The 768,791-nt window shown below is 33.3% G+C and carries 748 protein-coding genes, 5 tRNA genes, 2 other RNA genes, 5 pseudogenes, 1 CRISPR repeat array, 1 riboswitch and 4 other annotated features; of the genes and pseudogenes, 253 read left to right on the forward strand and 507 right to left on the reverse strand.

Annotated elements, in window-relative coordinates:
- Positions 1–723: 723 nt before the first annotated feature.
- The 6 genes from HMPREF0391_RS02585 to mgtE form a co-directional block, all read right to left on the reverse strand.
- A complete protein-coding gene (locus HMPREF0391_RS02585; RefSeq protein ID WP_002835298.1) occupies positions 724–2,109 on the reverse strand; it encodes an aminopeptidase in 1,386 nt (461 codons plus the stop codon).
- A 4-nt stretch (positions 2,110–2,113) separates the two neighbouring features.
- Entirely contained in the window at positions 2,114–2,899 is a 786-nt protein-coding gene (gene murI, locus HMPREF0391_RS02590) for a glutamate racemase (protein WP_002835300.1), read from the reverse strand.
- Positions 2,874–3,707 (reverse strand): 4-(cytidine 5'-diphospho)-2-C-methyl-D-erythritol kinase, encoded by an 834-nt coding sequence (gene ispE / locus HMPREF0391_RS02595; RefSeq protein ID WP_002835301.1) that lies wholly within the window; start codon positions 3,705–3,707, stop codon positions 2,874–2,876. Before ispE ends, murI begins: the two co-directional genes overlap by 26 nt.
- Positions 3,697–3,963 carry a glutaredoxin domain-containing protein gene (locus HMPREF0391_RS02600; RefSeq protein WP_002835302.1) on the reverse strand — a complete coding sequence of 89 codons (267 nt, stop codon included), beginning with the start codon at positions 3,961–3,963 and terminating at the stop codon, positions 3,697–3,699. Before HMPREF0391_RS02600 ends, ispE begins: the two co-directional genes overlap by 11 nt.
- A 76-nt stretch (positions 3,964–4,039) precedes the next feature.
- Positions 4,040–4,279 (reverse strand): Veg family protein, encoded by a 240-nt coding sequence (locus HMPREF0391_RS02605; protein ID WP_002835303.1) that lies wholly within the window; start codon positions 4,277–4,279, stop codon positions 4,040–4,042.
- Positions 4,280–4,404: 125 nt separating this feature from the next.
- Positions 4,405–5,772, reverse strand: coding sequence for a magnesium transporter (gene mgtE, locus HMPREF0391_RS02610; protein ID WP_002835304.1), 1,368 nt, complete (start codon positions 5,770–5,772; stop codon positions 4,405–4,407).
- 121 nt (positions 5,773–5,893) lie between these two features.
- On the opposite strand from mgtE, the gene HMPREF0391_RS02615 reads away from it, so the two are divergent.
- Positions 5,894–6,082 carry a DUF1858 domain-containing protein gene (locus HMPREF0391_RS02615; protein WP_002835305.1) on the forward strand — a complete coding sequence of 63 codons (189 nt, stop codon included), beginning with the start codon at positions 5,894–5,896 and terminating at the stop codon, positions 6,080–6,082.
- A 72-nt stretch (positions 6,083–6,154) separates the two neighbouring features.
- Here HMPREF0391_RS02615 and HMPREF0391_RS02620 read toward each other — a convergent pair whose 3' ends face one another.
- From HMPREF0391_RS02620 to HMPREF0391_RS02765, 30 genes are all read right to left on the reverse strand, one after another.
- On the reverse strand, positions 6,155–6,385 hold the full coding sequence (locus HMPREF0391_RS02620) for a glutaredoxin family protein (protein ID WP_002835306.1): 231 nt from the start codon (positions 6,383–6,385) through the stop codon (positions 6,155–6,157).
- Positions 6,386–6,437: 52 nt separating this feature from the next.
- Positions 6,438–7,289, reverse strand: coding sequence for a 16S rRNA (adenine(1518)-N(6)/adenine(1519)-N(6))-dimethyltransferase RsmA (rsmA, locus tag HMPREF0391_RS02625; protein ID WP_002835307.1), 852 nt, complete (start codon positions 7,287–7,289; stop codon positions 6,438–6,440).
- A complete protein-coding gene (gene rnmV / locus HMPREF0391_RS02630) occupies positions 7,286–7,810 on the reverse strand; it encodes a ribonuclease M5 (protein ID WP_002835309.1) in 525 nt (174 codons plus the stop codon). Before rnmV ends, rsmA begins: the two co-directional genes overlap by 4 nt.
- A gap of 3 nt (positions 7,811–7,813) precedes the next feature.
- The gene (locus tag HMPREF0391_RS02635; RefSeq protein WP_002835310.1) at positions 7,814–8,581 is read right to left on the reverse strand and encodes a TatD family hydrolase; all 768 of its coding nucleotides are present in this window, start codon (positions 8,579–8,581) and stop codon (positions 7,814–7,816) included.
- Complete coding sequence (gene metG / locus HMPREF0391_RS02640; protein WP_002835311.1) at positions 8,581–10,578, reverse strand: methionine--tRNA ligase; 1,998 nt, start codon at positions 10,576–10,578, stop codon at positions 8,581–8,583. The genes HMPREF0391_RS02635 and metG overlap by 1 nt, the downstream gene beginning before the upstream one ends.
- A 62-nt stretch (positions 10,579–10,640) precedes the next feature.
- Positions 10,641–10,878, reverse strand: a binding site (T-box leader).
- Between the two features lie 93 nt (positions 10,879–10,971).
- Positions 10,972–11,343 carry a 50S ribosomal protein L7/L12 gene (gene rplL / locus HMPREF0391_RS02645; RefSeq protein WP_002835312.1) on the reverse strand — a complete coding sequence of 124 codons (372 nt, stop codon included), beginning with the start codon at positions 11,341–11,343 and terminating at the stop codon, positions 10,972–10,974.
- Positions 11,344–11,372: 29 nt separating this feature from the next.
- On the reverse strand, positions 11,373–11,915 hold the full coding sequence (rplJ, locus tag HMPREF0391_RS02650) for a 50S ribosomal protein L10 (RefSeq protein ID WP_002835313.1): 543 nt from the start codon (positions 11,913–11,915) through the stop codon (positions 11,373–11,375).
- A 20-nt stretch (positions 11,916–11,935) separates the two neighbouring features.
- Positions 11,936–12,060 (reverse strand) — a sequence feature (ribosomal protein L10 leader region).
- A gap of 43 nt (positions 12,061–12,103) precedes the next feature.
- Positions 12,104–13,249, reverse strand: coding sequence for an AI-2E family transporter (locus HMPREF0391_RS02655; protein ID WP_002835314.1), 1,146 nt, complete (start codon positions 13,247–13,249; stop codon positions 12,104–12,106).
- A 59-nt stretch (positions 13,250–13,308) separates the two neighbouring features.
- Positions 13,309–14,010, reverse strand: coding sequence for a 50S ribosomal protein L1 (rplA, locus tag HMPREF0391_RS02660; protein WP_002835315.1), 702 nt, complete (start codon positions 14,008–14,010; stop codon positions 13,309–13,311).
- Between the two features lie 38 nt (positions 14,011–14,048).
- Positions 14,049–14,474, reverse strand: a complete 426-nt coding sequence (rplK, locus tag HMPREF0391_RS02665) for a 50S ribosomal protein L11 (RefSeq protein WP_002835316.1) — start codon at positions 14,472–14,474, stop codon at positions 14,049–14,051.
- A gap of 88 nt (positions 14,475–14,562) precedes the next feature.
- Entirely contained in the window at positions 14,563–15,144 is a 582-nt protein-coding gene (gene nusG, locus HMPREF0391_RS02670; RefSeq protein WP_002835317.1) for a transcription termination/antitermination protein NusG, read from the reverse strand.
- Between the two features lie 18 nt (positions 15,145–15,162).
- Positions 15,163–15,381: a preprotein translocase subunit SecE gene (gene secE / locus HMPREF0391_RS02675; RefSeq protein WP_002835318.1), complete on the reverse strand. Its 219-nt coding sequence runs from the start codon at positions 15,379–15,381 to the stop codon at positions 15,163–15,165.
- Between the two features lie 9 nt (positions 15,382–15,390).
- Entirely contained in the window at positions 15,391–15,540 is a 150-nt protein-coding gene (gene rpmG, locus HMPREF0391_RS02680; RefSeq protein ID WP_002835319.1) for a 50S ribosomal protein L33, read from the reverse strand.
- Between the two features lie 76 nt (positions 15,541–15,616).
- Complete coding sequence (efp, locus tag HMPREF0391_RS02685; RefSeq protein WP_002835320.1) at positions 15,617–16,174, reverse strand: elongation factor P; 558 nt, start codon at positions 16,172–16,174, stop codon at positions 15,617–15,619.
- 57 nt (positions 16,175–16,231) lie between these two features.
- Positions 16,232–16,720 (reverse strand): MogA/MoaB family molybdenum cofactor biosynthesis protein, encoded by a 489-nt coding sequence (locus HMPREF0391_RS02690; RefSeq protein WP_002835321.1) that lies wholly within the window; start codon positions 16,718–16,720, stop codon positions 16,232–16,234.
- A gap of 72 nt (positions 16,721–16,792) precedes the next feature.
- The gene (locus HMPREF0391_RS02695) at positions 16,793–17,134 is read right to left on the reverse strand and encodes a YraN family protein (RefSeq protein ID WP_050760760.1); all 342 of its coding nucleotides are present in this window, start codon (positions 17,132–17,134) and stop codon (positions 16,793–16,795) included.
- A complete protein-coding gene (locus HMPREF0391_RS02700) occupies positions 17,115–17,738 on the reverse strand; it encodes a ribonuclease HII (RefSeq protein ID WP_002835323.1) in 624 nt (207 codons plus the stop codon). Before HMPREF0391_RS02700 ends, HMPREF0391_RS02695 begins: the two co-directional genes overlap by 20 nt.
- Complete coding sequence (gene ylqF, locus HMPREF0391_RS02705) at positions 17,725–18,582, reverse strand: ribosome biogenesis GTPase YlqF (protein ID WP_002835324.1); 858 nt, start codon at positions 18,580–18,582, stop codon at positions 17,725–17,727. Before ylqF ends, HMPREF0391_RS02700 begins: the two co-directional genes overlap by 14 nt.
- A 51-nt stretch (positions 18,583–18,633) precedes the next feature.
- Positions 18,634–18,981, reverse strand: a complete 348-nt coding sequence (rplS, locus tag HMPREF0391_RS02710) for a 50S ribosomal protein L19 (RefSeq protein WP_002835325.1) — start codon at positions 18,979–18,981, stop codon at positions 18,634–18,636.
- Positions 18,981–19,682, reverse strand: coding sequence for a tRNA (guanosine(37)-N1)-methyltransferase TrmD (gene trmD / locus HMPREF0391_RS02715; RefSeq protein WP_002835326.1), 702 nt, complete (start codon positions 19,680–19,682; stop codon positions 18,981–18,983). Before trmD ends, rplS begins: the two co-directional genes overlap by 1 nt.
- Positions 19,682–20,170 carry a ribosome maturation factor RimM gene (gene rimM / locus HMPREF0391_RS02720; protein WP_002835327.1) on the reverse strand — a complete coding sequence of 163 codons (489 nt, stop codon included), beginning with the start codon at positions 20,168–20,170 and terminating at the stop codon, positions 19,682–19,684. Before rimM ends, trmD begins: the two co-directional genes overlap by 1 nt.
- Positions 20,170–20,400: a KH domain-containing protein gene (locus HMPREF0391_RS02725; protein ID WP_002835328.1), complete on the reverse strand. Its 231-nt coding sequence runs from the start codon at positions 20,398–20,400 to the stop codon at positions 20,170–20,172. The genes rimM and HMPREF0391_RS02725 overlap by 1 nt, the downstream gene beginning before the upstream one ends.
- A gap of 21 nt (positions 20,401–20,421) precedes the next feature.
- A complete protein-coding gene (gene rpsP / locus HMPREF0391_RS02730) occupies positions 20,422–20,673 on the reverse strand; it encodes a 30S ribosomal protein S16 (protein WP_002835329.1) in 252 nt (83 codons plus the stop codon).
- A 19-nt stretch (positions 20,674–20,692) separates the two neighbouring features.
- On the reverse strand, positions 20,693–22,033 hold the full coding sequence (gene ffh, locus HMPREF0391_RS02735; RefSeq protein WP_035109224.1) for a signal recognition particle protein: 1,341 nt from the start codon (positions 22,031–22,033) through the stop codon (positions 20,693–20,695).
- Complete coding sequence (gene ylxM / locus HMPREF0391_RS02740; RefSeq protein WP_002835331.1) at positions 22,023–22,388, reverse strand: YlxM family DNA-binding protein; 366 nt, start codon at positions 22,386–22,388, stop codon at positions 22,023–22,025. The genes ffh and ylxM overlap by 11 nt, the downstream gene beginning before the upstream one ends.
- A gap of 114 nt (positions 22,389–22,502) precedes the next feature.
- Entirely contained in the window at positions 22,503–23,462 is a 960-nt protein-coding gene (locus HMPREF0391_RS02745) for an NAD(P)H-dependent glycerol-3-phosphate dehydrogenase (RefSeq protein ID WP_002835332.1), read from the reverse strand.
- Between the two features lie 11 nt (positions 23,463–23,473).
- Positions 23,474–23,848: a hypothetical protein gene (locus tag HMPREF0391_RS02750; RefSeq protein WP_035109227.1), complete on the reverse strand. Its 375-nt coding sequence runs from the start codon at positions 23,846–23,848 to the stop codon at positions 23,474–23,476.
- Between the two features lie 117 nt (positions 23,849–23,965).
- Positions 23,966–25,438 (reverse strand): aspartate ammonia-lyase, encoded by a 1,473-nt coding sequence (locus tag HMPREF0391_RS02755; protein WP_002835334.1) that lies wholly within the window; start codon positions 25,436–25,438, stop codon positions 23,966–23,968.
- A gap of 165 nt (positions 25,439–25,603) precedes the next feature.
- Positions 25,604–26,896, reverse strand: coding sequence for an NAD(P)H-dependent oxidoreductase (locus HMPREF0391_RS02760; RefSeq protein ID WP_002835336.1), 1,293 nt, complete (start codon positions 26,894–26,896; stop codon positions 25,604–25,606).
- Positions 26,897–28,120: an NAD(P)/FAD-dependent oxidoreductase gene (locus HMPREF0391_RS02765; RefSeq protein ID WP_002835338.1), complete on the reverse strand. Its 1,224-nt coding sequence runs from the start codon at positions 28,118–28,120 to the stop codon at positions 26,897–26,899. It lies immediately after the preceding gene.
- 346 nt (positions 28,121–28,466) lie between these two features.
- On the opposite strand from HMPREF0391_RS02765, the gene HMPREF0391_RS02770 reads away from it, so the two are divergent.
- Entirely contained in the window at positions 28,467–29,108 is a 642-nt protein-coding gene (locus HMPREF0391_RS02770; RefSeq protein WP_002835340.1) for a hypothetical protein, read from the forward strand.
- Positions 29,109–29,392: 284 nt separating this feature from the next.
- Here the strand turns inward: HMPREF0391_RS02770 and HMPREF0391_RS02775 are convergent, their stop codons facing one another.
- Positions 29,393–29,629 (reverse strand): glutaredoxin family protein, encoded by a 237-nt coding sequence (locus HMPREF0391_RS02775; protein ID WP_035109230.1) that lies wholly within the window; start codon positions 29,627–29,629, stop codon positions 29,393–29,395.
- A gap of 83 nt (positions 29,630–29,712) precedes the next feature.
- Between HMPREF0391_RS02775 and HMPREF0391_RS02780 the strand changes: the two genes are divergently transcribed.
- Entirely contained in the window at positions 29,713–30,033 is a 321-nt protein-coding gene (locus HMPREF0391_RS02780; protein ID WP_002835343.1) for a hypothetical protein, read from the forward strand.
- A 17-nt stretch (positions 30,034–30,050) separates the two neighbouring features.
- Positions 30,051–32,138 (forward strand): molybdopterin-containing oxidoreductase family protein, encoded by a 2,088-nt coding sequence (locus HMPREF0391_RS02785; RefSeq protein WP_002835344.1) that lies wholly within the window; start codon positions 30,051–30,053, stop codon positions 32,136–32,138.
- Positions 32,139–32,186: 48 nt separating this feature from the next.
- Here the strand turns inward: HMPREF0391_RS02785 and HMPREF0391_RS02790 are convergent, their stop codons facing one another.
- From HMPREF0391_RS02790 to dnaX, 5 genes are all read right to left on the reverse strand, one after another.
- Complete coding sequence (locus HMPREF0391_RS02790; protein ID WP_002835345.1) at positions 32,187–32,489, reverse strand: AzlD domain-containing protein; 303 nt, start codon at positions 32,487–32,489, stop codon at positions 32,187–32,189.
- Positions 32,482–33,174: an AzlC family ABC transporter permease gene (locus HMPREF0391_RS02795; RefSeq protein WP_035109231.1), complete on the reverse strand. Its 693-nt coding sequence runs from the start codon at positions 33,172–33,174 to the stop codon at positions 32,482–32,484. Before HMPREF0391_RS02795 ends, HMPREF0391_RS02790 begins: the two co-directional genes overlap by 8 nt.
- Positions 33,175–33,252: 78 nt before the next feature.
- Positions 33,253–33,861 (reverse strand): recombination mediator RecR, encoded by a 609-nt coding sequence (recR, locus tag HMPREF0391_RS02800; RefSeq protein WP_002835347.1) that lies wholly within the window; start codon positions 33,859–33,861, stop codon positions 33,253–33,255.
- 16 nt (positions 33,862–33,877) lie between these two features.
- The gene (locus HMPREF0391_RS02805) at positions 33,878–34,219 is read right to left on the reverse strand and encodes a YbaB/EbfC family nucleoid-associated protein (RefSeq protein WP_002835348.1); all 342 of its coding nucleotides are present in this window, start codon (positions 34,217–34,219) and stop codon (positions 33,878–33,880) included.
- 8 nt (positions 34,220–34,227) lie between these two features.
- Entirely contained in the window at positions 34,228–35,844 is a 1,617-nt protein-coding gene (gene dnaX / locus HMPREF0391_RS02810) for a DNA polymerase III subunit gamma/tau (protein WP_002835349.1), read from the reverse strand.
- Between the two features lie 165 nt (positions 35,845–36,009).
- Between dnaX and HMPREF0391_RS02815 the strand changes: the two genes are divergently transcribed.
- From HMPREF0391_RS02815 to HMPREF0391_RS02825, 3 genes are all read left to right on the forward strand, one after another.
- Complete coding sequence (locus tag HMPREF0391_RS02815) at positions 36,010–36,786, forward strand: ZIP family metal transporter (protein WP_002835350.1); 777 nt, start codon at positions 36,010–36,012, stop codon at positions 36,784–36,786.
- A 69-nt stretch (positions 36,787–36,855) separates the two neighbouring features.
- A complete protein-coding gene (locus HMPREF0391_RS02820; RefSeq protein ID WP_035109160.1) occupies positions 36,856–37,422 on the forward strand; it encodes a helix-turn-helix domain-containing protein in 567 nt (188 codons plus the stop codon).
- Positions 37,386–38,240, forward strand: coding sequence for an IS3 family transposase (locus HMPREF0391_RS02825; protein WP_035109162.1), 855 nt, complete (start codon positions 37,386–37,388; stop codon positions 38,238–38,240). Before HMPREF0391_RS02820 ends, HMPREF0391_RS02825 begins: the two co-directional genes overlap by 37 nt.
- Before the next feature lie 62 nt (positions 38,241–38,302).
- On the opposite strand, the gene nox is transcribed toward HMPREF0391_RS02825, so the two are convergent.
- A complete protein-coding gene (gene nox / locus HMPREF0391_RS02830) occupies positions 38,303–39,640 on the reverse strand; it encodes a H2O-forming NADH oxidase (protein ID WP_002835351.1) in 1,338 nt (445 codons plus the stop codon).
- Between the two features lie 181 nt (positions 39,641–39,821).
- On the opposite strand from nox, the gene HMPREF0391_RS02835 reads away from it, so the two are divergent.
- Entirely contained in the window at positions 39,822–41,774 is a 1,953-nt protein-coding gene (locus tag HMPREF0391_RS02835) for a fructose-bisphosphatase class III (RefSeq protein WP_002835352.1), read from the forward strand.
- A 152-nt stretch (positions 41,775–41,926) separates the two neighbouring features.
- Here the strand turns inward: HMPREF0391_RS02835 and tnpA (HMPREF0391_RS02840) are convergent, their stop codons facing one another.
- The 30 genes from tnpA (HMPREF0391_RS02840) to HMPREF0391_RS02985 all read right to left on the reverse strand — a co-directional run bounded on the left by tnpA (HMPREF0391_RS02840) (position 41,927) and on the right by HMPREF0391_RS02985 (position 81,825).
- Positions 41,927–42,382 carry an IS200/IS605 family transposase gene (tnpA, locus tag HMPREF0391_RS02840; RefSeq protein ID WP_002834753.1) on the reverse strand — a complete coding sequence of 152 codons (456 nt, stop codon included), beginning with the start codon at positions 42,380–42,382 and terminating at the stop codon, positions 41,927–41,929.
- A gap of 187 nt (positions 42,383–42,569) precedes the next feature.
- Positions 42,570–43,097 carry a signal peptidase I gene (gene lepB / locus HMPREF0391_RS02845; RefSeq protein WP_002835354.1) on the reverse strand — a complete coding sequence of 176 codons (528 nt, stop codon included), beginning with the start codon at positions 43,095–43,097 and terminating at the stop codon, positions 42,570–42,572.
- A gap of 105 nt (positions 43,098–43,202) precedes the next feature.
- Positions 43,203–44,489 carry a dicarboxylate/amino acid:cation symporter gene (locus HMPREF0391_RS02850; protein ID WP_002835355.1) on the reverse strand — a complete coding sequence of 429 codons (1,287 nt, stop codon included), beginning with the start codon at positions 44,487–44,489 and terminating at the stop codon, positions 43,203–43,205.
- A 313-nt stretch (positions 44,490–44,802) separates the two neighbouring features.
- Complete coding sequence (locus HMPREF0391_RS02855) at positions 44,803–47,076, reverse strand: xanthine dehydrogenase family protein molybdopterin-binding subunit (RefSeq protein WP_230454533.1); 2,274 nt, start codon at positions 47,074–47,076, stop codon at positions 44,803–44,805.
- Positions 47,063–47,524: a (2Fe-2S)-binding protein gene (locus HMPREF0391_RS02860; RefSeq protein ID WP_002835357.1), complete on the reverse strand. Its 462-nt coding sequence runs from the start codon at positions 47,522–47,524 to the stop codon at positions 47,063–47,065. Before HMPREF0391_RS02860 ends, HMPREF0391_RS02855 begins: the two co-directional genes overlap by 14 nt.
- Complete coding sequence (locus HMPREF0391_RS02865) at positions 47,521–48,294, reverse strand: FAD binding domain-containing protein (protein ID WP_002835358.1); 774 nt, start codon at positions 48,292–48,294, stop codon at positions 47,521–47,523. The genes HMPREF0391_RS02860 and HMPREF0391_RS02865 overlap by 4 nt, the downstream gene beginning before the upstream one ends.
- A 110-nt stretch (positions 48,295–48,404) precedes the next feature.
- Positions 48,405–49,865, reverse strand: a complete 1,461-nt coding sequence (locus tag HMPREF0391_RS02870) for an APC family permease (RefSeq protein ID WP_002835359.1) — start codon at positions 49,863–49,865, stop codon at positions 48,405–48,407.
- Between the two features lie 97 nt (positions 49,866–49,962).
- Positions 49,963–51,174, reverse strand: a complete 1,212-nt coding sequence (pepT, locus tag HMPREF0391_RS02875) for a peptidase T (RefSeq protein WP_002835360.1) — start codon at positions 51,172–51,174, stop codon at positions 49,963–49,965.
- A gap of 9 nt (positions 51,175–51,183) precedes the next feature.
- Positions 51,184–52,356: an NAD(P)-dependent malic enzyme gene (locus tag HMPREF0391_RS02880; protein WP_002835361.1), complete on the reverse strand. Its 1,173-nt coding sequence runs from the start codon at positions 52,354–52,356 to the stop codon at positions 51,184–51,186.
- 129 nt (positions 52,357–52,485) lie between these two features.
- Positions 52,486–53,772, reverse strand: a complete 1,287-nt coding sequence (locus HMPREF0391_RS02885; RefSeq protein ID WP_002835362.1) for a 2-hydroxycarboxylate transporter family protein — start codon at positions 53,770–53,772, stop codon at positions 52,486–52,488.
- Between the two features lie 63 nt (positions 53,773–53,835).
- Positions 53,836–54,753, reverse strand: coding sequence for an AEC family transporter (locus HMPREF0391_RS02890; protein WP_035109233.1), 918 nt, complete (start codon positions 54,751–54,753; stop codon positions 53,836–53,838).
- 83 nt (positions 54,754–54,836) lie between these two features.
- Positions 54,837–55,655, reverse strand: coding sequence for an ABC transporter ATP-binding protein (locus HMPREF0391_RS02895; protein WP_002835364.1), 819 nt, complete (start codon positions 55,653–55,655; stop codon positions 54,837–54,839).
- The gene (locus HMPREF0391_RS02900; protein ID WP_035109235.1) at positions 55,648–57,987 is read right to left on the reverse strand and encodes an ABC transporter permease; all 2,340 of its coding nucleotides are present in this window, start codon (positions 57,985–57,987) and stop codon (positions 55,648–55,650) included. Before HMPREF0391_RS02900 ends, HMPREF0391_RS02895 begins: the two co-directional genes overlap by 8 nt.
- 30 nt (positions 57,988–58,017) lie before the next feature.
- The gene (locus HMPREF0391_RS02905) at positions 58,018–58,311 is read right to left on the reverse strand and encodes a hypothetical protein (protein WP_035109237.1); all 294 of its coding nucleotides are present in this window, start codon (positions 58,309–58,311) and stop codon (positions 58,018–58,020) included.
- A gap of 183 nt (positions 58,312–58,494) precedes the next feature.
- Entirely contained in the window at positions 58,495–66,357 is a 7,863-nt protein-coding gene (locus HMPREF0391_RS02910; protein ID WP_002835367.1) for a lectin like domain-containing protein, read from the reverse strand.
- A gap of 124 nt (positions 66,358–66,481) precedes the next feature.
- On the reverse strand, positions 66,482–67,861 hold the full coding sequence (locus tag HMPREF0391_RS02915) for a CAMP factor family pore-forming toxin (RefSeq protein WP_002835368.1): 1,380 nt from the start codon (positions 67,859–67,861) through the stop codon (positions 66,482–66,484).
- 27 nt (positions 67,862–67,888) lie between these two features.
- Positions 67,889–69,271, reverse strand: a complete 1,383-nt coding sequence (locus HMPREF0391_RS02920) for a CAMP factor family pore-forming toxin (protein ID WP_002835369.1) — start codon at positions 69,269–69,271, stop codon at positions 67,889–67,891.
- Positions 69,272–69,683: 412 nt separating this feature from the next.
- The gene (gene tuf, locus HMPREF0391_RS02925; RefSeq protein WP_002835370.1) at positions 69,684–70,877 is read right to left on the reverse strand and encodes an elongation factor Tu; all 1,194 of its coding nucleotides are present in this window, start codon (positions 70,875–70,877) and stop codon (positions 69,684–69,686) included.
- 13 nt (positions 70,878–70,890) lie between these two features.
- On the reverse strand, positions 70,891–72,978 hold the full coding sequence (gene fusA / locus HMPREF0391_RS02930; RefSeq protein ID WP_002835372.1) for an elongation factor G: 2,088 nt from the start codon (positions 72,976–72,978) through the stop codon (positions 70,891–70,893).
- A 28-nt stretch (positions 72,979–73,006) separates the two neighbouring features.
- A complete protein-coding gene (rpsG, locus tag HMPREF0391_RS02935) occupies positions 73,007–73,477 on the reverse strand; it encodes a 30S ribosomal protein S7 (protein WP_002835373.1) in 471 nt (156 codons plus the stop codon).
- Between the two features lie 109 nt (positions 73,478–73,586).
- On the reverse strand, positions 73,587–74,000 hold the full coding sequence (gene rpsL / locus HMPREF0391_RS02940) for a 30S ribosomal protein S12 (RefSeq protein ID WP_002835374.1): 414 nt from the start codon (positions 73,998–74,000) through the stop codon (positions 73,587–73,589).
- Between the two features lie 131 nt (positions 74,001–74,131).
- Complete coding sequence (locus HMPREF0391_RS02945) at positions 74,132–74,980, reverse strand: ABC transporter ATP-binding protein (RefSeq protein WP_002835375.1); 849 nt, start codon at positions 74,978–74,980, stop codon at positions 74,132–74,134.
- On the reverse strand, positions 74,980–77,424 hold the full coding sequence (locus tag HMPREF0391_RS02950) for an ABC transporter permease (protein WP_002835376.1): 2,445 nt from the start codon (positions 77,422–77,424) through the stop codon (positions 74,980–74,982). Before HMPREF0391_RS02950 ends, HMPREF0391_RS02945 begins: the two co-directional genes overlap by 1 nt.
- 10 nt (positions 77,425–77,434) lie before the next feature.
- A complete protein-coding gene (locus tag HMPREF0391_RS02955) occupies positions 77,435–77,719 on the reverse strand; it encodes a hypothetical protein (RefSeq protein WP_035109240.1) in 285 nt (94 codons plus the stop codon).
- A 102-nt stretch (positions 77,720–77,821) separates the two neighbouring features.
- Positions 77,822–78,625 (reverse strand): metallophosphoesterase, encoded by an 804-nt coding sequence (locus HMPREF0391_RS02960; RefSeq protein WP_002835379.1) that lies wholly within the window; start codon positions 78,623–78,625, stop codon positions 77,822–77,824.
- A gap of 43 nt (positions 78,626–78,668) precedes the next feature.
- Positions 78,669–78,744: transfer RNA gene (locus HMPREF0391_RS02965), tRNA-Lys, on the reverse strand.
- A gap of 100 nt (positions 78,745–78,844) precedes the next feature.
- The gene (locus HMPREF0391_RS02970) at positions 78,845–80,092 is read right to left on the reverse strand and encodes a diphosphate--fructose-6-phosphate 1-phosphotransferase (protein WP_329503266.1); all 1,248 of its coding nucleotides are present in this window, start codon (positions 80,090–80,092) and stop codon (positions 78,845–78,847) included.
- Entirely contained in the window at positions 80,071–80,952 is an 882-nt protein-coding gene (locus HMPREF0391_RS02975; protein WP_002835381.1) for a YitT family protein, read from the reverse strand. Before HMPREF0391_RS02975 ends, HMPREF0391_RS02970 begins: the two co-directional genes overlap by 22 nt.
- Positions 80,952–81,446, reverse strand: coding sequence for a hypothetical protein (locus HMPREF0391_RS02980; RefSeq protein WP_002835382.1), 495 nt, complete (start codon positions 81,444–81,446; stop codon positions 80,952–80,954). Before HMPREF0391_RS02980 ends, HMPREF0391_RS02975 begins: the two co-directional genes overlap by 1 nt.
- Positions 81,447–81,513: 67 nt before the next feature.
- Entirely contained in the window at positions 81,514–81,825 is a 312-nt protein-coding gene (locus HMPREF0391_RS02985) for an HU family DNA-binding protein (RefSeq protein WP_268890123.1), read from the reverse strand.
- Between the two features lie 252 nt (positions 81,826–82,077).
- Between HMPREF0391_RS02985 and HMPREF0391_RS02990 the strand changes: the two genes are divergently transcribed.
- On the forward strand, positions 82,078–83,253 hold the full coding sequence (locus HMPREF0391_RS02990) for an IS110 family transposase (RefSeq protein WP_002835052.1): 1,176 nt from the start codon (positions 82,078–82,080) through the stop codon (positions 83,251–83,253).
- Between the two features lie 219 nt (positions 83,254–83,472).
- Here HMPREF0391_RS02990 and HMPREF0391_RS02995 read toward each other — a convergent pair whose 3' ends face one another.
- Genes HMPREF0391_RS02995 through glmU form a run of 4 tightly spaced genes read right to left on the reverse strand, consistent with a single transcriptional unit; the run spans position 83,473 to position 89,905 of the window.
- Positions 83,473–84,438 carry a peptidylprolyl isomerase gene (locus HMPREF0391_RS02995; protein ID WP_002835384.1) on the reverse strand — a complete coding sequence of 322 codons (966 nt, stop codon included), beginning with the start codon at positions 84,436–84,438 and terminating at the stop codon, positions 83,473–83,475.
- 11 nt (positions 84,439–84,449) lie between these two features.
- A complete protein-coding gene (gene mfd / locus HMPREF0391_RS03000) occupies positions 84,450–87,956 on the reverse strand; it encodes a transcription-repair coupling factor (RefSeq protein WP_002835385.1) in 3,507 nt (1,168 codons plus the stop codon).
- Positions 87,953–88,525, reverse strand: coding sequence for an aminoacyl-tRNA hydrolase (gene pth / locus HMPREF0391_RS03005; protein ID WP_002835386.1), 573 nt, complete (start codon positions 88,523–88,525; stop codon positions 87,953–87,955). The genes mfd and pth overlap by 4 nt, the downstream gene beginning before the upstream one ends.
- A 15-nt stretch (positions 88,526–88,540) precedes the next feature.
- Positions 88,541–89,905 (reverse strand): bifunctional UDP-N-acetylglucosamine diphosphorylase/glucosamine-1-phosphate N-acetyltransferase GlmU, encoded by a 1,365-nt coding sequence (gene glmU, locus HMPREF0391_RS03010; protein ID WP_002835388.1) that lies wholly within the window; start codon positions 89,903–89,905, stop codon positions 88,541–88,543.
- A gap of 130 nt (positions 89,906–90,035) precedes the next feature.
- Here glmU and HMPREF0391_RS03015 point away from each other — a divergent pair, with 130 nt between their 5' ends.
- Together HMPREF0391_RS03015 and HMPREF0391_RS03020 are read left to right on the forward strand one after the other, a co-directional pair.
- Complete coding sequence (locus HMPREF0391_RS03015) at positions 90,036–91,157, forward strand: FAD:protein FMN transferase (RefSeq protein ID WP_002835389.1); 1,122 nt, start codon at positions 90,036–90,038, stop codon at positions 91,155–91,157.
- Positions 91,158–91,246: 89 nt separating this feature from the next.
- Entirely contained in the window at positions 91,247–91,747 is a 501-nt protein-coding gene (locus HMPREF0391_RS03020; RefSeq protein ID WP_230454534.1) for a hypothetical protein, read from the forward strand.
- A 49-nt stretch (positions 91,748–91,796) separates the two neighbouring features.
- Here HMPREF0391_RS03020 and HMPREF0391_RS03025 read toward each other — a convergent pair whose 3' ends face one another.
- Positions 91,797–92,696: a LysR family transcriptional regulator gene (locus HMPREF0391_RS03025; protein WP_002835391.1), complete on the reverse strand. Its 900-nt coding sequence runs from the start codon at positions 92,694–92,696 to the stop codon at positions 91,797–91,799.
- A gap of 130 nt (positions 92,697–92,826) precedes the next feature.
- On the opposite strand from HMPREF0391_RS03025, the gene HMPREF0391_RS03030 reads away from it, so the two are divergent.
- Complete coding sequence (locus HMPREF0391_RS03030) at positions 92,827–94,275, forward strand: SLC13 family permease (RefSeq protein WP_002835392.1); 1,449 nt, start codon at positions 92,827–92,829, stop codon at positions 94,273–94,275.
- An 18-nt stretch (positions 94,276–94,293) separates the two neighbouring features.
- Positions 94,294–95,529: a 2,3-bisphosphoglycerate-independent phosphoglycerate mutase gene (locus tag HMPREF0391_RS03035; RefSeq protein ID WP_002835394.1), complete on the forward strand. Its 1,236-nt coding sequence runs from the start codon at positions 94,294–94,296 to the stop codon at positions 95,527–95,529.
- 118 nt (positions 95,530–95,647) lie between these two features.
- Here the strand turns inward: HMPREF0391_RS03035 and sufU are convergent, their stop codons facing one another.
- From sufU to HMPREF0391_RS03130, 19 genes are all read right to left on the reverse strand, one after another.
- Entirely contained in the window at positions 95,648–96,103 is a 456-nt protein-coding gene (sufU, locus tag HMPREF0391_RS03040; protein WP_002835395.1) for a Fe-S cluster assembly sulfur transfer protein SufU, read from the reverse strand.
- On the reverse strand, positions 96,090–97,340 hold the full coding sequence (locus tag HMPREF0391_RS03045) for a SufS family cysteine desulfurase (RefSeq protein ID WP_002835396.1): 1,251 nt from the start codon (positions 97,338–97,340) through the stop codon (positions 96,090–96,092). Before HMPREF0391_RS03045 ends, sufU begins: the two co-directional genes overlap by 14 nt.
- Positions 97,330–98,379: a SufB/SufD family protein gene (locus HMPREF0391_RS03050; RefSeq protein WP_002835397.1), complete on the reverse strand. Its 1,050-nt coding sequence runs from the start codon at positions 98,377–98,379 to the stop codon at positions 97,330–97,332. Before HMPREF0391_RS03050 ends, HMPREF0391_RS03045 begins: the two co-directional genes overlap by 11 nt.
- A 9-nt stretch (positions 98,380–98,388) precedes the next feature.
- Entirely contained in the window at positions 98,389–99,801 is a 1,413-nt protein-coding gene (sufB, locus tag HMPREF0391_RS03055) for a Fe-S cluster assembly protein SufB (RefSeq protein WP_002835398.1), read from the reverse strand.
- A complete protein-coding gene (gene sufC, locus HMPREF0391_RS03060; RefSeq protein ID WP_002835399.1) occupies positions 99,801–100,550 on the reverse strand; it encodes a Fe-S cluster assembly ATPase SufC in 750 nt (249 codons plus the stop codon). The genes sufB and sufC overlap by 1 nt, the downstream gene beginning before the upstream one ends.
- 116 nt (positions 100,551–100,666) lie before the next feature.
- Positions 100,667–100,942, reverse strand: a complete 276-nt coding sequence (locus tag HMPREF0391_RS03065; protein WP_002835400.1) for a hypothetical protein — start codon at positions 100,940–100,942, stop codon at positions 100,667–100,669.
- Positions 100,943–101,144: 202 nt separating this feature from the next.
- Positions 101,145–102,347 (reverse strand): S1C family serine protease, encoded by a 1,203-nt coding sequence (locus tag HMPREF0391_RS03070; RefSeq protein WP_002835401.1) that lies wholly within the window; start codon positions 102,345–102,347, stop codon positions 101,145–101,147.
- A gap of 168 nt (positions 102,348–102,515) precedes the next feature.
- Complete coding sequence (lpdA, locus tag HMPREF0391_RS03075) at positions 102,516–103,925, reverse strand: dihydrolipoyl dehydrogenase (protein WP_002835402.1); 1,410 nt, start codon at positions 103,923–103,925, stop codon at positions 102,516–102,518.
- Positions 103,925–105,379, reverse strand: coding sequence for an aminomethyl-transferring glycine dehydrogenase subunit GcvPB (gene gcvPB, locus HMPREF0391_RS03080; RefSeq protein ID WP_002835403.1), 1,455 nt, complete (start codon positions 105,377–105,379; stop codon positions 103,925–103,927). The genes lpdA and gcvPB overlap by 1 nt, the downstream gene beginning before the upstream one ends.
- 1 nt (position 105,380) lies before the next feature.
- Positions 105,381–106,727 (reverse strand): aminomethyl-transferring glycine dehydrogenase subunit GcvPA, encoded by a 1,347-nt coding sequence (gene gcvPA, locus HMPREF0391_RS03085; RefSeq protein ID WP_002835404.1) that lies wholly within the window; start codon positions 106,725–106,727, stop codon positions 105,381–105,383.
- Positions 106,727–107,107, reverse strand: a complete 381-nt coding sequence (gene gcvH / locus HMPREF0391_RS03090; protein WP_002835405.1) for a glycine cleavage system protein GcvH — start codon at positions 107,105–107,107, stop codon at positions 106,727–106,729. Before gcvH ends, gcvPA begins: the two co-directional genes overlap by 1 nt.
- 12 nt (positions 107,108–107,119) lie before the next feature.
- A complete protein-coding gene (gene gcvT / locus HMPREF0391_RS03095; protein WP_002835407.1) occupies positions 107,120–108,220 on the reverse strand; it encodes a glycine cleavage system aminomethyltransferase GcvT in 1,101 nt (366 codons plus the stop codon).
- Between the two features lie 157 nt (positions 108,221–108,377).
- Positions 108,378–110,036 carry a formate--tetrahydrofolate ligase gene (locus tag HMPREF0391_RS03100; protein ID WP_035109249.1) on the reverse strand — a complete coding sequence of 553 codons (1,659 nt, stop codon included), beginning with the start codon at positions 110,034–110,036 and terminating at the stop codon, positions 108,378–108,380.
- Positions 110,037–110,226: 190 nt separating this feature from the next.
- Positions 110,227–111,420: an FprA family A-type flavoprotein gene (locus HMPREF0391_RS03105; protein WP_002835410.1), complete on the reverse strand. Its 1,194-nt coding sequence runs from the start codon at positions 111,418–111,420 to the stop codon at positions 110,227–110,229.
- A 22-nt stretch (positions 111,421–111,442) separates the two neighbouring features.
- Complete coding sequence (locus HMPREF0391_RS03110; RefSeq protein WP_002835412.1) at positions 111,443–112,270, reverse strand: tRNA 2-thiocytidine(32) synthetase TtcA; 828 nt, start codon at positions 112,268–112,270, stop codon at positions 111,443–111,445.
- Complete coding sequence (locus HMPREF0391_RS03115) at positions 112,245–113,078, reverse strand: MBL fold metallo-hydrolase (RefSeq protein WP_002835413.1); 834 nt, start codon at positions 113,076–113,078, stop codon at positions 112,245–112,247. Before HMPREF0391_RS03115 ends, HMPREF0391_RS03110 begins: the two co-directional genes overlap by 26 nt.
- A gap of 99 nt (positions 113,079–113,177) precedes the next feature.
- Positions 113,178–114,404 (reverse strand): O-antigen ligase family protein, encoded by a 1,227-nt coding sequence (locus tag HMPREF0391_RS03120; protein ID WP_002835414.1) that lies wholly within the window; start codon positions 114,402–114,404, stop codon positions 113,178–113,180.
- 183 nt (positions 114,405–114,587) lie between these two features.
- Positions 114,588–115,577 (reverse strand): ornithine carbamoyltransferase, encoded by a 990-nt coding sequence (argF, locus tag HMPREF0391_RS03125; RefSeq protein ID WP_002835415.1) that lies wholly within the window; start codon positions 115,575–115,577, stop codon positions 114,588–114,590.
- Positions 115,578–115,579: 2 nt separating this feature from the next.
- A complete protein-coding gene (locus HMPREF0391_RS03130) occupies positions 115,580–116,761 on the reverse strand; it encodes an arginine deiminase (protein WP_002835416.1) in 1,182 nt (393 codons plus the stop codon).
- Between the two features lie 138 nt (positions 116,762–116,899).
- Between HMPREF0391_RS03130 and HMPREF0391_RS03135 the strand changes: the two genes are divergently transcribed.
- Positions 116,900–117,403, forward strand: a complete 504-nt coding sequence (locus HMPREF0391_RS03135) for a GNAT family N-acetyltransferase (RefSeq protein WP_002835417.1) — start codon at positions 116,900–116,902, stop codon at positions 117,401–117,403.
- A 72-nt stretch (positions 117,404–117,475) separates the two neighbouring features.
- Here HMPREF0391_RS03135 and HMPREF0391_RS03140 read toward each other — a convergent pair whose 3' ends face one another.
- From HMPREF0391_RS03140 to HMPREF0391_RS03180, 9 genes are all read right to left on the reverse strand, one after another.
- Positions 117,476–117,949 carry a hypothetical protein gene (locus tag HMPREF0391_RS03140; protein ID WP_002835418.1) on the reverse strand — a complete coding sequence of 158 codons (474 nt, stop codon included), beginning with the start codon at positions 117,947–117,949 and terminating at the stop codon, positions 117,476–117,478.
- A 122-nt stretch (positions 117,950–118,071) separates the two neighbouring features.
- A complete protein-coding gene (locus HMPREF0391_RS03145; RefSeq protein ID WP_002835419.1) occupies positions 118,072–119,061 on the reverse strand; it encodes a bifunctional glycosyltransferase family 2/GtrA family protein in 990 nt (329 codons plus the stop codon).
- 17 nt (positions 119,062–119,078) lie between these two features.
- On the reverse strand, positions 119,079–119,306 hold the full coding sequence (locus tag HMPREF0391_RS03150; RefSeq protein WP_373276985.1) for a DUF951 domain-containing protein: 228 nt from the start codon (positions 119,304–119,306) through the stop codon (positions 119,079–119,081).
- Positions 119,296–120,135, reverse strand: coding sequence for a mechanosensitive ion channel family protein (locus HMPREF0391_RS03155; protein WP_002835421.1), 840 nt, complete (start codon positions 120,133–120,135; stop codon positions 119,296–119,298). The genes HMPREF0391_RS03150 and HMPREF0391_RS03155 overlap by 11 nt, the downstream gene beginning before the upstream one ends.
- 3 nt (positions 120,136–120,138) lie before the next feature.
- Positions 120,139–120,393 (reverse strand): DUF3343 domain-containing protein, encoded by a 255-nt coding sequence (locus tag HMPREF0391_RS03160; protein WP_002835422.1) that lies wholly within the window; start codon positions 120,391–120,393, stop codon positions 120,139–120,141.
- Positions 120,393–120,974, reverse strand: coding sequence for a sulfurtransferase-like selenium metabolism protein YedF (gene yedF / locus HMPREF0391_RS03165; protein ID WP_002835423.1), 582 nt, complete (start codon positions 120,972–120,974; stop codon positions 120,393–120,395). The genes HMPREF0391_RS03160 and yedF overlap by 1 nt, the downstream gene beginning before the upstream one ends.
- Before the next feature lie 2 nt (positions 120,975–120,976).
- The gene (locus HMPREF0391_RS03170) at positions 120,977–121,939 is read right to left on the reverse strand and encodes a hypothetical protein (RefSeq protein ID WP_002835424.1); all 963 of its coding nucleotides are present in this window, start codon (positions 121,937–121,939) and stop codon (positions 120,977–120,979) included.
- Positions 121,932–123,470, reverse strand: coding sequence for a chloride channel protein (locus HMPREF0391_RS03175; RefSeq protein ID WP_002835425.1), 1,539 nt, complete (start codon positions 123,468–123,470; stop codon positions 121,932–121,934). Before HMPREF0391_RS03175 ends, HMPREF0391_RS03170 begins: the two co-directional genes overlap by 8 nt.
- Positions 123,470–124,144, reverse strand: a complete 675-nt coding sequence (locus HMPREF0391_RS03180) for a hypothetical protein (RefSeq protein ID WP_002835426.1) — start codon at positions 124,142–124,144, stop codon at positions 123,470–123,472. The genes HMPREF0391_RS03175 and HMPREF0391_RS03180 overlap by 1 nt, the downstream gene beginning before the upstream one ends.
- Positions 124,145–124,268: 124 nt before the next feature.
- Here HMPREF0391_RS03180 and HMPREF0391_RS03185 point away from each other — a divergent pair, with 124 nt between their 5' ends.
- Together HMPREF0391_RS03185 and ftsH are read left to right on the forward strand one after the other, a co-directional pair.
- Entirely contained in the window at positions 124,269–124,706 is a 438-nt protein-coding gene (locus tag HMPREF0391_RS03185; RefSeq protein ID WP_035109253.1) for a MarR family winged helix-turn-helix transcriptional regulator, read from the forward strand.
- 9 nt (positions 124,707–124,715) lie between these two features.
- The gene (ftsH, locus tag HMPREF0391_RS03190; protein ID WP_002835428.1) at positions 124,716–126,602 is read left to right on the forward strand and encodes an ATP-dependent zinc metalloprotease FtsH; all 1,887 of its coding nucleotides are present in this window, start codon (positions 124,716–124,718) and stop codon (positions 126,600–126,602) included.
- A 59-nt stretch (positions 126,603–126,661) separates the two neighbouring features.
- Here ftsH and HMPREF0391_RS03195 read toward each other — a convergent pair whose 3' ends face one another.
- The 4 genes from HMPREF0391_RS03195 to HMPREF0391_RS03210 form a co-directional block, all read right to left on the reverse strand.
- Complete coding sequence (locus HMPREF0391_RS03195) at positions 126,662–127,645, reverse strand: helix-turn-helix domain-containing protein (RefSeq protein WP_002835429.1); 984 nt, start codon at positions 127,643–127,645, stop codon at positions 126,662–126,664.
- A gap of 157 nt (positions 127,646–127,802) precedes the next feature.
- Complete coding sequence (locus tag HMPREF0391_RS03200) at positions 127,803–128,585, reverse strand: Mrp/NBP35 family ATP-binding protein (RefSeq protein WP_002835430.1); 783 nt, start codon at positions 128,583–128,585, stop codon at positions 127,803–127,805.
- Between the two features lie 47 nt (positions 128,586–128,632).
- On the reverse strand, positions 128,633–130,822 hold the full coding sequence (locus HMPREF0391_RS03205; protein WP_002835432.1) for an RNA degradosome polyphosphate kinase: 2,190 nt from the start codon (positions 130,820–130,822) through the stop codon (positions 128,633–128,635).
- Between the two features lies 1 nt (position 130,823).
- Positions 130,824–131,723 (reverse strand): ethanolamine ammonia-lyase reactivating factor EutA, encoded by a 900-nt coding sequence (locus HMPREF0391_RS03210; RefSeq protein WP_002835433.1) that lies wholly within the window; start codon positions 131,721–131,723, stop codon positions 130,824–130,826.
- A gap of 189 nt (positions 131,724–131,912) precedes the next feature.
- On the opposite strand from HMPREF0391_RS03210, the gene HMPREF0391_RS03215 reads away from it, so the two are divergent.
- From HMPREF0391_RS03215 to ffs, 3 genes are all read left to right on the forward strand, one after another.
- Positions 131,913–132,167: a GlsB/YeaQ/YmgE family stress response membrane protein gene (locus HMPREF0391_RS03215; RefSeq protein ID WP_002835434.1), complete on the forward strand. Its 255-nt coding sequence runs from the start codon at positions 131,913–131,915 to the stop codon at positions 132,165–132,167.
- A 169-nt stretch (positions 132,168–132,336) separates the two neighbouring features.
- Positions 132,337–132,427: transfer RNA gene (locus HMPREF0391_RS03220), tRNA-Ser, on the forward strand.
- An RNA gene (gene ffs / locus HMPREF0391_RS09310) (signal recognition particle sRNA large type) lies at positions 132,427–132,690 on the forward strand. Before HMPREF0391_RS03220 ends, ffs begins: the two co-directional genes overlap by 1 nt.
- Before the next feature lie 340 nt (positions 132,691–133,030).
- Here the strand turns inward: ffs and tnpA (HMPREF0391_RS03225) are convergent.
- Both tnpA (HMPREF0391_RS03225) and HMPREF0391_RS03230 read right to left on the reverse strand, forming a co-directional pair.
- Complete coding sequence (gene tnpA / locus HMPREF0391_RS03225) at positions 133,031–133,486, reverse strand: IS200/IS605 family transposase (protein ID WP_002835435.1); 456 nt, start codon at positions 133,484–133,486, stop codon at positions 133,031–133,033.
- Positions 133,487–133,688: 202 nt separating this feature from the next.
- Entirely contained in the window at positions 133,689–135,089 is a 1,401-nt protein-coding gene (locus HMPREF0391_RS03230; RefSeq protein WP_002835436.1) for an alanine/glycine:cation symporter family protein, read from the reverse strand.
- A 437-nt stretch (positions 135,090–135,526) separates the two neighbouring features.
- Between HMPREF0391_RS03230 and trxB the strand changes: the two genes are divergently transcribed.
- Positions 135,527–136,459 carry a thioredoxin-disulfide reductase gene (gene trxB, locus HMPREF0391_RS03235; RefSeq protein WP_002835437.1) on the forward strand — a complete coding sequence of 311 codons (933 nt, stop codon included), beginning with the start codon at positions 135,527–135,529 and terminating at the stop codon, positions 136,457–136,459.
- A 175-nt stretch (positions 136,460–136,634) separates the two neighbouring features.
- Positions 136,635–137,111, forward strand: a complete 477-nt coding sequence (gene grdA, locus HMPREF0391_RS03245; RefSeq protein WP_080545250.1) for a glycine/sarcosine/betaine reductase complex selenoprotein A — start codon at positions 136,635–136,637, stop codon at positions 137,109–137,111.
- A gap of 194 nt (positions 137,112–137,305) precedes the next feature.
- On the opposite strand, the gene HMPREF0391_RS03250 is transcribed toward grdA (HMPREF0391_RS03245), so the two are convergent.
- Positions 137,306–138,439 (reverse strand): hypothetical protein, encoded by a 1,134-nt coding sequence (locus HMPREF0391_RS03250; RefSeq protein ID WP_002835440.1) that lies wholly within the window; start codon positions 138,437–138,439, stop codon positions 137,306–137,308.
- A 260-nt stretch (positions 138,440–138,699) separates the two neighbouring features.
- Positions 138,700–140,088, reverse strand: a complete 1,389-nt coding sequence (gene selA, locus HMPREF0391_RS03255) for an L-seryl-tRNA(Sec) selenium transferase (RefSeq protein ID WP_035109254.1) — start codon at positions 140,086–140,088, stop codon at positions 138,700–138,702.
- A 330-nt stretch (positions 140,089–140,418) separates the two neighbouring features.
- Here selA and HMPREF0391_RS03260 point away from each other — a divergent pair, with 330 nt between their 5' ends.
- From HMPREF0391_RS03260 to grdD, 7 genes are all read left to right on the forward strand, one after another.
- Positions 140,419–140,793 (forward strand): GrdX family protein, encoded by a 375-nt coding sequence (locus HMPREF0391_RS03260; RefSeq protein ID WP_002835443.1) that lies wholly within the window; start codon positions 140,419–140,421, stop codon positions 140,791–140,793.
- Between the two features lie 21 nt (positions 140,794–140,814).
- Positions 140,815–141,135: a thioredoxin TrxA gene (gene trxA, locus HMPREF0391_RS03265; protein ID WP_002835444.1), complete on the forward strand. Its 321-nt coding sequence runs from the start codon at positions 140,815–140,817 to the stop codon at positions 141,133–141,135.
- Between the two features lie 99 nt (positions 141,136–141,234).
- Positions 141,235–142,527, forward strand: coding sequence for a glycine/sarcosine/betaine reductase component B subunit (locus HMPREF0391_RS03270; protein WP_002835445.1), 1,293 nt, complete (start codon positions 141,235–141,237; stop codon positions 142,525–142,527).
- A gap of 56 nt (positions 142,528–142,583) precedes the next feature.
- Entirely contained in the window at positions 142,584–143,060 is a 477-nt protein-coding gene (grdA, locus tag HMPREF0391_RS03280; protein ID WP_080545251.1) for a glycine/sarcosine/betaine reductase complex selenoprotein A, read from the forward strand.
- Between the two features lie 18 nt (positions 143,061–143,078).
- Complete coding sequence (grdB, locus tag HMPREF0391_RS03285) at positions 143,079–144,389, forward strand: glycine reductase complex selenoprotein B (protein ID WP_080545252.1); 1,311 nt, start codon at positions 143,079–143,081, stop codon at positions 144,387–144,389.
- Between the two features lie 39 nt (positions 144,390–144,428).
- Complete coding sequence (grdC, locus tag HMPREF0391_RS03295; protein WP_002835449.1) at positions 144,429–145,976, forward strand: glycine/sarcosine/betaine reductase complex component C subunit beta; 1,548 nt, start codon at positions 144,429–144,431, stop codon at positions 145,974–145,976.
- Between the two features lie 10 nt (positions 145,977–145,986).
- Positions 145,987–147,132, forward strand: a complete 1,146-nt coding sequence (gene grdD / locus HMPREF0391_RS03300) for a glycine/sarcosine/betaine reductase complex component C subunit alpha (protein ID WP_002835450.1) — start codon at positions 145,987–145,989, stop codon at positions 147,130–147,132.
- Between the two features lie 157 nt (positions 147,133–147,289).
- Here the strand turns inward: grdD and HMPREF0391_RS03305 are convergent, their stop codons facing one another.
- Entirely contained in the window at positions 147,290–148,162 is an 873-nt protein-coding gene (locus HMPREF0391_RS03305) for a YitT family protein (protein ID WP_002835451.1), read from the reverse strand.
- Positions 148,163–148,264: 102 nt separating this feature from the next.
- The gene (locus tag HMPREF0391_RS03310; protein ID WP_002835452.1) at positions 148,265–149,050 is read right to left on the reverse strand and encodes a PfkB family carbohydrate kinase; all 786 of its coding nucleotides are present in this window, start codon (positions 149,048–149,050) and stop codon (positions 148,265–148,267) included.
- Between the two features lie 146 nt (positions 149,051–149,196).
- On the opposite strand from HMPREF0391_RS03310, the gene murC reads away from it, so the two are divergent.
- Positions 149,197–150,582, forward strand: a complete 1,386-nt coding sequence (gene murC / locus HMPREF0391_RS03315; RefSeq protein ID WP_002835453.1) for a UDP-N-acetylmuramate--L-alanine ligase — start codon at positions 149,197–149,199, stop codon at positions 150,580–150,582.
- A 1-nt stretch (position 150,583) separates the two neighbouring features.
- On the forward strand, positions 150,584–151,519 hold the full coding sequence (locus tag HMPREF0391_RS03320) for a linear amide C-N hydrolase (protein ID WP_002835454.1): 936 nt from the start codon (positions 150,584–150,586) through the stop codon (positions 151,517–151,519).
- 102 nt (positions 151,520–151,621) lie between these two features.
- On the opposite strand, the gene HMPREF0391_RS03325 is transcribed toward HMPREF0391_RS03320, so the two are convergent.
- The 24 genes and pseudogenes from HMPREF0391_RS03325 to HMPREF0391_RS03435 form a co-directional block, all read right to left on the reverse strand.
- Entirely contained in the window at positions 151,622–152,902 is a 1,281-nt protein-coding gene (locus HMPREF0391_RS03325) for a dicarboxylate/amino acid:cation symporter (RefSeq protein WP_035109257.1), read from the reverse strand.
- A gap of 347 nt (positions 152,903–153,249) precedes the next feature.
- On the reverse strand, positions 153,250–154,617 hold the full coding sequence (locus tag HMPREF0391_RS03330; protein ID WP_002835457.1) for an MATE family efflux transporter: 1,368 nt from the start codon (positions 154,615–154,617) through the stop codon (positions 153,250–153,252).
- A 19-nt stretch (positions 154,618–154,636) separates the two neighbouring features.
- Entirely contained in the window at positions 154,637–155,482 is an 846-nt protein-coding gene (locus HMPREF0391_RS03335; protein ID WP_002835458.1) for a DegV family protein, read from the reverse strand.
- 12 nt (positions 155,483–155,494) lie between these two features.
- Positions 155,495–156,256 carry an FAD-dependent thymidylate synthase gene (gene thyX / locus HMPREF0391_RS03340; protein ID WP_002835459.1) on the reverse strand — a complete coding sequence of 254 codons (762 nt, stop codon included), beginning with the start codon at positions 156,254–156,256 and terminating at the stop codon, positions 155,495–155,497.
- Positions 156,256–157,644 (reverse strand): cysteine--tRNA ligase, encoded by a 1,389-nt coding sequence (gene cysS / locus HMPREF0391_RS03345; RefSeq protein WP_002835460.1) that lies wholly within the window; start codon positions 157,642–157,644, stop codon positions 156,256–156,258. Before cysS ends, thyX begins: the two co-directional genes overlap by 1 nt.
- Before the next feature lie 8 nt (positions 157,645–157,652).
- Entirely contained in the window at positions 157,653–159,122 is a 1,470-nt protein-coding gene (gene gltX / locus HMPREF0391_RS03350) for a glutamate--tRNA ligase (protein WP_035109260.1), read from the reverse strand.
- 85 nt (positions 159,123–159,207) lie between these two features.
- A complete protein-coding gene (locus HMPREF0391_RS03355; RefSeq protein ID WP_002835462.1) occupies positions 159,208–160,605 on the reverse strand; it encodes an MATE family efflux transporter in 1,398 nt (465 codons plus the stop codon).
- A gap of 1 nt (position 160,606) precedes the next feature.
- A complete protein-coding gene (locus tag HMPREF0391_RS03360) occupies positions 160,607–161,152 on the reverse strand; it encodes a GNAT family N-acetyltransferase (protein WP_002835464.1) in 546 nt (181 codons plus the stop codon).
- 217 nt (positions 161,153–161,369) lie between these two features.
- Positions 161,370–161,552 carry a hypothetical protein gene (locus tag HMPREF0391_RS09565; RefSeq protein WP_002835465.1) on the reverse strand — a complete coding sequence of 61 codons (183 nt, stop codon included), beginning with the start codon at positions 161,550–161,552 and terminating at the stop codon, positions 161,370–161,372.
- A 24-nt stretch (positions 161,553–161,576) separates the two neighbouring features.
- Positions 161,577–161,741, reverse strand: a pseudogene (locus tag HMPREF0391_RS09570) (transposase); the annotation flags it as partial.
- Between the two features lie 18 nt (positions 161,742–161,759).
- A complete protein-coding gene (locus HMPREF0391_RS09575; RefSeq protein WP_329503267.1) occupies positions 161,760–162,470 on the reverse strand; it encodes an IS110 family transposase in 711 nt (236 codons plus the stop codon).
- Positions 162,471–162,872: 402 nt separating this feature from the next.
- Positions 162,873–164,534, reverse strand: a complete 1,662-nt coding sequence (hcp, locus tag HMPREF0391_RS03375) for a hydroxylamine reductase (RefSeq protein WP_002835467.1) — start codon at positions 164,532–164,534, stop codon at positions 162,873–162,875.
- An 88-nt stretch (positions 164,535–164,622) separates the two neighbouring features.
- A complete protein-coding gene (locus HMPREF0391_RS03380; protein ID WP_002835468.1) occupies positions 164,623–165,276 on the reverse strand; it encodes a Crp/Fnr family transcriptional regulator in 654 nt (217 codons plus the stop codon).
- An 83-nt stretch (positions 165,277–165,359) separates the two neighbouring features.
- Positions 165,360–166,379: a YveK family protein gene (locus tag HMPREF0391_RS03385; protein ID WP_002835469.1), complete on the reverse strand. Its 1,020-nt coding sequence runs from the start codon at positions 166,377–166,379 to the stop codon at positions 165,360–165,362.
- Between the two features lie 2 nt (positions 166,380–166,381).
- Positions 166,382–167,674 (reverse strand): hypothetical protein, encoded by a 1,293-nt coding sequence (locus HMPREF0391_RS03390; protein ID WP_002835470.1) that lies wholly within the window; start codon positions 167,672–167,674, stop codon positions 166,382–166,384.
- 59 nt (positions 167,675–167,733) lie between these two features.
- Positions 167,734–168,675 carry a 2-hydroxyacid dehydrogenase family protein gene (locus HMPREF0391_RS03395; RefSeq protein WP_002835472.1) on the reverse strand — a complete coding sequence of 314 codons (942 nt, stop codon included), beginning with the start codon at positions 168,673–168,675 and terminating at the stop codon, positions 167,734–167,736.
- Positions 168,675–169,466: a histidinol-phosphatase HisJ family protein gene (locus HMPREF0391_RS03400; protein ID WP_002835473.1), complete on the reverse strand. Its 792-nt coding sequence runs from the start codon at positions 169,464–169,466 to the stop codon at positions 168,675–168,677. The genes HMPREF0391_RS03395 and HMPREF0391_RS03400 overlap by 1 nt, the downstream gene beginning before the upstream one ends.
- Positions 169,467–169,517: 51 nt before the next feature.
- Positions 169,518–170,159 (reverse strand): deoxyribose-phosphate aldolase, encoded by a 642-nt coding sequence (deoC, locus tag HMPREF0391_RS03405; protein ID WP_035109262.1) that lies wholly within the window; start codon positions 170,157–170,159, stop codon positions 169,518–169,520.
- Position 170,160: 1 nt separating this feature from the next.
- The gene (deoD, locus tag HMPREF0391_RS03410; protein WP_002835475.1) at positions 170,161–170,865 is read right to left on the reverse strand and encodes a purine-nucleoside phosphorylase; all 705 of its coding nucleotides are present in this window, start codon (positions 170,863–170,865) and stop codon (positions 170,161–170,163) included.
- A gap of 9 nt (positions 170,866–170,874) precedes the next feature.
- Positions 170,875–171,138: a hypothetical protein gene (locus HMPREF0391_RS03415; RefSeq protein WP_002835476.1), complete on the reverse strand. Its 264-nt coding sequence runs from the start codon at positions 171,136–171,138 to the stop codon at positions 170,875–170,877.
- A gap of 69 nt (positions 171,139–171,207) precedes the next feature.
- Complete coding sequence (hpf, locus tag HMPREF0391_RS03420) at positions 171,208–171,747, reverse strand: ribosome hibernation-promoting factor, HPF/YfiA family (RefSeq protein ID WP_002835478.1); 540 nt, start codon at positions 171,745–171,747, stop codon at positions 171,208–171,210.
- Between the two features lie 157 nt (positions 171,748–171,904).
- Positions 171,905–172,168 carry a metal-sensing transcriptional repressor gene (locus tag HMPREF0391_RS03425; protein ID WP_002835479.1) on the reverse strand — a complete coding sequence of 88 codons (264 nt, stop codon included), beginning with the start codon at positions 172,166–172,168 and terminating at the stop codon, positions 171,905–171,907.
- The gene (locus HMPREF0391_RS03430; protein WP_002835480.1) at positions 172,168–172,368 is read right to left on the reverse strand and encodes a heavy-metal-associated domain-containing protein; all 201 of its coding nucleotides are present in this window, start codon (positions 172,366–172,368) and stop codon (positions 172,168–172,170) included. Before HMPREF0391_RS03430 ends, HMPREF0391_RS03425 begins: the two co-directional genes overlap by 1 nt.
- A complete protein-coding gene (locus HMPREF0391_RS03435; RefSeq protein ID WP_002835481.1) occupies positions 172,368–174,710 on the reverse strand; it encodes a heavy metal translocating P-type ATPase in 2,343 nt (780 codons plus the stop codon). Before HMPREF0391_RS03435 ends, HMPREF0391_RS03430 begins: the two co-directional genes overlap by 1 nt.
- Positions 174,711–174,838: 128 nt before the next feature.
- Here HMPREF0391_RS03435 and HMPREF0391_RS03440 point away from each other — a divergent pair, with 128 nt between their 5' ends.
- The gene (locus HMPREF0391_RS03440) at positions 174,839–176,287 is read left to right on the forward strand and encodes a nicotinate phosphoribosyltransferase (RefSeq protein ID WP_002835482.1); all 1,449 of its coding nucleotides are present in this window, start codon (positions 174,839–174,841) and stop codon (positions 176,285–176,287) included.
- 191 nt (positions 176,288–176,478) lie between these two features.
- Here HMPREF0391_RS03440 and tnpA (HMPREF0391_RS03445) read toward each other — a convergent pair whose 3' ends face one another.
- Both tnpA (HMPREF0391_RS03445) and HMPREF0391_RS03450 read right to left on the reverse strand, forming a co-directional pair.
- Entirely contained in the window at positions 176,479–176,934 is a 456-nt protein-coding gene (gene tnpA, locus HMPREF0391_RS03445) for an IS200/IS605 family transposase (protein ID WP_002835435.1), read from the reverse strand.
- A 179-nt stretch (positions 176,935–177,113) separates the two neighbouring features.
- On the reverse strand, positions 177,114–177,632 hold the full coding sequence (locus HMPREF0391_RS03450) for an adenine phosphoribosyltransferase (protein ID WP_035109263.1): 519 nt from the start codon (positions 177,630–177,632) through the stop codon (positions 177,114–177,116).
- A 184-nt stretch (positions 177,633–177,816) separates the two neighbouring features.
- Here HMPREF0391_RS03450 and HMPREF0391_RS03455 point away from each other — a divergent pair, with 184 nt between their 5' ends.
- Complete coding sequence (locus HMPREF0391_RS03455) at positions 177,817–179,061, forward strand: hemolysin family protein (RefSeq protein WP_002835484.1); 1,245 nt, start codon at positions 177,817–177,819, stop codon at positions 179,059–179,061.
- 152 nt (positions 179,062–179,213) lie between these two features.
- On the opposite strand, the gene HMPREF0391_RS03460 is transcribed toward HMPREF0391_RS03455, so the two are convergent.
- The gene (locus HMPREF0391_RS03460; RefSeq protein ID WP_002835485.1) at positions 179,214–179,822 is read right to left on the reverse strand and encodes a viroplasmin family protein; all 609 of its coding nucleotides are present in this window, start codon (positions 179,820–179,822) and stop codon (positions 179,214–179,216) included.
- Positions 179,815–181,260, reverse strand: coding sequence for an alpha-amylase (locus HMPREF0391_RS03465; RefSeq protein WP_002835486.1), 1,446 nt, complete (start codon positions 181,258–181,260; stop codon positions 179,815–179,817). Before HMPREF0391_RS03465 ends, HMPREF0391_RS03460 begins: the two co-directional genes overlap by 8 nt.
- Positions 181,261–181,349: 89 nt before the next feature.
- On the opposite strand from HMPREF0391_RS03465, the gene rlmB reads away from it, so the two are divergent.
- Together rlmB and HMPREF0391_RS03475 are read left to right on the forward strand one after the other, a co-directional pair.
- Positions 181,350–182,084 carry a 23S rRNA (guanosine(2251)-2'-O)-methyltransferase RlmB gene (gene rlmB, locus HMPREF0391_RS03470; RefSeq protein WP_002835487.1) on the forward strand — a complete coding sequence of 245 codons (735 nt, stop codon included), beginning with the start codon at positions 181,350–181,352 and terminating at the stop codon, positions 182,082–182,084.
- Positions 182,074–182,607, forward strand: a complete 534-nt coding sequence (locus tag HMPREF0391_RS03475) for an NYN domain-containing protein (RefSeq protein ID WP_002835489.1) — start codon at positions 182,074–182,076, stop codon at positions 182,605–182,607. The genes rlmB and HMPREF0391_RS03475 overlap by 11 nt, the downstream gene beginning before the upstream one ends.
- 135 nt (positions 182,608–182,742) lie before the next feature.
- On the opposite strand, the gene udp is transcribed toward HMPREF0391_RS03475, so the two are convergent.
- The 10 genes from udp to hprK all read right to left on the reverse strand — a co-directional run bounded on the left by udp (position 182,743) and on the right by hprK (position 195,403).
- Positions 182,743–183,516, reverse strand: a complete 774-nt coding sequence (gene udp / locus HMPREF0391_RS03480) for a uridine phosphorylase (RefSeq protein ID WP_002835490.1) — start codon at positions 183,514–183,516, stop codon at positions 182,743–182,745.
- A gap of 57 nt (positions 183,517–183,573) precedes the next feature.
- Positions 183,574–184,089 carry a tryptophan transporter gene (locus HMPREF0391_RS03485; RefSeq protein WP_002835491.1) on the reverse strand — a complete coding sequence of 172 codons (516 nt, stop codon included), beginning with the start codon at positions 184,087–184,089 and terminating at the stop codon, positions 183,574–183,576.
- 390 nt (positions 184,090–184,479) lie between these two features.
- On the reverse strand, positions 184,480–184,932 hold the full coding sequence (locus HMPREF0391_RS03490; protein ID WP_002835493.1) for an OsmC family protein: 453 nt from the start codon (positions 184,930–184,932) through the stop codon (positions 184,480–184,482).
- Positions 184,925–186,100, reverse strand: a complete 1,176-nt coding sequence (locus HMPREF0391_RS03495) for a cobalamin-independent methionine synthase II family protein (protein ID WP_035109265.1) — start codon at positions 186,098–186,100, stop codon at positions 184,925–184,927. Before HMPREF0391_RS03495 ends, HMPREF0391_RS03490 begins: the two co-directional genes overlap by 8 nt.
- Positions 186,090–186,917 (reverse strand): phosphate/phosphite/phosphonate ABC transporter substrate-binding protein, encoded by an 828-nt coding sequence (locus HMPREF0391_RS03500; protein WP_002835495.1) that lies wholly within the window; start codon positions 186,915–186,917, stop codon positions 186,090–186,092. Before HMPREF0391_RS03500 ends, HMPREF0391_RS03495 begins: the two co-directional genes overlap by 11 nt.
- 15 nt (positions 186,918–186,932) lie before the next feature.
- Complete coding sequence (locus HMPREF0391_RS03505) at positions 186,933–188,048, reverse strand: acyl-CoA dehydrogenase family protein (protein ID WP_002835496.1); 1,116 nt, start codon at positions 188,046–188,048, stop codon at positions 186,933–186,935.
- A gap of 34 nt (positions 188,049–188,082) precedes the next feature.
- Positions 188,083–189,204, reverse strand: a complete 1,122-nt coding sequence (locus HMPREF0391_RS03510; protein WP_002835498.1) for an acyl-CoA dehydrogenase family protein — start codon at positions 189,202–189,204, stop codon at positions 188,083–188,085.
- 8 nt (positions 189,205–189,212) lie between these two features.
- Positions 189,213–190,340 (reverse strand): acyl-CoA dehydrogenase family protein, encoded by a 1,128-nt coding sequence (locus tag HMPREF0391_RS03515; RefSeq protein ID WP_002835500.1) that lies wholly within the window; start codon positions 190,338–190,340, stop codon positions 189,213–189,215.
- 293 nt (positions 190,341–190,633) lie between these two features.
- On the reverse strand, positions 190,634–194,308 hold the full coding sequence (nifJ, locus tag HMPREF0391_RS03520; RefSeq protein ID WP_002835502.1) for a pyruvate:ferredoxin (flavodoxin) oxidoreductase: 3,675 nt from the start codon (positions 194,306–194,308) through the stop codon (positions 190,634–190,636).
- A gap of 135 nt (positions 194,309–194,443) precedes the next feature.
- The gene (hprK, locus tag HMPREF0391_RS03525) at positions 194,444–195,403 is read right to left on the reverse strand and encodes an HPr(Ser) kinase/phosphatase (protein ID WP_002835503.1); all 960 of its coding nucleotides are present in this window, start codon (positions 195,401–195,403) and stop codon (positions 194,444–194,446) included.
- 222 nt (positions 195,404–195,625) lie between these two features.
- On the opposite strand from hprK, the gene HMPREF0391_RS03530 reads away from it, so the two are divergent.
- Both HMPREF0391_RS03530 and HMPREF0391_RS03535 read left to right on the forward strand, forming a co-directional pair.
- The gene (locus tag HMPREF0391_RS03530) at positions 195,626–197,344 is read left to right on the forward strand and encodes a cell wall-binding repeat-containing protein (protein WP_002835504.1); all 1,719 of its coding nucleotides are present in this window, start codon (positions 195,626–195,628) and stop codon (positions 197,342–197,344) included.
- A 468-nt stretch (positions 197,345–197,812) separates the two neighbouring features.
- Entirely contained in the window at positions 197,813–199,459 is a 1,647-nt protein-coding gene (locus HMPREF0391_RS03535; protein ID WP_002835505.1) for a cell wall-binding repeat-containing protein, read from the forward strand.
- A gap of 44 nt (positions 199,460–199,503) precedes the next feature.
- Here HMPREF0391_RS03535 and HMPREF0391_RS03540 read toward each other — a convergent pair whose 3' ends face one another.
- The 46 genes and pseudogenes from HMPREF0391_RS03540 to rpiB form a co-directional block, all read right to left on the reverse strand.
- Positions 199,504–200,460, reverse strand: a complete 957-nt coding sequence (locus tag HMPREF0391_RS03540; RefSeq protein ID WP_002835506.1) for a hypothetical protein — start codon at positions 200,458–200,460, stop codon at positions 199,504–199,506.
- 79 nt (positions 200,461–200,539) lie between these two features.
- Complete coding sequence (locus HMPREF0391_RS03545; protein WP_002835507.1) at positions 200,540–201,874, reverse strand: PH domain-containing protein; 1,335 nt, start codon at positions 201,872–201,874, stop codon at positions 200,540–200,542.
- Positions 201,871–202,221, reverse strand: a complete 351-nt coding sequence (locus tag HMPREF0391_RS03550; protein WP_002835508.1) for a GntR family transcriptional regulator — start codon at positions 202,219–202,221, stop codon at positions 201,871–201,873. The genes HMPREF0391_RS03545 and HMPREF0391_RS03550 overlap by 4 nt, the downstream gene beginning before the upstream one ends.
- Positions 202,222–202,360: 139 nt before the next feature.
- Positions 202,361–202,771, reverse strand: coding sequence for a DUF5301 domain-containing protein (locus tag HMPREF0391_RS03555; RefSeq protein WP_002835509.1), 411 nt, complete (start codon positions 202,769–202,771; stop codon positions 202,361–202,363).
- A gap of 2 nt (positions 202,772–202,773) precedes the next feature.
- A complete protein-coding gene (gene thiE / locus HMPREF0391_RS03560) occupies positions 202,774–203,418 on the reverse strand; it encodes a thiamine phosphate synthase (protein ID WP_002835510.1) in 645 nt (214 codons plus the stop codon).
- Positions 203,396–204,202, reverse strand: a complete 807-nt coding sequence (gene thiM, locus HMPREF0391_RS03565) for a hydroxyethylthiazole kinase (RefSeq protein ID WP_002835511.1) — start codon at positions 204,200–204,202, stop codon at positions 203,396–203,398. Before thiM ends, thiE begins: the two co-directional genes overlap by 23 nt.
- Positions 204,195–204,704, reverse strand: coding sequence for an energy coupling factor transporter S component ThiW (gene thiW, locus HMPREF0391_RS03570; RefSeq protein ID WP_035109269.1), 510 nt, complete (start codon positions 204,702–204,704; stop codon positions 204,195–204,197). The genes thiM and thiW overlap by 8 nt, the downstream gene beginning before the upstream one ends.
- Positions 204,705–204,777: 73 nt before the next feature.
- On the reverse strand, positions 204,778–206,604 hold the full coding sequence (uvrC, locus tag HMPREF0391_RS03575) for an excinuclease ABC subunit UvrC (RefSeq protein WP_002835513.1): 1,827 nt from the start codon (positions 206,602–206,604) through the stop codon (positions 204,778–204,780).
- A gap of 2 nt (positions 206,605–206,606) precedes the next feature.
- A complete protein-coding gene (locus HMPREF0391_RS03580) occupies positions 206,607–208,376 on the reverse strand; it encodes an aminopeptidase P family protein (RefSeq protein WP_002835514.1) in 1,770 nt (589 codons plus the stop codon).
- A gap of 163 nt (positions 208,377–208,539) precedes the next feature.
- Positions 208,540–209,637 carry a redox-regulated ATPase YchF gene (ychF, locus tag HMPREF0391_RS03585; RefSeq protein ID WP_002835515.1) on the reverse strand — a complete coding sequence of 366 codons (1,098 nt, stop codon included), beginning with the start codon at positions 209,635–209,637 and terminating at the stop codon, positions 208,540–208,542.
- 201 nt (positions 209,638–209,838) lie between these two features.
- A complete protein-coding gene (locus HMPREF0391_RS09580; RefSeq protein WP_002835465.1) occupies positions 209,839–210,021 on the reverse strand; it encodes a hypothetical protein in 183 nt (60 codons plus the stop codon).
- A gap of 24 nt (positions 210,022–210,045) precedes the next feature.
- Positions 210,046–210,210, reverse strand: a pseudogene (locus HMPREF0391_RS09585) (transposase); the annotation flags it as partial.
- An 18-nt stretch (positions 210,211–210,228) separates the two neighbouring features.
- Positions 210,229–210,939 (reverse strand): IS110 family transposase, encoded by a 711-nt coding sequence (locus tag HMPREF0391_RS09590; RefSeq protein ID WP_329503268.1) that lies wholly within the window; start codon positions 210,937–210,939, stop codon positions 210,229–210,231.
- 385 nt (positions 210,940–211,324) lie between these two features.
- Positions 211,325–213,685, reverse strand: coding sequence for a cell wall-binding repeat-containing protein (locus HMPREF0391_RS03600; protein ID WP_002835518.1), 2,361 nt, complete (start codon positions 213,683–213,685; stop codon positions 211,325–211,327).
- A 186-nt stretch (positions 213,686–213,871) separates the two neighbouring features.
- On the reverse strand, positions 213,872–214,240 hold the full coding sequence (locus HMPREF0391_RS03605) for a RidA family protein (RefSeq protein ID WP_002835519.1): 369 nt from the start codon (positions 214,238–214,240) through the stop codon (positions 213,872–213,874).
- A 9-nt stretch (positions 214,241–214,249) separates the two neighbouring features.
- Positions 214,250–214,552, reverse strand: a complete 303-nt coding sequence (rsfS, locus tag HMPREF0391_RS03610; RefSeq protein ID WP_002835520.1) for a ribosome silencing factor — start codon at positions 214,550–214,552, stop codon at positions 214,250–214,252.
- Entirely contained in the window at positions 214,553–215,128 is a 576-nt protein-coding gene (yqeK, locus tag HMPREF0391_RS03615) for a bis(5'-nucleosyl)-tetraphosphatase (symmetrical) YqeK (RefSeq protein ID WP_002835521.1), read from the reverse strand.
- The gene (nadD, locus tag HMPREF0391_RS03620; RefSeq protein WP_002835522.1) at positions 215,118–215,717 is read right to left on the reverse strand and encodes a nicotinate-nucleotide adenylyltransferase; all 600 of its coding nucleotides are present in this window, start codon (positions 215,715–215,717) and stop codon (positions 215,118–215,120) included. Before nadD ends, yqeK begins: the two co-directional genes overlap by 11 nt.
- Positions 215,710–216,000, reverse strand: coding sequence for a YhbY family RNA-binding protein (locus HMPREF0391_RS03625; RefSeq protein ID WP_002835523.1), 291 nt, complete (start codon positions 215,998–216,000; stop codon positions 215,710–215,712). Before HMPREF0391_RS03625 ends, nadD begins: the two co-directional genes overlap by 8 nt.
- A gap of 8 nt (positions 216,001–216,008) precedes the next feature.
- Positions 216,009–217,274, reverse strand: coding sequence for a GTPase ObgE (gene obgE / locus HMPREF0391_RS03630; RefSeq protein ID WP_002835524.1), 1,266 nt, complete (start codon positions 217,272–217,274; stop codon positions 216,009–216,011).
- 126 nt (positions 217,275–217,400) lie between these two features.
- Positions 217,401–217,685 carry a 50S ribosomal protein L27 gene (rpmA, locus tag HMPREF0391_RS03635; protein WP_035109683.1) on the reverse strand — a complete coding sequence of 95 codons (285 nt, stop codon included), beginning with the start codon at positions 217,683–217,685 and terminating at the stop codon, positions 217,401–217,403.
- A 2-nt stretch (positions 217,686–217,687) separates the two neighbouring features.
- The gene (locus HMPREF0391_RS03640; protein WP_002835527.1) at positions 217,688–218,029 is read right to left on the reverse strand and encodes a ribosomal-processing cysteine protease Prp; all 342 of its coding nucleotides are present in this window, start codon (positions 218,027–218,029) and stop codon (positions 217,688–217,690) included.
- Positions 218,029–218,337: a 50S ribosomal protein L21 gene (rplU, locus tag HMPREF0391_RS03645; protein ID WP_002835528.1), complete on the reverse strand. Its 309-nt coding sequence runs from the start codon at positions 218,335–218,337 to the stop codon at positions 218,029–218,031. Before rplU ends, HMPREF0391_RS03640 begins: the two co-directional genes overlap by 1 nt.
- Positions 218,338–218,349: 12 nt before the next feature.
- Positions 218,350–218,422: a sequence feature (ribosomal protein L21 leader region), on the reverse strand.
- Between the two features lie 20 nt (positions 218,423–218,442).
- Positions 218,443–219,447, reverse strand: coding sequence for a ribonuclease E/G (locus HMPREF0391_RS03650; RefSeq protein WP_002835529.1), 1,005 nt, complete (start codon positions 219,445–219,447; stop codon positions 218,443–218,445).
- Positions 219,444–220,040, reverse strand: coding sequence for a hypothetical protein (locus tag HMPREF0391_RS03655; RefSeq protein ID WP_002835530.1), 597 nt, complete (start codon positions 220,038–220,040; stop codon positions 219,444–219,446). The genes HMPREF0391_RS03650 and HMPREF0391_RS03655 overlap by 4 nt, the downstream gene beginning before the upstream one ends.
- Positions 220,021–223,347 carry a penicillin-binding transpeptidase domain-containing protein gene (locus tag HMPREF0391_RS03660; RefSeq protein WP_002835531.1) on the reverse strand — a complete coding sequence of 1,109 codons (3,327 nt, stop codon included), beginning with the start codon at positions 223,345–223,347 and terminating at the stop codon, positions 220,021–220,023. Before HMPREF0391_RS03660 ends, HMPREF0391_RS03655 begins: the two co-directional genes overlap by 20 nt.
- A gap of 8 nt (positions 223,348–223,355) precedes the next feature.
- Positions 223,356–223,847: a rod shape-determining protein MreD gene (gene mreD / locus HMPREF0391_RS03665; protein WP_002835533.1), complete on the reverse strand. Its 492-nt coding sequence runs from the start codon at positions 223,845–223,847 to the stop codon at positions 223,356–223,358.
- The gene (gene mreC / locus HMPREF0391_RS03670) at positions 223,848–224,702 is read right to left on the reverse strand and encodes a rod shape-determining protein MreC (protein WP_002835535.1); all 855 of its coding nucleotides are present in this window, start codon (positions 224,700–224,702) and stop codon (positions 223,848–223,850) included.
- Positions 224,703–225,698 (reverse strand): rod shape-determining protein, encoded by a 996-nt coding sequence (locus HMPREF0391_RS03675; RefSeq protein WP_002835536.1) that lies wholly within the window; start codon positions 225,696–225,698, stop codon positions 224,703–224,705.
- Positions 225,699–226,370: a RadC family protein gene (gene radC, locus HMPREF0391_RS03680; protein WP_002835537.1), complete on the reverse strand. Its 672-nt coding sequence runs from the start codon at positions 226,368–226,370 to the stop codon at positions 225,699–225,701.
- Positions 226,371–226,372: 2 nt separating this feature from the next.
- Entirely contained in the window at positions 226,373–226,885 is a 513-nt protein-coding gene (locus HMPREF0391_RS03685; protein ID WP_002835538.1) for a Gx transporter family protein, read from the reverse strand.
- Complete coding sequence (locus HMPREF0391_RS03690) at positions 226,885–227,262, reverse strand: NusG domain II-containing protein (protein WP_002835539.1); 378 nt, start codon at positions 227,260–227,262, stop codon at positions 226,885–226,887. The genes HMPREF0391_RS03685 and HMPREF0391_RS03690 overlap by 1 nt, the downstream gene beginning before the upstream one ends.
- A 163-nt stretch (positions 227,263–227,425) precedes the next feature.
- Positions 227,426–228,067 (reverse strand): pyroglutamyl-peptidase I, encoded by a 642-nt coding sequence (gene pcp, locus HMPREF0391_RS03695; RefSeq protein ID WP_002835540.1) that lies wholly within the window; start codon positions 228,065–228,067, stop codon positions 227,426–227,428.
- 11 nt (positions 228,068–228,078) lie between these two features.
- The gene (locus tag HMPREF0391_RS03700; RefSeq protein WP_002835541.1) at positions 228,079–229,065 is read right to left on the reverse strand and encodes a 5-oxoproline transporter, DUF979 family subunit; all 987 of its coding nucleotides are present in this window, start codon (positions 229,063–229,065) and stop codon (positions 228,079–228,081) included.
- On the reverse strand, positions 229,058–229,732 hold the full coding sequence (locus HMPREF0391_RS03705; protein WP_002835543.1) for a DUF969 domain-containing protein: 675 nt from the start codon (positions 229,730–229,732) through the stop codon (positions 229,058–229,060). Before HMPREF0391_RS03705 ends, HMPREF0391_RS03700 begins: the two co-directional genes overlap by 8 nt.
- 185 nt (positions 229,733–229,917) lie before the next feature.
- Positions 229,918–230,769: an RnfABCDGE type electron transport complex subunit B gene (locus tag HMPREF0391_RS03710; RefSeq protein WP_002835544.1), complete on the reverse strand. Its 852-nt coding sequence runs from the start codon at positions 230,767–230,769 to the stop codon at positions 229,918–229,920.
- A gap of 10 nt (positions 230,770–230,779) precedes the next feature.
- Complete coding sequence (locus HMPREF0391_RS03715) at positions 230,780–231,361, reverse strand: electron transport complex protein RnfA (protein WP_002835545.1); 582 nt, start codon at positions 231,359–231,361, stop codon at positions 230,780–230,782.
- Positions 231,361–231,990 carry an electron transport complex subunit RsxE gene (gene rsxE / locus HMPREF0391_RS03720; RefSeq protein WP_002835546.1) on the reverse strand — a complete coding sequence of 210 codons (630 nt, stop codon included), beginning with the start codon at positions 231,988–231,990 and terminating at the stop codon, positions 231,361–231,363. The genes HMPREF0391_RS03715 and rsxE overlap by 1 nt, the downstream gene beginning before the upstream one ends.
- Before the next feature lie 10 nt (positions 231,991–232,000).
- Positions 232,001–232,573, reverse strand: a complete 573-nt coding sequence (locus tag HMPREF0391_RS03725; protein WP_002835547.1) for an FMN-binding protein — start codon at positions 232,571–232,573, stop codon at positions 232,001–232,003.
- A complete protein-coding gene (locus HMPREF0391_RS03730; RefSeq protein WP_002835548.1) occupies positions 232,570–233,541 on the reverse strand; it encodes an RnfABCDGE type electron transport complex subunit D in 972 nt (323 codons plus the stop codon). Before HMPREF0391_RS03730 ends, HMPREF0391_RS03725 begins: the two co-directional genes overlap by 4 nt.
- A gap of 3 nt (positions 233,542–233,544) precedes the next feature.
- Positions 233,545–234,873 carry an electron transport complex subunit RsxC gene (rsxC, locus tag HMPREF0391_RS03735; RefSeq protein WP_002835550.1) on the reverse strand — a complete coding sequence of 443 codons (1,329 nt, stop codon included), beginning with the start codon at positions 234,871–234,873 and terminating at the stop codon, positions 233,545–233,547.
- A 28-nt stretch (positions 234,874–234,901) separates the two neighbouring features.
- Positions 234,902–234,987 (reverse strand) — tRNA-Leu (locus HMPREF0391_RS03740).
- Positions 234,988–235,016: 29 nt separating this feature from the next.
- Positions 235,017–235,658, reverse strand: coding sequence for a lytic transglycosylase domain-containing protein (locus tag HMPREF0391_RS03745; protein WP_002835551.1), 642 nt, complete (start codon positions 235,656–235,658; stop codon positions 235,017–235,019).
- Complete coding sequence (gene coaE / locus HMPREF0391_RS03750) at positions 235,655–236,263, reverse strand: dephospho-CoA kinase (protein WP_002835553.1); 609 nt, start codon at positions 236,261–236,263, stop codon at positions 235,655–235,657. Before coaE ends, HMPREF0391_RS03745 begins: the two co-directional genes overlap by 4 nt.
- Positions 236,250–238,877 (reverse strand): DNA polymerase I, encoded by a 2,628-nt coding sequence (gene polA / locus HMPREF0391_RS03755; protein WP_002835554.1) that lies wholly within the window; start codon positions 238,875–238,877, stop codon positions 236,250–236,252. Before polA ends, coaE begins: the two co-directional genes overlap by 14 nt.
- Position 238,878: 1 nt before the next feature.
- Entirely contained in the window at positions 238,879–239,331 is a 453-nt protein-coding gene (rpiB, locus tag HMPREF0391_RS03760) for a ribose 5-phosphate isomerase B (protein ID WP_002835555.1), read from the reverse strand.
- A gap of 107 nt (positions 239,332–239,438) precedes the next feature.
- On the opposite strand from rpiB, the gene ssrA reads away from it, so the two are divergent.
- Positions 239,439–239,800, forward strand: a transfer-messenger RNA (tmRNA) gene (ssrA, locus tag HMPREF0391_RS09325).
- Positions 239,801–240,040: 240 nt separating this feature from the next.
- On the opposite strand, the gene HMPREF0391_RS03765 is transcribed toward ssrA, so the two are convergent.
- A complete protein-coding gene (locus HMPREF0391_RS03765; RefSeq protein WP_002835556.1) occupies positions 240,041–240,373 on the reverse strand; it encodes a hypothetical protein in 333 nt (110 codons plus the stop codon).
- Between the two features lie 229 nt (positions 240,374–240,602).
- Between HMPREF0391_RS03765 and HMPREF0391_RS03770 the strand changes: the two genes are divergently transcribed.
- The 3 genes from HMPREF0391_RS03770 (at position 240,603) to HMPREF0391_RS03780 (ending at position 242,692) form a co-directional block, all read left to right on the forward strand.
- Positions 240,603–241,763, forward strand: a complete 1,161-nt coding sequence (locus tag HMPREF0391_RS03770) for an iron-containing alcohol dehydrogenase (RefSeq protein ID WP_002835557.1) — start codon at positions 240,603–240,605, stop codon at positions 241,761–241,763.
- A gap of 87 nt (positions 241,764–241,850) precedes the next feature.
- On the forward strand, positions 241,851–242,270 hold the full coding sequence (locus tag HMPREF0391_RS03775; RefSeq protein ID WP_002835558.1) for a helix-turn-helix domain-containing protein: 420 nt from the start codon (positions 241,851–241,853) through the stop codon (positions 242,268–242,270).
- A gap of 98 nt (positions 242,271–242,368) precedes the next feature.
- The gene (locus HMPREF0391_RS03780) at positions 242,369–242,692 is read left to right on the forward strand and encodes an IS3 family transposase (protein WP_196218488.1); all 324 of its coding nucleotides are present in this window, start codon (positions 242,369–242,371) and stop codon (positions 242,690–242,692) included.
- 159 nt (positions 242,693–242,851) lie between these two features.
- Here HMPREF0391_RS03780 and HMPREF0391_RS03785 read toward each other — a convergent pair.
- From HMPREF0391_RS03785 to HMPREF0391_RS03795, 3 genes and pseudogenes are all read right to left on the reverse strand, one after another.
- Positions 242,852–244,086 (reverse strand): annotated as a pseudogene (locus HMPREF0391_RS03785) (IS256 family transposase).
- 183 nt (positions 244,087–244,269) lie between these two features.
- A complete protein-coding gene (locus tag HMPREF0391_RS03790) occupies positions 244,270–251,115 on the reverse strand; it encodes a S8 family serine peptidase (RefSeq protein ID WP_002835563.1) in 6,846 nt (2,281 codons plus the stop codon).
- A gap of 412 nt (positions 251,116–251,527) precedes the next feature.
- A complete protein-coding gene (locus tag HMPREF0391_RS03795; protein ID WP_002835564.1) occupies positions 251,528–252,364 on the reverse strand; it encodes an ADP-ribosylglycohydrolase family protein in 837 nt (278 codons plus the stop codon).
- A gap of 114 nt (positions 252,365–252,478) precedes the next feature.
- Between HMPREF0391_RS03795 and HMPREF0391_RS03800 the strand changes: the two genes are divergently transcribed.
- Both HMPREF0391_RS03800 and HMPREF0391_RS03805 read left to right on the forward strand, forming a co-directional pair.
- Positions 252,479–254,164 carry a M3 family oligoendopeptidase gene (locus HMPREF0391_RS03800; RefSeq protein WP_002835565.1) on the forward strand — a complete coding sequence of 562 codons (1,686 nt, stop codon included), beginning with the start codon at positions 252,479–252,481 and terminating at the stop codon, positions 254,162–254,164.
- A 100-nt stretch (positions 254,165–254,264) separates the two neighbouring features.
- Positions 254,265–254,570, forward strand: a complete 306-nt coding sequence (locus HMPREF0391_RS03805; protein WP_002835566.1) for a hypothetical protein — start codon at positions 254,265–254,267, stop codon at positions 254,568–254,570.
- A gap of 28 nt (positions 254,571–254,598) precedes the next feature.
- Here the strand turns inward: HMPREF0391_RS03805 and radA are convergent, their stop codons facing one another.
- The 13 genes from radA to HMPREF0391_RS03865 form a co-directional block, all read right to left on the reverse strand.
- Positions 254,599–255,957 carry a DNA repair protein RadA gene (gene radA, locus HMPREF0391_RS03810; RefSeq protein ID WP_002835567.1) on the reverse strand — a complete coding sequence of 453 codons (1,359 nt, stop codon included), beginning with the start codon at positions 255,955–255,957 and terminating at the stop codon, positions 254,599–254,601.
- A gap of 1 nt (position 255,958) precedes the next feature.
- On the reverse strand, positions 255,959–258,379 hold the full coding sequence (locus HMPREF0391_RS03815) for an ATP-dependent Clp protease ATP-binding subunit (protein ID WP_002835568.1): 2,421 nt from the start codon (positions 258,377–258,379) through the stop codon (positions 255,959–255,961).
- Positions 258,376–259,371, reverse strand: a complete 996-nt coding sequence (locus HMPREF0391_RS03820) for a guanido phosphotransferase (RefSeq protein ID WP_002835569.1) — start codon at positions 259,369–259,371, stop codon at positions 258,376–258,378. Before HMPREF0391_RS03820 ends, HMPREF0391_RS03815 begins: the two co-directional genes overlap by 4 nt.
- Complete coding sequence (locus HMPREF0391_RS03825; RefSeq protein ID WP_002835571.1) at positions 259,364–259,963, reverse strand: hypothetical protein; 600 nt, start codon at positions 259,961–259,963, stop codon at positions 259,364–259,366. Before HMPREF0391_RS03825 ends, HMPREF0391_RS03820 begins: the two co-directional genes overlap by 8 nt.
- A 10-nt stretch (positions 259,964–259,973) precedes the next feature.
- On the reverse strand, positions 259,974–260,435 hold the full coding sequence (locus HMPREF0391_RS03830; protein ID WP_002835572.1) for a CtsR family transcriptional regulator: 462 nt from the start codon (positions 260,433–260,435) through the stop codon (positions 259,974–259,976).
- Between the two features lie 185 nt (positions 260,436–260,620).
- Positions 260,621–260,764: a hypothetical protein gene (locus HMPREF0391_RS09475; protein WP_002835573.1), complete on the reverse strand. Its 144-nt coding sequence runs from the start codon at positions 260,762–260,764 to the stop codon at positions 260,621–260,623.
- 14 nt (positions 260,765–260,778) lie between these two features.
- Positions 260,779–261,144, reverse strand: coding sequence for a hypothetical protein (locus HMPREF0391_RS03835; RefSeq protein ID WP_230454535.1), 366 nt, complete (start codon positions 261,142–261,144; stop codon positions 260,779–260,781).
- Positions 261,145–261,179: 35 nt separating this feature from the next.
- Positions 261,180–262,076, reverse strand: a complete 897-nt coding sequence (locus tag HMPREF0391_RS03840) for a type I restriction endonuclease subunit R, EcoR124 family (RefSeq protein WP_002835575.1) — start codon at positions 262,074–262,076, stop codon at positions 261,180–261,182.
- Positions 262,077–262,165: 89 nt separating this feature from the next.
- A complete protein-coding gene (locus HMPREF0391_RS03845; RefSeq protein WP_035109274.1) occupies positions 262,166–262,624 on the reverse strand; it encodes a Csac_0668 family 2Fe-2S cluster-binding (seleno)protein in 459 nt (152 codons plus the stop codon).
- A gap of 43 nt (positions 262,625–262,667) precedes the next feature.
- The gene (locus tag HMPREF0391_RS03850) at positions 262,668–263,195 is read right to left on the reverse strand and encodes a thioredoxin family protein (protein WP_002835577.1); all 528 of its coding nucleotides are present in this window, start codon (positions 263,193–263,195) and stop codon (positions 262,668–262,670) included.
- Positions 263,196–263,423: 228 nt separating this feature from the next.
- The gene (locus HMPREF0391_RS03855) at positions 263,424–263,888 is read right to left on the reverse strand and encodes an N-6 DNA methylase (RefSeq protein ID WP_002835578.1); all 465 of its coding nucleotides are present in this window, start codon (positions 263,886–263,888) and stop codon (positions 263,424–263,426) included.
- 268 nt (positions 263,889–264,156) lie between these two features.
- A complete protein-coding gene (locus tag HMPREF0391_RS03860) occupies positions 264,157–265,098 on the reverse strand; it encodes a 2-keto-3-deoxygluconate permease (RefSeq protein WP_002835579.1) in 942 nt (313 codons plus the stop codon).
- Positions 265,099–265,113: 15 nt separating this feature from the next.
- Complete coding sequence (locus HMPREF0391_RS03865) at positions 265,114–266,298, reverse strand: amidohydrolase (protein WP_002835580.1); 1,185 nt, start codon at positions 266,296–266,298, stop codon at positions 265,114–265,116.
- 136 nt (positions 266,299–266,434) lie between these two features.
- On the opposite strand from HMPREF0391_RS03865, the gene HMPREF0391_RS03870 reads away from it, so the two are divergent.
- Entirely contained in the window at positions 266,435–266,974 is a 540-nt protein-coding gene (locus tag HMPREF0391_RS03870; RefSeq protein ID WP_002835581.1) for a helix-turn-helix domain-containing protein, read from the forward strand.
- Positions 266,908–267,831, forward strand: a complete 924-nt coding sequence (locus HMPREF0391_RS03875; protein WP_149972081.1) for an IS3 family transposase — start codon at positions 266,908–266,910, stop codon at positions 267,829–267,831. Before HMPREF0391_RS03870 ends, HMPREF0391_RS03875 begins: the two co-directional genes overlap by 67 nt.
- An 84-nt stretch (positions 267,832–267,915) precedes the next feature.
- On the opposite strand, the gene HMPREF0391_RS03880 is transcribed toward HMPREF0391_RS03875, so the two are convergent.
- Together HMPREF0391_RS03880 and HMPREF0391_RS03885 are read right to left on the reverse strand one after the other, a co-directional pair.
- Positions 267,916–268,434: a helix-turn-helix domain-containing protein gene (locus HMPREF0391_RS03880; protein WP_002835583.1), complete on the reverse strand. Its 519-nt coding sequence runs from the start codon at positions 268,432–268,434 to the stop codon at positions 267,916–267,918.
- A gap of 96 nt (positions 268,435–268,530) precedes the next feature.
- Complete coding sequence (locus tag HMPREF0391_RS03885) at positions 268,531–268,962, reverse strand: hypothetical protein (RefSeq protein WP_002835585.1); 432 nt, start codon at positions 268,960–268,962, stop codon at positions 268,531–268,533.
- Positions 268,963–269,409: 447 nt separating this feature from the next.
- Between HMPREF0391_RS03885 and HMPREF0391_RS03890 the strand changes: the two genes are divergently transcribed.
- From HMPREF0391_RS03890 to HMPREF0391_RS03910, 5 genes are read left to right on the forward strand one after another with little or no spacing between them, the layout of a single operon-like run.
- Complete coding sequence (locus HMPREF0391_RS03890; RefSeq protein ID WP_002835586.1) at positions 269,410–270,111, forward strand: lantibiotic protection ABC transporter ATP-binding protein; 702 nt, start codon at positions 269,410–269,412, stop codon at positions 270,109–270,111.
- Positions 270,112–270,114: 3 nt separating this feature from the next.
- Positions 270,115–270,855: a lantibiotic immunity ABC transporter MutE/EpiE family permease subunit gene (locus tag HMPREF0391_RS03895; protein ID WP_002835587.1), complete on the forward strand. Its 741-nt coding sequence runs from the start codon at positions 270,115–270,117 to the stop codon at positions 270,853–270,855.
- A complete protein-coding gene (locus HMPREF0391_RS03900) occupies positions 270,855–271,595 on the forward strand; it encodes a lantibiotic immunity ABC transporter MutG family permease subunit (RefSeq protein ID WP_035109277.1) in 741 nt (246 codons plus the stop codon). The genes HMPREF0391_RS03895 and HMPREF0391_RS03900 overlap by 1 nt, the downstream gene beginning before the upstream one ends.
- A 32-nt stretch (positions 271,596–271,627) precedes the next feature.
- Positions 271,628–272,287 (forward strand): response regulator transcription factor, encoded by a 660-nt coding sequence (locus HMPREF0391_RS03905; RefSeq protein WP_002835589.1) that lies wholly within the window; start codon positions 271,628–271,630, stop codon positions 272,285–272,287.
- Positions 272,278–273,660 (forward strand): sensor histidine kinase, encoded by a 1,383-nt coding sequence (locus HMPREF0391_RS03910; protein ID WP_002835590.1) that lies wholly within the window; start codon positions 272,278–272,280, stop codon positions 273,658–273,660. The genes HMPREF0391_RS03905 and HMPREF0391_RS03910 overlap by 10 nt, the downstream gene beginning before the upstream one ends.
- A 164-nt stretch (positions 273,661–273,824) precedes the next feature.
- Here the strand turns inward: HMPREF0391_RS03910 and mobC are convergent.
- The 32 genes and pseudogenes from mobC to HMPREF0391_RS04070 all read right to left on the reverse strand — a co-directional run.
- Positions 273,825–274,010 (reverse strand): annotated as a pseudogene (mobC, locus tag HMPREF0391_RS03915) (plasmid mobilization relaxosome protein MobC); the annotation flags it as partial.
- Positions 274,011–274,305: 295 nt separating this feature from the next.
- Positions 274,306–275,838 carry a glutamine-hydrolyzing GMP synthase gene (gene guaA, locus HMPREF0391_RS03920; RefSeq protein ID WP_002835592.1) on the reverse strand — a complete coding sequence of 511 codons (1,533 nt, stop codon included), beginning with the start codon at positions 275,836–275,838 and terminating at the stop codon, positions 274,306–274,308.
- An 8-nt stretch (positions 275,839–275,846) separates the two neighbouring features.
- Complete coding sequence (locus HMPREF0391_RS03925; protein WP_002835593.1) at positions 275,847–277,442, reverse strand: ABC-F family ATP-binding cassette domain-containing protein; 1,596 nt, start codon at positions 277,440–277,442, stop codon at positions 275,847–275,849.
- Between the two features lie 111 nt (positions 277,443–277,553).
- Positions 277,554–278,540, reverse strand: coding sequence for an IS30 family transposase (locus HMPREF0391_RS03930; protein ID WP_002834841.1), 987 nt, complete (start codon positions 278,538–278,540; stop codon positions 277,554–277,556).
- Between the two features lie 268 nt (positions 278,541–278,808).
- A complete protein-coding gene (gene purM, locus HMPREF0391_RS03935; protein WP_002835594.1) occupies positions 278,809–279,834 on the reverse strand; it encodes a phosphoribosylformylglycinamidine cyclo-ligase in 1,026 nt (341 codons plus the stop codon).
- Positions 279,834–280,307 carry a 5-(carboxyamino)imidazole ribonucleotide mutase gene (gene purE, locus HMPREF0391_RS03940; protein WP_002835595.1) on the reverse strand — a complete coding sequence of 158 codons (474 nt, stop codon included), beginning with the start codon at positions 280,305–280,307 and terminating at the stop codon, positions 279,834–279,836. Before purE ends, purM begins: the two co-directional genes overlap by 1 nt.
- A 9-nt stretch (positions 280,308–280,316) precedes the next feature.
- On the reverse strand, positions 280,317–281,768 hold the full coding sequence (guaB, locus tag HMPREF0391_RS03945) for an IMP dehydrogenase (protein WP_002835596.1): 1,452 nt from the start codon (positions 281,766–281,768) through the stop codon (positions 280,317–280,319).
- Between the two features lie 188 nt (positions 281,769–281,956).
- Positions 281,957–282,910, reverse strand: a complete 954-nt coding sequence (locus HMPREF0391_RS03950; RefSeq protein ID WP_002835597.1) for a 1-phosphofructokinase family hexose kinase — start codon at positions 282,908–282,910, stop codon at positions 281,957–281,959.
- A gap of 70 nt (positions 282,911–282,980) precedes the next feature.
- Positions 282,981–284,525, reverse strand: coding sequence for an NAD(P)/FAD-dependent oxidoreductase (locus HMPREF0391_RS03955; RefSeq protein ID WP_002835598.1), 1,545 nt, complete (start codon positions 284,523–284,525; stop codon positions 282,981–282,983).
- Between the two features lie 317 nt (positions 284,526–284,842).
- The gene (locus HMPREF0391_RS03960; RefSeq protein WP_155105102.1) at positions 284,843–285,766 is read right to left on the reverse strand and encodes an IS3 family transposase; all 924 of its coding nucleotides are present in this window, start codon (positions 285,764–285,766) and stop codon (positions 284,843–284,845) included.
- Positions 285,700–286,239, reverse strand: coding sequence for a helix-turn-helix domain-containing protein (locus HMPREF0391_RS03965; protein WP_002835581.1), 540 nt, complete (start codon positions 286,237–286,239; stop codon positions 285,700–285,702). The genes HMPREF0391_RS03960 and HMPREF0391_RS03965 overlap by 67 nt, the downstream gene beginning before the upstream one ends.
- 65 nt (positions 286,240–286,304) lie before the next feature.
- Positions 286,305–286,745 (reverse strand): C-GCAxxG-C-C family protein, encoded by a 441-nt coding sequence (locus tag HMPREF0391_RS03970; RefSeq protein WP_002835600.1) that lies wholly within the window; start codon positions 286,743–286,745, stop codon positions 286,305–286,307.
- The gene (gene arsS / locus HMPREF0391_RS03975) at positions 286,738–287,658 is read right to left on the reverse strand and encodes an arsenosugar biosynthesis radical SAM (seleno)protein ArsS (protein ID WP_002835602.1); all 921 of its coding nucleotides are present in this window, start codon (positions 287,656–287,658) and stop codon (positions 286,738–286,740) included. Before arsS ends, HMPREF0391_RS03970 begins: the two co-directional genes overlap by 8 nt.
- The gene (locus HMPREF0391_RS03980) at positions 287,655–288,602 is read right to left on the reverse strand and encodes a (Fe-S)-binding protein (protein WP_002835603.1); all 948 of its coding nucleotides are present in this window, start codon (positions 288,600–288,602) and stop codon (positions 287,655–287,657) included. Before HMPREF0391_RS03980 ends, arsS begins: the two co-directional genes overlap by 4 nt.
- Positions 288,577–289,239 (reverse strand): TIGR04283 family arsenosugar biosynthesis glycosyltransferase, encoded by a 663-nt coding sequence (locus HMPREF0391_RS03985; protein ID WP_002835604.1) that lies wholly within the window; start codon positions 289,237–289,239, stop codon positions 288,577–288,579. Before HMPREF0391_RS03985 ends, HMPREF0391_RS03980 begins: the two co-directional genes overlap by 26 nt.
- Positions 289,211–290,692 carry a TIGR04282 family arsenosugar biosynthesis glycosyltransferase gene (locus HMPREF0391_RS03990; RefSeq protein ID WP_002835605.1) on the reverse strand — a complete coding sequence of 494 codons (1,482 nt, stop codon included), beginning with the start codon at positions 290,690–290,692 and terminating at the stop codon, positions 289,211–289,213. Before HMPREF0391_RS03990 ends, HMPREF0391_RS03985 begins: the two co-directional genes overlap by 29 nt.
- 54 nt (positions 290,693–290,746) lie before the next feature.
- Positions 290,747–291,505, reverse strand: coding sequence for a rhodanese-like domain-containing protein (locus HMPREF0391_RS03995; RefSeq protein WP_002835606.1), 759 nt, complete (start codon positions 291,503–291,505; stop codon positions 290,747–290,749).
- 82 nt (positions 291,506–291,587) lie between these two features.
- Positions 291,588–292,436: a 4Fe-4S binding protein gene (locus HMPREF0391_RS04000; protein WP_373276984.1), complete on the reverse strand. Its 849-nt coding sequence runs from the start codon at positions 292,434–292,436 to the stop codon at positions 291,588–291,590.
- Between the two features lie 49 nt (positions 292,437–292,485).
- Complete coding sequence (locus tag HMPREF0391_RS09480; RefSeq protein ID WP_002835608.1) at positions 292,486–292,638, reverse strand: CD1871A family CXXC motif-containing protein; 153 nt, start codon at positions 292,636–292,638, stop codon at positions 292,486–292,488.
- Positions 292,639–292,653: 15 nt separating this feature from the next.
- Positions 292,654–293,808, reverse strand: a complete 1,155-nt coding sequence (locus tag HMPREF0391_RS04010) for a TlpA family protein disulfide reductase (RefSeq protein ID WP_035109287.1) — start codon at positions 293,806–293,808, stop codon at positions 292,654–292,656.
- A gap of 220 nt (positions 293,809–294,028) precedes the next feature.
- The gene (locus tag HMPREF0391_RS04015) at positions 294,029–294,427 is read right to left on the reverse strand and encodes a hypothetical protein (RefSeq protein ID WP_002835611.1); all 399 of its coding nucleotides are present in this window, start codon (positions 294,425–294,427) and stop codon (positions 294,029–294,031) included.
- Positions 294,417–295,157, reverse strand: a complete 741-nt coding sequence (locus HMPREF0391_RS04020; RefSeq protein WP_002835612.1) for an NAD-dependent protein deacylase — start codon at positions 295,155–295,157, stop codon at positions 294,417–294,419. The genes HMPREF0391_RS04015 and HMPREF0391_RS04020 overlap by 11 nt, the downstream gene beginning before the upstream one ends.
- Positions 295,150–296,058, reverse strand: a complete 909-nt coding sequence (locus tag HMPREF0391_RS04025; RefSeq protein ID WP_002835613.1) for a DMT family transporter — start codon at positions 296,056–296,058, stop codon at positions 295,150–295,152. The genes HMPREF0391_RS04020 and HMPREF0391_RS04025 overlap by 8 nt, the downstream gene beginning before the upstream one ends.
- Entirely contained in the window at positions 296,058–296,513 is a 456-nt protein-coding gene (locus HMPREF0391_RS04030) for an 8-oxo-dGTP diphosphatase (RefSeq protein WP_002835614.1), read from the reverse strand. Before HMPREF0391_RS04030 ends, HMPREF0391_RS04025 begins: the two co-directional genes overlap by 1 nt.
- 9 nt (positions 296,514–296,522) lie before the next feature.
- Positions 296,523–297,530, reverse strand: a complete 1,008-nt coding sequence (mobB, locus tag HMPREF0391_RS04035; protein ID WP_002835615.1) for a molybdopterin-guanine dinucleotide biosynthesis protein B — start codon at positions 297,528–297,530, stop codon at positions 296,523–296,525.
- Complete coding sequence (locus HMPREF0391_RS04040) at positions 297,527–298,708, reverse strand: molybdopterin molybdotransferase MoeA (protein WP_002835616.1); 1,182 nt, start codon at positions 298,706–298,708, stop codon at positions 297,527–297,529. The genes mobB and HMPREF0391_RS04040 overlap by 4 nt, the downstream gene beginning before the upstream one ends.
- Before the next feature lie 10 nt (positions 298,709–298,718).
- Positions 298,719–299,354 (reverse strand): formate/nitrite transporter family protein, encoded by a 636-nt coding sequence (locus HMPREF0391_RS04045; protein ID WP_002835617.1) that lies wholly within the window; start codon positions 299,352–299,354, stop codon positions 298,719–298,721.
- Positions 299,355–299,356: 2 nt separating this feature from the next.
- Positions 299,357–300,109: a formate dehydrogenase accessory sulfurtransferase FdhD gene (fdhD, locus tag HMPREF0391_RS04050; RefSeq protein ID WP_002835618.1), complete on the reverse strand. Its 753-nt coding sequence runs from the start codon at positions 300,107–300,109 to the stop codon at positions 299,357–299,359.
- Between the two features lie 119 nt (positions 300,110–300,228).
- A complete protein-coding gene (locus tag HMPREF0391_RS04055) occupies positions 300,229–300,849 on the reverse strand; it encodes an epoxyqueuosine reductase QueH (RefSeq protein ID WP_002835620.1) in 621 nt (206 codons plus the stop codon).
- On the reverse strand, positions 300,821–301,516 hold the full coding sequence (locus tag HMPREF0391_RS04060) for an HAD family hydrolase (protein WP_002835621.1): 696 nt from the start codon (positions 301,514–301,516) through the stop codon (positions 300,821–300,823). The genes HMPREF0391_RS04055 and HMPREF0391_RS04060 overlap by 29 nt, the downstream gene beginning before the upstream one ends.
- The gene (locus tag HMPREF0391_RS04065; protein WP_002835622.1) at positions 301,516–302,220 is read right to left on the reverse strand and encodes a TrmH family RNA methyltransferase; all 705 of its coding nucleotides are present in this window, start codon (positions 302,218–302,220) and stop codon (positions 301,516–301,518) included. The genes HMPREF0391_RS04060 and HMPREF0391_RS04065 overlap by 1 nt, the downstream gene beginning before the upstream one ends.
- Positions 302,221–303,201 carry a C39 family peptidase gene (locus HMPREF0391_RS04070; RefSeq protein WP_002835623.1) on the reverse strand — a complete coding sequence of 327 codons (981 nt, stop codon included), beginning with the start codon at positions 303,199–303,201 and terminating at the stop codon, positions 302,221–302,223.
- Between the two features lie 113 nt (positions 303,202–303,314).
- Between HMPREF0391_RS04070 and HMPREF0391_RS04075 the strand changes: the two genes are divergently transcribed.
- From HMPREF0391_RS04075 to HMPREF0391_RS09485, 5 genes are all read left to right on the forward strand, one after another.
- Positions 303,315–304,019 carry a class I SAM-dependent methyltransferase gene (locus HMPREF0391_RS04075; protein WP_002835624.1) on the forward strand — a complete coding sequence of 235 codons (705 nt, stop codon included), beginning with the start codon at positions 303,315–303,317 and terminating at the stop codon, positions 304,017–304,019.
- Positions 304,020–304,098: 79 nt separating this feature from the next.
- Complete coding sequence (locus tag HMPREF0391_RS04080; protein WP_002835581.1) at positions 304,099–304,638, forward strand: helix-turn-helix domain-containing protein; 540 nt, start codon at positions 304,099–304,101, stop codon at positions 304,636–304,638.
- Complete coding sequence (locus HMPREF0391_RS04085) at positions 304,572–305,399, forward strand: IS3 family transposase (protein ID WP_155105103.1); 828 nt, start codon at positions 304,572–304,574, stop codon at positions 305,397–305,399. Before HMPREF0391_RS04080 ends, HMPREF0391_RS04085 begins: the two co-directional genes overlap by 67 nt.
- A 99-nt stretch (positions 305,400–305,498) precedes the next feature.
- Positions 305,499–306,668: an IS256 family transposase gene (locus HMPREF0391_RS04090; RefSeq protein WP_196218489.1), complete on the forward strand. Its 1,170-nt coding sequence runs from the start codon at positions 305,499–305,501 to the stop codon at positions 306,666–306,668.
- 265 nt (positions 306,669–306,933) lie between these two features.
- Positions 306,934–307,074, forward strand: a complete 141-nt coding sequence (locus HMPREF0391_RS09485; RefSeq protein ID WP_080545262.1) for an IS3 family transposase — start codon at positions 306,934–306,936, stop codon at positions 307,072–307,074.
- Between the two features lie 52 nt (positions 307,075–307,126).
- Here the strand turns inward: HMPREF0391_RS09485 and HMPREF0391_RS04095 are convergent, their stop codons facing one another.
- From HMPREF0391_RS04095 to HMPREF0391_RS04195, 22 genes are all read right to left on the reverse strand, one after another.
- On the reverse strand, positions 307,127–308,578 hold the full coding sequence (locus tag HMPREF0391_RS04095) for a helicase HerA-like domain-containing protein (protein WP_002835626.1): 1,452 nt from the start codon (positions 308,576–308,578) through the stop codon (positions 307,127–307,129).
- Positions 308,579–308,594: 16 nt separating this feature from the next.
- On the reverse strand, positions 308,595–309,104 hold the full coding sequence (locus HMPREF0391_RS04100) for a hypothetical protein (RefSeq protein ID WP_002835627.1): 510 nt from the start codon (positions 309,102–309,104) through the stop codon (positions 308,595–308,597).
- 1 nt (position 309,105) lies between these two features.
- Positions 309,106–310,383, reverse strand: a complete 1,278-nt coding sequence (locus HMPREF0391_RS04105) for a glucose-6-phosphate isomerase (RefSeq protein ID WP_002835628.1) — start codon at positions 310,381–310,383, stop codon at positions 309,106–309,108.
- A gap of 8 nt (positions 310,384–310,391) precedes the next feature.
- Entirely contained in the window at positions 310,392–311,498 is a 1,107-nt protein-coding gene (locus HMPREF0391_RS04110) for a PP2C family protein-serine/threonine phosphatase (protein ID WP_002835629.1), read from the reverse strand.
- 12 nt (positions 311,499–311,510) lie between these two features.
- The gene (locus HMPREF0391_RS04115) at positions 311,511–312,632 is read right to left on the reverse strand and encodes a THUMP domain-containing class I SAM-dependent RNA methyltransferase (RefSeq protein WP_002835630.1); all 1,122 of its coding nucleotides are present in this window, start codon (positions 312,630–312,632) and stop codon (positions 311,511–311,513) included.
- Between the two features lie 130 nt (positions 312,633–312,762).
- Entirely contained in the window at positions 312,763–313,797 is a 1,035-nt protein-coding gene (locus tag HMPREF0391_RS04120) for a DUF4097 family beta strand repeat-containing protein (protein WP_002835631.1), read from the reverse strand.
- The gene (locus HMPREF0391_RS04125; protein ID WP_002835632.1) at positions 313,798–314,112 is read right to left on the reverse strand and encodes a PadR family transcriptional regulator; all 315 of its coding nucleotides are present in this window, start codon (positions 314,110–314,112) and stop codon (positions 313,798–313,800) included.
- A gap of 68 nt (positions 314,113–314,180) precedes the next feature.
- Positions 314,181–315,224: a DNA polymerase IV gene (locus HMPREF0391_RS04130; RefSeq protein ID WP_035109290.1), complete on the reverse strand. Its 1,044-nt coding sequence runs from the start codon at positions 315,222–315,224 to the stop codon at positions 314,181–314,183.
- 259 nt (positions 315,225–315,483) lie between these two features.
- A complete protein-coding gene (locus HMPREF0391_RS04135; RefSeq protein ID WP_002835634.1) occupies positions 315,484–316,440 on the reverse strand; it encodes an SH3 domain-containing protein in 957 nt (318 codons plus the stop codon).
- A 138-nt stretch (positions 316,441–316,578) separates the two neighbouring features.
- The gene (locus HMPREF0391_RS04140) at positions 316,579–318,432 is read right to left on the reverse strand and encodes an oligopeptide ABC transporter substrate-binding protein (protein ID WP_002835635.1); all 1,854 of its coding nucleotides are present in this window, start codon (positions 318,430–318,432) and stop codon (positions 316,579–316,581) included.
- 12 nt (positions 318,433–318,444) lie between these two features.
- Entirely contained in the window at positions 318,445–319,365 is a 921-nt protein-coding gene (locus tag HMPREF0391_RS04145) for an ABC transporter permease (RefSeq protein WP_002835636.1), read from the reverse strand.
- Between the two features lie 9 nt (positions 319,366–319,374).
- A complete protein-coding gene (locus tag HMPREF0391_RS09695; RefSeq protein ID WP_002835638.1) occupies positions 319,375–319,779 on the reverse strand; it encodes an ABC transporter permease in 405 nt (134 codons plus the stop codon).
- Positions 319,719–320,333, reverse strand: coding sequence for an ABC transporter permease (locus HMPREF0391_RS09700; protein WP_002835639.1), 615 nt, complete (start codon positions 320,331–320,333; stop codon positions 319,719–319,721). Before HMPREF0391_RS09700 ends, HMPREF0391_RS09695 begins: the two co-directional genes overlap by 61 nt.
- Position 320,334: 1 nt before the next feature.
- Positions 320,335–321,273 (reverse strand): ATP-binding cassette domain-containing protein, encoded by a 939-nt coding sequence (locus HMPREF0391_RS04155; RefSeq protein WP_002835640.1) that lies wholly within the window; start codon positions 321,271–321,273, stop codon positions 320,335–320,337.
- Between the two features lie 9 nt (positions 321,274–321,282).
- Positions 321,283–322,278, reverse strand: a complete 996-nt coding sequence (locus HMPREF0391_RS04160) for an ABC transporter ATP-binding protein (protein WP_002835641.1) — start codon at positions 322,276–322,278, stop codon at positions 321,283–321,285.
- Between the two features lie 547 nt (positions 322,279–322,825).
- Entirely contained in the window at positions 322,826–323,740 is a 915-nt protein-coding gene (locus HMPREF0391_RS04165) for a 1-phosphofructokinase family hexose kinase (RefSeq protein ID WP_002835642.1), read from the reverse strand.
- A gap of 8 nt (positions 323,741–323,748) precedes the next feature.
- Positions 323,749–324,927: a zinc ribbon domain-containing protein gene (locus tag HMPREF0391_RS04170; protein WP_002835643.1), complete on the reverse strand. Its 1,179-nt coding sequence runs from the start codon at positions 324,925–324,927 to the stop codon at positions 323,749–323,751.
- Between the two features lie 117 nt (positions 324,928–325,044).
- Entirely contained in the window at positions 325,045–325,533 is a 489-nt protein-coding gene (locus tag HMPREF0391_RS04175) for a dihydrofolate reductase (protein WP_002835644.1), read from the reverse strand.
- A complete protein-coding gene (locus tag HMPREF0391_RS04180; protein WP_002835645.1) occupies positions 325,533–326,087 on the reverse strand; it encodes a hypothetical protein in 555 nt (184 codons plus the stop codon). The genes HMPREF0391_RS04175 and HMPREF0391_RS04180 overlap by 1 nt, the downstream gene beginning before the upstream one ends.
- A gap of 15 nt (positions 326,088–326,102) precedes the next feature.
- A complete protein-coding gene (gene corA, locus HMPREF0391_RS04185; RefSeq protein WP_002835646.1) occupies positions 326,103–327,152 on the reverse strand; it encodes a magnesium/cobalt transporter CorA in 1,050 nt (349 codons plus the stop codon).
- A gap of 12 nt (positions 327,153–327,164) precedes the next feature.
- Complete coding sequence (locus tag HMPREF0391_RS04190) at positions 327,165–327,497, reverse strand: thioredoxin family protein (protein ID WP_002835648.1); 333 nt, start codon at positions 327,495–327,497, stop codon at positions 327,165–327,167.
- Positions 327,484–329,862 carry a glycogen/starch/alpha-glucan phosphorylase gene (locus HMPREF0391_RS04195; RefSeq protein WP_002835649.1) on the reverse strand — a complete coding sequence of 793 codons (2,379 nt, stop codon included), beginning with the start codon at positions 329,860–329,862 and terminating at the stop codon, positions 327,484–327,486. The genes HMPREF0391_RS04190 and HMPREF0391_RS04195 overlap by 14 nt, the downstream gene beginning before the upstream one ends.
- A gap of 172 nt (positions 329,863–330,034) precedes the next feature.
- On the opposite strand from HMPREF0391_RS04195, the gene HMPREF0391_RS04200 reads away from it, so the two are divergent.
- Positions 330,035–331,087: a D-alanine--D-alanine ligase family protein gene (locus tag HMPREF0391_RS04200; RefSeq protein WP_002835650.1), complete on the forward strand. Its 1,053-nt coding sequence runs from the start codon at positions 330,035–330,037 to the stop codon at positions 331,085–331,087.
- 2 nt (positions 331,088–331,089) lie between these two features.
- Positions 331,090–332,454, forward strand: coding sequence for a UDP-N-acetylmuramoyl-tripeptide--D-alanyl-D-alanine ligase (locus HMPREF0391_RS04205; protein ID WP_002835651.1), 1,365 nt, complete (start codon positions 331,090–331,092; stop codon positions 332,452–332,454).
- A gap of 40 nt (positions 332,455–332,494) precedes the next feature.
- Here the strand turns inward: HMPREF0391_RS04205 and HMPREF0391_RS04210 are convergent, their stop codons facing one another.
- The 8 genes from HMPREF0391_RS04210 to HMPREF0391_RS04245 all read right to left on the reverse strand — a co-directional run bounded on the left by HMPREF0391_RS04210 (position 332,495) and on the right by HMPREF0391_RS04245 (position 339,514).
- Positions 332,495–333,328, reverse strand: coding sequence for a MetQ/NlpA family ABC transporter substrate-binding protein (locus HMPREF0391_RS04210; protein ID WP_002835652.1), 834 nt, complete (start codon positions 333,326–333,328; stop codon positions 332,495–332,497).
- An 8-nt stretch (positions 333,329–333,336) separates the two neighbouring features.
- Positions 333,337–334,020, reverse strand: a complete 684-nt coding sequence (locus HMPREF0391_RS04215) for a methionine ABC transporter permease (protein ID WP_002835653.1) — start codon at positions 334,018–334,020, stop codon at positions 333,337–333,339.
- Between the two features lies 1 nt (position 334,021).
- Positions 334,022–334,987: a methionine ABC transporter ATP-binding protein gene (locus HMPREF0391_RS04220; protein ID WP_002835654.1), complete on the reverse strand. Its 966-nt coding sequence runs from the start codon at positions 334,985–334,987 to the stop codon at positions 334,022–334,024.
- A 1-nt stretch (position 334,988) separates the two neighbouring features.
- The gene (locus tag HMPREF0391_RS04225; RefSeq protein WP_002835656.1) at positions 334,989–335,792 is read right to left on the reverse strand and encodes a DUF169 domain-containing protein; all 804 of its coding nucleotides are present in this window, start codon (positions 335,790–335,792) and stop codon (positions 334,989–334,991) included.
- 32 nt (positions 335,793–335,824) lie between these two features.
- Entirely contained in the window at positions 335,825–336,508 is a 684-nt protein-coding gene (locus HMPREF0391_RS04230) for a TVP38/TMEM64 family protein (RefSeq protein ID WP_002835658.1), read from the reverse strand.
- 87 nt (positions 336,509–336,595) lie between these two features.
- On the reverse strand, positions 336,596–337,861 hold the full coding sequence (locus HMPREF0391_RS04235) for a dicarboxylate/amino acid:cation symporter (protein ID WP_035109294.1): 1,266 nt from the start codon (positions 337,859–337,861) through the stop codon (positions 336,596–336,598).
- Positions 337,862–337,897: 36 nt separating this feature from the next.
- Positions 337,898–338,743 carry an SDR family oxidoreductase gene (locus HMPREF0391_RS04240; RefSeq protein ID WP_002835660.1) on the reverse strand — a complete coding sequence of 282 codons (846 nt, stop codon included), beginning with the start codon at positions 338,741–338,743 and terminating at the stop codon, positions 337,898–337,900.
- A 9-nt stretch (positions 338,744–338,752) separates the two neighbouring features.
- Complete coding sequence (locus HMPREF0391_RS04245) at positions 338,753–339,514, reverse strand: exodeoxyribonuclease III (protein WP_002835661.1); 762 nt, start codon at positions 339,512–339,514, stop codon at positions 338,753–338,755.
- Positions 339,515–339,687: 173 nt separating this feature from the next.
- Here HMPREF0391_RS04245 and HMPREF0391_RS04250 point away from each other — a divergent pair, with 173 nt between their 5' ends.
- Positions 339,688–342,588, forward strand: coding sequence for an insulinase family protein (locus HMPREF0391_RS04250; protein ID WP_002835662.1), 2,901 nt, complete (start codon positions 339,688–339,690; stop codon positions 342,586–342,588).
- 171 nt (positions 342,589–342,759) lie between these two features.
- Here HMPREF0391_RS04250 and HMPREF0391_RS04255 read toward each other — a convergent pair whose 3' ends face one another.
- The 4 genes from HMPREF0391_RS04255 to HMPREF0391_RS04270 form a co-directional block, all read right to left on the reverse strand.
- Positions 342,760–343,851 carry a type II secretion system F family protein gene (locus tag HMPREF0391_RS04255; RefSeq protein WP_002835663.1) on the reverse strand — a complete coding sequence of 364 codons (1,092 nt, stop codon included), beginning with the start codon at positions 343,849–343,851 and terminating at the stop codon, positions 342,760–342,762.
- The gene (locus HMPREF0391_RS04260; protein ID WP_002835664.1) at positions 343,841–345,103 is read right to left on the reverse strand and encodes a GspE/PulE family protein; all 1,263 of its coding nucleotides are present in this window, start codon (positions 345,101–345,103) and stop codon (positions 343,841–343,843) included. Before HMPREF0391_RS04260 ends, HMPREF0391_RS04255 begins: the two co-directional genes overlap by 11 nt.
- A gap of 2 nt (positions 345,104–345,105) precedes the next feature.
- The gene (locus tag HMPREF0391_RS04265; RefSeq protein ID WP_002835666.1) at positions 345,106–346,854 is read right to left on the reverse strand and encodes an ABC transporter ATP-binding protein; all 1,749 of its coding nucleotides are present in this window, start codon (positions 346,852–346,854) and stop codon (positions 345,106–345,108) included.
- A gap of 118 nt (positions 346,855–346,972) precedes the next feature.
- Positions 346,973–347,572: a hypothetical protein gene (locus HMPREF0391_RS04270; RefSeq protein WP_002835667.1), complete on the reverse strand. Its 600-nt coding sequence runs from the start codon at positions 347,570–347,572 to the stop codon at positions 346,973–346,975.
- Between the two features lie 384 nt (positions 347,573–347,956).
- On the opposite strand from HMPREF0391_RS04270, the gene HMPREF0391_RS04275 reads away from it, so the two are divergent.
- Both HMPREF0391_RS04275 and HMPREF0391_RS04280 read left to right on the forward strand, forming a co-directional pair.
- The gene (locus HMPREF0391_RS04275; protein ID WP_035109297.1) at positions 347,957–349,852 is read left to right on the forward strand and encodes an alpha/beta hydrolase family protein; all 1,896 of its coding nucleotides are present in this window, start codon (positions 347,957–347,959) and stop codon (positions 349,850–349,852) included.
- A gap of 3 nt (positions 349,853–349,855) precedes the next feature.
- A complete protein-coding gene (locus HMPREF0391_RS04280; protein WP_035109298.1) occupies positions 349,856–350,710 on the forward strand; it encodes a YihY/virulence factor BrkB family protein in 855 nt (284 codons plus the stop codon).
- A 599-nt stretch (positions 350,711–351,309) separates the two neighbouring features.
- Here HMPREF0391_RS04280 and HMPREF0391_RS04285 read toward each other — a convergent pair.
- Complete coding sequence (locus HMPREF0391_RS04285) at positions 351,310–352,392, reverse strand: CdaR family transcriptional regulator (RefSeq protein ID WP_002835670.1); 1,083 nt, start codon at positions 352,390–352,392, stop codon at positions 351,310–351,312.
- A 103-nt stretch (positions 352,393–352,495) separates the two neighbouring features.
- Here HMPREF0391_RS04285 and HMPREF0391_RS04290 point away from each other — a divergent pair, with 103 nt between their 5' ends.
- Together HMPREF0391_RS04290 and HMPREF0391_RS04295 are read left to right on the forward strand one after the other, a co-directional pair.
- The gene (locus HMPREF0391_RS04290) at positions 352,496–353,626 is read left to right on the forward strand and encodes a glycerate kinase (protein WP_002835671.1); all 1,131 of its coding nucleotides are present in this window, start codon (positions 352,496–352,498) and stop codon (positions 353,624–353,626) included.
- A 1-nt stretch (position 353,627) separates the two neighbouring features.
- Entirely contained in the window at positions 353,628–354,893 is a 1,266-nt protein-coding gene (locus HMPREF0391_RS04295) for a GntP family permease (RefSeq protein ID WP_002835672.1), read from the forward strand.
- 48 nt (positions 354,894–354,941) lie between these two features.
- Here the strand turns inward: HMPREF0391_RS04295 and HMPREF0391_RS04300 are convergent, their stop codons facing one another.
- From HMPREF0391_RS04300 to HMPREF0391_RS04360, 13 genes are all read right to left on the reverse strand, one after another.
- Positions 354,942–356,054, reverse strand: coding sequence for an ABC transporter permease (locus tag HMPREF0391_RS04300; RefSeq protein WP_002835673.1), 1,113 nt, complete (start codon positions 356,052–356,054; stop codon positions 354,942–354,944).
- Positions 356,041–357,138, reverse strand: a complete 1,098-nt coding sequence (locus tag HMPREF0391_RS04305; RefSeq protein WP_002835674.1) for an ABC transporter permease — start codon at positions 357,136–357,138, stop codon at positions 356,041–356,043. The genes HMPREF0391_RS04300 and HMPREF0391_RS04305 overlap by 14 nt, the downstream gene beginning before the upstream one ends.
- Position 357,139: 1 nt before the next feature.
- Positions 357,140–358,078: an ABC transporter ATP-binding protein gene (locus HMPREF0391_RS04310; RefSeq protein ID WP_035109301.1), complete on the reverse strand. Its 939-nt coding sequence runs from the start codon at positions 358,076–358,078 to the stop codon at positions 357,140–357,142.
- A gap of 166 nt (positions 358,079–358,244) precedes the next feature.
- Positions 358,245–359,540, reverse strand: a complete 1,296-nt coding sequence (gene brnQ / locus HMPREF0391_RS04315; protein ID WP_002835677.1) for a branched-chain amino acid transport system II carrier protein — start codon at positions 359,538–359,540, stop codon at positions 358,245–358,247.
- Between the two features lie 184 nt (positions 359,541–359,724).
- Entirely contained in the window at positions 359,725–360,909 is a 1,185-nt protein-coding gene (locus tag HMPREF0391_RS09730) for a TVP38/TMEM64 family protein (protein ID WP_230454537.1), read from the reverse strand.
- Between the two features lie 12 nt (positions 360,910–360,921).
- Positions 360,922–361,665 (reverse strand): YdjY domain-containing protein, encoded by a 744-nt coding sequence (locus HMPREF0391_RS04325; RefSeq protein WP_002835679.1) that lies wholly within the window; start codon positions 361,663–361,665, stop codon positions 360,922–360,924.
- Between the two features lie 91 nt (positions 361,666–361,756).
- Complete coding sequence (locus tag HMPREF0391_RS04330; RefSeq protein ID WP_002835680.1) at positions 361,757–362,266, reverse strand: hypothetical protein; 510 nt, start codon at positions 362,264–362,266, stop codon at positions 361,757–361,759.
- Positions 362,266–362,712 (reverse strand): DUF4430 domain-containing protein, encoded by a 447-nt coding sequence (locus HMPREF0391_RS04335; RefSeq protein ID WP_225559912.1) that lies wholly within the window; start codon positions 362,710–362,712, stop codon positions 362,266–362,268. Before HMPREF0391_RS04335 ends, HMPREF0391_RS04330 begins: the two co-directional genes overlap by 1 nt.
- 2 nt (positions 362,713–362,714) lie before the next feature.
- Complete coding sequence (locus HMPREF0391_RS04340) at positions 362,715–364,292, reverse strand: ASKHA domain-containing protein (protein ID WP_002835682.1); 1,578 nt, start codon at positions 364,290–364,292, stop codon at positions 362,715–362,717.
- Positions 364,273–365,301: an MtaA/CmuA family methyltransferase gene (locus tag HMPREF0391_RS04345; RefSeq protein WP_002835683.1), complete on the reverse strand. Its 1,029-nt coding sequence runs from the start codon at positions 365,299–365,301 to the stop codon at positions 364,273–364,275. The genes HMPREF0391_RS04340 and HMPREF0391_RS04345 overlap by 20 nt, the downstream gene beginning before the upstream one ends.
- A gap of 7 nt (positions 365,302–365,308) precedes the next feature.
- The gene (locus HMPREF0391_RS04350; protein WP_002835684.1) at positions 365,309–365,962 is read right to left on the reverse strand and encodes a corrinoid protein; all 654 of its coding nucleotides are present in this window, start codon (positions 365,960–365,962) and stop codon (positions 365,309–365,311) included.
- Position 365,963: 1 nt separating this feature from the next.
- Entirely contained in the window at positions 365,964–366,746 is a 783-nt protein-coding gene (locus tag HMPREF0391_RS04355; protein WP_002835685.1) for a methylcobamide--CoM methyltransferase, read from the reverse strand.
- Complete coding sequence (locus tag HMPREF0391_RS04360; protein ID WP_230454538.1) at positions 366,739–367,617, reverse strand: GTP-binding protein; 879 nt, start codon at positions 367,615–367,617, stop codon at positions 366,739–366,741. The genes HMPREF0391_RS04355 and HMPREF0391_RS04360 overlap by 8 nt, the downstream gene beginning before the upstream one ends.
- Before the next feature lie 376 nt (positions 367,618–367,993).
- Between HMPREF0391_RS04360 and HMPREF0391_RS04365 the strand changes: the two genes are divergently transcribed.
- Together HMPREF0391_RS04365 and HMPREF0391_RS04370 are read left to right on the forward strand one after the other, a co-directional pair.
- Positions 367,994–369,067 carry a methylcobamide--CoM methyltransferase gene (locus tag HMPREF0391_RS04365; protein ID WP_002835689.1) on the forward strand — a complete coding sequence of 358 codons (1,074 nt, stop codon included), beginning with the start codon at positions 367,994–367,996 and terminating at the stop codon, positions 369,065–369,067.
- Complete coding sequence (locus HMPREF0391_RS04370) at positions 369,054–370,376, forward strand: Na+/H+ antiporter NhaC family protein (protein ID WP_002835690.1); 1,323 nt, start codon at positions 369,054–369,056, stop codon at positions 370,374–370,376. Before HMPREF0391_RS04365 ends, HMPREF0391_RS04370 begins: the two co-directional genes overlap by 14 nt.
- A gap of 180 nt (positions 370,377–370,556) precedes the next feature.
- On the opposite strand, the gene HMPREF0391_RS04375 is transcribed toward HMPREF0391_RS04370, so the two are convergent.
- From HMPREF0391_RS04375 to HMPREF0391_RS04415, 9 genes are all read right to left on the reverse strand, one after another.
- Positions 370,557–371,459 (reverse strand): nucleoside hydrolase, encoded by a 903-nt coding sequence (locus HMPREF0391_RS04375; RefSeq protein WP_002835691.1) that lies wholly within the window; start codon positions 371,457–371,459, stop codon positions 370,557–370,559.
- Positions 371,452–372,270 carry an energy-coupling factor ABC transporter ATP-binding protein gene (locus HMPREF0391_RS04380; RefSeq protein ID WP_035109306.1) on the reverse strand — a complete coding sequence of 273 codons (819 nt, stop codon included), beginning with the start codon at positions 372,268–372,270 and terminating at the stop codon, positions 371,452–371,454. The genes HMPREF0391_RS04375 and HMPREF0391_RS04380 overlap by 8 nt, the downstream gene beginning before the upstream one ends.
- Positions 372,270–373,106 (reverse strand): energy-coupling factor ABC transporter ATP-binding protein, encoded by an 837-nt coding sequence (locus tag HMPREF0391_RS04385; RefSeq protein ID WP_002835693.1) that lies wholly within the window; start codon positions 373,104–373,106, stop codon positions 372,270–372,272. Before HMPREF0391_RS04385 ends, HMPREF0391_RS04380 begins: the two co-directional genes overlap by 1 nt.
- On the reverse strand, positions 373,106–373,837 hold the full coding sequence (locus tag HMPREF0391_RS04390; RefSeq protein WP_002835694.1) for an energy-coupling factor transporter transmembrane component T family protein: 732 nt from the start codon (positions 373,835–373,837) through the stop codon (positions 373,106–373,108). The genes HMPREF0391_RS04385 and HMPREF0391_RS04390 overlap by 1 nt, the downstream gene beginning before the upstream one ends.
- On the reverse strand, positions 373,834–374,457 hold the full coding sequence (locus tag HMPREF0391_RS04395) for an ECF transporter S component (RefSeq protein WP_002835695.1): 624 nt from the start codon (positions 374,455–374,457) through the stop codon (positions 373,834–373,836). Before HMPREF0391_RS04395 ends, HMPREF0391_RS04390 begins: the two co-directional genes overlap by 4 nt.
- Before the next feature lie 135 nt (positions 374,458–374,592).
- Complete coding sequence (locus tag HMPREF0391_RS04400; RefSeq protein ID WP_002835696.1) at positions 374,593–375,003, reverse strand: GNAT family N-acetyltransferase; 411 nt, start codon at positions 375,001–375,003, stop codon at positions 374,593–374,595.
- A gap of 84 nt (positions 375,004–375,087) precedes the next feature.
- Positions 375,088–379,191 carry a cell wall-binding repeat-containing protein gene (locus HMPREF0391_RS04405; protein ID WP_002835697.1) on the reverse strand — a complete coding sequence of 1,368 codons (4,104 nt, stop codon included), beginning with the start codon at positions 379,189–379,191 and terminating at the stop codon, positions 375,088–375,090.
- Between the two features lie 211 nt (positions 379,192–379,402).
- Positions 379,403–381,496: a Tex family protein gene (locus HMPREF0391_RS04410; RefSeq protein ID WP_002835699.1), complete on the reverse strand. Its 2,094-nt coding sequence runs from the start codon at positions 381,494–381,496 to the stop codon at positions 379,403–379,405.
- 126 nt (positions 381,497–381,622) lie between these two features.
- Positions 381,623–382,030 (reverse strand): hypothetical protein, encoded by a 408-nt coding sequence (locus tag HMPREF0391_RS04415; RefSeq protein WP_002835700.1) that lies wholly within the window; start codon positions 382,028–382,030, stop codon positions 381,623–381,625.
- Positions 382,031–382,244: 214 nt separating this feature from the next.
- Between HMPREF0391_RS04415 and udk the strand changes: the two genes are divergently transcribed.
- The 5 genes from udk (at position 382,245) to HMPREF0391_RS04440 (ending at position 387,531) form a co-directional block, all read left to right on the forward strand.
- Positions 382,245–382,853, forward strand: a complete 609-nt coding sequence (gene udk / locus HMPREF0391_RS04420; protein WP_002835701.1) for a uridine kinase — start codon at positions 382,245–382,247, stop codon at positions 382,851–382,853.
- 226 nt (positions 382,854–383,079) lie between these two features.
- The gene (tyrS, locus tag HMPREF0391_RS04425; protein ID WP_002835702.1) at positions 383,080–384,327 is read left to right on the forward strand and encodes a tyrosine--tRNA ligase; all 1,248 of its coding nucleotides are present in this window, start codon (positions 383,080–383,082) and stop codon (positions 384,325–384,327) included.
- A 101-nt stretch (positions 384,328–384,428) separates the two neighbouring features.
- The gene (gene cls / locus HMPREF0391_RS04430; RefSeq protein WP_035109310.1) at positions 384,429–385,952 is read left to right on the forward strand and encodes a cardiolipin synthase; all 1,524 of its coding nucleotides are present in this window, start codon (positions 384,429–384,431) and stop codon (positions 385,950–385,952) included.
- The gene (locus tag HMPREF0391_RS04435) at positions 385,952–386,632 is read left to right on the forward strand and encodes a heparan-alpha-glucosaminide N-acetyltransferase (RefSeq protein WP_230454539.1); all 681 of its coding nucleotides are present in this window, start codon (positions 385,952–385,954) and stop codon (positions 386,630–386,632) included. Before cls ends, HMPREF0391_RS04435 begins: the two co-directional genes overlap by 1 nt.
- Positions 386,632–387,531, forward strand: coding sequence for a diacylglycerol/lipid kinase family protein (locus HMPREF0391_RS04440; RefSeq protein WP_002835705.1), 900 nt, complete (start codon positions 386,632–386,634; stop codon positions 387,529–387,531). Before HMPREF0391_RS04435 ends, HMPREF0391_RS04440 begins: the two co-directional genes overlap by 1 nt.
- Positions 387,532–388,037: 506 nt before the next feature.
- Here the strand turns inward: HMPREF0391_RS04440 and HMPREF0391_RS04445 are convergent.
- From HMPREF0391_RS04445 to HMPREF0391_RS04455, 3 genes are all read right to left on the reverse strand, one after another.
- Positions 388,038–389,207, reverse strand: coding sequence for an IS256 family transposase (locus HMPREF0391_RS04445; protein WP_196218489.1), 1,170 nt, complete (start codon positions 389,205–389,207; stop codon positions 388,038–388,040).
- 164 nt (positions 389,208–389,371) lie between these two features.
- On the reverse strand, positions 389,372–392,818 hold the full coding sequence (locus HMPREF0391_RS04450) for a leucine-rich repeat protein (protein ID WP_002835706.1): 3,447 nt from the start codon (positions 392,816–392,818) through the stop codon (positions 389,372–389,374).
- A 250-nt stretch (positions 392,819–393,068) separates the two neighbouring features.
- Complete coding sequence (locus HMPREF0391_RS04455; protein WP_002835707.1) at positions 393,069–394,295, reverse strand: glycosyltransferase family 4 protein; 1,227 nt, start codon at positions 394,293–394,295, stop codon at positions 393,069–393,071.
- A gap of 214 nt (positions 394,296–394,509) precedes the next feature.
- Here HMPREF0391_RS04455 and HMPREF0391_RS04460 point away from each other — a divergent pair, with 214 nt between their 5' ends.
- Complete coding sequence (locus HMPREF0391_RS04460; protein WP_268890125.1) at positions 394,510–395,844, forward strand: MATE family efflux transporter; 1,335 nt, start codon at positions 394,510–394,512, stop codon at positions 395,842–395,844.
- A gap of 44 nt (positions 395,845–395,888) precedes the next feature.
- On the opposite strand, the gene HMPREF0391_RS04465 is transcribed toward HMPREF0391_RS04460, so the two are convergent.
- The 3 genes from HMPREF0391_RS04465 to HMPREF0391_RS04475 are packed head-to-tail and all read right to left on the reverse strand — an operon-like array spanning position 395,889 to position 398,882.
- On the reverse strand, positions 395,889–396,158 hold the full coding sequence (locus HMPREF0391_RS04465; RefSeq protein ID WP_035109313.1) for a hypothetical protein: 270 nt from the start codon (positions 396,156–396,158) through the stop codon (positions 395,889–395,891).
- A gap of 10 nt (positions 396,159–396,168) precedes the next feature.
- Positions 396,169–397,458: a metallopeptidase TldD-related protein gene (locus tag HMPREF0391_RS04470; protein ID WP_002835710.1), complete on the reverse strand. Its 1,290-nt coding sequence runs from the start codon at positions 397,456–397,458 to the stop codon at positions 396,169–396,171.
- Entirely contained in the window at positions 397,458–398,882 is a 1,425-nt protein-coding gene (locus tag HMPREF0391_RS04475; RefSeq protein WP_002835711.1) for a TldD/PmbA family protein, read from the reverse strand. The genes HMPREF0391_RS04470 and HMPREF0391_RS04475 overlap by 1 nt, the downstream gene beginning before the upstream one ends.
- A 118-nt stretch (positions 398,883–399,000) precedes the next feature.
- Here HMPREF0391_RS04475 and relB point away from each other — a divergent pair, with 118 nt between their 5' ends.
- Positions 399,001–399,222, forward strand: a complete 222-nt coding sequence (gene relB, locus HMPREF0391_RS04480) for a type II toxin-antitoxin system RelB family antitoxin (protein WP_002835712.1) — start codon at positions 399,001–399,003, stop codon at positions 399,220–399,222.
- Between the two features lie 53 nt (positions 399,223–399,275).
- On the opposite strand, the gene pdxS is transcribed toward relB, so the two are convergent.
- Complete coding sequence (gene pdxS / locus HMPREF0391_RS04485) at positions 399,276–400,118, reverse strand: pyridoxal 5'-phosphate synthase lyase subunit PdxS (RefSeq protein ID WP_002835714.1); 843 nt, start codon at positions 400,116–400,118, stop codon at positions 399,276–399,278.
- 109 nt (positions 400,119–400,227) lie between these two features.
- On the opposite strand from pdxS, the gene HMPREF0391_RS04490 reads away from it, so the two are divergent.
- Together HMPREF0391_RS04490 and HMPREF0391_RS04495 are read left to right on the forward strand one after the other, a co-directional pair.
- Complete coding sequence (locus tag HMPREF0391_RS04490; RefSeq protein WP_002835715.1) at positions 400,228–401,607, forward strand: PLP-dependent aminotransferase family protein; 1,380 nt, start codon at positions 400,228–400,230, stop codon at positions 401,605–401,607.
- A gap of 58 nt (positions 401,608–401,665) precedes the next feature.
- Positions 401,666–403,105 carry an aminoacyl-histidine dipeptidase gene (locus HMPREF0391_RS04495; RefSeq protein ID WP_002835716.1) on the forward strand — a complete coding sequence of 480 codons (1,440 nt, stop codon included), beginning with the start codon at positions 401,666–401,668 and terminating at the stop codon, positions 403,103–403,105.
- A 44-nt stretch (positions 403,106–403,149) separates the two neighbouring features.
- On the opposite strand, the gene HMPREF0391_RS04500 is transcribed toward HMPREF0391_RS04495, so the two are convergent.
- Positions 403,150–403,839 (reverse strand): hypothetical protein, encoded by a 690-nt coding sequence (locus HMPREF0391_RS04500; protein ID WP_002835717.1) that lies wholly within the window; start codon positions 403,837–403,839, stop codon positions 403,150–403,152.
- 200 nt (positions 403,840–404,039) lie between these two features.
- Between HMPREF0391_RS04500 and HMPREF0391_RS04505 the strand changes: the two genes are divergently transcribed.
- On the forward strand, positions 404,040–405,011 hold the full coding sequence (locus HMPREF0391_RS04505; RefSeq protein ID WP_002835718.1) for a hypothetical protein: 972 nt from the start codon (positions 404,040–404,042) through the stop codon (positions 405,009–405,011).
- A gap of 55 nt (positions 405,012–405,066) precedes the next feature.
- Here HMPREF0391_RS04505 and HMPREF0391_RS04510 read toward each other — a convergent pair whose 3' ends face one another.
- The 6 genes from HMPREF0391_RS04510 to rlmH form a co-directional block, all read right to left on the reverse strand.
- Positions 405,067–406,254, reverse strand: a complete 1,188-nt coding sequence (locus tag HMPREF0391_RS04510; RefSeq protein ID WP_035109315.1) for a MalY/PatB family protein — start codon at positions 406,252–406,254, stop codon at positions 405,067–405,069.
- 87 nt (positions 406,255–406,341) lie between these two features.
- Positions 406,342–406,743, reverse strand: a complete 402-nt coding sequence (mscL, locus tag HMPREF0391_RS04515; protein ID WP_002835720.1) for a large conductance mechanosensitive channel protein MscL — start codon at positions 406,741–406,743, stop codon at positions 406,342–406,344.
- A 17-nt stretch (positions 406,744–406,760) separates the two neighbouring features.
- Complete coding sequence (locus tag HMPREF0391_RS04520; RefSeq protein ID WP_002835721.1) at positions 406,761–407,207, reverse strand: hypothetical protein; 447 nt, start codon at positions 407,205–407,207, stop codon at positions 406,761–406,763.
- Between the two features lie 333 nt (positions 407,208–407,540).
- The gene (gene trpS / locus HMPREF0391_RS04525; protein ID WP_002835722.1) at positions 407,541–408,623 is read right to left on the reverse strand and encodes a tryptophan--tRNA ligase; all 1,083 of its coding nucleotides are present in this window, start codon (positions 408,621–408,623) and stop codon (positions 407,541–407,543) included.
- A gap of 2 nt (positions 408,624–408,625) precedes the next feature.
- Entirely contained in the window at positions 408,626–409,858 is a 1,233-nt protein-coding gene (locus tag HMPREF0391_RS04530; RefSeq protein WP_002835723.1) for a CapA family protein, read from the reverse strand.
- A 7-nt stretch (positions 409,859–409,865) separates the two neighbouring features.
- Positions 409,866–410,345 carry a 23S rRNA (pseudouridine(1915)-N(3))-methyltransferase RlmH gene (gene rlmH / locus HMPREF0391_RS04535; protein WP_002835724.1) on the reverse strand — a complete coding sequence of 160 codons (480 nt, stop codon included), beginning with the start codon at positions 410,343–410,345 and terminating at the stop codon, positions 409,866–409,868.
- Positions 410,346–410,589: 244 nt separating this feature from the next.
- Between rlmH and HMPREF0391_RS04540 the strand changes: the two genes are divergently transcribed.
- Positions 410,590–411,525 (forward strand): hypothetical protein, encoded by a 936-nt coding sequence (locus tag HMPREF0391_RS04540; RefSeq protein WP_002835725.1) that lies wholly within the window; start codon positions 410,590–410,592, stop codon positions 411,523–411,525.
- A gap of 138 nt (positions 411,526–411,663) precedes the next feature.
- Here HMPREF0391_RS04540 and rpsI read toward each other — a convergent pair whose 3' ends face one another.
- From rpsI to yqeC, 4 genes are all read right to left on the reverse strand, one after another.
- Entirely contained in the window at positions 411,664–412,056 is a 393-nt protein-coding gene (rpsI, locus tag HMPREF0391_RS04545) for a 30S ribosomal protein S9 (RefSeq protein ID WP_002835726.1), read from the reverse strand.
- An 11-nt stretch (positions 412,057–412,067) separates the two neighbouring features.
- Positions 412,068–412,499: a 50S ribosomal protein L13 gene (gene rplM / locus HMPREF0391_RS04550; protein WP_002835728.1), complete on the reverse strand. Its 432-nt coding sequence runs from the start codon at positions 412,497–412,499 to the stop codon at positions 412,068–412,070.
- 188 nt (positions 412,500–412,687) lie between these two features.
- Entirely contained in the window at positions 412,688–412,981 is a 294-nt protein-coding gene (locus tag HMPREF0391_RS04555; protein WP_002835729.1) for a cupin domain-containing protein, read from the reverse strand.
- Positions 412,982–412,990: 9 nt separating this feature from the next.
- Positions 412,991–413,689 (reverse strand): selenium cofactor biosynthesis protein YqeC, encoded by a 699-nt coding sequence (gene yqeC, locus HMPREF0391_RS04560; protein WP_002835730.1) that lies wholly within the window; start codon positions 413,687–413,689, stop codon positions 412,991–412,993.
- A 108-nt stretch (positions 413,690–413,797) separates the two neighbouring features.
- On the opposite strand from yqeC, the gene HMPREF0391_RS04565 reads away from it, so the two are divergent.
- The 3 genes from HMPREF0391_RS04565 to HMPREF0391_RS04575 all read left to right on the forward strand — a co-directional run bounded on the left by HMPREF0391_RS04565 (position 413,798) and on the right by HMPREF0391_RS04575 (position 415,972).
- Positions 413,798–413,998, forward strand: coding sequence for a hypothetical protein (locus tag HMPREF0391_RS04565; RefSeq protein WP_002835731.1), 201 nt, complete (start codon positions 413,798–413,800; stop codon positions 413,996–413,998).
- A gap of 17 nt (positions 413,999–414,015) precedes the next feature.
- On the forward strand, positions 414,016–414,693 hold the full coding sequence (locus HMPREF0391_RS04570) for a hypothetical protein (protein WP_002835732.1): 678 nt from the start codon (positions 414,016–414,018) through the stop codon (positions 414,691–414,693).
- A 109-nt stretch (positions 414,694–414,802) separates the two neighbouring features.
- The gene (locus HMPREF0391_RS04575) at positions 414,803–415,972 is read left to right on the forward strand and encodes an IS256 family transposase (protein ID WP_196218489.1); all 1,170 of its coding nucleotides are present in this window, start codon (positions 414,803–414,805) and stop codon (positions 415,970–415,972) included.
- A 2,706-nt stretch (positions 415,973–418,678) separates the two neighbouring features.
- Positions 418,679–422,132: a CRISPR direct-repeat array (repeat unit 30 nt; unit sequence ATTTACATTCCACTCTGGGTAGATTTTAAT).
- Between the two features lie 181 nt (positions 422,133–422,313).
- On the opposite strand, the gene cas2 is transcribed toward HMPREF0391_RS04575, so the two are convergent.
- The 10 genes from cas2 to HMPREF0391_RS04625 all read right to left on the reverse strand — a co-directional run bounded on the left by cas2 (position 422,314) and on the right by HMPREF0391_RS04625 (position 433,117).
- The gene (gene cas2, locus HMPREF0391_RS04580; protein ID WP_035109318.1) at positions 422,314–422,589 is read right to left on the reverse strand and encodes a CRISPR-associated endonuclease Cas2; all 276 of its coding nucleotides are present in this window, start codon (positions 422,587–422,589) and stop codon (positions 422,314–422,316) included.
- A 2-nt stretch (positions 422,590–422,591) separates the two neighbouring features.
- Complete coding sequence (gene cas1b, locus HMPREF0391_RS04585) at positions 422,592–423,584, reverse strand: type I-B CRISPR-associated endonuclease Cas1b (RefSeq protein ID WP_035109320.1); 993 nt, start codon at positions 423,582–423,584, stop codon at positions 422,592–422,594.
- 8 nt (positions 423,585–423,592) lie between these two features.
- Entirely contained in the window at positions 423,593–424,090 is a 498-nt protein-coding gene (locus tag HMPREF0391_RS04590) for a CRISPR-associated protein Cas4 (protein WP_002835739.1), read from the reverse strand.
- The gene (locus HMPREF0391_RS04595) at positions 424,087–426,414 is read right to left on the reverse strand and encodes a CRISPR-associated helicase/endonuclease Cas3 (RefSeq protein WP_002835740.1); all 2,328 of its coding nucleotides are present in this window, start codon (positions 426,412–426,414) and stop codon (positions 424,087–424,089) included. Before HMPREF0391_RS04595 ends, HMPREF0391_RS04590 begins: the two co-directional genes overlap by 4 nt.
- An 8-nt stretch (positions 426,415–426,422) precedes the next feature.
- The gene (gene cas5 / locus HMPREF0391_RS04600; RefSeq protein ID WP_002835742.1) at positions 426,423–427,508 is read right to left on the reverse strand and encodes a CRISPR-associated protein Cas5; all 1,086 of its coding nucleotides are present in this window, start codon (positions 427,506–427,508) and stop codon (positions 426,423–426,425) included.
- The gene (cas7i, locus tag HMPREF0391_RS04605; RefSeq protein ID WP_002835743.1) at positions 427,489–428,382 is read right to left on the reverse strand and encodes a type I-B CRISPR-associated protein Cas7/Cst2/DevR; all 894 of its coding nucleotides are present in this window, start codon (positions 428,380–428,382) and stop codon (positions 427,489–427,491) included. The genes cas5 and cas7i overlap by 20 nt, the downstream gene beginning before the upstream one ends.
- Position 428,383: 1 nt before the next feature.
- On the reverse strand, positions 428,384–429,862 hold the full coding sequence (gene cas8a1, locus HMPREF0391_RS04610; protein WP_002835744.1) for a type I CRISPR-associated protein Cas8a1/Csx8: 1,479 nt from the start codon (positions 429,860–429,862) through the stop codon (positions 428,384–428,386).
- 15 nt (positions 429,863–429,877) lie between these two features.
- Entirely contained in the window at positions 429,878–430,600 is a 723-nt protein-coding gene (gene cas6 / locus HMPREF0391_RS04615) for a CRISPR-associated endoribonuclease Cas6 (protein ID WP_002835745.1), read from the reverse strand.
- A 212-nt stretch (positions 430,601–430,812) separates the two neighbouring features.
- Positions 430,813–432,423, reverse strand: a complete 1,611-nt coding sequence (locus tag HMPREF0391_RS04620; RefSeq protein WP_002835746.1) for a hypothetical protein — start codon at positions 432,421–432,423, stop codon at positions 430,813–430,815.
- The gene (locus tag HMPREF0391_RS04625) at positions 432,416–433,117 is read right to left on the reverse strand and encodes an ATP-binding cassette domain-containing protein (RefSeq protein ID WP_002835747.1); all 702 of its coding nucleotides are present in this window, start codon (positions 433,115–433,117) and stop codon (positions 432,416–432,418) included. Before HMPREF0391_RS04625 ends, HMPREF0391_RS04620 begins: the two co-directional genes overlap by 8 nt.
- Positions 433,118–433,204: 87 nt before the next feature.
- On the opposite strand from HMPREF0391_RS04625, the gene HMPREF0391_RS04630 reads away from it, so the two are divergent.
- A complete protein-coding gene (locus HMPREF0391_RS04630) occupies positions 433,205–433,768 on the forward strand; it encodes a CD3072 family TudS-related putative desulfidase (RefSeq protein WP_002835748.1) in 564 nt (187 codons plus the stop codon).
- 21 nt (positions 433,769–433,789) lie between these two features.
- Here the strand turns inward: HMPREF0391_RS04630 and HMPREF0391_RS04635 are convergent, their stop codons facing one another.
- Positions 433,790–434,329 carry a CD3073 family putative ECF transporter S component gene (locus tag HMPREF0391_RS04635; RefSeq protein WP_002835749.1) on the reverse strand — a complete coding sequence of 180 codons (540 nt, stop codon included), beginning with the start codon at positions 434,327–434,329 and terminating at the stop codon, positions 433,790–433,792.
- 159 nt (positions 434,330–434,488) lie between these two features.
- On the opposite strand from HMPREF0391_RS04635, the gene HMPREF0391_RS04640 reads away from it, so the two are divergent.
- Positions 434,489–435,586: a cell wall-binding repeat-containing protein gene (locus HMPREF0391_RS04640; protein ID WP_002835750.1), complete on the forward strand. Its 1,098-nt coding sequence runs from the start codon at positions 434,489–434,491 to the stop codon at positions 435,584–435,586.
- 189 nt (positions 435,587–435,775) lie between these two features.
- Positions 435,776–435,940 (forward strand): hypothetical protein, encoded by a 165-nt coding sequence (locus tag HMPREF0391_RS09425; protein ID WP_002835751.1) that lies wholly within the window; start codon positions 435,776–435,778, stop codon positions 435,938–435,940.
- 74 nt (positions 435,941–436,014) lie between these two features.
- On the opposite strand, the gene HMPREF0391_RS04645 is transcribed toward HMPREF0391_RS09425, so the two are convergent.
- The 3 genes from HMPREF0391_RS04645 to HMPREF0391_RS04655 are packed head-to-tail and all read right to left on the reverse strand — an operon-like array spanning position 436,015 to position 437,737.
- Positions 436,015–436,545, reverse strand: a complete 531-nt coding sequence (locus HMPREF0391_RS04645) for a hypothetical protein (protein WP_002835752.1) — start codon at positions 436,543–436,545, stop codon at positions 436,015–436,017.
- On the reverse strand, positions 436,545–436,847 hold the full coding sequence (locus HMPREF0391_RS04650) for an MTH1187 family thiamine-binding protein (protein WP_002835754.1): 303 nt from the start codon (positions 436,845–436,847) through the stop codon (positions 436,545–436,547). The genes HMPREF0391_RS04645 and HMPREF0391_RS04650 overlap by 1 nt, the downstream gene beginning before the upstream one ends.
- 20 nt (positions 436,848–436,867) lie before the next feature.
- The gene (locus HMPREF0391_RS04655; RefSeq protein WP_002835755.1) at positions 436,868–437,737 is read right to left on the reverse strand and encodes a D-alanyl-D-alanine carboxypeptidase family protein; all 870 of its coding nucleotides are present in this window, start codon (positions 437,735–437,737) and stop codon (positions 436,868–436,870) included.
- A gap of 159 nt (positions 437,738–437,896) precedes the next feature.
- On the opposite strand from HMPREF0391_RS04655, the gene HMPREF0391_RS04660 reads away from it, so the two are divergent.
- A complete protein-coding gene (locus tag HMPREF0391_RS04660) occupies positions 437,897–438,286 on the forward strand; it encodes a hypothetical protein (RefSeq protein WP_002835756.1) in 390 nt (129 codons plus the stop codon).
- Positions 438,287–438,329: 43 nt separating this feature from the next.
- Here the strand turns inward: HMPREF0391_RS04660 and HMPREF0391_RS04665 are convergent, their stop codons facing one another.
- From HMPREF0391_RS04665 to pflB, 4 genes are all read right to left on the reverse strand, one after another.
- Entirely contained in the window at positions 438,330–439,499 is a 1,170-nt protein-coding gene (locus HMPREF0391_RS04665; RefSeq protein ID WP_002835757.1) for a cation:proton antiporter, read from the reverse strand.
- Between the two features lie 41 nt (positions 439,500–439,540).
- Positions 439,541–439,615, reverse strand: a riboswitch (Fluoride riboswitch).
- Positions 439,612–440,028, reverse strand: a complete 417-nt coding sequence (locus HMPREF0391_RS04670) for a hypothetical protein (RefSeq protein ID WP_002835758.1) — start codon at positions 440,026–440,028, stop codon at positions 439,612–439,614. It overlaps the preceding riboswitch by 4 nt.
- Positions 440,029–440,101: 73 nt before the next feature.
- The gene (pflA, locus tag HMPREF0391_RS04675; RefSeq protein ID WP_002835759.1) at positions 440,102–441,607 is read right to left on the reverse strand and encodes a pyruvate formate-lyase-activating protein; all 1,506 of its coding nucleotides are present in this window, start codon (positions 441,605–441,607) and stop codon (positions 440,102–440,104) included.
- Between the two features lie 54 nt (positions 441,608–441,661).
- Positions 441,662–443,938, reverse strand: a complete 2,277-nt coding sequence (gene pflB, locus HMPREF0391_RS04680; RefSeq protein WP_002835760.1) for a formate C-acetyltransferase — start codon at positions 443,936–443,938, stop codon at positions 441,662–441,664.
- A 171-nt stretch (positions 443,939–444,109) separates the two neighbouring features.
- On the opposite strand from pflB, the gene HMPREF0391_RS04685 reads away from it, so the two are divergent.
- On the forward strand, positions 444,110–444,622 hold the full coding sequence (locus HMPREF0391_RS04685) for a hypothetical protein (protein ID WP_002835761.1): 513 nt from the start codon (positions 444,110–444,112) through the stop codon (positions 444,620–444,622).
- 14 nt (positions 444,623–444,636) lie between these two features.
- On the opposite strand, the gene HMPREF0391_RS04690 is transcribed toward HMPREF0391_RS04685, so the two are convergent.
- The 5 genes from HMPREF0391_RS04690 to HMPREF0391_RS04710 form a co-directional block, all read right to left on the reverse strand.
- Positions 444,637–445,497 (reverse strand): neutral zinc metallopeptidase, encoded by an 861-nt coding sequence (locus HMPREF0391_RS04690; RefSeq protein WP_002835762.1) that lies wholly within the window; start codon positions 445,495–445,497, stop codon positions 444,637–444,639.
- Between the two features lie 49 nt (positions 445,498–445,546).
- The gene (locus HMPREF0391_RS04695) at positions 445,547–446,173 is read right to left on the reverse strand and encodes a ComF family protein (RefSeq protein WP_002835763.1); all 627 of its coding nucleotides are present in this window, start codon (positions 446,171–446,173) and stop codon (positions 445,547–445,549) included.
- Positions 446,160–448,391 (reverse strand): ATP-dependent RecD-like DNA helicase, encoded by a 2,232-nt coding sequence (locus tag HMPREF0391_RS04700; protein ID WP_002835764.1) that lies wholly within the window; start codon positions 448,389–448,391, stop codon positions 446,160–446,162. The genes HMPREF0391_RS04695 and HMPREF0391_RS04700 overlap by 14 nt, the downstream gene beginning before the upstream one ends.
- Positions 448,392–448,454: 63 nt before the next feature.
- Positions 448,455–449,738 carry a UDP-N-acetylglucosamine 1-carboxyvinyltransferase gene (gene murA / locus HMPREF0391_RS04705; protein WP_002835765.1) on the reverse strand — a complete coding sequence of 428 codons (1,284 nt, stop codon included), beginning with the start codon at positions 449,736–449,738 and terminating at the stop codon, positions 448,455–448,457.
- Positions 449,739–449,868: 130 nt separating this feature from the next.
- Positions 449,869–455,313: a cell wall-binding repeat-containing protein gene (locus tag HMPREF0391_RS04710; protein WP_002835766.1), complete on the reverse strand. Its 5,445-nt coding sequence runs from the start codon at positions 455,311–455,313 to the stop codon at positions 449,869–449,871.
- Positions 455,314–455,464: 151 nt separating this feature from the next.
- On the opposite strand from HMPREF0391_RS04710, the gene HMPREF0391_RS04715 reads away from it, so the two are divergent.
- Entirely contained in the window at positions 455,465–456,016 is a 552-nt protein-coding gene (locus tag HMPREF0391_RS04715; RefSeq protein ID WP_002835767.1) for an ECF transporter S component, read from the forward strand.
- Positions 456,017–456,167: 151 nt separating this feature from the next.
- Here the strand turns inward: HMPREF0391_RS04715 and tnpA (HMPREF0391_RS04720) are convergent, their stop codons facing one another.
- The 21 genes from tnpA (HMPREF0391_RS04720) to HMPREF0391_RS04825 form a co-directional block, all read right to left on the reverse strand.
- Positions 456,168–456,623 (reverse strand): IS200/IS605 family transposase, encoded by a 456-nt coding sequence (gene tnpA, locus HMPREF0391_RS04720; protein ID WP_002834753.1) that lies wholly within the window; start codon positions 456,621–456,623, stop codon positions 456,168–456,170.
- 194 nt (positions 456,624–456,817) lie between these two features.
- On the reverse strand, positions 456,818–457,717 hold the full coding sequence (gene sdaAA / locus HMPREF0391_RS04725; RefSeq protein WP_002835768.1) for an L-serine ammonia-lyase, iron-sulfur-dependent, subunit alpha: 900 nt from the start codon (positions 457,715–457,717) through the stop codon (positions 456,818–456,820).
- A 9-nt stretch (positions 457,718–457,726) separates the two neighbouring features.
- Positions 457,727–458,389, reverse strand: a complete 663-nt coding sequence (gene sdaAB, locus HMPREF0391_RS04730; RefSeq protein ID WP_002835769.1) for an L-serine ammonia-lyase, iron-sulfur-dependent subunit beta — start codon at positions 458,387–458,389, stop codon at positions 457,727–457,729.
- Positions 458,390–458,505: 116 nt separating this feature from the next.
- Entirely contained in the window at positions 458,506–460,065 is a 1,560-nt protein-coding gene (locus HMPREF0391_RS04735) for a cell wall-binding repeat-containing protein (protein WP_035109324.1), read from the reverse strand.
- Between the two features lie 534 nt (positions 460,066–460,599).
- On the reverse strand, positions 460,600–462,633 hold the full coding sequence (locus HMPREF0391_RS04740; RefSeq protein WP_002835772.1) for a cell wall-binding repeat-containing protein: 2,034 nt from the start codon (positions 462,631–462,633) through the stop codon (positions 460,600–460,602).
- 52 nt (positions 462,634–462,685) lie between these two features.
- Positions 462,686–464,521 carry an ABC transporter ATP-binding protein gene (locus HMPREF0391_RS04745; RefSeq protein WP_002835773.1) on the reverse strand — a complete coding sequence of 612 codons (1,836 nt, stop codon included), beginning with the start codon at positions 464,519–464,521 and terminating at the stop codon, positions 462,686–462,688.
- Positions 464,505–466,307, reverse strand: a complete 1,803-nt coding sequence (locus HMPREF0391_RS04750; RefSeq protein ID WP_002835774.1) for an ABC transporter ATP-binding protein — start codon at positions 466,305–466,307, stop codon at positions 464,505–464,507. Before HMPREF0391_RS04750 ends, HMPREF0391_RS04745 begins: the two co-directional genes overlap by 17 nt.
- 79 nt (positions 466,308–466,386) lie before the next feature.
- Positions 466,387–467,052, reverse strand: a complete 666-nt coding sequence (locus tag HMPREF0391_RS04755; RefSeq protein ID WP_002835775.1) for a sensor histidine kinase — start codon at positions 467,050–467,052, stop codon at positions 466,387–466,389.
- 7 nt (positions 467,053–467,059) lie between these two features.
- A complete protein-coding gene (locus HMPREF0391_RS04760; RefSeq protein WP_002835776.1) occupies positions 467,060–467,755 on the reverse strand; it encodes a LytR/AlgR family response regulator transcription factor in 696 nt (231 codons plus the stop codon).
- 82 nt (positions 467,756–467,837) lie between these two features.
- A complete protein-coding gene (gene galU, locus HMPREF0391_RS04765; protein WP_002835777.1) occupies positions 467,838–468,701 on the reverse strand; it encodes a UTP--glucose-1-phosphate uridylyltransferase GalU in 864 nt (287 codons plus the stop codon).
- A gap of 740 nt (positions 468,702–469,441) precedes the next feature.
- Positions 469,442–472,027 carry an ATP-dependent chaperone ClpB gene (gene clpB, locus HMPREF0391_RS04770; protein ID WP_002835779.1) on the reverse strand — a complete coding sequence of 862 codons (2,586 nt, stop codon included), beginning with the start codon at positions 472,025–472,027 and terminating at the stop codon, positions 469,442–469,444.
- A gap of 18 nt (positions 472,028–472,045) precedes the next feature.
- Positions 472,046–472,990, reverse strand: coding sequence for a DnaJ domain-containing protein (locus tag HMPREF0391_RS04775; RefSeq protein WP_002835781.1), 945 nt, complete (start codon positions 472,988–472,990; stop codon positions 472,046–472,048).
- Between the two features lie 160 nt (positions 472,991–473,150).
- A complete protein-coding gene (locus tag HMPREF0391_RS04780) occupies positions 473,151–473,816 on the reverse strand; it encodes a nitroreductase family protein (protein WP_002835782.1) in 666 nt (221 codons plus the stop codon).
- A 136-nt stretch (positions 473,817–473,952) separates the two neighbouring features.
- Positions 473,953–474,402 (reverse strand): hypothetical protein, encoded by a 450-nt coding sequence (locus tag HMPREF0391_RS04785; RefSeq protein ID WP_002835783.1) that lies wholly within the window; start codon positions 474,400–474,402, stop codon positions 473,953–473,955.
- On the reverse strand, positions 474,403–474,603 hold the full coding sequence (locus tag HMPREF0391_RS04790) for a helix-turn-helix transcriptional regulator (RefSeq protein ID WP_002835784.1): 201 nt from the start codon (positions 474,601–474,603) through the stop codon (positions 474,403–474,405).
- A 140-nt stretch (positions 474,604–474,743) separates the two neighbouring features.
- On the reverse strand, positions 474,744–476,474 hold the full coding sequence (locus tag HMPREF0391_RS04795; RefSeq protein WP_002835785.1) for a proline--tRNA ligase: 1,731 nt from the start codon (positions 476,472–476,474) through the stop codon (positions 474,744–474,746).
- A gap of 267 nt (positions 476,475–476,741) precedes the next feature.
- A complete protein-coding gene (locus HMPREF0391_RS04800) occupies positions 476,742–479,075 on the reverse strand; it encodes a hypothetical protein (RefSeq protein ID WP_002835786.1) in 2,334 nt (777 codons plus the stop codon).
- Between the two features lie 13 nt (positions 479,076–479,088).
- Positions 479,089–481,143 (reverse strand): efflux RND transporter permease subunit, encoded by a 2,055-nt coding sequence (locus HMPREF0391_RS04805; protein ID WP_002835787.1) that lies wholly within the window; start codon positions 481,141–481,143, stop codon positions 479,089–479,091.
- Positions 481,144–481,156: 13 nt separating this feature from the next.
- Entirely contained in the window at positions 481,157–481,747 is a 591-nt protein-coding gene (locus HMPREF0391_RS04810; RefSeq protein WP_035109328.1) for a TetR/AcrR family transcriptional regulator, read from the reverse strand.
- Positions 481,748–482,051: 304 nt separating this feature from the next.
- Positions 482,052–483,308 (reverse strand): adenylosuccinate synthase, encoded by a 1,257-nt coding sequence (locus tag HMPREF0391_RS04815; protein WP_002835789.1) that lies wholly within the window; start codon positions 483,306–483,308, stop codon positions 482,052–482,054.
- Between the two features lie 606 nt (positions 483,309–483,914).
- Positions 483,915–484,412, reverse strand: coding sequence for a nucleoside 2-deoxyribosyltransferase (locus tag HMPREF0391_RS04825; RefSeq protein ID WP_002835790.1), 498 nt, complete (start codon positions 484,410–484,412; stop codon positions 483,915–483,917).
- 105 nt (positions 484,413–484,517) lie between these two features.
- Between HMPREF0391_RS04825 and HMPREF0391_RS04830 the strand changes: the two genes are divergently transcribed.
- The 8 genes from HMPREF0391_RS04830 to HMPREF0391_RS09490 all read left to right on the forward strand — a co-directional run bounded on the left by HMPREF0391_RS04830 (position 484,518) and on the right by HMPREF0391_RS09490 (position 490,563).
- Positions 484,518–485,381 carry an ATP-binding cassette domain-containing protein gene (locus HMPREF0391_RS04830; protein WP_035109345.1) on the forward strand — a complete coding sequence of 288 codons (864 nt, stop codon included), beginning with the start codon at positions 484,518–484,520 and terminating at the stop codon, positions 485,379–485,381.
- Positions 485,381–486,133, forward strand: a complete 753-nt coding sequence (locus HMPREF0391_RS04835; protein ID WP_002835792.1) for an ABC transporter permease — start codon at positions 485,381–485,383, stop codon at positions 486,131–486,133. Before HMPREF0391_RS04830 ends, HMPREF0391_RS04835 begins: the two co-directional genes overlap by 1 nt.
- 51 nt (positions 486,134–486,184) lie before the next feature.
- Positions 486,185–486,853, forward strand: coding sequence for a response regulator transcription factor (locus HMPREF0391_RS04840; protein ID WP_002835793.1), 669 nt, complete (start codon positions 486,185–486,187; stop codon positions 486,851–486,853).
- 88 nt (positions 486,854–486,941) lie between these two features.
- Positions 486,942–488,354, forward strand: coding sequence for a sensor histidine kinase (locus tag HMPREF0391_RS04845; RefSeq protein WP_230454516.1), 1,413 nt, complete (start codon positions 486,942–486,944; stop codon positions 488,352–488,354).
- A gap of 100 nt (positions 488,355–488,454) precedes the next feature.
- Complete coding sequence (locus HMPREF0391_RS04850) at positions 488,455–489,486, forward strand: M42 family metallopeptidase (protein ID WP_002835795.1); 1,032 nt, start codon at positions 488,455–488,457, stop codon at positions 489,484–489,486.
- A gap of 507 nt (positions 489,487–489,993) precedes the next feature.
- Entirely contained in the window at positions 489,994–490,158 is a 165-nt protein-coding gene (locus HMPREF0391_RS04855) for a hypothetical protein (RefSeq protein ID WP_002835797.1), read from the forward strand.
- Between the two features lie 12 nt (positions 490,159–490,170).
- On the forward strand, positions 490,171–490,320 hold the full coding sequence (locus HMPREF0391_RS04860; protein WP_002835798.1) for a hypothetical protein: 150 nt from the start codon (positions 490,171–490,173) through the stop codon (positions 490,318–490,320).
- Positions 490,321–490,389: 69 nt separating this feature from the next.
- Positions 490,390–490,563, forward strand: a complete 174-nt coding sequence (locus tag HMPREF0391_RS09490) for a hypothetical protein (protein ID WP_002835799.1) — start codon at positions 490,390–490,392, stop codon at positions 490,561–490,563.
- Positions 490,564–490,679: 116 nt separating this feature from the next.
- On the opposite strand, the gene wecB is transcribed toward HMPREF0391_RS09490, so the two are convergent.
- From wecB to HMPREF0391_RS04880, 4 genes are all read right to left on the reverse strand, one after another.
- Positions 490,680–491,771, reverse strand: coding sequence for a non-hydrolyzing UDP-N-acetylglucosamine 2-epimerase (wecB, locus tag HMPREF0391_RS04865; protein WP_002835800.1), 1,092 nt, complete (start codon positions 491,769–491,771; stop codon positions 490,680–490,682).
- Between the two features lie 55 nt (positions 491,772–491,826).
- Positions 491,827–493,053 (reverse strand): nucleotide sugar dehydrogenase, encoded by a 1,227-nt coding sequence (locus tag HMPREF0391_RS04870; protein WP_002835801.1) that lies wholly within the window; start codon positions 493,051–493,053, stop codon positions 491,827–491,829.
- Positions 493,054–493,066: 13 nt separating this feature from the next.
- Positions 493,067–494,209, reverse strand: a complete 1,143-nt coding sequence (locus HMPREF0391_RS04875; RefSeq protein ID WP_002835802.1) for a glycosyltransferase — start codon at positions 494,207–494,209, stop codon at positions 493,067–493,069.
- Between the two features lie 147 nt (positions 494,210–494,356).
- Positions 494,357–496,270, reverse strand: a complete 1,914-nt coding sequence (locus HMPREF0391_RS04880) for a cell wall-binding repeat-containing protein (protein ID WP_002835803.1) — start codon at positions 496,268–496,270, stop codon at positions 494,357–494,359.
- 209 nt (positions 496,271–496,479) lie between these two features.
- Here HMPREF0391_RS04880 and HMPREF0391_RS04885 point away from each other — a divergent pair, with 209 nt between their 5' ends.
- Complete coding sequence (locus tag HMPREF0391_RS04885) at positions 496,480–497,433, forward strand: hypothetical protein (protein WP_002835804.1); 954 nt, start codon at positions 496,480–496,482, stop codon at positions 497,431–497,433.
- Positions 497,434–497,827: 394 nt separating this feature from the next.
- On the opposite strand, the gene HMPREF0391_RS04890 is transcribed toward HMPREF0391_RS04885, so the two are convergent.
- The 7 genes from HMPREF0391_RS04890 to HMPREF0391_RS04920 all read right to left on the reverse strand — a co-directional run bounded on the left by HMPREF0391_RS04890 (position 497,828) and on the right by HMPREF0391_RS04920 (position 503,888).
- Positions 497,828–498,997: an IS256 family transposase gene (locus tag HMPREF0391_RS04890; RefSeq protein WP_196218489.1), complete on the reverse strand. Its 1,170-nt coding sequence runs from the start codon at positions 498,995–498,997 to the stop codon at positions 497,828–497,830.
- Positions 498,998–499,091: 94 nt separating this feature from the next.
- Positions 499,092–499,988: an IS3 family transposase gene (locus HMPREF0391_RS04895; protein ID WP_155105105.1), complete on the reverse strand. Its 897-nt coding sequence runs from the start codon at positions 499,986–499,988 to the stop codon at positions 499,092–499,094.
- Positions 499,922–500,461 carry a helix-turn-helix domain-containing protein gene (locus HMPREF0391_RS04900; protein ID WP_002835807.1) on the reverse strand — a complete coding sequence of 180 codons (540 nt, stop codon included), beginning with the start codon at positions 500,459–500,461 and terminating at the stop codon, positions 499,922–499,924. Before HMPREF0391_RS04900 ends, HMPREF0391_RS04895 begins: the two co-directional genes overlap by 67 nt.
- A 60-nt stretch (positions 500,462–500,521) precedes the next feature.
- On the reverse strand, positions 500,522–501,190 hold the full coding sequence (locus HMPREF0391_RS04905; protein WP_002835808.1) for a phosphate ABC transporter ATP-binding protein: 669 nt from the start codon (positions 501,188–501,190) through the stop codon (positions 500,522–500,524).
- On the reverse strand, positions 501,168–502,019 hold the full coding sequence (locus HMPREF0391_RS04910; RefSeq protein ID WP_002835809.1) for a PstA family ABC transporter permease: 852 nt from the start codon (positions 502,017–502,019) through the stop codon (positions 501,168–501,170). The genes HMPREF0391_RS04905 and HMPREF0391_RS04910 overlap by 23 nt, the downstream gene beginning before the upstream one ends.
- Entirely contained in the window at positions 502,006–502,872 is an 867-nt protein-coding gene (gene pstC, locus HMPREF0391_RS04915) for a phosphate ABC transporter permease subunit PstC (RefSeq protein ID WP_002835810.1), read from the reverse strand. Before pstC ends, HMPREF0391_RS04910 begins: the two co-directional genes overlap by 14 nt.
- A gap of 62 nt (positions 502,873–502,934) precedes the next feature.
- Positions 502,935–503,888, reverse strand: a complete 954-nt coding sequence (locus HMPREF0391_RS04920; protein ID WP_002835811.1) for a phosphate ABC transporter substrate-binding protein — start codon at positions 503,886–503,888, stop codon at positions 502,935–502,937.
- Positions 503,889–504,069: 181 nt separating this feature from the next.
- Between HMPREF0391_RS04920 and HMPREF0391_RS04925 the strand changes: the two genes are divergently transcribed.
- The 5 genes from HMPREF0391_RS04925 (at position 504,070) to HMPREF0391_RS04945 (ending at position 508,680) form a co-directional block, all read left to right on the forward strand.
- The gene (locus tag HMPREF0391_RS04925; protein ID WP_002835813.1) at positions 504,070–504,396 is read left to right on the forward strand and encodes a carboxymuconolactone decarboxylase family protein; all 327 of its coding nucleotides are present in this window, start codon (positions 504,070–504,072) and stop codon (positions 504,394–504,396) included.
- 93 nt (positions 504,397–504,489) lie between these two features.
- On the forward strand, positions 504,490–505,047 hold the full coding sequence (locus tag HMPREF0391_RS04930) for a TetR/AcrR family transcriptional regulator (protein WP_002835814.1): 558 nt from the start codon (positions 504,490–504,492) through the stop codon (positions 505,045–505,047).
- Positions 505,048–505,197: 150 nt separating this feature from the next.
- Positions 505,198–506,595 carry a radical SAM protein gene (locus HMPREF0391_RS04935; RefSeq protein ID WP_002835815.1) on the forward strand — a complete coding sequence of 466 codons (1,398 nt, stop codon included), beginning with the start codon at positions 505,198–505,200 and terminating at the stop codon, positions 506,593–506,595.
- A 96-nt stretch (positions 506,596–506,691) separates the two neighbouring features.
- Positions 506,692–507,636, forward strand: coding sequence for a peptide-methionine (R)-S-oxide reductase MsrB (gene msrB / locus HMPREF0391_RS04940; protein ID WP_002835816.1), 945 nt, complete (start codon positions 506,692–506,694; stop codon positions 507,634–507,636).
- A gap of 132 nt (positions 507,637–507,768) precedes the next feature.
- Positions 507,769–508,680, forward strand: coding sequence for a DMT family transporter (locus tag HMPREF0391_RS04945; protein WP_002835817.1), 912 nt, complete (start codon positions 507,769–507,771; stop codon positions 508,678–508,680).
- A gap of 62 nt (positions 508,681–508,742) precedes the next feature.
- On the opposite strand, the gene HMPREF0391_RS04950 is transcribed toward HMPREF0391_RS04945, so the two are convergent.
- Positions 508,743–508,832 (reverse strand) — tRNA-Ser (locus HMPREF0391_RS04950).
- Positions 508,833–508,930: 98 nt separating this feature from the next.
- Here HMPREF0391_RS04950 and HMPREF0391_RS04955 point away from each other — a divergent pair.
- Positions 508,931–509,620, forward strand: a complete 690-nt coding sequence (locus HMPREF0391_RS04955; RefSeq protein WP_002835818.1) for a gamma-glutamyl-gamma-aminobutyrate hydrolase family protein — start codon at positions 508,931–508,933, stop codon at positions 509,618–509,620.
- Positions 509,621–509,694: 74 nt separating this feature from the next.
- Here the strand turns inward: HMPREF0391_RS04955 and HMPREF0391_RS04960 are convergent, their stop codons facing one another.
- Positions 509,695–510,033: an arsenic metallochaperone ArsD family protein gene (locus HMPREF0391_RS04960; protein WP_002835819.1), complete on the reverse strand. Its 339-nt coding sequence runs from the start codon at positions 510,031–510,033 to the stop codon at positions 509,695–509,697.
- 82 nt (positions 510,034–510,115) lie between these two features.
- Here HMPREF0391_RS04960 and HMPREF0391_RS04965 point away from each other — a divergent pair, with 82 nt between their 5' ends.
- Positions 510,116–510,892 (forward strand): TraX family protein, encoded by a 777-nt coding sequence (locus tag HMPREF0391_RS04965; RefSeq protein ID WP_002835821.1) that lies wholly within the window; start codon positions 510,116–510,118, stop codon positions 510,890–510,892.
- 60 nt (positions 510,893–510,952) lie between these two features.
- Positions 510,953–512,101 (forward strand): membrane protein, encoded by a 1,149-nt coding sequence (locus HMPREF0391_RS04970; protein WP_035109351.1) that lies wholly within the window; start codon positions 510,953–510,955, stop codon positions 512,099–512,101.
- 43 nt (positions 512,102–512,144) lie between these two features.
- Here the strand turns inward: HMPREF0391_RS04970 and HMPREF0391_RS04975 are convergent, their stop codons facing one another.
- The 3 genes from HMPREF0391_RS04975 to brnQ (HMPREF0391_RS04985) form a co-directional block, all read right to left on the reverse strand.
- Entirely contained in the window at positions 512,145–512,684 is a 540-nt protein-coding gene (locus HMPREF0391_RS04975; RefSeq protein WP_002835823.1) for an isochorismatase family protein, read from the reverse strand.
- Between the two features lie 75 nt (positions 512,685–512,759).
- Positions 512,760–513,113: a YkvA family protein gene (locus tag HMPREF0391_RS04980; RefSeq protein WP_002835824.1), complete on the reverse strand. Its 354-nt coding sequence runs from the start codon at positions 513,111–513,113 to the stop codon at positions 512,760–512,762.
- A 70-nt stretch (positions 513,114–513,183) separates the two neighbouring features.
- Positions 513,184–514,461 carry a branched-chain amino acid transport system II carrier protein gene (gene brnQ, locus HMPREF0391_RS04985; RefSeq protein ID WP_002835825.1) on the reverse strand — a complete coding sequence of 426 codons (1,278 nt, stop codon included), beginning with the start codon at positions 514,459–514,461 and terminating at the stop codon, positions 513,184–513,186.
- Between the two features lie 138 nt (positions 514,462–514,599).
- Between brnQ (HMPREF0391_RS04985) and HMPREF0391_RS04990 the strand changes: the two genes are divergently transcribed.
- Both HMPREF0391_RS04990 and HMPREF0391_RS04995 read left to right on the forward strand, forming a co-directional pair.
- On the forward strand, positions 514,600–515,835 hold the full coding sequence (locus tag HMPREF0391_RS04990) for a putative DNA modification/repair radical SAM protein (RefSeq protein ID WP_002835826.1): 1,236 nt from the start codon (positions 514,600–514,602) through the stop codon (positions 515,833–515,835).
- Between the two features lie 2 nt (positions 515,836–515,837).
- A complete protein-coding gene (locus HMPREF0391_RS04995; RefSeq protein WP_002835827.1) occupies positions 515,838–516,581 on the forward strand; it encodes a TIGR03915 family putative DNA repair protein in 744 nt (247 codons plus the stop codon).
- Between the two features lie 224 nt (positions 516,582–516,805).
- On the opposite strand, the gene HMPREF0391_RS05000 is transcribed toward HMPREF0391_RS04995, so the two are convergent.
- From HMPREF0391_RS05000 to tuf (HMPREF0391_RS05120), 25 genes are all read right to left on the reverse strand, one after another.
- A tRNA-Arg gene (locus tag HMPREF0391_RS05000) sits at positions 516,806–516,881 on the reverse strand.
- 23 nt (positions 516,882–516,904) lie between these two features.
- Complete coding sequence (locus tag HMPREF0391_RS05005; protein WP_002835829.1) at positions 516,905–518,089, reverse strand: D-alanyl-D-alanine carboxypeptidase family protein; 1,185 nt, start codon at positions 518,087–518,089, stop codon at positions 516,905–516,907.
- Between the two features lie 8 nt (positions 518,090–518,097).
- Positions 518,098–519,234 carry a glycosyltransferase gene (locus tag HMPREF0391_RS05010; RefSeq protein WP_002835830.1) on the reverse strand — a complete coding sequence of 379 codons (1,137 nt, stop codon included), beginning with the start codon at positions 519,232–519,234 and terminating at the stop codon, positions 518,098–518,100.
- A 27-nt stretch (positions 519,235–519,261) separates the two neighbouring features.
- Positions 519,262–520,527: a serine--tRNA ligase gene (gene serS / locus HMPREF0391_RS05015; RefSeq protein ID WP_002835831.1), complete on the reverse strand. Its 1,266-nt coding sequence runs from the start codon at positions 520,525–520,527 to the stop codon at positions 519,262–519,264.
- Between the two features lie 398 nt (positions 520,528–520,925).
- Positions 520,926–521,864, reverse strand: a complete 939-nt coding sequence (locus tag HMPREF0391_RS05020; RefSeq protein WP_002835832.1) for a serine hydrolase — start codon at positions 521,862–521,864, stop codon at positions 520,926–520,928.
- Positions 521,865–522,258: 394 nt separating this feature from the next.
- Positions 522,259–522,441 (reverse strand): hypothetical protein, encoded by a 183-nt coding sequence (locus HMPREF0391_RS05025; protein WP_002835833.1) that lies wholly within the window; start codon positions 522,439–522,441, stop codon positions 522,259–522,261.
- A gap of 12 nt (positions 522,442–522,453) precedes the next feature.
- Positions 522,454–522,681, reverse strand: a complete 228-nt coding sequence (locus HMPREF0391_RS05030; protein WP_002835834.1) for a hypothetical protein — start codon at positions 522,679–522,681, stop codon at positions 522,454–522,456.
- 57 nt (positions 522,682–522,738) lie between these two features.
- The gene (locus HMPREF0391_RS05035; RefSeq protein ID WP_035109354.1) at positions 522,739–523,443 is read right to left on the reverse strand and encodes a hypothetical protein; all 705 of its coding nucleotides are present in this window, start codon (positions 523,441–523,443) and stop codon (positions 522,739–522,741) included.
- 65 nt (positions 523,444–523,508) lie between these two features.
- On the reverse strand, positions 523,509–524,195 hold the full coding sequence (locus tag HMPREF0391_RS05040) for a hypothetical protein (RefSeq protein ID WP_002835836.1): 687 nt from the start codon (positions 524,193–524,195) through the stop codon (positions 523,509–523,511).
- Complete coding sequence (locus HMPREF0391_RS05045; protein WP_002835837.1) at positions 524,179–524,721, reverse strand: ECF transporter S component; 543 nt, start codon at positions 524,719–524,721, stop codon at positions 524,179–524,181. Before HMPREF0391_RS05045 ends, HMPREF0391_RS05040 begins: the two co-directional genes overlap by 17 nt.
- A 716-nt stretch (positions 524,722–525,437) precedes the next feature.
- Complete coding sequence (locus HMPREF0391_RS05050) at positions 525,438–526,082, reverse strand: NAD(P)H-hydrate epimerase (protein ID WP_002835839.1); 645 nt, start codon at positions 526,080–526,082, stop codon at positions 525,438–525,440.
- The gene (locus HMPREF0391_RS05055) at positions 526,079–527,056 is read right to left on the reverse strand and encodes an ATP-binding protein (RefSeq protein ID WP_002835840.1); all 978 of its coding nucleotides are present in this window, start codon (positions 527,054–527,056) and stop codon (positions 526,079–526,081) included. Before HMPREF0391_RS05055 ends, HMPREF0391_RS05050 begins: the two co-directional genes overlap by 4 nt.
- Positions 527,057–527,058: 2 nt before the next feature.
- Complete coding sequence (locus tag HMPREF0391_RS05060; RefSeq protein ID WP_035109355.1) at positions 527,059–527,817, reverse strand: DnaD domain protein; 759 nt, start codon at positions 527,815–527,817, stop codon at positions 527,059–527,061.
- 4 nt (positions 527,818–527,821) lie between these two features.
- Entirely contained in the window at positions 527,822–528,385 is a 564-nt protein-coding gene (locus HMPREF0391_RS05065; RefSeq protein WP_002835842.1) for a GNAT family N-acetyltransferase, read from the reverse strand.
- On the reverse strand, positions 528,382–529,719 hold the full coding sequence (gene dnaB, locus HMPREF0391_RS05070; protein WP_002835843.1) for a replicative DNA helicase: 1,338 nt from the start codon (positions 529,717–529,719) through the stop codon (positions 528,382–528,384). Before dnaB ends, HMPREF0391_RS05065 begins: the two co-directional genes overlap by 4 nt.
- Before the next feature lie 33 nt (positions 529,720–529,752).
- Entirely contained in the window at positions 529,753–530,199 is a 447-nt protein-coding gene (rplI, locus tag HMPREF0391_RS05075; protein ID WP_002835844.1) for a 50S ribosomal protein L9, read from the reverse strand.
- The gene (locus tag HMPREF0391_RS05080; protein WP_002835845.1) at positions 530,180–532,168 is read right to left on the reverse strand and encodes a DHH family phosphoesterase; all 1,989 of its coding nucleotides are present in this window, start codon (positions 532,166–532,168) and stop codon (positions 530,180–530,182) included. Before HMPREF0391_RS05080 ends, rplI begins: the two co-directional genes overlap by 20 nt.
- Positions 532,155–533,024, reverse strand: coding sequence for a DUF2232 domain-containing protein (locus tag HMPREF0391_RS05085; protein ID WP_002835846.1), 870 nt, complete (start codon positions 533,022–533,024; stop codon positions 532,155–532,157). Before HMPREF0391_RS05085 ends, HMPREF0391_RS05080 begins: the two co-directional genes overlap by 14 nt.
- Positions 533,025–533,123: 99 nt before the next feature.
- Complete coding sequence (locus HMPREF0391_RS05090; protein ID WP_002835847.1) at positions 533,124–533,666, reverse strand: hypothetical protein; 543 nt, start codon at positions 533,664–533,666, stop codon at positions 533,124–533,126.
- A gap of 83 nt (positions 533,667–533,749) precedes the next feature.
- Positions 533,750–534,988 (reverse strand): cell wall-binding repeat-containing protein, encoded by a 1,239-nt coding sequence (locus tag HMPREF0391_RS05095; RefSeq protein WP_002835849.1) that lies wholly within the window; start codon positions 534,986–534,988, stop codon positions 533,750–533,752.
- Between the two features lie 79 nt (positions 534,989–535,067).
- Complete coding sequence (locus HMPREF0391_RS05100; protein WP_002835850.1) at positions 535,068–535,337, reverse strand: hypothetical protein; 270 nt, start codon at positions 535,335–535,337, stop codon at positions 535,068–535,070.
- 178 nt (positions 535,338–535,515) lie between these two features.
- Complete coding sequence (gene tnpA / locus HMPREF0391_RS05105) at positions 535,516–535,965, reverse strand: IS200/IS605 family transposase (protein WP_110058007.1); 450 nt, start codon at positions 535,963–535,965, stop codon at positions 535,516–535,518.
- 186 nt (positions 535,966–536,151) lie between these two features.
- Entirely contained in the window at positions 536,152–537,492 is a 1,341-nt protein-coding gene (locus tag HMPREF0391_RS05110) for a cell wall-binding repeat-containing protein (RefSeq protein ID WP_002835852.1), read from the reverse strand.
- A 12-nt stretch (positions 537,493–537,504) separates the two neighbouring features.
- Positions 537,505–537,888: an ATP cone domain-containing protein gene (locus HMPREF0391_RS05115; protein WP_002835853.1), complete on the reverse strand. Its 384-nt coding sequence runs from the start codon at positions 537,886–537,888 to the stop codon at positions 537,505–537,507.
- An 83-nt stretch (positions 537,889–537,971) separates the two neighbouring features.
- Positions 537,972–539,165, reverse strand: coding sequence for an elongation factor Tu (gene tuf, locus HMPREF0391_RS05120; RefSeq protein ID WP_002835854.1), 1,194 nt, complete (start codon positions 539,163–539,165; stop codon positions 537,972–537,974).
- Between the two features lie 217 nt (positions 539,166–539,382).
- Between tuf (HMPREF0391_RS05120) and HMPREF0391_RS05125 the strand changes: the two genes are divergently transcribed.
- The 3 genes from HMPREF0391_RS05125 (at position 539,383) to HMPREF0391_RS05135 (ending at position 542,079) form a co-directional block, all read left to right on the forward strand.
- Positions 539,383–539,961, forward strand: coding sequence for a TetR/AcrR family transcriptional regulator (locus tag HMPREF0391_RS05125; protein ID WP_002835855.1), 579 nt, complete (start codon positions 539,383–539,385; stop codon positions 539,959–539,961).
- Positions 539,948–541,003: a DUF2871 domain-containing protein gene (locus HMPREF0391_RS05130; RefSeq protein WP_002835857.1), complete on the forward strand. Its 1,056-nt coding sequence runs from the start codon at positions 539,948–539,950 to the stop codon at positions 541,001–541,003. The genes HMPREF0391_RS05125 and HMPREF0391_RS05130 overlap by 14 nt, the downstream gene beginning before the upstream one ends.
- A 110-nt stretch (positions 541,004–541,113) precedes the next feature.
- The gene (locus HMPREF0391_RS05135; protein ID WP_002835858.1) at positions 541,114–542,079 is read left to right on the forward strand and encodes a 3-hydroxyacyl-CoA dehydrogenase family protein; all 966 of its coding nucleotides are present in this window, start codon (positions 541,114–541,116) and stop codon (positions 542,077–542,079) included.
- Between the two features lie 49 nt (positions 542,080–542,128).
- Here the strand turns inward: HMPREF0391_RS05135 and HMPREF0391_RS09600 are convergent, their stop codons facing one another.
- The 8 genes from HMPREF0391_RS09600 to HMPREF0391_RS05170 all read right to left on the reverse strand — a co-directional run bounded on the left by HMPREF0391_RS09600 (position 542,129) and on the right by HMPREF0391_RS05170 (position 551,774).
- Positions 542,129–542,965 carry a DEAD/DEAH box helicase gene (locus HMPREF0391_RS09600; RefSeq protein ID WP_230454517.1) on the reverse strand — a complete coding sequence of 279 codons (837 nt, stop codon included), beginning with the start codon at positions 542,963–542,965 and terminating at the stop codon, positions 542,129–542,131.
- Positions 542,966–542,968: 3 nt separating this feature from the next.
- Positions 542,969–545,242 carry a DNA helicase gene (locus HMPREF0391_RS09335; RefSeq protein WP_002835860.1) on the reverse strand — a complete coding sequence of 758 codons (2,274 nt, stop codon included), beginning with the start codon at positions 545,240–545,242 and terminating at the stop codon, positions 542,969–542,971.
- A 121-nt stretch (positions 545,243–545,363) separates the two neighbouring features.
- Positions 545,364–545,945, reverse strand: a complete 582-nt coding sequence (locus tag HMPREF0391_RS05145) for a hypothetical protein (RefSeq protein ID WP_002835861.1) — start codon at positions 545,943–545,945, stop codon at positions 545,364–545,366.
- 11 nt (positions 545,946–545,956) lie between these two features.
- The gene (locus HMPREF0391_RS05150) at positions 545,957–548,056 is read right to left on the reverse strand and encodes a hypothetical protein (RefSeq protein ID WP_002835862.1); all 2,100 of its coding nucleotides are present in this window, start codon (positions 548,054–548,056) and stop codon (positions 545,957–545,959) included.
- 207 nt (positions 548,057–548,263) lie between these two features.
- Positions 548,264–548,806, reverse strand: coding sequence for a GNAT family N-acetyltransferase (locus HMPREF0391_RS05155; protein WP_002835863.1), 543 nt, complete (start codon positions 548,804–548,806; stop codon positions 548,264–548,266).
- Between the two features lie 21 nt (positions 548,807–548,827).
- Positions 548,828–550,348 (reverse strand): YifB family Mg chelatase-like AAA ATPase, encoded by a 1,521-nt coding sequence (locus HMPREF0391_RS05160; protein ID WP_002835864.1) that lies wholly within the window; start codon positions 550,346–550,348, stop codon positions 548,828–548,830.
- A 16-nt stretch (positions 550,349–550,364) separates the two neighbouring features.
- Positions 550,365–551,066 (reverse strand): DUF5714 domain-containing protein, encoded by a 702-nt coding sequence (locus HMPREF0391_RS05165; RefSeq protein WP_002835866.1) that lies wholly within the window; start codon positions 551,064–551,066, stop codon positions 550,365–550,367.
- 96 nt (positions 551,067–551,162) lie between these two features.
- Positions 551,163–551,774 (reverse strand): glutathione S-transferase family protein, encoded by a 612-nt coding sequence (locus tag HMPREF0391_RS05170; protein ID WP_002835867.1) that lies wholly within the window; start codon positions 551,772–551,774, stop codon positions 551,163–551,165.
- 220 nt (positions 551,775–551,994) lie between these two features.
- On the opposite strand from HMPREF0391_RS05170, the gene thiS reads away from it, so the two are divergent.
- Genes thiS through thiH form a run of 4 tightly spaced genes read left to right on the forward strand, consistent with a single transcriptional unit; the run spans position 551,995 to position 554,706 of the window.
- Entirely contained in the window at positions 551,995–552,192 is a 198-nt protein-coding gene (thiS, locus tag HMPREF0391_RS05175; protein ID WP_002835868.1) for a sulfur carrier protein ThiS, read from the forward strand.
- Position 552,193: 1 nt separating this feature from the next.
- Positions 552,194–552,790: a sulfur carrier protein ThiS adenylyltransferase ThiF gene (gene thiF / locus HMPREF0391_RS05180; RefSeq protein WP_002835869.1), complete on the forward strand. Its 597-nt coding sequence runs from the start codon at positions 552,194–552,196 to the stop codon at positions 552,788–552,790.
- Complete coding sequence (locus HMPREF0391_RS05185) at positions 552,780–553,544, forward strand: thiazole synthase (protein WP_002835870.1); 765 nt, start codon at positions 552,780–552,782, stop codon at positions 553,542–553,544. Before thiF ends, HMPREF0391_RS05185 begins: the two co-directional genes overlap by 11 nt.
- Positions 553,545–553,551: 7 nt before the next feature.
- Positions 553,552–554,706, forward strand: a complete 1,155-nt coding sequence (gene thiH, locus HMPREF0391_RS05190) for a 2-iminoacetate synthase ThiH (protein WP_002835871.1) — start codon at positions 553,552–553,554, stop codon at positions 554,704–554,706.
- A 96-nt stretch (positions 554,707–554,802) separates the two neighbouring features.
- On the opposite strand, the gene HMPREF0391_RS05195 is transcribed toward thiH, so the two are convergent.
- Positions 554,803–555,834 carry a PDDEXK nuclease domain-containing protein gene (locus HMPREF0391_RS05195; RefSeq protein ID WP_002835872.1) on the reverse strand — a complete coding sequence of 344 codons (1,032 nt, stop codon included), beginning with the start codon at positions 555,832–555,834 and terminating at the stop codon, positions 554,803–554,805.
- A gap of 110 nt (positions 555,835–555,944) precedes the next feature.
- Here HMPREF0391_RS05195 and HMPREF0391_RS05200 point away from each other — a divergent pair, with 110 nt between their 5' ends.
- Positions 555,945–556,520: an ECF transporter S component gene (locus HMPREF0391_RS05200; protein ID WP_002835873.1), complete on the forward strand. Its 576-nt coding sequence runs from the start codon at positions 555,945–555,947 to the stop codon at positions 556,518–556,520.
- Between the two features lie 105 nt (positions 556,521–556,625).
- On the forward strand, positions 556,626–556,883 hold the full coding sequence (locus tag HMPREF0391_RS05205; RefSeq protein WP_002835875.1) for an AbrB/MazE/SpoVT family DNA-binding domain-containing protein: 258 nt from the start codon (positions 556,626–556,628) through the stop codon (positions 556,881–556,883).
- 64 nt (positions 556,884–556,947) lie between these two features.
- Here HMPREF0391_RS05205 and HMPREF0391_RS05210 read toward each other — a convergent pair whose 3' ends face one another.
- The 10 genes from HMPREF0391_RS05210 to HMPREF0391_RS05255 all read right to left on the reverse strand — a co-directional run bounded on the left by HMPREF0391_RS05210 (position 556,948) and on the right by HMPREF0391_RS05255 (position 562,891).
- Positions 556,948–557,226 carry a type II toxin-antitoxin system YafQ family toxin gene (locus HMPREF0391_RS05210; protein WP_002835876.1) on the reverse strand — a complete coding sequence of 93 codons (279 nt, stop codon included), beginning with the start codon at positions 557,224–557,226 and terminating at the stop codon, positions 556,948–556,950.
- Positions 557,223–557,495, reverse strand: a complete 273-nt coding sequence (locus tag HMPREF0391_RS05215; protein ID WP_002835877.1) for a type II toxin-antitoxin system RelB/DinJ family antitoxin — start codon at positions 557,493–557,495, stop codon at positions 557,223–557,225. The genes HMPREF0391_RS05210 and HMPREF0391_RS05215 overlap by 4 nt, the downstream gene beginning before the upstream one ends.
- 81 nt (positions 557,496–557,576) lie before the next feature.
- On the reverse strand, positions 557,577–557,888 hold the full coding sequence (locus tag HMPREF0391_RS05220; RefSeq protein WP_002835878.1) for a hypothetical protein: 312 nt from the start codon (positions 557,886–557,888) through the stop codon (positions 557,577–557,579).
- Positions 557,889–557,934: 46 nt separating this feature from the next.
- A complete protein-coding gene (locus HMPREF0391_RS05225; RefSeq protein WP_002835879.1) occupies positions 557,935–559,746 on the reverse strand; it encodes a heavy metal translocating P-type ATPase in 1,812 nt (603 codons plus the stop codon).
- Positions 559,746–559,961 (reverse strand): cation transporter, encoded by a 216-nt coding sequence (locus tag HMPREF0391_RS05230; RefSeq protein WP_002835880.1) that lies wholly within the window; start codon positions 559,959–559,961, stop codon positions 559,746–559,748. Before HMPREF0391_RS05230 ends, HMPREF0391_RS05225 begins: the two co-directional genes overlap by 1 nt.
- A 43-nt stretch (positions 559,962–560,004) precedes the next feature.
- Entirely contained in the window at positions 560,005–560,406 is a 402-nt protein-coding gene (locus HMPREF0391_RS05235; RefSeq protein WP_002835881.1) for an ArsR/SmtB family transcription factor, read from the reverse strand.
- 55 nt (positions 560,407–560,461) lie between these two features.
- Positions 560,462–561,190, reverse strand: coding sequence for a biotin--[acetyl-CoA-carboxylase] ligase (locus HMPREF0391_RS05240; protein ID WP_002835882.1), 729 nt, complete (start codon positions 561,188–561,190; stop codon positions 560,462–560,464).
- The gene (locus tag HMPREF0391_RS05245) at positions 561,190–562,098 is read right to left on the reverse strand and encodes a radical SAM protein (protein WP_002835883.1); all 909 of its coding nucleotides are present in this window, start codon (positions 562,096–562,098) and stop codon (positions 561,190–561,192) included. The genes HMPREF0391_RS05240 and HMPREF0391_RS05245 overlap by 1 nt, the downstream gene beginning before the upstream one ends.
- 122 nt (positions 562,099–562,220) lie before the next feature.
- The gene (locus HMPREF0391_RS05250; protein ID WP_002835885.1) at positions 562,221–562,580 is read right to left on the reverse strand and encodes a desulfoferrodoxin family protein; all 360 of its coding nucleotides are present in this window, start codon (positions 562,578–562,580) and stop codon (positions 562,221–562,223) included.
- A 56-nt stretch (positions 562,581–562,636) separates the two neighbouring features.
- On the reverse strand, positions 562,637–562,891 hold the full coding sequence (locus tag HMPREF0391_RS05255) for a hypothetical protein (protein ID WP_196218484.1): 255 nt from the start codon (positions 562,889–562,891) through the stop codon (positions 562,637–562,639).
- 174 nt (positions 562,892–563,065) lie between these two features.
- Between HMPREF0391_RS05255 and HMPREF0391_RS05260 the strand changes: the two genes are divergently transcribed.
- Together HMPREF0391_RS05260 and HMPREF0391_RS05265 are read left to right on the forward strand one after the other, a co-directional pair.
- Positions 563,066–563,632 carry a helix-turn-helix domain-containing protein gene (locus tag HMPREF0391_RS05260; protein ID WP_035109160.1) on the forward strand — a complete coding sequence of 189 codons (567 nt, stop codon included), beginning with the start codon at positions 563,066–563,068 and terminating at the stop codon, positions 563,630–563,632.
- Complete coding sequence (locus tag HMPREF0391_RS05265) at positions 563,596–564,450, forward strand: IS3 family transposase (protein ID WP_035109162.1); 855 nt, start codon at positions 563,596–563,598, stop codon at positions 564,448–564,450. The genes HMPREF0391_RS05260 and HMPREF0391_RS05265 overlap by 37 nt, the downstream gene beginning before the upstream one ends.
- Here HMPREF0391_RS05265 and HMPREF0391_RS05270 read toward each other — a convergent pair whose 3' ends face one another.
- From HMPREF0391_RS05270 to HMPREF0391_RS05295, 6 genes are read right to left on the reverse strand one after another with little or no spacing between them, the layout of a single operon-like run.
- Positions 564,451–565,407 (reverse strand): MFS transporter, encoded by a 957-nt coding sequence (locus tag HMPREF0391_RS05270; RefSeq protein ID WP_002835887.1) that lies wholly within the window; start codon positions 565,405–565,407, stop codon positions 564,451–564,453. It abuts the gene before it with no gap.
- Positions 565,407–566,078 carry a hypothetical protein gene (locus tag HMPREF0391_RS05275; protein WP_002835888.1) on the reverse strand — a complete coding sequence of 224 codons (672 nt, stop codon included), beginning with the start codon at positions 566,076–566,078 and terminating at the stop codon, positions 565,407–565,409. Before HMPREF0391_RS05275 ends, HMPREF0391_RS05270 begins: the two co-directional genes overlap by 1 nt.
- A complete protein-coding gene (locus HMPREF0391_RS05280) occupies positions 566,068–566,820 on the reverse strand; it encodes a hypothetical protein (RefSeq protein WP_002835889.1) in 753 nt (250 codons plus the stop codon). The genes HMPREF0391_RS05275 and HMPREF0391_RS05280 overlap by 11 nt, the downstream gene beginning before the upstream one ends.
- On the reverse strand, positions 566,813–567,697 hold the full coding sequence (locus HMPREF0391_RS05285) for an ABC transporter ATP-binding protein (protein ID WP_035109362.1): 885 nt from the start codon (positions 567,695–567,697) through the stop codon (positions 566,813–566,815). The genes HMPREF0391_RS05280 and HMPREF0391_RS05285 overlap by 8 nt, the downstream gene beginning before the upstream one ends.
- Positions 567,698–567,748: 51 nt before the next feature.
- Positions 567,749–569,545, reverse strand: coding sequence for an oligoendopeptidase F (gene pepF / locus HMPREF0391_RS05290; protein ID WP_002835892.1), 1,797 nt, complete (start codon positions 569,543–569,545; stop codon positions 567,749–567,751).
- Positions 569,545–570,777 (reverse strand): aminopeptidase, encoded by a 1,233-nt coding sequence (locus tag HMPREF0391_RS05295; protein WP_035109364.1) that lies wholly within the window; start codon positions 570,775–570,777, stop codon positions 569,545–569,547. The genes pepF and HMPREF0391_RS05295 overlap by 1 nt, the downstream gene beginning before the upstream one ends.
- A gap of 161 nt (positions 570,778–570,938) precedes the next feature.
- Here HMPREF0391_RS05295 and HMPREF0391_RS05300 point away from each other — a divergent pair, with 161 nt between their 5' ends.
- Positions 570,939–571,589, forward strand: coding sequence for an HAD family hydrolase (locus HMPREF0391_RS05300; protein ID WP_002835894.1), 651 nt, complete (start codon positions 570,939–570,941; stop codon positions 571,587–571,589).
- Positions 571,590–571,597: 8 nt separating this feature from the next.
- Positions 571,598–572,050 carry a COG2426 family protein gene (locus HMPREF0391_RS05305; protein ID WP_002835895.1) on the forward strand — a complete coding sequence of 151 codons (453 nt, stop codon included), beginning with the start codon at positions 571,598–571,600 and terminating at the stop codon, positions 572,048–572,050.
- Between the two features lie 38 nt (positions 572,051–572,088).
- Here the strand turns inward: HMPREF0391_RS05305 and HMPREF0391_RS05310 are convergent, their stop codons facing one another.
- The 4 genes from HMPREF0391_RS05310 to HMPREF0391_RS05325 form a co-directional block, all read right to left on the reverse strand.
- On the reverse strand, positions 572,089–572,343 hold the full coding sequence (locus HMPREF0391_RS05310; RefSeq protein WP_002835896.1) for a DUF2442 domain-containing protein: 255 nt from the start codon (positions 572,341–572,343) through the stop codon (positions 572,089–572,091).
- Positions 572,344–572,371: 28 nt separating this feature from the next.
- A complete protein-coding gene (locus tag HMPREF0391_RS05315) occupies positions 572,372–572,632 on the reverse strand; it encodes a DUF4160 domain-containing protein (protein WP_002835897.1) in 261 nt (86 codons plus the stop codon).
- Positions 572,633–572,657: 25 nt separating this feature from the next.
- Positions 572,658–573,836 carry an MSCRAMM family protein gene (locus HMPREF0391_RS05320; RefSeq protein WP_002835898.1) on the reverse strand — a complete coding sequence of 393 codons (1,179 nt, stop codon included), beginning with the start codon at positions 573,834–573,836 and terminating at the stop codon, positions 572,658–572,660.
- A gap of 97 nt (positions 573,837–573,933) precedes the next feature.
- Positions 573,934–579,720: a cell wall-binding repeat-containing protein gene (locus HMPREF0391_RS05325; RefSeq protein ID WP_002835899.1), complete on the reverse strand. Its 5,787-nt coding sequence runs from the start codon at positions 579,718–579,720 to the stop codon at positions 573,934–573,936.
- Positions 579,721–580,117: 397 nt separating this feature from the next.
- Between HMPREF0391_RS05325 and HMPREF0391_RS05330 the strand changes: the two genes are divergently transcribed.
- The gene (locus HMPREF0391_RS05330) at positions 580,118–580,618 is read left to right on the forward strand and encodes an ECF transporter S component (RefSeq protein ID WP_002835900.1); all 501 of its coding nucleotides are present in this window, start codon (positions 580,118–580,120) and stop codon (positions 580,616–580,618) included.
- A gap of 10 nt (positions 580,619–580,628) precedes the next feature.
- Complete coding sequence (locus HMPREF0391_RS05335; protein ID WP_002835901.1) at positions 580,629–580,886, forward strand: hypothetical protein; 258 nt, start codon at positions 580,629–580,631, stop codon at positions 580,884–580,886.
- 155 nt (positions 580,887–581,041) lie between these two features.
- Here the strand turns inward: HMPREF0391_RS05335 and HMPREF0391_RS05340 are convergent, their stop codons facing one another.
- From HMPREF0391_RS05340 to HMPREF0391_RS05375, 8 genes are all read right to left on the reverse strand, one after another.
- Positions 581,042–582,001, reverse strand: coding sequence for an ABC transporter ATP-binding protein (locus tag HMPREF0391_RS05340; protein ID WP_002835902.1), 960 nt, complete (start codon positions 581,999–582,001; stop codon positions 581,042–581,044).
- A complete protein-coding gene (locus HMPREF0391_RS05345) occupies positions 581,991–582,977 on the reverse strand; it encodes an ABC transporter ATP-binding protein (protein WP_002835903.1) in 987 nt (328 codons plus the stop codon). Before HMPREF0391_RS05345 ends, HMPREF0391_RS05340 begins: the two co-directional genes overlap by 11 nt.
- Before the next feature lie 9 nt (positions 582,978–582,986).
- On the reverse strand, positions 582,987–583,904 hold the full coding sequence (locus HMPREF0391_RS05350; protein WP_002835904.1) for an ABC transporter permease: 918 nt from the start codon (positions 583,902–583,904) through the stop codon (positions 582,987–582,989).
- Between the two features lie 11 nt (positions 583,905–583,915).
- Complete coding sequence (locus tag HMPREF0391_RS05355) at positions 583,916–584,845, reverse strand: ABC transporter permease (protein ID WP_002835905.1); 930 nt, start codon at positions 584,843–584,845, stop codon at positions 583,916–583,918.
- Positions 584,846–584,906: 61 nt separating this feature from the next.
- Positions 584,907–586,436: an ABC transporter substrate-binding protein gene (locus HMPREF0391_RS05360; RefSeq protein WP_002835906.1), complete on the reverse strand. Its 1,530-nt coding sequence runs from the start codon at positions 586,434–586,436 to the stop codon at positions 584,907–584,909.
- 588 nt (positions 586,437–587,024) lie between these two features.
- Positions 587,025–587,666 carry a phosphatase PAP2 family protein gene (locus tag HMPREF0391_RS05365; protein ID WP_002835907.1) on the reverse strand — a complete coding sequence of 214 codons (642 nt, stop codon included), beginning with the start codon at positions 587,664–587,666 and terminating at the stop codon, positions 587,025–587,027.
- Between the two features lies 1 nt (position 587,667).
- Positions 587,668–588,849: a cation diffusion facilitator family transporter gene (locus HMPREF0391_RS05370; RefSeq protein ID WP_002835908.1), complete on the reverse strand. Its 1,182-nt coding sequence runs from the start codon at positions 588,847–588,849 to the stop codon at positions 587,668–587,670.
- 76 nt (positions 588,850–588,925) lie between these two features.
- Positions 588,926–590,515 carry a potassium/proton antiporter gene (locus HMPREF0391_RS05375; protein ID WP_002835909.1) on the reverse strand — a complete coding sequence of 530 codons (1,590 nt, stop codon included), beginning with the start codon at positions 590,513–590,515 and terminating at the stop codon, positions 588,926–588,928.
- 220 nt (positions 590,516–590,735) lie between these two features.
- Between HMPREF0391_RS05375 and HMPREF0391_RS05380 the strand changes: the two genes are divergently transcribed.
- Together HMPREF0391_RS05380 and HMPREF0391_RS05385 are read left to right on the forward strand one after the other, a co-directional pair.
- Entirely contained in the window at positions 590,736–591,272 is a 537-nt protein-coding gene (locus tag HMPREF0391_RS05380; protein ID WP_002835911.1) for a rhodanese-like domain-containing protein, read from the forward strand.
- Positions 591,273–591,342: 70 nt separating this feature from the next.
- Positions 591,343–592,467 carry a transglutaminase-like domain-containing protein gene (locus HMPREF0391_RS05385; RefSeq protein WP_002835912.1) on the forward strand — a complete coding sequence of 375 codons (1,125 nt, stop codon included), beginning with the start codon at positions 591,343–591,345 and terminating at the stop codon, positions 592,465–592,467.
- Positions 592,468–592,513: 46 nt separating this feature from the next.
- Here HMPREF0391_RS05385 and HMPREF0391_RS05390 read toward each other — a convergent pair whose 3' ends face one another.
- The 4 genes from HMPREF0391_RS05390 to HMPREF0391_RS05405 are packed head-to-tail and all read right to left on the reverse strand — an operon-like array spanning position 592,514 to position 597,203.
- Positions 592,514–594,796 carry a hypothetical protein gene (locus HMPREF0391_RS05390; RefSeq protein WP_002835913.1) on the reverse strand — a complete coding sequence of 761 codons (2,283 nt, stop codon included), beginning with the start codon at positions 594,794–594,796 and terminating at the stop codon, positions 592,514–592,516.
- 8 nt (positions 594,797–594,804) lie between these two features.
- The gene (locus HMPREF0391_RS05395) at positions 594,805–595,596 is read right to left on the reverse strand and encodes a metal ABC transporter permease (protein WP_002835914.1); all 792 of its coding nucleotides are present in this window, start codon (positions 595,594–595,596) and stop codon (positions 594,805–594,807) included.
- 7 nt (positions 595,597–595,603) lie between these two features.
- Positions 595,604–596,266, reverse strand: a complete 663-nt coding sequence (locus HMPREF0391_RS05400) for a metal ABC transporter ATP-binding protein (protein WP_002835915.1) — start codon at positions 596,264–596,266, stop codon at positions 595,604–595,606.
- Complete coding sequence (locus HMPREF0391_RS05405) at positions 596,259–597,203, reverse strand: metal ABC transporter substrate-binding protein (RefSeq protein WP_035109366.1); 945 nt, start codon at positions 597,201–597,203, stop codon at positions 596,259–596,261. Before HMPREF0391_RS05405 ends, HMPREF0391_RS05400 begins: the two co-directional genes overlap by 8 nt.
- Before the next feature lie 218 nt (positions 597,204–597,421).
- Between HMPREF0391_RS05405 and HMPREF0391_RS05410 the strand changes: the two genes are divergently transcribed.
- Positions 597,422–597,988 (forward strand): helix-turn-helix domain-containing protein, encoded by a 567-nt coding sequence (locus tag HMPREF0391_RS05410; protein ID WP_035109160.1) that lies wholly within the window; start codon positions 597,422–597,424, stop codon positions 597,986–597,988.
- Complete coding sequence (locus HMPREF0391_RS05415) at positions 597,952–598,806, forward strand: IS3 family transposase (RefSeq protein WP_035109162.1); 855 nt, start codon at positions 597,952–597,954, stop codon at positions 598,804–598,806. The genes HMPREF0391_RS05410 and HMPREF0391_RS05415 overlap by 37 nt, the downstream gene beginning before the upstream one ends.
- 92 nt (positions 598,807–598,898) lie before the next feature.
- Here the strand turns inward: HMPREF0391_RS05415 and HMPREF0391_RS09340 are convergent, their stop codons facing one another.
- On the reverse strand, positions 598,899–599,045 hold the full coding sequence (locus HMPREF0391_RS09340; protein ID WP_002835918.1) for a YvrJ family protein: 147 nt from the start codon (positions 599,043–599,045) through the stop codon (positions 598,899–598,901).
- Between the two features lie 151 nt (positions 599,046–599,196).
- On the opposite strand from HMPREF0391_RS09340, the gene HMPREF0391_RS05420 reads away from it, so the two are divergent.
- Positions 599,197–600,366 (forward strand): IS256 family transposase, encoded by a 1,170-nt coding sequence (locus tag HMPREF0391_RS05420; RefSeq protein WP_196218489.1) that lies wholly within the window; start codon positions 599,197–599,199, stop codon positions 600,364–600,366.
- 282 nt (positions 600,367–600,648) lie between these two features.
- Here HMPREF0391_RS05420 and HMPREF0391_RS05425 read toward each other — a convergent pair whose 3' ends face one another.
- Positions 600,649–600,852 carry a DUF2922 domain-containing protein gene (locus HMPREF0391_RS05425; RefSeq protein WP_002835919.1) on the reverse strand — a complete coding sequence of 68 codons (204 nt, stop codon included), beginning with the start codon at positions 600,850–600,852 and terminating at the stop codon, positions 600,649–600,651.
- Positions 600,853–600,863: 11 nt separating this feature from the next.
- The gene (locus HMPREF0391_RS05430) at positions 600,864–601,049 is read right to left on the reverse strand and encodes a hypothetical protein (RefSeq protein WP_035109368.1); all 186 of its coding nucleotides are present in this window, start codon (positions 601,047–601,049) and stop codon (positions 600,864–600,866) included.
- A 107-nt stretch (positions 601,050–601,156) separates the two neighbouring features.
- Here HMPREF0391_RS05430 and HMPREF0391_RS05435 point away from each other — a divergent pair, with 107 nt between their 5' ends.
- Positions 601,157–601,555 carry a DUF3139 domain-containing protein gene (locus HMPREF0391_RS05435; RefSeq protein ID WP_002835921.1) on the forward strand — a complete coding sequence of 133 codons (399 nt, stop codon included), beginning with the start codon at positions 601,157–601,159 and terminating at the stop codon, positions 601,553–601,555.
- A gap of 9 nt (positions 601,556–601,564) precedes the next feature.
- A complete protein-coding gene (locus HMPREF0391_RS05440; RefSeq protein ID WP_002835922.1) occupies positions 601,565–601,999 on the forward strand; it encodes a DUF3139 domain-containing protein in 435 nt (144 codons plus the stop codon).
- Between the two features lie 74 nt (positions 602,000–602,073).
- Here HMPREF0391_RS05440 and HMPREF0391_RS05445 read toward each other — a convergent pair whose 3' ends face one another.
- Together HMPREF0391_RS05445 and HMPREF0391_RS05450 are read right to left on the reverse strand one after the other, a co-directional pair.
- The gene (locus tag HMPREF0391_RS05445) at positions 602,074–602,472 is read right to left on the reverse strand and encodes a type II toxin-antitoxin system HicB family antitoxin (RefSeq protein WP_002835923.1); all 399 of its coding nucleotides are present in this window, start codon (positions 602,470–602,472) and stop codon (positions 602,074–602,076) included.
- A 38-nt stretch (positions 602,473–602,510) separates the two neighbouring features.
- Positions 602,511–602,699: a type II toxin-antitoxin system HicA family toxin gene (locus HMPREF0391_RS05450; protein ID WP_002835924.1), complete on the reverse strand. Its 189-nt coding sequence runs from the start codon at positions 602,697–602,699 to the stop codon at positions 602,511–602,513.
- A 234-nt stretch (positions 602,700–602,933) separates the two neighbouring features.
- Here HMPREF0391_RS05450 and HMPREF0391_RS05455 point away from each other — a divergent pair, with 234 nt between their 5' ends.
- A complete protein-coding gene (locus tag HMPREF0391_RS05455) occupies positions 602,934–603,590 on the forward strand; it encodes a YoaK family protein (protein WP_002835925.1) in 657 nt (218 codons plus the stop codon).
- Positions 603,590–604,234, forward strand: a complete 645-nt coding sequence (locus HMPREF0391_RS05460; protein WP_002835927.1) for a DUF3841 domain-containing protein — start codon at positions 603,590–603,592, stop codon at positions 604,232–604,234. Before HMPREF0391_RS05455 ends, HMPREF0391_RS05460 begins: the two co-directional genes overlap by 1 nt.
- 662 nt (positions 604,235–604,896) lie before the next feature.
- On the opposite strand, the gene HMPREF0391_RS05465 is transcribed toward HMPREF0391_RS05460, so the two are convergent.
- From HMPREF0391_RS05465 to HMPREF0391_RS05540, 16 genes are all read right to left on the reverse strand, one after another.
- The gene (locus tag HMPREF0391_RS05465; protein WP_002835929.1) at positions 604,897–605,127 is read right to left on the reverse strand and encodes an LPXTG cell wall anchor domain-containing protein; all 231 of its coding nucleotides are present in this window, start codon (positions 605,125–605,127) and stop codon (positions 604,897–604,899) included.
- Between the two features lie 73 nt (positions 605,128–605,200).
- A complete protein-coding gene (gene fumC, locus HMPREF0391_RS05470; RefSeq protein ID WP_035109372.1) occupies positions 605,201–606,559 on the reverse strand; it encodes a class II fumarate hydratase in 1,359 nt (452 codons plus the stop codon).
- A 13-nt stretch (positions 606,560–606,572) separates the two neighbouring features.
- A complete protein-coding gene (locus HMPREF0391_RS05475) occupies positions 606,573–607,346 on the reverse strand; it encodes an ABC transporter permease (RefSeq protein ID WP_002835931.1) in 774 nt (257 codons plus the stop codon).
- A 1-nt stretch (position 607,347) separates the two neighbouring features.
- Positions 607,348–607,959, reverse strand: coding sequence for an ABC transporter ATP-binding protein (locus tag HMPREF0391_RS05480; protein ID WP_002835932.1), 612 nt, complete (start codon positions 607,957–607,959; stop codon positions 607,348–607,350).
- Positions 607,960–608,736: a SigB/SigF/SigG family RNA polymerase sigma factor gene (locus HMPREF0391_RS05485; RefSeq protein ID WP_002835933.1), complete on the reverse strand. Its 777-nt coding sequence runs from the start codon at positions 608,734–608,736 to the stop codon at positions 607,960–607,962. It abuts the gene before it with no gap.
- A gap of 4 nt (positions 608,737–608,740) precedes the next feature.
- Positions 608,741–609,085 (reverse strand): ATP-binding protein, encoded by a 345-nt coding sequence (locus HMPREF0391_RS05490; protein ID WP_002835934.1) that lies wholly within the window; start codon positions 609,083–609,085, stop codon positions 608,741–608,743.
- Complete coding sequence (locus HMPREF0391_RS05495; protein WP_035109375.1) at positions 609,085–609,396, reverse strand: STAS domain-containing protein; 312 nt, start codon at positions 609,394–609,396, stop codon at positions 609,085–609,087. The genes HMPREF0391_RS05490 and HMPREF0391_RS05495 overlap by 1 nt, the downstream gene beginning before the upstream one ends.
- A 10-nt stretch (positions 609,397–609,406) precedes the next feature.
- Positions 609,407–611,827, reverse strand: coding sequence for a DNA gyrase subunit A (gene gyrA, locus HMPREF0391_RS05500; RefSeq protein WP_002835936.1), 2,421 nt, complete (start codon positions 611,825–611,827; stop codon positions 609,407–609,409).
- Positions 611,828–611,836: 9 nt separating this feature from the next.
- Positions 611,837–613,753, reverse strand: coding sequence for a DNA topoisomerase (ATP-hydrolyzing) subunit B (gyrB, locus tag HMPREF0391_RS05505; RefSeq protein WP_002835938.1), 1,917 nt, complete (start codon positions 613,751–613,753; stop codon positions 611,837–611,839).
- Positions 613,753–613,995: a DUF370 domain-containing protein gene (locus HMPREF0391_RS05510; RefSeq protein ID WP_035109377.1), complete on the reverse strand. Its 243-nt coding sequence runs from the start codon at positions 613,993–613,995 to the stop codon at positions 613,753–613,755. The genes gyrB and HMPREF0391_RS05510 overlap by 1 nt, the downstream gene beginning before the upstream one ends.
- A 1-nt stretch (position 613,996) precedes the next feature.
- A complete protein-coding gene (gene recF, locus HMPREF0391_RS05515; protein WP_002835940.1) occupies positions 613,997–615,064 on the reverse strand; it encodes a DNA replication/repair protein RecF in 1,068 nt (355 codons plus the stop codon).
- Positions 615,064–615,270, reverse strand: a complete 207-nt coding sequence (gene yaaA / locus HMPREF0391_RS05520; RefSeq protein WP_002835941.1) for a S4 domain-containing protein YaaA — start codon at positions 615,268–615,270, stop codon at positions 615,064–615,066. The genes recF and yaaA overlap by 1 nt, the downstream gene beginning before the upstream one ends.
- Complete coding sequence (gene dnaN / locus HMPREF0391_RS05525; RefSeq protein ID WP_002835942.1) at positions 615,263–616,366, reverse strand: DNA polymerase III subunit beta; 1,104 nt, start codon at positions 616,364–616,366, stop codon at positions 615,263–615,265. Before dnaN ends, yaaA begins: the two co-directional genes overlap by 8 nt.
- Positions 616,367–616,653: 287 nt before the next feature.
- Complete coding sequence (gene dnaA / locus HMPREF0391_RS05530) at positions 616,654–618,099, reverse strand: chromosomal replication initiator protein DnaA (protein WP_002835943.1); 1,446 nt, start codon at positions 618,097–618,099, stop codon at positions 616,654–616,656.
- Between the two features lie 656 nt (positions 618,100–618,755).
- Positions 618,756–619,346, reverse strand: coding sequence for a methyltransferase domain-containing protein (locus HMPREF0391_RS05535; RefSeq protein ID WP_002835944.1), 591 nt, complete (start codon positions 619,344–619,346; stop codon positions 618,756–618,758).
- 23 nt (positions 619,347–619,369) lie between these two features.
- A complete protein-coding gene (locus HMPREF0391_RS05540; RefSeq protein WP_002835946.1) occupies positions 619,370–619,642 on the reverse strand; it encodes an ArsR/SmtB family transcription factor in 273 nt (90 codons plus the stop codon).
- Between the two features lie 215 nt (positions 619,643–619,857).
- Between HMPREF0391_RS05540 and rpmH the strand changes: the two genes are divergently transcribed.
- The 18 genes from rpmH to HMPREF0391_RS05625 all read left to right on the forward strand — a co-directional run bounded on the left by rpmH (position 619,858) and on the right by HMPREF0391_RS05625 (position 636,257).
- On the forward strand, positions 619,858–619,992 hold the full coding sequence (rpmH, locus tag HMPREF0391_RS05545) for a 50S ribosomal protein L34 (protein ID WP_002835948.1): 135 nt from the start codon (positions 619,858–619,860) through the stop codon (positions 619,990–619,992).
- Positions 619,993–620,021: 29 nt separating this feature from the next.
- Positions 620,022–620,363: a ribonuclease P protein component gene (gene rnpA / locus HMPREF0391_RS05550; RefSeq protein ID WP_002835949.1), complete on the forward strand. Its 342-nt coding sequence runs from the start codon at positions 620,022–620,024 to the stop codon at positions 620,361–620,363.
- A complete protein-coding gene (yidD, locus tag HMPREF0391_RS09345) occupies positions 620,351–620,563 on the forward strand; it encodes a membrane protein insertion efficiency factor YidD (RefSeq protein ID WP_080545256.1) in 213 nt (70 codons plus the stop codon). The genes rnpA and yidD overlap by 13 nt, the downstream gene beginning before the upstream one ends.
- A gap of 15 nt (positions 620,564–620,578) precedes the next feature.
- The gene (locus tag HMPREF0391_RS05555) at positions 620,579–621,310 is read left to right on the forward strand and encodes a YidC/Oxa1 family membrane protein insertase (RefSeq protein WP_035109382.1); all 732 of its coding nucleotides are present in this window, start codon (positions 620,579–620,581) and stop codon (positions 621,308–621,310) included.
- Positions 621,307–622,227, forward strand: coding sequence for an RNA-binding cell elongation regulator Jag/EloR (gene jag, locus HMPREF0391_RS05560; RefSeq protein ID WP_002835952.1), 921 nt, complete (start codon positions 621,307–621,309; stop codon positions 622,225–622,227). The genes HMPREF0391_RS05555 and jag overlap by 4 nt, the downstream gene beginning before the upstream one ends.
- A 259-nt stretch (positions 622,228–622,486) precedes the next feature.
- Positions 622,487–624,025, forward strand: coding sequence for an ABC transporter ATP-binding protein (locus HMPREF0391_RS05565; RefSeq protein ID WP_002835953.1), 1,539 nt, complete (start codon positions 622,487–622,489; stop codon positions 624,023–624,025).
- A gap of 111 nt (positions 624,026–624,136) precedes the next feature.
- The gene (mnmE, locus tag HMPREF0391_RS05570) at positions 624,137–625,495 is read left to right on the forward strand and encodes a tRNA uridine-5-carboxymethylaminomethyl(34) synthesis GTPase MnmE (protein ID WP_002835954.1); all 1,359 of its coding nucleotides are present in this window, start codon (positions 624,137–624,139) and stop codon (positions 625,493–625,495) included.
- 1 nt (position 625,496) lies between these two features.
- A complete protein-coding gene (mnmG, locus tag HMPREF0391_RS05575) occupies positions 625,497–627,380 on the forward strand; it encodes a tRNA uridine-5-carboxymethylaminomethyl(34) synthesis enzyme MnmG (protein ID WP_002835955.1) in 1,884 nt (627 codons plus the stop codon).
- Positions 627,380–628,072, forward strand: a complete 693-nt coding sequence (gene rsmG, locus HMPREF0391_RS05580; protein WP_002835956.1) for a 16S rRNA (guanine(527)-N(7))-methyltransferase RsmG — start codon at positions 627,380–627,382, stop codon at positions 628,070–628,072. Before mnmG ends, rsmG begins: the two co-directional genes overlap by 1 nt.
- A gap of 784 nt (positions 628,073–628,856) precedes the next feature.
- Positions 628,857–630,089 carry a competence/damage-inducible protein A gene (locus tag HMPREF0391_RS05585; RefSeq protein ID WP_002835957.1) on the forward strand — a complete coding sequence of 411 codons (1,233 nt, stop codon included), beginning with the start codon at positions 628,857–628,859 and terminating at the stop codon, positions 630,087–630,089.
- A 52-nt stretch (positions 630,090–630,141) separates the two neighbouring features.
- Positions 630,142–630,888 carry a ParA family protein gene (locus tag HMPREF0391_RS05590; RefSeq protein WP_035109386.1) on the forward strand — a complete coding sequence of 249 codons (747 nt, stop codon included), beginning with the start codon at positions 630,142–630,144 and terminating at the stop codon, positions 630,886–630,888.
- The gene (locus tag HMPREF0391_RS05595; protein ID WP_002835960.1) at positions 630,888–631,697 is read left to right on the forward strand and encodes a ParB/RepB/Spo0J family partition protein; all 810 of its coding nucleotides are present in this window, start codon (positions 630,888–630,890) and stop codon (positions 631,695–631,697) included. Before HMPREF0391_RS05590 ends, HMPREF0391_RS05595 begins: the two co-directional genes overlap by 1 nt.
- Complete coding sequence (locus HMPREF0391_RS05600; protein WP_002835961.1) at positions 631,694–632,329, forward strand: cyclodeaminase/cyclohydrolase family protein; 636 nt, start codon at positions 631,694–631,696, stop codon at positions 632,327–632,329. The genes HMPREF0391_RS05595 and HMPREF0391_RS05600 overlap by 4 nt, the downstream gene beginning before the upstream one ends.
- Positions 632,329–633,486 (forward strand): aminotransferase class V-fold PLP-dependent enzyme, encoded by a 1,158-nt coding sequence (locus tag HMPREF0391_RS05605; RefSeq protein ID WP_002835962.1) that lies wholly within the window; start codon positions 632,329–632,331, stop codon positions 633,484–633,486. The genes HMPREF0391_RS05600 and HMPREF0391_RS05605 overlap by 1 nt, the downstream gene beginning before the upstream one ends.
- A complete protein-coding gene (locus tag HMPREF0391_RS05610) occupies positions 633,473–633,961 on the forward strand; it encodes a DUF4446 family protein (RefSeq protein ID WP_002835964.1) in 489 nt (162 codons plus the stop codon). The genes HMPREF0391_RS05605 and HMPREF0391_RS05610 overlap by 14 nt, the downstream gene beginning before the upstream one ends.
- A 24-nt stretch (positions 633,962–633,985) precedes the next feature.
- The gene (pta, locus tag HMPREF0391_RS05615; protein ID WP_002835965.1) at positions 633,986–634,957 is read left to right on the forward strand and encodes a phosphate acetyltransferase; all 972 of its coding nucleotides are present in this window, start codon (positions 633,986–633,988) and stop codon (positions 634,955–634,957) included.
- 1 nt (position 634,958) lies between these two features.
- On the forward strand, positions 634,959–635,315 hold the full coding sequence (locus HMPREF0391_RS05620) for a hypothetical protein (RefSeq protein ID WP_230454519.1): 357 nt from the start codon (positions 634,959–634,961) through the stop codon (positions 635,313–635,315).
- Positions 635,316–635,348: 33 nt separating this feature from the next.
- On the forward strand, positions 635,349–636,257 hold the full coding sequence (locus tag HMPREF0391_RS05625; RefSeq protein ID WP_002835967.1) for a putative ABC transporter permease: 909 nt from the start codon (positions 635,349–635,351) through the stop codon (positions 636,255–636,257).
- Positions 636,258–636,321: 64 nt separating this feature from the next.
- Here HMPREF0391_RS05625 and mnmH read toward each other — a convergent pair whose 3' ends face one another.
- The gene (gene mnmH / locus HMPREF0391_RS05630; protein WP_002835968.1) at positions 636,322–637,341 is read right to left on the reverse strand and encodes a tRNA 2-selenouridine(34) synthase MnmH; all 1,020 of its coding nucleotides are present in this window, start codon (positions 637,339–637,341) and stop codon (positions 636,322–636,324) included.
- A 91-nt stretch (positions 637,342–637,432) separates the two neighbouring features.
- Entirely contained in the window at positions 637,433–638,164 is a 732-nt protein-coding gene (locus tag HMPREF0391_RS05635) for a TraX family protein (RefSeq protein ID WP_002835969.1), read from the reverse strand.
- Between the two features lie 103 nt (positions 638,165–638,267).
- Here HMPREF0391_RS05635 and HMPREF0391_RS09670 point away from each other — a divergent pair, with 103 nt between their 5' ends.
- The 7 genes from HMPREF0391_RS09670 (at position 638,268) to HMPREF0391_RS05665 (ending at position 642,019) form a co-directional block, all read left to right on the forward strand.
- Positions 638,268–638,399, forward strand: a complete 132-nt coding sequence (locus HMPREF0391_RS09670; protein ID WP_268890126.1) for a YoaP domain-containing protein — start codon at positions 638,268–638,270, stop codon at positions 638,397–638,399.
- Positions 638,400–638,532: 133 nt separating this feature from the next.
- On the forward strand, positions 638,533–639,084 hold the full coding sequence (locus HMPREF0391_RS05640; protein ID WP_035109392.1) for a hypothetical protein: 552 nt from the start codon (positions 638,533–638,535) through the stop codon (positions 639,082–639,084).
- Positions 639,074–639,550 carry a prepilin-type N-terminal cleavage/methylation domain-containing protein gene (locus tag HMPREF0391_RS05645; protein ID WP_002835971.1) on the forward strand — a complete coding sequence of 159 codons (477 nt, stop codon included), beginning with the start codon at positions 639,074–639,076 and terminating at the stop codon, positions 639,548–639,550. Before HMPREF0391_RS05640 ends, HMPREF0391_RS05645 begins: the two co-directional genes overlap by 11 nt.
- Positions 639,534–639,857 (forward strand): prepilin-type N-terminal cleavage/methylation domain-containing protein, encoded by a 324-nt coding sequence (locus HMPREF0391_RS05650; protein ID WP_002835972.1) that lies wholly within the window; start codon positions 639,534–639,536, stop codon positions 639,855–639,857. Before HMPREF0391_RS05645 ends, HMPREF0391_RS05650 begins: the two co-directional genes overlap by 17 nt.
- The gene (locus tag HMPREF0391_RS05655; RefSeq protein WP_002835973.1) at positions 639,832–640,347 is read left to right on the forward strand and encodes a PulJ/GspJ family protein; all 516 of its coding nucleotides are present in this window, start codon (positions 639,832–639,834) and stop codon (positions 640,345–640,347) included. The genes HMPREF0391_RS05650 and HMPREF0391_RS05655 overlap by 26 nt, the downstream gene beginning before the upstream one ends.
- Positions 640,344–641,324, forward strand: a complete 981-nt coding sequence (locus HMPREF0391_RS05660) for a hypothetical protein (RefSeq protein ID WP_002835974.1) — start codon at positions 640,344–640,346, stop codon at positions 641,322–641,324. The genes HMPREF0391_RS05655 and HMPREF0391_RS05660 overlap by 4 nt, the downstream gene beginning before the upstream one ends.
- A 77-nt stretch (positions 641,325–641,401) precedes the next feature.
- Entirely contained in the window at positions 641,402–642,019 is a 618-nt protein-coding gene (locus HMPREF0391_RS05665; protein ID WP_002835975.1) for a hypothetical protein, read from the forward strand.
- A 120-nt stretch (positions 642,020–642,139) separates the two neighbouring features.
- On the opposite strand, the gene HMPREF0391_RS05670 is transcribed toward HMPREF0391_RS05665, so the two are convergent.
- The gene (locus HMPREF0391_RS05670; RefSeq protein ID WP_230454520.1) at positions 642,140–642,868 is read right to left on the reverse strand and encodes a YdjY domain-containing protein; all 729 of its coding nucleotides are present in this window, start codon (positions 642,866–642,868) and stop codon (positions 642,140–642,142) included.
- Between the two features lie 178 nt (positions 642,869–643,046).
- On the opposite strand from HMPREF0391_RS05670, the gene HMPREF0391_RS05675 reads away from it, so the two are divergent.
- Positions 643,047–643,307 carry a G5 domain-containing protein gene (locus tag HMPREF0391_RS05675; protein WP_002835978.1) on the forward strand — a complete coding sequence of 87 codons (261 nt, stop codon included), beginning with the start codon at positions 643,047–643,049 and terminating at the stop codon, positions 643,305–643,307.
- A gap of 78 nt (positions 643,308–643,385) precedes the next feature.
- Positions 643,386–643,970 (forward strand): rubrerythrin, encoded by a 585-nt coding sequence (gene rbr / locus HMPREF0391_RS05680; protein WP_002835979.1) that lies wholly within the window; start codon positions 643,386–643,388, stop codon positions 643,968–643,970.
- A gap of 144 nt (positions 643,971–644,114) precedes the next feature.
- Here the strand turns inward: rbr and HMPREF0391_RS05685 are convergent, their stop codons facing one another.
- Positions 644,115–644,702, reverse strand: a complete 588-nt coding sequence (locus HMPREF0391_RS05685) for a type IV toxin-antitoxin system AbiEi family antitoxin domain-containing protein (protein WP_002835980.1) — start codon at positions 644,700–644,702, stop codon at positions 644,115–644,117.
- Between the two features lie 412 nt (positions 644,703–645,114).
- Here HMPREF0391_RS05685 and HMPREF0391_RS05690 point away from each other — a divergent pair, with 412 nt between their 5' ends.
- On the forward strand, positions 645,115–645,768 hold the full coding sequence (locus HMPREF0391_RS05690; protein WP_002835981.1) for a YitT family protein: 654 nt from the start codon (positions 645,115–645,117) through the stop codon (positions 645,766–645,768).
- Between the two features lie 27 nt (positions 645,769–645,795).
- Here HMPREF0391_RS05690 and HMPREF0391_RS05695 read toward each other — a convergent pair whose 3' ends face one another.
- Entirely contained in the window at positions 645,796–645,987 is a 192-nt protein-coding gene (locus HMPREF0391_RS05695; protein WP_002835982.1) for a DUF4177 domain-containing protein, read from the reverse strand.
- Positions 645,988–646,126: 139 nt separating this feature from the next.
- Here HMPREF0391_RS05695 and HMPREF0391_RS05700 point away from each other — a divergent pair, with 139 nt between their 5' ends.
- The 13 genes from HMPREF0391_RS05700 (at position 646,127) to HMPREF0391_RS05760 (ending at position 655,688) form a co-directional block, all read left to right on the forward strand.
- Positions 646,127–647,155 carry an FtsX-like permease family protein gene (locus tag HMPREF0391_RS05700; protein ID WP_002835983.1) on the forward strand — a complete coding sequence of 343 codons (1,029 nt, stop codon included), beginning with the start codon at positions 646,127–646,129 and terminating at the stop codon, positions 647,153–647,155.
- On the forward strand, positions 647,142–648,185 hold the full coding sequence (locus HMPREF0391_RS05705) for a hypothetical protein (protein ID WP_002835984.1): 1,044 nt from the start codon (positions 647,142–647,144) through the stop codon (positions 648,183–648,185). Before HMPREF0391_RS05700 ends, HMPREF0391_RS05705 begins: the two co-directional genes overlap by 14 nt.
- A gap of 2 nt (positions 648,186–648,187) precedes the next feature.
- Positions 648,188–648,874, forward strand: a complete 687-nt coding sequence (locus tag HMPREF0391_RS05710) for an ABC transporter ATP-binding protein (RefSeq protein WP_002835985.1) — start codon at positions 648,188–648,190, stop codon at positions 648,872–648,874.
- Positions 648,875–648,947: 73 nt separating this feature from the next.
- Positions 648,948–649,826 carry a CPBP family intramembrane glutamic endopeptidase gene (locus tag HMPREF0391_RS05715; RefSeq protein ID WP_002835986.1) on the forward strand — a complete coding sequence of 293 codons (879 nt, stop codon included), beginning with the start codon at positions 648,948–648,950 and terminating at the stop codon, positions 649,824–649,826.
- Positions 649,827–649,948: 122 nt separating this feature from the next.
- Complete coding sequence (locus HMPREF0391_RS05720) at positions 649,949–651,037, forward strand: cysteine desulfurase family protein (protein ID WP_002835987.1); 1,089 nt, start codon at positions 649,949–649,951, stop codon at positions 651,035–651,037.
- Positions 651,030–652,130 carry a tRNA 2-thiouridine(34) synthase MnmA gene (gene mnmA / locus HMPREF0391_RS05725; RefSeq protein ID WP_035109397.1) on the forward strand — a complete coding sequence of 367 codons (1,101 nt, stop codon included), beginning with the start codon at positions 651,030–651,032 and terminating at the stop codon, positions 652,128–652,130. Before HMPREF0391_RS05720 ends, mnmA begins: the two co-directional genes overlap by 8 nt.
- A 108-nt stretch (positions 652,131–652,238) precedes the next feature.
- Positions 652,239–652,502, forward strand: a complete 264-nt coding sequence (locus tag HMPREF0391_RS05730) for a type II toxin-antitoxin system RelB/DinJ family antitoxin (protein ID WP_002835989.1) — start codon at positions 652,239–652,241, stop codon at positions 652,500–652,502.
- Positions 652,495–652,758 carry a Txe/YoeB family addiction module toxin gene (locus HMPREF0391_RS05735; protein WP_002835990.1) on the forward strand — a complete coding sequence of 88 codons (264 nt, stop codon included), beginning with the start codon at positions 652,495–652,497 and terminating at the stop codon, positions 652,756–652,758. The genes HMPREF0391_RS05730 and HMPREF0391_RS05735 overlap by 8 nt, the downstream gene beginning before the upstream one ends.
- Before the next feature lie 82 nt (positions 652,759–652,840).
- Positions 652,841–653,263 (forward strand): hypothetical protein, encoded by a 423-nt coding sequence (locus HMPREF0391_RS05740; protein WP_035109399.1) that lies wholly within the window; start codon positions 652,841–652,843, stop codon positions 653,261–653,263.
- Positions 653,264–653,433: 170 nt separating this feature from the next.
- On the forward strand, positions 653,434–653,790 hold the full coding sequence (locus HMPREF0391_RS05745) for a hypothetical protein (RefSeq protein ID WP_002835992.1): 357 nt from the start codon (positions 653,434–653,436) through the stop codon (positions 653,788–653,790).
- Positions 653,791–653,826: 36 nt separating this feature from the next.
- Positions 653,827–654,279: a hypothetical protein gene (locus HMPREF0391_RS05750; RefSeq protein WP_002835993.1), complete on the forward strand. Its 453-nt coding sequence runs from the start codon at positions 653,827–653,829 to the stop codon at positions 654,277–654,279.
- Positions 654,280–654,462: 183 nt separating this feature from the next.
- Positions 654,463–654,912, forward strand: coding sequence for an IS200/IS605 family transposase (gene tnpA, locus HMPREF0391_RS05755; protein WP_110058007.1), 450 nt, complete (start codon positions 654,463–654,465; stop codon positions 654,910–654,912).
- Between the two features lie 206 nt (positions 654,913–655,118).
- Positions 655,119–655,688 (forward strand): SHOCT domain-containing protein, encoded by a 570-nt coding sequence (locus HMPREF0391_RS05760; protein ID WP_002835994.1) that lies wholly within the window; start codon positions 655,119–655,121, stop codon positions 655,686–655,688.
- 71 nt (positions 655,689–655,759) lie between these two features.
- Here the strand turns inward: HMPREF0391_RS05760 and HMPREF0391_RS05765 are convergent, their stop codons facing one another.
- Together HMPREF0391_RS05765 and HMPREF0391_RS05770 are read right to left on the reverse strand one after the other, a co-directional pair.
- Positions 655,760–656,386 (reverse strand): nuclease-related domain-containing protein, encoded by a 627-nt coding sequence (locus HMPREF0391_RS05765; RefSeq protein ID WP_002835995.1) that lies wholly within the window; start codon positions 656,384–656,386, stop codon positions 655,760–655,762.
- 46 nt (positions 656,387–656,432) lie between these two features.
- Positions 656,433–656,954: a cysteine hydrolase family protein gene (locus HMPREF0391_RS05770; RefSeq protein ID WP_002835996.1), complete on the reverse strand. Its 522-nt coding sequence runs from the start codon at positions 656,952–656,954 to the stop codon at positions 656,433–656,435.
- Positions 656,955–657,118: 164 nt separating this feature from the next.
- On the opposite strand from HMPREF0391_RS05770, the gene HMPREF0391_RS05775 reads away from it, so the two are divergent.
- From HMPREF0391_RS05775 to HMPREF0391_RS05800, 6 genes are all read left to right on the forward strand, one after another.
- Positions 657,119–658,768: a putative manganese-dependent inorganic diphosphatase gene (locus tag HMPREF0391_RS05775; RefSeq protein WP_035109401.1), complete on the forward strand. Its 1,650-nt coding sequence runs from the start codon at positions 657,119–657,121 to the stop codon at positions 658,766–658,768.
- 19 nt (positions 658,769–658,787) lie between these two features.
- The gene (locus HMPREF0391_RS05780) at positions 658,788–659,741 is read left to right on the forward strand and encodes a ketopantoate reductase family protein (protein ID WP_035109713.1); all 954 of its coding nucleotides are present in this window, start codon (positions 658,788–658,790) and stop codon (positions 659,739–659,741) included.
- Between the two features lie 244 nt (positions 659,742–659,985).
- Entirely contained in the window at positions 659,986–664,674 is a 4,689-nt protein-coding gene (locus tag HMPREF0391_RS05785) for an FMN-binding protein (RefSeq protein WP_002835999.1), read from the forward strand.
- The gene (locus tag HMPREF0391_RS05790; RefSeq protein WP_002836000.1) at positions 664,671–665,354 is read left to right on the forward strand and encodes a ferric reductase-like transmembrane domain-containing protein; all 684 of its coding nucleotides are present in this window, start codon (positions 664,671–664,673) and stop codon (positions 665,352–665,354) included. The genes HMPREF0391_RS05785 and HMPREF0391_RS05790 overlap by 4 nt, the downstream gene beginning before the upstream one ends.
- Before the next feature lie 68 nt (positions 665,355–665,422).
- Positions 665,423–665,758 (forward strand): hypothetical protein, encoded by a 336-nt coding sequence (locus HMPREF0391_RS05795; protein ID WP_002836001.1) that lies wholly within the window; start codon positions 665,423–665,425, stop codon positions 665,756–665,758.
- 114 nt (positions 665,759–665,872) lie between these two features.
- Positions 665,873–666,379: a glutaredoxin domain-containing protein gene (locus HMPREF0391_RS05800; protein ID WP_002836002.1), complete on the forward strand. Its 507-nt coding sequence runs from the start codon at positions 665,873–665,875 to the stop codon at positions 666,377–666,379.
- A gap of 15 nt (positions 666,380–666,394) precedes the next feature.
- Here HMPREF0391_RS05800 and HMPREF0391_RS05805 read toward each other — a convergent pair whose 3' ends face one another.
- Positions 666,395–666,958, reverse strand: coding sequence for a DUF3139 domain-containing protein (locus tag HMPREF0391_RS05805; RefSeq protein WP_002836003.1), 564 nt, complete (start codon positions 666,956–666,958; stop codon positions 666,395–666,397).
- Positions 666,906–667,148, reverse strand: coding sequence for a hypothetical protein (locus HMPREF0391_RS05810; RefSeq protein ID WP_002836004.1), 243 nt, complete (start codon positions 667,146–667,148; stop codon positions 666,906–666,908). Before HMPREF0391_RS05810 ends, HMPREF0391_RS05805 begins: the two co-directional genes overlap by 53 nt.
- Before the next feature lie 130 nt (positions 667,149–667,278).
- Between HMPREF0391_RS05810 and HMPREF0391_RS05815 the strand changes: the two genes are divergently transcribed.
- Positions 667,279–667,692 carry a DUF3139 domain-containing protein gene (locus tag HMPREF0391_RS05815; RefSeq protein ID WP_002836005.1) on the forward strand — a complete coding sequence of 138 codons (414 nt, stop codon included), beginning with the start codon at positions 667,279–667,281 and terminating at the stop codon, positions 667,690–667,692.
- A gap of 37 nt (positions 667,693–667,729) precedes the next feature.
- Here HMPREF0391_RS05815 and HMPREF0391_RS05820 read toward each other — a convergent pair whose 3' ends face one another.
- Together HMPREF0391_RS05820 and HMPREF0391_RS05825 are read right to left on the reverse strand one after the other, a co-directional pair.
- Entirely contained in the window at positions 667,730–671,149 is a 3,420-nt protein-coding gene (locus HMPREF0391_RS05820) for a pyruvate carboxylase (protein ID WP_002836007.1), read from the reverse strand.
- Between the two features lie 11 nt (positions 671,150–671,160).
- Positions 671,161–671,580, reverse strand: coding sequence for a deoxycytidylate deaminase (locus tag HMPREF0391_RS05825; RefSeq protein ID WP_002836008.1), 420 nt, complete (start codon positions 671,578–671,580; stop codon positions 671,161–671,163).
- 183 nt (positions 671,581–671,763) lie between these two features.
- On the opposite strand from HMPREF0391_RS05825, the gene HMPREF0391_RS05830 reads away from it, so the two are divergent.
- Both HMPREF0391_RS05830 and HMPREF0391_RS05835 read left to right on the forward strand, forming a co-directional pair.
- Complete coding sequence (locus tag HMPREF0391_RS05830) at positions 671,764–672,012, forward strand: type II toxin-antitoxin system Phd/YefM family antitoxin (RefSeq protein ID WP_002836009.1); 249 nt, start codon at positions 671,764–671,766, stop codon at positions 672,010–672,012.
- On the forward strand, positions 672,006–672,275 hold the full coding sequence (locus HMPREF0391_RS05835) for a Txe/YoeB family addiction module toxin (protein WP_002836010.1): 270 nt from the start codon (positions 672,006–672,008) through the stop codon (positions 672,273–672,275). Before HMPREF0391_RS05830 ends, HMPREF0391_RS05835 begins: the two co-directional genes overlap by 7 nt.
- A gap of 53 nt (positions 672,276–672,328) precedes the next feature.
- Here HMPREF0391_RS05835 and HMPREF0391_RS05840 read toward each other — a convergent pair whose 3' ends face one another.
- The 5 genes from HMPREF0391_RS05840 to ybaK all read right to left on the reverse strand — a co-directional run bounded on the left by HMPREF0391_RS05840 (position 672,329) and on the right by ybaK (position 676,923).
- Positions 672,329–673,183, reverse strand: a complete 855-nt coding sequence (locus HMPREF0391_RS05840) for an IS3 family transposase (protein ID WP_035109162.1) — start codon at positions 673,181–673,183, stop codon at positions 672,329–672,331.
- Positions 673,147–673,713, reverse strand: a complete 567-nt coding sequence (locus HMPREF0391_RS05845) for a helix-turn-helix domain-containing protein (RefSeq protein ID WP_035109160.1) — start codon at positions 673,711–673,713, stop codon at positions 673,147–673,149. Before HMPREF0391_RS05845 ends, HMPREF0391_RS05840 begins: the two co-directional genes overlap by 37 nt.
- A gap of 129 nt (positions 673,714–673,842) precedes the next feature.
- On the reverse strand, positions 673,843–675,153 hold the full coding sequence (locus tag HMPREF0391_RS05850; RefSeq protein ID WP_002836011.1) for a glutathionylspermidine synthase family protein: 1,311 nt from the start codon (positions 675,151–675,153) through the stop codon (positions 673,843–673,845).
- On the reverse strand, positions 675,146–676,450 hold the full coding sequence (locus HMPREF0391_RS05855) for a glutamate--cysteine ligase (protein ID WP_002836013.1): 1,305 nt from the start codon (positions 676,448–676,450) through the stop codon (positions 675,146–675,148). Before HMPREF0391_RS05855 ends, HMPREF0391_RS05850 begins: the two co-directional genes overlap by 8 nt.
- 2 nt (positions 676,451–676,452) lie before the next feature.
- Positions 676,453–676,923, reverse strand: a complete 471-nt coding sequence (gene ybaK, locus HMPREF0391_RS05860; protein ID WP_002836014.1) for a Cys-tRNA(Pro) deacylase — start codon at positions 676,921–676,923, stop codon at positions 676,453–676,455.
- Positions 676,924–677,048: 125 nt separating this feature from the next.
- Between ybaK and HMPREF0391_RS05865 the strand changes: the two genes are divergently transcribed.
- Positions 677,049–677,807: an MBL fold metallo-hydrolase gene (locus HMPREF0391_RS05865; RefSeq protein WP_035109408.1), complete on the forward strand. Its 759-nt coding sequence runs from the start codon at positions 677,049–677,051 to the stop codon at positions 677,805–677,807.
- A 169-nt stretch (positions 677,808–677,976) separates the two neighbouring features.
- The gene (locus HMPREF0391_RS05870; RefSeq protein ID WP_080545263.1) at positions 677,977–680,664 is read left to right on the forward strand and encodes a calcium-translocating P-type ATPase, SERCA-type; all 2,688 of its coding nucleotides are present in this window, start codon (positions 677,977–677,979) and stop codon (positions 680,662–680,664) included.
- 951 nt (positions 680,665–681,615) lie between these two features.
- Here the strand turns inward: HMPREF0391_RS05870 and HMPREF0391_RS05875 are convergent.
- The 5 genes from HMPREF0391_RS05875 to HMPREF0391_RS05895 form a co-directional block, all read right to left on the reverse strand.
- Positions 681,616–682,785, reverse strand: coding sequence for an IS256 family transposase (locus HMPREF0391_RS05875; protein WP_196218489.1), 1,170 nt, complete (start codon positions 682,783–682,785; stop codon positions 681,616–681,618).
- A gap of 142 nt (positions 682,786–682,927) precedes the next feature.
- Positions 682,928–683,455: a hypothetical protein gene (locus HMPREF0391_RS05880; protein ID WP_002836019.1), complete on the reverse strand. Its 528-nt coding sequence runs from the start codon at positions 683,453–683,455 to the stop codon at positions 682,928–682,930.
- An 89-nt stretch (positions 683,456–683,544) separates the two neighbouring features.
- The gene (locus HMPREF0391_RS05885; protein WP_002836020.1) at positions 683,545–684,063 is read right to left on the reverse strand and encodes a hypothetical protein; all 519 of its coding nucleotides are present in this window, start codon (positions 684,061–684,063) and stop codon (positions 683,545–683,547) included.
- Entirely contained in the window at positions 684,064–684,708 is a 645-nt protein-coding gene (locus tag HMPREF0391_RS05890) for a hypothetical protein (protein ID WP_035109411.1), read from the reverse strand.
- Positions 684,692–685,339, reverse strand: a complete 648-nt coding sequence (locus tag HMPREF0391_RS05895; RefSeq protein WP_002836023.1) for an ATP-binding cassette domain-containing protein — start codon at positions 685,337–685,339, stop codon at positions 684,692–684,694. The genes HMPREF0391_RS05890 and HMPREF0391_RS05895 overlap by 17 nt, the downstream gene beginning before the upstream one ends.
- A gap of 156 nt (positions 685,340–685,495) precedes the next feature.
- On the opposite strand from HMPREF0391_RS05895, the gene HMPREF0391_RS05900 reads away from it, so the two are divergent.
- From HMPREF0391_RS05900 to HMPREF0391_RS05910, 3 genes are all read left to right on the forward strand, one after another.
- Positions 685,496–686,323, forward strand: a complete 828-nt coding sequence (locus HMPREF0391_RS05900; RefSeq protein WP_035109413.1) for a hypothetical protein — start codon at positions 685,496–685,498, stop codon at positions 686,321–686,323.
- 67 nt (positions 686,324–686,390) lie between these two features.
- Positions 686,391–686,885, forward strand: a complete 495-nt coding sequence (locus HMPREF0391_RS05905; protein WP_002836025.1) for a Panacea domain-containing protein — start codon at positions 686,391–686,393, stop codon at positions 686,883–686,885.
- Between the two features lie 2 nt (positions 686,886–686,887).
- Positions 686,888–687,277 (forward strand): type II toxin-antitoxin system PemK/MazF family toxin, encoded by a 390-nt coding sequence (locus HMPREF0391_RS05910; RefSeq protein ID WP_002836027.1) that lies wholly within the window; start codon positions 686,888–686,890, stop codon positions 687,275–687,277.
- 100 nt (positions 687,278–687,377) lie between these two features.
- Here the strand turns inward: HMPREF0391_RS05910 and HMPREF0391_RS05915 are convergent, their stop codons facing one another.
- Complete coding sequence (locus HMPREF0391_RS05915; RefSeq protein WP_002836028.1) at positions 687,378–688,682, reverse strand: cell wall-binding repeat-containing protein; 1,305 nt, start codon at positions 688,680–688,682, stop codon at positions 687,378–687,380.
- Between the two features lie 36 nt (positions 688,683–688,718).
- Positions 688,719–689,267 carry a hypothetical protein gene (locus HMPREF0391_RS05920; RefSeq protein ID WP_035109416.1) on the reverse strand — a complete coding sequence of 183 codons (549 nt, stop codon included), beginning with the start codon at positions 689,265–689,267 and terminating at the stop codon, positions 688,719–688,721.
- Positions 689,268–689,581: 314 nt separating this feature from the next.
- On the opposite strand from HMPREF0391_RS05920, the gene HMPREF0391_RS05925 reads away from it, so the two are divergent.
- Entirely contained in the window at positions 689,582–696,493 is a 6,912-nt protein-coding gene (locus tag HMPREF0391_RS05925) for a G5 domain-containing protein (RefSeq protein WP_002836031.1), read from the forward strand.
- 112 nt (positions 696,494–696,605) lie between these two features.
- Here HMPREF0391_RS05925 and HMPREF0391_RS05930 read toward each other — a convergent pair whose 3' ends face one another.
- Complete coding sequence (locus tag HMPREF0391_RS05930; protein ID WP_002836032.1) at positions 696,606–697,451, reverse strand: hypothetical protein; 846 nt, start codon at positions 697,449–697,451, stop codon at positions 696,606–696,608.
- A gap of 174 nt (positions 697,452–697,625) precedes the next feature.
- On the opposite strand from HMPREF0391_RS05930, the gene rbsK reads away from it, so the two are divergent.
- Positions 697,626–698,504: a ribokinase gene (gene rbsK / locus HMPREF0391_RS05935; protein ID WP_035109419.1), complete on the forward strand. Its 879-nt coding sequence runs from the start codon at positions 697,626–697,628 to the stop codon at positions 698,502–698,504.
- Between the two features lie 317 nt (positions 698,505–698,821).
- On the opposite strand, the gene HMPREF0391_RS05940 is transcribed toward rbsK, so the two are convergent.
- Complete coding sequence (locus tag HMPREF0391_RS05940; RefSeq protein ID WP_002836035.1) at positions 698,822–699,808, reverse strand: LLM class flavin-dependent oxidoreductase; 987 nt, start codon at positions 699,806–699,808, stop codon at positions 698,822–698,824.
- A 199-nt stretch (positions 699,809–700,007) separates the two neighbouring features.
- On the opposite strand from HMPREF0391_RS05940, the gene HMPREF0391_RS05945 reads away from it, so the two are divergent.
- The 19 genes from HMPREF0391_RS05945 (at position 700,008) to HMPREF0391_RS06035 (ending at position 720,055) form a co-directional block, all read left to right on the forward strand.
- The gene (locus HMPREF0391_RS05945; protein ID WP_002836036.1) at positions 700,008–700,868 is read left to right on the forward strand and encodes a polyphosphate kinase 2 family protein; all 861 of its coding nucleotides are present in this window, start codon (positions 700,008–700,010) and stop codon (positions 700,866–700,868) included.
- Between the two features lie 16 nt (positions 700,869–700,884).
- Positions 700,885–701,739 (forward strand): hypothetical protein, encoded by an 855-nt coding sequence (locus HMPREF0391_RS05950; protein WP_002836037.1) that lies wholly within the window; start codon positions 700,885–700,887, stop codon positions 701,737–701,739.
- 254 nt (positions 701,740–701,993) lie between these two features.
- Positions 701,994–703,427, forward strand: a complete 1,434-nt coding sequence (locus HMPREF0391_RS05955) for a UDP-N-acetylmuramoyl-L-alanyl-D-glutamate--2,6-diaminopimelate ligase (RefSeq protein WP_002836038.1) — start codon at positions 701,994–701,996, stop codon at positions 703,425–703,427.
- A 680-nt stretch (positions 703,428–704,107) separates the two neighbouring features.
- A complete protein-coding gene (locus HMPREF0391_RS05960; RefSeq protein ID WP_002836039.1) occupies positions 704,108–705,253 on the forward strand; it encodes a double-cubane-cluster-containing anaerobic reductase in 1,146 nt (381 codons plus the stop codon).
- Between the two features lie 188 nt (positions 705,254–705,441).
- A complete protein-coding gene (locus tag HMPREF0391_RS05965; RefSeq protein WP_002836040.1) occupies positions 705,442–706,902 on the forward strand; it encodes a flippase in 1,461 nt (486 codons plus the stop codon).
- 240 nt (positions 706,903–707,142) lie between these two features.
- A complete protein-coding gene (locus HMPREF0391_RS05970; protein WP_035109425.1) occupies positions 707,143–707,871 on the forward strand; it encodes a LytR/AlgR family response regulator transcription factor in 729 nt (242 codons plus the stop codon).
- 155 nt (positions 707,872–708,026) lie between these two features.
- Entirely contained in the window at positions 708,027–709,148 is a 1,122-nt protein-coding gene (locus HMPREF0391_RS05975) for a GHKL domain-containing protein (RefSeq protein ID WP_196218485.1), read from the forward strand.
- A 152-nt stretch (positions 709,149–709,300) separates the two neighbouring features.
- Positions 709,301–709,924, forward strand: coding sequence for a CPBP family intramembrane glutamic endopeptidase (locus HMPREF0391_RS05980; RefSeq protein WP_002836044.1), 624 nt, complete (start codon positions 709,301–709,303; stop codon positions 709,922–709,924).
- 8 nt (positions 709,925–709,932) lie between these two features.
- Positions 709,933–710,376, forward strand: coding sequence for a hypothetical protein (locus tag HMPREF0391_RS05985; RefSeq protein WP_002836045.1), 444 nt, complete (start codon positions 709,933–709,935; stop codon positions 710,374–710,376).
- Entirely contained in the window at positions 710,369–711,568 is a 1,200-nt protein-coding gene (locus HMPREF0391_RS05990; RefSeq protein WP_002836047.1) for a radical SAM/SPASM domain-containing protein, read from the forward strand. Before HMPREF0391_RS05985 ends, HMPREF0391_RS05990 begins: the two co-directional genes overlap by 8 nt.
- Before the next feature lie 4 nt (positions 711,569–711,572).
- Positions 711,573–711,947 (forward strand): hypothetical protein, encoded by a 375-nt coding sequence (locus HMPREF0391_RS05995; RefSeq protein ID WP_002836050.1) that lies wholly within the window; start codon positions 711,573–711,575, stop codon positions 711,945–711,947.
- A gap of 408 nt (positions 711,948–712,355) precedes the next feature.
- Positions 712,356–714,038: an ABC transporter ATP-binding protein gene (locus HMPREF0391_RS06000; RefSeq protein WP_035109427.1), complete on the forward strand. Its 1,683-nt coding sequence runs from the start codon at positions 712,356–712,358 to the stop codon at positions 714,036–714,038.
- On the forward strand, positions 714,016–714,900 hold the full coding sequence (locus tag HMPREF0391_RS06005) for an ABC transporter ATP-binding protein (protein WP_002836053.1): 885 nt from the start codon (positions 714,016–714,018) through the stop codon (positions 714,898–714,900). Before HMPREF0391_RS06000 ends, HMPREF0391_RS06005 begins: the two co-directional genes overlap by 23 nt.
- Positions 714,884–715,633 (forward strand): ABC transporter permease, encoded by a 750-nt coding sequence (locus HMPREF0391_RS06010; RefSeq protein ID WP_002836055.1) that lies wholly within the window; start codon positions 714,884–714,886, stop codon positions 715,631–715,633. The genes HMPREF0391_RS06005 and HMPREF0391_RS06010 overlap by 17 nt, the downstream gene beginning before the upstream one ends.
- 539 nt (positions 715,634–716,172) lie before the next feature.
- Complete coding sequence (locus tag HMPREF0391_RS06015; protein ID WP_268890120.1) at positions 716,173–717,078, forward strand: AEC family transporter; 906 nt, start codon at positions 716,173–716,175, stop codon at positions 717,076–717,078.
- A gap of 107 nt (positions 717,079–717,185) precedes the next feature.
- The gene (locus HMPREF0391_RS06020) at positions 717,186–717,656 is read left to right on the forward strand and encodes a PTS sugar transporter subunit IIA (protein WP_002836059.1); all 471 of its coding nucleotides are present in this window, start codon (positions 717,186–717,188) and stop codon (positions 717,654–717,656) included.
- Positions 717,649–717,924 carry a PTS sugar transporter subunit IIB gene (locus HMPREF0391_RS06025; protein ID WP_035109432.1) on the forward strand — a complete coding sequence of 92 codons (276 nt, stop codon included), beginning with the start codon at positions 717,649–717,651 and terminating at the stop codon, positions 717,922–717,924. The genes HMPREF0391_RS06020 and HMPREF0391_RS06025 overlap by 8 nt, the downstream gene beginning before the upstream one ends.
- Positions 717,925–717,952: 28 nt before the next feature.
- On the forward strand, positions 717,953–719,311 hold the full coding sequence (locus tag HMPREF0391_RS06030; RefSeq protein ID WP_002836063.1) for a PTS ascorbate transporter subunit IIC: 1,359 nt from the start codon (positions 717,953–717,955) through the stop codon (positions 719,309–719,311).
- A gap of 33 nt (positions 719,312–719,344) precedes the next feature.
- Positions 719,345–720,055 (forward strand): transaldolase, encoded by a 711-nt coding sequence (locus tag HMPREF0391_RS06035; protein ID WP_002836065.1) that lies wholly within the window; start codon positions 719,345–719,347, stop codon positions 720,053–720,055.
- A gap of 664 nt (positions 720,056–720,719) precedes the next feature.
- Here HMPREF0391_RS06035 and HMPREF0391_RS06040 read toward each other — a convergent pair.
- Together HMPREF0391_RS06040 and HMPREF0391_RS06045 are read right to left on the reverse strand one after the other, a co-directional pair.
- Positions 720,720–721,055, reverse strand: coding sequence for a type II toxin-antitoxin system RelE/ParE family toxin (locus HMPREF0391_RS06040; RefSeq protein ID WP_002836067.1), 336 nt, complete (start codon positions 721,053–721,055; stop codon positions 720,720–720,722).
- The gene (locus HMPREF0391_RS06045; RefSeq protein ID WP_002836068.1) at positions 721,052–721,360 is read right to left on the reverse strand and encodes a type II toxin-antitoxin system RelB/DinJ family antitoxin; all 309 of its coding nucleotides are present in this window, start codon (positions 721,358–721,360) and stop codon (positions 721,052–721,054) included. The genes HMPREF0391_RS06040 and HMPREF0391_RS06045 overlap by 4 nt, the downstream gene beginning before the upstream one ends.
- Positions 721,361–722,162: 802 nt before the next feature.
- Here HMPREF0391_RS06045 and secA point away from each other — a divergent pair.
- The 13 genes from secA to HMPREF0391_RS06110 all read left to right on the forward strand — a co-directional run bounded on the left by secA (position 722,163) and on the right by HMPREF0391_RS06110 (position 736,285).
- Entirely contained in the window at positions 722,163–724,892 is a 2,730-nt protein-coding gene (gene secA / locus HMPREF0391_RS06050; RefSeq protein ID WP_002836070.1) for a preprotein translocase subunit SecA, read from the forward strand.
- Positions 724,893–725,325: 433 nt separating this feature from the next.
- A protein-coding gene (gene prfB / locus HMPREF0391_RS06055) for a peptide chain release factor 2 (protein ID WP_196218486.1) occupies positions 725,326–726,421 on the forward strand; the annotation gives its coding sequence in 2 pieces (ribosomal slippage) (positions 725,326–725,397 and positions 725,399–726,421; 1,095 coding nt in all).
- Between the two features lie 53 nt (positions 726,422–726,474).
- Complete coding sequence (locus HMPREF0391_RS06060; protein WP_002836073.1) at positions 726,475–727,593, forward strand: HipA domain-containing protein; 1,119 nt, start codon at positions 726,475–726,477, stop codon at positions 727,591–727,593.
- A gap of 64 nt (positions 727,594–727,657) precedes the next feature.
- Positions 727,658–729,049: a beta-Ala-His dipeptidase gene (gene pepD / locus HMPREF0391_RS06065; protein WP_002836075.1), complete on the forward strand. Its 1,392-nt coding sequence runs from the start codon at positions 727,658–727,660 to the stop codon at positions 729,047–729,049.
- A gap of 14 nt (positions 729,050–729,063) precedes the next feature.
- Positions 729,064–729,387 (forward strand): DUF1292 domain-containing protein, encoded by a 324-nt coding sequence (locus HMPREF0391_RS06070; protein WP_002836077.1) that lies wholly within the window; start codon positions 729,064–729,066, stop codon positions 729,385–729,387.
- Positions 729,377–730,213 (forward strand): Cof-type HAD-IIB family hydrolase, encoded by an 837-nt coding sequence (locus HMPREF0391_RS06075; RefSeq protein ID WP_002836078.1) that lies wholly within the window; start codon positions 729,377–729,379, stop codon positions 730,211–730,213. The genes HMPREF0391_RS06070 and HMPREF0391_RS06075 overlap by 11 nt, the downstream gene beginning before the upstream one ends.
- On the forward strand, positions 730,206–730,646 hold the full coding sequence (locus tag HMPREF0391_RS06080) for a peroxiredoxin (protein WP_002836080.1): 441 nt from the start codon (positions 730,206–730,208) through the stop codon (positions 730,644–730,646). The genes HMPREF0391_RS06075 and HMPREF0391_RS06080 overlap by 8 nt, the downstream gene beginning before the upstream one ends.
- Positions 730,639–731,574: a TIGR01212 family radical SAM protein gene (locus tag HMPREF0391_RS06085; RefSeq protein WP_002836081.1), complete on the forward strand. Its 936-nt coding sequence runs from the start codon at positions 730,639–730,641 to the stop codon at positions 731,572–731,574. Before HMPREF0391_RS06080 ends, HMPREF0391_RS06085 begins: the two co-directional genes overlap by 8 nt.
- Positions 731,575–731,618: 44 nt before the next feature.
- On the forward strand, positions 731,619–732,041 hold the full coding sequence (locus tag HMPREF0391_RS06090) for an ATP-binding protein (RefSeq protein WP_035109434.1): 423 nt from the start codon (positions 731,619–731,621) through the stop codon (positions 732,039–732,041).
- Between the two features lie 72 nt (positions 732,042–732,113).
- Complete coding sequence (locus tag HMPREF0391_RS06095; RefSeq protein ID WP_035109436.1) at positions 732,114–732,596, forward strand: site-2 protease family protein; 483 nt, start codon at positions 732,114–732,116, stop codon at positions 732,594–732,596.
- 1,033 nt (positions 732,597–733,629) lie between these two features.
- Positions 733,630–734,700, forward strand: a complete 1,071-nt coding sequence (locus HMPREF0391_RS06100; protein ID WP_002836087.1) for a DUF5633 domain-containing protein — start codon at positions 733,630–733,632, stop codon at positions 734,698–734,700.
- A gap of 569 nt (positions 734,701–735,269) precedes the next feature.
- Positions 735,270–735,743, forward strand: a complete 474-nt coding sequence (locus HMPREF0391_RS06105) for a site-2 protease family protein (RefSeq protein WP_002836088.1) — start codon at positions 735,270–735,272, stop codon at positions 735,741–735,743.
- A 35-nt stretch (positions 735,744–735,778) separates the two neighbouring features.
- The gene (locus HMPREF0391_RS06110; RefSeq protein WP_002836090.1) at positions 735,779–736,285 is read left to right on the forward strand and encodes a M50 family metallopeptidase; all 507 of its coding nucleotides are present in this window, start codon (positions 735,779–735,781) and stop codon (positions 736,283–736,285) included.
- A 66-nt stretch (positions 736,286–736,351) separates the two neighbouring features.
- On the opposite strand, the gene HMPREF0391_RS06115 is transcribed toward HMPREF0391_RS06110, so the two are convergent.
- The 3 genes from HMPREF0391_RS06115 to HMPREF0391_RS06125 all read right to left on the reverse strand — a co-directional run bounded on the left by HMPREF0391_RS06115 (position 736,352) and on the right by HMPREF0391_RS06125 (position 738,405).
- On the reverse strand, positions 736,352–737,500 hold the full coding sequence (locus HMPREF0391_RS06115) for an MFS transporter (RefSeq protein WP_002836092.1): 1,149 nt from the start codon (positions 737,498–737,500) through the stop codon (positions 736,352–736,354).
- 80 nt (positions 737,501–737,580) lie between these two features.
- Entirely contained in the window at positions 737,581–737,793 is a 213-nt protein-coding gene (locus HMPREF0391_RS06120) for a hypothetical protein (protein WP_002836093.1), read from the reverse strand.
- Between the two features lie 60 nt (positions 737,794–737,853).
- Positions 737,854–738,405, reverse strand: coding sequence for a hypothetical protein (locus tag HMPREF0391_RS06125; RefSeq protein ID WP_002836095.1), 552 nt, complete (start codon positions 738,403–738,405; stop codon positions 737,854–737,856).
- A gap of 844 nt (positions 738,406–739,249) precedes the next feature.
- On the opposite strand from HMPREF0391_RS06125, the gene HMPREF0391_RS06130 reads away from it, so the two are divergent.
- Positions 739,250–741,433 (forward strand): DUF5633 domain-containing protein, encoded by a 2,184-nt coding sequence (locus HMPREF0391_RS06130; protein ID WP_002836096.1) that lies wholly within the window; start codon positions 739,250–739,252, stop codon positions 741,431–741,433.
- A 110-nt stretch (positions 741,434–741,543) separates the two neighbouring features.
- Here the strand turns inward: HMPREF0391_RS06130 and HMPREF0391_RS06135 are convergent, their stop codons facing one another.
- Positions 741,544–741,999: a hypothetical protein gene (locus HMPREF0391_RS06135; RefSeq protein ID WP_002836098.1), complete on the reverse strand. Its 456-nt coding sequence runs from the start codon at positions 741,997–741,999 to the stop codon at positions 741,544–741,546.
- A 238-nt stretch (positions 742,000–742,237) separates the two neighbouring features.
- Between HMPREF0391_RS06135 and HMPREF0391_RS06140 the strand changes: the two genes are divergently transcribed.
- Both HMPREF0391_RS06140 and HMPREF0391_RS06145 read left to right on the forward strand, forming a co-directional pair.
- The gene (locus HMPREF0391_RS06140) at positions 742,238–742,777 is read left to right on the forward strand and encodes a sigma-70 family RNA polymerase sigma factor (protein WP_035109438.1); all 540 of its coding nucleotides are present in this window, start codon (positions 742,238–742,240) and stop codon (positions 742,775–742,777) included.
- A gap of 165 nt (positions 742,778–742,942) precedes the next feature.
- Positions 742,943–743,986 carry a Fic family protein gene (locus HMPREF0391_RS06145; protein ID WP_002836100.1) on the forward strand — a complete coding sequence of 348 codons (1,044 nt, stop codon included), beginning with the start codon at positions 742,943–742,945 and terminating at the stop codon, positions 743,984–743,986.
- Between the two features lie 50 nt (positions 743,987–744,036).
- On the opposite strand, the gene HMPREF0391_RS06150 is transcribed toward HMPREF0391_RS06145, so the two are convergent.
- Both HMPREF0391_RS06150 and HMPREF0391_RS06155 read right to left on the reverse strand, forming a co-directional pair.
- Positions 744,037–745,101, reverse strand: coding sequence for a methyltransferase domain-containing protein (locus tag HMPREF0391_RS06150; protein ID WP_002836101.1), 1,065 nt, complete (start codon positions 745,099–745,101; stop codon positions 744,037–744,039).
- 37 nt (positions 745,102–745,138) lie between these two features.
- Positions 745,139–745,975 (reverse strand): MIP/aquaporin family protein, encoded by an 837-nt coding sequence (locus HMPREF0391_RS06155; RefSeq protein WP_002836102.1) that lies wholly within the window; start codon positions 745,973–745,975, stop codon positions 745,139–745,141.
- A gap of 159 nt (positions 745,976–746,134) precedes the next feature.
- Between HMPREF0391_RS06155 and HMPREF0391_RS06160 the strand changes: the two genes are divergently transcribed.
- Both HMPREF0391_RS06160 and HMPREF0391_RS06165 read left to right on the forward strand, forming a co-directional pair.
- A complete protein-coding gene (locus tag HMPREF0391_RS06160) occupies positions 746,135–747,097 on the forward strand; it encodes a GNAT family N-acetyltransferase (protein WP_002836103.1) in 963 nt (320 codons plus the stop codon).
- Positions 747,098–747,193: 96 nt separating this feature from the next.
- Positions 747,194–748,534 (forward strand): annotated as a pseudogene (locus tag HMPREF0391_RS06165) (MATE family efflux transporter).
- Positions 748,535–748,614: 80 nt separating this feature from the next.
- Here HMPREF0391_RS06165 and HMPREF0391_RS06170 read toward each other — a convergent pair.
- Positions 748,615–749,148 (reverse strand): HdeD family acid-resistance protein, encoded by a 534-nt coding sequence (locus HMPREF0391_RS06170; RefSeq protein WP_002836106.1) that lies wholly within the window; start codon positions 749,146–749,148, stop codon positions 748,615–748,617.
- Positions 749,149–749,921: 773 nt separating this feature from the next.
- Between HMPREF0391_RS06170 and rpsJ the strand changes: the two genes are divergently transcribed.
- From rpsJ to HMPREF0391_RS06335, 33 genes are all read left to right on the forward strand, one after another.
- Positions 749,922–750,230, forward strand: coding sequence for a 30S ribosomal protein S10 (rpsJ, locus tag HMPREF0391_RS06175; RefSeq protein WP_002836107.1), 309 nt, complete (start codon positions 749,922–749,924; stop codon positions 750,228–750,230).
- Between the two features lie 75 nt (positions 750,231–750,305).
- Entirely contained in the window at positions 750,306–750,935 is a 630-nt protein-coding gene (rplC, locus tag HMPREF0391_RS06180; RefSeq protein WP_002836108.1) for a 50S ribosomal protein L3, read from the forward strand.
- A 15-nt stretch (positions 750,936–750,950) separates the two neighbouring features.
- Complete coding sequence (gene rplD, locus HMPREF0391_RS06185) at positions 750,951–751,574, forward strand: 50S ribosomal protein L4 (protein ID WP_002836109.1); 624 nt, start codon at positions 750,951–750,953, stop codon at positions 751,572–751,574.
- The gene (gene rplW, locus HMPREF0391_RS06190) at positions 751,574–751,864 is read left to right on the forward strand and encodes a 50S ribosomal protein L23 (RefSeq protein WP_002836110.1); all 291 of its coding nucleotides are present in this window, start codon (positions 751,574–751,576) and stop codon (positions 751,862–751,864) included. The genes rplD and rplW overlap by 1 nt, the downstream gene beginning before the upstream one ends.
- A 16-nt stretch (positions 751,865–751,880) precedes the next feature.
- Complete coding sequence (gene rplB, locus HMPREF0391_RS06195) at positions 751,881–752,711, forward strand: 50S ribosomal protein L2 (RefSeq protein ID WP_002836111.1); 831 nt, start codon at positions 751,881–751,883, stop codon at positions 752,709–752,711.
- A gap of 12 nt (positions 752,712–752,723) precedes the next feature.
- A complete protein-coding gene (rpsS, locus tag HMPREF0391_RS06200) occupies positions 752,724–753,008 on the forward strand; it encodes a 30S ribosomal protein S19 (RefSeq protein ID WP_002836113.1) in 285 nt (94 codons plus the stop codon).
- Between the two features lie 17 nt (positions 753,009–753,025).
- A complete protein-coding gene (gene rplV, locus HMPREF0391_RS06205; RefSeq protein WP_002836114.1) occupies positions 753,026–753,364 on the forward strand; it encodes a 50S ribosomal protein L22 in 339 nt (112 codons plus the stop codon).
- Positions 753,365–753,375: 11 nt separating this feature from the next.
- Positions 753,376–754,110 carry a 30S ribosomal protein S3 gene (rpsC, locus tag HMPREF0391_RS06210; protein ID WP_002836115.1) on the forward strand — a complete coding sequence of 245 codons (735 nt, stop codon included), beginning with the start codon at positions 753,376–753,378 and terminating at the stop codon, positions 754,108–754,110.
- Positions 754,111–754,131: 21 nt separating this feature from the next.
- Positions 754,132–754,575, forward strand: coding sequence for a 50S ribosomal protein L16 (rplP, locus tag HMPREF0391_RS06215; protein ID WP_002836117.1), 444 nt, complete (start codon positions 754,132–754,134; stop codon positions 754,573–754,575).
- Entirely contained in the window at positions 754,565–754,771 is a 207-nt protein-coding gene (rpmC, locus tag HMPREF0391_RS06220; protein WP_002836118.1) for a 50S ribosomal protein L29, read from the forward strand. The genes rplP and rpmC overlap by 11 nt, the downstream gene beginning before the upstream one ends.
- A 5-nt stretch (positions 754,772–754,776) precedes the next feature.
- The gene (gene rpsQ / locus HMPREF0391_RS06225) at positions 754,777–755,031 is read left to right on the forward strand and encodes a 30S ribosomal protein S17 (RefSeq protein WP_002836119.1); all 255 of its coding nucleotides are present in this window, start codon (positions 754,777–754,779) and stop codon (positions 755,029–755,031) included.
- Positions 755,032–755,055: 24 nt separating this feature from the next.
- Positions 755,056–755,424 carry a 50S ribosomal protein L14 gene (gene rplN / locus HMPREF0391_RS06230; protein WP_002836120.1) on the forward strand — a complete coding sequence of 123 codons (369 nt, stop codon included), beginning with the start codon at positions 755,056–755,058 and terminating at the stop codon, positions 755,422–755,424.
- Positions 755,425–755,442: 18 nt separating this feature from the next.
- Entirely contained in the window at positions 755,443–755,751 is a 309-nt protein-coding gene (rplX, locus tag HMPREF0391_RS06235) for a 50S ribosomal protein L24 (RefSeq protein ID WP_002836121.1), read from the forward strand.
- A gap of 18 nt (positions 755,752–755,769) precedes the next feature.
- Positions 755,770–756,312 (forward strand): 50S ribosomal protein L5, encoded by a 543-nt coding sequence (gene rplE, locus HMPREF0391_RS06240; protein ID WP_002836122.1) that lies wholly within the window; start codon positions 755,770–755,772, stop codon positions 756,310–756,312.
- Between the two features lie 12 nt (positions 756,313–756,324).
- Positions 756,325–756,510: a type Z 30S ribosomal protein S14 gene (locus HMPREF0391_RS06245; RefSeq protein ID WP_002836123.1), complete on the forward strand. Its 186-nt coding sequence runs from the start codon at positions 756,325–756,327 to the stop codon at positions 756,508–756,510.
- A 21-nt stretch (positions 756,511–756,531) separates the two neighbouring features.
- Positions 756,532–756,927 (forward strand): 30S ribosomal protein S8, encoded by a 396-nt coding sequence (gene rpsH, locus HMPREF0391_RS06250; RefSeq protein WP_002836125.1) that lies wholly within the window; start codon positions 756,532–756,534, stop codon positions 756,925–756,927.
- A gap of 26 nt (positions 756,928–756,953) precedes the next feature.
- Positions 756,954–757,493 (forward strand): 50S ribosomal protein L6, encoded by a 540-nt coding sequence (rplF, locus tag HMPREF0391_RS06255; RefSeq protein WP_002836127.1) that lies wholly within the window; start codon positions 756,954–756,956, stop codon positions 757,491–757,493.
- Between the two features lie 14 nt (positions 757,494–757,507).
- Positions 757,508–757,870: a 50S ribosomal protein L18 gene (gene rplR, locus HMPREF0391_RS06260; protein ID WP_002836128.1), complete on the forward strand. Its 363-nt coding sequence runs from the start codon at positions 757,508–757,510 to the stop codon at positions 757,868–757,870.
- Between the two features lie 20 nt (positions 757,871–757,890).
- Positions 757,891–758,397: a 30S ribosomal protein S5 gene (gene rpsE / locus HMPREF0391_RS06265; RefSeq protein ID WP_002837356.1), complete on the forward strand. Its 507-nt coding sequence runs from the start codon at positions 757,891–757,893 to the stop codon at positions 758,395–758,397.
- A 13-nt stretch (positions 758,398–758,410) separates the two neighbouring features.
- Positions 758,411–758,593, forward strand: a complete 183-nt coding sequence (gene rpmD / locus HMPREF0391_RS06270; RefSeq protein WP_002836132.1) for a 50S ribosomal protein L30 — start codon at positions 758,411–758,413, stop codon at positions 758,591–758,593.
- Positions 758,594–758,604: 11 nt separating this feature from the next.
- Positions 758,605–759,054: a 50S ribosomal protein L15 gene (rplO, locus tag HMPREF0391_RS06275; protein ID WP_002836133.1), complete on the forward strand. Its 450-nt coding sequence runs from the start codon at positions 758,605–758,607 to the stop codon at positions 759,052–759,054.
- 1 nt (position 759,055) lies between these two features.
- Complete coding sequence (gene secY, locus HMPREF0391_RS06280; RefSeq protein WP_002836134.1) at positions 759,056–760,330, forward strand: preprotein translocase subunit SecY; 1,275 nt, start codon at positions 759,056–759,058, stop codon at positions 760,328–760,330.
- A 10-nt stretch (positions 760,331–760,340) separates the two neighbouring features.
- The gene (locus HMPREF0391_RS06285) at positions 760,341–760,988 is read left to right on the forward strand and encodes an adenylate kinase (RefSeq protein WP_002836135.1); all 648 of its coding nucleotides are present in this window, start codon (positions 760,341–760,343) and stop codon (positions 760,986–760,988) included.
- A gap of 5 nt (positions 760,989–760,993) precedes the next feature.
- A complete protein-coding gene (locus HMPREF0391_RS06290; protein ID WP_002836136.1) occupies positions 760,994–761,278 on the forward strand; it encodes a KOW domain-containing RNA-binding protein in 285 nt (94 codons plus the stop codon).
- A complete protein-coding gene (gene infA, locus HMPREF0391_RS06295; RefSeq protein ID WP_002836137.1) occupies positions 761,259–761,474 on the forward strand; it encodes a translation initiation factor IF-1 in 216 nt (71 codons plus the stop codon). Before HMPREF0391_RS06290 ends, infA begins: the two co-directional genes overlap by 20 nt.
- 14 nt (positions 761,475–761,488) lie before the next feature.
- On the forward strand, positions 761,489–761,602 hold the full coding sequence (rpmJ, locus tag HMPREF0391_RS06300; RefSeq protein ID WP_002836138.1) for a 50S ribosomal protein L36: 114 nt from the start codon (positions 761,489–761,491) through the stop codon (positions 761,600–761,602).
- Between the two features lie 12 nt (positions 761,603–761,614).
- Positions 761,615–761,965 carry a 30S ribosomal protein S13 gene (gene rpsM / locus HMPREF0391_RS06305; RefSeq protein ID WP_002836139.1) on the forward strand — a complete coding sequence of 117 codons (351 nt, stop codon included), beginning with the start codon at positions 761,615–761,617 and terminating at the stop codon, positions 761,963–761,965.
- 15 nt (positions 761,966–761,980) lie between these two features.
- Complete coding sequence (gene rpsK, locus HMPREF0391_RS06310; protein ID WP_002836140.1) at positions 761,981–762,388, forward strand: 30S ribosomal protein S11; 408 nt, start codon at positions 761,981–761,983, stop codon at positions 762,386–762,388.
- Between the two features lie 55 nt (positions 762,389–762,443).
- Complete coding sequence (locus HMPREF0391_RS06315; RefSeq protein ID WP_002836141.1) at positions 762,444–763,397, forward strand: DNA-directed RNA polymerase subunit alpha; 954 nt, start codon at positions 762,444–762,446, stop codon at positions 763,395–763,397.
- Between the two features lie 13 nt (positions 763,398–763,410).
- The gene (gene rplQ / locus HMPREF0391_RS06320) at positions 763,411–763,806 is read left to right on the forward strand and encodes a 50S ribosomal protein L17 (protein ID WP_002836142.1); all 396 of its coding nucleotides are present in this window, start codon (positions 763,411–763,413) and stop codon (positions 763,804–763,806) included.
- A 133-nt stretch (positions 763,807–763,939) separates the two neighbouring features.
- Entirely contained in the window at positions 763,940–765,913 is a 1,974-nt protein-coding gene (locus HMPREF0391_RS06325) for a cell wall-binding repeat-containing protein (protein WP_002836143.1), read from the forward strand.
- A 96-nt stretch (positions 765,914–766,009) separates the two neighbouring features.
- Positions 766,010–766,606 carry a 30S ribosomal protein S4 gene (rpsD, locus tag HMPREF0391_RS06330; RefSeq protein ID WP_002836144.1) on the forward strand — a complete coding sequence of 199 codons (597 nt, stop codon included), beginning with the start codon at positions 766,010–766,012 and terminating at the stop codon, positions 766,604–766,606.
- Positions 766,607–766,707: 101 nt separating this feature from the next.
- Positions 766,708–767,943: a peptidoglycan binding domain-containing protein gene (locus tag HMPREF0391_RS06335; RefSeq protein WP_002836145.1), complete on the forward strand. Its 1,236-nt coding sequence runs from the start codon at positions 766,708–766,710 to the stop codon at positions 767,941–767,943.
- A 347-nt stretch (positions 767,944–768,290) separates the two neighbouring features.
- Positions 768,291–768,791 (forward strand) — a sequence feature (16S ribosomal RNA rRNA prediction is too short).

Consider the following 768,791-nt stretch of genomic DNA (forward strand, 5'->3'; position numbering starts at 1 on the left):
CCTTGGTGGGCTGTTATCTCACCAACTAGCTAATCAGACGCGAGCCCATCTATGACCGATAAATCTTTGACCGTTAAAACATGTGTTTCTACGATTTTATGCGGTATTAATCCCGGTTTCCCGAGGCTATCCCACTGTCATAGGCAGGTTGCTCACGCGTTACTCACCCGTTCGCCACTCTCATTAGTAATCTTCCACCGAAGCTTCTGTTTACTAAATCCCGTTCGACTTGCATGTGTTAAGCACGCCGCCAGCGTTCGTCCTGAGCCAGGATCAAACTCTCAATTTAATGTTTGTTTGAAGCTAGCTTTTCAGCTGACTTTTGCTTTTTTATTCTCACCGAATTATTGTTTGGTTTGTACTTCTCTCAAAGTATTTACTTTATTTAATTTATTAAGGTTCTATAGTTTGTTGTCTTAATGACAACTTTCTTCGCACTTTCGTAACGACTTTGTTAGTATATCATACTAACTTTTCTTTGTCAACACTTTTTTTTGAAATGTTTTTCAATCAAAATGTGTTTTCTTGAAATGTTACTTTAGTGAACTATTATAGTTTACTATCATCATTTCATTTTGTCAAGTGTTTTGTAAAACTTTTTTTATTTCTGTTTTACATGCATTACTTTCTTTTGAGTAATTTAAAAAGCACTTAACTCAAAGTGCTTTTATATAATATCAGTATAAAAGCTAATTGTCAAGTGCTTTATAAATTTAATTTATATTATTTTAAGAATGCGTGGTATGCTTTGCTTGTCATGTAGCAGTCAGCTTTTGATAACAATTCTACTGGCGCATGCATTGATAACATTGCTGTTCCGATATCTACAACTTCTGCTCCTTGATTTGCAAGTATGAAGGCTATTGTTCCTCCACCACCTTGGTCTATTTTACCAAGTTCAGTTGTTTGCCACATTACTTTTTCTTCTTTGAATAGTTGTCTTAATTCGTTTAAGAATTCTGGGTTTGCATCATTTGAACTGAATTTTCCACCATGTCCTGTGAATTTTGCTAATGAAATTCCACATCCGCTTAATGCTGTGTTAGAATCTTCTGTTGCATCAGCATATAACGGATCAATAGCTGCAGTAACGTCTGCTGATAATACTTTTGAATTAGCCATGATTCTTCTCATTGTTAAATCACTGTAATTTTCATGTTGGTTATTAGCTATTTCTGCAATCATATTTCCCATGTATGGTGCGTTCATTGATGTATTACCAACTGAACCTATTTCTTCTTTATCTACGAATAAAGCTACTGCTGTTCTCTTAGGATTTTCAACTTTAAGAATTGCTTCTAATGTTGCATAAGCACAAACTCTGTCGTCGTGACCGTGAGATGCAATCATTGCCCCGTCAAATCCAACGTCTCTTGCTTTAGTAGCTGGTACAATTTCTAATTCTGCTACTTGGAAATCAGATTCTGTTATTCCATATTTTTCATTCAAATATTTTAATATACATTTTTTGATTGGATTTTCTTTTTCATCTTTGAAGTTATAGCTATCGTGACCAGCTATTATCGCTAATTTTTCACCTTCGATTGCTTGACCCAATGTTTTTGAGTTCAAATCTTTAGACAAGTGAGCCAATAATTCAGTGATGTAGAATACTGGTTCGTCTTCGTTTTCACCGATTTTGATTTCAACTTTTTTGCCTTCATTTGTAAAGATTACTCCGTGCATTGCCAATGGGATTGTAGTCCATTGGTGTTTTTTGATTCCACCATAGTAATGTGTCTTCATCATTAAGATGTTTTTGTCTTCTGAAAATGGTACAGCTCTAACATCTAATCTTGGACAGTCTAAGTGTGACCCAACTATGTTAAGTCCTTCGTTTATATCATCACCAATAACAACTAACACGCATGATTTGTCCTTATTGTTAATATAAATTTTGTCGCCTTTTTTGACTTGTCCTTTTAAAGCTTCATTCAATTCAACAAATCCATGTTCTTTTGCTTGATTAACTATAAATTCTGTAGCTTCTCTTTCAGTTTTGCAACTATCTAAGAAGTTTTTGTATCTTTCACCATAAGCGTAGATTTCTTCGTGTTCTTTTTCATCTACAACTTCCCAGATACTTTTCTTTTCGTAATTCAATTCCATAAAATCACTCCATTTCTGTAACTTTTTCTATAGGTTCTCCTATAATTTTAGATCCATTGATTTTAAAATCAGACGGATTCTTTGTGACGAAATATTTTGTGTCACATTTATTTTGATAGTTCCCACAAATCTCAAAAACGTCTTCGCTTAGAGAATCTGCAGGATCTACAAATGTAATATTTTCTCCTGTATATTGTTTAAGGTATTCAATTAAAATCGGATAATGTGTACAACCCAAAATGATAGTGTCTGCTCCAAAATCTACGATAGGTTTCAGATATTCTTCTACCTTTTCTAAAATCTTGTCTTTATCTTTGCAGTCTTCTTCTACAAAACTTACAAAATCAAAACATGCAGATTGGCACACTTCAACTCCTTGTTGTTCTAATAATTTTTTATATAAACCATTGTCCACCGTGGCTTTTGTCGCTATTACTCCTACTTTTTTATTAGAGGTAGTTTTTATCGCAGACTTTACCCCGTATTCAACAACTCCAATTATATCAAAGTTTGCAATTGATTTCATATAATCCAACGCAATTGATGTCAACGTATTACAAGCTACTACAAGTAAATCTATCTGTTGTTCATTGAAAAACCTCACAATATTTTCAGAAATCATTAGCATTTGGTCTCTGGTTTTTGAGCCATAAGGAACATTCGCACTGTCAGCAAAATAAATATACTCCTTGTCGGGCATTAGCTTCTTAACTTTTTTGAATACTGTAAGTCCGCCCAAACCAGAATCCACGAATCCTATTTTGTTATAAGGTTTTTGTTTTAAATACATACTTATATTTGTCCTTTAATTTATTGTAGCAATTTTCATAGTCTTGTGTGTTTTCGAAAATACCAAAAACAGTCGGTCCCGAACCACTCATCAAAGACAAGTCCGCTCCCAAATCATTCAACTGGTCTTTTATAACAGAGATTTCTTCAACTAGCTTTTCTGATACACTTTCCATCGTGTTGAATGCTACCTTAAAAAAAGTTTCATAATCACGACTATCAATAGCAACGGAAACTTTACCCAATCCACCATTTGACTCTTTCAAATTATCATACACATCTTTTGAAGATATGCTCATTCCATTATTTACAATTATTATGTTTTTATTAGAAAAATCAGACAATCTGACAAACTCGTTTCCTATCCCTGTTGCTCTGACACATTTTTTGTTCGTAAAATAAAAAGTGTCCGCTCCTGTCAATCTACAGATTTCTTTGATTTCTTGATCAGAAAGATTAAGTGACAAATCATCATTCACATACATCAAAAACTCACATGCATTTGAACTTCCTCCAGCAAGTCCTGCTGATATGGGGATTTGTTTGTCTACAAATACATCATAACCACAGTTAATGTCCCTGAACTTTTTTAAATTCTCAAATATTTTAAATATCAAATTAGTTTTATCAGTTGGAAAATCCGGATTATTAGAGCTTAAATTCAATTCGTAAGTACTGTTACGATTTATATCCATAATATCGTAAAGACCAATCAGATTCATAATCGTATCGATATTATGATATCCATCTTCCCTTAAACCAAGAACATCTAATGAAAGATTTATCTTGGCATAACTATTAATCTTCATCAAACACTCTTAAATCTTCTAATTTTTCAAAAAATACTATCTTTTCGCCATCAGTTATCATAGGAACACCAACCTTGTTGTCTTTGACAATTGATTCAAATTCTTTTCTATTATCTCTATAAGTAAAAAATTCTTTGAGATTTTTCATAGAATCTGTAATATTGATTTCTTCATAATCAATATCGGCACTTTTTAAAATTTCGATTGCATCTACGCAATCTGGGCATTTTTCTGACATATATAATTTTAACTTCATAATACACCTCTATTAATAAATTATACTATTGTTTAAATGTTAAATCAAACTAAAAAAACGACCTTTCGGTCGCTTTTTAACATAATTCTAACTTTACTGTTGATGTAAGTATATCTGAGTAAGTATATGATATAGTTCTTTCTGAATCATATTCGTTAGTTATTTTTATTGTAAATAAACTTGGGAACACTTGGCTGATAGTTCCTTTATTAGTTACAATTTTATTTCGTCCTTTATCTGCCTCGACAATAACATCTTTTCCAATATTACTTCGCACCTGACTTCTAATCATGTTCAAATCGTTAATTTCCTTCACGTTATTCCTCCTAACAGATCGTCGTTAGTAGTATTATATCACTCTATCACTCTAAAGTCAAATTAAATAAAATATTTTACAGTAATATTAAAAATATGTCAATAGTTTTTGTTAATTTTTTCTAGTTAGATTCCCAAAGCAATATGTGCCATTTCAAAATAAATCAACAAACTCAACGCGTCGACAATTGTAGTAATCAATGGTCCGGCCATAATCGCTGGATCTAATTTTAATTTCTTAGCAACAATTGGCAACATTCCGCCGATTAATTTCGCAGTCACGATCGTAAATATCAAAGTCAAAGATACAACCAATCCGATAGGTACTGAAACTTTATCTACAACCATAGTTTTTATGAAACAAACGACACTCATAACAACTGAAACTATAAGCGCTACTCTAAATTCTTTAAAAAATACTTTTAGCCAATCTTTTGTGCTGATTTCTCCAGTAGCAAGTCCACGTATAATAAGTGTTGATGATTGCGATCCAGAGTTTCCGCCCGTATCCATTATCATCGGGATAAATGCTGTAAGTATTATCGCTTGTCCCAATAATGATTCATAGTGAGTCATTATTGAACCTGTAAATGTAGCTGAAATCATCAGTATCAAAAGCCAAGCAATACGCTTTTTCGCCAAATTGAACACGCTTTGATCCAAATAGTCGTCTTCGTCTGGACTCATACCTGCCATGATTTGGAAGTCTTCTGTGGCCTCTTGTTCCATGACTTCCATGATATCGTCAACTGTTATAATACCAGTAAGTCTTTTTTCGTTATCTACTACAGGAAGTACAACGAATCCGTATTTTTTGAATACATCAGCTACTGTTTCTTGGTCATCATCAGTGTGAACATAAATAACATCTTCGTCCATCAAATCTTCTATCAACGTTTCTGGTTCATTAGTTACGATTGTTCTCAAAGAAACAAAACCAAGAAGTGTTTTCTTTTCGTTTGTTACAAAACATGTATAGACGGTCTGCTTGTCCACCCCTGTTTTCTTAATGACTTCAAGAGCTTTCCTTACAGTATAATAAGATCTCAATTCAATATATTCTATTGTCATCAAAGATCCCGCTGAATCTTCTGGATAATTTAAGAATTGATTAATCAAATTTCTTTCGCTTTTGTCGGTATGTCTTAGAACTTTTTTCACAATTCCCGCTGGCATTTCTTCGATTAAATCAATCATATCGTCAAAATATAGTTCGTCTACTATGAATTTAACTTCTTTATCACTGAACGCTTCCAAAAGCCTTGTTCGATGATCCTTTTCCATATGAGAAAACACATCGATACAATCATCTTTGTTCAATAACCTGAACACAAGCATTGCACTTTTTAAATCCAATGATTCAATATAATCTGTAATATCTACCGGGTTGTATTTTTGAATTTGATTTTTTAATTTTAAATAGTCTTTGTCTTCTAGATATTTGTTTAGTAAATCCATATCTATTTCATGACGTTCAAATTTTTCATCCATCATATTCCTCACCACCTATATTTCTATTTCATATTAAATTATAACATAGATACGAAATATTTTTACTTGAATCAACTTAAAGCTTATATTATAATAAGAATATAAATGATGAAAGGGTGATTTTATGGAAATTACTAAAGATATGTTAATTGGGGATATTATTAGAAACAATCCAGATTCTGTAGAAGTTTTATTCAGAAACGGATTATCTTGTATAGGTTGTCCAGCCAGCCAAATGGAAAGCTTAGAAGAAGCTTGTATGGTTCACGGACTAGATGTAAACTATCTATTAGAACAATTAAACCAAAACTAATATTATACCCGCTAATTAAAGCGGGTTTTTACATAAAAAAACTACCTGTCGATTGACAAGTAGTTTTTGTTTTTATAATCCTAAAGCTTCTTTTAATTTAGCTTGATCAAATCCAACTATTTCTTCGTCACCTATGATCGTAACAGGTACACCCATGTGACCTTTTTTCATAAGTTCTTTTCTAGCTTCTTGATCTTGTGATATGTTTTTTTCTGTATATTTTATGTTGTTTTCGTCCATATAATCTTTTGCAGCGTGGCAATATTGACATCCATCACTTGTATAAATTACTACGTCTTTCATAAAAATACCTCCTTAAAAGTCTGTATTTTATATATACCCTTATTTGAAAATCCTAATCAATATTGTTCAACTTCTTTACGATATTTTTGTAATCTTCCAATGACAAATTCTCAGCTCTCAAATTCTCCTTCAACCCTAGCTCTTGAAGAATTGCCTTTAATTTGTCCTTGTCAACATTCACAAACCCACTTGTAAAACTGTTTACTATGGTTTTTCTCCTTTTGCTAAAACCCGATCTGATTAATTGACGAAGAAGTTCTTGGTCGATGTCTTCATCTAATTTTTTAAGCTTCATATTTACAACGGCACTGTCTACTTTTGGTTGTGGCATGAAAACTGTTTTAGGAGCATTTAGTATTATTTTCGCATCGCTATTTTGTTTTACAAACAAACTCAATGATGCGTAATCCTTGCTTCCCACATCAGCGACCATTCTGTTAGCCACTTCTTTTTGAATCATAACAGTGATTGATTCAATAATATCTCTGTAATTAAACAAATGCTCAATAATCGGAGTTGTAATGTAGTAAGGAAGATTCGCAACCACTTTAAACTTTTTAGCTCCATGATTAAGTTCATTCAAATCTACCTTCAACACATCTTCGTTTATTATTTGAAAATTATCTCTATCTCCAACAGTGTATTTCAAAACATCCATAAGCCTTGAATCTATTTCAATCGAATACAAAAACTTGCATTTGTCGACAAGTCTTTCAGTTAATGTTCCAAAACCAGGTCCAATCTCAATAACGTAATCATCTTCTGTTATATCAGAAAAGTCGATAATATTTTCAATCAAATTACCATCGATTAGAAAATTTTGCCCCAAAGCCTTTGAGAACTTAAATCCAAATTTGTCCAATATTTCTTTGATGTAGGAAGGTTGGTGTAGTCTATAACTCATCTATTAATAGCCTCCTCTAATTTTTCTCTTGAAATATTGTAATTATTTAGCATTCTAAGAAAAGATTTCGCATTGCCGTAACCAATATTTAAAATTTTACCAACTTTTATTCTAAGAGCTTTGGATCCTTCACCTACTAATCCATAGTAAATCATATCATCCATCGTGTATTCATTCTTGGAATCAATCATTGACGGATGAGCGTTTTCTATGGCGATTTTAATATCTTCTTCCTTTGCATTTTCAATTCCAATGTCCTCATCTTTGATACACAAATCTTGTGCTATAAATGCATTTTTTGCGTTTGGAATAAAATCATTAATTCTTTTTCTGATTTTATTTCCAGCATAGTCTGGATCCGTTAGAATTATTATCCCTCTATCTTGGTCAATTTTTTTGAGTCTTTTGAGTAATTTATCGCTAAAATAAATCCCACCTGTGCATATTACTTCACAATCTAATGCTCTTTTGACTCTTTGCTCATCGTCTCTTCCTTCGACAACTATTATTTCTTTTATCATAATTTACCATCCAAAAATATCATCGGCATTATTGCAAATGATTTGTGCAGCTTCTTTTTCCGACATTTTTTTCAACAAACTAACTTCTTGTAACACCAAATTCACATATTTTGGTTCGTTTCTTTTCCCGCGATATGGATGAGGCGTCAAATAAGGAGAATCTGTTTCTACTAAAATTTTATCGATTGGTAGTTTTTCACAAGTTTCCTTGACATTTCTTGCATTCTTAAATGTCACAACTCCACTAAATGAAATATAATATCCCAAATCAATAAATTTCATTGCCATTTCATAGCTTCCAGAATAAGAGTGCATTATTCCTCTTACATTAGGAATTTTTTTCAAGATATCGTATGTGTCTTGGATCGCATCTCTTGTGTGAATTATAACAGGCAAATTTTTTCTCTCAGCGATTTGCATTTGTTTTTCAAATAGATATTTTTGCTTGTCCTTGTCGTGTTCATAATGATAGTCCAGTCCGATTTCTCCGATTGCTTTGCATTTTGGATTATCAGCTAACTCTTCTATCCTAGAAATATCCTCATCTGTGAATCTACTATCTTCTTCTGGATGAATTCCCACAGCATTGTATAAGAAATCATACTTTTCAGATAATTCAATTGCTTTAATGGAGTTTTCAACATTGTCACTTGGAAGCATAGCTTTTACAACAGAATTGGATTTAAGATTTTCGATAATTTTATCCCTATCAAAATCAAATTTCTCATCTGTCAAGTGACAATGTGTATCGTATATTACATATTCTCCCATTAAGATACAGTCGCTCCATCTTCAAATTCTGAGTCAAGTAGACTTGCCATAGTCAAGTTATCGCCCTTACTTGCTGCAAGAAGCATACCTTGAGATTCTACTCCTCTCAATTTAACAGGCTTCAAATTATACACAACAATAACCTTCTTACCTATCAAATCATCTGGTTCGTACCAGTTTTTGATACCAGAAACTATTTGTCTTGTTTCTTCTCCGATTTTAACCTTGAAAACCAACAGTTTATCGGCATCCGGATGTTGAGTTGCTTCTACAATTTGTCCGACTCTCAAATCAAGCTTGTAAAAATCATCTATAGTTATTTCTTCTTTTTTCTTAGCTTTTTTTGATTTTTTCTTAGATTCTTTAGGAGCTTCTTCTTTGTTATCTCTTAATTCAGAAACTTTTTTACCAGTTCTTTCTTCGATTAATTTGTCATTAACTTCGTTCAATCGTTCAGTTTCTTTCTTTATGTCTAATCTATTGAACAAGTTTTCCCCTCTTTGAACCTTAGTTCCAGCGATAGTTTTACCGAACACTTTTCCATCTTCCCATTTGATTTCAGAAAGACCAATTTGTTCTTTGATTTTGTTGCTAGTTTCTGTTATAAATGGAGAAGTTAATATACAAATAACTCTTATTGCATCCATCAAATTATACAAAACAGTTTTCAATCTTTCTGGATCTTCTTTAATCAAAATCCAAGGAGTAGTTTCATCAATATATTTATTAGCCCTTCTAACAACTTTCCAAATTTCTTCTAGTGCATTTGAAAAATCAAGTTCTTCTAATAACTCTTCAACTTTTCCTTGGCATCCTTCGACTACAGATATTAAACTCTTGTCAATATCGTTGTTGTCATTTGGTTGTGGAATAACACCATCAAAATATTTTTCAACCATTGATACTGATCTACTTACAAGATTTCCCAAATCATTTACCAAATCTGAATTAAATCTGTTCATAAATCTTTCTGTCGTAAAGTTACCATCATTACCAAATGTAAAATCTCTTAAAATGTAGTATTTCAAAGCATCTACACCGTACAAATCAATGATTGGTTCTGGATAATATACATTTCCCTTTGATTTACTCATCTTATCTTCATTGAACAAAATCCATCCATGAGCGAAAACTCTCTTTGGTAATGGCAAATCCAACGCCATCAATAATGCAGGCCAAATAATCGTGTGGAATCTTACAATTTCTTTTCCAACCAAGTGAATATCACATGGCCAGAATTTTTTGAATAATTCTTCATCTTGTCCATATCCAATTCCTGTCAAGTAACAGCTAAGCGCATCAATCCACACATAAATTATATGCTTATCATCAAAAGGAACCTTAACTCCCCAGTCAAAACTTGTACGAGATACTGATAAATCTTCCAATTCACCACTTAAAAAGTTGTTAACCATTTCGTTCTTACGAGATTCTGGCTTTAAGAAATCCGGATTATCCTTGTACAATTGTAAAATTCTGTCTTTATATTTTGATAATCTGAAAAAGTACGATTCTTCTTCGTGATAGTGAACATCACGTCCACAATCTGGACATTTTCCATCCTTTAGTTGTGATTCTGTCCAGAAAGCTTCACAATCGACACAATAATGTCCCTTATAAGTAGATTTGTATATATCTCCCTTATCGTATAATTTTTGGAAAATTTCTTGAACATTTTTTTCGTGAGCCTTGTCTGTACTTCTTACAAAACTATCTATATCTATGTCAAGTTTCTTCCACAAATCCTTAGCACTTTGTACAATTGGGTCGATATAATTTAATGGATTATCACCCATGTTCTTTTCTTTTGCTTTTTCATATAACTTTTGACCGTGTTCATCTGTACCTGTAGTCAAAAATACATCATAGCCTTGGATTTTTTTGAACTTTTTCAAAGTATCCGCAATAATTGTCGTATAAGTATGACCTAAATGTAAGTTACTACTTGGATAATAAATCGGAGTAGTGATGTAATATGATTTCTTTTCTTCTGACATAATTTCCCTCCTAAATAAATAAACTACAATAAAATAAAAAATCCCTTATATGACATACATCATATAAGGGCGAAAATCCGCGTTACCACCTTAATTTTAGAATATAAAATATTCTCTCATTGTTTGGCACATTAATGCCTAGCATTTGATAACGGATGCTCCCGAAAAAATTTAAAAGCATAAGCTATTCAACTTTTCAAACTCAAAGACCATATTCTGCAATAATTTAATATCTTATTCCACCAAACTAAGACTCTCTTTAAAAAAATTATTACATACTCATCTCATCATAGTCATTTTATCAATATATTTAAATAATATCATAATCAAATGATTTGTCAAGCAATTAAAAAAGAGAGGCTATTGTGCATAACCTCTCCATAAATTTATCGACTATTTTAATTCGATAGTAGCTCCAACTTCTTCAAGTTTAGCTTTTAATTCTTCAGCTTCTTCTTTAGAAGCGCCTTCTTTGATTGCTTTAGGAGCTTCGTCTACGATAGCTTTAGCATCTTTTAATCCTAAACCAGTTAAGTCTTTAACTGCTTTGATAACTTTCATTTTAGCGTCACCAGCTGATGCTAAGATTACATCAAATTCTGATTTTTCTTCTGCTGCTGCTCCACCTGCTGCTGGTGCTGCACCTGCTACAGCTACAGGAGCTGCTGCTGATACTCCAAATTTTTCTTCTGCTTTTTCTACTAATTCATTTAATTCAAGAACAGTTAAGCCTTCAACTGCTTCTAAGATTTCATCTATTGACATTTTTTACCTCCAAATTTTATTTTAATTAATTATTCTTCTACTGTTTCAGTAGTTTCGTTTGATTCAGCTTCTTCTGAACCTTCAGCTTTTGATTTAGCAATAGCATCTGCTAAATATACAAATTTTGATACTGGAGCTTTGAAGCTTCCAAGCATTTTTGTAAGAAGAACTTCTCTTGAAGGGATAGATGCGATTTTCTTTACACCTTCAACATCTAAGAATTTGTCTCCTAAATAACCTGCTTTAATTTCTAAGTTTTCGTGATCTGCTGCGAATTCTTTAGCTATTCTAGCTGCAGCGATTGGATCATCCATACTGAATGCAACCGCGTTAGGACCAGATAAGTAATCTAAGAATCCATCAAATCCCAATTCTTTAAAAGCAAAATTCATCATTGTGTTTTTGTATACTTTGAATAATACATTTTCATTTCTGAATTTTTCTCTTAATTCTGTTGCTTCGCTAACATCTAATCCTCTATAATCAACGATAACCATTGATTTAGCATCATTAATGTGTCCTTTAATTTCATCAACAACAGCTTTCTTTTGATTTAAAACGTGTTCTTTCATTATTTCACCTCCATGAAAAAGGCTACACTAAAAAAGTCTTTCCATCCAAAGACAGAAAGACTGATAAACTCATATCTTATGCTCCTCTGTAGGATGATTAAACTTTAATAGTCCCTACTGTCTTCGGTAGCCCAAATTAATTACTTGATTATTATATCATATTCAATGAATATGTCAACACTTTTTTATTATTTTTCTTCAATAATACAGATGTTTTTATCTTTCAATTTCTTTTCCTTATATCTGTACAATAATTCATAGATTGTTGCAAAAATTGGAACGAAAATAAGCATACCAACAATACCGCTTAATGCCGCCCCTATGGTAACTGCTACAAGTACCCAAATAGATGGAAGCCCTACTGAAGACCCTACAATTCTAGGATAAGTTACATTGCCATCAAATTGTTGAAGCACAATTATGAAAATCACAAACATAATTGCTTTTGAAAAAGATTCGATTAAAATGATCAATGCTCCTAGAGCAGCTCCTAGTATAGCTCCAACCAATGGAATCAATGCTCCAAAACCAATTAACACACTAACAGTTGCAGCATTTGGCATCTTCAACAAATACATTCCTATAAAGCACATAAACCCAAGCATAAATGCTTCGATAAATTGCCCTTTAAAGAACGAATAAAATTTTTCATAAGCAACTTTAAAGAACACAATAATTCTTTTTGCAGTTTTTCCACTGAAGAAAACATAAGTCAATTCTGTAAATTGTCTTCTCAAAGTTTCTTTTGAAAATAATAAATAAATAGCAAATGTGAACGACACTACAAAGCTAAGTACAACAGAAAACACTGTGCTAATTCCAAAAAACACATTGTTCAATATATCCAATCCATTTTTTGTTAAATAAGGTTTCAATTTTACAACCAAATCATGAGTGCTTGTGATAGCGTATGTGTCATAAATTTTATCCAATTGTTTTGCTATTTCAGGATATTTTCTTAGCTTTTCAACTAATACTGGAATCCCACGAATAAGCGACTTAATAGCTTCAAAAAAATTAGGAATTATAAGTATCACTACAAATGCTATTATCGCACTAACAATTACTAAACTTATTAACAGAGATATCGCCCTTTTTAGACCTGGTTTAGAAGTCCATTTTTTAAAAAGTTTATTCTCAATAAAATTCATAGGCATATTTAGGACAAACGCTAATGCAGCGCCAATAATAAATGGAGAAATAATCGCCATAAAAGTGCTCAATGCATTACCTATTGATTTCCCATTGAACAAAAGATATGCCAAAATGACAGGAACGATTAATATTATTATTCCTATTTGAATTTTCTTTTTATCTTCTTTTAATAATTTCATTTTTCCCTCTGTATTTAAGAAAAGCCACCTTAACGGTGGCTAATAAATTCTTATTTATATTATTCTTTCGCAAATTGTAATGGATTAACCTTGATTCCAGGGCCCATTGTTGAAGCAATTGTTAAAGATCTAATATATTTACCTTTTGATGAAGCTGGTTTTGCTTTCAATATTGCTTGCATTAATGCATTGATGTTTTCAGCAATTTTTTCTTCTCCAAAAGAAACTTTACCAACTGGAACGTGAATGATATTACTCTTATCAGTTCTATATTCAACTTTACCAGCTTTGATTTCTTTGATTGCACTTGTAACATCCATAGTTACTGTACCAGCTTTAGGGTTTGGCATTAAACCTTGAGGTCCTAAGATTCTACCAATTCTACCTACAACACCCATCATATCTGGAGTAGCTACTGCAACATCAAATCCTAACCAACCTTCTTTTTGGATTTTTTCTGCTAAATCTTCTGCTCCTACGAAATCTGCTCCTGCAGCTTTTGCTTCTTCAGCTTTTTCACCTTTTGCAAATACAGCAACCTTTTGGTCTTTACCTGTACCATGAGGAAGTACGATAGTACCACGAACTTGTTGGTCAGCGTGTCTACTATCTACACCTAATTTTGCGTGTAATTCTACTGATTCGTCAAATTTAGCTTTAGCTGTTTCTACAACTAATTTGCTTGCTTCGTCTAATTTATATTCAACTGTTCTATCAATTAATTTTGCACTTTCTTGATATCTTTTACCTTTTTTTGCCATATAATCCTCCTTGTGGTTCTAACGAACTAAATCTCCCACTATTCTTCTACTGTAACTCCCATACTTCTTGCTGTACCTTTAATCATACTCATAGCAGATTCTAAGTTTGCTGCGTTTAAGTCAGGCATTTTAATTTCAGCAATTTTCTTAACTTGTTCTTTAGTTAATTGTCCAACTTTAGTTTTATTAGGTTCTCCTGAAGCAGAATTTAATCCTAATTCTTTTTTAATAAGAACTGGTGCTGGTGGAGTCTTTGTTATAAATGTGAATGATCTGTCTTGGTATACAGTCATAACAACTGGAATAATCATTCCCATTTGGTCTTGAGTTTTTGCGTTAAACTCTTTTGTAAATTGCATTATATTAACACCGTGAGGTCCAAGTGCTGTACCTACTGGTGGTGCAGGTGTTGCTTTACCTGCAGGAATTTGTAACTTTACTATTGCTTGTACTTTTTTAGCCATATTAGTTCCTCCTTAAACTATTGTGGTTATCGGGGCTAACCTCCCACATCGATCTATATGAAATTAATTAAATAACTTATATTCAAATTTATATTTTTTCGATATCATCAAAGCTAATTTCAACAGATGTGTCTCTGCCGAACAAGGAAATTAAAACTTTACAGATAGCTTTTTCAGTATTTATTTCTTCAATAATACCTACTTGATCGCTAAACGCTCCAGAAACAATATTCACATTGTCTCCAATATTAACATCAATTTCTTTTTTAGAATAAGATTGATTTTTAAGAGCGAATTTTTGAATTTCCTTTTCACTAACTGCTACAGGTTTTGATTCTGGTCCTACAAATCCTGTAACACCTCTGGTATTTCTAACCAAATACCATGAGACATCGGTAATTGTCATCTTAACGAAAACATAACCGGGGAAGATCTTTCTTTCTTTTAACTTTTTAGCTCCACCGACCTCTGAAACATATTCTTCAGTAGGTACTACTACTTCAAATATATCGTCGATATAACCACGATTTTCTACCATTTTTTCAATATTAACTTTTACTTTACCTTCGTGTCCAGAGTAAGTATGCACTACATACCATTTGCCCTCTTTGGCACGTTCTTTAAAATCTTCAGTTGCATTTTCAATAAATGTGTTATTTTTTTCGGTCATTGTGGATACTGTTCCTTTCTAAATAAATAGTCCAATTAAACGTTGGAACACAGTATCTAATCCGTATACGATTAATGCAACTATAAAGGAAATTATAACTACTACTATTGAGTATTCTAAAGTTTCCTTTGGTGTCGGCCAGACAATTTTATTCCATTCAGTCTTCACGCCTTTTAAAAATCCTTGATTTTTTGGGGCTGATTTTTGATTAGAATTTTGCGCATTTTTCGCTGCCATAAGCTCCTCCTATCTTGTTTCCTTGTGTAGAGTGTGCTTTTTACAGAATTTACAATACTTGTTTGTTTCCACTCTATCAGGGTGAAGTTTTTTATTCTTTTTAGTAGTGTAATTTCTGCTCTTGCATTCAGTACATTCTAAAATTACTTTATCTCTCATATTAGACCTCCTCTATTAGTATGGACAAAATCCACCGTACTACTTTATCATAAACGCGTTGAAAAGTCAATAAACACTAAACTCTTGACAAATATTCTCCAGTTCTTGTATCTATTTTGATTTTATCTCCTTCATTTACAAATAAAGGTACGTTAACTGTAGCGCCTGTTTCTACAGTAGCTGGTTTTGTAGCTCCTGTTGCAGTGTTACCTTTAATACCAGGTTCTGTTTGAGTGATTTCTAACTCAACAAAGTTTGGTGGAGAAACTTGGAATGCTTTACCTTTGAAAAATTTGATTGTTGCCATATCATTTTCCTTTATGTAAAGAATAGCTTCTTCAACACTATCTTTATCAATTGGTAATTGTTCATAAGATTCTGGGTCCATGAAATAATATAAAGTACCGTCGTTGTATAAGTATTGCATTTCTCTTGTTTCAATTCTAGCTTCTTCATATTTTTCGTTAGGATTGAAAGTCATGTCTCTGTTTGAACCAGTCATAACTGATCTGATTTTTGTTCTTACAAAAGCTGCACCTTTTCCTGGTTTAACGTGTTGGAAATCTATAATTTGCCATACATCTCCATCCATTTCAAAAGTTGTGCCTTTTCTAAAATCTCCTGCTTGTATCATATATACCTCCTACAATTATCTATCATATATTATACATTACTAATTAATTATGAACAACTATTTTCTCGCACATTCTGATGCATCGCCTTGTAAAATTTTCAAAGCGTGATCTAACGTATCAATTATGTATTCCAAACTTTCTTCAACAGCCTTAGGACTACCCGGCATATTTATTATGAGGGAGTTTTTTCTAATAACTGAAACAGCTCTTGAAAGCATTGCTCTTTTTGTAATCGTCATCGAATAATTTCTAATCGCTTCACTAATTCCCAAACAAAGTTTTTCTGAAACTTCTAATGTAGCCTCAGGAGTTACATCTCTTTTTGAAAATCCAGTTCCACCCGTAGTCAAAATCAACTCAATATTTTCATTGGAATACTCGATTAATTTTTCTTTTATAAGTTCTTTTTCATCTGCTACAATATCATATTTTTCTAATTTATAGCCGTTTTTTTCGATAATTTCTATAATTTTTTTACCACTTAAATCTTCTCTTTTGCCTTGAGAACCCTTGTCTGATACTGTAAGCACTGCTACTTTATACATATTAAAACCTCTTTGTGTCAATATATTTGCTTGACCTTGATATTATATAAAAATACTAGCCCATTGTCAATATTAAAATGCGTCAATATAGTGATTTAATTTGAAATTATCCAAATAAATTTCTATCACATCAAATCTAGGCTGATAATCGTACAAATCATTTTTGTCGATATAAATTTCTGTTGTTTTTCTTATTCTGTCTTGTTTTCCCAAAGTTACAAAATCAGAAGGAGCGCCGAACTTGTCATCAGTCCTTGCTTTTACTTCAACTATTACCAAATAATTTTCGTAAGTGCAAACTATGTCTAGTTCCCCAATTCTCTCGGAATAATTCCTGTCAATAATTTCGTAACCTTTTTCTATTAAATATTCACAAGCGTAATCCTCGGCAAATTTACCTCGGTTTTTTTCCATTTTCATATAATTTCCTCAAAAAAGTTTTTCTGTGAAGCGGACATTCACCATGTTCTAGTATCATTTCTCGATGTAGTTTGGTACCGTAGCCTTTGTGTTTTTCAAAACCATATTGTGGATAAATGACTGCCATATCTTTCATGTACTCATCTCTTATAACCTTAGCTACAATTGATGCGCAAGAAATCGGATATAATTTTTCATCGCCTTTAACAAATGACATTTGTTTTATGTCGGTATCAATTTTTTCTGCATCAATCACAATTAAATCAGGTTTTATGAATTTATTATCCTTTGTTTTAAGACTTTCTACAGCTCTTTTCATGGATAATCTATTAGCTTGTTTGATGTTGATTTCATCAATCACACTTTGATCCACAAAATTCACACTATATGCCAAGGCTTGATCCAAAATCATATCCTTGAACTTAATTCTCTTTTTTTCAGAAAGCTTTTTTGAATCAGTGACACCATCTATTATTTCACAATTTTTGGGCATAATAATGGCACAAGTTACAACAGGTCCTGCCAATGGTCCTCTTCCAACTTCATCTACACCACAAATTAATTCTTCTTCAAATTCGTTATAATCAATCGCAAACATCTTCTAATGAAATTCTTCCTAACTTTGTTTTTCTAAATTCATCGATAACTATTGATGAAACTTTAGAATAGTCAATATTTTTTCCTTTTAATAAACAGCCTCTTCTTATCGCAATATCATCCATTATTTCGATTGTTTCCTTGTTTTGTGTATCAACCGAATATCTTTTCTCTAAAATTTGTGGATCAATACTCATTAGTTTCTCGATGAGCTTGTATGCTAAGTTTTCTTCATCCAAAATTTCGTCTTTTATAGCTCCAGTAAATGCCAAGTTTAATCCAATTTCATTGTCTTCGAATTTTGGCCACAAAACACCTGGCGTATCCAATAATTCCATCTTGCCTTTTATTCTAATCCATTGATTAGACCTTGTAACTCCTGGAGTATTTCCAGTTTTTGCAGATTGTCTGTTGGATAATTTGTTAATTATAGTAGATTTTCCAACATTTGGTATACCAACAATCATCATTCTTATAATTTCTGATTTGATGTTCTTGTCTTTTCTATTAGCAAGTACATCTTCTAAAATCTTTTTAGCTGTTGGCTCAATTTTATCCAAATTTCTACCGTTTTTGCTATCAATTGGAAGTGCTGTTATATTTTTCTTTGCAAAATAATTAATCCAGTTTTGTGTAATTTTAGGATCTGCCATGTCCATCTTGTTCAATAAAATCAATTGCGGCTTATCCTTTAAGATATCTTCTATAACTGGATTCATGGATGATTTTACAATTCTGCTATCCACAAGAACCAAAACTATGTCGACAAGTTTCATGTTTTCTTTTATCTTGTCGATAGCTTTTTTCATGTGCCCTGGATACCAGTTTATATTATTAATGTCCATGTTATTTCCTTTCCATCTAAAAAAAGTACTGAGAAATTCTCAGCACTCAAATTAGAATTTTTGTTTTTCTTTAACTTTAGCAGCTTTACCTTCTCTGTGTCTTAAGTAGAATAATTTTGATCTTCTTACTTTACCTTCTCTAACTAATCTTACGTTAGTTACTCTTGGTGAGTTGATTAAGAAAGTTCTTTCTACTCCTACACCGTAAGCTAATCTTCTTACTGTGAAAGTTCTTCTAAGTCCAGTTCCTTGCATTTTAATTACAGTTCCTTCATAAACTTGAACTCTTTCTTTATTACCTTCTTTGATAAGGTAGTCTACTTTTACAGTATCTCCAACATGAAAGTCGAACTTATTTTCTCTTAATTGTTCATCTTCTAATGTTTTTATAATATCCATTATGATCCTCCTTGGTTTTTTTCTTTCAGATATTTCTGATATATATCTTCTCTTTTAAGTTTAGTGTTGTTTAGTCTTGATTTTTCTCGCCACTGTTCGATTTTTTCGTGATTTCCTGATAATAAAACTTCAGGAACTTCATATCCGTTAAATACTCTGGGTCTTGTGTAGGAATCTTCCTGTAGCAATAAATTGTAGTGCGAATCTGTTTTATAACTTTCATCATTTCCCAAAACATCGTTAATCATTCGGCTTACACAATCTATAAGAACCATAGCTCCTAATTCTCCACCAGTCATCACATAATCTCCAATAGAAATCTCCTCATCACAATAATGATTGATGATTCTGCTGTCGACACCTTCGTAATGGCCACAAAGAATGACTATTTCTTTTTCTTTTGAAAGTTCTATACACTTTTGTTGATTAAGAACTTTCCCTTGAGGAGACATAAACACAACTTTTGATTTGTTTTTGTTCACATCTTCCAAGCAGTCATAAATTGGTTGGCAAGTCATAAGCATCCCAGCCCCGCCACCATATATCTCATCGTCTACCTTTTTGTGTTTATTTTTAGTGTAATCTCTAATATTAACCACTTCAAGTTCAATTAGATTGTTTTGGACTGCTTTTCCTATGACGCCGTATGATTTTAAGTAATCAAAACTTTCTGGAAACAATGTGAGAATTATAAATTTCATCACATACCCTCAATTATAACTACATCGATTAATCCATTTTCTAAATCTATTTTTTTAATGAACTCTTTTACAGCAGGTATCATAAATTCTTTTTCATCATTTTTTATTACATATACATCATTACTATAAACGCTCAAAACTTCAACCAAATCTCCGATGTATTCACCATTACTATAGGCTTTCAATCCTATCAAATCGTCAATGTAAAAGCTTCCATCTTTCAATTCGTATCTGTCTTTTTCATCTATATATAAAAACTGTTTTTTGAATTCAAGAACTTCATTAATATCGTTAAATTCTTCAAAATCAATGTACAAAAAACCCTTGTACATTCTATAATTTTGAATATTGACCTTAACTTTTTTATCCCCGAGATAATAACAAATATCTTCGTCAAATCTTTCGATATTATCAGTCAATGGTCTCATTTTAAGACATCCTTTAATACCGTGAGTATTGAGCACTTCTGCTACAGCTATATATTCCATTATTGCAAAATATCTACGACAACTTTTTCGCCACTCTTAATAGCCGCTGCCTTAGTAATAGTTCTAATTGCCTTGGCAATCTTCCCTTCTTTTCCTATAATTTTCCCCAAATCTTTGGAATCTGCTTTAATTTCTATAATAACCGTATGTTTGTCTTGTCTTGATGTTACTTCAACTGCTTCTTTATTATCAACTAACGCAGTAGCAATTGTTTTAACTAATTTTTCCATGACAACTCCCAACTTGTATTATTATTTTGCTTCGTAAACTCCATTATTTTTAAATAATCTGTCTACTGTATCTGTAGGTTTTGCACCATTTTTAATCCATTGTTGAACTTTTTCGCTATCAACTTTAACAGTTTTTTCTTCAACTAATGGGTTGTAATATCCGATTTCTTCGATGAATTTACCATCACGAGGACATCTTGAATCTGCGACAACTATTCTATAAAATGGTTTCTTCTTTGCTCCCATTCTTTTCAATCTAATTTTTACTGACATAATTTACCTCCATAACTTATTATCTAAAAAAAGGCATTTTCATTTTACCTTTTTTACCAAATTTCTTTTGTAGCGCTCCCATATTTTTCATCATAACTTTCATTTCTTTGAATTGTTTCAAAAGTTTGTTAACCGCTACTTGATCTTGACCGCATCCTTTAGCAATTCTTTTTCTTCTAGATATACTAATGATATCTGGATTTTCTCTTTCTTGTTTGGTCATAGATTTAATAATTGCTTCAATCTTGTCAAATTCTTTGTTATCGAAATTCACTTGTTTAAGCATCTTACTATCCACGCCAGGAATCATTGCAAGAATATCTTGCATAGGTCCCATTTTTTTGATTTGCTGCATTTGGTCAAGAAAATCATTAAAGTCAAAACTTTGAGCTTTAATCTTTTCTTCTAATTCTTTTGCCTTCTTCTCGTCAAATTGATTTTGTGCTTTTTCGATAAGGCTAAGAACATCTCCCATACCCAAGATACGAGATGCCATTCTGTCCGGATGGAACGGCTCTAAATCTCCAAGTTTTTCACCTACACCTATAAATTTAATAGGCTTATCAGCTACTTGTCTGATTGATAAAGCAGCACCACCTCTTGCATCACCGTCTAACTTAGTAAGGATAATTCCTGTAATATCCAAATCCTCGTTAAACTTAGCTGCAACATTCACTGCATCTTGTCCAGTCATCGCATCTACAACTAACAAAATATCTGAAGGATTCACTTCTTGTTTAATATTTTTTAGCTCATCCATCAAAGTATCGTCAATATGAAGACGACCGGCAGTATCTATAATTACATAATCAATGTTTTTTTTCTTAGCTTCTTCGATTGCTTTTTTTGAAATTTCAACGGGATTTGTTTGTCCCATTTCAAATACTTCTACCCCAACTTTTCCGCCAACAACTTGAAGTTGTTTAATGGCAGCAGGTCTGTAAATATCACACGCTACAAGTAACACGCTTTTGTTTTTGTTTTTCAAATTCAATGCAAGTTTTCCGGCATGAGTTGTTTTACCTGCCCCTTGCAAACCACAAAGCATAATTACTGTAGGTTTCATTGGTGAAACGTTAAGTTTTTCTTCCTTTTCACCCATCATTTTAGTTAATTCTTCATTAACTATTTTGATGACTTGTTGACCTGGAGTAAGACTTTCCAAAACAGAAGAATCGATAGCACGTTCTTTTACTTGAGATATAAAATCTTTAACAACTTTATAGTTAACGTCTGCTTCCAATAAAGCAAGTTTAACTTCTCTCATTGCAACATCTATATCTTTTTCTGTTAGCTTTCCTCTGTTGGTCAATTTTGACAAGGCATTTTGTAATTTATCGGACAAATTTTCAAATATCATTTTCCACATCCTCTAAATCATTTAAGAAATCTTCTATATCTATAATGATATTTTCAATTTCTTTGCTTTTGATTTCTGGTGACAAAGAGAAAAGATCATTTCTGATTTTTCTAAGAAATTGATGACTCTTTTTTGATTTTTCAATTAAGCCAAGTTTTTGTTCGTATTCATAAAGCTTATTTTCAGCTCTTTTCAAACTATCACTTACAGCTTGTTTTGAAATATCACAAATTTGAGCAATTTCATTTAATGACAAATCCTCATTGTAGTATTTGTCAATTACATCGTATTCTCTTTTCGTAAGCAATTTACCATAATAATCAAACATCATGGTAATATTTAATAATTTTTCCATTCAATCACCGTCAACCTTTTTACTTGACTTGTATATTATATAAACTTAAAATCCATTTGTCAAGCATTTTAATCAAAAAAGAAGTGCTTTTTTGCACTTCTAATTTGTTTTTCATTAATAAAATTCTTTTTTCAAACTTCTACTGAATAATTTGTCGATTTCTTCTTCGCATTTCGAATTTTCGTACAAAACTTTGTACACTGCATTGTTTATTGGTAAATCCAAATTCATTTTGTCTGCTTGTAATTTAATAGCTTTTACAGTGTAGTATCCCTCAGCTAATTTGTCGTATTTTTCTGATTTTGCATACATTTCACCGAACATTCTGTTGTGCGAATATTGTGAAAACACTGTAGCCTCATAATCTCCCAAGTGACAAAGTCCGTACGCGCTGAGCTCTTTACCTCCCGAAGCTTTAATAAACCTTGCGACTTCTCTACAACCTCTACTCATTAAAGCTCCCTTCAAAGAACTTATTTTCATTCCATCCAACATTCCTGCAGCAATTCCAATTACGTTTTTGTAAGCTGCGCCGATTTCATTTCCAATCAAATCTTGACCATAATAAAATCTAATCAAATCTGAACTGTAATTTTCAATCAACAATTCTTTCACATCTTCATCTTCCGAATCAATTACCATACAATTTGGAACATTGCGGTAAAATTCTTGTGGATGACCTGGGCCAATCCAAGCTGCAACTTTGTTAGATCCATCCATAATTTCTTTGCAGACTTCTGATAATCTTTTTCCAGTCGAAATCTCAATTCCCTTCATATTAGTAACGATAATTTTATCCTTAATTCCAATTGAATTAAGTTCTTCACACACATTTCTAAAACCTTGTGCATTTATACTAACATGAATAACATCACATTCTTTTGCTCTTGTGATATCATCGGTTAATTCCAAATCATCTTGCAAAGTAATAATTCCATTGCTACGACTTTTCTTAAAGTTTTCGAAATCTTCAGTTCCATTCAAACCATACAACAAAACTTCATGACCAATTTTTTTCAAATACCAAGCGATGAAACTTCCCCATCTGCCAGGCCCTATAACCATAATTTTCATTATATACCTCTTTATTTCTTTTTGTTAGATTTCTTATTATTTTCTTTATTAATAGCTCTCATTCTAATCATATTCATCCACAAAAGTGTGTTGTAAATTACAAATATAAGATATGTTAAGAACACATATACCTTATTAGGATGGTAATAAATCAACATAAAACCTATTAACAAAACGATAAAACTTCCGTATTCGAATTTTGTTCTTTTTCTTTCAAGACTTTTTGGTAAAATCATTTTATTTTGCGACGCATAAACTGCCCACGCAAGTAAAATTAACAACGCTATAATATTGTGGCCTCTAAGTAGAGTAGATACGAAAACCACCATCAAAACATTTGATATTGCCAATATAACATTGTCTGCATTTTTAGTATTATTTTTCATCATATCACCTAAATAAATTATAACATATTAGCAAATTTAAAATAATGTAAAACTTTTAGTTCGTAATAAAAAATCCTGTTATCAAATGCTTGATAACAAGATTTTGTCAACATAAAATTATTTTTTTGCTTTTTGTTCCTTGTCTTCTTGTTTCTTCTTTTCGATGTAAGCTTGTTGTTTTTGTTTAATCAAATATTCTGCTGCAATTCCTGGCATTGTCATTGCTATTGGATCAAGGATTTCCTTTAATTCATCTTCTGTTAAGATTTTTTCGTCCAATACGATATTTCTAACAGTAATTCCTGTACTCAATGCACGTTTTGCGATTTCAGCAGATTTTTTGTATCCGATATGAGGAACAAGTGCTGTAACTATTCCTACAGATTTTTCGACGTCGTTTGAAAGTTTTTGTCTGTTTGGTTTGATACCAATTATGCAGTTTTCTCTGAAAGTTTTCACTGCATTAGTCAATATAGATATAGATTCAAATAAACTATCGAACAAAACCGGTTCGAATGCGTTAAGTTCCAATTGTCCGTGTTCTGCACACATTGTAATTGTATTATCGTTACCAATAATCCTGAATACAACTTGGTTAACAACTTCTGGAATTACAGGATTTACTTTTCCTGGCATTATTGATGAGCCGTTTTGTCTTGGTGGAAGCTCAATATCTCCTACCATTGTCTTTGGTCCTGAACTCATTAATCTCAAATCACTTGCCATTTTTGACAAACTTACAGCTGTTGATTTTACGGCTGAAGATATTTCTACAAGTCCATCAAGGTTATTAGTTCCATCTATTAAATCTTCTGCTTGATGCAAATCAAATCCAGTTAATTCTGCAAGAATAGGAACTATATTTGTAAAGTAAACTTTGTCTACATTTACTCCTGTACCAATGGCAGTCGCTCCCATATTTATAGATTCGATTTGATCTGATGATCTTCTAATTCTTTTGATATCTCTTTTTATTACTGAATAATATGCGTGGAATTCTTGTCCCAATCTAATTGGAACTGCATCTTGAAGTTGAGTACGTCCCATTTTAAGTACATCATCAAATTCCACTGATTTATTTAGCAAAGAAATCTCTAATTGCTTTAATTCATTTAAAGCTTTTATTAGTAGTCTTAAAGTTGCAATCTTACCTGCAGTTGGAAAAACATCGTTTGTAGATTGACTCATATTAACGTGATCGTTTGGATGAACATATTCATAAGTTCCCAATCCGCCGCCAAGTTTTTCGTTGGCAATGTTTGCAATAACTTCATTTGCATTCATGTTAGCAGTAGTACCTGCTCCACCTTGAATTGGATCAGTCAAAAATTGATCGTGATATTCTCCTTCAAGAATTTTGTCACATGCGTAAACGATTGCGTTTTTGACATCTTCTCTCATAATTCCTGCTCTGTGGTTTGCAATTGCACAAGCTTTTTTAACTATTGTCAATCCATAAATTAATTCTTCGTGTAAAGTTCTTCCTGTTATTGGGAAATTTTCCATACCTCTCAAAGATTGCACACCGTAATATGCATCTTTTGGAACTTGTTTTTCACCAACACTGTCAGACTCTAATCTGTAATCCATATTAACCCCCAAAAAACGTTTATTTATTACATTACAAATTGATATTAACACTTTTAAAATCCATTGTCAAAATTTTATAAAAATTGATTTTAAAAATAAAAATCAGCCGATATTTCAAAGTTTGAAAAACTTTTTATCGACTGATAATAAATTTATTTTGTAATTTTATAATCCCAATTCATCTTGTCTCTTACGAAGTCTGGTAATTATATGGTCTTCATCCAGATTAACCATATCGTAAGTAATCAATGTGTCTTTTGGTATATCAACTTTTGCAGTTGTTTTTTCTGTGATGATTGGCATTGGCAACAAATTATTTTCCATTTGATGTTTGTGAGATGTAATTTTACCGAAACAATCGTGTCCACCGATACCTTCAATTATTTGGCCTTTTTTGATGTCTCTTTTTGCAACTGTAATTGTATCAGAAACTTGACCGTATTTTGGATAAATTGTCGGTTCTTTCTCTACAATTGCATCGTAAATAGTAAGTGGAGTTTCCAAACTTGTCAAATGATATGGTCTATACAAAGTATAGTTTGGTCCTTTACCCATTGACAAATATTCCATCAAATCGTGAACTTCGTTAGTATCGTGAGTTACAATAGCAAAAACTCCCGGCGCAACTCCAAATGCAAAATCAACTATATTGTAATTATTTAAAATTCCGCCTTGTTCTTTTAATTTAAATTCGTCAGCAATATCGTGAATGTTTGTTGTAATTCCATGACAACCCAAAACATCAGGAGTAAATCCCAATGCATTTGCAACAGCAGTTAGTTCAATCATCGTATTAGTTCCATCTACAAATGATGTCAACATTTTTGGAACCAAACCTTTTGACAAGGCTTCTTCTCGTAAAATATCTTCATTAGTGTAATTATCCAATGGATTGTTCTTGCCCTTACCTACAGCTAATAATTTGAATCCCAATCCAAGCGCAAAATCTGACAATTGAATTATAGCTCCTGGTTCATCTCCTGCAGATCCTGTGTACACAACACCTTTTTTCTTCGCCATTTCGTTCAAAATAGGTCCAACAACAGCGTCACATTCTACATTTAATAAAATAGTTTGTTTTTCGTGTTCAATACTTTCAACTGCAAGTTGTGTCCCAAATGGAGGATTTCCTGTAGCATCAATTACGCCATCAATCATGTCCAATTTGTAACTCAAAGTATAATCATCACTTACTACGAACGAATTATTTTTAATAGCATTTTCTGCAACTTTCAAATCAGTTGTTTTGACAATATCTACATCTTTTACACCTGCTTTTCTCAAGGCAGTCACGCACTTGTCGACGTGTCGATCTACAATAACAGATGGTCTCATTCCTTTGATTCTACTCAACTGACTCACAAGACCTGATCCCATTTTGCCACAACCAACCAAACCTACTCTAACTTTTTGACCGTGGTTATCTAAGTCAATAAGTTTTCTTTGCATTTTATTCATTTAGTTCTCCTTTTTAATTATAGACATCGCACAAGAATACGCCGATGAAAAAGCCCATTGAAGATTATATCCACCACAATCTCCGTCGACATCCATAATTTCACCAATAATATACAGATTTTTTATTTTTTTTGATTCCATAGTAGAAGGATTGATCTCATCTGTGTCGACTCCTCCGCAAGTTATCTGACCAGAATCCTCATCCTTGTATCCACTAACACTAAATTCCAAATTTTTAAGAGTGTGTGCTAATTTGTAAATTTCTTCCTTGCTAAGCTCGCACACATTAATATCATAACTTATACCTGCTTGATTCAAAACTTCTTCAATCAAATTGTCGTTAATCAAACCGACCAACAACTCATTTATTTTCTTATAATAATTTAAAGATATTATGTAGATTAAATGCTCATACAATTTATTTTCATCCAAATCTACAGTGTCAATTCTTATTTTGACATCTAATCCCTTGTTTTTAGCTCTGATTGCTTCTCCTGATAATTGCAAAATAGTTGGCCCACTAATTCCATAATCAGTGAACAAAACATCATGATAAAATTCGAAAACTTCCTTGTTATCTACAACTAATTTTGCATTAGCTTTGAATTTTGTACCGCTCATTTTTTTGAAACTATCTCCATTAAGTCTCAATTGCACAATTCCTGGATGAGTTTTCACTATATTGTGTCCCAGTTTTTTCATAAGAATGTATCCATTTCCATCAGAGCCACTTTTTTTGTAAGCCTTCGACCCACAAGCTATTATCAAATAATCAAACTTATACAATGAACCGTTGGATTTTACTTCAAAAACATCTCCGTTTTTTCTAACGTCATCAACAAAACTATCGTAGATGAATTCTACTTCCAAATGATTTGCTAAGCACATCATTTGTTTTACGATTGATGAAGCTTGTAAACTTTTCGGAAAAATCTTGCCATTTTCAAGCTCAACTTCGGGAATTCCCATATCATTAAAAAACTCAATAACATCGTAATTATCAAATTTTTTGATAGCACTTATTGTGAATTTTGGATTTTCACCATGATAATTCTTGTACGATACATTTCTGTTAGTAAAATTGCATCTACCGTTACCTGTTGCATAAATTTTCTTCAAAGCGTTGGCGTTTCTTTCAATAACAGTCGTGTCTATGTAATTTTGTTTTAAAAATAATGCCGCAAAAACTCCACTAGCTCCTGCTCCAATAATTCCTACCTTCATATTCCCCTCAATTCCCTAAATCGTAATAAATTTGTAACTTATTAAGTTCAATTCTATGATATTATAATGATAAGAATAAATGGTTGTTCATCCTCCTAATATGAACTTGCCAATGTTATTTAAGTAGCAAATCTATCCCAAAGGTTTGCTACTTTTTTTATTACGATATTTATTCTATCACAAATTGCTCAAATTATTATAATTAAAATTTAATTAAAACATTCAAAAGCCAAATTTTCTCAAATTTTAAATGATAATTAATATTGACAACTCAAAATTATTTTTTTAAAATATAAATGAGAATTGCATTCACTATTAATCATTTCTACATGTAGGAGGAAATAAAATGTATAATAAATTAAATTTTAAACGATTAATAGCGGGACTTTTATTGATGTCAATAATTTCAACAAACATACCCCAAATTTCATTTGCTTCAGGAAATTATGAAAACTCAAAGGATATTACTATTTCAGAAATAAACGATAATAGTATTAAGGTTAATTCTTATGAAAAAGAAGAGATTCTGAATATAATTGATTCAAAAAACGAAACTAAAATTGAAATCAAAGACATTAATACTGGAAAAATCGAATATATAATTTATAACAAGGAAGATGATTCGATTTATTCTTCAATTACTGGAAATACAATATACAATAATGAAATAAGCTTTTATAAATCCGATGTATCATATATTACGAAGAAATTATCTTTTGCAGAAATTAGAAGTGCACTAGGAAATGTTTCATCTGCTGGTGGAGTGTTAGCACTTATACTTGCAAAATTTCCCGGTGGAAAAAAGCCTTCCAAAATCATAGGATATATATCATCTCTTATGGGTGGTGCTGCTACTTTTGGAATACCGAACGATCGTAATCATGGATTAACATTTAAAATAAAGGTTACAAAAATGTATAGGTCGAGATTAGGTAAAAGACATGTATACAAAAGAATGCACGATATCGTGTCGATAAGAAGGTACTAATGAAAAGCAAAAAAATAAAAAAACTTGTAGAATTTATTTATTTAATCACATTAATAATTATGTTTTTAAATTTCAACGAAATAATAAAATTGAATAGATTAATCGAAGGCTCTCTTATTTTTTTTAACATAATATTATGTTTTATCTACTACAACGTACTTAATAAAAACTAGAAATAATCATAAAAAACAGTGATGCAATTCTCTATAAATTAGAGTAAACTTTTACAAAAATAACAATACAAAAAATGCTACATACATTAGTATGTAGCATTTTTAAAAATTTTATTGGAATTTTTCATCCAAGAATTTTATAATATCCATTGATTCATACATTGGTTTTCCATCAATGAAAAGACAAGGTACTTGATCTTGTCCACCCTTTTCGATTAGGTATTTTTCATTAGCTTCGTCAGCTTTGATGTCTACTAATTCAACATCCTTAATTCCTTTTTTTTCTATAAATCTCAATACTTTCTTGCAGAATGGGCAAGTTTCTTTGTAATACAATTTTAAATCCATAATAATCTCCTTTTCGTTAAATTCTTTGATACAATATAGATACCCAAACAAAAAAAATATAAACATGAACAAAAGGAGTTTTTATGATAACATATAAATTAGATGTATACATACTAGAAGATTATATTGATTTGTTAATAAAAAAACTAGGCGAAGAAAAAATCATAACCATAGGAAATTACGATTATTGTTATACTACATCAAAAGTAAAAGGTCATTTTATGCCCAATGATTTAGCAAATAATTTTTCTGGTGAAAAAAATATTATCAACGAAGTCGACGAAATCAAATTAGAATTTCGCACGACAGAAAATAATATCAAAAAATGTATACAAATTATCGAAGATGTTCATCCGTATGAAGAATGTGTGTATGATATTTTTGAAATAAAAAATTTTAAATAATAATAATAGGAGATGCAATGGGAAAAATTAAAACTATTTGTGGAATTTGTCCTGGTCAATGCCATGTGGAATGCGACATGGACGGTAGAAAGATAAAATCCATCAAAAAATCAGACGAAAAACCTTCCGCTCTTTGTTTGAGAGGATTGTATTCAGACGAAATTCTAAACTCAGAAGACAGATTAACTGATCCTTTGATTAGAACTGGTGAAAAAGGAACACTAGAATTCAAAAAAGCTTCATGGGATGAAGCCATGAAACTTATCAAAGAAAAATGTTCTAAAATAATTGAACAATACGGTGCAAAATCAATTGCAAGTCATTTTGGTAGAGGCGCATTCGACACAACTTCGAACGATTTTATTTCAATTCAAATGCCTAACGCTGATAACGGAGGATTCTTGTCTCCAATAGGAAGTCCGAACAACGGATCAGTTGGCTCATTATGTTTCGTATCGTTTGGCATATTTGCTCCTCAAACAGTTTTTGGATTAAGTGCACCGAATCTAGTTTGCGATTTGCAAAACACTGAAATGCTTTGCGTGTGGGGTGCCAATCCCAAAACAGATTCTCCTCCATTTTTCTATAATAATATGGTAAAAAGAAAAAATGAAGGAATGAAAATCATAGCCGTAGACCATTACAATTCAGATATTATCGAATATGCTGATTACAAATACATCGTCAATAGTGGTACTGATATAGTACTAATTCTTGGAATGCTAAATTACTTAAAAGATAAACTTGACCAAGATTTTATCGAAAAATACACTTACGGTTACGATGAATTCAAGGAATATTTTACGCAATTTGATTTGGAAAAAACATCAGAAATCACTGGACTTGAAGTTGACGAGGTAAAAGAGTTGGCAAATTTACTCTTTGACAACACAGTTGCTCTTAAATCATACACAGGACTTGAATATTCACACTGTGGAGTTCAAACAATACGTTCATTGTATATTTTATGGAGCTTATTGGGAAACTTAGATATCAAAGGCGGACTTTTGATTAATAAAAACAAGCCAATGAAGAGAGTACAAAACCCACCGAATAACGCAAAAAATATCGAAAAAATCGGTTCAAAGGAATTCCCTCTTTTCGACAAATTAATCGGTCAACCACAATTTACGAAACTTCCACAAGCAATATTAGAATCCGATCCTTATCCAATAAAAGGTCTAATTAATTTGGGCTCATGTATGTCTGTAAATTATCCTAACAGTCAACTTTACAGAAAAGCGTTAAAAAGTTTGGATTTCTTCGTAACTTGTGACAGATTTATGACTGAAGATGCATACTTTGCAGATGTCATCCTCCCTGCTACAACTTATTACGAAGAAGATCGCTACGCAATATATCCAGACCGCATCGAAATCAAAGAAAAATTAGTAGAACCATTGGGCAATTCTCTTCCAAATATTTTTATTTTGAAAAAAATTGCAGATGCATTAGGATTTGGTGAATACTACCCTGAAAATTTCGATGATTTATTGGATAAAGCTTTTTATCACACACCAGAAATTTTAAAAGAATTGAAGGAAAAAGGCGTATATCATTTCGACAAAAAGCCAGAAGTGTCTTACAAAAAATACGATTCATTTAATACAGAAACTGGTAAAATTGAAATTCATTCAAAACTTTTAGAAAAGTATGGATTCTCACCTATCCCAGTTTATGACGACGGATTTGAAAATAAGCACGAAAAATCAGAAAAATTATCCAAATATCCATTTACTATGAACACAGGCGCAAGAATTCATACAACATTCAGAACGCAACATTTGAACATCGATGGATTATTAAATCATCAAGAATACCCACAAGTTATAATGAATGAAGATGATGCTAAAGAATTAGGAATTGAAAATATGGATTTGGTTGAAGTATACAACGATAGAGCAAGTGTAATCCTTCAAGCAGTTACTAATAATATGTCAAACCGTCACGATTTGGAAATAAATGTCGGCGGTGGTTCATTCAGCCAAGATGACAATTGGAAAGATGCGAACATTAATATGTTAATTGACAACGAAATCTTCGATCCAATTTCAGGATTTCCAGTTTTCAAAAGACAACATTGCAATATAAGAAAAGTAAAATAAAAACAAAAACCTTCTGCGGCTTTAATTTGAGCTACAGAAGGTATTTTTTTAGAAAAATTTCAAACAAATAAATGCTGTTAGAACTGCTAATATAATTGTTAGTCCAACATTTTCTTTCAAATAAGCGATAATAATAGCTACGATTGAAGCTACAATTGTAGGAACTAGCATTTCACTTGAAGCTGTTAGAATTCCTCTTATTACCATGATACTTAATGATGTATATGGTATTATATTTAAAAATTCAGCGGTTTGTCTGGAAAGTTGTTTTCCTTTTAAATATTTTAGAGGTAATATCTTAGGAACCGCTGTAACTAAGCTACATAATAAAATTAAAATTATATTATACATTTTGACCTCTTTTCATAATTACTTTCAATCCGATGAATGATGATAATAAAATTGCTAAGATTATATCCCATCCAGATGGTATAAATTTCAAATAAAAAATAATTGCATAAGTTACAACGCCAATCAAACTAACTACCAAACCATTCGAACTTTTCTTAATAGATGGTACTACCAGTGCGATAAACATCGCAGTAAGTCCTACTTCTAATGATGTTTGGACTGATTTTGGCATTAATTGTCCTATTAAATATCCAACTGGTGTAAATATTCCCCAAGCCAAATAAGGTCCTAATTCCACTGCCAACGCAAATTCTGTGTTAAGCTTTTCTTTGTTAAAACTCATCACCGAAAATGCTTCATCCGTTAACATAAATCCTATTACAGGAAGTGCTTTCGGATTTATTTTTTGTGTATGAATTCCCAAAGATGTCGACATTATGAACAATCTCAAATTTAATAAAAATACCGACAACACGATGGAAAACATACCTACTCCAGCACCTAATAATTCAACTGCCATGAATTGTGCTGCTCCAGAATAGAAAACAAAAGAAAACAAAGTCGAATCCAACATGCTAATGTTTTGACCTTTGCACAACAAACCAAAAGCCATCGCTATAGGAATATATCCCAACATAATTGGAGACGAAAATTTGATTGCTTCTTTAATTCTATTTGAATCCATTAAATTTTCCTCCATTCCATTTTTATTACAAACATTTAAACGTAAGAAATCATAATCTACAAGGATTGCAGATTATGATTATTTTATTTCTCTTCTATCCAAAATAGCCTTGTACAAGCTCATTTCGTCATAATATTCCAAATTAGCTCCCAATGGTACTCCCATTGCAATTCTGGAAACTTTTACGTTATATTCTTCATTTTTAAGAACTTCTATTATGAAGTTAGTTGTTAAATCTCCGTTAGTTGTTGGTGATAATGCTAGGATAACTTCCTTAACATAATCTTTTTTACATCTCAAAAACAAATTTTCCAAATTCAAATCTTGCGGAGCGATATTATCCCTTGGAGATAATAATCCACCTAAAACGTGATATTTCCCATTGTATTCGCCAGTTTTTTCAATTGATATTACATTCATTGAATCTTCAACGACAGTTATGACACTGTTATCTCTTTTTTGATCGGAACAAATATCACACAATTTTTTATCAGTAAGATTTCCACAATTAGCGCACGGTCTAATATTAGTCTTCACATTTACAATGCTTTCTACAAGCTCATCGACTTTTTTAGGATCCATGTCTATAATTCTATAAGCTAATCTTCTCGCACTTTTTCTGCCAATAGTCGGCAAATTGGACAAATTTTTAATCAATTCATCCATTGCTTTAGGGTATAGTGACAAAATTATCCCCCCTTATTTAGAATCCTGGAATATTAATTCCTCCAGTGATTTTCCCAAGTTCAGACTCACTCATGTCCAATACTTTTTTGATAGCATCATTAACAGCAACCATCACCATGTCTTGAAGCATTTCAACATCGCCATCTTTTACCAAATCTTCATCTATTTTAATAGAAACTATTTCTTTTTTGCCGTTTGCTACAACTTCGATAGCTCCGCCACCACTAGTTGCAGTAACTTCAGTTTCTTCTAATTTTTTTTGAGTTTCTTCCATTTGTCTTTGCATTTTTTGCATTTGTTTCATCATGTTACCCATGTTTCCCATACCAGGCATTCCGCCTCTAAATTTATTTCCCATAATTCCTCCTATTTTTCAATTATTTGAACATTTTCTCCAAATAAATTTTGTAATTTTTTAACATTCTCGTTTACTTTTTTCTCTGCTTCATCGTCAATTTGTAAATCTAAAACCTTAAAATCGTAATGCGGTTTAAGTAATTGTTCAATAACTTTCTTATGAGGAAGCAAAGTGTACAAATACAACTGATTAGTCTTCAAAACCAACTTGTCATTCTCCAAACTAGCTTTGATATCATCAGCTAATTCTTTTGGAACTTTGTCGAAATCTCTTAAAACTTCTCTTAGTTTTCCAAATGAATCATCATTTTCGACAAACTCTTCGTCACTTTTGTCGTCGATTTTTTCATCATTTTTTATTATATCATTTTTATCGGATAATTCATCTGATTTTTCTGCTTTTTCTGAAGATTTTTGTGAAATTTCTATGTTTTTATCGATTTTTTCATCAAATTCGACTAATTTTTGTGTAGAATTGATCTTAATCCCGTTTTGTTCAATATTGTTGAGCTTATCTTCCAAAGTATTCACTCTGGCAATCAAATCGTCGTAATCGATATAATCTATTAGTCTCATTACCAAAATTTCAAGCAGAGCTTTTTGATTATCAGCTTGTTTAAGTTTTTTCTGATGCTCTATTATAATCGACATACTTTCGACTATTTGCCTATTCGTAATCAATTCAGATTGTGAATTGTAATCATCATTGTACTGAGTGTTGTTCTGTCTGATGTTTTCAAGACCATTTTTTGACAACAGCAAATTTCTAAAATGATTTAACAGCTCATCCATAACATTTTCGACAGGCTTATTGTGTGATATTGTGTACAAATTATTCAAAACTTCTGCGGCATCTTTTTTTATGATGCTATTGACAAGCTTGAAAATTCCTTTATTGTCGACAATACCAAGTATATCATTTATATCTTGTTTTGTTATATTTTCTTTTTCAATGCTAAGAACTTGATCCAAAATAGATAATGCATCTCTCATTGCACCATCAGCTTTGTTCGCAATGAGTTTAATCGCATCGTCGTCCATTTTTCTGTTCAAATCGTTCAAGATATATTTGATATTATCTGAAATATCCTTGGCATTAATCATCTTGAACTCATATCGTTGACATCTGGATAGAATTGTTTGAGGAATTTTGTCAATTTCTGTCGTGGCTAGTATGAACACTAAATGTTTTGGTGGCTCTTCCATGATTTTAAGTAATGCGTTAAATCCTTCATTGGTAATCATGTGAGCTTCGTCGATAATGTAAACTTTGTATTTTAATTTTGTAGGCGGATAAATTACTTTATCGCGCAGTTCTCTGATATCGTCAATTCTTCTGTTACTAGCAGCGTCCATTTCCACGATATCTAATGTAGATTCTTCCAAAGAACTTAGGCAATTTTCACATTTGTTACAAGGATTTCCATCTTGTAAATCCAAACAGTTGATAGCTCTTGCAAAAATTTTCGCACAACTAGTCTTCCCTGTTCCTCTTGAACCGGAAAAAATATATGCGTGAGAAATATTTTTCGTTTCGATTTGATTTTTTAAAATATCAGTTATATGTTTTTGACCATAAACTTTATCGAAAGTATCCGGTCTATATTTTCTGTAAATAGCTTGCATAAATACCTCGTTTCAATTGTTAAACTACGAGTAATTTTTCGAATTTGTTTTCTAATTCAAAAATAATATAAATCTTTTAATATTATATCACATTTGATAATTCTTGAATTCATAGTAAAATAGTAATAGAAATTTTATTTTTAAAATTTTTGAAGGGGGATTTTTATGATGAAAAATATTGACCCATTTTTATTGACGATTTTGGGATTGATAGTGCCTGGACTTCTTACTGGAGTCGGTGCAATTCCCGTTTTTTTCACTAGAAATGTTAGTCAAGGTAAATTAGATGTATTTTTAGGGACAGCTGCAGGTGTCATGCTTTCTGCGACTTGTTTTTCATTAATTTTACCTAGTATCGAAGAAAACGGTGGAGGTTTTAGAGGAGTTTTAATAACTTCACTTGGAATTTTTGCTGGAGCTGTGTTTTTGGATTTAATCGACAAATACTCTCCTCATGAGCATTTATTGGACAAAAGAGTTGAAGGGAATCCTTCAGATTCTTTGAAAAAAATATGGTTGTTTGTAATTGCGATTACAATTCACAATTTCCCAGAAGGTATGGCAACTGGAGTTGGTTTTGGAGGAGATTCAGTAGCAAACGGTCTTCCAATCGCAATAGGAATTGGTCTACAAAATATGCCTGAAGGTTTGGCTGTAGCTTTGTCTTTGGTTAGAGAAAATTACACGGTCAAAAAAGCATTCTTAATCGCATTATTTACAGGATTAGTAGAACCAATTGGAGCGTTTTTAGGTTACGGACTTGTAACTTGGTTCTCACCTATTTTGGGATTTATTTTGGCTTTTGCAGGAGGGGCGATGCTTTTTGTAATTAGCGACGAAATTATTCCTGAAACTCACAGCAACGGATATGAACGCCAAGCGACTTATGGAATTATAATTGGATTTATTATAATGATGATTTTAGATGTTGCTCTTGGCTAAATAAAAAAGCGGCTACTTGTATTTGATATGTACCCTCTTTACTGGACATCCAGTAAGGAGGGTATTTTTATGAAATATAGTTATGAATTTAAAAGAGAATGTGTGCAGTTGTATAGAGAAGGTAAATGGCCTAATACACCTGAAGGAGTTAAAGAAAAGAGATTTCATGACACAATTAAAGAATGGTTTAAGTTAGAAGAAAAGCATGGTCCAGAAATTTTAAAACATGGAAATAATATCGAGTGGACAACTGATGAAAAGCTAGAAGTGGTCAGCAAAGTATTAGCTGGAAACACAATAGGTTCTGTAGCAATTGAAATCGGAATTAATCGTGGACAACTTTATTCATGGGTTAACAAGTATAAAAATTATGGATATAATGGTCTTGTAAATAGAAAGAGAGGTTGTAAATCTAAAAATACAAGCATGAAAAAGAAAAATATCCATAAGCCAAGGAAACTTAATGAATCTGAAAGAGAAGAGCTCATAAGACTTAGAGCGGAAAATGAATATATAAAAGCAGAAAACGAAATAATAAAAAAAGAGATCGCCTTGAGAGAAGAACGTTACGCTGCGCAACTCAAGGCGAAAAAGCAGCGATTGTCAAAGAACTTAAAGAAAAAGGATACAGACTAAACTATCTTTTAATAGCGATTGATTTGCCAAAATCAACATACTACTTTGAACTGAATAAAGTGGATAAGATAAAAGTTAAGAATCGCCCTATCGCAGATAAAATAACCGAAATATTTAACTTGCACAAAGGAAGATATGGTGTAAGAAGAGTGTATATGGAGTTAATAAATCAAGGGTATGTAATAAATCATAAAAAAGTTCAAAAGATCATGCATGAGCTAAAACTATTTGGGAAAAGGTCTAAAGAGAAATATCACTCATATAAGGGAAAGATAGGTAAAGTTGCAGATAATATCATCAATAGAGAGTTCAAAGCAGACAGACCTTTACAAAAATGGACCACGGATGTATCTGAATTTAAATTTTCTTGGGGTAAATGCTACATATCTCCAATACTTGATATGTATAGCAATGAGATTATCTCATATGACTTATCTCTAAGTCCTAATTTAAAACAAATATCGAATATGTTAAGAAAAGCATTTAGCAAATTTCCAAAATTAAATAACTTGATACTACACTCAGATCAAGGTTGGCAATACCAACATAAATATTATGTTAATGAACTAAAAAAACATGGTATAAGACAATCAATGTCAAGAAAAGGGAATTGTTACGATAATTCTATTATGGAAACATTCTTTGGAAGATTAAAAAATGAAGTTTATTATGGCTGTGAAAAGAGCTATAGCTCCTATGAAGAATTTTCTAAAGCAATAGAAGAATACATCTATTATTACAATAACGAAAGAATTCAATCAAAAACAAAATGGATGCCACCTACAAAATATAGGTTAGCATCCACTACAACTAATTAATTAAATATTGTGTCCAGTTTTATGGGTACACATCAATTAAAAGTAGTCGCTAATTTTTTTGATTATAAAGCTTGAATAGCTGCCATAGTTACATAGTTGTATGGTTGATTGTAATGTGGCAAGAAGAATATATCAGTAAGAGCTAGTTTGTCGATTGTAACGTGTTCTTGGATTGCCAAGCTAAACATGTGAATCATCATTGAAATATCATATTCACTCATTATTTGACAACCTTTGATTTCGCGTGATTTTTTATCGTAAACAATTCTGATAGTAACTTCTTTGTTGTTTTCTTCCATAAATGGTGGTTTTTGTAAATCTGTGAAATCAGTGTATTCAACTTCCATTCCTAATTTTTCAGCATTTCTAACTGTCAAACCTGTTGATACCATGCACAAATCGTAAATTTTAATTCCGTTTGATCCTTGGACGCCGTTTGATTCTAATTTTGTTCCACAAACATTGTGACCAGCAACTATACCACTTCTTACAGCGTTTGTAGCTAATGCAACGTATTCAAATTTTCCTGTTGCGTTGTTGAAAATAACTGTTGAATCTCCAACTGCAAATACATTTTCATCTGAAGTTTGTTGATGTTTGTCAGTGATAATTGCTTTATGATCGTTCAATTTCAAATGATCTTTTGCAAGTGAACTGTTTGGTTTAAAACCAATAGACATAACAACCATATCGCAATCGTATTCTGCTTTGTCAGTTATTACCTTATTTACTTTTCCATCAGTTCCTTCTAATTTTACAACTTCTTCATTGAATACTAAATTTACACCGTGATTTTTAAGATTTTCTTCCATTTTCTTGCAGAATTTGTCGTCATAATAACCTCTTAAAACAGTATTACCGTGTTCTATCAATGTTGATTCTTTGCCTAATCTTTTAAAAGCTTCAGCAAGTTCTGTTCCTATGTAGCCTGCACCTACCACTACAACTTTTTTAATATCTTCGTGATTAATCTTGTCTATGACTGATTGTGCATCTTGGAAAATTTTAACTTTTTGAACATTTTCCAAATCCATTCCTTCGATATCTGGTAAAATTGGTTGAGATCCTGTAGCTAATACCAATTTGTCGTAAGATTCTTGAATTTCTTTTCCGTCTTTGTCTTTTGCATAAACAATTTTTTTGTCGTAGTCGATGTTTTCTACTTTAGTTTCCATGTGAACTGTAGCGCCTTTTTGTTCAAAAACCTCTTTGCTACAATAAAATAATTTTTCTGGACCTTTAATTTGCTTTCCAATCCACAATGCCATTCCACAACCTAAGAAAGAAATATTGGAATTTTGATCAAAAATTACTAATTCTTCATCTTTGTAGTTATCCAATATTGTGTTCGCGCAAGCTGTACCTGCATGGTTAGCTCCAATTAAAACTATTTTACTCATTATATTGCCTCCTTTTTTTATTTCCTACTAGATTTGTAGGATTAATAAGTAAAAAAATATTTGTTTGATAAATAACAAATCTTTACGCCTATAATTATATCAAATTTGTAATCATTTTTCAATATGCAAACTATTTCTTTTTTTCTGAGTTCATATATAATAGTATTATGGAGGTAGAAAATTGAACAATTTAAAATACTTGAAATTACTTGCAAAAGAATTTCCTACGATTGAACAAGCAGCCAACAAAATAATCAGTTTGACGTCTCTGTCAGTTTTACCAAAAGGCACAGAGTACTTCTTATCTGATTTGCACGGACAATACGATAGTTTCAACAGAATTATTAAAAGTGCTTCTGGTAATACCAGAATTAAAATTGACCTTGAATTCAAAGACAAATTATCGGAATCAAGGAAAAATCAGTTGGCCAATTTAATTTACGATCCTAAGACAATTATCAATATTACAAAGGAAAACGATGAATTTACAGAAAAATGGATAAGAGATACGATTTTTTATCTTATAAGAATCGCTAAAAGAGTTGCCAGCAAATATTCTAGACAAAAAGTCAGAAATCAAACTCCTTTCTACTACAGAGATTTGATAGATGAAATGCTCAACATTCAATACGAATCTTTGAATAAGAAAGAATATTTTAATCAACTTTTAGATAGCATCATTAAAATAGAAGTCAGCGAAGATTTTATAATAACTTTGTGTGAATTAATTCAAGATTTGAACATTGACTGGCTTCACATCGTCGGAGATATTTTCGACAGAGGAAAAAGACCGGACATTATTATGGATACTCTTATTGCTAAAAAAGATGTGGATATTCAATACGGCAACCACGATGTTACATGGATTGCAGCGTATCTTGGTAGTTATGTGAATGCGTGTAACGTCGTTAGAAATGCAATAAGTTACAATAATTTTCAATCTTTGGAAGATGGTTACGGAATTAATTTGAGATTATTGTCTACATTGGCAGACGAATCATATTATGATGATCCATGCGAAAGATTCAAAGTCAGAATCTTGGACGATAACAAACACTCAGAAACTGATTTGCTTCACGCAGCAAGAATGCACAAAGCAATTTCTATAATTCAATTCAAATTAGAGAACCAACTTTTCAAGAGAAATCCAGAATTTGAACAATTGGACAGATTATATCTTGAAAGGATTGATTTTAAAAATGGAATTTACAAGGATGCAAATGGTAAGCCTCATGCGCTTTTGGATATAAAATTCCCTACAATTGATCCTGAAAATCCTCTTGAGTTAACACCAAGTGAACAAGAAGTTGTCGAATGCATTTCAAAATCCTTCAGAACAAGTCACAGATTAAAAGAGCACATGGACTTTTTATTCTCGTATGGTTCAGTGTACAAAATTGCAAATAGCAATTTGCTTTTCCACGGATGTATTCCAATGAATAAGGACGGTAGTTTTGAAGAATTCACTTATCAATCCAATACCTACAGTGGTAAATCACTTTTGGATTTCTTCGAAGGAATTATAAATTCAGCAAAAAACATGGATGACAATGACCCCGACAGACAAACAGCGTTGGACTTTTTCTGGTATATGTGGTGTGGTCCAAAATCTCCTATGTTCGGGAAAAGCAAGATATCAACATTCGAAAATTTCTTCATAACTGACAAAGATGTCAGAAAAGAAGTAAGTAATCCTTATTTTAGTTTAAGCAAGATTGAAAAATATGCAGACAAAATATTTGAAGAATTCAATATGAATCCTGAGACATCTCACATAATTAACGGACACGTTCCCGTTAAAAGCATCAATGGAGAAAAACCAGTATCAGCCAATGGCAAAACTTATGTAATAGATGGCGGAATTTCAGAAGCTTACCAAAAGAAAACAGGAATTGCTGGATATACGTTGACATTTAACTCACATCACTTAGCCATAGCAAAACACAAGAATTTCAAAGTAATGGAATCAGTTCACGGTGCGTACACTCCAGAAGTTACAATCACGGAAGAATTTCCAAAAAGAATGCTCATAAAAGATACCGATGAAGGAGAAGAAATCCTAGAACTGATCGAAGATTTGGAAAGTTTAATTGAAGCGTACAGAAGTGGTACAATTCAACAAAATTCAAACTAATACCAATCATGACCACCCGTAAAACGGGTGGTTTGTTCAAGGGCTATAAGCCCGAGTGATACCAACCAGCGTCTCAAGGCGCTGGTTTTCACTCCGTTCAAACCTAACTGTTTTTGCCACTTTAGCCTATCCCTGAAAGGGATTTTTAATTTCTATTTCATAAACGGATCTGTATATTCTTTTACACTCAATTTATCAAGTGCTATATCATGTTGCTCTTGTTCTCTTATATATTTTGCTATTGTCTTTTCATTCAATCCCACTGTGCTCACATAATATCCTTCTGCCCAAAAATGACGATTGCCAAATTTGTATTTTAAATTCGCATGTCTGTCAAACATCATTAGAGCACTTTTCCCTTTTAAATATCCCATAAAACTTGATACTGATATTTTGGGTGGAATGCTTACTAACATGTGTACATGATCTGGCATCATATGCCCTTCTATTATTTCTACTCCTTTGTATTTACAAAGTAATTTGAATATTTCTATGAGACTTTCTCTATATTGATAAAATATCACTTTTCGTCTATACTTTGGAGTGAAGACTATGTGATACTTGCACATCCATTTTGTGTGAGACAATGAATTAGTTTTATTTGCCATAAAATCACATCTTATTATTTTAGGTCTGAACAACTCTATTATAATACTTGGTGATTTTTTTGGTATAACCTAAGAACGCCTACCCGCATAGCGGGTAGTTTATTGTTTCGTTCGCAAGCGAACTCAACTGACTAAAGTCATCAAAAATCAAAAAAACTAATCTTGGAAAATCCAAGATTAGTTTTTCTTATAATACACCGAATTTATTAAATGGAAAATATCTCAAAAAAGCTCTACCAACTATCGCCTTTTTCTTTATCGGTCCGAATATTCTGCTATCATTAGATTCTCGTGGGAGTCTGTTATCCCCCAAAACAAAATACTCATCTTCTCCTAATTCCCATTTTGTTTCATTTCCTGAAACAAGAGTCGTTTGACTACTTGTATAATTTTCATTCAATTGTTCGTTATTGACGTATACTTTATTGTTTTTTAATTCAACAGTATCGCCAGGTAATGCTACAATTCTTTTGATGTAGTCACGACCAGATTTATCCGGTGCGTGAAGTTCTATAATGTTACCTCGCTTTAATTTGTTCTTAAAAATCCCCATCCTGTTGACGAAAATTCTGTCCCCGTTTTCAATTGTAGGATTCATGCTATTTCCTTCAACATGAGTTGTGCTAATAACAAAATTTCTAAGCAGTAATGCTAACACAATGGCAATTCCTATTACAAATAACCACTCAAAAAAAGATTTTGCTTTTTCTGTCATATTTACAATTCCCTTTCTAATATTTACTAATTTGATTATAATACTAATCAGTAAATGTGTAAAGGTTGCTAATTTATTATCGTAATATAAAATTATTTGTAAAAATTATGAATTAAAAACTTCTCTGTCCAATTCGCCTTCACTTGCCGCAACTATAACTGCTGAAGAACCTGCTGCTGTAACATTTGTAGCAGTTCTGCCCATATCTGCAAGCATTGAAATAGGGCTCATCAATACAACCATTTCAACAGGAAGTCCCATTGCTGCGAACACTGCAGTAGTTGTGATTGTTGCAGTTCCAGGAACTCCGACTGTACCCAAAGACACTGCCAACGCTACTAATATTAGCATTACATATTGTCCAAATGAATAGTGAATTCCTATAACATTAATTGTCAAAATTGCGGATAATATAGGCCAAAATCCTGCACAACCAGGCATACCAACAGTTGCACCAGTCGAAGCGACAAAAGTTGCTATTTTTTCAGAAACGCCTAATTTATTTGTTAAATTTTCAGTATTTGCTGGGATACATCCCACAGAAGATTGTGTTGAGAATGCAATCAATTGAACTGGCCAGAATTTTTTGAAGAATTTGATTGGATTTACCTTTGCAAATAGCGCCAAAAGTGCGCCTGTTGTGATATATGAATGGAAAATTGATGCAACATAAGTCAATATCAACACAACAATCAATGGCATCATGCTAGCCATATCTGTTCTACTAACAGCGTTCGCCATCAAGGCCAATACAGCGTAAGGAGTGAAGTCTATAATCATTCCTGTAAATCTAAAAATAACTGCTGCAGCTGAATCGATAAAATTCAAAAATGGTTTTGCTTTTTCTCCTTCTCCTCTTTCTTCTAATTGCAATATAGCTAATCCCAAAAGAACAGAAAATACAATTATAGGAACTACTTTTGCTTCTGCTGCATTTCCCAAGACATTATCTGGGAAGAAATTTACAAAAGTTTCCGCAAAAGTTGGAACTTCCTTAGCTTTTGCATCTGCTGCCAAAGTTAATGAACTTCCTTGTCCAATTTTAAATGCAACACCTAAAATCAAACCTACAAGTGAACCTAAAACATTGTGTAAACTTAAAATACCAATTGTTTTTGTTCCGATTTTCTTCATTTTTTCTATACTTTCCAAAGAAACTACAGTACTAACAATTGATGTGAATAATAATGGAATTACTATCGCAAACAATAAATTAGCATAAATAGATCCAAATACTTTTACATATTCTGTGTTTCCTTTAAAAATAAATCCTACTATAATACCTAGAATTGCAGCTACAATTGTTATTGTTCCGAAGTTCATTTTCTTCTTAGCCATGAACATCAATAAAGCAAACAATACTAAAGTAACTGCTAATGCTACAAATTTCATGTAAACACCCCTTTTTGTTTTATAGTTATATATTATAGTATATTGAGTACAATTTTCAAATTTAATTTTAAATTTTGCAAATTTTATTTACTTAATTCTGCACATTATTCAATAATTTTGATTTTTCTTACGATTTTTTTGCAAAAAAATTTTTATATCAGAAAATACATATCCCTAATACTACTAATGAAAATCGTTTGATATTTTGTAAAAATAGTGCTTATTTTATCTACCACTGTTATATATATGAATTATTTAATTTTTGAAATATTTTCAATAAAAAATCAGAGGCTATTAACCTCTGACTTAAAATCTATTCATACATTTTTAATAAAACATCTTCAGCTTTTATCGGAAGAGTATCGAAAGTGCAACCAAGTGCGTTTAATATCGCTCCATTAATAGCCGGTGCAGGTGTGTTTGAAACTATTTCTCCAATTGATTTTGCTCCGAATGGACCTGTAGGCTCATAACTTTCACAAAAATCAACGTGAATATTTCCGATGTCTTTTCTTGAAGGCAAATTATACGAAATAAATGAATGTTCTTTTAATCTTCCTTCATCATCCCACAATGAATCTTCATACAAAGCATATCCTATCGATTGACCAATCCCGCCTTCGACTTGAACCGTAGCCAATTTTGTATTCATAACAGTTCCGCAATCGACAACCGCTGCGTAATCTTCTACTTTGATTTCTCCTGTTAATTTGTCGATACTTATTTTGGCAAATCCCGCCATATATGGTGGAGGTGATGTTTTTGAATCGAAGTTTCCCACGCCAATTAATTGCATACCGTTTGGTCCAGTGGATAAATCTCTAGCCAAATCTTTGATTGCAATTAATTTTTTATCTTGCAAATAAACTTCTTGATTTCTAATTTCTAACCATTCTACGGAAGTTTCAAATCTCATAGCAACACGTTTTTTGATTTTATTTAACAAATTTTCACACGCACGGACAACTGCACTTCCTGTTATATACACACCACTTGATGCATAACTTCCCGGATCAAATGGAGTTATATCAGTGTCTGCGATTATTGGAATAATATTGTCCATTCCACATTGCAACACTTCATTTGCCAAATTCACCATGATAGAATCCGTTCCTTGTCCAACATCTGTAGGACTCATCAACAATGTATAATCACCTTGTTCGTTTAATCTAACTTCAACTGTTGAAGTGTCGACGTTTTGAATTCCGCTTCCTTGTTGAGCAATTGCCATTCCAACAGAAATTATTTTATCTTTTTCTTCTTTGAAAGGATAATATTTATCCCATTCAATCATTTCTCTTCCTTTTTCGATGCATTCATTTAATTTGCAACTTTTGACATCTATTCCGTACGCCAGAGTTTTTTCTCCTTCACGAACAGTGTTTTTAAGTCTTAGCTCAACTGGATCCATGTTTAATTCTTTGGCTAATTTATTTACCATAGATTCTAATGCAAATGTTCCTTGAACTGCACCGTAACCACGAAAAGCTCCTCCAGGAAGTTTGTTAGTGTATACAACTTGTCCGAAAAATCTAGCGGCTCTCATTCTGCTGTACAATGGAAGTGTTTTGTTACCAACCAAATTCAAAGTCGTAAATGCGTGATAACCGTAAGCGCCTTGATCAGATAACGCATAAATGTCACAAGCTTCAATTGTCCCATCATTTTTGGCACCAATTTTAACTTTAACTTTCATTTGGTGGCGTGAGTTTGAAGCTTCAAAAGTTTCTTCTCTGTCAAATACAAGGATTGAAGGCTTTCCTGTTTTTAAAGTTACAAATCCAGGATAAATTTCTGTTACACTTGTTTGTTTACCACCGAATCCTCCACCTACTCTTGGTTTTATAATTCTGATTCTTGAATCGCTAATTCCCAACGCAACAGATAATTGTCTCTTGATGTGGAATGGAACTTGTGTAGATGAAATGCAACACAATCTATTAAATTGATCCATGTAACAATACGATCTGTAAGTTTCCATCATGCAATGTGCTTGTGCTTTCGTTGTAAAAGTGTCTTCCAATACGACATCACATTCACTCATTACCTTGTCGACATCTTCGCCCCAAGATTCCTTCTTTTCGCCAACTATATTCCTTTTCGTATCGTACCCAAAAACTTTCGTTGGCCCATTGAAGAACACGTCTTCTTCGTGAACGACAATTTTATTGTCGATAGCTTTTGTGTAATCAAGTAATGGAGTTTTCACATCGTATTTGATTTTAATTCTCTTCATAGCTTGATTACAAACTTTTTCGTTAACTCCAACTACAATTGCTACAGGCTCTCTCATGTATCTAATATTTTTTGACAAAATCGACATATCGTATGGACTTGGTTCTGGATAAGATTGTCCTGCCAAAGTAAATTTATTGTCGAAAACATCTTCATAAGTGTACACTGCAACAATTCCATCCATCGCTTCTGCTTTTGATTTGTCTATTTCTAAAATTTCACACCTTGCATACGGACTTCTCATCAACTTTATAATAAGTGCGTTAGGATCTTTCAAATCCTCTGTATAGACAGGTTTACCAGTAACTAATGAATTTGAATCTATTTTCTTGAAATCTTTATTTATCTTCATCATCAATCTCCAAATATTTCTTAATAGCTCTCATTTGAGAAGCATAACCTGTACATCTGCATAAATTTCCCATCAAATAATCTTCGATTTCTTCATCTGTAGGATTTTTGATAGTTTTCTTCAAACTCAAAACATTCATTATAAACCCCGGTGAACAAAAACCGCATTGTTCCCCACCTTCTTCAGTCAAAAGTTCTCCGAATTTTCTTTGGCTTTCAGAAATTCCTTCCAAAGTTGTAATCTTTTTGCCTTCACATCTTAATGCCAAAATAGAACAAGAAAGTACTGGAACATCATCCAACCACACAGTGCAAAGACCACAATTTGATGTAGTACAACCACACTTCACCGATTTATAACCTAAATCGCGAAGCACATTGTACAAAGTAGTATCGCAATCAACACTAGCTATATGATTTTTATTGTTAACATTTAATTCTATAATCATTGCAATTCACCTAACGCTTTTTCCAATAATCCAACAAATAAAAGTTTTCTGTATTTTTTCTTCGCTTTGTTATTTGACCCTATATACTCATCAATTAATTCCAATGTCTTTTCTCTATCGAATCCATTAGCATTAATCTCATCAGAAACATCTCTCATAACCATTGCTTTTTGAGGTCTCGCGCCAAATACTACCTTGTATTTCCCATCTATTTTAGAAACACTTACAATGGCAATTGGAAAATCCTTACAGCAAAGTCTTTGAACGAATTGTACGCAATTAATGTTTTTGTTTGGAATTATTACTTCTACCAAAATATCCTTTTTGATATCTGAATTCAGAAATTCTTCAACACTCATCACACCATTATTGTACAATCTTACTTTTGCATCTAATAATAACAATACCGGCAAAAAATCAGAAAATGCATATCGTGAAAACACACTTGCTCCGACTTGCGCAGTGTTTCTTAGTTGAGTTGACACGATTCTTTTCAAAGATTTAGGAATAATTCCATCACAAAATTCTTTAAAGAAATCATTGTATTCCAAATCTCTGTATGTAGTAGTTGCTCCGATTTTTATTTCATCGTCTTCAACTTTTATGTAATTTAAATCTAATTTTGACAAATCAATCCCAACATTGTAAGAACGACTGCCAGCTTTAAGAAAATGACATCCACCCAAAATTTTATTCATTTTTGATTTCATCAATAACTCATAAGCTTCATCCAACGTTTCAGGACTTTTGAAATCTCTTAATGTAAACATAACCACTCCTTGATTTTAATCAGTCTATATTATATCACAAAAATAGTCGGCTATCTTTTGACAACCGACTAGCGCATGTTATTTATTTTTTTTATGAAATAATTTAAGTCTTAAATATTTTTTGCTTGTTCTTTTTTAGCAATTGATGGCAATATTAGACCCAATCCCAACAATACGACTGGAGTCAAAATGTTAAGCATCAATTTGAAATTCCATTGACTTGTAAATGGTTCCCCTTCTTTTGGAATCATACCTAATATACATGCAAATGCTGTAAATACAAAACACCAACCAGCGATAAATTTACCAAATGATTTTGATTTTGTGAATTTATATTCTACGCCTTGTTTTTCATGTAAGTAGTGTTTTAATGCAAAATATGCCGCAAATACCCACATATAACGCATTGGCATTACTATTGAGTTCAAATCCAACAACCAGTTGTACAATTCATTTGAGTTTCCAATTCCCAATGCTGGAATAATAATCAAAATACTAACCAAAATTGTAGTTAATTTATATCCACCAACTGGAACTTTTTTGTCGTTGATTTTTCTCAAGAAGTTTGGAACGTATTTTGCATCTGCTTCACTCAATAAAAGTTTAAGCGGTGCGTCGATACTCATAACCAAAGCTGCTGCTTGTCCAGCGAAGTTTGTCAAAGCATATATGATAACAAGTGATGAACCTATTCCATAATATTGTCCCAATTTTTCAAATGCGTAGTAAGCGCCATTCATTTTTAAGTCGTTTGCAACATTTGTTGTATCGAACATCATCCCCATTGCAACTGAACCTAAAATCGCAGATACAGTTACCATCAAAGCCATAATTAACATAGCTTTTGGGAAATTTTTCCCTGCATCTTGTGTATCATTTACATATGGTGAGATTTTTTCACAACCACCTACGGCAAACACTAACATGGATATCGTCGTTAAATAATGCAAATTAAAATTAGGCAGATAAGTTTTGATGCTCATCATGTTTGGAGATGCAACTTCTACTCCTCTTAATGCAGGAGCTGCCAACATTAACAAAATAAATAAAATACCCATCACAAAACTTGCAGTACCGGCAATTGAACCTAAAACTTTTATAGATTTAATACCATTTGCAGCTAAAAGCACGAATAATAAAAATATTATTAACACTAATGCTTGTAGTACAATTGGATTTAAAGATTTTACCATTTTAGGATTTCTAAAAATCGCCCATGAACCTGCAACCATTAAGTTTTGTGGTTTTTGTGCTAAATATGGGATATGTACTACCCAATAAGTCCAGCCAGACAAATAAGCTAGTAATGGTCCCATTGTTTGTTTTATCCAATAGCTAAGTCCTGATTGTCCTTCTTTGAAAGTTGAACCAAGTTCTCCAACCATCAATGAATAAGGAATAAAATACAAAGCCATTATGAATATCCAACTTGTAATAACTGTCAAACCTTGGTTAGCGTAGTTATTAACAACATTTCCAAAACCCCATACAACTGTGAATCCCATCCAAATCAGATTGGTCACTGTAAGCGATTTTTTCTTTTGATCGTCAATTAAAACATCGTTTTTCATATTTCCCTCCTAATTAGATTATAGCAAAATTTATTTTTGTTGGGAACATTTTTCAATAAAAAATAGCTTCCAGATTTACTAGAAGCTACTTGATATTTTATTTTGAATAATTTTCTATTATTTTCAAAACCAAATCCGATGCTTTTTTCATTTGGTCGATAGATAATAATTCGTGCTTTCCATGGAAGGCATATCCACCAGTGAAAATGTTCGGGCATGGAAGTCCTTTGTATGATAATTGTGCTCCATCAGTACCACCTCTGATTGGTTGAACTAATGGTTTTATTCCCAAATCTTCCATTGATTTATAAGCCAAATCCACAATTTCCATTACAGGTTCTATTTTTTCTTTCATGTTGTAATAGCTATCTTTCATGTCTAATTCGATAGCGTTGTTGTATTTCACATTCAAGAATTGGACTAATTTTTCCAAATAAGATTTCTTTTCGTCGAATTTTTTCTTGTCGTGATCTCTGATTATGAATTTCATAACGGTATTTTCAACAGATCCTTCGAATGATGTCAACAAATAAAATCCTTCGTAATGTTCAGTGTGTTCTGGTCTTTGAGCTACTGGAAGTTCATTGAATAATTCCATACCGATTAATTGTGAATTAATCATAGTATTTTTTGCACTACCAGGGTGAACATTTTTACCGTGAATAGTTATTGTCGCACCTGCTGCATTGAAGTTTTCGTATTCCAATTCTCCAATTGGGCCACCATCCAAAGTATATGCAAAATCAGCTCCGAATTTTTCTACATCGAACAAATCAGCTCCTCTGCCTATTTCTTCATCAGGAGTAAATCCAATTTTAATTGTTGGATGCTTAATATCTTTGTTTTCACATAATTTATTTACAGCGTCCATTATAATCGCGATACCAGATTTATCATCAGCACCCAAAAGTGTAGTTCCATCTGTATGAATTAAAGTTTGTCCTTCCAAATCTTTTAAAAATGGAAAATCTTCCACAGTTGTAGTGACAGTATCAGATAATTTGATGTCTCCACCTTTGTATTCCAAAATTTGTGGTTTTACATTTTCCCCTGACATATCAGGAGCAGTATCCATGTGAGAAATAAATCCGATAGATTTGGATTCTCTATCTAAGTTTGATTCTAATGATGCATACACATATCCATTTTCGTCCATGTGCGCATTGTCGATTCCCATTTCTTTTAGTTGTTTAACCAAAAGATTACCCAAATCTTTTTGTCTAGCTGTTGATGGACAAGTTTCGCTTGATTCATCACTTGTAGTGTAAATCTTCGCGTATTCAATAAATCTATCAACTATATCTATCATAATTTTCTCCTATTTAATAACTTCCTTTTCTTCCCAAGATTTTTTAACTGCGTTTGCAACATTTCTTGCAACATCTTTGTTAAATGCTTCTGGCAAAATTCTTTCTTCTGTTGGTTGTTCAACCATGTGAGCAATAGCATAAGCTGCTGATAATTTCATATCGTCAGTAATTCTGTCAGCTTTTGCATCCAATGCGCCTCTGAATATTCCAGGGAATACCAATACATTGTTAACTTGGTTAGGATAATCACTTCTACCTGTACCAACTACTCTTGCACCAGCTTCTTTCGCTTCGTCAGGATAGATTTCTGGAACTGGATTAGCCATTGCTAAAACAATAGAATCGTGGTTCATTGAAGATACCATTTCTTTTGTTAAGATTCCAGGAGCAGAAACTCCGATGAAAATATCTGCATTTTCCATCGCAGTTTTCAAATCGCCTTTAACTTTATTAGGGTTAGTTGTTCTAGCGATTTCTCTTCTAGCTTCGTCAAGTTTTTCATCATCAGGATCAATAATTCCACGGCTATTTAAGATTAAATTATTCTTAGCACCAGCTAATGTTAATAAGTTAGAAATTGCAATACCTGCAGCACCTGCACCGCTGATTACGATTTTGACATCAGAAATATCTTTCTTAACAATTCTCAACGCATTTATAACTGCTGATAATACGATAACAGCAGTACCGTGTTGGTCGTCGTGGAATACTGGAATATCTAATTCTTCGATTAATCTTTTTTCGATTTCAAAACATCTTGGAGCTGCAATATCTTCAAGATTAATTCCGCCAAATGAAGGAGAAATTGCTTTCACAGTTCTAATAATTTCTTCAGTGTCTTGAGTGTTCAAGCAAATAGGAAATGCATCAACATTACCGAATTCTTTAAATAAAACTGATTTACCTTCCATAACAGGCATACCAGCAATTCCACCGATATTTCCCAAACCTAAAACTGCAGAACCATCAGTTACAACAGCAACCATATTTCCTTTATTTGTATATTTATATGCTAAATCATTGTCTTCATGAATTTTCTTACAAGGTTCAGCAACACCAGGAGTGTAAGCCAACGCCAAATCCATAGCGTCATTAACTTTTACTTTAGATACTACTTCTAATTTCCCTTGATTTTTTTCGTGAAGTTCAAGAGCTTTTTGTTTGATTTCTTCGATATTCATTTTTCACCTCATAAATTTTCAAATAATTTTCAACAAAACTGTTGAATAACATTATTACAATATAATTTTAACACTAAAGCCCAACTATTCCAAACAAAAAGAGGTATTATTTAAAATACCTCAATTAATTTAGAAAAATATTGGAACTAAAACAGATGCCAATAAAATTATTAACGCTCCTCCCAAACGAGAAGATATTTGTGCAAATGGCATCAATTCCATTCTATCTGCAGCCGTAAGAACAGCAACATCGCCAGTACCGCCCATGTTAGCCATGCACAATCCTGCTGTTAAAGCTGTTTCGATTGGATAGAATCCTACGAAATATCCCACGATTCCAGCACCAATGATAGCGCCTAATACTACTGCAATTACAAGAACAACATAACTTGGTGTAAATGCTTCAAAGATTTGTCCCAAATTAGTGTAAGCCATACCAATGCCAAGCATAAGTGCTGCAGTAAAGTTTTTGGCTACGAAATTGTACCAACCTTCAGCAACGTGTTCGATTTTTTCTGGAACAATTCCTGCTGCCTTAACTATAACTACAGAAATAATCATCCAAGCATAAGAGTGGATTTTGATCCCGATCTTTTCGAACAAGAATGCTAATATTGCGCCAAATGTGAAAAATGCTGTTGCAATTACAATTCCTGCACCATAATCTTTAACATCTTCAAGAACAATATTTTCTTTCTTATCAGCCTTCAAACTATCATCGTCACTTCTAACTAATTGACCATTACCAGTTAAACTTGGTTTTACTTTTCCTAATCTGTTCAACAAACCACCTGCAACGATTGCCATAGCATTACCCAATGCAACCGCTGGAACAAGTTTACTCAAAATAGTTTCTGACGGAATGTTCAATGCTGATTCGAAAACTTTTGAAATAGGTACAGCACCTGCTCCCATTCCACCACCCATAATTGGGATACCGATGTATGCGATAGATTCACCTACACTCTTTCCGAACAACAAACCTACACCACCTACTAAAAGTAGTGCAACAATAACAGAACCCAAAATGCATGGTAAATATCTAATAGCCGCTTTGATAAGCAACTTTCTATTCATACCAAGAATTGAACCCGTGATTAAAGCTGCGATGTAGAAATCAAGGAATCCTCCCTTAGTCATAAAAGTATTTATACTTTTGATGGATTCAGCTGGTAACCATTTATAATAAGTTATAGCCGCACCAACAAATATAGATACAATAGCTCCACCGCCCAAATATGTCTTAATAATTGGTGTGTGATTTCCGATTAAGTTTAACAATTCCCCGAATACAATCAAAAACAAAAATGCCCCTACCATACCATTTGGTAGAACATCAAATATGAATGATACAACGATTATTACACATGCGATTATAAAATACGGAATTTTTAAACCTGCAATCTTTTTATCCATAACTTTCCTCCTTATTTAGTTTTTACATCTTATATTATCTCATTTAAAACATAATAAAGCAATCTAAATCAGCTTAATTAAAAGTATTAAAGTGAACAAATACAAAATTGTCGTACTCACAACATAATACCCTGCCAATGAGTCATCTTGGCGATATCTTTTTGCGAAAACATAAGTATTAACAGCCGTAGGAGCTCCGAATAAAATCAACGCAACAACCTTTTGAATTTCAGACAATCCGAAAATTTTCCCGATAAATAATCCTGTCAAAGGAAGAACCAAAAGTTTTACAATGGAAACCTTCATAATCGATTTAATTTCTTTAAAATCTATTCTAAAATTCAAACCATATCCCATAGTCACCAAAGCCAATGTTCCTGCAATATCCCCCAAACTTCTCAAAGGAGTTTCCAAGAAAAACAAATTAACCTTAGTTACATACAAAAATATTCCTACGAAAAGTCCAATCATCAACGGAGTCTTCACTACATTTATGAACAGTTTTTTCTTTGAATTATTTTCTCCAACCAATCCTTCGTACATGCTTACAGTGTAGAAATTATAGAAAAACTGACTTATTCCTGTAATTGCACCTGCCATGACAATCCCTTCATCTCCAAACAAAACACTCAATATTGGAAACGACATTATTATGAAATTGCCCCTACTCATAGCATTTGCTTCCAGTACAACATAAGATTTGTCCTTGTTGGTAATTTTCGCCAAAAAATAAGTAAGAAAAATGTGAAATAAAAACACTACATTTAAATAAACAAGATATTTTACACTGAGATTTTGCCCAAAATCCACCTTGTAAAAACTCATCATAATTTTAAGAGGGAAAAACACATTAAAAATCAGCTTGTTAAGTCCCGTCATAGTATTTTCATCTGCTATTTTAAATTTTCTAAGCAAAAACCCAATCAAAATCAAACAGAACAAATTAATTATAGTCAAATACAACTGCGTATAATCTACCAAAAAACCACCTTTTTCACAAAAAATATAGGTAAATGAAACCACTTACCTATACAACAATACTATTTATTTGTCAAAAAATCAAATTATTTTGTGTACAATTCAATATATCTGTCCTCTGTAGTGTAATCTGATTTCTCAATCGAGTCTATAATCAAACCATCAGAGATAAATTTCTTCAAAGAATCATCCAGCTCATTCTTAGCCACAATATTGACGATTCTTTTGTTTTCACTATCGGAGGTTACAACCTTGTATTGTTCCTTAGAAATCTCTGACAAATTTTCAAACGCTATTTTTTTATCCACCAGAAACATTACATCATCTGTTAATTTGTCCACCTCTGACAATGTATGAGAGGACAACACAACTATCTTGCCATCATCTTTTAATTTCAGAAGATAATTTCTCAACAAAATAACGCTCGTAGGATCCAATCCAGTTACAGGCTCGTCCATAATGTAGATATCATAATCCCCCATGAAAAAATACGTCAACAAAGTTTTTTGCTTTTGACCCAGAGAATAAGTGCTAACTTTCCTCTTCATAAAATTATGAACCTTAAAAATATTCAACACCTCTTCAAACTTTTCATCAGAAACATGGCGTGAGTTCTTTGCGAAAATAAAATGATCCAACCCTGTCAAGTTATCATACAGCATATCCAAGCTTCTTGCATAGGATAAATGCTTGAAAATCTCCGGATTTTTATTATCTACATCATTAATCTTAATCTCACCTGAATCGTACTTCGTCAAATCAGAAATTATATCCATCAGAGTAGTCTTACCAATACCATTTGGTCCAACTAACGCGTAAATCCCAGGTTTATCTAATTTCAAATTCAAATCCTTTAACACTTCGTTTTCACCGTAAGATTTGTTCAGATCTTTAATCTCAAGCATTAATATCCCCCTTCATCCTTTTCATTGATATCAAATTAAACACTATAATATAAAATACAATCATTACCACATTATATATCGGATTAGAAAAACTAAACTCATTCAAATAATTGTATCCGCCTTTCAAAATCATCAAACTATCCAAAGAACTAAATGGATTTAATAGGAAAAACTTACCCAAAGTTCCAAAATAGCTAATAATTATTCCTAAAACAATAAATAAAGTTGTAGCAATTATATTCACAGTTTCATTCTTGATGAATGTGGTCATCATATTTGAAAAACTAACCACAAGTAAAATTATCAAAATATTTATCAAAATCATTGGCAAAATGAAACCACTAGATGCCCTGAACACACCCTCTACTACACCGTTATAACTGTAATCGTAGCAGAACACTGGATACAATTTCTCACCAAGTCCTCCATTAAATAATCCTATTATCATACTAATTGCCAAAATCACAGCATACATTCCCGCAGATAATACAAACGAATTAATCTGCTTTGATTTCCAGACATCTTTTTTCCATTCATTCACAAAAGCCAACTTCAAAGTTCCATTAGACCTTTCCTTTTTAAATTCAAGAGTAAACATCAAGCAAATAACCAACGTAAAGGCTGGAATAATCCCATTTTCATACATAGATATAACATTGCCTATAAGTCCTTTTTGTTCAGTAGTATAGTGTTGTTTTGTTATATACAAGCTTAGTTTTTTATTAGATAATAAACTTTGTTCTATCTCATTACTAACAAGTTCATAACTTGAATCGGGCTTTAAATTGTTATCCATAAAATAATTCACCCTATTCTCATTAGATCGAGAAGTACTTGGATCTATCCATTCTACATCAAATCCCCATTTAGAATTCAAATAATGGAACATATTAATGTAATATTCTGTGGGATTATTAGCTCTGTTAACATAAGATTTTTTGAAATTTTCCAAATTAATTAGTGTTTGCTTGAATCCTTTGTCTTTTGGATTGTTGTGAACATTAATCTTTGCACTTTCAATCTCACTGTCAATAGTTTGTAAATCATCCCTTGATTTTATGTTTTTGTATTTTATAGTATTAAAACAGAAAAACACAGCTACCACTACAGTTAGTACACAAAAATACTTATATAATTTGCTTCTCATAATTTTGGCAAAATCTAATTGCAAAATATTTTTGATATCGATTTTCGAGTATGTTTTTGAAAAATTGTGATAAATAAACTTGTATCTGTTATTGTTTACAATGATTAAACAAAAAGTCATTAATAGAAATAAAATTGGCACTAATATTGAAACATTACCAAAATTATGAAAACTATTTAGACTAAACGATAGATCATATTTTCTTGAAATAAAAGAAATTATCCAGTAAATCGATAAAACAGCTATAATTGATAGACTTTGTTTCATGTATCTTCTGAAAATCTCATACAAAATCATCGCAATGCTGTAAATTAAAAATCCCGTACCGATGTATTTTAAAGCAAGTACCATTGAGTTTACATTCATTGTTATAGGCGAATTAATCTTAAGGTCTGTTACAGATTTTAATATCATATCGTTCGCACTTCCCATTGGAAATCCATTGACTACAGAATAAATAATATTGCCCACAATCATTGATAAGATTACAACCGCAAAGAATACGACATACTTTACAAGCCTTGCAAATACTAATTTTTTGGAACTAACTGAAATAGTGTCTAATTTTAGACTTTTAAAATTCATCTCATTAGCAAATACAGCTATCAGAAAAACCACACACAAGAAAATATCATTCATGACATTTTCCATTAGGAAACCAAAAGATTTGAAAAAACTAAAATTGTTGGATGTAGTGTAGAATCCATATCTGTTAATTTCATCACGAATCAAATTAAAATAAGGATCTAATTCTCTAAACATTATATCCATCTCCAACTTGTTTAAGTTGTTTTGTTTTTTGAATGATTTTATCTCATCATATTGGCTCAATAATTCATTGTAGAAATTATGCTCTGTCTTTGAGGAATACTTTGCAGATTTTGTTTCTTCCATCAACATACTCACATCGTATTCCAAAGGTTTTATGTATTGTAAAGAATTAAAATTCATCTTGCTAAAATCCAAATATTTCTGCTGTTCTTCTTTGTTATCAGTTGATTTTGAGAATGCAAAAGACTCCATCATTGTGTTTTCAAAATTATTCCTAGTTTGTATAAAATATGCATAATCTTGATCAGTATATTCATATTTTATGCTGTTTAATGTTACAAAAGAATACACACAAAAAATAATAACTACAACAGGAAAAATTAACGACTTGTAAAATTTTTTCAGTTCAAACATATTGTCTCCCTTCATTGAATTTCAAAAATATTATTTACTAATTTCTCCCGAATAATACCAAGTCTCAGTATTATTGGTTACATCAATAGTAATTAATCTCTGTCTATAAAGTTTCCCACTGTAACCGTCATTATATACATCTTCATACTTCAAATGTACAGGTGATTTTCCCCTCACAAAAGTAAAATTCTCACCGTATTCATTCTCTTCAACATTTTCTAATCCATAATAACTTGCCGAACTAACAGCCGATGAAACGTTTGCATCTATTGTACAAACCACTGTCAAACATGCAATCATAACGATAAATAAAATTTTTTTCATTTTTAAGTCTCCTTTCATAAATTCCTTATTTATTACATACCCTATTTTTTATTTTTTAATCTATTTTTCTAAAATTTTAATTCGTTTATTTTTTTTGTGTTTTATATAAATTTAAAAGAAATTATTTTCTCATTTAATGCAAAAAAATCTTCCACACTGTTTAGTGCAGAAGACTTTTCGCAATTATTTGTCGCTTAAATCAATATTTAAGATTTTAGGAACTGTTGTACTGACAAGGTCTTTAGAAAATTGTGTTTTCAAAGTTCTATCCAACACATACTTAATGTCATTCATATCATTGTAATCTTTTATGAAAATCACTTTGGAATTTTTATCAATTGCTACGATTGTATTATTTTTTCTATTGTTTAAATAAAATATTGAATTAGCATTGGTGTAAATTTCAGCTATACCCAATTTATTCTCACTAATCGTATCATTCAAAACGTTGATGTTACCAATAGTGTTCATATTCTTGATAGAAAAATCATCTCGTTGTATGCTACTTGCATTTTCCCACATTTTTAATGTGCTATTTTCTTTGTAATTTCCTAACAAAAGTATTGTAAGATTTTCATCTTGTAACTCTGAAATTTTTTCATAAGTTTTATCATTTTTCAAAAACCTATAATTTTTTATATCGCGTCCATAATACAATTTATTAAATTTCTTTTCAGTATCGTTAAGTTCTTTGTAATCACCTCTGTTTTCTCTTTGACTATAAGTTAAGGCTACATTTTCGTCTGGCTGTGTACTTTCTACATTTTCTACCAATTTTGGTTCGTGATTTTTATTATCTAATGATATTTTTTCGTTTTGTATAGGTAATAAATCATCGCTTACTAAATTTTCTGTGTATTTTGTTTGTAATGATCTGTTCACTAAATCTTCAATATCTTGATTAGAAATGTATTTTTTCACGAACAACATTCTTCCGTTTTCATCTGCTATCAAAATATAAGGGCTGGATATCGACTTATCAAAATCAAATTTTTCTCCACCACAGTAGAAGTTATTTTTTACATCATTCATATCAAAAGATTGGAACATATTCTTCAAAATAGTTTCATCTTTATAGTTAGAAATCTTGATTAAGTTGATTTTATCCAAATCCAAATACGATGAATTCTTCCACATTATTCTAGAATTTTTATCTTCAGGTGAACCAACCAACATTACATTTACTTTTTTATTCAAGAAATCTTTTATATATTTTTGATTTGAGTTGATATCTTTCATTAAATACATATTCATATCTCGACCGTAATATTTTTGGTTAACTTCTTTTTCACTTGGCTCGAAAATTCTGTAGTCTCCTCTTTCATTTCTTTGAGAAAAAGTCATAGGAACTATTCTATTCGGATCTTTTTCTTTTGGAATTTCTTCTAAAATTTTGAGATCTACAATAGGTTTAACTGAATCTGTTATTGTATCATTGACTGCAAAAGTATTAACAGTTCTGTCCAAAACATACTTGATATCTTCGTTTGAATTGTATTCTTTTGTAAACATATAGTTTTGATTTTTATCAATAGCAACTATTGTTGGTTTTGGAACTTGTATCAATGAATTATATGCTCCAGTAACATAGATTTCTTTCTTAACATTTTCCAAGCTTTCAAATCTTTCTTTCTTTTTATTGATGTCAGCTTGTGCCCCCAAATAAGATACATTTATTAAATCATAGTTTCCTTCTTTTATATACTTAGAATTTTCCCACATTTTAATAGTATCTTCTTTTCTGTAATCTCCAATCAGAAGTATTTTAATATCTTTTTTAGAAATTTCATCTAATGATTTAGGTTTGTTGTCTTTGTCTATCAGTTTAATCCTAGAAAGATCCTTAGCGTATTGTGAACTGAACTTAGCTTCATTTTCCGACAATTTTTCATAATCTTTTCTGTTTTTTCTTTGTTCAAGAGAAATAGGATAGCTTGATTTGAACATATCTATGCTAAGTTTTTTGAAGTTCTTATTGTCTGCGTAATATCCATTGGACATGTTAAATCTTCTCAAAAGCTCATAATTGGATTTATAAGGGAATACATTTAACAACGATCCATTCTTATCCAATACAACTACTTGGTTTTTATTAGATCTAAATTGTCCATTTAATGAATTACCTCTCATAAATGAATCTGAATGCAATTTGTCTTTACTAATTTGTTCCAAATCCTTTTGATTTCCATTTGTAATGACATTGACAAAATTAAATGCTTCATCATTTATATTGGAAGAGTTGTCAAACATTTTTTTAGATTGTGAATCAACCCTATCTCCCATTAAGAATATAGTAGGTCTTTTATTATCTATAATATCCTTTATTTTAACAGGCTCATTATCTTTATTGTAAAGTACAAAATTACTATAATTAAAACCATATCTTGATTTAACATTTATCATTGTTAAATTATCAGTTGAATCGAAGAATCCAAGAGCATAAGCTTGCTCAAATGATATTGGGAAGTTTTGTTCTTTTATTTCAACATCAATAGGATTTTGTGGTTTATCATCTGGTTTTTCATCCGGCTTATCATCTGGTTTTTCATCTGGATTAGATGGTTTGTCGCCCACTTGAATTGAGATTTCTTTTGTATAATCTTTGAATCCTTCTCTTGAGATTTTTATTTTCAAAGTATATTGTCCCAATACGTTCTCATCGCTTGTCTTAAATGCAAAGTCGATTTTACCTGAATTATCTGATACTGCACTTTTCTTGAATAATTGTTTTTGATTTGAATCTTCTAATATAACTTCAGCCTGTGATTTATCAAGTTTTGAGTCATTCAAATCTGACACACATATTTCCAAATTAATAGAATCTCCAAGTTCGTATTTTTCTTTATCAGTTTTAATCGAAGCCTTCATTTGAAGTAAGTCTGGAGTATTTTGACTTACAACTTGATACTCTAAAAACTTAAATGCATTTTGGTACTGTGCATCTAGTAATTCCACTTTTACGCTATATTTTCCTAAAGTAGTTCTATCATTCGTACCAATTTTTAATATATGTCTCCCATTTTTATCTGTTTGTCTGTTGTAAGATACAGTTCTTCCAAACGGATCTTGTAAAGTGTATTTTATATTTCTATTAGCTAAATGCTCTCCAGTATCTTGATCTTTTAATTCTACGTTTATTTGAACGACATCTTTTCTTTTTACTGTTGTGTTAGGAGAAGTTATCTTAATGTTTGCCTTTTGATTAGTCTTCAATTCTACATTAGGATCCACATTTTTGTCTTCAATTTTAAAATTTTGTTTTGATAATATAGCTTGAAGATTGTTAAAATCTTTTTGAGTTATTAGATTTACAACTCTTCCTTCTTCGTTTAACACCAATATTTTTTCATCTTGACCTAATGACAATTTTTGATTCCTTATATTATTGTCTTTGTCTATAAAACTTTTTGATATCAATCTTCTAAGATTTTGTTGTTCCAGGTATGATTTATCATTTTCAGATGTTATTCTAACAAAATTGTATGTGTCATTTGATTTGTTAGCAAAATTTTTCAAATCAGTTTCTTTGTTTGAGAATAGTACAACACTTGGTTTCTTCAAATCAACTACATCATTTAGAATTTTTGTTTTATCGTTCAAATCGTTCATCGAATAACCTAGGATATTTTTACCATAAATATTTTTCAATATTTCTTTGTTATCTATATCATTTTTCAAATGAGCAAAATAAGAGGATTTATCAGCATCATCATAATTTATAAAATTATCATTTACATCTTTATTTAAGATATCAAATTTTGTGAATGAGTAATCCTTGAAATATCCATCTTTATTAACTTCAGCTAAAATTTTGTAAGTTCCCGGATATATGTTTTCTGGAAGCTTAACTTTTAGTTTTTCTTGGCCAATGTTATTTGTTTTGATTTCACCATATTGGATTTCTGTTCCTGCTAAATCAAATATTTTGTAGCTTACATTTGCTTGTGAAATGTAATTATGATTTGAATCAGTAGTTTTAATGTTAAATGTTATCTCATTTTTGAAATTGTATACTGATTTATCTCGAATTACATCTAATCTAAGACTTTTATTATAATCTTTATTTTCTATTCCTGAGATTTCAATATATTTTTGCATACCTTCTTTAATATAGGCTACAGATTTGAATCCCTTGTCCTTTAATTGTTTTATTTTTGGTTCTGATTCCACATTACTTACTACAAATAAGTTTGTAGTTTTGTCCAAATTATTCATAAAATCATCAAAGTCTTTATCGTTCAAATCCATATTAAATGAATTATCAATATGTGATTTATCAAAATTTGCTTTAGATCTAACATCTAATACAAAAGGTTTTTTAGTTTTCAAATAATCTGTAACATCAGTAGCATTTTTTGCTTCAAAGAAAGCATTATTTGTCTTAGGAATTTGATTTGAGAGTGCATAAATTACATATCTCTTTGATGTTTTTTCGTAATTATCCTTTGATAACTCAAAGTATAATTCGTATTTTCCTGGAGTTTTTGCATCTACATCATAGTTTATATTTCCTTTGTCATCTGTTTTAATAATTGATTCTTTCTTTGAATTTGGAGATATTTCTCTAACTTTGACATCCAAATTAGATAAATCATTTCCATTTTCATCCTTTAAGTTTAACTTTACTACCGCTTTTTTACTTGCTTCGTAAATTTTTTTGTCTGACACTATAGTTGTACTGAACTTTTTAAGTTTTGGTCTTTCAACTGCAATGAAACTTATTGATTCAGATAATGATTTATAATTTGATTTTTGTGCTTTCAAAGTTATATCGTACTTACCTGGGGTAAGTTTTAGTTTGTATATCCACTTTCCGATTGATTTGTCATCTGATGTAGTTCTATCTATTATGACTTTACCATCTGGAGTTTTTAAGGAAATATTAACTTCCGCATTATTGACATTATTTCCGAACTCATCTATCGTTTTGAAACTAATTTCAGGAATTTCATCTACAAAATACTGGTCTTTTTTATTCTTAGCATTAACTGAAATTCCTTTATACTCATCGTCATCTTCTCCGAATTTAATTTTATAATTTGCTGAGGATGATGGATAATTATAGTAATCCGCATCCGCAGTAGCTTTTATCAAATATTCTCCTTTTGAAGTGTAAGCTTTTGGTGTCATATATATGAATACATAACCTTGATAATCGCTCATTTTCCTAATTTTTGTTTCTTGTTGATTAGGATCCAATATACTTATATCAACAGATGAATTTCTCATTGGATTATTATTTTGGTCTTTGATTTGAATTTTAATATATGCAGATTCATTTAGTTTGTAGACTTTTTTTGCTGAATCAAAAGAAATATTCATGTATTTTCCATCTTTTTTAGCAAAGAAAGAATCTTTTTGTTCTACATCGTAGTACCCTTCTTTGTATGCAACGGCTTCTATTTTATAAGTCCCCATTACATTTCTTTCTGATAAATTCATCGAGAAGTTAGCTTTCCCATCTTTATCTGTTTTTAAATTAACATCATATGATTTTTGATTAGGATCAGTTATTGTCAGTCTAATATTTGCATCAGAAATTGGTTTATTTTCGTTATTGACTACAAAATCTACATTTACAGGTTCCGTTTTAACCATGAAAGTTTTTTGTGATAACTTCATTTGTAAATCCAGATTTTTCATTTCTGCTGTATTTCTATCTACATTTACATCAAGTGTTTCAGTGAAATTATCGAACCCGCTTAAACTAGCGTCTACTTTTATTTTATATACTCCCTCTTCGTTGAATATTTCTTTTTCCAAATCAAATACAGCTTGACCTTGTTTATCTGTGTAAAGTGATTTAGTGTATTCTTTTTGAGATGGAGATGTTATAGTAGCTATTACTTTTGCATATCTTTTAATTTCGTTGTATTTATTAGTAACTGTAGATACTAATTTTACTTGAGTATTTGGTTTGATTTTGTCCTTATCTAGTTCATTGTCAACAAAAAGTGGATTTTCAACTGTTGGAACAAAATCTTTACTTTCTACGTTAAAAGTATTAATTCCGATTAATTTGTTTTTGTAGTAAATATTTACTTTGTATTTACCGATAGCGGCATTATTTGCTAGTCTAACATTAAAATTAGATTCCCCAGTAAGATTTGTTTTTAAATTATACTTGAAGTTTTGATTATGAGATGTAATTATTTCACATTCAATATCTTTATTTACAATTTGATTTTCAGATTGATCCTTAAGTGCTATGTTAATAGCTACTTGTTCCCCTTGAAGATATGTTTGTTTGTCTGAAGATATATTAGCCTTGAATTGTGCATTAGATTCATCAACTCTGATTCTCATTGTATCAAAAACTTTATAGGAATGTTTTGATTTCGCAGTGATAATACATTCTCCATATCCAACAGCTTTAACTTTTCCAGTACTATCAATGTCGCAAACTGTCTTATCAGAACTTTCCCATTTCAAGTCTTCAGTCTTTGCAGTATTAGGTAATAAATCTATTCCTAATGTTACTGTTTCACCTATTTTTAGAAGTTTTTCTTTTTCTTTGAATTTGATGCTTTCTATCTTAGTTTCATTTTCATCATTTTCATTGATATGTTCTCCATCAATCGTAAATGCTTTTAATGAAACATTGGCATTTTTTATTTGGTCTGTCAAATCTGTCCACTTTTCACCATCTTTACTTACAAAAGATTGCCCAGCTTCTGCTGTAGTTTTTGAAGAAAATCCTTTTATTGGTCTTTCAATTGGAATTGGATACTTATACCCTGGAGTTTTCATTCTTACAATTACAGCGAATTTTGAACCTTTTGAAATAAGCGTGTCTTCAACTTTAACTTTTTCATAACCTGCAAATTGCATCTTACCTTGTTTAACGCTGTTTTTTTGTGAAAGTCCACCGTTTTTATCTACATTTGTATTAACAAACACTTCGTATTCAGCATCATTTGCAGAAGTCCACAATCCTACACTTGAAAGATATGTGTCTTCTTCCACTGGACCAAACACATTCGCATAATACGATTCTTCTCCAAGTCCAACTTGACTTGTCATTCCCAATTTATCGTATTGCCAGATTTTTTCATTTTCATTCAAATCTTTTAAAATATATTGAGAGTTTTGTGTTCCTATGTTTTTGTCGTAGTATGATACATAATAATATCCGCCTTGAGTTCCCCAACCAGTTCCCCAAGAATTTTTACAAATCCATGCTCCATCTCCTTGAGGTGTAGTCTTAAAATTCTTTTTGCTATAATTATCATCCCATCCTACAATTGTTACAGCGTGATTTGGAACTTGACCACCAGAATAGTAATGGGCCATGGTTTTTTTGTTAAGATATTCATCTCCACCCATAACCGCTGAGTACACTCCACCGTATTTTGTTATCATAGATTTAATTAAATTATTATCGTTAGAATCTCTTCTATCTGGCAAAAATATTGCTTGTGTCAATTCCTTTGCTATTGGCAAGTTTTCAGGGGAATCTGATCCGTAGATATCATAAGGATCATCTTTTTCTAGAACAGGGCCAGACCTCCTAGCCAAATATGCAGAAGAAACTGTTCTAGTTCCACCATCGCTTGGACCCCAGTCAAAACCGTGAGTATTTCTCATGTGTTTTTCAGAAAAATCCATTCTTTCATCTGGCATTAGAATCGATTCAGCAGATCCAAAAGTTGCAAAAGCCCAACAAGATCCATTAGGACCTTGATCCTTAACGCTTGTCACTTTTCCTATATCTCTCAAATCAAATTTTGATTGATTAACATCACTTAAACTTCTAAAAAAGAAAGTGCTTGGAAATTTTCTTTTACTAGTCTTGTTATCGATAGAAGAATAATTCGTATGGATTTTATAAGGATCTTGTTTTAATTTTTTTGAATTATCATTAAAATTAGCATTTTCTATGCTTTTTTCGTATAAATTAATTCCTCTATTACTTGAATCTTTTTGTTTGAACTCTACAATATCTTTGTTTGATTTCTCTATTTGTTTTTCAGCTGATATAGGATTAATCGGAAGAATTAATGCTATTGATAGCACAACTGAAAATATTTTTAATTTTTTGCTCATAATTTGCTCCTTTATCTGTGAATAAATCTTCTTACACCCTAAAAAAATATTTTTAGATTTGTAAGAAGATTTACTACATTAAGTTTAGCTTATAAGGGCAAACCAAAAGATTTGCCCCATATAACTAATTAAAATCAAAAATCAAATATCCATCATTAGATGTTTTATTTGAATCTGAATTGTCATCTCCAAAATCTGGATTAATAACTTCTTCAGAAGCTCTTAATTTTTCTCTGTTGTTTTTGTATGTTTCATAAGAACCATATTCTAATTTATTGTCATCATGACCATAACCAACAATGATTTCTTCTGAATCTTTTGGTTTGAAGCCATCTGGTAAGAAGTCAAATGATGGATTATTCAACCAAATAATTTTAGCAATTCTAGCAGGATCAGGTAGTTCAGATTGTACATTGAATTCTGACCAAGGAATTGTTTCTCCTTCACGAAGTGCTAAAATAGATTCAAATTCTTTAGGATATTTTGCTCTTAATTCATTAACATAATCTCTTAAGATGTAAACACCTTCAGCTGCTCTCGAATAAGAAACGTCTCTTGCTCTTCTAACATCTTGTGCTTTTCTTAATTCTTTATCGAATTTAGTTCTATCTTCAGCTGTAAGATATCTGTTAGCTTTATTTTTAATATTTCTAATTTCGTTTAATTGTTTATCAATTGTTCCACTTAACCATTTTGGACTAGCATATACATCACGTTCTAGTAATGCTTGGCTACAAGCTGATTTAAGTCTAGCATCTAACTCTATTAGGTTTTTTACTTGAATTTGAGTTCTTGATGCTTTAGTAATATCAGCAATTTCTTTTGAAAGTGAATTTCTTACAAATTCTCTTTTACCTTTAACTCCAACTTCTGTCAAATCATCTCTGTAGTAGTTGTTAAGAAGTTTTCTAGCGTCAGCTAAGCTTTTATTGAAAACTCTCTTTAAATAGATTGTAGCAAAATCATCAGCAGTTAAATCAGGGAATTGTTTTAATTCATCCATAACACTTGAAATTTTTTCGCAAGCTTTTTCAATATCTTCTACTGAATTAAAAGGGTTGAAAGCTGTTACTAATGCTACAAATACTTCTCCAGCTGCTCTACTGTGAGCTTCTTGAACTTTATATAGAAGTTCTGTAGAACATCTGTGAATAAATATTCCTGTTAAACCTAAAAGTTTAATTCTAGGAGCTATTGAGTCTAAATCATATATTGTTTGTTCGTTAAATTTTTGAGCTACAGGTGGAATATTAAAACTTCTGTCTTCAGCTAGTGTCATAATATCTTCTTGATAAGCTTTCATTAGAGGAACATTTTTAACTTTATTTTCTTCTAAAATTGTTGCTCCTTTTAACATTTCATTTTGTGAAAGCTGCGGAATCATTTCTTGATATTCTTCCATTAAACTACGATCATTTTGTTCATTGGCACTTGCAATTACTGGTGCTGCTACATTAAATACCATTAACATAGCCAACATAATTGATAAAAATTTCTTTTTCATATTATCCTCCAAAATATTTAATGGTTATTATATTTCCGGGTCTGTAAAATCAGGATAAATAAGATCCGAATTAATGCCATCCATACTTGTTGTAACTACTTCATCTTGTAATGAAGACCTAGCAGCTACATAGTTGTTATAATTTCCATATTGAGCTTTTTGTCCACCAAACCCAATAATAATGTTTGAACTTTGGGATTTCATGCCCGCTGGAACTTTGTCAAAAGTAGGTGAAACTATCCATTGTATGCTAGCTATTTGATATGGTTCAACATAAGATGATGGAATAAGCAAGCCATGAACTTCAAAATCTTCCTTCTTTAAAGATCGTGAATATTTATCTAACAGCTTACTATTAAAATCCCATAAATCGTATATAGCATTTGCTATCGAATCATATCTAGGATTTTTTTCTACTTTTTTATCTACAACTTTTTTTATTAGATTTTGCCACATATCAAAATCTTCCTTATCTATAACAGATCTGTATTTTGATTTCAAAACATTTTGTCTTCTAATCTCACCTAAAACAGTCTCATTTAACCATCCAGGATTTGCTAATACTTCCTTGGAAAGATATGCCGATGACGCTGCAGATTTTAATCTTGCATCTAGTTCGACCAACTGTCCAAATGTTATTTTTTTACCTACTTCTTTGTTAATTTCATTAACTTCAGTCCTAAAAATACTTTGTATAAATTCTTCCTTGCCCTTTGAACCGTAATTACCTTTATCAAAGTAATTATTTGATGATTTTCTTGCTTCTGAAATATTTTTGTACATCAACCTTTTTACATAAACTGTTGCTTGATCGCTTGACGTCAAATCTCTCATACTTATAATCTTTTCAAAGTTTTTATCCAATTTATCTATTGCTGCTAATACATCTTTTTTGCCATTAAATGGATTAATCGCTACCATAACAGACTCAAAAGCAACTTGAGCTGCCAAGTTATGAGCTTCTTGGATTTTATAAATGTATTCTGTTGTCATTAAGTTAATAAATCTATTTACTTTTCTTAACAACTGAATTCTAGCTCCAATAGAACCAATATAGAAAAACTGTTGAGGATTGTAATTGTTTACACCTGCAGGTAAATTTATACATCTGTCTTGTGATAGTAATGCCAAATCATCCTGAGCTTTTTTCATTAACGGAATATCATATGCTTTATTCCCTTCAATTCTCGCTCCTTTTAGAACAGAACTTTCTTTTGCTATTTCGTCTTCACTCATCATTAGATTATAATTATCATTAATATCCCTAAGTTGTGATAAATCAGATAATTCATACTCTTCAATTTTGATTTCACTATCCGCATATGATTTATTAAAAAATTCTTGCGGAATCGAAGTCAATAAAAACGATAACACTAAAATTGCAGAAAACAACCTGTACTTACTTTTCATTTTTGATTTTATAATAAACCTCCTTCTTATAAAATTGATAGGATATTTAATATTAATATAGATTCCATAATATGTGGATTATTGAAATTTATATCATTTTTTCAAAACGCTTACACTTTATTCTAGTAAACCCTATTGATATAATAGTGTTTTTTAGTATTATTTTGTTCAGTTTTATGTTTTTATATTATATATCTCTATCTATTTTTTAAGTTATCATACTATTTGAAATTTGTCAATTAAAATATTATTTTTTAATATATGTATATTCTTTTTAGAAGTAGAACATTGTTCAATATTTAAGTTTTGAAATATTTTTTCAATTAATTATTTTATTTTCTAAATATATTCTTAAAATTTGCAATAAAAAAGCCCTCACCTAAGTGAGAGCTAAATAGTCTTAGTATATTAATTATTCTATAATTTTAGAAACAACGCCAGCTCCTACTGTTCTTCCACCTTCTCTGATGGCAAATCTTAATCCTTCTTCGATTGCGATTGGAGTGATTAATTCGATTATGAATTTTGCGTTATCTCCTGGCATTACCATTTCTACGCCTTCTTCTAATGCGATGTTTCCTGTTACATCTGTCGTTCTGAAGTAGAATTGTGGTCTGTATCCTGAGAAGAATGGTGTGTGTCTTCCACCTTCTTCTTTTGTTAATACGTATACTTCTGCTTCAAATTTTGTGTGTGGGTGAATTGTTCCAGGTGCTGCTAATACTTGTCCTCTTTCGATGTCTTCTCTTTGTACACCTCTTAGTAATGCTCCGATGTTATCTCCTGCTTCTGCTTCGTCAAGTTGTTTTCTGAACATTTCTACACCTGTTACTACTACTGTTCTTTTTTCTGTTGTAAGTCCTACGATTTCTACGTTGTCTCCTACTTTTACTTTTCCTCTTTCTACTCTACCTGTAGCTACTGTTCCACGTCCTGTGATTGTGAAGATGTCTTCTACTGGCATTAGGAATGGGTGGTCAACGTCTCTTACTGGAGCTGGGATCCATTCGTCTACTTCTTCCATCAATTTCATGATTTTGTCTCCCCATTCTCCGTCTGGATCTTCTAATGCTTTTAATGCTGATCCTACTACGATTGGTGTGTTGTCTCCATCGTATTCGTATTCGTTTAATAATTCACGTACTTCCATTTCAACTAATTCGATTAGTTCTGGGTCGTCTACTTGGTCTTCTTTGTTTAAGAATACTGCGATTTTTGGTACGCCTACTTGTCTTGCTAACAAGATGTGTTCTCTTGTTTGTGGCATTGGACCGTCTGCTGCACTTACTACTAGGATTGCTCCGTCCATTTGTGCTGCTCCTGTGATCATGTTTTTAACGTAGTCAGCGTGACCTGGACAGTCTACGTGTGCGTAGTGTCTTTTTTCTGTTTCGTATTCTACGTGAGAAGTGTTGATTGTGATTCCTCTTTCTCTTTCTTCTGGTGCTTTATCGATGTTAGCGTAGTCTACGAATTCTCCTGAGCCCATTCTCTTGTTTAATACAAGTGTTACGGCTGCTGTTAGAGTTGTTTTACCGTGGTCAACGTGACCTATTGTACCAATGTTAACATGTGGTTTTGTTCTTTCAAATTTAGCTTTACTCATTTATATAAGCCTCCTATTTATTATTCTTTTTTCCTATAACTTCTTCTGATATTGAGTTAGGAACTTGTTCATAATGATCGAATTGCATTGAATATGTTGCACGACCTTGTGTTTTTGATCTTAAGTCTGTTGCATATCCAAACATTTCTGCCAATGGAATAAACGCATCTAATACGTGTACACCATTTTTAGGATTCATACCGTCAATCTTACCTCTTCTTGATGAAACGTCTCCCATTACATCTCCCAAGTATTCATCTGGAGTTGTGATTTCAACTTTCATCGCTGGTTCCAATAAGATTGGTTTTGCTTTAGCAACTGCTGCTCTGAAGCCCATAGAACCGGCAATTTTGTATGCCATTTCTGATGAGTCGACATCATGGTAAGAACCATCTAAAAGAGTAATCTTCATATCAAGCATTGGATATCCACCTAAGATACCTGTTTGAGCTGCTTCTTCAGCACCTGCTTGAACTGATGGAATGTATTCTTTTGGAATAGCACCACCGACAATTGCGTTAACAAATTCGATACCATTTGCTTCTTCTGGGTTTTCGATTGGTTCAACTCTAAGAGTACAATCACCGTATTGTCCACGTCCACCTGATTGTTTAACATATTTTCCTTGAGCTTCAGCTGCTTGAGTGATTGATTCTCTGTAAGCAACTTGTGGATTACCGATGTTAGCTTCTACTTTGAATTCACGTAAAAGTCTATCAACGATAATTTCAAGGTGAAGCTCACCCATACCAGAGATTATAGTATCGCCAGTTTCTTCGTCTGTATATGTTCTAAATGTTGGGTCTTCTTCTGCAAGTTTTGCAAGAGCAATACCCATTTTTTCTTGACTCGCTTTTGTTTTAGGTTCGATTGCTACAGAAATTACTGGATCTGGGAATTCCATATTTTCAAGGATAACTTCGCTATCCATATCACATAAAGTGTCCCCAGTTGTTGTATCTTTTAAACCGATAATAGCTACGATGTCTCCAGCGTATGCCTTATCAATTTCTTCACGCTTGTTAGCGTGCATCATTAAGATACGACCAATTCTTTCTCTCTTACCTTTTGTTGAGTTGTATACATAGCTTCCTGATTCAACTGTTCCTGAATAAATTCTTGTGAACGCAAGCTTACCAACATATGGGTCAGTTGCGATTTTGAATGCTAATGCAGCAAATGGTTCTTCATCTGATGATTTTCTCGTAGTTGGCTCATCAGTTTGAGGATCCACACCTTTGATATCTGGTACATCAGTTGGCGCTGGCATATAATCAACTATTGCGTCCAATAAAGGTTGAACACCTTTGTTCTTATATGCAGAACCACAAAGTACTGGGTTCATTGCGTTAGCAATTGTTGCAGTTCTTATAGCTCTTTTGATTTCTTCTTCAGTTAATTCTTCACCTTCAAGGTATTTTTCCATTAACTCTTCATCGTGTTCTGCTATGTTTTCTAATAATTCTGCTCTATATTTTTCAGCTACTTCTACTAAGTCACTTGGAATATCTTCAACAGTGAATTCTGTTCCTAGTTCGTTTTTGTAGATATTAGCTTTCATTGTAATAAGATCAACTACACCTACGAATTTATCTTCAGCTCCGATAGGAATTTCGATAGGTACAGCATTTGCTCTCAATCTTTCTCTAATAGTGTCAACAGACATAAAGAAATCAGCGCCTGTTGCATCCATTTTATTGATGAAGCAAATTCTTGGTACGCCATATTTATCAGCTTGTCTCCAAACAGTTTCTGATTGTGGTTCTACACCGCTTTTCGCATCGAATAAAGCAACTGAACCGTCAAGAACTCTAAGAGATCTTTCTACTTCAACTGTGAAGTCAACGTGACCCGGTGTATCGATAATATTGATTCTGTTACCTTTCCAGAAACAAGTTGTTGCTGCGGAAGTAATTGTAATACCTCTTTCTTGTTCTTGAACCATCCAGTCCATTTGAGCGGCACCGTCGTGAGTGTCCCCAATTTTATGGATTTTACCTGAATAGTATAAAATACGTTCAGTAACTGTAGTTTTACCGGCATCAATATGGGCCATTATACCAATGTTCCTTGTATCTTTTAATGAAACTTGTCTAGCCATTTTTTCTCCTTACTTACTTTCCGATAGATTAGTATCTATAATGTGCAAAAGCCTTGTTAGCTTCAGCCATCTTGTGTACGTCTTCTCTCTTCTTAACTGATGCACCAGTGTTATTAGCTGCATCCATGATTTCTTTAGCTAACTTTTCAACCATAGTTTTTTCACCACGAGCTCTTGTATAAGTTGTTAACCATCTCAAACCTAAAGTTTGTCTTCTTTCTGGTCTAACTTCGATAGGAACTTGGTAGTTAGCTCCACCTATTCTTCTAGTTTTAACTTCTAAGATAGGCATAATATTGTTCATTGCTTTGTAGAATACTTCAAGAGCGTCTTCTCCTGTAGTTTCTTTGATAATATCAAAAGCACCATAAACAATTTTTTGGGCAGTACCTTTTTTTCCGTCTAACATAATGTTGTTGATAAGCTTAGTAACTGTCTTATCATCGTAAACTGGATCTGGCATTACCTCTCTTTTTTGAACATGTCCTTTTCTTGGCACTTCGCTTCCCTCCTTACTATTTAGTATTTCTCAGGTACTCGAATTACATCGCTGTGCTATAAATGTATATTAAAATCTTTTATTCACACTAATACCTTTTGTTTTTGTTTTATTTCTTTGGTTTCTTAGCACCGTACTTTGAACGACCTTGCATTCTGTTTTGAACAGCTGCAGTATCCAAAGCACCTCTGACAATGTGGTATCTTACCCCTGGTAAGTCCTTTACTCTACCACCTCTGATTAATACAACACTGTGTTCTTGTAGGTTGTGTCCGATACCTGGAATGTAAGATAAAACTTCCATACCATTAGTTAAACGAACTCTGGCAACCTTACGAAGTGCTGAGTTAGGCTTTTTAGGAGTCATAGTTCTTACTGAAGTACATACGCCTCTTTTTTGAGGAGAGTTAGCTTCTGTATAGCTTTTTTTGATGCTGTTGAAGTTACGACTCAAAGCTGGTGAATCAGATTTGTAAGTTTTAGATTTTCTTCCTTGTCTTACTAATTGATTAATTGTTGGCAAATTTTCCACCTCCTGAAATTATTTTATGCATAAAAAAAGAATATACAAGATATTCTTATTTATCCTTGTATATTCTATCATTAACATTATGATATGTCAAACAAATTCTTGATTTTTTGCATATTTTTATTTTAAATTCCAAAAATTTCTTTGTATCGTTCTTGAGAAGTTTTCGAACGTCTTTTAATATCCAAAATCTCAATATTATTTTCTATAATAACAGACAAAATATCATTAATACTACTGTTGTTTAAGCTTATCATATTTTTATCCATATTAAAACCCTTTGATTTCAAAACTGATGATAATTTTTCGTTATCGCTTGAAATAATCTCAATAAATTTTTCATTTTCCAAAACTTCTTCCAAAATTTTACCGTCTTTTAAGAATAAAATATTATTGGTGATTTCATCGATATCGTTTAAAGAGTGACTGGATATTAAAATTCCCTGTCCATCTTTTGCTTTCTTCTTTATAAGAGCCATCATCTTTATAACGCTAGTTGGATCAAGACCAGAAAGCGGTTCATCAAGCAATATAATATCTCTTTGTGGCAAGAAATCCATCGCAAGCATCAGCTTCTTTTTCATACCCAAAGAATACGAACCAGTCTTGCTTTTTACAAAGCTTTCAATTCCTATTTCTTTGATAACCCTATCCACATCATCCTTGGTTCTTTTATAGACATTTTTGATATAGTTCAAATAATCCATTCCGTACAAGTTTTCATCCAAGATTTTCTCATCTTTGAAAAAAGAAATATGATTAAAAATCTTCTCATCCTTAAACTCTTTGCCGTCTACCAAAACTTGTCCGCCATCTCTTTTGAGAAGATTGGTCATAGTATTCATCAAAGTAGTCTTACCAGATCCATTCGGGCCTACCAAAGCTTTGATTTGTCCTTTTTCAATACTAAAAGATATATCGTGAAGGATCTTTTTCTTTCCGTAACTTTTTTCAATATTTACAACTTCTAACATTATTTCCTCCTGCCAAATGAAACTCTGCCCAATACATAAAACAATATTGAACAAATCATAAGAACTACAACAGCCATCACCATCGTGTAAGAATTCTGTCTTATCAACGCCGACAAAAATCCCGTAGATACAAATCCCGAATCCACATAGTTAAATGGAACAAAAGATCCGATTGCTCCCATATACTTTAATGCAGTGAATGGTACAATAAACGCAATTATAGATATTAATATCGTAAATAGTTTGTTAGTAGCAGTGTACATAGAATTTACAAACATACTGATAAATATCGTAAACAACACAGTTATTGTAAAAGATTCTAGTATATACACCAGAAATGGACCAACATTTGAGTAAATAATTCCACCGTCCACAATATAGTTGATAATTGGAAAATCACTGTCTGCAAATCCACCCATAAAACCTCCAGCTAAGAATAATATCAATGCTGCAACGATGTTTATACCAATCGCGTATATTACGCTTTCTATAATTTTTGACTTGTACGATTTTGTTCGACTTACAGGAAGAACCGATTTTAGTTCAAGCTGCTTATTCGATTTTATAATAGTAGATGTGAACAGCAATAGCGCAAACACAATCAACACTACATTTAATTTAAGATAGAAGTAATCGTGTAACATCGCAAAAGCATTATTGCTCTCTGATATTCCATGAGTAATGTAGTAATTGATTTTAGGCAAAGTTCCCTTGAAACTATCCACATCAAAAGGATTATAATCAATTCCTAATTCCGGAATATAATATTTGTCAGTTGGCTTAATGTTATTGGTTATCATGTATTTTTGTTTGAAGAATGCTCCTTCAAGTGCAAAATCGTTGAATACGTCCACCATTCCAGTTGTTTCAGTGCCCATTCCTTGATAATATATATCATTAAATTTAGTTACTCTTTCCTTGTTCATATTGTTGAACTTTTGGGGAGATTTGTATCTATTTTCGTAAGCTTCGAAGTATCGGTTCTGATTTTCGCAAAATTCCAAAGTACCTGAATAAGAATTTATCATTTCCTTTGCTCTTTTGCTATTGCCGTATTGTGCCTTAATCTCATCAATATCCCTATATACCGAATTCTCCCTAGTAGAATTATGATCGGTATAGTTTTTAGTTTGAGTCGAATTAAAATTAGACCAATTGTTTTGTAGGCAGATATTTCCAACTAAAATGGCACACATGACAAACAATATCAAAAACCCATTAAATGATAGCACGCGGTTTTTCATGGAACCTTTTAAGTTGAATACATTTCGGTCTTTGTATGTATCATGTGATGTGAATTCTTTTCTTCTTTTCAAAAAAATCGTACCTATTGCTGTTATGAAAAGCATAAACACTGTAGCAATCACCGATTTTAACGAATACGATTTGAACAAACTAAGAGGATTGTATGCATGATTGAAAAAGTTAAAATCAATCAATAGCAAACTCATTATTAAAACCAAAGTAAAATACTTTACTTTGGTATTTTGTATAAGTTTATCAACAAAAGAAAACGCAAATCCAAACGCCATAGTGATTAATGCAAAAGGAAATACACTCTTAAAAAATGTAGACAAAGGCGTTCTCATAACGTATGAGTATTCGCGTATCGAACCAACTCTGTCCTTAACAGTCCAAATAACAAATGTAGAATCGTAGTGATATGATAAATCGCCCACGCCATTTCCAGTTAGTAAGGATGCCAATAATAATGTAAGTAAGGAAATAAAAATATACATCACAATCATACACATAATAATACCAAAATCGTTCGCTACATCCTTGATTTTGGAATTCGATGTTACGGAAGTTATATCATCTTCTCTCATTGTGAAAATCATCACAAAAGCTAGTAGAATTATCGGCACAGCTCCAAAAATCACACCAGCTTCATCAAATATCACTTTGCTGAAACTGTGATTGTCATTCTCGTCAATCAATCTATCTTCTACTGAGTTTCTCTCTTTCAAGAAATTTATGTAGCCTTCTCCATTCAGTACAGCTCTCCTGAGCTCCTTAGGATTATCCATGTTCTCATCTGTATTGTACTTATTATTCAGAGCATCCAATTCATTAGTGTACTTTATGATATCATTTTCATTATAATTAGATTTATTATACTTGTAGTTTTCGTCAAGCCCATAAGCTTTCATCAAGTTTTGTAGTATATTTTTCCCTTCGATTAGATACGCTTTGTGGTTTTCGTAGCTCTCCTTATCTGGTTCTTCTGGTGTTATTTTCTTCCAATCAGTTTTTTTGATGACGACATCATCCCAACTAATGTCATTAGAAATGAAGATATCACTTGAACTGAGAAAATCAAATGCATGGTTGGTTGTATTATAATGTAGGAAAAAAGCAACAATTCCCATAGTTATAGAAAACAGAATCAAAAATGGAATCATCTTGTATCTGTATAATTTTTTTAGTTTGTAAATAAACATTTTTGTCTCCTTATTGTTTCTTTAAATTTCCAGAGTATCTGTAATACAACGTACCCTCTTCTTCATAGTCTGGACGGATTGATTTTTTCAGTACTCCCTTGTAGCCAGATTTTTCATATTCCATTTCTACTCCAACATTTTCATGTGATAGTGAAACGTACTTATAATCGTCATCGACTTCTATCCCTGAACTCGAAATCGTTTCTGATTTATTTACAAGACTAGCATTAAGTCCAGCTATTACAACAAATACTACAGCCATTGTTGCAAATAGCTTTTTCATTGAGTATTTCATATTGTCTCCTTTCGTTATCAAGTAATAATTTATTTACCTTTAATTATATTTTAGTACAATAAAATAAAAAAACAATAGCTTTCCAAGCATTGTATACTTTTCTTAACTATTGTTATTTTTCCTTAGTTTTATTAAATTGATTTCTGGTCGATTAAATATCCTTGGAACGACCGTCTTTTCCTTGGCTAGTCCGCGTGACACTATAAGTGTATAATCGTCGCTATATCTTCCCCCTGCATATTTTGGAAACAAACCTTGACCCGGAGATATAATTCCGTTTAATATAAAAGGAAGTCTCCATTGTCCACCGTGAGTGTGACCCGATATCATCAAATCAAAATTTTTCAGATTTTTCTTGAAATAATAATCCGGTTTGTGAATCAAACATATATTAAAATTTTCTGAATTTAATTTTTCATCTAAAACGTCTAATTTGTTTTCATAGTTTTCCAATATTTCTCCAGATGAATCGTCCACTCCGATAAGTTTAATATTGTTTGATAAGAATACTTCTTCATTATTGAGAATTTGCACACCGTAATTTTTGATTGTCTCATCTATTTCTACCAGGTTTTCTATTCTTTTTTCGTGATTTCCGTGCACGTAGTATATCTTTTTGCCCAGTTGTTGCAGTTGTTCTAATAATTCAAATGCTTTTTTGGCTTTGAGCTTGTCGTCTACAATGTCTCCACCCAACAAAATCACATCACAATCGACCGATTTTATTTTATCCATTAATTTCTTTTGATTTATTCCATAATCGCATGAATGAAGATCCGATAAGAATAATATGTCCATATCACGGTCAATCTTTTCAGATTTTATTTCGTATTGTATTATGTTGATTTTGTACGATATCGATATTAATAAAAATAATAATATCAATGCGGATACAATTAAATACATTTTTCACCTCAAATAAAAAACCGAGCTACAAAAGCTCGGCTATTGGTGGCTCATCCGGGACTCGAACCCGGGACACCCTGATTAAAAGTCAGGTGCTCTACCATCTGAGCTAATGAACCACGACTACCTTTCTATGATAGCACAATAATATTGTTTTGTAAAGTGTTTTTTACAATTTTTTAAAAAAGAGCAGAATTATCACAAACTCTGCTCTTGATTTTACAATTTCACAATTTCTTCTTTGTCGAATGCAAAGTATTGTGCTATTCCATTTTTGTATTCTACGTCGATTTCTCCTTCGATTAAAGGAAGAATGTAGTCCATAAATTCGTCGTCGATTTGAAAATGGCTGTCTGTGTATTTTGGAATTATCATTTTGGTTTTGTTGGCAACTTTTTCTATATCAACAAGTTCGAATTCTGTCTTGTAAGGTTTGTTGGAAATTCTTTTGATTCCAACCATTTTACCTGAATGATTTTCTACACATTCTACAGAAAATTCTCCAACTTCAAATGATTCTTCAACGTCTGTCTTTGATGCAAATGACATATCACATCGTTGAAGTATGTTCAGTTCAATACTTCTAATTGGCATATCGTAAATTTCTTTTAATTTATCTCTGATTATGTGAGATGGTCCTTGCAATTGTGCATGGCCAAACTTGTCTTTCTTGCCAGATGTTTTGGATATGAAGTTATTTGAAGAATCTTTAATACCTTCACTTACCAAAATCAAAATGTTGTCCGTTCTTTTGAAGTTTTCATTGATTTCCTTGACTAGGTTATCAAATTCAAATGTATCTTCACTTATATACACAAGATCTGCTCCAAGGTTACAAAGTTTTTTGGAGATTGCTCCTGCTGCTGTTAACCATCCAGCGTATCGTCCCATGATTTCAACAATAGTTATAGTTCTGTAGTCGTAGATTTCGACATCTTTAGCTATTTCATAGACAGAATTTGCTACAAACTTCGCTGCAGAACCAAATCCTGGTGTATGGTCAGTTCCAAATAAATCATTGTCGATTGTTTTCGGAGAGCCCATTACATGAATATCTTCTCCAATTTTTTCGATGTATTTGGATAATTGATACACTGTGTCCATTGAGTCATTACCACCAATGTAGATAAAATAATTAATGTTAAATGATTTCAAAATTTCCACGATTTTTGCAAGTTTTTCTTCGCTATCTACTTTGTATCTGCAAGATCCCAATGCACTTGCTGGAGTGATTTTTAATCTGTTCAAATCTTCATCTGTTTTGATTTGTGCTTTCATATCTATGATTTTGGAATCTAATAATCCTTGCACGCCGTATAAAGCTCCGTACACATTGTCAAATCCTAATTCAATTGCTTTTTTATAACAACCAGCCAATGTTGCATTGATGGCACATGTCGGCCCACCTGATTGTGCTATTAATAAGTTTTTAATAATACCACTCCTTAATATTCTTCTTTTTCGAATCCTTTACCCAATACTTCGTATGCGTCATTTACCGTAATAAATGCACGAGGGTCAATCTTTTTCAATTTTTTCTTCAAATAAGCAACTTGTGCTCTCTTTAAAACGCAGAATATTATATCTTGTTCGTTATTCAAATAAGCACCTTCTCCGTGTAATAAAGTGACACCACGATTCATATCTTGCATAATAATATTTGCAACTTCTTCGTTTTTCGAAGTTATTACGAAAACTTGTTTAGTTTCACCTATTCCCAATTCGATTTTATCCAAAACTCTGTAAGCTACAAACATCGAAATAATAGTATAAAATCCTTTATCAATACCATACAATGCACTACCTATAGCTATGATTACTGCATTACAAGCCATGAGTACATTTCCTATTGAAATATCTTTTTCGTTTTTCATAATAGCAGCTATGATATCCAAACCACCACTGCATGTACCAAATCTAAAAAGCGTACCCATCGACGTGCCATTTATCGCTCCACCAACCACAGCTACAAGCATATCATCCTTTAAGATAAATGGATTTGGAAGATAGTGAAACAATGTCAAATACACTGACAACACAATCGTAGAAATCGCTGCGTAATTTACAAATTGTCTAGTTAAATACTTGTATCCAATAATCATAATTGGAATATTAAGCAAGAACACTGTAACTCCTGTAGGAATTCCAGTCATATATTGAACCAACAATCCAATACCAGTAGAACCACCACTTAGAAAGTTCTTTTGACTGAAGAAAAAGTCAATTGCAACGGCAGCCAATAAGTTAGCTAACAAAATAGAAATGATTTTCTTCTTAGCATCACTTCTGCTACCAAAATTTTTTACAAAAAAATCCGTTTTACTCATTATTTTATAAATCCTAATCTTTCTTTAATATATACATCCCATATAAACAAAGCCACAGCAATGACAACGAATGTGTATTTTTCATCCTTTACATCCAATGTAAACTTTTCGTAGATGCTGAAACCTTTCTTGTTTAATTCTATATTGCCAAAATCTAGTACATTGATATGTTTAAAATCAGAAATATCAATTACTTTGTCGTTGTCGTATTTAATAGTGTTAGACATATCAGACTCTAATGTAAAATTGACATTCTTGGAATTTATTACGTATTTTTTGTTATTATCATAAAAAATACGTTCAACCTTCATCACGACATCTTCGTTTTCATCGTAAAATACAAAGTTTGATCCCTTGTCAAAGCTTGACCCAATGAATGCATCAAAAAACGAGGTACTATTTCCTTCCTTGTATCCAGAATAAATAAGCTTATCATCCGATAAAATTCTAAATCTATCCTTTATGTCTTTGTTAATATAAAAATCGTAAATCATAATCAATCTTTCTTTGATAATTAAAAGTTTAATAATAAAAAATCAGGCCATAGGCCTGATTTATAAACTATTTACTCTTTTTCTTGTTAACTGCTTCTTTTAAAGATTTACCAGCTTTAAATACAGGCGCATTTGATGCAGGAATTTGAATTTTTTCTTCAGGATTTCTTGGGTTTCTTCCTTCACGAGCTTTTCTTTCTCTTGATTCAAATGTACCAAATCCTACTAATTGTACTTTTTCACCTTTTGCTAATGTTTCTTCAACAGTTTTAATGAATGCGTTTAAAGCTCTTTCGCTTTCAACTTTTGATAGCTCACTTTTTTTAGCTATACTAGTTAATAATTCAGATTTATTCATCTTTTCCTCCTCGTATAATATAGTTGTAGTAATAAATACTACATTTTATTCTCAATCCCACTTTCTTATGGGATAATAATTGTATAGATAGAGGTCGTAGTCTCCCTCCTTGAAGCTAGTCTTCCTATTTAAGGGTTACGCCTCTACTTTACGTCCTTATCAGTATGAGCTGGATAGCACATTTCGTTGCTGTATGTCTAACGAGGTTTGATTGTCGTAAAGTTCTTGAGGGTTCTTTCTCTATCTAAATTTATATTAAAGCTAGGTGATTTTATGTTTTACATTGGTGTTGATATTGCAAAGAATAACCACGAAGCCTCAATAATTGATTCTAATGGTAAACTTGTTTCTGAGTCTTTTTCTTTTTCTAATTCTATTAGAGGATTAGAGAAGTTTCAGAAATTTATTTCCTCTTTTTCGATTGATTTTAACAATTGTATTATTGGTATGGAAGCTACAGGTCATTATTGGCTGTCTCTTTATTCTTTCTTGATTGATTTAGGATTTTCTTGTATTGTTATTAATCCTATTCAGTCTGATGCTTTTAGAAAGATGTATATTAGACAGACTAAAAATGATTCTGTGGATTCTTTTGTTATCGCTCAAATTCTTAGGTTTGGCGAGTTTTCTGTTTCTCATTTTTCTGATGAGGATACTTTTGCTTTAAGAAATCTTTCTAGGTTCAGGTTTGCTCTTGTTGATGAAGCTTCTGATTGGAAGAGAAAGCTTGTTTGTATTTTAGATCAGGTTTTCCCTGAGTATTCTTCGCTTTTTTCTAATATTTATGGTGTGGCTTCTAAGGAGCTTTTGAGTAAGTATCCTTTGCCTGAGGATATGATTTCTATTCCTGCTGATGAGCTTGCTAAGATGTTGTCTAAGTGTAGTAAGGGTCGCTTTGGTATTGATAAGGCTAAAGAAATCCAAGAGAAAGCTTCTAATTCCTTTGGTGTTAAGTTTGCTTTGAAGTCTTTTTCTTTTCAAATCAAACAAATTATTGCTCAAATTTCTTTTCTTGAAGATCAGATTTTTGAGATTGAAGATGAAATTTCTTCTATGATTAATTCTTTATGCCCTGTTATTACTTCTATTACCGGTATTGGTGATGTCTTAGGTGCTGCTATTTTCTCAGAAATCGGTGATATTTCACGATTTGAGAGAGCTAATCAGTTGGTTGCTTATGCTGGTTTAGATGTTGCTGTTAAGCAATCTGGTAATTTTAATGCTACTGATACTAAGATTTCTAAACGTGGTTCTCCTTATCTTAGACGTGCTATTTGGCTTGCTGCTTGTGTTGCTGCTTTTAAAGATCCTGCTTTGTCTGTGTATTATCAAAAACTTAGACAAAGAGGTAAAGCTCATGGTACAGCTATTGGTGCTGTTGCTAGAAAACTTACTAACATTATTTTTGCTGTTTTGAGGGATAACAAAGCTTACATACCTAATATTTAGTTGTTGTGTAATTCTTATTAAATTTTTCTAAGCCTAATTTTTTAGGCTTGTTTGACATGCCTTAAATTTCAAGATAAATTATTTTTTATTTTCTCTTGACATTTGATAGCTGGTCTTAAATTTTCAAAATAGTTAAAACCTATTTTAAATACAGTATACAGTAATATTTTTTTTATTTCAAGTGTTTTGACTGGAAAAACAGCGTTTTTTTATTAAAAATTAGTAAATTTTTACGCCCATATCCTTTTTTTGTTTTTCAAATTCTTTTTGAACTTTTTCTTGGATAATTTTGTTGGAAATTGCTGTCTTAACGTTTTGTTTATTTGCATCAGTCATCTTATCTAATTCAGTAACTTTACTGTTAAGTTTGATGATGTGATATCCAAATTCTGTCTTAACAGGTTTTGAAACTTCACCTGGTTTCATTTTCTTCAATGCATCAGAAAATTCTTTTACCATTGTAGATGATAAGAAATCACCTAATTTACCAGAATTTTGCTTAGCTGATGGGTCTTCTGATTTTGCTTTGGCAACTTCATTGAAGTTCTTACCATCTTTTACTTCTTCGTAAGTTTTGTTTGCTAATTCTGATTTTGCTTTTAGCTTAGCGTCGTCCAAGTTTTTACCCTTGTCATCCTTACCAGAGAAAAGAATGTGATCTGCATTATATTGAGTATAAGTGTCTAAGTTTTTGTCGAATTCGTCTTTGATTTCTTTGTCAGATGGTTTGAAGTCTTTTTCAAATTGTTGAGAAAGTTTTTTGTTTTTCAATTGTTTTTCGATTTGTTCTTTCAAAGCTTGTTCTGTCATATTTTCTTTTTTAAGTTGTTCTTTGAATTTGTCTGCTCCACCTAATTGTTTTTGAAGCTTGTCAACTTCTGCTTGAACTTCCTTATCAGACACTTCAATTTTTTTATCCTTCATTAATTTGTTTGCGATTTTTTCGTTAATTAGCATATCAATGATTTTAGGTTGGATTTGCTTCAAAGCTTCCTTACCTTGTTCAGTGTTAGGGTTGAAAATATCTTGTCCATAATATTGTTTGTAATCTTCCATTACCTTGTCCACATCTTTTTGGTAGATGTATTCTTTGCCAATCTTTGCCACTGCTCCGTCTGGTTTTTTAGAACATCCTGTTACCATTACCATCATCACAGCTAATACAATTGCTAAAAATTTCTTCATTTTTCCTCCAATTATTTCTCATTATCCTTCAAAAGTATCGATAATACTTCGATAGGATCTCTTAAATTTTTGTCTTCAAATCCCAAAATGATTTTAGGTTTTTCTGACAAATCAAATCTCATTTCTTTCTTGTAATTTTCTGTCAAGTATTTTAATTTTTCTAATGAAATTTTGTCAGGAGAAGAAAATTGCAAGAAAAGTTCTCCCTTTATTTCTTTTATACTTTCAATGGATAATTTAGCACAGAAAGCTTTTATTATGGATACATCCATTATATTAACGATAGGCTTAGGAACATCTCCAAACCTGTCGATTAATTCATCAATTATTTCAGAATAATCATCTTCATCTTGTATAGATGCGATTTTTTTGTAGATATCAATCTTTGTTTCATTCTCAGAAATGTAATCTTCCGGAATGTATCCGTTGACTTTGATTTCGATTGTGACTGTATTCTTATTTTCAGAAATAGTCTCTCCCTTGGCTTCTCTGACAGCTTGTTCCAAAAGCTTCACATACAAATCATAACCGATTTTTGCGATGTGACCATGTTGGCTTTCTCCCAAAAGATTTCCAGCTCCTCTGAGTTCCAAATCCCTCATTGCGATTTTAAAACCAGATCCAAATTCTGTAAAGTCTTTTATTGCCATAAGTCGTTTTTCGGAAATTTCGGTTAATGATTTTTGCCCTTCATATGTGAAATAAGCAAACGAAGTTCTATCAGATCGTCCAATACGTCCCTTTAATTGATACAATTGCGACAAGCCCATCTTATCTGCATTATAAATTATCATTGTGTTGACATTTTGTATGTCAAGACCTGTTTCTATAATAGTTGTGCACAATAGTAAATCATAAATTCCATCTTGGAAGTCTAGCATTACATTTTCTAGCTCTTTTTCATTCATTCTACCATGAGCTATCGCTATGTTTAATTCAGGAACCAATTCTTTCAATTTAAATTCCATCTGATCAATATCTTCTATTCTATTATACACAAAATATATCTGTCCACCGCGGTCAAGTTCTCTGATTATTGCATCTCTTATCAAACTAGGATTGTACTCTGTAACATAAGTTGATATCGGAGTTCTGTCTTCTGGTGGTTCTTCCAACAAACTCATATCCCTAATACCCGTCAAACCCATCTGTAAAGTTCTAGGAATTGGAGTTGCTGACAGTGTAAGCACATCTACGTTTTCTCTCATAGATTTTAATTTTTCTTTGTGTCTCACACCAAATCTTTGTTCTTCATCAATTACTAATAATCCCAAATCTTTGAATTTCAAATTCTTCGACAGAATTCTATGAGTCCCCACCAATAAATCTACAAGACCTCTTTGCACATCTTTCATAATTTGTTTTTGACGTGCTGGAGAGACGAATCTACTCATCATTTCAACTCTGATAGGATAATCTCTGAATCGTTCTTTAATTGTGTTGAAATGTTGTTGTGCGAGAATTGTCGTTGGAACTAAGAAAGCAACTTGTTTACCGTCCATTATAGCTTTAAAACAAGCTCTGATTGCAACTTCTGTTTTTCCGTAACCAACATCACCACACAATAACCTATCCATTGGTCTGTCAGATTCCATATCTGTTTTGATTTCTTCAATAGATCTTACTTGAGAATCTGTTTCTTCATAAGGGAATGAATCTTCAAACTCTCTTTGCCATTCAGTATCTTGAGAAAACTGATATCCTTTTAACTTGGCTCTTTTTGAATATAATTCAACCAAATCATCTGCCATTTCATCGACTGATTTCTTAGCTTTTTGTTTTGCCTTTGCCCAATCATTTCCACTTAATTTATTTAATGAAGGCTTTTTGATGTTTCCACCGCCGATGTATTTTTGAACCAAATTCATTTGGTCTGTTGGAATCATCAGCCTATCGTTCGCCTTATATTGAATTACAATGTAATCTTTTTGAATTCCATTTACATCGATTTTTTCAATTCCCTTGTACTGTCCAATCCCGTGATTTTCGTGAACCACAAAATCGTCGATATTCAAATCAGAATAATTGACAATATCCTGACCAGTGCTTTTTTTCTTCTTACGTTTTCGAATTTGCTTTTCGCGTCCGAAAATTTCCTTATAAGTAATTATCAAATACTTAGGATCTTTTATTTCAAAACCATTTGGCAAATTCTTCTGAGTAATCAAAACCTGCGACGATTTGATATTTGCATTATAATCTTCAGCTTCAAGAGTTGGTATTCCGTTAGTCAAAAACAAATCCTTGAGCATGTTTTTGCGTTCGACATTTGCCGCAAACACAATTTGCTTGAATCCTCTTAAACTATTGGATTTTATATTTTCAACCAAACTGTCGATATTTTTGTTGAAGTTCGGAGCTTCCAACGTTTTAAGCTGATACATAGAATTCGATTCTATAAGTCTTGTTCTTTTAACCAAACTTGTAATATTAACACAAGTCTTTTCTTTAATTAATTTTAATATATCGGAAATCGGAATGAGAGATTGTTCGTGCTTGGATAGAACTTCTCCTTTTTCAACCAAGTACACGAAATCTTCCAAAAACCTCTTTTCTTTTTCCTTGTAAATATCATAACATCTGGACAAATCTTCAATCATCATTATGCTTTCATCAAGGAAATAATCGAAAATTGTATCGTAGTCTTTTTTCGTTAGAAAACACGACACTAAATCAATTTCATACTCCAAATCATTTCTGATGTATTCCATTAATTTTTCGAATTTGTCCTTGACATTGTCTATGTTTTCGCCAAAAATCGGATGATTAACCCTTTTATCCAGATTTTTCTGAATAGAATTAATAATGGATTCTTTCTTTGATTCTTCAATAATTAATTCGCTGCAACTAATGATGTCGATGAACTTGCAGTCTTCAATTGATCTTTGAGTTGATACTTCAAAAAACCTCATAGAATCTATCTCGTCATCGAACAATTCAATTCTGACAGGAAATCTGCTGTGAACTGGGAAAATATCCACAATTCCACCTCTTATAGCAAATTGTCCCTTTGATTCAATAGTGTCTACCCTTTCGTATTTCAACACCTTTAACTTTTCTTGAAGCTCTTCCAAATTTATTAAATCGGTGTCTTTAATAGTGAATGTGTATTTTTTGGCGACAGATTTTTTCGTGATTTTCTTGGTTAATGCGTCAAAAGTTGTTACGATAATAGGCTGTTCGTTGTTTAATAATTTGAACAACACATTTACTCTTTGGTTTTCGGCATTATCGTCCAGTGATTTTGCATTGTATAAGTTGAGTTCTCTGCTAGGAAAAAATTCACAGATATTGTCTTCAATATCGTTCAGATACTCTGTCAAATTCCTAGCTCTCATATTGTCTTCTACAATTACCACAAGAGGTTTGTCTATGTTTTTAGATGTTGCATACACGAAACTTGCAAAAGCTTCCTTAATGACACCGTGAATGTAAATAGACGAATTATCGGATGATAAAGAATTTAAATATCCCTGAAATTCTGTGTTATCCTCGTAAATTTTAGTTAAAAAGATCATATCAAACTTTTTCCATTGAAGTTATTCATAGCATAATCGACATTTTCTTCAACTATTTTGATACAAGCATCACTTGACATGTCGATTTCTTTCTTTAAAACTTCAAATTCCTTCTTGCTAAATTGTGACAACACAAAATCCTTCAAATCGTAATTGTTGTCATTTTGACCGACAGATACCTTGATTCTTGCAAAATCTTGAGATTGAATAAGATATATAATGGATTTTAACCCATTGTGAGTTCCTGCGGAGCCTTTCTTTTTTATCCTAATAGTTCCGAAAGGAATATCAATGTCATCGCAAATAACAATGAGATTTTCTGCTGATAAATTATAATAATTAAAACAATCCAATATAGCTTTTCCAGAATCATTCATATACGTTGAAGGTTTCATCAAAATCACTTTTTCGTTTCCGATAAATCCCTCACCAATCAATGATTTGAATTTTAGTTTATTCACTTTAATATTCAATTTTTTTGCCAAATCATCTATAACCATAAATCCGGCGTTGTGTCTTGTGTATTCGTACTTACTTCCTGGATTACCCAGTCCTGCGATTAAATACATATAATCATTCCATTTCTATCTTTTTTTATTATAAACCCAATCTTTTTTATTTTCTTGACGGCTTCTTCCAATTGAAAGTGCACCTTCTTCAACATCCTCAGTAATTGTTGTACCACAAGCAATGAAGCTGTCTTTTTTCAAAGTCACAGGAGCAATGACATTTGAATTAGAACCGACAAACACATTGTCTTCAACCACAGATCTGTGCTTGTTCTTGCCATCGTAATTTACGAAAATCACTCCGCAACCGATGTTGATATTTTCCTTCAAATCACTATCTCCAACATAAGCCAAGTGACCTGCTTTCGTTTTGTTGCCAACAGTTGAGTTTTTGATTTCAACAAAGTTTCCAATATGAACATTTTCTTTCAAAACGCTGTTTGGTCTCAAATGAGCAAAAGGTCCGATGTCTGTGTTTTTTCCTACAACAGAATTTTCGATGTATGATGATTTAATAACCACGTTGTCATCGATTTTAGAATTCACGATTTCGCAATCGCCCTTAATCAAACAATCACTACCTATTTCTGTGTTTCCATAAATCCTGCAAGGTCCAATAATCACAGTGTCCCTTCCGATTTTTACAGACGGTTCTATGATTACAGAATCTGCATTTGAAATTACAACGCCTTCTTCCATGTATTTTTCATTAACTCTTTGTTTTAAAATTTCTTCACAGAAATACAATTGAGCTTTTGTATTTATTCCATAAGTTTCGTTTACATCAGAATGTTTAAAAGTTTTGATAATTTTGCCGTCATTTCTGATGATTTCAAAAATATCTGTCAAATACATCTCGCCTTTTGAATTATCTGTACCGATTTTTTTAATCGACATCTTCAACACATCGCCATTTACAATCATCATGCCGCTGTTGAATTCTTTTATTAATAATTGCTCATCATTGCAGTCTTTTTGCTCAACGATTTTGAGCAAATTACCCTTTTCGTCCTTTACAATTCTTCCATATCCAAATGGATCGTCGATTTCACTTGTAAGAACTGTTGCAACGGAATTTTGTTGTTCATGGAAATCAAAAAACTTCTTCAACGTTTCTTGCTTTATTAATGGAGTATCTCCCGTTAAAATAATAACTTTATCGCCGTCATTTATTTCATCTAAACATAATTTAACGGCATACCCTGTTCCATATGGATATTGTTCTCCTATATTTTGTTTTACTAGATGAATACTTTCATCTAAGTTTTCTCTTAAAATATCGTAATTATTTCCGCCGACTACTATTTTCTGATCCACAAAATCACAAGCATCCATGACATAATCAATCATAGTCTTGTTCAAAAGTTTGTGTAAAACTTTTGAGTTGTGAGATTTCATTCTAGTGCCTTCTCCGGCAGAAAGTATAATAGCTTTCTTCATTATTCATCTCCTAAAAAATTATCACTACCATTATACTATAAAACAAGAATTTTTAAAGCATATAATGTTAAAATAAGTCAAAGATGTCAAATTATTTCCCAAAATTTGATATAATGTATGTGGTGATTATATGAAAAAATTTATATTAGTATTTTTAACATTAACAATGTTAGTTGGCTGTTCTCAAGAAAAAGGTGAAAATAAACCAGTTCCAAAAGATCCAGCACCACAAGTAAATGAAAATGCTGAATCTTCGTCTAAAGATTTTGAAAAACACGAAGCCACACTTTATGACAAATTTGACACAGTAATAAGATATAGTTTGTATACAAAATCTGAAAAAGAATTCAATGAGTATTCCAAGTTTATCAACGATGAATTTGATAGACTTCACAAACTATACAGCACTTACGAAAATTTTGATGGCGTGGATAATGCGAAGACAATCAACGATAACGCAGGAATTAAACCTGTAAAAGTCGACAAGGATTTGTTTGATTTAATCAAATGGTCAGTAGAAGATTATTCCAAATACAATAAGAAAACAAACATCGCATTTGGTTCTGTAACTGATTTGTGGAAACAGTACCGAGACAACGCTTTGGAAAAGAAAAAAATCGAAATTCCTTCAGCAGATGTTTTAAAAGAAAAAAATCTTCACACAAGTATCGACAACATCGTTTTGGATGAGCAAAACAGCACAGTTTTCTTGAAAGATAAAGATTCAAGACTAGACTTGGGAGCCACTGCAAAAGGATACGCCACAGAAAAAATAGCCCAAGAAGTAGAAAAACGCGGACTAAAATCGGGTATTATTTCAGCAGGTGGAAATGTCAGAACAATTGGAAAACCAATTATAAAAGGAAAAGACAGCTGGGTAGTTGCAATCCAAAATCCTAATTTGAATGAAGAGCCAGACAAACAATACGTCGCAATCTTGAAAATACCAGAAACAACATCTATGGTTACAAGTGGTGATTATCAAAGATTTTACGTTTACAACAACAAAAAATACCATCACATAATTGATCCAGATACACTAAATCCAGCAGATCATTTTAAATCAGTAACAATCGTCACAAAAGATTCTGGACTTGCAGATTTTCTATCTACAACAGTTTTCGTTATGAATTACGAAGAAGGTAGAAAATTGGTAGACTCTATCGATGGAGTTGAAGCATTTTGGGTATTAGAAAATAACGACATCAAATACACTGACGGCTTAAAAGACATTATGGAACTAGAACAGTAGAATTATTAAAATAGTATGATATTTTATTGAATATGTGATAGAATATTATTGTTATTAAATCAAACATAAGGAGGATTTTTATGCACCCAATGATAAAAAGATTTGTGGATTCAGAGTTTTTAGATGAACAACAAGCAGAATTCATCGAAAAAGCAATTGAAAACCACGAAAATATTATTATTTCAGGACATAGATCAACAGGAATTAGACAATTATTAGCTATTATGATGGGAATTGCTAAGAAACAATTCAAATCAGTTCAAGTTAAAGGATTAGAAAGCATGGACGAAGATGCTGAATACTATTTAATTCCTGGTATCGACACAGAAGAATTCGAAGATATCGTTCAAAAAGCATTCGATAAACCAAATTCTTCACTAATCACAATCAAAGAACCAGAACACCCATACTCAATTATGAAAATAATGAAAAAAGGTGGAAAAACTTCTGGAGACTACTCAAAAGTAGTAAACTTCTTAGAAGCTCGTAAAATAGATGGCGTTCCATTTATGATTAGTACAACAAAAATGACTTACAACGAAAAACATGGAATCGACAAAGATAAAGTTGAAAGATTCAAAGCTTTCTAATAATTGATTATTTAAATTAAGAGATAACTCATTGTGAGCTATCTCTTTTTTATTTTCCTAATTCAAGATTATTAAAGGGATCCAAGACATCAAAAAAGGCTTGGCCTGCTGGGGTTATGTGTAAATTTTTATCATAAACTAGATTTATTTGTCTTTTGAAATCACAATCTTCAATTTTTATGCACTTTATTAGTCCAGCTTCCTCTTCTAGTTGAGCCGATTTTTTCGACATAATAGAAACTCCTGCATTTTCTACAACTGCTTTTTTTATTGCCTCTTGATTATCTATTATAAGTTCTTTTTTAAATTTTACATCAACAACGCAAGATTCTAAAAATTTATATAGAGAAGATGTTTGTGATTTTGTAATAAATACTTGATCTTTTATGTCTGAGAGACTACATGTAGATTTTTCTGCCAGTTTGTTTTTGGTACTTACCACCAACACCATTTCATCTGTAAAAAATGGCTTAGAAATATATTTGTTTGTGTCAATTTTTACATAATGAGATAAAAATACAAATTCAATTTCATTTTTTTCTAGCTTTTTAAACAAATCTTTTGACGAACCTACTGTCATATTAATATTAACATTTGGATATTTGTCTTGAAAAATTTTAATAAACTTAGGCATCAAATAAATTCCAATAAAATTTGTTGAACCAAAATAGAGAGTTCCCTGGTTTAGGTCTTCAATTTGCTTAATAAGTTCTTGAGATTTTTGATATGTTCTTACTATAGCTTCTGCATATTTTATAAAATATTCTCCTTGAATTGTCAGGCTTACAGTTTTTCCATTTCTATCAAACAAATATACACCTAACTCTTGTTCTAGACTATCTATATGTTTGCTTATTGCTGGTTGAGACAAATATCTAAGATCAGCCGTTTTAGTAAAGCTTTTACATTCTGCCAAAACTAAAAAAGATTCTAATTTGCTAATATCCATTTTTTCACCTCTGATTTTTTCTAAGTCTATTATAACAAATAGTTATTGTTATCAAAATAAAATAGAATTGTGTTATAGATATTTGTGTAATATAATTAACGTAACAAATTTAGAAAGGTTGGTAATTCTTATGAAAACGAAATCACCAAGTAAGAAAAAAGCTTCAACTGGTGCAAAAATCGGCGGTATAGTTGCTGTAATATTATTTTTTGTACTACTGTTGATGCCTACTCCTAATGGCATGAGTCCTGAGGCACAAAAATCTCTAGCAGTTTTTGTGTTTGCTCTAATAATGTGGGTAGCTCAGCCTATTCCAATTTATCAAACTTCAATAATTGGAATTTTGATTTTGCCTATGATAGGAGCAGTCGAAAAACAAAAAGTTACATTTGGAGCTTTGGGATATGATATTATCTGGTTGATGGTAGCTGCATTCGTATTAACTTCTGCCATTAACGAAACAAATCTTGGCAAGCGTCTTGCGTTATCTATGCTTACAAAATTTGGCAAGACTCCTAAAGGAACACTTATTGTACTTATGTTGGTTAATTTTATCCTAGCATTTTTCATTCCATCAACAAGTGCCAGAGCTGCATTGCTTACTCCAATAATTATGATTTTATTAGAAATCTATAAACAAGTACCTGGAGAAAGCAATTTGGGTAGATTAATAACTTTGCAAGGAGTTATGAGCAACCACTTAGCAACTTCCATGGTTATTACAGCGACTTCTAGTCAGCTTTTAGCTGTTGGTTTTATCAACAAGATGACTGGATCAAACTTAGGATATATGGATTGGCTTTTAGGATCTATGCCGCAAGCTTTAATTACAGCTTTTATAGCTTTTCTAATTGGCTACAAAATGTATCACATTAAAGACTTAAATATAGGTGGAGAATCAACTAAAGAAATTTTGAAGCAGCAATTAAAAGAACTAGGCCCAATGACTATTGCTGAAAAGAAAACAGCTATCATATTTGCTCTTACCCTACTTTCTTGGGCAACAGGTGACTATCAAGAAAAATTATTTGGTTTTAGTATCTCAACTGAACAAACTGCAGTGTTAAGTATGCTTTTATGCCTTCTTCCTAAAGTTGGCGTGATTGATTGGAAACAAGCAAACATAAAATGGAATTTAATGATTTTCTCAGCTGGAGCTTATGCAATTGGAAATGCATTTAATGATTCTGGCGGAGCAAGTTTTGTTATTCAAAACTTTGTTGAAAAAATCGGTCTTAACACTTTAAATCCTAATCTTGTTGCTGTGATACTTATATTTATAACTATTTTCAGCCACTTAATCTTTACAACGAAAACAGTTAGGGCAACAATCTTGATTCCAACAATTATAACTTTAGCAAAATCTTTGAACATTGATCCAGTTCCTTTGGCAATGGCTTGTTCGTTCGGTATAGCTTATACGTTAACTCTACCACCTCACTCAAAGGTGAATGCATTATACTTGAGTCTTGGTTACTTTGATGTGAAAGATGAACTTAAACTTGGTCTAATAACTTGCTTTATTGGCTCAGTTGTTATTTCACTGTTGTACTTTACTTATTATCAAATAATATTTTAATTGTGTTAAGGAGAAAATATGAATAAAAAAGTTATATTAGCTGTTGCCGATGGAGTTGGTGACAGACCTTGTGAAATTTTAGGAGGCAAGACTCCCTTAGAATATGCATCTACACCAAACTTAGACAAATTAGCATCTATGGGAACAACAGGAATAATGGATGTTCTTGGTGCAGGAATTCCCGTTGGCACAGACCTCGGTCATATGATTTTGTTCGGATATGGACTAGAAGACTATCCAGGTCGTGGACCAATTGAAGCTTTTGGTAGAGAAATTGAATTACAAGCTGGTGATGTTGCTTTTAGATCTAATTTCGCTACTGTAAATGATGATCTTTGCGTTGTTGATAGAAGAGCTGGAAGAATTAGAGAAAATACAAATCAATTAGCTCAAGCGTTAAACGGTATAGAAATTGACGGAATAAAAGTTATCTTTAAAGAAGCAACTGAACACAGAGCAGTTTTGATTTTAAGAGGACCAGGATTATCTGCAAATATTACTGACACTGACCCCAAAATTGCAGGAGACGATGTTAGCTACAAAAAATGTCAATCAAAGGACGGAAAACCTGATTCAATATTTACAGCCGAAATTTTGAACAAATTTTTACTAAAAGCAAATGAAATTCTATCAGACCATCCTATTAATAAACAAAGAGTATCTCAAGGACTTTTACCAGCTAATTTTATTCTTACAAGAGGGGCTGGAATAATGCCTGACTTGGAAAAAATTTCTGACAAATTAAATGTTAAAGGAGCTTGTGTAGCTGCCGAAGGAACCGTTTTAGGAGTTGCTCGTTTGGCAGGTTTCACAGCATTAACTTCTCCTACAATGACAGGAAACATTGACACAGATGTTAATGCAAAGGCAAAGATGGCAGTTGATGCCTTAAAAGAGCACGACTTTGTCTTAGTAAACTTAAAAGCGACAGACCTTTTTGGTCACGATGGAAATCCTGAGAAAAAAGCACAAGCAGTGGAAGTATTCGATAAATTTATAGGTCTTTTATTAGAAGCTAATTTGGAAAACACAATAATATCCGTTGCAGCAGACCACTCAACTCCGTGCGAAAGAATGGAACACAGTGGAGACCCTGTTCCCGTTTTAATAGCAGGTTCTGGTATTAGACAAGACAGAGTTACAAAATTCGATGAAATTTCATGTAGTTACGGTGGACTAGGTAGAATAAAAGGAAAAGATTTGTCGAACACTTTATACGACTTTTTAGAAAAAACAAAAAAACAAGGTAATTAATTTTAATATTAGCCCCAAAATCCAATTTAAGGATGGAAGGGCTTTTTTACTGCTTAATAAAAAACTGATGAAACAGACGTTTCACCAGTTAAAAATTTATTATCTATTTTATTATCTATTAATCAGGAATAAATGAACCTTCTGATTTGTCGTTTTCAAGCATATCTTTTAATGTATACCATGAAAGAACTGCACATTTTACTCTTGCTGGTAATGTGGATATGCTTTGGAAGCACACTGCATCTTTCAGAACTTTTAGTTCTTTTCTGTCAGTGATTTCTCCTTTTATCATGGATATGAATTTGTTGCACAAATCTATTGCTTCACTTACTGATTTTCCTTTGATTACATCGCACATTATAGATGTGGATGCTTGTGATATAGCACATCCCATTCCAGTGTATGCAATGTCTTCAATTGTATCATCTTGAACTTTTAGTTGCAATGTGATTTCATCTCCACAGCTTGGATTGTGTCCCAACTCACAATGAGTCGGATGTTCCAATTCACGTCTGTTTGATTTATCCCTGCTTTTTTCCAATATTAATTCTGTATATAAACTACCTAGTTCCAATTCTCATCAATCTCCTTACGTCTTCAAGATGTTCAATGAAAAAGTCAACTTCTTCAAATGTATTATAGAATGCAAAGCTTGCTCTGCATGAGAAATTTGTCTTCAAATATCTGTGAAGTGGTTGTGCACAATGGTGCCCACTTCTAATTGCAATTCCGTAACTATCCATAATACTTGCAACATCATGTGGGTGAGCTTCTTTGAAGTTAAAATCTAAAACTGGTGATCTATGAGTGTCACTTGTTGTGTATACATCGATGATGTCGGATTTTTGTTTGATTTTGTCATAAGCATAATCCATTAATGCTTTTTCATAATCTCTAATATTTTCTATTCCGATTTTTTCGATGTAATCAATCGCTGCTATTAATGATTTTACCGCTCCTACATCTTGTGTTCCTGCTTCAAATCTTCCTGGAGCATGCAAGTACGATGATTTATCTTCGAACACATATTCAATCATATCTCCACCGTACAAGAAAGGCTTTAAGTTGTTCAATAATTCTTTCTTTCCATAAAGTATTCCAACTCCCATTATGCTAAGCATTTTGTGACCTGAAAATACTAAGAAATCACAACCTAATTGTTGTACATCAACTTTGTTATGTGGAATATATTGTGCAGAATCCACGATACATATACAATCTTTGTTAACTGATTTGACGTATTTTATCATTTTTTCAACTTCAGGCATAGTTCCCACTACGTTTGATGCTTGTGTTATTGAGAAAATTTTCGTTTTTTCAGTGATTGTTTTCTTGAATTCTTCAAAATCCAATTGCATATTTTCTTTGTCAACATACAAGTATTTTAGCTTAGCCTTAGTTTTCTTGCACACTTCTTGCCAAGTTACTAAATTACTGTGGTGTTCCATTATTGATATGACTATTTCATCGTCTTCTTTTAAATTATTATAGCCGTACGAATAAGCTAATAAATTCAAAGATTCTGTCGTATTTCTAGTAAACACTACTTCTGATGAGTCCTGTGCGTTTATGAATTTTGCGATTTTTTCTCTTCCAGATTCGTATACATCTGTAGATAAAACGCTCAATGTGTGTGCTCCTCTGTGAGGATTTGCATTTTCATATTTGTAAAATTCACTTACGCTATCTATGACTTGAATCGGTTTTTGGCTGGTAGCTGCATTGTCCAAATAAACTATTGGGTTTTTGTATTCTTTATCCAAATACAAAAAGTCCTTTCTTATATATTCTACTTGTTTTTTATCTAACATCCAATTCCCTCTTTGCCATTTTTTCTCTTATGAATGAAAGTAGTTTGTTTTCCAATTTTTCGTCATCTAATCTGCTTAATGATTCGCTAAATTTGGATTCAACTATCATACTTTCAGCTACATCTCTGGATATAGCACGGTTCATTATATAAAATAGCATATCGGCATCTATCTTACCTGCACTTGCTGCGTGATTTCCTATTACATCGTCTTCTCCTGCTAAAAGTATTGGAACGGACAAGTTTTTCACATCATCTGATAACAATACTGCGTATTCTTCTTCAGTTCCTGTGGATCCCATGGATCCTTTTTTGAAATCAAGAGTTGACTTGAAGTTTTTATAAGATGATTCTTTTAATGCACCATTTACGATACATGAAGATTTGGATTCTTTGCCGAAATGATTGATTTCATAAAGCATATTCAATGAACTATCTCCATGTGTGAAGTAAATACTGTTGATATCCAAGTTAGAATGTTTGCCATTCAAATTAGCTTTTGTGTTGACATAATTGTCCCTGCTTCCTAATTCGTATTGGCTTAGGATGACGTTACTTTCTTCATCTAAGTTTAGTATAACTGACTCCAATGCTGTCGTATTCTTTTCTGTTTGAATAACAAAAACTTCCACATTGCTGTTTTCTTTAGCATTGATTTCTATTACTGAACTTCTGAATTTCTTATTGTCGTCATTGTCTCTATAATCAAGTAGAACTCGTAAGCTTGAGTTTTTTTCGGCTACAATTTTGTGAGTATCCAACAAAATATCATATTCTCTGTCAGTTACCAAATCGATAATTCCGAAATCTTTTACTTGATTTTCTTCTGTATTATATTTTTTGAATAGATTGCCTGATTTTTCGTTCATATTCAAAGCTTCTTGACACACGCCAAAATCTTTGTTGTCTAATGATTCTACTGGATCAGAGTCTATTCTGTATTCTTTTATATCTATATCTGGAAGATTGATTTCTGTATCGTTAACCTTCAAATATTTGAAAGTTTTAAATCCCAGTTTATTGCCTTTAATTTGTTCCATATACAACTCCTATCCTATGCTTCCTTCTAATTCAAGATTAATTAAATTATTCATCTCAACCGCATATTCCATAGGTAATTCTTTAGCTATTGGTTCCGCAAATCCACGAACTACCATTGATTTTGCTTCTTCTTCTGGAATACCTCTTGTCATCAAATAGAAAATAACTTGATCATCTATTCTACCGATAGATGCTTCATGTCCCAAATCGACATGTTTGTTTCCTATTTTAACAACTGGAATTGTATCTGATCTACTTTCATTATCTAACATTAACGATTCACAACTTACTGATGATTTTGAATCATAAGCATTTTCTTTTATGTCTACTAAACCTCTGTAAACACTAATTCCACCTGATTTAGAGATAGACTTGCTGTTTACATAGCTTGTTGTGTGGGGGGCTGCGTGAATCATAACAGCACCTGTGTCTAAGTTTTGGTCACGTCCTGCAAATGAAATACCAGTGTATTCACTGCTTGCACCTTCTCCCTTTAAGACACTTGATGGATAAAGCATGGATACCGCTGATCCAAATGAACCAGAAACCCATTCAACCTTACCATTTTTTTCAATGATTGCTCTTTTCGAGTTTAAGTTGTACATATTTCGTGACCAGTTTTCGATTGTTGAAAATCTAAGAGTAGCATTTTCTCCAACGAAGATTTCAACTGCACCAGCGTGTACATTTAACGCGTTATATTTTGGAGCTGAGCAACCTTCAATGAAGTGACAATAACTGTCATCTTCTACGATAATCATTGTATGTTCGAATTGACCTGCTCCTGGAGCATTCAATCTGAAATAACTTTGAAGTGGGATTTTAACATCTACTCCTTTTGGAACATATACAAATGATCCACCTGACCACACTGCATAGTGAAGTGCTGCGTATTTGTGCAATCTTGGTGTGATTGATTTTGCAAAATATTGTTTAACAATATCTTCATGTTCTCTAAGAGCCGTATCAAAATCTGTATAAATAACCCCTTGGTCTACCAAAGATTGTTGAATGTTGTGATACACAACCTCACTATCGTATTGTGCCCCAACACCGCTAAGCATCATTTCTTTTTCAGCCTCTTGGATACCTAACTTATCGAAAGTATCTCTGATTTCATCAGGGACTTCGTTCCAGTCGCTTGATCTATCTGCATCAGGTCTAATGTATGTTGTGACCTTATTCATATCAACGACACTCAAATCCGGTCCCCATTCAGGATCTTCTGAATTGTAAAATATTTCAAGAGCTTCCAATCTTTTTTCGAGCATCCATTGAGGTTCATTTTTTTCTTCTGAAATCTGTCTTACAATTTCAGGAGTCAAGCCCTCTTCAGTTTTTCTTCTAAAAGTAAATTTATTCTTGATGTCATAGATACCTCTATCCATTTCATCGACTTGAGTCTTCTTTTTAGGTGCCATTATTTCACCTCTTCTCTAATCCAATTGAATCCTTTTTCTTCAATTTGATCTAAAAGTTCGCTAGAACCTTCTTTTACAATAGTGCCATCCATGATTACATGAACGAAATCTGGCTTAATTTCTTTTAAGATTTCCTTGTGATGTGTGATTACAATAACTGAATTGTTGTCATGTAAGAATTCCTTTACACCTTTTGATACAGTTCTAACAGCATCAACATCAAGACCAGAATCTGTTTCATCAAGGATTGCTAGTTTTGGTTGTAGCATTAACATTTGTAGAATTTCGTTCTTCTTTTTTTCACCACCGGAAAAACCGACATTCAAATATCTGGAAGAATATCCATGATCAAACTCAAGTATATCCATATTATCTTCCAGTTCTTCTCTGAATTCTAAGAATCCTATATTTTCATCAGTTTTTGCTATTTTGGCAGATCTGATGAAGTTTTCTACACTAATGCCTGAAACTTCCATTGGATTTTGGAAAGACATAAAAATACCTTTTTTGGCTCTTTTATCTGTTGATAAATCCATAATACTTTCACCATCAAGTAAAATATCACCTGAAGTAGTTTCATATTGTGGATTGTTCAAAATAACATTGGCTAAAGTTGATTTACCAGAACCATTTGGTCCCATAATAACGTGAACTTCACCATAGTTTATATTTAAATTTATGTTTTTTAATATTTCTTTATCTCCTACCCTTGCGGATAAGTCTTTAATAGTTAATAAATTTTTTGACATAATAACCTCCTTACAGTTATGTAATAAATATATATATAAGAGATCCTTATGTCCTACTATATTATACACGAAAAAAGCAAAATAGTTAAGCCTTCAAACAAAAACCTACTATTTTACTACGCAATTTCGTCTTCGTCTATAAATTCCGAATAAACTTCCTTGAAATTCATAGAACTATCGAACTTTTCGCTTGCTAAATTCCAATTCACAATCTCATGTAATTCTACGAATTCATGATCGTTCAAATCCTCTTGAATTAAATCTACATATTCCAAACATTTGTCTTTTAATTCATCAATGCTTTCCATTTCTATAAGAACAATATCTTCTTCATATATAGACACATCTGTCTTGTATTTCAAAATCATTTTTACAGAATAAATTTGCTTCAAATCTTTCTCCTCCTCAACACTCCCATATTTTATACTAATTAATTCATTGTGTAAATAGCAAAACCGAAAAATTTAGATTTTTTAGACATTTTTTAAGAATTTATTTGTTTTCCCCAATTTAAAAGCGATAGTTCACACTACCGCTTTCAAATTTATATATTTCAAATCTCACGCAAATTAAGGAAGGAAAAAACGTGATACCTTATTTTTGTTGTAAAGTACTAAATTCAATATCCAAATCTTTAGTACTGCCATCTCTATAAACAGTTATTTTGCCTTTTTGTTGTGGCCTAACTTCAAGCAATGCTTTCTTCAAGGAACTCATTGTGTTGATTTGTTTGCCATTAACTTTTGTAATTATATCTCCTCTAGTTACTCCAGCTTTTTGTGCAGAAGATCCTTTGACAACTTCCACTACATAAATTCCCTTATCTATAGAAAGTTTTTGACCTGTAGCTTGTTGGAAAGTTTTCACATCAACTCCACTTATTCCAAGCTTAACTCCTTCGAAAGAGCCACCAGAAACTATATTGTCGACAATAGTTTTGGCTACGTTAATAGGAATAGTAAATCCGATTCCTTCTGCAGAAGCTTTGGCAGTATTTATACCGATTAGTTTGCCTTCTTGGTCGAAAAGTCCACCACCACTATTCCCTGAGTTTATAGCAGCATCTGTTTGCATCAAACCATCCATTTGTAAACCATTTTGTAAAGTGATCGTTCTATCTTTTCCTGAAATATAACCACTAGTCAATGTTGATTGCAAATCCAATCCCAATGGATTACCAATAGCAATCGCCTTATCTCCTATTTGAACCTTGTCGCTATCTCCCATTTCAACTGGTTTTAATCCAGTCATATCAGTTTTAATTACTGCAAGATCCAGCGTTGTGTCATACCACAATAATTTTGCAGATGATTTCTTGCCATTTGTAAGTAGCACTTCGATTTTTTCTGCCTTACCATCTTGTACAACGTGTGCGTTAGTAAGGATATATCCATCTTGACTAACAACAACACCACTTCCAACACCTTCTACAACTCTGCCTTGGAAAAACATATTTTCTTGAACGCCTACAGTTGTTATACCAACTACAGAGTCCAAAGATTTCTTGGCTACGGCATTTTCTGTGGAGACACTATTGTTTTTTATAGAAATAGTACTACTTTCAACTTGACCATTTTTGTTAATCGTCTCAGTAATACCAGTCATATTTTTTGCTACGAAATAGCTCATAACCAAAGAATAAATTAATAAAAATATTGTGAGTGCTTTTAACCAACCAATCTTTGGTTTATTCTTAGCTATTTCTTCTTTTATCATATTTTCGACTTTTCTTTCACTCAAGCCGTCTCTTCTTTTTCTTATATAATCGTTGTAATCAGAGTATGGGTCTCTGTCCATATCTACACCTCCATATTTTATACTTATACTTTATCAAGCAAATGTGTTTGAACTGTGAGTAAAACGTCGATAAAGTTTACGAAAAATCAAACTTTATATTTGACTTTTTGTAAACATTAAAAAATCCCCGTACTAATTTCTCTTAGAAATTAAATACGAGGATTTGATTTATTTGTTAGGGTTTGGCGTATTGATAGATAAGCCTTCTAATTGTTCGACAGAATCCATGAACACTTCACTAATAGTCGGGTGAGCATAAATCATTGCTGATAAACCTTCAACTCCAACATTATTGTTCATAGCAATTGCTGCAAAGTGAATCAATGTGGATGCATCATGACCAATTATGTGGCAACCTAAAATCTTAGATAAATCTTTTGTAGCAACTATCTTTACAAAACCTTCTGTAGCATTCAAACTCAATGCCTTACCGTTAGCTTGATACATAAATTTGCTTGTTACATAATCGATGTTTTGTTCTTTTGCTTTTTCTTCAGTTAATCCTACAGATGCAATTTCAGGAACAGTAAACACAACCGCTGGAACTATATCCATGTTGATATTTTTTTCTTTTCCAGAAAAAACTCTTACAAGATTTTTACCTTGATTACTTGCAACGTGTGCTAGTTGAGTGTTCTTGTACACACAATCCCCGATGGAGTAAATTCCTTCAACATTTGTTTGAAGATTTTCATCCACAACAATAGCGTTCTTTTCAGTTTTAATATCTGTATTTTCAATTCCAAGATTATCTATATTGCTGCTTCTTCCACTTGCTACAAGAACGTAATCTGCATAAGTTTCTTCGAATTTATCTTTGCCAACTTTTTGACTAATGATTTTAAGCCTTCCGTCTTCTTCAACAATTTTCTTAGCATATACTCCTGTTACAAACTTCAAAGTATCGCTTTTCAAGATTGATTTTAGACGTTTTTGGATTTCGCCATCTTCAGTTTTCAACAGTTTGTTACCAACTACAGTAACTTCTGTTCCAAATTGTGAATATATTGATGCAAATTCCATTCCTATTACGCCAGTTCCGATAACAACCATTGATTTTGGAATTTCTTCTAATTCCAAAAGTCCTGTTGATGTCAAAACTTTAGGGTGGTCAATGCCTTCAATATTTGTTGGCTTATAATCTTTGGATCCAGTAGCTATGATAATTTTATCAGCTGTAAGTTCTTTGGTTTCTCCTTCCAAAGTCTTCACAACAACAGTTTTATTATCCTTAAAACTAGCTTCTCCTCTAATAAAAGTTAAATTATCGTAAGTTTTGAAAAGGTATTCAACACCACTTCTAAGTCTTTCGATAATTTCTGTTTTCCTTTGTTTAATTTTATCGGCTAATAATTTATGGTCATTAACTTCAATTCCAAAAGTTTCTGATTCTTTAATTTCTTTGTACAAATCAGCAATTTTCCATAAAGTTTTAGTAGGTATACATCCTCTATTCAAGCATGTACCACCTACTTCAGCTTTTTCGATTAAAGTTACATTTAAACCGAGCTGGCATGCCCTGATGGCTGTTTCATAGCCACCAGGTCCAGCGCCGATAATAATGATATCTTTAGTCATTATTCTCCTTTTTTGTAAGTCAATATTAACTTCTTAGCAGCTTCTGTTTCATCTGGTCTTCTAACAACAGTTGTAATAGGAGCTTCTAATAATATATCTTTATTTTCTCTTGCTTCTTGTGCAATTTGTTTCATTGCAGCTACGAATTCATCAAGAGTTTGTTTTGGTTCAGTTTCAGTAGGTTCTACCATTAATGCTTCGTGAACGATTAATGGGAAGTATACTGTTGGTGGATGGAATCCCATATCTAACAGTCTCTTAGCTACATCCAATGTCTTAACTTGTCCATCGCAATCATCCTTTAATCCGCCTAATACGAATTCGTGTTTACAGATGAAGTCGTGTGGTAAGTTGTAATCGTCTTTTAATTGAGCTTGTAGATAGTTTGCATTTAATACTGCTGTAGTAGATGCACACTTCAATCCGTCACTACCCATAGTCAAAATATAAGTCAATGCTCTCATTAAAATTCCGAAGTGACCTTGGAAGTCTTTCATTCTACCGATAGAATGTTCCATGCTGTAATCTAAGAAATATTTATCTCCGTCTTTTTCAACGATTGGCTTTGGTAAATAATCTCTTAAGAATTTCTTAACACCTACAGGACCTGCACCTGGACCTCCACCACCGTGTGGTGTAGAGAATGTTTTGTGAACATTGAAGTGGATTGCGTCGAATCCCATGTCCCCTGGTCTAGCATGTCCTAAAATAGCGTTAGCATTTGCTCCATCATAGTATAGTAATCCGCCAGCTTCGTGAACTATTTCAGCGATTTCTTTGATTTTAGTTTCAAATAAACCTAAAGTGTTAGGGTTAGTTAACATCAAACCAGCAGTTTTTTCGTTTACAACTTTTCTTAAGTCTTCAACGTCAACTACACCATTTGCGTTTGATTTAACTTCTACTACTTTGTATCCAGCCATTGCAGCTGTTGCTGGGTTAGTACCGTGAGCTGAGTCTGGAACTATGATTTCATTCTTTTCAGAATTACCATTAACTTCGTGGTATTTCTTGAAGATTGTAATAGCAGTTATTTCACCATGAGCACCTGCTGCTGGTTGTAATGTCATATAATCCATTGCAGAGATTTCGCATAATGATTTTTGTAAAGTGTACATTGCTTCCAACGCACCTTGAACTTGGTAGTCATCTTGTTTTGGGTGAAGACGCGCAAGTTTTGGATTTGCTATAATTTCTTCATTTATTTTAGGGTTGTACTTCATTGTACAAGATCCTAATGGATACATACCTGTATCTACGCCGAAGTTTAGAGTTGAAAGATTAGTATAGTGACGAACTACGTCAACTTCACTAACTTCTGGTAAATCTAATTCTTCATTTGATAAAAATTCTTCTGGAATTAAGTTATCTTTTTCTTCTACGTCTAATTCAGGAAGTTTATATCCAGTTCTACCTGGTTGTGATAATTCAAATATTAACTTGTTATAAGCCATATTATAATACCTCCTTAACTGCTGCTACAAAATTGTCCATTTCTTCTTTTGTTCTCTTTTCTGTTACAGCAATAATTAAACCATTGCCACATCCATCTGTAGCTTCTTTAATGCTAATTCCAGCTAAGAATCCTTTATCAAATAATGCTTTCTTAACTTCTTCAGTGTCTTTGTCAAAACCGATAGTGAATTCATCAAAGAATGGTTTTTCACTAAGAACTTTAACTTTGTCTATTTTCTTTAATTCTTCAAATAGATAGTGAGCTTTTTGTAATGATTGAGTTGCTACTTCTTTAATACCAGCTTTACCTAAAAGTGATAAATAAATACTTGCTGCAAGTAAGTTAACACCTTGGTTTGAACAGATATTTGAAGTTGCTCTATCACGTTTAATGTGTTGTTCTCTTGCTGAAAGTGTTAAAACAAATGATCTCTTACCGTCTTCGTCAGTAGTTTCACCTACAACACGGCCAGGGAATTTTCTAACAAATTCATCAGTAAAGCACATATATCCTAAATAAGGTCCACCATATTGTAAGTTTACTCCGAATTGTTGAGCTTCACCTACAACAACGTCAACATTATATTCAGATGGTTTCTTTAACAAACCTAAACTCATTGGATCTGCTGACATTATCAAGTAGTTTTTCTTGATAGAGTGAGTTAACTCTTCATATTTTTTTACATCTTCGATATATCCGTAATAGTTTGGAGATTGAACGATAACTGTACCAACTTCGTCAGTCATCATTTTTTCCAATTCGTCCATATCTGTTAGTAAATCTTTCATTGGGATAAATTCTACTTCAACCTTTCTATCGTGACAATAAGTCAACAAGATTTCTTTTGCTGAAGGACTAACTGTATTAGCGCATAGAATTTTTGATTTTTTGGACTTTTGGATAGTCATCAAGGCTGCTTCTGTGATAGCTGTTCCACCATCGTATAAAGAAGCGTTTGATATTGGCATACCAGTAAGGTTTGCCATCATTGTTTGATATTCAAAAATATAGGAAAGAGTACCTTGGCTTATTTCTGGTTGGTATGGTGTATATGAAGTGTAGAATTCACTTCTGCTTGCCATTGCCGGAATTACAGAAGGAACGTATCTATCATAAGCTCCACCACCTAGGAAACAAACCTTATCATCAGTAGATGTGTTCTTAGCAAAAATTTCGTCGAAATATCTTCTAACTTCAACTTCGCTTTTTGCTTTTGGTATGTTAAGTTCTCCTTTGAATTGAACGTTTTCAGGAATATCTGAATAAAGTTCATCAGTAGAGGAAATGCCAATTGTTTTTAGCATTTCCTCAATTTCTTGATCAGTAATTGAGATGTATGGATACATTATAATTCTCCTAAGAATTTTTCGTATTCATCAGCAGTCATTAATTTAGATTCATCGAAGTCTTCGAATTTAACCTTAGCAATCCAGCTTTCGTATGGAGCTTTGTTGATGTTGCCTGGTTCGTCATCTAATTCTTCATTAGCTTCTACAATTGTACAAGCAAATGGAGTGTAAACTTCTGATGCTGCTTTTACAGATTCAACACTTGCTACAGATTCTTCTGCATCAATTTCATCATCAACATCTGGTAATTCAACATATACGATGTCTCCTAAACTGTCTTGTGCATAATCTGCAAGACCAATTTCATAAACGTCTCCGTCTACTTTAATCCATTCATGATCTTTTGTGTACAATAAATCTTTTGCTACTTCTGCCATTTTCTTTTCCCCCTATTTTCTATCCAAAAATTTTCTTTTAACAACTGTTGCTTTAGCTGGTTTGTTTCTGATAATAACATCAACTTCATCACCTAATGCTACAGCTGATTTATCTACAAATGCATTTGCTAAACATACGCCAAATGTTGGTGAAAGGTATCCTGTAGTTACTTTACCGATAGTTTTACCATCTTTTTGAACTTCAGCACCTTGTCTTGCAATACGTTTGCTTTGCATTTCGATACCAATAAGTTTCTTGTCGATTCCTGCATCAACTTTTTCTTGAGTTTTAGCTTTACCAACGAAGTCGTCTTTGTCCATTTTAACCGCAAATTTCAAGCCAACTTCTAATGGAGATACTTCATCTGCAAGTTCGTTTCCATATAAAGGCATTGCTGCTTCAAATCTCAATGTATCTCTACATCCAAGACCACATGGTTTAACACCTAAGTCTTTTCCTTTTTCTAATAATTCATTCCATAAGTCTACTATTGCTTCTGCAGTTGCATAAACTTCGAATCCATCTTCACCAGTATAACCAGTTCTAGAAATTAATACATCGTATTCCTTGTATTTAATGTCTTTTACAAAGTGATAGTATTCAATTTTTGAAAGATCGAATTCAACTAATCTTTGTAATAATTCTTCAGCCTTAGGACCTTGAATAGCGATTTCTGCAACAGAGTCGCTGATGTTTTTAAGTTCAACATCGAATTTATCTACATATTTAGAGATATGTTTGAAGTCCTTTTCAGTGTTGGCTGCGTTTGGAACCATTAAAAAGTCTTCATCGTTGTTTTTGTAAACTAATAAGTCATCAACCATTCCGCCATCTTCATGTAATAATAAAGAATATTGGATTTGTCCATCTGCACATTTAGAGTAATCATTAGTGCAAACATAGTTGATGAATTTTAAAGCGTCTTTGCCTTTTACAGTAAATTCACCCATGTGGCTTACATCAAATAAACCAACGTTGTTTCTTACTGCTTCGTGTTCTTGTTGTAATCCTTCATAATCAACTGGCAAATAAAAACCAGCGAAGTCAACAACTTTTCCACCTAATTTTTTGTGTTCCTCATATAGAGGAGTTTTTTTTGTACTCATAAGCATCTCCTTTTACTTATAATCCTTTTCATAACTATTGTACCATAAAAGTTATTAGTATTTGTAACAAATTTTATTAATTATCATAATAAATAAGCCTGAATTTATAGAAAATTTTTATAAATCATAATAAATTCACACAAATTCAGGCATTAAATTTTTTCTAGAATAATCCTACAACTGTACCATCATCTAAAACATCGCAGTTTTCTGCTGAAGGAACTTTTGGTAAACCTGGCATTGTCATTACAGAACCTAATAGTGCAACGACAAATCCAGCACCTCTTGAGATTTTGAAATCACTTACTGTGATTGTAAATCCAGTTGGAGCTCCGATTAATTTTTTATTATCAGAGAATGAGTATTGAGTCTTAGCCATACATACTGGATAATTGTCTAATCCTAATTCTTTGATTTGTTTTAATTTCTTCTTAGCTTTTGCACTAAATTCTACGCCGTCAGCTCTGTAGATTTCTTTTGCAATTTTTTCAATTTTTTCTTTTATTGGTAATTCAAGGTCATATAAGAATTCAAATTCGTTTTCTTCTTTTGTATTTTCAACAACGTATTCTGCTAATTCTCTTGCACCTTCGCCACCTTCTGCCCATACGTCACAGAAAATAGCTTTTGTTCCGTCTGCTTCAACCAATTCAGTTAATTTCTTGATTTCAGCATCTGTATCATTTGCAAATCTGTTGATTGCTACTACTACTGGAACTTTGTATTTCTTCATGTTTTCGATGTGACGTTTAAGGTTAGCATATCCTTTTTCCAAAGCTTCTACATTTTCAACTTTGTAGTCTTCTGCTTCCCCGTGATGTTTTAATGCTTTGATTGTAGCAACGATACATACCATGTTTGGATGTAAGTCGTTTCTACATTTGATATCGAAGAATTTTTCTGCTCCTAAGTCAGCACCGAAACCTGCTTCAGTTACTACGTAATCTCCAAGTTTCAATCCTAATTTTGTAGCTATTACAGAGTTACATCCGTGTGCAATGTTGGCGAATGGTCCACCATGAATAATTGCTGGAGTGTGTTCTAATGTTTGAACTAAGTTTGGTTTGATAGCTTCTTTCATGATTAATGCTACAGCACCATCAGCTTTAACGTCTTTTGCATAAACTGGTTTACCTTCTGTATCAAAAGCGATAAGAATGTTTCCAACTCTTTCTTTTAAGTCTTTCAAATCTTTTGCAAGACATAAAATAGCCATGATTTCACTTGCAACAGTGATTTCGAAACCGTCTTGACGCATAACTCCGTTACCTTTCGAACCAACGCCGATAACTATATCTCTTAATTCACGTTCGTTCATGTCCATACATCTTTTAATTAAGATTTGTTTTGGATCGATGTTTAACGCATTACCTTGGTGAATGTGGTTATCCATCATTGCGCAAATTAAGTTATTTGCAGTAGTGATTGCGTGGAAGTCACCTGTGAAGTGCATGTTGATTTCATCCATTGGAACTACTTGTGCATATCCACCACCAGCAGCTCCACCTTTCATACCAAAGTTAGGTCCTAAAGATGGTTCTCTTAAAACTGAAATAGCGTTTTTGCCAATTTTGTTAAGTCCCATTGCCAAACCAACATTCATAGTTGTTTTACCTTCTCCTGTTGGAGTTGGGTTAATACTTGTCATCAAAATTAATTTACCATCTTTTTTGTCTTTATTTTTTTCAAAAAGATTTAAATCTAATTTTGCCTTATATCTACCATATTGTTCGTAATCTTCTTCTGTTAATCCCATTTTTTCAGCTATCACGCTGATTTTTTCTAATTTCGCTTTTTGAGCAATTTCTACATCTGTAGCCATAATCATTACCTCCAAATTTTATTTATTAGCTATTAACCTAATAACCACTAAGCTATTTATACCCATATTAGTTCAATAATAACACCAAAAATCATTTTTTAGGATTTTTTTGATAATAATTATTAATTTAACGCATTTTGTCAGATAAAAAAATAGAACCAATCAAATTAATGATTGATTCTAAAATTTATTATTTAATTTTTGCTGCGATTTCTTTTGCCATTTGTCTTAAGCCTTGATCGTCTTCTTCTTTCATGCGACCTTTTGCTTCAACAACTGTTTCTGTTGTTTCGAATTTTCCTTCTTCAACAAATTCTTTTAAATTTTTGACAGCGCCACCGCTCCATCCGAATGATCCAAAAACAGAAACCACATGATTTTTTAATTTTTGCATTTTTAAAATGTTCAATAAATTATTCATTACTGGATATACAGTGTTGTTGTATGTGCAAGATCCTAATACTAATGATTTCTTTTCCCAACAATTTGAAAGTATATAAGATTCATGAGTTTTACTTACATCCATCACTTCAATATTTCTAACACCTTCATCTGCCAAATATCTAGCTAGTTGATCTGCCATCAATTCTGTATTACCATACATTGATGCATAAGCTATTACAACTCCTTCATTTACTTCATAAGTTGCCCATTTAGTGTAATCTTCAACTATTCTTGAAGGTTGTTTTCTCCAAATGCAACCATGAACTGGACAAATTGTTTTGATTTCCAAAGAAGATAATTTGTTAATAGCACGTACTGCCATTTGAGAATATTTTCCAACGATATTTGTATAGTATCTTCTGAATTCTGTTCTTCTTAAATCGTAATCTAATTCGTCATCATAGATTGCTCCGTCATTAGTTCCGAAACCACCGAAAATATCTTGTGAGAATAAAATTTTATTTTCAGCATCGTAACTAACCATTGATTCTGGCCAGTGAACCATTGCTGTCAAATAGAATGTAAGTTTTCTATCTCCCAAATCAAGTACATCGCCTTCTCCAACTTCAACGAAATGATCTGAATCAATTTCATAATAATCATTCAACATTGATCTTGTTTTCTTGTTTCCTACGATTTTTAGATCTGGATAAAGATCTAAAATTTGTGGAATTGATCCTGAATGATCTGGTTCAATGTGATGAATTACCAAATAGTCCAATTTTCTATCCTTTAATATTGCTTTGACATTATCTACAAATTCATCACTCTTGCTAACTTTTACAGTATCCATCAAACAAGTTTTTTCGCCTGTAATCAAATAAGAGTTATAAGCTACTCCATAAGGCAACGGCCACATATTTTCAAAAAATTCTGTTTGTCTGTCGTTCACACCCAAGTAATACAAATTTTCTTGGATTTTAATTGGTTCTACTCCCATATTTCCTCCTATAAATTAACGATTATAAATCATTTTCACCGTAAGTATCCAAAAAGTTATACTTTTCACCATTATATTCATACCCAAGAATTCTGGATACATCAACATTTTCACTGGATTTAAATATAGAATTTTCTACATTTGTAAATCCTCTATCCGACAATTCTGCAATCAAAAGTTTGATTTGTTTCCTCATGGACCCTTCTGTTTTCTTAGTTACAGAACAAGCGCAGTCTAGGGCTTTTAATCCCGAATAATTTAACCAACTTTTTACAGATTCTTCTCTAATCAAATACATCGGTCTTATAAGTTCAATTCCTTCAAAGTTATTTGAGTGAAGCTTTGGCATCATTGTTTTATAATTTCCAGAACACAAAACATTCAATAAAATAGTTTCAATCACATCATCAAAATGATGACCCAACGCCATTTTATTGCAACCAAGTTCTTTTGCCTTGGAGTAAAGTGCCCCTCTTCTCATCCTTGCACACATATAACACGGATTGTTCGATGAAATTTTCTCACTAACACTGAATACATCAGTATCATACATGTGATAAGGAATGTTAAGTTTTTCAAAATTTTCCTTCTCAAGTCTAATATTTTCTTCACTATATCCCGGATTCATCGCTATGAATTCAAGATCAAAATTATTCATTCCGTGTTTTTGAAGTTCTTGGAATAATTTCGCAAGAAGTAAACTATCCTTGCCACCACTCATACACACGGCTATTTTGTCGCCGTCTTGAATCAAATCATATTCTTTTATAGCCTTGATAAACTTTGACCAAATGTGTTTTCTATATTTTTTTATAATTGCTCTTTCAACTTCTTGTACAGTTCTTTGCATATATCTCCATTTTTTCTAAATCTACTATGTTACTAGGACTGTATCTTTCAGCTACTTCTACTGTCGCAGCCTCTCCAACATCAAGTCCCAAACTTTTCAAATAATCTTCAACAGTACTTAGCGCTTTTCTTGGAGTATTGTTTTCCTTACTCAAATGCGCTAATTGAATCACTTCATGATTGCCTCTTAAAATATCTCCCAATAAATACGCGCAGGAATCATTGGACAAATGCCCATGATCCGACAAAATTCTCTGTTTCAATGCTGGAGGATAGCTTCCGTACTTCAGCATATCTACATCGTGATTTGCCTCAATAAAAAAAAGATTTGAATCCTTAATTTCTTCGTACACACTATCTTCAATAATTCCAGTATCAGTGACAATCGATAATTTTTTGTCGTCCTTACTAATCACATAACCACAACTATTTGCACTATCGTGGCTAGTTTTAATCGGCAAAATATCCAAATCTTTGAAATTAATATGTCTATTATTTTCGAAGACATAAATATTCTTATCATTTATTTTCCCAATTTTGTTATCCATTGCATACCAAGTTTCGGCATTTGCGATAATTGGCAAATCGTATCTTCTGCTCAACACGCCAATTCCTTTGATGTGATCTGCATGTTCATGCGTCACAAAAATCGCATCTAATTTGCTTGGGTCAACATTTATATATTTAAGTAGGTTCTCAATAGTTTTACCACTAAAACCTGCGTCGATTAAAATTTTGGAGTGTTCAGTCTCTATATATTCGCTATTTCCACTTGAACCGCTAGATAGCGAACAAAATTTAAAACTCATTCAAAATCCTCCTTGTTTACTATTATAATTGATATTGTGTTTTTTTTAAAGTAAAAAAGATAGTTGGTATATTTTACCAACTATCTTGAAATTTTTGTTTTATTTTTCGTAAATATTTTTTGTATTAAAAGTTTTCTTATTCTTGAACAAACTTAATTCTGCAACAGGCACAGTGGATAATTCACCAACTCCTACAACAAATGTTAAAAATATGAATGAAGTTTGTGTCCAAAATATTGTAACATCCACCATACTGTGAATCATAACCATAATTATCATTGCAACAATCATTTTAGTGTATTTTTTTGAATATAGGCTTTTGATTTCTTTGAACAATTGACAGATAATTGGAACCAACAATCCTGCTCCTATCAATCCAAAATTAACCAAAATATCCAAATACAAATTGTGTGAGTGGACAATCGCACGATCTCTTATTGTAGTGTAAATATTGTGAATTCCAAGTGGACCAACACCAATTATGAAGTTTTTCTTGAAAGCTGCAATAGCACTAATCCAAATCGATCTTCTAAGACCCATATCGAATCCAATTTTGTCAATTCTTGGAACCAAATCCATCCTACCCGCTGCCACAATTCCAACAAATGCCAATGCAAATAATGAAATAATCGCTACAGTGTATTTTCTTTTTTTCATCATAATCGTAAGAGCAAACACAGCTATGAAACTAGCAAACATCGCTCCCCTTGAATCTGTGATCAATAAAGTTAGAACGCTTAAAACTCCAACTATAAAAGAAAATAATCTTTCAAATGATTCTGTCGAAAAATACTTGTATGCACTGATTATTCCAACCAAAGAACACACCATAGCATAATAATTTGCATTGAAAAAGAATGTTCCAACAGTCGTTCTATTTTCACTGATGTATTTCATGAATTGCGTGTAGTTGAATGAATTGTTCTTCAAAATTATCGAATACTGAGTCAATGTTATCAAGAAACAGAACGATGCAAACAACATGATAATTATCATGCAGTCTTCCATAAATTGTTCTGTCATATTTTTCCTAATAAAGAGCACAAATACAAAAAGCACAAACATTCCTACAGTCGCAAGTATTCCATAAGTATTGTTGAACACAATGCTTACTAATAAGGAATAAGCAGCGAAAATCAATCCAAAAACAGACAGATTAGACTTATCAAAAATTTCCTTGAATTTATTTTGATACACAAAATAAAACATATCCACTATCAAAACGCCGATTCCTATATAAAACGGCATAAACATTGCAATAGCAGTCAACAGAATAAATTTTTGGTCTGTACTGTAATTCAATATTCTATTGTAAAAACTTTTCATATTTCACCTCTCATTCGTATCTTATACTAATATAATATCAAAAATCCGTGATAATATACGTTTTTTGACAAATCGTAACTATTGACGATGACAAGATATTTTATCAAAAATTCCGGAATTTTGCAATATTTAGCAATAAAAAATGAGAGATAGTACAAAAGCTATCTCTCAAAAATTTAAAATTTATTTATTGCCGATTGTTTCTACCATAACTGCTTTTATAGTGTGCATTCTGTTTTCAGCTTCATCAAATACTTTTGAATATTTGCTGTAGAATACTTCATCAGTTACTTCCATTTCTGACAAACCAAATTTTTCGTGGATTTCACGACCAACTTTAGTTTCTAAGTTGTGGAAAGATGGTAAGCAGTGTAAGAAGATTACGTTAGGATTTTCAGTCATTTCGATTTTCTTCATATCTACTTGGTAATCTTTAAGTAAGTTAATTCTTTCTTCGAATTGATCTTCTTCACCCATTGATACCCAAACGTCAGTGTAGATTACATCTGCACCTTTTAAGCTATTGAAATCGTCAGTAACTGTGATTTTAGCACCAGATTCTTTGGCAATTTCTTGGATAGAGTTCATCATTTCGTTTGATGGATGTAATTCTTTTGGTGCAAGATTTACAAATTCCATACCTAATTTAGCAGCTCCAATCATTAAAGAGTTTGCCATGTTGTTTCTACCATCACCAACATAAACGAATTTAACTTGGTCTAAGTTTTTGTGGATGTTTTCTTTTACAGTTAAAAAGTCTGCTAAGATTTGTGTTGGGTGATAAATATCAGTTAAACCATTCCATACTGGAACTGAAGAATATTTTGCTAATTCTTCTACAGTTGCATGGTCAAATCCTCTAAATTCGATACCATCGTAGAATCTTGATAAGACTAAAGCAGAGTCTCTTACAGATTCTTTCTTACCGAATTGGCTATCATTCATACCTAAGAATGTTACATTACCACCTTCATCGTGGCAAGCTGTTTCAAATGAACATCTTGTTCTAGTAGAAGTTTTTTCAAATAACAAAACAATATTTTTGCCCTTTAAAGTTTCTCCTACAATACCCATTCTTTTCTTTTCTTTTAATGCAGCACTTACATTTAGTAAATGTTCGATTTCTTCTTTAGTGAAATCTTTTAAAGTTAAAAAATCTCTTCCTTTTAACATAATTACATCTCCCTTTCAAATGGCATACTCATACATCTTGGACCCCCACGTCCTCTAGATAATTCGCCTGATTTAATAGTTCTTATATTTACATCAGCTTCTTGTAACAAGCTGTTTGTAACATTGTTTCTGTCGTAAACAATAACAGTATTTGGTGCAATCGCCAAAGTATTTGAACCGTCATTCCATTGTTCACGCATTTGATCTATCGGATTAGTTCCTCCACATCTTATAATTTTTACATTATCAACGTGTAAATTTGTAGATAAAATTTCTTCTAATGAACCCTTTTGAACTTCTCTTTGTAAAGTGTTATCTTCAAGATACAACTTTTCAACATACAAAGGTCCTTCTATAAGTGGGTGAACTGTGAAAATTCCTTTATCAATCATTGTGAACACAGTGTCCAAGTGCATAAATTCTCTTTTGTTAGGAATTTTGAAAGACAAAACAAATTTGAAATCTGATTTTTCCAATAAATTCTTAGCGAATTTGTCAACACTTTCTTTTTGTGTTCTTTGAGAAATACCAACAGCTACACATTCGCTGTTCAATATTAAAATATCTCCGCCTTCGATAGAAGTATCTTCTGTTCTATCGTAAATTTTTTCAATATCGTTGAATCTAGAATTATAAGTGAAAATATATTTTGCATAAAGCGTTTCCCTATTTCTAGTTTCCGACCACATTCTATTGATACTCACACAATTTCCTACAAAAGAAAATGGATCTCTTGTGAAATACAAGTTAGGCATTGGATTAACAGCCAAAAGTCTTCCACTTTCGTCATTAATACCGATTTCATCCAACCTAACTCCTGACATAGTTTTAAGTATCAATTCTTTCTCATCTGAGATATTTGTAAGTAAATCTCTTAGTAAATTGATTTCATCTGCGGACTTATTTCCCGATTCTTCTAGGAAATCTTCGATAAATTGTTCTCTAACGTCATCTTGTTTGATAGATTCTGCAGCCAAATCTTCTAGGTATAATACTTCAATACCTTCATTACGCATAGTTTCGCAGAAAAAGTCATGTTCTCTGATAGCATTTTCCAAGTAAGGAAGTTCATCGAACAATAACTCTTCCATAAAATCAGGAGTCAAATTATTTAATTCTTCTCCCGGTCTGTGAACTATTACAGATTTTAACTTATCAATCTCAGAGTAAATATTTGGTTTCAATATGTTGCCTCCTTAACTGATTTCCACATAAAATTATAACACATTTACAATAAAAATTAACACAAAAATATCGAAATTTTTTTAATATTAAAATACTTTTTGAAATATGTTAAAATTTTATATAAAATGAGGTGAAAAATGATAAAAAGAATTGCAAACGAAAATGATATAGCACAAATAATGGAAATTGTTGAAAACGCCAAATCATATATGAAAGAAAATAAAATAAATCAATGGAGTGAAAATTATCCTAATGAAGATGTTTTTTTAACTGATTTGAAAGAAAACAGATTATACGTAGCAGAAATAGATGGAAAAGTTGTAGGAATGGCTGTGTTAGTCTTGGATGGGGATGAGGATTATAAAAACATAGATGGAAAATGGCTAATCGATGGAAAATACGGAGTAATTCACAGAATAGCAGTAAACCCAGATTACAAATCACAAAATGTAGCCAAAAATCTGTTGGATTTCTTTGAAAATAAATTAAAAGAATTAAACTACGACTCCATAAGAGTGGACACACACAAAGACAACAAATCCATGCTAAGATTTATTGAGAAAAACGGATTTCAAAAATGTGGGATAGTTTATATAAGAAAAACAGACGAGAGAATAGCATTCGAAAAACCATTGAAATAAAATAAAAATAGCAAACCATTTACGTGAGGAATGTCCACCGTTGGTTTGCTATTTTTTATTAGATTTTCAATTTTAAGTATCAATTTCTGCAAAAAACAAAGTATTAGTTTTTGTATCATAAACTGCAAGTGTAAAATTCAAAGATGAACGTTTTAAAATATTTTGATTCTTATCTTCTTGTCTGTCGATTAACTTATAATAACCTTCAGAAATTTCTGGAAAAAGCGATCTGGAATTATGATCCGTCACATAAGATGATGTTTTTTCATCTCCATACATTAAAGTTTTCGTTGTTTTATCCAATGGAAATTTCTTCCAGTTACTATCCGATTTTATCTGATTCAATGTATCGTTGCTGTCAAATTCAAATGTTATAAATCTTGTCCCATCTCCCATTGCTCCATGATCATCGTATTCCATGATTTGATTTGCTTTAACTAATTTTAAGTTAAGTTCATCAGACACTCTTGATTTGTCACTTTGCGCACAACTTACCATTAATAATGAAATGATAATCGCAAATAACAAATATCCAATTTTTTTCATAATAATCTCCTTTCAAAATTATTATACAACAAACCTAATGCACAAAAATCTACAAAATTTTAAAGATTTGCACTAAAAAAGCACTTCTATTAAAAACTCTATAATTTTTTCTATTAAAAGTGCTATTTGAATATTATTCTTTTTTGAATGTTGTAGCTTACTATGAACATCAAAGCTTCAGTTATGATTTTTGCCACAAAAACTTTAATTCCTAAACTTGACAAAATTTTCAACACAATAGTATTCAAAGCTAGTATGAACACTACTAATGTCACGTATTTGATGTATTTTTTTAGGATTTTATCTTTATTTTTGAATACGTATTTGTTATTCACATAAAAGTTAAACGTGCTTGACACTGCCCTTGCTATTATATTGGACAGCACCAAACTTTGTACGTTTAATTTGTAAACTAACAATAAAAAAGTAAAATAATCCACCAAAAAACTCAAATAACTTGACGCAGAAAATTTCAGTATGCTTTTGTAGATTTTGACTGAATCTTTTAGTGCATTAAAATGACTTGTTTCATTATTTTCTATATAAATAGTTTCGATAGGAACTTGCATTATGCTTTCAGAATCGAATTCGTAAAGCATATTCATTTCGTATTCGTATCTTTCTCCTTCGATTCTTATCATTTTATCAAGATTAGACGTATTAAAAGCTCTGAGTCCCGTTTGCGTGTCCTTGATGTATTTCGATGAACTAGAATAAAATACCATTCTAGTTATAGTATTACCAAGCAGAGATTTAAGAGGGATTCCTCTTTTCAAATCTCTCACTCCAAGTATTAATTTATCCTGATTTTGTTCAGAATATTCTATCAATTTCAAAATATCCTTGACCAAGTGTTGTCCATCTGCATCGCTTGTAACCACAGTCCCTGACGCTTGTTGTGCTTTCAAATATTTGAATGCAGTTTTAAGTGCAGCTCCTTTTCCCATATTAGTTTGATGCTCAAGAAGAACTATATTATTAAGTTTTGAAAAATCATATTCGCACGGACCGTCTTTAACCACAATTATATTGATGTGGTTGTTGTTTAAATTTTCCACCAATTTTGTGAGTTTTTCATCTGGTTTGTACGCTGGTATTACAACGTAATTCATAATTCTCCTATCGTTTTTTATTCGTCATCTTCTGGTTCGTAATGAACTATGGATACAAATTTGCCGTTTTTATCTTGAATTTTCCTGATTCTTTTGTTAAATTCTAACCTTGTAAGCCACACTATTTTATCGCAACCCAAGCATTTTAATTTAATATCTGCTCCAGTTCTTAAAATCTCCCATTTGTTTTCACCACATGGGTGACCTTTTTTTAGTGTTACAATATCATTTACTTTATATTTCATCTTCATCACCTGCTACAAAATAACAATTCAAATCCATTGATTTTGATTTGGCTTTTTCTATGAATTTTTTGATAATTTCTCTTTGATACAAGTATTGAGATTCTGGTTTACAACTACCCCAAATCGTAATAGTCATGGAGTTTTTATCCATTTTTGTAACGCCTATTAGCTCTGGTTTTTTTACAATATCTGAATACTCATCTACCAATTCATTAGAAATTTCATCTATGATTTCAGTATATTGACCCAAACTGTATTTGATTGGAACTTCCATTTTAACTTCAATTCTTTGGTTTTCTTTGGATAAATTAGTCACCGTGTTGATTTGACCATTACTTATCATATGAATAGCTCCGTCAAATCCTCTTATTTTTGTAACTCTAAGTCCCAATTCTTGAACGTTACCTTCAATTCCATTTATAATCACATGGTCTGTGACTTTGAATTGATTTTCAAGAATCAACGCAAGTCCACTGATTACATCTCTTATTATAAATTGTGCCCCAAAACCAATAGCAACCCCACCAATACCTGCAGTAGCCAATATCTTATCTGTTTTTACTCCAAACAAATCTAGTACATGGACTACACAGAAAAAATAAATTATATATTTGATGGTATTGTTCAACAATTTAGTAACTGTGATTTGTCTGCCTTCAACAGATTTTCCCTTTTTCATTAATAATTTATCGAAGCTTTTAGTTAAAATGCTTACGACGATTTGCGTAAGCACGATAATTAGCAGGGATAATAAAATCTTGGCCAACAAATTTAGTTGACCAGCAGAATTATAAAATATTTGGTTGAACTTTTCAATATTAAATAACATGAATTATTCTTTTACCTCATTTACAAAAATTACTCCATCTACTTTAAGATACGACCATATCTTAGCGATTGGAAGCTCTTTTTTCAATGCAATCATCTCATCTTTTTTATCTGGATCCAACATAATAGCTAATCCACAACTTTCAGAAATTTCCCTTGGAGTAGGGATAGTTTTAATATCATATCCCATACTCACAAGTTTACTTTCTGTCATCATTGTAAAATTAACTGATGTAAAAGTTAGTAATATCTTTTCCATTATCTAATAATTACATTTCTGTCAGATTTTGATAAAGTATCGTAAATTACATACATGTTAGTAACTTCGCCTATCAAAAGTTTTTCTTTTCTATCGTAGAAGTCCAAGCAAGCGCCACAAGTCATAATCTTTGCACCCTTTTCTTCGATTTTCTTTAAATCGTCGATAACTTCTGATCCTTCAGTTGTCAAATGTATTCCGTAGTTGAAGAATAAAAGTGTACTTGGTACTTCGTCAGCTTCTGCTACAGAATAAATGTATGATTTAATAAGTGATTTGCCTAATTTTTCATCTCCATCACCCATTTTATCGCTTGAGAATGCTAAAACTAAATTACCGTTAGTTTCTTCAACCTTCTTTTCTGCTCCTTTTTCTTTTACAATAGTAGTTTCGAAGCCATAATCAGTTTCTACATAACTGAATTCGAAACCTTGACCATTTGCGTATTTTTGTAAATTTTCAACGCAGTACATGTCGTCAACTTGTGTCTTAACAGTACCTTCTTCTAATTCATCAAATACATTTTTTGTCATAATAATTGGTCTTGGACAAACTTGTCCTCTTGCATCTACAATTTCCATAATTACCTAATCCTTTCTATTCTGTTATTAAATACTAAATAAAAATCATCTTCTCCTGTAATTGATTTAAGATCCGATGCTTTATATTCCACTAGTTTGGAATCCTCAAACATAAAATACCCATTTTGGTTATATAATATGCAGTTTTTGTCATTTGAATATATTTTAAGTGAATCATCTATTTTAGATTGGCTAACCAATTTCAAATCCTTATCGTAAATTAAAAGTTCCCCATTTTTTGTAATTACATATACATTTTTATCTGAAACCCCAACATCTTTTGTACCGTCGAATGATTTCGATTTTGTAATTTTTGCTTTGTCAAAAACTTTGATGTACCCATCAAATACTACGATTAATTTGCCCTCAACGTATTTCATTCTAAAAATCGGCTTATCGATGAAAATATTTTTGTAGAAAAGTCCCTTTTCATCGTACATGTAAATCTTTGAAAAAATTCTTCCGTCACGCTTTCCTATCGTGCTAAAAGCATAATTTGATTTGTCCGATGCTATCAAACTAGATACTTCGTCTTTCATATCAAAGCTTTCCAAAATTTTCATATTATTAACAATTGAAAATTCATTTTGTGTATCGACAATAATATGGTCTTTGTTTGCAAAAATATAGGAAATATCAGATTTAAAAGATAGCTTTGAATTCATCTTTCCTTTTGTATTATATTGCAACAAATCCTTTTTATCAATCAAATAAAGAAATTTGCCATCAAAATAATAAGGCTTTTTGTCGTCGTAATCTTGTTTTAGAATTAAGTTTTCATTTTGGTACATGAAAATCTTGTTATCATAGTGAGTTACTACGTAATTCTTCTTCAATACGGTGCTATTTCCAGTGTTAATATTGTATACATTTTTCTTAGAAAACATCATCACTGCCAAGATACATACAAGAATAGCGACTACTGCAAGTAATATATAGTTCAAGTTTTCTTTTATTTTATCCATTATTTTCTCCAAAAACTTCAAGAACTTTCATTCTAGTATCATAAAGTTGTTCATCTTTTACTAAAACAGTGACAATATCTCCTGTTTTTAATACGCTATCTCCATTTGGAACGTATTTTTCTCCATTTGAATCCACTTCTGCAATCAATGCGTCTTTTGGAAAATCAATATCTTTGATTTTCTTATTGGAAACACAATTTTCATATCCAAGTTTTATATCAAACATTGTGAATTTATCATTAACACCTTTTCCAACAACTCTTTTGTTCAACATTCTCTTTAATAAAATATCGTAAATTGGTTCGAAATTTAAAGCCTTGCATATAAAATATGCCATGATTGAACAAAATGCCAACCCCAATAGATGTGTCATATTTCCATTTAATTCCAGTACCAACACAACACTCAAAAGAGGACTTCTAACAACAGCTGTTAGAACGCAAACCATAGAAAGCACAACAAAATTTGACAAATAAACATCTTGCACAACGCCGAAAGCACTCATTAAATTAAAATAAAATAATCCTGTAATTCCACCTAGAACCAAAACCGGCAAGAAAATACCACCTTGAGTTCCTGTTGCATAAGATGTTGATGTCATAAACATTTTGAATAACAAAAGTATTATTAAAAGCAAAAATGAATGGTAATTATCTGCTGCCATATTTTCTATAAATGAATGGCCTCCACCTAAAATATCTTTGTAGAATAATCCAACTACAGATACAAACGCAAAAAATATCGCTATTTTCAAATCTTGTTCAAGCTTAATCTTCGCAAATACATCTTGGAAAAACGTGATTGAATAATTAAATAATTTCCCAACGGCACAGCAAAGTATAATCATTGGAAAAATCAACAAATAATATTTTGTTGGCAGTACATGAGTCATTCCAAAAGAAAACACTGGTTTGATTTTGAATATTCCAACAGCTATGACATCAGCAACCACCGCTGCTGCAAAACTTATTGCAACTACTTTTTTTGAAAAAGATTTATGAAGTTCTTCCAATATGAAAACAAGACCTGAAATTGGGGCTGAAAAAGCAGCTGAAAGACCTGCCGCAGCTCCTGCAGTTAAATACAATTTCTCATCCGTTTTGCTTTTTCCAAATTTTTCTGATAACCACTTAGCACTACTAGCTCCCAATTGAATTGAAGGGCCTTCTCTTCCCAAAGAAAGTCCCACTAATGAGGCAATTGCTCCTCCTACAATTTTGGAAACAGTAACTCTAAAACTATTTTGATTAAAAGCTCCGATAAGTTCTCCTTGAACTTGAGGAATACCACTACCACCAGAAAGTGGAGCCCATTTAAGTAATTTGCTAACCACAATTCCTAGGACAAATGATACTGCGATAATTAAAATAGCTCTTGGAAAGCTGTTGTTAGAATAAATGGAATTTCTAACCACTTCTAATTTACTTAACAAATATCTGTAAAATACAGCCAGTCCACCTGAAAATACTCCGATGGATAAACTTGCTAAGAAAAGTGACATAGAAGAGCCTATTTTAAACTTTGTTTTCATTAAATAATCACGCTTTCTAAAAATTCTCTAAATCTATCGATATTATATGTAACTGAAATGTACGTTTCAATTCCCTCTCCTTCAATCAAATTATTTTCTTCATCAATTTTTAAATTTGTTTGTGCATAAATAAAATGATCTTTTTTGGAGTATGCGTACAACAAGAACAAATCTTCAATTAGTTTTTCTGATGATTCATCAAACATTTCATTCAAAATATCAGTATAATCATTTTTGTTAAACGTGTCATTCGTAATCATAAACACACTTTTACCATTTAATACACTCAAATCGCTGTCATTTGATTTGACGTATTTGTCGTACATAAAAATATCATCTAATGATTCAAGAGTCTCAGTGTTTTCCGTAAAAAATTCTGACAAATATTTCATGTTAGAGAAATTAAGCAAATCAATATTTTTAAAATCACCTAAAAATCTTGATAATACGACATCATTTTCACTCATAAAATCTTTCAAAAATACAACTTCTACATCCCAATCCAAATTATCCATCAAATCTAGAACGTTATTATTTACATCAGATTCTATTGTAATTAAAGATATTTCAAAAATTTCTATATTATATAAAATTACGAGTAAATCCATAGCTTGTGTACTAGACTCAAAATTCACCCACAATTTTTTATAGTCTTTTTTATTAAAATTTTCCATATTTTACATTTATCTCCATAATTTCTATATAATTAACATATATACTGTAATTAGTGGATAACCACTTATGTGTATTTTATTATATCAAAACACATAATATTTTAAAAATTAAATGGAGGAAAATATGGATTACAATTTAATTAACACAGAATTGTCTCAATTGTTGAGAGAAACTTATCGTAAAACAGACGCTTTATTGGCACCAATTTCAGATAAATACGGATTAACTATTATGAAAGTTAAAACTTTATTTGAATTAGGCAAAAATGATGATTTGACTATCGGTGATATCGGAGTTTTAGTTGGTATGGCTGGTGGAAACATCTCTAACTTGTGTAAAGCATTAGAAAAAGAAGGATATGTTTCAAGAAAAAGATCTGAAAAAGATGAAAGAATTGTTACTGTTCGCTTGACAGAAAAAGGTAAGAAAATCATCAACAATATCGTTGAAGAAATTTCTGAAAAATACAAAAAACAAATTAAATTAACTAACGAAGAATACAATAGTATTATCAAAAGTTTGAATTTATTAAACGAAAAATTAAATGTTGAATTAATGTAGTGGCACAATATGAAAGAAAACAAGCAAAATAAGAAGAAGATAATAATTTATTATCTTATAGCTATAGTTCTTTATGCTGTGGTTGCCGGCTTGCTTTTCCCTACTTTTTCAAAAACAAAAGAAGAAGAAGTACCTTACAATAAATTTATCGAAATGCTCGATAAAGGAGAAGTTAAAGAGGTAAAAATATTAGAAACTCATATCAATTTCAAATCAAAAGATAAAAACAACGTCATTTACAAAGCAGGATTGATTAGAGACGAAAAATTAGTTGATCGTTTATTGGAAAGCAAAGTCCAATTTTCAAGCGACATTCCTAGTAAATATGCACCACTTTTATCGATTTTCTTGCAATTTGTCTTGCCATTTATAATAATATTTGGTTTCTTGCAATTAGCAATGAGCCAAGCTACTAAAAAAATGGGAGGCAATGCATTACAATTTGGTAAGAGCAACGCAAAAATTTACGTCGAAAGTCAAACTGGCAAGAAATTTACAGATGTTGCTGGTCAAGAGGAAGCCAAGGATGCTTTGTTGGAAGTTGTTGACTTCTTGCACGATCCAAAAAGATACAACGAAATTGGTGCAGTGTTGCCAAAGGGTGTTTTATTAGTGGGACCTCCTGGAACTGGTAAGACTTTACTTGCACAAGCAGTTGCTGGTGAAGCAAAAGTTCCATTCTTTTCAATGAGTGGTTCCGAATTCGTTGAAATGTTTGTCGGATTAGGAGCTAGTAAAGTTCGTGATTTGTTCAAACAAGCAGCAGAAAAAGCTCCTTGTATCGTATTCATCGACGAAATCGATGCTATCGGTAAGAGACGTGATACTGCTGGAATTTCTGGTAACGACGAAAGAGAGCAAACTCTTAACCAATTATTAAATGAAATGGACGGTTTCAGTGGAAATTCAGGAGTTGTTATACTAGCTGCTACTAATAGACCTGAAATTTTAGACCCAGCACTTACTAGACCTGGTAGATTTGACAGACAAATTCCTGTTGAACTTCCAGATTTACAAGGACGTATCGATATTCTTAAAGTTCACGCGCGTAAAATCAAAATCGAAAAAGATTTGGATTACAAAGCTGTTGCTTTGATGACAGCAGGTACAAGTGGTGCTCAATTGGCAAATATAGTCAATGAAGCTGCACTAAGAGCTGTTAGAATGGGAAGAAATATCGTAACACAAGAAGATTTGATAGAATCTGTTGAAGTTGTAATAGCTGGTCAACAAAGAAAAGGCACAGTTATAACTCCAAAAGAAAAAGAACTTATAGCTTATCACGAAGTTGGACACGCATTAGTTGCTGCAATGCAATCACATTCCGCTCCAGTTACTAAGATTACAATTATTCCTAGAACAAGCGGTGCGTTGGGCTACACAATGCAAGTAGATCAAGAAGAAAAATTCCTCATGAACAAAGAAGAACTATTTAACATGATAGTTACATTAACAGGAGGAAGAAGTGCAGAAGAAGTTGTGTTTAACACAAGAACTACTGGAGCTTCAAATGATATAGAAAAAGCTACAAAAATCGCTCGTGCGATGGTTACTCAGTACGGTATGACTGACGAATTCGACATGATGAGTTTGGAAACTACAAACTCAAAATATCTTGGCGGTGGCAATACTTTAGCTGCAAGCGATCAGAAAGCAGGGCAAATAGATAATAAAGTAGAATCTATAATAAAAGCTGCTCACGAAAAAGCTAGAAATATTTTAACTGAAAACATCGATAAACTTCACGAAATTTCAAAATTCTTACTAGAAAAAGAAACTATCACCGGAGAAGAATTCATGGAAATTCTTAACCTTGAAGATGAAAAGAAATCTGAAATAGATGAAAACACAGTGAAAAAAGAAGAAGTAGACGATACTACAGTTAGCGATTTATAAAAACAAAAACATTCTCTATTTTGAGTTTTACTCAATATTAGAGAATGTTTTTTTATTTATTATTTCATTTTATTGTTGAAATGAGATTTTAAGATGAAATAAAATGCCGCAAACAAAACCGCTCCTGCTGCAAAAATCACCCAAGTGATTTCCCATCTGTTTGTATACAAACTAACTGCAAGATATATTGCTGTTATTATTAACCAGAAGGCTGTAATATATCCGCTCATCTTCTCTCTCAATTTTTTATTTTTCATAGTGTAATCTTCTACTTGAAGTAACATGTTATAACTTGATATCACAGAAAGCTTTTTGATTAAAATATTAGTAGCTGCTGATACAATAATTAACAACAATATTATAGCTGATAATTGTAATACTTCACTCTCTGATATAGATACAAGTATTATAGGAATCACACATAATATATACATTATTATCGCACTAGCAATTGCTTTATTATCTTTTTGTTCTCTTTCTTCCTTTTTCTTTTCAACTATTCCTTTTACGCCGTATGATAAGATAAATGATTCTTTTGAAATAAAATCATATTTTTCAATTAAATTCGCCTTCACGATCAATTTATATACACCAAAAGCAATTATAAGAAATAATACAACAGTCCCTACTATTACGAAGGAATCTTCACTCTTAACATTAGTTGTCAAGGCTATGATTTGAGATATCAAAACTGCTATAGGAGACATTATGAATAAGCTTATGCTATCAGCAACGTCATTTGAATATTCTTCGTATGCACTCATAAAATCATTAGCATCTTCTACACTAATTGTCTTCTTAGTCTCCAACTCTTCGACAGTATCATCCGAATATTCAATATCATCAATCTCATCCTTTAATAAGTAGTCTGTTTTTACTCCAAAAACATCACTCAATTGAATAATCTTATTGATATCCGGAATTGAGTTTCCCATTTCCCATTTCGATACAGATTGTCTGCTCACTCCTAATTTTTCTGCCAATTCTTCTTGAGTTAGATTATTCTTTTTTCTAAGAAGAATTATCTTGTCACTTAATATCATTTCAAACCTCCTTGAATTTTTGTTAATTTAATTTTATAAAATCTTGCAGTTGATTACTACAAACTTTGATTTGAAATTACGCAACTATCGGTTGCATTTATGATATTTCCGCCATTTATGAAAAAAACTAGCCCCAAACGAGCTAGTTTTATAAGTTTTATAAAGTTTCTATTTTTTCTGTAATATTTTCCAAATAATTTGTTTCAACTTCACTTATCTTTCCAGTTTCAGTTAATTTCGAAATTTCTGGATTAATTGGAAGTTTGCAAACTGTATCGATATTTTCTTCTTCGGCAATTTTATCCACAGTGCTTGTTCCGAAAACTTCGATGTGTTTTCCACAATCAGGGCATTCCAAGTAGCTCATATTTTCAACTAATCCTATGACTTTTTTGCCCATCATTTTCGCCATGTGCAATGCTTTTTTGACAATTATTTCAACAAGTCCTGATGGAGACATCGCTACAACAATTCCCTTAATTGGAATAGATTGAAATACTGTCAATGGAACATCACCAGTTCCTGGTGGCATATCCACAAACAAATAATCTAAATCTCCCCAATTTACATCTTGATAAAATTGTTTAACAACACCAGCAATTACAGGTCCTCTCCAAATTACTGCATCATCATCTTTTGGAAGCATCAAATTCATTGATATAACTTTAATTCCATTAGATGTCGTAACTGGGTTGATGTGCCCTTCAGCATCTGCTGTCGCTTTTTCAGTTAAACCAAAATATTTTGGAATAGATGGTCCTGTAATATCACCATCCATGATACCAACTTTATATCCTTTTTTTGCCATTTCGTTTGCCAATAAACAAGTGACAAGGCTTTTTCCTACTCCACCTTTACCACTGACTATTCCAACGATGTTTTTTATATTACTTCCTGTATTTGATTCGATCAAAAAATTAGGAACTTTTCTTTCTGTCATAATTTCACCCCATTAAAAATTATACCTAAATATTCTCACATAATTTATTAATGTGTCAAGTTTTTGAAGAAATTCTTAATTTTATCGAACAAATTCATTCTTTTACTATCATTATTATCTTGATTTATAGTTTCGTTGGATTTTGAGTTAATAACTCTGTTATCATCGTTAACTTCCGGTTGTTGTTTTACATCATTTTCTTTTGCAATTTTTATCAATGCTTCTTGTGCATTCTTATTCTCAGTATTTTCAACTCTTGAGTATGATTTGTCCGGATTTAATTTTCTGATTTTAGTATCATCATCAAACATTATATCCATAAAATTCAATATTCTGTGCTTAATAAAATCATCGTAAATTGGAACTGCAACTTCCACTCTTTTTCTGATATTTCTAGTCATGAAGTCTGCTGAAGAAATATATACTTTGCAATTTTCAGCCTTACCAAATTGATAAATTCTATGATGTTCCAAAAATCTTCCTACCACTTGGTAAACATTGATATTTTCAGTTTTATCTTTTATTCCTGGCACCAAACAACAAATTCCTCTCACCATCAAATCAATCTTTACTCCTTTGCAAGAAGCCTTGGAAAGTTTATCTATTAATTTTCTGTCCGAAATTGAATTCATTTTTAGTCTTATATAGCCATCATCTGAAAACTTAGCTTTTTCAATTTGTTCATCGATTAATTTATCAAGTCCAACCTGCATAGAATGAGGGCTTACCATCAAATGTTTGTACTCACCATTCAAATTTCCTAACAAAAAATTATCGAAAAGCGCCTTTGCATCTTCACCAATTTCATGTCTAGTTGTCATATAAGAAAAATCCGTGTAGAGTTTTGCTGTTTTTTCATTATAATTTCCTGTACCAATTTGTGTGATGTAAGAAATCTTTTCATCTTTAATTTTAGTAATCAAACAAACCTTAGAATGACACTTATAATGGTCAAATCCGTAAATAATTCTACAACCAGCATTTTCTAATCTAGATGACCATAAAATATTATTTTCTTCGTCAAATCTCGCTCTCAATTCCATAAGAACCACAACTTCTTTGCCGTTTTCAGCTGCTTTTATAAGAGCTTTAGTGATTTCAGAATTCTTTGCCAATCTGTAAATTGTAATCTTAATCGAAACTACAGACTCATCTTCAGCAGCCTCGTTCAAAAGTCTTATAAATGGATCAATGGATTCATAAGGAAACGAAAGGAACAAATCTTTATCGTATACTTGCTCTATAACCGATTTTTCTTTTGATATCATTGAAGAATCTTGTGGAGAAAATTCTTCATAAGTATATTTTTGAATTACATCCTTTGGCATATCGTATACCAAATCAAACAAAAACCCACATCTCATTGGACTTTTTGTCACAAACATACGATGTTCTGTCAAATTTAAATTCTTCAATAAGAACTCTTTAGTTTCGTCATTTGGAAATTCGTTAATTTCAAGTCTTACAGGTCTCAATCTTTTTCTAAGCTTTATCATCTTTTTCATATATGATCTGTAATCATCATCAATTTCCAAATCTTCGTCATCGTATTCGATGTCTGCATTTCTAGTCACAGAAATAATATATTTTGCCTCACATTCGTAATTATCAAATATTTCTTGACCAAATTCTCTGATTACATCTTCAATAAGTACAACTCTAGTGTCTGATAATTTTACATATCTTTTAATTTTATCTGGAACTTGAATCAATCCCATAAATTGTTTTTTGTTCTTAGATTGAGAAGTGAGTTGAAACAAAACTACAATTGCCAAATTAGGAATTTGAGGGAATGGATGAACCCTGTCTACTATTTGAAAGCTAAGAATAGGAGCAATCGTAGAGTTGAAGTAATAATACACAAGCCTTTTTTCTTTATCTTCTAAATCAGCTACTTTACAAATATTTACATTTTCTTTTTGTAAATCTTGTTTTAAATCCTCATAAACAGAATCTTTTTTCTCATACAACCTTTTAGATTCATCCATGATACAATCTAATTGCTCTTGTGCATTCATCAATGATTTATTGTCTATAACTTTCTTCTTCATATCATTGATATCAGTAAGACTACCTACTCTCACCATGAAAAACTCTTCAAAGTTAGTATCAAAAATAGAAAAAAACTTCAATCTTTCAAATAATTCCACGTTCTTTTCTGATGCTTCTTCAAGAACTCTTTCGTTAAACTTCAACCACGATAGTTCTCTATTTTGCGTAAACGAAATATCGTACATTTTATCCCCTTCCTAAAATTTTATGATAAACAAAACCTTCTCTAACTCCAGTCATGCTGATTCTGATAAGATCGGCATAAAAATATTTTGAAATTCTATACAAAATAATCATTCCTGGAATTAATGTGTGAACCCTATCCGCCTTTACTTTTAAAATAAGTTTCATTTTTTCTCTATCAGGCATATTCATGAGTGTATTAATCATATTTTTAAGTCCATCCATTGTAATGATCACATTACCAGACTCTTTGTCATAAATTTCATTGTATAATTTGAGACAAGCACGGGCAGTTCCTCCCACCGCACAAACTATATCGTGTTCAACTCTATTGAGATTATTAGAAGCAAGCATTAATTTGATATCATCTTCTAATAGTTTCTTCTCATCATTTGTCATGAACAAATTTTTAGAAAAATTATCAAATGCTACAAGTGAACCTATGTTTAAACTTGAAGTTCTAACGACTTTTCCTTGTTCGAAAACTACGATTTCACTACTTCCTCCCCCTATATCAGTAAGAATTCCACTTTTTGAATCAATACCAGCTCCTAAAAAAGACAACTTCGCTTCCTCTTCTCCACTTATTAACTCAATATCCATTCCAACTTCTGTTCTTACCCTCTCAATAATTTCGCGTCTGTTAGAAGAATTTCTAATCGACGCCGTAGCAATTGCAAAAGTTTTTGAAATATCTTCGAAATTTGATATTAAATTTTTGAATTCTTTCAAAGTATTGATTAGTTTTTGAATACCGTGTTCATTCATAACTCCTTTTTCAATGAATGAAGCCAACGATGCCGTAGACTTTTCATTAAAAAGATTTTTGACAGAATCTTTAATCACCTTATATACTGACAATCTTATAGTATTTGAACCTATATCTATTACTGCATAAATCATTAATAACACCTCTTTATTTAATTTTACTATATCTCATCAGTTTTTCTAAGTGTTTTACAATAAATTATCAATTTATTTACGTTTATTTTACAAATTATTAAATAATTTTTACAATCTATGTTTAGAATTGCAAAAACGAGGGTATAAATAACACTGTAAGAGATTATGACCAACAAGGAGGTTTAATATATGGGAATTTTATCATGGATTATAGTAGGAGCATTAGCAGGATGGATAGGATCTAAAATAACTGGTAATGATGCAAATATGGGAGCAGGTGCTAACATTCTTTGCGGTATTGTCGGAGCTACAATTGGTGGCTGGGTAATGAGCATTATCGGAAAAAGCGGAGTAAACGGATTCAACCTTTACAGCATTCTAGTTGCAATTTTAGGTTCAGTAATCCTATTATCTATTATTAATGCAATTAAAAAGAAAAAATAAATCGAATTTTATGTAGTATGTCAGTTTTGGCATACTACTTTTTTGTTTGAATTAACAAGAATTTTTTACAAGAAATTCTACTGCCATTTGGAAAATTTTTAATATTGTTAACTTTGTAAAAATTTGACAAATGTTAATTATCATATTATAATTTAACAATACGATATCTGGAGAGTTGTCCGAGTTGGCCGAAGGAGCATGATTGGAAATCATGTAAACATTAACGTGTTTCAAGGGTTCAAATCCCTTACTCTCCGCCATGCACTAGATGGGGAATTAGCGATGCCCTGTTACCTGCAATCGCTACAGCAGGATCGAATTCCCGAGCGAGGGATTAAAAGTGTTGGTATGAGCTTAAAAAGTGGTGTTGAGAAGTGGGTCTCACGCAACAGGAACCTGTGAACCTGGTCAGGATCGGAAGGTAGCAGCCATAAGCAGTCATTTCTGTGTGATGTGAGGGTGCCTATTTTGAGCTAACTATTAGGAATCGCCTCCGCTTTTTCTAACAGACTCGGGTGTGCTTACATATTTACCAGATTTATCTGGTATATTTTTTTTCAATTTTTAATTGCAATTCAATTTTAATTTTCTTGTTTAGTTTTCAAATTTTGAATACTTACTTTTTAAATTCTCATTTATTTTCTCTTATCCCCCTATCAACTTGTTATCGTTCTACACAAACAAGCTACATGTATCATCCAATCTAATTTTAGTAAATCATGACCACCCGTAAAACGGGTGGTTTGTTCAAGGGCTATAAGCCCGAGTGATACCAACCAGCGTCTCAAGGCGCTGGTTTTCACTCCGTTCAAACCTAACTGTTTTTGCCACTTTAGCCTATCTCTGAAAGGGATTTTTAATTTCTATTTCATAAACGGATCTGTATATTCTTTTACACTCAATTTATCAAGTGCTATATCATGTTGCTCTTGTTCTCTTATATATTTTGCTATTGTCTTTTCATTCAATCCCACTGTGCTCACATAATATCCTTCTGCCCAAAAATGACGATTGCCAAATTTGTATTTTAAATTCGCATGTCTGTCAAACATCATTAGAGCACTTTTCCCTTTTAAATATCCCATAAAACTTGATACTGATATTTTGGATGGAATGCTTACTAACATGTGTACATGATCTGGCATCATATGCCCTTCTATTATTTCTACTCCTTTGTATTTACAAAGTAATTTGAATATTTCTATGAGACTTTCTCTATATTGATAAAATATCACTTTTCGTCTATACTTTGGAGTGAAGACTATGTGATACTTGCACATCCATTTTGTGTGAGACAATGAATTAGTTTTATTTGCCATAAAATCACCTCTTATTATTTTAGGTCTGAACAACTCTATTATAATACTTGGTGATTTTTTTGGTATAACCTAAGAACGCCTACCCGCATAGCGGGTAGTTTATTGTTTCGTTCGCAAGCGAACTCAACTGACTAAAGTCATCAAATAAAAAACACCACTTTCGTGATGTTTTTTATCTCTTATAAATAAATCTTGACTTATTTTATAATGAACCTTCTTTACCATTTGTTTCATAATGTAAGCTCATATTCTTAACGTGTTTATGAAGCATGATGATAGCGATAATGTTTGGTATAACCATTAATGAGTTTGTTAAGTCTGCTGTGTTCCATACTAAATCTACTTCTTGTAAAGAACCTGCAATGATACATAACAATACTAAAATTCTGTAAGGCCACAAACCTTTATGACCGAATAAGAATCTGATGTTTGTTTCACCAAAGTAGTACCAACCAACTATTGTTGTAAATGCGAAGAATCCTAATGCTACTGCAAGTAGAACTGTTCCTTTTGTACCGAATGCTCTTGTGAAAGCTTCTTGAGTAACTAGAGCTCCGTTCAAGCCTTTATCTGTCCAAGCACCTGTTACTAAAATCATTAATGCAGTTACTGTACAAATAACAATTGTATCGATGAATACACCAACCATAGCTGTATAACCTTGTAATACAGGGTGAGCTACGTGAGCTGTAGCATGAGCATGTGGTGTAGAACCCATACCAGCTTCATTAGAGAATAATCCTCTACCAACACCTTTAGCCGCTGCTGCTTTAATTGTGATACCCATTGCACCACCAAGAGCTGCTTCAGGATTGAATGCTGCTTGGAATATAAGTTTAAATGCTGGTCCAATTTGATCATGGAATTTAACCATCATTACTATTGCTGCAACTATATAAATCAATGCCATGATTGGAACAACTAATTGTGCAAAGTTTGCAATTCTCTTAATACCACCAATGAATACTCCACCAGCTAATACTGCAACTACTATACCAACAATTATCGGATTAAGGTGTCCACCTGCTCCTTCAACTGCTGCTACAACACTTGTTGCGATTGAGTTTGATTGAACTATGTTTCCTACGAATCCTAATGCAATTACTATTAAAATTGCAAATGCTACTGACATTACTTTTGCTAATCCAGGATGAGTTGGTCCAATACCATTTTTAATGTAGTAAGCAGGACCTCCGACGTAGTTACCTTCGTCGTCTTTTTCTCTAAATTTTTGTGCTAAAGTTGCTTCGGCATAGATTGTTGCCATACCTAATATTGCTGCAAGCCACATCCAGAAAATTGCTCCTGGACCACCTGCCATGATTGCTGTTGCAACCCCTGCAACGTTTCCAGTACCTACTTGCGCTGCAATTGCTACTGCTAATGCTTGGAAAGAAGATACTCCTTCATCTTCAGATTTCTTTTCTTTTGAGAAAACTCCCCCAAAAGTTTGTTTAAATGCTGCGCCTAATTTTCTAAATTGCACGCCTTTTGAATAGATTGTGTAGAATATACCGCAACCTAAAAGTGCAATCAATAAAATGTTGTTACTTAGAAAACTGTTGATGGCCACTATGGTATCGTTTAATGCTTTTTGATCCATAAAATTTCCTCCTTAAATTTTTTGAGATACTTGAAAACCTTTATTGTGATTATACTATGATACAACAAATCTTCTCTCAAATTTGCCTTTGTCAAGCATTTAACCTCTTATATCCTGGATTAATAAATAAATTAATGCGTATGCTTGACTAAGTAACTCTAACCAAATCACTTATGAAAATCTTTTCATATCTCTTACTATTATTATACTATGTTTTTAGTAAAATGCAATAACTTTACTAAAATTTTTATTATTTTACAGATATTTATTGTTTTATTGTAAACTAACTGCTATATTACGCTAATATCCTAATTGTTACATTTTTGTTATAATTATTTTTTCTTCTAACTAAACGCTTAATAGTGATTTTTTTGACCTTTTGTGATATTATTATTTATAGAGTTCTTACTCTAAAAGAATTTAAGGAGTGAATTTACATGTATGATTTAATTATTATTGGTGCCGGCCCTGCTGGTTTATCAGCTGGTTTATACGCTGCACGTGCTAAAATGAACACATTGATAGTTGAAAAAGAAAAAACTGGTGGTCAAATCACTACTACTGATTCTATTGAAAACTATCCAGGTGGAATTGTTGGAGAATCTGGTCCAAGCTTAATCAAAAAAATGGCTGACCAAATCGACAACTTCGGTCTTGAAATTAGAAGAGCAGATGTTGTTGACGTTGATTTTTCTGACAAAGTTAAAAAACTTACATTAAAAAATGGAGATGTATTAGAAGCTAAAGCAGTTATTATAGCTACTGGTGCTGCTCCAAGAAAATTAGGATGCCCTGGTGAAAAAGAATTCACTGGTAAAGGTGTATCTTACTGTGCAACTTGTGATGCAGATTTCTTTACTGACTTAGAAGTATTCGTTGTTGGTAGTGGTAACTCTGCAGTTGAAGAAGCTACTTACTTAACAAAATTTGCTAGAAAAGTTACTCTTTTAGTTAGAGGCGATCACTTAAAATGTGATAAGACTGCTGAAGACGAAGCAAAGGAATGCGATAACTTATCTATGAGATTCAACACTTCTATTAAAGAAATCAAAGGTGAAGGAATCTTGGAATCAATCGTTATGGTTGACAAAGAGTCAGGTAACGAAGAAGAATACCACTGTGACGAAGATGACGGAACAATGGGTGTATTCGTATTCGTAGGTACAATCCCTTACTCAGATGTATTCAAAGGTAAAATCGAATTAGATGAATACGGATATGTTTTAGCTGACGAAGAAATGCACACTAACGTTGAAGGCGTTTATGTAGCTGGTGATGTTAGACAAAAAACTCTACGTCAAGTAGTTACAGCTGCTGCAGACGGCGCTATCGCTGCTACTCAAGCTGAAAAATACGTAGATAAATTCTAATTTTCATTTATTGAGATTTTCTATAAAAGAATTGCAGATTTCTGCTGTGAAATTTGCAATTTTTTTTTATTATGATATTATAATGATGTCAACGAACGATAGGCGTTCGATTGTGGTAATTTCATTCTTCTTATTAGAATGAAAAATATATTTTAAAATAAAGAAAGGATGTATTATGGGTTTTTTAGAAAATAAAAAAGTTATAATCATTGGAGACCGTGACGGAATTCCTGGTCTTGCAATTGAAACATGTGTAAACACAGTAGAAAATACAGAAGTAATTTTCTCAAGTACTGAATGCTTTGTCTGAACTAGCGCAGGAGCTATGGACTTAGAAAACCAAAAGAGAGTTAAAGACTTCGCTGAACAATACGGAGCTGAAAACGTAGTGGTTCTTCTAGGTGCCGCAGAAGCTGAAGCTGCAGGTCTTGCAGCTGAAACAGTAACAGCAGGTGACCCAACATTCGCAGGCCCATTAGCAGGCGTTGAACTTGGATTGTTAGTTTACCATGTTGTTGAAGAAGAATGTAAAGAACAATTTGATGCTGACGTTTATGATGAACAAGTTGGTATGATGGAAATGGTTCTTGACGTTGATGAAATCGCTGAAGAAATGAACGATATCAGAAGCGATTATTGTAAATTTTTATAAAATCTAACATTTCACTTAAAGTGAATATTCTTCTTATTATTATTTAAAAAGAAAACAGCCTATAATTAGGCTGTTTTTTTGTTGGATATTCGATTTTTATAATAAATTATTTTGTTATTAATTTATCTGATTAATAGTAAATTCTTATAAATAAGCTCATAAAAAAAGTCAGCGATGTAAAATCGCCAACTAATTTAATCTTCAAATTCAATATTATTTCTTTGTGCAGCTTCCATTCTTTGTTTTTTAGCTTTTCCAGATGCACTTCTATAAATCATCCATGCTAAAAGAACCATTCCTATATATCCATTTACAACGTAAACGATGTTTACTAATGAGTCAAACTTCAAAGTCAATCCAATGATTGCCCCAACTATACCAGCTATTAAAGTAAATAATTTGTATTTCTTTGTGCCTTCATCAAAGAATCTTCCAGTTACTGTCCATAATAATGGAACAGATGTTGTAAATATACCTAGCATTATAAATATTGAAAATACTGTTGCAAGGACTGGATGAATTTTACCAGCTAATACCAACACTGGAATTTGTGAGTCGTATAATTCAGGAATTGATAAAATGATTGCTATACTCATGATGAATATCGCAACTGAAAATCCTGTAGATCCAACGAAAACTCCAGCTTCTGCATCTTTTAAGCTTTTTGCAGTGTTTCCAACTTCTGCCAAGAAAGCAACCAACCATATCATATTAAACCCTACATATGAACCAGCTGCTAGGAAGAAGTTCTTACTAGCTACTTTAATTTCTCCACTGTTAACTAATTTTTCAATAAGATCAAGACTTGATTGTAAATTACCCATATTCATGAAAATAGAAATCAACCCAATTACGATTGCCATTATCGCAATAACTGGTCCAATTTTCCCAATAACATCTACAATTTTACCTAATCCAAGCATTACGACTAAAATAACAACCGCAGCCATAATAGCTCCACCAACATATTTCGGTGCATTAAAGTGTTGAACAGCTGTAGCTTGTGCACCAGCAATCATTACTGTATAAGATAAGAAAATAAAAAATACTGCGTAGTAATCTACGATAGTTCCTATCTTATTTCCACACATCAATTTGTAAATTTCATTTGGTTTTTCGAATTTTGAATAATAACCGTCATTTAAGAATGATAATCCTGCAAACGTAAACAAACCAAAACAAATCATAATTCCTATAAGTCCATATAGTCTATATGAAGAAAAGAATTGTAAAATTTCTTGGCCCGTTGCAAATCCAGAGCCTATAAGTAATGCAATAAACGCTCCAGCATAGGTGATTACCTGACCTATGTTATACTTTTGTTTCATAATTTACCTCCTATTGATTTTTCTTCTGATTGACATTATTTAGTGTATCGTTTTCCAAAAAATGCAAAGAGTTAAATATTATTAACTTAAAAATTTTACATTAAAACAATAAACAGTAAAAAAACAAGGATTAAATCCTTTTTAGTCATTATAACATATTAATTCTAACTTTGTAAATATTTTCCTACATTTTTTCTAAATTTGTTGTTCAAAAAGTCAAAAACCCCGAATAAATAATCCGGGATTTTCCTCATAATTCTCTACAATATATTAGATTTAATTACATTTACAATTCTTTCAAAATCTTTTTCGAAAACACACCTTAAATCCATGAAGAATGTGTCGTCATGAACAGTTCCAATGATATGTTCATCAGATAATCTAAGTCTACGTTCAAATTCCGATACTTTCATTTCTGGTTTAACGGCAATAGAATACGAATTTAATTTGTCTAATGGATATGCTCCACCGCCAACTTCGCTTTGAGATTCTACAATTTCCATATTAAGTTCCACTTCTTTTTCTATCATAGATTTAAGTTTTTCAGCTTTTCTAAGAATTTCTTCTTTTGGCATGGATATCATCTTCAAAGTTGGGATGTTTGCAATTGCCTTTTCATCATCTAAGTAGAATTTGAGAGTTTCTTCCAAAGCACCTAATGTAAACTTATCAACTCTGAATGCTCTCAACAATTGATTCTTCTTGATTTTAGATATCAATTCTTTCTTTCCAACTATAATTCCTGCTTGAGGTCCACCTAAAATCTTGTCACCAGAGAATGATACCAAATCAATTCCTTCATTAATACAATCCTTGACAGTTCTCTCGTAACTAAGTCCAAACTTAGACAAATCAATCAAAGAACCTGAACCCAAATCTTCTATTAAATGTATGCCTTTTTCATCACACAAATCTCTCAATTCATCTCCACTTACGCTCTCACTAAATCCTACTACAGAATAATTTGAAGTGTGAACTTTCATGATAAGCGCAGTTTCTTCATTAATATTATCTTCGTAATCGTATAAGTGTGTTTTGTTAGTTGAACCAACCTCCACTAATTTAGCACCGGATTTTTCCATAATTGAAGATATTCTAAAAGATCCACCAACCTCAACTAGTTCTCCTCTACTTATGATAGCTTGTTTGTTTTGAGCTAAAGTATTTAAAGCAAGAAAAACAGCAGCTGCATTATTGTTTACAACTACAGCATCCTCGGCTTTTGTAATTCTTTTTAAAAGTTCTACAGCGTGAACATATCTGGAGCCTCTTTTGCCTTCATCTAAGTCGTACTCTAAGTTAGAATAATTTCCAGCGATTTTACACAAGTTATCTACAACTTTTTCATTTAACAATGATCTACCAAGGTTTGTATGTAAAATAACCCCCGTTGCATTTATTACTGGTTTCAATGATGGAGAAAAATTTTTGTCCATAAGTTCAAATGCTTTATCAATAACATCTTTGTTATAAAAATCAAACTCTTCTTTATTTAATATTCTATTTCTAAAAAATTCTATAGATTCTCTTACAGAATCTTTAATTAAACCTTCAGGATATTCTTCATAAGCTTTTAAAATTTCTTCGGATTCTAAAATTTCTGAAACTTGAGGAAGTTTCTTGAACATTTCTTGTAAATTAGCTCCCATTTTTTTGGCCTCCATTTTCTTCTATATAATATATACGTATTTGACATTAACTTATGAGTAAATTATAATATAAGAGCAGAGAATTGTCTATCATATAGCGATTGGAAGATTGTAATCGCTTTTTTAATCATAATAGAATTCGAATTTTTTATTTACGTATTAATGTTTTGGTTTTAACAAATTAAATTTCATTTAATAAAGTAATTTGTGATTTTTTATGAGCGGTTATTATGATTTCCTATATATGATTACATTTGAGTGATTTTGTTATATAATAATATTGAGCTAGAAAATAGCTTATAACGAATCAAAAGACAGGTAGGGTAAAAGATGTTATTAATCACAAACAATGAATTTTTTAAAGATGCTATCAAATGGAATGATGTGACAGTTGAATACATTGATATCGACTACATCGGAATTTTGAAAAAAGCACGCGATTTAATTCATCAAAATTATCGCCTAGTCACTCACCCACTTTATGGATCAGTAAAACCTAACGAAACTGTTTTTAGATCCGTTATTTTGGAAAAGGGTGACAAATTTGATACTGATTCTTTGATGATGATTGAAGAATCTATCAACACTGCAACTAAGTTTATGAATATTTCTAAACCAAAGCGTTGGCCACCTGAAATCTTAGATGATTTTAGAGTTGTCGACTTCGACATAATCAGTCAAACTTTGGATAGAATATTAATATAAAAATTTTAGGAGGCATTTGAAATGTTAGAATTAGACAAGAAAACTTTTGAACCAGAAGTATTAGAAGCTGAAGGATTAGTATTCGTAGACTTCTGGAGTGACGGATGTGAACCATGTAAGGCACTTATGCCAGGCGTTCATGAATTAGCTGAAAAATACGGTGACAAAATTAAATTCTGTTCACTAAACATTACTTCAGCTAGAAGAGTTGCTATCAAACAACAAGTATTAGGATTACCAACTATGTTAATGTACAAAGACGGTCAAAAAATTGATGAAATCAATAAAGATGACGCTAATTTGGAAAACATAGAAGCAATGATCCAAAAACACTACAACTAATCTCAAGCTAGATTAAAGTAGAAGTAAATTAGTTAAAAACTCATTAGGGGTCACTCCCCTATTGAGTTTAAATAAAAAAATATTATAGGAGGTTAAGATATGCGTCTTGAATTAGGTAAGATTTTTATTAAAGACATCATCTTTGATGAAGGTGAGTCAAGAATCGAAGACCACATTTTGTATCTTAATAAGAAAGAATTAGCAGATGTATCAGGTGTAGCTGATGATGAACACTTAGAATCAATTGATTTTGATATCGCTCATCCAGGCGAAAGCACTCGTATAACACCAGTTAAGGATGTTAACGAACCAAGAGTTAAAGTTGAAGGTGGAGAAATATTCCCAGGATTATTAAACAAAGTTGACCCTGTAGGTTCAGGTAAAACTATCGCTCTTAAAGACATTGCTGTTGTTACAACAGGTAAAATCGTAGGATTCCAAGAAGGTATCATCGATATGTCAGGTTTAGGTGCTGAATACACTCCATTCTCTAAGACAGTTAACTTAGTAGTAACTATCGAACCAGTTGAAGGTGTTAAACAACACAATCACGAAGCTGGAGTTAGAATGGCTGGTTTAAGAATCACTGATTTCATCGGTAGATTAGCAAAAGATTTAGAAGCAGATGAATGGGAAACATTCGAAACTCTTCCAATCTTAGAACAAGTTAAACAATATCCAGAATTACCAAAAGTTGTATATGTTTACATGTTACAAACTCAAGGTTTATTACACGACACTTATGTTTATGGAGTTGACGCTAAGAAAATTATTCCAACTTTCTTATACCCAACTGAAATCATGGACGGAGCAATTTGTTCAGGTAACTGTGTAAGTGCTTGTGACAAAAACCCAACTTACGTTCACTTAAACAATGGTGTAATCAGAGAATTATACAAAGAACACGGTAAATCAATCAACTTCTTAGGAGTTGTAATTACTAACGAAAATGTATACTTGATGGATAAAGTTAGACACTCTGACATGACTGCAAAACTTTGTGAATTCTTAGGAGCTGACGCTGCTATCGTATCACAAGAAGGTTTCGGTAACCCAGATACTGACTTAATAATGAACTGTAAGAAGATTGAAGGTAAAGGAATCAAAACTGTTATCATCACTGATGAATATGCAGGACGTGACGGTGCTTCTCAATCATTAGCAGACGCTGACCCAGCTGCAACTGCAGTAGTAACTGGTGGTAATGCTAACCAATTCATCACTTTACCAAAGATGGACAAAGTAATTGGTCACATCCAATTCGTTGACACTATCGCTGGTGGATCTGATGGAGCATTGAAAGAAGACGGTACTATCGAAGTAGAAATCCAAGCAATTACTGGTGCTACTAACGAAACTGGATTCAACAGATTAACAGCAAAAACTTATTAATTAATAAAAAAGATTTATTCAAAACAAAATATATTTAAATTTAAGAAAGGATAATTATGGGATTTTTAGAAAATAAAAAAGTTATCATAATTGGAGACCGTGATGGAATTCCTGGTCTTGCAATTGAAACATGTGTAAACACAGTTCCTAACACAGAAGTAATTTTCTCATCTACAGAATGTTTCGTCTGAACTAGTGCAGGAGCTATGGACTTAGAAAACCAAAAGAGAGTTAAAGACTTCGCTGAACAATACGGAGCTGAAAACGTAGTGGTTCTTCTAGGTGCCGCAGAAGCTGAAGCTGCAGGTCTTGCAGCTGAAACAGTAACAGCAGGTGACCCAACATTCGCAGGCCCATTAGCAGGCGTTGAACTTGGATTGTTAGTTTACCATGTTGTTGAAGAAGAATGTAAAGAACAATTCGATGCTGACGTTTATGATGAACAAGTTGGTATGATGGAAATGGTTCTTGACGTTGATGAAATCGCTGAAGAAATGAACGATATCAGAAGCGATTATTGTAAATTTTTATAAAGAAAGGAAGTAAGCTTAATGGATAAAATTAGAGTTGTTCATTATATAAACCAATTCTTCGCTGGTATTGGTGGAGAAGAAAAAGCTGATACAAAACCATTTATAGCAGAACAATTACCTCCTATCTCAGCTCAATTAGACAGTAAATTGGGAGACGAGTTCGAAGTAGTTAGAACTGTAGTATGTGGTGACTCATATTTCGGTGAAAATATGGAAGCTGCTCAAAAAGAAGTATTGGATATGATCAAAGAAGCTAATCCAGACTTCGTAGTAACTGGTCCTGCATTTAACGCTGGTAGATACGGTGTTGCTGCTGGTACTGTTGCAAAAGCAGTTAAAGATGAATTAAATATTCCTGTACTAACAGGTATGTATCCTGAAAACCCAGGTGCAGATATGTACAAAAAGGACGTATATATCGTAGAAACTAAGAATAGTGCCGCTGGTATGAGAGACGCTATGAAGAAAATTAGTAAATTAGGACCTAAGGTTGCTAAAGGAGAAGAAATCGGCTCTCCTAAAGAAGAAGGATATATCGAAAGAGGAGTTCGTGTTAACTTCTTTGCAGACAAAATCGGTTCTCAAAGAGCTGTTGAAATGCTTATTAAGAAAATTAATGGCGAAGAATTTGAAACAGAATATCCAATGCCTGCATTCGACAGAGTTGAACCTGGTAAAGCTATCAAAGATTTATCAAAAGCAAGAATCGCTCTTGTAACTTCTGGTGGTACAGTTCCAAAAGGAAACCCAGACCACATCGAATCATCTTCAGCAACTAAATACGGTGCTTATGACTTCCACGGAATCGATGACTTGACTTCTGAAAACTCAGAAACAGCTCACGGTGGATACGACCCAGTATACGCTAACGAAGATGGAGACAGAGTTACTCCTATCGATGTTATGAGAGAATTCGAAAGAGAAGGAGTTATCGGTTCATTACACGAAACTTACTATACTACAGTAGGTAACGGTACTGCCGTAGCTAACGCTGATGCTTTCGGTACTGAAATTGGTGAAAGATTATTAGCTGACAACGTAGACGCAGTTGTTCTTACTAGTACCTGAGGTACTTGTACACGTTGCGGTGCAACGATGGTAAAAGCAATTGAACGTACAGGACTTCCTGTTGTTCATATTTGTACAGTTACTCCTATCTCATTAACAGTAGGTGCTAACAGAATTGTCCCAGCTATTGCTATTCCTCACCCATTAGGAAACCCAGCATTAACTAAAGAAGAAGAATATAGTCTTCGTAAAAAGATTGTTATGAAAGCATTAAACGCTTTAACTACAGAGGTAGAAGACCAAACAGTTTTTGAAGACTAATTCAAATATAAATAAATAATAAAGGAGAATAGTTAACAGATGAATTTTCCAGTATTAAAGGGAGCTGGCTATGTATTAGTCAACACTCCTGATATGATTATCCAAAACGGATCAACATGTCAAACTGAAAGAGTAGTAAACCCAGATTCTGAATTCTTAAAAGAAGTTGGAAAACACATTAGAAGTTTTGATGAGGTAGTAAAATATCTTCCTAACCAAGTTTATATAGGAAATGTTACTCCTCAAGAACTTGAAAATTACGAAATGCCATTTACTAATCACTCTTACGAAGAAGGTAAGGCTGATGGTAAAATGGGTAAAATCGTAAAACAAGACGTATTCATCGCATTATTACAAATGTCTGATGCATTCGACTTAGTAAAACTTTCTGAAGAATTCGTAAACGAAATCAAACCAGTTATCGAAAAAGAATATCCAATTTTAGAACCATATTTCGGTCACCTAAAAGGATCTGATATTTCAAATGCTCAAGAATTATTCGACACTCACATGGCAGAAGCTTTATACCATGACGGCAAAGTTTGTGGTTATATCAAAGCAGCTCATGATATCGACGTAAACTTAAGCGCTCACACAATGTTCGAAAACTTAGTAGTAAAAGCTTCAGGTGTATTAGCAGCTGTAGAATTAGTTACTAAGAACGACATTAACAGAGATGATATAGATTATGTAATCGAATGTTCAGAAGAAGCCTGCGGAGACGTTAACCAAAGAGGTGGCGGTAACTTCGCTAAATCTATCGCTGAAATCGTAGGATTACAAAATGCAACAGGCTCTGATACAAGAGGATTCTGTGCAGCTCCTATTCACTCATTAATCGAAGCAAGTGCTTTAGTTAAATCTGGTGTTTATAAGAATGTTATGGTAGTAGCAGGTGGTTCAACTGCTAAATTAGGTATGAACGCTAAAGACCACGTTAAAAAGGGCTTCCCAGTTCTTGAAGACGTAGTTGGTGGATTTGCAATTTTAATCTCAGAAAATGATGGTGTTCACCCAGTATTAAGAACTGACATCGTAGGACGTCACACAGTTAAGACTGGTTCTTCACCACAAGCAGTTATCTCAAGCTTAGTATCTCATTCATTAGAAGAAAATGGATTAAAGATTACTGATGTAGATAAATACTCTGTAGAAATGCAAAACCCAGATATCACTAAACCTGCCGGAGCTGGAAATGTTCCTGAAGCTAACTATAAGATGATCGCTGCCCTTGCTGTTAAACAAGGAGAACTAGACAGAAAAGAATTAGCTAATTTCATTACTGATAAAGGCTTAGTAGGTTGGGCTCCAACACAAGGACACATCCCATCAGGTATTCCTTATGCAGGACATGCTATTAAAGACTTAACTGAAGGAGATTACAACAGAGTAATGTTCGTTGGTAAAGGTAGTTTGTTCTTAGGTAGAATGACTAACTTATTTGATGGTGTATCTATCGTTATGGAAAGAAATGATGGTAAAATGGAAGATGAATCATCAGTTTCATCTGAATCAGAAAAGGATCAAATTAAGAAAGTAATCGCAGAATCCATGAGAAAACTAGCTGAAAATCTTTTAGCAGAATAGAGGTGTAGACATGGATAATAAAAAAATTTCCGAAGTATTTCTTGAAATATCTGAAGCTATCGAAAGCGGAAAATTTGGTAAGAAAGTAAAAATCGGTCTTACTACTTTAGGTAGTGAACACGGCGTTGAAAATATGAAGAAAGCTATTGAATTAGCTGATTCTGATCTTTTTGAAGTAGTTGTTATCGGTGAAAAAGTTGATGATGAACATGAAACTTATGAAGTTGATAACGATGAAGATATGTACAAAAAGATGGAAGAATTACTTGACAGTGGCGAAATTCAAGCCTGTGTAACTCTTCACTACAACTTCCCTATCGGTGTTTCAACAGTTGGTAGAGTAATCACTCCTGGTACTGGCAAAGAAATGTTCTTAGCTACTACTACAGGAACTAGTGATACAGAAAGAACAAAAGCTATGGTAAGAAATGCAGTTGCAGGTGTTATCGCAGCTAAATCTTGTGGTATCGCAAAACCAACAGTTGGTATTTTAAACATCGACGGAGCAAGACAAGTAGAAAAAGCTTTGAAACACTTCAAAGACAACGGATTTGATATCGAATTTGCTGAAAGCCAAAGAGCTGACGGTGGTATCGTAATGAGAGGTAATGACCTTCTTATGGGAAGCTGTGATGTAATGGTAACTGATTCATTAACAGGTAACTTATTAATGAAGATGTTCGGTTCATTCACATCAGGTGGTAACTACGAAACTACTGGTTTTGGATATGGTCCTGGTATCGGTGAAGGCTACGAAAGAAACATATTTATAGTATCTCGTGCTTCAGGTGCTCCTGTAGTTGCAAATGCTTTAAAATATGCTTACCAAACAGTAGCTGGTGGAATTGATAACAATAAAAAATCTATCTATAAACAAGCTGAAAAGGCTGACTTCAAAGGCATCTTAGATTCTTTAACTAAGAAAGAAGCTCCAAAGGAATCTTCTGAAGAAGTTAAAATGCCAGATAAAGAAGTTGTATCTGCAACAATCTCAGGAATTGATATTCTTGAAATTGAAGATGCTGTTCAAGCTTTATGGAAAGAAAATATATACGCTGAAAGCGGTATGGGCTGTACTGGTCCAATCGTTCAAGTGTCTGATGCAAACTTAGATAAAGCATCACAAATACTAAAACAAAATGGTTATATAGAATAATTCTATAGGCTTTTAAAAAGATGTGTGATTTTTCACACATCTTTTTTTTGAGCTATTTTAATATTTTTCTGAATTTTTCTCTACTCTTTTCCCCACTAAAAAAACCTCAGATTAAAAGTTTAATCAAACTAATAATCTAAGGTTGTATTTAATTAAATTATTCTATTATATTTCTCCATCTCCAGCCGTATGTTTCACTTGCATTACATACAATAACGAAAGCCAATGGATCTATTTCTTGGATGTATTTTTTTAACATAATAAAATCTCTGTTGCTTACAACTGTTTGAACGATTTCTTTTTCCATTCCTGAATAAGCACCCTTTGCTGTGTAAATATTGGCAGATCTTGTAAGATTGTCTACTAAGAATTTGCTTACTTCATCAGGTTTCGATGTGGTAATAGTGCAAAGTTTTGATGTATTCATACCATTAATAGTAAAATCTATTATTAAACCGTTAAGTACAGTACCTACAAGCGAATATATAGCTATTTCTGTTCCGTAGGCATACCATGCTGATAATGTGATAAGGAAATCCACCATCAAACATCCTTTACCCAACTCAATTCCCAAGTATTTATTCAATATCTTAGCGAATATGTCAGAGCCGCCAGTTGATGCGTAGTTATTAAGTACAATCCCTACTCCTGATCCATAAATCATTACAGCTGCAATTAATTGAATCATTTTTCCTTCAAACAATGGTTTTTCCATAGGAAATAAAATATCCAAAATCCACACCAATAAACTAAGTCCCAAGGAACAAATTATAGTTTTAAGTCCAAATGCCTTTCCAAGCGTAATAAATCCTACAATAAATAAAACCGTGTTGATGATAATCAAAATTGGACCCGTTGATATTGGAACGAAATTTCCAATTACTATTGCCATTCCGGCTGCTCCACCTAGTGACAATTTATTTGGTGCTAAGAAAAAATGAATTCCCAATGCAATAAGAATGACACCAACTGCCATCATAATCACGCTTTTTCTTTTGTTTCTCTTTTCTAAAGCGTCTAAATCAATCATATTATCCCCCTAGTATTTTTTTGCAATAATATTATAACAATTGAATATACAATTTACAACGATATATTCATTAATTTCTAATAATTATTTGATAATTCAAAATTACAAAATATCTATAAATCTTTCAATTGGCAGTCCTCGTGCCTTGTCCTTAATATCCAATGAAAGCTTCAGTAGTTCTGTTGTCTTCAAACTAGCATACTTTGCAGACTCAAAAATCGACTTATTTTCTGAATACTGACTTATGAATAACGCTGAAAATAAATCCCCCGTTCCTGCATAAGATGTGTCGATGTATTCATAATAGATTTTATCTGATACAAAATTTTCATCCATACAGAAAACAAAATGCTCATCATTTTCTTCTACGCTAGTAATAACGGCGTATTTTGCGCCCATTTGGATAAGTTTTTCTGCCACATCGTTAATCGGTTCATCCATCTTACTAGTTATCATTCTAGCTTCTGTTTCGTTTGGAATAATTACTGTAGCTATGTCGATAAGTTTTCTGAAATTTTCTATATTGTCCTCGTCCAATCCGTTGTATAGTTTGCCATTATCTGCCATAATAGGATCTACAATAACGTCCGGTGAGTTTTTTTGTTTTGCGATAAAATCTTTGATTATGTCCACTTGTTCTAAACTATATAAAAATCCAGTAGCTATCAAATCAAAACTGAAATCCAATTCTTCCCAAACTTTTGTAGCTTGTTTCATGTATTCTGTCGTATCTAATATAGCAAATTTGCCGTAATCCAATGTGTTACTCACAACAGCCGTTGGCAAATTAAAAACACTTTTACCTTTGTTGCTCAAGACAGGAATCATACAACTAAGAGCGACTCTCCCATATCCTGGCATATCGTTGATTAGTAATATATCTTTCATCTTCTCTCCTCCATCTAATTATAACACTAAAAGCGTATTTGTATATCAAATAAATCTTAATCATTTTGTAGATTTTCAAGCTCTGAAAAGCTCAAATTTTCTCAATTTTTTATGATATAATATCAGGTGGAAATAAGGAGGGGCTTATGTTCAATTTTAATATAGAAGAGCACAAATTTAAATATATACATTTTATAGGAATCGGCGGAATATCAATGAGTGGTATAGCTGAATTGTTGAACCATTATGGATACAAAGTTTCTGGGAGCGACAGAGAAGAATCCGACGAAACTAATAGACTAAAAAATCTAGGAGTTGAAATATTTATCGGACAAAAAAGAGAAAATATCAAAAATCCTGACTTAATAGTATACACTGATGCAATTTTAGACGACAATGAAGAATTAATTGCTGCAAGAGAGCTTGGAGTAGACGTTGTAAGCAGAGGAGTTTTCCTTGGTGCACTTATGAGAAATTACAAGTATTCCATTGGAGTTAGTGGATCTCACGGCAAATCAACTACAACATCAATGATCGCGAAGATTTTAATCGATGCAAAAGTTGATCCATCTATACTTTTAGGTGGAAAATTAGACGAAATTCAAGGCAATGTTCACTGTGGAAATAGCGAATACATGCTTACAGAAGCTTGTGAATACAAAGCAAATATTCTCAACTATTATCCATCAATGGCTATTATTTTGAATATTGATGAAGACCACTTGGATTACTATAAGGATTTGAACCACATTGTTGCAACATTCATTGGCTACATGAAAAACTTGGAAGAAAATTCCAAAGCGATTATAAACATAGACGACAAAAACTGTGAACCATTACTTTCTCACATCAAAGGAGAAATCATAACATTTGGTATAGAAAATGAAAAGGCTGATTACAACATTCACGATATAACTTTTAATGAAAATGGCAATCCTACTTTTGTAATTTCATCTGAAAAATTTGACAAAGACGAAGAATTTTCACTTTCTATAATTGGACGTCACAACATATACGACGCTGTGGCTGCGATTATCGCATGTTACGAATTCCACATCGATATCGACACTATAAGAAAAAATATGAAAGAATACCAAAATCTCCACAGAAGAATGGAAACTGTAGGATTTTACAAAGGTTGTGAAGTGAAGACTGATTATGGTCATCACCCTACTGAAATCAAAAATACATTGAAAGCATTAGATGAACACAAGAAAGGCAAATTCTACTGCGTATTCCAACCCCATACTTATTCAAGAACTAAGATGCTATTGGATGATTTTGCCAATGCATTCTACGATTGTGATGAGGTTATAGTTACTGAAATATACGCAGCAAGGGAAAAATTCGACAGCAGCATTCACTCTACAGATTTGGTTGAAAAACTAGTTAAAAATGGCGTAAATGCAAAATACTACAAGACTTTTGAAGAAGCACGTGATTATCTTCGTTCGAAAGTTTCTGACAATGATATAGTGTTGACTACAGGTTGTGGCAACCCTGATGTTCTTGCGAAGATGATTGTGGAATAATATGTGTACGACAATTATTGTAGATTATCCACAAGGCTCTGTGATGGCGCGTACACTTGATTTTGAAGTGCCTTTGGAATACAACATGATTTATATTCCAAGAGGCTTTCACTATGCAGATGATTTGTATCACAAACCAATGCGTTCGAAATATAAAATGATGGGAATGTGTTTTAGAAATCTGTACCCTATCAAAGATGGTGTAAATGAACATGGACTGTGCGGCTGTACGAATATGTTTATCGCAAATAATTTGTTCAGCAATCACCCAATTGAAGGAAAAATAAACACAAATTCACTAGATTTCATGAATTTTGCACTAGGAAATTACAAAACAGTTGAAGAATTGTTAAACGATTTGGACAATATTCACCTAGCTAACAAAGATATTGATGGAAATTCTGTGATATGCCCTGATTTCCACTTTATGTTTGTCGATAGAACTGGCGATTCGACGGTTTTAGAATACAAGGATCACAAATTGGTCCCATGTGGAGATAATCCAAAAGTAATGACTAATTCTCCAAAATATTCTTCACACTTAAAAAGATACGAAAAATCCGTCGGAGATCTCTCCAAATTCAACCAGATAAAAGATTTGACAGGAGCTTATGATCCTGTAAGTAGATTCATCAGAGCAAAATACATCCTATCAACTCACAGGAAATCAAATAATGTTAATGAAGCATACTCATCAGCATTCAGTATCTTAGAGCCTCTAAAAATCACTGAGGGCTTCTTTAAGAACGATTCACATGATTACTATACATTTACTAGGTATATCAGCGCATTCGACACACAGACAGCTTCTATGGCTGTTAGAACGCATTCCAATACACAAACTTATTTGATAGACTTTGATGATATACCAGATGAAAATGAAATATACTCGTATTATTTTGAAAACAAATTACAATTTAAGAGAATTATTAAATGATAGGCAAATGCCTATCATTTATTTTTTGCGTAATGAGATGCAAAATTCCTAAAAAAATAGAAGCTATTTTGTAATTAACAAAATGCTTCTACTTTTAATCAATTATGCATTATATTTTTCCATATCTAAATCGTGTTGCATAGCAGCTACCATAACACCAGTAGATCCACCTGCGTGAACGTTAGTTGAAGTACGTGCCATATCTGCAACACCTTGGATTGGGCTTAGTACTAAAATCATTTCAACTGGTAATCCCATTGTAGCAAAGATTGCTGTAGCTTGAATTGTTCCTGTTCCTGGTACCCCTACTGTTCCCATTGAAGCGAACAAGCATGAACCAACCATGATTAAATATTGAGTAGCAGAGAATGGAATATTAAGCGCATTGATTGTAAACATCGCTAATAAAATTGGCCATACTGCTGCACATCCTGGCATACCAAATGTAGTACCAATTGATGCTGCAAATGATGCAATTTCTGTTGGAGTTCCCATGTCTTCTTGTTCTTTAATATTTGCTGGCAAAGATCCAATTGAACTTTGTGTAGTGAATGCTATCAACCATGCTGGGAAGAATTTGCGTTGGAACTTGAATGGATTGATGTGTGCAATTAAACTCATCATAGCTGATGTAGTGATGAATGTGTGGAACAAACATGCTACATAAACCATTAATAATAAGAATAATAATGATTTAACAAATGATAAATCCAATGTAGCTACTTGGTTAGCTAATAAAGAAAGAACTGCGTATGGAGTGAATTCGATGATTTCTCCAATTACTTTGTTCATTACTTTATTACCAGCTTCTACGAAATCTAAGAATGGTTTAATTTCTTCCTTGTTATTGTATCTAAGTACAACAATACCAATGATAATTGCAAAAATTACAATAGGTACGATTTTGTTGTGACTCATACTGTCAATAATGTTTTTAGGGAAGAAACTTACAAATACGTCTGCAAAAGGTGGAACTTCCTTAACCTTATCTGCAACATCCATTTTGATATTTGCATTCATTCCTATATTTACTAATTTACCTAAAATTATAGACAATATAGCAGCTAAAACATTGTGTAAAGCTAAAATTATAATTGTTTTGCCACCCATTGATCTTAATTTTTCTGAGCTTTCCAAGGATGCAACTGTAGTTATAATTGAGAATAATAATAGTGGAATTACAAATGCTTGTAATAAACTTGAAAATACACGACCAAATATTGCTACATAGTCAGTGCTTCCTTTGAAAATAAGTCCTACTATGGCACCCATTGCTGTAGCTAATAAAATTCTGATCATGAATGAAGTACCTTTTTTCTTCAAACGATCGATAACTACGCACAATGCGAAAGCTACAACTAAAGCGATTAAGCTTTTAATCATTTCAACATCTCCTTTATATATTTTTGTCACACTAATCTTATCACATCGTCTTATAATAGACAATGATATTTAATCAGTGCTATCGTTTTCATCGTTTTTTATTTATTGTATTGTTCAATATATCGATTTTTCATGTAAATTCACACATTATTTAAATTTTTTTCAAAATTTTACAAAAACAATAATTTGACAAAAATTTAAAAATTACCTTATAATCCTCACTTGTTATCGTTAATATATCAACGTTTTTTGTTTGTTTTACTTAGGATTAAAATTTTCAAATATTATTTCATTTTTGTAATATATAGATTTTCTCAATAAAAAAAGACCGATGTTAAACATCAGCCTTATCTTTCCCATCTACCTCGTTTGTAAATTATAAATCCCACAATAACTGTCAATCCATTAGACACTAACATTGAAATCCAAATTCCTGTAGATCCAAGATCTGTCAAACTCTTTAGTATCATAATAAGTGGAAGTCTTAGTACCCATAATCTCGCAAGAGACAAATACATTGTAAGTTTTGTTTTTCCAACACCTTGGAAGAAACCATTAATCGCTGAGAAATATCCCATGAAAAATGTAATTATCGCTGAGAAGTACATGTACTCACTCGCTTGTCTCCAAAGTTCGATATCTCCACGATCTTTGATAAATATGGATAGCAATTGATCTTTGAAAAGCAAAATAATAATCGCAGATGCAAGTGAGAAGAATGTTATGATTATATTTGCGCGTTTGAAAATATCCTTGCTTCTTTCCTTTTTTCCAGCTCCAATATTTTGTCCAGTTATTGATGTAAGAGCCATTCCAATTCCTATAGCTCCTTGGTTGAATATATCGGACAATCTGTTGCCCATTGAAAATGCAGCAAGTGTCGTTGTGCCGTATGATTGAATAAATCCATTAAGAACAGTGAATCCAATGGCTTCCCCACTTGATCCAAGCGATGCTGGAATTGCGATGGAGAATATATGTTTGATTATTCCCATATCAAGTTTGAAGTTTTTAAAATTAACTTCTATTTCAGATTCTTTTTTGACAACTCTTACAGCAAATACAACTAATAAAACTTTGGACAAAACAGTCGCCCATGCGGCACCTGCAATTCCCATGTTAAGTCCTGGAATTCCCAAAACATTATCAAAAATAAAGAACGGATCTATAACGACATTTGTAATGGATGATATTGTCGAAATAATCGTCATTGATTTGGTTCTTCCTTGCGAATTCAGTATAGATTGATATCCGAAAAATATCATATCAAACAAAAGCCCAACAGAGTTTATCGCAAGGAATATGTATGATTTGTACTCAAAGCTTCCTGTCGCTCCCATCCACCTTACAATAAATGGTGCGGTGATTACGCCTAGAATACTGAAAATAACTCCAAGTACTGTCGTGAGAATTAAAGTATGCACAGCATAAACTGAGCAGTCTTTTAATTTTCTAGCTCCAAGTCTTTGACTCATTAAAGAAGTAGCTGCCACACTTACTCCAAGGCCCACTGCTATAAACAAATAAAGCACCGGCCAAGTAAAAGATGTCGCAGCGTAATCTTCAGAACTGATTTGTGCTACATATATTCCGTCAGTTATACCATAAAGGGTTTTGATTAGGTTACTAATCATCAATGGGATACTTAACTTAAAAATCACATCTGTAATATTTCCGTTTGTAATAAATTCAATGTTACTTTTTTTGTTTCCCATTCACTCGCCCCCTATTAATTTATAATTTAAAATATCCTATTCCAAATAATCCCGGTCCAGTATGAATACTTAATGTTGGAACAATTTGTCCTTCATAATAGAACTTTGCTCCTTCGATTAAATCCTTCATACTATCCTTCGCTATTTCCATAGCATTTTTATTGTCGCCATTTAATAAAACCAAGTAATAATCCTTGATACCAGTTAATTCTTTTTTAACGATATCAATAGCGTGGTTGATGTTTTTCATTGTTCCACGATTTTTTTCTACTGTATAATATTCTCCATCTTCATTACAAGATATTATAAGCTTCAAATTTAATAAATTACCAACCATTCCAGTGATTTTACCAATTCTACCACCCAATGTTAAGTATTTCAATGTATCTAAAGTAATGACTGGAACTGAATCTTTGATTTTGGATTTCATGGTTTCTATTATAGATTCTAGCGAAAATCCTTCATCGATTAATTTTCTGGCAAAAATAGCAAAAAATCCTGTACCAATCGAAATATTTTTTGAATCAAATACTTCCACTTCGACATCTTCCACTTGGTCTTTTGCTAACATAAATGCATTGTACATCCCACTTAATTTTGAAGAAATTGAAATGCAGATTATCTTGTCAAATCCCTTATTTTTAATTTCATTTAATTTATTAACGACATCTCCAATTGATGGAATGGAAGTTTTTGGAACTTCTCTATCGATGTTTTCGTATATATATTTAGGTTCAACAGTGTAATCATCGTAGGAAACATCCGAATAGTTTATTTGAAGTGGCATCAATTCTATGCCGTATTCTTCAGCTATTTTTGGTGTGATTTCACTACCTGAATCTGTTAAAATTGCGATTTTTCCCATAATATCTCCTAATTAGTCAAGGCTATTAAAATATTCTCTAACTTCTTTTATTTTTCCACAAGTCATCTTGCCTTCTGGACAACTTCCTTTAACACAACCTGGCCCAGCTTTTTTGAAAATTTGTGGACACACTTTTTTCGCTTCGATAAGCATTAGTGTCGCCATTTCCCTGATTTCCCATTGCGCTCTTTGACAACATCTAGCTTCAAAGAAATGCAACAGTTCACGTGCATTCATTGTCATGACAATTTTTGTCTCAGTAGCATTTGAAAACACGTATCTTGCATCTTCAATGGAACTTTTTTCTGACATTGATTTTGCTTTTTTCTCATCAACTCCAGATTCGATTAATTTGTCGTATTCTTCTTGTATCAGAATTTCTGTCAAATCGTTGTAAGCATCAATCGTGTGTTTCATGTGGTTTTCGTAAATTTCTAAAGCCTTTGGATTGTTTTTTATTTTGGGAGGAATAATATACTCGTAATTATTCGCTCTCACATATCGTTGTGATTTTTGAGAGAAACTCGCTAATCTGTGTCTGACCAATTGGTGGGTCAAAGTTCTAGATACACCCTCAATTGCAAAAGTAAAACTAATGTGTTCGACTGGTGACATGTGCCCCAAATCCATTAATTTGTCTATAAAATTTTCTACATTTTCCTCAGTTAGTCCTTCTTCAATCTCCATAACAGAACTATCTGAATAGCAAAGTTTTGCACTTGATGCGACAAGTTTTTGTGCATCAGGAGTGTATCTAATTAGATTAACCTTCATTAATTACTTCTCTCCCATATAACTCCATCTCTTGTGTCTTTCAACACAATTCCCATAGATAAGAGTTTGTCTCTTATTTCGTCTGCCTTTTTGAAGTCTTTTTCTTTTCTAGCAGCATTTCTTTGTTCAATCAAATCTTCAATTTCAGAATCCAAATCATCGTCTTCTTCTTTGAATAAAATTCCCAAAACATAAGAAATATCATCCATCAATTTCTTAGCTTCAGTTAAGATGTTTTTCGATGTATTTTCATCGTAATTTTTGTTGATATATTTAATAAAATCAAACAATACACTAATTGCATCTGATGTGTTGATGTCATCGTCCATAGCTTGTTCGAATTTTTCTCTGAATGATTGTATGTTATCATCACTTCCTTCTTTTTCAGAAGAATTTTCTAAAATTCTGTTCAAGAACTTCTTCGCCGTGTACAATCTTTCAAGAGAATTTTTCGTAGCTACTAATGTGTCGTGACTAAAATCAATTGGATTTCTGTAGTGAACTGATAACAACCACAATCTGATAACTTCCAAATCAAATTCCTTTTCTATGTCCTTTAACAAAAAGAAATTATTCTTTGATTTGCTCATTTTTTCCTTGTCTACAGTTATCATTGAGTTGTGTAGCCAATAATTTGCAAAGTGAGCCCCAGTGCATGTTTCTGATTGTGCGATTTCATTTTCGTGGTGTGGAAATTGCAAATCTTCTCCACCGGCGTGAATGTCAATAGTGTCACCCAAAATTGATTTACTCATTACAGAGCATTCCAAGTGCCAACCAGGTCTTCCCATTCCCCAGGGACTTTCCCAAGCCGGTTCACTTTCTTCTTTTCTCTTTTTCCACAAAGCAAAATCCATTGGATTTTTCTTTTCGCTGTTGACATCTATCCTCGCACCAGCACGTAAATCATCTATATTTTTCTTAGATAATTTGCCGTAGTCTTTTGCCTTTGTGATATCAAAGTACACATTGCCATCCACATTATAAGCTGCACCTTTGTCTTCCAAAGTTTTAACGAATTTAATCATCTCATCGATATATTCAGTAGCTTTTGGGTGGATTGTGTCTTCTTCATCGAAATTAAGTCCTGAAACATTATCCAAGTAAGCTTGAATGTATTTCTTAGTGATTTCTCTGAAATCTATATCTTCATCTTTTGCTTTATTGATAATTTTGTCGTCGATATCAGTGAAGTTGCTTACAAATTTAACATTATATCCTTTGTAAATAAAATATCTTCGCAAAGTATCAAATACCACAATCGGTCTTGCATTTCCAACGTGAATATAATTATAAACAGTAGGGCCACATACGTATATACCGACATTTTTTTCTTTTATTGGTTTAAATTCTTCCTTTTTTCGTGTCAGTGTATTGTATAACTTCATATCTTCTCCTATCTATTTAAAGCTTTGTTTATCCTATCTAAAACTTCTTGTTTTCCTAAAACTACCATAATAGAATCCAAGTCTGGTCCGTGAACATTTCCAGTAACCACAGCTCTTGTAGTCATCCACAAATCCTTACCCTTGATTCCAGTTTTCTTTTGAACTCTCTTCATAATCCCTGATGCAAATTCTTTTTCGATTTCATCAACTGATTCGATTTCTTCTTTTAATGCATTCATTAATTCGTCTAATTTTTCGTAGTTTAAGAATTCCTTAGCATCATCATCCATTTCGTAATCCTTGAACAAGAATTCAACTTTTTCAGTAATCTCTGCCAAATAATCCAATTCTTCTTTGAATAATGAAGCGATTTCTAATAATTTGTAATCTGGATAATCTTCCGAAATCACACCATCTTCAACCAAGTATGGTTTTAACATTGATGCTAATTCTTCGTTTTCTATTTCTTTAATATAGTGTCTGTTGATCCAGTTTAATTTTTCTGTATCGAAAACTCCGCCGGATTTTGAAACTCTACTGAAATCAAATTTTTGTTTCAATTCATCCATCGACATAATTTCTTGGTTATCTTCACTTGACCAACCTACTAGTGCTAGATAATTGTCGATAGCTTCTGGTAAATATCCCTTTGTACGGAAATCTTTAACTGCAACGTCGTCATTTCTCTTGGATAATTTCTTGCCTGATTTGTTCAAAACAACTGGTAAGTGAACAAATTCTGGAACATCCCATCCGAAACATTGATACATATACACATGCTTTGCTGTTGAAGAAATCCATTCATCACCACGAACAATATGAGTAATTCCCATCAAATGGTCGTCAACTACAACTGCAAAGTGATAAGTTGGAAATCCGTCTGATTTTATCAAAACTTGATCGTCCATATCATTAGTGTTGAATGTAATCTTACCTTTGATCGCATCGTTAAATGTGATTTCTTTGTTTTCAGGAAGTTTCAATCTAATAACATATTCTTCGCCATTTGCAATTCTTTTTTTAGCATCTTCAATGCTAATTCCTCTGCAAAGTCCGTCGTATTTTGGCATCAAGCCGTCTGCTTTTTGTTGCGCTTTAACTTGATCCAATCTTTCTTTTGAACAGAAACAATAATATGCGTAACCTTTTTCGATTAATTCGTCAATATATTTTTGATACAATCCTTGTTTTACTCTGTCAGATTGAACGTAAGGGCCACATTCACCAACTTCAGTTACTTTGCCTTCATCATCAAGGACAACACCTTCGTCTGGATCAAGTCCTGCCCATTTTAATTGTTCCAATAAATTTTCGATAGCACCGTCAACATATCTAGTTCTATCAGTATCTTCAATTCTCAAAAGAAATTTTCCGTTATTTCTTTTAGCATACAAATAATTATATAAAGCTGTTCTAAGTCCACCAATATGCAAAAATCCTGTTGGACTTGGAGCAAATCTTACTCTTACTTCACTCATAATATCCCCCATAAAAAATAAATTTAACTTATTTTATTATATCACAAATAGCCAAAATCAGCATTTATAAATAAACTCAACGCAATTATTTCGCCAAATTTTTTACCCAAATTTTCTTTCCAACCAAATACAACCCCAAAACAACCTTGTACAAATCAATCACAGAAATAATCAAATACATCAACACGACATTTAAATCTGTAAACTTTGCTAATAAAAACGAAATCGGATACGAAATCAAAACAATTCCCACTGAATCAAAAAGCAAAGTCAATACAGTTTTGCCTCCGCTTCTGAGTGTAAAATATGACGCATTGTACAAAGCAGAAATCCATAAAAACGCTCCACCAACTCTAAGCATATTTGTCGCCATCAATTTTACATCATCAGTTGTATTGTAAAATTCTGGAAAAAGCGGCGCCAAAATAATCAACACAATTCCAACTACAAGTGATAACATCAATGAAAACACAATTAATTTCCTGTCGGTGTCTACAGCCTCATCTACATTTCCACTTCCCAAAAGTCTACCTACCATAATCGAAATACAATCTCCCATCGCCAAGTTAAAAACGATGAAAAGTCCTATAATTGTCTGAGCAATATTGTACGCCGCCAACGCTTCAATACCTCTTGTTGAATAAGATTGAGTAATCGCAGCAATCCCCAAAGAATACAAAACTTCATTGATAATCAAAGGAATTCCCGCAACAGTTATGTTTTTGAAAAGACCTGTATCTATGTGGAAATTCTTGAAGAAATTAGAATAAAATGTGAATCTTAATTTATTCTTGTTCGCAAAATAAATAAACAATGAAAGTTCTACAAATCTCGAAATAACAGTCGCAATCGCAGCACCCTTTGGCCCCAATGCGGGAAATCCTAAAAGTCCGAAAATCAAAATCAAATTGAACACGAAATTCACTAAAACCGTAATCACGCTTGTTATCATCGGAAGCCTAGTTTCACCATTTACTCTCATTGAAGAAGAAATCGACTGCGAAAAAGCAAATGGAATAAATCCAATAGTCATAATTTTGGTATAATCAAGTGCAAATTTCATAGTCGTAGCAATATTTTTTGCAGAATCCGTGTCTGGATTCATAAATAAATACAATAATTTCTCGCCAAAAACCCAGAAAATAAACACACTAATCACAGAAACGATAAAAGATAACACCACATCAAAATACAAACAGTTTTGTACGTTCTTGTAATCTTTTTTACCTGCAAATTGTGCCGCAAAAATACTAGCCGCTGACACAAGCCCGAAAATTGCCAAGTTGAACACAGTAATCAATTGGTTCGCTACAGAGACTCCACTCATCGCAAAAGTTCCAGTCTGTCCAACCATAATATTATCCAACATATTTACAAACGATGTAATAAGCTGCTGAATAATGATTGGAATTGCTAACACCAATACTCCTTTGTAGAAATTTTTATCCCCAAAAAACTTACTTTTCTTTAATGCTAAATTCAATCTATCCCTCCTTCAAATTTTCTATATAAAAATAATTGCAAAGCTTATTTGTTCCATCAAAGTTTTCATATAAATGTTCACCGTAAAACTTGAACCCACATTTTTCAATAACCCTTGTACTTCTATTATTTTCAACAAAACAGCTGCAATAAATATAATCGTAATCCAAATCCTCAAGCAAATGATTCACAAAACACTTCACAACCTTCGTCATAATCCCGCGATTCCAATAATTTTTGTTCAAACTATATCCAATTTCAACCCCGGTCTTATCTTCGAATTCTGGCTGTTCATACAAATAATCGTCTTCGTACACTCCAATCATTCCTATTAGTTTGTCATCCAGAAAAATTCCGTATTCTAACTTTGAATTGATGAAATCTTTGAGAATTTTCTTGGATTGTTTGATGGATTTGTGTGGTTTCCATCCTGCAGATGGTCCCACCTCTTCTTGAATAGCGTATTCATGGAAATCATCTAAACATTTCATTTCCAACGCTTTTATTTCTATATCTTCACATTTTAAAATAAAATTTTCGTACTTCATTTGTATCTCCAAAATTTTTCAATCTATATAATAATATATCTTTAAAAATTTTAAGTCAATCGATTTTAGTTGAGATTTCTACAATTAAAACCTGCTAACAAAAGTCAAGCATAACCTGAAATTAATTTCAGTTTATTTGATTACTTGAGTAATTAAATTTGCGCATGGCAAACAAGCCGAGAGTAATCCATCGGTTTTTTTAGTGTAATTTTAGATTTTATGCTACTTTTAATTCTTGTTTTTGGGCTTTTGATTCCATAACTCTTGCATAGTAGATTCTTAAGAATTTGTTTAATCCTGCAAATTTACATACTTTTTTGGCTTTTCCTTCTTTTTCTTTTTTTATCATGTACTTATATATTTCATTTTCTGGTTTTTTAGCACTCATCATACATTTCATTGCCTGGTAGCCCACTTTTCTTAGTATTGCGTTTCCTCTTTTACTTATTTTTCTTTGATCTGCTTTAAAGTTTCCTGATTCATATGGTGGTGCGTCTATCCCTATAAAGGATATTAGGCTTTTTTTGTTTTTAAATTTTGATAGGTCGCCAAATTCTGCTACTATTTGTACTGCTAATTTTTCTGATATTCCTGAGAATTTTTTTGCTTATTGATATTCTTCTAAGGGCTCGGATATTTCTATCATTTGTGATAAAATTCTATTTAGAATCTGATTTATTTGTTTTATCAGGTTTATTCCTTCTCTGATATTTGTTTCTATTTTTGTGTTATGGGAAGGTTGTGTTGAGATACTATCCTCTGCTAATTGGTAAATGGCTTTTGCTTTGTTTGCATTTGGATGGTATCTCTTTTCTTTTGCCCACCTTTTATATTCTTCTATAAATTCTTCTTCTGTTTTTTCTAATACTAGGTCTTTATGCCACCATTTTTCTGAAAAGTCTAAGAGTTTGTCTTTTGAAAAGTCTCCTGAATTATGTAGTATTAGTTTTTTTATGCCTGGAAATGTTTGATGTATTGTTTGATCTATGTAGTTCATTTGATCGATTCTTAGCTCCATGTAATGTTGGTAGTTTCTGTTTAATTCTTTTAAGACTCTGTAGTTTTCTTCATCTACTTTGTATTCTTCTAATTCTTTCCAATACATTAGTCCATATTCTGCTATTTGTTTTGCATCCATCTTGTCATTTTTTGCTTTTCTAAAGTTTAATGCTCGACAATATTGTTTCATTTTTAATGGATTTATTACTGTTACAAAGTATCCTCTATCTTTTAATTCATAAAGTATTGGTAGATGATATTTTCCTGTTGCTTCCATTGTTATTTTTACTTCTTCTTTTAATTTTTCTAGTTTCTCTATTAATTCTTCTACTTTTGTTTTTTTAGAGAAACATCATAGGGTTTCCAAATTATTTTGTTCCCTTGTTCTAATGCACAAACTGTTATTTTTTCTTTTGATATGTCTATTCCTACAGATATCATAATTTCCCTTCTTTCTTATTATTTTGTAGTTTCTACCTGCACCATTACACTCTTTTTAGCTTGTGACACGGACGTTTTGCCCAACCTGCTTAACCGAATATGAATAATGAAAAGGTAGTTGACAGTTTTAATGGCGGATGTTTCAACCCTAAAAGAGCCTCGTCATACTACTTCTTCATTATACAAAAATAGTGCAAGATAGGAATTACTTCCTTTCTTACACTATTTATGGTACTAAAAAGAGCCCTTTCGGACTCTTAATTAAATGAATTTTCACGAATTATTTTGTTTTAATTCCAAATTTTTCCATATCTTCATCAACTTCTCCTATTGGAGCAATTCCAAAATTTTCTACCAAAACATTGGCTACATTTGGAGATAGGAATGCAGGAAGAGTTGGTCCAAGATGAATATTTTTAACGCCTAAGCTCAAAAGTGCAAGTAGTACGATTACTGCTTTTTGTTCGTACCATGCGATGTTGTAGCTAATTGGTAAATCGTTGATATCATCAAGACCAAAAGCTTCTTGTAAAGCTTGGGCTATGACAACTAATGAATATGAGTCGTTGCATTGACCTGCATCTAATACTCTTGGAATTCCATTGATATCTCCTAGGTTTAATTTGTTGTATCTGTATTTTGCACAACCAGCAGTCAAAATAATTGTGTCATCAGGCAATGCTTTTGCGAAATCTTCGTAATAATTTCTACCTTTTTGTCTTCCATCACAACCAGCCATTACTACAAATTGTTGAATGTCTCCATTTTTAACTGCTTCAACAACTTTGTCTGCCAAAGCTAATACTTGATTGTGTGCAAATCCACCGACGATTTTTCCGTGTTCAATTTCTTTTGGAGATTCACATTTTTTTGCAAGTTCTATAATTTCTGAGAAATCTTTGTGACCATTTTCATCTGCTACAATGTGTTTCATTCCAGGATATGCTGCAACACCAGTTGTGAATACTCTGTCTTTGTAAGAATCTTTTGGTGGAATTATACAGTTAGTAGTCATCAAGATTGGACCATTAAATGATTCGAATTCCTTGTCTTGTAGCCACCAAGAGTTTCCGTAATTTCCCACGAAATTATCGTATTTTTTGAAAGCTGGATAATAATTTGCAGGTAACATTTCACTGTGAGTGTATACATCTACTCCTGTGTTTTGAGTTTGTTCCAAAAGCATTTCCATATCTTTCAAATCATGACCTGAAATCAAAATAGCAGGATTGTTTCTAACACCGATGTTTACTTCTGAAATTTCTGGATTTCCGTAAGCAGATGTATTTGCACTATCCAAAAGAGCCATTGCTGCTGCACCATTTGATCCAGTTTCTAATGTAAGAGCTATCAAATCTTCTACGGACAAACTATCGTCCATTAATTTTGCTAAAGTATTTTCCATAAATTCGTCTACATTTTCATCGAATTTTCCCAAAACATTAGCGTGTCTATTGTAGGCTGCCATTCCCTTCAATCCGTAAGTAATAAGTTCTCTAAGACTTCTCTTATCGTCATCCAAAGTATTCAACACGCCGATAATTTGTGATTTCAATTTTAATTCATCATCGTCTTTTTCGTTATACAAAGCTGCCTTTGACAAGTTTTCTTTGTCATCTAAGCCTTCGATTAATTTTTGGTTCAAATCGATAGTTTCTTTTACTTTTTCTAACAAATCTTCATAGTGGAAGTTTGCGTTTGTAATTGTAGTAAACAAATTATTGTTGACATAAGAATGTAAATTAGAGATATCTTTGTTTTCTTTTCTCATTCTAGTTAGGATTTCGCCTAACCCTTTTGTAACCCAAACAAGCAAGTCTTCGATGTTTGCTACATCTGATGTTTTACCGCAAACCCCTTTTTTTGTACATGCGATGTTTTTTGCTGTTTCTTGACATTGATAACAAAACATTTCTTCATTTTTTTCAATAGTTTTTTCCATTTTCTTTCCTCCTGATTTATTCTGTCTTATGCCTTAATTATACTTATTCAAAAGTATAGTTTTCTGTAACATAAGTTACATTTGTTCATTACAATAAGTTTTCCAATTCTTCTCTGTTTTTAATTTTAATTTCAGATCCGTTTAATTCAATAAGACCACTATCCTCCATGCTCAATAATTCCCTTGATAATGAAGGTCTGGTCGTAGCCATAAAATCTGCCATCTGTTGCCTTGTCATTTCCGTGTTTGATACGTCTTTTTTTTCTGTTTGAATTAAAAAAGTTGCGATTTTTTGCCTCAACGAAAAACTAGACAACAATCTTACCTTGCTATTTAAGAAAAATGCTTTTTCTGCAAGAATCTTTATAAGATTAGTCATAATTTTATTTTTAATCGAAGTGGAGCTTTCAGATATATCGAAAAAACTTACAGGAATTTCAAGAATTTCGCAATCAGTGTTGCACACTAATGTAAAATCGCTGATTTTATTCAAATACGAATACACCTCAGCCATTACTTCCCCATGATTTTTGAAAATATTCACGACAGTGTTTTTCCCATTAATATCCGTCTTTTCAAGACTAAGCTTTCCGCTTTTCAGAACGTAGATTTTATTGCAAATATCTCCAGGGGAAAATACGTACGAATTTTTGTTGTATTTGTTTATTATTGAATTTGATTCAATAAGAAATTGTTTAAATTCTTCTTCTGTAAAATTTTTAAAAAGTTTTGAATTTATCATTTAATCACCATTATTTTTATACCCAATAATTTTTTATGTACAACAAAAAACGCATCAGAATTTTCATTCTAATGCGTTTGGTTTTAAGCGTATGGTAAATATTTTTTGTCGTCTGAATTGTATTTGGAGATTTCAACTGCTGCTATTGGATTAATTCCCAACGATTTTATTGCTTCCAATGTGTTTTTGATTTCTCCTAATCTTGAATCGTCTTTCTTGTAAAGTACGATTGCGTTTTGAATGTCTTTTGTCAAATCTGTAAGGTCTACTTTTTCCGAAATTGGACTTACAGCTGTAATTTTCTTATCGAAATTTGAATTGTATGCCTTAGCTAAATTTGCTGTGTTTTGATCAAAACTAAACACACCAACATTATCAAAACTATCTATTCTTCTGTTCAACAAACTCAATGCGCTATTTGAATTTTCATTGTAATCATTTGAAAGTACGCTAACTGTTTCAAGTCCCAATTTGTTTTGCAATTGTTCTTTGCTGAAAATATTAGGATCTTTGTAATAAGAAGCGAATGCATATGCTAGACCTATTAACATTCCCAAGAACAATCCTATTGCTGTGTCCATTTTATTGACAAGTTGTTTGATTTTCTTCTTGGCATTAGGTGCATCAACGACTTGAATGTTATCTTTTTTCATCGTTTTTTTAGTCAAATCTGTAATAGCTTTTAATGATTCTTCCAATACTTTGTTAGTTTGTTCGGCGCTTTCACTTGAATATTCCATTTCAATAATTGATGTAGATGGAACGCTTTTTACTTTCAAATCTTTCCTTAAATCAGAAGAGCTAACGCCATTTCCTACTTTTTCTGCTACTGTATCCAAAACAGAATTTGATTTAATCAATTGTTCAACATTTGAAACCAATTGTGTATTAATCATTGCGTCTACTTTGGAAACAACTGCTCCTTCTTTTTCAAAATCTTCTGGACTCCCCACCATTATTGAAACCTTTGATGAGTAAGAGTCCTTTCCCAAAACATTATTAAAAACATTTGTCAATAACGCACACACAAGCATTATTATTATAATGTGTGGCAATTTTCTAAGTATTGCTTGCCACGCTTCTTTTAAATTTAATTCTTCCAAGTTTATATCTCCTTAACTTTTTTATCTCTTTTACTCAATAACCACATTAAAACTATGCTCATAATCAATCCGTGATATAGAAGTCCTGTAAGTAAATCTACACTAATAAGATTGAACATAGGCACAATAGTTATTGCTATTGCTACCCACAAAGGCATTTTTTTGTATGAGATTTCATCCATAATTCCAATTAACCAACCAGTTATTGCAGAATAAGATAACATTCCGTAAAAACCAAAGTTAGCGTATCCATTTGCAATGAATCCAGTGTTTACCCAAGTATTTGGATGACCGTAATAAATCATCGAAATCAATGCTTGGATTGGATAATTATATGGATACAATTTTCCTCCAAATACCCAAGATTTGTCTGTCAAATACACGAAATCAATATTTTTGAATGCATCGTAATATCTGAAATGATTATCTGCAGTTACCATGAAAACACGTCTTACAATTACACTTATCGGTTGCCAATTGTCAGTTATCAAATAAAAAGCTAAGCACAAAAATGTAAGCCCTGCTAGTCCCATAGTCATTAAATTCCCAGTGTATTTGTTTCCCTTTACGATAGCTATAAAAATTACCAGTACAGGATAAAACAGCATTGACTTATGTGAAGTAAATCCAAAGAAAAATACTTGGCAAATCAATGTGATTACAGTTCCTAATTTTTTTCTATCCCAAAGGCAGAACACCAACAAAGTTGGGTTGATAATTTTACCATACCAGTTCATAAAATATGCAAATGGTCCCGGAAAGATTACTTCCGCGATTTCCCTTCTAGTGTCGTAAACTTTTCTAAAATCGAAATTCAAATATTTTAGTCCGCCTCGCATTATTATCCAAGCAAACATCAATATTCCCACCAGTGCAAAAGCATAAACTATGAAATTTTCGTTGATTTTTTTATCCGAAAAAGATAACCTCAATTTCGGTGAATTAGCGAAAATTTGCATAGTATAAAACGATGCTATCAACATGTACATATATAATCTGGAGAAATCCTTATAAGGATATATATTTAAACATGGTATGATTATCAAAACATAAAATAGCATCAGATAAAAATCACTGACCCTCTCTACTTTATGCCTTATCGTATAACACATTATCACAACCAAAGCGTAGGATTCTATCAATTTGTAAATATTTAAATTGTTCACAAGCCCCATGTACGAAAACAACGGACTTATTGCATAAGAATAACTCAAATCTAAAAACAATTTAAACATCAATGATAAGAACACAAAAAACCCTTTTGATTGGAACAATGCTTTTATATCATCAGTCATAAATTCCCCTTTTCATTTTTTTACTAAATTAGTATACCATAATTAAACGCGATAATAAACTAATTTACTTTATTTTTAGGGATTTCTCCGTTTTTAAATTGCATAATATTGTCAAAAGTAAATTCACCCATTTGAACTCTCGCAAGCTTAGTGGCATTTCCCAAATGAGGAGCCAATAAAATATTCTTGGCATTTCTCAAATCTTCTGAAATTTTGGGTTCAAATTCGTACACATCCAATGCACAACCAGCAATTTCTCCATCATTTAATGCATTTATCAAATCTTGTTCGCTTATAACTTTTCCACGCGATGCGTTGATAAGATATGCTGATTTTTTCATTTTTGAGAATGCTTTTGCATCTATTAAGTGATGTAATTTTTCGCTATAAGCTGTGTGTAAAGTTATTACGTCACTGTTTTCAAGTAAATAATTTAAATCTACTTGCTTTGCCCCATCAACTTCTTTTTTGCTACGATTGTAGAATATCACATTCATATCGAAAGCTTTGGCTTTTCTCATAACTTCAGTTCCAATTCTTCCAAGTCCAATTATTCCCAAAGTTTTCCCTTCCAATGTTTCTCCCAAACCATACACAGGCTTCCATCCTTCAAATGAATTATCATAGCAATCAGAATTCATCTTGGTAATATTTCTGAGTAGATCTATCATCAAACCAAAAGTCAATTCTGCAGTTGATTTTGTAGATGCAGATGCAGGTGCGTTTGTGACAATTATTCCTTTTTCTTTTGCGTAATCAATGTCAACATTATCAAAACCAGCGCCATAATTTGCAATTATTTTCAAATTTTTAGCTGCATCGATAATTTCTGAATCGATTTTTTCACTCAAAGGACACACTAATCCTTCGACATCTTTTATTCTAGTTTTCAATTCTTCTTTTGACAAAAAGTCCAAACTATCGTGATAATCTACTTCAAAATTCTCTTCGTATTTTTTTATAATTTCTTCAGGGATTCTATTAGTAATCAAAACTTTCATTACATATCCTCCATTCTTATCGTAGTCATTTTTCTATTTTCAAACATCGCCAAATACTTTGCATCTACGCTTTTTAATAATTTGAAAGCATCATCAAAGTGATATCTGTAATAATTTTCAAAGTGCGCATCGCTACCAACTGAGAATAATTTGCCCTTCATTTTTACGTATTTTTTGAGCGCAAATGTGTAATATTCTATGTTGTCGTATTGATACACACTTCTTGTGTTAAGCTCCAATGCTTTTTCATCATTAATGAGTTCTGCAAAAACTTTTGTCAAAAATTCATCCACAATATCCATATTTTTAGATTCCAATTTATTAAGTCTTAATGCATAATCAATGTGTGTTAACACGTCAAAATCTTTGAAATTATTCACAGCTTCCAGCATTTTTTCAAAATAATTTGTAAGAAACTCTCTTTGAGAGTAATCTTCTGGCTTTGGATTCATAAAATCTTTACCATTGAATTGATGAACTGACAAAAGTTGAATGTCATAATCTCTGCTGTTCACAGTGTTTTTGATTTTTTCCAAATTCTCAGTTGTGTAACCTATTTCTATTCCTTTTAAGATTTTTTGTGAACTTTTTTGGTTGTGTTCTTCAATCACTTTTACGTATTTGTCGTAATCAATGTCCACATCCTCAACTCTACCATCATTATAGGTAAATCCATAATCCAAGTGTTCGGTGGTGATAATGTCACCTTTGACAAGCTTCAAATAATTCTCAAATTTTTCTTTACTATCGAATGAAAATTCCGTATGACAATGTTGATCTCTATAATACATATTACTCCTTAAATGAACGAAAAGATGCTAAATAACTAGCATCTTTTACAATTATCCTTCTACTATTTTAATACCGCTTGATGCTCCGATTCTATCTGCTCCATTTTCTATCATAGATAAAGCTTCTTCTCTAGAATGAATTCCACCACTTGCTTTTACCATAGCTTTGTCTCCAACAGTATCTTTCATCAATTTGACATCTTCTACTTTTGCTCCGCCTGTTGAAAAACCTGTAGAAGTCTTCACGAAATCAGCGCCGCATTTTACAGAAATTTCGCAAACTTTTTTCTTTTCTTCATCAGTTAATAAACAAGTTTCGATGATTACTTTCAAAACTTTTCCTTTTGTAGCATCTCTTACAGCTTGGATGTCTTTTTCGACATAATCATAATCTTGTTCTTTTAATTTGCCGATATTGATAACCATGTCGATTTCATCTGCTCCATCTTCGATAGCAGTCTTTGCTTCAAAAGCTTTTGATTTGATACTCATAGCACCAAGTGGAAATCCCACAACAGTGCACACCAAAACGCTTGAATTTTCCAAAGACTTTTTAACGAAAGATGTATAGCAAGAATTTACGCACACGCTTTTAAAATCGTATTTGATTGCTTCATCACAGATTTTTTTGATGTCAGCTGATGTTGCATCTGCTTTTAATAAAGTGTGGTCGATATATTTATTTAATTCCATATTATTCACCCAATTCCAATGCGATTTCCATCATTTTTGTAAATGATGTTTGTCTTTCTTCAGGAGTAGTTTGCTTGTCTGAATGGAATGAGTCAGAAATTGTCAAAATAGTCAAAGCTCTTGCGTTGTTTGCTTTTGCTGTCAAATACAATCCGTAACTTTCCATTTCAACTGCTAACACGCCCATTTTTTCCCATTTTTTCCATTCTTCTGATTTTTGATTGTAGAAAATATCTGCAGAGAATACATTTCCAACGTGAACGTCGATGTTTTTTTCTTCTGCAACATTTACTGCTTTTCTCAACAAATCATAATCGCAAATCGCAGAAAAAGTTCCTTCCAAATCAAATTGGTGAGCAAAGTTGGAATCTGAACAACTTCCCATTGCTATTACGACATCGTATAAATCAAGGTCTTTGCTGTAAGCTCCCGCTGAACCGATTCTGATAAGATTTTCAACTCCGTATTCGTTGATAAGTTCGTAAGAATAAATTCCTATAGATGGAATTCCCATTCCAGTTCCCATAACAGAAATTTCTTTGCCTTTGTATTTCCCAGTGTATCCGAACATATTTCTAACTGCATTGAATTGTTTTACATCTTCCAAGAAATTATCTGCGATAAATTTCGCTCTCAATGGATCTCCTGGCAATAAAACTGTTTTTGCGATATCTCCTTTTTTCGCTTCGATATGTGGTGTTGACATAATAACCTCCTAATAATTTACTATAATCATATTCAAAAATTTTACCAAATCTAGTTGACAATCATCCAAGTAATTTTCAATGTACGTTTCATAATACACGCTAATCCCATCAACATTCACCTCTTTCAAATGTGGTGATTTTGAAATAAATTTGGCGTAGTATTTGGCTTCTGCAATTGTGCAGCAAGGACTTTGTCCCATGTACAACAAAATTTTTTGCTTAGATTTTTGATTGCAATATGCTTTTAATTTTTCGCTTAATTCTATTTTCATATTCTCTCAAATCAAATAAGAGAGAAATCTTGTTTCTCTCTTATTATATCATCAATTTGAACATTTTTGCTATTTTTCAAATCCTGGAACTAACAATCCGTAGTTGCCATCTTTTCTCTTATAAACAACATTTACATTATTTGTTTTTGAATCCAAGAATACGAAGAAATCATGATCGATTAATTCCATTTGCATGATAGCTTCTTCCTTATCCATTGGTTTGATTCCGAATTCTTTTGTCTTAACGATTGCACCTATTGGGATTTCTTTGTCGTTGTTTTCTTCAACAGCTTCAAATCTTATCGAATTACTTTCTGTAAATCTCTTTTGTAATTTTGTTTTGTGTTTTCTTATTTGTCTTGCTAACGCATCTTCAACTTTGTCGATAGCTGTTTTAATATCTTCGTTTGATTCTTCAGCTCTTAAAACAACTCCTTTATCTAAAATCATAGTGACTTCAACTCTCGCTTTGTCCTTTTCTTTTTTGAATACTACACGAGCTTGTTGTTCGTCATGGAAATATTTATCTAACTTGTGTAATTTAGATTCTGCCATTTGTTTCAAATCATCAGTCAATTTGATATCTTTTGTTACATAATTAAGTTTCATAAAATTCCTCCTGTTTATGAATTAAGAAATAATTTCTTATTTTCTTATTCTATATATACCCAATTTACATTTTTGCAAACGATACTAATCACTAAATTTAAAAAATCAAAAAAACTTCCCAAGTGCAAATTTTTCATTTGCTCTGGGGAAGTTTTCGTTATTTGATATATTTGTCGATAATGTTGATTACTTCTTCGATTTTTTCATCTGCATTATCATTTTCGATTGCATGTTTAACGCATGTTCTCATGTGTCCGTTTAAAATGTCGATGTTCGCTTTTTTCAATTGACCAATACAACTTAAAATCTGAGTAGAAATATCCACGCAGTATCTGTCCTCTTCAATCATATTTACAATCGCATCGAGTTGTCCACGAACTGTTTTGATTTTTTTGAGAGCTTTTTGTTTGTGTTCACTCATTATTTAACGGTAGCCTCAAATCCTATTTCATCAATAGCTTTGATGATATCAGCTTCATTAAAATCGCCTTGAACTACAGCTGTTTTGTCTTCCAATGAAACATTCACATCTGTAACTCCGTCAACTGATTTACAAGCTTTTGTCACTGATTCTACACAATGATTGCACACCATATCCAACACTTCAAATTCTTTTTTCATTATTTTTCCTCCTTAAAATTTTTAATTCTCAACGAATTTGTAACTACAGTTACAGAACTAAACGCCATTGCAGCTCCTGCTATCATTGGATTCAAAAATCCAAATGCAGCAATTGGTATTCCAATAACATTGTAGAAAAACGCCCAGAACAAATTCTGTTTTATTGTTTTAATTACTCTGTGACTTAATCTAATCGCAGTGTTAACTTTATTCAAATCTCCATTTATGATTGTGATGTCACTTGCTTCAATCGCAACATCTGTACCAGTTCCTATAGAAAAACCAACATCACTTGTCGCTAACGCTGGAGCATCGTTTATTCCATCTCCAACCATTCCGACTTTTTTGCCTTGGTTTTTTAATTCTAATACTTTGTCTGATTTGTCTTTTGGCAAACATTCAGCAATAACATGGTCGATGTTCGCTTTTTCTGCAATATGTTTTGCAGTATTTTCGCTATCACCAGTTATCATATACACATCGATATTATCTTCTTTTAATTTTGCAACGGCTTTTGGTGATGATTCTTTTATTTTATCTGCAATCAAAATATATCCGAAAAATTCGTCGTTTTTCCCAACAAGAACAACTGTATTTCCTTGAGATTGATATTTTTGAATATCTACATCGACATCAATATTATTGTCTCTCATCAATTTTTCATTGCCAATGTAGTAATTATCTCCATTTATTGTTGCTGAGAGTCCTTTACCAGTTATTGAATCGAAATCTTCAACTTTATAAAAATCGGAACCATTTTTTTCGTATTCTTTAACTACCGCATCTGCAAGTGGGTGTTCCGAGTTTTTTTCAATTGAGGACACAATTTTCAAGAAATCCGCATCTTCTGATTTGTAATCTACAACTTCTGGCTTTCCATTTGTTATTGTTCCTGTTTTATCCAAAATAACTGCATCGATTTTGTTCGCAGTTTCCAAAACTTCAGCACTTTTTATTAAAATTCCAAGCTCTGCGCCTTTACCACTTCCTACCATAATGGCTGTCGGAGTTGCAAGTCCCAATGAACAAGGGCACGCTATTACAAGAACTGAAACTGAATTTAACAACGCTTTGTCGAATTGTTTTGTCACAAAATAAGTGATGGCGAATGTAATCACAGCGATTACAATAACAATGGGTACAAAAACAGATGAAATCTTATCTGCTAGTCTTTGGATTGGCGCTTTGTTGGATTGTGCATCTTCCACTAATTTCACGATTTGACTTAGAACTGTATCTTCGCCAATTTTTTTCGCTTCAAATACAAATGATCCATTTTTATTAATCGTAGAGCCAATGCATTCATCTCCAACTTGTTTTTGTACAGGCATCGATTCTCCAGTAATCATAGATTCATCAATCGATGAGCTTCCTTCAATTATAATCCCATCAACAGCGATTTTCTCTCCTGGTTTTACGAGGATTTTATCTCCAACCATAACATCCTCAATATCCGTTTCAATCGTCTCACCATTTTTAATTACGTTCGCTTTTTTCGCTTGGAGTCCCATTAATTTACTTATAGCATCAGTAGTTCTAGTCTTCGCTCTTTTTTCGAAAACTTTTCCGAGTAAAATCAAAGTGATAACAACAGCAGACGATTCAAAATACAATTGGTCAGATCCTATTAATACGTGATAAATCGAGTAGAAGTAGGCAGCACTTGTTCCCAATGCTATTAGAACATCCATGTTTGCTCCTCCGCCTCTCAATGATTTGTATGCATTCACATAATATCTTCTTCCAATGTAGAATTGAACCACAGTTGCCAACGCCCATTGAAAATATCCATTACTTAAAATCGTGTGAACTCCAGCCATGTGAAAAAACATCGCTGAAAATAAAGGAATTGAAAAAATCGCAGAAATTATAAAATCACGTTTCAATTTTTCGTATTCAGTAATATTTTTTTCGTTAGCTATTTTATTGTCTGTTTTTATTTCTGCAGAATATCCTGCTTTGTCAACTAATCTTTTTACTTCAGAATTAGTCTTGTATCCTTCATAAAAACTAACCGTAAGTGAGTTTTGCAACAAATTCACGTTAACATCTTTGAAATTATTTTTGTTCAAAACTTTTTCAATTCTAGATGCACATGACTGACAGCTCATTCCTTCGATATCAAACTTCGATGTCTTTACCGGAACATCATACCCTGCTTTTTTTATTTTGCCTACGATAGTTTCTATATCGTATCCTTCTTTTAATTTCAAATATGCGTATTCTTGAAGTAAGTTCACGTTAACTGTGTCGATGTATTCGTATTTACTTAAAACTTTTTCTATTCTAGCCGCACATGATTCACAGCTCATGCCTTGTATTTTTAATTTTATTTCTTCCATTTTTTCTCCTTTTTTTCTCCTTTCTACCCCCCCCTACTGGTGGTATGGTTATTGTATAATATTTAAAATACTTTGTCAAGGATTTGGATTTGGATTATAATATTCATAATAAAATATGGAGGCAGATTATGGATTGGAAAAATTATGAAAATTTAAGCATGTTATCTGATTTCTACGAATTTACAATGATGAATGGATATTTGGAAAATAATATGGAAGATGAGTATGCTTATTTTGATTTGTATTTTAGAAGAATTCCTGATAACGGAGGATTTGTTATCGTTGCGGGATTAGAAGAAGTTGTAAAATATATTCAAAATTTGAAGTTTGACGAAAAAGACATCGAATATTTCAAGAGCAAGAATATGTTCAGCGAAAAATTCTTAGATTATCTTAGAAATTTCAAATTTGAATGCGATGTGTGGGCAATGCCTGAAGGTTCGGTTGCATTTCCTAATGAACCTTTGATGATAGTTCGTGGACCTGCTCCACAAGCACAATTGATAGAAACTTTTGCACTTTTGTCAATCAATCATCAATCATTGATTGCGACTAAGACGAATAGAATAGTTCACGCAGCTGAAGGAAGAGTTGTGATGGAATTTGGCGCAAGACGTGCACAAGGTGTTGATGCTACAGTTCTTGGTGCAAGAGCTGCTTTCATAGGCGGTGCTACTGCTACAAGCAATACTTTGACAGATATCACTTACGATGTTCCTGCTTTTGGTACAATGGCCCATTCATGGATTATGATGTTTGATTCAGAATACGAAGCATTCAAAAAATATGCCGAAATTTTCCCAAATTCTTGTTCACTTTTAGTGGACACTTACAACGTTTTAAAATCCGGTGTCCCAAATGCGATAAAAGTTTTCGACGAAGTTTTGAAACCTCGTGGAATTAAAAATATGTCTATCAGAATTGACAGTGGTGACCTTGCTTATTTGTCAAAACAAGCGCGTAAAATGTTGGATGATGCAGGATATGAAAACTGTCAAATCATGGCAAGTAATTCTCTTGATGAATACACAATCTCTGATTTGATTGAACAAGGAGCAAAACTAGATGGATTTGGAGTTGGAGAAAGATTAATCACTGCAAAATCAGATCCAGTTTTAGGTGGCGTGTACAAATTATGTGCGGTTGAAAAACCTAACGGAGAAATCATTCCTAAGATTAAAATCAGTGAAAATATCGAAAAAATTACAACTCCTGCATTCAAAACAGTTTACAGAATTTACGACAAAGATTCAGGCAAAGCAGAAGCCGATTTGATAACTCTTCACGATGAAAAAATCGACGAATCAAAAGATTTGGAAATATTCCACCCTATTCACACTTGGAAGAGAAAAACATTAACTAACTTCACAACAAAAGAATTGTTGGTTAGAGTGTTCGACAAGGGAGAATTGGTGTACGACCTTCCAACATTAGATAAAATAATTGAAAGAAAGAATGAACAAATTGCTGAACAATGGGAAGAAGTAAAAAGATTTGAACATCCTCATTTGTTCCACGTGGATTTGTCTCAAAAATTGTGGGATATAAAATACAATTTATTAATGCAAAGCAAATAATTAATTCAGCACAACCATAAAAATTTGGTTGTGCTTTTTTTGCAATCATGACCACCCGTAAAACGGGTGGTTTGTTCAAGGGCTATAAGCCCGAGTGATACCAACCAGCGTCTCAAGGCGCTGGTTTTCACTCCGTTCAAACCTAACTGTTTTTGCCACTTTAGCCTATCTCTGAAAGGGATTTTTAATTTCTATTTCATAAACGGATCTGTATATTCTTTTACACTCAATTTATCAAGTGCTATATCATGTTGCTCTTGTTCTCTTATATATTTTGCTATTGTCTTTTCATTCAATCCCACTGTGCTCACATAATATCCTTCTGCCCAAAAATGACGATTGCCAAATTTGTATTTTAAATTCGCATGTCTGTCAAACATCATTAGAGCACTTTTCCCTTTTAAATATCCCATAAAACTTGATACTGATATTTTGGATGGAATGCTTACTAACATGTGTACATGATCTGGCATCATATGCCCTTCTATTATTTCTACTCCTTTGTATTTACAAAGTAATTTGAATATTTCTATGAGACTTTCTCTATATTGATAAAATATCACTTTTCGTCTATACTTTGGAGTGAAGACTATGTGATACTTGCACATCCATTTTGTGTGAGACAATGAATTAGTTTTATTTGCCATAAAATCACCTCTTATTATTTTAGGTCTGAACAACTCTATTATAATACTTGGTGATTTTTTTGGTATAACCTAAGAACGCCTACCCGCATAGCGGGTAGTTTATTGTTTCGTTCGCAAGCGAACTCAACTGACTAAAGTCATCAAATCAAAAATCCACATGCATGACATGTGGATAAAATTTAGATATCGTATTGTACTAAAGTGTTGATGTAATATTTTTTGTTGACATCTCTTCCGCCAAGTTCAGTAAGTTCAATCAAAAATTCCATCGCAGTGATTTCGCCACCGTTTTTTTCAACTAACTTAGCTACTGCATTTACAGTTCCACCTGTTGCCAACAAGTCGTCAACGATTGCAACTTTGTCGCCTTTTTGGATTGCATCTTTGTGTACTTCTAATTTGTCAGTACCATATTCCAAATCATAAGAATACTCTGACACTTCTCCAGGAAGTTTGCCTGGTTTTCTTACAGGAACAAATCTTACTCCAAGAGCATACGCTACAGCTGAGCCGAACAAAAATCCTCTAGCTTCTGGAGCTGCAATCACAGTTATTCCTTTGTCTTTTAAATCTTCTACCATAAGGTCTACTGCGTGTTTGTAGGCATCTTTGTCGTTTAACAATGTAGTAATATCTTTGAACGAGATTCCTTCTTTTGGAAATCCGTCTATAACTCTAATTTTTTCTTTTAAATCCATTTTCATCACCGTTTCTTTTTTACTGTATTATCTACATCTATAGTATACCATATTGTGGGATTTGTTTGTTGTTAAATTATTTTTAGTTTTCTCAATCGTTATGTTTTTTATTTAAAAATTTTGTCAAAACAATTTATTTACAACTATATTTTTATATGTTACGATATGTTTGGAGAGTGATGTAATGGACAGTTCGAGTGTCTCGCAAATAATTGCGTTGGTGTTCTTGGTTACAATGTCCGCTGTGTTTTCATCAAGTGAAACGGCGATAACATCTGTAAGCAAAATAAAAGTTCGACAATTAGACCAAAAGGATAACAAAAATGCACATTTGCTAAAGAAATTGCACGATAATATGCAAACTACCATATCTACTATTTTGATTGGTAACAATATTGTAAACATCGCAGCGAGTTCTATAGCTACAATTTTATTCACAAATATTTTTCATCAAAACGGAGCTTTGATATCGACAGTTGTAATGACTGTATTTGTGTTGATTTTTGGTGAAGTTATACCGAAAACAATTGCACAATATAAAAACAAATCCGTAGCGTTAAAATTTTCTAGGTTTATTTATTTTCTTACTTTAGTTTTCAAACCAATTGTAAAAGTATTAAACCTCTTAACTCGTTTGGTAATCAAACTTTTTGTTGGAGAAGACGAAGATAGTTCGACATTGACTGAAGAAGAATTAAAAACTTTGGTGGAAGTTAGTGAAGAAGAAGGCGTACTGAAAAATCAAGAAACTGAAATCATGATAAATGCGTTGGAGTTAAAGGAAACTTTAGCAGTTGATATTATGACCCCAAGAACTAGCATGGCTTCAGTGGATATTGAAGATGCAGAGAGCGATTTGAAGGAAATCATCAAAAATATTACTTATTCTAGAATTCCAGTTTATGAGGACAGCATCGACGATATCATAGGCGTTCTTCACATAAAAGAATTAGCACACAAAATCATCGAAGATGACCGCGATTTTAAAATCAGAGATATACTGAAACCAGCATTCTATGCTTATGAATACATTCCAGTCGTAGATTTGTTCAAACAAATGCGAGCAAAAAATATTTCCATCAGTATCATTATCGATGAGTACGGTGGAACTAGTGGCATTGTAACGATGGAAGATATTTTAGAAGAGCTTGTCGGAGAAATCGACGATGAATACGATAATGAAAAAGAAGTAACTAAAATTAGCGAAAACGAATACTTAGTCGACCCTGAAATGAGAATCGATGAAGTAAATGAAAGGTTTGACCTTGACATTCAAAGTGACAAATTCGATTCAATAGGTGGATTTGTCATAGAATTATTGGACAGAATGCCAAAATCAAAAGATGAGGTTGAATTTGAAAATTTGAAATTCGTCGTAGTTAATGTTGATAAAAGAAAAATTACACAACTTATGATAATATTCAAATAATTTGCTCTCACGATATTCGTGAGAGTTTTCTTATGGGAAAATTGATAATTACAATAACATAAACAAAAAGTAGAAAATCATTTTTGCACGAACATCTGAATACATAAATTTGCGCAAAAATGTAATCTACTTTAATTTTTTTAAATACTTTATTATTTCCCTATTCCCAACGCTTGTTTCGCCAATTCATCAGCCATATCGTTATAAGTATCGTTGGAGTGACCTTTGACTTTTACGAAATTAATGTCGATTTGAGGTTTTATTTCATCGATAAATTTCTTGTAGCTTTTAGTTAGATTGTTGTTTGTTTTCCAGTCTCCATTAGCCCAGCTTTCGATTCCTTGATAATCATAAAAAATCGTGATTTTGTCCATTTTAAGTTCTACGGCTTTTTTAATTGCAAATACCGACCCACTTACTTCTCCAGATACATTTCTGTGAGTTGAAAATTCTGATTGAGGAAATTTTTGATTGAATTTGTCGATTTTACCATTGTGAAACAGCACACAACCAAAACTATATTCTCCCGTATCTTTCTTAAATGATCCATCTACATACGCCACGCATTCATTTTCATTTAAATTATCAATTGACGCTACTTTTTTATTATCTTCGCCATTTATGAAATTATCTGCCTCTTCTTTTGTCTTAAAAGATTTGAAAATCGCTCCCTTAAAACCATTTACTTGTTGTTGACAATCTGCCCAACTATTGTATATTCCAGGATTTCTCCCAATTTTTACCGCATAAAATTTACTCATTACATACCCAACAGCTCAAAGTTCCAGCTCCCACTTCAAAATCCCCGAATCCTTCATCATCGATTACAATTTCATTAGAATTTGTTCCAGTGATTTCCGTATACTTTTTACCTGCATTTTCCTTTCCTACATTCATTCTCAAAGTATTGATGTCGCCAGTGCTGATTACAACAGCCATTGGATTGTGAAAATCATCTCCGTGTCTAATCCAACCTATCAAATTTTCACTTTCCATATAATCTGTTTGCTCTCCAAATGCGTAATGTTTTCTGATGTACATCAAATTATCTATAATATCCTTTTGCCCTTCGATATTAAATTCTCCACCTATTTTACAATAATCACCGTAAAACACGCAAGGATATCCGTCTTTTCTAAGTAGAATCAAACCGTACGCAATTTTTTTGAACCAAGGCTCTACAAATGATTCCAACGACTGACCAGGTTCGCTGTCGTGATTATCCACGAATGTAACCGCAATTGTGGGATGTTCTTTTACCAAAGTATTGTCGAAAATTTTTCTCATATCAAATTTATCGCCCATTTTCGATGCAGAATACATATTAAAATGAAGTGCCACATCGAACAAATCCACATCGTATTTCGTATCGTATAAATAATGGTTAGTGTTGTCCTTATCTTGTAACCAATATTCACCGAAAAAATAAAAATCACGATTTGCAACTTTTTGTATATGCTTTGTGAAATCAATTATAAATTCATCGTCAATGTGTTTAAGCGCGTCGTATCTGAAGCCGTCCACATTAACATAATTCACAAACCATTCTCCCCACCTAAAAAGCTCAGCTTTAACATCAGGATTTTTGTGGTCAATATCTGCAAACATCAAATAATCGAAATTCCCTTTTTCGTTGGAAACATTCTCGCTAAATCCTTTGTTTTCTCCAGCGATTTCAAAAATTCCTTTCTTTTGTTGTTTATTGTCAAAGTCAACTCCATTGAAATGTTGAAAATGCCACACGAACTCAGAATATTTTCCATTTCTACCCTTGAAATCAAAGCCAGTCCATCCCTCAATATCATAAGCATCAGTAATTCTTTTCGTCCTGTCGTTAGAATCCACTTCATAAGCCTGAAAAGTTTCTGAGAAATCTGCTCCAGCTTTATGATTTAAAACAACATCTGCGTAAACTTTTATATCATTTTCGTGCAAAACTTCGATTAATTTTTTCAATTCTTCTACAGTTCCGTATTTTGTACGAACAGATCCTTTCTGATCAAATTCTCCCAAATCGTACAAATCATACACACCATAGCCAACATCATTTGTCCCTGTCGCTTTAAACATTGGAGCAAGCCACAACGAATCAATCCCTTTTTCTTTTAAATTCTTCGCTTCTTTCGTCAAATTTTTATAATAATTTCCATCGTCTGGCAAGTACCATTCAAAAGCTTGCATCATTATTTCGTTTCCCATTTGTTCCCCCTATTAATTGTAAGAAATTGCTTTATATTGTATAATCTAATAAGATTATAACATTAAAATGATAAGAATAAGGAGAATAAATGCAATATTTAGTCGGTAGAAATCCTGTTATGGAAGCTTTGGAAATGGATATGGGAGTAACCAATATATACATACAAAAAGGCGAATTAAAAGGATTTATTAAAAAAATAGAAAAAAAAGCTTACGATATGGGAATTAGAGTCGAATACGTCGATAAAAAATACATCGAAAAATTCGCAGAAAACACTGCTCATCAAGGCGTTATGGCAAAAATGCCAAGTTTTGGTTATTCAAGCGTTGATGAAATGATAATTTACGCCAAAAAAATAAATGAAGATCCATTTTTGATAATTTTGGACGAAATCACAGATCCTCACAATTTGGGATCCATCATCAGGACTGCAGAAGTTGCTGGATGCCACGGAGTTATAATTCCAAAACACCGCGCATGTGAGGTAAATGCAACTGCAATTAAAACAAGTGCAGGAGCTGTTTTTAATATCAAAATCGCACGTGTAACCAATATAACCACGACAATTAATTATTTAAAAGAACATAACATTTGGATTTACGGAGCCTGTGGAGAAGCTTCACAAACTCACACACAGGCTAACTTGAAGGGACCTATTGGTCTTGTAATAGGAAATGAGGGCAAGGGTATTTCGAGATTAGTCAGAGAAAACTGTGATCAGTTAATTAAAATCCCAATGTATGGAAAAACAGAATCACTCAATGCATCAAATGCTGCGAGTATTCTAATTTACGAAATCATACGCCAAAGGTATGAAAAATAAGCAAATTTATCTTTATGTCGATGGTTATAATATAATTAACGCTTGGCCGAATTTGTACAAATTATCAAATGACGTGGACTTGGATAGTGCCCGTGAAGAGCTCATTGATATAATGAAAGAATATCAAAATCTAAGCGGCGAACAAGTTTATGTGGTTTTTGATGCATACCTTGTAAAAGGTGGAATGAGCATCGAAGAAAAACGCGATAATTTGACGGTTGTTTATACAAAGGAACACGAATCTGCTGACCGATACATTGAAAGAAAAGTCAACGATATGAAAAAGCACGACAAAATGTATGTGGCTAGTAACGATGGAATGATCCAAAGAATTATTTTATCGCGTGGAGGTATCAGAATTAGTGCCAATGAACTTTGGAAAAATTATCTTACTTTAAAAGAAAACCTCAAAAGATCTAAGCTAAGAAAAAGAAAACAATCTACCGAAAATATTGTTACTATAGATAATGAAATTTATGAACAATTAGAAAAACTTCAAGATGAATTAAAAAAACAAAACTAGGTCACATGGCCTAGTTTTGTTTTTCAACATAAGGAGATACCCATTGTTAATGGATAAAATGAAAACGTTATTAACTGTTTTTATTATATCACCCTATATACAATTTGTCAAAATTTTAAAATTAAATTTTCAAATTTATTTTTGTTTATCTTCCTCTATCAAATTTTTGATTGCTTCGATTGCAACTTTAATGGCTACATCAGTGTCGTGACACACAGGATTATCCAAGTGTTTCTTCTCACGTTCTTGGTTTGCCACAACCAAAAAGCAAGATCCACATCTAACGCGAAGATAACTTGCAACCACAAATAAGGCTGCTGATTCCATCTCACTTGCCAATGTGCCAAGCCTTTTCCAAGCTTCCCATTTATTCAATAAATCGTATGACACGGGCATTTTTTCTGGTTCGTGTTGTCCGTAGAAGCTGTCCTTGCATTGAACAACTCCAACATGGTAATTATGTCCCAAATCTTTTGAAGCTTTTACCAAAGAATTTGTCACATCTAAGTTTGCAACTGCTGGAAATTCTATCGGAGCGTATTCCTTCGTAGTACCTTCAGCTCTTATCGCAGAATTTGCTATAACTACATCAGAACTTTTCACATCTTCTTGAATTCCTCCACAAGTTCCAACTCTTATAAAAGTATCTGCTCCTGCTTTGACAAGCTCTTCCATTGCAATTGCTGCAGAAGGACCACCGATTCCAGTACTTGTTACGGAAACTTTTTCTCCATTTATAGTTCCAGTGTATGTTACATATTCTCTATGATCTGCTACTAGCTTTGCATCGTCAAAATATTTTGCGATTTTTTCGCATCTTTTTGGATCTCCTGGTAAGATTACATACTTTCCAACATCTCCACTTTTAATATTCAAATGATATTGCACGCCTTCTTCTGCGTATTTCATAAAATCACCTCATTTTTATCTATATTACTAGTATATACTAATTTTAGACAAATATCATTATTGAGCGTTGATTTTAACGTAATTTGTGCGATAAATTATTTTTTTGAAGAAAATTCCCACAATTGTGTTCAAAACTGAAGTTGGCAAACACACTGCGACAAACATTGATGGTAGTAACTCTTTAAAATTTTCTGTACCCATTCCCATTGGAATTGCAAGAGATAAAAATACAAATCCACTTATCACGGTTCCTAAAGCGAATATCAAATTAGATTTTTTGCTGTTTTTGCCCATGAATTTGAACAAATAAAACACGATAATTCCAGAAACTAATTTGTCGATTATATTTGGAAGTTGTCCCATTGGAAAACTTGTTGTAAAAGCTGCAAGTCCTCCCGCAAACAAACTCAACACAAAAGCTTCTTTTACATTATCCATGAATAATATTCCCAAAAACATCATTACCAATAAAAAATCTGGCTTAACTCCCATAAACAACGCAGGTGTAACGTAATGTAGCAATAATCCTACACTTAAAAATATCGAACTTACTGTTAATTTTTTTGAATCCATAATATCTTCCTCTCTTTTTCATAATATTTTTTTCTCTCAAATTCATTTTATAAGTTCATTTCATTACACTCACCTGCCTTTATAATAAAAAAACACCTGTTCCCAAAAGGAACAAGTGTCAAAACTCGCGTTACCATCCTAATTTATGTGCAAAAATGCACACATCTCTTTCAGATACTTCCATATCCTATCCCTGTAAAGTGAGAATCACTTTTTGAACTACTAAGCTTCGTTCAAAATTCAGATAACCCCATTCATATAAACTTCGCTTAGAAATTCGCACCACCCATTTCCTCTCTTGAAGTTTCATTTATACTACTATCTTATCTATTGAATTTAATATTTTTAAATATTTTCTAATATTATACCACAAATAAAATAATTTACAAGTTATAAAACAGTTTTAAAATTAACATTTACCAAATCTTTTATAGAATTGTAAATTAAAGTTCTATCCAGAACTTCATCCAAAAACTCTTGTAGTTCTTCTCCTTCATAAAAAGAGAAGAAATAAATGTCGATGTTGATTTTGTTGATAATACTCTTATCTTCAAAGCCAATAACATTTAACAGATACATTGGATTGTCGATATCTAAGTTCACCTTAGCTTCGATATCTTGCAATATAGTATTTCTTTTCTTCGCAACTCTCATCATAGTCAAAATCAGCTCTGAAACGATGGAGCTTACGAAGAAATCAATTGATGTGAATTCTTCTTTTTCTGAGTCAAAAGAAATAGATGAGTCCACAGGAATACATGATTTTTCGTTGTAAACTTTGACCAAATCATTGGATACAATAGCCCTGAAATTTTTTTGGAATGAATTTATGTCATCATTCATATTCTTTCCTCAATTTATTTCTAGCATCAATCATAGATTGTATTTTTTCTCTTATGTGGTCGTACTCATTTACTGGTCTATTGGAGAATGTAGCAAATCCACAGTCTGGGTTTAGCCACAATTTATCCTTGTCGATAAATGTTAGAGCTTCCTTGGCTCTTTTGTAAATTCCTTCTGTGTCTTCCTTGTCATCCAATCTAGGATTTAACACTCCAAGTCCCAAAATCATTTTGTTGTTGATTCTTTCATCTGCTAGTAATGCTTTCAATTCTCCAGCTCTTGGTGTTGAAAATTCTAACGCCAACAAATCTGCATGAATATCTGCGAACAAATCCAAAAGCGGAGTATAAGGTCCTGTCAATAAAATACTTTCGTTTTTACTCCAATTACCACGACACACGTGAAGTGAACAGATAGATTTGTCTCTATCGACACTATCCATAACGCTTTTTATCAAATGTGTGGCAAACTTTAACTCTTCAGTTGGATCTTTTCTTGTAGACAATGATGCACACATGAAAGTTCTAGGTCTTCCTTCAGTGAACACAATTTCTGTAAGAACTGGTTCATCGAATTGAATTACGTCTACTCCGATTTCTTGAAGATTTTTGATTTCTTTTTTGTAAATGTCGATTACATCTTCTCCCAAATCTTCCTTACTGTCGTAGTATTTGGAACTAACATTTGCTAGCCACATACTTCTTGTAACCAAATAAGGACCAGGCATTGTAATCTTTACAGGTTTATCAGTCAATGATTTCAAAAGCTTTAATTCTTCTGATACAATGTCACCTTTGTATTCCAATTTGCCAGTACAAATAGCGTTTTTAATAGATGTTGCAGGAACATCTAATGTCGTCAAAATATTTTCGAATTCTCTTTTATCATCGACATAATCCAGCATTTCAGCCATGCTCATTTGAGTTACGCCACCAAGTTTTTCAGAAATAAAAGATACGTAATTGTCTCTTTCTATTTCTCCACTTGTGATTACATCTATGTCCAAATCTTCTTGTAATTGTACAACTTCTTTGGTCTTATCGTACACCATTTGTTCGTAGTCAGAAAGGCTAATCATATTAGCCTTTAACATCCTACGAGCTTTCATTATTTCGTCCCCTCTTGGCATAGACCCTATCAAAGAGGTATTGAATAATTTATTGTTCACTATTGAATCCCTTTAAGAAATTTCCTAAATATTCATTAGCTTCTGTAATTTGTTTGAAACCCTCTCTTCTACCAGGAATCCATTGTTTTAATCCTTCAAGATCCATGATTTCTTTTTCTTTTTCGTTGTTGTAATCCATCTTGAACATAATATCATCAAATGCTTTGATGTCTTCATCAGAAACTTCAGGATTGAATGTAAATATACAATGGTCAAAGTTATCAGTTTTATCTAAAACTTCAACTTCGTTTTTGTCTAGTGTACCATCACTAATCCAAGCATCATAATTTGTACTTAAGCAGAATGATGCATCAACTTCTCCATTAACCATAGCGATCATGCTGTCTTTTTCTCCACCAACGTGATCTCCGTGTAAGCCAACACCGATATCAAATCTTTTTTCAGTGTAATCTTTACCATATTCTAAACCATTTTGGTGTAAATAGTTTATAGGAATAAGTCTTGCTTGTGGAGAGTCAATAGCTCCAAATCCTATTGTTTTTCCTTTTAAATCAGAAACTTTTTCAAAACTACCTTTTTTAACTACTAGATAAGTCTTCTTATCTCTATCAGTATCTCTCATGCATCCGATCTTATCTTTTCCTTCAGATCTCAAGTGAGCGTCTAAATGTGCTAATGGGGAATTCCATGCTCCATCAATTTCTCCACTCATTAAAGCATCTACTTGTAGTTTGTAGTCTTTGAAGAATACTCCTTCGATTTCAGCTCCATTTTCCTTGAAAAATTCTTCAATCATTTCCCATATTACTGTAACTCTTGGAGCGTAAATAACTGCACCTATTTTTAATTTTTTCATTTAATTCCTCCTATTTTATTTACTTGATAAAGATTGTCCTAACATAACATGCAACACATCTAAAGATGGTGCCATGATTTGTCCAGCGTAAGCATCTCTCATCAACTTTTCAATTTCAGTTTTTCTATTGTAACTAATTCCTCCACCGACTCTCATTGCAAGAGTTGAGGATTCCATCGCATGTTCAATTGCAATAACTCTGGAAGCTATGATTTTTTGTAAAGCATCTTCATCATTTCCATCTAATGCTTCGGCTGCATCTTCTGCTAATGTTCTTGAACTTTGTGCTTTCGAATATATCTTGGATAGATACATTTGAACAATTTCTATATCTGCTAAACATCTTCCATCTGGATACTTTCTGTTTTTTGCATGATTTGTTGTGATTTTTGATAATCTAATATTTAAGCCAGAATATACACTAGCTAGACCTAATAAGAAAAACTTAGTAACTATTTTAGAAACTTCAGGACCTTCTCCTTCCACTCCTAATCTATTCATGTCTGTTAACTTAACACCTTCGAGTTTCATTGGACATGAAACATTTCCTCTCATTCCAACTCCATCCCAATATTTCATATTGAAACTCAATCCTTCAGATTCCAAAGGAACTGTCCAATAAGTAGTCTTACCCTCAAAATCACATGATTTACTCAAGAACAAATAATAACTAGCAAACGTAGCAGTAGTTACCATTGACTTTGTTCCGTTAAATACAAAATAATTTCCATCTTTTGTGCAAGTTGTTTCTGGATTACCAAAGTGAGTTCCTGTTCCAAATTCAGAATTAGCCAATGCCAAATACTTATTGTGATTGACTACATCATCCACAACTTTTTCATACAAATCTTTTTGTCCACATTTAATTACAGCATTCAATGCTACATTATGCATCATATAACATAATGCAGCTGACGGATTATACTCAGCAAAAGCCATAATTACTTTTTGGTGTTCTTTAGCTCCTTTACCAAGTCCACCCATTTCTTCAGGAACCAAAAGTTTTAAAAAACCTTCTTCTCCCATTTTTTCAAATGCTTCTTTTGGAAATGAACAATCCACATCTGAATTTTTTCCAGCCGTTTCTAAATATTTATTAGCAAACTCTTTTGCTTGTTCGTAAATATCCATAATTTCTTCCTTTTTATTGACATTTGTGTCCTATTTACTTGTTTTCTGTAGCTAAAATACCACCTAACATTACATGGAGAACATCCAATGATGGTGCCATAATTTGTCCAGCATAAGCGTCTCTCATCAACTTTTCTATTTCAGTCTTCTTATTATAAGTGATTCCGCCGCCAATTCTCATTGCAAGTGTAGCTGAATTCATTGAATTTTCAATTGAAGTCACTCTTGCTGCAATAATTTTTTTAAGCATATCTTCGCTATTATTAACTATAGATTCTGCTGCATCTTCTGATAGTGTTCTTGCACTTTGTGCCATTGAATATATCTTAGACAAATACATTTGAACAATTTCAATATCTGCTAAGCATTTTCCATTTGGATATTTTCTACTTGTAGCGTATTTATTAGTAATGTTTGATATTCTAATATTTAAACCAGCATATACACTAGCAAGTCCAAGTAAAAACATCTTTGTTACAACACTTGCGACTTCATCTGCTCCGCCTTCTTCGCCTAATCTGTAATCGGATGTCAACTTAACATTGTCAAATTTCATTGGACAAGAAACATTTCCTCTCATTCCAACTCCATCCCAATATTCCATATTGAAACTCAAACCTTCAGATTCCAATGGAACAACCCAATATGTCGTTTTACCTTCAAATTCAGCTGATTTACTGTTATATTGATAATAACTTGCATAAGTTGCACTTGTTACCATTGATTTAGTTCCCTTGAACACATAGTCATCTCCATTTTTAGTACAAGTCATTTCTGGATTACCAAAATGTGTTCCACTACCAAATTCTGAATCAGCCAACGCCATAAATTTATTATTTTCAACGACATCTTTTACTATTTTATCAATTAAAGTTTTTTGACCATAATCCAACACTCCACTGATTCCAACATTATGCATCATATAGCATAATGCTGCAGATGGATTGTATTCAGCAAATGCCATTGTAACTTCTTGGTGTTCTTTTGCTCCTTTGCCAAGTCCACCCATTTCTTCAGGAATCAAAAGTTTTAAAAATCCTTCTTCTCCCATTTTTTCAAATGCTTCTTTTGGGAAAGTGCAATCCTTGTCAGATTTTTTTCCTTCTTCTTCTAAATATTTTTTTGCAAATTCTTTTGCTTGTTCGTAAATTCCCATTATACCTCCTATAATAGTGGTTGACCTGTTATAGCTTTTCCTAACCAAACGTTAAGAACGTCTAGTGATGGAGCCATGATTTGTCCAGCGTAAGCATCTCTCATCAATCTTTGGATTTCAGATGCACAGTTGTAAGTCTTTCCACCGCCAACTCTCATAGCATAAGTTGAAGATTCGATAGCATTTTCGATAGCGCAAACTCTTGCTGCGATAATCTTGCATACTGCATCAGCTTCGCCGTCAACTAAAGATCTTGCTGCTAATTCTGTAAGAGCTTTTGCGCTCATTCCGTTAGCGTAAATCTTAGCTAAATGTAATTGAACTGTTTCAATATTAGCTAAACATTGTCCTGATGGATATTTTCTCTTCAATGCGTAATCATTTGTAACTTTTGATAATCTCAAGTTTAATCCAGTGTATACACTTGCTAAACCTAAAATGAAGTATGGAGCTACAACGTTAAATACTTGGTCAACACCTGAACCTTCTTCACCGATTCTGTTAACTTCGTCTAATTTAACATCTGTCATAGTCATTGGACATGAAACGTTACCTTTCATACCAATACCTTTCCAGTGGCTCATCTTGAATTCTAATCCTTCAGATTCCAATGGAACTAACCAGTTGTTGATGTCTCCTTCTTTTTCAGTTGATGGAGTTAAAATTAAGTAATAACTTGCATGAGTTGCGCTTGTTACCATTGATTTTGTTCCGTTGAAAACAAATTTTCCACCGTCTTTAGTTACTTTGATTTCTGGAATATAGAAGTGAGTACCAGTTCCGAATTCAGAATATGCTAAAGCCATGAATTTGTTGTTTTCAACTATATCTTTAACAACTTTTTTCTTCAATTCTTCGTTACCATTAGTAAGAACAGTCATTAAAGCTACGTTGTGCATCATGTAGCAAAGACCAGCAGTTGGGTTGCTTTCAGCAAATGCTAAAACAGCTTGTTGGTGTTCAATAGCAGTTTTTCCTAAACCACCCATTTCTTCTGGGATAAGTAATTTGAAGTAGCCAGCTTTTCCCATTTCTTCAAATGATTCTACAGGAAATCTACCTTCTTCATCTGAGCTTTTTGCATATGGTTCGATGTGTTCCAATGCAAATTTTCTTGACTCTTCGTAAAAATTCATAAAACCCTCCTAAAGTTTATATTTCAATTATATGATATCACCAATTCTCTAATAAGACCAGAAATATTGTTAAAAATTCTTCATTTATTGAAACTTTCTATAAATCCTACCAATTTCATTTGATTTTAAATGAATTAGAAAATTTCTTGATTTTTTTATTAGTTTTAACATTGAAATATCAACGTTATAACGTTTTAATTCATTTATAGAAAAAATCTATAAATGATTTTTCAAATTGTTAAAAATTTGCAATAAAAAACACTGCAAGATTTCTCTCACAGTGTTTTGTTATATTATCTATTTGTAGAATTTGGATTTACGACGTCTTCTTTCTTTGCGCCTTCTTCTTCCTTAGCTTTTTCTACAGATTCAACTTTTTTGCCTTCTTTTTCAAGATTTTCTTGAGGTTCTTGTGAATCTTCTACTGAGTTAGAATAATCCATTTCTGCCATTCTCTTGTAAGTGTTGTATCTTTCCTTAGCATCTCTTTCAGCTTCTTGGAATAATTCTTCAGCTTGTTCAGGGAATGATTTTTGTAATGACAAGTATCTTACTTCTCCTCTGATGAAGTCTTGGAATGATCCAGTTGGTTCTTTAGAGTCTAATTGGAATGGATTCTTTCCTTCTTCTGCAAGAGTTGGATCGAATCTGTATAAGTGCCAATAACCAGCTTCTACAGCTAATTTTTCTTGACGTTGGCTCTTACCCATACCAGCTTTAATACCGTGGTTGATACATGGTGAGTAAGCGATGATTAATGATGGTCCATCATATTCTTCAGCTTCTCTAATAGCTTTTAATGTTTGATTTTGGTTAGCACCCATAGCGATTTGTGCTACGTATACGTATCCGTAAGTTGATGCCATCAAACCTAAATCTTTCTTTCTAACTTTCTTACCACTTGCGGCAAATTGTGCTACAGCAGCTGTTGGAGTTGATTTAGAAGCTTGTCCACCAGTGTTTGAGTAAACTTCTGTATCGAATACCATAACGTTGATGTTTTCACCTGATGCTAATACGTGATCCAATCCGCCGTATCCGATATCGTAAGCCCAACCGTCTCCACCGAAGATCCATACAGATTTCTTAATCAAGAAGTCTCTGTCTGTTCTTATATATTTCAATAATTCTTCAGCTTCTGCGTTATTAGTGTCATCATCTAAGTGTTGTAAGATTTCTGCTGCACATGCTTTAGATGTAGCAACATCGTCCATGTTTTCAACAAATTTCTTGAATGGTGCATTCAATGGACTTTCAATGTTCAAGTCTAAGAATGCTTGCATTTTTTCTTTTAATTGTAATCTGATTTTCTTGATAGCTAAGTGCATACCATATCCGTATTCAGCGTTATCTTCGAATAATGAGTTAGCCCAAGCTGGTCCTTTACCTTCAGCGTTTGTGCAGTAAGGAGTTGAAGGAGCACTTGCACCCCAAATTGATGAACAACCTGTAGCGTTAGCTATAAGCATTCTATCACCGTATAATTGAGTGATTAATTTAGCGTATGGAGTTTCTCCACAACCAGCACAAGCTCCAGAGAATTCAAATAATGGTTGTTGGAATTGTGAACCTTTAACTGTTTTTTCTGCTGGCATTAAGTCTTCTTTGTATCCAACTTTTTCTACAGCGTAAGTCCAGTTATCTTTTTGTGCAAGATGTTGTTCTTCGAAAGGTTTCATGATTAATGCTTTTTCTTTTGCTGGACATACATCAGCACAGTTACCGCAACCTGTACAGTCTGCTGGTGAAACTTGGATTCTGAATGTTAAATCTTCAAATCCTTTACCAACTGCTTTTTTGCTTTCGAATGTTTCAGGAGCGTTCTTTCTGTCTTCTTCGTTTAATAAGAATGGTCTGATAACTGCGTGTGGACATACATAAGCACATTGGTTACATTGGATACATTTATCCATTTGCCATTCTGGAACGTTAAGAGCGATACATCTCTTTTCGTAAGCTGAAGTTCCCATTGGGAATTCACCGTTTGCTCTGTCTTTGAATGCAGATACTGGTAAATCATTACCTTGTTGTGCGTTCATTACACTTGCAACTTCTTTTACGAATTCTGGAAGGTTAGCGTCATTTTCAACGTCTTCTTCAGCGTTTTTCCATTCAGCTGGAACTTTGATTTCTACAAGTTGATCGATACCTTGATCTACTGCAGCGTAGTTCATGTTTACAATGTCTTCGCCTTTTCTTCCGTAGTTAGCAACTATAGATTCTTTTAATTTCTTGATAGCTTCATCTATAGGTAATACTTTAGATAATTTGAAGAATGCAGCTTGCATAATCATGTTAGTTCTTCCACCTAATCCTACTTCTGCTGCAATCTTAGAAGCGTTGATTGTGTAGAATTTAATGTCATTTTCAGCGATATATTTCTTTAATTTACCTGGAAGGTGAGTATCTAATTCTTCTTCATTCCAGATACAGTTTAGTAAGAATGTACCACCTTTTCTTAAACCTCTTAATAAATCGTATTGATATACATAAGCTTGTTTTGAACAAGAAATGAAATCTGATTCATCTAATAGGTAAGTTGAGTGAATTGGGTTGTTACCAAATCTTAAGTGAGACATTGTAACCCCACCAGATTTTTTAGAGTCATAGTCGAAGTAACCTTGAGCGTACATGTCAGTACCATCACCTATGATTTTGATAGCTGATTTGTTAGCGCCTACTGTACCGTCAGAACCGAATCCCCAGAATTTACATCTGATAGTTCCTTCAGGTGAAGTGTTGATAACATCTTTTACTTCTAATGATCTATGAGTAACATCATCTACTATACCGATAGTAAATTGTGTTCTTGGTTTATCTTGTTTTAAGTTTTCGTAAACTGTGTTAATGTGAGTTGGAGTTGTATCTTTTGAACCTAAACCGTAGATACCACCAACGATAACTGGTTTATTTTCATGATCATAGAAACAATCTCTAACATCAAGATATAGAGGTTCTCCCAATGAACCTTTTTCTTTAGTTCTGTCTAAAACTGCGATTTTCTTAACTGTTTTTGGAATAGCATTTAAGAAATGTTCTTTAGAGAATGGTCTGTATAAGTGAACTTTTAATACTCCGACTTTTTCTCCCTTAGAAACTAAATAATCAACAGTTTCTTCAATAGTTTCAGTTACTGAACCCATAGCTACTATAATATTTTCAGCATCTTCAGCACCATAGTAGTTGAATAATCCGTAGTTTCTGCCTGTAATCTTGTTAATTTCATTGATATAGCCTTCAGTAATACCAACGATATCTTCATAGTATGTATTAGATGCTTCCATACCTTGGAAATAAACGTCTGGATTTTCAGCTGTACCCATAGTCTTAGGGTTTTCTGGATTTAATGCGTTTCTTCTGAATTCATCAATAGCTTCCCAATCAACGATTTTTGCCAAATCTTCGTAGTCCATAACTTCGATTTTTTGAATTTCGTGACTAGTTCTGAAACCGTCGAAGAAATGTAAGAATGGAACTTTACCTTTGATAGAAGAAAGGTGAGCTACTGCTGCTAAATCCATAACTTCTTGTACTGAACCTGAGCATAACAATGCAAAACCAGTTTGTCTTGCTGCCATAACGTCTTGGTGGTCACCAAAAATGCTAAGTGCATGTGATGCCAAAGCTCTTGCTGATACGTGGAATACGCCAGGTAAGTTTTCTCCGGCAATCTTGTACATATTTGGAACCATCAACAATAAACCTTGTGATGCTGTGAATGTAGATGCCAAAGCCCCTGCAACTAAAGCCCCGTGTACTGAACCAGCTGCTCCACCTTCTGATTGTAATTCAGTTACTTGTACAGTTTCACCGAATAAGTTCTTACGTCCATCTGCTGCCCAAACATCAATTGCTTCAGGCATTGGTGATGATGGAGTAATTGGATAAATAGTTGCCACATCTGAAAATGCATAAGCTACGTGAGCAGCGGCTGTATTTCCATCCATGGTTTTCATGTGTTTTGCCATTTATTTAACCCCCTATATATAAATAAATAAATTGTTTAAATCAAAACGGACAAACTCCGCTCTATGAGTTATTATAACTCAATAATTTTTTCATTGCAAGAATAACAAACTTCATCAAAAAATTTTATTGTGAAATTATTTTTTGTTATTTTTTAACTGCTTTCTATGCTCCTCAGTATCTTTTTTCATGTTTGCAATTAACTTATTATTTAACTCTTGTGCAGCATTATAACCCAAAAGTTTTTGTCTTTGATTTCTAACTGCAACTTCTACAATCATTGCGATATTTCTACCTGGTTTTACAGGAACTTCAAGATATGGAAGTTCAACTCCCAAAATTTCTGTAGTGTGATCGTCAAGTCCAATTCTGTCGTATTCTTTATCGTCTTGCCATTTTTCTAGCTTTATAACCAAATCGATAAACGTTGTTAATCTTACTGAACCAGTACCGTATAATCTTTGAATGTCTAAAATTCCTAGACCCCTAACTTCCAAATAGTGTCTGATATTAAGAGGAGCTTGTGCCAACAATCCTTTTTCGATTTTTCTAATTTCAACCACATCATCTGCAACAAGTCTGTGACCTCTAGTAACCAAATCCAAAGCAGTTTCGCTTTTTCCTACAGAACTGTCTCCCATCAACAAAACTCCCATACCAAAAACATCCAACAACGAAGCGTGTATTGTATCTTCCTCACTAAGGAAATATTCCAATACTTCATCCAAGGCTGAGATAAGTCTAGTAGTTGTTCTGTCCGAAATTAACAAAGTTTTGTCGTATTCATCCGCTAATTTTCTAACTTCATCAGGAATTTGAGCATAATGTGAAAACACAATACAAGGAATATCATATTCCATCATTGCCCTTACTCTTTCTTTTCTAAGTTCAATATCCATCGCCATATAATATGCAAGTTCAGCCTTACCAAACAATTGAATTCTTCTGTATGGAAATTCTTCCAAGAAACCAGATAATTGTAACCCTGGTCTGTTAATTTCAGAATTTGTAATCTCAATTGTTTCGTAATCAGAACTTGTTCTGACAACGTGCAAGTCTAATTTTTTAACAACCGCACTTAATTTTACTGTTTTCATAAGTTCCCTCCTTATTATATTTTATTATCTAATCTGTATATAAGCAAACAATCTTCGATAATAAACGACGAAATCACAAATCAATTGTTACGTTTTTGTAATATTTAACGTTTTTCTAACATGATTTGTTACAAAAAGGTTACAACAAGTTACAAATGTGTTACAATATATTATATTAAATTTGCAGATTAAAAACTTTTAATCGTAAAATTAGGAGGAAAAATGAACAATATAAAAAAACCATTGTTAGTGATGGGATTAATGTTTACCTTTTCTGCTTTAAATGCAACTTCTTCATTTGCTGATGTTGACAATACAAAGCTTGTAGAAGAAGTAAAACATGACGCTTTAAATTACACTACAAATTTGCAAAATACAATTAAAGATCAAGAAAATGTGAATACAGAGGATTCCATCAAATCCAATGGTGCACAACAAACTGAAAAAGTTAATACTGAAAATACTGAAAAAGAAGATAAAAAAGAAACTAGTAAGGAAGATTTGACAGAAGGCTTTGAAGATTCAAAAGAACTTTTGAAAAAACCTGCTGAAGTAAAAGCAGTTAAAAGAGCCGATGTGAAGAAAATCACTTCATCAAGTAAATACGAAACAGCTACTAATATAAGAGATGAATATTTTTCAGAATCAAACACAGTTATTTTGACAAATAGCTCAACATTTGTAGATTCACTATCTGCTGTTTCATTATCAAGAGGTAACACTCCAATATTATTTACTAACCAATCTTCATTAGATAGTAAAACTTTGGCAAACTTAAAAGCTAACAACCCTAAAAAAGTTTACATCTTAGGTGGAGAAAAATCCGTTAGCAATTCAGTTGTTGAACAACTTAAAAGTTTGGGAATAATTGTAGAAAGAATTGCTGGACACGATAGATACGAAGTTAATTCTAAGGTTGCAGCAAAAACACATAATCCAAATACAAAACAAAAAACAAATATACTTATAACTTCAGGCGAAAATCATAGTGATGCTATATCATCTGCTATTTTAGCTCAAAACAAAAAAGCTCCTATACTTTTCGTTAGAAAAAATGAAGTTCCTACATCTATCAAAGGTTATTTGTTATCTTTGAAGAGAAACAATGCTATAGGAAGTATAACAATCGTTGGTGGTAACTTATCAGTATCTCAACAAGTAGAATCATACTTAAAAACTTTCAGTAATAATGTAAGTAGGATTGCTGGTCGTGACAGATACACTACTAACGTAAAAGTTGCAAAACAAGTTAACCCTAATGCAAAAAGAGTAATCGTAACTGAAGGTAATGGTTACAACGATGCATTATTAATGACACCTGTTGCTACTAAGTTAAATGCTTCTTTAATATTGACAAAACCTAACGATGTAACAAGAACAAAAGATTATTCTTCAAACGACAAAAACTCTACTATGGAAGCATTCTTTAAGAACAACAAATCCATAGACCAAGTTATAGTTTGTGAAGGAAATCATTCAATTTCTGATTTCGTATCATCATCAATATCTGATTTGTTAGCAGGTAAAAATCTTAAAACTGCACCAAAAGCAGATGCATTATACAAAAAAGAAAAAGCTGAATTGAGAAAAAGTACAACTGAAAAATCTAAAAAGGTTGAAAAACCTGTAGATTCATTACAAGCTCAACTTGCAAAAGCAAAAAGAGTATTCACAGTAAGATCGACAGCTTACACTTCTGATCCTAGAGAAAACGGTGGATGGAATGTTACAGCAATCGGAACTAAGATTAGACGCGGTGTTATCGCAGTAGACCCAAGAGTTATTCCTTTGAGAACAAGAGTATACGTAGAAGGATACGGATTTGCTACAGCAGAAGACACTGGCGGAGCTATTAAAGGAAATAAAATTGATGTAGTTATGGATACTAAAGCACAATCACGTAACTGGGGAGTTAGAAACGTCAAAATCTACATTTTATAATATAACTACTATAATATAACTTCCAAGCACTGATTAAAATCAGTGCTTTTTTAATGTAATTTTTTACAATGATTTTGATATACAATGTCAGTTTTCACTCATTATCATATAAATTTTAAGCGATTTTTCATTAAAAACCGTATTTGTTACATTTTTTTAATAATTAGCCTTTTGAATGGTGTTTTTTATGTTTTTGTACAAAAGTTACAAATTGGTTACAAACCATTCCCTATTTTATGCGAAGTGTAATTTTCAAGTAATTCACAAAATTTTGGATTTGTAAATAGTTTTGAGCAAATTTTACATAAAATCTAGCACATTGTACAAATTAAACCAATAAATGTCAAATTTGTTTGAAACTTATGAAAAATTCTTGTAAACTATTAGAGTAATTTGAATAAGTTACAAATTGGTTACAAAAATAATGAGCAATTAAAATTAGCTCATTGAAGTATATTAGGAGGATACATGAATAATTTTAAGAAGCCACTTCTTGTAATGACTTTGGCTGTATCATTATCTTTGGGAGCAAATGTTTCATTTGCAGATAATGAAAATAACAAGTCAGAAACAAATGTTAAAGCTATATTAGATAATTCAAGTAAAACTGAAACAACAACTAAGATACAAGTAAAGCTAGATGAAAATAACAAAGTAATATCTAATAAAAATCAAGTTAATAAAGAAGAAAAAGAAGTTGAAGTCAAATCACAAAAGAGTGCCAAAACAGAAAGAATTGACGCAAAAAACAGATTTGAAACAGCTAAGAAAATCAAAGAAAAAGAATTCAAAAATGCAGATACTGCCGTAGTTGTGAATTCTAACGAATTTTCAGACTCAATCAGTGCAACAAACATTTCAAATGGTAAATCACCTATTCTTTACACTGATTCTGACAAATTAGACAACTTGACAAAAGAAGCTTTGAAAGGCGTCAAAAAAGTCTACATAACTGGTGGCGAAAAAACTATTAGTTCAAAAGTAGTTGACGAATTAAACGGTATGGGAATTGAAGTCATCAGAGTAAAAGGCAAAGACAGATACGAAGTTAATGCAAAATCAGCTACTACGTCTCACCCAGTTTCTAACAAGAAACAAAACGTAGTTATCGCATCTGGTGAAAACTTTGCAGATTCGATTTCTTCTACTTCTTTAGCTAAGAAAAAGAACGCTCCAGTTCTATTAGTTAAAAAGAATGAAGTTCCAAAATCAATCAAAGAATACTTAAACTCTTTCAGCAAAAAAGGTCTTTTAGAAGACATCACTATAGTAGGTGGAGAAAATTCAGTTTCAAAAGCTGTTGAAAACGAACTTTCAAAACTTGCAAAAGTTACTAGAATTGCAGGACATGACAGATACCAAACATCTGTAAAAGTTGCAAAACAAGTCGGTGTAAATTCTGAAAGAACAATCGTAGCTAGTGGAGAAAAATTTGTAGATGTACTTGCTGCATCTCCTGTAGCTCAAAAATACAACGCACCAATTGTTTTGGTTAAGAAAATGGACGTTCCAAGAAACGAAGATTACAAAACACAAGAACAAAAATCAAACTCTGTGGAATCTTTCTTCAGACAAAACAAATCAAACATCATGTACACAATGGTATTTGGTGGCAAAAATACTATCGATAATTTCGTAGTTAACGGAATTAAAGATTTGTTAGCTGGTAAATCACTACAAGCAAAACCAAAAGTAGATGCATTAGTAAACGTACCTAAAAAACAAGCTCAAGAAGAAACTAGTAAATTAGACAAAATCGTAACTCTTGCTTACAAACAATTAGGTAAGCCTTACGTTTGGGGAACTCACGGTCCTAGATCATTCGACTGTTCAGGACTTACATCTTATCTTTACAAACAAGCTTATGGAATTTCAATAAGTCCAAGCTCAAGATCACAAGTTTCTTATGGACACAAAGTTTCCAAATCAAACTTGAAAAAAGGCGATTTGATGTTCTTCGCAACAGGTGGTGGCGGAATAAGTCACGTTGGAATTTACGTTGGTAACAACAAATTAATCCACGCTTCTACACCATCAACAGGGGTTATCTTATCAGATATCAACTCAAGTTATTACCAAAGAACATTCGTTACAGCAAGAAGATTATTAGGTTAAATTCAAAAGCAATGATTCATCGGAATCATTGCTTTTTTGATTGTCTATTTGAATTTTATTGTTTCATCATCGAAAACTCCAATTGAGTTTTTAATTTTCAAACTGTACACGCTATCTCCTACTGGTACGATCATCATGTCATCTTTTGCATCTTCAAAAAATACTAGCTTATCTTTTTCTAAATTATACGCAATTTTATTGTCCAACCAAGTCATATATTTCTTGGATACTTTAAATCTTTTCAATACATTTTCATAACCTTTTATCGTAGATTCCATAATCAACTTATCATTCTTGTACAACCTTGAATTTCCAGTCTTAAAATCGTACAAAGAATAGAAAACGTCTTTATCATTCATCACAACATCAATAGGATACTCATCCTCTTTCAAATCTCTACTGAAGACTTCCTTATCATCCATATCTTTGACAGTTAATTTGTCCTTCTCATAATGCATATACATTACAGACTTATCGTTTTTGATTAATTTCCCAATCTTGCCAGTAGATTCAAATGTATCATTATTATTCTTGAATATTTCACATTCGAAAAATTTAATTGGAGAATCGGAACGCAAAATCATAGCGTACACATTTTTATCCAACAACTTAGCATCACTAATATGTTCTGTGGATGTCAGATTTTTCATTCCATCATCTGTTTTAATCATAAGTTTAGAAGCTAAATCTTCATCTGATTTGTAAAGGAGATAATCTTTTTTATCGACATCGTGTATTCCGTATGCATCATCTAACTGTACCAATTCATCCTTGGAACCGTCGTAAATAAAGTTCTTGCCGTCTTTTAACACGACAATTTTATCTCCATACAGTTTCTGAATAAATTCAGAGTCCTTTAATTTATCTGTGTATTTGTTGTGAGAATCCATTTTTTTGATTCTGTCTACTTTTACGCTGGATTCTACGCCCTTGTACACTTCCTTTTTCCCACAAGACACAAGCATCATCATACACAATGCAACCATCAAAAATTTTTTCATAAATTCCCTCCCGTACCAATAAAATACTTCTGCTAATATTTATTAATTAATATATACCCAGAATTTACAAAAAATACAATTAGCGTAAATTTTTATAAAACTTTTCGGTTTCTTTTTCAGTTGGGAAATTGAACACAAGGTTTTTGTTATCCTTAGTCTTTATCCAAATAGCCCTTGGATTGTCGTTGTGAATGTACACATCACAGTTTCCAATTCCTTTTATTGAAAACTTTCCATATGAATAATGTTTCAATGACGTTCCGTTCAATCTAACGCCATCTGTTTTACCGATGTCTTCGATTAGCTCAACTTTTTCAATTGATTTTTTGTCAATCACAGTAGTATAAATAGATTCAGAGACTGTAAGAGTGCTCGGTGTGTTATCTACGGTGTAAGTTTTAGGTAAACTCATATTTATCATCAAAAATTCAACTGAAATCAATAAAACAGCAGTCAATGCATAGAGTATTTTGCCTGATAATTTTGCCCTGTTAAAAGTCATATTGCCATTTCTTACGCTAACATCTTCAACCATAAGTCTGTCATCTTTCGGATTGTAATAACCCCACGGATCAAAGAAGTCCCCATTGTACAAGTCGCTATTAATCGCAGTTAAATTTTTTGCTAGGGTTTGGTATTTAAAAAGAGCCAATAGTATAGCTATAGTGTACAAAACAATATAGGAAAGTATTGGAAATATCTTGTAAATGTCTTTTGATGAATAGTAAGCTACGACAAATCCCAAAACGATAAACATAATATATATCGCGTACATTGTTTGTTGTATTTTTATGATGCTTTCTTCATTCAACTTTAAGTTTTCATCAGAATTTGTAGAATAAACTTTAATGTTTTTCTTGCCCAAAAACCATCCCGTTAATATCGTACTTGCACTCATTGCTACTAGCAACAAAATGTAGACGAAAAACATCTCACTATTTTTGAAAAAAGCTACCAACAGTACGATTTGAACTACCAGTGGAATAATCCATGCCTTTAGTTTGATTTTCTTTTTCTCAATATCTCTTGAAGTCTTCAAATCATACGTCAAAATACTACTCTCAGTCGATATGTTATTGTCTTTTTTGTATTGTCGTATTCTTTTCATTGCGTTGTATTCGATAATATTTGCACTCACAAGATAAACAACTATTAAATTGTAGTACACAAGCATTATCCAGTCGTAGTCAAGCAACACAATAAAAGATAAAATCATGCTAACTGCAAATAAAATATTCAATTTTTTCTTCGTTTTTCCCAATAAATCTACGATAAACTCATCATCTTCATGACCTCTTGGAAAATTGGTGAACAACATAAACGTATCATTTATTTTCAATGTATAAATGTTCATTCTTCGCATGATGAACAAAATAAACACCAAACTAAAAAATAAAATAAATTGCAACATCATTTTATAATTTCCTCCACTATATTTTTAATATACTCTTGTGATTTGCCGCGAATTTTCGCTTCCATCAATAGTAGTTTCAATTCATCTTCGAATGAATTTCGTGAATAACCTTCGTCCACGCAAATCTTAGCCCCAACTCTTCTGTCTATTACAATAATTTTTTCGTCCTTCAAAATGTTGTAGGCCTTACTAATTGTCATAGGATTAATTCCCAAATCATTTGCAAATTGCCTAACAGAAGGAAGTTCGTCGCCATTTTGTAAGTTGCCATTGGCAATTTCTCTAATAATTTCGTTTCGAATTTGAGTGTAAATTGGAACATCACTCGTCGTATTTATGTTAATCATCCTGTCCTCCTTGTATTACTTATTATAATACAGATTAGACACAGATGCAATATTTTTTCAAAGAAAAAAAGAGCGCATCGAAATGCACTCTAAATTTTTAATATGATGGTTTACCTACCAATAAATTTCTACGATAAAACTACATCGCACCTATTAATTTGTTAAACGTATCCTTGTCGATTTCCCATACTCCTTCGTATGGTTTTTCGATGTAGTATTTTTTGTTTTGATACAAATACAACGTCATTTTTTCATCTTTTCCGTAGAATATTTCCATTTTTCTGAAATCTTTTGTATTCGCTGGAGTATCGTTGTTTGATTTTTTCCTAGTTGGTTTTGCTTTTTCTTGTATCAATTTTATTGTGTCCACGATATCTTTTTTCGAAGTGATGGACGCCGTTGGTCCTTCCTTGTTTTCCTCGATTTTTGTAACTGTGATTACTTGTGAATCATTAGCGTTTGGAAGTGTTATTGGATTTGCTTTTTTGCAGGATACCATAACCAACATCAACACCATAACTAACAGTACTAATCTAATTTTGTTTTTCATAATTACCTCAATTCTAAAATTTGTTTTGATTTTTCTAATAATCTGTGTGCTTTATCTTGTGGATTGTCATCATTCATCAATGCTCTTACGACTGCTATCCCACTTGCACCACTACTTTTCAATACATCCATGTTATCCTCATTTAAACCGCCAATAGCGACTGTTTTTATGCTTATGCTATTGTTGATATCTATTAGAGTCTCAACCGATGTTATTTTCGTTTTAACGTGGGTTTTCGTTGGATAAATCGCCCCAACTCCAAGATAATCTGCGCCTTCTTTTTCACATTGGATAGCTCTGTCTACGCTTTTTGCAGTTGCACCGATAATGTAATTATCGCCCAAAATTCTTCTTGCATCTTCGATTTCCATATCTTCGTCTCCAAGGTGAACTCCAGCGCAGTCACTTGCCAAGCAAACGTCGATTCTATCGTCAATTAAAAGTGGTACATCGAATTTATCGCAGATTGTTTTCACTTTTTTTGCCAAATCTATGTATTCCTTTGTAGAAATATTTTTTTCTCTTAGTTGCACCAATGTCACTCCACCTTTGAGTGCTTCTTCGATTTTTGTTAGAAATTTTTCTTCGTCAACTACATTAGTTCTATCAGTAACCAAGTACAAGCTAAGATTCAACTTTTCTCGCATTTATATTCTCCTTTATTTGCTCCCATTTTATTTTGGATAAATTATCATACAAGCCGATTTTAAACGAACTAAGTCCAACATTTTTATCCACCATTTCACAGCTAATATTCATCATACTAATTGCCAGAATACATGCCTCTATCGATTGCGATACACTAAGTGTACATGCTATCAAACTTCCCACAACACAACCTGTCGCAGTGATTTTCGAAAGCCTTTCATCTCCATTGTTAAGTAGATAAATTTCATTTGCACACACAATATCTGTCTGTCCAGTTGCTACAACGATTGAATGGTATTTGTCGTGTAAATCCTTGCAGTAATTTATCACATCGTTTACTTCAAGTTTTTTTGAATCCACACCTTTTGTGCTAAGATCTTCAATGCACAGTGATTTTATCTCACTATAATTTCCCTTTATGCAAGTTACCTTGTGTTTTTGCAAGATTTCTAGCGTTAAATCAAGCCTTAATCGTGACGCACTCACTCCCACCAAATCCAACGTGATTGGGACTTTATTTTCATTTGCGATTCGCACCGATTTTTTGATTGATTCTATTCTGTAATCAGTTATATTCCCAAGATTTATAAGTAGAGAATCACAATTTTTCGTAACATCTTCCACTTCTCTAGGATTATCTGCCATAAACGGGCTTTGGTTAACACTTAGTACAGCGTTTGCCATATCATTGATGGATATCGCATTTGTAAGGCAATGAATCAGATTGTTTTTGTTATAAAGCTCAGAATAAATTTCTGAAAGTTTGTTTTTCAAATCATCCATTGATACTTTCCTTTAATTTGTCCAGCATTTTATTTTTTTGCATAGCTTTTAAAAATGCATATGCAACAGTCGCTCCCATTAATGTCGCTAGAATAAAAGACGGTGTGTAGAAAAACAACGTCAAATTGCTTTTCCCAAAGAAAAACTTCATAACAGGAACGCTTACGATCGATCCTATTATTCCTGTGCCAATAACTTCGCCTATACAAGCCATAATCAATTTATTCGTTCTCTTATATAGCACACCCGATAAAAACGCACCAAATACCGCTCCTGTAAGTGCTAACGGTGGTATTGCCATAAGTGACATTCTGATTATTCCAATCAAAGTTGCACACAACAATGCATACCACGGTCCCAAAAACACCGCACACACGATATTTACAAAATGTTGCGTCGGACAAAATCCTACAACTCTTAAAATCGGAGATATTACAACGCCAATTGCGACAAATATTGAAAGCATTATCATTTTAATTAAAGTTGAATTATTTCTTGTCATAAACCATCCATCCTTCACTACCTTATATCTTACCATCAATCAATAATTCTTTACAATAAAAAAATATAGCAAATTATTGCTTAAAATAATTCACTATATTTTCTGCTGCTTTTTCATTCATTCCATCTACTTCGCAAAGCTCTTCTACACTGGCTTTTTTTATTCTATCAAGCGTTTTGAAATGTTTCATCAAAGCTTTTTTCCTTTTTTTCCCGATTAATTTTATGTTGTCTAATTCAGATTTCTTGAAGTTTTTTTCGTGAAGTTTTCTGTGATAATTGATGGCAAATCTGTGTGTTTCTTCTTGAATTGCAAACAACAACCTGTACAAAGGAGTGTTCACTTTCAATCTGATTTCGTCGTTTTCGTAAATTATCCCACGCGTCCTATGCTTATCGTCTTTTACAAGACCCAAAATTGGAATATCCAAGTTGAATTCGTCCAACACTTCTTTTGCAATGTTGACTTGACCTTTGCCACCATCCATCAAAATTATAGAAGGCATTTCGTCAAAGCTGTTGTCTTTTTTATCAGAATCCAAAAGCCTTCTGAATCTTCTGGTCAACACTTCTTTGTGCGATGCGTAATCATCTGCACCCTCTACGGTTTTGATTTTGAATTTACGATAATCTTTGGGAGATTTCGTGCCGTTTTTGAACACAATCATACTTCCCACAGAATCCACACCACTTGTGTTGGAAATATCGTAACATTCAATTCTATCAATTGGTTTAACTCCTGTGATGTCTTGCAAATCCAGGATTGCATTCTCGCGATTGCGTTCCCTTTTTAAATGTCTGGAGATGTATTTGTCCAATCCTTCTTTTGCATTTACTCTGACCATTTCCAAGAGGTCTGTCTTGTTGCCTCTTTTAGGAATTTTGATTTCGACCTTGGAACCTTTTTTCTCCGTTAGCATTTCTTCGATAAGTTCTCGGTCTTCGATATCAATATCAGTTAGGATTTGTTTCGGAACATACGTCAAATCAATGTAGAATTGTTTGAAAAATTCTCCCACAATGTGTTCATTTGATTCTTCGTATTTATTGTCAATAATAAAATGCTGTCTTTCGATGATTTTCCCATTTCTCATGAAAAACACTTGAACACATACAGTCTCAGCTTCTCTCGCCATGGATATCATATCCAAGTCCAATCCCTTGGTGTTGGTTATGTTTTGTTTTTCCAAAATCACTTGTATATTCGCGATAGAATCTCTGAATTTCGCTGCCAATTCGAAGTTCAAATTCTTGGATGCAGCCATCATTTTATCGGTCAATTTCTTAGTCAGTTCATCTTCACGACCATTCAAGAAATTTTCCACTTCTAATAATTCTTTGTTGTAATCTTCTTCGTCCACGTCATAAACGCACATTCCATCACAACGATTGATGTAGTAGTTCAAGCAAGGTCTCTTCAATGTTTGACCCTTATCAAAATTCAAATTACACGTTCTGATTTTGTACGTTTCGTGAATTAAATCTATAATATCATTAACTGCATAAGCATTAGGAAAAGGCCCAAAATACTTTGCCTTATCCTTAAGCACACGTCTAGTTTTCAAAACTCTTGGAAACTTTTCGTTCGTGATTTTGATGTAGGGATATTGCTTATCGTCTCTTAAAACGATGTTGTATTTCGGGCTGTTTTTCTTGATTAAGTTTGATTCAAGAACCAAAGCTTCACATTCATTATTTACGATAATATACTCAAAATATTCTACGTGACTTACCATTGCGGCGACCTTCGCAAGTTTTTGTGATGAATCAAAATATTGACCCACACGTCTTCTCAAATCAATCGCCTTACCAACGTAGATTATCTCGTCATTTTTATCGTGCATAATATACACGCCTGGTTTGTGAGGTACTTTTTGCAGTTCTTTTTTAATATCAAACATTTCTATATTGCTTTTGTTTGTTGCTCAAGATATTCTAAGTCAGATCCTTCCAAATAAGGCGATAATTTGTCGTAGCATTCTTTGTTGTAATTATTCAACCATTCTAATTCGAAAGGAAGTAATTTTTCTTTGATAACAGGTCTTGTGTCGATTGGGCAGATAGATAATGATTCAAATCCCAAGAACTCACCGAATTCAGATTCTCCAACTTTGATGCAGTGCATAATATTTTCGATTCTAATTCCGTGTGAACCTTCGATATAAATTCCTGGTTCGTCACTTGTAACCATTCCTTCGTCCATGTCGATGTCGTTGTTCATTGAAGAAATTCTTTGTGGGCCTTCGTGAACTCCAAGGTAGAATCCAACACCATGGCCTGTTCCGTGTCTGAAATCCAACAATTCTTGCCAAATAGGTCTTCTAGCAATTGGATCCAAGCTTGATGATTTTGTTCCCTTAGGGAAAATTGTAGTCATCAAATTGATGTGTGATTTCAAAGTTAAAGTGTAGTGAAGTTTTTCGTCATCAGTCAACTCACCAAGAGCAACTGTACGAGTAATATCAGTAGTTCCGTCCAAATATTGCGCACCACTGTCAACCAAGTACAATCCTTTTGGTTGTAATGTCACTGGGTGATCAACAGATGGTTCGTAATGAGGAAGTGCCGCATTTTCTCCATAAGCAGATATAGTTCCGAAACTCAAATCCATGAACAAATCGCCTTGTTCTCTGAAATATCTCAACTTATCAGCTGCACTCATTTCAGTAACATTTCCAGTTGGCGTACCTGTTTCTACCCAATTGAAAAACTTAATCAACGCAACACCATCTTTGATGTAAGCATTCTTTTGATTTTTGATTTCTGTTTCGTTCTTGTGAGCCTTCATCAAAGTTGTAGGTTGAATTCCTTTTGAAATTCTGATATTTGAATTAATTGAATTGTAAATTCTAACATTTGTCTTAGAAGGATCCAAGAACAAAACGCTCTTACCAGGAAGTCCACTCAAATCTTCGAACACTTTTTCGTAAGATTTTACAGTAACACCTTGTTCTTTCAACAATTCAACCAAATCGTCATCAATTTTTTCATCTTCAATGTACAAATTAGCAAAATCTTTTCCAACTAATGCATAACTTATGATAACTGGATTGTACAAAACATCGTTACCTCTAATATTGTAAAGGTAGCAAATATCGTCCAAAGAACCGATAAAGTTATAATCACATTCATTGGAATCCATGAAATATCTCAACTCTTTTAATTTGGTCTTAGTATCTTTTCCACAGTACTTCACATCAAATGCATAAGCTTTTGAGTTTGGCTTTTCAGGACGATCTTCCCAAATATCACCAACAAAATCCACATCAGTGATTATCATTCTGTCGCCTAATTTTTCTAACCATTGATAGTAATCGTTATAGTCCAAAGTAAGTCCGTCAACGCCTATTTTTCCGCATTCAGGAACATTTTCTTTCAAATATTCAATCAAAGTAGGAACACCAGGTTCTCCCATCTTCATCAAATCTACAGTAGAATCTTCAAGTTCTTTTGCAGCTTGAATAAAATATCTTCCGTCAGTAAACAAAGCTGCTTTTTTCTTCAAAATTACAGCAGTTCCTGCACTACCACTAAATCCAGTAATATATTTTCTAGTTTTATAATAATCTGCTAAATATTCAGATGTATGAGGATCGCTCGATAATACAACATACGCATCGATATTTCTTTCGCTCATTTTTTTTCTTAGCTTTTCTAATCTTTCTGTAATCATAAATTACCTCCTCGTAGTTATAATAATTATATCACAAAAAATAACGATGTTTATTTTCACGCTAACAAAAAAACTAGGTAAATTAATACCTAGTTTGAAAATTATGCTAATATATTACCAATACCTTTAACTGGTTTTTGATATTTTAAGATATAATTCTATTCTATACATTAAATCTAAAATGAACTACATCTCCATCTTGCATTAAATACTCTTTACCTTCCAATCTCATTAGGCCTTTTTCTCTAACTGCAGCCATTGATTTTAATTCGATTAAATCATCGTAGTTCACGATTTCTGCTCTGATAAATCCTCTTTGAATATCTGTGTGGATTTTACCAGCTGCTTGTACTGCAGGAGTGTTTTTCTTGATAGTCCAAGCACGAGTTTCATCTTCTCCTGTTGTCAAGAAACTCATAAGTCCCAATAAATCATAGCTTTGTGTAATCAAATCGTCGATTCCTGATTTTTCAAGACCGATTGCTTCCAAGAATTCTTTCTTATCTTCTTCGCTGTCCAACGCAGAAATTTCCGATTCAATTTGCGCAGAAATTACAACTACTTTTGCATCTTCTGATTTTGCAAAATCTTTTACTTTTTGAACCATTTCGTTGTTTTCATAAGCATCCGCTACTTCATCTTCACTTACATTGCACACGTAAATTATTGGCTTTACGCTCAAAAGATTGAAGCTTCTCATAAGTTTCATTTCATCTTCATCCAAATCCAAGATTCTGATTGATTTTCCTTCTGACAAAACGTCGTAGATTTTTTCAAGAAGATCTACTTCTTCCTTCAAATCCTTATTACCTTTCAAAGCTTTTCTGGATTTTTCTAATCTTCTTTCAACCATTTCCAAATCAGACAAAATAAGTTCGTAGTTGATAGTGTCGATATCTCTAAGTGGATCCACTGAACCATCAACGTGAACTATATTTTCATCTTCAAAGCATCTTAGAACTTCAACAATGGCATCAGATTCTCTAATATTTTCCAAAAATTTATTTCCCAAACCTTCGCCCTTGCTTGCGCCTTTTACAAGTCCTGCAATATCGTAAAATTCGATTGTCGCTGGAATAATTTTTTTGGAATTAAAAAGTTCTGCTAATTTATACACTCTTTCATCAGGAACATTTACAAGTCCGATGTTAGGATCTATCGTACAGAATGGATAGTTTGCCATTTCTGCACCTGCTTTTGTTATCGCATTAAAAAGTGTGGACTTTCCTACATTTGGAAGCCCCACAATACCTAATTTCATATCATTCACTCCTTTTAACTAACTCAAATTTTACCATATACCATATTTTTTGTAAATTATACGCATTTAAACCTGCTAACAAAAGTCAAGCATAACCTGAAATTAATTTCAGGTTATTTGATTATTTGAGTAATTAAATTAGTGCATGGCAAACAAGCCGAGTGTAATCAATCGGCTTGCTTCTTAATGTTGTTCTAAATATTATGCTACTTTTAATTCTTGTTTTTGGGCTTTTGATTCCATAACTCTTGCATAGTAGATTCTTAAGAATTTGTTTAATCCTGCAAATTTACATACTTTTTTGGCTTTTCCTTCTTTTTCTTTTTTTATCATGTACTTATATATTTCATTTTCTGGTTTTTTAGCACTCATCATACATTTCATTGCCTGGTAGCCCACTTTTCTTAGTATTGCGTTTCCTCTTTTACTTATTTTTCTTTGATCTGCTTTAAAGTTTCCTGATTCATATGGTGGTGCGTCTATCCCTATAAAGGATATTAGGCTTTTTTTGTTTTTAAATTTTGATAGGTCGCCAAATTCTGCTACTATTTGTACTGCTAATTTTTCTGATATTCCTGAGAATTTTTTTGCTTATTGATATTCTTCTAAGGGCTCGGATATTTCTATCATTTGTGATAAAATTCTATTTAGAATCTGATTTATTTGTTTTATCAGGTTTATTCCTTCTCTGATATTTGTTTCTATTTTTGTGTTATGGGAAGGTTGTGTTGAGATACTATCCTCTGCTAATTGGTAAATGGCTTTTGCTTTGTTTGCATTTGGATGGTATCTCTTTTCTTTTGCCCACGTTTTATATTCTTCTACAAATTCTTCTTCTGTTTTTTCTAATATTAAGTCTTTATGCCACCATTTTTCCAAAAAGTCTAATAGTTTATCTTTTGAAAAGTCTCCTGAACCATGGGTAATTAGTTTTTTTATTCCTGTAAATGTTTGATGTATTGTTTGATCTATGAAGTTCATTTGATTGATTCTTAAATCCATGTAATGTTGGTAGTTTCTATTTAATTCTTTTAAGACTCTGTAGTTTTCTTCATCTACTTTGTATTCTTCTAATTCTTTCCAATACATTAGTCCATATTCTGCTATTTGTTTTGCATCTATCTTGTCATTTTTTGCTTTCCTAAAGTTTAATGCTCGGCAATATTGTTTCATCTTTAGTGGATTTATTACTGCTACAAAGTATCCTCTATCTTTTAATTCATAAAGTATTGGTAGATGATATTTTCCTGTTGCTTCCATTGTTATTTTTACTTCTTCTTTTAATTTTTCTAGTTTCTCTATTAATTCTTCTACTTTTGTTTTTTTAGAGAAACATCATAGGGTTTCCAAATTATTTTGTTCCCTTGTTCTAATGCACAAACTGTTATTTTTTCTTTTGATATGTCTATTCCTACAGATATCATAATTTCCCTTCTTTCTTATTATTTTGTAGTTTCTACCTGCACCATTACACTCTTTTTAGCTTGTGACACGGACGTTTTGCCCAACCTGCTTAACCGAATATGAATAATGAAAAGGTAGTTGACAGTTTTAATGGCGGATGTTTCAACCCTAAAAGAGCCTCGTCATACTACTTCTTCATTATACAAAAATAGTGCAAGATAGGAATTACTTCCTTTCTTACACTATTTATGGTACTAAAAAGAGCTCTTCTCAGAGCTCTAATTTAAAAATTATTTAGTTTGGCATCTTTGATAATCTTTGGATAGTTTTTGTAGGAATAGTTCATGTCTACTCCGCCTTCTCCAGTATCTGAAACGCCTTTTATTTTTGATTTATTTGTAAATTGCCACATTCCATAATCAGGTGTGAAGCAGTTAGGATTTGTAACGTGCCAATGTGCAATCCAAACGTCGTAATCTTTCAATCTTTCTCTTTCAAATTGATTGTTAATCCAAGATGCCGAACTATACAATCCAGTGTAGAATCCATTCTTTTCGAGAATACTCATGAAGGCAATCGCCATATCTGTTTTTGTTTTCTTAGGAATTTTACGTTGTGAAGGATCTTCAAAATCCAAATATACTGGGTATTCAAATTGTTTCTTGCCCAATATCTTCATGAATCTGACAGCTTCTTCCTTAGCTTCTTCAACATTTACAGCGTATGAATACCAATATGCTCCAACATTTAATCCTGCTGCTTTTGCATTGTTGTAATTTTGTTGGAATTTTGGATCTTCTCCGCTGTAACCAGATCCTGCTTTTAATATTACAAAATCCATTCCGTTTTGCTTAGCTAATTTCATATTTACATTGCGGTTGAATTTTGAAAGGTCCGCTCCTTGTTGGAATACTAATCTGTATTTGTTAGGGTTGAACATTCCAAAATCAGATACTTTTGCATATCCTTTAAATCCATTTATATCCAATTGCATCCATCCATTATCTAAAATATTTATAACTTGCATAACAGTTGAAGTGTTGATATTTCTTACAGATTTTGCAGAACTATTTGCAGCATTGTAAAGAGTTGTAGAATACTTTGCAACTACGAAATCGTGTAATCCTATCGCCTTGTCTTCTTCGATTATGTCTGATTGATCTTTGACAACTGGTGGCTTTGGTTGTGGTTTTGGTTGTGGTTTTGGTTTGGCAATTTGTTTTTTCAAAACATTTTGAACAGTACCATACACGTTGTTATCAATTGTTCTATATCCACCAACAATAAATACATCCTTGATCGAGTTCTTAAAATTATTCAAAAATGCAATTACACTTGTGTCTAATTTTCCTTTTGAACTCAATAAAATCGGTGCATTTAGCTTTTGTGCTAATGGACTTATAGCCAACGCATCTGCAAAATCTTCACCACTTGCGATGAACACTTTGTCCTTGTTCATAGAGTTTGCGACTTTTACAGACCCATCGTATCTGTTTCTTCCACTAATTCTACTAACATTTTTGCCAGTTACTGATTGAATATATCTAACTGTAGCTGATGAGATTGATTGTCCTCCACCAACAACTGTCACTTTTCCAATACTAGATTTATTTCTAAGTAAATAATCTCTTGTTTCTCTGGACAAAGTTTTTCCAGAACTTAACAAAATCTTAGCGTTGTTGGAATAAGCATAGGAAGATGCGTAAAGTGGGTCACTGAAGTTTTCTCCACTTGCAATAACTACGTTCTTTTTCTTGCTCATAGCTGCAACTTTTGCGCTAGTTTCGTATCTGTCTCTTCCGGCAATTCTAGTAACTTTATTTGAGTATTTCTTTAATATGTTTTCAATTCCAGCACTAATGGATTGTTGACCACCAAGAAGATACACTTCTACAGGGTTAAGTCTTTGAATTTCATTTCTTGTAGCTGTTGGAAGCGAGTCTTTTTCTGTGTACAAAATAGAATATTTTCCATCAGACAAAGTTGTCGCACTCAATGCATCGGCGTATTTTTGTGCATTCACAACAATAACCTTTTTTGCATTAGTGAATTGTTCCCTTGAAATTTGTGCAGCAGATTCGTATCTGTTTTGACCAGCAATTCTAGTAGGAACGATTTGTCCAGCAGAATTTAAAGCCTTGACTTCTTCATCTTGCGCTTCTTTTCCATCAGCTTCTTGTTCTTTTTCTTCAGAAACTTGTTCTTCTGAATTTTCCTTTGATACAGATTCCTCAGCTTTGATTGGCGAAACTTCTAAGCCTTCTTCTGTATCTTTTTTATCCGATTTTTTAGGCACAACTTCTTTTTCAGATTCTTCTTCATCTTTTGTAGAATCTGAAACTTCTGTTTTTTCTTCCTTTTCCTTAATATGTTTATTTAAATCTGTAGATTTTAAATCTTCACGATTCAAATCATCATTTTCCTTTTTTCCATTTTGTAAGTTGTCTACGTTAGCGTATCCCAATTTAGCTTTTTTAGTCAACTTACTTTGATTGTGTGTGCTAATTGATGTATATTTGGCACTAAGCTCGTTTTCTACATCTTTCTTGTCGTTTTCTGTTTGAGCCATAGATCCTGTAGAAATCATTAGTGACACAGACAGTGCAACAAACGAGACCTTAGCAATCTCTTTTAAGTTCTTCATAGATACAACCTCCTAATATACATACATAATATCATAAAAAGTTACAAAATGGTATCAATTTTGATAATTGTTGACATTCAAAATAAATTTTGAAAATTTTTCAAATTAACCAAGAAAAATTATTAATAAATTAAAATTTGAAAATAAAAAAATCCCCTGAGTAAAAATTACTCAGAGGAAAAATTCTTAGTCTAATTCAGCAATTGCTTCTATTTCGATTATTGCTCCTTTTGGAAGAGCTGCAACTTGAACTGCACTTCTTGCTGGTTTGTGATCTCCAAAAAATTCTGCATAAACTTCGTTCATATCAGAAAATTGTGATAAATCTTGCATGAACACGCCAACTCTTGCGATGTTTTCTACTTTGCCGCCTTCAGTTTCGATAATATGTAAAATATTATCTAATGATGCTTTTGTAGCTTTTCTTATATCAGTTTGTAATTCTCCATCAACGATTGGAAGTTGTCCTGATACATAAATTGTTTTGTTAGCAGATGTTGCTTGTGAATATGGTCCAATTGCAGCAGGTGCTTTGTCTGAATGTAAAAATTTCATACTGTCCTCCTAATTCCACAATCTTTCTATATCGTAGAAAGAACGTGCTTCTTCTGTAAATACATGTACTATAATATCATTAAGATCTAGCAAAATCCAGTTACCTTCGCTGTAACCTTCTTTTCCTAAAATCTCAAAACCATTTTCGTCGCACACTTTTTCCACTTCATCAATAATAGATTGAGCGTGGTTAGGTGCGTTGGCAGTTGCAATCACAAAATAATCTGCAACAGCTGAATCTAATTTCAAAGTTACAATGTCTTTTCCAATCTTATCGTCTATCGCTTTTTGAACTAACTCTAATTCAGTCATCTATACTCCCTTCAATAAATAATTTCTGACGTTAACACTAGTGATAGATATTTCTCTCTCACCTTCTATAAGATATTTTATCGTATCATCTAGTGATTTGACAATTGCTTTATTCAAATTTATTTTGGATAATCTTCTGATTTCATCCACGTCATCATAATCTCTCTTATCTTCGGTCTTATCAGCCAAGTAAATTATTTTTTCAAAATCAGTCATATTAATTCTACCAGTTGTGTGAAATTCTATCGCATCCAAAATCGCTTCGTCCTTCACGCCGTATTCTTTGTTAGCGACAATTCTACCCAAATAGCAATGCAACAACTTTGGATTTTCCATATCAGGATCGTTTTGTCGCAAATTTCTAAGCTCTTCGAATTCCTTCTTGTACTTATCCAAATACATTTCCTCATTGTTTTTTGCACAGTCGTGAAGAAGCGCTGCTAATTCTATTTTTGTAACGTCTTGATTGTGAAGTTTTGCTAATTCAATAGCCTTGTCTCTTACTCTCAAAACGTGTTCGTATCTCGTTTTTTTGAGCATTTTGCTCAAATTATTTTCTATTTCTTTAACTTTCATATAATTTGTTTCTCACAATATATTCAAAAACTTGATTTGGTACGAAATACCTAAAATCTTGATTTAATTGCACTTTTTCTCTGATTTTCGTAGAAGAAATATCTATAAAGCTCGCAGGAATTTTCTCCACAAAATATCCCTTTGATTTTAATTCATCGATTTTTCCATCTAGTTTGGACATTTCTTCTTGTCTTCTAATACAAGCCAAAATCTTAGTATTTTTCAAAAAATCTTCTGCATTTTCCCAAGTTTCCACACTCATCAGCGAATCTTCGCCCATTATGAAATAAAAATCATGATTGTAATTTTCTCTCAAATATTTCATAGTTTCCCATGAATATGTCACGCCATTTTTTTTAATTTCATAATCACATACTTTAAACTTGTCGTTATCTTGTGTGGCAATCTTCACCATTTCAAATCTTTTTTGTTTGTCTGTGACATTTTTATCTTGTTTAAAATTAGGATTACCAGTAGGAATGAACCACACTTCATCCAAATTTTTGTAATTAATAGCTTCCATAGCTAATATCAAATGTCCTATATGAATGGGATCAAAAGTCCCACCCATTATTCCGACTTTAATCATCTAAATCTATTACCTTGTTTTCAGATTCTCTGTAAATTGTTAGAATATTTCCCATATATCTGACAAATTCACAGTCAAGTTTTGTCAATATTTCATCTATCAACATATCTCTATCGTCCAAATTATTGTTGAGAATTTTAATCTTCATGACTTCTCTCTTGTTCAAAGTATCATCTATTTGCTTCAAAGTATTTTCTGAAATTCCACCTTTGCCGATATTTACAAGTGGTTTGTAACCGTGAGAAATCTTTTTTAATTTTGCTCTTTGTTTTGGTGTTATCATATTATCTCCTATTCGTAAAAATCAAATTCTACATCGCCGATAATTACATTGTCTCCATCTTGAATTCCCAAATCTTTTAATTGTTGAATAACTCCCTTGTCTTCCAAAACTTTTTGTAAGTGATTTACTGATTCGTACACCTCAAAGTTTGTTCTGTAAATTAAGTTTTCAATCAACGGACCTTCGACAATGTAGTTTTCGTTTTCTTTTCTAACTTTGAAATCAGGTTCTTTTTCTTCTTCAAAGTAAACGTATTGCTCATCCAATGTAGAATAATCATCTTCAATACTATCCAAAGTATCCGCAATCAAATACATAAGTTTGTCCACATTTTCAGTTGTAGCAGCACTTATCTCTACGATTTCATCAACTTTGTCAGAATATTTTTCCCTAAATTCTTTTATATTATCTTCTGCCCCTAGGTCAGTTTTATTCAAAACCACGAGCATTTTTTTATCATTCAATTTTATATTGTATGAAGCCAATTCGCTATTGATAAGTTCAAAATCTTCGATTGGATTTCTACCTTCACTTCCAGAAATATCCAACACGTGAACTAAAATTTTAGTTCTTTCAATGTGTTTCAAGAAATCATGACCAAGTCCCAGCCCTTCACTTGCGCCTTCTATTAATCCAGGAATATCTGCAAGTACGAAACTTTTTTCTCCGACTTTGCACACTCCAAGATTTGGTTCAAGTGTCGTAAAATGATAATTTGCAATTTTAGGTCTTGCGTTTGACATTATCGACAAAAGTGTAGATTTTCCAACGTTAGGAAGTCCTATTAATCCAACATCGGCTAGAAGCTTCAATTCTAACTTAATTGTTTTTTCTTCACCTTTTGTTCCAGGCTCTGCAAATCTTGGCGCTTGTCTTATAGATGATTTGAAATGAACATTTCCTTTTCCGCCTTTGCCGCCTTTGCAAATTACAAATTCTTCCTTATCGTGTTTTACATCGTAGATAACCGTATCTGTATCGTAATCTTTAACCAAAGTCCCAACTGGAACTTTAAGAATTAAATCTTCGCCTTTTTTACCAAATTGTTTTTTATTTCTGCCGTCGCCGCCACTTTCAGCTTTGTAAATGGATCTGTAACTGTAATCCATCAAAGTTTTAATGTCTTTGTCGCCGACAATTATAATACTACCGCCATCTCCGCCGTCGCCACCTGCAGGGCCACCTGATGGTTCGTATTTTTCTCTTCTGAATGCAACAGAACCGTCTCCACCTTTTCCAGCTTTAAGTTCTATCTTCGCTACATCTATAAACATTTTTCACCTCTTTATTAATGCTCACTATACTTGTAAGTTTACATTATTTTCCACTAAAAAAGCAACACCTTACGATTATAAAAAGGAAATCCGATTTATAATCATAACAAAGGTGTTGCTAAAAAATTAAGCTTCTTTTGGATATACAGAAACTTGCTTTCTGTTTTTACCAATTCTTTCGAACTTAACTACTCCGTCAATTTTAGTGAAAAGTGTATCGTCTCCACCCTTTCCAACGTTGTTGCCTGGATGTATTTTTGTTCCTCTTTGTCTAACTAATATGTTACCAGCTAGAACGTATTGGCCGTCACCTTTTTTAGTTCCTAATCTTTTGGATTCGGAATCACGACCGTTCTTAGTAGAACTTACTCCCTTTTTACTAGAGAATAATTGTAAATCTAATTTTATCATCATTACACCTCCCGATAGTTAATTTTCAAGTGTTTTATATTTTCGTTTCGTATTGATTCCAGTGCGAATACCAATGATTTCATCAAAATATCCACCTGAATCATTTCAGTCTCATTTAGTAAGTCATAGTTTATTTCAAATGAAGCATCTCCGCTTTCAAAATGAAATTTCAACTTATCAGAGTCAAGCTTAAGTATTTCTGTAAATGTGTTGACAGTATTAATCAGATAAACACTGATAGCGCTGCACACCACATCATTTCCATAGGATCCATGATCAGCATGACCTGTTGATTTGACTTTTACAATTTTTCCGTCTTTTCTAAAAATATCGACAGTTACCATTAAGCATCAATTTTTTCAATTTTAACTAATGTATATGGTTGTCTATGACCTTTTTTCTTTCTGTAGTTTTTCTTAGCTTTGAATTTGAAAATAACAATTTTCTTGTCTTTCTTTTGGTCTAAAACTTCTGCTTGAACCTTAGCTCCTTCTACTACAGGGCTTCCAACTTTAACATCGTCTCCAGCCACCATTAATACTTGATCAAATTCGATTTTGTCGCCTGCTTCAGCTTCGATTTTTTCAACTTTAATGACATCTCCTTCAGAAACTTTGTATTGTTTTCCACCAGTTTTAATAATTGCGAACATTTAGTGCACCTCCTCATTTTTAAGACTCGCCAAATCAAGGTACTTTTGAAGTTTGAAAACCCGATTCGAGCGGTTACACACCAAATAATTGTACAGTAATTTGATTTATTTGTCAAGTTTTACTGTGAATTCTAATAGATTTAAATTGCTAAATCCATGAAAATTTATATTCGGTTCACAAAATTCATCTTTAATAAAATCTGATAACTTTTTGTTGTCTCTTTCTCTGACACAATCCACAATAACCATTCCCACCATTTTCTTCAAATAAATCATTTGATGGATTTTCTTCAAAGCTTTTGTGTTTAGTTCGTGAAAATAATCCTCTTTCAATATCATTTTGGAAGAATTCACATCCACAACCCACATTGCCTCAGTTTTTTGGATGACAATTTCTGCGTTATTGTCCAGTTTTATTATTTCTGAATTTTTATCTATTATATCACGACTTATCAAATTATCATAGTTATAATCGTAATTTTCATCAAATTTTACATTTAAAATTCCCTTGTATTGTCTGTAAACTATTCTGTCATTAGTTATCAAATAATCCACATCTTCTTCCTGAATTATTTTGTCTACAGGGTTTTTCTTGTACAAAAGTTTTGGAATCGGAAGGAATTTCTTCTCTGTCTCAATGTAGTGTAATTTATTTACAATGAAATTCATTTCTTTTTCTTGTTGTGATTTTTCTTGTTTGAAGAAATCTTCTCCTACAATTCCTGTGAATGTGTATTTTTGTTTGAAGTCATCGATGTCTTTGTATTTTTGTTTTCCTTCAAATGTTAATTTGTCGCTGTTTGTGTATTTCAAATTTTCAGTTTCAATAGTAATTTTCGTTGTGAATTTGGGGTATTTGTCACCAATTGATTCTTTTATCATCTGAACTAGTATTTCGTCTGATGGTTTCAAATCTTTTGTGAACTTCGTGTTATTTAGAAATCCTGTTTTCTTTTTGTCGTATTCTATAAAAAACGCGTCTAGTTTCTTGTCGTATTTTGTGATTTTGGCGACGTAAATGTTACCCAGCTCACTGTCGTAATCTCCCAATAATTTCAGTTCATCATCGTAATATCCCCAAGTGTTTTTGTCTATGAATAGGTATTTCATCTTTTGAAAATCCTATCGAAAAATCCGATTTTGGCTTCTTTGTCTTGTTTGTAATTGTCGATTATCTCAGTTAGTTTTGCATCGACTTCTTCAGAATACAAATTGATTTTCTTTTCATATTCTTTGGTGAACTCTAATTTTCCAATGTATTTGTAATCAGATTTCCTTTTGGATGAGGAATCTGTAATTTGATACAATTTTTTTGCGTGAGATTTTTCTTCATCTCCGCACATTATTTCTTCATCAAATTCAATCCCAATATCTTCAGTGAATATTACAATTTCAAACTCACTTAATTTATCTAACAAATCTTCATAATTTTCAACTGTTGCAGAATATTTTTCAGGTTTTATGGTTGAAGGTATGATGTATTTATCTTCTGTAATTTTGACCATGGATTTTTTGTAATCAACCACATTACTTAACACATCCAATGTGTCATAAATGCAGTAATCTTCCACTCCTAACGCGTATTCTATTTGTCTTGATTTTTCAGAATTTACTATTAAAATTTTTCCGTCTAATAAATTACAAAGGCTTTGTATCAACAAAGCCTTTTTTTGTAATTGTGAATTAACGAGTACTGTTTTCATACATATCATTCTCACTCTCAGTATTTTCTTGTTTTTCGTCTTTTTCTTTTTTCAATTTCAACGCTTCTGCCATGATATCTCTTGTCATTGGCCCGTTGTTCGTGCTCGTTCCACCTTGCATGATGACTGTTACTACCGCAACTTTTGGATTTTCGACTGGAGCAAATCCAATCATCCATGCGTGGTTGTCATAAGTTTCTCCAGTGACTGGATTAACACCTACTTGTGCTGTTCCCGTCTTCACTCCCGCAGAAACTGGGAAATTTTTGAATGTGTTTTTTTCGTAGCCTTCAGTCGTAGCCAAATGAAGTCCTTTTCTGATATATTCCAAGTTTTCATAATTTTTTAATTTAATTCTTTCGCTTTTCTTTTCGTTTTTAAATAGCGATGTGGAATTATCATTGGATTTTACTTCATTTACAAGCGATAATTTGTTCAAGTATCCGTTATTTGCAAATGCAGACATATATCTTGCCATTTGAAGTGGCGTGTATGCGTTTTGTCCTTGACCGATAACTACATTTAACATATCACCGATATTCCATTTTGATTGGTTCAAATAATCGAATTTGATTTTATCGGCGAACGAATTTCTCTCTCCGTCCAATTTCTTTTCTGCGTCAAATCCCAAACTATTCAATGTGCTTATAATATTATTTCTAGTTTGAAGATTTTTGTCATCTGCAAGTAACATTATTTTGTCGATTTTTGATTTCATTTCTTTTGCAGTAAATACTTCTCCTTCTTTGACGTATTTTTCTGCATTCTTTTCCAAAAATCTTCTGAATATTGCTTTGAAGTTATTTTCTTTTATTTGTGGATCTGGAACTGTTCCTGAATTTTCTGCTGGAATATTTATATCTATTCCAGTTTTACTACCTAGTCCAAGTTTTCTTGCAGTAGATACTAATTCATCAATGCTCAATTGGTATCCCAAATCTATGGAACGTCTTTGATCTTTTCCAAGTGCTAGAGAATAGAAATAATAGTTACAACTGTCTCTTAGTGCTTTCATGACATTTTCATTGCCGTGAGTTCCTTTGTGTTCATTCCATATCCAACAACCGAATATTGAACCACCGACATCGACGTACCCTCCGCATTTTATTTCGTGATAAGGATCAAATCCACCTTCTAATGCTGCAAGTGAAGTGTTAAGTTTAAAAATAGAACCCGGTTGCATCGCTGCTTGCATTGGAATGTTGTACAAAGGTCTCGGAGATATCGGATCTTTTGGATCTTCTGCTTGTAAACTTTCCCAATCAGTTTGCGAAATCCCCGTTGAAAACAAATTTGGATTGTACGATGGGAATGAAGCCATCGCAAGTATTTCTCCAGTTTCAACATCTACTGCAACTGCTGCACCACTTTTTGCATTCTTATATCCAGCTAAAGTTTTGTCGCCCCATTCGGATACATAAGTACCGCCAGAACTTACGGCTTTTATAGATTTTTTCAAAGATTCTTCGGCAACTCTTTGAACATTAGTGTCAATACTCAAATACACATTGTCGCCAGGAATTGCTTTTTTCTCAGACAAAGTTTCAGTTCTATTTCCTTTGCTGTCGACCATAACCCTCAAAGATCCGTCTTGTCCTTTTAATGCATCTTCCTTGCTTTCTTCAATTCCAGTTTTACCAATCAAAGCATCCTTGCTGTAGCCTTTTTGTCTTACGTACTCTTCAATTTCTTTTTCAGTAGAAATCTTTCCGATATATCCCAATACGTGGCTTAATTCTTCGCCATTAGGATAATATCGTACAGATCTTGTTGCTACTTCTATCCCTTGGTTTTTGCCGAATCTTTCTTCGATGCTACTCACAGATTCTTCAGTTAAATTATAGCTTAGAGCGATTGGCTCATAACCTTTTTGTCCTTTGTTTTTCAATTGATTGTAAATACTTACGATGTTGTATGCGTCGTATTTTGAATATTTTTCGCATTTATTTTTCTTCAAAATTTCTTCATACAAAAGCTTCACATCTGAATTTATTTCCTTGTCGTAACTCTTGTAGAAATCTTCCATATTTTTTTCGTAAATGTACTTCCAATCATTAACACTAATCGAAGGATTAATGTTGTTTTCAGTGTTTACCGATTGAGCAATAAGTTTTATATCATCGTCTGTGATAAACTTATATGATAAATTATTCGAATTCAATAAATCTGCAACGTGTTTGTATGGATCTGTAGACTTTTTACTTTCTGTGACAAACTTAGCCTTAACTTTTGGATTTTGCTTGTCTTTTTCATCCAAACTAAACTCAACATTTGTTTGTATCCCATTTTTCTTGAGTAAGTTCAAAGCTTTTTCCAACACAACAGTTTTCTTGTCATCTTCTACATCAACTTTTTTCAAAAGCTCAACCATAGTGTTTTCTTTTACAATATTTACAAAATCGTCAGAAGCTTCTGTTTTGAAATCAATTTTATTAGACAACTTCATCATTTCAACTTTTTTCTCCAAAAGTTTTTGGTTGTCTTTCAGTTCCATATCTTTAAGAACGACATTGTCTTGAAGGTTGTCTTTTTCCAATTCCTTATAAACCATCGACCTAATGACGCTGTCGTTCAAAAGTTTTCTGATAATTGATTTGTCTTTTTGGATTATCGTAGCTATCGCAGAATTCACATCTGAAGTTTCCTTTAATCCGTGCTTTTTAAGTAACTTTACAGTTTCTTTGTCGTTGGTATCAAACTTTGTATTGTCTTTACGATCCAATTTCAAAGTCAAACCTTTTGAACGAAGTGCATTCAAGCAATAATCTAGGACAGTTTTCTTGTAAATTCCTTGATTTGTTTCTTGTGTGTAAGTCTTGTCGATTAAGTTTGCCATTATGTTTTTATCCATGACAATTGATGCGACTTTGTCCAACGGAGATTTGTCTTCTTTCAAATAATCGTCTGTATTTCTATAAGTAAAAGCGTTCAGTGCGATTGGAAAATCTTCGGTGTTCATCGAACCATCTTTTTCCAAAATTCTCGATAAATTCAACAATGCATCATTACTATCGTCAAGCTTCATTTGTTTGATTTGATCTTTGTACAAATTAGCAACATAAACATTTTTTGTTGTCGCTAACAGTTCCCCATTTCTGTCGTAAATATTTCCCCTAGGAGCAGTGATTTTGACTTCACGAAGTCTATTATTCTTCGCAATATCCCTGTAGTAGTTTCCTTTAATTAATGTCAAATGCATCAATTTCAAAGTAAGTACGGCCATCATTATCGCCAATATCACAATAATTATCGTAAATCTATCGTATTTTTCAAGTTTTTTTAAAAATTTATTGTCAAATTTCTTCATTTTGTACCTCAAATAAACTTAAATTTTGGAAATTTAAATATCTTTTTGAACAATTTGAACAAAACATAATACAATAGAACATTTAAAATCATTTCGATTAAAATCGGTCCTTTTAAATAAGATTTATTGAATCCATTTCCTGTAATATAGAGTACAAAATAATGAACGAGAGTGTAATACAAAGTCACAAAAAACGTAAGTATCATACCACTTCTTGGATCTTCTTTGTTAATTCCTGCTTCGCTATTTCCAATCAAAAATCCTGATGTAAAATAAATCAACGCTCTTACTCCAATAACTGGACTGAATATTGCATCCTCAATTAACCCAATTATCATACCGTTTAACGAGCCTGTATACGCACCAAATCCAATAGACAATAACACTACTATCGGTATGGAAATATTCGTGTACACGTTGAACACTGAAATTCTGGAAAGAAGTGTCGCTTGGATTATGATGTCCAACAAAACTATCAAAAATATTTTTAATTTGTTCATCTAATTCACTCCTTGTCCATCAACTATAAGAACGCGGTACATATTGTTGAAGTTGATTTGGGATTTACATTTGACAATTTTAGTGAAATTATCCTTTGTTTTAATAACTTCTGTCACTTCTCCGATTTTGATGTCTCTTGGATACACTCCTCCAAGTCCAGATGTTGTCAAAACATCTCCAACTTTTACATCGGCATTAGAATCGTACATGTATCCTTTGAGAATATCTTTTTCTTTTTCGTTCAAAATCCCAACGTCTTCGCTTTTTGCAAGCCTAAATCCAACATTGTTTCCGCTGTTCATAATAGTGTCCACTTTGCTGTGGTTAAGTCCAACTTCTGTCACAACTCCAACCAAACCTTTTTCGATTCCATCATTTGAAGACACAGCCTCAATCACGATGTCACCTTTTTTTATTTTGTCTATGGAACCTTTATCTATACTAAATCTCGTAAAAATATTTCCCGGATCTTTTCCAGTTATGAAAGCTTTTGTTTTTATTGTTCTATCTTTACTCAAAAGTTCGTATTCTTCTTGCAAATATCTCTTGTCACTTATAACTTTGTTCAAATTATCTACGTTTTTTCGTAGTTTTGCATTTTCAACAATTAATTTTTGATTATCTTCACGCATTTTTTTTGTTCCAAAAACATAATGAACCGACTCTTTGAATTTGGAGCCAATCACATAAAACACTTTGTTTACAGGAGTAATCACTGTTCCTATCGCGTTTTCTCCAATAGACATGTAGGTTTTATTATTGTTCGATATTGTAATCGTCAATATGAGAAACAAAGTCACCGCAAAGAAGAACACTCTTTTTCTAAGCTTATTATTATATCCAAACTTAGCCAATTATTTGTCTCCCTTCTTTAAGAATTTGCCAATTCCTATTCCCGTGCAATCCATAGCAGATTCCACCTTCAATACTTTGATTCCCAAAACATTTGTAATATATTCGTGAATGTAGTCGATAAGGCTAACTCCACCTACAATGTAAATTCCTTCAGCGATAATGTCGTTTGCAATATCTGGCGGAGTTTTCTCCAAAACTTTTCTCAAAGCTTCGATACACATATCTGCTATCGGAACAATCGCAGGTGTAATATCCTTAGCCCTAATCTCAACAGATTTTGGCATAGTCGATATCACATCAGTTCCTCCGACAATCATCGTGTTGTTTTCCCTGTCAGAATTCAATGTAGCAATCTTAAACTTAATGGCTTCTGCTGTCGAAATACCTATATTAACTCCAAATTTTTTCTTCAAAATTTGTATTATTTCTTGGTCAATATCTTCTCCACCGCTTTTGATACAGTAACTTGTCACAATTCCACCTAGGCTAATTACAGAAGCCTCGATTGTACCTGCACCTATATTTAAAATTATGTGTCCCGTTGGCTCATCCACATCGACACCCAATCCTTTAAGAGATGCGATGTTTTCTTCAACCAATTTTACACTTCGAGCTCCAGCATTTAACGCCAAATCTTCCACACTTCTTCTCTCAACATCTGTCAAAGATGCAGACACCGATACACAAACTTCTGGTTGGAAAACCGAAAAATTAGGTCTTGCTTTTTTAATAAAATATGAAAGCATACTAACAGTCGATTCAAAATCAGCTATAACGCCATTTTCAATCGGACTTATCGCTACGATATTGTCTGGAGTTTTTCCAATCATACTTTTCGCCTCAGTTCCCACTGCGACAATATCGTAATTATTTATATCTATAGCTACAACGCTAGGTTCGTTGATTATTATTTTCCCATATTCATCAGAAATAATGGAATTGGAAGTTCCCAAATCAATTCCCAAACCATCTTGTTGAAATTTAAATAATTTCATTTAAAAATACATTCCTTTCCTCATACTCAGACTATCGCTTGAGCTAACGATAATATGATCTAACACTTGTATTCCTACCAAATCTCCCACTTTATCCAACCTTTTTGTGACTTCAATATCCGCATTTGATGGAATAAGAGAACCAGAAGGATGATTATGTACTAAAATAATCGAATTCGCTCCCTTTTTAATAGCAGATTTGAAAACTTCTCTAGGATGAACGATAGATTGATTGATAGTGCCTTTGCTAATAAGTTCTTTGGAAATAATTCTATTTTTAGTATCTAGAAGTAGTGCATAGAAGTTTTCCACATCACAACTTCCAATCTCGTTACAAAAAATCTCTGCAACGCTATCTGGATCGTTCAGACTGAAACTATCCATCGCTTTTCTCAAGGCAAGTCTTCTTCCTATTTCAATTCCAGCTAAGATTGATGTAGCCTTTGCCATCCCAATTCCCTTTATCTTCATTAAATCCTCAACGCAAATATCCTTATAATCATTTTCATTAATATAATCAATGACTCTTTTCGAGAGAATTTCTACTCCCTCTTCTTTGATTCCAGTCTTCAATATGATTTGCATCAATTCTTCATCACTCATTGAAGAAATACCATTGATTTTCATTTTTTCTCTAGGTCTTAGGGACTCATTCATTTCCTTAACTCTCATTGTTATCTCCTGTTATTAAACAAATAATTTTTTTGCTTAGAAAGTGCATTTGTTAGGTAATTTGAAGTAAGTCCCACAAAAACACCCGTAAATATACTCAAAAACACCAAAATTGGCAAATAAACCAAAATTCTAAGATTGTTCAGCATAATTGCACACACCAAAACTTGCGATAAGTTGTGGGTAAAAGCTCCAAACAAGCTAACACCAATCAACGAAAAATATTTTCTCAAATATTTGTTGACCAAATACATCACAACAAGTGAGCTTACAGCCCCTGCCAATGAATAGAAAAAGCTTATAACAGCCCCTGTGATTAGCATTAGTAAAAATGATTTTAAGATTCCTATTACAAGAGAATCCCTAAAACCAAAAACAATTAAGCATGTCAATATTACAATGTTGCTGAGCCCAAGTTTTGCTCCAGGCATTACGATTGGAAGTGGAATCATTGACTCAATCAAGCTTACTACCAATGCAACTGCCGTTAAAATAGGAATATGTAATCTTTTCATCAATAATTCACCACATCAATATCATCTTTGTTTTGCTTGTTAGCCTTAATTTCTACAACTAATTTGTTCGGCAAACAAACAATAACATCCCCTGGTTTATCTATCTTTCCTTTTAGCATACACAACTTGTCCGGACAATCGGATTCAGTAATAGCAACACTGTATCCATTAATATGGACAACGTTGTGACCGTATTTATTATCAATTTTATAATCATAATGATCGATTGGAAGTGTAATTTGTTTGATTTCTTTTCCATTGACCTGAATTGAAACGTATCTGTCTTGTGAATTTACATTATTAATATTCAAAATCACAAACAAAAAAGCCGAAAAACACAACAAAAATCCAATCAAAATTTTATCGTATTTAGTCATTAATTTCTCCTTTAAACTACATTATAGTTTATCATTTTATCGTGTATCTTTTCAAGATTAAACAAAAATGAAAATTCATTTGCAAATAAAAAAAGAACTTCGAAACTCAAATGCTTCGAAGTTCTTCAATCAAAATTTTTATGATTTTAAATCAAATTTAATTTTAATGAGTTTTTCCACCTGTAACTTTGATGTCTTCATCATTGTCTATTACAGCTTCAATTGCTTTTTCCAATGCTTTGGCAATTGTATCCAAATTCATTGAAGCAGTGTGTGCTTTATCTAAAACTTGTTCTGGTAAGAATGGAATGTGAATAAATCCAGTTCTCATGTTTGGATATTCAGTAGCTCTTAAATGTGCCATTCCATATGCAACGTGGTTACAGATGAATGTTCCTGCAGTGTTTGATACAGATGCTGGAATGTTTGCTGATTTAATATTTTCAACCATTGCTTTGATCGGTAGAGTCAACAAATATGCATCAGGACCATCTTCGGCGATCTTTTCGTCGATTGGTTGGTTTCCTTCGTTATCCTTGATTCTACAATCATCAACGTTGATTGCAACTCTTTCAACAGTGATGTCTTCACGTCCACCAGCTTGTCCAACTGATATTACAACATCTGGTTTAACTTCTGCAATTTTTTCTTTTAATTTATCTACACTTTTTCCAATAACTGTAGGAATTTCTATTTTGATTATTTCATGTCCTTTAATTGAATCAGGTAAAAGCTTAACAGATTCAATTGCAGGGTTGATTTTTTCTCCTCCAAATGGATCAAATCCAGAAACTAAAATTTTCATAAATTTACCTCCTAAAATGCTAATATCATTAATAAAACAACATGAACAACTACTAGAGCTAAAGCAACAGGAAGTTGTGCTTTAATAACTCCATTTTTATCTTTCATCTCTAAGATTGCGGCTGGAACTATGTTAAAGTTTGCTGCCATTGGTGTAATCAAAGTTCCGCAGTATCCAGCAGTCATACCAAGTGATGCTACAACAGCAGGATTTGCTCCTTTTGCCATCAAAAGTGGAACACCAATTCCTAGAGTAATAACGGTAAATGCAGCGAATGCATTACCCATTATCATCGTAAATACAACCATTCCAACAATATATGCAACAGCAGCTGCAAAAACCCCTGCATCTCCTACAATTCCAACAGCTAAGCTACCTATTAGCTTACCAACACCTGCAGATGCAAATATAACTCCCAAACCACCTAATAATTGTGGTAGTAATGATGAAGATCCAACTTGCATCAACATTTTTGTAGTGTCCTCAGCAGTTTCTTTTGCTTTTGGTTTTGCGATTATTATCGCAATAATTAAAGCCAATAATGATGAAATAGTAAGAACTTGTGCAGCTGACAATGAGAATATTCCATCAGTGTTTTTCAATGGAATCTTAAAAGATTTCAATTGCGATAATAACATCGCACTAATTCCCATTACTAAAGCTGGAATAAATATTTTCCCTCCAACTTTTTCAGCATTTTTAATTCTTTCTTCTTCAGTTAGTTCCTTAAATTCTGCTGGTTTGATTTGATTTGCAATTGATAATACTCCCAAAATTAAAAGTATAACACCTACAATTATTCCACCGGATTCTACATTTCTAACCAAGAATCCTCCACCAGCAAATAATACTCCCAATAATATCCAGAAAAGCATTGTACCTATCTTTGCTTCTTTGTTGAATCTTGCACGGATACCAGTCATTATGCAGATAATTCCACATAAGATGTAGGCTATCTCATCAAGAACAACCTGATTATCTACAAAAAAATCAAACATTTTTTATATCCTTTCTAAGTTTCATTTCAAAAACAGCACATTGTATAAGTGCAATAATCAACATACTAACCCCTGCAAATATAGACCATTTAGCTATTTCTGCAGTTTCCAATGGAAATCCTGCATCTTTTAATGTAGTTTGCATCAAAAGTACACCAGATGCCAATGGAAATATATTTTGTCCGTAGAAGTTACCGTAGTTTTCAACAGCAGCAGCTAAACCCTTTAATTCATCAAGTCTTACTTCTGTCAAATCAACTTTCTTTCTTGCAGCACCTTCTGCCATTGGTAAAATCAATGGACGAATAAATTGAACGTGTCCGCCTAGTCTTAAAGAAAACGCAGCAGCTATCCATCTAATGAACAAGTAAATCCACAAAACAGAACCTGCACTAGCCATTTTGAATTTGGAAATAAAATCTCTAGCCTTTTCCTTTAGTCCGTATCGTTCCATAATCGCGATAACAGGGAATGAAATCAAGAACAAACTCATCAGTCTATTATTTACAAATCCCTCTCCCATAATTTTCAAAGTGCCTGTTAATCCAAGACCTCCCGCAAGACCTGTAACAAGACCTGCCAAGAGAACTATTCCCAAAACATCTAGTTTTAGTGCGAATCCAACGACAATAATTAATATTCCTATGAAAACTAAATATTCTCCCATACTTTACTCCTTAATTTTTATTAGCCAAATAGATTTTAGCTTCTTAAAATTATACCCGATACTTTTTTGTTTTAAACTTTTAATTAAATTTTAATCTCAATTTTGATGTTGTGAGGTCTTTGTTTGTTAAGTTTTTCATAATAAATCGCAAAAAAAACAGACCGTAAAAAACGGCCTGTAAATTATTAAGCTTCTTTAGCAGGAGCTTCTTGAGCTTTTGCTTTAGCTTGTTCTTCTTTTATTTTAAGTCCTGGATAAATAGCTTTTGTAGGACATTTGTCTACTGCTTTTTGAACTTGTTCTGGATCTAATCCTTCTGCATTGTTGAAGTGAGCTAAGTTATCTTCAACGCTGAATCCGTCTGGACACATCTTAGCACAAATTCCACAAGCAATACATCCAACTTTACAGTATTGTCTTACATCTTTACCTTTATCGTGACTGTTACATCTTACATAAACGTCTTGATCGTAGTCAACAAGTTTAATAATATTTCTTGGACAGATTTCAATACATTTTTTACAAGATGTACATTTTTCTTTATCTACTAATGCAATGCCATTTACAATGTGAATTGCATCGAAGTCACACACATCTACACAAGTTCCGCAACCCAAACATCCGTCTGGACAAGTTTTGCTTCCACCTTGAAGATTGTGGTTAACTCTACAATCCATAATACCTTTGTATTTGAATTTTTCAGTAGCGTATTCTGGAGTTCCTTGGCACATTACACATGCGACTTGCTTTGCAGAATCCACTGCATCAGCTCCCATGAATGCTGCTAGTTTGTCGGCAGTTTCTTTTCCACCAACTGGACAAGAATTACAAGGTGCTCCTTTGTTTACGATGGCATCTGCAAGTCCGTCGCAACCTGGAAATCCACAGGCACCACAGTTTGCGCCTGGTAACATTTCCCTTACTTTAAGTACTCTTCTATCAACTTGAACTTCGAACTTTTTAGATGCAAAACCCAAAAGCAATGCAAATAAAATTCCTAGTGCTCCCAAGATTATAAATGGAGTTAAAATTGTCATTTATTACCTCCTATACCAATCCGCCGAATCCGAAGAATGTCATCGCCATTAATCCAATAGTAATAAATGCGATTGGTACACCTTTAAAACTTTCAGGAATATTTTTGTTCAATGAGATTCTTTCTCTGATTGCAGCTAATAAAGTTATCGCTAAAATGAAACCTAGTGAAGCACCGATAGCACTTGCTAATGTTTCAATTAAGTTGTATTTTTCTTTTACGTTTGCTAATGCAACACCCAATACTATACAGTTTGTAGTTATAAGAGGCAAGAACACACCTAGTGCCGAGTACAAGTTTGGACTCATTTTCTTCAATGCCATTTCTACGAATTGTACCAATGTCGCAATAACCAATATGAACACTATCGTTTGTAAGTATTCAATGTGAAATCTTTCTAGTATTTGAATTTGTAGAACGTAAGTTACGACAGATGCTATTGTGATAACGAAGAATACTGCCATACCCATACCAATAGCTGTTTCTGTTTTTGAAGATACACCTATCAATGGGCAAAGTCCTAAGAATTGACCAAATACGTAGTTGTTTACTAATAAGTAAAGAACTATTATTTTAAATACATTTGCTAACATTAGTCTTCACCTCTCATATTGTTCTTCTTTCTTTCTTGTTTTGTTAAGAAATAATTGTAAGTAGCTAACAATATTCCTAGTACCATGAATGCTCCAGGAGCTGCTGACATGATACCAATTGGAGGAATATTTCCTATTACAAGTTTTCCTAAGATTTTTCCTGAGCCTAATAATTCTCTGATGAATGCAACCAAGATGATTACAACACCATATCCCAAACCATTTGAGATACCATCTAATAATGATAAGAATACACCATTTTTAGATGCGAAAGATTCAGCTCTCGCTAAGATTATACAGTTTACAACGATTAGAGGAACGAACGCTCCTAACGAACTGTATAATGCTGGAACAAATGCTTGAAGCATCATTGAAACTAATGTTACGAATGTTGCGATTACAACGATATATGCCGGAATTCTAACTTTATCCGGAATAAAATTTCTAAGTAATGATATTACTATGTTTGAACAAATCAAAACGAATGTGAACGCCGCAGTCATACCAATTGCGTTTTCTACTGATGTTGATACACCAAGTACAGAACACAAACCTACCAATTGGATTAAAACTGGGTTGTTCTTAAGAATGCTGCTTTTAAAAACTTTAGCCGCTTTACCTTTTTCCATAATTTCCCTCCTATTTTAATCCCGCATTAGCTTTTTGAGATACGTTCAATGCGTTTTTGGCTGCTGTAGTGGAGTATGTTGCACCACTTAGAGCTTGAATTTCGTTGTCAGCTTCAGGTTTTTTAACAGCTGATAATTCTTTTTCCATAGATTTTCCAATAACTGAATTTACGAATTCAGGATCTCCAATTCTACTTCCGATTCCTGGAGTTTCTTGTGATTCAAGAATTGAATATCCAACGATTTTGTTTTCATTGTCTACACCAACTACGAAAACAACATTTCCTGAATATCCACCAGCTCCAATTGCTTTGTATACATGACCTACAGGTTTTCCACCTTTGATAGCTTCTTGTACGTCATCTAAGTTTTCGTCTTTTGCTTTTAAATCTTTAATTTTTGCTTCATCAAGTGGTTTAAAAGATTCCGCTTCAGGAAAAGCTACTTTTAAAGATTTTTGATAATTTTCTAATCTCTTAGCTTCTATTATTGGTTCAGTAACTTGGTTTGCAAATGCAAGTACTACCGCACTAATTGCTGTGATTATAAACAATCTAATAGCTAAATTTATTGAACTTCTCATATTCCTTGTTTACCTCCTCTACCAATTGGTGTTGGAACTGTATATTGATCGATAAATGGTACTGCACAGTTCATGAAGATTATCGCATAAGATACACCTTCTGGAAGGTTACCAAATTGTCTTATGATAGCTGTAAAGAAACCACAACCAATTGCAAATATAATTTGTCCTTTTGGAGTAACTGGACTAGTTGAATAATCTGTAGCCATGTAGAATGCACCCAAGATTAAACCACCAATAAATATGTTCATGCATGCATCTTTAATTCCTACGCCACAAATAAGTAATGTAACAAATGTTGTTGCGATGTAAACTAATGGAATTCTAAGATTGATTACTCTTCTGTATAATAGATAAGCTACACCGATAAGTAATGCTATTGCACTTACTTCCCCGATTGTACCACCCATGTGTCCTATGATGGCATTCATAAAACCAACTGGTTGACCACCTGATAAAACTGTCGCATAACTTTCAGCGTCCACTGCTTTTTGTGTTAGTGGAGCAGTGTAGTTACTCATTGCTTGTGCCCAACTTGCCATCAAGAAAGCACGTCCTGCTAATGCAGGGTTCATGAAGTTTGAACCAATTCCTCCAAATAATTGTTTTACAATTATGATTGAAAATACCGATCCTATAACAATCATTGGAATTGGCAAAGTAACTGGAACGTTGTAAGCCAAAAGCATACCTGTTACAACAGCTGATAAATCGCTAATTGTAGAAGGTTGTTTCATTATTTTTTGATAACAATATTCTGATAATACACAAGCTATAACTGCTGATAATACCAAAACTAAACTTCTCATTCCGAATTCGTAAACACTCACTATCAAAGCAGGAATTAAAGCGATGATAACATCAAGCATAATTCTTTGAATAGATACTGCACTTCTTTGATGAGGAGCAGCTTCTACGATTAAATGAGATAAGTCGTATTCTTTTTGTATAATTTCTTTATTTTCCATAGACTATCCCCTTTTCCTTTGTTGTGCTTTTAATTGAGTCTTTGCGTGTACAATTGCTTCAACTAATGGTCTGTTAGATGGACAAACATAGCTGCAAGTACCACATTCTATACAATCATTCAAATGCATTTTTTCTGCTCCTTCAAAATCACCATTCAATGATTTTAATTGCAAGAACAATGGCAATAAGCCGATAGGACATACATCCACGCACTTAGCACATTTAATACAAGGTTCTGGAGAAGCAAGTGTTGCATCTTTTTCATTCATGAAAATAATTCCGCCTGTTGTTTTAACAGTTGGAGCTTCTAAATTGTATTGACAAGCACCCATCATAGGTCCACCAACTACAATCTTGTATGGAGTTTCTTTGAATCCGTCACAATAATCAACTAAATCTTTGAATTTAGTACCGATTGGAACATAAATATTCTTAGGTTCTTTGATAGCTGAACCTGTCATTGTAACTATTCTGTGAGTCAAAGGAATACTATGAACTACAGCATCGTAAATCGCCATAGCACTTGAAATATTCAAACCTTGAACTCCTCTTTCATTTGATCTTTGAGCCTTCGAAATCTTCTTACCAGTAATTGCATTGATAAGTCTTCTTTCGTCACCTTGTGGGTATTTAGTTTTAACAGCGCAAATCGAAATATTTGTTTCATCCTTTGCGGCATTTTTCAAAATTCCGATAGCTTTTTGTTTGTTATCCTCAACCCCTATGTATCCTTTGTCGCAATCCATCAATTTCATGATAATTTTCAATCCACCGATTGCTTTTTGAGGATATAATTCCATATTAAGTTGGTCACTAGTTAAATAAGGTTCACATTCTGCCCCATTTAAGATTACTTCTTCGATTTTTACATCTGGTTTTTTCTTCATCTTAATGTGAGTAGGGAATCCTGCTCCACCCAAACCTACTATACCAGCTTCTTTTATTCTTTCTAGGATAACTTCTTTTGATAATTGTGTGAAATCATCATTAGTTTCAGTGTATCCTAATTCGTTTAAACCGTCTGATTCGATTACTACAACTTCACCTTTTTGACCATTTGACAATACCATCTGCTCAATTTTCATAACCTTTCCACTAACTGAACTGTGAACAGGTGCTGAAATAGTCGCTTTAGATTCACCAATTTTTTGGCCCACTTTGACCTCATCTCCTACTTTTACTGTAGGTGTACAAGGCGCACCAATGTGTTGATGCAATGGGATATAAACCATTTTAGGTTCAAAATTTGTATCTAAAGGACAATTTTGAGTGTAGGATTTATGATCATCCATGTGAAATCCGCCTTTAAAAGTCAGATTTTCTAAACTCATTTTTTCACCCCTTTAATAAAATAAAAAATGGTGCAGAGAAAGAGACTTGAACTCTTACGGGATTATTCCCACTGCCCCCTCAAGACAGCGTGTCTACCATTCCACCACCCCTGCGTGATAAAGACCTTTTTTACAAAGGTCTTTTAATATTTGTTAATAATATTTTTGATTAATTTAATGTAGTTTTTAGCCCAAACTTTAAAATTCTTGTGCATATTTTCTTCAAGCTTAGTATCTTCGTAGAAAATTTTGTAAATATTGTATTGGTTTTCAACCTTTACAACGTAATATTTAGTCTCAGAAGATGGAATATCGTCTAAAGTTTGACCATCTTTTGAAAAAGATTCGTTCGACAACCACTCTTTTACATTGCCAATTCCACCGTTGTAAGCAGCAATCGCCAAATCGTGATTTTTGAAATGATGCAACAAATATGACAAATAAGCCGTACCCATTTCAATATTCTTGTCTGGTTTTTTCAAATCTTCCACTGTAAAGTGAGTGTTTCTCATATTGTTAATACTTTCAGCAGTGTCTGGCATCAATTGCATAAGCCCCAAAGCTCCCGCTTTTGATTTTACACTTGGATCAAAATTAGATTCTACTTTAATCACACTCATAACCAAAAGTGGATCCACGTTGTATTCTTTTGCGTATGTATTAACCAAATCGACATATTTCACTGGTCTTGTCATAGTTGAATAAGCACTCACGCCAAATCCAACTAAAAACACAATCACAATAATAGAAATAATCGTGATTAAAAATCTTTTAATAAATTTCATAATTTTTTCCTATCTATTAGTTTGTCAACCGTAAGTATTAGATCAGCTTCAGCCGTATTGTTTACAATAACTTCGTCAAACTCACTAATTTTTTTCTCATAATCTAGTTGAGAATTAATTCTTGTAACTGCAGTCTCGTAGTCAAAGTTATTTCTATCCATAATCCTTTGAATTCTGATATTTCTATCAGCTACAACTACCCAATCTTCGTCGACATCGATATATTTGTCAATCAAATTTTTGCTTTCCAAATACATAGAAATTTCTAGAAAAATCAAATTAGATTTTTCCTTCTTAATTCTTTTTACTACTCTTAATATTATATCAGTATGTGTCAATTCTTCAAGTTTTTTTAGTAATGTTTTTGAATTAAATACAAGTTTGGAAAGTTTCTTCCTATCGATGTTAGAATTTTCGTCCAAAATTTCTTCGCCAAACTCATCTATAAGTTTGTAATAAAGTTCTGTACCTTGTTCATAGATTTGGTGAGTAATCTCATCCAAATCTATTACAACAAAGCCTTTTTCTCTTATTCTTCTGCACACCGTGCTTTTTCCACTGGCGATATTGCCACAAACTACGATGATTTTTTTATTTTGCATCATACCAAGTATCTGCACTGTTAACATCAATCTTCATATCGACTTTCAAATCAACAGCATGTGTCATTACATCTTTCATAATTTCTAGAACTTTTTCTCTTTCATCTTCTGGACAATCAACAATAAGCTCATCGTGAACCTGCAAGATTAGCTTCGCTTTTAGGTTTTCTTCGTTCAATCTATTGTAGAATTTCACCATCGCAACTTTTATAATATCCGCTGCAGATCCTTGAATTGGCGTGTTAAGTGCCACACGTTCTCCAAAACTTCTCACGTTGTAGTTTTTGGATTTCAATTCAGGGATGTATCTTCTTCTCTTCATAATAGTTTCAACGTAGCCTTTTTCTTTGCCAATTGCAACTATATCTTCCATGTATTGTTTGATTTCCTTGTAAGTGTCCAAATAATTTTCGATGTATTCCTTGGCTTCTTTCCTAGTTATGTGCAAATCTTTGCTCAAAGAATAATCGCCAATTCCGTAAACAATACCAAAGTTTACAGCTTTTGCATTGGATCTTTGAAGTGAAGTTACCTTATCAAAATCAACCTTGAACACTTCACTGGCAGTTTTCCTGTGAATATCTGCACCATTTTTGAATGCATCAATCATCACTTCATCATTTGCCAAATCAGCCAACACTCTAAGCTCTATTTGAGAGTAATCCGCATCCAACAGAACACTTCCTTGGCTTGGAACAAATGCTTTTCTGATAAGTCTTCCTTCTTCAGTTCTGATAGGAATGTTTTGCAAATTAGGATTAGTGGAGCTAATTCTTCCAGTTTGTGCGATAGTTTGTTGGAATGTAGTGTGGATTTTGCCGTCTTCTTTGATTAAATCCACCATTCCGTCAATATACGTTGTTTTAAGCTTAGCAATAGTTCTGTATCTTAAAATGTAGTCGATAATTTCGTGTCTACCACTTAAAGCTTCCAAAACTTCTTGGTCTGTCGATGGACCTGTTTTGTTCTTCTTTATCACAGGAAGTTCCAAATCCTCAAACAAAACTTCTGCCAATTGCTTTGATGAGTTGATGTTGATTTTCTTGCCGATAAGTTCTTCAACGCTGTCTTCGATTGATTTTATCTCATCTTCGAAAAGCTCTCCCATCTCAACCAAAGTTTCTTTCTTGACACAAACTCCAGTAAATTCCATATCGCATAATACTTTTATCAAAGGAATTTCAACATCTCTGTAAAGATGCATCATATCCTCTTCTTCGATTTCTGAAATCTTTTCGTATAATTTATTCGTGAACATCATGTATTTAACAATGTAATTGTCGATTTCTTTTTCGTCTGATTCCAAAATAGTCTTCTTGGATCTGCCTTTACCTGTAATATCTTCCAAGGATTTGAAATCATAACCGATAACTTTCGGATCAGATCTTTCCATACTATAACTTGTCTTGGATGGATCGAGCAAATATTCTATAATGACAACATCATCGTAATTGTACGAAATGTCGATACCATATCGCATCAGATGATATATGCATGGCTTGATATCAAATGAAAGCTTGTTAACATCTTTTGATTCAAATTCTTCCTTAAATGATTTTACAATGTCTACATTTCTAGTTATATACACCTTATCAGTATATATCGCAAAAATCACAGGCTCATTGTCGACATAGTAATCATCATTGAACAATGCAAAAGTAAACTTTTTGTTTTCTTTAATATAAGCTTTAATTTCCTCTACATTTTCATCCAAGTTTTCATATTCGAACTTTTCAATGGATTCTTCATTTGGAAGTTTTTTGATAAAACTATTGAATTCTAGTTTTGTAAGAACTTCAATCAAATGTTCATTGTCAGCTTCTTTTATCAAACAATCATCGATTACAAATCCCATCAAATCTTTTGGAACATCTGTATTAATCGTTCCAAGTTCTCTACTTAAATATGCAATTTTCTCTCCATCGATGACTTTTTGCTTAGTTTTCTTGCCTGAGATTTCATCGACATGCTCGTACAATCCCTCAATACTTCCGTATTTTTGAATGTATTTAAGAGCAGTTTTTTCGCCAACGCCATCAATACCCGGAATATTGTCCGATTTATCTCCCATCAAACCTTTCAAATCAATCATTTGTTGAGGCGTAATTCCGTATTCTTCCTTTAAAGCATCTACATCGTAGATTTTTGTTTCAGTAATTCCTCTTTTTGTAAGAACAACTTTTGTGTTGTCGTCGATTAGTTGAAGATAATCCTTGTCACCAGTCAACAAATACACATCATAGTTTTTTGATGAAGCTTGTTTTGCCAAAGTTCCTGCAATGTCGTCTGCTTCATATCCTTTCAAATCAATGTATGAAACTCCCATCGCTTGTAACAATTCTTTTAGCATATCGAATTGTACAATAAGCTCTTCTGGAGTTTCTTGGCGATTGCCCTTGTATTCAGAATATTTTTCATGTCTGAAAGTTGGCTCTTTTCTATCAAAACATACAACCACAAGATCTGGATTGAGTTTATCCATCACAGAATAATACATATTCATAAATCCAAACACACCATTAGTGTGAATGCCGTCTTTTGTAGTCAAATCTCGGATAGCGTAAAAACCTCTGAATAAAAGCGATGAACCGTCAATAATTAAAGCTTTTTTTGACATTTTATAATCCCTTGTTTTCTTTTTCGAAAGCCATTATTTTGTCAACTCTTCTTTGGTGACGACCAGCTTCGAATTCATTTTCCAAGAAAGTTTTGATGATTAGTTTGGCAACCTCATCTCCAATAACACGTGCTCCGATGCAAAGTACGTTCGCGTTGTTGTGGTTTCTGCTCATTTTCGCGCTGTATACATCAGACACACATGCTGCTCTTATTCCTTCAAATTTGTTTGCTGCCAAGCTCATACCAATTCCTGTTCCACAAATCAAAATTCCTAAATCAGAATTTCCTTGTTGGATTTCTTCGCAAACTTTCTTCGCATAATCTGGATAATCAACAGAATCAGCAGAATTTGTTCCCAAATCCATAACTTCATTTTCCAAACTTTTTATATATTCAACCATTGAATCTTTTAATTCAAATCCACCGTGATCGGCTGCTATTGCTATTTTCATAAAAAACCTCCAAATATTTTATTAATTACATTTTATAATATGTTCATGTATTTATCAATTATTTGAAGAATTACACATTTTATGGTAAAATATAGTTACAAAAATATGGGGATGTCTTGGTTTCGACAGGGATATTGAAGTTTGAATAGCGAGTCGTTTTCGTCTACAAACGTAAAAAAAGGACAACTAAATATAAACGCTGAAGATAATAACTTCGCATTAGCTGCCTAATAACGGCGGCCGATTCAAAAACTAGAAAATCGTCCTGCGTTTTCTTTTTGAATCTCAACTAATGAGCAGGAACATCTCGTATATTTTCCTCTGGTATATGAGATTATTTAAGAGGATATATCGATCATAGTTTTGTCAATTAAATTTTGGTCGACGAATAAAACTTAATTGACTGCACTCGGAGAAGTTCTTAGGGATATATTTTTGGACAGGAGTTCGAATCTCCTCATCTCCACCATATATTTTAAAATTAGCTCATTACAACTCAAAACGTTGATAAATGGGCTTTTTTATTTTCTTAATGTCGGTATTTTCATCTAAATATCTCAAGTTTTTTCAAAATTTTTCGGTAAAACTTTCGGTAAGAATTTTTCTGCACTGATTTTATACAGTTTCTTGTATATTCAAGTCTGATTTTGAATATAAAAAAAGAGAGTCGCTAAACTCTCTATTTCTAAAATTTAATACCAAAATTTTATTATTTCAATTCATTAATTATAACCGTCGAATTATCCCCCGCAAACACGTTGTGTTTTAAATTGGTTTGCGTATCAATGTATTCGATGCATTTGTCATCGTATGTAAAATCAAATTTGCCTTCTTTTTTGAAAATTTCTTTTCCTTCTGCGTTGTAAATTATGATCTCTCTTTTGATTCCACCGCTGTACTCACTTTTTACATTTTTCTTAAATCTTTGAAAACCTGCTGATTTGAACACCAACGCGCTGCACGACGCCAAAAAAATAAGTACAACTACCAAAATAATCCATATTTTTTTCTTCACGTTTTTTGTTTTGTTTTCTTCTGACATTTTATTCCCCCTTTTTTATTTTTCCATTTTCTATGAAACGCTTTTCAAATTATCAAACTACGTTTTAAAATATCGTTGTTATTTGTCACGCTAAAATACTTTAATATAATACGTTTTATTCGTTAAATATTTTGTATTTTGTTTGACTAAACGATTCCAATATTGATATAATATTATTATAGCAGAAACGTATAAGTTTTTGTACAAATTACAAAAGGAGTGATTTATTATGGCAAATGGAGTACTTCATATTCCAGGTTTTATTCACTTTGGAGAAGGAGCTTTTTCAAAATTAAGTGAATTAAAAGGTAAGAAAGCAATCATAGTTACAGGCGGAAACTCTATGAAGAAAAACGGTTTCGTAGACAGAGCTTGTGAAGAATTGAAGAAAGCAAACATGGAAGTATGTGTTTTTGACGGCGTTGAAGAAAATCCATCAGTTACAACTGTTGAAGCAGGCGCTAAGAAAATGCAAGAATTCCAACCAGATTGGATTGTAGCATTAGGTGGCGGTTCTGCAATGGACGCTGCAAAATGTATGTGGGCTTTTTATGAACATCCTGAATTAAAATTCGAAGATATCATCGAACCAGGATCTCTTCCAGAACTTCGTAAGAAATCAAAATTTGTCGGCATTCCATCAACTTCAGGTACAGCAAGTGAAATCACAGCATTCTCAGTAATCACTGACACAGAAAAACACATCAAATACCCATTAGTATCTGATCACATCGTTCCAGACATCGCTATAGTAGATCCAGTTTTACCATCTAAAATGCCAAAATCTGTTACAGCAAACACTGGAATGGACGTTGTAGCACACGCAACTGAAGCATTAGTTTCCAACATCGCTAACGATTATACTGATGCACTTGCAATTCACGCATTGAAATTGGTATTCGAATATTTGCCAAAAGCTTGCGAAAACCCTGACGATATGGAAGCTCGTGAAAAAATGCATAATGCATCAACAATGGCAGGTATCGCATTCACATCAGCTTCACTTGGTTTAGTTCACTCATTAGCACACAAAATTGGTGGAGAATTTGGAATTACTCACGGACTTGCTAACGCAATTCTACTTCCATACATCACACAATTTAACAGAAAAGCTACTGACAAAGTTGATTGGATTGAAAAAGAATTGAACGTTGAAGATTATCCAATCGCTGTTAGAGAATTAGCTAAGAAAGTTGGAATTCCACCAACACTAAAAGAAGTTGAAGAAAAATTCGGATTTAACAAAGAAAAATTTGACGAAGTATTAGATGAAATGAGCAAGAACGCTTACGAAGATCCATGTACTTTGACAAATCCTCGTGAATCAAATCCAGAAATAGTTAAAATGATATATACTCACGCTTACAAAGGCGAAGATATAACAGAATAAATTTAATAGCAAAATAATTTATGTATAAAATCTGAACTGACCCCCAAAAGTTGGACCTAAAAACTAACTTGAGGAGGTCAGTTTTTAATGCCAAAATATAGAACAGAATTTAAAGTAAAAGTAGTAAAAGAATATTTAAAATCTAGCATATCATATAAATATTTATCAGAAAAACATTGCATACCTGATAAAATTTTAGCAATAAGATGGGTAAATGACTTTAGAAAACAAGGCATAGAAGGACTAAAACCCAAAAAGAGAGGAAGACCTTCAAAAATGCCAAAGTCAACAAATAAATCAAAAGATATCAAAGTATATTCATCAGAAAAATTAACTAATTTAGAAGATAATTCATTAACACAGGCACAATTAAAAGAAAAAATAAAGAAATTAGAAGAAAAAAACTATTGGCTTCAATTAGAAAATGATGCAATTAAAAAAAAGATAGAATTTTCTCAAATGACAGATGCAGAAATAAGACAATTACTGAAACAATCTGGATTTTAAGAAGTAAATACAAATTAAAAGACTTGTTAAAATACTTCAATCTTCCAAAATCAACATATATGTATTGGCAATTACGCTTAAATAGACCAAATAAAGATATGGAAATAGAAAACAAAATACCCAAAATTAGAAAAGAAAATCCAAACTATGGATACAGAAGAATAACTGCGATGTTAAAAAGATTAGGACTAAAAATAAACAAAAAGAAAGTACAAAGATTAGTTCAAAAACTAAAACTTCAAGTAAAAAATTTTTCAAGAAAATCAAGAAAATACTCATCCTACAAAAGACAAGTAGGAAAAATAGCAGACAACAAAATAAAAAGAAACTTTAAAGTAGAAAAACCATACACACAAATAACAACTGACACGGTTAGGGTATGTGAAAAGTTTTGTGTATCAGCTCCTCCTGATAGGTTGTGAGCTGATATTTTTTATTTTTTTTAAAATATACTTTTATTACTAAAATCTGAAAGTTCAGATATTTGTAACCTAATTTTGGCACAATTAAACTAAAAGGTCAAGATTTTTTAAATCTCCCTTTTTACCTAATTGAATTTTTTATTATCTTTATGGCAAAATTTAGATTCTGCCTTCAAAAAATATTGATAGTTGTGACAATATTTGATCCCATCCTCTTATTCTACTCGTCCATTTACTTGAAGCATCTACCATTGCTAGATACAAGCTTTTTTGTAGGGCGTAGTCGCTTGGAAATATTGTTTTGTTTTTTGTTATTTTTCTAAGTTGTCTATTAAAATTTTCTATGCTATTTGTTGTATATATTAGTTTTCTTATTCCTTCTGGATATTTGAAATACGTTGCTAATTCAGCACAATTGTTTCTCCATGAATTTACACACATTGGGTATTTTTTGCCCCATTTTTCTTCAAATATATCTAGATTACTTAGTATTAGTTTTTCTGTTGATGCTTTGTATACTGTTTTTAAGTCTTTCATTAGCTCTTTTATATCTCTATATGATACGAATTTTGTTGAATTTCTTATTTGATGAATTATGCATTTTTGAATTTCTGTTTTTGGATATACACTTTCTATTGCTTGGCTAAATCCTGATAAATTATCTGTTGAGACTATTAATATATCTTCTAATCCTCGTTCTTTTAATTGATTTAATACCAATAGCCAGTATTTACTTGATTCATTTTCTCCTACCCACATTCCAAGTATTTCTTTGTATCCTTCTGTATTGTATCCTAGTGCTATATATACTGCTTTTTTTACTACTATGTTATTATCTCTTACACGATAGTGTAGTGCATCTAAAAATACATATGGATATACTTTTTCTAATGGTCTATTTTGCCATTCTTCAATAGTTGGTAGTATTTTATTTGTTATTTTGCTTACCATGGATTCTGATATTCCAAATCCATAGATTTCTTTTATGTGTGTTGATATGTCTCTTGTTGTCAGGGCCTGCCCCAGCCAATAATATCCAACGAATGAAATGAGTTTATGATATTATTAGGCGAGGGTATTCCTTTTGCATACATAGATATTATTTGGTTTTCTATGTTTGATATGTCTTTTTGATATTTTTTCAATGCTTGTGGCTCAAAGGATCCTTCTCTGTCTCGTGGAATGTTTAGGTCTATGTTTCCGTATGATGATTTAACTGTTTTTTTGCTTGAGCCATTTCTTGTGTTTAATGACAGTGGTTTTTCACCATATTCATAATCTAGATGTTCATCTAACTCTGCTTTTAACATTTGTTCCATTGTGTCTCCTAGAATAGCTTTCAAAGCTTCTTGAAGATCTTGTATTGTTTCTGGTTGATATTCTTCAATTAACATCTTGGATATTTTGTTGAGTCTTGTTTCTGGTCTTTTTCTTGGCATTTTAAAATCCTCCTGATTTCTATTATATCAGGAGGATTCTATACACAAACTATTTCACAGTCTCTGGTAAGAGTTGATACGCAAATTATCTCACACTCTTTTAATCTTAAAAACTAAAACTTTTGTATTGCTATACTATTATTTCTCTTCGTTTTTGTCTTTTTTCTTAAATCCAAAGAATGCACCTGCTACTGACATAAATCCTGCTGCCGACATCATTATGATTTCGCTAATATTCCCAGCTTTTGGTAATATATGCTGATTTTTTCTAATCACATTACCTTTAATATTTCTGCTTTTATCAATTTTATTAGGTGAATTTGTTTTGTCAGTAGTCTTGTTGATTTCAACTGTTGTAACGGAGTCTTTTTCACCTAATTTATAAGCTTTGTCGTTCTTTTTGTTTGAAGATTTACTAGTCTTTATTTCTTCTTTTTCATTTGTTTCAGACTTATCAACATTAACATTATTTTTGCTTTCAGAGCTATTTTTTTTATCATCAGAAATTTTAACTTCAGTATCATTAGCTAAATCCGATTGATTTAAATTATCGTCACTTGATACGTCTGTTGAATCTTCTGTTTCTTTTGGTTGGCAAGTATTTTCTTGAGACGTTTCCTTTTTCTTATTAATATCGAATGTAGGTTTACTAGTCTTTATTTCTTCTTTTTCATTTGTTTCAGGCTTATCAACATTAACATTATTTTTGCTTTCAGAGCTATTTTTTTTATCATCAGAAATTTTAACTTCAGTATCATTAGCTAAATCCGATTGATTTAAATTATCGTCACTTGATACGTCTGTTGAATCTTCTGTTTCTTTTGGTTGGCAAGTATTTTCTTGAGACGTTTCCTTTTTCTTATTAATATCGAATGTAGGTGTGTTTTCTTCTTGTTCTTTTACCTTAATTTTCTTAAAAGTTGGATTTATTGTTGTTGCTTCTGTTACGAACAAAACATAACCTGATTCTTTTTTGTCCTTTACTCCTGAAATTTCCCAGCCATCAAATTGATATCCTTCTGCTACTTTTCCCTTATAAGCTGGAAGAACGAAATCTTCACCTTTTACTAGTTCATTTTCCTTATTATCTATAGTAAGCTTGACTTTTTCTGGCTCTATAGACGTTATCGTTTCAGTATTTTTGTTTAAGCTAAATTCTCTTACTGTAGTATTTCTTGCAAAGTCTTTTACTACAAATTTGATTTTTAATTCATTATCTTTGATGTCTTTAATATCATCTAGTGATTTGTATTCTTTTCCATTTACATAGATGTGTTGTTCTTGTATTTCTCCATCTTTGTTATTATCTCTTTTATCAAATATGTTAAATTTAATAAATTTATTTTTTGCATATTCAATAGATATTTTACCATCTTCGCTCTTCTCAACTGTAGGTTTTACATTATCATATAAGAATTGATAGTGAACTCCTACCGCCTTTGCGTTCATTGAAGAATAACCTGTTTTTAAGAATACATTTCCGTCCATATCTTTAACTTCATCTGGGAATCCATTTGCCTTATAATCTTTCATTCCCCAATCCATGATATCCCCATCTTTTACATCAAGTTTTATATTAAAGTCTCTTGTATTGTCAATGTGTAAATCACCATATATTAAATAATTATCTACAACTGACTCATTAACTCTCATTTCCCAGTTAAATCCACCTTTATCAGAAATTTTTCCTTTTAGATAAAATTCTGGATTTCTTACGTAAATCTTATTAGATTTAGAAGGATTAAAGTAATTTTTATCCATTGATAGATTCACAGGCTTTGTATCGATAAATAGCATTGCACCGTCTTCTTTAATGGCTTCAACGTTTGATTTATCATCTCCGATATATTCCTTGCCATCTTTGCCAAGAAGAACTAGTTTAGAAGGATCATCTACAAGCTTTCCATCCTTATCTATAGCCTCTCCCTTATCATTAGTTTTGAATTTGAATACTTGGTATCTAACTATATTAAAGCCATCCAATGCTGACATAAGAACCGATTGAGCGCTTCTTCCATCTTGAACATTTCTACTATCACAGTAGATTGTTTTTTGTGATAGGACCTTGATGTTAGGGGCAGTCTTTTGGATTTTTTCTATATCTGCCTTGCTATAAACTCCATTGCCATCGAGCATGTCAGTTTTTCCTGGGTTAAATGTAGTAACTCTTAGGGCATATCCCTTTCTTACAATCATATTATCATTTAATATATATTGACCCTTTTCTTGATCGAAGAACATCTTGTTTGTATCCATCTTGCTTGGATCTTGTGGTTTTTGTTTTGTAAGCTCACCTTCACCTAGTTCGATAATATTTCCGTAGCTTGAAGCATATGGTGAAGCTTCCTCTGCTTCATCCTTCTTTTCTGGCATCCTTATTATAGTTTTAGCTTTTGTTTGATCCTTATCTTTTACGATAATGTTCATATCTCCTGTAAAGGATAGACCATCGACTACATCATTTGTGTTTGCAAATAAGTCAAAGGTTAGAGTTTTTGTTTGTGGGTCGTATTTACTTGCCTTAATTTCTATTAATTTAAAGTCATTACCATAGTAAGCCTTAGCATCTTTTGATACATTACTTACTCTTCCAAGAATTTCAAAATGACCATCCTTAGATGGGCTTAATACTCCACCAAGCTTTGATTTAACATCATCAAGTTTCTCAGTTTCATATTCTAGAGCACTTCCATCTTCATAGGCTTTTATATTTCCATTTTCATCATATTGATAATCAAGTTCTACTGTTCTTTTTCCACCATTTACATAGTCGTCTTCTTGCTTATATTTCTTTTTAACTAGTTTCTTTAGGTCTTTATCTTCAAAGCCTCTAACAGTAGAGATTTCTTTGTTTAACTCTAGATTTGAAGGTCCTTCTATAGGATTTTCCTCAACAGTATCTTTCTTTTCTTCTGCCTTATTTGAAGCTTCTGGACTTTGAGCATTTTTAAGTTTTTCTTCAGAAATTTCACCTAGTTTTTTGTAAGAAGAAGCATCTGTCTCAGGATCTACTAGGTAATAAGAAATCATTCCTTTTGCGTCAGCTTTATTATCAAATTTAATCCTATGGATTTTTGTGAAGTTGCTTGCACCATCTAGGGCGATTACTTCTATGATTTTTCCTCTTAAATCTCCAGCTCCTTTAATTTCGTAGATAGTATTTCCTTTTTCATCAAGCTTTCTGTGTCTTCCTTCGCCTTCTCCTGCATATTTAACATCAAGGTTTCTTTCAACATCACCATTCTCGTCAACTATAGCTGCACCTGCATACCATACTTCGTTGGCTACTTCTTCAAATTTATCTGGATGGTTTTTTTGATCTCTTACAAACAAGGTTTCGTTTTTATACTTATCTTTTACCTTGTGGTAGGTATCTTTTGCTATTAATTTGATTTTGTCTGGATTAGAGAAATCAACATCAACAATTGTTGGAGCTGTATTGTCAATTTTTACTGGTATATAAGAAACTTGCCATGGATAATCCTTGGTTAATCTATATTTGAACTTGTAGAAGTATTGACCCTCAGCTATTGGTTCAAATTGACCCCTAAGTTTTGTTTCCAAGTCTTGGTTATTATTATCATCATTAGCGCCTTCTTCTCTTCCTCTTGGGTTGTAGATTAATCCATCCCATTTTAAATCTCCCATAACTTTTAGCTTAGAAGATTTTATACCCTTAGCGTCATTTCTCTTAGAGTTTAAGATACCTCTAATAAAATGCTCTTTAGTTATTACTTTAAGATCTTTTTGACCTTCTCCTTCTTTATCGGTATTTACGATTGATATTTGTCCTTCTTTTGCACTTCTTAGAACAAGTGGTGAAGGAGTTAGCCCTCTTTCTATTTGTACTTCTTGATTTTGTCCTTTAGAATCGAGTGGGTAAACTCTTGCTACTTTTGAGCCGCTATTAGATGCATCAGTTAATCCTTGGTTGTTATTTAATGCAAATAAGTCAGGGTCTTGATCAAGTGATTTTGTATTTCCATCTTTTCTGTTTTGGATAACGGCAGCTGGATTGAATTTATCGATGTCGTGTTCTCCACCTATACCCTTATTCAAGGTTCCAGGTATTTTTGGTTTACCATCGTCATCATAACCTTCCATGGTTTTTGATTTAGATCCTTCTTCCCAAGCCCACTTGTCAAGGATTGGCTCCTTGTTCCAATTTCCAGCAAAGCCCATAAGTGGCATTGATAGAGATGGTTGAAAAACTGTCTTGTTTCCCTTACCGCACATTGCCTCAACTTCTTCTTTAGATTCAAATCTAATGAAGGATTCTACAAATTTATTTTTATCTTTAGCATCTCCGACATCTATTACAGCATTTAAGTCAAAACTTGAATTTGGTTTTATGGTAAATGTATCGTATTCGAATGTTATCTTTGCTCCATTAATTACTTCAGGATGGATTTCTGGAACAATTTGTTTTCCATCTTGAGATTTTTCATCCTTGTAAGTTTCATCAAGTTTTAGTCTATTGGTTAAGGAATCTGTTGTGATTGCAGATGATGAAGCTTTAAATGTTAGAGGTCTATCTGATGTATTAATTAATTTAATTGTGAAATATTTTTTATCGCCCTTAATTTCTTTAAGTGAAATAGATCCATATGAATTTACCAAACCTTCAGAGTCTAAATTCTTAAAGCTAGCTATAACGTCATTTCTTAGTGCATTAGCTACGTTAATAAGACCAGCGCCTTGTTGTCTTGGTGAAGCATAATATAGTGATTTCTCCTTCCAACCTGTTGGATCCATCATAGGTCTTGCTGTGTTTTGTAAGGCAATCTTTGTAAGAGTAGTTAAGTCGATTTTGTCGTCACCTGTTAGGTTTTTTAAGACAGGTTTTGCGAGCATCTCTTTTAGTTTTGGTCTAATCAATACTGTTGATGCTGCAACTACTGGTGTTGCCATACTTGTTCCTGACATATAACCATAAGTTGACTTGCCGTCAATTACATTTAGAGTTGATTTGATGTTCTTTCCTGGTGCTGATACATCTGGCTTTAGGAGGAGGTCAACCCTTGGACCCCAAGATGTAGAAGCGGCTGGAACTATTACTTCTTCCTTGTAAAGTTCCTTATCTGTATCAGGAGCAAAGTTAAAGGCTAGCTCTTTCTCATCACCAAGCTTTGGACGGTTTTTGTTGAAGCTTTCCATGTCAATTGGATAGTATTGGTCAAGCTTATCTTTGAAGTCTTCCTTTTTATTTCTTTTAACCTCTGTTTTATTTGTTGGATTAATCATATTCCAAATCTTTAGACCATCATCACCTGATACTGAAAATACTTGACAAGTTGTTCCTTCATCTTCTTCGTAACCCATGGCTGGAAGCTCTGTCCAGTTATCTCTGTTGTAGTAGTTAACTGTATTTACAACCATGATTGCACGAGCACCCTTATCGGCAGCTTTTTTAAAGGCATATTTTAAATCTTTGGTATAGATTCTATCCATAACGGCAATTTTGCCTTTAAGATTAAGACCAACTAGATCTTCATCTTGACCCTTGCCTATATAAACAAATTTTACTTTGTCAGATAGCTTGCTTCCGTCTTCATTTCTAATAATCTTATCCTTATCGAAGAAGGTACCGATATTTCTATACTTAAAGCTTTCTCCACCAATATTGACCTTGTCAAACTCTACTATTTGATTTTTAGCTGATGCGACCGCGATAGCATCTTCATGTGCAGCAGTTCTAGTTACATTGCCTGTATCAATCATCTTTAGTTGGTTATTTGCTGCCAAGTCCCATGATGAGCTTGATGCAGCTGTTGCGTAGTTTCCAGTTGCTACAACCATAGGAATGCCGGCTTTTCTCAAAGCTCTAACAGCCTGCCAATATTTTTCTCCTACTAGTCCTGTTCCTGTAAAACCTGATGATACAGATACTACATCGACCTTATGCTTGATTGCATCTTCAATAGCATGAAACATCGTTTCATCACCGGCAAATCCATCACCTGAATCAGAATACATCTTATAAGAAAATATTTGAGCGTTTGGAGCAATCCCGTCAATACCATTATAATTAGCTATGTCCTCATCAGTATCATTTCCAGCGAGAATTCCTGCTATATGCATACCGTGTGGATCATGATAATCTGAACCATCATCATATTTTTCGACAGTGATTTTGCCACCATTATAATAGTTAAAAGCGTGAGGTATTTTATCACTCAACCAAAAGTACTTGTCAGTTCCTTGTAAATCATCTTTCTTATATTTCATCGATGATTTCGCATCTTCGTCAATTCTCATGGCTTTGTGTCTGTAATCAGTTCCAGTATCAATATTTGCAATTACCATTCCTCTACCATCAAAGTTTTTGCCAAATTGAGCATTGATTGCTTTTAGGTAATCTATGGATTCATCAACTCCTATTTCCTTTCGAGCATTGTTCATCATCGGTTGAATTTTTTGTGATTTTTCGACTGATGAAATGCCTTCAATAAGTTTAATTTTGTCCAAATTATCTCGATTTGTTTCTATAGCACAACCATTGAAAATCGTATTATAAGTATACAAAACTTTAGTATTTTTAAAATTAGATAGTTCTTTAATTGCTTTCTGACCATCCTCCTTATTCCTAAATTCAGCTATGTATACAACTCTATCCTCTTCTTTTTTAGAAATGTTTTGAATTTCATCTGCTTTATACAATTCATTTCCTTTTGATACTTCGTTGTTTGAATATTTGTTATCGGAAGTATTTTTATTATCAATTGCAGAATCCTCTTTAATATCTTCTTTTGTAATTACTGATAACTTTTCATCGTTTGTATTGTTCGAATTTTCTTTATTGACTTTTAACGTCTCATTCGTAAGCTTATTTCCATCCTGCTTATATTCTATAGATTTTTCATTGTCAATAATATTTTCAGTATCTTCAATTTTTGCAAAAACTGTATCACTGCACATAAATGAAACTGATGAAACTGATAAAGCTGCAACAAGAGTTGCCTTTATAATATTCTTTTTTTTCATAAATCCTCCTAGATTAAAAAATATTAATTTTATTCATGGTATAAATTGCAAATATCGATATTGAGTCCCATTTTCAAAAATTACGTTCTAAATTTTACTACTTTTTTTTTATCTAGTCAACATTTATAAGACCTCTAATATAATTATTTTTTTAACTTTATATACATAAAACTCATAATAAAAATATATTAATAATTTTAAAAACAGAGATTTCATTAATAATTAAAATATAAAAACCTTTATCATTTTCCTGAATATACATTTAAAATAAATAATGTATTTATAGTTATGCTTTAAGTATAACTTTTTATGTATTTTTTGACATATTAAAATCCTCCTGATTATTGTCTTATCAGGAGGATTTCTCATACAAAAACTATTTCACAGTCTCAAATAAATACATTCAACTAATTTATATTTTATTTCGATCATCATTCACATTTCCGTCGCACAAATACTCTACAAATTTTTCAATTTGTTCTTTTACATTTTCGTCTAATTTGTCAATCCATCTTTTAGGAATTGTAGAATATCCATGAATTGAGCCGCTTAAACTTGCTGCAATTGCGGCTATCGTGTCGGAATCTCCCCCGTGATTTACAGCATTTATAATACAATCTTCAATTGAATTTTCCTTAGCCCAATGAATTGCATTGTTGAAAGTGTTCACGATATATCCTGATGGTTTCGACAATTGCGTATCTTTTAGTTCATGAGTTTTTCCGTTGACATTATCTCTGATAATTTGTGTGTATTCTTTTAAAATTCTGTCACACATTTCGTTATTGTGAGTGAGTCGTCCTTGTTTTATATTCAAATCTTTAGAAGTTTCATTATCTAGCAGTGCACAAGGAAGTGCTCTCATCAAACTTCCATTTCCAAGCGCCGTATCGTCTTCTTCGATAAATATTTCGTACTGAATGTAGTGTTCGATTGCACGTCTACATTGATTGCCAATACCTCTTGGATGAGTATTGTACCACTCCACGAAATTTTTCATAGTATTTTTCTCAAAATTATCACGATCATTTTCCATCAAAGAATTCATAACACAAATACTCATATCAGTATCATCAGTGCATTCCCCTGGATTCAAATCAAGCCAACCACCTCCGACAATATCTGTAATCCTACCGTATTTTTCACGGATTTCCTCTTCTGTCATAAATTCAGTCGTAGCACCCATGCTATCGCCTATCGCAAATGCATACAGCGCTCCTTTTATTCTGTCTTTGTAATCAGAGTTCATTTTTTCATCTCCTTTTGTATATTATATCTCAAACCGATAGCTTATTGAATTTATCAACCATAAAAACATTTACATAGTATAAAAATATGATAAAATAATTTTAGAGGTGAAAAAATGAAATTTACAGAATACAAATACACTAGACCTAACTTCGAAGAAGACAAGAAAAAGGTCGAAGATTTTATCAAAAGATTTAACGATTCCACAACTTCCGAAGAACAAATCAAAATCATGGAAGAAATGGACAAATACAAGAAAACATTAAGCACTAATGTAAACCTTGCATACATTCGTCACACAATTGATACAAACGATGAATTCTACAAAGAAGAACAAGATTTCTTGGATGAATACATGCCACATTATTCAGTTCTAGACACTAAAATGTACGAAGCAATCGACAACTCCAAATTCAAAGACGAATTGGTTAAACATTTCGGACAACATTTGTTTGATTTAATAAGCTGTCAATTGATTTTTAATGAAAAGGCTGTTCCTTTTAAGCAAAAAGAAAACCAATTAACTACTAAATACAACAAATTAATAGCATCTGCACAAATCGAATTTGACAATAAAACATTGACATTGTCACAAATGGCTCCTTACACACAATCAAAAGATCGTGACGAAAGAAAAGCCGCTACAAGAAAAATCTCAGAATTTTTCTCAGAACATGAAAAAGAAATCGACGATATTTACGATGAAATGGTTCACGTTAGAACAGATATGGCTAAAGCTTTGGGATTTGATTCATACATTGAATACCAATACAAATCATTAATGAGAACTGATTATGACAAGAATGATGTTGCAAAATACAGAGAATTTGTCAAAAAATATGTAACACCAGTTTATCTTGAATTGAGAAAGAAACAATCTAAGAGAATTGGAATTGAAGACATGAAAGCTTACGATAACAACGTAATGTTCACAGATGGTAACGCAAAACCTCACGGAGAAAAAGACTTCTTGGTAGATAACGCTAAAAAAATGTACTCTGAACTGTCACCAGAAACTAAAAAATTCTTCGATTTTATGTATGAAAGAGAATTATTCGATTTGGAAAGCAAAAAAGGAAAAGAAGGCGGAGGATATTGTACTACAATTGAAGATTATGAATCTCCATTCATCTTCGCAAACTTCAACGGAACTACTCACGATGTCGAAGTAATGACTCACGAAGCAGGTCATGCATTCCAATCTTATACTTCAATGGACGGAAGAATTTTTGAATACATCTGGCCAACATTTGAAGCATGTGAAATCCATTCAATGAGTATGGAATTTTTGACATGGCCATGGATGGAATTATTCTTCGAAGAAGAAACTAACAAATTCAAATTCTCTCACTTAGATGGAGCTATCAGTTTCATTCCTTACGGTGTAACTATCGACCATTTCCAACACTTCGTATACGAAAATCCAGATGCAACAGCTGAAGAAAGAAAAGCAAAATACCACGAAATAGAATTGATGTATCGTCCAAACTTGGATTATGATGATGAATTCTTGGAAAAAGGAACTTGGTGGTACAGACAAGGTCACATCTTCAATAACCCATTCTATTACATTGATTACACATTAGCACAAGTTTGTGCATTCCAATTCTTATTGAAATCAAGAAAGAACCGCGAAGAAGCATTCAAAGATTACCTTGAAATCTGTAAAGTTGGTGGAAGCCAATCATTCTTCGGAATAATGAAAGCTGGTAACATCAAAAACCCAATGAACGATGGAGTTCTTGAAGAAATCCTTCCACAATTATTGGAAATATTAGACGAAATAGAAAAAGAATTATAATTTTGAGAGTGGACATAGTCCACTCTTTTTTTGCATATAAGAGTTGTTTTTTTTAGAAAACGTTTTATAATTAAATTAAGTAAACAGTTTGGAGGCTTTTATGAAACGTAACAAATTACTTGTGATTTTACTGTCTGTACTGATGATGTTTTCATTCACCATGTGTAAGAGTAAAACTATGAATACTTACAATCCGTATTCTGAAATATACGGCATAAGTTCTGAAGATGATTTGAAAAAGGCTATGCAGTCCATGAAAGAAAACGAAGATTATCCAATTTACAAGGATGGTAAAGAAGAATCCAAAATTCACAGACAATATCTATTGGATTTGTATGAGAAAAATGATTTGTCTGCGATAAAAACCTACATTCATAACAACAAATTAATATTAGGAAAGAATTAGAAAAAGGCGCTCAGTTTTTGAGTGCCTTTTAAAATATATCTGATATTACCGATCTTATGCTATCAAATTGTTTGATTTCAAGATCGTATTTTTGTGTTAGTTTCGTGTTTTGTGAGATGTAAACTTTTTTGTATCCCAATCTTTCGATTTCTTTTAATCTGGTTTCTATTTGTGGAACTCTTTTGATTTCTCCTGTCAATCCAACTTCTCCAATGAACACAACATCAGATGGAATTGGTTTGTTCATAAGTGATGATGCAATCGCCATTATTATGGACAAATTCACGGATTGTTCTTGGATTTTGATTCCTCCTGTGGTTTTGATGATGACATTTTTGTCATACATATTCATCCCTGCGCGTTCTTCCAATATAGATATCAACGTATTCAATTGGTCTTTACGAAGACTGTCACCTATTCTTTGAGGATACGGAGCGAATGATTTGGACACCAATGCTTCAACTTCGACAACCAAAATTCGGGACCCTTCTTTTATTACAGAAAGCGCTGCACCATTTACATCTTTTTTCCTTTTTGTGACGAAATAATCAGACGCATCGGTGATTTCCTTTATTCCATCTTCTTGCATATTAAACAGTCCAATCTCTCCAGTTCGACCAAATCTGTTTTTCGTCGTTGTCAACAATCTCAAAGGATCGTCGCTTTCACCTTCCAAATAAAGCACAGTATCTACCAAGTGTTCAAGCGTTCTGAGTCCTGCCATTTCGTCTGATTTTGTCATATGCCCAACCATAATCGCAAGAGTTGGTTTTTCGGGGTTTTTGCAGATTTCTACAATTTTATTCGCACATTCTACAGTTTGCACAGGAGAACCTGGACGTGAAGTGTACTCACGAAGCTGGAATGTTTGAATACTATCCAAGAAAATCACATCCGGTTTTATTTTGTGAATAGAATCCAAAGCGTTGTCCATGCTTGTCGTTGAAATCAACCAAATATTTTCCGGGATTTTCTCCATAGTTCTCATCGCGCGTTGTTTGATTTGAGATGTGGATTCTTCTCCAGAAATGTAGAGAACTTTTATATTTTTAGAAGCCAAATCATTTGCAAGTTCCAAAAGCAAAGTTGATTTTCCAGCACCTGGTCTTGCAGTTAGAATTGACACGGAATCTCTGACAAGTCCTCCACCAAAAACTCTGTTCAATTCAGTAATCGACGATTGAATTCTCTCCGATGAATCTATCTTTACATCGACCAATTTAACCGCTTTTGAAAATTTGGTTGAACTTGTTGTAGTATTCGATTTTTCATCTACGATTTCTTGTTCTTGCATAGAACCCCAGCTGTTACAACTGGGGCATTTTCCTATCCACATGGCTTGCTCGTAGCCACAATTTTTGCACACGTATTTTGTTTTCTTTTTCATATTATTGTTTCACAGTCTTTTTGCGTCTTACATATCTTCTGAAGCTAACCTTGTCGTTAACCACAGTTATAGTTGTTTTTCTATTTTTGTCGATATCTCCGTTCAAAATCTTGTCGGCAAGTTCATTTTCAATATCCGTTCTTATAAGTCTTTCAAGAGGTCTTGCTCCGAATTTCTTGTCGTATCCTTTGTCTACAAGATAATCCAAGATTTTTTCGTCATATGAAATTATCAAATCATTCTTCGCCATTCTCTCAACCAATTCATCCATCATAAGTCCTGCAATTTCTTTTACATTTTCCTTGTTCAAATTGCTAAACACAATAACATCGTCTAATCGATTCATAAATTCTGGCTTGAACATCGACTTCATTGCATTGTTGATAGTCTCTTTGTTTCTATTGTATTCATCAACTTCAACATCTTCTGCTGTATTAAACCCAATTACGTTTTTGCTTTCAAGTTCAGTTGCGCCAATGTTTGATGTCATTATGATTACAGTATCTTTGAAATTTACCACGCGTCCTTTGGAATCTGTAAGTCTACCATCGTCCAAAACTTGTAAAAGCGTGTTGAAAACATCTGGATGAGCCTTTTCGATTTCATCAAACAATATTACAGAGTATGGTTTCGTACGCACCATATCAGTTAATTGTCCACCATCATCGTGACCAACATACCCCGGAGGAGATCCAATCAATTTTGACACCGAATGTTTTTCCATATATTCTGTCATGTCAATTCTAATCATCGCATTCTCATCATTGAACAATTCCTTAGCAAGTTTCTTTGCCAAGTATGTTTTACCAACACCAGTTGGTCCGACAAACACAAATGATCCAATTGGCTTGTTAGGATTTTTGAGTCCAACACGTGCTCTTTTAATTGCGTTCGAAATAGAATCGATAGCTTTGTCTTGTCCAATGACAACTTTTTTCAAATTATCAGCCAAGAACAAATATTTTTGTGATTCTGATTCTGTTAGCTTAGATACCGGAACCTTCGCCCAACGTGACACGATATTCGCTATTTCATCGAATCCAATTTCCAATTTGTTTTCGTCTTGGTCTTCTTCTTCCATTTCTGCTTCTACTTCCTTGATTGCATCTCTTTTTTCTGCTGCAAGCAAAAAGTCAGAATTTTGAATAGCTTCTTGTTTTTCTGCTTCTAATTCTTCTAGAATTTTCGCATAATTTTTGCCACCAGTGAAGTTTTTCACTCTAACCATCGATTGAGCTTCATCTATCAAATCTATCGCCTTGTCTGGCAAATATCTGTCGTTCAAATATCTGTGCGATAATTCAACACTCGCTTTGATTGCTTCGTCACTAATTAGAACGTGATGGTGTGATTCGTATTTGTCCTTCAATCCTTCAATAACTTGTATAGAATCCGAAACAGAAGGCTCATCTACCATGATAGTTTGAAGTCTTCTTTCAAAAGCTTGGTCCTTTTCGATAGTTTTTCTGTATTCATTGATAGTTGTAGCTCCGATTATTTGCAAATCGCCTCTCGCCAATGATGGTTTCAAAATATTTGATGCATCCAATGCGCCCTCTGCACCACCTGCGCCCATCAACGAATGAAGTTCATCTATAAATAAAATTTTGTTTTCAGAATTCGACAAAGTATCGATAACTTTTTTGATTCTTTCTTCAAAATCTCCTCTGTATTTTGTTCCAGCCAACAATGCTGCCAAATCCAATGACAAAATCTCCTTGTCCTTGAAAATATCATTAACATCGCCGTTGACAATCTTTACAGCCAAGCCTTCCACGATAGCAGTCTTTCCGACACCAGGATTTCCAATCAACACAGGGTTATTCTTTTTACGTCTAAGAAGAACTTGAATAATCCTTTCGATTTCTTCCTCACGACCGATACAAGGGTCAATCTTTCCTTCTTTTGCCAATTCGTTCAAATTCTTAGTGTACTTTTCAATCTCACTTGACTTAGAAGAACTAGCTGATGTGTCGTTTACATCTCCTTGTTCTCTCTTCATCTTCATAAAGAAATATTTGCGAAGTTCCGCTGTCAATTTCATAGTATCCACGCCTGTTTTTTTCATCAAATGATTAGCGTAGTTAGAACTGTCCATGCAAAGCGCTGCCATAATGTGTTCTGGAGTAATCGCCCTTTCTCCGTAAGTGTTGGACAATCCCACAGCTTGAGTGATTATTTCTTCAAGTTTCGGGCTAATTCTTTGATTAGTTTCCTCGCTGTCTCCATAACCCAACTCATCTATAATTAAATTTCTAATTTTTTCGTAATTTCCACCGTGTTTTTTCAAATATTGAGACGCCTTGAAATCAAACTTGAACATAGCAAGTAGCACATGCTCCACTCCAAGATCCGCGTGCTTCAAACTAATTGCCTCATACACAGCCTCAGTTCTTAAATTATAAATATCTGATTTTCTCAATTTTTCACCTGTCTTTCCAAAGTATCCTTGATGATTTCGCTTCTCAAAACTCCAATGTTTTGATTCAATTTATTGTTTTCGCGAAATTTTTCAAGCCTCAACTTATTTGTCTTATCGTACAAGTCCAGAATATCATCTACATTGAAACCATCGACAATTCCAAAATCGATAGCTATCAGTAAATCTCCAATCCTGTTCATTCCTTCAATTTCATCCAAAACCCTTGAATATTTTAGCATCGACACACTTCTCAAAAGGTCATCCTTAAACTCAGGATTATTTTCGAATAAAATGCGTCTGTTTTCAATTTCCTTTCTGCAAATCGAATCAATCAAAAGCGTCATATCATTGATAATATATTCAGGATCCATCAAATGACCATTAGTCGTAAGCCTGTAAATCGAACTTTTCGTATTAGAATTGAAAGCTTTCTCAAACATATATCCTCTGTATCTTGCAACATCTTGAATATCGTCAATCTTGTTGAAATACTCCAAAGCCTTCAAGTTCATACACATGCTCACATCCATCATACATCCCGAATCGTAGAAATCATCTGACAAATATCCAAAATCAATATCAAAAGCAAAGTTCAATTTATCATTCAATTTTTCTTCAATATTCAGACATTTTTCGTAAATATCTCTCAAATTTTTCCCAAAATCGTAAGCAGTAATGCAAATGTGGTCATTATCTGCCAAAGTAAACACGCATTTTTCATCGCTATTTATAATAACCTCAGGAGACACATCCTCATAGTAAGTACTAGAAATGTATCCTTGTTTTCTCAGATAATCTCTGTTCGTACTTTTAGTATCCTTAAAAGAATAAACGCTAGACTCCTTCAAATATTCCAGATTATTCAATTCTTTTTTTATATCTGATTTCATATCGTCGCAAGAATCCGTATCTATAACCAACATAAAATTATAGTCCGACAAATTTCTTCTCAACGACACATCAGATTTCATTACAACACTTGAATTATTCATAACATTTTTCCCTATACTCTTGTAATTTCAATTCCAAATCGTCAATCTTCGTTTGAATATCGTGACACTTTTCAAATTCCTCATTATCCATTGCAATGAAAAGCTCATCAGACAAGCTATCCAACTTCTCCAAAATTTCCTTTGCCTTTTCAAAATTCTTAGGGAATTTGCCCCTGTAATACTTTGGATAACTTTTCGAATTTCTCTTATCCATGATGAAATCTCTGAAATGATCGTAACAATATTTGCACCCAATCGATGAATAATTCTTCAACTCATCAAACGGCATATTGCACACTGGACACACACTCTTATCGTCAACATCTTTATTTGAAGATTGTTGTACCTTTTCAAAAGGCAAATGCTCCACCACATCAGAAATTTGTTTTGCGATTTCTTCAAAAAGCTCCTTATTATCGTTCAATTGTTCATCAGAATCAAACTTAAAATCAGAATTCGAAATAATCTCATTCTTCAAATTATTCATATATTCTTCATAGCAATCATGACACAAATTCACATCACGAGCACCAAATGGTCCCACGATTTTAACTTGAATAAAAGCAGGTTTACCACAATTATCGCAATTCATATAATCACCTCTATCTCATAAAAGCCAATAACATATTCTTCAATAAATCAGCCCTCAGAATATTCCTGTCATTAAAATCCACCTTCGACAAAGTATTATCCTCCAAAGCGTGAACCATAACCAAAGCTTCCCTTTCAGTTATCAATTCCTCATCCAAAAGCATATTAATAATATTATTCGACTTATCCTTTGTAATTCTATCTCCAATAACATTTTCGACAATCTCCTTAATCGGATTACTGTCTTCAATTGTTAATTTTATTATTTTAACATATCCACTTCCACCGCGTCTACTTTCAATATAATAACCCTTGTACGGAGTAAATCTAGTAGTCAGAACGTAATTAATTTGCGATGGAGCACAATTAAACTGATTGGCAAGATCATTTCTTCCGATTTCGATGAAATCATCGTCAGTGTTACTCAACAACTGCTTCAAAAAAGCTTCAATGCTGTTACTAAGCCCTGCCATACTATCACCTCTTTTGACTTTCTCTGACTAATTAAATAAAAAAATTTATCTTTCTTAAATTATACCATCTTTGACCTTTCATATCAACAACAAAATCCTACAACATTACTAAAATTTTCAAAATAAAAGGGAAAGCTATGAAGCTTCCCTCAATAATTTAAAATTATAATTTAATTTTTTTAAAATCAAATATCCAATTCTGATATTTCTATAATAAAATTATCCTTTATCATGAAATAAAATTCTTCTGCTACTTTTTCGTATAATTCTTTAATTCTATTAACCTCATCTGGTTTTTTCATTCCAAAATTCAAACATATTTTTTTCATCTGGATTGCCCTTTCTATTTAAGAACAATACTCCCGAAACTTAAAATCATAACATACCATTTTAGAATTTCCACCAGACTGTGTGAATCGATAACCAGCACTGCAATTAAAATTAAATGCGGAATTGCCAAAATAATACAAGTAGTTACAACCACCCAATTCTTTTTTACAAAGAAAATAGCAAAAATAATTAACCAAGCCCACATCGAAAAAGGAACAAACATCGTAATGTGATTAAAAAATTCATTGTTCAACACATTGGCTACACCACCATTCAACGGATTATTTGTCACAGTAATTATAATTCCAACAACAAATAACAACACTGAAAATATTGTAATTCCGTAAAATATTTTCTTCGAATCTATACTCTTTTTCATTTGACCACTCATTTTTGTTAGCTCCTTTACGAGATTTATATTCCTACAAAAACTTCTACAATTTTTTCTATTTTTTCGAGAACAATTTGTTTTTTCTTTTCCCTTGCACCTTGTCTACGAGAAGTAGGTGGCAAAATTTTATCCAATACAGTACCGGCGTAATCAACAAAACCTTTCGCAATTGATTTGTTGATAAAATGATATGCTCCTTCTTTTAATTTTTCTTCTTCAATTAGAGTTTCTACCTTCTTTTCTTTTTCTTTTCTTGCGAATGAATAGAAAGTTTCCAATATATCATCATTATCTTTCAATTCTGATAATCTTGTCTTGTTGATAAAATCCATCACCAAATCTTCCTTAGCTCTCGTTCCCAAACTGGATCTTATAACTCTACGAACTTCTGCCTTCAAGTTTTCAACATCCTCATGTTCCTTGGATTTTTCCAAAATCAAAGCCAAAATATAATCCAAATTAATCTCATCAGTCTTCAACAAATCAATTTGAAATTCTACATCAGAGAAATCAACCTGTTGTTCTTCAGAATCTCCTGAACGTCTTGAATTCACGATATTTTCTCTAATATCGACATACACGCTCTTCATATCTTGCATTAATCTGTCGGAAATAATTTTGTCGAAATTTTCAAACTCATCAAAGTTTTTCAAAATATTTTCCGATTTCAATAATTCACCAAAAAGCTGCACGAATTCCTTCTTGTCAGCTTCCAAGAAAATCTCTGTTGGATCTGGAAACTTTTCTACAATTTCATTGCAAATATCCTTGTAACCTTTGGTAACTTTCCCTGTCTCTTCATCTGTAAAACCTTCCATGTATTCTTCGTAGCTTTTTTCAAGAATAATATTTACACTGTTTTCATCGCCAAAAGTTTTTATAGCATCTTCAGTAGCCTTTTCCAAATCTCTGAAACACACAATATTTCCAAAAGTTTTAATTCTATAGTTTTTTATTATTTTTAATTTTATTACTGTTGTGACGTACTTTATAAATTATGTGTCACAAACTATTCTTTGCTATTTAATGCTTTATTGATGGTTTCTTGAATAAGAGGACCACAGCATTTACCCAAAGGATTCTTAATTTCGCACTTTCCATTTTTCATTGCCCCTGTAAGTCTAATAATATCTTTAATATTCTTTGCACCATCATCTAAAACAGCATTTATAATTTGTTGCTCTGTAACTTGGTTGCAATAGCATATATATTTGGGATTTGCATTCTTTTTAAACCATATAGGAACTTTTACTTCTTCCTTATAAAAAACTCTTTCATTGTTTAAGTTATAATACACGACATCACAATCTTCATTCATACATAAATAGTAAGTTTCTTCATCTACAACCTTTCCCCTAAGGTTTTCTGATACCATATGCTTTACAGTTATATTCTTAACCTTTTCTCCTATTTCGTAACATTTGGGGCAATTTTCTTTTTCTTTCACTGTACCAGTGGTTTTTTGTATTGACTCTCAGCAAGATTGATTTATCTTATTTTCTTGACTCACTTTATTTCCTCCTGTCTAAATAAATATTATTTCTATAGTTAATCAGGATATCTAATACCTCTTTCAATGTATCTATAATATATTCTCCCTGTCGGTATCTCCTTTTCTCTACTATAACTCGAACTTGGTCCTTAGATTCAACCACATCTATTATTCTTTTAGGATATTGAACCCATTTCCCTATCTCCTGATATTCTTGATTCATAATAATAAATGTTGGTGTAATAACTTTTTCATTAGGCATAAACTTACTGTAACTATCTGTATCTATTACTTTAAGTTTTATATTTTCATTATTTTTTTCTAACCAATGAACTACAGGAATATTAATTATAGAATCAATACACCAGTTTTCTCCAATCGCAAGTATATTAAATTTGCTTGTTATACTACTAACCTTTTCTAAATATCTCTCTAAATTTAAATAATTTCTTATCGCATTATTAGCATAATTCTTATATCTATCCTGAGCAGTATCGTAAAATTGTTGAAAAGTAACTCCAGAGTTAAATATTTGCTTGTATTTCAAATTGTCACTTCCTCCTAAAAAAGTAAGTTACTCCATATAATTTACTTACTATTTATCTAATTAAATTATACCCTTTTTTTCTACTAATATATTCAACATGAACATAATTATACTGATGCGTAACTAACTATTACCTTAAATATGATTGTATTAGATAATTATCAACTATTCAAGAGCTAATGTCCTTACCTCTCATGCACTGCTCACAGCAATTAGATCCTAATTACTCTAAGCAATGCACGAAATATATTTAGTTAAAGTTCCTGAAACCGTTGATTTATTAACACAAACTGCACCCATCACTATTATGACACGTTCCCCACATGTCGGATCGTATACTTTGTTAATGCTTGTTTTGCCGTCCATTACAAGCTTTGCCAAAAGCTTTGACACTGTTTGTGGAGTGAAGAATTCTCCTCCTGATTTTCCTGCATTACTTGCATAGTTGGATATCAAATATTCGTATGCGTCACCAAATGCATCGATGTCGTTGTTTTCAAATTTGCCGAAATTGATTTTGTCAATTCCTGTTAATATGTCGCATAGTCTTTTGTTTTTCTCTGCAACTGTTGCTCCTAGTTTGTTGCTTGTTGTATCAATGTCTTCGAATAATCCTTTGATGTCGTCTTCTGAGGGATATCCTATCGCACTTGCTTCTATTGATTTGAAAATATTTGCCAAATCTGTGTTCAAATTTTCATTGGTGCGTGCAGTTTTTACGACATTTTGAAATAATTGGCTTGGTAGTATGAAAAACCCTGTTTCTTCTACTGTATCTAGTCTGAAATCTGTTTCTGATTCTTCATCTGTGATTTATGTTAATTTTTCATTATGTTTTTTTAAATTTTATGTAATATTTCATTTTAATTATATCATATAATTAATTGACTATATTGTGTTTTATCTTTATTTTCTTGCAATAAAAAACCAACACATTTTTAAAAATGCGTTGGCTTTTGTTTTATTTATTCTCTTCTTTTTGTTTTTCTCCAGTGTACAATTTATTGCACAAGAATGGTGAAACAAACGATGAAATTATTACGCCGAATGTTACAATGGCTGCTGCTCTTGGTGCATAGACTGTTAATGAGGGATCATTTGCTGCCATTATCATTGGAATACTTGCGGACAATCCTGCAATTGTGGACAATCCACCCGCGGATACTCCATCTCTTTTCAAAACTTTTCTTTCGACAAATAGCATTGGCAAGAATATCAAAATGTAATAAACTACTGCCATTATTACTCCTGAAAATCCTGCTTTGACTGCTTCAAATAAATCGATGCTATTACCAACAGACCAACCTAGAGCAAAAATCATGAATGGCATTCCTGTTGAGATAAATTTTCCCAAATCTTTGTCTATATTTCCTATTGCCACTCCTAAAACCAATGGAATTACCAATGAAACTATTGACATGTAATCCACACTTGTCGGTTGAGAAAGTCCGAAAATAAGCATTGCTATGGCTGGAGTTGCAAAAAGCGATATGAATCCGAACGCTGACATGTCAACTTCGTCTCCACAGTCTTCCATTATTGCCAAGAACAACGAAGGATTTAGTGATGTTAATGTACAAATAAATCCTATTAAACTAATTCCTAAAACTCCTTGCATACCAAAAAATTTGAAAAACAAAATTGCAAATAAAGCTGTAACTGCTGTTCTTACTAAAATTAATAGCCCGTAGATTTTAACCACACTTTTGATACTACTCAATTTGACTGTACAGCCAGATATAAATATTGTAGCTCCTAAAATGAACCCCAAACTCGATGGGCCAAAGAACGATTCAGTTACTCCACCGATTTTGAATAAGTCTGGGAAAAATGTATGGATTAATGCCGATATCATCATCGGCACTAATAACGTTCCTCCAGGAATTTTTTTCATTAATTTCATAATAAAATCTCCCTTTTATTTTTCGTTCAAATACTTCAAAGCCACAGCTCCCATAGCTTTTGCTGCGATAATCATAGAATCTTCGTTGATTGTGAATTTTGGATGGTGATGTGGATATGCTTTGCCATCTGGTTTTGCACCAATATAGAAGAAACTTGCTGGAATTTTTTGTGAATAATATGAAAAGTCTTCTGATTGTGCTTGTGGACCGCAATCTTCAACTCCAATAACTTCTGGAATGTTTGCTTCTTTTATAGCATCAACCACAAGTTGTGTCATTTCATCGTCATTCATCAAAACAGGATAATCATTTTTGTAATCCAATTCGATTTCGCAACTATACGCCTTTGCCAATCCTTCGCAAATATTTCTAACTTCTTGTTCAATAAGACCTCTTGCATCATCAGACATGCATCTAACGTCTCCTTCAAGAGTTACTGAGTCTTTAATTATATTAAATTGACCTTTACCATCAAATGAACCAATAGTTACAACGCCTGGAGTCATTGGGTTTAGTCTTCTTGAAACAATAGTTTGCAAACTCATAACCAAATTACTAGCAATAACGATAGCATCATTTGCTTCGTGAGGTGCAGCGCCGTGTCCACCGGTTCCTTTTACTGTCGCAACGAATTTCGCACGAGCTTGTTGTGTAGGACCCTTGTGGTAATAAACTTTTCCAAAATCCAATTGACTCATGACGTGACATCCAAATATATTATCAACGCCATCCAAAACGCCATCTTTAATCATAAAACTTGATCCTCCTGGTGGCATTTCTTCTGCTGGTTGGTGAATGATTACAATTTTACCAGAAAAATCATCCTTCATTTCCACTAAACAATCAGCCAAAGTCATCATATATGCAGTGTGTGCATCGTGACCACAAGCATGCATTACGCCCTTGTTTTTAGAAGCATAGTCAAGTCCAGTATCTTCTGTAATTGGAAGTGCATCAAAATCTGCCCTCAAAGCTACAGTCTTTCCTGGCTTACCAGAGTCAATCGTAACCTTTATTCCATATCCACCGATATTTTTTTCAACCTTTACATCATTGTTATTTTCATAGTGCTTGTAAATATATTCACTAGTTTCCTTTTCTTCATAAGAAAGTTCAGGATGTTCGTGAAGGCATCTTCTGTCATTAAACATATCATCTTTCTTTGAATCAATCAAAGAAAATAATTTATCATAATTCATATAAAATTCCCCTTTCTTAGTTCTATTTATACCCTATTTTTATAAAAAGTTATCCATTTTTAAAATGAAATAAGAAAAAAGCCAAGCATTCTGAGCTGAACCCCAAAATCCGGAATACGGATGGAGGGGTTTTTGTATGCCAAAATACACAAAAGAATTTAAAATTAAACTAGTGAAGGAATACTTATCAGGTAATTCGGGTGGTCGAGAAATGGTAGCTAAAAAATATGATATTCCAGATGGAACTTTGAGAAATTGGATAAATAAATATAATTCAGGAGGCTTTGATAACTTATCTAAAAAGTTAAAAAACAATAATTACACTAGTGAATTTAAGCTATCTGTAATACAATATAGGCAAATCAATAATACTTCGCTTAGAGAGACTGCAGAGCATTTCAATCTTGTAAATGTATCTATGGTATACAGATGGGAAAAAGCTTATCAAGAACGTGGTCTATCTGGGCTTGAAGATAACAGAGGAAGGCCTAGAAAAAATATGACTAAATCAAATAAAAAGTCTAAACTAAACACTCCAATAAACGAAAGTGAAAGGGAAGAATTAATAAGACTAAGAGAAGAAAATAGACTTCTCAAAATGAAGATAATATACGAAAAAAAGCTACAAGCCTTGCTACTGGAAGAGGAAGCAGAAGCAAGGAAAAGACAAAGATAATCCTCAAACTACAAAAAGAATATCCAAAAAGCAAGGTAAGTGAATGGATAGAAATAGCTAAGTTACCTAAATCATCCTACTATGAATGGAAGATAAAATTAGAAAATCCAACAGACAAAGACAAAGAAGTTAAAAATGAAATTAAAACCATAGTAGATGAATCAAAAGGTAGATATGGCTACAGAAGAGTAACTATGGTATTAAAAAATAAAGGCTTTAATATCAACCATAAAAGAGTATTAAGAATAATGAGAGAAGAATCCTTGCTATGTACTAAATTCAAAACTAGATCAAGAAAATATTCATCATACAAAGGACAAATAGGAAAAGTAGCAGATAATGTAGTAAGAAGACAATTTAGCGCTACTAAACCAAATCAATTATGGTTAACAGATGTAACAGAATTTAGATTGAGAGGCAAAGAAGAAAAACTCTATCTATCACCAATACTAGACCTATACAACAGCGAAATAATTAGCTATACATTAAGCAATCATCCAACAACTAAATTAACCAATACAATGTTAGAAAAAGCAATAAATAAAACAAAAGATATAAGTAAACTAATAATACACTCAGACCAAGGATTTCATTATCAACATAGTACTTGGACAAATAAGTTAGAAAAATTGAAAATTACACAAAGCATGTCAAGAAAAGGAAATTGTCTAGACAATTCTCCAATGGAGAACTTCTTTGGAATATTGAAACAAGAAATGTATTATGGTGTGGAATTTAAAAGTTATGATGAATTAGTTAATGAGATCGAAAGATATATTAAATGGTACAATGAGGATAGAATTAAAACAAAATTAAACGGAATGTCCCCTGTCATGTACAGATTACATTCCGCTTAAAATATTATTAAATTATTCCGTGTTTACGGGTTCAGGTCATTCCTGCTTGACCTCTCCTTGTTCAAAAAAATTTATTATATAACACTACCATGTTTTTAATTTCTTATTAAAAATATACGCGCAAATTGAGCAAATCACAAAAAGTAATGGTGCAATTCTCACAAATCCCCATTCGAAACTTTGCAATATGAATTTCATCACCATTGTGTTTGAGTCTGTCGTGTCCCATTGCAAATAGCTGCTTTTCATAAAAAACAAAGCTAAGAACACTACCACAATTAAAGCATCGAGTGCGATAAATATATTTCTGTAAATTTTAATTTTCTTTTGTTTGTTTTCGAAAAATTGTAGATTAATTTCTTCTAGTTTTTCAGATATTTTATCTAATTCTGTTTGTTGTGTTTCTTCTACATTTTCACCTAATAATACGCTGACAGATGTGTGTAATATTTCCGATAACTTTATCAAAGAATCAGAATCGGGAACGGACAATCCTCTCTCCCATTTCGATACTGTTTGTCTGACAACGTGCATTTCATTTGCTAATTGTTCTTGTGACAATCCATTTGATTTTCTAAGTGATTTGATATTTTCATTCAACATTTTTATCCCTTCTTTCTATGCCACAATAATACATTAATTCATACTGTTGCCACAAGAAACTAAAATTAACATCGAAAAATCCCATCATTTACAGCGTTAATAGTTACACACTAGCATATCTCTAATTGCATCCTCGTCATCGTTATCGTAAATTTGGGTAAATGTATTTCCATAGGCATTTATTTTTATTTTCAGTTCATCATTGTTCTTTTCAATATTTATCTTATCAATTTCATCAAACTTCACAAGTTTTAATATCGTAGTTGAATTCATCGTGATATTGATTCCTTTTTCAGAAATTCCCTGATAGAAAACTGATGAATAAATTGATAGAATTGCAAATATCCCAGTTATATAACCTAGTAATGAGTTATCAAATTTGTAGCACATAATTAAAACTACAAGTGCAAACGCACTTATGATTAGTATGAATTTGTTTTGAATTTTGACTTTTATTTTGTTTTTCTGTTTGCATTTGAAATTATATAAAAAATTTATCGCAAACGCTAAAATGACAAGTAGTTTCATTGTCTCCCCCAATATGTTCTCTAAATCAATTTATTAAAATATGTATTCTGATATCAATGAAAAATAATTATTTACTTTTAAATATTATATCATATATATTCACCGCGATTATTTTAATGAGTTTATTTGATCCCTAGTATGACACTTTTCCCACGTAAAAAAGGACAAGCCTAGGCTTATCCTTTAATCAATAATTCTTCTTTTCCAAACGTCCGATATACCCCAAACCATTCAAAATACTAGATCCTATTGTTTTAATATCACTAAATCCACCTAATTATAGGACTTTTTCAAATTTTTAGTCCCGTTCCAGTCCCAGTACCGGATATTTTGTTTACTTTTAAGATAAAAACATTCTATTAAATTTTTAGAAAATCTTATCTTCCTTATGGAATCCTTAAATTTGTATTTTATACTAAATTTATAAAATGAAGAGGAGGTTCATTTATGGACAAATTTATATTAGAAACAAAAAATCTTACTAAAACATTTGGAAAACAAAAAGCAGTAGATGATATTTCTTTAAAAATAAAAGAGAATTCTATCTATGGCTTGCTAGGACCTAATGGGGCTGGTAAATCGACTACATTGAAGATGATTACTGGAATGATTCATAAAACATCTGGTCAAATCTTTTTTGAAGGTCATGAGTGGAGTCGTGAGGATTTATCGGATATTGGTGCCTTGATAGAGATGCCTGCCTTGTATGAGAACTTATCAGCTAGGGAAAATTTAAAGGTAAGGACACTCCTACTAGGATTACCAGATTCTAGGATTGATGAAGTTTTGGAAATAGTTAGTTTAAAAGATACTGGCAAAAAGAAAAGTGGTCAATTTTCTTTAGGGATGAAACAAAGACTAGGTATCGCCATTGCCTTATTAAATAATCCTAAGCTTTTGATTTTAGATGAGCCAACAAACGGACTTGATCCTCTAGGAATTCAGGAATTGCGTGATTTAATAAGATCTTTCCCAGAAAAAGGAATAACCGTTATTTTGTCTAGCCATATTTTAGCAGAAGTTGAACAAACTGCTGATCATATTGGGATTATTAATAATGGAAAATTGCAATATCAAAACATTATTAATCATGATGACAACTTAGAAGAACTTTTTATGAATGTTATAAAAAATGGAATGGGGATGTAAAAAATGATAAATTATATTCTTGCAGAAAATTTAAAACATAAGCATAGTTTCTTGAAGAAATTATTAGTAATTATGCCAATAACTTTAATCTTATTGTCATTATTTCTTATGCCAAGTTATTTCACTACTAATTCCTATAACTGGTGGTACGTCATAATAATGCCTGCAACTTTTGCCTTAATCCCAGCAATGATGGATAGAAAAGAAAGTAGAAAATTAAACTACAGAGCAGTTTTCCCTCTAAATATTAATCTCAAAAAGTTATGGGTTTCAAAAATAATTACAGCATTTATTTATATGAGTATTGCTGCTATAATTCATATGCTAGGAGTGTATATTTTTCAATTTTTAATTGGAGGGCAATTAACACCAAACTATGGATTTTCCACATTGATATTTGCAAGTCTCTTACTAATAATTACCAACATTTGGCAAGTCCCTCTATGCTTTTTCTTAGCAAAAAAATTTGGCTTTATAGCAAGTATTACAATAAATGCAGTATTAGGTCTAGCCTTAGGAATTTTGATATCAGATAGTTCTTTTTGGATTTATTGTCCATATTCTTGGGGAATTAGATTAATGATTCCTGTTATGCATATTCTACCAAGTGGTGTTTTAATAGAATCATCAAATCCAATGATATCAAACACATCGTTACTTATTCCTTGTATTTTATCTATATGTCTATTTATATTACTGACAATTATAAGTGCAAAATGGTTTTCAAATCAAGAGGTAAAATAATGATAAAGATAATAAAATCCGAAATATATAAAATCAAAGGCACATGGATTCCTTGGATTCACACAGTTTTACCTATAGCCTATTCTTTATTATTTTATGCGGTATCAAAAACCACTGAACTAAAAAATTTTGAAGAAAGTGATATAGTACAAACTTATTTTGTACTTTTAGGAGCGGTAATCCCAATAATATTAAGTTTTATAAGTTCAAAAGTTGTTGATATGGAAATAGGTGCTGGGAAATTTCAAGTGCTCTTATCTACTACAAGATCTAGAACTAAGGCTTATCTAGGAAAACTCCTTGTATTAGAATTGGGATTTGTTGTTTCGATATCTTTAGCTATTATAATTTTTGCAATATTAACAGGATATCAAAATATCTTAGATTGGCTTATTGAATTTTTCTTAATTCTTATTAGCAGCCTTTCTCTATACATGATTCATCTTTGGGTATCAATTGAATTAAGTAGTGGTGCATCTATAGGATTAGGTTTTCTAGAAACAATGATTGCTTTACTTTCAATGACTGTCATTGGTGATAGTATTTGGTATTTTATTCCTTGTACGTGGTCATCTAGACTTCCAGCTATGTATATTACTATGAGCAAAGTTTCGGATCCTTCCTATTTTTATAAAGAGTTGAGAATTTGGAGTTTTGTAGCCTTGTTTATTATCTTAATCCTATTTATTTCCTCAATTATTTGGTTTAATAAGTGGGATGGGAAATCTGTCAGTGAATAAAAGTTTTTAATTTAAAATTAGGAGGTAATAAAATGTCTTTAATTCTTGCAGTTGATGACGAGCTAGATATGCTTGATCTAATAAAAAACATTTTGAAAAAGAACAACCATCAAGTCGATGTATATCAAAATCCTTTAGACGTTGATAATAGTAAGCTTAGTAAATATGATTTGATACTACTTGATGTTATGATGCCAGGTATTGACGGAATTAGTTTCTGTAAGGATATTCGAGCTAAAGTAGACTGCCCTATTCTTTTTTTAACGGCAAAAACTATGGAAGAAGATATAGTTGAAGGCTTATTAATTGGAGGAGATGATTACATCACAAAACCATTCGGTGCAGCAGAACTCCTAGCTCGTATAGAGGCACATTTAAGACGAGAAAAAAGAGAACGACACACTAGCTTAAATCTCGGCGAGATTCGTTTTGATTTATCTTCCAATGAAGTCTTTGTAGGAGATAAAAAAGTTCATTTGACAAAATCTGAGTATCAAATTTCAGAATTACTAGCAAAAAGAAAAGGACAAGTATTTTCAAGAGAGCAAATATATGAGCTTATCTTTGGATTTGATGGTATAGGAGATGCATCTGCAATATCAGAACATATAAAAAATATTAGGTCAAAATTTCAAAAATATGGTAAAAATCCAATTGAAACAGTATGGGGGATCGGATATAAATGGAATTAAAAACAAAAGGTCAATCTCTTAAAAATATACTTTTTAAATATTTGTTAAGTATTGGACTAGGGCTAGTACTCTCCGTCGGACTAATCCTAGCTTTTATATCTGCTTCTTATAAGTTTGAGTGGATATTTCCAGCAAATTATACTGAGAATTTAATTCTTGAAAAAAGGACAGATATTGCCACTTCAAAAAATTTCGATAAATCATTGCTACCAAATAATACATCTTATCTATTTTTATCAAAAGACGAAAAAGTTGTAGAAACAAATATGAGTAAGAATATCCAAGATATAGCCTTTAGCTATCATAAGGGATCTGGTTATTATTCTAATGCCAATTTATCTTTTATGGAAATACAAAGATCAGATGGATATGTACTAGTTGCTTATAACCTAAAACCTTATTATAAAAGTACTTGGATGCAAAAAAATCTACCACAAATAAATATTTTATTGCTAATTTTACTGATAATATTTTGCCTTATTAGTATTGTAACCACCACATTAATTTGGGCAAAGAAAATATCAAAAGAATTAAATCCTTTGCTAGAAGCTTCAGAAGAAATCGGTAAACAAAACTTAGACTTCCAAGTTAAAAAGTCAAATATCCAGGAATTTAATGCCATATTAGATAGTTTAGAAAAAATGAAAATAGGATTAAGTGAATCTTTAAGGACAAACTGGAGAGAGGAAGAGAAAAAAAGAAATCAGATTTCAGCATTAAGCCATGATATAAAGACTCCTCTTTCAATTATTAAGGGAAATTCAGAGTTATTGGGAGAAACAAATCTAACAGAAGATCAGGAAAGCTATCTCAATTATATTGGAGAAAACACAAACCGTATTGGTAAATATATTGAAACCTTAATGCTTGTTAATAAATCTAACCAAGTAAATGAATTAAATTTTATTGAAATTAGAGCAAAAGAATTTGTAGAAAACATTGAAAAACTATCTAAAGAATTCACATCAACTTATAAGTTAAATCTTTTAGAAGATATTAACTATGAGAATGGTGTTTTAATAGTAGATTTAAAAAATTTTGAACGAGCCTTTCTTAATATTCTTAGTAATGCTGAGGAACACAGTCCTAAAAACTCAACTATTAAATTAATTATATGCTCCAAAGCTGATAAGCTTAAAATATCAATAGTAGACCAAGGGCATGGATTTACAGGTGAAGACCTATTATATGCAACTGATCAATTCTACCAAGGAGACAAAAGTAGGCATTCAAAAGAAAACTATGGTATTGGTTTATTTGTTTCTGAACAAATTATTAAGATGCATGGAGGAAGTATTGTATTAGAAAATAGGACTGATAAAATAGGTGCAAAAGTCAGCATATTATTACCTGTCAAGAATACTCTTATATAGGGTATTCTTTTTTCTTGCATTCAGAAATTATATAAGATTTATCTCTAAATATTTAAAAAAATATAAAGAGCGTAATCGGTTTTTCACTCTTGGTTATATAATCTATTGCCAAATTTAGAGTTAATTTTATTGGATGAATTTTTGTAATTGCCATACTAATTACTTTAACTTTCTTTTGATCTATTAAGCAGTAGAGAATGGATCTGCCATATTTCTCTTGACAATTTTTCTATTTTTTCTCTCATATAATCAATATCTTTCTTGTAAATAACACCAGTTGTATTAGTGGCTTTTGCAATCTGGTTTATGTTATTTGTTGCATTTGAAATTAACCATTGTAGATCTCTAAATAAATTAATCCTCATAATATGTACGAAAAAAGACCGCAGTTTTAAACTACGGTCTAATTTTTTGTCCAAATGTAAACCAATTGGAACTATTATTTAGTTTATTTTTTATATGAACCTTATTCGATTAATTTTTTAACATTCTGGTATTTATTCCAACTCTACAACTAAACAACAATTTTTGAAGAAAAATGGATGAAATAGGCGAAGTGCAGGAAGTACCGTAATGAGGCGTACAATAAGTACGCCGCAGTGAGGTGCTTTCGAAACAAGTCTAGTTCGCCATTTTTATCAAAATTTATTCCCACTCAATTGTTGCTGGTGGTTTGCTTGTAATGTCGTAGACTATTCTATTAATGTGGTCTACTTCGTTGATTATTCTCACTGAAGTTTTGTCTAATACTTCGTATGGAATTCTTGCCCAATCGGCTGTCATGAAGTCTGTTGTTGTTACGGCTCTTAGTGCCAATGTGTAGTCGTAAGTTCTGAAATCTCCCATTACTCCTACTGTTCTGTTGTTAGTGATTACTGCGAAGTATTGGTTGATGTCTTTGTCGATTCCAGCTTTTGCGACTTCGTCTCTGAAGATGAAGTCTGCTTCACGCAACACTTCTAATTTTTCTTCAGTGATTTCACCCATAACTCTGATTCCGAGTCCTGGTCCTGGGAATGGTTGACGATATACCAAATATTCAGGCATTTCTAGTTCTAATCCCAATCTTCTTACTTCGTCTTTGAATAAATCGCGAAGTGGTTCGATCAAATCTTTGAAATCAACTACATCAGGAAGTCCACCAACGTTGTGGTGAGATTTGATAACTGATGCATCGCCTTGTCCAGATTCTATTACATCTGGATAGATTGTTCCTTGAGCTAAGAAATCAACAGATCCGATTTTTTTAGCTTCATCTTCGAATACTCTGATGAATTCTTCTCCGATGATTTTTCTTTTTTGTTCTGGATCTGATATTCCTTTTAATTTATCTAAGAATCTGTCTTTTGCATCTACTCTTACGAAGTTCAATTCGTCGTTTTTGAATGCAGCTTCTACTTCGTCGCCTTCATTTTTTCTCATCAAACCATGGTCAACGAACACACATGTCAAGTTTTTGCCGATTGCTCTGGATAAAAGTGATGCGCAAACTGAGCTGTCTACACCACCTGATAGTGCCAACAAAACTTTTTTGTCGCCAACAGTTTTTCTGATTTTTTGGATTTGTTCTTCCAAGAAGTTTTCCATTGTCCAATCTCCGTCTGCTTTACAGATTTCGTAAAGGAAGTTTTTGATTAATGTCTTACCTTCAACTGTGTGGTTAACTTCTGGGTGATATTGCACTGCGAAAATCTTCTTGTCCTCATTTGCAATTGCTGCAACTGGGCAAGAATCAGTCGTTTGGATAATGTCAAATCCTTCTGGTTTTTGTGATACGAAATCAGTGTGGCTCATCCACACGATGCTTTCGTCGCTCATTCCTTTTAAAATAGTACTTTGATTTGAGATTTTGGCGTTTGTTTTGCCAAATTCACGATTTTTTGCTTTTTCAACAACTCCACCAAAATCTTTGGAGATAAGTTGCATTCCGTAACACATTCCCAAAACAGGAATATTTAATTCAAAAATTTCTTTGTCGATTTGTGGAGAATTTTCTTCGTAAACGCTGTTTGGTCCACCTGTGAAGATTATCCCGATTGGTTGTTTTTCTTTAATAACATCCAAAGCTTTCTTGTAAGGAACAACTTCGCAGTACACGTTCAAATCTCTGACACGACGAGCGATTAGTTGATTATATTGTCCTCCAAAATCTACTACAATAACTAATTGATGTTTCATTTCTACTCCTAATTATTAGTTAAATATTTTTCTATATAGTCTTCGTAATTCATTGATACGTCACGATAAGTTCCGTCATCAAATATTTCAATAATTCTATTTGCCACAGAAGATACAAATTGATGATCGAGTGATGTGAACAAAATATTTGATTTGAATGCGATTAGCCCGTTGTTTACAGCTTCGATACTTTCCAAATCCAAATGGTTTGTAGGTTGGTCAAACACTAAAACATTCGCCGGTGTTACCATCATTTTTGAAAACATCATTCTAACCTTTTCACCACCACTTAGAACGTTGGATTTCTTCAATGCTTCGTCTCCTGAAAATAGCATCTTGCCCAAGAATCCTCTGATGTGAATTTCCGATTTTTCTTCGCTGAATTGTCTCAACCAATCAATCAAATTCAAATCGCAATCTTCGAAAAATTTAGTATTATCTTTTGGAAAATACGTGTGAGTGATAGTTTGTCCCCACTTGTATTCTCCAGAATAATCGTCATCGTTTCCGTTGATTATTTCAAAGAATTTAGTGATGGCGATTTCGTTTCCGATAAATCCAATCTTATCTCCTTTATTGACTCTGAAACTCAAATTGTCGATAAGCTTGTTGCCATTTTGTTCTACAGTCAAGTTGTCTACATTTAGAATTTCGTTGCCAACTTCTCTTGAAAGTTCAAATCCAACAAATGGATAACGTCTACTAGATGGTTTAATGTCATCCAATGTGATTTTGTCGAGAAGTTTCTTCCTACTTGTAGCTTGTTTGGACTTTGATTTGTTGGCAGAAAATCTCTGGATAAATTCTTGAAGTTCTTTGATTTTGTCTTCTTTTTTCTTGTTTTGTTCTTTTTGCATTCTAAGTGCAAGTTGGCTTGATTCGTACCAGAAATCGTAGTTTCCAACAAACATATTAATCTTTCCGTAGTCGACATCCACCATGTGAGTGCACACTTCGTTTAAGAAATATCTGTCGTGAGATACTATGATTACAATTCCTGGAAAACCCATCAAGAAATCTTGTAGCCACAATATTGCCTTCAAGTCCAAACCATTTGTAGGTTCGTCTAGTAACAATATTCCTGGATTTCCGAACAAAGCTTGTGCCAATAACACCTTTACCTTGTCGGATTCTTTCAAATCTTTCATAAGCATAAAATGTTGTTCTGTCGTAATTCCCAAACCTTGCAACAAAGATGAGCTTTCTGCTTCTGCTTCATATCCTCCAAGTTCTTGGAATTCCGCTTCCAATTCTGCTGCTCTCATTCCGTCTTCATCGCTGAAATCAGGCTTCATGTATATCGCATCTTTTTCTTTTTGGATATCGTAAAGCTTTTTGTTTCCCATCAAAACTGTATCCATTACGCTATTTTCTTCAAAAGCGTAGTGATCTTGGTTAAGTTTTGATAATCTTGTGTTCTTATCTATAGTGACATTGCCTTTTGTAGGCTCTTTTTCTCCGGATAAAATTTTGAGGAATGTAGACTTACCAGCACCATTTGCACCAATAACTCCGTAACAGTTACCTGGATTAAAAATTAGGTTAACATCCTCAAATAATTTTTTATCGGGGAATATGACACTTAAATTGTTAACTGTTAACATCTAAATCCCTCCAATACTCACATATTATACCATAAAAGTAATATCAAGTCTTGATATCACAATATTATGAAAATTTTTTTAATTGACTAATTGTCAAATCAAATGCAACACCTATGGTAAGAAACCAAAAAGTTCTTCTTTAGGTGTTTTATATTGTATACATTTTCTAGGTCTATTATTCATTAAACTTAAGTTATAATTTAAATCATTAATATTTACTTCCGATAAATCCATACCCTTAGGATAAAACTCCCTTAAAAGTCCATTACTATTTTCATTTGTACCCTTTTGCCATGCACAGTAGGGGTCACAAAAATAAGTTTTACATCCTAACTCTTTTTCTATTTTCTCAAATTCTGAAAATTCTTTACCTCTATCAAAAGTTATTGTTTTCACTAATTCTTTGGGAAAATCTTTTAGTGCATTGATTATTGCAGGTGTTACATTTTCTGATTTTCTATTTTCAACTAGAATTGCTATATAGTATCTAGATTTTCTTTCTGCTAAAGTTACGAAACAGTATCCACTTTTTCTTTTATGATCGAACCTGCCTGATTCTACTGTATCTGCTTCCCAGTGACCTAGCTCTTGCCTTTTGTATATTTCTTTAGGTCTTTTCTTAATAGTTCTGCCTTTATCGTTAAATTTTCCTCTTTTTTCTGCTGGTCTTTTAAATCTTCCTTTTCTTCTCAAATTTTCCATACTGGTTTTTGGCAGTTTTTTTGCGTGTATAAGCCTATATATAGTTGATGTAGATGGTATATGATTAATAGAATTTGTATTTCTATTTGATATTTGTTCAGGTGACCAATGTTCATTAATTTTTATAGTTAAATACTCAATAACATCTTTAGAAAACTTGGTTTTCCTATGACAATCTTTCCTTCTATGACGATATTTGTCATTTGCCTTTATTGGGAAGTATTTAGTGTAACTTCCTCTACTGGATTTTATTTTAGAAGAATTTCTTTTAATTTCTCGAGATATTGTACCAGGTGACCTTTTAAGTGCTTGTGCAATTTTTCTTATACTCATTCCTAAATTTAAAAATTGATAGATACAAGATCTCTCTTCTATGGTAAGATGGTTATAGCTCATAGTTAATCGCTCCTTTTAATATGTTTTGTTTGGTCACTTACATATTAACACAGCTGATTAGCTATGAGTTATTTTATGTTGCACTTGTTATGATAAATTATCAATTCAAAAACAACCATTTAATTTCGAAAAATAAATGGTTGTTGATTTTATAAATTTATATGTTGGACAATCCTTTTGGCAAAAGTATTTTGACTTAGGTTTTTAAATTTTCTGAACCGAAATTCAAAAGTATATTCTTATTTAGAAATTTTCATTTTTCCAAAAATTAGTCCAAATTAATTGCAACTTTCGTTTCTGTTTGTTTGCAAACTCCGCATTGTTTTGCTTTTGGATCTATTTTTTGTAATATTTCAAGAGATTTATCCACATCTTTTGCGTCTACTACAACTACCATTCCAATTCCCATGTTAAATGTGGAGAACATTTCTTTTGTTTCTACATTTCCCCATTCTTGAATAGCTTTGAATACAGGATCAATTTCTGATTCTTTTAGGTCGAATTCTATTCCGATATTTTCAGGTAACATTCTTGGTACGTTTTCGTACAATCCACCACCTGTTATGTGGGCAATACCTTTAATTTCAACTTCTTTTAATAAAGCTGAGATTTCTTTTTCGTAAATTCTCGTAGGAACCAAAAGTCTTTCTCCAACTGTAGTATCTTCAAATTTGTCGGATAATTTTACATTAGCCATATCCAACGCTGCTCTTACAAGTGAAAATCCATTGCTGTGAACTCCGCTTGAAGATAGAGAAATTGCAACGTCTCCTTCTTTAATTCCACTTCCATCTATTATTTTGTCGCGATCGACAATACCAACTGCAAATCCTGCCAAATCATAATCATTTTCTTTGTATAATCCTGGCATTTCTGCAGTTTCTCCACCGATTAATGCACATTCAGATTGTGTACAACCTTCTGCTACACCACGAACCAAATCTGCCATTTTTTCTGGTTTCAAACTTCCTGTCGCGATATAATCCAAGAAAAACAATGGCTTTGCTCCTTGGCACAAAACATCATTAACGCACATTGCAACCAAATCAATACCAACTGTATCGTGTTTGTCTAGTTCCATTGCTAATTTGATTTTTGTTCCAACTCCATCAGTTCCACTAACCAATACAGGTTCTTTCATATCGGAGATTTCTGGCTTAAATAAACCAGCAAATCCACCGATACCTGTTAGAACTTCTTTGCCATGAGTTTTCTTTACGATTTCTTTTATTATTTGAACTTCTTCGTAGCCTTTTTCTTTATCTACACCAGAATCTTTGTAAGTTAATCCCATTATATTTCTTCTAACTCCTTGTCAGAATCAATTACAGCTTGTTTCATTTCTTCTTTGTAGTCTTTTAATTTTTGAGCTAGTTTTTCATCAGACAAAGCAATCATTTGAGCTGCCAAGATAGCTGCGTTTTCTCCACCGTCGATTGCTACAGTTGCAACTGGAACTCCTTTTGGCATTTGAACGATTGAATACAAAGCATCCATTCCAGCAAGCGCAGATCCTTTTACAGGAATTCCTATAACTGGTTTTGTTGTCATTCCTGCTGTTACTCCACCCAAGTGTGCTGCTTTTCCAGCGATTGTGATGTAAACTTTGCAGTCGTCTTTTTCAACTGTTTCTTTTAAAACATCCAATGCTCTGTGTGCTGAAATTACTGATACTTCGTAAGAAAGTTCGAATTTTTTCAACATTTTAGTAACTTTTTTTGCAACTTCAATATCTGAACTGCTTCCCATTATTAATCTAATATCCATTGTTTGCTCCTATTTTTTTGTATAGTTTGGAGATTCTCTAGTAATAGTAATATCATGTGGATGATTTTCTACAAGTGTTGCTGGAGAAATCTTCACGAATTTTGATTTTTCTTTTAATTCAACTAAGTCTTTGCTTCCTACATAACCCATACCTGAACGAAGTCCACCAACTAATTGGTACACAACTTCTGCTACAGATCCTTTGTAAGCAACTCTACCTTCTACACCTTCTGGAACGTATTTCTTAGTGTTGTTTTGGAAATATCTGTCGCCACTTCCAGCTTTCATAGCACCAAGTGAACCCATTCCTCTGTATTCTTTGTATTGTCTGCCTTCTAATACAACTAATTCTCCAGGGCTTTCTTCTGTACCAGCGAACAAGCTACCTGCCATGATAACAGATGCCCCTGCTGCTAATGCTTTTGTAATATCTCCTGAATATTTAATACCACCATCGGCGATGATTGGAATACCGTGTTTATCAGCTTCTTTTGCACATTCGATTATAGCTGTCATTTGAGGAACACCGATACCTGTTACAACTCTTGTCGTACAAATAGATCCAGGTCCAATACCAACTTTAACGCAATCTGCTCCAGCTTCTATCAAATCTCTTGTAGCATCTGCTGTTGCAACGTTACCTGCGATAATTTGAAGATCTGGGAAAGATTCTTTTAATTTTCTTACTGCATTCAAAACTCCTCTTGAATGACCGTGAGCTGTATCAATAGTTACTACGTCAACTTTTGCATCTACCAAAGCTTGGCATCTTTCGATCATATCGTTAGTAATACCAACTGCTGCACCTACTAATAGTCTTCCTTGTGAGTCTCTGGCTGAATTTGGATATTGAATTGTTTTTTCAACATCTTTTGTAGTGATAAGACCTTTTAATTTGAAGTTTTCATCTACAATTGGAAGTTTTTCAATCTTGGCATTCATCATTTTTTCCAAGGCTTCATCCATTGATATGTTTTCGTGACCTGTGATTAAATTGTCCTTAGTCATAACATCTCCGATTGGAAGTTGTTCATCTTTTACGAATCTAACATCTCTGTTAGTTAGGATTCCGACCAAAGTCATATCATCATTTACTATAGGTACACCGCTAATTCTGTAGTGACTCATCAATTTCAAAGCATCAACGATTTTGTCATCTGCAGATAAGTAAAAAGGATCAGTAATTATTCCATTTTCTGAACGTTTAACTCTATCTACTTCTCTTGCTTGTTCTTCAATAGTCATGTTCTTGTGAATAATTCCGATCCCGCCTTGTCTCGCCATAGCGATAGCCATTTTTGACTCAGTTACAGTGTCCATTCCTGCTGACATCATAGGAATGTTCAATTCAATTTTTTTAGTTAATCTTGTTTTCAAGATAGTTTCATTAGGTAACACTTCTGATGGACCTGGTACTAGAAGTACGTCATCAAATGTTAATCCTTCGCCGATAAATTGCATAATACCCTCCTCATAAAATAAATAAAAACTTTGTTAAAAATTTTTAATGTTGAGAATAAATTTACCATACAAATGATCACAAGTCAAGCAAATTTATTCCTTTTATTTTCTTTACAGCTATTATATCAAAAATACAAATTTTTGAGCAAGAAAAAACGCATCAAAAAAACTTTTGACGCGTTCATTTTCTATAATAATTCTACATTTATTTGTTCTGCTACTTCGTTTATTTTATCTGCGTCCAGCTTTTCAACTTCTGACACTCTCGCATTTAAAACCCCAAGAGATAACGCCTTCAACACAGTTTCCATTACACCTTCTCCGTCATCCAAGAATTTTGCTATCCCTGCGACAGTAGCATCTCCACTTCCGACAGTTCTTTGAATTTTGTATTGAGGGACAGTAATTCTGTACAAATTATCCTTGTATTTTAAAATCGCCCCGTATTTTCCATTAGTAACCAAAACTATTTCAACATCATTCAACAATTCGTTTGCAAAAATTTGCTTCAAATAGTCACAGTCTTTGTTTATGAAATCTTCAGATGAAATATCTTCTGTTAAACCAATGATTTCCTTGAATTCGTAGAAGTTAGGCTTGATAGCAAATGGTTTGTAATTGTTCTCCAAAACTTTTTTAGTCACTTGTCCATTTGTATCCAAAATAATCTTGCTGTTATCTTGCAAAATATCCATAGTTTCTTCGACGAAATTATCAGACAAACCATTCATCAAACTTCCGCTTATTACTGATATATTGTAATTTTTCCCAATTTCTTTTATAAGAGACATAAAAGTTCGTTCAAATCTCGAATCAATTTTGTTTGTTTTTTCAAAAATTTCAAATTGCTTGTCGCCGTGAATTACTCTGATGCAGTTTCTAGTGTCGACATTTGTGAAAATAAAATCGTGCTTAATATTCACATCGTCCAACTTGTCGATTACATAATCTCCGTTACTTCCACCGATAAAGCCTGTAACCATGAAATCTGCCCTCAACAAATCCAAAACTTTGGACACATTTATCCCTTTGCCTCCTGGCGTTTTGTACGCATCATCAACTACATTTACTCCATTAGTATCTAGCTCATCCATCTCGTAAATCACATCGATAGCAGGATTCGCAGTTATACAAAGTATCATTTTATTCCCCTCTTCAAATTAATTAAAATTTAGCTTTTATTAAATATACCCAATAATTTAGTTTTTTAAATTATTTAGATAATTTTGATGTAAGTATAACCTCAGCGGCCTTCAATCCGTCGATAGCGCTTGACACGATTCCCCCAGAATATCCACTACCTTCGCCTATAACATACAAATTATCAACATTTTCGCTTCTTAACAAATCGTCACGATCCATTCTCACTGCGCACGATGTTCTCGTTTCAACGCCTGTAAGTATCGCATCATCCATTGAAAAACCGTGGAGTTTTTTGTCCATCATTTTTATCGCAGTTTTGATGTAATTTGTAACGTGTTCTGGGTAAATATCGTTCAAATTGCTCAAAACATATCCCGGTTTCACAGTTGGTTTAACTTCTCCGATTTTTTCAGATTTTTTATCGTCCATAAAATCTTTGACCAATTGAACTGGTGCATTATAATTGGATCCTCCCAATTCAAAAGCTTTACGTTCGATTTCTTGTTGAAATCTAATCCCATCCAACAAATTATGACCGTAAGTATTCTCATCTATGCCGCACACAATCGCACTATTTGCGTTTTTGCCGTCTCTTTTGTGAAAACTCATACCATTGACACACAACTCATTTTCCTCACTGGAAGCATTGATTACATATCCACCTGGACACATACAAAAAGTGTACACTCCCCTCTTGTTTTCCTCAGAATAAGAAAGCTGATAAGTCGCACTTGGAAGATCTCTGTCGCATTTATATTGTGCAAAATCTATCATTTTTTGTGGGTGCTCAATCCTAAAACCAACAGCAAAAGGTTTGTTCGTCATTTTGATTTTATCGGCTAGCATCATTGCAGTATCTCTTGAACTATTGCCAAGCGCCAAAACGTAACAATCTGATTCAAACTTTTTGTTCTTTGATTTAATTCCAACGCATTTTTCATTTTCGATTTCGACATCGTCGATTAATGTATCGAATTCAAATTCGCAACCCATTTTGATAAGGTCATTTCTCATATTCACGATTACTTTTTGCAATTCATCAGTACCGATATGTGGCTTGGAGTCATACATAATTTCACTTGGAGCGCCGTAGTCCACAAATGTCTTCAAAACTTCTCTGACTCTTTTGTCTTTGGAACGTGCAGTTAATTTCCCGTCAGAAAAAGTTCCAGCTCCACCTTCTCCAAATTGCACGTTACTGTTCGTGTTAAGCTTACCAGTATCCAAGAAGTGTTCAATATCATCAACTCTTTTCGATACCTCACTTCCTCTTTCAATGACCTTCACCCTTGCTCCGTTTTTCGCTAACAAATACGCGCAGAACAATCCCGCAGGACCACTTCCCACAACTGTGACGCTTTTTGAATTATCGACATCTTCTAATCTAAAATCTTCCTCATGATATTTCTCACAATTTTTGATTGATTTTATCTTTTTATCGGACAAATCGACATCTACGATAACTTGATAATTGAACAAAATTCCCTTTCTAGCATCGATGGATTTTCTGTAAATTTCGTAATCGAAATTTTTCATTCCAATCATCTTCGCGATTTTTTTCTTCAATTCGTTCTCATCGTCATTTTTCAATTTTATATTTCTAATAATAATCATATTTTTCTCTCTTTCGTTTGCTACTTGTATTATATCATTATTTAAATAGAAATATTGATTGCTCTTACATTAGGTATTTTAAAATCCTAATGCTAAGAATATCATACGGAAAAAATTGACTTGATTTCAAATCGAAAAAATCCGGCTAAAATCGCACTGTTTGAGCGACGGCGAGTTTGCGATTTTAGGATTTTGAGATTTAGAAATCTACAATTTTTGGAGTCTAGATATTCGTGCATTAGATTTTTAAAATTAAATTAAAAAAGCCGCCTACCGAATGACCTGAACCCGTAAACACGGAATAATTTAATAATATTTTAAGCGGAATGTAATCTGTACATGACAGGGGACATTCCGTTTAATTTTGTTTTAATTCTATCCTCATTGTACCATTTAATATATCTTTCGATCTCATTAACTAATTCATCATAACTTTTAAATTCCACACCATAATACATTTCTTGTTTCAATATTCCAAAGAAGTTCTCCATTGGAGAATTGTCTAGACAATTTCCTTTTCTTGACATGCTTTGTGTAATTTTCAATTTTTCTAACTTATTTGTCCAAGTACTATGTTGATAATGAAATCCTTGGTCTGAGTGTATTATTAGTTTACTTATATCTTTTGTTTTATTTATTGCTTTTTCTAACATTGTATTGGTTAATTTAGTTGTTGGATGATTGCTTAATGTATAGCTAATTATTTCGCTGTTGTATAGGTCTAGTATTGGTGATAGATAGAGTTTTTCTTCTTTGCCTCTCAATCTAAATTCTGTTACATCTGTTAACCATAATTGATTTGGTTTAGTAGCGCTAAATTGTCTTCTTACTACATTATCTGCTACTTTTCCTATTTGTCCTTTGTATGATGAATATTTTCTTGATCTAGTTTTGAATTTAGTACATAGCAAGGATTCTTCTCTCATTATTTTTAATACTCTTTTATGGTTGATATTAAAGCCTTTATTTTTTAATACCATAGTTACTCTTCTGTAGCCATATCTACCTTTTGATTCATCTACTATGGTTTTAATTTCATTTTTAACTTCTTTGTCTTTGTCTGTTGGATTTTCTAATTTTATCTTCCATTCATAGTAGGATGATTTAGGTAACTTAGCTATTTCTATCCATTCACTTACCTTGCTTTTTGGATATTCTTTTTGTAGTTTGAGGATTATCTTTGTCTTTTCCTTGCTTCTGCTTCCTCTTCCAGTAGCAAGGCTTGTAGCTTTTTTTCGTATATTATCTTCATTTTGAGAAGTCTATTTTCTTCTCTTAGTCTTATTAATTCTTCCCTTTCACTTTCGTTTATTGGAGTGTTTAGTTTAGACTTTTTATTTGATTTAGTCATATTTTTTCTAGGCCTTCCTCTGTTATCTTCAAGCCCAGATAGACCACGTTCTTGATAAGCTTTTTCCCATCTGTATACCATAGATACATTTACAAGATTGAAATGCTCTGCAGTCTCTCTAAGCGAAGTATTATTGATTTGCCTATATTGTATTACAGATAGCTTAAATTCACTAGTGTAATTATTGTTTTTTAACTTTTTAGATAAGTTATCAAAGCCTCCTGAATTATATTTATTTATCCAATTTCTCAAAGTTCCATCTGGAATATCATATTTTTTAGCTACCATTTCTCGACCACCCGAATTACCTGATAAGTATTCCTTCACTAGTTTAATTTTAAATTCTTTTGTGTATTTTGGCATACAAAAACCCCTCCATCCGTATTCCGGATTTTGGGGTTCAGCTCACGAAGTAGACAGCTTTCATTTTATTTTTCTTCAAACATTTCCTCTAATATATCTATCGCATCGTTCACAGCTTGTGGACATTTTCTTTGCATTGTGTTTTCTTGTTCGATTTTTTCAAGATTTTCTGCTATATTATCTCCCAATATTTCTTCACAAATTATCGTGGATTGTTTTTCTTTGAATTTGGTATCGAATTCGAACATTTTTTTCACTAGTTCGACTTTCTTTTCACCTTCATTTGGCTTTGAATGGCCGTATTTGATTCCCAAAACCATGTAGGCACCAGTTACTACTCCACAAGTCATTCCCTTGTACATTCCACCTGTAAATGGTGATGCTATTTTTGTAACAAGTTCCTTGTCTACTCCCAAATCATCTGCAAAATATCTCAATACAACTTGCGCACAATCAATTCCTTCTGTAAATTGTTGCCAGATTTCTTCATTAGTTAATTTACTCATCCAATGCACCTCCACAACTTGAGCCACTTCCTGCAGTACATCCGTAGCAGTAATCTTTCCACACGATTTCTCTGGACAAATCCTTCACATCGATTAAATCTTTGATGTTTTGGTAGTCTTTCATTGGTACTTTTTCTGCTAAGTGGAAGTCGCAATCGTGAAGATTCCCCAAACTATCCACAGAAATTTGGAATCTGCACATTATATTTTCGCAAGTTTCTTCGTTGTAGTTATCTTCCAATAATTTCATGTAATCTTCGTATTCGCCTTTTTCGATTAGGAAATCTCTGAAATATCCAATAGGCATGTTAGTAATTGTAAACAAATTATTGAACACAATATCTTTCTTTTTCAATTCACGTTCATAATCAGATTGAAGATTGGATTGTTCTGGTGGCAAAAATCCTCCAAGCGGATTGTAAACCAAGTCCAATTCTTTTTCAGTTCCATATCCCATTTCGTTAAGTCTCTTCAAATTAGCGATGACTTTGTCGTAAACTCCGTCACCTCTTTGGCTGTCTACGTTATCTTGTGTATAACAAGGAAGAGATACTATGATTTTGATTTTTTCTTTGTCAAATAAATCCATTAATTCTTTGTTTTTTTCGATATCTGTGGCATTCGTTCTAATAATAAGTTCGTCCGCTCTTTTCAAACATTCCTTCATAAACCACACGATTTCTGGATGTGTTGTTGGTTCTCCCCCTGTAATATCCACAGTTTTCATCTTGTGGTTATCCAAAAACTTCAAGCAATCTTCCATAGTTTCCTTGCTCATTTCTAGATTTTCGCTGTTTTTCATAACATGGCAGTGTTTACAACGCAAATTACATTTTTCAGTAATGTTTAATTGTAGTGTTGTGATATCGCCAGTTTTCTTAAATCGTTCTGGAATTCTGTCTTCGAATCTCATTTTCTCCCCCTAAATTTTCCTTTTAATGCATTTTTGAAAAAGCTTGGATCGCATTTTTCATCTATACCAACCATTTTACTTACAAAATGGTGTACTTCATTATTCGCCACAAACTTGGATGAACAAGTTGCACAATAAGTATACATTTTTTCATTTTTGATGGAATTTTGCATTTGAGTTGCGATTTCTTTTTCGCTTTTTCCTGCAATTCCACCAGCTCCACAGCAGTTTGTGCTTATGTATTTATTGTTGAATCCTTTAATATGTCTCTTGATTTCTTCAAATATTATATGATTGTATCTGTCAGAACATGGGAAGAACACATTTACTTCCTCGTCGATATCTTGAATCATATTTCTTTCTTCAAGCCATTTAAAAATCGTGATGACTTCTACCGACAAATTTTTGTAGAATTTGTGGAAACAGTTTGGACACACGCACACAATTCTTTCGACTTCCTTGTCCTTGAGTTCCTTTTCAAATCTTTCCATGTAATTACTTTCAAATCCCGTATAATCACTTGGAAGATTGCAACAATCTATTGAATAATCAAATCCTTCTTTGTTAAATAATTCCATTAAATACTTTGTAGTATCCGGATAAAACGCTGGGAAATTACAGCCCAAATACAACAAATCTTTTGTTTTTCTGTCGGATTTGTTTTTGAAGAAATAATTTTCTTTTTGTTTTTTAACTGATTCGAACTTTGGATTTGCTTTTCTGTGAATAAGTGAAATCTTTTTTCCATCCAAATCCACTGGACACACTGCCTCACATTTCTGACACAAGAAACAAGAAAAAGCCAAGTCTTGTCTGTCTGCAAAATCTTTTAAGTTAATCTTGTATTTAGTCAAAAACGGACAACATTTTGTGCATTTACCACAGTCAATGCACTTATCTTTTACTTCTTGTAAGTAATCATTTGTACTTTTGTTTGATATCATCTACGCTTTCCCCCTTGCGATACATATATTGGCATTTTTGCATCATCCACATAGTCCTAAAAGGACCATTTTTTTGAAATCTACGCGATGAAGAATATATCCTCATTTTTGAAAGGAAGATTTTGTATCCTTTTTTCTTAACCCTAATCGAAAAATCGTAATCTTCCATTAAATCTATGTTTTTAAATCCACCCATCTCGTCGTAAAACTCTCTCGTGAAAAACATCCCCTGATCACCAAAAGCGATGTTTCTTTGTCTGACACGATTGCTTGAATTAAATGCGACAATTTGCATTATAAACTGTTTTGGAACAAACGAAATACTGAAACAACCCATTTTATAATTTTGTAAAACTGATTTGATTTCTGCTTTTGGATTTTCCTTGAAAAAAGTATCCGCGTGAAGAATCAAAATTATTTCCCCGTTTGAATTTGCAATTCCATTTATAATTTGATTACCACGACCTTTGGCACTTTTGATAGGATTATATCCTCTGGATTTTATTTTTTCAAACGTATCTTCATCGCCACTTACGCTGAAAATCACCTCGAACTCATCATCAAAAACATCCAAACGATCGATGAACCTGTCGATTTTGTCAGATTCATTATACACTGGCACTATTACTGAAATCATTCGCTTTTATAAACTCCCATATATTATCCAAAAATTCATCAGACAAATATGCTTTTATCTTTTCAAAGGTAAATCCACAATCTCTATTCTCATCCACGTATTGAGTATATGCCATTGAACACCAAGTTATTCCTCTTAGACATGTAAACAGCAAATATTTTACGAATTTTTTCCTATCAACTTTTATTTTTGATAATTTGTCGTATTCATTTAAGAAATCATCTATTGTGTCCATATCAAATATTACATCTGTTTTCCAAAAAGTCGTCGTTGGTGCCAAAAAATGCGCTAAATCTTGTTCACGCTCTCCTATAATCGGTTTTTCCCAATCTATAATATAAGATTTTTCATCAATTATAAAATTTTTATTATTGAGTTCAGTATTGATAAGACATGGATTTTCAAGTGTAGAATCAAGCCCCAAATTTTTGATGTATTTTAGCATATTCGAAATCTTTTCTTCAGTTGCATTGTTTTTCTTCTCCCATTTTTGATAATGAGAAAACATCTGTGTAAATTCGTCGAACATCATATTAAAAGGACTGCCTGCTTTTATAAAATCTTGTCCTGTCACATCTAATGAGTGGATTTGTGAAAGCAAATATGCTGCGATTTTTAAATCAGTATGATAATCCAAATCTCTTCCTATCAAATACTCTTCAGTAAGATAAGAAATCCCTGATAATTTATCCTTTTTCAAATCGTAAACTTTAGCTGTAACATTTGATTTTTCTAAAAATTTGAGGGCATTGTATTCATATTCAATTTGATTATCCAAATGCATTTGTGATCCACGCGCAATTCTTATCAAATAATCATCATCTATCAGATAATTCGAATTGTACTCGCCTTTACCAAGTAATTTCACATTTTCAGATTTGGATATGTATTTTACTAAATCAATATCTGTGTCAATATCGTGGGTTTCTTTCAGTTTATAATAAGTTAAATCATGTTCAATTAAACTATTTTCCAAATCGTTTTCTACATTTGGATTGGAGTATTTTTTGTTTTCAAACAAAACATCGTGTGATTTTTTCATTCCAATCAAACTGTATCCACCATCTTCAGTTGGGCTGAACACAACATCATTGGTGTTTAATTTGTCAAAAGCTTCATCGAAAATCTCACTATCAAAATCAATGATGTCTGATCCTATTAAAATAACCTTAGAATATCCACATGACAAAACTTCTTTTATCGAATTATTCATCCTTTGACCGATATCATCTCCCGTTTGTCTGATACAATCATAAGGAGAATTCTTAGTATAATCCTCAAATAATTCATCTGGCGTTAGAGATAAGAAAACTCTGTAATTTTTGATAATATTTACGTTTTTTTCAATCAAATTGCCGCTGAATTTTATTCTTTCATTTTCTGATAAAAGAGTCGATAATCTAGTTTTGGAATTTTTATTTGGAATTTTGGTCATTAAAATTACTGCGTTCATTTTATCTCCTGTAAAAAAAGCGACTCACAAATGAGCCGCTTTAATTTTAAAAAACTATTTTACTAATTCGTAATCGTGTTCTTTAGTTCCATCTAAAGAGTTGAATACGTCTTTGTTTCCTCTGTCGATTAGTTTTTGCGCTAATTGACCAGATTTATTTCCAGAATAGCAATAAGTGTAAACCGGTTTATCTGTAGGAATTTCTGATAATCTTGCATCCGCTTCATCTAATGGAATGTTAATTGCATTTTTGATATGACCTGCATCATAATCTTTTTTATCTCTAACATCAACTATTACGTTATTAGTATCTTCAGAAGCTTTTACTAAATCTTCTGGTAAAATGTTAGCGAATTTAACTAATTTGTATTCAAATTTCTTAACGCCTTCTGCGTTTGTAACATCTTTGAATCCTTTGTTTACTAAAATTTCAGCAGCTTGTTGGCTCTTTTTACCGCTATTGCAAATTGTAACAACTGCTTTGTCTTTGTAAGCATCCAACTTAGAAACTTCTTGTTCGAAAGTGTCGATTGGCATATTGATAGCCCATTTAACATGACCTTGGTCATATTCTTCTTTGCTTCTAACGTCAACAACTAATATAGTTTCTTTTTTCTTCTTGTCTTGTTCGATTGCTTCAAGGTCAGCGCCTTTCATTTCTTTGATGGCTGCTTTTTCTTCAGTTTTTTCTTCTGTTTTTTCTGCAGGTTGTTCTGTTTTCTTTTCATTTTCAGCTGGTTTATCTGAATTATTTGAACAACCAGTAAAAGCTATAGCTGATACTAAAGCTAATGTTAATAAAAGTTTTTTCACTATAAATTCCTCCTAAAAATCTTTTCGATATAATTGTATCATAAGAGAAATGTAAAACCCAAGCTTTATTTATTGAAATTTTCTATAAATGATTTTTTTTATCTTTTATTCCACAGCTTATCGCATAAACAGGACATGCATTCTTACACCTTGCGCACCTAATGCACTCCTTATGATTGCAATTTTTCGTAGGGTCGATGTTCATCTGACACACTTTCTTGCATCTTCCACAACTAATACATTTGTCCTTATCCAATCTGTATTTAAAAATAGAAATCGGGTTGAAGAATGAATAAATCGCACCCAAAGGACAAATATATTTACAGAATGGTCTGTAAATAATTATAGAAAGTAAAATCGTCAATATTAAAATCGTGCCTTTCCAGTAATACAAAAATCCAATCGCCCCTCTCATACTTTTGTTGAGTAGTACAAGCGGAATTCCACCTTCAAGCATTCCTATCGGACAAATCAATTTGCAAAAATACGGAGATCCTTGCCCCAAAATATCCACCACAAACATCGGCAAAATTATTACAAAAATTAGCAAAATAAAATATTTTAATTTTCTCAAATGTTTATCGTATTTAAAAGTTTTTATCTTTTTGAAAAAAGGGATTTTGTATAACAAATCTTGAATCAATCCAAACGGGCACAACCATCCACACACAAATCTTCCCATCAAAGCTCCAATGAAAAATAAAAATCCTACTATGTAATAGCTAAACTTAAAATTAGAGTTTCCAATTACAGCTTGTAATGAACCAATCGGGCAAGAGCCTTTGGCTCCGGGGCAAGAATAACAATTCATCCCCGGAACGCAAATTTTCTTGAGGTTTCCACCGTAAATCTTTCCGGTTTTAAAACCTTCTACATAAGAATTTGTAATCAAAAACCACAGCGATTGGAAAGCGTGTCTGAAATTATCCATTATTTTATATCTGTTTTTCTTCGTTCCAAAGCTTAGTAAATCTTTAATCTTATCCAATTCCAATACACTCCATGCAAATTCTTATAGCCTTATCCAACACAACTTTTACTTCGCCGTTGTTGTAACCGTAATAAATCATCCCAACAGACAGAAATAAAATCGTAACTGAAAATATACGGCTATGAATAAATTTTTTGTACATTTTAATCACCTAATTTTATTTGTTTTTCAAATTAGATAATTCTTTTTCTATAACTTGTTTCCATTCTTCTTTTGATTTTGCACCAGAATAAGTTTCTCCTACAATATTTCCATTTTTATCGACAAAGAAAGTTTCTGGCATTGCTTGTATTCCGTTTAATCTGCCGTTGAAGTTTGATTTGTCTGGCATTAAGAATGGATATGAAGCTTTTGTTTTTTCTTGAATTAGTTTTGCCTTTTGCAATGCTTCATTATTAGTACCATTATCGTCCACAGTATCTGTGACAACTCCTACAATGTTAACGCCTTTGTTTTTCATTTCTTTTTGAACTTCACTCAAATCAGGAATTTCATTCACACAAGCACTACACCAAGTGGCAAATACATTTACCATTGTAAGGTCGTATTTTGAAAAATCTTTGCTTGAAAATTCCTTGCCATTGATGTCTTTTGTGGATAAATTGCCCAAACCCTTAACCGATTTTTTGTCAAATGCTTCTGTGTTTTCCAAATCAGTTTTTTCAGATAATACAAATCCATTTTCAGGACGTGTTTTTTTGTCTATAATATCAATTTGAGTTTTAGCAAATTCTTTTGCAAAACCTTCATCCATTTTACCTTTTGAACTTATGTAGTAATTGAACTTACCATCTTTTGATTCGCCGATTTTTTTGTTATTGTCGCATTTTGTGATTTTGGCGATTTCAGCTTCAGACATATTTTTGTCAAACATTCCAATAGAACCCACTCTTTCAAGTTCTTTTTCCCATTTTTCGTATCCATCACCCATTTTATCGACTACTGCATTTTTTTGTTCTTCAGTTAATTTGCTGAAAGTAAGCATAGCGTATTTCAATTCCTTGTCGATAGGACTTTGTTCATCCAACATCGCAATCTTCTTGTCTTTCATATCTTTTTTAACTTGTTCTGAAAGCTTGAACTTCAATCCCAAAAACTCATATACAAATTCATCTTTTGGTTGTAATGAATAGTCAGCAGGTTTGAATTTTTCGTTTTCAGAGTTTTTATTATCTTTCATTCCAGCCTCTTTCGGACTAACCACCTTTGAATCTTTTTCTTTATTTCCATCAGATTTTTGGCAACCTACCGCTCCAACACTAAAACACAATGCTAGTAGCAAAGTAGTTCCTTTTAATACATTTTTTCTCATAATTTCCTCCATAAAATATCTAAGTTCATATTTAGATAACACGCATTCGTGTGATCTGATATTATATTACGATAGTTTTATGAAACGTTCGTGAAATTATTATTTAAAAATAAAGTCGCAATTGATAAAACTATAATTCTCATTTATAGCAATAAAAAATCTACTACTTTTTCCGTAGTAGATTTGTAGCATTATTAGCATATTTATTTTTTCAAAATAATTAACTTTTCTTCACAAATTTATGTCCACAATGAGGACAAGTTATTTTGATTTTTCCTTTATTTCTTGGAATTTTCATTTCTTTTTTGCAGTTAGGACATTTAATATACTTCTTGTCCTTGGAATTTGCGGCTCTGATTTTGTATTTTTCAAAAAAATCAGTCATAGGTTTTACAGCCTTTGAGAATTTTTGATTCTCAATCATTCGTTGATATTTATTAACAGAAAAAACTCTGAAAATTCCGAAATACACAATCAAAATCATCGTAATGACTTCTATAACTCTATTTTTAAATTTTAAATTAATCAAAGAAAGTATCAGAGCAACTATTATCATAGTTTTCGATAAAAAATCCACTCCGTACACTTTTTGTAAATAATTTCTTATTTTATCTTTCATCAATATCCCTCGTCACATATTCTAAAGTTTTTGCAATATCGTCATGAATCACGATATTCGCCATATTATCGTAGCTTGTACGATCCAAATTAATCAGTATCAAATTATCTCCTCTAAAATAATTAATAAGACCACTCGCAGGGTACACGACAAGTGAACTTCCAGCTACAATCATCGTGTCTGCTTTTTCAATCCAATTAATTGCCTTCACAAATTCAGTTTGCGGTGGAACTTCTCCATACAATGTTACATCTGGACGAACTACTCCTCCACATTTTTCGCACTTGCAAGGTCTGTTTTGTTTGTAATAATCAAGTGAGTATTTGGCTCCGCAATCTACACAATAATAATCTCTCAAATTTCCGTGAATTTCTGCGATATTTTTCGTTCCAGCCATTTTATCTAAGCTGTCGATATTTTGAGTAATAACTCCTAGAAGTTTATTTGCTCTTTCTAATTTTGTAAGTGATAAATGTGCTTTGTTCGGTTTAACTCCTTCAATAATTAAATTTTCAAGAACATAGTTTTGAAATAAATCAGGGCGTGTCATGAAAAATTCGTGGCTCAACATATATTCCGGAGAAAAATCGCTGTCGTTTTTCTTGTTATACAACCCTGTCGCAGACCTAAAATCGGGAATTCCCGATGCAGTAGACACTCCAGCTCCACCGAAAAATACGATTTTATCGCTTTGTTCTACAATTTGTTTTAATTTTTCAACATCATTCATTATTTACCCTTCCTTTTGCTTTTCTTTCTTGAAATCTCGTTGAAAGTGCCAGTATCATAACAGACAAAAATATCATAAAACATCCAAGCAATCTTCTTGGATCTGTAGTTTCATTGAATAAAACAATCCCCAATATTACAGACGTGATAGGCTCCAATGTAGAAAAAATCGTGTACGTGCTGACACCTGCGTTTACTATTGCCAGCTGAATGAATAATGTACCAAACACCGATACCAAAATTGAAATCACAAACGCAATTATCCATGCATATTTTGAAAGTGACAAAGTAAAATCGCCAGTAATAAGTCCATATATTAAAAGCATTGTGGAGTTAATCATACAATTATAAAATGTAACCTTTACACTATCCATGTATTTTAGTCCCGACACATCCATGTAAATTAAATAAAAAGAATAAGTACAACCAGATGCTACCGCCAAGAATAATCCTAATGGAAAATTACTACTTCCACCTACATTATTTGCTAGTAAAATCACTCCAATAATCGATGCGATTAGTGAGATGAATTTGTATTTCGTCATCTTTTCATTTAGGAACATAACCGAATACACTGTTACAATCGTCGGAAAAATAAAGTGAATGGATGTTGCAAGCCCGACGGAAATGTATTGATAAGATGCATAAAGCATTGTCATCGTAATGCAACCGCCAATACTACACATGAGTAAGAGTTTTTTCAATTCTTGTTTTGTAACTTTGAGGCTAACATTTCTACTTTTCAATGAAATAATCAAAAATGGAATTACGAAAAACCCCCTCAAAAAAGAAGTCATTATTACGTTACTTCCATTACTCAACGTTTCTCTGACCATTATTGGCGTAAATCCGAAAATCAACGCCGAAATAATGGCAAACATCATTCCCTTAGCTTTTCTCACTATTTATAACACTCCTTTTTCACGCACTTATTATCCTCATAATAAAGCACGATTTCAGAATATTTCCCGTCGTAAATAGCGAAAATTTCACCCATAGAATCGCTATGTCCATCCATGTTTTTTAATTCTTCGTAATCGATAAATTCCAATGTTCCTTCGACATTTTCTTTTACCAATTCTCCAGAAAAATCGTCAGTTTCGTACAAAAATCCAATAATTCTGTCGTTGTTGTCAATGTCATACCAGCTAATCATTCCAACGTATTTTATGTTTTCAATATCCAGATTAGTTTCTTCCTTCGCTTCTCTGATGACAGATTCAGTAATAGATTCTACCTTTTCGACATGACCACCTGGAAAAGTCAACCCTTCCCAGCCGTATTTTTTAACTTTATCTAAAACCAAAACCTCATTTCCGCGATTGATTTTTATCATATTGCACAAAATATTTTCCATAAATACCTTCTAAATTTTAAATTTTCGAATAATGTAGTCTGCAAATTTCGGAACATCATTGATATCAAAATTATCGTAACCCGCAAAAATTCTGTCGCTGATAATTCCGTATTTGTTCACATCGCTACACACCAAATCATCTGTAAGAGTACATTCGTATTTTATGAAATCGGAATCCTTCATCCCTTCGATAATTATCAAATCGACATCGTCCAATAATTTGATCAAATCATAAATATTTTTACTCCTACCATCTAATTTAAAGTATTTATCGTTAAAAATCAAGGTCTGACAAGCTCCGTACTGTTTGTAATAAAAAGTGTCCGTATCTTTGAAATCAAGCTCAAAATCGTGACCGTCGTGTTTAATTACAGAACAAGATTTGTTTCTATTTTTCAATTCTCGAACAAGCTTTTTAATAAAAGTAGTCTTGCCGCTATTTTTCTTTCCGCAGATACAAATCAAAGGCGTCGCATTTTGCTTCAGTTCTTCGGGATAATTAATATTTACAAATTCACCCTCAAAAATCGTATATTTCAAATTGACGAATTTTGCATCAATTTTCTTAACCAAATTCATCACACGATAATCTCCATTTTGTAGCATTTTCTCCAAAACAGGAATAATTTTCTTAGAAAAAATCCCACAAGTAGGATAGCATCTTTCATCTGTTTCAAAAATTACAGCTTCATCTGAAAAACTTGCGATAGATGCTGCAAAATCCACCAAATCTGGTTTCACATTTATCATATCGCAAGAAGTTACAAATACATATTCATTTGTAGAATTTTTTAAAATCTCCAATATTCCACTCAAAGGTCCCGCATCAATATAAGTGTCCTTTACAGTTTTAATTGGAGAATAATCGGCTGTATTAGATGAAACAATTACTTCAAAGTCTTTGAATCTGTCAATCAACTCTTCTATAAAAGTGTGACCGTAAAAGTTCAAATCAAATTTGTCTTGACCCATTCTCACACTTTTTCCGCCAGCCAATATTCCTACAGAAACTCTCATATTTCACCCAAATATATATAATCCACACTTGACCCTACTTCCAAGTTTTCGTTTTGCTTTTGAATTAAAAGCGCATTGCAATTTGTCAAATCTTGTAACATAGAATTTTTGTGTTTATCAAAGATAGTAATCTCAGAATCTTTAACAAAACATCTTACGTATCGTTGAAGCTTCGATGGTTTCATGGAACCTTTTACAACTTTTCCTTTTTCAAATTGTTTTACATTTAATCCATAATATTTATTGTACAAATCCCAAAATAAAACTTCAAAATTACAAAAAGCTGCAAACGGACTTCCTGAACACGACAGAACGATTGTGTCAGCTACTTTTGATGCCATCACTGGAGTTCCAGGCTTCATGGCAATTCCGTGAAACAAAACTTCTCCGATTTGTTTCATGCAGGTTTCCATTAAATCTTTGTCACCAACACTAACACCGCCAGTTGTTATAACGATATCTGATTTTTGCGTTAGTTTTTTTATTTCTTTTATAATTGATTTTTCATCATCCATACAGTTTTTTTGTTCGACAACTTCTACGCCTGAATTTTTTAGAATAGATTTCAATGTAAAAGTCGTTGAACTGTAGATTTTACCTGGAGTATAATCATCCCCAGGATACAACAATTCAGATCCTGTCGACAATAGCGCTACTTTTAATTTTTTGTAAACTTTAACTTTTGCATATCCATTTGATGCCAAAATCGACAGATCCACTGAAGAAATTCTAGTGTTTTTAGGAATTAACAAATCACCTTCGTGAACATCTTCGCCTTCTTTGATGTAATAATCAAATGGTTCGTAGGATTTTTTGATTTCAATATAACCATCTTCTACTTCGCAGTCTTCTTGTTTTACAATCGCATCGTAGCATTTCGGTACAAATGCTCCGGTCATAATTCTCACGCAAGTATTTTCTTCGTATTCAAAATCGTTGCAATCTCCAGCAAAATTCGTGCCGATAATTTTCTTTTTTGATAATTTGTCAGAATCTTTGCTGCTTACAGCGTATCCATCCATTGCGCTTTTGGGATAAGGAGGATTGTTAAACTTCGCCAACACATCCTCCGCCAAAACTCTGTTATAAGCATCATCGATATCAATTTCTTCAATATCGGATGCTTTTTTTATGTTTTCTCTAAGAATTTCCTTAGCTTTTTCTACTTGTAATAACATTTATTCAACCTTATTCACTTTTTAATTTTGTGTTGATTTTTCTCATTGTCGGAATCAAAATTCCACCCAATACATTACCTAAAGTAATGACGATTAGTGCGATAATCGTTTGTGAATTCCACATTCTTGCCATTTGAATGTAAAACATATCTGCAATACAGTGTTCAAATCCGCATAGGATAAATACCATAATGCTCATCACAATTCCCAAATATTTTCCAATTTCGTGAGGATTGTTTAAGTATTGATCCACTGCGTGAACGACCATAATGTTACAGAAAATTCCCAAAACGAACAAACTAATCAAAGTATCGTCTGCTTTTACTTGAACCAATTTTGTAGATTTTTCGATAATTCCTGGAGCAACTCTTGTAAGACGAACCAATTCCGCTACAATAATACTACCAACTAAATTTCCAACCCACACCATTAAGCACCATGGCAAATAAGTTTTGACATCATTGCAGAACAGATACCCAACTTTTCCCGTAAATAAATTATACTTTAAAGTACACACAGCAAAAAGTCCCAAACTGAACATAAATGCTCCGACGATTTTATTGTCTAGGCTCAAAAACACAACTCCGCCCATCGCAATAAACGCCCCTGCCATAATGGCATACAAAAAATCCGCTAATTTTTTCATAACTAATCCTTCTTTCTAAAATCTCTATAAATATTTAAACGACTTTGTTTGCAAAAGCCGATTACGGACAAATTATATTTGCTTGCCAGTTCCAAAGAAATATCCGTTGGTGCACTTCTTGAAACAATAACAGAAATTCCTGAATTGATACATTTTTGAACGATTGATGAAGGAATTCTTCCCGAAGTAAACGCAATCAAATCTGATAAATTCTCTCCCTTCAATACTGCTGTTCCCACTGCTTTATCAAAAGCGTTGTATCTTCCAATGTCATCGCATTGACAGATTATTTCTCCATCTTTTGCCAAAACAACTGAATGCACATTGCCAGTTTCTTTGAATAATTGAGATCCCGACAAGTTAAAATTGGAAATCTTCAACAGTGTTTCTTCGTCCCAATCAATCGGTGTGACTTTTTCATCTCTATTTGTAAAATTGTATGGAACATTTTTGTAATCGCCACTTTCCGTTGTCACATGACTTGGAGTAGTATCGATATCTTTCAATTCAACATTACAAACATTTCCATTAATATTTATATCTACGTTTTGTATATCTTCTGGTCTTACAATATTTTCCGTGATAAGATATCCCGTCACAAGTTCTTGTAAATCCTTTTCAATACATAAAAGTTTAACAATCGGTTTGGAATTAATATTGATATCCAACAAAAATTCTCTAAGAATAACATCTTCTACTTCTTCTATAACTCCATCGTTATATTTCTTAACCATTACATTTTTTTCAAAATTCATAAAATCTCCTTTATTTAATTATATCAAACAACTTTAGCCGATACAAATACTTAACACCATTATCAATTTTATTTTGAAAATTTCTCACAAAAAAAATCGGCGAATAATCACCGATTCAATCAATCATTATTATGTCGTTGTTCTGCTTCTTTTTTGCTATAAATGCACCCGCAGTAATCTTGTCTATACAAATCAAATTCCTTCGATAATTCGATTGATCTCTTGTAGCCATTTTTCTTTTTGAAATCAGAATGCAAAAATTTCGCTTTGTGAGTTTGTTCTAATTTCTCTCCAATTTCATTGATCCATTGGCTGTTTTTGTGAGGGCTAACTGACAAAGTTGTCGTTACAAAATCAAAACCCATATCATCTGCAATGTCGAAAGTTCTGTCGATTCGTAAATCGTAGCACTCATAACAGCGCTGTGATTTCTCTCCCAAATCCTTGTACGGTTTCACTCTTTCGTAAAATTCTTCGGGATCGTATTTGTCAACAATTATGTCTATCGGATACTTTGCTTTTGTATTTTCGATTACTTTTTTCTGCTCCACAACTCTCTTGTCGAACTCAGATTGCGGAGAAATGTTTGGATTGTAAAACAAAATAGTTATCTTAAAATACTGTGACAAATATTCCAAAACATAGCTGGAACAAGGTCCACAACAACTGTGAAGAAGAAGTGTTTCTCCTCCGTTTAGATTTTCAATTGTTTTATCCAATATTTTTTGGTAATTCTCCATAAAAATCAACTATCCTTCTTTGATCGGAAATCACAAAATCCGCTCCCGATTCTACAAGTTCTTCTCTTTCTCTAAATCCCCATTCAACACCGACACTTGTTACGTTCGCATTCTTGCACGTCTCAATATCTGTGTCAGTGTCTCCAAAATATACAATCTCATCTTTTTTAATATCCAAATCCTCCACTATTTTTTCTAGCAAATACGGATTTGGTTTTCTCTTGGTTTCATCTTCCAAAGCTGATACATAATCAAAATAACCTTGTGGAAATAAATTATTCAAAATTTTTTCTGCTGCTGGAAGAGTCTTGTTCGTGCATACGCAAACAAGTGCGCCCATTTCTTTTAACTTATCCAAGCTTTCTCTTATATGTGGATACAGTTGTGTTTTCTTATCGTCGTATCCGTTGTAATATTCGATGTAGCTATTGTAGATTTCGTTAAATTGAGAATGAATTTTTGCTTCATCCAAATTATCGCGCTCTATTAAATAATTAAGAGATCTTTCCACCAAAATTTTAGGTCCATCTCCAAGAAAATAATTAAATTTTTCCTTTTCTACAGGTTTAAGCCCAAATTTTTTAGTAGTATGATTGAAACAATTATTTATCATCTCAATAGAATCTATCAACGTTCCGTCCAAATCAAATACAAATACTCTCTTCATTAAATCACCCTCGATTGATACATTGCAATGGAGCAAGCTATCGGTAAATTCAAGGAATCCACATCCTTAGATTGATTGATGAAAATCTTATTTTCATTGTAGTATTCTTGTGGAAGCCCTGCCCCTTCATTTCCAAACGCCAAGCTAAATGGTTGTTCGAACTTTACATCGCCAAGTTCATCTGAACTTTCATCTAGCAAAAACGAATAAATCTTATTTTCCGGGAAATTTTTCTTGTAATCTTGCAGATTATCAAATCTTTGAATATTTAATTTGAAAAAAGCTCCCATACTGGCACGGACAACTTTAGGATTGTAAACATCACACGTATTTGATATCAAAGCCAAATCCTTATATCCAAATCCAAGCATACTTCTCATAATAGTACCTAAGTTTCCCATGTTGTCTATTCCGTCCAAAATTATGTGGTTTTTTTCTTGTAATTTTGATTTTTGCTTTTTGAAAACTCCAATCACGTATTCCTTATCTTTTAATGAAATTTTGTTTATTTGTTTACTTGAAATCGTATAAGGAATTTTCTTATCATTCAATATATTTATCAGTTTTTCTGTGTCATTGAAATCCTCAGAAATTAAGACCTCCTCAACAATATCAGCCTTATTTTCAATAAGTTCATAAGTTGGAAAAGGTCCCATTGTATAAGAATATTCAAGATCTTTTTTGTATTTTGTGTACTTTTTCATTTATACTCCATTACTAAACACCCACATCGCTTTGATTTGTGGTTGTAATCTGTCATATTTCCATGATTTTTGCGAATTAGTAAAACTATTCGGATCGTTAATTATAATATTGCCATTTGAATCTATTCCCGAAATCACCATAACATGTCCCGTTTGTGTGAAATCACCAGGTCTTACAGAAATTAGAATCGGATTTCCTTTTTTTATATTCTCTTTTATAACATTATAATTCGCATCCATTTGCACAGCTTTCAATCCGTATTTTCTTGCGATATAAGGATAAAATCCCCAGCTTGTTCCTTCAGATGACGAATATCCGTTGCGATCACTTTCTTCAGCTATTTTAGCTGGAGTGATTGAAGGATCGTTTTTCAAATACGACATCGCCATAGCGCAACTTGTAGGGCCACATCCAGTAAAACCTATAATTCCGTAGCCGTATTTTTCATAACCCCATCTCTTGTCCCACTGCAAATACAATGGCACATTTGAATTATTTGCGTTTTCTGGATATGAATAGTCGTTTTTTATTGTAGAATCAATTGTTTTCGCCACGAAATTAACCGCAGTGTAGTTATTACCAGCAAGTTTTAAAAGAGATGGATGAATGTCATCAGCGTTTTTCATCACTAATTTTGCATTAGGATTGTACTTAGCGTAAACTTCCAAATTGTGCAACAATTCATTTCTCTTAAATGTGTTTGAAAAAATATTTTCAGTTTTTTTGATTTCTTCAAAAACTTCTTCATCAGTTTCCTCTTTTCCCACTGGTTTTTCTGGTTTGGAGTCTTGTTGTACGGAAGTTTTTTGCTCTTGAGCTATCTCAGCTTGTTTTTGTTCAGCTGCATGCTCTTGTCTATCGTTTTTTACTTTTATGATTGAAAATAGAATTACTAGAAGAAATACAGAAAACACAATCCTTCGTTTTACTGCGCGTCTTCTTTTTTCTTCTAGAAATCTATCGTGATTATTACGTATCAAGTTTCCACCTCATTTATCTAATTATATCACAGGATTTGAAATTATTACAAAATTATGACAACTTTATAAAATTGTAACATTCTTTTGGGTATAAATACATTAGAGGTGATGATATGAGTAATTTTTACGGTTCAATTTCAGATAATTACGAGGATATTTTCCAACCAAATGATAAACAAATAAATTTTTTAAAAGAACTTGCGCACGGAAAAATCTTGGATGTAGCATGTGCCACTGGAAAAATTGCAAAAAGACTTCAAGATGATGGGTTTGATGTGATGGGGATTGATTTGGAAGAAAAGTTTGTGAACAAAGCGATTAATGAAAATAAAATCGATGCTAAATGTATGAATATGTTAGATATCGACAAATTGAGAGATGATTTCGGTTTGATTTATTGCATCGGAAATTCTTTGGTACACTTGGAATCTTCAGAAAAAATAAATGAATTTTTGAAAAAGTCCTACAACAAGTTAGACACAAAAGGAAATCTTGTAATTCAAATCATTAATTTTCATCCATTTTTACAAGTAGATGATGATTACTTAGGAAATCTTCCTACTATCAAAAACGAAAAAGTGGAATTTGTAAGAAAATATTTCAGAAATGGTGATTTTATACGATTTAACACAGTTATGACAGCAGGTGATAAATCCATTGAAAACGACGTTAATTTATTTCCAATAACATCTGATGAATTAGTAACACTTTTAGAACAAAATGGTTTTGAGAATATAAAAATATACGGAGGATTTAATAAAGCAGAATTCGATAAAGAAAATTCTAGACCATTAGTATTAGTCGCTGAAAAACTATAAAATAAAATTTAGCACATTTAAAAACCTCCCATCTTGAGCTGAACCCCAAAATCCGGAATACGGATGGAGGGGTTTTTGTATGCCAAAATACACAAAAGAATTTAAAATTAAACTAGTGAAGGAATACTTATCAGGTAATTCGGGTGGTCGAGAAATGGTAGCTAAAAAATATGATATTCCAGATGGAACTTTGAGAAATTGGATAAATAAATATAATTCAGGAGGCTTTGATAACTTATCTAAAAAGTTAAAAAACAATAATTACACTAGTGAATTTAAGCTATCTGTAATACAATATAGGCAAATCAATAATACTTCGCTTAGAGAGACTGCAGAGCATTTCAATCTTGTAAATGTATCTATGGTATACAGATGGGAAAAAGCTTATCAAGAACGTGGTCTATCTGGGCTTGAAGATAACAGAGGAAGGCCTAGAAAAAATATGACTAAATCAAATAAAAAGTCTAAACTAAACACTCCAATAAACGAAAGTGAAAGGGAAGAATTAATAAGACTAAGAGAAGAAAATAGACTTCTCAAAATGAAGATAATATACGAAAAAAAGCTACAAGCCTTGCTACTGGAAGAGGAAGCAGAAGCAAGGAAAAGACAAAGATAATCCTCAAACTACAAAAAGAATATCCAAAAAGCAAGGTAAGTGAATGGATAGAAATAGCTAAGTTACCTAAATCATCCTACTATGAATGGAAGATAAAATTAGAAAATCCAACAGACAAAGACAAAGAAGTTAAAAATGAAATTAAAACCATAGTAGATGAATCAAAAGGTAGATATGGCTACAGAAGAGTAACTATGGTATTAAAAAATAAAGGCTTTAATATCAACCATAAAAGAGTATTAAGAATAATGAGAGAAGAATCCTTGCTATGTACTAAATTCAAAACTAGATCAAGAAAATATTCATCATACAAAGGACAAATAGGAAAAGTAGCAGATAATGTAGTAAGAAGACAATTTAGCGCTACTAAACCAAATCAATTATGGTTAACAGATGTAACAGAATTTAGATTGAGAGGCAAAGAAGAAAAACTCTATCTATCACCAATACTAGACCTATACAACAGCGAAATAATTAGCTATACATTAAGCAATCATCCAACAACTAAATTAACCAATACAATGTTAGAAAAAGCAATAAATAAAACAAAAGATATAAGTAAACTAATAATACACTCAGACCAAGGATTTCATTATCAACATAGTACTTGGACAAATAAGTTAGAAAAATTGAAAATTACACAAAGCATGTCAAGAAAAGGAAATTGTCTAGACAATTCTCCAATGGAGAACTTCTTTGGAATATTGAAACAAGAAATGTATTATGGTGTGGAATTTAAAAGTTATGATGAGAGACTGTGAAATAGTTTGTGTATAGAATCCTCCTGATATAATAGTAATCAGGAGGATTTTAAAATGCCAAGAAAAAGACCAGAAACTAGACTCAACAAAATATCCAAGATGTTAATTGAAGAATATCAACCAGAAACAGTACAAGATTTACAAGAAGCTTTGAAAGATCTTCTAGGAGACACAATGGAACAAATGTTAAAAGCAGAGTTAGATGAACATCTAGATTATGAATATGGTGAAAAACCACTGTCATTAAACACAAGAAATGGATCAAGTAAAAAAACAGTTAAATCATCATACGGAAACATAGACCTAAACATCCCACGAGACAGAGAAGGATCCTTTGAGCCACAAGCATTGAAAAAATATCAAAAAGACATATCAAACATAGAAAACCAAATAATATCTATGTATGCAAAAGGAATGACAACAAGAGACATATCAACACACATAAAAGAAATCTATGGATTTGGAATATCAGAATCCATGGTAAGCAAAATAACAAATAAAATACTACCAACTATTGAAGAATGGCAAAATAGACCATTAGAAAAAGTATATCCATTTGTATTTTTAGATGCAATACACTATCATGTAAGAGAAAATAACATAGTAGTAAAAAAAGCAGTATATATAGCACTAGGATACAATACAGAAGGATACAAAGAAATACTTGGAATGTGGGTAGGAGAAAATGAATCAAGTAAATACTGGCTATTGGTATTAAATCAATTAAAAGAACGAGGATTAGAAGATATATTAATAGTCTCAACAGATAATTTATCAGGATTTAGCCAAGCAATAGAAAGTGTATATCCAAAAACAGAAATTCAAAAATGCATAATTCATCAAATAAGAAATTCAACAAAATTCGTATCATATAGAGATATAAAAGAGCTAATGAAAGACTTAAAAACAGTATACAAAGCATCAACAGAAGAACTAGCACTAAGTAATCTAGATATATTTGAAGAAAAATGGGGCAAAAAATACCCAATGTGTGTAAATTCATGGAGAAATAACTGGGCTGAATTATCAACATATTTCAAATATCCAGAAGGAATAAGAAAACTAATATATACAACAAATAGCATAGAAAACTTTAATAGACAACTTAGAAAAGTAACAAAAAACAAAACAATATTTCCAAGTGACTACGCCCTACAAAAAAGCTTGTATCTAGCGATGGTAGATGCTTCAAGTAAATGGACGAGTAGAATAAGAGGATGGGATCAAATATTGTCACAACTATCAATATTTTTTGAAGGCAGAATCTAAATTTTGCCATAAAGATAATAAAAAATTTGAATCATTCAATCAAGAGTAAAGGTATAGCCCTGGTCTGACGACCAGCTCTTGACAGAAATCTTCAAATTTTTAAGAAATACAATTAGGCAAAAAGGGAGATTTTTAGAAAAATCTTGACCTTTTAGTTTAATTGTGCCAAAATTAGGTTACAAATATCTGAACTTTCAGATTTTAGTAATAAAAGTATATTTTTTAAAAATCAAAAAAATATCAGCTCACAACCTATCAGGAGGAGCTGATACACAAAACTTTTCACATACCCTATGATGAATTAGTTAATGAGATCGAAAGATATATTAAATGGTACAATGAGGATAGAATTAAAACAAAATTAAACGGAATGTCCCCTGTCATGTACAGATTACATTCCGCTTAAAATATTATTAAATTATTCCGTGTTTACGGGTTCAGGTCATCTGGGAGGTTTCTTAAAATTTTATACTCTTTTTGATTGATCCGAATACCCCACGAGCAATATCTCGACCGATTTGTCTAGTAAAGCTACCTAACATTGAGTTAATGCTTTTAGTTGCAAAATCTTCTATAGGAGATTTTTCTTGTTTAGTGGACTTCTTAGTTTGTTTTTCGGGCTCTTCTTTGATTTGATTTTGTAATTTTTTTTGCAAAATTTCATATGCAGATTCCCTGTCTATTGATTGTGCATATTTTTGATTCAAATCAGAATTTTTCACAATATAGTCTACATCGCCTGAAGAAAGCGGTGTAAATGATGAATGTGGTGGGAGAACTAGCCCTTTTTTTGTAATGCTTGGCGCTCCTTTTTCATCCAAGAATGATATCAACGCTTCACCAGTTCTCAAGTTTACAATCTCGTCTTTAACATTCATATCTTCATTTGCTCTGAAAGTTTCGGAAACTTTTTGAACAGCCTTCAATTCTTTTGGAGAGAAAGCTCTCAATTGATGCACAATTCTATTTCCTAATTGCGAAGAAATCGAATCTGGAATGTCTAGTGGGTTTTGTGTTATGAAGAATATTCCCACACCTTTTGAACGAATAAGTCTTACAACTTGTTCAATTTTATCCATTATCATCTTGTTTGCATTATCGAATAACAAATGTGCTTCGTCAAAGAAGAACACAAGTTTTGGGATTTCTGGGTTTCCAACTTCTGGTAGTGATTCGAAAAGTTCTGATAACAGCCACAACAAAAACATCGAATACAAGTTTTTGTCGTTGATAAGTTTTGCCGCAGAAATTATATTCACAATTCCGCGTCCATCAGAATCTGTCTTCATCAAATCTCTTATATCCAAACTTGGTTCTCCCAAGAATTTATCTGCACCCATATCTTCGATGTACAATAATTTTCTCATGATTGCACTGATACTTTGAGTTGTGATATTTCCGTATTTTTTTGAATAAACTTCCCTGTTGTCTGACAAATGATTAAGCATAGAACGCAAATCTTTTATGTCCAACAACAATAGTCCTTCCTCATCTGAAACCCTGAATGCAATATTCAAAATTCCAGCTTGTGTATCGTTCAAATCCAAAATTTGCGATAACAAAATCGGACCCATTTCAGAAACTGAAACTCTTAATGGAAGTCCAGTTTCTCCGTAAACATCCCATAAATTTACAGGATAGTTTTTGAAATTAAAATCAGTGATATTCATTTCATCTAGTCTAGATTTCAAGTTATCATTCATTTCACCTACAGATGCCAAGTTTGACAAGTCTCCCTTAACGTCTGACAAAATAGTTGGCACTCCCAAATCGGAGAAATATTCACACAAAACTTTCAATGTAACAGTTTTTCCGCTTCCTGTTGCTCCAACAATAAGCCCATGTTGATTTACTTTATTTGAAAGAAGTTCGATATCCTCGTTTCCTCTTGCAATCAATAATTTTTCCACTATTTCCTCCGTATTTCTATTTCTCTTGTATAATTTGTTTCAAATCAATAAAATTAAACGTTGCTTTTTTGTAAAAAACTTTTGTTTTCTTATACTTGTTGTAGTTGTTGTACACTGTAACTGCACACACTGAAAGTGCGAATACCAACAATATGTATTTCCCAAATATCAAATATAAAATCATTCCCATAATCACATAAGATATCGGGCTGTAATCAAACGGCAAATCATAAAAAACACTGTAGAGTATTCTGTCAATACATATTACTGCCAATAACAACCACACATACATCGCTAGATAGAGCGTATTTGATTCTAATAAATTAAGAATGATTGCTGGAATAAAATACACTCCCGCTCCTATTATCGGTACGAATGAAAACACAGTTATAAAAAACGATTTAACAAAAACGTGGTCTACCTTAGCAAATTTCAAAAATAAAACAGATGTCAATAAAACCAATATAATTTTCGAAATTTCGTAGCTTTTCTCGTACAAAACTATTTTCTCTAAATTCTCTTTCATATTAATAACCCGGCTTTTCTAATAATTTAAACATTTGCTTCTTGTATTCTTCAACTCCCGGTTGATTAAAAGGATTCACTCCTAAAACAAGTGCTGAAATTGCTACACTCATTTCAAAGAAATAAATCATATATCCTAGATTTTCTTCATTAATCTCATCAATTTTCACGACAACACTTTCAACATTTGACGACAAATGCGCATTAAGTGTTCCTTGCATAGCCATCTTATTCACATAATCCACTGATTTTCCGCTCAAATAATTCAGATTATCCAAATTATCAGCATCAGATTTTATATACAAATCTTTGCGTGGATTTTCTACTGAAATCACAGTTTCAAATACATTTTTTTGTCCATCTTGAATCATTTGACCCACTGAATGCAAATCCGTCGTGAAATTACACATCATTGGGAATATTCCCTTGTTGTTTTTTCCTTCCGATTCTGCAAATAATTGCTTGAACCATTCAGAAAAATATTTCAATCTCATTTCGTAATTAATAAGTATCTCAATGTCTTTTCCATTTCGATACATATCATTTCTGAATGAAGCGTATTGCAAAGCAAAATTTGATTCGTAATCAAGTTTTGTAAAATCTTCCATTGCATTTGCTGCGCCAATCATTAATTTGTCGATGTCCAATCCTTTTACGCAAAGTGGCAACAAACCAACAGAAGTTAGAACGGAAAATCTTCCACCGATGTCATCTGGCACTACAAAAGTTTCATAACCATTGATATCAGACAATTCTTTCAATGCACCTTTTTGTTTATCAGTCGTGGCGAAAATTCTGCTCTTTTGTTCTTCTTTTGTGTATTTTTCATCCATTAATTCCTTTATAAATCTAAAAGCGATTGCAGGCTCTGTAGTAGTTCCCGATTTGCTTATAACATTTACACAAAAATCCTTGTCTTTCAAATATTCCAAAAGTTCAGCCAAATACGTAGAAGACAATTGGAAACCAGCGTAGATGATTTCGATGCCCGATTTCTCAAAATAATCGCTCATCGCATAATCAATCGCCTTAGCTCCCATATAACTTCCACCGATTCCAATGACAACTAAACAATCAGACGTTTCTCTTATCTTCTTAGCACATTTTTTAATTCTCTCGAATTCTTCTCTGTCGTAATTTTTAGGCAAATCAATCCATCCTGTGAATTCCTTGCCTTCACAGGATTTATTTAAAAGCTTTTCTAAAGCATTTACGGATTCTGTTCTCAAAGTATCCACAGAATTATGACTTGTCGTATTTGAAAAATCTAGCTTGAACATATTTCCTCCTATAGAACCTTCAAACTCACTAGAACAATATCGTCATCCTGTTCCAAAAATCTAAAAGAATCCACCTCGTTTAACACGTATTCAATTCTTCTATCTGGAACTTTCATTAAATCTCTTTTTAGTCTTTCTTCGCCGTAAAATTCGTTGTCAAATCCTCTAGTTTCAGTTATCCCATCAGTGTACATAATTAATTCATCACCACTGGAGACCAATATATCTCTCTGATCAAACCCAACTCCTTCAAACATTGGAGAGATAGGATGACCTGTAACCTTTAATTCTTCTAATTTATCATTGGAAATCAAAAATGGAATACCATTGTGGCCAGCATTTGCATATGAAAATATTTTGAGTTTTCTATCGTATAACCCATAAAAAATCGTAAAATATTTGTCTACCGACAAATTAAGTTCAGTAAATGTGGTATTCAAATCCTTCAGCACTCTTTTTGGCCTAGAATCTGTAATTCTACTTACCAAATACCTCATTGTCTGTCTGATAAACATCGTCAGAATAGATGCCGCAATCCCATGGCCCACAACATCTGCGATGTAAATTCCTACAAATCTTTCGTCAATATCTATGCAATCGATGATATCTCCAGACAAATCCCTAGATGAAATATAGCTGTAATCCAAATCCAAACCGACATGCTCACCCTTACTAGGCAAAGTTTTGCTTTGAATGTGCTTGGCGAATTTGATTTCATCCTTGATGTCCTTGTTCGCATTAATCAAATCAATCTGAGTTTTGACCTCTTTTGAAATATCTCTGAAAACCTCGACAGTACTTACCACTTCTCCATCTTTATCCATAACTGGAGAAGAAGTTATGGAATAATCCACGCCATTTATTTTTCTTTTTTCTTTGATAGTGCTGTTCAAACGGTATTTCCTATCTGCCAAACATTTTGGGAAATCTTCGCTGTAATCCAAATAGCAATTCACTCCTATTGGATTGATAGGCATAGATTTTATCATGCTAGTATTGGCAAATATTATTACCCCATCTTTATCTATTACTCTAACTAAATCCTTCATAGAATTTAGAACTTCGTAATCAGATCCTTTGAAATCACTAACATCTTCACTTGATTTCTTCTCCAAGGATATCTCCTCCTATTTAGGTCTCGGACCAAAATATTGATACAAATAACACTTCATATTTCCGTTGTACATCTTTCTATTTTTAGATGCTTTTTTGCCATAAAATTTCTCAAACTCTTCGCAATCTGTGATTATATATTGTGATGCAGTCTTGAATTTCGCCATTTTAATTCCCAAATCCTTATAAATCTTCTCGGCTTCTTGTCTTTCGCCAAGCCTTTTTCCATAAGGTGGGTTAGATATTAGAACGAAGTAATTATCATTTAACACAACATTTCTGAAATCCCTCGTCACGAATCTAATATCCTCCCTGACCCCAGCATTTTCGGCATTAGCTATCGCTTTTTCAATCGCTGAGCCGTCCACATCACTAGCGAAAATATCTATCTTTTTATCGTAATCAATGCTCTCCAAGGCTTTAGTACGCTCTTGTTTGTATGCATTGTTGAATTTATCATTAAAGTTAATAAAATCGAATTTCCTGTCAATCCCTGGTGCAATATTTCTGAATTTTCTCGCAGCTTCTATCGCAAAAGTTCCACTACCACAGAACAAGTCCACAAGAGGTCTGTTGCTGTTTGCAAATGACAAATCGATAATTCCTGCTGCTAAGTTTTCTCTTATAGGGGCAAGAACTGAGTCCTGTCTGTAACCTCTTTTGTGAAGTCCATCTCCCGAGGTATCCAAAGTTATCGAACAAATATCTTTTACCAGACTAACTTCAATCCTAAATCTCCCCTTGGATTTTGAGAACCAATCCACCTTGTATTCTTTCTGAAGAGATTTAATAATCGCCTTTTCTGTAATCGATTGACAGTCTTTAATAGAAAATAATTTTGATTTGTAACTTCTGCCTTCTACAATAAAATTAGAATCCGCTTCTAAAATATCCAACCAATTTATTTTTTCAACGCCCTTAAAAAGTTGTTCGAATGATACAGCCTTAAAATTACCCAATTCGATTAGAACTCTGTCTGCACATCTCAAATTTATATTTAATTTTGCGATATCTTTTTCATCGCCTTCAAGCATTATTCTTCCGTCGTTTACATTCAAATTCTCATAGCCCATATCCAAAAGTTGTCTTTTGACCGAGCTCTCCAAACCGAATGCGCAAGTTACTATTATTTTCAAAATTATTATTCCTCCATATTACCTTCTATTTTATCATATTTTCAATGTTTTTTTTACGTTATAATAATATTTAACTGTAAATTTACAATAAAAAAACTGCAACGAAAAATCATTGCAGTCTATTTAGATTCTAATCTACAGTAATATCTCCACTAACTGTTGCAGCACTAATTTCGATTTCATCATTTGAGAATGATTGGTCGTGAGATTTACTGATTTTTTTCGAACTATCTTTGTAGTAACTATCGATTTGAATTTCTCCGCTAACAGTTCTAAGTTCTATAGAACCTTTCTTTTCTTTGATATGGATATTAATATCGCTAGATACCCCTCTCACATTCAAATCTTTGTTTTCGTTCACATCGATTTCGATATCGCCACTTACGGTGTTCACTGTTATTTCTGGATTTTCAGAATTCACCTTCACATCACCGCTTACAGTATTAACGTAAATTTCTTTTTTGCATTTGGAAACTTGAACATCTCCACTTGCAGTGTTGACATTTACATTGTTCGATTGTGTAGTGATATTTACATCACCACTTGAAGTGTTGCAAGTAACATCATTACTAATAACATCTACATTTACATCTCCACTTGCTGTGGCGATGTTTAATCCCAAATCACTGTCTTGTGGAATTTTGATAGAAATTGATTTGATGAAACTTTTTTGGAAGAATTTTTCCATTTTAACTTTGCCAAGCTTCAACACGTGATTCATATAATCTACATCTAACTTTTGTGTTTCATCAGTTGTAGTGTAAGTTACGATTATTTTATCCAATTCGTGAGTTGACACATCTATGTCCGCATTTGATTTAACTTCAATTCTGTGGAAATCATTGTCGAATTCCAATGTTTGTTGTGATAAATCATAGTCTTTGTCTTTAGATTGGTCAAAAATTTTGGAATTAAAGAAATCACCAATGCTATCCAAGTTAAACATACCGAATAAGTTGTTTTCTCTGATGATTCCAGCTTCTTTACATTCGTTGAATATTTCTCTTGGATTACCTAATTCAGTTGAAATCTCTTCTTCAGTTTTTCCGTTTTCAACGCCGATTCTAAAATGTTCTTCGTAATCATTCTTGATTTCTCTGTAAGTTGTTTCGTCGACATTTCTGAAATAATAATCTAAAAGTTCCATAAATTGTTCTTTATTCATTTAAAAACCCTCCTCTAACAAGGCCTTAACACTCTCAACTAATTTTTTATAATCTTCAAGTTGTGAGTGCAAATAAGTTTTCCCTTCGTCTGTTATCTTGTAGTATTTTCTAGATGGACCTGACTCTGATTGCTCAGTGTAATCTTCCAAGTATTTGTCGTTTTTCAATCTTCTAAGCATAGGATAAATTGTTCCTTCGCTCATTGGTATCTTATCTTTTATCTGATCTATAATTTCGTATCCGTAGCTGTCTTGTTTAGATATAACCGATAAGACACATAATTCTAAAATCCCTTTTTTTAATTGTGTGTTCATATCTTACCTCCTGATTACATTATAATACACAGTAGTACATATTGCAAGGTATTATGCAAAGTTTTTTACTATAAAAATTTTAACTGCTCAAAAGTCGTGTCGCTAAGGTTTGCAGCAGTAATCCCAAAAAGTCTGACAGGCTTTTCAATTTTAGTGTTAACCACAAGATACTTCACAATCCTGTAAATATCTTTGACATCACTAATGTACTCATCAAGAGTCATCGATTTTGTAATCACCGAAAAATCACTGAGTTTTATTTTAATCCTAATGGTCTTCGCTTTAATGTTTTTCTTATGAAGATCATCTGCTAATTCTTCGCTAAACTCACTTGCCTTTTTCAATAACTCATTGTAATTTTTCAAATCACGTTCAAAAGTGTACTCCACCCCGATGGATTTTCTAATTCTCGACAAATCCAACTGTCTTTCATCAATTCCACGAATTCTATCGTAAATCACTTCGCCAAACTTCCCGAACAATTCTCTCAAATTATTTCTGGATAAATCGTACAAATCACTTACCTTTTTGATTCCGATATTATTTAGTTTCTCCTCAGATTTTCTTCCAATTCCTTGAATTTTACCCACGTTTAAATCCATCAAGATATCTGGAATATCATCTTGCGTTATAATTTTGATTCCATGAGGCTTATTCCAATCTGACGCAAGTTTTGCAAGGCTCATGTTGTAACTTATTCCAATAGAGATAGACAATCCTGTTTTTATCCTGACATTTTCTTGGATTAGATTTGCCAGTTCTAATCTGTCCATTTTAATATGTGAAATATCCATGCAACCTTCATCTATACTCATCTTTTGAATTTTATTAGAGAAAGTCGACAAAACCTTGAAAACTTTCTCGCTATTTCTTCTGTATTTTTCAAAATCAGGAGTAACTATAACTAGATTTGGAACAATCTTTTTCGCTTGAAATATCGGCATTGCAGAATGCAATCCGTACTTTCTAGCTTCGTAGTTCGCAGTAGTAATTATCCCCCTCTGACTTTTTCCACCGACAACCATTGGGACGTGTTTCAGTTTTGGATTATCCAAAATTTCACATGACGCAAAAAAAGCATCCAAATCAAAATGCAAAAAATTTAAATCCATAACACACCCCTTTCTACTAAAAAAGCCCTCATTATTGAGAGCAGTTTCGATTATATCTTGCAAACCGTAATGCTAAGAACATCATACGATAAAAATTTAATTGATTTCAAATTGAAAATCTTCGTTCAAAAATCCGTCTGTTTGAGCGAATGCGAGTTACGGATTTTAGAAGATTGAAATTTAGAAATCACAAATTTTTTGAGTCCGATGTTCGTGTATGAAGGTTTGCAATGTGCAAAAAGCCCTCATTATTGAGAGCTTAATCGTTAATTTCTAAGTTATTTGATGATATCCACGCATCGTATGATTTTAGTGAATCTGCACTTTTAATTATCGCATGACACCATACTCTTTGACCTGAATCTGGTTTTGCTTCATAAATGTACACTTCACTTCCCATAGGAATTGAAGAAATCACTTGTGATTTATTGCTTGGTTCTTCGTAGATTTTGGCATTATCTGTAGTTACCAAATAAGTTTTACCAACTAAACGAATGCACAAATCGATAAGTCTTTTGTTATCATCAGTTTCATAACTTTCATCTTGTTTATCTGGTTGTTTTGTGCTTTCTTTTTCTTTCTTTAATTCTTCAGCTGATTCACTGGCTAGTTTTTCAGCTTTTTCTCTGGCTTCTTTTTCCTTTTTCTCAGACAATGCACGTTGTTTTTCTTCTTCTTGTTTTTTCTCATTGTATTGATTTTTAGCTTTTTCAACTTCTTTTATTTTGTCTATAACAATGGTTTCGTGTGGCATTACACGTGCGTATGAGTTTAACATATTCAAACTTGCATCAAAGTTGTCATCTTCTGCAAATGAATCACTTGCAATTATCACCGCTTGTGTGCTTTCTTGCAATCTTTGTTGCGCTTTTTGATAGTTTACATTGTCTTTGTTGCTTACTTTCAAAAAACTTTTTGCTGCATCGACATACTTCATTTCCTTTAAATAATTTACGCCATAATCGTAATTATTTTTAGAGGACAAAAGTTCCACAGCTTCACGTTTTTTATCTATATAAGATCCATCGTTTGTTCTATCGTACAACTCACTATAATAATCTACAGCTTTTTGGTAATTACCATCTACTATACATTGGTGAGCCAATTTATCTAATTTTTCTGCCTTAGAAGAATTAAAAATATTTAATCCTACAAAAGCTCCAACAAATATTACTACAGTTATCAAAACTACAGCAATAATATTCTTCTGCTTCATTCATTACACCTCTCTAATATTCTAATGAATAAGCTAGAATAAGTCAATAAACGAAAACGTTATATTTTACGTATTTTTACATATTTTACACAGAAAAAAGTGGAGTGCAAATTTACACCCCACTAACTTCAAAAACTATTATTCTTTCATTGGTTGTTCTGCTGTAAGTTCGATTTCATTCCATCTGAAGTCGTCTTTGTTAAGATCTTGAACGTATCTGAAATCAAATTTTTTAACTCTCTTGTTGATTGGAGATAAAGCTTCTCTGTAAAGTGTTGGAATCAATGGTACATTGTCTTCCATTACTTTAGCAAAGTCTTTGTAAGCTTGTGCTCTTTCTTCATCAGATGTTTTACCATCAGCTATCTTATCCAATGCTTGTTGCATTTCTGGATTAGTATATCTGTAGTAGTTGAATGATGCATTCTTACTGAATAATCCTGATGGGTCAGGGTTAGTACCTACAGCCCAAGCTCCTTGGAATACGTCAACTTCAGGGTCATCATTTTTAAGCTTGTCGTAGAATGCGTTGAATTCTATCAATCTTCCGCCTGTCAACTCAACATTCAATCCAATTTCTTTCCAGCATTGGATATAGTATGCTGACAATGGTTCTGCAATTTCTCCACCTGACATTGATGCGAATTTAATTACAAATGGTTTACCGTTTTTGTCTTCTCTTATTCCATCGTTGTCAACATCTTTGTATCCAGCTTCATCTAACAATTTTTTAGCTTTTTCTTGGTCAAAATTGTATCCTTTTAATTCAGTGTTAAAGTAATCTTTAAATATAGGAAGAACAACTGATGTAGCTTGTGATCTGTATCCTAGATAGAATTTTTCACCCACTGCGTTGTTATCAATTGCATAACCCATTGCTTTACGTAAGTTAACATCTGCCATCTTAGCATTAGGATCTACAACAACTTCGCCTTTAGCTTTGTCCCATTTACCTAATTTAAATCCTAAGTAAGTGTAAGCCATGTCTTGTTGTCTCGCAACTTTGTATCCTTTTAATTCTGATATTTCTTTGAATGTATCTGATGGTGCTCCACCTGCGATATAATCGTATTTACCAGATTTTAATGATGCTAAAATTTGTGAAGTAGGAACTACTTCCATTACTACCTTATCGATTTTTGCTTTTCCGCCCCAGAAGTGTTCGTTAGCACTAAATTCAACTGATTGTCCTGGTACTACATTAGAAATATAGAAAGGTCCTGCTGATTTAGGATTTTTTCTGATTGGGTCAGAAGATATAATATCTTTTATAGCTATGTCTTTAACTTGTTCGTAGTTTGTTGGTTCGTGCCAAATACCAGCACCCCATTTAATTGAAGGTTTCCATTCTTTAAATGAAATTTGAACTGTTTTTTCATCAATTTCTTTAACACCAGCGATGTCTTGTGTTTTTCCAGCGTGATATTCTTCCATACCAACGATGTTAATCATATCATCATCATAACGTACACCAGGATAATCCTTGTGTCCAATGATTAGATAGTTGATGATAATGTCTTTTGCTGTTACAGGCTTTCCGTCATTCCATTTGAATGCATCTGAAAGTTTGATTGTAGCAGTCTTTGCTTTTTCATCCCATTCGAATTTTTCTGCACCAGAATCTCTCAATTCCATGCTTTCTCCAGCATTTGCTGAACCGTACATTGTAGGTCCGATAATTGTCCAGTCGAAGTTATCGTCTTGTAATGCAACATTAAATATACCTTTAAAAGGTGAATCTGTAGGAATACCTACTTTAAAAGTTCCACCTTTAATTGCTTCGCCTTCATTTTCAACAAGAACACCGCCGCCCATTTGTTCTCCGACTATGTTACCTTTATTTTCTTCGTTTGCCTTTTTACCAGTGCTAGATTCTTGTTTAGAACCAGAATCTGATGATTTTCCGCTATCTTTATTAGATTTTCCACATCCTGTAAGTACAAATGCTAATACTAAAAAGATTGCCAATAATGATTTAAATTTCTTTTTCATTATTTTTCCCCCTTATCCTTTCCTTTGTTTTGCATCGGAAGCCCTTCTTAATGCTTGACCGATATAATTTATACACAACATCATTACTAATATCAATAATGATGCAGGTAGCCATACATATAACTTATCTGATATAACTTCTGGCTTTCTGGCTAATGATACCAACGTTCCTAGTGATGGATCTGATGGTGGAAGCCCGAAACCTAGAAAGCTAAGTCCAGTTTCAATACCAATATTTCCTGCGAAACTCAATGTCATATCTACAATTAATATTGAAGAGATGTTTGGCAAAATCCCTGTAAACATCGTCTTCAAATCGCTAGTTCCCATTGTCTTCGATGCATTTACATAATCTTTTTTACTTTCAGCAAGAGCTTTTGATCTTACAAGCCTTGCCATTCCTGTCCAGTAGAACACTGTAAATATCATTACGAATGTAAACATAGAATATTTTGGAACAATTGTTACGAAAACTATGATTATCATCATTGTTGGAAGAATTTGGATGAAATCTATAATTCTCATTATAATATTGTCCAACCATCCTCCGTAATATCCGATCAATAAACCTACAACTATTCCTATTATAGATGTAAGTATTGTAACGGCGATACCTATTACAATTGAGTTTCTCGCTCCAATAATTAATTGTCCAAATAAATCTCTACCGCCTTGGTCAGTTCCTAGTATGTGTCCAGCTTCTCCAGGTCTTACGTATGAATTAAGTATGTCAACTTTCATTACTTGTTCTTTATCAAGTAACATCGCTCCTACGAAAATTCCTATCCACAAAACTGCTAATACCACCAATGACACTATAGCTAGTTTATCTTTTTTGAATTCATTAACAATTACTTTAAATCCAGTAGGATTATCTTTTGCAAGGTCTTTATATTCTTCAAGCTTTTCTTCTGTTACTTTTACTTCTTTCATAAAAACCTCCTAATCTATCCTTATTCTAGGGTCCACTATACTCATGATAATATCACTTAATAATGAACCGCAAAGTGTTAAGAAACCATAAATCATTACAAGAGCTGTCATAACTGAGTAGTCCCTTTGGTTAATACAGTCAACGAATAATGAACCCATTCCTTGATATCCGAAAATTGTTTCAATCATGATAGAACCAGCTAACAAACCTGTGATTTGGAATCCGAAGAATGCAGCTATTGGTAAAAGTGAGTTTCTAAAAATGTGTTTACTGTAAACTTTTTTAATAGGAACCCCTTTTGCTCTTGCAGTTCTTACGTAGTCTTGACTTTTTGCATCTACAACTTCATTTCTCAAATATTGAATAGTTCCAATAGTTGTAAGTAGTGCATAGGATATTGCAGGAAGTAGCATATACTTAATACCGCTGCCATGCCACCTTTTGCTGATGCTTCAAGACTTATGATACCACTTGTTGGAAACCATCCTAACTTGTATCCGAATATTAAAAGCATTATCAAGTAAAATACGAATCCCGGGGTTGCTAGTGCCAGGAAGTTATACAAGTTAACCCCCTGATCGAATGTCGACCCACTGTATCTACCTGCGTTTATTCCTAGAGGAATAGCAATTGCATACATTATTATTAATGAGAACAATGATAAGAAGAATGTATTCTTAGCTCTTTGACCAATAACGTCTTTCACTGGTAGCTTTTGAGTATAAGAATCTCCAAAATCTCCTTGAAGTGCATTTCCAACCCATCTCTTATATTTCACATACCATGGATCGTAAAATCCAGATTTTATTTTAAGTTCTTCTTCAACCTTTGAGTTACCAGTACTTGGTGTGATTTTCCCTGTAAAAGGATCCCCTGGCATCTTTTGAGCTACGAAGAATATAAATAAACTTAACACTATCAATTGAGGAATCATTATTAAAAATCTTCTGATTATAGTTTTAGTCATATTATATTTCCCCCTTTCTAGCTGCTACATAATGAGAATCTTTGTATTTCGTCAAATCGTACACCGATCCATTTTCATCGTAGTAGACATTTTTCTGTTCATCAAACTTCTTTTCAATAGCTTGTCTAGCATCTCTAAGCTCTTTTCTTCTATTTGGTTCGATTTGAGGAATCGCTGCGATAAGTCTTTTTGTGTAAATATGTTGAGGATCAGAGTATAACTCATCACGATTACCAGTTTCTACAAATTTGCCGTTATGCATAATATAAATGTAATCACACATGTGTCTTACAACCCCCAAATCGTGAGAGATGAAAATGTAGCTTAGATTAAACTCTTGTTGAATCAACTTCATGTAGTTTAATACTTGCGCTTGAACTGATAAGTCAAGTGCACTAACTGGTTCGTCTGCAACTATCAATCTTGGGTTACATGCAACAGCTCTTGCAACACCAATTCTTTGTCTTTGACCACCTGAGAATTCAAATGGATATTTGTAAATTGCACTTTCGTTAAGTCCAACTATGTCTAATAATTTAAACACCTTTTCTTTTTCTTCTTTAGGTGTAAGTTTTTCAAAATTTCTGATTGGTTCAGCGATTATATCCAAAATTCTTTTTTTAGGATCAAGCGAACTCATTGAGTCTTGGAAAATCATTTGAACATCTTGATTGTAGTTTATCTTTTTTCTGTAAGATCTACTTGTAACATCTTTTCCTTCGTACAAAATGTGTCCATCTGTAATCTTTTCAAGTCCTACTATAGCTTTTCCGATAGTTGACTTCCCAGAACCTGACTCTCCAATCAATCCATAAGTTTTTCCTTGTTCAATATCCATATCAACTCCATCAACAGCTTTGATATAGTCTTGAATTGTATTAAAAAATCCACCACGAATTGGATAATGAACTTTCAAATTTTTAACTTCTAAAAATCCCATATTTTCCTCCTATTCGTCTTTAAAATGGAAGTTCTTCCAGCATGTACAACGAACTAAGTGTCCATTGCCAACATCATGTAATACTGGGTTTTCTTCATGTTCTGAATCGTCTATCCAAGGAATACGAGGTGCAAATCTGCATCCTTTTCTTGGCAAATCTTTTAATGAAGGAACCATACCTTCTATTACGTGTAACTGATCAGATTCATTATCTGCTTGCGGAATGGAATTTAATAAGCTTCTAGTATATGGATGAAGTGGGTTATTGAACAACTCATCCACAGGTGCAATCTCAACGATCTGACCTGCATACATTACGCAAACTCTATCAGCGGTCTGTGCTACAACTCCTAAATCATGGGTTATCAATATAATTCCTGAATTCATTTGATTTTGTAATTCTTTTATTAAATCTAGAATTTGTGCTTGAATTGTAACATCAAGTGCAGTAGTTGGCTCATCAGCTATCAAAACACGAGGTTTACAACTCAAAGCAATCGCAATGATTACTCTTTGTCTCATACCTCCGGATAATTGATGAGGAAATTGTCTTGCTATAACTTCAGCATTTTCAATCCCTACTTTTTTTAGAAGATCAACAGCTTTTGCTTGACGTTGTTTCTTGTCCAAATCAGTGTGATACAACAAAGCTTCTTCAATTTGTTCGCCAATTCTCATTAATGGGTTAAGCGATGCCAATGGATCTTGGAATATCATACCAATTTCTCCACCTCTCAACTCATTGAATTGAGCTTCTGTATAATTCAAAATATTTTCGCCGTTATATATAACTTCACCGCTAATTTGAGTGTAGTTCATATTATGTAAACCCATAATTGTAGTAGCAAGTGTAGATTTGCCACAACCAGATTCACCAACCATAGCTAATACTTCATTTTCATACAATTCAAATGAAACATCGTCTACGGCGTCATAATAATCGTCTTTTATTCTAAAAGCTGTATGCATATTATTAACTTCCAATATTTTCTTATTAGCAGACATCTTATTCTCCTTTCAGTTTATTTTTAGTATGATTTATGTATGATTAATAAATAATACTTTATCTCATTATAGTGACATAAAATGGATTTGTCAATTATTATTTATTTTATAATTTAAAATTTCAGTATAAAATACAGTTTTTCCATGCTTTTTCGAATTAATTTACACTTTTTAGTCACAAAAATAAAATTTGTGATTTCTATTTAATATTGTAAATTAAACATTTTAGGCTTTTTATGAAAATAAATTTAAATTATTTTTATTCATTTTCAAAATTTGTTACCAGAAGAAAATAAAATGAATTTTTGCATAAAAATCACTTGACTTATTTCCTTTATTGTGGTAAAGTAATGATAATCATGAGCCTATTTACAAATTTATTAAATTTTAAAAAATGTAACAAAAAACTTGCATTCGTTATATTGAGATGGTAAAATATATATAAATATTGAAAACTTTTTCATTTTCAATTAAATCTCCATTTCTTAATTTATTACAACATAAAAAAACAAGGTATGAATTAAATTCAACACCTTGTTTTTTTATTTTAGTCTATTTTTACTATATTAATATCTTCTAAGCAATCATCTATTTGGAATTTTTTCGGCAAATCTTTGGTCTTCAAAGAAGCAAGTGCACATGCATTTGCCATTTCAAAAGACTTTTCATGATCTGAAGTTCTGATAAATGTCGCGATAAATCCAGCGATTATTGAATCAATAACAAAATCTCTCTTTTGGTTAATCATCTGTTCTATTTCAAAAGCATAAACGGAATTTCCTTGGAATAAATACACTTTATTATCCACAAAAGGAACTATCACAAATTTAGAATTCAAATCAAATATTTCGTCTTTCCATTTAAGCAAATCAGTTTCTGAATCTATTTTTGTTTTAAACATATGCTCCAAGCATTTGACGCTAATGTTTTGAAGAAGTGATCCTTCATCAGCAAATTTTTCCAAATAATACTCATCTATATCAAGTACAAACTCCGCTTTGTTAGCTTTACAGATTGCAATCATTCTTTCAATTACAGTTTCTGTTATATTTTTTGGAAAAGCTGTGGACAAAAACACAGTGTCTCCTTCTTTGACTCTGGATAGATAATACAACAATTCCTGAAGTTCTTGATGAGAAATACTCGGTCCTTTTGATTCAATCACAGTTTTTGATGCGCCTGTGATTTTGATATTGATTCTAGTATTGTCATCAATTCTGATGAATTCAGATTTGATATCTTCTCTTCTAAGCCAATCTTCGACAAATTCTCCAGTAAATCCTCCAGCAAATCCAGTTGCAACCGTTGGAAGTCCAAGTTGTTTTAAAATCCTAGAAACATTGATTCCTTTTCCAGCTGGAAGCATCAAATCAAAATCCGATATATTGTTTTTGTCAAATTCAAAATCCGTAACTTCACTTACAAATTCAAGTGCAGGATTCATAGTAACTGTGTAAATCATTTAATCACCTACATTAATCCAGGAGCAAGTCCAAAGAATATTTTTTGAAGAAGTGTCATAACGACCATGAACACCACAAGTCTTGTTATCACAATTCCAGCCGCATTAAGTCCGTAAATTTTCCACAAATTTTTGTAATCAAATCTATCTACTAAAATAATCGTCGCAAATAGTATCAATATTACTAATGAAATTAAATATATAAAAGCGTGTGCTCCCAAAAATGTGAACGTGAAAACAGACGAACTAAAACCGACAAGTCCTCCTGCTGTTAATACTCCAAATAAGCTAAATATCAAAGATTCTATAACTGAAAGTAAAACTGAGATATTATATCTCAAATCCTTGTCGATAGGTTGATATAATTTTGTTCCTGCTAGTTTAAGTCCCAGACTGTATGATAAAACTTTTTGGAAAACATCCAATACTAATACACAAACCATAACCACGATTGCCTTTGATTTTTGAGTAAATGTCCAGTGATTTGTAGAATTCATGTAAAAGAACAATAGCGGCAAAGCAGACAATACTACAACAGCAATTCTCATTGAGAACCTGTATGGTTGTGCTCCACCCATCATTTTCTTTAATATTTTAGTAAAAAACAAATTGATTTTGTCAAACACTTGTTTAGTTTTAACCTCAAAAGTATCCATAAATTCGTCTTCATCATCATCTTCTTCTTCAATCTTATGGATAGTAAACTCATTTGCAGATGTGAATCTTATCGACTCATCTCTTTTGATTTTTTCTTGATTTTCGTCGTAACCTTTGGTAATAAAAATCGTGTTTTCATAATTTTCTTCGGGTTCTTTTTCATCTTCGTGATTTATTTTCTTCTCAACTTCTTTGTCTGGATTGAACTTTCCATACTGAGACTTGTTTTTGTTAATCACTTGAAAAATATCTTCAATTCTTTTTGGTTTGTGCTCAGATTTATTTTTATTTATGATTTCTTCGCACTTTTGTTCTTCAGCAGATTTCTCACGATTTTTTATATTAAAAATATTCATCACATCATCTGAATAGGAATAATCCTTATCTGTAGATGCGTGATTATCTTTTGGTTGTTCTTCTATATCTTTTTGTTCATTCAAACTTTCGCGGTATTCTTTCAAATTGAACCCACAATTGTGACAGAAATTCACCGTATCTAACACTTTTTCATTGCAATTAGGACAACGCATTTACTCACCTCCGTAACCGTATTATATCACAATACAATATACTGAATTATAACTTTGCCAAATCTTAATATTTGGGCAATAAAAAAGGGATATAACTATCCCTTAGATAATTCATTTTTATTTTCTTTTAAAAACCATATATCTATAATCCAAGCCTTCGTAAGTTTTGATGTCTGATTCTTCTGATACATAGAAATCTTGGTCTTCGAATAAGTTTCTTATTTTCGCATCGTATTCAAATTCTGCGTCAACATAAGTGATTACGAATTCATCAACTAAATGTATAAATGATTCAATCGTGTTTGCTCCACCTATCAAATATTCTGTCATTTTGCGGTCTGGGTTGATTTCTTTGAGAGTGCGTAGCAATTCTTCTTCGTTTTTTACGCAAAGCATACCGTCTAAGTCTTTGCTTGTAATTATTATGTTGGTTCTATTTGGTAGAGGTTTTGAATCTGGCAAAGATTCCAATGTTTTTCTTCCCATTATAACGATATTTCCAGTTGTTAACTCCTTAAATCTTTGCATATCTTCAGGAATTGAAAAAAGCATATCTCCATCTTTTCCTATCGCAAAATTTCTATCTACTGCTAATATAACTTTCATTAACAAAAATCTCCCTTCCTTATATTACTTACAATTTCGTTCAATTTTTCCATTGCGTGATTGTCAGTCCAATCAAAATCACCTTCACATATCCTTACGACAAGTATACCCATTTCCTCACAGCAAATATCAAGCATAGTGCTATAGATTGCATTTTGCAAATCAGATGATGAATTAGAAAGTATGCTATTGCATTTGTTTATCCATTTTTCAATACAAAAACCATAGTTTTTATCTCGTGGATAATTCTCAAGTGCAATCTTTCTTTCTTTTGTAAATTTCCTGTTAGCATCATACATAAAACAAAGCTTATTTTCCTCATTATAAGCCATTATGTTGATATCATTGACATATCTTATCAAATCATCTCTGTTTATATTTTCATCTAGTTTATTCAAAACTTCTTTCAAATTTTGGTTGTCTATGTTTGGTTTCAATTCAGAAAAATTCTTGCTAAATTCAATATCTCCACTAAAATACACTCGCAGTATTTTTTTAATAGCATCAATTTGTTCTTTTTCATAATCAGATGCCAAAAAAGTACTGTTTTCCATAAAATCTCCTTTATATTACATCCATTTTTTCTTTTTAAAATAATAAATCATAACACTAGTAATCACAACAGCAGTAACCCAGAACAAAATATATCCGTATTTCCCTTGAAGTTCCGGCATATATTTAAAGTTCATTCCATAGACTCCTGTTAAGAATGTCAAAGGCAAAAATATCGTCGACCACACAGTCAATACCATCATTACTTCGTTAGTTCTGTTGGAGATATTAGTGTCAAATGCATCTATCATGGAGTTAATCATATCGCGATACACTTCTATGAATTCAAGCATTTGGATTATGTGATCGTACAAATCTCTCATGTAAATAGATGTGTTGTGACTTACCAAATTTACTCTGAACTTCGAAATTTCATTGATAACTGAACGCAAAGGCCACAAAGTCTTCCTCAAAAATATTAGGTTTTTCTTCATGGTGTAAAGTTCTCTGAGAACATCGTCATCATTGTTAGTCATCATAGCGTCTTCCAAATCATCTATGTATTCTCCCAAAATATCAAAAATTTGATAGTAGTTGTCTATGAATGCATCCATTAACAAAAGCAACAGTCCATCTGTAGTTTTCGGTCTAAAAACAGGAATTTTTTCTAACTTGTCCAAAACTCTGTCAAATGATGTGGTTTTGTTTTGCTCTACAGTCACTAACAAATTTTCTTTCAAAACAAAAGAAACTTGGTTAAACGACAATTCCTTTACACTGTTGAACATATCATAATCCACAGTATCTGTTACCACGAACAAATAATCGTCATAAGCTTCTAGTTTTGTCCTTTGTTCCACATCCAACATGTCTTCTATTATAAGAGGATGGATTTTGAATTTTTCTTTCATTTTTATGAAATTATCTGTATCTGATAATCCTGTGATATATATCCAATTTATCCTGTCATCTCTCAATTCGATATCATCGATGTCTGTGGTTTGATGTTTATCGAAATGATGTTCATCAAAAGTACAAAAAGTAATTTTGGTGTTCTCAAGATTGTTCTCAAGCCTAAGAGTATCTAATATTTCGTTGATTCTATCCTCAAATAATAAATTAGCCAATACTATCTCCTCTTATTCGTCCAATAATTTGTTCGCGTAATTTCTGTATGTCGATTTTGAGTTATCCCCTACAAGTCTGTCGATGATTTTGCCATCTTTTATAAATAAAGTCGTAGGTAGTGGCAACGCTTCGTAATGCGTAATTATCTCGTCCTTGTCAATTTCTCTAACTTTTTTAGCTAAATATTCGTAAAATTCTATTTCTCCTTGAAATGATTTTTCGATATCTTCCAAATCATTTTTCGCCGGAATACATGGGCAAATCCCGTCGGCGTGGAAAAATAAAACCTTGTCTCCTTTGTTAAATATCTTAGAGTTAATGTCACTCTTTTTAAATTTTTTCATTTGGTACTATCCTCCAAATCTCTTCTGCATATTCTTTTATAGTTCTATCCGATGAAAATTCTCCGAAATTTGCGATGTTCATCAAACTCATCTTAGCCCATTTTTTCTTGTCGGCGTAAGTTTGTAAAATCTTTTCGTGAATTTGTTCATAATCGTTGAAATCTTTTAACACAAAATATTCGTCTAATTTAAATGACGAATCTCTGTTTACAAGTGAGTTGTAAATGTCCAAAAACATAAACGATCCACTATCGTTGATCAAATCGCTTAGCAAAGTATCCACAACGCGTTTAATATTTTCATCCTTATAATAATACTCAACTGGATTGTAACTGTCTCTGATGGAATTTAATACGTCAACAGTCGCTCCAAATGGGAAGTTATTGTCTTCACCTGCGTGATTGAAAATCTCAATGTTCGCGCCGTCGTAAGTTCCCACAGTCAATGCTCCATTTAACATAAACTTCATGTTACCAGTTCCCGAAGCTTCTTTTCCCGCAGTTGAAATCTGTTCACTCACATCTGCTGCAGGATACACCAATTCTCCGATGGATACGTTGAAGTTTTCCAAGAACACAACCTTGATGTATTTGTTCACAACATCGTCATTGTTCACCAGATTTTTAACTTCATTTATGAATTTTATAATAGCTTTTGCTCTGAAATAACCCGGCGCTGCCTTCGCCCCGAAAATATATGTTTGTTTTGGGATATCGGATATTTCATTGTTTTTGATTTTATAATACAAATTCAAAATGTGAAAAGCATTCAACAATTGTCTTTTGTATTCGTGAAGTCTTTTAACTTGTATGTCAAAAATAGAGTTCTCATCTACATCGATGTTTTCATGTTCTTTGATGTATTTTTTCAGTCTGATTTTGTTGTGAAGTTTGATTTCCATTAATTTTTCCAAAACACTCTCATCGTCTTGGAATTTTTCAAGTTCTTTTAATTTTGTAAGATCAGTCTTCCAATCTTCTCCCAAAAGTTCTGTTATAAAATTCGTTAGCTCTGGATTTGAATAAAATAGCCAACGTCTTGGAGTAATTCCATTTGTTTTGTTGACGAATTTATCCGGATACAAATCGTGCCATGATTTTAATGTCTCGTTTTTCAGAATTTCTGTGTGGATTTTAGCAACGCCGTTAATCTTTACGGCTGTTAATATCGCCAAATGAGCCATATTAACAGTATTATCTTTCACAATTCTGAGATTATCTATTCTATCGACAGAATAATACAATCCCACCAAATCGCTGACAAATCTCCTGTCGATTTCGGTGATAATATCCATAATTCTAGGACTCACTTCTTCTACAACATCGACACTCCATTTTTCCATAGCTTCTTGTAAAATCGTGTGATTAGTGTAGTTGAACACATTGCTTGTAACATTCCAAGCTTGTTTCCAAGAAAGTTTTTTATCATCCATCAACACTCTCATCATTTCTGGAATAGCCATAACAGGATGAGTGTCATTTAACTGAATAGTATTGTATTTTTCAAAATCTTCAAAATCCTTATCATTTGGGAAGTTTTTCTCATATTTTTCAATTATATCTTGAATTGATGCACTGCAGAAAAAATACTGTTGTTTAAGCCTTAAAACTTTTCCCGGTCTTTGTATATCATTAGGATACAAAACTCGGGTAATATCTTCTGCCCTGTTTTTTTCTTTTACGGAATCATCGTATTGAAAATTATTGAATTTTTGAAAATCAAATCCGTCATCACATTCTGCCTGCCACAGTCTCAAAGTGTTTACAACGTGATTTTTGTATCCTACAACAGGCATATCATAAGGAACTGCTTTTACGACTTGGTTTTTGTATCTAATGATTTTGGATTCCGATTCTACACGTCTTGACCAAGGATCTTTGTCCAATGTCCAATTGTCTCCGACTTCCATCTGAAATCCGTTGTGAAAATATTGTTTGAAAAGTCCTTGGCGATATCTCACGCCATAACCTGTCAACGGATAATCCAAGCTAGCCGCACTTTCCATGAAACACGCTGCAAGTCTTCCTAATCCACCGTTACCCAAAGCTGCATCTTCTTCTTGAATTTCCAAATCATTGATGTCGATGTCCAATTCTTTTAAAACTTGTGAATATTTTTCGTCCAAACCCATATTCAACAAATTATTTCCTAAAGATCTTCCTATCAAAAATTCCGCGCTAAAATAGTAGGCATTGCGTGAATTTTTGTGTTTGTCAGAAGTTTTCTTCCAATCTTCTGCCAATTCGCTCATTATTATTTTAGAAAAAGCTATATATTTTTCTTTTTCAGTAGAAGTTTGTAAATCTTTCCCAAACAAATTAAATAAGTTTTTTTCAAATTGCAACAAAAATTCTTCCTTTTCCATAAAATCCTCCTATTCTTAGCTCAACTATATTTTACCACATTTGTGAAATAGTCCTATTAAATTTGTATTGTTTTTTCTTAAAATCAACAAAAAGGATACATTTTTCTATTTTATTGATATAATGATTTAGTTATAGTAATATATTAATGAGTCACAAGAAAGGACAAAAATTATGCAAAAAAATATATATGTATTATATGGCGGTCCTAGTACTGAACATGAAGTAAGTATCACAAGTGCTAGAACATTAATAAATAATTTATCAAAAGAAAAATATAACGTAAGTGCGATTTTCGTTCGCCGCGATAAAAAATTCATTATGAAAGAAAACATAACTGAAGAAATAAAAACCGACGACGAATTGGTGCTTGACACTGAGCTTTCTGTAATAGAATCTGTCAGCGATTGTATCAGTAAAATCAATCCTGAAAACACTGTAATATTTCCTGCAATTCATGGAAGTTACGGCGAAGATGGAACAATCCAAGGTTTCATAAAAGTTTTGGATTTGCCATTTGTAGGATGTAATGTGTTGGGTTCTGCACTTTGCATGGACAAAGGATACACTAACGATATTTTCGAATTGAACAAAATTCCTCAAGCAAAATACGTCGTGCTTTGCAAAAACGATGAATACAATTTGAAGGAAATTTTCGACAAAACATCCAAGGCAGTTTATGTAAAACCATGTAACGCTGGCTCATCTGTTGGTGTTATGAGAGCAGAAACAGAAGAAGAATTGGAACAAGCAATCCAAAACGCATTTCTATACGACAGAAGAATTTTGGTCGAAGAAGAAATCATTGGACCAGAACTTCAAATCGCAGTTATGGGCAATGACAATCCTGTTGCATCACGTCCGGGTGTATACCAAATACACGATGTAGAGTTTTTCGATTACGATGCAAAATACAACGACGCAAAGACAGAAATGCTTACACCATTTCCAATGGATGAACAATTGGAATTAAAAGCAAGACGTTTGGCTGAAAAAGTGTATAAGATAATGAGTTTGTCAGGATTTTCAAGAGTTGATATGTTTGTTAGAGATAACGAACTTTGGGTAAATGAAATCAACACAGTTCCTGGTCTTACACCACATTCAATGTTTCCAGTTTTATGGAAATGCACTAACGATATGAGTGTTTCAGAAGTATTCGACAACTTAATTGATTTGGCAATTGAAGAATACGAAAAAAATAAAGCATATAAGTTAGAGAGGTAATAATGTTAACAAGAAATTTAAAAACAATAACAGAACTAACTAACACGATAATAAACGAAAAATACCACGATATAATGGTAAAAGGTATCTCCACAGATACAAGAACAATCGAAAAAGACAACATGTTCATCGCTCTTAGAGGAGATAATTTCGATGGACAAAATTACATAGAGATGGCTTTCGAAAAGGGCGCATCTTGCTGTGTAGTTAACAGAGATTACAGAAATATCAACGATTATCCTGTAATCGAAGTAGACAATACTAAAGAATTTATGATGGATTTGGCTAGAGGTTACATCAGCAGTTTGGATTGCAAAGTAATCGCCATCACTGGTTCCAACGGAAAAACAACTACAAAAGATATCATGAGTTCTTTATTAAAAGAAAAATACAAAGTCGTTAAAACACAAAAAAATTACAACAATGAAATTGGATTATCCAAAACTATATTTGACATAGACGATGACACTGAAGTTGCTGTTCTTGAAATGGGAACTGAAAACTTTGGAGAAATCAGTCAATTGACAAACATCGCTCATCCTGACATTGCAATGATTACAAACATCGGCGACAGTCACCTATTGAATTTGAAAACAAAAGAAAATATTGCCAGAGCGAAATTCGAAATCCTTGAAGGATTAAAAGAAGACGGAATATTTATTTTAAATAACGACGATCCAGTACTCAGAGAAGTAAAACAAGAATACAAATTACCAGAAAAAACTATAAGTTTTGGAATAAAACCTGACAGCGATTATAGAATGGAAATGATCAAAGCTGATGAAACAGGATCGACTTTTTCAATCAACGATCACGTATTCAACATAGAATTGTTGGGACACCATCAAATGTACAACGCTACAATGTCAATAATCGTAGCAGAACTTATGGGATTAGATTATTCAGATGTAGCAAAAGGACTGAAAAAAATCGAATTAACTGGAATGAGAAACGAACTTATTCTACTAGATAAATTCCATATTTTAAACGACAGCTACAAATCAAACCCACAATCACTTACAAGTTGCTTAGAAACAGCTTACGGATTGCACGGATACTCCAGAAAAATCGCCGTATTAGGTGATATGCTAGAACTTGGAGATAACGAAATAACTCTTCACAAAAATATCGGAAAATCAATCAATCCAGAAAAAATCGACTACGTATTGGCAACTGGTCCATTAGCAGAAAACATAATCAAAGGAGCGCGCACAAACTTCGCAGAAGACAAAGTATTCTACTTTGAAACAAAAGAAGAATTGCTAGAAAAATTACAAGAATTAATAGTGGACAACACATTGATTTTAGTAAAAGCATCTCATGCAATGCAATTCGACAAATTAGTCGAACAAATAAAAGAATTATAAAATAAAAATGTGAACTAAGTTTTCTTAGTTCACATTTTTCTTATTCACTAACTTGACTATCATCAGTATAAAATTCAAATACTCCTGGGAATAATTGCTTTATTTTTTCTTGTACATCTTTATCTCTATAACATTTTGCAAAGTCCACTGCCCATTTTGCATTGACATTCTCTTTCTTTACAAAAGGTCCCATAGGATAATTTATCATTTCATCATCACGAGCAAGATACTTTGATGGGTCTTTTTTGGCATTAGACATATGTGTAAAGAAAATACACGCTGCATCAACATCCGATAAACTAGAAACTAATTGAGCTTGTTCAATTTCTTTTATTTTTAAATTCTTTTTATTTTCTACTATATCCGCTACAGTTGCAAGCTTTGCATTTTGATCAATTTTAATCAAACCAGATTTTTCTAATATTCTCAAAGCAATATTTTCATTCATCGCATCATTCATAATAGCAATGCTTCCATTTTCTGGAATATCTTCAATTTTACTATATTTTTCTGAATATAGTCCAATTCCTGTATACATACCATATGGCTTTACTAAATCCAAATCAGCATTATTATTTTTATTAAAACTCATAACATATTTTTTATGTTGAGCTATAGAAATATCTATATCTCCGTTTTGTAATGCTTCTAATGGTATTTGATTAGAATCAAACATCTTGAATTCTGTTTTATATCCCATTTCCTTGTATTTTTCGGCTAATGGTTCATAATATACTTGAGATAATGCAGTACCTCCTATTACAACTTTTTCTTTATTCATTTCTCCTGAATTATTTTGTGTTTTTTTTCCACAAGCTACAAGCAAAATCATTAATGTAGCTAATAATACAACTTTTAAAAATTTATTTTTCATATTACCTCCTATTTTACCTTATTATACATTATATTTCCTATTTTTTGAATAACCATAACTAATAAAATAAGTAATATAACTATAAAATACATAATTGCATAATCAAATCTTTGATAGCCATAAGTTAGAGCTACAGCCCCTAATCCTCCAGCTCCTACGGCTCCCGCAATAGCTGACATGTTTAATAAATTAATTATCATTATTGTGTAATTTTGTATTAAACTCGGAAGCGCTTCGACTAATATCACTTTTGTTATAATTTGAAAATCAGTTGCTCCGAAAACTTTTGAAGCTTTAATTACTCCATTATCTACTGTGCTAAATGCATTTTCTGCCATCCTAGTTGCAAAAGGTATACATCCAATGGTTATTGTAAAAATTGCCGGTACAATGCCAATTTTACTACCTAAAATTGCTCTTGTAATCGGCGTAAGGGCAACTATTAATATCATAATAGGAAAAGCTCTTAATATATCAGTTATTTTACCTAGAATTGCATTTATAATTTTATTTGGTTTCAATCCATTGATATCCGTAATAAACAAAATAATACCAAAAATTATTCCAAAAATTATCGAAAAAATCGCTGAAACAATAACCATAGTTAGAGTTTCAATAATTGCTGGTATAATAACTTTCGGCATATATCTTATTAAGTCTGTATCTCCCAAAAAACTTAAAGTATAAATCATATTAATATCCCTCTATTTCATAATTAAGTTTTTCATTATTTAAAGCAGTTACTGCTTCCTTTATTCTTTCATTTGATACGATAATTTTTATTAAAATAATATTCTCGTTATCTAATTCGATCTTTTTTATATTCTCAAGTTTAAAAGGAACATCAAAACCAGATAATTTATCATTTATTAACAGTAATTCATTATTTGAATATGGAACTTTTATAATTATTTCTGTTTCATTTTCATTGGTTTTAGTTTTATCATATATGAATGTGTTAATATCTTTATCTCCACTTAACAATAGATCCCTTGTATATCCTGTTTTAATAATTTTTCCATCTTTTAATAGCCCTATCTTATTACAAGCTTTTTCCAATACATCCATTTCATGAGTAACGATGATAATAGTTACTTTCATTTCTTGTTGTATCTTTTTTAACAGCTTTAAAATAGAGTTGGTTGTTTTTGGATCTAGGGATGACGTTGCTTCATCACATAATAAATATTTTGGTTGTAATACTAAAGCTCTTGCTATGGCTACCCTTTGTTTTTGACCTCCACTTAATTCCTTTGGTCGAAATAATAATTTATCTTCAATTCCAACAAGTTTCGCCATTAATTCAACTCTTTTTTTTATATCTTCTTCTGAATAATTCCAACACCTCATTGGTAAGGCTATATTTTCAAACACATTTTTCCTATTTAATAGGCAAAAATCTTGAAAAACGACACCAACTTTCCCCCTAAATTCTCTCGATTTTTCTTGTTCAAGACCTGTAATGTCTATACCATCAATTAATATTGAACCTTCATCATATGTTTCTAACCCTGTCAAACAATTTAATAATGTTGTCTTTCCTGCACCACTATTTCCTATCAATCCGAATGTTATTTCATCTTCTATGACTAAAGATAAGTCATTAATAACATTTTTTTCTCCATCATAGCTTTTTTTTAAGTTTTTAATCTCTATCATCTTATACATCCATATAATAGTTGTATGAATATTTTATCGGATATTCTATACCTATTTTTTTTAAATTATCAACTATCAATTTCTTGTTTTTGTCATCTTCCATTATATTTATTGTCTGGAATATTCCATCTATGGTTTTGTTAAACTTATCACGATGAATACCTATCGACATTTCATTATCTTTCCAACCAGCCTTGTGTCTAGTACCTACGCACAGCATAGAAATATTTATATCTTTGTTAAGCATTTGATTAGCGGTAGATTCTTGACAAATTGCCATGTTCCCTACAAGACTAATATTGTTATTTCTTCCATAATGATAAGTATATCCCTGAACTACACGCATTGCGCTATAAGGTTCTAAAATAATAATATATACATCTGGATTATCTGGAAAACTTGATGCAGAACCTATCAATACTGCATAATTTTTTTCAGCCAAAAACCCTGAATTTTTTCTTACCTCTGAACTAATTTTACTACTCTCATGTAATCCTAGTCTAGCCCAATTTTCTCCATTTGAATTCTTTTCATCTACATCCAACAATCCCAAAGCTAGTGCACCACTTTTACATAAAAAATCTTTCTCTGTAGCTTTTACTATATTACCAGAACTTGCAGCTTTTATCATTTGACAATAGTTAATTGGCTTTCTCAATTCTACTGCTTTGTATCGATCATAATCATTCTTATTTTTTAGAAATTTAACAGCTACTATCTTTCTCTTTAGATTTGGTAGAATTGCCTCTGCTAGTATAGCTGAATTTATTTTTTTACTATAATATTCAATTTTTGCTTTTGACATCTTAACCCCTTATTCTTAGCGATAATACTATTTTATATATTTTTCTTTGCTTGTTTATCGTTATAAATTCTCTTCATCAACATTCCAAGCGCAAACACTCCGAATAAAATTATAAGTCCTTTTACCCAAGTAGATGGATTTGTCGATTTACTTGCTGCGTAAGAATAAATCAAAGTAGCAGGAAGTTGTCCTATTCCTGTCGCGATGAAAAATTCCCAAAATCCCATTGGAGTCAATCCTGCCGCATAGCTTATCGGATCGAATGGTACGAATGGCAAAAGTCTTGCGACCAAAATTGCGTTCTTCCCATATCTGTCGAAGAATCCTTCTACTTCCTTCAAAGCTCCTTTTGTTGCAAATTTTTCTGCGATATCTCTTCCCAAAAATCTCGCAATTCCAAAACAAAGCGCTGCTCCTGCCATTGCAGATGTCCATGACAATATACTTCCTCTAACCCATCCCCAAATAGCTGCATTAGAAAATGTAATGAAGAAAGCTGGAATTGGCGCTGCAATTGATTGAAGAATCATCATCAAGAATGAAATTATAACCGCAGTCTTTCCGAACGATCTGATGTATGCTTTTACACTTTCAAGATCTTTAAAAGCTTTTGACATGTTCGTTACGCCTTCTCTGAGTGGTTTTATGAATACAAACGCAAGAACCACAATGAGAATTACGACAATTTTTTTAATATGTTTATTTTCTAATTTCAAAATAATCCCTCCTTATAATCAATTATATCAGATAAAAAAATAAACACTTATTGAAATATTCTATAAGTGTTTATATCTTATTATAATTTACGAATTAAATTTTTTTCTATCAAAATATTCTTCACCAGCTCCATTTGCGACGATAACTGTGCATACAGCATCTCCTGTGATATTTATCGCAGTTCTAATCATATCCAAAATTCTGTCTATCCCCATTATCATTGCAATCGCAGAAATCGGAAGCCCGATTGAATTAAACACCATCGAAAGTGTAATCAATCCTACAGATGGAATTCCCGCAGTGCCGACTGATGCAAGTGTCGATGCTGCGATTACTGTCAAGAAATTTTGTGGAGTCAATTGCATTCCGTATGCATTCGCTGCAAACACCACTGCAACTCCTTGCATGATTGCAGTTCCGTCCATGTTGATTGTCGCTCCAAGTGGAATTGTGAACGAAGAAATTTTTCTACTAACTCCAAGTTCTTCCAATTTGTTTATATTCATTGGCACTGTTGCATTTGAAGATGATGTGGAGAATGCAAATCCCAACACTGGGAAGAATTTCTTCAAGAATTTGAATGGATTTACTTTTGCAAAAATCGTCAATAAAACCATGTAAACTAAGAAAAGTTGCAAACCCAATCCCAGAATTACTGTAAGCATGTATTTTAACATTGACAATATTGCAGATAATCCCAATGTTGCAAAAGTCTTAGTGATAAGTGCAAATACACCAATTGGAGCAAACTTCATAACAATCATAGTCATATCCATCATAATGTCGTTGAACTCTTCGCAAATATTTGCAACGTTGTGTGCTTTTTCTCCCAAATTCGCCAAAATAATTCCAACTAACAACGCGAAGAAAATTATTTGCAACATATTTCCTTCAGCCATGGCTTGAATTGGATTTGTAGGAATTAAATTCAACACAGTTTCCTTGATTGAAACTGCCTTCGCTGGATCTGTTTGTGCAGCTTGACTTACCTTGCTAAGATCAATCCCAACTCCAGGCTTGATAAATGATGCCAACAAAAGCGCCAAAGTTATCGCCAAAGCAGTTGTAAACAAATAAAACACAAGTGTTTTGACTCCAATTTTTCCTAATTTTTTCGTATCTCCCATGCTCATCGCGCCAGTTACAAGTGAGAAGAACACCAATGGAACAACAAGCATTTGCATTAATCTAATAAATCCTTGCCCCAATACATCGAATACTCCATTAACTAAAATGGTATCTTTTATATATGATGAAGGAACAAATAGATTAAAAACTATTCCGACCAACAATCCCAGGAATAATCCAATGAATATTTGAGTTGTCAGTCCCATTTTTTTCTTTTGTTTCATAAACATCTTTCCTTTTCTTAAAATTCAGTTTTAAAATTACAAATTATTTTTTTCGATATATTTTTCAAGCGAAGTTTGCCAATCTGTGAATTTGTAAATTTGAGAAGTGTTCAGTAAGAAGTTTTCCAAAGCTGTAAAATCTGGCCTGTGACCTTCAATTCTCAAGTTTTCATCTTCGATAACTTCTGCATCAATTCCTTTTATCCTCAAAATTTCTTCTGCAAAATCTTTTCTACTAGCAACTCCCTCACATGATGCGTGATAAATCCCGTAATCGTAAGTATCCATCAATTTCGCGATAAATTCCGCTAATTGATATGCGCTTGTCGGAGAAGAATATTGAGCCTTAGGAACCAAAACTTTTCCTGTTTGTTGTGCTTCTTTAATAATATCTTCTACCCTGTGATTTACTGGAGAGAATAACCAACTTGTTCTCAAAATAAAATGTTTTACGCTGAATTCTCTTACGAAATTTTCTCCCATCAATTTGCTTTTTCCATACATTGTCGTTGGGTGTGGAGTGTCGTATTCTCTGTAGGCACTTCTGGATTGTCCACTGAACACATCATCAGCAGACATGTGAATTATTTTCGCATCCACAGTGTTCGCTGCAACCGCCATGTTTCTAGCTCCCAAAGCATTTACTCTGAAAGCTTCATCTGGATTTTCTTGACAAGCGACAGGGTCTGTAAGTGCAGAACAATTTATGATTACATTCGGTCTATTTCTTCTGGCAAATATGGAAGTTTCATCGGAATTTACAATGTCTACGATGTATTTATCCGTTGCTAAGACTTCATCTTCCAATGGATCCAAATATTTCTGTAATACTTTTCCAATCTTTCCATCTGCTCCACTTATCCAAATTCTATTTCTAGTCATAACTTCTCCTTAAAAATTTATTTCCAATTCAACTGGACAATGGTCTGATCCCATTATGCTTTGGTGAATTTTCGCATCCACAAGATTGTCCTTCAAATCGTCACTTACTATGAAATAATCAATTCTCCATCCAGCATTTCTTTCTCTCGCCTTTGCGAAATAAGACCAATAAGAATACTCATCTGTTTTGTCCGGATAAAAATATCTGAACGTGTCGATGTATCCATCGTTTAACAAAAGTGACATTTTGTTTCTTTCTTCATCGGTAAATCCTGCTGAACGTCTGTTTGATTGTGGATTTTTCAAATCAATTTCGTTGTGAGCGACATTCAAATCCCCACACACAATTACAGGTTTTCTATCTCTTAAAATATTCAAATAATTGTGGAATTCATCTTCCCACACCATTCTATAGTCCAAGCGTTCTAATTTTTGTTTGGAGTTCGGAGTGTATACATTCACCAAGAAAAAATCTTCGTATTCGCAAGTAATCACACGTCCTTCAGTGTCGTGTTCATCAATTCCAATTCCAAAACTTACACCTATTGGCTCAGTTTTTGTGTAGACCAAAGTTCCAGAATATCCAGCCTTATTAGCTGAATAAGAATATCTGTGATAGCCTTCTATTTCCATTTCGTCAGTCATTTGATTTTCTTTCATTTTGATTTCTTGCAAACAAAAAATATCCGCATTCAAACTATCAAATGCTTCCTTAAATCCTTTTTTCCACACGGCTCTGTATCCGTTAACATTCCATGATATTAATTTCATATTCTCACCTCTTATTTGTTATTTATTATATCATATACACTTCTAAAAAATGATAATTGTGAATGTAGCGAACAATTATTTATACCCAAATAAACGAAAATTTAATAAATTTATAATTTTGTTAAGTTTTCGCAATTTGATATAATATATTAAAAAGAAAAAAGGAGATTTTTATGCAAGATTATAAAAATTTTAAATTAATAGATACAAGAGAATTGTCAGACATCAATTCTACTGCATTTCTTTTCGAACACGAAAAGACAAAAGCAAAAGTTTTGAAGCTCGCTAACGACGACGAAAACAAAGTATTTTCAATCGCATTCAAGACAATTCCACAAGACAGCACAGGTGTCGCTCACATAATGGAGCATTCAGTATTAAACGGCTCCAAAAAATACACAACTCGTGAACCATTTATGGATTTGGTAAAATCATCGCTACAAACTTTTTTGAATGCGATAACTTATCCCGATAAAACTTGCTATCCTGTCGCAAGTCGTAACGCCAAGGATTTCAAAAATCTCGTGGACGTTTATTTGGATGCGGTGTTCAATCCAATTGTTTACGAAAAGAAAAATATTTTCTATCAAGAAGGATGGCACTACGAAATTAAAAATATCGACGATGATATCAAATACAACGGTGTTGTGTACAACGAAATGAAAGGCGCTTACAGTTCAATTTATACGATTATTTTCGATGAATTGTTCAAATATTTGTACCCAGACACAACTTACGCGCATTCATCTGGTGGTAATCCTTACAACATTCCAGATTTAACTTACGAAAAATTCTTGGAATTCCACGACAAATACTACCACCCATCAAATTCGTTCATTTATTTCTACGGAAATGGAAATATCGAAGAAGAATTAGATCATCTGTCAGAATATTTGGAAGAATATGATTACAAAAAAATCGACTCAGACATTCCTTACCAAAAACCATTTGAAGAAACTAAAAAAGTCGAAGTCGAATACAACATATCAAAAGACGAAAATCCTGACGGAAAAGATGTATTGGTATATGCTGCAAATGTCGGACACATCACAAATGTAAAAGACGCATTCGTATCAACTATTTTAAGTGATGTATTGTTCTCCAACGAATCTGCAATAATCAAAGAAAAATTATTACAAGAAAATATCTGTGAATCTGTCGAAAACGTATCATCTTACGGTCAAGAAATCACAATGGGCGTTATCGCTGAGAATTCAAATGTAAAAAACACCGAAAAGTTTGAAGCATTGGTTAAAAGAGAATTAGAAAACATCGTAAAAAACGGAATCGACAAGGACGAGCTTACTTCAACTCTTAACAAATTAGAATACGATTTAAAAGAAGCAGGAAGTTTCCACACAAAAGGAGTCATATATTTCTTAAAATCAGCTTTAAGTTTTATGTACTCAGATAGCTACTACGACCAATTGCAATTCTCAGAAACTCTAGCTGAATGCAGAAAATTAATCGACACTGATTATTACGAAAAATTCATCGAAGAGAAATTATTGAACAACAATTTCAAATTAATTTTATCTTTGAAGGCAACGCCTGGTCTTAATTTGAAAAAAGACAACGAAGTCAAGGAAAAGTTGAAACAATACAAGGAAAGTTTGTCCGATGAAGAGTTGAATGAATTAGTAGACTTAAACAAGAAATTGGAACAATTCCAATCAGAAGAAGACACAAAAGAACAAAAAGATACTATTCCTACATTGGAACTTTCCGATATTGACGCAAAACTTGAAGATGTTGAAAGAATTGAAAAGAAAATCGACAACTACACATTCTTAAATCCAAGTCTGTTCACATCAAACATTCATTACGCATCATTTATGTTTGATTTGTCGAAGTTCTCTCAAAAAGATTACTTCTATTTGTCACTTTTATCCGATTATATTGGACTTAGCGACACTACAAATTACGACTACAAAAAATTATACACTCAAACATATCTTGCATCAGGTGGAATATTCACTGCAATTCATTTGAACAATACAAAAAACGGCCAAGATTTGAAATCCAAATTTGTGTTCAGCTTCAAAACAATAGAAAAAACAGAAGACGAATGTATCAAAATCTTGGAAGAATACTTGTTCAATGTGAAATTCGAAGACAAAAATAGATTCAAGAACATCCTTCAAAACCTAAAACAAGAATACAAAACGAGAATACTTGAAGCTGGAAACCAATTCGCATTGACAAGATCAATGGCATCATTCTCAGAAAAAAGCGTGTTAGAAGATGAATGTTCAGGAATTAGCTACTACGAAAAATTGTGCGATGTTTTGAATGATTTCGACGAAAAAGCAGACATCACGTTGAAGAAATTAAAAGATTACTACGAAAAAATCGTAAATTCAAACGATATGATTGTAAGCATAATCAATGAGAAAGATTCTGCAAACAAATTCTTCGACAAATTACAAAAATTGTTGATTGCTAAAATGAACACAGAAGACATCGACATCAAATCTTCTCCAACAAAATTCTTCAAATTAAAAGAAGCATACAAGACTTCATCAAATGTGAATTACGTTGTCAAATCAGCTGATTTGAAAAAATACGGATTTGAATACAATTCCAAAATAACCGTGTTGACAAATATACTAAACACTTCATTCTTATACAACGAAGTCCGTGCAAAAGGCGGCGCTTACGGAGTTGGAATGAGCGTAAGCTTGAATGGAATATTGTACGTATATTCCTACAGAGATCCTAACATCAAAAACACAATCGATATTTACGATCAAATCGACAAATTTGTTGAAAACATGAACTTCGATGAAAAAGAAATGAAACAATTCATCATAGGAACTGTAAACCAATTCAACCCACCGATGACTACATTCACAAAAGGAAGCCGTTCGATCAACATGTATTTGTCCGGAAGAACGATAGAAGATTATGAAAATTATCTTGAAAATATGCTACACACAACTGTGGATGATTTGAAACAATTTGCTGAAATAATCAAAAAAGCAATGAAAGAAAACCACCTAGTAGTTGTAGGTAACGACACAAAAATCGACGAAGATGCAAATCTTTTCGACAAAATAATAAACGTGGAATAAAATTGAGGGCATATTGACCTGAACCCCAAAATCCGGAATACGGATGGAGGGGTTTTTTCATGCCAAAATATGCTAAAACTTAAAATAGAAAAATTGAAAAAACTCATGCACGAACAACTATCCTATGATATTCGTGCATGAGTGTTAAATATTTCTTATATCAGTATTTTTTTAATTAAACGAATTTATCACATCAAACATCGGAATGGTGATGGAAATTACTATAAATCCAACGATTATTGCCATGAATATTATGAGCATTGGCTCTAGTATGCTTATGAATGATTTGATTGCATATTCTACTTCCCCGTCGTAAAATTCAGACAATTTTTCGAAAATATCTCCCAATTCTCCCGTGTTTTCTGCAACTTTTAACATGGAGTTGAACACTTGCGGAGTGATTTTCCTTTTATTGAATGCTTCTTCAAGCGTATATTCTCCAGATTCTATTTCTCTGAAAATATCGGAAAGTTCTTGTTTGTAGTATTTGTTTTTCATGGATTTTTGAATTATAATAAGTCCGTCCAAAATCGTCATGGAGTTTTTGTGAGTTATGCTCAAACTTCTCGCAATTTCTGATGAGATTACGATTTTTCTTTGTTTTCCAAAAATTGATTTGGTCGTTTTGAATTTGTCCAGGTAATATCCAAATTTCGTCCTTCGATACGCAATGATAATCCCCGCTATTAGTAAAACTAAAATCATTAGAATTAATAATCCTTTTTCATTTATCGCAGTGGATACTGAAATTAAAATTCTTGTAGACAGCGGCAATACCATGTCAGAACTTTCGAACAAATCTACAAATGTAGGAATGACGTTTTTGAGCATAAATATCAGCATTACAATCCCAGTGACGGTCAAAATTATCGGATAAATCATCGCGTTTTGAACTTTTTTGTTGATATCGTAGGTTCTCTCGTAATATTTACTCAAATCGTAGACGACTTTATCTAGCCTTCCACTTTCTTCTCCGAGTTTAATCATTGAGGTAAAAAACATATCGAAGTTTTTGTCATTTGCGAAACTTTCCGACACACTCATGCCGTTGTTCAAATTCTCAGAAACTTTGTCCAAGCTTGGTTTAAGTTGTTTGAATTCTTTTTGTTCTTTAAGTAAATTAATTATTTCGATGATTGGAATCTTGGCGTTCAGAAGAATTGAAAATTGCCTCAAAAACAAAAACAGTTTTTTCTTCGAAACTTTGAAGTTTATTTCCTTTTTCAATATACTATCTTCTTTTAATAAACTGTCAATCTTCATTGTACAACCTCATCGCTTCGTCAAATGAAGTGTTTCCCTTAGCTACTTGAATTAACGCTTTTTTGAATAAACTGTCGATGTGATTTTCCTCGCTGTAGTTTTTCAAGGATTTTAAATTCATATCTTTTTTGATTAAATTTCTCAAATCATCGTCGATTTTTAATATTTGCATTACAGCCATTCTTCCGTCGTAACCGGAACTACATTCATCGCAGCTTCCTGGCTCATAAATTTCAGTTGGATTTAATCCGTTTGATCTGAAAACTTCCATTTGTGAAGGAGTTGGCGTGACTTTTTTCTTACAATGAGGGCACAATTTTCTGACCAATCTTTGCGCGATGACAACTTTGAGTGATGCTCTTATCATGTAATCTTCAATTCCCATATCCATCAGCCTGATAATCGATTGATAGCAGTCGTCTGTATGAATTGTTGAATAAACTTTGTGTCCTGTGATTGACGCTCTGATTGCAAGTTTCGCTGTTTCCAAATCTCTGATTTCACCGACCATTATTACGGATGGGTCTTGTCTAAGTACAAACTTCAATGTATTGTCAAATCTCAGCCCGATTTTTTCGTTAATTTGAATTTGATTTATTCCAAAAATATTGTACTCAACTGGATTTTCAATCGTGATAATATTTTTGTCGATTGTGTTTTCACTTTCTAGCATTGTGTAAAGCGTCGTAGTTTTGCCACTTCCTGTCGGCCCACAAATCAACACCATTCCATTTTCAAATTTCGTAAATCCTTCAATCATTCGTTGTTCATTTTCAGAAATCCCAAGATTTTGAATACCGATTTTAAAAGATTCTGGATTCAAAATTCTGATAACGCATTTTTGCCCATGAATTGTGTTGATAATACTAATTCTAAGATCAATCTTGGAATTTTCGTAAGTATATGTAATTCTTCCGTCTTGTGGAAGTCTCTTTTCTGCGATATCAAGCTCACTCATTATTTTAATTCTAGTAATTATCTTCGAATGCATACTCTTGTCTACAGTTTTGTATTCCACCAAACTCCCATTGATTCTGAATCTAATCCTGACATTTTCTTCGAATGGTTCGATGTGAATATCGCTGGAATTTTTCCTAATTGCATCATCAATTATAGAATTTACAAATAAAATATTATCGTTGATTTCCATTGTTGTCTCCTTGTATATATCTAATTTAATTATATCATTAAAATAATTAAATCTATCTACAAACAAAAAAATACCAACTGCATTGCAGTTGATATCTTTCATATTTACACCAATAATCTTCCACCTTGTGTGTACAAATTATAATAATATCCTTTTTGTTCCATTAATTCTTGGTGCGTTCCTCGTTCGATTATTCCCTCTTCAGTCAACACCAAAATCAAATCTGCGTTTTGAACTGTTGTAAGTCTGTGGGCGATTGTAAGTGAACTTCTTCCTTTTGCCAAGTTTTCCAACGATTCTTGCACGATAAATTCGCTCTTGTTATCAAGCGCTGATGTCGCTTCGTCTAATATCAAAATCGGTGGGTTTTTCAAGAAAACTCTCGCGATTGAAATTCTTTGTTTTTGACCACCTGATAACATTACTCCACGTTCTCCAACATAAGTGTCAAATCCATTTTCCAAGTTCATTATAAAATCGTACGCTCCCGCTGCTTTTGCTGCGTCTATTACTTCTTGTTCTGTCGCATCTGGTTTTCCGTACAAAATATTTTCTCTGACAGTTCCACTGAACAAATACACATCTTGTTGAACCATTCCGATATTAGAACGAAGTGATTGAAGTTTGATTTTGCGAACGTCAATTCCTTCCACCAAAATTTCTCCGTCTTCTACATCGTAAAACCTTGGAATCAAATTGCACAACGTCGTTTTTCCTCCACCAGAAGGTCCAACCAATGCAACTTTTTGTCCAGGATTTATCGTAAATGAAATATTGTTCAACACATTTTCGCTGTTATTATTGTATTTGAAGCTTACATCTTTGATTTCGATTTTGCCTTTGACATTTTTCAAATCCACAGCGTCTTCGTCGTCGAAAATTTCGATATCTTGATCCATGATTTCTGTAAATCTTTCAATACCAGTCATTCCACGTTGGAATTGTTCCGTAAATTCTACAATTCTTCTCACTGTTGTAAGTAGCGTTTGAACGTATAGGATGAACGCTACGATGTCCCCGCTACTCATCTTCCCTTCGACTAAGAAAAGTCCACCGAATAAAACCACGATAATGTACATTATTCCATCAAACGCCTTTGTTATCGTGTTAAATCCAGCCATAGATGCGTAAGTTTCTGATTTTATATCCAAGAATTTCTTGTTTCCTTTTTGGAATTTTTCGATTTCGACATCTTCATTCGCGAATGATTTTACAACTTTAACCCCTAGCAAACTGTCTTCGATGTCTGCATTCAACACTCCAATGTGGTGTTTTTGTTCTTTGAACCCTTTTCTCATTCTTCTGTTGTATTTGGATGCAAACACAATCATAAGTGGAATTGATAAGAACAAAATCACCGTCAACAACGCGTTCAATCTAACTAAAATTACAAATGAAACTATTATTTTGATAAGTCCAATGAAATATTCTTCTGGACAGTGATGCGAAAATTCTGTTATATCGAACAAATCCGATGTGATTCTAGCCATAATTTGTCCGACTTTTGTTTCGTTAAAATACGAATCGGAAAGTTTTTGCAAATGTTGGAACACATCGTATCTCATGTCCGTTTCAATCTTTGCTCCCATTATGTGACCAGTTTTTGTCATATAATATCCAGCTAACAAATCAATTATTTTGATTACTAAAAGCAAAGCCGCCATTCTGAAAATCATTTCTCGTGTCAAAGTGTATGTTCCAAGCCCTGCATTTGTTAGTCTTCTCAAAATCATCGGCAACACCATATCCGTAAGTGTCGTAAGTGCCGCGCAGAACAAATCAAACATCAAAATGAATTTGTATTTTTTAAAATAAGGCATAACTCTTTTTATCAGATTAAGATTTCTTTTCATATTTGTATCCTTTCTTTTAAAATTAACCAATAAAATAATTATAGCACATTAAATTATTTTACATAAGAAACAAACCGCCCAATTTAAAATCAATCTGATTTCAAACTTGGCGGCCGATTTATTTTGTGGATAATTTTTTCATTAATATTGTAATTGCAAAAAATCCTACCAATATTAAAATGTAAATAAAAATATTAAGTGTGAATAAGTTTTGCTTAACAGGTCCTGAAAAAATCGAAAAATATGAAAACAAAACAATTCCAATCGCTGATATAGCAATCAAAATGTATCTGAATTTACTGTCATGAAATCTCTTTTCTTTTCTGGAAATTATAATCGGAGTTGCAATTACAGCTGCAAACATCGTCAAATAAAGTATAACTGCAGACACTGAAATTTGTTTAAATTCCAATCCTAAGAAATTTCTGATTAGATTGGTAGCAAGTCCAACAGAAGTTATCAACAAAAAGTAATACACAAATTCTATTAATTTATTCGCTATACTCACATTAGAAAAATCTTCGATGTAGTTGTTCACCTTTCGAAGTTCTGATTTGTACAATTCTTCTGTAGGAAATGCACCTTTTTTTTGTAACTGCATCAAATCAATATTCAAAAGTTTCTCACATTCACTAAACGTCTTAAAATACAGGTTTCTTGTCTTCAAATTCATCATAATTCTTTGTTTTATATCTGAAAAATCTTCGTCCAATTTCATTCGTTTTCACCTCTCATATATAATACCATAAAAAAACTATAAATTATTCAATTGATATTCAAAAATTATTCACGATATTTTATCCCAAATTGTTGGTAAGTTTTTGTGGATAAATGTGGATAATGTGGATAACTTTGTGGATATCTTGAAATAAGCCAAATTTTTTCCACAAATTATCGTCAAATTTTGTGGAAAAAATTTGTATAACTTATTTGAAATGTATATTCGATAAATTTATTTAACACTCAGTTAATAAATATAATCGAACTTTCAAAATACTTACATTAAAATTCAATTCATTTTCAATGTATTACTTTTCCTAAAGTATATCGTCGCAGCCTGTTATGCTATAATTATCTTAATATATAAATGAAGGAGAGTTATATGAAATATTTCGATTACGATTCATTTAAAGACTTTACATTTATTTCAAAGTTAAAAGCTTTAAAAAATTCAGACGATATTTTCTGTGTTACGACCACAGCTAATATAAAAGATAACAAATACGATTCAAATATTCACAAAATCGGAGACAATAAAAACTTCACGAGTTCCGACAAAGACTCTTCATTTTTTGAATTGAGTGATGGAGATTTATTGATTGTTAGAAATTCTGAAAAAGAAGAAGATTCTGACACGACGTCTTTTTACAGACTTCCTGTTAATGGTGGAGAAGCTGTAAAAGAGTTCGACATCGATTTAAAAAACTGTGAAATTATTTTCGAATTGGAAGATTCTTTTATCCTAAAATACGAATTCGATAGACATCATGAGATGAATAAAATCACAGAAGAAGAAAAAAACGAAGATGTCGAAGTTTTGACAGAACTTCCCTATTTTGAAAATGCAGTTGGATTTACCGACAAAAAAAGAACTAGACTTGCAAGATATTTTCCAAGCATCGACAAAATGGATATTCTGACAGACGAATTTTCAAATATTTCATCTGTCGACATCAATGATGACAAATCAAAACTTGTTTTCGCGAGAAATTCTTACGAAAATGTTATGAAAATCGAAGATGATTTAGTTGAATACGATTTGAAATCCGGAAAAGAGTCCGTGATTTTACAAGGTTTCATGATAATGTCTGTGAAATATTTCAACGACGATATCGTAATTCTCGCTACAGATGGAAAAGAACACGGACTGAACCAAGACTGTGAAATCTACAAAGTTGCAGGCAACAAAGCGATTAAACTAAACAAAGATCACTATTGTTTGTATAATTCTATCGGTTGTGATTTGAAATATTCTTCAGGTAGTCAAATCGAAAAGACTGACGACTACATGTATTTTGTGATTTTGGATGGATATGGCAGTGCGATTTTGAGAATGGATAAGAATCACAACTTCGATAAGATTTTCTCCACGAACAATTCTATCAATATGATTTCTGTGAAAAACGATGATGTGTACTACGTTTTGATATCTGAAAATCACGGACAAGAAGTTTACAAATTAAATGGAGAACAACTAACTCATTTGAATAATGACGAATATCATATAAGCAAAAAAGACAAGTTTACGTTTGAAAATGATGGTAATTCATTCACAGGCTGGGTAATTTACCCAAAAGATTACGATAAAAATAAAAAATATCCAGGCGTTTTGTCCGTACACGGCGGTCCAAAAACTGTTTTCGGTGAAGTATTGTTCCATGAAATGGAATTACTGTCTTCTAAAGGATACTTCGTTTTCTATACAAATCCACGTGGAAGTGACGGATATGGAAATGAATTTATGGATATAAGAGGAAAATACGGAGATGTAGATTATTCAGATTTGATGAAATTCACAGATATTGTTATGGACAAATACCCTATCGACAAACTTGGCTACACCGGAGGATCTTACGGAGGATTCATGGCAAATTGGATGATGACTCACACTAACAGATTCGATTGTTTTGTAAGTCAACGCTCGATTTCAAATTGGATTTCTTTCAGTTTGATTTCGGATATTGGATATTATTTTGGAACGGATCAAAACCACACTGAAACAGTGTTAGATGATTATGATAAATTGTGGGACAAATCTCCGCTAAAATACGCAAAAAATGCACACACTCCAACTCTTTTTATTCATTCCACAAAAGATTACAGATGTCCGGTGTCTGAAGGAATGCAAATGTTTCAAGCTTTGAAACTTAACAACACACAAACAAGGTTTGTGATGTTTTACGGAGAAAACCACGAACTTTCACGTTCTGGAAAACCTAAAAACAGAATCAGAAGATTAAAAGAAATCTGCGATTGGTTTGATGAATATTTGAGGTAGATGATGAAAAAACAGAAAAAAGAAAAAAAGAATTTGTTCTTCAAAAAATTATTGCAATCAATAAAAGAAGACCAAATCCCATTATTAAGCGCACAGACAACCTATCATTTTATAATGAGCTTGGTGCCATTTCTAATAGTTTTATTGAATATTGTATTGATGGTTGCTGCTAGTAAACTTGATTTGATTTTCAAATGGATGGAAGTAATTCCCTCTGAAACGAGAAATATACTAATGACATTAATCAACACGATTATAAGTAACAGATCCTCATCTGTACTTTCCATCTCTTTGTTGGTGGCGTTGTGGTCTAGTTCTAAAGCTTTGAAATCTTTAATCAAAGCTATGAACAAAGCATTTGATGTGAGAAGCGAAAACGGATTTTTGAAAACACAACTCAAAAGCATTCTGTTCACCGTGGTACTACTTTTATTGTTGATGGTGACATTGGTATTTATCGCATTTGGTGGTTTGATTTTAAATCTAATTGAGCAATATATGAAAATACGAATACCTTACTTCGCACAATTTTTCAGATATTTAATCCCTATCGTATCCATGATTTTTGGATTCACATTACTATACAAATTCGCACCAGATTTCGATTCTACAAGAAGTATCAAATGGAAATCCGCAATGCTAGGAGGAACTATCGCAACCATCGGATGGCTTTTAATTACATTGTTGTATTCGTTCTACGTTTCCAACATTTCGAATATGTCCTTGACCTACGGTCCATTGGTAGGCGTATTCGCACTTTTTGTGTGGATTAACTTATCTTCACAAATAATCTTGATTTCAGCAGAAATAACCGCAAACTACGACCAAGTTAAAAGAGGCGTTATTTATTCGACTTAGAATTAACTGAAATAAGTAGAGTATAAGCTTTGACAATAATAAATTGAAACAAACCAAAAACATCGTAAACAAGCGAATCATTAGGAAAAAATTATTCTAAATTCAAGCGAAATGAAATGTTAAAAAATCGCACTGTCTGAGCGTCAGCGAGGCTTTCGATTTCAGTTTCATGAGCGATGAATTTTTCAATTTTTGTAGACAGATGAGCGGTTTACGAGTTTTTGTGTTTTATTGTACCTTTAAAATCTTGATGTCAAGCAATATGTAAATATATGAAATAAAAATAGACAAACCGATACGGTTAGAATATCATACGGAGAAAATAAGTATAAATTCAAGCGAAGTGAATCGTAAAAAAATTGTGCTGTCTGAGCCGAAGGCGAGTTCACAATTTTAGATTCACAAGCTTAGAATTTATTTATTTGCGTAGTCTAGATATTCGTTCATATCGGTTTGTCTATTTTCGTATATCTTGAAGCTACCTTTAGCAATATTTGTAGACAGATGAGTGGTTTACGATTTTTTGTGTTTTATTGTCTCTGTAAAACATAGATGGCTTGCACTTCATTGTTTCAATGAAATGTGCCAATAATAATTTTCTAATTCAATATAAAAGCCAAATACAACCTGATAAAATCTTCTACATTTCTAGGGTCAAGTCCTGTAATATCCCTGAGTTTATTCAGCCTGTACTGAACGGTGTTTTTGTGTACGAACAAATCCTCCGCACATTTTGTTATGCTTTGATTATTTGTCGCATAAATTTTTATCAAATCTTTGTAAATATTGTAATCTTCGTCGGAAATATCTTTCAACACGACTTCTTTAAATTTTTTGATTCTATCTTTTTTGATACTTCCAAGCAAAATTCCCAAATCCAACGTGGAATAATCCACAACGCAGTCTTTTCTTTGCAAATTATCCAACCAATCCAATGCAACCATGCAATTATCGTAATTTTTCTTAAATTGGTTAATCATTTTGAATGAACCGCTAATTCCAAAATACACCCTACTATCTATGGCATCGTGAATTTGGTTTCTAATTTTATCAAGTTTTTTCTTTATGATAATCTTGTCTACGTTATTGGCAAGAATTACAATTTCTCCATAAAACACGCTGTAGACGAAATTATTAGACAAATTGTTTTCCAAGATTTTATAAATTTGATCGGAATCTTTCAACAAAAATCTGCTTTCGGAATTTTTGCCGACTATTACGTATTTTTCGTCTTCACTTTCCAAATATCTATACAATCCGTAATCGTCCAACTCATTTATCAAACTCTCAAACAAATACTTGTTCATGTCCTTTTTCTTGAGTTTGTTTTTCTCAACGAGTTGTTCTTTGACTAGTATTTCGGTCATTTTTTTGATGATGTTACCGTATTTCATAACTTCGTCTTTGTTTCCAGTAATTCCGATAACGGCTATGATTTCTCCGTCGATTGTAACTGGGATATTAATGCCCTTTTTTGCTCCGACATATTCTTTCTCATTATCGACAAAAATCGTTTTGTTTTGCTTTACGCATTCCTTCGCAGCTTCGTGATAAGTGCCAATTCTATTTGAATTTGTAGAATAAATAATATATCCTTCTTGGTCGAAAAAGTTCAAATCGTAATCAATTACATCTTTTAATTTTTCAACTATCATTTTTGCAGTGTGATCAGAAATTCTCATTTGTTCTCCATAATAATAAATTTATTTGTTCATTTAACATTATTATTACATAAAACATACATTTGTGCAATCGTTTGTTATAAAATTGAGGTAGGAGGTTGTTATGAATATATTAGTATTGATAGACTCTTTTAAAGGCAGTTTGAGTTCTTTGGAAGCAGGAGAAATCATCAAAAAAGCTTGTGAACAAGATCCTTCAAACAAGGTGATAGTAAAACCTGTTGCTGATGGTGGAGAAGGAACTATTGATTCATTAAAGGATATTAAAAACGCTAAAATAGTTGAAGTCGATGTACATAATCCTTTGATGGAACATCACACAGCTAGATATTTAATCGTTGATGATAAACTTGCAATTATGGAAATGAGTGAATCCAGCGGACTTACGCTTATAAAGGACAATTTGGATCCAATGAATGCTACGACATTTGGAGTTGGAGATATGATAAAGGACGCTTTGGATAAAAATATCAGAGAATTTATCATTGGAATCGGCGGATCTGCAACTACAGATGGTGGCATGGGAATGCTTCGAAGTTTGGGAGCACGATTTTTTGACGAAGACGGAATCGAAATCTCAAACGGTCCAATCGGAATTATCGATTTGGAAACAATTGATTTGGATAATTTCGATGCAAGACTTAAAGAATGTACATTCCAAATAGCTTGTGATGTGGACAATCCATTGTGTGGAGAACGCGGTTCGGCAAGGGTATTTGCCCCACAAAAAGGTGCAAGTCCAAAACAAGTTGAAGAATTGGATAAACTTCTTGGCAAATATCACGAAGTTACAAAAAAAGTTATTCCAGATGCAAATGATACGATTGAAGGAGCAGGTGCTGCTGGTGGTTTAGGTTACGCTTTAAAAAATTATTTGAATGCAGAATTGAAACCAGGGATTGAAATCATTCTAGAAATGCTTGGCGCAGATGAGTTAATCAAAAATTCCGATTTGATTATCACCGGTGAAGGCAAGATGGATTTCCAAACATCTATGGGAAAAACTCCAGTAGGAATTGCTAATGCAGCGAAAAAATACAATAAAAAAGTCATCGCTTTTTGTGGCGTTTGCGATAACGATGCAGTCTCAGTTAACGATAGAGGAATCGATGCATTCTTCCCTATTTTAAATAAATGTATGAGCACAAATGAAGCTATGGACAAAAAAGTTTCAGAAGAAAACTTGTACAGAAGTGTTGACCAAGTAATGAAATTAATAAATTTATGGAGGTAGTATGGACAACGTAACATTTTCAACGATTGGAGCATTGATCGGCTTAGCGTTATCAATTTTTCTAATCATTAAAAACTTCCACGCAACTTACGCACTTATCATAGGCGCTTTGGTTGGTGGACTTATCGGTGGAGGCGGACTTGTGGGAACAGTATCTGCCATGGTAAAAGGTTCTGAATCAATGATGAGTTCAGTTCTAAGAATTATGACAAGTGGTATTTTGGCGGGCTGTTTGGTTAAAACGGGCGCCGCAGAAAAAATCGCCGACACGATTATCAAAAAATTAGGCGAACAAAAAGCTTTGATTGCTATCGCGATTTCTACGATGATTATCTGTGCTGTCGGAGTTTTCATAGACATTTCAGTTATCACTTGTGCGCCAATCGCACTTGCTGTTGGTAAGAAATCAAATCTTTCCAAATCAAGCATTTTATTGGCTATGATTGGTGGAGGAAAAGCGGGTAATGTAATCAGCCCTAACCCAAACACTATTGCAACTGCTGAAGGCTTCAAATTAAATCTTACATCTTTGATGTATGTGAATATCATTCCAGCAATTTGTGCATTAATCGTTACGATTATTATCGCAATGGCTTTGGCAAAAAGAAAAACTGATGTCATAGATTCAAGTGATTTGGAATCTTCTGAAAGAACAAACTTGCCAAGTTTCTTCGCATCAATTATAGGGCCTGTTACTGTAATTGTTTTATTGGCACTTAGACCAATCGCGAAAATCACAATCGACCCGTTGATTGCACTTCCATTGGGAGGATTCGTGTGCTTATTGGCTACAAAAGAAACTAAGAACACCAAAGAATATGTCAACTACGGTTTCTCAAAAATAATCGGCGTTTGCGCGCTTTTAATCGGTACGGGAACAATCGCAGGAATTATCAAAAATTCAACACTACAAACAGATATGATTAATTTGATTACTGCATTTAATTTACCAGCATTCATTCTTGCTCCAGTAGCAGGTATTTTAATGGGTGGTGCAACAGCAAGTACAACTGCAGGAAGTACAATAGCTTCACAAACATTCGCCAAATCATTGATCGATGCAAATGTAACTGCACTAAATGCTGGTGCTATGGTTCATGCAGGTGCGACAGTTATCGACTCACTTCCTCACGGATCATTCTTCCACGCAACTGGTGGATCTGTCAAAATGTCTATCGCTGACAGATTAAAAATCATTCCTTACGAAGCAGCCGTAGGTTTGACGACTACAATCGCATCAGTACTAGTATATTTAATTACAAAATAATTTTTCTCAAAAGTAAAGGCTATGAGCACACAACTCATAGCCTTATTTTTATTTGTTGATATTATCGTTACCTTTTGGTTTTGCCAAAACAGAAATCACTATAAATACTACGCTAAATCCTAATATTATAAAAAGATTAGGAAGAATTTTCGAGATTTCTGGATTTTCTGCCAAAATTTCGTTGTTACTAATGTAGTAAAATCCTGGGAAAATTCTACCTATAGTTAAAGCAGTTTTCCCTAGTAATTCTTGCGGAACAAACGCCCCACACAAAAACGACGAACCAAGTGAGACGATGTTCATTACTCCTTGAACTGTGTTAGAATTTTTAATTACACTTGATATCATCACTGCCATCGACACCACAGATATAGTAAATACAAACGAATTAAGCATCATAAGATTGATGTGAGTCTTCGTAAAATCGTATTTGTACAAAACGCAGAATAGTATCATGTAAATTAACCAAAATACAAGTCCTGTGACTATGTGACCAAGCATCAACTCCATATTAATCCTAGTTCTTGGACATGGTGACACGTTGTTTCTCATAAGAATTGGCTGTTTTTTGTAGACCAAAGCAATATTCGAAACGACTAATATCACTTGCGCAAGTAGTAAGTAATTTAAAAAGTTAAAGTAGAATTTGGATTTATCTTTTTTAGAATTTACACTTCCCTCTTTAATGCTGACATCAATTTTTTTGTCCAAATCATCATTCGCATTTTTTATAGCTTCATCTTCAGTAAATCCACTTTTTTCGTAGGAACTAACTTGGCTTAGATAAATATTGATCTTTTCTTTGATATCCATCGCATAAGCATTATTCGGAGCGACTTTGTACAAAACTTCCCTCGTTTTATCGAAATCTTCCGGGATAATTACAGCCGCGTTGATAATATCGTAGAAAAGTTTGTCATCTACGATTTTTTCGTCCATTGTTTTTATCTTGGCGTTCTTGTCCAAATAATCGTACAAAGATTTGGACAGTTTAGTATTCGCTTTGTCTTGCACATATATATTTACATCAACTGGTTTGTACGAAGTTTGTGTAGTATTCTTCATAGCAAAGCTCATCAACACGAAGAAAATTATCGTGTACAAAAGTATAGGAGTTTTGTGTGCCCATGTGATTTTAAAATAATTTTTAAAGACTCTCATACTCTTTACCTCTCATGAAAAATAGTGACGCTACGACAAATACAACCGTAATTATCAAAAGATTAATAACGTCTTTGTTAAATCGTGCCATTGAATCGTAATAATACAACGAATACACCGCATCTGTAACGACTGCAACAGGATTGATTTTGTTGATAACTGGAAGCTTTTCTGCGATGATTACTTTTATTTCTGGAACCATCATTCCCGCCAAAAACGACATCAACATAGTTATTGCAATTCCCATTCCGATTTTTGTATCAAGACTTGCTTTGTTGGACACTCCAATTAATATTCCAAACGTAACTCCACAAAGAGATGAAATACTTGCAAGTCCAATCAATGCTCCAATCCTATCTCCGAATCCAACTCCAAGTGCGTATTTTAAATACGCGATAAATAAAACTGTGATTGCAAAATTGATTATCCAGCTTACTAGCACTGATGCAGAAAGCATGACGCTTTTTTTGGTTGGAGAAACTGCGTTACGCTTCGCATTTGTAGACAAGTTCGCTTCGTATTGGAAGCTAACGAAAAGCCCCCACATATATCCGTAAATTGTAGTCATCCCCAAAAGCGTGTAGAAAAACACATTCACAGGATCCATGTTTTTTCTTGAAATGTCTTTGATGTGATCGTCTACATTTAAGATTTTCCCAATATCAGCCGTAGGGTTTTTCTGCATAATCTTAGTTATCATGGATACTTTTTGAGAATATGAATTCATAATAGTTTCGACGATTGTCTCAGAAATTCCCGATTTTTTCGTGTAGATTTTATCCATTGAATCAATGTAGGCTTTTACATCTTCGTTAGTATTCAATATATCTTCGTTTTTTGATTCCACAACCTTGAAATATTTTTCATCCTCCATCTCATTCATGAAGTTTTTGAAATTATCATCTTGCATCAAAGTTTCATTGACTGCTACATCAATAGTTTTGAATTTGCTGTTTTCTGTGATATTTCCAAATGCGAGTTTGAAGAAAATCCCCAAAACAATCGGAAACAACAACGCCCAGAAAAGCATCGCTTTTTGTCTCAAAAGTAACTTAAAAGTATTTTTAAATGAATGTAAAAACATATCAATCCCTCAAATCTTTGCCCGTCAATTCCAAGAAAACATCGTTAAGACTTGGCTTTTCGACATTCAAAGAACTGTACTGAATGTTATTTTCATCCAAAAGTTTGATAAGTTTCATCAAATATCCATCTCCATGAGAAAAATTCAGCTTAAAATTGTCGTCCTTGTTTTCAAAGTTCATCAAATGAGGAAGAGATTTGATTTGAGCTATCACATCTTCATTTAATTCTTTCGCTGTGAAGCTTATCTTCTCATTCATTTCTATCATGTTCTTGAGTTGTTCCGATGATCCTTTTGCGATAACTTTGCCCTTGTCAATAATCACAATGTCATCACATAAGAAATCCACTTCGTCCATATAATGTGATGTGTAAATTATCGTTGAGCCATCTTCATTTAATTTTTTTATTCCTTCCAAAATTCTATTTCTAGATTGTGGATCGACAGCAACTGTCGGCTCATCTAGGATAATTATCTCAGGTTTGTGCGCAATTCCACATGCTATGTTCAGTCTTCTTAGTAAACCTCCCGATAATTTTTTCGGCTTAAACTTCACAAAATCATTCAGACTTACCAAATCCAACGCTCTTTTCACAAGCTTATTTCTTTCAGATTTGTCTTGTATGTACAATCCACAGAAGTAGTCGATGTTTTCGTAAACAGTCAACTCATCATACACTGCCACATCTTGAAATACCACGCCGATTCTTTTTTTGATATCATAAGCATCAGCAGACATTTCTTTTCCGAAAATCTTCACACTTCCAGAATCTTTTTTCAAAAGCGACAATATGCAATTGATAGTCGTGGATTTACCACTACCGTTTGGACCAAGCAATCCCAGAATTTCTCCTTTTTTCACGTCCAAATCCAAATTATCGACCGCAGTGAGTTCCTTGTATTTTTTCACAAGACCTCTGACCTCTATAAGGTTTTCCATAAGATCCTCCATAAATTTTATTTCTATCTATATTATATAATTAATCAATCATTACTGTGTAAAAAATTTGTAAACAAATCGCAAAATTAATTATAAAATCTCTAAATTCTACAAATTTGTCAAAAAAATCAGCACAAAGAACATCTTTATGCTGAATTAATTTCGTCTATGCTAATTTCTTTTTATCTTGGATATACGCAATTACTCCAAACACTGCACCTGTAACGATCGCAGGTAGCAACCATTCAAATCCAACAGAACTTAGAGGAAGAGTTTTGATTACATCTGTAAAACCTTGTAAAATTTTGAAATTTTGATTCAAAACCTCCACGAAACTCACGACAAATGTCGCAAGTACCGCTCCTGTGTATATCAAATCGTATTTTATATGTTTTTCGAAAATTCCTAAAAATATAAGTACCATAATTATAGGATAAACTGTAGATAAAATTGGAACTGCTGCTTTTATAAGCGCTTCAACTCCAACAAGTGAAAGCACACCAGAAATCACAACCGTTGCCAAAACAATTGGTTTGTATCCCAATTTATCTTTAGTGATATTTGAGAAGAAATCTCCAGCAATCGCACTTAGACCAACTGATGTAGTCAAACATGCCAATGACACTGCAATTCCTATCGCAATTTTGCCGGCTGAACCTAAAATATTTTGAACAGTTCCAAGTAGTATGTCTACTCTTGTGTTTTGAACAGTGTAAATCTTGGATGCAGTCGCTCCAACATAAATCAATCCACCGTAAATAATCGCCAACAAAACAAATGCCACAAGCCCAACCCATTTGACAAGCTTTAGTCTTTCTTCGTCGTTGACATATCCTTTTCTTTTCAAATCAGAAACTACAATCCCCGTCATTAGTGCTGCTCCCAGAGCATCCATAGTTTGATATCCTTCCGCAAATCCCTTCAAGAATATTTGATTTTCTGTAGCGATATTCATAACGCCTATAGGATCCACGATGCATTTTCCGATAATAACTAATAAAATAATTACCAATCCAGGCGTCAAATATTTACCGATTTTGTCGATAACTCCCGTTTCGTTAAACACAAAAATCGCCGTCAATGCGAAAAATATTAACGCAGTTACCCATTCTGGAGTTCCTGGAAAAACTTTAGACACAAAAACTTCGTGAGTTGTCGCTGCAGTTCTAGGAATTGCAAAAAGCGGTCCAATAGTCAATATGGTAACGGTTCCAAGAATCTTAGCAAATTTATTTCCAACTCTTCTTCCGAGATCTTCAGCTCCCCCACCAAGTTTAGCTGTGATAATTACCCCAAGTATCGGTAGCACAGGGTCTGTCAATAAAAATCCTAGCATTGCCTTTTTGTACTCAGTTCCCGAAAGCACACCCAAATAAGGTGGAAAAATCAGATTTCCTGCGCCAAAGAATATTGCAAATAATGCAAATCCTACGATAATGACGTCCTTAAATTTCTTATTCAAAATATCCTCCTATGTATTTCTATATCTTTATAGAAAATGATTTCATAATTAAATTTTAATTCTAAAAAGTTTTATTGTCAAATTTATTTATTCCATTATCAAAATAAAGCGTAAAATTTTTACACATAGGATAAATTTTTTCAAAAAAAATCATAGGCCAAATCAATGACCTATGATTGTAATTTTATTCTACTACTTTTCCGCCTTTTTTCTTTTGTTTATCGTTGTAAACTTTCTTAGCTATACCAATCATGATTGATAATGCGAACAATGTCAAAAGTCCCAAGAAAAGTTTTTGTGCTCCACCAGTCAATGTTCCTCCAACATATGAATAAACAATTGTTGCAGGTAATTGACCAATTCCAGTCGCGATGAAGAATGGCCAGAATCCCATGTTAGTAAGACCTGCTCCATAACTTACAAAGTCGAATGAAACGAATGGTAAAAGTCTACAAATTAATATTGCATATTTTCCGTATCTTTCGAAGAATACGTCAACACTTTCCATCGCACCTTTGCTTGTAAGTCTTTCGACAGCATCTCTTCCCAAAGCTCTTGCTAAGAAGAAGCAAAGTGCAGCTCCTGCCATCGCCGATGACCAAGAAAGCATAGCTCCCTTAACCCATCCAAATATTGCAGCATTTGATAAAGTAATCAAGAATGCTGGAATAGGGGCAGCAATTGATTGAAGAACCATTAATATAAATGATACAACCGCTGCTTGTTTTCCGTAAGATCTCAAATATGCTACTACTACATCAGTGTCTAATTTTGAAATCGTAGAGAAAGCTTCATTTGTTTTTGCTTTAATTGAAGGTACGAAGAAATACAATCCCAATAAAACTCCAATGATTACCAAAGCGATAATTCTTTGGATTTTTCTCTTGTGTTTAAGTTCAGCTATTTCTTCTGGTGTTTTTTCTTCTCTTAAATCGCTAAGTTTAACTTCTTCTTCCTTCATTGCTTTACGTTCTTCTCTAGTGTAGAATTTTTGATATTTCTTTTGAGTAAGAACTATATAAAGGTTGATTAAGTTAATCACAACGACAACTATAATTGTAGGAAGTAAAATATTCTTAACTGGTCCATGATACATCACAAATTCTTTTACAATGTAGATAAGACTTTGAGTTTTCCCACCTATAAGTGCAATTAAAGCTATCGCTACTTCCAAAGCGAAGAATACATATCTGTTGATATTTGTATAAGCAATTCCTAGTATCAGTCCAAAAGCCGTAAAGATAAACATTACTAGCTGCTGACTAACCATCATTTCGTAGTTTACGTTGAATAGTAATAGTAGACAACATAAAACCCCGATGGCTACGCCCGTAGTTAAATAATAAAATATCGCCCTTAACTTTTTCACTTGATACCTCTATTAATCTTCAAGAGTGTAAGTTACTGCTACATAAGTTCCGTCTTCTGGAAGAACGTCTGGATTACCAGTAAATTTAACTTCGTTTCTCTTTTCTACAGCACCATAAGTGTAAGTTGTGTTAGAAATAATTCCTACTGGACAAGAATCCAAGCAAGTTAAGCAACCTGTTTTTTTAGTTTTTGCTCTTTCTAAGTTTCCACCAAATCTAAAATCAATTTTCTTTCCATTGCTATCTTTGATTACTTCGTTGATATCATAATCTTTTCCTGCGCCTTCCCAAGTTACAGTTGCGCCAATTTTTGATCCTTCAACGTGAGTTGTTGTAGCATTGTCTGGGTTCATATTTTCACCAGGTTTTGCACCGATTTCGATTAATGCATTGTAGAAATCTTCTGGAGTAGCATATGCAGTAAGAACTGATTTTGCTCCGTTACTTCCGTCAGTGTTTACAGATGCGTGTCTAGTTGCTTCAGTAAAATATTTACCATTTACAGAAGATAAAACTGTAATTTTCTTAGCTTCTTTGTCTACTTTGATTGGGTTTTTCAAAGAAACGCCATTTACTTCGTCATCTGCTTTCTTTTCTTCTTTGTTTTCTTCCTTCTTAGAATCATCTTTAGCTTGTTCAGTTGTTTGAGTATTGTTTGTTTCTTCTTTTTTATCGTCTGCTTTTTGTGAACAGCCAGCTAATCCTACTATTGCTAGACATAAAAATCCAGCTACTAATTTTTTTCTTAAATTCATAATTCATCCCTCCATTATCAATTTGATGTAATTATATCACATATATTTAATCTTGTATATAATTTTAAATTTAATAAATATTTATCTAGTTTTAATTCATGATTTTTTTCTTGCCGGTAATATAATCTTCCAACTTGTATATCAGAAAAATGTATATAACCGCATTTCCAATCATGTGGTTAATGTCGAACGGAATTGATGTCATGTATCTTGCAATGAATACATTCATTCCCATAACAGTCATGCATTCCATCAAAGTAATTATAAGTCCATACAAAAATCCCGACACAGACAATGCGATAGTTTTCGTTACCAATGTTTTTTTCAATTTAAAAACATTAAAAATTGCATAGTTAAATACAGCCAAGATGAAAAAGTCCACCACTTGGAACAAAACCCATATTCCAAACCCAAGCACAAAACTTGTGACTACCATCGTGACTGCATTAACAAATAGTGACTCTTTTAGGTTTTTTTCAATTGCAAGTATCAGTATGACATCCGACAAGATTTTTACATTCGGAATTATATTCAAATATATTCTTGTCAGGATGCATACTGCTGATAATATTGCAATTCTAGTCAAATCACTAGTTTTCATTATTTCATTTCTTGAAATTTGAATTCTATCTTGTCGTTTTCGTTAACTTTGTAATCGCCGATTCCTACTTCTGCCATTTTGTCGTTAACATAGTACATCCAGTATTGTTTCTTAGCTGGATCTTGTTTTACGCCTTCTAATTCAGTCATCATACCTTTTTCAAAAACTGCTTTGTGATTTTTTTCAAGGTAAGATTGTAAGTTTTCATCTTTTTTGATTTCTGCATCTTCTTTTAAGATTTCTTTGTTGTTTACTTCATCCATTACAACGATTGAAACCTTAGTAGCTTCACTCTCAGATGCTTTTTCTTCTGTTTTGTTTTCATCTGTTTTTGCTTGTTCTTGTGTTTGTTCTGTTTTTTGTGGTTCTTGGGCCTTATCTTTGTCAGCGTTACAAGCTGTCAATGAGAACACAAGCATCATCAATACCAATAATTTTTTCTTCATAATCATCTCTCCTTTGGAAATTCCATCGCTTTAGCGAATATTTTTTCATAGTCCTTTGTCATTGATAATTCTATATAATTCATATCTTCAGCAAGAGTGGACATTTCTTCTTTTATTTTATCATTCATTAAACACATGTACGCTCCTATTAAAGATGAATTACCTACATAACTTATTTTGGATTCAATTTCGTAAGGTAGAATTCCCACACCTACGATTGACGATGGTTTCAAATGACTTCCAAATTGACCTGCTACAATACATTCGTTCAAATCAGAAATATCCAATCCCTCTTCATCCAAAAGTTTTATAAAACCAGAAAGTATCGCTCCTTTTGCAAGTTGCACTTGTCTGATGTCAGATTGCGTGATAACAAGTTCATCAGTCATCATGAACTCTCTTTTATCATCCACAATTCTTACCAAATCTTTTCTAAAATCATCGACAGAGTTTGGGTCGATTATCCTTCCTCTTTTGTTGACGATTTTATTTCTAACAATTTCACTGATTACAGAAAGAATACCACTACCACAAATCCCTTTTGGAGGTTTGTCGCCGATAGTTTGTAATTTGACGTTTGACCCATCAATTACAACATCTTCAATGGCTCCTCGTTCTGCTCTCATTCCGCATTTTATATTCATACCTTCAAGTGCAGGACCAGCTGCACAAGAGCAACAATACAATTTGTCATTAGTCTTCAAAACTATTTCGCCGTTTGTACCGATATCTATAAACAGTGTGTTTTCTCTGTTTCTCATATCCGTAACATAAGCACCAGCAACGATGTCTGCTCCGATATACGCTGAAACATTCGGCAAAGTGTACAACTTTGCGTCCAAATTCAGTCCAATATCCTCGCACATCAAACTCTTTGCTTCAGTGAACAGTGGTTTGTAAGGGAATTTCCCCAAGCTTCTTGCATCCACTCCCAAAAGCATGTGAACCATTGTAGTGTTAGCCGCAATGTCCACTTCTTTTATATCTTTTCTTTCGATTTTTGATTCGACAATCATCTTGTCTATCAATTTATTCATAGAACTTACAATGCTGTGTTGAAGAATTTTCGCTGCATTTTCATTTTCAAACTCAAACGTAATTCTCGTAAGCACATCCAAGCCGTACTTTGTTTGCGCATTAAGTGCAGAGTTTTTCGCAATGATATCTCCAGTTTTCAAATCTACCAAGTTCATGCACACAGTTGTAGTACCGATGTCCACACAAATCCCGTAGCCGTCCCTGTATTGTTTTTCAAACTCTGGCATTTCTCCTGAATCAAGTACATCTATGGAGCTATTTTCGCTCAAAGTTTCCACGATGACATCGCCATTCATTGTAACTGCACAAGAAAGCCTAATTCCGTTTTCGATTTCTTCTTTTTTAAGAAGTCTTTTTTCGGTATCAGTGATTTCGTTGACATTTCCTTCTATGATTTTAATCTTGCACTTACCACAAGTTAGCTTACCATTGCATGAGTTATCGATGTAGACGTCGTTTTCAAGCAAAGCATTCATCAAATTGTAGTTCTTGTCGTCTTCTAATTCAATTGTTCTGTTTAAATTATTTATTCTTATCTTCATAATCGTAATTCTTAGATGCTGTTATTATTGATTTCAAATTTTCAAGTGGCGATCTCATACCTATTCCACAAGCTGGAGATAGAATATTTGATCCGTTGTTTACCGATATTTTTGCCAATTTTTGGATTTTTTCACTGTCTGAGTATTCAAGCGCATAAGTCGACACATTGCCCATCAACACGTGATGCTTCAATACTTTCTTCGCATCTTTCAATGAAACGATTGAATCGAAGCTCAAGCAATCAGAGTGAATGTCGTTGCACAAATCAAGTACAGGAGTCATTCTTCCACATATGTGAACAATTTTAGGAACGTCTTTGATTCCATCCAAAAACTTATTCAAATATTGCACGGTGAATTCTTTGAAAAATTTTGGTCCCATTATTTCGCCAGTACCAGAAGGATCTGAAACTGCGATCACATCTGCTCCTGCGTCGATTTGTCTATTGGCAAATTCTATTAAATGATCTGTAACGTAATCCATAAATTCGTGAACTCTTTGTGGGTCTTTTCTAAGAGCCTTGTAGTATTTTACAGAATCCATTATTGATGATGCAGTGCTTACAGGGCCTGTGATATTTCCAATAATTGGGGCGTTTTTTTCTTCGTCCTTCAAGATTTTAATAGCCTCAATCACAATATCACTTCTGGAATCTTCTTTCTTGAAATCTTTGATTTTTTCCCAATCCTTGATATTATCGAATGCGTATTCGATAACATGTGGTTCGTAAATTTCATTTCCAAAATCGACAACTGAACCCATATCTTCAGCTTCAATCGTCATGCAGAATGGAACTCCAATATTTTCGAAAATTTTTTCGTCGTAGATAGCTTTCGCCAAATCAGCCATTTTCCTAGAATCCAAGTGAGCTTCCGGAAGGTAAATATCTTTCAATTCCATTAGCTCCTTGGATATCATATTCATCATTCCACCCGGACAAATCACAGGAATTCTATCGATGAAAATATGATTTAACGCATTTTTTAATCTATCTTTTTCGTTAATCATCTCTATCCTACTTATCTTTACCAACTAATTTTTTAGCAGCTTCTACAGCTTCAACGGCATTTTCAGTGTAAGAATCTGCACCGATTTTATCTGCGAATGATTGAGAGATAGGACCTCCACCGATCATAACTTTGAATCTATCTCTAAGTCCTTGTTCTTTTAACATTTCGATAACTTTACCCATGTTGTCCATAGTAGTTGTCATCAAAGTTGACATACAAATCAAATCAGCGTTGTTTTCAACTGCTGCATCGATGAAGTTTTGCAATTTAACATCACGACCCAAATCGATCATCTTAAATCCTGCAGTTTGCATCATCAATTTAACCAAGTTTTTGCCGATATCGTGAGTATCCCCTTCAACAACTCCGATTACTCCAACTCCAAGAATATCGTCGTCGTTCATTTCTACGTATTTTTGTAAAACGTCCAAACCAGCATACATGGCATCACTGCAAAGCAAAATATCTGTAATGAAATATTCTTCTTCATCAAAAAGCTTACTTGCTTGTTGCATACCTTTGATAAGTCCGTCGAATATACCTTGCTTAGCATCAAATCCCTTGTCGATATATTCTTGGCACACATCAGCGATGTCTTCGTCTTCCATTTCTACTACCATTTCTGCCATTTTATCCAAATATTCTTGTTGTGTATTCATACTACCTCCTAATAATTATCTCATTAATTTTCATAAATTTCTTATCTGACAAATTCATACATCTATCGCCGAAAATCTTGTGCTCTCCTTCAAATAAGAAATCAACGTATCTTTGTTCTTCGTCTTTTTCAATTGGTCTGAACTCTGCCTTGTCCAAACTAATCAAAGCCATCGTGGATTTTGGACATAAGTGAAAATTGAATGGTTTGTCGATATTTTGAATATCTTCCAAAAACTTCATCAAAAACTCATCCACATACAATTGCATTTGCTTAGGTCCAATAATATCAGCACCCGCCAAACTGTCGGAAAAACTAATCAATTTTATTCCACAGTCGACTAATTTTCCGATATATTCAACCAAAGCTTTTCTGATTTCATCGTAAAGCTCGACGATTTTGTCGTGTTTTTTTCTGAAAGATCTGAAAACAACCTCAGAGCTTGCCAAGTTATCCAATATAACCAATGGACCAGCAACCTCCACGATAACTCTTTTATCGTCCTTCATTTTATCTATTGCTTCAAACAAAGCTTTGACATGTTTTTGATTGTAATCAAAATCAATCACAATATCATCCACATTATCGTATTTGTACTTGCTAACTTTACCAAGTTCAGCGACAGCACCCATTGCTTCTGATTCTAATGTAGAAGACATAGGAATACTTGCATAATCCTTGTCCTTGAAATGTTCTACCAAACAATCCGCATCTTCAAATAATCCCGGATCAGTGATGGGCATCGTTTCCATTATAATACAATTATAAGTTCCAACTTTACTCATTATTCACCTCGATTATTACAAAATCATCGCTATCAGATATTGAATCTGATACTTCCAATCCACTCAAAGTTTTGCTAACAAAAACTTTCTTATCTGCAATCTCAACATTTCCCTTCGCTCTAACGATACTTTTTGAGTCCAAAAACTTTTCCAAATCATCTTTTGAATTGAATTTCAATTTCTTTTGAACATTGGTCTTAAATTTGGAATCTTCGTGAGAATGTTTACCGTGGTCGTGATGATGATGTTTGCCACAGCATTTGTGACCGTGACCGTGACAACAACATTCGTGTTTGTCTTCTTTCTTGTCGTCAGCAAATTCACTCACAATATCTTCTGGATTCATCTTTCTGAAGTCCTCCTTGTGAATAATTGCATGTTTGTTAAATTGTTCGATTGACTTCTTCACTTCTTCGATTTTTTCTTCTTCCAAATTTTCAACGTTCGTTATGTATATTATATCAGCATTTTTGATTTGATCATTGAAAAATTCTCCGAAATCATCGTGAAAGCAAATGTAACTGTCGCAATCGACAATTGTCACGCATTTTTGGATTTGCAAATTCTCTTCGTCTTTTAAAACTTCCAATATATCCGTTAATTTCGCAACTCCAGTTGGCTCAATTATGATGTATTCAAATTGGTCTTTGTCGATTTTGTGAATAATTTCCTTAAAATCGCTCTTCAATCCACAGCAAATACATCCCGAATTGATTTCAATTATATCGTCGTTTTTTATCAACATTGAATCAATACTCACATCTCCGAATTCATTTTCCAATACCAAAGTATTTTTGTTGAATCCCAAAATGTGATTGATAAAAGTTGTCTTGCCTGAACCTAAAAAGCCCGACACTATTACTGTTTTCATATTATCACCCATTTTCATTTTAACATATTTGATATTGGATATTGCCCAAATAATAATGACTTATTGGATAATCAAATAAATCATTATTTCATCTTCACGAAGGCTAATACTCTATTTTGATAAATTTTTATGATTAAATGTAGTTTAATATTTGATTTGTCACGCAGGAAATCATTATTAAAAAAATAGATTCAGTTTCATTTCAATTTTATTAATAAGAAATTTCATTTATTTAAATTTTTATTAAATTTAAATGAATAAAAAATACCACTTATAAAATATTTCAATAAATGACTGAATTTTTCTATGATAAAATTATAATGCAATTTATAACAATAAATTTATTTATTTAAAAAATCAAAAAAGGAGGATTTATATGTTCAAAGATGAGATGACTCCAAAGGAGAGAATGGAGACCTTCTCAAAAGGTGAAGAAATGGACAGAATTCCAGTTGTTCCTGATATGGGCGTTACTATGAGTGACTATTTGGGATATAAGACTTGGGATTATTATTCAAATTCTGATGTAATCGCCGATACGGAAGTAGCTTTGTTCAAAAGGTTCTACCACGATTCTATCAGCGTGTCCACTACTTTAAGAGGAATGGCAGAAGCCATGGGAACTGAAATTTGGTATCCAGAAGATGGTATTTCACAATTAAAAGAACCAGTTGTGAAAAAGGTCGAAGATATCGAAAAATTAAAAATCATCAATCCATTAAAAGATGGAAAGCTACCAGTGTTGATCGAAGCATTGGAAAAAATCAGAGACCAAGTCGGTGATGTTGCATCAATCGGTGCTGCAATGACTGGACCATTTTCTGTTGCGGCAAGTGTTTTGGGAACTGAAACTTTACTTCGTTGGATGGTTAAGAAAAAGGATGCTCTTCATAAAATTATGGATATCATCACTATTAACAACGGAGAATACATTAAGGAAGTTGGCAGTAGAGGATTTGGAATGGGATTTGCCGATCCAGTTTCAAGTACTACTTTGATTCGTAAGAAACAATTCGAAGAATTTTCACTTCCATATTTAAAGAGAAACATTGCAGACGTTAAAAAATACTGTGGTTCTTCTGCAGGTTTGCATATTTGTGGTGACTCAAAAGATTTGTGGCCATTATTAAAAGATTCAGGAATTGGTAACTTCTCATTGGATAACTGTGAAAGTTTATTAGAAGCTAAGGAAATTCTTGGTAACGACATTGTTATCACAGGAAATGTTCCTCCAGTAGATGTTATGTATTTGGGAAATACTGAAGATGTTAAAAAATCTGTAAAAGAATGTATCGACATCGGTTACGATTCTCCATGTGGATATGTGTTGTCAACAGGTTGTCAAATTCCAAAAGGAACAAAAATGGAAAATATCGACGCGTTCATGGAATACGGACGTGAATTCGGAAATTATAAAAGATTAAAGGAGCTAAAAAATGAAACCAAATAAAAAAGCACTTCTTCCACTTGTAGTGTTCGTGCTATTCTATGTATTATCAGGTGTGGTATTATCACTTCGTGGAGTGGAAATGCCATTCTATCAAATCCCTTCACCTATTTCTATAATGATTGGTGTTGTTGTAGCATTCATTATTTTTGAAGGAACTATCAACGAAAAAGCCGACGATTTCGTAAAAGGTTGCGGCGATGAAAACATAATTATCATGTGTATTATTTACTTATTAGCTGGAGCGTTCGCTCAAGTTACTAAAGCAAGTGGCGCAGTAGAATCTGTTGTAAACTTCAGTTTATCAATCGTACCTGTAAACTTCTTGGTACCAGGAATTTTCTTGATTTCTACATTCTTGTCAATTGCAACTGGTTCATCTGTAGGATCAGTAGTAGCATTGGGACCTATCGTTTTTGGTGTTGCAGAAAAAGTTGGTATCAATCCAGCACTAATGCTTGCAGCTTTGATTTGTGGAGCAATGGCCGGAGATAACTTGTCATTAATCTCAGATACGACAATCGCAGCTACAAGAACACAAAATATCGGAATGAAACAAAAATTCGTAATGAACTCAAGATTTGCTTTCCCAGCAATTATAATTTCTACAATTATTTTCGCAATCATTGGAAGACCAGACACAACTATCACAATGGTTAAAGAAAGCTACAACTTGGTTTATGTAATCCCTTATATATTAGTAATCGTAACAGCATTAATGGGAATGAACGTATTATTGGTATTATTCTCTGGTACATTACTAGCCGGAATAATCGGTATGATTTACGGAAAATTCGACACAATTATGTTGTCACAAACAATTTTTCAAGGATTCACAGGAGTATTAGAAATCTTCTTATTATCAATGTTTACTGGTGGTCTTGCTTACATGGTTAGAAAGCACGGTGGTATTGATTGGATCATAATGAAAGTCAAAAACAAAGTTAAAGGTACAAAAAGTGCTGAAGCTGCAATCGCTGCATTAGTTGGACTTACAAACGTAGCCGTAGCAAACAACACAGTATCTATTTTGATTACTGGACAAGTTGCATCTGAACTTACAAAAGAATACGATGTAAAACCATCACGTGTTGCATCACTTTTGGATACAACAAGCTGCGTTATCCAAGGAATTATCCCTTACGGAGCACAAATCTTAATCGCATCTGGACTTACTGCAGGAAAAGTTGCACCAACAGATATCATTCCTTTCTTAGTTAACCAATACGTATTATTGGCAATGATGATCCTAACAATCATCACAAGATTTGGAACAAATTCAGATCCTGCCACAGAAGTTGCAGATGATTAATAGCAAACAAAAACACCTCTCATGAGGTGTTTTTTTGATTGCAATTTTTTGTAAAATCAAAATCAGTTATTAAAAACTCGAAAGTATTATTAGTGATTTCTACACTTTTGCTGATTGTTGTACTTTTAAAAAAACATCATTCCATATACAAAAAACTCCGAGATAATTCCCGGAGTAATTTTATTCTGTAAGAGCTTGCATCAATATTTGTCTGAATTTATCGATGTCGATTTCAGTGATTACTTTGCAGTTGAATTCGCCATTTTCTTCTTTGATCAAATCTCTGTAGCTCATTCCCCTTGTTTCCTCGTTTTGCACATCGATTTTGATGTACATGTCTTCTGTTTCGAAAACTTCTGGATTATCCAGAACAATTACAGAGCAAGGGTCGTGAATTCCTGCGTCGTTTGATGCGTAATATTTCAAAATTCTGTGTGCAAATTTTGTTCTTTTGGTTTCGATTGTATCCAAAAATTGAATTTGCTCATCTGTTATGCTGGCTTTTTGTGTTACATTGAGTCCAGCCATGATGAGTTTCACACCGCTTTCAAATACGATTTTTGCAGCTTCAGGATCCACGAAGAAATTAAATTCGCTAAGACTTGTTACATTTCCTCTTGTAATGGAGCCACCCATTATGCTGATTTGCTCAATTTTTTCCTTGTCTTCTGGAAAAGTTCTAAGCAATAGTGCGATATTTGTAAGCGGTCCTACTGCAATGATTGTGATTTTTTCAGTTGATTTTTGGATGATTTCGTGCATCATTGTAACTGAATTTTCGCTTGTAAGATCAGCTACATCTTCTGATTCTATCATTGATCTGAATCCTGCAATCCCATCATCCCCGTGAACTGTCGCAAAGAAAGGCTCTCTTACAAGTGGCACTTCTTGTCCTTTTCCCATCGGAACATTTATATCCAATAATTTTGCCAAGCATTGCATGTTTCGTGTCGTGTGGTCTATTGATACGTTGCCACTTACCGACGAAAGTGCCAACAAATTCAAATTTTTTGCATTTTTAATTGCAAATAATGCCGCTGCATCATCAACTCCCGGATCAAAATCCAATATACAGTTAATCATTAGCACCTCCAAAATTTTTGATGTAATCTACAAAATCATCCACCGACAATAATTTTTCATCCAAATTTATTGAGTTACAAAGTCTTTTGATGACTGGTGGTTGAATGTATGCTTTTTTAAGAGTCTCATCTTCGTCGAAAACTTCCTTCTTATCAGCATCTTTGATGATTTCTTTGTTGGACATTACGACAACTCTGTCGAAGTTTTCAACGACAAATTCCATATCATGAGTTATAGTTATGATTGTTTTGTTCAATTCGTGCAAATGGTCGATGACTCTTTTCAAACAACTCATCGAATATGCGTCTTGTCCTGCTGTTGGTTCGTCAAATATGAAAATGTCGCAGTCGTTTGCGATTGTAATTGCTATCGTGATGAATTTTCTCGTACTAAATGGCAAATCGTATGGATGATCGTCCAAATATTCTGAAAGTTCGCAGATTTCACAAGCTTGTCTGACACGCCTGTCCATTTCATCTTCGTCAACTTTCAATGCTCTCAACGAAAATGCAACTTCATCGTAAACTGTGGAGTTGAAGATTTGATCGTTGGGATTTTGGAAGACGTAGCCAACTTTTCTGGAGATTTGCGCTGTGGTCATATCTTTCGTGTTTTTCCCATCTAGCAAAATCTCCCCAGAGCTTGGTCTCAATAACCCGTTCATTAGTTTTGCACAAGTTGATTTACCGGCTCCATTTTGTCCTACGATTGCAACTTTTTCTGAAGAATTCACGACCAAATTCAAATCATTAATCGCTTTGAATCCGTTAGGATAAGTAAAGCTTACATTTTTAAATTCTAATTTGCTCATTAATTTTCCTCCAATTCTTTCTTGCATTCATCCAAAGTTATAGGGATATTTTTGAAAAATCCTGGCTTTTCTTCATTTAATTTGTATGCAAGTTCTGAAACTATAGGCATAGATACATTGTGCTTTTCGATTTTGTCGTTTGATAAAACTTCGTGAGTTTCACCGTTGAAGATAATTTCTCCATCGTCCATAACCACAACTCTATCGGCGTACTCTGCTATCAAATCAATTTTGTGTTCAACCAATATTATTGTTTTATTTTGTGATTTCAAAAGTTTCAAAATATCGAAGATTTCTTCCGTTCCAAGTGGGTCAAGCTGACTTGTCGGCTCATCGAATATCAATACTTTTGGATTCATTACGATGATTGAAGCTATCGCAACTCTTTGCGATTGTCCGCCTGATAATTCGTTAGGGTTTTTATCTTGCAAATCTTCTATTTTAAGTAATTTAATGACATCAGTTACTCTTTGTCTGATTTCTTCTCTTGGAACTCCAAGGTTTTCCAGTCCGTAGGCGATTTCTTCGAATACAGTTTTCTTTATTCCAGAGATTTGGCTAAATGGATTTTGAAATACAAACCCAACTAATTCCGCCATTTCGCCACGTTCGATATCGTCGATGTTTTTATTGTCAATGATTATGTCTCCTGTGATTTCTCCTTGAACGAAATCTGGAATTATTCCTCTTATAATATTGGACAAAGTCGTCTTGCCGGAACCATTTTTGCCAATAATTCCTACAAATTCTCCTTGCCCAACGTACAAATCCAAGTTTTTTATCGTCTTTTCTTCTTGAAGTTCATATTTGAACGAAACATTTTTAAGTTCTATCATTATTTAAACCTCCACACCAAAGCTAACACAACCAAAGCAATGAAAACGTAAAAAATTATTCTGTCCGTAGTTGTTTTTTTGATTTCCTTGAGACATGTTTTTTCATTTTCGGATGCAAATCCACGCGCTTCAAGTGTAATTGTCTTTTCGTCGATTTCTGAAAGTGAAGATATAATCAAAGGTCCAAGTGAAGGGAAGAACGCCTTCGCTCTGTTTTTAATGGAACCTGTAGTTTCAATTCCACGCGCTTCTTGTGCTTTGATGATTTTGGAACTTTTCTTAATCATTTCCGGAATCATAGTCATTGTTGCCATGATTACATAACTTGTAACGTGACTTACTCTTTTTTGTTGAAGAGCTATCATCAAATCTTCAATGTCTGTCGTCTCAAAGAACAACAAAAACAAAGTTATAAGTGTAAGAATGAATTTTGTTTGTTCCAAACCATTCAATATTCCGTTAAGTGTCACTCTCATAAATCCTAGATTCAAATACACATGTTCTGTTGATTTGTCCAAGAATAATTGGAACAAAAACATTATTAGTAGTACTAATAACAAAACTATCCACAATTTTTTTACGTATTGTTTGAATTTATTGTCCACTAAAGCCAATATCAAACTTAATGGAAGTACGAAAAGATACGCGAATTGCCATGGCAAAACCAACGAAATAATAACCGTAACTATGACCATAAAAAGTTTTGTTGTTGGGAAAATTTTAGATATCATTTTGCACCTCTCACGTATTTGTTCTTCTTTTCTTTTATGTATTGAATTCCATTAGGATATCTCAACAAATTTCTGTTCGGAATGGATTTGATAAGGAAATACACTGCAAACGAAGTCAAAAACTTATCCAAAGTTTCTGTAAGAACAGTTGAACCAATAACAGATTCCCATAATCCTTTTCCTGTTGCAACCAAAAATGTCGTGATTGCACTTGAACCACTCGCTCCAGTAACGCCACCAAAAACCAAAACAGTAATTGGCGCAGACGTAATCATCGCCACAAGCCAAATAATAATGGCTACTACAAATGTCTTCGCTGGAGTTTTAAACATTCCTTTCTTGCCGCAAATCCCTGCAACCAAACCAATCGCACCACTTACAACCAAATAAGGAAGTTGTGTTGGATTTGTAACAGATGTCACGATATTTGTAACAACACCTGTAAGAAAACCAATCCATGGACCGCACAACACACCTGTGAACACAGTTCCTATAACATCCAAATATACAGGCAATTTTAATGCTGCAGTCAAATTTGCACCAACAAAATTGATAGCTATACCAAGTGGAATTAGTAAAATTACCGACAAGTTATAGCTCATCTTAGATTTAGATTTCATAAATTCCTCCTATAAATTTTACGAAAAAACTTTTCGCATTGAATAAATTTTATCATAATACGGCTAATTAATAAATCATTTTTCGTTAAAAACATTAACAAAGATTTTGTGTTACTAAAATATTTAATTCAAAATCTACAAAACTCTCAGCATACCCTTTTTGTTAGGAAATTGTTGGAAATGAAATTTTTCGTAAAATTTATCATAAGGAGTGTTCGCTAACAAAATAATATACGCATCTTCATCGTAATTTTCGTCCAAGTATTTGCTAACCTCATTCATCAAAACACTTCCCAAACCATTTTTCTGATAGCTTGAATCCACCATAACATCAGTAACCACAAGACTAATTGCCCCATCTCCGGCAACCCTTGCCATCGCAATCAACTTATCTCCATCGTAAATTGATGTAATGAAAAGAGAATTTTCAATTGCAACCTTCACATTCTCCTTTGATTTTCTATTTCCAATACCAGATTTTTCACGCAAATCGTTGTAATCATCTGGACTAACCGCTGCATTTTTTATCACATATTTTGTATTCATAATTCACCTCACAAATATTATCCATTATTTTTCTAATTTTTACAAAAAAAGAGATATCAGCTTGCTGCCAATATCTCTAAGGATTTATTTTGAAATACTTTCTACTCCTCCAATTACTTGGATTTCTTTGATGTTAGAATCGTTCAAATATTTTTGAACAGATGCTGGAATTTTATCTTTTTCTAGTAATATTATTGGAGTTTTATTAATTTGTGTTATAGGACCTGCAACTAATGCGTCTACATAATTATATCCATTTGCTACAAGGATTTTTTCTGCATTTGGATAGATGTGTTTTGCGACTTCTACTGAAGTTTCAAATCTATCTTTTCCACTTAATCTAGTTACTTTTATTCCCATAGATACAAGCTCTTGTTCGACTTTTTCTGATACAGAAGATTTTCCTCCTACAATTACAATTTCATTTACATTCCATTCTTTAATTGCTTTCTTCGTGTATTCATTTAATTCATTGATTTGAGTTAACAATACAGGGATATTTTCCTTAGCAGCAATGCTATTACCACTAAGTGCATCGACAATGTTTACTCCACTTGCCAACACAATTTTGTGTTTATTGCCAGATTTTTCCACGACTTTTTTGCCAACTTCGACAGATGTTCTGTATCTATCTTTCCCTGAAACTCTGACTACATTGTATCCTTGTTGTTTTAAATTAGATTCTACTTCTTGAGATATAGTAGATTCTCCACCTACAATATAAATATTTTTTGCGTTTAATCTTTTAATTTCATTCAATGTATTTGCATTTACTTTTGATTTATCGCTTAAAAGTATTGGACTTTTTAAAGATGTCGCAAGTGGTGTTGATGTCAACGAATCCACCAATTCATTTGCTGATGTTAATACGATGCTTTCAGAAGATGAGAAGTGTTTTTTAGAAATTTCAATAGCTGTTTGGTACCTATCTTCTCCTGAAATTCTTGAATTTGTAAATTGCTTGTACAAATCTTCAAATGATTTCACTTCTTTGTTACCAGAAGGATTAGTATTATTTCCTGGATTACTTGGGAGTACTGTGCCTGGATTATTCGGTTTATCATCCGGTGTATTTGGCTTGTCATCAGGTTTACTTGGTTTATCATCTGGAACACTTGGATTCTCTTCTACTGGCTTTTTAGTATATTCTATCGCGATATCATTAATAGACAATGTTTTTGTTTTAATGTCTACTAGATCTTTATCTTGTTTGAATGGCAACAAGTTTAAGTTTCCATATTTGTCGATTTCATAAACTGCAACAACATTTTTATCATTAGGAACAACTCTTTGTATTGTAAAATCTCCTAACGCCATTTTTGTAACTTCACATCTGTGAGGATTTATTAATTTAAATCTGAATAAATCAAAATCTTTTCCTGCAAGTTTTCTTACATCTGATTTGTCTGGATAAGTCGTTTTAAGCATCAAATCCCCAAAGTTCATTCCTTTGATAGTTGTACTCTTATCATCAGATTTCAATTCTGTATTGTTGGCGTTTTCTTCTCCTTTTGGAACTAATGTTAAATAAGTTGCGTTAGTACAAGAAGTTTGATTGAATACATATTTGCCGTCGCCCCATTTTAATGGATGGTTTGGTCCTCTTTCAGATTTATCAACAAGTGTAAATGGGAAATTTGCAATCGCAAATTCATCTTTTGAGTCTTCAACTCTTACTGAATATTGAACGCCTTCGTACAAATCAATTGGTGTGATTGGAACTCCCCATTCGTCTTCTTCTAAAGTAGTCGCTGTTACAGTGTCATATTCACTTGTAAATATCAACTTAACATTGCTATAATCTTTTGGATTTTTCTTGTCTTGTAATATTCTTACATAATCTATAGTGTATTTGTCTTTTATTACTTCATCTTTTTCCAAAGGTCTGATTGTAAGATGATCTATTTTTGGATCAACTGGTTTTGCGTATGGGTTTTTAGTTTTATGTCTAATTGGTAAGTTACCTTCACCATTTGCTTTAAAGTAGAATTCATTAACTTCTTTATCAAATGGAGTGTCCGCTAAGATAAATTGCTTGTTATTAGAACCAGTTGATAGCATATAGTCATCATTTTCATATACATATAATGATGCTAATTCTCCTGCATACGCCATAAAAGTTCCTACTCTTTCAGATCTAGTTAAGTCATATAATGTGAAATACAAAGATTCCATCTCACCAAGAGGTCTTGTCTTTCCATTTTCTTTAACCAAAATTGGAATAGGTGCCATTTTTACTTTTTTATCGGATAAATTACATACATCATCCACTGATTCTTTTGAATAATCCAACTTAGATAACAAGATTTCTTCCAAAACTTTATTATCATCAGTTAATGCCACAATCTTGCCGTTTACTTTCTTCGCTGTCACAGTTAAAGCGTCAAGTTTGTATTCGTCGTTTTTCTTCAAACGAATTTCGTATTTCTCGCCTTCTCTTAAAGTAAACTTAGCTTTGGCAGATTTTGATATGAATTTTGATACTTTTTTCGTATTCAAGTTTTCAAGTTCAAATTCCAATTCTTTGTCAACTGGCAATCTGTTGCAAGAACCACACAATACATCTAGTTCAAACTCTTGATCCAATTTTTCTTCTGATTTTTTGCCATATTCAATTACAGTATCGTAAATGGATAATGTTTTTGTCTTAATATTTGCCACATTATTTTTCACAGTATAGTTTAGTTTTGTAAGACTGCCATCTTTTTCCACTTGATATACAGCTTTTACAGATTTATCTTTAGGAATGTTTCTGTGAATTGTAAAATCTCCATCAGCCATTTTGGAAACTTCACATCTTTTTGGATTGATTAATTTAAATCTAAATAAATCAAAGTCTTTTCCTTCCATTCCCTTGATTTGTGATTTATCAGGGTGAATTGTTCTTAAAAGTAAATCCCTAAAATTCATTCCAGAAACAGATGTCTTTCCGTTTGTGCATTTAATTACTGTGTTATGTTTGTTTTCTTCGCCTTTTTTAACCACAGTAATGTAATTCGCATTTCCACAATATGAATGGTTGAATCCGTATTTTCCATCATCCCATCCCAATGGATGATTAGGTCCTCTTTCTGATTTGTCAATTATAGCGAACGGGAAGTTTTCAATAGCGTATTGTCCCTTAGGATCTTCGATTTTTACAGAATATTGTACTCCTTCATACAAACTAAAAGGACTCAATAAAGTTCCATATTTATCTTGCAAAATAGGAACTGCAGTTACTGTATCGTACTCACTTGTAAATACAACTTTTAAATCCTTAAAGTCTTGCTTATCTCCTTCAATTGGTGATATACAAACATAATCTAGTGTGACTCTATCATTTATTTTTTCGTTTTCTTTTAATGGTCTTACAGTCAATGATTCTATTTCTGTTTTTGCTGGTTCTAAGTATGGATTTTTTGTTTTATGTCTAATTGGTAATTTGCCCTCTCCGTTTTGTCTGAAATAGAATTCACTAACAGGTTTTTCAAATGGCTTGTCCGCTAAAATGAATTTTTTATTCTTAGGGCTTGTGAATAGAATGTAATCATCTTTTTCATAAACGCTTAAAGCTGGAATTTGTCCATTTACAGTTTTTACTTCGCCAACTCTCTCAGCTTTTGAAGTATTATACAAATTAAATATAACTTCTTCATCTGATTTCAAAGCTCTTTTATTACCATTTTCTTCCACCATCATTGGAATAGGTGCCATAGTTACTTTTTTGTCCGAAAATTCACAAACATCGTCGACACATTCCTTAGAAAGATCAATTTTGGATACTAGTATATCTTCAAAATTTTTTTCGTCTTCCTTAGCTAAAACAAAGTCTCCCTTATTGTCCATTACTTCTACAATAAATGGTTCCATTTGGTAATCTTTGTTCTTCTTTAAAGTGATTTTGTATTTTTGACCAACTTTAATATTTTCAATACTAAATTTGGCAATTCCTTGTGCTGATGTAAACTCCATCACTTCTTTTGTTTCTAAATTTTCTAATTCAAATTCCAATTGATTTGCAACAGGTTGCAAATTGCACACTTGACACAATACTTTGACAGAAAATTCCTTTGTTTTGACATCTGATTCAGGTAATGTGGCTTCATTATTTACATTACCATCAACTTTTTCATCTGCTGCTTTTGCTACTGGAGCATATCCAAAAACAAGCGCAAAAGCTAACAGAAAAGCTACAACTCTTTTCAAAGCTTCCTCCTAATGATTTTATTTTTGGTAGTTAATTTTATACCGATGTCATTATAACTTAATAACACATTTAAAACAATTAATTTAATAATAATTTATCATTTTATTTAAAAACAAAATTATATACTTTATCACAGCATATTTATTTGCAAATAACGTAAAAAACTCCTAATTAATTGCTAAACTAATTAGGAGTTTGTATTGAAAATATTTATAACTTCATCGACAAGGAAACCAATCCTCTGTCTTTATCTATTCCAATTATTTTTACTTTTACGGTGTCACTTACTTCGCACACTTCTCTTGGATTTTTGATGTAGGAATCGCTCATTTTGGATATGTGGCAAAGTCCGTCTTCTTTTATTCCGATGTCTATGAACGCTCCGAAGTCCACGACATTTCTAACCGTTCCTGTGACTATCATTCCTTCTTCCAAATCATCGATTGACAATACGTCTTGTCTTAGAACTGGTTTTGGCATTTCATCACGTGGATCTCTCCCCGGTTTTTTGAGTTCTTCGATTATATCACGCAAAGTAGGTTCTCCTACTTCTAGTTCTTCGGATAGTTTTTTCACATCGATATCGTTCAAATCGTATTTCATAATTTGTTTTGCGATTTCATAGCTTTCTGGGTGAACTTCTGTGTTATCCAATATTTCTTCGCTTTCAGGAATTCTCAAAAATCCTGCGCATTGTACGAATGCTTTTGGTCCAATTCCTTTTACTTTTAAAATTTCTTGGCGATTAGTGAATGGTCCGTTTTCTATTTTGTAATCTACGATGTTTTTCGCAGTTGTTTTCGTAATTCCAGAAACGTAATTCAAAAGCGCAGAGCTTGCTGTGTTGATGTTGACACCAACTGTATTCACACAATCTTCTACAACTTCTTCAAGTGATGATTTTAATTTCTTTTGGTTGACGTCGTGTTGATATTGACCAACTCCGATTGATTGTGGAGAGATTTTGACCAATTCTGCAAGTGGGTCTTGAATACGACGTGCAATCGAAATAGCACCTCTTATTGTTACATCTAAATCAGGGAATTCTTCGATTGCAAGCTTTGATGCAGAGTAAATACTTGCTCCCGCTTCGTTTACGATTGCGTAGAAGATTTCATCGTCGATTTGCGCTAACAAATCAGATACGTATTTTTCTGTTTCACGAGAAGCTGTTCCGTTACCTATTGCGATTAGTTTGACGTTGTATTTGTCGATAAAATCCTTCAAAGTTTCGTCTGCTCTTTGGATTTGTTTTCTTGCATCAGTGACATAAATTACTGCACTGTCCAAGAAATCTCCGTATTCAGAAATTACAGCAACTTTGCAACCAGTTCTAAATCCCGGGTCAAGTCCAATTATCGCTGTTTCCTTGATAGGTGGTTGCATCAAATAAGGCTTCAAATTGCTTTTGAATACGCCGATTGATTCGTCGTCTGCCATTTCTTTCATGCTTTGGCGCACTTCTGTCTCAATTGATGGAACGATTAATCTTTTGTAGCTGTCTTTGACAGCTTTTTCAATCAAATCATAACTTTCAAAATCATTTGCTCTTGCGATTTTTCTCATTATTTTGAAAATATTGTAATCGTCATTCAACAAGAATGAAACTTTCAAGAATCCTTCTTTTTCTCCTCTAAATACCGCAAGAACTCTGTGTGCTTTGACATCTTTTACTTTTTCTGAATAATCGTAGTACATCTTGTATGTGCCAGAATCGTCTTCGTTTTTTTCTTCAGTTTTCATAACCCCATCTGTTATGAACGAATTACGAACTATATCTCTGAATACTTTTTGTTCAGATACGAATTCTGCTATGATGTCCAAACTTTTACTAATAGCATCATCAACTGTTTTGATTTCTTCTCCGTTGACAAATTCTGAGGCTTTTTTCTCAATCTCAGATAAAGAGTGAGTTTTCTCCATTATCATATCTGCTACTGGTTGAAGTCCCAATTCTACAGCGATTGATCCACGAGTTCTTTTCTTAGGCTTAAATGGAAGATAAATATCTTCTAATTCTGTCAAAATAGTTGCTTCGTCGATTTGTTTTTTCAAATCTTCAGTGAGTTTTCCTTGCTCATCGATAAGACGTGTGATGTCGTCTTTTCTTTCTTGCAGGTTTCTCAAATATGTAAGCCTATCGTTTAATTGTCTCAACGTTTCGTCAGTCAAATTCCCAGTGATTTCTTTTCTGTATCTGGCGATAAATGGAATTGTATTTCCCTCATCTAATAATTCAACTGTCTTAACAACGTTATCATATTTTATGTCTAATTCTTCTGATAATTTTTGTAGTATATTCATTCTCTTCCTTCTCTTTTAATAAACTATAATCTATATTTTAACATTATTTTATTTATTTTTCCAGATTAAAGCATTTTGAGGTAAAATTTTAAAAACCACCAAGCGTACACTTGATGGTTTGGTTAATTATTTTTTAAATAACTTAGCGTTTTTTTCTTTTTCTAATTGTTCCAAGAAAATCTCTTTTTGAATCAAGTGAGTTTTTCTGATGGATCCAGCAATGTCTGCTACTAACATAAAAATCGTCGCCGCTGACACGTAATAAAAGTCGATAAATGAATATTCGATAAATCCTCTTGATGGAGGTGTCATTTGTCCGATGAAAAGCATCATAAATATCGCTACGAAAACAATTGTAAAATTGAATTTGAAAATAAATCCATGAAAATATCCAAGAACTACTGCGATAGCCAAGAATATCATCAAGCAATGGTCAATCAAAAATCCATGCGCATGAGACAATGTGTATCTGATGATTATCATGAACAATATGTAAATCAACGAGTAAATAATAAGTTTTGTGTTTTTTGACATTTCAAATCTCCTTTTGTTAAAACATTTTCCGTAATTGTGATTTGCTTGAATTTTTTGTAAAGTTTGTAATAAAATTTACAAAATAAAACATTTCAATATTATTTTAGCACAATTTATAATTTTATTCTACAAATAATTAAAAGGTTATCCTAATTTACAACCTTGAAAAATTGTAAAATTTATATTAAAATTAACTAATAACTAGGAGGCTATTATGAAACCGTATATTGTGGGAGTCGCAGGTGGAAGTGCTTCAGGTAAGACTGAAATCGTGAAGACTTTGAAAAAACATTTTGAAGATAAAATAGAAATTATTGAACACGATAATTATTACTTTGCTCATGACAATTTGACTATGGATGAACGTGCAAGTTTGAATTACGATCATCCCCAAGCTTTTGAAACAGATTTGTTGATTGAGCATGTTAAAAAAATTATAAATAATGAAGAAATCGACATTCCAACTTACGATTTTACAATTCACACTAGAAGCTCTGATACTTTGAAAAAAATTCCAAAGCCAATTGTGATTGTAGAAGGAATTTTGGTTTTGGAGAATGAAGAACTTCGCGATTTAATGGATATGAAAGTTTTCGTGGACTGCGACGGAGATGTCAGCCTCAAAAGAAGAATTACAAGAGATTTGGTCGAAAGAAACAGAACTATTGAATCGATTTTGACTCAATATATGGAAACTGTTAAGCCAATGCATGAGCTTTTTGTGGAACCTAGTAAGAAATTTGCCGATTTGATTGTGCCAAAGGGTGGCAAAAATAAGGTTGCTATCGATGTTCTTATCAATCATTTGGCTACGAAATTATAAAAAAACCATTTTGCTATTGACTAGAATTAGTTTCTAGTATAAAATTTTAATAACTCAATAGAAAATTATGATTGTGACCAGTACCGATTATTCGGGAATTACAACACATGAGTTTTCAAGGTAGTTTCATACTTTGCATGGAACATAAGCTTTTGATAAGAAAGGTGGTACCGCGTAGATTCGCCCTTTCGTGTCAAGAGTTTTTTTTATTTTATAGGAGGAGTTTATGATTAATTACGAATTTGAACATGAAAATGTGTACGACGAATTGGTAGCACGTGGATATTTTGAACAAGCTACATACGAAGATGAATTGAGAGATTTACTCGGAAAAGAAAGAGTTCCGTTTTACATTGGATTTGATGCGACTGCAGATAGTTTGACTATTGGCCATTTTATTCAATTGATGGTTATGATGAGAATGCAAGCTCACGGTCACATCCCTATTTGTCTTTTAGGTGGCGGAACTACAATGATTGGGGATCCTTCTGGTCGTAACGATATGAGAAGTATTATGACTAAGGAAGTTATCGACGAAAATGCTAGAAGATTTTATTCTCAAATGACAAGATTCATCGATTTTGGTGAAGACAAGGCTTACATTGAAAACAACAAGAATTGGTTGTTGAATTTGAATTTCTTGGATTTCATGAGAGAAATCGGCGTTCATTTTTCTGTAAATCAAATGTTGACTTTGGAAAGTTACAAAAACAGAATGAAAAAAGGTTTAACATTTTTCGAATTTAGTTATATGTTGATGCAATCATACGATTATTTGGTATTGTACAGAAAATACGGCTGTAAATTACAAATGGGTGGTTCTGATCAATGGTCTAATATTTTGGGCGGTTACGATTTGGTTAGAAAATTAGAAAACGACAAAGTTTACGCTATGACTTTTAAGCTTTTAACTACTGCTGACGGAGTTAAAATGGGTAAATCACAAAAAGGCGCTGTGTGGTTGGACGAGAACAAAACAACTCCTTACGATTTATTCCAATACATGAGAAATGTTGACGACAGGGATGTCGAAAAATTCTTGTTGATGTTGACATTTTTGCCAACTGAAGAATGCAAGAGACTTGGAAGCTTAGAGGGAAGCGACATCAACAAAGCTAAGGAAGTATTGGCTTTTGAAGTGTGCAAATTAGTTCACGGAGAAGAAAAAGCAGAAGAAGCCCGTCAAACAGCAAACGCATTGTTTAATTCAAACGCTGTTGACGAAAATATGCCAACAACTGAAATGAAAGCTTTGGATTTTGAAAATGGAATTGGTTTGTTGAATTTGTTGACAATGACAGGACTTACTCAATCAAACAGTGAAGCACGTAGACTTGTAACTCAAAACGGAATTTCTGTTAATGACAAGAAGGAATCTGATCCAAAAAGAATTGTAACAATTCACGATTTTAACGACGATGAACTTATCATAAAAAAAGGTAAAAAAGTATATCACAGAGTAAAATTGGTATAATATTTTAAAAATAAACCCTGGCGATTTTGAATTGATTTTCAAAGTTTGCCGGGGTTTTGTGTTATAATTAAATAAATTTAAAAATATTTGTGGAGGTACAAATGAAAAAATTATTCAAATTTTTAACTAGTAGAATAATGCTTTTGGCAATTGTATTTATCATTCAAATTTCACTATTAGTTTATTTGATTTTAAGTTTCCAAAGAAATTTTGTGTATGTCTACACATTAAACATTATAATATCCTTCGCTTTTACTATAATGGTGGTCAACACCGATGTAAACCCGAGTTTCAAACTAGGATGGCTCATTCCTATATGGATATTCCCGTTGTTTGGAGCGGTGTTCTATTTGTTTTTCAGAAGAAACAGATTCGTTCGTGCACAACAAAGACGAATGGATACGATTAGTTCATCGTTTAACAACCATATTTTGTCGAATGGTAATGTAATTGACGAACTGGAGGGCGACTCCAAGTCAATCGCAACTTACATAAACACAACAGCTCACGCTCCTGTATTTTCTAAAACAAGTTCGAAATATTTAAAAAACGGTGAGGTTTTCTTTGAATATTTGATGGAAGATTTGAAAAATGCAAAGGATTATATTTTCTTGGAGTTTTTTATAATCGAAGAAGGTTATATGTTCAATAATATTCTGGAAGTTTTGGAACAAAAAGTTAAAGAAGGTGTCGATGTCAGAATTTTGTACGACGATTTCGGCTGCATGACGAAACTTTCGCGTAGATATTACAACAAGCTAGAAAAAAAAGGTATCAAAGTTCAAGTTTTCAATCCGATTCGAGTTCTACCAATGCCTCGTCACAATAACAGAGATCACAGAAAAATCATCGTTATAGATGGAAAAATAGCATACACTGGCGGGTTTAATTTGGCAGATGAATACATGAACAAAATCCAAAAATTCGGATATTGGAAGGACACAGGAATCAGAGTTACAGGTGATGGTGTGTGGTCATTTACGATAATGTTTTTGTCAATTTGGGAATTGTACGATGACAATGAGCTTGACTACGATTATTATTTCGAAAAAACTGTGCCAAATGTTTCCGAAAACGAAGGCTATTGCCAACCTTATACGGATTCTCCATTAGACGATGTTCCTGTTGGAAAGGGTGCGTACATGCAATTGGTGTCTCGTTCCAGAAAATATTTCTACATTACAACTCCGTATCTAATTCCTTCCGATGATATGATAGATTCGCTTAGAGATGCGGCTTTAAGTGGTGTCGATGTTAGAATCATAACTCCAGGAATTCCAGATAAAAAATTGGTCTACATGGTAACAAGAACTTACTACAAACCACTTTTAGAAGCGGGCGTTAGAATTTTCGAATATTCGCCAGGATTTTTGCACGCAAAAAGTTGTGTTACAGATGACCAACGTTGCGTAATCGGCTCAATCAATCTCGATTTTAGATCATTGTATCTGCATTTTGAAAACGGAGCGATGTACTACGATTCACACATTATTTCCGATTTAAAGGAAGATTTCTTGGAAATGCAATCACAATCACAAGAAATATTTTCAAGACAATTGGAAAACCAAAACCTATCAAGAAAAATACTATCCGTAATTCTGAAAGTATTTTCGCCAATGATATGATGAAAAGAAATAATTTGATAGATACGTTAAGGGGATTTGCAATTGTCAACATGGTAATCTACCATTTGCTATTCGATTTGGTCTACATGGAAAATTTCAAAATTGAATGGTTTGAAAAAACACCAGGCATGATTTGGGAGAGATTCATCTGCATAAGCTTCATTTTGATATCGGGCTATTGCTTCAATTTATCTCACAATCATAAGAAACACACCATCACGCTTTTTATCGTGGCTATGATTTTGAGTGTGGTGACATATTTCTTCGCAAATGAATTTTTCATAGTTTTCGGAATAATTCATCTGTTGTGCTTGGCGTCATTGTTCACGATTTTTGTCGACAAATTAACCTTTAACAAAAAAATATTATGTGCCTTATCGTTTGTAATGTTCATTCTAACTTACAAAATAAGCGCTCATCCAATGGATATAAGTACCAATCTGTTTAGTTTCGTGGGATTCTACAACGATAAGTTCTACAGTGGCGACTATTTCCCATTACTACCTTGGTATTTTATGTATTTGGTTGGATATTGCACAGGAGACTTTTTAGATATAAAATTAAATGTAAGAGAAAATGTATTATCAAAAATGGGCAAAAAAAGTTTGATGATTTATTTAATTCACCAGCCTATCATAATGATAATTGTACAAATCGTAAAATTTTTAGGAGGAATTTAATGAATAAATTCAAAAAATCAATCGTTATGTATCACGATAATTCAGGACAACAAGATATATTTGAAGTATTAGGCAAATGTAGTCCTAATATATTAAAATTATCAAATGAAACAGTGTTTTTTCAAAGCGAAGAACAAGGTGATTTCTACAAAAAATGTGAAGAATTAAAAGATTTTGATTTGGTAATCGTAGTTGGAGGCGACGGAACAATAAACGAAGTCATCAACGGATTATATGATTACGATATGGATCCTGTTATAGGAATAATTCCAGGAGGATCATTCAACGATTTCTCAAAAACTGTTAATATCGGAGCAAATCCAGAAGAAGCAAGTGAAAATTTGTTGGATGCAGAAGTCAAAGAATACGACTGTATATTAAATGACGACAAAATCGCTCTGAATTTCTGGACAGTGGGAATGGCATCAGAAAACGCGCAAAAAATGCAAGATGCCGACAAATCAACATTCGGTGTATTGACATATATTCCAAAAATTTTTGAAACATTAACACAAGACAATTCATTTGATTATGAAATGGAACTCGACGGCGAAACGATAAAAGGAAATGCCGTTATGGTATTTGTCGCTAATGGATTATACTCAGGAGGAGTTGAAGTTCCAATCTCAGACATTAGCCCAAGCGATGGAGTGTTGAATGTGTTTATAGTTGAACAATCAAACATCGGAGCATTCAAAGCAATGTTCGGACAATCAAACAGCTTTGATTTTAACGAAGAAAACGAAGGCGTTCAAACATTCAAAGCAAAAGAAATAAAGTTCATCTCTCCTGAAGGATTAGTCGCAGATACAGATGGCGAATTGTACCAAAAAACACCATCAAACATCAAAGTCGTAGAAAAAAGATTCAAATTCTTATCGAAACCATTTGAACAATAAAGATATAGAAGAAAAGCTAACTCAAACGAGTTAGCTTTTTTTTAGGTTAAAATTTTAATATAAAAAAGAGACCATCTGAGTGGTCTCCAGTTTAATCTAAGGTTAAAACAATATTAAGGGAGGAGATTGTTTCTTGAGATTAAACTTACTTTGTTTATACTTATATAATAGACTATGAATGTGTACTAATTATGTTCAAATTAGTAGAGATTATGGGTATGTGAAAAGTTTTGTGTATCAGCTCCTCCTGATAGGTTGTGAGCTGATATTTTTTTGATTTTTAAAAAATATACTTTTATTACTAAAATCTGAAAGTTCAGATATTTGTAACCTAATTTTGGCACAATTAAACTAAAAGGTCAAGATTTTTCTAAAAATCTCCCTTTTTGCCTAATTGTATTTCTTAAAAATTTGAAGATTTCTGTCAAGAGCTGGTCGTCAGACCAGGGCTATACCTTTACTCTTGATTGAATGATTCAAATTTTTTATTATCTTTATGGCAAAATTTAGATTCTGCCTTCAAAAAATATTGATAGTTGTGACAATATTTGATCCCATCCTCTTATTCTACTCGTCCATTTACTTGAAGCATCTACCATCGCTAGATACAAGCTTTTTTGTAGGGCGTAGTCACTTGGAAATATTGTTTTGTTTTTTGTTACTTTTCTAAGTTGTCTATTAAAGTTTTCTATGCTATTTGTTGTATATATTAGTTTTCTTATTCCTTCTGGATATTTGAAATATGTTGATAATTCAGCCCAGTTATTTCTCCATGAATTTACACACATTGGGTATTTTTTGCCCCATTTTTCTTCAAATATATCTAGATTACTTAGTGCTAGTTCTTCTGTTGATGCTTTGTATACTGTTTTTAAGTCTTTCATTAGCTCTTTTATATCTCTATATGATACGAATTTTGTTGAATTTCTTATTTGATGAATTATGCATTTTTGAATTTCTGTTTTTGGATATACACTTTCTATTGCTTGGCTAAATCCTGATAAATTATCTGTTGAGACTATTAATATATCTTCTAATCCTCGTTCTTTTAATTGATTTAATACCAATAGCCAGTATTTACTTGATTCATTTTCTCCTACCCACATTCCAAGTATTTCTTTGTATCCTTCTGTATTGTATCCTAGTGCTATATATACTGCTTTTTTTACTACTATGTTATTTTCTCTTACATGATAGTGTATTGCATCTAAAAATACAAATGGATATACTTTTTCTAATGGTCTATTTTGCCATTCTTCAATAGTTGGTAGTATTTTATTTGTTATTTTGCTTACCATGGATTCTGATATTCCAAATCCATAGATTTCTTTTATGTGTGTTGATATGTCTCTTGTTGTCATTCCTTTTGCATACATAGATATTATTTGGTTTTCTATGTTTGATATGTCTTTTTGATATTTTTTCAATGCTTGTGGCTCAAAGGATCCTTCTCTGTCTCGTGGGATGTTTAGGTCTATGTTTCCGTATGATGATTTAACTGTTTTTTTACTTGATCCATTTCTTGTGTTTAATGACAGTGGTTTTTCACCATATTCATAATCTAGATGTTCATCTAACTCTGCTTTTAACATTTGTTCCATTGTGTCTCCTAGAAGATCTTTCAAAGCTTCTTGTAAATCTTGTACTGTTTCTGGTTGATATTCTTCAATTAACATCTTGGATATTTTGTTGAGTCTAGTTTCTGGTCTTTTTCTTGGCATTTTAAAATCCTCCTGATTACTATTATATCAGGAGGATTCTATACACAAACTATTTCACAGTCTCGAGATTATGTTTTTTGTAAAAACGCAGCACAATATTTTTATGTGCTGCGTTTAGTTTACTTAATCAATTCTTTTACCACTGATTCATTTATTGAGTTTTCTCCACCAAATACATTAACTTTTTCAAATTTTGATTCTTTGATAGCCTGTTTTGTAGCTTCTGGAATTTCATTTGCTTCTGCTAATAATATTGGGCAATCAATTGAGCCTATTACTAAGCTGTCTGCTGGAACTGTTCCGTTTGCGATGTTAACTTCTACTCTATCTTTGAAGCCATATTCGTAGATTTTCTTTGCTGTTTCGTAACGGTTTGCTCCTGCTATTCTTGTAGGGTTTGGAAGTTTGTTTTCTACTTCTTTGGAGATTGTCTTTTCTCCACCTACAATTATTACTTCTTCAATTTGTTTCAATACTTCTTGTGTTGCTTTTGGTATGTTGTTTGGTTGTACAAGTAGTATTGGCATGTTGTTTTTGTTAGCTAGTGGCGCTACTGTTAATGCGTCTGCGAATACTTCTCCGCTTGCTATTACAGCTTTTTTAGTTCCTGTTAGCTTGATTATTTCTTGTGCAATCTTTGCACTTGTTTCGTATCTGTCAGATCCAGCTATTGTTTGTAGGTTGTATTTAGATAGGCTTTCTTTTGTCTTATCTACTGATTTTTCTCCACCTATTACAACTACATTTTTAGCTCCTAATCTCTTGATTTCTTGTGCTACTACTGAATCTAATTGATCTTTTTTAACTAGCAAGATTGGTGCTTTTAATGCTTTTGATAATGCTGATGCTGATAAGCTGTCTGCGAATTGTTCGTAGTTTGCTACGATTACTGTTTCAGCTGTGTTGTAGTATTTCTTGGATACTTCTACTGATGTTTGAATTCTGTCAGCTCCTGCTACTCTTGTTGTAGTTTTTTGTTGTTCAGCTGGTGTGCTTGGAGTTGTTGTTCCAGGTACGCTTGGAGTTGTTGTTACTGTACCAGATTGATCTGGTGTTGTTCCTGGGTTATCACCTGGTTTTGTAGGATTTTCCTTTTCAAAATCTTTGCAAGCATCTTTTATTGCATTGAAAATTCCTTCCCTATGGTATTTTGCTCTATCATCAACTTTTCTGATTTTTCCAAGACTATCTACATTTGATTTCAAAATATCTGAGTAATTTAGCCCTTCATAATCATCCAAAGTCTCCAAAGCCAACATATGATAACCATCATTATCTTCATCAACATTCAAAATCTCATTTCCGTATTCGTCTTTTTGTCCTTTTCCAATAGTGTAAGACATGTCTAACACATACAAGATTTTGCCGTTTTTGTCAAAATACACATTCATTCCAATATGATAAGATGGAATCGGAAGTGGCGTTTTAAGTTCAAAATGACCTTGCTTCATAATTGAATTTGCCATATTTTCTTTGTTTTCGACAATATTAATAAGATTTTGTAATTCTTTTGTTAAACGAGTTAATTTATTGTCCGCTACAGCCGAATTATTATAAGATTTTTTAGCATATTCAAGTTTATCTTTCAAAATCTCAGAATTTTGTGGATGATTTTTAATAGTTAGTTCTCCTTTTTTAATTAATGAGTCTAACTTATATCTATTTACGAAAAATTGAGTATCATGGATGTATTTTAGCTTCGCACCCTCAGATAATTTGTCTTGCTTTAACAGTTTTTCGCCTTCAGTCTTCATATCTTTGAATTGCTTTTGAGTATCATCTCTAAGTGCGGTTAAATCTAACTTATTTAATTCACCCAAAACTTTTTTCAAATCATCTTTGTTTTTCGTAATTTCTTCAGGATTAACAACAAAATTATTTCCATCAGCTAACGTTTTTCCTTTAATTCTAACTAAAACTTTTTTGTAGTTATCTTCAACTTTGTTATCGTCAAACGCATTAAATCTTATTTCTTTGATTTTATTTGAAAAAACAACCTCTTTTAAATTATTGTATCTGAACGCTTCTTCTCTTACACTTTCTAAATTTTCTGGCAATGTAACCTTTGTAATGCTATTTTTGTAAAAAGTTTGAACAGATATTTCTTTTAATTTTGTTAATAAACTCAAATCTAACTCAGATATTTTGTTATTACAAAAAGCCATTTCTCCTATTTTTTCAACTTTATCGCCCATAAACATTACATTTTGTGCATCGTTATTTCTAAAAGCTGAAATTCCAATTTCTCTAACATTTGGATAAATCACTATTGCAAATAATTTATTAATATGAAACGCACTACTTCCAATTATTTCAGTATTTTCGCCTAATTCAAGCATTTCGATCTTGTTATTCATAAATGCTCCGTCTCCAATGATTTTCAGAGCCTCAGGTGCTTCAAATTCTGTCAAATAATTAGACTGAAATGCAAATTTCCCGATTTTTTTCACAGTTTCCGGAAGCTTTACGCTTTGTAAATCGTACTTATTCAAACTACTATTTTCAAAATCCACATTTCGAAAAGCATCATCTCCAATTTCATCAACAACATATTTCCCATTCTTTTCAGGAATTACAAGATTTTTATTTTCACGAACTTTTAATTTTCCGATACCAGAAAATCCTAGAACCTTGCCTTTATCAAATACAAAATCTTTTTCATCCCATTTTGAACTATCCACATCTACTGAAGTTGTCTTATCTTCTTCTGTCGGGTTTACAATAGAAGAAGAATCCTTGTTGTCCACATTTCCATTTGAGAAAAGCACAACTTTCATCGCGTAGTTTTCATCGCCAGAATTTCCACTAAATGCATCAATCTCAATTTTTTTCACACTATCTGGAAGTTTCACTTGCTTAATTTTATTATCTTGAAAAGCTTGTTCTTTTATAATTTCCAATTTTTCACAATTAAATTCTAATTCTGTAATTTGATTAGATTTAAAAGATCTTTCTCCTAAATTTGTTAAATTTTTAGGTAAAATAAGTTTGCCTTCTATTTGGTTATCAAAAAATACTTGTTCTCCCAAAAATTCCAAATTATCCGGTAATTTTATAGTCTTTAAACTTAGATGTGCAAATGCATAATCACTAATTTTAGTGATGGTCTTTGGTAAATTAACGCTTTTAATATTACTATTTTCTTCAAAAGCATCTTGCCCAATATAAGTATATCCTTCAGGAATCTCTACAGATTCTATGTCTAATTGATGGAAATCTTCTCCAAGCTTTTTAATTTCGTTTCCATCAACATCTAAGTTGTTAACCTCTCCATTTTCGCCTTCTCTTTGAGTATACTCGTCAATCGCACTGCTCTTATTGTAGACAAAAGCAAAACTTGCTATTTTTTTCAAATCTACATTTTCTTTGCTTTTTGATGGCAGTACTACATTTCGATTTCTTTTTAGCTTTTGCACTCCGCTTTTTGAAAAACCGTATACAGTATCTCCCACAATCTCAAAATCCTCCGCTGTATATTTGTCATCCGCTGCTTTGGAATTAATATTTAATCCAAAAATCAAAGCAAATACAAAAACCAAAGAAAAAATAATCTTCTTTTTGTTCATACGAACCTCCTATTAAATTAATAATGATATTCTTTATCATCTAAAGAACTTTTTTTATTTTACTATAATCTCAATTTCTTTTCAATGATATTTGTTATCAAATTAATTTTAAAAAAAGTTTCGTGCTTATCAATATCTTCAAACACATAATATTGAGCTAGCTAAAATTTTATACGTTACTTTTAGCAATCTTATATACACAAAAACAGCTCTTAATAAATTAAAAGCTGCATTCAGTAAATTTTATATTCTATTGTAAATTTGCAATCTCCATTAACTCATTCTCAATTTCAAGCATTATGTGATCCCAAGAATGTTTTAATACTAATTCGTGAATTTTTTCTGGTATTGGTTCTTTGTTTTGTATTCTGATTATTTGTTGTTCAATTCCTTTTGCTAATCTATCAACAAATGGTTCGATTTCTGAATCATAAGGTTCATCAATTGATTTGAGTCGTGGCATTTCGACAAATTCAATGGCTGTACTGTTGTTTATTTCATCGCCTAATGTTTCGATTAGTCCTTCTATTTCTGTTACAACGACTCTCATTCCACAACCCAACGCTTCGATTGCAATGAGTCCCAATCCTTCATAGTAGCTTGGCAGAATGTAGATGTCCGATTCTCTCATTTTATTGGAGAGTTTTTTCTGACAAGATGTGTTGTGCAAATCGAAGTGAAGTGAATTGCCTGTGTTGTCCCACAACTCAACTTTTGTTTCTATGTCGACATCTCCTACTAGTGTTAATTCCAAATTATCGTATTTTTCTTCTAGTTTTTTGAAGGCTTTGCAAAGTTCGTACACTCCTTTTGCGTGTGATAATTTCCCTGCAAACAAAAGCCTTATTCTGTCGTTTTGTGGGTCTTCTTTTCTTCTGTAAAATATGTCGCTGTTATAGCCTCCACCCGTTACAACGATTTTTTCTTTGTCGATTCCAAATATATCCGAGATTGGTTCTACGTCTTTTTTGCTTAGTGCTAGGACTTTTTGTGCACGGTTTAGATTATCCACACAAGTCATAAACAATTCTGGGTTGAGGTTTGTTTGTCTGATGTCGGTTCCATGATTTAGTAATAAAACGGGAGTTTCATCGAAAATATCTAACACGAGACTGCTTAGCATCCAACAATGATGAGATACGATGACGTCTGGATTGAATTCTTTCTTTGCTTTTTTCAATTGTTTTGTGAATTCATTTGTCCAATCTTCAATCATATCGTGTGTCATATCGCTGTATTTTGTGGAATCGTAGGGCATTTCATCGCTCATTCCAACTATTGGGAAGTTCAACTTTTCGCTTTTAAATTCGACTGGATATTTTTTGATTGTATCATCCAAATTTAATTGTATATTATCTTGTATTCCAAATATAGCAGCATTTTCATGGTTTTGTTGCATAAATTGAATTACGTTTGTAAAATAAACGCCGCTTCCTGTTTGTTTCGGAAGTTGTGCGATTACGTGTAATATTTTCATGTTATCATCCTTTTTATTATTATTCTTACTTCTATATTATCATAATAAGATTTTAATTTCTTTAGTTATTTATTGAATTTTTTTATAAATCATTGATTATGTTTGTTTTTTAATGTATAATAACTTGTATTATTTTGATTAGGAGGCGATTATTATAGAAAATTTAAACGAACAACGATCAAATCTTCTTGGCAATGAATCCATTCCGAAATTAATCTGGAAGTTTTCAGTTCCAGCTACTATAGGAATGTTGGTTCAAGCTTTGTATAATGTTATAGATAGAATCTTCCTAGGTGCCGGTGTAAATCAAATGTCAATTGGTGGCGTTTATTTGATTTTCCCGATTTTTTTATTTTTGATGGCATTCGGAATGTTGATTGGTGTGGGTGGCAATTCCCTTTCTTCAATCAAATTCGGTGAAGGTAAGAAAAAAGAATCAGAAATCATTCTTGGCACATCTATGTTTTTATCTATTATTTTCGGGATTTTGATATCAGCGATTTTTCTTTTAAATTTAAAATGGTTTTTGAAAATTTTCGGCGCGAGTGACACTTTGATGCCTTACGCTTATGAATATGGAAAAATTATTTTGTATGGTGCACCTTTTCAAATGGTTGGTTTTGCAATGAACAACTTCATCCGTGGCGAAGGAAATCCTAGGGCTGCGATGGTGACGATGTTCATCGGTGCAATCAGCAATATTATTTTGGATTATGTGTTCATTTTTCCTATGAAAATGGGAGTACAAGGCGCTGCTTGGGCGACTATTATCGGTCAAATTTTGTCTTGTATTTGGGTTGTGAGATATTTTCTTTCAGACCGTGCACTGTTGAGACTTAAAAAGGAAACATTCAAGCTTGATTTGCACTACTGCAAGCAAATTTTTGCACTGGGTTCTGCTCCATTCGCAATGCAACTTGTAGCTAGTGGTATTAATATTATTTTCAACAATTTCCTTAAAATTTACGGTGGCGACTTGGCGACATCATCAATGAGTGTTATCTATAGTGTTTCACAAATTGCATTCATGCCGATTTTTGGTATCAACCAAGGTATCCAACCAATTTTAGGATTTAATTTCGGAGCACACAAATACAGACGTGTTCAACACACTTTGAGAATTGCTATTGTAGCTGGAACTGTGTATATGGTTTTGAACTGGGCATTCACTATGCTTAGACCAGATTTGTTGGTTAAGATTTTCATTTCAAGACCTGAAGATTACGCAGTCATCAAAGACATCGCAATTCCTGGACTTAGAATATACAATTCGATGATTTTCATGCTTGGATATTCCATAATTGGATCGTCATTATTCCAAGCAATCGGCAAACCAAAAATTGGTTTCATATTGACAATGACAAGACAACTTATTTATTTGTTACCGTTGATGTTGATTTTCCCAAAACTTTTCGGACTTACAGGCGTATGGTCTGCAATGCCAGTGTCTGATGTTTTGTCGACAATCACTACGACGTATTTCTTGGTTAAATCAGGATTTTTGGTTAAAACAATTCACAACGACGACGAATTTGTTCTCGGAATTTAAAAAAGGTTTGAATATTGGATTTCCAATGTTCAAACCTTTATTTTTTAGAATATAAATACTGAAACTAGAATAGACACTACAGCCGTTATCATTATCATAGGTAGTTTGTAATCAGAAGATGTTTTCTTGAATGATCCTTTATTGAAAATCGCAAACGTAGCCGATGCTACTACAAAAATTGTAGCTGCTATTTTCAAAAATCCCACAGCATCAAACTCATTTGTCCTGAAAAATCTGTAGATTGTTATCAATAAAATATATCCAATACAATACGCATATAATTCCAACACTCCAAATCTATCTTTTTGTTTCAATTTTACCTCCTTATTTTCCTGCAATAGTTACATTATCAAACGCAATAACTGCTGGTGCTAAGCTGTTCTTACGTGATTTCAATTCTTTTGAGAAAATCATAGAATCTTGAACTTCTTTTACATTTAATGAAATTGAACCACCTGTTATGAATGATTCCACGCCATCTTTTACAAGTCTTGCAAGTCTGAATTCTCCACCGAAATCTCCCGTAGCGCTGTCCATCAAGAATGACGAGAACGCCAACACTTCAATGTAATCTTGTGATTTCAATTCTTCGACAGAAATATCTCCACCACTTACTTCGAAAACTGGTGATTGTCCCATATTTTTTACGTTCAAATAATAACTATACTTTGCATTAGTAACCAAATTTTCTACGACACCATTTTTGTACAAATCATATTGTACAAGTTTTTTACCTTCTGAATCGACAGGTCTTTTGTTGATTGATGTCTCCAATGTTGGATTGATTTTCATGTTGAAGTTTACTTTTGGATTATCTCCGAAAAATCTCTCGCCTAATTTTGCAGAGCTGATTTGTTGATAAATCATGGCATCTCTTGCTTGGTCGTAATAGTAATACAAGAATTCTTCAACAGCTTCGTTTGATAAAATCACTCTCATATTTTCCATTTTTTCATTTCTAACGGCGCTGGATCTTTTTTCAGTTTCCAAAAGTTGTTTGTCGACGATTTCTTCGATTTTCGAATAATCGATACTTGTCAAATCATATCCGTTGAATATTTCGACAGGTTCATCTCCAACGTTACAATCAGTTACGATTTCAAATGTAAATTTGTTGGAAGGATATTCCACATCCACACCCTTTGATGTAACGACGTGCTTGTGGTTTTCCACTGCGAAAATTTCGCAGGAATTTACTTTAGATTGGTAGCCGTAATCTTTGTAGATAACATCGTGAACTTTTTTGAAATTGTCTGTCAAATCTTCGCATACTTTGATGTCTTTTAATGTAGCATAGCCTTCTTCTTTTTCTGGAAGTTCGTAGTATTTGTTCTTGACAAATTTCGCTGCAAAAGCAGTTCTGTCGATTTTTTCTTTGATTTCATCGTCACTGTCACTTAAGTTCAACACAACTGTGCTGTCACCTTTGAATTTGTCGCCATTTTCTTCAAAATCCACGAACACTCTTACAGATGTTTCATTAGTCACGCAACTTCTGTTCATGTCTACTTTGTCTTTTATCAAAAATACTTCGTTAGATTTGGACACAGTGTTGACAACTATCCAGTCGGTAATTTTTTCGTTTTGTTTTAATATATTTATTAATCTTTCCATTAACTTAAAATCCCCTTTGCCTTAATGTATGATCCACCAGTTGATGTCTTAACCCATTCTTTCCAGCCTTTTCCGCAATATCCGCCGCCAGAAAGCACAAGTCCGTTGGAAACTTGTGTGATTGATTGCAACAAATCAGGCACATATCCTGTCAAATAAACAGGGCTTACGATTTTGCCTGTTAATTTTCCGTCTATGATTTCACGACCTTTCATTGCAACGCATTGAATTCCCCAGTTTTTTGGATCTTCCATTCCAGATGAGAAACCTTCCAACAAATATCCTTTGTCAACGGATTTAATCATATCTTCAACAGAATCTTCGCCTTCTTCAAAGAAAGTGTTAGTCATACGAGTGTATGCTTTTCTCTTGAAAGATTCTCTCTTGCCATTTCCTGTGGATTCTTGTCCCAACAAAATCGCAGACAATTCGTCGCACATTCCGTGGCGCAAAATTCCCTTGTCGATAATCACAGTATCTCTTCCCAAGTTACCCTCGTCATCGAACAAATAGCTCGACACTTCATCGAAAGCTGTCGCACCGTCGTGCATAATTATCTTGTCACTTGCAACTCTCTTATCTTGGTATTCTTTTCCTTTTGCACGTTCTTTTACATACATATCCATTTCAGCTCCGTGACCGAAAGCTTCGTGAGCGATTAATCCTGTAAAATCAGGGTCGCAAATTATATCGTATTCTCCAGGAACAACTCTGTCTGCTGTAAGTAATTCTTCAGTTCTTCTACAAGCATCTTCTGCCGCTTTTTCGAATTCAGAAATCAATTCACTTCCACACAATCCAGAATTAGAAATGAAATCTAATTTTGTATTTTTCCCATCAGTTGCTGCTGCCATTGCAAATCCAGTTGAATAAGCGTAAGATTGGTACAAATCTTTATTCTTCGATAAGAAAATTTTATTAACTTGCGTAATATTCAATCTCAAAGAAAGTTGAACGATCTTTTCGTATTTCACTTTAACTTCGTCGTGAATTTTTTGCAAAGTAGTGATGATTTTTTCAGGATTATCTTCTTCCGGCAAGTTTTCAACTTCAGTGATTTTTTCTTTTGTGATTTCGTCGTCATTTGGAAGTCTGTCGTATGTTACTCTGTCCAAGCCTTCGACGATTTTTTTACGATCTTCAAGTGCAATTTTACGGACATTTTCGCATACTTTGTCAACGTCTACTTCGTTAAATGAATACTCACTAAATCCCAAATCAGTGTACACTCTGATTACAAATCCACGTTGGTAATCAGGAGAAGGATTCAATGAAATTGCAGATGTCGTCACAGAATAACTTGCACCATCAACATCGCAACCTAAAATAGAAACGTATTTGAAATCAGTTTCCAAATTTTTTATAATTTCTTGTAATTTAGATTTATTATCTAATAAAAATTTTGATGTAGTTAGTTTTTTCATGTTCTACCCCTTTCATTAATAATTATAGTAAATACTTCTATCTATTACAATGAATTTAAGAAAATGATATCATAAATTTAGATACTGTAGTAAAATATGTATAAAGGAGTGTAGCCTAATGAAAATTAATATTCAATTAACTCAAGAAGAAATGATTCTTGCAAAAACTTATTCTAAAAATCATTCGATGAATTTGGAAGATGCTTTTAAAAGTGCATTATTCGAAAAAATTGAGGATGAATACGACACAATCACAGCTGAAAAAGCATATGAAGATTTCCTAAAAGATGAAAAAAATAGCAAACCAATTTCTGAATTATGGAAAGATTTAGACTTGTAATAAACCTAAAAATGGCTACCGATTTTCGGTAGCCATTGTATTTTATTCGAATTTTATCTATTAGCCATGATGACTTTTATCTCATCGGGATTAATTCCCACCATTGCTTCTCCCAAATCTTTGCTCACTTCAAGCAATACATCAGGATTGTTGTAATTTTCCACAGCTTTTACGATAGCTTTTGCACGTTTTTCTGGATTTCCACTTTTGAAAATTCCACTACCAACAAATACACCTTCAGCCCCCAATTGTCTCATCAACGCCGCATCAGCAGGAGTTGCAACTCCACCTGCAGAAAAATTAAGTACAGGTAATTTTCCATTTTCGTGAACGTATTTCAATAATTCAAAGCAAACTCCCATTTCTTTTGCTTTGTCGTACAATTCATCTTCCTTCAAAGACTTCACCAATGAAATTTCGCCCATGATTTGTCTCATATGTGTAACAGCTTGAACAACATCTCCCGTTCCAGCTTCACCTTTTGTTCTAATCATCTTGGCGCCCTCTTTGATTCTTCGTAAAGCTTCCGATAAATTTCTCGCTCCACAAACAAAAGGAGTGTTAAATTTTGATTTGTCGATATGATATTTGTCATCTGCCGGAGACAAAACTTCTGATTCGTCAATGTAATCAATTCCCAACGATTCCAAAATTTGCGCTTCAACAAAATGACCAATTCTAACTTTTGCCATCACAGGAATTTTGACAGCTTTCATAATTTCTTCAATCATTTTAGGATCGCTCATTCTGCTAACTCCTCCAGCAGCTCTAATATCTGCAGGAACTCTTTCAAGTGCCATTACGCTTACTGCTCCTGCTGCTTCTGCAATCCTCGCTTGTTCAGCATTGATTACATCCATTATTACTCCGCCCTTTAATTTTTCATTTAGATCCATTCAAATCACCTCGCTTCTATAATACACGCAAATTGCATCTAATTATAGTAGCAAAATAAAATAATTTTATGGTTACAGATGTGTTATACTTAATCCAACGGAGGATTTTATGTTCATAAATTTAAACGACAAAGATTATTTGTATAATCAAATTTACGATTCTATAAAAGAAAAGATTAACACGAAACAATTGAAGACCAATGATAAGCTTCCTTCTATTAGAAAATTATCGAATGAGCTGAATATTTCGATAAACACTGTTTCAAATGCGTATTACCAATTGGAAAAGGAAGGCTACATTCGTTCCAGTGAGAGAAGTGGATTTTTTGTAGAAAAATCTGGTCATATTTTGCAAAACGATGCAAACTTTGATGATGAAGATATGATTGTAGAAGAAAGGAATTCTTACCTGTATGATTTTTCATTTTCAGGCGTGGATAAATCGTGTTTTAAATACAAGCAGATTAGAAAAGCTTTCAGAGATTCAATTAACGAAGATGATGATGCTATTTTGGGAAAGGTCGATGGACTTGGACTTTTTTCGTTGAGATGTTCTATTTCAAATTATTTGAAGGATTTCAGAGAGATTATCGTGAATCCCAACCAAATCGTCGTGAGTTCCGGTAGCAATGAGTTGTTGATTTTGATTAAAAATCTTCTCAACAATCCCGTATTTGGTTTTGAAAATCCAGGATATGCTTATCACGGAATTGGTTTCTACAATAATTTCGATAGCAGAGCGATTAATGTGAATGAGGATGGGATTGATATAGATTTTCTGAAAAAAACAGATGCGAATGTTGTAAGCGTGACTCCTTCTCATCAATTTCCTACTTCTGCGATTATGCCGATTAATAAAAGGATTGATTTGTTGAATTGGGCATACGCTGATAATAATCGCTACATAATTGAGGACGACTACGATGCAGAATTCAAATACAAGCTTCGTCCTATCGCTCCACTGAAGACTTTGGATGTGAATGATAAGGTGATTTACATTGGGAATTTTTCGCGTACGGTGACTCCAGCGATGCGTGTGAGTTTTATGGTTTTGCCAAAAAATTTGATGAAGAAATTCTATTCTGTACTAAAATCTGAGAGGTGTCCTGTGTCGATTTTCGTTCAATCTGCGTTGTCAAAATTTATCGACAGTGGAGATTTTGAAAAGCAGGTCAATCAAATGAAGAAGGTGTACGCAAAAAAATACGAAATTATTTTTTCAAAAATTAACGGCTGTAAATTCATTGATTTTGAGAAAACTGATTGTGGCACATCTGTCGTAATCAAGGTCGATAAGAGGATTGACAGTGATGTTTTGTTGAAAACTTTGAAGGAAAAATCCGTGTATGTTATTCCTATCGATGATTTTTATTTGGATAAAAATATGAACACTAATGTGTTTTTGATTGGGTTTGCTAAGATGAGCTACGATGATATCTCCAATGGTATGGATATTATCGTAAATGTTGTAAATAATCTTGTCAATTAGATTACAAAATAATGTAAAAGAGTTATAATAAAGTAAGAATATATATAGGAGGTTACTCATGCAAAAATATGAAGATTTAGAACCAAAGAAAGTGTTCCATTGGTTCAAACAATTAAACGATATTCCTCGTGGTTCAGGAAATGAAAAAGCTGTATCAGATTTTTTGGTTAGCTTCGCAAAGGAAAGAGGATTGGAAGTGTACCAAGATTCTCTAAACAATGTTATTATCAAAAAAGATGCTACAAAAGGTTACGAAAATTCAGAACCTGTTATTTTGCAAGGACACATGGATATGGTTTGCGAAAAAACTGATGATTCAGATCACGATTTCTTGACAGATCCTATCTCAATGCACGTTAAGGACGGATATGTTTATGCAGATAACACAACTTTGGGAGCAGATGACGGAATTGCTGTTGCTTTTTGCTTAGCTATTTTGGATTCTGATGATGTGGCTCATCCAAAATTGGAAGTTCTAGTAACTATTGACGAAGAACGTGGAATGGACGGAGCAAATGGCGTGACTGCTGAACATTTGAGCGGAACTCGTTTGTTAAACATCGACACTGAAACTGAAGGTGATTTCATTGTAAGCTGTTCTGGTGGAGCAAATGCTATCACTACTTTCAAGAGCGAAAAATCAGAAGGTTTGTCAAAGGCTATTGAAATTTCTCTTTCTGGATTAAATGGTGGTCACTCTGGTCTTGAAATTCAAAAACAAAACAAAAATGCCATCAAAGTTATGGCAAGACTTTTGAACAAAGTCGCTTTGGAAATGGATTTTAGATTGCAAGAAATCTCCGGCGGTTCAAAACACAACGCCATCGCTAAGAACGCTCACGCTATCATCACTGTAGATGATTTGGATAAGGCAATGGATATTTTAAACGAAGTTGGAGAATACGTTCGTCACGAAGGTAGAAAAACAGACCCTAACTTGGTTTTGGATATTAAAGAAACAGAAAAAACAGAATTTTCTTATTCAAAAGAAACTTCCCAATCAATCGTTAAATTCTTGTATTTGTTAATCAACGATGTTATCTCAACTTCACAAGATATCGAAGGTTTGGTTCAAACAAGTTCTAACGTTGGTATTGTTGAAGCAGACGACGAAAAAATCAAGGTTACTTGTTGTGTAAGAAGTTCTGTAGAAAGCGAACTTCACAATATGTTCGACAAGATCAAATCATTAGCTTATTTGACTCACGGAACTACAGTTATCGAAAAAGAATATCCAGCATGGGAATTCAACACTGATGGAGAATTGGCAAAGGTTGCTCCAGCATTGTACGAAGAAATGACTGGCAAGAAAGCTAATGTAACTGCAATTCATGCAGGTTTGGAATGTGGTTTGTTAAAAGGCGTACTTCCTGATTGCGATATGATTAGTTTCGGTCCAGATATTTTCGGAGCTCACACTCCATTGGAACATTTGGGAATTGAATCTACTCAAAGAATGTACGATTACACATTAAAATTATTAGAAAAATTAAAATAACAAAAAATTAAGGAAAGTTCTTTTTATGAACTTTCCTTTTTTAATTATTTGTATTCATGATTTTCTAAAACATGGATTAAATCGTCATTAGTTTCTTTACTTTTTTGAACTTCAAACATTCCAATATATGAGTAAAAATCTAACACATCAATATCTTTTATCTTTTTATCTATCTCTGAATCCGATATGTTTTCCCCATTCATTATCAATGATTTTTTAAGATAATGTTTGATATCTTTTGGGGATAGTTTTGTTTGATAATTTCTCGATTCTATATTATCTTCATCCACTTCTTTTTCTACGACATACCCATCCTTGTTTTCAGATATTAAAATCCTCATTATCGCGCCTTCTCCAGATTTTTGGTCCTTAGTAGAAATCCAGGTCTTCACTAAGACCATAATTTTATCCTTATTTTTATAAAAATCCAATGTTTCCAGTTTGGATAATTCATAATACTTATTATCTGGTTTTTTGGCTAAAAATTTTTCAAGACTTTCACTCAATCTAATTTTATTCGTATCTTTTTCTATCTTGTGGTATTTTTCAACTATGAAGGTTTTTACAATTTTGTTTATATTAGCTTTATCCTTTTCGTCAATATCTACTTTTACTGTTTCGTTTTGATTTGCTTTTTGCTCAACGTTTTTAATTTCATTTTTTTGACAAGACGATAAAAGTAACAACATCATAATAACTAGCGTTATTGTTTTTTTTAATTTATCGATTACCATATTTCCCCCTAATATACATTCCTAAATTTGATATTGAAACATTCAGTCTAACTTCTGAATGTGTTGAAACACCAGATTTTTATTTATATTAATATTATATCATCAAAAATTCAATCTCATGTTACAATAAGTCTACAATTGTGATTTGTTCGAAAATCATTTGCCCAAATCTGTTATAATATTATAGTCAGGGGGAATTTATGAAAAAGAAATTTACATTAGTGTTATTATCACTACTGATGGTAATAACTTTAAGCGCTTGCTCTCAAGCAAAAGAAAAAGTGAGCCTATTAAACGATTTTAGAAAAACAACTGAATGGAAGAACCAATCTTATGAATTCAAGAACGAAACTTCTAAGCTAAAAGAAATGAAAGTCACTGCAACACAAGACAAAACAACAGGCGTTGCAATGGCAACTGTAACAAGCGATATCGCACAATTAGCTGGTCAAGGCAATAATTTGGGAGAGCTTCACTTCGCAATCCAAGATGGAAAAGCTTATTTGAATTACGACGCATTCGCTAACAATCTTCCACCAAAAATGAAGGAAGCTTTGATTCAAAAGAATTTGTACTTCAATGTTACACAAATTTTGCAAAAATTAACTGAACAAAACTTCCAAGCTACAACTGTAAGAGATTTCACAGTTTTCATGCCACTTTTGTCATCTAATGCAAAATTCCAAGTTAGAATTGCAAAAGATTTCGTGATCGACAACAAAGAATTGAAGGTTACAGATGATGGCAATCACAAATATTCTGTGAATTTGACTGGTGAACAATGGGCAAAAGTTATGGAATATTCAAGAAAAACTTTATTGAAAAACTTCAAAGAATACGCCAAACTTGCCAAGGGAAGTGATCTTACAGAATCAGAACAACAAAAACTTCAACAAGTCGAAGAAAACCTAAAATCAGAACAATCACAAAAAGAATTCGAAGACAAAATCAACACGTTGAAGACAACTAACAAAGACGATATGTTTAATTTAACATTCGAATTCAAAGACAAATCATATGATGTTCATTTGAAGTCTACTCCTAAATCAAAGGATGTTGAAAGCATGAACATTTCATTAAATTCAAAAGAAGACACATCTATCAACAACCCAAAAGTACAAGTGGATAATGGTCCTTTCGAATTTATGCAACAATTTTTGAACATAAAATAATTGAACGTAAAATAAAAAATCCCGAATCTCGAATGAGTTTCGGGAAATTTTATGTTTATTTGTATATTTCTTGTAGTAAATTATCCAATCTAACTAATGCGTCTTTTACGACTTGTGTAGGAGCTGCAACGTTAAATCTTACGAATCCATCGCATTCACCGAAGAATCTTCCGTCAGTGAATACCAAATCAGCTTTTTCGCCCAATGTTTTAAGCAAATCGTCACTGTTCAATCCCAAACATCTGAAATCCATCCACATAACATAAGTCGCTTGAAGATGATTTACGATAATTTTAGGATATTTTTCTTGGAAGAAATCGTACACGATTTTTTGGTTAGTGTCGATAACTTGAATCATTTCATTAAGCCAATCTTCAGCTTCATCAAAAGCTAATTGTGTAGCTTCAAGTCCCATAACATTGACAGTGTTGCTTCTCATTATATCCAAAGTCTTCTTGTATTGAATCATCATTTCAGGATCCGAAATAATCATATATCCACAGCAAAGTCCAGCCAAGTTAAAAGATTTTGTAGCAGATTGACACACAACAGCTTTTTCGATTAATTTTCTATCCAATGAAAGCACAGATGTGTGAGTATTTCCCGGCATAACAATATCTTGCCAAATCTCATCAACAACCACAATCACATCATTTGCATTTGCAATTGTGATTACTTTTTCCAAATCATCCTTGCTCCACAAAATACCGCCTGGATTGTGAGGGTTGCAAAGAATAACCATTTTGTTTTCAGCTTTTTTACATTCTGATTCGAATTTTTCAAAATCAATTGAGTAATCGTTGCGTTCGTCTGAAATCAAAGGAACATCAGCCATAACTCTGTCGTTAAATTCAATCGCAAATCTGAATGGACCATACACCGGTCTCATAATCATTACAGAATCACCTTTTTGTGTAAAGGAACTAACTGCAGCAAAGAATCCATCTACAACAGTTGGAACTTCGACAATCCATTCTTTTTTGATATCTGCATTGTGGTGTTTCTTGTCCCAATTTATGATGCTATTGTAAAATCTGTCTGTAGGTGAACAATATCCCAAAACCAAATTATCTAAGCGTTTTTTCAAACCGTCGATAATTTCCGGTGCATTTTTGAATTCCATATCCGCAACGCTGAATGGAACAACATCTTTTTTCATATTCGGAAATTGTTCACTTCTTACAGCCCATTTTCTAGAGCCCATTTCGTTTCTGTCACTAATCGTTTCAAAATCGTATTTCATCATAATCTCCTTATTATAAATTATTACGTTTTCAGTATATCACAAAACCAACAAAAAAAAGAGGATACAATCCCCTTTTCAGTCAAATTATTCTGTTAATTCAGATGTACAGTGTGGACATCTAGTAGCAGTAATGTCGATTTCGCTCTTGCAGTATGGGCAAGTTTTTGTTGTTGGATCTGCTGCTGGTTCTTTGTGCAATGCATTACGACCCTTGTTAACGGCTTTGACCATCATGAAAACTACGAATGCAATTATAATAAATTTAACCAACGCATCCAAGAACAAACCGTATTGTAACTTAACCCCTGCAAGTGTTACAGCCAATTCCTTCATATCTATACCAGCTGTTGCAGCCCCAATCAAAGGTGCGATAAGACCATTGATAAGTCCATCGACCATTTCCTTAACGGCAGCACCCATGATAACGGCAACTGCCAAATCCATTACATTACCTTCAGTAATGAACTTTTTAAATTCTTTTAACATAAATCCCCCTTGTAAAATTATTCATTCATTAAATTGATTTTTTCCTTTTGTAAATTGTACACTTCTTTTTTCAATTGTTTAATCGCATTTTCGCAGTTCTTCTTGTTAGATAAAATTTGCATTTGAATAACAGAATCGAAAACTTTGTTATCAAAATAATCCGCCAAGAAAAATGTCTTTTTATATCTGAAACCAACGCTTGGCTTCTTGTCCAAATCAATCATAATATTATTGAACTTTCTAATCGCCAAATCAGCCTTCTTCGCTTGATTCTTCGCCTTTTTCAAATTCGATCTTTTAATCATAGTGGTAATAGTCTTACCCTTGAAAATATCGAAAATTCCCCAACCTGAAGCTGTACCCAAATAAGATTGCACCTCGCCAAGACTTGCTATCGCAATTTCTCCAAGCTTAATAGCTTCATTTACATTATATAATCTAGATCCTACTTTTGCTCTTAACATAAAAATCTTCCTTTCCTAAATTATATATACCCTTAAATAATATTTTTAAGCAAAGAAAATCAAATATATTTTCTGTTTAATTAATCAAGGAAAAATCAACCATAGAAGTTTTTGACATAAAAATATAGCAAACCTTTCATGCTAAGAATATCATACGGAAAAAATTGTCATGATTTCAAATCGAATAAATCCGTCAAAATCGGACTGCGTAAGCTTTAGCGTGCTTGCGATTTTAGGATTTTGAGATTTAGAAATCATCAATTTTTGAAGTTTAGATATTTGTGCATGATGGTTTGCTATCCGTAATCAACCACCTAAGTGATTGTTTCTACTTTATTTGTATTTTTGTTGTTGTTTATTAATCAATTCTACATCTTCGAAGTAGTTAATTCCCATTGCAGCTTTTACTTTCTTCAAAGTTTCTGCTCCAACTTCTCTGGCATCTTCTGATCCTTTTAACAACATATCGAAAATTTCTGGAATGTTTTGTTCGTAGTGTTTTCTTTTTTCTCTGATTGGTGATAATTCTTTTTGCAAAATATTGTTCAAGAATTTTTTGATTTTGACATCGCCAAGTCCACCACGTCTGTAATGGTCTTTTAATTCGTCCAAATTTTTGTAATCTGGAAGAAATTCTGCGAAATCATCGTCTGTACAGAAAGCATCCAAATAAGTGAACACTGTATTTCCTTCAACTTTTCCAGGGTCTGAGATTTGAATGTGGTTAGGGTCTGTGAACATGCTCATTACTTTTGATTTGACGTCTTTTTCTGAATCCGACAAATAAATACAGTTGCCCAATGATTTACTCATTTTCGCTTTGCCGTCTAGTCCTGGAAGTCTGGAACAGATTTTGTTGTCAGGAATTACAGCTTTTGGTTCAACCAAAACTTCTGAATAATAGTTGTTGAACGTTCTGACTATTTCACGCGTTTGTTCCAACATTGGAAGCTGATCTTCTCCGACTGGAACTATGTTTGCGTTGAAAAGCGTGATGTCTGCCGCTTGGCTGATTGGATATGTCAAGAATCCAACAGGAAGGCTCGCTCCAAATTCCTTTTGTTTGATTTCTGCTTTAACTGTAGGGTTTCTTTCGAGTCTTGAAAGTGTAACCAAGTTCATATAATAAAACATCAATTCTGTAAGTTGTTCTACGTGTGATTGTACAAAAATCGTAACTTTGTTTGGATCGATTCCGCAACTTAAATAATCAAGTGCAACTTCAATGATGTTCTCACGAACTTTGTCTGGATTGTTAAAATTGTCAGTCAAAGCTTGTGCATCGGCAATCATGACATACATCTTGTCAAAATCCCCTTTGTTTTGCATGATAACTCTGTTTTTTAAAGAGCCTACGTAATGACCCAAATGTAATTTTCCTGTTGGTCTGTCACCTGTAAGTATTATATTTCCCATTTTTACTCCTTGTTAAATATTTTCTCGTAATGTTGATTTGCTCTGTTTAATTTAGATATTATTTTGTCTTTTCTTGAATAATTTATCTCTGAATTGAGGACTTGTTTTACTGGAACTACGACATATCTCGTAGTCACGCTATCAGTGTATTTGTCCACATAGTATGGTTTGTTTTCAAAACTTTTTACAGTTGTCTTGTCGCCAATTTTCTCAATTTTAATATCCGAGTACACTCCAATCTCTACACCGTAATATTGTCCGTAGGATTCTCTTTGATCTGAAACTAGATTTCCCATTGAATAAACACAATATGATTTTTTGCCGTCGTTTTCAATAACATCAGACTTTTGTATTGTGTGTGGGTGCGATCCTATCACCAAGTCAACTCCCATATCTGAAAGTTTCTTGAACGTATTTTTCTGATATGAATTAGGGTAATCTGAATATTCCTCTCCCCAATGCATGTAGCACATTATCACATCGGCGTGATTTTGCTTCAAATAATCCACATCTTTTTGGATTTGTTCCGTATTAATCAAATTCACCGCAGTGTCTCTTCCGGAATTAAGCATAGAATTTTCAAATCCGTTGAGCATTTGAGTATATGAGAAAAATCCAACCTTTATCCCTTTTACATCAATAATAAGTGGATTCGTCGATTCATTTTCCTTGAAAGTTCCAGTTCTTTTCAAACCGTACTTTTCAATAGCTTCAATCGTGCGATCAATTCCTTTTAATCTTCTGTCGTAAGAGTGATTATTTGCAGTGCTCACTACATCAAATCCCGTATCTTTGAACGCTTTTATAACATTTTCATGCGTAGCAAATTCTGGATAACCACTCATTTCTGATGCATTCTTCGCAATCGTCGTCTCCAAATTAACTATGGACAAATCACTTTTACCAACAATATCTTTTATCGCTGCAAAAGAATCCGTGAAATCATAATTTGTCGCTTTCGCTTGGCGAATTTGCGTGATGTGATTCATATAATCGCCCCAACAAGTTATAGTTATCTCTTTCTTTTCCAGGTTTTTATTCTCTTTTTCTGATTTGTCACTGACTTTTACTTTTGATTGAGATTTTGATTGTGCAGCATTTTTCACTTGAGAACTTTTTTGAGATGCTGTGTGAATTGGAAATTTCCCAGAAATTTCTGAGTATCTGAAGCCAATAGCTCCCAATAAAATCACAATAAGAAAAGCCAATGCAACGGTCGTCTTTTTTCCCTTCATTTTATCCTCACTTATGATATGGTAAATTGTTGATTATTCTGAAACTTCGGTAAATTTGTTCCAACAAAATCAGCCTCATCAGTTGATGTGGAAATGTGAATTTTGAAAAAGAAAGCGCATAATCGCTCCTGTCAAGCACACTTTTTCCAAGTCCCAACGACCCACCGATTACGAAACAAATATTGGAATGACCTTGAACGGTTAAGTTTTCAATCTTGGCGGCTAATTTTTCACTAGTAAGTTGATTTCCCAAAATCTCCAAAGTAATCACATAATGATTATCCTTGATCTTGGACATAATTTTCTCAGCTTCCTTGTCCTTCACGATCTCCTTTTCACTATCCGACAAATTCTCCGCAGCACTCAAATCATCAACCTCAATTATATTGAGTTTGCAATGCGCAGATAACCTCTTCGAAAATTCTGCAATACCAAGTTTTATGTATTTTTCCTTAACCTTACCCACCGAAATAATATCGATATTCAAAATAATCACAACCTTTTTACTTTAATAAGTATATCATATATTGTTTGAGAGTTTAAAATAATAATTGTGTTTTACGCAAATAAACCGATTTTGATTAGAACTGGTTTTTACCACATTTTTTATTTTATATTTTAGTTTTGTTCTAGTTTATATATTGTAACTTCTTTTAAACTTTGTTATAATTATATAAACTTAATTTTTTATTAACTTTAATATTAAGTAATTTTATTTAGGAGACGTATCTATGAACTTTAAAGCCAAAAAATTTTTACTGCTAACAATGACATTAGTGTCCTTAATTTCATTTACATCTTGTTCTAGTAAAAAAACTGATTCTGAAGTAAATCTTGAAGATAATCAAGGACTCAGTGTAGAAGAACAATCTAGAGATAATGTTACTACCGAACAAGAGGTGGATAGCAATCAAAATAGTAAAACACTTACTCCATCAAGAGCCTTTTCTCAACAAGGGATATGGTTCGAGATATATTCAAATTCATCAGTCTCAAAAGATAGCGAAATCATAAGCATCTTAAATTTTGACGGAAATGGACATGTTTCGTATTATAAATGTGATAATTTAACTTTTTCAAATTTAAAGGGCTTATCAGATAATGAAATCCTTGAATTAGCAAAAAAAAGTAATAAATCACGAATTGATAAAAATTTACAAAAAGGCATTGAAATAAACGAAAAAGAAAAACCATCTTATTTAGAGTCTAAGAGTTTTTTTGAAAAACATTTAGAATTTGCAAAAAATAATAATGATGAAAAAGGTATTAAATCATATACTAGTATGATTTCTGATTTAGATAGAAAAATTTCTGAAATTGATTCAAACATTTCTAAATTTAAAAACTATAAGTACAGCGATCCAACCCCAACAAAATATACACTAAAAATAAAAACTGATGGAACTGGTAATAACACTAGTACAGAGTCAATTGTGTTTACTATTACTAATGCATTTTCTGACGATAAACGCGATGAAATGCTAAATGTACCACTAGAAGTGCTAGATAAAAAGGAGGTTACTTTCGACCTAAATCCATCTTCAGAAATTTATGAAGTTTACGATATGCATTTTTCAGGATTTTCTAAAATGGTTAAAAAGGTTGAAGAAAATGATTTGATTTTTGAATTAGATACTCCTGATACAAAAGGAATAAAAGTGGACTAATGGCACTATACCAAATTTTTAATATTAAGAAAACAAAAATCCTACTTGTAATAAAGTAGGATTTTTAATATTTCTAATAATTTTTTACGCAAATAAAAAACCCACAGACAAAAATCTGTGGGAATAATTTCGAAAAAACTATCTCTTACTGAATTGTGGAGATTTACGAGCTTTTTTAAGACCGTACTTCTTTCTTTCCTTTTTACGAGGGTCTCTAGTTAAGAAACCTGCTCTTTTTAATTCAGCTCTGTAGTCTGGGTCAACTTCTAATAAAGCACGAGCAACACCATGTCTAATAGCACCTGCTTGACCAGTGTATCCGCCACCTTTTACATTAACAGTAACATCATAGCTTTCAGTGTTGTTTGTTAATTCCAAAGCTTCCTTAGCTATAACTCTTAATGTATCGAAGTTAAAGTATTCACTTATATCTTTTTTGTTAATTGTGAATTTTCCACTTCCTGGTACTAAAGTAACTCTAGCAACAGAAGTTTTTCTTCTACCAGTTCCTTGATATCTATTATTAGCCATTTAATTACCTCCTACTTAATTTCCAAAACTTCAGGGTTTTGAGCGATGTGATCGTGATCAGCGCCTCTGTAAACTCTTAATTTTTTAGCCATTTGACGACCTAAAGAGTTGTGAGGAAGCATACCAACGATAGCATGAGTTACAGCTCTTTCTGGATCTTTGTTCATTAAGTCTTTGTAGGTAATTGATTTAAGACCACCAGCGTATCCTGTGTAATGTCTTAATTCTTTTTGTTCTAATTTTTTACCTGTTAATTTAACTTTTTCTGCGTTAATTACAATTACGTAATCTCCAACATCCGCATTAGGAGTAAACATTGGTTTGTTTTTTCCTCTTAAAATAGAAGCAACTTCAGTAGATAATCTACCTAAAACAACATCTGTTGCGTCTACTACATACCATTTTCTTTGGATGTCATCTTTCTTAGGTATATAAGTTTTCATTCAATTCATCCTTTCCTTTATTTACAATATTTGGCTACTTGGACATCGCTGCCAAAAAGCGATTGTTTTCTCACCGGGAATTTAGACACGTCGCACACCCGGCCATCGGCGACTTTCTGTATTGCATAAAAGGAAATGACTCCTTTTACATACCAAAATATTATATACTCTCTTGAATCAATTGTCAACTATTTTATCGTAAAACACAACCACACGCATTCATCGCTTGTGCTTTTTACTTCGTGAACGACATTTTTCGGAATAAAATACGTATCCATTTCCTTAAGTCTCACATCTTTTCCTTCTACATTTAACATCGCATCCCCCTTAATCACGACAACAAATTCGTCAAAGTCCTGATTGTACGGCCCAGATGTTTCGTTTTTTGATTGTATTCTGTGAATATCAAACTTTTCATTTCTAACAATTGTATCCTTAATAATATGATTTTCATCAAAATTCAAATCTTCTAGTAAATTCATAAAATTCTCCTAATATATCTTAATAATTTCCCCAAAACTCATCACAAAAATCTTCACATCCACATCAATTCTCTCAATAATATCCATCGCATTTTCAATGTCTTGTTTTGTGTCTGCCTTATTCAAAATCAAAAATTTTTTCGCATCGTATGAATTTCTGAACAGACCACGATAGGAATTGATGATTTTAGCGTAGCTTTCTGTTGTCAAGGTCTTGGAATTTCCAATAATTTTCTCCATATATTCTTTTCTGTGGCAAAATCTCTCATCAAAAGGCTTGTCCACACTATCAAGTCCCATCACGCCAACACAATGCGTGATATTTCTAGGATTTACAGGCTCATCTTCACGTGGAGCTTTGATAGGTCTTGTCTTTGCTCCATCAGTCTCCAAAATTATATTTGAAAACACACCTTCAGCAAAAATTTTGTCGAAAAATTCCGGTTCAAATCCGATTTCTTTTGTTTCTGTACGTGATTTTGATGCAAAATATATTTTCCCGTCAACAATTTTCGCATTCTCATCGAATTTGTACAAACAATCAAATTTATCCTCACTCACAATTCCCATTTTAGTTGTCGTACTCACAAGAGATGCTTTGTTCATAGATTTGAACTCATTTGCAAGCAAAAAAACGCTCGAAGTTTTCCCGCCAGCGCCTTGAACTGCTATCATGTTTTTATCTTTCAAACTCATAAACCCCAACATAATATCACCATTTTTATTATCTCACAAAATTTTCAAATACAAAACCCAATTGAAAATCTGCACCAATGAATTATAATTAATATATAATAATATATAAGGAAGGCATTTATGAAAATAGGATTTAGAACACCAAGCTTGAAGAAATCATTCAGAGCAAGAACAACTTCAAAGTACAAAAGACAACTAAAGTCTGCAATTGATCCAACTTACGGCAAAAAAGGCGTCGGCTGGTTTAAAAACCCCAAAAAAGCACTTTACAACAAGATTTATAACAAAACAACAAGAAGTATATTCGATATTTTTAAATAACGTAAAACGAGGTACACATGAAAAAATTTCTAAAATTATTTGGCATAGCATTCGCAATCGGGATAACAATGCTTATAATTAGCATCGTATTCAAAATCGACGACAAAGTCATGCTTAAATATTATTGGATAATTGGAGCAGCAGTCTTGGCAATCATTCTAATCGTTAACACAATTTATTTCTTCTATAAAACAAATGATTTAAAACATTCAATGAAACTTTTTGAAGAAATGAAATACAAGGATTTCGTCAATGAATTAGAACCAAAAATCCCCAAAATCAAAAACAAACACATCCAAACAGTGATGAAAATGAATTTGGGAGCAGGATATTTGGAGTTAAATGAGCCTAATAAAACACTGTCAGTTTATGAAACAATTGCAACAGACCAATTGAAAAACCAAGACCTTCAGTTAATATATTGGCTCAACACAATGATCGCCCACTTCAAATTAAACGATGAAGAAAAGTTTAATGAGCTGTTCGCAACACACGAAAAACTTTTAAAACAATTTGAAAACAGTCCAAATTACGGTGAAAACATCAAACAATTGTATATAATGAAAAACATATTTGACGACGATTTTGTATTAGCACGAAAAACCTTAAATAAATTGAAATCAAAATCCACAAACCCGAGATTTAAAAAAGAATACAAAAGATTAGAAAATATAATAAAACAACACGAAAAATAAGAGACTGTGAAATAGTTTGTGTATAGAATCCTCCTGATATAATAGTAATCAGGAGGATTTTAAAATGCCAAGAAAAAGACCAGAAACTAGACTCAACAAAATATCCAAGATGTTAATTGAAGAATATCAACCAGAAACAGTACAAGATTTACAAGAAGCTTTGAAAGATCTTCTAGGAGACACAATGGAACAAATGTTAAAAGCAGAGTTAGATGAACATCTAGATTATGAATATGGTGAAAAACCACTGTCATTAAACACAAGAAATGGATCAAGTAAAAAAACAGTTAAATCATCATACGGAAACATAGACCTAAACATCCCACGAGACAGAGAAGGATCCTTTGAGCCACAAGCATTGAAAAAATATCAAAAAGACATATCAAACATAGAAAACCAAATAATATCTATGTATGCAAAAGGAATGACAACAAGAGACATATCAACACACATAAAAGAAATCTATGGATTTGGAATATCAGAATCCATGGTAAGCAAAATAACAAATAAAATACTACCAACTATTGAAGAATGGCAAAATAGACCATTAGAAAAAGTATATCCATTTGTATTTTTAGATGCAATACACTATCATGTAAGAGAAAATAACATAGTAGTAAAAAAAGCAGTATATATAGCACTAGGATACAATACAGAAGGATACAAAGAAATACTTGGAATGTGGGTAGGAGAAAATGAATCAAGTAAATACTGGCTATTGGTATTAAATCAATTAAAAGAACGAGGATTAGAAGATATATTAATAGTCTCAACAGATAATTTATCAGGATTTAGCCAAGCAATAGAAAGTGTATATCCAAAAACAGAAATTCAAAAATGCATAATTCATCAAATAAGAAATTCAACAAAATTCGTATCATATAGAGATATAAAAGAGCTAATGAAAGACTTAAAAACAGTATACAAAGCATCAACAGAAGAACTAGCACTAAGTAATCTAGATATATTTGAAGAAAAATGGGGCAAAAAATACCCAATGTGTGTAAATTCATGGAGAAATAACTGGGCTGAATTATCAACATATTTCAAATATCCAGAAGGAATAAGAAAACTAATATATACAACAAATAGCATAGAAAACTTTAATAGACAACTTAGAAAAGTAACAAAAAACAAAACAATATTTCCAAGTGACTACGCCCTACAAAAAAGCTTGTATCTAGCGATGGTAGATGCTTCAAGTAAATGGACGAGTAGAATAAGAGGATGGGATCAAATATTGTCACAACTATCAATATTTTTTGAAGGCAGAATCTAAATTTTGCCATAAAGATAATAAAAAATTTGAATCATTCAATCAAGAGTAAAGGTATAGCCCTGGTCTGACGACCAGCTCTTGACAGAAATCTTCAAATTTTTAAGAAATACAATTAGGCAAAAAGGGAGATTTTTAGAAAAATCTTGACCTTTTAGTTTAATTGTGCCAAAATTAGGTTACAAATATCTGAACTTTCAGATTTTAGTAATAAAAGTATATTTTTTAAAAATCAAAAAAATATCAGCTCACAACCTATCAGGAGGAGCTGATACACAAAACTTTTCACATACCCAAAAATAAGGCTGTGAGCGTGAACTCATAGTCTTTTTTTGATGGTGTTAACTTCGCGAAAATCAACAAGTGTTTTATTTGCTATATTAAATGAGGCTTCAGTATCTTGATTATCATCAAACGTTATTTAAATTCCATTCTGGTAAGATTTTAATCAATTGTAAACAGACTACAACGTATAGCTTTGATAAATTTACATTCCACTCTGGGTAGATTTTAATCCAATTTTTGTTTACCTTTTTCAAAAAAGTTACCTTTATTTACATTCCACTCTGGATAGATTTTAATCTGGACAAGATAAGTTAACCATATTAGCAGAAATATTATTTACATTCCACTATGGTTAAATTTTAATAACAGTGGATCTTTTTTCTTTACTTTTGTAAACATATTTACATTTCAGTATGAGTAGATTTTAATTCCACCAAATACAACGCAGTGTCCCTCTTTTTCTTCATTTACATTTCAGTATGAATAGATTTTAATAGCGTATCAAGAAATACGATATTTGGATAGCTCACATTTACATTTCAGTATGAGTAGATTTTAATTAGCGCGGGTAAGGCTATAATTGATGGATTCTTAAAATTTACAATTCAGTATGAGTAGATTTTAATCCTAAATTCTAACCCGTCAACGGTAACCGCCTTTATATTTACATTTCAGTATGAGTAGATTTTAATAGACACTTGAGAAAAAATCAAGTGAAAGGAGAAATAATTTACATTCCACTCTGGGTAGATTTTAATATTAATCGTGAAATTGACAAAGGCAAAACATTAACATTTACATTCCACTCTGGGTAGATTTTAATTCTGTACTATAACCCCTGATCTGTAATTTAAAATTATTTACATTCCACTCTGGGTAGATTTTAATGGAATTGGAATGGGTAATATTCTAGGTGGAACACTATTTACATTCCACTCTGGGTAGATTTTAATTGATAGCAACGACTTGCAGAATATCACAATTGTGCAATTTACATTCCACTCTGGGTAGATTTTAATTAGGTCTTATTGTTCTAGAGATATCAGAATCGATATCATTTACATTCCACTCTGGATAGATTTTAATGTTTCGATACCTAATCCAACTACGCCGATGTTGTCATTTACATTCCACTGTGGTTAAATTTTAATTTTAGGAACAGTAGCACCTGTCGGCTTGGGAATTGCATTTACATTTCAGTATGAGTAGATTTTAATCAATTTGCAATACTAAGGCTTGGCAGCGGCTATGGATTTACATTTCAGTATGAATAGATTTTAATGCATAAGCTTCAGAATCCTCATAGTCTTCCAATGTCTTTACATTTCAGTATGAATAGATTTTAATTCCAATCGCAACTTTTGTTGCGATCACGTATTGGTACTTTACATTTCAGTATGAATAGATTTTAATAACGAATATGAGATGGACAAAAAAGACGATGAGAACTTTACATTTCAGTATGAATAGATTTTAATTGCGTTAAAGCAATTTGCTATTACTTCTTCTTTGGACTTTACATTTCAGTATGAATAGATTTTAATATTGAAGTAATCTTGTATGTTTTCTTGAGCTAATATCTTTACATTTCAGTATGAATAGATTTTAATGGACGAATTGTCAATATGCAATTAGCACTATATCAGACTTTACATTTCAGTATGAATAGATTTTAATGCCAAGGCTGTAATAAAAAAGGACGGTCTCTCATCTTTACATTTCAGTATGAATAGATTTTAATTCAATGAATCATCTAGCCCTTTTATATCCACTCTAACTTTACATTTCAGTATGAATAGATTTTAATGATATGAGCGATGAAAACTTCGGAGCAAATTTGAGCTTTACATTTCAGTATGAATAGATTTTAATGGTTTTAGTTATGATTTATCTTTTTACTGGTACTCCCTTTACATTTCAGTATGAATAGATTTTAATAATGGAAATTTTTCTTTTATAATCAAATTTTTTAATTTACATTTCAGTATGAATAGATTTTAATGCAGTGTTTCTTATACCTCTGCATACTCGGCTAACGTATTTACATTTCAGTATGAATAGATTTTAATGTTTTTGTGCTTTAATTTCAACAGTATCACATGCTAGATTTACATTCCAGTATGATTAGATTTTAATTTCTGATAGTGTTAGTACTTCACTTAGTAAAAGTATATTTACATTCCAGTATGATTAGATTTTAATAGTGTCGTAAATAGTAGAGAAGCAATATTAAAGTTATTTACATTCCAGTATGATTAGATTTTAATATAAACTCAGAATTTTTTACTTATAAAAAAAAGCTATTTACATTCCAGTATGATTAGATTTTAATGGTTTAAATTATGCTTTGAGATTATTTAAAACATTCCAGTATGATTAGATTTTAATTTTTTGTGCTTTACTTGCTACAGTAAGCCATGCGAGATTTACATTCCATTCTGGTTGGATTTTAATAATGATTGGTGGAGGAGTTCTATTAATCGTAATGGCATTTACATTCCATTCTGGTTGGATTTTAATTCCTACAAAAAAGTTGGTAGCACATCAACATTTTGTATTTACATTCCATTCTGGTTGGATTTTAATCTTTTTTAAGTGCAGATTGATATTCCTTCGGAACGTCATTTACATTCCATTCTGGTTGGATTTTAATTGCGACTGGTGCAGGATATTTCTATGAGTTGAACTCATTTACATTCCATTCTGGTTGGATTTTAATTATCAACATTAAAAGCGTGTTCGCTTACTACTTTTAGATTTACATTCCATTCTGGTTGGATTTTAATTATAATAGTTTGATAAAATTTCAAGAGGAGTATTCAAATTTACATTCCATTCTGGTTGGATTTTAATAATAAGTGATTCCGCAATGAAAGTCAGTGAGACAACATTTACATTCCATTCTGGTTGGATTTTAATTTCTGATAATTTTACTTTATGTTGTTTCATAAAGGCATTTACATTCCACTCTGGGTAGATTTTAATTAATTTTTGCAAGTTGGTCTAAGTCTTTGGAATTTTTATTTACATTCCACTCTGGGTAGATTTTAATTATAAAAAACTTTAAATACATCATAAGAATAAAAAATTTACATTCCACTCTGGGTAGATTTTAATAGAATAGGAGGAAAACTTTGATATATCTTTTCACATTTACATTCCACTCTGGGTAGATTTTAATATGTGAACCTACCATCATCTTCTACGTCATAAGCCTCATTTACATTCCACTCTGGGTAGATTTTAATAAAGAAATACAGCCGTTAAAGTATGATTGGGAGTATAATTTACATTCCACTCTGGGTAGATTTTAATCATCCATCATTTGTTGAATTTTCAAAGCATTGATAATTTACATTCCACTCTGGGTAGATTTTAATTCCGTTTAGTCGATTAAAAGTAAACTCGCTGTTTTCATTTACATTCCACTCTGGGTAGATTTTAATTTCATCTTTTTCTTTTTTTAACTTATCCTTATAGTATTTACATTCCACTCTGGGTAGATTTTAATATGTTTAGGTGGAGATAAATTTTCAGTTTATAATAAATTTACATTCCACTCTGGGTAGATTTTAATTTATAATTTTAAAAGCACATTTCTCTCAATCTTAGGTATTTACATTCCACTCTGGGTAGATTTTAATGTGAGGTTTTGTATGATTTATTTATTTACTGGAACTCCATTTACATTCCACTCTGGGTAGATTTTAATTCTGATGGAGGAGATAATGATATTTATTATTCTGAATTTACATTCCACTCTGGGTAGATTTTAATCCAAAGCGGCATTTAAAGACTTAAAAGGAGAATCATTTACATTCCACTCTGGGTAGATTTTAATAAAGAATCTCTTCGCATTTTCAAGTTAGAACAAACATTTACATTCCACTCTGGGTAGATTTTAATCAAGCTAAAAAAGCTCCAGCAATTCCAAGTCCCACATTTACATTCCACTCTGGGTAGATTTTAATCACATCTGCAAGATTTTATCTCTTGATAAATAATATCATTTACATTCCACTCTGGGTAGATTTTAATCCCATAAAACTAAAATTTCAACCATCTCAGATATATTTACATTCCACTCTGGGTAGATTTTAATCCAAGCCAAGAAAGCCCCAGCAATTCCGAGTCCGACATTTACATTCCACTCTGGGTAGATTTTAATAAATGAATCTCTTCGCATTTTAAGATTAGAACAAACATTTACATTCCACTCTGGGTAGATTTTAATATATCATACGGCGATAATGCTAGAGTTACTGAGCTATTTACATTCCACTCTGGGTAGATTTTAATGATGCAGTCGCGAGTTCAATAAAAAATTTCGGATTTAATTTACATTCCACTCTGGGTAGATTTTAATAGCAAGAAATGTCATTGGCTCACTTGGATTAAGTGTATTTACATTCCACTCTGGGTAGATTTTAATTTTACCGCATTTTGGAATGCTTGACCTACAGCCTGATTTACATTCCACTCTGGGTAGATTTTAATTTTTTCCATGTAATCATTTAACGTCTCTGCTGAATAATTTACATTCCACTCTGGGTAGATTTTAATAAACTCAAATTATCCCGATAAGTCATTCTTTACAAAATTTACATTCCACTCTGGGTAGATTTTAATCAATGAAAGAGAAAAAACCGTTCTATAAGAAAGTAATTTACATTCCACTCTGGGTAGATTTTAATACGCTCTTTTTTATCTAAAATTGCGTTGAAATAAATATTTACATTCCACTCTGGGTAGATTTTAATTACTACATCAACAGAAAAAGATTACAAAAATATTTGGATTTACATTCCACTCTGGGTAGATTTTAATTCCCTGCGTTGTTTACGTCTGAGTAAGGTACTCCGATTTACATTCCACTCTGGGTAGATTTTAATTTGAATAATATTTTTAAAGTGTTCAATCTTTTTGATATTTACATTCCACTCTGGGTAGATTTTAATTTAACAGTTGGCGAAAAAAATACTATCGAAATTGATTTACATTCCACTCTGGGTAGATTTTAATTTAGATGTTAGTTACAACACATTAGCAAGCTATCGAACAAATTTACATTCCACTCTGGGTAGATTTTAATAATGAATCTCTACGCATTTTAAGATTTGAACATATATTTACATTCCACTCTGGGTAGATTTTAATTGAATTTGTTGTATCTGAAACATAATTATCTAAATTATTTACATTCCACTCTGGGTAGATTTTAATAAGTCTTCATGGCAGTATAAGACGGAAGACGAACAAATTTACATTCCACTCTGGGTAGATTTTAATGATTTCATCAAAGATAAAGTATCTTTCAAATCAAAATTTACATTCCACTCTGGGTAGATTTTAATAATCAAAAAGCATTTTTTAACAACACGTTTGATGTATTTACATTCCACTCTGGGTAGATTTTAATGCACAACCTGAGGATTACTCTGTAAAAGCTAGAAAAATTTACATTCCACTCTGGGTAGATTTTAATTCATAATTAAATCTATCCATGCCGATCGCTTATCAAAATTTACATTCCACTCTGGGTAGATTTTAATTCAAGCTTTTTGCCAAGAAGTCTTTCCTGCTCTGATTTACATTCCACTCTGGGTAGATTTTAATCTCTACTTGCACCAGCAGCATTTAATCTTAATTTATTTACATTCCACTCTGGGTAGATTTTAATGTATGATCCAATGAGTTCTCTTTTACGAGTTCCGTATTTACATTCCACTCTGGGTAGATTTTAATTAGAGCCTTGTGTTCTTGTGCTATGATATACGCTTTTATTTACATTCCACTCTGGGTAGATTTTAATTTGGGTAAAAGAAGCGTTAGAAATAGCAATGAAAAAATTTACATTCCACTCTGGGTAGATTTTAATAGGTGACTGTCTATGACAGTATTTCCAATGCTTATAGACGGTGTTTCTGTCTATGTCTTTTTTAAGTATATCAAATTTACGATTTTTTTGAAAATAATTCAATGTAATACAAAACAATGTGTTATTTTAGGCATTGTCGATCCACGTGTATTTTGTCTATACAGGTGATCGACAATTATATTTAGATAAATTGTGGATCATCAATTTCTGTTCCCAATATATCTTTTTCAAGCCATCTTTCGTTTCGACTTTTGAATATTATTACTGAATCTATCTTCTCATCGATTTCTTTTTGGATTTTCTTCTTCAACTTAAACAAATCCGATTCCAAGATTTCTCCTTCGAACACGGAGTTTTGGATATGGTTTAAGTATTGTTTGCATATTTTAAATACTCTGTTCCACCTTCGCTGTCCATTATTTTCATTTGAGATGTCATACACCAAAATTATATACATTTTTACCACCAAATTATAAACGGTTCATATTCTTTTTCACCAATAAAATGCTTTACTAATTTATAACATTCTAATCTGATTAGATATCTGTAGCTTACATTTCTGGATAAATCTTTGTGCTTTATCGTCCTTTGCAAAGTTTTATTGTATTCTTGCAATATTACCTTAGACCCTGATTCTTTCATGTACAAATAGTTTAATTCTTGACTAAAATGTTTGTCTTGTATCTGATTTTTGTTTAATAACGAAAATATTAGTCTGTCAGCTATCAACGGTTTAAATATTTCCGCAATATCCAAACTCAGTGAATATCTTCTATCGCCAGGTTCATGTAGAAAACTAATTGTAGGATCCAGCTGAGTTTTGTAAATTTCGCCCAAAACTGTTGTGTAGACCAATGAGTTCAAATACGAAATCAAAGTATTCACGATATTATCTGGAGGTCTTTTGACTCTTTTTTCAAAGTCAATCTCTTGATTAATAATTGTGCTCCAAGATTTGTAATATGTTTTGTGAATGTTACCCTCCATCCCCATAAGTTCTTGCACATCTCTTGCTTTGTCTAAGTTTTTTAAGTAATAATTAATCTCATTCATATACTCTTCAAGATCTTTCCCTCTGCTGTTATAATATCTAATATTTCTGTATATATTTTTACCTGCACCCTCCACAAATTTCATCGCTAGTTGTAGTCTTTTTTCATCGTCCAAATAAAATTGGGCTTGTTTAACTGTTACTTTCCCAGAAACTTTTGATTTTTTTGGCATCAAACTTGCACTGTAGAAATCATAGTAGTTGAAAAAATGAACGATTATATCATTATGAGACAAAAAATCTATTAATTTGGAATTAATACTAACCTCTCCAAAAAGATAAATCTCTGATACCATATTGACAGGAATGTCCCTCTTCTCGCCATCAACCGTGCAAAATTGAAGAGTATTATCTTTTCTTCTCAGTTCCCCATTTTGATAAACATACAAGCTATTCTTCATAAAATCTCCTATATTTTGCACAAATCTTCAAATGCACAACTCTTACAAATATTCTTAACTTCAAATTCAGGCGGAAATTCACACGAAACTATCCTTTTTATTTCCTCGATAGATTTATCTAAAATAAGTTCATCTTCTTCGGATAATTCAACTTTCACCGTTTTCTTCAAAAGAGGATAATCTATTTTCGCATTCAAATTATCGATATTACGTTTTTTCAAATAATACAAATAATATTTGACTTGCCAAATCGAAGCCTTCTCAATCTTTCTACTTTTCTTAATCTCGTGAATAGTATTTGAATTCTCGATAAAATCCAAGTTAATCTCGTTATTAATCATAATGTGTTTTCTGTTTTTTATATAAGAAGATTCATCTACAAATTTACCAACAGAAACATTCTCGTTCTCCGATTCCATAGATATGTTTTGGCAAGAATACCACAACTTCCTTTTGCAAACAAAATAGTAGTAAATCATGAGCCCAGTAACCTTATCTTCTGTCATATAAATATTCCTCCTGAATTAGGTTGTAAATCAAATTTATCAACTAACTCATCGTTCAAGAGTCCATACTCATTGTCGTAAAATTTTTCTGTAATATATATTTTTTCATTTGCGGCTGTGAAGAAGTTTTTGGGATTAATATCCGAAATATTTACATTTAGTGTCTTGTCTGATAGTTTGTCTTGTAATTTTATTAGTTTCAGTTTTTCAGCATTTTTTTGTTCACCATCAAGTGCTATCATATCTCTATAACAATTGTTTATTTGTTCAATAAGTTTGGCAATATCGCCACTATTATAAATATTAATCGGCATCGCTCTGAATGAAACTATATTTCTAAATTCTTTTTTCACATCACTTAATTCCATTTTCCCAGGACTTAAGCTTTGTATCTTATTAAAAACTTGATTAAACTTTTTGATGTAATCACTATTTCTAAGCTTTTCAGTTGTAAAATATTGATTTATCATATTCATTTTTTCTTCTTCAGTGATAATTCCATCGCCTTTTTCTTTCAAAGCAGTTTTGCTTAAATCATGCAAAGTTTGATCGATAAATCCATAGGAGTTATACGCTGAAGAAATTTGCTTCTCTGAAATTTCTGTAAACACGTATATGTTTGGTATGTCTGATTCTAAAGTTCTTTTTCTGTACACTCGTCCAAGTCTTTGAAACAATCCTAGTAATTCTGATAATTCTGTAAACATTATATCGAAATCAATGTCTAAGCTAGCTTCTACAATTTGCGTTGATATCCATACTTTTATTTTATCGTTAACATTTTTAGGATTTCCGTCTTTTAAAATTTCAACCTCTTTTTGTTTTCTGTCTTCTACAGTAAATTTTGAATGCAATAAATTTACTTCATATTTTGAACAATCCAAATTATTATTCAATTGATTGTACAGTTCTTGTGCTGACTTTATTGTATTTCTAACAATCAAGCATGTTCTTATATTCTCGCGTTTATTCAATATTTCTTCAACATATTCACTATCTAATTCTTTTTCGACAATCTTCATGCTATGTCTTTTATTTTCAGACAAAAAACAGTGGTACTTACATTCAAAATCTTTGAATTTATATTCGCTTGTGATACTTGATTTTTTTGTCAAAAGATCTTTTACAAATGGTGCTAATGTCGCTGTAAATATAGCAATTTTCCCGCCTAAATCATTTATCAATCTTATTGCATATATTGTATATGCCAAGATATCTGGACTATACGCTTGAATTTCATCGATTATTATTCTAGAATAGCTAAATGTAGCCATTTTAAACTCATATCCATTGTATTTAAATACTGAATCAAATAATTGATCTGGCGTGGCAACAGTTATCGGCATAGCTAATTTTTTTGTATTCTTATAATATTCATAGAATTTTTCATTTTCATTTTTTACGGAAAAATCATTATTCAATTCTTTCAAATAAACGCTGTCCGTTTGTCCATGCAAAACTGCAACTTTCTTATCATAATCATTTTTTACTAGATTTTTTATTCTTTCATACATTGCATTTATCGCAGTTCTCAATGGCAAAACATAAAATATTTTATTATCAGCTCCCCATAGAAGAGAAGCTTCTGTTTTTCCCAATCCAGTAGAACCGACAATGACCAAATTATCATTTCTATTTTCTATACAAAATTGTTGAATATCTCGCCAATTATAATTTAAGCTTTCTAATGAGTTCAGAAGAAAATCATTTTTGATTTCGCATTTCATGTGAGCACTAGCTGCATAGTCGCATTTGTTTAACAAGCCTTTGATAATAATGTATTCATAAGTTTTTTGAATTCGTTTCATTTCATATATGTTCTGAAAATCAAGCGTTTCATCCATCATTTCTTCAATATTTTCTGAATCTAGATGTAAAAATTTATCATTAATTTCAAGTAAGTTTTTTTCAATTAATTCTTCGTTAATTTCAGCATCAAGATAAGTAAAATTCTCAATATAATTATGATGATTTAAAATAGCACATCGTATAAGATTATTTTTACGTCCTGATTTATCGTCTAAGAAAGAATTTACTAAAAATGTTGACAGTATATTATGTCCCACCTCTACATTTTTATCAAATTTATTTTTATTTTTTAACCTTTCTTGAAAAACCGGATTTATCTTGCCCATATCATGATACAAGCAAGATAAATATAGTATTTCTTCGATATCATTGACATTACTATTTAAATATCCTAAGTTTTTCAAAATCTCAAAATTATCCAAAAGCAATTTTGTATGTTCATACAAAGTTTCGTCTGGTTTTGCAAGGTTATTAGAATAAATTTCTTTTATTAAAGCATCTTCAATATCATTCATTTTTATACCTAATTTAAACTCAGGATATATCCTTCATCATCTACAATTCCACCAGACTTTTTTTGAATTGCGATATTAGATGAATATAAGCATGGGATTTTATTGAATACTCTCCTATTATTTTCAATAAGATAATCTTTACTTATATAATATACTGTTCCTTTTGCTTCTCTAGTGTTGTCACCATCCGCAATAAAAAACTTTCCAATATTTCCTTCTTTTGTAACTTCTGATAAATTTGCATAAATTTTATAGTCATTTTCCAAATGAACTCTGCTTTTAGGAGAACATATTTCAGTCTCCTTCGCTTCTATCAATTCAATAAAATCCTCACTTCTTCCAAGGCTTACGAAGTTTTGAATATTTTCTAGAATATCATTGGCAGTATCGTCTTCAGTTCTTATGTGAATTACAAGTTCAACATCGTACAAGACTTCTTGCATTGAAGGTTTTTTCACCAAAGTTTTAAAATGTTTTTGTAAATCATCATATTCTCTTTTGTATTTATCTTTGAATTCAGAATCAATGAGTTTGTATTGTTTTTTTATATCCTCAATCTTATTTTTCAGATCTGCATATTCTTCAGAATTCTTGTCGTACTTTTTTTGCTCAGTTTTAAATTCTTTTTCTTTGTCTTTTAATTCCTTAATCTTAGGTTTTACAACATTTTTATTTTCTTCATCTAGCTCTTTTTTCTTTTTCATTAAATCAACATACTTTGAATAATATTCTTCATCGTCAATTCTAACAGTTTTTCTATTAATGAAGCTATTGCCTTGTGATTTTAATCCTTCTCCAATTTGGATAAAACCTTTAGATAAAAGCTGAGGATTTTTTAGATAAACCAAAAAGTTTCGGTCTTCTTCTCTATTGTTTAGTAAACCAATGTTAGTATAATACTCTCTTTGCATTGAGCCATATTTACCTTGAACTGAAATATCCATTGGTCTATATGATGTGTATCCGCAAGCATTATGCAAAGCTCCAATAATAGTTGAAAATGGAGGTAGTGGATAAGTTGTGTGATTATCCACAGTTTCCTCTCTTGTATAAGATGCTTGAGCTTGTTTTATTTTAATTCGAAGAATTTTCATAATAAGCTTTCACCTCTTCTTTTAAATCCGAAAAGAATGAGCTGATGCTAACAGGATTTAATTTTTCTTCAATTTCTTTTTCATTGTCAAAGTTGTTTCCTTCCAACAATCCTGCCTTATATCCTTCTTTTAGTTTGTTTAATAAATCATCGTTAATTTGTAATTTCTTTTCATCAACGGATACGACATTTTCGAAATAGTGAGTTTTCTTGTCACCAATTCCACCTACGATAAATAATGGTTCTGCGTTGTCCATATTTCCTCTAACTACTAGAGACAAATCCTTGATAGCGTCAAGTATACAATTAACCCTGTTTGTCTTTTCTTTAGAATCTGCTACTGCATCAAAATTCAAGTCTTCTCCAACTTTGTCCAAATCGAATGTAATTGAATATCTTTTCATAGATTTGTCGTATTCGTATTGGTAAGGCATTAATCCAGATTTTTTCGCTTCTTTTTGCAAGTTGATACCTTGTTGTTCTGCGCTCTTTTGTGCTAGATACAGATTATTATGAAATCTTGCTTCATTGATAAAAGGTTCAAACGCTATTGCATCAGTAAGATAAAATGAACTTTTTCTTATTTTAGTTTCTCCTGTTGTATTCATATATCCACCTTCTAATGCTCTACAATTAGAAGCGTTAGTATTTTCATCTACACTTTTTTGCGTTACTCCGGAGTCTACATCTACTTTTAAATCATCATACATTCCACTTTGAACCATTATTGCATTTTTCAAACTTTCTCTGGACCTTATTGCGTAAGATTTACCGTTTCGGTAAACTTTTTGAACACTTCCAATATTTCCAAGTCCTTCTCCATAGTTAGAAGTCATTTTTGCTACAACTGTTAATGTTAATGCTTTATTTTTCATATTATTCTCCTTTATTTTGGTTAGTATTATCCGATGGTTTATTTGATCCGTTGTCTTCAAAATAATTTAGCTTAGACACAAAGTCAAAAGCGATATTTTTGTACAAATCAAAATCCTTAGTAAGTAATGTTAAAAAGTCGAATTGGACTTGTGAATACGATGATAGATTCAACAACACAATAATAAATCTATCTTTATCATTTGCAGTTAAGGCTCCAATCAGTTTACTCCTGTAAGATCCTAATTTATTTTCCATATTTTTCTCTTTTAATTTTCGTTTAACTTCTTCTGCGGTTTCATAAACATTTTTATATGTCATATTGTTATCTCCTCCATCATATAGTTTTCTATATATCAATCTATTTATTCTTATCAATTGTGATATCAAAAATCCATAATCAGATTTTTCTGCCCTTTTGTTATCATTAGATTTAATATTGAATTTGTACCTAAACAAAAATATAATTAATTTATCTAATACTTGTAAGTTCAGTACTGAATTGGTTACGTAGTTCAAAATATTAATATAGTAATCGTCGTTAATTTTGATATTATATTTCAACGCTTTTTGTATATATTGTTTCTCACTGTCTATTTTTGAAATACTTTCAAAAATTCCAATTGCCTCTTTTCTTACAAAAATAGTTTCAAAAAAATCATCATCTTGGTTTTTAAGAATCACTTCAACATCATAATCAATAAAATTTGATGCCTCACTGAAATTGTAAAAAATCTCACTTCTAAAATTTTTGTTCAACTTATATGATAATTTTCCCTTATCTTGATTTTCATGTACAAGCGCATCATTAGAGTTTTTAAGATGTCTAATACTAATGTTGTTATTAATAAAAATGGATTCTCTATCTTGACTAAATGCAAAAGGAATGTAATCAAACTCTATAAAATCATTGTAGTTTCTAGTCTTATCATCAAAAGCAAAACCTATGGATTTAGTTTTCCTTGAAGTATCTACATAATACCCATTCAATCTACACACTTTTCCTTCTTCAGACCTAATCTTATTGGGGTTCGCAAATTTTGCATATCCAAATTTCGCGTTTTTAAAAGTATCCCTAATGATATCTTCCCTGTTTTCGGATATTTTCTCTAATATAGTTTCCTCATCTTCAGCATTTACACCCTTTAACACTTTTTTTATTATAGAATTGCCATTCATTTTTTCTTTGATTATTTTTTTCTGTTCATCTGATTTATCTTTTATTCTAAGTAAATCTTTTAGTACAGTATGATGCAAAGAATCGTGATAAGTCTTTTCAACATAATCAAAGTATTTCTCATCATTTTCCTCACTTACATCTTCGTAATTGTAGTACAGATAAAACCCGTCTTCGCTTAAATCAAACTCAATTTCCTCTTCTTCGAAAAATCTTATCATTCCAACTATTGATGCCGAAAATCTCCAATCAGAAGGGCAAACTCTTCTATTAAATTTTGGATTATTTTCTAAAATTTCTATCACTTTATCACCTCCTACTTAAATAATGTCAAATAAGCCAAATCCTTGAGATTTGTATGATCCAACTCCTGATTTGTAAATATGCTCTAATATTTCAGACTTTGCATTGATTTTTAATACGCATAAGTTACATTGAACGTTGATACCGTAATTTTTTGCAACTGTTTTTTTATTTTTTAAAACTTCTACTTCCAATTCATCTAAGAAATACTTTGATTCTGGAAATTCTTCTTCAAGTTGATATTTTAAATTTCTCACAAATATTTCTTGTCCTTTTGCATCACTTAAATCATAGAACCAATCTTTGTTATCTTCTCTTACATGATCTCTTATAACAATCGGTGATAAAGTTTTAAATATTTCATTTGAATTTTCTATTCTTTTTTCCCTTAATAGTTTGACACTTGTTGTAGTAAGTTCACAATCTTTGTATCGATAAGTACTGTTCGCACTTCCCATCATAGAATTAAAAATTTCTACACCCAATTCCATGTCAACAACAGAAATAGTTAATTTGATTTTTTTGTTTGGAATCGTTATAGTGTTTTCATTAAATATAGCACCTGGCAAATATGACGCCATTGCAAAAGATTTTCTGTTAGTAATACCCTTTCCATACAATTCTTCAAAACACTTTTTATTGTTTTTTGATAAATTGTGCTTAATAAAAGATAAAAACATTCGATTTTTATCTTTAGGGATTTCTTTATCACTTAAAGTTATGTTTACGTCAAATCGCATTTTATTTCGCCTCCTTTTTTCTTATCTTATTCTAAATATAAGCCTTTAATATTTAAATGTCAACTTTTTTTAAATTTATAGTATTTACAATATTATATTTGTAAATATATATCCCTATATTAGTAATATATACTTTGGCATTTACGTTTGATAATCAGTTAAAAATTGCAGTAAAAAAACAAAGTCAATTATTTTGACTTTGTTTTTCGTTTCTAACTTTTCTTCAAATTAAATGTTTTATCTCCCTTAGCCAACACTACGAAATATCCTACAACTGTATAAATGACGCAGATTGCCAAGGCTACTAATCCAATGTTGAAATTCAATTTTATTTGCAAGAATATTATTGCCCAGAAAAGCAACGATTCAACGGTGTTGAGTATGGAGTAGACGATGTTTTTGCTTTCTAATCCTACTGTGAATGGTTGAAGTAGCATGTACATATAGAGTTGTTTGACTGATTGATACAAGTAGATTATGATGACTGCGACTACAGCATTCACTAACAAATTTGTTGTAATTATTTTGGCTGCAAACATCCAGCTTATTACCAATAATAACATCAATCCAAATGTAGGTGCGTTGTCTTTTAAATTTTGTTTTATTCTAAAATTTAGTGTGTCTTTGATGTTTTGTTTATTGGCGTAGGTCATTTGTTTCATCAAATATCTGTCCATATTCAAAAACATAAATCTGTTAAATGATTCTGGGACTGCTATTTGTATTCCGAAATACAACAAGATTATTGGAAATACTGACACTAATATTTTCAATTCACTTGGTTTGGGATTGATTGTGAGTCCTCTTAGTACGATAAATCCGATTATTCCAACAGCTAAGATTATTCCCGAACGAATTAGTATCATTTTTTTGTATTTGTGTTTGAATCTGTAGCGGAATAATTTGTTGATGTATTCAATTCCGTTGTAATTATCGTAAATTCTATCGTTTTGTTGTGCGATTTTTTCGTCGTCGATTTGGTATCCGACTGTGTTGATGTCTTTGAATGTGTTGTCGCGGTCGATTATGGATTTGTTTGTGATTTCAATTCTTGCGATGTCTCTGATTTTGTCAGTTTTTGAAATCAAAACAGCGCCCACAATGTATGCAACAATTCCGAAAATTAGCGCATAAGTCGAGTAAAATATTTCTACGAAGATTTTGGATTTCGTGCCATACAATACCAAAAGTCCCATTCCCAATAGCAAAATCGCCCACATGCAGAAGTAGTTTTCGGTTAAATGTTTTTTGCTTTTTGTAGAGTACACCAAGATGTTGATGTATTTGATTAATTTTCTAAATCCAAGGCAGAACACTGTGATATTCATCGCATGCATTGGATTGATGTCGAATATGGCGAAAAATACCGCAAATATTATTCCTGAGATTGCAAAGCTAATGTCTGACAAATAATCCTGCAAGATTGTGTATTTCTTGGCGTCAAGTTTTAAGGCTTTGATACAAATCGAATCCTCGTTATCAAATGCAACGTAGGTAAATTGCGAAATCACGCTTCCAATTACAGCCGAGATGTAAAACAACGATAATAATATATTTTCTTGGATTGTTCCTTTGAAAATCTTCGCCGCTGCGATAATTGCAACGCCGTAAATTGCCACACAGTACAATATTTTGAAAAATAATGTTTTAACTACAAATGAAATGTAAAAAAAAGCAGAATAGCCGAAGCTCAACACGTCATTTCCGTAAATATCCGCAGGGATTATTTTCTTGAAAATCCCGAGTTCACGAAGCTGATACACTGTCTGATTGAGCTTCATCTTCATGACAAGTTTCAAATAAGTGCTAAGATAATTACTCATCGGACTCATCCTTTAAAATATCGTAAAGTTCCACATCGAACTTCTCATCGTTCTTGTCCAAATCCAATTTTTGCAATTTTTTGTGATGCAACAACACGATTTCTTCGCTCAATTGTTTTGCCAAGTCCAACATGTGTGTCGACAAAACAATGATTCGTCCTTGTGATTTCAATTCCATCAATAATTTTTTGATTTGCGTGCTGATTACAACATCCAAGCTTGTCAATGGCTCGTCTAATAGCAAGACTTTCGGTCTTGATATGAAAAGTGTGATCAAAGAAATTTTGCTTTTCATTCCGTGCGAATAATCTTTGATTAATCTATTTTGATCTTCCTTGGAAAAATCCATCATTTTCATGTAATCTTCCACCGTTTTTATATCGTTTGGAGAATTGATGTCGCGATAAAATTTGATGTATTCATATCCTGTCAGAAATTCCGGCAAGAAATTTTCAGAAAAAAGCATTCCTATATCCTCTTTTTGAAGTTTTTCAGTTGAACCTTCATTGACCAAGTAGAATTCTCCCGAATCAAAATCTATCTCATCGTATAAAACGTTGAACAAAGTTGTTTTTCCGGCTCCATTTCTACCCAAAACAGAAGTGATGACTCCTTCTTTGAATTCGTAATTTACTTCATCCAGTACCAATTTGTCGTCGTATTTTTTAGTCAAATTTTTGATTACTAATTTCATAAACGTCCTCCTGTTTACTAATGTATTAATTATACCATACATTGTAGTGTTTGAAAAATATGCTATAATTATTTTACAGAGGTGCGTATGCAAGAATATAAGAATATAATTTTGGTGTCACATTGTTTGTTGAATGAACTTGCGGTTGTCAAAAACGATGCTGGCAGAAAAGATAATTTGAGTTTAATCAAAAATTTAATGAAAATGAACGTTGGAATTTTCCAACTTCCTTGTCCAGAAAACAGAATGTACGGGCCCAATCGCTGGGGAAGCGTGTATGAACAATTCGACAATAATTTCTACAGAAATACAAGCCGTGAATTATTAAATCCAATTGTCGACGAAATCTCCGATTACATCAAAGACGGCGTAAATTTTTTGGGAGTTATAGGAATTGATGGCTCTCCAAGTTGTGGAATTGGACTTACTTGCAAATCAGAAGAATTCAAAGGAGAAATCTCTGGAATAAAAGACATTGCTCATTGTGTAAATTCCGTAGAAATGACAGATGACAAGGGCGTTTTCATGGAAGAATTGGAAAAATTATTCGAAAACAAAAAAATCGATGCAAAATTTTACGGCTACAACGACGAGAACGTAGATGAAATAACAGAAAAAATCGAACAATCAATAAAAAATAACGCATACTAGATGCGTTATTTTTGTTTTCATTTACAACATAGCTTTGACTCTTTTGTAAAGCAGCGAAACTATGGAGCAAGTTATTATTTTGTCCACTAAATTACTGGCAACTCTTGGTAAAAAAGCTGCTGAGAAAATAGTTTGGCCAGAATTTTTGAGTGCAGTGAAGAATACATCATTGAAATCTCCAGTTATTCCACCGTACACAAATACTGCAATTGGCGTACCGATTAAAGGAGCAACGATAGATAAAATAATTCCTGTTACTACTGCTGTTTTAAGATCGAATTTTCTCTTCTTTGCTATGAATCCTACAATTAAACCTACTGCCAAATTTACCAAAAGAAAAGGTATTTCTCTTGGATCTTTCAAAACTCCCAGGATAACATTAGTCAACGCTCCTGTACAAGCTCCCCAGAAAGGTCCCAAAACCACAGCTGTAAATACGGTTCCGACAGTGTCCATAAACAATAGCGGGATTTTCAATCCACCTACGAAAATTCCTAAAATGATATTGATCGCAATTCCAACTGCTGCAAAAACCATTTTCTTTGTTGAGTTATTTCTCATATTTTCCTCCTTTTGTATTTGTTTAAATTATATCACAAGTATTCTTCGCAATAAATATTTTTAATTCAACTTTTGAATTTCTACAATTTTTCAACACGTGTTATCAAAAAATAAAAGTATGATATAATTGAGATATAGAATAAATAAAGGAGATTTGTTATGAATTTAAAAAAGAAATTATTAGTAGCAGCTCTTGCTACAGCTATGGTTTTCCCTACAGTATCTATGGCTTCAAAATTAAACGTTCAAAGATACTCAGGAAGTAGCCGTGTTGAAACTGCAGTTAACGTTAGTAAGGACCAATTCTCATCAGCAAAGTCAGCTATTTTGGTTAACCAATTAGCATTCCCGGATGCTTTAAGTGCAACAGTTCTAAGCAAAGGAACTATGCCAGTATTATTCTCTGAATCAAATAACATCAGCGCTGATACATTAAACCAATTAAAATCAATGGGTGTTGAAAATGTATTTGTTTTAGGTGGAGAAAAATCAGTATCAAATGCAGTTGTGAATTCTGTAAAATCAGCTACAAATGCAAAAGTAGTTAGAATCAACGGAGCTAACAGATACAAAACAAACGCTCAAACAATCAAAGATAACGTAAAACAAACTTCAGAAGTTGTAATCGCAAGTGGTGAAATCTACGTTGATGCATTATACGGAGTAAGCTATGCAAACAAAGTTAACGCACCAGTTATGTTAGTTGAAAAAAACAACATTCCAGCGGAAACTTTGAAAGTTTTAAAATCATTGAATGTAACTAGAATTACAATCATCGGTGGAGAAAAAACAATAACTCCTAAATTAGAAAAAGAATTATCACAAATAGCTGTAGTAGACAGAATCTCTGGAACAAACAGATATGAAGGCTCATTGAAAGTAGCTAGAGAAGTTTACGGAGACAAACTTCAAACTGCATTAGTAGCTAGTGGAGAAAACTTCGCAGATGCATTGGTAGCTGCACCAGTAAGTCAAAAATTGGACGCTCCAATCTTACTTGCATCAAAAAATTCAATCGAAAGTTCTATCGTTTCTTACTTAAGAGACAACAAAGAATTATCAAATATCAAAGTATTTGGTGGAGTTAACGCTATTGGATCAAAAGTATTCAAAGATTTGGAAAACTCATATTATACTGTAGGTGAAAACGGAGAAAAAGTTATCGATGGTGGTACAATCATCGTAGAAAAAGTTAAAAACAATTCTACTGACAAACCAACTGCAACAACTCCTGTTGAACCTGGAACACAAAAATAATCTATAAAAAATAAAACTGTGTGAAGTCAAATTCACACAGTTTTTTTGATTTAATTTAACCTAAAATTAAAAAATATTTTACATATAAAAAATAAACAATTGATATAATCATATTAGGATAATCTAAACATAAAAATTGTCTTTAAAAAATGTTTTTGTTAAATTTTTTGACTTACGAAATGATTAAAAATGAATAAGAAAATTTTGAGAATTATCGTTGGATTAATATGGTTATTAGTCGCTGTTTTTTCTTACAGAAGAGGTAACAATATCGCAACAATCGTATTGGCATTACTTGGACTTGTATTTATTTTTATGGGACTTAAATCATCTGACACATCTACAAACAAATAAAAAAAGATGCATCATTAATAGAAGCTACAATGATGCAACTTTTTTATTTACATCTATTCTTGCAATAAATTTCATCAGCTGAACAAATTATAAAACACATTTGTAGGTATCAAAAACAGATACGGTGCTGTTATTATTGCCAAAGTCATGGACACTTTTTTTATTTGAGATTCTGACAAATCAGTATTTCTGAACGAAAATTTGCGGTTGAATATATACACCAAATATCCCGCGAACACTACTGCTAAAACCATGACTAAAATGCCCCAAGGTGTTTCGTAATAATCGTTCAATATCGGAATTGAAATATTATCGTAGAACCATTTTGCAATATTATTTCTTGTTCCATTAATCCCGAATGATAAAATCATCAAAACAGCCGTAGCGATTATATCTGCTACAAATCCTAGTGCTACAGTCTTTGCGAGTGATTTTTTGATGACAGACATTGGGTTTTCGATTTTAATTAATTTCAAAGCCAACAAAGTTACTAAGAAATCCACCAAAATATTCAACGGTACAATAGCAACCCAAGTTACTGGGTAAAGCCACACAATCCAGACTGGAAATATCAAATTATACAGTTTTACAGATTTTTTGTTCATTATTTTAACCTTTTATTTACAGAATCCAGCTTTTGCTCAAACGAAGCATCCTTGTCTCTTCTGTCGTCAATTTTAATCACAGAATACACTCTGTCAACGCCTTCGTTAAACACTGACTCTTGCATATCACGAACAGCTTTCAACAATTCGTCGATGTTTCCTTGCATCACAGTTCCCATTGGATTTAATTCAACTTTTATATTTTCTTTATTTCTCACATTATCATAAGCTTTCGCAACGTATTGTGATAAACTTGTAGTTTGTGTTCCAACTGGAACCAATGTTAATTCTAAAATAGCCATTGTAATCTCCTTATAAATTTTTATAAATTCTTCAAAATCTTAATCGTATCTTGGATTTGTCCATCTCCAGGATTTTTAATATCGTCAAAATCAACGCCCATCACAATAATGATGTATTTCTTGCCATTTTTTTCAGACAAAGTTGCCCAACAAAGCCCTGCTTTTTCAGTAGTGCCACTTTTGCCGCCGATAATTTTGAAACCATCTTGATCGTAATCTTTTAATCTTCCAAGAACTGTACTTTCGATTTCAATTCCTTTTGGATGATCCAAAGTTTTCGTGGAAGTGTACTTACCTGTCGTGAAAATCTTGTAAAATTTCTCGTTTTTCAATGAATTTTTCAATAAAAACGCCATGTCTTTTGCGCTCGAATAATGATTATCTTCATCCATTCCCTCAGAATTTTTGAAATGTGTATTATTCAAGCCCATTTTCTTTGCGTTTTCATTCATCAAATCCACAAATTTTTCCTTGGAACCTGCTACATTAATAGCCAAGCTGTCTGCACATTCTCCCGCAGAAGCAAGCATCGTTCCATACAACAAATCCTCAAAAGTAGTGGGCTCGTTACCATAAAAGCCTGCCATTGAAGCGTTTTGTGCGACGAGTTTTTGGTAGCTTTTCTTATCTATCGGAGCTTTTTTATCAAAATCTTCAATTTCTCCTAAAGCTGTATGCACTGTCATCATCTTGGTCAAAGAAGCAGGATACACTTTCTTGTCTGGATTTTTGGAGAAAATTTCCTTCTCATCATCGATTGAGTAAACGTAAATACAATCCGCATTAAAGCTAAGCTTGTCAAATTTATTCGCATTCGCAACTTTGAAAATGAAATACACTCCAATCACAATCAACAGAGTAATCCCTGCTATCTCAAGTTTCTTTCTCATAATTCACCCCGTTTGTTCATTTCAATTATACCACTAATCCTTGCAAATAAATCTCATTTGACAAATCTTAACATTTTTATCTTGACATCATTTTTTATTTTGATATGATTTAAGTAAATAAATGATTTAGTTAATTAATTATATATCGGAGGTGTTTTAATGAAAAAAATAATTATATTCGTAATGATATTCGTATTGATAATTTTCCTATTAATATATTTCTTTCATACAACTAAAAAAGAAGAAAACGTAGTACAATTGGGAATAGAATGTGAAATAACAGACGTTAATACATCTGAAAAAACACTTACAATTATAGGCGCTGAAAGTGGCAGGAAAATTATTCAACAAGAGTCAAAAATAGACTGCAAAGATTTAGAAAAAGATGGCAAGATAGTTGAATTTAATTCTTCAAACGAACCAAACATTATAAAATTTGATGATTTAAAACAATCTGACAGGATTAAAATAAATGTAGATGAAAAAGAACTAAAGAACGATAATAAATTTTTGAAAATAAAACAAATCGAATTGATAAACAAAAACTAGAATAAATTGGCTACAAACGCCAGTTATTCTAGTTTTTAGTTTTTTATCGTGTCAACAATTTCTTATACAAATTATCCACCATTATCGCTCCAAACGGTGCAGTAATCAGGATAGAAATAACAGCTACAGTCAATGCCATATCCCCTACTTTCAATCCCATTGATAGAGGAATTGCACCGATGGCTGCTTGCACTGTCGCTTTTGGAGTGTAGGCTATCATACAGAATAATCTTTCTTTTGGAGTTAATTTTGTTTTCAAGACAGATGCATACACGCCCACCATTCTGATCATCAAAGCACAAATCACCAAAACAACTACCGTGATTCCAGAATTTATCGCGTATTTTACATTCACAGTCGCGCCTACTAATACGAACAAAAATATTTCTGCGCCGACCCACAATTTGTTGTACTTTTCTGATAATCTTTCCGCCAAATCTTCGTAAATCTTCTTCACAACCATGGACATCGCCATTATTGCGATGAGTCCCGAAAATGGAATGGGCGTGATTTTCTCCAATTCTAAAAGCAAGAACGAAATACTCAACACAATCAAAACTTTCACAGTGTCACGCATGTGAAATCTTTTGAAAAATTTCACCAACAAAAATCCTATTCCAGCTCCTACGACACTTCCAATCAAAATAGAAAAAGGAATGGCGATGAATTTGAACACATTGATGTCTCCTGTTTGCGCGAGAGATGTCAAAGATGTAAACACAACGATACAGAAAACATCGTCGCAGCTACTTCCAGCCAAGACAAGTTGTGGGATTTTGTGCTCATCTCCGTATCCTTCTTCAATAAGTCGTATCATTCTTGGAACGACAATTGCAGGAGACACTGCAGCGATTATCGATCCGATTATGAATGCGTCCAACACATCCACCTTCAAAAATATCGGTGCCAAAATTCCCACAGCGCACATTTCAAAAACTGCCGGAACGAAACACATTAACACTGCCGGTCGTCCGATTTTTTTCAAATCATCAATGTCCAGTGACAATCCCGCACGAGTCAAGATTATTACTAGTGCGATTGTTCTAATTTCAGATGAAATATCCAGTATTTTTTTGTCGATAAGATTCATCGCAAATGGTCCAAGAGTTATTCCCACGATTAAAAATGCCAATATCGGTGGCAATTTTATTTTTTTGAAAAATTTTCCTAATAACAAGGACAAAATAATTATAATTGCTATACTTTTTAACATAAAATTTCTCCTTTATATAATAAAAAAGCTGATGAGATCTGTAAAAAACAGAAGTCATCAGCAAATTTTTTGCGTTTTAGTTATTAACAAGGGAGTACTTCATTCCCCACATTTATTTCCATGAAAGTTCAAACTTACCACATGCTTTGTTGTAGTTGAAAACCAAGCGGTATTTCTCAGATTCGTTCAAATAATCAGACGAGTATCCATTCATCTTGTTCAATTCGAACACTGTGTTTCCCAATGAATCTATGAGGCTCACTGTAACGTTGCCGCTATCCAATTCATTGTCCAAATTAAAATCGTAAAATCCACTTTTTTTGACTTTGAATACTTTTGTAGCTTTTCCGCTAGTTTTTTTCAAACTTGCGTGGATATTGTCCTCCAAAATTCCTTGTGTTTGATAAAACCACAAGGCAGACATGCTCCTAAAATATCCAATTCCATTCATATACATAAAGTATACCACTGCAACAATTGCAATTACCAAAAAAATAATTAATGAGCTCGGCTCACCGGGTAAATCCATAATAATAAATCCTCCATATATTTCAAAATTTTCTGATAATAATATACCACAACGAAAAATTTTTTACAATAAACTACAACACCAATTCTTCTAATATTTTGACATTTTTTATCACAATAACCTTGGTTCCAATCAAATCGATGTATCCAAGCTTTTTGAATTCTCCTAATTTTCTAGTAATAGTTTCTCTTGTAAGCCCAGAATAATTTCCAAGTTCTTCCCTATTCATCGCAAGGTCTAGTCTTATTCCATCCTTAGTTTCCACGCCCATTGTGTCTTTTAATCGTAATAAAAGCGCCGCAGTTTTCATAGTTGCATTGCTAGTGGATAATCTTTGCACCAAATCTTCTGCAAGTCTAATTCTTTCGAAACTTTTTTTCAAAATTTTAGTGAGAGCAAGTGGCGAATTTATCAAATATTTATTGAAAATATCCCTAGGAATCATAATAACTTCACAGTCTGTCAATGCTTGACCCATGTAGATGTATTCCACATCTTCCAAAATATTATGTCCACCCACAAAATCATTTTCGTGATACAAATACAAAATTTGTTCTCTTCCATCAATCGTATTGTGAAAAACTTTTATCGTACCTTTGTGGATTACATACATGTTTTCGGCAGAATCTCCTGGTTTAAAGATGTAATCTTCTGCTTTTAGTTTCAGAAACTTCATTTTTTCAATTGCCTCATCGTAATCGACATTGTCAATTCCTTTAAAAAGCTCCACATCTTTTATAGCTTCTAACAAGTATTTTTTATCATCTTCCATATCAAATTGCTCCTCTGTTATTTTCTTAGCTTGAAAATTCAAAGCCTCATCACGTCTGCTGTCGCTTACGGTCTTCGCAAATTGTTCATTAACGTATTTTTCAAATTTTTCGGCAGTTTTTTTATCCATTGCTTCGACATTTTCAAGGAAGTATTTTCTACCCAAATTTTCGTATTTGTATACTCCACCTAAATGATATGGTAAAATTTCAATTCTTTCAACCATATTTTTTATTTTATCTAAAGATTCTACAAACTTATCCATTTCTTCGTAGTTATCAGTAAATCCAGGAACCATGACATGTCTAGCCCAAATATTTCCGCAAAATCCATTGGATTCTAAATCATTTACAAATTCTAGGAAATTTTTGTCTTCCATAAATGTAATTTGTTTGTACAATTTGGAGTCGAAAGCTTTGAAATCAAGTAGCATTGTGTCGATATAAGGAAGAATTTCTGAATAGTATTTTTTATCGCCAACACCTGATGTATCCAAGCAAGTGTTAAAGCCTTCTTGTTTGAGCCTTTTCACCAATTCTTTTAAGAATTCTCCCTGCAACAGAGGTTCTCCTCCAGAAATCGTGACTCCACCTTCTTGTCCATGATACGGCTTGTATCTTTTCGCTATTTTTATAATTTCATCTACAGCGTATTCTTTTCCACCATGTATGTTTTGAGAATCAGGATTGTGACAGTAAACGCATTTCAATGGACAACCTTGCAAGAAAAATATAGTTCTGTTTCCCGGTCCATCGACAAGTCCCATAGTTTCTATAGAATGCACGTAACCTTTTATTTCATTGTCCATAATTTTCTCCCATCGTCAAAAAGGGCATACAAATATGCCCTTAATAAAATTTATTTATACAAACTCATGGAATGTTCTGTTGATTACATCTAGTTGATGTTCACGGTCCAATTGGTTAAATCTTACAGCATATCCCGAAACTCTTATAGTTAAGTTTGGATATTTTTCTGGATTTTCCATCGCGTCTTCCAACAATTCACGATCCATTACGTTAACGTTCAAATGGAAAGCGTCTTGGTTGAAATATCCATTCATGATGTTTGTCAAGTTTGTTATTCTTTCTTCTTCGTTTTTGCCAAGCGCATTTGGAATGATTGAGAAAGTATTTGAAATACCGTCTTGATTTACGTTTTTGTAAGGCATTTTTGCTACGGAGTTCAATGAAGCAAGTGCTCCTGATTTGTCTGCGCCATTCATTGGGTTTGCTCCTGGTGCAAATGGTTCGCCTTTTTTACGTCCGTCTGGTGTGCTTCCAGTTTTCTTACCGTAAGTTACATTTGATGTGATTGTCAACAAACTCAAAGTGTGTTCTGCATTTCTGTAAGCTTTTGTTTTTCTCAAAGATTCTATGAAGTATTTGCTTATAGCTATTGCCAAATCATCTGCTCTGTCATCGTCATTTCCGTATCTTGGGAAATCTCCTTCAACTTCAAAATCAACAGCCAATCCGTTTTCATCTCTGATTGGTTTTACTTTAGCGTATTTTATTGCTGACAATGAATCTGCTGCAATGGCAATTCCTGCGATACCAAAAGCGATGAATCTGTGAACTTCTGGATCGTGAAGAGCCATTTGTCCTTTTTCATAAGCGTATTTGTCGTGCATGAAGTGAATTGTGTTCATTGTATTCACATAAACTTTCGCAAGTTTATCGATTACTTTTTTGTAATTTTCAAGAACTTTATCGTAATCCAAAATTTCTGAATCGTCTTTTTCAATTCCATCTATAACAGTTACGATATCGCCTGTTTTCTTGTCTCTGTAAACTTCGTCTACACCACCGTTGATTGAATACAAAAGTGCTTTTGCAAGGTTTGCTCTCGCTCCGAAATATTGCATTTGTTTTCCAACTTGCATTGCAGATACACAACATGCTATTGCGTAGTCGTCGCCGTAAACATCACGCATTACATCGTCGTTTTCGTATTGAATGGATGCTGTTTTGATACTCATCATTGAACAGAAATCCTTGAAAGCGCGTGGCAAATTATCTGACCACAAAACTGTCATGTTTGGTTCTGGTGATGTGTCGATGTTGATTAAAGTGTGCAAAAATCTGAATGAAGTTTTCGTAACCAAAGTTCTTCCGTCAACGCCCATTCCACCGATTGATTCTGTAACCCAAGTAGGATCTCCAGCGAATAATTCATCGTATTCAGGAGTACGAAGATGTCTAACCATTCTAAGTTTGATAACTAATTGATCCACTAATTCTTGTGCGTGGTCTTCATCCAAAATCCCCTTGTCCATATCTCTTTTGATATAAATATCTAAGAACGCTGTGTTTCTTCCGATTGACATCGCAGCTCCGTTGTTTTCTTTTACAGCTGCCAAATATCCAAAATACAACCATTGAACAGCTTCAGTCGCATTCATCGCTGGTCTTGATATATCAAATCCATAACTCATCGCCATGTCTTTTATTTCATCGAAAGCTCTGATTTGTTCAGAAAATTCTTCACGTCTACGAATGATTTCTTCAGTAGCATCTCCTGTCAAGTTTTCCTTGTCTCTGATTCTCATAGCTTTCAAATAATCGATACCGTACAAAGCAATTCTTCTGTAATCGCCGATAATTCTACCTCTTCCGTACGCATCAGGAAGTCCTGTCAACAAACCAACTGATCTGAAAGTTCTCATTTCTTTTGTATAAGCGTCAAATGTTCCTTGGTTGTGTGTTTTTCTGTATTCATTGAATTTTTCTTTTATAACTGGATCCATTTCCAAATCATAAGCCTTCAAAGAATTTTCAACCATTCTGAAACCACCATATGGATTCATAATTCTTTTCATAGGTTCATCTGTTTGTAATCCAAAAACAACTTCATTGTCCTTGTCGATATATCCTGCATCGAAATTATTAATTCCGCTGAATCTTTCAAGGTCAACCTTGATTTTCTTAGATTTTACTTCTTCAGCGATCATATCGTTTACTTCGTTCCACAAAGTTTTAGTTTTTTGTGTTGGACCTACTAGGAAAGAATCGTCTCCTTCGTATGGAGTGTAGTTTTGTTGAATAAAATCTCTCACATTGATTTCATCTGCCCAGTCTCCATCATTGAAACCTTCCCAAGCTTTTTTGAATTGTTCATTATCGAATAAATTGCTCATACATATCTCCTTTTCTTATTCTTAACGTTATATTAAGTATATGTTAAGGCAATTTTAAATACTGTGATTATAATCACTCCGTGATAATTTTTATCATAGAAATCTTACAATATTTCAATATTGCTTGTAAATAAGTAAAAAATAGGATATATTTTAAATACGGAGGGTTTTATGAGAATAAAAATATCTAACAGTAAACTAATAATTCTTGCAATTCTAACATTTGTGATAGAAACCATCGCCGTTGTTGCGACGCAAAATCTCACAGGAATTAATAGAATTTTCATTATAATTTCATTTACTTTAATCACAACGTTCGCACTTTTTCTAAGTTATATCTTGATTCAAGTGCTTCACAATATGATAATGGACAGAAAAATTGCCAGTGAAATCAGAAAATACATGCTTGATTACGAACAAAATGGAAATTTGGACAAATTATTTCAAAATTTCAAAAAGATAAAAGATAAACCAAAAACAGATTATGCAAAAAGCTTGTATTATTTTAACTTGGCGATAGCTTATGTGGAAGATCACCAATTCCAAAAAGCGCGTGAAGTTTTGCAAAAATCCACTTTACAAAAATACAACCAATCATTTAATCAGATTTTCAAAATGCTTTTATCCGATATCGACAAGCACGAAAAAGAATACAACGAATCTAAAAAAACGCCAGAAAATTAATTCTGGCGTTTCGTTTATTGAATTCTAAGTCCCATTTCACCGAATGAATCTGCGTGTTCAAAATCGTGGTATTTGAATCCTCGTTGGAACCATTCGTTTCTAAGTTCGGATGAACCGTGTGTGAATTTTTCCGGTTGGACGTATCCTTGTCCCATTTTTTGAATGTGATCATCGCCGACACTTTGGACTGCACTTATCGCTTCCTCAATGTCTCCTTCTTCCAAATATCCTTTTTCTTTAATATAATAACTAAACACTCCTGCAAAATAATCTGCTTGTGTTTCCAGTGCTACGGAATATTTATTGGCGTCTTTTTCGTCCAATCTACGTTGAATATTGTGAACTCTATCCAAAATTCCTAGCTCTTTTTGGACGTGGTGGCCAACTTCGTGCGCCAACACATATGCCATCGCATAATCTCCACCGTCAGCTCCAAGTTTTTGAGTCAACATATTGTAAAAAGTTACATCCATGTAGACTGTCTGATCCAACGAACAATAAAACGGTCCAACGTTTTTGTCAGCATTTCCGCAACCCGTAGACACTGCTCCTTCAAAGAAATGAAGTTTCGGTTCGTTGTATGTTCTATTTATTTCAGAAAATTTTTCGTGCCACACATCTTCTGTGTCTTTCAACACAACGCTTAGCATCTTTTCGGCTTGTTCAACTTCCTTGCTACTTGCTTTTTCAGATTTATTTACTTGTTGTTCCTGCTGTGTTCTGTTTTGTTCATTTATAATATCTCTTGGATTTCCTCCAAACAAAGAATACACAATCACAAGCAAAAGCAGTCCGACGCCACCGATTTTAACCGGTCCGCCACCGGATGAACCTCTGCTTACATTTGAACTTCCTTCTCTACCTTGCCATTTCATATTTTGCCCCCAATATATTAATTTTCCGTTAAATTATTTATACCCAATTTTAATATTTTTCATTAGACCTGCTAGACACTGCGACAAATTTCAAATCCGCATAATTTTCATTCAAAGTTTTTTTGATTTCTCTTAAAGTATTCTTCGTCGTCACAATATCATCCAAAACGAGAATCTTCTTTTCAGACAAATCAGCGTTCAATTCAAACGCACCTTGTAGGTTTTCAATTCTTTGAAGCTGCGATAAATTATGCTGAATTTTGGTTTCCTTCACTTTTACAATCGCATCTGGCAAATACTCCATGTCCAAATTCTTTGCCACTTCCCTTGCAATCTCGTGAATGTGATCAAATCCACGTCTATTTATCGTAGATTTTGTCGATGGAACTTTTAAAAGCGTGTAGTCTTGTAAGTTTTTCTGTTTGATTTTATCTGTAACCACATCTGCCAAGAAATATCTAACAACTTGTTTGCGGCTGAGCTTGTAATCGTAGATGAGTTTCTTCGTCAAACCTTGGTGAAGTAATGGAAAATAGCAATCCGTACCGTCGATATCCCTGTAACCGTCCACGAAAACCAACTTGTCAAAGCAATCTTCGCACAACAAATATTTGTACTGTTTTTTCTCGTGACAAATTATGCAGCGCTTTTGAAATAAAAAACTAAAATCCCTCATCTTCGAACATCTCTCTCATCATTTCTTGTTCGTCATCGTCGATATCAAAATCCGTGTATTGTTTGATTCTTCTGTCCAATCCCGAATTTCTCTTCATGATTTTATTGTTGGATATCATTTGTCGTAAAATTTTCAAGCTCCCAACCAAAACTACGATTTCTCTTGCCCTTGTGATTGCAGTGTAGAGCAAATTTCTAGTCAACAACATAAACGGAGCCTGTGTCACTGGAATTACGACGATTGGGAACTCACTTCCTTGTGATTTGTGAATCGTAATCGCATAAGATAACGTCAAACCGTCACACTCTTTTTTCGTGAAACTTGCAGTTTTGTCGTCAAACAACACATCAATCGTCTCATCAATCGGATCGACGTATGTAACTCTTCCGATATCTCCGTTGAAAACCCCCATCGCATCATCGTCAATGAATTCTTTGGTGTAATCATTTTTGATTTGCATAACTTTGTCGTTGAGCCTAAAAATCCTGTCTCGTTGTTCGATTTCTTCAGTCATCGGTGTTTTTGGATTCAAAACTTCTTGCAAAGCTGTGTTTAATTCCTTCGTTCCACAGCTGGATTTTTTCATCGGAGTTAGAACAATTATATCGTCAAACTCATCTTTTTTGTAGAAATTGGGAAGTCTTTTTGCGCATAAATCGAGAATCGTCTGTTTGGCACGTTCCGGGTCGTTTTCTTCAATAAAGAAAAAATCCTTGCCCTTTTCATTCAGAATAGGAAACTCTCCGTTGTTAATCCTGTGCGCATTCACAATTATGTTGGAGTTTTGCGCTTGACGGAAAATCTTCGTCAATTTTATCGTAGTGATTTCTCCACATTCTATCAAATCGTTGAGCACATTTCCAGCTTGTACACTTGGAAGCTGGTCGCAGTCTCCCACGAAAACAACTCTAGTATTTGAGTCCAACGCTCTCAGCAAGCTGTCCGCGATGAAAATATCCATCATACTGGCTTCATCGATGATTATCAAATCGCAATCAATCGGATTGTCCTCGTCGTGGTCGAAAATCGTTCCATTTTCAACTGGAATGTATCCCAAAATTCTATGGATTGTCTTCGCTTCTTCGTTGCAACTTTCAGACAATCTTTTAGCCGCACGTCCAGTGGGCGCCGCAAGAATTATATCCTTGTCATTTTTTTTGAAAATTTTCGTAATATTGTTGATAATCGTAGTTTTTCCCGTACCTGGTCCACCTGTAATTATCAGCATTTTTTCAGTCATAGATTTTTTGATGGCTTCGATTTGCAAATCATCCAAGTGCTCTGATTCAATCTTTGAAAGCTCAGCCTCCACGTCAAACTCGTCTTCGATTTCGCTTTTCAAAATATTTGCAATATTCATAGCGCATCTCATCTCGGATTTTTCGATTTGTGGAAGGTAGACTCTGTGCTCATCGTCTGTGTCATCAATCGCAATAATTCCACTAACAATCAAAGACTCCAACGTCTCTTGTCTGTTTTTGATTTCAATGTCGATAAGATTCTCCACTCCAGCTATCAATTCATCTTCCAAAACGTAGCAATTCCCATTAGAATTTGCTTCCTTCTCCATAAAATATTTGAATGCAGCCTTAATTCTAAATGGAGAATCTGGTTCGATGTCGATTCTCTGCGCAATAATGTCCGCCGTTCTGAACCCAATTCCCCTAATATCGTCAATCAAAGTGTATGGGTTTTGTATGATAATTTTCTTCGTGTCTTCCTTGTAAAAATCAGAAATAATATTCGCTTGATGAAGACTTAGCCCCAATGATTGTAAATACAAGAAAATCTCAGCGTATTCTTTTTTCTCGTCGAGTGATTCTTTGATTTTTTTGTAATTTTTCTTGCCGATTCCTTTAACCTGCAATAATTTGGACGGAGAATTTTTCAAAATTTCCATCGTATCTTCGCCAAATTCTTCGACGATTCTTCTTGCAGTTGTCTCTCCGATTCCTTTAATCAAACCGCTTTGAAGATAATTGATAATATTGTACATGCTAGGCTTAGTGGATCTTTCAACGGAAATTATGTTGTATTGTTCGCCGTATTTTGGGTCTTGGACTTTGTTTGCCTCAATATCCAAGAAATCTCCCGGCATAATTTTGAAACTATTTCCCTTGATAATTCTCTCTTCTCCGTCCTTATCCACAGAAAAAATCCTAAAACCATTGGACTCGTTTTCGAATATTATATTTTTGACAGTCGCGCTAAATTTCATACACTCACCTACAAAAAAGAGGGTTGTTCAATCAAATAACAATCCCTCTGTTTATATAATTTATTAATCTTCGATTTCAATTCTTTCGATATTTGCGCCCAACTTTTTGAATTTGGAAACAATATCGTCGTATCCTCTGTCAATGTGATAAATATCTGTAACATTTGTAGTTCCATCTGCTACAAGTCCCGCCAAAATCAAAGCCGCTCCGGCTCTTAAATCAGTGGATTTCACAGTAGCTCCTTGAAGAGAATCTACCCCTGCAATACTCGCTTCATTTCCTTCAGTCGCAATAGCAGCGCCCATTTTTTGGAGTTGTTCCACATGCATAAATCTATTTTCAAAAACAGTTTCTTCAACACTGCTTTGACCCTTGCACACAGTCATCAACGCCATGAATTGTGCTTGAACATCTGTAGGAAAACCAGGATATGGCAAAGTTTTAATCTTCGTTCCTTTTAATCTTCCAGTGGAAATAACTCTGATAGAATCTTCATCCTCGTTTTCAATAACTTCACAACCAACTTCGCGAAGTTTTGCGATAATTGGCATAATATGAGATGAAATACAATTTTTCACAGTAACATCTCCACGTGTAATCGCACTTGCCACCATAAAAGTCGCAGCTTCTATTCTATCTGGAATAATCGTGTGTTTTGCACCATGTAACTTGTCGACGCCGACAATTCTAATTGTAGAAGTACCAGCGCCACGAACCTTCGCTCCCAATTTGTTCAAGAAACTTGCCAAATCTACGATTTCTGGTTCTTTCGCAGCATTTTCGATAACAGTTTCTCCCTTTGCCATCGTAGCTGCCATCATTATATTTTGAGTCGCACCAACGCTTGGAAAATCCAAATAAATTTCCCCGCCTATCAAACCATCCTTTGCGATAGCTTCTATCTTTTCGTCAGTCGATTCAATCTCAGCGCCCAATGCCTTAAATCCTTTTAAATGCAAATCCACAGGTCTCGAACCAATCGCACATCCGCCTGGCAAATACGTCTTAGTTTCACCAAGTCTAGTCAACAAAGGTCCCATTACCAAAAATGAAGCCCTCATCTTGTTCATCAATTCGTGTGGAGTCACAGAATTATTCACATTGCTACTATCTATCTCAACCTTATTCTTATCCAAATAAGTTACTTTTGATCCCAATTCTTCTAAAACTTTCAATATAATTGAAACATCCTTTAACTTTGGAACATCTTCTAAAATTATCGGCTCAGTTCCTAAAAGAGATGCTGCTATAATAGGAAGCGCTGAGTTTTTGGCGCCGTCAATCTTGACCTCGCCCTTCAAATTTAAACTTTTTTTTACTTGTATAACTTCCAAAATAACCTCCATCAGTCATTCGTTTTTCTTGTTTATATATAAAATATTATATCATATCAATTTAGCGTTGACTAATTTTTGAGGGTTTTACAATTTTTTTACAAAACAAAAGCCTCCTTGGTTAAGGAAGCTTTTGTAAAATTTATTTAGTTTTTTCATAAACTATAGTGTACTCAGGATTGTCTCCGATTTTATTTACTCCTAGTATTGTTTGAAGATTTCTGTAATCCGTATAGTCCACGCCGTCAGTTAATTTTATTTCATTTTTATCTGATTTACGAACTATTTTAACTGGTTTATAATTTTCAATCGCATCTGGATAAATTCCCGCTGCACATTCTTCAAAGAAGTTGTACGATCTTTTTTCTACAGAATTTTTGATTGAGTTACCATTCACATCAACGTAGTTTAGTTTCAATGTTGTTTCTTGTTTTTCCAAATCAAATTTTCCGGAATCAGTTTTTCCAGAAGCCAAAATATTTGCACGAACTACTACATCATCATCGTAATTTTCGCCATCTACTGCAACTTTGTATGTGAATGTATGATCTCCAATCAAACTTCCCGGTCCAATTATTTCCATAGTTTGATAATTTCCATCGCCATCAATCCCAATCAATGCTGGAACTACCATCTTAAATGCTGCAGCTCCTAATGAAGGTTGGTTTACGATGTACCATTCAACTCCTCTATCGTCGAAAATTCTAACTCTAGTTTTCTTAGCTTCTAAGTTTGTTCCATAAACGTGAGTAAATGTCTTCTTGGATTCTTGATTTGTAGGTGTTTCACCATAAGTTATATCTGGAATTTGTCCAGCATCTGTAGAAGTTGCTCCATAAGTTTGTATCTTCATAAATGCAAGTGTAGCAGCATTTTCATCTACACCATCAGCTAATAATGAAACAACTGTAGCATTTGCTCTGGATTTTGGATTATTTCCAGGTAATTTTTCGAATTTACCATTCATTTCTGGTTTGTACAAAATTTCGTAGGATACTGTTCTATCTGTTTTGTTTTCTGGAAGGTCGAATGTTATTGTTTGTTCATCACCAGCTCCAGAAATTGTTCCTGTAACTTCTGGTTGTTTTCCTTCTTTTGAAAGTTTTGTTTGCATAACAGCTTTTACTTTTGCATTTTCTGACAAATTCATTCCGTTCACTTTAATAGTGACTTTTCTGTTATTGTTAGTGATGACCTTGTCACCTTGGATTGTAGCTTGACGAACAATTGGTTTTCCAATATTGATAATATAATCAACATCTCTATTCAAACTTTCAGTGCCTTTTTTTCTAAATACTCCTTGATTTATTTTAATTCTTGCTTTTTTAGTACCAAGACTTTGTACATCTAGTGGCTTTTCAAGTGTAACTACGAATTTTTTGTCTGACAACTCAACAGTATCTTGGTTTCCTAACTTTTCGTAATTTCCATCAGCATTTTTATCGATGCTGATTCCAGCTTTCATGCTTGAATCAAATATTTCTTCGATTTCTTCGTCAAAACCAACTTCAATTATCTTTCCATCCTTTGATGCGTGTGCATAGCTTGGCATTATTTGAGTATATACTGCTTTGTCTTCAGTGTATTTTACTCTGAAATATGCTTCGTAAGATGTGGATAGATCATCATTATCTCTTACTACAATTTTGTACACGTCTTCTTCGTTGCCTTTTATCAAGGCTATGCTATCCGCAACAATTTGCACGAATTTTCCTGAATTTTCAAATGTTGGTCTTATAGATGTATCTTTTACAAATTTTCCGTTTTCAAGTCTGTAGAAATAAACCCTCAAATTATCAGGATTTATATTTTCCCCAACTATATTTGCTCTTAATTTTTCTCCATTTTTTAGTATTGGTGTAAGAACATTGATTTTTTTGATAGTTGTTTCTGTGTTTTTAGATGGATTTTGTTTTATTTCAACTGATTTTTCATAGAATTTAGTTTGAGATCCAGTTGAAGTAGCGTAAATTTTATATGTTTTTTCTGTTGGTTCTTCATTTTTAGGAACTTTAAATTCTAAAGTTCTACTTCCACCTTTTCCACTAACTGTAGCTTGTTGGATAGTTTCGTTTCCTTTATCGTCAACCAATTTGACTACGAATTTGTCATCTGAAACATTTTTTAAATTACCCTTTACTGTTAATGTAACTTTTCCACCAGCTGCATCTATATTTCCTGTAGTTTCTAGTGATAAATCCATTATTCCTTCAGGAATTTGTTCTTCTATATCTGATTTTTCTTGTGTTATTTTTACAGTTTCAGTTGCAAAATCATTTTTTGACCCTGTTGATGACACATAAACTGTGTATTCTTTTTCTTTTGTTGTAGTATTTTTAGGAATTTCAAATGAAACAGTTCTCATATTTTTATTTATATCACCTAATACATCTACTTTAGGGAATGTTTCATTACCATCGTTATCGACAAGTTTTACTACGAATTTATCATTTGTAATTCCTTTCAATATACCCCTTAGTTGAACTTTTGCAGTTGAAGAATCCTTTGATACTTTGCTTGAAGTTTGCAATATGAGTCCTTGAATATTTTCCTCTGCAACTATTTTGTCTTTTGTTAATACGTTCAAAGTACAGTCGCTTTCAGGCATTGTGAATTGGTAAGAATCTCCGACTTGTTTGAAGTTGACTTTCATCGGATCTCCTTTAGCATTCAATCCACTTACATAAAACATCGATATTTCTTTTCCAGGCTTTGCTTTTACTACAACAGTGTCTCCCTTTTTAGCTTGTGATTTTTCTTCGCCATTAACTGTTATCACAACGTCCTTATTGCTTGAATTAATCTTGAATGTTTTTTCAACTTCTAGTGTTCCCGAAGCTTTTTCTTGAGCTAAAATGAATTCCGCTTTTTTGAAGTTTTCCTTCTTACCTGTTGATGAAACATAAATTTCGTATGTTTTTCCCTTATCAGTAGTATTTTCTGGAACTTTAATATTTATAACTCTGAAGGCTTTTGATGCATCTCCAGTAACTTCAATTTCAGGATAAGTTTCTTTTCCATCTTCATCAACCAATTTTACTATGAATTTGTCACTAGGAATATTGTTGATTTGACCAGCAACCTTAATTTTAGCAATAGCATCTTTTGCTGGAAGATTTGAAGTTGTGACTTCTTGAATCATCGCGATTTTTTCTTCTTCAGGTGTTTCTGGCGTTGTGGTTTCTGATGGTTTTTTCACTTGTAATTTTACGTCATTCAAGTTCCATCCGTAAACTTCTGCAAATACAATTTTTAAGTTAGTATTTACTGTTTTTCTGTCATTTTCTTTTAAGAATTTATCAGTAACTTCTAGATTTATTTTGTCATTTTTTACATCAAAAGTAGCTTTTACTCCTTCTACATTAGTTGTTACATTTACAAGTCCCGATGCATCTTCCATTTCAAAAGCTTTTGCAAATTCATTAAATAAATTTCCTAATCCCTTATATTCCGGTACAAATGAAACTTTATTGTTATCAACTGTAACTGATTGCTTTTGAGCTACATTTTGGCCATGGAATCCAACACTTCCGTCTCCTTCTTGTTGTTTCATAAATCTTGGTAAAATGTAGTTTGCTAATTTAGAATAATCCTTGATTTTATTATCCGAAAAATCTAGATTATTTATTTTTTCCATTCCAAGAATTATATCTACATTTTCGATTTTGTTTGCAGACACGTCAAAGAATGTCAACTTAGTTAAATTCTTAAGAGAAGAAATATCTGTGATCCCATCATAATTTATTCTCTTTTGACCTTCTTTTATAACATTAACATTATTGTGCAGATCCAATCCTGTTAGATTTGTCAAATCTTTAAGTGGTTCAACATTTTCAATTAAGTTGTTGTATAATTTCAAGAACTCTAAGTTTTTAAGGTTTGCTAATGATGATACGTCCGTAATTCTATTTCTTTGAAGTTCCAAATATTTCAAGTTTTTCAAATCTTTTAATGGACTAATATCAGAAATCTCGTTTTCATTTACTTTTAATTTTTCCAAATTTATAGCATATTCAATTCCTTTTAAGCTCTTCATCCCTCTTGTTATTGAGAATTTGAAATCTTCTGTATTGGATAAATTCTTGGCTTTTCCTAGTATTGAATATGTGTCTTTGGATTCTTCTGTAAATATTGGCTTATTAGTTTTCTTGTCTAAGAATATGGATACTTCCTTCAAAGATTCCATTTCTTTTTTAGTAATACGTTGATCATCTGCTCTGTTTACATCCAAGTTTTTGTTTAAAACTTTCAATAACTTCGCATCTTCAATATCTACGTATTCCGGTTTATCTTCTTCGCTCTTCTTGTGTGCTTTGATGATTTCATCTTTTAGTGCATTAACTCCTTCTACTGTTTTGGCTTTGTTGATTTGGTCGATGTATTTTTCTGATGTTATTCCATTTTCCTTTAATTCTTCAACGGCTTTTTCTTTGGCTTCTTTTAGAGCTTTTTCTTTTGCAATATCTTCCGGCTTTTCTTCAAGTTTGTCCTCTGGTTTTTCTTCTGGTTTATCGCCTGGTTTTTCTTCTGGTTTATCGCCAGGTTTGTCTTCGCCAGGCTTTTCTTCCGGCTTTTGTTCTCCTGGCTTTTCTTCTGGTTTACTTGGTATGTTTGGTGTTGATGGAATATTTGGTGTTGGTGTAACTGAAGGTGTGTCTGGTTTTTTATCTTCAATTACTCCGACACTTGTGATTTTATCAATTTGTGCTGTTGATATTGATTGTTCTCCACCTACTATTGTGATTTCTTTTGTGTTGTTATCTTTAACAATTTGTTTGATAAATTCTGTTTTGTCAGAATTTGTCAATAATATTGGTTGATTATTCTTGTGTGCTAATGGGCCTACTGACAATGCGTCTGGATAGTTTCTTCCATCTGCTAATACGAATTTTTCAAGATTTCCGAATTCTTTAGCGATAATCAACGCTGTTTCATAACGGTCAGCTCCTGCTAATCTTCTTGTGTTTTCTAATCCTTTTATATTAACAGATTTTTCTCCACCGTAGATTAAGGCAACTTTATCTTTTGTGATTCCTTTTGGCAAATTATGTCCATCTGTCAAAATAATCGGCAAGTTTTCTTTTGTGGAAAGTGGTGTTGCACACAATGCATCTGCAAAGTTTAGTCCACTTGCAAGTGCAACTTTTCCATTAGGATTAATTTGTTTGTACACTTCAACTGATGTTTCAAATCTGTCTTTTCCTGCTAATCTTTTAACATTTTTAAGCCCTTTTACATTTACAGATTTTTCTCCACCTACTATGATTATTTGACTTGGACTGAGTCTGTTGATTTCGTCTTTGATGACTTGTGGTAGGTTGTCTTTTTGTGTTAATAATACTGGTGCATTTTCCTTGTTTGCAAGGCTTCCTGCAACCAAACTATCTGCAAAATTTTCCCCACTGGCAAGTACGATTTTTTCGATGTGATTTGGGAATGTTCTGCGGCTGATTTTCGCTGATGTTTCGTAACGATCAGAGCCGTTTAATCTGTCTACTTTATTTTTGTTTTGTTCTTGTGCTAGTACTGGTGTGAATGAACTCATTACCATGCTCGCTGTAAGAATTACTCCTAAAAATTTCTTCATATTACCTCCTGATTTAAAATCTACATTTTATTATATATTCCTAAATCAATATTGACTAGCTATTACTTATTGAAATTTTTTATAAATAGATTATTCTTCTTATTTTTATGTATAAGTGGTATAATTGTGTAAATGATTTGAGGAGGAAAAGATGAAATTAACTACAAAAGATTTGACAAAAATCGGAGTGTTTGGCGCTTTGACTATCGTCCTTGGACTTACTCCTTTGGGAATGATTCCGATTGGTCCTGTTAGAGTGACTACACTACATATTCCAACTATTGTTGCTGCATTGGTTGCTGGTCCTTGGGTTAGTTTATTCGTGGGATTGTTGTTCGGTTTGTTTTCATTGGTAAATAATATTATTGCGCCGACAATTCTTTCATTTATGTTCTACAATCCTTTGGTTTCTGTGCTTCCAAGAGTTTTAATAGCTGTGGTGACTTATCAAGTCTACAACAAATTAAGAGACAAAAACGATGTGATTCGCTACGGAATTCCAGCGATTTGCGGCAGCGTTATGAACACTGTCGGTGTTTTGGGAATGGCGTTTATTTGTCATTCGAAACAAATCGAAAGCGTTATGCATGTCAAAGCACAATATTTTCTCGGAGGAATCGTAGCTACGAATATGCCTTTCGAAATCGTGATATCATTTGTGTTGGCGATTTTGATTGCAAAAAGTGTAAACAAAAACAAATAGTTCAATCATGACCACCCGTAAAACGGGTGGTTTGTTCAAGGGCTATAAGCCCGAGTGATACCAACCAGCGTCTCAAGGCGCTGGTTTTCACTCCGTTCAAACCTAACTGTTTTTGCCACTTTAGCCTATCCCTGAAAGGGATTTTTAATTTCTATTTCATAAACGGATCTGTATATTCTTTTACACTCAATTTATCAAGTGCTATATCATGTTGCTCTTGTTCTCTTATATATTTTGCTATTGTCTTTTCATTCAATCCCACTGTGCTCACATAATATCCTTCTGCCCAAAAATGACGATTGCCAAATTTGTATTTTAAATTCGCATGTCTGTCAAACATCATTAGAGCACTTTTCCCTTTTAAATATCCCATAAAACTTGATACTGATATTTTGGGTGGAATGCTTACTAACATGTGTACATGATCTGGCATCATATGCCCTTCTATTATTTCTACTCCTTTGTATTTACAAAGTAATTTGAATATTTCTATGAGACTTTCTCTATATTGATAAAATATCACTTTTCGTCTATACTTTGGAGTGAAGACTATGTGATACTTGCACATCCATTTTGTGTGAGACAATGAATTAGTTTTATTTGCCATAAAATCACATCTTATTATTTTAGGTCTGAACAACTCTATTATAATACTTGGTGATTTTTTTGGTATAACCTAAGAACGCCTACCCGCATAGCGGGTAGTTTATTGTTTCGTTCGCAAGCGAACTCAACTGACTAAAGTCATCAAAAATTAAAAAATCCACAAGATTTTTAAAATCTTGTGGATAATTTTTTGTTTTAATCTTCGTCGTCATCACTGATGTTGCATGATCCCAAAAACCTTCTTCTGATATCTTGACCAGTTTTTGTTCCTGCAACTCCACCCATTCCTGTTTCTCTCAATGATGGTGGAAGAGTTTTGCCGACTTTTCTCATTGCTTGGCACACTTCTTCGAATGGAACTATACTTGTGACTCCTGCCAATGCCATGTCAGCGCTAATCATTGCGTTTGTAACGCCCATTGCGTTTCTAAATGTGCAAGGGTATTCTACAAGTCCTGCGATTGGGTCACATACAAGTCCCAATACGTGTAGGATTGCGAATGATGCTCCGTGGAATACTTGTTCAATAGAGCCTCCTCTTAAAAATATCAACGCACCTGCTGCCATCGCTGCTGCAGAACCTGTTTCTGCTTGGCAACCTCCGTCAGCGCCAGAAAATGTTGCGTATTTTCCCAACAATTGTCCAACGCCGATTGCAACTAACATTGCATCGATAAGTTCGTCGTGTGAGCAGTTGTATCTTTGTTTAAAACTCATAAGAGCTGCCGGTAAAATTCCTGATGAACCCGCTGTAGGTGATGCTACGATTTTTCCCATAGCTGCACTGATTTCCAATGTAGAAAAAGCCATCGCCATTGCTTCTGCTGTGAATTGTCCTACGATTGGTTCGTTTTCATTTGCATAAACGTGCATTTTGTGTGCAAATCCGTCGATCATTTTTTGGTTAGTCACTGAAGGTGTTTCCAAGAAATCTGTCGCAGATTTTTCCATAACATCTAGCATGTGTGACAATTCATTTCTGATGAATTCTTCAGATTTGCCAGTTCTTTCGTTTTCTATTTCTATAACGTATTCGTAAAAAGGTCTGTTTTCCTTCTTAACTTTATTGATTATTTCTAATGATGTATCAAACATAAACTCTCCTTAATTTCGTTGAATATATTTTGTGAAAAGAAATCTTTCGTCTTTTAAAAGATGTTCTGTCAAATCTTCGCCGATATTTTTATCCAATTCAACAATCAAAGTTACAATTCCGTCGTGTTTCAACGTCTTCATTCCTTCGATGTTGTAACCATTTCTGGCAAGTTCTGAAGAAATATCCGCGATAATTCCTCTTACATCCACGTATTTCAATAAAATTGTAGGATATGTTCCTGTAAATTGAACAGCTATTCCGTTGATGTCGATAATTTCAATGTTTCCACCACCGATTGATGAGCCAACGATGTACATAGTAGTTCCATCTTCGTATGTAAATGTAATCTTTGCAGTATTTGGATGCACATCCCCTAAGTCAGCTTCTCTGAAAACATAGTCGATTCCTCTTTGATCAGCGATTGCAAATGAATCTCTAAGTCTAATGTCATCTGGTTCAATTCCCAATACACCAGCTAACAAAGCTCTGTCTGTACCGTGACCTTTGTAAGTTTTCGCAAATGATCCGTGAAGATCAAACTCAACTTTTGTGAACTTATTTCCAGCAATCATAAGAGCAGTCTTTGCAATTCTACAAGCACCTGCAGTATGAGAGCTAGAAGGCCCAATCATTACAGGTCCCAAAATATCAAATATATTATATTCTCCCATAAAAACCCCCTAATTAATTTCCTTAACAATTATATCATAACAAACTAAGTGAATAAAGGAAATTTCGTTTAAATTTTCTCAAAAAAATAAGAGAGGCTAATTGCCTCCCCCACATTTTATTTTAGTTCGAAAAATCCTGCTGGATCGTTAGTTTCATCTGCAAACCAAATATCAGCATGCTCTCCATTAATGGATACTCCCATTACAGATAAGCTATTCCAATTTCCTTGTCCTGTAAGTACAGCGTTGTGTCCTTCAGATTTTTTCCACATTTTTAATGCAAATTCTGCACTTTCATCCGCTTCGAAATATCCTTCTGCTGAAATTTCAAATCCATCAACTTTAAAATCCGTAAGTTCTGATGGTTTATTCCACATTCCTTCTGCGTATTTATGATCTGAAGTGTACATTACTGGAGTCCATTTTCCTTTGTTTGACCAGCTATGAAGATTTGCTGGCAATCCTCTTTTGTCCTTCCAATTTTCGTTATAGTATAAGTTTTGGTCATTGTTGTGAGTTCTTGCTACAAAAGTCAATGATTTTGAAACTTTAAGTGGTTTCAATCCCTTTGATTTTCTGTATTCATTCACCAAGTTAGCAAGCTCTTTTTCTCTTTGTGACAAAGGTGTATTAATGTCAAACTTAGATAAATCTAAATCTCTGCCTATTTCTGATTTTGTTTTTTCGACATCATTTGGTGCTACTTTTTCTGGGTATTTTTTAGAGTTTGTGTCTTCTTTTTCTGATTGATGTTTGTATTCACCAGTCAGTTTTTGGAATTGTATTTTAGAAACTGATTTTTCGCCACCAATTATAGTTACTTGTTTTATTCCGTTTTTGTCGATAAATGATTTTATGCTGTCGATTGCAGAATCATCTGATAACAAAATTCCAGTATTCATTTTGACTGCAAAAGGTGCTGCAGACAATGCGTCTGGATAATCTCTTCCATCAGCGATAACAGCCTTTTCAGTTTTGCCGATTTGTTTCAAAACTTCGATAGAAGTATCATTTCTGTTCTTTCCAGAAATTCTTGCTACGTTTTCCAATCCTTTTATGTTTACAGAATTTTTACCACCAATTATAGTGCTAACAGATTTTGCTTCAACGCCTTTTGGTAAATTTTTCCCGTTAGTTAGTACAAGAGTTTTGTTTTTTGAAATAGCGTAAGGAGCTGCAGACAATGCGTCGGCGAATTTTTCTCCATTTGCCAATACAATATTCTTTGCATTTAATGCTTCGGCTACTTTTGTTGATGTTTCGTATCTGTCATTTCCAGAAATTCTCGTGATTTTTTTGCCTTGAAGTTTTAGTGTTTTTTCTACGCTTTCAGATACAGAACCCTTACCACCGATAATGATGACTTCTTTTGCTCCAAGTCTGTCGATTTCTTTTTGTAAATCGGAAGATGCTCCTGCTTTTTCAGTCAATAAAATTGGTGCTTGATCAGCAAAGTTTCCAGCAGTCAATGCGTCGGCAAATTTTTCTCCACTAACCACTACAACCTTGTCACTTTTCGAAAAGGCATGTTTACTAATTTCGATTGACGTATCGTATCTGTTGTTGCCCTTAATTCTTTGAACATCCACGCCTTTAGCTGCAAATGACACTTGTGGAACAATGTTAGCTAACATCATTCCGGCTAACATTAAGCCTAAAATTTTTTTGTTTTTCATAAATTTTCTCCTTCTTATTATTAATACTAGGTCACCTTTCATTAAGGATACCGTTTTTGTATTTACAATTATATTATACACCATAAAAGCAATTAAGTTAAAACTTTTTTATTGACGCTATTTCCTATCAAAACAGTCTACAATTATTTATAACAAACTATCACAATTTTGTGTTTACTTTTTCTAATTTCAGATTTAGAAATCAACAATTTCAGCGAGTGCGATGTTCGTGCATGAAGTTTTCAATTTTACCGTTACTTACTTAAAATATTTTCAAATATAGCAAACATTCATGCTAAGAATATCATACGGATGAAATTGCTTTAGTTTCAAATCGAAAAAATCCGTCAAAAATTTGACTGCGTAAGCGAAGCGTGCTTCAAATTTTAGGATTTTGAGATTTAGAAATCAACAATTTCAGTAGTCTAGATATTCGTGCATGAAGTTTGCTCATATTATTTTATAAATTGTGCATCAAGTTTGCTCATATTATTTTTCAAATAAAAAATGGCCTCTATAAAAGAGACCATTCATTTATCTTACTACTACTGCCATTCTTCTCGACAAATAATTTTCCGATACTTCACTGTATGATTTTGTGATTTCGTTTGAGTACCAAGGATCTGCCAAGTAGAATCTGTTTGTTTTTGGATTATATCCATTGATGCAAATTCCGTGGTTGTTTGCGAAAAATCTCTTTCCGTAAACATTTGTTGACCATCTTGGTTTTTCCCATCTCAACGTTCCATAGTACATAATTGTGTTACCATTTTGAAGTTCAGCCAAAATATCTCTCATATTTGAACCAGAAATATTTTCTGCCTTACCATTTGCAAATCTGTTTGCAAATTTAGTCATTGGTTCTGGGTTCATATATGTCGCCATAACTCTTGTGTGATAATAAGCGTCCCAAACGTAAGGATTCTTTGAGAAACCAGTGTTATTATCGTTAGTGTTCATTGGAAGTTGATTCAAAAATTCGTTGTAAGTGTACTCCAACGCATAACCTTTTGCTTGTAATGCGTGATACATTGCTGTTGGTTCGCAACCAATTGGAGCAGCTTTTTGTTTAATTCCACGTTGTGATTTTGGTGTGATTTGGTTCATTATATTTGGAACTGTGATGTGTGATATTCCGAAATCTTGTGGATTATAATATTTGAATCCTTCCGGTCTAATCCATCCGTTAATTCCATTGAATGACAAATTAACCCACTTATCTTCAACCTTTACAACTTTCAAAATCTTGTTAACTGCAACATCGATTACTTTTTTCGCTGTGTCTTTCATTTCAGTTAACAAAGAAATTGCTTTGTTATTAACAACGTAATCTTTTAATATGAATATATTTCTGTCTGTTTTGTAAACTTTGATTAATTCTTTTTTTAATAAAGCATTCTTGATATTTGTGAAGCAATCATCTGAAATAGAATTTTTGCCGCCAAATACGTAAGATTTTTCTTCTACATTCAAATTTTTCAAATAATTTTCGTGAGTTTGTGCTTTGTTAGAAGAACTTGCTTCTTTTTCCAATTGAATATTATTTCTTGGAACTAATACAATTGGAGCGTCGATTTTTTGACTAACTGGAGCTGCTGCTAATGCATCTGCATACACTTCTCCTGTTGTAAATATAGCTTTTTTTGCGTTAGGATAAGCGATCTTGGATACTTCAACGCTTGTTTTGTATCTGTCATGACCTGCAATTCTTGTAGATTTCAAATTAAGAATGCTGTCGATTTCTGCTTTTACAGAATCGCTGATGCTGTTAGCTCCACCTACGATATAACTTTTTAAAATCTTTGTCTTATCGATTGATGATAAATACTCTTTGATTGATGTAGGTAGTGTGTTTTTTTGAACTAGAAGGATTGGAGATTTCGTTTTGTTTGCAAGTCCAACAGAACTCAAACTATCTGCATAATTTTCTCCGCTTGCAAACACCAATGTGTCCGCATCTTTCTTATTCTTTGCTAATTTGGCGTTGACAGCGTATCTGTCATGTCCGTCGATTCTTTCAACTTCGATTCCCATTTTTTTCAAAAATTCTTCAACATCTTTGCTGATTGTCTTTTCGCCACCAATGATGTGAACTTTTTTGATGTTTTTGTTCTTTAGTTGTTGTCTAGTTTTTTCGTTTAACTTGGAACCTTCAGTGTACAAAATCGGCATCTTACCATCAGTGATGTTGCCAGAGCTTATCGCATCGGCGAACACTTCGCTTGATGTAAGTACAACTTCTTCTGCCTTGTCGAAAAACTCATCGTGAATCTTGTTTGCAGATTCAAATCTGTCATGTCCTTCGACTCTTTCAGCTACGTTTTTGTCCGTAAGAACTTCCTTGTGTTCTTCCTTTTTTGGTTGGTCTTTTGGTTGTTCTTCGTCCTTTTTTTCTGTTTGGTTAGCTTTTTCTGTAGAATTTCCTTCTTGTTTTGAACTATTTTCAGGATTTAATTGTTTGTCATTTACTTCAACTTTTGGTGAAATAATTTCTTCTTCGGCATAACTAATTCCTGTTGTCATTGAAAATGCTAGTAGAAAAGCTATCAATAACTTTTTTTTATTCATACCTTCCTCCTTAACAAAAATTATACCACATATTTAGAAGGAAATTTCATTTTTAAACATAAAATTCTGCTTGTGCATCCCACAATTTTTTATACATTCCATTCTTCGAAATCAAGCTGTCGTGATCTCCTGTCTCAGCGATTTCTCCCTTGTCGAACACGATAATTTTATCAGAGAATTTGCAGCTAGATAACCTGTGTGAGATAAAAATCGCCGTTCTATCTTTGATTATTTGACCCAATTTTTCGTAAATTTCAGCTTCACTTATAGGGTCCAAACTTGCCGTCGGTTCATCCAAAATCAAGAACGGGCTGTCTTGGTACAACGCTCTTGCAATGGCGATTTTTTGTTCTTGACCTTTGGAAACGCTGATTCCATTTTCGTCGATATCTTTGTACAGATACGTTTCGATTCCTTTGTCCCATTTTTGAACATCGTCGTACATTCCAACATCTTTGAGCGATTGAATGATTTTTTCTTCGTCGTAATCCATTCCCGATGCGACATTTTGCGCCAATGGATATGCGAACAAATTAAAATCTTGGAACACAACTGAGAATATTTTCAAATACTCATCGTATCTGTATTTTTTGATGTTAATTCCGTTCAACAAGATTTCCCCTTCAGTAACATCGTAAAATCTAATCAACAACTTCACAAAAGTAGTCTTGCCACAACCATTTTGCCCCACAATCGCCAATTTTTTCCCAAGGTCGAATTTCAAATTGATATTTTTCAATATCCAATTGTCAGTTCCAGGATATTTGAAGCTGACATTTTTGAATTCGACTTCGTATTTTTTGTCGGATCTTTTTTCCGTAGTCAAACTTCCGTTGTAAAAATCCGATTTTTTGTGCAAATAATCCATCGTAAGTTCTGCGTACGGAGTGTTTCCCTTGTACAATGCAACTCCTTCCAAGAATTTCGACAAATTGCTCGTAAAATTTATCAAACTTCCCAAATATTGGCTGAGCATTCCGATTGAAATAGATCCCAGTAATGATTTGGATACTACGACAAGATAAATCAATAAAACTTGTAATTTTGAGAAAAATTCGCTGAGTATTTTGTACGTGACGCCTTCTGTCGACATAATTCTGTCAAAAACTCCACCTGGGTTAAAAATCCCACATCCATCGGTCATATTAGCTGCGATATTATATTGACGGTACATTCTCGTATCAAGCATCCTGCTTTTATCTTTCATTCGCCAACAATAAAATGAGAACACTCTATTTCCAAATTTTCCTTCTTCATTTATTTTATGCCAAATTTCAAATTGTTTTCCGTTAATTTTCTGTGAAATCCAAGATAAAAATACAACTACTACAATCAACAAAACATTTATCCAAGCGCTATTCAGAAAAGAAAATTTTTCTGGTGCGTTCCATTTCGTCACTAAAAATTCATACGACAAAACCAAACTACCAACCATCGCCAATAAAGACTCCAATATCATATCGTATGCGTAAAGAACTCTTATGATTCCGAATTCACCGAAGTTTATGTTTTGTTCTATATTTGATTTTTCTCCGATAATATCTGTGTCTTGAGATTGTTTGTAATCTAATTCGTTGAATTTTTCGGATAAAATATGGAAAAATATCTCGTATTTCTTGTCATTGTATGTGTTTTGGATTTTATTCGTCAAGGCGAGAATAATTTGAATGAAAAACACTGACAACAACGCAATTACTGCCCATTTGCCTACAAATTGTACAGGCATTTTATTGACGATCCCGTCTATCATTCTAGCAGATGCGTAAATGCTAATTAACGGAAAAATCGCAGAGAATAAACAGTTAAGAGTGTAGTTGATGATAAGTTTTTTGTAATTTTTCCACAAAACACTCCAAGTATCTTTGAATAGTTTAAGATTCTTTTGCATTGTAGTCCTCCCTGTAATATTTCGCTTGAGTGTCGAACAAATACTTGTACGTTCCGCACTTTTCCATCAATTCTTCGTGAGTTCCACGTTCTTCAATTCCCTTGTTTCCAATCAACAAAATGTAATCGCAAAATCTCGTCGATGCCATTCTATGAGAAATAAAAATCGATGTGTGGTTTTTCGTTAGTTCATTGTATTTGTTGTACAAATCTTTTTCTGCTAATGGATCAAGTGCTGCCGTCGGCTCATCTAATATCAAAAACTTCGAATTTTTGTACAAAGCTCTTGCAAGAAGCAGCTTTTGTGTTTCCCCTCCTGATAAAACAGGCGAATCTTGGTAGATATATTTTTCAATCGTGTTGAATATTCCATTTGGAAATTCCTTAACCTTGTCGTAAAGGCCTGCCAATTTCAACACTTCTTCCACGCCTTCCACATCATCTGTGGATTTTGATTGCGTTACATTCATGTAGATAGTTTCCGGCAATATCGAATAATCTTGGAACACCGCAGAAAACATTTCGTAGTATTTTCTTCTGTTGAGTTCTCTCAAATCAATCCCATTGACAAGCACACGCCCCTCTGTTGGATCCAAAAATCCTATCAAAAGTTTAATCATCGTAGTTTTCCCCGATCCATTGAGACCAACTACAGCGACCTTTTCTTGTGGATTGACTTGGAAGTTCAAATTCTCCAATACAAATTCGTCGCTACCAGGATATTTATATCCCACGTTTTCGAATTTTATCGTAATATCCTCATCTGGATTTAATTCGATTCCTCCGTCTTTTTTGAACTTTTCTTCCAAATCCACAAACTCTCTTACAGTTGCGATGTCCTTTGCTTCCATAAAAAGCACACTCAGAAAATTAAACAATCTTTGAACATCGTATCCGAATTTTGTTTGTGCAGAAAAAGCCAACAAAAACATACTCGCGTCAATCTTGCCATTCACTGCAAAATTTATAAGATAATAATATGTAACGGAATTTCTCAAAAGGTTGAACACGCAATCCAAGAAATCTGCCATCAACATTTTGTTGCCCATTTTGTTCAAGAAATCATCATACAACACAAAAACGCTGTCGTATATATCTTCCAGCCAATTTCCTAGGCCAAACATTCTGATATCTTTTGCGTATTCTTGACTGCTCACTGAATAAATGTAGTTGAATTCCTTCTCAAACCTAGCCTGAGTTTTCCTATTATCGTACTTCCATTGTTTAAGTTTTTTGGAATACATAAAACTGATTAAACTAGCGATAATCGACACCAAAATTATAAAAATAGGAAGCCTTGACAGTAAAATCAAATACACACTCGTGCTGATTAATAAATACAAAACGTCTTTCATCGTAATCCAGATATGTTCTGTAGCTTTATCATTTCCTTCAATATTTACGTTCGCTTTTTCGGATAAATCCAACACATTCTTGTCCAAAGTCATCTCGTAATCCATCGACAAGAATTTTTCGATACATTGATTTAATATCAAAGTTCTCACGTAGATTTTTTTCGGCAAGATTCTCAAATCCAACGACTCTTTTGTCGCAGAACAGATGAAAATCAAGACTGCGAACACAACAACAGTAAGCATAATCGTTCTGAAATCTTGTGAATTTTCAACCATTTTGATAATTTGTGGAGTAAAATACAACTGTAAAATATCAATTCCAGCAGTCGTGATAGCCATAATTATCAGCATGAAAATCAAACTTTTTTGGTTATTCCACGCAAGATTGAACATAAATTTAATATTATCATTTGTAGAATATTTTTTCTTCATAACTACCTCCCAATAATATATTAACCGAAATACTCTCGTATTTACGTTTTAGGGATAAGCATATCAAAAACAGGGATGACTATATCAAAATCTCCGTCGTAAAAGCATTGTCCTCTGAATTTCTGTTGATGTAGCCGTCGTATTTGTCGACGATTTCGTCGATACTGATAAGCCCCAGTCCTCTGTTTTCGCCTTTTGTCGATTTGAAAATTCTGCCAAACTTCTCCTGTTTTTTGCTATTTGATTTATTAGTAAATGAAATGTACAATTTATTGCCCTTCATATCCATGTAAATCCTGATAAATCTATCCTCTTCTGGCAAATTTCTCACCGATTCAATCGCATTGTCGAACAAATTCCCGATAATCGTCGCCAAATCGATATCTTTTATATCCAGAATATTTGAAATCTTGCAGTCTGCAATGCATTTTATGTTTTCATTAGTCGCCATAGTTATCTTGGAATTCAAAATAGCATCCGCCATCCTATTTCCTGTCCTAATCACAGGCGCGATAGAATGCAAATTCTCGTCCAAATTATCCAAGTAATTCTTGATAGATTCCATATCATTTTCAGCCACAAAAGAGCGCAAAGTTTGCAAGTGATTTCTGTAATTGTGGCGAAATTTTCTGATATCGCGGTACATATTCTCTACTTCTTGATAGTGAGTGTTCAACAGTTGTTGTTGATATTCAAAAATGTCTTTTTTTGAAAATAAAATCCTAATTTTACTTAAAAATCTCATATTTATCCTAATAAAACTCGATAATTTTTCTGTTAAGTTCGTTGAACTTCACATTTGACAACAAAAATTTGCTATCATCTTCCAACAAAACATAATCCTTCTTGGTTTCTGCAATTTTTTCGATATTGATAATTTCCGAACGACTCACCTTGAAAAACCTATCGTCCAACATATCCAATAGTTGTGTCAACGTCATCCTAATTCTGTAATTTTTATTTTGTGCGAAAATATCCACGTAATTTTTATCCGAAATACAACTGAAGATATCCTTCAACAAAATCTTCGTATTAATCCCATCATCCTTTACAATGATGAACTTCTCTTTATTGTTCATTTGATTCGTTGCCTTGTCCAGAAGTTCGAAAAGCTTCTCCTTTTTTATAGGCTTAATCAAGAAATTCAGCGCATTGACATCATATCCGTATCCGATATATTCTGGATAACCACTTATGAAAATAATCTGAATATCCGAATTTTTCTCACGAATTCTCTTGGATAGTTCAACGCCATTAATCTTTTTCATCTCAACATCCAACAACAAAATATCTATATAATCATTTTCATCGTAATTGAATATGAAATTCTCCCCCGATGAAAAAAGCTTAGTCTTCAAATCGATTTTATTGATATTTGCCCATTCTTCGCAGTATTTTCTGTACAAATTTCTTATATTTTCTTCGTCATCTACGATTGCAATATTCATAACACACCTCTGTAATATTTTATCACAATAAATTATTTCTCAATAAAAAAAGCTACTGACACCTTGTGCCAATAGCTAAATATTATTTTTCTCGTAAAAACTCTAACAATTCGTCCTTTATTTTTTCGTCATTAAGTGCGAAATCAACCGTAGCCTTCACAAAACCAAGCTTGTTACCGACATCATATCTCTTGCCTATAAAATCATAAGCAATCATCTTGCGTTTTTCTGCAAGCTTGTTCAAAGCATCAGTCAATTGAATTTCGTTATTCTTGCCAGGTTTCGTTTCGTGAAGAATCGGAAAAATATCCGGCGTTACAATGTATCTTCCAAGAATCGCCAAGTTAGTCGTAGCTTCATCACGACTTGGTTTTTCGACCAACGACTCAACCTCAGTAATTCTATCAGAAGTCTTCACACCATTCACAATCCCGTACTTATCAACATCATCCCACGAAACTTTTTGCACACCCAAAATCGGCGACTGTTCAGTCTCGTAAATATCCACCATTTGTTTGATACAAGGAAGCTCATCTGGGGTATTGTAGATAATATCATCACCCAACAAAATCGCAAAAGGCTCATCGCCAACAAAACTTTCCGCGTATTTTATCGCATCTCCAAGACCGTTTTTCTTCTTCTGTCTAATAGTGTAGATGTTCGCCATCTTCGATAACTCGTGAATTTCTCGTGATATCTCCGAAGACTTCTTGTTCAATTCGTATTCCAATTCGAAATTCACATCAAAATAATCCTCGATCGATCCCTTATCCTTGCTTATAATAATCAAAATATCCGTAATTCCAGAATCCACAACCTCCTTTACAATATGATGCAAAGTTGGTTTGTCGTAGATTGGAAGCATCTCCTTCGGAACAGATTTCGATGCAGGAAGCATCCTCGTACCAAAACCCGCCGCAGGAATAACCGCTTTTCTTACCTTCATTGTCGCTCCTCGTGTTAAAATTTTACGCCATAAATCATTTGTCTCTAATAATATTGTAACAAGAAAAATTGATTTTTGCTACAAGGGGGTGGGTCGCAGGATTTTAAAGTCGCATGTGCTATCAAAAAGTGGAAAACCGATTTGCACGAATATCTGACTTACGAAAATAAAAAAATCCTCTCACTCGTGACCCTAAAATCTCAAGTGCGCCTACGGCTGGCACGAGTGAGATTTTCTGCGGGTCACTTCGCTTGGATTTTTAATTATTTTCTCCAGATGATATTCTTAGCAAAATCGGTAATCCACTTTTTACGCAGCACCAAAGTTTTTTCATCTCCATATCCTCGTTATAAAACTTACCTATTTTTTAATCGATTTTTTTATATTAGTCATTTTATCCCTGTAGATATACAAAATCAGATTACTGCATTTGCTAAGAATATCATTCGTAGGAAATTTAAATGATTTCAAATCGAAAAAATCCGCCAGAAATTTGACCGCTTGAGTGCGTAGCACGAGCTTCAAATTTCAGGATTTTGAGATTTAGAAATCACAAATTTACGAAGACAGATATTCGTGCAAATCAGTTTTCTGATTTCTTATGTGCTGAAACTGTCTTGATTTTGCCATAAGCCAGACGATGCGTGTTACGACTTTTATTCCGTATCTTCATGTAGCGACTTTTATTCTTTACCACAATAAAAAAATAGGCAATCCCCGTTGCCTATTTTCCATAAAATCTATTTCTTTTTGATTCCCAATTCACCATCTACGTTTGTGATAACGACAGTGTCTTTGTCAGTTACAGTGCCTTTTATCAATTCACGGCCGAGTTTTGTTTCGACGTTGGATTCGATGAATCTCTTAACTGGTCTTGCACCGTACAATACATCGTATGCTTTGTCGATAATCAAATCTTCTGCAGATTCGTCGATTTCGATAGTGATTTGCCTGTCTTCCAATTGTTTTTGCAACAATGAAACTTGTTTTTCGATAATCTTGTAGATGTCATCTTTTGTCAATGGTTTGAACATTACGATATCATCAATTCTGTTCAAAAATTCTGGTTTGAATCTGGATTTTAATTCGTCCATTACAGAATTTCTGCTTTCGTCAGAAATATTTCCGTTATCGTCGATTCCTTCAATCAAATCCATCGAGCCAATGTTACTTGTCATGATGATGATTGTGTTTTTGAAATCGACAGTTCTACCTTTGTTGTCAGTCAAACGTCCGTCATCCAAAACTTGCAATAAAATGTTGAACACATCTGGATGCGCTTTTTCGATTTCGTCGAACAAAATCACAGAGTATGGTTTTCTTCTAACAGCTTCAGTTAGTTGACCACCTTCATCATATCCAACATATCCTGGAGGCGCTCCAACAAGTCTACTTACTGCGTGTTTTTCCATATATTCTGACATATCGATACGAATCAAATTCTTTTCGTCATCAAACATATTTTCAGTCAAAGCTTTTGCAAGTTCTGTTTTACCAACACCAGTTGGTCCAAGGAATATAAATGAACCGATTGGTCTGTTGAGTGATTTCAAACCACTTCTAGCCCTGATGATTGCATCTGTCACAGCAGTTACAGCTTCATCTTGTCCCACAACTCTCTTGTGCAACAACTTGTCCATATTCAAAATCTTGTCGCGCTCTGTTTCCACTAATTTTGTAACAGGAATTGATGTCCACTTGCTCACAACTTCTGCGATTTCATCTTCAGTTACGCTTTCTTTGATAATAGAATTGTCATCTTCGTCCATTTTCTTGTTCAATTCTTCGAGTTTGTTTTCAAGTTCGACCAATTTTCCGTATTTTAATTCAGACAATCTTTCAAAATCGTATTTTCTTTGAGCTTCTTCCATTTCGTGTTTAACAGCTTCGATTTCAGATTTTGTGTCCTTGATTTCGTCAACCTTGGATTTTTGTTGAGTCCATTCCATATACATCGCATCAAACTCATTTTTAGTATCTTGTAATTCTTTTTCCAAATTTTCGAGTCTGATCTTGCTCATCTCATCGTCTTCTTTGTTCAAAGCAGCACGTTCGATTTCAAGTTGCAATATTTTTCTCTTGGTTTCGTCGATGCTTTCAGGCATAGAATCAATCTCAGTTCTAACCATCGCACTTGCTTCGTCCATCAAATCAATAGCCTTGTCTGGCAAAAATCTGTCTGTAATATATCTGTCCGACAAAGTTGCCGCAGCGATTACAGCGTTGTCAGTGATTTTGATTCCGTGATAAATCTCGTACTTGTCCTTGATACCACGCAATATCGAAATCGTGTCTTCAACTGAAGGCTCTTCAACCAAAACTTTTTGGAATCTTCTTTCCAATGCGCCATCTGTTTCGATGTATTTTCTGTATTCATCCAAAGTTGTAGCGCCGATTGTTCTGATTTCACCTCTTGCAAGCATTGGCTTCAACAAGTTCGCTGCATCCATTGCGCCTTCTGATTTTCCAGCTCCAACCAAAGTGTGAATTTCGTCGATAAACATAATGATTTTGCCATCAGATTCTGCCACTTCTTTTAGAACAGCCTTCAATCTTTCTTCGAACTCTCCTCTGAATTTTGCACCGGCAATCAAACTTCCCATGTCCAATGCAAAAATAGATTTATTTCTCAAAGTTTCTGGGACATCATCGTTGACAATTCTAAGCGCCAAACCTTCCACAATCGCAGTCTTACCAACACCAGGTTGACCAATTAACACTGGATTGTTCTTCGTTCTACGACTCAAAATCCTAACGCTGTGTCTGATTTCATCGTCACGACCGATAACTGGATCAAGCTTACCTTCCTTCGCCAAATCAGTCAAGTTACGACCGTATTTTGTCAACACATCAGTCGTATCTTCTGGATTGTCAGAATCTACCTTTTGATTTCCTCTCAAATCCTTCAAATTAGATGCGAAGTTTTGCTTATTGACATTAAAATCCTTCAACAAAACTGCGCTAACAGTGTTCTTTTCTCCTAAAATACTCATAAAAATGTGTTCTACTGACACGAAACTGTCGCCCATGGACTTAGCTTCGTCCTCTGCTTTCAACAAAATTCTTTGAAAAGCAGTGCTTGGATACACACTCGATTGACTGTCGTTTTTAGGAAGAGAATCTATTTTTTGATTAAAAGCGCTCACGATTTTTTTGTAATCTGCGCCCAATTTTTGGATAGTCTTTGCAACTATTGAATCTGAGTCAGACAACAACGCATAACTTAGATGAACATCCGTAACTTCTGGATTGCCCAACTTTATCGCAGTATTTTGCGCATCTTGAATTGCTTGAACAGATTTTTGTGTGAATTTATTTAAATCCATAATTCTTACCTCCTAACATTATTCAGAAATATCGTATAATTGTTTATATAATTCTTCTTGTTCTTCGTTCAATTTTGTAGGATTTACGATAGAAATTTCAAGGTACAAATCACCCTTGACGCCTTTCATATCCACAAATCCCTTATCTTTAATCCTAATTCTTTGATTAGCCTTGATGTTTTTCGGAATCTTAACCTTGATTCTTTCGCCACTAATCGTTTCAACATTGATAGATTTACCAAAATAAGCTTCCCATGGTTTAAGTTCAACCTTCTTGATGATATTGTGATCTTCAAGCTTGTTGTACACATCAACCAAGTTAATCTTCACATAAATGTCCCCGTCAACGCCGAATTTTTCGCCCTTGACCTTAATCTTCTTACCAGGCAAAATCCCTTTCGGAACTTTCAAATTCAAGTTGACACTTTTATCTCCAATCATAAGTCCCAATCTTTTTTCTACACCGTTGTAGATATCTGATAATGAAACGGAAATGTCCGTGTCGTATCTTTGCCTTGGTTGAGATTTTCTTCCAGCGCCTTTGAATCCGCCGAAAATGTCGGAAAATCCTCCGCCGCTACTTTGTCCACCTGAGAAAAACGCGTTGAAAAAGTCCGAGAATCCTCCGCCACTTCCACCAGTTGTGTAAGTGTACGAACCAGAATTCTTGCCGAAACCTCCAAATCCTCCGAAGTTTCCAAAATCATACGCATTCGGATCGAAGTTTTGTCCTCCTTGGAAATTATAATTGGAGCCAAACATATCGTATTTTTTACGTTTTTCTTCGTTACCTAAAACCTCATAAGCCTCATTGATTTCCTTGAATTTTTCCTGTGATTTCTCATCGCCTTTATTTAAATCAGGGTGATATTTCTTGGCGAGTTTTCTGTATGCTTTTTTAATTTCTTGGGAGCTCGCCTTTTTATCCACCCCCAAAACTTTGTAATAATCTTTATATTCCATAAAAACCTCCCGTAATTTGTTTTTGACTTTCTTTGACCTTGATATTATTATACACCCTTACGAGCGCATAATCAATAGTATTTACAATCTTTGCAATTTCTTTGACTTTTAAATTTTATTTTTGACTTTTGATTATTTTTTTGATTTTCATGATAAATCTTTATATCCAAATAGAATGATCCTTGCCCGATCCAACCTCGAAATGATATTTTACAATTCCCAAATCGACCTTCGCCGACGGAGCAAACCTCGCCTTCGCCTTCACTTTGTCATCCACCAACGTAAGCATAAATTTTTGTTGATTAATCGCAGTCGGGGCATTCAACGCACAATTCACACCGTCCTTGAACCATTGTGGCGAATCTTCACTCACATTTGACACTTGCTTTGGAAGTTTGCTTTTTCGATTGTATCCCCAGTTCGCAGGAATTCCGAACGCAATCACAATCACCAAATTTTCGTTTGGCTCTATGTATTTTCTAATATTCTTCTTATTATATGTAAGAGCAACCCAGCACGAACCTAAATCCAAATTCATCAGCTCCATCACAAGCTTCTCGCCGTAATATCCACAAGTCTCACTCAAATCATTGCCCACGCCCTTCATAATCAGAAAATTATTCACATTTTCAAACTTTCCGTACTTCGCAAGCCTTGAATTAAACCCTTCCTTGTCATCAAACACAGCCTTTATATTCAAATTAGATTCACGATTAACCTCATCTACCTTCTCTTCGATAATCTTCTTCACAGAAACGTCAATCTCTTCATCTAAGTATTTTCTAACAGAATGCCTCTTGTGCATCAACTCTAAAATATCCACCATGTCCCCCTCATTAAAATATATACTTATTATAATATACCACAAATAGCACCAATTCACGCAAATGAACACAGGGATTTAATATATATTAAAGAAGGAAGTTTTCCAATCTAAGAAAACTTCCTTTCCAATTTTAATTCTACAATTTCTTGCTCCAATATATTTTCAATATCAAAGTTATTATTATTTGCGCGATGGCTACTGCTGTAAGTGCAATGAACACTTCGAAGTTTATATAAGACATAACACAGGCGATTACTGCTATGACTAATGACAATATTGGTACGATGTTTTTTCCAGATTTCATTCTTATTAATATTTCACGTTCGTCTGTTTCTTTTGTGTACATTTCTTTTAGATATTTTTCGTCTCTGTAGGCTCTTATCAAACATCCCATGTAAAATACGCAAACTAGTTCTATTCCTGTGAAAAATCCCAAAACATAATCTGTTGTGTCTGCGTTCGTTGGTGATAAGTCTTTCAAATATACAGCTCCAATAACTATGGCTACAAGAGAAATTACACAAAATACTATTAATAACGATATTCTACGCGCTATTTCTTTTCTGTAGTTTTGTAAGTTTTTCATTTAATCATCCTCCTCCATTGTAAATACGTCTTCGATTTTCATTTCGAAAAATTTTGCGATTTTGAATGCAAGTGGTAGCGATGCGATGTATTTTCCGTTTTCTATAGATGTGATAGTTTGTCTTGTCACTCCAACTTCATTCGCCAATTCTTCTTGTGTAATTTTGTTTTCTTTTCTTAATTGTGAAATAATATTTTTCATTTTTGCTCCTTTGCAAAGTTCACTTTACATTTTTAGTATAGTATGCTTTACATTTTTTGTCAAGTAAACTTTGCATTTTCTTAAATAAAAAAACTACGAGCAATACCCGCCCGTAGTTTTCGTTTTAAAATCAAATTAAATTATCTATACAATCCACCAACTGATTTTAAGTTAGCGTTGATGATTTCCATTACTTTTTCGTAGGCTTCTTGTGATGACATTTCAACATTTTCAAGTGTTTTTCTTTCTGAAAATTCTACTATATCTTCATCTGCTTTCTTTCCGACAGTTATTCTCAATGGAATTCCTATTAAATCACGGTCGTTGAATTTGACTCCGACTCTTTCTTTTCTGTCATCTAGTAGAACTTCTACTCCTTGAAGAAGTAATTTTTCGTAAAGTTTTTCTGCAAGTGTATTTTGTTCATCATTTTTTGTATTAACAATCGTGATGATTACGTGATATGGAGCTACAACTAATGGCCAAATCATTCCCTTGTCGTCGTGATTTTGTTCCACAATTGCGCTGACACTTCTTGTAACGCCGATTCCGTATGATCCCATCCAGAAGAATTGTTCTTTTCCATTTTCATCCAAGAATGTTGCATTCATACTCTTGGAATATTTTTGTCCCAATTGGAAGATATTTCCAACTTCGATTCCCCTTTTGAATTTCAATGGAGATTTTGTTTCAGGATCGATATCCCCTTCTTGTACCATCAATAAATCTTCTACGATTTCTCCTTCGAAATCATCTCCATAGTTTACATTTTTGATGTGGTAGTTTTCTTCATTCGCTCCAACGACGAAGTTTTTAATTTGTGTAACTCTTGAGTCGATTATGATTCTTGAATCTAGTCCGATTGGTCCAGTAAATCCTGGTGAGCTGTTCAAAGCTAGGATGTCTTTTTCTTCCATCATTTCGATTTCGTGTTCTGGACATTTCAAATAACTTACAAGTTTGGACATATTAAGTTCACGATCTCCTGGTATGAACACTATTACAGGTTTTCCTTCTACCATCAAATCCACAGCCTTCAAGCAATGTGCTGCGTCAACATTCAAGAAATCACTTACTTCTTCTATTGTTTTGCAGTTTGGTGTGAGGACTTTTTCTGATGGAAGTTTTTCTACATTTTCATCGTTTACTTGATAGTACACGTATGCTTTTTCGTCAGTTGCTGCGAAATCACTGTCATCGCTGTAGCAAATCACACCTTCACCTACATCGCTTAATGCGATAAATTCGTGTGAACTGTTGCCACCCATTGCGCCACTGTCTCCAGCTACGATTTTGTACTCCAAACCAAGTCTGTTGAATACAACTTCATACGCTCTCCACATGTTCATGTAAGCTTCACGCATCGCTTCTTCATCTACATCAAATGTGTAAGAGTCTTCCATCAAGAATTCTCTGGAACGGTTGATTCCAAATCTTGGTCTTTTTTCATCACGGTATTTTGTTTGGATTTGGTAAATATTAAGTGGAAGTTGCTTGTAGCTTTTGATTTCACCTTTTACTAAATCTGTAAAATATTCTTCGGCTGTTGGTCCAAGGCAGAATTCACGATTATTTCTGTCTTGTAGCTTGAACATTTCCGGTCCAAATGTCTTCCATCTTCCAGATTCTTCCCAGATTTCACGTGGTTGAGTTACTGGCATGTGGATTTCTTGTGAACCGTAGTTGTCCATTTCTTCACGAACGATGTTTTCCACCTTTCTTACAATTCGATAGCCCAATGGCAAATAACTGTACAATCCTGCTGCTGTTTTTCTAATCATGCCAGCTCTTAATAGAAGCTTATGGCTTGCTATTTCCGCATCTTGTGGATCCTCTCTTAAAGTTGGCATATAAAATTTATTCATTCTCATAATTTACATGTTCCTTTCTTTGGTGTATTTAATATGTATCTAAAAAAAGATCCTCCGTCACGAAGACGAAGGATCGCTATACCACTTCTAGTTTGTTAGTTATAAGGTGACAACCCTATGATTTTGACATAATCTCCGAGTTAGGTTCATTCTATCGTAAATGAAAGTTTCCACCTTACACTTTCTCTCTGAAAAATCGTATAGAACTAATATTCTCTTCATCGATACATTAGATTGTATCAGAATAGAATGTTTTTGTAAAGATTACTATTTTATTTTTTCAACAATTCTTGATTTTGTTTCAAAATTATTGTCTGTTCCTGTGAATGAAGAATCTTTAACTGCCAAATCACTCATAGCATCGATGATGTCTTTGAATTTGTTCAAATCTTTTGTCTTGTTGGATAATTCATCAATTCCTTTTTCTTTGTATTCTTTTAATTTGGAACTGAATTCTTTTTGTCCAGAAGCAAGCTTGTCGCTACCTGATTTTAATTGTCCAGTTGATGAATCTAATTTTCCAAGTCCATCATTTAACATATTGATTGCATTACTCATTGGAATGATGGCTTTTTCATTGATTTGTGACAATGAAGATAAAAGAGCTGATTGTTTGTTGAATTCTTGTAATCCACCAGATAATTTTGATGAGCCTTCAACTAATGCGCTTGAATTCTTGTCCAATTCTTCCATTCCATTTAAAAGCATTGCCATTGCTTTTTCATTTTGCAATGTTCCTTCTTTTAATGTTTGTGATCCACCTTTGATTTGACCTGTTGCATCGTCAAGTTTGTCGATGGAATCCTTCAATGTTGATAATCCGTCTGCACCGTTCAATGCACCACCCATTTGTCCCAATCCTTGAGATAATTGGTTAGAAGAATCTACAAGTTTTGCTTTTGATTGATTCATAGCAGCTGATGTTCTCATAAGCGCATTGGATAAATCAGCGTTTCCTTGTGATAATGCACTTGAGCTTTGTGCTAGTTGTGCCAATGCTGCTTGTAGTTTTTGTTGCCCAGCATTTTGTGAACCAGCATTTCTAATGGATTCTGCTTGAACGTACATTACATTTTTTTGTGCTTGAAGATATGCAATTGTGTCACTTAATTGTCCTTCTTCATTTTTTGCTTGTAATTGTTGGATTGCATTGTTCAATCCCTCAGCTGAGTTCTCAAGTCCACGTGCGATTTTTTCTGCGCTTGCACTTCCATCAGCTCCACCTGCTAATTGTGCTACTTGTTGTAATTTTTCGTTGAATTGTGCGCTTGAATCTTTTAATTGTTGAGATTTTCCTGAAATTTGTTCAACTGTATCTGCTAATTGACCATAACTTCCTGCCAAGCCATTCAATCCGTTTGATAATTGTGATGATTTTTCAAGTAGTTGGTCTTTTTGTGCAGTCATTTCTTTCATATTTTCAGTTCCAGCTCTTAATTGTGAAGTCGCATCTTTTAATTTGCCAACTCCATTGTCCAAATCAGTTGCACCTTTGGCTAGTTTTTCGGAGCCTTCTTTGATCTTAGCTGTGTTTTCTTTGATTTTTCCAACAGCAGCTGTGTAGTCCGAAATTCCGTTGTATAATTTCAAGCTACCGTCGTTCATTTGAGCTACATATCCTTGTATAGGACCTACTTTTGATTGTATTCCTGAGAATTTGCCTTGCATTTGTTGTGTAGATGATGCAAGTTTTTGTGAACCTGAGTGAAGTTTTGTAACTCCTGTTTGCATTTGTGAAATTCCTGAGTTTAGTTTGTCTTGTCCTTCAGATAATTTTACTGATGCATCTACAAGTTTTTGTGAATTATCTTGTAATTCTTTAACACCGTTTTGAAGTTTGTCCAATGAATCGATGTTCTTTTTTTCTTGGAAGAATTCGTTAGTGATTACAGAGTAGATTTCTACTGGTTTGTAATCTTTGATGTCCATTTCAACTGAAACTTCGTCCTTGAAATTATCCAATTCTTTGTCTTCTACAATTTTACTCAAGTTTTGTTTCATACCTGGTGTCATAACTGTAGTTACTATTTCATTCTTGCCGTCTTTTACAACTTTTATATCATCTGATGTGATGTTTTCTACTTTTTCATCGTCAAATGTCATCGCTGCTACAACGACATATGGTGAATATACATTTCTTGATTGTCCGTCAATTGTTTTGGCTTCGTATCTGTTATTTTTAGAAGTGATTACAATCTTCAAATGACCAGATTTTCCTTCCAATTCAGAAGCTTTCATTTCTTTTCCATCTAAGAAGTATTTTACAGATACATCCACTGGAAGTTTTTTGTCAGTGTCACCTTTGTAGTAGATGTCTTTTTTGTTTTCATCTAATTTCAAATATCCATTTTCAGATTTTAGTTCTTTGTCTGTTTTCAAATCTTTTACATTTGTCAAATTAGATTTGTCGTTTGCTTTTATATTTTTATCTGAATTTAACCACACAGAAACTGATTTGTCTTTGATTTCGTTACCTTCTACTGTTACATAAACTGTTTCTGATTTTTTGATTAAATCTTGTTGTTCTGCAAATGAAAGATTAGCAAATGTCATTGAAGATATCAAAGTTAATGCTAACACTTTTTCGATATTTTTTTTCATTATTTATTCTCCTTTACGCTAAGTTCTTAGTTGTTTTCTTGATAAATGGGAATGTAATACTCAACAATGCTGGAAGTAATATTATGATTACAAGCATACTGATGATTGCTCCCCTAGCCAATAAAGTACAAATTGTGGATACTATTTCCATTTTCGAATAAATTCCTACACCAACTGTTGCTGCCATGAATGATAAGGCACTTGTAACAATTGATTTGGATGTTTCCTTTACTGAAACTTTTAACGCTTCGTTTACATTCTTGCGCTTATTGTATTCATATAGGAATCGGTCTGTCATCAAGATAGAATAATCTATCGTAGATCCCAATTGGATTACTCCGATTACTATCGATGTGATAAACGGAATTGTTTGATTGAAGTAGAATGGGATTGCCATGTTGATTTGAATTGCAAGTTCTATTGCAGCTATCAAAACAACTGGAATTCCAAATGATTTGAATGATATAGCAATGATTAAAAATACCGCAATCAATGATGCTATGTTAACCATCTTGAAGTCTTGGTCAGAAATATCTGTCAAATCGTCTGTTAGAACTGCTTCACCTGTCAAATATCCGTCCTTGTCGTGTTTTGCAATTACATCACGCATTTGTTCGATTTGTTTGTTAACCTCCTCAGATGCTGTTTGGTATTTTGAATTAACCATCAACATTTCGTAGCCATCTTTTACGAAGTTATCTCTTAGTTTGTCCGGTAAGAATGTAGCAGGAATTGTAACCCCTGTGATGGAATTCGTTCCAACAACTGAATTAATACCGTCAATTTTTTTCAATTCATCTATCATAGAACTCATAGCAGTATTAGATAAATTATCCTTTACAACGATGAAGTGTGTACTTGCCATGTTGTAGTCTTTTTTCATTTTATTAAGTGATACTATTGAATCCAAATCTTGTGGCAATGATCTATCCAAGTTGTAATACAATTTTGTGTTAACTGAACCGTAAATTGCTGGAATAAATAAAACCACAAACACAATCGCCAACACTTTTCTTTTGTCGACAACAAAATTTGGTAATTTATTGAATTCTGGAAGTAATACCTTGTGATTGTACTTGTCCACAGCTTTTTCTGTAAGAAGTAACATTGGTGGAAGAACTATCAAAGTAGATAAAAGTCCGATAAAGACACCTTTACTCATTACAAGTCCAATGTCTTTACCCAAAGACAATCTCATCAATATCAAAACCAAGAATCCTGCAAAAGTTGTAAGTGAAGATGAGAATAACGATGAGAATGTCGCCTCAATAGCTTTCGCCATTGCCTTCTTATGTGTGTCTCTCTTTTTCTTTTCCGCTGCATATCTGTGATACAAGAAAATCGAATAATCCATCGTTACGGCAAGTTGCAACACCGCTGCAATCGCCTTTGTAATGTAGGATATTTGTCCTAAGAATATATTAGTCCCAAAATTATAAACAACAGCATATCCTATATTCAACATAAATACGAATGGAATTACAGTCGATTCATTCGTCAAGCTCAACACCACAAGTCCAAGTGCCACAGCAAGCATTACATAAATCGGCGTTTCCTTATCAATCAAATCCTTTGTGTCTTTTACAAGAGCACTAATACCACTCAAGTATTTTTCTTTGGATTCGATTTGTTTTATTTGTTCTATCGCCTTCATAGTTCTCATTGAAGATGACGATTCACTAAACTTAACCATCATTAAAGTACTATCTTTTGCATAGAACACATCTCTAATATCATCTGGCAAAAATTCGTTAGGAACAGTTGGTCCTAAAATTGAAGTCTTGGATATAACATCCTCAACCCCGTCGATTTTTTGCACTTCTTCTCTTAATTTCTCGGCATCGTTGTCTGTGCCTTTTAAAATCAACATCCCAGTAGCTGCATTTTTGAAATCTTTGTCCAAAATTGTTTGGCCTTGAGTCGATTTCAAATCAGTTGGCAAATAAGACAGAATATCGTAGTTAATATTAGTCGCCTTATAACCAATTATTGATGGAATCAACAACAAAGTCATAACTAAAAGCACTAACTTAGGATGATTAGCTATAAATTCTGAAAATTTCTTCATGTAAAAATCACCCTTATCTATTTAAAATTTGTTTAATAACCTCAACCAAAACAGACTTCATTTCATCAATAGATAAAATAGAATCATTTCTGATTGCAAGCTTACAAGTCGAAATCACAGTTTCAATCGTCAAAGAAAGAATATACAGTTTTTGTGAATCGGAATATTCCTTAGAAAACAACTGTGAATACTTGTTTAAAATGTATTTCAGTGTAGTGTCTGTTTCAGCAAACCTCTTGTCATTTTCGACCCTGGCATACAATGCCCAGTTCAGATTGCTCGCAACAAGTTCAAACTCAAAAGGATTCGCAATGTAATAATCAATAATATAATTCAAAAAACTAATAAATCTTTCAACGTGATCCTCTTGGTCGCACTTTTTCTCAGTCTCTACAACCAAATCCGTAACCTTTGACAGGACTATTTGTTCCTTCAAATCATCCTTATCCTTAAAATACGAATAAAAAGTTCCCAAACCCAAATCAGTGTTACTCATAATATCTCTGATAGTCGTCTTGTCGACTCCTTTTTTTTCAAACATCTTAATCGCAGATTGGGATATTTTTAATTTAGTATCCTTTTTCTTTTCATCCAAATAAGACACAATTAACCTCCTTTCCTTCATTGAACATCGTTCATTTCTTTCGACGTTTTATATTGTACCACTTTTTTGAACTATGTTCAACATTTTTCCTAAATTTTTTTGTTTTTATTTTTTTGATTTAAAACATTGAAATACCAACGTTTATTTTAAAATTTAATTGTTTATTCGATATTTTTCAATTTCATAAAACAAATTTTTTGAAATTTTATAACATTTTTGAGGAAAATTTTTTTGGTTTTTGAAGTCCAATTAAATTTGGACAAAAAATTCCGTGAAGCTAATCCACGGAATAATTTGTAATATTTTATTTTATATTCATGATAAAATCTCTTTTTTCCATAATTTCTTCTGTTTTTGGGCCATAAGAAACATAAGAGATTTCTGTGTCTAATTCTTTTTCGATGAATGTCATGTATTTTAAGAAGTTTACTTCGAACACATCATTCCAACCGTCAAATTCTTTGTAGATTGGTTTTGCTTTTTTGAAATCATTTGAAATGAATGGCATTTTTTGTTCAACTCCATCTATTTCATAGCCAACGCATACTTTTACTTTATCGTAGCCGTTTAATACGTCTGCTTTTGTCATGACAATTGAGTTGATTTTGCTCTTTTTGATTGCATAACGAAGTTGTGCAAGGTCAATCCAACCTACACGTCTATTTCTTCCAGTTGTAGCTCCGAATTCGTTGCCTAATTTTCTAAGCTTGTCAGCATCTTCATCGAACAATTCTGTTGGGAATTCTCCTTCTCCAACTCTGGATGTGTATGCTTTTACAACTCCCATGATTGTGTCATCATCAGTCAATGTAACATCTGCTGCTGATGCGCTGTAAGCAGTTGTTGTGCTTGATGTAACGTATGGGTATGTTCCTGAGTCTAAGTCAAGCATGATTCCTTGTGCACCTTCGAAAAGAACTTTTTTGTTTTTGATTTCATCTTCGATTTCAGATGCTGATGTGAATGTAACGCCCAATTTTAATAATTGGTCGAATTTGTCAAGCAAATAATTTACTGTTTCGTCGACATCGATGTGCATTTTGCCTTCGTAGATGTTGTTTTTCAAATAAACTATTTCTTCAACACGTTCTCTTAACAATTCATCGTCAAACAAATCAATAATTCTTACATTTTGTCTAGCAGCTTTGTCTTGATAAGCAGGTCCGATACCTCTTTTTGTAGTTCCGATAGGATTTTTTCTCATAGATTCCAACAATCCATCTTCTTCTTTGTGGTAAGGTAGAACGATGAATGTTTCTACATCAACCATAAATCTCTTGGAAATTCCTGGGAAATCAGCTTCCAAAACTTTCAACTCTTCAATCATTTGTTCTAATTCGATTACCATTCCTTTTGCCAAGAATCCCTTAGAATCTGTGTCAAAAGTTATAGATGGTAGTAAATGATGTACGTACTTTTTGTCTTTAAAATAAATAGTATGTCCTGCATTGGCACCACCAGAAGATCTTATAATAATATCATTAAATTTGGAAAAATAATTTACAACCTTTCCCTTACCTTCGTCTCCCCATTGTGCACCAATTATCGCTAATTTATTCATAACAACTTCCTTTCAAATTATTAGATTCATTTAACTGTTAAGTTAACTACAAATCACAACTACTAATTATACCATATTCCACCATTTAAAAATAGTGTAAAATCCGTAATTTATCCAATTTGTTATTTTGGATTATTCTTTCATTTATATTATACACCAAGTTATATCTAATTCTGATACCAACAAAAAAGTCCTCACCAAATCTCCACCAAAATCCAATGAGAACTTCGCTATTTTACGATAAGAATATTTCAATTTGCTATTAAATCATATTAAAATTACGAAAATTACGTAAAAAATTACCAAAGACAAAATTATGCCAATTTTTAACTTTTTTGATATTTCCGATAAAAATATATTTGCGGCAAAGCTAATCATATTTATTCCCACTAAAAGAATCAATGTGATTTTTGGTAATTGAATATTTCTCTTGTTAACTATAAACATTAAAATTAATGTTATTAAATAAATTAATTTGCATATTGCAGATAAGTACTTTCTTCTCATTCTTCTCCCTCTTGATAGTGAATATTCTTATCACTTATATGATAAATTTTCATTTACCATTTGTCAATAAAAAAACTAGCTATTTCTAGCTAGATTTTTCTAATATTCTCTTTTAATAATATTCACGATTTCTTTCTTGTAATCGTCTGTATTTGGATATCCAACGATGAAATATCCCTTGTCTTTAACTTGACCGATTATCATTTGGTTTCTGTACAATTTGTTCTCTCCAGTTCCCAAATACCTCATATCTGTGACAAATCCGATGATAATTCTTTTCTTGTCAGTTAATTTGTATTCTTCTTCGTAATCTTTCATCACAGAAAAAGCCATGATTTCTCCTGCAACACCATCGTCAATCGACAATCCATCAAGACACGCTATTAGAACGTCTGCTTCTTTTAACTTCGCCATGTCATTTCTTGCGATGTCGATGTCTGTAATTGTAGCATCATTGTCTTTTTTGTTGTTTATCGAATCATTTCGTTGTGGCACATACAAATCAATGTCCACTTCTTTTTCTATAAATCTCGCCAAATCTTCAGTCCAACGAAACATAGCGTCGTTGAAGAAATGTGATGCAAAATATCCTTTCATTTTTCACCTCAATTAATTTTATCATAATAATTTACCTAAATTATATACCAAATGCACTTTAAATCCACACCAGCATTTTATTATATAGATAACAAGGAGGAGCTTATGATTAAATTAAATAACGTTAAAGTTCAATACAAAGACAAAATTGCTGTTGATATTAAAGATGAAATCGTCCTAGAAGATGCTCATAAAATAGGAATTATTGGATCAAATGGTGCCGGAAAATCCACGTTAATTAAGGCAATTTTGGGATTAGTTAATTATAGTGGAAGCATTTCAAGTGATATACCCAAAGAAAAAATTGCAGTTCACATGCAGTTTAACAATTATTCAGAAACGGTAAAAACAAAAGATATTATTCAAATGATTACTAATAAAAAAATAGAATCAGATTCAAATCTGATGGATTTAATAAAGTTTTTCGATTTCGAAAAATTGCTTCACAAATCATTTAAAAAATTATCTGGTGGAGAAAAACAAAAACTCACTTTGATTTTGGTTATGTGGCAAAATTCTCCAGTCACTATATTTGATGAGGTAACAACAGGACTTGATTTTGTGAGTCGACAATCATTAATGGAAAAAATAGTAGAATACTACAAAGACAAGTCAACAACAATTCTCGTGGTTAGTCATTATTATCAAGAATTAGAGGATATTTGTGACAAGTTGTTGTATTTACATGAAGGAAAAGTTCTTTTCTATGGAAAAAAAAGAGAGATGTTCTTAAAGTACTGTACAAGTTCAGTTATTCTAACCGAAAAAAACAACATAACAGAATCACTTATACCAAAAGATATAAGATTAGAAGCAATGGAAAACAAAATAGCTGCAGGATTTAATGATATAAATACAGAGAAAAAATTGATATCCACTCTTGTGGATAATAATCAACAATTCGAACGTTTGAATGATTCTATTGAACTTACAGTTCTTAATGCATTGAAGAAGGAAGGAGCAAAATAATGAACAAATACATTTTTAAATTTGAGACAAAGTTACTTTTACAAAACTTTACAAGTTTATTTTTCGGAATGGTATTTCCAATATTGATGTCATTTCTAATAATATCGGGACTCAAAGATGTTCCTGCACCTCTCATTGATGAGGTAAAAAGAAGCATAGTTTTAACTATTAGTATTATAAGCCCACTTTCTATATTCTTAGTTGGATTATCAGCATTATTTGCTAAAGATTTGGAAGAAGGTGTCTATGATAGGTTAGACTTGTTTTCAATTAATCATTTATCAATGGCAAAATACAAATTTATAGTCTATTATTTATTCTGGACTGTTTGTAATATTTTTTATTTTGGGGTTATGAAATACGCTTTAGGTGTTAATATTCCTTTAATATCAATAATAAAACACACAGGATTTGTAACTTTAATTGCTGTTGCTTCTTTTTTTATCGGATATTCTATATGTATATTCTTTAAAAAATTCTCCATTTCTTTTTCACTTTCAATGGGAATATACTTTTTGAGTATGATACTTGGAGGAATGATGGGGATTCAAGTAGAGGATATGCCAAAGGCAATCAAGAAGATTGCACAATTAATTCCAATTAGTCACTTTTCTTCTATAGAATATGTGAATGAAGTAGCAAAAGGAGCAAACTTAAACTATTCATTCTTTCAATCTTTAATCGTATTAGTCTTATTATCATTAGTATTATTTACTATATCTATTTACAAAAACAAACGCAAATCGAACTAACAAATACATTTTTTATCAACTTATTATATAATTATTATAGGATGTGATGGTATGAAAAAAATATTCTTTTTAGAAGACGAATTGCAAATAAGAGAGATTTTAACCGAATACATGAAAATAGCTGGATTTGATGTGTGTCAAAGTTCAAATGGCGATGATGCGATTAAAATTTTAAGTAGTAATAGTTTTGATGCTATCATCTTAGATATTATGGTCGAAGGAGAAAACAGCGGAATAGATGTATTAAGGTTTATACGAAATACTCCATCTATATCAAACTCAAACGTATTGATGCTGACTGCTCTTGATGATTTAAATACTCAAATTAGTGCTTTTGATCTGTATTGTGACGATTATATTGTCAAGCCAGTTCAGCCAATACTATTGATTAAAAAACTAGAAATGATAATGAAAAGAAGAAGTTTTTCACAAAATACTTCACAGGTGGGATTATCGTTAGATGAAGAAGGTTTTCGTGTATTATATAATGGAATGGATTTGAAATTAACAGTTACAGAATTTCAAATTATGTCGTTGTTTCTAAACAATCCAACAAAAGTATTTTCAAGAGAAAATCTAATTAATTCTCTCTACAACACAGATTTTTATGGAAGCAGTAGAACTATAGATTCCCATATAAAAAATTTGAGGAAAAAACTACCCAAAGACTTTATTAAAACAGTTATAGGAGCGGGGTATAAGTTAAATGAAGAAGCCTAAATTAAATATTTCATCAAAAAATTTTCTCTATAATATCATCCTCACTCTCTTGATATGTACTATTATATTTTCCTATATGGCTTTTTATATGCCCAATGTATACTTAGAAAAAAAAATAGAATCAGCAGAGAATATTGCATCATCAGTTCATGATTCATTTATAAAAAACAAAAATTACAATAATCTAAATGAAATCGCAAAAGAGGGTATGTATTCATATTTTATTCCTAAAGGAAAAGATAAAGTTGTGTTTTCAGGTCTGCGATTTAATTTAAGTATGACAATTAAAAATGAAAATATAAAAAATCTTTTACGTTCTCTTGAAACCGATGAGTTCAAAGAGATAAATTCTAAAAATTCTGAAAGATTAATAAACCCTTTAATAAAAGAAGCAAAAAAAGAACTAGAAAAATACGTTATAATTGATAGTTACAGTAATATCAATAATGTATCAAAAGACACTTTTAGTATTAAAAGAAAGAATAATTCAATACTAATTAAAGCAGAGTCCAAAACAAAAGATTCTATCGCTACTAATCTTATTTTAATATCAAAACATTCTGAAGGAACTTATGTTTCTATATATCCTTATATATTTAACAGCATTTCCGATATAAAATCTACTGTGATTTCTGCATTTCCTGTGATTTTCTTGCTTATAGTAATGATAGTGTTCTTACTAAATAAAATCTACTCAAAATCGATAACACAACCAATTCTAAAGATGAATAATTTCACTAAAGTATCCAAAAACCAAAAAAACGCCAAATATGATTTGGAAATTCATACTAACGATGAGATCGAAGAACTTTCTAATAACTTGAAATTACTGTACGAAACACTAACTGAGAATTATAAAATATTAGAAAAAAACACGAAGAAAAAAGAAATCTTCATCAAATCTACATCTCACGAATTGAAGACACCTCTTCAAACTGCTATTTTACTGAATGATAGTATGATTGAAAAAATAGGAAAATACGAAGATACCGACAAGTACTTGCCAGAACTTAGGAAAAAATTATATCAAATTCAAATTCTAATAGATGATTTATTATTCATGAATAAAATTGATGAAAATCCGATAATGGAAAATTTGAAATTATCAGAGATAATGAGAGAATCCGTTAAAAATCATCATGATTTAATAACTGAGAAAAATTTAAAAGTAACGATTAAAGGAGAAAAATCCGACATAGTAGATTATGACCATTTCAGAATAATTTTTGATAACTTACTAAAAAACGCAATAGAGTACACAGATTTCGGAGGAAACATACGCTGCGATTTTAATGATGTTATTGAGATTTCGAACAACCCTACAACTGTAGATAAAATTCTTTTAAATAAAATCACTCACCCTTTCGTATCATCCACAAAAAATAAATCTAAAGGAATTGGAATGTATATCGTCGAAAACTTACTTGAAGATATGAATTATAAAATTAAAATAGTGTATTCAAACGAAACATTCACTGTGAAAATTTTAAAAACCAATTAATCTCGTAATCATTAACGAAAATATTAACTCTGACCTCAAATAATTGAAACAATGTGTTTATATGTGGTATCATAAAAATATATTTTAGGAGGTTCTCAATATGGAAAATTTAGATTTTTTACAAGAAATTTTAATGACTTCTTCTCCATCTGGCGACACTAAAGTCGTTATGGAAAAAGTTAGAAAAAAATTCGAAGAATTAGGAAAAGTTGAAATCAACTTTACTAACAAAGGTGCAATGGTGGTTACTCTTCGCGGTGAAACTGACGAAAAACAATCTACATTCGCAGCTCACGTGGATACGTTGGGATTGATGGTCAAAGAAATCAAACCAAACGGAAGATTAAAAACATTCTTAGTTGGTGGTTACGCATACAACTCTGTTGAAAATGAATACGTAACTATCTCTACAATGTCTGGCAAAAAATACACTGGAACATGCTTAAACGACAAACAATCAGTTCACGTTTACGGTCCAGAAGCTAAAAGCAACGAAAGAAACGCCAAGACTATGGAAATCAGAATCGACGAAAAGGTAGAATCAGCTGAAGATGTAAAAAAACTTGGAATTAACGTCGGTGATTTTATATATTTAGATTCAAGAACACAATTAACAGAAAGTGGATTCGTAAAATCAAGACACTTAGACGACAAAGCTTGCGTATACGTATTATATGAAACAGTAAGATATTTCGTAGAAAACAACATCACTCCAAAACACACTCTTAACTTCTTCATCTCAAACTACGAAGAAGTTGGCCACGGTGCATGCTACGGAATTCCAGAAGAAACCGACGAATTCATCGTTGTAGACATGGCTGCTCCTGGAGATGGACAAACATCTTCTGAATTTAAAACAACAATTTGTGCAGCAGATTCTACAGGTCCTTACGATTTGGAATTAAAAGAAAGATTAGTTAGAATTTGTGAAGAAAATAATATTCCTCATGCAGTTGACATCTATCCATTCTACGGTTCAGATGGATCAGCAGCATTAGCAGCAGGATATAACTTGAGAGTTGCTTTGATTGGACCTGGTGTTGATGCATCACACGCAATGGAAAGAACTCACCAAGAAGGATTACAAGCATCTATCGATTTATGTATAAAATACATCGAAGATAAGAAATAATTTGACTTGAATTAGCCGATTAATCGGCTAATTTTTTTGTGTAAATAGCTTTATTTCGCTAAATTTCTTTGCAATCACTAATATACATTATCAACTTCACAAAAAATTTTCCCATATTTTTAAAATGCTATCTGTTTTCTTTCGGGAAAATCGCAGGAAAACATTGATTAACCGTGATTTTTTTGTTTTTCTTATAAAACTTGAACATATCAACATTTGTTTTCCCAAAAAATATTTTATCGAATAAAAATAAGCCTATTATGAAAACGGTATGCACAAAAATCATTCGTTTTCCTGATTTTTCTTTACAAAAATTTTTCAAAAAAGTTTCAAAAAGTGCTTGACATAGCTGTTTTATGGTTATATAATACTTATTGCAATGAGGGATATGAAATGAATTATCATTTGGATATCCAATGAATATTAAACTCGATAATTTCGTTCGGTGAATATTCATTTATTACCGAATGAAAATAACATATAAATATTAAATGAGGGGGAACTGAAATGATTAAGAATAACAGAAAATATTTAGATTTTGCAAAGAAAACATCTCTTGGTTTGAACACAAACATGTCATCAATGACATTCGCAAGTGTCGATCATTTTAACGAAAGATTCTCTCCATTGTTTGGATCAAGAAGAATCTTCAAAAACAGAAAAAATGCATAGGGGGTAAAATTTATGAGAAAAAATAATATTAGAAAAAGTTCACAAATTAGTTTTAACACAAGTATGGCGAGCATGAATTTTGCTCAAGCGGATAACTTTTACGAAAGAATGACACCATTATTTGGTTCAAGAAAATTAAAGAAAAACAAAAAACAAGCGTAATAACTAAACAAATTAAACAAATAGTGACATCTTAAAACAATAATAAACAATTAATAGGAGGAAAATAATATGTTCACAAAAACAACACAAAAACAAATCAGAAATTTCGGTAAAAACTGTACAGTAAGCTTAAGCTCAAACATGGCAAGTATGAACTTTGCACAAATGAATGACTTCTACGAAAGAGTTAATCCTCTTTTCAATACTGAAAGAAAATCAAGAAAGAGCAAAAAACAAGCTTAATTAAATAATTCAATTCCAGATTAAGATAATTGAGAAAATCCAATCTGTTAACGTATCAAATTTATTTGACGTTTAAATATGAAATCCAACTTCTACATGAAGTTGGATTTTTTAGTTTATAGATTTTTGGATAAAATGTCACAGATTCTTTCAGATGCGTGGCCATCTCCGTAAGGGTTTGTGGCTTCACTCATTTTGTCGTATTCATTTTTGTCAGAAAGAAGTGTGGTCATTTCGTTGTAGATGTCTTCTTCACAAAGTCCAGTTAATTTTAATGTCCCTGCCTCTACCCCTTCAGGTCTTTCTGTTGTGTCTCTCATTACTAAAACGGGCTTTCCAAGTGCTGGGGCTTCTTCTTGAATTCCACCTGAATCTGTCATTACGAAGAATGATTGTTTCATGAAGTTGTGAAAATCAACTACATTCAATGGTTCGATGAGTTTGATTCTAGGATGATTGTCAAATACTTCGTTTGCGATTTCTCGTACTTTTGGATTCAAATGTATCGGATAAATCACATATATATCTTCGTTTTCGTTGACAACTCTTTTAATTGCTCTGAAGGAATTTTTCATAGATTCTCCCAAGTTTTCCCTTCTGTGCATTGTTAGAAGAATCATTTTTTTACCTTCGATCAAATTTTCGTTAGAATAATTGTCACGTACTGTTGTTTGAAGTGCGTCTATTACTGTGTTTCCCGTTACGAAAACTTTGGATTCGTCTTTGTTTTCTCGTAGCAAATTATCCCTTGCAGTTGTAGTTGGTGCGAAGTGGAAATCTGCCAACGATCCTATGGCTTGTCTGTTGAATTCTTCTGGATATGGAGAGTATTTGTTGTAAGTTCTAAGTCCAGCTTCCACATGACCTACTGGTATTCTCAAATAGAATGCAGCAAGTCCTGCAACAAAACTTGTCGAAGTGTCTCCATGAACCAAAACAATGTCTGGTTTTTCTTCTTCTAGTATAGATTTTATTTTGTCCAAAATAGTTGTGGTAACATCGAACAAGCTTTGTCCTTTTTTCATGATAGCCAAGTTGTAGTCTTCTTTGATTTCGAAAACGTCCAACACTTGACGTAGCATTTCTTTGTGTTGTCCAGTTACAAGTACACAAACTTCGAATTCGTCTCTTTTTTTGAGTTCTTTCACAAGTGGACACATTTTAATAGCTTCTGGTCTTGTCCCAAAAACCACCATTACTTTTTTCATTTTTTACCTCTTTTGAAAAAAAGGCGCTGCAAATATTAGCGCCCTTTGATTTGTTTTATAATTTGTAGAAATTGTATTTGTTATCAACATCGATGTTTCTTGTATCAAGTACAACTTTGTCTTTTAATACATCCATGTTTTCTCTGATTTCATCGTGACCAATCATCACGATTACAAAATCAACATCGTCTAAGAATTTGTTCAAATCGTGGTATTGATTTTCCACAACTTCTCTTTTTACCATTGGATCGTAAACTTTTAGTCCATCTCCCAAATGTTCTTTTTGGTGTTGTAACAATTGAAGTGTTGGAGATTCTCTGACATCGTCTACGTTTTCTTTGTAAGTCAATCCGTAAATACCAACTCTTGAAAAATCTTTTAAGTTGTTTTCTTGCATAATATTGTAAGCACGTTTAAGAACATATTCTGGCATTGAATCGTTGATTTGACGAGCTTTGTAGATTATCTCAGTAAGAAGTGGATAATCTCCAACTAAAAACCATGGATCAACTGAAATACAATGTCCACCTACACCAGGTCCTGGTGAAAGTATGTTAACTCTTGGGTGTTTGTTGGAAATTCTGATAACTTCGTTGACATCAAGTCCACCTTGGCGACAAATCTTAGCCAATTCATTCGCAAATGCAATGTTGATGTCTCTGAATGTATTTTCAACAACCTTTGTCATTTCAGCTGTTTTTATATTAGTTAGATTGATTTCACCTTTGCAGAAAGTTGAGTACACTTCCCTAACTTTTTCGCCGTATTTTGGATCGTCAGCGCCAATTGTTCTAGCGTTGTGTTCCAATTCGTAAACCATATTGCCAGGGATAATTCTTTCTGGAGCGTGAACCAAGTTTAATTTCTTGCCTGATTTTTCGATATATTCTTCCACAACAGGTCTAACGTAAGTGTCGATAGCTCCCGGTGAAACTGTCGATTCAACAACTATAATCGCATCTTCTTCTGCAGGTTCCAACACTGATTCTACAGCCTTTACAACATAAGAACAATCCAATTTCTTAGATACAGGATCGTAAGGAGTTGGTGCTGTAATAATATAGAAAGAAGTGGACACTGGTTTTAATGAAAAAGTAATATCAGAACTCAAAGCCTTTTCGAAAAGCTCATCCATTCCTTTTTCTTCGAAAGTCAATTCTTTATGTTTTAATTTATCAATTACTTCTTCTTTAATATCTGTTCCAACCACCTTGTTGCCTGATGTTGCTAGCATCAAAGCTGTAGGTAGACCTATGTAACCTAATCCAATTACATTAATCATAATATTCTCTCCTTTAAAATAAATTTTCTATTCTATTTAATAATCTTTCGTTATTTTTTTGTGGATTTAATTCCGATTGCATCTTTCTGCAGTTTTCTTGAAGCGTGTGGTAGAATGATTGGTCATCTCTAAGTTTGAGCAAAACATTTCTCATTTCCTCATCTGATTCGTGATCAACCGCAACTCCCACATTCCATTCGTTAACAACCTCTGATAGATAAGTGTCTCTTGCGACAATTATAGGAAGCTCTGCGTGAATGGATTCGTATAATTTGTTCGGAAGTGCAATCCTAACATTCTTCATCGACGCATCGTACACTGAGAATATGCAGTCGCATTTCGAATAAAGCTCTGCAATCTCATCGTCATAGTAAAATTTGCCACGATATTCAATGAAATCTTTCGTTTGGGCAAGTTCTTTGAAGTAAGTTCCACTCTCGAAACCTGCCATCATCAAATTCATTCCCAAACCATCCATAGCTTTCGTAAGCTTTTTCAATTCGTTCAAATATCTTAGCCCACCGATGTATCCTACAGTGAAAGTATCGTGTTGGTTTTTCACCCTTAACTTATCATAATCTCTGAATAATTCCAAATTTGGAATGTTGGGCATGAACACCAAATTATCCTTGCTGTATTTTCCTTCAAAATGTTCCCAGAATTTCATACTAGTCACAATCATCAAATCCACGAATGAAAGCATATTGTTCTCTCTTTTTTTCAAAACAGAAGACACAATATTCATCGGGAAATTCTTCTTGTCATCAGTCAAATATCTGTGAATATCTGGTACTTCGTATATAATCTTAACCTTGTTGTCCTTGTTTTTCTTGTATTTCGTAGCTATCTCTAGCATATCATAACTTTGAACGTGAATTAAATCCGGTTTAATTCTCTCCAATATTTTATAAGCTTTTTGTGAGAATTTGTAAGTTGGAATAAGTCTTTTCATAGGGTTACTGTTGTCAGCATCTATATTGATTATTTCCTTCTTGCAAAAATCACGCTTGAAATCATATTTTTCATCTCCACCTTTGTCCCAACAAATAGCATACAAATCGAACTTTTCTTTTACAAGATCCATTCTTTTTATAAGCCTTGGAGGTGGTGTCGTATTAATCAAAAAAGTGTATTTTTTTTGATTTGATTTTTCCATTTTTCATCATCCTATTAATATATTTAACAGTTAAAATTATATCACAACTTCACTAACTTTGCTTATTTTTTCTGTAATCTTTAGAATTTCTTAACGTTTGAAATCAAAAAAATCCTACCTGCTTAACTAGCAAGTAGGATAATTGAATTAAAAGTTTTTCATTTCTTTTGTTAGTTGCTCGATGGCTTTGTTGGATTGTGATTTTTTAGTGTTCAATTCCTTGATCAAATCATCCAAATCCATAACTTTTTGTCCCATCTTGGAAAATTCCATCTCTTCTACTTTAATTCTTTCTTTTATTGTTTCAGATTTTGCAAGTTTTTGTAACATTGGCAATTCTTTTCTCATATATTTTGATTCCACAATGTTGTAATATTCGTTTAAAATTTGCTTGTACTCTTGTTCTGTCAATAGCAAATCATTTGAGAAATCTGCATTCCAAGCAAATGTAATTCTAAGTGAATTTATTTTTGGATTGTTGTTACAAGCTATCGCGCAAACTTTGTAGCTGTCATCCATCAAATTAGTGTAATGACCAACTCTTGGATCATTTGGATTTTGGTCGTAGATTGCTTTTTCCATATCATACCAGCCATAGTATGGATTTGGCATTCCCCATGCCAAATTTTCTGCAACTTGGAAAGTATGTCTGTGACCGTTGTTGTGATTAGTAGATCTGTTGGCGCTTACCATTGCTTTTGCCAAAATTTCAAAGTTAGTATGCATTGGCCCTACATTGAAATTATTGTCACTAGCTCTAAATTGATTGTTTTCTTCTAACAAATCATCTGTAATCATCAAGTTATCATAAGATGTCGCGTCGCCTTTTATCGTTGGATTTACTTCATTAGTCTCAACGTATTTTCTTAAAATCATTAACGCCTTGTCAGCATTATCTGCGTATTGTGGATAAGCTTCCTTTGTCCAGTGAAGGAATGAAAATACTCCGTTATCTACCCATTCTTGAGCGATTTTTCGTTCATTTTCAGCGCCTTCCAACACTTTTTCCAAATAGCTTATTCTTTCAATTCTAGCTTCTTTGATTTGCTTATCGTAATCTGCTATGTCTGATTTAAGCTTTGCGATTTCTTTTGAATATTCTGCTTTTACTTCTTCCGTTGATTTGTTGATGTATTTCAATTGAATTTGAACTTTTTGACTTACAGAATTTACCCCACCAACGATAATTATGTTATCGATTTGGTTATCTTTTAAGAAATTTCTAACAGAATCTGGAATGTGATTCTTGCCAACCAAAACAATTGGAGCGTCCTTTGCTTTGGAAATAATTGAAGATGATAACGCATCTGGATAATCTTCTCCTGAAGCTATGATTACTGTTTTCTTAGAAGCACTGTGTTTCAAATATTCCTTCGCAATTTCAACAGATGTTTCGTATCTATCCTTGCCGCTGAATCTTTTAGTTACATTCTTATTGTATTTTACTGTAGATGTTCCACCAAATATGTAATCTGGATTTGTCGCTTTTTCAACAGGAATCAATTCCAAATTCATCTTAGAAGCAAGTGGACCTGCTGCCAATGCATCAGGATATACAAACGAATTGTAAATACTTTCTTTCATGTTTGGATTCAATGTTTTTCTTATTTTATTGACCTCAACAGAAGTTCCTATTCTATCTGTTCCTGAAACTCTCGTAGCTTTTTGGAAAAATTGTAGTTGGGATTGTGAAACTGAAGAATTCCCACCAATAACATAAGCTTCTTTTGGATTGATGGTTTTAACAGTAAGCTCCGTTTCTCTCGGCATTTCTTTGGATTGCGTAAGTAAAATTGGCGCATTCAAATCTCCTGACAATGGCGAACCACTAAGAGCATCTGCAAAGTTTTCTCCTGAAGCAAGGATTAATTTTTCTGCGTTTTTCGCAAATTTTGTAGCAATAGTTGCAGAAGTATCGTATCTGTTCATACCTGCTATTCTCTCGATGTTCACATCTTTTTTTACATCATCAGCAAAAGATAATGAACCTGCCAACAAAGATGATCCAGTAATTGCAAACATTAATATAGCTGCCGTTACTTTCTTCAAATTCTTGTTCATGATTTCTCCTTCCAAAATTGAAATTAATATAAAGGGATAGTAAGACTCTCATCCTATCTCTTAACTGTATTTTACTACTAAGTTTGTCTTTAATCAATAACTATTTTTATTCTAAAATAAATTCACAAAACAATGTGATTTCCATTAAATAATTGGTATAATTAAATTGGAAGAAAACGAATCTTCACTACATAAATTAGGAGCTAAAAATGAAACTAAAAAATTTGTTTAAAATGTTGGCTATTGCACTATTGATTTGTTTGAGTGTGCAAGTAAGTAGCTATGCAATGGATGATCCAGAATATGATCCTGAATTGTATAATGCCGCTTTTGATGGAATGCCCACGGGAATTTATAACAAGGACGGAGTTCTTGTCGACCCATATGACGGCTCAATTATTAAAGAAAGAAATACATGGATAAAATTTGGTGATAATACTCAGAAATACGAAGATATAGCTGGAAATATGCAAAAACAAGATGAGTATGGGAATAACGCGTTGAATTACGTTCGTTGGATAAACAGCGACGGCACGATAAATAAAACAAAAAGATACGACGATGTAAAAAAGAGAACAGAAAGCGGAGTAATCAGATTCATAATCAAAAAGAATCCCGCAAATAAGAATAATGTAATAGTTATTTTGAGAAATCTAAATACAGGTGAAACTCGTAAAACAGTTGTCCCTTATGGCAAGAAAAAAGAAAGAGCATTGGACTTTGCAGATTATAAAATCGAAAAAATGTATCAAGAAGGTGTCAATAACGAAGAATTTATTATAACACCAGAAATTAATGAATTTTCATTAAATCAAGACAATGTAATTAACCACGATCACGACATCTACCTCACTGTAGCTGAAAACAAACAATACAAAGAAGAACAAAAAAGAAAACAAGAGGAAGAAAAGAAGAAAAAAGAAGAAGAACAAAAAAGAAAACAAGAAGAAGAGAAAAAGAAAGCCGAAGAAAAACGCCAAAAAGAAGAACAATTAAAAAAAGAGAACGAAGAAAAACAAAGAAAATACGAAGAAAAACTCGCCCAACAAAAACTTGAAAAAGAACAACAAAAAACCAAGCAAAAACGAATCACAATCGCCGTTGTTGTCGCTTCCATTATTTTAATAGCCGCAGGTTTCGTATTGTATAAGAAAAGAAGATAGAGCCGTGCAATTTTGACCTGAACCCGTAAACACGGAATAATTTATTAATATTTTAAGCGGAATGTAATCTGTACATAACAGGGGACATTCCGTTTAATTTTGGGGTATGTGAAAAGTTTTGTGTATCAGCTCCTCCTGATAGGTTGTGAGCTGATATTTTTTTGATTTTTAAAAAATATACTTTTATTACTAAAATCTGAAAGTTCAGATATTTGTAACCTAATTTTGGCACAATTAAACTAAAAGGTCAAGATTTTTCTAAAAATCTCCCTTTTTGCCTAATTGTATTTCTTAAAAATTTGAAGATTTCTGTCAAGAGCTGGTCGTCAGACCAGGGCTATACCTTTACTCTTGATTGAATGATTCAAATTTTTTATTATCTTTATGGCAAAATTTAGATTCTGCCTTCAAAAAATATTGATAGTTGTGACAATATTTGATCCCATCCTCTTATTCTACTCGTCCATTTACTTGAAGCATCTACCATCGCTAGATACAAGCTTTTTTGTAGGGCGTAGTCACTTGGAAATATTGTTTTGTTTTTTGTTACTTTTCTAAGTTGTCTATTAAAGTTTTCTATGCTATTTGTTGTATATATTAGTTTTCTTATTCCTTCTGGATATTTGAAATATGTTGATAATTCAGCCCAGTTATTTCTCCATGAATTTACACACATTGGGTATTTTTTGCCCCATTTTTCTTCAAATATATCTAGATTACTTAGTGCTAGTTCTTCTGTTGATGCTTTGTATACTGTTTTTAAGTCTTTCATTAGCTCTTTTATATCTCTATATGATACGAATTTTGTTGAATTTCTTATTTGATGAATTATGCATTTTTGAATTTCTGTTTTTGGATATACACTTTCTATTGCTTGGCTAAATCCTGATAAATTATCTGTTGAGACTATTAATATATCTTCTAATCCTCGTTCTTTTAATTGATTTAATACCAATAGCCAGTATTTACTTGATTCATTTTCTCCTACCCACATTCCAAGTATTTCTTTGTATCCTTCTGTATTGTATCCTAGTGCTATATATACTGCTTTTTTTACTACTATGTTATTTTCTCTTACATGATAGTGTATTGCATCTAAAAATACAAATGGATATACTTTTTCTAATGGTCTATTTTGCCATTCTTCAATAGTTGGTAGTATTTTATTTGTTATTTTGCTTACCATGGATTCTGATATTCCAAATCCATAGATTTCTTTTATGTGTGTTGATATGTCTCTTGTTGTCATTCCTTTTGCATACATAGATATTATTTGGTTTTCTATGTTTGATATGTCTTTTTGATATTTTTTCAATGCTTGTGGCTCAAAGGATCCTTCTCTGTCTCGTGGGATGTTTAGGTCTATGTTTCCGTATGATGATTTAACTGTTTTTTTACTTGATCCATTTCTTGTGTTTAATGACAGTGGTTTTTCACCATATTCATAATCTAGATGTTCATCTAACTCTGCTTTTAACATTTGTTCCATTGTGTCTCCTAGAAGATCTTTCAAAGCTTCTTGTAAATCTTGTACTGTTTCTGGTTGATATTCTTCAATTAACATCTTGGATATTTTGTTGAGTCTAGTTTCTGGTCTTTTTCTTGGCATTTTAAAATCCTCCTGATTACTATTATATCAGGAGGATTCTATACACAAACTATTTCACAGTCTCTAATTTTGTTTTAATTCTATCTTCATTGTACCATTTAATATATTTTTCTATCTCACTTATCAAATGATCATAACTAGTAAAATCCTCTCCATAATACATTTCTTGTTTTAATATTCCAAAGAAGTTCTCCATTGGAGAATTGTCTAGACAATTCCCTTTTCTTGACATACTTTGCCTAATATTCATTTTTTCTAGTTTTTTAGTCCAAGAACTGTGTTGATAATGAAATCCTTGGTCTGAGTGTATAGTTAAATCTTTAATGTCTTTATTTTCTTCTAATGCTTTTTCTAACATTGTATTTGTTAATCCTATTGTTGGGTGATTACTTAACGTATAGCTAATTATTTCGCTGTTGTATAGGTCTAATATTGGTGATAGGTAAAGTTTTTCTTCTTGTCCTTTAATTCTAAATTCTGTTACATCTGTTAGCCATAATTGATTTGGCTTAGTAGCTGTAAACTGTCTTTTTACAATATTATCTGCTACTTTACCTATTTGTCCCTTGTATGATGAGTATTTTCTTGATCTATTTTTAAATTTAGTACATAGCAAGGATTCTTCTCTCATTATTCTTAAGACTTTTTTATGATTGATATTAAATCCTTTATTTTTTAATACCATAGTTACTCTTCTATAGCCATATCTACCTTTTGACACTTCTATTATTGTTTTAATTTCATCTTTAACTTCCTTGTCTTTATCTACTGGATTTTCTAGTTTTATTTTCCATTCATAGTATGATGATTTTAGTAATTTAGCTATTTTTAGCCATTCACTTACTTTACTTTGTGGATTTTCTTTTAGAAGTTTGAGGATTATCTTTGTCTTTTCCTTGCTTCTGCTTCCTCTTCCAGTAGCAAGGCTCGTAGCTTTTTTTCGTATATTATCTTCATTCTGAGAAGTCTATTTTCTTCCCTTAACCTTATTAATTCTTCTTTTTCGGTTTCGTTTATTGGAGTGTTAAGTTTAGACTTATTATTTGTTTTGGTCATGTCTTTTTTAGGCCTTTCTCTTTTATCTTCTAGCCCAGAAAGACCATGTTCTTGATAAGTTTTCTCCCATCTGCATACCATAGATTCATTTACAAGGTCGAAGTGCTCTACAGTCTCTCTAAGCGAAGTATTATTGATTTGCCTATATTGTATTACAGATAACTTAAATTCACTAGTGTAATTATTATTTTTTAACTTTTTAGATAAGTTATCAAATCCTCCAGATTTGTATTTATTTATCCAGTTCCGCATGGTTGAATATGGAATATCATATTTTTTAGCCACACTTTTATGACCCCCTGTTTTTCCTGATAAATATTCTAGTACTAATTTTATTTTAAATTCTTTTGTGTATTTTGGCATACAAAAACCCCTCCATCCGTATTCCGGATTTTGGGGTTCAGGTCATTTGCAGGCTCTATTTTACTTTTCAACCAGTTTTTTATCCTCAATATACAAAATCCTATCTGATATTCTTTGTGCTTGGTCTGTATTATGTGTCGAAATGATAATAGTGTAGTTTTGTGACAAATTTTTCAAAAGATTTTCTATCGCCAATGTGTTTTGCAAATCAAGTGATGAGCAAGGTTCATCAAATATCAATATTCTAGGATTTGTTGTGAGCATTCTGGCTATGCAGAGTCTTTGTTTTTGTCCTCCAGAAAGTTTGTTGGCATTCATTTTCAGATTGTCTTTTAATTCTTCGTACAAGTTCACACTTTTTAGTATTTGTTCTATTTTTGATTTTTTGTCGTAATTTTTGCCTAAAAAATATTCCAATGTATATGTGAGATTTTTTTCAATGGACATGTCAAATACTGTGGAATCTTGAAACAGCATTGAGATTTGTCTTCTCAAATCAATCAGTTTGTATTGTGAGATGTCTGTGCCGTCGAATAATATTTGTCCCGAATATTGTCCACCATTTTCTATCAAAAATCCGTTCAAACAAGACAAGAATGTCGATTTGCCCGATCCAGAATTTCCCATTATGCTGATTATTTCGTTTTCTTCAACGGTCAAATTCACGTTTTGCAATATGTTTTTTTCTTTGTAGGATATGTTTAGGTTATTTATTTGTAATATGCTCAACTATTTTACCTCCCGAAAATACTAGCACCAAATAAGCTAATATGTGTAGAATTATCAATATCATGATAAGCACAAGCGCCGTCGCATACGCTTTTTCGATTGCGATCGATTGGCTAAGTAGCATGTGCAAATGAAAAGGCAGCGCTGTTACTGGCTTGAACAATCCAACGGAATTATTCATGAACACCGCTCCTGTGAGTAGAAGTGGCGCTGTCGCTCCTATCGCATAACTTCCTGCCAATAGCGAAATCGTGATGATATTTCTAGAAATCATTGGCATCACGAGTTTTCTTATCATGTACGTCTTGTCAATTCCAAGTGAAAAACTGTCTTTGATTGTGTTTTTGTTGATTTCTGCGATTGATTTTTCGATGTTCACTTCTACAAATGGAAACACAATCAACGAAAGTGCGATGGATGCTGTGAGTAAACTTTTGGATATATTGAGTGTAACTATGAAAAATCCGTACACAAACATTCCAATAATTATTGAAGGGATGGATGCGATGCATTGTATTATTAATGTAATTACTGATTTCAAAAATTCAGATTTGCAATAAAAAACTCTGTAAATCGCACAAAAAACACCCAATAATGTGGAAATTCCCATTGCAATTATCATCAACCATAAAGATCCAATTATGCTGGATTTTATTCCTCCCGTAGTTCCAAGAGGAAGTCCTTGAGGATTTTGTGTCAAAAATTCCAAATTAACAGACGATATCCCTTTTGATATTAAAAAATAAAAAATCTTGAACACGAAGAAAAACACTACTGCAAATGATAAATACACCCACAATTTAATCAAAAAATCCTTAAACTTCGTCATAATTATCAGTCCTCTTTTTAGTCACAAAAAGTATTACATCAAGTATAATCACGAAAACCAAAAGCACGAATGAACTTGCATAAAGCGCGTGATAGTGCAGACTTCCCGCTTCACTCATTCCCACTTCAAGTGCAATCAATGAAGCGATAGTCTCTGCTTTTGAGAAAAATTTCGGAAATATTGGTGCATTTCCTATCACCATCATCACTGCCATAGTCTCTCCAATTGCTCTTGAAAACGCAAGTACGAAACCACTGAATGCACTTCGTAGACTTTGTTTGATCACGATTTTTCTGATGAAATATTCCTTGCTAATTCCAAAACAGTCCGATTGTCTTTTGTATTTTTGTTTTATCTTTTCAAAAGTTTCAGTCAACACCTCAACAAAATAAGGCAAAATCATTATGGATAATATAACGCTTCCTGCGAATACCGATTCCCCTGCTGCCATTTTAAAGTTTTTCTCAAAGAATTTCACGATTACAAACAACCCGAAAAATCCGTAAATAATCGAAGGAATTCCCGCAAGAATTCTGATTATCCAACTCACTAAAGTTTTCACTTTATTGTTTGTGTAAAACACAATCATAAGCGACAATCCGTAGCTAATTGGAAATGAAAATACACAAGCCAACAGTGCAATATAAAAACTTGCCAGAATTATATTGAAAGCTCCGAAACTTCCATCCATCGAATCCCACAAATTTCCTAACAAAAACTTATTCACGCTGTATTGTTTGAAAAAAGGAAGTGATTCTTTGAACATAAATCCTATCAGTATCAATAATAAAGCTATGGAAAAGAAAGCAAAAATATACACCAAAGTTTTAAATATGTTGTTTTTTGTTCTCATAACGACCCCTCAACTTTGCTATTATGTACAAAAAGCAAAGTGATATCACTTTGCTTTTGAATTTATTTGTTAGGAATGAATCCCATATCTTTTATAGTTTCTTTACCTTCTTTTGAGTTTAGATAATCTATGAAAAGTTGTTCTGTTTTTGTCAAATCACCGCTCTTCATAATGACTAAAGGTCTTGAAATGTAATATGATTTATTCAAAATATTTTCTTCTGTAGGTTCAACGCCATCAACTTTCAAAGGAATTAATTTGCCTTTGTTTTGATTTGCGATACCGAATGATGCATATCCTATTGCGTTTGGATTTTCGATAATCTTAGAAACCAAAGCTCCCATAGTTGGTGCTTGTATTGCATCTTGTCTAACTTTTACATCTTTCATAACTTTCTTTTGGAATACTTCGTGTGCACCACCACTTAAATCACGAGTTACAACTACGATATCTTCTTGTGGAAGTGATGGATCGACATCGCTCCATTTTTTGTATTCGCCGGAGAAAATCTTCACAATTTCTTCCTTAGTTAAGTTACCTTGTTTTGCTGCAATTACATTATTTTTTGGATTAACAGCAAGTGTCAGTGCGTCTAGTCCCAAATTGTATTCTTTGTAATCTTTAACTTTTTCTTTTTCCTTGTCTTTTACTTCACGCGCTAACATTCCGAAGTTTGCAACGTTGTCCAACACAGCCTTTACCCCTGCGCCAGATCCACCAGCAGACACATAAATTGTTATGTTCTTGTCTGGTAACGAAGAATCAACCTTATCCCAAGTAACATTCTTTTCGATAAAAGTTGTAGAAATCTTACTGATAACAGGCGCTAAAGTAGATGACCCACTGAAGCTAATTTCGTAATTTTCTTTTGCTTTTGAATCTTCTTTTGATTCTTCCGATTCTGTTTTTTCTTCTGTTTTTTCATTAGAATTAGTTTTGTCAGAATTATTGGCACATCCTGTAAATCCTATCGCCATAACCATCATCAAAACTAATAATTTGTAAAGCTTTTTCATATTAACCTCCTAAATTTTATAGTTATATTATATCACATAAACTTTATTTTTATTTATATGAAAACGCTATAAATCCCCCATCATTTATTGAAATCTTCTATAATTAAGATTTTGTACGTTGTATTTGATAAGATTATATTAACAAGGCAATGCAAATTGTCGAAAAAATAGGAGGTAATTTATGGATAGTAAAGAAGTATTGGCTGAAAACTCAAAATTGTTTGGAGAACATTTGCCAGATGTAGCTAAGAATTTCTCTGGTATGTGTGGAGAAATTTTTAAAGACGGAAAATTATCTTTGAAGGAAAAAGAATTGATAGCTCTTGCAATCGGAATTACTGTAAAATGCGACGGATGTATCGTTCATCACACTAAAGGATGTATTGATGCAGGTTGTACAATCGAAGAAATCTCAGAAATGATGGAAGTTTGCGTTGCTATGGGTGGTGGCCCTGCTACAGTTTATGCTGGAAAATCTTTGAGAATTGCTGAAGAATTATTAAAATAATTACGATTGACTAGCTGCAAGCCATGTGCAGCTAGTTTTTTTGGTGGAAATTTTTCTAGTTTTGGAATATGATTATGTTAAAAGGGGGATTTTATGAACGCGGATTATACGAAGAAAATGATAATGGAAAATTTAATTAATCTTCTCAACAGAATACCTCTGAATAAAATTACGGTGAGAAAACTAGCTGAAGAATGTGGAATCAACAGAAACACTATTTATTATCATTTCAAAGATTTGAATCAAATCATAGACACGATTTTTGAAATAAGACTTAAGAGAGTGTTGAATGAATCGGATAATATTTCTTGGGAGGATAGTTTTATCGAAGAAATGCAGTTTGCTATTGAAAACAAAACTGCGATTTATCACATTTACAATTCTATTTCTAGAAAAACACTGTCTGATTATTTGTACAATAAATCGGGACAAATTATGAGAAACTACATAGAAAATGTGGACAAGGAAATTCATGCTAAAAAGGATGACAAGGAGATTATTATTAAATTCTTCCAAAGTGCAATTACGGATTTAATTATCAGATGGCTAACTTCAGGAATGGATGAGGATATCGAGAAGAAGATTAAAAGGATAGGATTTTTATTAAAAGATACTGTTAAATCTTCATTAACTAGGAGTAAAATGAATTAATTTTTTAGATTTTTTTCCATTTTTGTTAGAATTTTAGGCAAATACACCCTTTTGTCCAAAGACTTTGATTAACGTTTGAGATACAATGAAGTTAAGAGATATATCTAATAGGATAGTTCTAAAAATTTTAATATATGAAAAGGTGGTTATATGAAAATTATAGAAGCTGGAAAAAGATATGGATTTGATAAGGTATTCGATTATGTTGCGAAGGATCCTCAAAAACGAGGGGTACAATTAGTCGAATGGGCAGAAAACCTTTCTCACGGAGATTTTTCGCCTCAAATTAAAATTATAAGGGAAGTTTTCGAAGACGAAAATCACCCTTACCATAGTTTTGTGATGAAAATTTTCCAAGAAGTTGACAAAAAACAAATAAAAAAAGTAGCGTATAACTTTTTTATGAATGCGTCTGTTTTGGGATGGCAAACTCAACAAAAATACAGAGAAGAATACAATTGTAATATCCCATGGGCAATTTTGTTGGATCCTACATCTGCATGTAACTTAAAATGTACTGGATGTTGGGCTGCTGAATACGGCTACAAACAAAACTTAAGCTATGATGAGATTGATTCTATCATCACTCAAGGAAAAGAATTGGGAACTTATATGTACATATACACAGGCGGTGAACCTCTTGTGCGTAAAGATGATTTGATTAAATTGTGTGAAAAACACAACGACTGTGTATTCTTATCATTTACTAATGCAACTTTAATTGATGAAGATTTCGTAGACGAAATGCAAAGAGTTGGTAATTTCATTCCTGCGATTTCACTTGAAGGTTTTGAAGAAGCAACTGACGGTAGACGTGGAGAAGGTGTTTATAAAAAAGTAATCAAAGCAATGAAGATGCTACAAGAACGTCATTTGATTTACGGTATTTCTTGTTGCTATACTTCACAAAACTTTGATTCAATTACAAGCGAAGAATACTACGATTACCTAATAGAGTTAGGTGCGTATTTTGTGTGGTACTTCCACTATATGCCAGTTGGAAATGCTGCTGTAACTGATTTACTACCTACTCCTGAACAAAGAAAACAAACTATCGAAAGACTAAGAAAATACAGAGCTGAAAAACCATTATTCGCATTGGATTTCCAAAACGATGCTGAATATGTTGGAGGATGCATTGCAGGTGGAAGAAGATATCTTCACATTAACGCATCTGGAGATGTGGAACCTTGTGTTTTCATTCACTACAGCGATTCTAATATCAGAGAAAAATCTTTGTTGGATTGTTTGAGAGCTCCCCTATTTACAAAATATCATGACGGTCAACCATTCAACGATAATATGTTGATGCCTTGCCCAATGCTTGAAAATCCAAACGAACTTAGAGAAATGGTTCATAGCACTGATGCAAAATCTACTGATTTGGAATCTAAGCAAACTGTAGATTCACTTTGTGGTAACTGCGATGAATATGCGAAAAACTGGGAAGTTGAAGCAGAAGAAATCTGGGACAAGAGTCCTAAGAAGGAAAGATTCAAAGGTTCATATCACACAATGAATCGCCAAGAAACAATGAAATCAAAATAATTTCAATGAGCAGCTTTTAATAAGCTGCTTTTTGTATGCCAAATTTTTTTTGAATAAAAAATATTTAACTGGGTATAATTTTGTAAGAGGTGTAATATGAGATTTATTGAAAAAAGTACGATATATTTAGCTGGTGGATGTTTTTGGGGAGTGGAAGCTTATTTCAAAAAATTAAACGGTGTAATAGACACTGACACTGGCTATGCAAATGGCGATGGAACAGACACTGATTATAGAAGAGTAAAACAAACTCATCACGCAGAAACAGTGAGAATTGTCTATGATAAAAACAGGTTGGATTTGGCTGAAATTTTACTTCATTATTTCAGAATTATTAATCCTATTTCTGTGAATAAGCAAGGAAATGATGTTGGTGAACAATATCGAACTGGAATTTTCTACGAAGATGAAAAAGATTTGGAAATAATCAATTCTGTTATGAATTACATTCAAACAAAATACGATGAAAAGCTAACTGTTTTGGTCGAAAAATTACAAAACTTCGTGTTGGCAGAAGATTATCACCAAGATTATTTGGACAAAAATCCCGTCGGATATTGTCACGTTAATTTGAATGCTTTTGATGAAAGTTTGGATACGACTGAATACAAGAAGATGAGTGATGAAGAAATGAAGGAAAAATTGTCCGATGTAAGTTACAGGGTAACTCAAAATGAGGCTACTGAACGCCCTCACACATCTAGCTTTAATGATTTTGATGAAAGAGGAATTTACGTCGACATCGTAAGTGGTGAGCCGTTATTTTCTTCAAAGGACAAATACGATGCGGGCTGTGGTTGGCCATCATTTACGAAAACTATTACGTCGAGTTCTGTAAATTATTCTGACGATCACAAATTATCCAGAGTTAGAACTGAAGTTAGAAGCAAACACGCTGACAGTCATTTGGGTCATGTGTTCGACGATGGTCCTAGTGAAAAAGGCGGTCTTAGGTATTGCATCAACGGTGCAAGTTTGAGATTTGTACCATTAGAAAAAATGGAAGAAGAAGGATATTCACAATATATTCCGTTCGTATAAATCGGAAAATCACAAGGAGGATTTCGTTCCTCCTTTTTTTGTGTGCAAATTAATTTATTGGGCTTTTTAGGTGTTTACAAATCATACGAAAACTGGGATAATATATCTGAAATTAAATAAGAGGAGGAAAAAATGGATAAAAAGAAAGCAGATTTACTTGCTAAATTAGCGTTATTAATAGTAGCTATCCTTTGGGGAAGTTCTTTGACTGTGGTTAAGCAATCTTCCAAAACATTCAATCCCAACTTTATTTTGGCGATAAGATTTACGTTGGCAGCTATTTTATTATCAATCATTTTCTGGAAGAGACTTCGCCAAGCAAAATTTGACGACATAAAAAACGGACTTTTGATCGGAATATTTTTGTTCATGGCGTATTCATCACAAACTTTGGGCGTAAAATTCGCAGATCCTGGTAGAAGTGGATTCTTATCTGCATCTTATTGCGTAATCGTGCCGTTTTTGGGGTGGATTGTGTTCAAGCAAAGACCAGACAGATATAATTTGTCGGCGGCTGCTTTGTGTATAACTGGAATATTTTTCATATCGCTTTCGGGATCAAGCGCTCACGTAGATAATCCATTGGCATGGCTTGGAGATTTACTAGCTTTACTTAGCGGATTGTTGTTCGCATCGCACATAATCGCAGTAAGTGCACTTGCAAGAGGTCGTGATCCTATCGTCATGACGATATTGCAATTTATAATGGCGGCTGTGTTGTCTTGGATAACTACAATTGTAGTAGAAGACAATTCAAATCTTGTCGTAACTTCAAGATCTGTGATGGAATTATTGTACTTAGCAGTAATGTGTACAGCAGTTGCACTATTACTTCAAAACATCGGACAAAAATACACAAATCCATCCACTGCAGCAATTATTTTGGGATTCGAATCGATATTTGGAATTTTAATTCCTGTACTTATCGGAATCGAATCATTGACAGTTTTCTCAGTAATCGGATTTGTATTCATATTCGCAGCGATTTTGGTCAGCGAAACAAAACTTTCGTTCTTGAAGAAAAATAAAATAACTTCACAATAAATAGTACTTTTTTAGTACCAATTAAAAAACAGATAGCTAATTACAGCTATCTGTCTTTGTTTTGGCGGAGAAAGTGGGATTCGAACCCACGTGGGAAATAATCCCAAACGCATTTCGAGTGCGCCCCGTTATGACCACTTCGATATTTCTCCAAATATAATAATATTATAGCACTTTTGTTGATTTAATCAAAAAATGTGTTTTTGTTTTATCTTTGATATAATAATATTGAAATATAATTGGAGGAAATATGAAAATAATAGGACTTACACCACTTTACGATGTGGCAGAAAACAGACTTTTTATGCTTAGAAAATACATTGAACTTATCGAAAGAAACGGAGCTTACGCGGTGATTCTTCCGTTCAATTCCGATAGGAAATTCTTGGAAGAAATCGTCGACAGATTAGACGGGATTGTGTTCACAGGTGGAATTGATGTCGCTCCATCATATTATGGCGAAGACAAAATTTTGGAATGTGGAATTTCTTCAAACGTACGCGATGAATTGGAATTTAATTTGATGGATATTTGCTACAAAAAAGACATTCCAACATTGGGAATTTGTCGTGGACTACAAATAATGAATGTGTATTTGGGCGGAACTTTGTACCAAGATTTGAAAAAACAAAAGGACATTTCCATCATTCATTCCCAAGACAAACCATACAACGATTTGGTTCACGAGGTTAAAAATTACGGAATATTCAAAGAAAAATTCGGAGACAAGTTTTATGTGAATAGCCTTCATCATCAAGCAATCAAAGATGTGGCAGATGAGTTAGAAGTGTTGCAAAAATCTTCTGATGATATAGTGGAAGCGGCATACGTTAAGGACAAGAAGTTTTTCTTGGGAGTGCAATACCACCCTGAAATGGCGTTGGATACTTTATCCCAAGGTCATGAAATTGTCAAAATGTTTTTGGATTCAATAAAATAGATTCAAAAAGTGTTATGTAAACCTGTGATTGTCACAGGTTTTTTTATTTTCCTAAAACTTAGGAAAAAATCTTATCAGAATTTACGCTTATCGTTGACATAAGCTTGGTTCAAAATATTTCTGTCGATGTGAAGATAATCCAATATTTCGTAGCTTTTTGGATATCTTCCCGAAAGCACAACTTTTCCATCTACAACTGTGATTGGAAGTTTCATTCCGTCATCAATTTTCTGTGCAATCCCCTGTTGTTCGAATATTTCGGGATTCTTGTTTAATTTGAACCTGTCGACAACGACCTTTTTTGTTTTTAATTTCTCCAAGAAAAATGACAACATCACAGAATTTCTATTATCCATTTCATTTTCGAACAAATTATTCTCGTCTACTTTGTTCTCAAAAATCATCATTTTCATACTATCACCTATTATAATTATATCAGATAATAATGTGCTTTATTTATGATAAAATAGTTGTAACAAATTCAAGGAGATTATCATGCAACTTTTAACTGAAACTCAAAGGAAACATTATTTGGATATTTGGCACAGAGACAATGGAATATCAAGTTCTGGACTTAAAGTAATCGCCTGTATATCCATGCTTATCAGTCACATTGTGCAATGCAATATGCTTCAAAAATTCAACATTTATCCTACGATGACACTCACATCATCTGACTGGAGAGTCACAGTAGGAGCGTTAATGCTTTTTATCGGAAGAATTGCGTTTCCGATTTTCGCATTTCTGATTGTAAATGGAATGTTTCTAACTAGAAGCGTAGAAAAATACATAATAAGGTTGTTTTCCTTTGCGATTATTTCAGAAATTCCTTTTGATTTGGCGATTAGTGGTGAAATGTTCGATTTTTATCACCAAAATGTGTTCTTCACGTTGGCACTTTCTGCGTGTCTTATATTTGTCGTAGAAAAAATCGATAAATTCGACCAATCAAATTTAGTGAAGGCGATTTTAAAATTAATTTCCGTTGCTTTATTCTGTGTAATCGCCAATTACTACCACACAGACTATTCTATGCTTGGAATTTTAGCGGTGTTCTTGTTGTATTTGGGGTCATCTTCCAGAAGGAACACTTACATAGCGATATTGTTCGGGTATTTTTTCGAAGCGTATATGTATTTGTTCGTGTATCTGTCGATTCCTATCATTCACTTTTACAACGGCAAAAAAGGCAACATCAACAAATGGGCATTCTACATTTTCTATCCAACACATTTATTGCTGATTAGTTTTATTAGAGATGTCGTGTTGTAGTTTGAATTTTAAGCTGAAATACATTAGAATTATATATTATACTTTTTAATGGAGAATTTTATGGAAAAAACTAAAAAACAAAGTGAAATTTCGCTGGAATCTTTTGTGACAATCGCTGTCGTTTTCGGACTTTTCGGCTACATTGCAAAAGTTATGGGCCTTGGCAATATGTTCAATACTTTGATGAAAACGGCGCACGATTTGCTGCTTAACACTGTGTTTTTCATAATGGCAATCGCAGTTTTAACAGGTGCGTTGTCCAAGCTTTTAAGCGAATTTGGAGTTATTGCGCTAATCAACAAGATCATCAGCCCTATTATGAAACCACTTTACAATTTACCTGGAGCTTCGGCGCTTGGTATATTGACGACTTTTTTGTCGGATAATCCAGCAATCATTGGACTTGCAAAGGACAAAGGATTTGCCAAATATTTCAAGAATTATCAGCTTCCTACGTTGTGCAATTTGGGAACATCGTTCGGGATGGGATTTATCGTGTGGACTTTTATGTCTTCACTTGGAAATGGTACGGAATTTTTCAAGGCGGCATCCCTTGGAGTTTTGGGAGCAGTCGTGGGTTCTGTGGTTTCCGTAAGAATTATGATGCATTTCACGAAAAAATTCTACGCCGATACTGATGAACAAGTGGAATTTGAAGAAGAACAAACGATCAAAGAAAAAGAAGATTTGACTTTGATGGAAAGAATTTTGAATTCAATGCTTGAGGGTGGAAAATCTGGTGTACAAGCTGGGATGGACATTATTCCTGGAGTTGTTGTTATTTGTACGTTGGTTATGATTCTCACATCAACTGGAACTGTTAAGAATGGAACTGTAGTCTACACTGGAGCGGCCTATGAAGGAGTCGGTTTGATTCCAAAACTTGGAGCATTGCTAAATCCCATTTTGAAACCATTGTTCGGATTCACCTCATCAGAATGCATTGCATTTCCACTTACAGCTTTGGGAAGTGTCGGAGCAGCGCTTGGACTCGTTCCAAAATTATTGGAGAAAAATTTAATCACTGGAAATGACATCGCAGTTTTCACGGCCCTTGGAATGTGCTGGTCAGGATATTTGTCCACACATGTTGGAATGATGGACACATTAAACGCCAGAAAACTCGCACCAAAAGCAATTCTATCTCACACAATCGGAGGAGTAGCAGCTGGAATCAGCGCACATTTCTTGTATTTATTGTTAGGATAAAAAAATCCAACTTTGCTTTTCAGTAAGTAAAGTTGGATTTTTTTTATTTGATTAGTTTCGACAAAGTTTTAAATTCAGGACTTCCCGCCCTTTTCAAAATATCGAAAATCAACGTTTCAGAATTGATTACCAAACAGTCCATCTCTCTAAAATTTTGGATAGCATTCATTTTATTTTCAACATGCCTGCTTGTAACGCAATCTTCCAGCACAATCATCTTGTAATCGTCAATCAAATCACGTATCGTTTGGTAGACACAAATGTGAGTTTCCGCTCCGACAATTACGATTTGTTTCCTTCCAGTTTTTTCGATTTCATTCATAACATCATCAAGCTTTGCAGTAAAATCAACCTTGTCGAACACCTTCGTTTCATATTCCTTCAAACATTCTACAGTATCTCCAAGTCCTTTCGGATATTGGCGTGTCGTAATCACAGGAATATCGTAAATTCTCGCCATCTCCAACACAGCCTTCGTGTGATTAAGCACGTATTCATTATCGTGAAGAACAGGCACCAATTTCTCTTGCAAATCAATCAACAAAATTATCATATCGTCTTTGTTCACATTAAACTTTTCCATATCTCACCTCAAAACTATCATACCATAAAAAAACACGCCTCGCAGCGTGTTTTGATTTATTTAAAATTTCAATAACTATTTCACCACATTTTTGTAAATCAAAAAGCTTATCAAAAGTAGTATTCCCACTCCAACGACTATTCCAACTATTTTTAGTTTGGAGTTTAGTTGTTCTGCTTTTTCTTCGCTGGTGTCGATGATTTCTTCGGGGATGAATTTCTTTGCCACCATCATTAGTGATGGAGCGAGGATTAAATCATCTAAGATTCCCAATCCTGCGACGAAATCCGGCACGAAATCCACAGGGCTTACTACGTAAAGCACTGACAATGCCAATACTATTTTCGACAATAATGGTGTTTGTTTATTAAAAAATGCATACCACAATGTTGGTATTTCGTTCTTCAAGCCAAATAATTTTTTAATCATTAACTCACCTCAAATATATTATACCATACATTGCACGATATATCGTATTACATAATAGTTACAATTTGTTTTATTTTTTTATTTTTCCTATTAATCCTCCAATGGCTGCTGGAATTATCCAAATAAAACTTTTGACTTGCATTGGAAATACTGATTCGATTGTTTTCAACAAACCGAAATCCAATTTGAATCCGTTAAGTAGTACTATAATTGCATAAATCGACACTCCTATTATGGATCCTAATTTTACGTTTCGTGAGAATGTGTCTTGTTTGAACAAATTCAAGAAAATCAAAACTATTGCCACAGGATATATCGCTGTCAAAAACGGTGCGGAAATTTTTAGTATTTTTTCAACGCCAACTACCGCGAAGAATGCACTGAAAACTGTGGAAATTATTATGATTAAATCGTATGAGATAACTCCGTTTGTTTTTTCTTTGAGCATATCACTGAAGAATTGTCCAACTGTTGTTGTAAGTCCAATTGCTGTTGTGAGGCATGCCAATGCCATTGCAACGCAGATTAATACTTTTCCCAAAATCCCCAAATGTTGGTAGCAAATGTATAACAACAAATCAACTCTTTCGACATTTCCTAGGTTGAACTTGGATGTGGCAGCTCCGAGGTAAATCAATCCTCCGTAGACGAAGCATAGTCCTATAGCTGCTATGATTGACGCTTTTATTGTATATTGTTTGATAGTTTTGTCATCTGTAATTCCGTATCCCATAAATCCTTTGGTAACTACAATTGCAAATACTAATGATGCCAACGCATCCATGGTTTGATATCCTTCTTCAAAGCTTGATTGGAAGACTTGAATTTGATATGTATTCACAGGCGTTGCAACGGGAGATATTATTCCTTTGAAAATAATCACGACAAGAGTTGCAATCAACAACGGCGTCAAAATTTTTCCCAAATTATCTATTATGCTGCTTGGTTTTCTGACGAATAAATACACACAAGCAAAAAATACTACCGTGAGCAAAACAGAATTTGCTCCTTTGAAAAATCCTTTTTGAATTATTTCTACTGTTGTTGCTGCAGTCCTTGGAATTGCAAGTCCTGGTCCTATCGCAAGCATAATTATAGTTGAGAATATTAGTGAAAATCGCGGACTTATAGTGTTGCCGATTTTTTCAATTGTTCCTCCGCTTTTTGTCGCTGCGAGTAATCCCAAGAAAACCAGTCCTACTGCGCTTAGCAAAAATCCTAATGTCGCAATCAAATACTGATTTCCTACTTTATTACCCAAAAACGGTGGAAATATCAAATTCCCCGCTCCCAAAAACATCGAAAATAGTGCGAATCCACTAACAAATATTAATTTCCTGTTTTTCATAATTACCTCTGTATAAATATTTTAAATTTTTATTAGTTCTTACAATTCTACCACAATTTCTTCCAGATAACAACTTTTTTCTAAAAAACAAACTTGTGCGAATGTTTGTTTTATTATAAAATACTAATAGGTGATATTATGGAATTAAAACGCAAATTATCAATATTATCAGACGCTGCCAAGTACGATGTTAGTTGTTCTTCTAGTGGTTCAAAAAGGAAAAATACCTCTGACGGAATCGGCGCGGCGCAGAATTCTGGAATATGTCACAGCTGGTCTGAAGACGGAAGGTGCATTTCGCTACTTAAAATTTTACTCACAAACAAATGCATTTACAGTTGTGAATACTGCGTCAACAGAAAAGAAAACAACATCGAAAGAGCAGAATTCACTCCAGAAGAAGTGGCTGATTTGACTATAAATTTTTACAAAAGAAATTACATAGAAGGATTATTCCTGTCGAGTGGAGTTGTAAAAAGTCCAGACCACACGATGATAAAGCTTATAAGAGTTGCGGAAATTCTTCGCAATGAGAAAAAATTCAACGGATACATTCACATGAAGGCAATCCCAGGTGCAAGTGAAGAATTAATCGAAAGACTAGGAAGGCTTATCGATCGTATGAGTATCAACATAGAACTTCCTACGAAGTCAAGCTTGAAGATGCTCGCTCCCCAAAAAACGTATGAGTCCATTGAAAAACCGATGGATTTTATTAACGAATCCATCACTCAGTACAAAATCGACAGGAAAACTATCAGAAAAACTCCTTTGTTTTTACCAGCTGGTCAATCCACTCAAATGATAGTCGGAGCAGGTCGTGAATCGGATCTTACAATTATCAACAAAGCAAGTAGCCTTTATGAAGACTATAAGCTCAAAAGAGTTTTCTATTCGGGATTTGTCCCTGTAATTAAATCGAAATACACAGACGGAATCAAAAAAGTTCCCATGCTACGTGAACACAGGTTGTATCAAGCAGATTGGCTGATGCGTTTTTACAAATTCAAATCAAACGAAATTTTGAACGAACAAAACCCGTTTTTTGATTTGACATTAGATCCCAAAGCATTCTGGGCAGTGCAAAACGTAGCAAACTTTCCAATAGAAATAAATCGCGCATCTTATGAAGAACTTCTTCGTGTTCCAGGATTCGGTCCAACATATGCGATGAGAATTATAAATGCGAGAAAATTTGCCAACCTCAACTACGACGATTTGACCTCTCTTAAAATCTCACTGAAAAAAGCTAAAAACTTCATACTTGTAAACGGAGTATACCGCGGACAAAAATACAGCACAAAAGACGATTTGCTGGATATTTTGAGAATACAAGAAGGGAAAAATGTAACACAACTTAGTTTTTTGGAGTAGATATGAGATACAGTTATGACAACAGCTTAGACGGCTTGTTTACGGTGATCTTTGAACAGTACAGACATATTGAAAATTCAATTATCGTTGTGAAATCAGAGCAATTGGATTTTTTGAATGATGACATATACATTGAAACAAATACTGACAAATCATCACGTGTGAAAAAATCGATAATAGACAAATTCGGATTCAACTTTTATCGTAGCATCAACTACGCATTCGTCTCAGAAAATCCCTACAAATCGACAATTATCGCTAAGACAATCAAAAATATGTACACATACAGCTACAACTTCATTAACTCTTCTGACAAAATTGCTGTCCAATTCAACAGCCTGTGCAAATATTCCACAAGAGAACTTCACGCATATAAAGGACTTCTTAGATTCAAAGAAATCCAAGACAATTTCTTGTTCGCAGAATTCGAACCTAACAACGATATTTTGGAATTACTCACATATCATTTCAAAAACAGATTGAGAAATGAAAAGTTTGTGATTTACGATAAGAAAAGAAATAAGTGTGCAATATATGTGGACAATGATTTGGCATTTTACGATGTACAAGAAATCTTCAAAGAAGAATCTGATGAAGAGAAAATGTTCGAAGATTGCTGGATAGAATTCTACAATTCAGTCGGTATAAAAGAACGCCAAAACCTCAAACTTATGCAGAATAATATGCCGAAAAGATACTGGAAATATTTACCAGAGAAAAATAAAATTTACGATAACGAAAAATAATTGTTGTATTTACACTTAAATAATTTGAAATAATAAGTGTATATGCAACAATATGATTTTAAAAAAATCAGTAGTGATGCTTTTTATATTTGTTCCCTTTTTGTTCCCTTTTTGTTCCCTTTTTGTTCCCTTTCTACAAGAATCTTAAAGAATTGTGAGTACTATCTGTAAAATTCTATAAAATAAAAACAAGCCTAGAACGTGTAAATTCTAGGCTTTCTGCTTGGTACTCCCACCCGGATTCGAACCGGGGATGCCCCCTTAGGAGGGGGGTATTATATCCAGCTTAATTATGGAAGCACATAAAACCGACTCAAATCGGCTTATGATGTAAGAAGTGCTTCTAATAATTCGTAAGTGTATTTGGCACTTCTTTTTATTCTGGTTAATGTGTCTGCTTTTTCGTAAGGTTTTTTGACAACGAGACTTACTTCTCTCTTGTCGCCTTTTCCAGTGTCGATTACAACTTTTCCGACGATTTGTCCTTTTTTCAAAGGAGCTTTCAAGTCTTTTTTGATGTCGACTTTTTGTTGCAGACCTGTTTTTGTATTATACAAAATGGATACGTCTTCTGTCGGATAAATCTCAACGTTTTTGTCAACAACGCTGTTGACTGATTTCGTTTCGATTGGTTTTTCGCTGTTTAATATATTAATTGGCTCAAATGAATTTCTGACGTACTCCAATATTATTTTTTGGTAAGTATTTCTATCGTATTTTGTGGGAGCTCCCATCAATACGGAAACTACTTTGTTGTTCGGATTGTTTGGTTTCAAACTCATCGTAGTTATCAAACAGTATCCAGCTTTTTCAGTTGTTCCTGTTTTAAATCCATCTACGCCTTCGATTTTTCCTAAAAATGGAACTGTAGTCACGCCTTCGTATTTTCTAGACGGCATACTAAGTTTTTGTGTTTTTGTGTAATTTAAAACTTGTGGGTAATTGTTGATTGTATAAGTGGTTAATTTCGCCAAATCTTTTGCACTCATCATGTTTTCCTTGTCGTTTTCAGGATAACCTGATGCAGAATAAAACTTCGCAGATTCCAATTCTAATTCGGCTGCTTTTTTGTTCATTCTTTCGACAAATTTTGCCACAGATCCTTCTGATTTCACTGCTAATTCGTCTGCGGCGTCATTTCCACTGACTATCATCATTCCCCTTATCAAATCATTTACAGTTACTTCTTCGCCTTTTTTAAGTTGCATAGTACTCGCTTCAGGCTTTGCGTATTGTGTTTGGATTTTGATTTTATCGTCGAGCTTGTATTTGTTTGCGTTGATATCTTCCATAACTAAAACATAAGTCATGATTTTAGTAAGCGATGCTATAGCATAAGGTTTATTTTCGTTGTAATTCAACAATTCTTGGGAATAATCCTGTTCAATCGTGTAATACGAGTTTACTTTGTTTTCAAATCCCAACTTAGAGTCCGCTTTTGATAATGCAGGTTGAAATACAATAGCAAGTATTAACATTAAGGGTATTATTTTTTTAATACTCTTCATTTCTCACCTCATCTTTTCGATATAACTTCTTCGTACACTTTTATTACATCATCTGTAATTTTTTCTTCGGAATATACTTCTTTGATATCGTGTGATATTTTTTCCCTGTCGTATTTTTCAATATTATCGTGCATATATCTTAACGCTTCGGCTAACTTCTCAACGTTAAATCTATCAACCAATATTCCATTTTCTTCATTTATTAAATGTTCTGGCCCACCGCACTTGCTAGCAACCACAGGTAATCCTGCAGACAATGCTTCCAAATACGCCAACCCAAAAGTTTCTGAATACGAATACAAGCAAAACATATCCGCATTATTGTAGCCTTCAACGATTTTTTCTCTTTTTGTTGATCCAGGAAGAAATACTTGGTCTGTCAAATTCAACTCTTCGACCATTTTAAGTAACGGTTTTCGCAAAAATCCGTCCCCATAAATCGTAAGCTTCACATGCTTATCGTTCGAAAAAGCAATGTTGAACGCCTCGATTAATTCTTGTGGACCTTTTGTCGTGATTACATTCCCAGTGGATACGATGTTGAAGATGTCTCCTCTTTTGAAATTCTCGTTGTTTTTGAAAATCGTAAGATTTGGAATAATCGCAATCTCCGTGGAATCTTTTCCAAATTCTTCTTTGATTTTCTCTTTGAATTTGGGACTTACAGTTATAAGCCCGTCTGTCCTGTCGTAAGTTTCTTCGGCGATTCTTCTGTAAGAAGGTTTGATAGTGTCTTGATTTACAACAGAATTGCATTCTGTAAGTACGAATGGAATGTTCAACTCTTTAGCAAGTTTGGATGCGTAATATCCTTGGTCTGTAAAATAAGTGTGGATTACATCCGGTCTTCCTTCGATTTTCTCCACTTTTTTGTAGAAATGTCTCAGTACCAAATAAGAAAAGTCATAAAGGCTTTTGACTATATATCTTCCAATCGGAAAATGAAAGGAATACACTTTGACATTATCTCTTATAAAATATTCACTTTTATATTTGCGAAAACGTCTAAGTGATCTGAAATCAAGTGCAATCAACACAACTTCTACGCCTTTTTTTGCTAGTGCAATTGCCTGATCCAATTCAAATATTCCGTTCATTTTGTATTTATCCGTCGGATATCCTCTAGCGATTATATAAGCCTTCATTTCTTTTCCTATCTTAATTTTAGTTTACTAGTCTATTATATCAAATCCTGTGTATTTTTGTAGCACTTCAGGAATTTTTATACTTCCGTCAGCTTGTTGATAGTTTTCGATTACAGCTGCAAAACAACGTCCAATAGCAAGTCCTGAACCGTTTAATGTGTGAACGTATTGTGGCTTATTATTTTCGTCACGATATCTGATATTTGCACGTCTTGCTTGGAAATCTTCAAAGTTTGAACAGCTTGAGATTTCAACGTATCTGTTATAACTTGGCATCCACACTTCAACGTCATAAGTCATTGCAGATGAGAATCCCAAATCTCCAGAGCAAAGTCTAACAACTCTGTATGGAATTTCCAACAATTGCAAGATTTCTTCTGCGTTATTTGTAAGTTTTTCTAATTCGTCATAACTTGTAGAAGGTTCAACAAATTTTACCATTTCGACTTTTTCAAATTGGTGATTTCTGATCAAACCTCTTGTGTCACGTCCAGCACTTCCTGCTTCTCTTCTGAAACATTGAGTAAATGCTGTGTAATAAATTGGCAAACTTCCTTGTTCCAAAATTTCTCCTGCCAATAAATTAGTTACAGGAACTTCTGCAGTAGGAGCAAGATACATGTCGTCTTTTTCGCAGTAAAACATATCTTCTTTGAATTTTGGAATTTGACCTGTACCCATCATCGCACTTGGACTCATCAATACTGGAGTATTCATTTCAGTGTAACCTTGTTTATCAGTGTGAAGATCCACCATGAAATTCATCAAAGCTCTTTCAAGTCGTGCGCCTTTTCCTTTGAACACGCTAAATCTTGATTTGGAAATCTTAGTTGCTCTTTCGAAATCCAAAATATCCAAGTCAACGCCCAAATCCCAGTGAGCCTTAATATCAAAATCAAATTTTCTTGGTTCGCCCCATTTTCTCATTTCCAAATTCTCAGTATCATCCAAACCAACAGGAACATCTTTGTTAGGAGTGTTTGGAATTTCCATCAAATATTCTCTGATTTCTTCGTCGATATCTTTCAAATCGTCATCCATAGATTTGATATCATCAGATAACTTCTTCAAGTTTTTGAAAAGTTCTGTAGTATCTTCTCCGTTTTTCTTCATTTGTGGAACTTGTTTAGATAATTTGTTTTGTTCCGCCTTCATTGATTCTACTTTTTGAATAACTTCACGTCTTTTTTCATCAGTATCCAAAAGTTTTTGAATTGGATATTCTCCTCTTCTTTTTTTAAGCGCTTCAACGATTTCTTCTGGATTGTTTCTAATTCTTTTAATATCTAACATAACTTTCTCCTTATAAAACAATAAAAAAACTCATACCAAGGGACGAAAATTACGTTTCCGCGACTGCCACCCTAATTAGCATAAGCTCTCTCAACTAATAACGCATAGAAGTTAGATTCATTATCTTCATATACTTATTCGCACCACACATAAGCTCTCTGAATTACTCCAATAATTACTATTTCTTCATCAACTGCAATATTCAACTATATTAATGTATATTTTACCACAAATAATCTAGTTGTGTCAATGTATAGCTCAATTACAACGTTTTTAGATTTTTTAAATACAGATTGCATTTAATTTGCATCTTAGCAAAAATGCTAATATGATTTAATGAATACAATAAATTTTTAAAAAACAGATCAGCATTTTAAACGCTAATCTGTTTTCATCTCTTATTTTTTATTTATAATTGTGTTTATAGCCGATTGAACAGCCTTATACCTGTCTTCATTGGTGTGAGATGCAAGACAAGTTATTAGATATTTCTCGCCATCTTTCTCATACAAAACAACGATATTATACGACGAAGCCATGGTTCCAGTCTTGACGCCTTTTATATCTTTATTGTAGAACGCTGATTTTGGATCCAAAAATTCATTAGTATTTTCCCATGTAAATTCTCCCTGAGAAGTTTTTATGCTAAAAGAACTCTTTCCCATACATTTTTTTACAAAATCGTAATCAATAAGTTTGAGCGTTACTCTATTAATATCTTTTAAATTAGTATCTGCTTGTATGGAAAATCCACTCGGATCGAACAAGTGGGTTTTGCTGTAACCTTCATCTGCGAGGTACTTGCTGAGATTTTTTACAAAATAATCCACGTATTTTTTTGCACTGTAACCATCTCCCAAGTCTTTTTTGCCGATGTTGTATGCCAACGCAAAAGCCGCATCATTTCCAGATGGCACAAGCATAGCCTGCATTATTTGCTCGGCTGTGTACTTTCCGACTTTCAAATGGGCTAGTGATGAGCCTTCGGGAACAAGCTCAAGCAATTCTCGGTTTACTTCGATGGTGTCATCTAATTTTACCTTCGTTAGTGCGTAATCAATCGCAAAAAGCTTCGATAAGCTTGCAACAGTTGGTAATTGTCCACCGCCTTCATAAAACAAGTATTTTCCTTTATTCATGTCATATACCGAGAAAGCAAGTGCATCTTCTGGAATCTTCAACTCTTTAGTATCTATTTTGAAATCAATTCTATCGTAAAATTTTCTAAAAGTTCTGGATTGTAAAATTCTATAGCCACGCAAGTTAAATAAGAATAAACAAAACGCCAAAAGAATGACTCCAAGAATTAAAAACAATTTACGCTTGTGTTTTTTCATAATTCACCTCTATACCTAAATTATCTTATATCACAATGTGAATTGCAATAATTAGAATGATTTTTTATATTCATATTAGCATTTTGCATTTAGAAATTTGTTCATAGATTCATAATCAGATTAGCGTTTTTGTTAAGAACATCATACGGAAAAAACAATCAGAAATTCCAGCGAAGGGAACCGTCAAAAAATCTCACTCGCGCCAAAGCGAAGCTTGCGCTTGAGATTTTAGGTTCACAAGCGATGAATTTCTTTGTTTTTGTAGTCAGATGTTCGTACAAAATGCTAATCTGATTTGTTTATCTATTTCAACCCCAAGCAACACCATTTCTAAACTGTCTTAAAAAACAAAAAACACCAAGCTCATCTCAAAAGATTTGCTCAGTGTTATTTTCTACATATCTTTGTCTGCATTTTGGAAAAATTTTGCCACATATCCTATTACTACTAAAACCAAGAATACTTTCATCAAGAATTTCAAAATACTAACAGTTATTCCCATAATTCCCATCATGATATTCAAAGCCAAAATAGCCAAGAATATGTACAAAATGTATTTTAAATATTTGTTATCCATACTCCACTTCCTTTATATTTCTTCTTTTGCGAAAAATCTTCTGTAAATAAATCTAATTACCAACACTGCTAATGCTATTTTGATGAAAACTTTCAAAAATGAGTAGGCAACAGCTCCAATTGCAACCAAAATTCCTACAATTGCGCCGCCTAATCCCAATATCAAACCAAAAGTTCCCAAAATAGCTGCGAAAACTATTGATAGAATAACTATCAAAATAACAAATGCTAAAGTAATCATAATTTCCTCCCTTTGCTTTGTACAGTACCTTTTATTACATTATAGCATAATAATCCCTTATTCACAACAAGCATTAGGAGATAATTCAAAAGATTTTATAAAAAACTTACCACTTTTTTGTACAAGTTTAAGTTCCGATTTGATATCATCTTCTAAAATAATTTCCTTGGAATTGATTTTGCACACCACTGGCTCAAACGCCCACTCTTCATCATTTTCCATCACATAATACGAATTGTCATCCTTAGAATACACGACATTTTCTTTGTTTGTGACATCATCTGATGAAATATTCGCATATTTTATCAACACAGCGTCCACCAAATTCCTGTCCACCTTCAAAATCTTTGCGTTTTCTCTTGTTTTTTTGAACGCGTCTGGATTTTGTTTCTTCAATTCGTCTATCTTGGATTTGTCCTTGTCAGGATCCAGCGTTTTGCTTGGAAAATTCGCCACGAAATTTTTAAGCGTGATATCTTTTGGTGATGCGAAGCTCTCCCCGTAGAAAAATGTATCCAACGAATTTACAACATCTTCGCCATTATAATCGTACGGCTTGTTAAAGTTCGCTGCGATTTTTTCGACATCTGATTTTTCCAACCTACCGTCTTTTGAAATGTCCACATTTTTGAATCCGTCATTCAAATAATCTGCCACATAAGCCTTGTTTTCTTCGGTAATTTCTGGCATTTTCTTCGAACAAGATGTGACAAATACGACAGCGAAAATCACAAATGCGATTTTAAATAATTTGTTTTTCATATTTCCTCCCATATCCTATTAACATTATTATATATTAAAATCAAATAAAAAACACTGACGGAAGTTTAACCAACTCCCAAATCAGTGTTTTCAACTAACATCTCGACTTTCGGATGATTTTTCAAATCGTAGTGATTTTCCAAAAACCACTTCACAAGCTCATCATCTCTTTTAATTGGCGTAGAATTATTTATGAAAATATTAATAGTAATCCATTTGAAATTAGCCAAACCAATCTCAATGTCTTTTTCAATCATCTCCTTAGTTTGACCCTTGATTCCAACCATTAAACAAGCCGAATCAAAATAATCGGACACCTCTTTTACATCAGTAAATTTCGCGTTTTTGTTGAGGACATTTTCTCTAAAATCGTAATCGAACGATTCAATCCCCGTCTTAAACAAAATTTCGCAGCCGAAAAACTCCCTGATTTCGTGAAGTCTATTTTTGAAAATATAATGCGCTTCGAAAACCAATGTGTGAATATTCTTCTTATGAATTAAATTCTTGATGTCGATTTTCGTCTGTTCTGGAAGTTCGAACACATTTCCCGAATTAATACATTCCAAAACACCGAATTCGCCAGTCACATTTTGAAGAATCTCACGATTTTCACGAACAGCATCATCCATATCCATCGTATTGTCTTCAATGTAATCGCAAAAAGTGCATTTGCCCCAAAAACATGGTCTGCCTTTCAAAAGCACAATCTCGCGTTTTAATTTTTCCTCAATCTTAGCGTATCGATTCAAGCTTAATCCTCTTAACAGCAGTCATCACGACACTAAATGAAATAAGTCTGTCCACAAATTCCATAAAATATTGGTTGATAAAAGATGCTGCAGCTGGATTGATACCCTTGTTGATCATGAATCTTACGATAACATCACTTCCTGAGCTTGTAACCCCACCAAAAATATATCCTTGAATAATAGCACCCAAAATAGCGCCTGGAAGTACAGCCAATAAAAGTGCAGGAATAGTGTGCAATTTCTTGAAATATCCCTTTTCGTACAAAATTCCAACCATAAACACCATAAGCATACCCGTAGGAGCAAATGGAAGCGCAAATGGATCGAAAAGAACTTGATTCATAACAGATGACAAAAACGCCGTCACAACCCCGTATTTCCATCCAAATAACATACACACTAATAGGGATCCTATGTGATCCAATAACAAAGGAACCTTCGTACTAACAGCGATAAAAGCACCAAGGCAGTTGATTGCAACGCAAATCGCTATAGTAGTCAACAATTTCGTATTCGTTTTTCTCAATAAAAAAACCTCCTAATAAAATATAGGAGAACTCAAAAATAACGCCCTGTTTTTTTATACTTGGAGCTCTCAAACAAGTCCTGAAATAAATTTCAGTTTTAACTAGGCAACAGTAATTTTACCAAATAATTAAACTCAATGCAAATGAGTCGCTAAAAAGTATAAACCGATTTATTTGTCGATAAAGAAAGTTTACCAAAAACTCGTAAATCGCTCATCTGACTACAAAAATTGATAAATTCAACGCTCATGAAACTAAAATCGCGAACTCGCTAACGCTCAAACAGCGCGATTTTTACGTTTCATTTCGCTTGAATTTAAAGCAATTTTTTCCGAACGATTCGCTCCTTTACGATGTTTTTGCTTATAACAAATTCCTATCCAAATCGGTTTCTACTTTTTATTGCTAACATATTTTGAGTTGAAAATTTTGTAAAATTTCACACACATCCCCTCTTTTTTCTCTATCAATTAAACATGTACTGCGCAAAGCTTCGTAAGGCGTTTTCTTGTTGCAATTTAGTTAAGCCTTATTGCATCGAATATCATCTGGAGAAAACAAATACAAATTCAAGCGAAATGAAACGTTAAAGAATTGCACCGCTTGAGCGTAGCGAGCTTCAAATTTTAGGATTTCGAGATTAGAATTTGCCAATTTTCGTAGTCGATTAAGCGTTTTGCAACTTTTATTTCCTTACCCACCAAAATAACGCCTCTTACGAAGCGTTATTTAATACATGTTTAATTGATTTTTCCGGTATACCTATGGTTTCCACGACGTATTCTCCCTCGTACTCTTGCAACGACTTTTTCGGTAATTGCAATGTCACAAGAAGATCTGCCTTCACTGCTACGTTGTGGATTTTATTTTCATCAGAATCCAACCCCGATGGCATATCCACGCTCACAACGAATGCTTGTGTGTCGTTAATCATGTCGATTACATCTTTGTAAATTCCTTCGATGTCTCTTTTGAGTCCCGTTCCAAAAATGCTGTCGACAATCAAATCATTTTCTGTGATGTCGAATTTCGTGTTTTCGTCTACAAATTCAATCTCAACGTCTAATTTTTTCAAAATATCGTAATTGATTTTAAAATCCGTCGATGCTTTTTCTAGCCTTCCAATCACATACACCTTCACACATCGTTCTTCGTTGTAAATATCCCTTGCAACTGCCAAGCCATCTCCACCGTTGTTTCCAACAGATGCAAACACATACGCTTTGTCGAATTTCTTGTCCAAAATGTGTTTGGAGATTTGCGCTTTGGCGTTTTCCATCAACACAATCGATGGAATTCCGATTTCGTGAATCGTGTAGTGGTCGATTTGTCTCATTTGTTCAGCTGTTACATAAATCATAGTCCGTTTTTGAACCTCTCTTCTCTTATATCCCTGCCGAAAAATTGTATCGGTATGAACTCGCCCTTGATTCTCGATGAAATTCTCTGATCGTATTGTGTTGTCAAATCATCAAGGTCGATATTTGTCGAAATTATCGTAGTTTTTTGGTTTTGAATTCTGTAATTTAAAAGATCAAATAGTAAGCTGATGTTGGTTTCTGTGGAATTTTCCGTTCCCAAATCATCAATCATAAGCACATCGCAGTTGTAGATAATATCTTCAACTTCTGGTTGTGGTTTCTCGTTGAAATTCTGATATCTTATCGAAAAAAGTTGCTTCAACAATTGCATCGCAGACAAATAAATCACAGAAAATCCGTTTTCAATGATTTCTTTCGCCATGCACGATAACAAATATGTTTTACCAGTTCCAACTTGTCCGTACAACAACAGCGACTTCGCGTTTTTCGTGTAATTCTTGGAATAATATTTCAAATTCTCACTGATTGCTTCCATGTTTTCACGTTGGGACATTCCTTGTGCGCTGTCTTTTTTCGTATCAAAAACGTTGATGTCAAATCTATCAAAGTTTTGTTGTTTCATTTGCTCGTTAAGTGAACTTTTTTCACGTGCAATGTTTACCATGATTGTTTTCTTGCAAGAACACATTTTTCCGTTGTAAACTCCAGTATCCTCACACTTGTCGCAGCGATGCTTCAAGTTCAAATAATCACTTGGAAACCCACTTAATATGAGCAATTTGTGCATTTTTTCTTCAGTGGATTTGATTTCATCTTCCAAATTCTTTAATTCTTCCTTGTCAGCTTTGATGCTTTTTTTCAGATATTCGTATCCAATCTCGTTTCGGTGTTGGAGCAAATTCTCGTATTCTGGAACTTTTCGAAAAACTTCATCAAATCTCATGTCCAATTCTTTTTTGGATTGATTTCTGTAATCTTCCAATATTCTGTTGGCTTCTTTTGCGTAGCTCATTATTATTTATCCTTTTGCTCTTTTGATTTCTTGATAAAATCGTTCAAAAATTTCGAGTTAATATTTGTAGCCTTGTTTTCAATATCGTTAGTCTTCGGTCTGTAGTAAGTTCTCTTTTTCGTTTTTCTTTGTTGCTTTTTGTTGTTTTCTTCTTGCCATTGTTCCAACGTCATGATACCGTCAAGCTTCCAATTTCTGAGAACTTGCAAAACGTAATTCGTATTGTTTTTCGTGTTCGGATTAGTTGTACAATAATGAAAAGCTGTCACCACCAACTCTGGTGTTTGGTGATAAGTGGAAATGTGTTCCAAAATTCGCTCCATTTCTGATTTGGATAATTCCATATCTCTGATGTCTTCGATATCTCTGAACATCTCTTTGATTTCTTGACTATTTTGTGGAATGTAAGTCTTCTGACTTTCATCTGGCTCAGGATTTGTAATTCCAAGATACAATTGTCTCAAACTCAAAAAAACCGTGTGGTTAGTTTGTGTCTCTGCGTCAGTGTATCGTTTGATAATTCCCTCGTCCAGCCAGTAATTCCAACACTCAGATACTTCGCTTTCAGTCAAATCCAACGCCTTCGCGATTTCTTCGTCTGAAATATCCACGTTCGCCGAAGTATCCTTGGCAAGCTTGTACGCGTACAAATACACTTTTAGTTGATTTCCTGTGGCTACTTGAAGATATTGATTCAAAAATATATTTTCAATAGGTGTTTCGCCCAAATCTATTTTAAATTTTTCTACACTATATTTCATAAAATCACCTCTTATTATCAATCGCCATCGTAGTGTTCTTCGAAAAAATCGTACCGTCTTTGACGATAAAAAATTCATCGAATTCTTCGTCGTGCGTGTCCAATCTTTGATTTTCGAACACTTCTTCGTAACTACAAAACTTCCTGAATCCACATTTTTCGTAGCATTTTATCGCTCTTTTGTTGAAATTATTCACATTCAAGAAAATCCTGTCCAATCCGTAAACTTTAAACCCAATGTTAATCAAAGCTTTGATGGATTCTTCGCCGTATGATTTGTCCATTTCATTTGGATCCAAAACAATACCCAAAAACGCTGTTTTCGTGAACTTGTCGTATTGTTTCAGACCCACATATCCTACTAATTTGCGAGATTTGTCCCTAATCGCAAAATATTTTTGAGTTTTCATTTCTCTTTTTTGGCGATACCACATTTTTATTTCAAAATCGTCCAAATCTGACAAATTGTAATCGATAAGTCGTTCGTCTGTGTGTTTTCCCCATTGTTCGATTTCAAATGCATCGTCCAACGTAAAATCTTCTAACGTTAACCTCTCAGTAGTTATCATTTGTCAAACGCTCCTACATCGGGCATTTGCTTGTCCAAATCCATAAACTTCGTGTGTTCCTTGTCGAATAAAGTATCCACAGTTCCCGTTGGACCGTTTCTGTGTTTTGCGACGATAATTTCCGCGATGTTTGGCTTGTCAGTTTCAGGATCGTAATAATCATCACGATACAACATCAACACAACGTCCGCGTCTTGTTCTATCGCCCCAGATTCACGAAGGTCACTCATGACCGGTCTGTGGTTCGGTCTTTGGTCAGGCGCACGTGACAACTGACTCAACGCTAGAATCGGGCAATTTAATTCCTTCGCCAAACCTTTGAGTCCTCTTGAAATCGTGGAGATTTCTTGTTGTCTGTTCTCACTTCTGGAATTGGTAGTCATAAGTTGCAAATAATCTATAATCACCAAATCCAATTGTCCACGTGCTTTTAATTTTCTGCATTTGGAACGAAGCTCATTAAGCGAAATCGACGAAGTATCATCGACATGCATATTACTTTCTGCTAATAATTGTGCTGCTTGTCCGAGATTTGTCCACTCAGTAATTTTACCAGACACAAGTTCCGACAAATTAATGTTACTAAGAGCAGACAATAATCTTTGAGTCAATTGCATCTTACTCATTTCAAGAGAGAAAATCGCAACTTGATGTTCAACACTAGCCTTGTATGCAATGTTAAGCGCAAGTGATGTTTTACCCATTGCAGGACGCGCTGCAAGTAAAATCAAATCTGAGTTTTGAAGACCTGAAAGTTGTCTATCCAAATCAATCAACCCAGTCGTAACGCCGGTTAATTGTCCTTGGGTCATACTCATTTCGCCAATTCGTGCAAGAGTTGGCTCCAACATTTCTTGGATTGGAACCAAATCTTGGTGGTTTCGGTTCTGACTGATTTTGAAAATATTACTCTCAGCGTATTCTAAAACTTCACCAACGGAATTGTTGGCAATGGACATATCAATGACATCTTGTGACACGCGCATCAAATTCCTGATAATTGCCTTGCTTTTTATAATATCTGCGTAGTATTTTACATTCACAGCACTTCCTACAGCTTCTGAAATGCTGATAAGCTCATCAATCCCGCCGATAATTTCGTACATATTATTGGATTTTAATTTGTCTTCCAATGTAATGTAATCCACAGGCTTTTTCTCGTCGATTACTTGCAAAATCGCCTTGTAGATTTCTTGGTATTTCGTAGAATAAAAATCTATCGGCTCCACGATTTCTGCCGCATCATCCACAGCTCTCTCGTCGATTATCATCGCACCGATTACACTTCTCTCAGCTTCCAAATCGCACGGCATAATATTTTGTTGATTTTCCATTACCTCACCGCCTTTCTGTCGTGTATTTTACAATTATTCCTTGTCTACAATTACTTCTAAGTTAGCGTTAATATCAGGATATACCTTAACTACAACATTAAATGTTCCCAAAGATTTGATGTTGTCTTTCATTTCGATTTTTTTCTTGTCAACATCCAAACTGTGTTGCTCCTTTAATGCTTTTTCGATATCCATTGAAGTGATTGAACCGAAAAGTCTGTCGCCTTCACCTGTTTTGGCGATAATCTTAACTTTTATATTTTCGATTTTTTCTTTTAATTCATTAGCGTTTTTGATATTTTCTCTTTCAATCGCTCTTAGTTCTGCTTGTTTTTCTTCCCAAATTTTTATATTTTCTTTTGTAGCTTGTACTGCTAATTTATTTGGTAGTAGGAAATTTCTCGCAAAGCCAGTCTTTGCATTAACCATTTCGCCAGCTTTTCCCAACTTATCTACATCACTAGTCAATATAACTTTCATCCGTATCCTCCTTGATATATTCATCAATTGCTTGTTTTATCTTTTCTTCTGCTTCATCCATGCTGCATTCTAGTTGCGCACCTGCACTTGTAAGGTGACCTCCGCCTCCGACTTTTTCCAAAATCAATTGCACGGAAATCTTGCCCAAACTTCTCGCACTAACATGGATTTTATCTTTTATTTTCGCCAACACAAACGAAGCTTCCACTCCCAAAATGTTGAGCAAATCATCTGCTGATTGTGCCGCAACCAAAATGGATTCGTCCACTTCTTCTTCCAATCTTCCGATGGCGATATTGTTCTTGTACATTTTCGATGAAGCGATAACATCTGATTTGAGTTTGATAGTTCTCTCATCGTCCTTGAAAAGTTTCTTAACTTTGACACTGTCTGCGCCTTGTCTTTTCAAAATAGATGCCGCTTCAAAAGTTCTAACACCTGTTTGATAGAAGAAATTCTTCGTATCCACAGTTATTCCAGCAAGTAATGCCTCTGCTACAACCTTTGGTATTTCTAGCTTTTCTGTCATATAGAACAACACTTCCGTCACCATTTCAGACGCACTGGATGCGTAAGGCTCCAAATAAGTCAACGAAGTTTCCTTGATATAATCGGAACTTCTTCTGTGGTGATCGATAACAACGATGTTTTTAGAAATATCCATGATTTCTTGGCACTCAACAGAGTTTCTCCTGTGATTGTCGCAAATAATCACCAAACTATTGCTGTTGCAATTTTCCTTCGCAAATGCATTCTTCACAAAATATTTCTTGTAATCTGGTTTTTCTTCAAAAACCGCATTGTAAATATTTTCGATTTGAGGACCAACCTCATTCAAAATAATGTAGCATTCCTTGTTGTTAATCTTGCACGCTTCTAACATTCCCAAACAAGACCCGATAGAATCCATGTCTGGGTTTTTGTGTCCCATAATAAACACATTCGAGCTTTGTTCGATAAGCTTCTTCAACGCATGTGACACAACCCTTGCCTTAACCTTGTTACGTTTTTCAACAGCCTTGTTCTTGCCGCCGAAATATTTCAATTCGCCCGTGTCGACCACCGCTTGGTCTCCACCACGACCTAATGCAACATCCAAGCATGATCTGGATTTTTCGTGAATTTCGTAAGGATTATCGCCAATAATCGACGCCCCAATACTCAAAGTAACGGGAACATTGTTAGTATTCTTGATATCCTTAATCATATCCAACACCGAAAATTTTTGTTGCATAATATTTTCAAGCTCGTGCTTTTCGACAATCATCACGAATTTATCCGATTCGTATTTTCTAATAAACGCGTTGTGTTCTCTGGCAAAATCTTGCATAATATTTTCCACATCAGAAAACACCCTCGTTCTTTCCTCTTCTTTGATGCTGTTACGCGCTTCGTCGTAATTGTCGATGAAAATATCCACAAGTCCCAGTCTTTTTTCGTCCAAAAGCGTCACAACATCCATAAAAGCAGTGTTGTCGATACCGTAAAGCAAAGTCAAATCCTTGTCTTCACTGTCTTTTATCGTCACTGGATAAAATCTGTAGTACTTGCCGTCAACTTGCGTTTCGTAATAATCCAAGTGGTCTTCGTCGTCTTTTACAGTCTTCAAATCCAGAATTTTTTCGATTTCATTGTTAAAAATCTCAATCTCATCATCAGCCAAATCCTTAAAATAAGTGTTAAACCAGCTGATTTTGTTCTTATCGTTGATAATCAAAAGTGGAAAAGGAACCTTGAACACAGCATTCTTAGTAATATCTGTAAACTCGTTGTTAAGATTAATAATCTTGTCCTCAACCCTTTTGTTTTTCTTGTTGATGTATGTGTATTGATCCACAATCATAAAAGCCGAAGCGATAAAAGCCAACGTTCCTATGATATTTTGAAAATAAAACAAAATCGCAGAAAGTATCACCAACAAAACTGCTTCCACAATCAAATGTTTCAGTGAATATTTAAGCTCTTGCATTGTTTTCCTTCTTTCTCAAATCCTTGAAGCTGTTCAAAGCTCCCAAGACTGCCAAAATATAAATAAACGGTTGAATTGCAACAGAAACCAACACAGTCAACACCTTAAATGGCGTCGACAATGATTTCAAATATGAAAACATCAAAGCAATCCCACCCAATAAGTATGAATAAATTCCGAAAATCGACAAATTATACAACAAATAATTTCCCAAATCTCTGTTCACAAAATAAGTTATTCCCGAAATCAACACCAATCCAACAATTGCGCTTGTGAATTTCATATCTATTCTGAAATCGTGAAATTGATGTTCCTTAGATTTTTGTGGAATATACACATTCAACACACTTGAGTAAAAAGCGATAATTCCCAAAATCGCATACACAGCTTTTACAATAAGCTTAGTTGATTGATTCATCAAATCCGTCAAAGTCTTCATCAATTCTTCGTCCATCTTCACAGAACTCAAAACCTTCATGAAGTCATTCAACTTCGTACTAATCACATCTGCAATCGACATATCCGCGTTTAATTTCAAAAGCAAATTCGTCAACACAACGAACGCACATATCCCCACAAAACTAATCGTTATAGCTTGTGTGTCAGAAAATCCCGCACTTATTAAATTCAAAATCGAATAAAACACTAAAATTATGTACAATCCGATAGGAATCGCAATCATAGGGCTTGACACAAGCAAACTCAACACAAAAAATATCCCGAAAGATATCAGAGCCAGTCTGTTATCTTTTTCCAATCCTAACTTAATAAAATAAGAAGGCAACACAATAAATCCAAATGGAAATACAAACAAGCTCACAACATAAATCATCAGAGCTTTTAATGAAATTCTCATTAAAGATCTATAATCAATCGTATTAATAATCCCACCTCCGTTATCATATTATTATATCATAAAATATCGCAGAAATTCATATCCCACGATGGCGATAAATCACGAAACTATCCTAATCTTAGCAGAAATAGAACATTTCTCACCGCTTTTCAAAGCAAACTTTGAACCAACTGAATCCTTGTTCAAATTAGACACATAATACGAACAATTTCCATCGACAAAATCACTTGTAGATTCTAATTTGTATCCGGAAATCTCACTCACAATATTTTGATTATCCAAATCATTCTTCCAATCAATCACAACAGCAGGATTCATCTTAATTGTGTCGTTAGAATTGTTAATCACATTTACATTCACACTCACAAAATCTGGTGTGAATTGATACACAACAAAACTTTCGATCCCATCACGCACACACCTAAGCACACACATATCCTCAGACTTACTCACCACATCGTATTCTTCATCTACGAAAATACCATCAGTCGGATAACGAAAAGTCTTGTCCACACCGTAATTTGGAATGCAAATTTTCAAATCATCAATAACATCCACATCATCTATCTTAAAATATTCGATTCTCGCACCAACACTGTTGATGCAAATCTCCATATTTTTAATCGCATACAAAATTCTCATTTTATCACTCCCTTAGATATATATACCCAAATGAGATTAGTTTGCAAATAAAAAATGCCCCGTCGATGACGAAGCATTCTATGTTATCTTAAAGCTCTTCTGAAACCTGCAGCACGAGCTTCTTTTTCTGTTCTAAAATATCTTATATGACTTGGTTTAATCTTGTTGTAGTCTCTTTGTCCAGGAAGATGATAAATCATCGAATTCATATTTCCTTTAATTCTGCCTTCGCCTACAGGGCCGTATCCATCTTGGTAAATGTAGTTAGGTTTTGTTGGCTTTGAAGCTTCTTTTTTGGCTTGTTCTTGCTTTTTAAGTTCTAATTCCCTTTGCTTTCTAGCTTGTTCTTCCCTGGCTTTTTTTTCATTTTCAAGTCTTTTCATCTCATTTACTTCTTCAGCAGTAGGATTAGAAAATATATTGCTCGATACAGACTTTTCTCCACCAATAATAGTTACAGAATTCATATTTTCTAGATAACTCTTAGTTGATTGTGTCAAATTTTCATTGTCAGTCAAAATAATAGGCGCCTTGTAATTTTTAGCAACGCTTACTGCTGACAAACTATCTGCAAAAACTTTTGAATTTGCCAATATAGCATTTTCATTATTTTCAAATGAACGTCTTGCTATAGCCAACGCTGTTTGGTATCTGTCATTTCCAGCAATTCTTTCACCAGTAAAACCATTCAAAGGAAGTTGGTTAACTCCACCAATTGCGATTTCTTGTAAATCGGATTTCGGATAAGAATTACCATCACTAAGAACCATCAATGCCTTGTGATCTGCCATGAAACTAGTAGCGCTAAGAGCATCAGGGAAGTTTTTGCCACTTGCTATCAATAAATATTCTGCATCGACAAACTCTTTAGTTTTTTCCATAACCTTCACTGAAGTTTCGTATCTGTCGTTGCCTTTAAGTCTTTCAATGTTAATATCATTTACAACAGATTTTACGGATTCTTCAATATCTGAGCCCAACGCATTTTCGCCACCAACAATGTACATGTTTTTTGGCTTTAACTTAGCAATTTCATCGCTAGTTCTACTGTCCAATTGATCATTTGACAAAATAAGTGGCGCATTTAACGCCGCGGCAAGTTGACCCGCCGACAAAGCATCCGCAAAGTTAAATCCACTAGCAAGCACAACATTATCCGATTCATTGAACATCGCTTTTGAAATTTCAATAGAAGTTGCAATCCTGTCTTCTCCTGCAATTCTCGACACATTTTCAACATTCGCGCTCGACACACCAGCTGGAATCATACACACAACAGCCAATGCGGCTACCGTCAATTTTTTCAAATTTTTAATAAACATTTTCTCCTCCGATAATTTAATATATTATTATGATACCATAATAAATTAAAATTTCTAACGAATTATTTTTAGATTTTTATTATTTAATAAATAAATGCCCAACAAGCATTATTATTGGGAAAGCTAATACCAACAAAAAGTTCAGCAAAGCTCTCGCAACGCTTTTTTCAATCAAGGAAAACACAATTCCAATTATCCCTACAATCGGACAAATATATATCGTCACAAAACCTATTGGCCTCAAATTTCCCAAAAAGCCAAACTCAAAATCCTTCAATATAAAAGCAATGACAAGACACACCACTCCAATGATGAGTGTCCACACACTTTTGTTTTTCGTTTTATTCATAAACTCCTCCTTTGATATTTAATATTATTATACACTATTTGAGATTTTTTAATATATAATTTTATTAAAAATCATCCCCCGGCGTAGCCGGGGGTTTTTCTCATGCGGCCCAAAGGGCCTGTATTACCAGCCACGCCTCAATGGCGTTGGTTAGTCCGCCACTTGCAACCTCTACTTGCTACCCTTTAAAAGGGTCAACTACATCAAATGTTAGTTGTTCACTTAACTGGTCTTGTTTTAATTGGTTTTGGATATATTCTTGGATTGCTTTTGCATTTTTACCTGCTGTGTCTACATAATATCCTCTACACCAAAACTGTCTTCCTCTGTATTTATATTTTAAGCTTCCCCATCTTTCATATATCATTATGCTACTCTTTCCTTTTAAAAATCCCATAAAACTTGATACTGATAGTTTCGGTGGTATTTCTACTAACATATGAATATGATCTGGGCATACTTCAGCTTCTATTATGTTTACTTCTTTCCAGCTACATAATTCTCGAAGTATTTGTCCTATTTCTAATCTTTTGCTTCCGTAAAATTCTTTTCTCCTATATTTCGGTGCAAATACTATATGGTATTTACAGTTCCATTTTGTATGTGATAAACTATGTTTGTCATTTATTGATGACATTTTCTTACCTCCTTGATATTTTTTATTGCAGTTGGCGAACTACAATTTAATTATATATCATAGGAGGTTTTTTGTTGGTTTTTCATCGCTAAAGCTATACTGAACCCCCAGTCTAACTGGGGGTTTTCTTCTTACAAAAAAGAGTGCAGAAAAATCTGCACTCTTGTGTTTAAAGTTTTATGAATATATTCCAACTTTTGTAACTACTCCATTTTCAACAATAATAGATAGTGCCAATCCTACATTACCAACTCTATTATAGTATTTGATAAAACCTTCTGGTGTGTAATAACTTGTACGAGCTTGTCCACTGTTTCCTGTAAACTCTGTTTTGTTTGTAATTTTAAAAGTATGAGTTGCACTTTCACCTATAGGATTACCGCCAGAAAAAGAATTGATGTCTTTAACGTATTTCATATGTCCAGAAACTATCAGATAATCACCCTTGATTTTAACATCGTAAGCTTGGTTATAATTTCTCGATTCTGATTTTGATAGTTTTTGCTGTATTAGTGTTGAAGAATATTCTCCAGTTTTTGTGTGTAAATTCTTGTCTTCTTTCTTTACAGCAGGTTTTTTCCTAGTCAAAATATCATTCACAACGGTCTTTTCTCCACCGACTATTAACACGTTCTTGTCGTTCAAATACTTCTTGGCATTTTCTGTCAAATAATTTGATTGTGTAAGTATGATTGGTGCGTTGTGTTTTTTAGTTAAGCTTACTGCTGACAAGCTATCTGCGAATACTTGTCCACTTGCAAGGATTGCGTTGTTATTCTTGTCGAATGAAAGTTTTGCGATTTGTAGTGCTGTTTCGTATCTGTCTTTTCCAGAAACTCTTTTTCCATTAAAGCCTTTTAGTGGTAGTTGGTTAACTCCACCGATTGCGATTTCTTGTAGATTTGATTGTGGATAAGTTAGCCCGTCACTTAATACCATTACTGATTTGTGATTTACAAAAAATGATGTCGCTGCTAGTGCATCCGGAAAGTTCTTGCCACTTGCTATCAACAAATATTCTGGGTTGATGATTTCTTTTGTTTTTTCCATTACTTTTTGGGATGTTGAATATCTGTCTTGTCCTTCAAGTCTTGTTACGTCAATGTTTTCTGATTTTAATGTTGTGTCAATTCCATTTTTGCTGATTGCATTGTCTCCACCTACAACATAAACTTTCTTCGCTTTCAAACGTTGGATTTCGCTTTTTGTTTGTGAATCAAGTTTATTTTGTGATGATAATAAAAGTGGCGCGTCAAGTGCTGATGCTAATTGTCCTGCTGATAGTGCATCTGCGAAGTTGAATCCACTCGCAAGTACGACATTTTCTGATGTAGTGTATGCTGATTTGGATATTTCTACAGATGTTGTGATTCTATCCTTGCCAGAAATTCTTGTAACTTGTTGCGATTTCGTTTCTTGTTGCGTGTTTTGTTTGTCAGCATTTGCAACGCCAATTGGTAGTACCATAGAAATCGCAAGCGTTGATGCCAAAACTTTTTTCAAAATTTTCGTGTTCATTTATGCCTCTCGTTAGTTGTTTTTATATTCTTCCAATACTTTTTTGTAGCCTTCTTCTTCCAATGCTTCTTCAACATATCCTCTGATTTCTTTTGTTGGATATACGTTTCTCTTGATGGATTTCATTTTCTTCAAAACATCTTCAACGATAATGTTCACATCAGAAGAGTTCATCTTTGCTCCAGCAGAATCGGATGTTTGGGCTATTGAATGGAAGATTTTTTCCTTGTCAAAGCTTTCAACATTGCCAAGTTTTTTTAGCACCCATTCTCCTTCTTCTCCGAACATTTCATCAAGCACATTGATTTTTGCATCTTCAATCATATTTGCAACTTTGTTTGGGTCTATATCGTTATCCTTAAAATAATCAAACAACAATTTTGTTAAATCGTTCATAAAATCCTCCTTTAAAAAATGAGAGCATCCATTAAAAACGGATGCTCAGCTTGTCAAATTTATCTACCTTAAATAAGGTTTAATTATTCTATAATTTTAGAAACAACGCCTGCTCCTACTGTTCTTCCGCCTTCTCTGATGGCAAATCTTAATCCTTCTTCGATTGCGATTGGAGTGATTAATTCGATTATGAATTTTGCGTTATCTCCTGGCATTACCATTTCTACGCCTTCTTCTAGTTCGATGTTTCCTGTTACATCTGTTGTTCTGAAGTAGAATTGTGGTCTGTATCCTGAGAAGAATGGTGTGTGTCTTCCACCTTCGTCTTTTGTTAATACGTATACTTCTGCTTCAAATTTTGTGTGTGGGTGGATTGTTCCAGGTGCTGCTAGTACTTGTCCTCTTTCGATGTCTTCTCTTTGTACACCTCTTAGTAATGCTCCGATGTTGTCCCCTGCTTCTGCTTCGTCAAGTTGTTTTCTGAACATTTCTACACCTGTTACTACTACTGTTCTTTTTTCTTCAGTTAGTCCTACGATTTCTACGTTGTCACCAACTTTTACTTTTCCTCTTTCTACTCTACCTGTAGCTACTGTTCCACGTCCTGTGATTGTGAAGATGTCTTCTACTGGCATTAGGAATGGGTGGTCTACGTCTCTTACTGGTGATGGAATCCATTCGTCTACTTCTTCCATCAATTTCATGATTTTGTCTCCCCATTCTCCGTCTGGATCTTCTAATGCTTTTAATGCTGATCCTACTACGATTGGTGTGTCGTCTCCTTCGTATTCGTATTCGTTTAATAGATCACGTACTTCCATTTCAACTAATTCGATTAGTTCTGGATCGTCTACTTGGTCTTCTTTGTTTAAGAATACTGCGATTTTTGGTACGCCTACTTGTCTAGCTAACAAGATGTGTTCTCTTGTTTGTGGCATTGGACCGTCTGCTGCACTTACTACTAGGATTGCTCCGTCCATTTGTGCTGCTCCTGTGATCATGTTTTTAACGTAGTCAGCGTGGCCTGGACAGTCTACGTGTGCGTAGTGTCTTTTTTCTGTTTCATATTCTACGTGAGAAGTGTTGATTGTGATTCCTCTTTCTCTTTCTTCTGGTGCTTTGTCGATGTTAGCGTAGTCTACGAATTCTCCTGAGCCCATTCTCTTGTTTAATACAAGTGTGATTGCTGCAGTTAAAGTTGTTTTACCGTGGTCAACGTGACCGATTGTACCAATGTTTACGTGTGGTTTATTTCTTTCAAATTTAGCTTTACTCATTGCTTCCCTCCTGGAAATTTTTAGTTATTTTTATTATATCACAAACGTTAACAAATTACATTTTTTGGGGGAAATTGTATTGATTTTTGATTAAATTTAATGAAAAATAAAATCCAAATTGAAAAATCTAAATTTTCATATTTCATCTTGACTAATGACACTGTGTCACATATAATTTAATTATGACAGAGTGTCATTTTATTTGAGGAGTGATTATATGCCGAAGCAAACTTTTTATAATTTGAGTGAAGATAAGAAAAATTTGATTGATAAGGTTCTGAAAGACGAGTTTTCCTCGAAGCCGTTCAAAGATTGCAATGTAAAAAATATTGTGGATAGGTTGTCGATTGCACGCGGAAGTTTCTATCAATATTTTGATGATTTAAAGGATAGCTACTTCTACATTTTGGATAAGGAAACGAAGGATGTTCATTTGCTTTTTATGTCTGTGCTAAGGCAAAATAACAATGATGTGTTGAAGGCGTTGGATGTGTTTGGCGATGAGGTATGTGATCTGATTTTTGAAGATGGAGAGTATGATTTGTACAAGTTTAGGTATTTGTATTGGAATAGCGAGTTGGAAGATAGCTGGAAGGCTAAGAAGAAGGAATATTATGAGATTTTTCAAAATGATACGGGAGGTAATAAGCTGGAGCTTGTGTATTTTATGAAGGCTACTGTTCACAGTTTGATTGAGAGAAATTTCAAGGAAGGTTGGTCTAGGGATATTTTTCTACAAAAGTATCGTCTGCATATTAATTGGTTAAAGGAAGGGATCAAAAATGAAGATTTTTGAGAGTTTATTTGATGTAATTTATTTGTCAGTTTTGGTGGCTCTTGGTGTTAGATTATTGTTGGAGAAAAACAAGGGCGCAAAATTATTTGGTATAATGGCGATTGTGCTTGGAGTTGGTGATGGTTTTCATTTACTTCCAAGGGTGATTTCTCATTTGAGTCCAGGAGGTTTTGAGGCTCACGCATCCGCTTTATCATGGGGTCAGTTTGTGACTAGCATTACAATGACAATTTTCTATGTGCTTTATTATCATTATTATCGTTCGCAAAGTAATGATACTGACAATTCTAAAAAATGGATTATTTATGGTTTGGCGGCTTTGAGGGTTGTTCTTGTGTTGTTGCCACAAAATAATTGGGGAACTGCCAATGGAAATTATATGTTTGGAATTTACAGAAATATTCCTTTCTTGATTATGGGAATTCTGTTGATTGTGTGGTCATACAAGAAGAAAGATGTTCCTGCGTTTAAGCACATGTGGATTTTGATTTTGTTGTCATTCTTATTCTACGTTCCTGTTGTTTTATTCAGCGATAAAGTTCCTGCAATTGGAGCTTTAATGATGCCTAAAACTGTGGCATATTTCTTGATTGTGTGGTTTGGTTTCAAACATTTTGTGAGTGAATTTGGCGTTAATAATTTGTTTGCAAATTCTATTACGCTTTTGATTATGGGACTTATAGGTGGTGTGTTCTATCGTGAATTCACGAAATTCTACGGTTTTAGCGATGTAACTCATCTTGGCAAAATCCACGTTCACACTTTGGTTCTTGGATTTGTCGTTAGTTTGTTGATGTATTTATTGGCAAAGGATATGAACGATGTAAAATCACTGAAGAAACCTTATGAAATTTATCTTACAGGTCTTACGTTCACAATTGTAAATATGGTTGTGATTGGAATTTACGAAGTGGTTCGTGAGGAAACGGATGTGATTATTCGTGCGGCAATCGATGGAACTTCTGGCATCGGTCACATTATTCTAGGCGTTGGAATTGTGTGGATGTTTGTGAAATTATATAATTTGAAAATAGCAGAGTAATTATGGGAGTAGCTTATGTGAGCTACTCTTTTTGTGTTTTGTGGACTTTGTTTGGGTATATAAGTATTGAAAGTTATTGCAAATATCTGATTTAACAAAAGGAGGATTTTATGGCGAAGAATTTTGAAAAAGCCTGTGTAATTGGCGGTGGCGTGATTGGTTCATCGTTTACTTTGCTTTTTGCGATGGGCAAGATGGATGTTAAAAGTTACAACAGAAGTCCGGAAAGTGAAGCAAAGACTAAGAAGATTATAGAAGGATACGTGGACGAATTAATTGAGAAGAAGGTCGTTACGGAGGATAAGGAAACGATTTTATCAAGAATCAGATATACTACGAACGAACAAGAAGCGATTGAATTTGCAGATATTGTGGAAGAGTGTATTCCAGAACACTACGATGTTAAAAAAGAATTCGTGAAAGTTTTTGAAAAATACGCAAAGGACGATTGTGTTTTGTGTTCTGCAACATCGGGACTACTTGTCACTAAAATCGCAGAAGATGCCAAACGTCCCGAAAGAATTTTCGGAGCGCACCCTTACAACCCACCTCATTTGATTCCACTGATTGAGATTTCACAAGGAGAAAAATCAGACCCAGAAACCGCGAACGCTCTTCGTGAATTATTCACTAGATTGGGCAAGAAACCTATCATCATCAGAAATGAAGTTCCAGGTTTTATAGCAAACAGGCTTCAAGCCGTGGTGCTTCGTGAAATGATGGATTTGGTGGACAAGGGAGTCGTTAGTATGGAAGATTGCGAAACTGCGTTGACATTTGGCCCTGCAATTAGATGGGCAATCATGGGTCCTGGACAAATATTTGAACTTGGAGGAGGAGACCATGGACTTCAGGGTCTTCTCGATCACATCGGCCCTTCCATGGAAACTTGGCTAGAAGATGCCGCTACATGGACCAAATTCACAGACGAGATTAAGAAGAAAACAGTCGACGGAGTTCACGAAGCAATCAAAAACAGACCGGCGGACATTGGCAACACTCACGAAACTCTTGCAAAATATCGTGACGGTATGCTTGTCGAAATACTAAGACTTCACAAAGATTATAAAATTTAAGGATATAATGTGAAAATCTCCCGAGTTTTTCGGGAGATTTTTAGGTTGGTTATTGATTATTTTTTGAGTTAAATTTTCTAATTTCGTTTATCGTTTTATTTATAACATCACTGCCCAAATTCGAATACAACTTTTTGTCGCCAATTATATAAAACTCTTTTTTGGCTCTGGTTGCTGATACGTTCATTATGTTAGGATTTTCTGAGCCCATTGCCCAATTTGCAGCCCCTTTGCTCTTTTCATCTGCACCTAAAACCAAGAATACTATTGGTGCTTCTTTTCCTTGGAATGTGTGTACAGTTCCCACATTTGTAGGGCTGGATTTGCTATCGTATCTCGTGAATTTAAGATCTGCTGCGAGTTTTCTGGATAAATTATCCGCAACATTTTTAAATGGAGATATTACATAGACTTGGTCTTTCTTGGATTTATCTAAAATATCTTTGTTATGTTCTGATAATTCTCTGATTTTTTGAACTAATAAATCTCCTTGCTCTTTCACATATTTATTATCTGCAGATCCACCGACATCATACCACTCTGCTTTTCCATCTGATTTATTGCCTTGAACCATGTTTCCACCGTAGGAAATCTCGTTTGAAATGTTGAACATTGGATATTTGCAACGTCTATGCACCCATAATGGAATTCCTATCCAATCTTCAGGATTATTCAAATTTTTGTAAAATCCATATTGACTAACGCTGTCAATAAGTGTCTGTGTTGATGCATCTTCTGATAAATAAGCTTCGCCAACTTCATAATTTCGTCCCAACAAGCTTAGTATATATGAATCTAGTGTTAGGACTGGTTTGATTTGTGCTGGATCTCCAACTGCCATTACGTGCTTACATCTAAATATTGCTCCTACACTTGCTTGTGGCAAAGCTTAACCAGCTTCGTCAATAAACAAATGTCCAAGAGAATTTGCTTGAATATTTGAAAACATCCTTCCCATACTTGCAAATGTGGAACTTATAACTGGAACTACCATGTTTATCCAGTTCCAAGCTTGTTGTATAACGATGTTTTTGTCCAAGTAATTTTGTTGTTTGCTCCATATTCTAGTTGCAGCTTCAATATTTTTGATATTTTCATACAAGAATTGTTTTCGAACTTTCAATGCACTTATGAACAATTCTGACTGAATTCTACGATACTCTTCGTCAAACCAAGGATTGCTCATTTGTAAGTCATCATATGACAATGAAAAATCCAAGACATTGACATCTGTATTTACAGATACATCCTTCAGATCTCTAATTTTTGCTTCTAATTTTTTTATTTCGTAATCCTCTTTTTGAGTTGCTTGTACAATCTGTGATTTTTTATCTTCTACAAGCTTATTTCCATACGAAATTTGATATTCAACGACTTTTAACTCTTCTACAAAATCATCTAGCATTGATTTTGTAGATCTTTCTTTGTCTAATATTTTTAGCAACTCGTCGGAATATTTTCTCATCTGTTCATCATATGATTTTTTTCTACTAAATTGGAAAAATCCCGGTTTCTGTAATTTCAAAACATCAATGCTATTTTCAATCATTTTCTTATCTTCACTTATATTTGACGATGCCTTGTTCAATTCATCAACTTTTTGAACCAGTTGATTCTTATTAGAAGATAATTCCTTTAATTTCACATTAATCTCTTTTACAAAACTACTCAATTCATTTTTTCTAAATTCTACATTTTTTATGAAGTCCGATTTTTTATTTAATAGTTCGTACTCAAATCTATCAACAGAGAAAATTTTGTCCGATAATTTTTGCCTTTTGTCTCTATAAGACAATGCTTCCTTGTACTTCCTTTCAAATTCATTGTAGACATTATCATTTGAAATGTAATTAGTTTTTAAATCTTCTATCACATGCTTTAACGCTGTGATTATATAATACATATTTTCTGATCTTCCACCTTCAAGAGAAATCAATCCCCAAAAATTTTCCTCTGAGTTTTTTTCAGATTCTAACTTTTCGATCTTTTTATCATTTTCTTCGACCCATATTGTTGAAACTTTAGAGTTTGAGATATCTTTAAAATAATCTATTTTTTTTAAATCTTTAACCAATGATTCATCAATTTCAGATATTAGCGGAAGTTCATCTACAATGTTTTTTAAAGCGCCATTGTTAGAACTTGCAACAATAATTCCATTTTCTGCTATTTGAGATGGTAGCACACCAATTGAAGCCTTGTACGACCCACTTTCCCAATAAACAGTCTCATCATTACCAGCGATTTTTTTGTTTTTTAATTGTATAATTTCATATGATTGTTTTACCAGTAATTCCGAGAAAACATCTCTTAAAAGTGTAGTTTTCCCTGTTCCAGGAGGCCCATTCACACTTCTCATATTATTAGAATCGTATCCTATTGACAAATTGATAGCGACTTGCTGCATGAAATATGGTGCATATTGTATATTTCTTGGAAACCTTGACAATGGATAGTTTTTGGGCTGCAAAATATCTACAAAAATATGCCTGTTAAACTTAGGAGATGTGCTTCTACTATCCAAATTCTTTCTGACTGAACTGTTTCCCATCAAATAATCATTCAAGTTTTTTGATTGAACAGATTTTGCTTTTTGCAAATCATTAACGAAAAACGAGTGTAGATTAGTTGCATCGGTCTCCAAGTTTTTCAAAGGTTTCATCCTGCAGTTATTAATGTCTATTTTATTAGTTTGTAAGATGTTTAAAATAGCCTTATTAAACCATTCTTTGTATGGTTCATCTTCTGGACAGTCAAATATTTCTTGGATTTTTTTGCTAAAATCTTCCTCAAACTCTTTGAACTCTTTTTCTGAAGGAATTGTGTGAAAGTTTCTAATGTAAGAACTTTCCGTCAAAAAAGTCATATCAGAGCTTAGTTTCAAATCTTTATCGAAATACAATGCGAATGAAAATTTGTTTCCCAATGTGATTTCTTGATTAGATACGGGAAGATTGAATTTATCTCTCAAAAAATCGATTACTTCCGTGAATTTAAAAATATCAAAATATACAACTATTCCGCCTTTTCGATCTGGTTCAAGATTAAGATATTTGATTCTTTTATTAAATAAATCATAGAAATCATCATTCTTGAGATATTGAAAAGTTAAAAGTTTAGTGTCTCCTAAATTGATATCTCCCTCCGATAAATGCTCCACCATAATCCATGATTCTAATATTTTTTCTTTTTAGTTCATGTTATGCTCCTTTGTTAATCGATTTTATTTTTATTATTTCTATATTTCCATTGATTATAATCTCAATTATCGTGCCATTGTCATCCTATCCTAATCTATATTTTTTGACAAAAGCTTCATTAGCTTTCAGGATTTCTTTGTATTCAGTAATCATATTATAAAACGTGGCTTTTTTTAATCCAGATTTATCCAAGAATTCCTTTGAGGAAATGTTATTATTTTCCCAATTCTCATACAATTCTTCCCAATTATTTGGAAAATCAATTTTATTTCTTCCTGAGTTGATCTTTCTATTTCTAGGAAGCTCGATAATGTTTTTGTTGTTTAAGAGAACAGAATCTAATATTGTGCTTAGAATAGCTTTATTCATAGGCTGAGATACACCGTATTTATAGGTGGATTCTATATTAGAAACAACGAGATATTTCCCGTTTTCAATAAAATATTTAAGAGAATTGGCGATGTCTTTTTCGTTTATTCCGAGTGATTTTAAGCTTCCGATAATTAAAATATCATCATTTATCATCTCGTTTTTTATCTTTTCTAATTCCTGAAAGCTTCTCATGTGTTCGACACTTACACATATTTTCGAATCTTTTTTGTGAATAATTTCCATAATGTCTTCAAAAATAGAAATATCTTCTGTTGTTTTGGTGTAAATGTACATTATCACCTCTACTACCTCCTAAAAAACTTGACAAACTTATTGAATCTAAAACCCAATGCTTGTTCCAGTTCCAATCTATTCACTGTAATTTGGGACATATCTTTCTTGTCTGAATACTTCGCTTCAAATTCAACAGGAAGAGAATTTGTCCAGCTTTCGAGTATTTTCCTAGACCCTTTGTCGGTTCCTGATGTTATCATTATAACATTTGTTTTAATTATAAAGCATTTGGGTTCATTTTCCCATAGTTTCCTAATTCCTTCTATGGCATCTTTGGAAATGTATTTTGCATGATATGAAAAATCATCATTCCAATTGAGTTCTCTTGCATAATCTGGAAGATCATAGCCAAATTCTTTGAATATATTTATTAAAGTTTTGGATGAGATTTGCATCATGTCAGGATAGTAATCATCGGCGATATCATTTGATTTGATCATGTAGTCGATAAGCTTGTCCACTTCTGTAATCATCCTTCTAAGATATTCTCTGTATAAGGAGTTTGTCGCTTTGATTTTCATGTTCTTGCTAATTCCATCGTAGGACAATGGGTCTATGTCAGTTCTAAGTCCAGCATTATATCTCAAAAACGGCATTCTCTTTCGTTCTGGTTCTTCTGGGTCACTCACGCTATTACTTGCAAATATAATCAATGGTTGTTCTTCTCTTTGGATGATTTCGCATTGGTGACTATTTTTGATTTTTTCTTTAAGCCTTGCGTAATATGGTCCGTCTATTTCATCAATAAAAATCGGAACTCCCTTGTAAATCTCGAGCATGGCATCAATGTCTTTTGTAGGTGCTGTTTTAACAGAGAATGCTTTTAGCTGTTTATTGGTCATTAATTTTAGAATAAATTCTGTCATAAAACTTTTCCCTGTATTGGAACCTTTGGATGCTAATAATGTATATAATGGTAGGCTTGATGTCGGGATGTTTTTTATGTCAGCTATACATCTTATTTTTGCGTGAAACGGTGAAGAAAACAAAATATTTAAAAGCTTGTAGTGGGAATCTCTAACTTTGTCCACATCTCCAACGAAATCTTTCTTGTAATTATCAAAAGCTTCAAATAATAAGTCGATATCATTTTTTACATCTTCTTTTTCGGGATTGAGATCTAGTGATTCTCCATCCAAAAAAGCTTCTTTAGTGTCGAAGTTGAAGGTTAATTTCGGATAATCTTTTTGTATTTCTTTGACATCTATCTTTTTTCTTTGGAGTCTTTTTGCGTTGACGCTGATTTTTTTGATAATATTCGGAAGTATTTCAATGTATCCATTTTTCGAGTTTGTATTTAAATTTCGTACAAGTTCTTTGTTCTTCTCCATAATCTTGTCCGCATCGATAGTGTATTTGATTTTTTCGTAAACTTCTCCACTATTTTTTGGTTGTTCTAGGACAATTGTTTTTTGCGTTTTCAGTGCTTGTTTGATTATAGGAATATCTTTTTCTGGATTATCAGTTTTTTTCGATGCTACCACATCTTCTGGTATGTCATCTGACAGACTCCACGCTGTTTCAAAATCTTGCGCATAGGCAACGTACGCTTCAAAAGTGTCGTCCACCTCATAAATTTCCAGCTGATCGCCCGACCAAGCTCTTCTTGTCATATTAGCAGAGCCTTTGATTACTCTCGTTCGTCCATCATCTGATTTAAGAAGGTAGATTTTTCTGTGATCTATAACATACTTAGGAGATTTTATTAACAAAGACTCTTCTTTCATCATTTGTACCAAATCTTTTTCTGACCTCACAGCATCAGCTGCCATTTCTGACAATACCATGTTTTCTGCAAGTAAATGAGCTTCTGATGTAATCTCATGAAGTTCGCTGTCTCGTCTAGTCATGAACCTTCCGCCAAGGATAATTTCTCCATAATCAAACATCTTCATGATTTTATTTACAAATTTGATGTCATAGGAAAAAGTAATAGCCCTGATTTCATTGAATCCGAAAAACAGCTCCTCCACATCTTTATAGCTAATATCTTTGAGCTCAACATGATATATCTTGTGCTTCGTACCTGATTCAGTTTTTTTACCATTTCCATCAAGAATTCTCAACTTTTCAATATTTGTGCCAGTATCAAATATGTTTAATTGATTCATAAATACCCCCCTAAATTAAATAGTCTAAAAATCACAAACTATTGTTAGACTAATTATACCCATATTCTATTATTAATCAATCATTTTTAGACTATTTCGTTAAAAAAATCCTCCAACATTATTATTGGCAAACCAATAAGAGTTCGGAAGATCTTTGTGTTTATTGATTATTTTTTTGAGTTAAATTTTTGAATTAACAAGATATTTTCATTTCTGAGATAATTTTTCCCACTCTTCACGTGTAACACCGTATTTCATACTGTCGTAATATGTGCCGTTCCAATATCGAACTTTCCTGATTCTTGCCTCTTGTATGAATCCGATTTTTTCTGCAGCCTTCATCATTCGTGGATTGCCGCTAAAAGTAGTCAGTCCTAGATGTTCGATTTGTGGATTATCATTGAACACTTCGCTTGTCCACAATTTGAGGGCTTTTGTTCCTATGGATTTGTTCCAGTAATTTTCGTCGTAAATCACAATCCCTATCTCCATCCATCTAGTTTTCTCATCAACCCAATTTTGAGATACCATACCAACGACAACACTATCTACTAATATAGCTCTGCAATTGGGTTGTTGAAGATATTTCCAAATACCAGATTTTTCAAATGACTCTAAGCTTTCATAATGAACATAATCTTCAAAATACGGTCCGTTGAACTTGTTCCACTCGGGTGATTCTTCGCAAAATCCATCTCTCCATATCTTTTCCTTGTGCTTATCGTCAAATCTCTCTAATTGTATTTTCATCTTCTCTCCTTTTCATCATGTCTACCCCCAGTATTTCTGATCCACTGTTCTATATCTTATGGCTTCCATCAAATGCTTGGCTTCGATGTTTTCTTTTCCATCCAAATCCGCGATTGTGCGTGATATTTTGAGGATTTTATCGAATGATCGTGCGGAGAATTTGTATTTATCGAATGCCAACTGTATGATGGAGTTTAACTCATCGTTTAATTTGCAGTATTTTCTAATTTGTCGGGTGTTCATTTGTGCGTTGGTTGTGATGTTTTCTTTTTCGAAGCGTTGTTTTTGGATTTCTCGTGCAGCTTCGACACGTTTTTTGATTTGTTCTGATGTGTCGCACTTTTCATCTGTTGTGAGTTCGTCTAATTTTACTGGTGAAACTTCAACATGGATGTCAATTCGATCGAGTATAGGTCGGCTGACTTTGTTCAAATAGTTTGCAATTTGATTTTGTGAACAAGTGCATTCGTGGTTAGGATCGCCGAAGTAACCACACGGACACGGATTCATTCCTGCTACAAATAGGAAGTTTGCAGGATATGACAAGGACGCGTTGACTCTTGTTATGGTTATGTTTTTCGTTTCGAGTGGTTGGCGCAACACTTCTATTGTCGATTTGGAAAATTCTGGAAGTTCGTCCAAGAACAATGCTCCATTGTGAGCGAGGCTGATTTCCCCTGGTTTTGGAACTCTACCGCCACCTATAAGGCTGACTTGACTTGCGGTGTGATGAGGCGAGCGAAACGGTCTTGTGGTTACAATGTTTTTTTCTCCGAGTAATCCTGCTACGGAGTAAATTTTCGTGGTTTCCATTATTTCATCAAAGCTCATGTCAGGCAAAATCGTGCTGAGTCTCATTGCAGACATTGTTTTGCCGCTTCCTGGTGGCCCAATCATCAACAAATTGTGAAATCCTGCAGCAGATATTTCCATCGCTCTTTTGAGAAATTTCTGTCCTTTTATATCCGAAAAATCAACATCGTATTGTATTTCTTGCTGCATGATGTCAATATCATCCAGAACTTTAGTTTCTTGTTCGCCATTCAAAATCCTGATGATTTCATCCAAACTTTCCACACAAACCTTCTCGATTCCTTTGACCATACTGCATTCTTGTGCGTTTTGTTTGGGTATGTAAACTCGTTCGTATCCCAAATCTTTCAGTGACAACACCATGCACAACGACCCATTTACTGGATTCAATCGTCCGTCCAATGATAGTTCTCCGATGAACGCCCATTTTTCTGAAAAATCTTCCACAACTCCCATTGATTGCAAAATAGCCATCGCAATCGCAAGGTCTAGTTGAGATCCTTCTTTTCTCAAATTTGCAGGTGCCAAATTAATCGTGATACGTTTTACAGGAAATCTGATTCCAGTGTTTTCAATCGCAGAGCGCACTCTTTCCTTGGATTCTTTTATAGAAGTGTCAGGAAGACCTACAATGTTAAACGAACGCAGACCGTTCGCAAGGTCGCATTCGCATTCCACGACATACCCGTTCAACCCTTCCAAACAACACGTGTTTACTTTCGAATACATAATTTCTCCTTGTTACTTAATTATTAATGTGATTTCTATCGAAAAATGGACAACGCAATCCTATACATTGGTTGTTATGCTTGGACCATTTACACACAATGTCACTAGATTCCATCTCAACTCCCAAGTTTTCATTGGCAAATTGTATTGCATCTAATATTGATATGTAGGAATCTCTCTTGCAACAACGAGGACCGCCGACTTCTCCTATAGATTCCAACGCTTTGGAAGTCATTTTGTTCGCCATTCCCCAAGTATTCTTCGCAAGTGGAGATGATCCTGTGACAATTGACATAAAAATCCCTGTGCTAATTCCAGCACCACAAGCTCCCCAAAAACCACAAGTCCCACCAGGCACTTGTTTTCCACGAGTTCTCATTTCCTTCAAACTTTTATTCAAATTAATATCTCCGCCAGCATTTTTGAACGCTGTCAAAAGCGCCGCTCCGACCATAATGTGATGTTCTGGGCCGTGCATGTGACAAAAAGATTCGTCCATCATTTGATCCATAATTTCGATTGGATTTTTCGATGTAGAATTCTTGCAAATCCCCCAAATCACATCCATTCCATCTGTGTGACATTCGTTACACACGAAGTGACCATCGACACATCTCGTATTGCTGAGTTCTTTTTTGTGACAGATTGCACACTCCATTTCCACCGATTCGCCCAAATATTCTAACGGTTTCCCACACAACAGACATTCATCATTCATATTTACAACCCCTTATAATTTATTATCTATATTATATCACTATAATATGTTTAAATAAAAAAACGGTGCAGACAAATCTACACCGATACAATATTTTTATTCTTGAGATTTTTTCACGATTTCTTGTACAACTTCGTCCTTTTCGAAAGCTTCCGAAACTCTCTTGATATTTGGATATTCTTTCCAAGATTTTGGAGTCATTTCGCTCCAACGAGTAAGAATATAAACGTAAGGATCCAACACTGTTTTCTTGTTTTTGTAAACGTGATCGCCATCACCAATCAAACGGTCCAAATGAGTCATCATTTTGTCGATATTTTCAAATGATTTTTGTTTGATTTTATCAATCTCTGCTTCGTCAGTTGATGTTGTCAAGCCAGCTGGTACGAACAACGCTTCAAATGCTGGATGAAAATCTCCAGTCATAAAAGCCATGATTTCATCGAATTGGAACTTGTCTTCAGGAGATTCGTCAGCTCCCAAATCTTTTTCAGGGTATTTGTTCAAAATGTAGCGAAGAATTGCTGCCAATTCGCTTCTCACAATACCTTCTCCAATGTCTAGTGCTGGAACTGCTCCCAACGGATTGATTTTTCTGTATTCATCTGTTCCAAGTTGTACCTTTTCTACCTCGTAATCTGCGCCTGCCCATTCCAAGGCAATCCAACAAGCAACAGCGCATGTGCCTGGTGCGTAATATAATTTCATAACATTCCTCCTTTTGTTTTACTGTAAATTGTATACCCTTTATTCTTTTTTAATAATCAAATTGATTGGGCAAATTTGAAAACTTGTGTGACAAATTTCTCGGATAAATTTTTGAAAATTCAAATTAATGTGCTATAATAATCACAGAGTGTTTAACACGAAGGGGTACACCACCGCGGGTGTAGGTTTCCTTCGTGTTATTTTTTTTAGGGGGTGAAATATGATTACTGTAAATTCTGTCAAATATCCATTCGAAGAAAATTCTTCTTTGAGAAAAGTTCTTGAAGATTTGAACTTCAATGTGGAGTTGACGGTTTGCGAAGTGAACAAAAACCTCGTCAAAAAAATCGACTACGATAATTTTATCGTCACTGATAACGACGAAATAGAGGTGTTTTCATTTGTTGGAGGAGGTTAAAATGCAGGAGATTTTTAAAAGACAAATCCCCGAACACACAGACATTTTCAGAAAATCCAAAATTCTGATCCTTGGCTGTGGTGGTTTGGGTACCAATTCATGCTTTTTACTTGCAAAATCAGGCATTGGCACCATCAAAATCGTGGACTACGACACAGTTGAATATTCCAATTTGAACAGGCAAATCTACAGGCCAACTGATGTCGGCAAGTACAAGGTCAACGCATTCAAGGAAATTTGCGGTGAGTTCTTGCCATTTGCAAATATATCTGTTGAAAACATCAAAGTTACTGAAAGTAACATCGACGAATTGACCGACGGCTACGATATCGTAATCGAAGCGTTCGATGACGAATACGCAAAGTCATTGGTGTTGGAGCATTTTATCGGAACTGACAAAAAACTAATATCGGTGTCTGGAATTGGCGGCGTGAAAAAATTAGATATGAAAATTAAAAAAATGAACAATATTGTAGTTTGTGGCGATTTTGAAACGAAGACCGACATCGGTTTGTACTATCCAAACGTGATGATGGCGGCAAGTACACAAGCTATAATCGCACTTAATTGGTTATTGGAGGAAAATAATGGAAGATAAATTGATTTTGGGTGGCAAATCTTTTGACTCAAGATTTATACTTGGATCTGGAAAATACGATCCCAACCTTATCAAAGCTTGCGTGGAATCTGCAGGCTGCGAGATGATTACTGTGGCACTTAGACGTGCAAATACAGACGATACGAAAAATATTTTGAACTTTATTCCAGAAAATGTGACGATAATTCCGAACACTTCTGGAGCGAGAAACGCAGACGAAGCTATTAGAATTGCAAGACTTGCGCGAGAAATGGGCTGCGGCAATTTCGTAAAAATAGAAATAATGCGTGACAGCAAGTACTTACTTCCAGACAACGTCGAAACGTTGAAAGCTACGAAAGTTTTGGCTGACGAAGGATTCGTCGTTATGCCTTATATGTATCCAGATTTGAACTTTGCGAGAGATTTGAAAGAAGCTGGTGCAAGTTGTATCATGCCATTGGGCTCTCCGATTGGATCCAACAAGGGACTTGCAACCAAAGATTTCATCCAAATCATCATCAACGAAATTGATTTGCCAGTTATTGTGGATGCAGGAATCGGCAAACCATCACAAGCGTGTGAAGCCATGGAAATGGGCGCAAGTGCAATCATGGCGAACACTGCCATCGCTACAAGCGGCGACATCAACAAAATGGCAGAAGCTTTCGCACTAGCAATCAAAGCGGGAAGACTAGCTCACATCGCAAAACCAGGCAGAGTTTTGGAAACGGGTGCTGACCCTTCATCTCCACTCAGAGATTTCTTTAAGTAGGCGACAAATGGAAGAATTCAAATATTTTAGCAATATGCAAGACATTCATTCGGACATTTACAATCAAATATCAGAAAAATTATCTGAGGTAAAATCAGTAAATGTAACGGCAGATGATGTCAGAAGAACTTTGGGAAAAATCAAAAACAACGAAGCCTTGGATTATTTCGATTATTACAACATGCTAAGCGATTGTGCCATTGATTTTATAGAAGAATTGGGAGAAATCTCACAAAAACTCAGACTACAATATTTCGGAAACAACGTGTACTTGTTCAGCCCACTTTACATCGCAAATTATTGCGAAAACAGCTGCAAGTACTGTGGATTTAGAGCGAAATCAGATATCGTCCGTGCGAAACTTACCATGGATGAAATAGAATCAGAAATGAAACAAATGAGACGCGAAAAAATCGAAGACGTTTTGATTCTAACAGGAGAATCGCAAAAATACTCCTCGGTGGATTATATATGTGATGCCGTAAAATTGGCGAAGAAATATTTCCGTGTAGTTGGCGTTGAAGTGTATCCTACAAATGTTGAAGATTACAAGAAACTTCACGAAGCAGGCTGTGATTTCGTCACAGCTTTCCAAGAAACATACAACCCCACAAACTACAAATTCTACCACCCAACTGGACACAAATCTTGTTTTCCTTATAGATTAGACACACAAGAACGCGCAATCATGGGAGGAATTCGAGGCGTAGGATTCGGAGCATTGTTCGGACTTTCCAATGGAATTGAAGACTGTTTTTGTTTGGGAATGCACGCAAATTTGTTGCAAAAAAAATACCCACACGCAGAAATCAGCATATCATTCCCACGAATTAGACCGACAAAAAACGAAGAAGATTTGAACATAAAAGAAGTTCCTGAGACAAAATTGATGCAATTTATAATCGCAACCAGAATCTTCTTGCCATTCGCGCAAATCACAATCTCTACCAGAGAATCCAACGAATTTCGTAACTTGTCACTCTTGATGGGAGCTACCAAAATCTCCGCAAGCGTCGACACAGGAATCGGAAGACGTAATGACGAAAAAGATAAAGGCGACGAACAATTTTTGATCAACGACACACGAACAGTCGACCAAGTAGAAAAAGATTTGGCCAAGTACAACTTGTATCCTGTGTATAGCGACTATATTGATGTGTAGAAATTTATATATTACAATAAGCCCACATTCGTGGGCTTTTTTAATCCTTCTTGCAACAAAAAAGAAGTAGATTTTTTCTCTACTTCTTCTTATAATTTATTTTTCCTTGTATCTTTCTATTACTTTCTCAACTTGTTCTTCTAGCTCTTTTCTGTTTGGGATATACAAAGTGTATTTTGATGCGAATATTTTATTTGATAAGTTTCCTAATGCGTATTCTGCTTGCACGCCGTCCTTATCTGTACATAAGATTATCCCTATCGGCTCATTGTCCATCTCATCATTGACTTCTGATTTATAATAATTGAGATACATATTAATTTGACCTACTGCTTCTGGCAATAGCTTCGTTGTTTTTAGTTCGATTAAGACATAAGACCTTAAAATCTTATTGTAAAATACCATATCCACATAATAGTGGGTGTTGCCTAGTGTTACCCTTTGCTGGCTGCCTACATACATAAAACCCTTACCAAGTTCTAGCAAAAACTTTTCAATATGATCTATCAGTGCCTTTTCTAAATCACTTTCCATCATTGGCTTTTCTTCTGGCAATCCTAAAAATTCAAACACATAAGGGTCTTTTACAAGGTCAGACGGCTTATTTATTTCATTGCCCTTTAAGGCTAGATCTAATACTTTTTCTTTGTTCTCTTCTCCAGCTGATAAGAGCAACCTTTCAAAAAGTGATGTTTTAATTTGTCTTTTTAGTTCTCTTACTGACCAGTTTGCGTTGATACTTTCTTTTTCATAAAAACTTCGTTTTTTCTCATCGCTAATGGATAAAAGCTCACAATAATGAGACCAGGTCAATTTGCCAGACAGTGTCTGGCAAATTGGATAGGATAAATATAGGTTTCTCATATTCTGTAAATTAGACCTTGAAAATCCTCTTCCATATTCCTTTGTAAGTTGTCTTGATAAGTCATTTATAAGCTCTTTACCATACTCTGCTCTTTCTGAATGACCTTGCTCATCTTCTACGATAATACGTCCAATCTCCCAGTAAGTTTGCACCAAAATATTATTGACTTCTCTTGCAACTTCATTTCTTGCCTTATCCATCAATATTTTGATGCTATTAAAAACATCATCATGAACTCTATCTATGTTGTTTTTGTTATTCATACAAAGCACCTCTTTGACCTCTTAATTGCTATAATTATATCATAAAACAATTGACAATCTATCACATTAACCATACACTTGAAATATAATTATTTTAAGGAGGGTTTTGTTTGGACAGAAAAACTCACAAGCTTGTTCAATGTGCAGTGCTTGCTGCTTTGTGTTTCATCACGTTCACGTATTTGCAAATCAAGGTGCCAGTTCCTGGTGGAGATTTTACATCTATCCATTTTGGTAACGTGTTCTTGGTTTTGGCGGCGCTTTTACTCGGCGGACTTTACGGTGGACTTGCTGGTGCAATCGGGATGACTATTGCGGACATTATGGATCCTGTGTATATTTTGGTTGCTCCGAAGACTTTCGTGTTGAAGTTATGTATTGGTTTGATTGTGGGAGCAATCGCTCACAAATCCAAGAAAATCAACGAATCTAACGACAACAAATACATTTTAAAGTGGGCTGTTATTGCTTCATGTGCGGGAATGTTGTTCAACGTGTTCGCTGATCCATTTGTAGGTTATTTTTATAAATTATATGTCTTGGGTCAACCACAACAAATAGCATCTGCGTTGGCGAAAATCAGCGCCGGTGTAACTTTCTTCAATGCTGTTGTGACTGTTATCGTTGCAAATATTTTGTACATGGCAGTGCGTCCAGTGTTGAAACGATCACATTTATTGGATTAAAAAATGCGTCAGATTTTACTCTGATGCTATTTTTATTGACAGTTTAAATAAAAGATATTACAATTAAGTTAGAAAGTAGGAAATTCTAACTTGAGAGGTGATAATATGTTAGTTGAACTTAAAGCAAAGTCGCAAGTGACAATTCCAAAAGATATTGTGAATTCTCTTGATTTGAATCAAGGAGACCAGTTTGAAGTAATGGAAGAATACGGCAAGATTATTTTCGTCCCTGTAGCTGTATATCCAGAACGTGTGATTGAAAATTTAAAAAAATCCGTTAAAGAACTAAAAGTTTCGATTGAAAATGGCGACCAACCTGTTTTTGACAATATTGATTCTCTTTTTGAAGAGTTGGACAAATAATGAGCTATAAAATAACTTACATAGATTAAATTAAAAAATGCGTCAGATTACTCTGACGCTATTTTTATCTGAAAAGTTCTGAATGCGATCCGACTCTGTTTAAGATTAAAACAAGAATATCATTTCTTATTTCATAAATCAAAATCCAGTCTGGTTCTATGTGACATTCCCTCGTATTCTTGTAATTACCAATAAGACTGTGATCTCTGTATTTTGTATCCAAAGTTTGTCCATCAGCTAAAAGTTCTATCACTTCAAATAGTTTTTCGATATTTTTATTCTGTTTTTTCGCAATTTTTACATCTTTTTTGAATTTACTAGTGAACTTAATTTCGTATTTCATATTTCAAGAGCTTTTTTCAATTCTTCGATACTTACGTATCCTTCGATTGTTTTGTCGTCTGCGATTTTTCTTCCTTCTTCAATCGCAAGTTTTGTTTCATCGTTTACAGAATCGATTTTTAAATCGAATGGGATTCCATTTTCTCTTATCGATGTTCTCAAAAACATATTTATTGCCGTTGTCATATTAAGCCCCAACTCTTGAAAAATATTTTCTGCTTTTTCTTTAATTTCTTTATCAGTTCTAATATTTAAATTAACAGTTGACATAATAGACCTCCTTATAAATATATTCTAATCCATTTACGATAAAACATCAACATTTATTCGTGTAATTTCATTACATTGTCATTACCCTATCGCTATAAACACGATTGCTAGTATCAACGCTAATAATCCTACAAGGATGCATTTTCTACAAGTAGATATTCTTTTCAATATCATTTCTTTTTCTTTTTTGGTAAATTTTCTGTTGTTTTTTCTCATCAAAATCCTATCCAACGCTACTGGCTGACGATTATTTTGTGAGATAGTTTGCCACACTTTTTCTGAGTTGACGTTTTTTCTAATCTTGGCGATTGCCAATATTTTAGATATTGAATAAATCCCGTAAATGAGTGCTATTGCAAATATTCCCAAAAATACATAGCCTACTATTTTCATTTTATCATCTCCTTTACGATTAGTATAAATGAGATTTCGATTTTACTCAACTAACTCGCATAGCTCTGAATGAATTCAAAATAGCAAGCACTGTAACTCCGACGTCTGCGAAGATTGCAGCCCACATGTTTGTAAGTCCAAGTGCCGATAATATTAGCACAATTATTTTCACACCGATTGCAAAATACGCGTTTTGTTTTGCGATTTTGAGTGTTTTCTTTGAGATTTTGATTGCTTGGGCGATTTTCGTTAGCTCATCTGTCATGATTACGACATCGCTCGCTTCAATTGCCGCATCGCTTCCGATTTGTCCCATGGAAATTCCGACATCACTGAGTGCAAGCACTGGTGCATCGTTGATTCCGTCTCCTACGAATGCAACTTTTCTTCCTTTTTCTATCAATTTCTTTACAATTTCAACCTTATCTTGTGGAAGTAGCTTGGATTTGTATTCGTCAATTTTGAGATTTTCTGCTACTGATTTGGCTACAGATTCTCCATCACCAGTTAGCATGTAAGTTTTTTCGATTCCGACATTTTTCATATCAGTTATCGCTTGGGCGCTGTCTTGTTTGACTTCGTCGGCGATTCTGATATATCCCGCAAATTTTCCATCTATCGCAACGTATACAACAGTGTCTGTAGTATTTATCGGTTCAAATTCAATATCTTTTAAAAGCTTAGCATTTCCTGCTAGGATATGTTTGCCATTTATCACAGCTTGTATCCCTTGGCCTGCGATATTTTCTGCAGATTCCAAGTTCAAATATTCTTTGTCCCCATAATAATCAATGATCGATTGTGCGATTGGATGGTTGGATGATTTCTCAGCACTCGCAACGTATTTTAGCATTTCTTCATCTGAAATATCAAATGATTTTGCTTCTACAACTTTGAACACACCTTGTGTCAATGTTCCAGTTTTATCCATAACAACAGTGTCTGTTTCTGCAAGCTTTTCGATGTAGTTACTTCCTTTAACCAAAATCCCTGCCTTGCTGCTCGCACCGATTCCTGAGAAAAAGCTCAACGGAATACTAATTACAAGTGCGCAAGGGCACGAAATTACAAGGAATGTCAATGAACGATACAACCATGTTTGGAAAGGTTGTTTCAATATCAAAGGCATCAATATCGCAAGCGCTGCTGCGACCAATACTACAACAGGAGTGTATACTCTTGCAAATTTCGTGATGAATTTTTCTTGTTTACTTTTTTGGCTGGATGCATTTTCAACCAAATCCAAAATCTTCGTCACTGCAGAGTTTTCAAAATCCTTCGTAACTTTCGCATTCAAAACCTTGTCCATCACGATGTATCCCGACAATAGTTCCTCGCCTTTTGCGACAGTAATTGGAACACTTTCTCCAGTCAACGCCTTCGTGTCAACCATGGAGCTTCCATCTACTACCACGCAGTCCAACGGAACTTTCTCTCCTGGTTTGACTACGATAATATCTCCAACATTCACATCGTAAGGATCCACCTTATCGTAACCATCTTCCGTTTTCAAATTCGCAAAAGTCGGTGCAATGTCCATCAATTCCTTGATAGAATCACGAGATTTCCCAACGGCCTTGTCTTGGAAAATCTCCCCGATTTGATAAAAAAGCATAACAGCAACACCTTCGGCGTATTCTCCAACGAAAAACGCACCCAAAGTTGCAATCATCATCAGGAAATGTTCGTCAAATAACTGACCGTTTTTCAAATTCAAAAACGCTAACTTTATTACTGGAATTCCTACAATCAGATAACTCACAGCGAAAGCCGCAAGTCTTGCGTATGGTTGTTTGATAAAAAATCCGATTACAAAAAATACCGCCGAAGCTATCGTTAATTTTATTTCCTTATTCATTATTTCACTTCAACATAAGGCTCAATTGATTTGATGATGTCCTTTGCTTGATCCAACACAGAATCAAACTTATCATCTTCTACATCCAACACCATTTTTGTAGTGATAAAATTCACAGTGACAGAATTTACTCCGTCCAATTCCTTGATTTTGTCTTCCATTTTTGCTGCACAATTTGCACATCCCAAATTTTCTAATGTATATCTTCTTTTCATAACTTTCTCCTTTTTGTTTTTTTATTTTTTTAAATTATTGTCGTTATTCTTGCACGTGTACCATCGCAATGTCGAAGATTTCTTTCACATGATCATCCGAAATCGAATAATACACAACTTTTCCTTGACGTCTAGTCTTCACAATGTTGCTTTGTTTCAACACTCTCAATTGGTGGCTAATTGCAGATTGGCTCATATTCATCACAGCTGCAATGTCGCACACGCACAACTCTCCGCTTTCCAACGCCATCAAAATCTTCACCCTTGTTTGATCTCCGAAAATTTTGAACATATCGGACAAATCGACGATCAATTCGTCATCTGGAAGCTCATTGATAGCTTTTTTCACATTATCCTCGTGAATTAGCGTTACTTCACATTTTTCATCGTTGAATTTATCTATATCTATCACATCCTTTATATGAACATATGAATACTTGTTCATTTGTTAATATGATAATATCATTTTATTTTTAGTTTGTCAATAAAAAAAAGAGATTTTATAAAAAAATCTCTCCTATATTTAAATCTTCAATTGTTCCGTCGTCGTATTTTACTTTCAAGCTAAAATCATCGTTGATATTCATTGCAACAGCTTTTACATAATCGCCATTTTTGTGGACTTTGATTTCGTTACCGATGAAGGTGGCTTTGTTTCTATATTTTTCGACCAAACTATCCTTATCTTCGCTCCAAAATCTCTTGAAATTCTGCATTATTTTTATTACCAAATCTTCTCTTTTATCTGTATCATCTTTCTCTTCAATGAATCCCGCCGTATCTTTTATATCTTCTGGAAAATCAGATTTGTAGACGTTAATTCCAACACCAACCACAATATCGTGGCAGATATTTTTCTCCACCTTGCATTCCGTGAGTATGCCACAGATTTTCTTGCCGTCAAGCAGAACATCATTGACCCATTTAATCGACGTATTCACGTCAAACACCTTGTCAATTGCATAGCTTACAGCAATTCCCATAATTGGTGTGATGAATTGCGATTGTTGAAATGTCATTTCTTCATTTAACAAATACGAAAAATACAATCCATTTTTTGGCGAGAAAAACTTTCTTCCATATCTTCCCTTGCCCTTCGATTGAAAAAATGCAATCATCAACGTATCGTCTTGCTTTTCATTCAGAATTTCATTATTTGTAGATGTGACTTCTTTTTTAAAAATCACCTTATTTATTCCAGTTTGTTCCTTAATTTTTTCCGTATCCATTAACCTTCATCCCATCTATCCCATTTTTTACGTTCTTTTTTATTCATTTCCTTGTCATCATCTTCTAGTCTTTGTTTCAAAACAGCGATAATTTCATCCTTCTTATCTGGAATTACAGATGTCACAGCCACTGCCTTCGTCTTGTGAGTTCCATTGTAGATGCATCTTTTGTTCAAATTTTTTACAAGCATTATCTCCTCAATGATTTGCTGTCTGATGGACACTCTCTTGAAATCGTGATTTCTCACATTTTCTACCAATTTTGCATTCTTGAACAAAACCAAATTCACAACAACAATTTCAAACGGATTCACCTTGTTCAGAAACTCTGCAGTCTTCATTATATGTTCACGAGAATGTTCTTCTCCGCCAAGCCCAAGCATAATATATGTCGAGTATTTTATCCCAAGATTATCGAGCCTGTGAAGAGCCGTCAATTGTTCATTCGATGTGACGCCTTTTTTGTGATAAGAAAGCACCCAATCACTTCCCGATTCAATCCCAATGCAAATACGATCAAGCCCCAGATTTTTAAGTTCCAACAATTCTGCATCAGTTTTTCTGAGAATATCATCGCTTCTGGAAAAACACGAAACGTATTTCATATTTGGAAAATTTTTTTTGATTTCTTTCAAAATCTCCATCAAATAATCATTCTTCAAACACAAGGCATTGCCCTCTAAAAGCGTGAACTTTTTCGGAGTAAACCTCTTGTCCTTGTAAAAATCTTTCCTGTCACATATATATTTCTTCACATCTTCAATGTCAAAAACCTTGAATTTTTTCCCAACATTCAAATCACAATAGATGCATTTTCCGTAAGAACAACCCACCGTTACGGGAATCATCTCGTTGTGCATTTCGGGCATCGGAGTGTACATATATCTATCGTAAAATCCGTCAATCATTTAATCACCTTTGTTTGATATTTTACAAGTATTATAACACAAGTTGTGTTTTTAATTTATTTGTACTATCCAATTTCACCCACGAAAAAAAGGACTCATCAAAGAGTCCTTATTATATCAAACTATTTTACTTCTTCAGCGCTTTCCCATAAACCGTGGATATTGCAATAACTTAATGCGAATACTTTACCTGGTTTAGTAGATTTTACATAAGCGTGAGCGTGTGGTTTAGTGAATACTTCGCCTTCGCCGTGTGCTGCTGCTTGGTAAGAAGCTACTTCTACTGGGAATTTTTCTCCTTCTGGTTGGAAGAATACTTTAATCCATGCAATGTGGTGTTCGAATGTGTTTGGGTGTTCGATTTCTTCACCTACGATTGCGCATACTTTGAATCCGTCGTCTTTTTTATCAATATGAATAACTGGAACGTGTTTTTCTGCTTTCCAATCTCCAGATTGAACTGTTTCTGTTAATTTAGCCATTAATATTACCCCCTATAAAATTTCTTACAGAGTATTTATACCCCAATTACATTAAACTAATCATTAATTACATCTGGGTTTAGTTCTTCAAGTCGGTTAATATTTCTATTCAAAAGCATCATCACACAAATGATAAGAAGAATAGTTCCACAAATCACAAATAACAGTCCAATTCCTCTGCCATTTCCAACTCCAATTATCTTCCCGATAAAAGTTTCAGATAATTTGCCGCCCTTTACCAAAAGTGGGTTGAACACATTATCCGCCAAAAATCCAGCCAAAATAATCGCTATAGGTGTGATAATCTTCATTAGACAATCTACCAGTGAGCCCACTCTTCCTAGCATTTTCGTTTCTATTTTCAATTGCATCAGTGAACCGAAAGTTCCATTTGCATAAGGAGTAGGAATCATAAATAAGAAAAATCCCACAGCAATAATGATATGTACCCTCTTTACTGGACATCCAGTAAGGAGGGTATTTTTATGAAATATAGTTATGAATTTAAAAGAGAATGTGTGCAGTTGTATAGAGAAGGTAAATGGCCTAATACACCTGAAGGAGTTAAAGAAAAGAGATTTCATGACACAATTAAAGAATGGTTTAAGTTAGAAGAAAAGCATGGTCCAGAAATTTTAAAACATGGAAATAATATCGAGTGGACAACTGATGAAAAGCTAGAAGTGGTCAGCAAAGTATTAGCTGGAAACACAATAGGTTCTGTAGCAATTGAAATCGGAATTAATCGTGGACAACTTTATTCATGGGTTAACAAGTATAAAAATTATGGATATAATGGTCTTGTAAATAGAAAGAGAGGTTGTAAATCTAAAAATACAAGCATGAAAAAGAAAAATATCCATAAGCCAAGGAAACTTAATGAATCTGAAAGAGAAGAGCTCATAAGACTTAGAGCGGAAAATGAATATATAAAAGCAGAAAACGAAATAATAAAAAAAGAGATCGCCTTGAGAGAAGAACGTTACGCTGCGCAACTCAAGGCGAAAAAGCAGCGATTGTCAAAGAACTTAAAGAAAAAGGATACAGACTAAACTATCTTTTAATAGCGATTGATTTGCCAAAATCAACATACTACTTTGAACTGAATAAAGTGGATAAGATAAAAGTTAAGAATCGCCCTATCGCAGATAAAATAACCGAAATATTTAACTTGCACAAAGGAAGATATGGTGTAAGAAGAGTGTATATGGAGTTAATAAATCAAGGGTATGTAATAAATCATAAAAAAGTTCAAAAGATCATGCATGAGCTAAAACTATTTGGGAAAAGGTCTAAAGAGAAATATCACTCATATAAGGGAAAGATAGGTAAAGTTGCAGATAATATCATCAATAGAGAGTTCAAAGCAGACAGACCTTTACAAAAATGGACCACGGATGTATCTGAATTTAAATTTTCTTGGGGTAAATGCTACATATCTCCAATACTTGATATGTATAGCAATGAGATTATCTCATATGACTTATCTCTAAGTCCTAATTTAAAACAAATATCGAATATGTTAAGAAAAGCATTTAGCAAATTTCCAAAATTAAATAACTTGATACTACACTCAGATCAAGGTTGGCAATACCAACATAAATATTATGTTAATGAACTAAAAAAACATGGTATAAGACAATCAATGTCAAGAAAAGGGAATTGTTACGATAATTCTATTATGGAAACATTCTTTGGAAGATTAAAAAATGAAGTTTATTATGGCTGTGAAAAGAGCTATAGCTCCTATGAAGAATTTTCTAAAGCAATAGAAGAATACATCTATTATTACAATAACGAAAGAATTCAATCAAAAACAAAATGGATGCCACCTACAAAATATAGGTTAGCATCCACTACAACTAATTAATTAAATATTGTGTCCAGTTTTATGGGTACACATCATAACAATCCAGCTGTAATTTATTCCCATAACAATCATACCAATAGAGCAAATTATTAAGCTTAGGAAAATCGATCTTACTTTGTTTTTCTCGCTTGGAATTGCGCCAGAAATTATTCCACCTAACACCATTGCAATTCCCGACACAGAATTCACAAGCCCGTAAATTTTTGTGTCATAATTACTCATTACCAACGGACCAACCAATACCATTGCAATATTTGCCACAAAATTCAATATTGAAAACACAGCTATTATTTGTATAAATCCCTGTTTTTGTTTCAACACTTCAAAAGCTATTTTCAAGTCACTAACAATTGTCTTAGTAAAATTAGATTCCTTAACTTCTTCGATTTCTTGCTCGATTTTTTGTGGTAAAATCGTCAAAATAGCCACGAAGAAAGTTACAAAATCAATTGCAAATAATCCCGTCAATCCTATAAATGGAAATAACGCACCTGCAATCAACGGCGCAAGCATATTTTGAATTGCCCTGATAAGTTGCATAAAACCATTTGCTCTTGGAATATCCTTCTTTTCAACCAAAAGTGGAATCGTCGCGTTGAATGCTGGATTTTGGAATGTACCCAAAGTTTGCGACAAGAATGTCAATGGATAAACCATCCACACTTTCATACTTCCTGTCGCAAGTAAAATCATAAGTATAACTTTAAGTACAGCATCGAGCGAATCGGTTAACACTATAATATGTTTTCGTTGTTTTCTGTCTGCCATTGATCCTGCAAATGGCGCAAATATAATTCCTGGTAAAATTTGTACTAAAAATGTCATCGCAAAAGTCGTAGCACTTTTTGTCATCATGAAAATCCACAACGATAATCCAAATGATGAAATCCCCGACCCAAGCATAGACACAAATTGCCCAAACCATACCACCATAAATTTTTTAAATTTTTCGTTCATTAGAATCCCCTATACTGTAGTTTCGTTCTTGCTTTTTTCATAAAATGATACGCCACAGCATATAAAAGTATCAAATTCAACACAATTTTCTTCATATCCGCTTGATTTCCCACAATTATTTTTCTGATTTCTTGTGTTATTGTGAGTTTGTATCCAAATATCAAAAACGCTGTTGTGATAAATCCAGTAAATGATGCGACTCTTTCGTAAATTAATGTAAGTGCCATGAATAAGAAGAACACACCATACATTAGAATTAATGAAAAGATTATCGCTAGTATTAAATTAGGCTTGAATTGTATTATCCCATTCAATCCATTTCCCGATAAAAATATTACAATCGAAAATAAAATCGCAGCTTTTACTAACCAAACGATGCTTCTTTTGAAATAAATCATTACAATGCTAGTTCTAGATGAAATCATATTAATCAGCCCGTCGCTTTTGATTTCAAATTCTATGGATTTAACGAGTTCAAATAACACTGTTTGCAACAAATACCATATCAAAAAATATGTGAATGATTCGTTGTTCCAATTATCCGTTGATTTTAGCATAAATGAAACGCCCGCAAGCATGATAATATCCGATATTAGCTTTGAGAAATATTCGATTTTATAGTTTTTGTTTTCGTCGATGTATTTTCGTAATTCTCCGTATTTATATCCCATACAAATTACCTCTTTTCATGCTTGTTTGAATGTTTTTGTCGTATGAAATTTTGACCAAAAAGGACAATACAACAGCTTGTATCAAAAGCTGTATTATCAAATCATATCTCACATTATTCAGTTGTAATTGTGTGAAGATTTCACGAGCGTTGTTAAATGGGAATATCATTTTATTAATAAGTACAAGTGCTTTGTTGTTGACTTTTACTGTAATATCTCCGAAAAACAACATATATGTTTCAGCCAATGCCACAAAACTTCCAAGTCTTTTATATAATAATGTGAAGCTTGATAAAAAAGTGCCTAATTGATAAAGTATGAACACAGACACAACCATCACTAAAATTATTATAGGAATGTGGTTGAATTTCGAATAATCAAAGTCTACTGATACAAATATCAGTGTGAATATCACTATTACTTTTATCGTATTCATCAAACATTCCACTAAATTTCTGTACAAAACAACAGATAGTATCCCTGTTTTTGATTGGACAATTGATATCAGTGTTCTGTCTGTTATTTCGTTTTGTATCAAAAACGTTGGTGATTCAATCGCATAAGTAGCATAATACCACAATATCATCATCAAAAACACGATTTCTTTTTCTTTTACAAACAGCCCATCTATGATGAAAAGTGCCATCAAAAGCACTGCGATGTTTGCAAATATGACGTTGAATTTGTATTTTTTGATTTCTGAGAAATCTCTGTTAAATTCCAATAACAATTTACTAAACATTTGAAATCACCCTGAAGTACACATCTTCTGCATTTAAAGATTCTTTTCTCATACTTATGATGTCACAGTTTTTCAGTAGAAATTCCTTCTCATCTTCATCGTAAACTGACAGTATAATTGAATTGTCGGTAAATTCGTATTTCGTTTTCTTCAAATTATCTAGTAGATTTCTGTTGGTGTTTTCTATTTCAATGATGTCTTTTTGTAAATCTTTTGAATCAAACAACTGTTTTGATGGTTTATCCAGTACGATTTTCCCTTCATTTATTAGGATTAATCTGGAGTTGATGTTTTTCATAAATGATAGGTCGTGACTTGTGAAGATGACTGTCTTTTGGTCTTCAACTGCTATTTTGTGTAGAAAATTCAACAAAATATTCATGCTATTGATGTCCAATCCATTTGTAGGTTCATCTAGGCAAATTATGTCTGGATTGGTTAGAAGTGTCACTATGAGCGAAAGTTTTTGACGATTTCCTTGCGATAATTCGGAGACTTTTTTGTCCTTGAACTCTGTAAAATCGAGTTTGTCCATCAAATTATTCACTTCATTTTCATTGTAATTAACGTGGTTTAGTCCGAGAAAATACATAATGTTTTCAGTGGCTGTTAAATAATCGTAATATCCTCCACCACTTTCGAGCACAAGTTTGGTGTGTTCTCTGATTTTAGAATTTTTGTTGGATATATTATCAACCATACATTCTCCTTGGTCTTGGTACAATAATCCACACAAAATCTTAATTAGTGTGCTTTTACCGGATCCATTTTTCCCTATAATTGAAACTATTTCGCCCTTTTCTATTTGCAAATTCTCAACGTCAAGTACAGTATTTCCGTCGAATGATTTTTTAATATTATTAAATTGTATATACATTTGTTGCCTCTTATCTATGTAAATTGGCACCAAAACGGTGCCAATTTTATATTATTTGTCGTATTTTTCGATGTCATCGATTACTTTGCCGATGTATTCGATGGTGTCTTTGAGTGGTTTATCTGTTGTGATGTCTACTCCTGCAGCTTTTGCAATTCCGACAGAATCTTCTGTGGAGCCTAATGCCAATGCTTTAAGCCATCTGTCTGCTGCTGGTTTTCCTTCTTCTACAATCATTTTGGATACTTGTGTTCCGATTGTTAGTCCTGCGGAGTAAGTGTATGGATACAATCCCATGTAGTAGTGAGGTTGTCTCATCCATGTCAATTCTGATCCTTCGTTGATTTCAACGTCTTCTCCCCAGAATTTTTGTAGTGTTTCTTTGAAGATTCTTGACAAATCATCTGCTGTGAATCCTTCTTTCTTATCGATTAATTTGTACACTTCTCTTTGGTAGTATCCTTCGATGAAGTGTGTGACGAAGTTGTGGAAGTAGGTTCTGGAGATTATTTGTCCGCACAAATATCTTCTTTCTTGGTCAGTTGTTGCTTTTTCTAGCAAGTATCTACTCATGATGAGTTCGTTTGTTGTGGATGGTGATTCCACGAAGTACATTGATGGATCGTTGTCCAACACGTTTTGTGTTTTTTGTGAGATGTAGGATTGTCCTGCATGTCCCAATTCGTGCGACAATACGATGGCTTCTGTTAGTTTGCGAGTCCAAGATATCAACACGTATGGGTGTGCCAAGAATGGCGATGCGCAGAATGCCCCTGTTGATTTCCCAAATGTGTTTACAAAATCAATCCATTTTTCGTCAAATGCACGATCTAGCATTTTGGAATAATCTTCACCTAGAATTGAAAGTCCGTCTTTGACCAAATTCCTTGCATCTTCTACTGAAATGTTTTTGGAGAATGAGTTTTCCACGTCAAGCTTCAAGTCCATGAATGTAACTTTGTCCAAATCGTATTCTTTTTTGATGATTTGGGCGTATTTTCTCATGTGTTTAGGAAGTTCTTGCATGATTACATCTAGTTGTCTGTCGTACAATTCACGAGAGATGTTTTGTCTGTCTAATAAGAAATCGATCACTGAATCGTATCCTCTTAGTTCACTTTCTGCCTTTTCTGCTTGGCAATGTGATAGATAAATCATCGCTGTTGTGTTTTTGTATTTGGCAAGTTCCTTGTAGAAGACTTCGTATGATTTTCTTCTCAAATCTGTGTCAGGGTCGTTGTCGTAGACTCCTTCGAACAAATTGTAAGTCATTTCGTATTTTTTGCCATTTACTTCGAAATCAGGGAATGTGATGTCGTGAATTTTAGTTGTGTTGTAGATTTCGTAGAATGAGCTGAATGTTTGCGAGAATTTGCTTATAGCATTTTCCACTTCTTTGGATAAGATGTGTTCTTTTTTCTTCAACAAATCGTCGATGTATCTTGTGTTGTTGGTGTCGTTTTTCACTTCTTCAAGTGTTTGTTCGTCAACTTGTACAAGTTCTGTTTCAAAAAAACTCATTTTGTTTTCGATGTCTGCGATTTTTGTGAATGTAGCCATGGCTCTTTTTTGGGATTTTTCGTTGTGGCCGTCTGCTTCCACATCAAGTGATGCGTAGTGTGCGATGCGGTCGATATTAGCCACGATATCTCTGTAATCGTCCATTGCGTTTTTGATGATGTCTGCTGATTTGAGTTTATTTTCGTAATTTTTCTTGAAATCATCTGCCATCAAATCAATTGTCTTCACTGCTTTTTCGAATTCTTCTTCTGTTTTATATAATGCAGACAAATCCCACATGTATTGTGGGTCTGCTTCTTCTCTTTTGCAATATTTTAGTATATCCATTAGATTGCCCAGTTTCCTTCCTTAAATACTTCTACTTCTTTGCCATCAGCTGTAGTTCCAACGATTCTCATATCTTCAGAACCAACCATGAAATCCACGTGAATCAATGAATCGTTGATTCCATTTTTCTTCAATTCATCTTCATTCATGTCCACTCCGCCTTCTACGCAAGTTGGATAAGCTTGGCCGAATGCAAGGTGACATGATGCGTTTTCGTCGTACAATGTTTTGATGAATGTGACGTTTGATTTGGAAATTGGAGATTCGTAAGGAACAAGAGCCACTTCTCCCAAGTATTTTCCGTTTTCATCAGTATCGAACATATTCTTCAAAGTTTCCTTGCCAACTTCTGCATCGAAATCCACAACTTTTCCATCTTTAAATTCAAATCTCATCTTGTCGATAGTGTTGCCACCGTAATTCAAAGGCTTAGTGCTGTACACAACGCCGTTTACCTTGTCTCTGTGAGGTGCTGTGAACACTTCTTCTGTTGGAATGTTTGGCACGAAATCATTTCCGTAATTATCTGTGGATTGTGCAGCTATCCACACGTGTCCTTTTGGAAGTTCGATTGTCAAATCAGTTCCCAATGAATTTGTGTAGTGAAGCTTCACGAATTGGTGCTTGTTCATAAACTCTGCGTGTTTGTTCATTGTATCCAAATGTTCATCCCACGCTTTGATTGGATCTTCTGTGTCAGAACGAGTTGCCTTGAAGATTTGATCCCACAATTTTTCTACAGCTTCTTCTTCTGAAAGTTCTGGGAATACTCTCTTTGCCCAGCCAACGCTTGGAGCTGCGACAACACACCAGCTGTTGATGTCATTCATTGTGTATTTTTGAATTGGCTTCATCTTTTCAGCAGAAACCTTGGATCTCATTTGAACTCTGTCAGGGTCCACTCCCTTCAAATTTTCAGGATCTTGGCAAGATACAGATATTACCCCTGCTTTTTTTTCAAAATAGTATTTGGATTTTTCAACGATAAAATCTGGAAAGTCCTTCAACGCTTCTTCTGATGCGTTTTCGTAGTACATTCTGTTGATTGCATCGTCATTCCATTCCATAATAACTTCGCTGCAGCCTTTTTCGTAAGCGTATTTCACCAAAAGTCTTGCAAAGTCAGCTCTTTCAACTGCACAACGAATTACAAGTGGTCTATCGTTTGCATTGATTCCTTTTTCGATAATTAATCTTGCGTAATTGTTTAGTTTTTTGTCAAAATTTTCCATATTATTCCTCCTCGTATCACTAATAATATTATATGGTTTTCCCAATAATTTTTCAATTTTATAAAAATAAAATATTTGTAAAATACGTAAAAACACTGGATTTTGATTGACTTTAAATATTGCATATACTAAAATCTAAATATAAATGAAAGGATGAATTTATGATTAAATACGCAATTTTTGATATGGATGGTACTTTGATTAACTCCATGTACAAATGGAACAGAGTTATATTAGATTACATGAAAAATTTGGGAATAACACCAGACGATGATTTTATCAAGAAAATCAAAACCAAAACACTTTTGACATCCATAGATTATATTCACGAAACTTTTGACATCAAAAAAACCACAGATGATGGTTTGAACTTTATATATTACACAATTAGAAACGGATATATGAACGAATTTGATTTGAAACCGGGTGTTGTGGATATGCTCGAAAAACTAAAATCAATGGGAATTAAAATGTGTGTTGCCACAGCCACAGAAGACCACTTGGCAATTCCTGCTCTTGAAAAGCAAGGGATATTGGATTATTTTGAATTCGTGCAAACTTGTAAATCCGTGGGCTACCACAAATACGAAGAAGAATATTGGAATAATGCTCTTGAAAAATTAGGCTCTAATGTGGATGACACGATTGTATTTGAAGATGCGTTGTACTGCATTGACACTGTGGACAAAATGGGATTTAAAATCGTGGGAATAACTGACGAATCCACTGTTAATGATTATGATATAATTGATGAAAAAGTGGACCAATACATTGAATCTTACGATGATTTGGACTACGATTTGTTTAAATAGGAGATTGTATGAATAAAATAATTTATATGTTCATATTGTCCATGCTTCCTGTTTTGGAAATCAGAGGGTCGATGATTTACGCACTTGCAAATAACATTAACCCTGCATTAGCGTTCTTCTTGTCTGTGATTGGCAACATATTGCCAATACCATTTTTGATTTTGTTGACACAAAAAGTCCTACAATGGTTGGATACAATCGACACTTTCAAACCATTTGTGGATTGGATTAACAAAAAAGCACAAGAAAAAAGCAAGACTATCGACAAATACGGAAGACTGGGACTCTACATTTTGGTGGCGATTCCACTTCCTGGAACAGGCGCTTGGACTGGCGCATTGGTGGCATCATTCTTGGGATTAACTCCGAAAAAAAGTATGCTTCCTATAACACTTGGAGTCATCACAGCTGGAATTATCGTGATGCTCTCAACAATGGGTGTATTGAATGTAATTAAATAATGACAAGCAAAAAAGACCTTCACAGGTCTTTTTTTAGATTAATTTTCATTCAAAGGTGTAGAAAATTCATATAAATGTTCTGGTGATATATCTATATCGTCATTCCAAACAACTGTCCCACATTCTACCTTAGCTTTTGAAAAAAATATAGGATTATTTAATTTTGTGTAAATATTTTTCTCTAAAAGAGGTCTGGCATCGTAAATTTTAGTGCTACCATCTGCAAATGATAAAATCAAAGTATAATCATTTTTTGCTTGTACCGATCTTACTACCCAATTAGGATCTTTCATATCAATTCTCCCTTCTACATAACTTGTTTTAATGCAAAGGCTCGATTTTATAAAGAGCTTGTTCATTAATAGCAAGTTCCCAGTTAGCTATTAATTCATCTTTATGTATTACTGCCCATGCTGAGATAAGTTTCGTCTGTTTCCTCGGCATATTTCCTTCTATTAATTCTCCTTCCATACTAAATACAGCATTGTATCCTTGATATGTTGCGTGAAAATGTGGTGGATTATGCTCTCCATTATTATACATTCTAATAATAATCCCATAAAACATTGATATTATTGGCATTTATTCACCCCCTATTAAAAATTTTTCAATTCATTTTCCTTTTTTGTTTGTTTAAAAATAAATACGCCAATGCTATTATTCCCAAAGAGAAGAACACCATCATTCTTTCGTCTTTGTTTCCAGATTCTGGGAGTTTTTCATCTTGTGGTTCTTTCTTTTCCACTACGAGTGATTTCTGTGACAAATCACCTTGTGACAACACCACATCGAACTCACGGACTTGTCCTTCTATCAAGTGAACTCCGCCGACTCCATTTTCTGTCAATCTATCTTCATTGTTCACCGTAAGCACGTAATTTCCAGGAAACAAATTGTCGAACACGACTTTTCCCTCTTTATTTGTGTATTGATGCACATACATTTCTTTTCTTCTGTCTTTCAATGAAACGAGGATTTTCTCAGCTGGTTTATCGCCTTTTTTCACGTTGATTATCAAAGCCGATTCGAATTCTTTTTTGATTTGTTCGTTTATTTGTGAGCTGTAGATGGATTCTTCGGAATTCGGATTGATTTCGATGTCATCTATCTTGAAGTTGTCATGTTCTTCAAAATATTCGCTCATTTTATCCACGTAAACTTCGTATTTGCCACTATCTTCCACTTCAAAATGCGCATAGCCGAACACGTCTGTTTTTGCGATGTATTTTTTATCTCTGGATTGTAATCTGACGTCGATTTCTTTTAAGGCAATCCCGTATTTGTCTGTAATTCTGTAAGTTATTTTGTATGTTTTGTCCTTGTCTTCTTTTGTCTTGCCAAATATAGTCTTGGTATTCACGACATTGTTTTCAAGCGTGATGACATCTTCGTCGAAGAAATATCCAGACGGAGCAGACACTACTTTTATCGTGTGTTCTGTCGGAGCAAGTCCACGAAATTGGATTTCCCCTTTTTCGTTGGTTTGGTTCTCACGCGATTTCCCCGTCTCAACATCCGTAACGATCAGTTCCACTTTTGGTATTGGATTGCTTTTTTTGTCCAAGACCGTAATCTTGAATGTCGCATTGTCTTCATCGAGCGCTTGTTTTACTGCAAATGATAAGTTCGCCTTGAAATTTTGCATTATTTTCTTGCTTACACTATCATTTTGTTCTCTATTTGGATTGATTATATTGTCTATTTTATCTATTTCCGATGCAGTGGCAATTTGCGGTATCATAACTATAACCACTAGAACGAATAGTATTTTCTTCAAAATTCTCATAACACTTCTCCTATTTAATAATATATCACAAAGGAAGCGTTATTTGCTATTTTTAGGCAAAAAAAGTCGCACGAATTATCGTGCGACTTTCCTTACTCTATTTAATCAATTCTTTTACAACTGATTCACCTATTGAGTTTTCTCCACCAAATACATTAACTTTTTCAAATTTTGAGTCTTTGATAGCTTGTTTTGTAGCTTCTGGAATTTCATTTGATTCTGCTAATAATATTGGGCAATCAATGGAGCCTATTACTAAGCTGTCTGCAAAGTTTGTTCCGTTTGCGATGTTAACTTCTTTTCTGTCTTTGAAGTCGTATTCGTAGATTTTCTTTGCTGTTTCGTAACGGTTTGCTCCGGCAATTCTTGTAGGGTTTGGTAGTTTGTTTTCTACTTCTTTTGAGATTGTTTTTTCTCCACCTACGATTATTACTTTGTCGATTTGTTTCAATACTTCTTGTGTTGCTTTTGGTATGTTGTTTGGTTGTACAAGTAGTATTGGCATGTTGTTTTTGTTTGCTAGTGGAGCTACTGTTAAAGCGTCTGCGAATGTTTCGCCACTTGCGATGACTGCTTGTTTTGTTCCTGTGCGTTTGATTATTTCTTGTGCAATCTTAGCGCTTGTTTCGTATCTGTCAGATCCAGCTATTGTTTGAACGTTGTATTTTGCTAGGCTGTCTTTTGCTTTATCTACTGAGTGGTCTCCACCTATTACGATTACATTCTTAGCGCCTAATCTCTTGATTTCTTGTGCTACTACTGAATCTAGTTGATCTTTTTGTACTAGCAAGATTGGTGCTTTTAATGCTTTTGATAATGCTGATGCTGATAAGCTGTCTGCGAATTTTTCGTAGTTTGCTACGATTACTGTGTCAGCTGAGTTGTAGTATTTCTTGGATACTTCTACTGCTGTGTTGATTCTGTCAACTCCTGCAACTCTTGTTGTAGCTTTTGGTTGTTCAGCTGGTGTGCTTGGAGTTGTTGTTCCAGGTACGCTTGGAGTTGTTGTTCCAGGTACGCTTGGTGTTGTTGTTCCAGGTACACTTGGTGTTGTTGTGCCAGGTACACTTGGTGTTGTTGTGCCAGGGTTAGCTGGGTTTTCTTTGCCTGGTTTTGTTGGATTTTCCTTGCCTGGTTCTGTTGGATCTTCTTTACCTGGTTTTGTTGGATCTTCTTTACCTGGTTTTGTTGGATCTTCTTTACCTGGCTTTGTTGGATCTTCTTTACCTGGCTTTGTTGGATCTTCTTTACCTGGTTTTGTTGGATCTTCTTTGCCTGGTTTTGTTGGATCTTCTTTACCTGGTTTTGTTGGATCTTCTTTGCCTGGTTTTGTTGGATCTTCTTTACCTGGTTTTGCTGGATCTTCTTTACCAGCTTCTTTAATTTTAGCTATTTCATCTTTGATTTCTTTAGCTAATTTGTCAACTTCTTCTTGAGTTGCATCTTCTTTCTTAACTAAATCATCAGCTTTTTTGATCAAATCTTGCAATGCTTTTTCTTGTTCGTCAGTTAATTTAACTTCTTTCTTGTCTAACAAGTCTTGTGCATCATCTTTTTGACCGATAAGTTCTTTCTTATCAACTTTCTTAACTTCTTTTTCTTTGATATTAGCTAATACTTCTTTTAATTTGTCGTTAATTTCATCAACCTTGTCTTGTGGTTGTTGTTCGGTAATAGCAGTTTTTGCTTCTTCGATTAATTTGTTAAGTTCAGCTATTTGTTCATCAGTTACATCGTATTTTTCTGGAACTGATACGATTGATTTTGCTTTCAACATATTGTCTGCCAATTCTTTTGTATTAGCAGGATCTTTTGCGTTAGGATCTTTTCTATTGATTACAACGTCTTCAATTGTTTCGTTTCCTGCATCGTCGTTTGCTTTGATTTGGAATGTGTTTTCGCCGATTTCCAATGGAACTTCTATTTCAAATTCTCCGTCAACGCCTCCTTTAAGTTCAAAGTTATCCCAAGTCTTGTCTATTCTTGAAAGCATTGAATTGTTAAGATACATTTCCAAATAAGTCATGTTTTCATGACCATTTACTTTAATCTTAGCCATTGGAGCTTTTTCATCTTTGTGTTCTACAGTGTATTTAATTTCTGGAGCAACGTAGTCTTTTCTGATTCTTCTGATGATAGTATCTTCGAACTTATGTCCTTGAATATTCTTGCCTATAGCATTGATTTGCAATTCGTAAACAAATCCATCTTCTAATCCAGAGATATCTAATTCGTGGTCGAATGAGTAATTGCTATCTCCTTCTTTCTTAGATTTGATCTTTTGTACTTCAGTTCCTTCAACTTGTTTACCATCTTTTGTGATAGTTAATGTCAATTCATTTAACTCATCAATATGAGTTACATTACCTTGTACGTGAATCTTCTTGTAAGATTCTGGGTTTTCTTTGTCTTCGTGTTTACCAAATGCTTGATAATAGTCTGGATTTGTAACCTTGATTACAGGTAAATTGTATACTGTTAAATCTTTTTCTGCTGGTTTTTCTGGTTCAGGTTCTTCTGGTTTTTCTTCACCTTTTACGATAACTGGAATCCAGTAATATGTTTCCATATCGCCAATCTTTACAGATACTCTAATTCCAAATTCACCAGAATTTTCTGTAGATTTAATATTATCTTCATCATTTAGGATACTAACTTCTGCACCTTTTGGTAATCCAACGATGTGTTCTTTGATTTTTTCCAATCCTGGAATTGGATCATTTACTTTCAATTCTATTGGTTTGATTTCAATGTTAGAAGTTACTCCTGTATCAATATCTTTTCCAGCGACATTTCTTGAGTTATCCCAAGCGTAAATGCTAAGGTTAGACAAGTCAAATCCTTCAGCTATTTTGAATGTATACTTGTAATCTCTTACTATTCCAATATCATCGAATCTATGATCTTCTCGAACTTGTTGTTCATACCATTGACCAGTTTTAGTGTTTTCATATCCTACGCTAAATACGCCTGCTAAGTTATCTTTTGCAATTACAGTTATTTCTCTTTTTTCTTTGTTGTATTTATAAGTTAATGTTGGTGCTGTATTATCTAACAATATCTTGTATTGGTATTTTTGTTCCTTAGCATTCTTGTAGTCTACATGACCTTTGATTTGATAGATGTATTCTCCTTCTTCTACCAATTTTTCGTTCATGTCTTTGAAGTCCCAAGCAGCTCCACCAGGAACGTATTCGAATCTGTATTGACTATCTCCACCTTTGTACAATCCATTTACTTTTAGAAGAATTGGGTCGATGAATAAGTTTCTCAATACTTTGCCATCTTTATTTAAGATGTCGTATTTTACATCAAGAGCGTTTCTCATGATTGTGATTACTGGTGCAACTTCATTATTCATTCCTTCATCTTTTCCTAATGAATTAACGAATACAGTTGGTTTGCCATCGACATTCCAAGCGTTCCAGTAGTTCCATCCACCTTTTTGTTGTCTTCTCATAAAACCTGTTTTATCTATTCCACCATCAGGATATACTATTGGTTTGTAGTTGACATCTTTACTGAAATCAGGCATGTTGTCCAAGAATTGAGGTTCTGACCAATCGCCTTTGAATCCTGTGTATGGAACTGAAAGTGTAGGATTAGTTTTTGAATCGAACATTACATATCCTTGTGCAAATTGATTCTTGTCAATATTTTTTGTAGATATTGTTGCAGTGTATTCTACTTCTTTTCCTGCTGGTACTGTAACGTCTGTTAAAGTTTTTTCTTCTGCTACAGATGAATGTTCTGTGTATCTTCCATCTTTTACTTCATCTTTTAATGAGATGTATCTTGCTGTAAATGTGATGTCCTTTTTAGAGTAGTTTTTCAATTTGAATTTTGCATTAAATTGTTCTCCAACTTCTCCAAGTTCTAATTTACCGTCTTCTTTTGTATCTTTTCCACCTGTAGCTGTAACAGTTGCATTTGTCTTAACTACATTTTCAAGGTTTACAAGACCTGCACCTTGTTGTTTTGGAGTATACAATGAAGCGCCTTTTACTTCTGTGTCTTCTACAGGAGTTGCTGTGTTCATCATTACCAAAACTGTCAAGTATTCTTGGATTGGGTCTGGTTTTCCATCTTTTCTAACTAACCAACCATCTTTGTACAATCTTTGCATTACTAATGCACTTGCACCTGCAACTTGTGGAGTTGCCATTGAAGTACCACTCATTGTAGTGTATTTATCTTCATTTATTGTTGAGTAGATTTGTCCACCAACACCTGCGATGTCTGGTTTCAATCTCAAATCAGGTGTGATTCCCCAAGATGAGAACTCACTCATTTGTTCACCTTTTGGATTCTTAACAGAATGTACTTTAGTGATGTTGATTTGTTGATTTGAGTTTTTACCTAATAATTCAATTAAATTTTTTCCATCTTCATGGCTAATAAATACTGAAGGGAAATTTTTATCTTCCATTCCAGACATGAAAGATAATTGATTACCTTTTTCAGAGTTAAAAATTACGATACCCTTTGCACCTAGTGATTTAGCTAATTGAGCTTTGTCATTAAAGGATCCTTCTCCTCTTTCTGCAAGTACGATTTTACCATCTACTTTTTGTCCATTGTATTGTTCTTCAGTATTTCCTAATCCAACATAAACATAAGGTAGCTTTCCTGTTGTTGTCTTTTCGTTTTCGCCTTCTGCAGTACCTGCTGAGATGTCAGGTTGTCCTTCAACTTCTACAACTCTTCCTCTCATTTTTGTGTTTTCCATTGATGCTACCGCATAAGATGGCTCTGCAACTGCAGGGTGTCCTGTAGTACCAAAGTCAGGGTTTATCGCTAAGTTAGTCTTACCTTCGCCGCCCCAGTTTGTAACACGGTCATTACCCATGGCAACTGCGCATACAACTCCGGCTTTCTTTGCTTTATTGAATGCTTCGTTAGTAGGAGACACGCCTTCTCTACTGTAACCTGAACCCATTCCCAAACTCATGTTCAATACGTCTGCGCCAAGTTTTACTGAATCGTCAATCGCTTTCAACCATACTTCTTCGTAAACTGTAGATACTAATGCATCGTTGCTGAATACCTTCATCGCTAATAATTGTGCGTTTGGTGCTACTCCCTTTACTCCTTCATTTTTTGTGTCACCATTTGCAGCAACTATACCAGCTACGTGCATTCCGTGGTATCCACCGATTCCAGAATCTCTGATTTCTTGTGATTCGTCAGCGTAGTTGTAACCATAAGGAATTTTTTTGCTGTGCCATTGTCCTTTTAATCCATTTTCTTTAATAACTTTGTTTACTTGATCTTCATTTTTGTATTTAGCTTCTGAAGCATCAATCATTTGCATATCTTTGTGAGAAGGATCTACACCAGTATCTATAATACTAATTAACATTCCTTGTCCTGAGAAAGTGTATTGATCCCATAAAGTATCTGCCTTAATCATTCCTGGAGCTGAAGCCAAGTTTGGAGATGCTCCTCCTTTTGGTCTTTCAGCCTTCATTTGAGTTGTGACCTTTTTAACTCCTGGTTGTTTTCTCAATTTGTCGATATCTTTTGCTTTAACTTTTGCTGAGAAACCTGTGATAACTGCAGAAAATTCATCTTCTTTGTCAACTTTAACGTTTTCTTTATTAAGTTTAGTTTTGATATTTTCTGAAGTTTTCTTTACTTCTGCTTCAGATGCCTTCACAGCTTTTGAGAATCTCGCGCTCTTTACGTTTGGTTCTCTTTCGATAGCAGCCTTGTCACTAGTTTCTACGATTACTTTGACTTGTTGGTCTGCCTTTACGCCTTGTTCTTGAAGTTTGGCATATGTAGTGCTATCTGTTTGATTAGTTGCGAATGTCGTTGCACTCGGCAATACTAATGAAAACAATAACACACCAGCCAAAAACTTTTTGGAATATGGTTTCATATTTCCCTCCTACTTTTTTATACGCAAAAACGGCAAAATAATTGCTTTTTGCTCATAAGATAATTTTACTTAACAAAATAGTAAATGTCAAACTAATTTTGAAATTAGTATTTTATAAATATACTTCTATCGTTTTCATCAAAATAAAGAGAATAATCTACTCATTTTGAAAATTAAGTCGTTTTATTTGAACGAATTACTGATAACATTTATTGTTCATTGTTTTTTTATTATTTAATTGAATAATAATGTGTAAAATCAGCGTGTTTGTTACATTATTTTTCAAAAATATTTTTTCAAACAAATTTTATTATCAAATCTGTTACCATAAATTTTTCAGAATTTGTTACTATTAACCACCACATAAATACTCTATAATATATTGGAGGAGGATTAAATGAACACTAGAAAAATAACTACAGCTGCGATTTTCATCGCACTTACAACGTTTTTTACAATGGTAATCAAAATTCCTGTGTCACCTGCGATGGGTTACGTTAATCTTGGAGACTTCATTATATTATTATCCACTGTCGCATTTGGACCAGTTATCGGAATGATTGCCGCTGCGTTTGGCTCAAGCTTGGCAGATTTGTTGCTTGGGTATGCAGCGTTTGCCCCGTTTACATTCGTAGTCAAAGGTTTAATGGCGCTTGTAATGGGATTGTTCTTGAAAAAAATCAACAATCAAAAAACATCCACAGTTCTAACTTCGGGAGTTATCTGTGAATTGGTGATGGTTGTGGGATATTACTTCACATCTGTAATTCTTTACGGAAACAAAACGGCAATCGCTACAATTCTTCCAAACTCAGTCCAAGCCGCAGTGAATTTTGTGATATTTGCTCTTATTTGGAAGAGATTTTTGAAAATAACTGAATCTATATTGAAAGACTAGAGAGTATTTTATGAAGAAATTATTAATACCTTTGTCTTATTTAGCACAAATTATTGTATTAATCGGACTGATATTTTTTGATGGATTCGGTCAACAAGGATTCTGTTTATTGTATTTGATTCCGTTTGCTATTTTGAATTTGGCGCTAAGAAATCAAATATCCAACAAAAATCTCAGACTATTGCATGTTATAATCAATGTTATATCAATTTTCGCGTTTGCGATTTTAATGATATTATCTTTTGTATTTCCAGTTTCAAACAAATAAATTATTCTACAAACCAAAAAACACAGCCTGTCACTAAATTAGTGATGAGGCTGTGTTTTGTTTTTTGTTGAATACGAAAAGTATCGCGTGTGCGAACAAAAAGAAACGACCATATTTAATGGTCGACTCTTTTCGATAAGGAGAAATTATAATATTTACTTATTATAAAGATGACACGCTACGAAATGATTATCGTCTATTTCGGTAAGCTCTGGTGTTTTTTTCTCACATATATCCATTTTATAAGGACATCTTCCACAGAATCTGCACCCTTCTGGAGGATCTATTGGACTTGGAACATCTCCTTTTAGTATAATTCTTTCTCTTTTTAATCCATATTTTGGAATAGGTATCGCAGATAACAATGCTTTTGTGTACGGATGTAATGGATCACTAAATATTCTCTTATAATCAGTCAATTCAACAATTTTACCCAAATACATTACAGCTATTCTGTCTGAAATGTGTTTAACAACGCTTAAATCATGAGAGATAAATAAATATGTTAAAGACAATCTATCTTGTAGTTCATCCATTAAATTCAAAATTTGGGCTTGTATACTTACATCGAGTGCACTAACCGGCTCATCTAAAACGATAAACTGAGGTCTAAGTATAAGTGCTCTCGCTATCCCTATTCTTTGTCTTCTTCCTCCGTCTAATTCATGAGGGTAAGATCCTGCTAGTCTTTCTTCTAATCCTACTATTTCCATCATTTCATAAACTCTATTTTCTAATTCATCTTGGTTTTTAGTGATTTTATTAACTATTAGTGGATCTGAAATAAGTTCAAATGTATTCATTCTAGGATTCAATGAAGAATATGGATCTTGAAATACGATTTGCATTTCCTGTCTCATTTTATTAATTTCAGACCTAGTTTTATATTTTAATACATTCTCACCGTTTAAAAGGATTTCTCCTGATGTCGGTTCGTGAAGTCTTAAAATTGCCCTTCCGGCAGTAGATTTCCCGCAACCAGATTCTCCAACGAGACCCAATGTCTCTCCTTTTTTTATACTGATATTTATATCATCAACTGCGTGGAGCATTCCTCTTTTTGTTTGAAAATATTTTTTTAGATTTTTTACTTCTAATAATGCTTTATTTTCCATCTTCTTCTCCTAATTTATCTTCACACAAATAGCAAGCAACAAAATGTCCTTCCTCTACCTCATACATTGGAGGAATTTTACCCTTACATTTTTCCATGCAATGAGCGCATCTTGGATGGAAACAACATCCATTAGGTAAGTCTGATGGATCAGGAGTAAATCCAGGTATTACTTTTAATTTTTCAACATCCTCATCAAGTGAAGGGATTGAATTAAATAGCCCAATTGTATATGGATGCTTAGGATTAGTAAAAATAGATTTTACTGAACCAGTTTCCACAATAGTTCCTGCGTATACTACTGATACTACATCACATATTTCTGCAACTACACCTAAATCGTGTGTAATTAAAATCATTGATGTATTGTATTTTTCTTTAAGACTTTTCATAAGTTCCATAACTTGAGCTTGTATAGTAACATCCAACGCTGTTGTTGGTTCATCTGCTATAAGTAATTTAGGGTTACAAGCTAATGCCATAGCTATTACGATTCTTTGCTTCATTCCCCCACTGAATTGATGTGGATAATCGTTAATTCTTTCTTTTCTGATACCAACTAATTCCAACATTTCTTCAGTTTTCTTTGTGATTTCTTCTTTAGTTAATTTTTCATGAAGTCCAATAACTTCTCTAATCTGATCTCCAACAGTTATTATAGGGTTCAATGAAGTCATAGGATCTTGAAATATCATAGATATTTGATTCCCTCTAATATGAAACATATCTTTTTCTTTAACTTTTAATAAATCATTACCTTCGAAGAATATTTCACCTGAAGTTATTTTCCCCGGTGGAGATTGAATTAATTTCATAATTGCAAGAGCAGTAGTAGTTTTTCCTGCTCCCGTTTCACCTACAAACCCCAATGTTTGTGCTTTATCTACTGATAAATTAAGATTGTTAACCGCTTTTACCAATCCTGAATCTGTATCGAATTCTACGCTTAAATTTTTTATGTCTAGTAATTTTTCCATATAATACCCCTATCTCTTTAATTTCGGATCCAAGGCATCTCTTAAGCCATCACCCAATACATTCAACGCAAATATTGTTATAACGATAGCTAATCCCGGGAATAACGTCATATGCATATGGTCTCTGATAAATGATCTTCCAGCTGAAAGCATAGCTCCCCATTCCGGTGTTGGAGGTTCCAAGCCTAGCCCAATAAAGCTCAATCCTGCAGCATTAATAATCGCATAGGCAACACCAAGAGTAGCTTGTACAATGATGGGTGCCATACAGTTAGGCAGAATGTGCTTAAAAATTATTCTGAAATTTGATGATCCTTCGGCTCTTGCGGCTTCTACAAATTCTTGATCTCTTATTGATAGTACAGAACTTCTAACTATACGAGCATATCCAGGAATAGAAGCAATACCTACTGCTATCATTAAATTTGCAAGTCCTGGTCCTAAGGCTGCTAATATAGCTATGGCCAACAAAATATCTGGAATAGATTGAAGAATATCGATAAATCTCATGAAAAAGTTATCGATTTTTCCGCCAAAATATCCTGTAACAGCACCTATTGCTGTTCCTAGTACGAGCGCAATTCCAACTGATATGAAACCTACTTTTAAGGATATTCTTGAACCATAAACAACTCTACTGAAGATATCTCTACCTAAGTCATCAGTCCCAAATAAATTCTTTGAATTTGGAGGTGCAAATTGATTTTTCAAATTTTGTTCAGAAAATCCGTAAGGTGCAATCTTATCTGCAAAAATCGCTACAAATATTAGCGCTATTATGATAAATAAACCAACCATTGCAAGATGGTTTCTCTTCATCCTTTTCCAGATATCTTTTAATTTTTTGAATCTACCTCTTTTAGTTCTATTTTGCTTAGTTGTATTTTCTGAATTATTACTAAGATTGTTATTTAAATTCTTTTCCATAATGCTCACTCCTATACGTACTTAGTTTTAATTCTTGGATCGACGAATGTGTAAAGTAAGTCTACTATTAAATTTACAATACTAAATGTAATTGCGACAAATAGCACACATCCTAATACCATAGGAGCATCTCTCATCTTAATAGAATCTACCATTAGTCTTCCTATACCAGGTATTGAGAAAATAACTTCTGTCATTAACGCCCCACCCATTAATTGACCAAATTGTATACCAATTATTGTTATAATAGGTATCAATGCATTTCCAAGTGCATGTCGCCATATAACTTTATTTTCTCTTTGACCTTTTGCTCTTGCTGTTCTTATATAATCCATTCTTATTACTTCAAGCATTGAAGATCTAGTCATTCTCGTAATTACCGATACCGATTGTGAACCAAGTGCAATTGCTGGTAATATCATTTGTTTAGCCGTTGTAAATCCAGATGATGGAAGCCAACCCAACTTAACAGAGAATAACATTATAAGCAATAGCCCTAACCAAAATACCGGCATTGAAATACCTATTAGTGCAAATATCATAGTTATGTTATCAAATATTGAATATTGTTTGATAGCTGAAATAATTCCTATTGGTATTCCTAAAATTACAGCAAATGTAATCGCCAATACTGCTAATCTAAAAGTAGCTGATGCTCTGCTCATTACTTCTTTAGTAACAGGAGATTTGGTAATATATGATTTACCTAAATCAAACTTAGTAACTAAGTTTTTTAAGTACCTAGAATATTGTTGTATAAAAGGGTCTTCAAGTCCCATTTCAACTCTGAGTTGTTTAACAGCCTGTTCTGATGCACTTGGACCAAGTGCGTTTCTAGCTGGATCCCCAGGAGTTATATATAAAAGTGAAAAGACTATAAAACTTACCCCTATTACAACCGGAATCAAATAAAATATTCTTTTTATAACGTATTTAATCATTATTATGTCCTTTACTTGTTTTCATATTTTATTAAAGAGGGCATTGCCCTCTTTAATAAAATTACTCTGCTTTTTTAACTAATTGCAATTTATACCATCCAAATGGAGATACTTTGAAATTTTGAATTTCTTTTTTATGTCCTACTAGAAGTTCTCCGTTGTATTCTGGAACCCAAGCAGAAATATCAATTGCATGTTGTTGAGCTTTTTTGTATAATTCAGCTCTTTTTGCTTCATCATTTTCTTTCTTAGCATCTTCTAATAGTTTATCCATTTCTTGGTCTTTTAGATAACAGTAGTTACCACCTTCACCAGCTGCTGATGAATGGAAGCATGGGAACATGAAACTATCAGGGTCTGGAGTATCTGCAATCCATGCAATTTCAAACATATCTTGTTTTCCATTTTTCAATAAATCATTAAATGCAGACCATTCAAGAACATTTATTGAGCAATCAATTCCTACTTCAGCTAATTGTTCTTTAATTGCTGTCGCCATATCAATTCTCTCTTTCTTTTCATTAGTAGAAAGACTTGTTTTGAACCCTTTTTCAAATTCAGCTTCTTTTAATAATTGTTTTGCTTTATTTACATCTCTAGTTTTTGGTTTAATTTGATCTGCAACCGAGAACTTCAAAGTTTGTGGCATTGGACTTGTTGCAGTTTTACCAACTCCTAAGAATACCGCCTTAATTATTCCTTCCATATCCACAGCATAAGAAATAGCTTCTCTAACCTTTGGATTATCAAATGGTTTCTTTTGACAGTTAAATCCTAAATAAGTTGTACCATAATCTTGTCCTCTAACTAATTTTAGATTAGTATTTTCTGTTACTTTAGAAATATCATTTGGAGCTATATCATAAGATATATCTACGCCGCCAGATTCTAATTCTACAAGTCTGTTAGTAGGTTCTGGAATTACTCTAAATTTCAATGTTTTATATTGTGTTTTTTCACCGTGGTAATCATCAAATCTTTCCATTACTACACTGTCTGCTTTTATCCAAGAAACAAATTTAACAGATCCTGTTCCTACAGGATTCATTTTATAATTGTCTCCGCCTTCTTTAACAGCTTTTTCGTTGCAAATAAATGCACCTGGGTGACATAACGAGTAAATAATACCAGCATATGGTTCTTTCAATTTCATTTCAACTGTGTAGTCATCAATTGCTTTTACATTTTCCTTATCAATACTGTTAAACAAATGCTTTACATTCGGTGCATCAACAGCCCTTTTCAAACTGAAAACTACATCATTTGCCTTCATTTCTTCTCCATTGTGGAATTTTACATTTTTCTTAAGATGAATTGTATATGTAACATCATCTTTTTGATCAATCTTTTCTGCCAACAATGGTTTTGGTTTGTTGTCTTCTCCAATTTCTACCAATCCTTCATAAATTTGAGACATAACATTACTAGATTGGTTGTCGTTTGTGGATACTGGATCAAGTGAAATCGCATCTCCACTCGTAGCAACTGTTAGTGTTTCTTTATCGCCAGCATCATTACCGTTATTTGAGCATCCGCTAAAGGCTGTAATGCAAATAATGATTGCAAGCAATAAGCTTAGTTTACTTTTCATAAATACCCCTTTTCTTTTTTTAAAATTATAATGAATAAGTGAAACTTATTACTACCACTGAATAAACCTTTTCATTTTTAAGTGTAAGCGTCATAAACTTTTATGTACGTAGTTGTAATCAATTCTCTTTTTGAAAAGGTTTCTATTCTTCTGTCAAATTGTTATTTTTAAATCTCTTATTTAAGTTTTTTGTCTCTTATAATTTAAATCTTAGCACAAAATACTAAAAAGTCAATACAAATTCGTTAATTTTTTTCTTAATAATATTTCTATAAACAAACAGAAAACAAACAGATATATCATTTTAAGAGTTCTAATCACTCTAATTATCTATAAAATTAAAGACTTATTTGATAAAAGAAATTTATTTTTTGTTTTAATTTTTTTATTAAGTTCTTAATAAATCTATGTTTGCTTAGTAATTAAATGTTTTCACAATGCAGATAAAATATCCGTCTAGCAAAACAATAATTTTCTTGTCTATATATTATTAGAAAACTTTTGCAAACAATTAAGTGCACAGTGTTTAGAAAATTTTTTGAGAATAAATAAAACATTAATTCCAATAAAAAATCACATTCTGTAAAATTACAAAACATGATTAATAAATTTTTGTTTTTTGTTGAATACGAAAAGTATAGCGTGTGCGAGGATAATTCCACATATCACATCGATGATGCTGTGTTGTTTGACAAGCATTGTGCTTACGCAGATTCCAACGTCCCACAACACGAACAATACCTTGAGTTTTCCGTTATTTTTCAGTATTTTTCTGAATTGATTGTCGATTATCACGGTTGTCGATACGTGAATGCTTGGGCACACGTTATTCGGCGGGTCTATCTTGTGAATTCCTTTTATTATCCACGCACAAATATCATTTCCAGTGATGTCTGTCACTCTGATGTCTAGTGCTGTCGGATATATCACATAAATTATCAAAGATATGTACATCGCCAAAAACATCGGAATGATTATGTTGTACATATTATCGTATGATTTTCTCTTTAATAGATACACAAATGGTATAACCAACATCAAAAACCACGACGAATACATAAGTATCGCTGGTTTATAAAAAGGAATGTAATCGTCCAGTTTCGAATATACTATGTGATAATTTCTATTGGGTATTTTTTCCATTGCAAAAAACCACACCAAATACACTGCGTAAACTTCAAGTATGAATTTGAGTGGGTTTTTATCGTAAATTCGTTTAATGTTTTTCATTTTAATAAAAGTTTCTTCTTTGATATCCTCTTGTAATCGCTATGATTGGCTTGTAGTCAGTGATTTGCGATAGGATTTTGCCTTTCACAATATCGACTATTTCCTTGTCTTCCATTTTCTCATCTATATCTACTCTGATGTCAAAAATCATCTCATCGCCTTCTTTTTTCGGACAAATCCTAAAATCGTTCAATATCCATTTATCGTTAACATCGGTGATGATTTTCTCGACAATTTCGTGCAAGTTTTGAACTTTCGGATTGTTTACTGCCAACGGATCCATGTGAATCGTCGAATACACGCCCTTTTTTTCTATCAAATCTCTCTCGATTTGGTCTGCCAACGAGTGAAGTTTGATGAATTCTTCGGAGCTGTTCACTTCCACATCCACAGTTATGAATATGTGACCTGGACCGTAATCGTGAACTCTCAAATCGTGTGCTCCGTAAATACCGTCGTATGATGTGATGAAATCAATGATTTCACGCTCGAATTTTCTAGATGCACCTGTTCCTAAAAGTTTATCCACAGTGTCAGTTATCATTTCGTATCCGTTTTTGATGATGATAACACCACCCAAAAGTCCGATGTATGCGTCGATGTTAAGGTGCGTCAATTTGAATACTACGACAGATATAAGTACGATGGATGTGGATATACAGTCGCTTTTTGAATCCACAGATGTTGCCATCAACAAATCCGAGTCGATTTTCTTGGAAATTTTGTAGTAAAATTTGCTTAGCCAGAACTTCGCCACAATCGCCACTATTAGGACAATCAACGAATATATGTTGAATGTGATGATTTCCGGATGAATAATCTTCTTGAATGATGCGACGACCAATTTCACCCCGATGTAAATGACCAAAATCGTAATCAATGACGAGAAGATGTACTCCAATCGTGAATGACCGTACGGATGTTTTTCATCGGCGGGTTTAGTGCTCATACTAAAGCTTAAAACCATCAGAATAATACTGAAACAATCCGATAAATTGTTGATAGCATCAGCCATTATCGCTATGGAATTAGTGAGTAATCCTATTATTAGTTTAGTAGAAAACAAAAATAAGTTAATGAACAATCCCACAGCACTGCTCAAATTCCCGTATGATCTACGCGTCGTGAAGCTTTGCGTGTCTTCGTAATTTTTAACAAATTTTTGAATCAAAAAATCTATCATAAAATCCTTCCTTAAAATGTAATTATTTTATTATTATATCAGAGTTTATATCAAATGTTCACAATTAACAAAATATTTACAATCTTACCGTTTCTTTTAGAATAATCAACTTATCCCCAACATTAAGCGTAACATTGCCCGAAGGAACGATGATTTCGCCGTTCTTTGATTGAATCATAACCACAAGTTCTGTGTCAATCATATCGATATCCTTTAACTTCTTGCCATTCCAGTTGTTTTTGTCGCTAATTGTGATTTCAACCAAACCGTAACCTGTAGGATCAAAATAAGATTTACCGCCAATTACAACAGTGTCATCTACACAAATCACAGTATCACCACGTGGAACTACAAGTTTGTTATCTCTTATAATTTTTGCAACAATTATATCGAAGTGAAGCCCAATCTCGCTAACCTTTTTTCCTACAAGTTCACTGTGCTCATTTATTTTAGTTTCGATAAAACCAACATCGCTTTTAGAACTGTAATAATTGAAAGTTTTAAGAACAGTATCGTCAGGATCAATCATATCAGTTTTCTTACAAATAATCGGGAAAAGTGATCCTTGAATTAAACAAGACAACAGACAAATCACGAAAATTATGTGGAACAAATCCACAGATAACTTTGCGTTACTATTTATAACCATAATCGCAAACGCAATCGCAGCCGCTCCTCTAAAACCCGCCGCAGAAATTACGATGAGCTGATTTTTCTTGTAGCCAAATGGTTTCAAAAGCAAAATACTTGCCAATGGTCTCGCAATAATTGTGATGAAAACCATCACCAAGAAAGCCACAGGAACAGCCTTCACGATGCTTTTAGGATCTGCCAAAAGTCCCAGCAAAAAGAACAAACCAATCTGCATTATTCCCGAAAAACCGTCGAAGAAGAACACAACCTCTTTCTTCCTATAATATTCCAAATTCCCAATCATAATTCCCAAAACATACACTGACAAGAACGCATTTCCTCCCAAATTCTTGCTAATCGCAAAGGTTAGAAGTGCACAGGAAATAATCAGAACAGTAAACAGACCGTCTTGTGAGAAATCTATCTTGAAAATCAATTTTTCGGTCAATTTCGCCATCAAAAAACCAATCAACAGCCCGATACCAACTTGAAGCAAAATCAGTTTGAACACAGAAGTCTTAGACCCCATCAAAATCGACAAGAAAATCATAGTCATAGTGTAAGCTGTCGGGTCATTGGAACCACTTTCAATCTCAAGCATTGATGCAGTGGAATATTTGAGATTCAAATTCTTGCTTCGTAAAATCGAACTCACCGAAGCAAAATCCGTGGAACCTACAACGGATCCCAAAAGCATGGATTCCACGAAACTGATTTTAAGTACAAAATAACAGAAAGCTCCCGTAAGAACAGATGTCAACACAACACCTGCACTTGCCATGATAACTCCCTGTGTTGTCACTGGTTTTGCCATTTTCAAATTTGTACCGAAACCACCGTAAAACATAATAATCAAAAGCGCGACGCTTGAAAATTCGTCCACAAACCTGTAATTATTGAAATCTTTCCCAAAAAAATTAAACGATATTCCCAAAATAATAAACAATAAAAACGACGGAATACCGTATTTATTTGAAAATTTAACAGCCAAAAGCGCCAACAAAAGCACAATTGCCACGATTAAAATATACATAAATCCTCCTTGGGAAATTGATAGTAAAACGTTAAATTAAATATAGTATATCATAATCGGAAATAGATTATTTGTATAAAAAATCTAGTAATTGTATGTCATTTATAGAAAATGACACAAATTTACCCTGAAAACAGCCCATTTATAAATTATTTCAATAAATAAAACTCAAATTTTACGATATAATAAGTATATAGAATATTTTAGGAGGTATTACATAATGAAGAAATTCATTAAAGCTTTGACATTGTTTGCCATGATTTTGATTTTGGCAACTGGTTGCCAAAAAGCTGCTCCTGGAGCTGCAAAAGGTCCTGGAACTGCAAAAGACGGTAACGAACAAAAAATTGAAACTGCAAGTATGAAACTTGTAAAAGCTGTTAACAAGGGTGGTTATGAACTTGTATCTACAGAAGATTTGAATTCATGGATTGACCAAAAGAAAGACATGGTTATAGTGGACACTATGCCTGCTAAATCTTTTGACAAAAACAGAATTCCTGGCGCTGTAAATGCTGAATTGCCTATGAAAGCAGACGAATTGAAACCAGAACAAAAAGAAGCTTTCTTGAAAGCTTTGGGCGAAGACAAAAACAAAACTGTTGTTGTATACTGTGGTTTTGTTGGTTGTGCTAGAAGTGATATCGGCGCAGTTATCGCAAAAGAAGCTGGATTTACAAATGTATATCGTCACCCAGGCGGAATTGTTGCTTGGATGGATGCAGGATATAAAATCGAAGGTTCTGCAGCTAAATAAGATATTTAATTGGGCAATATTTTACATATTGCCTAATTTTATGTAAAAAAATATAAAGGGGGATGTTTTTTTGAAAAAAGCATTAAAAATTTTACTTTTATTAGTATTTGTGGTTAGTTTATCAGCTTGTGCTAAGAATAACTCACAAGAAACTACTGAAACTAAGAAGGAAGAAACTGCAAAAGAAGACACTAATAAGGTAGAAGTTAAAAAAGACGAAGAAAAGAAAGAAGAAAACTTCGCAGAAAGAAAAGGAACTTTAACAACAAATGTTGATTTGTCAAAATACGAAAAGGGTAAATCTGTAAAATTATGGTTACCAATTCCACAAGATTCAGAATACCAAAAGATTTCTAACGTTAAGGTGGATTTGGATGAAGCTCACGCTAAGCAACAACAAACTACTGACAAGTTAGGTAACAAGATGCTTTACGTTGAATGGGACAATGAAGCTACTGATCGTAAGGTTTCACTATCTTTTGATGCTGAACGTAAGGAAATCAAAAGAGGAGAACTTACTGAAAAAGAAGACCAAGCTAAAAAGGATGAACTTAAGGAATTCTTGCAACCAAACAGCATGATGCCTGTTGATGGTAAAGTAAAAGAACTTGCTGACAAAATCACTGAAGGCAAGACTACTGATTTGGACAAGGTAAAAGCAATCTACGATTGGACTATCGCTAATATGAATCGTAACGAATCTGTAAAAGGTTGCGGTACTGGTGAAGTTGAAAAATTATTGGATCATCCACAAGGAAAATGTACTGATATCCACTCAGTTTTCGTATCTTTGTGTAGAGCTGCTGGCGTTCCTGCACGTGAAATCTTCGGTGTAAGAATGAGCAAGAAAGCTTCTGATGATATGACTAAAGGTCAACACTGCTGGTCTGAATTCTACCTTCAAGGTCAAGGTTGGGTAAAAGCAGATCCAGGCGATGTTTTGAAAGCTGTTTTGAAACAAAAATTAGACAAATCTGATGAAAAAACAAAAGAACTTGCTGATTATTATTGGGGCGGAATGGATTCACTTCGTGTAGCATTAACTACAGGTCGTGATCTTACTCTTGAACCAAAACAAGATGACAAACCACTTAATAACTTTGGTTATCCATACGCTGAAGTAGAAGGAAAAGCTCTTGATTATTACAATCCAGCAGATTTTGAATATAACATCAAATTTGAAGAAGCAAAATAATTTGGATATTTAAGTAAGAAAATCGGCTCTTAGTGAGCCGATTTTTTTAGATGTTTTCTGAATTTTTCTCAGTTGTTTCTTTGTTATTTTCTGTAGGAAGATTTTGTTTTTCTTCTGAAGATTCTTTTTTATTTTCTTCTTTATTTTCTTGTTGTTTTTCTTCTTGCTTTTCTTCTGGTTTTTTATCTTCTACAGGATTTTCGTTTGTTTTCTCACTGTTTTCTTTTTCACCAACTGTTTCTTCTGTTTCATTAACTGTTTCTTCTGATTCTTCTTGTTTTTCAAGTTCTTCGTCACTTGGTATTTGAGGAAGTTGTCCTTTGAAGATTATTTGTCCGTTTTTCTTTTCAAATTGGCTTATGTGGAAACTATTTGTCGTGTCATTTGTGTAAATGTCAACAGTTTCTTGTCCTATTGAGAAGATTCTTGAAGCATCGTTTATTTTATAGTGAGATTTTAAGAATTCTATTACTTCTTCGATATTCAAGTCTGATTTGTATGTCAAATCTTCTTGTGGGTTTTGGAACTTGTATTTCAATGTTGCGACTACATCTTTTGCTGTGTATCCTTTTAATGCTCCAGATTTTTCCATTTTTACTAAGTCTTTTATGCTTAGTGCATGGTAGTGGTCTCCATGTAGCCAATAAAATACGTTATCTTGTTTGTCTTCTGTTCCCATGATTGCGATTCCATCAGTCAATTTTCCATATCCTGTCATGTTTCGTAGATTGTCGTTTAATACGGCTTCGATTCCCTCAACTTTGTTTGGTTTTATGTCGTCGTAGTTGAATACATCTTGATCTCCTACTTCTACATTTCCTACGTCGATGTAGTCTTTGATATATTCTGCATTTGGATAGTGATCTTTTGGATTGACTCTGACTACTGCGACTTCTTCGTCTCCCCTATACAAATGCCAGTGGTCTTTGTGGTCTACGATTTTAGTGATGTTTTCTGGCCATTTGAATTCATTGTTGTCTTGTGAATTGTTATGGTCTCCTTCGTAGTTTCCAAAATAAGCATTTGGATAAAGATTTTGTGGGTTGGTGTATGTTATTGCTTCGTTTCCGTTGGAGTCGTAAATGTGATAGTGGTCTTCGTGTTTTAAAATTTTTACGATGTCAAATCTGTTAATTTCATTTACTGTTCCATCTTTTCCCAAAACTTTGGTTATTTTTAGTTCTTGTATTTTTTGTTCTCTTGTTTTTTCTGTTGGTTGTTCTTTTTTGTCTGGTTTATTGTTTTGTTGTGTGTCTGTTGGATTTTCAGGCAGATTTTCTTGTGGTGTGTTGTCTTTGTTGTCTTTTCTTGGTTGTTGTGTGTGACTACCTGTATATGTTCCAACAGCTACATCTGGATATTTGGAAGATGGATCTTCATAAGTTATGAATTCTTCGCCATTTTTTGTGTAGATGTGCCAATGATCGCCGTGTTTTAGAATTTTAACTATATTGTGTTTTTTCTTGTTGTCTTCTACTTTTACAAGCTTTTCGTCTTTTATTAGCTTGTCTGAATTTTGTTTAGCGAGAGTTTTCTTAGAAGATTGTTTTTGTTTTTGTCTATCTTCTTGGATGATTTTTTCAATCATTTGTTTTCTGTTGGCATGAGTTCCAACGTACTGTCCATACTCAGCGTTTGGATACAAGCTTCGTGGGTCTGTGTATGACACGAATTCATTGCCTTTTGATGTGTAGATGTGATAATGGTCTCCGTGTTTTAAAATTTTGATAACTCTTTCGTCATTTTTTTCAATTGTTTGTTTTATTTTTTGTTTTTCGTGTGCTATTGTTCTAGCATCCATTCTTTTGTTATTGTGTTTTCTGTGATCACTGTGACTTCCTACATATGTTCCTACTTTTATGTGTGGAAACATTGCTGATGGGTCTTCGTAAGTTAGATATTCTCCACCATTTCGTAAATAAACATGCCAGTGATCGCCGTGTTTTTTGATTGCAACGACATTTTGACCTTTGAGTCTACTTTTACCAACAACGCTGACCATTTCTAAGTTGGATGTGTTTTGTAATTTATTAGGGTCTTTGTATGTGATTTTTTCCCTGCCGTCTTTGGTAAACACATGCCAATGGTCTCCGTGTTTTACGATTTTTGCGATATCTTCTTTTTTGATTTCTGAATCTATCAGCACTTCTGTCGTCTTGTCTTTTTTTATTGTAGATTGTTTGTTGCTGTCAGTTGTTTGTTCAACTTTTTTTGTAGACTCGTTTATTTGCTCTGATTTTTTTTCTGGTTTAGAAAAAAGTGAACAAGAACTTAAAATGGTTGAGCATAAAACCACAACCAATATTATTTTTTTATTACTATTTTTCATTTTTACTCCTATTTTCTCTTTATTATTAATGAAATTATCAACCAAACGACTGATAACAATACAATTACAGATCCCGGTCTAAGGTTTAATGCATACGATATGAAAAGCCCCAAATACACGAAAATAACCGAAAATATTATCGATACAATTAGTGTGTTCTTGTAAGTTTTTGTGTATTGCATAGCGCTAATGCTCGGTAATACAAGTAGTGATGACACTATAAGTGAGCCTATTGTTTTCGCTGAAATAGATATAGCTATTGCCGATAAAAATGTCACGCAAAAATTTATAAATTTTATATTAATGCCTAATATGCTAGCGGCTTTCTGATCGAAAATACTTAAGTATAAACTCTTATACAATAGACTATAAGATATCAAAACAAAAGCTGACACGGCTATTACCAAGTAAAATTCTTCATCACTTATCGTTACAATTGATCCAAACAAATAAGATGAGATGCTGTTGGTGTTTTTGACCATTGATGAAAATATTCCTGCAAGACCAATGGATGCTGCAAGTATTATAACCGTTGATATTTCCTGATATGATTTCAACCTATTTCTGATAATTTCTATAGAAAGTCCTGCAAAAACACACGCGATGATTGCTGCCAACAGTGGATTGAAACCCAATGCAAGTCCAATAGTTAGTCCTGCAAGTGATGAATGAGAAAGTGTATCTCCAATCATCGATAGCCTTTTTAATAGAACGACCTGTCCCATACAAGGAAGTATTATTGCAATCAACCCTCCAACGATGAATGCTCGTTGCATAAATTCGTATTCAAATATATCCATATTCTCCTCACAGACTAATCTCGTTATTATTAATTATCATTGACTTTTTATCTTTGATTTTAATAGCATAATCAATGTATTTTTTCGCCAAATCAAGCTGATGAGTTATCACGACAACAGTTTTGTTTTGATTTTTGAGAGTTGACAAATTCTGGAAAAATTCATCTGCAAACTTCTTGTCTATACCACTTGTAGGCTCGTCCAAGAAAATAATCTTCGCATCTTTTATAAGTGCTAGTACAATTCCAAGCCTTTGAAGTTGTCCACCAGACAATTCATCCAATGCTTTTTTCCTGTGTTCAAAAAGTCCCACTTGTTTTAAATATATACTTGCATCAGTCTTTTTCTTCAAAAAAGACAAATGAATCTTCACAGCTTCCTCAATCGTAGTAGGAAAATTCCTATACGATAAAACAGAATTTTGGGAAATATACGCCAAATCTCTAAAATGATTATCCTCTTTTATATCTGTACCAAAAAGTTTTATCTCTCCATCGTAGTTGTTGAGATTGTGCAAAATAAGATTCATCAAAGTAGACTTACCAGCGCCATTCTCACCAACTATTGCGACAAAATCTCCTTCTTTTACGGAAAAATTCACATTATCTAAAATCAGATTTTTGTCGTAAGCAAAAGATAAATCACTGACAGAAATTACATCACTACTCATTAAAAGCTTCCACAAGTGATTTTAGATTTTCTTCCATAAGCTTCAAATATCCCTTGGCAACTTGATTTTCATCGAGATTTTCCATAGTGTACAAAGTAGATGTTTTCGTGTTAGTATTTTTTGCCAAAGTCTCTGCAACTTTTGGTGTAGCCTTTCCTTCAAAAAATATTGTAGAAATATGCTTATCCTTCACAAAATCAGCTATAGTTTTGAGTTGTTTCGCAGTAGGTTCATCCTCTGGAGAAATACCAGTCACAGCAACTTGTTTCAAACCATAATCGTCCGCCAGATAATTAAACGCCGCATGAGAAACCACGAAATACTTATCCTTGCTCTTCACATTAGAAAGTTCCTGTTCGAATTTTTTATCCAACAAATCAAATTTGGCTGTAGATTCTTCCAAATTTTTCTTATAGAAATTTTCGTTTTCTGGATCAATCGAAGACACCTTCTCATAAATAGTATTCAACATTTTTTTAGCGTTCTTTACAGAAAGCCAAGTGTGAGGATTGATAGCAGTCATATCAGAACCCTCACTTGAAGAATCCAACAAAGTTAGCCCCTTAGACAAATCCAAAAACTTTCCATCATCTTTCATAGATTTCTTCAAATCATCCACGAAAGACTCCATTCCTGCGCCATTGTAAACAACCAAATCACCCTTTAAAATATCCTTCATATTATCTGAAGTAAGTTCAAAAGAGTGCGGTTCTTCGTTCGTCTTGATAATAGTCTTGACATCCATCTTGTCTTGGACAATCATCTTAGTCAAATCTGCAACAGGAAAAAACGTCGCATAAATTGTCTTCTTTCCGTTAGTTTTTGTCGTATCTTCTTGTTTTGTGTCTTGGGTTTTTGAATCTTGTTTGCTACAAGCAGTCACAAAAACCAGAGCTAGCGCCAAAACCAATAATAATTTTCTAAAATTTTTAATCATTAATTCCTCCTCAAATGCAAATGATTTGCAACAATCATTATAATACACTAATTAATAATGATTCGCAACTATTTTTTCAAATTTTTTTTATTTTTTTTAAAATTTCTTTAAATTTTCTTTAATTTTTTTAGATTTCACACAAATTACACACAAAAAAACGGCAAATCTCGTGTGATATGTACCCTCTTTACTGGACATCCAGTAAGGAGGGTATTTTTATGAAATATAGTTATGAATTTAAAAGAGAATGTGTGCAGTTGTATAGAGAAGGTAAATGGCCTAATACACCTGAAGGAGTTAAAGAAAAGAGATTTCATGACACAATTAAAGAATGGTTTAAGTTAGAAGAAAAGCATGGTCCAGAAATTTTAAAACATGGAAATAATATCGAGTGGACAACTGATGAAAAGCTAGAAGTGGTCAGCAAAGTATTAGCTGGAAACACAATAGGTTCTGTAGCAATTGAAATCGGAATTAATCGTGGACAACTTTATTCATGGGTTAACAAGTATAAAAATTATGGATATAATGGTCTTGTAAATAGAAAGAGAGGTTGTAAATCTAAAAATACAAGCATGAAAAAGAAAAATATCCATAAGCCAAGGAAACTTAATGAATCTGAAAGAGAAGAGCTCATAAGACTTAGAGCGGAAAATGAATATATAAAAGCAGAAAACGAAATAATAAAAAAAGAGATCGCCTTGAGAGAAGAACGTTACGCTGCGCAACTCAAGGCGAAAAAGCAGCGATTGTCAAAGAACTTAAAGAAAAAGGATACAGACTAAACTATCTTTTAATAGCGATTGATTTGCCAAAATCAACATACTACTTTGAACTGAATAAAGTGGATAAGATAAAAGTTAAGAATCGCCCTATCGCAGATAAAATAACCGAAATATTTAACTTGCACAAAGGAAGATATGGTGTAAGAAGAGTGTATATGGAGTTAATAAATCAAGGGTATGTAATAAATCATAAAAAAGTTCAAAAGATCATGCATGAGCTAAAACTATTTGGGAAAAGGTCTAAAGAGAAATATCACTCATATAAGGGAAAGATAGGTAAAGTTGCAGATAATATCATCAATAGAGAGTTCAAAGCAGACAGACCTTTACAAAAATGGACCACGGATGTATCTGAATTTAAATTTTCTTGGGGTAAATGCTACATATCTCCAATACTTGATATGTATAGCAATGAGATTATCTCATATGACTTATCTCTAAGTCCTAATTTAAAACAAATATCGAATATGTTAAGAAAAGCATTTAGCAAATTTCCAAAATTAAATAACTTGATACTACACTCAGATCAAGGTTGGCAATACCAACATAAATATTATGTTAATGAACTAAAAAAACATGGTATAAGACAATCAATGTCAAGAAAAGGGAATTGTTACGATAATTCTATTATGGAAACATTCTTTGGAAGATTAAAAAATGAAGTTTATTATGGCTGTGAAAAGAGCTATAGCTCCTATGAAGAATTTTCTAAAGCAATAGAAGAATACATCTATTATTACAATAACGAAAGAATTCAATCAAAAACAAAATGGATGCCACCTACAAAATATAGGTTAGCATCCACTACAACTAATTAATTAAATATTGTGTCCAGTTTTATGGGTACACATCAGTGTGAGACTTACCGTTTCGTTAGAAAAATTTTAGGAAATGATATATGAAATTAAGGTTATCTGTTTAAGTTAGTGAGGATGGCGTTAAGCTTTTCAATGGAGATTTTGATGTCTTCTAATCTGGATTCAACTCTGATTAGAAGAAATGCTGTCACTGAAATGGGAAAGCCGACGTTACCGACAAAACTTAAGAATTCGTCCATGTGTTATCCTTATTGTATATTCATTGGTTTCTTGTCTACAGTGAGACTGTGAAATAGTTTGTGTATAGAATCCTCCTGATATAATAGTAATCAGGAGGATTTTAAAATGCCAAGAAAAAGACCAGAAACTAGACTCAACAAAATATCCAAGATGTTAATTGAAGAATATCAACCAGAAACAGTACAAGATTTACAAGAAGCTTTGAAAGATCTTCTAGGAGACACAATGGAACAAATGTTAAAAGCAGAGTTAGATGAACATCTAGATTATGAATATGGTGAAAAACCACTGTCATTAAACACAAGAAATGGATCAAGTAAAAAAACAGTTAAATCATCATACGGAAACATAGACCTAAACATCCCACGAGACAGAGAAGGATCCTTTGAGCCACAAGCATTGAAAAAATATCAAAAAGACATATCAAACATAGAAAACCAAATAATATCTATGTATGCAAAAGGAATGACAACAAGAGACATATCAACACACATAAAAGAAATCTATGGATTTGGAATATCAGAATCCATGGTAAGCAAAATAACAAATAAAATACTACCAACTATTGAAGAATGGCAAAATAGACCATTAGAAAAAGTATATCCATTTGTATTTTTAGATGCAATACACTATCATGTAAGAGAAAATAACATAGTAGTAAAAAAAGCAGTATATATAGCACTAGGATACAATACAGAAGGATACAAAGAAATACTTGGAATGTGGGTAGGAGAAAATGAATCAAGTAAATACTGGCTATTGGTATTAAATCAATTAAAAGAACGAGGATTAGAAGATATATTAATAGTCTCAACAGATAATTTATCAGGATTTAGCCAAGCAATAGAAAGTGTATATCCAAAAACAGAAATTCAAAAATGCATAATTCATCAAATAAGAAATTCAACAAAATTCGTATCATATAGAGATATAAAAGAGCTAATGAAAGACTTAAAAACAGTATACAAAGCATCAACAGAAGAACTAGCACTAAGTAATCTAGATATATTTGAAGAAAAATGGGGCAAAAAATACCCAATGTGTGTAAATTCATGGAGAAATAACTGGGCTGAATTATCAACATATTTCAAATATCCAGAAGGAATAAGAAAACTAATATATACAACAAATAGCATAGAAAACTTTAATAGACAACTTAGAAAAGTAACAAAAAACAAAACAATATTTCCAAGTGACTACGCCCTACAAAAAAGCTTGTATCTAGCGATGGTAGATGCTTCAAGTAAATGGACGAGTAGAATAAGAGGATGGGATCAAATATTGTCACAACTATCAATATTTTTTGAAGGCAGAATCTAAATTTTGCCATAAAGATAATAAAAAATTTGAATCATTCAATCAAGAGTAAAGGTATAGCCCTGGTCTGACGACCAGCTCTTGACAGAAATCTTCAAATTTTTAAGAAATACAATTAGGCAAAAAGGGAGATTTTTAGAAAAATCTTGACCTTTTAGTTTAATTGTGCCAAAATTAGGTTACAAATATCTGAACTTTCAGATTTTAGTAATAAAAGTATATTTTTTAAAAATCAAAAAAATATCAGCTCACAACCTATCAGGAGGAGCTGATACACAAAACTTTTCACATACCCTCTACAGTTACTATATCTGCTGAGATTTTCTTGTTGTAGACGGCTGTTTTGCCAGTGAATACTTCTGTTTGTATGATTTGATCCATTGCATTTTTAATTTGTTCATCAGTTTTTGCACGATCATAGTTGGTTAAGTTGATAGTCATTGTTTCATTTGAATCATTGCCTATTTTGATTTGTAAATATTCTTGCATTTAAATACCTCCTAAAGTTCTGTTTCTTCTACTACATACGCGTGTTTTTCATTAGAATCTACTAATGAATTGATAGTGTATGCTGCTGTTTTCAAGTTTTCGTTAGTAACTCCTGATTTTAAGTTACTGAATGTTTTGCAACTTTTCTTTTGTGTTCCGTTTGCATCATATACTGAAGTGATTTTTAATTTTTTCATTTTCACTCCCCCTTTCATTTATACATACATTGACAAGGGCGTTATTACTATTCTGTTTTGAAAAATTTGGGTATAATGTAATTAACACAAGAAAGGTTGTGAAATTTATGAAAAGGTTATTAAAGATTCTACTTACGATTGTAATCGTCTATTTAATTGTCGGATGGACTATTAATCATCCAGTTCAATATTTTTGTGGAAAACACAGGCTGTATTCTTTTATGCAACAGCAAGGAACTAATAAAGATAATATTTTGAAGATTTCATCAAGCTATGATTATAAAGCCGGTAATTCTGAATTTAATGTGATTTTTAAGGATGATCCATTGGTTGAATACAGATACAGTTATCGTTTGGTTAATTTTAGATTGAAAAGTTTGCCGCATTTGTTTGAAGATACGAACAAAATCATTGTTTTTATTTACGAATACCCTACAGGAAGTCCTATCGGAAACACCTATTTCAAAAAGGCAAAATACATGAAATACACTGAAGAATGGTATTAAGAGGTGAATATGAAAAATAAACTATACAAATTTATCAAAATTGTGATCTGTATTTTCGTAATTTACAATGTTGTGTGGTGGGTTGTTGATCATCCAATTCAAAGCTATTTCGCAAACAAAAAACTTGACCAAGTCCTCACTTTACAAGGAACCGACAGATCCAACATCAAATCTATAGAAAAATATAATGATGCAAGTGAGAATACTACATGTTTTACGATATATTTCAAAGATGATCCCAATACACAATACGAGTACCGATATTTCTTGTACTCCAATGTTTATTTGAATCCTATGAAAAATAACTACAACAAGATGTTTTGTTTTGCTTATGATTTGAAACTAAAAAAAGAAAAAAACATGATAGACAATCACAACTACCTAGCAAGAAAGCCGTTTTCTGATTCTATTAAATATCAAAAATGTTTAAATACTTGGAAATAATTAACCACTAAAACAAGCCCATCTAATAAGATGAGCTTGTTGCTTTTATAAATTGTATTTAAATTGATGTAGTATTATTTCACATTCAATTCTTTTTCTAGTGCTTCGGTGAGAATTTTGGAGAAATTAATATTTTTGTATTGTCCCAACATGTTCAAATGATTCGGAATAGTAAGTGTTTTCTTGGTATTCACAACTTTTACCTTAGAAAATTCGTAAGGTAACCACACGTTGACATAAACGACAAATTCTCCTTCTTTGAGTTCTTTCATTATATCTTCTATATTAGAAGCTTTCTTGTATTCATCTTCTTCAAAATCATAAAAAATTAATCCAAAAACTTCCTTGATATTTTTCAATGCTTCTTCGATTGTATTCCCTTCGGCATATATTTCTTCGTAATCATAGCATTGAGCAAAATATCCACCATCTTCCTTGCTCATTACAACTGGATACAAAATATCATTTTTCATAATATCACACTCCTAAATTTCGAGAGATAGCGGCTGGTTTACCAACCAGCCTGTTTGTATATGCTCTTTAAAGTTTTTGTTGTAAAATCCTTTTGTGGATGTGCAACAGTTACAATCCCTTTTTTTACAGGATGTTTAAACTTGTGATGACTGCCATTGACGCTAACCAAGTACCAGCCATCTTTTTTGAGCATTTTTATTATCTCTCTTGAGGTTTTTGACGTCATACTTAGCCTCCATAATTATTATAGCACGTATAAAACACGTGTCAATATATGGATTGGGTTTATATTATTTTTTTGCACATAAAAAACAAGTCCACCTAATAAGATGAGCTTGTTGTTTTTATAAATTGTAGTAACGCAACCAGTGCTGATAGGATGATTGCTACGTTGTAATCCAGTTGGTTTTTTCTATAAATGAAAAAATGGTATAATGTAATCAAATAAGCAGGTGATTTAATGACACAGAAATCTGAAAGTTTACAAATTATGTTCATACTAACACTAATCGGAGGATTCTTGGATAGCTACAGCTACGTAACCCGTGGAGGAGTATTCGCATTCGCGCAGACAGGAAACCTAGTGTTATTGTCGATAAATATTTGCTATGGGAATTTGGACAAAATAGTCCGCTACATCATGCCCATTATCGCATTCATATTGGGAACAACTCTGGTTAGAATATTTGAAAAAAAACACAAATACATGAAAATCGTACATTGGAGACAAGTAATCATAGTTTTCGAAGGAATAATCCTCGCATTAGTTGGATTTATCCCAGAAAATTTGAACAAATTAGCATGTCTTCTCATATCATTCGTATGCGCAATGCAAATCGAAGCATTCAGAAGATTCAACGGAGTCGATTTAATGACCACAATGTGCACAGGAAATTTGAAAAAAGCAACCGACAGACTTATCGACTACGCATATACAAAAGATGACAACCTACTCAAAGCATCATTTACGACATATGCTGCAATCCTGATATTCATACTAGGCTGTATAATTGGAACACTCACATCCATTGTCTACTCAACAAAATCAATACTCATACTTCCTGTCGTCATACTCATCGCATTCATCATAATGCACGAAACAGAAAGGAACAAATAATGAAACAAATGAAAAACCCAAATGAAACAAATGGATACGTAATGCTTTACACAATGCAAGATAAAAGATCACTAGACGTATTGAAAAAAGAAAAAAGATTCATCAACAAATTGGAATACGCAAGTGAACATTTGGGAGACATCTATGAGTTTTTCAGAGAAAAATACACCTATTTCGTCAAACAAGCAGAAACAATCGTCCCCAAACCTGACGATGTAAAACTACCAATATGGTGCTCAGTTAGTAACAAAAATTGCATGAAACCAGACCAAAACTCCGTAGCATATTGCCTCAAAGTCCCAGCAGAAAAGGTCGTCTATCTAGATGGAGCAAAATGGGACTACGTCCTCAACAACCACTACGTACCACTAGATGAAGACGATTTGAAAAATTACTACAAATACTTGAAAGATCACAAAATGCCCAACCCGTTTCTAATAGGCTCCGAAGATTATAGATATTTGTATCCCGAAGAATACAAAAAAATCTACCAAAGCTACAAAAGAATCTTCGACATCGATAAGTGGAACATCTTCGCAGTCCAAGGAAACATCTGGGAAATCACAGAAGACATGATAATCAAAGTATACTACCATGACGACCCAATAGACATATCAGAAGAAAATTTAATAGATTATTTGTAAAAATAAAAAAATCATCCAAAGCTAATAATATCATACAGATATAGATATTAGCGTTGGGTGATTTTTAAATTTAGAACCGGAACAATCCGTGTAGATAACAAAAGCAGTTAATCCTTATTGCTAAGAATATCATAAGGAGTCTAGATATTCGTGCAATATGCTTAAACTGCGTATACTAACCTATGTCTGCATTGCAATCGTGCTTGATGATTTTTTTAATTTAGAGCTGAAACAACACTTGTAGATAATTTCCAAAAAAGTAGATTACCAAAATTACATACAGATTTTCCTTGGAAAAATCCGACAAATTTCGCCGAAAAAATTCTCGTAGATTATTACCTGTAATTTTGGTTTTCTACACATCTTTCCTCTTCCTTATAAAGTATTTTAATAAGCATCAAAAAAAGCAGTTAAGCCTTATTGCTAAGAATATCATACGGAGAAAATAAGAATAAATCCAAGTGAAATAAGCCGTCAAAAATCGCACTATCTGAGCGTCAGCGAGTTTGCGATTTTAGGCTTATGAGCTTAGGATTTATTTATTTTCGTAGTCTAGATATTCGTGCAATATGCTTAACTGCGTGTACTTACCTACGTTAGCAATTCAATTACTTACCTATCTTAGCAATGCAATTACTAACCTATGTCAGCAATGCAACAACTTACTTTTTTTCTCTTTTCTTAAAAAACACAAAAAATGCACCAGTAATTACGATTAAACAAGCGATGCTTATTAAAATATGCTCGTTGTCTATTCCCGCTTTTGGCAAACTTTGTGTACTAGCCAACATTTTTGTTACGCTGTTTTCTGTTTCGCAGTAGCTTGTGTCATGTACAATGTGCATCAGAAACATCATCACTGCTACCACATAAATCATTAATTTCTTTTTCATATTCTCCCCCCATTACCCTCACACTTATTATATATTTTATATTATTATTTTTCAATATAAAATATTTTTTTAACTAGCACATTTTTGTAGGGTCAACGTATTCGTCAAATTCTTCTTCTGTAAGAATTTCCAAATCGAGCGCTGCTTGTTTAAGTGTTGTGTTGTTTTTATGTGCGTATTTTGCGATTGTGCTTGCCTTGTCGTAGCCAATTTTCGTGTTAAGCGCAGTTACTAACATCAACGAATTGTTCAAATAATATTCGATGACTTCTCTGTTTGCTTTGAGTCCTCTTAGACAATTGTCTGTAAAAGATTTCGTAGCATCTTTGATTAGTCTTACAGATTGCAATGCGTTGTAAATAATCACAGGCATGTAGACGTTGAGTTCGTAATTTCCTTGGCTTGCTGCGACTTGAATTGTCGTGTTGTTGCCCATTATTTGCACACAAACCATTGTCAATGCTTCTGCTTGTGTTGGATTTACTTTGCCCGGCATGATTGATGAGCCAGGTTCATTTGCTGGAATTGATAATTCGCCGATTCCACACCTTGGTCCACTCGCCAAAAATCTCACATCATTTGCAATCTTCATCAAATTGTTAGCAAGGGCTGTGATTGCTCCATGAGTAAAGCTTATTGCATCCTTTGATGTAAGCGCGTGGAATTTGTTTTCTGCAGTGACGAATTCTCCGTTTGTTTGGTTGTTGATTTCATCTACTACCATTTGGTCGAATCCTTTAACTGCGTTGAGTCCTGTTCCCACAGCTGTAGCTCCAATTGCAAGTTCATTAAGCGCTTTACTTGCTTCAATGATGTGTTGTTTTCCTTTTCTTATCATAAAAAGCCATCCCGATATTTCTTGTGACAATCTTAGTGGCACTGCATCTTGCAAATGTGTACGTCCGATTTTGATGATGTCTTTATTTTCTTCCATCAATGTTTCCAAAACTTTTTCAGTGTTTTCAAGTTCTGCTATTAGTTCTGAGTCAATCATGTGTTTAAGTGCAATGTGGATTGCAGATGGGAATGTATCGTTGGAACTTTGGGATTTGTTCACATCATCGTTTGGATGAATGATGTTTGATCCAGCCTTTTGGTTTGCAATGTGTGCTATAACTTCGTTTACATTCATGTTGGATTGCGTTCCAGATCCAGTTTGCCACACAGCTAGTGGAAATTCATTGTCGTGTTTGTGATCCAAGATTTCATCACATGCACCCACAATCAAATCCTTTTTTTCGTCTGTAAGTTTTCCCAATTTGTTGTTCGAAATCGCACACGCTTTTTTTAATCTTGTAAGTGCTTTGATGACTTCAAGTGGCATTTTTTCTGTGCCGATTTTAAAATTGTTGAAACTTCTTTGAGTTTGTGCTCCCCATAACACATCGTCACTTACTTCGATTTCTCCGATAGAATCCCTTTCAATTCTCATTTTTTTCCTCCAATTACAATTCAAAATTTATTTGCTCTCTATTATTAATCAAACTTTTGTAACCCAAATAAAGCGACAAGAAACTTGCAATGTTGACACTTGCACAGATGGCTATCATCACAGAAATCTGATAAATTATCGCAGTGTTCGGGCTTACTCCTGATAAGATTTGTCCTGTCATCATTCCAGGAAGGCTTATAATTCCCATCGCAATCATACTATTCAAATTAGGTAGTATCGCCATTTCTACGGATTGATTGACGATTGGAATTAGCGCTGTATCTGCACTCACTCCCAAATTAATCAACGTTGTGATTTTGTTTTTGTTCAGTTTCAGATTTTCGTTTAAGTAATTTACTCCCAAATTCACAGCCGTCATCGTATTTCCAAAAAGCATTCCAGAAATCGGAATCGCATATTGTGCATCCAAAATCGGCTTTCTGATGACAAATCCCACGTAGAAACACTCCACGAGTAATCCAGAAAATAATATGCTAAGTCCGATTATCACCTTAAATTTGTCGGACAAATGGTTTCCCTTGAAAACCTTCAAACTGCTGAACGTCGCCATTACCAATATGTAAATTATTACAAATAAATTGTTGTTCGCGTTAATCACATAAGTTAGGATGAAACCTGCGATAATAAGTTGCACAGTCATACGAACACTTGCTACAACTAGCATTTTTGTTTTGTTGATGCGGCATTTTTTCATTACGAATAACACAACCAGCAACAAAAGATAAATCAACACGAACCTAGTCCATGGTATTTTGATTATTCCCATTTTATTCTCCCAAATCGATGATTTTATCTGCAAATTCGTCCACCAATTGCCTTGCGTGGCTCACAACTACAAGTGTGATGTCGTTTTGTTTGCAGTAATCCACGATATTTTTCATCATATCAAACGCAGTTTTATTATCCAACGCACTCGTCGGCTCATCCAAAAGCAAAACCTCAGGCTTCATGCTAAGTGCAATCGCCAAGAACACCCTTTGCTTTTCTCCTCCGGAAAGTTTCTCAACATCTAAGTTCACATCCACATCAAAGTTAGTGATTTTCAAAAACTTCGTGATATCATCGTCAGTTAATTCTTCTAAATCGCGTAGCTTGTAAAACTCATGGAAATTCTCTCTTATAGTCATATCAAACAAGAAATTTTCCTGAGAAGTCATTATGATGTTTCTTCTCAATTCAACAGGTTTGATATTCAAAATATTTTTATCTTTGTAGAAAATTCTGCCCGATTTCAGTTGTAATGTGTTGTTGATAAGTTTGAGAAGAGTGGATTTGCCGCTTCCACTCTTACCCACAACGAATACCACTTCGTTTTTATCTATAGAAAAATCATCGTACTCTTTGATGAATTTAACATTTTCAAATCTCAAAATTTCCATTTAAAATTCCAGTTGCTCCTTGAGTGACGCCTTGAATTTTTTGAGAATTTTCTTCTCCATTCTGCTGACAGTCATTTGGGAAATATCCAATTCCTCTGCAATCACGATTTGTGTTTTCTTATCAAAATATCTTCCAAGAAGAATTTTCTTTTCAACTTCGTTCAAATCCTCCATGCATCTGTTAATCAAATCTCTGTTTTCAAACTTCAGCATGTCCTTGTCTTCTTCTCCAATCAAATCGCTAAGATTAGTGTCCCTATCATCACTTGATTGATCGATCGATTGATCCAATGATTGTGGAGCGTACACCTTCGCCCCTTCCAACACTTCCAAAACTTCTTCGTTGGATATCGACAAGTAATCTGCGATGTCTTCAACTGTTGGAGATTTTTGCATAGTTTGTGCAAGGTGAATCTTGGCGTTGGCAACTTTTTTGTTGAGTTCTTGAATTCTGCGTGGAACTCTGATGACCCAGCCTTTGTCTCTGAAATATTTCTTGATTTCTCCGACTATTGTAGGAGTTGCATAGGAGGAGAATTCGTAGCCTTTTGATGGATCGTAACGGTCAATCGCATAGATCAGTCCGATACATGCGACTTGGTACAAATCATCGTATTCGATTCCCCTTCCTGTGTATTTTTTAGCTAATATTTCAGCGATATACAGGTTTTTTTCAACGAGAGTATCCCTTGTTTTCTTATCTCGTGTTTCTTGGAATTTCAAGAATAATTCTTTAATATTCTCCTGTTCTTCTTTACTAATTGATTTATTCGCCATAATATTATTTCCTATTCTTGATTACTTTTATCTCACTTCCATTGATTTCGTATTCATCCATTAAAGATTGGATAATCATTTCCGATATTTTATCCTTTTCGTTGTTTTCACGTGGATTAAATCCGTCTAATTTGAAGATTAGTGTTAAAGATTCATCGTCAATAGTCATTGTACAGTCGATGATTTTGGATCTGTTTCTTTGTAAATTCAAACATTCACTCGCGCACAATTTGATATCTTCAATATCGTCTACTGAAAATCCACACTTCATCGCAATGAAAGATGCTGAAAGTCTTATAAGAGATACATTTTCTTTTTCATTTTGAAAACTTAATCTGAATTCTTCCATTATATCTCCTTTATTACGAAAATCTTGTCCATTTCGGTTATCGTGAACACTTTATTGACGTGTTTTTTGATATTGTCGATGTAGATTTTGTGGTTATTATCTCTTAGTTCGTTGTACACTTTTATCAAAGCACCAAGTCCTGTTGAATCTATAAATGAAAGATCTGTCGCATCAATTCTGATGTCTTTTGGATTTTTCTTGTATTCTTCCAATAAATCATCTCTGAATTCGTCGCAAGTGTTAATGTCCAAATCACCTTGGATTCTTACAATTATTTCGTCTTTTGTGACTATATCGTAGTTTAATTGCATAATTTTCTCCTTATTCTTCAAAATACTTAGCTACAGCTACTATCGCATCTTCGCCCTTATCTGTATTTTTCAATAATACTCCAGATGTTGATCTTGAAAGTGTAGATATTCCTTCCGCTTTAATTCTGATAACCTCAGCTTTTTTGCTAATCAAAAGTATCTCATCTTCATTTTTCAATGCCTTTGCACACGCTACATCTCCTGTTTTCTTGGCGATTTTGTAAGTTCTGATTCCCTTTCCACCTCTGTTTTGAGTAGTGTAGTTGGACAATTCAGTCTTCTTACCGTAACCATTTTCACTGATAACTGCCAAGAATTCATTGTCTTTTACCAAATCAAATGAAATAACTTCATCATCTTTGTTAAGCGTTATAGCCTTTACTCCGATAGCATTTCTGGATAAATCTCTCAATTGATCCACATTAAATTGCAAACTCATACCTTTTTTAGTGACGATAATTACATTTTCATTTTTTTCGACAAGTTTAACATCGATAAGTTCGTCACCTTCGTCAAATTTGATAGCTATGATACCAGTTTTTCTAATATTTTCGTACAAATCCAACGAAGTCTTCTTCACTTTACCATTTTTAGTGATAAATATTATAAATTGATCGTCTTCTTTGTCCTTATCCAACGCCAATACTTGTGTAACACTTTCATCGGCATCGATTTGGATTAGGTTAATAATGTTGGATCCTCTAGCAGTACGACTTGCTTCTGGCACTTCGTAAGCTTTTAGTGAATAAACTTTTCCTTTATTAGTAAAGAACAACAAATCTTGATGAGTTGTAGTTGCAAACATATCTTTGATGAAATCTCCATCTTTCATTCCCATTGCATTAACACCACGTCCACCTCTGTGTTGAACTTTGTATGCATCTGTGGAAATTCGTTTGATGTAGCCTTTGTTAGTGATAGTAATAAACATGTCTTCTTCTTCTAGAAGTTCCATATCTTCAAAATCACCGTCATCTCTTAGAATTTTAGTTCTTCTGTCGTCTGAATATTTTGTTTTAATTTCTGTCAATTCGTCTTTGATGATTTCTAATAACATGTGTCTGTTATTCAAAATTTCTGTCAATTGTTCAATCAATGCGCTCAATTCGTCAAATTCATTTTGTAGTTTTTCTTTTTCCAAACCTTGCAATCTTTTAAGTCTCATATCCAAGATTGCTTGGGCTTGAATTTCTGAAAAACCAAATCTTTGCATCAATTTTTCAAGCGCATCATCATAACTTGTTCTTATGATGTGAATAATTTCATCGATATTGTCGATTGCTTTTAACAATCCTTCAACTATGTGAATTCTCGCCTTCGCCTTATTCAAATCAAATTGCGTTCTTCTTCTAACGACTATTTCTTGGTGAACAAGATAATGGTCGATTAATTGTTTCAATGTCAAAACTTTTGGAACGCCATTTACAAGTGCAAGGTTGATTATCCCGAATGTAGTTTGCATTTGAGTGTATTTGTACAAGTTATTAAGCACGATATTTGGATTGGCATCTCTTTTTGTTTCGATGACAATTCTCATACCTTTTCTGTCCGATTCATCTCTCAAATCGCTGATACCTTCTAATTTCTTTTGTTTTACAAGGTCTGCAATTTTTTTGATTAAATTGGATTTGTTAACTTGGTAAGGAATTTCTGTGACGATTATTTTGTATCTTCCCTTTGATTCCTCAATCCTAGCTTCTGCTCTTAGTTTGACTTTTCCACGTCCTGTTGTGTATGCGTTTTTGACTTCTTCAAGTCCCATGATGTTTCCACCTGTTGGAAAATCAGGAGCCTTGATGTGTTTCATCAATTCTTCTATTGTAATATTTGGATTGTCGATTGATGCGATTAATGCATCTATAGTTTCACCTAAGTTGTGTGGAGCCATATTTGTCGCCATACCAACAGCGATACCACTGGATCCATTTACGATTAAGTTAGGAAATCTGGATGGAAGTACAACTGGTTCTTGTTCTTCACCGTCATAGTTGTCTTGGAAATCAACAGTATCTTTGTTGATGTCACGCAACATTTCAAGTGATAGTTTTGCCATACGTAGCTCCGTATAACGAGGTGCGGCAGCTCCGTCACCGTCGATAGAACCGAAGTTACCTTGACCATCTACAAGCGGATATCTCATATTGAAATCTTGTGCAAGTCTTACAACTGCATCGTAGATTGCACTGTCACCGTGAGGGTGATACTTACCCATTACTTCCCCTACAAGTCTTGCGGACTTGGAGTATTTTCTATCTGGGAACAACCCTTGTTGTTGCATTCCGTAAATTATACGTCTGTGAACAGGTTTCAATCCGTCTCTTACATCTGGAAGTGCACGTGATACAATTACACTCATAGAATAATCCAAATATGCACTTTCCATTTCTTTTTTCAAATCAGCTGGTTTTATATTGAGTTTTCTTTCTGTCATATTATTCTCCTAAGCGTCAATGTTTTGTGCATAAACAGCGTTTTGTTCTATAAATTCTCTTCTTGGTTCAACATTGTCTCCCATCAAAACATCGAATGTGTTGTCGAGTTCGTTTTCGTCTTCTCCGTCGATTTCAACTTTGATTAGGATTCTGTGTTCAGGATTCATTGTAGTATCCCACAATTGTTCTGCGTTCATTTCACCAAGACCTTTGTATCTTTGAACTTTGATGTTACTTCTTTCGCCGTATTTTTCCAAAGCTTCTTCCAATTCTTTTTCTGTGTAGCAATATTCCATTACTTTAACACCTTTGATAATTCCATAAAGTGGTGGTTGTGCGATGTACACGTGACCTTTTTCCACTAATGGTTTCATAAATCTGTATAAGAATGTTAAAAGAAGTGTTCTAATGTGCGCTCCATCGACATCGGCATCGGTCATTATTACTATTTTACCGTAACGAAGTTTGCTGATGTCAAAGTTTTTTCCTATTCCAGTTCCAAATGCAGTAATCATAGCTTTGATTTCGTTTGAATTTAAAACTCTTTCAAGGTGAGCTTTTTCTACATTCAAGATTTTACCTCTCAATGGCAAAATAGCTTGGAATTTGTTGTCCCTACCACCTTTTGCAGAACCACCGGCAGAATCCCCTTCGACAAGGAAGATTTCGTTGTGTTCGATGTCTGAGCTTTGGCAGTCAGCAAGTTTTCCTGGAAGTGTAGTATTGTCAAGCACCGATTTCTTACGAACCAAATCCCTTGCACGTCTTGCGGCAAGTCTTGCTTTTTGTGATGCCAATGCTTTTTGTATAATTGTCTTGACGATTTTTGGATTTTCTTCAAAATAAAAACTCAAATGTTCGTACACAACGCTGTCCACAACAGTTCTAGCTTCGGAGTTACCCAATTTTCCTTTGGTTTGTCCTTCAAATTGTGGGTTGTTAAGTTTTACTGAAACAACAGCAGTGATACCTTCTCTGACATCATCACCAGATAAGTTATCGTCTTTTTCTTTTAATATGTTTTTGTTTCTTGCATAATCGTTAAGAGCACGAGTAAGTGCAGATTTAAATCCTACAACATGCGTTCCACCGTCAACTGTTTTAATGTTATTAGTAAATGAAACTATAGTTTCGTTGTAGCTTTCAGTGTATTGCATAGCTATTTCCACTTTAGTAGTGTCCTTTTCTCCTTCGATATACATAACTTCGTGATCCAAAGGCTTTTTGGATTTGTTGATGTATTCTACAAATGATTTGATACCACCTTCGTAGTGGAACAATTCCTTGTAGCCTTCTCTTTCATCAGCAAATTCTATCTTCACGCCCTTATTCAAAAACGCCATTTCTCTGAATCTTTTTGCAAGAACATTTTTGTCGAAATTCAAAGTTTCAAAAATCGTATTGTCCGGCATAAATTCAATTGTTGTTCCAGTTCCTCTGACATTTTCTTTTATAACAGTAAGTTCTGTAACAGTTTTTCCTTTTTCAAATCTTTGTTCGTACATTTTGCCGTCTCTTTTGACTCTGGCAATAAGATATGTACTTAAAGCATTAACACAGCTTACACCAACCCCGTGAAGACCACCTGAGTATTGGTAAGCGTCGTTTGAAAATTTACCACCCGCATGAAGCACTGTAAGTACAGTTTCAAGCGTTGATTTGCCTGTTTTTGGGTGTGTTTCAACCGGAATACCAGAACCATCATCTTCTACAATAACTGAATTGTCCTTTTTTATAGTAACCTTAATCAAATCACACACGCCAGCCAACGCCTCATCAATTGAGTTGTCGACTACTTCGTACACCAAATGGTGTAGACCTTTTTCATCAGTAGAACCGATGTACATCCCTGGTCTTACACGAACCGGTTCCAATCCTTCTAATACTGTAATCTGATCTGCAGTATATTCTCTATTTTTCTTCATTATATTCCTTTCATAAAGTTATTCATCAAATAATTCCCACTGATATTTGACTTGTAAACTCCTCTATTAGTTATGACTATAGACCTTATAGTAATGTCCTCATCTTCATTCACAAATTCTACGTTTTTCGTATAATCCAAATCATTTTTATCAAAATCATTGAAGAATTTGTCCGAGACATTAACCACTGCTATAATCTCATTTTCATCAATTAATGTGTTGTTGCCAATATCCAAATACATATCATTCACCTATTTTTATCGTGTACAACCCTTCCGGAGCTCTTTCTGAAGTCGTCAGAAAAGCTTGAAAATCCTTGATATATCTGATGATGTAGTTGATTCTGTAATCGTCAAGTTCACTGAACACATCATCTAATAAAATAATTGGCAATCTATCATTATAAAATCTACTCAAATCCAATTGTGCAAGCTTCATCGATAAAATAGCAGTTCTCACCTGAGCTTGAGATGCAAAAAACTTAGCCGATTTGTCGTTGATTAAAATATCCAAATCATCACGATGGATACCTAAATTAGTTTGCTTATTTTCCAAATCCTTATCCAAAATATCTACCAAACTCTTGTAATAAGTATTCTTTTGATTAGTCATATCCTCTACATATTCTATCGAAAAATTATTTTCCATGTCCAGCTTATCATTCTCATCACTCAAATTTGAGCACACGTTTTTTGCGATAAGATGTAGCCTTTCGACATAGCTTTTTCTCTTGTGCATAATATATGAGCCATTATCTGCCAACTGAATATTCAAAGCCTTCAACTGCTCATTAAAATACGAATTGTACCTGTGGTTTTTGATGAGCTTATTTCTCTCATCCAACACTTGATTGTACTGTTTCAAAACAGTCCTGTAATAGTTATCCACACCACTTATGGACTCATCCAATAATTTTCTTCTCAAAGATTTCGATTCTTTTACTATCTTCAAATCATCTGGCTTAAAAACAATACACTCAAAATACTCGTTGTATTCTTTAATTGTATTCACAAAAGCTTCATTCACATTGAGTATCTTTTCGTTACTTTTAATAGTAATATCTATCTTATCCTCAAAACCATCATCGTAGACATCCATTACAATACGAGCCTCATCTTCACCGAATTTAATCAAGTGAGAATTGGTGTTGGTTTTGAAACTTTTTCCCTTCAAAGCTACATTAATAGCTTCCAAAATATTAGTCTTACCTGAGGCATTTCTGCCTACAATCAGATTCAGACCATCACAAAAATCCAATTCTATTTCACAGAAATTCCTGTAATTATATAATTTTAATTTTTGAACGATCATTACTCGACTACGTATTTTTCTCCTTCAAATTCCACTACATCTCCTGGATAAAGCTTCTTGCCGCGTCTTGTTTCAACCTCGTCATTAACCTTAACCATGGATTCTTTAATAAGTTCTTTCGCCATGCCACCAGTTTGTGCGATGGATGCGAATTTTAGAAACTGTTCCAATTTAATAAATTCAGACTCAATTTTAACACTAATCATTATTACCTCCTGCAAGTTTTACCGGAAGGACAAGATAAGTGTAATTGGTATCATTCAATGGCTTAAACACCATCGGTCTTAGACTTCCACTCATATTCAATGTAATATCGTCATCATCAATAACCTTCAAGCCATCTAACAAATACTTAGCATTAAAAGCAATCTTCAAATCTTCTCCACCGATTTCGCACTTCACATACTCATCGACCTTACCAATATCAGTATTAGATGAAATATGCAATTCATTTCCAGAAAAATCAAGCTTAACCAAGTTCGCCTTGTCTTCTTTTGCCATCAAAGACGCTCTTTCCAACGCCATTTGCAAAGCTCTCTTTTCTATAGTAACGACAGTCGAAAAATCTTGTTTCATAACTTGATTGTAGTCGATATATTGACCATCGATTAATCTAGAATAAACATCAGTGTTTTCCAATTTGAAAATAATATTTCCAGTAATAATGTTAAGAGTTATTTCCCCTTCTTCTAAAATCTTGTAAACTTCATTCAAAGCTCTCGCTGGAACAATAGCCTTCATTTCAAACTCACTCACATTACTCATACAATCAAGTGAAACTCTGTAACCATCTAAGGCCACAAATTCAATCCTATCGTTCATAATATTGAACAAAACACCTGTCAAATCTGGTCTTGTTTGGTCCATACTTGTAGCAAATGATGTTTTTCTGATGGAATCTCTAAGTTCAGATTGTTCTAAAGTCAATTTAACATCCTTATCTATATAAGGAAGAGATGGAAATTCGTTTGAATCTTGACCTTGAATGTTAAATTCCGTAGACAAACATTTAATATTGATATTATTATCGTCCACTTCAATATAAATATCATCGTCAGGAAGCTTTCTAATGATATTTCCTATCATTGAAGAGTTAATTACAATTTGACCTTTTTCGTAGATTTCACAATTTGCTCTAGTATCCACAATAAGTTCCAAATCCGTAGCAACAAGTCTAAGACAATTTTCTTCTGCGATGAATAAAATTCCTTCTAATATCTGAATAGTCGTTCTAGATGACACCGCTTTTTGCGCAATATTGATATGTTTAAGTAATTCTTTTTGCGATATTTTTAATTTCATATTTTACCTTTCGTTTATATAAATAATAATAATAGTTAGTAATAGTAGTAGTAGGGCTGTTTGTATTGTGGATAACTCTAGTTTGTTTGTAATTTGTGGTGTTTTATATATTGATAACGATGTGTATATAATTGGCACAAGCTGTGCGATTATCAACATTATCAACTTTTTACAATTTTAGTTTATCACTTTAAAGTTATCAACAACTTATCCACATAGTTATTAATATTAAATTGTGGATAGAAAACTCTAAAATAAACTTATCCACAATCATAAAGTTTAATAAATTAAGAATTTTGAATGTAGTTGATTAGGTTATCAATTTCTTCATCAAATTCTGAACTTTTTTTGATATCATTCTCAATTTTCTTGATTCCATGCATTACTGTTGAGTGATCTTTGCCAAAACTTGAAGCAATACTAACCAAAGAAATATCCAACAATTTTCTGGACACATACATTGCTATTTGCCTTGGATATGCGATTTGTTTGGATCTCTTTTTTGAAAGCAAATCATCTTGACTTACATTGTACCTATCACACACACTCTCAATGATTAAATCTATAGTTACAGGTCTTAATTGAGTGTCTGCGATAAGTTGTTTTAGAACATTTTTTGCCAAATCTAATGTGATGTTGCCATCTCCTATCAGAGTCTTTTGACCTACGACATTCATTACTGCCCCTTCCAACTCACGTATATTGCTTTTGACATTCATAGCAATATAATCGATTATTTCTGGGGTAAGTGATGTATTATTTCTATCTAAATACTCGTTTATAATAGCCACACGTGTTTCGTAATCTGGTGGTTGAATGTCTGCCATTAATCCCCACTCAAAACGAGACACCAACCTCTCTTCCAATGTTTTTATCTCCTTTGGAGGTCTATCACTGGAAAGTATGATTTGCTTGTTGTGGTTGTACAATTCGTTGAATGTGTGGAAAAACTCCTCTTGTGTACCTTGTTTTCCTGCTATAAATTGAATATCGTCAATTAATAGTACGTCTATATTTCGGTATTTTTGTCTAAATTGTGAATTCTTTTTCGTAGATTTATCTCCTATTGAAGAGATAAGTTCGTTTGTAAATGATTCACTAGTAGTGTAAATAACCCTAGCTTTTGGGTTATTTTTAAGTATTTCATGAGCAATGGCATGCATCAAGTGAGTCTTACCCAATCCTGCTTTTCCATGAATAAACAATGGATTGTATGCTGTGGCTGGGTTTTGTGCGACTGCAAGTGCTGCGGCTAATGCTAGTTCGTTGTTTTTTCCTTTTACAAATGTATCGAATTTGTATTTGCTGATTAAATTCTTGCCGTAAGGGCTTAAATCAGTTTTTTCTTCTGGTAGTTTTGTTTCAGGTTTTTTATCTTCTACAGTGTATTTTTCATCTTCTGATACTTCTTCACTTACTAGAATGGATCGTTGACCATCTATGTTTTGGTTTTGAATTATATTTTCGTCTTTGTAATTATCCATTTCATAACGGTCTATGATGACTACTTTTCTCTTGACATTACTGATGAAATCCAAGTATTTTTGGATATCGTCGTAGTATTTGTTATAGATTGTTTTTTTGGTAAATCTATTTGGAGAAAGCAAAATAAATTCAGTATTTGTTAAATAAAGAGGTTTTAATGGAGCAATCCATGTGTTGAAGTTCAAATCAGACATTTCCTGTTTAAATGTGTTAGATATTTTTAACCAGAGTTCATCTTTGTCGGTCATTTTTCACCTCGTTTTTTTACTTATCAACATATTTATCCACAAAATGATGAGTTATCCACATTAAATAAATAGCTATTTTCCAATTTAAACAAAAAAAATATATAATTTATTCACATTCGCACAACTTATCCACATCAATTTATAGAAAAATAATTGTGGATATTAAATTAGAATATACAGCAAATTCGTGTAGTTTTAAAACAAGAATTCACATAGTATCCACAACTTATCCACAATTTGTTAATAAATGCGTACTTTTCATACTTTTTGATACTTTAATTATAGCAAATCATATCTTTTATTACAAATTTATTGAAAATTTTGATAAATGGTTTTGAGTTTGCGATAACTTATCCCCAAAAGGAGTTTAATATTTTAAATTTAGAATGAATTGTGGATAAAAGTTATCCACAATTTTTACTGTTTTGTGGAAATTTTATAAAAAAACACCAACATTCTTATTTGAAAATGTTGGTGTTCGTTAATTATTTATTTCCTATGAACATAGTTTCTTGGATAAATTCTTTTATTTTCAGTCCATATCCCAATTTTTTGGCATACGGATCTGTGACTTCCTCACTTTTTGCAAAGAAATTTGTAAATCCTGCTTTTTTAATGATTTCTTTTACATCTTCTTCCAGAAGAGCTCCCCCAACTCAGGATCCGTAAATGTTGTCTAATGATAAGATATCATCGTTTAGTTGTTTTTTCAGTGTGATGTCACTGATTATGAACATTCCATTTGGTTTGAGGATTCGATGGATTTCTTCGTAGACTTTTTGTTTGTTAGGCTCAAGGTTTATTACACAGTTACTTATGATTTTGTCGATGGAGTTATCTTCAAATGGCATGTCGATAAGTTCTCCTTGGACAAATTCAATATTTTTGAATCCTTTTTTATCTCGTACTTTACTAGCTTTTTTTATCATGGACTCTAGCCTATCCATTCCATAAATTGTATTGGAATTAGGATATGTTATTCTTGCCATGAAGACATCTAATCCCATTCCACACCCCAAATCTAGTAGTGTGTCGGTGTCTTTTAATACTAGGTTATCAAGTGGATTTCCACAAGATAGTCCTGATGATACTTCTTCAGGGATTTTTTCTAGTAATTTAGGATCGTAACCTAAGGATTTGTATAAGTCTATTGAATTTACTTCTGTGCTCGTCTTACCTACTGCTATGTTATCGTAGAAATTTGTTACTTGTTGTCTTATTTCTTCGTCTGTGTATTGTTTGTTCATTTATTTATCCTTTCTTTAAAATCTTATAACTTCGTGATGTCTATTAATAGATTTGCTAGATTGTGACATTGTTTTTCTGAAATTTTATAGTATGTCCATTTTCCTTCTTGTCTAGATTCTATTATTTTTGAATTTGTAAGTATCTTCATATGATAAGACAATCCTGATTGTGTTAAGTTCAGTTTTTCTAAAAGTACACATGCGCATTGTTCTCCATTTTGCAACAATTGTAAAATATCTATTCTTTTTTCATCGCTCAATGCTTTAAATGTGTCTGCTATTTGTTTGTTGTTCATTTTACTACCTCACATCAAATATTTTTGATATATCAATTATATCATTTTTTACGCAATACATCAAATATTTTTGATATGTAATAATTAAATTATTTTTGGCGATTAATTGGTATTTGTCAACAAAAAAGCTTGACAATTGTTATTGTCATAAGTATAATTGGAGTAGTGTTTTTATAGGCAAAAGTCCTTATATTTTATACTAGGAGGTGCGATTGATGAAAAGAACTTATCAACCAAATAACAGAAAAAGAAAAAAAGACCACGGATTTAGAAATAGAATGGCTACTAGAGGTGGAAGAGCTGTTTTAAAGGCTAGAAGAAGAAAAGGTAGAAAAGTATTATCAGCTTAGGTCACATTCATTGTGGCCTTTAATTTATTATGGATAAAAGTGTAAGGTTAAGAGATAACAGGGAATACAATGTTGTCTACAAGAGGGGAAAGACTTATTATAATAGAAACTTCTCTTTGGTAGTATACAATTCAAAAAAAGGAACTCGAATCGGATTCTCTGTTACTAAAAAGTACGGCAATGCCGTTGAAAGAAACAGAATCAAGAGGAAACTGAGAGAGATTGTAAGGCTTAATTTCTCTGAGTTTGACAAGGGCTTGGATATGGTTATTATCCCGAAGAAAAACACTGAAGACTTAACTTACAAACAGCTAGAATCTGCATTATTGCACGTTTGTAGAAAGGCATCGAATAAAAAATGTCGAAAGTGATGATATTTTTAATCAAATTTTACCAAAAAGCTATATCGCCGTATTTGGGGCATGGAAAGTGTAAATACTATCCAACTTGTTCACAATATGCGTTGGAGGCTTTCAGAAAAAAGCCGTTTTTCAAGGCGTTAGTGCTTACTATTTGGCGAATTTTAAGATGTAATCCATTTTCAAAAGGCGGATATGACCCACTAAAATAAAAAGGAGTTGTAGAATTGCAAATAATTGCAAATGTATTTGGAACTATTCTTAGGTTCATATATGAAAACATCTCACATGTGATGGCTGAACCTAAAAGTATATCGTATTTTGCGATATCAATTCTTTTATTAACACTTATTTATAAGCTTATAACTCTTCCGGTAACTATTCATACGCAAAAAACTCAAGAACAAAATGCTTTGATGCAACCGGAAATTAAGGAAATTCAAAGAAAATACAAGAACGACCCACAAACTCAACAATTAAAGATGCAAGAATTATACAAGAAGTATAATTTCAATCCTTTAAGTGGTTGTTTGCCAATTATCTTACAAATGGTTTTGGTTTTGGCATTATTTAGAGTAATGAGAGAACCAGGCAAATACATGTTTGATAATGTGGCTAAGATTAACGAGATTGCTCGTAATTTCTTCTGGATACCTGATTTGACTAAACCAGACCCAGTATTATTTGGATTACCTTTAATAAATGCGTTCACTCAATTTTTAGTAGCAAAGATCAGTATGCCTACTAATAACAAGGATAAGAAATCAAATGAACCTGATCAAATGGAAATGATGAACAAATCAATGATTTATTTCATGCCTATATTTATGTTCTTCATTTCAAGCAAATACGCTTCAGGTTTGATTCTTTATTGGGGATTTTCTAACGTTTTAGAAGTTATAATAAGGTTAATAATTAAGAATAAAGACAAAAAAGATGTTGCGGAGGAAGTTAGATGAGAAGCACAGTAGTTAGTGCGAAGACTGTTGAAGAATGTGTCAATAAAGCTTTGGATAAGCTTCAAGCTAATCGAAACGAAGTTAACATCGAAGTTATAAATGAAGCTAAACAAGGTTTTTTGGGCTTGTTTGGAGCAAAGGACGCTGTCGTTAGAGTGTCATTAAAAGACGATGTTAAAGAAAAGGGAACAGGCGATTTTGTGAAGAATATCCTAAACTCTGACTCTAACTCAGTTGAAACAGAACAAAAAGAAGATACTAAAGTTATAGAAGATAAGAAAATTGTAGAAGAAGTTAAAACAGAACCTACAAAAGATGATAAGGAAGAAATCGTAGAAAAACCAGTAAAACCAGAAAAACCAGAAAAACCAGTAGAACCAGTAGAAGCTGAAGAAGCTGTAAAATCTGAAGAAACTGAAGAAGAACAAGATACTGAACCTGATGTTACTATTGATAGAAACGACGAACTTTTCATCACAAGCAAGAATTTCTTGAAACAAATGATTGAAGATATGGGAATTGATTGCGATATCGAATCTAGAACTGAAGGAAATATGATTAAGTTCAATATTATGTGTTCAGAAGAATCTGATATCGGAATTATCATAGGAAAAAGGGGAGAAACATTAGATTCTCTTCAATATATCGTAAACTTGGTTACTAATAGAAATGCAGACACTTATATAAGAGTTATTTTGGATTGCAACCAATACAGATCAAAAAGAGAGAGATCTCTTCAAAAATTAGCTAGAAGATTAGCTGATAAGGCTGTTCAAACAGGAAGAGATATCAAGCTTGAACCTATGAATCCATACGAAAGAAGAATCATTCACACTTATCTTCAAAACGATGAAAAAGTGAATACATTCTCTCAAGGCAATGAGCCTAATAGAAGAGTTATTATTAAAAGAAAATAAATTACAAGACTACATATCTTAGGTATGTGGTCTTTTTTTGTGGGATGACAAGAAATAAAGTTGACAACAAATTTTTTATGATTTATCCTAAAAAAAGGAAAGTGGTGATTATCATGACAATATATAAATAGATTTTAGAGAAAAAAATAATCTCTGAAATCGTTAACGAAAATTATTTGAAGAAAATAGGCTAAATATAATCAAATATTATTAGTCAAGTACAAGTTTTAAGAATGTTATATAAATTTCAGAGGGTAATATGATAAAAAACAATGTTAAGAAGAAAAATCTTATTTTATATTTTGTTGCGATAGTTCTCACATGGACAGAGGCTTTGGTGAATCCTGTAATAGTATCATTGATTATAAAATCATTTGAGAATAAAGACACAGTATTTTTGATGAAAGCACTTGTGTTTGGGATTTTGTGTGGAATTATAATGCTGATAGGTGATAGTGGAAAGAGACTTTACTATTCGTATGTAATAGCTGATTTTAGAGAATCTTTTAAGTTAAAAGTGTTCAATCATTTTTTAAAAAGTGAAAATCATATCGATAATGATATTGTCAGCAGTATAGAAAAGGATTCAAGTCAAATTGAAAACAACTACATTGAACCAACGGTAATTATTATATCGTCGATTGGTTTTACAAGTGTTTCCATCATTTATGCACTAACAAGAAATTTCCTTTTGGGGATGCTTTTTATAGTATTCTACAGTATTCCAGCGCTTATGAGTAATTACGGGAGTAATAGATTAGATAATAAATCTGAAGAATTATCAAAAGCTGATGATGCTTTTATGAATAAATTACAAGACATCAAAAATGGAAGAAGCATCATCAAAATTTACAATGTATCCGACTTTTTCATTAATTTGTATCACAAATATTTAAAGCAGGATGTGGATACTTATAAGGGATATGAAATTATACGAACAAAAAACAACATTGTGATTAATTTGGTTGATATAGTATGCTCTATGATTCCTCTTATTCTTGGAGGGTATTTGAGTTTTAATGGTAAAATATCGTCAAGCGTATTCATCAGTGTTTACTTAGTTAGTTATAATATAGGATATCAGTTCCAAGAACTTGCATATTTTAATAATACACGTTCATCATCAAAGTATCTCTTAAAAAAGTACGACTACATTTATCAAGATATTGATAATGTAGAAATAAATCTTAATGATGAAGTTTTTCCAATTACTTTTGATAATTTGAGTTTTTCGTATGATGATAAAGATATTATTAAAGATTTTAATTTTAAGATAGAAAAGGGTGACAAGGTCGCAATTATAGGAGAAAGTGGTTGTGGTAAAAGTACATTATTGAATTTAATATTTAATAATTTAACAGCATCTAAAGGAAGTATTATGTTTAATAAAAAGGAATTATCAACCGCTGAGATCAGGAGTTTTACTAGCTTTATATCACAAGAAAGTTATGTTTTTAATCTTAATTTAGAAGATAACATTACTTTAGGAGATAATGATATTAATTTAGAAAAATTAAATGGAATAATTGATAAGTTACAGATAAATCATCTTAAATCCAAAGTTTTATCCAATGATAGTTTGTCAGGAGGAGAAAGACAAAGGGTAGAAATTGCAAGAGCAATGTATCACGACAGAAAATTAATTTTAGCAGATGAAATAAAGTCTAATTTGGATAAGAAAAATAGAGAAATAATAGATGATATTATATTCTCTTCAAAAAATACAGTAATAGAAGTAATTCATCAATACGGTGACGAAACTTTAAAAAAATACGATAAAGTTATAGATATGAGGTAAATAACGGGCTTATGACTTCAATATAGTGAAGTTGTAGGCTCTTATTTATTTGTAATCTTTTTGTATGATATAATATAATATTACTATAAAGAATGAAAGGATAGACTAAATATGGACGATTGTATTGCAGCTATTAGCTCTGCTACTGGTGAAGCGGGAATTGGCATTGTTCGAATGACTGGAGAGGGTTGCGTGGATGTGCTTGATTCTGTGTTCAAAAGGGCTAATGATAATGCTGATTTAATAAATAGAAAAATGACTTATGGCCACATTGTTGACGATAATGAGATCGTCGATGAGGTCTTGGTTTGTTATATGAAGGCTCCTCACACTTACACTCGTGAGGATGTCGTGGAGATTTACACTCACGGTGGGGTTGTCGCTGTGAGAAAGGTGTTGGAAGTTCTGTTAAATAATGGTGCAAGACTTGCTGAGGCAGGTGAGTTCACTAAGAGGGCTTTCTTGAACGGTAGGATTGATTTGTCTCAAGCTGAGGCGATTATCGATATGATTAAGGCGAAGACTGACAAGGCGTACTCTGTGAGTATGAAACAGTTGGAGGGTAGTGTTAACAGAAATATCAAACAGTTGAGAGACCAATTGTTGGATATGCTATCTCATGTGGAGTATTCTATTAATTTTACTGAAGATATGCAGGACGAATTGGACAACACTCCTGTTTTGAACGAGGGCAAGGAAGTTTTGGATAAGCTTAAAAAGCTTTCTGAGAGTGCAAACAGAGGTAGAATTATCAGAGATGGTATCAATACTACGATAATTGGTAAGCCAAATGTAGGCAAATCTTCTTTGTTGAATGCTTTGTTGAAGGAAAACAGGGCTATCGTTACGGATATTCCAGGAACTACTCGTGATGTCATCGAAGAATACATCGATTTGGACGGGATAAGTCTGAAGATTAACGATACTGCAGGTATTAGAGATACTGAGGATATCGTGGAGAAAATCGGTGTCGAAAAATCTGTGTCTTTTATTTCTGATTCGGATTTGATTATTGCGATTTTCGATTCTTCGAGAGAGTTTGACGATGAGGACAGGAAGATTTTGGATCTTATTCGAGATAAAAAGTCGATTGTTTTGTTGAATAAGATTGATTTGGATGGTGGATTTGATTTCGATGAAAATTTGGAAGGAATCGAGGTTATTCGCATATCTATCAAGCAAAACGAGGGTATTGAGGATTTAGAAAACAAGATTATAGAGATGTTTAATGACGGATATATTGAAGCTAATAACGACAATATTATCACCAACATTAGACATAGAGATATTATTAACAAAGCTATTAAATCTTTGGAGAGTTCACTTCACGATATGGAATGTGGTGTTCCTATCGATTGTTTCGAGGTTGATTTGAGAAATGCTTGGGAAATTCTTGGCGAAATCACTGGAGAAACTGTGGATGATGATGTGTTGAACAAGATTTTTAGCGATTTTTGTATAGGTAAATAAAATGGATAGATTATATTATGAAAATCCCTACGATGTCGTGGTTGTAGGAGCGGGTCACGCTGGTTGCGAGGCGGCGTTAGCTACGGCGAGATTGGGGTTAAAGACTGCGATTATGAGTATAAGTTTGGATTCTGTGGCTGATTTGCCATGTAATCCAAACATTGGTGGCACTGGAAAGGGTCACTTAGTGAAGGAAGTTGACGCATTAGGCGGCGAGATGGGGCTTGTTATCGACAAGACTTACATTCAATCGAGAATGTTGAACACTTCCAAGGGTCCTGCGGTTCACTCATTGAGGGTTCAAGCGGACAAGAGAAAATACCACGATGAGATGAAAAGCGTGTTGGAAAACACTGAAAACTTGGATTTGATTGAAGCGGAAGTCGTGGATATTGGGGTTGAAGACAACAAAATAAAATCCGTAACTACTGCACAGGGAGCGATTTTCCCAACAAGGGCTGTGATTCTTGCGACTGGGACATATCTTAAAGGACTTGTGATGATGGGTGAATACACTTATGAATCAGGGCCTCACGGTATGAAATCATCTAAGAAATTATCAGATTCTTTGAAAAATTTGGGAATTGAACTTAGAAGATTTAAGACTGGAACTCCTGCGAGAGTTCACAAGGATAGTTTGAATTACGAAGTGATGACTGTGCAACCTGGTGATGACGATGTTATTCCTTTTTCGTTTTTGAATGACGGCAAGGATATTTCAAAGAAGCAAGAAAACTGCTATTTGACCTACACTACACATAAAACAAAACAAATTATTGAAGATAATTTGGAGAGATCTCCGATGTATGCTGGAATTGTAAAGGGTGTGGGTCCACGTTATTGTCCTTCGATTGAAGACAAAATCGTTAGATTTCCAGACCGCGACGAGCATCAAGTATTTGTGGAACCTGAAGGTTTGAGCACGAAGGAAATGTACATTCAAGGTGTGTCATCGACTCTTCCAGAAGAGGTGCAAAAAGAAATGTACAAGACAATCATTGGTTTCGAAAACGTGAGATTTATGAGAAGTGCGTACGGAATCGAATATGATTGTATTGATCCTACTATATTAAAGAGAACTTTGGAACATTTGGAAATCAATAATTTGTTCTTTGCAGGACAAATCAACGGATCCAGTGGATATGAAGAAGCTGCCGGTCAAGGAATTATCGCAGGAATCAATGCTGCTATGAATTTGCTTGGCAAAGAGCCATTTGTATTGGATAGATCAGACGCGTACATTGGCGTATTGATAGATGATTTGGTAACCAAAGGAACTAACGAGCCATACCGAATGATGACTAGCAGATGTGAGTATCGTTTGACTTTGAGACAAGATAATGCTGATTTGAGACTTACTGAAAGGGCTCACGAGATAGGTCTTGCAACAGATGAAAGATACGAGAAAATGCTTCACAAGAAGAAGACGATTGACGAGGAAATCGAAAGATTGAAGTCAATAATGGTGACTCCAACAGAAGAAACCAACGAAAAATTGAGAAAACTTGGATCATCAGAACTTAAAACAGGCATTAATTTGTTGGATTTAATCAAAAGACCAGAATTAACATACGATAAAACAGAAGAATTTGACGTTAATAGACCAGAACTGCCTAGATATTTGAGACTACAAGTGGAAACTCACATCAAATACGAAGGCTACATTGCAAAACAAATGAGCCAAATCAAGCAATTTAAAAAGCTTGAAAACAGAAAACTATATATGATTGAAGATTACAAGGAAGTTATGGGCCTTTCCAATGAAGCTGTACAAAAACTTAATGACATCAAACCAGAATCGTTGGGTCAAGCGAGTCGAATTAGCGGTGTAAGTCCTTCTGACATCAACGTTTTATTGATTTATATGGAAACGAGGAAGAAATAATGTCATTAAAAGAAACATTGAACGATTATGAAATACAATTGGATGACAATCAAATAGATTTGCTGTTAAAATACATGGATTTGGTGTTGGAAAAGAACAAAGTAATGAACTTGACAGCAATCACTGAAGAAGAAATGTTTCACGTGAAACATTTTGTGGATTCCTTGTATGTGTTGAATTTGTTCGATTTTGAGGAAAACAAAACTATAATTGACGTGGGAACTGGGGCAGGATTTCCAGCTATTCCAATAAAAATAGCACGAAATGATTTGAAGTTCACATTGCTCGACAGTTTAAGAAAAAGAGTTGATTTCTTAAGGGATGTTATAGATGAACTACAACTTACAGACATCAAAGCAGTCCACGAAAGAGCAGAAGAATGCACGAGAACTGCTGAATACAGAGAACGATACGATTATTGTATATCACGTGCAGTGTCAAAGCTTAATACGTTGGCTGAGTTCTGTTTACCATTTGTAAAAGTCGGAGGATACATGATAGCCATGAAGGGCAAATCCGACGAAACAGACGTAGGAGAGAACGCAATCAAAATCCTCGGTGGCAAAATAGAACAAACTATTGATTACAAAATAGATGACGAGGACAGAAGCTTGGTTATAATAAAGAAAATCAAAGAAACTCCGAAGAAATACCCACGTGGTGGCGGCAAACCAAAGAAAAACCCACTATAACAAAGAAAATTTAAGTTTAAAATACTTCACAATGATAAGCAGAAAACCGAATTGACTCAAATATCTAGCTTACGAAAACAAACAAATTCTAAGCTTGTGAATCTGAAATTGCAAACTCGCTGACGCTCAGAAAGTGCAATTTCTTAACGATTCACTTCGCTTGAATTTGAGGTTGTTTTCTCCAGATGATATTTTCCGTCAATCGCGGTAATCTGCTTTTTGTTTGTCAAGATTTATGAGGAAAAGAAAAAAATATTTCTCGTGGGATTTGGATTGCTACGGGAGAGGGAGGAAAATACTTCACAATAATAAGCAGAAATCTGAATTGACAATTAAGAGGGACAATATTATAGTAATTGCTAAAAATAGAAGAACATTTTTGCACGAATATCTGACTCCATAAATTGGTGATTTGTTAATCTCGAACCACTAAAATCCAAAACTCGAGCTAAAGCTCTCAAACAGTTGGATTTTTGACGTGGTTCTTCGATGTATAATCACAACAATTTATTACGTATGATATTCTTAGCGAAAAAGCATTCTACTTTTTTGCTTGGCTAGTTTAAAAAAGATCAGGAAAAAAATATTTCTCGTGAGATTTTGATTGATACGGGAGAGGGAAGAATGTTTTTCTATTTTTATTCCACAAATGTTTCACGTGAAACATTTTAAGGATAATTTCATTAGTGATATAATTTAATTGTAAATGGAAAGAAAAACGACGCTCTGAGAGGCGTTTTAAGGTGGGTAAAACGAAATATAGGTAAAACACTATGGAGGAGACATGAAAGTTCAAATAATAGCCGTTGGGACGGAATTATTGCTAGGAGACACTTTGGATACGAATTCTAACTACCTTTCTATCAAAATGAGAGAGTTGGGGTTTGATGTGTACAAGAGGGTTGTGGTTGGAGATAATTATGACAGGTTGTACAAGGAAATTGAAGATGGTTTAAAACAAAATGATTTGATTATCACGACGGGTGGTTTGGGACCGACTGAAGATGATATAACAAAAAAATGTTGCTGCGATTGTCTTGGCAAGGAAATGGTTCTGAACGAAAAAAGCTATGCTAAATTGAGGAAGTATTTTAACGAAGATGAAAAAGCGATTCAAGGCAATATCAAACAATGTATGTTTCCTGAAGATGCGATAGTTTTTGAAAATTTCAATGGAACTGCAGATTGTGCGTTGATTGAAAATAATGGCAAGAGAATTTTATTCTTACCAGGACCACCAGCTGAGATGAAGCCTATTTACGAAAACCAAGTTCAACAAGTCTTGGAGCAATTTGCGACGGACTGTATTATTTCTGAAACATTAAACATATCTATTCTTGGAGAATGGGACATGAATGAGAGGGTCAAGGACATCATTGAATCGTCAACCAATCCAACAGTTGCTCCATATTTCAAAAAAGACAAGAGGATACTAAGAATAACTGCAAAAGCATCAGACAGACAAACAGCTCTTGACATGATTTCTAAGAAAAAACAAGAACTTAGAGACAGACTTGGCGTGTATGTTTTCGGAGAAAATGATGAATCTATCGAAGAATCTATGTACAAGGTGTTAAAAGAGAATGATTTGTCGATTATGACGTCAGAATCTATTACGGGCGGTATGATTGCATCTAAACTTGTGAATGTGTCTGGTGTTAGCGATTATTTAAAGAGGTCATTGGTGGTGTACTCTGATGAGGCGAAGATTGAGTTACTTGGCGTTAATCCTGATACTATCGACAAATACGGAGTTGTGAGTGAAAATGTTGCGTTTGAGATGATCGAGAGAATGTTTGAAAAATTTCATGTCGACTGTGCGATATCTACGACTGGTTTCGCGTCAGGAGAAAATGCTGGGCTTGTTTACGTTGGGTTGGGATACAAAAATGAGATAAAAACGCTGAAATTACAGCTTCACGGAGAACGAAATAAAATCAGAAATAGAGTTTCAAATCGTGCTTTGGCAGAGTTGAGACTGATGATTTTAGAAAATGTTTCACGTGAAACATTTTAAATCAAATTAGAACTTTATTTGTGCTATAATAAATATGAAAGGAGCTGTAAATTTGAAAACAATATGTGTATTTAATCAAAAAGGTGGAGTAGGTAAAACTACTACTGTCGTTAATTTGTCAGCAGCTCTTGGTTTGAAAGGAAAAAAAGTGCTTGTAGTGGATTTGGATCCGCAAGGTAACACGACTTCGGGCTTTGGAATCAACAAGTTTGAACTTCAAAAAAGCATGTACGATTTGATGGTTCACGACGATTTTGATGAAGATTTTATCATCAAAACTGAAGAAAAAAACGTGGATATAATCCCAGCAACGTCTGATTTGTCAGGTGTAGAGGTGGAGCTTATAAACACTGATGGCAAAGAAAAGGTGTTATCTAAGATACTTTCTAATGTAAGTGGATATGATTTTTGCTTTATAGATTGCCCTCCATCTTTGGGGACGTTGTCTATTAATGCGTTGGTGGCGGCAGATTCCGTTCTTATACCTATCCAATGTGAGTTCTATGCGCTTGAGGGCGTGAGCCAGTTGATGAACACTATTAATTTGGTGAGAAGTTCGCTCAACGAAAACTTAGAGATTGAAGGTATCGTTATGAGTATGTTTGATGGTAGAAATAATCTTAGTTTGGAAGTGGTGGAAGAAGTCAAGAAATACTTCAAAGACAAGGTGTTTACGACTATGATACCGCGAAATATAAGATTAGCAGAAGCTCCAAGCTATGGAATGAGTGCGTTATCGTACGACAAAAATTCCAAAGGATCTATTGCTTACACAAGACTAGCGGAGGAATTTTTATAATGGTTAGGAAAAAGGGATTAGGAAGAGGCTTAGATGCTTTAATACCACAAAATATTATAGAAACGACAAGTTCTGATTCGATCGTTAATATCGAATTATCGAAAATAATTAGAAGAGAAGATCAACCAAGAACACATTTTGAAAAAGACAAAATACGTGAGTTAGCAAATTCTATCAAAGAATACGGCGTTATTTCTCCAATTATCGTTCGTAAAAAGGATGATAAATACGAGATAATCGCCGGAGAAAGAAGGTTTTTGGCGAGTTTAGAGGCTGGTTTGTCTGAAATTCCTGCTATTGTTAAGGAAATGGAAGATAGTGAGGTGGCAGAAGTGTCACTTATAGAAAACATTCAACGTGAGGATTTGAACGCTGTTGAAGAGGCCGTAGCTTACAAAAACTTGATGGAAAACTACAACTTAACCCAAAAAGAATTGGCAGACAAATTGTCCAAATCAAGATCATATATAGCGAACACTTTGAGACTACTTAACTTGGATGAGTTGTCACTAGAACATTTAAAAAAAGGCGACATAACATCATCACAAGCTAGAAGTTTACTTGCTATTGACGATATGAAAAAGAGAAAAGCTTTGTTGGACAAGCTACTATCCAAGAAAACAAATGTCAGAGAAATAGAAAAAGTATCCAAGGAAACAGACCCGTTTTTGTTGGATTTGCAAAATAGGTTTTTGGAGAAATTCTCTACCAAGGTTAGAATTAAGCCAAAAAGAAAAGGCGGAAGTATAGAGATAGAATATCTATCAAATGAAGATTTAGAAAGGATTATGGAGATATTAGAGCTATGATGTTTATGGATCAAACTTTAGAAGAATTTATTAAAAATGTAAACTCAAAGGAACTTCCAGGTGGAGGTTCTATCAGCGCGTTGACTGCGCTATTAGGAGTAGGAATCGGAAACATGAGTTTCTATCTAACTGAGGATAAGAAGTCTTTCAAAGCATTAGACGAAAAAACTCAACAAGAAATCAGATCTCATGTAGACAGACTTACAGAAATTATCGAAGAATTAAAGGGAAAAATGGTTGAAGATACTAAAAGCTTTGACTCTGTTCTTCAAGCATACAAATTACCAAAGGAAACTGACGAAGAAAAAGCATACAGAAAGAAAATGATAGCTGATGGATACATCATCGCTACAGAATCTCCAATGTCTTCTGCTAGAATTATGATGGAAGCAATGGAACTTGTAAAACAAATTGCAAAATATATCGATAAATATGCAATAACAGACCTTCTTGCAAGTGCATATTTATTACATTCTAGTATGAAATCAGTAATGTTGAACGCCAAAATCAACATGAAACAACTTGGAGATAGCAAGAAAGTAGCTGACGAAATCACAGCATTAGAAGACAAATCAGAAGTTTTATTGAGGGAAATTGAAGAAGTTTCATACAAGAAAATAGGTGAGGTATAATGACTTATTTCGATAATGCTGCGACGAGTTTTCCGAAACCTGAGATAGTTTACGAAAAACTTGACGAAGCAATGAGAGAATTTGCCGCAAATCCAGGAAGAAGTGGACATAAATTGTCACTTAAAATGGATAGGGCGATTTTTAATTCTAGAATGAATATCGCGGAATTTGTCGGCGGAACGAATCCTCTTAATTTGATTTTCACATTGAACTGTACAGATAGCTTGAACATGGCAATCAAAGGACTTGTAAAAAAAGGCGACCACGTTATCACGACATCTTTGGAACACAACTCCGTTCTCAGACCTCTTCACAAAATGCAAGAAGACGGCTTTATCGATTTGACGGTTGTGTACGCTGATGAACGCGGGATTTTGGATGTCAAAAAGGTTGAAGAAGCAATAACTGACAAGACCAGAGTTTGCGTGACAACTGCTATGAGTAACTTGACTGGAACTATCGTTGATTTCTGTAAAATCGGCGAAATCATGCACGATCACGATATCTTATACATCGTCGATGCTGCACAAGCGATGGGGTATTTGGATTTTGACATGAAAAATATGCCGATAGATGTGTTGTGTTTCCCTGGACACAAATCATTGTTTGGGCCAATGGGAACGGGCGCTATGTATATTAAAGAAGGAATTGATGTTAAAAGTTTGAAACAAGGTGGAACTGGATCTCACTCACAAGATTTGGAACAACCTGACGAATATCCTGACAGATTAGAAGCTGGAACTATCAACGGACCTGCAATCTATGCGCTTTCAGCCGGTGTAGATTTCATCAAACAAGAGGGTTTGAAAAACATTAGAGTCCACGAAAATAAACTTAAAGATAGATTTATAAATGGTTTGAAAGATGAAAAGGGTATAATATTATATGGCAGTTTGGATGAACACCAAGGACCAGTTGTGCCTGTAAATGTTGAAGGAATCGGGTCGAGTCAGTTGGCATACATCCTAGATGACAAATACGATATCGCAACGAGAGCTGGAATTCACTGTGCGCCACTTGCACACAAGACAATTCACACACAAGACATCGGTGCTGTGAGGTTCTCATTTGGCCATTTCAACACTGAAGAAGAAGTGGACAAAGCGATTGAAGCGTTGAAGGAAATCAACAGAGGAGACAAAGATGGGGCAATCTAGTGCTATGAACGTGATCATAATAATTCTTATGGTGTTTGTGGTATTAGTTTCCGTGATAAATTTCCGTAAAATCAACATCGTCAACAAGAAAGTCAACAGGGTCAAAAGGAGATACGATGCGCTTTTCAGAGCGCAAGATGGCGACATTGAAGATATTTTGAATCAAAATTCTACAGATATCGTGGCAAATCAAAAAAGAATCGAAGAATTGTCCAAAACATTGGAGTCTGTGGAAACTTTACAAGCAATATCGCTTCAAAAAATCGGCCTCGTAAACTACGACGCATTTGAATATTTGACTAACAAACTCTCATATTCACTATGTTTGTTGGATGCCAACGACAACGGGCTTATAATCACGTCGATTTTCGGAAGAGAACAATCTACAAGCTACATCAAAATCATAACAAACGCTAAATGTAGCGAAAAACTAAGCGAAGAAGAAAATGAAGCTTTGAAGAAAGCTTTAAAATAAAACATTGTAATAAAGGAGAAGAAAATGGATATATTTGAATCATTGAAATCAAAAATCTCAGGCAAAAACTTAAAAATAGTATTTCCTGAAGGAGAAGAATTAAGAATTTTAAAAGCAGTAGCTAGATTGAACGAAGAGAAAATCATAACTCCTGTAATTTTAGGCGACGAAAACAAAATCAAAGAACTAGCATCACAAGAAAACTTAAACATCGAAGGAGTTAAAATCATCAATCCACTTACAGCAGATGATTTCGATGAAAAAGTAGCAAAATTTGTTGAAAGACGTAAAGGCAAAAACACTGAAGAACAAGCAAGAACTATGCTTAAAGATGTAAACTACTACGGAACAATGATGCTTTATTGTGACGAAGTGGACGGACTTGTATCAGGTGCAGTTCACTCAACTGGAGACACTGTAAAACCAGCACTACAAATCATCAAGACAAAACCAGGCACAAAACTTGTATCAGGTGCAATGGTTATGATTGGACCAAACGGCGAAAGATACGTATTCTCAGACATCGCCATCAACATCGAATTATCCGAAGAACAATTGGCAGAAGTTGGCGTAGTAAGCGCTGAAACTGCAAAACTTTACGACATCGATCCAAAAGTTGCATTTCTTTCATTCTCTACAAAAGGCTCTGCAAAACATCCATTTGCAGAAAAAGTTGCTAACGCTACTAAAATCGCCAAAGAAATGGCTCCAGAACTTCCAATCGATGGGGAATTACAATTTGACGCAAGTATCGTTGAATCTGTAGGAAAACAAAAAGCTCCGGGCTCAAACGTTGCAGGTCACGCAAATGTGTTCGTATTCCCAGATTTACAAGCAGGTAACATCGGATACAAAATCGCTCAAAGATTAGGAAAATTCGAAGCAATAGGACCTATCTTGCAAGGAATGGCAAAACCAGTTAACGATTTGTCCCGTGGTTGCAACGAAGAAGACGTGTACAAGTTAGCTCTTATCACAGCTGCTCAATCATTATAAAGTGAAAAACAATAGACTGTTCACGCTAATAACATATGTCGTATTCTTGTTATTCTCAGGATTTTTAGTAGAAATCGCAATATCAGGCAAGAATTTAACAAGAATAATGCTAATAGTTTTCGTAGCATCCTTATTAGTCGTGACTAAAATGATTTACGACAGAAGAGATGAGGACATATCATCTTTGAAAGAATTGAGATTGTATTTGATTGCAAGTGCAGTAGTTTCCGTAATGGCAATAGTAAAATATTTCAAAGAATTCTCATTTAGTAGAATATATATGCCTTTTGCATTTGCAATAATCATACACTTAGTTTATACACTAATATATAAAAATAAATCAAAAACACAAAGATAGGTGAAAGCCTATCTTTGTCTTTAAGGAGATAAAATGGAGTTAATTAATTTCATATATATGTTCTTCTTTTATGCAGTAATCGGATATATTTGGGAAGTAATCTGGGTAAGCGCTGGACAAAAGAAACTTACAAACAGAGGATTCTTGTACGGACCATTACTTCCAATATACGGATTTGGAGCAGTGTTCATCACGCTTTTTGTGGACCACGCAATAGCAAGATTCAACGACTCCTACATCGTAATATTTTTATCGGGACTTATAATCGCTACGGCACTGGAGTTCGTAACAGGATATTTAATTGAAAAAATATTCAAAGTAAGATATTGGGATTACACAGAAAGATTTATGAACATCAAAGGGCTAATATGCCTCAGATCATCACTGTTTTTCGGAGTAATGTCCATATTCATGATGAATTATTCTAACAAACATATACTTGAACTCACTGAAAAAATCAAAAACAGCAATTACAACTTCGTGATTTACATTCTTATCGCGATATTTGCTGTAGATGTTGTGATTTCAGTAAAACAAGCTTATGGATTTAGATATATAATTGAATATCAAGAAAAAATGGAAGCATACTTGAATGAAATCAGAAAAGATGTCAAGCTCAAAGCGTTGGAAGGATCACAAACACTTGAAGCTGATTTGTCGGGACTTAAAAGTGCACTTCGTGACAGGATAGAACAAGTGGAAATCAAGAAATCCTTCATAGAAAACAGCGCCAAAATATTAGAAGACAGAATTGAAAGAGAAACCAACCTCAAAGAAAAGCTCAAAACCTTGTTGGATGAAAGAGTTGAAAGCGCTGAAAAAGTCGAACTAATCCACGATAGAATCGACAAAGTTTACGATAAAAGGCTTAAAAGATTACAAACTCACCAAAAAAACATACAAAGAGTTGCAAAGAGAAACGATATAACTTACAAAAAATAAAAATAAGCAGATGTCTTATACGGCATCTGCTTTTGTTGTATCAAAAACAAATATTTATACAGAATTATTTTGCATAAAATTTCATTATTTCTTCAGCACACTTTTCGCTATTTTCATTATTTATTTCCAGCTCAAAATCTTTTGATTTGACTGCGTAATTGATGTCGTAGTATTTTGTAATCAAACTTTCTATCACATAATCGTAGTCTTCATCATCTAGTTTATCAATCAAAATGGAGGAGTTATTATTGCCAATGTATTTGGACAAATGATTTATCCCTTTTTTTATATCCTCCAAAGCATGAGGATTTTTCAAATAATCTGTTTTTATTCTATCTATTCTATCTTGAAGGCTTGAATTTATCATAACTTGATGATGTGAACTGTTGTATTTTTGTCTCAAAGATTTGGGAACATTAATTCTTCCTATTTTGCTACTTTCACATTCCACAAAAACAGGTTCATTATCAAAACTTTTTAGCTTATCTAACAACAAACTTTCGAACATTTTTTGCGTTGGTTGTTCATTCAACCCTGCATTTCCAAGGATAGAGCCTCTGTGGTTTGCAAGTTGTTCCAAGTTGAGGACGTTTTTGTTAGAATGTTCCAAGTAATTCAGAATTTCCGTCTTGCCAACACCAGTGTAGCCGTTGATGTTCACGTATTCATGTGAATTTATAAGCGCATCTAGATTTTCGATAACGTATTTGCGATAAGCTTTGTATCCACCTTTTAGCCTGTAAATACTGAGTCCCATTGATTTCATAATGTTAAAAAGCACAGTACTTCTCATGGAACCTCTGTAGCAAAACAAGCACACGTTGTGATTTTCACTCAAATCCAACAATTTTACGTAAATGTCTTCTAGTTTTACAGATGCATATCTTATCGCCAATTTCTTTGCACATTCGTGATCGCCGTTATCGTAAATCGTTGAAATTTCCACTCTTTCATCGTTGTTTAGTATAGGAATATTTAAAGCATTAGGTATAGTCTCTCTTTGAAATTCGTATTCGCTTCTAACATCGACAAATATTAAGTTTTCCATATTTATAAGTTCTTCATAAGTATTTGCTACGAACATTTTGGCCTCCAAGGTACTAATTATACACCTTTTATTGCATTTGTAAAAGAGATTTGTAACAAAAAAAGAACTTGCAATAACAAGTTCTCAATTAAAAATTAAAATACATTCTAACAAGTCCAAGTATCAATATATGGACTGGATAGAATAGGTAATTTACCAATTTGTTTTGTTTTCCACGTTCTCCGTTGTATGTCACAGTAAAGGCGAATCCCAAGAACGAATACACTTCTTTGATAATCGACAAATATCCAAGACCTGCTGAAATCACTGGCTTGTCGTAGAAAATGTAGAACAAATAAGCTAGAATTATCGCATGATAATCGTAGTCCAAGCTCAAATACATCGCCAAGAATCCGAAAACAGCGACGATTACAACAGATGCACCGTACCAAAATATCCTGTTTTTAAACTTATCTTTAATATAATCGATTATCCACACAGTCACAAGGCACAATGCCAACGTGAACATCATATTGTTCCAGTACGGATCGAACAACACTTTTGATGTAAAAATGTCGAACGGTACTTCCGAAATCACTGCAAATACCAACAAGTTACGAAGATATTTCGCCCTGTCGTGTGTCTTGAAAAATCCTTCTACTATGAAAAATATAAAAATAGGAAATGCAATTCTTCCTAATATCGATAAAAAGTTCGAGATATACAACAACGCTCCTTTTCCATTTAAAAAATGCGTTACAATCGAGTTGTTAATATGATCTATCAGCATCGATGTAAACGCAATGTATTTTAGCTGAGCTGCGTTGAATATCTGAAATTTCTTTAATTTATCGTGTTCAAATCTTTTATTAATATCCATTAGTTCTCCTTAAAAATTGAGTATACTGTATGATACACTAATTTGAACAAATTTGCAATATTTTCATTTACAAAAATTAAGAAAATAATTCAAACTATAAATTATACATACACAACAAGCACAACAAGCTCCCACTCCATGCACGACTTATGCGTTGTTTTATGACGGAAAATGGATCAGCAATGAACAACAAAATGAAAAGAAATTTTTGAAGTTGATAGAAGAAGTTCGCTGAAAATTCGCGTCTTAGACCGTGATTATTTACTTAAAATTATCGACTAATTTTACTAACCGAAATTAACCAATACTTTACAAAAAAATGTTTATTTTAGCTAAAAAAATAATATAATATTATTATGGAGGAAAATATGGGAACCATAATAGTTTTGATGTTGATGGCTAAGTGTTTGATGGATTTATATTTGAAGAGATTGTCCATCAAAAACGTTGGAGTGTTTGCGTTGATTTCGGTGTTTTTGTATGCGATTTTCCGAATAACGAATACTACATCAATCTACGATTTTGCTCTGTTACTTGGCTGCAGCGATATGATGGTTGACGATTTCAAAACCAATGAGGTGTACTGGATTAACTGTGTGTTTTTCATGATTTGTAGCATTATTGTTTCTGTGTTTTCTAGTTTTTTCGTGACAAGTTTTCTGATTTTACTAGTTCCTGTGATGTTTAATTTCGTGGCGAAGGACAGGTTTATGGGTAGTGTGGATTGTTTGATTATTCTGGGACTTGGCATGAGCAAAAGTTTCACAGATTTGGTGAGTTTCGTGTTTTATCTTGGAATTATAAGTGGAATCAGGGCTTTGATTTATATTATAAGAAAAGAAGAGAATGAGGAGATTGCGTTCGTCCCTGTGATTTGGTCTTCTTTTTTGTTGTATGCGGTGATGGGAAATGTTTTCTAGATTAAAAATGAGAGGCAAGGCGTTCAGTTTAATAGAGGTGATGGTGAGTCTGTTCATAATTTCTGTTGTGATTATGACTTGCGTTCTAAAATACGACTTCAAAACTGATGTCGCATCCAGAAAAGAGATTAATACGCTTGTTAGCGATTTGAAAAGCGCGAGAAGTGTTGCGATGAATTCGGGACGAAGTATTCAATTTCGATTCGAGAAGAATTCCTATTATTTTTACGATTCTAATAAAATGAAGAATCTTTTTGAAAGAGATTTGAAAAATGGGACACTTAGCTTAAGTGAAGAAGGGACAAGTACTATAGACTTTGGAAATATCGGGGCAAATATATCCAAATCCTCTGCGGCAACGCATTTTCCGACTATTTATTACGAAACCAAAACCAAAAACAAAACATACAAGATAAATTGTTACATAGCGACAGGGAGAGTGGATGTAGATGAGACGAAAAACTAAGGGATTCACGCTTTTGGAGGTTTTGTTTGCGATGTTTTTGGTGAGTCTTTGTGTGGTGGTGTACTATCCACAGCTCAAAAATGTGATTAAAATGCAAGATAAATCCTACACTGAAAATATTGTGCTACGCGATTTGGACAATTCTGTGGAATATTTGAAGGCGCACGATGAGGTGGACTCATCAATTGTGGATGAGAATTCAAAAGTTGTGGTTACAAAGGATGATGTGGGAGATTTGGTCAAGGTAAATGTCAAAGTAGTTAATGGAGATATTGCGAAAGATGTGTCATTTTACAAAGAAAAGTAGGGGATTCACACTGCTTGAGGTTATGGTGAGTTTGTTCATATTTTCCGTAGTGTTGGGCGTGATTTTCCTATCGTTTAAGACAAACTTTACTATTATGCAATCAAGTGCGAATCTGAAAAACGACGTGGATGATGTCGACCACTGCGCATATTACATAAAAAACGAAATCGAAAAGTCGATGTCAGTGATTACAGAAAGACCGAATTGGACGCATTTCGACCGATCAATGGGATTTGTACTAGTAAAATATATTGACAAAAAGCAAAATTACGTGTATTTCACAAAAGAAGATGGCAAAATCATACGATACGCTTTCACAGATCCTAATAGTTTTGATGAATTGAAACAACACGGGCCCAACGGTAGGATAACTCAGAACAAACTCAAGGACAACGCCGATGATTTCACATTTAGTCAGGATGACAACTACATTTATTTGCAAGAAAATGGGAAGAAACTTGTGGTCTACATTGGAGATAAGATAAAATGAAACGAAAATCCAAAGCCTACATCAGCATTTACGCGCTCTACATGATATTCGTGCTGATGATTGTAATTGTTTTTGTGCTTGTCCAAGTGAAAAACATCAGAACTGTCAACGCCTACAAATACGACTACATTCAAGCCAGGGCGAATGCCTATTCAAGAGTTCGAATCATAAATCAAAGAAAGCTTTTTGATGAAAAGTTGAAGGAAAATTCTAATGCTGGGACATTTACCTTGCAGATTAAAGATATTCCAGAATTAAGCAGTAAGACTAAGGTCGATTATTACGAAGAAAATGCTGGAGACAGGAAAGTTTTTTCATTTACAAGCAGTTACCCCGAAAATAATGGATCCAGAGTTACCACAATAATGGTGTATAAAAGAAAAAATCCATTTGAACATAGAATTATACCACAAGAAAAAATCGACGAATTGTTGCCGGAAATCGCAGAAGGAAAGCCGAGCATCGGACTAAAACAGTGTTTTATATTTTCACTGAACGATGAAACGTATTTCGTTGACAAAAAAATAGTCGATGAAAAATACAAGGAATTCATAGCCGAAAAATCAGAAGAAAACAACGAAGAAATTTCAGAAAATGAAGAGGAAATTGTATCTGAAGATAATAACGAAGACAAAAAAATAGAAATAGATGATGAATTCCTAACTAAATTAGTAGATTTTTCCAGAAAAGAGAAGAACATCGTGGTAGATTCTGAGGATATCACGATATTTAACGACGTTACGATAGATGGAGTGTTCATCGACAAGGGCAACGTGTTTTATGTAGAAAATGAAAAAGTACCAAAAACTCCTGAAATTACAGTAAATGGCATATTGATACTGGAAAATTCTGAGGCAAATAATTACAAAGTAAAAGGAGAATATTTGTCAACAAAGGAAGTCGACGTCGATTTTACAGAAGACAAAACAAAATACACGAGTAAAAAATACGAGTATGCTGGTAGTTATTACAAATAATCGATGGAATGATTGAAACTCTACTTCGAAATGATGTATAATATATATATGATAAGCGAAAAAGGGAGGGTTTGCTTATGAATAAATTTAAAAAAATAGATGAAATGAATGGCAAACGTTCTGAGCTTTACGACATTACTTACGAGATTTTCGAGTTTATGGGAGAAACGCTGGATGTTCCGAAAAATCGTTTCAAAAACTCAAAACATGGGCTTTTGAAAATGGGACTAGTTGCATTCATCATCACAGCTTTCTTGGACTATTATTCAAGCTTTGACACAATTGAATTTATCAGGAGAAACTATCTTGTAGGCTACATTTATTTTGCAATAAGATGCGTGTTCATATTCGCATTTGCGATTCTTAAATTCAAAATAATTTATAGGGTAGCTAACAAGTTTTTCGTCAGAGATGATTGGCGAAAAGACGAGAACTACAGCATATTGCTACTTGTAATGTTCCAAGCGGCGATATCCATGGCGTTTTATCCATTGGGAGTTTACATCGTAATCGCTGAGGCAATCGTGATATTGTTGTTTTTCATTGGACTTACAATCAAAAACTTCAAATTTGAAAAACTACCATACATCATCATCACATTCATGTCTTTGTATATTGGGTTGCGATTCGTCAGACTTTTCATCTACAACTTAGTGATAAACTGGATAGAAACAACGAACATTGTTTTCTTATAACACAAACGCTCACAACTGTGGGCGTTTTTTAAATGCAAAAATACAAAATTACACAAAAAAATTAAAAAGGTAAGCTCATAAAAGCCTACCTTTTTAAATAGAGAATTTTAAATGAAATGGTTAGTTAGCTAATTTGTATGTGATAATTACAGGTGTTTTGTCAGCTGGAACTGAATCAGCCAAAGTGTATTTTACTCCGTCTTTTTCGTCAGCGCCGATTAATTGTGATGCGTTTGAAGTTATTCCTAAAGGACAACTTTGTAAGCATGTCATGCAACCTGTATTCATATCTTTTGCTGGTTTTTGGTTACCACCAAATCTGATGTCGATTTCTTTTCCTGAAGAATCTTTGATTACATCGTTGATTCCCAATTCGTTGTCAGAACCTTGGAATTTGAATGAAATATCGATCTTGTCACCTTTAACGGCTTCTTTTCCCATGTTATCCATTGTAACGTTGTTGCCTGGTTTTGCACCGATTTTTTCTAATGCATCGTACAAATCGTTTTGGTTAGAATATGATACAAACATTGATTGTCCGTTGTTCTTACCTGATTTTGCAACGATAGCATGCATTGTGCTTTCTTTTTTGAATTTATCGTTAACTTCAGCGTAAACTTTGATTTGTTTGTTAGCTTCGTCAACAATCATAGGATTATCAGCAGTTGGTTCTTGTGCTTCTTCCTTCTTTTCTTCAGTCTTTTCTTCAGTTTTTTCTTCTTTCTTTTCTTCAGTTTTTTCTTCTGTCTTTTGTTCTGTAGAAGAAGTTTGTTTATTATCTTCCTTAGAACATCCTGCGAACATTAAACTTGCCATTAATAATAATGCTAAAATTTTGAATTTCTTCATTAAAGTCATCTCTTTTCTTAAAAATTTTTATTGTTATTTGTTTCCTCATTAATATTATAGCTATATTTTATCATAGTTTTAACACTTCATTTATTGCAAAATCTAATAAATAACATACTATTTATAAGCTGAGTAAATAAATGAAATCTACGGTATAATAATAAAAGAGGTGATTAGCGTGAAAAAATACGGAGAAGACGTGGCAATTGTAGAAGAAAATCCTAAACCTACGAAAATTTACGACAATAATCTACGTCAAGGAGAACAAATCGTAATAAAAAAGGGAACACCTACTATTAAAAAATTGTACTACGAAGATATCAACGGACAACCTACAATTAAAAAGGAAGAAATAATCGAAGAAGGCTCTCCAACTGTTATAAGAGTTGGAACAAAGGGGATTGTTAACGATTTGAATGTCTCAAAATCAGACATGTGATAAAATTCTACGTTTGTGGTATAGTTATAGTAGAAATGAATTGTAAAATTCATTCAAAATTTACAAGGGGGAAATATTATGGCAAGCTTAAAAGGTACAAAAACAGCTACTAATTTAATGGCAGCATTTGCAGGGGAAAGTCAAGCAAATATGCGTTATACATATTTTGCTAACACAGCAAAAAAAGAAGGCTACGTTCAAATTTCTATGATTTTTGAAGAAACAGCAAGAAATGAAATGGCTCACGCAAAAAGATTCATGAAATTCTTGGCTGAAGATTTACAAGACGCTGAAATAGAAATCGAAGCAGGATTCCCAGTTCACTTAGGAGACACTAAGACTAACCTAAAATCTGCAGCAGAAGGAGAACACTTCGAAAATTCTGAAATGTATCCAGAATTCTCAAAAATCGCTGAAGAAGAAGGATTCAAGGAAATCGCACGCGTATTCACTGAAATCGGAGAAGTTGAAGAAGCTCACGAAAAAAGATACAGAAAATTATTAGAAAACATCGAAAAAGAAAAAGTATTCGAAAGAGAAGAAGTTTACTTATGGAAATGCAACAACTGTGGCTACATTCACGAAGGTAAAACAGCACCTAAGAAATGCCCAGCATGTGATCACCCACAAGGATTCTTCGAAATCTTCAAAGAAACTTATTAAAATTAGACAATATTAGTAAAATCAAAGTCCTCAAAGGTTACTTTTAAACCTCTGAGGACTTTTTGTCTTAAATATTACTAGTTTTTTCGCAAATAATATTCTTCGCTAAATTTCTTATCTTTGCTTTGATGCTTTCTATATTAATCACGATAATACCTCTATATATTTTCTTACATCCTCTTCAATATTAAACATCCTACTGTATTTAATAAGTCTTCTAAGATTTTTGTTATTTGATTTAAAATATCTTGTAATTCCATCCGTGAAAATTTGAGTATCAATTTTTTTCCTGTTCATTACAATATCGCAAATCGTCCTATCAATATCGTAGACAGCAACGTTATTTCCCAATGGAGTTTCAATTTCTGAAATTCCCACATCAAAAAAATCTTTCTGAATATAATGTAACTTCAAATTATTATATCTTTTTTTAATATGACTTGCATTATAACCCTGTGGCACGGATATATGAAAAATATTTGGCGTTCTGTCTGATAAATCATGAAGGTATAACGCTGTTTGATGTGAAAAAACAATCCTCTTGCTTTTAGAAGAAATCAGAACGAAATCATCAGTCAGTTCACCGTTGACTTGGTAAACTCCAGGGCGTAGCCTTTCCAATTTGCCAACATTTGATAAATCTGACAAAATTTGTCTGTGATAGCCAAGTTTCATCGCATCTTCATTTGTAATTATTGAATTATTTTCTAAATGATTTTTCAATGAATTCATATATCTCACCGTCACTTTCGCTTTAATTATACAATATTAAAGCGAAAGTGTAAACAACAACCATCCAAGTCAACAAAATTTTACGTAAAATTTGCCAAGATTTTACTAAAAACATTGACAATTGGCGGAAAATAGTATATAATTTCGTTGTAATTATTTATCTATGGGTACCAAATACGATTATTTGGTAGTTTTTATCTGATGACTATTGCTCGATAAAGAGCCTGGAAAGCATCTGATGTGATACTCTTATAGGCTAAAAAGAACAATAAGGTTCAGAGTTTTTACAAGAAAAAATCAGCAAACAAAAAAGCATCAAAACCAGAGATTGCAAAGGCAAGTTAAACTTGAACCGCAGTCTTTTTTTCGTGGTCAATTTTAACTTCCTAATTTCTAAACGGGGGAAGATAAAATGCTTAGTAGAATGCTAAAATTTTTCGGATTAACTAAAAAAGGATTATTAAAAATAATCCTAGGATGTGCTATCATGGCGTTTGCAGTAGTGAACGTACATAAACAATCAGGCGTGACTGAGGGCGGAGTGCTTGGAATGATGTTGTTTTTGAACAAAATCTTCGGATTTGATCAATCAATAACATCAGTAATATTGGATGTAAGCTGCTACGTTCTTGGATTTTCGATAATGGGATTTGATTTTGTGAAGAAAGCTTTCGTAGCCACAATGTCATTTGCAGTATTTGCGAAATTCTTCAATATTATTGGGCCGGTGTTACCAAGTATGTACGATGTGCCATTGTTAGCAAGTATTGTCGGAGGAATCTGCATCGGATTGGGATGCGGACTTGTAGTAAGTGAAGGTGGAGCAGCAGGTGGAGACGACGCCTTAGCAATGACGATTTCCACAAAATCGGGACTCAAAATATCATTAGCGTATTTGTTCTCAGATATAATAGTGTTGGCACTGTCACTTATGTATATTCCAGTCAACAGAATTATGTTCTCACTTTTGACAACTGTAATATCATCATTTTTGATAGGACAATTCGAAGTAGAACTTCCAAATTCAGAAATCAAAATGGCAAATCAAGCCGTATCAAAAGCTTAAATAAATCAAGCCTTGTGCTTGATTTTTTTATTGCTCACATTCTCTTTCAAACACCAAATCAATTTTAGGATTGTATCCAATAGCTATTTTAGTTTTATTGATAGTAGTCACAAACCTAAAACCTTCCTTAGCATAATCATCTATGATTTTTTTATAATCATCTGATGCTAATCCACAAGTTCTCACTTCAACATATTTGTATTCGTATTTTTGTTTCATGATAATCTCCTCAATTTATTTTTCTGTTAATAGATTATTACCCAAAATTTTAAAATAATATATCAAATGATTTACAAATACAATAATAAGATATATAATCGGGTTAAGAAAACGATGTGCAAAATCAAAGGAGGGGGATATGAGACTCAAAGACAATAAAATAATAATCCTATTGATATTTCTGACTAGTTCGATATTGATATTTGGATTTAATTATTTATATGGGAACAACAGAAAACCTTCTCCTTATTTTATGAGTGACAAATTTATAGCTTTTGAATCAAACAATAATAATCATAGTCTTGACTTTCTTAATATGAATGAAAGTATATCAGTTGTAGCTGAAATAAAAAACTCCAAAGATGTTGCAATATATGATCCAGTGATGAAATACTATATGGGTTCTACAAAAATAATTGATCCAACTACCTTTAGGTATTTTTCAAAAGAAGATTACAAAAACAAAAATAATGTGTCTATTTTGATATATCCAGTGACTTATTATGTAGAAGGGAAAATATCTGGTTACGATAAAAAAGAAATAGAAGATAAGTATCATACTGAGATAATTAATATGTTTGATGTTCAATCTTACATTGCTAATGATGGAAAAGTCGATGTAGTGAGAAATCTATTCACAATTAAACCAGAAAACATTTCAACACTTTACATAGACTCTAGTGATGATAAGTCATTAAAAGCGATTGCAGAATCTCTTGAAAAAATCGGATACAAGAGAAAAGAAATCAAAATGTACGATAAGCTTACTTTGAGGGATTTAATAAAATCATATCCAGAATACAAGGTGTATGCTCAGTTTATTACTAATAGCACGGTCATGGCTTTGGCAATGTATGCAATTTCATTGTGGATGTTTTTGAACAAATACAAGAAATTCGTAATTGTAAGCGCAAATTTTGGTGCAAAACTAAAAGACATCATGAAGATGTTCATTGAAAAAGCCTTGGCGTATAGTTTTATAACATGTGCAATATCAACAGCGTTGACGTATGGATATCTTACAATTATTAATGAAAACAAAATTACGATTTTTCTGATATTGCAATTGCAGATTATTTTAATAATATTGACAGTGATTTTGAGTGCTTTAAGAGTTAAACTCAGCTACGATGATTTTGAAAAAGAGGTCTTGTATGATAAAAGATAATATTAAACTAGGGCTAATGGATGTTTTCAGAAATAAAGTTGTGTTTTGTTTGATGGTGCTTTTAATTTTCTCATTGGGAACAATTATTGAATCTGCAACAGATTCTTATTTGAGAAATACGTTCGTAAAATTTCAATTAAGTGAACATCCTTCATATAGCACTGTTGTGTTAGAGACAACTGATGATAAGGGATACGATTATTCGAATACTTATGGAAAAAAACTGGACGATATATTTTCGAAAAACGGGCACACTTATACTACGAATTCATCGATTTGTAGAAATTGCGGTACAGATATAATTGTGTTGTTTGGAAAATTCAACAAAAACACTAATGTTAGAATTTTTTGGTTAGTTGATAATAAAAATGTGACTGACTTGAAGAATGAGGCGGAATTTGAAGTGGTTTCTCATGATGGGATGGATTTTGATATGATGAATCAAGAAATCAAATACGCTATTGATTATGATAAGAGGGTATTATTGGAAATAAAATCTGATAAATATAAAAATGTTAGTGGCTACAAGTTTCGTGATGCAGATATGCTTGATTTAATTGAGAATGCAAAGTTTTCAGAATATGAGATAAATAAAGGCATTGACAGAGAATTTGAGAAGATTTTCGACGGGAACAAGCTAATGGTCATCAATAATATAAATAAAAAACACGACGACGATGAAAATACATACATCTTCAAATACATTGTTGTGTATTGTCTGATTATGATGGGTATAACGATATTGGGTTTTGTGATTTTCTTCAAATACATGCTTAAAAGCTTACAAAAAGAATACAAAATCCACATTTTATCAGGAGCTAGAACCAAGGATATTATGGCACGAAACTCCGTTTTCGTAGTTTTAGTAAATGTTGCAGTATTCTGTTTAATTTTCGTATTAAACGGATTTGCAATTAATACTTTTTCGGTAGTGGCGTTTATTTACATGATTTTATGCATATTGATATTAGAAATAATTATGTATTTGATTTTGAAAAGAAGCGATCTGATTGATTTGATAGGTGATTGATTATGATAGAAATAAAAAATTTGACCAAAAAATTCGACACAAATGGTGAAGAATTTCTTGTATTGGATAATGCTGAAATGAATATAAATGATGGGGACAATATCATTATTTCAGGAGAAAACGGAGCAGGTAAGACCACTTTTTTGAAGATTGTGGGTTTGTTGGATAGGAAATATTCAGGAGATTATATTCTGGATTCCAAATCAGTTGGGGATTTTACTGAAAAAGATATGTCTAAATATAGGAATGAAGTGTTTGGGTTTATTTTTCAGGAATACAATTTGATAGAATCAGAGACTACCTACGATAATATCCTCATACCATTAATTTACTCATCGAAATACAAGAGAGCTGACAGGAAACAAAGAATTCAAGAGATTAGCGAAGAATTTGAAATAACGGAGATTTTGAACAAAAAAGTAAAGTATCTATCAGGAGGAGAAAGACAAAAAGTGACCATTGCAAGAGCTTTGGTGAATGAGCCGTCTGTTATTCTAATGGATGAGCCTTCGAACACGCTTAATCTGAGAATGAAGGACAAGCTGATAGAATATATCGAAGTTTTGAAAAGAAAATCAAAAACTATTGTAGTTGTCAGTCACGACAAGTATTTGACTGATAATTTGAAAAAACAAGATTTTGCGGAATATGAATTGGTAGATGGAAAGTTTCACAAAATTGGGGAATAATTTTAAATCAAGCCTTGTGCTTGATTTTTAATTGCAAGAAAACTTGGGTATATATAATTAACTGGAGGTTTTTATGGAGAATACAAAAAAACTAAAATTTTCTAATCTTTTAATTGCGATTTTACAAGGAGTTATCCTTTTACTTTTGTTCGTAATTCCAGAGCTTGTTGTTGGAGTGATTGGAGGAGTTGTTGCCAAATTTGTAGGATTTGATGGTAATTTCCAAGATTTTTATACGAAAAACGGGGCGGCTTTTCTTCTATGTGGACAAATCCTGAGGATTATTATTTTCCTTTTAATCATTAAATTTAGAACGAAGATTTTTCAAACGAAATACAATAGGGATTACTTAAAGAAAAGAAAGATTTCTTTTTTTGAAATCGTGAAGCTTTTCGTGGTGGGAATTGGTCTTATGGGTCTTATCAATATTACTGTTGCTTTGATGATGTATTTGAGTAAGTTTTTCCCACAAATTGTTGCAAGCCTTGATGTGTACAACAAGGCGTCAGAAGAATTGATGAAGGGCAATATGATGTTGTCGGTTCTTGCTATTACGATTTTCGCTCCGATTTCAGAGGAGTTGATGTTGCGTGGGACTTTATTCACAGAAAACGAACGACTTCTTCCTTATAAATGGGCGATTATTCTGAATGGGATTGTGTTCGGAGTGTTCCATTTTAATTTGTTCCAAGGAGCGTATGCATTAATCGGAGGGATTGTGATTTGTGCGGTGTATTATTACACAGAAAGCATCTACGCATCCATTCTTCTTCACATGATTAACAACACTTTCAGCATGGTTATTTCTTCTAATGAGGCTGTGGTTCAAAGTTTTTCTTCGATTTTTGGAATTGTAATGCTTGTGTGTATGGTTTTAATGTTTGTTTTCTTGAAAGATTTTAAAAAGAAGAGAGAACTTAGACATTTGAATTACGAAGATTTAAAAGAATAGATTTGAAATTATCGATAAACCTTGATGCGTAAATACGCATTGAGGTTTTTTATTGTGAAATTGTTGGTGTTGATTTTTTTGTTGAAAAACTATAGTATAATAGCAGTAAGTGAGGTTAGATTATGATTTATTTGGATTATGCGGCGACATCTTTGAAAAGGGTGGAACTTATTGAATATATTATGAATAATATGACGGATTTTGATGCGAATGCTGATAGTATTCACAAAATGGGAAGACTTGCGAAGAAGACTTTGGAGAATTCCCGTCACGAGATTGCGAAGTTTTTGAATACTTCTGATGATAGGATTGTGTTCACAAGCGGTGCGAGCGAATCCAACAATTATATTATCAATAATTTTTCTGATGAGAATTACGATATTATAACTTCCAAGATTGAACATCCATCTATTTTGAATCCACTAGATCACAACAAATCTAATGTAATTTTGATAGATGCACAACAAAACGGTGTGCTTGATTGCGATGAAATTATTCGAAATATCACGCCCAATACAAAGCTAATTATTCTTCAACATGTAAACAATGAAACGGGAGTTATTCAACCTGTGAAAAAACTTGGCGAATATTTGAAGGATACGGAGATTTGGTATCATATCGATGCGACTCAATCGGTGGGTCATGTGGATGTCGATGTTGAGGATTTGCACTGCGATTCGTTGTCGTTTTCAGGACACAAACTAGGAGGACTCAACGGATTCGGGGTGTTGTATATAAGGAAGGATTTGGATAATCTGATTTATGCAGGTGAACAAGAAAATTACAGAAGAGGTGGCACTTCTTTTGTGATGGGGGCGTTTACTTTGGAGAAATCTTTGCAAAAATCTGTCGAAGAACGTGAGTATATTGCAAATTTGAAGAAGATTTTCATTGAAAATATCCATTTTGATTACGAAATTAATGGCAATGTGGATAATTCTGCATCTCATATTTTGAACTTGTACATTCCATTTGAGAAGAATGATTTCTTGTTGACTTATTTGGATATGCATGGGGTGTGCGTGTCAGCAGGGTCTGCTTGCTCTGCAGGTAGCATCACGAATTCTCATGTGATTGAAAATATGTACGACGCACAAAGGGCAGAACATTCGGTGAGGTTTAGCTTTGGTTTTAAAAATACAGAAGAAGAAATATTGAAAGCGGTAAATGTGTTAAATGATTTGTACGAAAAAGGAAAATACAATGGATAATTCGAAAATAAAAGTAGTGGTAGGAATAAGTGGGGGCGTGGATTCGTCAGTGGCAGCACTTTTGTTGAAACAACAAGGATATGATGTCGTGGGAATTTTCATGAAAAATTGGGACGAAACTGATGATGATGGCGTCTGCACGGCAGAAGAAGATTACAAGGACGCGGTGACTGTTGCGAATGAAATCGGCATAGATTATTATTCGATTAATTTTGAGAAAGAATACTACGACAGAGTGTTCACTTATTTCTTGGACGAATACAAAAAAGGCAGGACTCCCAATCCCGACATAATGTGCAACAAGGAAATCAAATTCAAAGCGTTCTTGGATTTTGCGATGAAACTGGGCGCAGATTATGTGGCGACGGGTCACTATGCGAGAATTGAACGAGGTGATGACGGAGTGAAGCTACTTCGTGGGCTTGATAATAACAAAGATCAGACGTACTTTCTAAGCCAACTTACACAAGACCAAATCAAAAACGTAATGTTTCCAGTTGGAGAACTTCAAAAAAAAGAAGTGCGTGAGATAGCGAAGAAATATAACTTGGCTACGGCTGACAAGAAAGATTCTACGGGAATTTGTTTCATCGGAGAGAGAAACTTCAATGAATTTTTGTCACATTATTTACCAGCAAAACAAGGAAACATAGTAGATGTCGATGGAAATATAATGGGCAAACACAACGGACTTATGTATCACACAATCGGTCAACGAAGAGGGCTTGGAATTGGCGGAGACGGAGCAGCGTGGTTTGTGTGTGGAAAGAATTTGGAGAAAAATGAATTAATAGTATGCCAAGGAGAAGACAACCCACTATTGTATTCAAACAAATTATACGCAAGCCAATTTGAAACATCGCTAAATCATTTGGATAGAAATGAGTTCGATTGCACAGCAAAATTCAGATACAGACAAAAAGACATCAAAGCGCACGTCAAATTCATCGACGACACGCATGTGGAAGTCACATATGACGACACGAAAGCTGTAACACCAGGACAAGCAGCAGTGTTCTACGACGGCGAAGTGTGCATAGGATCTGCGATAATAGATGAAGTGTACAATGGAGATAAAAAATTAATGGTATAAAATAGTCCACTAGGTTGTAAAATCTGGTGGATTTTTTGATTGAAATATTTAAAATGTATGTTATTTGTATGCTATTTGTGATAAAATAATATTGAAGGAGATGGTATTATGGCACAAACAAATATTAATATAAGAATGGATGAAAATCTAAAAAAACAATTTGATTCATTTTGTTCAGAAGTTGGAATGAGTATGTCCACAGCTTTTAATATCTTCGCAAGAACAGTTGTCAGACAAAGAAAAATTCCTTTTGAAATATCTACAGAAAAAGATCCGTTTTACAGCGCTGAAAACATAGAAAGATTAAAAAAATCTATAGAACAAATGGAAAAAACTGGTGGGACTATTCATGAGGTAAACTTGGATGATTAAAGCATGGACTGACTCAGCTTGGGAAGATTTCGAATATTGGATGAAACAAGACAAAAAAACTTTAAAAAGGATATTGAAACTTTTGAAAGATATTGACCGTAATGGGTATGACGGAATAGGAAAGCCTGAACCATTAACGGGAGATTTATCTAAATATTGGAGCAGGAGAATTGACGATTGTAACAGAATTGTGTATAGAATTGAGAATGATGTAATAAAAATAGTTCAATGTGGGTCGCATTATCGTGACAAGTAGCCTCCAAATGGTTACAAAATGTCAAATAGTGAATAAATTGACGATATTTGTGGTAAATATAATCTAAGAAATGGAGGAGACTATGCAAAAACAAGAAATAAAAGAAGCCATTGACGTGTGCGATGATTTGGTAATAAAACTTGAAGATGTACTTAACGATTTGAAATCAGCAAAAAACTGGGCGTTGGCAGATTTTGTGTTCGGCGATAGTATGATTGGGTTTTTCAAGAGAAGCAAAATGGAAAAAGCACAAAGCAAACTTCATCTAATAAAACAACTTTCAGTTAGATTGCAAAAAGAATTATCGGACATTCATGTGGAATTGGAAGACTTCGGAGATTTGTATTCAATGAAAGAATTCATGCTTGACATTGTGTTCGACAATCCATTTACCGATTGGAGAATAAGAAAAGAAATCAATCAAGTGTACGATTCAACGTATGAATATTTGGAAAATATTGAAATGTTGAGAGACAGCTTAACAAAAGAATACAATAAATTGTAAAAGAAGATATGTATGATAACGATGTTCATCGTGTTGTGATTGATAGTTACAAAATGTCAAAGTTTGGTTTTATTGTTGATTTTTCAAAAAAAAAAAAATATATAATTAAGTTACAAACATAAATGTTTTGTAGACTTAATAGAAAGGTTTTCACAAAAAGGAGGAGTATCATGAAAAATGATAAAAAATTTACAATCGTGGCAATACTTTTTGCAGTATCACTTGTGTGCAATGCGTATTTTTTAACTAACATGACAAAGGCTGACGATGCTGACACTCATAGAATAATTGAAAGATACGTTAAGGAAAATCCCGAAAAAGAAGACGATACTTTAATTAAAGCTACATTAGAAAAGTTTGCCAAGGACGAAAAACATTTGGTATTGACTCAAGATGGCAAAGACGTAACCAAACAACACGAAGATAAGCTGTTGGAATTCAACAAAAACAAAGACTACAAAGCAGCCAAAGAATACGTCCTCAATGAAAACATATCAATCGGTTACTCAGACGACAATATAAAATAGACAATTAGTAGTTAAGTATATTCATTAAAATCTACTATGAAAACAAGAAAAATAATTTTAATGTTAATACTTGCTTTTATTGCGGTAGTGTTATGTATAGTATATGTTGCAAAATCGAATAAGAATATTAGTGATTTATCTGAAATGAGTTCATCAATTGAAGCTTATACAATTAAATTTAAAAGCGAAAGAGGTTTCGGAAATGATAGATTTGACATATATTCTTTTTCATTGAAAAGTCAAGATAATCTCAAGGATTTTAAGCAAAAAAATGACGAACTTGATCAGATTTTTGATGACAATTTTGGGACTATGATGATTACTGAACAAGAAAAAAACAATGAAATGCAAGAATTAAAAACAGATATTGAGAAATTAAAAAATTCAAAGCATATACTTTATAAGTATATTGAAAAAGATGGAACAAAAAAATTATATTTGTATGATAAAAATGCCAATATAGGTTATTGTATGATATTGACAATATAAAATAGCAAACAAAATAGCAGCCACGGCTGCTATTTTATTGTAAGAAGAAAACCCCCAGTTAGACTGGGGGTTCAGTATAGCTTTAGCGATGAAAAACCAACAAAAAACCTCCTATGATATATAATTAAATTGTAGTTCGCCAACTGCAATAAAAAATATCAAGGAGGTAAGAAAATGTCATCAATAAATGACAAACATAGTTTATCACATACAAAATGGAACTGTAAATACCATATAGTATTTGCACCGAAATATAGGAGAAAAGAATTTTACGGAAGCAAAAGATTAGAAATAGGACAAATACTTCGAGAATTATGTAGCTGGAAAGAAGTAAACATAATAGAAGCTGAAGTATGCCCAGATCATATTCATATGTTAGTAGAAATACCACCGAAACTATCAGTATCAAGTTTTATGGGATTTTTAAAAGGAAAGAGTAGCATAATGATATATGAAAGATGGGGAAGCTTAAAATATAAATACAGAGGAAGACAGTTTTGGTGTAGAGGATATTATGTAGACACAGCAGGTAAAAATGCAAAAGCAATCCAAGAATATATCCAAAACCAATTAAAACAAGACCAGTTAAGTGAACAACTAACATTTGATGTAGTTGACCCTTTTAAAGGGTAGCAAGTAGAGGTTGCAAGTGGCGGACTAACCAACGCCATTGAGGCGTGGCTGGTAATACAGGCCCTTTGGGCCGCATGAGAAAAACCCCCGGCTACGCCGGGGGATGATTTTTTTTTTACGAATTATCTTTGATAAAAATAAATACAACATAATGATATAAAATGATATAATAATATAAAAGAATAGCATAATTAAGGAGGAAAATAATGATTTTTAGTGAAAATATATATATAATGACTGATCCAAAAATTCAAAATGTTTTATTTTCTATAGCACAAGAGAATTTTCAATCTGATGAAACTGTATTTTTAGCAATTAAAGGAGCGTTTAAAGAGTACATTTTTGTAACAGATAGGAGTATATATATTTATAAAACAGGATTTATGACTGGACGAACTTTTGGATATTCCTTATTCCAGTTAGATCATGCCAATATTTCTTCTGTTCAATTACATAAAAATTTTGGTGGAACAGGATATATTGAAATAGTAGGTATTGGAATGCAGAATCAAAAAGACTTATCATATTGGTCATCTGATAAAGATAAGAATCCTTCAAGGATGGAAAATATGGTATCTTTCGGCGATATAAGTCTTGCATCAGAAGTTGTAAAAAGAATAAGAGAGTTAATAAGTAAGAACAATAGTGGTAATTATGAAACTATACATACTTCTGAAGACAAATTTGAAGAAATAAAAAAATTTAAAGAATTATTAGATATGGATATTATAACAAAAGAAGAATTCGAACAAAAGAAAAATGAGTTATTAAAATAACAAATAAAAATAGCAGCCACGGCTGCTATTTTATTTTACGACTACTTGTACTGTCTTGAGTATGTCGAATGTTATTTTTTTATTTCTTTTAAATTTTTGACATGCTCTCTATTACTAATATTTAGTTTGTTTTCTTCGATTAACTTCAATATATTATCAACATCTGTTTCGTTTATTATTTCTGTTGATGAAAGTTCTTCAATATTTTTAGCTACTTGTGATATTTTGCAAACTACAGAATTTTTCACTTCAAATTTGATTTCAGCTTCTGGTGAAAAAGCTACTATTGAAAAATATCTCATTTCAGGATAAGAATCTTGTATAATTGATTCAACTGCTTTAATGTGGGCGTAGTTTTGCAAAATAGGATTCATGAAGTTTGTTTTATTTCCATAAATATTTTGCGTCCACTTTTTTGCGTGTTCTGATCCATAAATCCAACCTTTATAATTTTTGGTTTCGACTGAAAATATACCATATCTTGAAACTACTAGGTGATCAATTTGTGTAGTTTTTGTATTACCTTGTTTGTTTTCTAAAACAAGGTTGTTTATAACTCTGTATTTTTCTTTATCAAGACTATTTAGTTTAATCTTAACAGCTGATTCACCCATAGCTCCCTTTAGACGTGGTAGCAAGAGCTTAAGAATTACACAAAAAGCTAAAAATAATCCTAAAATAATGTAAATGTCATGCATAATTATTTCCTTTACATAAAAAATATATGTTTTTTAGCCTGCTATTTTACTTTACCACGACTTGTACTCCTTTGAGTATGTCGAATGTTTCTTTGTTTAGTTTTTCATCGAAGCTATCAGTCAAGTTTTTGTCGACTATTACTGTTGCTTCTGGGTTGAATGTTTTGGCGAGTATTGCGTTGGAAAGTATGCAGATGTTGGATACAAGTCCACACAATTCTATTTCTGAGAATTGGTGTTCTTTTAAGTAATCACAAAGTTCAATACTACCAAATGTTGGTTTTTCGATTAATATGTCTTCTTTTTCTACTAATTCAGCTACTTTTCCGTACAATTTGTGTCCGTTACTTCCTTTGATACAGTGTTCTACTGGAAGAAATTTGCCTTCTTGTGTGTTCAAATAATTTTCTTCGTGAGTATCGAATGTGAATATGATTTGTTCATTGTCTTTTCTTGCTTTTTCGATTCTGTCACAGATTTTGTCTTCGAGTTTGTTTGCATCGTCAAATCCCAAAGCTCCGTCTACGAAATCATTTTGAAAATCTACTACGATTAAAAGTTTATCCATTTATGTCACTCCTTTAAGTTATTATATCTCAAATACAAAATTTTTTACAATAAGTGTTTAAATTATCAAAAGATTGGTATATAATCATAAAGGTTAGGAAAATAAAATTAAACAATCAATCGGCAGAAAAATAATGTTTGGTTGATTTTTATGAAGGAGAAAATATGGATAAAATATATATAACTGGTCACAAAAACCCTGATACAGATTCTATCTGTGCGGCGTTATCTTATCAAGAATTGAAGAAAAGAACAGGAGAAGAAAACGTCGAAGCGATAAGACTTGGCGATGTCAACAGAGAAACTCAATTCGTGTTGGATTATTTTGGAGTGGATGCGCCTACTTTCAAGGACTCAATGAAGCCACAAGTCAAAGATTTGAACTTCGATGTGGCAACATGCGTGTCCCAAAACGCGAGCCTTTACAAAGCGACTAATATTATGCAAGAAAAAAATGTCGCTAGTTTGCCAGTAATCGACATCGAAGAAAGACTTCTTGGAGTTGTGTCAATTTCTGATATCACAAAATGTTACATGGAAGTGTGGGACGATCAAATCCTTCACCACTCAGAAACTCCTGTGGAAAACATCATCGATGTTTTGAGCGCAAATATTTTGAATATTCCAGCAGAAGACAGAGCGTTATCCGGGAAAATGGTCGTAGGAGCGATGGATCCGAAACAAATGGCAAAGTATTTGGAAGAAGATGACATCGTGATTTTGGGTAACAGAGAAGACTCACAAATAGATGCGATAGATAAAAATGTGTCCATGATTATACTTACTGGTGGCAACAAATTATCAGATGAATTGATAGAAAAAGCAAAACAAAAAGACATAATAGTAATTTCTACGGAATTCCAAACATACATGGCAGCACGTCTTCTTCCACAATCTGTGCCTGTAAATTACGTCATGACAAGAGATGATGTGGTTAATTTCACATTGACAGACACTGTTGAAGATGTGAAAAACACAATGTCCAAGACAAGATACAGATCATATCCAGTAGTTGACAATCAAAACAAAGTTGTGGGAAATATTTCCAGATATCACGTTATCAATGAAGAAAAGAAGAAGCTAATCTTGGTGGATCACAACGAAAGAAACCAATCAGTTGATGATATGGAATGCTGCGACATCACAGAAATCATCGACCACCACAGAGTTGCAAATGTAGCTACACAAAACCCAGTTTATTTCAGAAATGAACCTGTTGGATCAACTTGTACAATTCTTTCTAAAATGTTCTTGGAAAAAGGAATTGTTCCTACAAGACAAACTGCGGGATTGTTGTGTTCAGCGATAATTTCCGACACATTATTGTTCAGATCGCCGACTGCAACTGAAACAGATAGAATGATTTTGGATAGAATGGCAAAAATCGCCAACATCAACCCGGAAGAATTTGCGATGGAAATGTTCAAAGCTGGAACATCTTTAGAAGGAAAATCACCAGCAGATTTGTTAAACACTGATGTGAAGACATTCAACATCGAATCATACACTTGTAGAGTAGCGCAAATCTTCTCAATGGATTTGGATAATCTTGGCAAAATCAAAGACAGTTTATTAGAAGAAATGAACAAAATTAGAAACGACAAGAAAGAAGCTACATTTGTACTAATTCTTACAGATATCTTCAGAGAAGAAAGCGAAGTTTTGGTTTCTGGAATGTTCCAAGAACAATTAGCAGGAGCCTTCGATACTAAAATCGACAACAATTCATTCTTGGCAAAGGGACTTCTTTCAAGAAAAAAACAAATGATCCCAAAACTTAACCAAGCTGTGTTAAAATATATCCAAGAGAATTAATTTGAAAGGGAGAGATAAATTGAAAATTACAATTTTAGGGGCAGGAGCAATGGGTTGTATGCTTGCAAAAGCAATCGAATCTCCTGGTAACGAAGTCAATTTAGTAGATCCATACGAAGCACACATGGAAAAAATTAGAAAAGATGGAATCAGAATTATCGACAGAACTGGCGGCGAAAGCACAGTAAAAGTAACATCTGCAAACACATCTTCAGAAAATTTGGAAGTTCAAGATGTCGTTGTAATTCTTGTAAAAGGATACGACACAGAAAAGATTTTGACTGAAAATATGAACATCGTAGGCGACAAAACAGTCGTAATGACACTTCAAAATGGTATCGGCAACGTAGATATATTGAAAAAGTACATCAAAGAAGAAAACATCGCACAAGGAATTATGTTCATCTCTGCATCTATCGAAGAACCAGGAGTTATCAGTGCAGGATACGACAGCGACAAAACCAACGTAATATTTGGCGCTATCAATGAAAACCACGACGATAAATTGTTCCACGAAATCGAAAAAACATTCAGCATGAACGACATCAAAACAGAATTAAACCCAGATGTAGACAGAATTATGTGGAGAAAATTATATATCAACGCAATCTACAACCTACCTTGCGCAGTAATGCATTTGTCTACAAAATACACTAGAACTGACGAAAATTCTGTAGCAATTTTAAAAGCTATCTCAGACGAATTCATAGAAGTTACTGACAAATTGGGCTACGACTTCGACGGCGACAAGCTTTTCAGAAAATACGTCACAGATGCATTCGAAGAATACGGAGACATACTACCATCTGCAGCGCAAGACACACAAAAACACAGAAAAACAGAAGCAGAATTCTTAAATGGAGCAATCGTAAGACAAGCGAAAAAACTTGGACTAGAAGCTCCAGTTAATGAAACAATCTACAGATTAGCAATGGTTCAAATGAACAACTACGACAATATGTTTAGTTTGTAAAATAAAATACGACAATTATTGCCACCAATAATTTTGGAATTTATCCAATTTTATTGGTGGTTTTTGTTTGCTAAAATAAAAAAGCAAATAAAAGGACATTAAATTTATTTAGAAAAAGTATTGCGTTTTTTAAGAAATTTTTTTATAATAAAAAGCGATACTGATAATCAAAACCATTTGTGAGCTGATGAATAGTTCATAAGTTGGAAAATATTAGTATAAATTTCTTATAGAAAGGAAAAATATGGATAGAGATAAATTAAAAAAATATTTATCTTTTACTCTTGCTACATTAGTAACAGTTGCGATGGCGTTTTCTATTGTTTCTTATAATAAAAAACACAAGATAAATTACGCTACAAACAACAAAACACAAATAGCATCTGGTAGTAATGTAGAGGGATTAAAGGATGGAGAATACGAAGGAAATAGCCAGGGATACGGTGGAGATTTCAAGGTCAAAATTAAAATAAAAAATGGAGAATTGTCGGCGATTAATGTCGTAACAAACAATGAAACACCTGAATATTACGAAAAAGCATCTGTAATTATTGCGCAGATTTTGGAAAAAGGAAACACCGATGTGGACTCTATTTCAGGGGCGACGATTTCATCTGAAGCGATCAAAAACGCTGTAAGAGATGCGCTACATAAAGCTGGTTCAAAAAAAGAAAAACTAAAACTAGCACAAAAAACACAAAAACATAACACACCAAATGTAGCCACAAAAGAACTAAAAGATGGAGTGTACGAAGCAAGTTCCAATGGTTATGGTGGAAGATTAGCAGTAAGAGTCACTGTAAAAAATGGCAAATTGACAAATATTGATGTGATTTCAAATAACGAAACGCCGTCGTATTTTAACAGAGCATCTTCTGTGATCGACAGAATTCTAAGCACAGGAAGTGTGAATGTGGATTCTGTTGCAGGAGCGACAATATCTTCAAACGCGATTAAACAAGCAGTATCCAAAGCGTTGGCACAAGCAGGTTCCAAGGAAAAAGCGAAGATTTCAAAAGTAAATCCAAACGCAAAATCAGGCAAGAAAAGCATCAGAAATCTTGTCGGAAAAATTTCCGTAGGAAGCAAACAAATAAAAGATGGTCAGTACATAGGAACCGCACAAGGTTTCAACGGGCCAATCAAAGTAAGAGTTACAGTAAAAGAAGGATCCATTGCGAAAATAGAAATATTATCTCATCACGATGATAATCCATATTTCCAAAGAGCTTCTCGTGTAATTTCGAAAATTCTTGGAAAACCTGGGAAATCAGTGGACACGGTATCCACAGCGACATATTCAAGCAGAGGAATTATCAACGCGGTGAATAATGCTCTGTCCAAAGCAGGAGTAGCGCCATATATATCAAAGGAAAAATCAAAAAATTCTAAAGAAAAATCTTCAGGAAATAAAAACCAAGAAAAAGAAAATAACAAAAAACCACAAAACAACCCAGAAAATAATTCAAAAACGAATAGCGGCAAAATAAATGACGCAAAACTAAAAGACGGTCAATACACAGGAGTTGCACAAGGATTCAGTGGGCCAATCACAGTTAGAGTTACAATAGCCAATGGATCAATTACAAATGTAGAAATATTATCTCATAGTGATGATGCACCATATTTTGCAAAAGCAATGTCTGTAGTTTCAAGAATTTTGGGAAAACCTGGAAAAACGGTGGACACAGTATCTCAAGCGACATATTCAAGTAGAGGAATTATAAATGCGGTCAACAACGCATTGTCCAAAGCAGGAGTAGCGCCAAATATATCCAAGGAAAATTCAGCAGGAAATTCTAAAGAAAATTCTCAAGGAAATTCAGGTAACAAAAACGAAGAAAAACCACAAGACATTCCAGAAAAACCAGAAAATAATAACACAAATAGCAGCGGAAAAATAAATGATGCCAAACTAAAAGATGGTCAATTTACTGGAATTGCACAAGGATTCAGTGGCCCAATCACAGTTAGAGTCACAATAACAAACGGATTAATCTCTGGTGTGGAAATAATTTCTCACAGTGATGATGCGCCGTATTTTGCAAAAGCAATGGCTGTTATTTCGAGAATTCTTGGAAAACCTGGAAAAACGGTGGACACAGTATCCACAGCGACATATTCAAGCAGAGGAATTATAGGTGCAGTCAACAACGCATTGTCCAAAGCAGGAGTCGCTCCAAACGAATCTAATCAAAAACCAGAAAAACCAGAAAAAGAAAACAACGAACAACCAGACAATAAACAACCGGAAAAGGAAAAACCAGATAAGGACAAGCCAGAAACGGACAAGAATGACCCACAAAAAATTGACGACGCTTTGAAAAAATACTACAACAATAATCCATTGAGAGATGGAGAGTATAGCGGATGGGGCATCGGTTACATCAACACAAGGAAAACTAAGACCTACATCAAAGTTGAAAATGGCGAAATAATCGACATCAAAGTAGGTCAAGATTCGGAATACGGAGACGATATGGGGCCATTTAGAAAAAAAGCTGAGAAAGTTTTGTCGTTCTTAAAAGGAAAAGAAGGACGACTCAATCTTGCAAAAATGGGATTATACCGCGAGTATTTCGAACAAATTAGAAACAGCAAAGATCCGAAATCCAAAGTAGAAGAATTATTTGGAAAACAATACAGTACACTTTTGAATGGACTTTCTGGAAACAACATTAAAACAGAATCTGATTTGACGCTACTTTCAAGAACCGTAAAGGCATACATGTCAGATAAATACAACTCGAAAGAAATGTTCGACAGCATAACGGGTGCGACTGTGAGCGCAAGTGGAATCGCACAATCGACAAGAGAAGCGACTGCAAAATCGTCAAATGATTACAAGAATAATTCAGATGTCAAAGAAATCAAGATTATATCACCTAAAAACAAAACAATTGAAGTGAACAAAAACGATGCAGCGGATTTTTCTGAAATGAAGATTATTGTGATCAAAAAAGACGGTTCATCTGAAAAAATCGGCTGGACAGATTTCCAAGCAAATGGAATTTCAATTACAGATGATAAGGGCAACGCGATTACGAATGATTTGTCAAAATATTCCGATACGAACGTAATCAAAGCAAAAGTTGTTCACGAAAAATCATTGTCATACGATGAGTTCAGAATTCTAATCGGAAACTACAGCAAGGATTATATCGTAGGATTGGAATACAGCGTTGACGGAATCAAATGGTACAGATTGGAAAACGCATCAAAAGATTTTGAAAACACAAACAACATCGCAGACAGACAAATAATTGATGCACCAACGTCATTTGAATTTTCGAAAGTAAAAATTCGCGCAGTATCGAAAAACAACAAAAGATACGAATATACAACATCAAACGCTGCAATCAACAACACTCAAGCGAACTATCATCTCGTATCGAAAGACAATCCGAACTTGCCAAGCGTAATATTTGTAACATTCAAATTGTCGGGAAATGAATCTGACAAGAAACTTGTCGAAGACAAAGAAAAAGAAAACCCACAAGAGAAAGAATCAGAAATAAAAGAAGAAATTGAAGTGGATCAAAAAGTAATCGACACAAGCTTGATGGATTCAAATGGGCAAAAATGGATCGAAGGAAAACCAATCAGACCGGCGACAGTTACAAGCTTGGATAAGGACGCGAAAATAATAGCGAAAATAGATGGATTGCCACAAGGATTATCATTTGACGGAACGACAATAACGGGAACACCACAAGTAAGTGAAGAAGGTTGGGGCGAAGATGGAAGTGGATTCAAAACAATCACACTAAAACTAAAAGCAGAGAAAAATGGAAAAATACTTGTAAGAAAACTAACATATTGGTTATACAGAGATAAAGATCGTGACGGAATATCAGATGACGACGATGTAGATAACGGAGAAAAATTCACACCACAAAGAAATGGAGCACAGCCAATAATAGTCAACGGAACAAAACCAACCATCGAAGATTACAAATCCAAGTTCTCAAACATCCCACAAGATGGATCGGTAGAAGTAACACTTGAAAAAGAACCTGATTATACAAAAGCGAGTGAACTTCCACAAAGAGTTAACCTGATTTTCAAAGTCAAAGGAATAAAAGAAGTTGGAAAAAGCTATGTGATGGTAATAGTGAAAAAACCAGTTGACAAAAAAGCTGAACAAGAAACAAAAGAAGAAATTCCTGTTGATCAAAAAGTAATCGACACAAGCTTGATGGATTCCAACGGACAAAAATGGATCGAAGGAAAACCAATCAGACCAGCAACAGTTACAAGTCTTGACAAAGATGCGAAAATAATTGCAAAAATAGACGGATTGCCACAAGAATTATCATTTGACGGAACGACAATAACAGGAACACCACAAGTAAGCGCAGAAGGATGGCCGGAAGATGGAAGTGGATTTAAAACAATAACACTAAAATTAAAAGCCGAAAAAAATGGCAAAATATTAGTGAGAACATTGACATACTGGTTGTACCGTGACAAAGACCGTGACGGAATATCAGATGATGATGACTTAGACCATGGAGAAAAATTCACACCGCAAAGAAATGGAGCGTCACCAATAATAGTCAACGGAACAAAACCAACCATAGAAGACTTCAAAGCGAAATTCTCCAACATTCCACAAGATGGATCGGTAGAAGTAACACTTGAAAAAGAACCTGATTATACAAAAGTAGGACAATTTAGAGTTAACATAATATTTAAACTTAGAAAAACACAAGAAATATCAAAATCTTATGTGTTTATCAAAATCGAGAAACCTGTTGTAGAAGAAAAAGACAATGAAAAAGAACCTATAAAAGATTCTTCAGATAAAAAGTCAGAAAAATCTCAACCAAAAAATGAAAAAAACAACTATAAAACTGATTTGAATATCGACACTAAAACACAAGATGAAAAACAAAAGAATTTGGAAAACTTAAAGGAGGAGATTAGATGACTTTAATAATAGGAATAATTTTCACTATAATATTTTATAGCTTAACAGCCCAATCAATAAAAAAACATCCGGGGGCATATTATCTAGGAATGTATGCGTGGACGGGACTAGTTGTGTGTTATTACAACATGGGTTACTACAGATATTTGCCAACTTGGTTCAACGATTATTTCATGAAAATATTCGCCAGAGGAATATTTGCAACGGCAACATTCATGATAGTAATGTTCTTAGGGACCGTTACAAAACACAATGATTTTTCAAAAAAACTGATGAGCATTCGTGGAGAAATGTCTATAATAGGAAGTTTGTTGGTGATAAGCCACAACATAATATTTGGAGTACATTATTTCCCAGTGCTTTTCACAAATCCCTTATCCTTGCCAAAAAGAGAACTAATCGCATCAATAATAACAATATTTTTATTGTTGATGCTGATTCCGCTTTTCGTGACATCATTTAAGGTAGTTCGTAGAAAAATGAACGCCAAAAACTGGAAGAAACTTCAAAGAATGGCATATCCATTTTTTATAGGAATTTATGTGCATGTAATGGTGCTTTATTCAAATAATTGGAAAGCACACATCTCTGGAGTTATAATTTATACGATTATTTTTGCAAGCTATGTTATATTGAGATTAAGAAAATCCATATATAAGAAGAAAAAAGCACAACGATAATTTGTTTTAGGTTGTTTGTATAATAATAATGATATAATGTAGTTATCATAAAAGAAAGGATAATCATTATGTCAACACAAGAAATTTACGAAATTACGAGAAATTATGCTGTAGTTACAGCGGTATTTCTAATGGTCAGCATTTTCAGCTTGTATTTATCATTAAAACGTAAAGATAATGGTATTTTACACATAGTGACAACAGTATTTCTAATAGCTTTGTCATTTGCAATGATGAACATGAACTTCACGATTACTTTGTTACACGACGGACTTATTTCAAATGATTCAATGCTTGTGAAATTCTGCTTGTACGGCTGGATATTGGCATTAGTATTGATGGGTATTAGCGCAATAATAACCATTAGAAATATCTTAAAACAGCGTAAAAAACAAACAAAATAGAATTACTAAAACGCAGACCACCAACAGTAGTTGGTGGTCTTTTACGTCTAAAATTTTACAGATTGATTATTACCTGTAAATATTATAAAATAAATTAAAAACAGGAGGGAACATATGAAAAATAAATTCAGATTAATCGTTTGCGTGAGCTTTATGTTGGTATTATTTGCAAGTTGCAACCAAAAACAAGATGAGCCTATAAAAAAAGCCACAGGAGTTGAATCCAAAAACGTAACCACAGAAGAAGACAAACAAAAAGCCATTGAAGAGTACGAACAAAACATCAAAGGCGTCAAGGAAATCAAAGTAGCAGAACTTGATGAAGTGAGTTCCGGAAAAGAAATCATAGTGTATCTTGGAAGAAAAACATGCCCAGATTGTCAGAAGTTTTCAAAAGTATTCAAACCATTCGTATCCAAATACGAAATCTACTACATAGATAGTGTCGCTGGAATCAAAAAATCTCCAGAAGATTTGAAAAAATTCAGAACCGACAACGACCTCAAAACAGTCCCAGCAGTGTTTCGAGTTAAAGACGCAAAAATCACCGATAGAATGAACATCGACGACAAAGTGGGGACTACATCAGAAGAACTACAAAAGTTTTTTGATAAGAAATAAGTCAAAGCCATAACGTTAGTTATGGCTTGTTGCTTTAGCCTCCCAATCATCATCTAAAGGAGGATATTTAAATTTTTGTCTTTCTTTAGGGCTCAGACTCTTATAATCATCTTTTGATTGGAATTCGATAGAATCTAGACTCATTTTACCAGGATTTGGGTAATCGTCGTAGGTATAAACGAGAGTAAAACCCTCAGGATCTTTTATCTGCACTCTGTATACTTGGTTTCCTTTTATATAATCTTTTATCGCTTTTATCTCTTTTATGTTATCTTTTTTTATCCCTTGAACTTCCATGTATTTGTACAACTTTTTGTATCCGTAATGTCTTTGAACAGGGACAGCTATAATCCATTTTATAGCTACAAAGACCACAAGACATATTAGTAGTATTTTGACTATTGAAAACTTTTTCTTTTTCATATATAACGCCCCTCTCTTTGAGATTATTATACTATAAAATACAAAGGAATCGAAGGTATGAAAATATTTTTTTTCTATTATTTTATTTATTAAAATTGTTAACTTACCATACTTCTTTTCCTGTAATTTTTCCCCAATCAATATCTTCTTTTTCATATTGCCCATTAAAATCTTCAAACAAATCTTCAATCTTCATTTCATCATCAGACGAATTTTCGATTATTAGTTTGTTATCCTCAATTTTTAAATCTAAAATATCATCGTCTTTCCAATTTAAAGCATCCAAAATCGACCTTGGAATTTGCAACACATGAGAATTTCCACACTTTGATAATTTGGTTTTCATAATTCCTCCAAACGCTAAATTATTAATATATAGTATATACTTTTTTTAAAAATTTTTGAATGTCATTTCATATTCCTCAGTAATTAAAAAAATAGTATAATTAAAATACAAACACGAAAGGAATGTAAAGATGAAAAAGATAGAACATACAAAATCAACAAAATTTAGAAAAATAATGAAAATAGTTTTTTGGGCAGTTCTGATTATATTTTGTATTAATTTAATTATAAAATATCCTGTACACAGGCACGTTGGTTTTGACAGGATGTATAAGTACATGGATATGCAGAAAATCCCAAGAAGTGATATCAAAAGTGTGAGGGCTTTCAGATCCACAAAAACGGACGATTATGTTTATTGGGTTGTGTTAAAAGATTTGGAAAATTATAGGTTTGAATATGGATATAATTTGAAAAAAGATAACATGTCATTGAATATTAGTAAGAAAGAATATGATGATGTGTACAAGTATATTAGTGACGAGGAAGTCGCTACATTAAAATATAAACCATTGAAAGAAAGCATTTACTATTTCAAGAAATAAAAATAGGATTGTAGATTTTACTCTACAATCCATTTTTTTATTCCAAAACTATAAGAAGTTGGTCTGTGTCGATGGTGTCATTTTCTTTGATTAGGATTGATTTTACAATTCCTTCTGATTTGGATAGTATGTTGGTTTCCATTTTCATGGCTTCCACTACTACCAATGGGTCGTTGACTGATACTTTGTCGTTTTCTTTGACTAGGACTTTTACGACTCTTCCTGGAATTGATGCTCCGACTTCTTTGTCGTTGTTAGGGTCTGCTACTGATAGGTTGTCTTCTTCACGTTCTGTGATTTTCGCAGATTCATCGAACACTCTGACTTCACGTCTGTTTCCGTTGACTTCGTAAGTGAAGTTTCTGTAGCCGTCTTTTTCCAATCTTCCTTTTTCAATAAGTTTGATGATGAGGATTTTGCCTTCTTCTATTGGAACTTCGACTGTTTCTTTTTCGTTTATTCCTTCGAAGAATGTCGGCGTGTCCATATAAGTGAAGTTGCCTTTTGTTTTTCTGTAGTCGATGTATTCTTCGAATACTTTTGGATAAAGTGCGTGAGAGACGATATCTTTTTCGTCAAATTCCATTTTGTATTTGTCTTGTAAATATTTTTTGTCTTTGTCGAAATCAAATGGATCGATGTAAAGTCCAGCTCTTTTTGTGATTGGCTTTTCATCTTTTAATACGATTTTTTGTAATTTTTCGTTGAATCCACCTTCAGGTTGTCCCATCATTCCTTTGAAAAATGATATTACTGAGTCTGGATAGTCTAGATTTTTGCCTTTTTCGTAGATGTTTTCTGGAGTAAGTCCATTTGCCACCATGAATATCGCCATGTCTCCGACCATTTTGGATGATGGTGTTACTTTGATGATGTCACCAAGCATGTCGTTGACTTTTTTGTACATTAATTTTACTTCGTCGAATTTTTCTCCAAGTCCAAATGATTCTACTTGTGGTTTGAGGTTGGAATATTGTCCACCAGGAATTTCGTAGCGATAAATTTCTGTTGTACCACTTTTCAAATCGCTCTCGAATTGTGAGTAGTAGGAGCGAACGTCCTTGTAGTAGTTGCTGATTTTGTCACAATTTGATAGGCTGATTCCCGTTTGACGTGGAGTGTTTTCGAGTGCTGCGACTACTGAGTTGAGTGCAGGTTGGCTTGTGAGTGAACTCATTGAGTTGAAACAAGTGTCCACGATGTCAACTCCCGATTCACAAGCGTTGATTATCGTAGCGACTCCGTTTCCTGTCGTGTCGTGTGTGTGCAAATGAATTGGAACAGAAATTTCGTTTTTCAATGCTGAGATTAGTTTAGTTGCGGCGTATGGTTTTAACAATGCGCTCATGTCTTTGATTGCGATAATATTTGCGCCGATGGATTCTAGTTCCTTCGCTTTTTTCACGTAATATTCTAGTGAGTATTTGTCTCTTGTTTCGTCCAAAATGTCGCCTGTGTAGCAAAGCGTTGCTTCCAAGATTTTTCCTTCGTCAAGTACACTGTCACACGCAAGTCTCATTCCGTCGATGTAGTTGAGTGAATCGAACACTCTGAACACGTCGATTCCGTTTTGTGCAGCTTTTTGTACAAATTTTACCACGACATTATCTGGATAATTTTTGTATCCTACTGTGTTGTTTCCACGAAGTAACATTTGGAATAAAATGTTCGGAATTCTTTTGCGAAGTTCTTGAAGCCTAATCCAAGGATCTTCCTTCAAAAATCTGTAGCTTACATCAAATGTTGCGCCGCCCCACATTTCCAAACTAAACAAGTCCTTCATCAATTCATTGGTAGCTTCTGCGATAGGGAGCATATCTCTCGTTCTCATACGTGTCGCCATCAATGATTGGTGCGCATCTCTTAGAGTTGTGTCTGTGATTAGAAGTTTTTCTTGGTTCAAAATCCAATCGCTAAGTCCCTTGGCACCTTTTTGTTCGAAAATATCTTTGGTTCCTGTAGAATTTGTCTTTGTGAATTCTGGGATTTGTGGAATATTGTATTCTTTTTTCTCGCCTCTGATGGAGCGTTCGCTGATGAAATTCAACACTTTAAGCTCTTTATCAGTCGATGGTTTGATGTCGAAAAGTTCAGGATTTTTGGAGATAAATCCCGTGTCGCAAGTTCCTTTGTGGAATTCTTCAGTGTTCAAAACGTTGATGATGAATCCGATATTTGTCTTAACGCCGCTGATTTTAGTTTCTCTCAAAGCACGGATTGCTTTGTTGATAGTGTCGTTGAATGTTCTGGAGAAAGCAGTGATTTTAACCAAAAGCGAATCGTAATATGGTGTGATAACTGAGCCTGTGAATCCATTTCCACCGTCAAGTCTCACGCCAAATCCGGAACTCGTACGATACAAATCAATCTTACCAGTGTCAGGCATGAAATTATTCGCAGGATCTTCTGTCGTGATACGGCATTGGATCGCGTAACCATTGCAGTGGACATCGTCTTGTGAATAAATTCCTATCTCATCAGAGTCAAAACTCTTGCCGTCAGCAATCAAAATTTGAGTTTGAACGATATCAATTCCAGTGATAAGCTCACTAACTGTGTGCTCTACTTGAACTCTTGGGTTTACTTCTATGAAATAGTGGTTTTCGTCTTCGTCCACCAAAAACTCCACAGTACCGGCGTTTGTGTAGCCAACTTCCTTGCAGATTTTGATGGCATCGTTGTGAAGTTCGTCCTTCGTTTTGTCTGAAATTGAAAATGCAGGAGCGAATTCCACAACCTTTTGGTGACGTCTTTGAATGGAACAATCCCTCTCGTATAAATGAAGAATATTTCCGTGATTGTCGGCTATGATTTGCACCTCAATGTGTTTTGGGTTGCGAATGTATTTTTCGATAAACATATCGTCTGAGCCGAAAGCCTTCTTGGATTCGTTTTGTGCGCTGACGAAAGAATTCAACAAATCAGATTCCTTTTCGACAATTCTCATTCCACGTCCGCCTCCACCAGCACAAGCTTTTACCATAACTGGATAGCCGATTTGGTTTGCGATTTCCAATGCTTCGTTTTTGTTTCTGATAGGAGTTTCCACGCCCTCGATTGTTTGAACGCCAGCCTTCTTGGCAACTAACTTCGATTGGACCTTGTCACCCAAACTATGTAGAACTGATTCGTCAGGACCCACGAAAATTATTCCGTTTTCCTTGCAACGTCTCGCAAATTCTGCATTTTCACTCAAAAATCCATAACCAGGATGAATCGCATCGCAGTGTTTGGATTTGGCAATCGCAATGATTTTTTCGATATCTAAATAACTCGACAAAGGTGATGCCGCATCCTTTATCAAATACGATTCGTCAGCCTTCGTTCTGAAAAGGGAAGTCTTGTCCTCTTCGCTATAAATCGCAACGCTTCTTATTCCAAGCTCACTACAAGCTCTGAAAATTCTTATAGCAATCTCGCCACGGTTTGCCACAAGAAGTTTTTTTATTTTATCCATATTACACCTCTTTAAATTTGGACATATTCAATATTATTTCGGTTTAACAATTCAATCGCATACTCATCCACACGATAAGCCTCGTGATAATAAATCTTGCTAATTCCTGCTTGAATCAAAGATTTCGTGCAGTTCAAACAAGGAAAATGAGTCACATAACAAATACAACCCTTCACAGCAATTCCTTCCTTCGCACAATACAACAAAGCATTCATCTCCGCGTGAATCGTAGCAATACAATGTCCGTCACGCAAAGTGTGACCAACCTCGTCGCAGTGAGGATTGCCACTGATAGCACCATTGTAGCCTGTCGATACAATCCTGTTGTCAGAATTCACCAACACACAACCGACAAACGCCCTGTCACAAGTGCTACGTGTCGCAACATTCAATGCCAAATCCATAAAATATTCATTCCAAGATTTTCTCATATTGACCTCTCATCATCATTAAAAAATTTCTTTACCTTTAATATTATCACAAAAACACAAAAATCAAAACAGAAACACAGGGAAAACCACACACAAAAAAAGCCACACAATGTGGCTTAGGGAAAATAAAAATATTTACAAAAATCAATCTGTACGCTATAATGTACATAAGGAGTTGATATTATGATTAAGACGTCAGTAACAAATTTTAGAAAAAATATTTTCGGAATTCTTGAACAAACAATTAAATTTAATGAACCTGTAAATATAAGTACAAAAACGGGAAATGCAGTTGTTCTTAGTGAAGATGATTACAATGGATTGATGGAAACTCTTAGAATATACTCAAACCCAAAAGAAAAAGAAAAAATAATAGAAGGTTTGAATACAAAATTAGAAGATTGCATTTCTGAAGATGAGGTTGAATGGTAACATATAAAATTGTTTATACTAAAAAAGCGATAAAAGATATAAAGAATTTAAAGTCCGCTGGTATAGAGAAAAAGGCAAAGATGTTAGTTGAATTAATAAAACAAAATCCATATCAAACACCTCCTTATTATGAAAAACTACAGGGAGAGTTGAAAGGTGCTTATTCAAGAAGAATCAACATACAACATCGTTTAGTTTATGAAGTTTTTGAAAAAGAGAAGATAATTAAAATAATCAGCTTATGGTCACATTATGAATTTTAAAAAATGGTGAATTTATTTTGATGTGTACCCATAAAACTGGACACAATATTTAATTAATTAGTTGTAGTGGATGCTAACCTATATTTTGTAGGTGGCATCCATTTTGTTTTTGATTGAATTCTTTCGTTATTGTAATAATAGATGTATTCTTCTATTGCTTTAGAAAATTCTTCATAGGAGCTATAGCTCTTTTCACAGCCATAATAAACTTCATTTTTTAATCTTCCAAAGAATGTTTCCATAATAGAATTATCGTAACAATTCCCTTTTCTTGACATTGATTGTCTTATACCATGTTTTTTTAGTTCATTAACATAATATTTATGTTGGTATTGCCAACCTTGATCTGAGTGTAGTATCAAGTTATTTAATTTTGGAAATTTGCTAAATGCTTTTCTTAACATATTCGATATTTGTTTTAAATTAGGACTTAGAGATAAGTCATATGAGATAATCTCATTGCTATACATATCAAGTATTGGAGATATGTAGCATTTACCCCAAGAAAATTTAAATTCAGATACATCCGTGGTCCATTTTTGTAAAGGTCTGTCTGCTTTGAACTCTCTATTGATGATATTATCTGCAACTTTACCTATCTTTCCCTTATATGAGTGATATTTCTCTTTAGACCTTTTCCCAAATAGTTTTAGCTCATGCATGATCTTTTGAACTTTTTTATGATTTATTACATACCCTTGATTTATTAACTCCATATACACTCTTCTTACACCATATCTTCCTTTGTGCAAGTTAAATATTTCGGTTATTTTATCTGCGATAGGGCGATTCTTAACTTTTATCTTATCCACTTTATTCAGTTCAAAGTAGTATGTTGATTTTGGCAAATCAATCGCTATTAAAAGATAGTTTAGTCTGTATCCTTTTTCTTTAAGTTCTTTGACAATCGCTGCTTTTTCGCCTTGAGTTGCGCAGCGTAACGTTCTTCTCTCAAGGCGATCTCTTTTTTTATTATTTCGTTTTCTGCTTTTATATATTCATTTTCCGCTCTAAGTCTTATGAGCTCTTCTCTTTCAGATTCATTAAGTTTCCTTGGCTTATGGATATTTTTCTTTTTCATGCTTGTATTTTTAGATTTACAACCTCTCTTTCTATTTACAAGACCATTATATCCATAATTTTTATACTTGTTAACCCATGAATAAAGTTGTCCACGATTAATTCCGATTTCAATTGCTACAGAACCTATTGTGTTTCCAGCTAATACTTTGCTGACCACTTCTAGCTTTTCATCAGTTGTCCACTCGATATTATTTCCATGTTTTAAAATTTCTGGACCATGCTTTTCTTCTAACTTAAACCATTCTTTAATTGTGTCATGAAATCTCTTTTCTTTAACTCCTTCAGGTGTATTAGGCCATTTACCTTCTCTATACAACTGCACACATTCTCTTTTAAATTCATAACTATATTTCATAAAAATACCCTCCTTACTGGATGTCCAGTAAAGAGGGTACATATCATTTAAATTTCACCGTTTTTTTATTTGTAAAAATTAAAGAAGCTTTCTTCCCCACACAAAAAAAGCCACACAATGTGGCTTTTATTACTCATTTATGAACAAGTTTGGTGCTGTATAATATTTTCTGGCGCCACTTACGACGTTATCTTTTCCGATTCGTGTGTAAGGGGCTACGAAGTGTTTGTTGTAGATGAACAGTCCCACAACTTGAGTGAATTTGTTAAGAACAGGAGATTTTTCTTCGAATTCCAAGAACTCGCACTTATTCATATCATAATATTCTTGGAAGACGTAGCCTGTGCGGATAAATTCTGGAAGTTTTTCTTGCAATTCTTCTTCTCTCATTTCACTTCCTACGTATATTCCAAGTGATGCGTAGCCGTCAATTGGTTTGAAGATGTATTTATCTTTGTTCATTATGATTTCATAAGCATCACGTTCTTCGATTTTTTTCGTGAATGGAACGTGTTCGTCGATGAATTTCTTTTCTTCATTATTCAACAAAGCTTGTGTTTGTTCGTCTCTGAAGATTTCAAATATAAGCTTGGAGTGCATCAATTGTGACCTGAATGATCCTACCATGAAGAATGCATTGTCCATGTACGCATCCAAGAATGGTTTGATTTGATCTTTTATTTTCAACAATTCCAAAGTTACGATTCTTCTGTAAACTAAATCTATTACATAGTCTCCGTGGCACAATTTGCCGTTTTTGTATTCCAAATCTCTGATGTCTATGATTTCACAGTTGAATCCATTTTCTTCGTAGACTCTTTTGAATTCGTCAAATTCGTTCGGAGTTCCCACTTCCAAATTATCCACGATTGCGACGTTTGGTTTCTTGTCCGACACGTATTTTTTGTACATATCAGCTGTTTCCCAAACCCATGGAGTGAACATGTCGACATTTTCGACGTCGTGTTTTTCCATGAATTTTTGCATAGCTTTTGTTTGTAGAAGAAGTTCACCTAATGTGTTGTCTTCGTTCATCGCAGAAGATCCGTCTGTGTTAAGTTCACAAAGCATGTAATTGATGCCGTCGTAGAACACGTCGTAGCGACAAATCGGAACTGGAACATCGTAGCCTGGATCGTGAAGCACTAGCTCTTCAATTGTCGGATCCAATTGGAATATTTTACGATATTCAGGATTTTTCACGAATTCTTTGGTGATTTTGTCAGTCATGCTCATCAAAATATTTGAAATATATACAAAATCTGAGCGGTTCTTTTTGTTGTAGAAAAGACCTTGGTAGGTCATAGGGATTGGTTCTCCGTGATAAATCGCCTTAGAAACTTTTGTTTTGGCGATAAAATCCACGAAATCCCTGTAATACATGTCCTCGTCTTCTCGTACTATTTTATATAATTCTAATGAATATTCGTCATTAAACATTTAAATCCTCCAATTTTATTTCGCTTTCAATAACAGCTTCACGAAGCCCTTTTTCTTTGTAAATTTTCTCGAACTTGTCTCTTGGATTTATTCCTTTTTCCAACATTTCTTCTAGTGGAATGAGATATCCGATTTCATTTGCTGGAAGTCCGTTTTTTGCCATATCCACAAGCATTTTGCAAAACTCTAACATGTTTACATTCATAAATGTAGCATCCAGTCCTTTTTCACGCGCATCTAGTTTTGCTTTCATGCAATTATCGTATGTCATGTTTTTGAAAAGCTCTGATAATTTGTCCAAATTAGTATCGTCGTAGAACAATCCTTTGATTAGAGCGACTGCTGAGAAATTAAGTGGATATTTGATTTCGTCCATCATTCTGATTTCAATGTATCGTTTCGCCCTAACATCTGGAAATACTATTGATAATGCGTGGAAAATCATATCAGTATCCCTAACATCTTTGAATACTTCCTTAAAAGTTGTCCCTCCGACATAATATGATTCGTGGTTTTCATCATAAGAGAAAATCAACGGCGTGTTCAAAATATTTTCGGCGTATTTTTTGTAGCTCAAATCATCATCGAAGCTAAACTTATACATGCCGGATCTGTCAGTGTCTGTGTTTTCCCAAATGATTTCTCTCATGTTACGACTTTTCGCTGGCTCTCCTTCGAAAATGTATGCGTTGTCGAACAATGTGTAGAAAACTGGAGACAAACAGTTACAAATCTTGTATTTTCTAACGAAATCTTTTTCTGATGAGTAGTCGATGCTGCATTGCAAAGAGCAAGTGCCCTTCATCATATTGTGAGCCATGTCTCCTCTTTCGTTGAAATATTTGTACATATAATCGTATCTTTTCTTAGGCAAGATTTTAATCTCGTCGATTTTAGTCACAGGATGATATCCCAAAGTCACCATTGCTTGGTTTTTCTTATCGAAAACTTCAACCAGTTTTTTCATATTTTTGATGTAAATATCCTTCAATTCGTCGATGTTCCACTTCGATGACAAAGCAACTTCGAACTGACTTCCAGGTTCTGTTGACACTGACAAATCATCATTTTCAAGTCCAAGGATGTAATCTCCTTCCTTATAAGCGACACAACCTCCTTTGTGAAGCTCTCTGAGAGTTTCGCCGACTCCGTTTTCACCAAAATACGACACAGTCTTCAAACTATCCTTGTCGACTATGAAATGTTCCATCTCCATTCCGACAGTGAAATCTTCCTTTAATTTTTCTCCGCTTTTAATGTAGTTAATTACAGCTTCAAGCTGTTTTTCGTAATCCATTTTTACTCCTTTTTAATGTCCGCTACAGTAATATCACAAATTTTTATCAAATCTTCGGGAGCGATTTTGATTTGCGCTCCGATTTTACCTCCAGACACGTAAATATATTCCTTATCTTCACAACTTTCGTCGATAAAAGACTTAAATTTTGTTTTCATTCCGATAGGAGAGCAACCGCCTCTTATGTAGCCTGTAGTTTTCAACAAATCCTTAACGTGAATCATTTCAAGCTTTTTCACTCCGGCTATTTTCGCACACTTTTTCAGGTCAAGCTCATCTTTTACAGCCACAACGAACACGAAATTTTCGTTCGTGTTGGAAACTGTGACAAGTGTTTTGAACACGTAAGCCTCGTCTTCATTTAATTTACTTGCGACATTTTCGCCACTCACATCGTCTCCTACAGAGTATTCTATATATTTATACCCAATTTTTTGTTTGTCGAGCATTCTCATTGCGTTAGTTTTTTTCATAAAAACATCCTTTCATTATTAATATTATACTACAAGTAAAAATTTTGTGGATTTATAAAATATTTGATGCGTTTACTTGCGTAAAATGTCTGTTTATGGGTAAATATATACGAGGAGGAATTTTAATGGAACAAAGTTTAAACATTAGATATATATATCACAGTTCATTTTCTTTGGAGTTTGAAGACAAGATAATTATTTTCGATTATTTTCAAGGAACTTTGCCAAAAAATGTGAACGACAAGAAGGTGATTTTCGTGGTGACTCATTCACACGCGGATCACTACAACGAGAGTATTTTTGATTATGAAAATGCCAGTGACATTACATACATTGTCAGCGAGGATGTGTACGAAGAGGTTTTTGATTACGATACGAAGGACAATGTTGTTTTTTTGGGACAAGATAATATTGAGGATTTGAAGAAGCACTTCGACAAGAAGGTTATAAAACTTGAAGTTGGTGAATCTACTTCTGTGTACGGTGCAGATTTTACGGCACTTGGTTCGACTGATATGGGAATTAGCGTGTATTTTGAAGCAAATCATTTGAAATTTTTCTTCGCTGGAGATTTGAACAATTGGGTGTGGGAAGAAGACACAGAAGAAGAAAAGGAAAAGATGCAACAGGATTTCTCCAAGGAAATCGACAAGATAGGGAATGTTGACATAGGATTTTTCCCAGTTGATCCTAGATTAAAGGAAAGATATGATTTGGGTGTGAATGAATTTGTCGACAAATGCAATCCGAAAGTTTTGTTCCCAATGCATTTTACAAAAGATCCAACAATCGTGGACACTTTCATCGACACACACGATTACGAGGGCTGCAAGATTGTGAATATGAAAAAGGAACACGATACGTTTCAAGTTATAATAAAATAATTGATTTAATATAATATTTTTGGTAAAATTAATATACAAGAGGGAGTAGCTTAAAAATATTGTGTCGTCATTACGGTTGAAACCCGGCACAAAGCCACTTTGGTTAGCAAGACTTTTGCCAGAAATGGTGAAAGTTTTTTTTATTATGAAATTAACAGGAGGTAAGAGATTGGATTGGTACAAGGAATCTAATGAGAGTGTTATCAAAAGTTTGGATACTGATCAAAATAACGGTCTATCCGACAGTAAGGTAACGAGTTTGTTAGAAAAATACGGCAAGAACGTATTAAAAGAAAAGAAGAAAAAGTCCATGGCAGCCAAATTAAAGGATCAATTTTTGGATCCGATGATAATTATTTTGCTATTGGCATCTATTTTATCCATGGCTATAGGAGAAATTACAGATAGTATTATTATCATCGCTATCGTTATTGTGAATGCGGTGCTTTCGATTTATCAAGAAGGTAAAGCGGAACAAGCAATAGAAGCTTTGCAAAAAATGGCAAGTCCTAAAGCCAAGGTTATAAGAAACGGCAAGATTATGGAAGTGGATTCACAAAATTTGGTTCCAGGAGATATCGTTGAATTGGAAACGGGAGATATTATCCCTGCGGATTTGAGATTATTGGAATCTACTAACTTGAAAATCGACGAATCATCATTGACTGGTGAATCGGTTGCTGTAGAAAAGAATGCTAAGGATGAGATTACGACAGATGCAGGAATTGGCGACAGAACAAACATGGCGTACAGTTCTTCTATCGTAAGTTACGGTAGAGCGAAGGGTGTCGTTGTAGAAACAGCGCAAAACACAGAAATAGGTAAAATCGCAACGAGTTTATCACAGGTTGAAGACGAAGAAACTCCTCTTCAAAGAAAGCTTGCACAATTGTCTAAGCAATTGGGTATCGTAACAGTTGTTGTGTGCGCAATTGTGTTTGCAGTTGGATATTTCTTGTATGATTTTGATGCATTGAATATGCTTATGACTGCGGTATCACTTGCCGTTGCGGCGATTCCAGAAGGACTTCCAGCTATAGTTACAATCGTGCTTAGTTTGGGAATGGGAAGAATGGCAGAGAAAAACGCCATCGTCAAGAAACTTTTGGCAGTTGAAACATTGGGAACAACAACTGTAATTTGCTCCGACAAGACTGGTACATTGACTCAAAACGAAATGACTGTGAAGAAAATTTACGTCGATGGAACTGATGTCGATGTCACAGGAACAGGCTACAAACCTGTTGGAGATTATTTGATTGAAGACAGTAAAATGCAAGAAGATGACATCAAATCTCTTAACACTTTGCTTCACATAATGAGTCTTACAAATGATTCAAAACTAATCGAAGAAGACGGAACTTACAAAATCGTGGGAGACCCGACAGAAGGAGCACTTCACACAGCAGCAGGAAAACAAGACATCACAAAAGAAGAATCCAATCAAAATTATCCTAGAATAGAAGAAATTCCATTCGATTCAGAAAGAAAGATGATGACTACATTCCACGACAAATTCTTATCTGACAAGATTATTTCCTTCACAAAAGGTGCACCAGATATAGTTATCGAAAAATGTAGCAAAATTTTAATCGACAACGAAATCAAACCACTAACAGAAGAATTAAAACAAAAATTGTTGAAGAAAAACAGCGAATACGCTAAGCAAGCACTTCGTGTACTAGCTTATGCACTTCGTGAACACGAAGGATTGCCAAGTGAAATCACATCTGAAAACATCGAAAAAGACATGGTATTTGTAGGATTATCTGGAATGATAGACCCACCAAGACTAGAAGTAAAAGATGCAATCAAAGAATGTAAGACAGCGGGAATCACACCAGTTATGATTACTGGAGATTACTTGGAAACAGCAGTAGCAATCGCAAAAGATTTGGGAATTTGTACGGACGATTCACAAGCAATCATGGGAGCTGAACTTAACAATATGTCAGACGAACAAATCCGTGAAATCGTCAAAGAAAAGAGAGTTTATGCGAGAGTTTCTCCACAAAACAAAGTACAAATCGTAACAGCATTAAAAGAAAATGGACACATTGCAGCGATGACAGGTGACGGCGTCAACGATGCACCTGCAATCAAAAAAGCAGACATCGGAATTGCGATGGGAATCACTGGAACAGACGTTGCGAAGAACACATCAGAAGTTATCCTTACAGACGACAACTTTGCGACTATTGTTAACGCAGTAGAAGAAGGAAGAATAATTTACTCCAACATCAAAAAATTCGTATCATTCCTATTAAGCTGTAACATCGCAGAAATTCTTATCGTATTCTTGGCAATAATGTTCAAATGGGACACACCATTTATCCCAATTCAATTATTATGGTTAAACTTAGTGACAGACTCATTCCCAGCAATGGCGCTTGGAGTTGAAAAAGGAGAAGCTGACATCATGAACAGAGCTCCTCGTTCACCAAAAGAAGCTATCATCGACAAGAACATGAGACTAAGCATCATCGTTCAATCATTGGCAATCACAGTTGCGACATTATTCGCATACAATTACGGATTGAACCACTTCGATGGCCACATCGAATCTGCAAGAACAGTTGCATTTGCAACATTGATCCTATCAGAATTACTAAGAAGTTATTCAGTAAGAAGTGAACACAAATCAGTATTCCAAATCGGAGTATTCTCTAACAAAGCATTGGTAATGGGAACATCACTTTCATTATTATTAATGTTAGCAGTAATCTACATCCCTGGAGTAAATGACGTATTCGAAACAATACCACTTCACATTGAACACTACAAAGTAATCTTGCCATGCGCATTGTTGCCATTCGCAGCAGGAGAAATATTAAAAGCAGTAAAAAGCAAAAAATAATAGACAACAATAAAGGCGTATCGTGTGATACGTCTTTTTTAGTGGGGTAGGTGTTGGTGCGTTAAAGATAGAAAATCGTGTGAAGTTCTTCGCAGGGTTGGGGATTGCAGGAAAAACATTGTGTCAAGTTGTAGCAAACATCTCGCACGAATATCACGAATATCTAGACTACAAAAATAAATAAATTCTAAGCTTGTGACCCTAAAATTGTGAACTCGTGCTACGCACTCAGACAGCACAATTTTTTAACGGTTCACTTCACTTGAATTTATGTTTATTTTTTCCGTATGATATTCTTAGCTTCGATCGTTTGCTTGAAGGTTTCGCAAGGATTGAGAATTGCAGGACAAACATAGTTCAAGTTGTAGCAAACATCTCGCACGAATATCTTGGGGAAAATTTAATAATCTTATTCGCTCAGCCTCACTGCGAAAATCTTCTGTGTAGAAAAATTAAGTGAAGATTTTCTTGTTCGAAGCGTCGCTCACAAGAAACATTAAATTTTCTATGGTGATATTCAGCTCGATCGTTTGCTTAGAGTTACGCAGGGTTGGGGATTGCAGTACAAACGTAGGTCAGTTCTACAGCAAACACAATGATAATCGTCACACCACGTTCATCTCCTAACCACCTAAATGAAAACAAAAAAACAGGGAACAGGGTATGTGAAAAGTTTTGTGTATCAGCTCCTCCTGATAGGTTGTGAGCTGATATTTTTTTGATTTTTAAAAAATATACTTTTATTACTAAAATCTGAAAGTTCAGATATTTGTAACCTAATTTTGGCACAATTAAACTAAAAGGTCAAGATTTTTCTAAAAATCTCCCTTTTTGCCTAATTGTATTTCTTAAAAATTTGAAGATTTCTGTCAAGAGCTGGTCGTCAGACCAGGGCTATACCTTTACTCTTGATTGAATGATTCAAATTTTTTATTATCTTTATGGCAAAATTTAGATTCTGCCTTCAAAAAATATTGATAGTTGTGACAATATTTGATCCCATCCTCTTATTCTACTCGTCCATTTACTTGAAGCATCTACCATCGCTAGATACAAGCTTTTTTGTAGGGCGTAGTCACTTGGAAATATTGTTTTGTTTTTTGTTACTTTTCTAAGTTGTCTATTAAAGTTTTCTATGCTATTTGTTGTATATATTAGTTTTCTTATTCCTTCTGGATATTTGAAATATGTTGATAATTCAGCCCAGTTATTTCTCCATGAATTTACACACATTGGGTATTTTTTGCCCCATTTTTCTTCAAATATATCTAGATTACTTAGTGCTAGTTCTTCTGTTGATGCTTTGTATACTGTTTTTAAGTCTTTCATTAGCTCTTTTATATCTCTATATGATACGAATTTTGTTGAATTTCTTATTTGATGAATTATGCATTTTTGAATTTCTGTTTTTGGATATACACTTTCTATTGCTTGGCTAAATCCTGATAAATTATCTGTTGAGACTATTAATATATCTTCTAATCCTCGTTCTTTTAATTGATTTAATACCAATAGCCAGTATTTACTTGATTCATTTTCTCCTACCCACATTCCAAGTATTTCTTTGTATCCTTCTGTATTGTATCCTAGTGCTATATATACTGCTTTTTTTACTACTATGTTATTTTCTCTTACATGATAGTGTATTGCATCTAAAAATACAAATGGATATACTTTTTCTAATGGTCTATTTTGCCATTCTTCAATAGTTGGTAGTATTTTATTTGTTATTTTGCTTACCATGGATTCTGATATTCCAAATCCATAGATTTCTTTTATGTGTGTTGATATGTCTCTTGTTGTCATTCCTTTTGCATACATAGATATTATTTGGTTTTCTATGTTTGATATGTCTTTTTGATATTTTTTCAATGCTTGTGGCTCAAAGGATCCTTCTCTGTCTCGTGGGATGTTTAGGTCTATGTTTCCGTATGATGATTTAACTGTTTTTTTACTTGATCCATTTCTTGTGTTTAATGACAGTGGTTTTTCACCATATTCATAATCTAGATGTTCATCTAACTCTGCTTTTAACATTTGTTCCATTGTGTCTCCTAGAAGATCTTTCAAAGCTTCTTGTAAATCTTGTACTGTTTCTGGTTGATATTCTTCAATTAACATCTTGGATATTTTGTTGAGTCTAGTTTCTGGTCTTTTTCTTGGCATTTTAAAATCCTCCTGATTACTATTATATCAGGAGGATTCTATACACAAACTATTTCACAGTCTCCAGGGAACATTCCCTGTTTTACTATTTTACGCACTATCTTGAAACAGCCGATGTCATTCCATTGAGGAGTTGACCTGTGACGGCGTCTCTTTCGTTTTCGTGTTTTTGATTTAGTGCTTTGTATTTTATTGTGTATGTTTGGGATTGTTTGTCCAATTTGATTTCCCAATCTTTAATGTCTTCTTTTTCAAGGTAATTTTCTTTTAGTTCCATTTCTTTTATTTTGTCTTCGTCCAAGAACACATTCTTTTTTCTTTTTTCTTTTGTTTCTGGGTCTTCTCCTTCAAGGTCGAGTGCGTTTTGCACTTTTACTCCTTCAGTGCTGACATTTGCTTCGGAGTCGCCGTTTTTTGCGACGATTCCATCTTTTCCTATATTTGCTTCGGAGTCGCCGTTTTTTGCGATGATTCCATCTTTTCCGATACTTACTTCTGAGTCACCATTTTTGATATGTATGCCATTTTCTCCAGAAGTTTTCACGCCAGTATTTCCAACGTTTTTCACTCCACAAGAACTTAGCATAGCGCATGCCAACAATACTACTAATAATTTCCTCTTCATGATATTATCCTCCTTAAATCTATTATACCCCTTATACTGATTTGCAACGTGGAAAATGTTTACGAAATGTCAACGATGTGTCAAACAAATTACAACAAATTACTGAAAACTAGGAACTTGATAGCCAAAATCGCAGCTACTAATATAATTGCTGAACATAAAACGAATACGCATTCCTTTAATCTAATTATAGGTTCATCAATTTTGGTGTTTTTTTCTATGTTTACCTTGATAATACTTGTAGAAATATAGAATATTATCATGCTTACAAAATAATATTCAGTTAGATAGATGGATTTCATTATGAAAAAATCCAATATAACAGCCAAGAGTAAGAATATACTAGACAAGTAGCACATTGATTTTATGGTATCTTTTCTAAGATGTTTAACATTTCTTGGCTGATATAACAGCAAGAACTTTGATTTGTGTGCATTCATAACACTAAAATACAATATGAAAAGTATACTTAATAAAGTAGTGGAGAAATTCAATCCATATAAACTCTGTGGTGAATTTATAGATGAAAACACACTTATGAATAGTATTACGATAATTTCGTATTTAATTTTATCCCTTAAAATATAGCGAAATACTAGTTTTGTCATTTATTGTCCTTTCTGATTTGGTGATTTCAACAGAAGTGGGTTAACACAAAAAAGGATTGTAAACGTTGGAATCATGTACCATAATTGCAATTTTGGTAGTAACTTTTCTAAATCAATTCCCAAATTTGGGAAATTCATACTAGAAAAGAATAAAACATAATATGAAATTCTAAGAGCTGTGTACAATATATTTGATTTTCTTGTGTTTTCTGTCACATAAAAAAATAATGTATCCACAAACACGTACAGATAAATAATCGAACCATACATAAAGAAAGATTTGATTTCCAGAATATCTACAGAAGTTGGAAACAACAAATAAATTATGAAGATGTATGTAATCGTAGCTTTCTTATACATGAAGTATTTTCTGACTTGGGCTTTGTTGAATTTTGGGAAAAAGGTCATAAAATCCATTTCTCTTTGAGTTATACTATCAGTTCTTATTTTGAAAAATCCCATAAAAGCTAAGAAAAACGCAAATAAAGCTTTTATCACATAATGGTCTGATGGAAGAGAACTCAAATATTTTAAAAATAAAAAAATCGCTGAGACTATCAAAACGAATTGGATTGCACCTGATAATCTGTCGATTTTTATTTCCTTAAATCGCAACTTCATATCCAATTTAAATATTTCTCTCAAAAATCTCGTCCTCCAGTTGCTTTTTATCTTTTGAATTGACGAATACTTTTTTTACATTACCATTTTTTAAAAGCACAAACTCATCACATATATCGACAAGACTGTCTAAAATATGTGATGAAATCAAAATTGTAGAATTTTCCTTCAATTGAAGGATTAATTTTTTGATTTCATAAGAATATTTAAGATCAATGCTATTGAATGGTTCGTCCATAATTATAAGGGAATAATCACCTGTTAAAATGTTAATCAGAGTTAACTTTTTCTTCATTCCTTCAGATAATTCAGAAATTAAAGTATCTTTCTTATCTTCCAGTCCAAGTTCAACTATTAAATCTTCAGACGTTTTATTGGAAGGGGAGTATTCATTTACAATTTTACAAAATTCACTTACTGTTAAAAAATAATATGGAGATACTTGAGAAGGTATGTATAAAATATCATTTTCGTTATAATCTTGGACATCAAAACTTGCGTTTGCTTTTATCATTTTGGATAATATATCCATCAAAGTTGTCTTACCAGCTCCGTTTTCTCCAATTAGTCCTATAATTTTATGGTTTCCTATTTCTAGATTTTCGATGTCTAACTCGAAATTTTTGTATTTGTGGTTTATTTTTCGTATAAACATGTGAACACCTCATTAAAATACTGGTTATATATATAATAATATATATTTGAATAAATGTCACACCTTCCATATATTTATAAATCATTTCAATAAATGAACGACACTCTACAATCCAATTTACTGATTTGCTATGGTATAATAAAGTTGGAGGATAGTATGAGTTATTTTAATTACTGGATTAGCGTTCTGGTGGTGTTTGCAATTATATTTTTGTTTGCCAGAACGATTTCAAATGAAAAGCAAATTGTCGCATTTTTTTCGAAATTAATCTACGTTGTAATTATTCCGGCGAACATTGCGATTAGTTTGAATGAACTTACGTACAAGAATTTCAACATCAAACTTGGTGTATTTTTTGTGTATTTGTGGATATTGTCTAAGATTATGACGATGATTTTTCAAATCAACACGAAAGACAAGGATTCGTTGGAACCTGCGTTTATTTTCTCAAATATTATCGTGATGAGGCCTTTTTTGCAGAATGTTATGGATAAGAATATTATGAATAATCTGATTATAATTTCTTGTGTGATTTATCTTGTGTATATGCTTTACAAGAGGATTTTCAGTGTGACAGATTTCCTGATGGCGATGGGATTTTCCGTAGCTTTTTGTATTTGTGCGATTTACAAGTTTTCATACATGCTAACTCCTCTGAAAATTATTCAATCGACAAGTTCAGTTGTGATTATAATCGCATTTGCACTTGCAATTTCAAGTATTGATATGAAAAGTTTGCTTGATTTGACATCTCTAATGCTTGCCGTTGTGAATTTGCTGATAATTCCAGTGTTTACATACGTTGTGGTGAGCGCTGTGACGAACAACGAGCTGTTGATTAAATCTATAATTATGTATGTTACGATTGGGCCGTCATTTGTGATTTCGTTTGATTTTTATAAGAAAACGAAAACCAGAATTACGGAGCTTGGATTTTTGCTGTCGGTCGTTACGGTGTATGTTTTGAATTATTTGTTCTTTTAAATAGCAGAACATATGTTGCTATGTTGTGTTTGAAGTTATATAATGATGTTAATAGGAGGTGTAGAGAATGAAAAAAGAATTTGAAGTTACGAAATATTTGATTTATTCATATGAAAGACAAACTGGCAATAGAATTCAAAGCGAATTAAAATTGCAGAAACTAATGTATTTCTCACAAAGGGAATCTCTATGCTTGACTGGACATCAATTATTTGATGAAGAATTTGAAGGCTGGATACATGGACCAGTGTTGCCATCGTTGAGATATTGCCTAGAAAATTCGGAAGTGTTTGATATTGAGGGCGGATTTTCTCTGACAGAAGAAGAAAAATACGTGATCGACAATACGATTGCTCAGTACGCAAAATACGATGCGTGGTATTTGAGGGATTTGTCGCACGAAGAATATTGTTGGCAAAAAAGCAGGGAAGGATTAACTGACAGGCAACAAGGATTTAATAAGATAAAGCTTGATGATATAAGGGTGGATGCGAATAATTTGAGACCTTACGATTCAGTTTTTGATATGTATGTAGACGAATTTGAAGATATTGAGGATTAAGTATGAATAATTCTAGTAAAGAATGGTCTATATACAAAGTAAGATTTCCGTATTATAATTCCAAGACTAATAGAATTGATTACAAATCCAGACCGTTTTTAATTATTAAGGAAGCTGACAATAAATTTCCTAAAGATTATAACGCACTTCCAGTTTCCAAGATAACAGACAGAAGTAGAAGGCATGTGAAGTATGATGTGGCAATCAATAAAAATGATTATCCCAATCTGAACCTAACTCAACCGATTAGTTTCATTAGAATTCACAAAATGCAAACTATCAATGAAAAAGACTTGTATGCTGCAATTGTAACGGATATTGATGCAGAATATCCCGATCTAGTTGCAAATATCAAATTATTAATAGAAGAATATTATACAAATTTTAAATAGGCGATGGATGTCGCCTATTTTTTTGCATGAAAAAACCCCTTCATCCGTATTCCGGATTTTGGGGTTCAGGTCAAATGTCCTCTTTTAATTCATTTCCGCGTTATTCCAATGGTCTGTAATCTTCTGCCAATGCATCTCTCAAGTAAACGAACAGTTTGTCGTATTCTTTGATTGAATTGTAATATTTGTTGTTTGGAAGTACGTAGTATTTTTTGTAATCTTTTGTGAAGGCTTTGATGAGGCCTTTTCCTTGTTTATCCAAAAGTGGCTTGTCGATGTCTAGTCCCGATATCAATATTACTTGTGTGGAGTAATTGTTCTTGGTAACTGTGTTGTATCCACCGATTGTAGTCAATTTGTAGATGGAGTTGGTGTCTTTCATATATTCTCTGACTGAAAGTGGTAGGACGTCTTTTTTCACAAGCAAGATTGGCGCTTTGATTTTTTGTGCAACTGTCGATGATACGAGTGCATCGGCGAATACTTCACCGCTTGTAGTGATGACTTCTGCTGGATTTGCGTTCACTCTCTTAGCGACTTCAACGCTGGATTCGTATCTGTCCACACCTGCAAGTCTTGTGACACGTTTTTTAGTCAGATTTTCGATTTGGTTTTTGACAGATTGATTTACAGATATTTCTCCACCGACAATTGTCACGTTGTCGATATTTCCGATTGATTTTATGAAATTCACAGTAGATGTTGATAATCCGTCGTTACTTACAAGCAAGATCGGCGCTTTTTGGTGCGCTGCAAGGCTTGTAGCATACAGTGCATCGGCATAATTTGTCCCTGCGGCAAATATCAAATTCGTAGTATTTGCACGTGTTTTCGCAGATTCTGCTGATGTATCGTAGCGATTATTTCCCATAATTCTAGTGATTTTCGCGTGAGGGAAGTTCTTTTTCAAACTATTCTCAACTTTTTTGCTTATAGTATTCGCGCCACCCATCAGATAAATCTCATCCAAAAACATCTTGTCAAGCGCTGATTTCGTCTCAACGGATAATGAATTCTTGCCAGTGTACAAAAGTGGGTATTTGCCCATAGACACATTCGTCGCGCTGATTGCATCTGGATATGCGTTGTCATTTACTAGAATAACCTTGTTCGTATTTGCAAAGTAATGACGTTGCACATTCACAGCAGTCTTCGCTCTGTTTTCACCTTGGAATCTTTGATGAATAACATTTTTGAACACACCATCTTCATTAGTAGTAATTTCTTCCTGCTTTTTATCATTTGCATCTTTAGCCTTTGCATTAGCATCAGATTTTTTAGCAGTATCATTTGCACTTGCTTCAACCTTTTCTGAAGCCCCTTCATTTGCGCTATCCTTGTCTGCAACACTCACCACAGGAAAACTCAACATACATGCCAGCATCAAAGCCATCAATTTTTTCATAAAACACTCCTTGTATAATTTCCAACTACCAAACGACTAATTTAAAACGATGAAAAACAACAAAGTTGTACCCATCAGAAAGCCAATCGCACTCATCACAATCTTCACAATAGCAGCCGTTATCGTCGCCTTGTTCAAAAAATCGGGCTTAAATTTGTCATACATCACAATGCTGTACACAAAACCCGATATGACATTTACAATCACGCTAACAACCGGAATTCTAGTGTTAAACACAGAAGCCAAGACAATTGTAACCAAAGTGTACACACTAGCCTTCGCCAAAAATTCTGAGTTCGAAATCTTTGCCACCATATCTTTTTTTAAAAAACTAGTCGCAATCCAAAAACTCAACACACACGAAAAAGGTGACATGACAGTCTTCGAAAAATACGACAACGGAAGCGACAAACTCAGAAAATCCTGCGACGAATTCGGAGGACTAATCTTCATCCACAACATAAATGAAAGTAAACTAATAACTCCTGAAATAATCAGCGTGAACATCCACGCGCCCTGTTTCTTCTCTATTGTTTTAATATGTTTTTCTAAACGTGAAAACACTTCACCATAAAATTTTTTCATAAAAACTCCTCTTAATTTATACATTTATTATAACCCAGTACAACAAAGCATTCAATAAACAGATTTCATAAAATTAATCACTAAATACAATTTTAAAATAAAAGATTAACACATTACAACGTTTTGAATATAAAATGAATAAAACAAAAACAAACACGGAAAAAATTAAGCGGAAAAAGGGTGTTTGTTTGACGTTTGTATTCATTTTAAAGTATAATTTAAGTGTAGCAAACTAAATATTTTTAAACTACTAGTATATTTCAAAAATAAAATAAATTACAAAGGAATTACAATAATTTAAGGAGGAAATTGTTTTGAAAATCAACAAAAAATTACTCATGGCAGCATTGGCCAGTGCAGTAATTGTATCGGCACCACAATCGAAAACATTTGCCGATAAGCAAACAGATAGCTCACAAGCTGTCACAGAAAAATTAATTGACAATCAACTTGCAAAAGCAAAAGAATCTGCTGAACAAAAAAATTCAGAAAAAGCGCAAGCAGAAACAGCAGCAAACGCAAAAGAAAAAGCGAACGCAGATGAAGAAAAACAAAACCAACAAGAAAGCTCGAATATAAAATCAGAAAAGGAAATCAATTTCAAAAAAACAGGCTTCGGATCACAAGCATTAAATCATCCCGCACAAGCAACGGCAGTAAGTAATGTGGAAAATGAAGCAGATAATTCTGGACTTGAAGTGTCTGATGAAAAACCTGCAGAAGCACAAAAAGCTGAACCAGCTGAGCCAAACTATTCTGAAGACGAAAAGAAGGTAGGAAACTACCGCGAAAGCCAAATGGAACCAGGCCAAGTAGATGAAAATGGCGACCTAGTTTCCGGTGGTCCAACTCATACTGAACCAAATAGTCCTGATATGGACTTTAAGGACGGAGCTCGCTACAAGACCCTAGAACCAGGTGGTGATAGTCCAGACAAGAAAAAGTTTGGTATTGAAATAGAAATCGACAAAGAAAAGGGCCAAAGGACCTATACGGAGATTGGCTTTACCAATTCTGGACTTCTTGGAGGAGTACTTGATAATGGCTCTAACCCAGCAAATGATGAAGGGAAAGAGCTTGCTGATGGCTTCAAAGACCCTAACTACAAGGCTGAAGCTGATCTTGATATAACGTCTTCAGGAAAACAAAGGAATGTGAATATTTGGGCTAGTGAAGAAGACCTAAAGCATATCAATAACACAGCTAATGACAATACCACCATGGCTTGGCAAGGCAAATACAAAGCTGATAATCCTAATGGTCTGAAAGCTACTCAAGGGAATAGTGCTAGCTTTATTTTTACAGTCAACCCATGGCCAAATGAAAATGACAAACTCCAATTAATTAAGCTAGAAGGAGAGTACAAGGACAAGGTCTTTGTCAAAGGCCAAGAAGTAGATACAAAGATAAAAGTAGAAAACCTAGATGACAATGCCAAGGGAAGACTAGTAGGCCAAGTTTATAATCCAAACACAGGCAAGGTCGTACCGGGAGCCAGCGCCTATATTGACGAAAATGGTATTGTAAAGGTAAAAATGCCTAAGGGCGCCCTAAAACAGGATGCAAGTGGCAAGTATGTAGTAGATGAAGAGTCTATTTTTAACACAGCTGACTATAAGGGCATCCAACATCTAGATGTCAGATTTTTTGCCCGTCCTAGAACTAAAGCTGAGTTTGAAAATGTAGCTTCTAAAAACAATGAATTTACCAATGGTGATGCGAAGTATACAGAAACAGGTGCAGGTACTGCTGACATCAACCATAAGGGAACCAATGTCACAATCGACAAGCAAGGCATCGACCGCTACGACCACTACAACCTAATTGGCAAGTTTAACCTAAACCTTGATGATACAAGACACTATGACCAAGATTTCAAAGATCAACAAGGAAATAAACTCGATGAACATACTTCAACAAAAGTAATTCCTGGTGAAGACTTTAGTGTCGAGATACAAGATCCGGCAGAAACCGGAGGTATCCAAAAAACCGGTGCAGAGATGGACGGTGCTTATAGTCGTGGAGAGGCCTCAGGTAAACTAAAAGCAGAATTTCTTGATATAGCCAATAAACAAATTGCAGCAGATCTAGGAGTTGACTATAAGGAATTTATAACTAGCGATGAATATGCAGATAAGCGCTGGGTTATTGATGGCAAGTCAGATAATATTTCAAAATTTACAATCAGAGCCCCAAAGCAAGCTAAAGCCGGTGATTTCTTAGCCCTACCTGTAGAATACACTTACACAAATGGTTCTACAGACACCCACTGGTTCCACTTTGTTGTTCAAGAAACTAACAATAATAGACCAGAGTATTTGGCAGAAGTAGGACCTCAAGGAAATACCTTGGTTAATAATCCTATTGTTCCAAAAAAAGAACAAGACTTAAAGAAAAACCAACCAGAATCCTACGAACTTATTGGAAATACTTTTAAGGATAACAAGGGAAATGTTTGGAATGTATCTATTGACCAAAAAACAGGTGCAGTAACAGCGACCCTTCCTACAAATCTTCCAGAAGGTAAGGAAATAAACGGTGGAGAAAAACTAACAGTGCCTGTCAAAGTAAAATATACTGACCAGACTACGGGAGAGGAAAGAACTGAAGAGATTAAGGCTCAATTTATTGCTACAAAGCAACACAAGACTCAAACTAGTGAAAAATTAACATCTGAAATTCCTTTTGAAACTAAAGTTGAATACGATCCAAATCTTCCGGAAGGATATTTCCAAGAATTCCAAGCTGGTCAAAAAGGAGAGCTAACTACAACATTCATCCAAGACACATTAAATGGGAAAAAGGGTCTTTTCCAAACTGATGGTACTTTTATTGAAGGCGATAGAAAAATAGAATCTACAGTTACAAGAGAAGCGACACCAAGAATTATTAAAATTGGTACGATGCCATCTTCAACTACAATTGAAATTCCATTTGATACGGAATATGAAGTTGATGACACATTGGCAGCAGGGGAAACTAAAATTGTAAACGATGGTGAAAAAGGCGAAGTGACTATCACCACATCAAGGGAAAAAGATGGCTCGGTAACAATAAATAAAGAAACGACTAAAGAAGCTAAAAACAAGAAAATAAAAATCGGTACAAAGACTCAAGGGCAAATTGTCGATACAGACAAGATTCCATTTAAATACAAGGTAGAGTTTGATCCTGACTTCTACAAAAATTATCCGGACGCTACTGAAAACTACAAGATTGTAACTCCAGGAAAAGAAGGAGAAAATACAAAAACTTGGACTATTGTCAATTCAGAAAAAGTTGGAGATCCAGAAGTTAAAATAACAGATCCAGTAGACGCTGTAATTAAAGTCGGCCAAAAAGACTACAATGGTACTGTTACAAATACAGTCACAAAAGAAATTCCATATACTGTAAAAGTAGTTAAAAACCCAGAGCTTGAAGCTGGAAAATCTAATGTTAAGCAAAAAGGTGTAGCCGGTTCAAGAACTTACGAATACACTGGTGAGATTGTAAATGGAAACTTAATAGAAGGATCTACATTTACAGAAAAAGAACTCATTGATAAGTATGTTGCACCAAAGGAAGAGATAATCGAAATTGGTACAAAACCAGCAGATAATCAAGTAGACGTAGAGAAAACTGTTGATGTTATTGTTGAATATGTCTATGATTCTACAAAAGAAAAAGGCTATAGAAATATTGAAGACCTTGTACCAGGTAAGGTAATAACAAAAATTGTTAATAAATATAATCCTGAAACAGGTAAAATTGAATCTAAAGAAGAAACTACTGTGATTCCAGGAACAAGAAGGGTTACTTTTGGAACGAAAGATTTCAGTGGAGAATATGAAGAAGTAAATAAGAATATCGTACCTTATGAAACGAAAATAGTTTTTGACAACACTCTTGCAGCTGGCGATAAAATAATTACACAAGCTGGTGTAAATGGGGAAACAGTTACTAAAACCAAGAAACATTTAGTAAATGGTGAAGTAGTAAGAAGTGATGACCCAGTTACTGAAGAAACTAAGAAAGTTCAAAACCAAATTATCAAAGTCGGCACAATGACTGAAGGTAAGCATTCACACGAAGAAAAGATTCCGTTTAAGTATGAAATCGAATATGATTCTAACTTAAAGGCTGGAGAATATGTAGTTGATGTTGAAGGAAAAGAAGGTTCAAGAACTACTGAATGGACTATAAAAAATTCTGAAGTAGTTGAAGGTTCTGCAAGTGTAACTAAAGAAGAAGCACCTATTAATGCAAAAATAAGAGTTGGAAAGAAAGACTTTACTGGCAATATCAGTCATGAAGTTACAGAGAAAATCCCTTATGATGTAAAAATCGAAGAAGATCCAACTATGATAGCTGGCATAAGCAAAGTAGTTACAGAAGGTAAGGCCGGATCTAAGACAACCAAGTACACTCAAGGAATTAAAAACGGCGAAAAAGATGGAGATCTTCAATCTGAAGTTACTGCTGAAACAAAACCTACCCAACAAGTTATTAAAGTAGGCACAAAACCTGCTGAAAATAATAAAGACTACTCAAAAGAAGTAGGTGTAAAGGTTGAATATGTATATGATTCAAGCCTAAAGATGGGTGTGTTCAAAGACGGTGGATTAACACCTGGTAAGGTTGAGACAAAGATTGTAAACAAATATGACCCAGCAACAGGGAAAATAACAACTACTGAAGAAGAAATTGTTACAGAAGCAGTTCAAAAGATTATTGTAGGTACACAAGACTTTACTGGAAAATATCCGTATGAAAGCACAACAGAAATTCCATTTAAAGTCGTAGTTAAGGAAGATCCAAATCTTGCTAAGGGACAAAGTCGTGTAGAACAAGAAGGAAAGGCCGGGTCTAAGACAACTTACTACGAAATAGCTATTAAAAATGGAGAAAAAGTCGGGGATCCTGTTAAAATTAAGGAAGTTGAAAATGATCAACCTCTAGACCACATTATCTATGTCGGTACTGCAGTTGCAAAAAGCTCAACAGTAAAAACTGTAGATAGAGAAATACCTTTTGAAACTGAATATATCTATGACGATACTATGGATGCAGGAAGTGAAAAAGTAGAAAGCGAAGGTAAAGTTGGTAAGGAAAAAGTAACTATTACTACAAAAATTACTGACGGTACTGGAGAAACTTCTGAAGAAACTACGACTATCACTGAAAAAGAGGATAGAAAAGTTAGAATTGGTACAAAAACAGTTACAAAAGTTGTAGAAAAAACATTCAACACAGAATATGTTTATGATGAAAACCTTGAAGCTGGAAAGACTGAAGAAGTAACTCCAGGTAAAAATGGCAAGGTTACTATTACAACAACTTATGACCAAGACCAAAAGAAGGTTGTAACTTCTGAAACAGAAGAAAAAGGTCAAAACAGAGTTATCAGAATCGGTGGTAAAACAAATGGAACTCACACTTATACAAATAAAAAACCATATGAAGTAGAAATCAAAGTAAATCCTGAACTTAAGAAGGGCGAACACAAGGTAATTCAAAAAGGTGTTGAAGGTGAAGAAGAATTTACAGTAACTATCGAAAACTCTAAAGTAACAAAAACTTCAGAACCAAAAGAAACAAAAGCACCAGTTAAAGAAATTATCGAAGTAGGTAGTGATGACTTTACGGGTACTTTTGAAACTAAGAAAACAAAAGCAGTTGAATTTGAAACAGAATATATTGTAGATGAAACTCTAGAACCAGGTAAAACAGTAGTCGATAAAGAAGGAAAACTTGGTGAAGAAGAAATAACTGTAACTCATACTATAGTAAATGGAAAAGTAACTAAGTCTGAAGAAAGTAAACCAGTACAAACAAAAGCTCCAGAAAAGAGAGTTGTTAGAGTAGGTAAGAAACCTTCTGAAGGCGAAACTAAGAATACTATCGAAAGAAAAATTCCTTACGAAACTAAGCTGATTTATGATGAAACATTAGAATCTGGAACTCAAAAGATTGAAAACGAAGGAAAAGCTGGTAAAGAAGAAGTTACTATAACTCAAAAGATTAAGGATTCTAAACCAGTAGGAGACCCAACAGAAACTACTAAGACTATCACAGAAAAAGAAGATAGGGTAGTTAGAATTGGTGTTAAACCAGTTGTAAAAGAAGTTGAACTTGGTCACGATACTGAGTACAAACACAATCCAGAGCTTAAAGAAGGCGAAACAAAAGTAATCGAAGAAGGTTCTAAGGGTTCTGTAAAATATACTACTAAATTCAACAAAGAAACTGGTAAGTTAGAAGTTACAGAAGAAAGAACTGAACCAACTAATAAGGTTGTAGAATATGGTTCTAAGACTGATGGTGAGTTCAAGTACGAAAGCGAAAAAGCTTACGACATCATTATTAGAGAAAATCCAAATCTTGAAGCTGGAAAGACTAATGTTATCCAAGAAGGTAAGCCAGGTAAAACTGAAACTACTGTTAAGATAGAAAACAGCAAGGAAGTTTCTAGAGATACAAAGACAATTACAGAAAAACAAGATAAGATTATCGAAATTGGAACTAAGAATGTTTGTGAAATCCCACCAGTAAATCCAGATAAACCAGTGGATCCAGACAAGCCAGTAGACAAAGATCCAGAAAATCCAACAAAGCCAGGAGAAAAGGATCCAGAAAATCCAGACAAACCAGGAGACAAAGATCCAGAAAATCCAGACAAACCAGGAGACAAAGATCCAGAAAATCCAGACAAACCAGGAGACAAAGATCCAGAAACCCCAATAAAACCAGGAGACAAAGATCCAGAAAATCCAGACAAACCAGGAGACAAAGATCCAGAAAATCCAGACAAACCAGGAGACAAAGATCCAGAAAATCCAGACAAACCAGGAGACAAAGATCCAGAAACCCAAATAAAACCAGGAGATAAGGAACCAGAAAATCCAGAAACACCAGGCGAAAAACCAAATGAACCAGGTACACCAGGTGAAACTCCAGAAGAAAATGGAAAAACTCCAGAAAATAATGGAAAAACTCCTGAAAACAACGGAAAGACTCCTGACAATAACAGTGGAGATTCTCCAAACAAACCAAATGAAACACAAAAAACACCTGAAACTACTGAACAAGGAAAACGCAAAGAAAAAGCAGACACTCCTAATAGAGAATCTGCCGGTAAATTGCCAAAAGCAGGTAGTGAAAGTGAAATCATGATGCTATCAATGTCAGCATTGATGACAGCAGCTGGATTTGCAGGATTGAAGAAAAAACGTAAAGACAGATAATCTTGAAAACAAGATAAGTCTTATACAATAATCAAACAAAGCCTAACTCGTGAGAGCTAGGCTTTTTTGAATGCACACAAAAACCCGACCTCAATAGAGATCGGGTAAAGTTTTATCTAATCATATTTGAAAAAGAATTATAAATTAAAATTCCAACCAAAGCTACCAACAACATTTCCAATACAAATACGATAACTTTGATTACGATTTGTGCGATGAATGATTTCAAACCAACCTTGAAGCTGTCCTTTTCCAAATACAAATCTAGGAAAGTCGCAGAGTAAGCTACCATTCCAGTGAAGCAGCCGATAATGCTACCGATAAATCCCAATGGCGTAAGTATGAACATAAACAATCCATTAATTATCGAAAACACGCCGCCCTTCACATCTCTTGTGCAAGGAGGTGGAGTTGGTCTCATGTGTTTTTTCGTAAACATGTATATGAATCTTGTCATCACGTAGTTGATTAATGGTACTAAAATCAAAGTCATAATCGAAATCGTAGGTCTGTGGAAAACTTTCGACAATTCTCCAAGTGAACCTTGTGTTGTAACGCTAACCCACACTGCGCTAGTCAAAGCGGCGATCAAACCTGATGTCAAAAATGAATATATGATTCCGTGTTTTGTCGAAGCGTAAAAGTCGTAGATTTTGTCAGCATATACACTGATGAATTTTACGCATTTCAAATACCAATCAGGTGAATCGTTTTGCTTGTAGTTTTCATATTCTTCGTTATCTTCTTTTCGTTCTTTTTTAGTATATTTTTGATTAATTTCTTCAAAATAATCGTCATTAGATTTTGTGGATTCTTGTGCCCCAGTAACATCTGACACCTTGTTCACATCATCATCTTCTACAGGTTTTTCTTCAAAGTAATCGTCAGGTTGAACAATCTTTTCATCCGATACATAACTTTTGAGATTTGATTTAAAATCTTGTTTCTTATCGTCCATGGTTTCCTCCAATTAATATTCTTATTTAATAATATACCCAATTGAAAAATATTAATTCATTTATTTAAAACTGTAGAAAAGTTTTTGTCTGAATTACAAAATCCGATTTGTATTGTATAATATAAGATATATTATGAAAAATTCTGAGAATTTGTGCAAAATGAGGAGAGATTTATGTCAATTTTAGTTATAGGAAGCGTGAATGTAGACACTACATATAATTTGGAAAATTTCCCAAAACCAGGGGAGACAATATCGTCACTGTCAAAGAGCAGATCTGTCGGTGGCAAGGGAGCAAACCAAGCGATTGCTTGTCAAAAACTCGGCGGAGATGTGAAGTTTCTTGCGTGCGTGGGAAATGATATGGACGCTGATTTTATTTTCGAACATATGCGTGAATACGGCGTGGATACATCGAACATAATCAAAAAAGATGTCGACACGGGAACTGCGCTAATAAATGTGGACAAAACTGGTCAAAACGAAATAGTTTTGGATCATGGGGCAAATTATGCGATTACAATTCAAGATATCGACGATAACATCGAGCTTTTGGATGAGTGCGATATTTTGATTTTGCAAATGGAAATCCCGCAAGAAGTGAACGAATACGCGATTAAAAAAGCGAAGGAAAAGGGAGTTTTCGTGATATTAAACCCTGCTCCAAGTGAGTTTGAAGTGGAAGATATATTGGACAAAGTGGATTTGTTTGTGCCTAATGAAAATGAAATTTTGAGATATTCTAGCAAAAATAATTTGAAAGAAGCAGCAGATGAATTGCTGGACAAAAATGTCGGCTCCGTGATAATAACATTGGGAGAAAACGGATCTGAGTATTTTTCAAAAACAGAACACATCAAACAAGATGCCATCAAAGCGAAAGTCGTGGACACAACATCTGCAGGTGACAGCTACATCGGAGCGATGGCAGTCATGCTCGATCAAAAAAAATCCATCAAAGAAGCGATGGAATTTGCCACAAAAGCATCATCAAAGACAGTAACCAGAAAAGGATCGGGAGAATCCATCCCAACAATAGATGAAATAATGTAAAACTTTCAGGATTTTCCTGAAAGTTTTTTATAGAGAAAGCAAACCGTTAGTAGATAAACCATCATACACGAATATCTAGACTTCAAAAATTAACAAATTCTAAGCTCATGAAACTAAAATCGCAAGCACACTTCGTTTACGCGGTGCGATTTCTTAACGTTTCATTTCGCTTGAATTTGGAGTAATTTTTTCCGTATGATATTCTTTGTATGATTGGTTTACTACTTTAATTATTTCGCATTTCAGGAGTCATCTCCTGATTTTTTACGAAAACCACAAAACCATCCAGAATTTTCTGGATGGTTTTTCAATAAATTCTATTCGTTCAACGCCAAATCTTGTATGATTTCGTAGTTTTCTTTTAATAATTTGAAATCTGGAATGTAGGATGCGGCGATGATTTCGTCTGGGTTGTATTTTTGTTTTATTTCCATGAATTGATCTTTTACAGAATTCACATCTCCTTCGATTCGAAGTCCACGGGCAGTTCTTATCATGAATTTTTCGATTGATGTGAGTTCTGGGCTGTTGTTAGGGTCTGCTTTTAAGAATGCATCTCTGTTGTTTCTGTTTTGGATTTGCAAGAATATGGAGATGGCTTGTTGTTTGATGTGTTCTGCGGCGTCTTTTTCGTAAGCTGCGTTTGCAGATACTCCAAGCATTACGTATGGTTTGTCCAAATATTTTGATGGAGTGAATTCTTCGCGGTAGATTTTGAGTGCGACTTCAACTGTGTTTGGCGAAAAATGTCCTGCGAATGAATAAGGTAGTCCCAATTGTGCTGCGATGTGAGCTGATGTCATGGAGCTTCCTAAGATATACACTGGAACGTGTGTGCCAACTCCAGGGTATGGGCGTACTTTGAAGTTTTCCGCTTCATCTTCAAAATAACTTAAAAGTGTTCTGATGGCTTCTTTGAAGTTATCTTCCTTGTAAGTGTCTCTGTAGATTAATTTCGCTGTTTCGATGTCTGTTCCAGGCGCTCTTCCGATTCCCAAATCAACTCTTTCGGGATACAATGTTTCAAGCGTTCCATATCTTTCTGCAACTTGGAATGGTGTGTGGTTTGGAAGCATCACGCCACCTGCTCCGACTTTTATTCTTTGTGTGTTTTCTAAAATATATCCGATAATCAAATCTGTTGCTGAGCATGAGATTGATTTGGAGTTGTGGTGTTCTGCAACCCAATATCTTTCGAAGTTTTGTCCGTCAGCCCATTTTGCAAGTTCCAATCCACGATCGATGGATTGTTTTGTTGTTTCATCTATAAATCTTGGTATTAAATTGAGTATTGATATTTTCATAATTGTTCCTCCTTTTGGTTAATATGAATTTATTATATAAAATCGTGATTGTCAAATAAATTTCACATAATACTAATGTGATAGTAAACTATTGAAGAAAAATTGAACAAATGATATAATTAATTCAATGAATGAAATTGTTTTATTTTTACCCGATTTGGATAAATATATAGTAACGATATTAAAAAGGAAGTAAGTTATGGATATTAAAAAATACAGGGTAAAACCTAATAAAAAAGTTGATTTGGAAAAATTTAGCACTAAAAAAGACGATTCTTATTCAAAAGAAGAAGTGAAGGAAGAAATTCTTCCACAAAATTTGGAAAAGATGTTTGAATTTCAGGAAAAATTATACGCTGAAAACAAGAGGGGAATTTTGGTTGTGCTTCAAGCTATGGATGCTGCAGGCAAGGATAGTTTGGTAAAAAAAGTGTTCACGGCGCTTAATCCTGCGGGCTGCAAGGTCACAAGCTTCAAGCAACCTTCCACAGAAGAATTGGATCACGATTATTTGTGGAGAATTACAAAGGCAACTCCTTCTTATGGAGAGGTTGGGATTTTCAACAGATCACACTATGAGGATGTTCTTGTAACCAGAGTTCACAATTTGGTTAACAAGAAAAACGACGATGATTTTTGGAATAAAAGGTTCGAAGATATCAATGCGTTCGAAAAATATTTGGACAATAATGGTATCAAGGTTGTGAAGTTTTTCTTGCATGTGTCGAAGGACGAACAAAAAGAAAGACTTTTGGATAGGATTAACTTGGATGAAAAACATTGGAAGTTTGCAGCTAGTGACATTTTGGAAAGAGAAAACTGGGACGATTATCACAAGGCTTATGAAGATATGTTGGAGCATACTTCAACTGATTATGCACCTTGGTATGTAGTTCCTGCGGACAACAAATGGTTCACTAGACTTTTAGTGAGTGAGATTATGCTGGATTTGTTCGAGCAATTGGACCCACACGTCCCTGAACTTTCCAAGGAAGAAGAATCGCAACTAGACAAATGGAAGAAAGTTTTGATAGAGGAAGATGAAAATAACGAGAAATAATTTGTAGGAGGAGAATATGTCAGACGATAGAGATTACAAAAACTTTGAAAACGACGACAGCGAATACACAAACGACGGGAATTATTTTAACGAAAAGGAAAATGTGAAGGGCGGTTTTAGTGAAGATAAGGACAGTTATTCCGACAGGGAAAGTAATTATTTCCAAGCTTCCCAAGAAGAAAATTATTCTAATACGAAACAAGATCACTACGAAAAAACTGACGACAGCTTTTTCTTCGAAAATCAAGATGATGAAGAAGAATACATTGAAGATTACACTCAAAGAGATAGCTCCGGTTATGCTGGTTTCTGCCAAAATATTTTCTCAATGTTACATGGACTTATTGAAAAATTCAATAAAAAAGGTGCATTCGTAATTTTATTCTTGTTGTACGGAGTGTTCACGTTTGTGGCATCAGTCGTACAATTCAAGCTTCACCCAGAACAAGCACAACAATTGGAACAAGTAACAAAAACTGGATTGAATCCAATAACATATACTATTATTTTGGCTGTTATATCAATGTTTTTCTACTATGCAGTGTGTAGAATTATATTCCATTTCACTAAAAAGGACATTTCACCAGTTCCAAATCCTGTAGAAAGAGACACAAGACTTGGAGTGTATGTAGCTTGTGAAGCGTTGATTAACATTTTGTTGATGGCACTTCCAACAACATTCCTTCCTTCAATTGTAGGCATGATAGTTGGAGTTGTCTTGTATTCAGCAGTATTCTACGACAGAATTTCTGATGAAAGAATGCTTGCCGTTGGTGTGAAATCAGCGATAGTAAGTATTGTCGCAGGACTTGTGTTTGGACTTATCATTGGAATCGCAGCAATAGCAGTTGCAGTAGCTGTTATGAAATAAAAAATTTGTAGACTGATCACTTGGCTAAGCTTGGTGGTCAGTTTTTTTGTGACAATAAAAAAAGCCCTCTCCGTGGTCCGCATGTAGTTAAACTACATTAAGCGTGGAGAGGTTCTGTTAAGATTATTATAATATTTTTGATAAAAAAGTCAATTAATGTGAGAAAAAACAAGTTAGTTTATGAGTAAAATTTGCCAAAACAATCGACAGGTGTTATATAATAATATATAAATGAAAACCAAAGGGGAAAATAAATGAACTTAACTGATATTATAGATAAAATTGATTATATAGATTACACTAAAAACAATGACGATGAGATTACAAATGTGACGAATGACTCCAGGAAAATCGAAAAAGGTGGTGTGTTCGTGGCGATTTCTGGGATGGAATTTGATGGACACCGATTCATCGATAAGGCGATTGAGAATGGCGCAAACACTATTGTAATAACTGAAGATGTCACACAAATTGACGGCATCAACTACATCAAAGTCGACGATGCAAGGATTGCTCTTGCACAAATCTCAAATGTGGTGTGTGATTTTCCATCCAAGAAGCTTCGCGTGATTGGAGTAACTGGGACAAATGGCAAAACGACGACATCTTCTATGATTAGTCATATTTTGGAACATTTGAACTCACCATGCACAAACATTGGTACGAACGGAACTTTTATCGCGAAAGAAAAATACGAAACGCCAAACACGACTCCAGAAATCTCAGAAATCGACAAGATTTTGAAGCTTTCGGTGGACAAAAAAATCGACAACGCTGTAGTGGAATGTTCCAGCCACGGATTGTATTTGCACAGACTAGACGGGATTGATTTTGATGTGGCTGTGTTTAACAATTTATCGATGGAGCACATGGATTTTCACAAAAATATGGAGAATTACTTCGATGCTAAGATGATTTTGTTCGAAAATGCCAAGAAAAAAATCGCAAACGTAGATGATGAATACGGAAGAAAAGCTAAGGCTAGGTTTGAAGACACATACACATTCTCACTTGAAAATGAATCTGATTTTAGAGCAGAAAATGTCGAATTGATTGATGGCAAGATGCATTTTGAAATCAAAAACGTGAAATTCGTACTGAACAGATTTGCACTGTTTGATGTGTACAATGCGGTGGCTGCGATTGCTGCTGTGAATTTATTGGGATACGAATTGGAAGATATCGCCAAAGCTTTGGAAAGTTTTACAGGCGTTGAGGCGCGATTTGAATTCGTCAACAACGACAGGGGGATAAATATTGTCATTGATTTTGCACACACTCCAAAAGCGTTTGAAAATATCTACAAATCTGTGCCAAATGACAAACGCAAAATCGCAGTTTATGGAATGAGTGGCGACAGAACTCGTGAAATCAGACACGAAGTTGGGAAGATTTCTGCTGAAAACAACGTGTTCTCAGTGGTGACAACTGACGATCCAAAATTCGACACATACGAAAACATTGCAGATGATATCGTAAGTGGTATTGAAGAAGCAAACGGTGAGTTTGTAAGAATCAAAGACAGGAAATCTGCGATCAAACATGCGATTGAAATGGCTGATAAAGGAGATTTTGTGCTACTTTTGGGAAAAGGACAAGAAACTTTCATCAAGCTCAAAGGAAATGAAAAGACACCTTATTCTGAAAAAGAAACAGTCAACGAAGTGTTGGATGAATTGAAGAAATAAAGAAGCAGTAAAGATACGAACATATCTTCAATAAAAGCAAAAATAGACACCGATACGAACGAATATCTAGACTACAAAAATTGATAAATTCATCGCTTGTGAATCTAAAATCGCAAACTCGCTAACGCTCAGACAGTGCGATTTTTTAACGATTCACTTCGCTTGAATTTAGTGCAATTTTTTCCGTATGATATTCTAACCGTATCGGTTTGTCTATTTTATTTCACTGAAATACAATAATTGCCATAGGTAGTTTGAAAAAATACAAAGCAGATTACCAGTTTTGCTAAGAACTTTGATTTGTAAAGCCAAAAACATCGTAAAAGAGCGAATCATTCGGAAAAAATTGTTTTAAATTCAATCGAAGAAATCCGTCTAAAATTTGACCGCGTAAGCGAAGCGTGCTTCAAATTTTAGGATTTCGAGATTAGAATTTGTCAATTTTTGTAGACAGATGAGCGATTTACGAGTTTTTGTGTTTTCTGTATCGTAGTCTAGATATTAGCGCAAACTGGTTTTCTGCTTTTTGGTTGCAATTAAAAGCCACAAATCTTCCTTATTGTCCTCAAATCATACATAAGAGGGGGAAGGGAGGTCATTTATAGGGAAAATCTATAAATAACAATTATCATTTTGATATATTGGCGATTAAATGATATTATTTGTTACGAGGTGATTAGATGGTTGATTTAAAGAAGGAATTACCAGAAGTTTTTAACGATTTTGCAGATAGTCGTAAAAATGCTTTTTTGAAGGTAAAAGAAATAAAGGATAAGAATATTCCTATTATAGGAATTTTTTGTACGTTTTTTCCACAAGAGTTAGCTGTTGCAGCTGGCGCTACTTGTGTTAGTTTGTGCGCTACAAGTGACGAGACTATTCAAGATGCTGAGAGGGATTTGCCTAAAAACTTATGCCCACTTATCAAATCTTCTTATGGTTTTGCGTTGACTGACAAGTGTCCGTTCTTCTATTTTTCTGATTTGGTTGTCGGAGAAACTACTTGCGATGGCAAGAAGAAGATGTACGAATATTTGGGAGAATTCAAACCAGTTCACGTGATGGAGCTTCCAAATAAGAACACTGAACAAGGTATTATTTTGTGGAAAGAAGAAATCAGAAAGATGATTAAGACTATCGAAGATTTATTCGGCGTTGAAATCACTGAAGAAAAATTGAGACATGGAATTGAAGTGAAAAACGCTGAGAGATCAGCTGTAAAGGACTTCTATTCTATAATGAAGGCTGATGATTTGCCAATTACAGGTGGAGAATTGTGGCATGTTTTAAATGGTGTGCAATTTGATTTTGATAAGGAACAAATTCCACAAATGCTTGAAGAATTAAAAGCTAGGGTTATGTCTGAACACAAGCACATCAATGGCAAGCCAAGAATTTTGATTACTGGTTGTCCTATCGGTGGTGCGACTGAAAAAGTTATCGAAGCTGTCGAAAACAACGGTGCAGTTGTGGTTAGCTACGAAAACTGCGGCGGTGCTAAGGCTATTGATGAAAATGTAGATGTTGAAAATCCAGATATGATTGATGCGATTGCTAGAAAATACATGAACATCGGTTGCGCTTGTGTGAGTCCAAATGAAAACAGACTTAAATTGTTGGACAAATTAATCGACGAATACAAGGTTGACGGAGTTATCGACATGCATTTACAAGCTTGTACTCCTTACCAAGTTGAAGGTTTGTCAATTAAGAGATTCTGCAACGATAAGAAGAATGTTCCATACATTGCTGTAGAAACTGATTATTCAAAATCAGATATCGGACAATTAAATACAAGAATTGGAGCTTTTATTGAAATGTTATAACATTTTTTGAAAAATGTGATATAATAATTTCAGCAAAATCCATACAGGTATTACCTGGAAAATAATCGTCATTGTTTTGAGGTGACGGTTATTTTTTTGTTGGAAATTTTGAAATGTTGTAATAATCTATCTAGCTAGGTGTGATACAATATAGTAAGTATAAATTTTGCACATAGGAGAGGAAAAACTTGGCAAAGCAAAAATCACTTAAATTAAACGCAATGCTTAATTTAATCAAAGTTGGGCTGAGCGTTGTCTACCCGTTGATAACTTTTCCTTACGCTACGAGAATTTTGCAAGTAGCAAACATGGGAAAGGTAAGCTACGGGGATTCAATTATTAAAATATTCATGCTGATTGCGTCTCTTGGAATTACCAATTACGCAGTCAGAGAGGGTTCCAAATACAGAGAAAACAGAACGAAACTCAATCGATTTTCGAGGGAAGTTTTCTCCATCAACTTGTTATCAACGTTGATTTCTTATATTTGTTTATTGATATTCTGTGTAGTTTCTGTGAAAATGCACGATTATGCAACGCTTGTTTTCATTCAAAGTTTGAGTATAATCTTCGCGACGCTTGGAGTTGAATGGGTCAATGCAATCCACGAGGATTATTTGTACATTACAATTAGAAGTATCATAATTCAAACTATTGGTGTAATTTTACTATTTTTCGTAGTAAAAACTCAATCAGATTACTTAAAATACGCAGGCCTTACGGTTTTCGTAAATGGTTTGGTGTGCGTTTCGAATATGTTACATGTGAGAAGATACGTAAGTTTGAAACCAACACTCAAACTAAATCTGAAAAGACACTTGAAGCCTATCATGCTTTTCTTTTCAAACAGCATCGCAGTTTTGGTGTATGTCAGCGCAGACATGACAATGCTTGGCTGGATTTCAGGAGATTTTTACACAGGACTTTATGCAGTAAGCGTGAAGGTGTATTCTGTTGTAAAGCAAATGCTAGGCGCGATTTATATGGTTACAATTCCAAGATTATCAAAAGCTGCGACATTGGATGACAAGACAGAATTCAGACATTTGTTAACAGAAATCTCAAGTTTCTTGCTATTATTAATGATACCAATGTGCACAGGACTTGGAGTTTTATCCAAAAATATCGTCTACATTCTCTCTGGAGAAAAATTCATTGCGGCGACACTTTCGTTGCAAATTCTAGCAGTGTCAGTGTTTTTTGCAATAACAGGTGGTGTAATCACAACGTGTATGAACGTTCCATTGGGAAAAGAAGCGTTGAACTTAAAAGCGACGACGATATCGGCGTTCGTAAATGTAGGATTAAACCTAATTTTCATACCACTTTGGCAACAAAATGGTGCAGCAGTGACTACGGCGATTTCGGAATTAGTAGTAGTTCTCGTGTGCTTATTTGAATTCAAAGAAGCGAGATTCTATTTCGAAATGGACAAATTATTCTACACAGCGAAATTCGCAGTCGCAGGTGCGTTGTGGATACTTTTGACAAAATTTGTAGTTACAAAATTTATCACACACTACACACTTAACTTGTTGGTGGTATTTTTCATCAGCGTCATAGGCTACACATTGATATTGTTCTTCGGAAAAAATGAAGTATTTATCGAAACATTGAAGAAAACACCACTTAAAAAATTAGTAAAATAAATTATGAGAGCATCACGTGATGCTCTTTTTTGATTGCAACAAAACGCAGGACATTTACACTTGATATGGGAATCACTAAAAATAGACAGCCGCTCTTTTGTTTGAACAATGCAATAAAATGAGATTATAATGACAAAGTTTGTGTTGAATTTGAAAATTGAATTTTATATAATAAAAAAAGAATGACAATGAATCAATAGTGCAAATTGAGTACATAAAAAACTTATGTTAGGAGGCACAATGAATATAGCTATCTGTGATGATGATCTCAAACATATAAATTTAATAGAAGATATGATATATGATTTATCTCAAAAATTAGATAATTTTAAACCTGATATAGATGCTTATTTAAGTGGCGAAGAACTACTTAGATTGATAGATGTGAAAGATTTTCCATCTATTTTATTTATAGATGTTGAAATGCCAGGACTTAATGGAATTCAAACGGCTAGAGAACTCAGAAAGCTCTCCGAACAAGTTTTGATAATTTATGTTACAAGTTACGAAACTTATACCTTGGAATCTTTTGAAGTTAGACCTTTTCGATATTTGTTAAAGCCTATTGATACAAAAAAGTTTGCCAGAGCTTTTTATGATGCTATTGAATACATAAATAATTCCAATAGTTATGTATTTTTTAAAAAAGGCAAGGATCACATTCAAATAGATAGTTCGTCTATAATATCTATATTCTCGGAATCGGGAAGAAAATTAAGGGTGAAAACTAACAATGAGTTAGATGACGAAGTATTTTATGGGAAAATCAAGAATATAGAAAAAGAACTCAATCCTTTAAGTTTTGTTAAGATAAACAGCGGAACCATTATCAACTTAAAAAGAGTCAAGATTTTAAACGCTCATGAGGTAATAATGATAGATGGTTCAATATTACCCATTAGTAAAAACAGAAAGAAAAGTGTCATTGATTTGTATTCTAGTTTTATTTCTAAAGAGGTCGGAATATGAGTATCACAGCTATTAAAATTCTGGTTACATTTTTAGTTATCGTGCTTTTGCAAACGACTATTTCTTATGTTTTTTTTAATGAATATTTTATCAATATAAGGAAAAATAGTATTCTATTCTTCAGCTTTTTTATTATCATACTTCTGGATAAATTCATGGGAAATTCTACTTTTCTTAAATTGTCGTTTTTAACTGTCGCAAATCTGGCTATCTCATTTATGTTTTTTGATGGGACAGCTTACAAGAAAGTATTTTATGTCATCAGTTTTATTTGTAATTTCACTTTATACGAAGTTGTTGGACTAAGCTTTTCGTATTCAAGCATATACAAGGATTTTTTTGGCATAGATTTTTCTTTTTATTACATAATTTTGTATTTAGCTTTTTTGATATTGTTTTATGTGTACATAAAATTCATAAAAGATGGTAGTTACGAAAATTTTGACTTAGACAATACTGAATATTTGATTCTTACTATTGTATTTCTTTGTAACCTTGTAATGCTCATGGTACTAGGAGATTATTCTTATAAAGTAAGTATTGTTTTAATATTCGTTGCGATTCTTTCGGATTTCTGTTATGTTTTTTTTCACAGGAAAATCAAAGAAAAGAATTTGATTCTGTCTAAATATCAAGTTGTAGATGAACAAAACAAAATCCTAAAAAGAGAGATAGAAAATGAGGCAAATTTTAGGAGATTAAAACATGACTTAAAAAACACTTTGCTTCAGGTTGATATGAATATCAAAAGTGGTGACACTAATCTTGCTATAGCTCAAATTGAAAATATAGTCGGACAAAAATTGGATTATCCAACTTATCTTAGTGGATTGACAGAGATTGACTATCTATTAAGCATGAAAATTCAAAAAATGGAACAACTAAATATAAAACATAAAATATCACTTCAAATCCCAAAGGACTTAAATATCAAGGAAATCTCAATAGATTTGTCTGCGATAATAGGAAATTTAATAGATAATGCTATTGAGGCGGTTGAACGACTTGGAGATGTTGACTCACCGATTATAATAAAACTGATATATCGAGATGAAAAAATATATGTATATACTGAAAATCCTTCTGAAAAACTTGAAGAAGATTTCTCGAAAGACTTTATAAAGTCTTCAAAATCGGATAGATTTGGAGTTGGGATAAAGAGTATAAAGTTGCGTTTAGAAAAATTAAAAGGATTTTATAATTTTAAATATGAAGATGGCTTTTTTAAAGTTTTGATTATTGTACCTTGTAAACTGCAAAATCAAAGCTCTTTATAAAAATTTGAAGAATTAAACGAGTATTGAAAATTAGATTAAAAACTAATTTTTGATGCTCGTTTTTTAATACAACTTTTTAGGCTATTTAATACATTTTGAAAATCCAATTAAAAATCCATTGTATAATCAATTTGAAAGTAGAGGTGAGGTGTATGGAGATAAAAAAACGTAGAAATTATGATTTTAGTTTTTTAAATGTAAATGAGAAAAATCCTTTAGTAATAGCGATGTCGTTGGTAGTCATCAATTTGTTATCACTGTTAACGCTTATAATTCTTTTATCGTATGTAAAAGTATCTAATCCGTTTTTAATGTTGACAGTACCAACTGTGATTTCATTTATTACACTTCCAAAATTATTATTAAAATGTCTCAATATTGAAGATAATTTGGATGTATTCAGATATTTAAAAACTTCAAGTGTAATTTTTATATCTTTTGTAGCCGTCTATCTTTTAATATTTAGATCGAAACTTGATATGACATTTGTGGGGTTTTGGATAGTACATTATCTAATTGTTGCCACAGGCGAGGAGTACATATACAGGCATCTTTTAATTAGTCTGTTATCTAAAAAAATGAGTATCATTATTTCTTGTATTATATCAAGTATTGTTTTCGCATTTATCCTTCATAATAACGAAGATTTTGTAACAAACTTAGTAATCAGACTACCTTTGGCGCTTGTATTATCGGGAATTTATGTCAAAACAAAAAGTTTAAGTTTACCTATTGTCATACACGCAATCTACAATTTATTAGTAATGATTGTTTAGGAGGGTTTATGAAAAAAAATATTGTAGCTTTAGTAATATCTTTAGTAGCGTTGAGCTTTCTGATAGTAAAGGTATCAACTACTGTAAATTCATTAAATGTTGTGACGTTTTTAGTTTTTGGTGCTATTTTACCGGCGTTGGTTTCATCAATAATGGGCTGTTCACTTATAAATATTTTAAAAATTCAAAAAGATAAAATAAGAATAATAGGCTCTGGAATTTTTGCCCTTATATATTCAGTTTGTTATTTTATTTTTATAAAATTGATCAATTTGGATTTTACAGCTATAGCTAGAAATTCTCAGAATTTATCTAACAATTCTTCAATACAAATTAACTCTGTAAGCAGTCAGTCGGTACTGACAACGGGTTTGATTAATTTCTTCTTGGTATTTTCTTTAATAGTAATATTTTCAAAAATAAAAGAAAAAGCAGGTGAAAGATATGTATAAAAATCCTAATGTTAAAACAGAAAAATTTAACGGAGCAAACCTTCTGATTAATACAGCAAACTCAGCTGTATTAGGGCTTGACGATAAAACTTATGAAGAATATCTGGAAATTTTACAAGATAAAAATGTCAATGAGGATTTGTATGAGTTTTTAGTAGAAAATGAATTCATTAAAAAAGTTAATGAGTTTACAAAAGGTGTCAATGTTAAAAATGCTTACATACACATAACAGACAGATGTAATTTGAAGTGTAAGGGATGTTATTCAGAAGATGAGAGATGTGATAAGAAAGAGCTATCATTTAATGAGTTAACAAAAGTGGTTGGTAATTTAAAGCCTTTAAATCTAGAAAATATAATTATATCTGGCGGAGAGCCAATGATACGAAAAGATTTGGATAAAATACTAGAACTTATCAAAACAGAACTAAAACCAGATAATTTAATTGTAATAACTAATGGTACTGTACATAATTTTGATATGTTAGAAAACATTGCACCATACGTTGATGTTCTTTCGGTGTCTTTGGATACTTACAGCTCAGATTGTAAAGCGTTCCTAAGAGAAGACAAAATTTTTGATAGAATAATGGAATTTATAGACAGGGCAAAAGAATTAGACATTACTTTATCCATACTGCCAACTATTAATCACAAAAACGTGGATTACATTAATGAGTACACGAAGCTTTCGAAAAAACTAGGCACAAATATAAGTTTTAGTTTATTTACAGTAAAACCGGATGCTGAAAACAGAGAATTTGTTTTGACTACAGATGATCTCAAAAAGATCGTCGACTACTATAGAGTTAACGAAATAGAAGTGGAAGATGTTCCTCTTAAAGATTGCCTTGAAGGAAAATGCAATTGTGGTACAGGAGAACAACTGATTTCTGTAGGTACTGATGGATCCTTGTATCCTTGTCATATGCTAATGGAGGATGAATTCAAAATGGGAAATTTGTTGGAAAAAGACGTGATGAGTTTGCTTGTACATAATGCCAAAAGAAAATACAAAGTAGAAGTAGACGATATGGATGGCTGCAAAGAATGTGAGTTCAAATATTTATGTGGTGGTGGATGTCGAGCAAGAGCTTACTTGTATACTGACAAAATAACGAGTAAGGATCCGTTCTGCCCAATGTACTATGGGTTTTTTGATGAAGTTATGAATAATTTAATAGCAGGATAGATTAATGGACAAATATATTGCTTCTTCAATAGAAGAAATTTGTAATGAAAATAAAAATATAATGACAAGATTTAATGCGAAAAATTTGTTTAAACACAATGGGGAGTTTGTTTTGTCAGATAAATACATAGAGTTTAAAGGGTATAAAACAATAAAATTTGATGAAATTGAAGATATATCCTTGGGAAATGATGATGTGGTATCTTCGGTGAATTTTGCCACTCAAAATAGGATGGTTTTTGGGAAATCAGCCAGACCAATAAGACTATTACTGAAAAATGAAGAGATAATATATTTTTATGTGAACTGGAATATATTAACAGGACTTAGCTCCAACAAAAAAATTTATGACATTTTAAATGATCATATAAAAAATTAAAGCTGGATTTTTCTAGAGAATCCAAAGGTTGAAGGAGGTGACAGATATGTTATTCAAATTTTTGAAGAAAAACAACGCAGGTTGTGCATCAGTAGGAATGGTAGTTTGTGGATCTATTGGATATTCAGGAAAAAAATGGTCAGCATAATTGATCTGATTATTTTGAAAAACAACAAAACGGTAAACAAAAGAATTAATTATTAGAGTTATCATAAGGAGATAAAAATGTTATTTAAATTTTTGAAGAAAAACAACGCAGGTTGTGCATCAGTAGGAATGGTAGTTTGTGGTTCTATCGGATACTCAGGAAAAAAATGGTCAGCGTAATAATACTTAACTAATATTAAAAGATTCATATTTAAATTTGGTGTCTGATTAAAGATGCCAAATTTTTATATGGAGGTGTATATGAAAAAATATCTTAACTCACAAAAATTAAGGATATTGTATATTGTAATACTTTCTATAGTGACAAGCTTATGTAGTATTTTTATCGTGAGAAACATCCAAAAGATTGTGGATAGCATGATAAACAGAGACTCTCTGACATTTAAACAAAGTATTTGGTTTTTGGTAATATCATTTATCATAAACTTCATATTAACTTATTTGTTGGTTATATCCAACGCAAATTTGAAAAAGAATATACATAAATCAATAAAAAGAGATATCATAAAAAGCTTTTTTAAAATGGAACATAAAGATTTCATGAAAACTTCTTCTTCTCAAAAGATAAACGTATTTGAAACTGATTTGAATATAATAGACAATCAATATTTCGAAAACATACTAAACCTTTTGAAAAATAGCTTATTGATATGCTTTTGTTTGGTTTATTTGATGAAATTAAACATAAAAATGGCATTTATTATGATTTTTTGTTCATTTGTAATATTATTATTGCCAGTTTTTCTGGGTAAAAACATAGATGAATTAAGCGCGAAGTATTCAAAAAATAAAGATAAATTTCTGGAAAAGATTAAAGATGTTTTTGAATCAATGGATTTAATACATACTTATGGAATTGAATCAAAAATTCTAAAACAATTTGATACGTCTTTGGAAGAATTAGAAAGGTCATTATACTTATTCAACACTAGCTTAGGACTTTATTCACAGATAATTGGTCTAGGCAACTACATCATAATAGCCATCTCATTTTCTCTTGGAGGATATTTTGTAATAAATGGGAAATTAACAGTAGGTGGCCTTATTGCGATAACACAAATCATAAATATGATGCTGGGTCCGATAGGAGAATCTACAACAGCAATTATGGAAATTAAAGGAGCCAGTAAAATAAAGGATAAAATAACAAATTTACTATCCTACACAAAGACAAATGACTTTTATATTACAGAAAATGCCTTTGACTCTATAAAACTAGATAATGTGTGCTATAAAAATGATGATTCTGAGTTTTCGTTGAATAATATAAATCTCAAAATTGAGAAAAATAAAAAATATGTAATACTTGGTCATAGCGGTAGTGGTAAATCGACATTGCTAAAAATTTTGGCAAATATTTTATCAAATACTTCTGGGAATCTGTACCTAAATGAAAGTGAATACTCAATTCATAAGAACATATCGCAGATGATTTCTTTTGTATCCCAAGAAACATTTATATTCAACGATACATTGATAAACAACATTACCTTATACAACGAGTATTCTGATGAAGAAATAAATAAAGCAATAGAATTCTCCTTACTCGAGAATTTAAAGGATAGAAAGATACAACAGAATTCAAACTTAAAGGATACTTTGTCAGGTGGCGAAAGGAAGAAAATTGGACTTGCAAGAGCGATTCTTAACGATACAGATGTAATTCTATTAGATGAATTGAACTCGTCTCTTGATTCTACTAGTTCAAAAATTTTAGAGGATAGGATTTTTGATTTGGAAGACAAAACCATCGTCATGGTTACTCACAAGATTAATTATCATAATTTAGTTAAAGCAGATGAAATAATCTGCATGGATGATGGAGAGATTGTAGAAAACGGAAACTTGGAAGAATTATTGGAAAAGAAGGGCTATTTTTATAGGAATTTTGGAGAATTATATGGAAAATATTTTAGAGATTAATAATTTAAGGAAGTCTTACAAAGATGTGTTGATTTTAGATGATGTGAATTTTACTCTTAAACCTAAAGAGATTGTGGGTTTAGTAGGGGCAAATGGAACAGGAAAAACAACTTTGATGAAGACGATATTGGGATTTATTTTTAAAGATAGTGGCGAGGTAAAATTTTTAAACGATCAATCTTATAGCAATAAACATGAATTAATGAGTAAGATAGGATTTTTGGTCGACACAAGACTTTATGAGAATTTAACAGCAGAGGAAAATATTCAAATTCAAATTCTTTACAGAAATTTGAAAAACGAAAAAGAAACCTGGGATAGAGCCAACTATTTATTAGAACTTGTGGGGCTAAAAGGTGTCAAGAAAAAGGTGTCTGATTATTCGTTTGGGATGAAACAAAGACTAAGTCTAACTTTGGCGCTACTTGGAGATGTGAAGTTACTTATATTAGATGAGCCCTTTGTGGGACTTGATCCGAATGGTATAAATGGAGTTAAGAAATTTATTAAGGAGATTGTCGAAAAAGAAGAGATTGCACTTCTGATTTCTTCGCATCAAATGAAGGAAATAGACGAGTTGTGTGATAGGTTTTTATTCTTAGAAAACAAAAAAATAAGAAATCACAACTTAAACAAAGAAAAAATGTATGTAATAGAAATTTCAAACAAAACACCAAACTTAGAAATAAATGATAAGAATATTGTCTTAAAAGAAAACAAAATACTTGTAAGTGATAAAAATCAACTAAACAAAACCTTTAAGTTATTGGCGGACAAAAATATTGAGATAAAGGACATTTTAATTGAATCAGATTCTATAAACAAGTTATTTGATGGGGTGGAAAATGAAAAAAATAGTTAAAGCAGAATTATTAAAGCTTAAAAAGAGTAGGGCTTTCTTGTTGATTTTATTATTGAATCTTGTTTCGATATTGTATGGAGCTGGTGTTAAATTTGGATGGAGTTTTGTGGCTTTTAAAGGTCAATTTGACATATGCAGATACGTATTTTCAATATGGCAATTGTATTTCATACTGGGAGTTCCAATGATAATTTTGATGTATGCTGGATCGAAAATTTTAGGAGATGAAATTCAAAAAGGTCAAATCATTCTGGAAGTAGCTCCTGTAGCAGACAGAAAAAAACTTATCTGCGGGAAATTTATATCCATGATTTGCATGACTCTTTTTTATTTCATCACGAATATAGCATTCAATGTTTTAGCTTATTTAATTTTTGTGAAGGGGACAAATTATGCTGTAAGTGGAAATTTGTTTACTAAAGATAACTTCGAGATTTTAGTTCAGATATTGTTTGGGTTTTTAGAAGTTTATTTTATGGTAATCTCGGCGATGTTAGTTTCCATCGATAAAGGAGCAATAGTCGGAACATTAAGTTCGATGGGGTTATATGTTGTTACATCGCTATTAACCAGAGCGAAAACAATAGACAAATTTATCATAGGATATTTTAATTTAAAATCAGATAATATCATAAATCCAGAAACTATAATCATTCAATTAGTCGTATTCGCAGTATGTATAAGTTTAATAATTTATGTTTCTGTTCGAAAATTTAGACAGAAAGATTTATAGTAAATAATTAACAACAAAGTAGTCCATTGCATTAAATTTTATTTAAAGATTTATGCGATGGATTTTTTGATGAGTGATGTTGTTTTTTTGATTGGAGCTGGGGTGTGTAGTAAGAGGTGACTTCAGAAAACAAAAGCAGAAAACTAATCTTTGCAAGAAATTTGATATTACAAAACAAAAAACATCGTAAAGGAGCGAATCATTCGAAAAAAATTGTTTTAAATTCAATCGAAGAAATCTGTCCAAAATTTGACCGCGTAAGCGAAGCGCGCTTCAAATTTTAGGATTTCGAGATTAGAATTTATCAATTTTTGTAGACAGATGAGCGATTTACGAGTTTTTGTAGTTTTCTTCGTTCGTAGTCTAGATGTTCGTGCAAACTGGTTTTCTGCGTTGTGAAGCAATCTTCGATAATGAATCACTCGTTTCGCACATCAAAGCCTCAAATTAATACTAGAAAAATTTCACAATGATGGTATAATTAAATAATTGGGTATAAGGAGTGGATTTTTATTTTTTTAGTTACGTTGCAGCAGATTTTGATTATGTTTGTGTTCATGGCTATGGGATATATTTTTGCAAGAACTGGGTTTTTCAGCAGAGAAACCATTCGTGAAATGACAGGTTTTGTAATGTATGTTGTGGGATCAAGTGTTATTATCAACGCGTTTAATAGACCCGTTACGCCAGTGCTATTGAACAATTTTGGTATGACTGCCTTCGCTGCGGTGGTTTTGATGGGTTCATCTATTTTGATTTCTCATTTTTTGTTCAAATTCGATAGATTTTCTAAAAACGAAAATTTAAGTACGTACAAGTTTGCATCTGTGTATAGCAATTGTGGTTTCATGGGGATTCCTTTGATTGAAGCATTGCTTGGAGCTGATGGAACTTTTTTCGCTATTCCTTACTTGGCGGTGTTCAATATTTTGTTGTGGAGTCACGGGATTGGTTTGTACGAAATGACTGGAAACGGGAAAATTCAATGGAATAAGGTTGTGAAAAATCCTTGTATTATTTCGTCTGTTTTAGGATTTGTTTTGTTTTTCTTCGGGGTTATTTATAAAATGCCGAATGTTGTGACAAAACCTGTTTTTTATTTGGCTAGTATGAATACTCCTCTTAGTATGATAATTATCGGTGCAAATTTCGTGAGTATTACAGAGCCTTTTCACAAAGACAAAATGGCGTGGGAAGTTTCTTTTATCAGAAATATTTTGTTTCCTTTGATTTATATCGCAATTTTGTTAATTATTCCGATGAATACAGATTCAAAGATTGCAACGTTGGCGATGGCATCAGCTCCGATTGCAGGAGTGAGTGTGCTTTTCTGTTTAATGTTTAATAAATCTACGGATTTTCCATCAAGGGCTTTGTGTTTGTCGACGATATTTTCGGTGGTGACTTTGCCGGTAATAATTTTGATTGGTAGTTTAATCCTTTAAATTGGCAAATTTTTTTGAAACGCATATATAATCTAATGTAAATATATGGTAAAATAAGGTTAACAATACTTTTGTTAACCAATATTTTTTTGTAAAGAGGTGATAGTTTGAGCGATTTAATAAAAAAAGAATTAATACGAATTGAAGATCGTGCAAATGATTGGAAGGATGCAATAAGAATTGCAGCAAAAAGTTTGTTGGACAATGGTTACATTAACGAACAATATGTAGAAGACATGATAAAAAGCGTTGAGGATGCGGGCCCATACATTGTGCTTGCTCCGAACATTGCGGTTCCTCATGCACGACCAAACGGCAATGTAGCCAAAATGGCGATTAGTTTGACAAAATTAAATGAGCCTGTGAATTTTAGAAACGAAGAAGAGGATGAGGACAACTGGGTAAGAATTTTGTTCTGTTTGGCAGCGGTGGATTCTTCATCACACATTGTGGCACTTCAACAATTGGCAGTGCTTTTGGATTCAGACGAAATTACAGATGAGCTTATTGGCGCAAAATCTGAAGACGAAATGTTGGATATTATTAACGAAAAATTAGAGGAGGGAAATGATGATTAATATTGTTACTGTATGTGGAAACGGAATTGGAAGTAGTCTTCTTTTGAAAATGAAAGTGGAAGCTATTTGCAAGGATATGGGAATTGAAGCTAACGTAGAATCTTGTGATTCTAACGCAGCTGTAGGAAAAGGCGCTGACCTTTTTGTAACTGTTAAGGAATTTAAGTCAATTTTTTCAGATGATCAAAAAGTAGCCATAGTAAAAAGCTACACTAACAGAAAGAAAATCGAAGAAGATTTGGTTCCTGTTTTAGAAGAATTCAAATAAATTGATTTAAAAAATTAAGGAGGAATTTATGGGATTTTTAAATGTTTTAAAAGACATTCTATCTGAGCCTGCGTTTTTGATGGGTCTTATCGCAATGGTAGGTCTTATCGCACTTAAAAAACCAGCTCACAAGGTAATGACTGGTACATTGGGTCCTATTTTGGGATATTTAATGTTGGCTGCAGGTGCTAATGTCATCACGACTAACTTGGATCCATTGAGTCAAATGATTCAACACGGATTCAACATCACAGGTGTTGTTCCTAATAACGAAGCCATCACATCTGTTGCGCAAAAAGTTTTGGGCGTAGAAACAATGTCAATTTTGTTAGTAGGACTTATTTTTAACTTATTAATAGCAAGATTTACAAGATACAAATACATTTTCTTAACTGGTCACCACAGCTTCTTCATGGCTTGTCTATTGTCAGCAACTTTAGGTGCAATCGGATTTAAGGGCGTGGCTTTGGTATTGGCTGGTGGATTTATATTGGGAGCTTGGAGTTCAATTTCTCCAGCAATCGGACAAAAATACACTTTGAAAGCTACTGACGGAGACGAAATCGCACTTGGTCACTTCGGATCATTGGGATATTATTTGTCAGCTTTTATCGGTTCATTAGTTGGAAAAGATTCCAAATCAACTGAAGATATCGAAATTCCAGAAAAATGGGGTTTCTTGAGAAATACTACAATTTCAACAGCGTTGACAATGATTGTGTTCTATTTAATCGCAAGTATCAAAGCTGGTCCTGATTTTGTCGGCAAACTGTCTAACGGACAAAACCCATATTTGTTTGCAATCATCTCTGCGTTAAACTTCGCAGTTGGTGTAGCAATCGTATATGCAGGTGTTAGAATGATTTTAGCAGATTTGATTCCTGCATTCGAAGGAATTGCTACAAAACTTATTCCTAACTCTGTTCCTGCAGTTGACTGTGCAGTATTCTTCCCATACGCACCAACAGCAGTTATTTTGGGATTTGCATGTAGTTTTGTAGGCGGATTAATCGGTATGTTTATTTTGGGAGCTATCGGTGGAGTATTAATTATTCCAGGACTTGTTCCTCACTTCTTCTGCGGTGCAACTGCTGGTATTTACGGTAATGCAACTGGTGGTAGAAGAGGAGCTATGGTGGGTTCATTCATCAACGGATTATTCTTGGCATTCTTACCAGCATTCTTACTTCCAGTTTTAGGACAATTAGGATTTAACAATACAACATTCGGGGATTTTGACTTCGGAGTTTTGGGAATTTTATTAGGAAAAATCGGAAATGCTATGGGTAATGTCGGAGTGTATATCATTATCGCAGTTTTATTAGTAGCGTTAATCGCTCCATCAATAATTACAAAGAAAGATACTGCAATTAACAACGAACAATAATTCACATTTTACTACACGAAAAGAGAGGTTGAAATGGAGAAAATTAATACAAAAATTTATTCAGACGGTGCAGTCTTAGAAGATATGTTAGAATCATTGGCATCAAAAAAAGTAACTGGATTTACAACTAATCCATCTTTGATGAAAAAAGCTGGAATCACAGATTACGTTGAATTTGCCAAGAAAGTTTTAGAAGAAATCACAGGATATCCAGTATCATTTGAAGTATTTGCAGATGATTTGGAAACTATGGAAAAAGAAGCAGACAAAATCTCTTCATTAGGAGACAATGTTTACGTCAAAATTCCTGTGACTACAAGTAATGGAACATCAACTGCTCCACTATTGAAAAAACTTAGCTCAAAAGGAATTAAACTTAACGTAACAGCAATCTTCACAGTGGATCAAGTAAGAGAAGTCGTAGACAACTTGACAGAAGGAGTGCCTAGCATCGTTTCAGTATTTGCTGGAAGAATTGCAGACACTGGAGTTGATCCAATGCCAATCATGAAAGAATCCTTGGAAATTTGCAAAACTAAAAAAGGTTGTGAATTGTTGTGGGCATCTCCAAGAGAAGTGTTCAACATTTACCAAGCAAATGAATTGGGAGTAGACATCATCACATGTACTCCTGCAATCATCAAGAAACTTTCATTGATGGGAAAAGATTTAAACGAATATTCACTAGACACAGTGAAAACATTCTGCAAAGACTCAAAAGAATTAGGATTTTCAATCCTTTAATAAATACAAGAGCTCATAAAAGTGGGCTCTTTTTTCGTGAAATAATTGAAAAACCATGATGCAAAGGATAAAGAGAAAAACCATCATGCACGAATATCTAGACTACGCGCAACAATCGCGCACGAATATCTTGGTGAAAATTTAATAATCTTATTCAGACACAACACAGATCAAGCATTTTGCACGAATATCTAGACTACAAAAATAAATAAATTCTAAGCTTGTGAACCTAAAATTGTGAACTCGTGCTACGCACTCAGACAGCACAATTTTTTAACGGTTCACTTCACTTGAATTTATGATTATTTTCTCCGTATGATATTCTTAGCAAAAAGGCTTGACTGTTTACATAAATTGAGGATATTCAGCTGGATTGTTTGATTAAACGGACACAAGGATGATTGCAGAGTGAATTTTAGCAAACTAAATTATACAGTCTTTGGTGACAAGTTAAAAGGCTAAGAGCAGAGATGCTCTTAGCCTTTTTAATTTAATTAATTATATAATGACATCTTTCAATTGGTCTGACGTATCTTTTATGGTACGGGAATATGTGTATAAAAAAAGGACAGTTAAGAATGAAACAAGAAATTTTGAAAAGATTATAAACAGCAGTTAATGCAATTTCTAATCATTACATCAACCTCATAAATTCCAATTTGCTCTACTTATCGTATTTTGTGTATTTGTTAAGTTGAACATCAATATCACGACCTAAATACATCACTCGCATGATTGAAACTGTTGTATCATCATTATCTACAATATATAGAATGCAATAATTATCTACCGGAACAATATGAAGTCCACGACTTTTCCACGGTTCGCTATCATAAAAACGATGGCGCTCTGGCATATCGTGAAGACTCATAATACACTTTTCAATTCTGTCCAGTTGACCATTGGCATTCTCAGGTGACTGCAATTCGTAGGCAATATATTCATATATATTACGAATATCATTATCAGCTTGGTCAGTAATTTTGATTTCATAAATCATAGGTTGTAATCCTTACGGATGTCTGCAAAAACTGCGCTTGCTTCTCTTGTTCTTCCTGCTTTGATATCCGCATATCCTTTCTCAAGCTCTTCGTTCAGTTCTGTTTCTGATAAAAAGGACATATCTACAGGACGAGAAGATGGCAATTTCACTTCAAAAGGAAGTCCTCTCTGAAGAATTATCTGTTTATAAAACATATTAATAGCACTGGATGCAGGAATACCAAGTGCAGATAAAATACTTTCTGCCTTTTCTTTTACCTCTGGTTCAATACGAGCATAAAGATTTGCTGATTTTGCTGCCATATAAAGCACCACCTTTCTGAAATTTTTATAATATTATTATATCAAAATGTGCGTACAACAGCAATACAAATAACATATATTCTAGTTTAATCATCTTATTCGCAAGAAATCACAGATCAAGCATTTTGCACGAATATCTAGGCTACGGCAACAATCGCGCACGAATATCTTGGTGAAAATTTAATAATCTTATTCGCTCAGCCTCACTGCGAAAATCTTCTATGTAGGCAAACGAAATGAAGATTTTCTTGTTCGAAGCGTCGCTCATAAGAAACATTAAATTTTCTATGATGATATTCAGCTTGATTGTTTGCTTAAAGGTTTCGCAGGATTTAGAAATGCAGGACAAATGTAGATTACAACCTTCGCAAGAAATCACAGATCAAGCATTTTGCACGAATATCTAGACTACAAAAATAAATAAATTCTAAGCTTGTGAACCTAAAATCGTGAACTCGTGCTACGCACTCAGGCAGCACAATTTTTTAACGGTTCACTTCACTTGAATTTATACATATTTTTTCCGTATGATATTCTTAGCAAAAAGGCTTGACTGTTTGCATAAATTCAAATTATTCTTATTTTCGATCGTTTGCTTGAGTTTTTTTTCGATGATTGCAGAGTGTATTTTAACTTAAACGGGGAAAGAGGAAGGACTTGCACCTAAAATTATATGCTCTGTAATTTATTGGAAAATTTTATAAGTGATTTCCTTTAAATGTTGATGTTTTTGTTGTAAATGATATGTTTTAATGTTAAAATAAAAGGTAGTATTTATAGATATTAAAGTAAGGAGATTTATATGGGAGTATTTGAATCTATTTTTGGCTCAGCTAATAAAAAAGAGCTAAAGAAAATAGAACCAATTATTAAAAAAATTGAATCATATGATAAGTCTATGCAACAATTATCAGATGATGAATTAAAGCATAAAACTGTTGAATTCAAGGAAAGATTAAAAAACGGAGAAACTTTGGATGATATTTTGCCAGAAGCGTTTGCTGTAGTTAGAGAAGCCAGCTACAGAGTTTTGGGTATGAAACAATATCGTGTGCAATTAATCGGTGGTGTTGTATTACACCAAGGTAGAATTGCAGAAATGAAAACTGGTGAAGGTAAGACTTTGGTTGCAACTTTACCTGCATATTTGAATGCGCTTAGTGGTAAGGGCGTTCACGTGGTTACTGTCAATGATTATCTTGCAAAGAGAGATAAGGAATGGATGGGAAAAGTTCACGAATTTTTAGGATTAACTGTAGGCGTTATCGTTTATGGTTTGGACAATGATGAAAGACGTGAAAACTACGCTTGTGACATTACTTACGGTACTAATAACCAATACGGTTTCGACTATTTGCGTGACAACATGGTTATTTACAAAAAAGACAAGGTTCAAAGAGGCCTTAACTTTGCAATCGTGGACGAAGTTGACTCTATCTTAATAGATGAAGCTAGAACTCCACTTATTATTTCTGGTCAAGGCGACGAATCCACAGATATGTACATGAGAGCAAATATGTTTGCTAATGGTTTGACTGGACGTATTATGGATCCAGAAGAAGACAAGCCAGATATTTTCGATCGTGAATTCAAGGATGAAACTGTTGATTTCTTGGTTGACGAAAAGAGAAAAACTGCCAGTCTTACAGAAATTGGTACTAAAAAAGCCGAAGAATATTTTGGCGTGGAAAACTTGTCTGACCCTAATAACATGGAATTAGCTCACCACATTAACCAAGCTTTGAAGGCTAACAATACAATGAAACGTGATATTGATTACGTAGTAAAAGATGACGAAATCCTTATCGTTGATGAATTTACTGGTCGTATCATGGAAGGTAGAAGATATTCTGATGGTCTTCACCAAGCTATAGAAGCAAAAGAAGGTGTTGAAGTTAAGAGCGAATCTAAAACTTTGGCAACAGTTACATTCCAAAACTACTTCAGAATGTACAACAAATTAAGTGGTATGACTGGTACTGCCAAGACTGAAGAAGCAGAATTCAATGAAATTTACAAGATGGACGTTGTTGAAATCCCTACTAACAAACCAGTAGCCAGAGTTGACGAACAAGACAGAGTATACATCAACGAAAACGCTAAGTTCAACGCAATCGTTGAAGAAATAAAAGAAATTCATAAGACTGGACAACCAATTCTAGTTGGTACTATTTCAATTGAAGTTTCAGAAAAGTTGTCCAAATTGTTGAAGAAAAATGGAATCAAACACGACGTATTGAACGCTAAGCAACACGAACGTGAAGCAGAAATTGTAGCACAAGCAGGTATGTTTGACAAAGTTACTATCGCAACAAACATGGCAGGTCGTGGTACCGACATTCTTTTAGGTGGTAACCCAGATTTCTTAGCAAAACACGATATGAAAAAACAAGGTTACGGCGAATACGTAATCGAAAGTTTGGATTCATTCTTGCCAAGTACAGACGAAGAATTAGTTGCAGCAAGAAATGTATACAACGAATTATACAAAAAATACAAGAAAATGACTGACGAAGATAAGAAGAAAGTTCTTGAAGTCGGAGGATTATATATAATTGGTACTGAACGTCACGAATCACGTCGTATCGACAACCAATTGCGTGGTCGTTCTGGCCGTCAAGGAGACCCTGGTAAATCAAGATTCTTCGTATCATTAGGAGACAACTTAATGAGATTGTTCGGTGGAGAAACTATCCAAAAATACGCTGAATCTGGCAAATTCCCAGAAGACGAACCAATGGAATTCAGAACAATCACTAAAGCAATCGAAAGAGCGCAAACAAAAGTTGAATCTAATAACTTTGGTATCAGAAAGAACGTATTGAAATACGACGACGTTATGAATGCACAACGTAAAGTAATTTATACTGAAAGAGATAAAGTACTTGACGGAGAAGACATGCACGAATCTATCGTGGCTATGATTAAGGACATCATTGCTAATGCAATTGACACATATTGCCAAGATCCAAAATCAGAAAATTGGGAAATGGAAGCGTTGATGACATATCTTAACACATTCATTCCAGAAGGAACATTGGATCTTACAAGACTTAACAGCTACAACAAGAAAACTTTCACAGATTATGTAACACAAAAAGCATTGGAAGTTTATGGAGAAAAAGAAGAAGCCATCGGCAAAGAAAAATTCAGAGAAATCGAACGTGTAATTCTTCTTATGGTTGTAGATAGAAAATGGATGGATCACATTGATGCGATGGATCAATTGCGTCAAGGTATCGGTCTAAGAGCGTTCGGTCAACAAGACCCAGTAAGAGCTTACAACAATGAAGGTTTCGAAATGTTTGAAGATATGAACCACTCTATAAAAGAAGACACAGTTAGAGGAATGTTCAACGTTCAACCAGTTGAAGAAATCGAAAGAAAACAAGTTGCTCACGAAACATCAGCAACAGGTGGAGAAGAAGAAATTAACAAACCAGTAGTTAAAGGTAAGAAGATCGGTAGAAACGATCCATGTCCATGCGGAAGTGGTAAGAAATACAAAAACTGCTGTGGTAAAAATAGATAAAAATAAATAGTGGATAAGGGCGAAGTAAATTAGCCAGGGTGAAATGTTTGTTTGTGAATATTAAACATCAAACATTTATAGCTTAGGATATCATACGGAAAAAATTGTGTTAATTTCAAATTGAAGAACACCGTTAAAAAATCGGACCGCCCGAGCGAAAGCGAGGCTTGCGATTTTAGGTGTTCGAAATTATGAAATTGCCAATTTTTGTAGTCAGATATCCGTGCTATAAAGTTTGATGTTAACAGTTGAACAACTTAGCATAAGAATAAATACTTCTTAGAATGCGAAAAGGTAGATATCCGTGCTATAAAGTTTGGTGTCATTTATCAAACTTTTCAAACACCACCACTATTATAATAACAAATACAAACACAAAGGAGGAGAAATCCTCCTTTTTTGTTCAAAAAATATATGCAATTGGAGGATAAAAATGGACGTATTTTTAATTAACGAAAAAATAGAAAATTTATCTCAAAATCTAAAAGAAATAAAGGAGTCTCTTTGACTTAGACAATTTAAGAAAAAAATTAGATGAATTGCAACAAGAAACATTGAAACAGGGCTTTTGGGATGACAGCGACAAAGCACAAGCAATCTTCGACGAATTGAATTCCATAAAAGCTGATGTCGAAAACTACGATGAAATCGAAGAAAAAATCGAAGAAGTCAAGATGATGCTCGAAATCAGCAAGGAAGACAACACAGAAGAATACGAAAAAGAAATCTCCAAGACACTCAAAAGTTTGGAAGAAAAAGTCGACGAATTCAAAATCAAAACGCTCTTGGTGGGAGAATACGACAAGAATAATGCGATTATGTCCATTCACGCAGGTGCAGGTGGGACTGAAGCACAAGATTGGGCGGAAATGTTACTGAGAATGTACACGAGGTGGATTGCGGACAAGAAATATTCCTATAAAATCACCGACTACAACCAAGATACAGAAGGTGGCATCAAATCCGTATCGTTAATCGTACAAGGAATTAACGCTTATGGATTTTTGAAAAGCGAAAAAGGAGTCCACAGACTTGTCAGGATTTCTCCGTTTGACCAACAAAAACGTCGCCACACATCATTCGCATCAGTGGACGTCTTCCCAGAAATCAAAGACAGTCACAACATCCAAATAGACGACAAAGATTTGAAAGTGGACACTTACAGAGCATCAGGTGCCGGTGGACAACACGTCAACATGACAGACTCTGCAGTTAGAATCACACACATTCCAACAGGAGTCACAGTCCAATGTCAAACAGAAAGATCACAAATCGCCAACAGAAAATACGCCATGGATATGCTTATCGCCAAGCTCATCATGATAAAAGAAGAAGAAAAGCGTGAAAAAATCGAAGACATCCAAGGAAAATACAACCAAATAGCGTGGGGCTCCCAAATCAGATCCTACGTCTTCCAACCATACACATTGGTAAAAGATCACAGAACAAACTTTGAAAGTTCACAAGTGCAAGATGTGCTTGATGGTGATTTGGATAAATTCATAAATGCGTATTTGAGCCACAATTAAATTTACAATAAAATAACACAAATATAGTACAATATAGAAAAGGAGGGGATAGAATGGAATATGTAATCTACAATAAAAACACGCTGGTGTTTTCGTTTGAAATGATTCACAACAAAATCATAAAAATCATAGAAATATATAATCCAAAATACAGACCGGTGCAAGTTAAATACAACAACAAGAAAAATATAATCGAAAAAAGTAGCTTCGAGCATTTTCTAAAAGGTAGAAGAATTCCAGATACCAGACAGGACAAGGACATTATTTTGAAAAACATTCAAGGCAAATCGCTTTACGAACTTAGCTTGGCGTATTACGGACTATCTCTTTCCGATCAATATTGGATAAAAGAAAAAAACGACAGCGTAGAATGGAAAGACATCAACTTTTTCCAAAATGATTTCTCACAAGATATGGGGCTTTTTATGTTTGGCAAATCCGACAGTTCTTTTTCATTAAAAACTCCGAACAACACATCAGATGGTTGGCTTAAAAAAGCATGGATGCTAAATGAAGGTAAGAGAATTCTCGTTAAAGGCTCATCAAAACCATTTTATCAAGAAGCTTTCAACGAAAAAATAGCGTATGAAATCTCAAAAATTCTTGGAATTAATCATATAAAATACGAGATTAAAAAAATCGGAGATAAATATTGTTCGGTGTGTGAGAATTTCATCGATGAAAATACGGAGCTTGTCCCAGTTAATGCGATTGTTCAAAATGTTCAAAAACCTAATCATATTTCAATGTATGATTTCGTGGTAGAAGAATTACAAAAACTTGGGATATCTGATGCAAAAGCCAAAATCGATGACATGCTATTTCTTGATTATATAATTTTCAACGAAGACAGACATTTTAATAATTTTGGATTCATAAGAGATGTTGAAACGCTTGAAGTTAGAGGAATGGCTCCGATTTATGATTCGGGAACAAGCTTATTCTACAACACGCTTGATACTGCGATAAATTCTTACAATCCTGATGTGAAGCCGTTCTACACTGACAGAAAAAAACAGTTTGAATTAATCAAAGAAAAAATCGACAAAAAAATTGATGCGAATAAAATTTACGAAATAATCGTAGACGTACTTTCAGAAAGTGAGTATCTCGAAGAATTTGCACCTGATAGGAAAAAAATCATCGCAGACAGAGTAGCAAAATCTATATAATTAATGCATAAAATTTGTGGTTTTTGATTTCATATTGGGTATATAAGTCTTGAGGTGTAATTAAATGAAAAATATAGTATTAGAAAATTTTAGAGAATTGTCGAATGTTCCTCGTTGTTCATTTGACCAAAAAAGAATTAACGAATACTTAGTAAATAAAGCAAAACAACTAGGGCTTGACTACGATGTTGACGATGAATTAAACATCGTAATCAGAAAGCCTGCAACAGAAGATAAAAAAGGTCATCCAGGAGTTATTTTGCAAGGTCACATGGACATGGTTTGCGAAAAAGAAGATGACAGCGATCACGATTTTACAAAAGATCCTATCGAGTTCATCGAAAAGGATGGCAAGTTAACTGCCAACAAAACAACACTTGGAGCTGACAATGGAATAGCAATCGCAATGGGATTTGCTATTTTGCAAGATGAAAACTTGTCACATCCTGATTTGGAATTGATGATTACGACAAACGAAGAAGTTGGACTTATCGGTGCGAATGCCGTAAGCGAAGATTTCTTAAAAGGCAAATACCTAATCAACGTTGACAGCGAAGAAGAAGGAATCATGACTTGTGGTTGCGCTGGTGGAAACACTTTGAATTCTGAATTTGCAATCAAACGCGAAGATTTTGGAAAATATTTCTACAGGATAGCAATCAATGGTTTCAGAGGTGGTCACAGTGGTCAAGATATCAACAAAAATCACCTTAATGCGATTGAATCTACAGTTAAAATCCTAAAAGAATTATCGACACGTCACAATTTGAGAATTGTATCATTAAATGGTGGTACAAAACACAACGCAATCCCAAGAAATTGTGAACTTATAATTGCAAGTGAAGATGAAATCAAAGACGAAGAACTAAACGTTGATGGTTTCAAACAAGTCGAAAAAAAGATGGAATTTAAGTTTGAACAAGTAGATGAAAAAACTCCAATGGACGAACAATCTACTGAACACATCTTGAATTTCCTAACAACAATTCCAAACGGAGTTGTGGACATGGTAAAAGGAAACGCCGATTTGGTGGAAACTTCTCTTAACCAATCAATCGCAACAACAGAAGATGACAAATTCGTGTTTATGGTATCAATCAGATCCTCAGTTTTGGATAAGATAAAAGAAGTTGAAGATTTGATTACAAATACAACAAAATCAAACAATGGAATAGTTAAATCTGAAGGATTCTACGAACCTTGGGAATACCGTGAAGATAGCGAACTAAGAGACAAATGTTTGAAAGTTTATAAGGAAGTCACAGGAAAAGATATGCAAGTGAATGTTATTCACGCAGGTCTTGAATGTGCAGTATTTTCAAAGAAATATCCGGACATGGACATGATTTCCATCGGCCCAGATATGACGGGAGTTCACACACCAAAAGAAACTTTGGATTTGGAATCTACAGCTAGGGTGTACGAATTCTTGAAGAAATTGGTAGAATCATTATAAAATGGAGGATAAAAATGAGTGACGAAAGAAATTTAGAAAACGAAGAATTAAACGAAGAAATGTATGATGAAGAAGAGTTAGATACAATCGTATTAACATTAGAAGATGGCGGAGAAATCGAATGCGGAATCCTTGGAGTATTCGAAGTTGAAGGCTACGACAGTGATTACATCGCACTTGTATCTGAAGATGACAACGAAATTATGATTTACAAATACGAAGAAATCAACGAAGAAGAAGCTAACTTAGATGTTATCGAAGACGATGCTGAATACGAAAAAGCAAAAGAAACATTTGAATCTCTTTTCGTGGATTTTGAAGGAGAAGATGAAGAATAATTTTAAGGCTGTTATGATTGATCTGGACGGAACTCTTCTGACAGACGATAAAAAAATTACTGATTTCAGTAATCAAGTTTTACAAAAACTTTATGACAACGGCATAAAGATTATTATTGCGACAGGAAGAGGTCTATCCAGAGCTAAGCAATTAACCGAAAAATTAGATTTTGACAAAATAATCCTTGCAAATAATGGAGCTATTATTTACAGTAGCTCCAATATTGCAACGGATGAGGATTTGAAGTTGGAATCCAATGTGGTGGATGAGCTTAGCACTCTATCAGAGGAGTATGGGATAAGACCGTATTTTTTTGTGGAAAATAAATGCGCACTTCTCATCCAAGATGAAGAAGATAAGAAGAATTTTGAGGATAGCGTGGGAGATATTGGTGAGATAATGACGGTGTCTGAGAGGAATTTGCCGATAGATGACTGCGTGAGCATGATTATGATAGCAAGAAAAGACCGTATTTACGATATTGTTGATCATATCAGAACTAACCCGAACGTGACATATCACATTCACACGAAGTATTTTTCCAAAAACATTAGAATGCTCGAAGTGCAAAACGTTAACACGGACAAATACAAAAGGGCAATTCATGTGCTTAAACATTTTGGAATAACAAGTGATGAAGTGGTTGCTATTGGCGATGCGCACAACGATTTGGAAATGGTTGTGAACAGTGGACTTGGAGTTGCGATGAAAAACTCCGATGATATTTTGAAACAAAACGCAGACATCATAACACAATACACAAACGAACAAGACGGACTGGCGAAATTTTTAGAAGAACTATTTGAGTTGAGGGATTATGAATAATTTAAAAGAATTTTTGAATGAAGAATATTATGACAAATACAAGGGCAAAAACTTGGTAGTATACATTTATCCAAAAGATAACACAAGTGGATGTACAATAGAAGCGGACGGATTTTCCGAAATTTACGACGAATTTCAAAAGATTAATACAGAAGTTGTGGGAATTAGCAAGGACACAGAAAAGACACACGAAAATTTCAGAAAAAAACAAGGACTAAAACAAGAATTGATATCCGACCCAGAAAGAATATTCTTGAACAATTTTGGTTGCGTGTACAAGGGCAAAATGTTCGGCAAAGAAGTTACCAAAACAGAAAGAAGCACGTTTGTATTTGACAAGGATATGAACTTGGTCAAAGAATTCAGAAAAGTAAAACCAGACGAAAATCCACAAGAAGTCTTGGATTTCGTACGAGACAACCTAAATGACTGATAGATATAATATTTACAGCAAATATCTAAAAGAACATTACGGAGAAAAAGTCTACAAACTTCCAATAAAACTGGATTTGACTTGTCCCAACAGAGATGGAAGGTTGGGGCATGGTGGTTGCATTTATTGTCACGAAGAAGGTGGAAGCTTCGAAAACAAAGAAAAACACCTTTCAATTCGTGAGCAATTGGAAAAAGACAAACAAACCATCGAAAACAAATACAACGCCCACAAATTCATATCGTATTTTCAAAATTACTCCAACACATACATGCCGCTTGAATTGTTCAGACAATACGTCAACGAAGCAGTTGTAGAAAATGTCGTTGCAGTCAGCGTATCCACAAGACCGGATTGCATAGCACGTGAGCATTTGGAAATATTGAAACAACTTCAAGACGAAAAAAACGTCGACATCATCATAGAGCTTGGACTTCAAACATCCAACAACAAAACTTTGAAGATAATCAACAGACAACACACAGTCGCGGATTTCATTCGTGCTTGTTTGATGATAAAAGAATACGGATTTAGAATTTGCACACACGTAATACTTGCACTTCCATGGGATGACATGGACGATGTCAGAGAAACAGCGAAGCTTTTATCGGTACTCGAAATCGACGAATGCAAAATCCATTCCCTATACATTCCAAAACACACAATACTTGCGAAGTGGTATGAAGAAGGAAAAGTTAAACTCAAATCACTGGACGATTATGTGAATGAAGTTTGCGAATTTTTGAAATATTTGGATAAGGATATCCTGATTCAACGCCTAGTCGGCAGAATGCCCGAAGAAGATTCTGTGTTTTGCAACTGGAATACAAGTCACTGGAAGATTCAAGATATGATAATCGAAAAAATGGAACGAGAAAATATTTTCCAAGGTGATAATTTTGATAAAAGAATGGGTATAATAATATAAAGTAAATTAAACTTTTTAAAATGGTTTAAGAAAGGATGATAATAATGGTTAAATTTGTAGTAGGTCCTAAAGGCAGCGGAAAAACAAAATGGTTGATTGACAAGGCCAACGACGAAAAACAAAACAAAAACGGTAACATAATATTTATAGACTCTGATGACAAGCACATATTCTCACTTGATCACTCAGTAAGACTTATAGATGCATCGACATTCCACATCTCAAGTCCAGAAAGTTTGTATGGATTTTTGGCAGGAATAATGTCACAAGATTTCGACATCGAAACAATTTACGTAGACGGAATTTACTCAATCGTTGAAATGACAGAACAACAATTAGAAGAATTCCTAGAAAACTTGGAAGTTTTATCAAAAGAAGCTAACGTTAACTTCTTCATAGGAATGAACAAAGAAAAAACAAGCTTACCAGCAAAATACCACGAAGAAACAGTGGAATTGCACGCATAATTTAAAAAGTTTAGAATAGATCTCTATATTCTGTAGAGGTCTATTTTTGTAAAATATTCAATGGAGTGTAAAATGATATTGGAATTAATCATTAAATATTTAATAATTATTTTGCTTATTTTTTGTCATGAAATGGGACATATTCTTATGTGTGTTATTTTCTTTAATTGCAAAGAGTGGAAAGTACAGCTGGGATTTGGAAAAGTTTTATTTGAAACGAGGAGATTTATTGTTAAACCTCTCATTATTTGTGGTAAAATATTGCCAAACATAGATCCAGAATACTATATGAATAAAAGTAAATTAGAGAAAACAATGATTCCTCTAGGTGGACCGTTATTTAATATTCTAGTGTTGCTATTAGCTTTGCCGATAGCTTTAAATAATGGAGCTGCTATTGAGGGATATTCTGAACTTTTTATAAATTGTTTCAAATTTTTCTATAAGTGTAATGCTGGGATGCTTTTTTGGACATTGTTGCCGATATACTACAAAAAAGGGGAACCTAGTGACGGTAGAAGAATTCTAAATATAATTAGAAATCAATATAATTAAAGTAATCCTTGTCTGAGTAAGGCAAGGATTTTTATATAAGTTGTGATGACAGAACAACAATTAGAAGAATTCTTAGAAAACTGATTTGCACGAACACTGAGACAAGGAAATTTATCGCAACACAAAAAATACGGAATAAAAGTCGTAACACGCAAAATCTCACTTACGAAAATTGGTGCAATAGAGCAGACTGTTTAGGTTTATGGGAAATCAGAAAACTGATTTGCACGAATATCTGCTTACGAAAATAAAAAAATCCTCACGCTTGTGCCCCTAAAATCTCAAGTGCGTCTGCGACTGGCACGAGTGAGATTTTTGACGGGTCACTTCGCTTGGATTTTTGGTTATTTTCTCCAGACGATATTCTTAGCAAATGCAGTAATCTGATTGTTTCACTGATATGCAAAAAAGTTTGTCGCTTCACAAAGATACGGAATAAAAGTCGTAACGCGCATCGTCTGGCTTACGCAAATTGAATGCCGATATTGTTTCAGACCTAGATAAATCAGAAAACTTATTTGCACGAATATCTGACTTACGAAAATAAAAAAATCCTCACGCTCATGCCCCTAAAATCTCAAGTGCGCCTTTGGCTTTCACGAGTGAGATTTTTGACGGGTCACTTCGCTTGGATTTTTAGTTATTTTCTCCAGACGATATTCTTAGCAAAAGCAGTAATCTGATTGTTTCACTGAAAAAGGGAGTGGAAAAAACGGAAAAATTGTTGAAATATTAAGGATATATTGTATTACCTAAAATCATATAGTATAATAAAAATATCAATATAAATAGTTATATGCAAAACTACTTTTGACAAATCAAAATTTGTATACATAATAACAAAAAATTCAAATTTTTTGTGCAGAAAACGAGGAGTATTTCGGTAGGAATATTTCTGTTGAAGCTAATACGAGTAGATAGTGTAAATGGAATGGCAAGAAATTGCTTGGAAACGGATTTGAAATGTATTTGAAAAGCTGAAGGGAGGCGACAAATTCCACCCGTTGAGGGAAGTTTCCATTGTCATATTAATATGAAATTTAATAAGAAATTATTGGTAGCAGCGCTTGCGGGAACTTTAGTTCTTGGCAGTGGAGTTAGCGCTTATGCTACAGCGGACAATACAAATAATGCAAAAATGCTACAAGAAAAAGTTTCGGTTGAAGTTTTAAATGAAATATTGAATAATGTTGATAAAATTATAGAAAAATTAGAAAAAGATCCTGAATTATTAAAATTAGAAAAAGATCCTGAATTAAAGAAGCTTGGAAAAATTTCCGAAGTAGAAAAATTAAAGATAGAATTAAAAAAGGAAAGAGCAGTTTTTGATATACCAACAGGTTTAAACACTGAATATGCAATAGGAATGTTGAGACGTTTTGATGAAGCAATTGAAAAGATCAAACAATTAAAGCCTCAATCTGATTTTGATACTAAGGAAAAAGCAGAAGAAGCAGCCAAGAAAGATTTGGACACAGAATTAGTGAAGAATGCATTTGACGTGGAAGAAAAAGATGGAAAATGGCACTACACATTAAAATTCAAAAAAATCGAACCAGAAAAATCAACAAATTCAGATAAAAAAGAAAAAACAGAAGAAAAGACTGCCGATGAAAAGAAAAAAGCAGAAAATGAAAAGAAAATCGATGGATTGAAAAATTCAGCAGAAAAACAAAAAGAAGAAGAAGCAAAGAAGAAAGCTGAAGAAGAAGCAAAAAAAGCCGAAGAAGAAAAGAAAAGGGCAGAAGAAGAAGCTAAAAAGGCCGAAGAAGAAAAGAAAAAGGCTGAAGAAGAAGCAAAGAAAAAAGCCGAAGAAGAAAAGAAGGCTGAAGAGGAAAAGAAATCTGAAGAAATGAAAGCTGAAGCTAAGAAAAAAGCCGAAGAATTCAAGAAAAATGCAGAAAAGAAGAAAGTAACTCTTGCTAGAAAATCGGAAAAAGTAAACACAACTACTTCGGACAACAAAGTTAGTAAACCAGTAACAACTACTACAGATAAGAAAAAACTACCAAAAGCTGGTATTGAAACAGAAGTATTAACACTAGCAACAGCATCATTGGCAAGTGTTGTGGGTGCATTCTTATCACTTAAAAAACGTAAATAAAACTAAGATTTAAGAATAGTAAAATGGGGTCTTGTGATCCCATTTTTTATTTGGAAATTAGAACATTGCCACGACTCTTTCGGCTCAAGAAAAATCAGAAAACTGTTTTGCACGAATATCTGACTTACGAAAATAAAAAAATCCTCACGCTTGTGCCCCTAAAATCTCAAGTGCGTCTGCGACTGGCACGAGTGAGATTTTTGACGGGTCACTTCGCTTGGATTTTTAGTTATTTTCTCCAGACGATATTCTTAGCAAAAGCAGTAATCTGATTTGTTTCACCGACAAGTAAAATAAGTTTTTCGCAGTACATAGATATGGAATAAAAGTCGCACCACGCATCGTCTGGCTTACGGAAATTTTCTCCAGATGACTCGCTTAGTTACGATCTTTTATTTGAGTGCTAATTTTTTCTTAGCAAATGCAGTAATCTGATTTTTTTCAATGACAAGCAAAAGACACCATGCACCATCTACTCCCAAAATGCATATTTTTTCACAAAATACTTGACAAAAAATAGTGTGGGGAGGTAGAATGAAATCGTAATCATAAATACTCAGGAGGAGACGATGATGATTGAGTTAATCATTAAATACTTGATAATAATTGTACTGGTTTTTTGTCATGAAATGGGACATATTTTAATGTGTATTATTTTCTTTAAATGTAAAGATTGGAAAATAGATATGGGACTTGGTAAGGTTTTATTTGAAACTAAAAGACTTATTATAAGACCTATAATTGTTGTTGGTAAAATACTCCCACAGTTAGATGGAGAATATTATAATAGCAAGAGCAAATTACAAAAAATAATGATTCCATTAGGTGGACCATTATTTAATTTAATAGTACTGATTATTACAATTCCATTATTAATAAGTGAAGGGAAAATGATAGCTGGATATTCACATCTTTTTCAAGAATCAATAAAGTTTTTGTTGCGATTTAATATGGCACAACTTTTCTGGACTTTGTTGCCAATTTATTATAAAAGAGATGTTCCTAGCGACGGAAGAAGAATAATTGAAATAATTAAGAACTAATTTATGATTGTATAATTTACATAATCGAGGTTAAAATGTTTAATACACTAATGATAGTCGTAATATCTTATTTTGTTTATCAAATTTCTCAACTCTTACATGAGATGGGACATGCTATTGCTTATCGCTTAGCTTATCAATCAAAGAAATGGAGAATTGAAATCGGAAGAGGCAAACAAATATTGAAAACCAAAAGGTTTAAAATACATTTAATTCCCGCCGATGGAGCATGCTACTTAGATGATGATTATGAAGATTGGTATTACAAGAAAAATTTGATCGTGTTTTTGGCGGGACCACTTGTTAACATTATTTTATTTGTAAGTATGATTCCATTTATCTATGATATCAATCATTCAACTGATGTGAGTAGTTTTTACCGTAACATCGTATTTATCACATTTTATATTAATTTCTGGAAGGCTTTGATTAGTTTGTTACCAAAAGAATATGAAAATATGAAAGTAAATCAAACTGACGGATTGAAACTTCTTAATATTATAAAAGCGATGAAAAACTCACGAAAATCAAACAACAACTAACTAAAAATCCCTTGCCATCTGACAAGGGATTATTATAATTTATATCATACTTACTAAACTCACAAATCACGATACAGACTTTACGGTATTATCATTTCTAAGCATAATTGCACTCAACAATAGTGATGCGGCTATAAACACGAAGATATATTTGTAATTGAAAGATGAAATATACGAGTTTGCCAACAAGAATACGACTTCGAAGACATCAGCGAAGAAGCTAAATGCTGATAGCATGGTTGCTCTGTGATTTTTGAAGCCTATTGTGTCTATATAATTGTTTTGGATTTTTTCAATAAATATTCCCAGAACTGATAAAACTGTTGGAAGTATAATCATTAACAACACTACAGGTTTTCCAGATATCACACATAATCCAGCAAAGAACAATGATGCAATAACTGAAAATAATCGAACTTTGTTCCATGCTTTTTGTTCTCCTAGATATTTTATGATAAATGTTTGTGAGAGTTGAAGTCCCGAGTAAGCTAGGATGAGTGGCGACACTATGTTTTCCGAATATCCATTGTCAATTATAACTTTTACATAGAAGAAGTTGATCAACAAAAATGACAAATTAAACAACGACACGATTAACACGATTACTCTAAAAGTTTTATCGTGTACCAATAGCTTCAATGTTTTTGACAAATTAAAATGTTCCTCATTATCACTTGAGTTGTCAGTATCTGGAATAAGGATAGAAATCACAGTTGCGATTACATTTGCAATTATGGTTACCCAAATCAAAGCGTTAATGTTCCATCTTGAATTAATAAAAGGAAATATTACGGTTGATACGATAAAAGCGATCGTTCCCCAATTATAGAACTTCGAAATATTATTACTGTAATTATCGTCGCCGAAAAGCTTGTATATATAGGCGCTTATTGTTCCGGAATTCAATGCAAAAGCAATTCCTTCAAGCAAGGCTTCCACCGCAAAAAGCATAAAATTATTGGATACCAGTAAAATTATCCTTGCAGTTAGCATAGTAAACTGTGCGAGAACTATTGACTTTTTTAGCCCGATTTTATCGGTCAACACACCCAATGGAAATTCACAAATCATGCAAGTAACAGATAGTATCGCTTGTAACACAAAAAACTGCGACAAGCTAATTCCTCTATTCGTCCTAACCAACAACGCAACAGGCGCATAAAATATTAAATTGGAAAATAAATTCATTGCGTATATTTTTCTTGAAATTTTCATACATACATTATAACCCTTTTTCAATAAAATATACTTTATCACACACAAAAATCCCTTGCCATACGACAAGGGATTGATTATTATAATTTACTTCTATCGTTATCTGAGTTCATCAACAATTGATAAACTTGAATTTCTCCGATTAACTTTAATTCTTCAAAACCACGGCGGCGAAGTTCGTCACGATCGTGTTCGTCTTCGTAATTTGCATCTGTTTTGAAATAATTTTCCAAAATCTCTGACACTTTTTCCTTATTATTCGCGTTTTTAAGTACTTCTTCTCTAATATACATAACATACCTCCTACAATTGTTGTTATCTTACATATATTTATACCCCAAAAACATACAAATCTATCTTATAATATTAACTCCGTCTTCCACAAAGTATTTCAAATCACAATCGCTCAACAATCCATTCATCCACGCACGACGAAACTCATCGTAAACTTCAGAAGATTCTCCGTAGATGTAATATTGTTCGTGCACATCAATTCTCTTAATCCAACGGAACTCTCCACCATTTGATTCCACCGGCAAATTCGCCATATCACAAGGCATCCCATCCAAGAATTTATCGGACATAAATTGGAACGCATCAGAAGCATCGCCCGAGAAATCTTCCTTCGCACCAAAATCATACGCGATTTTAAGAGCATCTTCAAGCTTATCTTCTTTTTTCAGCTCACTTAAAATCTTCGCCAAATTATCCTCGACGATTCCAACTCTCACCTGCAACCATCCGTGAATATTGTCCGTGTCAATCAAATCCTCCAACGCTCCACGTTCAATATTTTTCAAATCAACATTTTCATCCAACAACTCACTCATCTTGCGTGTAATCTCGTCAACGTAATTTATCTTATCGAACATTATATAATGAATTTTTCCTAAAAATCTTGACATGTAATCCCTCCATTTTTTGATTATATTATACTGGTAAGAGTTACAATAATCCGTAACCGTTGTTACAGGATATAATTAAATGGAAAAGGAAAATTCGTAGAATTAGCTCGTAAAACAAATAAAATTTGAAAATTCACACACAAAAAATCAAATTCAAAACATTTTAAAATAATAAAAAAACAAAATATTGCAACAATATTTTAAGTGAACACAATAAGTGATTAAAAACACAAGAAATGTACTACATATTGACATCGAAACAAAAAATATTGAATAACAAATTGCATAACTATTCTGCAAAATATATACGCAAAAAGATTTTTGTAAACTTATTGTAATATTTGAAATTATATAGTATAATGAGCATAAGTCGATATAGTAATGTGATAAAGGAAACTTTATGAATAGCAAAAGATTGGATAATTATTAACGAATATTCAGTTTTGAGAATGTGTAATAAGTTTTAGGTTAATTAATGAAACAAAACTTAACACTGTTATATTTAACAAATATAATAATGTTTTCATATAATCACAACAAGACACATGATTCTAACTACTAGAAATAGTAGCTACAATAAAGGTAGGCACTGAACTTACCGAACCTAACGCTTGTGGACATTGTTCTTGGGAAATTTTGGACAGTGGACGAATCAAGAACACCATTAATTAAATTGGTGAAGTTCGATTGTTGATCACCCTTTTTGGGTAAACAATAACTAAGGAATGGCAATATATTTGCTTGGAAACGAATTTGATTTAAATAGCATTGAATGCAAAAAAATTTAAAAGGAGGAGACAAATTCCACCCTTATTAGAAGGGAAGTTTCCATTGTCATGATATTATGAAAATTAATAAGAAATTATTAATGGCTGCACTTGCAGGTGCAATTGTAGTAACAGGTGGAGTAGGATCTTACGCAGCTGATGAACCTATTGATCTTGAAAAACTTGAAGAAAAAAGGGATAAAGAAAATGTAGGAAATTTACCAAAATTCGATAATGAAGTTAAAGATGGTTCAGAAAATCCAATGGCTAAATATCCAGATTTCGATGATGAAGCCAGTACAAGATTTGAAACAGAAAACAATGAATTTGAAGAAAAAAAAGTTGTTTCTGATAACTTTTTTGATCAATCAGAACATCCGTTTGTAGAAAATAAAGAAGAAACACCAGAAACACCAGAAACTGATTCAGAAGAAGAAGTAACAATCAAAGCTAACCTAATCTTTGCAAATGGAAGCACACAAACTGCAGAATTCAAAGGAACATTTGAAAAAGCAACATCAGAAGCTTATGCGTATGCAGATACTTTGAAGAAAGACAATGGAGAATATACTGTAGATGTTGCAGATAAAGGTTATACTTTAAATATTAAATTTGCTGGAAAAGAAAAAACACCAGAAGAACCAAAAGAAGAAGTTACTATTAAAGCAAACTTAATCTATGCAGATGGAAAAACACAAACAGCAGAATTCAAAGGAACATTTGAAGAAGCAACAGCAGAAGCATACAGATATGCAGATGCATTAAAGAAGGACAATGGAGAATATACAGTAGACGTTGCAGATAAAGGTTATACTTTAAATATTAAATTTGCTGGAAAAGAAAAAACACCAGAAGAACCAAAAGAAGAAGTTACTATTAAAGCAAACTTAATCTATGCAGATGGAAAAACACAAACAGCAGAATTCAAAGGAACATTTGAAGAAGCAACAGCAGAAGCATACAGATATGCTGACTTATTAGCAAAAGAAAATGGTAAATATACAGTAGACGTTGCAGATAAAGGTTATACTTTAAATATTAAATTTGCTGGAAAAGAAAAAACACCAGAAGAACCAAAAGAAGAAGTTACTATTAAAGCAAACTTAATCTATGCAGATGGAAAAACTCAAACAGCAGAGTTCAAAGGAACATTTGCAGAAGCAACAGCAGAAGCATACAGATACGCTGACTTATTAGCAAAAGAAAATGGTAAATATACAGCAGACTTAGAAGATGGTGGATACACTATTAATATTAGATTTGCAGGTAAGAAAGTTGACGAAAAACCAGAAGAAAAAGAACAAGTAACAATTAAAGAAAATATATATTTTGAAGATGGAACAGTACAAACTGCAACATTTAAAGGAACATTTGCAGAAGCGACAGCAGAAGCATACAGATATGCAGATTTGTTATCAAAAGAACATGGTAAATACACAGCAGACTTGGAAGATGGTGGATACACTATCAACATTAGATTTGCTGGAAAAGAAGAACCAGAAGAAACACCAGAAAAACCAGAAGTACAAGACGGATATGCATCATACGAAGAAGCTGAAGCAGCAGCTAAAGAAGCTTTGAAAAATGATGATGTAAATAAATCATATACTATTAGACAAGGTGCAGATGGAAGATATTACTATGTATTATCACCAGTAGAAGCTGAAGAAGAAAAACCAGAAGCACAAAATGGATATGCAACATACGAAGAAGCAGAAGCAGCAGCTAAGAAAGCTTTGGAAAATGATCCAATCAATAAATCTTACAGCATAAGACAAGGTGCAGATGGAAGATACTACTATGTATTATCACCAGTAGAAGCTGAAACTCCTGAAAAACCAGTAGAACCATCAGAACCATCAACACCAGATGTACCATCAAACCCATCAAATCCATCAACACCAGATGTTCCATCAACTCCTGATGTACCATCAAATCCTTCAACTCCAGAAGTTCCTTCAAACCCATCAACTCCTGGTAATGAAGAAAAACCTGGTAACGAACAAAAACCTGGTAACGAACAAAAACCTGGTAACGAACAAAAACCTGGTAATGAACAAAAACCTGGTAATGAACAAAAACCAGACCAACCTTCAAAACCAGAAAAAGAAGAAAATGGTAAGGGTGGAGTAGATTCTCCAAAGAAAAAAGAAAAAGCTGCATTACCAAAAGCTGGTAGCGAAGCTGAAATCTTAACATTAGCAGCAGCTTCATTATCAAGCGTTGCAGGTGCTTTCATTTCACTTAAAAAACGTAAATAATTAATCTTAGATAAAAAATAGATTAATCTAAAAAAATGGGACTTTTATAAGTCCCATTTTTGATTGCAATGAAACTGATACAAAAAATGTATCAGTTTTTTCATTTACGCTTATTTTCCTGTGAGTATGTCCAAGTTTGTCGTATAATCATCTATCAAAAGCCTGGCGAGTTTCGCTTTTTGGATTTTGTCTTCGATGCTTTTCTTGGATTCTAGTGTTGTGATTTTTTGATTATTCGCAAGTATTATGTGTCCTGTTGTTATTTCTTCGATGGATTCGATGTTGAACAGTCCATAACTTCCGTCGTTTTTGGATATTGGTTTTCTGACTTTGATCATGCAGTACGTTCCGTTTTTAAAACAAATAGGAGGATTTTTGGTTATGTTCAAGGATTTTTTGATTAATTTCTTGGCCTCTGTGATGTCTATTAATTGGTTGCGGGCGATTTTTTTGATGCAGCAATCCAATGAACAATAATTGGTAGTGGTGAAATCATTAAAATAAAGTTTGACTGCATTGCCGATATTGTCTACGTATATCGGAATGATTGCTTGTAATTGTTTCATTGATTCTCCTTTTATTTTATGATAATTTTATTATAACAGAACATACGTTCTTATTCAAGCGTTTTCAATTTGAATTTACAATGAATTGGTTTGTTTTGTGAAGAATGATGATGATTTTTTACAAAATAGTCGAATAGTTCACGCTATTACTATCTGTTTTGGTGTGGTTTTACGTTTTATTCTTGATTAATAAAATCTTCTTATCGATTGTAAAATTGAGTAAAAGGAGATGGAAATCATGAATTTTGAAGAGATAGATTATATTGTGAACAACAAAATTTTGAATGATAAGAGAATTTACAAGGCTTTTGAGCCGTTGATTATTAGTAGTATCAAAAAATATTATGATAGGGCGGATATTTTTGAGGAGCTTGTGGATGATGGCAAGACTGAGATTATGTATGCGATTATGGAGTATGATGCTTCGAAGAAGGTTCCGTTCAATTATTATTTGAAGCAGAGGTTGAGGTTTTTCTATTTGAAGAAGAATCCTAGAAGAAGTGTTTCGTCGTTGAATTATACTAATGAGGATGGAGATGAGGTGATGAATTTGATTGAATCTGATGAGAATATCGAACAGGATTTTGAGGATAGGTTGGAGATTAAAAAGCTTTATGAGAAGGTGCGTAAGCTTCCGGAAAAGCAACAGAAGATTATTTATGAGAATTTTCTTCGTGAAAAAAGTGCGAGGGAGATTTGCAAAGAATTGAATATGAAACAGTCCACTTTCTACAACACGAGAAGCAAGGCGTTGGAGAATTTGCGCAAGATGTATTGAGCTTTGGGTGTGGAGTGGGTGGGTTAATATATATGGAATGTGTTTATTATCTCGCCATGTTGGATTTATCTACGCCAAATTGATAAAAATGGCGAGAAAAATCTCGCCAATATTGATTTATCTACGCCATTTATGATATAATGGCGAGAAAGATGGTGAGAATGCATGAGAGAGTTTGATTATTCAAAATTATTAAATCTAAATATTTCTGCTAATATGTACGATTTGATATCAAAAATTTACGAATATAAAGGCAAACAGGAACTTTATGTAGCTAATTTTTCGGACGTGCTTGAAAAGATGGTGGAGGTTGCGAAGATTCAGTCGACAAAATCATCTAATGCAATCGAAGGAATTTCTACAAATGATAGTAGATTAGAAGAGTTAATGAACAAAAAAAGTGAACCTAGGAATAGAAATGAAGAGGAAATATACGGATATAGGGAAGTGCTTGATATTATCCACGAAAATTATGCAAATATAGAATTAACCAAGAATAATATTTTGACTTTGCATAGTAGGCTGTATTATTACTCTTCAGAAAATCATAAAGGGAAATTCAAAACTATTGATAATAGCATTGTGGAAACAAATGCATTTGGGGAGAAAAAAATAAGGTTTCAGCCGGTATCTGCGTTTGAAACAGAAAATTATATTGATAAGATGATAGGTGCTTATGATGAAGCGGTAAAATTAAAAGTACCACCGTTGTTGCTAATTCCAGCTGTGGTGCATGATTTTCTGTGTATTCATCCTTTTTATGATGGAAATGGCAGAATGTCAAGGTTGTTGACGCTTTTACTTTTATACAAAAATGGTTTCTTTGTAGGGAAATATATTTCCTTGGAAATGATAATTGAGGATACCAAGGACATGTATTATGAACAATTACAAGCATCAAGCGAGAATTGGCATTCTGGAGAAAATGACGAGTTGCCATTTATAAAATATATGTTATCGGTTATTTACAAGGCATATGTTGAGTGTGATGAGAGATTCAGACTTATAGGAGAGAAATCTTTGACATCTGCTGAGAGAATCATGAAGGTTTTCGAAAAAAATCTAAAACCATTGTCAAAGTCTGATATAGTTATACTATGTCCCGACATTTCACAGAGAACTATTGAAAGATCCTTAAAAGAATTAAAAGACACACATTTAATCAAACAAATAGGCAGTGGAAGAGCAACTAAATATATCAAAGCGTGATGTTGGCGCAATCAAAAAAGCTGTGAGTTTTCTCACAGCTTTTGCTTTTGTTAGCAGCAGCAAGATCCGCCGTCGCAGCCACAGTCGTCTGCAGCAGGTGCGCCTGCATCGCCGCAACCGTCGAACAAGCCAAAGTGTTTGCTTCTGTCTCCGACTACGTCAAAGTATTTTCCGAATCTTGTATCTTGTACCATTGCACAGCTGTTTCCACATACTGCCATTGGTAAATCTACGAAAAATCTGTGGTGGTCGTCAAGGTCGAAGTAGTGTTCGCTTCCTAATATTCCTCCACGATATGTCGCAAATTGTCCGTATTGTTCACATTTATCTTCAATAATTCCTGGTAATTTTATTGCTCTGACTGTTCTTGAAGTGAAGTTTACGTTGCCTACTAATTCTTCTATTTTTCTATTTTCTATAGGTGCTTTTGTAATCTTAGTGTATCTGAAATCTTCCCAGCCGATTTTTCTTAGAAGTCTTCTGAAATCTTCAACATACATTGCTCCCGCTAAACATTCACCACGTAATACAGAGTTTTGGTAAATTTCATCAGAAACTCTTCTGTCAGCGAAAATGTCTGAGAAGTACAATTCTCCACCTTTTTTCAAAACTCTCCACACTTCTTTGAACACTTCTTCCTTGAATGGAGAAAGGTTGATAACGCAGTTACTGATTACAACATCAACAGATTCATCTTCTATTCCTATAGATTTCAAATCTTCAATGTAACCTTTTTTAAATTCTACGTTTGATTTCTTGTAGCCAAATTTTTCAGCCATTTGATCTTGATATTTCTTAGCAAAATCCAATTGATCATCTGTCATGTCGACGCCGATTACTTTTCCGTTTTCACCGACTAATTTAGAAGCGACATACACATCGACCCCTGTTCCACATCCCAAATCCAACACAGTACATCCTTCAAGTGCTGACGGAATTGGAGAGCCACAACCGTAAAATCTTTTCAAAATTTCAGGATTTATCATTCCTCTTATTTTCTTGATATAAAGTGGCATAGTGTCTGAACAGCTACAGATTTGTGTTTGCATTTGTCCTTCTTTTTCTGTAGTTATGTTGCTATAATATTCTGATACTTGCTTTCTAATGTCTTCCATAAATACCTCCTATTGTTACTCTAATATTATTATATCATTAATTGCAACCGCAACTATTTTTTGAGTTTTGCATTGGTTCGATTACTTTTGTAAAGAAAATCGCTGCAAGTCCTGCCCCGATTAGTGGTGCAAGTACATAAACTATGAATGCATCCATTGTGAATGCGATGTTTTTCCATCCAACAAAATACGCCACGATTCTTGGGCCGAAATCTCTCGCTGGATTAAGTCCTGCATCAGTCATAGGTCCAATTGTACAGATCAACACTGATACTGTTAGACCGATGAATAATGGGAAAATATCATCGCTTGGTCTACCTACGTTACAACCTTCAGTCATTGAGAAAATAATCATAACCAAAATGAAAACTCCAAGTGCCTCTGCGAAAGCCGCAACAGGCATGCTGATTACGCCGTTTGCTGTGTTAGGGAACACTTCACACCAGATACTTGATGCTGGTGTTGCCACATCCATTGTCAAGTTGGCAGCATCCAAGCTTTTCTTCACAGAATCTGCAAAGAACACCCACAATGCACTAGCTGCTAAGATAGCCCCAACAAATTGACCTAGTATGTATACAGGGAAATTCTTCCATGAACATCTTTTGGAAACGCACATTGCAAAAGTAACTGCAGGGTTGAAGTGCGCACAAGACAAGTTTCTAGTAGCGTAAATCGCAATAGCGATTGCAAGACCCCACACGATACCAACTTGGAATGGACCAGTGTGCGCTTGGTACAATGTAGCTGTGGCTACAGATCCAATTCCTAAAAAGCACATCAAAAATGTACCGATAACTTCTCCTGTAAATCCTTGCATGAGGCTTTCTTTCGTCACGACTTCGCAACAGCAATTGTTTTCTTCTGAACTCATTAGTTCACCTCCAGAAATTATTTAACGATAAATACTATCGTGATTTAATTATAAATTATAAAATATAACTAGTCAACGAAATTGATAACTTTCTATCTTAAAAGTGGTTAGTGCAAAGAAAAATAATGTGCTATTATATATAAAAAGGAATGTGCAATTATGAAAACTGACAAAATGATTTTAAGAAAATTTACGATAAATGACGCAGTCAAAATGTATGAAAACTGGGCAAGTGACAGCAGAGTTACGAAGTTTTTGACATGGGAGCCTCACACATCAATCCACCAAACTGAAAGTATAATTAAACAATGGATAAATGACGACAAGGATGTGTACTTTGCGATTTGCAACACAAACGATGAAAACATCGGCTGCATATCTGCATCATTAATCAAAGAAAATCCAAAAACTTACGCTATTGGCTACTGCTTGGCATACGTTTATTGGTCACAGGGAATAATGACTGAGTCTTTGAAACTGATGATAAAATATTTATTTGAAGAAAAAAACGCCGTAAGAGTTGAAGCCACACACGACAGGAGAAACTCTGCAAGTGGCAAGGTTATGATGAATGCAAACATGAAATACGAAGGATGCCTTAGAAAATCAGCCGCAAACAACCAAGGTGTTGCAGATTCTTGCATGTATTCTATGATTGACGAAGACTACGAATGTGATTTTGTGATTCCTGAATACGATGAGTTGAATTTCAGAGAAAAGTTGTTGGCAGATGAAAACACGATGAGTTTCAACGAAAAATACGGTGGAGCTATTGATTTTCCAGAAGACAAATGGCAAAGTTGGTATGACAAATGGATAAATTCTGACGACAGATTTTACTATTACATTATGGGTCATAACAAGCCTCTCGGAGAATGTTGTATATATAAGGAAGATGATAGGTGGATTTGCAGTTTAATTGTAAAAGACGAATACAGAAACAATGGCTACGGGAAAAGAGCGTTGATGTTTTTGATTGATTTGGCAAAAAAATTGGACATAGATGAGCTTTACGATAATATTGGTATAGGCAATCCTTCGTTGAATTTGTTTTTGAGCTGTAGATTTGAAGTTGTATATACTAATGAAGAATATTCAACTGTGAGAATTAAGACACGCTAACTTGTATTAATTTTTTGCTAGTAGTATGATGTAGTATATAATTTTATTTTTAGATTGAGTATTAGAATTAGATTGAACGATAGAATGGATGATTAAATGAAGAATAAGAATTTTTACAAAAGAGCAATACAGGTGGCGTGGCCGTCGGTGTTGGAGAGCTTTTTCATTGCACTTGCGGGGATTATCGACACGTATATGGTGTCGTCGATTGGAAGTTCTGCAGTCGCAGCAGTAGGTCTTACAACACAACCCAAATTCATAGCATTAGCGATATTTTTCTCCATAAACATTGCTACGTCGGCACTTGTTGCCAGACGTCTTGGCGAAGAAGACAAGGAAGGAGCGAACAGGATACTTGTCACAGCGATTATCATGGGGCTTGTGCTAACGGTTGTGATAAGCACTGTGATGGTGTATTTCTCGGATAGCATTCTGAGACTTGCCGGAAGTAACTCAGACACGCATACTGATGCGCTGAATTATTTCAGAATAATCATGGGCGGAATGATTTTCTCCGTAGTGAGCATGGCGATAAATGCAGCGCAAAGAGGAAGCGGCAACACTAGAATAGCGTTCACGACTAACTTGGTGTCAAGCATTGTCAATATATTTTTCAATTACTGATTGATAGGTGGTAATTTGGGTTTTCCGAAAATGGGAGTTTCTGGAGCGGCACTTGCGACGGTACTTGGAACAGTCGTAAGTAGCATTATGTGCATCAGATCGCTTTTCAGAAAAGATGGTTTCGTACAAATCAAATACATTTTCAAGAAGAAAATCAAGCCAACAGTTGAAGTATTCACAAGTATCGTCAAACTTGGAACCAATTTGTTCGTTGAAAATATAGCCATGAGAATAGGGTTCTTGACAACGGCGTTGATGGCAGCGGGACTTGGAACGGACACATTTGCAGCACATAACGTAGGGATGAATCTGCTTAGCATTTGCTTTGCGTTTGCAGACGGAATGCAAGTCGCAGCAGTTGTTCTAACGGGATCAAGCCTTGGCGCTGGTAAGAAAGAAAACGCGAAGATTTACGGCAAAGTCTGCCAACGAATCGGGCTTATGATATCTCTTGTATTGTCTGTGATATTGTTGTTATTTGGAAAAGGAATATTCCATTTGTTCTTCGACAAACTATCCATCATAGAAACTGGAGAAATCATCGCAAGATTCATCACGGTAATAGTCCTTCTACAAATCTCACAAATCATCTACGGAGGATGTCTAAGATCGGCAGGAGATGTAAAATACACACTCATCTCTTCAATTATAAGTGTAACAATCATAAGAACAGCAGTAACATACATCCTTGTATCTGTGTTTGAAATGGGAATCGTGGGAATATGGCTAGGAATCTTCTCCGACCAATTCTCCAGATACATGTTCAACTCGATCAGATTCAGACAAGGAAAATGGGTTAACATTAAAATATAAAAAATCGTCTCGTTTTGATATGTACCATCCTTACTGGATGACCCGGTAAAGATGGTGCACATCATTTTGAGACGATTTTTTTAATACTCATGTTCAAAAGCATATGCAATATATTTAACGCCAGATATTGTCAAATACATTCCAATTAAAAATACAACCGTAAAAGATGCTCTTAAAGGGTTATACAACATCATAATTCCGAGAATTAAAGTAATAATATTAATTATGATATTGAGGTGATAAAGTCTACCTGGAACAAACCTTAGATATCTTCCAAAGCTAATATCGTTGATTGAATCGATAATAAACCAAATCGAGAACACATACGGAATGATCGATACAGCGGATTTGACATTAAAAACAAGAATGAGTCCAAGTATTATATCTATTATGCTTATCCAAAAGAATGATTTTATGTTCAGTCTTGTAAAATCTTTTATCTGTTTATAAATAAAAACTCCACCTACGCCTTTAACAATCTCAATTATTCCAAAATAAATCACCAGACTCGCTAAGCTGGCATATGGATTTTTAAAAGCTATGAATGAAACTATAATAAAACAAATACCTGTAATAAGAGAAATCCAATCAACTGATTTCTTTTCTTCTACCATACTAACACCTCCTTAAATTGTTGATATACTTTATATACCCAGATTTAAAGAATATTATTCACTAAATATTAAGAAAATTATTAACAACACTTTGTTGAAAGTTAAAACGAAAATTGTTGGATGAAAATTTGTCGCAAGTTAAAACGAAAAATGTTACCGAAAATTACTGACGACACTTCTTAGCAATAAAAACAAAAATAGTTTTAGCTAAGAATATCATTCGTAAAAAATAATCACAAATTCTAGCGAAGTGAACCGTGAAAAAATCTCACTCGTGCCAGAGCGAAGCTCGCACTTGAGATTTTAGGTTCACAAGCTTTGAATTTGTTTATTTTTGGAGACAGATATTCGTGCTAAATTATTTTTGCTTTTGATGTACGCCCAGCAAGTCAAAAAATCCGTAAATTATCTGGAAAATTTCCCTCAAAACTCATTTTATTCCGCGCCCTTTTATTATATAATAAGGAAGGAAGTAATAATTTAAAAAAATATTGAAAATTTTACAAAAAAACTTCAAAAAGGTGTTGACATTGTTGTGTAGACAATGTATAATACCAGTTGTGCCTAAAGTTAGTAAGCGTAGAAGTGGAAGGTTGCTCGGGAAACGTGATTAATCTTCCGAGGTAATTTTCACCGAGAAGTCCTACTGGATTAGGGCGATGGGTTAAACTTTTTAAAAAAGTTTTTTAAATTTTAGGTCACTGTACACCCGGAAGGGTGTATGAACATAACCCAGCAAGACGCTTCTTCAAAAATATAGAGGAGGTGCCTAAATGGCAAATCAAAAAATCAGAATCAGACTAAGAGCTTATGATCACGAATTAATCGATCAATCAGCTCAAAAAATCGTTGAGGCAGCTAAGAGAACTGACGTTAAAGTTTCAGGTCCTATTCCGTTGCCAACAGAAAAAGAAGTTATTACAATCTTAAGAGCTGTTCACAAGTACAAAGACTCAAGAGAACAATTCGAACAAAGAACACATAAGAGATTAATCGATATCATTAATCCTAACGCAAAGACATTGGAAGCGCTTAAAAAACTTAACCTTCCTGCCGGCGTAGATATCGAAATTAAACTTTAATCTTAGTATGATTGTAAAGCAATCCGCTGTAAGTAAAATTTTAATGTGGATATCACACTATAGGAGGTGTACTCAATGAAGAGTATTTTAGGTAAAAAAATCGGAATGACTCAAATCTTCAACGAAGATGGTAGTGTTGTTCCAGTAACTGTCATTGAAGCGGGTCCAATGGTTGTTACACAAATCAAAACTAAAGAAAAAGAAGGATATAACGCAATTCAAGTTGGTTACATCGAAAAGAAAGAAAAACATGTAAACCAACCAATGAGAGGTCATTTTGGCAAAGCAGGCGTTTCATTCAAGAAACACTTACAAGAGTTCAAAATAGGTGATGACCAACAATTCAACCTTGGAGATGAAATCAAATTAGATATCTTCCAAGACGGAGATGTTGTAGATGTTATCGGTATTTCAAAAGGTAAAGGAACTCAAGGTTCAATAGTTAGACACAACTATTCAAGAGGACCTATGGGACACGGTTCTAAATCACACAGAGTTGCAGGTGCAAGAAGTGCCGGATCTTATCCAGCAAGAGTTTTCAAAGGACGTAAAGGTTCTGGAAAGATGGGTCATGACCGTGTAACTGTTCAAAACTTGAAAATTGTTAAAGTTGACAATGAAAGAAACTTACTTCTTATTAAGGGAGCTGTTCCAGGAAACAAAGGTGGAGTAGTTACTGTTAGAGAAGCTATTAAGTCAAAATAGGAAGGAGGATGAAACATGCCTAAAGTTCAAATTTTAAACCAACAAGGAGAAAATGTTGGAGAATTAGAATTAAATGAAGCCATTTTCGGCGTTGATGTTAATGAGCACGTTGTTTACGAAGTAGTTAGAAATCAACTTGCTAATAAAAGACAAGGCACACAATCTGCTAAAACTCGTAGTGAGGTAAGAGGTGGAGGAAAGAAGCCTTGGAGACAAAAAGGTACAGGTAGAGCAAGACAAGGATCTATCAGATCTCCACAATGGAGAGGTGGTGGGGTAGTATTCGCTCCAAAACCTAGAGATTACAGCTATGCTGTTCCTAAGAAAGTTAGAAGACTTGCAATCAAATCAGTATTAACTGACAAAGTTAATGACAATGAAATGATCGTTTTAGATAAATTAAGCTTAGATGCTATTAGCACTAAAAAAGCTGTTGAAGTATTAAAGAATATTAAAGCAGACAAGAAAGCTTTAGTAGTTGTTGATAAAAATGATGATACACTTTACAGATCATTTAGAAACATTGAAAATGTAGCTATTTGTGAAGCTAGATTAATCAATGTATATGATTGTTTGAAATACAACTCATTAGTTATTACAACTGATGCTGTTAAAATTCTTGAGGAGGTGTTTCAATAATGAAATCACCATATGATATTATTTTGAAACCAATTATTTCTGAAGATTCTATGGAAAAAATGGAAGACAAGAAATATGTATTCAAAGTAGATAAAAATGCGAATAAAATAGAAATCAGAAACGCTATCGAAAAGATTTTTGATGTTAAAGTAAAATCTGTTAACACTATGAACGTTAAAGGAAAAGTTAAGAGAATGGGCGCTCACAGTGGTAAGAGATCTGATTGGAAGAAAGCTATAGTTGCATTAACAGAAGATTCAAAAGAAATTGAATTTTTCGAAGGAATGTAATTAAGGGGGTAAAAACATGGCAATAAAAAAATATAAACCGACTTCTGCCGGTGTACGTGGTATGAGTGTTTTATCATTTGATGAAATCACAAAAACTACTCCTGAAAAATCATTAACTGTTAGCTTGAACAAATCTGGCGGAAGAAACTCTTATGGTAGAGTAACTATTCGTCACAGAGGCGGCGGAGCTAAGAGAAAATATAGAATTATAGATTTTAAGAGAAATAAAGACGGTATCAAAGCTGTTGTTAAATCAATCGAATACGATCCAAACAGAACAGCAAATATCGCTTTGTTACAATATGAAGATGGTGAAAAGAGATACATCATTCAACCAGTAGGACTAAAAGTTGGAGATGTAGTTGAAAGTGGTCCAGACGTAGACATCGTTCCTGGTAATGCTCTTCCATTGAGAAACATTCCAGTAGGTACTACAGTTCACAACATCGAAATGAAAGTTGGCAAAGGAGCTCAATTAGTTAGAACAGCTGGTGCTGAAGCACAACTTATGGCTAAGGAAGGCAAATTTGCACAATTAAGATTACCATCAGGAGAATTCAGATTAATTCACCTTGACTGCAAAGCTACTGTAGGACAAGTTGGAAATATCTCTCACGAATTAGTTACAATCGGTAAAGCTGGACGTAACAGACACTTAGGTAAGAGACCTTACGTAAGAGGTTCAGCAATGAACCCAGTAGATCACCCTCACGGTGGTGGTGAAGGTAGAGCACCAATCGGTAGACCAGCTCCTTCAACTCCATGGGGTAAACCAGCACTTGGACTTAAGACTCGTAAGAAAAACAAAAAGTCTAATAAGTACATTGTAAGAAGAAGAAAGAAATAACGGAGGGATAGAATGAGTAGATCACTTAAAAAAGGACCTTTCTGCGATGAACACTTAATGAAGAAAGTGGAAGAACTTAACAAAAACGATGAAAAGAAGATCATTAAAACTTGGTCTCGTCGTTCTACAATATTCCCTAACTTCGTAGGTCACACAATTGCAGTTCACGATGGAAGAAAGCATGTGCCTGTTTATATTACTGACGATATGGTTGGTCATAAATTAGGAGAATTTGTTCCTACAAGAACATACAAAGGTCACATTAAAAACGAAAAAACGAGTAAGGTTCGTAATTAATATAAGGAGGTATGACAATGCAAGCTAAAGCTATAGCGAAATATGTACGTATTTCTCCTCTAAAAGTTAACTTTATATGCAAAGAAATTAGAGGTAAACAAGTTGATGAAGCCCTTGCTATATTGAAATTCACTCCTAAAAAAGGTGCTAGAATTTTAGAAAAAGTGCTAAATTCAGCAATTGCAAACGCAGAACACAATTTTGGATTAAACAGAGAAGATCTTTTTGTATCACAAGCATACGCTAATAATGCTCCAGTAATGAAAAGATGGAGACCAAAAGCTAAAGGAATGGCTTATCCAATCCTTAAAAGATCAAGTCATGTTGGCGTAGTTGTAGAAGAAAGAGAATTATAAGGAGGAGTCTGATGGGTCAAAAAGTTAATCCTAAAGGATTAAGAGTTGGTGTTATCAAAGACTGGGATTCAAGATGGTTTGCAGACAAAAAAGATTTTAGTGATTATTTAGTAGAAGATCACAAAATTCGTGAACTAATCAAGAAAGAATCTTTCAGCGCTGGTATTAGCAGTATAGCCATCGAAAGAGCATCAAACAAAATTAAAGTAACTATCAACACAGCTAAACCTGGTATGGTTATTGGCCGTCAAGGTGCTGGCGTTGAAGAATTAAAGAATAAATTAGAAAAATTAACAGGTAAAAAATTAATCATAAATGTAGAAGAAATTAAGTTCCAAGACTTAGATGCACAATTAGTTGCAGAAAACATCGCAAGTCAATTAGAAAGACGTATTTCTTTCAGACGTGCAATGAAACAAACAATGCAAAGAAGCATGAGAGCAGGAGCTTTGGGTATTAAGACTATGGTTTCTGGTAGACTTGGTGGAGCTGATATGGCAAGAAGCGAAGGATACAGCGAAGGAACTATTCCTCTTCAAACTCTAAGAGCCGCTATCGACTATGGTTTCGCAGAAGCGGATACAACTTATGGTAAGCTTGGTGTTAAAGTTTGGTTATACAAAGGTGAAATGTTACCTGGTATGACAGAAGAAGATTTACCTGTTTACAAAAACAAAAAAAACGACAAAAACAAAAAAAGAAGAAACAATAACAGAAAAGGTAAATCCCAAGCAGCTAAAAACTAATTTGAGAGGAGGAAATATTCTATGTTAATGCCTAAAAGAGTAAAATACCGTAGAGTTCACAGAGGCAGAATGAAAGGTAAAGCATTAAAAGGCAATACTTTAACTTACGGTGATTATGGTATACAAGCGTTAGGTTCTTGTTGGTTAACAGCTAATCAAATAGAAGCAGCACGTCGTGCGATGACAAGATATATAAAAAGAGGCGGTAACATCTGGATCAAAGTTTTCCCAGATAAGCCAGTGTCAAAGAAGCCTATCGGTATTCGTATGGGTTCAGGTAAAGGAGCTCCAGAATATTGGGTAGCAGTAATTAAACCAGGTAGAGTATTATTTGAAATGGCAGGTGTTCCTGAAGATGTAGCTCGTGAAGCTATGAGACTTGCTCAACACAAACTACCTATCAAAACTAAATTTATAGCTCGTGAAGAGTTCGGAGAAAAGGACGGTGAAGCTGATGAAAACTAAAGAAATTCGTAATCTATCAGATCAAGATTTACAAAAACAATTAGAACAATCTAAAAGTGAATTGTTTAATCTACGTTTTCAATTAGCTACTGGGCAATTAGAAAACCCTATGATGATAGGACTTGTAAAAAAAGATATAGCTCGCATTAAGACTATTATTAGAGAACGTGAGCTAAACATTGGTAAGGAGGCTTAACAATTATGGAAAGAAATATGAGAAAAACCATAGTTGGTATAGTTGTTTCAGATAAAATGGATAAGTCAATTGTTGTAGAAGTTAAAACACTTGTCAAAGATCCTAAATACGGTAAACAATTAAGAAAAACAACTAAATTTAAAGCACACGATGAAGAAAACATTGCTGGTATCGGCGATAAAGTTAAAATAATGGAAACAAGACCTCTTTCTAAGACAAAGAACTGGAGACTTGTAGAAGTTATAGAAAAAGCTAAGTAATTCTTATTACGAAAGGAGAATTTTATGATTCAACAAGAAAGTCGTTTGAGAGTTGCAGATAACTCTGGTGCAAAAGAACTACTAGTAATAAGAGTTTTAGGTGGTACTAAAAGAAAGTACGCAGCTATCGGAGACATCGTAGTTTGCTCAGTTAAATCTGCACAACCGGGCGGTATGGTTAAAAAAGGTGATGTAGTAAAAGCTGTTATCGTAAGAACAACTAAACCATTGGGAAGAGCTGATGGAAGTTACATCAGATTTGACGATAACGCAGCTGTAATTATAAAAGATGATAAAAATCCAGTGGGAACAAGAATTTTTGGTTCAGTAACTCGTGAATTGAGAGCCAATAACTTCATGAAAATAATCTCATTGGCACCTGAAGTATTATAATTGGAGGTGTAAAGAGATATGAAGATTAAAAATGGAGATACTGTAATAGTTATTTCTGGTAAGGATAAAGGAAAGACTGGAAATGTTATTGAAGTATTAGCCAAACAAAATAGAGTAGTAGTAGAAGGAGTTAACATAGTTACTAAACACCAAAAAGCTAACGGACGTGGTGTTGAAAGCGGACTAATCAAAAAAGAAGCTCCTATTGATGTTTCAAACGTAATGTATTATGATGCTAAAAACAAGAAAGGCACAAGATTAGGTTACAAGTTTGAAGACGGTAAGAAAGTTAGATTTATGAAATCTAACAACGAAACTATTAAGTAACATAAGGAGGGTATAAACTTGACTTCCAGATTAAAAGAAAAATATACAAATGAAGTTGTTCCTTTCTTGGTTGAACGTTTCAAATATGAAAACATCATGCAAGTTCCAAGATTGGAAAAAATCGTGCTTAACATGGGTTTAGGTTCTTCAAAAGAAAATCCTAAAGCTATCGAAAGCGCTGTTAAAGAATTAGAAACAATTACAGGACAACACCCAATTGTAACAAAAGCAAGAAAATCTATCGCTAACTTCAAACTTAGAGAAGGAATGAATGTTGGTGTTAAAGTTACATTACGTGGTGAAAAAATGTATGATTTCTTAGATAAATTTATGAACATTTCTCTTCCACGTGTAAGAGACTTTAGAGGTATTTCTTCTAAATCTTTCGATGGTAGAGGAAACTATGCTGTAGGTATCAAAGAACAATTAATCTTCCCTGAAATTGAATACGATATGGTAGATCAAATTAGAGGTATGGATATTGTGGTCGTTACTACTGCAAACACTGACGAAGAAGCTAAGGAATTATTAGACAAAATGGGAATGCCATTTAAGAAATAAGGAGGAGTTTTAGTGGCTAAAAAATCAATGATCGCAAAACAAAAAAGACCTGCAAAGTTTAGCACGAGAGAATATAACAGATGCAAAATTTGTGGTAGACCTCACGGATATTTAAAGAAATATGGCATCTGCCGTATATGCTTTAGAGAATTGGCTTATAAAGGCGAAATCCCTGGCGTAAGAAAAGCAAGCTGGTAAGAAAGGAAGGAGGAAGCTTTTATGATGACTGATCCTATAGCAGATATGCTAACAAGAATAAGAAACGCGGTTAATGCGAAACATAAAGTTGTTGAAGTTCCTGCATCTAATATCAAAAAATCAATAGCACAAATTTTATTAGATGAAGGATTTATCGATGGTTTCAATGTTACTGATGATGGTAAACAAGGAATCATTACAATAGATTTAAAATATGGTCCTAACGAAGAAAAAGTAATTTCAGGTATCAAGAGAATATCTAAACCTGGACTTCGTGTCTATGCCAGAGCAAATGAAGTTCCTAAGGTTTTAGGCGGACTTGGTATTGCTATTGTCTCTACATCAAAAGGCCTTGTAACTGATAAAGTTGCTAGAAAAGAAGGTATTGGTGGAGAAGTAATTTGTTACGTATGGTAACACAAACATTATAAGGAGGTTTGACCATGTCAAGAATTGGATTAAAACCAATTGAAATTCCTAATGGCGTTGAAGTAAAAATAACTGAAGACAATTTGTGTACTGTAAAAGGACCAAAAGGTGAATTAGTTCAACAAATGCCAAAGGAAATGATTATCAAAGTAGAAGATAATACAATCACAGTTTCAAGACCTTCAGACATTAAAAGACACAAATCACTTCATGGTTTAACAAGAACTCTTGTTTTTAACATGATTGAAGGTGTTACTGAAGGATTTAAGAAAACTTTAATTATAGAAGGTACTGGTTACAGAGCAGCAAAACAAGGTAAAAAATTAGTGTTAAACTTGGGATACTCTCACACAATTGAAAAAGAAGATCCAGAAGGAATCACAGTAGAAGTACCAGAACAACACACAATAATTGTAAGTGGTAACGACAAGCAACAAGTTGGTAACTACTCTGCAAAAATCAGAGACCTAAGAGGACCTGAACCATACAAAGGTAAAGGTATCAGATATGAAAATGAACATATTAGACGTAAAGTCGGTAAAACAGGTAAGTAAGAAAGGAGTAAGGTATGTTTAAGAAAATTGATAAAAACGCAAATAGAGTTAAAAGACATTTACGTATTCGTAAGAACCTTACAGGAACTTCTGAAAAACCAAGATTATGCGTATTCAAGTCTAATACTAACATCTATGCACAATTAATCGATGATGTTAACCACAACACATTAGTATCTGCATCAACATTAGATAAAGATTACAAAGGCGAATCAAAATCTAACATGGAAGCTGCAAAACTTGTTGGTGAATTAATCGGTAAAAAAGCTATCGACAAAGGCATTGAACAATGCGTATTTGACAGATCTGGATATTTATATCACGGAAAAGTTAAAGAATTAGCTGAAGGTGCTAGAAGCGCCGGACTTAAATTTTAGTGCAAGGGAGGTATTTAGTATTGGAACTTTTAAATAAAGAAATAGAAGGTTTAGAATTAGAAGAAAGAGTTGTAAATATTAACCGTGTAGCTAAGGTTGTTAAGGGTGGTAGAAACTTTAGATTCGCAGCCCTTGTAGTAGTTGGAGATAAAAACGGACACGTTGGTGTTGGTATTGGTAAAGCACAAGAAGTACCAGAAGCTATCAGAAAAGCAAGCCAAGACGCTAAAAAACACATCTTCACAGTTCCTATCGTAAACACAACTATTCCTCACCAAGTAACAGGAATATTCGGTGCTGGTAGAGTATTATTGAAACCAGCTGGAGAAGGTACTGGAGTTATCGCAGGCGGTCCTGTTCGTGCGGTATGTGAATTAGCAGGTATCAAAGACGTTCGTTCTAAATCATTGGGAACATCAAACCCTCAAAACATTGTTAATGCAACTGTAGAAGGACTTAAATCACTTAAGACAGCTGAACAAGTAGCTAAATTAAGAGGAAAGTCTGTAGAAGAAATTTTAAAATAAGGAGGGCTTTTAAGTGAGTAAATTAAAGATCACTCTTAAAAAGAGCAAAATCGGTAGAATTGAAAAACACATTAGAACTTGTGAAGCCCTTGGACTTCATAAAATCGGACAATCAGTAATCAAAGAAGACAATGATGCAATTCGTGGAATGATTAGACACATTGCATTCATGGTTGACGTTGAAGAAGTTAAGTAGGAGGTGTTATAGTGAAATTACACAACTTAAGACCTGCTAAAGGTGGAGAAGTAAAAGCAAGAAAAAGAGTTGGTAGAGGTTACGGTTCAGGATTAGGACACAATGCTGGACGTGGTAGAGACGGACAAAACTCAAGATCAGGCGGAGGCGTAAGACCAGGATTTGAAGGGGGTCAAATGCCTTTATTCAGAAGACTTCCTAAGAGAGGCTTCAAAAACCACTTCGCAAAACAATACGCTGAAATCAACATCAGAGACTTAAATTGTTTTGAAGATGGAGATGAAATAACACCAGAAATTCTAGCAAACGCAGGATTCTTTAAACCAGTTAAGGCAAAAGACGGCGTTAAGATTTTAGGTGACGGAGAATTAACTAAGAAATTAACTATAAAAGCTAATAAATTTACTAAATCAGCTGAAGAAAAAATTACAAAAGCCGGAGGAAAGGTAGAGGTGATTTAAGATGCTTAAAACCTTAAAAGACGCATGGAAGGTTTTAGACATTCGTAAAAGAATCGGCTTTACTCTACTAATGGTTGTAGTTTTTAGATTAGGTAATGCAATACCGGTTCCTTTTATGGATAAGGCCATTATTAAACAAATAATGAGTGGTCAAGAAGGCGGAATAGTTTCTTTATTGAACCTATTAAGTGGGGGATCATTGAGACAAATGAGCATATTTGCTCTTTCAATATACCCTTACATTACCGCTTCAATCATTCTTCAACTTTTAACAGTAGCATTTCCTAGATTAGGAGAACTTACTCGTGAAGGTGAAGAAGGAAAGAAGAGAATGGGTAAATACACTAAAATCTGTAGTATAATTTTGGCATTCATACAAGGATATGCTACAGTTAATGGTTTATTTAACAGAGCAATCGTAGACAAAAGCTTTTTAACAGGATTTGTTATACTAATAAGCTTGGTAGCAGGATCAATGTTTCTAGTATGGCTAGGAGAAATGATTACTGAAAGAGGTATCGGTAACGGAATTTCAATCTTGATTTTCTTAGGTATCATTTCAAATATGCCAAGACAAATCGGTACAATGATTTATCAATCTAGACAAGGAATGCTATCTTGGTGGAAAATATTACTTTTTGTACTAATAGCGATTATAATATTAGTAGTAGTGGTATTAATTAACCAAGGTGAAAGAAGAATTCCTGTACAATACGCTAAAAGAGTAGTAGGAAGAAAAATGTATGGTGGTCAATCAACTCATATTCCAATTAAAGTTAATATGGGTGGTGTAATGCCAGTAATCTTTGCATCAGCAATCTTACAATTACCACAAACAATAGCATTATTATTCGGCAAAGACATGCCAGGATGGTTAGCCCACATATTCACAGTACAAACAACATCAGGGTTAGTTATCTTCTCAATAGTAAACATGTTATTGATCATAATATTCGCATTCTTCTACTCAGCAATTCAGTTCAACACTGTTGAATACGCTAAGAACTTGCAACAATATGGCGGATTCATTATGGGAATTAGACCTGGTAAACCAACAGGCATGTATCTAAAGAAAATTTCTGATAGAGTAACATTTATAGGCGCAATCATATTAGCGTTAGTAGCATCAGCACCAATGCTAATATCAAAAGCTATAGGAATACAAATCCTATTCGGTGGTACATCAATCATCATCGTAGTAGGTGTAGTATTAGATACTGTAAAACAAATGGAAAGTATGCTAACTATGAAACACTATAAAGGATTTTTGAAGTAAGGAGTTTATAATGAGATTAATATTATTAGGACCTCCGGGAGCAGGTAAAGGAACTCAAGCTAAAAGAGTTATTGAAGAATTTGATATTCCTCACATTTCAACAGGTGATATTTTCAGAAAAAATATCAAAGAAAAGACAGAACTAGGTCAAAAAGTTGAAGGCTTACTTGCAGAAGGAAAACTTGTACCTGATGAATTAACAATAGAAATGGTTTGGGACAGATTAGATCAAGAAGATTGCAAAAACGGATTCTTACTTGACGGATTCCCAAGAACAATTCCTCAAGCCGAAGCCCTTGATGAAGGACTAGCTAAAAGAGGATTGAAACTAGACCGCGTATTAAACATAGACGTTGACAAAGATTCTCTTGTAAAAAGACTTTCAGGAAGACGTGTATGTCCAAACTGTGGTGCAAGCTATCACATTGATAACAACCCAACAAAAGTTGAAGGGATATGTGATGTATGCCAAACTCCAGTAATCCAAAGAGAAGACGACAAAGAACAAACTGTACTAGACAGAATCAAAGTATACGATTCACAAACTAAACCTTTAGTAGACTTCTACAACAAACAAGATTTAGTATTCACAGTTGACGGAACTCTTCCAATAGATGAAATCACTAATAAGTTAGTAACAGAATTAAAAAAAGGTTAGAATTAATGAGCCAATACAACAAACTTGAAACAGGACAAGTTGTTTTAAGTACTTGTGGTCGTGATATGGGCAAACTACAAATGGTTTTGGAAATTCTTGACGATTCTTATGTATTGGTAGTAGATGGAAAACAACGTAAAATCGAAAAACCAAAGAAAAAGAAGATCAAACATCTTCAAAAGTACAACAAAAAGTTGCAATTAGAGAATTTAACAGATAAGAAACTAAGATATATGTTAAACAATTTAAAAAAGGAGGATCAAGACAAGGATGTCCAAAGAAGTTATTGAATTAGAAGGAACAGTAGTAGATGCTCTTCCTAATACGGTATTTAAGGTAGAACTTCAAAATGGCCATGTAATAACAGCTCATATTTCAGGCAAATTAAGAATGAATTATATAAGAATTCTTCCAGGAGACAAGGTAACGGTTGAATTATCACCATACGATTTGGATCGTGGAAGAATAACATGGAGAAAGAAATAAACGGAGGTTAAGCAATGAAAGTAAGACCATCAGTTAAAAAAATGTGCGAAAAGTGCAAGATTATAAAAAGAAAAGGTCGTGTTATGGTTATTTGCGATAACCCTAAACACAAACAAAGACAAGGTTAGTAGGAGGTATAAATGGCAAGAATTCAAGGTGTCGACTTACCAAATGACAAACGTGTAGAAATTGGACTAACTGCAATTTATGGAATAGGTAGACAATCATCAAATAAAATCTTAGCTAAATTAGGAATCAATCCTGACACAAGAGTAAAAGATTTAACAGAATCTGAATTATCTGATATCAGAACTGAATTAGATAACTATCTTACTGAAGGGGATTTACGTCGTGATGTAGCAATGAACATCAAAAGATTAAAAGAAATCAACTGCTACAGAGGATCAAGACACAAAAAAGGCCTTCCAGTAAGAGGACAACATACAAAGAACAACGCAAGAACTCGTAAGGGTCCTAGAAAACAAGCATAGAGAGGGGGAAATTAATTGGCACTAAAAACTAAAGGCGCAAAACGTAACGTTCGCGGTAAAAAAAGAGTAAAAAAGAATATTGAAAAAGGTCAAGCACACATTTCTTCTACATTCAACAACACTATGGTATGTTTAACTGACCTTAACGGTAACGTATTAAGCTGGGCTTCTGCTGGACAATTAGGATTCAGAGGATCTAGAAAATCAACTCCATACGCTGCACAACAAGCTGCTGAAGAAGCTGCTAAGAAAGCTATGGAACACGGATTAAAAACTGTTGAAGTTTATGTAAAAGGACCAGGTTCAGGAAGAGAATCTGCAATTAGAAGTTTGCAAGCTTCTGGACTTGAAGTTAGCTCTATTAAAGATGTAACTCCAATCCCTCACAACGGTTGTAGACCACCAAAGAAGAGAAGAGTATAACACATAGGCTTAATTCAGGATTTCCTGATGGGACTTGTCGAAGGAGGCTGTATTTATGACTGAACAATTAGATACTAAAATAAAAATCGTTGAATTAGATGAACAAAATAATTACGGTAAATTTGTCATAATGCCACTGGAAAGGGGATATGGAACTACTCTAGGAAACTCTCTAAGAAGAGTTTTATTATCATCATTACCAGGAGCTGCTATATCAAAGATAAATATCCAAGGTGTAGCTCATGAAATGTCTACGATTAAAGGTGTCAAAGAAGACGTACCTGAAATAATTTTGAATTTAAAAGGTATCGCTGTAAAGAAATACAATGAAGAACCTATATCATTGAATGTAGACATAAAAGGTCCATGTGTTCTAACAGCTAAGGATATTTTAGTTGATACTGATTTGGAAGTTAAAAACCCAGATCACTACATTGCAACACTTAATGAAGACGCTTCATTAGAAATGCAAATCACAGTTATCAACGGAAAAGGCTACAAAATATCTGAATTTAACAAAACAGACGAAGATATTATAGGAGATATCGCTATTGACTCACTGTTTAGCCCTGTGAAAAAGGTTAATTTCACAGTAGATAATGCCAGAGTTGGCCAAGTAATTGATTACGATAAGCTTACGATAGAAGTGTGGACTAATGGAACAATTAGACCACAAGATGCCTTAAGTGAAGGAAGCAACATCCTAATCAATTGCCTGGAATTATTCAGTGAATTACCTAACTACGAGTGTAATACAAACAGTGACGACGAAGACAATCAAAAAGATAAAGAAACTCAAATGGGCATCAATATCGAAGAATTAGATTTCTCTTTAAGATCATTTAACTGTTTGAAAAGAGCAAATATCAATACTGTAGGAGATATCGTATCTCATACAAAAGCAGATATGATGAAAATAAAGAACTTTGGTAAAAAATCCTTAGACGAAGTTGAAGAAAAACTTCAAGAAATGGGCCTTGCATTTAAAGAAGAAATAAAAGACGAATAAAGGAGGATAGACATTGGCTAACTTAAGAAAATTAGGTAGAAGAACTGATCACAGAACAGCAATGTTAAGAAACCTAGTTCAATCATTGTTCGAAAATGGAAAAATCGAAACAACAGTTACTCGTGCAAAAGAAGCTAGAAGAGAAGCTGAAAAGATGATTACACTTGGTAAAAAAGGTGATTTGAGCGCTAGAAGAGAAGCTCTTAAATATATATACAAAACAGACGTTGTACACACATTGTTTGAAGAAATCGCACCAATTTATGCTGACAGACAAGGTGGATACACAAGAATCTTAAAATTAGGACCTCGTAGAGGAGACGGTTCTGAAATGTGTATACTTGAATTAGTAGATTACACTAAAAAAGAATCCTCAGAAGAAAAAGAAACAGTGAAAGCTGACAAATAGAAAATAACTAAGCATTTGCTTAGTTATTTTTTTTATGCCTAATTGCAAAAGAAAAATCATAGGATTATAATAAAATAAAGAATAATTTGTTAGCAAATAATGAATAATTCAAAAAAATTATTGGGAGGAACCTATGAACAAAAAAATAGTAGCTGCACTAACTTTATCAGCCTTGTTATTATCAACAAACTCATTCGCTTCAAATGAAACACAAAAGTTAGATGCAATCGAAAAACTTGGTCTAAAAATCGATCAATCCATCGATAAGACCAACCTAGCAGATGAAATCAAATTACAAAATGGAATCACATTGAAATTTGACAAAGACGGAAAACTTGTAGGAATTAATGCACTTTCTAGCACGGAAAAATTATTATCAGGAAAAACAGACGACAAATTTGAAGATTACTTAAACAGCACAATAGCTAAGCTTCAAAAAGATGGCTACATTCCTGAAGGATACAAATTAGTCGACAAACAAGACATACTTGATAACGGATACAAAGTTGTATTTGAAAAAGAAAATTCTTTTAATGTCAAAAATCCGTACAACATTATAACAGTATCATTTGACAAGAAAACAAATGAACTCAAAACATTCAACAAAATTGAAAAGTTTGAGGTTACAAAAGCACCTACAGCAAAGCTTGAAGATGCAAAGAAAGTTGCAATCGAAAAACTAAAATCCATCAAAGATTTTGATGAAACAAAAGTAAAATCAGAAACCTCAGTAATCAACATAGACAACTTGTCAACAAAGTTTACAAAAAACAAAGGTCTAGTAGTTGCATATGTATTTGAATATGAAGATACAAAAGTTTATGTCGACGCTAATACAAAAGAATTGTTGGGAGCTGATAAGCTTAAATCAGACGACAATACACAAAGCACAAAACAATACCTAGTATCCAGAATTTACGGTAAAGACAGAATTGACACATCAATCCAAATAGCTAAAAGCTACATCAAAACATCAGAATTTGCTATCCTTGCAAATCAAAACAACTTCCCAGATTCACTAAGTGCAACAGTCCTATCAAAAAAATACAACGCACCAATATTATTGACTGATGCGATAAAAGCTGACAAAAGTTTAATCCAAGAAATCAAAAGATTACAAACAAAATACTTTGTAAAAATCGGCGGCGAAAAATCCATCAGCAATGAAGTAGCCACACAATTACTACCAAAAGGAAGTAAAGTAAAATCATACAAAGGCGCTGACAGATACGCAACAAACGCCGAAATCATCAAAGAATTCAAAGACACAGACACTTGTATCATAGCAAGTGGCGAAAACTTTGCAGACTCACTAAGTATTGGCGCATACGCAACTAAAAACGGATACCCAATCGTATTAGTACAAAAAAATAAAATCAACGACGTAACTAAACAAGCACTAAAAGATTCCAATATCAAAAAGTGCTACATCGTAGGTGGAGAAAACTCAGTATCCAAATCATTGGAAAAAGAATTACCACAAGTAATCGAAAGAATCGCTGGCAATGACAGATACGAAACATCACTTAAAATAGCTGACAAATTCTACAAAGACGCACAAGGAGCCTACCTTGCAAGTGGAGAAGTTTTTGCAGACAGCTTGGCAATCAACCCAATCGCTGCAAGATTTGATGTACCATTGATTCTTACACCAAAAGACAAACTACCACAAAAAACACAACAATACCTTGAAAAATCCAAAATCGTTCAAGTAGCTATAATAGGTGGAGAAAAGACAGTATCCAAGGAAATTCAACAAGAATTAGCCAAAACCAACCCAAACGTTGCGACATCTGTTAAATTCACATACACAAAAGACGGAAAGAAATTTACAAGAGAACTTACAAACGCAGAAGCTAACGAATTAGCAAAATTAATGAATGAACACGACAAATATGTAAAAGATCTAAGATTAAAAAGCATATTTGACAACTACTTCACATTAGTAGGAGCTAATGGTAAAACAAAAGTAGCGGTATCAGTAAATATCGAAAAAGATGAAGTCGTAATAGACGATGCAATCCTTGAAAAAGGTGCTACACTAAACAAAGACAACGAGCTTGCAAAACAATACATCAAATTCATCGAAAATTTACAACAAAATTAACACAAAAATTGTTGAAAAACAAACTTATAGGTGATATAATAGCGTTGGCTTAAAAAATTATCGCGGCAAATAATTTTTTAATGGAGATGAATATTAATGGCAAGAATGATGGGACCTAGATTTAAACAATCTAGAAGATTAGGTCTAAACGTATGCGGTCACCCAAAAGCTAACAAAAGAATGGGTAAAGGACTTGGAAGAAACGACAAGAAGTTAACTGAATATGGTATGCAACTTCTTGAAAAACAAAGATTAAGAGCATATTACGGAGTAAACGAAAAACAAATGCACAAATACTTCGAAAAAGCCCTTAACAACAAAGAAGGTCTTACAACAGGGGATGTAATGGTAAGACAATTAGAAACTAGATTGGACAACCTAGTACTAAGAGCTTCATTTGCATCATCAATCAGACAAGCAAGACAAATGGTATCTCACGGTTTAATCAGAGTAAACGGTAAAAAAGTAGATATCCCTTCTTACCAAGTAGCTGAAGGATCTGTAATCGAATTGAAAGAAAAATCAAGATCAAATGAATTGTTCAAAGAAAACTACGAAACAAACTTTGCACAATCATTACCTTACATTGACAAGGAAGAAAACTTCAAAGTAACATTGACAAGACTTCCTGAAAGACAAGAAATTCCAATCGAAATTACAGACTCATTAATAGTTGAGTTGTACTCAAGATAATCAAAAGGCGAGTTATTATACTCGCTTTTTTTATTGCAATCATTGATATATACTCAAATTAAAAGTACAATAATATTAATTACAACGAAAAGGAAAATCAAATGAAAAAACGAGCACTCATAACCACAATACTATTCTTGTTTCTAGTGTATTTTAGTGGAACGACATTCTTCGCATTCTACGCACTACCAAACACATACGTCAACGGTTACAATATGAGCTTTGTCGAAAAATCCAAAATAGTCGACAGAAACGCAGACATCAGGACACTTACAATTAACGCCACCGATAATCGCAAACTCATAATAGATGCAAAAGAAGTGGATTTCAACCTAAAAATACCGGAAGATTTCAAAATAGAACAAAATCCATTCTCGTGGCCATTGTCATTCTTCGACACCAAAAAATACAACATCAATTTCGACTACACAATTGACGAAGACAAACTCAACAAGAAAATATACCAAACACAGCTTAACAAAAACGCCAAGAAATCGTACAACGCCTACATCAGTTACTTGGATGACGAATACACAATAATACCAGAAGAAGTGGGAAACGAAATTGATACGAATAAACTCAAAGACACCATCAAAAAATCACTCCTAGAACAAAGAGAAGACATTACACTCAAAAACGAATACATCAAACCAACAGTCTACGCAAACGACTGGAATATCATACGCGCCAAAAACAAACTTAACAAACTCAAAGACATCGAAATAAGCTTTGATTTCAACGACACAATCCATAAACTCAAAGGCGCACAGCTTCGTGACATGATGGACTTTGATGAAAAGGAAGGATTTGTATATAAGGACAGTGAAATCGAACACTACGTAGATGATTTGAAAAAAGAAACCGACACCTATGACAAACCACACACAATAAACACAGTCGAAAACAAAACACTCACACTCAACGCAACAGACTACGGCTGGGAAATCGACAAACACAAAACGGTAGAACTTATAAAACTCACACTAGATGATGCAGAAGATAAAACAATAGAACCGGTGTATTCCAAAAAAGCGAAGTCAAGACTTAAAAACGACATTCAAGACGAATACATTGAAATCGACCAACAAAACAAAACACTCTACTACATTAATAACTACAAAATCAACAAAAGTATCCCCATCAGAATTAGACAACCAATCCCAAAAGGAATCTACAACATAGATAACAAAATAAAAGGCTACTCCAAAAACTACACGCTGGGATTTTACAGACACACAATATCTACAGAACAAAACTCTGACATACAAGCAAATCCCAACCTATTAGAAAGCATTTATTATGACGTAACAGACAACATTCCAGTAATAGTGTACTAAAGTAAAATAAAAGTAAAAAAAATTTAAAATTCACTTGACATTACAGTGCAAACTTGATAATATATATAAGCACTCAATTGTTCGGTGAATTTTTTAATTAAAATAAAAATTAAAAAAACACTTGACAACAAAGAAATACAAGAGTATAATGTAATAGTTAGCTCACAAAACGAGAACTTCAAATAAACTTTGAAAATCACGTTTTAAAATATATTTCGTGAGTATAGAACCTTAATAAATTAAATAAAGTAAATACTTTGAGAGAAGTACAAACCAAACAATAATTCGGTGAGAATATAAAAGCAAAAGTCAGCTGAAAAGCTAGCTTCAAACAAACATTAAATTGAGAGTTTGATCCTGGCTCAGGACGAACGCTGGCGGCGTGCTTAACACATGCAAGTCGAACGGGATATAGTAAACAGAAGCCTCGGCGGAAGATTACTAATGAGAGTGGCGAACGGGTGAGTAACGCGTGAGCAACCTGCCTATGACAGTGGGATAGCCTCGGGAAACCGGGATTAATACCGCATAAAATCGTAGAAACACATGTTTTAACGGTCAAAGATTTATCGGTCATAGATGGGCTCGCGTCTGATTAGCTAGTTGGTGAGATAACAGCCCACCAAGGCGACGATCAGTAGCCGGTCTGAGAGGATGAACGGCCACATTGGAACTGAGACACGGTCCAAACTCCTACGGGAGGCAGCAGTGGGGAATATTGCACAATGGGGGAAACCCTGATGCAGCGACGCCGCGTGAACGAAGAAGGTATTCGTATCGTAAAGTTCTGTCCTATGGGAAGATAATGACAGTACCATAGAAGAAAGCTCCGGCTAAATACGTGCCAG

The sequence above is a fragment of the Finegoldia magna ATCC 53516 genome (assembly GCF_000159695.1).
Classification (GTDB): Bacteria; Bacillota; Clostridia; order Tissierellales; family Peptoniphilaceae; genus Finegoldia; species Finegoldia magna_F.

Bases quoted from the DNA above. Each gene is read 5' to 3' on its own strand.
- HMPREF0391_RS05130 (WP_002835857.1), top strand. From the start codon at position 539,948: ATGAAGATTTTTGAGAGTTTATTTGATGTAATTTATTTGTCAGTTTTG.
- rplD (WP_002836109.1), top strand. From the start codon at position 750,951: ATGCCTAAAGTTCAAATTTTAAACCAACAAGGAGAAAATGTTGGAGAA.
- HMPREF0391_RS02780 (WP_002835343.1), top strand. From the start codon at position 29,713: ATGATAACATATAAATTAGATGTATACATACTAGAAGATTATATTGAT.
- HMPREF0391_RS04120 (WP_002835631.1), bottom strand. From the start codon at position 313,797: ATGAATAAAGAACAATTTATGGAACTTTTAGATTATTATTTCAGAAAT.
- HMPREF0391_RS06080 (WP_002836080.1), top strand. From the start codon at position 730,206: ATGAATAATTTAAAAGAATTTTTGAATGAAGAATATTATGACAAATAC.
- HMPREF0391_RS03035 (WP_002835394.1), top strand. From the start codon at position 94,294: ATGAATAAAAAAGTTATATTAGCTGTTGCCGATGGAGTTGGTGACAGA.
- HMPREF0391_RS05485 (WP_002835933.1), bottom strand. From the start codon at position 608,736: ATGGCGAATAAATCAATTAGTAAAGAAGAACAGGAGAATATTAAAGAA.
- HMPREF0391_RS04740 (WP_002835772.1), bottom strand. From the start codon at position 462,633: ATGAATAAAAAAAAGTTATTGATAGCTTTTCTACTAGCATTTTCAATG.
- HMPREF0391_RS09340 (WP_002835918.1), bottom strand. From the start codon at position 599,045: ATGGACGAATTCTTAAGTTTTGTCGGTAACGTCGGCTTTCCCATTTCA.
- HMPREF0391_RS02620 (WP_002835306.1), bottom strand. From the start codon at position 6,385: ATGAAAGACGTAGTAATTTATACAAGTGATGGATGTCAATATTGCCAC.
- nifJ (WP_002835502.1), bottom strand. From the start codon at position 194,308: ATGGCAAAACACATGAAAACCATGGATGGAAATACAGCCGCTGCTCAC.
- HMPREF0391_RS02635 (WP_002835310.1), bottom strand. From the start codon at position 8,581: ATGGGAGAATATGTAATATACGATACACATTGTCACTTGACAGATGAG.
- HMPREF0391_RS04650 (WP_002835754.1), bottom strand. From the start codon at position 436,847: ATGGCTATTTTAGAATTAACATTGGTTCCAGTTGGAACACAAACTACA.
- gltX (WP_035109260.1), bottom strand. From the start codon at position 159,122: ATGAGTGAAGTAAGAGTAAGATTTGCTCCAAGTCCAACAGGATTTTTG.
- gcvPB (WP_002835403.1), bottom strand. From the start codon at position 105,379: ATGGCTTATAACAAGTTAATATTTGAATTATCACAACCAGGTAGAACT.
- HMPREF0391_RS05880 (WP_002836019.1), bottom strand. From the start codon at position 683,455: ATGAAGAGGAAATTATTAGTAGTATTGTTGGCATGCGCTATGCTAAGT.
- HMPREF0391_RS04165 (WP_002835642.1), bottom strand. From the start codon at position 323,740: ATGATTTACACAGTTACTATGAATCCTGCACTTGAATTTGTAAGTGAA.
- HMPREF0391_RS05540 (WP_002835946.1), bottom strand. From the start codon at position 619,642: ATGAACAACAAACAAATAGCAGACACATTTAAAGCATTGAGCGATGAA.
- HMPREF0391_RS09490 (WP_002835799.1), top strand. From the start codon at position 490,390: ATGTTCACAAAAACAACACAAAAACAAATCAGAAATTTCGGTAAAAAC.
- HMPREF0391_RS04710 (WP_002835766.1), bottom strand. From the start codon at position 455,313: ATGAAGAAATTTTTAGGAGTAATTCTTACAGCGAGCATGGTAATGAGT.
- HMPREF0391_RS04700 (WP_002835764.1), bottom strand. From the start codon at position 448,391: ATGAAATTTAGCGCGACTGTCAAAAATATAATATTCGAAAACGAGTCC.
- thiW (WP_035109269.1), bottom strand. From the start codon at position 204,704: ATGACAAGAAATAATTCAACTTTAATTAAAATGATAATGCTTTCAATA.
- rpiB (WP_002835555.1), bottom strand. From the start codon at position 239,331: ATGAAAATAGCAATAGCAGCCGATCACGGTGGATTTGAATTAAAAGAT.
- HMPREF0391_RS05450 (WP_002835924.1), bottom strand. From the start codon at position 602,699: ATGACGTCAAAAACCTCAAGAGAGATAATAAAAATGCTCAAAAAAGAT.
- cysS (WP_002835460.1), bottom strand. From the start codon at position 157,644: ATGAAGTTATACAATACACTGACACGAAAAAAGGAAGAATTTAAACCA.
- HMPREF0391_RS04305 (WP_002835674.1), bottom strand. From the start codon at position 357,138: ATGTTTTTACATTCATTTAAAAATACTTTTAAGTTACTTTTGAGACAA.
- HMPREF0391_RS05195 (WP_002835872.1), bottom strand. From the start codon at position 555,834: ATGAATAACAAAAACAACATAGATAGAGTTCATGATGATGTTTTTAAT.
- sdaAB (WP_002835769.1), bottom strand. From the start codon at position 458,389: ATGGGAGAATATAATATATTTGATATTTTGGGACCTGTAATGATTGGG.
- HMPREF0391_RS05395 (WP_002835914.1), bottom strand. From the start codon at position 595,596: ATGGATATATTTGAATACGAATTTATGCAACGAGCATTCATCGTTGGA.
- HMPREF0391_RS02750 (WP_035109227.1), bottom strand. From the start codon at position 23,848: ATGAAAAATAATACTAAAAATGCAGACAATGTTATATTGGCAATATCA.
- HMPREF0391_RS02950 (WP_002835376.1), bottom strand. From the start codon at position 77,424: ATGTTTATTTACAAACTAAAAAAATTATACAGATACAAGATGATTCCA.
- HMPREF0391_RS05125 (WP_002835855.1), top strand. From the start codon at position 539,383: ATGCCGAAGCAAACTTTTTATAATTTGAGTGAAGATAAGAAAAATTTG.
- HMPREF0391_RS05260 (WP_035109160.1), top strand. From the start codon at position 563,066: ATGAAATATAGTTATGAATTTAAAAGAGAATGTGTGCAGTTGTATAGA.
- HMPREF0391_RS05610 (WP_002835964.1), top strand. From the start codon at position 633,473: ATGGGGCAATCTAGTGCTATGAACGTGATCATAATAATTCTTATGGTG.
- HMPREF0391_RS02910 (WP_002835367.1), bottom strand. From the start codon at position 66,357: ATGAGCAAAAAATTAAAAATATTTTCAGTTGTGCTATCAATAGCATTA.
- rpsQ (WP_002836119.1), top strand. From the start codon at position 754,777: ATGGAAAGAAATATGAGAAAAACCATAGTTGGTATAGTTGTTTCAGAT.
- HMPREF0391_RS02655 (WP_002835314.1), bottom strand. From the start codon at position 13,249: ATGAAATTATTAAAAGAAGATAAAAAGAAAATTCAAATAGGAATAATA.
- HMPREF0391_RS03705 (WP_002835543.1), bottom strand. From the start codon at position 229,732: ATGGGAGAATATTTAGTTTTCATAGGAATATTAATTATTGTCGTTGGA.
- HMPREF0391_RS04235 (WP_035109294.1), bottom strand. From the start codon at position 337,861: ATGAAACAAAAGAAAAAAATGGGACTGACAACTCAAATATTCATTGGA.
- HMPREF0391_RS05375 (WP_002835909.1), bottom strand. From the start codon at position 590,515: ATGTATATTTTAATCGTGGCAATTGTGCTTTTGTTGGCGCTTTTGGCT.
- HMPREF0391_RS02880 (WP_002835361.1), bottom strand. From the start codon at position 52,356: ATGAATATCGAAGAAATCAAACAAAAAGCTCTTGAACTTCACGAAAAA.
- rpsH (WP_002836125.1), top strand. From the start codon at position 756,532: ATGATGACTGATCCTATAGCAGATATGCTAACAAGAATAAGAAACGCG.
- HMPREF0391_RS04900 (WP_002835807.1), bottom strand. From the start codon at position 500,461: ATGCCAAAATACACAAAAGAATTTAAAATAAAATTAGTACTAGAATAT.
- HMPREF0391_RS05805 (WP_002836003.1), bottom strand. From the start codon at position 666,958: ATGAAAAAGAAGATATTGATTGGGGAAAAATTACAGGAAAAGAAGTAT.
- HMPREF0391_RS02975 (WP_002835381.1), bottom strand. From the start codon at position 80,952: ATGAGTAAAACGGATTTTTTTGTAAAAAATTTTGGTAGCAGAAGTGAT.
- HMPREF0391_RS05310 (WP_002835896.1), bottom strand. From the start codon at position 572,343: ATGAAAGATCCTAATTGGGTAGTAAGATCGGTACAAGCAAAAAATGAT.
- HMPREF0391_RS02850 (WP_002835355.1), bottom strand. From the start codon at position 44,489: ATGAAATTTGTAGCATTAGCAGTTACTTTAGTATTGTTTGCTTTATTG.
- pdxS (WP_002835714.1), bottom strand. From the start codon at position 400,118: ATGGATCTAAATGAAAAATTAAAGGGCGGAGTAATAATGGATGTAATC.
- HMPREF0391_RS04565 (WP_002835731.1), top strand. From the start codon at position 413,798: ATGAAAATAGGATTTAGAACACCAAGCTTGAAGAAATCATTCAGAGCA.
- tnpA (WP_002834753.1), bottom strand. From the start codon at position 456,623: ATGGCAAATAAAACTAATTCATTGTCTCACACAAAATGGATGTGCAAG.
- HMPREF0391_RS04045 (WP_002835617.1), bottom strand. From the start codon at position 299,354: ATGAAAAAATTAGCGGATTTTTTGTATGCCATTATGGCAGGGGCGTTT.
- HMPREF0391_RS04130 (WP_035109290.1), bottom strand. From the start codon at position 315,224: ATGGATTTAAATTTTTTGCATTTTGATTTGGATGCTTTTTTTGCGTCA.
- HMPREF0391_RS03690 (WP_002835539.1), bottom strand. From the start codon at position 227,262: ATGACTAAATACGATAAAATTTTGATTGGATTTTTGTTGTGTTTTTCG.
- HMPREF0391_RS04860 (WP_002835798.1), top strand. From the start codon at position 490,171: ATGAGAAAAAATAATATTAGAAAAAGTTCACAAATTAGTTTTAACACA.
- HMPREF0391_RS03870 (WP_002835581.1), top strand. From the start codon at position 266,435: ATGCCAAAATACACAAAAGAATTTAAAATTAAACTAGTGAAGGAATAC.
- HMPREF0391_RS04060 (WP_002835621.1), bottom strand. From the start codon at position 301,516: ATGAAGAGAGTATTTGTATTTGATTTGGACGGAACGTTGATAGATTCT.
- HMPREF0391_RS03775 (WP_002835558.1), top strand. From the start codon at position 241,851: ATGCCAAAATATAGAACAGAATTTAAAGTAAAAGTAGTAAAAGAATAT.
- dnaX (WP_002835349.1), bottom strand. From the start codon at position 35,844: ATGCAAGCTATTTACAGAAAATATAGACCGGATACTTTCGATAAAGTT.
- HMPREF0391_RS04105 (WP_002835628.1), bottom strand. From the start codon at position 310,383: ATGTTCAAGCTAGATTTTTCAAATACGACAAGTCATAATTCTGTGGAT.
- mfd (WP_002835385.1), bottom strand. From the start codon at position 87,956: ATGATCTTTTTAACTAAAATTTACGAGGATAACACAGAATTTCAGGGA.
- HMPREF0391_RS03710 (WP_002835544.1), bottom strand. From the start codon at position 230,769: ATGACAATTTTAACTCCATTTATAATCTTGGGAGCACTAGGAATTTTA.
- HMPREF0391_RS03765 (WP_002835556.1), bottom strand. From the start codon at position 240,373: ATGTCAGAAGAAAACAAAACAAAAAACGTGAAGAAAAAAATATGGATT.
- HMPREF0391_RS04125 (WP_002835632.1), bottom strand. From the start codon at position 314,112: ATGAACACACAATTAAAAAAAGGGATTTTAGAATTATGTGTCTTATCG.
- HMPREF0391_RS06130 (WP_002836096.1), top strand. From the start codon at position 739,250: ATGAAAATTAATAAGAAATTATTAATGGCTGCACTTGCAGGTGCAATT.
- HMPREF0391_RS02585 (WP_002835298.1), bottom strand. From the start codon at position 2,109: ATGGAATTGAATTACGAAAAGAAAAGTATCTGGGAAGTTGTAGATGAA.
- HMPREF0391_RS03685 (WP_002835538.1), bottom strand. From the start codon at position 226,885: ATGAAAAGATTACATATTCCTATTTTAACGGCAGTTGCATTGGTAGTA.
- HMPREF0391_RS02775 (WP_035109230.1), bottom strand. From the start codon at position 29,629: ATGGATTTAAAATTGTATTACAAAGAAACTTGCCCATTCTGCAAGAAA.
- HMPREF0391_RS03145 (WP_002835419.1), bottom strand. From the start codon at position 119,061: ATGAATTACGTTGTAATACCAGCGTACAAACCAGATGAAAAACTCACA.
- tnpA (WP_002835435.1), bottom strand. From the start codon at position 133,486: ATGGCAAATAAAACTAATTCATTGTCTCACACAAAATGGATGTGCAAG.
- HMPREF0391_RS04760 (WP_002835776.1), bottom strand. From the start codon at position 467,755: ATGAATATTGCAATCGTAGATGACGAAGAAAATATAAGAAATTTGTAC.
- HMPREF0391_RS04055 (WP_002835620.1), bottom strand. From the start codon at position 300,849: ATGGAGAATTACCAAAAAATATTGGATAAAACAATTGAAAATCTAAAC.
- HMPREF0391_RS04225 (WP_002835656.1), bottom strand. From the start codon at position 335,792: ATGTCAAAAGCAAAAATTGAATATTATAGTAAAAAAATAAATTCAGCT.
- HMPREF0391_RS03490 (WP_002835493.1), bottom strand. From the start codon at position 184,932: ATGAATGATGACATAAATTCATTCCAAAAAAATTTCAGGGCTATTGTA.
- HMPREF0391_RS02865 (WP_002835358.1), bottom strand. From the start codon at position 48,294: ATGTTTACATTAAGAGATTTCAAAAGTCCTGAAACGTTGGATGAAGCT.
- HMPREF0391_RS05975 (WP_196218485.1), top strand. From the start codon at position 708,027: ATGGGAAATTCTACTTTTCTTAAATTGTCGTTTTTAACTGTCGCAAAT.
- HMPREF0391_RS03050 (WP_002835397.1), bottom strand. From the start codon at position 98,379: ATGGAACAAATTAAAGGCAATAAACTGGGATTTAAAACTTTCAAATAT.
- sufC (WP_002835399.1), bottom strand. From the start codon at position 100,550: ATGTCAAAAAATTTATTAACTATTAAAGACTTATCCGCAAGGGTAGGA.
- HMPREF0391_RS05670 (WP_230454520.1), bottom strand. From the start codon at position 642,868: ATGAAGAAATTCAAAATTTTAGCATTATTATTAATGGCAAGTTTAATG.
- HMPREF0391_RS03515 (WP_002835500.1), bottom strand. From the start codon at position 190,340: ATGAATTTTTACGAAGAGTCAAGAAAATTTGCATTGGAACACATCGAA.
- HMPREF0391_RS06070 (WP_002836077.1), top strand. From the start codon at position 729,064: ATGAGTGACGAAAGAAATTTAGAAAACGAAGAATTAAACGAAGAAATG.
- HMPREF0391_RS04620 (WP_002835746.1), bottom strand. From the start codon at position 432,423: ATGAGTAATTATCTTAGCACTTATTTGAAACTTGTCATGAAGATGAAG.
- HMPREF0391_RS04655 (WP_002835755.1), bottom strand. From the start codon at position 437,737: ATGAGAAAGAAACTTGAGATAGCAGGGATTACTCTGTTGATTGTGATT.
- HMPREF0391_RS05655 (WP_002835973.1), top strand. From the start codon at position 639,832: ATGTGTCATTTTACAAAGAAAAGTAGGGGATTCACACTGCTTGAGGTT.
- HMPREF0391_RS04240 (WP_002835660.1), bottom strand. From the start codon at position 338,743: ATGACTAGAAATAGAATTTGGATAAGTGGAGCAGATGGAAAGATTGGA.
- yqeK (WP_002835521.1), bottom strand. From the start codon at position 215,128: ATGAAAGTTAAAGAAATAGAAAATAATTTGAGCAAAATGCTCAAAAAA.
- HMPREF0391_RS05335 (WP_002835901.1), top strand. From the start codon at position 580,629: ATGAAGAAATTATTAATACCTTTGTCTTATTTAGCACAAATTATTGTA.
- sufB (WP_002835398.1), bottom strand. From the start codon at position 99,801: ATGGCACCTAAAAAGAAGACTCAAGTCGATGAAATGGATAGAGGTATC.
- purM (WP_002835594.1), bottom strand. From the start codon at position 279,834: ATGGGATTAACTTACAAAGATTCTGGTGTAGATAAAGAAAAAGGCTAC.
- HMPREF0391_RS05905 (WP_002836025.1), top strand. From the start codon at position 686,391: ATGAAAAAAGAATTTGAAGTTACGAAATATTTGATTTATTCATATGAA.
- HMPREF0391_RS04400 (WP_002835696.1), bottom strand. From the start codon at position 375,003: ATGAATACAAAATATGTGATAAAAAATGCAGCGGTTAGTCCAGATGAT.
- HMPREF0391_RS03605 (WP_002835519.1), bottom strand. From the start codon at position 214,240: ATGAAATTTTTACATTCAGACAAAGCACCTGCTGCAATTGGACCATAT.
- HMPREF0391_RS05695 (WP_002835982.1), bottom strand. From the start codon at position 645,987: ATGAAACAAAAATACGAATACAAATATGTTGAAGTGAGAACTTGTGGA.
- HMPREF0391_RS04260 (WP_002835664.1), bottom strand. From the start codon at position 345,103: ATGAAAGATATCAACTGCAATGCAGTTGGTATTTTTTTGTTTGTAGAT.
- HMPREF0391_RS05995 (WP_002836050.1), top strand. From the start codon at position 711,573: ATGGACAAATATATTGCTTCTTCAATAGAAGAAATTTGTAATGAAAAT.
- HMPREF0391_RS05410 (WP_035109160.1), top strand. From the start codon at position 597,422: ATGAAATATAGTTATGAATTTAAAAGAGAATGTGTGCAGTTGTATAGA.
- HMPREF0391_RS03030 (WP_002835392.1), top strand. From the start codon at position 92,827: ATGAAAACGAAATCACCAAGTAAGAAAAAAGCTTCAACTGGTGCAAAA.
- HMPREF0391_RS05230 (WP_002835880.1), bottom strand. From the start codon at position 559,961: ATGAAAAGAAGATATACATTAGAAAATTTGGGATGTGCAAATTGTGCA.
- HMPREF0391_RS03985 (WP_002835604.1), bottom strand. From the start codon at position 289,239: ATGATTTCAGTAATAGTGCCAGTGTATAATGAATCTGACAAAATCGAC.
- HMPREF0391_RS04015 (WP_002835611.1), bottom strand. From the start codon at position 294,427: ATGAAAGATAAAATAAGAAATTATTTACAAAAAGTGTACGGAGTGGAT.
- HMPREF0391_RS04570 (WP_002835732.1), top strand. From the start codon at position 414,016: ATGAAAAAATTTCTAAAATTATTTGGCATAGCATTCGCAATCGGGATA.
- efp (WP_002835320.1), bottom strand. From the start codon at position 16,174: ATGATACAAGCAGGAGATTTTAGAAAAGGCACAACTTTTGAAATGGAT.
- HMPREF0391_RS03880 (WP_002835583.1), bottom strand. From the start codon at position 268,434: ATGTTGAATGAAAATATCAAATCACTTAGAAAATCAAATGGATTGTCA.
- HMPREF0391_RS03540 (WP_002835506.1), bottom strand. From the start codon at position 200,460: ATGAAAAAATTTTTGATGGTTGCATTGTGTATGATGATGCTTGTGTCT.
- HMPREF0391_RS05720 (WP_002835987.1), top strand. From the start codon at position 649,949: ATGATTTATTTGGATTATGCGGCGACATCTTTGAAAAGGGTGGAACTT.
- pth (WP_002835386.1), bottom strand. From the start codon at position 88,525: ATGTATTTAATCGCAGGACTGGGTAATCCAGGAAGTAAGTACGAATAC.
- HMPREF0391_RS03965 (WP_002835581.1), bottom strand. From the start codon at position 286,239: ATGCCAAAATACACAAAAGAATTTAAAATTAAACTAGTGAAGGAATAC.
- HMPREF0391_RS05020 (WP_002835832.1), bottom strand. From the start codon at position 521,864: ATGAAAAAACACAAGCGTAAATTGTTTTTAATTCTTGGAGTCATTCTT.
- HMPREF0391_RS05770 (WP_002835996.1), bottom strand. From the start codon at position 656,954: ATGGATAAACTTTTAATCGTAGTAGATTTTCAAAATGATTTCGTAGAC.
- HMPREF0391_RS02900 (WP_035109235.1), bottom strand. From the start codon at position 57,987: ATGTTTGAACTGAAAAAATTTTACAAGTCGTTAATTTTTCCTGTTGTA.
- HMPREF0391_RS04975 (WP_002835823.1), bottom strand. From the start codon at position 512,684: ATGGAAAAGTTTAATGTGAACAAAGACGATATGATAATTTTGTTGATT.
- HMPREF0391_RS03550 (WP_002835508.1), bottom strand. From the start codon at position 202,221: ATGATTAACATAAATACGACGAGTGATGTTCCAATTTACACTCAAATT.
- HMPREF0391_RS04625 (WP_002835747.1), bottom strand. From the start codon at position 433,117: ATGAAATTAGTAATCAAAAATTTGACTAAAAAATACGACGACAAATTG.
- HMPREF0391_RS02980 (WP_002835382.1), bottom strand. From the start codon at position 81,446: ATGATTTACGATTTTTATATTAACAAAGACATAAAGGATAGATTTAGA.
- HMPREF0391_RS05165 (WP_002835866.1), bottom strand. From the start codon at position 551,066: ATGAATGATGAATGTCTGTTGTGTGGGAAACCGTTAGAATATTTGGGC.
- rpsD (WP_002836144.1), top strand. From the start codon at position 766,010: ATGGCAAGAATGATGGGACCTAGATTTAAACAATCTAGAAGATTAGGT.
- HMPREF0391_RS02920 (WP_002835369.1), bottom strand. From the start codon at position 69,271: ATGAAAAGTAAGTACAGGTTGTTTTCTGCAATTTTAGTGTTATCGTTT.
- HMPREF0391_RS04030 (WP_002835614.1), bottom strand. From the start codon at position 296,513: ATGGAAAATATTTTGTGCAATATGATAAAAATCAATCGCGGAAATGAG.
- HMPREF0391_RS05350 (WP_002835904.1), bottom strand. From the start codon at position 583,904: ATGGAAAAGAATTTAAATAACAATCTTAGTAATAATTCAGAAAATACA.
- mgtE (WP_002835304.1), bottom strand. From the start codon at position 5,772: ATGATGGATGAAAAATTTGAACGTCATGAAATAGATATGGATTTACTA.
- HMPREF0391_RS06150 (WP_002836101.1), bottom strand. From the start codon at position 745,101: ATGGAAGACATTAGAAAGCAAGTATCAGAATATTATAGCAACATAACT.
- HMPREF0391_RS04345 (WP_002835683.1), bottom strand. From the start codon at position 365,301: ATGATTAACGAAAAAGATAGATTAAAAAATGCGTTAAATCATATTTTC.
- HMPREF0391_RS03430 (WP_002835480.1), bottom strand. From the start codon at position 172,368: ATGAAAAAAGAATTTGAAGTGTTGGATATGGTGTGCAATCATTGTGTA.
- gcvH (WP_002835405.1), bottom strand. From the start codon at position 107,107: ATGGCAGAAGTAGCAAAAGATTTATTGTACACAAAAGATCATGAATGG.
- HMPREF0391_RS05815 (WP_002836005.1), top strand. From the start codon at position 667,279: ATGAAAAAGATAGAACATACAAAATCAACAAAATTTAGAAAAATAATG.
- HMPREF0391_RS05605 (WP_002835962.1), top strand. From the start codon at position 632,329: ATGACTTATTTCGATAATGCTGCGACGAGTTTTCCGAAACCTGAGATA.
- HMPREF0391_RS03660 (WP_002835531.1), bottom strand. From the start codon at position 223,347: ATGAAGAAATTTGACAATAAATTTTTAAAAAAACTTGAAAAATACGAT.
- HMPREF0391_RS05705 (WP_002835984.1), top strand. From the start codon at position 647,142: ATGATAAAAGATAATATTAAACTAGGGCTAATGGATGTTTTCAGAAAT.
- HMPREF0391_RS03195 (WP_002835429.1), bottom strand. From the start codon at position 127,645: ATGATATTAAGTGACAAGATAATTCTTCTTAGAAAAAAGAATAATCTA.
- HMPREF0391_RS03435 (WP_002835481.1), bottom strand. From the start codon at position 174,710: ATGGAAGAAATAAAATTAAAAATACAAGGCATGAGCTGTGAATCATGT.
- HMPREF0391_RS04920 (WP_002835811.1), bottom strand. From the start codon at position 503,888: ATGAAAAAGCTTTACAAATTATTAGTTTTGATGATGGTTATGGCGATA.
- HMPREF0391_RS04340 (WP_002835682.1), bottom strand. From the start codon at position 364,292: ATGAAGATAAGAATAAATAATTTAAACAGAACAATTGAATTAGAAGAC.
- HMPREF0391_RS03580 (WP_002835514.1), bottom strand. From the start codon at position 208,376: ATGATTACAGAAAGATTAGAAAAGCTAAGAAAAAAAATGAGCGAAAGA.
- HMPREF0391_RS04490 (WP_002835715.1), top strand. From the start codon at position 400,228: ATGTTCATAAATTTAAACGACAAAGATTATTTGTATAATCAAATTTAC.
- HMPREF0391_RS03460 (WP_002835485.1), bottom strand. From the start codon at position 179,822: ATGAGTAAATTTTATGCGGTAAAAATTGGGAGAAATCCTGGAATATAC.
- HMPREF0391_RS09335 (WP_002835860.1), bottom strand. From the start codon at position 545,242: ATGGTGGAGCATTTATCGGAGGGAGATATCAATTTAGGAGACACTAAA.
- HMPREF0391_RS04890 (WP_196218489.1), bottom strand. From the start codon at position 498,997: ATGTTAATTGAAGAATATCAACCAGAAACAGTACAAGATTTACAAGAA.
- galU (WP_002835777.1), bottom strand. From the start codon at position 468,701: ATGAAGGTAAGAAAAGCGGTTATTCCTGCGGCGGGTTTTGGTACGAGG.
- HMPREF0391_RS05135 (WP_002835858.1), top strand. From the start codon at position 541,114: ATGGCGAAGAATTTTGAAAAAGCCTGTGTAATTGGCGGTGGCGTGATT.
- HMPREF0391_RS05660 (WP_002835974.1), top strand. From the start codon at position 640,344: ATGAAACGAAAATCCAAAGCCTACATCAGCATTTACGCGCTCTACATG.
- HMPREF0391_RS04295 (WP_002835672.1), top strand. From the start codon at position 353,628: ATGGACAACGTAACATTTTCAACGATTGGAGCATTGATCGGCTTAGCG.
- murC (WP_002835453.1), top strand. From the start codon at position 149,197: ATGTTCAATTTTAATATAGAAGAGCACAAATTTAAATATATACATTTT.
- uvrC (WP_002835513.1), bottom strand. From the start codon at position 206,604: ATGTTTGATATTAAAAAAGAACTGCAAAAAGTACCTCACAAACCAGGC.
- rnpA (WP_002835949.1), top strand. From the start codon at position 620,022: ATGGATAAAAGTGTAAGGTTAAGAGATAACAGGGAATACAATGTTGTC.
- fusA (WP_002835372.1), bottom strand. From the start codon at position 72,978: ATGGCTAGACAAGTTTCATTAAAAGATACAAGGAACATTGGTATAATG.
- HMPREF0391_RS04205 (WP_002835651.1), top strand. From the start codon at position 331,090: ATGTTAACAAGAAATTTAAAAACAATAACAGAACTAACTAACACGATA.
- HMPREF0391_RS06045 (WP_002836068.1), bottom strand. From the start codon at position 721,360: ATGGCAGCAAAATCAGCAAATCTTTATGCTCGTATTGAACCAGAGGTA.
- HMPREF0391_RS03150 (WP_373276985.1), bottom strand. From the start codon at position 119,306: ATGAAATATAAAGTAAATGATATTGTAACACTAAAAAAAGGTCACCCA.
- HMPREF0391_RS03505 (WP_002835496.1), bottom strand. From the start codon at position 188,048: ATGGATATTTACGAACAAGCAAAAGAGTTTGCTAATAAATATTTAGAA.
- HMPREF0391_RS02915 (WP_002835368.1), bottom strand. From the start codon at position 67,861: ATGAAAAAGAAATTTTTATCAATTATGTTGGCTATGTTAATGGTATTT.
- udp (WP_002835490.1), bottom strand. From the start codon at position 183,516: ATGAAATACGCAGAAGAAGGCGTGCAATATCATTTGAATATTAAAAGT.
- HMPREF0391_RS05760 (WP_002835994.1), top strand. From the start codon at position 655,119: ATGATTTTTAGTGAAAATATATATATAATGACTGATCCAAAAATTCAA.
- HMPREF0391_RS03955 (WP_002835598.1), bottom strand. From the start codon at position 284,525: ATGATTATTATTAGAAATATAAAATTGAAAAATGACGATGAGAACGAA.
- HMPREF0391_RS04275 (WP_035109297.1), top strand. From the start codon at position 347,957: ATGAAATATTTCGATTACGATTCATTTAAAGACTTTACATTTATTTCA.
- HMPREF0391_RS04080 (WP_002835581.1), top strand. From the start codon at position 304,099: ATGCCAAAATACACAAAAGAATTTAAAATTAAACTAGTGAAGGAATAC.
- HMPREF0391_RS05740 (WP_035109399.1), top strand. From the start codon at position 652,841: ATGCAAAAACAAGAAATAAAAGAAGCCATTGACGTGTGCGATGATTTG.
- HMPREF0391_RS05250 (WP_002835885.1), bottom strand. From the start codon at position 562,580: ATGGCTAAATTAACAGAAACAGTTCAATCTGGAGATTGGAAAGCAGAA.
- HMPREF0391_RS05980 (WP_002836044.1), top strand. From the start codon at position 709,301: ATGGAGATAAAAAAACGTAGAAATTATGATTTTAGTTTTTTAAATGTA.
- HMPREF0391_RS03020 (WP_230454534.1), top strand. From the start codon at position 91,247: ATGATAAAAAGATTTGTGGATTCAGAGTTTTTAGATGAACAACAAGCA.
- cas2 (WP_035109318.1), bottom strand. From the start codon at position 422,589: ATGTATATAATTTTGGTGTATGACATCTCAAATGAAAATAATGGACAG.
- rsmG (WP_002835956.1), top strand. From the start codon at position 627,380: ATGTCATTAAAAGAAACATTGAACGATTATGAAATACAATTGGATGAC.
- HMPREF0391_RS05710 (WP_002835985.1), top strand. From the start codon at position 648,188: ATGATAGAAATAAAAAATTTGACCAAAAAATTCGACACAAATGGTGAA.
- HMPREF0391_RS06135 (WP_002836098.1), bottom strand. From the start codon at position 741,999: ATGAAACAATTACAAGCAATCATTCCGATATACGTAGACAATATCGGC.
- HMPREF0391_RS06155 (WP_002836102.1), bottom strand. From the start codon at position 745,975: ATGAGTTCAGAAGAAAACAATTGCTGTTGCGAAGTCGTGACGAAAGAA.
- HMPREF0391_RS04255 (WP_002835663.1), bottom strand. From the start codon at position 343,851: ATGAAGATTGACAGTTTATTAAAAGAAGATAGTATATTGAAAAAGGAA.
- HMPREF0391_RS03500 (WP_002835495.1), bottom strand. From the start codon at position 186,917: ATGAAAAAATTAAAAATAGGTGCAGTTATTTACGCTCCAAGAGTTACA.
- thiE (WP_002835510.1), bottom strand. From the start codon at position 203,418: ATGCGAGAAAAGTTGAATCTTAGCTTGTACTTGGTTACTGATAGAACT.
- HMPREF0391_RS03555 (WP_002835509.1), bottom strand. From the start codon at position 202,771: ATGAAAAACAAAATTAGATTAGTACTGTTAGTTATGGTGTTGATGTTG.
- HMPREF0391_RS03330 (WP_002835457.1), bottom strand. From the start codon at position 154,617: ATGGGAAACAAAAAAAGTAACATTGAATTTATTACAAACGGAAATATT.
- mobB (WP_002835615.1), bottom strand. From the start codon at position 297,530: ATGAGAGTTTCTGTAGGAATATTGGCTGGCGGAAAAAGTGTGAGAATG.
- HMPREF0391_RS04780 (WP_002835782.1), bottom strand. From the start codon at position 473,816: ATGGTGGATATTTTAGAGTTGATGCACAAGAGGCATTCTGTTAGAAAA.
- HMPREF0391_RS05205 (WP_002835875.1), top strand. From the start codon at position 556,626: ATGTTAGTTGAACTTAAAGCAAAGTCGCAAGTGACAATTCCAAAAGAT.
- HMPREF0391_RS05360 (WP_002835906.1), bottom strand. From the start codon at position 586,436: ATGAAAAGTAAACTAAGCTTATTGCTTGCAATCATTATTTGCATTACA.
- HMPREF0391_RS05465 (WP_002835929.1), bottom strand. From the start codon at position 605,127: ATGAAAAAGAAATTAATGATTTATGTGGTAGCAGTGATGATGTTTCTG.
- HMPREF0391_RS04910 (WP_002835809.1), bottom strand. From the start codon at position 502,019: ATGACGAAGTTTAAGGATTTTTTGATTAAATTGTGGGTGTATTTATCA.
- HMPREF0391_RS06315 (WP_002836141.1), top strand. From the start codon at position 762,444: ATGACTGAACAATTAGATACTAAAATAAAAATCGTTGAATTAGATGAA.
- HMPREF0391_RS03335 (WP_002835458.1), bottom strand. From the start codon at position 155,482: ATGGGAAAAATCGCAATTTTAACAGATTCAGGTAGTGAAATCACACCA.
- HMPREF0391_RS04445 (WP_196218489.1), bottom strand. From the start codon at position 389,207: ATGTTAATTGAAGAATATCAACCAGAAACAGTACAAGATTTACAAGAA.
- HMPREF0391_RS04775 (WP_002835781.1), bottom strand. From the start codon at position 472,990: ATGGAATATAAAGATTATTACAAAGTTTTGGGGGTGGATAAAAAGGCG.
- HMPREF0391_RS03395 (WP_002835472.1), bottom strand. From the start codon at position 168,675: ATGAAAGTTTTGATTACTAATAGAATCCCTGAAGAAATTATAAAAAAA.
- HMPREF0391_RS03310 (WP_002835452.1), bottom strand. From the start codon at position 149,050: ATGAAAGATATATTACTAATCAACGATATGCCAGGATATGGGAGAGTC.
- HMPREF0391_RS03115 (WP_002835413.1), bottom strand. From the start codon at position 113,078: ATGAGTTTTAAATTTTGTTCGCTATCTAGCGGTTCAAGTGGAAATAGC.
- HMPREF0391_RS02905 (WP_035109237.1), bottom strand. From the start codon at position 58,311: ATGAAAAAAATTTTATTTATCGTTATGATTGCATGTTTGACAGTGGTT.
- radC (WP_002835537.1), bottom strand. From the start codon at position 226,370: ATGAGAGTTAAGGAAATGAATGAGTCCCTAAGACCTAGAGAAAAAATG.
- HMPREF0391_RS06120 (WP_002836093.1), bottom strand. From the start codon at position 737,793: ATGTATATTAGAGAAGAAGTACTTAAAAACGCGAATAATAAGGAAAAA.
- HMPREF0391_RS03260 (WP_002835443.1), top strand. From the start codon at position 140,419: ATGTTATTAATCACAAACAATGAATTTTTTAAAGATGCTATCAAATGG.
- HMPREF0391_RS02955 (WP_035109240.1), bottom strand. From the start codon at position 77,719: ATGAAATACTCAATGAAAAAGCTATTTGCAACAATGGCTGTAGTATTT.
- HMPREF0391_RS04395 (WP_002835695.1), bottom strand. From the start codon at position 374,457: ATGAAATCTAAATCTAAGATGAGCTATAACTTGTCGGTAATTTTACTA.
- HMPREF0391_RS03885 (WP_002835585.1), bottom strand. From the start codon at position 268,962: ATGAAACTACTTGTCATTTTAGCGTTTGCGATAAATTTTTTATATAAT.
- HMPREF0391_RS03730 (WP_002835548.1), bottom strand. From the start codon at position 233,541: ATGGAAAATAAAGAAATTATACAAAAAGAATACGACTTATCTCATTTA.
- HMPREF0391_RS04220 (WP_002835654.1), bottom strand. From the start codon at position 334,987: ATGATAGAGATTAAAAACTTAAAAAAAAGCTATGATGGAGAAAAAAAT.
- HMPREF0391_RS02805 (WP_002835348.1), bottom strand. From the start codon at position 34,219: ATGGGAAATAAATTTAGAGGCGGAATGCCTGGTATGGGAAACATGGGT.
- HMPREF0391_RS06160 (WP_002836103.1), top strand. From the start codon at position 746,135: ATGAAAACTGACAAAATGATTTTAAGAAAATTTACGATAAATGACGCA.
- HMPREF0391_RS05830 (WP_002836009.1), top strand. From the start codon at position 671,764: ATGATTAAGACGTCAGTAACAAATTTTAGAAAAAATATTTTCGGAATT.
- pepT (WP_002835360.1), bottom strand. From the start codon at position 51,174: ATGATAGATATAGTTGATAGATTTATTGAATACGCGAAGATTTACACT.
- HMPREF0391_RS04555 (WP_002835729.1), bottom strand. From the start codon at position 412,981: ATGAATTTACTAGAAGATTTGAATTTTGATGAAAATCATATTATTAAG.
- HMPREF0391_RS04180 (WP_002835645.1), bottom strand. From the start codon at position 326,087: ATGGAAAACAGTACTTTTTTGGCATCTGATTATGAAAAAGAACAAATT.
- rplR (WP_002836128.1), top strand. From the start codon at position 757,508: ATGTTTAAGAAAATTGATAAAAACGCAAATAGAGTTAAAAGACATTTA.
- HMPREF0391_RS02945 (WP_002835375.1), bottom strand. From the start codon at position 74,980: ATGTTAGAAGTTGTAAATATTGAAAAAAGTTACGGAAAGAAAAAGATC.
- HMPREF0391_RS05435 (WP_002835921.1), top strand. From the start codon at position 601,157: ATGAAAAGGTTATTAAAGATTCTACTTACGATTGTAATCGTCTATTTA.
- HMPREF0391_RS05090 (WP_002835847.1), bottom strand. From the start codon at position 533,666: ATGAGAATTTTGTATGCGATTAAAAATATGGAGATTTGCATCAACAGT.
- HMPREF0391_RS04450 (WP_002835706.1), bottom strand. From the start codon at position 392,818: ATGAACAAAAAGAAGATTATTTTTTCTTTGGTTTTTGTATTTGCTTTG.
- ffh (WP_035109224.1), bottom strand. From the start codon at position 22,033: ATGATATTTGAAAATTTGTCCGATAAATTACAAAATGCCTTGTCAAAA.
- HMPREF0391_RS04470 (WP_002835710.1), bottom strand. From the start codon at position 397,458: ATGGAAAGATTAATAAATATATTAAAACAAAACGAAAAAATTACCGAC.
- HMPREF0391_RS05875 (WP_196218489.1), bottom strand. From the start codon at position 682,785: ATGTTAATTGAAGAATATCAACCAGAAACAGTACAAGATTTACAAGAA.
- dnaA (WP_002835943.1), bottom strand. From the start codon at position 618,099: ATGACCGACAAAGATGAACTCTGGTTAAAAATATCTAACACATTTAAA.
- HMPREF0391_RS05910 (WP_002836027.1), top strand. From the start codon at position 686,888: ATGAATAATTCTAGTAAAGAATGGTCTATATACAAAGTAAGATTTCCG.
- HMPREF0391_RS05215 (WP_002835877.1), bottom strand. From the start codon at position 557,495: ATGTCAACTGTTAATTTAAATATTAGAACTGATAAAGAAATTAAAGAA.
- HMPREF0391_RS05160 (WP_002835864.1), bottom strand. From the start codon at position 550,348: ATGTATTCGAAAGTAAACACGTGTTGTTTGGAAGGGTTGAACGGGTAT.
- HMPREF0391_RS04195 (WP_002835649.1), bottom strand. From the start codon at position 329,862: ATGGAAAAGGAAGAATTTTTGTTGCAATTTGAAAAAAACTTATTTAAT.
- ispE (WP_002835301.1), bottom strand. From the start codon at position 3,707: ATGAAGATTAATAGTTATGCCAAGATAAATCTTTCATTAGATGTTCTT.
- HMPREF0391_RS05420 (WP_196218489.1), top strand. From the start codon at position 599,197: ATGTTAATTGAAGAATATCAACCAGAAACAGTACAAGATTTACAAGAA.
- HMPREF0391_RS05495 (WP_035109375.1), bottom strand. From the start codon at position 609,396: ATGCAATTAAACTACGATATAGTCACAAAAGACGAAATAATTGTAAGA.
- tnpA (WP_002834753.1), bottom strand. From the start codon at position 42,382: ATGGCAAATAAAACTAATTCATTGTCTCACACAAAATGGATGTGCAAG.
- HMPREF0391_RS04010 (WP_035109287.1), bottom strand. From the start codon at position 293,808: ATGAGAAAAAATGTATTAAAAGGAACTACTTTGCTACTAGCATTGTGT.
- HMPREF0391_RS04360 (WP_230454538.1), bottom strand. From the start codon at position 367,617: ATGAAAACAGTAATAGTGTCGGGCTTTTTAGGTTCAGGCAAGACAACT.
- pstC (WP_002835810.1), bottom strand. From the start codon at position 502,872: ATGAGAACAAAAAACAACATATTTAAAACTTTGGTGTATATTTTTGCT.
- HMPREF0391_RS03390 (WP_002835470.1), bottom strand. From the start codon at position 167,674: ATGACTGATGATATAAAAGCATTGTTCCAATCAAAAGGGTTTTTTGTG.
- HMPREF0391_RS02995 (WP_002835384.1), bottom strand. From the start codon at position 84,438: ATGAAGAAATTTTTAGCAATTGTATTAGCTGTGATGATGGTAATGGTA.
- HMPREF0391_RS05900 (WP_035109413.1), top strand. From the start codon at position 685,496: ATGAGTTATTTTAATTACTGGATTAGCGTTCTGGTGGTGTTTGCAATT.
- HMPREF0391_RS04040 (WP_002835616.1), bottom strand. From the start codon at position 298,708: ATGTTATTACAAGTAGAAAAAGCTAAGGAAATTCTTAGAGAAAACATA.
- HMPREF0391_RS04815 (WP_002835789.1), bottom strand. From the start codon at position 483,308: ATGAATAAATTAGCGATAATTGGTGCACAATGGGGAGACGAAGGTAAG.
- HMPREF0391_RS04800 (WP_002835786.1), bottom strand. From the start codon at position 479,075: ATGAAAAAAAATATCGAAAAAGTGTTAGCATTAACTTTGATATCTTCA.
- rimM (WP_002835327.1), bottom strand. From the start codon at position 20,170: ATGGAATATATAGCTGTAGCAGAAGTGCTCAATACTCACGGTATTAAA.
- HMPREF0391_RS05930 (WP_002836032.1), bottom strand. From the start codon at position 697,451: ATGGACGATAAGAAACAAGATTTTAAATCAAATCTCAAAAGTTATGTA.
- HMPREF0391_RS05950 (WP_002836037.1), top strand. From the start codon at position 700,885: ATGTCAGACGATAGAGATTACAAAAACTTTGAAAACGACGACAGCGAA.
- rsmA (WP_002835307.1), bottom strand. From the start codon at position 7,289: ATGAGTTATAGACTACACCAACCTTCCTACATCAAAGAAATATTGGAC.
- HMPREF0391_RS09480 (WP_002835608.1), bottom strand. From the start codon at position 292,638: ATGTACAAAAAATTTATTCATAGCCGTATATTTTCAGTTACGATTTTA.
- HMPREF0391_RS04440 (WP_002835705.1), top strand. From the start codon at position 386,632: ATGAATAAATTCAAAAAATCAATCGTTATGTATCACGATAATTCAGGA.
- HMPREF0391_RS04210 (WP_002835652.1), bottom strand. From the start codon at position 333,328: ATGAAAAATAAATTTTTAAAAGTTGTATTATTAGCTACATTAATGATT.
- HMPREF0391_RS05065 (WP_002835842.1), bottom strand. From the start codon at position 528,385: ATGATAACTACTGAGAGGTTAACGTTAGAAGATTTTACGTTGGACGAT.
- HMPREF0391_RS05030 (WP_002835834.1), bottom strand. From the start codon at position 522,681: ATGATTACTTTAGCATTTGTTATTTTGATAGTTATTCTATCAATAGTT.
- HMPREF0391_RS03200 (WP_002835430.1), bottom strand. From the start codon at position 128,585: ATGACAGAAAGAAAAGTTCCTAATTTTTTGATCGAATCAAATACAGGA.
- HMPREF0391_RS04365 (WP_002835689.1), top strand. From the start codon at position 367,994: ATGTTCAAAGATGAGATGACTCCAAAGGAGAGAATGGAGACCTTCTCA.
- HMPREF0391_RS05370 (WP_002835908.1), bottom strand. From the start codon at position 588,849: ATGATAGATTTTTTGATTCAAAAATTTGTTAAAAATTACGAAGACACG.
- HMPREF0391_RS04665 (WP_002835757.1), bottom strand. From the start codon at position 439,499: ATGTTAAAAAGTATAGCAATTATAATTATTTTGTCCTTGTTATTAGGA.
- HMPREF0391_RS04870 (WP_002835801.1), bottom strand. From the start codon at position 493,053: ATGATTAATGTAATTGGATTAGGTTACATAGGTCTACCTACAGCTTTG.
- HMPREF0391_RS05430 (WP_035109368.1), bottom strand. From the start codon at position 601,049: ATGAAAAAATTAAAAATCACTTCAGTATATGATGCAAACGGAACACAA.
- HMPREF0391_RS04835 (WP_002835792.1), top strand. From the start codon at position 485,381: ATGAACAAATACATTTTTAAATTTGAGACAAAGTTACTTTTACAAAAC.
- HMPREF0391_RS03170 (WP_002835424.1), bottom strand. From the start codon at position 121,939: ATGGATAAAATAAAAGAAAACTTGAACTATATATTACTTGCAGTAGTC.
- HMPREF0391_RS04100 (WP_002835627.1), bottom strand. From the start codon at position 309,104: ATGAAAGAGAATTTAGAGAAAATAGTTTTGTACGAGAAAAGCTACGAA.
- HMPREF0391_RS05535 (WP_002835944.1), bottom strand. From the start codon at position 619,346: ATGAACAAACAATACACAGACGAAGAAATAAGACAACAAGTAACAAAT.
- HMPREF0391_RS02615 (WP_002835305.1), top strand. From the start codon at position 5,894: ATGGAAATTACTAAAGATATGTTAATTGGGGATATTATTAGAAACAAT.
- HMPREF0391_RS04390 (WP_002835694.1), bottom strand. From the start codon at position 373,837: ATGATATCTAAAATTTTCCCAACAACAAAACTTTTTATGGTCATAGTT.
- secA (WP_002836070.1), top strand. From the start codon at position 722,163: ATGGGAGTATTTGAATCTATTTTTGGCTCAGCTAATAAAAAAGAGCTA.
- HMPREF0391_RS06115 (WP_002836092.1), bottom strand. From the start codon at position 737,500: ATGAAAATTTCAAGAAAAATATACGCAATGAATTTATTTTCCAATTTA.
- HMPREF0391_RS04930 (WP_002835814.1), top strand. From the start codon at position 504,490: ATGAACGCGGATTATACGAAGAAAATGATAATGGAAAATTTAATTAAT.
- HMPREF0391_RS02815 (WP_002835350.1), top strand. From the start codon at position 36,010: ATGATGAAAAATATTGACCCATTTTTATTGACGATTTTGGGATTGATA.
- HMPREF0391_RS05625 (WP_002835967.1), top strand. From the start codon at position 635,349: ATGGAGTTAATTAATTTCATATATATGTTCTTCTTTTATGCAGTAATC.
- rplX (WP_002836121.1), top strand. From the start codon at position 755,443: ATGAAGATTAAAAATGGAGATACTGTAATAGTTATTTCTGGTAAGGAT.
- argF (WP_002835415.1), bottom strand. From the start codon at position 115,577: ATGTTAAAAGGAAGAGATTTTTTAACTTTAAAAGATTTCACTAAAGAA.
- tyrS (WP_002835702.1), top strand. From the start codon at position 383,080: ATGATTAATTACGAATTTGAACATGAAAATGTGTACGACGAATTGGTA.
- rplS (WP_002835325.1), bottom strand. From the start codon at position 18,981: ATGGATATTATAAAAACATTAGAAGATGAACAATTAAGAGAAAATAAG.
- HMPREF0391_RS04945 (WP_002835817.1), top strand. From the start codon at position 507,769: ATGGATAAAAAGAAAGCAGATTTACTTGCTAAATTAGCGTTATTAATA.
- HMPREF0391_RS04215 (WP_002835653.1), bottom strand. From the start codon at position 334,020: ATGATTTATACTTTAAGTTTTTTGGGAGATACAGACTTAATAAGATAT.
- HMPREF0391_RS04155 (WP_002835640.1), bottom strand. From the start codon at position 321,273: ATGGGATTTTTAGAAGTTAAAAATTTGAAAGTTCATTATCCAATTCGT.
- sdaAA (WP_002835768.1), bottom strand. From the start codon at position 457,717: ATGTTTGATACATCATTAGAAATAATCAATAAAGTTAAGAAGGAAAAC.
- rplB (WP_002836111.1), top strand. From the start codon at position 751,881: ATGGCAATAAAAAAATATAAACCGACTTCTGCCGGTGTACGTGGTATG.
- HMPREF0391_RS02695 (WP_050760760.1), bottom strand. From the start codon at position 17,134: ATGGAAAAAAACCGAGGTAAATTTGCCGAGGATTACGCTTGTGAATAT.
- rpmC (WP_002836118.1), top strand. From the start codon at position 754,565: ATGAAAACTAAAGAAATTCGTAATCTATCAGATCAAGATTTACAAAAA.
- trxB (WP_002835437.1), top strand. From the start codon at position 135,527: ATGTATGATTTAATTATTATTGGTGCCGGCCCTGCTGGTTTATCAGCT.
- HMPREF0391_RS03205 (WP_002835432.1), bottom strand. From the start codon at position 130,822: ATGTACGATATTTCGTTTACGCAAAATAGAGAACTATCGTGGTTGAAG.
- gyrA (WP_002835936.1), bottom strand. From the start codon at position 611,827: ATGACAGAAAGAAAACTCAATATAAAACCAGCTGATTTGAAAAAAGAA.
- HMPREF0391_RS05405 (WP_035109366.1), bottom strand. From the start codon at position 597,203: ATGATTAAAAATTTTAGAAAATTATTATTGGTTTTGGCGCTAGCTCTG.
- trpS (WP_002835722.1), bottom strand. From the start codon at position 408,623: ATGGGAAATATAATACTTACAGGTGACAGACCAACAGGAAAATTACAT.
- HMPREF0391_RS03485 (WP_002835491.1), bottom strand. From the start codon at position 184,089: ATGGATTCAAAAAAATTAACAGTAAGTTCGATATTTTTAAGTGTAGGA.
- HMPREF0391_RS05245 (WP_002835883.1), bottom strand. From the start codon at position 562,098: ATGATTGACGGATTTTACGATAGATATATGTACACTCCGATGCCCGAA.
- HMPREF0391_RS05455 (WP_002835925.1), top strand. From the start codon at position 602,934: ATGACACAGAAATCTGAAAGTTTACAAATTATGTTCATACTAACACTA.
- HMPREF0391_RS04925 (WP_002835813.1), top strand. From the start codon at position 504,070: ATGGATAGTAAAGAAGTATTGGCTGAAAACTCAAAATTGTTTGGAGAA.
- HMPREF0391_RS03250 (WP_002835440.1), bottom strand. From the start codon at position 138,439: ATGAAACAAAAGTATAACATAGGTCAGGTAATCACCTATGCTGGAGCG.
- HMPREF0391_RS05210 (WP_002835876.1), bottom strand. From the start codon at position 557,226: ATGAAATACGAAATTAAGTTCACTAGTAAATTCAAAAAAGATGTAAAA.
- cas7i (WP_002835743.1), bottom strand. From the start codon at position 428,382: ATGAAAAATAAAGCATTAACATTAACAGTTGTAGCAAAAATGACTTCT.
- trxA (WP_002835444.1), top strand. From the start codon at position 140,815: ATGTTAGAATTAGACAAGAAAACTTTTGAACCAGAAGTATTAGAAGCT.
- HMPREF0391_RS05085 (WP_002835846.1), bottom strand. From the start codon at position 533,024: ATGAGAATTTCATTAAAAGCTCTGATGATTTATGTTGTGAGCTTGTTT.
- HMPREF0391_RS06010 (WP_002836055.1), top strand. From the start codon at position 714,884: ATGAAAAAAATAGTTAAAGCAGAATTATTAAAGCTTAAAAAGAGTAGG.
- nadD (WP_002835522.1), bottom strand. From the start codon at position 215,717: ATGATTAAAGTCGGAATAATGGGTGGGACTTTTGATCCCATTCATATA.
- infA (WP_002836137.1), top strand. From the start codon at position 761,259: ATGTCCAAAGAAGTTATTGAATTAGAAGGAACAGTAGTAGATGCTCTT.
- HMPREF0391_RS09565 (WP_002835465.1), bottom strand. From the start codon at position 161,552: ATGAAATGTATGATGAGTGCTAAAAAACCAGAAAATGAAATATATAAG.
- HMPREF0391_RS04270 (WP_002835667.1), bottom strand. From the start codon at position 347,572: ATGAAATTGGACGAAGATTTTTCAGATATAAAACAAAGAATTATGATG.
- HMPREF0391_RS03530 (WP_002835504.1), top strand. From the start codon at position 195,626: ATGAACAATATAAAAAAACCATTGTTAGTGATGGGATTAATGTTTACC.
- HMPREF0391_RS03140 (WP_002835418.1), bottom strand. From the start codon at position 117,949: ATGAAAAAAATTGGATATTTGTTATTTGCGATTATCATTTCATTATTA.
- HMPREF0391_RS04840 (WP_002835793.1), top strand. From the start codon at position 486,185: ATGAAAAAAATATTCTTTTTAGAAGACGAATTGCAAATAAGAGAGATT.
- HMPREF0391_RS05645 (WP_002835971.1), top strand. From the start codon at position 639,074: ATGTTTTCTAGATTAAAAATGAGAGGCAAGGCGTTCAGTTTAATAGAG.
- HMPREF0391_RS05790 (WP_002836000.1), top strand. From the start codon at position 664,671: ATGACTTTAATAATAGGAATAATTTTCACTATAATATTTTATAGCTTA.
- guaB (WP_002835596.1), bottom strand. From the start codon at position 281,768: ATGCAATTTATCGGCGAAGGATTAACATTTGATGACGTACTTCTAGTA.
- HMPREF0391_RS05735 (WP_002835990.1), top strand. From the start codon at position 652,495: ATGATTAAAGCATGGACTGACTCAGCTTGGGAAGATTTCGAATATTGG.
- HMPREF0391_RS04970 (WP_035109351.1), top strand. From the start codon at position 510,953: ATGGAAAAAACTAAAAAACAAAGTGAAATTTCGCTGGAATCTTTTGTG.
- pepD (WP_002836075.1), top strand. From the start codon at position 727,658: ATGAAAAATATAGTATTAGAAAATTTTAGAGAATTGTCGAATGTTCCT.
- HMPREF0391_RS04640 (WP_002835750.1), top strand. From the start codon at position 434,489: ATGAATTTAAAAAAGAAATTATTAGTAGCAGCTCTTGCTACAGCTATG.
- thyX (WP_002835459.1), bottom strand. From the start codon at position 156,256: ATGAAGGTTAATCTAATTAGATACACTCCTGATGCACAAAAACTTGTC.
- HMPREF0391_RS02855 (WP_230454533.1), bottom strand. From the start codon at position 47,076: ATGAAGATAAATAAAGATTTCAAGAAAATAGATTCAAATTCATTAGTT.
- HMPREF0391_RS04265 (WP_002835666.1), bottom strand. From the start codon at position 346,854: ATGAAAAGAAATCTTAATCTGATAAAAAGAGTTATGCCTTATTTTAAA.
- hcp (WP_002835467.1), bottom strand. From the start codon at position 164,534: ATGGAAAAAACTATTGAAAAAAATGAAGAAATGTTTTGTTATCAATGT.
- gyrB (WP_002835938.1), bottom strand. From the start codon at position 613,753: ATGAAGAAAAATAGAGAATATACTGCAGATCAGATTACAGTATTAGAA.
- HMPREF0391_RS04475 (WP_002835711.1), bottom strand. From the start codon at position 398,882: ATGAAAAAACTAACTACATCAAAATTTTTATTAGATAATAAATCTAAA.
- HMPREF0391_RS06285 (WP_002836135.1), top strand. From the start codon at position 760,341: ATGAGATTAATATTATTAGGACCTCCGGGAGCAGGTAAAGGAACTCAA.
- hprK (WP_002835503.1), bottom strand. From the start codon at position 195,403: ATGAAAACAGTAAAATTAAGTGCGGTTGTTAAAAAATTAGACTTGCAC.
- HMPREF0391_RS05300 (WP_002835894.1), top strand. From the start codon at position 570,939: ATGATTAAATACGCAATTTTTGATATGGATGGTACTTTGATTAACTCC.
- HMPREF0391_RS05595 (WP_002835960.1), top strand. From the start codon at position 630,888: ATGGTTAGGAAAAAGGGATTAGGAAGAGGCTTAGATGCTTTAATACCA.
- HMPREF0391_RS05865 (WP_035109408.1), top strand. From the start codon at position 677,049: ATGGAACAAAGTTTAAACATTAGATATATATATCACAGTTCATTTTCT.
- HMPREF0391_RS09580 (WP_002835465.1), bottom strand. From the start codon at position 210,021: ATGAAATGTATGATGAGTGCTAAAAAACCAGAAAATGAAATATATAAG.
- HMPREF0391_RS04300 (WP_002835673.1), bottom strand. From the start codon at position 356,054: ATGAGAGTCTTTAAAAATTATTTTAAAATCACATGGGCACACAAAACT.
- HMPREF0391_RS05365 (WP_002835907.1), bottom strand. From the start codon at position 587,666: ATGAAAAACATTAAACGAATTTACGATAAAAACCCACTCAAATTCATA.
- HMPREF0391_RS03725 (WP_002835547.1), bottom strand. From the start codon at position 232,573: ATGAGAAGTTCAATAAATTTAGCTATTAGATTGTTTATAATCACAGCA.
- ylxM (WP_002835331.1), bottom strand. From the start codon at position 22,388: ATGGAAAAATTATTAAATATTACCATGATGTTTGATTATTATGGTAAA.
- HMPREF0391_RS02960 (WP_002835379.1), bottom strand. From the start codon at position 78,625: ATGTATTTAATTGTATCCGCATTGATATTATTATTTTTATTAATATCG.
- HMPREF0391_RS05235 (WP_002835881.1), bottom strand. From the start codon at position 560,406: ATGAACAAGTATTCATATGTTCATATAAAGGATGTGATAGATATAGAT.
- HMPREF0391_RS06025 (WP_035109432.1), top strand. From the start codon at position 717,649: ATGATTAATATTGTTACTGTATGTGGAAACGGAATTGGAAGTAGTCTT.
- HMPREF0391_RS04510 (WP_035109315.1), bottom strand. From the start codon at position 406,254: ATGAAATACGATTTTGAAACGATTAGTGACAGAAACGAAATGGGCTCT.
- HMPREF0391_RS05510 (WP_035109377.1), bottom strand. From the start codon at position 613,995: ATGTATTTGGATATTGGCAACAACACATTAATTGATGAAAATGAGATT.
- HMPREF0391_RS05820 (WP_002836007.1), bottom strand. From the start codon at position 671,149: ATGGATAAAATAAAAAAACTTCTTGTGGCAAACCGTGGCGAGATTGCT.
- HMPREF0391_RS03230 (WP_002835436.1), bottom strand. From the start codon at position 135,089: ATGGATCAAAAAGCATTAAACGATACCATAGTGGCCATCAACAGTTTT.
- HMPREF0391_RS04500 (WP_002835717.1), bottom strand. From the start codon at position 403,839: ATGGTAATCGATAAATTAAAAAAAACAATAACGCTAGTTATTATGATG.
- HMPREF0391_RS04885 (WP_002835804.1), top strand. From the start codon at position 496,480: ATGAAACTAAAAAATTTGTTTAAAATGTTGGCTATTGCACTATTGATT.
- HMPREF0391_RS06105 (WP_002836088.1), top strand. From the start codon at position 735,270: ATGATGATTGAGTTAATCATTAAATACTTGATAATAATTGTACTGGTT.
- HMPREF0391_RS04790 (WP_002835784.1), bottom strand. From the start codon at position 474,603: ATGAAAAATATTATTTCACAATTAAGAAAAGAAAACAAAATTACACAA.
- HMPREF0391_RS02755 (WP_002835334.1), bottom strand. From the start codon at position 25,438: ATGGATTACAGATTAGAGTCTGACAGTGTTGGTGAAAAACAAGTTCCA.
- HMPREF0391_RS04175 (WP_002835644.1), bottom strand. From the start codon at position 325,533: ATGAAAGTTATATTAGCAGTAGATAGAAATTTTGCGATAGGAAAAGAT.
- HMPREF0391_RS04520 (WP_002835721.1), bottom strand. From the start codon at position 407,207: ATGTTAAGAGCAAAAGTAGGATCTAGATTATATAATGTAAATGAAGCT.
- HMPREF0391_RS09695 (WP_002835638.1), bottom strand. From the start codon at position 319,779: ATGCTACTTCCTGCAATATCCTATGCACTACTTACAACTATTGGAACT.
- HMPREF0391_RS03425 (WP_002835479.1), bottom strand. From the start codon at position 172,168: ATGAGTGAACACAAACAAAAAGCTCTCAAAAAAATCAAAACAGTTCGT.
- HMPREF0391_RS05225 (WP_002835879.1), bottom strand. From the start codon at position 559,746: ATGAATAAGGAAATAAAATTAACGATAGCTTCGGCGGTATTTTTTGTA.
- HMPREF0391_RS04495 (WP_002835716.1), top strand. From the start codon at position 401,666: ATGCAAAAATATGAAGATTTAGAACCAAAGAAAGTGTTCCATTGGTTC.
- HMPREF0391_RS04670 (WP_002835758.1), bottom strand. From the start codon at position 440,028: ATGGATTTACCCGGTGAGCCGAGCTCATTAATTATTTTTTTGGTAATT.
- HMPREF0391_RS09475 (WP_002835573.1), bottom strand. From the start codon at position 260,764: ATGAAAAAAATATGTTTGAATTTTGGAATGAAAAAACCAGATGAGGTT.
- HMPREF0391_RS05915 (WP_002836028.1), bottom strand. From the start codon at position 688,682: ATGAAAAAATTGATGGCTTTGATGCTGGCATGTATGTTGAGTTTTCCT.
- cas6 (WP_002835745.1), bottom strand. From the start codon at position 430,600: ATGCGATTTGACGTAAACATAACTTTAAGTGATAAAGAAATCCCTAAA.
- HMPREF0391_RS04825 (WP_002835790.1), bottom strand. From the start codon at position 484,412: ATGAAAGGATATTTTGCATCACATTTCTTCAACGACGCTATGTTTCGT.
- HMPREF0391_RS03970 (WP_002835600.1), bottom strand. From the start codon at position 286,745: ATGAGTAAATTAACTAATGAAGAAATCTGGCAACAATTTACAGAAGGA.
- HMPREF0391_RS05700 (WP_002835983.1), top strand. From the start codon at position 646,127: ATGAGACTCAAAGACAATAAAATAATAATCCTATTGATATTTCTGACT.
- rnmV (WP_002835309.1), bottom strand. From the start codon at position 7,810: ATGATAAAAGAAATAATAGTTGTCGAAGGAAGAGACGATGAGCAAAGA.
- HMPREF0391_RS05960 (WP_002836039.1), top strand. From the start codon at position 704,108: ATGGTTGATTTAAAGAAGGAATTACCAGAAGTTTTTAACGATTTTGCA.
- HMPREF0391_RS03025 (WP_002835391.1), bottom strand. From the start codon at position 92,696: ATGGATATTAGCAAATTAGAATCTTTTTTAGTTTTGGCAGAATGTAAA.
- HMPREF0391_RS03070 (WP_002835401.1), bottom strand. From the start codon at position 102,347: ATGGACAGAGACCCATACTCTGATTACAACGATTATATAAGAAAAAGA.
- HMPREF0391_RS05095 (WP_002835849.1), bottom strand. From the start codon at position 534,988: ATGTTTATTAAAAATTTGAAAAAATTGACGGTAGCCGCATTGGCTGTT.
- pflB (WP_002835760.1), bottom strand. From the start codon at position 443,938: ATGAGCAATTTATTCGATAATGAACAATTCAAAAAAGCTTGGGAAGGT.
- lepB (WP_002835354.1), bottom strand. From the start codon at position 43,097: ATGACAGAAAAAGCAAAATCTTTTTTTGAGTGGTTATTTGTAATAGGA.
- rplP (WP_002836117.1), top strand. From the start codon at position 754,132: ATGTTAATGCCTAAAAGAGTAAAATACCGTAGAGTTCACAGAGGCAGA.
- HMPREF0391_RS03715 (WP_002835545.1), bottom strand. From the start codon at position 231,361: ATGTTAGCAAATGTATTTAAAATAATAGTTCTTTACTTATTAGTAAAC.
- recF (WP_002835940.1), bottom strand. From the start codon at position 615,064: ATGATCGTTCAAAAATTAAAATTATATAATTACAGGAATTTCTGTGAA.
- HMPREF0391_RS04350 (WP_002835684.1), bottom strand. From the start codon at position 365,962: ATGAATACACAACAAGAATATTTGGATAAAATGGCAGAAATGGTAGTA.
- HMPREF0391_RS05750 (WP_002835993.1), top strand. From the start codon at position 653,827: ATGAAAACAAGAAAAATAATTTTAATGTTAATACTTGCTTTTATTGCG.
- HMPREF0391_RS03100 (WP_035109249.1), bottom strand. From the start codon at position 110,036: ATGGCTACAGATGTAGAAATTGCTCAAAAAGCGAAATTAGAAAAAATC.
- HMPREF0391_RS03185 (WP_035109253.1), top strand. From the start codon at position 124,269: ATGGATTACAATTTAATTAACACAGAATTGTCTCAATTGTTGAGAGAA.
- HMPREF0391_RS04785 (WP_002835783.1), bottom strand. From the start codon at position 474,402: ATGAAAAACTTACAAAACTACAGAAAAGAAATAGCGCGTAGAATATCG.
- HMPREF0391_RS04540 (WP_002835725.1), top strand. From the start codon at position 410,590: ATGAACTTTAAAGCCAAAAAATTTTTACTGCTAACAATGACATTAGTG.
- HMPREF0391_RS04630 (WP_002835748.1), top strand. From the start codon at position 433,205: ATGCAAGAATATAAGAATATAATTTTGGTGTCACATTGTTTGTTGAAT.
- HMPREF0391_RS03650 (WP_002835529.1), bottom strand. From the start codon at position 219,447: ATGAAATACCTATTCATAGACAAAAACACTTGGGGATATTACGATGAT.
- HMPREF0391_RS04330 (WP_002835680.1), bottom strand. From the start codon at position 362,266: ATGAAAACTAGTGATTTGACTAGAATTGCAATATTATCAGCAGTATGC.
- HMPREF0391_RS02785 (WP_002835344.1), top strand. From the start codon at position 30,051: ATGGGAAAAATTAAAACTATTTGTGGAATTTGTCCTGGTCAATGCCAT.
- HMPREF0391_RS03465 (WP_002835486.1), bottom strand. From the start codon at position 181,260: ATGGGAAACGAAATAATGATGCAAGCTTTTGAATGGTACTTGCCAGAC.
- ftsH (WP_002835428.1), top strand. From the start codon at position 124,716: ATGAAAGAAAACAAGCAAAATAAGAAGAAGATAATAATTTATTATCTT.
- rpsJ (WP_002836107.1), top strand. From the start codon at position 749,922: ATGGCAAATCAAAAAATCAGAATCAGACTAAGAGCTTATGATCACGAA.
- rbr (WP_002835979.1), top strand. From the start codon at position 643,386: ATGGCAAGCTTAAAAGGTACAAAAACAGCTACTAATTTAATGGCAGCA.
- HMPREF0391_RS04635 (WP_002835749.1), bottom strand. From the start codon at position 434,329: ATGAGAAATAACTCAACAAAGAAAATGGTTTTTGCAGCAGTTGGAATT.
- gcvT (WP_002835407.1), bottom strand. From the start codon at position 108,220: ATGCTTATGAGTACAAAAAAAACTCCTCTATATGAGGAACACAAAAAA.
- HMPREF0391_RS05895 (WP_002836023.1), bottom strand. From the start codon at position 685,339: ATGTTTATACGAAAAATAAACCACAAATACAAAAATTTCGAGTTAGAC.
- HMPREF0391_RS02600 (WP_002835302.1), bottom strand. From the start codon at position 3,963: ATGAAGTTAAAATTATATATGTCAGAAAAATGCCCAGATTGCGTAGAT.
- HMPREF0391_RS05025 (WP_002835833.1), bottom strand. From the start codon at position 522,441: ATGGATAACAAATATTTAAAATACATTTTGTACATATTCTTGGCTATT.
- udk (WP_002835701.1), top strand. From the start codon at position 382,245: ATGAAACCGTATATTGTGGGAGTCGCAGGTGGAAGTGCTTCAGGTAAG.
- rplN (WP_002836120.1), top strand. From the start codon at position 755,056: ATGATTCAACAAGAAAGTCGTTTGAGAGTTGCAGATAACTCTGGTGCA.
- HMPREF0391_RS03270 (WP_002835445.1), top strand. From the start codon at position 141,235: ATGCGTCTTGAATTAGGTAAGATTTTTATTAAAGACATCATCTTTGAT.
- mnmE (WP_002835954.1), top strand. From the start codon at position 624,137: ATGGACGATTGTATTGCAGCTATTAGCTCTGCTACTGGTGAAGCGGGA.
- rplA (WP_002835315.1), bottom strand. From the start codon at position 14,010: ATGGCAAAAAAAGGTAAAAGATATCAAGAAAGTGCAAAATTAATTGAT.
- HMPREF0391_RS06145 (WP_002836100.1), top strand. From the start codon at position 742,943: ATGAGAGAGTTTGATTATTCAAAATTATTAAATCTAAATATTTCTGCT.
- dnaB (WP_002835843.1), bottom strand. From the start codon at position 529,719: ATGGAAAATCAACAAAATATTATGCCGTGCGATTTGGAAGCTGAGAGA.
- HMPREF0391_RS05005 (WP_002835829.1), bottom strand. From the start codon at position 518,089: ATGAAGAGTATTAAAAAAATAATACCCTTAATGTTAATACTTGCTATT.
- rbsK (WP_035109419.1), top strand. From the start codon at position 697,626: ATGTCAATTTTAGTTATAGGAAGCGTGAATGTAGACACTACATATAAT.
- HMPREF0391_RS02860 (WP_002835357.1), bottom strand. From the start codon at position 47,524: ATGATTATAGAATTAAATGTTAACAATAAAAATCATATAGCTAGTGTT.
- HMPREF0391_RS03325 (WP_035109257.1), bottom strand. From the start codon at position 152,902: ATGATTAAAAGCTTAATCGCTTTAGTTGTAGCTTTCGCATTGTGCGTA.
- rpsP (WP_002835329.1), bottom strand. From the start codon at position 20,673: ATGTCAGTAAAAATTAGATTGAAAAGAATGGGAGCAAAGAAGAAACCA.
- rpmJ (WP_002836138.1), top strand. From the start codon at position 761,489: ATGAAAGTAAGACCATCAGTTAAAAAAATGTGCGAAAAGTGCAAGATT.
- HMPREF0391_RS03980 (WP_002835603.1), bottom strand. From the start codon at position 288,602: ATGATATCAAACAAAAGTACAAATGATTACTTACAAGAAGTAAAAGAT.
- HMPREF0391_RS03440 (WP_002835482.1), top strand. From the start codon at position 174,839: ATGGATTGGAAAAATTATGAAAATTTAAGCATGTTATCTGATTTCTAC.
- rpsC (WP_002836115.1), top strand. From the start codon at position 753,376: ATGGGTCAAAAAGTTAATCCTAAAGGATTAAGAGTTGGTGTTATCAAA.
- thiS (WP_002835868.1), top strand. From the start codon at position 551,995: ATGATTACTGTAAATTCTGTCAAATATCCATTCGAAGAAAATTCTTCT.
- HMPREF0391_RS05060 (WP_035109355.1), bottom strand. From the start codon at position 527,817: ATGAAATATAGTGTAGAAAAATTTAAAATAGATTTGGGCGAAACACCT.
- thiF (WP_002835869.1), top strand. From the start codon at position 552,194: ATGCAGGAGATTTTTAAAAGACAAATCCCCGAACACACAGACATTTTC.
- HMPREF0391_RS03215 (WP_002835434.1), top strand. From the start codon at position 131,913: ATGGGAATTTTATCATGGATTATAGTAGGAGCATTAGCAGGATGGATA.
- thiM (WP_002835511.1), bottom strand. From the start codon at position 204,202: ATGGATGATTTGAAAAACAAACTTTCAGAAATTTATTCTGAGCTTTAT.
- HMPREF0391_RS05855 (WP_002836013.1), bottom strand. From the start codon at position 676,450: ATGGATTACGAAAAACAGCTTGAAGCTGTAATTAACTACATTAAAAGC.
- HMPREF0391_RS05765 (WP_002835995.1), bottom strand. From the start codon at position 656,386: ATGCATGACATTTACATTATTTTAGGATTATTTTTAGCTTTTTGTGTA.
- HMPREF0391_RS06030 (WP_002836063.1), top strand. From the start codon at position 717,953: ATGGGATTTTTAAATGTTTTAAAAGACATTCTATCTGAGCCTGCGTTT.
- HMPREF0391_RS05715 (WP_002835986.1), top strand. From the start codon at position 648,948: ATGGAGAATACAAAAAAACTAAAATTTTCTAATCTTTTAATTGCGATT.
- HMPREF0391_RS05355 (WP_002835905.1), bottom strand. From the start codon at position 584,845: ATGATTAAATACGTTATAAAAAGAATATTTTATTTGATTCCGGTTGTA.
- pcp (WP_002835540.1), bottom strand. From the start codon at position 228,067: ATGAAAATTTTAGTTTCTGGATTTGATCCATTTGGAGGAGAAAAAATC.
- HMPREF0391_RS06005 (WP_002836053.1), top strand. From the start codon at position 714,016: ATGGAAAATATTTTAGAGATTAATAATTTAAGGAAGTCTTACAAAGAT.
- polA (WP_002835554.1), bottom strand. From the start codon at position 238,877: ATGTCAAAAAAAGCTTTAATTATTGACGGTTCATCGCTTTTATTCAGA.
- HMPREF0391_RS03105 (WP_002835410.1), bottom strand. From the start codon at position 111,420: ATGGGAGTAGAACCAATTAAAATCCAAGAAAATTTGTATTACTTGGGT.
- HMPREF0391_RS04135 (WP_002835634.1), bottom strand. From the start codon at position 316,440: ATGAAGCAGAAGAATATTATTGCTGTAGTTTTGATAACTGTAGTAATA.
- HMPREF0391_RS03110 (WP_002835412.1), bottom strand. From the start codon at position 112,270: ATGCAAAGAACTGTACAAGAAGTTGAAAGAGCAATTATAAAAAAATAT.
- HMPREF0391_RS05320 (WP_002835898.1), bottom strand. From the start codon at position 573,836: ATGAGAATTTTGAAGAAAATACTATTCGTTCTAGTGGTTATAGTTATG.
- HMPREF0391_RS05850 (WP_002836011.1), bottom strand. From the start codon at position 675,153: ATGTTTAATGACGAATATTCATTAGAATTATATAAAATAGTACGAGAA.
- HMPREF0391_RS05730 (WP_002835989.1), top strand. From the start codon at position 652,239: ATGGCACAAACAAATATTAATATAAGAATGGATGAAAATCTAAAAAAA.
- HMPREF0391_RS04715 (WP_002835767.1), top strand. From the start codon at position 455,465: ATGAAATTAACTACAAAAGATTTGACAAAAATCGGAGTGTTTGGCGCT.
- rplI (WP_002835844.1), bottom strand. From the start codon at position 530,199: ATGAAAGTTATATTGACTAGTGATGTAGATAAGTTGGGAAAAGCTGGC.
- HMPREF0391_RS04285 (WP_002835670.1), bottom strand. From the start codon at position 352,392: ATGAGAATTTCTGATCACACTGCAAAAATGATAGTTGAAAAATTAAAA.
- HMPREF0391_RS05445 (WP_002835923.1), bottom strand. From the start codon at position 602,472: ATGAAAAATGATATTTTGTATCCAGTTGTAATGAGCAAGGAAGATGGT.
- brnQ (WP_002835825.1), bottom strand. From the start codon at position 514,461: ATGAAAAACAGGAAATTAATATTTGTTAGTGGATTCGCACTATTTTCG.
- HMPREF0391_RS06140 (WP_035109438.1), top strand. From the start codon at position 742,238: ATGAATTTTGAAGAGATAGATTATATTGTGAACAACAAAATTTTGAAT.
- HMPREF0391_RS02770 (WP_002835340.1), top strand. From the start codon at position 28,467: ATGTATAATAAATTAAATTTTAAACGATTAATAGCGGGACTTTTATTG.
- HMPREF0391_RS04190 (WP_002835648.1), bottom strand. From the start codon at position 327,497: ATGAAAAAATTTAAAAAGAGTGACATTAACTCTAAGATATTTAACAAA.
- HMPREF0391_RS03475 (WP_002835489.1), top strand. From the start codon at position 182,074: ATGAAAAATAAGCAAATTTATCTTTATGTCGATGGTTATAATATAATT.
- HMPREF0391_RS06125 (WP_002836095.1), bottom strand. From the start codon at position 738,405: ATGTCAAGATTTTTAGGAAAAATTCATTATATAATGTTCGATAAGATA.
- HMPREF0391_RS04200 (WP_002835650.1), top strand. From the start codon at position 330,035: ATGCAAAAAAATATATATGTATTATATGGCGGTCCTAGTACTGAACAT.
- HMPREF0391_RS03830 (WP_002835572.1), bottom strand. From the start codon at position 260,435: ATGGCAGGGCTTAGTAACAGCATTGAAGCTTTTTTGAAGCAGTTGTTG.
- HMPREF0391_RS03950 (WP_002835597.1), bottom strand. From the start codon at position 282,910: ATGATACTTTGTATAACTGCGAATCCTGCTATCGATGTGATTTACGAG.
- HMPREF0391_RS03820 (WP_002835569.1), bottom strand. From the start codon at position 259,371: ATGAATAATTCAAGTGTTGTAATGAAATCTGATGTGTCGTTGAGAAGA.
- rplW (WP_002836110.1), top strand. From the start codon at position 751,574: ATGAAATCACCATATGATATTATTTTGAAACCAATTATTTCTGAAGAT.
- HMPREF0391_RS03675 (WP_002835536.1), bottom strand. From the start codon at position 225,698: ATGAAATTATTTAAATTTCAACAAGATGGTTTGGGAATTGATTTGGGA.
- mnmG (WP_002835955.1), top strand. From the start codon at position 625,497: ATGGATAGATTATATTATGAAAATCCCTACGATGTCGTGGTTGTAGGA.
- HMPREF0391_RS05685 (WP_002835980.1), bottom strand. From the start codon at position 644,702: ATGAATTCATTGAAAAATCATTTAGAAAATAATTCAATAATTACAAAT.
- HMPREF0391_RS04245 (WP_002835661.1), bottom strand. From the start codon at position 339,514: ATGAAATTAATATCATGGAATGTTAACGGATACAGAGCCGTGTGGAAA.
- rlmB (WP_002835487.1), top strand. From the start codon at position 181,350: ATGCAATATTTAGTCGGTAGAAATCCTGTTATGGAAGCTTTGGAAATG.
- HMPREF0391_RS09425 (WP_002835751.1), top strand. From the start codon at position 435,776: ATGAATAAGAAAATTTTGAGAATTATCGTTGGATTAATATGGTTATTA.
- HMPREF0391_RS03600 (WP_002835518.1), bottom strand. From the start codon at position 213,685: ATGAAGAACTTAAAAGAGATTGCTAAGGTCTCGTTTGTTGCACTGTCT.
- HMPREF0391_RS03890 (WP_002835586.1), top strand. From the start codon at position 269,410: ATGGACAAATTTATATTAGAAACAAAAAATCTTACTAAAACATTTGGA.
- nusG (WP_002835317.1), bottom strand. From the start codon at position 15,144: ATGACCGAAAAAAATAACACATTTATTGAAAATGCAACTGAAGATTTT.
- pepF (WP_002835892.1), bottom strand. From the start codon at position 569,545: ATGGATATACTAAAATATTGCAAAAGAGAAGAAGCAGACCCACAATAC.
- HMPREF0391_RS04385 (WP_002835693.1), bottom strand. From the start codon at position 373,106: ATGATAGAACTTAAAAATGTTTCGTTCAAATATGAACTTCAAGAAGAA.
- cas5 (WP_002835742.1), bottom strand. From the start codon at position 427,508: ATGAAAATTCTTCGAATTAAAATAAAACAAGCTCAAGCATCTTATACA.
- HMPREF0391_RS04690 (WP_002835762.1), bottom strand. From the start codon at position 445,497: ATGAAATGGCAAGGTAGAGAAGGAAGTTCAAATGTAAGCAGAGGTTCA.
- HMPREF0391_RS04435 (WP_230454539.1), top strand. From the start codon at position 385,952: ATGAAAAGAAATAATTTGATAGATACGTTAAGGGGATTTGCAATTGTC.
- HMPREF0391_RS03305 (WP_002835451.1), bottom strand. From the start codon at position 148,162: ATGATTGATTTAGACGCTTTAGAAAAGAGAAACAAAAGAAAAAGCGTG.
- cas1b (WP_035109320.1), bottom strand. From the start codon at position 423,584: ATGAAGAATAGCTTGTATGTTTATCAAAATGGGGAACTGAGAAGAAAA.
- tnpA (WP_002835435.1), bottom strand. From the start codon at position 176,934: ATGGCAAATAAAACTAATTCATTGTCTCACACAAAATGGATGTGCAAG.
- HMPREF0391_RS03930 (WP_002834841.1), bottom strand. From the start codon at position 278,540: ATGAGCTATAACCATCTTACCATAGAAGAGAGATCTTGTATCTATCAA.
- HMPREF0391_RS05315 (WP_002835897.1), bottom strand. From the start codon at position 572,632: ATGCCAATAATATCAATGTTTTATGGGATTATTATTAGAATGTATAAT.
- HMPREF0391_RS04855 (WP_002835797.1), top strand. From the start codon at position 489,994: ATGATTAAGAATAACAGAAAATATTTAGATTTTGCAAAGAAAACATCT.
- purE (WP_002835595.1), bottom strand. From the start codon at position 280,307: ATGGATATTAGATTAATAATGGGAAGCAGTTCAGATATTGAAGTTGCA.
- HMPREF0391_RS02885 (WP_002835362.1), bottom strand. From the start codon at position 53,772: ATGGATAAAAAGATTGCAGGTTTAAAAATTCCGTATTTTATAATCGCA.
- HMPREF0391_RS05330 (WP_002835900.1), top strand. From the start codon at position 580,118: ATGAACACTAGAAAAATAACTACAGCTGCGATTTTCATCGCACTTACA.
- rplL (WP_002835312.1), bottom strand. From the start codon at position 11,343: ATGTCAATAGATGAAATCTTAGAAGCAGTTGAAGGCTTAACTGTTCTT.
- rpsI (WP_002835726.1), bottom strand. From the start codon at position 412,056: ATGGCTAATAATAGATATCAAGGAACTGGTAGAAGAAAAACTTCTGTT.
- HMPREF0391_RS05270 (WP_002835887.1), bottom strand. From the start codon at position 565,407: ATGAACGAAAAATTTAAAAAATTTATGGTGGTATGGTTTGGGCAATTT.
- arsS (WP_002835602.1), bottom strand. From the start codon at position 287,658: ATGAGATTCGAAGACAGAATTCCAGAACGATTTAAGAAAACTGGCGAT.
- HMPREF0391_RS04960 (WP_002835819.1), bottom strand. From the start codon at position 510,033: ATGAAAATGATGATTTTTGAGAACAAAGTAGACGAGAATAATTTGTTC.
- HMPREF0391_RS04695 (WP_002835763.1), bottom strand. From the start codon at position 446,173: ATGAGGGATTTTAGTTTTTTATTTCAAAAGCGCTGCATAATTTGTCAC.
- dnaN (WP_002835942.1), bottom strand. From the start codon at position 616,366: ATGAAATTAAAAATATCGCAAAAAGAATTACTTAAACATATCAATATT.
- HMPREF0391_RS04065 (WP_002835622.1), bottom strand. From the start codon at position 302,220: ATGAAAAAGTACACAAAATACAAAAAAGATCTTGAATATTCTTATACA.
- HMPREF0391_RS02765 (WP_002835338.1), bottom strand. From the start codon at position 28,120: ATGAAGGTAGGAATTATTGGAGCAGGAGCTAGTGGAGTTTTTGCGGCA.
- HMPREF0391_RS04990 (WP_002835826.1), top strand. From the start codon at position 514,600: ATGGAATTAAAACGCAAATTATCAATATTATCAGACGCTGCCAAGTAC.
- grdD (WP_002835450.1), top strand. From the start codon at position 145,987: ATGGATAATAAAAAAATTTCCGAAGTATTTCTTGAAATATCTGAAGCT.
- serS (WP_002835831.1), bottom strand. From the start codon at position 520,527: ATGTTAGATATTAAAAGAATTAGAAACAATCCAGAAGAAATCGTTGAA.
- HMPREF0391_RS04645 (WP_002835752.1), bottom strand. From the start codon at position 436,545: ATGAACAAAAAATCTGTAAAACTGTATAATTTGATATTTCCAGTCTGG.
- HMPREF0391_RS06060 (WP_002836073.1), top strand. From the start codon at position 726,475: ATGGAATATGTAATCTACAATAAAAACACGCTGGTGTTTTCGTTTGAA.
- HMPREF0391_RS04575 (WP_196218489.1), top strand. From the start codon at position 414,803: ATGTTAATTGAAGAATATCAACCAGAAACAGTACAAGATTTACAAGAA.
- tuf (WP_002835854.1), bottom strand. From the start codon at position 539,165: ATGAGTAAAGCTAAATTTGAAAGAAATAAACCACACGTAAACATTGGT.
- selA (WP_035109254.1), bottom strand. From the start codon at position 140,088: ATGGGAGCTAATTTACAAGAAATGTTCAAGAAACTTCCTCAAGTTTCA.
- rplM (WP_002835728.1), bottom strand. From the start codon at position 412,499: ATGAAAACTTATATACCTAAGAAAGATGACATCCAAAGAAAATGGTAT.
- HMPREF0391_RS05835 (WP_002836010.1), top strand. From the start codon at position 672,006: ATGGTAACATATAAAATTGTTTATACTAAAAAAGCGATAAAAGATATA.
- HMPREF0391_RS03640 (WP_002835527.1), bottom strand. From the start codon at position 218,029: ATGGTAACTGTCGATATTTTTAGAAAAGACGGAAAAATTGTAAAAGTC.
- rpmH (WP_002835948.1), top strand. From the start codon at position 619,858: ATGAAAAGAACTTATCAACCAAATAACAGAAAAAGAAAAAAAGACCAC.
- HMPREF0391_RS02790 (WP_002835345.1), bottom strand. From the start codon at position 32,489: ATGTATAATATAATTTTAATTTTATTATGTAGCTTAGTTACAGCGGTT.
- HMPREF0391_RS04290 (WP_002835671.1), top strand. From the start codon at position 352,496: ATGAATATATTAGTATTGATAGACTCTTTTAAAGGCAGTTTGAGTTCT.
- HMPREF0391_RS05970 (WP_035109425.1), top strand. From the start codon at position 707,143: ATGAATATAGCTATCTGTGATGATGATCTCAAACATATAAATTTAATA.
- HMPREF0391_RS03865 (WP_002835580.1), bottom strand. From the start codon at position 266,298: ATGAATTATGATAAATTATTTTCTTTGATTGATTCAAAGAAAGATGAT.
- rsxC (WP_002835550.1), bottom strand. From the start codon at position 234,873: ATGAGTTTAGAAAATCTGACTTTTAAAGGCGGATTTCACATGGATGAT.
- HMPREF0391_RS06110 (WP_002836090.1), top strand. From the start codon at position 735,779: ATGTTTAATACACTAATGATAGTCGTAATATCTTATTTTGTTTATCAA.
- HMPREF0391_RS03400 (WP_002835473.1), bottom strand. From the start codon at position 169,466: ATGTATTATAGAGATCAACATTGTCATACGGAATTTTCATTCGATAGT.
- yidD (WP_080545256.1), top strand. From the start codon at position 620,351: ATGTCGAAAGTGATGATATTTTTAATCAAATTTTACCAAAAAGCTATA.
- HMPREF0391_RS04735 (WP_035109324.1), bottom strand. From the start codon at position 460,065: ATGAAAAACAAAAAAATTTTAGGCTTAATGTTAGCCGGAATGATGTTA.
- pta (WP_002835965.1), top strand. From the start codon at position 633,986: ATGGATATATTTGAATCATTGAAATCAAAAATCTCAGGCAAAAACTTA.
- HMPREF0391_RS04250 (WP_002835662.1), top strand. From the start codon at position 339,688: ATGCAAGATTATAAAAATTTTAAATTAATAGATACAAGAGAATTGTCA.
- rplJ (WP_002835313.1), bottom strand. From the start codon at position 11,915: ATGAAAGAACACGTTTTAAATCAAAAGAAAGCTGTTGTTGATGAAATT.
- HMPREF0391_RS04375 (WP_002835691.1), bottom strand. From the start codon at position 371,459: ATGATTAACTGTATATTGGATTTTGATCCGGGAGTTGATGATGCAGCG.
- HMPREF0391_RS02990 (WP_002835052.1), top strand. From the start codon at position 82,078: ATGTTTTACATTGGTGTTGATATTGCAAAGAATAACCACGAAGCCTCA.
- HMPREF0391_RS04685 (WP_002835761.1), top strand. From the start codon at position 444,110: ATGAGAATAAAAATATCTAACAGTAAACTAATAATTCTTGCAATTCTA.
- HMPREF0391_RS06290 (WP_002836136.1), top strand. From the start codon at position 760,994: ATGAGCCAATACAACAAACTTGAAACAGGACAAGTTGTTTTAAGTACT.
- mnmH (WP_002835968.1), bottom strand. From the start codon at position 637,341: ATGTTCGTAGCAAATACTTATGAAGAACTTATAAATATGGAAAACTTA.
- HMPREF0391_RS04380 (WP_035109306.1), bottom strand. From the start codon at position 372,270: ATGAGCAAATTAGAATTTAAAAATGTAAGCTTTACTTATCCTAACGGA.
- ybaK (WP_002836014.1), bottom strand. From the start codon at position 676,923: ATGAAAAAAACTAACGCAATGAGAATGCTCGACAAACAAAAAATTGGG.
- guaA (WP_002835592.1), bottom strand. From the start codon at position 275,838: ATGAAACATCAATTAGTTATTGTAGTAGATTTTGGAGGACAATATAAT.
- HMPREF0391_RS03135 (WP_002835417.1), top strand. From the start codon at position 116,900: ATGATAAAAAGAATTGCAAACGAAAATGATATAGCACAAATAATGGAA.
- HMPREF0391_RS05035 (WP_035109354.1), bottom strand. From the start codon at position 523,443: ATGAAAAACAAATTATTTAAAATCGCATTTGTGATTTTCGCTGTCGTA.
- HMPREF0391_RS04170 (WP_002835643.1), bottom strand. From the start codon at position 324,927: ATGCGTTGTCCTAATTGCAATGAAAAAGTGTTAGATACGGTGAATTTC.
- HMPREF0391_RS06085 (WP_002836081.1), top strand. From the start codon at position 730,639: ATGACTGATAGATATAATATTTACAGCAAATATCTAAAAGAACATTAC.
- HMPREF0391_RS04000 (WP_373276984.1), bottom strand. From the start codon at position 292,436: ATGGATAATTTCAGACACGCTTTCCAATCGCTGTGGTTTTTGATTACA.
- HMPREF0391_RS06335 (WP_002836145.1), top strand. From the start codon at position 766,708: ATGAAAAAACGAGCACTCATAACCACAATACTATTCTTGTTTCTAGTG.
- HMPREF0391_RS05460 (WP_002835927.1), top strand. From the start codon at position 603,590: ATGAAACAAATGAAAAACCCAAATGAAACAAATGGATACGTAATGCTT.
- murA (WP_002835765.1), bottom strand. From the start codon at position 449,738: ATGGAGGTTATTTTGGAAGTTATACAAGTAAAAAAAAGTTTAAATTTG.
- HMPREF0391_RS05390 (WP_002835913.1), bottom strand. From the start codon at position 594,796: ATGAAAAATAGTAATAAAAAAATAATATTGGTTGTGGTTTTATGCTCA.
- HMPREF0391_RS05295 (WP_035109364.1), bottom strand. From the start codon at position 570,777: ATGGAAAATTTTGACAAAAAACTAAACAATTACGCAAGATTAATTATC.
- HMPREF0391_RS05585 (WP_002835957.1), top strand. From the start codon at position 628,857: ATGAAAGTTCAAATAATAGCCGTTGGGACGGAATTATTGCTAGGAGAC.
- wecB (WP_002835800.1), bottom strand. From the start codon at position 491,771: ATGAAAAAAGTAATGGTGGTTTTTGGGACAAGACCAGAAGCTATTAAA.
- HMPREF0391_RS03655 (WP_002835530.1), bottom strand. From the start codon at position 220,040: ATGAAAACAGTACTCGTTAATTCACAATTACAAAAAAAGGCTTTGTTG.
- HMPREF0391_RS04955 (WP_002835818.1), top strand. From the start codon at position 508,931: ATGAAAATAATAGGACTTACACCACTTTACGATGTGGCAGAAAACAGA.
- HMPREF0391_RS06095 (WP_035109436.1), top strand. From the start codon at position 732,114: ATGATATTGGAATTAATCATTAAATATTTAATAATTATTTTGCTTATT.
- HMPREF0391_RS05885 (WP_002836020.1), bottom strand. From the start codon at position 684,063: ATGACAAAACTAGTATTTCGCTATATTTTAAGGGATAAAATTAAATAC.
- nox (WP_002835351.1), bottom strand. From the start codon at position 39,640: ATGAGTAAAATAGTTTTAATTGGAGCTAACCATGCAGGTACAGCTTGC.
- HMPREF0391_RS04355 (WP_002835685.1), bottom strand. From the start codon at position 366,746: ATGAGTAAAGTTGGAACTTATAATTGTATTATAATGGAAACGATGCCC.
- HMPREF0391_RS04830 (WP_035109345.1), top strand. From the start codon at position 484,518: ATGATTAAATTAAATAACGTTAAAGTTCAATACAAAGACAAAATTGCT.
- HMPREF0391_RS03990 (WP_002835605.1), bottom strand. From the start codon at position 290,692: ATGAACGCAGTAATTTTAATGACCAAAATTCCAAATAAAAATTCCAAA.
- HMPREF0391_RS05990 (WP_002836047.1), top strand. From the start codon at position 710,369: ATGTATAAAAATCCTAATGTTAAAACAGAAAAATTTAACGGAGCAAAC.
- rpmG (WP_002835319.1), bottom strand. From the start codon at position 15,540: ATGAGAGATAAAGTAATTTTAGAATGTACTGAATGCAAGAGCAGAAAT.
- HMPREF0391_RS06090 (WP_035109434.1), top strand. From the start codon at position 731,619: ATGGTTAAATTTGTAGTAGGTCCTAAAGGCAGCGGAAAAACAAAATGG.
- HMPREF0391_RS05080 (WP_002835845.1), bottom strand. From the start codon at position 532,168: ATGCAAGAGCTTAAATATTCACTGAAACATTTGATTGTGGAAGCAGTT.
- HMPREF0391_RS03780 (WP_196218488.1), top strand. From the start codon at position 242,369: ATGGAAATAGAAAACAAAATACCCAAAATTAGAAAAGAAAATCCAAAC.
- HMPREF0391_RS05800 (WP_002836002.1), top strand. From the start codon at position 665,873: ATGAAAAATAAATTCAGATTAATCGTTTGCGTGAGCTTTATGTTGGTA.
- HMPREF0391_RS05150 (WP_002835862.1), bottom strand. From the start codon at position 548,056: ATGAATCAATTAAACATATTTGATACTGGCACAAATATTGAAAAGTTG.
- HMPREF0391_RS03380 (WP_002835468.1), bottom strand. From the start codon at position 165,276: ATGATAAATTCAAAACTTTTTAAAAATTTTACAGAAGAAGAATTTAAA.
- HMPREF0391_RS05280 (WP_002835889.1), bottom strand. From the start codon at position 566,820: ATGTTTAGTAAATTGTTATTGGAATTTAACAGAGATTTCTCAGAAATC.
- HMPREF0391_RS03805 (WP_002835566.1), top strand. From the start codon at position 254,265: ATGAAACGTAACAAATTACTTGTGATTTTACTGTCTGTACTGATGATG.
- HMPREF0391_RS03180 (WP_002835426.1), bottom strand. From the start codon at position 124,144: ATGGAAAATTTTAATAAAAAAGACTATAAAAAATTGTGGGTGAATTTT.
- HMPREF0391_RS04745 (WP_002835773.1), bottom strand. From the start codon at position 464,521: ATGCAAAAGAATCTTAAACTATTCAAAGATACTTGGAGTGTTTTGTGG.
- HMPREF0391_RS04505 (WP_002835718.1), top strand. From the start codon at position 404,040: ATGAAAAAGAAATTTACATTAGTGTTATTATCACTACTGATGGTAATA.
- HMPREF0391_RS03210 (WP_002835433.1), bottom strand. From the start codon at position 131,723: ATGATTTATGCAGTAATAGATATAGGTTCAAATACTATAAGATTGTCA.
- murI (WP_002835300.1), bottom strand. From the start codon at position 2,899: ATGTATTTAAAACAAAAACCTTATAACAAAATAGGATTCGTGGATTCT.
- HMPREF0391_RS05155 (WP_002835863.1), bottom strand. From the start codon at position 548,806: ATGAAAATACAATTAGAGAGATTTGACGATAAGCACAAGGAAAAGATA.
- HMPREF0391_RS05955 (WP_002836038.1), top strand. From the start codon at position 701,994: ATGAACTTAACTGATATTATAGATAAAATTGATTATATAGATTACACT.
- cls (WP_035109310.1), top strand. From the start codon at position 384,429: ATGAAAAAATTATTCAAATTTTTAACTAGTAGAATAATGCTTTTGGCA.
- secY (WP_002836134.1), top strand. From the start codon at position 759,056: ATGCTTAAAACCTTAAAAGACGCATGGAAGGTTTTAGACATTCGTAAA.
- ychF (WP_002835515.1), bottom strand. From the start codon at position 209,637: ATGAAATTAGGTATTGTGGGGCTTCCAAATGTAGGAAAGTCCACACTT.
- ylqF (WP_002835324.1), bottom strand. From the start codon at position 18,582: ATGGACATTAATAATATAAACTGGTATCCAGGGCACATGAAAAAAGCT.
- HMPREF0391_RS03415 (WP_002835476.1), bottom strand. From the start codon at position 171,138: ATGAAAATAGAATTAAGCGAAAAATTAAAAGCATATTGCAATCAAAAA.
- HMPREF0391_RS05665 (WP_002835975.1), top strand. From the start codon at position 641,402: ATGAATAAATTTAAAAAAATAGATGAAATGAATGGCAAACGTTCTGAG.
- HMPREF0391_RS05285 (WP_035109362.1), bottom strand. From the start codon at position 567,697: ATGTATATACAATTTAATAATATTAAAAAATCATTCGACGGAAATACT.
- grdC (WP_002835449.1), top strand. From the start codon at position 144,429: ATGAATTTTCCAGTATTAAAGGGAGCTGGCTATGTATTAGTCAACACT.
- HMPREF0391_RS05255 (WP_196218484.1), bottom strand. From the start codon at position 562,891: ATGAAGATTATCACACCTATAGCGATTATTTTGGCTGGATTTTTGGCG.
- HMPREF0391_RS03905 (WP_002835589.1), top strand. From the start codon at position 271,628: ATGTCTTTAATTCTTGCAGTTGATGACGAGCTAGATATGCTTGATCTA.
- HMPREF0391_RS05945 (WP_002836036.1), top strand. From the start codon at position 700,008: ATGGATATTAAAAAATACAGGGTAAAACCTAATAAAAAAGTTGATTTG.
- HMPREF0391_RS05565 (WP_002835953.1), top strand. From the start codon at position 622,487: ATGATAAAAAACAATGTTAAGAAGAAAAATCTTATTTTATATTTTGTT.
- HMPREF0391_RS05690 (WP_002835981.1), top strand. From the start codon at position 645,115: ATGCTTAGTAGAATGCTAAAATTTTTCGGATTAACTAAAAAAGGATTA.
- metG (WP_002835311.1), bottom strand. From the start codon at position 10,578: ATGTCAGAAGAAAAGAAATCATATTACATCACTACTCCGATTTATTAT.
- gcvPA (WP_002835404.1), bottom strand. From the start codon at position 106,727: ATGTATCCATACATCTCAATTACTGATCAAGAAATTGAGGAAATGCTA.
- HMPREF0391_RS04935 (WP_002835815.1), top strand. From the start codon at position 505,198: ATGAAAATTATAGAAGCTGGAAAAAGATATGGATTTGATAAGGTATTC.
- HMPREF0391_RS03835 (WP_230454535.1), bottom strand. From the start codon at position 261,144: ATGAAAAAGAGTATAGATTCGAAGAAAATATTTTACGGAATTACAATA.
- HMPREF0391_RS04660 (WP_002835756.1), top strand. From the start codon at position 437,897: ATGAAAAAAATAATTATATTCGTAATGATATTCGTATTGATAATTTTC.
- HMPREF0391_RS03800 (WP_002835565.1), top strand. From the start codon at position 252,479: ATGAAATTTACAGAATACAAATACACTAGACCTAACTTCGAAGAAGAC.
- HMPREF0391_RS03155 (WP_002835421.1), bottom strand. From the start codon at position 120,135: ATGTTATTTAATATTGAAAAGTTCAACCAAATATTTTATAATTCTGCT.
- HMPREF0391_RS05785 (WP_002835999.1), top strand. From the start codon at position 659,986: ATGGATAGAGATAAATTAAAAAAATATTTATCTTTTACTCTTGCTACA.
- HMPREF0391_RS04875 (WP_002835802.1), bottom strand. From the start codon at position 494,209: ATGGAAAAATCAAATCAAAAAAAATACACTTTTTTGATTAATACGACA.
- HMPREF0391_RS03825 (WP_002835571.1), bottom strand. From the start codon at position 259,963: ATGAATTGCGATAATTGTGGTAAACCTGCTTTTATTCAAGTTAAAATC.
- obgE (WP_002835524.1), bottom strand. From the start codon at position 217,274: ATGTTTATAGATGTAGCGAAGATAGAACTTAAAGCTGGAAAAGGTGGA.
- HMPREF0391_RS04160 (WP_002835641.1), bottom strand. From the start codon at position 322,278: ATGTCTGCTAATAAGAAAATATTGGAAGTTAATAATATGCATACAGCT.
- HMPREF0391_RS05340 (WP_002835902.1), bottom strand. From the start codon at position 582,001: ATGGAAAATAAAGCATTATTAGAAGTAAAAAATCTAAAAAAATATTTT.
- rsxE (WP_002835546.1), bottom strand. From the start codon at position 231,990: ATGGAAAAAGGTAAAGCGGCTAAAGTTTTTAAAAGCAGCATTCTTAAG.
- HMPREF0391_RS04850 (WP_002835795.1), top strand. From the start codon at position 488,455: ATGGAAAATTTAGATTTTTTACAAGAAATTTTAATGACTTCTTCTCCA.
- HMPREF0391_RS04980 (WP_002835824.1), bottom strand. From the start codon at position 513,113: ATGATTAAAAAATTATTTGGCTTGAAGAACGAAATACCAACATTGTGG.
- HMPREF0391_RS02760 (WP_002835336.1), bottom strand. From the start codon at position 26,896: ATGAATAAAATGCAAAGAAAACTTATTGACTTAGATAACCACGGTCAA.
- jag (WP_002835952.1), top strand. From the start codon at position 621,307: ATGAGAAGCACAGTAGTTAGTGCGAAGACTGTTGAAGAATGTGTCAAT.
- HMPREF0391_RS02690 (WP_002835321.1), bottom strand. From the start codon at position 16,720: ATGTATAAAGTAGCAGTGCTTACAGTATCAGACAAGGGTTCTCAAGGC.
- trmD (WP_002835326.1), bottom strand. From the start codon at position 19,682: ATGAAATTTATAATTCTCACATTGTTTCCAGAAAGTTTTGATTACTTA.
- HMPREF0391_RS06000 (WP_035109427.1), top strand. From the start codon at position 712,356: ATGAAAAAATATCTTAACTCACAAAAATTAAGGATATTGTATATTGTA.
- HMPREF0391_RS05920 (WP_035109416.1), bottom strand. From the start codon at position 689,267: ATGAAAAAATTTTATGGTGAAGTGTTTTCACGTTTAGAAAAACATATT.
- HMPREF0391_RS05275 (WP_002835888.1), bottom strand. From the start codon at position 566,078: ATGGGATATAAATACGGAGAATTACGAAAATACATCGACGAAAACAAA.
- HMPREF0391_RS03545 (WP_002835507.1), bottom strand. From the start codon at position 201,874: ATGATGTTGCAATTTATTTTATTTTTTAGTTTGGTGTTTATTTTGTTC.
- HMPREF0391_RS02820 (WP_035109160.1), top strand. From the start codon at position 36,856: ATGAAATATAGTTATGAATTTAAAAGAGAATGTGTGCAGTTGTATAGA.
- HMPREF0391_RS04415 (WP_002835700.1), bottom strand. From the start codon at position 382,030: ATGTCAAAAAACACAAAACTTATTATTTACTCGTTGATTTACATATTG.
- lpdA (WP_002835402.1), bottom strand. From the start codon at position 103,925: ATGACTAAAGATATCATTATTATCGGCGCTGGACCTGGTGGCTATGAA.
- mreD (WP_002835533.1), bottom strand. From the start codon at position 223,847: ATGAACAAATTAAAAATATTTTTGATAGTTTTGTTGGACATCATAATC.
- rpmA (WP_035109683.1), bottom strand. From the start codon at position 217,685: ATGATAAAATTAGATTTACAATTATTCTCTAGTAAAAAGGGAGTAAGT.
- HMPREF0391_RS06040 (WP_002836067.1), bottom strand. From the start codon at position 721,055: ATGATTTATGAAATCAAAATTACTGACCAAGCTGATAATGATATTCGT.
- HMPREF0391_RS03860 (WP_002835579.1), bottom strand. From the start codon at position 265,098: ATGAAATTAATGAAAAAAATTCCTGGAGGAACGTTATTAGTGCCGATG.
- HMPREF0391_RS04530 (WP_002835723.1), bottom strand. From the start codon at position 409,858: ATGAAGGGAAAAAAGACGACCGTTGCATTGGCTTTTCTTATTGTGATT.
- HMPREF0391_RS05220 (WP_002835878.1), bottom strand. From the start codon at position 557,888: ATGAAAATAGTAGGCTATGTATTTTTGGGAATATTTGCAATAGCACTC.
- HMPREF0391_RS05600 (WP_002835961.1), top strand. From the start codon at position 631,694: ATGATGTTTATGGATCAAACTTTAGAAGAATTTATTAAAAATGTAAAC.
- HMPREF0391_RS05425 (WP_002835919.1), bottom strand. From the start codon at position 600,852: ATGCAAGAATATTTACAAATCAAAATAGGCAATGATTCAAATGAAACA.
- HMPREF0391_RS03450 (WP_035109263.1), bottom strand. From the start codon at position 177,632: ATGGATTTAAAAGAAAAAATTAGAGTTATAGACGGATTTCCAAAAGAA.
- HMPREF0391_RS04750 (WP_002835774.1), bottom strand. From the start codon at position 466,307: ATGAAGAAAAAATATTCTACAAATGATAATATTAAATTTATGTTCAAT.
- HMPREF0391_RS02745 (WP_002835332.1), bottom strand. From the start codon at position 23,462: ATGAAAATTATGGTTATAGGGCCTGGCAGATGGGGAAGTTTCATCGCT.
- HMPREF0391_RS02725 (WP_002835328.1), bottom strand. From the start codon at position 20,400: ATGGAAAAATTAGTTAAAACAATTGCTACTGCGTTAGTTGATAATAAA.
- HMPREF0391_RS05985 (WP_002836045.1), top strand. From the start codon at position 709,933: ATGAAAAAAAATATTGTAGCTTTAGTAATATCTTTAGTAGCGTTGAGC.
- relB (WP_002835712.1), top strand. From the start codon at position 399,001: ATGAAAATTAATATTCAATTAACTCAAGAAGAAATGATTCTTGCAAAA.
- HMPREF0391_RS03895 (WP_002835587.1), top strand. From the start codon at position 270,115: ATGATAAATTATATTCTTGCAGAAAATTTAAAACATAAGCATAGTTTC.
- HMPREF0391_RS03790 (WP_002835563.1), bottom strand. From the start codon at position 251,115: ATGAAAAAAAAGAATATTATAAAGGCAACTCTTGTTGCAGCTTTATCA.
- HMPREF0391_RS04280 (WP_035109298.1), top strand. From the start codon at position 349,856: ATGAAAAAACAGAAAAAAGAAAAAAAGAATTTGTTCTTCAAAAAATTA.
- HMPREF0391_RS04590 (WP_002835739.1), bottom strand. From the start codon at position 424,090: ATGACAGAAGATAAGGTTACTGGGCTCATGATTTACTACTATTTTGTT.
- HMPREF0391_RS04455 (WP_002835707.1), bottom strand. From the start codon at position 394,295: ATGAAAATATTACACGTAATCGCACAACTTCCGAAACAAACAGGAAGC.
- rpsM (WP_002836139.1), top strand. From the start codon at position 761,615: ATGGCAAGAATTCAAGGTGTCGACTTACCAAATGACAAACGTGTAGAA.
- HMPREF0391_RS06100 (WP_002836087.1), top strand. From the start codon at position 733,630: ATGAAATTTAATAAGAAATTATTGGTAGCAGCGCTTGCGGGAACTTTA.
- radA (WP_002835567.1), bottom strand. From the start codon at position 255,957: ATGAAAAAGAAAACAAAATACGTGTGCAAAAATTGTGGCTACGAGCAA.
- HMPREF0391_RS06075 (WP_002836078.1), top strand. From the start codon at position 729,377: ATGAAGAATAATTTTAAGGCTGTTATGATTGATCTGGACGGAACTCTT.
- HMPREF0391_RS05115 (WP_002835853.1), bottom strand. From the start codon at position 537,888: ATGAACGATTTAACAAAATTGTTGTTTGATTATTTTAAGGATAACGAT.
- HMPREF0391_RS03795 (WP_002835564.1), bottom strand. From the start codon at position 252,364: ATGAACTCTGATTACAAAGACAGAATAAAAGGAGCGCTGTATGCATTT.
- tuf (WP_002835370.1), bottom strand. From the start codon at position 70,877: ATGAGTAAAGCTAAATTTGAAAGAACAAAACCACATGTTAACATTGGT.
- HMPREF0391_RS05940 (WP_002836035.1), bottom strand. From the start codon at position 699,808: ATGAAAATATCAATACTCAATTTAATACCAAGATTTATAGATGAAACA.
- HMPREF0391_RS04845 (WP_230454516.1), top strand. From the start codon at position 486,942: ATGCCCAATGTATACTTAGAAAAAAAAATAGAATCAGCAGAGAATATT.
- HMPREF0391_RS04965 (WP_002835821.1), top strand. From the start codon at position 510,116: ATGCAACTTTTAACTGAAACTCAAAGGAAACATTATTTGGATATTTGG.
- thiH (WP_002835871.1), top strand. From the start codon at position 553,552: ATGGAAGAATTCAAATATTTTAGCAATATGCAAGACATTCATTCGGAC.
- HMPREF0391_RS05380 (WP_002835911.1), top strand. From the start codon at position 590,736: ATGAAGAAATTCATTAAAGCTTTGACATTGTTTGCCATGATTTTGATT.
- rplK (WP_002835316.1), bottom strand. From the start codon at position 14,474: ATGGCTAAAAAAGTACAAGCAATAGTAAAGTTACAAATTCCTGCAGGT.
- HMPREF0391_RS05845 (WP_035109160.1), bottom strand. From the start codon at position 673,713: ATGAAATATAGTTATGAATTTAAAAGAGAATGTGTGCAGTTGTATAGA.
- HMPREF0391_RS05110 (WP_002835852.1), bottom strand. From the start codon at position 537,492: ATGAACACGAAAATTTTGAAAAAAGTTTTGGCATCAACGCTTGCGATT.
- HMPREF0391_RS05775 (WP_035109401.1), top strand. From the start codon at position 657,119: ATGGATAAAATATATATAACTGGTCACAAAAACCCTGATACAGATTCT.
- HMPREF0391_RS03045 (WP_002835396.1), bottom strand. From the start codon at position 97,340: ATGTTAGATAAAAAACAAGTAGAATATATAAGAAAGGACTTTTTGTAT.
- HMPREF0391_RS03360 (WP_002835464.1), bottom strand. From the start codon at position 161,152: ATGAAGTACGAAAATTTTATTTTAAAATGTGAAGATATAGAAATAAAA.
- HMPREF0391_RS05055 (WP_002835840.1), bottom strand. From the start codon at position 527,056: ATGAGCTACGCAAAAGAAGCCAACAGAATATTGGAAGATTACAGAAAT.
- HMPREF0391_RS04880 (WP_002835803.1), bottom strand. From the start codon at position 496,270: ATGAACAAGAATTTGAAGAAAGTAACGGCAGCTATATTAATGTTTGCA.
- HMPREF0391_RS05050 (WP_002835839.1), bottom strand. From the start codon at position 526,082: ATGATTTATGTAACAGCTGAACAAATGAGACAAATCGACCACTACACG.
- HMPREF0391_RS03320 (WP_002835454.1), top strand. From the start codon at position 150,584: ATGTGTACGACAATTATTGTAGATTATCCACAAGGCTCTGTGATGGCG.
- HMPREF0391_RS05650 (WP_002835972.1), top strand. From the start codon at position 639,534: ATGAGACGAAAAACTAAGGGATTCACGCTTTTGGAGGTTTTGTTTGCG.
- HMPREF0391_RS05490 (WP_002835934.1), bottom strand. From the start codon at position 609,085: ATGGAAGAATTCAGATTAAGTTTTCAAAATGAAAAAGAAAATGTATCT.
- HMPREF0391_RS05100 (WP_002835850.1), bottom strand. From the start codon at position 535,337: ATGAATAAAACGAAAAACAAAAGTGTGTGGACACTCATCATTGGAGTG.
- HMPREF0391_RS04090 (WP_196218489.1), top strand. From the start codon at position 305,499: ATGTTAATTGAAGAATATCAACCAGAAACAGTACAAGATTTACAAGAA.
- HMPREF0391_RS05345 (WP_002835903.1), bottom strand. From the start codon at position 582,977: ATGGAAAAATTACTAGACATAAAAAATTTAAGCGTAGAATTCGATACA.
- HMPREF0391_RS04310 (WP_035109301.1), bottom strand. From the start codon at position 358,078: ATGGAAAACCTTATAGAGGTCAGAGGTCTTGTGAAAAAATACAAGGAA.
- HMPREF0391_RS04995 (WP_002835827.1), top strand. From the start codon at position 515,838: ATGAGATACAGTTATGACAACAGCTTAGACGGCTTGTTTACGGTGATC.
- HMPREF0391_RS05480 (WP_002835932.1), bottom strand. From the start codon at position 607,959: ATGGAAATTTTGAGATTTGAAAATGTTAAATTCATCAAAGAGTACGAT.
- HMPREF0391_RS05325 (WP_002835899.1), bottom strand. From the start codon at position 579,720: ATGAAACCATATTCCAAAAAGTTTTTGGCTGGTGTGTTATTGTTTTCA.
- HMPREF0391_RS04140 (WP_002835635.1), bottom strand. From the start codon at position 318,432: ATGAAAAAGAAATTTAAATCATTATTGGCAATCTTTTTAGTATTAGCA.
- HMPREF0391_RS06170 (WP_002836106.1), bottom strand. From the start codon at position 749,148: ATGGTAGAAGAAAAGAAATCAGTTGATTGGATTTCTCTTATTACAGGT.
- rplV (WP_002836114.1), top strand. From the start codon at position 753,026: ATGCAAGCTAAAGCTATAGCGAAATATGTACGTATTTCTCCTCTAAAA.
- HMPREF0391_RS04325 (WP_002835679.1), bottom strand. From the start codon at position 361,665: ATGAATTTAAGAAAAAAATTAGTAGCTGGATTTTTATGTCTAGCAATA.
- yaaA (WP_002835941.1), bottom strand. From the start codon at position 615,270: ATGATTAGTGTTAAAATTGAGTCTGAATTTATTAAATTGGAACAGTTT.
- HMPREF0391_RS05240 (WP_002835882.1), bottom strand. From the start codon at position 561,190: ATGGATACGGAAAAAATTAAGGAACAAACTGGAATAAATAAGGTGATT.
- rpsS (WP_002836113.1), top strand. From the start codon at position 752,724: ATGAGTAGATCACTTAAAAAAGGACCTTTCTGCGATGAACACTTAATG.
- pflA (WP_002835759.1), bottom strand. From the start codon at position 441,607: ATGGACAATGAAATAAAAGGTTACGTGCATTCTATAGAAACTATGGGA.
- HMPREF0391_RS05825 (WP_002836008.1), bottom strand. From the start codon at position 671,580: ATGAGAAAATCTTGGAATGAATATTTTATGGATTTGGCATTGAATGTT.
- mnmA (WP_035109397.1), top strand. From the start codon at position 651,030: ATGGATAATTCGAAAATAAAAGTAGTGGTAGGAATAAGTGGGGGCGTG.
- HMPREF0391_RS05745 (WP_002835992.1), top strand. From the start codon at position 653,434: ATGAAAAATGATAAAAAATTTACAATCGTGGCAATACTTTTTGCAGTA.
- msrB (WP_002835816.1), top strand. From the start codon at position 506,692: ATGAGATTTATTGAAAAAAGTACGATATATTTAGCTGGTGGATGTTTT.
- HMPREF0391_RS05635 (WP_002835969.1), bottom strand. From the start codon at position 638,164: ATGGATATTAATAAAAGATTTGAACACGATAAATTAAAGAAATTTCAG.
- HMPREF0391_RS03625 (WP_002835523.1), bottom strand. From the start codon at position 216,000: ATGATAACACCAAAACAAAGAGCAAAATTAAAAAAGATTTCTCACGGT.
- rsfS (WP_002835520.1), bottom strand. From the start codon at position 214,552: ATGACTGAATTAGAGTTAGTTCAAAAAGCGATAGACGATAAGATTGGA.
- HMPREF0391_RS02700 (WP_002835323.1), bottom strand. From the start codon at position 17,738: ATGTTTGCGATTGATTATAACGAATTTGAAGAAGAATTAATTTGTGGT.
- secE (WP_002835318.1), bottom strand. From the start codon at position 15,381: ATGGCAGCGAAAAATGCGCAAAATTCTAATCAAAAATCAGCCCCAAAA.
- coaE (WP_002835553.1), bottom strand. From the start codon at position 236,263: ATGATGCAAAATAAAAAAATCATCGTAGTTTGTGGCAATATCGCCAGT.
- HMPREF0391_RS03535 (WP_002835505.1), top strand. From the start codon at position 197,813: ATGAATAATTTTAAGAAGCCACTTCTTGTAATGACTTTGGCTGTATCA.
- HMPREF0391_RS02895 (WP_002835364.1), bottom strand. From the start codon at position 55,655: ATGCTTGAGATTAAAGATCTGAACAAATCTTACGGTGAAAACGAAGTG.
- HMPREF0391_RS05400 (WP_002835915.1), bottom strand. From the start codon at position 596,266: ATGAGTAGTGATGTAATTTCTGTCAGTGATTTATCTTTTGCTTACGAC.
- HMPREF0391_RS02795 (WP_035109231.1), bottom strand. From the start codon at position 33,174: ATGGATTCAAATAGAATTAAAGAAGCAATCAAATTTTCGTCTCCAATT.
- HMPREF0391_RS03015 (WP_002835389.1), top strand. From the start codon at position 90,036: ATGAAAAAATTTATATTAGTATTTTTAACATTAACAATGTTAGTTGGC.
- HMPREF0391_RS04805 (WP_002835787.1), bottom strand. From the start codon at position 481,143: ATGAAGAAATTTTCAGAATTTATAGCTAATCATCCTAAGTTAGTGCTT.
- HMPREF0391_RS06325 (WP_002836143.1), top strand. From the start codon at position 763,940: ATGAACAAAAAAATAGTAGCTGCACTAACTTTATCAGCCTTGTTATTA.
- HMPREF0391_RS05170 (WP_002835867.1), bottom strand. From the start codon at position 551,774: ATGAAATTATATTACGCACCAGGCACATGCGCTGTTGCTTGTTGGATT.
- HMPREF0391_RS03770 (WP_002835557.1), top strand. From the start codon at position 240,603: ATGGCAAATGGAGTACTTCATATTCCAGGTTTTATTCACTTTGGAGAA.
- HMPREF0391_RS04795 (WP_002835785.1), bottom strand. From the start codon at position 476,474: ATGAGAATGAATAAATTTTATATGCCAACTTTAAGAGAGGATCCACAA.
- HMPREF0391_RS04075 (WP_002835624.1), top strand. From the start codon at position 303,315: ATGAGTAATTTTTACGGTTCAATTTCAGATAATTACGAGGATATTTTC.
- HMPREF0391_RS04145 (WP_002835636.1), bottom strand. From the start codon at position 319,365: ATGAAAGAAGTAAAAGTAACAGAAGAAAAGCTTGAAGAATATAAAGAC.
- deoC (WP_035109262.1), bottom strand. From the start codon at position 170,159: ATGGAATTAAATAAATATATCGACCACACTTTATTAAAAGCAGATGCA.
- HMPREF0391_RS04755 (WP_002835775.1), bottom strand. From the start codon at position 467,052: ATGAGATTTTTAAGTAAAATTAGGATTTTATTTTCAAAAAAAGACATT.
- HMPREF0391_RS03900 (WP_035109277.1), top strand. From the start codon at position 270,855: ATGATAAAGATAATAAAATCCGAAATATATAAAATCAAAGGCACATGG.
- HMPREF0391_RS03925 (WP_002835593.1), bottom strand. From the start codon at position 277,442: ATGTTAACAGTTAACAATTTAAGTGTCATATTCCCCGATAAAAAATTA.
- HMPREF0391_RS05145 (WP_002835861.1), bottom strand. From the start codon at position 545,945: ATGTACATTTACACCAAAACAACAGAAGATATTTCTATTTTTGAAGAC.
- mscL (WP_002835720.1), bottom strand. From the start codon at position 406,743: ATGTTAAAAGAATTTAAAAAGTTCATTACTGAAGGTAATGTAATGGAT.
- hpf (WP_002835478.1), bottom strand. From the start codon at position 171,747: ATGAAACTTAATTATGTAACAAAAGATATCAAATTGACTGATGATTTG.
- glmU (WP_002835388.1), bottom strand. From the start codon at position 89,905: ATGAAGAAAGCTATTATACTTTCTGCCGGAGAAGGCACTAGAATGAAA.
- HMPREF0391_RS05475 (WP_002835931.1), bottom strand. From the start codon at position 607,346: ATGGGAATAATCAAAATACCATGGACTAGGTTCGTGTTGATTTATCTT.
- HMPREF0391_RS04335 (WP_225559912.1), bottom strand. From the start codon at position 362,712: ATGAAGAAAAAATTATTGGTATTGATGATGCTTGTGTTCTCATTGACA.
- HMPREF0391_RS05640 (WP_035109392.1), top strand. From the start codon at position 638,533: ATGGGAACCATAATAGTTTTGATGTTGATGGCTAAGTGTTTGATGGAT.
- HMPREF0391_RS03160 (WP_002835422.1), bottom strand. From the start codon at position 120,393: ATGGAAAAGATATTACTAACTTTTACATCAGTTAATTTTACAATGATG.
- HMPREF0391_RS03745 (WP_002835551.1), bottom strand. From the start codon at position 235,658: ATGAAATTTATTAAAAGATTTTTAATCACGATTATTTCTATTATTGTG.
- HMPREF0391_RS03510 (WP_002835498.1), bottom strand. From the start codon at position 189,204: ATGGGAATTTACGAACAAGCAAAAGAATTTGCAAAAAAATATTTAGAA.
- HMPREF0391_RS03175 (WP_002835425.1), bottom strand. From the start codon at position 123,470: ATGAAAACAAAGTTTAAAATAGGCTCTTCTATGTCACTTTTCTTAGCA.
- HMPREF0391_RS06035 (WP_002836065.1), top strand. From the start codon at position 719,345: ATGGAGAAAATTAATACAAAAATTTATTCAGACGGTGCAGTCTTAGAA.
- rplC (WP_002836108.1), top strand. From the start codon at position 750,306: ATGAAGAGTATTTTAGGTAAAAAAATCGGAATGACTCAAATCTTCAAC.
- fdhD (WP_002835618.1), bottom strand. From the start codon at position 300,109: ATGAATTTTGAAAAAAATGTAATGGTTAAGAAATATAACGATGGAGTT.
- HMPREF0391_RS04370 (WP_002835690.1), top strand. From the start codon at position 369,054: ATGAAACCAAATAAAAAAGCACTTCTTCCACTTGTAGTGTTCGTGCTA.
- HMPREF0391_RS05305 (WP_002835895.1), top strand. From the start codon at position 571,598: ATGAATAAAATAATTTATATGTTCATATTGTCCATGCTTCCTGTTTTG.
- HMPREF0391_RS03910 (WP_002835590.1), top strand. From the start codon at position 272,278: ATGGAATTAAAAACAAAAGGTCAATCTCTTAAAAATATACTTTTTAAA.
- HMPREF0391_RS05010 (WP_002835830.1), bottom strand. From the start codon at position 519,234: ATGAAGGCTTATATAATCGCTAGAGGATATCCGACGGATAAATACAAA.
- HMPREF0391_RS02870 (WP_002835359.1), bottom strand. From the start codon at position 49,865: ATGAAAAACGATGTTTTAATTGACGATCAAAAGAAAAAATCGCTTACA.
- yedF (WP_002835423.1), bottom strand. From the start codon at position 120,974: ATGGAAATTGTAGATGCAAGAGGACAAGTTTGTCCAAGACCAATTATT.
- HMPREF0391_RS03455 (WP_002835484.1), top strand. From the start codon at position 177,817: ATGGACAGTTCGAGTGTCTCGCAAATAATTGCGTTGGTGTTCTTGGTT.
- HMPREF0391_RS05810 (WP_002836004.1), bottom strand. From the start codon at position 667,148: ATGAAAACCAAATTATCAAAGTGTGGAAATTCTCATGTGTTGCAAATT.
- HMPREF0391_RS09700 (WP_002835639.1), bottom strand. From the start codon at position 320,333: ATGACTAAAACTATAATCAGAAGATTTTTAATAATGATTCCTCAATTG.
- HMPREF0391_RS03700 (WP_002835541.1), bottom strand. From the start codon at position 229,065: ATGTTTGATTTTTTTGTAGATAATCAGGTTGTTCTTGATGAGATAGCC.
- HMPREF0391_RS05795 (WP_002836001.1), top strand. From the start codon at position 665,423: ATGTCAACACAAGAAATTTACGAAATTACGAGAAATTATGCTGTAGTT.
- clpB (WP_002835779.1), bottom strand. From the start codon at position 472,027: ATGGATTTAAATAAATTCACACAAAAATCTGTTCAAGCAATTCAAGAT.
- HMPREF0391_RS05185 (WP_002835870.1), top strand. From the start codon at position 552,780: ATGGAAGATAAATTGATTTTGGGTGGCAAATCTTTTGACTCAAGATTT.
- fumC (WP_035109372.1), bottom strand. From the start codon at position 606,559: ATGAGAATTGAAAGGGATTCTATCGGAGAAATCGAAGTAAGTGACGAT.
- HMPREF0391_RS04410 (WP_002835699.1), bottom strand. From the start codon at position 381,496: ATGAATATACTACAAAAATTATCAGAAGAATTAGACATAAAATATGAT.
- rplU (WP_002835528.1), bottom strand. From the start codon at position 218,337: ATGTTCGCAATTATTAAAACTGGTGGAAAACAATACAAAGTTTCTGAA.
- rplF (WP_002836127.1), top strand. From the start codon at position 756,954: ATGTCAAGAATTGGATTAAAACCAATTGAAATTCCTAATGGCGTTGAA.
- HMPREF0391_RS03120 (WP_002835414.1), bottom strand. From the start codon at position 114,404: ATGAAAAGTTTTTACAATAGAATATTGAATTACAGTACAGACCAAAAA.
- HMPREF0391_RS04595 (WP_002835740.1), bottom strand. From the start codon at position 426,414: ATGAATGATATTGAAGATGCTTTAATAAAAGAAATTTATTCTAATAAC.
- HMPREF0391_RS04020 (WP_002835612.1), bottom strand. From the start codon at position 295,157: ATGAATGATGTTGAAAAATTAAAACAAATTGTAGAACAAAGCGATAAA.
- HMPREF0391_RS05440 (WP_002835922.1), top strand. From the start codon at position 601,565: ATGAAAAATAAACTATACAAATTTATCAAAATTGTGATCTGTATTTTC.
- yqeC (WP_002835730.1), bottom strand. From the start codon at position 413,689: ATGTTGGGGTTTATGAGTTTGAAAGATAAAAACATGATAGCAGTTCAA.
- deoD (WP_002835475.1), bottom strand. From the start codon at position 170,865: ATGTCAACACCACATATCGAAGCGAAAAAAGGAGATATCGCAAAAACA.